The following is a 916,488-nucleotide window of genomic DNA, read 5'->3' as shown; positions in this document are numbered from 1 at the left end:
AGGGGCTCCGGCGCCTTGATTTCAGGCTCCGGTTCCGGATCCATAATGGGCGTAAACTTGAAGTGCGGCGGCGTCGATGATGGTGGCGGTGAAACCGGCTTTGCTTCCACCGGCGCTGGCGGCGCATCCTCGATGGCCGGCGTGAATTCTGACTCTACCTCGGCGATGGCGTCTTCGAGCGCCCTTATCTGGCGCGTCGCCGCGGCTTCCGGCGCATTCAGCGCCGCAAGCTTCTGCTCAATCGTTGCACGAGCTTTTGCATATACACGTTGACGAAGTTCGGGCGTTGGGTCCGCGATCCCGTCAATTGTCTTCCTCAATACTGCAACGAAGTCTGCCATTCACCCAAACCTATGGTTTTGCTGTGAGATTCTAGGACAATCCGAGTCTAGTCATGAAACGGATCGGTAACAAGTATTGTGTCGTCGCGTTCGGGGCTGGTGGACAGCAAAGCGATCGGCGCGCCGATCAGTTCCTCGATATAGCGCACATACTTGACTGCCTGCGCCGGAAGCTCGCTCCAGCTCCGTGCGCCGGCCGTGGTTCCCTCCCAGCCTTCGAGCGTCTCGTAGACGGGCTTGACCCGCGCCTGCTGACCCTGCCCCGCCGGAAGATAATCGATCACTTCGCCGTCGAGTTCGTAGCCGGTGCAAACCTTGATCTCCTCGAGTCCATCAAGGACATCGAGCTTCGTGAGCGCGATCCCGCTGATGCCGTTATTGGCAACCGCTTGGCGCACCAACACCGCGTCGAACCAGCCGCAACGGCGCTTGCGCCCGGTAACCGTCCCGAATTCGTGACCGCGCTCGCCGAGGAACTGCCCGACTTCATTCTGCTGTTCTGTCGGGAAGGGCCCCTCGCCGACGCGCGTCGTGTAGGCCTTGGTGATGCCAAGCACATAATGCAGGGAGCCAGGGCCAATGCCCGAACCTGCGGAAGCCTGCCCAGCAACGGTGTTGGATGAGGTAACGAACGGATAGGTGCCATGGTCTATGTCGAGGAGCGTGCCTTGCGCCCCCTCGAAAAGGATACGCTCGCCGGCCCGCTTCTTCTGGTCGAGTACATACCACACACGGTCCATGAAGGGCAGGATGTGCGGTGCGGCGTCGTTGAGTTCAGCGAGAAGTTTTTCCCCATCGACCTCTTCGATGCCGAGACCACGGCGAAGCGGATTGTGGTGCGCAAGCAGGCGCTCGATCTTTGCCGGCAGCGTGTCCGGGTCGGCAAGGTCGAGAACATGAATGGCGCGGCGTCCCACCTTGTCCTCATAGGCTGGACCAATGCCGCGGCCGGTGGTGCCGATCTTGGTGCCCGCGTTCGAAGCTTCCCGCCGCCGGTCAAGTTCGCCATGGATCGACAGGATCAGGGTCGTATTTTCGGCGATTTTCAACGTATCCGGGGTAATGACAACGCCTTGGGCCTCGAGTTTCTTCTTCTCGGCGATGAAGGCATGCGGATCGAAAACGACGCCGTTGCCGATGATCGACAGCTTGCCGGGACGCACGACGCCGGAAGGCAGGAGTGACAGCTTATAGGTGACGCCATCGACGACCAGCGTATGACCTGCATTGTGACCGCCCTGAAAGCGAACGATGATATCTGCCCGTTCGGAAAGCCAATCAACGATCTTTCCCTTGCCCTCATCACCCCACTGGGAACCGATCACAACAACATTTGCCATTCAAAACTCCTCGAGTCATAACCTCGTCGTGCATTTTTCTTCAAATGCGGTGCTTCTATACAGGCTGGTTCATAAAAGCGCGACAATTCTTTCGGCTATCACGCAACCTATTTACCTTTATCCTGGCAATAAACGTCCCTGCCGTTGCATCCAGATAGTGGTTTCGCAACCACCCCGAATAGATTGTAAAACATGAATCGAACCGCCTACATATTTCTGCTGCTAACCGCGCTTTTTTGGGGCGGCAATGCTGTTGCCGGCAAGTTTGCAGTCGGCCATATCTCGCCGATGCTGCTGACGCTTTTGCGCTGGCTGCTCGCCTTTCTGATCATCGCCTCCATCAGCGTCAGACAAGTGCAGCGCGACTGGACTATGCTGCGCAAACATTTGTGGTTACTCGCCGCCCTCGGCGCTTTCGGCTTCACCTTCTTCAACATGGCGCTCTACAGCGCACTCAACTATACGTCCGCGATCAACGTCACGATCGAGCAGGCCGGCATACCCATGGTGATCTTCGTTGCAAATCTCCTGCTATTCGGCACGCCCGTTCGCGCCGGGCAGATCATCGGCTTCAGCCTTTCGCTCGTTGGCGTGGCGCTGACCGCGGGGCACGGCAGCTTTAGCCAGTTGGCCCGGCTTGAAGTCAATTTCGGCGATGCGCTGATGATCCTCGCAGTCCTGCTCTATAGCGGTTACACGGTGGCGCTGCGGTTCCGGCCCGCCATCAACTGGCAGAGCCTGATGACGGCAATGACCTTCTTCGCGTTTTTGACCGCGATCCCGTTCACGCTCTGGGAATGGCAGCGCGGCGCGCTGATGCCACCGGACACGACCGGCGCCATGGTCGTCCTCTATACCGCTATCTTGCCTTCACTTGCCGCACAGGTGCTTTTCCTCAAGGGCGTCGAATATATCGGCGCCAACCGCGCCGGCCTCTTCATCAATGCGGTCCCGATCTTCGGGACGCTTCTCGCGGTAGCCTTGCTCGGCGAGGAGTTCCACCCCTACCACGGCATCGCCCTTGTGCTCGTGCTTGGCGGCATCTGGATCGCCGAACTCAGCGGCCGCAAGCACGCCGCGATCAGCGAAGCTGGCGGACCATGAAACGCGCGTCCTCCGAATAGGTTTTGAGCTTTGCTTCAAGCTCTGGCAGGTTTTCTGTCTTGAAGCCCTGCTTTTCCCAGAATCCAACCGAGTTGTTGACCGAGACCAGAGACATATTGGCAAGGTCTTCCCGTCTGGCCTGCTCGGCAAGAACGGCAACAATGCGGGCCGCCGCGCCGCTACCGCGGGCCGTCGGCATGAGGGCGATATCGTGCAGGTAGTAGGTGGAAGGGTGGGTGGGTAATTCGACGAGCAGGCTGTTGAGCGCAGGCATCGCATAAATTTGCCACGGGTGGGTGACCGCGTAGCCGTGAAGAGCGCCGCCCGGCGATTCGAGGACGAAACAGCCATTGCCATAAAGCCGCATGCGCTCGCGAAAAACGCTGTCATCTTCCGGGAAATTCGGGTGGATGACTTCGGCCATGGCATTGGTGGAAGCGAGGTCTCCCGCTTCCATCAAACGCCAACGGAGATCGCTGTGTTCGGATGCCATGACCGACATCCGTACAATCAAGCGATGTTGAATTCCAGCGGTTTGGCCGAAACAATTGCCTTATTGACCCGTAGTTCCTCAAGGACATTGTCCGGGATGCGCTCGTCGAGATAGAGCATGGCAATGGCATTGCCGCCGGGCGCATCGCGCCCAAGCGCGAAGTTGGCGATGTTGACCTTGTTGTTGCCGCAGATCGTACCAAGCAGGCCGATCATGCCCGGCGTATCGTTGTTGGTCGTATAGAGCATATGCTGCCCGACTTCCGCGTCGAGGTTGATACCCTTGATCTGGATGAAGCGCGGCTTGCCATCGGAGAAGCAGGTGCCGGCGATCGAGCGCGTCATCGACGCCGACTTCACAGTCAGTTTGATATACCCGTCGAACACGCCGGATTTGTCACGACGGATCTCGGAAACGATGATACCGCGTTCCTTCACCATGATCGGCGCGGAAACCATGTTCACATCGGCGACCTGCGGGCGGATGAGACCGGCGAGCGTCGCGCTAAGCAATGCCCGCGTATTCATCGCCGCCGTCGCTCCATCGAACAGCACTTCGACTTCCTCGATCGGCTCTTCCGTGACCTGGCCGACGAAAGCACCCAGCACTTCGGCAAGCTTGACGAAGGGCTTGAGGCGCGGCGCTTCTTCCGCGGTGATCGAGGGCATGTTGATCGCGTTGGAGACCGCACCCTTGATCAGGTAATCCGACATTTGCTCGGCGACCTGCAGGGCGACGTTTTCTTGCGCTTCGCTCGTCGATGCGCCAAGGTGCGGTGTGCACACGACGTTCGGCAGATGGAACAGCTCGTTATCCGTAGCAGGCTCGACTTCGAAGACGTCAATGCCGGCGCCGGCGACCTTGCCGGATTTGAGTGCGGCAACGAGGTCCTTCTCGACGATGAGACCGCCGCGGGCACAGTTGATGATGCGCACACCGTCCTTCATCTTTGCGATCGCGTCGGCGTTGATGATGCCGCGCGTCTTGTCGGTCATCGGCGTATGCAGGCTGATGAAATCGGCACGGGTCAAAAGCTCGTCGAGTTCGACCTTCTCAACGCCGAGTTCCTCCGCCCTCCCCTCGGAAAGGAACGGATCGAAGGCGATGACATGCATCTTGAGACCGACGCCACGCGTAGCGACGATCGAGCCGATATTGCCGCAGCCGATAACACCGAGCGTCTTGCCGGTGATCTCGACACCCATGAAACGGTTCTTTTCCCATTTGCCGGCGCGCGTTGAAGCATCGGCCTCAGGCAATTCGCGGGCGACGGCGAACATCAATGCAACGGCGTGCTCAGCCGTGGTGATCGAATTGCCGAAGGGCGTATTCATGACGATGATACCGCGGCGAGAAGCGGCCGGGATGTCGACATTATCGACGCCGATACCGGCGCGGCCAATGACCTTGAGGTTCTTCGCTGCGCTAATCAGCTTCTCGGTAACCTTCGTCGCCGAGCGAATGGCAAGGCCATCATATTGGCCGATGACCTCAAGCAGCTTGTCCTTGTCCTTGCCTAGATCCGGCAAGTAATCGACTTCGACACCGTGATCCTTGAAGATCTGGACGGCGGTGGGGGAGAGTTTGTCGGATACGAGTACGCGCGGTGCCATCATGGCCTCCATCGTTGAAATCGGATAAATGGGAGGAGCGGCCGCAATGCTGCGGCCGGCTTTAGCCTGGAGACCTAGGCGGCCTTCTTCAGTTCAGCCTTCTGGGCTTCGAACGCCCAATCCAGCCACATCATCAACGCCTCGAGGTCAGCCGTCTCGACCGTAGCGCCGGCCCAGATGCGTAGACCCGACGGAGCATCGCGATAGGCGCCGATATCGTAGGCGACGGCTTCCTTTTCGAGGGCAGCGACGAGGTTCTTGGCAAAGCTGGCCTGAGCGTCGGCATCGAGCGCGGTGATCTCGGAATCGACGATGGTCAGGCAAACGGAGGTGTTCGACCGGGTTGCCGGATCCTTTGCCAGATTGGCAAGCCATGGCGTACGTTCGACAAAGGCGTCGATCGCCGCAAAGTTCCTGTCGGCGCGGGCAACGAGTCCATCGAGGCTTCCTACCGACTTTGCCCAGTTCAACGCATCAAGGTAATCCTCGACGCAGAGCATCGAGGGCGTGTTGATCGTCTCGCCGGAGAAAATGCCTTCGATGAGTTTACCGCCGGAGGTGAGGCGGAAAATCTTCGGCAGGGGCCAAGCGGGTTTATAGGTCAAAAGCCGCTCGACCGCACGCGGGCTGAGGATGAGCATGCCGTGTGCGCCCTCGCCGCCGAGAACCTTCTGCCAGGAGAAGGTGACGACATCGAGCTTGGCGAAATCAAGGCGCTGTGCGAATGCGGCCGAGGTTGCGTCGCAGATGGTGAGGCCCTTGCGGTCCCCAGGGATGAAGTCGCCGCTCGGAACGCGCACGCCGGACGTTGTGCCGTTCCAGGTAAAGACCACGTCGCGGTCGAAATCGATCTTGGAAAGGTCTGGCAGTTCGCCGTAGCCGGCTTCGATCGTGCGGGCATCGGCGAGCTTCAGCTGTTTGACGACATCGGTCACCCAGCCGGCGCCGAAGCTTTCCCATGCGACCATGTCGACGCCGCGCTCGCCCAGCAGTGACCAGAGCGCCATTTCGACGGCGCCCGTATCGGAGGCCGGAACGATGCCGATGCGGTAATCGGCAGGAACCTGCAGAATTTCACGGGTGAGGTCGATGGCCTGCTTCAGCTTGGTCTTGCCCACCTTGGCGCGATGCGAACGGCCAAGCGCTGCATCGGAAAGCGCAGCAAGCGACCATCCGGGACGTTTAGCACAGGGACCTGATGAAAAATTGGGATTAGCCGGGCGCTGGGCCGGCTTTACAAGCGTGGTCATGTTTTCTCCTATCCTCACAGATAGCACGCCTCTCGTTGGGGAGAGGTGGCCCACTCCGGGACCTAGGAGAAATGTCGCTGGCAGTCAAGAAATATGTTTGGCTGCGACATGAATTTCTGGCGAACTCCAAACGAAAACGGCAGGTGCGGGCACCTGCCGTTGCAGTTCGATGGCTCACTCAATCAGAAAGCGTAACGAACGCCGACCTTGAAGTCATGGGAGGTAATATCCTTGAACTTGAAGGGTTCAGGATTTTCGCGGGTCAGCGAGTTGATGTAGTTAAAGGCATTGTCGGTCTTGCCGTCGCCGAGATCGACATAGCTGTAGCCGATATCGATCGTCATGCGATCGGTAGCCTTGATGCCGACACCGGCATGCAGCGCCCAGGCGAGCTCCCACTGCGAGGCGCTGCCGGCATAGCCGCCGCCGCCGGTAATGATGTTGTTGTCGGTGAAGCCCGAAATCGTATTGCGCGACGCGCCGATACCCGCGCCCACATAGGGCGTGATTCCGGCATAGGTGCCGAGGTCGGCATAGGCATTGGCGAGGAACAGCCATTCCGACTTCTTGGCATGGTATTCATTTGTGGCCGCGTCATCCGTAGTGGTGAGGTCGCCATCGATATCGTAGAAGTCCAGCGCACTGAAATCGGTCTTGCCACGATATTGCCCGGTCACGTCGGCACGGAGCCAGTCGTTGAACTGGTAACCGATACCGATCTGCGCCGTCATGCCGGCATCGAAGTCGCCATCATTGAAAAAGGTATGATAGGCGGGATCAGCAAACCCGACATAGTCGAGATGATCGAACTGCTGGTTGCTCATGCCGATGTCGCCGCGCAGATACCAACCGCCGAAAGGCGCCACTTCCACCACCGGATCCTGGATCATGTCCGCCGCGAGGGCCGGTGCCGCGCCCAGGCTCATAATAGCTGCGCCCATGGCAGCAAATTTGTTGAATGTGCTCATTACTCTATTCCTCACAAAGCCCCATGGTTGGAAAGCGCGGCGGTTGCCACAGATGGTTGTGAGGGAAATATGGGCGTAAAAGGTTAAGTCCCGCTTAACCGTGTTTGTTCACCATGTCTATTAAGGTTAACAGAATACAGATTTGAGTAGAATGAAACTCTTAACAACAAAACGGGCCCGAATGGGGCCCGTCTTCGTTATGATTTGTTAATGGATTGCGGCCGGCTAGGCCGCCGAAGACGAAATCACGGAAATGATGTCGTTGACCACCGCCTCGACCAGCTTGCGGTCGTCGCCCTCCGCCATGACGCGGATCAGCGGCTCGGTGCCGGACGGGCGGATCACAAGGCGGCCGGCCGTGCCGAGACGATCGCGCGCTTCGTCGATCGCGCTTTTCACGTTCTTGTTTTCAAGCGGCTTGCCGCCGGTGGTGCGCACATTCTTCAAGAGCTGCGGCACGGGGTCGAACTTGCGGCAAACCTCGCTGACCGGACGTCCCTGTTCCTGCACGACAGCGAGTATCTGCAAGGCCGAGACCAGGCCGTCGCCCGTTGTCGAGAAATCGGACAAAACGATGTGACCGGACTGCTCGCCCCCGACGTTGAAGCCATGGTTACGCATGTGCTCGACCACGTAGCGGTCTCCAACCTGCGTGCGGGCAAGGGTCAGTCCCCGATCCATCAAGAAGCGTTCGAGCCCGAGATTGGACATCACGGTTGCAACGACGCCGCCGCCGACGAGCCTATCCGTCTCCTGCCACGATTGGGCGATGACCGCCATCAACTGGTCGCCGTCGATGATGGCGCCATTTTCATCGACGATCAGCACGCGGTCGGCATCGCCATCGAGCGCGATGCCGATATCGGCCCGCACCTCGTGCACCTTCTTGATCAGGCCGAGCGGATGGGTCGAACCGCAGTCTTCATTGATGTTGGTGCCGTTCGGCTTATCGTTGATTGTGATCACTTCCGCGCCGAGTTCCCAAAGGGCGGCCGGAGCGACCTTGTAGGCTGCGCCATTGGCACAGTCGACGACGATCCTGAGGCCCGAGAGCGAGATATTCTTAGGCGTCGTGCGCTTTGCAAATTCGATGTAGCGGTAGATGTCGCCATCGACACGCTTGGCGCGTCCGAGATTGTCGAAACTCGACAGGCGATCCGACAGGTTCTCGTCCATCAGACGTTCGATCTGCAGTTCGATCTCGTCGGAAAGCTTGAAGCCGTCCGGTCCGAACAGCTTGATGCCATTGTCGAAATAGGGGTTATGCGAAGCCGAGATCATCACGCCGATATCGGCGCGGAGCGAGCGGCAGAGCATTGCAACAGCGGGTGTCGGAATCGGGCCGAGCAGGAATACATCCATCCCGGTCGAGGTGAAGCCGGCGACAAGGGCGTTCTCGATCATGTACCCTGAAAGCCGCGTATCCTTGCCGATAACGACGCGGTTGCGGTGCTCGCCGCGCTTGAACGTAAGGCCGACGGCCATGCCGACTTTCATTGCGATGTCGGGGGTCATGGGATAGGCGTTTGCCTGTCCGCGAATGCCATCCGTGCCGAAATATTTGCGCGCCATGCTGGTTATCCGAATTTAGGGCTGTCTCATATCCGGAAAGACAGGAATGCAGCCTCGTGTGCCTGACTTTGGTCTTGTGAAGCTTATTGCAAAAGACCTTCTATTCCGCATCTCACAATTTGTGTAGCGATTATACTTAGAGCCAATGCATGAACAATTCGTACAAACGGCCGGTTTTCACCGGCCGTTTGTAGAAGTTGCATCCACCATCAGGATTGTGGCTGGGGCTCGAGACCCTTGTCGGGCTCATCGCCCTTGCGGGGCTTCTTGGCCGATCCGGCCTTCGGAACAGCCGATCCACGCGAAGGCGGCGTATCGTCGCCAAGGTCGCGGGCGGGCTTGCCGCCGGCCATCAATGCCTTGATTTCCTCGCCCGTCAGCGTCTCATATTCGAGGAGGCCTTCGGCGATGGCGATCCATTCCTTCTTCTTCTTGGTCAGGATGGAACGCGCATGATTATAGGCATCGTCGATAAGCTTGCGAACTTCCGCATCGATCAGTTGCGCCGTTTCTTCCGAAACGTTCTGCGTGCGGGCGACGGAATGGCCGAGGAACACTTCTTCCTGGTTCTCGCCATAGGCGACCTGCCCGAGCTTGTCGGAGAAGCCCCAGCGCGTGACCATGGCGCGCGCAAGCTTGGTGGCCTGTTCGATGTCTGAGGACGCGCCGGAGGTGATGTTCTCCTTGCCGAACTTGAGTTCTTCGGCGATGCGTCCGCCCATCATGATGGCAAGACGGGAGATCATCCACTTGTAGCTCATCGAGTAGCGATCGGCTTCCGGCAACTGCATGACCATGCCGAGCGCACGGCCGCGCGGAATGATCGTTGCCTTGTGCAGCGGATCGGCAACTTCGACGTTGAGTGCAACAATCGCGTGGCCGGCCTCGTGATAGGCGGTGAGTTCCTTCTCGGCCTGCGTCATCGCGGTCGAGCGGCGCTCCGCACCCATCATGATCTTGTCCTTCGCATCCTCGAACTCGAGCATGGTGACAAGGCGCTTGTTGCGGCGGGCAGCCATCAGGGCAGCTTCGTTGACGAGATTCATCAAATCGGCGCCGGAGAATCCGGGGGTGCCGCGAGCAAGAATTTTGAGGTCGACATTCGGTGCCAGAGGGACGTTGCGCGCATGCACCTTCAGGATCTTTTCGCGGCCAGTGACGTCCGGATTGGGAACGACGACCTGGCGGTCGAAACGGCCCGGACGCAGCAGCGCAGGATCGAGCACGTCGGGACGGTTGGTTGCGGCGATCAGAATAACACCCTCATTGGCCTCGAAGCCGTCCATCTCGACCAGCAACTGGTTGAGCGTCTGTTCGCGCTCGTCATTGCCGCCGCCGAGACCAGCGCCACGATGGCGACCGACCGCGTCGATTTCGTCGATGAAGATGATGCAAGGCGCATTCTTCTTCGCCTGTTCGAACATGTCACGGACACGGGACGCGCCGACACCAACGAACATTTCAACGAAGTCGGAACCAGAGATGGTAAAGAACGGAACGTTGGCTTCGCCGGCAATGGCGCGGGCCAGCAATGTCTTACCTGTGCCGGGAGGGCCTACAAGCAGCACGCCGCGCGGGATGCGCCCGCCCAGCCGCTGGAATTTCTGCGCGTCGCGCAGGAATTCGACGATCTCTTCGAGATCTTCCTTGGCCTCATCAACGCCGGCGACGTCCTGGAAAGTCACCCGCCCATGCGCCTCGGTCAAAAGCTTGGCCTTGGACTTGCCAAAGCCCATGGCGCCACGCGATCCACCCTGCATCTGGCGCATGAAGAAAATCCACACGCCGAGGATGAGTATCATGGGCAGCCAGGAAATCAGCATGCCGACAAGCGAAGTGGACCCATCGGTCTCCGGACGCGCGGCGATCTGGACATTCTTGCTTTCCAGACGGCCGACGAGGCCGGCATCGCCGGGCGAATAGGTCTGGAAGGTCGAACCATTGTCCGAATAGGTGCCGGTGATGCGATTGCCGGAAATCGTAACGGACTTCACGCGGCCGCTATTCACGTCGGTAATGAACTGCGAATAGGGAACATCACTCGATGCCGAGCGCGAGGTGGGGCTTTGAAAAAGGTTGAACAACGCGATCAGCAGCAAGGCGATAATCGCCCACAGAGCGAAGTTCCTGTAGTTAGGATTCATATCGGGTCCCATCAATCACAACCGCAAGGATGCGGAATTTTAACGTAACATAGGTTCGAAGCGTGGCCTTGCCAAGGCTGGCAGTCAAACTGAGGTCAATTCTTGTTAATCTGGTTTACAGGCAAATCCTTATAAGGCGGTAGGCAAAACAGTTCGGCAAGAACTCTGGCCAAGCTGATATCATAGCTTGAAAGAATATGGTCGAACAGGGAAAGGTGCCGCGCGAGAGCGATGCCGGCAGGCAACTTAGCGTGATCGTCGCGGCAAATTACGGTGGTCATCTCGCCTTCGTTTACAATTGCAGGCGAGGATTTCAGGGCACCGGGATGGGTGTTGGTGGGGCGTTCCTCTCCCCCCGATCCTATATTCCCGTCACCGACCGGTACGATCTCTACCGGATTTTTCGTCCAGTTGGTGAGCCGATAGCGCCCGTCCCAGATCGCGGTTTCGCCGGCCCCAACGCTGATTTCAGGCAGCGATCGCTGTTCGCGATAGATGAAAGCCCTGACTCGCTTGACCTCAATCACGCAGCGGCCGAGCGTTACGCGCCGGAACGTCCCATCTCCCGCAATATGCTCGATGGCCCTGTCACAAAGCTCTGCCGCTGGCAGCATCGATAAGCCACCCATCGCCGCGAGAAGGACGCCAACGGCAAGGCGTCTGTCATCCCTATCGCCGGCAAAAGCCGCTCTTTCGATTTCGGCGAGCGTGCCATCGTGCACCGCGACGCTTTTCTGCAAAAATGCGGCGGCGCCGATATTATGCGCCATGCGCTGCTCGGTCTTTATCGCAATATTCGCGAGTAAAGCTGCGCGCTCCTCATCGCGCAGCGCCTTGCGGATGCGCACGCGTTCATACTTCGGGTCTTCGTTGGATGGATCATCGCGCCAAGCAATGCCGCGAGACCGCAAATAGGCGCGGAGCGCGTCGCGGGTTATCCCGAGCAGGGGCCGCACCAGCCAGATCTCGCGTTCGAACAATGTCGCAGGCGCCATGCCGGCAAGACCCCTGTCGCTGCCTTCGCCATTCGTTCGCAGGCGCCGCATCGCATATGTTTCGATCTGGTCGTCCTGCGTGTGTCCCGTCAGGATCACGTCCGCACCCGCTTCCCGGGCCGCCTGGCAAAGAAGGCGATATCGCGCGTCGCGCGCCGATGCCGAGAGTGCGGTCTGTGGCTTGGGCTCATCCCAGGCAAGAGTCCGGTGCTCGACGCCGAGTTCTGCGCACAGCGTTGCCACATAGCGCGCTTCTTCGGCGGCTTCCGGGCGAAGGCAATGATCGACGGTAACGGCAATAATGGCTGGGAACTGCGGCCGGGAAGCGCACAACTCTGCGAGGAGATGGAGAAGCCCCAGAGAGTCGCTGCCGCCGGAGACGGCGACGATGACCGAAGTCAGTCCCTCGAAATGGACAGAACCAAAAATACGTTCCGGATCGAGCCCTGTCTCAGCACTTGTTGGCGGCACGCTCACTCTTCACGCGCTCCTTGATCGCCGGCGTAATATTCGGATAGCGCGTTGCGACGGAGGAAAAGGTGGCGCAGGCGACGTCATGATCGCGCATCTTGGCGAGAGTCATGCCGAGCTTCAGCAGGTTCTCCGGGCTCTTTTTCGAATCCGGATATTGCTTGTGATTGTCGAGGAACACCGATGCCGCATCCTGGTAGCGGCCCTGCCCGTAAAGCGACTCGCCGAGCCAGTAACGGGCATCGGGGTCGGCCGGATCCTTGGGAAACCGATCGACATGATCGCGGAAGGCAAGTTCCGCGCTCTTATAGTCGCCGGAAAGGAATAGCTGATAGGCCTGGTTATAAAGCACCTTGGGATCGTCGGTTTGCGGCAAGGCAGCAACCGTCGTGTTGTCGGCCGGCGGATTATCGCTGGCATTTCCACCGATCACGTTGCCATTGGCGTCAAATTCGATCTGCCCGAGGTCGCGCGGCGGCGCGCCGAGTTGCTCGGAGCCGGACAAATCGACCTGGGGATCAATAGCAGCGGAATCGGTGGTCTGGGGCGCGGCCCGCGACGAACCGGAAGAGGCAGAGGCATCCGACGATGCCTCCCCCGTTGTTGTTCGCGGCGATGGCGCGGATGCGACCGTGCGATCGCTCTTGCCGCCAGCGTCCGACCGCTTGCCCTTTTCCAGCTCCTGGAAGCGGAACTCGTTGTCTTCCTGTACTTTGCGCATCTGCTCCTGCATTTGCAGGATCTGGAAGTTCAGTTCCTCAACCTTGCCGGTGAGCTGCCTGATCTGCTCCTCGAGCTGGCTCACCCGCGGATCGCCTGCCTGAGCCAGGATGACGGGAGCTTTGCTGGGTGCAATCTCCGCCTTTGGCGCAGGCGGAAAAAATCCACCGCTCAAATCCATGGCGTGGCCGACGCCGGTTGCCAGAAATGGCATAACCGTCAGTGCCAGAACCATTCTCTTAAGTCCTTTGTTCATTCCTTTTACCGCCCCTGATATGGGAATTGAAACACCGCCATGATTGCGGCCGCCCTATCTAACACGAGCAATGTGACTTCGGCCAAATTTTGTTAGCCTTGCGTCAAAACAAAAAAAGCGGCCCGAAAGCCGCCTTTTCCGTCTATAAAATCGAAGCCTGCTTAGCTGCCAGCGCCGCCGAGAACGGTGATGGCGCGGCGATTCTGCGACCAGCACGATTCGCTGTCGCAAACGGCAACCGGACGCTCGTTACCATAGGAGATGGTCTTGATGCGGCCAGCTGGAACGCCCTGAGATGCCAGATAGTTGCGTGTCGCAGCAGCACGGCGCTGACCGAGAGCAAGGTTGTACTCGCGCGTGCCGCGCTCGTCGGCATGGCCTTCGACGGTGATCGCATAGTTCGGGTAGCGCTTCAGCCACTGTGCCTGCTTGGACAGGGTCTGCTGTGCATCACCACGGATGACCGAGGAGTCGACATCGAAGAAGATGCGATCGCCGACATTGACGGTGAAGTCTTGCGTCGAGCCCGGTGTCGCGCTGCCAGCAAGGCCAAGGTCGCCGGCGCTGTTGGGCATGTTTTTCTTCGAGGCGCAACCCGCGATGGCGAGAGACATGAACAGTGCAACGACAAGTGGACTGCGTGCGATCATTTCGAACCGGCGCATGGCCTGGACTCCTTAAGAACTGAATTGTTTCGGTGAACAACCAGTAACCATATTGAGGTTAAGGCGAGTTCAAGAAACAGGGTTAATCCCCTCTTAAAACCAGGATTAACGGCGAATCGAATGCGTATTTCCGTACCTCTAAGGCAAACAATGCGGCGGAAAAACGACATTCGCGGCGAATGTCGGGGGACATCGCCGCGAATGCAGAGAAGAGCTCCTGATGGCTGGCAGCCACTATTCGAGAAGCGGAGACCAGGCCGGGTCCGACGAGAGGTTCGGGGTCTGGATCTGGCGAATATTGCGGCCAGTCAGATCGACCGTCATCAGATGCGGGCTGTTCGAGCCGGGCGGCTGGCGGAAGAACATCAGCACGCGGCCATTAGGCGCCCAGGTCGGGCCCTCATCGTGGTAGCCGCTCGAAAGGATGCGCTCGCCCGAGCCGTCGGTCTTCATGACCCCGATCGAGAATTCGCCGCCCGCCTGCTTCGTGAAAGCGATCAGGTCGCCGCGCGGTGACCAGACCGGGGTCGAATAGGAACCGTCGCCGAAGGAGATGCGCTGCGGGTTCGAACCATCCGCGCCCATCTTGTAGATCTGCGGTCGGCCGCCACGATCGGATTCGAAGACGACCTGCGTGCCATCCGGCGAATAGGATGCGCCGGTATCGATCGCAGACGTGCTGGTCAGGCGCGTCGTCGTGCGGCTGCGCAGGTCCATGGTGTAAATGTTGGCGCTGCCGTCTTCCTGGAGCAGGCTCATGACGACCTTTTGCCCATCGGGTGAAAAGCGCGGTGCGATAGTCATGCCGGGGAAGTTGCCGACGAGTTCACGCTGGCCGGTCTCGAGTTGCAAGAGGTAAATCTGCGGCTTGCCGCCTTCGAACGACATATAGGTGATTTCCTGCCGGCTCGGCGAGAAGCGCGGTGTCAGGACGAGGTCCTTGCCGTTGGTGAGATAGCGCGTGTTGGCACCGTCCTGGTCCATGATGGCGAGACGCTTGACGCGTTTTTCCTTGGTGCCGGACTCGTCGACATAGACGACGCGGGTATCGAAATAGCCGTCCTCGCCCGTCAGTTCCTTGTAGATCGCGTCGGCGATGATGTGGGCGACCCGGCGCCAGCTTTCCGGCGAGGTGAAGAACTGCTGTCCGATCAATTGCTTACCGGCGAAGGTGTCCCACAGGCGGAACTCCGCCTTCAGCCTGCCGTCGCCCTGCTTGGTGACGCGGCCGGTGACAAGCGCCTGGGCATTGATCACCTTCCAGTCTTCAAAGCGCGGCGCAGCATCGGGGTTCGAGATCTTTTCGATGAACGCACCCTTTTCGATCGGCGCGAAGAGGCCGGACCGCTCAAGGTCCGCAGCAATCACGCCGGAAATATTGGTCCCAAGCTGATCACCGGAGAGAAAATCTGTAATCGCGATGGGCATGGGTTCAACCACGCCCTTGGTGATATCGAGTTTGAGCTGCGCGCGCGCCGGGAGCGTCGCAACAGCCAACAATGCGATAATCATCGCGAAAGCGGAAAGAATTGTCCGGGTCGTTCTAAGCATAAGTCAGGGCCCTCTTTTGGCTGGCCAATTGTCATCATCAGGTCGTTCCTGGATAGAAAGTCAGTTCAACATCTTTCCAGGTATCATATTTGTCTTGCGGCAGATTGAACGGCACCGAGCGCATGACCGCGCGCAATGCACTGCTCTTGATCGCGTTCAGGAGACCGGGTTCACCGCCACTGCCGCTCACGACCGGCGAACCTTCGATCTCGCCACTCGGCGTAAGCTTGAACGAGACGATGATCTTCATATCCGGATATTCCTCGGCACCCACCGGCTTGTTCCAGTTGCCCTCGATGGCGCTGCGCAATGCATCCATTTCGCTCTGGCTGAGCTTCGAGCCGCCCGTCGCCTTGTCGGCGCCAAGAGAAGCCCGGTCCGTGGAGCGCTTGGCACCGCCTGCGGATGGCTTCTGGTTGTTGAGCAATTCCGCAACCTCGTCGGCTATGCCCTTCTCCTTGGAGGGTTTGGCCGCCGTCTGCGTCTGCTTCGGCTTCTCAGGTTCCTTGCGCTCCGGAGTCTTTGCCGTCTGCGCCGGCTGGGTAGGCTTTGCTTCCGGCTTGGCGACATTTTCGGGAAGCTTGAAGGTCTCTTCCTGCGGTACGGGATCGGGCTTTGCTTCAGTAATGGCCGCGGCCACGGGGTCAGGTTTGACTTCCTGCTTGGGCGCAGGCTCCGGCTTCACCTCCGTGGCGGGCACGGGTTCAGGCTTCGGTTCCGGCTTGACCTCGGGTTTCGGCTCAGGCTGCGGTTCCGGCTTTGGGACAGGCGCTTCCGATGGCTTCGGCGCTTGTGCGGATTCCACCGGCTTGGGCTTTATTTCCAGCGTCTCCTTGGTCTTGGTGTCGAGGTCACTGTCTCCAGTATTTTGGGCGTCCAGCTGGGTCTGCGGCTTCTCGGCGGGCTTCGGCGCGGGCTTTTCGGCCTTCGGCGCCTTCTTGTCGCCCTGCTGCAGCTGGGTGATGGATTCGACGGGAACGATATCGATAGGCATGGACTCGACGTCCGCGACCATCGGGGCGGGCGCGGAGAACGTCAGCAGCCCCCAGCCAAGGATGGCGGCATGAATAACAGCAGAGGATACGACACTGCCCTTCATTTCGCTTAGCTATCCTGCTCCTGAAGACTGACCAGACCAATATTCTTGAATCCGGCCGATGAAATGCGCGCCATGACCTTCATGACCGCGCCATAATCGGCTGTCTTGTCACCGCGAACGAAAATGCGCTCGTTATAGCCGGTCTTGGCGATTGCCTGCAGTTTCGGGACAATTTCCTCGATCGGAATTTCCGTGTCCTCAATGAAGATCTGTCCCTGCTGGTTTACCGAAATCGTGATCGGTTTGGTATCGGTATCCAGCGCCTTGGCGGCGGTGTCCGGCAGGTCGATCGGCACCCCGACCGTCATCAGCGGCGCAGCGACCATGAAGATGATCAGGAGAACCAGCATCACGTCGACCAGCGGCGTGACGTTGATTTCACTCATCAGCGCCTTGCTGGCCCGACCGCGGCGTCGGCGTCCGCCTGAAGAGCCATTGTTTCCCATTGACATGCCCATGGCATCAATCTCGCAATTTCAAGTATCGGTTACGCAGGCATCATTCAGGTCCGCGGCAGCTTCTCATCGATTTGCCGCGAGAGTATGGCGGAAAACTCGTCCGCAAAGCCTTCCATGCGTGCGGTAAGCTTGCCGGCGTCGCTCGACAATTTGTTGTAGGCGATAACGGCTGGAATAGCGGCGACAAGGCCGATAGCCGTTGCCAGCAGCGCTTCGGCGATACCAGGCGCGACAACAGCAAGACTCGTGGACTTGGAACCGGCAATCGCCATGAACGAGGTCATGATGCCGATGACGGTGCCGAAGAGGCCGATGAAGGGGCCGGCGGAGCCGATCGTTGCAAGAAATGTCAGGCGGGCGGCGAGATAGTCGCTTTCGCGCGCCAGCGCCACGTCCATCGCCTTGTCGATACGCATCTGCAGCGCGATAGGCGAGCGGGCGCCCTTTTCGAATGACTTCTTCCATTCACGCATGGCGGCAATGAAGATCGAGCCCATGCCGGTGGTGCGCTTGTCGCCAAGGTTACGATAGAGCTCTTCGAGCGACTGTCCCGACCAGAAGACCTGTTCGAAACGGTCGAAGGCGCGCTTGGCGCGTCCGAATCCGAGCGCTTTGTCGATGATGATCGCCCATGTCCAGATGGACGCACCGAGAAGCCCGATCATCACAAGCTTGACGATAAATCCGGCTTGCCAGAACAGTCCCCAAAGCGAAGTATCTGATGCTTGAACGGCAACCGCTAAATTTTCCATAACCACAACCCTCGAATCCGAAAACCCGGCATGTTGACCGGGGCGCAATCGTCTCTCACTCCAGATGAGCCACGCTAGTGAGACCGGATTTTTCCAGTAACCACACCGCGGCTTCTCACGGTTAATTTTGGTAAAACGAAGGCGTTAACGCAAAACGCCCCGTTTGATGACCTTATTCATGGTTTGTTATGGTTAAGGATCAGTTATGATTCAGCCCGGTGCGTGATTTTAAATTATCGAGGCTAAGATTGCGGCTTGAAAAGCTTGATCCATTCTGCGGGAAACCTTCGCGGTCTCCCGGCGCCATTGACAAGGGCGGCTTCGACCTTTGCCGCGATCAAGAGTTCGTCACCGCGTTTGATCGATTGCGCCATGCGCACGCGCGCACCCGATATCTCCGCCGTATGGGTCTCCACCGTCAGGACATCGTCGATACGCGCCGCTGAGCGAAAGTCGATCTCCATGCGCCGCACCACCCAGACGATGCTTTCACCGAGCTTGCCGTCGGCCAGTTCCGAGTGGTGCACGCCGAGCAGACGCAGATAGTCGGTGCGCCCGCGTTCAAGAAATTCGAGGTAGCGGGCATGGTAGACGACGCCGGAAAAATCGGTGTCCGCATAATAGACGCGGGCAAGCAGCCGGTGCCCGATATCGGTCAATTCTCCGGCGAGACCGCCCGTTAAGGAAAGAATATTGTTTTCGCTCATGGTTCTTTTCTTTTGTCGGGTAGGCGGGCATTTTGTCCAGACCCGGATGGAGGACGTGAAGGAATTGGCGTTTCGATTGTTTCACGTGCTTTTCGCATTTGCATGCCTGCTTGTCACTGTCGCAACGGCATCGGCCACCGCCTTCACGATGCAGCGCGGGGTCAATCTCGATCCATGGGTCACCTGGCCGCTTCCCGAACGTTGGGACGATGAAGAAATCCTCACCAACTTTCCGGAGTGGCGGCGCAATACTGGGCTGCAAGACCTGCAGGCTATCCGCAAGGCGGGCTTCGATTTCGTTCGCATGCCTGTCGATCCTGCCATCTTCCTGCAGGATGCCTCGGAGGAGCGCGTCAGGAAGCTGCTTGCCGCAATGCTCCGATCCATCGACTTGCTGCATAAGGCCGGTCTCAAGGTGGTCGTCGACATGCATACGATCCCGAGCGACAAGCGGAAAATCGGCACCAACCAGATTTCGTCGGATCCGGCCCTGTTTGCCCGTTATCTCGATCTGGTAGGGCGCCTCGGCCGCGCCCTTTCCATCACCGATCCCGCGCTTACTGCCTTCGAACCGTTCAACGAGCCGGTGGTGGATTGCGATCTCGCAGTCTATCCAAAATGGTCCGCCTTGCTGCTGCAATTGCATGCTGCGGCGCGCAACGCATTACCCAATCACACGCTGGTTCTCTCTGGCGGATGCTGGGCGAGCGCCTACGGTCTGATCCAGATAAATCCCACGACCGTCGCGGATGACAATGTGATCTGGACCTTCCACTCGTATGAGCCCTATATCCTTACCCATCAGGGCGCAGGATGGACGGGCGATGCCATGGCCTATGTCGAGGGCCTGCCCTATCCGCCTGACAGGCTCGGGCAAGAGGGGTTTCACGAGGTTCTCGACGAAGCCCGCCATCGCATCGAGAAGCAGGCGCCAGAGGACAAGCGCAAGGCCCTTCTGAACAATCTCAACGAAATGGCCGATGGGATTGCCGATGATGCCAAGGCGCTGGCGAGACTGAACGAGCCGTTCGATCAAGCGGATGCATGGAGCCGTCAGTATAATATTGCCCCGGAACGGATATACCTTGGCGAGTTCGGAATGATCCGTCAGGAATATGGCAAGTATTTCCTCATGCCGGCCGAGTGGCGCGCCGCTTACATGAAAGACGTGGTTGCGGCCGCAAACAAGCATGGCTTTCCCTGGTCCGTCTGGTCGTGGGGCGGCGCCTTCGGCATCACCCTTGCCGACGACAAGCGGGTTTTCGATCCGGTTATCCTCGAAGCGCTGAAAGCTGAATAAGCTTCATTCGTCTTCCTGGAAGAGGTTGATCTGTTGCTGCGTCACTTCTGCCGGCGCATTGAGCCCGAGATGTTTCCAGGCATTGGCGGTCAATACGCGGCCGCGCGGCGTGCGCTGGATAAAGCCCTGTTGGATCAGGTAAGGCTCGATAATATCCTCGATCGCGTCGCGCGGTTCGGAAAGCCCGGCGGCGATCGTTTCGATTCCAACCGGCCCACCGCCGAAATTATGTGCAATCATTGATAAATAGCGCCTGTCGAGCTGATCGAGACCGAGAGAATCCACCTCGAGCCTCAGCAGCGCCGAGTCGGCCGTTTCGCGATCGATCCGGTCCTTGCCATCGACAATGGCGAAATCGCGCACGCGCCGCAGCAGGCGGCCGGCAATACGCGGGGTGCCTCGTGCACGGCGTGCGACTTCGAGCGCACCGTCATCGGTCATGCCAATGCCCATGATCCGGGCCCCGCGCCGCACGATATGTTCGAGCTCCTCGACCGTGTAGAAGTTCAATCGGATGGGAATGCCGAAACGGTCGCGCAACGGCGTGGTCAACAGGCCTATCCGGGTCGTTGCAGCCACAAGGGTGAACTTGGCAAGATCGATCTTTACGGAACGTGCTGCCGGTCCCTCGCCGATGATCAGGTCGAGCTGATAGTCTTCCATGGCCGGATAGAGAATTTCCTCGACCGCCGGGTTGAGACGATGGATTTCGTCGATGAACAGGACGTCATTTTCTTCTAGATTGGTGAGCAGCGCGGCAAGATCCCCAGCCTTGGCGATGACCGGGCCGGAAGTCGAGCGAAAGTTGACGCCGAGTTCCTTCGCCATGATCTGTGCCAGCGTGGTCTTGCCAAGGCCCGGCGGCCCGACGAAAAGCACATGATCCAGCGCCTCGCCGCGCGATTTCGCCGCCTCGATGAACACCTTGAGATTGGCGCGCGCCGCAGCCTGCCCGACGAAATCGGCAAGCGTCTGCGGTCGGAGCGAGGTATCAAGGTCCTCGCCGCGCTTGTCGGGTGAAATCAGACGGCCTGCATCGCTCATGCGCCTGTCCTCGCATAACGAGCTTCGTCAGACAATGGCATTAGCGCGACAGCTCCTTGAGGCCGAGCCGGATGAGCTTGGTCGAATCGGCGCCCTCTCCCGCCTCCTTCATCGCCGCCGCCACCGCATTGGCGGCCTGGTCGCGCGAATAGCCGAGATTGGTGAGGGCCGAAACCGCATCGGCGACCGGGCGGGGCGCGACGCCCTCGCCGATCTCCTGCTTGAGGCCGATCGTGCCGCTGGCCTCGCCGGCAAAGGCTGGGGCCTTGTTCTTGAGTTCGGTGACGATGCGCTCGGCTACACGCTTGCCGACGCCCGGCGCCCGGCTGACCATGGCAATGTCGCGCAGGGCGATCGCGTTGGCGAGGTTAGACGGCGTCAACACGCCAAGTACGCTGAGCGCCACCTTGGCGCCAATGCCCTGCACACTCTGGAGCAGGCGAAACCATTCCTGTTCGAGCGGCGAGGTGAAGCCGAACAGCCTGATCATGTCTTCGCGGACATAGGTTTCAATGAAGAGCGTTACCGCCTCGCCAACTCCGGGAAGATTCGAAAGCGTCCGCGCCGAGCAGTACGCCACGTAGCCTACCCCATGCACATCGATGATCACATGATCTTCGCCGATTTCGTCTACCGTACCCTTGAGCTTGCCGATCATCCGAGAGCCGCCAGTTTCTGTTCGATGGCTATGCGCCCGATCGCGCTTTGCCGGTGATGTGCGTGGCAGATGGCGACAGCGAGCGCGTCGGCAGCATCGTCCGTATCGAACGTCGCCTTCGGCATCAAAACCTTTACCATCATGTGAATTTGCTGCTTTTCGCCGTGACCAACGCCGATTACCGCCTTCTTGACGGCGTTCGGGGCATATTCGGCGACCTGCAAACCTGCGAGTGCCGGCACCAGCAGCGCAATGCCCCGCGCTTGCCCAAGCTTCAGGGTCGCCGTCGCATCCTTGTTGACGAATGTGTGCTCGACAGCCGATTCGTGCGGCACCATCTGGTGAATGACCGCCGCAAGACCATCGTGCAACTGGCATAGACGCGAGGCAAGATCGAGCTTTGCATCGGAAAGGATCGTGCCGGAAGCGACGAAGCGCAGGGAATTGCCCAGCGTTTCGATCATGCCCCAACCGGTTCGCCTGAGACCGGGATCAATACCGATGATTCGAATCGCTTCCTTCATGTCGGGAACCTTACCTTTCTGCCGGGCATGTTGACAGTAGAAAGGTGAACAAAAGCGAAACGAAACTGTTTATGATTGCCGAAAGCGACCGCTCAACGATTGCCGAAGGCGGTGGCAAGCAGCGTGATCTGATCCGAGACCGGATTAGTCGAGAAAAGCGGGCGCTCCTCGACGTTCTCATTGTAGATCTCGTCATCCATCTGCCGGACGCGTGCCTGCAGCCGGAGCGAGCGATGCACAATGTCGCAATAGGAAAGCGGGATTTCATCCCAGCCCGCGACGCTTTCGGGGGCCGAATCGGTATCAAGGCGCACCTTGGCCTTCTCCGAGAGCACCTGGTCGGGCGTCATCTCGCCGCTGCGCGAAGCGCGCTGCAGGAGGAGCCAGGAAGCGACCTGCATTAGCCGCGTCGTCAGCCGCATCGATTCCGCGGCATAGAGCGTGGCGGCGACACGGGTGAGCCTGCGGGCAGCGGCGCGCCCTTCCCCATCGAGATAGGAAGCGGCTTCTTCCACAAGACTCATGCCTTCATCATAGAGATGATTGAAGCTTTCCGACCGAACCATGCGCACCGCAAGTCGTATCGTGTTGTCCACGTGGAATTCCTGTTCAGCCATCATATGCCCTGTTACCAATGCGCTGCCGCGAACCGAATCTTGCCAAAGCCGTGCACCCTTACTGAAACAGCAAGCGATACACCACAACGGTCGGCGGACAGTATTCCCCAGCAACCTGCCTGCATACTCACATCAGCGCAAGTTTATCCTTAATAAAGGGTTAACGGCAGGGCCGGTCGGAAGATATGAACATAAAAAAAGAGCCGCGAAACATGGCGGCTCTCAGGAGTCTAACAGGGAGGCGTCAAACAAAGTGGCCAAACCACTTGGTAAGAATCCAGAAAACTGGATGTTCAATTTATAGATTGTAATGCTTAACGATTCCTTAACGCCGACAATAAAGTTGGGCGGAATGTTCTATCAATGCGGTGCGTCCATGGGCTTGCCGGTGGTGGATCGGGGGATCAAGGATGACGGAGGAGATGGTGTTGGACGTGGATCGGTAGCAGAACGTCCGCCACGCTCATCGTTGATAGCTGGTCACCTCTGTCGCCAACAGGGCTTTAGTTTGACGTTAGCCACTCCACTGCATCCTCGGGCTCTTGCCCCAGGCATCCAACCTAAAGCGCCCTAGCCCGCTTGCGCAGCTCGAACTTCTGGATCTTGCCGGTCGAGGTCTTCGGAATCGGCTCGAACAGCACATTGCGCGGGCATTTGAACTTGGCCAACAACGTGCGGCAATGGGCAATGATCTCGGCCTCGCTCGCCGCATGGCCTGGTTTCAGTTCAACGAAGGCGAGTGGGGTTTCGCCCCATTTATCGTCAGGCCGTGCGACCACCGCGCAGGCGCCGACGGCCGGGAACTTGTAGAGTGCGTCTTCGACTTCGATCGAGGAAATATTCTCGCCGCCTGAAATAATGATGTCCTTCGATCGGTCCTTCAGCTGGATGTAGCCGTCCGCATGCATCACGCCGAGATCGCCGGAATGGAACCAGCCGCCCGCGAAAGCCTCGTCGCTTGCCGCCCGGTTCTTCAGATAGCCCTTCATGACGATGTTGCCGCGGAACATGACCTCGCCGATGGTCTCGCCGTCAGGCGGCACCGGCTGCAGCGTTTCCGGATCGAGCACCGCCAAATCTTCCAGCGCCGCGTAGCGGACGCCCTGCCGCGCCTTCTTGGCGGTACGCAGAGAAAAATCGAGCGCATCCCACTCGTCCTGCCACTCATTGACAACGGCCGGACCATAAGTCTCGGTCAGCCCATAGAGATGGGTGACGGCAAAGCCGGCTTCCGCCATGCCCGCCAGGATCGACTCGGGCGGCGGCGCAGCCGCGGTGTTGAAGGTGACCGTCTGTGGAAATGACCGCTTGTCCTGGTCCTTCACGTTGATCAGCGTCGACATGACGATGGGCGCCCCGCAAAGATGAGTCACGCCGTAGTCTGCGATGGCATCATAGATCTGCCTGGCGCGCACCCAGCGCAGACAGATATGCGTGCCGAACTGCAGCGCCAGCGTCCAAGGGAAGCACCAGCCGTTGCAATGGAACATAGGTAAGGTCCACAGATAGACCGGATAACGTCCCATTCCCGAAGCGATGATATTGCCATAGCCCATCAGCGCCGCACCACGATGGTGATAAACCACGCCTTTCGGATTTCCCGTCGTGCCGGACGTGTAGTTGAGCGTGATGGCATCCCACTCGTCATCGGGCTTCGACCATGCGAATTCAGGATCGCCGGAATCGACAAAGGCACCGTAGTCCATCCCGCCCAATGGTTCGCCTTGGGGATAGGGCGCATCGGCCGGGTACTCGGCATCGACGAAGTCGATCACGATCGGCTTGACCGCGGCAAGCTTGAGCGCCTCGCGAAAGACATCGGCAAATTCGCTATCGACGATGGCAACCCTGGTTTCCGCATGATCGAGCTGGAACGCGATCACCGCTGCATCGAGCCGCGTGTTGAGCGAGTGCAGCACGGCCTGCGTCATCGGAACGCCGAAATGGGCTTCAAGCATCGGGGGCGTATTGGAAAGCATGACGCTCACGGTATCGCCTTTGCCAATGCCAAGCCGCGACAGTGCCGATGCGAGCTGGCGCGTGCGCCGATAGAACGTGCCGTAATCGATGCGCTGGGCCCCGTGAATGATTGCCGGTCGGTCGGGATAGACGCACGCCGCCCTTTCGAGAAAGGAAAGCGGCGTCAGCGGCTGATGGTTGGCCGCGTTGCGCTCAAGATCACGATCGAAGATTCCGCCCATACACGCCTCCCAACGCGATAGCTCCCAAACTCAAGCTACAGCGATTTGATTGGCGGAGAAAGGACCGATGGCATTCGGCTCAAGTCCTGTCTTCGGGCCTGGCCCGAAGACCCATTGCTCATACTCAGGCAGAACGCGCCGTTGCCGGCTCCATGGCCCCGGCCGGCATGGACTTGCCGGCCATGACGGGCTTGGTCTTTTCCGCCTTCTGGACGGGACGCCCACCCCAGCCGAGCCGTGGCAGCCACTCGAGATAATAGGCAAGCGCGAACTGAGCCATGATGCCGCTGGCGATCAGCAGCGTATCGTCGAGAAGCCCGCCAGGATTCATGACCTTTACGACCTGAGCAACCATCGCAAGGATTGTGCCCGCTACGAAGACCGGCAGCGAGTGCTTGCCGAGAATGGCGAGCGGGTGATCGGCGGATGTGCGGGCGAGATTCGAGATCGCCGGTACCGAGACGATGACATAGGCGAGCGCCAGAACATGCGCGAGGCGTGTCAGCGACAGGAAGGTCTTGTCGAAACCGGTGACGACCATCGGCAGGCCCAGCGACGTGTCGATGCCCCAGAGCGGCCACCGCACCCAGAATAGCGCGACCAGAATATATGCCACTGACAGGCCGAACAGGTATTTGTTGAAGGCGATCGTGCTGCCGCGGCGAACATGCATGATGCCAGCCATCCCCACTACGAACAGGAACTGCCATGACAGAGGGTTAAGGAACCAGACGCCGTCGGTCGGATAATTGGGCGGCGCGATCTGGTAAACGCCGGACACCAGCCACAGCAAGCCGGAGGCGCCGACAAGGAGGGCAAGGCTATATTGCGCAATCACCAGGAACAGCGGCAGCATCAAAAGCAACACGCCATACATGGATAGAATATTGTTGTAGCCAAGCTGATGGCCCATCGTGGCAAGCCCGATCAGCGCCTTTGCCGGCTGATCCATCAGGGGACCGATATTGATGAACGACATGAATTCCGGACGCTGCAGGTAAATGCCCGCCGCGCAGAAAATCGCGAGCGTCGCGATCGTCGTCAGAATATGGGTGCTATAAAGGGTTGCTGCCCGCCGCCACGCCTTCAGTGTCATCAGGAAACGGTTGCCGGGTTCGAACTTCGAGCCATAGGCAAGGCCGACGGCAATACCCGAGATCAGGACGAAAGCCTCGGCGGAATCGGAGAAGCCAAAGTTCTTGTGCGTGAGATTCTCATAGACCGTGCCTGGCACGTGATTGATGAAAATCGTCAACAGGGCAAGCGCTCTGAAAACATCGATACGGGTATCCCGCTGTTTCAGCTGAATCTGTGTCATGGCCTTCCCGTATTCCGATATGCAAGGTTGAATTTTACACGCCGCCGATCGGCGCGAGTGAGGCGTATGAATGTGGTGATTAATGTTGACATAGGACAAAAGTTGCGTTTCGGCTGATCAACTTTCGTTGAAAATTATAACAAACTGACCACGCCGTCATAGGTCAGCTTCAGTCCCATCAGCAAAATCATGATGTACATGAAGGGGTAGAAAATCTCCGGCCGCATGCGCTTGACGATCCAGGCGCCAGCGAATGTTGCAAGCGGCGCCAGCGGCAAAAGCACTGCCGAAGCCCTGAGATTTGCGGTGTCGAACTGCCCGAGCGCGAAATAGGGAATGACCTTCACGGCGTTGACAATCGCAAAGAAAATGACGCTCGTTCCATTATAAACTTTGGGATCCTGGCGCAGGGGCAGTGCATAGACCTGATAGGGCGGACCGCCCGCATGAGCGACGAAACTTGTGAAGCCGGCGAGTGTCGACCACAGCGTCGCACTCGCCGCATTGTGGGGCTGCGCCGTCGCTCGCTTTGCCGCACTGGTAAGCATGTAGCGGGCGAAAAAGATGATGGCGATGGCCCCGACAATGAGCTTGACCATGTCGTCCGTGACGATGGACGCGGTGAGCCAACCGATGCCAATGCCGACAAATGCGCCCGGCAGCATGAGCTTCAGCGTCTGGTTGTCGCGGTAGCCGCGCCATGACCAGAGGCTTGCGACATCCATGACGATGAGGATCGGCAACATGATCGCTGCCGCCTGCACCGGCGGCATCACCAGAGCCATCAGCGGCACGCCGACCTGCCCCATCGCCCCACCAAGACCGCCCTTCGACAAGCCGATCAGGATCGTTGCCGGAACGGCGGCAGCATAGAACCATGGGTTCATCAAGAGGTCGGGCATGTCAGGAAATCCGGCGGATGGGCGTAAATCTGTGTAACCCCGCACGTCGCGGTTGAGAAACGATTTTTGGAATTGTGCCCCGATTTCGATACACCGGCGCTTAACCCGCCTATGGCAACATGCCCATGAAGGCCGGGAGGACTGTTCAAACCGACTGCCTTCCTTTATGCCCCAATTTGATCACGAGCACTCGCTTTATGGGTGCGCCCAATGCATTCGAGAACGAAACAGGTTGCAGCCATGAACACCAAAACAACGCCCGAACGCTGCCGAATCGTTCTGATCGCTCCGCCAGCGGCCAGCGCCGAAGAACTTGTGAGGATTCTCGCATCAGCTTTATCGGGCGGCGATGTGGCCTCGGTCCTTCTTCCGCCCTATGATGTCGACGAAGCCCAATTCCAGACGCTTGCCGAAGCCGCGGTGCCGGTGATCCAGAACGCGGGCGCTGCTGCGATCATCGTCGGGAACACGCAGGTTGCGGGACGCGTGAAGGCCGACGGCCTGCATATCGAAGGCCCTGCCACCGCCATTGCCGATGCCGTGTCGCGCTTCTCTCCAAAGCTCATCGTTGGCACCGGCAACGTCAAGAACCGCCACACGGCGCTTGAGATGGGCGAAGCCCAGCCGGATTATGTACTCTTCGGCAAAATCGGCGCGGATACCAAGCCCGAGGCGCATCCACGCAATATCGAGCTTGCCGACTGGTGGGCGGGGATGATCGAGATCCCCTGCATCATCCAGGCGGGCAACAATCTCGAAAGCATTGTCGACGCCGTTTCGACCGGCGCGGAATTCATTGCCCTTGGTGCCGCCATATTTGAAGGAAACAACCCGGAATCGGCAATCCGGGAAGCCAACAGGCTCCTCGACCAGCACGCGCCGAGATTCGAGGAATGAGATTTATGGGAGCAAGGTCGCTAAACCTTATCCGCACGGGCGCAGTGCTTGCCTTTTCAGGCATCGTTACTGGCGCCCCGGCCCAGACGGCGCAGCCCGTGCCGACTGCACCGCCCCCGGCCGAAGCGGTTAAACCTGCCCTTGAAGATCCCAAGCCAGCGCCTTTGCAACAGGAACTTGGCGCACCCGTCACATCCACCAAGCAGGACAGGCCAAAATCGGCCGGTGACAACAATTCGGCCGAGCCTATCAATCCGACCCGATTCGGTCAGGCGCCGGCCGACGACGCCTTTGGCGCTTACCAGCGCGGCCTCTACAAGACTGCCTACAACCTTGCGCTGCCCCGCGCCGAAGCCGGTGACAGCGCTGCACAGGTGCTGCTTGCGGAAATATTGGCGCGTGGCCTTGGAACGCCGGTCAACATGGCAGAATCCGCCAAATGGTATGGCAAGGCCGCCGAGCAGGGCGTACCCGAAGCGCAATTCCGCTATGCAGCCATTCTGCTCCAGGGACGATATGCCCCGAAGGATCCGAAAAAGGCCAAGGAACTGACCAAGGCGGCGGCAGATAAGGGCAATGCCGCAGCGGAGTTCAACTACGGCCAGATCCTCATGCAGGAGCGCCCGGGCTCTGCCGGCATTGAAAATGCCTATCCCTGGTTTCTGAAAGCCGCAGACAAAGGGCTTGCCGATGGCGAATATGCGGTAAGCCAGGTGCTGGCCAATGGAACGCCGACGATTCCGCGCGACATGGCGAAGGCGCGGGAATATCTCATCAAGGCCGCAGTCAAGGGTTACGATACGGCGCAGCTCGACCTCGGTAGCTGGCTCGTCGCCGGGCTCGGTGGTCCGCACGAATACAAGGCTGGCTTCGGCTGGATGCTGCGGGCAGCAACGAGCGGCAATGTCGCCGCCCAGGCGCGGCTTGCAAAGCTCTACCGCGACGGCATCGGCGTCGAGGGCGATTTTATCAAAGCTGCCGCGTGGTACATCGCCGCCAAGCGTGCTGGCCTCAACGATCCCGATCTTGAATCCTTCATGGACGGTCTCGACGACGATCAGAAAAGCCAGGCCATCGCGGAAGCCAACAAGCTGCAATTCCGCTAGAGCCTTGCCTGTTCACATGGAACTGGTCGAATTCATTGCGTTGACGGATCGTACATCCCGGTCGTAGCTTCGCTCCATCCGCATAACCAAGCGATGGGAATTCGAAATGCCACTGATCAACCGTGCTCATGAAATGCAACAACACGTCGCCGAGTGGCGCCGTCATCTGCATGAAAACCCGGAAATCCTCTACGACGTGCATGAGACGTCGCGATTTGTCGCCGAGAAACTGCGAGCGTTCGGCTGTGATACGGTTGAGACCGGGATAGGCCAGACCGGGGTTGTCGGCATCATCCGCGGACGCCATGGCGATGGTCCGGTTCTCGGGTTCCGCGCTGACATGGATGCCCTGCCGATTGCCGAGGAGAGCGGCAAACCATGGGCATCAAAAACACCCGGAAAGATGCATGCCTGCGGTCATGACGGTCACACTGCAATGTTGCTCGGGGCAGCGCAGCACCTTGCCGATACACGCAATTTCAAGGGTTCGATCGCCGTCATCTTCCAGCCGGCCGAAGAGGGTGGCGCCGGTGCCCGTGCAATGATCGACGACGGCATGATGAATCGCTTCGCCATTCGCGAGGTCTACGGCATGCACAACGCCCCCGGGCTGCCCCTTGGTGAATTCGCCACCCGCAAGGGCTCGATCATGGCCGCGACGAACGAATTCGAGATCACGGTAACGGGGCGTAGCGGCCATGCTGCCAAACCGCACTCGGCGATCGATCCGGTGCTGATCGCCGCCCACATCATTATTGCGCTACAGTCCATCGTGTCACGCGAGACCGATCCATTGAAGGCGCTGGTCGTATCCGTGACACAACTCAATGGCGGCGATGCGTCCAATGTCATCCCCGACCGCGTCAAGCTTGGCGGCACGGTGCGCACACTCGTGCCGGAGATCAGGGAACTGGCGAAAAAGCGCGTGACCGAGATTGCCGAAGCCACCGCATCCGTGTTCGGCGGCAAGGCGGACGTCGTCTACCACGACGGATATCCGGTCACCTACAATCATGATCGCGAGACCGACTTTGCCGTTGGCATTGCCCAATCCATCGTCGGCGCAGCGGCCGTAAGCAGCGATATGCCGCCGGTCATGGGCGCGGAGGATTTTTCCTACATGCTGGAAAGTCGCCCGGGCGCCTTCGTCTTCATCGGCAATGGCGACACGCCTGCCCTTCACAATTCAGCCTACGATTTCAACGACGACGCGATCCCCTATGGCATCAGCTATTGGGTTTCGCTGGCCGAAACCGCGCTGGCCGCTTGAGCTGCGACCGATAAGAACAGGGCGCATCCTCAAGCAGTTTGCGCCCTCTCTCTTGCCTATTGTGTGAAATTGTGGTCTTGGAGGCGCCAATATTTGGCCTAGCCGGCGAAATCGGCGCCAAGTTCCAACAACAATCCGGATAGACAAATGAAAATCAACGGGAATGAAATCCGTCCAGGCAACGTGATCGAGCACGACGGCGGCCTTTGGGTTGCGGTCAAGACGAATGCCGTGAAGCCCGGCAAGGGCGGCGCCTACAATCAGGTCGAGCTCAAGAACCTCATTAACGGCACCAAGCTAAATGAGCGCTTCCGTGCCGCCGAGACGGTTGAGAAGGTCCGCCTTGAGCAGAAGGATTTCTCGTTCCTCTACGAACAGGGCGAAGCGCTGATTTTCATGGACACCGACAGCTACGAACAGCTCGAATTGCAGAAGGACTTCGTTGGCGATCGCGCCGCATTCCTGCAGGACGGCATGATGGTTACGGTCGAACTCTATGACGAAAAGCCAATCGGTATCTCGCTCCCGGATCAGGTCACCCTGGCGATCACCGAAGCCGACCCGGTCGTGAAGGGCCAGACGGCAGCATCGTCCTACAAGCCGGCGCTGCTCGAAAATGGCATTCGCGTTCTCGTTCCGCCATTTATTTCGTCGGGCGAGCGCATCGTCGTCGACACCAACGAAATCACCTATATCCGCCGCGCCGACTAAGCCGACCCCGGGTAGCCGGCTCCGCTGGCTTCCCTATTTGATCTTACGGAGACATACCCCGAATGGCGCGTTCAGCGATACTCAATGTAATGGTTCAGGCCGCCATGAAGGCGGGCCGCTCACTGGCGCGCGATTTTGGCGAAGTGCAAAACTTGCAGGTGTCGCTCAAGGGTCCGGGCGACTATGTGAGCCAGGCCGACAAGCGCGCCGAAGAGATCGTCTACGCGGAACTCCGCCGCGCCCGTCCCGACTACAGCTTCCTGATGGAAGAATCCGGCGCGGTTGAAGGCAGCGACGGCCAGCACCGCTGGCTGGTCGATCCGCTCGACGGCACCACCAACTTCCTGCATGGCATTCCAATTTTTGGCGTATCCATCGCCCTCGAACGCCAGGGACAGATCGTTGCCGGCGTGATTTTCAACCCGGCCATGGACGAGCTCTATACTGCCGAGCGTGGTGGCGGGGCATTCCTGAATGATCGCCGCCTGCGCGTTGCCGGCCGCAACAAACTGGTCGATTCCGTCATCGGCACAGGCGTTCCACACCTCGGCCGCGGCCACCATGGCAATTACCTTGTCGAACTGCGCAATATCATGGGCGAGGTTTCCGGCGTGCGCCGCATGGGCGCCGCCGCCCTCGATCTCGCCTATGTGGCCGCCGGCCGCCTTGATGGTTTCTGGGAAAGCGGCCTTTCCCCGTGGGACATCGGCGCCGGCATCATTCTCGTTCGCGAGGCCGGCGGTTTCGTCACCGACTTTGACGGCGGACAGGATGTGGTGGAGAGCAGTTCGATCGTCGCCGGCAACGAAGCCATCCAGAAGGCGCTCGTCAAGGCGCTGAAAAAGCCGATCTAAGGTCGGCAGTTTAAGAAGCGCCCCAGAGGCTGGAGTAGGTGCGTTGTGGCGTGAGGTGGCTACCGTCCGGTAGTCGAGCCTTTTTCCGTGCCGGATGTCGTAACCACATCGAACAGTGAAAAAGCCTTGCTTTGCTTAGGCCATGCCTGTTGCGTGCTCAGGATTAGGGTCGGACCTGTTTAATTTGCCGGGCGTATGAAACGCGGAACCTCTTCAATCTCCGGTACATTTTGTGGAAATACTCTGTTTCCACTATCTCCTCCACCAACCTTGAATTGATGCAGCAATAACAAATTCAAGCGTTACCTCATTGCACCTTCCATTTTCACCTCGATTTCGGTTAGGGTCGCGGCAAATTCGGTTTATGCGACGCGGAGACGATGCGATGGCAGATTTCAGTTCGACCCGCCAGGGTCGGGATGGCGAAGAATACGATCCCTACCGGCTTTCAAGCCCGCGGTTCGTCCTCTTGTCCATGGCAATATTTCTGGCGATCGTAGCATTTCTTGCCGCTATCCTGTTTCGGCAGATCTCGGTGTTCTACGTCACGAACCCGGGCCTCAACAGCCTGATCATCGGCGTACTTGCCATCGGCATCCTTCTGGCCTTCGGCCAGGTCATCCGGCTCTTCCCGGAAGTGCGTTGGGTAAACTCCTTCCGCCGCGGCAACAGCGATCCAAATGCGCATCCCGTCATGCTCGCACCGATGCGCGCCCTCATCGGCCGGCGCCAGTCCATGGCTCTGTCGACCAGCGCCATGCGGTCGATGCTGGATTCCATCGCGGCGCGCCTCGATGAAACCCGCGACATTTCCCGCTATCTGATCGGCCTGCTCGTCTTCCTCGGCCTGCTTGGCACGTTCTGGGGCCTGCTCGAAACGATTGGCTCCATCGGCCAGACCATTCAGTCGCTGGATCCGCGCGCTGGCGACGCGAACAGCGTTCTCGACTCGCTGAAAGCCGGGCTACAATCCCCGTTGCGCGGCATGGGCACCGCTTTTTCGTCCTCTCTCTTCGGTCTTTCCGGATCGTTGATCCTCGGCTTTCTCGACCTGCAGGCCGGGCGGGCGCAAAACCGTTTCTACACAGAGCTTGAAAACTGGCTTTCCAGCGTCACCGACCTCGGCTCGGATCTGCATGCGCTCGACGCCGCCAGCACCGGTACGAGCGACGAACTGCGCGCGCTGGCTGAACGCCTGCAGAATATCCAGGAGAGCGGCGGATCGAGCCAGCGCACCACGGCGGCGCTGGCGAGCCTTGCCGAGGGAATTCAGGGGCTCGTCAAGAACATGCGCTCCGAACAGCAGATGATGCGCGACTGGGTGGAGAAGCAGGCTGACGAACAAAAATCCATCCGCCAGACGTTGGCGAAACTTGGCGATGCCATTGCCCGCGACAAGGCCAACTGAGCATGGGACTCGGTCGCAATCGCAAGGCCATCCGCCACATCGACTACTGGCCGGGCTTCGTCGATGCCCTGTCGACGCTGCTCCTGTCGATCATGTTCCTCCTGTCGGTATTCGTTCTGGCGCAGTTTCTGCTCAGCCAGGAAATCACCGGCAAGGACGCTGTCCTCAATCGCCTCAACGCACAGATCAACGAGTTGACGCAGCTTCTTTCGCTGGAACAGGGCAACAAGCAGGACCTTGAAGATACGATCGCAAACCTGCAGGCGTCCCTCACCAATGCCCAGAGCGAGCAGTCGCGCCTGCAGGCGCTGCTGTCGCAGGGCGCCGGCGCCGGCGCTGCCGCCGAAGGCAAGATCAACGAGCTTTCCACGGGGCTTGAAAACGAAAAGCAGATCAGCGCGCGTGCGCTCTCGCAGGTGGAGATTCTCAACCAGCAGATATCCGCCCTGCGCAAGCAGATCGCAGCACTCGAAGACGCGCTCAATGCGTCGGAGTCCCGCGACAGGGAATCGAATGCCAAGATTGCCGATCTCGGCAAGCGCCTCAACGTCGCCCTCGCCCAGCGTGTCCAGGAGCTCAATCGCTATCGCTCGGATTTCTTTGGCCGGTTGCGGGAGATCCTTTCCGACCGCGAAAACATCCGCATCGTCGGCGACCGCTTTGTCTTCCAGTCGGAAGTCCTGTTTCCGCTCGGGTCGGCTGTCCTCAATCCTGCCGGATCGGAAGAGATGAAGAAGCTTGCCGTCGCCCTGATCGAGCTTCAAAAGGAAATTCCCGACGATATCAACTGGGTGCTGCGCGTCGATGGCCATACCGACAACATTGCGCTGTCGGGCAGCGGCCAGTTCAAGGACAATTGGGAGCTTTCCTCCGCTCGCGCCATTTCGGTCGTCAAGTACTTGATCGCCAACGGCGTCCCGGCAAACCGGCTCGTCGCGGCGGGCTTTGGCGAATTCCAGCCGCTTGAACCCGGCGATTCCACGGAAGTCCGTGCACGCAACCGGCGCATCGAACTGAAGCTCACCGAGCGTTAAGCCAGCTGGAGCACGTACTGCCATTTAAGCAGTGCATGCTCTAAAAGCTATTCGGCAGCGCCCTTGAAGGCGTCGGACCCGGCCTCGAACTGCAACTTGGCGAGGCCGGCATAGAGGCCGTTCTGCTTGACCAGCGTCTGGTGTGTTCCTTCCTCTACGATCCTGCCGTTCTCCATGACGAGAATCCGGTCAGCCCTGAGGACCGTGGCCAGACGGTGCGCGATGACCAGCGTCGTGCGGCCTTCCATCAAGTGGTCGAGCGCCTTCTGCACCAGCATTTCGCTTTCGGCATCAAGCGCCGAGGTCGCTTCGTCAAGCAAAAGGATCGGCGCATCGCGCAAGATGGCGCGGGCAATGGCGATACGCTGACGCTGGCCGCCCGAGAGCGTCACGCCGCGTTCGCCGACTTGCGTGTCGTAACCATGATCGAGCGCCAGAATGAAGTCATGGGCGAGCGCCGATCTCGCGGCGTTCTCGATCTCCTCGGCACTGGCGCCTCGCCGGCCAAAGCCGATATTCTCGCGCACGCTCGTGGCGAAAATTGTCGTGTCCTGCGGCACGATTGCAATGTGCGAACGCAGATCGAGCGGATCGGCCTGACGCAGATCGACGCCGTCGATAGTTATGTTCCCGGAGACCGGATCATAGTAGCGGAGCAGCAGTGAAAACACCGTGCTCTTGCCCGCGCCTGAAGGGCCGACGATTGCGACGGTTTCCCCAGGCGTGATGGCGAAGCTGAGACCCTTCAATGCGGGTGCTGCAGGTCGGCTTGGATAGTTGAAATGGACCTTGTCGAAGACGACGCTGCCAACGGGCGGCTGCGGCAAAGGCACGGGATTCTTCGGAGCCGCAATTGCCGGCTCTTCGGCCAGGATCTCCATCAGCCGCTCCGCCGCTCCCGACGCCTGCGACAATTCCCCCCACACTTCCGATAGAGCACCGAGTGCGCCCGCCGCAAACACCGCGTAGAGCAGGAATTGGCCGAGCGTGCCCGGTGTCATCGCGCCGGAAAGAACGTCGCGCGACCCGAACCAGAGGACTGCGACCACGCTCGAGAAGATCATGAAAATTGCAAAGGCCGTAAGTATCGCCCGCGCCATGACCGAGGCGCGGGCCGCATCGAAGGCATCTTCCACCGATTTCGCAAAGCGGCGCGTTGCTAGCTTTTCATTGGTGAAGGCCTGCAGCGTACGCACGGAAATAATCGATTCACTTGCATAGGCCGTGGCATTCGCCAGCCGGTCCTGCGCGGCCCGCGATCGCCGGCGTACCGAGCGACCAAAGGCAACGAGCGGGATGATGATCAGGGGAATTGCCGCAATCACGAGGCCCGAAAGCTTCGGGCTGGTAATGACCATCATTACGATGGCGCCGAAGGCAAGGATCACGTTGCGCAGGGCAACGGAAGCCGTGGCACCCACGGCAGACTTGATCATCGTCGTATCCGCGGTCAGGCGCGAGACGATCTCGCCCGATTGCGTGCTGTCGAAAAACGCGGGCGAAAGGCGGGTCAGATGCGCGAAGACGTCGTGGCGAAGATCGGAAACGATGCGCTCGCCGAGGGTGATGACGAAGTAGTAGCGTCCCGCCGAGGCAATGGCGAGCAGCGCGGCGAGCACGACCAGCATGCTGAAATACGTATTGATGAAGGCCCCATTCACGTCGGAAAAACCATGGTCGATCATGCGGCGTACGGCGAGCGGCAGCGTCAACGTCGTTACGGCAGCGATGACAAGCGAAACCAGCGCACCGGCAATCATGCCCTTGTAGCGGGCCATATATGGGAAGACCCGGCGTAGCGGCTTCAACGAGCGCCGCTTTCTTTCCGCTTCTTCGAGAGCCAGATCGGCCATACTTGCTTGTTCCTCGTATCGGCTATGCGACTTTGCCGCCAGACGGCCTTGTTATTGCTTAAAGGCTGATGTATAGGCTCGCCAACAGTTTTGGAAGCCCACGGCCCTGTGACGTTTGGCTTCATCTCTACCAATCGGCTCCGGACCGGCTTGCCACATCGCTCGTGGCTCCAGTTTTGCGCCCTCTAGTTTAGGACAAGAAAGATGAAAGCCAAGATTCATCCCGACTATCACACGATCAAGGTCGTCATGACCGACGGCACCGAGTACCTGACGCGCTCCACCTGGGGCAAGGAAGGCGACACGATGAACCTCGACATCGACCCCACCACGCATCCGGCATGGACCGGCGGTTCGCAGCAGCTGACCGACCGTGGCGGCCGCGTTTCGAAGTTCAAGAACCGCTTCGCCAACCTCGGCATATAATATTTCCCATCCAACGGGATTTAAAAAACGGCCTCGCCAAGCGCGGGGCCGTTTTTCTTTTGTCGCGCGGCAAATATGGGGCTCGGCGAATTTGACAAGGACTTGATTCGCCAATAGCTTTTTCGCAACACCCCAGCCGACTTCAAAGGGAGGACTGCCCGATGACCGACGTAACAACAGGTGTAGGAACCGCATCGGCCACTCCGGTCGAGCCAAGTCTACACCGGGTCATGGGACCCTGGCTGCTGCTTCTCTTCATCGTCGGCGATATTCTCGGCACCGGCATATATGCGCTCACGGGGCAGGTCGCGAAGCAGGTCGGCGGTGTCGTTTGGCTGCCTTTTCTTATTGCCTTCATCGTCGCTGTCGTGACGGCGCTGAGCTACCTTGAACTCGTCACGAAGTTTCCGAAAGCGGCGGGGGCTGCGCTCTATACGCATAAAGCCTTCGGCATTCATTTCATCACCTTCATCGTCGCATTCACCGTCATGTGCTCGGGTATCACCTCGGCATCGACAGCCTCGCGCGCCTTCGCCGCCAATCTCTCCGGCGCATTCCAGCTCAATCTCGAAAGCGGGATTGGCATTTCGCTCGTGGCCCTCGCCTTCATGGCCGTGGTCGCCGCAGTCAACTTCCGCGGTGTCGGCGAGAGTGTGAAGGCCAATGTCGTACTGACCGTCGTAGAACTCACCGGTCTTTTGATCATTATCTTCATCGGCCTGATGGCGATTACCGCAGGACAGGGCGATGTCTCGCGCATCACGCAATTTGCCACAGCACCTGATTCAAGCGTGTTCTGGTCGGTCATGGCAGCGACCACACTTGCCTTTTTCGCCATGGTCGGGTTCGAGGATTCCGTCAACATGGCCGAGGAATGCAAAAATCCGACCCGGATATTCCCGAAGGTGCTGCTTGCCGGTCTCTTCATCACCGGCATCATCTACGTTCTCGTCTCGATATCGGCAATCACTCTCGTCCCACCGGCAGAACTTGGCGAAGGCGAGACGCCGCTCCTCAAAGTGGTGCAGGCGGGTGCACCGAATTTCCCGCTTTGGATATTCGGCTTCATCACCATGTTTGCCGTTGCCAACAGCGCGCTCATCAACATGCTCATGGCTAGCCGCCTCGTTTATGGCATGAGCCGGGAGCATGTCTTGCCGCCGCTCTTCGGCAAGGTGCATCCGGCGCGCCGCACGCCCTATCTTGCCATCGCCTTCACGACGCTTCTCGCATTCGGGCTGATCATGTTTGTCGGCGAGGTGCCGGCGCTCGGCGGCACGACGGCACTGCTCCTCCTCTTCGTCTTCACCATCGTCAATATCGCGGTGCTCATCCTGCGGCGCGAGACCGTGGACCACGATCATTTCCGCACGCCGACCTTTCTGCCCGTCGTCGGCGCCATCTCATGCGCTTTCTTCGCCGGCCCATGGACCGGGCGCGATCCTGTTCAATACAAGATCGCCGGCATTCTCATCGGGGTCGGTGTTGCCCTGTGGGTGATCACGGTCCTCATAAACCGCGCAACCGGCGTCAAGCCCGTGGAACCCACCATGGAGACCCTCGGCGGCGACGGCCCCATGAACTGACAAACAAAAATCCCGCCAGCCTTGCGGCTGACGGGATCTGATTGTTGCACTGAAAACGCGATCAGGCCGCACTGAGCTTGGCCAGAACCTCGTCGCTCACTTCGAAATTGGCATAGACGTTCTGAACGTCGTCATCATCGTCGAGCGTCGCGAGAAGGCGCAGAACCGACTGTGCTTTCTCTTCGTCGACCGGCGCCATGGTCTGCGGCTTCCAGATCGCCTTCACGGACTCTGCTTCACCAAGGGCACTTTCCAGCGCCTTGGAAACTTCGCCGATGTCCTCAAAGGCGCACAGGATGACATGGCCGTCCTCGTCGCTCGAAACGTCATCGGCGCCGGCCTCGATCGCGGCTTCCATGACCTTGTCGGCGCTGCCGGCTTCCGGCTTGTAGGTGATTTCTCCGACGCGATTGAACATGAAGCCCACCGAGCCGGTTTCACCCATGGCGCCGCCCGCCTTGGTGAAGGCAGCACGAACATTGGAGGCCGTGCGGTTGCGGTTGTCCGTCAGTGCCTCGACGATCACGGCAACGCCGCCCGGGCCATAGCCCTCGTAGCGGACTTCCTCGTAATTGTCGCCTTCGCCACCGGCGGCCTTCTTGATGGCGCGCTCGATATTGTCCTTCGGCATGGACTGCGCCCGGGCATTCTGCACGGCCAGACGCAGGCGCGGGTTCATTGTCGGGTCAGGCAGACCCTGTTTGGCAGCGACGGTGATTTCGCGCCCGAGCTTGGAGAAGATTTTCGACCGAACGGCGTCCTGGCGCCCTTTGCGGTGCATGATGTTCTTAAATTGTGAATGGCCTGCCATGGCACCCCTGCGTGCTTTGCTACGTTTGCTGATGTTTCACGTCAGGGCCCTGCAATTTGACGCTGCGGGCTGCACCTAGCGGAAAACATGCTGCTGGAATGGCGCCCTTATAGGGAAAATCCTATCGCGCGTCCAGCCACACTAAGAGCAAAGCTTGCATCCGGATTATCGTGTCAGCCGCACGCCGGGAAAGTTAGTCCGCGAAATGTCCGAGCAGAGGTCGACCCACTCGCAACCACCACACGCGTCGCGCGTCCTGCCCTTTTTGAACTCCCGGCGAAATGTCGAAAGCAGGGCAGCATCGAGTTCGATCGTGTCGCCGTTTTTCACTTGCCGCCCCAGCAATCTGCTCACTGCCGCAGCGGCTTTGGCATCGCGCTCGCGAACACTGTCCCATAGGCAATGCGGATCTGCATCGCCAAGCAGAGGGGCGCAGATATCGTCCGGCCCCTCGCCCAGTTCTATGGTTTCGCCCGCCACAAGTCGCTTGATGACCTCGTCATAATTGGCGGTGAACGCCTCGCTATAGCCCCTGCCGACATAGGTCAGCATGCACAGGAGATGGTGCGGGCGAAGCCTGACCGTCAACCGAGGCGAACCATGACCCCTGAGCGGCGCAAGGCTTCAATAACGGCGGCTGCCAAAGCCGACTTCAGAATGCCGCCGACGATGAACGGTGCGACGCCCGATACCCATGCGGTTTCAAGGCCGAAAAGGTGGACGAGCCAGGAAGCGCCGAGCACGAGGCACAATGCATTGCCGAGAAGCATGACCGCGAAGGACGACCACGGATTGCGGGTCAGACCGCGCTCGGCGAGATAGCCGACAAACGCCGCAACGACCGGGAACGCGAAGAGATAGCCAGCGGTAGGACCGACGAAGGGTGCCAGCCCGAATGCGCCGCCGGCGAGAACCGGCATGCCCATCATGGCTTCAATCAGCCAGGCGATGACCGTGAGGCCGCCGAGACGCCAACCGTAAAGGGCGCCCACCATCGTGACCGCAAAGGTCTGCATGGTTACCGGTACCGGGATCATCGGCACCGATGCCCAGGAGCTGACGGCAAGGAAGGCCGTACCTATCAGGACAGCGAGCGCCTTAAAGACCAGCGGCCGGTTGGCGAGCTTCAGCGGAACGAAAGCTTCGGTAAGTGTCGTATTCATCAACGTTCAGTCCTTGTTGTCAGAAAATTCCGGATCAGCATGGAGAAAGGTCAGTGGCTCTTCTTCCTCCTTCGCCGCGCCAGCATGTTAAGCGCTTCGACGAGAGCCGAGAAGCCCATTGCCGCATAAATGTAGCCTTTCGGTACATGGAAACCAAACCCGTCGGCGATAAGCGTCATGCCTATCATCAGGAGGAATCCGAGGGCAAGCATGACTATAGTCGGATTGGCGGCAATGAACCGCGACAAGGGCTCGGCTGCGAGCAGCATCACAGTAACCGCCGCCAGAACCGCGATGACCATGATGGCAATCTCGTCGGTCATACCGACCGCCGTGATGATCGAATCCACCGAGAAGACGAGATCGAGCAAAAGTATCTGCATAATCGCCGCGCCCATGGAAAGAGTTACGGTCTTGCCGATGACATCTTCCTTGGCATCTTCATGATCGACCGTATGGTGAATTTCCTTCGTCGCCTTCCAGACAAGAAAGAGACCGCCGGCGATCAGGATGAGATCCCGCCAGGAAAAACCATGTCCGAAGGCTTCGAAGACAGGTTCCGTCAACTGCACGATGATCGAAATCGTAAACAGCAGCACCAGGCGCAAGATCAGCGCAGCGCTGATGCCAAGGCGACGGGCCCGGGCCTGCTGCTCTTTCGGCAATTTATTGGTCAGAATTGAAATGAAGATGAGATTGTCGATACCGAGGACGACTTCCATCACCACAAGCGTGACAAGGGCAATGAGGCCCTCGGGCCGATAGATGAAATCGAAATGGGAAAGTAGCGCTTCCATGGGGGTCGTTCCTGTGTTGCTGTTGGCCCGGATGGTGCAAAATCAAGATAATAGATGTTCTGAAGTCTAGTGGATGCGCAGGTGGTGTTGGCACCTCGCAAGATCAACTCATTTCCAGAAGGAGGGGATCGTCTCCTCGAGGCGCGGCCCTATGCGCAGCGGCGCGATTTTCTCGGCAAGGCCGGTCCTGTCTGAAATTTCGACACCGACGCCGCAAATCGTCGCCTTGCCGCTTGCCGCCTCGAAACGTCCTTTCGGCACTTTGGAGAGGAAGCGGTTGAGCGGTTCCTCCTTGTCCATGCCGAGGGAGGAATCGTAATCGCCGCACATGCCGGCGTCGGACATATAGGCAGTGCCGCCATTGAGAATCTGCGCATCCGCCGTCGGCACGTGGGTGTGCGTCCCGACGACGAAGCTCGCGCGGCCATCGACGAAATGGCCGAAGCACTGTTTCTCGCTCGTCGCCTCGGCATGAAAGTCGAATACCGCCGCATCGGCCTGTTCGCCGAGCGGGCAGGCAGCAAGGATTTCCTCGGCGATGGTAAAGGGATCATGCAGGTCCGGATGCATGAACACCCGGCCCATGATATTGGCGACAAGGATGCGGGCGCCGTTCTTTGCGATGAAAAGTCCCGACCCCTTGCCCGCCGTTCCGAGTGGAAAATTCGCGGGCCGCAGGAAGCGCTCTTCGCGTGCGGCAAAGACCAATGCCTCGCGCTGGTCCCAGACGTGATTGCCGGTGGTGACGACGTCCGCGCCGGCATTGATCGTATCGTGGAAGATTTCTTCAGTGATGCCGAAGCCGCCCGCGGCGTTCTCGCCGTTGACGATGGTGAAATCGAGCTTGAGGTCGGATATAAGGCCGGGCAACTGTTCGTACACAGCTGTTCGCCCCGACCGGCCCACCATATCACCTAGAAAAAGTAATCTCACTTACACATCCCGGGTCGGCCGCCACCCTTGGCGAGCCGTGCATCATCGAATGGATTTATCCGTCCGATTGATACTGCGCAACCCGCTTTCCGTCAGGATGGCTTCGAGCGGCATGTCATGCGGCTCGTCCGGCACGATTTCCACCTCCTGGCAGTCGAACGCCACGCCGACGAGGCGCGGATTTAGCCCCTTGTCCTCAAGCCTGGCGATTGCCCGGTCGTAATAGCCGGCGCCATAGCCAATGCGGTGTCCACGTGCATCAAAGGCCGCGAGCGGAACCAGCATGAAGGTTGGATCAAGCACGGCGGCCTCCACAGGCGGTCCGGCCGTGCCAAAACCGGTCTCGACCATAGGCGCGCCACGCACGAGTTCGCGAAACAGGATCGTCTGCTTGTCGATGATGACCGGCAGGCATAGCCGGGCGCCGCGTTCACGCAAACCGAAAAGCAGCGGTCGCAAATCGACTTCGGACCGGATCGGCCAGAATCCCGAAACGATGGCATCGGCATCAAGGGCGAAGGAAGCGAGACCGATATCGGCAATGCGCATCGACCCCTCGATACGCGTCTCGGTTGTCAGCGCGTCGCGCCGTCCGAGCGCCTCGAGGCGAAGTTTTTTCTTCAACTCTTTGATGGGGGAGTGATGCGTCACGGCAAGACTTTGATGGCGTGAAAAACAAAAGTGGCGTCCACACAACCGATGGAGAAGTCGATCCCGGGAACCTACAAAGTAGGTGGGCGCCGTGTGAAGAGGCCCACGGGCCTCCTCAGGGACAGCTCCCTAAGGGATCATTAAGGCCCCGGGGAATATGTCTCTCCTGTCGAGAAGCGCAGAGCGCCAAGCCGAATATAGGACGGCGCGCGCAATTGCACCAGTACCGTCGCCGGCTAATTTCAACCTCTTGCCCCGACGCTGCGCCATCCCTAATCTCGCGGGCTCACGAAAGGAATGAACATGCGCTTTGAAGGCACGGCGGCCTATGTGGCCGACAAGGATCTAATGATTGCGGTGAATGCGGCGATCGCACTGGAGCGTCCGCTGCTCGTCAAGGGCGAACCCGGCACCGGAAAGACCGAACTGGCGCGCCAGATCGCGGCGGCGCTCGGGCTGGATCTCATCGAGTGGAACGTCAAATCGACGACGAAAGCGCAACAGGGACTATACGAATATGACGCCGTCAGCCGCCTGCGCGATTCCCAGCTTGGCGATGCCCGCTTCAACGACATTGCCAACTATATCAAGCCCGGCAAGCTTTGGGACGCATTCACCGCGCCGAAAAAGGTCGTTCTCCTCATCGACGAGATCGACAAGGCGGACATCGAGTTTCCCAATGACCTCCTGCAGGAACTCGACCGTAACGAGTTCTTCGTCTACGAAACCGGGGAGACAATCCGCGCTGCCCATCGGCCGATCGTCGTCATCACCTCCAACAACGAAAAGGAGCTGCCGGACGCGTTCCTGCGGCGCTGCTTCTTCCACTATATCCGCTTCCCCGATGTCGAGACCCTGGCGAAAATCGTCGAGGTGCATTATCCCGGCATCAAGCAAAATCTGGTCCGCGCCGCACTGACGCAGTTCTATGAGATCCGCGACGTTCCGGGCCTGAAAAAGAAGCCGTCCACCTCCGAGGCGCTCGACTGGATCAGGCTGCTTGTCGCCGACGATATAGCGCCGGAGGATCTGCGGACCGATCCGAAGAACATGCTGCCGAAGCTGCACGGCGCCTTGCTGAAGAACGAACAGGATGTCCACCTTTTTGAACGACTGGCCTTCATGGCGAGGAGGCAGGGATGAGCGTTGAAATCCGCCCTTTGGCGAAATCAGACGAGGCCGAGTGGCGGCGGCTGTGGACCGGATACCTGACTTTCTACGAGACGACGGTGCCGGAAGAAGTCTACCGCACGACCTTCGAGCGGCTTACGTCAGGCAATGACCACGAGTATCGCGGCTTCATTGCCGAACTCGATGGCAAGCCGGTTGGCCTTACCCACTATCTCTTTCACCGCCATTGCTGGAGCATTGAAAACGTCTGCTATCTGCAGGACCTTTTCGCCGATCCGGAGGTGCGAGGCAAAGGCATTGGCCGCGCACTGATCGAGGCTGTGCACGCGCAAGCCACGAAGGCAGGGGCGCATTCGGTCTACTGGACGACCAACCAGAACAATGCGACAGCGCGGCAGCTCTATGACCGTATCGCCAAGGTCACGCCGTTCATCAAATACGTGAAGACTGTCTGATGTTCATCCCCTTCTTCCTTGAGCTGAAGGCGGCGCGCATTCCCGTTTCATTGCGGGAATATCTGACGCTGCTCGAAGGCTTGGAAGCGGGGCTCGTCGACTATGATGTGGAAGGCTTCTACTATCTGGCCCGCTCCGCGCTCGTAAAGGACGAGCGCCACATGGACCGTTTCGATCGGGTCTTCGGCCATGTCTTCAAGGGCATCGAAGCGTTCGGCGGCGACGACGGCATCAATATCGCCAATCTTCCCGAAGAGTGGCTGCGCAAGCTTGCCGAAAAGCATCTCAGCGAGGAAGAAAAGAAACTCATTGAGGCTCTCGGCGGCTTCGACAAGCTGATGGATACACTGCGCCAGCGGCTTGCAGAGCAGAAGGGCCGGCACCAAGGCGGCTCGAAATGGATCGGAACCGCTGGCACCTCGCCTTTCGGCGCCTATGGCTATAACCCCGAAGGCGTGCGCATCGGCCAGGATGAGAGCCGACATCGGCGCGCCGTCAAGGTTTGGGACAAGCGCGAGTTCAAGAATTTCGACGACAGCGTTGAACTCGGCACGCGCAATATCAAGGTGGCGCTCAAGCGCCTGCGGCGTTGGATTCGCGAGGGTGCCGACGACGAGCTCGACCTTTCCGGCACAATCCGGTCTACCGCCGAACATGGCTATCTTGATGTCATAACCCGTCCAGAACGGCACAACCATGTTAAATTGCTCATGTTTTTCGACGTCGGCGGCTCCATGGACGAGCACATCAAGGTCGCCGAAGAATTGTTCTCCGCAGTCCGATCGGAATTCAAGCACATGGAATATTTCTACTTCCACAACTGCCTCTATGAGGCGGTATGGAAGGACAATCGCCGCCGCCACACGCAAAGCATTCCAACCATGGACGTGATCCATAAATATGGACCGGATTACAAGGTCATCTTCGTTGGCGACGCGGCAATGGCCCCCTACGAAATCTCGCATGCGGGCGGCTCGGTCGAGCACTGGAACGAGAAGGCCGGTGCCGCTTGGCTCGGGCAGGTACTCGACCAGTGGAAGAACGCAGTCTGGCTCAATCCGACCAAGGAAAGCTATTGGGATTATACGGCATCGACGGCCATGATCCGCACGATTTTCGCGCACCGGATGTATCCGTTGACACTGGCGGGTCTCGAAGCGGCAACCCGCGAGCTTTCACGCCGGCATTGAACCGGGGACCCCGCCCATACTTTGCAATCCAGCGGTGTTTATTGACATCCCGTTTTACCAGTCGTATTAGTCAAGTCATCAGATGACTTTAGGACTTTTGCCATGCAGCCCGCTGCGCGCACCAATCTTGCCGAAACGGCAGTTAATAATATCCGGGCGGAAATCACCGCCGATCGCTGGAAGATTGGCGACCGCATTCCTAACGAAGCGACGCTTGCAGACATGCTTGGCGTCAGCCGCGGCACCGTACGTGAAGCTGTGCGTGTCCTCGTAGCGCAAGGCTATCTCGAAACGCGTCAGGGATCGGGGACCTATGTTCTGTCCGTGATCGACACGGATGAAAGCCTGCTGCGGATGCGGCGGACCGGGTTGCGCGATCAGGTCGAGACCCGCTGTGCGCTCGAGGTCGAGGCGGCAAGGCTCGCCGCGGCCCGGCACAGGCCAGAAACGATAGCGCATCTGCGGCAGCTGCTCGCCGACCGCGGCGAATATGATCCGGCCGATCATGATCGCTATGTTCAGCGCGACCTCGCCTTCCATAAGGCCGTCGTGGCTGCTTCGAACAATCTCGCCTTCGTCGAAGTCTACGAGTTTTTCTCGGCCTCGATTCAGGAAGTCATCAAGGCGACCGTAACGGGCGAACTTCCGGAACCCGACATGGCGGCGCACCTCTCGATCGTCGATGCAATTGCCTCCGGCGATCCCGACCTTGCCGCGTCGACGACGCGGGCTTTCATGGCTCCCATCCTGGATGAAATTGACCGGTTGCTTGCATCATGAACCACATGCCATCGAAATCCCGCGCTGAGGCGGCCATCGGCGATCAACTGATCAACGCCGAAGCCGACAGCGTGCCGGAGCCGCGTGCGCCGCAATTTTCGAGCCGCAGCGTCGCCATTATCACCGGCCTCAGCCTTGTGCTCATTGCATTCAACCTCCGTCCGGTGTTTTCCAGCGCTTCGGCCCTTTTGCCCGAGATCATCGCGCAGACCGGACTATCGTCCTTCGGAGCTGGCGTCTTGACGACGCTCCCCGTCGTTTGCCTCGGCATCTTCGCCCCACTCGCGCCGAGGCTGGCCCAGCGCATTGGCGCAGAACGCACACTGCTCGGCGTGCTCCTGCTCCTTGCGCTCGGTACTGCGCTGCGCGGCCTGCAATCCTTACCCCTTTTGTTCATCGGTACCGCCCTTGCCGGCGCCTGCATTGCTATCGGCAACGTCTTGCTGCCGGGACTGGTAAAGCGCGACTTCGCCAGTCGCACCGGCCTGATGACGGGCCTCTATACGATGGCGCTTTGCGCCGGAGCGGCAACCGCGGCAGGCTTTACCCTTCCGCTGCAACGCATGCTCGGCGGCTCCTGGTCGCTCGCGCTCGGCGCGTGGGCCATGCCTGCACTTGTAGTGGCTGCAATCTGGTTCCCGCATGCATTCTTCCGCAAGGTCCGTACCAAGCATGCGGGCTTCAGGGTCGAAGGATTGTGGCGCGACCGCCTCGCCTGGCAGGTCACCCTGTTCATGGGGCTCCAGTCCGCCCTCGCCTATTGCATTTTCGGCTGGCTGTCGCCGATCCTGCGCGAGCGCGGCATGGATGGTGTAACGGCTGGGCTCGTCGTTTCCGTCTCGGTCATGGTCCAGGTCTTTGCCTGCCTTTTCGTGCCCTCCATCGCCGTGCGCTGCAAGGACCAGCGCGGCGTCAACCTTGCGCTCATTGCACTTGCCATCACCGGGCTGATGGGTTTCCTGTTCGCACCGCTATCGACCGTATGGGTTTGGGCGGTCCTGCAGGGGCTTGGACAGGGCGGTCTCATCGCCATCGCCATGACGATCATCGTCCTCCGCTCGCCCGATGCTCACGTCGCCTCGCACCTTTCAGGGATGGCGCAGTGCATTGGCTATATGCTTGCCGCGGTCGGTCCGCTGCTTGTCGGCCTGATCCACAGCGTCACGGGCAGCTACGCCGCGACTGCTATCCTGTTCGTGCTATTGGGCGTAGGGGTAGCCTTTTTCGGCTGGGGCGCGGGCCGCGCCGCGCATGTAAAAGCACGGACTATCGCAATTTAACAATTTCGGCATAGTATGCTACCAAGGTCGGAACCAACCGTGTTCCCCGGCATTTGTTGCGTAGCCGAAGGAGTTGAGTATTGGCGCCACGTGCGAACTGGAAAGGCTATCTCAAAGTAGCGGAGCTGAGTTGCCCCGTGAGCCTTTATACCGCCGCGTCGACATCCGACCGCATCGCTTTCCACACCATAAATCGCGCCACCGGCCACCGGGTGATGCGACAGTTCATCGACAGCGACAGTGGCAAACCGGTGGAAAAAGAGGACCAGGTCAAGGGATACGAAGTCGGCTCAAACGACTACATCGTCCTTGAGCCGGACGAGGTGGCAGCGGCCGTTCCCGAAAGCGACAAGACCCTCAATGTCGAGGCATTCGTGCCTATGGATGAGATCGACGATCTCTACTTCGACAAGCCCTATTATTTGACGCCTGGCGATAAACATGGCCAGGAGGCGTTCGCGCTCATCCGCGAAGGTCTGAAAGCCAAGAAAGTTGCTGCTTTTGCGCAGACCGTCCTCTTTCGCCGCGTGCGCACGCTGCTGATACGACCGGACGATGCCGGGCTGCTCGCGACGACATTGCAGTTCAATTACGCGGTGCGCTCCGCCAAGGAAGCATTCGACGACGTGCCCGAGATGAAGATCAAAGGCGAAATGCTCGAACTTGCCAAGCACATTATCGATACCAAGCACGGCACGTTCGATCCCTCGAAATATACGGACCGTTACGAATCCGCGCTCGCGGAACTCGTCAAGGCCAAGCTCGAGGGCAAGGCAATCCCGGTTCGCAAACCCCAGAAGTCGGAAAAGGTTGTCGATCTCATGCAGGCACTTCGCGAAAGCGCCGGCATGACGGCAAAGAAGGCCGCACCAAAGAAGGCGGCGGGTACCAAGGCAAAGGCCGAACCTGCAAGGCGCAAAGCAAGCTGAATCTGGGTCTGATCGATGGTTGCGCTCGAAACCTACCGGAAGAAACGCAATTTCAAGACCACGCCCGAACCCAAGGGCCGCAAGGCGGCTAGTGCCGGGAACAGCTTCGTTATCCAGAAACACGACGCCACACGGCTTCACTACGATTTCCGACTGGAGATGGACGGTGTTCTCAAGAGCTGGGCGGTGACGCGCGGTCCGAGCCTCGTTCCCGGCGAGAAGCGACTTGCCGTTCATGTCGAGGATCATCCGCTCGAATATGGCGACTTCGAAGGCACCATCCCCAAGGGCGAGTACGGCGGCGGCACGGTCATCGTCTGGGATAGCGGCACCTGGACACCCGTATTCGACGAGCATCGGGGGTATGCCAAGGGGCACCTCGAATTCGAACTCCATGGCAAAAAACTATCGGGCCGCTGGCATCTTGTCCGCATGCAGGGCCGCCCACGCGAAAAGCGCGAGAACTGGCTTTTGATCAAGGGCGAGGACGACGCTGCGCGCACGCCGGGTGATCCAGACATTCTTGCGGAAAAGCCGGAATCGGTGAAGACCGGGCGGGAAATTGGCGACGTCGCCGGCGAAACTCCGGGATGGTCCTCCAAGACCGGCAAGATCGACAAGAATGCCCCGAAAGCCCGGCCCGCAAGGAAAGCCGCTCCTGCGGTCGAGGTCAGTACGCCCGATCCCTCGACTATCAAAGGCGCGAAGAAGGCGAAGCTCCCTGTTTTCGTCGAACCCGCCCTGGCGTCGCTTTCGACAAAGCCGCCATCGGGGGAACGCTGGGTTCACGAGATCAAGTTCGACGGCTACCGGCTGCAGGCGCGGATCGAGGCTGGCCGGGTGAAGCTTCTCACCCGTACAGGGCTCGATTGGACCAAGAAGTTCGGCAAGGAAATCATCGCCGCGCTGCAGGAACTTGCGGTCGGCACCGCCTTGATCGATGGCGAACTCGTCGTCGAAGCTTCCGCCGGAGCCTCCGACTTTTCTGCGTTGCAGGCAGATCTCAGCAGCGACCGCACGGATCGATTTATCTTTTACGTCTTCGATCTTCTCTATCTAGACGGTTATGACCTTCAGGCTCTGCCACTCCTCGAACGCAAGGCGGTGCTGCAGAAGATCGCCGGTGGCAGCACGGGCATGGTGCGGTTTAGTGAGCATTTCGAAGGCGACGGCCAGAACATACTCTCCCATGCCTGCCGGCTCAGCCTTGAAGGCATTGTTTCGAAACTGCGCGACGCGCCCTATCGCTCGGGCAGGGTAAAGAGCTGGATCAAGGCGAAATGCTCGCAAAGGCAGGAGTTCGTCATTGCCGGCTATGTCCCTTCGACGACATCGCGCAAGGCAATCGGCTCACTCGTCATGGGCGTTTACAATGGCGACAAGCTCGAACATGTCGGGCGTGTCGGCACCGGCTACAGCACGGCCGTCGCCGAGGATCTTTTTCGTCGTCTTGAGCGTATCCGTCAGCCGGAAAGCCCGTTTGTCGCGCGTCTTGCCGCCGATGCGGCGCGTCAGGTGCGCTACGTCAAGCCACAACTCGTCGCCGACGTCGAGTTCCGCACCTGGACGGCCGACAACAATCTGCGTCACGCCGCCTTCCGCGGCTTGCGCGAGGACAAGCCGGCGCACGAGGTTGTCCGGGAGACGCCCAAAATGAATGGACAGGCAAAACCGCAGAGGTCCACCGTGAAACTCACGCATCCCGATCGCATCTACTGGCCCGACCAAGGCGTAACCAAGCAGGGACTGGCGGATTATTATACCGAGGTCTGGCCCTATATTTCGCCCTTCATCGTCGGGCGGCCGCTGGCGCTGCTGCGAAGCCCGGAAGGCATCACCGGCCAATCTTTCTTCCAGAAGCACGCGTGGAAAGGGCTCAATCCGAACATCGTCCTTGTGAACGACCCGATGGACAAGGATGAGGAGCCACTGATCAGCATCAAGGATCTGGACGGGCTGATCAGCCTCGTGCAGGCCGCCGTGCTCGAAATCCACCCCTGGGGCTCGACCGTAAAGGATTGGGAACGTCCGGACATGATCATCATGGATCTCGATCCCGGCGATGGCGTTCCGTGGGAGCAGGTCATAAGGGCGGCAGAGGAAACGCGCGAGCGGCTGGAACAGGCTGGCCTGAAGGCGTTCCTGAAGACCTCCGGCGGCAAGGGTCTTCATGTCGTCTCGCCCCTCAAGCCGAAAGCGGCATGGCCAGAGGTCAAGGCGTTTACAAAGGCGATTGCAGATTCGATGGCTGCCGACAGTCCCGGACTATACGTCTCCACCATCACCAAGGCAAAACGCGCCGGCAAGGTCCTCATCGACTACCTGCGCAACCAGCGCGGCGCAACGGCGGTCGCACCCTATTCGACGCGGGCACGAGCGGGCGCGGCCGTATCTATGCCGCTGGAATGGAGCGAACTTACCCCGGGAATTGGACCGGCTTACTTCACCGTCCTCAACACCCCGACGCGTATCGCCTCGTACAAGGCCGACCCCTGGGCCGATTTCCGCGCAGCAGCGGCGCCGATCGAAAAGCCGAAGGGAACGCGCGCGAAGAAGGCCTAGAAAGCGGCTCTAGTCGATTTCTTCGGCAATAAAGCCTGCTGTCTGGCGTTTCCACAGGCGGGCAAACAAGCCGTCAGTCGCCACGAGTTCGTCGGGCCTTCCCTCTTCGACGATGCGCCCCTGATCGAGCACGACTATTCGGTCCATCATGGCAATCGTCGAAAGGCGATGCGCAATGGCAATCACCGTCTTCCCACCCATCACGAGATTGAGCTTTTCCTGGATTGCGGCCTCGGACTCGCTGTCGAGCGCGGAAGTCGCCTCGTCAAGGATCAGAATGGGGGCATTTTTCAAGAGAACGCGCGCGATGGCCACGCGCTGGCGCTGGCCCCCGGAGAGCTTGATGCCGCGGTCGCCGACGAAGGCGTCGTAGCCCTTGCGGCCCTCACTGTCGGAGAGATCAGCGATGAAGCCATCGGCACTCGCCATCTTCGTCACCCTTTCGATCTCTTGCTGGGCCGCATCCGGCCGGCCATAGCGGATATTGTCGCCGACCGAACGATGCAGCAGCGCGACATCCTGGGCGATGACGCCGATGCTCTGACGCAGGCTGGACTGCGTTACGCTGCGGATGTCCTGGCCGTCGATCGATATCGCGCCATCCTTGATGTCGTAGAAACGCAGGAGCAGGTTTGCGAGCGTCGTCTTGCCGGCGCCTGAGAGACCTACGAAGCCGACCTTTTCGCCCGGCCGGATCGTCAGGGACAGATGGTCAATGACGGGTTTGCCCGACGCGTACGCGAAGCGGACGTTCTCGAATCGGATCTCGCCCCGGTCCACAACAAGCTCGGCCGCCTCCGGCCGATCGGTGATTGTCGGCGGTGTCGTCATGACCGGCATGGCGTCCTTGATCGTGCCGATCGCCTGGAAGACCTGCTGGCCCATCTGCAGGAATGTGAATGTGTGACCGGAGAAGCGGCTGAGAACATAGACGGCGGCCGTGAACTCGCCGATCGTAACGAAGCCGTCAACGAGGCCGGTAAAGCCGATCCACAGGATCGCTAGCCAGTGCATCATGTTGAGGACGACGACGATGACCTCAGCCGTACGGTAGATCCGCTGTTCGCTCTGCTGCGCCTTGATCGCCTTGCCGATTATGCCTCTGATGGCACCGGCCTCGCTGTCTTCCGCGGCGAATTGCTTGACCATCTGCATATTGGCGTAAAGATCGGTGATGGCGCCGGAAATCAGGCTGCGACGCCGCGCAGAGCGCCGTGAGCGCTCGGTAAAGACGGGCGCCAGCCTGACGGCGAGCAATACGTTGAGCGTGATCCAAACGATGGACGGCAGCGCAAGCTGCCAGGAGAGCGCGCTCAGCAGAACAACGGAGCCGACCATCTGCATGATGAATCGCGGGATGGACTGGAAGGCGGAAATGACCTGCTGCTGCACGGCTGACGCCACCTGCTGCAGGCGCGAAGCGACCTGGCCGGCATAGAGATCGTGGAAGAAGGCGAGGTCCTGCCGCTCGACCGCCCTGTGGCCCTGCCATTGAATGGCAGCCGGCATGCCGATCCCAAGCGTGTGCGAATTCAGCGTATTGACGAAAAAAGACGCGATCGGGATGACGGGGAAAAGCATCAGGCCGAGGAAGATCAGCAGCATTCGGTCGTTGTGCAGGAAAGCGACAGCGCCCTGCTGTGTGACGCCATCGACGATGACAGAAAGGCCCCAGACGATCGTCAGGTTCATGGCCTCGATCGCCATGGTGCAGAGGGCGAGCGTGATCAAGATGCCGCGAAACATCAGGACGAAGTGAAGAAGAACAGCCACTGGCCCCTTGGACGGCAGGGGCCTGTAGGGGATATCGAGTGGCCGGATCAAATTCTCGAAGGGACGGTAGATTGCATCTGAAATTGACATGGCTCGATCGGACACCAGATGAGAAGGAGGGCGAAAACCTGAACCGCCGAATCGCATGCCGTCCGGCCATAGTCTCAATCTATATCAGGGGCCTGGAGTTCCCCTAAATTACGCCCGACATAGCCACGCCGGCATTCAGTTCGATCGTCCCGACAGACCCTTGATCAATCTGCTGATCAGCGAAGGTGAACTTCGGACAGGAGCAGGATAATAGTCACCAGTCTGTGGATCGTAACAGTCGATGTCGTGGCGGTGCGCTGTTTCAACGATAAAGGCCAAAGCATCCTGCAAACCGTCCCAGGTGACGTGGAGCGACATGAAGTCGTCGGAGATCGTCGACTTTATCGGGCTGAACGTCCATATCGTAGCTCCGCCCTGAGGAGAGATATCCGGATATCGCTTGAGAAGAGCATCCGCAAAGGCTTCAAGGCTCGGAGCGGCCTTTTTGTCCGTGCTTTCGGTTTTAGCATCCACCCATTCGTCAAAATTCGGATCACTAGGCGTCATGCCGGCGCTGGCAGCCCAACAATAAAAATCTGCTGACATATCAAATTGCCTTCTTGGCTCACGGCGTCAGCGATGGACGCCCAAATTGCTGATTGAAATTATTCATTCTAAAATTCGAAACCGTTCGTAGATAACAACAGAAATCGATCTTGCCTACCGTTTCTTCGTCGGCTTGCTGTCGCTCGCTATACTCTTGCGTAGCGCATCCATGATGTTGATGACGTTGCTGGGCGCCTCTTCCGTTTCCGCCGCCTTGGCCTTTGCCGGACGCTTCTTGCCCTTTTTCTTGGCCGCGATGATTTCGAGCAGACGGTCCTGCACCGGATCTTCGGCCATCTTCGGATCCCACGATTTGGTGCGCTCCTCGATGAGTGTCTGCACCAGTTTCATCAGTTCAGGATCGGTCTTGCCGGTAGGAATATCGCCGAAATAGGCGTCGCCGTCGCGAACCTCGTCGCCATAACGGAGCGTCCACAGCACGATGCCGCGGCCGCGCGGCTCTATCATGACCGCCCGCTCGCGGCGATACATGACAAGGCGGGAAATACCGACCCTTCCTGTCGCTACCATCCCTTCGCGGATGACGGCAAAGGCTTCTTCGCCGACGGGATCATCGGGCGTCAGGTAATGCGGCTTGTCGTACCAAATCCATTCGATGCTTTCGCGCGGCACGAACATCTCGATGTCGATTGTGCGCGTGCTTTCGAGCGCGACAGCATCGATCTCGTCATCCTCGAGCACCACATATTCGTCCTCGCCGCGCTGATAGCCTTTTACCTGATCGTCCTCGTCGATAGCCTTGCCGCTGACGGAATCGACATATTGGCTGACCACGCGGTTACCGGTCTTCCGGTTCAATGTATGAAACCGCACCTTTTCCTGATCGGTCGTAGCCGGAACCATCGCCACGGGACAGGTCACCAGAGACAGTTTCAGATAGCCTTTCCAGAAAGAACGAGGAGCCATGTCAACCTTTCCTTGCCGTCCAGCACGAAAGCTGCAAACAGCCGAATCGTTCCCGCATAATAACTATGGCAGTTTCGCCGCCAAAACCTCAAGCTTGTTGATCTGAGGCGGACTGGCGAAAAGTTCATCCGCCCGCGCCATCAAAGCTGCAGCAACCTTGCCGGAAAGATGGGCGTTCCGCGCGCTTTCATCCGGAAAGGCATCGAAGATTGCAAAGTTGCTCTTCCCCATCCGAATGCCGAACCAGGCGACGGTTCCCGCTTCTTCGTTGACGAGCGGCAAGGCGGATTTCAGAAAGGCCGCGACCTCTTCTTCCTTGCCGGGTTTTGCTTCGAGCGGAACATAGAGAGCAAGTTTCGTCATGGTCATTCCTCCCTTGACTGCGATGCGCGTCACTCGGCGCTGGAACAGTCTCGCCGCAATCACGTTTCTCGGCAATAGACATGTGGAGACGACGGTGAAGCGCGGATATGAAGATTATGCAGAAGAGCTTGGCCTGAAACTGGTCGATCCGGCAGATTTCACGTTAATCCGCACACCCTTTAAGAAGGGCTTCCGCTATAAGCGGATCGACGGCAAGCTGCTTTCTCCCAAGGACGAAGCCCGTATCGTGGCACTCGTCATCCCGCCGGCCTGGACCGATGTCCGTTGCTGCGGTAGCGCAAAGGGCCACATACAGGCTGTCGGGCAGGACGTACTCGGGCGCCGGCAATACATCTATCATCCGAAATGGGAGAACGTGCGCAACAGCATGAAGACCAACCGTTTGCTTGCATTCGGCAAGGCCTTGCCGCGCATCCGCAAACGGGTGATGCGCGACATGCGCAGCAAGCCGACATCCGGAAAACCACTCGCTGCCCTTGCCATCAAGCTGATCGACCAGAAGGCGTTTCGTGCCGGTCACGAAAAATATGCCAAGGATGGCGGCCGTGGCATCGCTTCGCTTAAAAGCACCGACCTCAAGATCGATGGCAATACTGCAAGCTTCGTTTTTGCCGGCAAATCCAAGAAAACCAATGAGATAACGATCAAGGATCCGTCTGCGGTCAAGCGCCTGAGGCTATTGAAGCGTCGGGGACGGCTGTTCCAGTACAAGGACGAGAATCGGTGGCGAAAGCTTCATGCCGGCAAGCTCAACGAATATCTGCGCGAGATTTCGGGTTCGAAGGTCAGCGCCAAGGACTTTCGCACCTTCCACGGTTCCGCACGAGCACTGGCCTTCCTGGCCGGTATCGAGGCGCAAAGTGAATCGGCGCGCAAGCGCGCTGTTGCGGCGGCTATGCGCCATGTCAGCGAATTTCTGCGCAACACCCCGGCCGTGACAAGGTCGAGCTACGTGCACCCGTTGATAATCGAAAGTTTCAACGCTGGAGAACTCGGCGGGGCCTTGCTGCGATCCCCTCATCGAAAGGGTTTGAGCGGCCCCGAGACCGGCCTGATGCGGCTCCTCGAAGGCGAACGCTAGATGCCGGATATGTGTTCAAGGGCGTTTGAGAAATTTGGAACCGCAGGGCGCGATTCCGCATTGCGGTAAGTGGGCCGCGGAAAAGAGGAAATAAATTCGATTTGCTGGCGCTCGGAAAATGCGCTTAGCTCACATCATGCCCAGCGGGAGGCGACCCGCAATCATGGATGTGTTCTCGCCTTATCTGAGGGAGCGTGTCATGGCCTTTTTGGAAATCGACAGACGCATATTTACCACCACTGATTGGGAAATCATGCAGCGCGCGCATAATCGCGCTTCGATTCTGCTAGATCGTTGCCCAAGGACCGATCCTCGGTGCAATGAACTTGCGCGAACCATTATCGCAATGTTCGAAAGCGGGATCCGCGACGAGGATGAACTGGCCGCAATGGCGGCAAACCGCGAACTGAGTTTTCTCGGTGCGCGCGGTCATTTCCAGAAACCCTTCCCGATCGGCAAAATCAAGCAAGGGTTGATGCCGGAGTCATTCACGGAACACTAGAGCCTTTACTCCGCTCGACAAGCAGCCGAGCGCCAAGGTCCGCCGCAGGTTCCGGGTAGGCGATTGCATAGCCCTGCAATGTATCGCAGCCAAGACGCCGCAACAATTTCGCGTGTTCGTTGGTTTCCACGCCCTCTGCGATCACTCCGATGCCGAGCGCCCGCGCTATTCCAACGATTGACCCGACGAGGCTCCTCTGCTCGGGCGAGATCGTGATTGGCATCACCAGGCGCCCGTCAATCTTCAGGCGCTTGGGTTTGAGTTTCAGGAGACCGATGATCGAGGCATGACCCGAACCGAAGTCGTCCACCTCGATGTCAATTTCCATTTGCTTCAGCAGGGAAATGTTGAGCAGGACTTCGTCTTCGAGCTCGTCGAGAAAGATCGTTTCCAGCAACTCGAACGAAATCGCATTGTGCGGAATCTGCAAAAGACGCAGCTGATTGATCAGCAACGGATCGGACAGGCGCGCCGCCGACGTGTTGACCGCAATGCGTGGCACCGCGATGCCGCTTTCCTGCCAGACCTGCCGGTCGTGCAGCACTGCTTGCAGCATGGCTGCATCGAGATCGGCCATGAGGCCGAGCGTATTTGTCACCTTCAGGAAGGCCTCGGGGCCAAGCACGCCGCGCTTGGGGTGTCGCCAACGGGCCAACGCCTCTATGCCGACGATTTCACGTGACTCGGCATCGATCTGGATCTGGTAGAAGGGCACGAACTCGCCGCGCTCAAGGCCCCGCTTCACATGTTCAGCAATGCGACGGTCCCGCGAAAGTTCGCTTTTGAGGTGCGGCGCAAAGAATTCAACACGGTTGCGGCCGAGCTTCTTGGCGCGGTAGAGCGCGATATCGGACTCGGCGAGCAGGCCCGAGGCGTTGCCGTCATTGACCCAGGCGACGCCGATGGAGGCGCCGGTCTGCAGCAATGCTCCGCCGTGGGATACGCCCTGCTTGAGGAGGCGCACGATATGCTCCGCAACGACTTCCAGCTCCCGGATCGTCGCGAAATCCGAAAGGAGGATGATGAACTCGTCGCCGCCCATGCGCGCAACAAAGCCGCCTTCCGGGACGACAGAAGCGATCATCAACGCCGCCGACTTCAGCACGGCATCACCGGCGGCATGGCCCGCCGTGTCGTTTACCTGCTTGAAATAATCGAGGTCGACATGGAGCACGGCAAGGCGCTCCCTTAAGGGATCGTTCGACAGTTCGGCAAGACGCCTGTCGAAGAACCGCCGATTGGGAAGACCGGTCAGATAATCGTGCTCGGCAGCATATTCGATCTGAGCGGTGCTGGCTTCGAGGGCAAGCGTCCGTGCTTCGGCGATCGCCTTCTGGTTCGACAGTTCGCGGGTAAGCATGACATCGGCGGTCACGTCCCACTCGGCGCCAACGAACGTGCCGCTGCTGCCATCGTCGTAATAATGCGCCCGCGACCTGATGTGACGAATATCTCCGTTCGGGAGTATCACCCGGAACTCCGATACGTAGTCGCTCTTGAGCTCGGCGGCTTCATTGAAGTCCTCCATGGCTCTTGACCGATCGTCAGGGTGAATCGCATTGATCCAAATTTCAGAGCTAACTCGTCGTTGCGTACCGCCGGTGCCATAGAGCCGGTGCATCTGTAAATTCCAGATCACCTCGCCGGTCTCGGCATTGTGCTCCCAGACGCCGATCTGCGATGCGTCGAGCGCTATTTCGAGACGACGAAGGATGTTTTGGAATTCTTGCTCTGATCGCGCCGGCTGCATCATCTTCTCGTTGTAGATCCACCCTCGCCACAACTTACAGCGTGGATTTCGGGTTCGCTACGATTATTGTCTCGCGTCATTCGGTCAGAGAAATTTTACGACTTGCCGTGCAAGGATGATTTTAACCTGGAAGCTTGGCGGATCGATGCTTGGAAAAGACGATGAGAATTTTCTGGATGCGGCGCTATTTCGATCGAGCCTGGTTCAGGTGTCTGCTCGTCGCCGCCTTGATAATCGGCGGCGGTATCTGCGGTGCATGGATCAGCAAGCTGGTTATCGTCTCGAGCGATCGGGCGGACATGCGCAGATACACCGATCAGGTTCTTGATCGAGCGGTTGACGTTTTTGCCGAAGTCGACGACATGCTCGCCGTTATCAACGGCTCTCCCTTTCCTTTCTGCTCGACCGAAGAAATCAGCTACCTTCGCGATATTCTGTTTCGAACGAAGTTCCTGAAGGACCTCGGACGGGTCAAGGACGGCGCTTTTCATTGTTCTGCGGTTTTCGGGAAGGGACGCAAACCAATGCCCCTGATCACGCATGATTTCGAAACATTGGACGGCAAACTGATCTACACGAAGGCGCGTCTTGCCATCTCCAACACCACCGCCCCGATCATCGGCACTGGCCACGCCAATGTCGTCCTCGACCCCCAAGCTTTCGAAACGCTGAAAAATCCCGACTACACGTTCAGCGTCATGTTCAATCCCGTTGGCATGCCCGAGACGATCGGTCTCTTCGGCACACTCAATCAAGGGGCAATCGGGAGGGTCAGGCCCTCCGGCGGCGGGAGGCAGGGCGGTACGATCTTTCGCAACGTCTGCAGGAAAACCGCCTGCGTAACGGTCAATGTCGAAGTCGGCAGGCTCGAGGCATCGGCGCAGCCCATGACGATCATTCTGACCCTGTTCGGAGCGGCGCTTGGCGGCGCGCTCGGAGTGATCCTCATCCTGCTACGGCGCAACACGATGAGCATGAAGGCACGCCTGCAACAGGCGATCGCGCGCAAGCGGCTCACAGTCGAATATCAGCCCATCGTCGATATCGTCACCGGAAAACCGGTGGCGGCGGAAGCGCTGGCGCGTTGGCGCGACAATGGCGAAGCAATTTCGCCGGATGTGTTCATTTCGGTTGCGGAGAAGTCAGGCCTGATCAATCGTCTGACGACCTGTATTATCGAACACGTCCTGGACGACATGGCGGCGTTTCTGGTGGCCAATCGGAATTTTCATATCAATATCAATATATCCGCTGCCGACCTTTTCGATCGACAGTTCAACGACTGGCTCGCGGCCCGGCTCAAGGCGGCAAACGTTGCCAGCGACCAGATCCTGCTCGAAATTACCGAGCAATCCACCGCCAACTCCAGCGATGCAATCGCCGCGATACGGCGCTTGCGGGCGCGCGGGCACAAGATTTTCATCGACGACTTCGGAACCGGCTATTCGAGCTTGGCCTATCTTGGCGAACTGAGCGTCGATGGCATCAAGATCGACCGCTCCTTCACCCGGACTATTGGAACCGGGTCGGTGTCGGTTTCGATCATCCCTCAAATCATCGGCATGGCCCATGTGCATCATCTCGCCATCGTCGTCGAGGGCATCGAAACAGAGGCGCAGCGCGACTATTTTGCCGCTCTCGTGCCGAAGGTGGATGGGCAGGGATGGCTGTTCGGCCGGCCGACCACTTCGGCAGCCATCCGAGAAATGCTGCACGCATCGCGCGAACAATCTAATGCAACTTCTGATATTTAACTTAAATCAAGCATGTTCGGATTAATTGTTGATCGATCATAGTTTGTTCATTTCGTCCGAGTGATTCTGCTATCATCGGGGTATTGGGGACGGCAAACGATGAAATTGACAATCCTGGCAGTGGCTGCTGTAGCACTTCAACTGCTCGCGGGCAGCGCTTCGGCGGAAGCCCTAAAACTTAGAGTTGCAACGGAAGGCGCATATCCGCCGTTCAATTCCATCGATGCCAATGGCAATCTCGTGGGCTTCGACGTTGATATAGCCAAGGCTGTCTGCGAGGACATGAAGGCCGACTGCACCCTCGTTGCAATACCCTGGGATGAGATTATCGGCAGGCTGGAAAACAACGAATACGACCTCGTCGTAGCGAGCATGTCGTATACCGATGCCCGGGCCGCGCGAATGGAGTTTTCAAGCTCCTACTATCGTTCGCATTCGGCGTTTGCAGGAGACCCGAACCGATTCAAGGATGTTGCGCCCGCCGCCCTGAAGGGCGTGCGCATCGCGGCCGGCAAGCAGACGATCCAATCGGAATATCTGGAGAAGGCCTATAGCGAGAGCAAGATCGTTTTGACCAAGGACGAGCCGGAAGCGCAAAAGCTGCTGCAGGCGGGCGAGGTCGATCTGGTGCTGGCGGATTCCATCGACCTGCTGACCTTCCTGCAATCGCCGAACAATTCGAAGTTCGACTATGTCGGCGATCCGGTAACCAACGGCTTTCTCAAAAGCTCGGCGCACATCACCGCCCAAAAGGGTAATGTGGAATTGATCAAGAAGGTCAACGAGGCGCTCGATCATCTCCGGCTGAACGGGACGTATGATCGTATCAACAACACTTATTTTCCCTTCAGCATCTACTAGGTAAAACCGGCAATGGCAGCGCGCAGGAGAGGAGTGCAGATATCGATGATCACGGCCGGAAGGCTGCTGATCGGATTCGTGCTCCTTTACGCCATAGTTGCCGCAGGCGTTTCCATCGTATTCCTGCGCAAGATCGAGAACGATGCGCGCTATACCCAGGAACAGCAGCTGCCGCTGGTCTTGAGCCAGAACCGCAACGCCATCAAGGTCGAGCGGCTGGCGTCGCTGGCGCGTTCGATTTACCTCGCGAAAGACCGCGAGCTGGAACGACAGCTGCAATTGCAGACGCATGTGCTTGCCCAGAGCTTTACGCTGGATGAAAATGATCAGTTGGCAAAGGGCGTCCAAAAGGTCAGCAGCCACGTCAAGCAGATCGTCGCCCTGCGCGATCAGGTTCGCAAAATGGATGCCGGCGATACGAGTCCCGACCCCGCCGTTCGAGCGGAGCTGGAGCGGCAGGCCCTCGAAACCTACCAAAGCGCCATGCGGGTAACCGATGAGCTCGGCCAATCCATCGTCAGCGACGCCGCGGTTCTCGCCTATGGCATGTCCGGCGATATCCAGCGGACGGCGAAGATGATCCAGGTAGCGTGGATCATCATTCTGACGCTGCCGGTTCTCATTGCTGTCGGCGCGATCTATGTCGTGGCAAGGCACATAATTCGCCCCATAAATTCGGCCATCGAAGGCCTGCGCTCCATCGACCGCCACGAAAAGCGCAGGCTCAGACTGCGCCGGCCGCTGTTCCGTGAGTTGTCGACGATCAACGAGGCTATCGAAGCCTATGGCCACGTCTCACTCGATCTGCTGCGGACCAATTCCATCCTGCAGGCGCTTTCCGAAGAAGACGGCCTGACGACCCTTGCGAACCGGCGCAGTTTCGAAAAGCGTATCGGCGAAGAGTTTGCCAAGGCGACGCAGAACGACACCGATCTTGCAATCCTCATGGTCGACCTCGACCACTTCAAATCGATAAACGACCATTACGGCCACCAGATGGGCGATACCTGCCTGAAAATGACAGCGAATGTCCTGCGCAGCATCGGTGCCGAACGCGATTGCCACGCGGCTCGCTACGGCGGCGAGGAATTTTCCCTGGTCTTTCCAGATTGCGATTTGCAGAGCGCGATTGCCGAAGCGGAAAAAATCCGGCTGTCGATCAGCAGCCTTATCATCACCTCAAGCTACGATGAAACCATCCGTATCACCGCCAGCGTCGGTGTGGCGACCATAAAAAGCGGAAGGTTCGAGACTGCGGCGCAATTGCTCGAGAATGCCGACCGGGCGCTCTATCTTGCCAAGCACAGCGGACGCAATATTGTGAAATCCCTTCCTTTGCCCGGCAGGGCCGATTTGAAACCGCTGACGGCCTAGACCAATTCTCGGGAATCCCGCCGATGCCAACGCTCTATTCCCTGAAGCCAGCCTTCCAGAACCTGCTGCGGCCGCTCGTCGGTCGCCTGGTCGCGCGCGGTGTCACCGCCAATCAGGTCACCCTCGCGGCAGCCGTGCTTTCGGTCCTTGCGGGAGCGGTGGTGGCACTATTCTACGACATCTTCGTCGTCTTCTGGCTGCTGCCCGTCGTCCTTTTCGTGCGCATGGCGCTTAACGCGATCGACGGCATGATGGCCCGCGAGTTCAGGCAGGCTTCGAAACTCGGTGCCTATCTTAACGAACTCGGCGACGTCGTCTCGGACGTGGCGCTCATCCTGCCCTTCATGCTGGTCGGGCCATTTGCGCCGCCCGGTGTCGTCACCTTTGCTATAGCTGCGATGCTGACCGAATATGCCGGCGTCCTCGGCGTGATGACCGGCGGGGGCCGCGGCTATGACGGACCCTTTGGCAAGAGCGACCGTGCCCTGGCACTCGGCGTCATCGCGGCCCTCATCGGCAGCGGTATCATGCTCCCTTACTGGTTCGGCTGGATCTTTCCTCTTATGGCGCTCCTTTCGGTCTACACCATGATCAATCGCGTTCGCGCAGGCTTGCGGCGCGCGGAAACGGCGGCATCCTGAATGATCTCGTTGGCGGAACACGAAGCGACGACCGAGAACGCCAACGGCAGCACTGCGCCCGGCGCAGCCGAAGAGCATTTCTTTCGCACGCATGACGGAACGGAACTCTTCTATCGCAAATGGCCGGCGCACAGCGGGACGGCCAGAGGCGCAATCGTTCTTTTGCATCGCGGCCATGAGCATGGCGGGCGTGTCGCCCACCTTGTCGGCGAGCTTGGTCTCGATGATTTTGCATTCTATGCCTGGGATGCCCGCGGCCACGGCCGTTCTCCTGGAACGCGCGGCTTTTCTCCATCGTTCGCAGCTTCGGTACGCGATCTCGACAGTTTCGTTCGGCACATCATTGCCCGGGACGGTTTTGCCATGGAAGATATCGCGGTCGTCGCCCAATCGGTTGGAGCAGTTCTCGCGGCAAGCTGGGTCCATGACTATGCGCCGCCCATCCGCGCACTCGTTCTTGCGTCGCCGGCCTTCAGCGTAAAACTCTACGTTCCCTTTGCCCGGCAAGGCATCTCGCTCTGGCAAAAGCTGAAAGGCCAGTTCTTCGTCAATTCCTACGTCAAGGCCAAGTTCCTCACCCACGATCCCGAGCGCATCGCCTCGTTTGAAAACGACCCGCTGATCACCCGCCCCATCGCTTCCAATATATTGCTCGACCTTTACGATACCGCGGAGCGGGTCGTCGCCGACGCCCGCGCGATCATCGTGCCGACGCAGCTCCTGATCTCGGGGAGCGACTGGGTCGTTCGCCATGCGCCGCAACACCGCTTCTACGAAAATCTGGCGCATCCCCTGAAGGAACGGCATGTTCTGAAAGGCTTCTTTCACGACACACTCGGCGAAAGGGAGAGGTCCATTCCCATCGCCCATATGCGCCGCTTCTTAACCGAGCGCTTTGCTAAGGCTAAGGCCCCAGCCGAACTCGACGTCACCAACGCCGATGCCAGTGGTTACACACGCGACGAGGCGGACCGGCTTTCGTCACCACACGATATGCTTTCGGCCAAGGGCCTATACTGGACCTCGTACAGAACCTCCCTGCGCTGCGCCGCCCTCATCTCCGAAGGCATTCGCACGGGGGTAAAGACCGGCTTCGACTCCGGTTCGACGCTCGACTATGTCTACCGGAACCAACCGCGCGGGATCGGCCCGGGCGGGAGGCTGATCGACAAACAGTTCCTTGAAGCCATCGGCTGGCGCGGCATTCGCCAGCGAAAGCTGCACCTCGAAGAGCTGATCGAAATGTGCCTCGCCAGGCTCGCCGCGAGCGGAAGAACAACGAATGTCCTCGACATTGCTGCCGGCCACGGTCGCTATATCCTCGACGCCATCGCGCGATCTGGCGTAAAACCAGACAGTGTCCGGCTCCAGGATTATTCGCCCATCAATGTAGATGCGGGGAACAAGTTGATAGCCGAGCGCGGTCTCCAGTCGATCGCGAACTTCCATCAGGCTGATGCCTTCGATGGCGACATGCTTGCGGCGACTGTGCCCTCCCCGGATCTTGCGATTGTCTCCGGGCTTTACGAACTATTTTCCGACAATGGCATAATCCGCCGCTCGCTCGATGGCCTCGCCCGGGCGATGCAACCCGGCAGCCTTTTGATCTACACCAACCAGCCCTGGCATCCGCAGCTCGAAATGATCGCACGCGCGCTGACATCGCACCGCGGCGGCGAAGCCTGGATCATGCGCCGGCGCACACAGGCCGAAATGGACCAGTTGGTCGCTGCCGCAGGGTTCAAGAAGATCGAGCAGCGTATCGACCGCTGGGGCATTTTCACAGTGTCGGTCGCCGAGCGTAAATGAAGGCGGCTAGCGTTTCACCGATTGGCAAATGGCGTCTTGAAGGGCCGGTGGCCAAGCGCGCCATCCTATGGCTCGCCTTTCTCGCACCCTTCTTCTATCTCACCTATGGCACCGCCAACTGGCTCGCCGCGCAACGGCTGCACGTTGCGCACATAACCTTCAGCTGGGAACAGGAAATTCCGTTCCTCGCCTGGACGATTTTTCCCTATTGGTCGATCAACGCCTTTTACGGCCTGTCCCTGTTCCTCAATGACACCCCATCAGAGGTGGACCGCCTGGCAAGGCGCTATCTCACGGCGCAGATGATCGCCGTTGCCTGCTTCGTCGCCTTTCCCCTGACCTTTACTTTCGCAAAGCCTTTGACGAGCGGAGCGCCGGGCTTCCTCTTCGATTTGCTCGGGGGTTTCGACAAGCCATTCAACCAGGCGCCGTCCCTGCACATTGCCTTGCTCATCATCATCTGGGAACACTGGCGCCACCGGCTCGCAGGCGCGATACTCTGGCTATGGCACCTGTGGTGCCTGCTGATCGGAGTTTCCGTGCTCACGACCTACCAGCACCATTTCATTGACATACCAACCGGCGCACTCCTCGGATTCTTTGCCTTGTGGCTATTTCACGCCGGGGAGCGGTCGCCGCTGGGGGATTTTGTTCTCAGTCCGAATGGCAAGCATAAGCGTATCGGCAGCTACTATGCCGCCGCCAGTTTGGCGCTTCTTCTCCTTGTTGTAGTCGAAGCAGCGAGATCGATCATTTACCTCATCTTGCTTTGGCCGGCTCTGGCGTTCGGCATTGTCGCCCTCGCCTATCTTGGCGCAGGGCCCGGAGTCTTCCAGAAACGCCAAAATGGAACAGTATCGCTGGCCAGCCTGTGGCTGCTTGCACCCTATCGGCTTGGCGTAAAAATCAACATCTACCTATGGACCCGCAAGCTGCCTTCCTCCGTGCGGATTCTTGACAACATCCACCTCGGCCGTCTGCCGAAGCGTGCCGAGCTTCCGGCTTTTGCCAGTGTGATCGATTTGACCAGCGAACTTGCAAGACCGTCCGGCGTCGAAATTGCCTGGCGAACTTTCCCGGCGCTCGATCTCGTCCCGGTACCGCCCGACGATCTTGAAAAAGCTTCGGAAGCCATCGAAAATGCGCAGATGAGAGGTCCCGTGCTCGTCTGTTGCGCGCTCGGCTTTCAGCGCAGCGCAGCGGCAGTGGCGACCTGGCTTTTGCGCCATGGGCACGCTGTTGCCGCAGAACAGGCGATACACCTTATAAAGACAGGGGGCAGGCCAATACACCTGAGCGACGATATGATCGTGACGGAAGAAACAGGGGAACGTCATGGATGAAGACGCGGAGACCTTCGCGGCCCGTTTGACGCGCAGGGCCCATACATATGGGTTTTTGACCTGCATTCTATTGGTGGCATCTTCCGTTGCGGGAGACGCCGGGGGCAAGCTTTTCAGTTGGCTATGGCCACTCCTGATAGTTGGTGGTCTGACGACGCTGTTCCTTGCCATCTATCTGCGCTTCGATGCGGCGCTTTTCCATTTCATTGCCTCGCATGAAGACGAAACGGCGGGCTGTCGTGCCGCCGACAAGCTGCTCGAGCGCATGCGCCTGCGCAAATGCCCAAAAACCACCCGTCCGCTCAACGCTCGCATTGCCGGCACCAACCGCCTGCTGATGCGCCTTCATCTGGCTTTCGCGGTCTTCCTTGCCCTCTTTGCTTCCGCAACGGCCTATGGTTTGTGGACGGCATAAGCGTGGATAAACCTGGGGAGACGTTCGGTAAGCATGTCACGCGGCGCACCGCCGCCATGGTCCTTGCCGGCCTGTCGCGCGCAATTACCGGCGTGCGGCCCATCTGGCAGGGCTGCGCACCCTCGGGGCGGCAGCGCATCTATTTCGCCAACCATGCCAGCCACGGCGATTTCATTCTGCTTTCGACGTGCCTCCCGCCGAAGGAGCGTGCGCGGACGCGCGCCGTCGCGGGCGCAGACTATTGGCGCAAGAACCGCGTCCGCCACATCCTTGCCCGCGATCTTCTCAATACGGTGCTGGTCGAGCGCAATTGGGTGGAGCGGGCCGAAGATCCGATGGTCATCATGCTGGATGCCCTCGCCGATGGACACTCCCTGATCATCTTTCCCGAAGGTACGCGCAACATGACCGAGGAACCGTTGCTGCGCTTCCGCTCAGGTATCTACAATCTTGCCCTGGCTCGCCCCGACGTTGAGCTTGTCCCATGCTGGATCGAGAATATGTCCCGCGTGCTCCCCAAGGGCGCGTTTCTACCGGTCCCTCTATTGTGCCGCGTCGTTTTCGGCACGCCGGTTCAATTGGAGCCAGAGGAGGATCGCCACGCCTTCCTGGCGCGCGCCCGCGATGCGCTTCTGGCGCTTAGTCCCGAACAGCAGAGGGCTCTCGATCATGGTTGAAGCAGCCTGGCTGTTTCTCGGCCTTCTTGCCGTCCTCACTGGCGCAAGCGCCATTGCCACCGCCCTGTCCTGGAAAAGCCGGCGGAAAGGTGACGTGCTGCCGGACGCCCTCGCCAATCTCAACTCGCGCATCAAGGCGTGGTGGATCATGGTTGGCGCGATCTCCGTCGCCTTCTTATTCGGCAAGGGCGGTGTCATCCTCCTGTTTGCCTTCGTGTCCTTCGCTGCCTTGCGCGAATATGTGACGCTCACCCACACGCGGCGCGGGGATCACTGGATCCTAATCGGCATGTTCCTCGTGATCATCCCCGTTCAATATTATCTGCTGTGGATCGAGTGGTACGGCCTGTTTGCAATCTTCGTGCCGGTCTACTGCTTCCTCGCCATGCCTGCCCTGACGGCAATTTCGGGCGACACCGCGCGCTTTCTAGAACGTGTCAGCGAACAGCAATGGGGCATTATGCTATCGGTCTATTGCATCAGCCATGTTCCGGCGCTGCTCACGCTGGCGATCCCCGGCTTTGCCGGCAAGGGATTGCTGCTCATCGCCTTCCTTATAGCCACCGTGCAAGGCAGCGATGTCCTGCAATATGTGTTCGGCAAGCTCTTCGGCCGGCACAAGGTCGCGCCGAAGGTTTCGCCTTCCAAGACCTGGGAAGGGCTCATCGGCGGCATAGCCAGCGCTTCGCTGCTTGGCGCGGCGCTCTACTGGCTGACCCCGTTCACGCCGGTCCAGGCCGGGCTGATGGCTGCTCTTGCCTGCATCATGGGCTTCTTCGGCGGGCTCGTCGCCTCCGCGATCAAGCGGGATCGCGGCGTCAAGGATTGGGGCCACATGATCGAGGGCCATGGCGGCATGCTCGACCGCGCGGACAGTCTCGTCTTCGCCGCGCCGGTCTTCTTTCACTTCGTCCGATACTTCTGGACCTAGCGCTAGAGAAGTTCCGCCCTGGCGAGATCGCGCAGCAGATGGCTTGCCCCATAGGTCCACGGCGCACATTCGGTCGAGAGCCGCACCCGGTTGGACAATGTCCCAAGCGAAGGCGTGGATATCGAGACGATATCGCCGAGCTTATGGGTGAAGCCCTTGCCCGGGCCGTCGCGGTCCTTGACCGGAGCGAACATGGTGCCGAGGAAGAGGACGAGGCCATCCGGATACTGATGGTGCCGACCGATCGTCGCCTCAACCAGCGATTCTGGCTTGCGCGAAATCTTCGCCATGTTGGAATGCCCGTCGAGCACGAAGCCATCCTCGCCCTCGACCCGCATGCTGAGTTCGGCGGCTTTGACGGTTTCGAGTGTGAACTCGCCATTGAAGAGCCGGACGAAAGGTCCGACGGAGCCGGACGCATTGTTGTCCTTGGCCTTGCCGAGAAGCAGCGCTGAGCGACCTTCGACATCGCGCAGGTTCACGTCATTGCCAAGCGTCGCACCGACGATCTGGCCGCTGCTGGCAACCACGAGCACGATCTCCGGCTCGGGGTTGTTCCAGCTTGAGATTGGATGGAGGCCGACGTCCGCACCGAAGCCGACCGTCGACATGGGCTGCCCCTTGGTGAAAATCTCCGCATCCGGCCCGATGCCGACCTCGAGATACTGGCTCCAGACGCCGCGTGCAATCAGCGCCTCCTTCACCTGCATCGCAGCGGGCGAGCCCGGCACGATTTGCGACAGATCCGCGCCAATAAGGCCGAGTACCTCTTCGCGCAGCGAATCCGCCCTGGTCTTGTCGCCCTTCGCCTGCTCTTCGATAACACGCTCAAGCAGCGAGGCGACAAACGTCACACCGGACGCCTTGACCGCCTGCAGATCGATGGGTGACAGCAATGCCGGGTGGGCCGGATCGAACGTGCCGGACCAGCTATTGGCAAGGACGGCATCGACGGCGCCGATCCTGGTACCTTCCACGCCGGTAACATAGCTTGCGGGTTCGGCCATCTCGCATATGTCGCGCACGGTCGGGCCAGCCTTGTCGGTGATGTCATAAACAATGCCATCTCTGATTGTGACGATCCGGGGGTGGTCGTAGCCAGGAATTTTGGCTCGTCCGAGAAGGACGCCGGAGGTTGGGACGATGGCATTTGACATGATCGATTTCCTGGATGTTTCGGATTGACGGAGTGGAATGGCATCCTCTCCCTGGACTGCTTGCCCGCATTTATGCGGGAGGAGTGCGCTCCAATCAAGACCAGCCCGACGCTCGTCCGGGCCGCTCTGTCAGGAGACCGTGGACGGGCTTCCAATATATCTTGTCATTTTGTGCGAACGCGCCACTAGTACGCGCAAGGGCAAAAGACAACCGGGGCGTGTGTGAACAGGGTAGCGGAATATCGACTGGGATTGATCCTGGTTACTGCATCCGCAGTGGCCTGGAGCCTTGCCGGGTTGTTCACGCGCGCGATCCCGCTCGACAGCTGGACGATCCTTGCCTGGCGGGGTATTTTCGGCTCGATCGGCATTGCCGTTGCCATGATGCTTTTTGAAGGTGGGATCGCCTGGAAGAGCTTCCGCCATATGGGTCGTCCCGGCTGGCTTTTCGTAGCGGTCTCGTCGCTGGGCATGGTGTTTTTCATAACCGCGCTCAAGGAGACGACCGTGGCGCATGTCGCGGTCATCTATGCGACAATCCCTTTCGTCGCCGCCGTCGTTGCCTGGCTGGCCATGGGCGAGCGCTCGACCCTGCGCGCGATCGTCGCGAGCATCGCCGCGATGGGTGGCGTCATCATCATGGTCGGGCTCGGGACGGAGGGCAGCCTGTTCGGCGATCTGCTGGCATTCGGCATGACCCTCTGCATGGGCGTGCTGATGGTCATCGTGCGCCGGTCTCCTGAAATCTCGGTCATGCCCGCCGCCTGCGTGTCGGCCCTCCTGAGCTCGCTCATCTGCTGGCCGCTTGGCAATCCCCTGTCGGTCTCCGCACACGACCTCCTCCTCATCGCCATGTTCGGCATCCTCGTTTCCGCCGTTGGGCTAGCCTGCTTCACGCTTGGCGCAAAATGGCTTCCACCCATAGAAACCGCCCTTATCGGCTCGCTCGATGCGCCTCTCGCACCTTTCTGGATCTGGCTCGTATTTAACGAGGCTCCGAGCAAAAGCACGGTTATCGGTGGCTCGATCGTTTTTGCCGCCGTGGTCGCCAACGTTCTGGCCGGAACAAAGAAAGGGCCGACACCTGCTAATTCTGTCACCTAACAGCGGTGTCCTAAAACGTGGCTTATATGACATTTAGGCCGTGGCCGTTCAGTTGTATTCTTCCTCCAGTCACCCAGACATGGAAGGAACCATGACATGACCATTCAATCAGACAAGGGCACGGCGCTGATCACTGGCGCATCATCGGGCATCGGCGCGGTATATGCGGACAGGCTTGCACGCCGCGGCTATGACCTCATTCTCGTGGCGCGCAATCGCGACAGGATGACAAGCCTTGCTTCGCGCCTGACCACCGAAACGGGGCGGAGCATCGAAGTGGTTGCCGCCGATCTTGGCGACGACAGCGGAATTGCGAAGGTCGGGGCCATTCTTGCCAGCGATGCGAGCATAACCATGCTCGTCAACAATGCGGGCGTCGGCGCAACGGCACCACTGCTCGAATCCGATCCGGCTGAAATGGACGCGATGATCAAGCTCAATGTGGTTGCATTGACACGGCTGACGGAGGCCGCAGCGCCAAAATTCGTCGCACGCGGCAGCGGCACGATTATCAATATCGCCTCGATCGTCGCCATTGCGCCGGAAGCGCTCAACGGCGTTTACGGCGCGACCAAGGCTTTCGTGCTCGCCTTCAGCCAGTCCCTGCATCACGAACTCAACGACAAGGGCATCCGTATCCAGGCCGTGTTGCCCGGCGCCACGAGCACGGAGTTCTGGGCGAACGCCGGCCGGCCGGTTGAAAACCTGCCGAGTGCCATTGTCATGACCGCGGCCGACATGGTCGATGCGTCCTTGGCCGGCCTCGACCAGGGCGAACTCGTCACAATTCCGGCCTTGCCCGACATTGCCGACTGGAATGCCTTCGAGGGTGCCCGGCAAGCATTGCGACCCAATCTCTCGCATCGGGAACCGGCGGCGCGCCTCTTCGCCCGGGCTTAAGGCAACTAAACCCAAATAGCGAATATCCGTTGAGCCGGCTGCTACAAGGCGGCCGGCTCTCATTGCATGAATCGCATCACCAAAGGTTGAGCGCTACCAATTCCCGGCGTTTTGTGCCAACTCATTGACACAATGGATGTATAACCCGCTTCGCAACGCGCACATTCGCACGCTCTCCCGCCTTCGGGAGGTTCACGCCAACACGGTCCGCTCATGGGATTACGTCCACTTTATCGCAAGCTGGCACTGCGCCGATTGGGCGTGTTCTCGATTTTCCTTGCCCCGAGCCGGCTGCGGGCCTTCGCACGCAGCACCGAACTTGGCCTCGTCCTTGCAGCCGCTGTCGTCGGTGTTGTTTCTGGTTGGACGGTCACGGCCATGAGCATGATCGCCCAAGGTATGCACCAGATGATTTTTGGTCTCGAGGCCGGCGAGCGCCTTTCGACGATCGTCACGACCAATACGACCACTTTGTTCATCGCGCCGATTTTCGGCGGCGCTCTCATGGGCCTCGTGCTGCTCGTTCTCACCCGCTACCGCAAGCGGCCCATGGTCGACCCCATCGAGGCGAATGCGCTGCATGGCGGCAGGCTGTCGCTCAATGACAGCCTGATCGTTGCTGCACAGAATTTGATCTCGAACGGCTTCGGTGCATCGGTGGGGCTCGAAGCCGGCTACACACAGCTTGCCTCAGGACTTGCGTCGAAGATCGGCCTTTCGCTCAAGCTGCGCCGGTCGGATCTGCGCATCCTTGTCGGCTGCGGGGCGGCGGGAGCGATTGCGGCAGCATTTAATGCGCCGCTCACCGGCTCGTTCTACGCCTTCGAATTGATTATCGGCTCCTATACCATCCTCAGCCTTGCGCCCGTGATTGTGTCGGCGCTGATCGCCAATGTCGTTGCCAGAGCCCTGTCGGGTGACAATTTTGTCATCGACATCGGCCATTTCGGCGCGGTCGTACCGGCAGACTACCTGCCAGCCATGTTGCTCGGCATCTTTTGCGCACTCGCCGGCATTCTCCTGATGAAGGGCGTCTCTTTCGTCGAGGAAATGGCACGCAAGAGCTTCATTCCACCAGCGCTCAGGCCCCTCCTCGGCGGCGCCATCGTCGGCCTCCTCGCCCTCGTCACACCGCAGGTGCTGTCGGGCGGACATGGCGCCCTGCACCTCAATCTCGACACGACCACGACGATTGCCGCATTGGTCGGCCTGCTGTTGCTCAAATCGCTGGCTTCCGCGATCTCCATCGGATCGGGTTTCAGAGGCGGGCTTTTCTTCGGCTCGCTGTTCATGGGAGCCTTGCTCGGCAAGCTCTTTGCTTATTCGGCGCCCTATATTTTTGCGCACGCGACGCTGACGCCGGTGATCTACGCGGTCGTCGGAATGAGTGCGCTTGCCGTCTCGGTTATTGGCGGCCCCCTGACGATGACGTTCCTCGCCCTCGAGATCACCGGCGACTTTCCAATAACGGTCCTCGTTCTCGCCGCGGTGACCGCAGCGTCGCTGACGGTACGCCATACGTTCGGCTACTCCTTCGCGACCTGGCGTTTCCACCTGCGCGGTGAGAGCATTCGCAGCGCCCATGACGTCGGCTGGATTCGCAACCTCACGGTCAACAAGCTCATGCGATCCGATGTTCGCACGGCGCCAATCGAGCAGACCATCCGCGCATTCTGCCGTGACTTTCCATTGGGTTCGACGCAGCGGGTGATCATCGTCGATGACACCGGCAAATATGCCGGCATGGTCCTCGTGCCCGAGGCGCATGCGGGCCTGACCGAGAACGCCGACGAGGACCTGCCGATTGCCGGTCTCATCAAATACCGCAACGAATATTTGCAGCCGCAGATGAACGCCAAGCAGGCGGCAGCGATTTTCGACAAGACGGAGAGCGAAGCGCTTGCTGTCGTCAACGATCTCGTCGAGCGGCGCGTCATCGGTCTCCTGACCGAAAGCCACTTGCTGCGTCGATACAGCGAAGAACTCGACCGGCAACGCCGCGACGTATCGGGAGAGATTTAGAGCATGGCAAGCCGCTGTTTGCGCTGCGGCGGCGGGAATGCGCTGTCCAGAACTGCGAGGTGCTCTGCCGAGAGCTTGAGGTCCAGAGCCTTGCGGTTATCGCGGATGTGTTGCGGCGTGCTGGACTTCGGAATGGCGATAACGCCTTCCTGATTGATGACAAATGCAAGCGCCACGACCGCCGGCGTCGTCTCATACGCCTTGGCAATCTTGGCAAGCGCAGGATGCCCCAACATGCGGCCCTGCTCGATGGGGGAATAGGCCATGACCGGGATCGTTCGGTTTTGGCAGAATGGCAGAAGGTCGAATTCGATGCCGCGCCGCGTCAGATTGTAAAGCACCTGATCGGCGGCAACGGCGCTTCCGCCGGAAACATCGAAGAGTTCTTCCATGTCGTCCGTGTCGAAATTGCTGACGCCCCACGCGCGAATCTTGCCCGTCTCAATCAGTTCCTCGAAGGCTGCGACTGTGTCGTGCAGCTTGTATCCGCCGCGCCAGTGCAGGAGATAAAGATCGATCGTCTCGCATTTCAGCCGCTTCAGGCTACGCTCGCAAGCGGCAATCGTTCCCTTGCGCGAAGCATTGGACGGCAGCACCTTGCTGACGATGAATACCTCGTCGCGCCGTCCGGCGATCGCCTCGCCAACGATTTCCTCCGCGCCGCCATCGCCATACATTTCCGCAGTGTCGATCAGCGTCATGCCAAGATCGATACCGAGGCGAAGCGCCTCCACCTCTCTTTGCGCCTGGCGCCTATCCTCGCCCATGAACCAGGTGCCCTGGCCGAGAACAGGTACCTTCTCGCCAGAAGGCAGCGATGTCGTCCTGATATCCGAATGCTTCATTGTTCAGTCCTGCAAGACCCGATGACGGCCCAGTCCAGCATCGATCGTCAACCGGTGCAAGGGCCTGTCGGACCAGCACGCATGTCGCGCAGCCGCTCCGCAGCCGACGCCGCGAGGTCGGTGAAGATGAGATCGAGGTCTTCAGCCACCTGGTAATAGGATTCGGGCAGGTCTTCGCCTTCCATCTCCGACCGGATTTCCTCCATGCTGTGCGCATGGCTTTCAAGGAACTTGTAGAGTTCCGACATCTGTTCGAGCGAAAGTGATTCGTGCGCGAGCATCTTGGGAATTTTCTTTCCCAACACCGTGGCCAATTCGTTCTTCTCCCGCAGAACGTTCAACCAGTTTGCCAACTATTTTTATTCCTCCCATGAGGAGCGTCGCAGAGGACCGTTTCCACATCAACTAATCCTTTAGTACTATTTATGCCTTCTAGTCCTCGCTCTTTTCTGTTAACCTACCCCGCGTAATTTCCCCCTTCGCACATGCGAATTACCGTTTTCCACCGCCTGGTACACTGATTTCAGGAGCACCTAATGATCTCGCATTTGCTGCACAATCTCGTCGAAGCCGACCCGGCCAAGGAAGGCGAGGACAGCGTTGACGCGGTAGACGCACCACGACGCAAACGCACGCCTTCGTCCTCTTCCGCATTCACCCACTTCGAATTGGGCCGTACGCTGGAGCGGGCCAATCGCCGCTTCGCCACATTCCTGCAGGCCGAGATGTCCCGCCTCGGCGTGCGCGAAATCGGTCCTGCCCATGCGATGCTGCTCCTGACGATCGGGAATGACGAACTTTCCGTAGGCCAGCTCATGGATCGCGGGCCCTATGGCGGCACCAACCTTTCCTATTACCTGAAGCAGCTCGGCGAGTGTGGCTATGTCGAGCGCATTCCGTTGCCGCGCGATCGCCGCACGATCCGAGTGCGCCTGACACAAAAGGCGCAGGATCTGTGCGCCGACCTGACGGAAATCACCGAAAAATATCACCAGCTGGTGGCTGGCGACCCTGAGAACATGCGGCGGATGGAGATAGCGTTCGAAACGCTCGACAGGTTGGAGCGGGCTTGGGCGACGGCTGCCATTTTCGGATCTCCTGACGAGCGGTAGAACTGCCACCCTCAGATGGCGACGATACGGTCCCGCCCGTCAAGCTTGGCCTGATATAGCCCCTTGTCGGCCCGCGCGAATGCATCCTGGGCAGTGTCGCCCGGCTTCAATGCCGTCATACCTGCCGAGCACGTATAGGAAACCTCCGGATATGACGGAAGCGGCCTCGAGGTGCGAATCTTGCTGAAGACCCGTTCCAGGATCGCCAGGCCATTTTCAATATTGGTATCCGGCAGAATGAACATGAACTCTTCGCCTCCGATCCGGCCGAAACAATCAAGTCGCCTGACGAACGAGTGCCCATGCCGGGCAAAATCGAGCAGGACCACGTCGCCCGACTGATGGCCGTAGCGGTCGTTGATCGATTTGAAATAATCGATATCGAGCACGGCGATACAGCCGATATCAATACCAGGCGCCGGTGTCTTGCCCGCAAGCGCCTCAAGCCTTGTCATTATGAAGCGCCGGTTGGCGATCCCGGTGAGTTCGTCGGTTTGCGAGGCGCGCAACGCCAGATCACGATCCTGCCGAAGCCAGCGGTCGTCGGCGCGCAGTGGGGTAATGTCGCTGGCGATACACAGCATCCAGCCATTCGATTGCACTGTCTCGGTCATCCACAGCCATCGACCGTCGGCGAGATCCGTTTCGAACGAGCGGAACGCAGTCTTGCCACGGCGTGACTGGGTCGAGCGCAACCACTCTTCGAAGTCGGCCGTCTTCAAGACGGTCCCGACGCCGGCGAGGAAGTTGCGCCGCATGATTTCGCCCCAGCTCAACTGCTCGTCAGGGGTAAGGTGATAGGCGGCGCGAAAACTCTTGTTTGCGTAGCGCAGCACATCGTCTTCGTCATAAACGGCGACCAAGGCGAGGCTTTCCGTCTGCAGCGACAGAAGATTGTCGAGAATTGCGTCTGCTCGCTTCGAAGAATCCATGCTCACCTGAATCAATCACGGCACGGGAATACAACTAACCCGAATCCCGCCTGACCGGAACAGATAGTTGCATCAGGTAGCAAGCGCCTTGATTGCCGAGAGGTCCTTGATGAACGCCTTTTTCTCGGCCGCAGCATCGGCCCGATCGCGAATTCGCAGGATATAGGACGGATGGATGGTTACAAGCACCGGCGGAAACATCGTCGTTTCAACGACCTTGCCGCGATCACGCATGACACGCACCGAACTGCCGAGTAGTGCCGATGCCGCGGTGCCGCCGAGCGCGACCACTATTTTCGGATGGATCAGCCGCAATTCATTTCTGAGCCACCAGGAGCAGGCCTCGATCTCCCCGCCGTTAGGCTTGGCATGCAGGCGACGCTTGCCGCGTTGCTCGAATTTGAAATGTTTGACGGCATTGGTGACGTAGCATTGATCGCGATCGACCGCCGCTTCCTCAAGGCACTGATCGAGAACCAGACCTGCTGGCCCGACGAAGGGCCTACCGGCCAGATCCTCCTTGTCGCCGGGCTGTTCGCCAACAAGCACGATCTTGGCACGCGAGGGACCTTCCCCGAAGACAGTCTGGGTCGCATACTTGTAGAGATCGCAGCGCCGGCAGTGGTCGGCTTCCGCCTTTAACTCAGATAACGAGTGTGCGTCCGGCGTCTCACCCTCGGTGATGTATCTGTCCATGGCGCCGTAACGCGTGAAAGAATTGCGTGGTTCCACGGCATTGGGAACCAATCCTGCCATCTCCGGTTGAATCTCCAGCGCAACAGTCAGGAGTACTGCAATGGCCAGGACAGCCAAGAAGAAATGGTCGCAAGACGTCACAGAGCATAGCGATGCGCTGGATCTTGAAGCGAATGTTTTCGAACAGAAGGACCCGCGCAAGATTGCGCATTCGCTAAAGCAATCGGCGGAACAATCGGATCGCAGGAAATCGAGCCCCTACCGTTCTGCCATGTCGATGCTGACCTTTTATATCAACCGCGCCGGCAAGAATCTCCCCGAGGCGCAAAAGCACATTCTGGAGCAAGCCAAGGGCGAGCTTCGCAAGGAATTCGGGCGAGACTGAGAGGGTTCAATCATGGAAAAGGCGACGATTGCGCGTATCTGGCGTGGCCGCACGCTGCCGCACATTGCCGATGAGTACGAGGCCTATAATTTCGAGGAAGGGATCAGACCGCTAATCGAAAAGGCGCTGTGGGTGCAGACACTGCGCGAGGATCGCGAGCAAGAAACCGAATTCATGACGATTTCCTATTGGGAAAGCATTGAAGCGATGTCACGGTTCACCGGCAGCGATCCGAACAGCATTCACCATCTTCCACGCGACAAGGATTACCTGATCGAGCTTCCCGATGCGGTTCAGATTCTCGAGATCCGCACCAGCAATGGCCGATCTCAGTAGCCGCCTATGATCGGCAGGATCTCGCCGGTGATATAACTTGAACATTGAGGCGAGGCGAGAAAGACATAGGCGGGGGCAATTTCCTCGGGTTGGGCCGGCCGCATCATCGGCGTGTCGCTTCCGAATTTCGAAACGTCAGCCGCTTCCTTATCGGCAGGATTGAGCGGCGTCCACACCGGGCCCGGCGCCACCGCGTTCACCCTGATGCCCTTGGACAGCAAATTGCCCGAAAGGGCCCGCGTAAAGGCGTGAATACCGCCCTTGGTCATCGAGTAATCGAGGAGGTTCTTGCTGCCTCTGATCCCGGTCACCGAGCCGGTATTCACGATCGCCGAACCCGGCTTCATCTTGGGGGCCGCAGCTTGCGCCAGGAAGAAATAGCCGTAGAGGTTGGTGCGGATCGTCTCGTCGAAGTGCTCCTCCGTGAGTTCGTCGAGCGCGTCGGTGTGGAGTTGAAACGCTGCATTGTTGACCAGAACGTCGAGCGCACCGAATGCTTTCACGGTTTGCTCGACCGCATCCTTGCAGAATTTCCGGTCTCGCACGTCGCCGGCCATCACCAGGCATTTCCCGCCTTCCTTCTCAACCAGCGCCTTGGTCTTTTCGGCGTCGGTGGGCTCATCGACATGAATGATGGCTACATCTGCGCCCTCGCGCGCAAACAACACAGCAACGGCCCGCCCGATTCCTGAATCGCCGCCGCTAATCAGGGCTGCCTTTCCTTCGAGCTTGCGTGAACCGAGATAATAGGGCGCGTCGTACATCGGCTCCGGTTTGAGCATGGACTCCGTTCCCGGTTTTGACAGATGCTGTTTTGGAAACGGCGGGACCGGGTAGGCGCGCGCTCCCGTCTGAGGTATCTTTTTTTCTTGCCCCGAGCCGGATTTTTTGGCCTTCGTATCGGCCCTTTTCTGGATCGCCCGCTGCCGTTCCGCCGTTTGCTTGCCCTTATTGGATCGAGCAGTCTGGGCCATTGCTTTTACCTCCGCGCCTTCGGGTGAAGTTGTGAGTAAATGCCACGAATTGGTGATCGGTTCCCTCACCGAACCGAAACGCTTGTTCCGCGTTACTGTGCTAGGTTCGCTCGCGCGGCAGCGCTCTTGTGGCAGGGAAAGAACATGAAGCAATCACGGCAGCTACTCTCTGGAATTTTTATGGCGGCGATGGTCGCGAGCGCTGGAGCGCTTGCCCAGACGAGCGCAAATTACGCCGTGGGCTATGGGCCTGATCCCGTATTACCGGAACCCGATACTGCACTCGTTCCGACGATCAATGTTGCAAAGACCGATCCCTGGCCGCAAGGGACTGCACCCCAGGCCGCTTCGGGGTTGAAGGTCGGCGCTTTTGCCAGCGGCCTCGACCATCCACGCTGGCTTCACGTTCTTCCGAATGGCGATGTGCTCGTTGCCGAGACCAACGCGCCTCCGGCCCATGATGAAGGGTTCAGCATCAAGAAGTGGATCATGGGCTTTTTCATGAAGCGGGCCGGAGCGGGCGTCGAAACACCGAACCGTATCATCGTCTTGCGCGATACCAACCACGACGGTGTGGCCGATACCAGGGAGAATTTCCTTGAAGGCTTGAATTCGCCCTTCGGCATGACGCTTTCAGGCGGCAAGCTTTACATTGCCAACACCGATGCGATCGTCGCTTTTCCTTACAAGGACGGTGAAACCACGATCAAGGCCGAACCGGAAAAGATCGTCGATCTGCCAGGCGGGCCGATCAACCATCATTGGACCAAGGATGTTATTGCGAGCCCCGACGGCAAGAAGCTTTATGCCACCGTCGGCTCGAACAGCAATGTCGGCGAGAACGGCATCCCGGCAGAGCAAAATCGGGCGGCGGTGTTCGAAATCGATCTCGCCAGCAGGCAGAGCCGGCTCTTTGCGTCCGGACTGCGCAATCCCAACGGCCTTTCCTGGAATCCCGATGACGGCAGGCTGTGGGTCGTCGTCAATGAACGCGACGAGCTCGGCAACGATCTCGTGCCGGACTACATGACCTCGGTCAAGGATGGCGCTTTCTACGGCTGGCCCTACAGTTATTTCGGCCAGCATGTCGATACCCGCGTTAAGCCGCAAAATCCGGATCTTGTGAGCAAGGCGATCAAGCCGGATTATGCGCTTGGCGCCCATACGGCATCGCTGGGCCTGACTTTCTACACCGCGTCGTTGCTCGGACCCGAGTACAGGAACGGTGCCTTCATTGGACAGCACGGCTCGTGGAACCGCAAGCCGCGCAGCGGCTACAAGGTGATCTTCGTGCCGTTCAAGGACGGAAAGCCTCAGGGACCGCCGAAGGATGTGCTGACCGGCTTCATCAATGCAGAGGATAAGGCAATGGGGAGGCCCGTGGGCGTTGCGGTCGACAAGGCCGGAGCACTGCTTGTGGCAGATGATGTCGGCAATACGATCTGGCGAATTACTCCAACCGCGAAATAGCCGCACAAAATTTTTGCTGCGCTGTCGGAGGCTTGCCCTGGTGAACGTCCTTGGCGGGAACACCAACCTGCGAGGCAAAAGCCACATGCAAACGATTGTAGAAGCCGCTCCCGTATCGAACACGGCCGTCTGGGCCGGCCGCGTCATGAGCGGTCTGATCATCCTCTTTATGCTCTTCGACAGTGGCATCAAGCTCATTCCGCTCGATATCGTCATCCAGACCTGCGCCGAACTCGGGCTTCCGACAAGTGTTGGCTTTGCCCGCGGCCTCGGCATCCTCGGCCTGATTTGCACGATACTTTACGCCGTTCCGCAAACCTCCGTTTTCGGCGCGATCCTGCTCACCGGCTACATGGGCGGCGCAATTGCGACGCAGGTTCGGGTTGGTAACCCGTTGTTCAGCCACCTGCTCTTCGGGGTCTATCTCGGCCTCATTCTTTGGGGCGGGCTTTACCTGCGTGATCCGCGCCTGCGCGCAATCCTACCGTTTTCGCGCTGAAGCGCTCCGCGCGACCCCGATAAGACGTGCATCGGGGTTGCGCCGAATCGCCGTGTCTGATTCTTTGCACATGTTCCGGAGCATGATTTTTTGATTCGCCGCCCTGCCGGAATTCAAAGCCGCAATTGAATGTGCGGCGGGCAGATCAGCACACGAAGGAACCAGGATGTCCATCAACCTCAGAAAGCCGGAAATTTCCGAGATGAAACCCAACATCACCGTGTTCGGTGTCGGTGGAGGTGGTGGTAACGCGGTCAACAACATGATCCGCGAGAAGCTTGAGGGAACGGACTTCATCGTCGCCAATACCGACGCGCAAGCCCTGACAATGTCCAAGGCCGAGCGCCTGATCCAGCTCGGTGCGCATGTCACGCAAGGACTGGGCGCCGGCTCCGCCCCGGAGATCGGCCGCGCCGCCGCCGAGGAATGCATCGACGAAATCATGGACTACCTTTCCGGCACCCATATGTGCTTCGTGACCGCCGGCATGGGCGGCGGTACGGGAACCGGTGCGGCGCCGGTTATCGCCAGGGCAGCCCGTGCTGCCGGCATCCTGACGGTTGCAGTGGTCACCAAGCCCTTCACCTTCGAGGGCACACGGCGCATGCGGATGGCCGAAGAGGGGATGAAGGAGCTTCGCGCCAGCGCCGACACGGTCATCGTCATCCCCAACCAGAACCTTTTCCGCGTGGCGAACGCCTCGACCACATTTGCTGACGCTTTCGCCATGGCCGACCGCGTGCTTTATTCGGGCGTCGCCTGCATCACTGACCTGATGGTGCGCGAAGGCCTCATCAATCTTGATTTCGCCGATGTGCGTTCCGTGATGCGCGATATGGGCCGCGCCATGATGGGCACGGGCGAAGCAACGGGCGAGGAACGGGCAAAGACCGCCGCGGAAGCTGCCATCGCCAATCCGCTGCTCGATGTCGCCTCGATGAAGGGGGCGAAAGGCGTCCTCGTCTCGATCTCGGGCGGACGCGACATGACCCTCTTCGAAGTCGATGTCGCAGCCTCGCGCATCCGCGAGGAAGTCGATGACGAAGCCAACATCATTCTCGGCGCAACGTTTGACGACGCGCTCGAAGGCGTATTCCGCGTGTCGGTCGTCGCGACCGGCATCGACCAGGACGATGCAGCGGCGGTCGAAACCGCAGCGGCGGCGATGCATGAGGCAAGTCCCTCGGTCATGCCGTTCCTGCGTCGCCAAGGCTGAAGACAACCAACCCGATCCCAAGTCATGAGCCGCTCATGTCGTATGCGAATGCGACATGAGCGGCTCATATTTATGCTGACTTTCGGCGTACCCTACGTTCGACGCTCCGCTTCATCAAGGCCGTAGTCGCGCTGGTAAACCACACTCATATAGATAACGATCGCGATTATGCAGCCAAGGAACAGGATGCTCGTCACAACGGTACCGAAGCCCAAGCGGCCATATTCGACCGGCTGGGACAGGAAATCGCCCAATGACGCACCGAGCGGCCGGGTGAAGATACAGGCAAGCCAGAAGGACAGGATGGCGTCTAGGTTGAGGAAATAGTAGCTGACGGCGACCAGAGCGATGATCGCCCCGAATATGACGCCGGTCGTCACAAAGCCGAGTTCGAATTTCTCTGCGACCAGATCGCCTGCGGCGGTTCCGAGGGCAAAGGTGAACAGTATGGCAAGCCAATAGAATGTCTCGCGCCGCGTCGTAAAGATCGAATGGATGGAAAGCGTGCGTTCGGTCCCGTACCAGATCGCAAAAGTTGCGATCAGCGCGGCAGTAAAGACGATGGTGGTCACTTCCAGCGGGACCTTGAAGTTGTCGACGAGATTATCCGTGATCAACGTTCCGACGATGCTGATGAGCACGACCGCGCTCCAGTACGCCCACGGAACATATCGCTTCTGCATGAACTGGAGGATGAGGGCGACAGCGAGAACAGCGGTCATGATCAGCGATGTCGCCATCAATCCGAGACCGAGGTTGACGGCGAGGTAATCGGCAGCCGTCTCGCCCATTGTGACGGCCATGAGCTTGATCAGCCAGAAATCGATTGTGACCTCAGGAACCCGGTTGAAATTCTGCTTCCCGTTGGTGCTGGTGAGATTTGTCATGGCAATCACTCCTCACGCCATTTCTAGTTGCCGAGGACCTTGAGGGCCTGCGTGAAGAATTCATCAGCCCGCTTGTCGTCGTCAGCGTTGCAGCGCTCGACGCCCTTGGCTTCAAGAACCTGCACCTTTGCCTTGTCGGCATCGCTGAGTTTTGCAGTCGTCATTTTAGCGCGAACGTCCTTGAGCATGTCTTCGCAAGGGACCGGCGCCTGGGCATGGCCCGGCGATACGGCAAGTCCGGCAACGAAAAATGCGGCGACGAGCGAGAGTGGAAGGCGTTTGTTCATGGCTGGTCCTTTCGGGTGAGAACATGAAGGAGGCATTTGATCCTCCCTCGCCTTCACTCCTAGCCAGCTGGCAATACGCGCGCCTTGCCCCCAACATACAAATTCGTAAGAAAATCAGCTCGAAAGACGGACCGCAGCTTTTCACTTTTTTACAAAAGCGTAAGGGCGCGGCAAGACCCGCGTGAACTTTCCGGCTTAATGGTGTTCGCGACGCCATCGGAAATGCGGACAATGACATCCATAGACGATGATCTAAACTTGCGTTGGTGCGAAACGGAAAACCCAGCATGCGCATTTTGATCATCGAAGATGACAGGCAAACATTCGAATTCATCGTCAGGGGCTTTACCGAATCCGGGCATGTTGCCGAAGTGATCTCGGATGGGCGAACGGCGCTCGCACACGCGACGGGGGAAGGCTACGACGTCCTTGTCATCGACAGAATGATCCCCGGGCTCGATGGCCTCTCGCTGGTAAAGGCACTGCGCGCCGCCGGCGTGAAGACGCCTGTGATTTTTCTCACCTCCGTTGGCGGCCTTGACGATCGCGTGGAAGGGCTCGAAGCAGGCGGCGACGACTATCTCGTCAAGCCCTTTGCCTTTTCCGAGCTTGCCGCGCGTGTCAATGCACTCGCTCGCCGGCCACCGTTTCAAGCCGAGCGGAATGTCATCGCCGTGGATGATCTCGAACTTGACCTCCTGCGACGGGTGGTCAAGCGCGCGGGCAAGGTGATCGACCTCCAGCCACGGGAATACCGGCTCCTCGAAGTGCTTGCGCGCAATGAAGGCCGCATCCTGACCCGACCATGCTGCTCGAACGCGTCTGGGATTTCCATTTCGACCCGAAGACCAGCGTCGTCGAGACACATATCAGCCGGCTGCGCACCAAGATCGACAAGCCTTTTTCCTATCCGCTGCTTCACACGATCCGCAACACCGGCTACAGCCTGCATGCGCCGCGTTAACCTTCTGAAGAGCACTCCATTCCGGCTCGCCCTCATCGTGGCGGCGCTGTTCATCAGTTCTTTTCTGGTGGCGGGGTTCGTGACCTATCAGTTGCTCAAGAGCGAACTCGCCGCCCGGCTGGACGCCACGATCCAGGACACCTATTCCGTACTCGCAGATGCCTATGGCGACCATGACGTCACGGATCTCGTCGAGGCTGTCGCCAGTCACGCCAACTCTACGTCCGGCCATGATGCTGTCTATCTGCTGCGATCCAGCGAGGGGCAGCGCCTGTCGGGAAACATTGCCCAGGCGGACGTTCCCTCCGGCTGGTCAACAGTCGACGGCACGGTATTAGGCCTTGCACCCGGTATGGACTACCGGGTCTATTCCAGCGCTGTTGACGAACAACCGCTGGTCGTGGGACGCAGTTTTCAAGAAAGCCGCGAGTATCAGGAGATCGTTCGCAGCAGTTTTGGCTGGGCAACGATCGCCGTTCTGGCTCTCGCCGTTGCGGGCGGCGCATTGTTGGCCTACCGCGTGCAGCGGCGGCTTGAGTCCATCGCCACGACGATGCGCGACATAGGTTCGGGTAAGCTCGAAGCCAGAATACCCCTCGTCGGCAATGGCGACGATGTCGATGTGGTATCGGCTCAAGTGAACGATGCGCTCGGCCGCCTTGCCGCCCTTGTCGAAGGAATGCGGCAGGTGAGTTCCGACATTGCGCATGACCTCAAGACCCCGCTGCATCGTTTGTCGCTCACCATAGACCAGGCAATCGACAAGACCGCGTCAGGCGGCGATGGCAGTGCGGAGCTCGTTCAGGCCAAGGAAGAAAGCAACCAGATCAACGCAACGTTTGACGCGCTTTTGCGCATCGCCCAGATTGAGGCCGGCGCGCGTCGCGCGCGCTTTCGGCCCCTCGATCTCCAGCGTTGTGTTGAAACGATTGCCGAAATCTACTCCGAGGTTGCGGCCGATAACGGCCAGGAACTCACCTTGCGCGGTCAAAGCCATCAGCCGGTGCTGGTTGACGGCGACGAGGAACTGCTGGTCCAACTCCTGGCCAACACCTTCGAAAACGCCATCCGGCATTGTCCGCGAGGCACGGCAATTGAAATCGGCGTTGGTCAAACCGGCAGCGGCGTGAAGGTTGAAATCGCGGATAACGGACCGGGAATACCGGAGAGCGAAAGGGAGCGGGTGTTTCAGCGTCTTTATCGCCTCGACAAAAGCCGGACGACGCCCGGAACCGGTCTTGGGCTTAGCCTTGTAAAGGCCATTGCCGATCTCCATCACGCCAGAATCGAACTGCTCGATAATCGCCCTGGCTTGCGCATCGCAATCGAGTTTCCTCTCCTCACGTCCGCTACGGACCCGGCTCGTCAGTCGGCCCGTTCCGCGATCGACCCGAAGGGCTTTCAATCGTGACTTCCGTCCTGCTACGCAACACAGCGAAACATCTCATGACGACCATCGCCGCGGTCGTCATTGTCGCAGCCGCCGCCGCGGGTTACTACGGCGTCGTGCGCCTCGACGGTAATTTCCACACGACCATTCCCGGCGAACTCTACCGTTCAGCGCAACTCAACCCGGCACAGCTTGTGTCATATCACGCAACTTATGGCATCAAGACCATCGTCAATTTGCGCGGCGAGCATGATGGCCAGGGCTGGTACGACAAGGAGGTGGCCGAATCGGCCCGGCTCGGGATCAACCACCTGAATTTCCCGATGTCATCGCGCAAGCAGTTGTCTCAGGAGGAAGCCAAGGCGCTCCTGTCAATGTTGAAGAAGGCGCAAAAGCCAATCCTCATTCATTGTGAAGGTGGTGCCGACCGCAGCGGTCTCGTTGCCGCACTCTACGTTGCTGCAATCGCCCACGGGACTGAAGCGCAGGCGGAGGCGCAGATGTCGATCGAATATGGACACATTTCGCTATCCGTCAATCCGGCTTTCGCCATGGACCGCACGTTCGAGGCGCTCGAACCCTGGCTGGGCTTCCCGAATTCGTAGCAATGAGCCGCTCATATTGTATGCGAATGCGACATGACAATGCCGAAATACGGGCGTTAGACTCCCCTGTACGTGCGTAACATGAACGCGTTGATGCCAATGGACAGGATTGTCATGGACCACCGCACCATCATTGCCTCGCTGACCCAGGAGCAGCGCGATCGCCTGACCGCCAAGTCGGATACAGCAGGCCTGGTGCAGCTTGGCGTGCATTGGGGCGCGATTGGCCTGTTGGGCTTGTTGATTGCCGCTCGCGTTCCCTTCTGGCCTTTGCTCATGCTCCCGCAAGGGATCCTCATCGTTTTCCTGTTCACGCTCCTGCACGAGGCCGTGCATCGCACGCCCTTCAAGACGCAGCGTCTGAACGATGTCGTCGCGCGCATAAGCGGTTTCATGATCGTGCTTCCGGCCGACTGGTTCCGCTATTTTCACTTCGCCCATCACCGCTATACGCAAGATCCCGATAACGACCCCGAGCTTGCAACGCCAAAGCCCGAAACGTTGCGGGAATATATCGTCCACCTTTCTGGACTCCCTGTATGGTTGAGCCATGTAAAGACTCTTCTGCGAAACGCCTCGGGTCGCTGCGATGATCCCTATGTCCCTCCCAAGGGACAAGACAAGGTGAAACGCGAGGCACAGATCATGATCCTTGCCTCTGCCGGCCTCGCGGGCTTCTCGCTTTGGTTCCAATCATCGGCGCTGCTCTTCGCCTGGATTATCCCGGCAATCATAGGGCAACCATTCCTGCGGCTTTATCTCCTCGCCGAACATGGGCGCTGCGCCTTCGTCGCCAATATGCTCGAGAACAGCCGGACCACCACGACGACATGGTTCGTGCGCAAGCTCGCCTGGAACATGCCCTACCACGCCGAGCATCATTCCTATCCGGGAGTTCCCTTCCACCGGCTGCCTGAGTTCCATGCGCTGATCGAGGAACATCTTAAGGAGACAGAGACCGGATACATGCGGTTCCACGCCAGATACATCGAAGGACTTCGTTAGAGATCCGAATCCATCCGGTCCGAGCAAGCCCAGTTTTTCCAGAGAAGCGGGGATCGGCGATCCCATGTTACGCGCGGCTGGATTCCGCGCTACTATGGTAGGGCCATCATCCGTTGCGCCAGGAAAGGAATGAAGATGAACACGGCCAATCTTCAACTGGAAGGACTTTGCCTAGCCATCGCAGCGGTCAACCGGGCCCTCGTTGCCAAAGGGCTGTTGACCGCAGTCGAAATCGACACAGCCCTACGGAGGGCCGAAGCCGTCGCCGTTGGCGACGACAGGGCAGTCGAGCACCTATCCCCAGCCAATCGCGACGCCGTGTGTTTCCCCATCCGCCTTTTGCAGCTGGCAAACAATTCAGGCGCCGATACGCCATGGTCGTTCTCACATCTCGCCAGAATGGTGGGCGAGACCAAGCGGCCCTATAACGATCAGCTCTGAACGGCCAGATGGCGCAGTTGCGTCGATACCCTCAGGATCAACGACGCAACTGACCGCTTGCTTCCAGTGCAATAGTCTTATTGCGCCGGCGTCAGCGTTACGGTCGTTACCCCTCCGGCAAAGTTGATGCCCTCCTGCCCTTCAACTGATATCGGTTGCAGGGAAAAGGCCCGGCCGGTTCCGCCGGCGAGAATATTGGCGCCAGCACCGGGGCCGACCGAGGCGTTCGCGCCGACGCCGCTATATGTTCCCGCAAGCGCTCCCGCTGGAAGACCGCTGGTGGCTGCGACGACACCCCAAATGAGGTGCCCTGCCGCGACTTCACCAAGCGCCACGCCGAACTCGTCAATGGACCCGGTGTAATTGTCGGCACTGCCGCCCTTGTCCTGTTTGAACGTACAGGTCAGCTTCTGCTTTTCGACGACGAACATCCCTATGCCCTTGGATACGTCGCAGGACAGTGTTCCGATCTGGGTAGACTCCGCGTTTGCGCCGAATGGAATAAGCGCAACGATACAGCCAAAGCATGCCTTTTTGAGGAAAGTCATCATTGTATCTCCTTCGCCACTATTGAAAGTCCCCTGGGCGACCGCCAAAAGATCTTCGCAACAGCCATTGGTGGGAAGTACGTAACTGTTACAGCAGTGGATATTCTGGCACCCGTGCTAGTTTGTCCTGCATTGCGATAGTTTCTTCCGGCTGCAGGCCCTCTGGTTACGCGAGACATGGGTGACACGATGAATGACCTTTCCACGCCTGAGCCGGTTCTCGAGATTGCTGTCGGCACAGTTATTCTGATTATTGTCATCTTTGTCCACGGCGCCGGAATTCGGGCAATCAACTTGCGCTTCAACCGGGCCTGGGTTCATGTAGACAGTGGCACGTCGCACTGGCGCATCAACCTTCTACTCGCCGCGACGATTGCCTCGCTCTCGGCGCTGCATTTCACCGAGACCCTCATTTGGGCCGCTCCGATTTATGCGAGAGGTTTTATCCCCTCCATGCGTGACAGCTACTATTTCGTCCTTGAGAGCTATACGACACTCGGCCAAGGCAATATCGCCCTGCCTGAACGCTGGCGCTTGCTCGGCCCGATCATAGCCATTTCCGGCTTGTTCACATTCGGTTGGACGAGCAGCGTTCTCGTCAGCATCATGACTGAGTTCGGCAAGCTCGACCGGGCACGGATCAAGGGACCGAAGGAACGGTCTTCCGATCAGACAGACCCTGATGCCTGACCTGACAGTCAGAGGTGGTGATCGTGTTCGCTCAGCGAGATGCGGACATCCTGCAGGAAACGGACGAGGCAACCGACCAGCAAGCACAACGATATGACGAAAAGCGCGCCTGCGCCCGGCTCGTGGCGATAGCCGAGGAATGCCACCACGAACCCGACCAGCAAGAGTATGGCAATGCCGATTGCGCCGATGACGGCCAATTGCAGGGCCTGATTCAACAGGACTTCGCGCCGCTTCAGCCGCGCTATGTCCGCCTTGAGCCACTTGCGGCTCGTATCGTCGTCAGCGATCTGATTGAGATTTCTGATGCGGTCGGTCACGCCCGTCATACGGTTGATCAGTATGGATACCAGCGCCGCGATGGCTGCCAGCAGGAATACTGGAGCAACAGCATGAGAGATCATGGCTGAAAGTTGGTCGACGTCTACGGGCATTTCTCGGGCTGCCTTTGTTGCAGAGCGGATCTTGTCGCGCCGAAGATGCCACTGAACGACACGTTCGGCAAACTGCGCGGGTTGGATTGAACCCTACGAAGGGCGCGCCCTTGTGGCGTCCGGCTATCAAGACTACGCTGCAGGGACGATTGCTGAGCCGATGGGGGGCGGGCGGGCAATGTCGACAAACGTTCGTGGCGAACCACGATGGATTCCCGCGCTGGCCATTCTGGCCGTGTTTGGCCTGCTCGCAGTTCTTCCCCATCATGTGCACGTGATGCCGGTTTGGATTTCCTACGTCGTCGTCCTCGTGGTGCTTGTCCCGATGGCTGCCGTCACGCTGACCGGCAGCGCATTTTGGGTGAAAGCGGAACGCATTGCAATCATGCTGCTTGCAGCGGTCTACGCGGCCAACACGGCGGCGGAACTTGCCGATATGATTGGGATCATCACGATTCATCCACCAGAGACACGAGCGGTCTCGCTGCTCTCTTCGTCCCTCGCGATCTGGGTAACGAATGTTTTGACCTTTTCCCTGCTGTACTGGCAAATCGATCGCGGCGGGCCAGGCGCGCGGATGAGCAATGCAAGCACCAAGCCGGACTGGTTGTTTCCGCAGGCGACGGCGCCTGAACTCGCACCGCCTGACTGGAGGCCATTGTTCCTCGATTACCTGTTTCTTGGGTTCAATACGGCGACCGCCTTCAGCCCCACCGATGTCCTGCCGCTTACGCGCCGCGCCAAGTCGCTCATGATGGTGGAGAGCACAATTTCACTTTTGACGCTCGTCATTGTCGCCGCCCGAGCGATTAATGTTCTGCCCTAGATCGGCAATGTCCGGGCAACGGGCCCTTGATTGGTGCTGAGACTCAAGATTGACTTGGCCAACAATTACAAATCTCCAACGGGTGGGGCAATGCTGATCAAAGAGGGCGACCATCGCACATCTCGAATTGACCTCACCCTCGCAGCTATATTGTCGTTTGTGGCTGGAGCGGTGAACAGCGCGGGCTATTTTGCCTTTGGCTATTTCTCCGCGAACATGACAGGCAACGTTTCGCTGATCTCCGACCATATATCGCTCGGACAAGTTGTCATCGCGACAGCCTTCGCCTCCATCGTTGTGCTCTTCATCCTTGGGGCGTTTGCCGCTTCCCTGTTCATCCAGCTCGGCAAACACAATAACTGGCAGAAGGTTTATGCGCTTACACTCCTGGCAGAAGCTTGCCTGCTCCTCATTGTCGGCGCCCTCGATATTCACGGGTCCGGTCCCACAAGGGGAACATTGATCGTTGGAATGCTCAGCTTTACCATGGGCATTCAGAACGCTGCTTCAACCCGCATTTCCGCGGGGCGGGTCCGAACAACGCATGTTTCAGGTGTAGCAACGGATATTGGCGTTGGGCTTGCGACGCTGTGGCGATCCCATGATGCCCGCAATACGACCATTCAACGACTGAAACTGCACTCGGCAACAATCGCATCATTCCTGCTCGGTGGAATTGTCGGCGTAGCCTCATACAGGGCCGTGGAAGGCGCCGTTTTCTGGGCGGCGTCGGTTCCCCTCTTTCTGCTAAGTGCAAAATATCTCAAGCGCTGAGCGCGGTACCCGACGCCTTGACGAAGTCAACGAACGCGCGAAGCGCAGCGGGCATCTGCCTCCGGCTCGGGTAGTAAAGATAAAGGCCGCCATAGTAGGGACACCAGTCCTCGAGCACCCGGACGAGCCTCCCCGCTTCGATATGCGCGATCGCCTGGCTCTCGAAGGCATAGGCGACGCCGACGCCGAGAAGCGCAGCCTCGATCATTATGTCCTGATCATCGACGATGAGCGGTCCATCGACCTCGACGCTTAACTCCACGCCGCCACGCTCGAATTCCCACGCATAAAGGCGGCCGCTGCCGAAGCGCAATCCAACGCAGGGAAGACGTTGCAAATGCTCTGGCGTCGTCGGCTTGGCATGGGCATCGAAAAACGCTGGGGACGCCACGATTGCGGTGCGCTGGCGCGGACCGATCGGCACCGCAATCATGTCCTGCGCAATCACCTCGCCGAAACGAATCCCGGCATCGAAACCCTCCGACACCATGTCCACCAGATCGTTGGCGACGGCGATTTCGACGCTGATCTTCGGGTGAGCCTCCAGGAAACGGGCGACAACAGGGAGAAGCACCATCTTTGCCGAGACATGCGCCGTATTGAAGCGCAGCCGTCCGATCGGTGCGCCGCGCAGCTCATTGAGGTCATCCAGTGCATCGTCGATATCGCGAAACGCCGGCGCCACCCGTGCAAGCAGACGCTCTCCGGCTTCGGTCAAGGCGACGCTGCGCGTCGTACGGTTGAAGAGCCGGAGGTCCAATCTCTCCTCCAGCGCCTTCAGGGCATGGCTTAAGGCTGACGTCGTGCATCCGATCTCGTCAGCGGCGCGACGGAAACTGCGATGCCGCGCAAGAACCAGAAATGGCGCAAGGTCGGAGGATGATACTTTTCGCATTGTTGAATTTTACTCATCAACGCAAAGAGAATCCAGTGGATTATCTCAACAGCCACTTCACGATAGAAATCTCCCACAGCTTAGAACAACAGGAGGTTCAAATGCATACATGGTTCGTTACCGGGGCATCGCGTGGTTTTGGTGCTCTCATCGTTGAAAAGGCCCTTGCCAAGGGTGACCAAGTCGTTGCTTCGGCACGCAGTCCCAAGGCGATCACCGACCGCTTCGGCGAGCGATCCAACCTTCTCGCCGTTGCTCTCGACGTCACTGACGAGACGCAGGCGCATCAGGCGGTCAAGGAGGCAATCGCCCGCTTCGGGCGCATCGATGTGCTCGTCAACAATGCGGGCTACGGCCTGCTTGGCGCGGTGGAAGAGGCAAGCAGCGCAGAGGTTGAGGCGCTTTATCGCACCAACGTCTTCGGACTGTTGGCCGTGACCCGCGCGGTGCTTCCGCATATGCGCCGCCAGAGATCAGGACGCATCCTCAACTTCTCTTCGGTCGGAGGCTATCGCAGCGGCGCGGGCTTCGGCGTCTATTGTTCGACGAAATTCGCCGTGGAAGGCCTGACCGAGGCTCTTGCCGAGGAACTGAGCCCGCTCGGCATCCACGTTACCGCCATAGAGCCGGGATATTTCCGTACCGACTTTCTCGATTCTACCTCGTTGAGTGTCAGTCCGATCGAGATTGACGACTACGCGCTGACCGCTGGGGCGGTACGGAACAAGGCCAGGGAAATCAGTCACAACCAGCCCGGCAATCCCGACAAGCTCGCGGAGGTGGTGGTTGCATTCGTCGATGCAGAAAATCCGCCGGTTCGCCTGCCGCTCGGCAGCGACACCTTGGCTGCGATCTCGGCCAAGCACACATCCGATGCGGAGCTCGTCGCCAACTGGCGCGAAGTATCAGTCTCGACCGATTTCGAGTTGCCAGCATAAAAACGGCGCTGAGCAGCAAGCAGTAACAATCCGCAGGATGGGGTCGATAACCTCCTGCGGATTATCCTGTTCCTGCGTTATTCCATGCCGAGCGCGTTCATGTAGAGTTCGAGGATAGCCTCTTCTTCCTTGCGCTCATTGGCATCCTTCTTGCGAAGCCGCACGATCGTGCGGATGATCTTGGTGTCGTAGCCGCGGCCCTTGGCCTCGGCCATCACTTCCTTGATGTCGTCCTGAAGGGTCGTCTTTTCTTCTTCGAGCCGTTCGATGCGCTCGATGAACTGCCGCAGTTCCGCTGCTGCTACGCCTTCGACACCACCCTGCGCTGCCAGATCATCCATGCTCATACTCCGCTCCTAAATCCTGTGCGACTCGGTTGGCCGCGCGAAGGGTTCCGATGCCCGACGAGCCCATCACGAGTCAAGTTAAGAGTAGGCTTGGATGCATTTGAATTGGAGGAGGGCCCGCCGGGGCTTGGCTCAATGCGATGGTTTGTTCGCCTCGAAGGCAGCCTTTTGTGCCTCGCTCGCTTCACGCTGGTTCCTGGCTTGCCACTGCGCATAGGGCTCGCCATAAATGATCTCGCGCGATTCTTCTTTCGACATCGAAACGCCGTCGCCCTCGGCGGCATCCCTGTACCAATTCGACAGGCAGTTGCGGCAGAAGCCGGCAAGGTTCATCAAGTCGATATTCTGCACGTCACTGCGTTCGCGCAGGTGCTCGACCAACTTGCGGAAGGCGGCGGCTTCGAAAGCCGTCTGTTGCTCGTTCGTAAGCTTGGTCATGATCCGATCTCCGCTCGATTCAGTTCGATGTCTCATCAGGCGATCCGGCAATGGGCCCGGTTCGCGAACCGAAATGCCTGACCACATGCATATCGGGGTCGGCATTGATGGCGTCAAGGATCGGCGCAAGCCGGTTGGCCCATTGTTCGACCCCTGCTTCCTCGGCGATGAGATCCTGTCGCACTTCGATCAATGCGTGAGCGAGGCCCGTCACGATGCAATGTTGGAACATCGTGTCATTGCGGAGCGCTCCGTCATAGGGCTCATTGTCGCCTACGACGAGTTGCGGATCGGCTCTGAGACCTTCGATCAGCGGGCGGACCGCGCGCCAGTCCTTGTCCCAGAGAATGCCGGCATGCCAGGGACGCGGCGTTGCCTTCCAGAAGGCCGTGAACGAATGGATGGAAATAACGAGCGGCGCCTTGCCGCTCGCCTTGGCCACCGCTTCGATCGCTTGTGAAACCGCCGTGTGATAAGGCCGGTAATAGCCTTCGATCCGCCTCGCGCGCTCCTCCGGCGGCATGGGATTGTTGCCCGGAATGATCGCGCCATCGGACAAGCGCATGATCAGCGTCGGGTCGTCCTCGCCGCGATTGGGATCGATCAAAAGCCGCGAGAAGCCGCCAAGGACCGCGGGTACCCCGAGCATAGCCGCGAGCCGCCGCGTCAAATGCTCGACGCCTATATCATAGGCGATGTGACGCTCGAATTCTGACGGCGGCAGGCCGAGCGAACCATACGCCTGAGGCAAATCGCGCCGCGCGTGATCGGCAAGCAGGATAAGGCCCCTGGCCCTATCGCCATCTACCAGATGAAGAGGTGAAAACGGCATTCGCGGTGCTCGCTGCTTGGGGATGACAACTTCCTGTTTTCCACGGGCTGGACCGCTTTGCAACGAATATGCGCACTTTCGAACGACCCGGGCGCATTAATAGGCTGATTCCATCTGATGCGCTGATCGACCGGATATGCTGAACGACCCAGAGAACGTGTGGCCGTCCATGCCGCGCCGCCAGTTTGACCGTCCCCGCCAGCGTTAAGCTCTATCAACCGAAATCGCGCTTGTTTCGCCGCCTTTGCCCTGCTCTTTCATGGCAATGATCATTCTTTTGTCGCACTCGTCGCTGAACTTGCCATTCAAACGATTAGCGCGTTGACAATGCCCATGAAACTGCCGAAAAGAGGTTCGAAGACGGACGGAGGCAATATTGCGTGAGGGCATTGAATTCCACCCCGATCAGCATCGGCGGACGCGCCTGGGCAGCTTTCTAGCGGCTTTTTTATTCATATTTCTAGCAGCCAGTTTTGCGGCTCCTGAGAAGGCCCACGCTGATTTTCGCGTGTGCAACACCACACAAAATCTTGTCGGCGTCGCGCTCGGCTATCGCGCCAAGACGGGCTGGATCACCGAAGGCTGGTGGCATGTCAACGCCTCGTCCTGCACGACCCTCGTCGTCGGACCGCTGACATCGCGCTACTATTATCTCTACGCGGAAGACGCCCAGAGCGGCGGCCGCTGGGACGGCAAGATCAATATGTGTGTCGCGGAAAACCAGTTTAAGATCACTGGCATCAATGACTGTTTTGCCCGCGGATTTCAGCGCGCGGGATTTCAGGAGTATGATACCGGCGAGCAGACGAGCTGGATGGTCCAGCTTACCGAAGAGAATCCTCCCTCCTCTCCAATCGTAACGGATACCCCTCCTCAATGAGACGTCGCCGCAAGGTCAAGATTCTAGCCACCCTCGGACCCGCTTCCTCCGAAGAAGCCATGATCCGCAAATTGTTCGAAGCGGGTGCTGACGTATTCCGCATCAACATGAGCCATGCCAGTCACGATCTGATGCGCGAGCTCGTGCGCCGCATCCGCCGCGTCGAGAAGGACCTCGGCCGCCCGATCGGCATTCTCGCCGACCTTCAGGGCCCGAAGCTGCGTGTCGGCAAGTTCGCGGACGGCAAGGTCGATCTTACGCCGGGCCAGACCTTCACGCTCGATAGCAATGATACGCCCGGCGACAACACCCGCGTGTTCCTGCCGCATCCCGAGATTCTCGAGGCCGTCGAGCCCGGCCATCGCCTGCTCATCGACGATGGCAAGCTGGCGCTCGTCGCCGAGGCATCGGACGGCAAGTCGATCCGCTGCCGCGTCGTTTCGGGCACCAAGATTTCCGACAAGAAAGGCGTCAGCCTGCCCGATACAACGCTCGGCGTCGGTGCGCTGACCGAGAAGGACCGGCGCGATCTTGATGCGGTCCTGCAGGAAGAAATCGACTGGGTCGCCCTCTCCTTTATCCAGCGGCCCGAGGATCTTGCGGAAGTGCGCAAGATCTCCCGTGGCCGCGTTGCTCTCCTTTCCAAGATCGAAAAGCCGCAGGCCGTGGCGCGGCTCGATGAAATCATCGAGCTTTCCGACGCGCTGATGGTCGCCCGCGGCGATCTCGGCGTCGAGATGCCCCTCGAATCGGTTCCGGGTATCCAGAAGCAGATCATTCGTGCCTGCCGGCGTGCGGGCAAGCCTGTCGTCGTCGCGACCCAGATGCTGGAATCGATGATCACGGCCCCGGTCCCGACCCGCGCTGAAGTGTCTGACGTCGCTACCGCCGTTTTCGAAGGCGCGGACGCGGTGATGCTTTCGGCCGAATCTGCCGCCGGCGATTATCCGATCGAAGCTGTCTCGACGATGGCGCGCGTCGCCGAAGAGGTCGAGCGCGACCCGAACTATCCGGGTATCATCCATGCTCAGCGCCCGGAGCCCAATGCAACCGGCGCCGATGCAATCTCGCTCGCCGCCCGCCAGATCGCCGAGACGCTGAACCTTTCTGCCATCGTCACCTACACGGCGTCCGGCACAACCGGACTGCGCGCAGCGCGTGAGCGCCCGCTACTGCCGATCATCGCGCTTTCGCCCGTGGTGGAGACGGCCCGCAAGCTGTCGCTGGTCTGGGGCCTGCACTGCGTCGTGACGGAGGACGCATCCGATCTCGACGACATGGTCGATCGCGCCTGCCATATTGCCTATCAGGAAGAGTTCGGCAATCCGGGCGACCGGGTGATCATTTCGGCAGGTGTGCCACTGCGCACGCCCGGCTCGACCAATATGCTGCGCATCGCCTATATCGGTTCGGACGGCCTGACCGGCATCTAAACCGGGCATATTGAACTTGAATTGATGTGGTTCGGCCTGCGGGTTCGAACCACATTGCATTTGTGCCATGCCGGCATCCGCCAGCCCAAATCGCCTGGATATCAGGTGCGCTGGCCGGTGAGTTCGTCGGCAAGTTCCCCGGCCTGTTTCTGCGCTTCGCGCATCATCGGATAGACCGTGAGGACACGTTCGAAAGCCTGGAGGGCGGCTTCCTTGCGCCCCGTATCCTTGAGGATAGCGGCCATGCCTGCCATGGCACCGAAATGCCGCGGCTCAAGCGCCAGTGTTTTCTGTATGTCGGCCATGGAACGGCCATAGTCATTCATGAGGAAGTGCAGCGTCGCGCGCCGGTTCCAGCCCTCGGCAAAATCGGGCTTCATCGTCACGACCTGGTCGAGAAAATCGAGGGCGACCGAGTATTTCTTGTCTTCCATCGCCTTGGCGGCCCAGCCCATCATGAGGTCGACGGTGGCGCTGCCGGAGTTTTGCCATTGAATCTGGATCAGCGAGGCAATGCGCGCAGCCTTCACCTCGTTGCTCTCGCGCTTCAAAGAAGCAAAGAGTTCATCGAGCCGCAAAGCGCGCTTTTGCGCCTGGGTCATATCGGGAAGGGCGGCCTGTTGTCCGATGGGCGTTTGGTCCTCGGCGAAAGCCAAGGCTGGCGATATTGCCAGTGAAGTTACGACTGAAAACGCAAAGACGCTCCGCATGAGACGGATCGTAATCCGTATCAGCGAAACGTCAAATGCAAATAAGCGTGAGTCGCGGACGATCAGCCCTGGCGCGCTTTGAAACGCGGAGCAGTCTTGTTGATGATGTAGATGCGGCCCTTGCGACGGACCAGCTGATTGTCACGATGACGGGCCTTGAGAGCCTTGAGCGAGTTCTTGATCTTCATTTCAGCACCGGTATCTTTACGCCCGAAACCGGGCACCAATAAAAAGCGCGCCTGAGCAGCGCGCCGGAAACACGTGGCCGGGAAATAGCCAATGATTACCCCGAATGTCAACTCCCCGCTGGCGATTCATCGCATGATTCCGCGCTCAATCGCTTATTTGTCCAGCTAAAGTCTTTTGCTGATGCGCGTGACATGGCCCATCTTGCGGCCGGGGCGCGCTTCCGCCTTGCCGTAAACGTGCACGACTGCACCGGGCTCCTTGAGGAGTTCCGGCACTTTGTCGATATCGTCACCGATCAGATTTTCCATCACGCAGTCGGAATGCCGCCTTGTATCGCCGAGCGGCAAGCCGGCGATGGCGCGGATATGCTGTTCAAATTGCGAGACGGCACAGGCAGCCTCCGTCCAATGGCCGGAATTGTGCACGCGCGGGGCAAATTCATTGGCGAGCAGCGTGCCGTTGGCAAGAACGAAGAACTCGACGCCGACGACGCCGACGTAATTCAGGCCTTCCAGCAGCTTGCGCGCGGCATCGGCAGCGAGCCCGGCCATGGTGGATGAGACCGATACAGGGACGGTCGACGTCGCGAGAATGCCGTCTTTATGTACGTTCTCGGCGATGTCGTAGACCTTGATATTGCCTTCCTGATCGCGCGCGGCGATTACCGAGATTTCACGCGTGAAATCGACCATCGCCTCGAGGATGGCGGGTACCGCGCCGATTGCCGCGTAGCCGGCCTTCGCACTCTCGCCCTTGGCTCCGGTGAACTTGACCTGGCCCTTGCCGTCATAGCCGAAGCGCCGTGTCTTCAATATGCCCTTGCCATCGAATGCCAGCAGGGCGGCTTCGAGATCGCCTTCGCTTTCGACGATGCGCCATTGCGCCGTCGGAATGCCGACCTTGGCAAGGAAGCGCTTTTCCGCCACGCGGTCCTGCGAAACCTTGAGCGCCTCGGGCGGGGGAAACACACTTTTCGTCTCGTTCAGCGTTTCCGCTGCATCGACCGGCACATTCTCGAATTCGTAGGTAATGACATCGCTGACCTCGGCGAGCTGTTCGAGCGCATTCGGCTCGTCATAGGCCGCGAGGATATGCTGGTTGGCGACCTGACCTGCGGGACAATCGGCCTGGGGTTCCAGGATCACCGTCCGGTAGCCAAGCCGCGCCGCCGCCATCGCCAGCATGCGCCCAAGCTGCCCGCCCCCGATAATGCCTATTGTCGAACCTGGAGATATCATGCTCATGCCTCGTCAGAAGGCCGCAGAGCAACCTTGTCGCTTTGCGCCTGCCGGAATTCATCCAATCGTACCGCAAGTGCTGTATCGTTCAGTGCCAGAACCGCCGCGGCCAGCAATGCTGCATTGACGGCGCCAGCCCGCCCGATCGCCAATGTCCCGACCGGGATACCTGCAGGCATCTGCACGATCGACAGCAGCGAATCCTGCCCCGACAGGGCCTTCGATTCGACCGGAACGCCAAACACGGGCAAAGCAGTCATCGAGGCTGCCATCCCGGGAAGATGTGCAGCGCCGCCGGCGCCTGCAATAATGACCTTGAAACCATCCTCGCGCGCGCCTTTGGCAAAGGCGACGAGACGGTCCGGTGTCCTGTGTGCCGAGACGATCCGGTCGTCATGGGAAATGCCGAGCGCATCGAGCGTTTCGGCGGCGTGACGCATGGTGGCCCAGTCGGACTGGCTTCCCATGATGATTGCGACGTCAGCGCATTTATCTGGCATTGAGCATCCTCTGAAATACGAGGCGGTGTGGGAGTAGGTCGGATTAAAGGAAAAGGTTGTCCCCCGCAAGTTAACTCGCGGACAGGTGCCTGCCGTTCTTGAAATCAGGCAATTATATCGGGAGTGATCTTGTCTTCGAGTTCGATGAGCTTGTCTTTGATGATGAGCTTCTTCTTCTTCATGCGCTGGATGCGAAGCTGGTCGCAGCCCACCTGGATCATTGCTTGTATGGCGGCATCGAAGTCCATGTGTTCTTGTTTCAATCTTGCGACTGCCAATCGAATGTCAGCCTGATCCTGATCGGACATGCAGTGATTCCCGATATTTCGCTGTAATAGAAGCTAGTGACTGGTTGCAGGCAATTCTGTCCTCGCCAGCACGTCGCCATATCACATTTTACACCACAAGAAAATCCTACGAAACAAATTCGACAATTGCTTAAAGTGGTGGCAGACTGTCACGGCTCTGTCACATACTTGCCGCGCGGCAAGTGGAGCACGTACGAGTTGGGCAACAAACCAAGGGAGAAGCCGGATGGCCATTGAGTCTCATCTTGAAACGCTTGAACGTAAGCATGGAGCGCTTGAAAAGCAGATTGCTGATGCGTTGTTAAGTCCCGCCTCCGACGACCTGATGATAAGCGATTTGAAGCGTCGCAAGCTTATGCTGAAAGAACAGATCGAAAGGCTGAAATTAGCCGTCACCCACCACTAGGAAGGTCCCACGAAATTCCATCCGGCAGCTACCCAGCGCCGCGATGGCAGCGATAAAAGAGCCCGGTCCCCGCTTCACGCAGGGACCGGGTTTTTCTTTGCCCGCCATGAGAATCGTCTCACCCGCTCCAGAATTGGTCGAGCCATAAATTCAAGTGAAAGAAACCGCTGTCATCGACGGCGTAGATGCGGCGCGTGCCCTCCGATTTCACCTTGACGAGGCGCGCATCAAGCAGCGCTTTCAGGTGCTGGGAAACCGCTGGCCGCGAGATCGGCAGCCCGAGCGCAAGCTCGTTCACGGTTTTTGGCCCGCGGCGAAGTTCCTCAAGGAGGTAACGGCGGTTGGGATCTGAAATGGCTGTAAAGGCATCCGTCTCGACCATGTAGAATAGTCGGTTTAAACGAAGCGCATTGTCAACGGATTTCGTTGTCGAGCGAACCTCCAGAGGTCCGCAAACGCCTATTCCGCCGGGTTTTCGGCGCGCGGGTCAAGCCGCACGCTTTCCGGCGTTACCCGCTCGGCGCCGGCAGTTTTGAAATTGTCCCTGAGCTCTATCGGCACGGGCGCGCGCATGCGCGAGCGGATGATCGCATGGGTCATGATCAGAACATGCGCGAGCGCTGTGACGCCGAAGAGCGCAGATGGCGAAATGCTCTCCATGGCAAGGGCGCCGAGGATGGGACCAAGCATCGTGCCAAATCCGTAGAGCAGCAGCAGGCCGCTCGTGACTTTGACGAAATTTGCCGAGTCGGCAAAGTCATTGGCATGGGCGACCGCGACGGGATAGAGCGCATAGGCGAGCCCGCCATAGATCGCCGTCATGATCAGGATAACATAGGCATTATGCGGGGAGATGAGGAAGATCAGAAGGCCGATCACCGCAGCTGCACCGCCAACGATCGCAAGGACGTAGCGCCGGTCGGTGCGGTCGGACATGCGGCCGACGGGGATCTGCATCAGCGCGCCGCCCATAACCGACGCGCTCATCATCAAGGCGATCTCGGTTGTCGAAATGCCCGTGGAGGCGCCATAGACCGCACCGAGCGTACCGAACGCGCCGTTGGCCACGCCAATGAGGATACAGCCCAGAAAAGCCACGGGCGAATTGCGGTAGAGGGCCCTGAGATCAAGCTGGACTTCCGTCAGCGGTTTCGGACTGCTGGCGGTCGAAATGGCGGTTGGTATCAGTGCGAGGCAGAAGAGGATGCCGGTCAGCATGAAGAACGTCCCCGAGCGCACGTCGCCAAAGCCGATCATCATCTGGCCTACCGTGATGGAAGCGAAGTTGACCACCATGTAGAGGCCGAAAATCTGGCCGCGATTGGCGTTCGTCGCCCGCTCGTTCAGCCAGCTCTCGATAACCATGTAGGAACCCGCCATGGCAAAGCCGGTCAGGGCGCGCAGGGCGATCCACGCTATCGGTTCGACAAGAATCCCGGTGAACAGCGCAACAATTGCCGCGATCGCGGCAAAGGCGCTGAAGGCCCGCACATGGCCCACCCGCCGCACCAGGCGGGGCGCAAGCAGGCAGGAGGTGATGAAGCCCCCTGCCCAGGCCGTCCCTAGGAGGCCGAGCGAGGTCGTCGAGAAGCCTTCAGCACCGCCGCGCAGTGGCAGGAGCAAGCCGTGCAGGCCGGACGCCATGACAAGAAACGATGTACCGCAAAGAAGCGCGAAGACCTGGATGAACGAACGAAACACGGCAAGACCTTGCATGAGAATGAGGGAGGAACCGACTCGCTAACTCCGCCGGCACCGGGTTCGTTTCATGGAGCAATAGGGTAACTTCATGGCATCCCTGTTTCGTTACCCCGGAGACTATCAAAACTTAGCGGAAGAGCGCTTCGGCCGCGACCTTGCTGTTGCCCTTGCGGGAACGTTCTTCTTCAAGGCGTGTGATTTCAGTCCGCAGCAGGGCTATCCGCTCGTCAAGTTCGGAAACCGACAGCAGCGACAAATCCTGCCCTATATCATGAACGACCTTGCGTCTTGGCTCTTCGTCGAAAACTGACATCATTTCCTCCAAGATAAGCTCTAATATACGAAGATACAGCCCAACCACTTGGAATTGCAAATCATTCTGGCGAATCGATCGAAGGGAACAGCTCCATGGCCGAAAAAATTCCGACAACCATGACGGCAATCGAGATCACCCAGCCAGGGGGGCCGTTGGTGCTGAAGGCAGGAAAACGCGGCGTCCCCGAGCCAGGTCCGGGCGAGTTGTTGATCGAGGTCAAGGCCGCAGGCGTGAACCGTCCGGACGTGTTGCAAAGGCAGGGTCACTACCCGCCTCCGGCCGGCGCTTCCGATATTCCGGGGCTTGAGATTGCCGGAGATATCGTCGCTGTGGGCGCAAATGTTACCCGCTTTCGAATAGGGGAACGGGTGACCGCGCTCGTTGCCGGCGGCGGTTACGCCGAGTTTTGCAGCGTGCACGAAACCAACGCGCTGCCGATCCCGGCCGGCTACGGCTATATCGAGGCGGCCGCCATTCCGGAGACGTACTTCACGGTCTGGCACAATGTGTTCCAACGCGGCGCGCTGAAGGAAGGCGAAACGTTCCTCGTGCATGGCGGCTCCTCCGGCATCGGCACGACAGCCATTCAGCTCGCACACGCGTTCGGCGCCTCGGTCATGACCACTGTCGGCTCGCAGGAGAAGCGCGAGGCCTGCCTCAAGCTCGCCGCCAGCCATGCCATCAACTATCGCGAGGAAGATTTCGTCAAGGCGGTCAAGGATGCGACCGAGGGCAAGGGTGCAAATCTCATCCTCGATATGGTCGGCGGTGATTACATCGAGCGCAACTACGAAGCCGCCGCGCTTGACGGGCGGATTGTGCAAATCGCCTTTCTGCACGGTGCCAAGGCGACGAGCGACATTTCCAAACTGATGGTGAAACGTCTCACGCATACAGGATCAACCTTGCGCAACAGGCCCGTGGAGTTCAAGGCGGGTATCGCAAGGGCGCTTGAGACCAAGGTCTGGCCGCTGCTGGTCGAGCGCCGCGTTGCGCCGGTGATCGACATGGTCTATCCGCTGCACGAGGCTTGGCGGGCGCATGAGCGCATGGAAGACGGCCATCACATCGGCAAGATCGTGCTCGACGTCGGTTAAACGACGAACTCTTATTGTTTACATAGAAACGCGATAGGGCCGCAGGTGTAAGGCTGCGGCCCGGTCTATCGCTACCCGTTATCAGTTGGTCGCCTGCACCTTGCCGACGCTGAAAAACAGGGTTTCGCCGGAGGAGCCATCGACACCGTCATTGTCGGTAACGGCATAGCCGTTGCCATCGGAATCGATGGTGAAACCTTCAAGCTTCTCGACGACATAACCATTCGAAGCTTTCAGATCGTCCATGAAGTCGTGGGCAAGCACCTTGGTCACGACCGGAAGCTTGTCGCCGATCTTGGCCGGCTTCAAATCGTCGAGCGCGATGCGATAGAGCCGCTTCACCGCGGCCTTCTGGCCGATCTGGTTGTCACGCTCGATGATATAGAGCTGACCGTCATGGGCGGTGATCTCCGAGAGGCCGACCCAGCCATTTTCCGTCTTGTCGAGCGGATAGGAGACCGCGCTCCAGCTCTTGTCCTTGACGTTATAGGCAAGGAGCTTGACGAAACCCTTCTCGTCATCCTTCCACTCGCGCTGAATCGCCATCCACAGAACCGCATCATCGCCTTCACCAACGCGGGTTATGCCTTCAAGGCCAAAACGCGTCTGGTTCGGAAGCAGTTCTTCCGGAAGGGCGATTTCCTTCTTGATCTCGCCCTTGTCGTTCACGTTGAGGATCGCATGCGGGACGAGCTTTGCCTGGTCGCCTTCGTTGGCGAGCCAGAAGCCACCCTGACCGTCCGTGGTGATGCCTTCGATATCGAGCTTCTGCGCCGCCTGTCCGCCGCGCTTGACAGTGAGCGCCTCGGTGATTTTCGCCGGCGCCTGTTTGGCATCGATGGTGAAGATCGAGGGGGAAGCGTAGTAGAACGAGTCGGAGACAGCGTAGAGCTTGCCGGGCTCTTTCAGATCGCCGACGAGGCCGGATAGAGCGCCCCAGCCGAGCGGCGTGCCGTCATCCTTCGTGGTCGATACGATCTGCGGATAATTAGGCTGCTGTTCCTTGAGTTCATAGATCATGACGTGTGAGCGCGCGCCGCCATCTTCGACGAGATCGCTCTCGTTGGCTGTAACCAGAAGGTTGCGCGAGGGAATGGCCAGAACGCCTTCAGGTCCAATGCCCGAGGGGAGCAGCTGCACGAATTGCGGCTCCGCACCATTATCCTTGTAGACGCCGACGAGCGAAGCGCGCTCGCTGGCGACGAAAAGATAATTGGTGTCGCCGAACTTGCCCACTTCAGCGCCTTCGAGCTCGACGCCCTTCTTGTTACGCTTGTCGGGGTAGTGCCCAGCTTCCGCCATCTTCCATTCGAGCGAGGGGCCGGATTCATAAAGCAGCTTGCCGTCCTTCGAGAAGATACTGAAGCTGCGGGAGCCGCCCTTGTAATCGCCTTCATTGGCGATGACAAAGCGGTCATTGTCCAGCCATTTGACGGTGTCGGGCTCGCGCAGCACGCCCTTCATGCTGCCGTCGAATTTGAGTGCGCCGTCATTCTTCACGTCGATCTTGTCGAGATCGACGGTGCCGGCGGAGAAATGGTTGACGATCTTGCCGGTTGCCGCATCGACAATGGCGATATGGTTGTTTTCCTGCAGCGTAACGGCGATCAAATTGTCCTTGTTGATCGAGACGAACTCGGGTTCGGCATCCTGCGGTGCGATTTCGGAGAGCCCGGTCAGTTCAACAGTCTTCATGCCGGCGCAGTCCGCCGCGCCGTCCTTCAGCGCCAGAACCTTGAGATTTCCGGATGGCATCTGCGGCAGCGCGCCTTCATTGATCTCTTCGTCACGTTCGTTTTCGATGACGATGGCAGCGAAGGTCTGGTCCGGTGAGATCGCAACCGAGTCAGGCTGGCCGCCGAGATCGCAGCTGGAGACGACCTTGCGTGACGCGATATCGATGATGTCGAGGCGGCCCGAGGGGTTGGCCCTGTCCTTGGACGTATTGACCGCGGCAAAGACCGTATCGCCGAGCGCTGCAACCGAGGTCGGCTCACCCTCTACCTTGATGATGCCGCCTGCCTGCGGCTTTGCCGGATCGGTGATATCGATGAAGCCGATCGAACCGTAAGGGCTATCCGAATAGATCAATGTCTTGCCATCACCGGAAACGGTGATGATCTCGGAAGAAGTCGGCTTCGACTTGTCAGCGTCCTTCGGCAGATTATCGGCTACGGCAAAGCTGGCGATCCGGTTGAAAATGGGGTCGGCAGATGCAGGCATGGCAACGGATGCAAGAAGTGCCGCGCCAAGCCCGAGGTAGAGCGTGTTCCTGTTAGACATTAGTAGACCTCCGATTGTGATTGCGGAGATCGATGGCGTAGATGCATTGCACTGCGATGACACTTTGATGACAGTTCGATGAAACGGCTCCAGAGCGGATTCATGCGGCTGAATCCGATTCTTGCTCATCGGTTAAAATGAAGGTATATAGCGCCTCGAATTCCCGGAAATTGTGGTTGAACCCACGTCCCGCGCCACCGGAGCGGACGAACGAGAGGATTATATCTATGGCCACCCAGCTTCTTATGCCAAAGGCAACGGCCGTCTGGCTTGTCGACAATACCGCCCTTTCTTTCGAACAGATCGCCGCTTTCTGCAAGTTGCATCCGCTCGAAGTGAAGGCGATCGCCGATGGCGAGTCCGCGCAGGGCATCAAGGGCCTGGACCCGCTGATCACTGGCCAGCTTTCGCGCGAGGAAATTGCGCGTGGCGAGGCCGACGTCAATCACAAGCTCAAGATTTCCGATCCGAAGGTCCGTGTTCCCGAGACCAAGCGCAAGGGCCCGCGCTATACGCCGCTTTCCAAGCGTCAGGATCGCCCAAATGCCATTCTCTGGCTTGTCCGCAATCATCCGGAGTTGAAGGACGCACAGATTTCGCGCCTCATCGGCACGACAAAATCGACGATCGAGCAGATCCGCAACCGCACCCACTGGAACTCCAACAACCTGCAGCCGATGGACCCGGTGACGCTGGGCCTTTGCTCGCAGATCGATCTCGACATCGAGGTCGAGCGCTCGTCGCGCGGCCGTCCCGCCCAGCCGGTCGAGAGCGGCGATACGTTGTTGCCGGCTTCGGCAACCGAGAACCTCGACGTACAGCCGCAGGTTCGCGACGAGGACGAAGAGCTCGACGCCGACAAGGTCTTCGCCAAGCTGTCGTCCCTTAAGGGCCGCAATCAGGACGAAGACGAGGAATAGGCTCCTCTGCCTCGTCGTTTGACGGGACTTAAGGAATAAAAAAAGCTCCGTCCGCGGAGCTTTTTTTTCGGGAAAAATCGTGACGGATTTGAACCGAGACCTTACCCAGTTCGCGGCATGATTCGGCATACCCTGCCAGCTTTTAAGATGCCTTCGCGCGCGTCTCCGGCGTCTCGCTGAGTTCGACCCGGCGATAGAAATCGGCAAGGGTCTTGCCGCGCTCCTGCCGAAAAATGCGGTCGATCTTCTCGACCTTGGCAATGCGGTCGATGCGGAACGTGCGAAAATCATTGCGCAATTCGCACCAGCTGATCAGCGTCCACACCTTGCCCCAGAACCACAGCCCCAGCGGCCGGATGTCCCGCATGCTTTCCTTGCCTTCGAGGTCCGTATAGGTGATCGAAAGGACCCGGCATTGCTCGGCGGCGTTTTCCGCAAGATCGATCAGCGACCGGTCGTTCTCGGTAATGCTCGTTCCGGAAGCATGGATATGCGTGTTGGCGATCCGCGGGCGTTCTTCCTTGGGCAGTACAGCACCGATCTTGATGATGGCTTCCTCGGCAGCACGTGCCATGGAGGCCCCGCCCCAGGCGGTAATGAGCCGTGCACCGGCGACGAGCGCGACCACCTCGTCGCGCGTGAACATCAGGGGCGGCAGGTCGAAGCCTTCACGCAGAATGTAACCGACGCCCGCTTCGCCATCGATCGGAACGCCTGTCGATTGCAAATCGGAAATATCGCGATAGATCGTGCGCTCCGACACTTCGAGTTTCTCAGCCAGCTGGCGCGCTGTCACGAGCCTGCCACCACGTAGTTTCTGCACGATCTGGAATAGCCGGTCCGCCCTACGCATCGCTCAATCCTTCCCGCCGGCGCTGTTCGAGGACAAACGCCGGTCCAAAGGAAAGCTTCGCAATCGTCGGCGTCTTGATGTTGACGACACGCCAGAACGGCGTGACTGCCTTGACATCGCCTGTTCGCTGATATGCCTCATAGGCAGCTTCCGCCACCGTCCGCAGGTGAAACCCGGTGGTAATCGGACAGGTAACCTCCGCACCATGCGCCTTCGCCATCGCCCGGCGCATGGACTTCACATCCATCTCGGCGCCTTCGGGAAGACCGCGAATGAACTCATCGATCTCCAGCACCGTTGGCACGAGCATGATCTCACCGGCCTTCATGCCGGCAATACTGATCGGCGCAGGCTTGACCTCGTGCCGATCCTCGGAATTCAGCTTTTCAGTCCACGTCTTCATATTACGCGTCCTCACTCGGCCAATGTCAGGCCGTCTGGTATTCCTGTGCGATGAACGCACGCATCTCGGCCACCTGGCCTGCCTGCTCCGGCAACAGCGCTTCAAGAAAACTTGTGGCAAAGGTGCCCGGTGCCGCTCCGGATGCGCTGACGATATGACCATCGCGGATTGCGTGCGGAACATCCTGGTAGAGCTCCGCGCCCTTGTAATCGCCGATCTTTGACTGCAGCCATCCAGCGCCGTTACTGGTATGGCGTCGGCCTTCGAACAGGCCCGCGCGGGCGAGCGCCAGCGTCCCGCCGCAGATGGCCCCGACGATGGCGCCCCGTGACAAAGTCGCATTCAACAGGGGCGAAATGTCAGGAGCGTCTTCCTCGGGCCACAGGTCCGAGCCGATGATGGCGAGACCATCTAGGTCGGCATTTTCGTCCGGCGCAACACCCCGATCCGGAATGAGCTTAAGTCCACCGATCGAGCGGAGCGGACCTTGCGACGGCGACAGGGCGACGATGCGCCCGCCGAACCATTCAGTAGCGGAGCCGGAAAGCAGACCGAATTCCCAATCGGCAAACTTGTCTATGAACACCATTCCGATCAGCTTCTTCGGTTCCATGCCGCCACTCCCATTGCCGCTCTGAAAAATCAATATTCTAGCCCGAAACGCCGGGATTTGCTTGTCTTTTTGGGCTGGAATGCTCTTGTCCAATCGATATGCCGCAGGGGAAGGTCGACGCCGGCACTGTCGGTGCCGACGTCTGCATTCCTCATTGCGCCACGACGTGCAAGACGCTCTGCACAAGCATCCGGCCAGCCGATATCCTTAAGCACATGCTCGGGAAGCGAATTGAGATGGCGCTCCGTGCGCAGTTCCTCGCGATACGCTGCGAAGTCAGTCAACAGACGCCTTACTGTCTGAACAATGCCAAAATCTACGTAAGTCATAACCCTGTCTCCTTGTCATCACGGAGACACTATCGCACACCCCTCCTGACAACCTTCTGTCAGGAGGATGTCATGAGGACTCAAATCATTTTCGGCCTATACCGCGCGCCTCGAGGACCACGATGATCTCATCGAGAATCGCCGGGTCGTCGATCGTGGCCGGCATGTTCCAGGGCTCCCGATCGGCTATCTTTTGCATCGTCCCGCGCAAGATCTTGCCGGATCGCGTTTTCGGCAGCCGCTTGGCGGTGATGGCCAGCTTGAACGCCGCTATGGGCCCGATCCTTTCGCGAATGAGCACCACGCAATCCTGTTCGATATCTGATTCAGCCCGCGTCACGCCGGATTTGAGGACGATGAAGCCGCATGGCACCTGACCTTTGAGATGGTCGGCAATGCCGATCACCGCGCATTCGGCAACGTCCGGATGGCTTGAAAGCACTTCTTCCATCGCCCCCGTCGAAAGGCGATGCCCGGCGACGTTGATGATGTCGTCGGTGCGGCTCATGATATAGACATAGCCCTCCTCATCGACGATCCCGGCATCGGCGGTTTTGTAATAGCCCGGAAACTCGCTGGTATAGGCTTCGCAAAACCGCTTGTCGGCGTTCCACAGCGTGGGCAGGCATGAGGGCGGCAGCGGCAGCTTGACAACGATGTTGCCGAGGTCGCCGCGCTTGACGGGGTGGCCGGCATCGTCGAGGACCTGAATGTCATAGCCTGGCATGGGCACCGTGGGCGATCCGTACTTGACCGGCAACATGCCGAGACCCGCCGGATTAGCCGCCATCGGCCAGCCGCTTTCCGTCTGCCACCAATGATCGATGACCGGCACCCCGAGTTTTTCCTCGGCCCATTTGATCGTGTCCGTATCGGCGCGTTCGCCAGCCAGAAACAGATATTTCAGCGAGGACAGACCATACCTGGCGATGAATTCGCCCTTCGGATCCTCCTTCTTGATGGCGCGGAATGCGGTTGGCGCGGTGAACAGCACCTTGACCTTGTGCTCCGATATGACCCGCCAGAATGCACCTGCATCCGGCGTACCAACCGGCTTGCCCTCATAGATGATGCTGGTGGCGCCGATGAACAGCGGTGCATAGGCGATATAGGAGTGACCGACAGCCCAGCCGATATCGGAGGCCGCCCAAAACACCTCGCCGGGCTTGGTATCGTAGATCGCCCCCATCGACCAGGCGAGCGCCACGAGATGCCCGCCATTGTCGCGTACGACGCCCTTGGGCTGGCCGGTCGTGCCCGATGTGTAGAGGATATACAGCGGATCGGTTGCCTCGACGACCGCACAGGGCACCTTGCGCCCGCGTGCGGCCGCCACCGCATCGGCATAATCAAAATCGCGATCAGCAACGAGTTCGTGCGGCTGCTGCGGACGCACGAGGATAAGGCAGGTCCCGACCTTGTGCGCGGCCTGCTCTATGGCCTTGTCGAGCATAGGTTTGTAAGCCACCACGCGCCCGGGTTCGAGGCCGCAGGACGTCGCGATGATCATGACCGGCTTGGCATCGTCGATGCGCGTCGCCAGTTCATGCGCTGCAAACCCGCCGAAAACAACGGAATGAACGGCGCCTATCCGGGCGCAGGCGAGCATCGCGACGATGGCTTCCGGGACCATGGCCATGTAGATGATAACGCGGTCGCCTTTGCCCACGCCCTTGTCGATCAGAACGGCCGCGAGCGCATTGACCTCGTCAAGGAGCTCGGCATAGGTGATCCTGCGCTGCGTTCCGGTGACTGCGCTATCATAAATCAGTGCGGGCTGATCGGCCCTGCCCTGTCCCACATGGCGATCGACGGCGTTATGGCAGGTATTGCACTGGGCCCCGGCATACCACCGCCCGTAGGGGCCTTGCTCTGCGTCAAACACCTTATCCCAGGGCTTGAACCAGTCTATCGCCACGGCCGCATGAGCCCAGAAGGCCAGCGGATCGGTTTGCCACTCGCGATAAACGTCCTTGTATCGTGATGTCATGTATTTCCTCCCGAGTTTGGCAGCATCCGCAATGTGCGGGCCAGAGTCAAAGGTCGAATTGACAGTCTACGGTCAATCCCCCACAACTCCGCCACCGACCCGACCGCCTCCAACCGCCGGACACCATGCTCAAGATTCTGCCCTTTGCACTGATATTGATGATGGTGCTTCACATCATCAAGCCGCTCGGTTGGCCAGGTATGAAAAAGCGCGGCGATTTCTGGAAGATCGCCGCTGGCGCCATGCTGGCCATGTTTCTGGTGGTGGTGATCGGGCATGCGGGTTAGATCAGTTCCGCGTCCTAAGATGCAGGATATTTTGACCCTCATGAGCCTTTCGCCCGGATTCCCCTAAAGCAATTCCTGCCCGTTCTCGGTCTCGGCGCGGTTGAGGATGAACGGCACCAGATGCTTCGCCCAGGCGTCATAGCCTAGCGCCGAGGCGTGGAAGCCATCCGCAGCAAACCCCTCCGGCCCTTCGATGGGAAGCCGCGTCGCAGCGACGGCCATGCGCTCTCGACAAAGGCGTTCGCCGAGCTTGTTTATCGCATCGGCGCGCCCTTCGAGGATGCGGCCAAGAAGTTTCGGCATCGCCGGCACATCGCGAAAATCGATGACCTTCGACCAGACGATATGAGCCTCCGGCCACTTTGCCTTCAGCGCATAGAGCAGACCGCCGAACTCCCGTTTGAAACGAGGCAGTGAGTGGAAATTCTTGGTATCGTTGGTTCCGGTTGTCAGAACGATATGGGTCCACATGCCGCGTTCGAGGTTGGGAACGACATGATCGCGCAACTGGCCCGAGGTTGCCGAATTGAACCCTGCGGCGCGCCAGATGATCTTGCGGCCCGTACGGCCCTGCAGATGCACGGCAAGCCTGACGCATAGCCCTTGCCATGGATCGCTTACACCGACGCCAGCCGAAGACGAATCGCCGATAACGAGCAATCGAATGGCCGGATCCTTGCCCGCAATCTCCCCCACAGGCAAACCTACAGGCGGCGCCATGCGCTCCGTCCTGAGCCGCACGCCAATGCCCTGCCAGGCGTAGACCGGGTAGAGCAGCCAGCTGAGGAGGGGATGGAACGGCGATGTCATGCGCGGTTGAATACTCCACGAAAAAACCCGGACTGATACCAGCCCGGGTCCATCAGATACGCTTCTATAGATAAAAAACGCTTAAGCGGCCTTTTCGAGGTCCTTCTTCCAGCCGCCCATCGCAGCAAGACCGTTCATCTTGGCGCGGTGCGTAAACGCACGCTGGCCGGCCGCGACATTCTCAGACTTGCCCTTCCAGGCGCTCAGCGCCGCAGCCTGCAGCGCGCGGCCATAGGAGAAGGTCAGCTTCCACGGCGTCGTGAAGTTCGCGTTCATCGCCGAAAGATGCGCAGTCGCTTCCTCGTCGCTCTGACCACCGGAAAGAAACGCGATACCGGGCACGGCGGCAGGCACCGTCGCCTTGAGAACGCGCACGGTCTGTTCTGCGACTTCGTCCACTGAAGCCTTGCGGGCTTTCTGGCCGTCGATGACCATGTTCGGCTTGAGGATCATGCCTTCAAGCTTGACGCGGGCATCGTAGAGTTCGGCGAAGACCGTCTTCAACACGAGCTCGGTTACCTCGTAGCAACGTTCGATCGAGTGCGTGCCGGGCTTGCCGTCCATCAGCACTTCCGGCTCGACGATGGGCACAATGCCGGCTTCCTGGCACAGCGCGGCATAGCGGGCGAGCGCTTGCGCATTCTGCTTGACGGCGCCCCATGTCGGCAATGTGTCGCTGATCGAGATGACGCCGCGCCATTTGGCAAAGCGTGCACCGAGGCCATAATATTCGGCAAGGCGCTCGCGCAGGCCATCGAGGCCCTCGGTGATTGTTTCGCCCGGATAGCCCGCAAGCGGTTTTGCGCCGGCATCGACCTTGATGCCAGGAATGCAGCCATCGGCCTTCATGATGTCGACGAAGGGCGTGCCGTCCTTGGCGCTCTGGCGGATGGTCTCGTCGTAGAGAATGACGCCGGAAATATTATTCCGCATCGCGTCCTGCGAACGGAACAGCATCTCGCGATAGTCGCGCCGGCTATCGGCAGTCGATTCCAGGTCGATCGTGTCGAAACGTTTCTTGATCGTTGCGGTGCTCTCATCGGCAGCAAGAAGCCCCTTGCCGTCAGCAACCATTGCAATCGCGATATCTTCCAGGCGTTCGCTCATAGATTATTTTACTCCGTTTCCCATGCGTTGGCGCATATCAGAAGCCTAGGGGAAACAAAATGGCGATCCAAGCTATTGAAACGATTGAAATTTTTTCAACCGATTTAACAGCATAACATTTCTTATGTTCGTTAACTGGAAAATCGCTCAACGCCGGGTTGCGCCCAAACTGACCTGTGAAGTGACGGGGACAAAGCCGAGGATTTTGGCTCTACCCGTCGATTGGATTTGACCCTCCCCTCAAGCGGGGAGGGCAAGGTGTCTCATGCACTTATTTCTTCAAGACATCGACGCCTGGAAGCGGCTTGCCTTCCATCCATTCCAGGAAGGCGCCCCCAGCTGTCGAAACATAGCTGAAATCGTCGGCAACCCCCGCATGATTGAGCGCGGCGACCGTATCGCCGCCGCCGGCGACGGAAACAAGCTGGCCGGCCCGCGTACGTGCCGCGACATGCCGGGCTGCAGCGACTGTCGCCTGGTCGAAGGGGTGCAGTTCGAAGGCGCCGAGCGGGCCGTTCCACACCAGCGTCTTTGCATCATCGATGGCGCCCTTGATCCGCTCGATCGATTGCGGACCGACGTCAAGGATCATCCCGTCTTCAGGGATGGCATCGAGACCATAGGCACGGTGCGGGGCGTTTGCCTCAAAATGCCATGCCACCACCGCATCGACCGGCAGGATGATCGTGCAGTTTGCGGCATTCGCCTTGGCCATGATTTCGCGCGCTGTCGCGGCCAGATCGTGTTCGCACAGCGACTTGCCGACCTTTACCCCCTGTGCGGCGAGGAATGTATTGGCCATGCCACCGCCGATGACGAGCGCATCGACCTTCTGCACAAGATTGCCGAGAAGGTCGAGCTTGGAAGAAACCTTGGCGCCACCGACAATGGCGACGACAGGACGTTGCGGATTGCCGAGGCCCTTTTCGAGAGCCTTAAGTTCCGCCTCCATGGTGCGACCGGCATGGGCGGGCAGAACACGGGCTAGTCCTTCGGTCGAGGCGTGGGCGCGGTGCGCTGCCGAGAACGCATCGTTAACATAGATGTCGCCATTTGCCGCAAGCGCCTTGACGAAAGCAGCATCATTCTTTTCTTCGCCCTTGTGGAAGCGTGTGTTCTCCAGCAGCAATACATCGCCGTTGTTGAGCTTCGCCACTGCTTCCGCTGCCTTCTCGCCGATGCAATCCTCTGCGAACTGAACATCGCGGGCAATGACCTTGGAGACGGCGTTGGTGATGGGTTTCAGCGAGAATTCGGGCGTCGGACCATCCTTTGGCCGGCCGAAATGCGCGAGCAGGACCACCTTCGCGCCCTTGTCTGAAAGTTCGACAATGGTCGGGGCGACACGCTCGATGCGGGTTGCGTCGGTGACGACGCCATCGGCGACAGGAACATTCAAATCCACGCGCACAAGCACGCGTTTTCCTGCAACGTCGGCGTCATCAAGCGTTTTGAAAGCTGGCATCGTCTTACCCTCTATGGACTATTTACCCGGCCCTGCGGGCCAGAAAGATTGGTGAACCATCAAAAGCAAAATGGCGGGTGTTGTCGACCCGCCATCCTGAAACCGTCAAAGCGTGACCAATCAGATCACCTTGCCGAATGCGACTGCGGTGTCGCCCATGCGGTTCGAGAAGCCCCATTCATTGTCGTACCAGGAAAGGATGCGCACGAAGGTGCCGTCCATGACCTTGGTCTGGTCGATGTGGAAGACCGAGGAATGCGGGTCGTGGTTGAAGTCGATCGAAACATTCGGCGAATCCGTGTAGCCGAGAATGCCCTTCAGCTTGCCGTTGGCAGCGGTCTTGATTGCTTCGTTGATCTCCGCAACCGTGGTCGGGCGCTTGGCAATGAACTTGAAGTCGACAACCGACACGTTCGGCGTCGGCACGCGGATTGCAGTGCCGTCGAGCCTGCCATTAAGTTCCGGCAGTACCAGGCCGACGGCCTTGGCCGCGCCGGTCGAGGTCGGGATCATCGACAAAGCTGCGGCACGGCCGCGATAGAGGTCCTTGTGCATCGTGTCGAGCGTTGGCTGGTCGCCCGTATAGCTGTGGATCGTGGTCATGAAGCCATGGTCGATACCCACCGCTTCGTTGAGCACATAGGCAACCGGCGCAAGACAGTTCGTCGTGCAGGAGGCATTGGAAATGACCATATGCTCCTTGGTGAGCTTATGGTCGTTGACGCCGAAAACGACGGTCAGGTCCGCGCCTTCCGCCGGAGCCGAAACGATGACGCGCTTGGCGCCAGCCTCGAGATGCGCGGCAGCCTTGTCGCGGGCGGTGAAGATACCCGTGCATTCAAGCGCGATATCGACGCCGAGTTCCTTCCACGGCAATTCGACCGGGTTGCGTACGGCGGCCACCTTGATGGGCCCACGACCGACGTCGATCGTATCGCCGGAAACCGTGACGGTTCCGGGGAAGCGCCCGTGAACGGAATCATAGCGCATCAGATGGGCATTGGTTTCGACCGGACCGAGATCATTGATGGCAACGACCTCAATATCGGTGCGGCCGGATTCGACGATTGCCCGAAGAACATTGCGGCCGATGCGGCCAAAACCGTTGATTGCAACGCGAACTGTCATTTCTGTCTCTCCCTGAGGGTTAGGAGCCCTTGGTTGGATTATGCTGGAAATCGCCTGGTTATTTCAACTTGCCTTCGGCCGCTGCGACAATTGCGTCCGCGGTGATTCCGAAATGCTTGTAAAGCTCTTCGATCGGGCCGCTGGCGCCAAAACCGGTCATGCCGATGAAGATGCCGTCGAGACCGATGAAGCGATCCCATCCCATGCGGATTGCCGCTTCGACCGCGACCTTGACGGGCGCATCACCAAGTACCTTCGCCTTGTAATCATCGCTCTGTTCCTCAAACAGTTCAAAGCACGGCACGGAAACGACCCGGGTCGGATGACCGTTGGCTTCAAGCTGGTCGCGGGCTGCGAGCGCGATCTCGACTTCGGAACCGGTTGCGAAAATTGTTACCTCGGCCTTGCCGCTTGCGGCGGCGAGTTCGTAGGCACCGTAGGCGCATTTGTTTTCATCGACATGTTCGGTACGCACCGTCGGCAGGTTCTGACGGGTGAGCGCCAGGGTCGAGGGGCGCTTGCGTGATTTCAGCGCGATCTCCCAGCATTCCGCGGTTTCAACGACGTCCGCCGGGCGGAATACGTAGTTGTTGGGGATGGCGCGCAGGGCAGCGAGGTGCTCGACCGGCTGGTGCGTCGGACCGTCTTCGCCAAGTCCGATCGAGTCATGCGTCATGACATAGATGACGCGGATACCCATCACGCAGGAAAGGCGCATCGCGCCGCGCGCGTAGTCGGAGAACGTGAGGAAAGTGCCGGAATAGGGAATAAGGCCGGCATGCAGCGCGATGCCGTTCATCGCAGCCGCCATGCCGTGCTCGCGGATACCGTAATGGACATAGCGCTGGCCGTAATCTTCCGGGGTGATGTTCTTCGTCTGCGTCGTCTTGGTATTGTTGGAACCGGTCAGATCGGCGGATCCGCCGATCGTCTCCGGAACAATGCCATTGATGACTTCAAGCGCCATCTCGGATGCCTTGCGCGTGGCAACCTTCGGCTTTTCTTCCGAAAGCTTTTTCTTGTAAGCGATGATCGCGGCCTCGAAGCCGGCAGGCAGGTCGCCGGCAACGCGCCGTTCGAATTCCGCGCGCATACCGGCGTCAACGGAGGCGAGACGGTTGCTCCAGGAAGCATGCTCCTTCAAAGAACGCTGACCGGCAGCGCGCCATGCCTCCAGAATGTCCGCGGGCACGACGAAGGGCTCGGCGGTCCAGCCGAGCGCTTTTTTGGCGCCGGCGAGCTCTTCCGCGCCGAGGGGCGAGCCATGCACCTTGTTGGTGCCGGCCTTGGTCGGCGCACCGAAGCCAATCGTCGTGCGGCAGGCGATCATCGTCGGCTTGTCGGACTTGTGCGCATCCTCGATGGCAGCGGCGATAGCCGCCTGGTCGTGGCCGTCGACTTCGAGCGTATGCCAGCCCGACGCTTCGAAGCGGGCGCGCTGGTCGGTGTTGTCGGCAAGCGAAACGGGGCCATCAATGGAAATATTGTTGTGATCCCAGAAAACGACGAGCTTGTTGAGCTTCAGGTGACCGGCAAGTGCGATCGCCTCCTGGCTGATGCCTTCCATGAGGCAGCCGTCGCCGGCGATGACATAGGTGTGGTGATTGACGAGATCATTGCCGAAATGGGCGTTCATGATGCGCTCGGAAAGCGCCATGCCAACCGAATTGCCAAGACCCTGGCCGAGCGGCCCGGTCGTCGTCTCGATGCCCGATGCGTGACCATATTCCGGGTGGCCGGCTGTGCGAGAGCCGAGCTGGCGGAAATTCTTGATCTCCTCGATCGTCATGTCCTCGTACCCGGTGAGGTAGAGAAGCGAATAGAGCAACATCGAGCCGTGGCCCGCGGAGAGGACGAAACGGTCGCGATCCGGCCATTGCGGCGCTTTCGGATCGAACTTGAGGAACTTGGTGAAAAGGACGGTCGCAATGTCGGCTGCGCCCATGGGAAGGCCGGGGTGGCCCGAATTGGCCTTTTCAACGGCCTCCGCCGACAGGAAGCGGATTGCATTGGCCATTTGGTTGGATTTTTCAGAATTGGTCATAGTTACCGTCTTTCGTGGAGGAAAGGAGACGCCGTTTCTGGAAGCCGGTCAGACAATATCCAAAAGGCACGCGACACATAGCAGGTGTCATCAGGGAGTCAATAAAACCAGCCCCGGACCGGGCATTATTGGCCGGTCCGATTGCGCCAAATCCGGTGATTTGTCACGGTTTGCGACAAAATTTGATCGCCGGTGATCCCGCGCGTCATTCGATTATCGGTGCATGACTTGGTCATGACAGCGCGGATTGATTGACGCAACGTTCATGCAACCTCTAGACTCCAGTCCATAAGCTGTTCTTCTTTTTTGCGATTCGCGAAAAGGTCGACACATAAGGGGAAGCGAAAATGGCATCGGAGGCCACCCTCAAACAGGTCCTTGAACGATTGGGAAAAGCTTTGGCCGCGCTCGAGGATGCGGTGGACATGCGATTGGAGCACGAGGGCGATTTCGCCGAGGCCGAAGAAGAAGTCCAGCGCATGAACATGGACCGGCGCAAGCTCGCCCAGGAACTCGATGCATCCGAGGGGCGCGCCGAGCGTCTCGAGGCGGCTAACAAGGAAGTTTCGCGCCGTCTTGTCGCCGCGATGGAATCCATCCGCACCGTTCTGGACCGCTGAAGGGCTGAAGGGAGCTTACGCCATGGCCACTGTTACCGTAACGATCGATGGCAAGGCCTACCGCATGGCCTGCGACGAAGGCCAGGAACAGCACCTGACCGGCCTCGCGGAGCGTTTCGATCAATATGTCACTCACCTTAAATCCTCGTTTGGCGAGATCGGCGACCTGCGCCTCACGGTCATGGCCGGCATCATGGTGATGGACGAGTTCAACGAGTTGCAGATGCGGGTGAAGGGGCTCGACAACGAGGCCGAGGCCCTGCGCAAGAGCCGGGACGAGGCCCTGATGCGCGCCGACAAGAACGATGCAGCAATAACCGGCGTGCTTTCGGAAGTAACGAACCGCATCGAAACGCTGACGACCAAGCTTTCGCCCAAGCCAAACTAGCACATCGTTACGACACGAAGGCGCAGCCATCGGCGAGCCGGATAACCCGATCCTCCGGGCGAATGACTGTTTTCCGATGAGTGATGGCGATGATGGTTACCTCGTCCTTCAAACGACGCAGCCCTTGCATGATATCGGCCTCAGTACCCTCGTCGAGGGCGGAACTCGCCTCGTCGAGCAGAAGCATTCTCGGATTGGCGTAGAGCGCACGGGCAATGGCGATACGCTGGCGCTCGCCGCCTGAGAGTTTCAAGCCGCGCTCCCCGACAACGGTCGCAAAACCCTCGGGAAGCTGTGCGATGAAATCGTCGATGGCAGCGTTGGCGGCCGCCTTGAGAAGCAGCTCGCGGTCGAGCGGCCGCCCGAGCACGATATTCGCCTCGATCGTGTCGTGCAGGAGCATGATTTCCTGCGGCACGACGCCGATCGCCTTGAACCAGTCGGAGCGCGCAATGGTCTTCAGATCGACGCCGTCCGCTATGATGCGCCCAGATTGCGGTTCCAGCGATTTCAGGGCCAACTTGAACAGGGTCGATTTGCCTGCACCGGTTTCGCCGGTGATGAAGGTCACCCATCCGCGTTCGACACAAAAACTAATGTCTTTCAGTCGTTTGGACTCGCGGTAGCCAAAAGCGACCTTGTCGAAACACAGGGTTCCCTTGACGAGGGTAAACACATTGTTCGTGCTGGGTTCAGGCTCTTCCGGCGCCATCCACATCCGTGCGAATGGCAAGAATTCGGAATAGGACTTCACCAGGTCGTCGATGGCATAGCCGATCATTTCGAACGGCTGATTGAGCTGCAACAACAGCATGTTGAACAATACGACATCGCCTACCGAGAGTTCGCCGGCCCGATAACGCGGAAGCAGGATAACGAAAGCGATTACCAGTTGAAGCGCCAGCGCCGTTCCATGGACGCAGGCGAAGCCAATTTCGATATTTACGTATTTTCGCCACTTCGCGCGAACCGTCCGCGCATTTTCCGCAAAGCGCTCTCCTACCCAGTTCGCGCTTCCGAAATAGCGCAGCGTTTCCATCGAATTGACCGAATTGCCGACAAAGCGCGCATTTTCCTGGCTCGTTTCAATGGCTACATCGAGATGCGGCCGTTCCCATTTGTTGGAAAAGTAGGTGGCCGCGATGAAGAACGCACCGTAGCCGAACACAATCGCGGCAATTTCCCAGTTGATCGTTGCGCCGAGCGTGACCATGGTCAGCGTAATGCGGATTAAACCTGGCAGGATTGCCAGGATCCCAAGCTGTATCACGCCGGCGAGCGCGTGTTGGCCGCTCGCCTGGGCGCTTTGAATCTCCGCAGGATTATGATCGATGAAGAAGGCGACGTGCTTTCGCAGCAACCTTGCGAAAAAGCTCGTCCCGGCAATGAAATTGACGTTTTGCGCATTCATGAACGACAGGCTTTGAACGACGCGCTCCAGCGCCGTCTGCAAACCCTGAAACACGGCATATGTCACCCAGCCCAAAAGCAAGCTCTCGGCAAGTTTGTCCGCGCCAAGGCGATCGACCAAACGCGAGAAAAAATAGGGGGCCATGACCGATGTAACAGCCGACAGGGCCACTACCGCTGCGATCAGGAGAAGCGTCCAGCGCGATTGTCGCCAATAGATATGAAGAATAGAGCGCAAGGGCTCGGCTAGCACGCGCCAATCGACCAAGGTTCCGGCTCCGGACAGGTGGGAAAGCCGGCAATCTCTTGCAGGAGCGCGTCGGGGGCAACCCCTACCTTGGACTAAATGATTTCAGCCTTCGATCTCTTCGCGCAGCATTTCGAGTTCGAGCCATTCATGCTCATGCGCTTCGAGGCTATGCCGCTTCTTAGCGATGTCATCGACGGTCTTGTTGAAGAGACCGGCATTCCTGGCGAAGAGGTCCGGATCGGCGAGTTTCTTTTCGAGCGCGGCAATTTCCGCATGCAGCGTCTCGATCTTTGCCGGCAGCGTTTCGAGCGCGAATTTCTGCTTGTAGGATAGCTTGCGCTTTTCCTCTCGCGCCGGCGCCGCTTTTCCTGGCTCGCTCGTCGCGGCGGACGCCTTCGCGCCCTTTATTTCCTTGCGTGTCGCCAGCGCTTCCTTGCGCTGCGCCAGCATGTCCGTGTAGCCGCCGGCGTATTCGAGCCAGCGTCCATTGCCTTCCGGCGCGATCACCGACGTCACCGTACGGTCGAGAAAATCGCGATCGTGGCTTACAAGCAGCACGGTTCCCGGAAAGCCCGCGACCAGTTCCTGCAGCAGATCGAGCGTCTCCATGTCGAGATCGTTGGTCGGCTCGTCCAGCACGAGAAGGTTTGCGGGCCGGGCAAGAACGCGCGCCAGCATCAGCCGCGCCCGCTCGCCGCCGGAAAGTTCGCGGATCGGCGTGCGCAATTGCTCCGGCTGGAACAGGAAGTCCTTCATGTAGGAAGCGACATGGCGTTGCTCGCCATTGACGATAACGTTCTCGCCGCGCCCGTCCGTCAGATAGTCGGATAGCGTCTGTTCGAGATTGAGGCTGTCGCGCCTCTGGTCGAGCACCGCGATTTCAAGATTGGTGCCAAGTTTCAGCGTGCCGCTGTCGGATGCGAGCTGGCCGGTGAGCATGGAGAGAAGCGTGGTCTTGCCGGCACCATTCGGCCCAACGAAACCGACGCAATCGCCGCGCTGGATCCGGGTCGAAAAATCATCGACCAGGACATTATCGCCGTAGGCCTTGGACAAATGCTCTGCTTCGATGACCAGCTTGCCCGATTCCCTTGCGTCGCTGGCCTTCAGGACAGCCGTTCCCTGCGCCCGCCGGTGATTGCGGAATTCGCTGCGCATGGTCTGCAATTCGCCAAGGCGGCGCATGTTGCGCTTGCGCCGTGCGGTGACGCCATAACGCAGCCAATGTTCTTCACGCACGATCTGGCGCCCGAGCTTGTGAAGGTCGCGCTCCTCTTCTTCGAGGATCTTGTCGCGCCATTCCTCAAAGCCGGCGAAACCCTGTTCGAGCCGTCTGGTAACGCCGCGATCGAGCCAGACCGTCGCACGGCTGACGTTTTCGAGAAAGCGCCGGTCATGCGAAATGACCACGAGGGCCGAGCGCATCTGGCGAAGTTCGCCTTCCAGCCATTCGATCGTCGTCAGGTCGAGATGGTTCGTCGGCTCGTCGAGAAGCAGGATATCCGGCTGCGGCGCGAGCACCTTGGCAAGGGCCGCCCTGCGCGCCTCGCCGCCCGAGAGATTGTCTGGCTTTTCTTCGCCGGTAAGCCCCAGATGTTCCAGCAGATAGCCGACGCGGTAGTGGTCGTCGGCGGGTCCGAGCCCAGCTTCCACATAGTCGTGGACATTTGCAAATCCATCCATGTCCGGCGCCTGCGCGAGATAGCGCACTGTCACGCCCGGATGCTTGAAAACCTCGCCATCGGTCGGCGCAATGAAGCCAGCCGCGATTTTTAACAGCGTCGATTTACCCGAACCATTGCGTCCAACCAGGGCAATGCGATCACCCTCGCTGACGGAAAGCGCAGAATCGGTCAGGAGCGGCGTGCCGCCGAATGTCAGCGCAATCTGGTCGAGACGAAGCAGTGGTGGGGCCATGAAGAAATCAAATCCAGCGGTACGGGCAGACCGGGGTGGCCGGGCGCATGGCCTTTTCGGCGAGAAACGTGCCCCTGTCAAATAAAACAGGCCGGAATTTTCCGGCCTGTCATTGGACTGTGCGTTGAAAATCAGTATCCGCTGCCGCCATAGGCGCCGCCGCCATTGCCTTCGCAAGGCGCGGTATAGATCGAGCCGTCACGCCGCTGGTAGCGGCAGAGGTTCTGCGTCTGGCCTTGCGGCGTCGTTACGGTGCCGATTGCGGCACCGAGCAAGGCACCGCCTGCTGCGCCAACCACCGTGCTCTTTGTGTCATGCCCCAGCGCCTGGCCGGCAATCGCACCCAGGCCACCGCCAATCAGGGCGCCCGTCCCTCCACGTACGTTTTGCTCGCTCGTTGCGCAACCGGCAACAGAGACGGCCAGCAGCGCGGATACCGCAATGGCGGTCAGACGTAACTTCATGACAAATCCTTTCATGTCCAAAACAGATGCGGCGGACCCTGCTGTGCCAATAAGGCAGAAGAAAGTTTTCCGTCGCGCTTACCAACAAATTATGGCGGAGCCCTCGTCGACATTCTCGGCTCGTGGACCGAGGATCATGGTTGTATGAAGCCGAAGGAGGGTCTGCGTACGCCACGCTCACCTACGTTCAGTAGCGTCGTTCGGCTATTCCGCCCTGGCCAAAAAAACAGGCCGGGAAAATCCCGGCCTGCTCTCATGCTAGAAATAACCGATTATCGGCACGGGGCCTGATAACGCTGGCCATAACGATTCTCGTATGTGCAATAACGATTGCTATTGTTGTTGGTGGCAGCACCAACCAAAGCACCACCGGCACCGCCGATTGCAGCACCTGCAAGGGCGCCCTTGCCACCGTTGATTGCGCCACCAGCCAATGCACCCAATGCCGCACCGCCTACGCCGTAGCCGGCGACGCGCTGATCAGAAGTGGTGCACCCGGCGGCCGAAAACGCCAGGAGTCCGGCGACTGCAATCGTGGACAAACTTTTCAACATGGAAGACCTCTCCCGTTGTTAGAACCAAATTTCAACAGCTTGCGTCCCCAATACTGTCCTGCAACAATTGCATCTAGCGCTTTTTTTTACAAGCCGGACGCAGGTTGCAAGGCAGCAATCAGGATTGCCTTACCTGAATCGAGCGATACCCGGAGAGTTCCGCGTACCGAATTCGAGACAGTAAGCGATGAACCGAAAGAAAGTTCCATATTTTGCAGCGGCCAGCGCGCGCCTTCGATAAAAAGGCCGTGCAATGGCGAAAATGCAACAATACTGAAGAGGGTATCTTCGGGGAAATCGAACCTATAGGAACCTGCGACCAGCGGATGCGCTTCTTCATCACCGCTGGAGAGGATTATCTTGCGGCCTTCGGCCGCATGGGCCGTCGCCATGGTGAGATGCAGGAGCGTGTGATCTGTGCGCGAACCGCCGAACGCCCCGCACAGAATGACCTCGGTTGCGCCGAGCCGATAGGCCTCGTTGAGCGCCAGCTCGCCGTCCGTCATATCCTTTGCAGCCGGGAAAACCGAACGGGGAACATGCGCATAACGCCGGTCGAGTTCAGGCGACGTCGAATCGAAATCGCCGAGCCAAAGCTCGGGTTCGAGGCCGAGGGCTTCGGCATGTGCTATGCCGCCATCGGCCGCAAGGACGCGGGCACCGGCGACGAGGTCCCTGAGGCGATCATTGGCGTGGACGGTTCCGCCGAGAAGAATGACAAACTTGCTCATGACGCGGCCATAGCATGCGGCACTCGCGCCGCATAGCGTCGTTCAGCGTGGCATGAAGCTGCCGGGCAAAGGCACGCGTACGAACGCTAAAACCCTGTAAGCTGCACCAGCGAGATACCGTAGAATATGTAAGCCCCGATTGCCGTGGCGATGGCGATGACCACCAGCATGGCCCCATCCGTGAGTTCGAACATTTCTGCCCCCTTAGTCTTCTTATTGTTCTGAAGAGAAATCTAGCAGATTCGGGGACGCATGGCTTCACACAAATCCGGGTTAATCAGCGCGGATTAACCGGCCGCCGGCATTGCGATCGCAACCACACGCAAGACGGGCAATCGGCTTGCGCCGACCAATGTTTTTCTTTAATCTTTGCAACGCTCTAACGGGGTGCCTGCCAGAAATGACAGGCTGAGAGGCAAAAGGTGAAACACCTGCCAACCCGCGGAACCTGATCCGGTTTGTACCGGCGGAGGGATTAGACGCGGCATCACAGCCGGCGCACCAATCCTTTTGAACACCAAGCTAAGGAGGCGCCGATGCGGCCGCTAACGACATTATTGAAATTTGCACTCATGATCGGTGCGCTGGCCCTCGCTTTCCCGGCGGGTGCCAACGCCGAAGGCAAGCTCACCGTCTATACCTATGAAAGCTTCACCGCAGAGTGGGGCCCCGGCCCCAAGGTTAAGGAGGCTTTCGAGAAACAGTGCGGTTGCACGGTCGACTTCGTTGCCGTGACGGACGGCGTTGCCCTTCTTAACCGGTTGAAGCTCGAAGGCGCTGCAACGAAGGCGGACATTGTACTCGGTCTTGATACGAACCTCACCTATGAAGCGGCAGCGACCGGCCTCTTCGCGCCGCACGGCATCGATACGAAGGCAGTAGCAATTCCGGGTGGCTACAAGGACGATACTTTCGTACCCTTCGACTATGGCTACTTTGCCGTTATTTATGACACGGAGAAGCTGACGAACCCTCCGGCGAGCCTCAAGGACCTCGTCGAAGGCGATCCGAAACAGAAGATCGTCATAGAGGACCCGCGTACTTCGACGCCGGGCCTCGGACTGCTCCTGTGGGTAAAATCGGTCTATGGCGACAAGGCGGGGGAAGCTTGGGCCAAGCTCAAGGACCGCGTCTTGACCGTTACGCCCGGTTGGTCGGAAGCATACGGCCTCTTCACCAAGGGTGAAGCCCCGCTTGTCCTCTCCTATACGACATCTCCTGCCTATCATGAGATCGCCGAGAAGACCGAGCGCTACAGGGCCGCGTCGTTCGCTGAAGGCCACTATCTGCAGGTTGAAGTCGCGGGCCAGACCACGACGGGTGCGAAGAACCCGCTGGCCAAGGAATTTCTTGCCTTCATGACCTCGCCTGCCTTCCAGGACGCCATCCCGGAAAACAACTGGATGTTCCCGGCGGCAAAAACCAGCGCGCCGCTGAACCCCGCCTTCGACAGGCTGGTAAAGCCCGTAACGACCCTGATGTTCTCGCCGGAGGAAGTCGCCAAGAACCGCAAGGCCTGGATCGACGAGTGGCTTGCGTCGATGAGCCTGTAACGCATTGACGCCCACCATCTCCCTCAAACCTTTGGCCGGGGCACTCGCCCTGGCCTTTCTCGCCCTCCTTGCGGGGGGAGCCTTGCTCGGTCTCCTGAGCGAGGCATTGCGTGGCAATACCGAAGGCTTTGCTGCATTCGACAGCTATTTGTGGAGAGTTGCACGCTTCACCCTGTTGCAGGCCGTTCTTTCAATGCTGCTCTCGATCGCCTTTGCCATCCCGCTGGCCCGGGCCCTCCATGCCAATCCTGATTTTCCGGGGCGGCCGATGATCTTGCGCCTTTTCGCCCTGCCCCTTGCTTTGCCCGCGCTTGTCGCCGTGCTTGGCATCACCAGCATTTACGGACGCAACGGCCTTCTCGCTGCACTGCTTGCGCAATCCGGCTCTGAAATCATACCGAACATCTACGGTCTCACTGGCATTCTGATCGCCCACGTGTTCTTCAACCTGCCGCTGGCAACACGTTTCATTCTCGCCAGCCTCGATTCAATTCCGGAAGATTACTGGAAACTCTCCGCGCAACTCGGCATGCGCGCATGGGCCCAGTTTCGCCTGATCGAATGGCCGGTAATACGGCGCAATCTCGCCGGCATAGCCGGACTGATCTTCATGCTGTGCATTACGTCCTTCACCATCGTGCTGACACTTGGCGGCGGACCGCGCGCGACAACACTGGAGGTGGCGATCTACCAGGCGCTCCACTTCGACTTCGATATCGCGCGCGCCGTATCGCTGACCCTGTTGCAGCTGACCCTGACGGTCGCGGTACTTTTGCTCCTCAGCATGGCCGGCCGTCCTACGGAGGAGGGTTTCAGCCTGCGCACGACGGCCCGCCGCTTCGATAGGCCTTCTGCCCGTGCAAGGTCGTTGGATGCTATTCTCATTTTCGTCAGCGTGCTCTTCGTCGGATTGCCAATGGCAGGCACCGTGGTTTCCGGTCTTTCTGCCGATCTTTCGCGTCTGCTGGGCGAAACGCAGGTGTGGCGGGCAATCCTAACCAGCCTCGGCCTTGGCGCTGGCGCCGGCCTTCTCGCAACGCTGATTTCGCTCGTCCTCGTTACGGCACGCGAGGACATCGCAAACCGCCGCCGTTACGGAACTCCCGGCATTTTTGAACGCGCCCTTGACCTCGGCGCCAGCCTCATCATGGTTGTGCCACCGATCGTTATCGGAGCGGGGTGGTTCATCCTGTCGCGCCATTTCGTCGATCCGTTCAGGCTTGCGCCGGTCATGGTCGTCAGCGTCAATGCGGCGATGGCAATTCCATTCGCATACCGCATTCTGCGACCGGCCTGGGATACGGCGGCGAGCCGCCATAACCGGCTCTGCGCGGAACTGGGCATCAGGGGATGGAACCGGCTTTGCCTCATCGACTGGCCGGTATTGCGGCAGCCCTTGTGGATTGCCTTTGCATTCGCAATGGCGCTTTCGCTCGGCGATCTCGGAACGATCGCGCTTTTCGGAAATGACGCTGTCCAGACGCTGCCCTACCTCCTGTTGCAGCGCATGGGCAGCTATCGCACTCAGGATGCGGCCGGTCTCGCCCTGATACTCGGCTGCCTGTGCCTGCTCCTGATGATCCTTGCTGACAGGGGCGCCAACCGCCTGAAGACACGCGAGGTGCGTAGCGATGGTTGAACACACCAGTGAAGGATCGCGGCATGGCGCCGAAATCCGCCTTGAATCGGTGGATTTCGATTATGGCGAGATGGCGATGCATTTCGACCTTGTCATCGAGCCTTCCTCCATCGTCACCATCATCGGGCCGAGCGGATCGGGGAAATCGACGCTGCTTAACCTCATCGCCGGCTTCGAGCCGGCAAAGTCTGGACGCATTTTCATCGAGGGCAAGGACGTGACCCACGCCGCGCCTGCCGAGCGGCCCGTCTCGATGGTGTTTCAGGAAAATAATCTGTTTGCTCATCTCGATGTCGCGGCCAACGTCGGACTGGGCCGTCGGCCGGATTTGCGCCTTGACGACGCCGACCGTGCCGCAATCATGGAAGCAATCCGCAAGGTCGGTCTCGCCGGCAAGGAGCAAAGGAAGCCTGAAGCCTTGTCCGGCGGCGAGCGCCAACGCGTCGCCATTGCGCGGGCTCTGGTGCGAAAGCGGCCGGTACTTCTGCTCGACGAAGCTTTTGCGTCGCTGGGCCCGGCGCTGCGCCATGAAATGCTTGACCTCGTCGAAACCCTGCAGCGCGAAACCGCAATGACCGTGGTCATGGTCACCCATCATCCAGACGATGCGCTGCGCATGGGGTCAATCCTGGTCTTTCTCGACAATGGCACGATCGCGGCCAAAGGACCCGCACAGGAACTTTTATCCGAACAGGGACCATCGCTGTTGCGGAAATACCTCGGTACGAAAGACTCTGACCTTTGACATATTTTCGACGCCTTGGCTTACTTAAGAAAAAACCATGAAATTCTTGCTCAGGACAGTTCATCGGGATAGCAAGAAGGATGGTACGCGAGTCTGCTGCTTCGCGATGACAACGAGGATATGATTCTGGGTCCGCACGATCTGCAATTGAGCCACGGATGGTTCCCTCCCGCCACCCGCCGCAGGAATCTTGCGTCGGCAACGCTGCTGCTCGCCTTTTTGTCAGGTTGCCAGGTGCTGAGCGTGACCAAGGAGGACGCCATTGGCCCCTCCTCCAATCCCGTGACCGTGGACAATGTCAGCAAGAACGACCGGCTGGCAAAGCTCAGTGCCGAACAGCATCCGCGTATCCTTGCAACCTATGGCGGCGAGTACAAGGATGCCAAGCTTGAGCGCATGGTTGCGAAGGTCGTCGGCAACCTGACCACCGTGTCCGACAATCCGACGCACACATATCGCATCACCATTCTGAACTCGCCGAACATCAATGCTTTCGCCTTGCCCGGCGGCTATCTCTACGTGACGCGCGGCCTGCTTGCGCTTGCCAATGACAGCGCCGAGCTTGCCGCCGTCATTGCCCACGAAATGGGTCACGTCATCGCCAACCATGGCATCGAGCGGCAGCAGCGCGAACAGGAAGCGCAGATTGCCGGGCGTGTCGTCTCGGAAGTCCTCCAGGACGATAGCGCCGGTCGCGAGGCCCTCATTCGCGGCAAGCTGCGCATGGCGCAATTCTCACGCAACCAAGAATTGCAGGCCGATGCGATCGGCATCAAGATGATCGGCGAGGCAGGCTATGACCCGTTTGCCGCCGCTCGCTTCCTGCAATCCATGGCCTCCTATGCGGATTTCCGCAGCGTTTCCGGGGCGACGGACGCCAGTCTCGACTTTTTGGCGAGCCACCCGTCCGCGCCACAGCGCATCGAGCTTGCCCGCGGCCACGCCCGGCGGGTTGGGGCCCCCGGCGTCGGCACCACCGATCGCGATTCATTCCTGCAAGGCATCGACGGCATCCTCTATGGCGATACGCCCGAGGAGGGTTTTGTCCGCGGCCGCAGCTTCGTTCACCCGCTGCTTGGCGTGAGCTTCACAGTGCCGGAAGGCTTCGTCATCGACAACAGCGCCGATGCGGTTATGGCAACCGGCCCCGGCGAAGTGGCCATCAGGTTCGATGGAACGCAGGTCTCCGGTAACCCTTCGATGACGGACTATATGCGCAGTGGCTGGGTCACCGGGCTCGACAATGCGAGCGTCACCGCGACGACTTTCAATGGCATGCCCGCAGCGACGGCGAAGGCACGGGCGGACCGCTGGGAGTTCGACATCTTCGTCGTCAACGCCGGCAACCGCATTTACCGGTTCCTGACCGCCGCGCCGGCCGGAAGCGCCGCGCTCAACCCTGCGTCACAGACCGTTATCCAGAGCTTCCGCCTGCTCACCACGCAGGAAAAGGCGAGCATCAAGCCGCTGCGTATCCGGGTCGTCATCGTCAAGCCCGGTGACACGCTCGTAAGCCTTTCCAATCAGATCATGGGGACGGATCGCAAGCTCGATCTCTTCCGCCTGATCAATGCACTGCCGCCAGGCGGCACCGTCTCCGTCGGCGACAAGGTCAAGATCATCAGCGAATGACAATAAAAAAGCCCGGCATTGCCGGGCTTTTTACGATCGATGAAAAAACAGCTTATGCCGCTTCTTCCTGTTCGTCTTCGACGGCGATGTCAGCATCGGCATCGGCTTCTTCAGCCTTCGCACCGCGCTTCGGGCCCTTGGCGAGGTTAACCTCGATCAGCCGGACGGCTTCTGTTTCCGACATCTTGTTGACGGCGGAAATTTCACGCGCCATGCGGTCGAGCGCAGCTTCGTAAAGCTGGCGTTCCGAATAAGACTGTTCAGGCTGATTGTCTGCGCGGAAAAGGTCGCGCACGACTTCCGAAATCGAGATAAGGTCGCCGGAATTGATTTTTGCATCATATTCCTGCGCGCGGCGCGACCACATGGTGCGCTTGATACGGGCGCGGCCCTGGACAACCTTCAATGCGCGATCGACATAGTCGGTCTCGGATAACTTGCGCATGCCGATCGCAGTCGCCTTGGCAACCGGTACCTTCAAACGCATCTTGTCTTTCTGGAAATCGATGACGAAGAGTTCGAGCTTGTGGCCTGCAACTTCCTGTTCTTCAATATTTACGATCTGGCCTACACCGTGGGCAGGATATACAATAAATTCACCCGTTTTAAATCCAATACGCTGGGCGGCTTTCTTCTGCTGAACTGCTGTCATTCGCTTAATAACTCCTTGTTGCGCCCGGCAAAACGCACCGGCTAGAACCAACCACTGGACCCGGATTACCGGTCTGTCGGCCGTCAATATGTTCACGCAAAAGCAATCCGGACAAACCAGCGGGCTGAGGCACACAAACAACCACACCCTGAACTGTTAGGTCCGAAATAAATCTAGCCGATTGGTGATTTATGCTTTAGCGCCACGAAATTGACGTCCAATGATCAACATATCAAAGGACCATAACATGAAAAGTGATTAGAATCAACTTTTTGCTGCACTTGCTCAAAAATAGTCAGAATGCAAGTCTTGAAAATTGCAGCAAATCAAGTCTTGCAAACATGGGATTCGCGAACGATTCAATCGCCTTCGCCGGGCTCCGCTGAAAAGAATTTTTCAAACTTGCCTTCGACGCCGTCCATCTCCTTCGCATCGGCAGGTGCATCGCGCTTCTGCGAGATATTAGGCCACTTGTCGGCATATTCCGCGTTAATCTGCAGCCAGCTATCGAGACCCGGCTCGGTATCCGGCTTGATCGCTTCCGCCGGACATTCAGGTTCGCACACGCCGCAATCGATGCATTCGTCAGGATGAATGACGAGCATATTTTCGCCTTCATAGAAACAATCGACCGGACAGACCTCAACGCAATCCATATATTTGCAGCGGATGCAGTTATCGGTCACAACGTAAGTCATTTGCAGGCTCCTGAAGACACCACACTCAGTGTGTCAGCGGTTGAGGTAACGATTTGGCGCCGGGCTGACAAGAGGGGAAAATCGGCTGCGGCACCAGAACGCGCCCCGTCAAAGGTCTAAGTCGCGGAAACGAACTCCATCCGACCTGGCCAAGGGCAAATCCAAGTATGCGCGCCGCCTTTCTTCGCACCGGGCAGGCCCGTCAACAAGCAACCAGCATCCTTTGCTAGCGCAGATTGCGGAATAATATTTTAGCTGTGCGGCCTTTGGTGGAGATTATTTCGACGTCGCCGTCAATACTTGCAATTGAGCCGTCAATTGTCGCGGTCGTCGTCGATGCCATCCATCAGGCGATCCACCTGCCGGCGTTCGCGCTTTGTCGGGCGCCCGCTGCCGGCGTCGCGTTTCGGCAGCAAGTCGAGTTTGCTCACATCGCCTTTAGGCACTGGCGGCGGCGACATATCCTCATAGAGCGTGCGCGCTTCTTCGGCCGGGCCGCGTCTTTGTCCGCCATCGAGCACTCGATAGATGAGTATGCGCCGATCAAGCGTAATCGTCAGCACATCGCCCGCCTTGACGCCATGCGACGGCTGGTCGACTTTGTCCTTGTTGAGCCGAACGCCACCGCCCGAGACAAGTTTCGCTGCGAGGGAACGGGATTTGACGACCCGCGCGAAGAATAGCCACTTGTCGATGCGCTGCCGGTCCGACATCCTATTTTTTCAGTTGCTCCTTCAAGGCAAGGAGCTTGGCAAAGGGCGAATCCATGTCGATCTTGACTGGCCGCTCCTCGCGCTCGGGACGCTTGCCATGCTGCGGCTTGCCGTTGTTGGGCTTGCCGCCTTCGTTCTTGAAGCGATCATTGCCTCCGGGCTTGCCCTTGCCGCCGAAATGTTCCTTGCGCTCGCTCCGCTCGGGCCGCACATTCTCGTTGTTGGCCGGACGAGGGCTGCGTTGCTCGGCCTGGTTGTTGCCCCGGGCTTCCGCACCACGGGCGTTGCCGCGCTTTTCCTGATTGCCGCGATTGCCGCGGCCATCGAAACGGGCCTGCCGCCACAAAAGAATTGGCTTTGGCGCTTCTTCTGGGGCGCTCGGTGCAGCCTCTACAGTTTCCGCCGCTTCTGCGGGAGCGCTGGCGACAACCGTGGTCTCTGCCGGTGCGGCAGCGGGTTCAGCTACTGTCGACGTGGCTTCGGATGCGGCGTGCTCTGCCTCGACAGCATCGGCTGCAACCGGTTCTGCCGTTGCTTCGGCTGCGCCACCTTCCGCAGCCGGAGCCGCTTCTTGCGCGGGCACGGGGGCCGCATCGAGCTCGACGAGCTTGGCGGCGACTGCTGCGGCGTCGGTCGCTTCCGCACGGTAGCCGAGATTCTTCAGAATCTCTTCCATGTCGTCGGCAGTCGCGCCAAGAATCGACATCATTGCCGGGGTTACGACGAAGCGCGTCCCATCGTAAGCGCCATCCGGACGCGTGCCGGTTCCAGGCTTCCAGCCGAGAGCCGGGCGGATGAGATCAGCGAGCCGTTCGAGAATATCGATGCGAACGGCGCGGCGGCCAAGCAGGCGGTAACCGGCAAGGCGGTAGAATGCAGGATCAAAGCTTGCATCGGTGACGACCGACGTGCGTCCCGCTGCAAGCACCTGCACGACGTCGCCATAACCCGGACGATCCTTGGCGTCTTCCTTGAGCGCCCAGAGCAGCGTCAACAGGCCGGCCGGAGCGGGCTTCAAGAGCAGTGGCAGGAAGACGTGGTACGCGCCGAACCGCACCCCGAGCCTGCGAAGCGCAGCGCGCGAGTCCTGATCGAGGCCGCGAACGTCGTCAGCAACATCGCGGCGCTGCAGGACACCGAAATTTTCGACGAGCTGGAAGGCAAGTCCCTTGGTGATACCGACGAGCGCATCGGCATTGGCGAGATCAACCAGCGGCTTGAGGACCGTCTCGATATGATGCGCCAGGAAACGATCGACGCGCGCGGCAACCTTATCGCGCGCCGGACCCGTCAATTGCTCATCCGCCAGAAGGACGGCGCGCGGCTTGAGCGCCTGCTCGCCCGGCACCACCGACGCGATCGGGGCGCCTATCCAGCGCAGGGTTCCATCCGACCCGAGGGCGAAGTCGCCATTGGCAGACGCGGCAAAGCGCTCTGCCCGGCTCTCGAACTCCGCAGCCAGGGCTTTTTGCGCGGCTGCCCGGAGGGCTTTGGCATCCGTTCCCTCGACCTGTGCGTCCGTTGTGAAACGGAATCCGTCCAGGCGTCCAACATGGTGCCCTTCGACAACGACGTCCCCGGCAGGGCTGATTTCGGCTTCTAGCATTGTATTCTCTCTCAGGCGCCTCATAAGCACGCTTGTCCTGCGGTCTACGAAGCGTTTCGTCAACCGTTCATGCAGTGCATCGGATAGTCTGTCCTCAATTTCACGCGTCTTTTCTTGCCAATGTGTCGGATCTGCCAGCCATCCGGGCCTGTGCGACACAAAAGTCCACGTTCTGATCTGGGCGATCCTGCGTGAAAGAGCGTCAATGTCACCGTCCGTGGAATCGGCCCGGCGCACCTCTTCGGCCATGTAATTCTCGTTTACATGACCGAATTCGACGAGATCGGTATAGACCGACGCGATGATGTCGGCATGCTGCGCCGGCGCGATCTTGCGGTAGTCTGGAAGCGCGCAGGCATCCCACAACAGCGCCACGCGCTCCGGCGTATTGGCAAGCGGGGCAACGTCGGGATCGGCCGAAAGAAACTCGAGCGCTTGCTGGTCGACGGCGGGGAGCGCACGCGTCAGCCCTTCGATCGGTGCCGGTGTCTCGATCGAACGCTTCAGCGCAGCGATGCTCGAATAGTCGAAACGAGCCGTCCGCCACTGCAATATCTTGACCGGGTCGAATGTGTGCGACTCGACGCGTTGCACCAGCTCCTCGGAAAAACCGGAAATTGCCCCCGTGACCCCAAAGGTACCGTCGCGCAAGTGCCGCCCGGCTCGGCCGGCAATCTGGCCGATCTCGGCCGAAGAAAGGTTGCGGAACTGATAGCCGTCAAATTTCCGGTCCTGGGCAAAGGCGACATGGTCGACATCAAGGTTGAGACCCATGCCGATCGCGTCGGTCGCGACCAGATAGTCGACATCGCCCGACTGGTAGATTTCGACCTGCGCATTGCGCGTCCGGGGACTCAAGGCGCCCATCACCACGGCAGCGCCGCCGTTCTGGCGCCGGATGAGTTCGGCGATCGCATAGACCTCCTCGGCCGCGAAGGCTACGACCGCGGTGCGCGGCGGCAGGCGGGTAATCTTCTTCGATCCCGCATAGGTGAGGTTGGAAAGCCGCGGCCGCGTGACGACGGAAATGCCGCGCAGGAGCTTTTCGAGAATACCGCGCATGGTGGCGGCGCCGAGCAACAATGTTTCCTGGCGTCCGCGCAGATGCAGGATGCGATCGGTGAATATGTGCCCGCGCTCGAGATCATTGGCGAGCTGCACCTCGTCGATGGCGACGAAATCCATGTCGGTCTGGCGCGGCATGGCTTCCACTGTGCAGACTGAATAGCGCGCGCCGACTGGATTGATCTTTTCCTCGCCCGTTATCAGCGCAACGTTTGCCACGCCGACCCGCTGCACCACGCGGTTATAGACCTCGCGCGCGAGTAGCCGCAGCGGCAGGCCGATCATCCCGGTCTGGTGCGATAGCATCCGTTCAATGGCGAGATGCGTCTTTCCCGTATTTGTCGGTCCGAGTACGGCCGTAACGTCACGGCCCGTCAGGACGAGAGGAAGTTCAGAGGTGGGCATAAGGTTCATCAACTACATTCCAATACCGGTACCAAGGCCCAATCAGGTGAATGAGTAGTAGCCGGGCATGCTTTTCCGCGTAGCACTTTCAACGTCCGACAGAAAGTATGCGGGGGCGACCGGATAAACAATCATGAACCGATTCACGGAGTCTTCCATTAAGAAATAGAACGCGAGAAGAACGAATCAGCTACGAATCAGCTCTAGGATGAGATTCCTGATTTGTTCACGGCAATATGTAGATTTTTGCAATCCGAGTCCAGCTAAATGCTGAATCGGCTTTTGCCGAGATGAGCAGTCCTGTGGCATCTGCATTAACGATAATGCCAGAATGAAAGACGCCCGATTGAATAAAATACGACTGTAAATTCAATAAGTTATTAGAAATTCGAGCAGAAAAGTACTGCGTGTGGTTTTACTCCTGCGAATCCGACTGGAAGCGCGCAACGGCCAGGTAAAGCCCTGTCGTTTCGCGCCTTGTTACGCAAGTACGACATCGCTGTTAGGAGAAGATTCAGGGCTTGCGAATGAAGAGTGTCTCGCGAGACCGCGCGACACTCTTTGGCAGGATCAGCTGAAATATTGTCCGCCATTCGCCGAGATCGTGGAGCCGGTGATGAAGCCGGCATCGTCCGATGCCAGGAACACCACGCAACGCGCGACTTCCTCCGGCTCACCGAGACGGCCGACCGGGATTTGCGGAATGATGCGCTCGTTGAGCACCTTCTCGTCGATCGCGCGCACCATCTCTGTGCCGATATAGCCCGGGCAGATGGCGTTGACGGTGATGCCGGCGCGCGCGCCCTCCTGGGCCAGCGCCTTGGTGAAGCCGATATCGCCTGCCTTCGACGCCGAATAATTCGCCTGTCCCGCCTGGCCCTTCTGACCGTTGATCGACGATATGTTGATCACCCGCCCAAATTTGCGGTCACGCATGCCGTTCCACGCCGGGTGCGTCATGTTGAAGAGGCCCGTGAGGTTCGTATTGATGACGTCATTCCACTGCGCCGGCGTCATCTTGTGGAACATTGCATCGCGCGTGATGCCGGCATTGTTGACGAGAACGGCGACCGGGCCGAGATCGGCCTCGATCTTGGCTATGCCGGCTGCGCATTCCTCATAGTTGGACACGTCCCATTTGTAGGCTGGTATGCCGGTTTCCTTGCTGAATTTCTGCGCCGCTTCGTCATTGCCGGCGTAGTTTGCCGCAACATTATAGCCGGCCTTCTTCAGCGCAATGCTTATGGCAGCGCCGATGCCACGTGTTCCGCCTGTTACGATTGCTGTTTTTGTCATTGTCGCCCTCCCTTTAAACGTATTTATGCCAATCAAGAAAATGTTGAGAAAATCGAAAGCGCAGGGCCTACCGACCGTGCGAAATGGACCGGCCCGTCAAATGCGCGCCGGTCCTCAGCGGATTAGTCCTTGAGGCGTTCGATGCAGAGTGCAACGCCCATGCCGCCGCCGATGCAAAGGGTTGCGAGCCCCTTCGTGCCGTTACGGCGCTTGAGCTCAAAAAGCAGCGTATTGAGAATGCGCGCACCCGAAGCGCCGATCGGATGTCCGATCGCAATGGCGCCGCCATTGACGTTGACGATATCGGGATTGAAGCCGAGGTCCTTGTTGACGGCGCAGGCCTGCGCAGCAAATGCCTCGTTGGCTTCGACCAGGTCGAGATCCTCGGCTTTCCAGCCGGCTTTCTCCAGCGCCTTGCGCGAGGCAGGGATCGGCCCGGTTCCCATGATTGCCGGGTCAACGCCGGCGGTCGCCCAGGAAGCGATACGGGCAAGCGGCTTGATACCACGGCGATTGGCTTCTTCCTCCGTCATCAGTACGACGGCGGCCGCGCCATCGTTCAACCCGGAGGCGTTGCCTGCGGTCACGGTGCCTTCCTTGTCGAAGGCCGGACGCAGCTTGGTCAGCGCATCCATCGTGGCGCCATGGCGAATATATTCGTCATCGGCAACGACAACGTCGCCTTTGCGCGTCTTGATGGTGAAGGGAACGATCTCGTCCTTGAACTTCCCGGCCTTTTGCGCGGCCTCGGCCTTGTTCTGCGAGGCGAGGGCGAAACTGTCCTGTTCCTCGCGCGTCAACTGCCACTTGCGGGCAATGTTCTCTGCGGTGATGCCCATATGATAGCCATGAAACGCATCGGTGAGGCCGTCCTTGATCATCGTATCGATCATCTTGTAGTCGCCCATCTTCACACCGGCGCGAAGATGCGCGCAGTGCGGGCTCAAGGACATCGATTCCTGTCCGCCGGCGACGATGATATTGGCATCGCCTGTTGCAATTTGCTGCATACCCAGCGCCACGGCGCGCAGGCCCGAGCCGCACACCTGGTTGAGGCTCCAGGCGGTTGCCTCCTGCGGGATACCGGCAGCGATGGCTGCCTGACGCGCAGGGTTCTGGCCCTCGCCGGCCGTCAGCACCTGGCCGAGAATGACTTCATCCACATCTGCTGCCTCCACGCCGGCCCGCGCCAGGACCTCCTTGATGACGGCAGCACCAAGTTCATGCGCCGGCGTATTGGCGAATGCGCCGTTGAATGACCCGACAGCGGTGCGCGCCGCACTGGCAATGACGATCGATTGGCTCATGGGAGGTCTCCTCAAATTTGTAATGCTGGTTGGTGCAGCACACTTCCCCGACAGAATTCCCTCCCCGCAATCGTTTGACAAGGCATTTGTTTCCGAAGGCCAAATTATCCATTGCTGCAGCGCAGCATGACCTTCCTCGCATCGCGTTGGATGCGCTGCACAATTCTCTTTGAATTGCCGCGCTTTGCCCCTATCCTTCCCGCTTGATCCGTAAGCCGGCACGCAAATTCGGCGGAGGGCGCGAGGTTGGGGAGTTGAGCAATGGCAGGAAAAACTGGCGACGTCGTGATCAAGAAATATGCCAATCGGCGTCTCTACAATACCGGCACGAGTACCTATGTGACGCTTGAGGATCTGGCCGAAATGGTCAAGCGCAATGAGGACTTTACAGTACAAGATGCGAAGACGGGGGAGGACATCACGCATTCGGTTCTGACGCAGATCATCTTCGAACTGGAGAACAAGGATGGGCAGAACATGTTGCCGATCCCGTTCCTGCGCCAGTTGATTGCCTACTACGGCGATCAAATGCAGGTGGTTTTGCCGACATTCCTCGAACAGTCCATGCAGGCTTTCGCCAAGGAGCAGGAGCGTATGCGCGAGCAGCTGAGCGCGGCCTTCGGCAAGACGCCAATGGACATGATGAATGTCAGCGCCCCTATCAAGCTGGTCGAAGAGCAGGTGCGGCGCAACACTGAAATGCTGCAGAACGCAATGCGCATGTTTACGCCCTTTCCGCTCGGCAAGGGCCCGGAGCCCGAAGCGGGCGAGGTATCCGACAAACCCACCAAGGATGGCGGCGGCCTCGACGAGTTGAAGGAACAGATCGCAGCGATGCAGCGTAAACTCGACTCGCTCGATAAATAGCAACCTGCTTCATTCGACAATGGGCTTCGCTCCGAAGCCTGCTTTCATTCGACATCTATCGCAGAGAGACCATCATGGCGTACATCACACTTTCGAAAGCCAATTCCATCATCAAGGCCGCATTGGCCAAAGGCGCCGAAACCGGGATGCGACCGCTTTCGGTCACCGTTCTCGACGCGGGCGGCCACCTCAAGGCCTTCCAGAAGCAGGACGGCTCGTCGATGCTCCGCTTTGAGATCGCTTTCGGCAAGGCCTATGGCGCCCTGGCTATCGGTGCCGGTTCGCGTACCGTGGAAAAATTCGCCAAGGACCGTCCACATTTCATGGAAGGCCTTGTCGCTTCGTCCGGCGGAAATGTGATCCCGGTTGCCGGCGGCGTACTTGTCAAGAATGCCAAGGGCGAGGTTATTGGCGCAGTCGGCATCAGTGGCGACACGTCCGATAATGACGAGACGGCAGCGATCGCCGGCGTCGAGGCCGCTGGCTTTGTCGCCGATGGCGGCCAGGGTTAGACCGCATGTCCGGATCAGCCAAGGCAACCGTCTTCATCGACAATGACCGCGTTGTGGTGACGGAGTATCGGTTTGCGCCGGGAGACAATACGGGCTGGCACCGGCATGGCCACGATTATGTCGTCGTGCCGATGATGGACGGACGGGTCAAACTCCTGACCAAGGATGGCGAGTCCTTTGCGGACATGAAAAAGGGCGTGCCTTATTTTCGCTCGGAGGGCGTCGAACACGACGTCATTAACGCCAATGACGGCGAATATTCCTTCATCGAGATTGAAATCAAATAGGCTCGGGAAAAATCTTCGGTTCATGTCAAAATGCGCTGCGGTGAGCCGTCATTGCGTCGGGCGCATGTCTTTGCGCTATAACCGGGAAGGAACAGCCATGAACTACACGATTTTGGCCTATGAGACGCAAGATGCATATGCGGCGCGAACAGACCCAGCGAGACAGCAAGCCTATGTCGCCGGATGGATGGCTTATTCGCAAGTCCTGAGGGAGGCTGGCATTATGGTCACTGGCGCCGGACTTCAGGCGCCTGAGACGGCGACCACGATAAAATTGCGGGATGGTCAGCCGCAGGTCCAGGACGGACCTTATGCCGACAGCAAGGAACAGCTCGGCGGTTTCTACATCATCAACGTGCCCGATCTCGATACCGCGCTCAGTTGGGCGGCCCGGTCCCCGGCTGCCGTGGCGGGCGGCGTTGTCGAAGTTCGGCCAAACATTCCGATGTGAAGCCCATGAGCGATGAGGATACGCGCCGCGTCGTCGAGATGGCGGCGCGTCATTCCTACGGCCGGCTCGTTGTCTTTCTCGCGGCGCGTTCGCGTGACCTGACTGCCGCGGAGGACGCGCTTGCCGATGCTTTCGCCTCGGCCCTCGAAAACTGGCCACGCAATGGCATTCCTGTCAAACCCGAAGCCTGGCTGCTTGCGGTAGCACGCAACCGTCTGTCGGATGCGATGCGCCGCACGCGTGTCAGGACTGCTGCGATACCGACATTGCTCGCAATTGCCGAGGAGGCGCATGACATGGCCGATGCCGCGCCGTCCTTTCCCGACGAACGATTGAAATTGCTCTTCATATGCGCGCACCCTGCCATCGATCGAGCCGCGCACACGCCGCTTATGCTGCAGACTTTGCTCGGCCTTGATGCTGCGCGTATCGGCTCGGCATTTCTGGTGCAACCCGCTGCGATGGGCCAGCGCCTTGCCCGCGCCAAGCGCAAGATCCGCGACGCCGGCATGGAGTTCGAGATACCCGCAGCAGTGGACCTGCCCCAGCGGCTCAATGCTGTCATCGAGGCCATCTACGCCGCCTACGGCAGCGGTTGGGATGACATCGCGGGCGACCATCCGCGCAGCAGGGGCCTTGGCCGTGAGGCCATGGAGCTCTGCCACTTGCTTCTGCGGTTCATGCCCGACGAGCCGGAGGTGCGCGGCCTGCTGGCGCTCATGCTCTATTGTGAATCGCGGCACAATGCGCGGCGCGACGCCGCCGGCAATTATGTTCCGCTTGTGGAACAGGACACCGCACTTTGGTCGCAGCCGATGATCGAGGAAGCGGAGCAACTCCTGCGCTCGGCAGCACCATACCGCCGTGTCGGCCGCTTTCAGCTCGAAGCGGCAATCCAGTCGGTTCACGCTCAGCGCAAGCGAACCGGGAGCATTGACTGGGAGGAGATTGCACTTCTCTACGAAGGTCTTATTGCCCATGCGCCTACGATCGGAGCGATGGTGGGCAGGGCGGCGGCCATTGCCGAGGCGCGCGGTCCGGCGCTCGGCTTGAAGCTGCTCGAGAGCATTCCCGGCACGGCGGTGAAAAGCTACCAACCCTATTGGGCAGTTGCAGCGCACTTGCTGACGTCGCTCGGACGCGGCGATGAAGCGCGATCCGCCTACGATCGCGCAATTGGCCTTTGCGATGTGCCGGCCATGCGCGAATTTCTGCAGCGACGGCGACATGCATTGCTGCAATAAACCTGCCCACCAAATAAAAAGACCGGCCTGAAGCCGGTCTTTTTATTCAAGCGTATCGAAGGGGCGATCAGCCTTCCTTCGGCGTCAGCACCTGGCGACCGCGATACATGCCGGTCTTCAGATCGACGTGGTGCGGACGGCGCAGTTCGCCGGAATTCTTGTCCTCGACATAGGTCGGGGCAGTCAGGGCGTCAGCGGAACGGCGCATGCCGCGCTTCGACGGGGAAGTTTTTCGTTTAGGTACAGCCATTGTTCCAGCTCCAGTAATCAGTCAAAATCCGGCACTGGCCCGATTTGAGCCTGTCACAATGGACAAAATTCCGGAAAGTTCGGGTGGGGCTATACACGGCTTGAGAGCTTTTGACCAGCAGGACTCGCATATTTTTTGTCGCAAGCGCCGATGCCGGTGCGTTTGGCGCCGTGCGGGGTGGCTCCGAACCTACTTCACGCAGCCGATATAGGCGCCCGCACCGCGCGCCCGGCGTTCGTTGAGCCGCGCGAGTGTCTGCATGCCGCGTCCCGGCTTTGCCGGATTGCGGACGATCGGATTGGGGAGGGTTACTGCGAGATAGGCTGCCTGGCGCGGTGAAAGCTTTGCTGCACTTGTGTTGAAATGATGCTGTGCCGCTGCTTCGACGCCATAGATGCCCGGACCCCATTCTGCGATGTTCAGGTAGATTTCCATAATCCGCTGCTTGGGCAGGATCAGATCCGTCAGCATCGCAAGCGGCACTTCCAGACCTTTGCGGATGAAGGAACGGCTGGTCCAGAGGAAAAGGTTCTTGGCCGTCTGCATGGTGATTGTCGAAGCGCCACGGGTCTGCTCGCCATCGATCGCATCAGAGACAACGGAATTCAGCGCGTCCCAGTCAACGCCTGAATGAAAGCAGAACCGCGCATCTTCGGACATCATCACCGAATTGATCAGCACCGGTGAGATTTGCTCGATGGGCACCCAGCGCCGGTCGTAACCTGAAAACGTCACGAGGTCCTTGACCATGAGCGTCGAGACCGGATGCACGAAAGGAATACGATAGAGGCTCAGAAGAACCAGCGGCAGCATGATCAAAACAACGCCGGCAAGGACGGCGTATCGTATCAGCCGTCCGACGGGCGAACGACCGGGCCCGACCAGATAACCTCTCCCCCGCTTGTTTCTAACCAATACCCTCGTCACTCAGTCCGTCCGCGCTAAAACTCTTCTTGGACATAGAGCAAAGCGCCGCGGAAGGGAATTCATTCTGCAGTTTTATGCATTATCCACACACGGCAGCGCAGCAAATTGATGGCAGCTGCAACCAGCCCCATTGACCGGCGAGCAATTTTTCGGTCATTGGCGGATGATGATGACGGATCAGGGCTTTTCATTGTTCGAGATTACCTTGCAGCAGCGAGCGGCGGCCGTCGAAGCATTGCTTGGCGAACTCCTCTCTGATCGCTCGCGCACCGGCGAAATCAGCCGGCCGCCGCGCCTGATGGCCGCGATGCGCCATGGCGTGCTCAATGGGGGCAAGCGCCTGCGGCCTTTCCTTGTGATGGAAAGTGCAGCCCTTTTCGGAGCCGACAACCTCGCGGCGCTGCGCGTCGCAGCGGCGCTCGAATGCATCCACAGCTACTCCCTCGTCCATGACGATCTTCCAGCCATGGACGATGACGATTTGCGTCGAGGCCAGCCGACAGTGCATCGCAAATTCGACGAGGCCGCCGCCATTCTTGCCGGCGACAGCCTCCTGACCTACGCTTTCGAACTCATTTCGGACGAGGCGACCGAGCTGCCTCCCTCCGCGCGACTGCCACTCATCACGCAATTGGCGCGCGCTGCCGGCATAGGCGGCATGACCGGGGGGCAGGCGCTTGATCTTGAAGCGGAAACGGTCAAACCCGACGAGGAAGGCATTATTCGCCTGCAGGCAATGAAGACCGGCGCGCTCATCCGTTTCGCCTGCGAGGCCGGGGCCATTATCGGCAATGCCGGCGTGAAGGATCGCGAACGGCTGGCGGAATATGGCTCGGCTATTGGGCTAGCCTTTCAACTCGCCGACGACTTGCTGGATGTGACTGCCGATGCGAGCCGCATGGGCAAGGCGACCGGCAAGGATGCTGCCGCCGGCAAGGCCACGCTCGTTTCGTTGCATGGGATCGACTGGACCAAGCGCCAGCTTGCCGGCCTGGTCGCCCAGGCGGAAGAACTGCTTTCGCCCTACGGCGCTTCGGCCGCACTGTTAAAGGACGCTGCCCGTTTCATTGCCGAGCGGCGCAGCTAGCACTCTATTCGGCGGCGTGCGATCCGGCGGACTGCTGGCCGAACCGGTGTTCGATGTAATCGGCGACCATCTTCTGGAAATCCTCGGCAATGCCAGCACCGCGCAGGGTCGCAACCTTTTTGCCATCGACGAACACAGGCGCTGACGGCGTTTCACCGGTTCCCGGCAGGGATATCCCAATATCGGCCATCTTCGACTCGCCCGGACCATTGACGATGCACCCCATGACGGCGACATTGAGCGCCTCGACGCCGGGATACTTCTCGCGCCAGATCGGCATGTTCTTGCGGATGTCGCTCTGAATCGACTGCGCCAATTCCTGGAAAACGGTAGACGTGGTGCGTCCGCAGCCGGGGCAGGCAGCGACAATGGGAATAAACTGGCGAAAGCCCATGGTCTGCAGAAGTTCCTGCGCCACCTGCACCTCCTGGGTGCGGTCGCCGCCGGGCGCGGGGGTCAGCGAAATGCGGATCGTATCGCCAATCCCCTGTTGCAGGAGGATGCCGAGCGAGGCGGACGATGCGACAATACCCTTCGAACCCATGCCGGCCTCGGTCAGGCCCAAGTGAAGCGCGTGGTCCGTGCGGCGTGCCAGCTCGGCATAGACTGCAATCAGATCCTGTACCTGGCTGACCTTCGCGGAGAGAATGATCTTTGATCGGGCAAGGCCGATCTCTTCGGCAAGCTGCGCCGAAATTAACGCCGACTGGACGATCGCCTCGCGGGTAACCTGCTCGGCGGTGAGCGGCGCCCCTGCCTTGTGATTCTGATCCATGAGCGCCGTCAGGAGCTCCTGGTCAAGCGAACCCCAGTTGACGCCGATGCGCACAGGCTTGTCGTAGCGGATCGCCATCTCGATGATGGCGCCGAATTGCGCGTCCTTCTTCTCCTTGAAGCCGACATTGCCCGGATTGATGCGGTATTTGGCCAGCGCCTCCGCGCAGGCCGGGTGATCGGCGAGAAGCTTGTGGCCGATATAGTGAAAATCGCCAACGAGCGGCACCGGGAGACCGAGCCTGTCGAGTCGCTCGCGAATTTTTGGAACAGCGGCAGCGGATTCGTCACGGTCGACGGTGATACGCACAATCTGCGATCCGGCACGCGACAGCGCGGCGACTTGCGCCACGGTGCCGTCGACGTCGGCAGTATCCGTGTTGGTCATCGACTGCACGACAATCGGCGCACCGCCACCCACCATTACGCCGCCGACATCGACACCAACAGATGGACGCCGGGGAAAGGGGTCGGAATAATAGTCAGACATCATCACGCTCCAGCTATCCCGTTCAGGTGGCGCAGCTATCGCTGTTTGTCAACACAAACCGCCCCTCAGCGTCGAAGAGAAAAGTTCCAATTATGCTACCCGCTGAATGCAGAGCTTCCATGACAAAGTCTCACGGCTGCGAGCCTAGCAATTTTGCTGCAATGCAATATATTCCCCGGGCCGCGAGGCGGCGGTTGTTTGAAATCGAAGGAAGCCTTTGCCATGACCGAAAAGACCGCAGTCGTCACAGGTTCCAACTCCGGAATCGGCCTCGGTTCTGCCCATGCACTCGCAGCCGCTGGCTACAACGTCGTGATCAACTCCTTTACCGATCGCCCCGAGGATCATGCGCTCGCCAAGGAGATCACTGAAAAGCATGGGGTCGAAGTCGTCTACATCAAGGCGGACATGTCGAACGGCGGCGAGTGTCGGGCGCTGATCGAAAAGGCGGCCGATACCTTCGGCAGTGTCGACGTACTCGTCAACAATGCCGGGATCCAGTTCGTCGCGCCGGTCGATGAGTTTCCGGTCGAGAAATGGGATGCGATCATCGCGATCAACCTGACCTCGGCGTTCCACACCACTGCTGCAGCGCTACCGCATATGAAGAAATCCGGCTGGGGCCGCATCATCAATATCGCGTCGGCCCATGGCCTGCGCGCCTCGCCTTTCAAGTCGGCCTATGTCTCTGCCAAGCACGGCATTCTCGGCCTGACCAAGACCGTGGCCCTCGAAGTCGCTGAAAAACATATCACCTGCAACGCAATTTGCCCGGGTTATGTCCTTACGCCCTTGGTCGAGGCCCAGATCCCCGATCAGATGAAGGCGCACAACATGGATCGCGATACGGTGGTCCGCGAAGTGATGCTGGACAAGCAGGCGACGAAGGAGTTCGCGACGGTCGACCAGATCGGTGCGACGGTGGTGTTTCTCGCCAGCGACGCCGCAGCACAGATCACCGGGACGTCAATTTCCGTCGACGGCGGCTGGACAGCGGCATAATGGCCAAAACCAAGGCCATCAACATCGCCCTTCAGGGTGGTGGTTCTCACGGCGCCTTTACGTGGGGCGTGCTCGACCGCATTCTGGAGGACGGGCGACTGACAATCGAGGGCGTCTCAGGTACCAGCGCCGGCGCAATGAATGCCGTGGCTCTTGCCGATGGCTGGGCACACAATGGTGCCGAAGGGGCGCGCGCCAAATTGCATGATTTCTGGCGCGCAGTGGGCCGAACCGGCCAATTCAGCCCGGTGCAGCGCTCGCCCTGGGACAGGTTCTTTGGGAACTGGTCGATCGAGAATGGCTTTGGCTTCAACCTGTTTGAACAGATCTCGCGCGTTTTTTCGCCCTATGAGTTCAATCCCTTCAATCTCAATCCGTTGCGCGACGTAATCGAAAAGGAAATCGACTTCGACCGGGTGAAGGCCTGCCCCAAGCTAAAGCTCTTCATTTCCGCCACGAATGTCGAGACGGGGCGCCTGCGCGTTTTCTCGCAATCAGAACTGAACGCCGACGTCGTGATGGCCTCCGCGTGCCTTCCCTATATTTTCCAGGCGGTGGAAATCGACGGCGAGCCCTATTGGGATGGCGGCTATGGCGGCAATCCTGCCCTCTACCCGTTCTTCTATTCGAGCGAGAGCGAGGATGTTCTCCTCGTCCAGATCAATCCGATCGAGCGCCGCGGCACGCCAAAGACCGCACGCGAAATCAGCGAGCGGATCGACGAAATCACATTCAATGCCGCGCTGCTGCGCGAATTCCGCTCGATTGCCTTCGTCAACTCACTGATCGATGCAGGGCGGCTTCAGCATGGCGACTACCGCCATATCCGAATGCATCGCATCGACGCTGACGAGGCCCTGGCGGGCCTGTCTTCTTCCTCGAAGATCAATGCCGAATGGGCCTTCCTCGAATATCTGCGTGATCTTGGGCGCGCCGCCGCTGAAGATTGGCTCGATGAGCACAGCGACGCCGTAGGCGAGCACGCGACGCTCGACCTGACCGGCGAACTCGCGCCGGAAATGCATATCGGCTTCAAGGCGAAAAAGCCCGGCCGTCGCGTCAGCGATTTCCTGTTGCAGCGAAAAAAACCCATGGGTGCCGCGCGCCGGGCCTAACGCACTTTTTGATCCGCGCTCCTGGCAAGGTTGGCCATGAGGAAGACGACGACAAGCAGACCCGCGAGCACCATATAGATCGGTCCGAACCCGGTCTTGCCGCCGACAAAACCGATTGCCGAAGGCGCAACGAGTATCCCCGAATAACCCATGAGCGTAACCATGCTAAGGGCCACGCCTGATGACGTGCCCTTCTGGTTGCCGGCTGCCGAAAAGGCGATAGGCACCATGTTGGCGATGCCGAGGCCGGAAAAGGCAAAGGCGAGGATGGCAATCCACGAGGTCGGCGCGATACTGGCGGCAAGCATTCCCGACGCACCAATCAGCGCGGAAATGCGCAGCGTATTGACGGCCCCGAAACGGTCGCGCACGCCATCGCCGAGAAAACGCATGATCGACATCGTGCCCGAAAATGCCGCAAATGCGAAACCGGCCGTGGCGATATCGGCCCCGCGCTCCTGGCGCAGATAGAGCGCTGCCCAATCGAGCACCGACCCTTCCGGAACCATGGAGAAGAGCGCCATCAGGCCGATAAGGTAGATCAAGGGATTGGTGGGGAACGCCAGCTTCTGCTTCTCGTGCCTGACGGGCGCTTCCTCGGTAATCATGAACCGGAATGCAATGAGGCCGATCGCGATCGCGATGATCGTCACGACGACGGCATGCGCCAGATGTCCATGCGCTTCGATCAGGATGCCCCCAAGTCCGCCGCCGGCAAAGCCACCGAGGCTCCAGAAGCCGTGCGAGGACGACATGACGGCGCGGGAGAGTTTTTTCTCGACCTCCACCGCATTTGCATTCATCGCGACATCCATCCCGCCGATGACTGCGCCAAACAGAAACAGCGCCGGTGCGGCGCTTATCACGTTGGGCGCGAGGGCAACGAGAAGGAGCGAGAAGGAGCAGAATATGGCAAACCCCTTCACCACTGCGCGCGATCCATGTTTTTCGATGAGATAGCCGCACCAGGGCATCGAAGCCAGCGCCCCTATGCCGAACACCAGGATAAGAAGCCCGAGCGTGAACTCGCTGATGCCGAGTCGCGTCATGAAAACCGGTATCTGCGGAGCCCAGCTGCCGACGAGGAAGCCATTGAAGAAAAACGCGCTGGCGACGGCCCAGCGGCCATAAACAGCTTTCCTGCGAAAGGTCGCGGCATCCATTGGGGCTTCACCAGTTGCAGATTGGGCTTGGACGGACATAAAATTCACTCACATAAAATCAGGCTTGTTTATCGGCGGCAACGATCACGTCGACACCAGCACCGCCTATGCGATCAAGGATCGAGGGGTCGGCCGTGGTATCGGTGACGAGGGTGGATATCAGGGTGATCGGCCCGATGGCGAACGGACCCCGCTTCACCAGCTTGTCGCTGGTTGCCAACAACAGGACTTCGTTACTCGCCTCGGCAAAGGCCAGTTTCATGCGCGCATCATCATAATTTTCGGCTCGCAGCATCAGGCTTTCATCGACAGCGCAGGCGCCAAGCACGCAGTAGTCGATGCGCATCGATTGAACTTCGGCCAGCGTCGATTGGCTGATCACGCTGCGCGTCAGCCGATTCAGGGTTCCGCCAAGCAATATAACCTCGCAAAGCGGATGATCGAGCGCCGCGACCGCGATATCCGGTGCACTCGTGATGATGCAGGCTCTGAAATCGGCAGGAAGGGCGCGCACGAATTCGAGAACCGTCGTGCTGGAATCAAGCACCATCGTTGCATCGGGCGGAATAAGCGCTGCCGCTGCCCGGGCGATCGCCTTTTTCCCGGCGGTCTCTTCGCGCGCGCGTTGCTGGAAACTTCTCGGTCCCGTTCTGCTGCGTGCTGCCCCGCCATGAAAGCGTTGAACGAGGCCCTGATCCGCCAGTTCACGCAGGTCACGGCGTATGGAATCTTCTGAGACGCCGAACTCCGACGCAATCATGTTGGCGAGCACACGACCGTTCTCGTTGATCCGCCGCAGGATCATGCTTTTGCGTTCGTCCGGGGATAGATCTTTCAGCAAGGACGTTCCTCCGTCGCATCCTTGTATCCCATGCTGCCGATATCGGCAATATCAATTGCACATTTATGCATAAACACGCACTCTAGGGCATCCTTTTGCGACAAAGGCCCCGTTTGGGGCCCTTGCAACACTCCACTAAATGGAAACCGGCCCTATTCGTAGACCACCAAAAGGTCCTTGGCATCGATCTGGTCGCCGGCACGGACAAGAACTTCGGCTACGGTGCCGTCGCGCTCGGCGCGCAACGCCGTTTCCATCTTCATTGCTTCGATGGACAGCAATACGTCGCCGGCATTGGTCTTCTGCCCCGGAGCGATGCCGACCGTCGATACGATACCCGGCATTGGCGCGCCGACATGCTTGTCATTGCCGAGTTCCGCTTTGCGGCGGACGCCCGCTCCACCCGCGGCGCGCGTGCGATCGGGCACCTTGACCCGGCGTGGCTGGCCGTTGAGTTCGAAGAAGACCGTGCACATGCCCTTGTCGTCGGCCTCGCCCATGGCAAGGTTGCGCACGACCAATGTCTTGCCGCGTTCGATATCGAGGAACACCTCTTCCTCCTGCGCCAGCCCATAGAAATAGACATGGGTCGGCAGGACGCTCGTCGGCCCATAGGTATCGTGCGTGGTGGCAAAGTCGGTAAATACCTTCGGATACATAAGATAGGAGGCAAACTCCTGGTCGGTGATCTTGCGTTCGAGCTTGGTTTCGATGTCGTTGCGTTCCGCCTCGAGATCCGCCGGCGCGAGCAGCGCGCCCGGTCGTTCGGTGAATGGCTTCTCGTCCTTCAAAACCTTCTTCTGGATCTCCTTGGGCCAACCCTTTGGCGGCTGGCCAAGGTCGCCGCGCATCATGGAGACGACCGAATCCGGGAAGGCGATGTCCTTGCCGGGGTTTTTCACGTCCGCTACCGACAGATCCTGGCTCACCATCATCAGCGCCATGTCGCCCACGACCTTCGACGACGGCGTCACTTTGACGATGTCGCCGAACATCTGGTTGACGTCGGCATAGGCCTGCGCCACCTCGTGCCAGCGGGTTTCGAGACCGAGCGACCGGGCCTGCTCCTTCAGGTTGGTGAACTGGCCGCCAGGCATTTCGTGCAGATAGACTTCCGAAGCCGGTCCTTTGAGATCACTTTCGAATGCCGCGTACTGGGTGCGCACCGCCTCCCAGTAGAAGGAAATACGGCGAATCCATTCAGGATCGAGGCCGGGATCGCGCTCCGTGCCCTTCAACGCCTCAACGATGGAACCGAGACAAGGCTGCGAGGTATTGCCGGAGAGTGAATCCATGGCGGCATCGACCACATCGACCCCCGCGTCAACGGCAGCAAGGACCGTCGCGGCCGCGATCCCCGATGTGTCGTGCGTATGGAAATGCAGCGGCAGATCGGTTGCTTCCCGCAGCGCCTTGAACAAAACCTTGGCTGCGGCAGGTTTCAGTAGCCCGGCCATGTCCTTGACGGCGATGATATGAGCGCCCGCTTTCTCGACCTCGCGGGCAAGGTCGACATAATATTTGAGATCATATTTCGGCCGCGCAGAGTTGAGAATGTCGCCAGTGTAGCAGATCGCCGCTTCGCAGAGCTTATTCTCCTCGATGACCGCATCCATGCTGACACGCATGTTTTCGACCCAGTTCAGGCTGTCGAAAACTCGGAACACGTCGATACCGCCGCGCGCCGCCTGGCTGACGAAATATTTGACGACATTATCCGGATAGCTCTTGTAGCCGACGCCATTGGCGCCGCGCAAAAGCATCTGCAACAGGATGTTGGGCGCGCGCTCGCGAATTTCCGCCAGCCGCTCCCACGGATCCTCCGTCAGGAAGCGCATCGCAACGTCGAAGGTCGCCCCGCCCCAGCATTCGAGCGAGAACAATTGCGGGAGCGCGCGCGCGTAGGTTCCGGCGACGCGGGCGATGTCATAGGTGCGCATGCGTGTCGCCAGCAGCGACTGGTGCCCGTCCCGCATGGTCGTATCGGTGACGAGCACGCGCTCTTCATTGCGCATCCACTCAGCGAACTTCTTTGGTCCAAGCTGGTCCAGCAACTGCTTGGTGCCATCTGGAATCGACGCTTCAATGAAGGGGACGCGCGGGAGCGCCGCTTCCTTCGGCGGGGTGGCGCGACCCTTGGTTTCCGGATGCCCGTTGATCGTCACATCGGCAAGGTAGGTCAAGAGTTTGGTGGCGCGGTCCTGCCGCTTCACCTGCGCAAAGAGTTCCGGCGTCGTGTCGATGAACTTCGTCGTGTAGGAATTGTCGGTGAACTTCGGATGCGTGATGATGGCTTCAAGGAAGGTCAGGTTCGTTGCAACGCCGCGAATACGAAACTCGCGCAAGGCGCGGTGCATGCGGTGGATGGTCTCTTCGGCCGTCGGTGACCAGGCGGTGATCTTTTCGAGGAGCGGATCATAAAAGCGCGTGATGACAGCGCCCGAGTAGGCTGTGCCGCCGTCGAGTCGGATGCCGAAGCCAGTTGCGCCGCGATAGGCGGTGATGCGGCCATAATCGGGAATGAAATTCTGCTCGGGATCCTCTGTGGTGATACGGCACTGCAGGGCGTGGCCGTTGAGCCTGATGTCCTTTTGTGCCGGCACACCCGATTCGGGCGTTCCGATGGTAGTGCCTTCGAGGATGCGGATCTGTGCCTTGACGATGTCGATCCCGGTCACTTCCTCCGTCACCGTGTGTTCGACCTGGATGCGCGGATTGACCTCGATGAAATAGAATGAGCCGGTATCGGAATCCATCAGGAACTCGATCGTTCCGGCTCCGATATAACTGGTCGATTTGGCGATATTCAGGCCGTAGTCGCAGATTTCCTTGCGCTGCGCCTCGTTGAGGTAGGGCGCCGGGGCGCGTTCCACCACTTTCTGGTTGCGGCGCTGAATAGAGCAGTCGCGCTCGAAGAGGTGCACGGCATTGCCGTGCGTGTCGCCGAGGATCTGCACCTCGACATGGCGCGCGCGCTCAACGAGCTTTTCGAGATAGACTTCATCCTTGCCGAACGCCGCCTTGGCCTCGCGCTTGCCCTCGGTGACCTCCCGGGCAATATCTTCCGGCTTGAAGATGGCCCGCATGCCGCGCCCGCCGCCGCCCCATGACGCCTTGAGCATCACAGGATAGCCGATCTTGTCGGCGAGCCGTTTGACCTCTTCCATGTCGTCAGGAAGCGGATCGGTGGCCGGCACGACAGGAACGCCGATTTCGATCGCGAGGTTGCGCGCGGCGACCTTGTTGCCGAGCCGTCGCATGGTTTCAGGCTTGGGGCCGATAAAGATGATGCCCGCCTCGGCGCAGGCTTCGGCAAACTCCGGACTTTCCGAAAGCAGGCCATAGCCCGGATGAATTGCATCGGCCCCGGAAAGCTTGGCGACGCGGATGATTTCCTCGATCGAGAGATAGCTTTCGATCGGCCCCATATCCTTGGCAAGATGCGGTCCACGCCCCACCTGGTAGGATTCGTCCGCCTTGAAGCGATGCAGCGCAAGCTTGTCCTCTTCCGCCCAAATCGCCACGGTTTTCATGCCGAGTTCATTGGCAGCGCGAAACACGCGGATCGCGATTTCCGAACGATTGGCGACAAGGATTTTCTTGATAGGCAAGACCGCAACTCCGAATATGAACTAAAGTAGTTTTGGTTTGGCGCGCTTATCTGGCTACAGATTGCTGCACTGCAAACAACGCATATTGACCATAAGAAATCGAAATGTCCAACAGCAAAATGCCCGGCGCAAGGCCGGGCATTCGCTTAGGCAATCATGCAAGAAGGCTTACTGCTGGAAGTAGCTGTACTTGCCGTCTTCGCCCTTCTTCCACTCGTACATGACGTAGCCTGGAAGCTTCGGGTCACCCTTTTCGTCAAAGGCAATGTCGCCGAGAACGGTCTTGAACGGACCCTTTTCCTTCATCACCTTGGCAACTGCTTCAGGATCGTTCGATCCGGCAGCCTTCGCTGCGTCGGCGATGACCTGAGCTGCAGCGTAGGAATAGAGGGTGTAAGCTTCCGGTTCGAAGCCCTGCTTACGGAATTTCTCGACGAGTTCCTTGTTGGCAGGGTTCTTGCTCGGATCGGGACCGAACGTGTTCAGCGTGCCTGCAACTGCGTCACCAGCGATCGAAGCGAGTTCGTTCGAAACGATACCGTCACCGGAGATGAACTGAACCTTGAGGCCCTGGTCTGCGAGCTGGCGCATGATTAGGCCGGCTTCGGTGTGGAGGCCGCCCCAGTAAAGAACGGTTACGCCCGATTCCTTTGCCTTGGCGATCAGCGCGGAGAAGTCCTTGTCGCCGACGTTGACGCCTTCGTACATGGCTTCCTTGACGCCCTTGGCATTCAAGGTCTTCTTGGTTTCGTCAGCAAGACCCTGGCCATATGGCGTCTTGTCGTGCACGACGGCAACCTTGGCGTCCTTGAACTTCTCGGCGATGAAGGTGCCGGCTACCACACCCTGCTGGTCGTCGCGACCGCAAGTACGGAAGGTGTTCCAGAGGCCACGCTCGGTGAAGACCGGATTGGTCGCAGCAGGCGTGATCTCGAGGATGCCGTTTTCAGCATAGACTTCAGATGCGGGGATCGAAACGCCCGAATTGAAGTGGCCGATAACGAACTTTACGCCGTCAGCAACGAACTTGTTGGCAACCGAAATGCCCTGCTTCGGATCGGAAACGTCGTCACCGAGCGAAAGCTTGACCTGTTCGCCGTTGATGCCGCCCGCAGCATTGATCTCGGCAATGGCAGCCTCAGCGCCCTTCTGCAGCTGAGCGCCGAATGCAGCGTTCGGGCCGGTCAACGGACCGCCGACGCCGATCAACAGATCAGCATAGGCATGACCGCTCAAAGCGAGCATTGCAGCGAGTGCAACGCCCGAGAACAGTGATTTCTTCATTTGAAAACTCCCATTTTCTAAGTATTTACTAAACCCCTCGCGATGACCCGTTTTCATCGCTTGAAGCGCACATTTGCCGATTTCCCGGCGGTTGTCACGCTGATTCATTTCGCATCAGCGAGATTGGTTAGGCTCCCGTTTTTTCCTTCCATGAAAATGGAGAAACTTTTTCGTAGAGCCAGAAATATTGACCTATCATTTGGTTGGTACGGGTGTAGCGATAGCCCAACGTCCCGAAGATGATCAGGACAATCGTATCGACCACATAATAATGCAGCGTCAGCATCGTGCCGCCGAACAGGGCGAAGTGGATGAACCTGACGGCGATGCCGAGCAGCAGCATGTAGAAGACGAGGAAGGCAATCGGACGCCAGGTCTTGGCGCAGGCCCGTCCCGCCATCCAGGCCGCCCAGCCCCCCATGACGCAGGTGACGAGCAGGAACAGAAAGATGGACGGTTCTTCGTAAAGTATGCCTTGCATGGCATTATTCTCCTTGGCCTTGCCGTCTGTGGAGGCCCTACTTGTTCAGTGACGACCGCCTTCGAGATAAGCGGCACGCACTTCCGGATTGGCAAGAAGGTCGGCGCTCGAACCGCTCATCGTTACGATGCCGTTGACCATCACATAGCCACGGTCCGCGAGCTTCAAGGCGCCGAACGCATTCTGTTCGACCAGGAACACGGTCAGGCCCGTATTCTTGTTCAGTTCCTTGATGGCTTCGAAAATGTGTTTGATGATCAACGGCGCGAGACCGAGCGATGGCTCATCGAGCAGAAGCAACCGGGGACGCGCCATCAGCGCGCGGCCGATCGCCAGCATTTGCTGTTCGCCGCCGGAAAGTGTACCGCCGCGCTGGTTGATGCGCTCCTTGAGACGCGGGAACAGGTCGAAGACCATGCGCGAGTCTTCGTCGAAAAATTTGAGATTATCGAGGCTCGCGCCCATTTGCAGGTTTTCCTGCACGGTCATGCGCGGAAAGATGCGGCGTCCTTCCGGCGATTGCGCGATGCGCAGGCGCGCGATCTCATGTGTCGGCAACTGTGTGATATCCGTGCCGTCAAAGACGATCCGACCGGTGCGGGCGCGCGGCATGCCGAAGATCGTCATCATCAGCGTTGATTTGCCTGCGCCATTGGCGCCGATCAGCGTGACAATCTCACCGGGATTGGCATGAACGGTTACACCGCTCAGCGCACGGATATTGCCGTAATAGGTCTCGACATTCTCGATGCTGAGAAGGGCCTGGTTCTGCGACATTACTTAGCCCCTCCGGTCTTCTTGGGCGCCGGTTTAGCCTGGCTTTCCTTTGCCAGTGTCTTGGCCTGGCCGATCCAGTCTTCACGGGCAATCCGCCCGTCGAAAGCGAGATAGGCTTCGGCGGCAATGATATCGGCTTTCTTCCATGCGGCGATCTGATCGAAATGGAAGATGCCGTGTTCGTTGAGCTTGCGCTCGTTGACCGGACCTATGCCCTTGATCAGGATCAGCTTGTCGGCCTTGCCGCCGCGCGGTTCGGCCAGTGCATTGGCTGTCGCCCCTGCCTTGATGCCAGCGGCTTTCGCCGGCGACGCCGGTTTAGGCGCCGTAGTCTTCGGCGACTCCGGTTTAGGCGCCGTCTTCGGCGACTCCGGTTTAGGAGCCGCAGCCTTTGGAGAGGCCGGTTTGGGCGCCGCAGTCTTCGCTGACACCTTGCGGGTGGCGGCAGCTTTTGCTGGTGCCGTCTCAAGCAGCGTGTTGGCCGGAATGAGTTCCACCGGCTGAGCATCGGGATGCGTCTCGACGATCTCGTGCAGTGCTTCTGAAGAAAGCAAATCGACAGCGGCCGTGATGTCGTCGACGCCCGCTTCTTCCGCCTTCTCGATCAGTTCGACCACTTCCTCGTCTTCGACGCCGAGATAGGCGGCGATGACCTTCGGATCATTCTTGACGGTCTCAGGCGTGCCATCGGAAATCTTGGTACCGTATTCGAGAACGACAACATGGTCGGAAATTTCCATCACCACGGACATGTCGTGCTCGATAAGCAGGATCGACGTTCCCGTATCGGCGCGAATATCGAGGAGCAACTTGTTGAGTTCCGCCGATTCACGCGCATTCAGGCCCGCTGCTGGCTCGTCGAGGCAAAGAAGCTCTGGCCCGGTGCACATGGCACGGGCAATCTCGAGCCGGCGCTGCGCCCCGTAGGGCAGATCACCGGCAGGATCGTCCGCCCGGCTGACGAGATTGATCTTCTCCAGCCAGTAGCGGGCCTTCTCGATCGCCTCCGCCGCCGCCCTTTTGTAGGTCGGGAAGCCGAGGAGGCCGAGGACAGTGAAGCCCGAGGAAAGCATCAGCGGATTGTGCTGCGCAACCAGGAGGTTTTCGAGCACCGTCAGGCCCGAGAACAGGCGGATGTTCTGGAACGTCCTGGCCACCTTTGCCCGTTTGGTGATGACATGATCGGCCATGCGTTCGAGAAGGTACTCCTCGCCGTTCTGGCGCGTCAGCGTCAACATGCCTTCGGTCGGCTTGTAGAAGCCGGTGATGCAGTTGAACACCGTCGTCTTGCCGGCGCCATTGGGGCCGATGAGGGCCGTGATCGCACCGCGCTTGGCTTCGAAGTTCAGGTCGTTGATGGCGATGAGGCCACCGAATTTCATTGAGAGACGTTCAACACGCAGGATCGCGCTAGTATTTTTCTGCACTTCCGAAACCATCAGCCGTGCCCTTCTTTCGTAAACTCGCCCGATATCATCTTGCGTTCATGCAAGAAGGCACTTGGTTCTCGACTGCCGGCAAAGCCGCGCGGCTTCCACACCATGACGACGATCATGGCAAGGCCGAACAACAACATGCGGTAGAGTTCCGGGGTAAAGTCCGGGCCGAAGATAAGCTTGAGGAATTCGAGTTCGCGCAACAGTTCCGTACCGCCGATCATAACGGCCGCAGCGATTGCGATACCAACCAGCGATCCCATGCCGCCGAGAACGACCATCGCCAGAATGATTGCCGATTCGAGGAAGACGAAGGATTCCGGGCTGACGAAACCCTGGCGTGCCGCGAAGAACGAGCCCGCAAAACCGCCGAACATCGCGCCGGTGGCAAATGCCGTAAGCTTGGTCGTCGTGGTGTTGATGCCGAGCGAGCGGCACGCGATCTCGTCTTCACGCAGGGCTTCCCAGGCGCGGCCAACAGGCATGCGGCGCAGGCGGATCGTCACCCAGGCGGTCAGCAGCGCCAGGCAAAGGATGAGATAATAGAGGAAGATCTTGTAGTAGACGCCGGAGTTTGGCAGGCCGAACATCGCAGCGAAACCTGTCGGACCCGGGGTGAACGGGATGCCGAACAATGTCGCCTTGGCGATGCCGGAGATACCGAACGTTCCCTTCGTGACAGCTGTCCAGTTGATGAGGACGAGACGTATGATTTCACCGAAGGCAAGCGTTACGATGGCAAGATAGTCGCCTCGCAGGCGCAGCACCGGGAAGCCAAGGATAATTCCCCAAGTCGCGGCGAAAATGCCGGCCATCGGCAAAAGCAGCCAGAATGACAGGCCGAAATGGGCCGAGAGCAGCGCGTAGGAATAAGCACCAACGGCATAGAATGCGACGTAACCGAGATCGAGCAGTCCGGCGAGGCCGACGACGATATTCAGTCCCCACGCCAGCATGACATAGATAAGGATCTGGATGCCGAAATTATCGACATATTTGAGTGAGGCCTGCAGGCCGCCCATCATCGATCCCTGATAGGCACTGAGTATCAGGACCACGAGGGCCGGATAGAGGAAGAGCAGGCCAAGACCGATCTTCGGGAAAGACTTCCTGAATGCGGAGGGCTCCCTCGCCTCTGTGACCTTGTGCAACTTCTTGCGCTCGGCGCGCATGGGCGCAGTGTATGTAACGAGGAACCGGCCCACCGCCGCGACGAGGACAAAGATCGCCAAAAGCCCCCAGCGCTGGGTCAGGATAAGTTCGTTGCGAATGTTCTGCTCGGTGCGGAAACCGACAATCAGGCAGAACAGCCCGAGTGCGATTGCACCGGAGATAATCCCTTCCTTCAGGGCTTTCGCGAAAACGGAGTCCCGTTCTGTATTCTGGACATCGGCCATGAGCTTATACCTTCTCGACTTCGGGCCGACCGAGGATACCGGATGGCAGGAAGATCAGCACGATCGCCAGGATCGAGAAAGCCGCGACATCCTTGTAATCGATGGAGAAATAGGCGGACCAGAGCGCTTCGATGAGGCCGATGAGCAATCCACCCACCACAGCGCCGGGGAGCGACCCAATGCCGCCGAGAACGGCAGCGGTAAAGGCCTTTACGCCTGGCACGAAGCCATCGGTGAAGGAAATGACCCCGTAGAACATGAGATAGAGCGTTCCGGCGACGGCAGCGAGCATTGCGCCCATGACGAAGGTCATGGAGATCGTCTTGTCGACGTCGATGCCCAGCAGCGCCGCCATCTTGCGGTCCTGCTCGCAGGATCGCTGGGCACGCCCCAGCGTCGTCTTGTTGACGAGGTACCAGAAGGCGGCAAGCAAAATCGCCGTGACGATGATGATCACCATCTGCTTGTAGGCGATGGTGATATTGGTGCCGTAAATGGTGATACCGCCATTGACCAGCGGCGGGATCGGCTTGTTGCGCGGACCCTGCGTTACCTGCACGAAATTCGACAGCGCGATCGACATGCCGATCGCCGTAATCAACGGCGCGAGGCGGAACGATCCGCGCAGCGGCCTATAAGCCAGGCGCTCGATCGTCCAGCTCCACAACCCCGTCAGCAGCATGGCAACGAGCATCATCAGGAGCAGCGCCAGCACGACCGGCACGCCGCCAATGAAAGTGGTTAAAGCTAGAAAAACGATCATCGCCATGAAGGCGCCAAGCATGAAAATATCGCCATGGGCGAAGTTGATCATGCCGATGATCCCGTAGACCATCGTATAACCGATTGCGATCAGGCCATAGATTGAACCAAGCGTCAGACCATTGATCGATTGCTGGATGAAGTACTCCATCGCAACGATACCCCTCATTTTTTATTGGGAATTTTCTTATCCGGTTTTTTTATCCGGTTCCCGTTTACCCCAATATGCTACACCTAGCGTGTGCGCTAAAGAAAGCAACAGCTTTTTTAGCCTACGCCATATCTTTACATTTGCTCGCACAGTTTCGGCGGGATTATACACCAAAATTGGACGGTTCCTTAGGGAATGCTGCTACCAATAGTTGAAAAACCGCTGTTTCGTCCGGCGCCGCCTTAATTGGCCACCTTTCCCTACACGCTCATTTGACGACAAACCCGTGCGCGAAGGGATCGCGATCGTCGATGAAGATGGTGTTGTAACCGGTCATGCGAGCCCAGCCGGCGATGGACGGGATGATGGCCGGCTGGCCGGCGACCGTCACAGCCTTTTCGACTCGGCCGTGGAACAGCGAACCGATGATCGATTCATGCACGAAATCATCGCCGGGCTTCAACTTGCCCTTAGCAGCAAGCTGTGCCATGCGCGCCGATGTGCCCGTGCCGCAAGGCGAACGGTCGATCGCCTTGTCGCCGTAAAAAACGGCGTTGCGCGCATGCGCTTCCGGCCGCGTGGGCGCGCCTGTCCACAATATATGGCTCAGCACATTGATCTCGGGCTTTTCCGGATGCTCGAATTTGTAACGCTCATTGAGGCGCTGGCGCAGCACCGGGCTCCACCCGATGAGATCGAGCGCCCGGTAGTCAGCGAGATCGCGGAAGTTCTCCTGCGGATCGACGATGGCGTAGAAATTGCCGCCGTAGGCAACGTCGACCGTGAGAACACCAAGGTCCGGACACTCGACCTCGAGGCCCTCGGCGTAGAGGAAAGCCGGTACATTGGTGAGGCGCACGCTCGTAACGTATTGCCCCTCCTGCGTATATTCCGCAACGACGAGGCCAGCGGGCGTATCGAGGTTGAGACGCCCCGGTGTACGTGGATTGATGAGACCATGTTCGATCGCCATGGTGACGGTACCGATCGTCCCATGGCCGCACATGGGAAGACAGCCGGAGGTTTCGATGAACAGCACCGCAACGTCACAATCCTCGCGCGTCGGCGGATAGAGGATCGAGCCCGACATCATGTCGTGGCCGCGCGGCTCGAACATCAGGCCGGTCCGGATCCAGTCGTATTCTGCGAGGAAATGCGCACGCTTTTCCATCATTGTGGCGCCGACGAGATTGGGACCGCCGCCAGCAACAAGGCGGACCGGATTGCCGCAGGTATGACCATCGACACAGAAGAAGGAATGACGCGCCATGATGCTCCTCAAAAGCGTTGCGGATGGAATGCTTCGATCGCGATCGACGGCGTGCGACCGTCGATCAACTCGCTGATCAGGCGCCCTGTCGCCGCGGCCTGGGTCAGCCCAAGATGGCCGTGACCGAATGCGTAGAGTACATTTTTGCTCGCCCTTGCATAGCCGATAACGGGCAGCGAATCCGGCAGCGACGGACGATAGCCCATCCACTGCCTCCCGCCCGCGGTCTCAAGGCCGGGCATGAATAATTTGGCCTTGGTCAGCATCGCCTCGGAGCGAGCGTAGTTGGGCGGCAGGTCAAGGCCGCCAAGTTCGACGGCTCCGCCGATACGCAGGCCGGTTTCGAGGGGCGTGACGACGAAGCCGTGACCGGAAAATATCAACTGCCGCTTCAGCGTAAAGGCGTCTTTGGGCAAAGTCGTATTGTAGCCGCGCTCGGTTTCAAGCGGTATCCCGTCGCCGAACTGCTTCGCGAGCCGGTGCGACCATGCCCCGCCGGCAATGACGAGCTTTCCAGTATTGATCGTCTCACCGTTGGCAAGTCCGATCGCCACACCTTCCGCGGTGCTCGTAACGGTCACTACCTCCGCCTGCCTGTAACGTGCGCCAAGGCGTTCGGCGTAAGCCCACAGCCCCTTTCCGACATGGAGCGGATCGCTGACGGTCTTCCACCCGGGAACGAACGTCCCCGCCACGAAACGCCGCGCCAGTCCGGGCTGGCATTCGGCGAGGTCGTCACCGCGCAGATGCTCGAAGGCGATCCCTGCCTTCTTGCGGGCGGTCCAACCGGGCAGAGCGCTGTTGAGCTCTTCTTCGCTCTCGTAAAGTTCGAGCGATCCGTCCTCACGCACCATATGGCGAATGCCGGCGCGCTCCATCAACCCAAGCATTTCAGGCTCGGCAAGCCGCATCATGGCGCCTTGCGCCTCGATCGTATGGATTTGCGCTGCTGGCCGGCTGGCGCGCCAGAAGCGATAGAGCCAGGGGGCCAATTTGGGAAGGTAACCCGGCCGGATCGTGAATGGGCCGAGCGGGTCTCTCAGCCAGCGGGGCACCTTGGCGAGAACGCCTTTCGATGCCATTGGCAATATGTCCGAAAAGGCGAGAGCCCCGGCATTGCCGGAGCTTGTACCCTCGCAAATGCCTTGCCTGTCGATGACGAGAACCTTGTGTCCGCCTTCCGACAATATGGCAGCGATAGCAGTGCCGACAATGCCGGCGCCGATGATGACGATGTCGTCCTTGCGCCCATCCATCGTATGCAGGGAGACTTAGAGGACCGGCAAGGTTGGGCGCGATGCGATCGCGTTCCTGACGATCTGTTCCACCGCTTCGCGCCGTGCTCCGCGCAGCGGCTGGCGTGGGAGACGAACCCTGTCATTGGTGCCGATCTCGAGCACTTCCGCGAGCTTGATGTTCTGGACGAGATAGGTCGAGACATCGAGATCGAGAAGCGGCCGGAACCAGCGATAGATGCGCAGCGCTTCTTCATAGCGACCGGCCTGGACGAGCTTGTAGATTGCGACCGATTCCTTCGGGAACGCGGTGACGAGACCGGCCACCCAGCCGATGGCGCCGGCGGTCAGCGCTTCGAAGGCGAGATTGTCGACGCCGGTGAAAAGATCGAAGCGGGTGCCGAACGTATTGATGATGTCGGTCGTGCGGCGGACGTCGTCGGACGATTCCTTGATGGCTACGAAGAGATCATCCGATGCCAGCTCGCCGAGGATTTCATTGGTGACATCGACGCGATAGGCGATACGGTTTGAATAGATCATTACCGGGAGTTCGCCGGCCGCGGCAACGGCCTTCAAAGTTGTGACGGTTTCTTCCGGGTCGGTGTGATAGATCGGGCTCGGCACGAGCATGAGACCATTGGCACCGGCACGTGCTGCGCGCTTTGCAAGCGCCGCGCCTTCGCGGGTCGCTGCCTCATTGATCGTCAGTAGCACAGGCTTGCCGTTTGCTACGCGTTTTGCTGTCTCAAGAACTTCGAGCTTTTCGTCATGGCTGAGCATCGGCCCCTCGCCGAGCGAGCCCGCAACGATCAGGCCATCGCATCCAGCGTCCATCAGGAGCGAGAAGCAACGTTCCATTTCCGCATGATCGAGATTATCATCCTTGGTGAATTTGCTGGTTACAGCTGGAAAAATGCCTGCCCACATATCTCTGCTCCTTCTTGATATATCAGAAATATATCTGTAACCTTCGTCGCTGTCAATTGGGTACTCCGAAAGATTCAATATATGCATCAAGCCGCAGTCCAGAGTTCAATTCCGACGGGAGAGAGCCTCGCCGAACTTGCATATCGCCAGATCGAGGAAATGATCGTTACGCTCAAGCTTGAGCCGGGGGCGATTATCAATGAGCGGGCCTTGACCGACATTACCGGGATGGGCCGCACACCCGTGCGCGAGGCGGTGCAGAAACTCGCCTGGGAAGGCTTGATGGAGATCCGGCCGCGCTCGGGGATCGCGATTGCCGCGCTCAATCCGCAGGATTTTCGCAAGGTCCTCGATACCCGGGAGGGCGTTGAGAGGGTCCTCGCCCGCGACGCCGCGCTCTATGGCGCCGACCTTCACCACCGGCGCCTGCAGCAAGCCTCCGATGCCATGAGCGCCGCTCAAGAAGGCAATAATGTCGGCAGCTTTCTTGCTGCGGACAAGACGTTCGACACTGTCCTTGGCCAGGCGGCGGAAAACCCGTTTGCGGCCCGGCTCGCGTCACCCCTTCAGACGCACAGCCGCAGGTTCTGGTTCCGGCTGCAGCGGCCGGGAAGCCTGCAGGAATCCGCCGGCGCCCACCGGGCATTGATCGAAGCAATCATAGATCGGGATGAGCAGCGCGCTGCCGATGAGGCCACAAGGTTGATAGACCATTTGCGCAGCATGGCGCCCTGATCTGCCAGCCCCATGAAAGCAGAAAGGGCCGCGGCATTGCTGCCACAGCCCCTGCTCAATTGCCTGACCCGGAGGTTACTTCATCGTCGGGATAACGAATTCCGCGCCATCCTTCACGCCGGATGGCCAGCGCGACGTGACCGTCTTGGTCTTGGTGTAGAAGCGGAATGCATCCGGGCCATGCTGATTGAGATCGCCGAAGCCCGAAGCCTTCCAGCCCCCGAACGTGTAGTAGGCGATCGGAACCGGGATCGGAACGTTGACGCCGACCATGCCCACCTGGACGCGAGAGGCAAAGTCGCGTGCCGCATCGCCGTCGCGGGTGAAAATGGCAACGCCATTCCCGTATTCGTGTTCGTTCGGCAGGCGCAGCGCATCCTCATAGGTTTCCGCGCGGACGATGCTGAGCACAGGGCCAAATATCTCTTCCTTGTAGATCCGCATGTCAGGGGTCACGTTGTCGAAGAGGCAGCCACCCATGTAGTAGCCGTTCTCATAGCCCTGCATCTTGAAGTCGCGGCCGTCGACGACGAGCTTGGCGCCTTCCTTGATGCCGAGATCGACATAACCCCTGATGCGTTCCAGCGCGTCCTTGGTGACGACCGGACCGTAATCGGCCGACATATCGGTCGAGGGGCCGACCTTCAGGCTTTCGACACGCGGGGCAAGACGTGCGACCAGACGATCAGCCGTATCCTTGCCAACCGGCACTGCGACGGAAATCGCCATGCAGCGCTCGCCAGCAGAACCGTAACCGGCGCCGATAAGGGCGTCGACGGTCTGGTCCATATCCGCATCGGGCATGATAATCATATGGTTCTTGGCGCCGCCGAAGCACTGGGCGCGCTTGCCGTTGGCCGTCGCGCGGGCATAGATGTACTGGGCGATCGGGGTTGAGCCAACAAAGCCGATGGCCTTGACGTCGGGATCGTCGAGCAGCGCATCGACGGCGCTCTTGTCGCCATTGATCACGTTGAAAATGCCCGCTGGAAGCCCAGCCTCCATGAAGAGTTCGGCAAGGCGCATCGGCACGCCCGGATCGCGCTCCGACGGCTTCAAGATGAAAGCATTGCCGGAGACGATGGCAGGAGCGGCCTTCCATAGCGGAATCATTGCCGGGAAGTTGAACGGCGTGATGCCAGCAACGACGCCGAGAGGCTGGCGCATCGAATAGACGTCGATGCCGGTGCCGGCATTGTCGCTGAATTCGCCCTTGAGCATATGAGCGGCACCGAGGCAGACTTCGACGACCTCGAGGCCACGCTGGATATCGCCCTTGGCGTCGGGAATGGTCTTGCCGTGTTCGCGGGCCAGCAGTTCGGCGAGCGAGTCGTATTCCGCTTCGACCAGTTCAAGAAACTTGCGCATGACGCGGATACGGCGCTGCGGATTGGTGGCAGCCCATTTCGGCTGTGCAGCCTTGGCGTCTTCGACGGCGGCGCGCACCTCTGCCGGCGTCGCCAGAGCAACGCGGCCCTGCACGGTTCCGTCCATGGGCTGGAAAATCTCCGTCGAGCGTCCGCTCGTGCCGGGAACGTTCTTGCCACCGATAAAATGTCCGACTTCACGCATTGTGATCTGCCTCCCTGCAATTGTTGGATTTATTCGTGGCTCATCATCGCGCTTCAAAATATTTATTGCAAGCCAAGCAAAAGCGTATCCGTTGTGCGAAAATTGAAGTACGAACTGCGGCAGGAGAAAAGCCTATGGACTGGGACGACGTACGTATTTTCCTGGCGGTTGCACGTTCGGGGCAGATTCTAGGCGCCGCAAAGCGCCTCGGCGTCAACCACGCGACGGTCGCGCGGCGGTTGACGGCGTTCGAACACGACCTCAACACGAAGCTTCTTACCCGGCGCACCAATGGCTGCGAACTGACCCATGCCGGCGAGGAATTCCTGCTCTCGGCTGAGCGCATGGAAGCCGAGATGCTGTCAATTCGCTCGTCGCTCGGCGATGCGGATGTGGCGATCTCCGGTTCGGTCCGGATTGGCGCCCCCGACGGCTTCGGCGTCACCTTCCTTGCGCCGCGCCTCGCCACTCTGACCGCACGCTATCCCGACCTGAAGATCCAGTTGGTTCCGGTTCCCCGCTCCTTTTCGCTGTCGCGGCGCGAGGCCGACATTGCCATTACCGTCGACCGACCTGACCAGGGCCGCCTCGTCGCGCGCAAGCTCGTGGATTACAGCCTCGGCCTCTATGCAAGCCGCACCTACCTCGACGCGCACCCTGCGCCGCGCTCGATCGACGAACTCGCGAACCACAGGCTTGTTGGCTATGTCGATGACCTCGTCATCAGCCAATCTCTGAACTACGCGCCTGAAATCAGCCGCGACTGGCGTCCTGCCTTCGAAATCTCGAGCGCGCTCGGCCAGGTCGAAGCTGTGCGCGCCGGCGCGGGCATCGGCATCTTGCATATGTTCATCGCGCGCGAGCACGCCGATCTCGTCCCGGTCCTACCCGAGCGCACGATCCGCCGCTCCTACTGGCTCGCATATCATGAATCGGTGCGCACGCTGCGGCGCATAACCGCCGTTTCGAGTTTTATTTCCGATCTTGTCAGCAGCGAGAATGCACGGTTTTCCTGAACACTGCCTCTTTCGAAGCACCCGAGAAATGTGATCGCCACTCCTGGAACAAAAATTGCCCCGGAAGCTTCAATTGGTGCACATTCACGTTGTTTTGATTCGGTATTGGAGAGGCAAAATGTACCGATATGTTCTTGCTTTCGCTGTCGCCTTTGGAGGCGCGCAATATTTCATTTCTACGCCAGCACTCGCGCAGAGCACGATCAAATGCGAATCGCGCAAGTTCAAATATAGGGAGTGCGATGCGGGAATGCGCCGTCCGCGCGTTGTCCGCCAGCTTTCAGGGACGCCCTGCGTTGCTGGCGACACATGGGGTTTTGCCCGCGGCGTGATCTGGGTCGACAAGGGTTGCTCCGCTGTCTTTGCCGATTCCGGCGGCAGGCCGCCGCAGCGCTATTATCGCAATCGCGACCCCTATCCGGACGACCGCTACCAGCAGCCGCGCCGCGGCTACGACGATCGGTCCTACGATCCCTATCGCGGCGATCCGCAGAGCGATTGGTAATCGCTATTCCGAACTGAGAGCGACTGCCGGCTGAAGCCTTGAAGCGTTTCGAGCCGGCAGAAAGCCGAACACCAGGCCTGTCAGGAACGAACAGGCGAAGGCGAGGGCCACCGGCCCGATCGTGAAACTGACTGGCGCGCCAAGAACCTTGGCAAGAATGCCCGTACCAAGGCCGGCGACCACGCCGATTGCACCGCCGATGGCAGAAACGACCACAGCCTCGATGATGAATTGCAGCAAGATATCGCGCTGGCGCGCACCTGTTGCCATACGCACGCCGATTTCGCGCGTCCGCTCGCTAACACTCACCAGCATGATGTTCATGACACCGATACCGCCGACAAGCAGGGATATGGCGGCGACGGCGCCGAGAAACAGCTTCAGCGTGTTCGACGTTTCGGTCACGGCCTCGCGGATCGAGGCCATATTGGTGATCTGAGTGTCCTGTTTCTTGTGACGGCGATCAAGGAGGGCCTGCAGCGCCTCCTGCGTGGTGTCGATGGCGGCGCTGTCCTTCACCTGGACCGTGATGGAGCGCACATTGCGTTGTCCGAAAATGCGCATGCTGCCTGTCGTCAGCGGCATGAGGATCGTATCGTCCTGGTCGTTGCCGCCTGGCCCCGCCCCCATCTCACTCATCACGCCAATGATCTGGAACGGAATCTTGCTGACCAGCACATATTTTCCGAGCGGATTTTCGCCGTCCGGAAACAAGGTCTTCTCCACCGTGCGGCCGATGACGGCGACCGGCGCATAGCTTTCCATGTCGTCCCTGTTGAGGAATTCGCCCTTGGCAACCTTCCAGGATTTCGCCTCGGTGAACTGGGGAACGGTGCCGTTCGCTGTGGTTTGATAGTCGACATTGCCGTAGCGTAACGTAACAGTGCTGGTCATTTCCGGAACGGCAAAGGCAACGTTCGGCACTTCGAGGATGGCGTCCGCATCGGCCGGAACGAGCGTTACGTTACTGCCGCCACTCGTGCCGCGAAAATTCGCCATGCTCGGCCGAACCACCAGCAAATCGGAACCCATGGCGGAGATACGGTCGAGCACGGAGTTCTGTGCGCCCGTACCGATTGCCAGCATCGCCACGACAGATCCGACACCGATAACGATGCCAAGCAGCGTCAGGATCGTACGGAACAGGTTGGCATGGAGCGCACGCAGCGCCATCTTGACGGCTTCGGTCACATCGGCAAGTGCCGCGACGCCTTCGACGGCTTTCTGCTTCAGACCGGAAGCGGCCTCGGGATTGCTGCGGCCCTTCTTGGTGCGATCGGAAACGACGCGCCCATCGCGCAATTCGATCAGCCGATCTGCCTGCTCGGCCACCTCACGCGAGTGGGTGATAACGATGATGGTGTGGCCGCTCTCGTTCATGCTTCGCAGCAGCGCCATAACCTCTTCGCCGCTCTGGCTGTCCAGAGCGCCGGTAGGTTCGTCCGCAAGAATGATGCGCCCGCCGTTCATCAGCGCCCGGGCGATCGATACGCGTTGCTGCTGCCCGCCCGAAAGCTGGTTAGGCCGGTGATCGAGCCTGTCGCCGAGCTTCAGCGAATTGAGCAGCGCCTCGGCGCGGTCGCGCCGGTCTCGCGCATGCGCGCCGGCATAGACGGCAGGAACCTCGACATTCTCCTGGGCGCTCGCCGTCGGAATCAGATTGTAGCTCTGGAAGACGAAGCCGAAGGTGCGACGGCGCAGTCCGGCAAGCTCGTCGGGTTCGAACGCGGAGACCTGCTCGCCGTCCAGGAGATAGTCGCCGGTGGTTGGCCGGTCGAGGCAGCCCAGAATGTTCATCAGCGTCGATTTGCCCGAGCCCGATTGGCCGATGATCGCGACAAACTCGCCCGCCTCGATATCGAGCGAGATGCCGTGCAGGACCTCAACGGCGAGATCGCCATTGTAGTAGGTCTTGGTGATATCCTTGAGCGAGATCAGTGCGGTCATGTCTTTGCTCAGAACATCGGCGGCATGCGAACCGAACGCTGCGAGCGGTTGCCGCCACTATTCGGTTTCGTCGTTGATGGATCGCTTCCGGTTCCGACGACAACGCGCTCGCCTTCATTGAGACCGCTCTTGATCTCGGCATTGACGCGGTTGCGAATGCCGACTTCGACCGCGCGCGTTTCAGTGGCGCCAGCCGCCGTGACGACTGTCACCTCGCCCTTGTGCGATGCTTCGCCATTGCCGCCGCGCCGTGAGCCCGCAGGCATGGTGATTGCCGAACTCGGCACCACAAGCACATCGCGCGCGGCGGACTCAACGAAGAACACCTGGGCGCTCATCGAGATCATGAGATCGCCATCGGGATTGGGAACGTCGAACAGCGCGTAATATAGAACGACATTGTTTTCGATGTCCGGCGTAGGCTGGATCTGCCGCAGTTTGCCCGTATAGCGCTTCCCCGGCTGACCGAGCAGCGTGAAATAGGCATCCATGCCGATTTTGAGCTTGCTGACGTCTGCCTCGGAAACCTGCGCCTTGACCGTCATCGTCGAAAGATCGGCAATGGTGACGATCGTCGGCGCCGTCTGGCTCGCATTGAGCGTCTGGCCTTCCTTGACCGGCACGGCAGCTATCGTTCCGGCCATGGGAGCATAGATTTTGGTGTAGCCAAGATCGACTTCGTCGCCGGCAAGGGTCGCCTGTTGCTTGCGAATCTGCGCCTCGAGCGCATTGACGTCCGCTTCCGCGCCGGCGAGGTCGGCGACCGCCTGATCGAGCACCGATTGCGAGACGCTGCGCGTTGCGACGAGATTACGCTGGCGGTCGATGTTGGACTGCTTCAGGACAAGCTGCGCCTGCTTCGAGACGAGCTGTGCCTTCAAATTGGCAAGTTCCGCCTGGTCGATTTCAATCTTGTTGAGGATGGTGGCGGGATCGATCTCGCCTACAAGCTGGTTTTGCGTGACCTTATCGCCGATCTCGACGTGAAGGACTTTCAGCTGACCGGACACCTGCGCGCCGGCATCGACCGATTTTATCGAATCGAGCGTGCCGACTGCGGTAACAGCATTTTCGATATCGCCCCGCTCGACCGCCTGCGTGACGACGGCGGCCGTCGCAGTCGAGTTCTGGTAGCGATTCCACGTATAGGCGCCCGCTCCAACGGCAATGAGCACCACGGGGATCCAGAACCAGAAGCGGGCGCGCTTTTTCTTGCGGCTCGGTGGAACTGCGCCGGGAATGAAGGTCACATTGGATGTTTCGGGAGTCTTGTCCCGCTTGGCCGCTCTGGCTATTTCTTTCATCCGACCCGCTCCACTCTCATCCGCCGCCTCAACTCGTCCATATTACCAACAAATGGAGATGAGGGGTTCGCCCGAAAAGCATTGAGATCATTATATTTTGGTAATGATCCTCAAGGCGCGATTATGAACGGCGCGCATGAACGGCGGCTGAATGATCAGACGCGATGGTATGGATGTCCGGAGAGTATCGTCGTTGCCCGATACATCTGCTCGGCGACAAGAATGCGGACAATCTGATGCGGCCAGGTCATTGCGCCGAGCGCAAGCACAAGATCGGCCCTGTCGCGAAGAGCGGGATCATGCCCATCTGGTCCGCCGATCGCGAGCAGGAGCTGACGCTTGCCGTCGTCGCGGAAGCGCGCGATCTTTTCCGCGAAGGCTTCGGAAGACAAGGTCTTGCCGCGCTCATCGAGAAGGACAAGCACGCCGCCCTGATCCAGGGCTTCGAGGACTTTTGCCGATTCTTCCTGCTTGCGCAGTTCGGGTTGCTGCGCCCTGCTTTCAGTGATCTCCGTCACCGACGTAAATTCGAGCCCGAGTGGCGCGCCGGTTTTCTTCAAACGGTCGAAATAGCGGTCGGCCAGTTCGCGTTCGGGGCCAGACTTCATCCGGCCAACGGCAAAAACGGTAATGCGCACGAAAGGGTTCCTGTGCCCGCACTCGGACGGCTGCTACTCTGTTACGGGCTCGTAAACGACCGTGCCGGCCGTTAGCCGGTTCAAAATCACATCAACCGCCCAGGGCGTCATATGGGCCTGCGCCCGGACGCCCCGATCCGTCAATCAGTGAACGGTTTCTCCATCGAGCTCGGGAGCCTGCCACATCTTTTCGATGTTGTAGAACTCACGCACTTCGGGACGGAAAACATGGATGATGATATCGCCCGTGTCGATCAGCACCCAATCACCGCCGCTAAGGCCTTCGACCTTGACGCCATTGCCATGCCCGCTCTCTTTCAGAGCGCGCAAAAGCTGGTCCGCAACCGCCGTTACGTGACGATGCGAACGTCCCGACGCGATGACCATGTGATCACCGATGACGGACTTGCCTCTCAGGTCGATGGGGACAATGTTTTCGGCCTTGGAGTCTTCAAGACTAGCAAGAACCGACTGAAGGGCGAGAGATACGGAACTCAGTCCGCCCATCTCCGCCGTTGAAGGTGCCAAGGCATCCTTCTTCTGAAATGCTGTTCTCAGTGTATTTCCTTTCCCTTAAGAACAACGCGACGCAGCCGACAAAACATACTGCACGCTATTAAGATAGGCAGAGTCGCATGACACTTTCAAGACATCCGAAGGGAGCATTCGATCACGTTTTGCGCGATCCACTCTGCGTCCCATTGCGGATAGCCGTGGAAGAGAGCAGCGAACGAGGCCCATGGATGAATGTCCACGCCGGTGCCTTCGAGCGCGCCAGAATCGGCGCGTCCGCTTCATCGATGCGTGCGTAGTCGAAGGTCTTGGCCATGCGCGACGACAAAAATGCCAGCGTCGATCCCGGCCTGTCGATAACGGCGATGGGAAATGTCAGTGCGATCTTGTGCCAGCGTTGCCAGCGGTGGAAATCCGCCAGGTTGTCCGCGCCCATGATCCAGACGAAATTGACGCCGGGATTGCGCGCCTTGATCAGGGCGAGCGTATCTGCCGTGTAGCGAATATGATAGGCGGCTTCGAAGGCGGTGATCTTGATGCGAGGATCGTGCAGCAGGGCTTCGCAAAGCGCCAGTCGCTCGGCGAGCGGCGCCAGCCGCCTCGTATCCTTGAGCGGGTTGCCGGGCGTGACCATCCACCAGAGCTGATCGAGCTTGAGGCGCCGCAGGGCGATTTCCGCAACGAGCGCGTGACCGGCATGCGGCGGGTTGAAAGAACCGCCAAAAAGCCCGACCGTCATGCCTTTTTCAACAAAGGGCATGCGCAGGTGCGCTTCACTGACGCCGGGGAAGCTTGTCTGCAGCGCCTGCCCTGGTTTCACGGGCGCGTCTGGCCATTGCCGCGCACGCGGTACTTGAACGACGTCAATTGCTCGACACCGACCGGACCGCGCGCATGCATCTTGCCAGTCGCGATGCCGATCTCCGCGCCCATGCCAAACTCGCCGCCGTCGGCAAACTGCGTCGACGCGTTGTGCAGCAAGATGGCCGAATCGATCTCATTGAAGAACCGCTCGACCACTTTCGGATCTTCCGCGACGACGGCTTCAGTATGGTGCGACGAATAGCGATTGATATGATCGAGGGCGCCACCGATGCCATCGACCAGCCGGACCGAAATGATAGCGTCGAGGTATTCCGTCGTCCAATCTTCTTCCCTAGCGGGCGTTGCAACGGGATACACCGATACCACGTCCGCCTCGGCGCGAATCTCGCAACCCGCAGCGCTGAGATCCTCAAGCAAGGCAGTGAAGTCAGCCGGCGCGATCGCACGGTCGATAAGAAGCGTTTCCGCCGCCCCGCAAATCCCGGTGCGCCGCATCTTGGCATTGACTGCAATCTTGCGCGCCATGGCGAGATCGGCAGAGTCGTCGATATAGAGATGGCACAGGCCCTCGAGATGGGCGAACACAGGAACACGCGCTTCGGACTGTACCCGCGCTACCAGGCTTTTGCCGCCCCGCGGTATGATCACATCGAGATTGCCATCGAGGCCCGTCAGCATTTCCCCCACGGCGGAGCGATCGGTCGTCGGAACGAGCTGGATCGCATCGCGCGGCAAGCCTGCCGCTTCGAGCCCCTCGATCAAGGCAGCATGAATTGCCTGCGAGGAATGCGCCGAATCGGAGCCGCCGCGCAAGATGACGGCATTACCGGATTTGAGGCAAAGGGCGCCAGCATCAGCGGTTACATTCGGCCGGCTTTCGTAGATGACGCCGATGACGCCGAGCGGGGTGCGCACCCGCTCGATGTGGAGGCCATTGGGACGATCCCATTCGGCGATCACCGTACCGACAGGATCCGCCAGTGCAGCGATCGTGCGGATGCTTTCCGCGATACCGGCGATACGCTTTTCATCCAGTGTCAGGCGGTCCAGCATTGCGGTGCTCATGCCGGCGGTTACCCCATTGGCGACGTCCTCGCGGTTGGCTGCGAGGATTTCTGCTTGGCGGCGCTCGATCGCCCTAGCCATGGCATTGAGCGCAGCCGTCTTCTTGTCCGGCGAGGCGATAGCAAGCGGTTGTGCGGCGACGCGAGCCTTGCGGCCGATTTCGGCCATAAGATCGGCGACTGTCGTCTTAGCCTCGACGCGTTCCAACATTTGCTACTCCTTCGCCGCAGCCGCCCGCTTGGCCGCGCGCACTACAAGATCATCACGATGAATCATCGCCGAACGTGCATCATAACCGAGAATGCCGGCAATCTCATTGGTCTTCCGTCCGGCTATTTTCACCGCATCGGCGGCGTCATATGCAATGAGGCCGCGCGCAGCCTCGCGCCCGTCGGGCCCGAACACCGCAACCGTATCACCACGCAAGAATTGCCCTGCGACTTCGCGAACACCGGCCGCAAGCAGCGACTTGCCCGATTTCAGCGCAACGAGCGCTCCCTCGTCAATGACGATGCGCCCCGAAGGTTCGAGATTGCCTGAAATCCATGTCTTCCACGCGTTGACCGGCGTCAAACTCGCCTTGAACAGCGTGGAGCGCTCGCCCTGATCGATCGCCGCGAGGGGATTGAAGCGCGTGCCCGACGTTATGATCATCGCGGTACCCGCCGCATTGGCGATCTTGCCGGCGTCAAGCTTGGTCTTCATGCCGCCACGCGAATATTCCGAGGCGGCAGCTCCCGCCATCGCTTCGATATCCGGCGTGATGGCATCAACGACGGGCAGGAACTGCGCATCCGGATTCTGGTGCGGCGGAGCGGTGTAGAGCCCGTCTATATCGGAAAGCAGGATCAGGAGATCGGCGCCCATCATCGTCGCAACGCGCGCCGCCAGGCGATCGTTGTCGCCGTAGCGGATTTCAGTGGTCGCAACCGTATCGTTTTCATTGATGACCGGTATGGCCTTCAGCCGCAAAAGCGTGCCTACGGTAGCACGCGCATTGAGATAGCGGCGCCGCTCCTCCGTATCGGAAAGCGTCAGCAGGATTTGCCCGGCGCGCAGAGCATGATGACTCAGCACTTCGGCATAGGCCTTCGCAAGTTCGATCTGCCCGGCAGCCGCGGCGGCCTGGCTTTCCTCAAGGCGCAAGGGCCCCTTCGGAAGCCCGAGGACAGTACGCCCGAGTGCGATCGCGCCTGACGATACGATCATCACCTCGACACCGGCCTTGGCGAGCGCAGCGACATCGGCGCCAAGGCTTTCCAGCCAATCGCGCTTGAGACCGGCTGTACGGTCGACAAGCAGGGCCGAACCGATCTTCACCACAATGCGGCGATAGGTCGAGAGCCTGAAAGACTGATGCGGCTGGGAAATATGATTCATCTGATCAAACCAACGCTCATCGTTGAATATTCAAGAATTGAACCGGGTATCGACTTCAACCGGCCGGTCGGCCTCACGCGATTCCAGAATGATCGCCGACAGGGCACGCAGCACCTGCTCGACGCCCTCGCGCGTCACCGCCGAGAGCAGCATCGGCTCGCGCCCGGCGACCTTCTTCAGCGCAGCCACCTTTTTCTTGCGCGCGGCTGCGTCGAGCGTGTCGACCTGGCTCAGCGCCACGATCTCGAGCTTTTCCGCCAGGCCATGACCATAGGCCTCGAGTTCGGCACGCACGGTCTTATAGGCCTCGGCGACGTTCTCCTCCTGGGCGGATACCAGATGCAGAAGCACACGCGTGCGCTCGACGTGGCCGAGGAAACGGTCGCCGATACCGACGCCCTCATGCGCGCCCTCGATCAGGCCGGGAATATCAGCAATCACGAATTCGCGCCCATCTATGCGGGCAACGCCAAGATTGGGATGCAGGGTCGTGAACGGATAGTCGGCAATTTTCGGCTTGGCCGCGGTAACGCTCGCAAGGAATGTCGACTTGCCGGCATTCGGCTTGCCGAGGAGACCGGCATCCGCGATCAGCTTCAGGCGCAGCCAAAGATTGCGCTCCTCACCTTCAAGGCCCGGATTGGCGCGGCGCGGCGCCTGGTTGGTCGAGGTCTTGAAATGCAGATTGCCGAAGCCGCCATTGCCACCCTTGGCGAGGCGATAGCGCTGGCCGACCACAGTGAAATCGCAGATCAGCGTTTCATTGTCGTCTTCGAAGATCTGCGTACCGACGGGCACCTTGAGGATGACATCAGCACCCTTGCCGCCGGTCATGTTGCGCCCCATGCCATGCATGCCGGTCTTTGCCTTGAAGTGCTGCTGGTAGCGATAGTCGATAAGCGTATTCAAGCCATCGACCGCCTCGGCCCAGACATCGCCGCCGCGACCGCCATCGCCGCCGTCAGGCCCGCCAAATTCCAGAAACTTTTCACGGCGGAACGATACCGCGCCGGCACCACCGTCGCCGGATCGGATATATACCTTCGCCTGATCGAGAAATTTCATGAAATTCAGTCCTTATCGTTGTGGCGAGGCATTACAGTAAAATGCCTGCAAAGAAAACTGGCCGTCCCTATCCAGGACGGCCAGTTCATTTATGATGTCCAGCTACGCAAACCGATCCAGGTGCGCCGATCGAGCATGTAGCGCTCGACAGGCACGTTGCCGGCAGCGATTGAATCCATCATGCCGGTGTTGGCATACTGGAAACCGCTCTTGTAGATTACGCGGCGCGAGGCGATGTTCGACACGCGACACGAGGCGTGCAGCTTTTCGACCTGCGTCGCGCGGAAAACGAGATCGACCAGCGCGTGGGCAGCCTCGGTGGCATAGCCTTTGCCCCAGTAGGGCTCGCCCAGCCAGTAACCGATTTCCAGCTCGTCCCGGCGCGAAGGAACGTACTCATCCTTGCTGCGCCGGTAATTGATGCCACAGCACCCGATAAACGTGCCGGATTGGCCCAGGGTAATCGCGTAGACGCATTTGCCGATCTCGCCCGCATTGGCGCGGCGCACAAAATCCACCGCATGTTCCTTCGTATAGGGATGCGGCATACGCGAAAGCATTTCGGCCACATGAAGGTTATCGGCGAGACGGGCAATTGCGTCGACATCCTCGTTACGTGGCGCCCGTAAAACCAGGCGTTCCGTAACGAGCACGGGACAGTCTATCAGGTCCAGCCGTTCTTCATCGTCTTCCAGTAAATCAGCAACCATTTTGTCGTCCTCCAGACACGAAAAGGGAGATGGGCTTTAATCCCATCTCCCTTTGATCTTTTGGCGGTTGCCATGTTTCACCGGGTCCGATGGGACGCCGGTGCTTCAAGCAGGACCGGCTATTCTGCTGCTTCGGCGATCGGGTTGACGATCGACACGTAGCTGCGGCCGTTGGCTTTGGTACGGAAGGAAACGACGCCTGCTTCAAGCGCAAACAGGGTGTGATCCTTGCCAAGACCAACATTGGTGCCAGCATGCCACTTGGTGCCGCGTTGACGCACGAGGATATTGCCGGCGACAACCTTCTCGCCGCCAAACTTCTTCACGCCAAGGCGCTTCGATTCGGAATCACGACCGTTGCGTGACGAACCACCAGCTTTTTTGTGTGCCATCGGATTGCTCCTCTAAACTCTTCTTACTCGCCCGTAGCGGGCTTTTCAGCCTTGGTTGCAGCCTTCTTCGGCGCAGCCTTGGCCTTGGGGGCGGCTTTCGTCTCGGTTGCATCCGCGGCGACGGCAGCTTCTTCTGCCTTCGGAGCGGCTACCTTCTTGGCCGGCTTTTCAGCGGCCTTCTTGGAAGGCTTCGCACCATCCGTCAGGATTTCCGAGATGCGGATCGTCGTCAGTTCCTGGCGATGACCACGCGTGCGCTTGGAATTCTGGCGGCGACGCTTCTTGAATGCAATGACCTTGCGGGCACGGCCCTGCTCGACGACTTCCGCCGTGACGAGCGCGCCGTTGACGACGGGAGCACCGATCGTTGCGTCGGCTCCGACGCCTACCATCAGAACTTCTGCGAACTCAACGATGTCGCCGGCTTCGCCAGCAACTTTCTCGACCTTCACGAGGTCGTTGGCGGCAACGCGATACTGCTTACCACCGGTCTTGATGACTGCGAACATTTTTTCCCTTTCGGCGTTCGGTTCGGTTTTTTGCGGCACGCCGCAATAACCGTCTTTTTGTCAGTCGTGACAGATTGATAGAAGGGCGCTTCGATCGAAGAATTAGGCGCCCGGATTCAAAAACAAACGGCGCGGAGAATCCCCCACGCCAGTCGTTGCGCGCTTATAAGATCCGCTTTGTTGGAGAGTCAAGAATTTTAACGCAAAATTGCTCTTGTATCTCGAAGCTTTGCCCGCTATCTACCACGCCGCACGCTCAAGCCAAGCCCTATAGGGCATCGCGGCACCGGCAGGGTTGAATTTCCTGACCATTTTCTTTCGAGACCGAGTCGATCGGTTTCTGGCGCGGAGAGGTGGCTGAGTGGTTGAAAGCACCGCACTCGAAATGCGGCATGGGGGCAACTCCATCGGGGGTTCAAATCCCTCCCTCTCCGCCATCTATTCTGCCTGATCACCAGCACCCTTTTATTTTTGTGCAGTGCAGCAACTTTCCTTTCGCACTTGCGTTATAAGCAATTGGCGCCATTGTGGTCGCTGACGGGAAAGGATGCCTTCATGCGCAACATAGCCGACACGATCAGACGCCTGAACGTAAATCGCATGCCAGCAGGCATCGTTGATGCGGGGGGCAGTACCCGCCTCAAAGCACTTGCGGATTTTGGCCAGAACCCCGGCGAATTGCGGGCATGGCACTATATTCCGGCAAGCTTCAAGCCAGGCTCGCCTCTGGTCGTGGTTCTCCATGGCTGCACGCAAACGGCCGCCGGCTATGATCGCGGCTCGGGATGGTCAGAATTGGCTGATACGCACGGGTTTGCACTGCTTTTTCCCGAGCAGCAGCGCGGCAACAACGCGAACCTCTGCTTCAACTGGTTCAACCCCGGCGACGTAGGCCGGGGACAGGGCGAAGTGGAGTCGATCCGTCAGATGCTCGTGGCGATGTCGGCGCGCTATCCGATCGATCGATCGCGGACATATATAACGGGCCTATCGGCGGGTGGCGCCATGGCCGCCGCAATGCTTTCAACCTATCCGGAACTGTTCAAGGCAGGCGCGATCATCGCCGGCCTGCCGTTCGGTACTGCATCAACCATCCCTGAGGCGTTTGACCGCATGCGCGGCCATGGTTTGCCGGAAAGTCGGGCATTGGCGGAGAAAGTCCGCAAAGCCTCCGGTCATGCGGGTTCCTGGCCGGCGATATCCGTCTGGCATGGAAGCGCGGATACGACCGTCGATCCTGTCAATATGGAAGCGATCATTGGCCAGTGGTGGCACTTGAGCGATCTCGACGATGCGCCGACCATCACTTCGCTGACCCAAAAACACCAGTGCAGGACATGGCGGGATGCGAACGGTGTCGCATGCATAGAAGCCCATACGATCAAGGGCATGGCCCATGGAACGCCTATCAAGACCGGCGGCATTGACGGGTATGGAGCGGCAGGTCCTTTCGTGCTTGATGTGGGCATTTCCTCGACCTGGCACATCGCCGATTCCTGGAACCTGATCACTGAAACCGAGCGGCAGAAAGTCGAAGCAATCAAGCCGGCGCTTGATGGAATCGGTGCCAACGACGCTCGCGGCGGCGACCAGGCTGTCGGCAGCGTCATTGAAAACGCGCTTCGCGCTGCGGGTCTGATGCGATAGGGCCCTATCCGACTTTTCGGTCCATCGCCGGGAGAATGCCATTCCCGGCTGGATCGGCCGCGGTCGACAATAAAGTCGCTCGGGAACAAATAGGGACGTTACAGCTTCTAGTGATACGGCTGGCACATCATGGCCAGCCAAAAGCAAGCTTGACACCTTAAGGAGGTTTCTATGGGACGCGGTATTCTTCTTTGGCTGCTCGGAGTTCCGATCCCGATCATCCTGCTTCTCTTCCTGTTCATGCGATAGGAGCGAAGCATGTCATTTACCGATATAAATTCAGGTACGGACACGACTGTCGAGTCGAGTTCGAGTGCCGTGAGCTGGGGGCCGATCATCGCGGGCTCAGTCACGGCGGCAGCGGCGTCGGTTTTGTTGACGTTGCTCGGATCAGGTCTGGGGCTGACCATCGTGTCGCCCTGGGCATCCCAGAGTGCTTCGCTGACGACCTTTGCCGTATCCACGGCCATATGGCTGATTCTTATTCAGTGGTTGTCGTCGGGACTGGGTGGCTATCTGACCGGCCGTCTCAGGACCAAGTGGACGGGCGTTCACACCAACGAGGTATATTTTCGTGATACTGCCCACGGCTTCATTGCATGGGCGCTGGCGACACTGTTCGTCGCGGCCCTGCTGGGCAGCGCCGTCACGTCGACCATCAGTACCGGCGTAAAGGCGGCCTCCAGCGTTGTCTCGGGCACCGCGAATGCTACCGCTTCCGCGGCCGGCGCTGCGGCCGACGATACATCGGTTTCGTACTTTGTCGACAGCCTGCTGCGCCCGGCCACGCCGGCCACCGCGACTTCCCCGGACAGCGCCAGTCAGGCGGCCGGAGAAGTCTCGCGCATACTGCTGAACGCCGCGACAACAGGCACGCTTCCGCCGGATGACCGCAATTATCTGGACCAGGTTGTGGCTTCTCGTACCGGACTGAGTGAAGCCGATGCGAAAGCAAGGGTTGATGCTGTTCTGGCACGCGCCGACGAAGCGAAGAAGGCGGCCGCAGAAGCCGCTGACAAGGCCCGCAAGGCGGGTGCCACTGCCGCCTTCATGGCGGCGTTCTCGATGTTGATTGGCGCATTCATTGCGAGTGTCGCAGCGGCTCTCGGTGGCCATCATCGCGATACAGATGAGGAAACCAACCTCGCCGCGACGAACAAGGCCTATAAGTAAGCCTCAAAGCCTGGCGCGCCCAACCGCGCCAGGCAATTCAATCGGGTTTTGTCAGCATGCTGCATGAATCGGATTGAATCTCGACGCCAAAGCGACGATTTTTGATGCAGGCTGAAACTTGAGAGTGCCTGCCATGACAACCCACCACTACTATATCTTTGATACGCCTGCTGGCTTTTGCGGCATCGCCTGGAATGATATCGGCATTACCCGTTTTCAACTGCCGTCCCGCACCGCCGAGGCAACGGAGCGTAACCTGTTGCGCCGCATTCCCGATGGAACGCCGGCGAACCCTCCGGCTGAAATAGCCGCCGCAGTTGCCGAGGTGAAGCGCTATTTTTCCGGCGAAGAAATCGATTTTTCCAGTTTGACACTCGATCTTGGCGAACAGGACCCGTTCTTTACGGCGGTTTATGCTGCGGCACGGCGCGTTGGCTGGGGTGATACCACCACCTATGGTGCACTGGCGAAGCAACTTGGCGCCGGTCCCGAAGCTGCGCGCGACGTCGGGGTTGCCATGGCTAAAAACCCGGTCGCGCTGATTATTCCCTGTCATCGCGTCCTTGCCGCGGGTGGCAAGATAGGTGGCTTTTCGGCGCCAGGCGGGTCCACTGCAAAAATGCGCATGCTTGAGCTTGAAGGCGTTCAGGTTGGCCCGGCACCAGCGGCACAGCAGTCGTTTGGCTTCTAGGAACCGGCGCGGCGCGCTTCGGCGCTCAACGTACGAGTGAGCATTGCATGAACATGGTAATCCTGTCGGGCACCGGGTCGAAGGGCTCGCACTCTTGAAAGCCGAGACCGCGATAAAGGGCAATTGCCTCGTTCATATAGGTGGCAGTCACAAGTCGCGCTGTGGTCGCGCCCTGTTCCCGCATGGCATTCATCACGGTCGTCATAAGCGCGAGCCCGACGCGTTTGCCACGCAGCTGCGGCTTTACATATAGTTTGTGAACTTCTCCGATGCCGTCACCTTCATCGGTACAGCCCACGCAACCGACGGCCTCGCCGCCAATATGGGCAATGAAGAAATCCGCGCCGTCTTCTGAAAATTTCGCCATGAGGTCCTGCGGTGAAGCGCCGAAATAAGCGGCGACGACGTCGTGGAACGGCATGCCGCCGGCGCCGGAATTGATATCTGCATCCCATGCCCCGAGCGCGCTGACGAACTCCCTTGCGACTTCGAAGTCGGAAATGTCCCGCGCCCGCCTGATTGTTATGTCTGCATCCATCCGTTTTCTCCTGGAAGAGAAGTTATCACGGCCTGCGAAAATCGAAACAGGATCAATTTTGGCTTTCCGGTGTCCTGGGGCTTGCCGTTATACGCCTCCTACGCAGGCATGGATCCTCGGGACAAGGGCCCGAGGATGACGGCGGGGGGTGGATGAAGGTAGTGCCTATTGACCCGCTCTCACCAACGACGTGGTCATATCGCCCCCCGGTTCCCCACGAGATTATAACGCCGCGGGACTGTTTCCAGTGACTTAGACATCAACGACGGATGTGGAATGTGAGCACTTTGATTCCCGACTTCTCCGTTTTTCGTCGCCGTCCTAGGCCTCTGAGCGTCATCCCCGCCCCGTCCCCACCGTCCCATTCGCGCCCTTCCTGCCCGGAACAGATGAGGGCGATCAAGTTTGCCATTTGTGCAATATGTTGATATCAACCTTATTGGGCGGAAACTTTAGCACGGTGGAATGGTATTTGATGCCAGAACTGCCGCGATGCACGCGCAAGGCGCCAACTTCAGAGGATCGAGCCATGAGCATATCCCATTCGCTTACTCCCGCAGCCGAACTCGCCAGCCGCAATGGCGTACGCTATCCCAACGAGAGCGCCGCCTACCGGCAGGCACGCGATGCCCTTCTGGCGGAGGAGATCGAACTGAGGCGGCATATCGAACGCGTCGCCGAGCAGCGGCGGGCCTTGCCGCCGGGCGGTGAGGTGGCGAAGGACTATCGCTTTGACAGCGAGGACGGACCCGTCAGTTTTGCCGACCTGTTCAGCGGCAAGCAGACGCTTGTTGTCTACAATTACATGTTCGGACCGGAACGTGAGCGTCCTTGTCCCATGTGCACCTCGCTGCTGAGTGCCTGGGACGGCGAAGCTCGCGATGTCGAACAGCGCGTTGCACTGGCGGTCGTCGCTCGCTCGCCCATCGAACGCCTCGTTGCCTTCAAAAAGGAGCGCGGTTGGCAGGCTTTGAAGCTCTATTCCGACACCAGTGGTGCGTTCAGCCGCGACTATCATGCCTGGCCGCCGGAAGGCGGGGATGACGCGGCCTTCAATGTCTTCACGCGGCGCGACGGAACGATCCGCCATTTCTGGGGTGGCGAGATGGGGTTTGTCACGGCTGACCCCGGGCAGGATCCGCGCGGCGCGCCGGACCTGATGCCGATCTGGACGATCCTTGACTGTACTCCGGAGGGTCGAGGTTCGGACTGGTATCCGAAGTTGAACTACTAGAGCGGGCGAAAAACGCATCGCTCAATGCGTTCTCTTACAGTGTAGTTACGGGGTTTCACAGGTGGAACAGTTACGCTCCCGGGCAGTTATGATCTTCAATCAAAAACGTCCGGGAGTTCTGCCATGCCATCCCTCGAGCAAGCCATATCCATTGCTGCGAGTGCCCATGCTGGTTACCGCACTGAAAATGATGAGCCCTATATTTTGCACCCGCTTCGGGTGATGCTTGGCCTCCACGATGAGGACGAGCGAATCGTCGCTGTTCTCCACGACGTTGTCGAGAAAACCGGCTGGACACTCGACAATCTGCGCAATGAAGGTTTTTCCGAACAGATTATCGCAGCAGTTGACGCGGTGACGCGCCGCCACAACGAGGATTACTTCGATTTCGTGCAGCGTACGCGCAACAACGATCTCGGCAGGCGGGTCAAGATCATGGATTTGAAGGATAATATCGCCAAGGTCAGGAACGATCGCCGATCATCGCAAGCCGAGGAAAAGCTGGCGAAATATGAAGATGCCCTCGTCCGGCTTCAGTGAGCATTTGTGTTATTCAGCCGCATGCCGATCGCCGGTGACATATTTCTGACCGTTTTGTGCAGTGCTCCTTGCCGCCCCGACCGTACTGCCCGAGGGTTTTTTGCGCGGTGTTAAGTTTGTCGTACATGAATGCAAGGAACCACCCCGCAACTTGAACGTTGACTCGCTGAATGGGCGGAACATTCAACAACTATGAGGGAAGAATTATGAGAAAACTGTTGATCATTGGAGCGACCGCCTTGGTCGCGATCACGTCCGCGCCACAGGCATTTGCGCAATCTATCGTAATTGGCCCCGATGGCGTCCGACTGGCTGAGCCGCAGAGGGAACCGGCCTATCGTTCGCGGGAAATTTCCGAACGTGATGCAGTTCGAATCGCGCGAAGCGAGGGTGTTCGCGACGTAGACGATGTAAGGCGCAGAGGTTCGCGCTTCGTCGTGGAAGGCATAGACCGCCGCGGTGACGATATCCGTGTCGATATCGACCTTCGCACAGGTGACGTTGTTGCCGTCAGGTAATCTTAAACAATGAAAATTGTCGGAGATTTAATAGGCCGTTTCGCCGTTGGCGTCGTCAAAGTAAGATAGGCGCGCAAGCTCGCGTTCAACGGCCGAGAAGAAGGCGCCGACCTGTTCGTCCTGCTCCTCCTCGGCGATGCCGATTTTGCTGAGGTGTCTGAAGAGCGTTTCTGCCACCTGGTTTCGATAGGCACCGGCTTGCCGGTCCGAGACCTTTTCGGCGATCCTTGCCGCCACTTCGCGAATCTTCGCCGCCCTCCGCGTAAGCGGAAATGCGATGACCCGGCACGGCGTGGTGGCTTCGGCTTCAAACATGCTCATATTCTTCCCGGTTCCCGCAGGCGCGGTTGTCAATCGATTCGCCTGACGATAGGGGAAATTGTCCTAACAATTTGTTTCCGCAGGCCTTTGGGCCCTCTGCGATCTCTGTTGGACTGGTTACGTAACGCCCTGTGCGACAAGGGCAGCGGGAACAGTCTGTGCGTAACGGCCTCAAAATGTTGCCCGTCATGGCATGCGGGCCTATCAAGTGAGGGACAAGTGATTCGTTTTCGTTACGGCGCAGACAGTGAGACATGGCACTTAGCAACGCGGAGAGACAGCGGCGGCACCGCGAGCGGCAAAAGCAGAAACTTGCCGCCGCCGCGCCGGATCTGGCAACGCAGTACGAGAACGTCGGTGCAGATCTTCGTGAAAAACTCTATGCCCTCATCGATGCGGAAAACGCGCATCGCGAACGTTACATAACGGCCCTCTCGCTGGAGCGCATCGACTTCAGCAGGGTTATTCTCGACATCGCTCTCAATGAAGATCGCTCCGGCATTGCCGATACGGCGAGGATTGTCCTCCTGCAGGCGCTGTGCATGGGCGAAAGTACCGAAAAAGAGATTGTCGAAGCGCTCCGGCAAAAAGCGCTGGAGGCAGCGCAACAGACTCATGGCTATGATTCGCAGGATCAGATAGGCCCGCTTGCGCACTATATGCGCGTGCCGAACTTCGGCTGACCGAATGGTTTTACTTCCGTGTCTGGCGTCTGCTAGATTCAGGCTTCGACGCGATCTCATTGGAGGGAAAAGACATGGCGCATCCGGCTTTTTTACCATCCAACGTTGCAGTTATAACAGGAGGCGCATCAGGCATAGGGTTTGCGGCAGCCAGGCGCTTCGCCAGGATGGGTCTCAAAGTCGCAATTGCTGACCTTGCCGGGGAAAAGCTCGAGACGGCCCGCGCCACGTTGGCGACCGAGGCCGGAAGTGAGAATGTCTTGGCCGTTGCGACGGATGTCACGAATGTGCCAGAGCTCGAGCACCTGAGAGAGGCGGTCGACGCCAAATTCGGCGGGGCCGATATTCTGATGAACAATGCCGGTATCCAGCCCGGCAGCAGCGTCTTCGATGCAAAAAACTGGGACAGCATCCTCGCCGTCAACCTCTTTGGCATCATCCGTGGCAGCCAGGTTTTCGGCCCTTCGATTATAAAGCGGCAGAAGCCCGGGCTCATCATCAATACGGGGTCCAAGCAGGGGATCACCACCCCGCCCGGCGATCCGGCCTACAATGTCTCCAAATCCGGCGTCAAAACCTTCACCGAGGCCCTAGAGCACGAGTTACGCAACACGAAAGACTGTCACGTAACGGCACATCTTTTCATTCCCGGATTCGTCTATACGCCGCTCGCCGCAGGCGGTCGAACAGAGAAACCAGCGGGCGCATGGACAGCCGAACAGACCGTCGATTTCATGCTCGAGCGCGTATCCGCCGGCGATTTCTACATTCTTTGTCCCGATAACGACGTGACCCGCGCCTTGGATGAAAAGCGCATATTCTGGGCCGCGCACGACATGATCGAGAACCGCCCGCCGCTTTCGCGCTGGCATCCGGACTATCAGGACAAGTTCACCGCATTTCTGAGGGACACTGACTGATCAGCACAACAGCGCGATCACAGACGGGTTCATGCTGACTGAACTTAATTCGGATCGTGCCTTGATGCGGCCGTTGGTCCGGTTCTATGCTGGAGCATCGTTTTGATCAGCATGGATTTCCAATGACCTCATCCCCCAAAATCCCGTCCGTCGATCCCGTCAAGCTTGACCGTCTGGCGGAAGTTTCCGTCAAGATCGGCCTGCAGCTGCAGCCAGGGCAGGATCTCTTGATCACCGCGCCGCTTGCGGCGGTGCCTCTCGTGCGCCGCATCACCGAACATGCCTATAAGGCCGGCGCCGGCCTCGTGACGGCGCTTTACAACGATGAAGAAACGACCCTGATGCGCTATCGCAACGCGCCGGACGACAGCTTCGATCGCTCTGCAGGCTGGCTCTATGAAGGCATGGCCAAGGCGTTCTCAGAAAATACCGCGCGTCTCGCCGTGGCCGGCGATAACCCCATGCTGCTTTCCGCCGAAGATCCGGAGAAGGTCGCCCGCGCTAATCGCGCGCAATCGCGCGCCTATCAGCCGGCGCTGGAAAAGATTGCCGGGTTCGACATCAACTGGAACATTGTTTCCTATCCCAACCCCTCCTGGGCCAAACAGGTCTTCCCGGATCAGGATCCGGACGTTGCGGTCGCGATGCTCGCGGATGCGATTTTCGCCGCATCGCGTGTCGATGTCGAGGATCCGGTCAGCGCCTGGCGCGATCACAACGCCGCCCTGCACCGGCGCACGGCGTGGCTCAACGCCCATGCCTTTTCCGCATTGCATTTCGAGGGCCCGGGCACCGATCTGACCGTCGGGCTCGCCGACGAGCACGAGTGGCATGGCGGCGCTTCGGTTGCCAAGAACGGCATCACCTGCAACCCCAACATTCCGACCGAAGAAGTGTTCACAACCCCGCATGCCCTGCGCGTCGATGGTCACGTATCGAGCACCAAGCCGCTCTCGCATCAGGGAACATTGATAGAGAACATCAAGGTTCGCTTCGAAGGCGGCAAGATCGTCGAGGCGAAGGCAACGCGCGGCGAAGAAGTGTTCAACAAGGTGCTTGGCACGGACGAAGGCGCGCGGCGCCTCGGCGAAGTCGCTCTCGTGCCGAATTCGTCACCGATCTCGGCCTCAGGCCTCCTGTTCTTCAACACGCTGTTCGATGAAAACGCCGCCAGCCACATCGCGCTCGGCCAGTGCTATTCGAAGTGCTTCATCAATGGCGACAGGTTGACGCCGGATGAAGTCGCGGCCCGGGGCGGAAACAAAAGCCTCATCCATATCGACTGGATGATCGGTTCGGGCGAGATCGATGTCGACGGCATCAACAAGGACGGATCCGCCGTGCCGGTCATGCGCAAGGGCGAATGGGTCTAACGAGCGCTTAACGCTGGCAGCGAGACCGCAAATTCGGCGGTTTGCCACAGGCCATCGGCCGCCGAACGCGCAAGAGTAAATTCGATGCGGCGATCAGTGAAATCTCGCCTTTGCACAAAAAAGAGGAGCTGGCCGGGGCCAACTCCTCTTTCTCTCATTTCGAACGCCGAGGGTATTTAAGCGACGAGACGTCCTGCCGATTCGGCCTGGGCGTAAGCCTTGCCGAAGCGGTTGGCGAGGAAAGTGTCGAGCGCGATGTCTTCCTGGCGGATGAAGCCCTGCTGCGGCAGGTCACCCTTGGCCAGCATGTCGAGCACGGCGCAGATGGCCGATGCCGTGGTTATCTGTATGCCGCTGTAAAGCTGCGCGCCGATATGGTTGCTATAGACCTTATTGGCATAGGTTTCCTGCAGGAGCCGGCCCTTCTTGCGGCCGCTGACGGTGACGAAGATGACGACGACGTCCTGCAGGGTGGACGGAAGCGCATTCTCGAGAATGTCCTTCAGCACATCGCGGCGATCGCGCAGGCCGAGATCGTTCAACAGCGCCTTCATGATGGCCGCATGTCCGGGATAGCGAATGGTGCGATAGTTGAGGGTGCGCACCTTGCCGAGCAGCGATTCGCACAGAGTGCCGAGACCGCCCGAGGTATTGAACGCCTCGTAAGTGACGCCGTCGAGGGAGAATTCCTCGCGCTCTTCCAGCGCCGGAACTTCGATCAACTCGCCATCGACGATGGCTTCGCAAGGCTCGCAATATTCGTTGATGACGCCGTCCGTGCTCCAGGTCAGATTGTAGTTGAGCGCGTTGGACGGATATTGCGGCAATGCGCCGACGCGCATGCGCACGCTTTCAAGCGAGTCGAAACGCTTGGCGAGGTCGTTGGCCACGATCGAGATGAAGCCTGGCGCAAGACCGCACTGCGGGATGAAAGCAGTCTTTGCCGTTGCCGAAAGCTGCCTGACAATGCGGGTGCTGGCGACGTCTTCGGTAAGGTCGAGATAATGAACGCCGGACTTCGCAGCTGCCTCGGCAATGCGCGTGGTAAGGTGGAACGGCGCAGCGCTCAATACAGCGAATTTTCCTGCAAGAACCCCTTCAAGTGCGCCGGCTTCGTCGATTTCGATGCATTTCGTTGCAACGTTCGCCGATACGTCGAGCCCGTCGAGCTGGGCTTGCGAGCGGTCGACGACGGTGACGCTGTAATCCCCGGTATTGGCGAGGAGATTGGCGATTGTTCCGCCGATTTTGCCTGCGCCTACGACAACGATATTTTTCATATGATTCCCCAATGGACAAAATAATCTCGCGCGAATGTCGCAGGCTTGTTCGGCGAAATGAAGTATGTAAACTGACGATATGACATGCTATTTTTTAGTATTTCGACGAATGGATTAGACAATATGCTGACAGACGCCGATCATGCCCTGCTCTCCCTGTTGCGCGAGAATGCAAGGACTTCCACCGCCGACCTCGCCCGCAAGCTTGGCGTTTCGCGCACGACGGTGCAAAGCCGCATCGAGCGACTGGAGAAGCGCGGAATGATCCGCGGCTATGGCGTGCAGCTTTCGCCGGAGTATGAGCAGAATCTCGTCAAGGCGCATGTGCTCGTCACCGCCTTGCCAAAGCTTGCCGTCAAGGTTGAGGCGGCCCTTAAAAAGATTGCCTGGGTGAGGACGCTGCATTCGGTCAGCGGACAATTCGACATGATCGTTATCGTCGAAGCGCCTTCGATCCAGGAGCTCGACCGATTGCTTGACGAGATCGGCGCGCTTGAGGGCGTCGAACGCACCATGTCGTCGATTATTCTTTCGACGCGCATCGATCGTTGAGAACGTAAACTCAGGCAACTGCTTGACTCTCACCGCCATTGGATTCCATAATAGAACATATCGTGAACATTCAGGGGTTGAGTAGGTGGCGACAACCGTCGATCTTACGGCGTTGCGGCGTGATATTGCGTCTTTGAGCGCAGGCATTTCGCCTGCCGCCAAGCGCTCTGCCTTTGCCTTCGGCATCGAAACGCTCGACCGTATGTTCCGCCACGGAATCGAGAGGGGCGCAGTCCATGAGGTCTTTGCCGATGAGGCAGGTGACGCTGGGGCAGCAACAGGCTTCGTCATCGCTCTTGCCCTGCGCGCTGCCTCCGACCAAAGCCTCATCTTGTGGCTGGAAGAGGATTTCGCAGCCCAGGAACATGGGTTTCCCTATGCGCCAGGCCTCAGGCATATCGGCCTCGACCCGCAACGCCTCGTCATCGTGCGCTGTGCCACGCCGCAGGATGTGCTGAAGGCGGCTGCGGATAGCCTGGGCATTCGCGGAACAGGTGCGGTGATTATCGCGCCCTGGAGCAATCCGAAGTGTCTCGACCTTACGGCCTCGCGCAAATTGCTGCTTTCGGCCCAGCAGACGAATGTGCCTGCCTTTCTCCTGCGGCTCGGCGCTCAGCCCACGGAAAATGCCGCGACTACGCGCTGGCTTATCCGTTCCGCCGCATCGCAATCGAGCGGGGCAAATGCCCCCGGCCATCCCGTGTTCGATGCGACGCTTATTCGCAATCGGCAGGGCATGACCGGCCATTGGATCCTGCAATGGGAGAGTGAAGACCATGTGTTCCGACAGATCGAACCGCTTTCTGGCAATGTGGTTCCCGCACCTGCCTACCGACCGCCTCAAACGCGAAAGTCCGGCACGCGCTCTTACTGACCAGCATCTGATAGTGGTGGACAAGATTGCCAATGCCTTAAGGCTGACGGCTGTAGACGAACAAGCAGCCAAGGCCGGCCTTTACAAGGGCATGGCCCTGACCGATGCCCGCGCGCAATTCGACAAGCTCGACATCGCCTTCGCCTCGCCGCGCAAGGATGGCGAGCTTTTGGAAAAGCTTGCCGACAGGTGCGACCGTTATACGCCGCTGGTTGCACTCGATGCGCCGCATGGGCTTATTCTGGACATGACCGGGTGCATCCACCTTTTCGGCGATGAACCCACATTGCTTGAGGACGTTCACCGGCAATTGCAGCGGTATGGCATGATCGTGAAGACGGCCTTTGCCGGCAATGCGGCAGCGGCAAGCGCGCTCGCCCGGCATTCTGCGGGCGGCATCGTTGAGCCGTCAGACCAGAGCCGGCGGCTTTATGCGCTTCCTCTTGTCAGCCTCGATCTCGAAGACGCACATATTGCCGGTCTCAGGCGTGCCGGCTTGCGCACCGTCGGTGATCTTGATGTTCTGCCGCGTGCAGCCCTGACAGCCCGCTTCGGAAATGGTGTGGTTGCGGGTCTCGATGCGCTGTTTGGCCGGCAGAGCAAGCCTATTTCGCCGCGCCGCATCGTACCAGTCTGCATGGTGGAAAGGCGCATGGCCGAGCCCTTGATTGCGATGGAAGCCGTCGAGTTTGTGCTCGTTCATCTGGCAGACGAGCTGTTCATCCGCCTGGGGCAGCGCGTTGAAGGCGCCCGCGAAATCGAGGCTAGCTTCTTCCGTACTGACGGCAATGTGCGCCGGCTGCGCATCGAGGCAGGAAGACCCTTGACCGATACGAAAACCCTGATGCGCCTGATGAAGGAGCGCTTGTCCACACTTGCTGAGCCTCTCGATGCTGGCTTCGGCTTTGACATGATCCGCCTTGGTGCCCTGCGCACGGACCGTACCCAGCATCAGCAGAAAAGTCTCGATGACCGCGAGCAGGAAACCGAAGAGGTGGAAAGGTTGATCGACCGGCTTTCCATCCGCCTCGGCAATAGCCGCGTCCTGCGGCCAACCCCTGTCGACACCCATATTCCGGAGCGAACGGTCGCTCTCGAGCCCGCATCAAAGACCAAGCGCGAAAGCAATGGCGAATGGACGGCGCAGCCTCAAGGCGATCCACCCGAGCGACCGGTCAGGCTTTTCCAGCCGCCTGAACGCATCGAGGCGACCTTCGAGGTTCCGGATTCGCCGCCCGCGCAATTCATCTGGCGCCGCGTCAGGCACAATGTCGTCCTCGCCGAAGGCCCGGAACGCATCGCTCCGGAATGGTGGCGGGAACATTCCGGAGCGCTGACAAGGGACTATTACCGGCTTGAGGATAGTTCCGGCAAACGCTTCTGGGTCTTCAGGGAAGGCTTGCTCGAGCGCGGCACTCCTAACCCGCGCTGGTATCTGCATGGGCTTTTCGCATGAATTATGCCGAGCTTGCCGTTACTAGCAATTTCTCTTTTCTGGAAGGCGCGTCCCAGCCGGAAGAACTGGTCAAGGCCGCCGCCCTTCTCGGTCTTGACGGCCTTGGCATTGCCGACCGCAATACGCTTGCCGGGGTCGTCCGCGCCTATTCTGCGCACAGGGATTTGCAGAAGGCTGCGGGAATCAATCTCAAGCTTTTTATTGGATGCAGATTGGTTTTCATCGACGATACGCCGGATTTGCTGGTCTATCCGCGCGACCGCCCGGCCTATGGCCAGCTTTGCCGGCTTTTGAGCGAGGGCAAGGACCGAGCGAAGATAAAGGGCGAATGCCATCTCCGTTTCGAGGATTTTCAGTTTCGGGCGAGGGACTTCCAGATCATCGTCATGCCGGCCCGCGGCAGCAGGGACCTAACACCGTTCCTCAAGATACTTGCGCTGGCGGCTCCAGGTTCGGTCTGGCTTGGGCTTGCCATGCCGCATCAAGGTGCAGACAGGCGCTATGGTGAAAGGCTGGCCCGCATGGCAGCCAAGGCGGATATTCCCCTTCTGGCAGTGAACAATGTCCTTTATCACACGCCCTCGCGTCGCCCGCTGCAGGATGTCCTGACCTGCATTCGCGAACATGTGACGATCGATGAGGCGGGCAGGCGGCTCGAAAGGAACGCCGAGCGGCATATGAAATCGCCGCAGGAGATGCAGCGGCTTTTCCGGCATTTTCCTGGCGCCCTGCCTGAAACCCGTCGCTTCATCGAGCCTATCAGGTTCTCTCTCGATGAGTTGAAATACAATTATCCCGACGAACCCGTACCGCCAGGCAAGACGCCCCAGCAGCATCTCATCGACGAGACTTGGAAGGGTGCGGCAAAGCGCTATCCGGAAGGTGTTCCCGGCAAGGTAAGCGAACTCCTTGAAAAGGAACTCGCCCTCATTGGCCAGCTCAATTACGCGCCCTATTTCCTGACCGTCTACGACATCGTCACCTTCGCCCGATCGCAGAATATCCTGTGTCAGGGACGCGGCTCTTCGGCAAATTCGGCGGTTTGCTATTGCCTCGGTATTACCGCGGTCGATCCCGTCAAGATCAACCTACTGTTCGAGCGGTTCCTTTCGGCCGAGCGCAAGGAACCTCCCGATATAGATGTAGACTTTGAGCACGAGCGGCGTGAAGAGGTGATGCAGTGGGTCTATGAACGCTACGGGCGCCATCGCGCCGCCATCGTCGCCACCGTCATCAGCTATCGCCCGCGCAGTGCCATTCGCGATGTCGGCAAGGCTCTGGGACTGACTGAGGACGTCACCGCAGCGCTTGCCAATACGGTCTGGGGCAGTTGGGGTTCGGCGGTTGAAAAGCAGGAGGTGCGGCAGGCTGGTCTCGATCCTGACAATGTGATGATCCGCCGCGCGGTCCGGCTTGCAACCGAACTCATTGGCTTTCCCCGCCACCTCTCCCAGCATGTCGGCGGCTTCGTGCTGACGCAGGAGCGGCTCGACGAGACCGTGCCGATCGGCCCCGCCGCCATGGCCGAGCGGTCTTTCATCGAATGGGACAAGGACGATATCGACGCGCTCAACATCATGAAGGTCGATGTGCTTTCGCTCGGCATGCTGACCTGCATCCGCAAGGCGTTCGACCTCATTCATCTTCATGGCGGCGATCGGTTCGAACTGGCAACCGTCCCCGAGGAGGACGAGAAGGTCTACGACATGCTCTGTAATGCCGATTCCCTTGGCGTGTTCCAGGTGGAAAGCCGGGCCCAGATGAACATGCTGCCACGCCTGAAGCCCAGAAAATTCTACGATCTGGTCATCGAGGTCGCCATTGTCCGTCCAGGCCCGATCCAGGGCGACATGGTGCATCCCTATCTTCGTCGCCGCAACGGGATCGAGCCTGTCTTCTATCCCGCCCCTTCGCCCGAGCATGGTGACAAGGACGAATTGCGCAACGTTCTGGAAAAGACCCTCGGCGTGCCGCTCTTTCAGGAGCAGGCGATGCGCATTGCCATCGAAGCTGCAAAGTTCACGCCCGACGAAGCCAATCAGTTGCGCCGGGCCATGGCAACCTTCCGCCGTGTGGGCACGATCAACCAGATGGAGCAGAAGATGGTGGATGGCATGGTCCGCCGCGGCTACGAGCGCAGCTTTGCCGAAAATTGCTTCAATCAGATCAAGGGATTTGGCGAATACGGCTTTCCCGAAAGCCATGCTGCAAGCTTTGCCATCCTCGTCTACATTTCCTCTTGGATCAAATGCTATCATCCGGCAGCCTTTGCTGCTGCGCTTTTAAATTCGCAGCCCATGGGCTTTTACGCGCCGGCGCAGATCGTTCGCGATGCCCGCGAGCATGGCGTGGAAATCCGGGCTGCCGATATCAATTTCAGCAGTTGGGACAATACGCTCGAAAAGACGGGTAAGGGCCTCGCCACGCGCTTGGGATTGCGTCAGATCGGTGGTTTTTCCAAGGATTGGGCAAATATCATCGTGGCCAAACGCCGCTCGGCCTATACCAATATCGAAGAGTTTCGTCGCCTGACGCGGCTCGAGAGAAGAGCCTATGTCCTCCTTGCCGATGCCGATGCGTTCCGTTCGCTCGGCATTGCCCGACGCGAGGCGCTTTGGGCGGTGCGGCGCCTGCCGAACGACGAGACTTTGCCGCTTTTTCAGGCGGCCGACAGCAACGAACTTCCGGAGGAAGCAGAGACCAGGCTGCCTTCAATGAAACTTTCCGAACATGTCGTTGCGGATTACGAATCGACGCGGCTTTCCCTCAAGGGCCACCCCATGCAGTTTCTTCGCGAGATGTTTGCACGCGAGAACGTCCTGACCTGCAGGCAGGCCAACAATCTCGGCAATAATCGCCGCGTCAAGGTTGCGGGTGTCGTCACAGTCCGGCAGCGGCCGGGAAGCGCCAAGGGTGTTGTCTTCATGACCATCGAGGATGAGACAGGCATCGCCAATATTGTCGTGTGGAAGAAGATGCTGGAGAAGTACCGCCGTGAAGTGATGGGCGCCCGGCTGATCCTTATCGAGGGCACTGTTCAGAGCGCCGAAAACGTCGTCCATGTCGTGGCAACCAGGCTTACCGACCGAACCAACGCGCTTTACCTTCTATCCGAACAACTCGCAACGCTGCCCGTCTCGCATAGCGATGAAGTTGCGCATCCTGTTTCAGAAGAATCGCGGGGCCGTCATCCGCGCAATGTACGCATCTTGCCGAAATCGCGGGATTTTCATTAGTCGATCGCTTAGGCCTGCTTGCTTTCCTTGGCGAGGGCCGCGCGATCAATGGCGGTGATCATGCAGATCTCAAGATCGCCCAGACCATCCTTTATCTCTGCGAACGAAATGCCCGCAGCTTCCGCATCCGCCGCACATTTCTCTGCCAGCTGTTTGGGCCGCCGGTCATGATGCGCCATGTCCGCCGGCTTGCTTGCATCCACGTTGGTCGAGATCCAGTCATTGACAAAATCGATCGCTCTCTGGCTCATCCAATCCTCCTTACCTCTTCCCAACACCGTCCAGCTTGCCTTCAAAATATGCCCTTATCCGCCATATATCCAGTGCGATGATGGGCCCATGAAAGCATTTGGCCGGCTTCAACGAGCCGGCCAAAATCAAAAAAGCGATGAATACGTCAAGCTTTGTCGACAACCTTTTTGACCGCGTCCTTGGCCTTGCCCTTGGCTACCTGAGCATCGCCCTTAAGCTCCTGGGCCTTGCCTTCGGCTTCCATCTTGCGTGATCCTGACACCTTGCCTGCAGCCTGTTTAAGGTTGCCTGCAGCCTTGTTGGCCGTGCCCGAAACTTTATCGCTGGTGCTACCCATCATGTGCTCCTTGAAATTTGCATTTACCCCATTGAAACGGCGGGAACTTGTAAAGGTTCCGCGAGTGATATATTCAATTCATTGAAAACATTCGATAATCCAAAATAGTGTGACCCGGCGCCCACGGGGGAACAGGCACCGGGTCCTTACGCTACTGGCTGGGGTTGGCCAGCACCCTCGAAACGTGTCAGCTTTGTCTTGGTTCCAAGCCTGAAATCTTCCGGTGACGTCTCCTGACAAGACGTGACCTTTCACGCACTGATCAGCTCCAGCGCATCCTCCACGGACGACGCAAAATGACAGTTGCGCGTCGACCCGACGATCTTCTCACCATCGACATTCTCAGGATCTTCCGACCAGAAGCTGATGACGATCTTGACGCGCCCGTTCCTGCGCCGGATGCGGCGGACCAGATACCGCGCATGGGCCACCGACGAGACATTGAGATAGCTGATATGAATGACACTGACGCCCGTAAGGTCGAGCTTACCGATGCTGCCGGACTCGAGTTCGTCGTGGGAAATATCGCGCACCTCGAAGCCACGCCGTTCCAGAATATCGCCAAGGATGACGGCTGCCGCATCGTCGAATTCGCCGCGGCCGCCTGCCGAAATGGCGACACGCGCTTCTTCTTCGGGCGGCGGTTCCTTGGCCTTGGCTTTGGCTGCCTTTGGCTTGGTGCCCGGCCGATCAGCACTCTTTTCAGTCTCTTCCGGCTTGCCGTTTTCTTCCTCTTCCTCCTCGTCGTCGTGATGTTCCGAGAGATTTTCAACGAGAAGAACGGTTCCCTGAGCTACGCGGCTGCGGCGGGTCGAATCAAGGACGCCTCTCGCCCGGTCGTTCTCGGCGAGGAACAGCGCCGGGATCGCGACCGAAGCATAGTATTCCTCGATCGTGGAAGACTGCAGAAACTCCTCCGCCCTTTCCGTTGCTTCGTCCGGATCGCCGGAAAGAAGCCTTTGGTAAAGCTGTTGCGGCGGTGAAAGGACAGGCTCGTTGCCGAGAAGGACGTCTAGAAATTCGAACTTTGGAACATGCCTGCCGAGAACGACAAGGCAGACCGTGAGCGGCGTTGAAAGGATTAGTCCGATTGGCCCCCAGATCCAGGTCCAGACGATCGCGGCCATGAGGATGGCAACCGGCGACAGACCCGTTCTTGATCCATAGAGCAACGGCTCCATGACATTGCTGCTGACAAGTTCAAGGACGATGAATAGCGCACCGGTCCAGAACAACAGCATCCAGCCGGGATCGACCGCCAGCGACAGAATAAGGGGAAAGGCGGCGGCCATGATCGGACCGATATAGGGAACGAAGCGCAAGACGATCGCGAGCATACCCCACAGCATCGGATTGGGGATGCCGATAACCCAGAGCCCGATGCCAATCGGAACGCCGAAACTGATATTGATGATCAGCTGCATCAAAAGATATTGGCCAACACGTTTTCCGGCGTCGTGGAGCGCAGTCGTCGTTCGGTGGATATCGCTGGCACCGACGAGCTTGATGAAGCGATCGCGCAGATCCTCGCGGCGCATCAACATGAAGATGACGACGACGATGATGATGCCAACCGTGGCAAGGGGCTGGATGAGCGGGCCTGCGAAAGTCTGGAGCAGGCTCAGGGGGTCGGGTGGCGGATACTTGATCTCCACGGGAACCGGCTTGTTCGGATCATTGCCCTGCAGCGGGGATCCACCGGCCGCCTGGTTGTTCTCGACATTCTGCGGCCGCTCGTGCTGCGGCTCGGGCTTCTTCTCCGGCTCTACGGCAAAACGCTCGACCTCGTCCGAGCGGCCGATTTCATCGTTGAACCGCTTCAGTATCCTGGCGCCGCGGTCGAAAATACTGTTGCCGGATTGCGCTTCCTTCACCGTGCGGATCTTGGCTTCTATATTGTACTGGTAGCTTGGAAGGTTCTGCGCCAGCACCGTCAGCTGACTGACGACGATGCTGACAAAGATGAATATGGCGAGGAACGCCATGGCGACGACGCTAATGACCGCAAAGGCCTTGGGAATGCCGGAACGATGCAGCTTCGTTACCATTGGCGAAAGGGCGAAGGTCAGGAGCAGCGCCATTGCCAGCGGCACGAAAACATCGCGTGCGAAATAAAGCGCAGCGACAATGGCAATTGCGACGACAACCGGCGGAAACTGCTGTTGGGGATCTACTGCTTCGGGCGCTGGAACCGGACGTAAACTGATCCGCTCGACCGCGCGCGAAACCTTTGACCCGCTATCCTCAGACGGCATAAGAATCCCCCAATCTGAGGTTCATGAATAGCACGCTCCCGTTACAACCCGGACTAGAAACGAAGCCGGCTCAAATTGGTTGCATATTCAACACCTGGTTCCACTCTCTGCAACCTCAACAGGAACCAAATTTCATTTCGCGTGTTTTTGCACTGAACGATTTGCCACTCACAGGGAGACGCGGAATGTCACTAGGGACATTGTTAATCATTATTCTCATTCTCGCATTGATCGGCGTCTTTCCGAGTTGGCCGCATGCGAGAAGCTGGGGTTACGGGCCTTCGGGTCTGCTCGGCATTGTCCTGGTCGTGGTTCTCATATTGCTCTTGATGGGCAGGATTTAACGTTAGCAAGGAGATTTCAGACATGATGCGTGGTGCATTACTTTGGCTTATAGGATTGCCACTTCCGATCATCCTCATACTTTGGTTGCTCGGCTATCTTTCTTAAACAATTCCTCATTTAGCGCCGGCCGTCTGGCCGGCGTCTTGTTATCCATCTTCGGCTTGCCAGCTTGCGATGTGCTCGCAAGCGTGGAACAAATGTCGCCACGCGACGTTTCCCGCAGCATATGCAGCCATTTTCTAAAAGGAGTTTTCCCATGGCCTCTGTTTCCTCGAAGGTTCGCAAGGCGGTTGACGATGCGACCGAATCCAATCCCGATCTGCAGGCACAGGTGGCTGCGCTGCGGGAAGACATTGCGAACATCACGGCGACACTCGGCAAGATCGGCAAGAATAGAGCCCAGGATGCCCGGAGAAGCGCGGCAAGTTCGTTCGAATCCGCGAAAATGCGCGGCGAGGAGACCTTCGAAGACCTGCGGCTGCAGGCGCGTGAACTGGAAGACCAGATCGTCGAGACGGTGCGGGAAAAACCCTTGACCACACTCGCAGTCGCAGCCGGCGTGGGTTTCCTTCTCGCGCTTATCGCTCGCCGCTGACATGCTGAAGCTGCTGGCCCCACTTTTAACCAGCCTGGCGGCTGGAGAGGTCGGCTTGGTCGTCAGCCGAGCCAAACAGAGCGCCATCTTCGCCGCAATCATCGCGGTTCTGGTCACGATTGGCGCCGTTTTCCTGTTGGTGGCGGCGCAGATCAGCTTGGCAGAACATTACGGCCCGTTATATGCGGCCCTGATCATCGCGGGTTCAGCCTTTGGCCTCGCGATCATCGCGTATATTGCAATGAAAATCGCCTCTTCCTCGGCACGACGCCGCCAGGAAGAACGCGCCAAAGTAGATACATCGACCGTATTGACCATCGCGGCCCTGGCCGTGGCTCCAGCGCTGCTTCGTTCGAGAGCGTTGCTGATGCTCACGGTCCCGCTTGTAGCATTTGGTGGCCTGTCTCTCGCAGGCAAGAAGAAAAAGCGTCGCCCCCGCAACGACCCATCAGCCGGCGGCGGGATCTGACTGATCCCCGATCGGCATTGAGACGATTGCCTCTATGCCGGTCTCCGGATAGCTCAGCCGCACACTGCTCGACAGCACCTTATCCAAACTGCGTTCGATCAATTTCAAACCCAACCCTCGGGTGTTCGGCGCCGTTACGCGCGGGCCATTGGATTCCGTCCAGCGGATGACGATGCGCGACTCATGCAGCCCGACTTCCAGTTGCCAGACGATGCGCACATGACCGGTGGCGACCGACAGTGCGCCATGTTTTACGGCGTTGGTGGCAAGCTCATGCAAGGCGATCCCGAGCCCGAGGGCATGATCAGGAGGCAGCATGATATCTTCGCCCACGAGTTCAATCTGGCCAATATCGAAGATCGCGTAAGGCTCCACCTGTTTCGTGATGAGATCGACGAGACTGATCCCGCTCCACTCGCGATCCGACAACAATGTGTGAGCCTCAGAGATTGCGCGCAGACGGCCTGAGAAGGCTTCCATGAATTCTGCCGGATCGGATGTGCGGCTTAGCGTCTGCCTTGCCAGCGATTGCAGCATGGCGAGCGTGTTCTTGACCCGGTGATTGAGTTCACGCAGGAGAAAGCGCGTCTTTTCCGACGCCGTCTTGGTTTTGGTGATATCGATATTGACGCCGACAGCGACGACAGGCTTGCCGGACGAGTCACGCTCGAAAATGCGGCCGCGGCCAAGCAGCCACTGGCCCGACGAAGCGACGCGAAACTCGCCGACGTAATCCTGGTTCTGCGCCAGTGCCCGCGTGAAGGCCGACTTCATGGCAGGGAAATCGTCGGGATGCATGGCCCGAAACACATCCTCGCCGCTGACTGTACGATCCGAATCGAGTCCGAGCATTTCATAGGCCATGCGATTGCCTGTGAACCGGCCGTTTCGCAGATCCCAGACCCAGCTTCCGACATTTCCGACTTCGAGCGCCATGGCATTGCGATCGTCATCCCGATGCAGCGTAGCGACGCGCTCATCTCCCTGCCGCGAGTCACGCTTGAGCTCGATCAGTGACCCTGCCACCTTGGCGAGGCTTGCCAGTTGCTCCTGCTGCGCGGCGGTAAAGTCCGTCCGTGTTTCGTCCGACATGACGCTGACCGCGCCAATACATTCATCCGAGACGCAGATGGGCGCCACCGCAACGAATCTGAGGTGCGGCGCATGGGTAACGCAATGAAGCTCGGAAAAACGGACATCCTCTGCTGCATTGAGAATGACGAGACAACTGGCTTCAGGAATCGTCAAAGCCGCAGCTTCGAACGTCCACATGTTGGCGCGTCCAAGCGTTCCCCTATGCGCTAGAACCTTGCTCTGTCGTTCATCGACAAGCGAGATTTGAGCAGCCTTCGCGCCTGACGTGGTGAGCGCAAGTGCAGCGATGTTATCAAAATCCGTGTCGTTCTCGATTGCCAACGGCGTCAGGCTCGAAAGGACATCGAGCCGGGCAGGCTCGGACATTGCCTGAAAAAGGTTTTCTGAAATTGGCGGTGATTTCATATCTCTATGAGGCACTCCACACCCCGCTCCCCACACTAATCGTTACTACATCATGGTCCATCAACGCCACCCTTTAAGCATTGTTCCAGACGGGAACAAATAATCGGCCTCCCCGTTTTGGTTGAGTGTTCAATGATTTTGTTGGGCATAAAATGGAGAGACCCATGCTCGAAGCGAACGATATTCTCACCGATGCGGGATTGAGTAGGGAACAGAAAATTGCACGGCTCAAGGAACTTTTGAGCGAAGCAAGGGGCTTGCAAAGAGCGGCCACTGAGGGCGGCATGGACCCGGATGACGGTGTGACGCGCAACCTTCGCGATATTGAACTGGCTCTCGACCAATTGAATGCGGAGCAGCCGGAAGCCGGCGCTGCTACGCTTTAGCGATTGCAGCGTAACCGACGGCTAACTCGTTAGATGAACGGCCTCGGGATCGAAGACAGCCCTGACCATTTCGAGATTTGGAGCAGTGTTGTCTCGTCGAGCACTTCACAGCCGCGGTCAAGCCAGCGCAGGGCACCGCGACCTGCCAGTTTTTTCAAGGTTTTGTTGGTATGAACGATGGAAAGCCCTAACGTATCGGCGACATGTTGTTGCCGGAGCGGCATGACCAGCGTATCGCCTTTCACCAATCCGACGCTCTTGGCGCGTTGAAAAAGGAAGGCGAAGAGATAGGCCGCCCGCTCGAGCGCAGTACGCCTACCTACGCTCAGCAATATCTCATCCAGCATCTGCTCCTCGCGCGATGCTATCCATGTGATGTCGTAAGCAAGGCTCGGGAAGTTAGCAAATAAAGTCGGGAGCTTGTCACGCTGGAAAACACACAGGATCATCGGCGACAGTGCCTCGATCGAATGAGACATCTCCCGCATAAGCGATCCCTGTAAGCCGATCAGATCACCGGGAAGAACATAGTTGAGAATCTGCCGGCGGCCGTCCTCAAGCATCTTGTAGCGAAAGCCCCATCCGGATAGGACCGTGAAAAGATGCGCGCTGTTGGCCCCCTCGACAAGCACGGTGGTGCCGGTATCGGCCACGAGTTCGCCCGTCTTGAAGGTCGATAAAAAATCTATCTCATCCTTTTGATGCGGCTGCAGGTGCGCAAAACCCTGCAAAGGGCATTTGTCGCACGGGTATTGCCGTGCTGTCGATGCGGCTGTGTTCATGCCCATATCCCCGTTCGGATTTACGCTACCACGATGCCGGTAAATTGCGCGTGCGATCTTTGCAATCGGTATGTCTTAGTTAAATGACACATGTCATCACTCCGCTCATAACGGCTCCCCGAAAAGGAGCAAATGAGATGGAAATGACCGGCATGCGGATTCTGGTCCTGGAAGATGAATATCTGATAGGGTTGGATCTTGAACGCATAGCAGAAGAATGTGGGGCGCAGTCGGTACAACTTATTGCAACTGTTGGTGAATTGCAGGCTCAGATCGCCAACGAGACCGACTATGATCTGGCTATTCTTGAGGTTCAGGCGCGAGGAGTCTCGTCGCTTGATTCGGCTGCCGAAATGCAACGCCGCGGCCTGCCGATCGTTTTCACCACGGCCTATGACAGCCAGGCCAACGGTGTTCCAGGTTTTCCGGATATTCCCGTTGTCGCCAAGCCCTATGGAAAAGCGCAGATCCTCCAGGCAGTCGCCAAGGCGCTGGCCAATTCCCAGCACAATCCCGCCTCGCGCCGAAACGGCGCCTCAGGCGAATTTGTTTGATGTGACCTGCGTCGCGATTGAATCCGGCCCATAATCGACCTCGCCCTGAACTTCGAGAAGTTCCTGCAATCGCGTACGCGCACGGCTCACGCGGCTCTTGATCGTTCCGACCGCGCAACCGCAAATATCGGCTGCCTCCTCGTAGGAGAAGCCGGAGGCGCCGACGAGAATGATAGCTTCACGCTGATCGTCGGGGAGTTTGTCGAGGGCCTTGCGAAAATCCTGGAGGTCCAGCGATCCGTATTGCGCCGGATGGACCGAGAGCTGTTCGGTGAACGTGCCATCGGAATCCTGCACCTCACGGCCACGCTTGCGCATCTGGCTGTAGAATTCGTTGCGCAGGATGGTAAACAGCCAAGCCTTGATGTTGGTGCCGGGCTCAAAGGAGTCCTGCTTGGCCCAGGCCTTCATGATCGTATCCTGCACAAGGTCATCGGCCCTGTCGGGATTGCCAATGAGTGATACAGCGAATGCGCGCAGCTTTGGCAGCGACGCAATCAAGTCTCTCTTAAAATCAGTCGATTCGTGGACCATTCACCAGCCTGCTATTCAGGGGTTTGCGCGTGGTTGCGTTCAGCCTCGTCAAGCTTCTCGAGCAAGTCCAGAAAACGAGCCGGAATCTCTTCCTCCTGTACGGATGCATAAAGCGCACGTAGCTTCAATCCAATCTCAGTCTCGGCATTCCTTATATCGCGGCGACGGACCCGCGCTTTTTCAGGCGCGTCAATTGAGGATTTTCTTGCGTTCATTCGTAGGATCTTTGCTGTTGGCGCAGAGCGAATTCGGATTCATCCAATAAGTTAAGCACATTAGCAGTGATAATTCTTCACGAGAGGAAAAGTTCCGTTGTCGGGAACTTTTTTTTTGCGAATGTGTTTCTGTTCGTCGCTTATATCAGGCCGGCTCATCATATTCACCGGAGAACAGGGAACTCACTATGTCATTATCCACCCGGATAGCCCCACACTTGCCTTACCTTCGCCGATTTGCGCGTGCCATCACCGGCTCGCAGTCATCGGGCGATGCCTACGTCGCAGCGACCCTTGAAATTCTCATTGCCGACGTTTCCTTGTTCCCGAGTGCCGGGTCGGACCGTGTCAGCCTTTATAAGCTGCTGGTCAAACATTTTAATTCGGTCAATGTTCGCCCACTGGAACTGCAGTCGGAATATGGATGGGAAAAACATGCGGCCGCCAACCTCACGTCGATAGCGCCAAAGGCGCGCCAGGCTTTCCTGCTGATCAGTCTCGAAGGCTTCAGCAAGGCCGAGACCATGGAAATTCTCGATGTCGATGAGGGCGAACTCTACGAGCTTCTCGATGAGGCATCGGTCGGCATCTCCAAGCAAATTGCTACCGACATCCTCATTATTGAAGACGAACCGCTGATCGCCATGGATATCGAGCATATGGTTGACAGCCTCGGCCACCGCGTGGTCGGCATTGCCCGAACCAAAGACGAAGCCGTTTCGCTCTACGCTTCAACCAAGCCGAGCATGATTCTTGCCGATATTCAGTTGGCCGATGGAAGTTCGGGCATTGATGCCGTCAACAACATCCTCAGCCAGGATGCGGTTCCGGTCATTTTCATCACCGCATTCCCCGAACGTTTGTTGACCGGAGAGCGTCCCGAGCCGACGTTCCTTGTTACCAAGCCGTTCAACCCCGACATGGTCAAGGCGCTGATCACCCAGGCTCTCTTCTTCAAGGAAAGCAGCAAAGCTAAAGCATAACGACAACGCTACGCAGCAGGGAACCAAATCTCGTTCAATCCGTTACACCCCCGACGAGATAGGGAGAACGCTAAATGCTTTACTATGCTGTAATTTTTCTGATCATTGCGCTTGTCGCCGGTGCGTTGGGATTTGGTGGTATTGCCGGTGCTTCCGCCGGTATAGCTCAGATAATCTTTTACGTGTTCCTGGCACTGCTCTTGATCTCGCTTATCGCAAGCATCATCAGGCGCGCCTAAGTTTTGCCTGAGTAGCGCCAAAGCCGCCGGCCACAAGCCGGCGGTTTTCTTTTGCGTGACAGCTCCGAAAATCTCGTCCGAAAACTTGCGGGAACCGCAATTCCTGTAGTACTCACGGCTGCATGACACGTGAAGCGCGATTGTTCCGGCGAAAATTCGATCTTGCCTGGCTCGATGGCGCACCGATCAAATGGTCCAAGCTCGCCAAGCGCGTTCCCGCCGCGATCGTCGTCTACATTACCGCCCTCATTCTCCTCCGCCTTTCCCTCTCCCGCTTCATGGAAATCGACGAGGCGCAATTCGTCGGCGAAGTCTATCTCGCCTGGAATTACGGCAACTCTCATCCGCCCCTCTATAACTGGCTCGTTCGTCTGGCTTTGGAAATCACGCAGTGGAACTGGGTCTTTTCGGTTGCGCTAGTCAGGCTATCCCTCCTTGGTCTCTACCATTGGCTTTGCTTCGACGCCGCTCGCCGACTTGCGGGGGATCGCGCCGGTATTCTGGCAATCACCGCCTCGGCCTTCCTGCCTCAGATCGTCTGGATGTCGATCCAGACCACGGCTCATACGATTCTCGTCATGGTTGCTGCCATAGGCATCGTCCATGCCTTTGCCATAATAAGGGCGGGGCGCGGGGCGGTCGGTTTTGCCTGGTTCGGCTTTTGGGCCGCGGCAGGCGCCCTTGCGAAGTATAATTTCTTTATATTCCTTGTCAGTTTTCTGATCGCGGCCGCTCTGACCCCCGGTATTCGCCGCCAGCTGTTCCGGCGCCAAATCTGGCTGTCAGCGGCCATTTTTGTCGTAAGTTTTGCCCCGGTCGTCATTGCCTCGCTGCGCGCTCCTCTGTCGGCAACCGCCGGGCGGATGGAAAAGCTGGCGAGTTCGATCGATTACCTGTTGGTGTTCGATGTGCCGCACCTCGGGATCGACGGATTGCTGAGCCTCGGCATGTCCACGGCGCTGTGGGCGGGGCCGGCCCTTGTCATCTTCATCATCGGCAGAACCCGTGATCATCCGCGTCCCGCACCCGACGGCGATGCGGAGGTGCGCGTCCTGCTCCTGCGCACGGTGCTGATCGGTCTCGCCGCCTTCGCAACGCTGGTGCTTGCCGGCGATTATCATTCGGTGGCCGAGCGATACATGGCGCCGATCCTGGCGCCGACCGCTATCCTGCTTGCGCTCTACCTGCCGCAGGTTCTGGGAGCCCGCAACCTTCTTGCGATTGCCGGTTTCGTCTACATCCTTGCGCCAGTCGCCGTCGCATATATCGCCTTGTTTGAAACGCCCCGCTTCACCTTTCCGTTTGATGCGGTAGCCCTTTCCATCCGCGCGCAGGATCCAACACCAGCGCGCATTATCTCAAACCGGCAAGATGATGCCGCCAATGTTGCGGTGCAACTGCATTGGCCGCCGGAACAAGGGTCGGCGAAAGATGTCGTCCTGGTCTGGCATGGGGATGAACCCGCACCGTCTTCTGCAGACCTTCCAGCCGATGCCATGCTCCTCGGGCCTGCCGTGCGGGTCACTGCGCCGGTCAGGAACTTCAGCGGTCAGCTCCGAACCTTTAATTTCCAGCGTTATTCAGTCGCGCCACAGACCCAGGTTCCGAATAGCGGCGGATAAGCCAGAACACGCCGACTGTATCGAGGAAGGCGACCGCAGCCCGGTCGAAGAACCCGTACTTGGAAACACCCGAGCGCCGGGGCCGATCCTCAACATCCACCTCGACGACCGGCAGCCCCGCCCGGCGGGTCAGGGCCGGCAGGAAACGATGCATATTGTCGAAATATGGCAGACCCTGCGCAAGGTCCCGCGGCAGGACCTTGAAACCACAGGCTGTGTCCTTGCAGTCGTCCTTCAGCAAACGCCGGCGCACGAAATTGGCAAATTTGGAGGTGAGGAGTTTCACAACGCCATCATTGCGCCGTTTGCGAATACCGGCAAAAAGAGCCGGCTCCGCGTTGGAAATGCGCGGCCAGAGCCGGGCCAGATCCTTCGGGTCGTTTTGGCCGTCACCGTCGAGGGTTGCGACCCACCGACCGGAGGCTGCGCGAAATCCCGTGACAAGCGCCCGCGACTTCCCGGTGCGCCTTTCGTGGCGCAGCGCATAGGCGCGGTTCCCCGCCGCCAGCGCCTCTTCAGCCGAACCGTCCGAGGATCCATCATCAATGACGATGATCTCATAATCCGGTCCGCTCGCCAGCGCCGCGTCAATCTCCTTGATCAGCGCGCCGATGTTTCCGGCTTCATTGTGCACAGGAATGATAATTGTCAGATCAGTCATCACGCGAGCCATTGTGGACCGGCGAGCACGTTCAGCGAACCGCGTCGGTGGCATTCACATAGAGTGTTTCCCTTGCGATGAGAAGCGGTTACGTGACTTCTTCTATGCCGGCCCCGCCGACGCCGGCGCATCGCCGCAATTCCGCCATGCCTTTTTTGCTACAAAATGCGCAGCTTTCGACGCGGCTGGTTTATGGTTAATACTTCATTAATCGAAGTCTCCCTAGAGTCGGGAACAAACCATACGCATGTTCCGGTCCGAGAATGATTTTTGAGGCATCAAAGGCAGTTTTCCACCCGCGCAGGCTTGGCCTGACGTGTTCGGCGCTTTTTGCCTTCGCGCTCTGCTGCACCGCGCCTGCCCGCGGCCAGGAGACCCCACCAGCTCCGACGTCGCCGGCCGCCGAGTCGCTCGACGCGCGGCGGCTTCAGTCGCTCAAGGAGCTTGAGGATCTCACCAGCCAGATCTCGCTTTCCTCGGAACGCGTCACGGCCCTCGACAATGAAATTGCCGGGCTGAAGAAGGACCAGACGACAATCACCGCGGCGTTGATTCAGTCAGCGCAAACCGAGAAGAAGCTGACACAGGACATAGCGGGCTTCACCAACAAGCTGGCCGATCTGCGCGGTCAGGAAGACAGCGTGCGCACCTCATTGAGACAGCGGCGTGGCGCGCTGGCGGAAGTGCTTGCAGCACTCCAGCGCATGGGCCTCAGCCCCCCGCCAGCCCTGCTCGTTCGTCCCGATGATGCCCTCGCCTCGGTTCGAAGCGCCGTCCTGCTTGGCGCTGTTGTCCCGGAAATGCGCCAGCAGACCGAAGTCCTTATCGCCGACCTGAAAGAACTCGACCGGGTGAAAAACTCGATTGCGGAAGAGCAGACGCGCCTGACAGCTGCTCTTTCAAGCCAGGCCGAGGAAAAGAAGCGGCTCGACCTTCTGCTGGCGGAAAAGCAGAAGTTGCAGACGACGTCCGAAGAAACACGCATGGCCGAACAGGCAAGGTCGGAGGAACTGGCGAAGCGCGCGACATCGCTGCGCGATCTCATTGCCTCGCTTGAAAAGGACATGCAGGAGGTCCAGAAAGCCGCCAGCGCCGCCAGCGCCCAGGAACAGCAGAAGCTCCAGGCAAGCCAACAGCGCGCCGACGATTTTGCCGCCAACCAGAACCGCCTTTCGGCCCAGGTCAACTTTGCGTCTTTAAAAAGCCATCTGGCCCTGCCAGCAGCGGGGAAACTTGTTAAGCATTTTGGCGATGACGATGGCCTTGGCGGCGTCCTGCAAGGTGACACGCTCGAGACCCTCCCGGGGGCGACCATAACGGCGCCGATGGACGCTGTCGTCCTTTATGCCGGCGCATTTCGTTCCTATGGTCAGCTCTTGATACTTGATGCCGGGAATGGATATCATGTCGTCTTGGCGGGCATGAAAAAAATCAATGTCTCCCAAAATCAGTTTGTTCTGGCGGGAGAACCGGTCGGTGTGATGAACGAGCAACTAGTTGCCAGTACGGCACCCGTTCCGATGGGAAATGGAGCTCCAATGCTTTACATTGAGTTCCGAAAGGATACAAAACCTATTAATCCCGCCCCCTGGTGGGCGGATCGGCTTGCTGGAAGGACCGCAAATGATACGTAGGCTAACGCTTCTCATGGCTGGCGCACTGATGGGCGCAACAGCGATGGTCGTTGTGCAGGGTGCTCTGCCCACAACCGCTGCAGAAGCTGCGGGCACCGACACCTACAAACAGCTTTCAATTTTTGGTGATATCTTCGAGCGTGTGCGCGCCCAATATGTCACTCCGCCGGATGACAAGAAGCTCGTCGAAAGCGCCATCAACGGCATGCTGACCTCGCTTGACCCGCATTCATCCTACATGAATGCCGAACAGGCGCAGGACATGCGCGTTCAGACCAAGGGCGAATTCGGCGGCCTCGGCATCGAGGTCACCATGGAGAACGAACTCGTAAAGGTTATCGCCCCCATCGAGGACACCCCGGCCGCCAAGGCTGGCGTTCTTGCCGGCGATTATATCTCGCAGATTGACGGTACTGATGTTCGCGGCCTGACGCTGACCGACGCGGTCGACAAGATGCGCGGCGAAGTGAACACGCCTATCGAACTGACCCTCATCCGCCAAGGCGCCGACAAGCCGATCAAGCTCACGATCGTCCGCGACGTGGTCAAGGTGAAGGCGGTCAAATACCGTGTTGAGAACGATGTCGGCTATGTCCGCGTCATCTCGTTCACCGAGCAGACCTTCGATGACTTGCAGAAGGCGATCAAGGACATCCAGAGCAAGGTTCCGAACGACAAGCTGAAGGGCTTCGTCCTCGACCTGCGCCTCAACCCGGGCGGCCTGCTCGATCAGGCTGTTGCGGTCTCCGATGCCTTCCTCGACAAGGGAGAGGTGGTCTCGACCCGTGGCCGCGATCCACAGGATATCACCCGGTTTGATGCCCGCCCGGGCGATCTCACCAACGGCAAGCCGCTTATCGTTCTCATCAACGGCGGTTCGGCAAGCGCGTCCGAGATCGTCGCCGGTGCGTTGCAGGACCACCGTCGCGGCACCGTGCTCGGCACCCGCTCGTTCGGCAAGGGTTCGGTCCAGACCATCATCCCGCTCGGCGAAAATGGCGCGCTACGCTTGACGACGGCGCTGTATTACACGCCGGCCGGCAAGTCGATCCAGGGCAAGGGCATCGTTCCCGATATCGCCGTCGAGCAACCGCTGCCCGACGAACTCAAGGGCCAGGATATCACCCGCGGTGAATCCGATCTCAAGGGCCATATCAAGGGCGTGCAGGAAGATGCCGAAGGTTCGGGCTCCATCGCCTATGTGCCGCCGGATCCGAAGGACGACCTTCAGCTGATCCAGGCGCTGAAGCTCCTGCGCGGCGAACAGGCCAATGCGGCCTTCCCGGCCGACCCCAAGAAGGGCGTGCCAAACTGATATGACGACATATGGGGCCAGGCGATCAGCAAGCAGTCTGGCCCCATATTCTCACCGCCAATATTTACTCTCTTTCCTCCATCTCTCCGGCCCTCACGCGTGAACGTCGACCTCAACCGGCCGCTGGGAAAAAACAGCAAACGGCCAAGACAATCCGGCAATCTAACACCAGGACGCTGGCTACCGCCTCTCTTGGTAGCCACCTGTATCGTCGGACTATCTTCCCTGATTTCGTTCACCAGCCATCAGGGCTTCCGCAATCCCGCGCCGGAACCCGAGAAGCCGCAAGTCGCTGAGGCACCTCCGCCGCCCGTCCCGCCAAGTGCTGCTCCGGCGCCGCCGCAGACTGCGAACAATCTTCCCGGCAAGGTCATCTCCCCCGAAGGAGGGCCGAAGGTGATCGTGGTCGGTGATCCGAACAAGCGCACGCAGGACCCGCGCACGGCACACATTCCCGAACAGGACTTGATCGAGCAGTCGCCGCAAGGCCTGCTCCCGACTATCGCGCCTGACGGCAGGCGTCCGCTCGACGTCTATGCCAGGCCCTGGTCAGGTGCACGCGGCGCACGTGTCGCAATCGTGATCGGCGGGCTCGGGCTTTCGCAGACCGGTTCGCAGAATGCCATTCGCGCATTGCCCGGTGAGGTGACTTTGGCCTTCTCGCCAGAGGGCAACAGCCTCAGCCGGTGGATGCAGGCGGCCCGCCAGGACGGCCATGAAATCCTGATGCAGATCCCGCTCGAACCCTTCGACTATCCGCGCGTCAATCCCGGCCGCAACACGCTGACGGTGGATGCAGCGGCGCCGGCGACGCTTGAAAACCTGCACAAGACGATGGGGCGTATTACCAATTATACCGGCGTTATGAACTATATGGGCGCTCGCTTCACCGCCGACGCCAACGCCATGACGCCTGTCATCCAGGATGTGGCGAGGCGCGGCCTGCTTTACCTCGACGATGGCACATCGGCGCGCAGCACGGCTGACGCGATCGCAGGACAGCAGGGCGCGCCTTTCGCGGCATCCGATGTCCTTATCGATGCGTCGCAGGATCGTGGCAGCATCTTGAAAAAGCTCGATGAACTCGAGCGCATCGCCCGTGCCAAGGGCAGCGCCATCGCCACCGGTTCTGCCTTCGATGTCACGGTTGAGGCGGTAACGTCATGGGTCAATGAAGCCAAGGCACGCGGCATCGAGATCGTTCCCATCTCGGCCCTTGTCCGCGATCCCCAAAACGGCTAGCAGGGCGGCAGCAAGCATTTGGAGATTTCGCCATGAGCAAGAAGCCGGTTGATCCACAATCCCTGCCTTACCGGCCCTGTGTCGGCATCATGGTTCTCAACAGGGAGGGCCTCGTCTGGGCTGGCCATCGCATCATGATACCGGGCGATGAAATGGATGGTGCAACGCAACTCTGGCAGATGCCGCAAGGCGGCATCGATAAGGGCGAGGAGCCGGAGCCCGCTGCCCTGCGCGAACTCTACGAAGAAACCGGCATGAAGAGCGTTTCATTGCTGGCGGAAGCGCCGCACTGGATCAATTACGAACTGCCGCAGCATCTCGTCGGCCTCGCGCTCAAGGGCAAGTACCGCGGGCAGACGCAGAAGTGGTTCGCCTACCGCTTTGAAGGTGACGCAAGCGAAATTGCCATCAACCCGCCTCCGGGCGGCCATACCGCCGAATTCGATGAATGGGCCTGGAAACCCATGACGCAATTGCCCGATCTCATCGTGCCTTTCAAGCGCAAGGTCTATGAAGAGGTCGTTGCCGCATTCCGGCATCTGGCCGCCTAGGATCCCTAAAGAAAAAGCGGGCACTTGGCCCGCTTCTACACTTACAAATCGAAGCGGATACCGCCTCAGGCGGCTTTGATGGCTTCCTCGAGCGTCGTCAGCTGGCCCAGAAGATCTTCCAGGCGGGCGCGTTCTTCGCGCGTCGTCGCATCCTCGAAATCTTCCTTCGCGTCCTTGATCCGGCGCTGCAATTCATCGGCCTTTATATCGGTGACGTGCACCGCCGACTCCGCGAGGAGGGTGCATCCATCGGGCGTCACATCAACGAAACCGCCAAAGACAACATAGCTGTCCGGCTTGCCGTCCGCCATCTTTACGGTGACAACGCCGGGCTTCACGGTTGCCATCAGCGGCGCATGGTGCGCCATCACGGTCATGTAGCCTTCCGTGCCCGGGACCACGACTTCAATGACCTGTTCCGAAAGAAGCAGGCGCTCTGGCGATACGAGTTCGAACTGGAAGGCTTCTGCCATGATATTCACTCAATTCCCGTGGTCTTGATCGAGATGGACAAGGGCGGGCCGGAGCCCGCCATCAGTCTCTGGATCAGGCAGCTTCCGCTGCCAGGCGCTGTGCCTTCTCGATGGCTTCGTCGATCGAGCCAACCATATAGAAGGCAGCTTCCGGCAGGTGATCGTAGTCGCCGTTGCAAAGGCCCTTGAAGCCCTTGATCGTGTCGGCGAGATCGACCAGCTTGCCCGGCGAACCGGTGAAGACTTCAGCAACGAAGAACGGCTGCGACAGGAAGCGCTCGATCTTGCGGGCGCGGGCAACAACCAACTTGTCGTCTTCGGAAAGTTCGTCCATGCCAAGGATGGCGATGATGTCCTGGAGCGACTTGTAGCGCTGCAGGATCGACTGAACCTGACGAGCAGTCTGGTAGTGCTCTTCGCCGACGATGATCGGATCGAGCATGCGCGATGTCGAGTCGAGCGGATCCACGGCCGGGTAGATACCCTTTTCCGAGATGGCGCGGTTAAGAACCGTCGTCGCATCAAGGTGGGCGAAGGATGTTGCCGGCGCCGGGTCGGTCAAATCGTCGGCGGGGACGTAAATCGCCTGAACCGACGTGATCGAGCCCTTGTGGGTCGTGGTAATGCGTTCCTGCATCGCGCCCATGTCGGTCGCAAGCGTCGGCTGGTAACCCACGGCGGACGGGATACGTCCGAGCAGGGCCGACACTTCAGAACCCGCCTGGGTGAAGCGGAAGATGTTGTCCACGAAGAACAGAACGTCCTGGCCCTGGTCGCGGAAATGCTCGGCCACGGTCAGTCCCGAAAGGGCGACGCGGGCGCGCGCACCTGGCGGCTCGTTCATCTGGCCATAGACCAGCGCGGCCTTGGAGCCGGCACCGCCGCCTTCCTTGTTCACGCCGGATTCGATCATTTCGTGGTAAAGGTCGTTGCCTTCACGCGTGCGCTCGCCAACGCCGGCGAACACCGAATAACCACCGTGCGCCTTGGCGACGTTGTTGATCAGTTCCATGATGAGAACGGTCTTGCCGACGCCTGCACCGCCGAAGAGGCCGATCTTGCCGCCGCGAGCATAGGGAGCGAGGAGATCGACAACCTTGATGCCCGTCACGAGGATCTGGGCTTCGGTCGACTGCTCGACATATTCCGGTGCCGACTGGTGGATGGCGCGGGTCACCTTGGTGTTGATGGGACCTGCTTCATCGACGGGTTCGCCGATGACGTTCATGATACGGCCGAGCGTCTCGTCGCCGACGGGAACCATGATCGGCGAACCGGTGTCATAGACCGGCTGGCCGCGGACGAGACCTTCGGTCGAGTCCATGGCGATCGTGCGAACGGTGTTTTCGCCGAGGTGCTGCGCCACTTCGAGAACCAGGCGGTTGCCGAGGTTGTCGGTTTCGAGCGCGTTGAGGATCAATGGAAGATTGCCATCTTCAAACGCAACGTCGACGACGGCGCCAATGACCTGGCTGACGCGGCCGGCTGCGCCGCTGGCCTTCAGTGTCGCCTTCGGTGCGGCGGCCTTGGGAGCAGCTGTCTTTGCTGCAGGCTTAGCAGCGGCTTCCGCCTTTGCGGCCGCCGCCTTTGGTGCAGCTGCCTTTGCGGGCTTAGCTGCTGACGCAGCCGGCTTGGCTGCGGGTGTCTTCGGGGTCGCTGCTTTTGCCATCGATCCTTACCTTCGCGATTAGAGCGCTTCCGCGCCCGAAATGATTTCGATCAGTTCCTTGGTGATCTGGGCCTGACGCTGGCGGTTGTACGACATCGTCAGCTTGTTGATCATGTCGCCGGCATTGCGGGTTGCATTGTCCATGGCGGACATGCGCGCACCCTGCTCCGACGCCGCGTTTTCAAGGAGAGCGCGGAAAACCTGGACGGAAATATTGCGCGGAATGAGGTCACCCAGAATGGATGCCGGATCCGGCTCATATTCGTAGACTGCGTCGCCTGCGCTTTCCGGTTCAACTTCGCTGATGGAGTTGGCCGGTATGAGCTGCTGGGCGGTCGGGATCTGGGCGATCACCGACTTGAATTCCGAGTAGAACAGCGTTGCCACATCGAAGCCGCCCTCGTTGTAGAGCGCGATGATCTTGTGGCCGATTGCATCGGCATTGGCAAAGCCGACCTGCTTCACTTCGCGAAGATCGACGTGGTCGATGATATGGCGACCGAGATCACGGCGTAGAATGTCAGCGCCCTTCTTGCCGACCGTCAGGATCTTGACGGTCTTTCCGTCGGCGATCAACCGGCGGGCATGATCACGCGCCAGACGCACGATCTGCGCATTGAAGCCGCCACAAAGGCCGCGTTCGGAAGTGCACACGACGAGCAGATGCACATCATCCTTGCCGGTTCCGCTCATCAGCACTGGCGCATCGGCGCCGTCGACGTTGGAGGCGATGTTCGCCAGCACCGCAGCCATGCGCTGCGAGTAGGGGCGAGCCGCCAACGCAGCGTCCTGCGCACGACGCAGCTTCGCCGCAGCGACCATCTGCATCGCCTTGGTGATCTTCTGCGTCGCCTTGACCGAGGCGATCCGGTTTCTCAGATCCTTTAACGAAGGCATCCGTTCATCCCGTCAATGAAGTTTAAGCGAAAGACTTGGCAAAGGCGTCGACTGCTGCCTTGAGCTTGCCCTTGGTGTCGTCGCTGATCTGCTTCTCCTTGGCGATCGTCTCGAGAATGTCCTTGTTCTCGGTACGCAGCCAGGTGAGGAGGCCGTGCTCGAACTTGCCGACCTGATTGACGGCAAGCTTGTCGAGATAGCCATTGACGCCGGCAAAGATCACCGCAACCTGCTCTTCCGTCTTCAGCGGCGAGAACTGCGGCTGCTTCAGGAGTTCGGTCAGGCGTGCACCGCGATTTAGAAGGCGCTGCGTCGAAGCATCGAGGTCGGAGCCGAACTGCGCGAACGCCGCCATTTCGCGGTACTGCGCAAGCTCACCCTTGATCGAACCTGCAACCTGCTTCATCGCCTTGATCTGTGCGGCCGAACCAACGCGGGAAACCGAGAGGCCGACGTTAACGGCCGGACGGATACCCTGGTAGAAGAGGTTCGTTTCGAGGAAGATCTGGCCGTCGGTGATCGAGATCACGTTGGTCGGAATATAAGCCGAAACGTCGTTCGCCTGGGTCTCGATGACGGGGAGCGCGGTCAGCGAACCGGCACCGTTTTCGTCATTGAGCTTGGCCGAACGCTCGAGCAGGCGGGAGTGGAGATAGAAAACGTCGCCGGGATATGCTTCGCGGCCCGGCGGGCGGCGCAGCAGCAGCGACATCTGGCGGTAGGCGACAGCCTGCTTTGACAGATCGTCATAGCCGATCAGCGCGTGCATGCCATTGTCGCGGAAGTATTCGCCCATCGTGCAGCCCGCAAATGGAGCGAGGTACTGCATCGGTGCCGGATCGGAGGCAGTTGCAGCAACGACGATCGAATATTCGAGAGCGCCACGCTCTTCGAGGATCTTCACGAACTGCGCAACAGTCGAACGCTTCTGACCGATGGCGACATAGACGCAATAGAGCTTGTCGGTCTCATTGCCGGCATCGTGAGCCGGCTTCTGATTAAGGAACGTGTCGAGAATGATCGCGGTCTTGCCGGTCTGGCGGTCGCCGATGACGAGCTCGCGCTGGCCGCGACCAACCGGGATCAGGGCATCGATGGCCTTGAGGCCGGTCGACATCGGCTCATGCACCGACTTGCGCGGGATGATGCCCGGCGCCTTGACGTCGACGCGGGAACGCTGCGTCGCCTTGATCGGACCCTTGCCGTCGATCGGATTGCCGAGCGCGTCAACAACGCGGCCGAGCAGTTCCTTGCCGACGGGAACGTCAACGATGGCGCCGGTACGCTTGACGGTGTCGCCTTCCTTGATGTCACGGTCGGAACCGAAAATAACGACGCCGACATTGTCGCTTTCAAGGTTCAGGGCCATGCCACGGGTGCCGCCCGGGAACTCGACCATCTCACCGGCCTGAACATTGTCCAGACCATAGACGCGGGCGATACCGTCACCGACGGACAGAACCTGGCCGACTTCGGAGACTTCTGCCTCCTGGCCGAAATTCTCGATTTGCTTTTTCAGGATTGCGGAAATTTCCGCGGCGCGGATGTCCATCAGCCGACCTCTTTCAGTGCAAGCTTAAGCGAAGAAAGTTTTGTGCGAAGTGAAGTGTCGATCTGGCGCGACCCCATCTTGACGACGAGGCCTCCGAGGATCGACGGATCAACGGTGACATTGATTGTCACGTCCTTGCCGGCGACGCTTTTCAGCGTGGCCTTCAATTCATTTTCCTGCGCTGCCGTAAGGGCATGCGCGGAAGTAACGTCCGCCGCGATTTCGCCGCGATGGGCGGCGGCAATCTGGCGGAACGACTGGATCATGGATGGTACGGCGAAGAGGCGGCGATTTTGCGCGGCGACGCGCAAGAAATTGCCAACCAGCCCGCCGATCTTGGCCTCGGCCAGGATCGCGGAGATCGCGCGCACCTGATCGCCGGACGAGAATACCGGGCTTGCTACCAGGCGCTTCAGATCGGGACTGCCATTGACCAGAGCCTCGAAGCGATCGAGATTCTTTTCGACCTCGGCAAGCGAATTCGCTTCCAGCGCAAGTTCGAACAACGAACCCGCGTAACGCTGGGCAACACCGGAAATGAGCGACGTAGTTTCTGCCACGAACGACAAGCTCTCTGGTTTGAAGCCAAAAATCAGGAAACCGGAAGGAAGTTTTCGGTCAAATCTTTGGCATTATTGATTTTTTTACCGCCTTGGGTGAAGCCCTGAAGCTGCCTTAGACGTGATTTGAATGCCGTCTAGCATAGGAAGACAGGACTCGCAACACGCGAATCCGCTAAATGAGGAGGCAGAATCGCCGCAGCTTCAGATAATTATGAGTAACCAATTCCACTAATGCTCGGCGGCTCAGGCGACAAAGCCGAAGGCAAATAGAAGCGGACCCGCCGCAAGCAGCAGTTCCATGACGACCCAGGCCCAGTTGTACGGCTTGTTGCCGCCGTCGGACATCATCGAAATCAGCCGGCCGAAGACCGTGAAGCCCCATGAAACGCCGAGCGCGATCCAGAGAAAAGGTTGTGCAAATACAAGGGCGCTAAGTCCAAGTCCGAGGTAGAATCCGGCGAATGTCGCACGGATCTCGGAAAGGGCCTCGGGGCGCTCCGGCTTCGTCTGCAAGCGCATTATCCTCATGGCAACGCGCGGCGCAAAGAACAGGACCAGCCCGAAGACGACGGTGATGGCCGCCGACAGCCATGCCATCCATTCGCCCTGACTTGCCGGCCAATAGAGTTCCATGATCCCCTGCCCCTTCCGCCGAAGCGTTAACCGCGATGCAGATCTTATAGAAAGCTTTGCGGATCGATATCAACCTGCACCCGCGTCGATCCCCGTTCTTTTGGCCCTTCAGCCAGCATGACGCGGATGAAGCCCTGAATATCCGATTTGCGCGTGCCGTGGACGAGGAGACGGAAACGATGCCGCCCGCGCACAAGGGCAAGCGGCGCCTCCGCCGGTCCGAGGACGCTGATCTGATCCGATGCCGGTGCTGCCCTGCGCAAGGCCCGCGCATGCGTCTCCGCTTCCTGGCGCGTCGCTGCCGAAATGATGAGCGAGCCGAGCCGGCCGAAGGGCGGCAGGCTTGAGCGTTCGCGCTCTTCGATCTCCCGCTCGTAAAAGGCTTTTGCATCGCCCGAAACGATGGCGCGCATCACCGGATGATCCGGCTGGTAGGTCTGCAAAAGGCCGAGGCTCTTCTTGCCCGTGCGTCCCGCGCGGCCTGTCACCTGGCTCAACAGCTGGAACGTGCGCTCGGCGGCGCGGGGGTCGCCATTGGCAAGCCCGAGATCGGCGTCGACGACGCCGACCAGGGTCATGTTCGGGAAATTGTGCCCCTTGGCAACGAGCTGCGTGCCGATGACGATGTCGGCCTCACCCTTGGCGATCGCGTCGAGCTCAAGCCGCAGGCGCTTGACCCCCATGAGATCGGATGAGAGCACGATGATGCGGGCATCCGGAAAGGTCTTTTCCACTTCCTCGGCGATCCGCTCGACGCCCGGCCCGCAGGCAACGAGGTGATCGAGCGTTCCGCAGGAGGGACAAGCTTCCGGGCGCGCCTCATGGTGTCCGCATTGGTGGCAGACGAGTTGGCCGCGAAAGCGGTGCTCGACCAGCCAGCTCGAACAATCCGGGCACTGGAAGCGGTGGCCGCACACCCGGCAGAGCGTCAACGGTGCATAGCCTCGCCGGTTGAGGAAGAGCAGCGACTGTTCCTTGCGCTGCAATGTCTGATTGACCGCTTCGACGAGCGCGGGCGAGAGAAACCCGCCCGGTCGTGGCGGCGACCTGCGCATGTCGATGGACTTCAGATCCGGCATTGCTGCCTCGGCATAGCGCCCGGAAAGGCGGATGCGGTTGTACCGGCCCTGATTGGCGTTGACCTGGCTTTCGATCGACGGCGTGGCCGATGCAAGTACGACCGGGAAGCCGCCGATATGGCCGCGCACCACTGCCATGTCGCGGGCATTGTAGCAGACGCGATCTTCCTGCTTGTAGGCGGGATCGTGCTCCTCGTCGACGACGATCAGCCCCAGTTCCTGGAATGGCAGGAACAACGCTGACCGCGCGCCGGCAACGACACGCACCTGGCCCTCCATGACCTGTCGCCAGACCCGCTCGCGCATGCGCGGCGCAAGATCGGAATGCCACTCGGCCGGCTTGGTGCCGAAGCGATCATGGAAGCGATCGAGAAACTGCTGCGTCAGCGCAATTTCCGGAAGCAGGATCAGGACCTGCTTGCCTTGCTCGATGGCTTTGGCCACCGCCTCGAAATAGACTTCGGTCTTGCCGGAGCCGGTCACACCGTCAAGCAGCGACACCGAGAAACTTGCGGACGCCACGGCTTCAACGAGTTGATCCGCCGCCTCGCTTTGATCGCCCGAAAGCGACGCCTTGGCATAGTCGACATCGGGAGCGGCAACGACGGGGCGCGCCGGGATCATGACCTGTTCGAATACGCCTTGCGCCACCAGACCGTCGATTACGGTTGCCGAGACGCCTGCCGCGTGGGCAAGCCCCGTGCGCGTCCATGCCATGCCGCCTTCAGCAAGCTCGAGCACGCGGGCCCGGGCCCCGGTCATGCGGTCAGGTTCACGGCCGGCAAAGCGCAAGCCCGGCACAGGCGGCTCGGGATCGAAAGCCGCGGGCACGCGCAGCACCATGCGCGCCACCATGCCGGGTGGGGACAGTGTATAATCGGCGGCCCAGCGCATGAAGCGCAGCATGCCGTCGTCCACGGGCGGACAATCGAAAAGCTCGGATATGGGCCGCAGTTTCTTCGCATCGATGCTGTCAGTCGTGCCGTCCGTGACGATGCCTGCAACTTCGCGCGGACCGAGCGGCACCCGGACGATTGACCCGGCCCTGACGTCCATTCCGTCGGGGACGGCATAGCTGTAGGGCCGCTCTGCCGGCATCGGCACAAGCACGGGAACGGTTTTTTGCGGGATGAACGAATCCTGACTCATATATACGTGACCTTGGCGCGCCTTTCGGATAAAGAAAAGTCACTTTCCGGGAGATAGAATTGATCTCTCATTTAGACACCCGCATATCAGGAAGGAATGTTCCCATGAAATTCTTTGTCGATACCGCCGACGTGAAGGAAATCCGCGAGCTCAACGATCTCGGATTGCTCGATGGCGTAACCACCAATCCTTCGCTGATCCTCAAGTCCGGTGGCAGCATCATCGAAGTGACCAAGGAAATTTGCAGCATCGTCAACGGCCCGGTATCCGCCGAGGTCGCGGCAACCGAGTATGAGCAGATGATGAAGGAGGCCGCAGTCCTCTCCCGCATCGCCGACAACATCTGCATCAAGGTCCCGCTTACCCTCGATGGCCTCAAGGCCTGCAAGGCCCTGCGCTCGGATGGCCACCTCGTCAATGTGACGCTGTGCTTCTCCGCCAACCAGGCACTTCTTGCCGCCAAGGCCGGCGCCACGTTCATCTCGCCATTCATTGGCCGCATCGACGATACCGGCATCAATGGAATGGAACTGATTTCCGAGATCCGAACCATCTACGACAATTACGATTACCAGACGCAGATCCTTGCCGCCTCGATCCGCACCGTGAACCATGTCAAGGAAGCGGCTCTAATCGGTGCCGACGTCGCGACGGTTCCGCCAGCAACTCTGAAGGCATTGGTCAAGCACCCGCTGACCGACAAGGGCCTTGAGACTTTCCTTGCCGATTGGAAGAAGACGGGCCAGTCGATCGCCTGATCAGTCGCATTTTCAATGACGCCCGCCTGTTGCAAGACCGGCGGGCGTTTTCTTATGCTCGTGCGCGGCGCGCATCCGGCTAGGGGCAGGACTCATGAACGGTACGCCCGGCCGTCGCCGAGCGAGGTCATGCGCAGTATGACTATTGGTTCTTCGTCAGATCCTGGGCAACGCTGAGCTGAATCGCCTGCGCAACTTCCGCCGCCGCACGATTATATGCATCGCGATAAGCTCGCTGAACGGCGAACTGCTGTCTTGGCGCATCGTAGCCCGCATTTACAAGACGGCTGCCGCGGCCGATGACCTGACCGTCCGACACGCGCGTCAGAACGTAGTTGCCAGTCATGCGAATGGAGCCTGCGGTCGGCTGGCCCGATTTATCATTGGTCGCATTCTGGATCAGCGCCAGCGAAATGTTCTGGGATGCTATGGCGAGTTGGAGCGTATAGGCGACATGCGTCGGCTCGCCCGCACCGCCACCGAAGAGGAAGATCAGGTTGTTGCGTACTTCCTGGGTGACGCGATCGCCCGCCGGATTGACCGACACGGTCGCGAGCCGGGAGCGGACGCTGCCCGAGACGCCGGCGGCCGTGCTGCCGACCGGACCGGGATCGGAGTAGAGCGGCCGCACCTGGCAACCGCCTGCAATCAATGCCAAGCCGAGAACGCAGAAGGGAAGCAGCCGCTTGACGACGGAACCCGGCTGAAAACGATCAGGCAACGACATTGATGATCCTCTGCGGTACGATAATGACCTTCTTCGGTGAATTGCCATTCAGCGCGGCCTTGACGAAATCAAGCGCGAGGGTGGCCTTTTCGACCGCCAATTGATCCGCATCGCGGGCAATTGTCAAATCGCCGCGCTTCTTGCCATTGATCTGAACCGGCATGGTCACATCGTTCTCGACGATCAACGTCTCGTTGTATGACGGCCACGGTTGATGAGCCACAAGATCTGCGCCGCCGAGTGCCTTCCAGCACTCCTCGGCAAGGTGCGGCATCATCGGCGCTATCATTGCAATCAACATGGTCGTCGCTTCGCGGCTTGCTGCGATCGTCACCATGTCAGCCCCGCCCGCCGCCACCTTCTGCAGATAAGGCGCCAAGGTGTTGACGAGCTCGTAAAGGCGCGCGACGGCCTTGTTGAAGTTCAGCTTCTCAATATCTTCTCCGACAGCCTTGACAGTCCGGTGCGCCGCTTTCGAAATCGCCAAAGCCTCGCCTTCGGTCGCGGCTGCGGCATCGACCGTCTTCAACGTCTCGGCCGCTTCCGAAATCAGGCGCCAGACGCGCTGAACGAAGCGATGCGCGCCCTCGACGCCGGATTCGGTCCAGATTACGTCGCGTTCCGGCGGCGAATCCGACAGCATGAACCAGCGCGCGGTATCCGCGCCGTAGGAAGCGATGATGTCATCCGGATCGACCACGTTTTTCTTCGATTTCGACATCTTCTCGATCGAGCCTATCTCGACCTCTTCGCCTGTAGCAATCAGCGTTGCGCGGCGCGCGCCATCCGTCTCTTCGACCCGAACGTCAGCTGGCGTGACCCAGCCGTCCTTGCCCTTGTAGGTCTCGTGGACGACCATGCCTTGCGTGAACATGCCCTTGAACGGTTCACTGATATCGAGATGACCGGCCACCTTCATGGCCCGTGTGAAGAAACGCGAATAGAGCAGGTGCAGGATCGCGTGCTCGATGCCGCCAATATACTGATCGACGGGCAGCCAGTGATTCGCGACCTTGGGCTCGGTCGGCTCCTCGGCCCAAGGAGCGGTGAAGCGCGCGAAATACCATGACGAGTCGACGAAGGTATCCATCGTGTCGGTCTCGCGTCGTGCGGGCTTGCCGCATTGCGGGCAGTTGACGTGCCGCCAGGTCGGATGACGATCGAGCGGATTGCCCGGCCGGTCGAATTCGACGTCGTCCGGCAGCTTGACCGGCAGGTCGGCCTTCGGCACCGGGACAACGCCACAATCATCGCAATGGATCATCGGGATCGGACAACCCCAGTAACGCTGCCGAGAAATACCCCAGTCGCGCAGGCGGAAATTGATCTTGCGCTCGCCCTGCGGGCGGTTGCCGACCGTCTGCTTTTCCAACCGCCGCGCCACCTCGTCGAAAGCTTCGGCCGGCGACATCCCGTCAAGGAAGCGCGAATTGATCATGACGCCGTCATCGACATAGGCGGTTTCGGTGATCTGGAACGTGGCCGCGTCGGCGTCCATCGGCATAACCACCGGCATGACCGGCAGGCCATACTTGTTGGCAAAGTCGAGGTCGCGCTGGTCACCGGACGGACAACCGAAGATCGCGCCGGTGCCATAGTCCATCAAGACGAAATTCGCGACGTAGACCGGCAGCTTCCATTCCGGATCGAACGGATGCGTGACGCGCAAGCCGGTGTCGAAGCCCTTCTTCTCGGCGGTTTCGAGCGCAACGACCGAGGTGCCCGCATGGCGACATTCCTCGTTGAACTGCGCCAGCGCCGTGTTGTTTTCGGCGGCTTTCTTCGCCAGCGGATGGTCGGCGGCAATGGCTATGAAGGACGCGCCGAACAGCGTATCGGGCCGCGTCGTGTAGACCTCGACCTCGCTCTCGCCTTCGACGTGCGACTGCTTGTCCAACGCCCAGCGGATCAGCATGCCCTCAGACTTGCCGATCCAGTTGCGCTGCATCAGGCGCACCTTTTCCGGCCACTGGTCGAGGCCATCGAGGGCGCCCAGCAGTTCCTCGTTGAAGTCGGTGATCTTGAAGAACCACTGTGTCAGCTCGCGCTGCTCGACAAGGGCGCCGGAGCGCCAGCCGCGACCGTCGATGACCTGCTCGTTGGCAAGGACCGTCATGTCCTCTGGGTCCCAGTTGACCTTGGACGACTTGCGCGTCACCAGGCCCTTCTCGACGAAATCGAGGAACAGCATCTGCTGGCGGTGGTAATATTCGACATCGCAAGTAGCGAACTCGCGTGACCAGTCGAGCGACAGGCCCATGGACTTGAGCTGATCGCGCATCGTCGCGATGTTCTGGTAGGTCCAGGTCTTCGGATGAACCTTGTTCTGCATGGCGGCGTTTTCGGCCGGCATGCCGAAAGCATCCCAGCCCATTGGATGCAGCACATTGAATCCCTTGGCCCGCTTGTAACGTGCAACGACATCGCCCATCGCATAGTTGCGCACATGGCCCATATGGATACGGCCCGAGGGGTACGGAAACATTTCGAGGACGTAGTAAGGATCGCGAGGATCGTCATTGTTCGTCTCGAAGAGCTTGGCGTCGTTCCAAACTCTCTGCCAATGCTTCTCGGCTACACGGGGATTATAGCGTTCGGTTGCCATGAACGGGATTCTCTTGCAAAGGATAGTGATGCGGGGACCTTCACCATGGATTGGTGGGACCGTCAACCACTTGAAGCTGAAGGAGCCCGTGAAATCGGGCCGTCAGGCGATAAATAGGACTTAACCAGCCAATGCCCAATGCCGTCGATCAACTTTTTGCCGTCAGGGACGCTATTCACAAGGCTGAAGCGGAAGGGGGTCGCCCGGAAGGCGCCGTCACGCTTGTCGCCGTGTCGAAAACCTTCGGCGAGGAAGCAATTCGTCCCGTGCTCGAATCCGGCCAGCGCGTCTTTGGCGAAAACCGCGTCCAGGAGGCGCAAGCGAAATGGCCGGCCCTGCGCGGTGAATTTCCGGATATCGAACTCCACCTCATCGGGCCGCTCCAATCCAACAAGGCCGAGCAGGCGGTGGCGCTTTTCGACGTGATCGAGACGGTCGACCGCGAAAAGATCGCCGATGCCCTTGCCAAGGAAATGCAAAAGCAAAACCGGTTTCCCCGCCTCTATGTCCAGGTGAACACCGGTTCTGAACCGCAGAAGGCGGGCATAGATCCAAAAGAGGCGGTAGCGTTTGTCAAGCATTGCCGCGAGGTTCGCGGCCTCCAGATCGAGGGCCTGATGTGCATTCCGCCGGCCGATGAGAATCCCGGCCCGCACTTTGCCCTGCTTGAAAAGATCGCCCGGCAGGCCGGAGTCGACAAGCTTTCCATGGGCATGTCCGGTGACTACGAGCTCGCCATCGGCTTCGGCGCGACATCAGTCAGAGTCGGTTCCGCGATTTTCGGAACTCGGTAATTACCAGCTGCGGCGCGGTCCGGTATCGATGTGATAATAGCCGGCCGGATAGCGTTTCAACCCGCCGACGTCACCGCTGGACGACAGATGACTCATGAGGCCGGACGAGCCGCCGTGGACCCGGAAATCCACCGCCTGACAGCTCAGGTGGTAGGATTGGTCCTTGCCGCCAACGCGATTGTTGCGCGTGCGTGTGCGCACGGTCGAGTTTACCGTGATCGGCCCATACTTGGCGGAAACGCGGCTCAGCACGTTCTTCAGCCTTGCGGGAACGCATTTCGACGGCGCCTTGTAGTCGATATAGGCCTTGCCGCGCGGCATGGCCGCCAATACCAGCGGACTGATCTTGTCGAATACCGAATCCTTGAGCAGATGCGCATGCTCCTCGCCGAAAAGCTTTGCGCCGATACGGTCCTGCGGATTGGATGGCGCGGGGAGCGTGCCGGCGCCTGCCGGAATGGCAAGGCTCAAAGCGGCTAGGGTGAACCATGTGAATTTTGCGCGTGACGCAACGCTGCGCAAGACAGTTATTCGCATTCCTCGATCCTTGGTGCGGCGCCGGAAACAACAATTCTTTGGCGCCGATAGTTTGTCCTCCCAAGTCAAGGCAGCGACCCTATAAGCCGAAACGTGGTCAAAATGGACCGATTTCACGATAAAACGCGACCGAAACGATATTGGCCGCTGCAGAATGCGACCGAACGCCATGCCCTCAGGGCCAATTCGGATATTTACGCATTGATTTGCTTGGTGGTAATGAACCTGTGCGCCTCCCGCCCGGGGAGGTATCCGGGTGGAGGCCCGATATTTAAGATTCTGGAGGAAATTGATGTCCGAGAAGGTTTATCCGGTGCTGGCAAGCGCGAAGAAAAACGCGCTCATCGACAATGATACCTATCTCAGCTGGTACAAGCAGAGCATCAAGGACCCCGAGAAGTTCTGGGCCAAGCACGGAAAGCGCATCGACTGGTTCAAGCCCTTCACCAAGGTCAAGAATACCTCGTTCGAGGGCAAGGTTTCGATCAAATGGTTCGAGGATGGCGTTACCAACGTTTCCTATAACTGCATCGACCGCCACCTCAAAAAGCGCGGCGATCAGGTCGCGATCATCTGGGAAGGCGACAATCCCTATCTCGACAAGAAGATCACCTACAATGAGCTTTACGAGCAGGTTTGCCGCCTCGCCAATGTGCTGAAGAAGCACGGCGTCAAGAAGGGCGACCGGGTGACGATTTACATGCCGATGATCCCGGAAGCGTCCTATGCGATGCTTGCCTGCGCGCGCATCGGCGCGATCCACTCCGTCGTCTTCGGCGGCTTCTCCCCGGATGCGCTCGCGGGCCGTATCGTCGACTGCGAATCCACATTCGTGATCACGGCCGATGAGGGCATGCGCGGCGGCAAGCCGGTCCCGCTGAAGGAAAATACCGACAAGGCGATCGACATTGCGGCGCGCCACCACGTCATGGTGAAGAACGTACTCGTCGTACGCCGGACCGGCGGCAAGACCGGCTGGGCCAGCAATCGCGACCTCTGGTATCACGATGAGATTGCCAGCGTTAAGGCGGAATGCAAACCTGAAAAGATGAAGGCTGAGGATCCGCTTTTCATCCTTTACACCTCTGGCTCGACCGGCAAGCCCAAGGGCGTGCTGCACACGACCGGCGGCTACCTGGTCTATGCCTCGATGACGCACGAATATGTCTTCGACTACCATGACGGCGACATCTACTGGTGCACCGCCGATGTGGGCTGGGTAACCGGCCATTCCTACATTGTCTACGGTCCGCTCGCCAACGGCGCGACGACGCTGATGTTCGAGGGCGTGCCCAACTACCCTTCGGTATCGCGGTTCTGGGAAGTCATCGACAAGCACAAGGTCAACATCTTCTACACCGCCCCCACCGCTATCCGCGCGCTGATGAGCGCCGGTGACGAACCGGTCAAGAAGACATCGCGCAAATCGCTGCGCATCCTCGGCTCGGTTGGAGAGCCGATCAATCCGGAAGCCTGGGAATGGTATTATCAGGTGGTGGGCGACAAGCGCAGTCCTGTCGTCGATACCTGGTGGCAGACGGAAACCGGCGGCATCCTCATCACGCCGCTGCCCGGCGCAACGCCGCTCAAGCCGGGCTCGGCCACAAGGCCGTTCTTTGGCGTGCAACCGCAACTGGTCGATAATGAGGGTGACGTGCTCGAAGGCGCGGCCGATGGCAACCTCTGCATCACCGATTCGTGGCCGGGGCAGATGCGCACGGTCTACGGCGATCACAAGCGCTTCATCGAAACCTATTTCTCCACCTATAAGGGCAAGTACTTTACCGGCGACGGCTGCCGGCGGGACAAGGATGGCTACTATTGGATCACCGGGCGCGTCGATGACGTTCTCAACGTCTCGGGGCACCGCATGGGAACTGCCGAGGTTGAGTCCGCGCTTGTCTCTCATGATACGGTCTCGGAAGCCGCCGTGGTCGGCTACCCGCACGACCTGAAGGGCCAGGGCATATATTGCTATGTAACGCTCATGTCCGGACTCGAGGGCAGCGACGATCTGCGTGCCGAACTGGTCAAGCATGTGCGCAAGGAGATCGGCCCGATCGCCACGCCAGACAAGATACAGTTTGCGCCGGGCCTGCCGAAGACCCGTTCCGGCAAGATTATGCGCCGAATCCTGCGCAAGATCGCAGAAGATGACTTCGGGGCGCTCGGCGACACCTCAACGCTTGCCGACCCGGCCGTCGTTGACGACCTGATCGCCAATCGCCAGAACCGCAAGGGCTGAAAATCGTGTCCTCCCCCCCAACAAGGGGGGACACCCTCCTTCAGCGGTAAAGATCGGCGCGTGTCTGCGGCACGGCCGAGATTCCGCGCTTGCGGCGTGACGCCAGCGTCTGATTGATCTGTACGGTGCCACGCTCGAACGCAAGGGCGCAGCCGGTGAGGTACAGCAGCCACAACCGCGCTTTGGGAGCGCCGACTTCCGCGATCGCCTCATCGAAGCGCGCATGGAGACGGTCGGCCCACATGCGGCAAGTGCGGCCATAATGCTCACGCAGATTCTCGACGTCGTGGACCTCGAAACCGTAGCCTTCGAGGTTCTCGACCGTCATGCCGAGATGGTCGAGTTCGCCGCCCGGGAAGATGTATTTGACCAGGGCGAGGTGTTCGGCGCTCTTGCGCCCGAAGGTCTTCTTGTTGCGCTTCATGCGCCGTGTGATCGCGTGGTGGAGATAAAGGCCACCCGGCCTCAGTAATCGGTGCACGCTGGAAAAATAGGTGTCGTAGTGGGCAATGCCCACCGCCTCGAACATGCCGATCGAGGAAATCTTGTCGAACTGCCCCTCGAGATGCTCATAGGATTTCACGTGAATCGTGATCTTGTCCTCAAGGCCTTCCGCCTTGATCCGCTCGCGGGCAAGGGCCGTCTGCGCCTCCGACAAAGATACGCCCGTGCCGGTCACGCCATAATTCTTTGCCGCATAAATCAGCATGGCCCCCCAGCCGCAGCCTATGTCGAGCAGGCGATCGCCGGGCTTGAGGCGCAGCTTGCGGCAGATCAATTCGAGCTTGTCAGCCTGCGCCTGGTCGATGCTATTGGCCCAGTCGGTGAAATAGGCGCAGGTATAGACCATGCGCTCATCGAGAAAGAGCTGATAGAAGGCGTTCGACACGTCGTAGTGGTGGGTAATCGCTTCCTTGTTGGACCCGCTGACGTAAGGATTCTTGCCGCCAAGCCCGGAACTGCCGCCTTTTGCTCCGCTCAGCAAAAGCGAAGGCACATCCTTCAAGAGCTGCCACTTTGGCAGGCTTTTCAGCCGGTGCTTGAACTTTCCCTTGGGACCGCGCTCGACGAGATCGAACAGCGTGCCGTTCCTGATGTCGATCTGGCCCGACACCCACAACTCGACGACAGAGCCGATATTGGGTTTGAGAGCGATCTGGCGCACGGCCATAGGATCATTGATGGCAAGTATAGGGCCATCAAAATCACCGATGCGGGTTCCGTCCCAAAGTTCAATCGCAAATTGTGGTTCGATGACGTCGACCACCGTGCGGATGATCCGCGCCGCCTTGTCTTCAGCTGCCATTCTCTGCCCCCGGGCACGGGGCGCAGCAAGTTGCGCGTCGCGTGCGTTGCTTCATTCAGTCTGCTTGGCTTATGACTGCCTGAGCCTCTTTGCAACCCATGCACACATGGCCTTGCTTTTTTCTCTTGAAACGTGGGTCATGACACCCCATTCTCCAATTGTGTTCAACGAATGAAAAGGAGGTGATCCGATGTCTCGTGATTTCGCAATCTGCTACAAGGCGTCTGATGCTTTCCATCGGGGATTGTCTCTCCGTTGAATAAGCGCCCGGCGAAAGCCGGGAAAGGCCAAAGACAGCTTTGTGCCAGACGGAATTGCGGGGCCACCCTTCGGGGTGGCCCTTTCCGTTTAAGCCGCCCGTTTGCCACTCAGTTGAAAGCCGACTGCCTTCAACACGGCTATCGTTGTGGCCAGTGTAGGGTTTCCACTTTCACTCAGTGAGCGGTAAAGTTGTTCCCGGGACAATCCAGTCTCGCGTGCGATCGTTGCCATGCCCTTCGATCTTGCGACTACCCCGATGGCCTTCGCAATGTAGGCAGAATCGCCAGTTTCAAATGCGTCGGCAAGAAATAACTCTATTGCCTCGTCAGATTTGAGTGCGTCGGCAGGATTGTAGTCATAGAGCTTCGTCATCATCCCTCCAATCTATTGCCAATCGCCGAGCCTCGCGGATGTCCCGATCTTGCGTCTGCTTGTCACCGCCACAAAGTAGGATGACAATCTGTTCGCCGTGACGCCGGAAATAAACCCGGTATCCCGGTCCATAGTGAATTCTCAGTTCGCTTACGCCACCACCTACAAATGCAATGTCGCCCCCAAGTCCATTGGGCCAAGCGGAAGAGGCGGGCAGCGATGACCGCCCTCGCCCTCTCGTCTTTCAGCTTGCTTTCCCACTTACGATAAACGGAGGTCTGTTTCAGTCTTATCATGAAAATGTAGTTTTTAAATTACAAATCTCAAAATGATCGACAATAACGCCCGGAAGCGAAGCCAACCACCAATGCCAGGTTGCAGGTGGCCCCTTTGCTCTTGCCGAAATTTGATGATACCAAGAATTTGCCTGAAATCGGTGCATCCTGCCTCAATGCGAGGCAAATTCCTCTGAAAGACCAAGACATGTCGGTTGCCCTAGCCCAAAACGCCGCGTCCCGGCGCGCGTGGCGTGAAGAAATTATTGCGATGCTGGCGTTGAGCTGGCCGATGATTCTTACCAATCTCGCGCAAACAGCGATGACGGCAACCGACGTCATGATGATGGGCTGGGTCGGCGCGGATACGCTCGCAGCCGGCGCCCTCGGCACCAACCTCTACTATATGCCGATGATCTTCGGTCTCGGGCTGATGCTTGCCACCTCGCCGATGATGGCCAAGGAACTCGGCCGCAATCGCTTTTCAGTGCGCGAGGTTCGCCGCACGGTGCGGCAGGGCCTTTGGCTCGCCGTCACCATATCGATTCCGATCTGGTTCGCGTTGTGGCACACCGGCCCGATTCTCATTGCCATGGGGCAAAATCCGGCCCTTGCCGATACCGCCGAAGCCTACGTTCGTTCGCTGCAGTGGGCGGTCCTTCCGTTCTACGGCTATATCGTATTGCGCTCCTTTATCGCGGCGCTCGAACGTCCCGGCTGGGCGCTGTTCGTTGCCCTCTTTTGCGTCGGCTTCAATGCCCTTGCCAATTGGTGCCTGATCTTCGGGCATCTGGGATTCCCCAAGCTCGGGATCGTCGGTTCGGGCATCGCGACCTCCCTGTCGTCGCTGATGATGTTCGTCGGCCTCGTCGTCATCATCATGCGTGATCGCCAGTTCCGCCGTTACCATCTGTTCGGTCGCTTCTGGCGTGCCGACTGGCCACGCTATGGCGAACTGCTCCGCCTTGGCCTGCCGATCGCCGCGATCATGAGTTTTGAAGTTACAATCTTCAATGCAGCGGCTTTCCTGATGGGAATTCTCGGCGCGGATTACCTTGCGGCGCATGCGATTGCCATCCAGATTGCCGCCATTGCATTCATGGTGCCGATGGGCTTCGGCCAGGCGGCAACTGTCCGGGTTGGCCGCGCCTACGGGGCACAGGATGGTGACGGAATCAGGCGCGCCGGCTGGGTCGCCTTCATCGGCGGAACCGGCTTCATGGTGCTCACCGCCATGCTGATGCTGTATGCGCCATACCAGCTTATCAGCGCCTTCATCGATCTGCACGACCCATCAAACGCCGAGGTCATATCGCTCGCCGTCTCGTTCCTGGCGTTCGCCGCGCTCTTCCAGATTTTCGACGGCGGCCAGGCGGTCGCGAGCGGCATGTTGCGTGGCCTGCATGACACCACAGTGCCGATGATCTATGCGGCCATTGCCTATTGGGGCATAGGCCTGCCGCTCTCAATCGCCTTTGGCTTCTGGCTGGACATGAAGGGCGCCGGCATTTGGCTCGGGCTCGTCTGCGGTCTTGCCGCCGCGGCAATTCTGTTGCTCAGCCGTTGGCTCCGGCGTGAACAACTTGGAATTGAAGTTATCCGCCACTAGAAGTCGATCGTGCGGCCCTTGATTTCCCAATCGCCGTAGCGGGCAGGATCCTTGCCGCCCCGTCCGCCGATTTCGCGCGGTTTCTCGGCGGCATCCTTTTCCGCCTGCCGGCGCGCTTCCGCTTCCTTGAGGGCGCGCTGGGCCGCCGCCGGCAGCTGGTCAAAGGCGGGATGCCGGCGCTTATCGTCATTGTCGGCGTGCGGCGTTTTTGCTGTCTCTTCGTCCGTCATGTGACACTCGTCATTGAAGCTTGCTGTATAAAGCACCATCATATAGCGGAAGATGGCGAACAAAAGGAATGACCTTGCTAGCCATGGACTCTAACGCTTCATTTCCGAGGGGAGGAATGCAACCATGAACATCATGCGCACTGCAATGCTGCTTGCCTTCATGACCGCCCTGTTCATGGCCGTTGGCTATCTCATCGGCGGCTCCGGCGGCATGATGATCGCGCTCGTGATGGCGGCCGGCATGAACCTTTTCAGCTACTGGAATTCGGACAAGATGGTGCTGCGGATGCACCACGCCGTAGAGGTCGATGAGCGCACCGCGCCCGAATATTACGGCATTGTCCGCGATCTTGCAGCACGCGCCAACCTGCCCATGCCGAAGGTGTATCTCATCGAGGCGGACCAGCCCAACGCCTTTGCCACCGGGCGCAACCCGCAGAATGCCGCTGTCGCCGCCAGTACCGGTCTCTTGCAGCGCCTGTCGCCGCAGGAGCTCGCGGCGGTGATGGCGCACGAACTCGCCCATGTCGAGCACCGCGATACGTTGACGATGACCATCACCGCGACACTCGCCGGTGCCATTTCGATGCTCGGCAATTTCGCCCTGTTCTTCGGCGGCGGCAACCGCGAGAATAATAACCCGCTCGGCTTCATTGGTATTTTGATCGCCATGATCGTCGCGCCGTTTGCCGCAATGATCGTGCAGATGGCGATCAGCCGGACACGGGAATACGCCGCCGACCGGCGCGGCGCACAAATCTGCGGCAATCCGCTGTGGCTCGCATCTGCCCTCAACAAGATTGCGCGCGGCGCCAAGCAGATTGTCAACGAGGATGCGGAGCGAAACCCAGCCTCGGCACCGCTTTTTATCATCAATCCCTTGAGCGGTCGTGGCACTGACAATCTGTTTTCCACGCATCCAAACACCGAAAATCGCATTGCGGCGCTGGAGGCCATGGCCTCGGAATTCACCCGGACCGAGGCGCCCGCGAAATCGGCGCGCGGTGTCGAACAGTCGCTCGACGATGAGGAACCGCGAGACGACCGTCCGACGCCGTGGGGCCGCAATGGCGCAAGCCGCAAAGGCCCTTGGGCATGAGCGCGGAACGGGCAGCCAAACGGAATTTCTCCAGAAAACAGCAAGTTACGGAATCTTTTGACGGGGAGGACAGGCCTGGCCTCGCCGCGCGTCAATGCGCAACACGTCTGCTGGGGGCTGTCATCGAGAAGCATACGTCGCTCGACGGCCTTACCGACAACAGTAACGGGCATCCCCAATATATGGCGCTCGACGACCGTGACCGCTCACTGGTGCGCGCCATTCTCGGGGCTGCGCTGCGCAATCGCGGCGCGATCGAAGCAGCTATCAGCCAGATGATCGACCGGCCGCTGCCGGAAAATGCGGTAGCCCTGAAGCATCTTTTGCACGTGGCGGCGGCACAAATCCTTTATCTCGACCTGCCGGATCGCGCCGCCGTCGATCTTGCCGTGACAGCGGCGAACGGCGACCCCCGCAACCGGCGCTTTGCGTCGATGGTGAATGCCGTCCTGCGGCGCCTGTCGCGGGAAAAGGAGACGTTCGCCAATCGGGCCGCAGTCAATGTTCCTTCATGGTTCGAGGCAAGTCTCGTTGCCGCTTATGGCAAGGAAAAGGCAGGCGCCATCCTTGAAATCCAGGCAAAGGAGCCAGCCGTCGATCTCACGGTCAAAGGCGACCCACAAGTGTGGGCCGAGCGTCTTGGCGGTCTCGCCCTGCCAACGGGCTCGGTTCGGCTTGCCAACATTGAAGGCGCCCTGACCAGCCTTCCGGGCTTTGCCGAGGGGGAGTGGTGGGTGCAGGATACGGCGGCGAGCCTCCCGGCAAAGCTCTTTGGCGACATTACCGGAAAACGTGTTGCCGATCTTTGCGCCGCGCCCGGCGGCAAGACCGCACAGCTTGCTTTGGCTGGCGCGAACGTGACCGCGCTCGATCTGTCCGCCAATCGCCTGAAGCGGCTACGCGCCAATCTCGAGCGCCTGCATTTCACTGCCGACACCGTCGAAGCAAATCTTGCGGCCTATGAACCGGCCGAGCCCTTCGATGCTGTCCTGCTCGACGCACCGTGCTCCTCGACGGGGACGGTACGACGCCATCCCGACGTTCCGTGGACTAAAAGTCCCGAAGAGATCGCCAAACTCGCCGCGCTTCAGGCCAAGCTCTTGGACCACGCTGTCACCCTCGTTCGGCCCGGCGGGACTATCGTGTTTTCCAACTGCTCTCTCGACCCCTCGGAAGGCGAAACGGTCGCAAGGCAACTGATTACCAAGAACCCCGCCATCGAACTGGTTCCTGTCGTCGCCGAAGAGATCGGTGGCCTCGCAGACCTCATCACGAAAGAAGGTTTTGTGCGCTCTACGCCCGCGGATCTTCCCAATGACGATGCGGCGCTGTCCGGCATGGATGGCTTCTTTGCGGCTCGTTTCCGGCGCAAATACTAAAATTTTAACTGTTTGACCGGATAGTTTAGGCTGTCGTCGACGATTCGAAGCAAAAATAATATGGTCGCGCTCAGCGAAACACCGCAATTGTGGGGACTAGCGACGGCGCAATTGTGGCGCCGTTTCCGCAGGCGCGTACGCATGGGCCCGCTCTACCGCTGGCGCTTTACCGGCTTTACGCCCGAGCGCGTGCTTATTGCCCCGCAGGATCTGCGCCCGGCCGATCCGCAAATTGCCGAAGAGTTTTACCATGGTCGCTTTGCCTTGGCCGGCAAGGTCGTCGAGACCGGCGGCCGCTCGCCGTTCCTCGTCGAGCCACCCAATGCCGCCTGGCAGGCGGCTCTGCACAATTTCGGCTGGCTCCGCCACTTGCGTGCGGCAGGCACGGACCTTGCCACCGCCAACGCCCGCGCCCTCCTCAGCGACTGGATCACCACGCATGGCCGTTCGGTCGCGGGGCCGGCATGGGTGCCGGAGGTCACGGCACAGCGCATCATCGCCTGGCTGCAGCATTCGAGCCTCATTCTGGCAGGCGCAGACCTGCGCGCCTATCGCCAGTTCATGCGCTCGCTCGCCGTCCAGGTCCGCTACTTGCGGACGATGGCGGCTGTCATGGATGACGGCGAAGAGAAACTGCGCGCCCGCATCGCGCTCGCGCTTGCGGCGCTTGCCCTGCCGGTAGCGTCAAGCACCAGCCGGTCGGCCCGTCGCAACCTCGAATATGAACTAACCCGCCAGATCCTCCCCGACGGCGGCCATATCTCGCGTAATCCCCTTATTATTCTCGAACTGCTCGCCGACCTTCTGCCGCTGCGCCAGACCTATGCCAGTGGCCAGGAGGCGCCGCCCAAAGCGCTGATCGAAGCCATCGAGCGGATGCTGCCGGCGCTGCGTTTTTTCCGCCATCATGACGGCAGCCTTGCCCTGTTCAACGGGGTTGGGGCCACCATGCCGGAACGGGTCATTGCCGTGCTCCGCCATGACGATATCGGCGGCCTACCGCTCATTCACGCGCCGCATTCGGGCTATGAGCGCCTTTCCATGGATTCGACGACGATCATTGCCGACACCGGTCTCGCACCGCCGGTCACTGCCTCGCGCGATGCCCACGCCGGCTGCTTGTCCTTCGAGATGTCATCGGGCCGCAACCGCTACATCGTCAATGCCGGCGTCGATCGCTATGGCCCGCCCGAATTTCGGCCGCTCGCCCGATCGACCGCCGCTCATTCGACGGCAACGCTCAACGACACGTCCTCCTGCCGCTTCAGCAATACCTCCGGACTCTCGAACATGATCGGAACGCCGATCATTGCCGGGCCCACCAGGGTAAATATCGAGCGTATAGAGCGGGAAGGCGCCGTCGGCTTCGTTGCCAACCACAATGGCTACGTTCGACCGTTCGGCATCTATCACGAACGTCAGATCGTGTTGTCGCACAATGGCAGCGTCATCGAAGGTATCGACAGCTTCTTTGCCGCCGGTCGCAATCCACTGCGTGATACTGGCGCCGAAAATGTCGTCGTGCGTTTTCACTTGCATCCCGCCGTCCACGTCTCTGTGGACGATAACGGCCTGATCATTCTTCAGGCGGAAAACGACGATATCTGGATGTTCTCGGCAACGGTGCAGCCCTTCGTCGAGGATTCACTGTTCTTTGCCGGGTTCCGCGGGCCCGTCAGGACCCGCCAGATCACGTTGTCCTTCAGTGCCGCCCAGCGGCCCGAAGTCGAGTGGCAGTTCACCCGCACAAGCCTCGGCGTTTAGAGTTCGGCCATCACCTGGCGAATAAGGCGTCCAAGACGGGCGATACCGGTATCGGCAACCTCTTCTGAAGCGAGCGAGAAGCTCAGGCGAATGGTATTTGCCCCGCTGCCGTCGGCGTGGAACGCCTGGCCTGGCACAAAGGCAACCCGCTCGGTTTCGATCGAACGGGCAAGGAGCTTCGCCCCGTCAATCCCTTCCGGCAAGGTGACCCAGATGAACATGCCGCCTTCAGGCTTCGTCCATGACACGCCTTCCGGCATATATCTTTCAAGCGCCGTCAGGACATGGTCGCGGCGCGCGCCATAGGTCGCGCGCAGGCGCTCGATCTGCGCGTCGTAAATATCGACGGCCGCATGATACATCGCCATCTGGTTGATTGTGGGACTGTGGAGGTCCGCCGCTTGCTTCATCAGAACTAGCTTGCGGATGACCGGCTTTGCTGCACAGACGAAACCGAGCCGCAATCCGGGCGACAGCGTCTTCGAGAACGTTCCGCAATAGATCGTGCGCGTTGCATCGATATCGCCCTTGCGCGCAATGTCGAGCGCGAGGATCGGCGGAACCGGCTCACCGTCATAGCGCAGCCCCTGATAGGCGGCGTCTTCGATGATGGGAATGTCGAGTTCGTCGGCAAGGTCGAGCAGGCGTTCACGACCGGCGCGATCCAGGGTTTCGCCGGCGGGATTGGAGAAATCCGGGTTGATATATGCGAATTTCGGGCGTCCGCCATTGCGAGCCGCCGTGTCCTGGTAACCGGCAGGCGTCATATTGCCCAACTCGGGCGTCAGCTGATCGTACTGAGGTTCGTATGCATTGAATGCCTGCAGTGCACCGAGATAGGTGGGGCTCGTCACCAAAGCGGTATCGGACGGCGAAAGGAAGAGCTTGCCAAGGTAGTCCAGGGCCTGCTGCGATCCCGATGTGATGACGATGTTATCGATGTCGCAGACGATGCCGAGCGCCGCTAGGCGTTTTGCGATCCACTCGCGCAAGGGCGCATAGCCTTCGCTGACCGAATATTGCAGCGCCGGGCCTGCCTGTCCGTCTGCGAGCGCCCGTTCGTAGGCTTTGCGAAATGCCTCGGTCGGGAACAACGCCGGATCCGGAATACCACCGGCAAAGGAAATGATGTCCGGCTGATCGAGCAGTTTCAGGAGTTCACGGATTTCCGAAGCGCGCATCCGGTTTGCACGCGTTGCGTATCTGGCTTCCCAGTTGCTCATTTTCTACTCGCTTGATTGCCTCTCGTGCCTGTGCGCCCGCCGTCCGGAAACTCCTCCTCGAACGTCGCATAAGCCCGGCGGATATGACGCCATCAAGCGAGATATGTCAATGTATCTGACCTAATTTCGCAGCAAGCCCGGCATAATTCCGGCAAATGCGCGATCCGAAGTAGGATTCCGCGAAGGCCTGTGTTAGAGCCGCCAAATCCACGCATCCACATTCTGCTAAGGACGAACTCCCATGGCCGTCGCCGCAAAATCATTTACACCGCCGAACCTTTTTCCCGTCCGTCGAGCGCTGCTTTCCGTTTCCGACAAGGCGGGCCTGACGGCCCTTGCCCACGCGCTGCACCGCCACGGCGTCGAGATCCTTTCCACCGGCGGCACGTCGAAAGCGATCGCGGCAGAGGGCATTCCGGTTCGCGACGTCTCCGATTTAACCGGCTTTCCCGAGATCATGGATGGACGCGTCAAGACTTTGCATCCAAAGGTGCATGGCGGTCTCCTGGCCGTGCGCGACGACCCGGAGCATGTCGAAGCGATGAAGACGCATGAGATAGGCGGGATCGACCTCGTCGTCATCAATCTCTATCCGTTCGAAGACGTACGCCATTCGGGCGCCGACTATGCGAATATCGTCGAGAACATCGATATTGGCGGGCCGGCAATGATACGCGCGGCTGCCAAGAACCATGCCTATGTCGGTGTGGTCACCGATCCCGGCGACTATGACATGGTGATCGCAATGCTCGACAAGCATGAAGGATCGCTGCCCTACTCGTTCCGTCAAAGTCTCGCGGCCAAGGCCTATGCCCGCACCGCAACCTATGACGCCGCGATTTCCGGATGGTTCGCCGAAGCCTTGATGACGGAGACGCCATCCCGCCGCGCGATCGGCGGTCACCTGCATTCGGTGATGCGCTATGGTGAAAACCCGCACCAGTCCGCGGGCTTCTACCTGACCGGCGAAAAGCGTCCGGGCGTTGCAACCGCGACGCAGCTCCAGGGCAAGCAGCTCTCCTATAACAATATCAACGACACCGATGCCGCCTTCGAGCTCGTCGCCGAGTTCGACCCGGCCCGCACTGCGGCAGTCGCGATTATCAAGCATGCCAATCCATGCGGCGTCGCCGAAGGGGCGACGTTGAAGGAGGCTTACCTCAAGGCGCTGGCCTGCGATCCCGTGTCTGCCTTTGGCGGAATCGTCGCCTTGAACCGCACGCTCGACGCCGAGGCTGCCGAGGAGATCGTCAAGATCTTCACCGAGGTCATTATTGCTCCCGACGCAACCCCGGAGGCGCAGGAAATCGTGGCGGCGAAGAAAAACCTGCGCCTGCTGGTAACCGGCGGACTGCCCGATCCCCGTGCGTCCGGCATCAGCGCCAAGACGGTGGCTGGCGGCATACTCGTCCAGTCGCGCGACAGCGGCGTGGTGGACGACCTCGAGTTGAAGGTCGTGACCAAGCGTGCACCCACCGAAACCGAGATGGCTGATCTCAAGCTCGCCTTCCGCATCGCCAAGCACGTCAAATCCAATGCCATTGTCTACGTCAAGGATGGTGCTGCAGTCGGCATTGGCGCGGGGCAGATGAGCCGTGTCGACAGCGCCCGCATTGCCGCCCGCAAGGCCGAGGATGCCGCTGAAGCTGCAGGCATCGAAACGCCCCTCACCAAGGGTTCCGTGGTTGCCTCCGATGCCTTCTTCCCCTTTGCCGATGGTTTGCTCTCAGCCGTCGCCGCGGGAGCGACCGCTGTCATTCAGCCGGGCGGATCGATGCGCGATGATGACGTCATCGCCGCAGCTGATGAGCACGGCATCGCCATGGTGTTTACCGGGATGCGTCACTTCCGGCACTAGAGCAAATCTAGTTAGGTAGAACCTCTGGGCATTGCGGCCGGATAGGGCGTTCGCACGAGAATCGCCAATCCGCCCAGAAGGAAAACGATGATGGTCGCCATGCCAAGGCGCGGCGACCCGCTTAACGCGGTTACCGTCGCCACGAGGAAGGGCGCAAGGAAACTCGTCGCCCGACCCGAGAGCGCATAGATGCCGAAATAGCGGCCGGCTTCTTCGACTGAAACACTCCGCGCCATATATGACCGCGACGAAGCCTGGACCGGGCCGAACGCAACACCGATGAGGAGGCCGAAGCAGATATAGGCCTTCTCGGCAGGTGTACCGAACAGGCCGCCGCTATCAGCGCCGGGAAGCGGTATAAAACCGAAGAGCGTATAGCCCGGCCCGGTCGAAACAATCCCGATCGTGGCGATCACAAGGACGATGAGCGACGCCACCACAACCGTCTTCGAGCCGAGCGTCGTGTCGAGCCTGCTTGCTGCAAGACAACCGAAGATGGCGACGACGTTAAGGATGATGCCGAAAATGCCGATTTCGGCGGTAGCCCAACCGAACATCGTCGCGGCGAAGGCGCCGCCAAGCACGACGAGGGCATTCACCCCGTCCTGATAGATCATCCGCCCGACCAGGAAGCGGAGAATGCCAGGGCGCTGGCGCACCTCAGCCAAGGTCGAACGCAAACGCGCAAGCCCGGAGGCAATGGCGGGGCGGATGGGTAAGCCGCGCGCGCCATCAGGCGTGAAGAAGAACATCGGCAGCACGAAGACAAGGTACCACAAGGCGGCGAGCGGTCCGGTTGCGCGGTCGCCCTCGCCGGCTGAGGGGTCGAGCCCAAAAATCGGTTGCAGGCCGAGCATGGTCTTGCCCGTTTCCGGCGACCCGGCCATGAAGGCAACGACGAAGATCAGCGCGATCATGCCACCGAGATAGCCGAGGCCCCACGCAATGTTGGATATACGGCCGATGTCCTTCGGCGCAACGAGGCGGGGCATCATGGAATCGTTGAACACGATCGAAAATTCCGCCGCAATCGAGGCAAGCGAAAAGAAGATGAGCGGCATGATCAGGCCCGAGCCCGGCGCCGCGAACCATAGCATGACGAGGCAGGTGATCTTGATGACGGCGAAGAAGGCGATCCACGGCTTGCGCCTGCCGGTCTCGTCGGCGATGGAGCCGAGCACAGGCGACAGCACGGCGATGAACAGGCCGGATACCGCGATGGCATAGCCCCAGGCAGCCTGCCCCAATGCCGGATCGCTCGCCATGCGCGAGACGAAATACGGCCCGAAGATGAAGGTGGCGACGACCGTGAAGAACGGCTGCGCCGCCCAGTCGAACAGCATCCACCCCCATATGCCGGCTTTGGTCGAGACACTTGTTTCGCTGGTCAGCGGGGAGGCGGTCACTGGCACGCCCCTCCGCCCCGCCTGAAGCTTCCCCCACAAGCGGCGAAAGCGGGCTTCATCAAGACTGGCGCCATTTTGCCTCCAGGCATTTTGTAGCCGTGACCGCAACTCCCTCCCCTTCGGGGGAGGTCACCGCGAAGCAGCGGAGTGGGGAAATTTTGAGGAAGCTTATCCCAGGCCCGGATTAGTTCAAGCATTCCCCTCCCCGGACCTTCGGCCCGCCCTCCCCAAGGGAGAGGGCAAGGGGCTACCACGACTACGACAAATCCGAAAGCAGGCCGGCAGCTACGGCGAGCCGCGATACGGTCAAATCACCGCTCTCGACGATGTTCGCCATGCGCTGTCGCACTTCGTCGACACGCGCGCCACGGCTGGTCAGCCAATCCTTGGCCGGATCAGCGTTCTTGCCGTGCCGGCTGAGCGCTGCGACGGCGATACCGCGCCGCGCCTGCGAGATCAAATCCGTCGCGCGGGCAAGCGCCAGGCCGTCATAGTAGTCGGCAACGGAAACCCCACGCGCGGCGTCTTCGATACGGCCGATGCGGAACGCCTCGGAAATATCGAAATAGGCCTTGCCGGCAGTGGCTATGTCGATATTCGCCTGCTGCGCCACCGCCGCTATATCAGGAATGATCGGCGCGACGGACAGGCGTGCCAATTGCGCGGCAAGAGCCGGTGGTGCACCGAGCGCCGCATTGCTGGCGGTGTCGTCGCGGATCAACCCCAGCATGGAGGCTGGCAACAGCTTCTCTAGTCTTGGCTGCAGCGCGTCACGGGCTTTCTTGATCTCATCGATCGCCGTCGCGAGACTGGCCCCTGCGGTGCCATTCCGTAGAACCCATGCGGTCGTCCAGTTCAGCATCTGCGCCACCTTGGCGTAGAAACCGTTCTGTGTGTCCCCTGCCACGGCATTGTCGAGGGCGTCAATCGCGGCAAAGACACTGTCGAGCGAGAAGCCGTCACGCACAATGACATAGGCGCGCACGATCTCCGGCCCGGAACGGCCTGTAAGATCGGACAGCCGGCTAACGAAGGTCGGGCCGCCACGATTGATGATATCGTTTGCGAGCTGCGTTGCGATGATTTCCCGCCGCAGACGATGCGTATGCAGCTCATCGGCAAATCCCGATTGCATTTGCTTCGGAAAATAATCCATCAGCTCGCGATCGAGATAAGGATCGTCGGGCAGGGTGCTTGCCAACAACTGATCTGATAGCACGATCTTCGCATAGGCAAGCAGGACGCCGAGTTCGGCGCGCGTCAAAGGTATGCCATCGACTTGCCGTTCGGCGAGGGCCTTGTCATCGGGCAAGGTCTCGACCTTGCGGCTCAGAAGCTTTCGCGCCTCGAGGTCGCCGATGAAGCGGGCCTGATAGGCGAGATCGGCCAGGCCGCGCCGCTGCGCCAGCGAGAGAGCCAGGGTCTGCAGATAGTTGTTGCGCAAGACGAGGTCTGCAACCTCTGCTGTCATCGATTCCAGAATCTTGTCGCGCTGATCGCGCTTGAGCTTGCCGGCGCGCATGGCCTGCGCCAGGGCGATCTTGATATTCACCTCCACGTCCGAGGTGTTGACGCCAGCGGAATTGTCGATCGCATCGGAATTGCAGCGTCCGCCAAGCAGGCCGAACTCGATGCGGCCCTTCTGCGTGACGCCGAGATTGGCGCCTTCGCCGATGACCTTGGCCCTGACATCGCTGCCGGTGATGCGGATCGCGTCATTGGCGCGGTCGCCGACTTCCGCATCGCTCTCTCCCCACGAACGGACATAGGTGCCGATGCCGCCGAACCACAGGAGATCAACCGGTGCCTTGAGAATCGCGGTCATGATCTCGTAAGGCGTTGCCGTCGTCTTGGCGAGGCCGATGGCCTTCGCGGCTTCCTTGGACAGCGTGATCGACTTCAGCGAGCGCGAGAATACGCCCCCGCCCGCCGAAATTTTCGACTTGTCGAAATCCTGCCAGCTCGACCGCGGCAGGTTAAAGAGGCGCTGCCGCTCCTTGAGCGTCGCCTTGATGTCCGGCTCCGGATCGATGAAAATATCGCGGTGGTCGAAGGCGGCAATCAGCCTTGTCTGTGGCGACAGCAGCATGCCATTGCCAAAGACGTCGCCCGACATGTCGCCGACGCCGACCACGGTGAACGGGGTTTTCTGGATATCAGTTCCGATTTCGCGGAAATGGCGCTTGACCGCTTCCCAGGCGCCGCGCGCGGTAATGCCCATCTTCTTGTGGTCGTAGCCGGCCGAGCCGCCCGAAGCAAAGGCATCGTCGAGCCAGAAATCATGCGCCTGGCTGATCGCATTGGCGGTATCCGAGAATGTCGCCGTGCCTTTGTCCGCGGCAACGACGAAATAAGGATCGTCGCCATCGCGCCGCACCATGTCGGCCGGCGGCACGACGGTCTCGCCGTTCAGATTGTCGGTGACCGACAGCAGCGTAGAAATGAACGTGATATAGGCAGCGCGGCCGGCCTCGAAGATGGCGTTTCGATCGCCGCCCGTGGGCAGGCGCTTGGGATAGAAACCGCCCTTGGCGCCGACGGGCACGATGACCGCATTCTTGACCTGCTGCGCCTTAACGAGACCCAGAACTTCCGTGCGGTAATCCTGGGCGCGGTCTGACCAGCGAAGCCCGCCGCGGGCAACGGGCCCGAAGCGCAGATGCACGCCTTCGACTTCCGGCCCATAGACGAAGATCTCGCGGTAGGGACGGGGCTCCGGCAACTCGTCGAGTGCACGCGGATCGAGTTTGAAGGCGAGAGATGCGCGTTCGCTGCCATCCTCCTCTGGCGAGAAGGCATTGGTGCGGAGCGTCGATTCGATGAGATTGAGGTAGCGGCGCAGTATCCGGTCATCGTCGAGGCTCGGAACGCCTTGCAAGGCTTCCTCGATGGCCGCACGGATCGCAGCCTCCTTACGCTCCGATTGCGCGCCCTTGGCCTTGGCCGGGCTTAGCCGTTGCTCGAAGAGATCGTAAAGCTGACGCGCGATCGCAGGGTACCGATTGAGCGTGATTGCGATGAAATCCTGCGAATAGGGAATGCCCGCCTGCTGCAGGTAGCGCCCATAAGCGCGCAGGATAATGATCTGCCGCGCCGTGAGTTGGCCGCTCAGCGCCAGTCCATTATAGCCGTCATTGTCGGAGGCGCCGCTCCAGATGTTGCGGAAGACGTCCTCGAACAGGGCGCCACTGTCGCGCAGATCGATGGCCGCGCCCGAAGTGCTGACGAGTTCCATGTCGTGAACGTAGAGCGGGCTGGCATCCGCCGCAGGCAAGGCGAATGTCTGCTCGCTGATGACGCGGAAGCCCATGTTTTCGAGCAGCGGAACACGCTGCGACAGGGCAACAGCCGAGCCATAATGATAGATCTTCAGCGATGCTGCATGGGGCCCGTCGGTGCGGTGGCGGTAGAAATCGACGAAGAGCGGATTGCTGCGTGAGAGACCAGCAATTCGGCTCGCATCGACGAGCGCCTCATCCGCGGAAAAGTTCTCACGGTAAGAATCGGGGAAGGCTGCCGCCAGCGCAGTATATTGCGACGTACCCGTACGGTCGCCAACCTCGGCGACGGCATCGTCCCAGGTACGAACGATGGCGCGGACGCCTTCTTCCAGCATCTCACGCTTGACCTTTGGAAAATCGTCCTCGGCATGACCAATGATGAAGTGGACGCGTGCGAGATTGCCTTCCGGGAAAGCGGGATAATAGGCCGAGACATGCCCCTCATAGAGCGCGGCGAAGTAAGCGCCCATTTTTTCGCGCACGACGGAATCGTAGCGTTCGCGCGGAACGAAGACGATGATCGACGCAAAGCGGCCGAAGGGATCGACACGCGGCAGGACCCGCACGCGCGGCCGCTCGCCGAGCGCTAGAATGATCTCCGCATAGCGCGTCAACGTCTTGACGTCGATCTGGAACAGGTCGTCGCGCGGATAGCCTTCGAGAACGTTGAGCAGCGCCTTGCCCGAATGGTCTTCGCGATTGAACCCGAGGCGGCTGATGACCGCTTCCGTCTTTGACCGCAGATAGGGGATTTTCAGTACCGAACGCGTATAGGCGCCGGAGGTAAAGAGACCGACGAAGCGAAGTTCGCCGGTGATCCGCCCCTCCGCATCGAAGGTCTTGACGCCGATATAGTCCATATAGCCGCGGCGATGCACCAGCGACTTCGTGTTCGCCTTGGTAACGATCAAAAGCTCGGGGCCGGTGAGGAAGGCGATGATCTGCGGCGTCGTGGTGACGCCCTGATTGCCGCGCTTCAACACGCGGACATCGGGGTCGCCGAGGATGCCAAGTCCTGTCTTGCGGGAGCGTTCGAGCTCGCCCTGGTTATTATCACCGAGGTAGTCGTATTCGCGCACGCCGAGGAACGTGAAATTGTCGTCACGCAGCCATTCGAGGAAAGAGACCGCTTCGTCGATCGCAGCCTTTTTCATCGGCAGCTTTCCGGTCTTGTAGGCATCGATCGCTTCGCCGAGACGGTCGAGCATCGGCCTCCAGTCGCGTACGGCCTCCCGCACCTGTTTCAGCACCGTCGTGAGTGCTGCATGCATGATTTCCCGCGACGGTCCGTCGAGCGCGGGCACGTGGATCTGCATGACGCTGACGCGCGCCACATCCTTGCCTGGCTTGTCGGGTCCTGCCGGGCCAATCGCCTTGTTCGTCTTCGCATCGACATCCATGACGGGGTGCATGACGAGGTAAACAGCGTTCGCCCTGTCGCTTATTTCACCAAGAACGGAATCGAGGAGGAAAGGCATATTGTCGTTGATCAACGTGATCACAGTGACCGGACGGCCATCGCGATAGACAAGCGACCCCTCGCTTACATCGATGATAGACTGACCGCTCTTAAAACGAGAGAGTGCCTCCTCGGCAAGTTTCGCCGAAGTCTGGATTGCGCTTCTATCGTAGCCGGCAAGGTCTTCATCTGGCGCTCGGGCAAAGAGCAACTCTTCGAACAGACCAGCGTCAATCTTCTTGTCTTTGGCCTTGGGTGATTTGGGCTTCGGGGCGGCGTTTCGGTCCAATGCAGTCTGTGAAGCCATCAAAATTCCCCCCTCATTGCGTATTTTGCATGATCATAGCCATTCGGAAGCCGTTTTCGACCCCAAACTGCACCGACGCGGTGAAAATCGTATGACACGCAAGAAAATTACAATTCGACCAGATGGTCATCCAGTTCGTTGATGTCGCCGGGCCTCCCCGGGAAATGTTCTTCCAGGAGCAGGCCTGCCTTTTTGATGGCCATGAGGAATCCGCCGGGTAATTCGTCCCTGCCGGCATGGTCGATCAGAATCGCAACGATATCGTTCCATTCCTGCTGCCCCACCTTGGCGTTGATGCCGGCGTCGGCAACGACCTCCGCATATCGTTCCGCCAGCGAAACAAACAGCAGTACGCCGGTGCGCTTCGTGGTGAGGTGAACATTGCGTGCCAGGAATTGCTGGGAGGCATTGAGGTGGGCGCGGCGATAACGAATATGTTTCGGCACGAGCCACATGTGGAGATCCGGCAGCAGCCGCAACACAAGCAGGGCGGTGACAAGGGCCGACAGGATCGCCAAGCCGAAGACCGGCAGAGTAATCGTATACCAGAACCAATGGGCCGCGACTGCAACGAGCACAGCGGCGAACAATATCCCGCAGGCGACCATGAAGCCGGCAACGAAGAAATAGCTGTCGCTGCGCCGCGCCAGAACTGCATAGATTTCGCCACTTGTCCGGCTCTCCGCCTCGCGAATTGCCGCAGCAATATTGGCATGATCGGCTTCGTTCATTACCTGCATGGCCTACCAGCTCCCCGATGCGCCGCCGCCGCCGGAGGACCCGCCACCCCCGGAGAAGCCGCCGCCACCGCCGCCGCCCGACGACCAGCCACCACCGCCTCCGGTCCAGCCGCCTCCTCCGCCTGACCACCCACCGCCCGATCGCCCGCGGGTGCGATTGTCAAAGCGCATGCCGAGCCATTCGTACTGGCCGGGGCCGATCTTGCGACCAAATGCCGGGGCAAGCACAGCGGTGGCGAAACCGCCGAAAAAGATGAGAGCCCAGATGATTATGAAAATTACAAAGAACCAGTCGATATCGGACGTCGGCTCCTTGATATTGCGCTTGGCCCGCGCCTCGACCTCGGCCTTATCGCCGGAGAGCACGGTCAGTATGTCATCGACACCGCGCGCGATGCCTCCGGAATAGTCGCCTGAACGAAAGCCGGGTATGATCGCGTTTTCGATGATCAGCTTGGAAAGAAGGTCGGTCAGCGTGCCCTCAAGTCCATATCCGACTTCGATGCGCACCTTGCGATCGTTCGGGGCGACGACGAGAAGAACACCATTGTTCTCCTGCTTTTGTCCGATCGCCCAGGAGCGGTAGAGCCGATTGGCATATGGTTCGATCTCTTCCCCGTCGAGACTTGGCACGGTGACGACCACCACCTGGTCGGAGGACTTTGCCTCGTAAGCCGCGAGCTTTTCTGTAATTGCGGCGCGGGTCGCAGTGTCGATGATGTTGGCGTCATCAACGACGCGCCCGGTCAGCGCCGGAAGTTCGGCGGCAAAAGCGCAAACCGATAGAAATGCCAGAAGAACTGCCGCGCAAAAGAGCTGCAGCGCCGGTCGAATACGTTTCACCTCACGCAACTCCCGGGAGCATATGCGCGTGGCAGCAGCGACTGCAAACATCACACAAGCCCTTCTTTCCGGCTGATGCCTAGAACTTCACCTGCGGCGTCTGCTTTGCGGAGTCGTCGATCGTGAAGGTCTGGTAAGGCTCGTTGCCGCGGAACCAGATCCAGCTCCAGATCATGGTCGGCATGGTCTTGAGCGAGGTGTTGTAGACGCGCACGGCCTCGATATAGTCGCGGCGGGCAATGGCAATGCGGTTTTCCGTCCCCTCAAGTTGCGATTGCAGGGCGAGAAAGTTCTGGTTCGACTTCAGGTCGGGATAGTTTTCGACGACGGCAAGCAAGCGTGACAAGGCGCCGGTCAGGTTCGCCTGGTTGTCCTGGAAGGCCTTAAAGGCGTTGGGATCCGTCAGTGTTTCCGGCGTAACCTGTACCTGGGTCGCCTTGGCGCGCGCCTCGACGACGGAGGTCAGCACATCCTTTTCCTGGGCCGCATAGCCCTTGACTGTCTCGACCAGATTGGGAATGAGATCGGCACGGCGCTGGTATTGGTTGAGCACCTCGCTCCAGGCAGCCTTCGCCCGTTCCTCATTGGTCGGGATGACGTTGAATCCACAGGCCGAAAGCAGCGGCAGGAGAAACGCCACGGCGAGAACGGTGAGCGCACGGCGCGGCATCGCGACTGAAGGCAAATATTGCATCGAAAATCATCTCCCAAAATACGGATACACGGGGCCGGCGGCATCAAAACGAAGCAATGCGAGCCTAGACATTTTTTTCTGCAAAAGGAACTGGCAAAGCGCTATGCTGATTTGCCTTGGAATCGAATGGATGCCTCATGCCCGAACAGAACGACAATCGGCGGCCGGATACTGAATCGAGACGGATTCTTGAGCGTATCGAGCGTGAGACCGCGGTTCATGGCAACGCCATCGTCGGCCGCGCGAAGCGCCATTTTTCTGCACAGGATGCTGACGCCGCCGACCCGATCGAAGTCTGGGGCACGCGCATCGGCCGCCTGCTGGGATTGCTAGTATTAATCGCAATGTTTATTTGGTTGATTGTCTCCATATCCGGAAAGGGATGACGTTCGGCGCTACCGCCGACCCTTTCTTTCCAATTCCCTCGCACGAGTATTTTCAATGACCGGTTCTGCTGTTTCCTCCAACGCTGTCATCGTCATTTCGAGCCACGTCGTTCGTGGCGCCGTGGGCAATCGTGGCGCAGTTTTTGCGCTGGAAACCCTCGGCCATCCGGTCTGGGCGGTGCCTACGGTCATTCTTCCGTGGCATCCCGGCCACGGGCCCGCCAAGCGCATCGTGCCGGAGCCCCAACAATTCGACGACCTCATTGCCGATCTCGAGCGCGCGCCTTGGCTCGACGAGGTCAGCGCCATCATGACCGGCTATCTTGGCCATGCTTCGCAAGCCGCGAGCGTTGCGCGGCTGGTAAAGACGATCAAGGCACGCAGGAAATCGGTGCGCTATCTTTGCGATCCGGTTATCGGCGACGAGAAAGGCCTTTATGTTCCCGAAGCGACGGCGACAGCCATTCGCGACGAACTGATGCCGCTCGCCGATATCGCTACACCGAACCGTTTCGAACTCGCATGGCTTGCGGGGGCGGATCTTCCTGACAACAAGGCGATCATGCAGGCGGCCCTGCATGCGGGGCCGGGCACCATGCTCGTCACCTCTGCCCATCCGATGATCGCGGGCGGCACCGGCAATCTGCTGGTGACGCATTCGCTGGCCCTGCTCGCCGAGCATCGCCTCGTCAACGGTCCGACCAATGGCCTTGGCGACCTGACGTCCGCGCTTTTCCTCGCAAGGACGCTGTCTGGCCTCGAACCCGAGCAGGTCTTGCAGCGAACCACCGCATCGGTGTTCGAGATCATGGCACGCGCTGCCAAGCGCGGCGCCGACGAATTGATGCTGGAAGCGGATGCCTCAAGTCTATCCACGCCAATGGCCATGACGCAGATGCGCCGACTTGTGCACCCGAGCAAAGGCATCCGGGCTTGAGCGCGATCTTACACCTGAAGACCAATTGATCTTCGCGATGATGAGGACTACAGCAAAGCCATGACCCTGCTTCCCGATAAACTTCTTACCGGCTATCGCAACTTCATGGCGCATCGCTATGCCAATGAGACGTTGCGCTACAGGCAGCTTGCCGAAAAAGGTCAAACCCCCGAGACGCTCGTCATCGCCTGCTGCGACTCCCGTTCGGCGCCTGAGATCATCTTCGACACCGCGCCGGGCGAGATCTTCGTGGTGCGCAATGTCGCCAATCTGGTGCCGCCGTATGAACCGGATGGCGAGTATCACTCAACATCCGCCGCGCTTGAATTTGCAGTGCAAAGCCTCAAGGTCAAAAATATCGTCGTCCTCGGCCATGGCCGCTGTGGCGGCATCAAGGCGGCGCTCGATCCTTCCAGCGAGCCCTTGTCGCCCGGCGATTTCATCGGGAAATGGATGAGCCTGGTTGCGCCGGCGGCCGAAGCCATTTCCGCCAACGAGCTCATGACGACGCTGGAACGCCAGACCGCGCTGGAACGTATCTCGATCCGTTACTCCCTGCAAAATTTGCGCAGTTTCCCCTGCATCGACATTCTGGAGAAGAAGGGGCGGCTAACGCTCCACGGCGCATGGTTCGATATTTCGACTGGCGAACTCTGGATCATGAATCCCGAAACCGGCGACTTCGTTCGCCCCGACCCTGAAGAGGTCGGCGCGCCAACCCTGGAGTAGGCCCTTCGATGTTGGCGCGGCTTGTTCTTGCTTTCGCCTTCATCGTTTCGCTGAGTTTTGCTGGCCGCGCGGCAGATAGGCATGAACAGCTGGTCGAACAGTGGTATTCAGCCCTTGCAACCGCCGACCACGCCATGTTCGACAAGCTCCTGGCCGACGATGCAAGGGTGATCCTCGAAGACATAGACTCGATCCAGACGAAGGACGAGTTTCTTGGAAGCCTCGACGAATGGAAGAACGCGGTGCATGGCGCGACCCTGCGCCACCGGATCGCCAGCGCCGGCAACGGGACGGTCACCGTCTTCGTCTGCTATCAATTCCCGAGCAATTCTACCTACATGCGCGAAATCTTCAGTTTCCGCGGCGAGAAGATCATCGAGAGCGCACAGAGTTCAGTCGGCGAGGCCTGCGAAGGGTTCGAATGACAAAGGCCGGCGCGATGGGCACCGGCCTTGAAATTTAGTCTGACGCGAGGCCGGCTATTCGCCGTCGATCTTCGCGCCAATGATTGCGATTGCCTGCTGATAGACGCTTGCCGCGTTCCAGCCCTGGATTGCAGCGAAATTAGCCTGCCCTGGCTGATAGCCAGCGCCTGTCTGCCAGCCATGGCCGCGCAGGAAATTTGCTGTCGAGGCCAGCGCATCCGCCTTGGATCGCAGGTCGATGCGGCCGTTGCCATCGCCGTCGACGCCGTAGCGAAGGACGTTGAGCGGCAGGAACTGGGTCTGCCCGATCTCGCCGTGCATGGCTCCGACGGAATTGGACGAGAGCGTTCCCTGATCGACCAGCTTCAACGCAGCATTCAGCTGCTCGCGGAAATATTCCGGGCGGCGGCAGTCGAAGGCAAGCGTCGTCACGGCGGAAAGGGTATTCTGGTTACCCATGAAGCTGCCGAAACCGGTCTCCATGCCCCAGATTGCGATCAACGGGCCGGCCGGAACGCCGAACCGGCGCTCGATGCTGGCGAACAAAGCGGCGTTTTGCGCCTTCTGCGTGCGCCCACGCGATATAATGGTCTGACTGCCGCGCACCTGCATGAACTTGTCGAGCGAATATTTGAAGCTCTTCTGGTTGCGGTCGGCATTGATGGTCTTGCTCGCATAGGAAACGCCATCGAGCGCACTGATGCCCCTGCTGCCAATTCCTTGCGCCTGCGCTTGCTGCTTGTAGGCCTGGACCCATTCCTGAAATCCGGCGGAGTTGTTTCCGCAGGAGGGAGCGGCCTGTGCAGCGCCCGCCATCAAGAGGAGGCCGGCCGTTGCGACCGCAAAAAATCTGCTTTTGGCAACAGATGCCATGAAGATCTCCTTAAAAGTTGAATCGTGGTTGGCCCTATCTGCCATTTTTCTGCAACCGTGTCATCCGGCAGAATCGCGCGCCTTAATGTTAAAAGGACGCAATTTTACCAAGGTCGTTGTCAATTTCGCAAAAATCGCCCCCTGCCCATGTGACGACAGACATTGGGGCCACAACCGAGAGTCGGCATTCGCGCATGCATCAAGCCCTGGCTCCCCGCCCATCATTAGAGAGAAAGGGTTACGGCTGGTGGTCTGCAAGGTTTTCGATTAGGCTTCCATCATAATTTTTGTATATACGATAATCATTGACCAGAAGTGATTTCATGACTAGGTTTGAGTGGGATCCCGAAAAGGCAAAACGCAATTTAAGCAAACATGGCGTGCGCTTTTCTCTTGTGCTGGAGTTTCAGTTTGAGACTTGCAAAGAATGGCTCGATGATCGCGATGATTACGGCGAGGAGCGCATCAGGGCGATCGGTCTGATCGGTACGGGCCTTTACGTCCTTATTTATGCGATGCGCAAAGATAGTATCCGCGTAATTTCATTACGTAGAGCAACCCGGAAGGAAGCGAATGAGTATGTCAGTTCATAAACGCAAAACCTGGAGCAAGGAGGAGGCGATTGCTTTGGCCCTGGCACACCGTGACTCCCTGACCGACGAAGAAGATTCCAAGCTGACGAAGGCGGCTCTCGACGATCCCGATACGGCTTTGGCCGGGGTGCTAACAAAGCGCCGACCCGGCAGGCCCGTGGCGGAAGTCACCAAGACGCCGGTTTCGATCCGCCTCAGCCCCGATGTCCTCGACCACTACCGGTCCACCGGACCAGGCTGGCAGGGCCGCATCGACGATGCCTTGCGCAAGGCTGCCGGCCTCAAGAAGCGGGCGTGAACCGTCCCTGACGCGCGCAGCCTTGACTCCCGGGGCAAATTCCTGTTTAAGCCGCGCATCAATCCGCGACGAGTCTGGAACTCCGAGCAGCCGACCGGGGCCCCGCAAGGGTTCGACGATCCCGGAGGTCAACACCCGACAGCGCCATGCGCCCTCGGGTGCCTTTTTGCTTTGAGCCATTGGCCAGGGCGCGGTTTGTGCCTACCTTTCGCGGAAACAGGTCCCTGGAAGGAAGAAGGAAAAACTGGATGTTCGAGAGCTTACAGGAACGACTAGGTTCGATATTGAACGGCCTGACCGGTCGCGGCGCGCTGTCGGAAGCCGACGTCGCAGCGGCTTTGCGCGAAGTGCGCCGGGCCCTGCTCGAAGCCGATGTTGCGCTTGATGTCGTGCGTTCCTTCACCGACAAGGTGCGTGCGAAAGCTGTCGGCGCCGAAGTCCTGAAAAGCATCAAGCCCGGCCAGATGGTGGTCAAGATCGTCCATGACGAGCTGGTCAGCATGCTTGGCGAGGAAGGCGTTTCCATCGATCTCAACGCGCCCGCGCCTGTCGTCATCATGATGGTCGGCCTGCAGGGCTCGGGCAAGACCACGACCACCGGCAAGATCGGCAAGCGCCTGACTGAGCGCGCGCGCAAGAAAGTGCTGCTCGCCTCTCTCGATACGCGCCGTCCGGCCGCTCAGGAACAGTTGCGCCAGCTTGGCGTGCAGACCGGCGTAGATACGCTGCCGATCATCGCCGGCCAGTCGCCGGTTGAGATCGCCGCTCGCGCCGTTCAGGCAGCGAAACTTGGCGGCCACGATGTCGTCATCCTCGACACGGCCGGCCGCACCCATATTGACGAGCCTTTGATGGTCGAGATGGCCGACATCAAGAAGAAGGCCAGTCCTCATGAAATCCTTCTCGTCGCAGATGCGCTGACCGGTCAGGACGCCGTCAACCTTGCTCGTTCATTCGATGAGCGCGTCGGCATCACCGGGCTCGTCCTTACCCGCATGGACGGCGATGGCCGCGGCGGCGCGGCATTGTCCATGCGTGCCGTCACCGGCAAGCCGATCAAGCTGATCGCCACCGGCGAAAAGATGGACGCGCTGGAGGAATTCTACCCGCGCCGCATCGCCGACCGCATCCTTGGCATGGGCGACATCGTTTCGCTGGTCGAGAAGGCTGCTGAAAACATCGACGCGGAAAAAGCCGCGGCGATGGCCAAGAAGATGCAGTCCGGCAAGTTCGATCTCAACGATCTTGCCGACCAGATCGGCCAGATGCAGAAGCTCGGCGGCATGGGCGGCATCATGGGCATGATGCCCGGGATGGGCAAGATGAAGGACCAGATGGCCGCCGCTGGTCTCGACGATTCCATTTTCAAGCGCCAGCTTGCGATCATCTCTTCGATGACCGCGGCCGAGCGCAGCAATCCCGACATGCTCAAGCATTCGCGCAAGCAGCGCATCGCCAAGGGTTCCGGGACCAGTGCCGCTGACATCAACAAGCTTTTGAAGATGCATCGCCAGATGGCCGACATGATGAAGGCCATGGGCGGCAAGGGCAAAGGCGGCATCATGAAACAGATGATGGGCGGTCTCGGCGCCAAGATGGGCCTTGGCGGTCTCGGCGGGATGGGCGGCATGCCTGACCTCTCCAAGATGGACCCGAAACAGCTCGAGGCCCTGCAGAAGCAGGCGGAAGCCGCCGGCTTCGGCAAGGGCGGCGGTCTGCCTGGCGGGCTCGGCGGTTTGCCGGGTGGACTTGGCGGCATGGGTGGCATGGGCGGAATGCCGCGCCTGCCAGGGCTTGGTGGTGGTTTGCCCGGCCTTCCGAAGAAGAAAGGATAATCATGTCCTCATCATCCCTCCCGAAGGAACTCATCGATCTGCGCGCTTCCATCGACAACATTGATGCGGCGCTTATCCACATGCTTGCCGAACGCTTTCGCTGCACCAAGGCAGTCGGCGTCCTGAAAGCAAAGAACGGTCTTGCTCCGGCCGATCCGGCCAGGGAGAGGCGGCAGGTCGAACGCCTGCGTGCCCTCGCCCAGCAAGCCGATCTCGACCCCGATTTTGCCGAGAAGTTCCTGAACTTCATCGTCAAGGAAGTGATCAGACATCACGAAACAACGGCCGCCGAGGAAAACGGCGCCCCATCTAACACCTAAGGAGAATACAATGTCACTGAAAATCCGTCTGGCCCGCGCAGGGTCGAAGAAGCGTCCTTACTACCACGTCGTCGTTGCTGACGTTCGCGCCCCGCGCGACGGCCGCTTCATCGAGAACGTCGGCGCCTGGAACCCGATGCTCCCCAAGGACGGCGATCGCATCAAGCTGAATGAAGAACGCATCCAGTATTGGATCGGCCATGGCGCACAGCCGACCGATCGTGTCCTGCGTTTCCTCGATCAGGCCGGTATCGCCAAGCGCGACGCGCGCAGCAACCCTGAAAAGGCTGTTCCAGGCAAGAAGGCGCAGGAACGCGTTGCCCTTGCCAAGCAGGCTGAAGAAGATGCGAAGGCTAAGGCCGCTGCGGAAGCTGAAGCCGCCAAGGCCGCTGCCGAAGCTCCGGCTGAGGAAGCTGCTGCCAGCGAATAAGCTGTCACGCTGCAGTCTCATTGGAAACGGGTGGCTCTGGCCGCCCGTTTTCTTTTTGGCCCGCGATAATTTCACGCGCCTGCAAAAAAACCGAAACAATCCCGGTGCACAAGAGGCGGGTTAGCCAGCCAATTGCAAGCCAAGGGAACAGTTTCATGTCGAATCGATTTGCCTACACCCGCCGCAGTTTTCTCACGTCTTCCGGGGCTTTGGCCCTGACCGCTGCTTCCGGCCTTTCCTGTCCGGCAATTTCACGCGCCGCGTCGCGCCCGGTTTTCACGCACGGTGTCCAGTCCGGTGACGTCGATTCCGCAACGGGCATGATCTGGACGCGAACCGATCGCCCGTCCCGGATCAACATCGAAGTTTCGACTACGGAAAGCTTTGCAGATTCTGTCCGCCTGCCACCGCTCAATGCGCTTCCCGATACTGACTTTGCCGCCAAGCAACTCCTTACCGATCTTGCCTCCGACCAGGAGGTTTTTTACCGCCTTACTGCAGTCGATCTTAACGATCTCAACGGCGTATCCGAACCGATTGTCGGCCGTTTCAAGACCGCGCCGATGTCAAAGCGCAACATTCGCTTTGCGTGGTCGGGCGACACGGTCGGTCAAGGTTGGGGCATCGATGAAACGGGCATGAAGACCTATGCGTCGATCGCCAAGCACCAGCCGGACTTCTTCCTGCATTCGGGCGACACAATCTACGCCGACGGGCCCCTCGTTGAGGAAGTCGATCTGAAGGATGGTACCAAGTGGAAGAACCGCGTCGTAACCGACGAGAAGCGGAAAGTAGCCGAGACACTCGACGAATATCGCGGCCAATGGAAATACAATCTGCTTGACGACCATGTACGGGCGCTGAACACCGTTTGCCCAACGTTTTTTCAATGGGACGACCATGAGGTGACCAACAACTGGTCGTCCTCGAAGAACCTTGCCGCAGACGATCGTTACAAGGAGAAATCTATTGCGCTGCTGTCGGCGCGCGCGGCTCGTGCCTTTCACGAGATGACGCCCATCCGCTATACGCCTGCGGAGCCGGGCCGGGTGTATCGCAAGATTGCCTACGGGCCCTTGCTCGACGTCTTCTTCCTCGACCTGCGTTCCTATCGCGGCCCGAATGGACCCGACATGGAAGAGGCGATTACCCCGGAATCGTCAATTCTCGGCGAACGGCAGCTGCGGTGGCTCAAGCGCGAGTTGCTCAATTCGAAAGCGACGTGGAAGATCATTGCTTCTGATATGCCGCTCGGGGTTATCGTCTGGGACAATGCGAAGGACAAGAAGGGCGCTGAGGCAGTCGCCAATGGCGATAATGGTCCGGCCAAGGGTCGCGAACTCGAAATTGCCGATCTGCTGCGCTTCATCAAGACCGCTGGCATCAACAACACCGTCTGGTTGACGGCCGACGTACACTACACCGCCGCGCATTACTATAATCCCGACAAGGCGCAATTTCAGGACTTCGCCCCTTTCTGGGAGTTCATTTCGGGCCCCATCCATGCCGGAACCTTCGGACCGAACGACCTCGACCAGACTTTTGGACCCGAGCTCAAATTCATCAAGGCACCGACTGCCGAGCAAGGTCAGAACGTGCCGCCCTCTGCCGGCCTCCAGTTCTTCGGGCTAGTCGATATCGAGGGCGCCAGCCAGCAACTCACGGTACGCCTGATGGACCGTGAGGATGTCGAGCTTTACAAGATCACGCTCGACCCTGTTTTCTCATCTTAGGGCTAACCAGCGCCGGCTATCAGCGAATCCCAGGCCGCCATGGCGGCCTGGGCGGTGCGCATCAGCGTCTCGCGCGACGCGCCGTCGCGGGCGGTGATCGACATGCCATGCTGGACAGTCGCGTAGAACTCGGCAATCTGATCGCAATCGACGCTTGACGGTAATTCGCCCTCGCTTATGGCGCGCTCCAGCCGGCCGCGCAGTTTGACAACGTTGCCGAGGCGTTGTTCCTTCAAAAGAGCGCAGGCCGGTTCCGATCCGCGTTCGCCGTGAAGCGCGCCAAGAACGACAAGGCAGCCGTGCGGCTGGTCGGGCTGCGAAAAGGCGACCGCCGTTTCTTTGAGAAAATTAGCAAAGCCTTCACGCGCCGTGGGCGCTTCCAGGGCCTCCCAGATCTCCAGCCCCACATTCCTTTGGTAAAGTTCAAGCGCCTGCTCGAACAACCCGGCCTTGCTGCCGAAGGCGGCGTAGAGACTAGGCGCGTTGATCTCCATCACCTCGGTAAGGTCGGTCATGGAGGCGCCTTCGTAGCCGCGCGACCAGAATAGCTCCATGGCGCGAGCCAGGGCCTCTTCCCTGTCGAATGAGCGCGGACGTCCGCGTGGCGGCATCGTTCAGAACCTTTCTGTAGTGATCAATATATAAATTGCTTGACGGTAGAGCGCAAGCATTATAGGTATTTATGTATCGACTATTACATAAAGGAAAGATTGCATGTCCCGTCTCGACAACAAAGTCGCTTTCGTCACCGGTGGTAGTCGCGGAATTGGCGCTGCGATCGCGCTGAAACTAGCGGAGGATGGTGCCGATATCGCCCTTACCTATACCAGCAGCGCGCAGAAGGCCGAGGCTGTAGTCAATTCAATCGAGGCCCTCGGACGCAAGGCAATCGCCATCAAGGCGGACAATCTTGACGCCGCTGCCGTCGAGGCTGCTGTCCAGGAAGCGCACGCCCGGTTTGGGCGGCTCGATATCCTGGTGAACAGCGCCGGCGTCTTCTCGGTGGACCAGATCGAAACGGCGAGCCTTGCGGAGTTCGACCGCGTCATGTCCATCCATGTCCGTGCCAGCTTCGTCGCCTCCAAAACGGCCGCAGCCCTGATGAGTGCCGGTGGACGCATCGTGTCGATCGGCAGCAATCTCGGTGAGCGTGTGCCGTTTACGGGGCTCAGCATCTATGCCACCAGCAAGGCCGCACTTACGGGCCTGACGAAAGCGCTGGCGCGAGACCTTGGCCCGAAGGAGATCACCGTCAATATCGTCCAGGCCGGCTCCACCGATACGGACATGAACCCGGCCGACGGCGATCATGCCGACGCCCAGCGCGCCCTCATGGCCATTCCGCGCTTCGGCAGGGCTCAGGATATTGCCGGGGTCGTCGCCTTTCTTTCCGGCGAGGAAGGTCGCTTCATCACCGGCGCATCGCTGACCGTCGACGGCGGCACCAACATCTGATCGTGCAGGCTAAAGGTCACCCTTGCGAACAAGCTTGCCTTCTTCGGCCTTGTGGAAATATTGCGAGCAGACGAGCCAGCCCTTCAACGGCCGCAACAGGATCAGGCTGCCGAGCAGCGTCAGCGGCAGTGTCGTGATGAGATGCAGCCAGATCGATACTTCGTAGGTCGTCTGCAGCCACAGCGCGAAAAGCATCGCTGGAACAGCAACGATCGTCATGGCGAAGAAGGCGGGCCCGTCGGCGGGATCGGCAAAGGAATAGTCGAGACCGCAGACCTCGCAGGACGGAGCAAGTTTCAGGAAGCCATTGAACAAATGCCCCTGCTGGCATTGAGGGCACCGTCCGAGAATGCCTGTCTTCATCGGATTCTCTGTCGCATGATAGTGAGCGTCTGACATTTGCGTGGCCTTTCGCGGCTGCAGATTGTACGGCACCTACACCCATACAAATAATCGATGTTTAAATTCAATATACGCCGTTTTCGCGAAACTTAAAGCCACGGTTGAGCAATAGCGACAAAATGGCTTGCTATCCTGCAACATCTCACCTAGTTGTATGGAACATATATCCATACAATTAGGTGACCTAAATGGCATGGAAGCCCCGAATTGCTGTTGACGCCCGCTACAAGCACCAGGGCCTCGCGGATGCATTGCGAGCCGATATTGCTTCCGGTGCCGTCAAATCCGGCGATGCCCTGCCGCCGCAGCGTGAAATTGCGCGCGAACTCGGCGTTGATCTGACGACAGTAACACGTGCCCTTAACGAGGTGCGTCGGTCGGGCCACATCGAGGGCCGCATCGGTTCCGGCACATTCGTAAAGGCGCCTGCCGTTCAGGCGGCTGTGGCAACACAGGCAAATGAACTCGATTTGACCATGAACATACCTCCGCAACCCGCGGACCTGCCCGCCCGCATCGCAAACGGCATTGGCGCCCTTCTCGCCAATGGACAAAACCGGCTGTTGTCCTACCAGGAAACGGCCGGAAGCGCGTCGTCCCGAGCGGCGGCAGCGTGCTGGCTCGCTCCGCGTCTCGGTGCTGCGCCCGAAAAGGATCGCCTCGTCGTTGCCGGCGGGGCTCAGAGCGCCCTATTTGCCGTCTGCAATCTCCTCGGCCCCGGCACAACCATAGCGGCGGGGGCGGCAACCTATCCGGGACTTAAATCTGCAGCGTCATCCCTTGGTCTCAAGCTGTACCCACTCGCCATGGATGAGGCCGGCATTACGCCAGAAAGCTTCGAGGAATGCTGCCGCAATGAGCCGCCCAAGGCGCTCTACATTATTTCGTCCATTGACAACCCGACCACCGCGACGATGCCGCTTGCGCGGCGGCGGGCCATTGCTGCAATCGCCGCTCGCCATGGGGTAGCTGTCATCGAAGACGATCCCTACGCGGAACTGCTCGACAAGCCGATACCGGCGCTAGCAACGCTCGCCCCCGACCTGACATGGCACATCGCCACATTGTCGAAATGCGTAGCTCCGGCACTGCGCATTGCTTTCGTCGCCTGTCCTTCGGCGCTCGATGCCCTAAAGCTTGGTTCCAGCCTGCGTGCCAGCAATCCGGGTCCATCGCCGCTGCTCACCGCGCTCGCGGCCGATTTCATTCAGACGGGAACGCTCCGTGAGATCGCGACCACCATCAGATCGGAAAGCCGGGAACGCCAGGCCCTCGCGGCACGGATTCTTAAAGACTGGACCTTTAGAGCCGAACCTGGCGGACATCATCTCTGGCTGTCGCTGCCACAGCAATGGCACGCCGGAGAATTTGCCGCGCTCGCCATTCGCTCCGGGCTGGGTGTCGTGCCAGCCTCGGCGTTCAGCATCGGGGCACCAAGCATGGAAGCGGTCCGTGTTTCCCTCGGCGCTGCCCCCGACAGGACCAGATTGGAACAGGGTCTGGTCCTGCTGGATCGCCTTCTGCGCGAGCCGAAGTTCAGCCCTGGTATGATTGTATAGGCGCTGCGACGGTTCTCAGAACAAAGAGCCCTGAGCGGTTATCGGATGAAATGTTGGACGGGTTGCCGTAGCGGCGAAGGTGCGGTGCTCAAGGTCAATGAGGAACCGCTTGCGCCGCTGGCCGCCGCCATAACCCGTCAACGATCCATCCGCACCGATGACTCTGTGGCACGGAACCACGATAGCGACGCGGTTCTGGCCATTGGCGGCGCCGACAGCACGGCTGGCATTCGGGCGGCCCATAGCGCGTGCCATCCCTCCATAGCTCCGGGTCTGGCCGTAAGGTATTTCCCGCAGCCGCTCCCAGACTTCATTCTGGAACGCATTCCCCGGCAGGACGAGCGGCGTTTCAAATACGGTCAATTCCCCCGCAAAATAAGCAGCAAGCTCCGACTCGATCTGATCGAGGACTGCATTTCGCCCCGGCTCGATCATATAGCCATAACGTCGTTGCAACTCATCGACTTCCGAGGCAAGTGCAGGCCGGTCAGCAAATTCGAGCAGGGACAGCCCTTCGCCGCTTGCCATGGCGATCATTGGTCCAAGCTGTGTTTCGATCGTGTCGCGAAGTAAGAGCCTGATCATGTAGCGACCTCCTGATTCGGTCCAGATCGTACCATTCTGCCGAGGCCAGCCAATCCGATTCCTGTCAGGAGTGCGCCGCCGCCGATGCCACGGTCACAGTGGTGCCGGCGGCGTGAAGCGCCTGCACAATGTCGCCCGGGGGATCGCGGTCGGTCACAAGTTCGTCGATGCCGTTAAAGTCGCAAACCTGTACAAGACCGCGCCGTCCGAACTTTGATGCGTCCGTTATCGCTATTGTCCTTGCACCACGCGATAGTACCGTGCGGGCAAACTCTGCCTCTTCGAGGTCGTAGTCCGTTATGCCTCCCGGCGCGTCGAGCGCGCCCACCGAGATGACCGCATGGGCAACGCTGAAGCGGCTGACGAATTCGATAGCGGATACCCCAAAGGCGGCGCCGCTATCGCTGCGCAATTCGCCGCCCGCCATGAACACCCTGTTGCCGTTTACCGTTGCGAGCGTGCGCGCAATATCGGAGGAGTTCGTGACCACCGTCAGGTTGCGGTGCTGCAGCAACTCGCGGGCAAGAAAGCTTGTCGTGGTGCCTGTATCGAGCATCACCGACTCACCATCGCGGATTGTCGCTGCGACCCATTGGGCAATCACGCGCTTGGCGCTCGCATTTTCGCGCATGCGCATCTCGAACGGCGCCTCGCCAATATGCTGCGGCAACCCGACGGCGCCATGGATGCGCGTGAGAACGCCCGAGTCCGTCATGGGCTTGACGTCGCGCCTGATGGTTTCGAGCGAGACGCCGAGCTTGTTGGCAAGATCGGAGATCGAGATCGTGCCTTCCTCTTGCAGTAACCGCCGAATTTCGCCGCGCCGCTTTGCACTCATGCCAAAACCTCAAAATTTGATGCCTAAGCCGCACCATTACCACATATTTTACCAGTATCAGGCGATAAAGCCACATTATGCCACATAAATATGTTGACAGATGCGCGAACTTGGCAGACGATCCCATCAATGGGGTTGGTGGTAGTGCGCGGTTAGACTGGCTCACCATGAGGAGAGCCAATCCTTGCAGGTACCCAAGATACCGCGAGGATCCTGAGTGAAAGTCTTTGCCATAGACGGATTGCCTGTTACCGGAGAGTCCACAACCTTCAGGGGACAGGTTGCCTTCCTCGTGGTGAGTCAGTCTGACCGCGCACTTTTTTTCTGCTCGCCGACCGGCGCATTCCTGCCGGGCCATACACGGTAGGCGTCGCCAATGGCTCCCGCGCCTGACGTGCACCCTGGTGAGCCCGTAGCGCGGCGCATTGCGGCGCTTCCCATCTGGCAAGGCGAGATAAGCATTGCCCTTTTGAAGGGCGGCATCAGCAATGAAAGCTATGTGGTAGAGGATGCGAGCCGCAAATATGTGGTGCGCTTCGGCACGGATTATCCCTTTCACCACGTGTTCCGCCAGCGCGAGGTGATGACCGCGCGTGCTGCGTACCTTGCCGGATTTGCTCCGGAAGTCTTTCACGCCGATGACGGCGTCATGGTGACGGCATTCCTTGGTGCTCGAACCTATGACGCCCGCGATGTGCGCGCCAATATTCCGCGAATTGCCGACATGGTCCGCCAGTTCCATACGCGCATGCCTGAACATATTCGCGGACCGGGATTCATGTTCTGGGTCTTCCACGTCATTCGCGACTATGCCCGCACGCTGGAAGCCGGCAAAAGCCGCTTGGCGCATCAACTTCCCGCCTATCTGGCGATCTCCGACGAAATGGAGGCGGCGCAAAAACCCCTGCCGATCATCTTCAGCCACAATGATCTTCTCCCTGCCAACATCCTCGATGACGGGGAAAGACTGTGGCTCATCGATTTCGAATATGCCGGGTTCTCGACGGCGATGTTTGACCTTGCGGGACTGGCCTCAAACGCAGGGTTCGATGCAGAGGAGTCCGAGGCATTGCTGGATGCCTATTTCCGGGCGAGGCCCGATACCGCACTGACCCGCGCGCACGCCGCCATGCAATGCGCCTCGCTGTTGCGCGAGGCGATGTGGAGCATGGTCTCGGAACTGCATCTGAAGGCGCCAGGTGTCGACTACGTCGCCTACACGACCGAGAATTTACAGCGGCTGGACGAGGCGCTGGACCACTACAGAACATTATACGGAAAGACCATATCATGAGCATGCCAACCCATGCGCAGATCGTCGTCATCGGCGGCGGCATTATCGGCTGCTCGACAGCTTACCATCTCGCCAGGGACCACAAGGCGGATGTGGTTCTCCTCGAAATGGGCCAGCTGACGTCCGGCTCGACCTGGCATGCGGCGGGACTTGTCGGCCAGTTGCGCTCGTCGGCCTCGATCACGCGGGTTCTTAAATATTCCGTCGACTTGTACAAACGCCTCGACGCTGAAACCGGTCTCGCCACCGGCTGGAAGATGACCGGGTGCCTGCGCCTCGCCACCAATGAAGATCGCTGGACCGAGTTTCGCCGGCTGGCGACCACTGCGCGCAGCTTCGGCATGGACATGCATCTGCTTTCCCCGCAGGACGTTAAATCCATGTTCCCGCTAATGGAGGCGGGCGATCTCATAGGCGCGAGCTGGTTGCCGACGGATGGTCAGGCGAGCCCTTCGGACATCACCCAATCGCTGGCCCGCGGCGCGCGCATGCACGGCGCCAAGCTCATCGAGAATGTCCGGGTCACCGGATTTGAGATGGACGACGGCCGCATCGTCAAGGTGAAGACCGACAAGGGCGACATCGCCTGTGAGAAGGTCGTCAACTGTGCGGGCCAATGGGCGCGGCAGGTAGGCGAAATGGCCGGCATCAATGTGCCCCTGCAGCCGGTCAAGCATCAGTACATCATCACCGACAGGATCGAGGGCCTGTCTGCCGATGCACCCACGATCCGCGATCCCGACCGCCGTACCTATTTCAAGGAAGAGGTCGGCGGGCTGGTGATGGGCGGCTATGAACCGAACCCACAGGCCTGGACGACGGCCGACGTGCCGAATGACTGGCAGTTCCGCCTATTCGACGATGATTTCGACCATTTCGAGCAACACATGGTCCAGGCCATCGATCGAATACCCGCCATGGCAAACGTTGGTGTGAAGCAGATGATCAACGGGCCGGAAAGCTTCACCCCCGACGGCAATTTCATTCTCGGTATCGCACCCGAATGCGCCAACATGTTCGTCGGCGCCGGCTTCAACGCCTTCGGCATCGCCTCGGGTGGCGGCGCCGGCTGGGTGCTGGCGCAATGGGTGGTCGACGGGGAATCGCCGCTTGATCTTTGGGCCGTCGATATCCGCCGATTTTCCCATCTGCACCGCGATCGCCAGTGGGTGCTCGACCGCACGCTCGAAGCCTATGGCAAGCATTACACCATCGGCTTTCCCCATGAAGAATACACGTCAGGCAGACCGGCCGTCGTCTCGCCGCTCTATGATCGCCTCAAGCAGCATCGCGCCGTGTTCGGCTCGAAGCTTGGATGGGAGCGGCCAAACTGGTTCGCACCTGAAGGGACTTCGGCCGAGGACATCTATTCCATGGGCCGGCAGAACTGGTTCAAGGCCGTCGGCGACGAGCACCGGCACGTGCGCGAGAAAGTCGGCATCTTCGATCAGTCGTCGTTTGCCAAGTACGAGCTTAGCGGCAAGGATGCCGGCAAGGCGCTCGACTACATCTGCGCCAACGACATCTCGAAGCCAGTCGGCCGGCTTACCTATACGCAGATGCTCAACACGCGCGGCGGCATCGAGTGCGACCTGACCGTGGCGCGGCTGACGGACGACAGGTTCTACATCGTCACCGGTACCGGCTTCCGGACGCATGATTTCGCCTGGATCCGGGATCATATCGGCAGCGATCTCGATGCGACGCTTGAGGACATTACGGAGTGCTTCGGAACGCTCTCATTGATGGGGCCGGACGCGCGCAACGTGCTGGCCAGGGTGACGACAAGCGACGTTGGCAATGCCGCCTTCCCGTTCGGCCACGTGCGCGAGATCGACATCGCCGGCACCACGGTCCGGGCGCTACGGGTTACCTATGTGGGCGAACTCGGCTGGGAATTGCACGTTCCAATCGCCGCGACCGGCGCTGTGTTCGATGCGCTCATGCAGGCGGGCGAGCCTTTCGCCATCAGGCCGGTAGGTTACCGCGCGCTCGAATCGCTGCGTCTCGAAAAAGGCTATCGCGCCTGGGGCAGCGACATCACCCCCAATGACTCCCCCTTTGAAGCCGGCCTGGGTTGGGCGGTCAAGCTCAAGAGCAACACCGATTTTCTCGGCAGGCAAGCAGCGGAGGCCACGCGCAATGCCCCGCTCGGGAAGCGGCTCGTCGGGATCACGGTTATCGACAGGGACGTCGTTCTGCTTGGACGCGAAACGATCCTGCGCAATGGCGAGCCGGTGGGCTATCTCACCAGCGGCGGCTTTGGCTATACCGTCGATAGCCCCATCGGTTACGGCTACATCCGCAATGCAGAAGGTGTCGACGACACATTCCTCGCCGAAGGCAAGTACGAGCTCATTGTCGCCAACGAGCCATTCGCCGCAAAGGTCCACATCGAGCCACTTTACGACCCACGCAATGAGCGAATAAGAGCCTGAAGCGGCGCACGAAGATGTGTTCCCTGCCGCTTTCCGCCGGGGCTTGACATTAATCCTGGACAAGACCAAATGACAGCGCGCTGGGTCGCTCGTTTGCGCCCAACGTATCTTTCAACCGGAGTTTATCTCTAATGCCCAACGACGACAGTCAAAGTCGATTGTTTGCGCTGTCATCGGCGATCGTGGCCTGTTGAGAGATCAGCTCGCCTCGGTCCCCGTGACGGCGGATCGACAGAAAGGCGAGCAAAATGAACGACCTTCGCTTTACCCAAGGTGTGGTTGATGCCGGTTCGGCACCGGCCGCAACCATTGCCGAACAGCTGGCAACCATGCAGGCTGCCGATGCCGTCGAGCTTCTCAACGAGCTCGAACAGAACGATACCGTCGGCATCATTGCCGAGATGCCGCGCGACCATGCGGTGCTCATCCTTGACCAGCCGGAATTGCATTCGGCAGGCGCCATCATCGAGGCGCTTCCCGACGTCATCGCATGCGAACTGCTCGACGCCATGTCGGCAGACCGCGTCACCGATATCTTCCATGAACTCGATGCCGAGGCGCGGGACCGGCTGTTTCCAGGCCTTGGCCCCGAAACCCAGCAGGCCCTTGCAAAACTGCTGCGCTATCCGCCCCATACAGCTGGCAGCCTGATGACGACCGAATTCGTCAGCGTCCCCGCCAACTGGAGCGTTGCGCGCACGCTACAACATATTCGCGAAGTCGAACGGTCCCGCGAGACGGTCTACGCCATCTATGTGATCGATCCGGAGAACCGCAGCCTGCTGCGCGCAGTGGCCCTTCGCCGCCTGATCGCCAGCGAGCCCGAAGCCTCGATCATGACCGTGGGCCGCGACGTTGCGCCGGTCACCGTGGGACCGCTTACCGATCAGGAGGATGTCGCTCGGCTGTTCCGCAAGCACGACCTCCTCGCCGTTCCCGTAGTCAATGACGGCAACCAGATCATCGGCATCGTGACCGTCGATGATGTGATCGACGCCATGACCCAGGAGATGACCGAGGATACGCTGAAGTTCGGCGGCATGGAGGCTTTGAACAAGCCCTATATGCAGATCGGCTTTCTCCAGATGATCCGCAAGCGCGCGGGCTGGCTCGGCGTCCTTTTCCTCAGCGAAATGCTGACGGCGAGCGCGATGCAGCACTTCGAGGGCGAACTCGAGAAGGCCGTTGTGCTGACCCTGTTCATCCCGCTCATCATGAGTTCAGGCGGGAATTCGGGCTCGCAGGCGACCTCTCTCTTGATCCGCGCCCTTGCCTTGCAGGAGTTGCGGCTGAAGGACTGGTGGCGGGTCGCGCTGCGGGAACTCCCGACCGGCATCGTGCTCGGCACTTTCCTTGGCCTGATCGGCGTCATTCGCATCTCGACGTGGCAGATGCTCGGCCTCTACGATTATGGCGTCCATTGGCATCTCGTCGCGGCAACGGTCGGCACGGCCCTTGTCGGCATTGTCACTTTCGGGTCGCTGGCCGGCTCCATGCTGCCGTTCATCCTGCAGAAGATCGGTTTCGACCCGGCGAGCGCCTCTGCGCCCTTCGTGGCAACGCTTGTCGATGTCACCGGCCTCATCATCTACTTTAGCATCGCCCTGATGATCCTGTCGGGAACATTGCTTTGAAACTGCGCGCGGCGGACGGTTCTCGTTCGCCGCGCACGACCCCCGCGCAGAAGCGCATCTGCATGGCTGCAATGCAGCCCCCAAATGCTTTGACCCCTTTCGCAATTGCGAAAAAACATGTATGGAGCGCGCAAATGTAAAGCGGCGCATCATATGTGGCGTCCCTAATCTTCCAAAGAGAACCCAATGAAACTGCGCAACATCGCGATCATCGCACACGTTGACCATGGCAAAACCACGCTCGTTGACGAACTCCTGAAACAGTCCGGCAATTTCCGCGACAACCAGCGCGTCGCCGAGCGCATGATGGATTCCAACGACATCGAAAAGGAACGCGGGATCACCATTCTCGCCAAGGCCACGTCGGTCGTCTGGAAGGACACGCGCATCAACATCGTCGACACGCCCGGACACGCCGATTTCGGCGGCGAGGTCGAACGCATTCTCAGCATGGTGGACGGCGCGATCGTTCTCGTTGACGCTGCCGAAGGCCCGATGCCGCAGACGAAATTCGTCGTCGGCAAGGCGCTGAAGGTGGGGCTCCGTCCGATCGTCGCGATCAACAAGATCGACCGCCCCGACGCGCGCCACGAAGAAGTCGTCAACGAAGTCTTCGATCTCTTTGCCGCTCTCGACGCGACCGACGAACAGCTCGACTTCCCGATCCTCTACGGTTCCGGCCGTAGCGGCTGGATGGCCAAGAACCCGGAAGGCCCGCAGGACCAGGGCCTTGCCCCGCTGTTCGACCTCGTGCTTGAGCACGTGCCGGAGCCGACCGTCGGCGACGGCCCGTTCCGCATGATCGGTACGATCCTTGAGGCCGATCCGTTCCTCGGCCGTATCATCACCGGCCGCATTCACTCCGGTACCGTAAAGTCGAACCAGCAAGCCAAGGTTCTCCATGGCGACGGGACGCAGCTCGAAACCGGCCGCATTTCCAAGATCCTGGCTTTCCGCGGTCTTGAACGCCAGCCGATCGAAGAAGCCCAGGCAGGTGACATCGTTGCGATCGCCGGACTGCAGAAGGGCACCGTGGCTGATACCTTCTGTTCACCGGAAGTTACCGAACCCCTGCAGGCGCAGCCGATCGATCCGCCGACCGTCACCATGTCGTTCATCGTCAACGACTCGCCGCTTGCCGGCACCGAAGGCGATAAGGTCACGAGCCGGGTCATTCGCGATCGCCTGTTCAAGGAGGCCGAGGGCAATGTTGCGCTGCGCATCGAGGAATCGAGCGACAAGGATTCGTTCTACGTATCTGGCCGCGGCGAATTGCAGTTGGCGGTCCTGATCGAGAACATGCGCCGCGAAGGCTTCGAGCTTGGCGTGTCGCGTCCGCGTGTCGTCATGCAGAAGGACGAAAATGGCAACATGCTCGAGCCGATCGAGGAAGTTCTCATCGACGTCGACGAAGAATATTCCGGCACGGTCGTGCAGAAGATGTCGGAGCGCAAGGCCGAGATGGTCGAGCTGCGCCCCTCCGGCGGCAATCGCGTACGCCTCGTCTTCCACGCGCCGACGCGCGGCCTCATCGGCTACCAGTCGGAGCTTCTGACCGACACGCGTGGCACCGCCATCATGAACCGCCTGTTCCGCGCCTATGAACCCTACAAGGGAGAAATCGCCGGCCGCAACAACGGCGTTCTGATCTCGAACGATCAGGGCGAGTCGGTGGCCTTTGCCATGTGGAACCTCGAAGATCGCGGCCCGATGATCATCGACGCTGGTGTCAAAGTCTATGCAGGCATGATTATCGGCATTCACTCGCGTGACAACGATCTCGAAGTCAACGTGCTGAAGGGCAAGAAGCTCACCAACATCCGCGCCGCCGGTAAGGACGAGGCCGTCAAGCTGACGCCACCGATCCGCATGACGCTGGAGCGCGCCCTGTCATGGATCCAGGACGACGAACTCGTCGAAGTCACGCCGAAGTCAATCCGCCTGCGCAAGCTCTACCTCGATTCCAACGAGCGCAAGCGCTTTGAAAAGAGCAAGACCGCCGGCGCGGCATAAGCCAGGCGGACCAAATATGCAATTGCAAGGGCGGCCACTTGGTCGCCCTTTCTTTTTCGTGAACTCAGCCGAATTTCGGTCGCGATCCCAGTTGCCCAAGGTCGGCCCTCGGGTCTATGGTTAAGAAACCATGAACACCCATGTGATCGAGATAAGACGGGCTGAACTGGCCGACGCCGAGGCGATTTCGGACATTCATGTTGCCGCCTGGAGAGGTGCCTATACCGGCATCATTCCACATCGCGCGCTCAATACCATGCTGCAGCGCCGCGGATCGGCGTGGTGGGCGCGCGCCATCCAGCGCTCGACGCAAATTCTTGTCGCGGACATTGGCGGCGTGGTGGCCGGCTATGCGACCCTCGGACCAAATCGCGCAAGGCAATTGCCGCAGAAGGGCGAGGTCTACGAGCTCTATATCAGGCCGGAATATCAGGGTTTTGGCCTGGGCACACGCCTTCTCGGTGCGGCAAAGCGCAGCCTGGTCGACCAGGGGATGAAGGGACTGGTCGTCTGGGCGCTCGAAGACAATGGCCTCGCCACCTCATTCTACGAGGGCGCCGGCGGCCGCGATGTCGCCGAAGGCGTTGAATGTTTCGAAGGCAAGACCCTGAAGAAACTCGCCTTCGTGTGGAATTGACGGCTTCCGCAATGCCAGCCGTTAAGACTGAAGTCGCTAAACTTCTTTACCGGCTGCAAGGCCGGCCTCTCATGCGCTCGCCGCGGCTCAGGCGACGCTCTTGTTGCGCCGGCTCCTAAAAGTCAGTACAGCACTCCCAAACCAACAAGGACTTTGAAAATATGCGCATCGATGCCATTCCTGTCGGCAACAATCCTCCCGAAGACGTCAACGTGATCATCGAAGTTCCGGTCGGCGGCCAGCCGATCAAGTACGAACTCGACAAGGATTCCGGCGCGCTGTTTGTCGATCGCTTCCTGCACACGCCGATGACTTATCCGGGCAATTACGGCTTCGTACCGCACACATTGTCGGACGACGGCGACCCGATCGACGTTCTTATCTGCAACACGCGCGCGCTCATGCCGACCAGCATCATCAATGTCCGCCCAATCGGCGTCCTCGTCATGGAGGACAATAAGGGCCAGGACGAGAAGATCATCGCCGTTCCCTCGCCCCACCTTACCCTTCGCTACGAGAAGGTCCACAACTACACCGACTTGCCGGATATCACCCTCAAGCAGATCCAGCACTTCTTCGAACACTACAAGGATCTCGAGCCCGGCAAATGGGTGAAGATTGGTGACTGGGGCGATGAAGATGCCGCCCGCCAGCTCATCACCGAGGCCATGGAGCGCCACAAGGCCAAGACCGCCTCGTAAAAACTATGCCTTGGGCGATCCCAGCGCTTCGAGCTTCGAAGCCAATGCGTGCGGGTCGCCCAGGATTTTTACCTGTTTGAGCCGGGACGTCGCTCCCGCTACGATCGCTACCTCACGCGTGGCAACGCCAAGCTCTCTTGCCAGAAGCTTTTCCAGCGCCGCATTCGCCTTGCCATCCTCGGGGACTGCCCTGACGCGCACCTTCAAGTGAGCGCGCCGATCCGCTGCAAGCGCCACCCCTTCGACTGCATCCTTCGCGGATTTAGGCGTCAAACGTACGAATACGATGACACCGTCCGTCACCTCACGGAGGCAGCTTTGCCGGTCGATCAAACCAGCAGCGGCGCGATTGTCGTCCACAACAGCTGGCGGATGAAGAAGATGATCAGCAGGAGCACGATCGGCGATATGTCGATGCCTCCGAGATCAGGCAGGAAGCGGCGGATCGGGCGCAGCGCCGGTTCGGTGACGCGGAACAGGAAATCGCCGACGGATGCAACGAACCGGTTGCTCGAATTGATGACGTTGAAGGCGTAAAGCCACGAGAAAATGGCGCTGGCAATAATGATCCAGGTGTAGATATCGAGAGCAAGATCGATGGTGCGGATGAGGGCGAGCATTCGTTTCTCCTAACAGTCACGCCGACATGTAGCGATTGACCCGGCTACGGGCAAGGGGCCGTCGTGGTCATGGCGCTTTGCGATGATTATTCATTATACCAACGTAGTATAGATTTAGTACTTTGATGATTACAGATACCCCACCCCCTTAGACACCGCTTGCGTGGGAATATTATTGAATTAAAAAACATGATTAACTTTGCTGACGTGATTCGATCTATTTTGTTTAGATTTTTTATTTAAGGGGGTTTCCATGCTCAATAAACTATCCGCCGAATTCTTCGGAACGTTTTGGCTTGTACTCGGTGGCTGCGGCAGCGCTGTTATTGCGGCAGCATTTCCAGCTGTCGGTATTGGTTTGCTTGGCGTTGCATTGGCCTTTGGTCTTACGGTTCTTACCGTGGCCTTCGCCGTCGGCAGTATCTCCGGCGGACACTTTAATCCCGCCGTGTCACTTGGACTTGCCATCGCCGGCCGGTTCGAATTCAAGGACGTCATTCCCTATTGGGTCGCCCAACTGGCGGGCGCCATCGTCGCTGCCGCAGTGCTGTATCTCATTGCCTCCGGCAAGGCCGATTTTGCCGCTGGAGGGTTCGCGTCTAACGGCTATGGCGATCTTTCGCCCGGCAAATACGGGCTTACTTCGGCGCTGGTGATCGAGATCGTCATGACCGCTTTCTTTCTCATTATCATCCTCGGGGCGACATCGGCTGCGATACCGGCCGGATTCGCGCCTATCCCCATCGGCCTGGGCCTGACACTGATCCACCTTGTGTCGATCCCGGTCACCAATACGTCGGTTAACCCGGCGCGTTCGACCGGTGTCGCCCTGTTTGTCGAGACGGCAGCGCTCAGCCAGTTGTGGCTGTTCTGGGTTGCGCCCCTGATTGGCGCCGCGCTCGGCGCCATCATCTGGAAAGCTTTGCTCGGGAAGGATTGAGACCTTCAACGTTCACAAGGAGCGCCGGCGCGCCGGCCCTCCTTGGATTTATTTCGCAATTGCTTATCCCATTTCGGTTCGAACTGGTTTAAAAGGGCCTCCAGATTCCGGAGCCTTTCAAGCAAAATGTCCTCGCCAGAAACGACAGCGGCGCATGACCGCTACGCCGCCTTTCGCCATTCGTCCTTCACGCTCTATTGGCTAGCCCGCTTTTGCGGCTCTTTTGCCATCCAGATCATCAGCGTGTCGGTCGGCTGGCAGATCTACGACCTGACGCGTGATCCCTTCTATCTGGGCATTGTCGGCCTTGTGCAATTTGCCCCATCCCTGCTCCTGGTGCTGATCACGGGCGCAGCGGCCGATCGCTTCGGGCGCCGGCTTATCATGGGGCTTTCGCTCTGCGTCGAACTGGTCTGCGCCGTGCTGCTACTGCTTCTCACCATTGCTCACATGTTTTCGCCGGCACTGGTTTTCGTCATTCTCGCGGGCTTTGGCATTGGCCGCGCCTTCCTCGGACCGGCGTCGGCGTCGCTTGTCGTCAACCTTGTCCCGACCGAGGTTTTCTCCAACGCCGTCTCTTGGAACTCGTCCGCATGGCAGATTGCCGCGATTGTCGGTCCGGTGGTCGGTGGCTTGCTATACGGCATTTCGCCGATCGTCGCCTATGGCATAGCGAGCGCCATGCTTGCAGCCGCCGCCGCCTGCACATTCGCCATTCCAAAGCCGGCCCAGCATACGCTTTCCGAATCTCGCTCATTGCAGACGCTTCTTGCCGGCTTTCACTATATCTGGAAGGAGAAGGTTGTCCTCGGCGCAATCTCGCTCGATCTCTTCGCCGTGCTTCTCGGCGGCGCAGTCGCCCTATTGCCGGTTTATGCCCGCGACATCCTGCAACTTGGCCCCTGGGGTCTCGGCATGCTGCGCGCCGCGCCGGGAATCGGTGCTATCTTGACCGCCGTGTGGCTCACCGGTCACCCGATCCGCGATCACGCCGGAATAATCATGTTTGCCTTTGTCGCGCTGTTCGGCCTGCTGACGATCATGTTCGGCGTTTCGAACATCGCCTGGCTGTCGATCGTCGTTCTCGCCCTGATGGGTGCCGCCGATATGGTGAGCGTCTATATCCGCGAAACGCTGCTGCAATTGTGGACACCAGACCATGTCCGTGGCCGGGTGAATGCGGTCAACATGGTCTTCGTCGGGGCTTCCAACGAACTCGGTGAGTTCCGCGCCGGCATCATGGCATCGCTGATCGGTACCATACCTGCCGTCGTCTTCGGTGGCATCGGCACCGTTGCGGTTGCGGGTCTTTGGGCCTACTGGTTTCCGCAGTTGCGCAAGGCCCGCAATCTTCAAGGCAGAACCTAGAGCAGCCTGGACAGTTTGTTGGACGGGGCCGGAACGCCAAAGATCGTCGCCAGGAAGCCGTGCAGCCAGACCTTGAGCACGGCATCGTGGATCATGCGGCCCTCGAGATGCATCCTTCCATGCTGGGCGCCGCAGAGAGCAAAACGCTCGGACCCGCGAACGACCCACCGCTGCATCATCGCGCGGGTCAGCTCCGCATGGAACTGGACGCCCCAGGCATTGTTGCCATAGCGGAAGGCCTGATTGGGATAGCTCTCGCCTGTCGCAAGCAGCGTGGCGGTCTGCGGCAGTTCGAAACCTTCGCGGTGGAAATGATAGACCATCGAGGGCCAATCCATCAGGGCGCTGCCGGCTTCGGTTGCCTGCAGCGGATACCAGCCAATTTCAACGAGGCCTTGCGGGTGCGGCCCAACCCTGCCGCCAAGATGATTGGCGAGCATCTGCGCACCGAGGCAAATGCCAAGGAAAGGCTTGTCCTCGGCGAGCGGGACGGCCAGCCAATCGGTTTCGGTGCGGACGAAATCATCGGGATCGTTGGCGCTCATCGGGCCGCCGAAAATGACGGCGCCGGCATGGTCTTCAAGCGTTTCCGGAAGCGGATCGCCGAGCGGCGGTCTGCGGATATCGAGTGCGAAACCCGATTCGATCAAAAGATGGCCGACGCGGCCCGGACTTGAACGTTCCTGATGCAGTACCGTGAGGATCTTCGGCCGCTGCGGCTGCCTGTTTTCCATCCAGTCCGTCTGGAACATTCGCTCCGATCCTATTCCTCGACAACCGGCTGCTTGGCGCGTTCGGCGGCTTTTCGCTTCATGGTCACGCGATCACGCGTCGATACGCCGATCAGCTCCGCCACGCGCCAGACCACGTTGTCCTCAAGTTCGTGCGCGGTGCCGTCGGCATAGACCACATCCCACATGAGTTCAATGAAACGAATGCGCGCCTCTTCGTCAAGATTGCGCTTGATGATGCTGGTGAAGCTGTAAAGATCGACGGCTTCCTGGTCGGCCTGTTCACCATCGTCGAGAAGACGCTTCAAGGCCTCGCCTTTCAAGCCGTAGGCTTCCGATATTAGCTGCGACACGCGCTTGCGCTCGGATTTGCGCCGTTCACCATCGGCGTCCATGACGTGGAACAGAAGCGCCGCAGCTGCCAGCCGCGGATCGTTCTTGGAAAAACGATCCTTGTCGCCTTCGCCGGACGGCAGGGCCTTGAAGAATGTCACGAGGCGATCAAGCATATAGATTCTTTCGGTATCTTGTGGGAGGGCAGATCATTCAACAGATAGCGTGGCAGGCATGGTTCTGCCACTGTACATGTTGCCGCAAAAAGCGAGCACGACTACCAACGCGCAACTAGAACAGCCGGAACTTCTTGTTTGCGCGCTCTTCCTGATATTCCGGACGCACGCCCGGATCGTCAGGAACCGGGATGACCAGTTCAGCATCTTTCTGCGGTTTGTCCGGGTTAGGCGGCATTTTCGCTGTTTTTTCCACAGGTTGCGTCTTCGAAGCTGTATCTTCATCTGGCCTTGGAGTGGGCTGAAGTTGGACGATCTCAGCATCGACGACATCCGCATCGTCGCGCGACACCTTTGGGGCGGCATTGCCGCTGCCTTCGATCCTTGGAGGTATCAGCGGCTTCACATCTTCGCGAGGTGGCGCGGATGCCGCCGGAGTTTCGGCCATCGCTTCGTCGAATTCGCGCTGGTAATCGATCACAGGCCCGAGTTGCTCCACTGGAACCTTCCATTCGAAGGCGTTGAGCCTTCCGGTGACAGGCGATGCTGGCGCCCATTGGTCGGAAACATAGCCGTCGGCCGTCCATGCGGGATCGCGAGGCGCCTTGACCGCCCGCGAAAGCCACTGCCGCACGCGGCCCTGGTCGCCGGTTTGCGCTTCCTCGATATCGGCGAGCAGCAGGTAGGCACTCTCGCGCGGAGCACTGCGCAAAACAGCCTCGGCAGCTTCGCGCGCTTCCCTGAGTTCGCCGGCCGCGAGGGCCGCATTGGCAATGGCGAGATTGGATTCCGGATGGTGCGGATAGAGCGCCGCAAGGTGGCGTGCACGTTTCAACCGATCGATGGCCGAATCGCCAAGCCGGGCATGGACGAACGTCTCGGCGACGTCCGGATGCGGCTGTTTCTTCCAGACATATTCGAGGATCTTCGATCCCTTGCGAAGTTCGTTCTGCTGGAACAGCACCTTGGCTGCGATAATCGCAGCCGGGATCAAATCCGGCGCCAGTTTGTTGGCCTCGAGTGCGATCGGCCGTGCGCTGACGGGATCTGCATCGAAAAGGTCTATGGCCTTGGCGGTCAGCAGCGCTGCCCGTTCGCGCTTCACCTGGTCCTTGTCGATCTGCTTGCCTGCCTTCCGCTTCTCCAGCAGCGCCAGCGCTCCGTCCCAGTCGCCGTGGGTTGTCTTCTGGCCGAGTGCCGCCGACGTTGCCCATTCGACATTGGGCGCGAGCTGCGCAGCCTCCTCGGCATAATGGCGCGAGGCATCGCGCGCCCCGAGCCGCTGCGCTTCCAGATAGAGACCGCGCAGGCCAAGCAGCTTCGTTTCGGGATCATCCAGCATCGCCTCGAACTTTGCCCGCGCATCGTCGGCACGCCCTTCGAGCATTGCCGCCTGGGCATCAAGCAGCTTGATCAACGGTTCCTGGTCGACGTTAAGAAGCTTCTCCGCCTGTTTGACCATCCGCAATGCTGTCGGTCCATCGCCGGCACCCGCCGCGATCAACCCGGTCGAAAGCGATTGATAGCCGCGATCACGCTTGCGCGCCCGGAAATGCCGGCGCAAGGCATAGGGTGATGCGACGAGGCTCTTGATCGCCCACCAGGTCAGCATCACAGCGGCCACAACTGCAACAATGGCAGACGCGGCGACCATCAGCGTTACTTTGTATTGCATGCCGCCGAAAGTGACCAACAGATCGCCGGGCCGGTCGGCGAGCCAAGCAAATCCGATACCGAGAAGCAGAACGACAACGATGAATGTAAGAAGACGCGCCATGATCGTCGTGAACTCCTAGTTTGAAGCCGCGGGGGTCTTTGCCCCGGCAAGCGCATCGGACAGAGCCTTCGCAAGCGCCTCGTCGGCCTTCTGCCGGGCCTTCATGGCCTCCGCGAAATTGGCCGAAACTGACTTGGCGTTATCCGGCAGCTTTTCCCATTCGGCTATGGCCCCGCCAAGATTGGCAGAGCCAAGGTTGGCTTCGATGCGCGCCGTGATCGCATCGACGCTGTCGCCGGCAACCATACCAACCGGCCGCGCTTCTACCAGACCTCCGGCGCTCGCCCAGAGTCTGTCGAGAACGCTGGCATTCGGATCGACGGTCCGGGTGGTCGCGACAATTTTTGCCGCAACGTCGCCGAATTCCGTCGCAAGCGTTCCGACCGTCGGTATCCCCTTGGCAGCAAAGGCGCGCAGGCTTTCGATGTTTTCTGTGGCCGGTGCCACGGCCGCATAGGTATCAAGTTCAGCGGTAAAGGGCGCGCCGCGATCGAGTGCGGCCTTCAATCCGGTGGCGGCCATCGCCAACGCCATATTGGCCTGGCCTGACGTATCATTGACCTTGGCTTCGAGCGCCGCCAACCTGTCGGTTGCAGCCGATGCCTGCTCGACCTGCTGCTGGCTCGCATTGAGTTTGGTCTCAAGCGCCGCGATGCGCGCATCAATCGCACTCGTATCTGCCGAACCGGCGGCACCCACGCTTTTCTTGACCTCGTCAACACTCTGCTTGATCAGGCTCATCTCATGGGCAAGCGCCGATACCTGTTCCACGGCATTCTTGGAATTTTCCACCGCACCATTGAGCGCCAGTTCAGCGCCATCGCCGAGGTCGGGTGATGGCGGTGTTCTTTGCAAGGCGGCAATCTGTTGTTCGAGATTTGAAAGGTCGGCTTTCGGCGACGGCATCAGTCCCGCCCACTGCAAGGCGGAAACACCCACCAGGGCCACCAAACCGCCAATGACCCCCGCAGCAATCCGGCCGAACTGGTCGCCGGAATTTGGCGCCGGCGCGGGCGGTGTTTCGGTAGCGGACCTCACAGCGCCCGGGCGACCAAACGATTGCTCAGACTCCGCTGAACGTCCCGTCGAAGTTTGCTCGGGCTCGCCCGCATCTTCCGCCGCCTCTAGGATCGGGGTAGTTTGCGATCCAATAGCTGCTGGATCGAAACCCACGGGCTCAGCGGCAGGTGTTTCCTTGGCCTTTGCTTCGGGTTTGCTGACGGCCGACGGCTCCAAATCGATCGTCACCGGCTTGCGGGCGGATTTCGAATGGCGTGGAACGGACGATTTTGCCATGAGCTGTCTCTTTCGTGATCAAAAGCGGGTGAACGCCACGCTAGCAAGGAAGTTCCTGCTGCGAAACGGCCAATATCGGCGAATTGAAGGTGTCTCCTGCTTACGCTTCGCGCATGAGTTGCAACAACGCGCCTTCATCCGGCTTCGATGCGGCGTAAACCCGCCCCTGGTTCCAGTCCGTCAACACGTCGGCAATTCGTTGCGATAAACAGAATATTGCTGTGTTATCAAAGTTTTGAACCAGCTCTGGCCGACTCGCTAAAGCTGCAAATAGTTCGGCGCCCCAACGCGAATAGATCAAACAGGAGTCTATGCGCTTCTGTGCGAAAAAATCGTGCAAAAATTCAGTTGTATAACTGACTGAAACCGTATCGTAGGTCAGACTGCAGCGGAAACGGATTGCGGATTTGCGAAGGCTCTGTTCGAAGTCTGGCGAGCGAACCTTACCAGTCAGATAGAGGAGGCATCCGCCGGAGGGCAGTTCCTCGATCACGATTTGAGCGAGGGTCGCTCCGTCGCCGTCGCCCGTTGTCACCGTTTCAAAACCCCGCGCTCGTGCCGCAGCGGCTGTCGCTTCGCCGACGACAAAACACGGCACTTTGAGGAGCGGGCGCAGCAGTTCGTCGGAGGCTTCACGCAATGCGCTGGCGCTAGTGACGGCGACGGCGCAAAATTTGGCTTTTGGTCTCGATGCGTCGAGAGGAACGATTTTTGTGAGCGGCAATACGAGCGGCAGGAACCCGCTGCACAGCAGGCGCTCGGAGGTTCTGGTCGCTCCGGGCTGGGGCCGCGTGACCAGAACCGTCTTCATCAAAGCCAATCCGTGAAGAAGTGCGCGCCAGCCCGGGCGCGCACGCGCTGGGCCGCGTCTCGGCCAATCTCGGCGGCATCAGCCAGGGCACCCTCGCCAGACACCTCGTGTGCCTCACTGCCGTCGGGCAAAAGGATCATGCCGTGGAAGGAGAGCCTGTCTCCAGAAACGGTGGCAAGGCCGGCGATCGGCGTGCGGCAGGAACCGTCAAGCGCTCCGAGGAACGCCCGCTCGCAGGCGAGTGCTGTCGATGTCGGTAGGTGATTCAACGGCGCGAGCAGGCTATCCACGCGTTCGTCGCCGATACGGCTTTCCACCGTGATCGCGCCCTGGCCGGGGGCTGGCGGAAAGGCTCTCACATCCATAAGTTCGGTCACGACTTCGCCCAATCCGAGCCGCCGCAAGCCCGCATAGGCAAGGAATGTTGCATCCACCTCGCCATCCGCAAGCTTGCGCAAGCGGGTTTCCACATTGCCGCGGAAATTGACGACCTTAAGGTCCGGACGCACGCGCCGGATGAGGGCCTGGCGGCGCAGCGATGCTGAGCCGACGACCGCTCCCTGCGGCAATTCGAGGAGGGTCTTCACCGAACGTCCGATGAACGCGTCGCGCGGGTCTTCACGCTCGAGGAAAATCGACAGATGCAGCCGTTCAGGCAGGAACGTCGGCATGTCTTTCGAGGAGTGGACAGCAAGATCGATCCGGCCGTCGGCAAGCTGCTCTTCGATCTCAAGCGTAAAGAGGCCTTTGCCGCCGACTTCGGCCAGCGGACGATCCTGAATCCGGTCGCCGGAAGTAGAAATAACGACGATCTCGATGTCGTCTTCACGCATTCCGTGGTGCTGCATCAGCCTGCTGCGCGTCTCACGGGCTTGTGCGAGCGCGAGCGCGCTCCCACGTGTACCGATCTTGAGCGTTTTTGTTTGCATTGGCTGCTGTCCGTGTTACGCGATCTCGAATAGAAACGTCTGCCTAGCGAAGTTTTATTCGACCGGCAATGCGGCGAAGGATATCAGGTTTATCTATGCGTGTTCTGGGAATTGAGACAAGTTGTGACGAAACGGCCGCCGCCATCGTCGAGCGCGACGCGGACGGCTGCGGCCGCATCCTGTCGAATGTCGTTCTCAGCCAGATTGACGACCACGCACCCTATGGCGGCGTTGTGCCCGAGATCGCTGCGCGCGCCCATGTCGAAGTCCTCGACCGCTTGATCGGCCAGGCGCTGCATGAAGCGCAGATGTCGCTCGATGATATCGATGCCGTCGCCGCTACCGCGGGGCCCGGCCTGATTGGCGGACTGATCGTTGGCTTGATGACCGGCAAGGCTATCGCCATGGCCGGCCGCAAGCCGTTTTACGCGATCAACCATCTGGAAGGTCATGCGCTAACCCCCCGGCTCACTGACCAGATCGACTTTCCCTACCTGCTGCTGCTCGTCTCCGGCGGACATACGCAAATGGTGCTGGTGAAGGGCCTCGGCGACTATGAGCGGCTTGGCACGACCATCGACGACGCGCTTGGCGAAGCCTTCGACAAGACGGCCAAACTCCTTGGGCTTGCCTACCCAGGCGGACCGGAGGTGGAAAAAGCGGCCCGCCTTGGCGATCCGGCGCGCTTCCTCCTGCCGCGCCCGCTCAAGGGTGAGGAACGGCTCGATTTCTCGTTCTCGGGGCTCAAGACCGCCGTGCGCCAACTCGCCACATCGCTTCAGCCGTTGTCACAGACGGACGTCAACGACATTTGCGCCGCCTTTCAGAGTGCAGTAGCGGACACGCTCGATGATCGCGTTGCGCGCTCGCTTGCCCTGTTTCGCCGCCGCTTTCCGGATGTTGCCGCGCCCGCGCTTGTCGTTGCCGGTGGTGTTGCCGCCAACAAGATTATCCGCGATGGCCTGCAGCGACTTTGCGCCGAGCATGGCTTTCGCTTTATCGCGCCGCCCATGGCGCTTTGCACCGACAACGCCGCGATGATCGCCTGGGCAGGAGCCGAGCGGGCGAAACAGAATGCCGCCGACCCTCTCGACATCGCACCGCGGTCGCGCTGGCCGCTCGATCTGCGGTCTGCGCCGTTGATCGGTGCGGGGCGCCGAGGCGCCAAGGCATGACTTCGGGCGTCAATATCACGGTCTTGGGTGGCGGGGCCTGGGGGACGGCCCTTGCCACGATGGCAGCTGGCAATGGCATGAATGTCCGGCTCTATGCTCGAGATGCGGCGACTGTCGACGCGATCAATATCGACCATCGCAACGATCGCTACCTTCCCGGGATCAACCTTCATCCGGCACTGAGAGCGAGCACCGATGCCGCCTCGGTTCTGGCAAACAGCGACTTCATTCTGTGTGTTGTTCCAGCACAGGCGCTGTCCGCCGCCATTGCTGAATTCAAGGACAGCATCCCGTCCAGCGTGCCGTTTGTCATCTGCGCCAAGGGCATCGAGCGGACGAGCGGCCTCCTCATGTCGGAAGTCGTTGCAAGAGTTTTGCCCGGCCGAACGATCGCCGCGCTGTCCGGCCCCAGCTTTGCCAGCGATGTGGCGAAGGGGCTGCCGACGGCGGTCACCGTCGCCGGATCCGACCAGGCCATCGCAGATCGTATTGCCTCGACGCTTTCAGGCCCGACTTTCCGCTGCTATTCGACCGATGACCTGATAGGGGTGGAGATCGGTGGCGCGCTCAAGAACGTCCTCGCCATTGCTGCAGGGGCGGCGGTGGGCTGCGGCTATGGGGCAAGCGCGCAGGCGGCTCTTGTGACCCGTGGATTTGTCGAACTGCGCCGGATCGGCCAGGCACTCGGCGCCAGGCCGGAGACGATCATGGGCTTGTCCGGTCTCGGCGATCTCATGCTGACTTGCTCGACCCCGCAATCGCGCAACTACTCATACGGGCTTGCGCTCGGACGCGGCGAAGACCTGTCTGCGAGACCCCTGGCGGAAGGCGTGGCCACAGCCGCCATCGCAGCGGAGCTTGCCATGAAACACGGTATCGAAGCGCCGATCATCGCCGCCGTGGCGCGGATACTCCATTGTCACATCACCATAGACGAAGCCATGGAAGCGCTGCTTTCCCGGCCATTAAAGACCGAAGACTAGGCTGCTGGCCTGATGAGAATTGGGAGACATGAATGCTTTACGCACTGCTTTGCAACGACAAGCCCGATCACCTGCAGGTGCGGCTCGATACGCGCGCCGCGCATCTCGACTATCTGGCGGGCCTTGGCGACCGGCTGAAATTTGCTGGTCCCTTCCTCGGCGATGACGCCAAGCCGAATGGCAGCCTCGTTGTGATCGAGGCAGGCGATCTTGCCGCAGCAAAGGATATTGCGGCCAACGATCCTTACGCCAAGGCGGGCCTTTTCGCCTCGGTCGACATTCGCCCATGGAACTGGGCCATCAAAAATCCGGCAAACAGTTAAGCGAGGTCCAATATGGCATTCTGGCTGTTCAAATCCGAACCTGACGCATGGTCCTGGCAAAAGCAGAAGGCTGCCGGCGCCAAGGGTACCGAATGGACGGGCGTGCGCAACTATCAGGCCCGTAACAACATGCGGGCGATGCAGATTGGCGACAAGGGTTTCTTCTACCACTCGAACGAAGGCCTCGATATTGTCGGCATCGTCGAAGTCTGCGCGCTCGCCCATCATGATTCGAGTACGGACGACCCACGTTGGGAATGCGTCGATATTCGCGCCGTCAAGGACGTGCCGAATCCGGTCTCGCTCAAGGACGTCAAGGCGAGCCCGAAGCTCGCCAAGATGGCGCTGGTCACCTCGATGCGGCTATCGGTTCAGCCGGTCATGCCCGACGAATGGGTCGAAGTTTGCCGCATGGGCGGCCTGACGCCCGCACCGGAATGACCGCTGCGGAGGCGCCTGTTCTCGAGCCTGGAAGCGATCGGTTCCGCCGATTTGTGGTGAACAACACAGCGCTCCAATCGCCGCCGCATGTTCCCGAGATCAAGCTCCACCTCGCTGATGAAGCGCATGATCTCTGGCACCGGACCGAAGAGGAACTCGCGACGCTCGGCCTTCCCCCGCCCTTCTGGGCGTTTGCATGGGCCGGCGGCCAGGGGGTGGCGCGCTATGTGCTCGACCATCCGGCGAGCGTAAGGGAAAAGAACGTCCTCGATTTCGCTTCGGGTTCCGGGCTTGTCGGCATTGCGGCGGCGCTGGCCGGCGCCCGGCATGTGGTTGCCTGCGACATTGATCCGTTCGCGTTGCCGGCTATCGCAATCAATGCGGCTGCCAACGGCGTTTCCCTGGATGCTCGGGGAGACGACCTGATCGGCAGCGACGGCGGCTGGGACGTTGTCCTCGCCGGTGATGTCTTTTACGACAAGGCGTTAGCGGATCAATTGATCCCCTGGTTTACCAGTCTGGCTTCGCGCGGCGCTGAAGTCATCGTCGGCGATCCCGGCCGTTCCTATTTTCCGAAGAACCTGCTGCATCAGCTCGGCGTCTATACCGTGCCGGTGACACGCGTCCTTGAAGATGCCGAGGTCAAGCGCACCACCGTTTGGCGCTTTGCGTAGCCTTTACCGCCGTACGCGAATAACCGTCTGATCCGACAGGTGCGGCAAGAGCCTGTCCATGTCGCCGCGACTCAAAGCGATGCAGCCTTGCGTCGGCGTATAGCCCCGCCGCGCCAGATGAAAGAAGATGGCGCTGCCCCTGCCCCGCAGCCGCGGCCGGATATTCCAGTCCATGACGATACACACATCATAGAGGTCGTCCTCGCGCCACATGGTCTCGTGGCTTGCGCCATAGGGAATACGCACATGTCGGTTGTAGTTGCGGTCGTTGCCGACTTCGCACCACCCGTCATTCCGGCGCAGGGCGCGCAGCTTAAGACCAAGGCCGCCTTGAACGCGCTTGCCCGGGCGCTTGTAACCATGGAGCAATCGCATCTGCGCCAAGGGCGTCCCGCCATCGCCCTCCCGCTTGAAAGCCGTGATTCCACCGCGTCCTAGCGCACAGCGCAGCACCATTCCGCCGGCGATGAGTTGCCCCTGCGTGGCATGACCGGGGCGGGGGCGTACATCGATGACCAGCAACCGCTTTCGACTCATGATTGCCTCATAAAAAGCCTTTTTGTGTCAGACTGATGCGCCTCACAGGCAATATCAAGTCGATCCCCTTTCTTTCCTCCGTAATTCGACTTAAATTCCAATCACTTCTTTGCACTTGCGGGAGATCTGATGACAGCGCGTACTATTCTGATCGTTGACGATGATGCGGATCTGAGAGCCATTCTGGTCGAGCAGCTCGGGCTCTACGAGGAGTTCCAGATCATCGAGGAAGACAACGCGACCAAGGGCGTACAGGCTGCACGGAACGGCGTCGTCGATTTGCTGATCATGGATGTAGGTCTGCCCGACATGGATGGACGCGAAGCGATCAAGCTTCTGCGCAAAGGCGGCTTCAAGGCGCCGGTGATTATGCTGACCGGGCACGACACTGATTCCGACACAATTCTCGGGCTCGAGTCGGGCGCCAACGACTATGTGACCAAGCCGTTTCGCTTCGCCGTGCTCCTGGCCCGCATTCGGGCCCAGTTGCGCCAGCATGAGCAGAGCGAGGACGCTACGTTCGTCGTCGGGCCATATACGTTCAAGCCCGGACAGAAGATGCTCATCGATGCCAAGGGCGGCAAGATCCGGCTGACGGAAAAGGAGGTCGCGATCATCAAGTACCTCTATCGCGCCGGCGGGAAGGTCATTACACGCGATGTGCTTCTCGAAGAAGTTTGGGGCTACAATTCCGGCGTTACCACCCATACGCTTGAAACGCATGTCTACAGATTGCGCCAGAAAATCGAGCACGATCCTTCGAATTCAACCATACTCGTCACGGAAAGCGGGGGATACAAGCTCATTCCTTGATGCCGGTGGGGCCAATCTAGGTATATGTCTGTTCATGCATGGCAATTGAAGATGATATCCGCATACTGGAGACGGTGGGGCTGTTCGAGACGTTTACGCGCGACCAGTTGCGACTGCTCGCCTTCGGGACGGAACGTCTTGTCCTCAGAGAAGGCCGCGAACTCTACCGCGAAGGTCAGTCTGCCGATTGCGCATATGTCATCGACCGCGGCGAAATCTCGCTTTTTCGCGAGGGCACGACCGGGCGCGTCATTCTGAAAACGGTCGGGCCTGGGGCCGTGCTTGGCGAAATGGCGATCATTGCTCAGACGAAAAGGCTGACAAGCGCCATGGCCGAAGCGGAGACAGAAGTTATTCGCCTCAACCGGTCCCTGTTCCGGCGCATCCTCGAGGAATATCCCGAGATCGCCGCCGCGCTGCACGACAAGATCGCGTCAGATATCAGCGAGTTGATCGACGCGATTACACAATACGAGCACCTGTTCCAGGAGCGCTAGAGTATCCGTATCAATCCAGATTGAAGCGGGCGATGACCGGGACGTGGTCGGACGGCCGGTCCCATCCGCGTGCCTCGCGCAGGACCGTGATATCCGTCAGGTCATTTTCGAGGTCTGGTGATCCCCAGATATGATCGAGACGCCGGCCGCGATCCGCCGCTTCCCAGTCCATCGCCCGATAGCTCCACCAAGTGTAGATTTTCTCGTGTGGGGGAATGTGATGGCGCATGAGGTCGCTCCAGCCGCCATTCTTGCGCAAGGCTTCCAAGCCTTCGGTTTCAATGGGCGTGTGGCTGACTACCCTCAACAATTGCTTGTGCGACCACACGTCGGTCTCCAGCGGCGCTATGTTGAGATCGCCGACCAGCAGGGAGGCATGGCCGTCGCCATAGACGGCGTTCATCGCCTTCATCTCGTCGAGAAAGCCGAGCTTGTGCTTGAACTTCGGGTTGATCGCGGGGTCCGGCTCATCGCCGCCTGCAGGGACGTAGAAATTATGAATACGCAGGCGCTTGGTTCCTGCGGTGACGACTGTGCTTAGATGCCGGCAGTCGGCGATATCGCAGAAGCCAACCCGTGCCGGCTCCGTCAGCGGCCGGCGCGACAATGTCGCAACACCGTGGTATCCCTTCTGGCCGCTGATCTCGATATGGCCATAACCTGCAGCGTACAGCGCCTCGCGCGGAAACAGATCGTCCGGACACTTGGTCTCCTGCAGGCACAGAACGTCCGGCTGATAGTCGCGCAGAAACTGCAGGACGAGCGGCAGGCGCAGGCGAACGGAATTGATGTTCCAGGTGGCAACGGAAAAGGGCATGAACACTCGCGAAAAGGCGTGGGAGGCGCAGCAAAGGTGCTGCGCGGTCATGCCAAAAGATCAACCAGAGTTCAAGCCGCCGGTGATTACTTCTTCATCGCAATGCGTGTGTAGTCGATCTTGAACATGTCGTCAGCGAAACGCACGCCGGTGCGCACATTGGTGATCATGACCGTGGTGTCGAGACCCTGCGCATCGGTGATGGTCCACTGACGCAGATCCGAGGTCTTCGGATCGAACATCATGGTGATTGTGGAGTTGCCGAAGATCGATTTGTCGCCAAGGACAATGGTCGTCATGTCGGGCTCTTCCTTGACCGACTTTACCTTACCGCCGGAGAGGTCAATCGAATCGCTAAGAAGCAGCTTCAGCGGCGTCTTCGACAGCGGGTAAAGATCCCAGGTATCAAGCTTGCGGTTGTTGATCACCACCGACTGTCCATCGGAAATGACGCGGATGGGCGAAGGCTTGTTGTAGTTGAAACGAATCTTGCCCGGACGCTCGATGTAGAAGGTGCCTTCCGTCTGGTCGCCGCGCGGGCCGAACTGGACGAAACTGCCGGTCAGGGTCTTAACACCCGAGAACTTGTTGGCGATTTCCTGGGCAGCACTGACGCCTCCGGGCGCAGCTTGTGCCAGCGCCGGCGTTGCAATAGCCACTACTCCGGCAACACATGCGGTACCGACCATCGAGGCGACCGCCGACGCTCTCATAAGCGAGCCAATTGCGCGAAACGGTGCGGTCGTCATCATGGTCATATCTCCTGTCGTCGTCGAACGGTATTTAGAAACCCAGTTTGGCTTCACTGTGGCTAAGAAACGGCACAAAACCGTTTCCGTTCCTCAATGTGAGCCAGGTAAGGACGTTACGTAACCGCCCTGCCCCTTACAGATAGGAACTCGCTGGGCAGCATTCCATAACGCCGCAAATTCTTGGTGTTACGGCACGCGCCTGGCATAACGTTCCTAGAACTCGTCATCCTGTGTCGGCACGAGAATTTCGCGCTTTCCAGCATGATTCGCCGGGCCGACCAGACCCTCCTGCTCCATGCGCTCGATAATGGAAGCGGCACGGTTGTAGCCAATACCGAGCCTGCGCTGAATATAGCTCGTTGACGCCTTCTTGTCGCGCAGGACGATGGCGACCGCCTGATCGTAGGGGTCGTCCGAATCTTCGAGATTGCTCGTTCCGGCCGGACCGGCACCTTCGTCCTCGTCATCCTCTTCGGTAATCGAATCGAGATATTCCGGCACGCCCTGTAGCTTCAGATGCTGGACAATCTTCTCCACTTCATCGTCGCCGACGAACGGGCCGTGCACGCGCTGGATGCGGCCGCCGCCGGCCATGTAGAGCATGTCGCCCATGCCGAGCAGTTGCTCGCCGCCCTGCTCGCCAAGGATCGTGCGGCTATCGATCTTCGACGTGACCTGGAAGGAGATGCGGGTCGGGAAGTTTGCCTTGATCGTGCCGGTGATGACGTCGACAGAAGGGCGCTGCGTTGCCATGATCACATGGATGCCCGCAGCGCGCGCCATCTGCGCGAGGCGCTGGACCGCTCCCTCGATATCCTTGCCGGCGACCATCATCAAATCGGCCATTTCGTCGATGATGACGACGATATAGGGCATGGGCTTCAAGTCGAGCTCCTCCGTCTCATAGACGGCCTCGCCGGTCGCCCGGTCGAAGCCGGTCTGGACCGTCCGGGCGATGCGCTCGCCCTTCTTCTGTGCCTGTTCGACGCGCTGGTTGAAGCCGTCAATGTTGCGCACGCCCACCTTCGACATCTTGCGGTAGCGGTCTTCCATCTCCTTGACCGTCCACTTCAACGCGACGACCGCTTTCTTCGGATCGGTGACAACGGGCGTCAAAAGATGCGGGATGCCATCATAAATCGACAGCTCCAGCATCTTCGGGTCGATCATGATGAGACGGCATTGCTCCGGCGTCATGCGATAGAGCAGCGACAGGATCATGGTATTGATGGCGACAGATTTGCCTGAGCCCGTCGTGCCGGCGACGAGAAGGTGCGGCATCTTCGCAAGGTCGGCAATGACTGCCTCGCCATTGATGGTCTTTCCGAGTGCAAGCGCGAGCTTGGTCTTCGTCTGTTCGAAATCCCGGCTCGCCAGCAATTCCCTGAGATAAACCATCTCGCGTGTCTGATTCGGCAATTCAATGCCGATGGCATTGCGGCCAGGAACTACCGCGACGCGCGCGGCGATGGCGCTCATCGAACGGGCGATATCGTCGGCAAGCGTGATGACCCGCGACGACTTGATGCCGGGTGCGGGCTCAAGCTCGTAGAGCGTGACGACCGGGCCGGGGCGAACGTGGATAATCTCGCCGCGCACGCCGAAATCCTCCAGCACACCCTCAAGCAGCCGCGCATTTTGCTCGAGTGCTTCCTTCGAAAGGCTCGGATTGCGGACGACATTCTTCGGCTCGCTGAGGAAATGCAGCGACGGCATTTCGAAGTCATCCGACTTGATCAGCGAGGCCTGCGCTTCACGCTGGACACGCGCTCCAGCCTTCGGTGCAGGCGCTGGGGTATCGATTCGCGCCGTCACCGGCCGTGCCGGAGTAGACCGTGCCGGGGCGGCCTGCGGCGCCCAGTCGTCATCATCTTCGTCGTCATCACTGAATGCTACTGGATCAAATCGCGCCGAGCGTGCGTCGAAATCGTCGTTTCCGATGTCGATCGAAGGAGCCTCTATGCGCGGCGCCGCATCGCCAAAGCCGGGCTCACGGCGGACGCCGTTCGCACCGGCTTTTTGCTTACCGCCTCCAACGTCGTCGAGGAAGTCATCAGCCCGCTGGCGTCCGCGCAGATTGCCTGCGCCGCTATGGCCGGTCAGGCGTCGGAATAGTGCCTTTACGCTAAGAAACCAGTGGGTCAAGGCGCCGAGGGCAAGCAGACCACCGCCTTCGCGATCGTCCTCATCCTCGTCCTCGTCATCATAATCGTCTTCATCGGCGACGTGGCGCGTCGATTTCTTGGCGACCGGCGGCTCGCTGTCGCGATAGATAATGCCACTGGCAAAAGCGAACACCCAGAGGCTCGGCAATATGAGCACGGCAACGACGATCATTGCCAATCCGCCCCTGGGAAACGTGCCAATAAAAATTGCCGGTATCTTGAGCACCATATCGCCGAAGACACCGCCGAGGCCTATCGGCATTGGCCAGCTTGAGGGTATGGCGAAGCAACCAGCCATCGCCGCAGCCATCAGCGAGGCGCAGAACCAGGCGACGGCGCGCTTCGGCATGCGGTCGATGCTGCGGCCGGTAACGAGAAAGCCGCCCCAGAAGAGCGCGGGCATCAAAGCCACTACCATGGAAAGGCCGAAGAACTGCATGCCGAGATCGGCGAACACGGCGCCCGGATAGCCCAGCGCATTATGAACGGGATTGGAGGTCGCGTGACTGAAACTCGGATCAAGCACATTCCATGTCGCGAGGCTTCCGACGGCGAACGCCACGAAGCCAAACAGCGCCAGCCCCCAGAGCAGGAGAATCTGCCGCCGGAAAATGGTTGTCAACCCGTGCCGTTCGCCATCAATGGCATAAGAGGCTGAATATCCTTGACGCATGAATGCTTGCCCCGCGTGAATGCATGCCCAGCGGCTGAGCCCCAGCCGCAGATTTGATTCTCACGTTAAGATGCCGATGGTTAAGGGGGCATTAACCATGGGAAGCGGTGGGCCAAATTTGCATCTGCTGGTATTGCGACAAGTTTGACCCAAAACAAAATGGGCCCGGAATTTCCGGGCCCATCGCACTCATTTTTCAGTACGGCAATGTGCCGCTTCTGCCGATTACATATGGTAGGCGGCTTCACCATGCGAGGTAAGGTCGAGACCTTCGCGCTCGGACTCAGGCGATGCACGCAGACCGATGACCAGGTCGACGATCTTGTAAAGGATCGCACTGCCGATGCCTGACCACAGCAGCGTCACGAGAACGCCCTTGAACTGTGCCCAGAGCTGGGTTGCGGTGCCGGCATAGGAAGCGGCAAAGTCGGCGGTCGAATAGTCGACGATGCCAGCGCCACCAAGAGCCGGGTTGACAAGGATACCGGTTCCAAGCGCGCCGATGATGCCGCCGACGCAGTGGATGCCGAAGACGTCGAGGCTGTCATCATAGTCGAACTTGTTCTTCACCACGGCTACGAAGAAGTAGCAGACCAAAGTGACGAAAGCGCCGAGGACGATTGCACCCATCGGGCCGACGAAGCCAGCGGCGGGCGTTACCGCAACGAGACCGGCAACGGCACCAGAAGCTGCACCGAGCATCGAGGCCTTGCCGCGCAGCCAACCTTCGAGGATGATCCACATGACCGCAGCTGCGGCCGTGGCGACGAAGGTGTTGATCATGGCAAGACCGGCATAGGCATTGGCTTCAAGATTGGAGCCGGCATTGAAACCGAACCAGCCCACCCACAGCAGCGAGGCGCCGATCATGGTCATCGTCATCGAGTGCGGTGCCATGATGTCCTTCTTGTACCCGGCACGCTTGCCGATCATCAGGGCGCCCACAAGACCGGCAATGCCGGCATTGATGTGAACGACGGTACCACCGGCGAAGTCGATTGCGCCGAAGCCGAAGATCAGGCCGGATGGGTCGGAATAGGCGCTCGGGCCACCCCAGAACCAGACCATATGCGCGATCGGGAAGTAAACGAACGTTACCCAAAGGATGACGAAGAGGATCACGGCCGAGAACTTGACGCGTTCAGCGAAGGCGCCGACGATCAGCGCCGGCGTGATGCAGGCAAAGGTCATCTGGAAGCAGACATAGACCAGCTCGGGAATGGCGACGCCTTTGGAGAAGGTTTCCGACATCGTGGTCACGTCGACGCCGGAAAGAAACGCCTTGGAAAAGCCGCCGACAAAGGCATTACCGGGGGTGAAGGCAAGGCTGTAGCCGTAGAACACCCAGATCAGCATGACGACCGCTGTGATCGTGAACACCTGCATGAGTACCGACAGCATGTTCTTGGCGCGGACGAGACCACCATAGAACAGGGCAAGGCCGGGAATGGTCATGAGCAGCACAAGGACGGTCGAGATCATCATCCAGGTGGTGTCGCCCTTGTCTACCGTCATGGCCGGCGCTGCAGCCGGAGCGGCTTCCTGGGCGAAGGCGGCGATCGCGCCGAACGCTGAAAGCGCCAGCGACCCAAGAAGGGTAGTGCGCGCCGCAGATTTCAAACTTGGCAGAATTGTCATTATTATCTCCTTGAACCCCTAAATCACAGCGCGTCGGTATTGGTTTCGCCGGTGCGGATACGAACAGCCTGTTCGATGCTGAGGACGAATATCTTGCCGTCACCGATCTGGCCGGTCTTGGCGGCCGTGGTGATGGCTTCAACCGCGGTGTCGACGAGCTCTGACGCGACTGCGATTTCGATCTTCAGCTTGGGAAGAAAGCTGACCGCATATTCGGCCCCGCGATAAATTTCGGTGTGCCCCTTTTGGCGGCCATATCCCTTCACTTCGGTGACGGTCAGGCCCTGGATGCCGACAGCGGTGAGGGCTTCACGCACCTCATCCAGCTTGAACGGCTTGATGATAGCCATCACAATTTTCATTCAACTACCCCTGCGCTAGCGCGGCACCTTCAGAGTGGAATTACCTGAAGGCATGACCGCGTTGGACCCATCGCCTCAAGCATGCGCCATTGGTGACTGGTCAGGAGTATTCAAGTTCCGTGCCAGAATCAGATGAGAGATTTAAGTCATTGATATTTAATGTTTATTTTTCATAAAATGGTGCTATTGCACATTTTTCCATGCGCGCTGATTAAATAATAGGCAAATGTAAGTGGCTGGTTAAATCTCACACCTTTGCATGCACACGAATTAGGCCTTCTTGCGCCGTCGAGGCGATGAGGGTGCCGTCACGGCCATAAAGAGTGCCACGGGTAAGGCCCCGTGCGCCTGATGCGCTAGGGCTGTCTGCCGTATAAAGCAGCCAGTCGCCGAAGTTGCAGGGGCGGTGGAACCACATGGCATGATCAAGGCTCGCTACCTGGAGGTCGCGGTCGAATATCGAGCGCCCATGCGCGTAAAGCGATGTATCGAGCAGGGTCATGTCGGAAAGATAGGCGAGAACGGCTGCCTGCACTGCCCGGTCGGCCGGCACGGGACCCGTCGTCTTGATCCATACATTTTGCTCCGGCGGCAGCTTCTCGCGCGAGAAATAATGCGTCAGCGACAACGGTTTCAATTCAATGGGACGATCCTGCTCCCAATATCTGCGAATATTTTCAGGTGCATTCTGCAGGTACTGTTGCTTCAGATCCTTGTCGCTTATCAATTGCTCCGGCGGTGTAATATCGAGCGGACGGGGAACCTGATGCTCCAGGCCGCCCTCCTCGATCTGGAAGGAGGCTTCAAGCGAAAAGATCGCATGCCCATGCTGTATTGCGACCACACGCCTGGTCGTGAAGCTGGAACCATCGCGGATGCGATCGACTTCGTAGATGATGGGTACTTTCGGGTCGCCGGCACGCATGAAATAGCCGTGAAGGGAATGAACATGGCGCGATGAATCGACCGTCCGCTGCCCGGCGACCAGAGCCTGACCGATGACCTGTCCGCCGAAGACGCGTTGCCAGCCGACCTGCGGACTGCGACCTCGAAACAGGTTGTGTTCAAGCGTCTCAAGGTCGAGTATGGACAAAAGCTCTTTCATGGCTTTGGACATGGACGGTCATCTCCCTACGAGGCGTTTTACCTGACGCTTGCAACAGGAACGGACCGACAAGTCAAGCGTTTGCAGTGGCGGCAAGAGGAGGCAAACATGGCGCAACGAACCACCGATATTATCATAGCCGGTGCAGGCTATGTCGGCCTTGCAACTGCCGTCGCCCTCAAATCTTCTGCCGCTCATCTTGGCGTCACTGTCATTGACGCGGCGCCCAAGGGTGTCTGGCGCAATGATGCGCGTGCCTCGGCTATTGCAGCCGCGGCGAGTCGCATGCTCGACCGGCTTGGCTGCTGGGAAGAGATACTTCCAGAGGCACAGCCTATCACCGAGATGATCGTCACCGATTCGCGCACATCTGACCCCGTGCGCCCGGTGTTCCTCACATTCAATGGCGAGGTAGAGCCTGGCGAGCCTTTCGCTCATATGGTGGAAAATCGCATCCTTAATGCGTCATTGCGCAAGAAGGCCGAAGCGCTTGGCGTTACTTTTATCGAAGGAGCGCCAGTCGAAGGATTCGAACAAGGCGAGGCATATCTCACCGTCCGCCATTCCGGTGACAAAACCCTCGATTCGAGGCTGTTGATTGCCGCTGACGGGGTCAAGTCGCGGCTGCGCGACATGGCGGGCATCAAGACGGTCAATTGGGAATACGGCCAGTCCGGCATCGTCTGCACCGTTAGCCACGAACGGCCGCACCATGGCCGCGCTGAAGAACATTTCCTGCCCGCCGGTCCATTCGCAATCTTGCCGCTCAAGGGCAATCGTTCGTCTCTGGTCTGGACCGAACGGACCGCGGATGCCGAGCGCCTAATACAGGAAGATGATTTTCTTTTCGAAGCAGAGCTTGAGCAGCGTTTCGGGCTCAAGCTTGGCGAACTCCATGTCGAAGGCGGGCGCAAGGCCTTCCCGCTCGGTCTGACCTTGGCGCGCGATTTCGTCAAGCCGCGTTTCGCCCTCGCCGGCGATGCGGCGCATGGCATCCACCCGATCGCCGGACAGGGGCTCAACCTCGGGTTTAAGGATGCGGCAGCGCTGGCCGAAACGATTGTCGATGCGGACCGGCTGGGGCTCGACATTGGCTCGGTGGCCGTACTCGAGCGCTACCAGACGTGGCGACGCTTCGACACGGTGCAGATGGGGGTCACGACCGACCTGCTAAACCGGCTGTTCTCGAATGACAATTTGCCGGTGCGCGCCTTGCGCGATTTTGGCCTCGGCCTTGTCGAACGCGTGCCACGCCTCAAGGGATTCTTCATTCGGCAGGCTGCCGGCCTGTCCACCTCTGCGCCAAAGCTGTTGCAGGGTCAGGCAATTTAATGAATGTGCGCGGCATAGGCCGCGCACATTCCGGGCAAAAATCAGAGCGGCCGCGGAAAGCGGCGATGAATAGCTTCGATCTCCGTCAGGATCTCCGGCGAGAGCGTTAAGTCCGCCGCACCGATATCAACCTTCAACTGCTCCATCGTCGTCGCGCCAATTATGACCGCGGTCATGAATGGCCGTGTCAGAGCAAAGGCGATGCCGAGCTGCGCCACATCGACACCGTGCTTGTGCGCGAGATCGATATAGGCCCGCACCGCCGGCGCCGAATGCTCATTGTTGCGCCACAGGCCGCCCGGCTGGATCGAGCCGCGGGTTCCGTCAGGAACCTTGCCGTCGAGATACTTGCCGGTGAGAACGCCGGACGCCAGCGAGGAATAGGCGAGCAGGCCAACGTCTTCATGATGGCTGAGTTCGGCAAGGTCGAGATCGAAAGCGCGCTGCAACAAGCCATATTCGTTCTGCACCGAGGCGACGCGCGGCAGGTTCTCCCGTTCGGAAAGCTTGAGCCACTGGCCAATGCCCCAAGCGGTTTCGTTGGAAAGACCGATGTGGCGGATCTTGCCCTCCTTGACCATATCGTTGAGGCCCTGCAACGCATCCTCGATCTGGATGGGCACCTCGGTCCTGTTCTGCGTGTGCGGCGCATAGTGCCAGCCATTGCCGAAATGATAGTGGCCGCGGGCGGCGTAATGCACTTGATAGAGATCGATGTAATCGGTCTGCAGGCGCTGGAGGCTGCCCTCCACGGCTTCGCGGACCGAACGCCGGCTCGGCTTGGCACCATCTCGGATCCAGCCATTGCCGCCACCGGAGATCTTCGTGGCGAGGACAAACTTGTCGCGCTTGCCGGTCTTCTTGAACCACGTGCCGATATAGGTCTCGGTCTTGCCATAGGTCGCGGGACTCGCCGGTATGGCGTAGACCTCCGCCGTATCCATGAAATTGATCCCGTTATCGAGCGCATAGTCGATCTGTCGATGTGCGTCTTCTTCGGTGTTCTGCACGCCCCAGGTCATGGTGCCGAGGCAAATTTCCGTGACGTCTATATCCGTCCGGCCAAGCTTTTTCAGTTTCACGGGGTTTTCCTGTTCGGTGTCGTTGATCAGTTGACTTGAAAGCCAAGCCTTTGCCTGAGCTTTCTGACCCGCTGCTTGTAGTGCTGTGTGGGAGGCACGGCCGCAGCGGTCTCTTCCAGCATATCAAGCAATTCGCACTTTTCCACTTCGCTCAATCTTTGATTGATGAAAAGCGTGGTTTTTTCAATCACCGTGACTGTATCGCCGATCTGGTCGCATGCCCATCGGGCATAGATGACCGCTTCGTCAACCTGCAGGCAATTTGTGACCTTGAGCAGGACTTTTCTGACCGCTCCGGTATGCCGATCGTCGATCATCTCGTCTTCCGAGATAATAGCTAGAATTATGGTAGCGGCAGCATGCACCGGATCGTTGATTGCAGTGAGCGGCGAATTTTCCGCCTGCATCCTGATTTTTCGGCGCCGGAAATGGCCCCTTATCCGCCCGGCCTCATCGGCGATGTCGCTTGCCGCCCTGCCCAGGAACATGAGCCTGTACCACCAGAAAACCCCGCCGCCCAGCAACCCGAGCACAAGCAGAACAATATGCATGATCCAAAAATCCCGCGCAAATTGGCAATCTCTACGTCAAGGCAAGCGCTGGGTAAATTAGTCGATGGAATAATGCCGGGCGGTGGTTATGATGGAAACACCGTGCCGTTTGCGCGGAGCGCTTTTCGATATTACTCCAGATCAAATCAGGGAGATACCAATGGACAGACAGGCAACCGCAATCTGGAAGGGAACTCTCACGGAAGGTTCAGGCACACTCGATACACAAAGCGGTGCGCTCAAGAGCCTGCCCTATAATTTTAAGGCGCGTTTTCAGGACGAAAGCGGCACGTCCGGCACCAACCCGGAGGAATTGCTGGCAGCGGCGCATGCCGGGTGCTTTGCAATGCAATTGTCCCATTTCCTCGCCGAGAACGGCACGCCCGCCGAGAACCTCGACGCCAAGGCCAAGGTGACAATCAGCCCTGCGGCCGGCGGCGGCTTCGAGATCACCAAGAGCGCTCTTACCCTCGTCGGAACAGTTCCGGGTATTGATGACGCGACGTTCGCCAAGCTCGCCGCACAGGCCAAGGCGACCTGCCCGCTTTCGAAGGCGCTCGGTGCCATCGAAGTAACGCTGGACGCCAAGCTGGGATAATCTGTAACCCATGCAATACTAAAACGGGCGCTCAGGGCGCCCGTTTCTGCAGGTTCAACAACATAAGCCTCAGATCCGGCGTTCCACCATCATCTTCTTGATTTCGGCGATGGCCTTTGCGGGGTTTAGCCCCTTCGGACAAGTCTGCGCGCAATTCATGATCGTGTGGCAGCGATAGAGCCGGAACGGGTCCTCGAGGTTGTCGAGGCGCTCGCCCGTCGCCTCATCGCGGCTGTCGATGAGCCAGCGATAGGCCTGCAGCAGCACGGCCGGTCCAAGATAACGGTCGCCGTTCCACCAATAGCTGGGGCACGATGTCGAGCAGCAGGCACACAAGATGCACTCATAGAGGCCGTCCAGCTTGGCACGGTCCTCGTGGCTCTGCAGCCATTCCTTGGCGGGTTCCGGCGAGACCGTTTTGAGCCAGGGTTCTATCGAACGATGCTGTGCATAGAAGTTGGAAAGATCCGGCACCAGATCCTTCACCACCGGCAGATGCGGCAGCGGATAGATTTTTACCGGTCCCTTGATCTCGTCCATGCCCTTGGTGCAGGCGAGCGTATTGGTGCCATCGATATTCATCGCGCAGGAGCCGCAAATGCCTTCGCGGCAGGAGCGGCGGAGTGTCAGCGTCGGATCGATCTTGTTCTTGATCCAAAGCAGTCCGTCGAGGACCATAGGCCCGCAATCGTCGAGATCGACATAATACGTATCGATACGCGGGTTTTCGCCATCATCCGGCGACCAGCGATAGATACGATACTCACGCAGATTGTTGGCGCCCTGCGGCCTCTCCCAGGTCTTGCCCGGACGCATCTGCGAGTTCTTGGGAAGTGCAAGTTCAACCATAATGCCCTAAAGCCTTTCCCTTGCTCAGTAAACGCGCGCCTTAGGCGCGATCTTGGCGAGGCTAATGCCCCCATCTTCTTCCCGGACCAGCGGGTCGAGATGGACCGGGCGGTAGCCGAGCGTGACCTTGCCATCCGGTGCCAGCCAGGCAAGGCTGTGCTTGCGCCAGTTGACGTCATCGCGACTTGGGAAATCCTCGTGCGCGTGGGCACCCCGGCTTTCCTTGCGCGCCTCGGCGGCAACAACGGTCGTCAGGGCATTCGCCATCAGGTTTTCGAGTTCGAGCGTTTCGACGAGATCTGAGTTCCAGATCATCGACCGGTCGGTTACCTTGATGTCCGGCAGCTCGCTCCAAATCTTTTCCATGCGTTCCACACCGGACTTCAGCGATTCGGACGTCCGGAAAACGGCAGCGTCCTCCTGCATGGTGCGCTGCATTTTCTCGCGCAGTACCGCTGTCGGCGTTCCGCCGCTGGCGTGGCGCAGGCGATCGAACCGATCCATGATCCTGTCGACGGAGGCGCCGTTGATGTCGGGCACCTTGGCATTGCGGTCGATCACCTCGCCGGCGCGGATCGCCGCGGCGCGACCGAAGACGACAAGGTCGATCAGCGAGTTGGAGCCAAGGCGATTGGCACCGTGTACCGAGGCGCAGCCCGCCTCGCCCACTGCCATCAAGCCGGGCTGGATACGGTCGGGATCTGCTGCGGTCGGGTTCAGTGCTTCACCCCAATAATTGGTCGGAATACCGCCCATATTGTAGTGGACCGTCGGCAAGACCGGGATCGGCTCGCGTGTCAGATCAACGCCAGCAAAAATCTTGGCCGATTCCGAAATGCCGGGCAGCCGCTCATGCAGGACGGCCGGATCGAGATGGTCGAGATGCAGGAAGATATGATCCTTGTTCTTGCCGACACCGCGACCCTCGCGGATTTCAAGCGTCATGCAACGCGAAACCACATCGCGTGACGCCAGATCCTTGGCGGATGGGGCATAGCGCTCCATGAATCGCTCGCCTTCGGAATTGACGAGATAGCCGCCCTCACCGCGCGCACCCTCGGTGATCAGGCAGCCGGCGCCATAAATGCCGGTCGGATGGAACTGAACGAACTCCATGTCCTGCAAGGGCAGGCCGGCACGTGCCACCATGCCGCCGCCATCGCCGGTGCAGGTGTGCGCGGAGGTTGCGGAGAAATAGGACCGGCCGTAGCCGCCCGTAGCCATCACCACCATCTTCGCCGCGAAGCGATGGATCGTGCCATCATCGAGATTCCAGGCGACGACGCCGGTAATGGTGCCCTCTTCATCCTGAATGAGATCGAGTGCGAAATATTCGATGAAGAACTGCGCATTGTTGCGCAGGGACTGGCCGTAGAGCGTATGCAGGATGGCGTGGCCCGTACGGTCAGCTGCGGCGCAGGTGCGCTGCACCGGAGGTCCGTCGCCATAGTTCATCATGTGGCCGCCAAACGGACGTTGATAGATCTTGCCTTCCTCGGTTCGCGAGAACGGCACGCCGTAGTGCTCGAGTTCATAGACCGCCGCCGGCGCTTCCCGTGCCAGATATTCCATGGCATCGGTGTCGCCGAGCCAGTCGGAGCCCTTGACGGTGTCATACATATGCCACTGCCAGGAATCCGGGCCCATATTGCTCAGCGAAGCGGCGATGCCGCCTTGCGCCGCGACCGTATGCGAGCGGGTGGGGAAGACTTTGGTGATGCATGCCGTCTTGAGGCCCTGCTCGGCCATGCCAAGCGTTGCGCGCAAGCCGGCGCCGCCTGCTCCAACCACGACCACGTCGAACTTGTGGTCAACGAATGTGTAGGCCTTGCCGGCCGTATTTTCTGTAGCTGCCATAATGTGGCTCAGCCTCCAAAGCTCAGCTTGAGGATGGCAAAGATGCTGACGACGCCAACCGCCAGCGTGAAGAAGGTGTTGAGCATCAAAAGGACGATCTTCGACCCGTCGCCATGGACGTAATCTTCAATGATCACCTGCATGCCGAGTCGCATGTGATATAGGGCGGAAATGATCACCATCAACAGGACCAATGCCGTCAGCGGATGGGAAAGCGCGGCTTTGGTCTCCGCATAGCTTGCTCCGTGCAGGGAGACGATCAGTCCGATAAAAAACAGAAGCAGGGGCACGTTGGCAACGGCCGTCAGCCGTTGGCGCCAGAAGTGCTCGGTGCCTTCCCTGGCGGAACCCAATCCGCGAACCTTGCCGAGCGGCGTGCGCATGTCGCCCATCGTTCCGCCTCCTTGTCTAGGCTATTGTGAATGCGGCGATCCAGACGAGGATCGTCAGCGTGACCGAAAGAATGAGCGAGGCCCAGGCCATCTTGGTGGTGGTTTCTTTTTCGAGGCCGCGTCCCGTATCCCAAATCAGGTGGCGGATGCCGCCGATCATGTGATGAAGGAGCGCCCACGTATAGCCGAGCAGAACCAGAAGACCTAGCCACGAGCCGTAAATCGCATTGACGTCGTTGAAATAATCTTCGCCGATCGCCGCCGCGATCAACCACCAGGCAACCAGCAACGTGCCGACATAAAGCGCCGCACCGGTAACGCGGTGGACGATCGACATGACCATGGTTGGGATTGGCTTGTAGATTTGCAAATGCGGCGACAGGGGCCGGTTTGCATGCATTGATGACTTGCTCATGGCGTTTCCAAATTGAGCGCCTCACCTCGAATGGCGGGCAGGGCCGAAAGGCTGCGAGAGGCAATTTAGAAGGGTTTTAATCCGGTTTTTGCACTGCGTCAAAGCCCTTTCCGCACCCTCATGCTGCGAAATGGCGCCAATAGCAAGCACTTATGGTTTATTCATAAAATTCAATCGTTTAAACCGGCAAAATGGCTCCGTCACTGATAGGAACGCCATTATTGTTCACTGCAAAAAATACTTGAATGAGTCTCTCCAGTTCATATCCCTGACGCCGTCCCGAAGGCACTGCGCAGCTATTTGGTGGCGACGCAGCCTGTCTCGCGCGCGACGTGTTACACCGCGAAACAACCATTCGTTGCGGGACAATCTATTGATTGCCAAAGCGTATGATGAAGCTTGTCCAGTCGGCCGGCGCCGCGACCTGCTCGTAGAGCTTGCGACCGTCCTCTGGAATGCGCGGCGCATTGAGCGACAGCTTGGTCCAGCCGCGCTCCTCGGCCTTGTCGGCGAGGACATCGATCAATGCCTTGGCGATGCCTTTGCCGCGGTGATCGTGATGCACGTAGATATGATCGACCTGGCCGGCGCGCATGCCTGAAACCGGCTCCGGCAGATCGTAGAAGATGACAAAGCCCACGAGTTGACCATCGAGGCGCGCACCCGCGATCTCGGCGGCGCGGTCGCGCAACAGGTTTTCGGCGTAATAATCGTCGGGGCGGCGCGGTGCGCCGCGCTTCAATGCTTGCGCGTAGCTGGCGAGCAGGGGCGCGAACTCATGGGCATGACTGAGATGGAGTTGCGAAATGTCGATTGCGTGTTCGTCGGTGGTCTTCTTGGTCATGTCGGCTTCCATCCCTTGGATCGCACCGGTCGAGCCGGTTTGTTGGCGCCAAGGATTGGTTGATTTGCCGGGCCCGTCAACCAGCAGCCCGGATGAAAATCGATTTGATTAGCGATGGGCAGATGACAATTGTTAATAAAAGATTAATGCTGCGATCAAGGAAGCTAGCCGATGAGGGATGACAAATGACCTTGATGCAAAGTGTGTTGTTGAAATCGTCAGTTGCATCCGTTGCGCTCGCGCTGTTGCTGGTTCCTCAACTTGCGACCGCGAACGGCAACAATGCCAGCAACGCCTATGGCGACGAGTACGGCAACGTCGTCCTGCACGAAGAGGGCGGACCAAAGATCATCTTTGTCGGCGCTTCTGCGGCAAAGTCCGATACGCTTGGCCGGGACATCCGTCGACAGGTTCCGGTCTATAAGCGTGGCAAGGGTCCGGCGGTGATCTCGCCTGTCGGCGATCCGCGTGTGGTTGGAACCGTTCCCCCTCCCAATACGGGCTGCGACAGTCCGCTCGTCATCCAGGGACGCGGCTATATGTATGGCCTCGATTGGAACGAAACGCCCGTTATTGCGCACCCCGGCTGCGAGTAGACCTTTCTGCCAAGAATTGATTTGCCTTGACGAAGCGTGGCCTGTAATGGGGCCGCTTCATTGTAGGATCGTTTCCAATGGCTCGCAGTTCCGATGGCGCACTCGTTCTGTTCTCGGGCGGACAGGATTCCGCCACCTGTCTGGCCTGGGCGCTCTCACGCTTCGAGAGGGTTGAGACGGTGGGCTTCGATTACGGCCAGCGCCACCGCGTCGAGCTCGAGGTACGCGGTGCATTCCGCGAAGCGCTGACAACCGCGTTTCCCGCATGGGGCAAACGTTTGGGTGACGACCATCTGCTGAACGCGTCGATGGTCAACGCGCTTGGCGCTACTGCGATGACGGCTGACATTGCCATTGCCATGGCGGAAAACGGCCTTCCCAACACAGTTCGTGCCGGGCCGCAACCTCCTTTTCTTCACGCTTGCAGGTGCCCTCGCCTATCGCCGCGGCCTGCGCGTCATCATAGGCGGCATGTGCGAGACGGATTATTCCGGCTATCCGGATTGCCGCGATGATACGCTGAAGGCGCTGCAAGTCGCCCTTTCCCTCGGCCTCGATCGTCGTATCACCATCGAGGCGCCGCTGATGTGGCTCGACAAGGCAGAGACCTTTGCCCTTGCGCAGGAACTTGGCGGCAACCCGCTGCTTGATCTGGTGATCGAGTCCACCCACACCTGTTATCTTGGCGATCGCACGAACCGCTACGCCTGGGGCTACGGGTGCGGAACCTGTCCCGCCTGCGCTCTGCGCGCCGGTGGCTGGAAGAAATTCAAGGCGGAAGCGGCGTGACATACGCGGTCAAGGAAATCTACCTGACGCTCCAAGGCGAGGGCAATCACACCGGCCGCGCCGCCGTGTTCATGCGATTTGCCGGTTGCAACTTGTGGTCCGGTCTTGAGCGGGACCGCGACGAAGCTGTCTGCCAGTTCTGCGATACGGACTTCATCGGCGTTGATGGCCCCGGCGGTGGCAAGTTCAACACCGCGGATGCCTTGGCTGAAGCGGTCGCGGCGAAGTGGCCGGGCGGCGGCAAGCCTTATGTCATCTGCACGGGGGGCGAGCCACTCCTTCAACTCGACGCGACGCTGATCGATGCGTTTCATGCAAGAGGCTTCGAAGTCGGCATCGAGACCAACGGAACGATCGCCGCGCCTGCAGGGCTCGACTGGATATGCGTTTCACCGAAAGGAACCGCCTCGCTGGTCCAGACTCGCGGCAACGAGCTCAAACTTGTCTATCCGCAGAAGGAGAGCGAAGTTCACCCCTCGCGCTTTACGACGCTTGCCTTCAACCATTTCTATCTGCAACCTCTTGACGTTATCGGTGATCCGGCGCAAACCGCCGCGCATGTGGCATCTGCAGCGGCCTATTGCCTCGCCCATCCGCTTTGGCGGCTGAGCACGCAGACACATAAATTGATCGGCTTGCCTTAGAGACAAGCCTTGGCGGGCGCCTGTACTGCGCCAGAGCTGACCGAGGACAAAATGCGAATTTTTATCGACTTCAACTTTGAAGCGGCGCACCATTTGCCGCATTCCTTTCCCGACGGCCACGTGAACCAGCGGCTGCATTGCCACAGTTTCCGCGCGCGGATCACCCTTGATGGACGACCGGACCCGAAGAGCGGACTGATCACGGACCTCGGCGCAGTGAAATCCTGCGCCGACAGCGCCCGCGAAGAGCTCGATCATCGCTATCTCAATGAAGTCCCGGGGCTAGAGCTACCGACACTCGAGACCATTGCCATATGGCTGTGGCGGCGTGTGGAGCCGGATCTGCCCGCGCTCGTGGAGATCGGCATTTACCGCGACAGTTGTGGCGAGGGCTGCGAATATAATGGCGAGCTCGAGACAGGAAAGGCAGCAGCATGAGCCACTATGCAGATGAGGCAACAATGCTCGGCAAGGATGTCAAGATTCCACAGCATCCGGATGAAGCCGTGCTCGATGCCGTCCCCAACCCACAGGCTGGTACGCTATTTCTCGCGCGCTTCACCTGCCCGGAGTTCACGTCGCTCTGCCCGGTTACCGGCCAGCCCGACTTCGGCCATCTGATGATCGATTATGCGCCGGGTGAGTTCCTGCTGGAATCGAAGTCGCTCAAGCTCTTCCTGTTCAGCTTCCGCAACCACGGCGCATTTCACGAAGATTGTACGGTGGGCATTGGCAAGCGCATCGTCGACGCCATCAAGCCACAATGGCTGCGCATCGGCGGCTACTGGTATCCGCGCGGCGGGATTCCGATCGATGTATTCTGGCAATCGGGGCCGTCACCCAAGGGTCTTTGGCTGCCCGACCAGGGCGTTCAGCCCTATCGTGGGCGGGGCTGAGCTCCAAAGCCCAAAGGCGCTGCCGACAAAAAGTAGCGCCCTCCCCGGAAGGGGAGGGCAACAGCGATTATTTCCAATCGCGGATGTCGATGAAGTGACCGGCGATCGCCGCGGCTGCGGCCATTGCCGGAGAAACAAGGTGCGTGCGGCCCTTGAAGCCCTGGCGACCCTCGAAATTGCGGTTCGACGTGGAAGCGCAACGTTCGCCCGGCTTCAGGCGGTCGTCATTCATGGCAAGGCACATGGAGCAACCCGGCTCACGCCAATCGAACCCGGCTTCCTTGAAGATCTTGTCGAGGCCCTCGGCTTCCGCCTGCTGCTTGACGATGCCGGAGCCCGGAACGATCATGGCATCGACGTGCTCGCTGACCTTGCGGCCTTCAACGACCTTGGCGACAGCGCGCAGATCTTCGATGCGGCCATTAGTGCATGACCCGATGAAGACGCGGTCGAGCTTGATGTCGGTGATCGGCGTTCCGGGCTTCAGGCCCATATAGTCGAGCGCGCGCCACTTCGAACTGCGCTTCGTCTCGTCGGCGATGTCGTCCGGATTGGGCACGGTGCCTGTGACGGAGACGACGTCTTCCGGCGACGAACCCCAGGAAACGATGGGCGGAAGTTCCGCTGCATTGAGCACGACAACCTTGTCGAAATGCGCACCCTCGTCGGTGTGGAGTGTCTTCCAATAGTCGATCGCCATGTCCCAGGCCTGGCCCTTCGGCGCGCGCGGCTTGTCCTTGACATAGGCGAAAGTGGTTTCATCCGGCGCTATGAGTCCGGCGCGGGCTCCGCCTTCAATCGACATGTTGCAGATCGTCATGCGTCCTTCCATGGACAGGTCACGGATCGCCTCGCCAGCATATTCGATGACATAGCCGGTGCCACCGGCCGTGCCGATCTCGCCGATGATGGCGAGGATGATGTCCTTGGCGGTGACCCCTTGCGGCAGCTTGCCGTCGACGCGCACCAGCATGTTCTTGGCTTTTGACTGGATCAGCGTCTGCGTGGCGAGCACGTGCTCGACCTCGGACGTGCCGATGCCATGGGCGAGCGCGCCAAAGGCGCCATGGGTGGAGGTGTGGCTATCGCCGCAAACGATCGTCATGCCGGGCAGGGTAAAGCCCTGCTCGGGCCCGATGATGTGGACGATGCCCTGGCGAATATCCTTCTCCGAATAATATTCGACGCCGAAATCCGCAGCGTTCTTGGCAAGCGCCTCAACCTGGATGCGGCTTTCTTCGTTCTTGATGCCGTTCACGCGGTCGGGCGAGGTCGGAACATTGTGGTCGACCACGGCAAGCGTCTTTTCCGGATGACGCACCTTGCGCCCGGTCAGGCGAAGACCTTCGAAGGCCTGCGGGCTTGTCACTTCATGGACAAGATGGCGATCAATATAGAGAAGGCATGTGCCGTCTTCCTGTTGATCGACCAGATGGTCATCCCAAATCTTGTCATAAAGTGTGCGTGGCGCAGTCATAGTTCTATCCTCGGCACGGTTTTGTGCTTTTCAATTATTTCGTGGACATATGCACTTGAGGTCCAGTTACGTCAAGAAACAAGCGATAAAAGTAATATTCCGGCGACAATGCGCCGCTCTTCGCGCAGGTTCAGCGACGGTCGGACCGCCCCAGTCTTCGTTCGATCCATCGCAATGCAAGGGACAGGCTGATAGTCAGGAGAAGATAGATATAGGCAACGACCGAATAGGTTTCAAAAAAGCGGAATGAACCGGAGGCATAGACTTTTCCCATCTGCGTGACGTCGACCACGCCGAGCACCGAGACCAGCGACGAATCCTTCACCATCGAGATAAAATCATTGCCGTAAGGTGGCAGGATCGTACGGATGGCCTGTGGCATGACGATCAGCCGGAAACGTTGCAACCGTGTGAGACCGAGCGCCTTGGCTGCCTCTATCTGTCCCTTGTCGACCGCCTGGATGCCTGCCCGGAATATCTCGGCAAGAAACGCTGCATAGGCGAGCATCAACGCAATGATCGCGCGCCAAAGCAACGAAAAATCCCGCACCAGGGCCGGTTCGATCAGGCCAGCGCCTTGCAACGGTTGAGAAAGAAAGTTCCACAGCGCAACCAGCGCCGGAGCGCCGACAAAGGCGATATAGAAAAGCAGCACGAGAAGCGGCACGCCGCGCACGACTTCGACGTAGAAGCGCGCAGCTTGCCTTATTGCGATATGGTCCGAGAGGCTCATGACCGCGAGCGCGAGACCGAGCACGGAAGCGAGGCAAAATGCGAGAAGCGACACCCAGACCGTAATCCAGATGCCTTGCGACACGGTCGCGAAGACTTGCCCGTAGATCGGGCTGACGAGAATGGCGATGCCTAGCGCGATGGCAATCGTTCCGGCAACAACCAACCACCAGGGGAAGTCCGGCTTCGATGCGCGCGACGGTCTGGCGCTTGTCACTGCCCGAGCTTGTAGTCGAGGAACCATTTCTTGTTGAGCGCTTCGAACGTGCCGTCGGCCTTGAGCGCCGCAATTGCCGCATCGACGGGCGCCTTCAGGTCCGACCCCTTGGGAAATATGAAGCCGAAATCCTCGGCACCAAGTGGCCCGCCGATGAGCTTCAGCTTGCCGCCAGACGCATCGACATAACCTTTGCCCGCCGTGCTGTCGGTCAGGACGAGATCGACATCACCCGTCTTCAACGCTTCGATTGTCGCGCCGAATGTCTCGAAGAGCTTGATGCGCGGATTCTGCTCATTGCCGTCAAGCACGTTATAGACGGCGACGTAGAAGTTGGTCGTCCCCGGCTGCGATCCGACCAGCGTGTCCTTCACCTCGGCAAAGCTCTTCGGATCGGTGAAGCGTTTCTCGTCGCTGCGCACGTTCGCATATAGGGTTCTGAGAAGTCGATCTTCTGCTTGCGCTCGTCATTGATTGTGATGCCGTCCATGCCGATCTGGTACTGGTTGTCGGACACCGCCTGGATCATCGCGTCCCAACTCGTGTTGAGATATTCGACCTGGAAGTTGAGGCGCTTGGCGATCTCGTTCATGGCATCATATTCCCAACCAATCGGCTTGCCGGTCTTGGGATCGACGAACTGCAGAGGCGGATAGGCGTTCTCGGTAACGATGGCAACCTTCTTGCCGCGAAGGTCAGGCAGGTCTGCTGCAAAAGCGGAAAACGGCAGCGCGGCAAGCATAAGCCCAGCTATCAAAACGGATCGCAACATTATCTCAGCCCCTCATTCGTCTGAAGCGAAACAGATTTCACCTTGGCGTTGAGCCGTCAATCCCGCAAGGGTCGCAATCCTACTGTCAGTTGTGAACGGGGACAAAATTACTCCGAAAATGAAAAAGGCGGCCCGAAGACCGCCTTGTTCAAATCCAGGAGCCTGCGCTTATTCGGCAGCCGGTGCCTTGGCGACAGTAGCCTCCGAAACGGTCTCGGCAGTGCCGGTAGCCGGAACCGCGGTCTTGCCCTTGCGATTGTCCTTCTTCTCGGCAATGCGGGCAGCCTTACCAGTCAGGCCACGCAGGTAGTAGAGCTTGGCGCGGCGAACCTTGCCGCGGCGAACGAGCTCAACGCCCTCGACCAACGGAGAATAGATCGGGAAAACGCGCTCGACGCCTTCGCCGTAGGAAATCTTGCGAACCGTAAAGTTCTCGTTGAGGCCAGCGCCGCTGCGGGCGATGCATACGCCTTCATAGGCCTGGACGCGGGTGCGCGTACCTTCGGTAACGCGTACGTTGACGCGGACCGTGTCGCCCGGCTTGAAATCCGGAAGGGTGCGCTTGGCTTCGATCTTTGCCTTCTGCTCTGCGTCGAGCTGACGAATAATATCCATCGTCTTCATCCTTTACGTTCTTCTCGAACAGTCAGAGCGCTCGGCACTTGGCACGCAGCACATTTGGCCGCGTTTCTATGCCTCAAGGGAGGCAGGAGCGAATTCACCATTCATTGATTAATGGACCCGGATTTTTCCGGAGTTGGCGGGCAGATACACCATTAAAGCCGGTTTGTCACCTCCGTGCGTCAATCTTTTTGCCCAGCTATCGCTTCGTCCGTTTGCCATGGGCATCCCAGAGGTCTTGCCGCCGCTCACGCGTCAAACGCTCGGCCTCGGCACGCCGCCACTTCTCGATCGCACCATGGTTGCCGGAAAGGAGAACATCGGGGATACGCCTTCCCTCCCATTCCTGCGGCTTGGTATAATGCGGATGCTCAAGCAATCCCGTCTCGAAGCTTTCAGTCTCACCTGACAGCGCATTGCCCATCACCCCGGGCAAAAGCCTTACGACCGCATCGAGAACGACGATCGCAGCAGTTTCGCCGCCGGAAAGAATGTAGTCGCCGATCGAGACCTCCTCGAACTGCCGCGCTTCGATCAGTCTCTCGTCCACGCCCTCGAAGCGCCCGCACAGGATAATGGCACCCGGGCCGTCGGCAAGCTGGCGCACACGCTCTTGCGTGAGCGGCTTGCCGCGCGGGCTCATGAAAAGTTTGGGCCTGCCATCGGCCACGTGATCAACCGCGCGCCCGAGGACATCAGGCTTCATGACCATGCCTGCGCCGCCGCCCGCCGGTGTATCGTCGACCATGCGGTGCTTGTCGGTGGCAAAATCGCGAATTTGCACCGGCTCGAGCGACCATGCTCCTTCGTTCAGCGCTTTACCGGCAAGCGAGATGCCGAGCGGGCCCGGAAACATTTCGGGATAAAGCGTCAGGACCGTGGCGCGGAACCCCTCCCTGCTCATGGCTTGGTGTTTCCCCCGGATTCTCCCCCAAGTTGCCGCCGGCGCTCTTCGGCCTCGTCGGCGTCGGGGATAAGACCGGCGGCCACGGGATCGATGACGACATGCCCCGCCTTCACGTCCACGCTCGGCACGGCTGCCTGCGTGAACGGAATAAGCATCGGGCGCTTGCCGTGCATGGTCAGTTCGAGGAGATCGCCGCCGCCGAAATCGAACATGGCGGACACCTTGCCGAACGTGTTCCCGTCGGCGTCTACAGCATCAAGTCCAATCAGGTCGGAATGGTAATACTCATCTTCATCAAGGTCCTGCGGCAACTGCGAACGGTCGATGAACAGCGTCGTGCCGTTAAGCGCTTCCGCCATGTTGCGGTCGTTCACGCCGCGAAAGCGCACGACGACTACGGTTTTCGCCGGACGGATATCGAGAACCTCGAAGGGCCGGCCGGTTTCGTCGTAAAGCATGCCGTAATCGCCAAGCGCCATGGGATCGCCGGTGAATGTTTTCACCCTGAGTTCGCCTCGCGTGCCGTGTGCCGCGCCGATCACTGCCAATTGCACCGGGTCTTTCAACTTTGCCATGATGTTCCGAACTGAAGTTTCGAGTTTTTTGGATTAGCCTTTCTACGGCGAAACGCCAAGCAAAACCAGAAACGAACCGGAAAGGACTCCTGTGGCACTGTCGCGGCGATGGTTCAAAGGAGCGATGCAATGGGCGCAGTACCTAAGCCGGCCGAGTTTCTTGTGTCCGCACGGCCAGATCTCGTGGATGCCCGTGAGAACTGGCTGAAATCATTGAAGAACACGCGCCGGCTCGCGGCCAATACGCTCGATGCCTATGAGCGCGATACGCGCCAGTTCTTCCAGTTCCTGACGGGCCATCTTGGCGAGCCGCCGGCGCTGAAGGATGTTGCGACGTTGCGGATTGTCGATCTCCGTTCCTTCCTTGCAAGGCGGCGCAATGATGGCGCAGGCGCCCGCACGCTCGGGCGCGGCCTTGCCGGCATACGCTCGTTTCTGCGCTTTCTCGAAAAGCAGGGCATGGCCAATGCCGCCGCATCCATCGCCATCCGTTCGCCCCGCCAGCCAAAATCCCTGCCAAAGCCGCTGACCATGATCGATGCACGGCGCGTCGTTGAAAAGGGCGAACAGCTAAACGAAGAACCGTGGATTGCTGCGCGCAACGCCGCAGTACTGACGCTGCTTTATGGATGCGGCCTGCGCATCTCGGAAGCGCTTGGCCTCGACGGCGGGGCACTTACCGATCCCGACGCCCGTTCCATTCCTATCACCGGCAAGGGCGGCAAGACCCGCATGGTGCCATTGCTACCCGTCGTGCATCGCGCTGTCGCAGAGTATCGCAAGCTCTGCCCCTATGACCTTGCGGAAGGAACGCCGCTTTTCCGGGGCGCGCGCGGGGGCGAGCTTCATCCCGCGATCATTCAGCGCGACATGCAGAAAATGCGCAGTGCGCTTGGGCTGCCTGATACGGCGACCCCGCACGCACTTCGCCACTCCTTTGCGACGCATCTTCTCGGGCGCGGCGGTGATCTGCGCACCATTCAGGAGCTCCTCGGCCACGCCAGCCTTTCGACGACGCAGGTCTATACCGGTGTCGACAGCGAGCGGCTCCTGGAAATTTACGAAAAGGCGCATCCGCGCGCTTGAAATGTCGGGGCAATTCATATTCGAGACAATTTGCAGGTAGAGATTAACACTTTCTCGGCAGGCCCATTGGTAAAAGTCCGGCATGGATAACCAGGATATTTCCGTCATATTCGACCGTATAGCAGATCGCCTGCTCCAGCTGCTGGTGGCACTGAGCTGGCTCTTGCTCGCATCGTTCTTCGTCGTCGCCCTTGGCGCGGCGCGCGCCCATGCGGGCGATTTAAGCTGTGGAGGCCACGATATTATCGCTGCGATGGCGAAATCAGAGCCCGCCAAGCTTGAAACATTGCAAAAGCAGGCCGCTGCAACTGAGAACGGTACGGGGCTCCTATGGAAGATTGAAAGGCCCGGCATCAAGCCGTCCTATCTTTTCGGAACCATGCATCTTACCGATCCGCGCGTGCTCAAACTGTCGGAGGCAACGCAGGCTGCCTATCAGGGCGCCGATACGGTCGTCATCGAAACCGATGAAGTGCTCGATCCCAAGGCGCAATTTAAAGTTCTCGCCGAGACACCTGAACTGATGATGTTCACGGATGCAACCACGCTCGACAAGCTCATTCCGAAGGACAAGGTCGATGCCGTCAAGGCGGCGCTTCAGCAGCGCGGCCTGACACTTGCCGCGGTCAACCGCATGCAGCCCTGGATGCTGACCAGCATGCTCGCCATGCCGGCTTGCGAGCTCGCCCGCACCAAGGACGGAACCGCCTTTCTCGACATCAAGCTGGCGCGGGATGCGCAGGCGGCAGGCAAAAAGGTTGCGGGGCTCGAGACGATAAAGGACCAGCTCGGCGCCATGGCTTCGCTACCGATGCAGTTCCATATCGATGGTCTCATGGAAACGCTCGCTCTCGGTCCAAGACTGAACGACATCTTCGAGACGATGACCGTCCTCTACACGAAGGGCGAAATTGGCATGATATTCCCGCTAATGCGCTCCGTCTCGCCCGATGGCATCGAAAGCGGCAGCAGCTACGCCGCCTTTGAGGAAACGATGGTCAATGCCCGCAACCGGGTCATGGCTGATCGGGCTTCTCCGATAATAGATCAGGGTAATGCTTTTATCGCCGTGGGCGCCCTCCACCTTCCGGGCAAGGATGGGCTCGTTTCGTTGCTGCGAAACAAGGGCTATCAGGTGAGCGCGGAGTAACCGCGATCCCTCGAGCATGTGTGCATTGCAGCATAAGCAGGCGGCTTTTTGGAACTTATTTGAAAAGTAGCCGTTTTCCTTCCATTGGACGCCCTGAAACGTCATGGAGGACACGAAATGACCTATGATCCGAACCTGCAGCAACGGCCGATAGAAACCGAACCTTTGAACCCGAGAGCGACAGCGAAGTCGGGCTCAGGCGGTTTTCTTATCGCGGGTATTCTGATCGCTGCACTGATCGTTGGCGGCTATTTCTATCTGAACAGCGGTAGCAACGAGATGACCGCACCGGCACCGACTGCGCCCGCTACAACGACAGCTCCGGAATCGGCAAAGCCTGAACCGAACGCGATGGCTCCGGCAACGCCAGCACCGGCGCCTGCCGAAACTGCTCCGGCCCCGACGACCACGCCGGCACCGGCTGCTCCGGCACCTGCCCAGTAAGTTTTGGTACTGCAATGAATGCAAAAAGGCCCGGATATCCGGGCCTTTTTTGTAACCTTTGAACGCACCATCACATGTGAATAGCTTTGGCGAAGGTCGCAAGCGCGGCTTCGCGAACTGCCTCGGACATGGTCGGGTGAGCATGTGTGGTCCGTGCCAGATCTTCCGAAGAACCGCCGAATTCCATGAGCACGGTCGCTTCGTGGATCATCTCTCCGGCGCCATAGCCGAGGATGTGCACGCCGAGAACCTTGTCACTGGCCTTGTCGGCCAAAATCTTGACGAAACCGTCGGTGTGGAGCATGGCGCGGGCGCGTCCGTTGGCGGTGAACGGGAACTTTCCGACCTTGTAGTCGATGCCAGCCGCCTTCAATTCTTCCTCGGTTTTGCCCACCGACGCGACTTCGGGTTGGGTATAGACGACGCTCGGGATCGCATCATAATTCACATGGCCGGCCTGCCCTGCCAGGATTTCTGCAACGGCAATACCTTCGTCCTCGGCCTTGTGCGCCAGCATCGGCCCGGCGACGACGTCGCCGATCGCGTAGATGCCCGCAACGTTGGTCTGCCAATGATCGTTGATCGCGACGCGCCCGCGCTCGGTGGCAATCCCAGCCTCTTCCAGACCGAGCGCGTCGGTATAGGGCCGGCGCCCAGTAGAAACGAGGACCGCATCGGCCTCCAACGTCTGGGGCTCGCCGCCCTTTACCGGTTCGAAGGTCACTTTCGCGCCCTTGCCGGCTTTCTCGACGCCGGTGACCTTGGCGCCCATCTTGAACTCGATGCCCTGCTTTTCGAGCATGCGCTGGAACTGCTTGGACACTTCACCATCCATCGGCCCGAGAATCTTGTCGAGATATTCGACGACAGTCACCTTCGATCCGAGACGGCTCCAAACCGATCCGAGTTCGAGCCCGATGACGCCGCCCCCGACAACGATCAGGCTTTCGGGGACCTTCTGAAATTCGAGCGCACCGGTCGATGAAACAATAACCTTTTCGTCGAACTCGACATTTACACCCGGAATGCCCGCGACATCCGAGCCGGTGGCTATCACGATGTTTTTCGTCTCGATCTCCTGGACCGTGCCGTCGTCAGCGGTTACCGAAACTTTGCCTGCGCCAATGATCTTGCCCGTACCAATGAAGGCATCGATCTTGTTCTTCTTGAACAGGAACGCGACGCCGTTGACGTTGGCCTCCACCGTCGCATCCTTGTGCGCCAGCATGGCCGGCAAGTTGAGTTTTAGCGTGCCGACATCCACGCCGAGGGTGGCATGGGAATGTCCGGCCTCGTGAAACACCTCGGATGCATGCAGCAGAGCCTTTGAGGGGATGCAGCCGATATTCAGGCAGGTGCCGCCAAAGGTGGCGCGCTTCTCGACCACCGCGGTCTTCAGGCCAAGCTGCGCAGCCTTGATCGCGCAGACATAGCCACCCGGACCCGTTCCGATGACGACGACATCATATGCCATAACTCAATCCTTCTCTTATGACGCTGTGCGCGATCCGCCCGGCGCGATTACTGCTCGGGCACGCATTCTTTGAAACGAAAAACTTCCCAGGGAAATGCTTCGACAGGCTTGTCGAGCTTGAAATTGTAGCGGGTCATGGCGCTGGTAAGGTCCGGCAGCAGCAAGGCCTGCGCCGCAGGTTCCTTGGCCTTGGGCAGGAGATCCGCGTCGGCCCCCTCGGTCAGCGCATAGATGACACCCTGCCATACGGTGCAGGCATCAAGCTCCACACCGGTCTTCGCGGGCGGACATTTATAGGAGATAGTCCCATTCGGCCGGGCAACTTCTTCGGTCCAGGCAACGACGCCATCAAGCCGAAGGTCGGTTTCGTTCAACTGGAGCGAAAACTCGTTGGAGGCATCCTCCGCATCATCGGGAACGCGCTTGAAGGTCAGCGTATAGTCGTCGTCCTTGTCGGTATAGACGGCACGATCCTGCGTGCATGCGGCAAAGGCCGGCGTTGCGAGCAGCGGCATGCTTGCTGCAAGAACAGCGGCGAGATGCAGACAGCGGAGACGCTTCCGGGACCCCATCAGTTCTGGCTCGCCTGCTGCGTTGCGAGCTTGATGCCCAGTCCGATGAACACCAATCCAGTTGCGTGATTGAGTTCGTAAATATAGTGCGACATGCTCATTCTCCGGCCGCAGGACCGCCCGGTGACGATCCTGCTTGGTTGAATATTGGCACTAAAGGTCGAGTACGAGACGCTCCGGATCCTCGAGCGTATCCTTGACACGGACAAGGAACGTGACCGCCTCCTTGCCATCGACGATACGATGATCGTAGCTCAAGGCGAGATACATCATTGGACGGATGACAATCTGGCCGCCGACGACGACCGGGCGCTCCTGGATTTTATGCATGCCGAGAATGCCAGACTGCGGGGCATTGAGGATCGGCGAGGACATCAGCGAACCATAGACGCCACCGTTCGAAATCGTGAAGGTACCGCCCTGCATGTCGGCCATCGACAGCGCGCCATCGCGGGCGGCCTTGCCGAGGCGGCCGATTTCTTTTTCGATCTCGGCGATCGACATCTGGTCGGCGTTGCGCACAACTGGAACAACGAGACCCTTGTCCGTGCCGACGGCGACACCGACATGGGCGAAGTTCTTGTAGATGATGTCGTTGCCGTCGATCTCGGCGTTGACCGCCGGGATCTCCTTCAGCGCATGGGTGACCGCCTTGGTGAAGAAGCCCATGAAGCCAAGCTTCACGCCATGCTTCTTCTCGAACAGCTCCTTATAGCGATTGCGAAGTTCCATCACCGCCGACATGTCCACCTCGTTATAGGTGGTTAGCATGGCAGCGCTGTTCTGCGCATCCTTTAGGCGCTTGGCGATGGTCTGGCGCAGGCGGGTCATCTTCACCCGCTCTTCGCGCGAGGCATCGTCGGCCGGCGAAGCGGGGCGCGCAACGGCCTTTGGCGCTTCGGATGCCGGCTGCTGCGCCGGGACACCCTTGGCGACGATATCGAGCACATCACCTTTGAGTACCTGGCCGCGTTTGCCCGAGCCTTCGACCTGAGAAACCGAAACGCCTTTTTCAGCGAGCAGCTTCGAGGCGGCCGGAGAGGCCGGCATTTCGCTTGGACGGCGTTCGGCAATCGGCGGCTCCCCGGCAACTTCGGCGGTCTTGGTTGCGGCCTCTGCGGTGGAGGCGGCAGCACCGGCGCCGGATGCCTGTGCGACAGCCGCGGGCTTCGGCTCTTCCTTCTTGGCAGCAGGGGCGGCGGCAGTTGCGCCATCGGCAGCGCCAATCGTGCCGAGCAGCGCGCCGACTTCGACCGTATCACCTTCCTTGGCGGCGATTTCGGCCAGAGCACCGGCAGCGGATGCCGGCACTTCGATCGTCACCTTGTCGGTCTCGAGTTCCACCAAAGGTTCGTCAACGGCAATCGCGTCGCCGACTTTCTTGAACCATTTGCCAATGGTTGCTTCGGTAACGGATTCGCCCAGCGTAGGGACGCGGATTTCGGTAGCCATGTGTTCGCTCTTCCGTTGATCGTCAGTTACTTAGGAACCCAAAGCATCTTCAAGGAATGCTTCGAGCTGTGCAAGGTGTTTGGACATGAGGCCCGTTGCCGTCGATGCGGCGGCGGGACGGCCGGTGTAGCGCACGCGCTGGTGCTTGGCGTCGATATGTGCAAGGACCCATTCGAGATAGGGATCGATGAATGCCCAGGCACCCATGTTTTTCGGTTCTTCCTGGCACCACACCATTTCCGCGTTGCGGAAGCGGGAAAGCTCGGTGATGAGGGCCTTGGCCGGGAACGGGTAAAGCTGTTCGACGCGCAGGAGGTAGACATCGTCGATACCACGCTTTTCGCGCTCTTCGTAAAGGTCGTAATAGACCTTGCCCGAGCACAGGACGACGCGGCGGATCTTCGAGTCCTTCTGCAACTTGATCGGCTGATCCTTGAGAAGCTGCGCATCATCCCAAAGCAGGCGATGGAACGAGGATTCACCGGTGAAATCGCCGATTGAAGAAACGGCCCGCTTATGGCGGAGCAGCGACTTCGGCGTCATCAGGATCAGCGGCTTGCGGAAGTCACGCTTCATCTGACGGCGCAGGATATGGAAATAGTTAGCCGGCGTCGTACAGTTCGCAACTTGCATATTGTCTTCCGCGCAAAGCTGCAGATAGCGCTCAAGACGGGCTGACGAATGCTCGGGACCCTGGCCTTCATAGCCGTGCGGCAGCAGACAGACGAGCCCGGACATGCGCAGCCACTTGCGCTCGCCCGATGATATGAACTGGTCGAAGACGACCTGCGCGCCGTTGGCAAAGTCACCGAACTGCGCTTCCCACAAGGTCAGCGCGCGTGGATCCGACAGCGAGTAGCCGTACTCGAAACCAAGCACTGCCTCTTCGGAAAGCATTGAGTTGATGACTTCGTAAAGAGCCTGGCCCTTCTGCAGATTGTTGAGCGGAATATAGCGTTGTTCGGTATCCTGATCGTAAAGCACCGAATGACGCTGGCTGAACGTGCCGCGCTCGACATCCTGGCCGGAGAGGCGCACCGGGTGCCCTTCCGTGACGAGGGACCCGAATGCCAAAGCTTCAGCCGTCGCCCAGTCGAAACCTTCGCCGGTTTCGATCATCTTGGCGCGGTTGTCCTGGAAGCGCTGGATCGTGCGGTGGACATTGAGACCGGCCGGAACTTCCGCCAACTTCTTGCCGATTTCCTTCAGCGTCTTGACCGGAATGCTAGTCTTGCCGCGCCGTTGTTCATCGGCATTGTCCGCCGTCCGCAGGCCGCTCCAGGCGCCATCGAGCCAATCTGCCTTGTTGGGCTTGTAGGCCTGGCCGGATTCGAACTCTTGCTCCAGCGTTTCGCGCCAGGTGGCACGGATCTTCTCCAGGTCGGCCTCAGTGATCAGGCCTTCCTCGATGAGCTTTGCGGCGTAGAGCTGGACAGTCGTTTTCTGGCTGCGGATCTTCTTGTACATGATCGGCTGTGTGAACGCCGGTTCGTCACCCTCGTTGTGGCCGAAACGGCGGTAGCAGAACATGTCGATCACCACCGGCTTATGGAAGGTCATGCGGTATTCAGTGGCGATCTTGGCAACGTAGACGACCGCCTCAGGATCATCGCCGTTGACGTGGAAGATCGGTGCCTCGATCATTTTCGCAACGTCCGACGGATAGGGCGACGAACGCGAAAAGCGCGGATTGGTGGTAAAGCCGATCTGGTTGTTGATGATGAAATGCACGGTACCGGCAACGCGGTGTCCGCGCAGACCGGAAAGGCCGAGACATTCCGCAACTACGCCCTGGCCAGCGAAGGCCGCATCGCCGTGGAGCAGCAGCGGCATCACCTTGGAGCGTTCGGAGAGGGGGACAACCTCGTCGCGCTCGCGTCCGGCAAGAATATCCTGCTTGGCGCGCGCCTTGCCCATGACGACCGGATTGACGATCTCGAGATGCGACGGATTCGCCGTCAACGACAGGTGCACCTTGTTCCCGTCGAACTCACGGTCGGAGGAAGCGCCGAGGTGGTACTTCACATCGCCCGAACCTTCGACGTCGTCCGGTGTATAGGAGCCGCCCTTGAACTCGTGGAAAATCGCGCGGTGCGGCTTGCCCATGAATTGGCTGAGCACGTTGAGGCGACCGCGGTGGGCCATGCCGAGGACGATCTCCTTGAGACCCATCGAACCACCGCGCTTGACGATCTGCTCCAGCGCCGGAATGAGCGCTTCGCCGCCGTCGAGACCGAAACGCTTCGTGCCCTTGTACTTTACGTCGATGAATTGTTCGAAACCTTCCGCCTCGACGAGCTTGGAAAGGATAGCCTTCTTGCCTTCATTGGTGAAGGCAACGCCCTTGTCCGGGCCCTCGATGCGTTCCTGAATCCATGCCTTCTCGACAGGATCAGAAATGTGCATGAATTCGACGCCGATAGTCGAGCAATAGGTGCGCTTGAGGATATCGAGCATCTGCGGGATCGTCGCGTATTCGAGACCCAGCACATTGTCGATGAAGATCTTGCGGTCGTAGTCGGCAGGCGAGAAGCCGTAGCTCTCCGGCGAAAGCTCGTTGTAATCTTCCTTGACCTCGGCGAGGCCGAGCGGATCGAGCTTGGCATGGAGATGGCCGCGCATGCGGTAGGCGCGGATCATCATGATGGCGCGCACGGAATCACGCGCGGCGTGGATGATGTCGCTGTCCGAGGCCGTCAGAACGGGAGCAGCAGCGCCATTGGCTACGGCACCGTTGGCGGACTTCGCCTTCAGCTTATCGGTTATGTGCTTTTCAACTTCGCCCCAATTGCCGTCGAGCGCCGAGACGAGTTCGCCATTGCTCGCGATAGGCCAATTCGGCTTTTCCCAGGACGCGCCCTTGGCGTTCTTGATGACATCGTCCTTGGCATCGTTGAGATTGGCGAAAAATTCCTGCCACTCAGATCCGACCGATGCCGGATCCTTTTCGTACTGGGCATGCAGCTCCTCGATATAGTGCGCATTGCCGCCATAGAGGAACGAGGTAAGTGCGAAGATGTCGTTGGCCTGTTCTTGACGTGCCATATGTGTGACCGGAGTACCGACTCCGTCTCCCTTTGTGCGAGCTCGCCGGGCCTTCTGAGCCGGAAACGCTCTGGGTTGAGGCCAATCGGGCCCCGGGGATTGATCGGGGCGGCGCCCGCCCCAATCGATAGTTCTTCTTCGTCAGGCGTCTGGCGCCAGCAGGTGTCAGCCCTTGAGGACCTCGACCAGCGTCTTGCCAAGCTGCGCCGGTGAAGGCGAAACACGGATGCCCGCTGCTTCCATAGCAGCAATCTTGTCTTCCGCGCCGCCCTTGCCGCCGGAAATGACCGCGCCCGCATGACCCATCGTCCGGCCCGCAGGGGCCGTGCGGCCGGCAATGAAGCCGGCCATCGGCTTCTTGCGGCCACGCTTGGCCTCGTCGGCGAGGAACTGCGCTGCATCTTCCTCAGCCGAGCCGCCGATTTCACCGATCATGATGATCGACTTCGTCGCTTCGTCAGCGAGGAACATTTCCAGGACATCGATGAACTCGGTACCCTTGACCGGATCGCCGCCGATTCCGACAGCGGTCGTCTGGCCGAGGCCCTCGTTCGTCGTTTGGAACACTGCTTCATAGGTAAGTGTCCCGGAGCGGGATACAACACCCACCGAGCCTTTCATGAAGATGTTGCCCGGCATGATCCCGATCTTGCATTCCTCAGGCGTGAGAACGCCCGGGCAGTTCGGGCCGATCAGACGCGATGTCGAACGATCGAGACGCGCCTTGACCCGCACCATGTCCATGACCGGGATGCCTTCGGTGATGCAGATGATCAAAGGAACTTCCGCATCGATGGCTTCGATGATGGCTTCGGCCGCGCCTGCAGGCGGCACATAGATCACAGAGGCATTGGCGCCGGTGCGGTCCCTGCCTTCGGCAACCGAAGCGAAAATCGGCAGCTGCGCGCTGGCGCCGGTTGGCAACTTGCCTTCCCAGGTCTCGCCGCCCTTTTTCGGATGGATGCCGCCGACCATCTGCGTGCCGTAATAGGCGAGCGCCTGTTCGGTGTGGAAAGTACCGGTCTTGCCGGTCAGGCCCTGAACGAGAACCTTGGTGTCTTTGTTGACAAGAATAGACATGCCTTAGTTTCCCTTCACCGCCTTGACGATTTTCTGCGCTGCATCGTCGAGGTCGTCGGCCGACGTAACGTTAAGGCCGCTCTCGTTGATGATCTTCTTGCCAAGCTCGGCATTGGTGCCTTCGAGGCGCACCACGAGAGGAACCTTGAGACCGACTTCCTTGACCGCCGCGATAACGCCCTCGGCAATGACATCGCACTTCATGATGCCGCCGAAGATGTTAATCAGGATGCCTTCCACGGCCGGATCGGCAGTGATGATCTTGAACGCCGCCGTTACCTTCTCCTTGCTCGCGCCGCCGCCGACGTCGAGGAAGTTCGCCGGCTCAGCACCATAGAGCTTGATGATGTCCATCGTCGCCATGGCGAGGCCGGCGCCGTTGACCATGCAGCCGATATTGCCGTCGAGGGCGACATAGGCGAGGTCGTATTTCGACGCCTCGATCTCCTTGTCGTCCTCTTCCGAGACATCACGCAGTTCGACAACGTCAGGGTGGCGGAAAAGCGCATTGCCGTCGAAGGAGACCTTGGCGTCGAGAACGCGCAGGCGGCCATCCTTCATGACAATGAGCGGATTGACTTCGAGCAGGCTCATGTCCTTCTCGGTGAATGCCTTGTAGAGCGCCGGGAACAGCGACTCCCCATCCTTGCGCGCTTCGCCGGTCAGGCCATAAGCGTCGCTGATCTTGGCGATATCATCCGCGGTCACGCCCTTTTCAGGATCGATCGCGACGGTGATGATCTTTTCTGGCGTATCGTGGGCGACGGCCTCGATGTCCATGCCGCCCTCGGTTGAAACGACAAAGGACGGACGGCCGACCGAGCGGTCGACGAGGATCGACAGATAAAGTTCACGCTCGATATCGGCGCCGTCCTCGATATAGAGGCGGTTGACCTGCCTGCCGGCGGGGCCGGTCTGCTTGGTAACCAGCGTGTTTCCGAGCATTTCCTTGGCATTGGCAACGACTTCCTCGACCGAGCGGGCCAGGCGAACGCCGCCCTTTGCGTCAGGGCCGAGTTCCTTGAACTTGCCCTTGCCGCGACCGCCCGCATGGATCTGGCTCTTGACCACATAAAGCGGGCCCGGCAGCGTCTTTGCCCATTCTTCCGCCTGTTCGACGGAATAGACGGCAACGCCGTTGGCGATCGGCGCACCAAAAGTGTGCAGCAGACGTTTCGCCTGATATTCGTGAATATTCATTTAGCTGTTTCCTCTCGAAAAATCCCCGCGCGGAGGATTGTTTCAGAATGGTCCGGGGCCGGATTTACTTGAGGTTCGGGGCGATGCCGATGCAGGCTTCGCAAAGACCTGCAACAGATGCGACGGAATTTTCGAAGGCCTTTTCCTCGGTCTTGTTGAGGTCGATCTCGATAACGCGTTCGACGCCGCCTGCACCGATGATGACTGGTACGCCGACATACATGTCCTTGACGCCGTACTGCCCGGAGAGGTGGGCGGCAACGGGCAGAACGCGCTTTTTGTCCTTGAGATAGGCTTCCGCCATCTGCACGGCCGATGCCGCGGGCGCATAATAGGCCGAGCCGGTCTTGAGGAGGCCGACGATCTCGGCGCCGCCATCACGCGTGCGCTGCACGATCTGGTCGAGCTTTTCCTGGCTCGTCCAGCCCATCTTGACCAGGTCCGGCAGGGGAATGCCCGCAACCGTGGAATAGCGCGTCAGCGGAACCATTGAGTCGCCGTGGCCGCCGAGAACGAACGCAGTGACGTCTTCTACCGAAACCTTGAATTCTTCAGCCAGGAAATAGCGGAAACGCGCGCTGTCGAGAACGCCGGCCATGCCGACGACCATGTTTTTCGGCAGGCCCGAAAACTTCTGCAGCGCCCAGACCATCGCGTCCAGCGGATTGGTGATGCAGATGACGAAAGCGCCGGGCGCATATTTCTTGATGCCGGCGCCGACCTGTTCCATGACCTTGAGGTTGATGCCGAGAAGATCGTCGCGGCTCATGCCCGGCTTGCGCGGCACGCCGGCCGTAACGATGACCACGTCAGCGCCTTCGATGGCGGAATAGTCATTGGCGCCGGCAAGCTTGGCGTCGAAATCATCCACTGGCGAAGACTGGGCAATGTCGAGTGCCTTGCCCTGGGGCATGCCCTCGGCGATGTCGAAGAGCACGATGTCGCCGAGCTCCTTGAGCCCGATCAGATGTGCAAGCGTTCCACCGATCATGCCTGAACCGATGAGGGCGATTTTGTTACGTGCCATGCTGGTTGCTTCCTTGATCTGAAGTCTTGACGGACGCCTAAGAACACATTTGGATAGTCAAGCCGCCAGACGGCAAACCTATGACAACATGCCCTTGCGTTGGGACGTTCGAATATTCCTCTTTGAAAAATAACTCAACCGAAAATTTTCACCCCAATGAATTCAATCGTTTAGATTTAACGGGATTTACGTAAACGTCAATTGGTGCTGAGTTTTTCGAGCGCATTCAAGCCTGTTTCTATCACGCAGAACTTGTCAGATTGATGAAATAACCGGGAGTTTTCAGGCTTCCCCTGGCTCCCTAAACGCCCGCCGATTTCGGCTCCGCACGCGAATGTGCTGTGCCGGTTGCGGCAATATAGTCTTCGCTCTGCATTTCGAAGAGCCGCGATGCCGTGCGGTCGAATTCGAATGCCTCGGTGCCGGTTTTGGCGTGGTAGAGTTGGTCGGGGGTAGCAGCAGCCGACATCACCAAGTGAACCTGGTTGTCGTAGAGAACATCGATGAGGATGATGAAGCGCTTCGCTTCGTTGCGACGAGGGTAGTCGAGGACGGGCACGTCGTCGATGAAGACTGTACGGTAGCGCTGGACAATCGCCATGTAGTCGGCCGCACCGAGCGGTTTCGAACATAGGTCTGCGAAGCTGAAGCGGGCTGTGCCGCGCGTCGCTTGCGGGATCGAAACCGTGTGCCCCTTCACTTTCAAACTATCCGGCGTGACAACCGCTCCGTCTGTCGCCGCGTGCCAGGCCGCCTCCATCTGCCGTTTTGTTTCGTCGCCGAGCGGCGAAAGATAGACCGGCAGATGATTGAGCTTTTCCAGGCGGTAGTCGGTGCGCGCGTCGAGACTGACGACATCGACATGTGTCTTGAGAAGCTCCACGAACGGCAGGAACAATTGCCTGTTGAGACCGTCGCGATAAAGATCGTCGGGCGCCACATTCGATGTTGCGACCAGAACCACACCCCGTTCGAACAAGGCACGGAAAAGCCGCGACAGGATCATGGCGTCTGCAATGTCGGTCACCGTGAATTCATCGAAGCACAGAACCCAGGCCTGCTCGGCCAGGGCCTCGGCAACGGGTGGAATCGGATCCTCCTGCTTGGTATCCCCGTTCTTCAGCGCCTGCCGGTGCGCATTGATGCGCTCGTGCACATCCGCCATGAAATCGAGAAAATGCGCGCGTCGCTTGCGCTTTGCCGGAACAAGCTGGTGGAACATGTCCATCAGCATCGTCTTGCCGCGACCCACCTCGCCATGGATGTAGAGGCCCTTGATAAAATCCCGCCGCGGCGCCTTTCGGCCGAAAAGCCAGCCGAGGGCGCTCGATTTCGTAGCCAGACGCGTCGTGGCAAGCTCATGGATCAGCCGGTCAAAGCGATCCGCCAACCGTTGTTGCGCCGGGTCGACCTCGATGTCGCCGGCAGCCGCCAGCGCATCATAGCGCTCGCGGACCGAAGGAAAGACTTTCAGATTGTCGTGCGACATGCGCGGTGCAGTCTCCGCGGGCGCCGGCGGATGCCGGCGCGCCGTGCTTGGTTATCGCGACAGACGCAGCGACTGTCCGCCGGATGTCTGGCCGTCGAAGCTCGACTGGCCAGTAGAATAGAGCTTGGCGACCGTGCCGCCCGCCGCATCAAACAGCGTCAGCTGCTTGCCGCTCACTGCCCACGACGAGAGGTTGGCGAGTTCGCCCGGGCAACGCAACGGACCGGCGCGGTAACCCTGGCCGAACTTGGTCTGCGGTGTCGCGATCTTGCAGCTCTGGCCGCCCATCGAAGCATTCCACACACCGGCGACGCTGCCGGCGGTCAAATCCGGCGCATTTTCCGGCGGGATTGCGGCAACCTGGGTGTTTGGTTGGGTACCGGTCCCCGGGGTGCCCGTGGTCGGAGCGGTCGGAAATTGATTTGCGCCACCGGGCGGCGGCAACTGGCTCGAACTCACGCTACCGGACGGTGCCGGCTGAAGCGGGGCGGGACCCGAAGACACGGGGTCAAGCCGCGAACTCTGGCATCCTGCCAGTACCATGCCTACAGCGGCAACGGTCAGCAAATTGACTTTCAAAGACCCCATAACCTCAGCTCTCCATCTGCGCATTCGAACTCCGGAATGCGATTCCATTTGGCAAATATTAACCGCGATACAAAGGTGAACTCGGCGAAATTTCAACCCGCGCATCGAAAAAACAGCCACATTCAAAGCCCAATCGGCGGCAAGAATTCGCGAAAGTAGCCGGAAATGACAATATCGCCACACCTTGCACGTGCTGACGCCCGCATACGTATATTGGCGCCATTAACCAATTCAACCATTTCAAGGTGAATAAAGTCTTATATCGAAACGCTTTGCCCGACGCCTCCGTCCGCGACACCATTGATTACTGGCGGCACTGGCAATTTTCCACCAATTCCGCCATATAGGCCCCATATGAATGGGAAGTGACGGCAACGGGCAAGCAACAGGCATGGCAGGACAGGTGCAATTTGCGAAGATGAACGGCCTTGGCAACGAAATCATCGTTGCTGACATGCGCGGCCGTGCCGATCGCATTGCCCCCCACGCAGCCATTGCACTCGACCATGATCCGGCGACGAAGTTCGATCAGATCATGGCAATCCACGACCCGCGAACCGTCGGAACCGAAGCCTATATCGAGATCATCAATTCGGATGGCAGCCAGGCGCAGGCATGCGGCAACGGTATGCGTTGCGTCGTGCAGGCACTCAGCGCCGAAACGGACAAGCGCGCCTTCACATTCGAGACGATCGCCGGAATCCTCACGGCGCAGGAACATGCCGACGGCCAGATTTCCGTCGACATGGGTATTCCGCGCTTCGACTGGCGCGACATTCCGCTCGCCGAACCCTTCCACGATACGCGCCGGATCGAGCTTCAGATCGGGCCGATCGATGCGCCAGTCCTGCACTCGCCCTCCGTCGCGAGCATGGGCAATCCGCATGCCATCTTCTGGGTCGATCAGGATGTCTGGACCTACGACCTCGAACGCTTCGGACCGCTTCTCGAGAATCATCCCATCTTTCCGGAACGCGCCAATATCTCCATCGCTCATGTGACCAGCCGCAATGCCCTGACGTTGCGCACGTGGGAACGTGGCGCCGGCCTTACGCGCGCCTGCGGTTCGGCCGCCTGCGCCGCTGCCGCTTCCGCTGCGCGTACCGGACGCACCGACCGTACCGTGACCGTAACCGTGCCCGGGGGCCCGTTGCTGATTGAATGGCTCGACAACGACCATGTCATCATGACCGGACCGGCCGAGTGGGAATTTGCCGGCAGCCTTGACCCGCAAACCGGCGCTTGGCAGCGCGAAGAAGCGGCATCGTCGCAGGGAGCCGCCTGATGGGCGTCGACGTCGTAACGTTCGGCTGCCGTCTCAACACCTATGAGTCGGAAGTGATGAAGCGCGAGGCCGATGCAGCCGGTCTCGGCACGCTGGAAAATGGCGCCATCATTTTCAACACCTGTGCCGTAACCAGCGAGGCCGTACGCCAGGCCCGGCAGGCGATCCGCAAGGCCCGGCGCGACAATCCCGCCGCGCGGATCATCGTCACGGGCTGCGCCGCGCAGACGGAAGCGGAAGCGTTCGCCGAAATGGACGAGGTCGACCTCGTGCTCGGCAACGAGGAAAAGCTCAAGTCGAACTCCTACCGCATGCTGCCGGATTTTGGCGTCAACCAGTTCGAGAAGGTTCGGGTCAACGACATCATGGAGGTGCGCGAAACCGCATCGCACATGGTCGACGCCATCGAGGGCCGCGCCCGCGCCTTCGTGCAGGTCCAGAACGGCTGTGACCACCGCTGCACCTTCTGTATCATTCCCTATGGGCGTGGCAACTCACGCTCCGTCCCGATGGGCGGTGTGGTCGAACAGGTGAAGCGACTGGTCGGCAATGGCTACGCCGAAGTGGTCCTCACCGGCGTCGACATGACAAGCTACGGGCCCGACCTGCCGGGAAGCCTGCGCCTTGGCAAATTGGTCAAGACGGTACTGAAATCGGTTCCGGACTTAAAGCGGCTGCGTCTTTCCTCGATTGACTCCATCGAGGCCGACGACGATCTGATGGAAGCGCTCGCGGCGGAACCGCGGCTGATGCCGCATTTGCATCTCTCGCTCCAGTCCGGCGACAACATGATCCTGAAACGCATGAAGCGCCGGCATGCGCGGGAGAATTCGATCGCATTCTGCGCCGAAGTCCGGACGATCCGTCCCGACATCGTGTTCGGCGCCGATATCATCGCCGGTTTTCCCACCGAAACGGATGAGATGTTTGAAAACTCCATCCGCATTGTTGAAGAATGCGGCCTGACAAACCTGCATGTCTTCCCGTTCAGTCCCCGCAAGGGAACGCCCGCGGCCCGTATGCCGCAGATCGAACGCAGCATCGTCAAGCAACGGGCAGCACGGCTGCGCGCGGCGGGCGATGCGGCATACAACAGGCATCTCGACGGGCTCATCGGCACCACGCAGAAGGTTCTCGTTGAACGCGACGGCATGGGACGCACCGAGGGCTTCACGCTCGTCGGCATCGACGGCGGCGTTGCGGGCCAAATAATCGAGCGGACGATCGGCGGGCACGACGGTAACAAGCTGCTGGCAACCGGTCGCGACCGGCGCGCAGCATAACAGGCAAAGCAGCATTCATGGCTCTGGGGTTCATCAAGAAGATTTTCTCCTTCGGTAAGAAGGAGGTCGAAGAGGTTTCCGCAGAAGAACCGCAGGTTGCAGCGGAGGCTCAGGAAAGCCTCGCCGCGCCTGCTGATGACACCGTGGCGTCCGCGCCGTCGGTCGAGGAAGCTGTGGAAGAGGCGGCAGTTCTGCCAGCCGAAGCGCTCGGCGCCATTGAGGTTGAGTCGCCGGTTGCGGACGAGCCCGCGACGAAGCCGGAAACTGTAGCGGAATCCGAACCCGAAATTCTGCCAGAAATTGCCCCAGTCGTGGTCGAGCAGGTCGAAGCCGTAGCGGAAGCGAGCGGGCGGGCCGAACCCGAACATATACCAGCCTTCGAACCACACGCAGTCCCGGTCGAATCCGCGCCCGTTCCCGAGGAACCTGAACCCGAGCCGGAAGCTGCCGACGAACCGTCAGGGATCGCGATCGACATGATCCCTGGCCCGATGGATGACGCGGATATCGAGCCGGTCGAAATTCCGGCCCCGGAAGCGCCAACGGCGGATATCGAGCCCGCGGGAGCCGTCGATACACCGGCACCTGTCGCCAAGCCGTCCACCAACAAAGTGACAGTGACCAGGTTCGTAGAGGACAAGAAGCCGGATGAGCCCTTGCCCGCTGAGCCGGCCAGGCGACTCTCCTGGTTCGAGCGCTTGCGCAAGGGCTTGTCGCGCTCGTCGCAGCAGCTCGGCGATTCGATTGGCGGGATCTTCACCAAGCGCAAGCTCGATGAAGATACGCTGCAGGATCTTGAGGATGTCCTCATCCAGGCCGATCTCGGCATGGAAACCGCCATTCGCGTTACCGACGCATTGAGTGCAACGCGCTATGGCAAGGATATCAGCACCGATGAAGTGCGCACCATCATGGCGACCGAGATCGAGAAGGTTTTGGGACCCGTCGCCAAGCCGCTTGAACTCGACCTATCCCACAAGCCGCATGTGATCCTCGTGGTCGGCGTCAACGGCACCGGCAAGACGACGACCATCGGCAAGCTTGCCGCCAAGCTGACGGCCGGCGGCCTCAACGTCATGCTTGCGGCCGGAGATACTTTCCGCGCCGCCGCAATCGAACAGCTGCACATCTGGGGCAAGCGCACCGGCGCGCCGGTCGTATCGTCCAAGCTCGGCGCGGATGCCGCGGGCCTTGCCTTCGATGCCTGGAAACAAGCCAAGGAAGCCGGCAGCGACGTCCTGATCATCGATACCGCAGGCCGGCTGCAGAACCGCGCGGAACTGATGGAAGAACTCGCGAAGATCGTTCGCGTGCTCGGCAAGCACGATCCCGATGCCCCGCATACGGTGTTGCAGACGCTCGACGCCACCACCGGGCAGAACGCCCTCAACCAGGTCGAAATCTTCAAGAACATCGCCGGCGTGAACGGCCTTGTCATGACCAAGCTTGACGGCACCGCGCGCGGTGGCATTCTTGTGGCCATATCGGCCAAGCACAAACTGCCTGTCTATTTCATCGGCGTCGGCGAACAGGTCGATGACCTCGAACCCTTCGCCGCCAAAGATTTCGCCAAAGCCATCGCGGGAGTCGCATAATGGACCAATCAGTATTCGAACGCGACCCGTCGGATCCGGCACACAAGGACGTCAATCCATTCCTCAAGCTGGCGCTTGAACTCGGCCCGCTCATGGTCTTCTTCTTCGCCAATTCGCGTGGGGAATGGCTGGTCGAACACCTTCCTTTCCTCGCCAATATTGGCGGTCCGATCTTCATCGCGACCGCCTTGTTCATGGTGGCGACGGCGGTGGCGCTCGGCGCCTCCTGGCTCCTTTTGCGTACCCTGCCGATCATGCCGCTCGTATCCGGCATCGTTGTGTTCGTCTTTGGCGCGCTGACTTTGTGGCTTCACAACGAAACCTTTATCAAGATCAAGCCGACGATCATAAACACGCTGTTCGGCCTCATCCTGCTTGGTGGTCTCTTCTTCGGCAAATCTCTGCTCGGCTACGTCTTCGACAGCGCCTTCCGGCTGAACGCCGAAGGCTGGCGCAAGCTTACGCTGCGTTGGGGCATCTTCTTCCTGTTCCTGGCAGTCCTGAATGAAGTGATCTGGCGCAGTTTCTCGACGGACTTCTGGGTCGCCTTCAAGGTGTGGGGCACGATGCCGCTCACCCTTATCTTCACCTTTGCCCAGATGCCGCTGGTCATGAAGTATTCTCTCGACCAGCCGGCTGCCGAAAAGGCAGGAAACAACGGCAAGTAGCTGCGCTCGACGATTATTGATTTGCCTTGAGCGCCGCCTCAATGGCCGGCATGAGTTCGTCGCGGATCGACGTCTCGCTGAGCGGTCCGACATGCTTGAAGGCGACATTGCCGTCGCGACCAATCAGGAAGGTTTCGGGAACGCCGTAAACACCCCATTCGATCGCGGCGCGTCCGCTGTCATCGGCGCCGACCACGGCATATGGGTTGCCAAGCTCACGAAGAAAGCCCAGCGCATTCTCGGCCTTGTCCTTGTAGTTGAGGCCGGCAAGCTGAAACCGCTTGTCCTCACCCAATTTCATGAGCAGCGGATGTTCCATTCGGCATGGCACACACCAGGAACCGAAGACATTGAGCAGGGTCACCTGGCCCTTGAAGCTTGCCGGATCTAGGCCGCCGACCGGCTGTCCGTTCCGGGCCAGTCCCGGGATTGCCGGCAGCGACAACGCCGGCGCAGGCTTGCCGATCAGCGCCGAAGGGATGACCGATTCATCGCGCCCAGATGCGAGCTGAAAGGCAAAGATTGCGGCAAGGCCGATGAAGATGATCAACGGCAGGAATACGAAAAACGAGTTGCGTTTGGCCCGCGGCGGTTGAAGTCCTTCCTGCTGGCTCAAGGCTGCGCACCCTTCCCCTCGGAGCGACGACGCACGCCGCGCGACTCCAGCTCACGCAGCGCCCGGTTTTGCAGGCGCTGATCGATGAAGACCCACCCGATCAATCCGGCGAGCGCAATAAATGATACGCCATAGGCGGCTATGATAAACCCTGCGTGGCTGCTCATTGCACCGGCCCCCGGTCAGCATTGCGGGCCGCGACACGGCGCATGGCGACAACCCGGCGGCGCAAGATTTCGTTGCGCATCGCCATCAGGTGCAAGGTGAAAAAGAGGAGCGTGAATCCGATGGCCATGACCAGCAGCGGCCGCAGCAGCGAACCGTCAATAGTTGAACCGCCCATGCGAAAAACCGAAGCCGGCTGATGCAGCGTATTCCACCAATCGACGGAAAACTTGATGATCGGAATGTTGATGAAACCGACAAGCGTCAGGATTGCCGTCGCCCTTGCGGATTTCGCCGGATCATCCATGGCGCGGGTGAGCGCGATGATGCCGAGATACATGAGGAACAGAACGAAGACCGAGGTCAGCCGCGCATCCCACACCCACCATGTGCCCCACATGGGTTTGCCCCAAAGCGAGCCGGTGATAAGCGCAAGAGCCGTGAAGACTGCGCCGATGGGCGCCGCGGCCTTTGCGGAAACGTCGGCGAGCGGGTGACGCCAGACCAGCGTGCCAAGGGCAGCAATGGTCATAATCGTATAGCACATCATCGAAAGCCAGGCGAAAGGCACGTGAATGAACATTATCTTGACCGTCGCGCCCTGCTGGTAATCGTCCGGCGCCTGCATCGACATCCACAGCCCGCCCGCCAGAACGATCAGCGTCAGCCCGGCAAGCCATGGCAGGATCACCCCGGCAAAGCTCATGAACCGCGTGGGATTTGCCCAGTCGATCCAGCGTCCGGTCTTTGAAACAGTCTCACTCATGCTCGTTTCTTAGCTTTCCGGTGCCCGTTGCACAATTCACCTCTCTGTCAGTCCGCCGACGATTTCAGCGCCGCTGCTGCTGCAAGCGGTCCCAGCACTGCAAAAAACAGAGTAATCGCAGCGAGAATAAGGAAGGGTGCCAGAAACGGCGCGGGATCTTCAACTGCGCCATAGGACGCAGAGACGCCGAAGATGAGGACCGGCACAGTCAGCGGCAGGACTATGACTGATACGAGGAGCCCGCCCCGGGGCAAGGATACGGCGACAGCAGCGCCGACGGCGCCGATCAGGGTAATCGCCGGCGTTCCGACGAGCAGCGTTGCCGTGGTCGCACCAATGGCGGCAGGTTCCATGTTCATGAAGAGGCCAAGCAGCGGCGAGGCGACCACCAGTGGCAGCACGCTGACCGTCCAGTGCGCGAGGCATTTGACCAGCACCGTCAGCGTCAAGAGGTGCCGTTCGGAGGCCATGATCAGGAGGTCGAGCGAGCCGTCGTCGCGGTCTGCCTGGAACAGCCGGTCGAGACCGAGCAAGGTGGCGAGCAGAGCCCCTATCCACAACATAGCCGCACCTATGCGTGCAAGCAGTTTGAGATCGGGGCCAACGCCGAACGGAACGACAGCAATCACGGCAAGAAAAAATAGAACGCCGATGAGGATACCGGCTCCCGATCGTAGCCCAAGCCGTACTTCCCGAACAAAGAGCGCTCCCATCAGGTGGACGCCCCCAGCCGGAGTTCACCCGCGACCTCGAGGCCAAGCGGAAGATGTGTCGCCGCGATCACTATACCGCCATTTCCGAGGTGCTCCTGCATCAGGCCCGCAAATTGCAGCTCCGACGCCTTGTCCAATCCTGCCGTCGGCTCGTCGAGCAACCACAGCGGACGGTCGCTGACGAGAAGCCGGGCAATGCTGGCGCGGCGCTTCTGGCCTGTCGAAAGATAGCCGAAGGGAAGATGCGCGATGTCGCCAAGGCCGACCTTGTCGAGCGCGGCAATGACGGAGCGTTTTCCCGCTCCATTGAACGCGCGCCAGAACTCCAGGTTTTCTTCGATGCTGAGCACTGGTTTCATGGCGTTGAGATGCCCAAGGTAGTGGGCAAGCTGCGCCACCTCGTCCGAGTTTTCCGAACCCTCGACCACGCGCAGCGAGCCAGCGGAGCGGGCAAGCAGCCCGGCGATGATTCGCAGGAGCGTCGATTTCCCCGCGCCGTTCGGACCCGTCACCAACAGCGCCTCTCCGGCCGCCACCGTGAAGTCCAGATCGGAAAACAGCGTCTCCCCGCCGCGCTCTCCAGCCAGTTTTTCGGCGACTAACCGCATGTTTTGCCCGCTCTCGTCTATCCCCAATCGCCGCGTGATCATTTCGACGCAGCATGCATTTTTGCCAAATGTCGGTCTGGCACAGATCGGCGAAAAACTCTATATAGGCCTCAACCATGCCAGCGGTCGGTGTGGAAACAATTTTTGGCCGATCTCGGATACGGACACCCGTTGGGGAAACTGTGTCGGGACGGACAGCGGAAATGACTGCACCCGCACCTTAGCGCGTCCTTGAAACGCGGCAAAGGCGTTCGTCCCGGGTTAGGCCGCAGCATAAGGACGAACGAAGAATGTCTCAAATCGACAGTTTCAAATCCCGTAAGACCCTCACCGTCGGGGGCAAGGAATATGTCTATTACAGCCTGGTGGAAGCGGAAAAGAATGGTCTGGAAGGCATCTCCCGACTGCCGTTTTCCATGAAGGTTCTTCTCGAAAACCTGCTTCGCTTCGAAGACAACCGCTCGGTTTTCAAGAAGGACATCGAGAACATTGCCAAGTGGCTCGTCGACCGCGGCAGCGCTGGCGCTGAAATCGCCTATCGGCCCGCGCGCGTGCTGATGCAGGACTTCACCGGCGTTCCAGCCGTCGTGGACCTCGCCGCCATGCGCGACGCCATGGTCAATCTCGGCGGCGATCCCGAGAAGATCAATCCGCTCGTCCCGGTGGACCTCGTCATCGACCACTCTGTCATCGTCGATGAATTCGGCAACCCGCAGGCGTTCAAGCGCAATGTCGATCTCGAGTATGAGCGCAATGGCGAGCGTTACCGCTTCTTGAAGTGGGGCCAGCAGGCGTTCAAGAATTTTCGGGTTGTCCCGCCCGGTACCGGCATCTGCCATCAGGTCAATCTAGAATATCTGGCGCAGGGTGTCTGGACGAAGGAAGAGGATGGCGTCACCGTCGCCTATCCCGATACCTGCGTCGGCACCGATTCGCACACGACGATGGTCAACGGCCTTGGCGTGCTCGGCTGGGGCGTTGGCGGCATCGAGGCTGAGGCATCCATGCTCGGCCAACCCGTCTCCATGCTCCTTCCGGAGGTTATCGGCTTCCGCCTGACCGGCAAGGTCAAGGAGGGCGTCACCGCCACCGACCTCGTTCTCACTGTCGTCCAGATGTTGCGCAAGAAGGGCGTCGTCGGCAAATTCGTCGAGTTCTTCGGACCGGGTCTCGAAAGCATGACGCTGGCCGACCGGGCGACGATCGGCAATATGGGTCCGGAATACGGCGCAACCTGCGGCTTTTTCCCGATCGATGGCGAAACCATCAATTACATGCACATGTCGGGCCGCGACGAAGACCGGCTTGCCCTGGTTGAAGCCTATTCGAAGGCGCAGGGCATGTGGCGCGAGAGCGATTCGCCCGATCCAGTCTTCACCGACACGCTTGAACTCGATCTCGGTACTGTCGTGCCTTCCATGGCGGGACCGAAGCGCCCTGAGGGCCGTATTGCGCTGGAAGGCATCGCTTCCGGCTTCCACGAGTCCCTGCAGAAAGAATACAAGAAGACGACGCAGCTCGACGCGCGTTACGCGGTTGAAGGCGAGGACTACGATCTCGGCCATGGCGACGTTGCCATCGCTGCGATTACCTCCTGCACCAACACCTCGAATCCGAGCGTCCTCATCGCCGCAGGGCTCCTTGCCCGCAACGCGGCCGCCAAGGGCCTGAAGTCGAAGCCCTGGGTCAAGACATCGCTTGCCCCCGGATCGCAGGTGGTTGCCGCCTATCTCGAGAACGCCGGACTGCAGAAGGAACTCGACAAGCTCGGCTTCAACCTTGTTGGCTTCGGCTGCACGACCTGCATCGGCAATTCCGGCCCGCTGCCGGCACCGATCTCGAAGACGATCAACGACAAGGGCCTGATCGCGGCCGCCGTACTTTCCGGCAACCGCAACTTCGAAGGCCGAGTCTCCCCGGACGTTCAGGCAAACTACCTCGCCTCGCCGCCGCTCGTCGTCGCCTATGCGCTCGCCGGTACTGTAACGAAGGACCTCACCACCGAGCCGCTCGGCGAAGATCAGAACGGCAACCCGGTCTTCCTCAAGGACATCTGGCCGTCATCGCATGAGATCCAGGAGTTCATCGTAAAGAACGTTACCCGCGCACTGTTTGCATCGAAATATGCCGACGTCTTTAAGGGTGACGAGAACTGGCAGGCTGTGCAGGCGCCTGCCGGCCAGACCTACGCGTGGGACGACCAGTCGACCTATGTGCAAAACCCGCCCTACTTCGTCGGCATGGGCAAGACGCCCGGCAAGGTCAACGATATCAAGGGTGCACGCATCCTTGGTCTCTTCGGTGACAAGATCACCACCGACCATATTTCGCCGGCCGGTTCGATCAAGGCGGCTTCGCCTGCCGGGAAGTACCTCACCGATCACGGCGTCGCCCCGCTGGACTTCAACCAGTACGGCACGCGTCGAGGCAATCATGAGGTCATGATGCGCGGCACCTTCGCCAATATCCGCATCCGCAACCACATGCTTGGTGAGAACGGCCGCGAAGGCGGCTACACGATCCATTATCCTTCCAAGGAGGAAATGCCGATCTATGATGCTGCCATGCAGTATCGTGCGGAGAACGTGCCGCTGGTGATCTTCGCCGGCGTGGAGTACGGCAATGGTTCGTCGCGTGACTGGGCGGCGAAGGGCACCAGCCTTCTCGGCGTCCGCGCCGTTATCGCTCAGTCCTTCGAGCGTATCCACCGTTCGAACCTCGTCGGCATGGGAATCGTGCCATTCGTTCTCGAAGACGGCACGAGCTGGCAGTCGCTCGGCCTCAAGGGCGACGAAACCGTCTCGATCGACGGGCTTGCCACGATCCAGCCGCGGCAGAAGACATTCGCCACGGTCACCTATGCCGATGGCAGTGTCAAACAGGTGCCGCTCATCTGCCGCATCGATACGATCGACGAGCTTGAATATCTGAAGAATGGCGGCATCCTGCAGTACGTGCTGCGCGATCTCGCCGCCTGACGCTCCAGTGACATGAGTATTGAAGGGCCGCCGAGTGATCGGCGGCCCTTTTGAATGAATGTGAGCCAAAACGTGATCGAATTCACCTCAAAGTGACTTCCCCTTGAAAAGGGCGGCTCCTATCAATCTTCTCGCAATCCTTTTATCCGACAACAATCCCACTCGAATTGGGAAGAGAATTTAACCCGTGTATCTGCGCAAACTTTCCAGACGCTTGCTGATCGGCGCACCGCTCATTGCTGCGGCCGCCTATGTGCTTCCGGTCTGCGCTGATGATGTTGGCAAGAAACCCGAGGGCGTTGTCGAACTCTATACGTCGCAGGGTTGCGGATCCTGCCCTCCCGCGGACGCGGTACTCAAGGAACTCGTCGCCGAAGGCAAGATCGTCGCGCTCGCCTTTCACGTGGATTATTGGGATTATCGGGGCTGGATCGACACGCTCGCCCTGCCTGAAAACACCGAACGCCAGAATGCTTATCGCGTCGCACTGGGCCTCAACGGCGTCTATACGCCCCAGGTGATTATCAACGGCCGTGTCCACGTCAACGGACAGGATGGACAGAAGATTCGCCGCCGCATCGCCGAGATGCGCGATACCGATTCGGGCCTTACCATTCCGGTCAATATTGCCAAGGCAACGCCCGACCGCCTCGTCATCGATATCGGCCAAGGGCCAGTACCGACAAAACCTGTCCGCGTCCTCCTCGCCTATTTCAATCGCGAATCCATCGTGGCCATTCCGGATGGCGAAAATATCGGGCGTAAAGTCAGCTATGCCAACAGCGTGCGTGCGATGGAAACCGTCGGCATGTGGGACGGCAAGGCCCAGAAGATTGAAATACCGATCAGCGAAATTGCCAGCAAGAAGTCGACAGGATGTGCCGTGCTTCTGCAGGAGATGCTGGGCGAGGGTCAGCCAGGACCAATTATCGGCGCGTCGATCATGGCCGCCAAACAGTAGCCGAAGGCGCTCTCCTAAACAAAAACAGGCCGGATAAATCCGGCCTGAGATATTGGGGCATGTTGCCATTCAGGGAGACTGATGGTTCGGCCCAAACAACCCGTTGGGCGGGGGGCTTGGGGTATCGGACTGTCAAGACCGAACCGTCTCAGACAACATGCGAGGGATGTTGGGTGCGGAATCGGGCGGCAATGCGAACAGAAAATGGCGAGAATGTGTCCAATAATCACCATTGGAGACAGTGCGTATTTCTTCGTGACATCATCGCAAAACCGGTTCCTAACCCTCGTCGTCGCCCTTCGGAAATCATTCCGGACTTGTAAATCGGCCCAGAAAAGGTCACCCTGATGTCATCCAGGTGTCACACGGCATACAAAGGCGGATGATTGATGGACAGCAATGCAGGTGGCGACGAAGCGCAACAGCAGGCAACTCTAATTCCCCTCACACGCAGTAGCGAGTTGCCCGTTACCTTCAACCGGCGTGAACTGGATCAGATCCTTCGAATCTACGGTTTCATGGTTTCCGCCGGCGAATGGCGGGACTACGCCATTGACCACTTGATGGATCGAGCGGTGTTTTCCATCTTTCGCAGGGCCAGCGAGGTTCCGATGTTTCGGGTGGTAAAGAACCCGAAACTTGCCCGCAAGCAGGGCGCCTACAGCGTTATCGCGGCAAGCGGTCTTATTCTCAAGCGCGGCCACGACCTCGACCGCGTTTTAAAGGTGTTCGACAAGGGTTTGAGCCTCGTGCGTGGCTGACGCGTTTTAAGCGTCCTCGCTCCGCAAGGGCGGCTTTCCTGGAAGCGTATGCGCCCCGCCATTCATCTCCAGCTGCATCAGCACAGTATCGAGCCAGCGGCCATGCTTGAAGCCGGAAGCTCTGATTGTGCCGGAATATGCGAACCCTGCGCGGGTATGGAGCCTAACGGAAGCGGAATCCTCATGCCCATCCCCGATGACGGCGATAAACTGCCGGAAACCAAGGGCGGTACAGTCCTTGATCAACTGGCTCAGCAGTTGCTTGCCCAAGCCCTTTCCCTTGGCGTCGGGCGCGATATAGATCGAATCCTCCACCGACCACCAATAGGCCGGACGCGTGCGGAAATAGCTTGCATAGGCGTAGCCAATCACGGCCCCGTCCAGTTCGGCGACGATATAGGGAAAGCCGTCCGTGGTGATTGCGTGGAACCGCTTCGTCATTTCCGCCTGGTCCGGCGGGTCGATCTCATAGGTCGCCGTTCCGTGAAGGACGGCATCGCGGTAAATTTCGGTGATGCTCGCGAGGTCGGCTGGCTGCGCCGGGCGGATATGAATCTCTGACATTGGCTCTCACAGGGGGAAAATGATCGTGCCCGTTTCATGCACGTCTTTGCCGGCATTTTAAAGTGGAAACGCGTTACTCTGGTGGGGAATTACGCTCAACGAAAAAGGGCAGCGTTTCCGCTGCCCTTTTTGTTATTTCCATGCTCGAAGCCTAGTTGCGGTTACCCAGGAACTGCAGCAGGAACATGAACATGTTGATGAAGTCGAGGTAGAGCCGCAGGGCGCCCATGATTGCCTTGCGGCCATAGGTGTCCGAAGCGTCGCCTTCGTAATACATTTCCTTGATCTGCTGCGTGTCGTAGGCAGTCAGGCCTGCAAAGACCAGGACGCCGATTGCCGAGATTGCGAACTGCAAAGCGCTCGATGCAAGGAAGATGTTGACCAGCGACGCAAGGATGATGCCGATCAGACCCATGAACAGGAACGAGCCCATCGCGGACAGGTCACGCTTTGTGGTGTAGCCATAAAGCGAAAGAGCACCGAACGACGCGGCGGTGATAAAGAAGGTCTGCACGATGCTACCCGAGGTATAGATCAGGAAGATCGAGGACAGCGAGAGACCGACAAGCCCAGCATAAACCCAGAATGTGGTCTGGGCAGCCGATACGCTCATCCGCTCAATGCGGAAACTCAAGAAGAACACCGCGGCAAGCGGCGCGAGCATGACAACCCAACGCAGCGGCGAGCCGTAGAGGGCAACACCGAGATTGGTTAACATCTTGCCGTTCGGCAACTGTGCGGCGGCGAGAGATGGGTCATTGGTTGTCGCGAAATAAACGGTGGCGAGCGCAGCGAGGCCGGTCACTGCGAGACCGATGCCCATTAGATTGTAGACCTTCAGCATGTAGCTGCGCAGACCCTGATCGATCCCCGCGTCCACACGCATTCCGGCCGATGTGCGGGCCTGGATATTGCGATAGTCAGCCATGGTTTTCCTCATTTGCTTCGTCCCGTCGGGTGTCGGGTTATTCCCCAGGCGCCGCTGGCGGGACCCCAGCATGCCTTGCGACGAATTATGGGGATTCCTCGGGTCCATAACAAGACCTCAACTACTCAAGATTGCGTGTTAGCGCGCCAAATTATGAGTAAATTGGTAAAAATCGCACTCGTTTAACGATTTCAGAGGTTTCGCAGGATCGGCGCAGCCTTTTGTCCAAGAATTCGCCAGGTTCCGGCAAGCCCAAAACCGACCGTTAAAACGAGCGCGATAATGACGGTCATGACGGCGACTTCGGGCTGGAAATAGGCCGGCAGCGTCATGACCCGCACCACCACGTACCATGCAGCCGCACTGCCGGCGAGAAGAGCGAAAATAGCCGTCGAAAGACCGAGCAGCATATATTCAAGGCTGAAAGCCTTGATCAGCGTGCGCCGGGTCGCGCCAAGCGTTTTCAACACTACAGCATCGTGCACCCTAGCGCGGTTGCCGGCTGCGAGCGCGCCACCGAGGACAAGAATCGAGGCGATCAGTGCCACGGAAGCTGCGGCGCGAATGGCGACGGCGAGTTGGCCGACGAGTTCGTTGGCAATGGTGATTGCATCCTTGACCCGCACCGTCGTGACCGCGGGGAACGCCTGGGTCACGTTGCGCATGACCGCAGCTTCTTCCTGCGGAGTGGAGGTCGGGTCCGTCAAAGTCGCCAGCCAGGCATGCGGCGCGCCCGCAAATGTATTGGGTGAGAAAACCATCACGAAGTTGATCGCGAGCGATTCCCATTGCAGTTGCCTTAGATTGGCAATACGCGCCGTTACATTGCGGCCAAGCACGTTGACGGTCACCGTATCCCCGACCTTGAGGCCGAGATTTGTCGCCTCTTCCGCCGAGAACGAAACCAGCGGTTCGCCGGAATAGTCGGCGGGCCACCATTCGCCCTTGGTCAGCGCCGAGTTTTCAGGCACGCTCTTCGCATAGGTAATGCCCCGGTCGCCGCGCAGGACCCACGCGCCCTCCGGCGCAACGGTCATTTTGGTAACGTCCGTGCCGTTCAAGGCGATGATGCGCCCGCGCAGCATGGGAGCGCTGACGATCTTGCCGTTGGGAGCCGATTTCTGCAGAACGCCTTTGAACTCGTCCACCTGGCGGCTCTGTATATCGACGAAGAAGAAATTCGGCGCCCGCTCAGGGAGATTCCCGGCGAGTTGCTGACGCAGGCTGCCATCGATGAGGCCGAGCGTAACGAGAAGCGTCAGGCCGAGCCCCAGTGACAGCACAACCGAGGGGGTGAGCGCGCCCGGGCGATGGATGTTTCCGATCGCCAGCCGCAACGCTGTCGAGCGGACCCGCGGGGCACGGCGTGCCAGCCATTGCACGAATACCGAGACGCCGCGCAAGACGAGGAAGGAAAACGCCACCGCGCCAATAAAGATCGTGGCGATCCGCCTGTCGTAAGAAAAATACACAGCAAGCGCGCACAGCACCGCGATGACGGCAGCAGCGGCGATGATGTAGGCAGGCTTTGGCCAACCGCGCTGCTCGAAGCCCTGCTCGCGGAAAAGCGCCGTCGCCGGCACGTCGCGGGCCCGCCCCAATGGGAGAATGGCGAAAGCGAGTGTCGTCAGGAAGCCGAACAGGGCAGCCCATGCCAATGCGCCCGGATAGAAGCCGCCCTTGGCCGCTATCGGCAACACGCTTTGCAAGGCATAGCCCGCCACATAGGGGATGATCGCGGCAAGCACGAGGCCGATCGCAACACCGACGAGCGAAATCATCAAGATTTGCGAGAGGTAAACAGCTATCACGAACCAGCCGGGGGCGCCGAGTGACTTGAACGTGGCAATGACCCCGCGCTTTCCATCAATATAGGCGCGGACCGCATTCGCGACCCCGACGCCGCCGACGATCAGCGCCGTCAGGCCTACGAGCGTCAGGAACTGCGAAAAGCGTTCTATATTGGCGCTGAGTGAAGGCGCGGCATTTGTCCGGCCCCGAATACTCCAACCGGCTTGCGGAAACTTCTCCTTGGCTTCGTCGCGTATGGCGGTGAGCGCAGCTTCATCGGTCCCCGCGGGCAGCGCAAGCTTGTAGCTGTGCTCGACGAGGCTTCCGGGCTGAACGAGGCCGGCAGCCTCGAGCCCCTGCAGAGATACCATCATACGCGGCGCAAAGCCGAAGCCGTCGGAAAGCAGATCGGGTTCGTTGCCGATGACCGCCCGCAGTTCGAACTTCGCCCCTCCGACGAGAACCTGATCGCCAAGCTTGAGGTTGAGACGATCGAGCAGAACCTGCGCGACGGCTGCGCCATAGACCCCGTTCACCTCACCGAACAACGTCTTGTCATCGCCCGCCGGCGTTGTCACCAACGACCCGTAAAGCGGATATGCGCCATCGACGGCCTTGAGCTCGACAAGCGACTGGTCCGAGCCATTCGGTAGCCTCGCCATGGACCGCATATTTGCACTGACCGCTACACGCCCCTTGCTTTCAAGAAAAGCGCGCTCTTGCGCATCCACTACACGCTGATTGAGCTGAAACCTGAGATCGCCGCCAAGAATGCTCTGCCCCTGCCAGGAGATGCCGGCACTGACCGCGTTTGCCACCGAGTTGACGCCGCCGATCGCGGCAACGCCGAGCGCTATGCAGGCAAGGAAAATGTAGAAGCCGGACAGGCCACTGCGCATTTCACGCAGGGCGAAAGTGAAAGCAAGTTTGAGCGACGGCGCTGTCCGGGACGATGCTGTCTCGCTCATGCGGATTTCGCCAGCTCCGGCGCATCCGCATCCGCTTCAATCTTGCCGGACCGCACGCGGATTTCCCGGTCGCATCGCCCGGCAAGCGCTGCATCGTGCGTGACGAGCACCAGCGTCAATCCAAGCTCGCGCTGCTTCTCGAACAGAAGATCGGCGATCTGCTTGCCTGTTGCCGTGTCGAGATTGCCGGTCGGCTCATCTGCGATAAGTATTTTCGGCGATGGCGCCAACGCCCGCGCGATGGCGACACGCTGTTGTTCGCCGCCCGAAAGCTCCCCCGGATAGTGGGTCACCCGGTCGGCAAGTCCGACGGCGGCCAGGACTCGCTCAGCAATGGCGAAGGCATCGGGATTGCCGGCTAGTTCCAGCGGGACGGCGACATTCTCCAGCGCCGTCATATTCGGAATGAGATGGAATGACTGGAAGACGATGCCGATATTGCGTCCGCGAAAAGCGGCCGTCGCGTCCTCGGTCATTTTTTCGAGCCTTTCGCCGGCGATCTCGACCGAGCCGGAGTTGACCTGCTCAAGCCCGGCAAGCACCATCAACAAGGTCGATTTGCCTGAGCCCGAGGGACCGACGATACCGACTGACTGGCCCGCGTTGATATTGAGCGAAACCCCCTTGAGCACATGCACCGAGGACGCCCCGCTGCCAAGCGTCAACTCAATGTGATCGAGCGCGATCATGGAATTAGTCACGAATTGACATCCTTTGCGATATGGTCGGGCCGAGTCGCCGCAGTTGGTCTGATATGGGTAGCCCGAAATGAGATTCAAACCGTTGATGCAAATACTGGTTTCAATTGGCCTTGTTGCCTTGCCGTCGCTGGCCTTGGCCAATCAAAATGCCGTGTCCGATCGACCGCTCGCGGTCGTAGGTTTCGGTGACAGCCTGATGTCGGGCTTTGAGTTGCCGGTCCAGGATTCCTTCACTGCGCAGCTCGAAAAGGCCCTGAAGGACAAGGGCGTCGACGTCACGATCGCCAATGCAGGTGTTGCAGGTGAAACCACAACCGACGGCCTTTCGCGTCTCGACTGGTCGGTGCCGGACGGCACGGATATGGTGATCCTGGAATTTGGCGCGAATGACGCGCTGCGCGGCATTTCGCCGGAAATCAGCGAGAAGAACCTTGCCGAGATCATCGAGCGGCTGAAGCAGCGCAACGTCAAGGTGATCATTGCCGGGATGCTGGCGCCGCCCAATATGGGCCGCGACTACGAAGACAAGTTCAATTCCATTTTCCCGCGTCTTGCCGCCAAATATGATGTTCCGCTCTATCCGTTCTTCATGGACGGTGTCGCAACGGAAAAATCTCTGCAGCTCGAAGACGGCATGCACCCCAACGCCAAGGGCGTTGCCCGTATGGTCGAAGGCTTCATGCCGGTGATGGAAAAAACCATCGCGGCATCGAGCGAAGCTGCCGGCGGAACCCAATAGCACCATCCTCCGAAAGTTGGACCGCGGTTGCCCGAGGATAGGCTTGCCACAACTTCCGGGGGACAATGCGTGTCCAATATGTCGCGCTCCAAGATAATCATAAGGAATGCCTTGCTCCCGGACTCATTCGATGATTCTCTAGAATGACAACTCGATTCGGGGAGGATGCCTTATGCCGCGTCTCTTTACTGCCCTCGAAATCCCGAGGGACGCCGCCCTCTCACTGTCGCTCTTGCGCGGTGGTCTACCAGGCGCCCGATGGATTGACGTCGAAAACTATCACATCACATTGCGGTTCATCGGAGATGTCGAAGGGCATGTCGCTGACGAGATCGCCAATGCGCTGGATCGCATTCGCCGGCCGGAATTCACGCTGAAGCTTTCGGGCGTTAGCGCGTTTGGCTCGAAGAAGCCGCACAGCATCTTTGCCTGCGTATCGCCTTCGCCTGATATCCAGGCGCTGCAGGCAGAGATCGAGCGCATCTGCCAAAGGCTGATGCTGCCGGCCGATCCGCGCAAGTTTACCCCCCACGTGACCCTGGCCCGGCTGCGCAATGTGCGCAACGAAGAGGTCGCTCACTATCTCTCGTCGCGTGGCAATTTCGCGACCACGCCGTTCAAGATCGGGCGTTTCGTCCTGATGTCGTCTCGCGACTCCGTCGGCGGCGGACCCTACATCGTCGAGGAGGCCTGGCCTCTCGAAGCGCCTCGCTCGTCGTTTCAGAACAGCCTGGAGAGGCCCTTCGAGGCAGCAAGGACCATACGGTAGACGCGCTCGAAATCGGCGTCGGTTCCATAGTAAGGGTCGGGGATTTCCTCCGGCTCGCCCAAAGCCAATTCATTGAAGAGCCCGGCCGTCGCAGTAGCACCAGCGGGCTGGCGCGCGGCTATGGCCTTCATGTTCCCGCGATCCATGCCGATGATCAGATCGAAGCGGGCAAAATCGCCCGGCGTCAATTGCCGGCAACGCTGGTCGGAGATGTCGATGCCGTGGTGACGCGCCACGCGAATCGAGCGGCGATCCGGTGCTTCGCCTGTGTGGTAGCCATTGGTACCGGCAGAATCGATCGATACATCGCTGCCCTTGCCTTCCCCTGCAAGCACGGCGCGAAAGACGCCTTCTGCGAGCGGTGAGCGGCAAATGTTGCCGAGACAGACGAAGAGGACGGAACGGTAGGGTAATTGCACCATGATGGTTTCCGGTGTGGAGAAAGATCAAACGGTCAGGCCATGATGGATATTCTCACGGCGAATTGATCGCAAGTCTTGTACCGCGCATTCGCCTTACCCATGTTGTGTAACCTGAAACCTCAGAAGGAAAAGGGATGGACGACGTCAAGATCGGTGAGATTCTGGAGCCTGGCAGCGAGGAAAAGCAACGCAGCCGCGACGAGCGCGTGCGCGCGCAGTTCTGGAAGACCGTGCGAAAGGCTGCAAAGGCCGTGCCGTTCCTCGATGAGGTCATCGCCGCCTATTACGCTGCCCTCGACCCCGCAACCCCTACGCGGGTGCGCGGTATTCTCCTTGCCTCGCTCGCCTATTTCGTCCTGCCGCTCGACTTCATCCCGGACTTCATATTCGGTCTCGGGTTCACGGATGACGCCGCCGTTCTCATGGCTGCCCTGACCGCGATCCGCACGCACATTACACCGGCGCACCGTGCCGCCGCGAAGAAAGCTCTCGACGACCTCGATCGGGATCCGGCGAAGCGTTGATGGCCGCTACCCAATCACAAGCCCGTGATGTCGCAGATCGTCAAAGTGTCGCCGCTTTTCTTTGGCTGGACTTGCGGTGTGGGACTTTGAAAAAAGGACGTAACTTCTAACTCCTGCAATCGCTTTTTTGACCCTGTCTTCACCGTTTGGTAACCCAGATTAAGTCAAATTAAGAGAAGCGAACCGGACAATGCCGCGATCGGATTTTTCCGGGCCATTGCCGGTTCACGAGTTATGAAGTGAACGACAGAAACTGGTAGGTAAAATGTTTGGAAAATCAATCGTAGCGGCGTCTGTCATCATACTTGGCGTGACAGGAACGGCTCTTGCCCAAACCCCGAGTCAGATCAGCCAGTTCAATGCCTGGGGCGCCTACAGCTATCAGCAGGGCAACGGCAAGGTATGCTACGTACTTTCCGTTCCGGTCGACAAGCAGCCGGCGAAGATCGACCATGGCGACAATTTCTTCATGGTCAGCCAGAAGCCGGGGCAGAATGTCAGCTTCGAGCCGCAGTTCAAGGCAGGCTACGAACTGCAGAAGGATTCGAAGGTCACCGTGACCATTGATGAACGCAGCTTCTCCATGTTTACCAATGGCAGCCATGGCTGGATGGAAAACGCCGCGGAGGAGCCCCAGCTCGTCGCCGCCCTGCGCTCGGGCCACAAGATGACGATCAGTGCCGTGTCGAAGCGCGGGACAAAGACGAGTTACGGCTATTCGCTAAAAGGCGTCTCGGCAGCGCTTAAGGCGATAGCCACCTGTAAGTAGCCACTCCGACATCAACAGTTTGCGAAGGCCGGACGCAAGCAGTCCGGCCTTTTGCATGTCGGCCCGGAACGTGATATGAGCCGCGCTTCACGAAAGAACGTTAGAAAATCCCATGTCTGTAGCGCTTGACCTGACACATTCTGTTGCCCGGGATAAATCCCGTGACGCACGCCCGACCGCGGCAGCAGAAATGCCTTCGCTGATCGGTCTGACGCGCGCAGAAATCGGCGAGGCCCTTGTCGCCATCGGCGTCCCCGAGCGCCAGATCAAGATGCGCGTGGCGCAACTTTGGCACTGGCTCTATGTGCGCGGCGTTTCGGATTTTCCCGACATGCTCAACATTTCCCGCGATATGCGCGAGCTGCTTGCGCGCCATTTCACCATTGCCCGCCCCGAGATCGTCGAAGAACAGATTTCCAACGACGGCACGCGCAAATGGCTTTTTCGCTTTCCCCCGCGCGGTGCCGGACGGCCTGTCGAGATCGAGACGGTGTATATTCCGGAGGAAGGGCGAGGCACGTTGTGCATTTCGAGCCAGGTAGGCTGCACCCTCACCTGTTCCTTCTGCCATACCGGCACCCAGAAGCTCGTGCGCAACCTTACGGCTGAGGAAATCCTGGCGCAGTTGCTCATTGCCCGCGACCGCCTTGGCGATTTTCCCGATCGCAATACGCCTGACGGCGCGATTGTGCCGGCCGAGGGCCGCAAGGTATCCAACATCGTCATGATGGGCATGGGCGAGCCGCTCTATAATTTCGAGAATGTGAAGAAGGCCCTGCTGATCGCCTCCGACGGCGATGGGCTTTCGCTGTCGAAGCGTCGCATTACCCTTTCGACTTCCGGCGTCGTTCCTGAAATCTACCGCACCGGGGAAGAAATCGGTGTGATGCTGGCGATTTCCCTGCACGCGGTGAACGACGATCTTCGCGACATGCTGGTTCCGATCAACAAGAAGTATCCATTGAAGGAGCTTCTTGACGCATGCCGCGCCTATCCGAGCCTCTCCAATTCCAAGCGCATCACCTTCGAGTATGTGATGTTGAAGGGTGTCAACGATTCGCTCGATGACGCCAAGGAGTTGGTCCGCCTCCTGAAGGGCATTCCGGCCAAGATCAACCTTATTCCGTTCAACCCCTGGCCGGGCGTCAACTATCAGTGTTCCGATTGGGAACAGATCGAAAAGTTTGCCGATTACGTGAACAATGCGGGCTATGCCTCGCCGATCCGCACGCCGCGCGGCCGCGATATTCTTGCCGCCTGCGGTCAGCTCAAATCCGAATCGGAACGCATGAAAAAAACGGAACGCCTCGCCTTCGAAGCGGCGATGATCGCCGGGCATGGCGAAGATTGACCCAGCTTCTGCATTATCTCTTTCGCTTCGCCCTCGCCGTTTTTGGCTTCATCTGCGCAATCATTGCCGCGTCGATTTTCCTGAACATGCTGCTTCTCGGCAGTTCGGAGTGGATCGGCACGGAGGGGCCTTTTCTCTATACGACGGTGCCGGTCTTTGCGGTCGTGATCGGCTATAGCGTCTTCGTGCCGTCCGCAATGCTGATCCTGTACGCCGAGTTGACGGGCTGGCGCGATTGGTTGTTCTACGCTCTCGGCGGCGCTGCGACGGCGCTCTTCGTCATCGTCTGGAAATGGCGGCCGCAATCAGAGGATGTCAGCACATTTGCTGCGATCCTCGCCACCGGCGTTGTCGGCGGCGCTGTCTATTGGCTGGTTTCGGGGCGAACGGCGGGGCTTGGAGCACAGCGCGCTCCCCACCGCAATATCTAGCTATTTCGCTTGCGCCATCAGGATCTTCGCGGCAAAGGCCGAAAACACGCCAGCAAATAGCCAATCGGTAATGCGAGTGACCCGCGGGCTTTTCTTGAGCAGCATCGAGAACTTGTCGGCCGCGATAATCATCGGCGAAACCACAGGCAGCGCCATGGGGATGAAGAGCACGCCCAGGAAAAACAGCTTGCCGGGCGCGTGCGGATCACTGGCCGAGACGAACTGCGGCAGGAACGTCATGAAGAAGAGAATAATCTTGGGATTTAGCAGGTTGATACCAAATCCCGTCAGCCAATTCTGGAAGAGCGTGTGCGACTGGCCGATCTTCTTTTCGGGCGAGAAAGCCGAGCCATTGCGGATCGCCTGGAAGGCGAGCCAGACGAGGTAGCCGGCGCCGACGATCTTCAGCGCGAAGAACGCGGTTGGCGACGCGACGATCAGCGCCGAGAGGCCGATGGCGACCATTGTCGTATGGACGACGATGCCGGTGCTGGCGCCGGCAAGGCAGGCAAAGCCCGCTGCCTTCCCTTCCGACAGTGCCCGCCCCACGAAGAGGGTCATATCCGGACCCGGCGTGATGGATAATACGAAGGTCGCGATGGCAAATTGCAGAATTGTGGGCCAGTCTGGAATGAAATTCATAAGAGTACTCCGTCGAAGCGGGCGGAAATTAACGCGAAAGACCGATTTTGGCTATCAGATTTCAGCTGTCCCGACGACACGAACGAAAAAACCTTGCCATAACAAGGGCACGATAACTTCCTCATCACGCCGTAATGCCGTTGCAACATAAGCATTGCACAAGAGTGCTCGAATCATCGGCCGCCAGGGAAGCCATGGTCTACTACCGGACAACCTCAAAGCCATGTGGAACGGCCCAATACGGATTCGGCGCCTGGAGCGAAGCAACTTGCCTTGCAGGGCTCCTGATCCTCTGGATGGCGCTCGCCATCCTGTTCAACAGTGCCCCTGAGTTCGACAAAGACGTCTCATCGATTTTCTTTATCGCTCGTCAATGCGCCAATGGAGCCGCCGGTTCGATATGCGGCGATTTTCCCGCAAGTTCGGTCCACCTGCTGAAAACGCTCCGTCGTGTGTTCTACGCCCTCCCGATGGTCGGAGCGAGCGTCGTCGTCACAATCGCGCTACGCGATCTCGCTTCCGGACTTCGATGGAACCACGAGCGAATCCGCATCTCGACCGTGTCGCTGATTACGCTGGCGCTGGGACCCGGACTGCTGGTGAATGGATACTTGAAAGAGTTCGTCGGCAGGCCGCGCCCGGCAGATTCGCTGCTCTTTGGCGGCGACCTGCCTTTTGTTGCTGCCGCCGAATGGTCGAAGGCCTGCCTTCACAATTGTTCGTTTGTTTCCGGTGAAGCCGCCGGCATTGCATGGATCATCTGCCTGCTGCCGCTTTGGCCGCACCATCAGCGGCAGCGGGTTTTCTGGATCATGCTGGCGATCGTGATCACGACGGATATGCTGCGCGTTGCCTTTGGCCGGCACTATATTTCCGATGTCGTTTTGGGCTCCCTGTCGACGCTGGTCATCTTCTCGGCGGTTGCATGGGCGGGGGAGTTGTTGACGCGGAGGTTTTATCCAGGCGTCCGCCCCGCCTTGTAGGCTTCACATCTTTGTATTGGCGGGCATGATCGAAAGCGGCTATGTAGCCCGAACAAGAACAATAGGTGCCAAGAAGAACAATGCCTCAAGACACCATGACGGTTTCCGCGCAACCGGGTCCGTCGAACACAGCCACCTCCAGAACGAAGCTCGCAATATTTCTCGCTCTCGCCTTCATCATCGGCCTGCTTCCGCTCGGCTCAAGCCTGATCCTGCATTTTCCGGACGAACGCTACTACTCGAACGGCGCGGTCATCATGATGCAGAGTGGCGACTATCTGACGCCGCATACCGCCGAAGGTGACGTGCGTCTGAAGAAGCCGCCATTCACCTACTGGATGAGCCTGGCGGGAATGGAGATATTCGGCATCTCCGTTATTGGCTCGCGCTTCTTCTGGCTTGTCGGCGGGGCCGCTATCCTTCTCTCGACGTTTCAGTTCACCCGCATCCTGACGCGCAACGACCAGACGGCGCTGCTCGCCGCGGCCTTGCTGGCCGCCAATGGCGCGTTCCTGCGCGCCAGCTTTAATGCCATACCGGACCTGCCGCTGACCTTGTTCATGCTGCTTGGCTTCATCGGTTTCACTGGCCTCCTCTTCAAGGACGACCGCCAACGGACCTACGCCCTCCTGGCTTATGGCGGCACCGGATTTGCCGTTCTGACCAAGGGACTGCTGCCGCTTGCCATGGTTGCCTATGTCATCGCCTATGCGCTTGGCGTCGCCTCGGTACGCCCGCGCGCACGGCAGCTGTGGCAGCCATCCGTCGTTTTGCCCTCGATCGTCATCTTCGGCGCCTGGTTCGCCTATCAATCCTTCACGGCTTCGAGCGAACTTGCATCCGACTTCGTCGGCGACCAGCTTTCTGAAAAAGTCGCGATCGGGTTTGGCACCTTCGTCGATGGTTTGAGCAGCAATATTGCCGGGCTTTTTCTGCCCGTGCTTCTCTGGCTGGTCATGCTCCTCGTCGGGGCGAGGACAAGCGGCAAGCGCCCGAGCGTCCAGTCTCTCGGCGCGGCCGCACCGTTCATCGCCGGCTGGATCGTCACGGTTGCCATCATCTTCTCGCTCTCCCGCTATGCGTCGTATCGCTATATCATTCCCGTCATTCCGCTCCTTTGCGTTCTTCTTGCGGTAGCGCTTCAATCCGTCATGGACCAGCGGGCCGATAGTGTCCTTCGCGTCATCTTACGCATTTCGATGATTTTGATGGCGGGAGCGCTTGCCGTGATCTTGCTGCTGGGCCTGCTGCTCCTGCCGCCAGTCATTGTCGTCGCATTGGCAATCATTGCGGTTACTGGATTGGCCGGCCTGTGGCTCTACAGCAGGGGTGCAACCACCGAGCGGCTGGCAGCGTGCTTTGCGCTGCTTTTGCTCGGTGCCGCCTTCATCAGCACGCCGGTGCTGCGCGGATTGCTGCTGCCGGATATCGGTGCCGTCATCGCCGCCAAGGCGGGGCCGGTGCATCTACCGCAGGATCAGGTGCTGTTCATTGGCTCCCACCTCGACGCCGCCAAACTGCGCCTTTATATGGATCGGGAAGCGCCCTTCCCGCAGATGCGCCGCTTCCCCGAGGCCGGCATTGCACCCGGCATCAAGCTGGTGATGACCAACGAGCAGCCGGTGGCCGACAGGCTGAAATCGTTGGGCTTCAATGTCGAAGAAGTCGTTGGTGGCTGGCGGCGGGTCGAATGGCCACCGTTTTACGCGGCACTTCGGGCTCGCGACCTGATTGGCGCCCGAAACCAATATGGCCAGCGCGGATGGATTGCGACACGCCCATAGAATGCGTCGATTCACCATGGCGTGCTGCTTGCCAACATGGCGCTAACTGCTAAAAGACCGCAACGGAACGCGTGTGGTTCCCGGCATCAGGGATAGCAAAATGAACAAGTGGAAAGACGTCAAGAAAGTCGTGCTGGCCTATTCCGGCGGACTGGACACATCGATCATCTTGAAGTGGCTGCAGACCGAGCTCGGCGCCGAGGTCGTGACCTTCACAGCCGATCTTGGCCAGGGCGAAGAGCTGGAGCCGGCGCGCAAGAAGGCCGAGCTGCTCGGCATCAAGGAAATCTACATCGAGGACGTGCGCGAGGAATTCGTTCGCGATTTCGTCTTCCCGATGTTCCGCGCCAATGCAGTCTATGAAGGCGTCTACCTGCTCGGCACCTCGATCGCCCGCCCGCTGATTTCCCAACATCTCGTCGAGATCGCCGCCAAGACCGGCGCTGACGCGATCGCTCACGGCGCGACCGGCAAGGGCAATGATCAGGTTCGCTTCGAGCTTTCCGCCTACGCACTCAATCCCGACATCAAGGTTATCGCGCCCTGGCGCGACTGGACCTTCAAGTCGCGCACCGACCTTCTCGAATTTGCGCGTGAGCATCAGATTCCGATCGCCAAGGACAAGCTCGGCGAAGCGCCGTTCTCGGTCGACGCCAACCTTCTGCACTCCTCGTCCGAAGGAAAGGTGCTGGAGGATCCGTGGCAGGAAGCGCCGGAATATGTGCACCAGCGCACGATCTCCCCGATGGAAGCGCCGGACCGGGTAACCGAGATCGAGATCGCTTTCGAGAAGGGTGATGCCGTTGCCATCGACGGCAAGCCGCTTTCGCCGGCAACGCTGCTCAAGGCGCTCAATGACCTTGGGCGGGACAATGGCATTGGTCGGCTCGATCTCGTCGAGAACCGTTTCGTCGGCATGAAGTCACGCGGCGTCTATGAGACCCCCGGTGGCACCATTCTCCTTGCCGCACACCGGGCGATGGAATCGATCACGCTCGATCGTGGGGCGGCCCACCTCAAGGACGAGTTCATGCCGCGCTATGCCGAGCTCATTTACAACGGCTTCTGGTTCTCACCGGAGCGCGAAATGCTGCAGGCCATGATCGACAAGAGCCAGGACGACGTGGAAGGCACGGTCCGGCTCAAGCTCTACAAGGGCAATGTCATGGTGTCGGGCCGGAAATCGAAGAAGTCGCTCTACTCGGATGCGCTGGTTACCTTCGAAGACGATCGCGGTGCCTATGACCAAAAGGACGCGGCCGGTTTCATCCGCCTCAATGCACTGCGGCTGCGTACACTTGCCGCGCGCAAGCGCAGCAGCTGAGCCACAAGAGCTTGAAAAGCGGGACCCTTGGTTCCGCTTTTTACTTGGGATCTTATATGTTGGACTTCGCAGCTTGTGACGGCCGCGCGTCCGCCCTAAATGTTTAAAAGCCAAATTCCATACTTGATCAGGGAGCTCCCATGTCCACGCAGAAACCGGCCTTCAACCACGCGCTGACGAACTGGACCGGGCCACTTGGACTTCCCGATTTCACGGCATTCAACGACGACGATTTCGCCGCCGCCTTCGACGCGGCCCTTATCTCGGACCTTGCCGACATCGATGCGATCGTTACCCACCCCGAAGCGCCGACCATCGACAATACGCTGAAGGCACTGCAGCTTTCGGGCAAGGATCTCGATCATGTCTCGGCAATCTTCTGGCTCCGTGCAGGTGCCCACACCAATGATACGATCCAGGCTCTGGAGCGCGTGATCGCGCCCAAAATGTCTCGGCATGCTTCATCGATCATGATGAATCCGCATCTCTTTGCCCGTATCGATTCGCTCTACGAGCAGCGCGACCTGCTCGGACTCGACGCGGAAACTGACCGGGTTCTCGAAAAGACCTGGAAAGGCTTTGTACGCAGCGGCGCGAAGCTCGATGAACAAGGCAAGGCGCGGCTCGCCGACATCAACGAGCGGCTCGCAAGCCTTGGCGCGCAATTCGGCCAGAACGTGCTCAAGGACGAAGCCGACTGGGCCCTTTTCATCACCGATGAAGCGGAACTTGCCGGCCTGCCGGATTTCGTGCGCGACGCCATGCGAGGCGCTGCCGAGGAACGCGGCCGCAATGATGCATGGGCCGTGACGCTCTCGCGCTCGATTATCGAGCCCTTCCTGTCTTTCTCTGAGAATCGCAACTTGCGGGAGAAGGCGTTCCGCGCCTGGGCAGCACGCGGCGAGAACGGCGCCGAAACCGACAATACTGCGATTGTTGCTGAAATGGTGAAGTTGCGCGCCGAAAAGGCGGGGCTCCTCGGCTATAAAAGCTTTGCCGCCTATAAGCTCGACGACACCATGGCGAAAACGCCTAAGGCGGTGATGGATTTGCTCGAGCCGGTATGGGAAAAGGCCAAGGAACGGGCGGCGGAAGAGGAAGTGGACTTGCAGCGCCTCATTGCCGGGGAAGGCCGCAACCACAGGGTCGAGCCCTGGGACTGGCGCTACTATGCCGAGAAGCTGCGCAACGAACGCTTCGCCTTCGACGAAACCGAACTCAAGCCGTATCTCCAGCTTGAAAAGATTATCGAAGCCTGTTTCGACGTTGCGACCCGCCTCTTCGGCATTCGCTTCGCCGAAAAGACCGGGATTCCCACCTGGCATCCTGATGTACGTGTCTGGGAAGTGTTCAATCCCGATGGCAGCAAGCGTGGCCTTTTCCTTGGCGACTACTTCAATCGGCAGTCGAAGCGCTCGGGCGCCTGGATGAGCGCCCTGCAATCGCAGCATAAGCTCGACGGCGACCATGCGCCGATCATCTACAACGTCATGAATTTCGCCAAGCCGTCCAAGGGCGAGCCGGCGCTGCTTTCGCTCGATGGCGCCCGCACCCTGTTCCACGAATTTGGCCACGCCCTGCACGGGCTCTTGTCGGACGTGACCTGGCCGGCCGTATCGGGAACCTCGGTTTCACGCGACTTTGTCGAACTTCCCTCGCAGCTATATGAGCATTGGTTGACCGTACCCGCCATTCTCGAAAAATATGCCATCCACTACCGGACGGGCGAAGCGATGCCAAAGGCCTTGCTCGACAAGGTGCTCGCCGCCAATACCTTCAACGCCGGGTTCAACACGGTGGAGTTTACCTCATCGGCGCTGGTCGACATGGCATTCCACGCCGATGGCACGCCGCCGTCAGATCCGATCGAATTTGAAGCCGCCACATTGAAGCAGCTTGAGATGCCGGATGCGATCATCATGCGCCACCGCACGCCGCATTTCACCCATGTCTTCTCGGGCGACGGCTATTCGGCCGGATACTATTCCTACATGTGGTCTGAAGTACTCGATGCCGATGCCTTCAAGGCTTTCGAGGAAAGCGGCGACGTATTTAATTCCGAACTTGCGGAAAAGCTGAAGCAGTTCATCTACTCGGCCGGCGGCAGCCGCGACCCGGAGGAGCTTTACAAGGCGTTCCGAGGCAAGATGCCCACGCCCGATGCGATGATCGAAAAGCGTGGGCTTGCGTAAACGCTGATCAGTTAACCGAAAGACGCACGTCGAGATTGCTGCGCGTTGCCTCCGAATACGGGCAGACAATATGCGCAGCGTCGACGATCTCACGCGCCTCCGTTGCATCGACGCCGGGTATCGTAATGGCAAGCGCAACGTCGAGGCCAAAACCCTTGCCGTCCGCGCGCGGGCCAATGCCAACCGTCGCGGTTACAGCCGTTTCCTCCGAAATTTTAACCTTGCGCTGCGAAGCGACGAATTTGATCGCGCCAAGGAAGCACGCCGAATAGCCGGCGGCAAACAGCTGCTCCGGATTGGTGCCGCCGGCACCGTTGCCACCAAGCTCCTTCGGCGTTGAAAGCGTCACTTCGAGGCGTCCGTCTTCGCTCTTGGCACTGCCATCGCGTCCGCCGGTTGCCGTTGCCCTCGTGGTGTAGAGAATGCTCATCGTCGTTACCTCTGGTTGAATTCATTCGACACGCTTTAAATTGCACACAATTTAATTGTACGCAATAGGAATTTCAGATATAGATGATAAAAAATTAAATGATGCGCAATCGAAGCACGCCGATTAGATTGTGCTTGCACTAAGAGCAGGAGTTTCCAGAATGAAGAAAACAGCGCCAACTGCATCGGACTCGCTGCTCAAGCTCGACAATTTCCTGTGCTTCGCGATCTATTCGACTGCAAATGCCGTGACCCGCGCCTATCAGCCAAGGCTTTCCGCGCTCGGGCTTACCTACCCCCAATACCTCGTGATGGTCGTATTGTGGGAGGAGGAGAACCAGACCGTCAGCGCCATCGGTGACAGGCTCAACCTCGATTCAGGGACGCTGACGCCGCTGTTGAAGCGGCTCGAGGCAATGGACCTTATCACCCGTCGCCGCGGCACCGTGGACGAGCGTCAGGTGCTGATCAATCTGACAGACAGCGGGCGCAGCCTGCGTGCAAAGGCGGAAGCAGTGCCGCTCGCGATCGGCAAGGCCTTTGGCTGCACGCTCGAAGACGCCAAATCGCTGAGAACAGAGTTATTGGACATGCGCGACAATCTCATCGCGAGCATCGAGACAAGGGATCAGCCGGCATGAACACAAAGCACAGCACGCCGCTTGAGGTACGCGCATTGTTGTTCGACGTGCTGGGCACCGTCGTCGATTGGCGCAGCGGGATCGCGCGGCAGGTATCTTCTTTCCTCGAGCGTTGCGGCGTCGTTCACGTCGACGCAGCTGATTTCGCCGATACTTGGTCGCGCCTCTACGATCAGGCGACGGACGCGGTGCGCAGCGGCAAACGCCCCTTCGCGCGGCTGGACGTGCTGAATCGGGAAAATCTCGAAGCGGCGTTCAAAGCCGTCAGTATCGAGCCAAAGCTCTTGCCGAGCGCCGACCTCGACGAACTGAACCTCGCCTGGCATCGCCTCGACCCCTGGCCAGACTCGATCTCCGGCCTGACGCGATTGAAGTCGAAATTCATCATCGGGCCACTATCCGGTGGCAATACCAGCCTCCTTCTCGACATGGCAAAGCGGGCCGGACTGCCCTGGGACGTCGTCCTCGGATCGGATGTTGTTGAGGTCTACAAACCCGCGCCTGAGGCCTATCTGCGCACATGCGAATTCCTGGGGCTGCGACCTGATCAGGTATTGCTGGTTGCGGCTCACAATGACGACCTTGCCGGAGCGCGTCGTTGCGGAATGCGTACGGCCTTTATTCCAAGGCCAGCCGAGCACGGTCCGTCACAGACCACCGATCTGGCGCCTCTTGACGATTGGGACGTGATAGCCAGCGATCTCGTTGATCTGGCGGACAAGCTCGGCGCATAAAAAAGGGCGCGGTTGCCCGCGCCCTTGATTTCGAAAGTTCCCGTCCCTGTCAGGCTGCGATCTGCTTCGGCTGAATCAGTCCGCGCGCAACGAGCAGTTCGGCGATCTGGATTGTGTTGAGCGCCGCACCCTTGCGCAGATTGTCGGAAACGACCCAGAGTGACAGGCCATTTTCCACGGTGATGTCTTCGCGGATGCGCGAAATATAAGTGGCATCCTCGCCTGCGGCTTCGTACGGCGTGATATAGCCGCCATCCTCGGCGCGATCGATGACGAGGCATCCTGGCGCATCGCTCAGGATCTCGCGGGCTTCCTCAGCGCTCATCGGGCTTTCAAACTCGATATTGACCGCCTCGGAATGGCCGATGAACACCGGCACGCGCACGCAGGTCGCCGTCAGCTTGATCTTGGGGTCGAGCATCTTCTTGGTCTCCGCGACCATCTTCCACTCTTCCTTGGTGTAGCCATCCTCCATGAAGACGTCGATGTGGGGGATGACATTGAAGGCAATCCGCTTGGTGAACTTCTTGTTCGTCACCGGATCGGCCACGAAGACGGCACGTGACTGTTCGAACAGCTCGTCCATGCCCTCCTTGCCGGCGCCGGAAACCGACTGGTAGGTGGCAACGACGACGCGCTTGATCCTGGCCCTGTCATGCAGCGGCTTCAAGGCGACGACCAATTGCGCGGTCGAGCAATTGGGATTGGCAATGATGTTCTTCTTCGTGAAGCCGGCAATTGCGTCCGGATTCACTTCCGGCACGATCAGGGGCACGTTGGCGTCGTAGCGCCATGCCGAAGAGTTGTCGATGACGACGCAGCCCTGTGCGCCGATCTTCGGTGACCATTCCTTGGAAATATTGCCGCCCGCCGACATCAGGCAGATGTCGGTGTCAGAAAAATCGTAGGTGTCGAGCGCCTTCACCTTCAACGTCCGGTCACCGAAGGACACTTCCGTGCCCTGTGACCGCCGCGATGCGAGGGCAACGACTTCGCTTACCGGGAAGCCGCGCTCTTCGAGGATGGTAAGCATTTCGCGGCCCACATTGCCCGTGGCGCCAACAACCGCAACCTTGAAACTCATTTTAGCAATCTCCTGTCCCCTCTCTGCTCTTTGGAAAACCCGCTGGCCGTTGCGGGTCTCACCCCCGGGCCGGACCCGGGAGGGGGCGAGCAGGCCAAGGGAAATCAGACCGTTTTGGTGGTCGTTTTCGCAGTCTGTTTGGCCATGGTGGTGAGGACGGACGCGGGCACGCCAAGGCGTCCGGCGATCATGCCGGAACGGTTCATCAGGGCGAGAGCAATTGATTCGCTTGCCACGAGAGGCGTCTCCATATCCGTCTGTGCTTGTACGCACTTTCGTAAAAGAGTCAATCGCCCGCTCAAATGACAAGAATATGTCGTGTTCCACATGATTTTGGACAATTTACGTAAGGTGCGGGCTTTGCTTTCTTCAATATTTAGTCAACAATTTGCATGTGCATGAGGTGCATGACCTTTGGGGGGAGAAATTCCGGAGGACATTCACCGGCGCATGGTCAACACGAGCCAAGTGCATCGGGGGATATGATCATGCGCAGTGTCGACAGTGGAGAACACCGATTGGGGTTTGCTGTGGGTGTTCTTGGTTCAACTGCCGTTTTCTGGGAGGAATACAATGGCAACGACGTCTTTGGCCGACTCGTCCAGTCGGGGAATGACGCGGGAAGAGAAGAAGGTTATCTTCGCTTCCTCGCTCGGTACCGTCTTCGAATGGTACGACTTTTATCTTTATGGGTCCTTGGCAGCCTTCATCGGCGCGGCCTTCTTCAGCGAATATCCTGAAGCAACACGCAACATCTTCGCACTGCTCGCCTTTGCCGCAGGCTTTCTTGTCCGCCCGTTCGGCGCTCTGGTCTTCGGTCGCATCGGCGATCTCGTCGGCCGCAAATACACGTTCCTTGTGACAATCCTGATCATGGGCCTGTCGACCTTCCTCGTCGGTATCCTTCCAGGATCGGCGAGCTGGGGCATTGCAGCTCCGGTCATCCTGATCGCCCTGCGCATGCTGCAGGGATTGGCGCTTGGCGGTGAGTATGGTGGTGCTGCGACCTACGTCGCCGAACATGCACCGGACAATAAGCGCGGTTATTACACGAGCTGGATCCAGACCACGGCGACGCTGGGTCTCTTCCTCTCGCTCATCGTCATCCTCGTCATCCAGAATTGGCTCGGCAAGGAAGCGTTTGCGGCATGGGGCTGGCGCTTGCCGTTCATCCTGTCCTTTGTCCTTCTCGGCATTTCCGTCTGGATTCGGTTGTCCTTGAGCGAATCGCCTGCCTTCCAACGGATGAAAGAAGAGGGCAAAGGCTCCAAGGCCCCGCTTTCGGAGGCCTTTGGCCAATGGAAGAACGCCAAGATCGCGCTTCTGGCCCTCTTCGGTCTCACCGCAGGCCAGGCGGTCGTCTGGTATTCCGGTCAGTTCTACGCACTGTTCTTCCTGCAGAACGTGCTGAAGGTCGATGGGCAATCGGTCAATATCATGATCGCGATCGCCCTGTTGCTGGGTACGGGCTTCTTCGTCTTCTTCGGCTGGTTATCCGACAGGATCGGGCGCAAGCCCATCATCATGGCGGGTCTCGCACTGGCGATCATCACCTATTTCCCGTTGTTCCATGCGTTGACCTGGGCTGCAAACCCAGCGCTGGCGAAGGCACAGGAAACGGTGCGGGCAACCGTGACAGCGGCCCCCGGTGATTGTAACTTCCAGTTCAATCCCGTCGGAACCCGCAAGCCGGTCAGCTCGTGCGATATTGCCACCGACTTCCTGGCCAAGAGCTCGATACCTTATGACATCGTAGCGACCGCACCTGCAGGCACGCCCGCAACCGTGACGATCGGCAGCGAAACCGTCTCATCGTTCGACGGCGCGACTGCCGGCGCAGATGCTGCGGCGAAGACGGCGGCCTTCACCAAGGGCGTCAACACCGCCCTCCAGGACGGGGGCTATCCGCTGGTCCGCGACCCGGCCAAGGTTGCTGATTCAAAGCTCGATGCCTTTGTAGCGGCCAATCCGAAGCTAGCACTCGACGCTGCCGCCATTCGCGGCGGAACGAAAACCATGGTACCGGTGGCGCAGGCGGTAAAGGACAAGCTGATCACCGCTGACGAGGCGGCGGGTGCGACGGAAGTCGCGGTCTTCTCCGTTCCGGGCGCTGGGGCATTCAGAATGGTGGCTGATCCGGCGGCCGTCAATTGGCCAAAGGTTATCGGTATTCTGTTCATCCTCGTGCTCTACGTCACGATGGTTTACGGGCCAATTGCCGCGATCCTGGTCGAGATGTTCCCGACCCGCATCCGCTATACCGGCATGTCCCTACCCTACCACATCGGCAACGGCTGGTTCGGGGGCCTGTTGCCGGCAACGGTGTTCGCAATGAGCGCTGCCAAGGGCGATATCTACTATGGCCTCTGGTATCCGATCGTGATTGCGGCGATGACCCTCATCATCGGCCTGCTTTTCGTACGCGATACGAAAGGCACTGATCTTCATGCCGTAGAGTGATCCTGCATAAATAAGAAAGCCCGGCGCGATTCTGTCGCGCCGGGCTTTTTTTGTTGCTGCGATGCTCCTCAGGCCGCAAGGGCCTTGAACTTGGCGAGAATCGCATCGCCCATTTCGACGGTGCCGACCTTGGTCTTGCCTTCCGACATGATGTCGCCCGTACGGATGCCGTCATCGAGAACGCCGGCAATCGCAGCCTCCAGCCGATCGGCTTCGGCAATCATGTTGAACGAATAGCGCAGGCACATCGCAAACGAGGCGATCATCGCGATCGGATTGGCAGCGCCTGTACCGGCAATGTCCGGCGCAGAGCCGTGCACGGGCTCGTACAGCGCCTTGCGGCTGCCGGTCTTTGCATCGGGTGCGCCGAGCGACGCCGACGGCAGCATGCCGAGGGAACCCGTCAACATGGCTGCGATGTCGGACAGCATGTCGCCGAACAAATTGTCCGTGACGATGACGTCGAACTGCTTGGGCCAGCGCACGAGTTGCATGCCGCCGGCGTCAGCCAGCATGTGCTCCAGCTTGACGTCGGAATACTTGGCCTTGTGCGTCGCCGTGACGACCTCGTTCCAGAGCACACCCGACTTCATGACGTTGCGCTTTTCCATCGACGTCACCTTGTTGGCCCGGGTGCGCGCAAGCTCGAAGGCAACACCGGAAATGCGCTCGATCTCGTAGGTGTCATAAACCTGCGTATCGATGCCGCGCTTTTGACCGTTGCCGAGATCGCGAATCTCCTTCGGCTCGCCAAAATAGACGCCGCCGGTCAACTCGCGCACGATCAGGATGTCGAGGCCCTCGACCACGTCCTTCTTGAGCGACGAGGAGTCCGCAAGTGCCGGATAGCAGATGGCGGGGCGCAGATTGGCGAAAAGCTCCATGTCCTTGCGCAGGCGCAAAAGTCCGGCTTCCGGACGGACGTCGTAAGGTACGCTGTCCCACTTCGGTCCACCCACTGCGCCGAAGAGCACAGCATCGGCGGCCAGTGCCTTGGCCATGTCGGCTTCCGAAATCGCTGCACCATGCGCGTCATAGGCGCTGCCGCCGACGAGGCCTTCATCGAGCACGAACTCGCTGGCAAGTTCGGCATTCATGTAGGCAATGATCTTGCGAACCTCGGCCATTGCCTCGGGCCCAATGCCGTCACCTGGAAGAAGAAGAAGCTTTTTCGATGCCATCAGGGGAAAACCTCTAGAGCGGTTGAATGGAATGGCGGTTCCTTAGCGCAAGTTCGGCAAAAATGGAAAGCGTTGCGCGCAATTTTCTGAAACTTTGGCGGGTCTGCAAATGAAAAGGCCCGCCGAAGCGGGCCCGATAAGCAATCTTTAAAACACTCAAGCCCAAGGGCGCTTTTCCGCATTCGCGGTTTCGAACGTATCGATCTTGGACGCCTTCTCCATCGTCAAACCAATGTCGTCGAGGCCATTGAGCATGCAGTAGCGGCGGAACGCGTCGAGGTCGAAGTGGATCGTGCCGCCATCCGGTCCCTTGATCGTCATCTCCTCGAGATCGATCGAAAGCGTCGCATTGGCGCCGCGCTGCGCATCGTCCATCAATTTGTCGAGATCATCATGGCTGACGCGGATCGGCAAAATGCCGTTCTTGAAGCAGTTGTTGTAGAAGATATCGGCGAAGCTGGTCGAAATAACGCAGCGTATGCCAAAATCGAGCAGGGCCCACGGGGCATGCTCACGGCTCGAACCGCAGCCGAAATTGTCGCCTGCGACCAGAATCTGCGCCTTGCGATAGGCAGGCTTGTTAAGGACGAAGTCCGGATTCTCGCTGCCGTCTTCATTGTAGCGCATCTCGGCAAAAAGGCCCGTACCGAGACCGGTGCGCTTGATCGTCTTCAGGTAGTCCTTCGGGATGATCATGTCGGTGTCGACATTGACGATGGGCAGCGGAGCCGCAACGCCGGTGAGCTTGGTGAATTTGTCCATGGTGTCAGCCTGCAGAATTCCGGAAAGAGACGTATGGTTCGCTTTACACCAGCTTTGCAGCGAATCAAAGCGTTTCGCCTGTGGCACTTTGAGCGCTGCGCCGCTTCACGCAGGATTGCACTTGTCTTGATGCGGCGATCAAGGCACAAAACCGCCATGACGAAACCTTTTCGCCTGCGTCGCTCAGTTCTTTACGTTCCCGCATCGAATGCCAAGGCCCTTGCCAAGGTCGCTTCGCTGCAAGCGGATGCCGTCATATTCGACTTGGAGGACGCTGTGGCTCCGGAGGCGAAAGAGGCCGCACGAGAAAGTCTCCGTAACTATTTCCATGCCCAATCAGCAACCAGAGCGGAGCGGATCATCCGGATCAACGGGCTTGATACCGAATGGGGCGCCGAGGACCTTCTCGCCGCCCGCGCCTGTAGGCCCGACGCCATTCTCCTGCCTAAAGTTCAGACGCCGCAGGACGTGACCAACGTCGCCGAGGTTCTCGACGATACCGATGCTTCAGAAAACATCCGGTTATGGGCGATGATCGAGACGGCCCGCGGCATCCTCAACGTCGATGCAATCGCCGAGCTTGGACTGCGTTCGACCGCGCGTCTTGACTGTCTCGTCGTCGGCACCAACGACATAGCGAAAGAAACAGGAACTCGTCTGGAGAAGGGCCGCGCGTTTTTCGTTGCGTGGCTGATGCAGGTGCTGCTTTGCGCGAGGGCCGGCAAGCTGGATGTCATCGACGGTGTGTTCAATGACTTTGCTGACCTTGCGGGATACGCCGACGAATGCGCCCAGGCCGCAGCGATGGGCTTTGATGGCAAAAGTCTCGTTCACCCCACGCAGATCGAGCCCGCCAATGTGGCATTCCTTCCCGATGAACAAGCCTTAAGTGAAGCGCGTGCCATTGTCGCCGCCTTTGCGCAGCCGGAGAACGCCAACAAGGGTGTCATCTCGCTCGCCGGAAAAATGATCGAACGCCTGCATCTTGAAACTGCACAAAAGCTCGTGGCAAAGATGGAGGCTCTTGGCAGAAATTGAGCGAAGCCGGATCGGCTGGTTTCGCTTTGAACCTGGGAAAACACCATGAAACTTTATCGGCTTCTGACAGGCCCTGATGATGCGAGCTTCTGTCACAAGGTAACGGCCGCCATAAACAAGGGATGGCACATTTACGGATCGCCGACCTACGCCTTCAACTCGGCGACGGGGGTGATGCAATGCGGCCAGGCAGTCGTCAAGGATGTCGATGGCGTCGACTATGAGCCAGGTATCAAGCTCGGCGACTACTGAATTACTAGCGATAGCCGACGCGTTAATGCCTCATACTGAGCTTTTGACGTATCGGCCATCGCCTCTGCTCGTGTGGCGGGTTTGTCTTCAAACGGTATCGGACGATCAAACTGGCTGACCGTAAGGTCCCATCGCACGCCATTGATGATATTATAGAAGTGGGTGCCACCATAGGTCTGGGTCTTGAGGATCGCCCCGCCGAAGATATCTTGCGTCACAAGCGAGGTTACGCTGCATTGTCCCTTTGCAGGGTTCGCAGCCGTCCAGGATGATGAGCTTTCGCTGCTCCACGCCGATTTGAGCGCAGCATAAAGCTCATAGGGACTGGCAAACTTAGGCAAAGGGCGCTCCATCATTCCACAGCGGCTTCGATCCGTTCCATGTCTTCATCCGAAAGCCCGAAATGGTGGCCGATCTCGTGGATCAGGACATGGGTCACGATATCGCCCAGGGCCTCTTCATACTCCGCCCAATAGTCGAGGATCGCACGCCTGTAGAGGGTGATGCGATTTGTCTGCTGTCCGGTCTGCAGCGAGAAGCGTTCACCGATGCCCGTTCCCTCAAAAAGCCCAAGAAGATCAAACGGCGATTCCAGGCCCATATCTTCGACGATCTGGTCCTCGGGAAAATCCGAGATCTGAATGGTGATATCGCCGCAAAGGCTGCGGAAGGTTTCCGGCAGATGCGCATAAGCCTCGATCGCCAGCGATTCGATCTCGCCAAGCGAAGGTGACAATCGGTTACCCCAGTCGGCAGCTTGGTTGCTTCGGGCCATTACAACTCCATGATGACGTTCCGGCATCATATAGTGCGTTTCGCAACCATATGCGAGGTGTGTGGTTGCCAGCAGTCACGCGTGGGCTTTGGCGCCAAGCAGCAGCCGTTCCATACGCCTGAAGCTTTCAGCAAGCACGGTAGGGTCGCGAAGGCCATGGGCGAGCATAATGCCGCCCTGCCATTCGGTCACGGCGTTGCGTGCTATCGCAAGGGCAGTGGATGGCCGAATGCCCGAGCGCCCCAGCTCCCGGCCAATGAAACCGATGAGGAGGCTGAAGGCTTCGGCCGCCCGGCTCGCTGCCTCAGGTGAATCGCGGCGAAAATCGCGGATGCCCAACGCGATCGGGCAACCGTGCTCGACGCGGCTCTTGAGCGATTGGGCGAGTTTGTCGATCAGCAGTTGCAGACGGTGCCGGGGGTCCTGGTCCGAGGCGACGATCTGGGTGAGCATGTCTTCGGTCTCAGCTACGAAAATATCAGCGACGCTGCGCGCAAGATCGGTCTTAGTCTTGAAATAATAGTAGATATTGCCAAGCGGAATGCCGGAGCTGACCGCTATATCGGCGAGACTGGTCACGGTATAACCCTGGCGCCAGAACAGCCCCGCAGCCGTCGCAGTCAAAATTTCCCGTTTGTCGTTTTGCCTTGGCATCTGCGCTCGGTCAGTCATTCAACTGACTCGTATTATGGCGCAAAGCCGGCTGAAAGCCAATCGCTGGAACGATGAGACAATCAAGGAAGCCGCCTAATCCTCGATCGGCCGCGCTTCCGATGGAAGCATTATCGGAATGCCGTCACGAACCGGATAGGCAAGATGAGCGGACTTGGAAATCAGCTCGGAGTTCGCCTGATCGTAGGTCAGCGGACCCTTGGTCAAGGGACACACCAGCAGTTCCAGCAGTTTGACGTCGATGGGAGTATCGCGTTTCTCTTCGGCCATTGCGAGGTCCTCGTCCTATTGCAGGCTGCCTTCAAAGCCATCTTCATCCTTGGCGAGGGCTATTTCGGTGATGGCTATAAGCGTCTCTGCCCGGGTCTTGAGGTCGGCGGCTTCGAGCAGCGCCTGCTTTTCGGCCGCGCCGAACGGCGACATCATCGCCAATGCGTTGACAAGTGTCTCATTGCCGGCGCGGGCGATGCCGTCCCAATCCGCTTCCAGGCTGTTGGCGTCGAGATAGGCGCGGAAGACGCGCAGGAGCGCCGCGCGATCGACTTCCGACTCATCGGCTTCGTCGAGATCGGCACGCAAGGGTGCGATCTTGCATTGCCGGAAGGGCGCTCGCGTTCCAAGTTCCTTGACGATACGAAAACGGCAGATGCCTTGAAGCGTGATCAGCACGCGTCCGTCGCCCGTTTCAGCGAAGGAGGTGATTCGACCGAGGCAGCCGACTTCGCACAGCTCCGCTTCTTCACCCTCCTCCTGGTCAAAGCGCGGCTGAATCATGCCGATGATGCGCTTGCCGGAAAGCGCCGCATCTATCATCGCAAGGTAGCGCGGTTCGAAGATATTGAGCGGCAGTTGTCCGCCGGGTAGCAGCAATGCCCCCGACAGCGGAAAGATCGGCACGCTCTCCGGAATATCCTCCAGCGTCCGATAGCGCACGTTTCCTGCCTTCATCATTTTCTCCAAGCCGGATCGGACAAGTCGCGACCGACGGCTATAGTGCCTGATTTTCCTCAGGAAAACAGCAGTGATGACAATTTACGGCGCGCAGTGACGGAAGATGGATCGGTTGGGCCCCACGCGTCGAAAAACTGCAACAGCTGTTTGCGGGCGCCATCGTCGTTCCAGCCACGATCGGCCTTCATGATGGCGAGAAGATGATCGGCTGCCGCATCCCGCACGCCCTTCGCGTTCAGGATCATCGCAAGATCGAAGCGCGCCTGATAATCCTTGGGGTTTGCCTGAAGACTGGCTTCAAGCGCTACGGCATCACCGAGCGTCGCAACCTGCTCGGCAAGCGCAATCCTGGCCTCGGCGGTGCGCACACTCGCATCCTGCCGCTTGTCAGCGGGTACGAGATCCAGGCTCGCCCTCGCCTGCGCCACGTCGCCGAGTTCGACAAGGGCGGTTGCGAGTCCGGCGAGAGCTGCAACGTGATCCGGCACCTCGCCGAGGATGGCGGAATAGATTTGGGCTGCCTCCTCAAAATGGCCTGTCTCCGTCGCCTCGGTTGCGGCATCAAGCGCCGATTGAATAGCGGCGTCCCTGCCGCCATCCGGCGAAGCGATACGGTTGATGAACTCGGTGACTTTGGACTCTGGCAGGGCCCCCATAAAACCATCGACCGGCTTGCCGTCGGCAAAGGCGATAACAGCCGGGATGGATTGAATGCCAAGCTGCCCGGCGATAGCCGGATGATCGTCGATATTCATCTTGACGAGTTTCACCCGTCCGCCGGCGGTCTGCACGGCCTTTTCAAGTATCGGCGTCAACTGCTTGCAGGGCCCGCACCACGGCGCCCAGAAGTCGACCAGAACCGGCTGTTGCTTTGATTCGGCAATCACGTCTTTGGAGAAAGCTGCCGTTGTCGTGTCCTTGATCAAATCAGCGGCGGCCGCCGTACCGTTCGGCGCACTTGCGCCGAACGACACGCTTGTTGCGCCGGTGGTGGGAGCGCCATAGCTGCTGCCAAACGGGTTGTCAGTGTTGCTCATCAATTTCTCCCGTTATCCGTCAGGTGTTCGCAAAAGCTTGAAGACACCAGCTATCAGTTTGGGACCGATCCGTCTATTTTCAAGATCAGCGGATCATGTCCGGTCGCCTTGAGGAACGTCAAGAGATCATCGCGGCCGATGGAAGTCGTAGCATCATTGCTGAGGGGATGTGCGTTGATAGTGTCGTGCTGCATGAGCCCCTCGTCGAGGACCACTCTCACTTGATGCTGACCATCATTGATCACGCCAAAAACGCTCACCGCACCCGGAACGAGGCCAAGATATTCGAGCAGTTTTTCCGGCTTGCCAAAGGAAACACGGCTCGCCGCGCCAATCTTGTTGTGGATGGTTTTCAGGTCGACCTCGGCCTCCTCGTCGACCGTCACCAGGAAGAAGTTGTCCTTCTTGTCCTTGAGAAAGAGATTTTTCGTATGTGCTCCCGGTATCTGACCGCGAAGATCCTGGGCTTCGCCCACCGTGAAGACCGGCGCATGGCGAATCGTCGATATTTCGATGTTGAGTTCGTCCAGAAACTGCAGCAGCTCGTCGAAAGTTTTGGGCATGACAACGTTCTCAAGGGGTTTAGCGGGGCTTCTGCGTTGTAGATAATGGCTCGGTGAAGCGGCCTCAAGCGAAAAGCCCAGTCAGATCAGGGTGTTTTGCCGATTTTTCGCTATATCGTTCAGAAGTTGAAAAAACCCTGTTGCAATTAGCCAGCGCTTGGGCCATATAGGCCCCGCTTCGCAAGACAGACTGGCGCATGCGGGAGTAGCTCAGGGGTAGAGCACAACCTTGCCAAGGTTGGGGTCGTGGGTTCGAATCCCATTTCCCGCTCCAGTTGTCTCAATAATTTGAAGCACTTAAGCAAAGGCGTCCTCCGGGGCGCCTTCTTGCTATTTGGCCCCGCCGATCCAACGGTGATCGCCGCTTCATCCCACCGTGCATTGCAATCTCCAGCCAAAGCGGTAAATCCTAGGATCATGGCACAGAAGAAAGCGCACGAGGTCGATTCGTTCCTGAGAAGGCTCGATCGAGCCTATCCCATCATTCTCATCTATGGGCCCGATAAGGGGCTCGTCACCGAACGCGCAGCCGCATTCATCAGGCTTACGGCCCTTCCCCCGGATGACCCCTTTGCCGTAATCCGGCTCGATGCGGATGCGGTTCAGGCAGAGCCCGGAAAACTATCCGACGAAGCCAATACCATCTCCATGTTTGGCGGTGAGCGGCTGATCTGGGTGCGAAATGCCTCCGGCCAGAAGGGCCTCGCTGATGCAGTCGCTCGTCTTGCAAAAAACCCTCCGCAAGCGACCTTCATTCTCATCGAAGCCGGCGACCTGAAGAAGGGCGCCGGCCTGCGTGGCATCGTCGAACAAAGCGCCAGCGCCATGGCCTTGCCCTGTTACAGCGACGATGCGCGCAGCCTCGATGGGACGATTGATGAGATGATGACGCGCTATCGACTACAGATCAGCCTTGATGCCCGTAACCTCCTCAAGGAGAGCCTCGGCGGCGACCGGCTGGCGACGCGCGGTGAACTTGAAAAAATCTGCCTCTATGCGCACGGGAGCGAGCGCATCACCATAGATGACGTGCGGGACATCATTGGCGATGTCAGCGCCGTGTCCCATGAAGCGATTATCGACGCTATCATGGTGGGCAATCTTGCCGATTTTACCCACGCCTTTGACCGGGTAATTGGCACGGGCTCATCGAGCTTTCTCATCTTGAGCACCGCGATTCGCCAGTTTCAGTCGTTACAAACGTTACGTTACGGCATGGAAACGGAGGGCAAAAATGCGGGATCGACCGTTGCGACGGCCAAGCCGCCCGTATTTTTTGCGCGCAAAAAGCTCGTGGAGACGGCATTGCAGCGTTGGTCAACCCTGACGTGTGCCCGCGCCATCGAGCGCTTGCAGAAAACCGTTCTCGAAAGTCGGCGCAATGCGGATCTGGCTGTGCCAATTATCCGCCAGTCGCTCATTGCGCTGGCGGCGGAAGCGGCGCGGGCCGGACGGCCCGGCCGTTAACGGGATTTCGCTGGGAAATCAGCTTTGCAGGCGCCGGCAAACCTCGTCGAGTTGCTCCAGCGTCGTGTAATGAATGCGCACGTCGCCGCCCTTGTTCTGATGATTTACCGTCACGCGCATGCCGGTCACATCGGAAAGCAGCTTTTCCAAAGCCCGTGTATCGGCGTCCTTTTCGCTGTCGCGCTCGGCCCTCGGCTTCGGTGTCGGCGACTCGCCGCCGCTTTGCGCCAAGGCCTCGGCCTGGCGTACTGACAGCCCATCGCGCACGATCTTGTCCGCGAGTGCGCCGGGATTCTCGGCGGTTATAAGCGTACGCGCGTGGCCGGCGGAGAGCGCGCCATTGGTGATCATGTCGCGTACAGGCTCCGGCAATTTCAATAGGCGCAGCGTATTGGCGACATGGCTGCGGCTCTTGCCGATCACTTGCGCAAGATCAGCTTGAGTATACTCGTGATCGTCTATAAGCTGTTGATATCCCATGCCTTCTTCGATCGGATTGAGATCGGCGCGCTGGACGTTCTCGATGATCGCAAGCTCAAGCGCAACGCGATCATTAACCTCGCGAATGATCACAGGGATCGATGCCACGCCGGCGCGCTGCGCCGCACGCCAGCGGCGTTCTCCGGCAATGAGTTCATAGTGATCCGGCGAACCGCTGACGGGACGCACGACAACCGGCTGGACGATGCCGTGTTTGCGGATCGACTGCGTCAGATCCTCAAGATCGCCTTCCGTGAAAAGCCGGCGCGGATTGCGTGGGTTGCGCGTAATGAATTCGATCGGAATGTTTCGGTCCTGAGGCGCCACCGGATGCGATGCGCTTTCCTCGGGAACGCGGTCCATTTCACCGATAAGCGCCGCAAGTCCACGGCCAAGGCGCTTTTTCGAGAGATCTTCATTCATGGTCGTCAACTTTCATAATCATTTCGTCTTCGAATCGATATTCAGGCCGCGCGCAGATGGCGCTCGCGCTGGATGACTTCCGATGCGAGCTGAAGGTAGGCCTGGCTGCCTGCGCATTTCAAATCATAAAGGATAGCCGGGATACCGTAAGAGGGCGCTTCAGAAACGCGAACATTACGCGGAATGACCGTCCGATAAACTTTGTCCCCCATGAACGAGCGTACATCGTCAACCACCTGCGTCGCCAGATTGTTACGGCCGTCATACATGGTGAGGACAATGCCCTGTATATTCAGCTGGGGATTGAGCGAAGCACGAACCTGGCTGACGGTTTCCAGCAGCTGGCTGAGCCCTTCGAGCGCGAAGAATTCACACTGCAAAGGCACCAAGACCGAGTCTGCAACCGCCATGGCGTTCATCGTCAATAGATTCAAGGAAGGCGGACAATCGATCAATATATAGGAATATGGCGAGGCGGCCGGGTTGCCACGGAAGGCCTTGCGCAATCGCGTGGCCCGGTCCGCAGCGTTGGCGATTTCCATTTCGACACCAAGGAGGTCGAGTGTCGATGGAATCAAAGACAAATTCGGAACTGCTGTCACAACCGCAGCGTCCTCCACCGATGCAGTCTGCATAAGTACATCATACGAGGAAACGTCGCGATTTTTGCGATCGATACCAAGCCCGGTGCTAGCATTGCCCTGTGGATCAAGATCGACCACCAGGACGTTCTCGCCAATAGCTGCCAAGGCCGTTGCCAGATTGATTGCGGTGGTTGTCTTGCCAACCCCGCCTTTCTGATTGGCTATGGTAATGATGCGAGTCTGACTGTTCATCACTATCTTCCTGAGCAGAAACCGTATTCCAGAGGCGGACGAATCGCGCGTGTGTTAGACGCGAGGTTCGGTTGGGCGCAGATTGCTGATCTGCAAGATTACCGAATCTTTGTCGACCGCACTTTGGTGTTCTACCAGATCGAAGACCCAATCGTCACGGGTTTCCGCGATTTCTCGCCGGTAATCCCGCCCTTTTTGAAAAAGCGCGGTCGCTCCGCCTCTGAGCCACGGGCCGGCAAGAACGAAGAGGTCACTTAAAGGTGCCAATGCACGAGCCGTCACAATATCCGGCGTTGCGATCTTGCTCCATACATTGTCTATCCGCGCCGCGTGAACGATCCCGGGTGCCTTGAACTGCCCGATCGCGGTCCGCAAGAACGCCGCCTTCTTGCCGTTGCTCTCAACCAGGTCAATTTTTCCGCCATGGCGTTCATTAAGAAGAATTGCGATTACGACGCCCGGAAAGCCTCCGCCCGACCCCAGATCCAGCCACGTCTTTGCATTAGGCGCGAGATTGAATAATTGCGCGCTATCGACAATGTGACGATCCCACAGCTGATCAAGCGTAGATGGGGAGGCGAGATTGATCGCCTTTGACCATTTGCGGAATAGGTCTTCAAACCCGATAAGATAATCGACTGTTTCACGTGAAACAGTGGATAACACTTTTTTTAGACTTGCTTCGCGCTGATCACTCACGCGACGTCTCGAGCGCCTGTTGTCACCTTGCGTATCTGGGTAATGATCAGAGCAAGGGCTGCCGGTGTCATCCCATCAATGCGCTGGGCTTCCGCGATCGACCGCGGCTGTCGCTGTTTCAGCTTTTGCTTCAACTCGTTCGAAAGTCCCGAAGTCGTTGCAAAGTCAACCGACGCAGGAATCACGAGAGCTTCCTCTCGCTCCATTGCCGCGACGTCGGCCTTCTGGCGGTCGAGATAGACAGCGTACTGCGCTTCGATTTCCAGCGCTTCGGCAATGCGCGGATTGAGTTCACCAATTTCGGGCCAAATCCGCTTGATCCGACCAAGATCAATATCCGGAAAGGCCAACAGCTCGTAGGCCGACCGGCGAATGCCATCACGGTTGAGATGCAGATCATGAGCAGCGGCGGCGTTCGGTGTAATACTGAGGCTCTGCGCAAGTTCACGCGCCGCATCGAGGTCGCGGGTCCGTGCTGCAAAGCGCGCACGACGCGCAGCACCGAGAATGCCCAGCTTCTCGGCCACCGGCGTCAAGCGTTCGTCGGCATTGTCAGCACGAAGCGACAGCCGGAATTCTGCACGGGAGGTAAACATTCGATAGGGTTCGCTCACACCGCGGGAAGTCAGATCATCGACCATCACACCAATATAAGCTTCTGTCCGCTGCATAATAACCGGGTCACCAGCCCCTGCCAAGCGAGCCGCATTTAATCCAGCCAGCAGACCTTGAGCGGCAGCTTCTTCGTAACCCGTAGTCCCATTGATCTGCCCTGCCAGAAACAGGCCGCCGATGCGCCGCGTCTGTAAAGCCCGGTCAAGTTCGCGTGGATCGATAAAATCATATTCGATCGCATAACCAGGCTGCAACATTGTAGCGTGCTCAAGTCCTGGGATCGTCTTCAAAAGATCGACCTGTACGGCTTCCGGTAGCGACGTCGAAATACCGTTTGGATAGACCGTCTGGTCGTCGAGACCTTCGGGCTCCAGGAAAATCTGATGCCCGTCACGGTCGCCGAATTTGACGATTTTGTCTTCGACCGATGGACAATAGCGCGGACCAATCCCTTCGATCGAACCTGAGTACATCGCCGAGCGATGCAGATTCGCCCGGATGATGTCGTGGGTCCTGAGCGTCGTACGGGTAATGCCACAATCAAGCTGCGGGTTATTGATGGCATCCGTCATCAGCGAGAAGGGCAGGGGCTCTTCATCCGCCGACTGGACATCCAGTCCGTCCCAGTCAATGGTTCTACCGTCCAATCGTGGTGGGGTGCCCGTCTTAAGCCGACCCAGCGCAAACTCGTGACGCATGAGCGTATCGGAGAGTCCCAGAGCCGGCGCTTCGCCCATTCGGCCCGCCGGTATCTTCTTCTCACCGATGTGGATGAGACCGCGAAGAAAAGTTCCAGTCGTCAGCACGACGGCGCCGCAAGAGAGCACGCGCCCGTCCATGAGTTGAACACTGCTGACTTTACCGTCAGCGATAATCAGGTCATTGGCTCCGCCCTCGACCACGTCCAGATTTGGCTGCTCTGCGATAGCTTGCTGCATTGCCAGCCGGTAGAGCTTGCGGTCGGCCTGCGTTCTCGGCCCGCGCACCGCGGGGCCCTTGCGGCGGTTGAGCAATCTGAACTGAATACCCGCAGCATCCGCCACACGCCCCATCAAGCCATCAAGAGCATCGATCTCTCGGACGAGGTGGCCCTTACCCAAGCCGCCGATGGCGGGATTGCAGGACATAACTCCAATTGTTTCCGCGCGATGTGTTACCAGCGCGGTTTTCGCGCCAAAGCGCGCGGAGGCTGCCGCAGCCTCGCAGCCAGCGTGGCCACCACCGATGACGATGACATCATAGACGTCTTGCACGATACATTGCTTTCAGAGATTCGAATCCTTGCCTTGATGGGCAAAACTCAACGTGGAGTCAAGTATGGGCCGCTATACAATGTTTCACGTGAAACATCAGTATTTCGAAAAGCTCGTTTGACTCGATGTTTCACGTGAATCATTTGCCGATGCAGAACTGCGAGAAGACGACATCAAGTATATCCTCAACATCGACATGGCCCGTAATTCGTCCCAGCGCGAAGGAAGCGCGTCGCAAGAACTCGGCCCGCACTTCGAGAGGCGCATTGTCTTGTCTGACGGCCATTTCAAGTTCGTGGCTCGTTACCGCCAGAAGCTCGAGATGACGGCGTCGCGTCGGTAATGGATCACTCAAATTGCCCGCAGCCTCGGCGGCGCGTTTAGCGAAGATCGCGAGCAACGCTTCAAGTCCATCATTGTCTCGTACCGAAATCACCAGATCGCAGTCATCTCGTTTATAGGCCGGGTTCAGGTCGAACTTGGTGCCAACGCGCAGCACGGCCGCGTTATCGACATCTCCCGGGAAGTCGGCGGCAGCATTGGAAAGATCGACCAGCGCGACCACCAGGTCGGCGGCCGCGGCGCGTTCTCGTGCACGATTAATTCCGATGCGTTCGACTTTTCCCTCCGTGTCACGCAAGCCTGCCGTGTCCGTCACGAGGACCGGAAGGCCTCCGAGGTCAAGTTTGATCTCAATTAAGTCGCGTGTTGTTCCAGGCTCGTCGGAGACGATGGCGACATCGCTTCCCGCAAGCGCATTGAGCAGACTTGACTTACCTGCGTTGGGCTCTCCTACTATGACCACACGGAAGCCGTCGCGAACAAGAACACCTCGCTTGCCGTCCGCCACGTGCTTGCTAATCCGTTGGCCGAGTTCGCTAAGATCGGTCCACACCTGATCCGAGACTGAGCCCGGCACATCCGCCTCGTCGGCAAAGTCGAGTTCTGCTTCGATAAGCGCGCGCGCGCGAATGAGTTCCTGGCGCCAACCCGAATAGAGCGACGCTTGCGCTCCCGAGGCAATGTGCAAGGCGAGCCTCCGCTGCCCCTCGGTCTCGGCAGCAATGAGGTCCGCAAGCCCTTCGGCGACCGTCAGGTCGAATTTGCCATTTGCATAGGCGCGCTTGGTAAACTCGCCGGCCTCGGCCATCCGACAACCCTCAAAGGAGTACATGCAGGTAATCATTGCGTCGACGACCGCCTTGCCGCCGTGCAGATGAAATTCCCCGCACTCCTCACCGGTGAAACTCCTCGGAGGCGGAAAATAGATAACAAGGCCTCGGTCGATAGGATTACCGTCACCATCAACGAATGTTCTCAGCGCAGCCACGCGTGGCGCTGGCAACTTACCGCAGATTGTTTCGATAACGAATCGAGTCTCTGGTCCAGACAGGCGGATGACCGCGACACCGGAAGGCAGTCTGCCACTAGAAAGTGCGAATATAGTCTCGCCGGAGACGCTCTGTTTCATTTTAATCATCCGTACTAGAATGTCTCAATAGCCATTCAAGGCTTCTTCGAAAAGGCTGCAGCGAAGATGACTGAGCAACGAAACCTACTTGGCCAGGAATCAAGCCCTTACCTGCGTCAGCACGCCACGAATCCTGTCCATTGGCGGGCGTGGGGTCCTGCTGCACTCGCCGAGGCACGGGATGTGCAAAAGCCTATCCTGCTATCTGTGGGTTATGCCGCTTGCCACTGGTGCCACGTTATGGCCCACGAGTGTTTCGAAGACACCGAGGTGGCGACTCTGATGAACGAGCTTTTTGTCAACGTCAAGGTCGACCGCGAGGAGCGACCCGACATCGACCAAATCTATATGGCCGCGCTCGGCGCTATGGGCGAACAGGGCGGGTGGCCCCTGACGATGTTTCTAACGCCGGAAGCAAAGCCTTTCTGGGGCGGCACCTATTTTCCGAAGCATTCACGCTATGGCAAGCCCGGCTTTCTCGATGTCCTGCGCCTGATCAGCAAGGTGTGGCATGAAGACAGGATTCGCGTCGAACAAAACGTTCAGGCTCTAGTGAATCATGTCAGCAGTCGCCTTGATGCGCGTGCGGAGCCGTCAAAACTTGATGCAGCACTCTTTGATCAATTCGCCAACAATGTCTTCGAAATGATGGACCTCGAGAAAGGCGGCATTGCCGGTGCGCCCAAGTTTCCGAGTGCGCCGTTCATGGATGCTTTATGGCTGTCCTGGCTGCGTACGAGTGCGAAGACCCATCGCGACGCCTTTTTGACCAGCCTGCATATGATGCTGCAGGGAGGAATCTACGATCACCTAGGGGGAGGACTGTCGCGTTACTCGGTGGACGAGAACTGGCTCGTGCCGCATTTCGAAAAGATGCTTTACGACAATGCACAGATGATCCGCCATGCCACTTGGGCATATGCGGCGACGGGCGAAGAATTGTTTCGTGAACGAATCGAAGAGTCAGTTGCGTGGCTAGAACGCGATATGCGTATCGATGGCAGGTTCGCTGCGAGCCTCGATGCAGATAGTGAGGGCGAAGAAGGCCGCTTCTACGTGTGGTCGAGCAAAGAGGTGCCGGGCGACGCGGATTTCGAGACCTTCCGCGAAGTCTACGATGTGAGCGAAGGCGGTAACTGGGAGGGTAAAAATATCCTTAACAGATTGCGAACGCCTCGATTGGGCAGCGCCCACGAAGAGGCAGATCTCGCTCGCCAACGGCGCAAGCTTTTTGAGTTACGCGAGGCAAGGCCGAGACCTGGCCGGGACCATAAAGCACTAACCGACTGGAATGGCCTTGCCATTCGTGCGCTTGCCGAAGCTTCGGCTCTATTTGATCGCCCGGATTGGCAGGCGCTTGCGATTGAAACCTATCGTTCCGTTGCCGAATCGATGGTCGAGGATCGTCTTCCTCACTCAGTCTTGGGAAATTCGCGCCAATTTCCGGGATTGTCGTCCGACTATGGCGCCATGATGAATGCCGCGCTTTCATTGTATCAGGTAACGCATGAGCACGCCTATATCGCCGACGCTCGCCGCTGGCTTGCTGCGCTTGATGATTGGTATCAAGCTCCGGACGGCGGATATGCCCTGACCGCTTCCGATAGTGGCGACGTTGTCATCCGCGTGCGCGGGGACCAGGATGAGGCCATACCAAGCGCGACCGGCCAGATCATCGAGGCCATGGCGCGTCTTGCCACGCTATCCAACGACGACCAGCTGCGCGAGCGAACGGAGCGGATGACGGAAGGTGCAATCGGCCGTGTGCTGCAGCAGCGTTTCGGCCAAGCCGGGGTTCTCAACAGCGCCAGCCTGCTGCTCGAGCCTTTGAAACTCACCATTGTGACGCCAACCCTCGATCACCCGCTGGTGGAGACCGCACGGCGTTCTCCCGATCCGCGGCGCAGCGATATCTGGATTGAATTCACCGAAGGCAAGAAGGTCGAACTCATAGGCGGCGGTGGCGATGTCACAATAGAAAAACCCGCGGCCTATCTTTGCCGCGGGTTTGTATGCCTTGCACCTGTAACATCTGCCGAAGCGCTGTCTGCACTGCTTCGACCGGGCAGCTAGGTTATGTATTCATCGAGTCGAAGAACTCGCCATTGGTCTTGGTCTGCTTGAGCTTGTCGATGAGGAATTCTATCGCGTCGGTCGTTCCCATAGGCGCCAAAATGCGGCGCAGAACGAAGATCTTCTGGAGATCCTGGCGGGGAACGAGAAGGTCTTCCTTGCGCGTGCCGGACTTCAGAATGTCCATCGCCGGGAAAATACGCTTGTCGGCGACCTTGCGGTCGAGCACGATTTCCGAGTTGCCGGTACCCTTGAATTCTTCAAAGATAACTTCGTCCATGCGGCTGCCGGTATCGATCAGGGCCGTCGCGATGATTGTCAACGAACCGCCTTCTTCGATATTGCGGGCCGCGCCAAAGAAACGTTTCGGACGCTGCAGGGCGTTGGCGTCGACACCGCCGGTCAGAACCTTACCCGATGACGGCACGACCGTATTGTAGGCGCGTCCGAGGCGGGTGATGGAATCGAGGAGGATAACGACGTCGCGTCCGTGCTCAACCAGCCGCTTGGCCTTTTCGATCACCATCTCGGCGACCTGAACGTGGCGCGAGGCCGGCTCGTCGAATGTCGATGATACAACTTCGCCCTTTACCGAACGCTGCATGTCCGTGACTTCTTCCGGACGCTCATCGATGAGAAGAACGATGAGATAGCATTCGGGATGATTGGCAGTAATGGAATGAGCGATGTTCTGGAGGAGGACAGTCTTACCCGTACGCGGCGGTGCAACGATGAGACCGCGCTGGCCTTTACCGAGCGGCGCGACGAGATCGATCACGCGCGCTGACAGATCCTTGGTGGTCGGATTTTCCAGCTCCATCTTGAAGCGCTCGTTCGGATAGAGCGGCGTCAGATTGTCGAAGTGGATCTTGTGGCGGATCTTCTCGGGGTCTTCGAAATTGATCGTATTGACCTTGAGCAGCGCAAAATAACGCTCGCCTTCCTTCGGGCCGCGAATGGGACCCTCGACCGTATCGCCGGTCTTCAGCGAAAACCGCCGTATCTGCGACGGCGAAATATAAATATCGTCCGGACCTGGGAGGTAGTTGGCGTTGGCGGACCGCATAAAGCCAAATCCATCCTGCAAGATTTCGACAACGCCCTCGCCGATGATCTCGACTTCTTGCGAAGCCAGCTTTTTCAGTATCGCAAACATCAATTCCTGTTTGCGCATGACGCTGGCATTTTCCACCTCAAGCGACTCCGCAAAGGCGAGAAGGTCAACCGCCGTCTTGTTCTTGAGTTCTTGTAGTTTCATTTCCTGCATGTGTGGCGGAACTCTTAATTTTAATGTTGAGAAATGGGAAAGGGAAATGACGATGCCCAAACGCAGTGCCAGAAAAAAGATTTGGCTGAAGATGCTGTGGCGGTATTTCCGGAGAGGAGGCCCCTATCTAGCTAATCCAGCCAGCAAGGGCAAGTGATTTCATGATTGGTTTTGATGCTAGATTAGCAGTTTCTGTGATCAATCAAAATGGCTTTATGATGACCATGATGACGATAATGACCATGAGAAGCGTCGGAACTTCGTTCATCAGCCGCCAGAAGCGCTGAGATTTGACATTTCGGTCCTCGGCAAACAACTTCACCGACTTCGAAAAGTAACCATGGACGCCTGAAAGAATGAGAACGGCCAGAAACTTGACGTGGAACCAGCCATCCATATAGGCCGCACTCTTCCAGGCGAGCCATAGGCCCGCAACCCACGTCACCCCCATTGCAGGGTTGATGATTGCCTTAAGCAGCCGTCGTTCCATGACCTTGAAGGTCTCGGACTCGCTCGACCCCGGCTGAACCGCGCAATGATAGACAAACAGGCGTGGAAGATAGAGCATCCCGGCCATCCATGAAATCACGGCGATGACATGGACAGCCTTCACCCATAAATAGGCATCGTCAGGATAGAAAACAACCAGGACAACCAGGCACAGCGCAACAGCCGCGACGATCACACGCGGAAGAAGCGGAACATTGCTGGAGTTGGTCTCAGCTGAACCCGAATTACTCATCGATCGAACCCCGTATTCGCCATATCAGGGCCGCGGAGACGCGAGGCCCACGCGGTGGATCATCTGCTCCACATGCGCGACAGGGGCGTCCGGCGTAATGCCATGACCGAGATTGAATATCAGCGGGCCATGTCCCAAAGCTTCGAGAATTGCATCGACACCATCGTCGAGCGGTTTGCCGCCGGCAACGACCCGTAAGGGATCGAGGTTACCCTGAACCGGACCACTACCCTGCAAGGATGACGCCATGGAAAGCGGCACAGACCAATCGAGGCCCAGTGCTGTAACGCCGGTTCGCTCACGATAGTTGGCATAAAGTGCGCCTGCGCCCTTTGGAAATCCGATGATCGGCACAGTCGGATGAACCGCCCGAACCTTCTCCACGATCCGCGCTACCGGAGCGATGCAAAATTGTTCGAACGACGCTTCGTCGAGAACACCTGCCCAGGAATCGAAGATTTGCACGGCATCGGCGCCGGCCCCAATTTGCCTGATGAGATATTCGGCTGAGACATCGGCAAGCTCGTCCAGCAATTTCTGAAATGCATCGGGATGGCGATAGGCGAAAAGACGGGCCGGCGCCTGGTCCGGCGTACCGTGTCCGGCGATCATATAGGTCGCAACGGTCCAGGGCGCCCCGCAGAAGCCGAGCAGCGTCGTCTCGTTAGGCAGCTGCTGGCGCAGAAGCCGAACGGTCTCGTAGACCGGCTCCAGGCGATCAGCCGCCCCACCCGATTCAAGCCAGAATATTCCATCGACATCGATCGGCGTCATCAACGGACCGCGACCTTCTTCGAAACGAAGATCACGACCCAGTGCGTGCGGCACGACGAGAATATCGGAAAACAGAATTGCCGCATCAAAGCCGAACCGACGGATCGGCTGCATGGTCACTTCGACGGCAAGGTCGGGTGAATAGCAAAGGTCGAGAAAACTTCCAGCGTTCTTTCTGACCTCCCGGTATTCAGGCAGATAGCGCCCCGCTTGGCGCATCATCCAGATTGGAGGAGGGAAGACAGTCTCGCCTCCAAGGACTTTCATCACTTTGCGAACCATCGTTCTCTCCACCCTGTTCTATAAAAAAGAAATTCAGATCTATTTTGGATTTTCTGATTCTTAGAGTCTGTTTGTACTGGGAATTACCGGAATGCCAGAACTTTCCCACAGCTAACAATTGAACGATTAGTCCGGGATAGCCAAACAGATTCTGGAAGGTTTTGTAAGGACTGTCGATTTTATAAATATAATTCAATGAGTTATGTTGAGGGTATCTGTGGAAATTCCTGTGAAGAAATGGCGGACAAGCATGGAGAGATTTTGAATTTCCCCACAGTGCCGCAGCCCTGCGAAGAGACGCCCACAGGCGTGCCCGCTGTGGATGACTTGCCAAGAATTCACATGGCTGCCATCTGTTGTGGCAGGCGGGGCGTTTTATCCCCAGCCATCAACAGAGCGTGGAAATTCCTGTGACGAAACCGGTAAACTACTTCCATCTCCACATGATTTCTGATGCGACCGGAGAGACTCTCATCGCCGCTGGCCGAGCGGCCTCGGCGCAATATGCCCATGCGCGGGCGATCGAACACATTTATCCGCTGATACGCACGGAAAAGCAGATCCGCCGCGTGCTCGACAGCATAGATGCCGAGCCCGGAATCGTTCTTTATACGATTATCGATCAACGCCTTGCGGCGATGATCCACGACGGCTGTGTGGCGCTGGGCGTGCCCTGCGTCTCGGTGCTGGAACCCGTTCTCGGAATATTTCAATCTTATCTGGGCACGCCGGCGGGGCGACGCGTCGGCGCACAACATGTCCTCAACGCCGAGTATTTCCGCCGCATCGATGCGTTGAACTTCACCATGGAGCACGATGACGGCCAATTGCCGCTCGACATGGAGGAAGCGGATGTCGTCCTCATCGGCATTTCCCGAACGTCTAAAACGCCGACAAGCATTTATCTCGCAAATCGCGGTATCAAGACGGTCAATGTGCCGATCGTCGTCGGCGTTCCGATACCCGATGTTCTTGTTCGCTCGCAAAGGCCGCTGGTCGTTGGACTTGTCGCGTCTGCCGAACGGATATCGCAGGTGCGCCAGCACCGGGTGCTCGGCGCTTCGCAGAATTTCGATGCTGAGCAGTACCTCGATCGCGCCAACATCATCGAGGAATTGACCTATGCGAGGCAGATATGTCATCGCCACAACTGGCCGATGATAGATGTATCGCGCCGCTCCATCGAAGAAACCGCTGCCGCGGTGCTTGCCCTCCGTGCAGAGGGGCGATAACGCAACCAGCAACAATCACGAGGACGACGCCATGGATATTATCCTAGCCTCCAAGAGCCCGTTCCGCGCCACGCTCTTGAAAAACGCCGGTATTAGCTTCACGGCGCAAGCGGCGAATATCGACGAGCGCGCGGTGGAAGCGCCGCTTTACGACACCGGCGCAACACCCGAAGATGTCGCGCTTGTTCTTGCCGAAGCCAAGGCGCTCGATGTAAGCGAACGCAATCCCGGGGCCTTGGTGATCGGGTCGGATCAAACCTTGTCCCTTGGCGATGAGGTGCTGCACAAACCTGCCGACATGGATGCTGCCCGCCGGCAATTGCTCAAGCTTTCGGGCCAGACCCATCATCTGAACAGCGCTGTGGTGCTTGCCAGGGACGGCGAGACCTTGTGGCGACACGTATCGGTGGCCCGCATGACGGTGCGCGATCTCGACCCGGGCTTTATCGGTCGTTACCTTTCTCGTGCCGGCGAGATTGCCCTGCAAAGTGTCGGTGCCTATCAGATCGAGGGCGAGGGCGTGCAATTGTTCGAAAAGATTGACGGCGACTATTTCACCATTGTCGGCCTGCCCTTGCTGCCATTGCTTGTTGAACTGCGCCGGGAAGGTGCCATCGATGGCTGACGCATTGCATGCCTTTGTTGCTGGTTATCCCATTCGCCATTCGCGCTCGCCGCTCATTCATGGCCATTGGCTGAAGACCCATGGAATTGCCGGCTCCTACCGGGCGATTGAAGTTGCGCCTGATAGTTTCGCGAACTTCGTCACCGGGATGCGGCAGGCCGGTTTGGTCGGCGGCAATATTACCCTTCCACACAAGGAAGCAGCCTTCGCTCTCGCCGATAGGCTCGATGCCGCTGCAGAGGAGATTGGGGCGGTCAACACGCTTTGGTTCCGCGACGGCGCGCTTTGGGGCGGGAATACGGATGCCTATGGCTTTGCGGCAAATCTCGACGCTTATGGCCCGGGCTGGGACAAGGGCAGCAGCGCACTTGTTCTCGGCGCGGGCGGCGCCAGCCGCGCCATTGTCTATGCGCTGAAGCAGCGCGGCTTCAGCGATATCCGCATCGTCAATCGTACCCTTGGCCGTGCGCAGGAACTTGCCGACCGATTTGGCAAAGGCGTTAGCGCTCATTCCTGGGCGGCCGTGCCCGAACTGACACGGGACGCCGATCTCATCGTGAATACGACTTCGCTCGGCATGGAAGGCAAGGATGAACTGGAGATTGATCTTGCAAGTGCCAGACCGGACGCCCTGGTCACCGATATTGTTTACGTTCCGCTCGAAACACCGCTGCTGCATGCCGCACGCGCTTGCGGATTGAAGACCGTCGATGGGCTCGGCATGCTGTTGCATCAGGCGGTACCCGGCTTCGAACACTGGTTCGGGAAAAGGCCGGAAGTAACCGTTGAATTGCGCGACCTTGTGCTCGCGGATATGGCAAAGCGATGATCGTGCTTGGGCTCACCGGATCTATCGGCATGGGCAAATCCACCGCGGCGCAGATGTTCATGGATGCCGGAATTCCGGTACATTCGGCCGATGACGCCGTGCACAGGCTTTACTCCGGCGTCGCCGTGCCCCTGATCGAAGACGCGTTCCCTGGAACGACGGCGGGCGGCACGGTTGATCGCACGAAGCTCTCGTCGGCCGTCGTCGGCAATCCCGAGGCGTTGAAGCGGCTCGAGGCAATCATCCACCCGCTCGTTCGCGACGAAGAAATCAGGTTTCGCGATGAGGCGCGGGAGCGCGGGGAAAAGTTGATTGTCCTCGACATTCCGCTCCTGTTCGAAACTGGCGGCGAAAAGCGCGTGGACAAGGTTCTCGTCGTTTCTGCGCCGGAAGAGGTGCAACGCCAACGCGTCCTCGATCGGCCGGGCATGACGCCGGAAAAGCTCGAAGCAATCCTGGCCCGCCAAATGCCCGACGCCGAAAAGAGAAGGCGGGCGGATTTCGTTGTCGACACGCGTTACGATTTTGCTATCACGCGCGCCGCAGTCAACAAGATCATCGCGGCGCTGATCGCTGAGGCGTGAGCCCTCGTTCGTTGAAAAGGGGATACTGACAATCCGGACTTGCCCCACGCGCTGGTTTCATGGAACGTGGGCAAAAAAGGTGAGTCGATGCGCGAGATCATTTTCGATACGGAAACAACCGGCCTTGACCGGCTGGAGGACCGCGTCATCGAAATTGGCGGCGTCGAACTGATCAACCGGTTTCCGACGGGCCGTACGTTCCACGTCTTTATCAATCCTGAAGGCAAGGCTGTTCACGCCGATGCGCTGGCGGTTCATGGCATCAGTAACGACAAGCTGCTCGACAAGCCGCTCTTTGCCGGCATCCTGCATGACTTCCTGGATTTCATCGACGGCGCCAAGCTGATCGCGCATAACGCGATGTTCGACATCGGCTTTATCAATACCGAGCTCAATCGGCTTGGTCATCCGCCGATCCATACGGACCGGGTCGTTGATACGCTGGCGCTCGCCCGCCGCAAGCATCCGATGGGCCCAAACTCGCTTGATGCGCTCTGCCGGCGCTACGGCATCGACAACAGCCACCGCACCATGCACGGCGCGCTTCTCGATTCGCAACTGCTCGCCGAGGTCTATATCGAACTTATCGGCGGCAAACAGGCGGCGCTCGGTTTGACCATCGCCGAACACGGTGACAGCGGCCGCACGGGCGGCGAGTCTCGCGTGATCCTGATTTCACCGCGCCCAGTGCCGCTGAAGCCGCGCCTGACCGAGGCTGAAATATCCGCCCATGCACAACTCGTCGCAAAGATCGGCGAAAAGGCCATCTGGAACGAACGCGCCGTCGTTCACCAATAAAAAACCCGGGACCACCAGCCCGGGTTTTCTCAAATCAAACGTATTCGGCTCAACTGACCTTGGCCTTGGCCTGTTCCTCGGCCATGCGCTGCTGAAACATCTGCGCGAAATCGATCGGATCGATCATCAGTGGCGGGAAACCGCCGTTGCGGGTGGCTTCTGCAATGATCTGGCGCGCGAACGGGAAGAGAAGGCGCGGACATTCGATGAAGAGCAGCGGCAGCAAATGTTCCTGCGGGAAACCAACGAGACGGAAGACGCCGCCATAGACGAGTTCGGCATTGAAGAGGACTTCCTTGCCTTCGCCGGCCTTGGCCGAAAGTGTCAGAACGACATCAAAGTCATTCTCGGCAATCGGATTGGCATTGACGTTCACGTTGATGCTGATCCCGGGTGCCTTGTCGCGCGGACGCAGCGAAAGCGGAGCGCCCGGGCTCTCGAAAGAAAGGTCTTTTACATATTGAGCCAGAATGTTCAGCGTCTGCTGCGGGCTCGTACCATTCCCATTGGTCACTTCGTTGCCGTTTTCGGCATTCTCGTCAGGCTTTTGAGCCATTGTCTGGAAACCTTCTTTTGTTGCGTCCGCTTCGGCGGTTATCGATTTGGATGTGGCTCGCTAGCATGTGTGCCTTAGCGAGGCAAGCCGCGACCTCTAATCCTATAGTTCCAGCAGCCTAGGCCCAGAGCCGTAAAACTCTCTGCCTCAAGGTTTGGGGTTCCACGGCGAATCGGGGTCTGGCTTCCTTGAAAAGTCCTCCGGATTAAGATCGATCACCCTGTCCCTCCGACCCGGCGGATCCGAACGCGGCGACCGGCGCATACCGGGCTTGACGACGACGATGCGGTCCTTGACCAGCCGCCAGCCGACATCCCGCACTGCCGGAATGAACAGAAGTAGGCCAATGATATCGGTAATGAACCCGGGAACGATCAGGAGGAAGGCCGCGACGATCAACATGACACCGTGAACGAGTTCGCGCCCCGGCGTGCGACCGGCTGCCGTCTCGGACCGAATACGCTGGATCAGACCGAAGCCCTGTACACGCAGAAGGAAGACGCCGAGAAAGATCGACAGTATCACCAGGCCCAGCGTCGCTAGCACGCCGATCTTGCTGCCGACGATGACAAATCCGGCAATCTCCAGGAACGGCAGGGCGAGCAGGAGCAGGGGGACGAAAAGCGATCGCAAAACTAATTTACCTTTCACAGGACATATGGGGATATTATCCATTCCCCGCGTCGATTTCATGCCTATATAGGCAAGCAAGATGAGCATTTGTATGATTGCCATTGGCAATCTATATGAATTTGGTATTTCGGCAGAAGATCGAAGACCCTAACGAACGCTGGGATGAGTGGCAGGCGACATGGAATATCTGGACTTTGGAACGATTTTCTTCTTCGTGGCGGCGGTGGTGATCTTCCTCCAGCTGCGCAAGGTCCTTGGCCGGCGGACCGGCAACGAGCGCCCTCCGTTCAATCCCTATACCCGAACAGCCGAGGTCGATGACAAGTCCAAGCCGAGCGACAACGTTGTTTCGCTGCCGCGTCGCGGCGAAGTGAAGGAAAGCAGCTTCGAAAAGGTCGATGCTGTTGCCAAGCCGGGTACGCCGCTCAATGACGGATTGCGGGCGATTCAGAATGCCGATCCGACATTCGAGCCGGCAAAATTCCTCGACGGGTCGAAGATGGCCTATGAAATGATCGTCATGTCCTTTGCCGATGGCGATCGCAAGACGCTGAAGTCGCTCCTGTCACGCGAAGTGTTTGACGGTTTCGTCGCTGCAATAGCCGATCGGGAGTCGCGCGGCGAAAAGGTTCAGTCGTCCTTCGTTGGCATCAACAAGGCTGATATTATCGGCGCCGAGATGAAGGGCACGGAATCGCACGTGACTGTGCGCATTGTCAGCGAACTGATCTCCGCAACGCTCGACAAGAACGGTACGGTCATCGACGGCGACAAGGAAGCCGTTGCCGAGGTCAAGGATGTCTGGACGTTCGCCCGTGACACGCGTTCGAAGGACCCCAACTGGAAGCTCGTGGCGACCGAAGCGGAAGATTAATCAGCAATTGAGATAAAGCCATGCTGTCGCCCCTGTTCAAGCCGGTGGATTTTGCAGATTGCCCCGGTTGGCAAGACGATCACCACCTTCCCGCTTTCGAAGCCTTCCGGCGCTCCGCGCAGCATGTACTGGAAAAGCCCTATAAGAGCGGCTCCCTAGGCATCAGTTTTGAAGTGCTAGCGCCGATTTTTGCTGATTCACGTGAAACATCGGTGGAGACCGACGCGGCAGCGCGGCAGTTCTTCGAGCGCTGGTTCAGGCCGGCCGTTGTCCGGCCGGCGGATGCCGAGGATGGATTTGTAACGGGCTTCTACGAGCCAGAGGTAGTGGCTTCGCCCGTCCGCACCGATCGGTTCACTGTCCCTTTTCTCGGCCGCCCGGCCGATCTCGTCGATGTCGATAACGGCAATCGACCGCAAGACTTCGATCCCTATTTCGCCTTTGCGCGAAAAACGCCCGAAGGTTTGACCGAATACTTCGACCGACCGGCAATCGAGAGGGGGGCGCTTTCCGACCAGGGTCTCGAGATCGCCTTTGTCGAAAGCCCGGTTGACGCATTCTTCATTCACGTCCAGGGCGCGGCTCGCCTCAACATGACCGATGGCCGCCTCCTGCGGATCACCTATGCTGCGAAAACCGGGCACAGGTTTACCGGTATCGGCAGGATTCTTCTCGAAAGCGGAGAAGTTCCGGCTGAAAAAATGTCGATGCAGGCTATCCGCGCCTGGCTGGCGGCAAATCCGGACAAGGCCCAGGCGCTTATGTGGAACAACCGTTCCTACATCTTTTTCCGCGAAGCCGATGTCGAAGATGAAACGCTTGGACCTGTCGCGGCAGCGAAAGTGCCGTTGACCAACGGCCGCTCGCTTGCCGTTGACCGCTTGCTGCATACATTTGGCACGCCGTTCTATATCCATGCGCCGGACTTGAAGGCATTTGGCGGGGACGGCTTTTCCCGTTTGATGATTGCGCAGGACACCGGCTCGGCAATTGTCGGCCCGGCGCGGGGCGATCTTTTTGCCGGATCGGGCGACGCGGCCGGCGAAATCGCCGGCGGCATCCGCAACCGTGCCGATTTTTATGCGCTGGTACCCCGTTCGCTGCTGGCCGCGGCGCGATGAGGAAGCGGCCGCAGGATGGATTCGCCACGCTTGAAGACCGGATCCTCTGGGAGACGGTGGCAAAGACCGCGCGGCCGTTGAAGGGCAAGACCAAGCCACTCTTTCTCAGCGACGATCCAGAGAAGGAAGCCAAGGTCCATCCGTCCGCGCCGGAGAATACAAAGCTGACAGCCATCGGCCCTGCTGCTCCAAAAGCCCCGCCGCCGCATCGTCTGCATCCGATCGACCGTCCGACGCACAAGAAGATCGCGCGCGGGCGCGTCGACATAGAGGCGAGGATCGATCTCCATGGCCTGACGCAAAGCGAGGCACATGGGCTGCTGCTCGGATTTCTGCAAAGGGCGCATTTGCGCAAGCTGCGCTACGTGCTGGTCATTACCGGTAAGGGTTCTTCATTCGGAAGCGACGGCGTGCTGAAGCAGGCTGTGCCACTATGGTTTGCGACGCCGTCGTTCCGCCCGCTGGTCAACGGCTATGAGGACGCGGCCCGAAACCATGGCGGCAGCGGCGCAATCTATGTGCGCATGCGCCGCCTGAGCGATGCGCCATGACGCCGTTCGGGAAAAAACTTCGCGATCTCCGGGGCGAGCGGGGAATCTCCCAAAAGGAAATGGCGAAGGCGATCGGCGTCTCGGCTGCTTACCTTTCGGCACTCGAGCACGGCAATCGTGGCCAACCGACCTGGGACAAGCTGCAGCGCATCATCCAGTACTTCAACATCATCTGGGACGAGGCGGAGGAATTGCAGCGGCTCGCGATGATTTCGGACCCGCGCGTCACCATCGATACCGGCGGTCTTTCGCCGGCAGCGACAGAGCTTGCCAACCTGCTGGCGATCACCATTGCCGATATGGATGATGCGACCGCCCGCGAACTGATCGAGCGATTGAAAACCGTGCCGAAACGCTGAACCCGTAGTCTAGAACAATGCCCGCAGCTGATCGATTTTCTCGTTCACCAGCCAGCCATAATAATTTTCGGCCGGAAACTCAGGCGCCTGGCCATTGGCGATACGCGCGGCGTTGGCGTCGGCTAGCGCGCGCGCGCGTGCATCGGCACCGCCTGTATTGTACAGCGTCGCGGTGACGCCGGGATTCTTGGAAATGTCGAAATCGGCAACGCGGCGGTAGACTTCGATGGAGTGCTTCAGCGTCGCCGCCATGTAGGGCAACGTCAGATCGGGATCCATGATGGTCTTGTAGACCTCGGCCGCGTGGTCGGCATCGAGCTTGGGCAGGCCCGAATACCGATTGACCATATCGGTCATCTGCAATGCGACCAGCGGGCTAAGCTGACCGAGGCCGAAACTCTGGCCGGCATAGAAGGGCTGAAAGAACACAGTGCTGAAACGGTTGTCGGGGAAGCGCTTGCCGCCTACCGTCTTGCCGCGAAAATCATGGTCCCAAACGTCCTCCCGGCAGGTCCAAAAACGTAAGCTGTCCTTGAACTGCGCGCATTCCGAAAATTGCGGGCGCTTGACGAAAGTCCCGATGGTCTCGCCTTGATAGTCGAATGCGAGGCCCTGCTGCACGTAGGAAATCGCCTTGACGTAGTAGGTTTGCAGGCGGTCATAGGCGTCGACATTATAGGTGTGCTCGCCGATCAATGCGCCGGCAATGTGAACCGGATCGATGCCATAGGTCCGGGCAACGCTGGCGATCTTCGAGCGCAGTTTGGAGTCCGTTTTCAGCAGATTGTAGATCTTCTGGTACTTGGCTTCGTAGGTGGTGTTGAGATCGCGGGTGCGTTTTGCCGACGCAGCCGGAACGCCAGGCTGGCTGGCATTGCGATTTCCTTCCGGAACGACTGTCACGGCTGTCGCCGTCGGCACGGCCGCAAAAAGCGCGAGCGCAAGGCTCATCGTGAGGCAGATCAGGTGGTTTCTCATAGCGGTCCAGAATTCCGTCGGGCGTTCCAAATAGCCTCTTGCTCACGCGAAAGCCAGAAAAACCTCATCGTCAGCGCCCCGCTCAAAAGAAAAATGCCTCCCCGGCTGGCAGGGAGGCATTGATTCGCATTGCAAAATGCGCCGCTGTCGCACTTGCAGGAAACTAGAGAATGAAGCGCGAAAGATCGCTATTCTTGGCAAGGTCGCCGACGGTCTCGCGGACATATTTGGCGTCGATCGTGTGTTCGGTCCCGGCTTTGTCCGGAGCCGAGAACGAAATCTCGTCAAGAACCCGCTCCATGACGGTTTGCAGCCGCCGCGCCCCGATGTTCTCCACGGTAGAATTGAGGTCCACCGCGATATCGGCAAGCGCGTCGATGGCATCGTCCGTGATGTTGAGCGTCACGCCTTCCGTTTCCATCAATGCGATATACTGCTTCAGGAGGCTAGCCTCCGGCTCGGTCAGGATCTGGCGCATGTCATCGCGCGAAAGCGCGCTGAGCTCGACCCGGATCGGCAGACGTCCCTGCAATTCCGGCAAGAGATCCGAGGGCTTTGCGACATGGAAAGCGCCCGAGGCGATGAACAGGATGTGGTCGGTCTTGATCGGCCCATACTTGGTCGCAACAGTCGTGCCCTCGACGAGCGGCAGCAGGTCGCGCTGCACCCCTTCCCGGGAAACGCCGGCTCCGACGCCGCCGTCGCGCGCGGCGATCTTGTCGATCTCGTCGAGGAAGACGATGCCGTCATCCTCAGCCGAACGCATGGCTTCCTTGGTGATCTGTTCCTGGTCGAGCAGTTTGTCCGACTCGTCATTGATCAGAACGCCGTAGGAATCCTTGACCGTGGTCTTCACTGTCTTGGTGCGACCGCCCATGGCCTTGCCGAGCATGTCGCTGAGATTGAGCACGCCGATATTGGCGCCGGGCATACCCGGCAATTCAAAATTCGGCATGCCTGAGCCGGTTTCCGCGACCTCGACCTCGATTTCCTTGTCATCGATCAGGCCGTCGCGAAGTTTCTTGCGGAAGGAGTCGCGCGTTGCCGGGCTGGCCGTCTTGCCAACAAGGGCATCGAGGACACGCTCTTCGGCGTTGACGTGAGCGCGAGCCTTCACTTCTTCGCGCTTCTTTTCGCGGACAAGGCCGATTGCGACCTCGACGAGATCACGGATGATCTGTTCGACGTCGCGGCCGACATAGCCGACTTCGGTAAATTTCGTGGCCTCGACCTTGATGAACGGTGCGCCGGCGAGCTTGGCAAGGCGGCGCGAGATTTCGGTTTTGCCGACGCCTGTCGGTCCGATCATCAGGATGTTCTTGGGCATGACTTCTTCGCGCATCTGGCCCTCGAGCTGCTGGCGGCGCCAACGGTTACGCAGGGCGATGGCAACGGCGCGTTTTGCGTCCTTCTGGCCGATGATGTAGCGATCGAGCTCAGAGACGATTTCACGGGGAGAAAATGTTGTCATTGTAATCTCGTTTCATCTGAAGAAAGTTCAGGATTGTCGCGCGCCATCATGAGGGCGGGACCATAGATGGTTGTGCGGGTGTCGAAAGCGATAAAGCCTGCTTTCTTGTAAGCTTTGACCGCGTGGGCGTTGGCCGGATCGGGATCGACGATCACCCGGGGCACGCCCTCTTCGAACAGGAGCGATACGAATTCGTCGAGGAGCCTCGGCCCGTGGCCCTGTCCGATCAGGTCGGGCTCGCCGATGAACTGGTCGAGACCGAGCGTTCCCGTCGGCTGATCCTGATAGGGATGATCGTCCTCCAGATGCGGATCATAGGTCTGCAGATAGCCGATCGCTTCGTCGCCAAGCATGATGATGAAGGGTTCCACCGAAACGCTGTCCATGCTTTCCATGATCAAGGCCATTTCTTCATCGGGGCTCTTGCCCCACCACTTCGCCACATGCGGTTCCGCCAGCCACTCCATGATCATGTTGAGGTGGCGCGGCTCAACCGGAATGAAGCGGTAGTGATAGTGTGGCTCATTCGGCATCGAGACTCTCGAGGGTTACGCTCGTATTGGTGAAAACGCAGATATCCGCGGCGATCTGCATGGCTTTGCGGGCAATTTCCTCCGCGCCAAGGTCGGTGTCGGCAAGTGCGCGCGCTGCCGCGAGGGCGTAATTGCCGCCTGACCCGATCGCCATGACGCCGAATTCCGGCTCCAGCACATCGCCTGTTCCTGTGAGAGCGAGCGTAACCGATTTGTCGGCGACAAGCATCATCGCCTCAAGGCGGCGCAGATAGCGGTCGGTTCGCCAGTCCTTGGCGAGCTCGACGCAGGCGCGCATCAGCTGGTCGGGATATTGTTCAAGCTTGCTTTCGAGCCGTTCGAGCAGGGTAAAGGCGTCTGCGGTGGCGCCGGCAAATCCGGCGATGACATTGCCCTTGCCGATGCGGCGCACCTTGCGTGCATTGCCCTTCATGACCGTGTTGCCGAGGCTGACTTGTCCGTCACCGGCAATGACGACCTTGCCGTTCTTGCGAACCGTAACGATGGTCGTGCCATACATGGTGGAGGGATTGTGTTCTTGCATTGGGTTCTCCTTCAAGCAGGTCCGATTATGCTCCAATTGGCAGCAGATCGAACCCCTTCTGTGCCACTTATGTATGACGCGGCCGCCGAAATGCAAATGCTGCCGGAATCTGCGCCATCAAAGCATTTGGAGATTCGCCGCCCATGTTCTAGAAGGCCACAATTGAAAGCCAGCTTGCGGATCCATGTGGCGGGAAAACAGTAGATGAGCAGCCCTAACAAACGCACGGCAAAGATCGAGCGGACCACCAAGGAAACCTCGATTGCCGTATCGGTTAATCTGGACGGTACCGGCACGTTCAACGTGGCAACGGGCGTCGGTTTCTTTGATCACATGCTGGAACAGCTCTCGCGCCATTCTCTGATCGACATGGACATCAAGGCGAATGGCGATCTTCACATCGACGATCACCACACCGTGGAGGATACGGGCATTGCCATCGGCCAGGCGATCGCCAAGGCTCTCGGCGACCGGCGCGGGATCAATCGTTATGCCTCGCTCGACCTTGCAATGGATGAGACGCTGACCAGAGCGGCGCTTGACGTTTCGGGCAGGCCGTTCCTCGTGTGGCAAGTCGAGTTCTCGGCACCGAAAATCGGCACATTCGATACTGAGCTTGTTCGCGAGTTCTTCCAGGCCCTGTCGCAGAATGCCGGCATCACCTTGCACGTAACGAACCTTTACGGTGCCAACAACCATCATATTGCCGAAACCTGTTTCAAGGCGGTGGCACGAACGTTACGTAACGCCATCGAAACCGATCCCAGGCAGAAGGACGCGATCCCTTCCACCAAGGGTACGCTCAACGGCTAGCGGAGGTTTGGGTCATGGCGAGCTTCCTGGTATTGACACCGCGACCAGACAATGGCGGGCGCAATGAGGACAAGACCGTCTTCATCCGCGACGGCTTTGCGTTTCTCGCGCTCCTTCTGCCTTTTGTGTGGCTGCTCTTTCACAGATTATGGTTCGAGGCGGCCATGGTGCTTGCGGCCGGTGTCGCGATTTCGGCGGTCGGCAGCTATACGGGCCACGATGGAGCTGCCGGGCTGATCGGATTTCTGGTATCGCTGCTTGTTGGGCTGGAGGCGAACCATTGGCGCGCGGCCGCTCTTGAGCGGAGCGGCTTCGAACTTGCCGGCGTCGTCGATGCGCACAACGCAAGCGACGCCGAAACGATCTGGTTTCTCGGAACAGAGCGTTTCCGTCCGGTGCTCCCGGCTAAAAATCCCGTCCCGACCCCCGATACGCCGGGTTTCGCGGCGACGCCGCGTCCGGCACCGCTCGGCGGAATGGTCGGGCTCGTCAGCCATCGCGGAGAGAATTGAGCATGCGCGTTGCCATCATCGACTATGGCTCCGGCAATCTCCGCTCGGCCACGAAGGCATTCGAGCGGGCATCGCGCGAAGCCGGAATAGGTGCGGAGATCGAACTCACAGCCGATGCTGATCGGGTGCTGGGCGCCGACCGCATCGTCCTGCCGGGCGTAGGGGCCTATGCCGATTGTCTCAAAGGTCTTGATGCGGTTCCCGGAATGGTCGAGGCGATCCATGAGGTCGTGATGGAGAAGGCGCGGCCGTTCCTTGGCATTTGCGTCGGCATGCAGCTCATGTCGTCGCGCGGGCTGGAGAAGACGATCTCCGTCGGGTTCGACTGGATCAAGGGTGATGTCCGCGAAATGGTCCCTTCCGATCCGGCGCTGAAAATCCCGCAAATTGGCTGGAACACCATCCGCCTGACGCGTCCGCATCCGCTCTTCGACGGAATCAGGACGGGACCGGAAGGCCTTCACGCCTATTTCGTGCATTCCTATTTTCTCGATGCGGAGCTTGAAAACGACGTGATCGCCGTTACCGACTACGGCGGCAGTGTGACGGCCGCTGTTGCCAACGACAATATGGCGGGGACGCAGTTTCATCCGGAAAAGAGCCAGGCGCTCGGCCTGGCTCTCATCGCCAACTTTCTGAGGTGGAACCCGTGATACTGTTTCCGGCAATCGATCTCAAAGACGGGCAATGCGTGCGCTTGAGGCTCGGCGATATGGAGCAGGCGACCGTTTACAATACGGACCCGGCGGCGCAGGCGAAGGAATTCGAGGACCAGGGCTTCGAGTGGTTGCACGTGGTTGACCTCAACGGCGCCTTTGCTGGCCAGTCCGTCAACGGCGCGGCGGTCGAATCCATCCTCAAGGCGACCAAAAATCCTGTCCAGCTCGGCGGCGGCATCCGCACGATCGCGCACATCGAGTCGTGGCTGGCAAAGGGCCTTGCGCGTGTCATCCTCGGTACCGTCGCCGTTCGCGATCCCGCACTGGTTATCGAAGCCTGTAAAACGTTCCCCGGCAAGATTGCTGTCGGCATCGATGCCAAGGGTGGCAAGGTTGCGGTCGAAGGTTGGGCGGAAGCATCCACGCTTGGCGTGATTGAACTTGCGCAGAAGTTCGAAGGAGCGGGCGTTGCCGCAATCATCTACACGGATATCGATCGCGACGGCGTTCTTGCCGGCATCAATTGGGAATCGACGCTGCAACTGGCCGAAGCAGTGTCCATACCAGTCATTGCTTCGGGCGGCCTTGCCTCGATCGCCGATATCTTGCGCATGACCAAGCCCGATGCGGCACGGCTCGAAGGCGCGATTTCCGGGCGCGCACTTTATGACGGCCGCATTGATCCGGAGGAAGCGCTGACGGTGCTTCGGCAAGCACGGGAGCGCGCTGCATGACCCTTAAAGCCCGGGTTATTCCCTGCCTCGACGTCAAGGACGGACGCGTGGTCAAGGGCGTCAATTTTGTCGATCTGATCGACGCCGGCGATCCGGTGGAGGCAGCCAAGGCCTATGACGCGGCGGGCGCCGACGAGCTTTGCTTTCTCGATATCACCGCTTCGTCGGACAATCGCGAGACGATTTTCGATGTGGTGGCTCGCACGGCCGAGCAGTGCTTCATGCCGCTGACGGTGGGCGGCGGCGTGCGTACCGTTGCCGACATCCGCAAGCTGCTGCTTGCCGGGGCCGACAAGGTTTCGATCAACACAGCCGCTGTCAAGAATCCCGAATTCATTGCCGAGGCGGCTGATAAGTTCGGCAATCAATGCATCGTCGTTGCCATCGACGCAAAGAAGGTATCAGGCGAGGGCGAGGCGGACCGCTGGGAAATCTTCACCCACGGCGGCAGAAATGCCACGGGCATTGATGCAGTGGACTTTGCCCGCAGAGTCGTCGATCTCGGCGCCGGCGAAATTCTGTTGACCTCGATGGATCGGGATGGCTCGAAGATCGGCTACGACATTCCCGTAACGCGCGCTATTGCCGATGCGGTCAAGGTTCCCGTCATCGCATCGGGAGGGGTCGGCAATCTCGACCATATGGTCGAAGGCATACGCGAAGGTCATGCCTCCGCCGTTCTTGCAGCATCCATTTTCCACTTCGGCACGTATTCGATTGGCGAAGCCAAGGCCCACATGGCGGCAGCGGGAATTCCGGTGCGCCTTGATCCCATCCGCTGAGTTGGAGACGACCATGAGCTCATTTACCCTTAGTGACCTCGAACGCATCGTCGCAGAGCGTGCGGCCTCCGCCGACGCCGGATCCTATACGGCAAGCCTCTATGCCAAGGGCATAGGCAAGGCCAGCCAGAAGCTTGGTGAAGAGGCGGTAGAAACCGTGATTGCGGCCGTCACCGGCGATGCCAAGGGGATTGTTTCGGAGAGTGCTGATTTGCTCTATCATCTTGTCGTTGTTCTTGGAATCTCGGGCATCAAGCTTGAAGACGTGCTTGCCGAACTCGAACGGCGGACGGCGCAAACCGGACTTGAGGAAAAAGCCGCGCGCGGGCAGGGTTGATCGTGTTCCGGTCTTCGACGAGCGAACGGCAGAGGGAAGGGGAAGTCATGGACCAATTGGCACCCAGCGAGTTTTCGCCTTACCGCTTCTACAGTGCGGAGCGATGGGCGGAGTTTCGTGCCGATACGCCCATGACGCTGACCTACGACGAGATCAAACGGTTGCGTTCGCTGAACGACCCGATCGATCTCGATGAAGTTACGCGCATCTACCTGTCGCTTTCACGCTTGCTGTCGGCCCATGTCGAGGCGAGCCAGCTTCTGTTCTACCAGCGTCGCCGGTTTCTCAACACCAGCGAATCCTTCAAGACCCCGTTTATTATCGGCATTGCGGGATCGGTCGCGGTTGGCAAATCCACGACGGCACGCGTGTTGAAGGAATTGCTGGCGCGTTGGCCGTCGAGCCCGAAAGTCGATCTCGTCACAACCGACGGCTTTCTCTATCCAAACGAGGTGCTTCGCGCCAAAGGCCTGATGGAACGCAAGGGTTTTCCCGAAAGCTACGATGTCGGCATGGTCCTGCGCTTTCTCTCGTCGATCAAGGCGGGCCAGCGCAACGTCAACGCGCCGCTCTATTCGCATTTGACCTACGACGTCCTGCCCGGGCAATTTCAGACCGTCGATGCACCCGACATCCTGATTTTTGAAGGCATCAACGTTCTGCAGGTTCGCGACCTGCCGGAGGATGGAAAAATGGTGCCGTTCGTCTCCGATTTCTTCGATTTCTCTATCTATATCGATGCCGACGAAGAGCAGATCCACAAGTGGTACATAAGCCGTTTCATGCGGCTGCGCGAGACTGCATTCCGCGATCCGACGTCGTTCTTCCATCGTTACTCCACGATCTCAGAAGACGCGGCGCGCGCCATCGGCGAAAGCCTCTGGGCCAACATCAACCTCAAGAACCTGCGCGAGAACATACTGCCGACACGGCCCCGTGCCGATCTTATCCTGCGCAAGGGCGACAATCACTTGATCGAGGAAGTTGCGCTCAGGAAGCTGTAACCCGGCGAAGCGTGAGGTTGATGCGGCCCGTGCCCTTGAGCAGCATCGACGTTCCGGGATAAATCCGGTCGACACCATGATAGGCGAGGCGACCCTCGCCGCCGAGCACAATGACATCACCGCTCGATAAACGCAGCGACTGCGTCTTATCGGTTCGTTTTGTGCCGCCGAAGCGGAACTGGCAGGCATCGCCAAGCGAAACCGAAACGACGGGCGCGTTGAGATTTTGCTCATCGCGATCCTGGTGCTGTCCCATCTTGGCGGTGTTCGCATAGAAATTCACCAGACAGGCTTCGGGCGGCATCGGGAATTCCGAGATATGATGCCAGAGCTGTTGCAGGCGCTCGGGAATAGGTGGCCAAGGTTCCCCAGTAATCGGATGCACAGGCTGGTAGCGATAGCCGCGCTCCTTGTCCGTCACCCAGCCGAGCGCGCCGCAATTGGTCATGCGCACGCTCATCTCCTTGCCGGTTTTCGGCATTGCCGGCACATAAAGCGGCGCCTGTGCAACCACCGCCCTGATATCCTCAACCAATGCGGCCTGCGCCGCCTGATCAAAATAATCGGGATAATAGCGAATTCCAGGTGCCAGCAGGATCATCGTTTTGAATGCAAAGCTTGCCGGCCCGGCAGGACCGGGCCGTGCCTAATGAAAGGGGCTATTTGAGTTCAGGAATGCGCAGCACCTGGCCCGGATAAATCTTGTCCGGATGGGTGAGCATCGGCTTGTTGGCCTCGAAAATAAGCGTGTTTTTGGCGCCCTTGCCCTTGCCATACTGGGCTTCGGCGATCTTCCAGAGATTGTCGCCCTTCTTGACCGTATAGAACACCGGGGCCTTTTCAATCGATCCGGTCGGCGCATTGTCGATCTTGAGCTCGTCGGTTTCGACCTTGGAGATGCCAAGGGAATTGCCAACGGCGATAATCGCCTTTTCGAGAATTTCCTGGTTGGTCACATTGCCCTTGAGAACGGCCTTGTCGCCCTGAACCACGACCTCGACATTTTCGGTCCCGAGCTCGTGGGAGTCGAGCTCCTTCTTCAGGTCTTCGGCCTTTGGCTCGTCGTCGCCGATACCGATCTTCTTGCCTACGGATTTAACGAAATCAAACAGTCCCATAACTGGCTCCTGATAATTGTTCAAACCGACATATGCAGTTGTGGCATTCCGTGAAGGACTTGAAAAGGCTAGAAAATCACCCGAGCAGATTATAGCGCCGCGTATTGGCGACCAGGACTCTAGTCGCCGGATACCCTGCCACGCATCTTCTTTACGTCGGAGCGGCCGGATTTCGCCTTGAGGCGACGCTCGATCGAACCTTTCGTCGGTCTGGTCTTCTTGCGCGGCGGTGGCGGCGGCTCGGCCGCCTTGGCGATCAGCGCGATCATCCGCTCGCGCGCATCTTCCCGGTTGCGCTCCTGCGTGCGGAAGCGGCTCGCCTCGATGAGGATATCGCCGTCCTTCGTCGCGCGCTGACCGGCAAACTTGACGAGCCGTGCGAAGACTTCGTCGGGCAGGCCCGCATTCGCCGCAAGAAAGCGCAGCTGTACGGCGGTCGAAACTTTGTTGACATTCTGGCCGCCTGGTCCAGCCGAGCGAATGAAGCTCTCCTCCAGATCGCTTTCATCGATCCAGATCCGGTTGGTGATTTTGATCCGGGTGCGGCTCTCTTCCATGCCAGATTGGTAACCCAATCTTTGATTCGCGCAAAGCTGCATGAAATGCAAAGAGCCCCGCCGCGGGCGGGGCTCTTAACAATTGTCTGGCCTATTCTGCGGCGACCGGCATATGCGGCGCGGCAGCCCTGATATCGCTATCCACGTGGCTTTCGAATTTGCCGAAGTTGCGAACGAACATATCGACAAGTTTCATCGCCTGAGCATCATAAGCTGCCTTGTCAGCCCAGGTCGAGCGCGGATCGAGGATCGACTGGTCGACGCCGGGCACGGAAACAGGCACGTCGAAGCCAAAGTTCGGATCCGTGCGGAACTCGACGTTCTTCAAGGAACCATCGAGCGCTGCCGAGAGGAGCGCCCGCGTCGCCTTGATCGGCATGCGTTTGCCCGTACCGTAGGCGCCGCCAGTCCAGCCGGTATTGACCAGCCAACAATCGACGCCGTGCTCGGCGATGAGTTCGCGCAGCAGGTTGCCGTATTCCGAAGGATGCCGCGGCATGAACGGCGCGCCGAAGCAGGTGGAGAAGGTAGCCTCCGGCTCGGTAACTCCACGCTCCGTGCCCGCGACTTTGGCGGTATAGCCGGAGAGGAAGTGGTACATCGCCTGCGGCGGCGTCAGTTTTGCGATGGGCGGCATGACGCCGAACGCATCGGCGGTCAGCATGATGATGTTCTTCGGATGGCTCGCCTTGCCTGTCTTCGATGCATTCGGAATGAAGTCGAGTGGATAGGCGCAGCGTGTGTTCTCGGTCAGCGAACCGTCATTAAAGTCGGGCTGACGGCTTGCGTCCAGAACGACGTTCTCGAGAACGGTGCCGAAACGCTGCGTCGTCGCGTAGATCTCGGGCTCCGCTTCGGCGGACAGACGGATCGTCTTGGCATAGCAGCCACCTTCGAAGTTGAAGACGCCGTGCTCGCCCCAGCCATGTTCGTCGTCGCCGATCAGCGTGCGCGAAGGATCAGCCGACAGCGTGGTCTTACCGGTGCCGGAGAGGCCGAAGAATACGGCGGTATCGCCATCAGGACCCTCATTGGCCGAACAGTGCATCGGCATCACGCCCTTGGCGGGGAGAATATAGTTCAATGCCGTGAAGACGGATTTCTTCATCTCCCCCGCATAGGCCGAACCGCCGATGAGAACGATGAGACGATTGAGGTCGACAGCGATGACCGTTTCCGTCCGCGTGCCATGGCGCGCGGGATCGGCACGGAATGACGGCAGGTCGATGATCGTCATTTGCGGCACGAAGCTCGCGAGCTTGTCGCGATCGGGACGGATCAACAGATTGCGGATGAACAGGGAATGCCAGGCAAACTCGGTGATGACGCGGGTGTTGAGCTTGTAGTCGTCATCGGCGCCGCCGACGAGATCCTGAACGAAGAGTTCCTTGCCTTTCGCCTGCGCCATGAAGTCGGCATAGAGCAATTCGAATTTTTCCGGTGAAATCGGAGCGTTGTTGTCCCACCAGACATGTGCTTCGGTGGAACCGTCGCGCACGACGAACTTGTCCTTCGGCGAGCGTCCCGTGTGCTGACCGGTCCGGGCGACCAATGCACCCTGGGCGGTTAGCTGTGCTTCGCCGCGGCGTACGACTTCTTCATAAAGTTCAGCTGCTTCGAGGTTGTAATAAACCGCCGAAAGTTCCTTCAAGCCTGAGTTGCCGAGCGCGATTGACGCGTTGTGGATACCGGTTTCTCTAGTCATGTGTCCGCCGTTGTTAGGGTCAATAGATGCATTCGCCGCATTCTTGCATCATCATACAAGAACGCGGCTACGTCTCGTCAAAAGCAGAAAAATTGAATAGTTTCAAATATTTAATCGATTTAAAGAATTTAAATATTTTTAAATCGGTTTAAGTAAGGGGAAATTTCCGTGCTCTTCCCTTTACGTAAGACAGGCCCGGACCGGTCCGGGTGACACCGCCGCGGATCTGTGCCACATTTTGTACCTAATTTGTACTGCACAAGCTGTGCAGACCAATGGCATAAGGAAGGCAGCGCATGAGGGAAGTCCCCGCAATGCAAACAATAGCGCTCGTCGATGACGACCGCAACATTCTGACGTCCGTTTCGATTGCGCTCGAATCGGAAGGCTATCGCGTCGAAACCTATACGGATGGCGCCTCCGCGCTCGACGGCCTGATGGCGCGCCCGCCCAACCTTGCCATTTTCGACATCAAGATGCCCCGCATGGACGGTATGGAGTTGCTACGCCGCCTGCGCCAGAAGTCCGACCTGCCGGTCATCTTCCTCACCTCCAAGGATGACGAGATCGATGAGTTGTTCGGCCTCAAGATGGGTGCGGACGACTTTATCACCAAACCGTTCTCGCAGCGCCTGCTCGTCGAGCGGGTCAAAGCCGTGCTGCGCCGCGTCGCCGCGCGTGATGGCACGGTCAAGCCCGGTAGCCCGCAAGCGAAATCGCTCGAGCGCGGCCAGTTGGTCATGGACCAGGAACGCCACACATGCACATGGATGGGCGAGCCGGTGACGCTGACGGTTACCGAGTTCCTGATTCTGCATTCGCTGGCGCAGCGCCCCGGCGTGGTCAAGAGCCGCGATGCGCTCATGGATGCCGCCTATGACGAGCAGGTCTATGTCGACGATCGCACCATCGACAGCCACATCAAGCGCCTGCGCAAGAAGTTCAAGGTCGTCGACGACGATTTCGACATGATCGAAACACTTTACGGCGTGGGCTACCGTTTTCGCGAAACCTGATAGAATAGCCGCGGTATAGGTTAATTGATGGATGGGCTTGAGCGGGCCCTTTGCTTTCACAGGCGTGTGATCCGCTGTAAAACAAGGTTGTCTCGTGGCGCTATGAATGCCATGAGACGCCGCGATCAAGGTTCTTTGAGGAATAAATGGTAGCCGGGCTGCAAAGCGGCAATATTACGCGCAAGAGCGCCGTCATGCGCCGGAAGCGCTCGCTTGCTTTGCGTCGCTTCTTCAAGCCGCTTAACCGCGTCTTCGGCAACTATCTTTTCTCGAGCCTCACGCGACGCATCCTCTTCCTCAACCTCGCCGGCCTCGCCGTTCTCTTGTCCGGCATCATGTATCTTAACCAGTTTCGCGACGGTTTGATCGACGCCCGCGTCGAAAGCCTGATGACGCAGGGTGAGATCATTGCAGGCGCCATTGCCTCATCAGCGACCGTCGATACCAATTCGATCGCCATAGATCCGGAAAAGCTGCTTGAACTCCAGGCCGGCCAAAGCATCACGCCATCGCCGGACGTTCTCGACAATCTCGATTTCCCGATCAATCCGGAACGCGTTGCCCCAGTTCTTCGCCGCCTCATCTCGCCGACGCGGACCCGCGCCCGCATCTACGACCGCGACTCGAACCTGCTTCTCGATTCCCGCCACCTTTATTCGCGCGGACAGGTGCTGCGTTATGAATTGCCACCCATCGATGGGGAAGAGCCGAGTTTCTTCGAGCGTTTGACCAATCGCATGACGAGGCTGCTGCGCCGCAGCGACCTGCCGATCTACCAGGAGCAGCCGGGCGGCAATGGTTCGTCCTATCCGGAAATCGTCAAGGCGCTGACGGGTTCGCCGGCAACTGTCGTGCGTATGACCGAGAAGGGCGAGCAGATCGTTTCCGTCGCCGTTCCTATCCAGCGTTTCCGTGCTGTTCTCGGTGTTCTGCTGCTTTCCACCGAAGGCGGCGACATTGACAAGATCGTCCAGGGCGAACGTTACGCGATCATCCGCGTCTTCACGGTTGCGGCCCTGGTCATGGCGATCCTTTCCCTGTTTCTGGCATCCACCATCGCCAATCCGTTGCGGCGTCTCGCCGCCGCGGCCGATCGCGTGCGCCATGGCGTGAAGAACCGCGAAGAGATTCCGGATTTTTCCGAACGCCAGGATGAGATTGGCCATCTATCGACGTCCATCCGCGACATGACCAACGCGCTCTATGCCCGGATCGAGTCGATCGAAAGCTTTGCGGCCGATGTCAGCCATGAACTGAAGAACCCCCTTACTTCGCTGCGCAGCGCCGTCGAAACCTTGCCGCTTGCGAAGAACGACGAGTCGCGCAAACGCCTGATGGATGTCATCCAGCACGATGTTAAGCGCCTTGACCGCCTGATCACCGATATCTCCGACGCCTCCCGTCTCGATGCTGAACTGGCCCGCGAAGATTCCGAGCATGTCGACCTCAAGATGCTTCTCGGCAATCTCGTGACAGCGGCCCGCGAAGTCCGCCGCAACAAGAAAGACACGCGCATCGAGCTGGTCGTCGGCAAGCTTCCAAACAACCGCAAGGGCTTCTATGTCGTCGGCCACGATCTTCGTCTTGGCCAGGTCGTCTCCAACCTCATCGAGAATGCACGCTCCTTCGTCCCGATCGAAGGGGGCGTCATTACCGTTTCGCTGCAGCATATGGGTGATCGCATCCGCATTCTCGTCGAGGACAATGGCCCGGGCATCCGTGTAGAGCAGATAGATCGCATTTTCGAGCGCTTCTACACCGACCGGCCTGCCGGGGAGGCCTTTGGCCAGAATTCCGGTCTCGGGCTTTCGATCAGCCGCCAGATCATTGAGGCGCATGGCGGGACGCTCAATGCCGAAAACATTCCAGATCCCAAGGATCCGGAGAATTATCTCGGCGCCCGCTTTACCGCCATTCTGCCAGTTGAGGCTTGATGGCGCGCATGCCGGAAGAACTGATCCATGCAACGGCCCTCATCGTCGCCGACCGCGGCGTCCTGATCGTCGGGCCGTCCGGTGCCGGGAAATCGTCAATAGCGCGGGCACTCATTGAGCGTACCAACGCCAGGGGCATGTTCGCAGCGCTGGTCAGTGATGATCAATGCCAATTACACCCATCTTCGGGACGTCTCATCTGTTCGGCCCCGGCATCGCTGCGGGGCGGAATCGAGGTGCGTGGGTCGGGGCTTCACGCGGTCGATCATGAAGGCACTGCCGTCATTCATCTTATTGTCGAACTCGTCGATAAAGCAGAGGCAGTTCGATTTGCTTGTGAGGAGACGACACAACTTCAAGGCGTCGCAATTCAGCGCCTCCGCCTACCGGAAGGCGAGGTGGAATCCGCTTCCAGAGCCATCGAGGCGTGGCTTTTCGAGCCCCAATGGAAAAAATTAACGAGCTAATCCAGATGGTTGCCCTTTTGCACTGCGATAAAATGACTATGCGTCTTGGTGGCGCCATTTTTCCACTTGCCTTCGCGATTCGTCCTGCCAGAATGCGACACCTGCCAAACGGGGCATTCAATGCGCGGAAAAAAGCCCAAGCTGAAGGGCGCGGCGCGACAGGAGCAGTTTCAGAATGATCGGACTCGTGCTTGTGACGCACGGAAGACTGGCCGAAGAATTTCATCATGCTGTTGAGCATGTGGTCGGCCAGCAGGAATATTTGGAAACCGTATCGATCGGTGCGGATGATGATATGGAACAGCGTCGCCGGGATATCGTCGATGCAGTTGCCCGCGCCGACAATGGTTCGGGTGTTATTATCCTGACGGACATGTTTGGCGGGACGCCTTCCAATCTCGCCATATCCGTGATGGAATCGGGCAAGATCGAAGTGATTGCGGGCGTAAACCTGCCGATGCTTATCAAGCTCTCCAGCGTTCGCCTGACCAATGACATGGCGGCGTCGTTGCGCGAAGGCCAGGACGCCGGTCGAAAATATATTAACGTGGCCAGCCAGGTGCTGACAGCCAAATAGAGGTCATGAATGCGCCTGACTGCAGAAACGACCGGTACGTTCAATCCGGACAACGCGCTTGTGGAGTCATTCGAAATCATCAATCGCCGCGGCTTGCACGCGCGCGCTTCCGCCAAGTTCGTTCAACTTGTCGATGGTTTCGATGCGCATGTCCGGGTCGAGAAAGATGGCATGACAGTCGGCGGAACATCGATCATGGGCCTGATGATGCTCGCCGCTTCGCCCGGTTGCTGCATAAAAGTTAGCGCATCCGGTGTGCAGGCGCGCGAGGTGATGCAAGCGCTTGGTTCGCTGATCGCCGACAAATTCGGCGAAGAAGCTTGAGCGCCGATTTTTAAGATCGCTCAAATTGGATATGCACGCATAAGGATTTCTTTATGTCCCATTGTGCGGCGCGCCCTAATCTGCTAGTCAACTCCATCTCCGGCCACGCTGTTCAAGCGCGCGGCCATACGGAATTTGCGAAAAATGGAGTTGGCACAGATGGCCGAGAAGCAGGATTATATCGTCAAGGACCTTGAGCTCGCCTCGTGGGGCCGCAAGGAAATCGAGATCGCCGAGACAGAAATGCCGGGCCTGATGGCGAGCCGCGAGGAATTTGGCCCGTTGCAGCCGCTGAAGGGCGCCCGGATCACCGGTTCGCTGCATATGACGATCCAGACCGCGGTTCTCATTGAAACCTTGCAGGCGCTCGGGGCCGGGGTGCGCTGGGCCTCGTGCAACATCTTCTCGACGCAGGATCACGCTGCAGCTGCAATTGCAGCCACCGGCACGCCGGTCTTTGCGGTCAAGGGCGAAACCCTTGAGGAATATTGGACCTACACGGACCAGATTTTCCAGTGGCCGGACGGTCAGCCGTCGAATATGATCCTCGACGATGGCGGCGATGCCACCATGTATATCCTTATCGGCGCCCGCGCCGAAGCTGGCGAGGACGTTCTATCCAATCCCGGCAGCGAGGAAGAGGAAATCCTGTTTGCGCAGATCAAGAAGCGCATGAAGGAAACACCTGGCTTCTTCACCAAGCAACGCGAAGCCACCAAGGGCGTCACGGAAGAGACGACGACGGGCGTCAACCGTCTTTATCAGCTGCAGAAGAAGGGCTTGCTTCCCTTCCCGGCGATCAATGTCAATGACAGCGTCACCAAGTCGAAGTTCGACAACAAGTATGGCTGCAAGGAATCGCTGGTCGACGGTATCCGTCGCGCCACCGACGTGATGATGGCCGGCAAGGTTGCCGTCGTTTGTGGCTACGGCGACGTCGGCAAGGGCTCTGCCCAATCGCTCAACGGCGCCGGCGCACGCGTCAAGGTAACGGAAGTCGACCCGATCTGCGCGCTGCAGGCTGCCATGGACGGTTTCGAAGTCGTGACCCTCGAGGACGCAGCGCCGACCGCTGACATCGTGATCACCACGACCGGCAACAAGGACGTCATCACGCTCGATACCATGCGCAAGATGAAGGACATGGTCATCGTCGGCAATATCGGGCACTTCGACAATGAGATTCAGGTCGCAGCGCTGCGCAATCTCAAATGGACCAACATCAAGCCGCAGGTCGACATGATCGAATTCCCGGATGGCAAGCGCATGCTGCTTCTGTCGGAAGGACGCCTGCTCAATCTCGGTAACGCGACCGGCCATCCGAGCTTCGTCATGTCTGCTTCCTTCACCAACCAGGTGCTGGCGCAAATCGAGCTCTACAGCCGTGGCGAGAAGTACAAGAACGAAGTCTATGTTCTGCCCAAGCACCTCGACGAAAAAGTCGCGCGCCTGCATCTCGACAAGCTCGGAGCGAAATTGTCGGTTCTTTCCGAAGAACAGGCCGCCTATATCGGTGTAACGCCGAAGGGTCCGTTCAAGTCGGACCACTACAGATATTAATTCTCGTTAGTAACGACACAAGATATGGACGCCGGGGGATTGACAAATCCTCCGGCCTTCTTTTTTACCGCCAGTTCTTCCCGTCGATTCGCTCAAGGTTTATTCTAGTGATTCGGGATAGCGCTGTTCCCGGTGGGCCAAGCGATTGAAAAATCGAAGGGAAGGAGCAGCGGGCATTCGCCAGACGGGGTAGCGACGGTTGATATGAAGATTGAAAGCGGTGTTCGCAGGAGACATCCGGCACGGGCATTTCCGGTGCTGAAGGAACTGCGGATCTTGGCGTGCCGCGCCTGCTCCTCTCTCGCAATTCTTTCGGCGTTTTCATTTCCGGCCCGCGCCGAGGATGCTTTTGGCAAGATCAGCACGCCTTTTGGGGTGGAGGTCGGCACGTTCGAGGTCATCCAGTTCGCCATGTTCCTTGGCGCCATGGGGGCCGCCTTGCTCTCGGCAGGCTGGCTGATCCGTGAACGCAGCCGCATTGCCAATGAGAACCGCCAGTTGCGCGACAAGGTCGCCGATCTCAATGTCACGGTGCAGCGCAATGAGGCCATGCTGAATCTGAAGGATCAGCGCATCATCGTCTGGGAAGGTGGATCGAGCACACCCAACCTGATCGGCAATCTTCCGCCGGAGATCGGCGTGCCGGAGACCCGCTCGCTCTTCCTTGCCTTCGGTCGCTGGTTGCGCGTGGATTCGGTTACCTTGCTCGATCGCTCCATCGCCGCTTTGCGCGAAAAGGCACGCCCCTTCGATATCACCGTCGAAACGACAAAGGGGGCACCGCTGGAAATCCAGGGCCGTACCTCGGGCGGATATGCCATTGTTCGCTTCATCAATCTTGGCGAAGCAAGGGCCGAGCAAGCGCTGCTCAAGACCGAGAATTACCAGTTGAGCGAAGCGATCGGCACCCTGCGGGGATTGCTCGAATCGGTCGACATGCCGGCATGGAGCCGCGATGCCGATGGGCGGCTCAACTGGGCCAATCCTGCTTACGCCAAGGCAGTCGACGCGCGAGAACCGCGCGCCGCCGTCAGTGAGGCGCGTGAATTGTTCGGCGCACAGGCACGCGAACGCATGGAACGGGAAAAGGCCGCGTCGCGGCGCTTCAACGAACAGCTTTCGACAGTGGTAGGTGGAGACCGGCGCGTCTTCCGTGTGACCGACGTTGCCGGCACGACCGGCTCGGCCGGTGTCGCCGTTGATATCAGCGAAGTCGAGCTTATCCGCGAAGAATACAAGCAAACCGTCCTCAATCATTCCGACACGCTGGACCAGTTGAACTCGGCCGTCGCGATGTTCGATGCCAACCGCAAATTGCAATTCTTCAACCAGGCCTTTGCCAAGGTCTGGGGACTTGAAACGGCGTTTCTAGAAAGCCACCCCGACAATTCCATGCTGCTTGACAGGTTCCGCAGTGACGGCATTTTGCCGGAGCAGCCGGATTGGCGTCGTTGGAAGGAACAGGTTCTTTCGGCTTATCATTCGGTGGAACCACAGGAACACCTCTGGTACCTGACGGATGGCCGCACGCTGCGGGTCATCGTCAATCCGCAGCCGAAGGGCGGTGTCACCTGGGTCTTCGAGAATCTCACGGAAAAGCTCGAACTCCAGAGCCGGTACAACACGCTGATCAAGGTGCAGGGCCAGACGCTCGATCACCTGGCCGAGGGTGTTGCCGTATTTGGATCAGACGGCAAGATCCGCCTTTTCAATCCTGCTTTTGCGTCGCTCTGGTCGCTGAAAAAGGAACAGATCGCGGAAGGCATGCATATTTCGGCTGTCCGGCGGCTGTGCGAACCGGTTTCGGATGCGGCGCAATGGGAAGCCTTCGTGACGACCGTCACCGGCTTTGATGATGAGCGGCAGTCGCTCTCCGGCCATATAGAGCTCAGCACCGGCAAGATATTGTCCTACGCGACGGCCCCTCTGCCGAACGGTCAGACCATGCTGACGTTCGTCAATGTGACCGACTCGGTGCAGGTTGAGCGAGCCCTGAAGGAGAAGAACGAAGCGCTCGAACGTACGGACGAATTGAAGAACGACTTCGTACAGCACGTCTCTTACGAGTTGCGCTCACCGCTGACCAATATCATCGGCTTCACCGAACTCCTGCAGACGCCCATGACGGGGCCGTTGAACGAGAAGCAACGCGATTATCTCGACCATATAGGAACTTCGTCGTCGGTCCTTTTGACGATCGTCAATGATATTCTAGATCTGGCCACCGTCGATGCGGGGATCATGGAACTTGATATCAGCGATGTTTCCGTCGCGGACGCGATCACGACCGCGTCGGAAAAAGTCGCCGACCGACTGAAGGAACACAATATCCTTCTCGACATCCGTATCACGCCAGGAGCGGGCTCTTTCCGGGCCGACGCCAGCCGGGTCAAGCAAGTGCTGGCAAATCTCCTGAGCAATGCCGCCAACTATGCGCCGGAAGGCAGCACCGTAATCCTGTCCTGCTGGCGCGAGCAGGCCGAAATGGTCTTCAGCGTCGAGGATAAGGGGCCGGGCATGCCGGGCTATGTGCTCGACAGCATCTTCAAGCGATTCCAGCCCTATCCGAATGGCGGCCGCAAGCGCGGCGCCGGATTGGGCCTTTCCATCGTCAAGGGTTTCGTCGAACTGCATGGCGGCACAGTCGATATTGAAAGCGCCGCCGGCAAAGGCACGCTGGTGACATGCCGCTTCCCGCTCGAGGCGCGGACCTTCAGCATCGCTGCCGAATAAGGCGTCCATGGCACCGATCATCGTTCAATTGGCAACGACTGAGGATACTGAGCGGTTTGGACAGGATCTTGCCCTGGCGCTGCGCAAGGGAGACCTCGTGGCTCTTTCGGGCGATCTTGGCGCCGGCAAGTCGACGCTCGCCCGCGGGCTCATCCGCACGATTGCAGCGGACAATGATTACGAGGTTCCAAGTCCCACATTTACATTGGTTCAATCCTACCCGGAATTGCGACTGCCGGTCAGCCATGTCGATCTCTATCGCCTCTCCTCGGCCGAGGAAGTCGACGAACTTGGCCTGGAGGAAGCGCTGGAGGATGGCGTCGTGCTGGTCGAGTGGCCGGAGCGGGCCGCAGGCGCTCTGCCGCGCGAGAACCTTCATATCGAGCTGACCCATGTGGGAGAGGGACGAGAGGTCAGGATCGATGGTGACGCGGCGGCACTTGCTCGCGTCGAACGCTCCCTCGCCATTCGCGCTTTCCTTGCCTCGTCGGACTTTGCAAAGGCGGAGCGGCGCTATCTTCTCGGCGACGCCTCGGCGCGCAGCTACGAGACGATTGCCAACGATGGTCAGTCGCCGCTGATCCTGATGAACTCGCCCTACAATCCCGGCGGTCCGATCCTGCGCGACGGCAAGACCTACATGCAGATTGCGCATCTGTCGCAGTCGGTGACCGCCTTCGTCGCGATCGACAAACTGCTTCAAGCAAATGGCTTCTCCGTTCCCGAAATCCATGCCGCCGATCTCGATGCGGGCTTTCTGATCATGGAGAATCTCGGCAACGAGGGCATCCTCGATGCGCAGGGGCTCCCGGTGCTCGGCCGGTATGAGGCGGCGGTGCGCCTGCTGGCCAGATTGCATCAATATTCGTGGCCGCAGGACATCGAAGCCGCTGACGGTTATGCACATCATATCCACCGCTTCGATCGCGACGCGATGATGATCGAGGTCGAGCTCCTGTCGGAGTGGTATGTGCCGCGAATGCGTGGCGCAGCACTCTCGCACGAGTTGAAACAGGATTATGTGGCAGCATGGGACGAAGTCTTTAGCCAACTCAAAGATGCCGAGCTGAGCCTGCTTCTCAGAGACGTGCATTCGCCCAATATTCTGTGGCGCGCCGACCGGAAAGGCATGGACCAGGTAGGGCTGATCGATTTTCAGGATGCGATGATCGGGCCTTCCGCCTATGACGTCGCGTCCCTTGTACTCGATGCGCGGGTGACCATTTCTACGGAACTGCAGGACCATCTGCTCCTGGCATATCTGGCAGAACGACGGGCCGCCGACGCGAAATTCGATGAAGCGAAATTCCGCAAAGCCTTTGCCATCATGGCTGCGCAGCGCAACGCCAAGATACTCGGCATTTTTGTTCGCCTCGACGAGCGCGACGGCAAGCCGGCCTATCTGAAGCATCTACCACGCATTCAGGCGTATTTTATCCGTGCTTTGCAGCACGAGGCTCTGGCGCCGATCAGAAATTGGTGCGAGAAGGCCGGCATACTCGATCCGGAGTTCCATTGATGAAATCTCCTCGCACGGCGATGGTTCTCGCGGCCGGTCTCGGCACGCGCATGGCCCCACTTACGCTCACAACGCCAAAGCCGTTGATTAAGGTAGCCGGCAAACCATTGCTGGATTGGGGCCTTGATGCCTTGCGTGCTGCTGATGTCGAGCGCGCAATCGTCAATGTCCACTATCTCGCAGACCAGATTGAGCAGCATGTCGCGGGGCACAGGCTGCTATCGATTATCGTATCGGACGAGCGGGCTGAACTTCTCGATTCCGCCGGCGGCATCGTCAATGCACTGGATCAGATTGGAAACGATCCGTTTTACGTCATCAACGCCGATACATTCTGGATCGATGGGGCGCGCCCAAATCTTGTCCTGCTCGCGGAAGGGTGGGATGATGATCGGATGGATATTCTTCTCATGATCGCGAACAAGAACCAAGCGACGGGCTATGACGGGCGCGGCGATTTTCATATGGACAAACAGGGGCGGCTCAGTCGTCTTAGGGGGGGCGAAACATCTCCCTATATCTATGCCGGCGCCGCAATCATCCACCCGCGCATCTTCGCCGGCGCGGCGCCAGGAAAGGCGTCGCTCAATCGTTATTTCGACGCAGCAATTGCTGCGGACCGGCTCTATGGCCTGCAGATGGACGGCCTATGGCTGACGGTGGGCACGCCGGCGGCAATCGGCGAGGCGGAAGCGGCCATCGCCGCACCCAAGGTTCATGGTTGAGCGCAGACGGCCGCGGGTATTTTCGATTGCTCCCGGCGTCCCATTCCTGCCGGCGCTGATCGAAGCCATCCAGTCCGGAACATTGATCCCGGGCTATCCCGCCGACCCTGGCGATCCGATGGCGCTGGCGCGGGCAACGATCTACGTTCCGACGCGGCGCGCGGCGCGAACCTTGCGCTCGCTGCTCGTTGAAAAAAGCCCGGTGAAATCGGCGATCCTCCCCGTCATCCGGCCGCTCGGGGATGTGGACGAAGATGCCGCCATGTTCGACATGGGCTCGGAGGCGTTCTTCGACCTTCTGCCGCCCATCAATGCGACGGAGCGGCTCCTGCTTCTGGCGAGCCTGGTAAGGCCTTGGCGCGAGCGCTTGCCCGACCATGTGCGTGCGCTCTTCGGCAATGAGGAAATTGCCATTCCGGCGACAACCGCCGACGCCATATGGCTGGCGCGCGATCTTGCCGGACTGATGGACCAGGTTGAAACCGAGGCGAGCGGCTGGGCGACGCTTGGCAATATCGTGGCTGAGGACCTCCCGAACTGGTGGCAGGTCACGCTCGAATTCCTCGATATCGTCACCGGCGTCTGGCCGCAAATCCTGGAGGAGCGCCGTCGTTCCAATCCCGCTGCGCATCGCAATCGCCTTATCGAACTGGAGGCCGAACGTCTCTTGCGTAGCCCGCCTTCGGGGCCGGTGATCGCGGCCGGTTCGACAGGGTCGATCCCGGCCACCGCCAAGCTGCTTGCGGCGATCGCATCCTTGCCGCAAGGAGCGGTCGTTCTGCCCGGCCTCGATCGCGATCTCGACCCAGCGAGTTGGGATATCCTTACCAAGGTCGACGACAACCCCTCCATGTTTGGCCACCCCCAATACGGCCTGCGCAAACTCCTGGGGGAGCTTGGCATTCTGCGCGATGATGTCGTTCCGCTGGGGACGCCCCAACCCGGAATGCGGGCGCGTGAGCGTCTTGTCAGCGAGGCCATGCGACCCGCCGACACCAGCGAGGCTTGGGCATATCTCGACCGGGCGGGCGGGGCATTTTCCGAAGCCACTGCCGATATCTGTCTGATCGAGGCGGCGAATGAACGCGAAGAAGCGCTCGCTGCCGCATTGGCCCTGCGCGAAGCGATTGAGGATTCGGGTCGTACCGCAGCGCTCGTAACCGCCGATCGGGATCTGGCGCGGCGCGTTTCGACGGAACTCGCCCGCTTCAACATCATCGCCGACGATTCCGGCGGCCATGCACTCCGCGAGACCTTGCCGGCGACGTTGATGCGCCTGGCGCTGGAGACGGTGTTCAACCCTGGCGATCCCGCTGCGCTTTTGGCACTGCTCAAGCATCCGCTGACGCGCATCGGCGGGCAGCGCGGCAAGGTGCGCAAAGTGGCAGAGACCATCGAACTCGTCGCCCTGCGTGGAGGGACCGGACGCGCGACCCTTGCGGACCTTGGAGCCTTCTTCAATCACCGGCTCGCGGAAACGAGCGGCACGCCCTTCGAACCGCTGTGGCTGCGGCACCTGTCAGCGACGGATATCGAGGAGGCACGAGCGATCTGCGATGCGCTGAGCCAGTGCATGGCGCCAATCGTTGACTTGGCAGGTCAATCCGGCGCCGTCGCCTTGCCCGAAATCATCCATGCGAGCGTTACCGCGCTCGAAAATCTTGTCCGCGACGACAATGGCGATATTTCCGCGCTCTACGAGGGGCCGGCGGGCGAGCAATTTGCGGCTTTCTTGCGCAACCTCGTCTCGGCCGATACCGGTCTGGAATTTGCGCCGGCCGAATGGCCCGCCATGGTCGAGGCACTCCTCGCCGGCGAAGTCGTGAAGCCGAAAGTCGGCGCCCATCCACGCCTCTTCATCTGGGGCGCGCTCGAAGCCCGCCTGCAAACCCTCGATACAGTCGTCATTGGCGGTTTGAATGAAGGATCCTGGCCGGGCAAAACGCGCAACGATCCTTTCATGTCGCGGCCGATGAAGTCGATCATCAAGCTCGAACCGCCGGAACGACGGACCGGCCTTGCAGCCCATGATTTCCAGATGGCGATGGGCATGGGTAAGGTCGTCCTTACCCGTTCGCAACGCTCGGCAAATGCACCGACGGTGGCCTCCCGCTGGCTGCAGCGGCTGGATACGGTGCTTGGCAAGGATGCCGGTGCGACCCTGCGGCAGGAAGGCGCCAAGTATCTTGGCTGGGCGCGCGAAATCGATCGCGCCGTCGATGAAGATTTCGTCAAGCGCCCGGAACCGAAACCGCCGCTCGATGCCCGGCCGAGGCATTTCTCGGTGACCGAAATCGAAACCTTGCGGCGTGATCCATATGCGATTTTCGCGCGGCGCATCCTGCGCTTGCGCCCGATCGAGCCTTTGATCCGCGATCCCGACGTTGCCGAACGCGGCTCGCTCTTTCATGACATCCTTGCCGCATTCACTGGCGAAAACATCGATCCGGTTGATGCCGATGCGATGGCAAAGCTCATGGATATTGGGCGGCGGCATTTTGATGCGAGCGCTCTGCCGGAGGAAATCGACGCGGTTTGGTGGCCGCGATTTCAGATGCTGGTACCGGAGTTCATCAATTGGGAGCGCGGGCGCGCGCAACTCATCGCCGAACGGCATGCGGAAATCGCATCCAAAAAGATCGCGGTTGATTCGACCGGCGTTACCTTGTCGGGGCGCGCTGACCGCGTCGATATCCGCCGCGACGGAACCGTCGACATCATCGACTACAAGACCGGTTCGACACCGTCGGTCCGTCAGGCACATGTCCTGCTGGCACCGCAGCTCGCGTTGGAAGCGGCGTTGCTGGCCCGCGGAGGATTTCATGAGATCGGGCGGCGCAATGCAACCGACCTGCTCTATGTCCGGTTGAGACCACGAGGGAAGGTTGTCCCTGAATCGATTCTAGAGACCCGCAACAGCAGGAAATCCGCGCCGGACCTTGGAGAGTTGGCATGGCATCGCCTGAGCGAGCTTTTGAACGCCTACCGCGAGGCAGGTAAAGGCTATCTTTCACGCGCCCTTCCTTTCAAGGAGGGCGATCTGACCGGCGACTATGATCACCTCGCTCGCGTGCTGGAATGGTCGGCCGGCGGCGCCGACGACGAGGGTGAAGGCTCATGAAGAAGCCGCTCGCCATTCCGGTGGAAACCATTCGCGACCAGAACCGCGCCGCCGACCCGAAGGACTCCGTCTGGGTGTCGGCGAATGCCGGTTCGGGCAAGACCCATGTTCTCACCGAACGCGTCATCCGGCTGCTGCTGGATGGGACCGATCCGTCCAAGATCCTCTGCCTGACCTATACGAAGGCAGCGGCGGCGGTCATGCAGAACCGTGTCTTTGCCCGCCTGTCGGAATGGGCGACAATGGATGAGGCAGCGCTCAGCCGCACAATTGAGAAAATCGACGGGGAACGTCCGGGTCCGAAAAGGTTGACGCAGGCACGCCGCCTCTTTGCCCGCGCGCTCGAGACACCGGGCGGGTTGAAAATCCAGACCATCCACGCCTTCTGTGAAGCGATCCTGCATCAGTTTCCGCTCGAAGCGAATGTCGCCGGTCATTTCGAATTGATGGACGATTTGATGCAGGTCGCGCTCGTCGGCGAAGCGCGCCGGCAACTTTTGCAAACCGCCCGGCTCGATCACAATGTCGAGCTTGCAGGCGCCTTCGGGGACGTGCTCGACGCGGCCGGTGAATTCGGCCTGCAGGCGCTGCTCGATGAAGCCATCGTGAAACGGCATGACCTCACGTCATTCATCCGCGAAGTCGGCCACGATGGATTGCGTCGCCAGACCTTCTACGGGCACTTCGGTTTTAGAGGCGATGAGGCGGAAGACGAAATAGTCGCCGAGTTCTGGCCGCTGCCTGAACTCGATGATGGGGTGCTCGGGGAACTTCTCGACATTTCCGAAGGCGCCAGGCGCGCAGTCGACTTTGCGTGGCTGATCCGGTCCGCCGAGCAGGCGAGCCGCACCGAGGAACTGGAGGACTTTCTGCGAGAAGCCTTCTACCTGAAATCCGGGGAGCCGGTCAGCGGCGCCAAGCTCGCGACCCGGGCCGTGGTCGACAGGGTGCCCGACTTCGAGGATCGCTTCGAAAGGGCGGCGGAGCGGGCGCGCGGCGGCCTTGACCGCCTCAAGCAATACAGGCTCATCGGACTGACCCTGTCCGCATTCGTGCTGGTGGACGAACTGCTCGGCCGCTATCAGGAAATGAAGCGGTCTCGCGGACTGCTCGATTTCGACGACCTTATCGTGCGCACAGTCAATCTACTGCAACGCCAGGATGCGGGCCCCTGGGTGCAGTACAAACTCGACAAGGGCATTGATCACATTCTGGTCGACGAGGCGCAGGATACGAGCCCGAACCAGTGGAAAGTTATCCGGCTGCTCAGCGAGGAATTCTTTGCCGGCAAAACAGCGCGTGAGATACGCCGCACTCTGTTTGCGGTGGGTGATGAGAAGCAGTCGATCTATTCGTTCCAGGGGGCCATTCCGGAGGATTTTGCCGCTCACGGCAGGGCAACCGAACGCAATGCCGGTCAGGCGGATCTGAGCTTCGCCAAGGTCAGCCTCAACTTCTCTTTCCGCTCCGCCCCGGACGTGCTCTCGGCTGTAGACAAGGTTTTTGCCCGGGCCGAAGCGCACCGTGGTTTTGGCCGCGATCATGGGTCGACTGTCCACACAGCCATACGCGGCAGCGATCCGGGCGAAGTCGAAATATGGGACGTGCTGACGCCGGACACGACCCCGGAGGTGGAGGACTGGCGCACGCCGGTCGACAGCCTGCGCGCGCCACCCGTGCGGCTCGCCGAGCAGATCGCCAGGACCATCGAACTCTGGCTGAAGAACGGCGAGGTGTTGCCGGGGCAGGGACGCAGGATCGAGGCACGCGATATCATGGTGCTGGTGCGCAAGCGCGACCAGTTCATGCATGCCCTATCGCGCGAACTGAAACGGCGGCACGTGCCGGTCGGCGGGGCAGATCGGCTGAAGCTGACCGACCACATTGCGATCAAGGACCTGATGGCGCTTGGTCGCTTCATGTTGTTGCCCGCCGACGACCTCTCTCTGGCCGCCCTGCTTAAGAGCCCGCTGTTCAAGCTTGGAGACGATGAACTGTTCGTCCTTGCCCATGGCCGCGCCGAAAACGAGACATTATTCCACCGGCTGAACAGCCGTGCCGAGGACGACCTTACGTTCCATGCTATTGCCCAGCGCCTGAAGGAGTGGCGCAGCCGCGCCGATACGCTCAATGTCTTCGAGTTCTACGCTCATATCCTTGGACCAGGCGGTGCGCGGCGCGACCTGCTGGCGCGGCTTGGCCAGGAAGCCGGTGACGTCATCGACGAGTTCCAGAATTATGCGATCGCGACCGAGCGTACCGGGTTGCCGGGCCTGCAGGCCTTTCTTGAAACGTTGGAAGCCGCAACGCCGGAGATCAAGCGCGAATTCGACCAGAGCCGCAACGAAGTAAGGATCATGACCGTCCATGCCTCAAAGGGCCTGGAGGCTGCCGTGGTCTTTCTCGTCGATCCTGGCAGCGCGGCCTCGGCCGGCGGACGAAATCCCAATCTCGTCTCCTTCGATATGCGCGAAGAGGACGGTTGGCAGGGCCAGGGTTTCCTTTTCGTACCGTCGAAATTCCATGCAACAGCATTCACGGGCACATTGCTCGATACCTTGAAGCTGCGCGCTGAAGAGGAGTATCGCCGCCTGCTCTATGTTGGGATGACCCGCGCCGAAGACCGCCTGATCGTCTGCGGCTATCGCGGCATAAGACAGGCCCCCGAGACGTGGCACAATTTGGTTGATGCCGGTCTCGGCGATGCGAGCCTGCCGTTCGATCATCCTGTGGAAGGCGTCAACGCGAGGCGCTATCGCATCACCCAGCCCGACGATCGCGATATTGCGGTTCCCGAAGATCGGCCGGCAGCCACCGAGGTCGCGTTTCCCGCTGCCTTCAGAAAGCCGATGCCGCGCGAACTGGGTCTGCCGCGACCGCTCGCCCCGTCAGGGGTGTCGGTTGTGATCGAGCCGGACGATGAAGCCCCACTGGTCACTGGATCGCCGGTTCTCTCCGGGGATCGCGGCACGTCATCCTTTGCCATCCGCCGCGGCATCGTCATCCACGCTCTGTTGCAGACACTGCCTGATCTCCCCGTTGAACAACGGATGGCAGCGGCGGACCGCTATCTGGCGCGGGCCGCGTTCGACTGGGAACCACAGGAGCTTGACGTGGCGCGGAGGTCGGTATTTGCGATCCTCGACGATGCAAAGTTCGCTGCCGTCTTTGCCGAAGGCTCGCTGGCAGAGGTGGCCGTCATGGGGACATTGCATCTGCGCGGCAAGGACCACGCCGTATCCGGCGTCGTCGACCGACTCGCCGTCGTGGGCGATCGCGTCGTCATCATCGACTACAAGACCAACCGGCCGGCACCTCAAATGCTGGCGAAAGTACCGGAAACCTATGTCGCCCAGCTTGCGCTCTACCGCGAGTTGCTGGCGCCACTTTACCCCGGCAAGACCATCGAAACCGCCTTGCTCTTCACCGAGGGCCCCCACCTCGTCGACATTCCCGAGGCGGCCATGAACGAGGCGCTCGAGCGTCTGCGATAGGCACACACGTAGACCTTTGCACTGAATCGTGACAAGACCTAGCTTGACGAGTGTGGATAGACTCACCACATGATGTGCAACACATTCAACAAACCTACAAGGAAAAGCCTATGGCTACCGTCAAGATCGACACCAGCAATTTTCAGTCCGATGTAATCCAGGCTGGCCAGCCTGTCGTCGTTGATTTTTGGGCGGAGTGGTGCGGCCCCTGCAAGATGATCGCGCCGGCCCTCGAGGAAATCGCTTCGGAGATGGAAGGCAAGGTCACGATCGCCAAGGTCAACATCGATGAGAATCCGGAACTGGCCGCCCAGTTCGGCGTCCGTTCCATCCCGACCCTTCTGATGTTCAAGGATGGCGAACTTGCCGCCAACCTCGTTGGTGCTGCTCCCAAGAGCAAGCTCAGCGACTGGATCAGAAATTCGGCTGCCTGATCAATCCGGACTGCACAATAAAAAACCCGGCCTTATGCCGGGTTTTTTATTGCGGCGGCGTGCCGTTATCCGAGAGCACTTCACCGGCAAGATAGAGCGAGCCGCCGATGAGGATGCGCGGCGCGGGCTCGCTGCAGTCCCAGCTATCTCGCAAGATTTTCAGGGCATTCTCCACCGAATGCACCGGCTCGGCGGAAAGACCCGCTTCATTGGCAGCGATTGCCAGCTCGTCGTGGGGGATGCCGGCGCCGCTAGAGCGGATCGGCACCGTATAGACGTGACGCGCCATGCCGGTGAATGCCTGGAAGTATCCCACCGGGTCCTTGGTATTGATCATGCCCGTAATGAGGAAAAGCGGGCGCTGGCTGCGGTCTTCAAGGGTGGCGATCGCCTCTGCGACCACGAGGCCCGCACCGGGATTGTGCCCGCCGTCGAGCCAGATCTCCGAACCGGGTACGGATAGTTCAACAAGCTTGCCCTTGACGAGGCGCTGCATGCGCGCCGGCCACTCCACGGTGGTCATGGCCCGCTCGACGGCCTGTTCGGGCACTTTAAAGCCGGCGGTCCGCACGGCCTGGATGGCCGCGGCCGCATTGGCCAGTTGATGGCGGCCAAGAAGGTTCGGCAGGGGCAGGTCCATCAGGCCGGTATTGTCCTGATAGATCATGCGGCCGCGCTCTTCGAAGCTCAGGAAATCCTGGCCATAGACGGCATAGGGGCAATCGCGCCGCTCTGCGGTCTCGATCAGGACCATGCGCACGGCTTCTTCGTCCTGCGCGCCAATAACGACGGGGCAACGCGGCTTGATAATGCCCGCCTTCTCGGCTGCAATGAGCTCCACACGATCGCCAAGATAGGGCTGGTGGTCGAGCGAGATCGGCATGATGACGCTGACCGCCGGCTCCGGGATCACATTTGTCGCGTCGAACCTTCCGCCAAGACCGACCTCAAGGACAACGGCGTCCGCCGGGTGCTCGGAAAAAAGCACAAAGGTGACTGCCGTCAAAATTTCAAAAACGGTGATCGCCTGCCCGGCGTTGGCTTCGGCGACGCGTTTCACCGCTTCCGCCAGAACCACATCCTCGACAATCTTGCCGCCGCCCGGTGCACCGAGCCTGTAACGCTCATGCCAGCGCACGAGATGGGGGGAGGTATGCACATGCGCGGTATAGCCCGCAGCCTCGAGCAGTGCGCGAGAGAAGGCTACCGCCGAACCCTTGCCGTTGGTCCCGGCGACATGGATCACCGGCGGGAGTCTCAGATGCGGATTGCCCAACGTGTCGAGCAGGCGTGTGATCCGGCCGAGCGACAGGTCGAAGCCCTTCGGGTGCAAGCCGAGCAGCCGTTCTATTTCCTTTTCAGCATGCGACGACATTGCACATCCGGCTTTAGGTATGGCGCAGCGGCATCAGGAATCGGCCTTGGCCGGAACCGGCAGAGCGGTGGTGGCGAGACCATTCGGCACATCGGTCTCCTCGGCAATTTCCGTCGCCGGCTGGCCCATCATCATCTTGAGGAGCCGGGCAATAGTCGTCTTGAGCTGCGGCCGCGGCACCACCATGTCGACCATGCCGTGGGTTTTCAAATATTCGGCGCGCTGGAAACCTTCCGGCAGTTTCTCGCGGATGGTCTGTTCGATGACGCGCTGCCCGGCAAAGCCGATCAGGGCGCCTGGTTCTGCAATATGGATATCGCCGAGCATGGCATAGGATGCGGAGACGCCGCCGGTCGTCGGATTGGTCAGGACGACGATATAGGGCAGGCCGGCTTCCTTCAGCATTTCCACGGCAACGGTGGTGCGCGGCAGCTGCATCAGCGAAAGAATGCCTTCCTGCATGCGCGCCCCGCCCGATGCGGCAAAGAGCACAAGCGGCTTCTTCTGTGCAATCGCTGTTTCAAAGCCCTTGATGATTGCCTCGCCTGCAGCCATTCCGAGCGAACCGCCCATGAAGCTGAAGTCGTGGATCGTGACGACGATCGGCAGACCCTCAATGGTGCCGAGCGCGTTGATGATTGCGTCGTCCTGCCCGGTCTTGGTGCGATGTTCCTTGAGGCGGTCGATATAGCGCTTCTCATCGCGGAATTTCAAAGGATCGATGGCGACCTTGGGCTGCTCGAGCGTCTCGAAAATCCCGTCATCGAAGAAAAAGCGCAGCCGATCACGCGCCGGAATGCGCATGTGGTGGCCGGAAGACGGCACGACCCACTGGTTCTTTTCGAGATCCGTGTGGAAGACCATCTCTCCGGACTCCGGATCCTTGATCCAGAGATTCTCCGGCATTTCACGGCGGCCAAGCATCGAGTTGATCTTTGGCCGAACGTAATTCGTGATCCAGTTCATGATCGGTCCTGTTCTTCCGTCAAAGGTTCAGGTGATTTAGAGCTTCTACTCGGCCGCCGCAAGGCGTACAGCCCTGACGCCGCTGGACAGGCCCTGCACCATGGTGGCAACTGCCTCGGCAGGATCGGCGACCAGCGAGCCATCGGGACGGATGGTATTGGCAACGGCATTGATGATCGCCGTACCGACGACGACACCGTCGGCGGCGCTGCCGATAACCTTTGCCTGTTCTGCGGTCTTGACGCCGAAACCGACGACGACCGGAAGGTCCGTGTGCTTCTTGATCCGCTCGACGGCGCTCGCAACCTTCGACGTGTCGGGAAGCGCCGAACCGGTGATGCCGGTCATCGATACGTAATAGACGAAGCCGGAGGTGTTCTGCAGCACTTTCGGCAGGCGCTTTTCGTCCGTCGTCGGCGTCGCCAGGCGAATGAAGTTGATCCCGGCCTTGATGGCGGGGATGCACAGCTCTTCATCCATTTCAGGCGGCAGGTCGACAATGATGAGACCATCGATTCCCGCAGCAACGGCATCCTTCAGGAAGCGGTCGACACCATAAATGTAGATGGGATTGTAGTAGCCCATCAGCACGATCGGGGTCGTATCGTCGCTCGCGCGAAACTGCCCGGCAAGCTCCAGGGTCTTGGTCAGGGTCATGCCTTTTTTCAGCGCCCGCAGGCCCGCAGCCTGAATGGCGGGGCCATCAGCCATGGGATCGGAAAAGGGCACGCCGAGTTCGATGATATCGGAACCCGAGACCGGCAACGACTTCATGATCTTGAGCGAGGTGTCGAAATCCGGGTCGCCGCCCATGAAGTAGGTCACGAGCGCCGGACGACCCTCGGCTTTCAGTGCAGCAAATTTCCTGTCGATACGCGTCGTCATGATCAGATGTCCATTCCAAGCAGTTTGCCGACCGTGTGTACGTCCTTGTCGCCGCGGCCGGATAGATTGACGATCATGATCTTGTCCTGCGCCATCTGCGGCGCGATCTTCACCGCGTGCGCGATGGCGTGGGCGGATTCGAGCGCCGGAATAATACCCTCTACGCGTGTGGTCAGCTGGAAGGCGTCGAGCGCCTCATTGTCAAGGATCGGCACGTAGGAAACGCGGCCCGTATCGCGCAGCCAGGAATGCTCCGGTCCGACGCCCGGATAATCGAGGCCGGCCGAAACCGAGTGGCCGTCAAGGATCTGGCCATCCTCATCCTGCAGGAGGTAGGTGCGGTTGCCGTGCAAAACGCCGGGACGGCCTGCGCTCATCGAGGCACAATGTTCGATACCGTCAAGCCCTCGTCCGCCAGCCTCGATGCCGATGATCTCGACGCTCTTGTCGTCGAGGAACGGGTGGAACAGGCCGATTGCGTTGGACCCGCCGCCGACGGCAGCAATGATCGTGTCGGGCAGGCGTCCCTCCTGTTCGAGGATCTGCTCGCGTGCCTCAATGCCGATGACGGACTGGAAGTCGCGAACGAGTTCGGGATAGGGATGGGGACCAGCGGCAGTGCCGATCAGGTAGTAGGTGTCGTCGACATTGGTGACCCAGTCGCGCAGCGCCTCGTTCATGGCATCCTTGAGCGTGCCATGGCCGGAGGAAACCGGCTTCACTTCGGCACCAAGCAGCTTCATGCGGAAGACGTTCGGCTTCTGCCGTTCGACGTCGGTCGCGCCCATATAGACGACGCAGGGGAGCCCGAAGCGGGCCGACACAGTCGCCGAGGCGACGCCATGCTGTCCGGCGCCGGTTTCGGCGATGATGCGGGTCTTGCCCATGCGCTTGGCGAGCAGGATTTGCCCCAGGCAATTGTTGATCTTGTGGCTGCCGGTGTGATTGAGGTCTTCGCGCTTGAAGTAGATCTTGGCGCCGCCATTGCCGCCCTTATCCTTGGCGAGCTGGCGCACGTGCCGGGTCAGGCCCTCGGCATAATAGAGCTTGGACGGGCGGCCGGCATAGTGCGTGGAAAGCGCCTGAAGCTCAGCCTTGAAGGCCGGATCATTCTTGGCGTCGTCATAGGCCTGCTGCAATTCAAGAATGAGCGGCATCAGCGTTTCGGCAACAAAGCGCCCGCCGAAAATGCCGAACATGCCCTCTTCGTCGGGACCTGTCTTGAATGAATTGGGCTCAACCACCTTGTTCACTGCTCCACTCCGTTCCTGGAATAGTCGCCGAAGCGACTGCCCGCCTTAAGCCGCATCGGCGCTTTTGGCAGCGCGCACGGCCCTGAAAAATTCCTTGATAAGCCCGACATCCTTAACGCCGGGCGCCGATTCGACGCCGGATGAAATATCAATGCCGCCCGGCAATGTCTCCTGCATTGCCTGGCCGATATTACCGGCATTCAGCCCGCCGGACAGAATGTAATCGAGCGAGCCGCCAAGCTCACTCAAGACCTGCCAATCGAACGCGACGCCATTGCCACCCGGCAAGGCCGAGCCTGCAGGTGCCTTGGCATCGAACATCAGCCGATCGGCGATGCCGATGTACGGTTCGATCTGCGCAAGGTCGCCGCGCTCGCGCAGCGAGAAGACCTTGATCACCGGGAGGCCATAACGCGCTTTCACCTGCCGCACGCGCGAGACGCTCTCGTGGCCGTGCAACTGCAGCATATCAGGCGCCATTTCCGAAACGATCGCATCGAGCGCGGCATCGTCGGCGTCAACGGTAACGGCAACGGCCTTTGCTCGGCCTGCGGCGGCGCGGCGCAGACGACCGGCCTCGGCAGGGTTAATATTGCGCGGGCTCTTTGCAAAGAAGATGAAGCCGATATGCGTGGCGCCACCGTCGAGGGCAGCGGCAACTGCTTCGTCGGTTTTCAATCCGCATATCTTTATATCAAGGCTCATGACCCGCCACTCGCATGAAAATGCGCCAAAGTCGAGGATTTTGCATCGGACTCTGTCACAGATGGTGGTGATAGCCCTTCGCGACAAGAAATTCGAACGCATCCGCGACGGATACGGGGATGGATTGCGCTGTCTGATAGCCCTTGATGGGGTAAATCCTCATGCGATGCACGTCGCCGACCATCTCGTTGATAAGGCCCTCAAGCGAATAGGCCGTCGTCGGTTGGTCTTCGAAACGGGTAAGTGGTGCGGTCACCAGCGTTGTAACTTCAGGCCATTGTGCATCCGCCGTGGCGCGGACGCGCCGCTGGGTCTGCGGCTTGGTGACCATGATGACCCGCTGGATATGCTCGCCGGCCATTGATCTGGCAAAGCGGATATTCTCGCCGATATTGGTGGCGTGGGGCTCGATGAGAATGGAGACGGCGGGCACGCCAAGATTGACGGCACGGTGCGCAAACGCCTCTGCCTCGCTGCTTTCATAAAGGTTGCCGGTCCAGTTGCCGGATTTGCCAGTAAAGAGAATGCGTGGCGCGAGACCCTGGTGAAACAATGCGGCGCAATGGTCGGCGACGCGCAGATCGTAGCTGCCGAGCCCGATGATCAGGTCCGCCTTGGCGAGCGGATCGTAGATGTGGTGATATTCCCACAGCGTTTTTGCGGCCTGCAAAACCGGCGTTGGAAGTTCCACTGCCATCAGCTGAAATCGATTGCCTGCAATGCGCCGCCATTGCGCTTCAGCCAGGCCTTGCAGCGCTCGGTATCCGGGCAAAGTTCGCCGCACAGCTTCCAGAATCTCGGACCGTGGTTCATTTCCTTAAGGTGGGCGACCTCGTGCGCGACCAGATAATTGATGATCGGCGGCGGTGCCATCATGATGCGCCAGGAAAAGGACAGCGTGCCATCGGAGGTACAGGAGCCCCAGCGGCTTTTCGTATCCTTCAACCGCACCGTTTTTGCGCGTCGGCCGACAGCCGCAGTATGGCGCGCGACGAGCATTTCAAGGTCGCGGCGGGCTTCCCGCTTGAGGAAATCGCCGACGCGGCGGGCAAGATGCGGGCGGTCACCGCAAACGATGAGCAATGGCCCGTCTGGTCCCGGCTCCTGCCGCACCGTGCCGCGCTTGGCGGGTTCGTGAACGATGAGATGCGGCACACCTCGCACCGGTATCTTCACGCCGGGGCGCACCTTGGGCTGGTCGGGCATCTTGGAGATGCGGGTCTCGATCCAACCCTCGTGGCGCGTGAGGAACTTATCGATCTCTCGCGCCGGCATGCCGGGCGGCACGGTCATGCGCAGCCCCTTGCCACCGGCGTCGATCCGCAGCGTCAAGCGTGTAGCGCGAGGGTTCTCCATGACGCGCAGCGGCAGAACGCGCCCGGCCACCTCATAGCTGCGTTCAGCCGTAAGCGTTGCGGACTTTTTCGGTGGGTTCCGAAACAGGGACAGGATCATTCGGCCACTTTAGTTGATTCGAGGGGTGTCGCCAGCCAAAACAGGAGCGGCGCCGGGACATCCCGGCGCCGCCTCATACAGCAACGAACGATTGAAACAGGGTTATTCGCCGTTGCCTTCATTCACATCAGGAACCGATCCCGAAGGCTTCCTGGCGTTGCGATCGGCCATGAAGCGGTCGAATTCTTCCCTGTCCTTGGCGCGGCGCAGTTCCTGCGCATAGGTCTCGAACTCGGCGCGCATCTCTTCGAGCTTGCGGCGTTCCTCGTCGAGGCGCTCCAGTTCCTTCTCGCGCCATTCGTCGAAGGCGACGTTGCCGGTGCCGAACGGACCCCTGCCGAAACGCTGCGAACGGCGATTGCGGCGCCACGCACCGCAAACGTTTTCAGCGGCATTGTTCATTTCGTGTTTGAAACCGCCAAACCGGTTGCCCCAGACAATGTAGGCAAGCATGGCTAAGCCAAGCGGCCAGAACAGCATGAAACCGATAATCATCAGAGCGATGGTCGCCGGGGTCCAGCCTGGCCGGATCAAAGCAGCATTGTTCATCTAAAGCCCTTCCTTACTGAAGAAAGCCCGACCCCGATTGGTCGATCGATTACGACATGGGAAGGAAAATTTGGCTTTTCAAGAAAACGTGACTCCAAATGCGACAAGCCTTTGGAATCAGACCGCTTTCTTTACGTGATCGAGCCAATAGACGAGCAGGCCCGCAACGAGCGCCCAGAAGGCCGCGCCGATTCCCGCGATCGAGATGCCGGATGCCGTGACCGCGAAGGTCACGATTGCTGCAAGGCGCTCCTTTTCTACCTTGAGCGCGAGCGACAGCGCGTTGGTAAATGCACCGATAAGGGCGAGGCCGGCGACGAGCGCGATCAGCGGCGCCGGCAGAACTGCGAAGAGCGCGACGAGGGAGGCGCCGAAGATCGCAAATATCAGATAGGAAAGCGCATAGAACGGTCCCGTCAGCCAACGCTTCTGCGGGTCAGGATGGGCATCGGGACCGGTGCATATGGCGGCCGAGATTGCCGCCATATTGCTGGTGTGCCCACCAAAGGGCGCGCTCAGCAGCGAGACAAGGCCGGTCACCTGCAAAGCCGCGGCCGTCGGCGGCTCGTAACCTGCCGCGCGCAAGACCGCAAAACCCGGCAGGTTCTGCGAAGCCATGGTGACGAGATAAAGCGGCAGGGCAAGGCCGATCATGGCGCGCAGGTCGAACACCGGCATGATCAGCGTCAATGTCGACAGTTCGACCGAGGGGACGCTTGCCACGCGCCCGCTGGCAAAGGCGTATACCACGCCGCCGAAGAGTACCGCGAGGACGGCCATGGCAGGGTTATAAAGCCGGATGATGAAGAACAGCGCCGCCAGCGGCAAAACAAAGAGCGGATCAATCGGTATGGTTCGCGCCGCGCCGATGAGGAAGGCAAAGAGCACGCCGGCAAGCATGCCCGAGGCGATGGAAGCCGGGATCTTCGAGACGAAAGCCGAGACCGGCTTGATCAACCCCGTAAGGATGATGGCAAGGGCGGTAACGATAAAGGCGCCGACGGCCTCGGGCATCGTAAAGCCGATCGACCCGCCGATAAGCGCAAGGCCGGGGGTCGACCATGCACTGATGATCGGCATTTTGTAGCGCCAGCTGAGGTAGCCGGTGGCGAAGAACATGGCGAGACAGACGGCGGTGACCCAGCTTGCGGTCTCGGCCTGTGTCGCGCCCAGCGCCTGCGCCGCCGCGATAATCAGCGCCAGTGTACCGCCAAAACCGACGACCGCAGCAACGACGGCAGAAGCAACCACTGAAAAGCGCATGAGGGTGACCTATTGAACGGGCGGGCGGGACTTTGGATGGGTGATGCGATCGACCATTGAAGACACGGTTCGCGTCAGAAGTTCAAGGTCCTGCGGGCGGGAAAGGCGGTGGTCGCCGTCGCGAACGAGGGTGATCGTCACGTCGTCGACGGGAAGATGATCGACGAGTCGCAACGCATGGCGATAGGGAACGTCGTCGTCCTTCATGCCTTGGAGAATGTGAATGGGGCAGTCGGTCTGGATGACGCCCTTCAATACCTGGTTGGTACGCCCGTCTTCGAGCAGCTTCTTCGTGTAGATATAGGGCTCCGGCGAATACTCCGACGGCTCTTCCATATAGCCAAGCTCGGCGATCTGCCGCCGCTGCTTGTTGGTCAGTTGCGGCTCTACCAGCTCCGAGGTGAAGTCGGGCGCCGGCGCAATAAGAACGAGGCCGGCGACCCGTCCGCCTTCACCGACCTTCTGCAGTTCTTCGATGAGGCGTAGGGCAATCCAGCCGCCCATCGACGAGCCGATTACGATCTGGGGCCCGGAGGTGAACTCGCGGAACACCGCCAGCGTCTGTTCGAGCCAGAGCGAAATCGTGCCGTCGCGGAATTCACCGCGGGATTCGCCATGCCCGGAATAGTCGTGCCGAAGATAGGCAAGGCCGTTGCTTGCAGCCCATTGATCGAGCCATTCGGCCTTGGTGCCGAGCATGTCCGAGCGATAGCCGCCGAGCCAGACGAGACCGGGTTCGCCTCCTCTCCGCCTGCGGTAGGCAATCTCGATCCCATCGACGGTGTGGAACTGGGGTGGGGTAATGTCCATGAGCATGCCTGTCATCTATCGCTATACTGCCTTTTGCCATGTTCGCATCTGGCAATAAAGCCCGCGATATTGCATAAAACTGAAACAATCCTATGTCTGTCATGGATGATTTATCCCGAAAAAAATGGTATTCGCATGGACCCGACGCATAGAAGCATTGCGGCGCTGGTCCGACGGTGCTATTTGCGTTGACCGAAATAATTCAAGGAGACTACTGCCATTCGCCGACCCTTTAGAGCACAGGCGGTCCAGAAAGATGGACCTCGTTCGAACCGCGATATCCGCGTACCTCAGGTACAATTGATCGATGCCGAAGGTGAAAACCACGGTATCGTTACCATTCAGGCAGCACTGGCCATGGCCGATGAGGCCGGACTTGATCTCGTCGAGATCGTCCCCAATGCCGAGCCGCCGGTTTGCAAGATCGTCGATCTGGGCAAGCTGAAGTACCAGGGCCAGAAGAAGGCCGCTGAGGCGCGCAAGAAGCAGAAGACCGTCGAAATCAAAGAAATCAAGATGCGTCCGAACATCGATACGCATGACTATGATGTGAAGATGAAGGCGATCAAGCGGTTCTTCGATGAGGGCGACAAGGTCAAGGTAACACTGCGTTTCCGCGGCCGCGAAATGGCGCACCAGGAACTCGGCATGCGTCTGCTCGACCGGGTGAAGGAAGACACTGTCGAGATTTCCAAGGTCGAGGCGGAGCCAAAGCTTGAAGGCCGCCAGATGATGATGGTGCTCGCACCGCGCTGACAGGCGCTTTCCTCGGATCAAGAGCCGCCTTCGGGCGGCTTTTTCATTTACAATCGGCCTTGATCGATTCAGTTGTTGCGCTTTTTCAGACTTCTGGTAATAAGGCCCCGTTCAAACCGCCCGGCAGGGCATGCCGTGGCGGTTTTGTATGCTTTCAGGCTTTGGTCGGCCTGAAGTGGAAAAGCAGGAGCCGCCGTTTCATGGAAACGACAGGGCTCCTTTAGAAGAATGGAGTAGCAAAATGCCCAAGATGAAGACCAAATCTGCTGCCAAGAAGCGGTTCAAAGTAACCGGGACTGGCAAAGTCAAAGCCGCCGCCGCTGGCAAACGCCATGGCATGATCAAACGTTCGAACAAATTCATCCGTGACGCACGTGGCACAATGGTTCTTTCCGATGCCGATGCGAAGATCGTGAAGAAGTTCTTGCCCAACGGCCTCTAAGCCGGGCGCGTTTTTAGTCCTTAAGACAAGGAGATCATATCATGGCACGTGTAAAACGGGGCGTTACGTCCCACGCCAAGCACAAAAAAGTTCTGAAGCAGGCCGAGGGTTTCCGTGGCCGCCGCAAGAATACGATCCGCACCGCAAAGGCTGCCGTTGACCGTTCGAAGCAATACGCTTATCGCGACCGCAAGAACAAGAAGCGCACGTTCCGCGCGCTCTGGACCCAGCGCATCAATGCCGCCGTGCGCGAGCATGGCCTGACCTACAGCCGTTTCATCGACGGCCTGTCGAAGTCGGGTATCGAAGTCGACCGTAAGGTTCTGTCGGATCTCGCGATCCACGAGCCGGAAGCATTCGGTGCACTCGTCGCTTCTGCCAAGAAGGCGCTTGAGTACCTCAAGAACACCACTCCGAACGCTTTTGAAGGCGCTGTCCACTAAGCCCAGCGCTCCCAAAGCATTTTCGGAAAATTAGACTTGGGAAACCCGCGCTGGCTCGGCTGGCGCGGGTTTTTCGATTTTTGTCATTGACGATCAGACAGGTGATGAACGATGGACGACCTGGTAGAACTGGAAAGCGTGCTTGTCGCGCAGATTGAGGCAGCCAATGACGAAGCGGCCATTGAGGCCGTACGCATTGCTGCACTCGGCAAGAAGGGCTCGATCTCGGAGAAGCTGAAGTCGCTGGGCGCAATGTCGCCGGAAGAGCGCCAGTTCCAGGGCCCGGCCATCAATGGCCTGAAGAACCGGATCACCGAAGCGCTGACGGCCCGCAAGGCCGCCCTCAAGGATGTGGCCATCGCTCTTCGTCTCGAAAAGGAAAAGGTCGACATCACGCTGCCGGTCCGCGCCTCTCCGGTCGAGCGCGGCCGCATCCATCCAATCAGCCAGGTCATCGACGAGATCACGGCAATCTTCGCCGACATGGGCTTCTCCATTGCCGAAGGGCCGGACATCGAGACCGACTATTACAATTTCACAGCGCTGAATTTTCCGGAAGGCCATCCGGCGCGCGAGATGCACGACACCTTCTTCTTCAATCCGGATGCCAACGGCGAACGGCGTGTGTTGCGCACGCATACGAGCCCGGTTCAGGTCCGCACCATGGAGAACCAGAAGCCGCCGATTCGCATCGTTATTCCGGGCAAGACCTATCGCATGGATTCCGACGCGACCCATTCGCCGATGTTCCATCAGGTCGAAGGCCTCGTCATCGACAAGACGGCGAATGTCGCCAACATGAAATGGGTGCTCGAAGAGTTCTGCAAGGCGTTCTTCGAAGTGCCGTCGTTGAAGATGCGCTTCCGTCCATCCTATTTCCCGTTTACCGAGCCATCGCTTGAGGTCGACATCCAGTGCGATCGCTCCGGCAAGGAAGTGAAGTTCGGCGAGGGCAATGACTGGATGGAGATTCTTGGCTGCGGCATGGTGCATCCGAATGTGCTGCGCGCCGGCGGCCTCGATCCCGATGAGTATCAGGGCTTTGCCTGGGGCATGGGCATCGACCGCATTGCCATGTTGAAATACGGCATGCCGGATCTGCGCGCTTTCTTCGATGCGGATGTCCGCTGGCTTTCGCATTACGGCTTCCGTCCGCTCGACATGCCGACCCTGTTTGGGGGCCTCAGCGCGTGAGCGGAGCGCTAAAAACCTGTTTCCGGTGCGAGCGGCTTGGCCTTGTCGAAACGCTCCAACGCTAAAATCTGAAAACGAGTGAAATCATGAAATTCACACTCTCCTGGCTAAAAGACCACCTCGAAACCGATGCGCCGCTCGACAAGATTGTCGAGACCCTGACGATGATCGGGCTCGAAGTGGAATCGCTCGACGACAAGGCGGCCTTGAAGCCCTTTGTCATTGCCAAGGTGCTGACTGCGGCCCGCCATCCCGACGCCGACAAATTGCAGGTTCTGACCGTCGACACGGGCGACGGCAAACCGCTACAGGTTGTCTGCGGCGCACCCAATGCGCGCGCCGGCTTGATCGGCGCGTTTGCGTCGCCCGGCACCTATGTCCCGGGCATTGATATTACACTGTCGGTCGGCAAGATTCGCGGTGTCGAGAGCCATGGCATGATGTGTTCGGAACGCGAATTGCAGATGTCTGACGAGCACAATGGCATTATCGACCTGCCGGAAGACGCACCTGTCGGCACCAGCTTTGCCGCCTATGCCGGGCTTGACGATCCTGTCATCGAGATCAATCTCACGCCCAACCGTCCGGATTGCACCAGTGTCTATGGCATCGCGCGCGACCTGGCTGCCGCCGGGATCGGCAACCTCAGGCAACAGGCGATAGCGCCGGTGAAGGGAACGGGCGAGCCTCAGGTTGGCGTTTCACTCGATCTTGATAGCCACCTTTGCCCGGGTTTCGCCTGGCGCACGGTCAAGGGCGTCAAGAATGGCCATAGCCCGCAATGGCTGCAACAGCGGCTGATTGCCATTGGCCTGCGGCCGATCAATGCGCTTGTCGATATTACCAATTACTTGACCTTCGACCGCGGCCGACCCCTGCACGTGTTCGACGCCGACAAGGTGAAGGGCGATCTTACTGTTCGCCATGCCAGGGCAGGGGAGGAAATCCTCGGCCTCAATGGCAAGGAGTACAAGCTCGGCCCGGACAATGTCGTTATCGCCGATGCGGATGGGGTCGAGTCGATCGGCGGCATCATGGGCGGCGAACATTCCGGCTGCGACGAGAACACCACCAATGTGGTGATTGAATCGGCCCTGTGGGATGCGATGAACATCGCTCGTACCGGCCGCAATCTAGGCATCATCACCGATGCGCGTTACCGCTTCGAGCGCGGTGTCGATCCGGAGTTCATGATTCCGGGGCTGGAACTGGCAACGCAGCTTGTGCTCGATTTCTGCGGCGGAACGCCGTCGGAGGCAAAGGTCGTCGGTTATGAAGGCCCCACGCCGAAGGTGGTCCGCTTCCCGCTATCGGACGTCAAGCGTCTGACCGGCATCGAGGTGCCCGCCGCAACCAGTCTCGACATCCTTTCGCGCCTGGGTTTCGTGCCACAAGGCACGGGCGAGGCTGTGGACGTGATCGTGCCCTCCTGGCGTCCCGATATCGACGGTAAGGCCGATCTCGTCGAGGAGGTCATGCGTATTCACGGCGTCGATCTCATCGAACCGCAAGCGTTGCCGAGCCATGCGACGGTCAACGGCAAGATTCTGACGATCCTGCAGATCCGCACCCGCCACGCCCGCCGGGCATTGGCAACGCGGGGCATGATGGAGGCTGTCACCTGGTCGTTCATTTCCGAAACGGCGGCCAAGGCATTTGGTGGCGGCCAGCCGGAATTGAAGCTCGCCAATCCGATCGCTTCCGATATGTCGGACATGCGCCCCTCCCTGCTGCCCGGCCTGCTTGCTGCCGCCCAGCGCAATGCCGATCGCGGCTTTAGCGATCTTGCCCTGTTCGAGGTTTCTGGAACCTATGAGGGCGACACACCGGAAGCGCAGCGGCGCGTTGCCGCTGGGGTTCGCCGTGGCACCGCCCGTCTCGACGGGTCAGGCCGCCATTGGTCCGGCAATGCCGCGCCCGTTGGCGTTTTCGACGCCAAGGCCGATGCGCTCGCCGTGCTCGAGGCTTGCGGCGCGCCGGTGGACAAGCTGCAGATCGAATCCGGTGCTCCCGGCTGGTACCATCCCGGACGGTCGGGGGTAATCAAGCTTGGTCCCAAAGTGGTTCTCGGCACCTTTGGCGAGTTCCATCCGAAGACGCTGGAAACGCTCGATGTCGGCGGCACGCTCTGTGGCTTCGAGGTTTTCATCGACGCTATCCCGGAGCCGAAGCTGAAGGCGACGCGTACCAAGCCCGCGCTTAACCTATCCGATTTCCAGGCGCTTCGCCGCGACTTTGCGTTCATCGTCGACAAGGGCGTTGAAGCTGGCGCAATCGTCAAGGCCGCTCTCAACGGCGACAAGAAGCTGGTGACAGGCGTTCAGGTCTTCGACGTGTTCGAAGGTGCGTCGCTGGGCGCAGACAAGAAGTCCGTGGCGATCGAGGTGGCGATCCAGCCGCAGGAGCGCACGCTGAACGACGAGGATCTGGAGGCGCTTTCGAAGCGGATTGTCGAGAATGTAGCCAAGCAGACCGGGGGCGTATTGAGGGGATAACCCCCCTCCCCGGACCACGTCGTTTCACTGCTATCGCGGGTCATTTGCGATCCGCCTGGGTCCTCGGGACAAGAGCCCGAGGATAATGGCAGAGTCTATTAGGCGAAGGAGAAGCACAGGCGAACCTTGCCTTACTTCTGAATGACCTTCCAGTTCTTGTAGAATACCGAATTGCTGCCCTTTAGGACGACGCCCATGAAGGCGACGACGGCGGCGAAGAATCCCGGTACGTAGGACGGGCGCAGGATATCGACGAAGAGGCAATAGCGCGTCTGGTCGGTCTGGTTCACTGACTGGTGCATCAGCGTATCATCGAAGATGAAGAGCTTGTCGTCCTTCCAGTAACTGGTGGTGTCGCCGCACCAGATATAGGCCGAGCGGTCATTCATGTCGTTGATATTGTAGAGGACGCGGATCGTTGCGCGCATCGGCCCGAAGTGCTTCGACGTCGAATTCTTCTTGTTGAAGACCGAAACCCCGATCGTCTTCACGAAGTTGTACTTCTCGTAGAACGAAGGCACGTTGGCGAAGCTTGGCTGATCCTTGCCGTACCATTTGAAGAAGAACATGCTGCGCGATTGCTGCTCGGCGCGCTGCTGCAACTGGCCGACGATATTCTCCTTCTGAGTCGCCGTAATCAGGCGCTTCACCTCCGCCTGATAGTCGGAAGGCAGGTCCTGCAGGCGGTAAACGCCCTTGTTGATATAAGGGAGCGAGAGAAGGTCGAGAATGATATTCAGCGGCGAAAGAACCCAGGTGAAAATGCCGTTGCCGAAGAAATACTGCTCGATCACCTGCAAGTTGAGATTCTTGTTGCGCGACAAATCATAGATGCCGCAGATCAGATAGAAGATCACCAGATAGGGTACGAACCAGGCGATAATTGCCAGTACAACCAATCCGATACCCCAGCGCCTAAGCGACTTTTTCGTTGCTTTTTCCATGATGTTCCAGTTGAGCGCCATTATAGATTGGCCAACGGCGCGGCTTGTTGAGACAAATCGATCCTGCGCGATATACAACCGCCGACGCATTTTTAAAAGTAACGAACGGCGGTCAGGTATAGGCACCGGGGGTCGGCAGTCTGTCAAGCCTCTGGAAGGAATGGCAGGGCGCCCGGAAACGCCCTGCGGTTGCAATCAGCCGTTGACGAGGGCGAGAGCCGCCTCGGTATAGCGCTTGCCGGCAACGCGGTTGGGAGAGAGCGCATCACCGATCTTCGCAAGGTCCGCCGTGGACAATTCGATATCAGCCGCGGCGGCATTCTCCTCGAGGTGCTTGATCTTGCGTGCGCCCGGTATCGGTACGATGAAATCACCCTGGTGCAGCACCCAGGCAAGCGCGAGCTGCGCCGGGGTTACACCCTTGTCGCCAGCAAGGCCCTTCAGCGTGGCGATCAGCACCGCATTCGCATCCATGTTCTCGGCCTGGAAGCGCGGCAGTGTCCGCCGCCAGTCATCCGTTCCGAGTTCGTCGGGCTTGCTGATCGTGCCGGTCAGAAGGCCGCGCCCGAGCGGGCTATAGGGAACGAAGCCGATGCCCAACTCCTTGCACACGGCGAGAACCTCGTCCTCGGGATCGCGGCTCCACAGAGAATATTCGCTTTGTACAGCGGCGATGGGATGCACCTTGTGCGCACGGCGGATCGTGGCGGCGCTCGCTTCCGAAAGGCCAAGCGCCTTGACCTTGCCTTGTTTTACGAGGTCGGCCATTGCGCCCACCGTGTCTTCGATCGGGACGTTCGGATCGACGCGGTGCTGGTAGAAGAGATCGATCTGCTCAATGCCAAGGCGTCCGAGCGAGGCCTCCGCGACTGCTTTCACGTGCTCCGGCCGGCTGTCGACGCCGGCCATGCGCGCAGCGCCCACGCCTTCGTCTGAAATCTTGAAGCCGAATTTCGTGGCGATCACCACCTTGTCCCTGCGGTCCTTCAGCGCCTTGCCGACCAGAATCTCATTCTCGAACGGGCCGTAGACCTCGGCCGTATCGAAGAAGGTGACGCCGATATCCACTGCGTGCTGCAGCGTGCGGATTGCATCGGCTTCCTCCTGCCCGCCATAGGCGAAGCTCATGCCCATGCAGCCGAGACCGACGGCCGAGACGTTGAGTTCCGTTCCAAGTTTGCGTTTTTCCATCACTGATCTCCTTGTCTCGTGTGGTGAGTCGAAGATAAGGCCTGTCGGAGTGTTCGATAATTCCTTGTCGGTGGCACAGCTTGTTCGATATGGTAGATCAATGGAACGATCCCGCCTGCCGCAACTTGCCGTTTTCGCCAGCGTCGCCGCTTGCGGCGGTTTTCGCGTTGCCGCCAAGGAACTCGGCATAGCGCCATCCGCAGTAAGCCATGCCATCTCCAGTCTCGAACAGGCCCTGGGCGTCAGGTTGCTGGCTCGCACCACGCGCAGCGTCACCGTCACCGAGGAAGGCGCGCTGCTGTTGAAGCGGCTGCGCCCGGCGCTCGGCGAGATCGACCTCGCGTTCGATGCGGTCAAGGAAGCGAATAATCGCGTTGCCGGCAATCTGCGCCTCAGTGTTCCGCCCTTCGCGGCCCACTGGCTGCTTGCGCCGCGGCTCGCCGCCTTCAGCGCGGCCTATCCCGGTGTCACGCTGGAACTCAGGGTCGAGGAACCGTTCAATGATATCGTCGCCGCCGGACTTGATGCCGGTATGCGCCTTGGCGAAAGCCTCGAGCCCGACATGATCGCCGTACCGCTGAGCGGTCCGATCCATGCCAATATCGTCGGCGCGCCCGCCTACCTCGATGCGCATCCGCTGCCGTTGCATCCCCGCGATCTTGCCGCGCATCGCTGTATCCGCCGTCGCTTTGCAAGCGGTCAGGTCTATCGCTGGGAGTTTGAAAAGGATGGAGAGGAGATCGTCATCGATGTGAACGGCCCATTGATCCTTGGCGATGACGGCCTGGTTATCGCCGCCGCTCTTGGCGGTGCCGGGCTCGCTTTTCTCCTCCAGCATATGGCGCAGGATGCGATTGCCGACGGTCGGCTGCGCCGCGTCCTCGAAGATTGGTGCGCGCCATTTCCGGGCGTCTATCTTTACTATCCGAGCCGCCGGCAAATGCGCCCGGCGCTGCGCGCCTTCATTGATTTCTTTCGCTTTACGACCTAGAGCAGTGCTTCCATTCGCCGAAACAGGAGAAGCCGTCATGTTCCGCTGGGGTGTTTTATCAACTGCCAAGATCGGAGTGACAGCCGTCATTCCGGCAATTTGCGACGCGGAAAACGGTGTACTCGCCGGGATTGCCAGCCGCGATCTTGCCAGGGCGCGCGCGGTTGCCGATCGTTTTGGCGCGCCACATGCATTCGGCTCCTATGAGGATATGCTCGCGTCCAGCGAAATCGACGGCGTTTATATCCCACTGCCGACGTCCCAGCACGTCGAATGGTCGCTGAAAGCCGCCGAGGCCGGCAAGCACGTCCTGTGTGAGAAGCCCATTTCGCTCAATGCCGGTGAAATCGATGCGCTGCTGTCCGCGCGCGACAAGAATGCCGTTTTGATTTCGGAGGCCTTCATGGTCACCTATCATCCGCAATGGCTGAAGGTGCGAGAGCTTGTCGCCGACGGCGCCATCGGTACGCTGCGCCAGGTGCAGGCGGCATTCACCTATTTCAACAAGGACGCCAACAATATGCGCAATCAGGTGTCGCTCGGCGGCGGCGCCCTGCCCGATATCGGCGTCTATCCGACGGTCGCGACCCGATTCGTTACCGGCAAGGAGCCCTTGCGTGTCGCCGCGAGCGTCGAGCGCGATCCCGAATTCGGCACCGATCGCTTCGCGAGCGTCCGGGCGGATTTTGACGGGTTCGAACTCACGTTCTACGTCGCCACGCAACTCGCCGCCCGCCAGTCGATCGTATTCCACGGCGACAAGGGGTTTATCGAGGTCCTGGCGCCGTTCAACACCGGCAAATACGATCATGCCAAGATCACGCTGCATAATGCCAATCATAGCAGCGCGACCGAGTTCAACTTCAGCGATGTGAACCACTACCGTCTGGAGGTCGAGGCCTTCGCCCGCGCCGCCAAGGGTGGGAAGGCCCAAATCTTCACGCTGGAGGATTCGGTGCGCAACCAGAAGCTCATCGATGCGATCTACCGCGCCGATAAGAGCGGGGCCTGGGAAACGGTTTGAGATTTTGGCGACTTTCAATAAAAAACCGGCGGTCTCTCCGCCGGTTTTCATCTTTGCTTGCCGCTTGGGCCCGCGTTCTAATTTTTTGAGGCAACGGTAGTTGCTGGTTGCGCCATGTAGAACGCGTCCAGCTCTTTCTTCATTGGTCCCCGCGCCGCCTCCGTATAGTACGTCATGTGGCCACCCTCGAATAGTTTCACCGGTATGATTTTGTCGAGCTTGGCCTGTTTCAACGTTGACTCGCTACCGAAAAAAGGCGTCGACATGTCGTAGTAGCCATGAAGCACCAGCATCTTCAATTTGGGGTCGTGCGTGAGCGCCTGCGTTATTTCGACCACGCCGCCCGGGCTGCGTTTCATATTAAATTTACAGCCGCAATTTGTGAGGTATTTATCCTCGGCAAAATAATTGAGATATGTCGGCAATCTCGAACTGATGTGGTCGCCGAAAATCGTCTCTTCAAAGAGGTTAACGTCATAGTCATCCGCTTTCAACCGCGTGTCGTAGACCCCGCTGCCGAACCCAGGTACTTTGATGGATATATCGCCGTACTTCGTGAACGCTTCATCTGCCGTCATCGAAGGATCGCCAAAAATATTCCGCAGTTCGGTCAGTGTTGACTCCACCAAAGCAAGTACCTCAGGCGTCTTTGGCTTGTAGGCCAGCGGCTTGCCGCTCTTTCCTCCAGTTCCAGGTTCTTGAACCTTTTCGTTGTACTTCACATATGTAGGCGCGAAGCGTTCCTCGGAGAATTTGCGCAGATAGTCGGCATATTCTTCCAGGGTGCGTTTGCCGCGCCAGCTCTTCGCTGGACCCAGCAAATAATCGACCGTAAAGGCTCTGGTTGGTAAGGTTAGATAGCATCCACCGGACAAATTGAACAGGTCGCATGAACTCCCGTTCAGAAGCGGCGAGTTAAAGACCAGGCCCGTGAGCACCTTTGTCGGTCTGCCGGAAGGATCAGGCTCGTAAAGACTGATGCCAGCGTCTTCCATGAGCGCGCTGGCAAAGGCGATGCGCGAACCGCCCCAGGATTCGCCGTACAGATATTTGGGCGAACTCTGCCGGCTGTTCGTGTTGACGTAGCGTGCTACAAAGTCCCGAACTACAGCTGCGTCCGTGTCGGCGACGTAGAATTCTTCATTCTTGTGCGGCGCGATTGCTTTGGATAGCCCCGTGCCGACAGGGTCGACAAAGACAAGATCCGTATGGTCGAGCAGTGTCTCTGCATTGTCGATAAGCGGAAATTTCAGGTCCTTGGCAAGTTTTGGAATATTGGGCGTGTCTACTTTAAGGCGTTGCGGGGCCCATGAAGCAGTATGCAAATACACAGAGGAAGAACCGGGCCCACCGTTGAAGAAAAAAGTGACGGGACGGTTTTCAGGAGGCAGGTCGTCCCGCGTATAGGACATATAGAAAATCGCCGCCTGCGCGTCTTTCTTGTCTGGGTTTTTGGGGTCCTTCGGCGCAAAGGCGATATAGTGACCGGCCTTGGCGGTAAACCAGACCGTCTTGCCATTGATCGTCATCGAGTGGCGCATCGAGGATGGCGTTTCGTCGACCGGCGCCGTCGCGGTCGCAGGATGGTCCTTTTGATGGAATGCATAGTCCGCCGGAGCAATCAGCGCATAAGCCTCTTCGTCAAGCCCCGCTTCTTTCAGGACGCTTACGGCCTCGTAGGGCTTGCCCGCCTTCATCAATTCTGCGGCCTGCAGCCGGGCGGTGGCGCCGGGATCGACAGTTACGGACGGGGGAACCGGCTGCACTGGTTCGGTGACTTCAGGCACCACCTCTACAGTCGTTTCCGGCGCCACCGCTACCGGTGTTTGCGGCGTCACGGCTTGAGTGGTTTCTGGCAAAGCTGCTGCTTCAAAGGTGCCCGCCGAGGAAACTTCGACGGCGGGCGCCGCACTTGCCGGGGCCGGGTTATGGGAATTGTCGCAGGCAGCGAGGCCTAAAAGTGGAAAAAGGTAAAGTATTTTTAAGTTCATTTGAATTCCCCTATGAATGGGTGAATTCAGCAGATGAAATATGTGATGACAATTCGACCAAAGTCGCGATCTGAATGTTTTTTAGGCAAAAGAGTAAGCTATTTAGGGAAGGTTCTCTGACCTACCAATAGACCGCTGCGGGTGACATGGACTCGCGGGTCGCCGTCCGGCGTATAAAGGCTTGCAGCGCAAGCCTCGCAGTCGGCATCCTTGTCGGCGACAACCGGATGCGTCGCCTGCGTATTGATGAGTGACAGGATCTCAAGGTTGTTGGAGTTCCAGCGTCCCTATTGCTGGCCAATCTGCGGGACTGATCGCGGGCGGGTGCGAATATGCTCCTGCGGCTCAAGCGCCAGTTTGACGAGAATGTCGTCCGGCATCTTTTCGCCGCGCGCCGTAGCTGAACGTTTCGGCGCGCTGCATGCAAACCGGCGGTCGCGCCGCCGGTTTTCATCTTGTTTGCCGCTTAGGCCCAGATTCTAGTTTTGTGAGGCAACGGTCGTTGCTGGTTGCGCCATGTAGAACTCGTCCAGCGCTTTCTTCATCGGTCCCCGCGCCGCCTCCGTATAGTACATCATGTGCCCTCCCTCGAATACTTTCACTGGTACGATTTTGTCGAGCCCGGCATATTTCAATAGCGACTCGGTTTCCAGGAATGTCGTTACTATGTCGTAGTAGCCATGAATGACAAGCATCTTCAATTTGGGATCGAGCTTGAGTGCCTGCGCTATTTCAACGACACCGCCCCTCAAATGATCTTTATAACTGAACATACCGGCACCTTTGATGCCCCTGTCATCGATTGCGCAATCGCAAATATTTGTGAAATATTTATTTTCGTTGAAGTAATTGACGTATGCTGGAAGCATAGTACTGAGGTAATTACCGAAGATCGGCACTTCAAAGAGGTTTACGTCGTAATCGTCGGCTTTGGTTCGCATGTCGTAAAGGCCTCCGCCAAGTCCTGGGACTCTGACGGGTATATCGCCATAGTTCGAGAACGCTTCTTCCACCGTCAGGGAAGGATCGCCGAAAATATTCCGTAGTTCGGTCAATGTTGACTCCGCCAAAGCAAGTACCTCAGGAGTTTTAGGCTGATAAGCAAGCGGCAAGCCGCTCTTTCCTCCAGTTTTCGGTACTTTTTCCTTCTTGTTATACTGCACGAATGTGGGGGCGAAGCGTTCCGCGAAGAACACGCGCAGATAGTCGGCATATTCTTCCAGGGTGCGTTTGCCGCGCCAGCTCTTCGCTGGACCCAGAAAATAATCGACCGCCATGGCTTTGGTGGGCAAGGTCAAATAGCAATCGGGAATATTGAACAATTTGCATTCGTCGCCCGTTAGCGACGGCGAGTGAAAGACGATGCCGGTGAGCAGTTTCGTCGGTCGGCCGGAAAGATCGGGCTCGTAAAGACTGGTACCCGCGTCTTCTATGAGCGCGCCGGCATAGGCGACCCGCGATCCGCCCCAGGATTCCCCGTAAAGGTATTTGGGCGAACTCTGCCGGCTGTTCTTGCTGACATAGCGTGCAACAAAATCGCGAACTATCTCCGCGTCGGGAGTGGGGGCGTAGAATTCTTCTTTCTTGTGCGGAGCTATCGCTTCGGAAAAACCTGTGCCGACGGGGTCAACGAAGACCAGATCGGTCTGGTCGAGCAGCGTATCCGAAGTGTCGATAAGCGGAAATTTCAGGTCCTTCTTAAGTTTCGGAAGATTGGGCGTGTCCATTTTGAAGCGTTTCGGTGCCCACGAAGCAGCATGCAAAAACAGCGCGGGAAACCCTGGTCCACCATTGAAGAAGAAAGTGACGGGGCGGTTTTCAGGAGGCAGGTCATCCCGCGTATAGGACACATAGAAAATCGCAGCTTTCGCGTCTTTCTTGTCAGGATTTTTTGGGTCCTTCGGCGCATAGGCGATATAGTGACCGGCCTTGGCGGTAAACCAGACCGTCTTGCCATTGATCGTCATCGAGTGACGCATCGAGGATGGCGTTTCGTCGACCGGCGCCGTCGCGGTCGCAGGATGGTCCTTTTGGTGGAATGCATAATCCGCCGGTGCAATCAGTGCATAGGCTTCTTCGTCGAGACCCGCTCCCTTCAGAGCTTCCACGGCCTCGTAGGGCCTGCCTGCCTTCATCAATTCTGCGGCCTTCAGCCGAGCGGCGGCGCCTGGGTCGACCGTCACGTCCGGGGGGATCAGCGCCACCGGTGCAGCGGGTTCCGGCGAGACTGCTTCAGTGGTTTCTGGCGGCGCTGCCGGAGGCGATGCCTCAAAGGTTCCAGCCGAGGATACTTCGGCGGGAAGTGCTGCACCTGCCGGGGCCGGGTTATCGGAATTGTCGCAGGCAGCGAGGGCTAAAAGTGGAAAAAGGTAAAGTATTTTTAAGTTCATTTGAATTCCCCTATGAAAAGGCAAATTCAGCAGATGAAAACCGTGGTGACAATTGAACCAAAGTCGCGGTCTGGATGTTTTTTCAGCAAAAGCAGAGTTTATTTTGGGGGGAGGTACCTACCAATAGACCCCGCCGCGGGTCACATGGACTCGCGGTTCGCCGTCCGGCGTATAAAGGCTTGCAGCGCAGGCCTCGCAGTCGGCATCCTTGGCGGCGACGACCGGATGCGTCGCCTGCGTATTGATGAGTGACAGGATCTCAAGGTTGTTGGAGTTCCAGCGGCCATATTGCTGGCCAATCTGCGGGACTGATCGCGGGCGGGTGCGAATATGCTCCTGCGGCTCAAGCGCCAGTTTGATGAGAATGTCGTCCGGCATCCTTTCGCCGCGCGCCACAACGGCGCACGCATCCTTCAAGGCCAGCAGCCGTGCGACGCGGGCCTCGGTCAGCGGGTGCGTGCGCAGGACCGAGGGATCGGGGATACGCCCGCCCGGCAGGATCAGGCTTTCCCAAACCTTGCCTTGCGCCTTTTCGAGCTTCGTCAGCGCATGGGCGAGGCCTTCAGGATCGCCGGTGAGCATGGCGGCACCGAGATCGGCATTAAATTCGCGGGTACGCGAAAGCGCCATTTGCAGGAGGCCGCCGACCGTCGGAGCCACCAGCAGCACCAGTACCCCAAGCCAGGGTATCTGCGACGTCGATCCGCTGGCGAGCCAGGTAATATTGAATAGCAGCGAGACAATGCCGATCGTCGACATCAGCGACGTGAAGCGGGAGACGGTGTCGGCAAGCGCCATAACCCGCAAATCTTCATTGCGGATATGGCTTATTTCGTGGGCGAGAACGCCGGTAAGTTCGCGCGCGGTCAGGGTCCTGACCAACTGATCGGTTACAGCGACGACTGCCGTTTCTCTGGAGCCGACGGCAAAGGCATTCATCATCCTCGAGGGGATGACGTGGAGCTTCGGCACGGCTGCAAGTCCGGCCCGGCGGGCGAGTTCCTCGACGATTGCCAAACCTTGCGGAAATTCCGATTGGGTGACGGGCCGCGCCTTGTACATGGCAAGCACCATTTGCGGGCTGATGCGCCTGATCGCATAAAGGCTGATGCCGCCGAAGACGAGGGCATAGGCAATGCCTGCCGGCCCTGCCAGGGTCCAGGCACAGGCGATCAGCAGCGCAAGGCTGCCTGCGAGCAGCAGCCAGGTGTGCAGCAAGTTGATCAATTGGCTGCGGCGATGCTCGGGAATATGGGGATGAAGCGCGCTTTCGGTCATCCTCAAAATATGGGGTCATCGCCGGATTTGGGCAATAGAGCGCCCCAGACCGGTTTTTACGACTCTTTTGCAACAATCCCCCCGACAAATGCTGTAGCTTAGAACTTGCATGGCAAATTTACCCTTCTTATATAGCCCCCAACAATGTAAGTACCGCTCGCCTCGGCGGTCCCCTATTGTTGAAACCCCCTAGGGGCTGTTGAATGGAATGCTCGGCAGAGGTCCCAGCAGCCTGCTGAATGGAGATGAAGTAATGGCAAAAGTTATCGGTATTGATTTGGGAACGACCAATTCCTGCGTCGCCGTCATGGATGGCAAGAACGCGAAGGTCATTGAAAATGCGGAAGGCGCACGCACGACGCCATCCATCGTTGCATTTACGGATAGCGACGAACGCCTCGTTGGCCAGCCGGCCAAGCGCCAGGCTGTCACCAATCCGGAAGGCACCGTCTTTGCGGTCAAGCGCCTCATCGGCCGCCGCTTCGACGATCCGACCGTCGAAAAGGACAAGAAACTCGTCCCCTATCACATTGTGAAGGGCGACAATGGCGATGCCTGGGTTGAAGTCCATGGCAAGAAATATTCGCCGTCGCAGATTTCCGCGATGGTCCTGCAGAAGATGAAGGAAACCGCCGAAGCCTATCTCGGCGAAAAGGTCGAGAAAGCCGTCATCACGGTTCCGGCCTACTTCAACGATGCCCAGCGTCAGGCGACCAAGGATGCCGGCAAGATCGCCGGTCTCGAAGTCCTGCGCATCATCAACGAGCCGACTGCGGCCGCTCTCGCTTATGGGCTTGACAAGAAGGAAGGCAAGACGATTGCCGTATACGATCTTGGCGGCGGCACGTTCGACGTGTCGATTCTCGAGATCGGCGACGGCGTCTTCGAAGTGAAGTCGACCAATGGCGATACGTTCCTTGGCGGTGAAGATTTCGACATGCGTCTGGTCGAATATTTCGCAGCCGAGTTCAAGAAGGAACAGGGCATCGACCTGAAGAACGACAAGCTCGCGCTGCAGCGCCTCAAGGAAGCTGCCGAAAAGGCAAAGATCGAACTTTCCTCGGCACAGCAGACGGAAATCAACCTGCCGTTCATCACTGCCGATGCGACGGGTCCGAAGCATCTGACGATGAAGTTGTCGCGGGCCAAGTTCGAAAGCCTCGTCGACGATCTGGTCCAGCGCACTGTCGAGCCCTGCAAGTCGGCGCTCAAGGATGCCGGCCTCAAGGCTGGTGAGATCGATGAAGTGGTTCTCGTCGGCGGCATGACCCGCATGCCGAAGATCCAGGAAATCGTCAAAGCCTTCTTCGGCAAGGAGCCCCACAAGGGCGTCAATCCGGACGAAGTGGTCGCAATGGGCGCCGCCATTCAGGCCGGTGTTCTCCAGGGCGACGTCAAGGACGTGCTCCTGCTCGACGTCACGCCGCTTTCGCTCGGCATCGAGACGCTGGGCGGTGTTTTCACCCGTCTGATCGAGCGCAACACGACGATCCCGACGAAGAAGTCGCAGACTTTCTCCACGGCCGAGGACAATCAGTCCGCCGTGACGATCCGTGTCTTCCAGGGCGAGCGCGAAATGGCTGCCGACAACAAGGCGCTTGGCCAGTTCGATCTCGTTGGCATTCCGCCAGCGCCGCGCGGCGTTCCGCAGATCGAGGTCACGTTCGACATCGACGCTAACGGCATCGTCAATGTTTCGGCCAAGGACAAGGGCACCGGCAAGGAGCACCAGATCCGTATCCAGGCATCCGGTGGTCTCTCCGACGCTGACATCGAGAAGATGGTGAAGGACGCCGAAGCCAATGCCGAGAGCGACAAGAAGCGTCGCGAGGCTGTCGAGGCGAAGAACCAGGCGGAAGCTCTCGTCCATTCGACCGAAAAGTCGCTGAAGGACTATGGCGACAAGGTTTCGGCTGAGGACAAGGGCGCCATCGAGACCGCGCTTGCCGATCTGAAATCTGTAATCGAAGGCGATGACGCCGAAGTCATCAAGGCAAAGGCCCAGACTCTTGCCGAAGCTTCGATGAAGCTTGGCCAGGCAATGTACGAAGCCTCGCAGGCTGCGGAAGCAGCTGAAGGCGCCGCGGGCGCCGAGGCAACGGCCAAGGCCGACGACGATGTGGTCGACGCCGATTTCGAAGAGATCGACGAGGACGGCAAGAAGAAGTCTGCCTGACGCCTTCTAAAGAACACACGGAAAAGCCCGGCCATCGTGCCGGGCTTTTTGTTTGCCGGGTTAGACTTTCGCTCAATTGAGAGCCGAGGAAAATAGGACTATCACGCCTATTCAATCGGTTGAATTGCTACTGGGAGGGGCAATCGAACCGGTCCCGTATTTCGGACCCTTGCCCTCCAAGTTATTTCAGCAGGATTCATTGTTGAATCATTGGAGGAAAGTCATTTTGAAAAAGACATTTATCACCGCCCTTCTTGGGTGCACGATGCTCGCTGGCTGCAACAACGGCGACGACAAGGCCACCACCGGGAACGATCAGGGCACATTCGCTTCCCAGATCGAGACGCTGAACAACACCAACGCTGCACTGACAGCACAGGTCGGCGAACTTAAAGCTGCCAATCAAGGTGCCTCGGACGTTGCAGTCGGGTTGTCCGCGCTTGCTGTCGAGGTAAGCGCGCTGAAGGACGCCAACCTCAAGGCTTCGACTGAGATTGCCGGGTTGTCATCGGAGGTGGGTAACCTGCAAAAAGCGGACAAAGTCGCCGACGCTGCGACGAGTGCGCTTGCCGATCAGCTCAACGATCAAAAGAATACCAGTGAGAAAAATGCGAATTCGCTGGCCGAACTGGCTCGCCAGATCAGCGAACTGCAAGCAGGCGGCAAGATGACCACTGCGTCGCTCGCTGATCTTGCAAAGCAGATCGGCGATGTGAAGACGCAGCAATCGACCTCCGTGACGACGATCGCTGCCCTTTCCAAGCAACTCGATGACTTGAAGACTGGAACGGCAGCCACGACCACAAGCGTCAAAGAGTTGCAGGGCGCGCTGTCGTCGCTGTCGCAGATCGTCAAGACCGTGAAGCTTGAGACCATGCAGCCGCACATCGCGGATCTGCAGGCTGAACTCGGCAAGATACCGCCGACGATCGCGACGCTCGGCACGATGACCGACCGGATAGCGGCCGTAAAAGCCCTCACCGAAAAAGCCAACAAGCAGGAAATGTCGGCCGAAGATGTCGCCGCGATAGACGATCACCTAAAGGATCTTGCCAAGCTCGGTGACAATATTGCCAGCGAGAAAATCAGCATTGCCGACAGTCTTGCCAAAGGTGACGGCATCCTGAAATCCATCCGGGAACTGCCCGCAAACGCAACAGTCAACGACGTGGCCGGCATCGATGACAGTATCGGTGCATTGTTGTCGGCGCTCAAGAGCAATAGCAAGCCCCTGCAGGACCGCGTGGCAGGCTATGACAAGGGCATTGGCGACATCAAGATGAAGATCGGGGATCTTACCGGCCAGAACCTCGCGGAATACGTGAACACGATGCGCGGCGCCCAATCGAGCGGCGACTTCACCCGCGGCAACACGTTCCCCGCTACAGCAGTGCCGTTCGGGTTCAACATGTGGAGCCCCGTCAATCAGAGCGATTCAAACTGGTTTTATCAGTTCAAGACCGGGGAAAACGGCAGTCTGATCGACACCGTTCGGGCGTTCGCGGTCGTCCATGAGCCGAGTCCGTGGATCGGCAACAGGCAATCCCTGGGTATCATACCGATCGACAACGAAACGGTGACTAGCCTCGCCTCAGCAGCCCAGAAATTCGACCGCAAGAACGAGATCGCTCAGGCGCACTATTACAGCCTGATCTTTAACAATGGCACCAGGACCGAGATAACGCCGACCGACCACGCGGCTTATTTCCGCTTTAACGTCCCGGCGGATAAAAAGGTCGTAACTCTTCTCTTCGATACGTTGACCGCCAGCGGTGCGTTTTCATATGATTCGGCCACCGGTGCGATATCGGGCTATACGAACCACGGCTCGCCACAAATGTATTTCTACGCGGTATTCGATGCTCCCGTTACGAAATCAAAGACCGTATATGGAGACACGTCGTGGGTTCAGTTCGATACGACGGGTAATAAGTCGGTCGGCATGAGAATCGCCACGTCTTTCATTAGCGTGGATCAAGCCAAAGCCAATCTTGAGGACGAAATCGGCGGCAAATCCTTCGACCAGATCAAGGATCTCGCCGAGGCTGCATGGTTGAAAAAGCTTGGTCAAATACGCGTCAAGAATGCAACGGCTGACCAAAAGACGATTCTTTATTCCAATATGTATCGCGCATTCCTTTACCCCAACTCCGCTTGGGAAAAGGAAAAGGGGACCGGCAAGCCCATTTATATGAGCCCTTACACCAGCCCCTCGACGCAAAAGGATGGGAAGATCTGGGTCAATAACGGCTTCTGGGACACCTATCGGACGAACTGGCCGCTCTATTCGCTGCTGATACCGACGCAGGCCGGACAGATGATCGACGGCTTCGTCAATGGTTACAAGGATGGTGGCTGGGTCACCCGCTGGTCTGGACCAGGCTACAATGACAGCATGGTGGCCACGAGTTCGGATATCATCATCGCCGATGCCTATATGAAGGGCGTGCGCAATTTCGACGTCGACGCGGCGTATGCGTCGATGTTGCGGAATGCGACGACCTACAGCCCTGACAGCGCCAAGGGGCGCAAGGGCATGGATAAGTCCATTTTCTACGGCTACACGCCTAAGGAAGTGTACATCAACGATCCGGCTCCCGGCCACGTTGCATGGTCGCTGGAAGCCGACTTGAACGACTTCGGCATCGGCCAGATGGCGAAAGTGCTCAAGAAAGACGATGACTACGCCTATTTTTCCAACCGGGCGATCAACTACGCCAATCTGTTCGATGGGACGTCGACAGGAACGTGGGCGAACGGCTGGTTCCGCACCAAGGATCAAGCCGGCAACTGGGCCTCGGGACCAAGCACGCCCCAGAGCTGGGGTTACGGTTACACGGAAGGCAATGCATGGTCCTACGCCTTCCTGGCGCCGCAAGATGGCCAGGGTCTGGCCAATCTCTATGGCGGTCGTGACAAGCTGAAGGCCAAACTGGACAAGTTCTTTACGACTGCTCCGGGCATGGACGGCGGCAGCTACGGCTTTGCGATCCATGAGGTCAAGGAGGCCGCCAAGGTCCATGAACTTGCCAATGTCGGCGAATACCAGCATTCCAACCAGACGGTCCATCACTCCATCTACATGTACAATTTCGCAGGTTCTCCTTCGAGCGGACAAAAGTACCTGCGCGATGTCATGGACAAGCTCTACTTCTCCGGTTTCGACGCCAACGGCAATTCGACAGGTGAAGGCTATATTGGCGACGAGGACAATGGTGAGCAATCGTCGTGGTACCTGTTGAGTTCCATGGGCATCTATCCCGTCAGCATGGGACGCCCCGAATACGCGATCGGTGCGCCCTATTTCAAGGAAATGACGGTAACCCTGGAAAGCGGCAAGAAGATCGTGGTCAAAGCACCGAATGTCAGTTCTTCCAACCGCTACGTCCAAAGCATGAAGCTAAACGGCAAGGATCTTACACGTAACTACCTGTTGCATTCCGAACTTGTTGATGGCGCGACGCTCGACTTCGTCATGGGGCCTAACCCTTCCCAATGGGGTACCGGCACCAACGACCTCCCGACGTCGATCACCCAGGACAGCAAGGTTCCGAACCCGCTGAAATCGCTGTTGCCGGTCGGCAACTACGACGTCACCGCGAGTACAGCAGATAAAAAGGATGCCATTTTCGATCGTACTTCCGGCACCGCATGGACCAGTAAAGGCGCGGGCTGGATCGAGGCGGCGAAAAAAGCGCCGACAATGATCGATGCCGTATCGCTCTACACCCTGTCGTCATCGACTGATGCGACGAAGGACCCGACGGGATGGATACTGAAAGGTTCGAATGACGGTTTGGTGTGGGTGACGCTCGACACCCGCGAAGGCCAGGGCTTCGCGTGGCGCCGGCAGACCCGTCCGTTCGCGCTGAAGGCGCCGGCTTCCTACGCCAAGTATCGGCTGGAGTTCACCGGAACCAACGACGTCTCGATTGCAGAGCTCGAGTTGCTTGGCGCGACAGACGTTTCGGCCGCCCCGACGACCGCATCAAACTCAGTTCCGACGCCTCCCGTGGCACCCACGCCGCCCTCGACCTCTGGAGGCTCGACCTCGTCTGCCGGAGGCGCGGGTGGGGGGCTCGCCGATTCCGGAAAGCTCGACGGCCGGCCTCTCCGCTGATTTCAACGCGCCATTGCGACGCGGCGAAACTCTTGTGAATGAAACGAGACGAGCCCGGCCATTGCGCAGGGCTTTCTCGCCCTTGCGAAGAAAATCAAAAAGCAAGGGGGAGATCCCGCCACATTCCCGCGATAATCCGCGAATATGCGGCATTTCTTGCGAATCAATGTAAGTTGGCTATGGCATTCACGGCGGCGAACACCTAAATACCGGCATTAAACAAGCTTCTTGAAGAAGCGTACGCGATTTTCACGGAACGAGTGTCTGGATGAAGGCTGACTATTACGAAACCCTCGGCGTCACGAAAGGCGCTGATGAGAAAGAGCTCAAGAGCGCTTTCCGTAAGCTGGCAATGCAATTTCACCCCGACAAGAATCCGGGAGACGCAGCCGCCGAACACCGATTCAAGGAAATTGGCGAGGCCTACGAGACCCTGAAGGACCCTCAGAAGCGGGCAGCCTACGACCGCTTCGGTCATGCGGCCTTCGAGCATGGCGGCATGAATGGCGGTGGTGGCTTCGGCGGCGCCGGTGGTTTTGCCGATATTTTCGAAGATATTTTTGGCGAGATGATGGGCGGTGGACGCCAGCGCCGCTCCGGCGGGCGCGAGCGTGGCGCCGATTTGCGCTACAATATGGAGATCACACTCGAGGAAGCCTATACCGGCAAGACGGCGCAAATCCGCGTTCCAACCTCGATCACCTGCGACGAATGCTCGGGTACCGGTGCAAAAGTCGGCACGTCGCCCGTCACCTGCAGCACCTGCAGCGGTTCTGGCCGCGTGCGCGCTGCTCAAGGGTTCTTCTCGATCGAGCGCACCTGCCCGACATGCCATGGCCGTGGCCAGATCATCAAGGATCCATGCACCAAATGCTCGGGCCAGGGCCGCGTTACCGAAGAACGCGCGCTTTCCGTCAACATTCCAGCCGGCATCGAGGATGGCACCCGCATTCGCCTGACCGGCGAGGGCGAAGCCGGATTGCGCGGCGGACCGGCGGGCGATCTTTATATTTTCCTCTCGCTGAAGCCGCATGAGTTTTTCCAGCGCGACGGTGCCGATCTCTATTGCAAGGTGCCGATTTCGATGACGACCGCCGCGCTTGGCGGGCAGATCGAAGTTGCGACGCTGGACGGTACGCAGACGCGGGTCAAGATTCCCGATGGTACGCAAAATGCCAAGCAGTTCCGCCTTAAGGGCAAGGGCATGCCGGTGCTGCGCCAGCCTGCCATGGGCGATCTCTACATCCAGATGGCCATTGAAACGCCGCAGAATCTCAACAAGCGCCAGCGCGAGTTGCTCGAAGAGTTCGAGCGCATTTCATCGCAGGATAACAGCCCGCAATCGTCAGGCTTCTTTGCCCGCATGAAAGAGTTCTTCGAAAGTCTAAGCGAGTAGTTTTATTGGATCTTTTCCCGTTGGCGGCCTTGCTTCCGTCACGTGTTGCGGCATAAACTTGTCTAACTGCGACGGAGGATGAGCATGTCGAGACCTTTGGGGAAGAAACTGGCCGAGAAGTTCGGCGAGGAAATCCGGTTCTTCAAGGGTTGGATGCATGGTCCCAAGGCGGTGGGTTCGATTCTTCCAACGAGTTCGATCACTGCCCGGCGCATGGCGAGCGTCGTCAATCCGCATTCCGGGCTTCCCGTGCTCGAACTCGGCCCCGGCACAGGGGTAATCACCCGGGCTATTCTCAGTCGCGGCGTCGCCCCGGCCAACCTTTATAGCGTCGAATACTCGTCGGATTTTGCCGAGCATCTGCGCGAGGATTTCCCTGGCGTCAACATCATCGAAGGCGATGCGTTCGATCTCGACACCACGCTGGGCGAGAAGCGCGACCAGAAATTCGACAGCGTCATCTCGGCGGTTCCACTCTTGAATTTCCCCGTAAGTGACCGCGTTGCCATCGTCGAGGATCTGCTGCGGCGTATTCCGCACGGGCGGCCCGTCGTCCAGATTACCTATGGGCCGCTTTCGCCAGTGCCCGCTGGGCGCGGCAACTACAAGATTGAGCATCTCGATTTCATTATCCGCAACGTGCCGCCGGCACGGCTCTGGGTCTACCGCAGGGTCGATTGACTCCGCTTAATTGCCCTGCGCTGCCATTTCGATATAGAGGGTTTGAATGCTGCCGAAGATTCTGGTGTTCGCCGGGTCGAACCGTACGGGTGCCTACAGCAAGAAGGTAGCAAACGCTGCGGTCAAGACATTGGCCGAACTCGGCGCCGATGTGACGCTTATTGCGCTTTTCGATTATCCCCTGCCGTTGATGGATGAGGATCTCGAAGAGAAACAGGGAATTCCTGACAATGCCATGAAACTTGGCCGGCTCTTTGCGGCTCATGATGGCATGCTGATTGCCTCGCCCGAGTACAATTCTTCCATTCCGCCGCTTCTCAAGAATACCATCGACTGGGTCAGCCGTATTTCGAAGGATGGCGACAAGCCGCTCAGGCCCTATTCCGGCAAGGTCGTTGGACTTTGCTCTTCATCCGAGGGCAATTTCGGCGGTGCGCGCGGGCTCTATCATTTGCGGTCGGTCCTGATGAATGTCGGGACGCAGATCATCACGGAACAATGCTCGGTGATCCATGCCCATGAAGCCTTCGCCGAGGATGGATCGTTTCGCAACGAGCGCACGGCAAGTCGATGGAACGGGTCTGCCAATCGTTGATCGACCATACGCGCTTTGCCAAATCCCGCGCATAGTCGGCGTTTTGCGGCCGCTCGCGGCAATATCTGTTTTCAATCGGCTGCATCTGTGCCAATGGGATGCGATCAAACAAAAAGGGATGATTGTCATGACGGATGCGGCTTTGCGCGAGCGCCTGATCGTCGGCCTTGACGTGCCGACGCTCGACATCGCCGAAGAGGTGATCAGCGAACTCGGCGATACGGTTTCATACTACAAGATCGGCTATCAGCTCGCCTTCGCCGGCGGACTTGGTCTGGCCAGCGAACTTGCCCGTTCCGGCAAGAAAGTCTTTCTCGACATGAAACTTCTCGACATCGACAACACGGTGGCGAAGGCCGTTGAGAATATCGTCAAGATGGGCGTGTCGATGCTGACGCTGCATGCCTATCCGAAAGCCATGCGGGCCGCCGTCGAGGCAGCATGGGGATCCGACCTTTGCTTGCTCGGCGTGACAGTATTGACCTCGATGGACCAGCAGGATCTCGTCGATGCTGGCTATGAGCACGACCCGCACACGCTGGTGCTGATCCGGGCCGAACAGGCATTCAACGCCGGCATGGGCGGGATCGTTTGCGCGGCGCCGGAGGCCGAGGCTGTGCGCAAGGTCGTCGGCCCAAAGCTTGCCATCGTCACGCCGGGCATTCGCCCGGCAGGTTCCGCCGCAGGCGATCAGAAGCGTGTGATGACGCCGGCAGACGCCCTGCGCGCCGGGGCGAGCCACCTGGTGGTCAGCCGCCCGATTGTCGGTGCTCGGGATCGCCGTGCGGCAGCGGAAGAGATTCTGGCTGAAATGGCCAAGGTATAATCGGACTTCAAAGGAGCGAGAAAAATGCCCAAGGGATACTGGATCGCGCGGATGGATGTAAAAGACCCCGAACGCTACAAGGACTATATCGCCACAGCGAAACCCGCTTTCGAGAAATATGGCGCCAATTTCCTGGCGCGCGGCGGCGCCTATCACGTTCTCGAGGGGCAGGCGCGCGGACGCAATGTTGTCATCGAGTTTCCCTCACTCCAGGCCGCGCTCGATTGCTATAATTCCCCCGAATACCAGGCGGCCAAGGCTATCCGCCTGACAGTTGCCGAGGGTGAGATGCTGCTGGTCGAAGGCGCTGAAGCCGGCTAACTGCGGCTGCGCCTTTCGATGCGAACATTTTTCTGTTCTCTCATACCTTTGTTGCATTGCAATAGCGGCAAAACCAGCTACGGTCACTGACCCGTCAAGAACATTTTCATATGTGGGCGTCATTGTTCTTGAATTGCAGCTGTGGTGATTGATCGGAAAGTGGAATGTTTTACCAGCTTTATGAACTCAACCATGCCGCGCTTCAGCCTTATAGGGCTTTCGCCGACGCCACCAAGCTGTTCTACGATAATCCGCTCAATCCATTGTCCCAGACGGTAGTCGGCCGCTCCATCGCGGCGATGTGTGAACTCTTCGAGCGCACCACCCGTGCCTACGGCAAGCCGGCATTCGGCCTGCCTACCACGGTGGTTGAGGGAGTTGAGACCGACGTCAAAGAGAAGATCGTCTGGAAGAAGCCATTCTGCAACCTCATCCATTTCAAGCGTGCCCTGCCGGCAAAGCGTGCCGCCGATCCGAGGATTCTGATTGTCGCGCCCATGTCCGGCCACTATGCGACGCTGCTGCGCGGCACCGTCGAAGCGCTTTTGCCGCATGCCGAGGTCTACATCACCGATTGGGTGGACGCCCGCACCGTTTCGCTGACTGACGGCAAGTTCGATCTCGACGACTATATCGATTACGTCATCGAGATGTTCCATGCGTTGGGCGAAGATACGCACGTGGTGGCCGTATGTCAGCCATCCGTACCGGTGCTTGCCGCCGTTTCAGTCATGGAAGCCAATGGCGACCGTTTCGCGCCTTCGAGCATGACGCTGATGGGTGGGCCAATCGATACCCGCAAGAATCCTACGGTGGTCAACAAACTCGCCGAGGAAAAGGGCATCGACTGGTTCCGCGACAATGTCGTCATGTCGGTTCCCTGGCCGCATGCGGGCTTCATGCGTGAGGTCTATCCGGGTTTCCTGCAGCTTTCCGGCTTCATGAGCATGAATCTCGACCGCCATATCACGGCGCACAAGGAATTCTTCATGCATCTCGTGAAGGAGGATGGCGACTCGGCAGACAAGCACCGCGAATTCTACGATGAATATATGGCGGTGATGGATTTGACGGCCGAGTTCTACCTGCAGACCGTCGATACCGTATTCGTCCGTCACGCCCTGCCAAAGGGCGAGATGACCCACCGCGGCATCCTTGTCGATCCATCCGCCATTCGCAATGTGGCGCTGCTTACGGTGGAAGGCGAAAATGACGATATCTCCGGCGTAGGTCAGACCAAGGCAGCTCAGACCCTCTGCGTGAATATCCCCAAAGAGATGCGCATGCATTACCTGCAGCCGAAGGTTGGGCACTACGGCGTGTTCAACGGTTCGCGCTTCCGTGCCGAAATTGCACCACGAATCGTCAAATTCGTTAACGATTACGCACGCGTGAACCGCCGGACGAGCAACGTTACGCCGATCGGCAAGCGCGCGGCGGGCTAGAACCTTCGGTCTAGCCTCAGGCAGTGGAGACACAGATCGATTAGTCTGTTCCACGGAAAGAGTGCGAGAAATAATCGTTGTTTTTCAGTGGTTTGAGCGGCGGCTTCGGGCTTCGCCCACAAGGTATGTTGCTTCGGAAGTCATAGAGTTTCGCAGCAATTCCACGTCGGCGCATATCAATCGAACGTGGGGATAGGCGGCTTCTCAAATTTTAACCATATATTAACAATGGCAAGACCGTGGCGCCATTGTGATTGACTCATGTCCCGTCCGGCCATTAACGTTTTGTTAACGAAGGCTGCTGGTGTGGAGTAGGGCATGTTCGGAATGGGGCGGGTTTTGAAGTCGATGGGGATCGCGGCAGCGCTCTTCACGGCCGCATTTGGGGCAAACTCCGCCTCGGCGTCTGAAGCGTTCATGACCACCGGTGGCCTCACCTCACAACCAATCGGTCATTACGAGTTGTGCAAGCGTATGCCGGAAGAATGCTCGATCCGTAGCCGCAATATCATGCCCGAAAAGATGAGCCACGATTTCTGGCAGTTGATCGTCAACGTCAACAGCGACGTGAACCAGAAGATCAAACCGCTCACCGACAAGGAAATTTACGGGGTCGAGGAATACTGGGCCTATCCGGACAAGGTCGGCGATTGCGAAGACTATGTGCTCCTGAAGCGCCGCGACCTGATGCAGCAGGGCATCTCGCCCGCCAATCTACTGATCACCGTTGTCCGCAAGCCTGATGGCGAGGGTCATGCAGTCCTGACCGTTCGCACCGACAAGGGTGATTTCGTTCTCGATAACCTCGTTGACGGTGTGAAGAACTGGTCGGAGACCGAGTACACCTATCTGAAGCGCCAGGCGACCAACAATACCGGGCGCTGGGTCAGCATCGAAGCTCCTTCCAACATCCTCGTCGGCTCCGTCCAGTAACCGGGAGAGTCCGCGAAATTCGAACTGCCGGACCAAGGGTCCGGCAGTTTTCCTTTGCGCCGTCCTTTACCTAGGGTTCTCGCACCAGACAGGCGCGGCGGTCGCGCCTGATAAACGTCTCTCCGCATCGTTCGTGCAGGAGAAGGCGCTTCCTGGCCACCCTCAGCCATTCTGCCTCGATCTCACGCTGGCTCGCCCATCCTGTCGGCGGTCATGCGATAGGAGATTGCTTCGGCAAGGTGAACGCGCCCGACCGTTTCCTGGCCGTCTAGGTCGGCCAGCGTGCGCGCAACCTTCAGCACACGGTGATAGGCGCGGGCCGAGAATCGCATCTGCTCGCTTGCCTGGTACAGCAGCGCCATGCCGGAAGCATCGGGTGCGGCGACCGTTTCGATAAGCGCGACGGAGGAATGCGCATTCGTCGTGATCGAGGGAGCGCCGAGTTCTTCGTAGCGCCGCTTTTGAACGGCGCGCGCCCGTGCGACCCGCGCCGCCACTGTGACGCTCGCTTCCGACGCAGCCGGGCGGATGAGATCGCTCGCGCTCACTGAAGGCACGTCGATCCTGATGTCGATGCGGTCGAGCAGCGGCCCGGAAAGACGTGCCTGATAGTCCTGGCGGCAGCGCGGGCCACGCGCACATTGATGGCCGGGCTCGCCCGCCATGCCGCAACGGCAGGGATTCATCGCCGCTACCAGCTGGATCTGTGCCGGATAGACGATGCGGTGGTTGGCGCGCGCGATCAGACATTCGCCGGTTTCCAGCGGCTGGCGCAGCGAATCGAGTACCTGCGGCGTGAATTCCGGGAACTCATCGAGGAAGAGAACGCCGTGATGGGCGAGCGAGACCTCACCGGGCCGGGCACGGACGCCGCCTCCGACCATGGCCGCCATCGAGGCTGAGTGATGCGGCGCGCGGAACGGACGCCGGTCGGTAAGCTTGCCGCCGAGAAGTTCGCCTGCGATCGACGCGATCATCGACACATCCAGCAGTTCGCGCGGCAGAAGCGGCGGCAGGATTGACGGGAGCCGTTGTGCCAGCATGGATTTGCCGGAACCAGGCGGCCCGGCCATAAGGAGATTGTGCCCGCCAGCCGCCGCAACTTCGAGCGCGCGCCGGGCGCTTTCCTGTCCGCGGATGTCGGCAAGATCGGGCAGGCCGGTCGCGCTCGTCTGCATGGCCGGTTCGGGCCGGGAGAGAACCTGCGTGCCGCGAAAATGGTTGGCGAGGGCAATGAGGCTGCGCGGCGCAAGGATATCGATTTCGGGTCCTGCCCAGGCAGCCTCAGGTCCACACGGGGCCGGGCATATCAGCCCCCGGTCCTGGCGGTTGGCGGCGATGGCTGCGGGGAGAACCCCCGCCACATGCGTGATGGTGCCGTCGAGCGAGAGTTCGCCAAGGACGACATAGGATTGCAGGACATCGGCGGGGATGGCGCCGAGCCCGGCCATCAACCCTACGGCGATGGGAAGATCGTAGTGACTGCCTTCCTTGGGAAGGTCCGCGGGCGCGAGATTGACGGTCACCTTCTTCACCGGCATCGACAACCCGGATGCATGCAAGGCGGCTTGGACCCGCTCACGGCTTTCAGCGACAGCCTTATCCGGGAGGCCGACAATATGCATGCCCATCTTGCCGGGCGCGATCATGACCTGCACATCGACGGGCTGCGCATCGATACCCTGGAAGGCGACCGTCCGAATGCGGGTGACCATGATTTCGTCCTTGAAAATGCGGGCATGAAAAGAGCTGAGTGCAATAACGCAACATCAGCACATTTCATCCCACATCACAAGAACATTAAGTGAACGGTTCAGGCGGGGAGCCTTAATCGCGTTTGGCCTCGACCGCATCCCAGAACAGCGCGGCAATGTCGGCGCCGCCGAAACGCTTCACCTCGCGTACGCCCGTCGGGGAGGTCACATTGATCTCGGTCATGTAGTCGCCGATCACGTCGATGCCGACGAGAATAAAGCCGCGTTCACGCAAAGCCGGTCCGATGCGCGCGCAGATCTCGCGTTCGCGCTCGGTGAGTTCCGTTTTCTCAGCCCGGCCGCCGACATGCATGTTGGATCGCGCATCGCTATCCGACGGGACACGGTTGATTGCGCCCACGGGTTCGCCATCGATAAGAATGATGCGCTTGTCGCCGGCCCGCACGTCCTTCAGGTAGCGCTGGGCGATGATCGGCTCGCGGAACATCTGGCCGAACATTTCGAGCAGCGAGGTGAGATTGCGGTCACCATCGGCAAGGTGGAATACGCCGGCGCCGCCATTGCCATAGAGCGGCTTGAGGATGATGTCGCCGAACTCCTTGCGGAAGGCGACGATCTCCTGAGGATCCTTGGTGATCAGGGTCTCCGGCATCAAATCCGGAAACTCGGTGACGAAGATCTTTTCGGGACTGTTGCGCACCCAGGCGGGATCGTTGACAACGAGCGTCTGCGGATGGATGCGCTCGAGCATATGCGTTGTCGTGATGTAGTTCATGTCGAAGGGCGGATCCTGGCGGAGCAACACCACATCCATCTCCGACAGGTCGCGGCGGATCGGCTCACCAAGGGTGAAGTGGTCGCCTTCGACATCGCGGACGCTGAGGTCCTCGATACGCGCCGACACGACGCCGTCGCGCAGGCTGAGCCGGTCGGGCGTGTAGTGGAGGAGAACGTGGCCGCGCTTCTGCGCTTCAAGGCAAAGCGCGAAGGTCGTGTCGCCGCCGATCCGGATCGATTTGATATGGTCCATCTGGACCGCGACTTGGAGTACCATCGAACGTCCCCTAAACGAGCAGGAAATGCTCACATGGCGATGTCACGTTCGACGGTCAACGTCAATCCCATCATACGCCAACGCCGCTGGCGCATGCTTGCTTCCAGAGGCCTTATCAGAGCTGAGCCATGCAGATGTTGGTGTGTCCCTGCCCGACAAAGCCAAGCCGGTTGGCGGCACCCTTGGAGAGGTCGATCACACGGCCCTTGATGAACGGCCCGCGATCATTGATGCGCACGACAATGGAACGACCATTGCGCTGATTGGTAACCTTGACCTTCGAGCCGAAGGGCAGGGTGCGGTGAGCGGCGGTCAAATCGGATGGGTTCATCCGTTCGCCGGATGCAGTCTTGGAACGCAAGGCATACCAGGATGCGCCGCCGCAGGCTGAGCCTGCATGTGCTGAAACGGCGCCGAGCATGAGGAATAGCACCGATGCCGAAAGGACGGTGCGGATGCTTGCGATAGATACCATGGTGATGTTCGCACTTGTGGTAGCCCGCGGCAGAACTGCCGGACTGAAGACACACGCATTGAAGATTGACCCCCGGGCAAGTAGATCACGGCGTGAGCGAGTAATTGCTTCTATTTTGGAGAAATGTGGCCCTGAGGTGGCCCGCCAAAGCAAGATCGGTCGAGATCAGCGGTAAAGAGCAGCCAAGTTACTAAAAAAGCTTGTCTTAATATGATTCAAAACGTGATCGGAAATGCTTCTCTATAGAAAGGTATTTCTGCCCGTTTGGCAAAATATGGCGATAATGTGATGGATATTCACCGCATTATTGCGCTCTATTTGCCCAGCAGCACAACCCGACTCATGAATATGGTTAAAATGGATTAACTATAAAGAACTAGAACGCCCCGGCTTGGGAAAGCCGGGGCGCAATATTCGGTAAAAAGTGATCGCTTTTAGACGAGAGCTTGTGGATCAAGGGCGTGAATGATGCCGCGAAGTTCGGCAAGGCCGCGCAAGCGACCGATGGCGGGGTAGCCCGGGGTCACTTCCTTGTTGAGATCGTCGAGCATGCGGTGACCATGGTCCGAGCGGAAGATGATGCTGCGCGACTTGTCGCGTTTGCGGTCCTCGGCAAGGAGTTCGCGCAAGACAGCCACCATATCGACGTCGCCTTCGAGATGCGCTGCCTCGTGGAAGGTGCGCCCGTCCCCCTCGCGCGTCGTTGCCCGCAGATGGGCAAAGTGAATGCGGTCGGCAAAGCGCCGGGCGATTGCGGGCAGATCGTTGTCGGCGCGCACGCCAAGGCTGCCCGTACAATAGCACATGCCGTTGGCGGGCGAAGGCACCGCTTCGAACAGCGCGGCATAGTCAGCCTCCGTCGAGGCGATGCGCGGAAGCCCGAACAGCGGGCGCGGCGGATCGTCGGGATGCAGTGTCAGCTTGACACCGAGATCATCGGCGACGGGGGTCACGGCCAGCAGGAACTCGATGAGGTGCTGGCGAAGCTTGTTGGCATCGATACCTGAATAGGCCTCCAGCTTGTCGCGGAACGCCGGAATCGTCAGCGGTTCGGTGGTCGAGCCGGGAAGGGCGCTGGCGATATTGCGGGTAAGATCAGCGATTTCCTGGGCGCCCATGGCGGCATAGAGCTCGGCCGCGATCTCCTGGTCGGCTTGCGAATATTCGCTTGCAGCACCCTTGCGTTGCAGGATGTGCAGATCGAACACAGCGAACATGTTGTGGTCGAAACGCATCGCCGTGGACCCGGTCGGCGTGACGTAGTCGAGTTCGGTGCGGCACCAGTCGACAACAGGCATGAAGTTGTAGCAGATGACCTTGATGTCATTGGCCGCCAGAGCTTCCATACTGGCGATCCAGGCGGCAATTTCGTTCTTCGCCATGCCGCCTGTCCGTTTCACGGCGTCTGGAATTGGAATGCTTTCGACCACTGACCAGGTCAGCTGCGAGCGGCCGTCCGGCGTCGATTCGATCATTGACTTGCGCTCTTGAACCTGAGCGGTGGTCCAGGCTTCGCCGATCGGTACGTCGTGCAGCGCGGAGACGATATCGGTCGCCCCGGCTTGACGCACATTATCCAGCGACACGCCCGCCTTCGGGCCAAACCATCGCCATCCCTGACGCATGCATTCCTCCGTAGTGTGTTTTATCTCGTCCGGATCAGATGAATGATTCCGGGTGGCTTTTTCTCAATTCGTCGACATCGGGGATGACGGCGTCGAGGTGCTTCCGCATGGCAGCGCAAGCTGCCGCCACATCATGGGCCTCAATGGCGTTGCGGATGATCCGGTGCTCGGAAAGCACGTGTTCCATGCGCCCCAGAGCGGGAAGGGTCATGCGCCGCGCCCGGTCGATCTGTACCTTCACCGGCTTCAAGTAGCGCCAGATGCCGGGATGTCCCGAAATGGCAGCAATCGCCTCGTGAAAGGCCTCGTCGGCTTCATGGAATGCGCCCATGTTCTGGCGGTCGGCGAAGAATTGCTGCCGCGCCAGAACCTCGTCTAGACGTTCAATGTCCTTAGCGGTCGCTCGCGATGCGGCCCGCTCGACGGTCGCGCCTTCCAGCGCCTGCCGGATGACGACAGCCTCAGGTATAAGCGCAACAGGAATGCGAGCAACAAAGGTTCCGGACTGGGGAAACACGTCGACAAGGCCATCTTCAACGAGGCGGATCAGCGCCTCGCGAACCGGCGTCCGGCTGACACCGAAGCGTTCGGTGAGCACCTTTTCGTTCAGCGGCGTTCCGGGCGTCATCTCCATCGAAACGATGGCTGCATGGAGTTCGCGATAAATGGCTGTCGCCGTGGTGACCCGGGCAACAGGCGCTGCTCCCCCATGCCGAACGGGCCGCACATTGGTAGCGCCGGGCGTGACGATCGTCTCGGACGCCAAAAGGACGACGCTTTTTTCTCCCGCCTGCTTTGCTGCCATTCAAGCGCTCCATTTCCTCATTTTGGATCCTTCAATCCTCAATGATGGAATTCCACCCAAATTCCTAGATGCTCCGATCCGCCGCGAAGTGACTTTCCGCGCGCGATCGGGTGTTGACATACTAATATATTATTCTCTAGTGTTCGCCAAGGCCAATACCGGCAAATCTCTGAAGATAATGGCCTCGCGGGCATCGGTACCAAGCTTTGGTGTCACTGGGTCCCGATATTGTAGATACAGCAAGGAAGTTGAAGAATGGCCCTCAACCCCGACCGGTTGTTTCCAATCGAGCCTGACGCGCGCGCCATCGCGCGGCGCTTGTTCGAGACCGTGGAGCGGTTGCCGATTGTCTCCCCGCACGGCCATACCGACCCGCGCTGGTACGCGGATGATGAAGCATTTCCCGATCCGGCAAGCCTCTTCGTCAAGCCAGATCATTATATTTTTCGTATGCTTTACTCACAAGGCGTGCGCCTCGAGACGCTTGGCGTTGCGCGAAAGGACGGCGGGGCCGTCGAGACGGACGGACGCACCATCTGGCAGACGTTTGCGCGGCATTTCCACCTGTTCAGGGGAACGCCTTCCCGCCTGTGGTTCGAGCATGCGCTCGAAACCGTTTTCGGTATCGATGAACGGCTCAATGAAAAGAATGCGGACACGCTCTACGACCGGATCGCCGAACGCCTGACTGATCCGGCCATGCGTCCGCGCGCGCTTTACAAGCAGTTCGGCATCGAGGTTATTTCGACCACCGACGCGGCAACAGATGATCTTGCCGCACACGATGCGATCCTGCGCTCAGGTTGGGATGGCCGCGTTGTCCCGGCCTACCGGCCCGATGCGGTCGTCGATGCCGCGCAGCCGGCTTTTCGCTCGAATGTGGAAAATTTCGCCGCACTGGCTGGCGTTAATCTCGACTATGCCGGCTACCTCGAAGCGCATCGCCTGCGCCGCGCTTATTTCAAGGCGCGCGGCGCGACATCCACTGACCATGGCCACCCGACGGCCCGCACGGCAAATCTTTCGCCGGTGGAGGCTGCGAGCCTGTTCGATCGCGTTTTGCAAGGAGCCTCTCTTGCCGATGCAGAACTCTTCCGTGCGCAGATGCTGACCGAGATGGCGCGCATGAGCGTTGAGGACGGCCTGGTCATGCAGATCCACCCCGGCTCCTTCCGCAATCATAATCCGGAAATTTTCGGCCGCTTCGGACCGGACAAGGGCGCCGACATTCCGCGCGCCACCGGCTACGTGGAAGAGCTGAAGCCCTTGCTCGATGCATTCGGCAACGATCCGCGGCTGACGCTTATCCTGTTCACGCTCGACGAGACCAGCTACAGCCGCGAGCTAGCGCCGCTTGCCGGGCATTATCCGGCCTTGCGCCTCGGACCGGCCTGGTGGTTCCACGACAGTCCGGAAGGCATGCACCGCTTCCGCGAACTGACGACCGAAACCGCAGGTTTCTACAACACCGTGGGCTTTAACGATGACACGCGCGCCTATCTTTCGATCCCTGCCCGCCACGATATGGCGCGCCGCGTCGATTGCGCATTTCTCGCACGCCTTGTCGCCGATCACCGGCTTGATGAGGACGAGGCGCAGGAGGTGGCGGTCGAACTTTCCTACCGCCTCGCCAAGCAGGCATACAAGCTTTAGGAATGGACATGACCGAGCAAAATCAACTGTCCGCTGACACGCTGGCTCGCCTCGGCAAGGATGTGCAAAGACCGGCTTACGATCGAAATCAGATGAATACCGGGATTGTACACCTTGGTATTGGCGCGTTCCACCGCGCCCATCAGGCAGTCTACACCGATGCCGTGCTGGCGAGCGGCGACAATCGCTGGGGCATCCTCGGGGTTTCGTTGCGCAGTGCCGACACACGAGATGCGCTGCAATCACAGGACGGCCTCTATACGGTTGCCGTGCGTAATGGCAGCGGCGATCGTTTCAGCGTTATTGGCAGCATCACGAGCGTTCTTGTGGCGCCTGAAAATCCGCAAGCCGTTTTGTCGGCAATGGTCGAACCTTCCGTCAAGATCATCTCGCTGACGGTAACGGAAAAGGGCTATTGCTATGCGCCCGCGACCGCTTCACTCGACGAAAGTCACCCGGATATCGTTCACGACCTTGCGCATCGCGCTGCGCCGCGTTCGGCGATTGGTTTCATCGTAGAGGCACTCGCGCGCCGTCGTGAAAACGGGACGGAGCCGTTTACGCTCCTGTCGTGCGACAATCTTCCGGCAAACGGCGAAACCCTCAAGCGGGTCGTCCTGCGCTTTGCCGAATTGCGCGATCCTGATCTGGCGACGTTCATCCGCGAAAGCGTCGCCTTTCCTTCGACGATGGTTGATCGCATTGTTCCGGCGACGACCGATACGGATCGCACAATTGTCGAGCAGGCGACCGGGCTGCGCGATGCCTGGCCGATCATGACCGAGCCGTTTACGCAATGGGTGGTGAAGGACCATTTCCCATCCGGGCGTCCCGCATGGGAGAAAGTCGGCGTCACCTTCGTTGAAGACGTCGATGCGTTCGAATTGATGAAGTTGCGCCTCCTTAACGGCAGTCACTCGACTCTCGCCTATCTCGGCTATCTTGCTGGGCACGAGACAGTATCCGACGTGATGCAGGCGGAAGGCTTTTCTGCCTTCATCGAAGCGATGATGGACGAAGAGATTACGCCGACCCTGCCGCCGCTTTCAGGCTTCGACCTTTCGTCCTATAAGGCGCAGCTGCGCGAGCGCTTCCGCAATCCGGCTCTGCGCCACCGCACATGGCAGATCGCCATGGATGGCTCGCAAAAACTGCCGCAGCGGCTGTTGAACACGATCCGCAAGCGCATCGAACAGGGCAAGCCCTTCAAACGGCTGGCGCTCGGCGTCGCGGGCTGGATGCGCTACGCCACGGGGACAGACGAGCGCGGACAGCCGATCGACGTTCGCGATCCGCTGGCAAACGATTTCCGCGAACGCACGCATGGCAAAACCTCGGCCGCCGACCTTCTCGACGCCTATCTAGGGATGCAGCAGATATTTGGCAAAGACCTTGCGGACAATGATGAGTTTCGCCGCGCCGTGGGTGGGGCACTGGAACAACTGCTGCGAGATGGCGCCGCTGTGACTGTAGCAAAAGCTGGAAGAGACTAAAGCCTTGCTATCCTGATCTGATAGATTAATATATCAAATCTCAAAACAGGCCGGTCCGGGAACCCGGTCGCAGTCTCAACGCAGGACATTGGGAAATCCAAAGGGAGGAATAATATGATCCGCATTACACGCAGACAGGCCATTGGCGGTCTGGCAGCAGTCGCCGCGCTACCCGCCACGCGGCTCTTTGCTCAGTCGAAGCTGGCACTGCCGACTTCGCCGGTCGCGATCAATGTCGCTGACGTTGCTGGCAACCTCGCATTGACGCAGGCCGCAATCGAGAACTATGCGAAGGCGAAACCGGAACTGGTATCCAAGATCACCTTTACCAAGGCGCCGGCACCCGAACTGCCCGGCAAGATCAAGGCACAGCAGGCGGCCAATCGGCTCGATATCGATCTCGTGCTCACCGGTACGGACGCGCTCTCCGCGGGGCTCGAACAGGATCTATGGATCAAGCTTCTCCCGGATCACGCCGCATCGCTGCCTGATCTTGCGAAAATCTATCTTGAACCGGCTCATCGCATGCTGGCGCTCGGCAAGGACCATGGCGTCGTCGTTACCTATTACCCCTCGGGGCCACTGCTTGAATACATGCCGGATCGGGTGAAGAAGGTACCGACCACAGCCGAAGAGCTGCTGGCGTGGGCCAAGGAGAACCCGAACAAGTTCCTTTATGCGCGTCCGGCAAATTCCGGTCCAGGCCGTACCTTCCTCATGGGCCTGCCCTACCTTCTTGGCGATAGCGATCCGCGCGATCCGGTCAAGGGCTGGGACAAGACGTGGGCTTACCTCAAGGAACTAGGCCAATATATCGAATACTACCCAACAGGCACCGGCGCGCTGATGAAGGAACTCGGCGAAGGTACGCGCGACATGACGGTGTCGACGACCGGCTGGGATATCAACCCGCGTGTCCTCGGCGTTGTTCCGAAGGAAGCGGCAGTTGCTCCGCTCAAGGGCTTCCATTGGGTCGCCGACGCGCATTACATGTGCGTGCCGAAAGGCGTCGCAGATGAGAAGGTTGCGGTGCTCCTCGATCTCATGAGCTTCCTGCTCACGCCCGAGCAACAGGCCTACACCTACGACCAGGGCTACTTCTATCCGGGTCCGGCGGTGAAGGACGTGACGCTTTCCATGGCGCCGCAGGAAAGCCAGGACGCGATCGCCGAATTTGGCCGCAAGGAATATGCCGACTGGATTGCCAACAACCCGATCGAGGTTCCGCTCGAGCCATCGTCGATGGTGGTGGCATTCCGGCGCTGGGATGAGGAAGTCGCAGCCAAGAAGTCATAATTTATTGTTTCATCGGCGCGGCCCGGCGATGCCGGACCGCGCACAGCCATGAGGTTTCCAGATGCTGCTTGCATCATCGCCATTTCGCGAAATTCGTCTCGATCAAATGAGCCGTGCCTTCGGTGCGCATAACGCGCTGAAGAGCGTCTCGCTTTCCATTCGCAAGGGGGAATTTATCGCCCTCCTCGGCCCCTCAGGTTGTGGCAAGTCGACGGCGCTCAACTGCATTGCCGGGCTCCTGGCAACCACGGGCGGCGGCATATTCATCGACGACAAGCGCATCGACACCTTGAAGCCCGAGGATCGCGGGTTCGGCATGGTGTTTCAGAACTATGCCCTGTTCCCGCACATGACTGTGCGCCAGAACATTGGCTTCGGCCTGAAGATGCGCAAAGTCGCGAAGGCCGAAATCGACAAGCGGGTCGAAGAGGCACTGAATCTCGTGCGCCTGCAAGGTCAGGGCCACAAGCTGCCGGGCCAGTTGTCGGGCGGCCAGCAGCAGCGCGTTGCCATCGCGCGCGCCATCGTCATCGAACCTCCGCTCGTCCTCATGGACGAGCCATTGTCGAATCTGGATGCCAAACTCCGGCTCGAAATGCGCGCCGAAATACGCCGCATTCACAATCAGCTCGGCGCAACAACGATTTACGTTACCCACGACCAGGATGAGGCCTTGTCCCTAGCTGATCGCGTCGTGGTCCTGCGCGACGGAGAGATCAGGCAGGTTGGCGTCCCGAGCGATCTCTACGAGCGCCCCGATCATCTGGATGTCGCCGAATTCATGGGATACCGCAATCGCCTGACCGGCAAGGTCGTCGCCAAGGAAGGCGACCGCGCAACCGTCACCGTCGGCAATGCGACCTTGACCGGCACCGCTCGCTCATCCCTGAAGCCCGGAGATACGGCCGTCATTGCCGCCCGTGCCGACGACGTCGTTGCCGGCGAAAAATCGGCGCAGACTGTCGAGGCCGTGGTTGAGACGATCGAGTATCGCGGCCGCGAATTTGTCGGGACGGCGCGCACCGCTAGCGGCCTCGAACTTGTTTTCCACGCCGGTCACTCCGCGGAACTCGGCAGTTCCATCTGGCTGTCAGTTGATCCGGCGCGTGCGCTGGCTTTTGCGGCGTGACGGCCATGGCGAGCATTACCGCATCCTCCTCTCCGTCCGAGTATCGCCTGCCACTGCGCCAGCGGCTGGCGGTGCGCGGCATTGATGGCGTTACGCTTCTGGTACTGCCGGCATTCCTGTTCTTGCTGGCCGTATTCGTTTATCCATTCATCTATGGCCTGGTCCTTTCCTTCACGCCCAAGGAAGGCGGCCTCTTTGGCAATTATCAGAAGTTTTTCTCCGACCCGTTTCTCTACGATACGATCCTCACGACGCTGTGGCTCGCCGTACCGGTGACGATCATCAGCATCGCCATCGCCATTCCGGTGGCCCTGCGGGTGCGGCTGCTGAAGCATCAGCGGCTCTTGACGACAATCCTGGTTCTTCCGGTCACATTGGGCACGGTGCTCGTCGCCGAAGGGCTCCTGAACTATCTCGGCCCGCAAGGCTGGTTCAGCCGCACCCTCATCCAGTTCGGCATGATCGACCGGCCGCTCAAGCTCACCAACAATTATTGGGGCGTGTTCGCGTCGTTGATCATCACCGGCTTCCCGTTCACGTTCCTGCTGACGTTGTCCTACGTATCGGGCATCGACCCGGCGCTGGAACAGGCCGCCGCCACCCACGGCGCTAGCAGCTGGCAGCGCTTCCGCCATGTCATGCTGCCGCTTCTGGTTCCCGGCCTTGCCATCGCTTTCTGCCTGTCCTTCGTCCAGGCCTTCGCGGTGTTTCCTTCCGCGGTCTTGCTGGGCGCGCCTGCCGGACCGACGCGCGTCATTTCGATTGCGGCCTACCAAGCGGCATTCGAGCAATATGATTATTCGATGGCATCGGCGATCGCCATGATCATGGCGGCTGTGCAGCTGTTGATCGTCGTCGCCATTCTCGTCATTCGCAACATGTTCTATCGCGGCTCGACCGCTGGCGGAAAGGGCTGATCCATGATCCGCGACACAACAATTGCTGCAAAGCTATGGATCACCGCCGTTTGGGTACTGGTGGGCTTCTTTGTCCTCAATCTCCTTGCCATGATCACTACCGTGATCTTCTCTTCCTTCGCCACCCGTTGGCTCGGCACGTGGCTGCCGGCCGGATGGACCACGAAGTGGTATTTCACCGCCTGGACCGAGTTCCAGCTCGGCGACGTCCTGCTCGTCACCTTCCAGATCGTCTTCGCCGTGGTCGCCCTGTCGGGGATACTTGGCGTGACCGCAGCCTACGCGCTGGCGCGCAGGGATTTTCCCGGCAAGAAACTGGTCATGCTGCTCTTTCTGTTGCCGCTGCTGGTCCCGCCGATCACCTTTGGTATTCCCCTCGCAACGGTACTTTATCAGGCGGGCGTGGGCGGCACGTTCTGGGGCGTGGTTCTCGCCAATCTCGTGCCGACAGTGCCCTTCGTCATCCTGGTCATGATCCCGTTCATCGAACAGATCGATCCCAAGATCGAAGCCGCCGCACGCGTCTTCGGTGCGGGGACGTTCCAGCTCTTCATCCACGTTCTCCTGCCGATGCTTCTGCCGGGTATCCTTGCGGCTCTCCTTCTCGTGCTCGTGCGCACCGTCGCAATGTTCGAGCTGACGTTCCTAACCGCCGGGCCGACGAGCCAGACACTTGTCGTCGCGCTCTACTATTCGGTGTTTGCGTCGGGCGTTCGCGCCGTGCAATCGATCGACGCCATGGCAGTGGTCTACATGATCACGACGCTGGTCTGGCTGCTCATCGCACTGCGCTTCGTCAACCCGACGCAGATCGTGGCGCGTGCCAAGCATCAGCAAACAGCCGCCTGACCGTAGAGGCAGGGATGAAAGGAAACGGGAGCCATTGGCTCCCGTTTTCGTTTCAATGCCTGCAGCCTTGTCGGCTACATCGTTGCGCCAATCTGCCAGGGCACGAATTCCGCATCGCCATAGCCGAGCTGCTCGGACTTGCTCGGCGCGCCGGAAGCAACCTTTAGAACCCGTTCGAAGATTTCCTGGCCCTTCGCCTCGATAGAGACACCGTCGAGAATGTCACCGCAATTGATGTCCATGTCCTCGATCATCTGGTTGTACATCGGCGTATTGGTGGCAAGCTTGATCGAAGGCGTCGGCTTGCAGCCATAGGCCGAGCCGCGGCCTGTGGTGAAGGCAAGTACATTGGCGCCGCCGGCAACCTGTCCTGTCGCTGAAACAGGATCGTAGCCGGGCGTATCCATGAAGACGAGCCCATGGGAAGTGATGGGCTCGGCATAGCCGTAGACGGCCTCGAGCGGCGACGTGCCCGACTTCGCAACAGCACCAAGCGACTTTTCGAGGATAGTGGTGAGACCACCGGCCTTGTTGCCCGGCGACGGATTGTTGTTCATCTCCATCTTGTTGCGGGCGGTATAATCCTCCCACCAGGCAATGATCGATTGCAGCCGCTCGACCGCCTGCGGGTTCGAGGCGCGCTCGATGAGGAGATGCTCGGCGCCGTAGATCTCCGGCGTTTCGGAAAGAATCGCCGTACCGCCATGCTTGACGAGGAGATCAACTGCAGCGCCGAGGGCGGGATTGGCGGTAATGCCGGAATAGCCGTCGGACCCGCCGCACTGCAAAGCGAGCATGAGTTCCGAGGCGGGAATGGTTTCGCGCCGAACGTTCGCGGCGACGGGCAGCATGTCACGGACGGCCGCAATGCCCGCTTCCATCGTCTTGCGGGTGCCGCCGACTTCCTGGATCGTCAGGCTGCGGAACGTGTCGTTCTCAACGATATTATACGTTTCTTTCCAGCGGCCGATCTGGAATGCCTCACAGCCGAGCCCGACCATGAGCACAGCGCCGATGTTCGGGTTGGTGGCGTAGCCCCACTGCGTGCGCTTCAGAACTTCGTAGCCTTCGCCGTTCGTATCCATGGCGCAGCCGCCGCCATGGACGAGTGGTATGATGCCATCGATCGTTGGATATTCATCGAGAAGCCCCGACTTGCGCACCGCCTCGGCGATAAATCGCGCCACCGAGGCCGAGCAGTTCACCGAGGTAAGGACGCCGATATAGTTGCGCGTACCGGCACGGCCATTGGCGCGGCGGAAGCCCTCGAACGTGGCGCGCTGCGTCAGCGGCAGCAAACCGCTCCCGTGCGGCGCGTGGCCCGCATCCGCCTCACGCACGAAATCGCTGTAGTTCAGATTATGTTCGTGCACCCATTGGCCAGGCTCGATCAGCTTCGATGCCGAGCCGATGATCTGGCCGAACTTGCGCACAGGCTCGCCCTCGGCAATGACTCGCGATGCCAGTTTGTGGCCGCGCGGCACCCGATCGGCAACCGTGACGCCCTCGATTTTTTGCCCGGCCTGAAACGAGTCGACGGCAACGACGACGTTGTCGCTGGCGTGCAGCCGCAAATGACGAGGGGCGGTAAGCGTGTCCATGAAATTCTCCAGGTTGAATTAATATATTAGTTGGAGAGGGTAGCAGTTTCAATGCGTCATGTTAGCGTTGCCCGCATCATAGCACCGCGGGGACCTTTCGGGGGCGAGAACTTGTAGCCAATGCGCGGGCTGGTTCAGGTCACATCGAGTGACTGGTCGTCCCGTTTGCGGCGGGAAACGTTCATTTCCGCACGCTCGCGCGCCATGTTGCTCACGGCCTTGCGCAGTGCCGGGTGACGGGACATGAAGACGTTGAAGTCGCGCCGCTCAAGCACGAGGAACGCGCAAAAGTCGACGGCAATAACATCTGCCGTGCGCCTGCCGCCGCTGAGGAGCGCCATCTCGCCAAAAAAAGCGCCGGCGTCCAGCCGGACATTGTCATCCGCCAGTTCAACCTCGACCGCGCCGGAAGCAATGAAATAGAGCCCGTCCGGACGATCGCCCTTGCGCAGGACGCGCTCGCCGGGTGATGCGGATTTCGGCCGGAACAGTAGCAAGAGTTCCTCCTGCGAATTCTCGTCGACCTGGGAGAAAAGCGGAAATGTCTCGCAAAGCTGCTGCATCTCCAGCTGGTGCTGCCGGTTGCGCTCGTCATTGGCGGCGCGGATCTGCTCGACCGCGTGATTAAGCTTTTCAAACTTCACCTTGCCGTACGTCGCGTACACTGTTGGCCAGGTTGCCTGCAGCTTCTTCTGGATGGCCTCACCGGCGAGCAATACCAGCGGGTTGAGCGTGATCGACAGAATCGCCCCGGCGAGGATAAGGTCCTGCCCCTCGCGGGGAAGCAAGCCAAGCGTGACGCCGAGCCCGGCAAGGATGAAGGAAAATTCACCGATCTGGGCGAGACCGGTCGATATGCGCACGCCCATGCCCAAGGGGTAGCGCAGCACGAGCACCACCAAAAAGGCGATCAGCGATCTGCCGATGATGATCAACACGAGAACGGCGATCACCGCGATCGGCTCGCGAACGATGATCGAGGGATCGAAGAGCATGCCGACGGAAACAAAGAACAGGACGGCAAACGCATTTTGCAGCGGCAGGGAATCGGCGGCGGCACGGTGGCTGAGGCGCGATTCACTCATGACGACGCCGGCAAAGAAGGCGCCGAGCGCAAAGGAAACGCCGAAGATTGCCGCGGACCCGTAGGCGATGCCGAGGGCGAGGGCGAGCACGGACAAGGTGAACAGCTCCGAGGAGCCGGTGCGGGCAACCAGCGTCAAAAGCCATGGCACGACCTTCGGCCCGACAAAGACGGCGATGCCGGTAAAGGCTGCAACCTTGAGCAAGGTGATGGAAATCGTTGTGGCAATCGAAAGATCGCTGGCCGCATGGGCGACGGCATGGCCGCCCAGGACTTCCGCAAAGGCCGGCAAGAGCACGAGAGCCAGCACCATCGCCAGATCTTCGACAATGAGCCATCCAACGGCCACGCGGCCGCCGACGGATTCGATCAGGTTGCGCTCCTCCAACGCCTTCAGGAGCACGACCGTGCTGGCAACGGACAGGCTGAGACCGAAGACCAGTCCGGCTCCGAGACCCCAGCCCCATAGCGACGCAAGGCCCATGCCGAGCAGGGTTGCAAGTACGATACGGCCAAGCGCGCCCGGCACGGCAATGCCGCGCACGGCCAAGAGATCAGCTGCGGAAAAATGCAGGCCCACACCGAACATCAGCAAAATGACGCCCATTTCCGCCAGCTGGCCGGCCAGCGACGCGTCTGCCATGAAGCCAGGCGTGTAGGATCCCATGAGGATGCCAGCGACGAGATAACCGACGAGGGGCGGAAGGCGCAGCCTGTCCGCGGCATAGCCGAGGATGGCGGCGAACACGAAGCCAACGGCAACGGTTGCGATCAATGCGACTTCCTGGTGCACCCTCAGCCTTCGATTGTTTGGTGTTTTCCCACGAGACAGGTTGCGGTCGAACAACCGTGCCGCCTCAGGGTACAACCTAACCTTGATGCTTACATGCTGCCATAAAAATTTTCAGATGCGGATAACAGGTACCGGGCTTTCCCACGCCTGAAGCGATCAAGGATGCCGAGACCACGTTACAAGGAAGAAGCGGGGTCGCCGAAACGGCCCCGCCCTGTTCCTATTGGATAAGCTGAACGCCCGGCAGCGGATTGGCTGTCGGCTTCGAGTAGTCGCCGGCCGGGCCCGAAGGCGGCGTCCACTCCGCACCCCATTCGGTGGGAGTGGTGGATAGGTCGAAGTTCAGCTTGCCACCGTCCTTGATCTTGTCGAGCGGAAGCCAGGTGCCCTGATAGGTCGCCCCATTCAGTTTCATCTCCTTGATATATCGGGCGTCTTCAGCGACCGGTGCGGCGTGGCCGAGCATAGCCGGCCGGTCGGTCGAAATGCGCAGCTTTTTCCCGTTCCCGAGCCACATCGAGATACCCTTGAACTGCGGAGTGGAAACCGCAAGACCGGGGTCGGACGGGATCACAGGATAGAGGCCGAGCGTCGCCAGGACGTACCATGCGGATGTGGCGCCCATGTCGTCATTGCCTGGCAAACCGCCTGCGGCCAGCGAGAAGTTTTTTCGCATGATGGTCGGGATGATGTACTGCGCGTATTTCGGTGCGCCTGCCCAATTATATGCCCAAGGCGTCTGGAAGGACGGTTCGTTGCCAATATAGTACGTCGTGCCGCTTTCACTTGCGTTCAGTTGACCACCCTCCGGCTCCTTGCCGAACGGGTTGGCCTTGTCGAGCGCGAACAGGCTGTGCAGCCGCGTCAACGCTGCCTGTTTGCCGCCGAGCTTGTCCATCAGCGAGGCCCAATCGTGGGCGAAGGCCCAGATGTAGTGGGGCTCCGTACCCTCATGGAACACGCCATCCTCCCATACGCCGGCCTTGTTTTTGGCGCGTAGCTTCAACTGACCAGCCGTCGTGTCGAAGATGTTGGACCAGTTCTTCGAGCGCGCATAGAGCTGGGAGATCTGGTCCTTGTCGGTGGATGCTGTCGGCAGCCGCGACAGGAACGATGCGGCAGAGCGATCGGAGGTCACCATCTCGACCGTTGCCGACGATTCCTTCCAGTCCGCGACTGCGTCCGTCGGGATGTAGCCATATTGGAGCCAGTCCGGCAAGGCGGGCTTATCGGCGTTACGGCCGACGCTGAGCTTGTCGTTGCACGCGCTCTTGGGGTCGAAAGTCGACTGGATCACATATTTGCGGGCGGTCTCGGTGTCGAATTTCTTGGCGCCGAATACATACGAGCCTGCAACGACATTCAAGCCATGGTCGCCCTGCATCGGGATTGTGTCTTCAGAGCCGTCGACCCAGTGTGGGAACGCTCCACACTGCTGCGCATCGGCGACGAGCGACTGCATCATATCGCTCGCCTCGTCCGGCGCGATGAGAGCGACAAGTTGCGCGGCCGAGCGATAGGTATCCCACATGGAGAAGCCGGAATAGTGGGTCGTATACCCGGCGTCCTTGCCGTCGATCTTGAACCTGTATTTCGACACGTTCTCGACCTCGCGCGCAGGCAGCGACCCGCTCGCAGCTTTGAGATCGGCCTGTTTCATGCTGCGATAGTCGCCATTGAGATCGCTATACACGGTCGGGCCGCTGAAGACCCGATAGAGGGTGGTGTAGAATTTGGTGAGATTGTTGATCGCAGCCTGTTTGAGATCGGCGCTAGCCAGCCTGTCCGCCTCACCCGGCTTGGCGAGATCGATCTGGATCGTGTTCAACCGCTTGTTCCACATATCGAGCGCCTGCTTGCGCATGTCGTCGAACGACCAGGCGGTGTTTTCGCCTTTCAGGTTTTTTGCTGCATCGCCGAGAAGATTGGCCTTGGCATTTTCGATGCTGACCGAAGAGACGCCGATCTTAATCTGCACCGTCTTGTCCGTATCGCTCAGTGCAAACTGCAGCGTTGCCACGTCACTGCCCGCATCGGCCGTGCCACTGGTGAGGGGCTTATCAAAGGTTGCGTAGAAATAAACCGGTTGGTTCCAGGTGCCATCGCAGAACTTGCTGGCGACAGCGTTCCCGGAGATCGTTCTGGCGTCGACATCGACCTTCAGCCCAGCTTGATCCTTAGGCACACCTGAAGACTTGTTCGAGTTGTTCAACAAGGAATTCAGTATGAAGTAGGCCTTCGTGGCATTGGCATAGGTTACCCGCATCATGCCAGTGCGCGTCGTCGCGGCTGTCTCGACGGTGATGTTGTTATCGAACTTGACCTTGTAGTAGCCGGGTTCGGCGCTCTCATTGTTGTGCGAGTACGAAAGACCCGAAGAGAGGCTCTGCGTCGCCGATTCCGCGGGCAGCATCGCCACGGTACCCTGGCCACGGCAGCCTGGACCATTCAGATGCGTCATGCTAAAGAATTGAATTGAGGAGTCGCCGTAGTAGTAGCCGCCCGAACCATAACCCCAGCCCTGGCTGCTGCCTCTCGTGTCCGGCCCGAAGCTGACCATTCCAAAGGGAGTTTGTGCACCGGGATTGACGTTACCGGAGTGTCCACCTCCGGTGTCGGACATGGACGTCCCGATGAAAAGATTGACATATTTCGTCAGCGAGGCGTCGGAGCGAGGGCGCAGGAATTCGAGGCTTTCTTCCCATGGGCCCGAATAGGGCGCCAGGCGCTTGTCGAGCGTTGCCGTGGTTTCGGCGATTTTCTTGGCGAGGATTTCGAGGGTCTTCGGCAGCGCTTCGAGGTCGGCCGAAAGCTTGGCTGCGGTCTCCTTGTCGCCACTGCCAAGAGCAGCGCTGACCTTCTCGGTGAGCAGACGGGCGTCGCTTGTGCCCTTGTCGAATTCGGCGAGCGACGTCTTGAAGTCGTCGTTGATCGATGCCGCCTGCTTGGCGAAATCGGCGATCTTGGCCTTGTCGTCGGCCGAAAGGCTGGACATCGCCTGAACGGCGGCAATATCCTTCATCGTCTGATTGAGGCGCGGCAGCAGCGCCGCGAAAGACTGGCGGGCTGCGTCAGTGGCCTTCAGGCGGTCGGAAGCTGCCGGAAAGTCGATGGTGCTAATCTTGGAGGCCGTGGCGGAAACGGTCAGCTTGTGATCGGCTTGCTGCAGATCGGACAGTGTCGTGAGGCTCGTCTTCAATGCGGCAAGGTCCGATGCCAGCTTGTCGAGCTGTTCCTTGGTGGCTGCCTTCTTTTCGAGCGCGGTAATGTCGGCGCCAAGGGTCGTCTTCACCCCGGCGAGGCCGGTGGTGAGCGTATCGAGCTGTTGCTGGGTGGCGGATGACTTGTCGAGGGTGGAAAGGGCGGTGGTTAGCGCGTCAACCCGCTCCTGCAGCCCTTTGAACTCACCGGTCAGCGCGCCGCCCTCGGCCTCGCCTGCACTCGCCCTGGCCTGCAAGGTGGACAGGTCGGTGGTGATCGTCTGCAGGTCGCTCTGCAGCTGGCCGACCGTGACGCTCACCGTGGCCGTGCCGGCAGCCGCCGCCTGTAATTCGCCGACCTTGGCATTGAGCTTGGCATTGTCCTGCTTCAGCGCATCGACATTACTGGCAAAAGTGCTCGATGCTGCCTCGGCGTCTATCTTGTCATCCGAATCGCATCCGGCAAGCATGGTACAGCCAAGCAGCCCGGCAAGCAGCGTTCGCGTTATGGTCATGAATTCCTCCAAATGAATCAGTATTGAAAGGCGGTGCTTAAATCGATTTAGAATATGCGTGAGTTTATAGATCCGCAGGCAACGCCACACATGGGTGCGTTGCCGTGCAGATAATGGAATCCGTTTTTGTATGGCTGCGCCTGGGCCTCCCTTCCCACGCATTCCTCCAGAGTTGGCGACAATAGTCGCGCTGTCATAAAAGCGTCAATTATCCCAAAGTCTAACGGCTCTCCTTCGAATTATTGTAGGCGGGGATTGAACATTGCGAGCCCGCAAAGCAGTCTTGCGGCATGAATAATCGAGGCAACATTCTGGTAACGGGCGCGGCGGGTTTCGTGGGCCGTGAAACCGTAAGGCAGCTGCTGGCCAAAGACTGGCACGTCCGTGGGCTGGTACGTTCCGAAGTGCGAAAGGAATCTGCGCCGCACGCCCGTTTGTCGCTGCATAAGGTGGGTGATATCAGCGCTATTTCCGACTGGTCGCTACTTGTGTCCGGTTGCCGGGTCGTCGTCCATCTTGCAGCGCGAGCGCACAAGACAGGCGAATTTCCCGACGCTTCGCAGGCGCTCTTCCGGCGCACCAATGTCGACGCCACGATTGCTCTGGCGCGCGCGGCGCTCGCCGCCAAGGTAAAGCGTTTCGTCTTCGTGAGTTCCGCAGGCGTCATGGGCGATTTTTCGCAACGCCCCTTTACCGAAGCCGATCTGCCGCAACCTGCCAGCGCCTACGCCATGAGCAAATGGCAGGCGGAACAGGCGCTTCAGGATATCTGCCGCCAAGGCGCCATGGAACTTGTGGTTCTCCGCCCGGTCCTCGTCTACGGTCCGGGCAATCCCGGCAATCTGGAGCGTCTCATGCGCTTGATTAAGATCGGCATGCCGCTGCCGCTGGCTTCAGTCGACAACCGGCGCAGTCTGCTCAATGTTGGTCACCTGGCGGCGATCATTGCAGAGGCCGCGCAGTTGCCTGCTGCGGCCGGAAAGACCGTGCTTCTCGCCGATGGCAACGACGTATCGACCCCTGAGTTGTTGCGCGCTTTTGCCGAGGGCATGGGCGTCAAAGCGAGGCTTTTCCCTATGCCCTCTTCCTTCTTGCTCACCATGGCGCGATTGCTTGGCAGGTCGCGCGATGCGGAGCGCTTGCTCGGATCATTGCAGGTCGATACGAAATTGAAAACCGAGCTTTTTGGTGCATTTCCGCGTGATGCGACAATCCGCGGTCTCATCGAAACCGGACGATCCGAACGGTAGCGGCCTTGACATTTGAATAGGCATGAGAGTGTTTTACCTTACGCCGAGGATGGGGGGATAGATGACACACCTGACAGTCCTGGCATTTGCAGTGGTTGCCTTCATTGGCATTGCGACGCCTGGTCCAACCGTGATCCTCGCCCTGACGAATGGCTCGCGCTTCGGCGCCAGGACCGCCTGTTTTGGCATGGCGGGGGCGGTGCTTTCCGACTTTGCCCTCATCGGCGCGGTGGCGCTTGGCCTTGGCGCTCTACTCGCGGCGTCCGAGTTCTGGTTTTCCGTCGTCAAGTGGATCGGCGTCTTCTATCTCACCTTCCTGGGTGTGATGCTTATCCAATCAAAGGGAACGCTCGAACTGTCCAACATGACTGCACATCCCGGGACATCCGTTTCGGTGCGGTCGGTGTTCCTGAAAAGCTTTGCTGTCGCGGTCACCAATCCCAAGGGCTATCTCTTCTTCTCGGCCTTCCTGCCCCAGTTCGTTGATCCAGCTTTGCCGCAGCTACCGCAATACATGGTGTTGGCCGCAACATTCGCCGCCATCGATTTCATGGTGATGTTCGGGTATGCGATGCTCGGTTCGCGCGCTGCGCGCTTTCTGCGCAGGTCCGGTGCAATGTGGCTCGATCGCGTATGCGGCGGGGCCATGCTGATGCTGGCAGCTTCGCTGGCATTCTATCGCCGCGCAAATGCCTGAGGGCTTATGAACGGGCTGCGCCTTGCCGGCGCATGGCCCATTTGAGCCCGGCAATGACGGCGAGGGCAAACATCGGCCACACGGCCCAGAATGTGCCCGACCACGAGAACAGATTGATGGCCGCAAGGCCAAGCCCGATGACGGCCAATGTGCCGATGCCGCGGTCGATCGTCCTTGTCCCGCGCACCCAGATCAGCGCCGCCAACGTGGCGAGGGCAAGGATCGGCCACCGGGCCCAGAATTCACCTTCCCATGTTAGAAGATTGATGCCCGCGAGCATGGCGGCAATCACTGCGAGCACGCCGAAGCTGCGCCGGGGCGCCGATTGTGCGGTGGACGGCTCCCTTAGGACTGACTGCAAGGGCGCTGGCCGGGCATCGCGTCCGTAGGGGCTTTCCGGTTGCCGCGGCGCGTCAGCGTTGCCGGGTCCGCCGATACGCACCGCATAACTCGGCACGCCCTCTTCGATGTTCTTCACATTGAGCGCGCCGAGAAAATCAAAACCGACCGCAACCTTGTTGCGCACCTGATCATAGACGGTATGCGAGATGACGATGCCGCCCGGCCGAGCGCTCGCTTGCAGGCGCGCAGCGATGTTGACGCCGTCCCCATAAATGTCCTCGCCCTCGGCGATGACGTCGCCGAGATTGAGCCCGATGCGAAACAGCATGCGGTCACCTTCGGAGCGGTCACCATTATAGCCGGCAAGCTCGTTCTGAACGTCGATCGCAGCGCGCACCGCCTCGACCACGCTCGGGAACTCGGCGATCACGCCGTCGCCCCAGGTATTGATCACACGCCCGCCATGCAATGCGATGAGGCCAGCCATCGCGTCGCGATATTGCTTCAGCGTATCGAGGGTGCCTTCCTCGTCAGCCTGCATCAGCCGGGTATAATCCTGGACATCGGCGGAAAAGATGGTCGTCAGCTTGCGGCGCGTTTCGGACATCGTTTCACTCTCGTTGCGAGCGAGCGACTGAAGCAAGAAGGCTCCAGTCACGCTATGAGATATAGCGATTTAAGATGGCCGGGTAAATGCGCAAACGGTTCAAATAGCCGCGACGGTGCTCCAAGGTGGCTCCGATCGCTTGGGTCAGAAGCCCAACGTCGGCCTTAACGACATCGAACGGCCAAATGTCGAATGAAATTGAAATATTGGGAAATGGTGCCCAGAAGAGGACTCGAACCTCCACGCCTTGCGGCACACGGACCTGAACCGTGCGCGTCTACCAATTCCGCCATCTGGGCAGCGGGGTCTCATGTAAGGGGCGGCTTTGAGTCTGTCAATCCATTTAGAGCGCTTCGCGTTTAAATAGAACGCGTTGTGCAATTTCGCGCCCTTTGCGCCTCGTTGGTGCCGGAAAAGGCCGGCCCAGCGCCAGCCTTCGCTCGTGACAACAGGGCGGCTCCAGACCGATCAGCCCGCCAGCACTTCCTTCGAGGCGACCGTCGAGTCCGCATTCAGCTTGTAAACGATCGGAACGCCCGTCGCGAGTTCTTGCGAGACGATCTCTTCGCCCGTCAGGCCGTCAAGCGCCATGATCAGCGCCCGCAGCGAGTTGCCGTGGGCGGCAACGAGAACGGTCTCGCCACGCAGGACATGCGGCTGCACGTCGTGCAGGTAATAGGGCCATACGCGCGCGCCGGTATCGCGCAGGCTCTCGCCTCCGGGAGGCGAGACGTCATAGGAGCGGCGCCAGATATGGACCTGCTCCTCGCCCCATTTGGCGCGGGCATCATCCTTGTTGAGACCGGAAAGATCGCCGTAGTCGCGCTCGTTCAAGGCCTGATTGCGAATGGTCTCGAGGCCCGTCTGTCCGACTTCTTCCAGGATATGGTCGAGCGTCGCCTGCGCGCGCGAAAGAACCGACGTATAGGCGATGTCGAATTGCAGGCCTTTCGCCTTCAGGCGCTTGCCCGCTTCGATCGCTTCCTTATGGCCGAGTTCCGTGAGGCCCGGATCGCGCCAACCGGTGAAAAGGTTCTTCAAATTCCATTCGCTCTGGCCGTGGCGGACAAGGACGAGGGTTCCGGACATGGGATTACTCCTGTGAGACAAGCGTTATGGGTTGAGGCCGAGCACGTCGAGCATCGAATATAGGCCAGGTTTGCGGCCCTTGCCCCAGAGCGCTGCCTTGATGGCGCCGCGGGCGAAAATGCTGCGATCCTCAGCGTGATGCGATAATGTGATGCGTTCGCCTGGTCCGGCGAGGATCACCGAATGGTCGCCGACCACCGAACCGCCGCGAAGGGCGGCAAAGCCGATCGCGCCAGCCTCGCGCGGGCCCGTGTGGCCATCGCGAATCCGCACGCTGTGCTGGCCGAGGCCGATATCGCGGCCATCCGCTGCGGCCTCACCCAGCAGCAGCGCTGTGCCGGATGGCGCGTCGACCTTGTGCTTGTGATGCATCTCCAGGATTTCTATGTCGAAATCGTCCGAGCCGAGGGCCTTTGCCGCCTGCTTGACGAGAACGCTGAGAAGATTGACGCCAAGGCTCATATTGCCGGACTTGATGACGACCGCATGGCGCGCGGCTGCGTGGATCTTGGCATCGTCTTCCGCCGAGCAGCCGGTCGTGCCGATGACGTGGACGATACGCGCCTGGGCCGCCAGCTCGGAAAATTCAACTGTGGCGCCTGGGGTGGTGAAATCGAGGACGGCCTCGACGCCGACAAATACACCCAGCGCATCGTCGGTCACTTCGACGCCAAGGGCCCCCAAGCCGGCAATCTCACCGGCGTCGCGGCCGATATGCGGCGAGCCTGCCCGTTCCACTGCGCCGGCGAGAACGGCGCCGGGCGTCTCGTTGATAAGACGGATGAGCGTCTGGCCCATGCGGCCGCCGGCGCCGACCACGGCAAGCTTCATCGGCGTGGCGGGCTGTTCGGCACTCATGTGGCGGTTCCTGTGATTTCTGTGGGCTGCAATTCGGTATCGTCGATGATGGGCGACTCTTCCTTGCCTTGCAACTGGTAGAAACGCGCGTAGACGCCGTTCGGAATGGCAAGGAGGCTGGCGTGCACGCCCTCCTCGACCACGCGTCCGGCCTCCATGACGACGATGCGGTCGGCATTGACGATTGTCGAAAGCCGATGCGCGATGACGATCGTCGTGCGGCCGCGCATCACATAGTCTAGCGCCTGCTGCACGCGTTTTTCAGATTCATTGTCGAGCGCCGAGGTCGCCTCGTCGAGAAGAAGGATCGAGGCGTTGCGAACGATGGCGCGGGCGATGGAAAGGCGCTGGCGCTGTCCGCCGGAAAGGTTCGCCCCGTTTTCGCCGATCTCTGTGCCGTAGCCTTGCGGCTGCCGCCGGATGAACTCGTCGGCATTGGCGAGCTTTGCCGCCTCGATGACTTCCTCGTCGGTGGCATCAGGGCGGCCATAGCGGATATTATCGGCGATGGTGCCCTCGAAGAGATAGGGCTGCTGCGACACATAGGCGATCGATTGCCGCAGCGAACGCTTGCTGACATGGGCGATATCCTGCCCGTCAATGAGGATGCGCCCGCCGTCTATGTCATAGAAACGCTCGACAAGACCGAACAGCGTCGACTTGCCGGCCCCCGAAGCGCCGACGATGGCGGTGGACTTGCCGGCTTCCGCCGTGAAGCTGATCCCGTGCAGGACCGGGATTTCTCCATAGCTGAAGCGGACATTGTCGAACTTTACCTCGCCCGAGGGCACGGTGATCGGTACTGCGCCAATGCTGTCGGCCTGCCGGGGCTCGATGTCGAGGATTTCGTAGATCATGCGCGCATTGACGAGCGCGCGCTCGAGCCCGACCTGGACCCGTGCCAGACGCCGCACCGGATCATAGGCGAGGAGGACTGCCGTCATGAAGCCGAACATTGCGCCGGGTGGCTCCGCATTGAGAACGGCGCGGTAGCCCGTATAGGCGATCATCGAGGCGATCGCGAGGCCGGCTATGAGGTCGGTGATCGGCGTCAGACGCTCCTCGACGCGTGCGATCTTGTTGGAGCGTTCCTCGGCGCGGTTGATCAGGGTCGTGACCTTGCCGCGCAATTGCTCTTCCATCGTGAAGGCCTTGACGATGGTAATCCCCTGCGTCGCTTCCTGCATGGCGCCGAGAAGATGCGAATTCAGCGTCACCGACTCGCGGTGGATGCTACGCAGGCGCTTTGTGAGGTACCGGACGGTGAGCAGCACCGGCGGCCCGATCAAAAGGGCAAAGAGCGACAGCACCGGGTCGAGATAGATCATGCTGCCGACCATCGAGACGAGCGTCGGAATATCCTTGCCGACTGTCGTCACGATCAGCTGCAGAAGGTCACGCACGCCTGAAATGTTCTGGTTTATCCGCGCTGCAAGCTGCGCCGAGCGATTGTCATGGTAGAAATCGAGCCCGAGCCGCATAAGCTGGTCAAAGATGCGGCGCTGATAGCGCGCCACGATATTATTGCCGATCTTCGCCATGTAGACCGAATAGATATAGGTGGCGACACCGCGAATAATGAAGGCGGCAAGCACGCCGAGGCTGATCGGGATGATCAGGTCCGCACGTTGCTCGTAATAGATCTTGTTGATCACATCACGGAAGATGATCGCGACGAATGCCATGGCGCCGGCCGTCGCCAGCATGGCTGGCACCGCGACCGCATACGACCCGCGCTGTTCATACAGGTTCTCGCGCAGAACCCTTCCGATGACGCGGCGCGCCTCGTTCATATCGATCTTTTTCTTCTTGGTCTGACCATCCATGCAGGCGGCAACTCGCTGGTACAAAAAGACTTCCCGGCAAGGGAAGACCCTTGCCGCTGAAATTGTCCCTATAGCCTTATTGATCCGCCTTGCCTATCGGTTTTGGGCCTCGGCACCGCGTCTGGGCGCCGAGTGTTGCCATTGTGCTGCGGCCTGCACCGCGCGCGAGAGCGGCGAGGCGGCTCAATCGCGGCGCCAGCGGCGTCCTTCGGTCGAGACGCCGAAACGGGTGGGCGTCCGGGAAAAGGCAGAAAGGCCGCTCAGCGCCGCCAGGGGATGAGTGATGATATAGACCGGGGTTTCGCGCAGGATTTCGCCGTGCGGCGCCTTGTCCTCGAAAGCCTTGCGGAACGAGGGATCCTTTAGCGGCTGCACGATCTTCTGCACGATGCCGCCGGCAAGATAGACGCCGCCACGTGCCATGAAGGTCAAGGCGAAATCGCCGGCAAGGCGGCCGAGATAGATGACGAAAAGCGCCAGCGTTTCCTTCGCTTCGGGCGATTCGCCTGAAAGCCCCGCAGCCGTGATTTCCGCCGGCGTCTGCAGCGTCGCGTCAGTGCCACTTACCTTGCAGATGGCCCGGTAGATATTCTGAAGGCCGCGCCCGCAAAGCAATTGCTCGCCGGAAATGCGCCCTTCGATGTGTTCGACATGCGGGAAGATTTCGAGGTCGCGCGCCGTGCGCGGTCCCATGTCCACGTGGCCGCCTTCGCCGGGCACCGGAACCCAGCTATTGCGCGAACGCACCATGCCGGCGACGCCGAGCCCGGTTCCGGGTCCGAGAACAGCCCGGCTGCCATGGGGGTCGCCCGCGCCGCCGCCAAGCTTTTCGAGGTGCTTGGGCTCGAGGGAGACGACAGCCAGCGCCTGCGCTTCGAAATCGTTGAGCACGGTAATGTCGCTGAGACCGAGGGTCTCCATCATCTGCCGCGGCTTTACGACCCAGGCACAGTTGGTGAGGTCGATCTCGTCGCCTTCAACCGGACCGGCGATGGCAAGCACAGCAGAGCGGGGCTGGATCGAGGTATGATCGAGAATGGCATTCTGGATCGCCTCGTCGATTGTCGGGTAATCCGCGGTCTGGATGATCGGGAATTCCTTGGGTTCGGCATTGGCATCCACCAGTATCGCGAAGCGCGCATTGGTGCCGCCGATATCGCCGACCAGAATCGGAAATTTCATGATGTGGTCGGTATCTGCCTGTGTCACCATATCGCTTTCCTCGCGTCGCCCCTTCTTGAGTATGACCATTGGATCATACGCTTTTAGCCTTGTCGCTGCACGCTTGCGCTCAAGTGGCGCTCGCCGCAGTGATTGTGTTGTCTGCTGCGTCATCACGCAGCAAGCCTCGTTTTTGCACCAGAACCTCGGCCGTCGCCCGGTTCAATGCCATTGGAATGTCGTAAACACTGCCGAGCCGCATCAGGGCCTTCACATCGACGTCGTGCGGCATTGGTGACATCGGGTCGACGAAGAAGATGAGCCCGTCAATCTTGCCTTCGGCAAGGAGCGCGCCGATCTGCTGGTCGCCTCCGAGTGGCCCGCTTTTGACGCGGCGGATAGTGAGCGATGGGCACGCTTCCTGGATCAATCCGCCCGTTGTGCCCGTGGCAACGATCTCACACGGCGCCAGCAGCTTTTCGTAGGTGCGGGCGAACGCCACCATGTCGGCCTTTTTCTGGTCGTGAGCGATCAGCGCGAGGCGGAAAGGCTGTGTCATCAAATCTCTAACTTGGGTCCGGCCCTAAATCGATTGAAACCCTATACTCAATTCATGACAGCATGAAAAGGCCGCAGCGAAAAAAGACCGGCACGCGGCAGAAATACGATCCGCCTCAGGGCTTCTGCCCGGGAACCGGTACGTCCTCGGGCAGCGTTTCATCGTCTGGCGCATAGGCCGCGGCGGGAGCGGCAGCCTTGGCTGGCGCAGCGACGGTACCGCCGGCACCATAGGTAACCTCAGCGGCTGAATTCGGTCCGGGTGCATTGAGCACCTGCGCGCAGACCTTGGGCAGGTCCGAAAGCATCATGACGCGCGGTTTGACCGGCTTGGCCGGCTCGGGCTTTTTCTTCCACGGCTCGTCCGTGAACCACCAGGCGAGCGGCTTGCCGCAACCGTCATCGATGCCGGTCGGCTCCTGCGGCTTGCAATTGGGCGATCCGGCTTGGCATTTAATGCGGATATGGAAGTGGTAATAGTGCCCCCAATAGGGACGGATCTTTGCCATCCAACTGCGATCGCCCTGGACGGTGTCGCAGAGCTTCTTCTTGATCCCAGGATGGACGAAAATCCGCTCGACCTCCGGATAGCTCGCCGCACGCTTCAAAAGGGCGGCGCGGGACGCCGACCACTTGTCCGGATCGACAAACAGCGTGTCGCCCTTGAGCATCGATGTGGCCTCGACAGTTTCGCGCTCCTGGTTGGTGAACCGGCGCTTTGGCATCGGGGTCAACCAGACGTCGGCATCGAGGCCGACCTGATGTGAGGCGTGGCCCGTGAGCATCGGACCGCCGCGCGGCTGGGAAATGTCGCCGACGAGCAGGCCTGACCAACCATCCTTGGCAGCGGCATCGCGCGACAAGCGCTCCAGCAGGCTGATCATCCGCGGATGGCCCCAGCGCCGATTGCGAGACAGTCGCATCACCTGCCAGGTTGGCCCGTCGACCGGGAGGGCCACACCGCCGGCAAGGCATCCCTTGGCATAGAATCCGTCCGACTGCGGCGCACCGAGGGTCGGCAAGGGCTGCGCGCCGAACAATTGCTTGGCCGGACCATCTTCTGCAATCGCCCCCGCTGTCATGCTGAGTGAAACGAGCGCGCCGAATATCAGGCGCAACAGGACTTTGGGTGTCATTATCGCTATCCCACAAGTGATCCCGGTAAATTTGCGTCGAGGATCGGGGCTTTATGATGGCCAGATTCGCCACCAAGTCGCAATATGCGATCGAATCCACACTCTGATTCGAAGGGGTACTTACTATGCGAGCTGTCATCTTCGAAAAGTTCCGCGAGACGCCGCGCGTTGCAAACGTCGCCGATCCGCGCCCGGCGGATAACGGCGTGGTCATCAAGGTCGAAGCCACGGGCCTTTGTCGCAGCGACTGGCACGGCTGGATGGGGCATGACGCGGACATCGTCCTGCCGCATGTGCCGGGTCACGAACTTGCCGGAACCATTGCGGCAGTCGGCAAGCACGTGAAGCAATGGCAGATCGGCCAGCGCGTAACAGTGCCGTTCGTCGGCGGCTGCGGTCACTGCTTCGAGTGCAATTCCGGTAACCATCAAGTCTGTGAGAACCAGTTCCAGCCGGGATTTACCGCCTGGGGTTCATTTGCCGAGTTTGTCGGTGTCGACTATGCCGATACCAACTTGGTCGGCTTGCCGGATTCTCTCGATTTCGCGACGGCGGCGAGCCTTGGCTGCAGGTTCGTCACCTCGTTTCGCGCAATCGTCGATCAGGCCAGGGTCAAGCCCGGCGAGTGGGTTGCCGTGCACGGCTGCGGCGGCGTCGGGCTGTCGGCGATCATGATCGCCACTGCCATGGGCGCCAATGTCGTCGCGATTGATCTTGCCGACGAGAAGCTCGCTTTTGCGAAGACGCTGGGTGCTGTCGCCATTGTGAACGGCGCCGAGAGAAGAGACGTCGTGGGCGCCGTCCGTGAAATCACCAAGGGCGGCGCGCACGTCTCGATCGATGCGCTCGGTCATCCATCGACCTGCTTCAACTCCGTCGCCAATCTGCGCCGCCGCGGCCGGCACGTGCAGGTTGGACTGATGCTTGGCGATCATGCGCATGCACCGATCCCGATGGACAAGGTCATCGCTCATGAACTTGAAATCTATGGCAGCCACGGCATGCAGGCGTTCCGTTACAAGGCGCTGATGGACATGCTCGAAACCGGCAAACTCGCGCCGCAGAAGTTGATCGGCAAGGAGATTACGCTCGACGATGCTCCTGCCGCCCTCATGGCCATGGATCGCTTCGAGGGAACCGGCATCAATGTGATCACGAAGTTCTAGCAGCCCGCGTCAGCGCCAGCTGTCGCCCCGCCACATAGCTGAAAAGGCGGTTCCATAGTCCGGGTAGCGGAACGTATAGCCCAGCGCCTTGATCCTGGCATTGGAGACGCGTTTGTTCTCGCCGTAGAAGGAACGCGCCATTGGTGTGAGTGGCGCTGTCTCGAAGTCGGATTCCTCGGGCGGTTCGACGCCCATCAATTCGGCCGCGTAGGCGACCACGTCCTGCGGTGGCGCCGGTTCGTCATCGGTGATGTTGAAGATGCCCCCCTCGTTGCGGGTCGCGAGAAAGCGGAGGGCCCCGGCAATATCGTCGACGTGAATACGGTTGAAAACTTGTCCAGTCTTGTTGAGCCGGCGCGCGGTGCCGTTCGAGAGATTGACGAATGCATTGCGGCCCGGCCCATAGATGCCGGACAGACGCAGGATCGCAAGCGGCACTTCCCGCCGGTTCGCGAGCTCCTGCCAGCCTTTCTCCGCATCGACGCGCTCGACAGACCGGGCGGAGACCGGGTGGCACGGCGTCGTTTCATCAACCCACGCGCCGCCATGATTGCCGTATACGCCCACCGTCGAGAGATAGCCTATCCATTGCAGCTTCGGCATCCCGCGTGCAATGGTCGGCGTGAACTGGGCCAGTACCGGATCGCCGCTTTGGCCCGGTGATGTCGAAACGGCGATATGGGTTACGCTCGCCAGCGTATCGACGATTTCCTGCGAGGCATGGGTCCCATGGAAAAGATAGGGCGTTATGCCGTCCTGCTTAAGCGCGGCGAATTTGCTCGCGTCACGCGTCGTCCCGCCGATAAAGTCCGCTTGACCGGCCATGATCCTGGCGAATGCGCGTGCCGAATATCCGGCCCCGAAAAGAAAAATCTGCATTATTGATTTTTCACAGCATTCCGCCATTCGGTCAAGACGTCCAGGTCGTTCTCATGAGCTGCGTGGCGCATTCGCAAGGCCGAAAGTGGTTCCGGTTCCGAGAGTTCGCCGAGCGCCCACACTGCCGCGCCCCGCACCAGCGGCGAAGGGTCGGCGAGATGCGCTTCCACACGTTCGATGAGTTCCGACCTGCCCGAATTGCCGCTGGCGATCAGGACGTTGCGGATGAAACGATCGCGGCCGATGCGCTTGATCGGAGAACCGGTAAAGAGCTCGCGAAATGCCGCGTCATCCAGGCCAAGCAGCGACGCGAGATCAGGCGACTTCAGATCTTCGCGCGCCTTCAACTTCGCCTCGCGCGCACTTTCGGCAAACTTGTTCCAGGGACACACGGCAAGGCAATCGTCGCAGCCATAGATGCGGTTGCCCATCGCCTTGCGGAATTCCGGCGCGATCGGTGCCTTGTGTTCGATCGTAAGATACGAGATGCAGCGGCGCGCATCGAGCTGATAGGGTGCGGGAAAAGCCTGCGTCGGACAGGCATCGAGGCAGGCGCGGCACGACCCGCAATGGTCGGAGTCGGGCTCGTCGGCGGGAAGTTCCGCCGTCGTGAAAATCGTGCCCAGAAACAGCCAGGAGCCGTGGCTCCGGCTGACGAGATTGGTGTGCTTGCCCTGCCAGCCGACGCCCGCGGCTTCGGCGAGCGGCTTTTCCATCACCGGCGCCGTATCGACGAAGACCTTCACGTCCGCGCCTGCCGCGCGCGCAACGAAACGGCTGGCGATGCCCTTGAGCTTGCCTTTGATGATGTCGTGGTAGTCCCGGTTCTGCGCGTAGACAGATATGGCCGCCTTGTTCCGTTCTTGGAGAAGCTCAAGCGGATTGCTGTCGGGCCCGTAATTCATGGCGAGGACGATGACGGAGCGCACCTCGGGCCATAGCGCGTCTGGGCGCGACCGCCTGAGTGCCGTTTCCTCCATCCAATCCATCGTGGCATGGCGGCCGAGCGCCAGATACTGGCGGAGCCGTTCCTCGGCTTGCGGAATGGCGTCGGGACGCGTCACCGCAACGAGATCAAAGCCGTGCGCACGGGCCTCATCGATGATGAACTGTTTCAGCTTATCCGGTTGGCCGGCACGCATGGCAAAGTCCCGTGGACCCTTGAACTCGCTAGCTTGCAGCGGTTTGGCTCAGAAATCCAGATCGCCATAATGCGATGCAGGTGGAAGTCCGCGCACGCGGTCGGAAAGCAGAGGCCGGAACGACGGGCGCGATTTCATGCGCGTATACCAGTCGCGTGCGGCCTTGTACTCGGCCCATTTGATCTCGCCGAGATAATCAAGGATCGAAATCGATGCTGCGGCCGCCATGTCGGCATAGCTCGGCGTTGGACCGGCAAGCCAATTGCGGGTCGCCGAAAGCCAGTCGATATATTTCATGTGCTGTGTGATGTTCGAGCGTGCCGCGCGGATGGCGGTAGAGTCGGGAGCGCCGCCGCCCTGTTCGGCCGTCATGTGCAGCTTGAAGATGCGCTCGCGCGCCATATGGCGCGTTACTTCGTTTTCGAGTTTCGACAGGAACCAGTCAATCAGCCGGCGCACTTCGGCGCGGTTCAGCGAATCTTCCGGAAACAGGCGGCGGCTGCGCTTCAGCGCGCCGCGCGTCTCATCGATATATTCGGCGATTACGGAGGCCCCCGAGATCGGCACGTCGCCTTCGGCGAGGAGCACCGGTAGTGTCCCGGCGGGATTGAGCGCCAGGAATTCCTTGCGTCGCGCCCAACTGTTCTCCTCGATCAGTTCCGCCTCGATGTCATATTCATTGAGGATGAGGCGCGCATAGCGTGAGCCGGTGGACATGGGATGATGGAAGAGCGTCAGCATCTTTGTAAGCGGATCTTTCAAACTGGCATTTTATTCGGCGTCGTCGTATTTCTCGGCACCGCTTTGAGTCTGCGCCCAAAGCTATAGGCGCAAGCGCTGCATGAGACAAGTAAACACGATTTCACCAATAGCCGGTTACCAACCGCTCCCGGCGCCGTCATGAAAGCGATATCATGGAATCACAGACGATTGTCGAAGCCCTTTTCCTTGGTCTGCTGGAAGGGTTAACAGAGTTTATACCGGTCTCGTCAACCGGCCATCTGTTGCTCGCCGGGCATTTCCTCGGCTTTGAATCAAACGGCAAGACCTTCGAGGTTTTGATCCAGCTCGGCGCGATTCTGGCTATCCTCACCGTCTATTTCAGCCGTCTCCTCAAGATCGCACGCGATCTGCCGAGCGATCCGAAGACGCGCCGCTTCGTCGCCGGCGTGCTTATCGCTTTCCTGCCCGCCGTGGTCATCGGCGTTCTCGCGCATGACCTGATCAAGACCGTGCTGTTCGAATCGCCGATGCTCATCTGCGTGATGCTGATTCTTGGCGGCCTGATCCTGCTCTGGGTCGATCGCCTCGACCTGAAGCCGCGCTATACCAACGTCATGGATTATCCACTGTCGCTGTGCTTCAAGATCGGGCTGATCCAGTGTTTCGCCATGATTCCGGGAACGTCGCGTTCGGGCGCCACCATCGTCGGCGCGCTGTTGCTCGGAGCGGACAAGCGTTCGGCGGCGGAATTTTCGTTCTTCCTTGCCATGCCGACCATGGCGGGCGCGTTCGCCTATGACCTCTTCAAAAACCGCCATATCCTGACCTTCAACGATGCATCGCTCATCGTGGTCGGTTTTATCGCAGCCTTCATTTCGGGCGTCTTCGTGGTTCGCTATCTGCTCGACTACGTGTCACGCCACGGTTTCGGCCTGTTCGCCTGGTGGCGTCTTGTCGTTGGAACGCTGGGCCTCGTCGCCCTTATCCTCATGCGCTGAGACGGCGGACCTTCAATGGGTCTCCCGTTGCGGGCGACCTAGGCGGGCTTCTGCGCTGAATACTGCCCGTGGACGCGGAAGCGCCAGAGATAGGATGGCAGGATAATCTCGACTGTTTCCGGCTGAATGCCGAGGCCCTCCAGAGTCCGCCCCTCGGCCTTGGCAGCATTCGACACCACATTATCCTTTTGCAGCAGCAGAACCTGGTCTCGCGTCAGCATCGGGTTGGGGAGCATGCCCATGATACGCCCCTGCAGGCGGGCAACCCAGAAGGGAAGCGAGACGAACCAGCGCTTGCGGCCGATCACGCGCAGGACGATGTCGAGGCACTGCCTGAACGTCAGCACTTCATTGCCGCCAAGTTCATAGGTCTCGCCGAGCTTCAAGGCCCCGTCAACGGAGCGCGCAATAACCTCGGCAACATCGCCGACATAGACCGGCTGAAACTTGGTATGTCCGCCGCCGATCAAAGGCAGGAACGGCGACAACCGCGCCATATTGGCGAACTTGTTGAAGAAATTGTCCTCAGGGCCAAAGACGATCGACGGCCGGATGATCACGGCGTCCGGCAGAATATCGCGCACCGCAGCCTCGGCGCGGCCCTTGGTGCTGGCATAGGCCGAGTGTGACTTCGGGTCTGCACCGAGGGCCGACATATGGGTCAGCGGAACGCCCGCCGCACGGCAAGCCTCGGCGACGGCACGCGCGCCAAAATCATGCACAGTGCCGAACTTTTGATTGCCGCCTTCGAACAGGAGTCCAACGAGATTGATCACATGGTCCGATCCCGCGACGGCGCGATCCACTGACCAGCGATAGCGCAGATTGGCCTGGACAGCCTGGATCTGGCCGACGCCACCGAGGGGCTGCAGGTGAAATGCGAGCTCCGGATGACGCACCGCGACGCGAACCCGGTAGCCGCGCTTCGTCAGCGCACGCACGACATAGCGACCAATAAAGCCGGAGCCTCCGAAAACGGTGACGAGTTTTGGCTTGGTGATTGTCATCGAACGCTCCTATGGGAATGAAACTGCGGCCGCATATTTCCAAGCTGTTTACTGCCTTTTTGGATGAAGGCAAAGGGTCGTTGCGCCGCATTCTTCGCGGCGCGTTGCCGCGCTCGCATCCCGTCAGGCCGACATGCGCAGCTTGATTTCCGCATTAAGAAGGATGCGGGAATCCACAGGCAGGGGCGTTTTGGAGTCCTGGTTCTCGCCGAGCTTATTGAACAGCAGTTCGATCGCAAGCCGGCCGATCTCGTTGTAGTTTTGCGCCACTGTCGTCAGCGGCGGACACATATAGCGCGACAGCGGCTGGTCATCGTGCCCGGCGACGCGCAGTTGGCAGTCGGGTCCGCGTCCGACCTTCAGTCCCGCCTGGTATGCAGCAGCCACCACGCCGAACGCGATCCGGTCATTGGCGCAAAATACGGTGTTGGTGGGGAATCCCCCTTCCTTCAGGATGCGCGTCGTCCGGTCGAAGGCATACTTCTCGAAATCCCAATTGGCATGCTCTTCGATTGGAATGGCGCGGGGCTCGAAATTAAGGTCAGTCATCGCCTCCGTATAAGCGTCGCGCCGCTCCAGTGCGTTGTTGTTGACGAGCGCCATGCCGAAATAGCAGGGCGGCTCGCCGGAACGCGTCAGATAATCGACGATCAGCTTGAAGCTCTGGCGATTATTGGTGCCGACATAGGCCGAGGTGGCATCAAGCGGTGAATCGACATAAACGAGCGGAATTGAATCGCCGAGCTTGCGCAGCTTTTCATGATGCGACTGCACGCCGAGAGGGCCGATGATCACGCCCGCGACGTTCATCGACTTGAAGGTCTCGATGGCGCGTTCTTCAAGTTCCGGTTTGCCGTCGGAACTCAAGACAAATGCAAGGTAGCCCGCCTGTTCGGCAATGCCTTCGATCCGGCGCGTCAACGCCATATAAAACGGATCGGTCGAATTCGGCACGATGATGCCGAGTATATTCGTGCGGCGGCGATTGAGATTGACGGCAAAGATGTTGGGCCGAAACCCAGACTGCTTGACGGCGGCCTCGATGATGGCGCGTGTGGAACTTCGGACGGAATTCGGATCGTTGAAATATTTCGAAACCGTCGGACGCGACAGCCCGACGAACTCGGAAAAATCTTCCATCGTCTTGATAGGTTTTTTCACCGTCTGGATTCCTGCTTGCTGTCAGCTTGCTCTCAAAAAAGCCGGTGCGCGCGGAAATTGCCGCTTATCATCACAATGATTTTTTGCTCAAAACTAAGACGGCGCAATACATCACCTGATTGATGGGGCGCGATCAATTTTTCGGAAAGTTGCAGAGAGCCTCACGCGCGTCAAGATCTTAATTACTCCGGATCAATTCCTGGAAAACATTATCATGAAACTAATTCTTGCGAAGAGGGTAAAGCTAATACCTTTGAGCTATAGAAATATTTCGGATGCCTTTGCAACGGCAGGCACGAAACCTGACACCTTCGCGGGGGGCGTTTGGGCCAGTGGTTTGCATCAATCTTGCACTCAGCTAGCATAAAGCTTCCAGTTCATGCTTACGACGGGGGAGGATACGCATTGGAAGGCCGCATACCCGATCCGGAAGTCTTCACCCATGTGCGCGTCATCATCGGCATCATCCTCGGCCTGAGCGTCTCGCGACTGCTGACCGGTGTCGCACGTATCATCCAGCATCCCCAGCGCAAGAACATATTTGCCGTGCATCTCGGTTGGGTGCTCTTTACCTTTCTCACCGTCGTGCACTTCTGGTGGTTCGAGTTTTACCTGCACGAACTCGTGCAATGGACTTTCGAGGCCTATCTCTTCGTCATCTTCTTCGCGAGTATTCACTTCCTTGCCTGCGCGCTGCTTTTCCCCGACAGCATGGAGGGCTATTCCGGCTATGAAGACTACTTCATGTCACGAAAGGCGTGGTATTTCGGCATATTGATCGCGATTTTTGTCGTCGATTTCTTTGATACTGCGATGAAGGGCAAGGCGCATTTTGGCTCGCTCGGCCCTGAATATCCCTTCCGCAATCTGTTCCTCATCGCCATTGCGGGCCTTGGCATTTATCTTCGCCGTCCGAACGCGCAGATCGTTCTCGTCTGCCTCGCCCTTATAGTCCAGATCGCCTTCATCCTCGTGCAGTTCGACACGATCTGACGCTGCCAGACGCCCATAGAAAAACCCGCCGGCTTGCACCGGCGGGTCATTGGTTTGGCTGGAAAAGACGCTTAGTTCTTTTCCTGCTTCTTCAGCGCAGCGCCAAGAATGTCGCCGAGCGAAGCGCCGGAGTCGGTCGAACCGTACTGTGCGACAGCTTCCTTCTCTTCGGCGATTTCAAGCGCCTTGATCGAGACCTGCAGCTTGCGGGTCTTCTTGTCGAAGGCGATGACGCGGGCGTCAACCTTCTGACCGACGGTGAAGCGTTCCGGACGCTGTTCATCGCGGTCACGTGAGAGGTCAGCGCGACGGATGAAGGTGTCGAGGTCGTGGTCGACCAGACGAACTTCAAGGCCGCCATCGGTGATCCCGGTGACTTCAACGGTTACAACGGCGTTCTTGCGCAGTTCGCCCGAGGAAGCGGCTTCGCCGACCTTGTCGCCGGTAAGCTGCTTGATGCCGAGCGAGATACGCTCCTTCTCGACGTCGACGTCGAGAACCTGAGCCTTGACGACATCACCCTTGTTGTACTCTTCGATGACCTGTTCGCCCGGACGGTTCCAGTCGAGGTCGGAGAGGTGAACCATGCCGTCCACGTCGCCGTCGAGGCCAATGAACAGGCCGAATTCGGTCTTGTTCTTGACTTCGCCTTCGACGATCGTGCCGACCGGGAACTTCTCTGCAAAGGTCGTCCACGGATTGTCGAGCGTCTGCTTGAGGCCGAGGGAGATGCGGCGCTTGACCGGATCCACTTCGAGAACAACGACTTCGACTTCCTGCGTGGTCGAGAGCAACTTGCCGGGATGCACGTTCTTCTTCGTCCAGGACATTTCCGAAACGTGGATCAGGCCTTCGATGCCGGGCTCGATCTCAACGAATGCACCGTAGTCGGTGATGTTGGTGACGGTACCGGTGATCTTCTTGCCGATCGGGTACTTGGCACCGATGCCATCCCACGGATCGCTTTCGAGCTGCTTCATGCCGAGCGAAATACGATGGGTTTCCTGGTTGATACGGATGATCTGGACCTTGACGGTCTGGCCGATCGACAGGATTTCCGACGGATGGTTGACACGGCGCCATGCCATGTCGGTCACATGGAGCAGACCGTCAATGCCGCCGAGATCAACGAACGCACCGTAATCGGTGATGTTCTTGACCACGCCCTCAACGACCTGGCCCTCTTCGAGGTTCTGGACGATTTCGGAGCGCTGCTCAGCGCGGCTCTCTTCAAGAACGGTACGGCGCGAGACAACGATGTTGCCGCGACGCTTGTCCATCTTGAGGATTTCGAATGGCTGCGGGTTGTGCATGAGCGGGGTGACGTCGCGGATCGGACGGATGTCGACCTGCGAACGCGGCAGGAAGGCAACGGCGCCGTCGAGATCGACGGTAAAGCCACCCTTGACCTGGTTGAAGATGACACCGTCGACGCGCTCGCCGCGATTGAACTTCTCTTCAAGGCGGACCCAGCTCTCTTCGCGGCGTGCTTTTTCACGCGACAGAACGGCTTCGCCGAGAGCGTTTTCGATACGCTCGACATAGACTTCGACGAGATCGCCCGGCTTGAGCGAACCGTCCTTGGCCTTGGCGCCGAATTCCTTCAGCGGAACGCGGCCTTCAACCTTGAGGCCGGCGTCGATGATCGCCATGTCTTTTTCGATGGCGACGATACGGCCCTTTACAACATAACCTTCAGCAAGGTCGTTGGTGGCAAAGGACTCGGCGAGAAGAGCTTCGAAATCTTCGCGCGTTGGATTGGCTTGAGACATACATACTCCTGGCGTGTCCGGAAAATACATCGGACACAGCACCGGTGGTTCGAGTTGCGGTTCATTTGCATGCCAACCCGCCCTTTGAAGGGCAATCCGGTGCATGGGATGGCGGCAAATGTTATCGTTTAGAATGCGTGTTTCGCGCCAAGGCCTGATCGATCAGGGTTTTGGCACTGAGAAACGCGGTCTCTATATCCATTTCTGTCGTATCAAGCAAGTGCGCGTCGCCAGCGGGCTTCAAGGGCGAATCGGTTCGGCCCATGTCGCGTGCGTCGCGGCGCCGCAAATCGTTGAGGATATCCTCATACGTCGCCGAACCGCCATTCAACCTGATCTCGTCGTAGCGGCGCCTGGCGCGCGCCTCGGGCGAGGCAGTTATATAGAGTTTCACCGGTGCATCCGGGCAAACCACCGTGCCAATATCGCGGCCATCGAGCACCGCGCCCGGTGAGCGTGCCGCAAAACTCTGCTGTGCAGCGACAAGCGTGCGCCGCACCGCCGGCATCACCGCGACACGCGACGCGCCCTCGCCAATGTCGTGGGCGGCAAGGACATCCCGGTCGAGCCTCGAAAGATCAACGCTGCGCGCTGCCTTTTCGGCAAGGAACTCGTCGTCGAGCGGCATGTTCTGATCCATGAGCGATTTCGCCACGGCGCGGTAGGTAAGGCCTGTATCGAGGTGGTGGTAGCCATAGGCATCGGCGATACGGCGGGCAAGCGTGCCTTTGCCCGAAGCGGCCGGTCCGTCGATCGCAATCGTGAAATGCGTCTGAGGCGGTGCTGCGTCTTCTTTTTCTTCCTTGTCGAAAGCCCATTGCCAGAGCGCAAACAGCGAGTAGGCAGCCGCAAGAACCAGCGTGATGATCGGGGTGATGCCTATCGTCACAAAAGCAAACCCGCCGATGGTCGACAGCATCGATTCCAGCCAGCCGGGCAGTGTGGCGGCAAAATTCTGCAGTATCGTATCGATGAGGAAAATGAGAACGAACTGAAAGATGAAGAGCCAGAAAAGCAGCGCAAACAGGCCGAAGCGGACCCGAAGGCCCACGCGTTCGACCGCATAGGGAATGGCGACGATGGCAAATGACGTCAGCAGGAAAAACATCAAGCGACCCTTATCTTGCCCGTGATAAAGCCTATGCCGTAGCCGGCGATCGAACCGAGCGCCGATGGCAAGAGCAGAAACTGATAGGGCATCCAATCGCTGGCGCCTTCAGCCTCTGCATTCACTGCACCGGATGCAGTGTCAGACACATTCCACGCATAAAGGAAGATCAAGAGCAAAGGAAGCGCAACCCACAGGATTGTTCTGGCCGTGCCCGGCCATGGCCGGGGCTCCCTGCTGGCGATCGTGCCGGCATAAGCGGTGCGTCCGGCCCAGACCAGGCAAGGAACGCTCGACATGGCGTAGAGGAAATAGACCGTGAAGGCCGAAAGGAGCGCGCTCATTGTCCGAGGCGCTCCCGGTCGGGCGCACGGCATGCTGATAATTGTGCGGATTGTTCAGATGCAATCATGCGCAATCGGAACCGATCTAGCCTTGCGCGCCGTCTTCGGAAATCTCCGCGCCCATTCTGGTCATCATCTCCATGAACTCCGGGAAGCTCGTCGCGATCATCGTCGCGTCGTCGACAGTCACCGGCTTTTCGGCGGCAAGCCCCATGACGAGGAAGCTCATGGCGATCCGGTGGTCGAGATGCGTCTCGACGGTACCGCCGCCAAGGCCCTTGCCGTCCGGACGGCCGCGCACACTGAGGCTTTCCGGACCTTCCGTGCAATCGACTCCATTGGCTTTCAGCCCGTTCGCGACAGCCGAGAGACGATCCGATTCCTTGACGCGCAGTTCATCGAGTCCGTGCATGAGCGTCTCGCCCATGGCAAAGCTCGCTGCGACCGCGAGGACGGGATATTCGTCGATCATCGAGGGTGCGCGCTCCGGCGGCACGCTGACGCCCTTGAGTTCGGACGAGCGCACGCGCAGGTCGGCGACGTCTTCGCCGCCGGCAAGACGCGCGTTGAGAACCTCGATATTTGCGCCCATTTCCTGCAATGTCAGGATGAGGCCGGTGCGCGTCGGGTTCATCAGCACGTTGCGAATGGTAATGTCGGAGCCGGGGACGAGCAGCGCCGCGACCAGCGGGAAGGCCGTCGAGGAGGGATCGCCCGGCACGTCGATGACCTGCCCGGTAAGCTTGCCCTGGCCCTCGATACGAATATGGCGGACGCCGTCCTTGTCCGTCTCGACCGAAAGATTGGCACCGAAACCCTGCAGCATCTTCTCGGTGTGGTCGCGTGTCATTACCGGCTCGACCACGGTCGTTATGCCCGGAGTGTTAAGGCCGGCGAGAAGCACGGCTGATTTGACCTGCGCTGACGCCATCGGCACGCGATATGTGATCGGGGCCGCCGCCTTGGGACCGCGCAACGTTAACGGCAGGCGGTCGCCATCCGCGGCCGAGACCTGCACACCCATTTCTCGCAAGGGATTGAGCACGCGGCCCATCGGGCGTTTCGAGAGCGAGGCGTCGCCGATGAACGTCGTCTCCATCGCATAGGTGCCGACGAGACCCATGGTCAAGCGTGCGCCGGTTCCGGCATTGCCGAAGTCAAGCGGAGCCTCCGGCTCGAGAAGGCAGCCATTGCCCGTACCCTGAATGATCCACACATCTCCGTCCTTGGCGATCTTCGCGCCCATGGCCTGCATGGCGCGACCGGTGTTGATCACGTCTTCGCCTTCGAGCAGGCCGGTAATACGGGTTTCGCCGGAGGCAAGGCCGCCAAACATGAAGGAGCGATGCGAGATCGACTTGTCGCCGGGGATGCGGATATCGCCCGAAAGGGCCTTCGAGCGACGGGCGGTAGCGGGGCGGGGCAATGAAGTGTGGGACATGGAGCAATCACAATGAAAAGGGCTGGCAGGGTGCGGCCGCGTTGGTAACACAGCTTGAAGATGCGGTCATCTCGCAAATGCATTCGCGTGTGCGGGCTTTTTTCACTTTGACAAATACGCTGAATTGCGTTTATGGGACCAGAAATCCATTTTTGATGAGCGCTTGCATGCACGGTCGGGTTTAGGACCTGAATGTTGACCGGATGCGGGCGCAGCCAGAACGCGAGGCAAAACGTGGCAAATCCCAAACTTGGCACCAAGCGAATTGACCCGGAGACCGGGCAGAAGTTCTACGATCTGAACCGCGATCCGATTGTTTCGCCGTATACGGGCAAGAGCTACCCGCTCAGCTACTTCGATTCGACCGCGGCCGCCGCGCGCGAAGAGGAAGAAGAAGTCGAAACCGAAGAACTCGACGTAGCGCTCGAGAAGCCGGAATTCGTTTCGCTCGAGGATGCGGATGCCGACAGCGGCGAGGATGTTCCGGACCTCGGCGATGATGTCGATGTCGAGGTGGAAGATTCCGACGACGACGATACGTTCCTTGCCGAAGACGAGGAAGACGAGGACGACGACGTCACCGATATCCTCGGCGGCGGCATTGGCGACGACGACGAGAATTGATTTCAAATAATCCTGTTCGTCGAAAATAACCGGCGAACAGGACTTGATCTTCCCGGCGGCGGGAGATAAGTACCCGCCCGGGCAAGGCGCCAGACCTTGCCGAATAGTTTGCCGGTTTACCCGGCGCGGCCTTTTCGGCCGATTGGAATGGGGCCATAGCTCAGCTGGGAGAGCGCTTGCATGGCATGCAAGAGGTCAGCGGTTCGATCCCGCTTGGCTCCACCAAACTTCATAAAACAATCCGATCTCTTTTGGAAATCTCACATCGGAGCACACCCGAGCCCAATTTGGCGTGCCAATGCGATTTGTTAAGAATGCCAGTTTACAACAGGCCGAGTTGTTTCTCCTGAGAAAAACGGCGATCTGTAGCTATGACCGACTTCGGCAGGATTGTAACCGTTCTCTCAATGGTCCTGGGCCTGGGGGTGACACGCCTTCTGCTTGGCTTGGTCACTGTGTTCCGCATCCGGCGCGAAAGTCCGCTTGACTGGGTGTCGCTCGCATGGGCGGCAATCCTGTTCACTATCCAACTTCAATACTGGTGGGCCATTACCCTGCTGCCATCTGTGAAGCCAACGTTTTCTTTCCCAGATTTTATCTTCCTTGTTCTCCTCACTCTGATGCTCTTCCTATCGGCAGCGCTTATGCTGCCGAGCAGAAGTGAGGATGAAAAAAACGGGCTGCGCGCCTATTTTGAACATGACGGGCGATACGCTCTCCTATCGCTGACTGGTTTCCTCCTGCTCGCTTTCCTCGTGAATATTTTCTTTTTCAAATCGTCGCCTTTGTCTGCATGGGCTTTGACGGACGTTCCAATGATTGTACTGCCCGTCGCAACCTTCTTCGCCAGGTCGCGCAAGGTATACGCAGCGCTGACAATTGCGTATTTGCCGCTTGTGGCCTGGGACGTTTATATATCGTGATCAACTACGAGGAGATGTGCCGCCCGCACGGGCGTTGCATCACTCCGGTTTATGTGCGAATGCCGGGTAAATTGTCCATGGTGGACCGCTCCTGAATGACCGTTTATGCCATTTGGCCATCATTCATCGCTATTGGCTTGGTCATGCTGCTCGCTTGCCTACCGGTCTTCGATCGGGCGGGATTCGGTCCAGCCAGGGGTCGGCGCATAGATGCGGTGGATGGGCTGCGGGGATTTCTGGCACTTGCCGTCGTGCTCCACCATTCCATCATTTACTATGAGTTCATGCGCAATGGCGCCTGGGCAGTGCCACCGTCGCGCTTCTACACCCTGGCCGGACAATTGGGTGTTGCCTATTTTTTCGTGATCACGGGCTATCTGTTCTGGGGCAAGATCGTCAGGGCGAGGGGATCGCTTGATTTTGCCAGTCTCATGCTAGGCCGCCTGTTCAGGCTGGGCCCGGTCTACCTGCTTGTCGCCTCGATCGCCATGGCCATCATGTTCGTCAGGTCCGGCGCGCGGCTGAACGTGCCAGCGCCGCAGTTTTTCATGGAACTCGTCCAAAACCTGTCCCTTGGTATCTTTCCGCTTGTCGAGATAAACGGTGCCCCGGGCATAGGCACCCTGACGGCGGGGGTCACATGGACCTTGCAATATGAATGGCTTTTCTATTTCGCGCTGCCTTTCCTTGCAATTTTTGCGTGGCGTGATCGCCTGCACCTGCCCTTCGTGGTGCTCGCAACGGTGCTGGCCCTGATCTTTGCCTTGATCTCGCCGGACCGGCAGTTTGCGCTCTATTCGCTCTTTGGCTTCGGTATGGTGTGCGCATCGCTTGAAGATGAAGGTTTGGTGCTGCGGCTGCATCCCGCGTTTGCGTCGCTCGGGATTGCCGCGATACTCGCAGTCATAGGAATGAATTATGAAACATCCTATCGCCCGGATGTGTCTATCTTAATCGGAGCGTCCTTCTACTTGATGCTAAGCGGCGGCACGCTTTTCGGGCTGCTGGTCGCGCGGCCTTCGATCCGGCTCGGAGAAATCAGTTATTGCATTTATCTGATGCAGGGCCTCGCGCTGTTTTCAATCTTCGCCATTCCGCCGTTGCGTGCATTCGCTCTGGCCGCCGACGCATACTATTGGATCGTGATATGCGTGGTCATGGTTGTGCTGGTTCTCGCGGCGCTGGCGGCGCACGTTCTGGTCGAGCGGCCTGGCATCGAACTCGGTCGCAGAATTCAGCGTAGGGAACGCGACTCGGTCGCCGCAGCTGGTGAGCGCCAGCCGCAGGTTCAGCGCAACGCGGAGCGGCCCGTCGGCGAAAGCCTTGCTACGATGGAATCCGCGATCAAATAGCTTTCCAGCGCCTCCTGCGCGCGCTGCCATGCAGTGTCGTTTGTCAGTCGTCTGTTGAAATCGGCATGGGCGGCAAGATTGTCGAAGCGCGAAAAGACCACGAAAACATTTTCTCCGAGCCGCACGGGAAGCCGAGAAAAAGTGTTTTCGCTATGCTCCGAAGCCAAAATTGCGATGCGTATATCGCCAATCCGGTCGAGTATGGGCTCCAGTTCATTGCGGTGAAATGAGTGAAACGCGTTTTCAGCGGGTTCCTTCAGTCTATATGTCAATGCCTGATAGATTGCCGGGGAGGGCTGCTCGCAGCCATGCCCGGGTCGGGCATCTGGAAACCTGAAGCCTCCCGAATCGCCTGCGGGATGCAGGAGAAGCACATCGTCGGAATCAATCATCGTCGCATTGGCAGCATCGCGATGTCTCGCCCAGACGGGTCCGTCATAGAATGCTGTCAGCGCAGCATGCCGTTCTCGCATGCCGGAAAATCCCCTTAGCCAGACAAATGCATTAGGATCGTCGAGATCACGGAACTGGCCAATGACACGCATGCCGCAGGCTTCCTGGGTTTCAATGAATTCAGCATCGAAGAGTGTGATCAGTTCGTCGCGTCGCCCTGGATACAACCTGTAGCGGCGTAGCTCCATGATCGGGCTTTGCCCCGGCTCGCAGTCCGTAGGATGGGCGGTTTCAACAGTCGTGAACATTCATCCTCCAAAACAAACAGGGCGTCCTGTTTTAATAAAAGACCGGTTGTCCTGTTTTGTCAATCTCGTTATCCTTGATGGAAAGGAGAACTGATTGTGGCCGAGAACGAATTGAAAACGCGCGGTGTGGCGCCGTTGAGCGAAAAGCATCGCCCCGGAGCCCCGGCCGTGGCTGCTACAGGCAAGCCGAAGCGCACCAATAACCCGCAGGCAATGCGGGCCCGCATCCTTGACGTTGGCGCCGACCTTTTCCAGCGGCACGGCTACAACGCGACCAGCGTGCATGACGTCGTGCGGGCAGCGGGCACCACCGGAGGTGCGCTGCACCATCATTTTGCGACAAAGAAGTCGCTTGGCCTTGCCGTCATCGTCGAGCGGGTGGCGCCGGAAGTCGAGGCGACCGCCATCCAGCCGGTTTCAAATGCATCATCGGCCGCGTCGGGGATACGTGCGGTGTTCAACGGTGTTGCTGATACGCTCGAGCATAACCGGGCAGTGACCGGTTGCCCGCTGAACAACCTCGCGCTCGAACTATCCTTGGCCGATTCGGACTTTCGCGAAGCGGTCAACGCCGTCTTCGATCGTTGGCGCGCCGCGCTTTCCTTCCGCTTGCACGCTGATCATCCGGAAATGGACGAAGCACGCGCGCACGACCTCGCCACGCTCGTGGTTGCCAGCTATTCGGGGGCGATGGCGATGGCCAAGACCAGCCAGAGCGCGGCGCCGCTGCGCGCCTGCGCAACCCAACTCGAGACCTTGCTGCGCAGAACCTAGAGCGGCGCCCTGGCGAATATTTCGGTGAGCCAGTCGGCGAAGACGCGCACGCGCGAAGAAAGCTGGCGGTTCTGCGGATAGAGCACTGAAACGATCATTGGCGGTGGCGGGCTCCCGGGGAGAACGACGCGCAGGCTTCCTTCAGCAAGTTCATTCGCGATACGATAACGTGGCACCTGGATGAGCCCGAGGCCGGCAATTGCGGATGCGGCATAAATATCCGCGCCCGTCACCGAAACGGGTCCCGGCAAGTTCACCAGTCTGAGACCTGTATGCGTGGAGAATTCCAGTGGAAACGGCTTGCCCGTACCGCTTGAAACATAATTGACGGCCAGATGTCCGGCGAGGTCATCCAGGCTCCTTGGCTCGCCATGCCGGGCAAGGTAAGCCGGGCTCGCACAGGTTACCTGCTGCATCTCGGCAATCTTGCGTCCGACCATGGTGGAATCCTTGAGGTCGCCGACGCGCAGGACGCAGTCGACTCCCTCCTGAACGAGATCGACAAGCCGGTCGCCTTCGCCGATGCTGAGTTCGAGGGCGGCGTAACGATTGAGGAAATCGGGCAGTGCCGGTATCACAAAATGTCGCGCCAACGTGCCTTGCAGGTTTACCCGCAAAAGACCCTTCGGCGCCGAGTCGCGGAACGATGCTTCCGCTTCCTCCATGTCGGCGAGAAGGCGCAGGCAACGGTCGTAATAGGCTTCGCCGTCGAGTGTCGGGTTGACCTGGCGTGTCGTGCGGTCGAGCAGGCGCGTACCCAGGCGCTCTTCAAGACGTTGCATGGCGTTGGTCACTGTCGCACGCGGAATGTGAAGATCGTCGGCCGCATTAGTGAAACTGCGCCGCTCGACGATGCGTACGAAAATCTGCATATCGCGAAAGCGATCCATGCCCGCGCCTACTCTCGTTCAATTGTTATAGATTATCGAATAGTCCTGCCAATTATTTGCTAATTATGCAGAAAGCGATTTGCGGCATAGTGGAGCAAATGTCAACGTGACAGAGGAGTTCCATCGAATGGCACAGACCGATAAACGGATTGCAATCATCACGGGCGCAGCGCGCGGTATTGGTGCGGCGGTTGCAGAGCGGCTCGCAAATGACGGTTTTGCCGTCGTCATCAATTATGCGAACAGCGCCAGGGAAGCCGAGGCGCTTGCGGCAAAGTTCAGCAAGGCCGGCCAAAGGGCGATCGCCGTGCAGGCGGATGTTGCCAAGGCTGAGGAAGTGCGCCGCATGTTCGATCTTGTCGAGGCGGAACTCGGCAAGGTCAGCGTTCTCGTCAACAATGCCGGCATCATGAAAGTTCAGCCGCTTGTTGAAACCAGCGACGCGGTTTTCGAACAGCAGTTTGCCACGAATGTTCAGGGCACATTCAACACGATGCGCGAGGCTGCCGGCAGGATGGGCGATGGCGGCCGCATCATCAACTTTTCGACTTCGGTGGTCGGGACCAACCTTCCTGGTTACGCCGTCTATGCCGGTACCAAGGCGGCGGTCGAAACATTCACCCGCATCTTCGCCAAGGAACTGCGCGGCCGCAACATAACGGTTAATGCCGTTGCACCGGGGCCGGTTGCGACCGATCTCTTCCTTGCAGGCAAGAGCGATGAACTCGTTCAGCAGCTCAGCAAGGCTGCGCCCATGGAACGCCTTGGACAGCCGGATGATATCGCCCGCGTCGTCTCGTTTCTCGCGGGTCCCGATGGCGGCTGGATCAATGGACAGGTCGTGCGCGCCAATGGAGGGCTGGTCTGAGCCCAACAAAAACGGCGGCTGTGAAGGCCGCCGTTGCTCATCACGGATTTTTGCAGCCGTTACATGCCGCTGGTCGGCTGGAAGCGCGCAATCTGCATGAAGGTCACGGCCTTGCCGGTAAACTTGTTGGCGTCAGCAACAGGCAGTGCTTGCTGGAAGCCGGCGGTATAGACCGTCGTCGGCGCCTTACGCATCGAGCTGTTGCGCAGAACCGCCGGCACCACCTCTGGCGCTGTGGCGGCGACCTGTTCGGAGGATAACGCCCTATCCGATAGGTCGGAGGACACCTGGATTGCCTTTGCCGTCTGCCCCTGTGCTGCCTCGCGGTGCGGCTTGGCCTTCTTGCTGGTGGTCTTCACACCGCTGTCGAGCATGGCGACCGGGTCGCCCTTGGCTTCGAGCATTGTGCGACGGAGGGACGTCTGTGGTTGAACTGCCGCCATTTGAACATTCTGCTGCGGCTGCAACCGTCCGCCTGTGGTGCCGCTCGTCGTGGGCATCGGCGCGACGAGGTCGGCGGAATCGTCGTCATGGTCGACATCCGCCTGAGCAATGATGGCCTCCGGGCTAAGATTGTCATCGGGAACGGCGATGATGTCCTGTTCTGCGGCGGCAGGGGCAGGTGCTGCGGCCACGACCGGGCGTTGGCCGGGGACGACCGAAGCAACCTTCATGTCTGGCTGCTTCGGCTTGTCGAAGGGCACGGGAACGAGGGCGTTGGCCATGGCCGGTTGGGACTGATCGGAGGCCTCGGCGGGCTGCTCGATATTTGCTGCGATAAGTTCGCGGATCGCGCTGGCGCTGTCGTCGGGTCGCGTCTCGGGCACGGCGACCGCGGCAGTGTTCTGTGCGAGCGCATTAAGTGTCGAAGGATCGCCCGGCGCGGGTGTCGGCGCGTAGTCTGGACGGCGCAGCGGTACCGGCACGGCAAAGGCGAGAGCGGCATTGTCTTCGGGCGTTATGGCGACGGGCGCCGGTGCTTCCTGGCGCGGCGCGGCCAAAGGCTGCGGTACCCGGGCGGGTAGCTCCGGGGCAGCCTGCGTTGCGGTTGCCGCAGGCGCTGACGCCGGTTGCGGCTGTGCCGCCACTACCGGAGCCGCACCGCCATCGTCCGCGTCCTCGCCTGCCGGAGCCTGGGCAACGGCGCGCGAGGGTTTGGCCGTTGAGGCAACCGCGACAGAGCTCTCGCTCGAATCCTCTTCCTCGTCCGCACCGCCGCCAAAGAGCAGGCCGAACAGGGTCTTGCCTTTCCGGCTGGAGCCCGATGACGAGCTTGCAATCTGTATCGAGCTGCCGTTGCGACGGCGGGCTTCATAGGCGGCGACCGCCTGTTCATAGCCGGGCAGCGGCCGTCCGTCGGATGGAACATGGATCGTCTTGCCGTCCGGGAAGACCGCGAGAAGTTCCTTGCGGCTCATGCGCGGCCAGTGGCGGACATTGCCGACGTCGGTGTGAATGAAGGGCGATCCCGAACGAGGATAATAACCGACGCCGCCAGCCTCGTAGCGCAGGGCAGTGGCACGCAGGGTCGCAAGCTTCACACCGGGCAGGTACCAGTCCATGGCTTTGCCGAGCATGTGCTGGCTCTTGCGGGCGACCCCGCGCGTACGTGAGCGCAGCATGGAATTGGTCGCCGGTGAGCGGTAGGCCGAAACAACGTGGATATAATCGCGCCCGCCGACCCTGTCATAGACCTGCCAGACGAGATCGAACAGGCGGGGGTCCATCTTTGTCGGTTCGTTGCGGCGCCAGTCGCGCAGGAACCGGTTCAACTTGTTGAGGCCGTCCTGCTGATAACGGCCGTTCCGTTTGAAGGTTATTTCGGCGCGTTCGTTGGTGTGGACGAAATAGAGCCGCAATGTGCGGGTCTCGGCAAAGGCCTCGGCGGAGGAAAACAGCATCGACAGGAAAAGGACAAAGGGTCCAAACCAGCGGCCGCTGATCGGGAAAACTGTCTTCGATAGGCCGCTTTTTGCTTCACTCACGCTAGACAATATCGTTCCAATCCTGACCGTTTTCCAAAGCACCGAATAGCTGGACTATCCGATTTATTGGTTAATGACCACTTTATTGATGCACACGAGCATCCGATTTGAATGTTTATGAACGCTTCCCCAGACAGGCTGTCTTCCCTAAAAGGACAAATTCAAGTCGAGATTATGGCTGACATTGCAATTGGTTGCGCTAAATCTGCTTATTTTTGCGCCACAGGTGGGCTTTTGGTTGTTTGGGCTGGATTGGCCAAGAAAAATAGCGCAAACCAGCGGGACTAAAAATCTCCCCAGGATAGAACCGAATGTCCGCTCCATCGGATACCCATATTCACGCATCCGCATCGCCTGCAGCCCGCAACGGCGTCGTTTTGATGCTGCTTGGCATGCTTATGTTTTCCCTCAACGATGTGATGGGCAAATGGCTGGTGTCGACCTATTCGGTGGGGCAGGTGGTTTTCATCCGCAGCGTCGCCGCGCTCATCATCCTGGCGCCGTTCATATGGTTCAACGGTCCGGAGAAACTGTTTCAGGTCGATCGCCCGCGCCTGCAGCTGCTGCGCGCGGTTCTCTCGACCGTGGAGGTATTCGCCTTCTATTTCGCCGTGGTCTACCTGCCGCTTGCCGACGTAATGACCTACTGGCTCGCGGCGCCCATCTATGTGGCCGCGGTCTCGCCCTTCATCCTGAAGGAGCCCGTCGGCTGGCGTCGCTGGAGCGCTATCATCATTGGCTTTGTCGGCGTGGTCATCGCGCTCGAACCGTCGTCTCAGGCTTTGACACCGCAGGCGATTATCTCGATCTTAGGCAGCGTGGCGTTTGCCTTCATGCTGCTGCTTGGCCGGTCCTTGCGCGGGACACCTGATACGACGCTGGTTTTCTGGCAGATCGTCGGTGCCGGCGCGGCGGGGCTCGTCGCCATCGTGTTCGACTGGAAGCCGGTGAGCTTGCGCGATCTGCTGCTCCTCGGCCTTCTCGGCGTCGTCGCCATGCTCGCCCATGTCCTTGTCAACCGTGCTCTCAAGCTCGCGGACGCGGCAACCGTAGCGCCGCTGCAGTATACGTTGCTGTTCTGGGCAATTGTCTTCGGCTGGCTGGTGTTCGGTGACGTACCGCGCATGTCGATGTTGATCGGGTCGGGCTTCATCGTGGCTTCCGGCCTCTTCATCTTCTTCCGCGAACAACAGCTGAAGCGTCAGGGGCGGATCAAAACGCTCAATCAGACAGTGGTTGCCGGATCGGGCGATGGCGCCGGACCCGGCAACGGTTAGTGATTTCGCTCAGGCGTTTGCTGGCACGGCTTCAAGGGATGCGCCGAGTGCGTCGAGCAGCGAGTCCATCCCACCCCGACGCACGGCCGGATCGTCGAACTCGTCGAGGAAGGCGCCCTGTTCAGTCAGGACCAGCCGCGTTCCAGTGCCTTCCGGCTTCAGTTCGAGCGTTGCCAGCGATACGGAGATGCGCTTGCCGTCGAGATGCATCTCGTATGTGTAGATAATGCGCTGGTCAGGCACGATATCCTGGTAGATAGCATCGAAGCGGTGCTGCGGTCCTTCCTTGGGGCCGCCAATGCTGACTTCGCGTCCGCCGACCCTGAAATCTATCTGGTGCTGGGCCGGCCCCCATTCCTCGGGGCCCTTGAACCATTTTGCTTTCGCTTGCGGGTCGCTCAACGCGAAGAACACCCGGGCTGGCGCAGCCGGATAGCTACGCTCGAGAGTAAAAGTATCATGCGTCACGGATCGCTTGGTCATGCTTTTATCCCTTTGTTTGATCGGCGAGGAAATCGCCGAGCCTGTCGAGGCGCAGTTCCCACGTCCTGCGCCGATCCATCATCCAGTCCTCGGCCGTCTGCAGTGCCACCCAGTCGACACGGCAGGTGCGCACGCGCCCGACCTTCTCAGATCGCACCAGCCCGCTCGCTTCGAGAACCTGCAAATGCTGCACCACGGCCGGCAGCGACATTGTGAGGGGCTTGGCGAGTTCGCTGACCGAGGCTGGTCCCTTGCTCAACCGCTCGATCATGCTGCGCCGGGACGGATCCGCGAGCGCCTGAAACATGAGATCGAGCTTGTCCTGTTTGTTAAGCATATACTTAAGTATCGCAATATGAGCAGGCTGTCAATCGGCGAGTGGCGGAAATCACTCGGGGGTGTTGTTAAAGCAAGTCCGGTTCTAAGGATTCGCGTGCGCTACGCGCGCCAGGGCCGCTTCGAAATGGTTGACCGCCTTTTCGAACTTGTCGCGGCAGCCGGGGTTGCAAAAGCCAACGACCGCGCCCTTGTAGAGCGTGAGGCTATCCTCCTTGATGGGATCGCCCGACCAGGGACAATTCCTGTTGACCGCGTCGCTAATCCTCAGTTCATGCATCGTCTTGTTCCTCCCTGGCGCCTTCGACGGCTTCGACCACGACGTGGGTGAGCACGGAATTGGCGATAAAGCATTGTTCGTGGGCTTCGTGATGGATGCCGGCTTCGGTGTGGCGATCTGGAGCTGCGCCAACGTAGGTTATGTCGGGCTTCAACGTAACCCGGCTCACACAAAGCCGGCCGCCTTCATTCTTGGCAAGTTCGCCCTCGGCAGCGTCACGATACTGGCGGACGACAAAGCCTTTCTTCGCTGCAATCGAAAGAAAGAACAGCATGTGGCAACTCGCCAGCGATGCAACGAACGCTTCTTCGGGGTCGACATTCGCGGGCTCGGAGAAGGGAAGGCGGACAATGTGGGGCGACGACGAAGCCGGAACTTCGGCACCGCCATCGAACTGCCAGACATGGGCACGGCTATACTTGTTGTCGGTGAAGGGTTCGCTGTCCTGTTTTTTCCAAAGGACTGTCGCGCCGAAAGTGGTCATTGCTGCATTTCCCGGATCTGCCGCTGATTTGATCAACCAGAGCTTGTCAAAGCGGCCAAGAATTGTCGATAACCAGTGCCCGGAAAAGAATCGGCGAGGATGAGATGGATCTTGGTATTAAGGGCAGACGCGCTATCGTCTGTGCGAGTTCGAAGGGGCTGGGGCGCGGCGTAGCAGAAAAGCTTGCTGAGGCGGGTGTCGATCTGACTCTGAATGCGCGCACCGAGTCGACCCTCAAGGCGACTGCGGATGCGATAGCGGGCAAGTACGGCGTCAAGGTTCAGATCGTGGCGGAGGACGTTACTACGGAGGCCGGGCGGCAAGCCTTGCTTCAGGCGGAACCGCAGCCTGACATCCTTATCAACAATGCTGGCGGTCCGCCTCCCGGCGTCTGGTCCGACTGGGGCGAAGAAGAGTGGCTGAAGGCGATCAACAACAACATGCTGACGCCGATCCTGCTGATGAAGGCGATTTTGCCCGGTATGATCGAGCGCAAATGGGGACGCGTGGTCAACATTACCTCGGGTTCCGTCAAGTCACCGATCGCGCAGCTCGGACTTTCCAACGCTGCGCGCAGCGGCCTTACCGGTTTCGTCGCGGGAACGTCGCGCCAGGTCGCGCGCCATGGCGTTATCATCAACAATCTCCTGCCCGGATCGCATGACACCGACCGAACCAAGGGTTTCATCGAGCGCTCCGCCAAGGAAAAGGGCATATCGATCGAGGAAGCGCGGAAAGAGGCCTATGCCGACAATCCCGCAGGACGCTACGGCACGGCTGAGGAATTCGGCGCGGCTGCGGCATTCCTTTGCAGCCAGTATTCTGGCTTCATCGTCGGCCAGAATCTCCTGCTTGACGGCGGCGCCTTCAACTCGACGCTCGGTTGATCACTCGGCGATGAAGCGGTAGCCGACGCCGGGCTCGGTGCGAATGAACTGCGGGTTGTTCGCATCGTCTTCGATCTTTGCCCGCAACTGCCCGACGAACACACGCAAATATTGCAGATCCTCGACGTGGGCCGCTCCCCAGACGGAAGCGAGCAACTGGCGATGGGTCACGACCATGCCCGCATGGAGCACAAGGTGGACCAGCAACTGGTACTCCTTGCGCGTCAGGTGCACTTCCTGATCGTTGCGCGTCACGATGCGCTTTGCGGTATCCACGACGAGACCATTCACCTCGAAGCGCGAGGGAACGCTCGCACCCGCCACCTGGCGGCGCAGGCTGGTGCGGATGCGTGCCAAAAGTTCGCCGATGCCGAAGGGCTTTTCCACATAGTCATTGGCGCCGAGATCGAGCGCGGCGATCTTTTCCGCCTCGCGGTCGCGTGCCGAAAGCACAATGATCGGAACGTCGGAAAATGCGCGCACAGTCTCGATGACGTCCTTGCCGTCCTTGTCCGGCAGGCCAAGGTCGAGGATGACGAGGTCTGGCGCGCTCGTTGCAACCAGGCGCTCCGCCTCGCCGCCGGTCGCCGCCTGAATGACCTCATAACCCGACGCCGTCAGTGCCGGATGCAGGAACCGCTGTATTTGCGGCTCATCGTCGACAACGAGGATGCGATGCTGGTTCATTCATGCGCTCCCGCTGGATTGGCGACGGGCAGGCGGATGATGAATCTGGTGCCACGCTTGCGCACGGCAGGGCTTTCCGCCTTGATCGTCCCGCCCATCGACTCGACGAAGCCGCGAGCGATCGAAAGCCCGAGGCCGGTACCGGGTGCGCGGCCATCGCCCTTGGTGCGTCGATAGAACTTGTCGAAAATCTTGTCGAGATCCTTGGGCGGAATACCCTTGCCCTGGTCGGTGACGCTGATGGCCACCGCGCCGTCGTCCTGGCGCGCATAGATGGTAACCGGGCCGTCGCCGGCATATTTCGCTGCATTGTCGAGGAGATTGAACAGGACTTGCCCGAGCATTGCGGCATCACCTTTGACGATCGGCAGGTCGGGGGCGACGCTGATATCGACGACAATATCGGGCTTGAGCTTCTTTATGCGCTCGATCGAGGCGGTGATGACCTCCGACGCATCGACCGGCACATTCCTGATCTTCAGGGTGCCGGCCTCGATACGGGTCATGTCGAAGAGATTGGCAACAAAACGTGTAAGGCGGCCGGCCTCCTCCTCGATTGAAAGCAGAAGGTCATCCCGGCTCTCCTGCTTTATGCGATCGCCGAGCTGGCGCAGGGTCGTGATCGCACCGGTGATCGAGGCAAGTGGCGTCTTGAGGTCATGGGAAAGCGATGAAAACAGCGCCGTATGCAGCTGTTCGCTCTCCTGCAGGGCGGTCGTTTTTGCGTTTTCCTTCACAAGTTGTGCGCGATCGATGGCAATGGCCGCCTGATCGAGGATCGCTGTCAGCATGCGGTCCTCGTCCTCGGTCAGAACGTCGCGGTCATCCATTTGGAGACCAATAACCCCTGCAACGCCATGCGAGGTGAGGATGGGCAGGAATTCCCACCCGATCTGCGGCAATGTCGCAGTGTCGTGGCCAGCCCGCTCGTTCTTCTCAAAAGCCCAGCGCGCTGCGGTCATGTCGGTGCCATCGAGGTTTGAATCCGGCGGCCAGGCCGCCTGCACGCTCAATTCGCCCTCGTCGGGAAGCAAGATGGCAGCGCCAGTCCCGAAGGTCGCGTGCAAGTGCGTCGCCGTCGAGAAAAGCACGTCATCCAGTCGCGCCGTACCCGAGAGCTTGCGCGAAAATTCGTAAAGTGCCTGCGTGTTCTTCGCCTGTTGGCGAGAGCGGCCCACCTGTTCGCGCAAACGGCCGGTGAGGTCGCCGATCATCAGCGCGACGGCGAGGAATATGATCAGCGACAGCAGCTGGTGCGGCTTGGCGATGCTGAGATCGTGTATCGGTTCGAGAAAGAAGAAATTATAGAAGACAAAGGCAAGGCCAGCCGCGATCACGGCCGAAAGACGCCCGCAGATCACGCCGGAAAGGATAACGGCAACGAGGAATACCATCGAAAGATTCTGCGGATGCACGACATTGCTGGCCGTCAGGCCGAGCAGTGTCGTCGCACCCGTCGTTGCCACGGGCACGCCAACGGCGAGGGCAAGTTCCAGCGGCGAGCGCTTGCGCAGTCTGGGCGGCGCGTAGGAAACGTCCTGTTCTTCGCCGGTGACGATATGAACGCCGACATCGGTAAAGCGTTTGATGATTTCATCGGGGAGGGACCGGCGGAACGGATTGGCGAGCCGCCTTGGCTTGGGACGGCCAACAACGATCTGCGTGACATTCTCACGTCGGGCAATGCGGAAGATTTCCTCGACGAAGTCGTCGGCGATGACGCGCCGTGTTTCTGCACCGAGGCGTTCGGCAAGATCGAGCAGGGCGTCGATGCGCTTGCCGGTCTCGCCGCCGAGATCGCTGGTCTGCGTCATCGAAACGACAAGCCAACGCGCATTGAGACCGGAAGCGAGGCGACTGGCGGTGCGCACAACCTTGTCGGATAGACTGTCGGGACCGACACAGACGAGGAGGCGCTCGCCCGTCGCCCACGGACCTTCGATCGCCTGCTGGCGCAGAATATCGATCATCTGATCGTCGACGCGATCGGCAGTACGCCGCAACGCAAGCTCGCGCAGGGCAGTGAGGTTTGCAGGCTTGAAGAAGCCCTCGGCCGCCCGCTCCGCATTGCCGGGGAGATAAATCTTGCCCTCTCTCAGGCGTTCGATCAGTTCCGCCGGGGGCAGGTCGACGAGAAGGACATCGTCGGCGCGTTTCAACACGGTGTCGGGGACAATCTCCCGCACAGTAACGCCGGTGATGCTGGATACGATGTCGGATACGCTTTCGAGATGCTGGACGTTCATGGCTGTCCAGACGTCAATGCCGAGCCAGAGCAGTTCCTCGACATCCTGATGACGCTTGGGGTGGCGGCTGCCGGGAACGTTGGTATGGGCGAGCTCATCGACAATAAGCACTTTCGGCTTGCGCGCGATGGCTGCATCGATGTCGAACTCCTCGAGGAGCCGCTCGCGATAGGTCACTTCCTTGCGCGGGATAACGTCCAGCCCCTTGAGCAATTCGGCGGTCTCGGCGCGTCCGTGGGTTTCGGCAATGCCGACGACGATATCCTCGCCCTCTTCCTTGAGGCGGCGGGCGCGCTGCAACATGGCGTAGGTTTTGCCGACACCGGGCGCCGCGCCGAGAAACACCGTGAGCTTGCCACGCGTTTCGCGCGTCGCAAGTTGCAGAAGTCTGTCGGGATCGGGTCTGTTTTTTTGACCGTAATCGGCCATGGATGCCTCAAGCTGTTTTATGCGGCCCATACTCAAATCTCAGGGACAGGCCAGAACGTTTACCCCAGCTTTGTCGGAAAAGCCAAGGCGTGGATCGGCTGGGCTGCGACAGCACATCTATTGACGCAACCGGCCGAGTGTGGAAAGTCCCGCGCAAACTATGCAGCAGGAAGCCTAGCCGTGATCCGTCATATTGTGTTTTTCAGTGCCCGGAACAAGGAAGACGTGGGAGCAATTGTCGAGGGCCTGAAGCGCCTCGGCGAAATTCCGCATTCGCAGGTGTTCGAAGTGATGCAGAACACGAAGACGGATCCGATCTCCGGCGAGATCGATGTCGTGGTCTATGGCGAGTTCGAGGATGCCGAAGCGCTGGCGGCATACAAGGCGCATCCGATCTATAGCGAGACGACGGCAGTGGTTCGGCCGATGCGCGAACTGCGCATTTCCGCCGATGTTGTTTCGACGCTTGTCTGACCTTCCGTTAGTTCCTTCCTGAAATCGTCTCGAGGATCGGGCAGTCAGGCCGCTGGTCGCCGTGACAATGAGCGACCAGATGTTGCAGCGTGTGCTGCAACTCGCGTAGTTCCAGAATCTTGCGTTCGATCTCGCCGAGTTTCGATTGCGCGATTGCCTTTACGTCGGCGCTGGCGCGCTCCTTGTCCTCATAGAGCGCAAGGAGCTGTCGACATTCCTCGACGGAAAATCCAAGGCCGCGCGAGCGCTGCAGGAAGCGCAGCTTGTGCACATCTGACATGGAATAGTCGCGATAGCCATTTTCCGCGCGCCCGGGCTTCAGCAAGCCGATATCCTCGTAATAACGGATCGTCTTGGGCGGCAGGCCGGATTTGTCGGAAGCGGTTCCGATATTCATGGCAACCTCACAGTTTGACGGTGCGCAGGCGCAGCGCGTTGGCAATGACCGAAACCGACGAAAGGCTCATTGCTGCGGCGGCAAGCATCGGCGAAAGCAGAAGGCCGAAGACCGGATAGAGCACGCCCGCGGCGACCGGCACGCCGAGCACGTTGTAGATGAAGGCGAAGAAGAGGTTCTGCTTGATATTGCGAAGCGTCGCCTCGGCCAAATGACGCGCACGGACAATGCCGTTGAGGTCGCCCTTGACGAGGGTTATGCCCGCGCTTTCCATGGCAACGTCCGCGCCCGTACCCATGGCGATGCCGACATCGGCTGCGGCGAGGGCCGGCGCGTCGTTGATGCCATCGCCAGCCATCGCAACCCTGGCGCCGCCATGACGCAGTTCATCCACCAGCGCCTTCTTGCTCTCGGGCAGCATATCGGCGCGCACCTCATCGATGCCAAGCTGCGAAGCCACGGCCCGAGCGGTCACGGCGTTGTCGCCTGTCGCCATGATGATCTTCAGACCCGCAGCGTGCAGCAGGCGGATCGCCTCAGCGCTCGTCGCCTTGATCGGATCGGCAACGGCAACAATGCCGGCGGCCTTGCCGTCAACGGCGATGAACAGTGCGCTCTTGCCTGCGGCGCGCAACGCGTCGGCGCGCTCCTGAAGCGGCAGAACATCGGCGCCGACATCCTGCATCATGGCGCGGTTGCCGAGCGTGACGGTGCGCCCGCCGACAATACCGGTAACGCCCTTGCCGGTCACGGCTTCGAAACCGGTTGCGTCGGGGACTGTAAGACCGCGATCCCTGGCGCCATCGACGATGGCTTCGGCCAGCGGATGCTCAGAACCTTTTTCGAGGCCTGCGGCGAGTGCCAGGAGTTCGCCGTCATTGAAAGGCGGCTGCGCGATGAGATCGGTCAACCGTGGCTTGCCTTCGGTCAGCGTGCCGGTCTTGTCGACGATCAGCGTATCGACGCGGGCAAAGCGTTCGAGCGCTTCAGCATCCTTGATGAGAACGCCTGCATGGGCGCCACGTCCCGTTGCCGTCATGATCGACATCGGCGTTGCCAGACCAAGCGCGCAGGGGCAGGCAATGATGAGCACCGAGACCGCGGCGACAAGGCCGTGGATCATGCTCGGCTCGGGGCCGAGAAGCGCCCAAGCGGCGAATGCCAGCATGGCGACGAGGACGACGGTTGGAACGAAATAACTCGCAACGCGATCGGCGAGGCCCTGTATCGGCGCGCGCGAACGCTGCGCCGCCGCGACCATGCCGACGATCTGCGACAGCACCGTATCCGCGCCGACCTTCTTGGCCTCGATGAGCAGCGTACCGTTGCGATTAAGCGTCCCACCCGTGACCTGGTCATGCTCGGCTTTCTCGACTGGCAGCGATTCGCCGGTAATCATGGATTCGTCGATCGAGGTGCGCCCCTCGAGCACGATGCCGTCCACAGGAATGCTTTCGCCAGGACGAACACGTAGCTTGTCGCCCACTGCGACCTCGTCGAGCGGAACATCCATCTCTGCGGCGTCCGCACCGACACGCCGTGCCGTCTTCGGCGCAAGGTCGAGCAGGGCGCGAATTGCCGAGCCGGTCCGTTCGCGCGCCTTGAGCTCCAGCACCTGGCCGAGAAAGACGAGGGCAACGATCACCGCGGCGGCTTCGAAATAGACCGGGACCATGCCGCCATGGCCACGGAAGGAATGCGGGAAAATATCCGGAAAAAGCGTCGCGACGACACTGAACGCGTAGGCCGCGCCAACCCCGATGGCAATGAGCGTCCACATGTTAGGGCTTCGGTTGACGAATGAGGCAAAGGCGCGCTCGAAAAAGGGGATAGCCGCCCAGACGACAACCGGCGTTGCCAGCGCAAACTCGATCCATATGGCGAGGCGTTCGCCAAGCCAGTCGCGGAACGGGAGACCGAGCATCGGCCCCATGGTGATGACGAGCAGCGGCACCGAACAGAAGGCGCTGATCCAGAAGCGGCGGGTGAAATCGACGAGCTCCGGATTGGGGCCTTCGTCGCCGGTCGGTATGCCCATAGGTTCGAGGGCCATGCCGCAGATCGGGCAGGCGCCGGGACCGTCCCGAACGACCTCGGGATGCATCGGGCACGTATATTGCGTTCCGGCTGGCATAGGCTTCGGCAGGGGCCGGTCGCCGAGATAATCCTCCGGGGCTTTCTTGAACTTCGCCATGCAGCCCGCCGAACAGAAGTAGTATTTCTCGCCTTCGTGGCGAAGGAAATGCTTGGCGCTGGCCCGGTCGACCTTCATGCCGCATACCGGATCCGTCGCCTCGATATAGGCTTCCGGATCCTTGACGAACTTCGCCTGGCAGCCGGCCGAACAGAAATGGAAAAGGCGCTCGCCATGTTCGGTAGTTGGCTTGCCCGCGTCAGGATCCACCACCATGCCGCATACCGGATCGCGAACGACCTCGGTTGCTACGGATTGATGCCCGCCGCAGCAATTATGGCCGTGGTGCGGGTGGTTCGCGTGCTCGTGCTTCATGGTCCTGCTTTCCGTCTTCAAATAAGTAATGCAGGAAAGGTAATCTTTCCAGTGACTGGAAGGTCAAGGGCAACGTTGCGATAAGTTTCAACGCAAAAGCCCGGCGCGGGGCCGGGCTTTCTGGCGGTCTTGGGAGAAGACGGTTCTCAGCCTGCCTGGCTGTGCGGCGTATCCTGTGCGAGCTGCCCTGCTTCCCAGCCGAGAATGGCGCGCTTGCGGGTGAGGCCCCAATGATATCCGGTCAAGGCTCCCGACTTTCCGACCGCGCGGTGGCAGGGAACAACGAAGGAAACCGGGTTGGCGCCAATCGCCGCACCGACGGCGCGCGAGGCGTTGGGCGAGCCGATGTCAGCGGCGATATCAGAGTAGGCGACGCATTTGCCCATCGGAATCTTGAGCAGCGCTTCCCAGACTCGCAGCTGAAAATCGGTGCCGATCGTCACGACTTTCAATGGCCGGTCGGCGCGCCATTCCGCCGGATTGAAAATCCGCCCGGCATAGGGGGCTGTGGCGGCCAGATCCTCGACGTAGGTGGCGTTTGGCCAGCGCGAGGACATGTCGGCGAGCGCTTCTCGCTCCTTGCCGGCGTCCGCAAAGGCGAGGCCGGCAAGACCGCGATCCGTCACCATGATGAGCGCCAGCCCGAACGGCGAAATGAGAAAGCCATATCGGATCGTCAGGCCTGCGCCGCGGCTCTTATAGTCTCCCGGCGACATGCCTTCATGGGTAACGAAGAGATCGTGCAGCCGGCCAGGGCCCGAAAGTCCGGTCTCATAGGCGGTTTCGAGCAGCGGCATGCCCTCGTCAAGCAGCCGGCGCGCATGATCGATCGTTACCGCCTGCAGGAAACCCTTCGGTGAGAGGCCGGCCCAGCGCGTAAAGAGCTTTTGCAGCGCAGTCGGCGAAAGTCCGGTGTCGCGCGCCAGAGTTTCAAGCGAAGGCTGGTCGCGATAATCCTTGCTGATGCGTTCGATGATGTGGCTGACGATGGCATAGTCGTCGCCGGTCGGAGTGATGTCTTTTTGAAGTATGGCGTGCGGTTTCATGAGCTTTTACCTCTTGTGTTGAGGATATATGACCACGCACCCGCCTTCGCCGCCACCCGATTCTTGACGGCCGAACCGGTCGGAAAGATTAGTGTCCCTTCGCCGTCGCAAGCGCTGTCTGAAAGGCCGAGGCAAAGCTTTCGCGGTCGTCGGGATTGAGGAACGAGCCGATGATGACGGCCTTGCCCTGTCCCTCGACGCGCATCGAGGTAATGCCGATCTCGGCATGACGGGCAATGCTGAACCGGGTCCAGTAAGGGTTGAATTCGTGCTGCCTTGCCCGTCCCGAAGGCGCGACCTGACGGATGTGCAGGGCAACGCGCGAAATGCTGACTTCTTCGTGTGCTTTCGCTGCAGCGTAGTTCATGCGAAACGCCACGTAGACGATGACGACGTCCAGCCCGAAAAAGCCGAATACTGGCCAGGCGCCGATCGACAGAAAGAAAAGGCCGGTCATAAAACTGCTGACCCCAAGCGTTCCCATAAGAACAAGAAATCCGAAACGGCCAAGCGATCGATGTGGCACAAGAAGCGCACGGAAGATTTCTTCTTCGTTGATCGCGGCCGGGTCAATCGGGTTTGTTGTTTGGCTCATGGGGCTCAAGTATAGAGGGGTCATGGAAAATCCCAAGCCGAAAATCGATCAGAACGCTGTGACCGCCAGGCCCGCCAAGGAAGAGCGGCGTGTGCCGGGGACGCGCTACACGGCGGCGGAGATCCACGAAATATTTCGCCGGTTTTCGATCCAGCGGCCGGAGCCAAAGGGGGAACTCGAACACGTCAATCCGTTCACCCTGCTTGTCGCCGTGGCACTTTCGGCGCAGGCAACCGATGTCGGCGTAAACAAGGCGACGCGCGCGCTCTTCAAGGTTGCCGACACGCCCGAAAAGATGGTGGCCCTAGGGGTAGAGAGGCTTGGCGAATATATCCGAACGATCGGGCTGTGGCGCAACAAGGCCAAGAATGTCGTCGCGCTATCGCAAGCACTGGTCGAAAAATTTGGCAGCGTCGTTCCCGATGATCGTGACGAACTGGTCAAGCTGCCGGGGGTTGGCCGTAAGACTGCCAATGTCGTCCTCAGCATGGCGTTCGGCCAGGCTACGATGGCGGTGGACACGCACATCTTCCGCATCGGCAACCGCCTTGGCCTTGCGCCCGGCAAGACCCCGGACGAGGTGGAGGCGAAGCTGATGAAAATCATTCCGTCGGAATATCTCTATCATGCGCATCACTGGTTGATCCTGCACGGCCGATATGTGTGCAAGGCGCGTAGGCCGGAATGTTCGGCCTGTGTCATCGCCGATATCTGCAAGGCAGCGGAAAAGACCTCGGAAATCCCGGCGCCGCTGGTGCCGCTGCCGCCGCAGGCTATCTGACGGCTACAGGCCGTGCCGCACTGGCGACGGCTTTGTGGAGGTGCACCATGAGCGCTGCGGCAAAGAGCGGCGTCAGGAGGTTGAGCAATGGCACGGCCATGAATGCGGCGATGACGAGGCCCGCGAGGAAGACCGTACCGGCATTCTGCGCCCGCAAGGCCTTTGCTTCGGCTTCGGATCGAAAACGCATCGCGGCGAACTCGAAGAACTCGCGGCCCAGCAGATAGCCATTGACGATGAAGAATGCGATCAGGTTGACGCCGGGAATGAGCAACATCAGCAGGGCGGCAATATTGCCGAGAATGACGACGCCAAAGAAGCGGATCGAAAGGACCATCGAGCGCATGGCAGGCAGCGGCTTTCCGGCCGGGTCGCCAGGGTAGTCTTCCTTTTCGACGACCTCCGCAACATCGTCAAGAAAAAGCCCGGCTACGATGGCGGTAACTGGAGCAATCAGCAACGCCAGTCCCAATGCGAGCCCGATGCTGGCAAAGAGGCCGGCGATGAAGCCGATCCAGCCCGTCCAGGATGGCAAATCCGGCATCATTCCTTGGAAAAAAGGGAGCGCGAGCCATTCGAAGATTTCGCGCAGCCCAAACCATGCGCCGACAAGCAGCAGCAATGTCAGCCCCAGCGATTTCCACAGGACGGCGCGAAATTCCGGACGGAAGAGGTGACTGGCGGCGGCGCGGGCGCTTTCGACGATCATCGGGCATTTTGCTCCATGGCGTAGGCATCCGACATAAGCGCAACTGACCCTTCGGACAAGGTGTTCGCCCAAGTGGGGGGTGGTCAATTCTGTCGCGACGGGTTAGAGCAGGCAAAACAACGCCAACAGGTTTGCGATCTATCCCGGAGTTTCCATGTCCACTTATGACGTGCTTTGCATAGGCAACGCCATTGTCGATATCATTGCCCGCACCGATGACGATTTCATCATCAAGAACGGCATTATCAAAAATGCAATGAACCTGATCGACGCCGATCGGGCCGAGTTCCTCTACGAGCGCATGGGTCCCGCGATCGAGGCGTCCGGCGGCAGCGCCGGCAATACCGCGGCGGGCGTTGCCAGCCTTGGCGGACGCGCCGCCTATTTCGGCAAGGTAGCGGATGATCAGCTTGGCCACGTATTTACCCATGATATCCGTTCGCAAGGCGTCGCCTTCGACACGCGTGTGCTGGCTTCACCGCCACCCACCGCGCGCTCGATGATTTTCGTGACGCCCGATGGCGAGCGCTCGATGAACACCTATCTCGGCGCCTGCATTGAACTCGGGCCGGAGGATGTCGAGAGTTCCAAGGTTTCCCAGGCCAAGGTCACCTATTTCGAGGGCTATCTCTGGGATCCGCCGCGCGCCAAGGAAGCCATCCGCCTGTCGGCAAAGATCGCTCATGAGCACAAGCGGGAAGTCTCGATGACCCTCTCGGATCCGTTCTGCGTCGATCGCTACCGCGAGGAGTTTCTTGATCTGATGCGCTCCGGCACGGTCGACATCGTTTTTGCCAATGAGGCGGAAATGAAATCGCTGTACCAGACGGACAACTTTGAGGAAGGGCTCGAGTTGATCCGCAGGGATTGCAAGCTCGCTGCCGTCACCCGTTCGGAAAAAGGTTCTGTGGTCGTTACCGGCGACGAGACCGTTGCGGTTCCAGCCATCGAGATCGAGGAACTGGTCGATACCACAGGCGCGGGCGATCTTTATGCTGCGGGTTTCCTTTTCGGCTACACCAACGGCCGCTCGCTGACCGATTGCGCCCGCCTTGGCTCGCTGACGGCGGGGCTTGTCATCCAGCAGATCGGTCCGCGTCCGCAGATCAATCTGAAGGCCGCGGCGGAGCGGGCGGGGCTGCTCTGATCAAGCCTTCCCGCTCAAGCTCGTCCGCACTGCGGCCGGGCTTGTGATAGGTCGGCAGATACCAGCCGAAATAGAGCGCGCCGCCTCGGACCGTGAAGGCGGCAAGCGCCGCGACGAGCGCGGAAATCTCCGTCCCGACGGCAAACCGGTGCAGCACGATATAGACAAGTGAGCCGGCGAGCGCCGCCGTGACATAAATTTCGCGGCGCATCACCACTGATGGCTCCCCCGAAATGATATCACGCAGGATACCGCCGAATGTCGCCGTCATGATCCCGGTCACCACCGCAATGGTCGAGTCGAAGCCGAGTGCAAGGCTCTTTGCCGCGCCCATCACGCTATAGGCGGCAAGCCCGACCGCATCGAGCCAGAGGAGAACGCGATAGCGTGATTCAAGCAGATTGGCGGTGAAATAGACAAGGATTGCCGCTGCGGCGCAGACAAGTAGGCTCATCGGATCCTTCACCCAGAAGACGGGAACGCCGAGGATGAGGTCGCGCAACGTCCCGCCGCCGATCCCGGTGACCGCGGCGAGAAAGATGAAAGCCATGATGTCGAGCTGGCGCCGCGAGGCCGCCAGAGCTCCCGTCGCGGCGAAAAGGAAAATTCCGGCATAGTTGAACAGCAGAATCATGGTCACCGGCAGTTTCCCCTCGCCGTTATTTTGTCCCACGATAGAGCATGACCGGAAAATGAAAAGAGCCGCATTCCGGTCAGGGAAATGCGGCTCCTTGGAACGTCGTTACGACCGATCAGGCGTCTTTTTCAGCCTGCGGATTGATCGGGCCGGGTTCCGGCTGAGCTTCGCCGGCGGCCTGCTTGGGTCCGCCCCGCGACACGCCGACAAGCGCCGGCCGCAGCACGCGGTCGCCGATGACAAAGCCAGCCTGCGCAACCTGCACCACCGTATTATGCGGAACATCCGCATTCGGAATTTCGAACATCGCCTGGTGGAAGTTCGGATCGAACTTCTGACCCTGCGGCTCGATTTTCTTGACGCCGTGGCGTTCCATAGCGGTGAGCATGGAGCGTTCCGTCATCTCGACGCCCTCGACGAGACCCTTAAGGCCGGCATCGCCGCCTGCAAGTGCATCGGCGGGAACCGCTTCGATGGCGCGCTTCAGATTGTCGGATACCGCAAGCATGTCGCGGGCGAAGTTGGCAACCGAATAGCTGCGCGCGTCATGGACGTCGCGCGCGGTTCGCTTGCGCAGGTTTTCCATATCTGCGGCAAGGCGCAGCAACTGGTCCTTCAGATCGTTGTTTTCGGCGCGCAGCGCGTCGAGTTCGGCGGTCGTTGCCTGCTCCTGGTCTTCCTCGGCAAGCGCATATTCCTCGGCCTTGCGCGATTTAAGAAAATCATCGGCAGCGCGCTTCAGCGCATCGCGATCGCGCGGGTTCTTCAGGTCGCGCTGATCGAGATCCGGGGTGTCGTGAAGTTTCTTGTCTTCAGCCATCTATCCTGTCCGTTCATTTTTCGAAGTTGCGCTGGATATCGACGTTCGGCTCTTGAAAATCAAGTCTTATCGCAAAAGGCGGGATACGAGCTGGGCGGTATAGTCGACCATCGGCACGATCCGGGCATAGTTGAGCCGGGTCGGGCCGATGACGCCGAGGGCGCCGATGATGCGCTGCTCCGAGTCCCGATAGGGCGCGATCACCAGCGACGAACCCGACAGCGAGAACAGCTTGTTTTCTGACCCGATGAAGATGCGCACGCCGGGTCCCGCCTCGGCGAGGTCGAGAAGCTGCAGCGTTCCTTCCTTGGTTTCGAGATCGTCAAAGAGGTGGCGCAGCCTGTCGAGATCGGCCTCGGCGTTGATCGAATCGAGAAGATTGCCGCGCCCGCGCACGATCAGGCGCGGCGGCTGCCCGCTGCCTGCGCCGCCCCAGACCGCCAGCCCCTGTTGCACCAGATGCTGCGACAAGGCATCGAGCGCCTGCTGGGTCTCGTCCTTGAGTTGGCCGATTTCCTGGCGCGCCTCGCTGATCGTGCGCCCCTGAATATGCGCATTGAGAAAGTTCGAAGCTTCGATGAGCTGTGAGGGCGTCACGCCAACGGGCAAATCGATAACGCGATTTTCGATATCCCCGCTCTGGCTGACAAGAACGGCCAGGGCCTTGGTCGGCTCGAGGCGCACGAACTCGATGTGTTTCAGCGCGCCTTCCGCCTTGGTCGCAAGCACAAGACCGGCGCCGCGCGACATGCCGGAGAGGATTTGGCTCGCCTGCGTCAGCACAGTTTCAGTCGACTGGTCTTCGCTTGAGGCACGAACCTGCGCCTCGATCGAGTTGCGCTCAGCGGCGGAAAGATCGCCGACTTCCATGAAGGCGTCGACGAAGAAGCGCAGCCCAAGCTGCGTCGGGAGGCGTCCGGCCGAAATATGCGGTGCATAGACCAGTCCGAGATGCTCGAGATCGCTCATGACGTTGCGGATCGTCGCCGGCGACAGCGACACGGGGAGAATCCGCGAAAGGTTGCGCGAGCCGACCGGTTCGCCGTCGCCAAGATAGCTCTCGACGATGCGCCGGAAAATGTCGCGCGACCGCTGGTCAAGCGACTGATATGCCTCCGGTACCACGGCCCGTTTCATCTTGCCTCGTATGTCTGCTTGTTACAGCCCTGATATAAGCATTGTCCGGGCAATCATCAAAGCCTTTGCTTCGATCTGCCATCACGGCTAAAAGGCCGGACCACAGATTTTCAAAGAGGTCTTTCCAATGCGTCCTTCCAAGCGAGCCCCCGACGAGATGCGCGCCATCTCCTTCGAACGCGGCGTTTCCAAGCATGCCGAGGGCTCGTGCCTAGTCAAATTCGGCGACACCCATGTTTTGTGCACCGCGAGCCTTGAGGAAAAGGTGCCAGGCTGGATGCGCAACACCGGCAAGGGTTGGGTAACGGCCGAATACGGCATGTTGCCGCGCTCGACCGGCGATCGCATGCGCCGCGAGGCATCCTCGGGCAAACAGGGCGGCCGCACGCTGGAAATCCAGCGGCTGATCGCCCGCTCGCTGCGTGCGGTCGTAGACCTGCAGGCGCTCGGCGAAGTGCAGATCACGGTGGACTGCGACGTTATCCAGGCTGATGGCGGCACGCGCACGGCTGCCATCACTGGCGGTTGGGTCGCTCTGCACGAGTGCCTGCGCTGGATGGAAGCACGCCAGATGATCAAGGTCGAAAAAGTACTGAAGGACCACGTTGCGGCGATCTCATGCGGAATTTCCAATGGCACGCCGGTGATCGACCTCGATTATCAGGAGGATTCGACGGCACAGACGGACGCGAACTTTGTCATGACTGGCAAGGGTGGTATCGTCGAGGTGCAGGGAACCGCCGAAGGCGAGCCCTTTTCTGAGGAAGAACTGCTTGCCCTTATGAGCCTTGCCCGCAGCGGCATCGGGCGGCTGGTCAACCTGCAGCAGATGGCTGTGAGCTAAAAGCCCGAGACCATGCGACCATCCGGTATCCTTGAAACGGCGCTTTATGTTACGGACCTTGCGGCCGCCAAGGACTTCTATGCCGGCATTCTCGGGCTCGAGATCATATTGGAGACGCCGAAGCGGTCCATCTTTTTTCGCTGCGGCGCCGGTGTCCTCATCCTGTTCGATCCCGTGCTTATCAACGAGCGCCCGCCCGGCAGCCTGCCTATCCCCTCGCATGGGGCAACAGGCCCGGGCCACGTCTGTTTCAAGGCGACACGGGATGAAATCGCCGGATGGAAATCCCATCTTGAGGCAAATGGCATCGAGATCGAAAGCGAGTTCGATTGGCCTAACGGCGCGCGCTCGCTCTACTTCCGTGATCCCGCCGGAAACTCGATCGAATTCGCAGAACCGAAATTATGGAATTTGGAATGAGAAAACTCGAAAAGGGCAAACTGCTCGTCGCAAGTCACAATCAGGGCAAGATCAATGAGATGATCGACCTTCTGGGACCATTCGGCTTTGAAGTGGTTTCCGCTGGCGATCTCGGCCTGCCGGAGCCGGATGAGACCGGAACCACGTTCGAGCAAAATGCCTATATCAAGGCCTATGCAGCGGCGAAGGCGACCGGCCTCGTTGCGCTCTCCGATGATTCCGGCCTTTGCGTCGACGCGCTCGGCGGCGATCCCGGCGTTTACACGGCGAACTGGGCGGAACTTCCCGATGGAAAGCGCGATTTCAGCCACGGCATGGAAAAGGTGGAAAAGGCCTTGCAGGATAAGGGCGCGACAAGCCCCGACCAACGCAGCGGGCGTTTCGTATCCGTCATCTGCCTCGCCTGGCCGGACGGCGAAGCCAATTACTATCGCGGCGAGGTCGAGGGCGAGATCGTCTGGCCGCCGCGCGGCAGCGCTGGCTTCGGTTACGATCCCGTATTCAAGCCGGAAGGCTATGAGGCGACCTTCGGCGAGATGACAGCTGAACAGAAGCATGGCTGGAAGCCGGGTGACGAAAAGGCGCTGTCGCACCGCGCCCGTGCCTTCCAGCATTTCGCCAGGGATTGTCTGGACGCAGGATGACCCGCAACGATCCGATCACACGCCGGAGTTTTGCAGTTTGGCTCCCACCCTTTCCCCGTCTGGGAAGGGTCATTGCTGTTCAACGGGGTAGGGGACGGGTCTGATGGCGTCCTTGCCAGTGATTCCCGCCGCCCCGGACCTGCGGTCCGACCTTCTCCAAGAGTTCGAGGGTAAGGGAGGGCGCACGAAATCGCACCCCGACAAGGGCGAGAGCGGGTTTGGGGTCTATGTGCACTGGCCATTCTGCATGGCAAAGTGTCCCTACTGCGATTTCAATTCGCATGTGCGGCATCAGCCGGTCGACCAGAAGCGCTTCGCCGCTGCCTTTGCCCGCGAGCTCGCGACAATGCGCCAGCGCACCGGCGAGCGCACAGTGTCCAGCATATTTCTCGGCGGGGGGACTCCCTCGCTGATGCACCCCGATACGGTCGGCTCGGTTCTGGATGCGATCGCGCAGAACTGGCACGTGCCCGCGGGCATCGAGATCACCCTCGAAGCAAACCCCACCAGCGTGGAGGCTGATCGGTTTCGCGGCTATCGCGCCGCAGGCGTTAACCGCGTTTCGCTTGGCGTGCAGGCACTAAATGATGCCGATCTGCGCCGCCTCGGCCGCATGCATAGTGTCGATGAGGCACTTGCGGCGATCGGCCTTGCACGGGAAATCTTCCCGCGGCTGTCCTTCGACCTCATCTATGCGCGGCCGGACCAGAGCGTCGAGGCATGGCGTGAAGAACTTGTGCGTGCCATCTCCTTTGCCGCCGATCACCTCTCGCTTTACCAATTGACCATCGAAGAAGGCACGCCCTTCTACAATCTCTGGCAGGCAGGAAAGCTCGTTACGCCGGACGGCGATCATGCGGCCGCGCTCTATGCCGAAACGCAGGATGTGACTGCAAAGCACGGCCTGCCGGCCTACGAGATTTCCAATCATGCCATTCCGGGCGCCGAGTCGCAGCACAATCTCGTCTACTGGCGCTACGGCGAATATGTCGGTGTGGGACCCGGCGCTCATGGGCGCTTTGTCGAGGACAATATACGCGCCGTGACGATCACCGAGCGCCATCCTGAAACCTGGGTCGAAAAGGTCGAGGCAGCGGGACACGGCATTATCGAGGAAGAGCGCCTTGATCGCGAGCAGGAAGGCGACGAATTCCTGCTCATGGGTCTGCGGCTTGTCGAGGGGATCGACCTTGCGCGCTACGAACGTCTTACCGGGCACAGCGTCAAGGAGAAGCGGGTAATTTCCCTCGCCGAGCAGGGGCTTATCGAGTATGTCGGCAATAGCCGCATACGCACGACCCCGCAGGGCGCGATCGTTCTCAATGCGGTCATCGCCGATCTCGCGGCTTGAGGGGAAAAACAGGTGTCCGAAGCTGAAACCGGCGACCGGCATTATCAGATCGGCAGCGCCAGCTTCCGGGCTCGTCCGCTCGAGCCGGCGCTCTACATCGTGGCGACGCCCATCGGCAATCTCGGCGATATGACGATCCGCGGCGTCGAAACCCTTGCCGCCGCCGACATCATTGCCTGCGAGGATACTCGGGTGAGCCGCGTCCTGCTGGAGCGCTATGGCATTTCACGCCGCCCTTTCGCCTATCACGAGCACAATGCCGAAATCGCCGGCCCTAAACTGATCGAGGCGCTGCTTGCCGGAAAGAGCGTTGCACTCGTCTCTGATGCGGGAACGCCACTCGTCGCCGATCCCGGCGGCAGGCTGGTGCCGGAGGCCAAGGCGGCCGGAATCCGGGTGGTGCCGATCCCCGGCGCCTCATCTGTCCTCGCCGCGCTGACGGCATCGGGCCTCTTCAAGGACTCATTTTACTTTGCCGGCTTTTTATCGTCGAAACAGGGACAGCGTCGCGCCCGGCTGGCGGAGCTCAAGGCGCTCGATGCGGCGCTGGTTTTCTTCGAATCGCCCAACCGGGCTGCCGCGACGCTTGCGGATATGGCCGATATATTCGGGGCGGAACGCCCGGCTTCCCTCTGCCGCGAGTTGACCAAGACCTATGAGACCATCGTGACCCTACCGCTGAAGCATCTGGCCGAGACGTTCGCGGACGAGGATCGCATCCGCGGCGAGGTGGTTCTCGTCGTCGGTTCTCCCGTCGAGGATGCGAATATTCCCCGCTCCGACGAAGATGTCGACGCGTTGCTGCGCGCGCTTGTCCTCGAAATGTCGCCGGCAAAGGCGGCCGGAGAGGCGGCGCGCATGACCGGGCGGCCCAAGGGCGAGCTCTATCAACGGTTGCTGGCAATGAAATGAGCGCGCGGGGCGGCAGGCGCAAGGCATACCGCCGCGGCCACTCCGCCGAGCGGCTCGCCGCGCTCGCCCTCATGCTGAAGGGCTATCGCATAGTCACCCGCCGGTACCGCACCAAGGTCGGCGAGATCGATCTGATTGCCCGCCGCGGCAATATCGTCGCCATTATCGAGGTGAAGGCACGGGCACGGCTCGACCAGGCGATGGACTCGGTAAACATCCTCGCGCAGCGCCGCATTGAGGCGGCAGCCGATCAATGGCTGGCGCGCCAACCGGATCAGGCGTTGTTGTCCGTGCGGTTCGATCTTGTGGCGATCCTGCCCTGGCGCTGGCCGGTACATGTGCCTGCAATTTTTACAAGCTGAGGGTCGGCTGCAATTCGCCCAGTGTGACCCGGTGGTGGGCTCCAGATTGGATCCATCGCGACGCCGCTCAGAGCGTTGAGAATTTCATGGCACCGAGATGGCAAAGTCGGCCGCGCCAGTTCTACCTAAAAAGGGTGCTTGCATTTTCTGATTAACACTATAAAAGTGGTCGTGTATCGGTTGAAATTGCGCCCGCTTTGTTCCACCCTGAGGTGAGCGGGGCTGCTTGCTGTTTGATTGATAGAACGAGAATCTGCAAGCCCCCGGTTTTTCAGAAATTCCATGCTCCGCCTTCAGTTTCGGCGCATTTCTGTTCCTTATAAACCGCTGACCTTTCATGGATAATCCCTGCAACCATTGGGATTATCGCATTCATGTCCATCAGCAAGACCCAGCTTTCTGTCTTTCCAGCCTTTTTCCGCGTGCGGAATGAAGTGCTTGTGGTCGTGGGCAATGGCGAAGAGGCGCTTAACAAAGCGCGACTGCTCGATCAGACGAATGCGGCAATTCGCGTTGTCGCCGATGCGCCCGAACCGGAACTCGCGGCCTTCCTGCGCGATGGCGGATATGAACATGTCGCGGAAAAATTTGCTCCCAAGCAACTGACCGGTGCAAAACTGGTCTTCATCGCTACCGGCGATGAAGACCAGGATCGAGAGATTGCCGCCGAAGCACGCCGCCAGCACATTCCAGTCAACGTCGTCGACCGTCCCGACCTTTGCGATTTCTTCACGCCTGCCATCGTCAACCGCGCGCCGCTCGCAATCGCCATAGGTTCGGAAGGCACCGGTCCCGTTCTGACCCAGATGATCCGCGCCCGTATCGATGCGGCGTTTTCGCCCCGCCTTGGCGATCTTGCGCGCCTCGCCAACGCCTATCGGCCCGCGGTGGAGCGGCTGGTCATGAAGGGCTTGCCGCGTCGTTTGTTCTGGCGATCATTTTTTTCCGGTGATGTCGCAAGCAGTGTCTACAACAATGATCTTGCCGGCGCCCAAGCGGCGGCGGCGGCGCTGCTGGGCAACCAGGAAACGGGCCAAGGCTATGTCTGGCTGGTCGGCGCAGGCCCGGGCGCGGAGGATCTGCTGACCTTGCGGGCTCATCGCGTCCTCATGGAAGCCGATGTCATCGTTTATGACGCGCTGGTGCCGGACGCGGTTGTCGGCATGGGCCGCCGCGACGCCGCGCGCATTTCCGTCGGCAAGCGCAAGGGCTGCCATTCGAAGAGCCAGGGTGAGATCAATGATCTGCTCGTCGCGCTCGGCCGCGAAGGCAAGCGCGTCGTGCGGTTGAAATCAGGCGATCCGCTCGTCTACGGTCGCGCCGGCGAAGAGATGGCCGCGCTTCGCGATGCCGGAATTTCCTTCGAGATCGTTCCCGGCATCACCTCGGCCTTTGCCGCGGCTGCCGATATGAAACTGCCTTTGACTTTGCGCGGCGTTGCCTCCTCGCTCGTCTTCACGACGGGCCACGACATGACCGGCGAAGTCCTGCCGGATTGGGCCCGCCTTGCCATCTCTGGCGCGACGATCGCCGTCTATATGGGCCGCAGCGTCGCAGCTTCGGTGGCAGAGCGGCTGATCGCCGCTGGTCTTCATGCCGATACCGGGGTTGCCGTCATTGAAAATGCTGGGCGGACCGACCGTCGCATGTTCCACGGCACGTTGAACGACCTGCCGTCGCTTGAGCGGCGCGGGGATTTGAGCGGTCCCGTCATGGTCGTCATCGGTGACGCCGTTGCTGGCGCCGCCATCGACAAGGCCGAAGCACTTTCCGCCCGGAACCAGAATTCCGTGGCGCCGCGCCACCTTGAAACCAATGCTGCCTGAACGCGAAGGATCACGATCATGAGTGTCAAAGTTCTTACCGCAAATCGCCTGACCGACGGTGAAGCCGTCTGGCTCGGCGCCAATGGCGAATGGCTCGAACAGATCGATGGTGCGCTAATCGCCCGTCACGCCGAAGCGGTGACCGCGCTTGAGGAAGCGGGCAAGGCAGCGATCAAGTCCAACCTCGTTATCGACGTTAATGTGATCGATGTCGAAGAGCGCGGCACTAATCTGTATCCGCTGCGTCTGCGCGAACGTATCCGCCAACTCGGTCCCACCATCCGCCTCGATCTCGGCAAGCAAGCTGAAAAGCCCAAAGCCTCGGCCGCTTAAATTCCTGAAGGTTCGCATTCATGTATCGTTATGACGAGTTTGACCACGCATTCGTTTCTGCCCGCGTGGACCAATTCAAGGATCAGGTGGAGCGCCGTCTCGCCGGCGAATTGACCGAGGACCAGTTCCGGCCGCTGCGGCTGATGAACGGCGTCTATCTGCAGCTGCATGCCTATATGCTGCGCGTCGCCATTCCCTATGGCACGCTGTCGAGCCCCCAGATGCGCAAGCTCGCCCATATCGCCCGCCATTATGATCGAGGCTACGGTCATTTCACGACGCGGCAGAACCTGCAGTACAATTGGCCGGCACTGAAAGACATGCCCAAGGTTCTCGATGAACTGGCATCGGTCGAGATGCACGCGCTGCAGACCTCGGGCAATTGCATTCGCAACGTGACGGCGGACCATTTCGCCGGTGCGGCGGCTGACGAAGTCGCCGACCCGCGTCCCTATGCGGAGATCCTGCGTCAGTGGTCGTCGATGCACCCCGAGTTTTCGTACCTGCCGCGCAAGTTCAAGATCGCGGTGACAGGAGCCGAGCGCGATCGCGCCGCCATCCAGGTGCACGACATCGGCCTCCATCTAAAGAAGAACGAAGCCGGCGACCTTGGCTTTGCAGTCTATGTCGGCGGCGGGCAGGGCCGCACGCCAATGGTGGCCAAGAAAATCAGGGATTTCCTCCCGGTAGAGGATCTCCTGACGTATACGACCGCGATCATGCGCGTTTACAATCTCAACGGCCGCCGTGACAACAAATACAAGGCCCGCATCAAGATTCTGGTGCATGAAACCGGGACCGAGGAATTGACCCGCCAGGTCGAGACCGAGTGGCAGGTGCTCAAGGATAGCGACCTCAAGCTGCCGCAGCAGGACGTCGATGCAATCGACAGCTATTTCCGCGCGCCCAACCTGCCGCAGCGCCCGGAAGGGTGGTCGGGTCTTGCCGCCGCGCGCAAGGCGGATCATGCCTTTGCGACATGGGTCGATCAGAACGTCACGCCGCACAAAAACCCGGATTATGGCGTCGTAACCATCTCGCTCAAGCCCATCGGCGGCATTCCGGGCGATGCAACTGACGCGCAGATGGACCTCGTCGCCGATATTGCCGAGAAGTTTTCGCAAGACGAGATCCGTGTCAGCCACGAGCAGAACCTTGTTCTCCCGCATGTTGCGATCGCCGATCTGCGCATCGTCTACGACCTGCTTCTGACCGACGGCCTTGCAACGGCCAATGCGGGTCTCATCACCGATATCATCGCGTGCCCCGGCCTCGACTATTGCGCCCTCGCCAATGCCCGCTCGATCCCGGTGGCTCAGCGCATTTCCGAGCGCTTCGGCCAGCCGGATCGCCAGGCGGATATCGGCGAGCTCAAGATCAAGATCTCGGGCTGCATCAACGCCTGTGGCCACCACCATGTTGGCCACATCGGCATTCTCGGCGTCGAGAAGAAGGGCGAGGAGCTCTATCAGATTTCGCTGGGCGGCTCGGGCGACGAGATCTGCACCATCGGCGATATTACCGGCCGCGGCTTCTCGTCCGAAGAGATCGTCGATGCGGTCGAGACCATCGTCGACCGTTATCTTGAAATCCGTACCGACAAGGAAGAGACGTTCCTTGCCGCCTACCGTCGTGTGGGAGCCGCGCCGTTCAAGGATGCGCTCTATAGCGAGGCTGCAAATGCTGCTTGAGTTCAACGAGCAAACGGTGGCGGATGAAGCACGCTCGCTCGAAGCCCGGTACGGCAAGCTCGAGCCGCTGGATGTCATCGAACTCGCCATCGACCACCTCTTCAATGAGGAGATCGCTGTTGTCTCGTCGTTCGGGGCGGAATCCTCGGTATTGCTTCACATGATCGCGCAGATCGATCGGGCAACGCCGGTGCTTTTTCTGGAGACAGGCAAGCATTTTCCCGCAACTTTGCGCTATCGCGACCAGCTGGTCAGCGAGCTTGGCTTGACTGACGTGCATGACATTCACCCGCTCAAGCAGAGCCTGAAGGATGAAGATCCCTTTGGCGCGCTGTCCATGACCAACAAGGACCGCTGCTGCTATATCCGCAAGGTCGAGCCGATGGCGCGCGCGGTTGCGCCCTATCGCGCCTGGATGACGGGCCGCAAGCAGTTCCAGGCCTCGACACGCTCCAGCCTGGCAATCTTCGAGTCGGTCGGCTCGCGCGTCCGTATCAATCCGCTGGCCCACTGGACCTCGGCCGACCTCAAGGCCTATATGGGCGCGCATGAATTGCCGCCTCATCCGCTGGTTGCCGAAGGCTACCGTTCGATTGGCTGCATGCCTTGCACGTCGCCGGTCAAGGACGGCGATGACGACCGGGCCGGGCGCTGGGCCGGGTCGGACAAGACCGAATGCGGTATTCACCTGACTGGCCTTACCGACCAGTTGAGCAATATTTCACTGACGGATTCGAATTTATGAGCGACATTTCCGAAAAGCCCGCCGGCGAACTCTGGGGCCGCGAAGGATTTCGCGAAGATCCCTATATCACGGCTGCCTCTGTCGACGAGGCCGGCGACGCGCCGGCGGTCATCCTGCCGCTCGCCGTCTGGCTTGGTCTTGAGGACGATGTGCGTTTTGCAACGAACCGGCGCATCGGCGTATCCGTGGCGCCCGGCGAGAACATCGAGCCGCTGCTGGGCTTGCTCGACCGCATTCCGCTGATCGCCCTCGAATTTCCCGCCTTCAATGACGGGCGCTCCTACTCGAAGGCTGAAATGCTGAAAAATCAGCGTCACTTCAAAGGCGAGCTGCGCGCGGTGGGCGACGTTCTGATCGATCAGGTCGCCTATATGCTGCGGACCGGTTTCGATACGCTGAAGGTGTCGCATGCGGTCACGCTGGAGCGGCTTGCCGATCACAACCTTCACGATGCGCCGGTCTATTACCAGCCTGGCAGGGGATCGCATACTGCCCCCGGAACCTATAGCTGGCGCCGCGTCCCGGTCGCCTAAACCCCTTCACGACATCACCTGGAAAGCACTTATGTCCGACACGATTGAAACAGATGTGGTTATTGTTGGCGCGGGTCCCGTGGGCCTTTTTGCTGTGTTCGAGCTCGGCCTGCTCGATCTTCGCGCCCATGTCATCGACATTCTCGACCGGCCGGGCGGCCAGTGCGCCGAACTCTATCCTGAAAAGCCGATCTATGACATTCCGGGCCTGCCGGAGGTGACCGGTCAGGCGTTGACCGACAATCTTTTGAAGCAGATTGCGCCCTTTAACCCGCAGTTCCATTTCTCGACCATGGTAACCGCGCTGACCAGGCTTGAAGAAGGCCGCTTCCGCGTCGAAACCGATGCGGACGAGGTGTTCATCACCAAGGTCATCGTCATTGCCGCCGGCGGCGGGTCGTTCCAGCCGAAGCGTCCGCCCGTGCCGCATATCGAGCATTATGAGGGAACGAGCGTCCACTATGCGGTTCGCAAGATCGAAGCTTTCCGCGGCCATGACGTCGTCATCGTCGGCGGCGGCGACTCGGCGCTCGACTGGACCCTTAACCTCGAGCCTGTGGCGAAATCGGTAACACTCGTGCATCGCCGCCCGGAATTCCGCGCCGCGCCCGACAGCGTCAACAAGATGTGGGCACTGGAGAAGGAAGGCCGCGTAAGGTTCCGTATGGGCCAGGTCAGCAATCTAGAGGGCGCCGACGGGCAACTGTCCAAGGTTGTCATCAAGGGCGCCGAGGGCGACGAGCATCTGGAAGCTGGCCGCCTGCTGCCGTTCTTCGGCCTCACCATGAAGCTCGGCCCGATCGCCGATTGGGGCCTCAATCTTGATCAGAACCTGATTGCGGTCGACACGGAGAAATTCGAGACCTCCGAACCCGGCATCTTCGCCATTGGCGACATCAATACCTATCCCGGCAAGTTGAAGCTCATCCTGTCGGGCTTCCACGAGGCCGCGCTCATGTCACAGGCGGCAAAGCGGATCGTATCGCCTGGCGAGCGTATCATCTTCCAGTACACGACATCATCCACCTCCCTGCAGAAGAAGCTGAAGGCAGCATAGGACTGATGAGCGACGACGCCCTCTATATCCACGTCACCGATCAGCACGGCAAACGCCATACGCTCGAGGCCCTCGAAGGCTTTCGTGTGATGGAGGTCATTCGCGATTGGGGACTGGACATCAAGGCCGAGTGCGGCGGCGCCTGCGCCTGCGGCACTTGCCATGTCTATGTCGGCGAGGATTGGACGGAAAAGCTTTACGAGCCACAGGATGAGGAAATCGACCAACTCGACGTGACTTTCCACGTCGAGGATAATTCGCGCCTGTCCTGCCAGCTGATCATGACGCCGGAACTCAACGGACTTGAAGTAACGCTCGCACCAGACACGCAGCGCGCTAGCGTCGCGGCCTAGCTTCTAGATCACAACGACACGCGCGCCGAGCGGCACCCGCGCATATAGATCCATCACATGCTCGTTGATCATGCGGATGCAGCCATTGGAAACGGCGCGGCCAATGCTCCACGGCTCCGTCGTGCCGTGGATGCGATAATAGGTGTCGCGGCCGTTTCGGTAGAGGTAGAGCGCCCGCGCGCCGAGCGGATTGTGGGGTCCCCCCGACACGCCGCCGGCGTAGCGCGCATATTTGTTCGGCTGGCGGCTGATCATGCCCTGGGTCGGTACCCACCTGGGCCACACTTCCTTGCGCCCGATCTTGGCGCTGCCGTGGAAGGCGCGCCCGGCCCGGCCGACGCCGACGCCGTAGCGCCGCGCTGTAAACCCGTCCTCGACCAGATAGAGAAAACGGCTGCGCGGGTCGATGACGACCGTGCCCGGCGCATAGGACGAATCGAAGGAAACATATTGCGGCTGGAAGACCGGGTTGATGACGAATGGTTTGCGGGCAGGCTTTGCAAGCGCTGCCTGCGGCGCTGCCGCCGCTGCAAGAACACCGGTCAAGAATAAGCGTCGCGTCAGCATCTCATCCCCCAACTTGGCTGCTGTCCGTCAAAGGACACTACACTTCCAGGAGGATTCTGTCCGGAAATTACTGAGCCATGGTTTACGTCGGCTCAACTTTTTGTGATGGAATGGCGGCCGTGAACGACCGCCATCGGAGCGTCAGGAGATACGTCCTATGCGTTCGATCAAAAGGTCGAAGAAGCCTTCATCATCGACGTCACGGATGTAATAGGCATTGCTTGGCCGGTCGGTAACGCCCCACCAGTCGACCACGGTCATGCCGAGCGTCAGCTCATTGGCTGTGTCCACCGTCACATTGCAGGTCCGGCCGCGATAAAGTTCCGGCTTGAGCAGATAGGCAATCACATTCGGGTCATGCAGCGGCCCGCCGTCGCTACCATATTTTTCCTCGTCGAAACGCTCGAAGAATTCGAGGAGCTCGACGCAAGCATCGCCGGCGCGCGTTCCCATATTGCGGAAGCGGTCCACCCGCTTTGCCGTCGAAAGCGCCTTGTGCGTCACATCGAGCGGCAGGATCGTGACGGGAACGCCGGATTGCAGCACGATCTGCGCCGCGTGGGGATCGACGTGGATATTGAACTCGGCAGTCGGCGTTATATTGCCGCCTTCGAAGAAGCCGCCGCCCATGAGCACGATCTCGCGGATGCGCGGAGCAAGTTCCGGCGCCCTGATGAGGACCTGCGCCACGTTTGTGAGCGGACCGAGCGCGCAGAGCGTGACGCTGCCTGGCTCCTCGCAGCGCAATGTCTCGATGATGAAATCGACCGCGTGCTGCGCTTGGAGCGGCATGGTCGGCACCGGCAGGTCGGGCCCGTCAAGTCCGGTCTTGCCATGAACATGTTCGGCGGTAATCAGGGGGCGCAGCAGCGGCCGGTCAGCGCCGGCAAAGACTTTCGCATCCGGGCGGCCGGCAAGTTCGCAGATCTTCCGGGCATTGAGCTCGGTCAGCGCCAGCGGCACGTTTCCGGCGACTGCGGTTATGCCAAGCACGTCAAGTTCGGGGCTGGAAAAGGCTAGAAGGATGGCAAGGGCATCATCTTGGCCGGGATCGGTATCGATTATGATTTTACGCGTCATTTCCTACTTTCTCGCGACCTGAATCCGGCCCTCTCTTGAACTCCGTGATTCGATCGACCATATCATTTGGCAAAGGCGAAATGCTGTCGAACACGGGTTTCGCTTTTAGGTCGCTTTTATCAAGGACTGCACCAATGACACGAATGACGCCATTTTCAAGCCCCTTGCTGCTTGGTTTCGACTCGATGGAAAAGACGCTGGAGCGCATAGCGAAATCCGGCGACGGCTATCCACCCTACAATATCGAGCGCATACGCGGCGCGAACGACCGCGAACAGCTTCGCATCGTTCTGGCAGTGGCCGGTTTCTCCAACGAAGACCTCGAAGTCACGACGGAGGACAACCAGCTGGTCATTCGCGGCAGGCAGGCCGATGAAGGCGAACGGGAATATCTGCATCGCGGTATCGCCGCGCGCCAGTTCCAGCGGATTTTCGTACTTGCCGATGGAATGCGCGTAAGCGCTGCCTCGCTGAAGAATGGGTTGTTGTCGATCGACCTCGATCGGCCGGAACCCGAACGGTTGGTTAAGCGCATAAACATTGCGGTAGAGGACTGACCGTAGCTCTAACAGGACAGGGCTTCGAAATAGACTGTCCGAATATGGAGGCTGACATGCAAAACACTGTTCACAAAAGCCCGTTCTCGGATCTTGAATTTGCACGGCTTGGCGCCGGACAGGTCGCCTATATGCGCAAGGTCAAGACCGACGAGCTCGCCCACAGCTTTCCGGCGCTGCCGCCGATGACGCCGGGTGTCGAGCTCTGGGCCCTCTTTGGCGCCAATGGCGATCCGATCGTCCTCTCCGATGAGCGCGACAATGTCCTCGTCGGCGCCCAGGAACATGAACTGCGCACCGTAATGCTGCAGTAAAACCGGATAAGCGTGGTTCAGACCTTGACGGCCTGTTCCACGCGATCCTCCGCCCCAAACACTTCCAGATAGCGCTTTATCTCCGCCGGATCGCCCGTCGCTTTCTTCGGGTTGTCGGAAAGCTTGACCGCCGGCCGACCATTGGTTTCGCTGACCTTGCAAACCAGCGAGATGGCGTTGAGCCGGTCATTGTAGCGCGGCGCGCAATCCTCGAAATCATTGGTGAGGTTGGTGCCCCAGCCAAAGCTCATGCGCACCTTGCCGCGAAAATGGTGATAGGTCTCCTCGATCGTATCGACATCGAGACCATCCGAGAAGACCAGCAGTTTCTGGCGCGGGTCCTTTCCCTTCGACCGCCACCAGGCGAGGATCTTTTCGCCGCCCTCGATCGGAGGCGCGCTGTCGGGGCGAAAACCAGTCCAGTCAGCCACCCAGTCCGGCGCATCGCGCAGGAAGGCTGCGGTGCCAAATGCATCAGGGAGCACAATCAGCAGGTTGCCACCATAGTAGCGGTTCCAGTCCTGCAGGACCTTGTAGGGCGATTTGAGCAGCTCCGCCCTTGTCGTGCTGAGCGCCGCAAGCACCATCGGCAACTCGTGGGCATTGGTGCCGAGCGCCTCGAGATCATTGTCCATCGCCATCAGAACATTGCTCGTACCGGTGAAAGCAGGGCCGATCCCCTCCTTCAGCGCCTCGACGCACCAGCGCTGCCATAAAAACGAGTGGCGCCGCCGCGTGCCGAAATCGGAAATCCGGATATCTGGGAGCGCGCGCAGGCGTTCGACCTTCGACCACATCTTGGCCTTGGCGCGGGCATAAGTGACGTCGAGTTCGAAGCGTCCCATCTGTTTCATGGCGGCGCGCGAGCGCAACTCGTTGATGATCGTCAGCGCCGGGATCTCCCACATCGTCGTATACATCCACGGCCCGTAGAAATTCAGGACATATTGCCCGTCCTGCCGCGTAAGCTCATATTCGGGCAATTGGAAATTCGTCAGCCATTCGAGGAAATCCGGCTCGAATATCTGCCGCTTGCCGTAGAACGTATTACCGCCGAGCCAGATCATTTCCTTCTTGCTGAAGCGCACCGTCCGCGCGTGGTCGAGCTGAGCCCGGAGTTCATGCTCGTCGATTTCGTCGGCAAGCCGGACCCGCGTCGTCCGGTTGATCAGGGTGAAGGTGGCATCGACCTTGGGATAGAGCCCCCAGATCATCTGCAGCATCAGAAGCTTGTAGAAATCCGTGTCGAGCAGACTGCGGACGATGGGATCGAGCTTCCATGTGTGGTTGAACACACGCCGTGCGATGTCGGTCTTGGTCGCCATATGGCCGCTCTCCTTCCGAATATTCCGCCAGCCATGTTGCACGGCAACTATCCGCCTTCAAGCGGAGCTGGCTAAATTCAGCGAAGCGGCTCTTCCATTAAATATTTGTAACCTCACCGAATTGTCATTAACGGTTCAGGCAAAGCACCCTATCTTCGCTCCACATTCGCCTGTTCGCGCTCGATGACGCGTTGAGGTATAATCAATTTAGGCGCTGGCTCTGCTTTGACGCGGGACCGGCGTTTTGGAGTGACGTATGAAGGTTTGGAAACAACTGGCTCTGGCTTTGGTAATCCTTGGTGCTGCCGGGGCAGGCTGGCTGTACCTCTTTCCTGGCGCAAGTGATTTCCTGAAGAAGGCCGGCATCGATCGCAGCGCAACCACGGCGGCGACCGCGCCGGCTGGCGGGCAAAAGCAGAAGCGCAGCGGTCAGCCCTTGCCGCTCGTCACGGTTCGTGCGGCCGCCGATGCGAAGATCAATGACCGGCTGACGGCGATCGGAACGGGCAAGGCCAAGAGCTCCGTCTCCGTGACACCCTATGCCGCCGGCCGTCTTACCGAGATACTCGTTACCTCCGGCAGCCACGTGCAGAATGGCGACGTCATTGCCCGGCTCGATTCCGAATCGGAAAGCATCCTGGCAGACAAGGCGCGGACGGCTCTCAAGGATGCCGAGACAAAGCTGAAGCGCGCCCAGAATCTCTCGACGACCAACACCGTCTCAGCGGTCCAGGTATCCGACGCCGAACTCGTCGTTGAAAATGCACGGCTGAACCTGCGCGAAGCCGAACTTGCCTTGGATCGCCGCGCCATCCGGGCGCCGATCGGCGGCACCGTCGGCATCTTCCCGATCAATGCCGGCAACTACGTCGTCACCACCACGCAGGTCGCCTCCATCGACGACCGGTCGGAACTCCTTGTCGATTTCTGGGTACCGGAACGGTTTGCACCGGCCGTGACCATTGGTGCCGAGGTTTCGGCAAGCTCGATTGCCCGCCCTGGAGAATCCTTCAAGGGCGCAGTCAGTGCCATCGACAACCGGGTCGATCCGACGAGCCGCACGCTTCACGTCCAGGCGAAGATCACCAACCCGAAGGATACGCTGCGCGAGGGCATGGCGTTCCAGGTGTCGCTCGGTTTTCCGGGCGAGACCTATCCGACGGTTGATCCGCTGGCGATCCAGTGGGGGACGGATGGCGCCTATGTCTGGCGCATTGTCGACAACAAGGCATCCCGGGTGCCGGTGCGGATCGTCCAGCGCAACACCACCAACGTACTCGTCGACGCCGATATCAAGCCGGGCGACCAGATCGTCGCCGAAGGCGTGCAGTCGGTGCGGCAGGACGGCCTCGTGCAAATTCAGGGCCAGCCCGCTCCTGACCAGGCAAGTCCTTTGGCTTCCGTCGGCGAGCAGGGCTGAGGCAGCGCCATGAGCAGTTCGAAAGGCCAGGCCGACTTTACCGCCCTTTTCATTCGCCGTCCGGTTCTGTCGCTGGTGTTGAACGCCCTGATCGTCGTCGCCGGACTGGCGGCGTTTTACGGCGTCGATGTCCGTGAACTGCCCGACGTCGACCGTCCCGTGGTGACCGTGAGTACGGATTTCACCTCGGCGGCAGCAGAAACGGTCGATCGCGAACTGACATCCGCCATCGAAGGCGCCGTATCCCGCGTCTCGGGGGTCAAGTCCATTTCATCGAGCTCGTCCTTCGGCAATAGCCGCGTGACGGTCGAGTTCAACGACAATGTCGACCTCAATGTCGCCGCCGCCGATATGCGCGATGCGATCAGCCGCATCTCCAACACGCTGCCCGACGAAGCCGACCCGCCGCGCATCGTCAAGGCGGACGCCAATTCCGACGCTGTCATGCGCCTCGCGGTCACGTCCGACACGATGGCGGTGGAGGACATGACGGTACTCGTCGAAGACCAGATCGAAGACGTGCTGGCCTCGGTGCCCGGCGTCGCCGATGTTCAGATCAACGGCAACCGCAGCAAGATTTTCCGCATCGATATCGACCAGGGCAAGCTTTCCGGTCTCGGCATGAACATCGCCGATATCCGCAACGCGCTGAACACCATGGCCTTCGACACGCCGGCAGGCCAGCTCAACAGCAATGACCAGAGCATTGTCGTGCGTGCGCAGGCGCCGGTGACGACGCCCGAAGATTTCGAGAACATCATCATCAAGAACCAGACGCGCATCCGCGACGTCGCCACCGTCACGCTCGGGCCCGATATCGGCACCTCGTCGCTACGCGCCAACGGCAAGACCGGCATCGGCCTTGGCATCATTCGTCAGGCGCAGTCGAATACGCTCGACATCTCGAAGGGCGTACGCGCCGCAGTGGAGGAACTGCAAAAGACGCTGCCGAAGGGCGTCGACATTCGGGTGACCAGCGATGATGCCGACTTCATCAACGGCGCCGTGCACGAGGTCGAGATCGCGCTTGGCGCGTCTGTCCTCATCATCATCCTGATCATCTATCTCTTCCTTTGGGATTTCAAGGCGACCTTGATACCGGCAGTCAGCATGCCGGTCGCGCTGATCGGCACGATCTCGGCGATCTATCTCGCTGGTTTCTCCATCAACATCCTGACGCTGCTCGCTCTCGTTCTCGCAACCGGCCTCGTCGTGGACGATGCCATTGTTGTCCTTGAAAATATCGTTCGGCGCCGCAACCAGGGCATGGGGCCGCGCGCTGCGGCGGTGCTCGGCACGCAGGAAGTGTTCTTTGCCGTCATCGCCACAACGGTCACCTTGGCGGCAGTGTTCGTGCCGCTTTCCTTCCTCCCCGGGCAGACAGGCGGGCTTTTCCGCGAGTTCGGCTTCGTGCTCGCCATCTGCGTACTGCTCTCGGCCGTCGTCGCGCTGACGCTCTGCCCCATGCTTGCTTCGCGGCTCTTGAGCGCCAGCGAGCGGCGGCATGAGGAAGTTGCTCACGCGCCCGGTGTTGTCGGCCGCATTGGCAGCTGGTTCGGCGGCCTCTATGCGCGCATGCTGCATGCCTGCCTCGCTGCCCCGTGGATCGTCGTCATTGTCTCGGTCCTGTTTGCCGGCGCCGCCTTCGGCGCATTTTCGCTGCTCAAGCAGGAACTGACGCCCACCGAGGACCGGGCGGCGGCCTTCCTGCGCATAACGGCGCCGCAGGGCGTCAGCCTTGAATATCTCGGCGATGAGATGCGCAAGATCGAGGCGCTCATCCAGCCGTTGCGCGATGCCGGCGAGATCGAGAATACCTTCTCCATCGCCGGGCAGAACGGCAACACCAATCGCGGTTTCATGGTGCTGAGCCTTGCCAAGTGGAAGGAACGCCACCGCAGCCAGCAGGAAATCGTCGCCGACGTTTCGCGCCTTGTGCGCGATATTCCCGGCATCCAGGTCTTTGCCGCGCAGCCCAATTCGCTTGGCATTCGCGGGGCCGGCAATGGTCTGCAATTTGCCGTCGTCGGCAGCAGCTATTCGGAACTTGGGACCACCGCAGCAAAGATCGTCTCCGAACTGGAGAAGGACCCTCGCTTCGACCGACCGCGCCTGACCAACGAGCCGACGCAGCCCCAGCTCGCCGTATCGATCGACCGCGAGCGCGCCTCCGATCTTCGCATCGATATCAGCGGGCTGGCGGAAGCGCTGCAGTCGGTCCTTGATGGCTACAAGGTCGGCTCGGTCTATATCGAGGATCGCAGCTTCGACGTGAAGCTCGTCGCGACCATCAATCCGATCAACGATCCGACCGATCTGGAGAACGTGTTCCTGCGCACCGGCGATGGTCGTTTCGTGCCCATGTCGACAATCGCCAAGCTCACCGAGGTGGCAGTCCCGCCTGCACTTACCCGCGAACAGCAGATGCGTTCGGTCGCGGTCACCGCCGGGCTGCGTGCCGATTTTGCCCTTGGCGATGCCTATAAGGTGGCGCAACAGGTGGCTGCGCCGTTGCTGCCGCCCGGCTACCGTCTCATTCCGCTTGCTGAAGCGGCGACGCTCGGCGAAAATTCGGCAAGCATGATGGTGACCTTCGGCTTCGCCCTCTTGATCATTCTGCTTGTGCTTGCAGCGCAGTTCGAAGGCTTCATCAGCGCTATCATCGTCATGGCGACAGTGCCGCTCGGTCTTGCCTGTGCCGTCTTCGCCATGGTGATGACGGGCACCAGCATGAACGTCTACAGCCAGATCGGCCTGGTGCTGCTCGTCGGTATCATGGCCAAGAACGGTATTCTTATCGTCGAGTTCGCCAATCATCTGCGCGACCAAGGCAAAGGCGTGCGCGAGGCCATCGAAGAGGCGTCGAACATCCGCTTGCGTCCCGTCGTCATGACGATGCTCTGCGCGATCCTCGGCGGCGTTCCGCTCGTCCTTGCCAGCGGCGCCGGCGCTGAAGCGCGCATCGCGCTCGGCTGGGTGATTGTCGGCGGGCTGGGTCTCGCCACCGCTTCGACGCTGTTCCTGACGCCGGTCGCCTATCTGCTGCTCGCGGGCTTCTCCAAGCCGAAGATCGAGGAAGAGGCGCGTCTCAACCGCGAATTGCTCGAAGTCGATTCGCGACCCCGCCTCGCGGCCGAATAGCCTTCTCCGCAACATTCCAACGCCTGTCTCGACGCAGACGGGCGTTCGTTGCAATCTGCTCGGCAAAATATTGACCGTTTGATAAAAAATTTGACCTTCTGTCAAAATATGGCATTCTTCCCTTAGAGGAGCCGGACGAACCGGCCCACGAAAATGGCAGCGACCCCTGGGAACCGGACGCGGCCGGAAAGAGGAGATGCGATTTTATGGGATCGATCGATTCTGCAATCCGTGACGTCAGGACCGGACGTCTTCCAGCCGAAGACTATGCGGATGTCTTTTCCGACCTCCATCCGCCTCTGACACGGCACGAGGCTTTCATTGAATCTGATCGCTGCTATTTTTGCTACGACGCTCCTTGCATGAATGCGTGCCCGACCGGCATCGACATTCCGCTCTTCATCCGCGAGATCAACGCCGACAATCCGACCGGATCGGCCAAAACCATTTTATCGGAGAATATTCTCGGTGGAATGTGCGCCCGCGTCTGCCCGACCGAAACCCTTTGCGAACAGGCCTGCGTGCGTGAAATCGCCGAAGGCAAGCCGGTGAAGATCGGCCTGTTGCAGCGTTATGCGACCGACCACCTGATGGCGAACGGTAAACATCCCTTCCAGCGCGCAGAACCGTCCGGCAAATCCGTGGCGGTAGTCGGGGCAGGACCGGCAGGGTTGTCTGCAGCGCATCGCCTGGCGATGCGCGGCCATGACGTGACGATCTTCGAGGCGCGACCCAAGGCCGGCGGTCTGAACGAATATGGTATCGCCGCCTATAAGACACCGGATGACTTTGCCCAGAAGGAACTCGATTTCATCCTCGAGATCGGCGGCATTACCATTCAGAACGATAAGGCGCTTGGACGCGATGTAAGCCTCGATGCATTGCATGCCGGCTTCGATGCCGTCTTTCTCGGCATCGGCCTGCCGTCCGTCAACGAACTCGGGCTCGAAGGCGAAGATGCGGCCGGCTGTATCGACGCGGTCGACTACATCTCGGTGCTGCGCCAGAGCGACGACCTTTCGGAAATTGCCGTCGGTCGCGATGTGGTCGTCATTGGCGGCGGCATGACGGCTATCGACGTCGCCGTGCAGACCAAACTGCTTGGCGCCGAAAATGTCATTATCGCTTACCGCCGCGGCCCGGAGCATATGAATGCCAGCGCCTTCGAACAGGAACTGGCGCTGAAGAACGGGGTCATCATCCGCCATTGGCTGCAGCCCCGAGAACTTACTCGCAACGAACATGGCGAAGTCTGCGGCATTACCCTGGATTACACCGCCATCACGGATGGCCGTCTCAGCGTGACAGGCGAAAGCATCACGCTCGCCAGCGACCAGATTTTCAAGGCTATCGGCCAGGCTCCGGCGGCCAGCCTTCTGGCAGAGGCAGGCATTGCGCTTTCGCGCGGCCGTATCAGTGTTGACGAGGAAGGCAGAACCTCGATCCCGGGGATCTGGGCCGGCGGCGACTGCGTTGCCGATGGTGAGGATCTGACCGTTGCGGCGGTGCAGGACGGCAAGATTGCCGCCGAATCCATTCATCGCGCCTTGATGCAGAAGCCGGAAAAGGTCACGGGTTTTGTCGAGGCCGTCATGGCCGACAATGCCAAGGCGACCGACAGTACGCATAAACCCAGTCACCCACGCCACGTGGCGGGCTGAAGGAGATCGACATGGCTGATCTATCGACGAATTTCCTCGGCATCAAATCGCCCAATCCGTTCTGGCTGGCTTCGGCCCCACCGACCGACAAGGCCTATAATGTGGAGCGCGCCTTCAAGGCCGGCTGGGGCGGCGTCGTCTGGAAGACCCTAGGTGAGGAGGGCCCGCCGGTCGTCAATGTCAATGGCCCGCGCTATGGCGCCATACACGGGCCGGATCGCCGACTGCTGGGCTTCAACAATATTGAGCTCATCACGGACCGTCCGCTTGAAGTAAATCTCCGCGAAATGACAGAGGTGAAAAAGAAGTGGCCCGATCGCGCCTTGATCGCGTCGATCATGGTGCCGTGCGAAGAGCAGGCGTGGAAGGCGATCCTGCCGCTAGTCGAAGCAACGGGCGCTGATGGCATCGAGCTGAATTTCGGCTGCCCGCATGGCATGTCCGAGCGCGGCATGGGATCTGCCGTCGGCCAGGTACCGGAATATATCGAAATGGTCGTGCGCTGGTGCAAGCAGTACACCCGCATGCCGGTTATCACCAAGCTGACCCCAAATATTGCTGATATCCGCAAGCCGGCGCGCGCGGCGAATGCGGGTGGAACCGATGCCGTGTCGTTGATCAATACGATCAATTCCATCGTCTCCGTCGATCTCGATAATTTCGCCCCGGTCCCGTCCATCGACGGGCGCGGCTCGCATGGCGGCTACTGCGGCCCGGCGGTAAAGCCGATTGCGCTCAACATGGTGGCGGAGATCGCCCGCGATGGCGAAACCCGGGACCTGCCCATTTCCGGCATCGGCGGCATAACCACCTGGCGCGACGCGGCGGAATATATTGCCCTCGGTTGCGGCAATGTGCAGGTATGCACGGCGGCCATGACCTACGGCTTCAAGATCGTGCAAGAGATGATCTCCGGTCTTTCCGACTGGATGGATTCGCGCGGCTTCAAGACGATCGAGGATTTCCGCGGCCTTGCGGTCCCGAACGTATCGGACTGGCAATATCTCAACCTCAACTACATTACCAAGGCGCGGATCGACCAGGACCTCTGCATCAAGTGCGGCCGCTGCTACATCGCCTGCGAGGATACCTCACACCAGGCCATCACCTCCATGGTCGATGGGGCGCGGCACTTCGAAGTGATCGATGAAGAGTGCGTTGGCTGCAATCTCTGCGTCAACGTTTGCCCGGTCGACAATTGCATCAGCATGGTGCCGATGACGGCTGGCGTCGATCCGCGCACGAAGCTGCCGATCAAGCCGGACTATGCCAACTGGACGACCCATCCGAACAACCCGATGGCAAAGGTCGCCGCGGAGTAAGGAGCTAGCCCCGCGGCTTTATCCCATTGAGGATGATGCTGAGCACCGCCTGCGCCGTCTGTTCGCGAAAGCCCGGACGGCCGACCTGGCTGCCCATGATCGCCCGGACCTGGACGTCGAAATCAGCGTAATGCTGCGTGGTCGCCCAGATCATGAAGATCAGGTGGTAGGGATCGACCGGGGCAAGCTTGCCTTCGCCGACCCAACGGCGAATGACTGCCGCCTTCTCGTCGACGAGCGGCTTCAGATGCGTGGTCAGAAACTCGCTGATCGCCGGCGCGCCATGCAACACTTCGTTGGCAAACAGCCGCGACGCCGCCGGATGGCTTTCCGACATGCTGATCTTGAGCGTGATGTACTTGCGCAATTGCTCGATCGGATCGCCGTCTGGATCGATGTCGGCGAGCGGCGCCAGCCACTCCGCCAGCGTCTCTTCGAGCAGCGTCACATAGATGTTCTGCTTGCGCGGAAAATAATAGAGGAGGTTCGGTTTCGACATGCCGGCTTTCTCGGCAATCTGGTCGATCGTGGTGCCGCGAAAGCCATAGGTGGAAAAAGCGTCGAGCGCGGCGTCGAGGATGAGGCGGCGATTGATTTCCTGTATGCGAGTCGTCTTTTCAGGAACCGCGCCTGCGCTGGTTTTGGCCGCTCTCCCCATGCACCCGCTCTCCTTTCAGACCGCGACAAGATGACAGTTCTGTTGCCGGCCGCCATGGCCGGAAAAACCGACAAAGCGCTTGACCGCTTTCCTATGCTCTTCTAGCCTGCATTTTGACCAAGTAGTCAAGTTTTTGATTGTGCCAGACGCACAGTCATTCGGGAACAAAAAACAATCGGCCCCAAACGGGCCATCTGCGATCAGGAGGCGAGTCACATGTCCAAGGCGGCAATGGGGACCAATAATCTCGACGCGTTCTGGATGCCGTTCACGGCCAACCGCCAGTTCAAGCAGGACCCGCGTCTGCTCGTCAGTGCCAAGGACATGCATTTCAAATCACATGACGGCCGGGAGATTCTCGACGGCACCGCGGGGCTCTGGTGCTGCAATGCCGGTCACGCCCGGCCGAAGATTGTCGAAGCCGTGCAGAAGCAGGTTGCAGAACTCGACTACGCGCCCGCCTTCCAGATGGGCCATCCCAAGGTCTTCGAGCTTGCCGCACGCCTCGCGGCCATGCTGCCGTCGCCGATCGACCATGTGTTTTTCACCAATTCGGGTTCTGAGGCGGTCGATACTGCGCTCAAGATCGCCATCGCCTATCACCGCGCCAAGGGCAACGGCACCAAGGTCAAGCTAATCGGCCGCGAACGCGGCTATCATGGCGTCGGCTTCGGTGGCATTTCCGTCGGCGGCATATCGGGCAATCGCAAGACCTTCGGCAATGCGCTCGGCGGCATCGATCATATTCGCCACACGCATGATCCGGCACGCAATGCTTTTACGCGCGGCGAGCCCGAATACGGCGTCGAATTCGCCGATGATCTCGAACGGGTCATCGCGCTTCATGATGCCTCCAATATCGCCGCGGTCATTGTCGAGCCGGTGGCTGGCTCAACCGGCGTCCTGATACCGCCAAAGGGTTATCTGAAGCGCCTGCGCGAAATCTGCAGCAAGCACGATATTCTTCTGATTTTCGACGAGGTCATTACCGGTTTCGGCCGGCTCGGCGCGCCCTTTGCCGTGGATTATTTCGGCGTTATTCCGGATCTCGTCACCACTGCGAAAGGCATTACCAGCGGTGTCATCCCGATGGGCGCGGTCTTTGCCACGCGGCAGATTTACGAGGCCTTCATGACGGGCCCGGAAAACATGATCGAGCTTTTCCACGGCTACACCTATTCCGGCCACCCCGTCGCCTGCGCCGCTGCGCTCGCAACCCTCGATACCTATGAGGACGAGGGCCTGATGACGCGCGCGGCTGATCTTGCCGGTTACTGGGCCGACGCGCTGCATGCCTTGAAAGGCTTGCCCCACGTCGTCGATATCCGCAATCTCGGATTGATCGGCGCCGTCGAACTCGAGCCGATCGACGGCGCGCCGACCAAGCGCGCCTTCCAGGCCTTCCTCGATTCCTACGAAAAAGGCCTGCTCATCCGCACGACCGGCGATATCATCGCCCTGTCGCCGCCGCTGATCATCAGCAAGGGGCAGATCGAACACCTCTTCGATACGCTGGCCGACGTTCTGAAAAATCTCGCATAGAGGCACGCCCGATGACGCTCACTGGAAATCTCAGGATCAATGGCGACCGTCTCTGGGACAGCCTGATGGAAATGGCAAAGATCGGGCCGGGCCTGCGCGGCGGCAACAACCGCCAGACCCTGACAGATGAGGACGGCGAAGGCCGGCGCCTGTTCCAGGGGTGGTGCGAAAAAGCTGGCCTGTCGATGGGTGTCGATACGATGGGCAACATGTTCTTCATGCGCCCGGGAACTGACCCCGACGCTCTGCCTGTCTATGTCGGCAGTCATCTCGACACGCAGCCGACGGGCGGGAAGTTCGATGGCGTTCTCGGCGTCCTTGGCGGGCTCGAACTCGTCCGCACGTTGAACGATCTCAATATCCGGACCAAGCACCCGATTGTCGTCGTCAACTGGACCAACGAGGAAGGCACGCGCTTCGCTCCGGCCATGCTGGCGTCCGGGGTCTTTGCCGGCGTGCTCGACCAGGATTGGGCCTATCAGCGCGAGGATGCCAAGGGCAAGAAATTCGGCGACGAGCTGGAGCGGATCGGCTGGAAGGGCGACGAGAAGGTCGGCGCGCGCAAGATGCATGCGCTGTTCGAATTGCACATCGAGCAGGGTCCGATCCTGGAGGCCGAGGGCAAGGACATCGGCGTCGTCACCCACGGGCAGGGCCTGTGGTGGCTGCAGATCACCCTGACCGGCAAGGAAAGCCATACCGGCTCGACGCCCATGCCTATGCGCAAGAATGCCGGGCTCGGCATGGCGCGCATCACCGAGCTTGTCCATGAGGTCGCAATGGCGCACCAGCCGAGCGCCGTCGGTGCTATCGGCCATGTCGACGTCTATCCGAACTCGCGCAACGTCATCCCGGGAAAGGTTGTTTTTACCGTCGATATTCGCTCGCCCAATATTGCCACGCTTAACGCCATGAAGGCAGAAATCGAGGCGAAGGCAGCCGGGATCGCCAAGGAACTCAGCCTGGGCATAGAGATCGAGGAAGAAGGCCATTTCGATCCGGTCGCATTCAACGCCGGCTGCGTGACGGCGGTGCGCAACGCCGCCGAGCGGCTCGGCTACAGCCATCGCAACATCGTCTCGGGCGCTGGCCACGATGCTTGCTGGATCAACCGCGTGGCGCCGACGGCAATGGTCATGTGCCCTTGCGTCGACGGCCTCAGCCACAACGAAGACGAGGACATCAAGAAGGAATGGGCGACAGCCGGCGCCGACGTGCTGCTGCATGCTGTGCTGGAGACTGCGGAGGTTGTCAGCTAAACCATGATTTTGTCGGTGCTGCCCCCCTCATCCGACCCGGTCAACAAACGCCGGCCCGGTGCCACTCAAAAGGCGAGATTTCTTCGGCGGAGCGAAACAGAGCCCGAATTTCGCTTGTGGAGCGACCTGCGCAACCGGCTGCTGAACGGGTACAAGTTCTCGCGCCAGGTCCCATTGAGACCCTACGTCTGCGACTTTGTTTGCCGCGCTAGGCGGCTTATTGTCGAACTGGACGGCGCTCAGCATGCCGATAGCATGCAAGACCACAAACGCACGCAGTGGCTGAACGCTAAAGGCTACTCACTGCTCCGGTTCTGGAATCACGAAATCCTGACCGAGCGCCGGCAGGTGCTGGATACAATCCTGACAGCGCTTGAAGGACATTATTCGGCTCGATGTGAAATCCTGCGTTTCTATCCCGCGAACAAAACGGTCAACGGGGTTTCGCATGAGGGTGATTTGTAAGATGCAGGCAGGATCGTTCGGAAAAAACCAAAAAGGGGAACGGACACATGGCGACGAAAGTGATCAAGGGCGGTACCATCATCGCCGCGGATCGCACCTATAAGGCGGATGTGCTGATCGATGGCGATACCATCGCGGCGATTGGGCCTGACCTTTCGGGCGATGAGGTTATCGACGCCACCGGCTGCTATCTGATGCCGGGCGGCATTGACCCGCACACGCACCTCGAAATGCCGTTCATGGGTACCCATTCCTCCGATGATTTCGACACCGGCACGGCGGCGGCCCTTGCGGGCGGCACAACGATGGTGGTCGATTTCGTTCTGCCCGGGGCCGATGGTCTGCTCGCAGCACTGCAGGACTGGTTCCAGAAGGCGGGCAAGGCGCGCACCGACTATTCCTTCCACATGGCGATCACGGGCTGGAACAAGCAGGTTTTCGATGAAATGCCGAAGGTGGTCGAGCGCGGCATCAATACCTTCAAACACTTCATGGCCTATAAGGGCGCGCTGATGGTGGACGATGACGAGATGTTTGCCTCGTTCACGCGCTGCGCCGAGATCGGCGCTATGCCGCTGGTCCACGCCGAAAATGGCGACGTCGTCGCCCAGCTCCAGCAGAAGCTCCTGGCAGAAGGCAATAACGGACCCGAGGCGCATGCCTATTCGCGCCCGCCGGAAGTCGAAGGCGAGGCAGCCAACCGGGCCATCATGATCGCAGACCAGGCCGGTGTTCCGCTCTATATCGTCCACGTATCCTGCGAGCAGGCGCACGAAGCCATTCGCCGCGCCCGCCAGAAGGGCATGCGTGTCTACGGCGAACCCCTCATCCAACATCTCGTCCTTGATGAAAGCGAGTACAAGAACGAGGATTGGGACTATGCGGCGCGGCGCGTCATGTCGCCGCCGTTCCGCGACAAGATCAACCAGAACGGGCTCTGGGCCGGGCTCGCATCAGGCAGCCTGCAGGTCGTTGCGACCGATCATTGCGCCTTCACCACCGAGCAGAAGCGTTTCGGCGTCGGCGATTTCACCAAGATTCCGAACGGTACCGGCGGGCTTGAGGATCGCATGCCCGTGTTGTGGACGCGCGGCGTCCGCACCGGTCGGCTGACACCCAACGAGTTCGTCGCCGTCACCTCGACCAATATTGCGCAGATTCTCAACATCTATCCGCGCAAGGGTGCAATCCTTCCCGGTTCCGACGCGGACATCGTCATCTGGGATCCCGAGGCCAGCAAAGTCATTTCCGCCGCGTCGCAGAAGTCCGCCATCGATTACAATGTGTTCGAGGGCTTCGAGGTCACGGGTCTGCCGCGCATGACCCTGTCGCGCGGGCGCATCGCCTACAAGGACGGCGAAGTTGTCGCCCCGACTGGCAGTGGCCGTTTCGTCGAGCGCGATGCCAACGCGCCTGCCAACCGCGCACTTTCCACTTGGAAGGAGTTGATGGCGCCGCGTAAGGTGGATCGCGATCCGAAGAACATTCCGGCGGGCGTCTGATGACAGTCGTCGCCCTTAGGCCCAAGGCGAAGACGATGTCCGAAGCGGCACCCAAGAATGTCATTGACGTCAAGGACCTGTCGCTGGTCTTCGAGACCAATGACGGCCCCGTAAATGCGCTCTCCCATATCGATCTTACGGTCAATGCCGGCGAGTTCGTGTCCTTCATCGGTCCGTCCGGCTGCGGCAAGACCACGCTTCTGCGTGTAATCGCCGATCTTGAGCAGCCGACATCGGGCAGCATAACCGTCAATGGCATGTCGCCTTCAGAAGCCCGCCAGAAGCGCGCCTATGGCTATGTATTCCAGGCGGCGGCGCTTTATCCCTGGCGCACCATCGGCGGCAATGTTTCGTTGCCGCTGGAAGTGATGGGCGTGCCGCGCGAGGAGCGCAGGCAGCGTATCGCCAAGAATCTCGACCTCGTGAATTTATCCGGCTTTGAGAAGAAGTTTCCCTGGCAATTATCAGGGGGCATGCAGCAGCGCGCTTCCATCGCCCGCGCCCTGTCTTTCGATCCGCATCTGCTTTTGATGGACGAACCTTTTGGCGCGCTCGACGAAATCGTCCGCGACCACCTCAACGAGGAGCTTCTCAAGCTGTGGGCGAAGACGCAGAAGACCGTCATCTTCGTTACCCATTCGATTCCCGAGGCAGTGTTCCTCTCGACGAAGATCGTCGTCATGAGCCCGCGCCCCGGCCGGATCCATGAGATAATCGATTGCGACCTCGGCAGCGAGCGTACGCTCGACATTCGCGAGACGCCGAAATTCCTCGAGATTGCCCACCGGGTGCGCGAAGGGCTGCGCCATGGCCATTCCTACGACGAGGCGCATCTATGACGAGGGTCGCCTGATGATCATCCGGGCGGCCAGATTGCGCGACATGCCGGCCTGCGCGGATATCGTCAACACATGGATCGATGCGACCGACTGGATGCCGCGCGTGCATTCGCCTGATGAGGTGGCGGAATTCTATCGGGATACGGTTTTCGAACGCTTCGAGGTTTTCGTGGCCGACCGCGACGAACAAATCGCCGGCATGGTTGCGCTGGCGCCGGACAACATGGTGAGCGCGCTCTATGTCCACGCGGATGCGCGCCGGCAGGGCGTCGGCAAGGCACTGCTCGACCGCGCCAAGCGTGAGGCGACAGGTCCCGTGCAGCTGTGGACCTTCGTCGCCAACCGGGCAGCCCAGGCGTTCTACAAGCACGAAGGATTTACGGAAGTGCGGCGCACGGAGGGCGACAACGAGGAGCAGCTTCCCGATATCCTCTATGTCTGCCGTGAGGACGGGGTGAGAGCTACGCCATGAATTTCATCCGCAACAGTGTCATTCCGGTCTCGACGGTCCTCTTCGCCATTCTGGTGCTCTGGTACGTATTCGCAGTCATTCTCAATGCGCCATTCGAGCGCGATCAGGCGGCGCGTTCCAATACGACCCTTTCGACGCAGCAACTCATCGCCAATACCATGGCGCAGGAGCGGCCCGTGCTGCCCGCGCCGCATCAGGTGGCGGCGGAAATACGCAAGACCGTCTTCGACATCAGTCCGACCTCGAAGCGCAGCCTCGTCTACCATGGTTGGATTACGCTTTCTTCGACCCTGCTCGGCTTCGCGCTCGGCACGCTGCTCGGCATCCTCCTGGCCATCGCCATCGTCCACTCGCGGACCCTCGACAAGAGCCTGATGCCGTGGATCATCACCTCGCAGACCGTGCCAATTCTCGCAATTGCGCCGATGACCATCGTGGTTCTCAATGCGGTCAATATTACCGGCCTGCTGCCCAAGGCGATGATCTCGACTTACCTCTCGTTCTTTCCCGTCGCTGTCGGCATGGTGAAGGGTTTGCGCTCGCCGGAGATCATGCACCTCGACCTGATGCGCACCTATAACGCCTCGAAAATGCAGGTGTTCTGGAAGCTGCGCTGGCCGGCTTCGATGCCCTATCTATTCACCTCCATGAAGATCGCCGTCGCCATCAGCCTTGTTGGGGCGATCGTCGGCGAGTTGCCAACGGGGGCTGTCGCCGGTATCGGCGCAAGGCTCCTCGCCGGCTCCTATTACGGGCAAACGGTGCAAATATGGGCAGCGTTGATCGCGGCAGCGCTGATGGCAGCAGTGCTTGTCAGCCTGATCGGCCTGATCGCAACCCTGGTCAACCGGCGCATGGGGGTGCGGGCATGAGACTGGGCGGGACAAGCAGCGGGTCATCGCGCGGCGCCGCTTTTACCCTCCCCCAACGTGGGGCGGGTCGTCGCGCAGCGGCGGGGTGGGGGGCTCGATTGCGAACGGCGGTTGATTATTGGTTGGGCCTTTCCCCCCACCCCGGATCTTCGATCCGACCCTCCCCACGCTGGGGGAGGGTGGGGCTACGGCGTTACTTCCAAACTCAAGCGGCCAAACTGGATATAGCTAAAACAATCAACCTATCATCGCCGGGCACCGCTCTTACCCTCCCCCAAGGTGGGGAGGGTCGACGCGCAGCGGCGGGGTGGGGGGCTCTGCGGCGATCGTCGGTTGATTATTGGTTGGGCCTTTCCCCCCCCCCCGGATCTTCGATCCGACCCTCCCCCCGCCGGGGGAGGGTGGGGCTGCGGCCTTACTTCCCAATGGAGGGCGTGGACTCACACGCGGACGAAAAAAAAGACCGACCAACGCTCGCCGCCGTTCTTACCCTCCCCCAAGGTGGGGAGGGTCGACGCGCAGCGGCGGGGTGGGGGGCGAACCCGCAACCATGTTCCACAACCGGGGTGCGGACATGAAGCGGTCGCCTCTCGCCATCCTCGCCTTCGTGCTTGCGGCTGCATCGCTGGTACTGCCGACCGGCGCGGACGGTCCGGGCACCCTTTTCTTCGTAGCGCCCGCCATCCTCTTCGCAACAGCGGCGGTTGGGCTCTTCGTGACCCCGTCTCTAGCCTCACTGGTTGCCTTGCTGGTTCTCGTCCATATCGCGGCGGCATGCCTCATCGCGCTCCTCGGCTCGTTCACGATAAGCGGTCCGGCGATTGGCTATGGCTGCATGGTGGTATCCGCCTGGCTCCTTGCCTGGCTCGCCGTCCAGCGACTTGCGGCGCTACGCCTCAAATCTGCCGGTGCGCAACGTTTCGTCAATCTCGCGCTGCCCGTCCTCTTCGGCGCCTGGTTGCTGATCCTCTGGGAGATCGTGGTGCGCGGGTTCGGCGTCCCGACCATACTGCTGCCACCGCCCTCCATGATCGCCGGGCGCATTGCCGGCTCCGTCCCTACCCTTTGGGCAGACTTCCAGCAGACATTCCTCAAGGCCGCGATCGCCGGCTATACCATCGGCTGCGGTTCCGGGTTCATTGCCGCCATCATCGTCGATCGCGTGCCGTTCCTGCGCAAAGGGCTCTTGCCGATCGGCAATCTGGTCGCCGCCCTTCCCGTTGTCGGCATCGCGCCCATTATGGTCATGTGGTTCGGTTCCTATTGGCAGTCGAAGGCTGCGGTCGTCGTCATCATGACGTTCTTCCCCATGCTCGTGAATACTGTCGCGGGTCTCGCCGCTTCTGGCGCAATGGAACGCGACCTGATGCGCACCTATGGCTCCAATTATTGGCAGACCCTCGTCAAGCTGCGCCTGCCAGCGGCGATGCCTTTCATTTTCAATGCGTTGAAGATCAATTCGACCCTTGCGTTGATCGGCGCTATCGTTGCCGAATTCTTCGGCTCGCCCATCGTCGGCATGGGCTTTCGCATATCGGCCGAGGTTGGCCGCATGAATGTCGATATGGTGTGGGCCGAAATCTTCGTTGCGGCGCTCGCCGGATCGCTATCCTACGGACTGATTACACTTATCGAACGGGCCGTCACCTTCTGGCACCCGTCCTATCGCGCATAACAAACAAGAACAGAGGAGAACTGAAGCATGAAGAAAACGTTGGCACTCTCACTCGGCCTCGCCATGACCCTGATGGCCAGCTCGGCGCTTGCCGCGGACAAACTCGTCCTGCAGCTGAAATGGGTCACGCAGGGCCAGTTTGCCGGCTACTACGTCGCCAAGGATAAGGGCTTCTACGAGGAAGCCGGCCTCGACGTCGAGATCAAGCCGGGCGGACCCGATGTGGCGCCGCCCCAGGTCATAGCCGGCGGCGGCGCCGACGTGGTCGTCGATTGGATGCCTTCGGCGCTCGCAACCCGCGAGAAGGGTCTGCCTCTCGTCAATATCGCCCAGCCGTTCAAGCGCTCGGGCATGATGCTGACCTGCCGCAAGGAAACAGGGATCACCAAGCCGGAGGATTTCAAGGGCAAGACTCTCGGCGTCTGGTTCGGCGGCAACGAATATCCGTTCCTCTCCTGGATGAACCATCTCGGGCTCAAGACCGATGGTGGACCCGATGGCGTGACCGTTCTCAAGCAGGGTTTCAACGTCGATCCGCTGATCCAGAAGCAGGCAGACTGCATCTCGACCATGACTTACAACGAATATTGGCAGGTGATCGATGCCGGCATCCCGGCGGACCAGCTCGTCACGTTCAAGTATGAGGATGAAAAGGTCGCGACGCTGGAAGATGGTCTCTACGTGCTGCAGAAGAGCCTCGACGATCCGAAGATGGTCGACAAGCTTGCGCGTTTCGTCAAGGCTTCGATGAAGGGCTGGGAGTATGCCCGCGCCAATCCGGATGAGGCTGCGACCATCGTCCTCGACAATGATGCAAGCGGTGCGCAGACCGAAAAGCATCAGAAGCGAATGGTCGCGGAGATCAACAAGCTGACGGAAGGCTCGACGGGTGTTCTCGACGTGGCTGCGGCAGAGCGGACGGTCGAAACGCTGCTCGGCGGCGGTTCAGATCCGGTCATCACCAAGAAGCCCGAAGGCGCCTGGACCTCGAAGATTACCGACGCTGCGAAGTAACCGAAACGGCCCTCCGTGTTCTCGGAGGGCCGTTTACCGCTTAGTTCCAATCGTCGGGAATTTGCCGAACCGCACCGCGGGCAGCACTTGTCGCCATGGCGCCATAGGCGCGTAGCGCGGTCGTTACCTTGCGCTTGCGCTTTTCTGCAGGCTTCCAGGCGGCGGCGCCCTTGGCTTCCATATGGGCGCGGCGATCGGCAAGTACAGCATCGTCCACCGCGAGGTGGATCTTGCGGTTCGGAATATCGATATCGATCATATCGCCCTCCTCGACGAGGCCGATCAATCCGCCCTCGGCGGCTTCCGGCGACACGTGTCCGATCGAAAGGCCGGAAGAACCGCCGGAGAAACGCCCGTCGGTGATCAGGGCGCAGGCTTTGCCGAGACCCTTCGATTTCAGGTAGCTCGTCGGATAGAGCATTTCCTGCATGCCAGGTCCGCCGCGCGGGCCTTCATAGCGGATCAGCACAATGTCGCCTGGCTTGACGCCGCCATTCAGGATGCCGAGCACTGCGCTGTCCTGGCTTTCGAATATGCGGGCCGGGCCGGAGAATTTCAGGATCGAATCGTCGACGCCCGCGGTCTTCACGATGCATCCGTCCTCGGCGAGGTTGCCGTAGAGAACCGCAAGGCCGCCGTCCTTGGAATAGGCATGCTCGGCGCTGCGGATCACACCCTTCTCGCGGTCGAGATCGACCGTTTCGAAGCGGCGATCCTGGCTGAACGCGACTTGCGTCGGCACGCCGCCCGGCGCTGCCCGGAAGAAGTCGTGCACCGACTTGTTCGAGGTGCGGGCAATGTCCCAGCGGTCGAGCGCTGCGGCGAGATTGGCCGAATGCACGGAATAGACCGACGTGTCGAGGAGGCCCGCGCGATCGAGTTCTCCGAGAATGCCCATGATACCGCCGGCATGGTGCACGTCCTCCATGTGGACGTTGGCAACGGCAGGGGCGACCTTGCAAAGCACCGGCACGCGGCGCGAGAGCCGGTCGATGTCGCTCATGGTGAAATCCACCTCGGCCTCATGCGCCGCAGCAAGCAGGTGCAGAACCGTGTTGGTGGAACCGCCCATGGCGATATCGAGCGTCATCGCATTTTCGAAAGCGGCAAACGAGGCAACCGCGCGCGGCAAGACGGTTTCGTCGTCCTGTTCGTAGTAGCGACGAGCGAGATCGACGACGAGATGGCCGGCCTCGACGAAGAGGCGGCGGCGGTCCGCATGGGTGGCAAGCGTCGAACCATTGCCGGGCAGCGACAGGCCCAGCGCCTCGGTGAGGCAGTTCATCGAATTGGCGGTGAACATGCCGGAGCACGAACCGCAGGTCGGGCAGGCCGAGCGCTCGATGACCTGGACTTCCTCGTCGGAAATGCGCTCGTCGGCCGCCGCTACCATCGCATCGACGAGATCGAGCTTCTTTTCCTTGTCTCCCCAGACGACCTTGCCGGCTTCCATCGGGCCGCCGGAAACAAAGACGACCGGTATGTTGAGGCGCAGTGCGGCCATCAGCATGCCGGGGGTGATCTTGTCGCAATTGGAGATGCATACCATCGCATCGGCGCAATGGGCGTTGACCATATATTCGACGCTGTCGGCGATGATCTCGCGCGAAGGCAGCGAATAGAGCATGCCGTCATGGCCCATGGCGATGCCGTCATCGACAGCGATCGTATTGAATTCCTTGGCGACGCCGCCCGCACTTTCGATCTCGCGCGCAACGAGCTGGCCGAGATCCTTGAGATGGACGTGGCCGGGAACGAACTGTGTAAAGGAATTGACCACTGCAATAATCGGCTTGCCGAAATCCTCGTCCTTCATTCCGGTCGCGCGCCAGAGCCCGCGGGCACCAGCCATGTTGCGGCCATGTGTGGTTGTGCGTGAACGATACGGAGGCATTTGGGATCATCCTGATGGTCGTGGTCGAAAAAGCATCTCTACAGACAAACAGAGCCAATGGCAAAATGGCGTTTGTTTCCTGCGGGGCGTGCAAATTGTTGCATTTATTTCATAGTGGACTTCATCTCTGCCCGAAACGGGACGTAATGTCTCGGGGCTTGCGTTCAAAACGCCGTGAAAGTCATCGTCGTCAAGGAACGGGCAATTCCCGGAATTCCGAGCACGTTGTCGTTGATGAACTTGCCGACGTCCTTGTCCTCGGCGATGTAGATCTTTGCCAGGAGGTCATAATCGCCGCTTGTCGAATAAAGCTCCGATACGATTTCACGCTCGTAGAGGGCAGCTGCGACCTCATAGGTCTTGCCGGGGAAGCACTGCAGCTGCAGGAAGACGGGTTTCATTTATCTGCTCCGGTGGTCTGAACTGGTGCAATCAACATAATGGGTCCGGCCTTCGTTAGCCAGTTGTTCTCTTCTCACGGTTGCGATATAAGCAGCCCGTTCGCACAGGCTATCTGGGAGAGACCGGTAAAACCGGCGCCGATGGAGCAACCGCCCCGGAAACTCTCAGGCAAAAGGACCAGACTAGCGTCGGACATCTGGAGAGTGGCGTGGCTTCGAAGGCTTCGCCCACCGAAGGAGAAAGCCCTGACCGGCGCAAACCGGTAACGCAGCCGAGACAAGGGATGGCAAACATCCGGCAGGTGCGTAAGGGCCAAACTCTCAGGTCCCGTGACAGATGGGGTTTCGTGCCGCTCGCGGCGAAGCTGGAACCATTTGTGCTGAAGGACTAACTGCCATGACCTCGATCGCCATTATCGGCGCTGGTATTACCGGCGTCACCACCGCCTATGCGCTTGCCCGCCAGGGGCACACCGTTACCGTTTTCGACCGCAACCGATACGCCGCGATGGAGACGTCGTTTGCCAATGGCGGCCAGCTTTCGGCGTCGAACGCCGAAGTCTGGAACAGTTGGGGCACGGTGCTCAAGGGCATGAAGTGGATGCTGCGCAAGGATGCGCCGCTGCTCATGAATCCAAAGCCATCGTGGCACAAATATTCGTGGATGGCGGAGTTCGTCATGAACATTCCGCACTATGAGAAGAACACGATAGCGACAACCAGGCTCGCCATCGAGGCGCGCAAGCGCATGTTCGAAATCGCTGCCGAAGAGAAGATCGATTTCGATCTCGAGAAGCGCGGCATCCTGCATATCTATCGTTCGAAGTATGGTTACGACCATGCCGTCAAGGTCAACAAGCTGCTCGAAGCAGGGGGCCTAGACCGCCGCTCGGTCACGAACGACGAAATTCACCACATCGAACCAGCGCTCGACGGCACGTTCTATGGCGGCTTTTTCACGCCCTCGGATTCGACGGGCGACATCCACAAGTTCACCCGGGGCCTTGCCGAAGCATCGACGCGCCGTGGCGTTCGCTTCGTAGGCGACGCCAATGTGCAGACGCTGAGGCATGAGAAGGATGGCATCGTTGTTGCCTGGAACAGCGCCTCACAGGCGCTTTCGCCGGTCGAGAGCGAGCGCTTCGATGCGATCGTCATCTGTGCCGGCATTGCCAGCCGCAAATTTGCTGCGCAGCTTGGCGACAGGGTCAACATCTATCCGGTCAAGGGATACTCGATCACCATCAACCTCGGTGACGAGGCAAGCCGTACGGCAGCGCCGTGGGTAAGTTTGCTCGATGACGATGCCAAGATCGTCACCAGCCGCCTCGGCGCGGGACGGCTGCGTGTCGCCGGCACCGCCGAGTACAATGGCGAAAACCGTGACATCCGCCATGACCGCGTCAAGCCGTTGGTCGATTGGAGCCGCGATCTCTTCCCGGACATGGATACGTCGAATGTGGTGCCGTGGGCCGGCCTTCGCCCGATGATGCCGAACATGCTGCCGCGCGTCGGCAGCGGCAAGCGGCCGGGTGTCTTCTACAATACGGGGCATGGCCATCTCGGCTGGACACTGTCGGCCGCAACCGCGGAGATCGTTGCCTGTCATATCAGAGCGGCGATGCCGGCGGAAAAAGCGGGGCAATCGGAGTGGCTGGCCGCCGCGGAATAATTGAACTGGAGAAGCGCCGGCCTGACCGGCGCTTCGTCGTTTCAAGCCGGTCTGTTGCATTGCTCTAACAAAAAGTGATCCGCACCCGGCAGAGTTCTGTGGCGATATGGCCACAAGAAAACCCCTAGGCGCCCAGAGCGTGGTCTTAGCGGGTTGGCCCACCCTGACCGGCATGTTATCAATTTCTTAAGCTCGGGAGAGGATTTTTAACAATCCGTGGGGATGTGTCTCCATGCCTGCGGGCGTAATGTGTGTCATTTTTTGAGTAAGGATTTTGCTGGTTGATGGAATTGAGGCGCCCACAGGCCAAGCTTTTCGGCGCCGCTTTGCTGGCCTTCACCGCGCTTGTTTCGCCGGCGCAGGCGTTTGACCTCTTCGGCATTCATCTTTGGGGTGAGCGCAAGACCGATGATGCGGATGCCGTCATTGCCGACCCGCACCGCTACAGCGTCGAAAATGCGCAAGGCGAGGACAAGGCGACAACCAAGCTCGTCGCGGGGGCATCGAGCCTTGTCGAGGATGAGGACAAGCCTGCCTCCGGCGCGGCGGGCCTGATCGCCAAGGCACGGGGAGACTACCGCCGCATTCTGGGCGCGCTTTATGCCGATGGCCGCTATGGCGGCACGATCAGCATCAAGATCGACGGCCGGGAGGCCGCGGATATTCCGCCGGATGCCGATTTGCCCAATCCTTCCACTGTCGTGATCGCCGTCGATCCCGGACCGCAATTTCTGTTTGCATCGACGCGCATAAAGAATATGGCGCCGCTGCCTATAGACCCTAAGGACGTCGTGGACAGGCCCGAAGATCAAGGCTTCGCACCCGGCGATGTTGCGACATCGACGGCGATCCTCAAGGCCGAACGCCTTGCCGTTGACGCATGGCGCGAACAGGGCCACCCCAAGGCCCGGATCGTATCGCGCGACGTCGTCGCCAATCACGATGACAACAGGATCGATGCCACCATTGATGTCGAGCCCGATCGCCGGGCCGCCTTCGGTCCTGTGACCGTGAGGGGTACCGAACGGATGGATCCGGAGTTCGTGGCCTTCATCACCGGATTGCAGCCGGGGGTGGAGTATGATCCGGACGAAATCGAGCGCGCCAAGAAGCGGCTCTCCCGTCTTGAAGTGTTCCGCTCCGCCCGCATTGAAGAAGCCGACGCGATCACACCGAACGGGCTGCTGCCGATCACCGTCGCCGTGCAGGAACAGAAGCTGCGTCGGTTCGGCCTCGGCGGCAGCTATTCGACGCTCGACGGCGCCGGTTTCGAGGCCTATTGGCTGCACCGCAATCTCTTCGGTCACGCCGAACGATTGCGCTTCGATGCGAAGATTGGCGGCATTGGTGGCCAGTCGTTCAATCCGCAGGACTATAATTATCTTCTTGGCGTGACTTTCACCAAGCCGGGCGTTTTCAATCCGGATACTGATTTCGTCACGTCGCTCATAGGCGAGCGCCAGGTTCTCGATGCCTATACGCAGACGTCGATTACGGCGCAGGGCGGGTTCACGCGGATTTTCTCCGATGAACTGACCGGCAAGATCATGGCCAACGTCGCGAAATCGCGTTTCGACGACGATTTTTTCGGCAAGCGTGATTTTCTGACGGCGGGCTTTATCGGTGGGCTCACCTATGACAGCCGTGACAACAAGGTCGATCCTTCGAAGGGATATTACCTCGAAGGCCTGATCACGCCCTTCTACGAGTTCGAGTACGGCAATTTCGCCAGCAAGTTCACCGCTGAAGGCCGCACCTATTACAGTTTCGATGCCGACAAGCGCTTCATTTTGGCCGGACGTTTGAAGCTCGGCAGCATTGTCGGAGCCGACATCGCCGAATTGCCGCCAGACCAATTGTTCTTTGCCGGCGGCGGCGGCTCGATTCGCGGCTATGCCTATCGCAACGTCGGCGTGAACGTGACACGCGACGGCGAGGATTTCGTCATTGGCGGGCGTTCGCTCGTCGAAAGCTCGGTCGAAGCGCGGGTACGCATGACCGATACGATCGGTGTCGTCGGCTTCGTCGATGCGGGCTATGTCGGCGAACAGTCCTATCCGGACTTTTCCGAACAGCTCCGCGTCGGCGTTGGCGCAGGCCTGCGCTACAATACCGGCCTTGGACCGATCCGCCTCGACTTCGCGGTACCGCTCGACCGCACCCACGACGACCCCGATTTTGCTCTCTATGTTGGCATAGGACAAGCGTTTTGACCCGGTTCCTCGTAAGTCTCTTCCTGCTGCTTTTTGCAGCGCCGGCCCTGGCGCAGGATAGCGCCGAGGCGGAGAAATCCTACTTCCTGAGCTTCGTTCAGAACCAGCTTTCAACTCCCAACCGGCAGATCGTCATTTCGGACATCCAGGGCGTGCTTTCCTCCGAAGCGAGCATCGGCAGCATAACGGTGGCTGACCGCGAAGGGGTCTGGCTCAAGATCACCAATGCCCGCATTGTCTGGAGCCGCCTCGCGCTTCTCAGAGGCCGGCTCGATATCAACACGCTTGCCGCCGACCGTATCGACGTCTTCCGCAAGCCGCTTCCCGACAACAGCTTGCCTTCGCCGGAAGCCAAGGGTTTCAGCCTGCCGGAACTACCACTAGCTGTCATCCTCCAGGATCTGCAGGTGGCGCGCATTGCCTTCGGCGACGGTGTATTCGGGCTTCGGTCGGAAATCTCCATCGCGGGCAACCTGAAGCTTGAAAGCGGATCGCTTGATACGACGCTTGCCGTCAAACGCCTGGATGGACCCGGCGGCGAGTTTAATATCAAGGCGGCTTATGCCAATCAGAGCCAGCAGCTCGACCTCGATCTGACCTTGAACGAGCCGCAGAACGGCATCGTTGCCAACCTTCTTAATATTGAAGGCAGGCCCCCCGTCGCGCTGGCGCTGAAGGGATCGGGGCCGGTAAGCGACCTTGCCCTGCAGTTGACGCTCGACGCGGCCGGCAAGCGCGTTCTCACCGGCGATACCAAATTCGACCGCCAGCCGGATGGCCTCGCCTTCAAGGCAACGATGAACGGCGAAATCGCCACGCTGGTGCCCCCCATCTTCCGCGATTTCTTCGGCAACGAGACCGCACTCGTCGTCAATGGCGTCGCCCGTGACGGCGGTGGTGTCGCGCTCGATCAGCTCAGCATCAGGAGCAATTCGCTCACGCTCAACGCCACTGGCGATACGACCGACGATCTCTTCCCGCGCCGCCTGAAGATCGATGGCACGATTGCCGATCCGTCCGGCAAGAAGGTGATCCTTCCGGTCAAGGGCGGGCAGACCACCGTCGACAAGGCCGTGCTTGCCGTCTCGTTTGGCGCCAGCGCCACTAACGACTGGACGAGCAGCATCGAGATCACCAACCTCACGACGGAGAGCTTTGCCGCCCGTAACGTCAATCTTCTTGGCAAGGGCATTGCCGAGAATCTCGACAGCCCGACCGCTCGCTCGCTCACCTTTGACGTAACGGGCGACGTTTCCGGCATTACCGCGACGCGCGCCGATGTTGCCGAAGCGCTCGGCGACAAGATCCAGCTCAAGATCAATGGCGACTGGAAGGCAGGTACACCCGTTAACCTCAGCCAGGCTCTCATCGCGGCGAATGGGTTCAGCGCTGGCCTTGAAGGCACGATCCAGAATTTCGCCTACCAGGGCGATATTCTGGTCAAGGCATCGAGCCTTGCACCGTTCTCCGCCCTTGCCGGGCGTGACCTTGCCGGCTCGCTCGACCTCAAGGCCAATGGCTTGATCGAGATGAAGGGCGGGTTCGATCTCATGCTCGACGGGCAGGCAACTGGCATGAAGCTTGGCATCGACGCTGCCGACACGGTGCTTGCCGGCGAGACGCGCCTGACCGGCGGTCTTGCCCGCGGCGAAGCCGGTCTTAGCGCCAGGAACTTCCGCGTCGAGAATCCACAAACGCTTCTCACGGCTAACGGAACCTTCGCGACTGGCGCAGCGAACTTCGATTTCGGCCTCGATCTGAGCGATCTCGCCCTGCTTTCCGAAAAGGCGAAGGGCGCTCTCAAGGTGAAGGGCAGCGCACGCGGCCAGGACAATATCATAGCGCTCGCCTTCAATGCCGGGGTGCCGCAAGGCGCGCTCTCGGGGCGCAAGCTGACCGATGGGGCCCTGACCTTCAATGGCACGCTGTTCAATGGCAATGTCGACGGCAGGGTTTCCGGTCTCGCCTTCCTCGACGACAAGCGGGCAGACCTCAGCACGAATATCGCAATCCGTGCTGACGAGAAGCGCTTGAGCGATATCCAGTTCATCGCCGGCGGGACACGGCTGCGCGGCGATGTCACGCAGAACCCGAAAGGGCTACTGCAGGGTAATTTTACCCTTGCTTCGACGGATCTTTCGACGGCGGCCGCCCTGTTCCTCGTCAACGCCACCGGTAAGGCGGATGCAACGATTGCGCTTACCCACGATGACGAGAAACAGAATGTCGAGGTCAAGGGGCAGGTCAACGGCCTGAAGGCCAATGATATCCGTGTCGGCAAGGCAGCGATCGCCCTGACGGCGCAGGACATCTTCAAAGTTCCTTCCGCCAATGGTTCGGTGACCGCGACTGATGTATCGGCGGCCGGTATCGACATCACCGTGGCCGAAGCGCGCGCCATGCAGTCGGGACGAACGACCAATTTCGTTGTTGGCGCAAGTCTCGCCAACAGCGCGCACATCGCCACGACCGGCGCACTGCAACCCACGGACAACGGTTTCCAGTTGTCGCTTGCCAAGGCTGAGCTCACACGCGGCGACGTCGCCGCGCGGCTGACCGCACCGGCCGCGATCAATGTGGCTGGCAGCAATATTTCCTTTGGCGATATCCTGCTCGATATTGACGGGGGCAAGGTCACCGTCAGCGGTGATGTTGCCGAAACGCTGAGCTTGACCGTCGCCGCACAGCGATTGCCGCTCAGCATCGCCAATCTGATCAAGCCCGACCTTGGGCTCGGTGGCGAGATCAACGGCCAGGCGCGGATCGGCGGAACACGCCAGAGACCCGACGTGAATTTCGATGTGCAGGCACGCGGCATTACCGCTGCCGCGCTGAAGCAGGCGGGTGTCGACGCCGTCAATGTCGATGCCAAGGGGACCTCGACCACCGACCAGTTGAACGTCGACGCACATGTGACCGGTGCCGGCGGTATCGATGCGTCGGCAAAAGGCTCCGTTCCGCTTGCCGGTGGCCAGCTCGGCGTTGATTTCAACCTGCGCAGCCTGCCGCTGCGGGCGCTCAACGGCGTCGTCCGGGACCAGAATCTTGGCGGCGATATCTCGGGCAGCGGCCGTGTCACCGGCACATTGAGCCGGCCCGATGTGGAGTTCAACCTGAAGGGTGCCGGCCTTACCGCACGTCCCCTGCAGGACAACGGACTGGCGCCATTGCAGCTTGCCGCCGCGGGCCGTTTTGCCAACAACGTGCTGAACCTTTCTTCCGCCAAGGTGGACGGGCCGCAAGGACTGACCGTATCGGCCGACGGCAATGTTCCGCTGTCCGGATCTGGTCTCGGCGTCAACGTCACCGGCCGGATTCCGCTTTCGCTGGTCAATCGCTCCCTCGCCGAGCGCGGGACGCAGGCCAAGGGCACCATTGAAGTGTCGGCCGCTGTTTCGGGAAGCTTCAGCCAGCCGCAGATTCGCGGCAACTTCTCCGCCAATGGCGCCGAGGTGCTCGACCCGCAGACGAATCTTCGGCTGCAACGCATTACGCTGCTTGGCGATATGGCGGGAACGACGGTGACGATCCGCACCTTCAACGCCGCGCTTTCGACCGGCGGCTCTATCAGCGCCAGCGGCACTATTTCAACGGACGCTGCGGCGAATTTCCCCGCCAATATCGATATCCGGCTGAATAAGGCGCGCTATGTCGACGACGACCTGCTCGTTGCGACCGTTACGGGCGCGCTTACAGTCCGCGGTCCGCTCACCCGCGATCCGGTCATTGCCGGCAACATCGATGTCAATCGTGCCGAGATCACCGTGCCGGAAAACTTCGGCGGTTCTGCCGCAATGATCGATGTGCGCCACAAGGACCCGTCGAAGGCGGTGGTGAAAACGTTGCGCCGCGCCGGTGTCGATGGAACGAGGAAGGCTGGCGCATCGACGGCGCGGCCGAGCATCGTTCGTCTCGATATCAACGTGAACGCGCCGAACAAGATCTTCATTCGCGGTCGCGGGCTCGATGCCGAGATCGGCGGTTCGGTGCGCCTGACTGGTCCTGCCACCGATATCCAGCCGGTCGGCGCCTTCGATCTCATCCGCGGCCGGCTTGGCATTCTTGGCCAGCGCATCACCTTTACCGAGGGCCAGGTCACGCTCGTCGGCGACCTCGACCCCGAAATAAACTTTGTTGCAACGACTCAAGGGTCCGACATTACAGTCAATGTCATGGTGAGGGGCCGGGTGTCCGACCTCAAGATCACCTTCTCGTCGCAGCCGGAACTGCCGCAGGACGAAGTTCTTGCCCGTTTGATATTCAAGCGCTCCATCGGCGAATTGTCGCCGCTGCAGGTGGCGCGCCTCGCCGCTGCCGCGGCGGAACTCGCCGGCGGCCAGCGTTCGTCGCTGCTCGATAATCTGCGCAAGAGTACGGGCCTTGATGATCTCGACGTCGTCACCGACGCCAAGGGCAATACCGGCGTGCGCGCCGGGCGCTATATCCGCGATAATGTCTATCTCGGCGTCGAGGCGGGTTCGGGTGGATCGAGCAAGGGCACCGTTAATCTCGACATCACGCCGAACTTAAAGGCGCGAGGCTCCGTCGGTGCCGACGGCGATTCGGGCGCAGGACTATTCTACGAAAAGGATTATTGAGGGCCCGCCGCCCGGAGAGGACGGCGGCGAGGCTACCGTCTGGCGGGTGAGTGTGGCGGCCAGGAAATCAAGAAACGCGTCCCGGCATCCGTTGCCACTTGAATGCAGTCGGGAATGGCGGCTGACAGGCCTCTCCGGGCTGCGAAGCTACGCCAAACTCGGCGCCTGGCCTCACCTACTCACCGCCAGCACCACTGCCGTTGCCATCCTTGTTCACAACGGTCAGCATCATGCTAGTCCACAAACTTCCGCCATCCTCCCCGCCATGCTCGCCACCATGCTGCCGTCATCCTCGCCAGCCCACTGCCTCATCCTCGGGCCCTTGTCCCGAGGATCCATGCCACTAGGCTGAACGACGATGCAAAGAGGGGATCCTCGGGACAAGAGCACGAGGATCCACGCGATAAGCGACGATCCGCCGGACTAACCCTGGACGACCTTCTGGCGCTGTTCGCCGAGGCCTTCGATCCCGAGCGCAATCACGTCTCCGGCCTTGAGAAACACGTTCGGCTTCTGGCCGAGACCGACGCCGGGCGGCGTGCCGGTCGAAATGATGTCGCCCGGATGCAGGCTCATGAACTGCGACAGGTACGAGACGAGGTATTTGACGCCGTATACCATCGTCGCCGAGGAACCGTCCTGGTAGCGGTGGCCGTTGACATCGAGCCACATCTTGAGGTTCTGCGGATCGGCGACTTCGTCCTTGGTGACGAGCCAGGGACCCGTCGGACCGAACGTGTCGCAGCTCTTGCCCTTCGTCCACTGGCCCTGACGCTCGGCCTGGAATGCCCGCTCGGACACGTCGTTGATCAGGCAGTAGCCTGCAACGTAATCGAGAGCCTCAACCTCACTCACATATTTTGCGTGCTTGCCGATGACGACGCCAAGCTCGACCTCCCAGTCGGTCTTTTCCGAGCCGCGCGGAATCTCGACATCGTCGTTCGGACCGACGATCGCCGACGTCGCCTTCATGAAGATGATCGGTTCGGGCGGCACCTTGGCGCCGGTCTCGGCAGCGTGATCGGAATAGTTGAGACCGATGCAGATGAATTTGCCCGTTCCCGCCACACAAGGGCCAAAGCGGTCGGCCTCGACCAACGGCAGCGAGGCCGGATCAAGCGCGGCAAGCTTCTTCAGGCCTTCCGGTGATATGGCATCGCCGGCGATATCCTTCACGTGAGTAGAAAGATCGCGGACCTTGCCGTCCTTGTCGACAAGCCCCGGTTTTTCCTGGCCCGCAGGACCATAGCGCAAGAGTTTCATGGGTTTACCTTTTCCTGGCTGGAGGGCGTCAATAGGTGGCGCGGCCACCCGAAATATCGAATACGGCGCCCGTTGTGAATGAGCATTCCTCGCTGGCGATCCATGTGATCAGCGAGGCAAGTTCATCGACCTTGCCAAAACGCTGCATCGGGATCTTCGAAAGCATATAGTCGATGAAACTAGGTTGCAGTTGCTGGAGGATTGGCGTGTCGACCGTCGCTGGCGTGATCGCATTGACGGTAATGCCATCCTGGACCAATTCCTTGCCAAGCGATTTGGTGAGACCAATCACAGCTGCCTTGGAAGCGCTGTAGGCGGACGCATTGGGATTGCCCTCCTTGCCGGCGATCGAGGCGACATTGACGATGCGACCATAGCCGTTCTTCTGCATGATCGGAACGACGAAGCGGTTGCAATAGAAGAGCCCGTTGACGTTGATGTCGAAGACACGCTTCCATGCGTCGATCGGGTAATCGGCGACCTTGGCATTGGGACCGGTAATGCCGGCAGAGCAGATCAACACGTCAATCTTGCCAAACTTCTCTGCCGTCGACTTTGCAGCCGCTGCCACTTCGTCCGGAGCCGAGACGTCAACCCTGATACCGTGGGCGCCATCGCCGAGCGCCGCCCGGGCTTCTTCGATCTTGCCGGCGTCGACATCCCACAGGCTGACCGTGCCGCCCTCCGAGACAATGCGCGCGGCCGTGGTCAAGCCTATGCCCGAAGCGCCGCCGGTAATGACCGCATGCCGCCCTTCATAGCGCCTTATTGCATTCGCCATGGTGTCCTCCCTGGACGCTCAGTGGTTGTCGCGCGGCAACCCCTTCGTCTGGGCAATGCGCTGGTAATTGACCGCGGGCTTCAGCACCATGCCTTCATCGAGCTGACCGACCATGCCGCGCTGGATTTCCTGCCAGGGCGTCTGGCTCGCCGGATATTTGTATCCGCCAGCGGCCTTCAGGTCGTCCTTGCGCTTCTGAAGTTCCTCGTCGTCGATAAGGATATCGGCCGTGCCCTTGAGGAGATCGATACGTAGATGATCGCCGGAGCGTACCAGTGCGAGCCCGCCGTTTACCGCCGCTTCCGGGGAAGCATTGAGGATGGATGGCGAGCCGGACGTTCCGGACTGGCGGCCATCGCCAAGACACGGGAGCGCGTGAATTCCCTTTTTCAACAGATAGGCCGGTGGCTGCATGTTCACGACTTCAGCCGCTCCCGGATAGCCGATAGGCCCGGTACCGCGCATGATCAGGATGCTGTGCTCGTTGAGCGCGAGCTTCGGATCGTCGATGCGATGGTGATAGTCCTCTGGACCTTCGAACACCTCGGCGATGCCTTCGAAAGCTTCTGGATCATCCGGATTGGATAGATAGCGCTCACGAAATTCTTCCGAGATCACACTGGTCTTCATGATGGCGCTGTCGAAGAGATTGCCCTTGAGATTGATGAACCCGGCCTTCTTCTTGAGCGGCGCTTCGAACGGCTTGATCACCTCGGTATTCAGGTTCTCGGCATTCTCGCAATTGCTGCCGATGCTCTTGCCGTTGACGGTCAGCGCGCCGGGATGCGGCAGCTTGCCCGCCTTCATCAGCTCGGCGACGACTGCCGGGACGCCCCCCGCCCTGTGGTAGTCCTCGCCGAGATATTCACCGGCTGGCTGCAGGTTGACGAGCAGCGGAACGTCGTGGCCGAGTGTCTGCCAGTCGTCATTGTCCAGCGGAACGTCGAGGTGGCGGGCAATTGCGTTCAAGTGGATCGGGGCATTGGTGGAACCGCCGATGGCCGAGTTGATGACGATGGCATTTTCGAAAGCCTGACGCGTCATGATATCGGAGGGCTTCAGGTCCTCGCGCACCATTTCAACGATGCGCTTGCCGGTATCGTAGGAGATCTGGCCGCGCTCGCGATATGGCGCGGGAATTGCCGCACAGCCGGGCAATTCCATACCGAGCGCCTCGGCGAGCGAGTTCATCGTGGTCGCCGTGCCCATCGTATTGCAATAACCAACGGATGGCGCCGACGAGGCGACGATATCCATGAACTCGTTGTAGTCGATTTCGCCCTCGGCGAGCTTCTCGCGCGATTTCCAGACGATGGTTCCAGAACCTGTGCGCTCGCCGCGATGCCAGCCGTTGAGCATGGGGCCAACAGAGAGCGCAATCGCAGGAATGTTGACCGTTGCGGCGCCCATCAGCATGGCGGGCGTGGTCTTGTCGCAGCCGATGGTAAGGACGACGCCATCGAGCGGGTAGCCGAAAAGCACTTCGACGAGGCCGAGATAGGCGAGGTTGCGGTCGAGCGCAGCGCCCGGACGCTTGCCGGTCTCCTGAATCGGATGCACCGGAAATTCGAAGGGAATGCCGCCGGCCGCAATGATGCCGTCGCGCACGCGCTTGGCGAGTTCGATATGGTGGCGGTTACAGGGCGAAAGATCGGAGCCAGTCTGGGCAATGCCGATGATCGGCTTGCCCGACTGCAGTTCCTCGCGGGTCAGGCCATAGTTCAAATAGCGTTCGAGATAGAGCGCGGTCATCCCCGGATTGTCGGGATTATCCCACCATTCCTGCGAACGGAGCTTTTTCGGGGTGCTGGACGTCGTCATTTTGAAAGAACTCCTGGTGAGTTACTCCTTGACCGCGCCGGTCATGGAGGAAACGTAATAGTCAACGAAGAACGAGTAGAGAATGACGACGGGCAGCGACCCGAAAAGGGCGCCCGCCATCAGTGATCCCCACTCGAAGACATCGCCTCGAACCAGCTCCGTCAGGACACCGACTGGGACAGTCTTGTTTTCCGAGGATTGGATGAAGGTGAGTGCATAGATGAACTCATTCCACGACAATGTGAAGGCAAAAATGCCCGCCGAGATCATTCCCGGCACCGCCAGCGGCAATATGACCCTGACGAGGATCTGCCAGCGGGACGCGCCATCGACGAGTGCGCTCTCTTCGAGCTCGAAGGGTATGGAGCGGAAATAGCCCATAAGCAGCCAGGTGCAGAAAGGAATGAGAAACGTCGGATAGGTGAAGATCAGCGCCCAGCGCGTGTCGTAGATGCCGAACTTGAAGACGATAACGGCAAGGGGAATGAAGAGGATCGAAGGCGGAACCAGGTAGGCAAGGAAGATCATCAGGCCCACCGAACGCGACCCCGAAAACCGGATGCGTTCGATGGCATAGGCGGCGAAGACCGAAGCGGCGAGTGAAAGGAAGGTTGCGCATACGGAAATCACCACCGTGTTCCACAGCCAGCCTGGATAGGAGGTCTCGAACAAGAGATACTTGATGTGGTCGAGCGTTGGGCCGACCACCCAGAACGGGCTGAAATTGCTGTAGTCGGTCAGCTGCGAATTCGGCTTCACCGCGGTGATCGCCATCCAGTAGAACGGGAAAAGCAGCACGAAGACGAAGACCGCAAGCGGCAGGTAGAGCACCACAATGCGTCGCGGCAGGCGGTTGAGATAGCTCATGCCCTGCGCATCGTCGGTAAGCGGTTGGGCGTTGCTCTGTTCGGTAATGCTCATGATGCTGTCCTCCTTGTTCCGCTCAATCCTGTCCGCCCTGTTGCCACTTGCGGCGCTGCAGGCCGAAGAAGCTGAACAGGATCGAAGCAAGCAGGAACGGGATCATGGCAACCGCAATCGCGGCTCCCTCGCCGAGCTGGCCGCCGGGGATGCCGCGCTGGAACGACAGCGTTGCCATGAGGTGCGTGGCATTGACCGGGCCGCCCTTGGTCAGAACGTAGATCAGCTGAAAATCGGTGAAGGTAAAGAGCACCGAGAAGGTCATCACCACCGCGATGATTGGCGTCAGCATGGGCAGTGTGATGAAGCGGAAACGCTGCCACGGTGTTGCCCCATCGAGCGAAGCCGCCTCATGCAGCGACTGCGGGATCGTCTGCAAGCCGGCAAGCAGCGAGATGGCGACGAAGGGAATGCCGCGCCAGACATTGGCGGCGATCACGGAAGCGCGCGCATTGTTGGGCTCGCCGAGGAAGTTGATCGGGGTGTCGATCCAGCCAAGCTGCATGAGTGACCAGGATATGATCGAGAACTGCGCATCATAGATCCACCAGAAGGCGAGGGCGGAAAGGACGGTCGGCACGACCCAGGGCAGAAGGATGATCGCGCGAAAGAACGACTTGAACGGCAGGTTCTCATTGAGGATGAGCGCGAGCCACAGGCCAAGGATGAATTTCAGGATCGAGGCGAAGAGCGTGTAGAAAACGGTGTTGCTGACGGCCATCCAGAATACCGAGTCGCCCGCCAGCGCCTCGTAGTTTTCGAGGCCGATGAAGACGCCGTCGCGCCCGATCTTCGCATCGGTGAAGCCGAGCCAGACCCCGAGGCCGAGCGGATAGGTCAGAAAGCACAGGAGAAAGACCGCTGCAGGCAGCATGAACAGTGCGCCGATGGCGGTATTGCTGCGCGCGAAGGAGCGAAAGGCGGATTCCTGCTTTGCGGTTTGCGTCATTGTCATCGGAAGTCTCCGGTTTCCTCGTCAGCGCTGGAGGATCTTCCGCCGCGCTGGCGGCGGAAGATCGTTCGCATGCCTAAAGCGTGTAGTAGCGGTTGGCGCGCTTTTCCGCCTGGGCGATGGCGTCTTCTGGCGACATCTGGCCGGTAACGGCCGTCGCATACATGTCGACGAGCACGTAGTCGGCCATCACGCCGGCCGAAGCCGTTCCGAGCGGACCGGCATAGCCGTTCGGCCGCAGCGTCTCGGATGCCTTGGCATAGGCGGCATGGATCGGGTTCGATGTCCAAACCGGATTTGCTGCAAATTCCTTCAGCGGCTGGCAGCAATAGGCACTGGCCCCCGTGATCCAGGCGTTCATGTTGTCGGCCTGATACATGAACTGCAGATAGGCTTTTGCTGCTTCCGGATATTTGGTGTGCTTGAAGATCGAGATCGTCGAAGTCTGGTGCAACTCGACCGACTGTCCGACCGGACCGATCGGCAGGTTGACCGAGCGCATGTCGTCGGCAATCGCCTTCATGGCCGGATCCTTGATCGCGGCATAATACACCGAAACGCCGTTGGCGGTCAGCGATACCTGGCCGGCAAGGAATGCACGGTTGTTGTTGACGTCCTGCCAGCTTTCGGTGCCCGGAATGAAGGTCTTGTATAGCTCCTGCGCGTACTTGACCGATGCGAGCGTCTCGGGGCTGTTGATGACAACCTTGCCGCTCTCGTCGACCATCTTGCCGCCATGGCTCCACAGCAGCCAGTGAGCGTAGTTGTTGCCGTCGCCGACAGCCTTGCCGTGCGGGAAGCCGGCGGGCGTTCCCTTGGCATGCAGGGCCTTGCAGAGCTCGAGGAAGCCCGCCGTGTCTTTCGGAAACTCGCTGAAACCCGCAGCCTTCATGTGGCTGTCGCGATAAACGACGGCATTGCCGATGGCGCAGAGCGGCAGCGCGATGAACTTGCCATCGCGCTTGGCATAGCCTTCAAGACCCGGATACCAGCCGCCATGCGCCGAGCCGAGATATTCGCCAAGCTCCGTCACGTCGACGAGCTTGTCAGGATATTGCTGCGGATCGTCGAACCAGCTCATGACCATGTCGGGACCGGAGCCGACATTGGCGGCGACAGCCGCCTTCGGGCGAACGTCTTCCCAGCTTTCCTTGTCGATGCGCACCTGAACGCCGGTGGCGTCGGTGAACTTCTTGGTGTTTGCGAGCCAGGCCGCCTCTTCGGCCGGAACGAACGGCACCCAGCGCAACAGACGCAGCGTGGCGCCTTCCTCCGGCTTGTATGCCGGCGCCGACTGGGCGAAGGCTGGGGTGAGGCCGAAGCGATTGAGCCCGGCAGCCGCGACGAGCCCTGCTGACGCGCCAAGAAGATGTCTTCTAGTGATGGTCATTGATTCTCCTCCATGGTTTAAGTCCTCTCCCGGAACGCTCCCACGTTCCCGGCAAATTGCATTCGGGGACAATTATGCACGGCGCCTGCTGCCCCGAACGGCAGGCAGCCGCTTGTCAAACCAGGCGCTGGCCCGTTTCCGCGTCGAACAGATACGTGGCTTCCGCGTGGATGGAGAGCCCGATTGTTTCGCCGGGCTTGGCGCTGACGCGCTGGTGAAAGACGCCGGTAATATCATCGCCGCCAATACGCATAATCATCTGGGTTTCCGAGCCGGTCGGCTCGATGACCACGACCTCTGCCGGGATGCCACCGCTGCTGATGGTCATGTGTTCGGGGCGCAGCCCATAGATCAACGCGCGTCCCTTGGCGCTCTCCGGCGCCTTCGCGACGGGGAGGACGATGCCCTTGTCGGTCACGAACTTGGCATTGTCGTTCGGATCGAGCTTGCCCTTGATCATGTTCATTGCAGGCGAGCCGATGAAGCTTGCCACAAACAGATTAGCCGGCTGATCGTAGAGTTCGAGCGGCGCACCGATCTGCTCGACGATACCGTCGTGCATGACCACGATCTTGTCGGCCATGGTCATGGCTTCGATCTGGTCGTGCGTCACATAGACTGTCGTGGTCTTCAGGCGCTGGTGCAGTTCCTTGATTTCCGCCCGCATGGCAACGCGCAGCTTCGCGTCGAGGTTCGACAGGGGCTCGTCGAAAAGAAAGACCCGCGGGTCGCGAACGATGGCGCGCCCCATCGCGACACGCTGGCGCTGGCCGCCCGAAAGCTGCCGCGGAAAACGTTCGAGAAGATGCGACAGGCCGAGGATTTCCGCAGCGGGCTTCACACGCTTGTCGATCTCCGACTTTGGTGCGCCCTTGAGCTTGAGCGAGAAAGCCATGTTGTCGGCAACCGTCATATGCGGATAGAGCGCATAATTCTGGAATACCATGGCGATATCGCGCTCTTTAGGTGCGAGACCGTTGACGACCTGGCCGCCAATGCGGATTTCGCCGGCCGAGATGTTCTCAAGTCCGGCCAGCATGCGCAGCAACGTGGACTTGCCGCAGCCGGAGGGGCCGACAAGAATAACGAATTCGCCATCGGCAATCTCGATATCGACGCCCTTGATGACCGGGTGCGTCCCGAATGATTTTCGTACATTGGCGAATTCAACCGATGCCATGCGTTCTCCTCCAAATATTGTCCCTGTGGCGGCGATTCTCCCGACCGCTGCCGTCGATATTGTATTAGCCGCGTCCGACGAGCGGCATCTTCGTTGCCATGATCGTCATTGTCAGCACGTTTGCTTCGAGCGGCAGGCTCGCCATGTGCACGACGGCGTCGCCAATATGGTGGGCAGGGATCGTCGGCTCGCTCGCCATCTCGCCGTTCGCCTGCAGGACGCCGCTGGACATTTTCGACGTCATTTCCGTGCCGGCATTGCCGATATCGATCTGCCCGCAGGCAATGTCGAACGGACGGCCGTCAAGCGCGGTTGCTTTGGTAAGGCCCGTCACGGCGTGCTTTGTCGCGGTATAGGGAGCCGAATGGGGCCTGGGCGTCTGCGCGGAAATCGAGCCATTGTTGATGATACGTCCGCCGCGCGGCGTCTGCACCTTCATCAGTTTCATGGCTTGCTGCGTGCAGAGGAACACACCGGTCAGGTTTGCCCCGACAATGGCGTTCCAATGATCGAAAGTGAGTTCTTCCATCGGAATGTTCGGCACATTCACGCCGGCATTGTTGACGAGGAGATCAAGACGTCCGAACTCTGATTTGATCGCATCGAAGAGACCTGAAACCGATTGGGGGTCGCTGACATCCGCAGTGATCGCCTTGACTTTGCCGCCTGTCTCGGCGGCGAGCGCCTTTGCCGTATCCTCAAGCACATCCTCGCGCCGCCCGGAGATGACGACCGTATAGCCCGCACCGAGAAGCGCTGCCGAAATTGCTCGGCCAACACCTGTGCCACCGCCGGTGACGAGGGCAATCTTGCCCTTGCCGGATTCCTGATTGTAAGCCATGCCCTAAATGTTCCCGCCGAGTTCGTCTTCGATATGCGCCTTGATGATGTCATCGAAGGCGGTTTCAGCCTTGAAGCCTAATGCTGTGGCCCGTTTCGTATCGAAATCCGTGGCCCAGCCTGCAACGATCTTCTGGATTGTTGCATCCGGCTCGCGCCGGATCAACCTTACAGCTTTTTCCCCGGCAACGCGTTGCAGAGCCGCAATTTCCTCGCCTACCAGGGCGGAGAGGCCAGGCATGGAAAGATTGCGCCGGTCGCCGACCTTTTCGAGATCAAGGCTTGCAGCGTGAAGGAAGAACCCGACGGCGGAACGCGGACTTGCGAACCAGTGGCGAACGCTTTCATCCACGGGCAATACCGCTTCCTGGCCGACAAGCGGTTCGCGTAGAATATTGGAAAAGAAGCCGGACGCCGCCTTGTTGGGCTTGCCCGGGCGGATGCAGATTGTCGGCAGGCGTATGCCTATGCCATCGAAGAAGCCGCGGCGGCTATAGTCGGAGAGCAGAAGTTCGCAAATGGCCTTCTGCGTGCCATAGCTCGTCAGCGGTGTCGTGAAGAACTCGTCGCCGATCTTTTCCGGGAAGGGCTGTCCAAAAACCGCGATGGACGAAGCAAAGACGACGCGTGGCTTGTAGGGCGACTTGGCGCTCTCGAGCCTGATCGCTTCGAACAACTGCCGGGTGCCATCAAGGTTTACCTTGAAGCCTTTTTCGAAATCGGCTTCGGCTTCGCCAGAAACGATCGCAGCGAGATGAAAGATGAGGTCGGGGCGGCTCGCAATCAGTGATTCGGCGACGCCGGGTTCCGAAAGGTCGGCAGCACGCGAGGTCGAAATGCTTGCGAGCGAAGCTGGAGCATCAGGCTTGATGACATCGACGAGAATGAGCTTTTCAATGTCCCTGCCAAGCGCGCCCGGCTGCGATGCGATCTTGTCGAGCAATTTGCGGCCAACCATTCCGGCTGCACCGATGACCAGTACGTGCATGGGCAAGAATCCTCCGAAGGGCCTCTCCCAAGACCCGAAACACTTAACGATGACAGCGCTGTCATAAAGTTATGCACACTGACTAGCATTCATCAAGCGTTTTATGGTAGCGCTGTCATAAAATAAATTTCGTCAGCCGTCCGGATTGACATGCCGCGCAAACGCAACGCTCATCGCAGCCCTGACCTGCCGACCCTGGCGGATGTCGCGCGTCTTGCCGGCGTCAGCGAAATCACGGCATCGCGTGTCGTTCGCAATCGTGGACCAATCGCCGATTCCACCCGCACGCGCGTCCTCACCGCGATCGCCGAGCTTGGCTATATTCCAAACCGCGCCGCCGGCAGCCTCGCCTCTGCCGGCTCGACACTGATGAGCGTGCTGCTGCCGTCCCTCTCCAACATCGTCTTTCCAGACGTTCTGCGCGGAATTCATTCGGCGCTGACACATACGGCCTACCAGCCCGTCATCGGCGTGACAGACTACGATCCGCTGATCGAAGAGCGCATCCTGCTATCGTTTCTAGCCTGGCAGCCTGCGGCAGTGATCCTCGCGGGGTTGCACCATACCCCGACCGCGCGCCGTCACCTCGAACATGGTCGGTTTCGCGTCGCCGAACTCATGGACATAGACGGCGACCCTGTCGATATCGCCGTCGGCATGTCACACCGGCAGGCGGGCTATGAAACCGGCCGCCACCTGGTTCAGCGCGGCTATCGCCGGTTTGGCTATGCCGGTCATAGCGTCGCTACGGATGATCGCGCCAGCGCGCGCTACGAAGGGCTTTGCACCTCTTTGCGGGAGGCCGGGCTTTCGCTTATTGCCGAGCACAGGCAGCCTGGTCCGAGTTCGACGAAGGCGGGGCGGGAGTCGCTGGAAATTCTCCTTGGTGCCGAGCCTTCCCTCGACGTTGTGGTCTTCCCCAACGACGATATGGCGATGGGCGGCATTTTCCATTGCATGCACAGCGGGATCGCAGTCAGGGAAAAGCTCGGTATCTTTGGCTTCAACGGGCTCGACATAGGGCAGGCCATGCCGATGCCACTTTCGACCATTCTGTCCCGGCGTTTTCTCATCGGGCTCACGGCGGCCGAGAAGCTCATTGAAAGCCGTGAAAGGCCGCAGGAAAAGACGATTATCAACACCGGCTTCGATATTATCGAGGGCGCCACCGCCTGAAAAAGGCGCAGTTTCGCATTGCGCTCGATTGACATGTGATCATTTTCGTTTTCGTATGATGCGTGAAAAAACGAAAATGAAAGTCCACGTCCATGTTCCTGTCCTCCCGGCACGCCGAAATCATCGAAATGGCCAAGGAACATGGGCGCGTCCTCGTTGACGATCTCGCGCTTCATTTCAATGTGACCCCGCAGACGATCCGTAAAGATCTGAACGACCTCTGCGACCAGCGCCTGCTCAACCGTATCCATGGCGGCGCTCTTTTTCCGTCAGGCATTCAGAACCTGGAATATGAATCGCGCCGCCTGATTGCCGCAGCGGAGAAGGAAGCAATCGGACGCGCCGCCGCCGGCCTGATACCTGACAATGCATCGCTCTTCGTCAACATCGGAACGACCACGGAAGCGGTTGGACAGGCCCTGCTTGATCGCAAGGGTCTCATGATAATCACCAATAATATCAATGTTGCCAATAAGTTACGTGTCTACCCCGATATCGAGGTGGTCATCGCTGGCGGCGTCGTCCGGGGCTCGGATGGCGGCATTGTCGGTGAGGCGGCGGTCGATTTCATCCGCCAGTTCAAGGTGGATTTTGCCGTCATCGGCACCTCCGCCATCGATGCCGACGGCGCGCTTCTCGACTTCGATTTTCGTGAGGTGAAGGTGGCGCAGGCAATCATGGCGAATGCGCGCCATGTGATTCTCGTTTCCGATTCCACCAAGTTCGAGCGCACCGCGCCGGTACGGATCGGGCATCTTTCGCAGGTCCACACCTTCATCACCGATCGATGCGAGAGCGAGGCCATCCGCAGAATTTGCGCCGATGCCGACGTACGCCTGATTGAAACATCGGCTTGATTGGGGCTCTTGTGCGGGGCGAAGTTGCGCTATATAGTTCATTTCAGTTTCGTATTGCTTTCGTAATCGCCTCATGTATGTTTCGCAATTGCGAACAAATGGTGCGCTGCGAAATCATGGGTGGGGATTGCTGGGCTTGGCTGAACAGATCTACGATATCTTCGTGATCGGCGGTGGCATCAATGGATGCGGCATAGCCCGTGATGCCGTCGGCCGTGGCTTTTCAGTGTTCCTCGCCGAGATGAACGATCTTGCCAGCGGCACGTCCTCCGGTTCGACCAAGCTCATCCACGGCGGCCTGCGTTACCTTGAATATTATGAATTCCGGCTCGTGCGGGAATCTCTGATGGAACGCGAGGTGCTTTGGGCCAACGCGCCGCATATCATCTGGCCGATGCGTTTCGTCTTGCCGCACCATGCGGGCCTTCGCCCTGCCTGGCTGTTGCGCCTGGGCCTGTTCCTCTACGACCATATTGGCGGGCGCAAGAAGCTGCCGGCAACGCGCACGCTTGACATGACCCGCGACCCGGCAGCCAAGCCGCTTAAATCGCTCTATACACGCGCCTTCGAATATTCGGATTGCTGGGTCAATGATGCGCGCTTCGTTGCGCTCAATGCCCGCGATGCCGCGGATCGCGGCGCTGTCGTGCGCACCCGCACCCGCGTCGTCAGCGCCCGGCGCGATGCCGAGACATGGACCTTGACCCTGAAAGACGGTTTGACCGGCGAGACGGAGGAGGTTCGCGCCCGTCTCGTCGTCAACGCCGCGGGACCCTGGGTCGATGAAGTGTTGACCGGCGTCGTCGGCGCCAATGACGCTCACAATGTGCGGCTCGTGCAGGGTAGCCATATCGTCGTGCGCAAGAAGTTCGACGATCCGCGCGCTTATTTCTTCCAGAACACCGATGGCCGCATCATATTCGCCATTCCCTACGAGCAGGATTTTACCCTTATCGGCACCACCGACCAGGATTATCACGGCAATCCCGCCGAGGTGAAAATCAGCGACGCCGAGATCGATTATCTTTGCGCCGCGGCGAGCGAGTACTTCGTCGAACCGGTCAAGCGCGAACATGTCGTGTGGACCTATTCCGGCGTGCGGCCGCTTTATGACGACGGCGCGTCCAAAGCGCAGGAAGCGACCCGCGACTACGTCCTCAAGGCCGACACGGTGGAAGGCAAGGCGCCGCTTCTCAACATCTTTGGCGGCAAGATCACGACCTATCGCCGTCTGTCGGAACATATGCTGGAAAAGATCGAAGCGTTTCTCGGCAAGCGCGGCCAGCCCTGGACCGCTGCCGGCAAGCTGCCCGGCGGTGATTTTGCGGCGACGGCGTTCGACGCAGAATTGCAGAAACTGAAAACCGAATACCCATTTCTTGATGCGGCGCATGCGCGGCGGCTGTTCCGTCTCTACGGCACCAAGGCACGCACGCTGCTTGGCAAGGCCACGTCGATCGAGGATCTGGGCAAGAATTTCGGTTCGGATCTCTACGAGGCCGAAGTACGCTACCAGATTGCACATGAATGGGCGGTCACGGCGCAGGACGTGCTGTGGCGCCGCACCAAGAAGGGTTTGCACCTGACTGCCGACGAGGCTGCCGCGCTCGACCGCTTCATGGAAGATGCGGTGGACCGGCGGCGCAGGCTAGCGGCCGAATAGACTGGAATGAAATCGGGCGATGGGACGGAGGGTCCACATCGCCGGGGCGGTAAGCGTCGCTCAAAGGGAGGACCACGAATGCTTGAATTGCGCGATGTATCGAAGGTGGTGGGCGGCAAGCCCCATCTCAGCGATATTTCGCTGACTTTGCAGCACGCCACGCTGAACGTGCTGCTGGGGCCGACGTTGTCGGGCAAGACCAGCCTGATGCGCATTATGGCCGGCCTTGACGTGCCGACCTCGGGTTCGGTGTGGTTCGATGGCAAGGATGTGACGGGTATTCCGGTGCAAAAGCGCTCGGTTGCGATGGTTTATCAACAGTTCATCAATTATCCGGCCTTCACCGTCTATGAGAACATTGCCTCGCCGATGCGCGTTGCCGGTCTGGACGCCAAGACCATCGATCGCGAAGTGCGCAAGGCGGCCGAGCTGTTGAAGCTGACGCCATATCTCGACCGCACGCCGCTCAATCTTTCGGGCGGCCAGCAGCAGCGCACCGCGCTCGCGCGTGCCATCGTCAAGAACGCCAAGCTCGTGCTCCTTGATGAACCGCTGGCCAATCTCGACTACAAGCTGCGCGAGGAACTGCGGCAGGAACTGCCGAAGATTTTCGCGGAGTCGGGCACGATCTTCGTCTACGCGACAACCGAACCGCATGAGGCGCTCCTGCTTGGCGGAAATACGGCAACGCTGGCTGAAGGCCGCATCACCCAGTTCGGGCCGACTATCGACGTCTTCCGCCGCCCGGATGATTTGATCACCGCCCAGACTTTTGCCGACCCGCCGCTCAACACCATCGCGCTGGCAAAGTTCGGCAAGGCCTTCCAACTCGAGGGCGGGGTGACACTGCCGGTCCCGCCCCATCTCGCTGATTTCGCCGACGGGACCTATACGATCGGTTTCCAGCCGCACCATGTCGAGACAACACGGGCTCATCCCGATGAGATCGCCCTGAAGGCAACGGTCACGGCGACAGAGATCACCGGTTCTGAAAGTTTCGTGCACCTATCCTTCGCCGATGCGCGCTGGACCATGCTGACCCATGGCATTCATATCTACGCACCCGATGAACAGATCGACATTTTCATCGACCCACGCAACCTGATGATTTTTGACGCGGCCGGCAATTCCGTCACCCGCGGTCAGAAACGCGCGGCATAGGGGCTGGCCATGGCACGCATCGACCTCAATCATATTCGCCACGCCTACGTCCCCAACCCGAAGTCGGACAAGGATTATGCACTGAAGGAAGTGCACCACAGCTGGGAGGACGGCGGCGCCTATGCCCTGCTCGGACCCTCCGGCTGCGGCAAGACCACGCTCCTCAACATTATCTCGGGTCTCCTCCATCCGTCGCACGGGCAATTGCTGTTCGATGGCGAGGACGTCACCAACCTCTCGACCCAGGAACGCAATATCGCCCAGGTGTTCCAGTTTCCGGTCATCTACGACACGATGACCGTATACGACAACCTCGCCTTTCCCTTGCGCAACCGCGGCGTCCCAGCAGCCGAAGTCGACCGCAAGGTCAAGGAAACGCTGGAGATGATCGATCTGGCGAGCTGGGCCAACAAGAAGGCGCGTGGCCTGACGGCGGACCAGAAGCAGAAGATTTCGCTCGGCCGCGGCCTCGTCCGCTCCGACGTCAATGCCATCCTCTTCGACGAGCCGCTCACGGTCATCGATCCACACATGAAGTGGGTGCTGCGCTCCCAGTTGAAGGTGCTGCACCAGCGCTTCGGCTATACCATGGTCTATGTCACCCACGATCAGACCGAAGCCCTCACCTTCGCCCAGAAGGTGGTGGTTATGTATGACGGCGAGATCGTGCAGATCGGCACGCCGGAAGAATTGTTCGAGCGGCCAAAACACACTTTCGTCGGCTATTTTATCGGCTCTCCCGGCATGAATGTGATGCCGGTCGAGATCGAGGCCGGCGCCGCCCGCATTGGCGAGCATCAGATTCAGCTGCCGTCGCCATCGGCTCCCATAGCCGGCAAGGTCGAACTCGGCATCCGCCCGGAATATGTGCGGCTCGGCCGCCTCGGCATGCCCGTTAAAATCGCCAAGGTCGAGGATATTGGCCGCCACAAGATCGTGCGCACGCGCCTCGGCACTCAGGAGATCGCCGTTATCGTCGGCGAAGGCCAGGAAATTCCGGCCGAACCGCACATCGCCTTCGATCCGAAGGGCATCAATATCTACGCCGATTCCTGGCGCGTGGGAGGGAACTGATTATGCATGGTATGACCTTTTGGTCCGCGACCCTCCGCACACTGGCAGGAGGCAACAGCCATGGATAAGCCCTGGAACAACAAGGCCTGGTTCATGGTGCTGCCGGTGCTGTTGCTGGTGGCGTTTTCGGCCGTCATTCCGTTAATGACCGTCGTCAACTATTCGGTGCAGGATACGTTCGGCAACAATCAGTTCTTCTGGGCCGGCACAGAATGGTACGAGGAAATCCTGCATTCGGACCGCTTTCACGCAGCGCTCGGTCGCAATCTCGTCTTCTCTTTCATCATCCTCGCCATCGAGGTGCCGCTCGGCATCGTCATCGCCCTGAATATGCCTCGCCGTGGCTGGGGCGTTCCCGCCTGCCTCGTCCTGATGGCGCTGCCGCTGCTCATTCCCTGGAATGTCGTCGGAACGATCTGGCAGGTTTTCGGCCGCAACGATATCGGCCTTCTCGGCCACACGCTGGAAAGCCTCGGCATCAAGTACAATTATGTGCAGAACCCGCTGCACGCCTGGTTCACGGTCATTATCATGGACGTGTGGCACTGGACGAGCCTCGTCGTACTCCTTTGCTATGCCGGTCTCGTCTCGATCCCCGATGCTTTCTACCAGGCTGCCAAGATCGATGGCGCGTCGCGCTGGGCGGTCTTCCGCTACATCCAGCTGCCGAAGATGAACCGCGTGCTGCTCATCGCCGTGCTCCTGCGCTTCATGGACAGTTTCATGATCTACACCGAGCCCTTCGTCGTCACGGGCGGCGGTCCCGGCAATTCCACGACATTCCTGTCGATCGACCTCGTCAAGATCGCCATTGGCCAGTTCGACCTGGGGCCGGCAGCAGCAATGTCGATCATCTACTTCCTGATCATCCTTCTCCTGTCATGGATATTCTATACCGTCATGACCAACTACGATGCGGAGCGCTGACATGTCGGTGCAGAACGAAACCCTTGCACGCACAAGCGGACGGCCTGCCGCCGAGCAGCGGCAGATCGACAAGGCGCTGGCCCGCAGGATGCGTCGGCGTGGGGACGAGTCGAAATTCTGGTGGCTGGTCCCGACGCTGTACATCATCTTCCTGCTGCTTCCGATCTATTGGCTCGTCAACATGAGCTTCAAGACCAACCAGGAGATTTTGACCACTTTCACGCTGTGGCCGCAAAATCCGACACTTCACAATTACGCGGTGATTTTCACCGACCCGTCATGGTATCGCGGCTACATCAATTCGATCATCTATGTCGTCATGAACATGGTGATTTCGGTGCTGGTTGCCCTGCCTGCGGCCTATGCCTTCTCGCGCTATCGCTTCCTTGGCGACAAGCACCTGTTCTTCTGGCTACTGACCAACCGCATGGCGCCGCCAGCAGTGTTTGCGCTGCCGTTTTTCCAGCTCTATTCGGCATTCGGCCTCATTGATACACATATCGCGGTGGCGCTGGCGCACTGCCTGTTCAACGTACCGCTCGCCGTCTGGATCCTCGAGGGTTTCATGTCGGGCGTGCCGAAGGAGATCGACGAGACCGCCTATATCGATGGCTATTCGTTCCCGCGCTTTTTCGTGAAGATCTTTGTGCCGCTTATCGCGAGCGGTATCGGCGTCGCCGCCTTCTTCTGCTTTATGTTTTCTTGGGTGGAGCTCCTGATCGCCCGTACGCTGACGACAACCGATGCCAAGCCGATTGCGGCAACGATGACACGTACGGTTTCAGCGTCAGGCATGGATTGGGGGCTGTTGGCCGCCGCCGGCGTGTTGACCCTGATCCCGGGCGCCATCGTCATCTACTTCGTCCGCAACTATATCGCCAAGGGCTTCGCCCTGGGGAGGGTGTAATGACGGGCTTGGAGAAGCGTGCGCTGAGGATAGCGGAGGCGCGCGTGCTCGGGAATGCGCCAAGGCCAGCATCCTGTTCTGACTTTAGAATTGCACGGAAGGAGGCCTGACATGGACCTTTCATGGATGGCATGGACCGTGCCGACCGCGCTGTTCTTCATGACGATCTTCCTTCTGCTGATCGGCATGGCGGTGTGGGAATACTTCTCGCCGGGCGGCAATCCCCGCATCGGCATATTGCGCTTTGAAACGACGCGGGGCGACCGGCTTTTCGTGTCGCTGCTCGGCGCCGCCTATATCCATCTTGCCTGGCTTGGCCTCGTTGGTCCCAACCTCTGGTGGGCTCTGGCAATTTCGGTGGTCTACGCCATAGGCGTGTTCCGCTTCGTCTGACGTATGAAATTGAGACAGGGCATTCCGCCCTGTCCCAACAATGCAATCGCAGCAACTCTGGGAGGACAACCATGCGAACGCGATTATTGACGACAACGACAGCAATGGTGCTGTTGTTCGGCGCAGGCAGTGCCTGGGCCGGAATCGATGAGGCCAAGGCGTTCCTCGACAAGGAAATCGGCGAAATGTCGACCCTTGATCGCGCTGCTCAGGAAAAGGAGATGCAGTGGTTCATCGATGCCGCCAAGCCCTTCGCGGGCATGGAAATCAAGGTGGTGTCGGAGTCACTGACGACCCACAGCTATGAATCGCAGACGCTGGCCCCGGCCTTCACCGCGATCACCGGCATCAAGGTCACTCACGACATCATCCAGGAAGGTGACGTCGTCGAAAAGATCCAGACGCAGATGCAGACGGGCCAGAACCTCTACGACGCCTGGGTCAACGACTCGGATCTGATCGGCACGCACTGGCGCTACCAGCAGGTGCGCAACCTGACCGACTGGATGGCCAATGAAGGCAAGGACGTGACCAATCCCGGTCTCGACGTCGACGACTTCATCGGCACCAAGTTCACGACTGCGCCCGACAAGAAGCTCTATCAGCTTCCCGATCAGCAGTTCGCCAACCTTTATTGGTTCCGCTACGACTGGTTCAACGACGAGAAGAACAAGGCCGATTTCAAGGCGAAATACGGCTACGATCTCGGCGTCCCAGTCAACTGGTCGGCCTATGAGGACATTGCCGAATTCTTCAACGGTCGCGAGATCGACGGCAAGAAGGTCTATGGTCACATGGACTACGGCAAGAAGGACCCGTCGCTCGGCTGGCGCTTTACCGATGCCTGGCTTTCCATGGCTGGCAATGGTGACAAGGGCCTGCCCAACGGTCTACCGGTCGATGAATGGGGCATCAAGGTCGATGCGCAGTCACGCCCGGTCGGCTCGTGCGTTGCCCGGGGCGGCGATACCAACGGACCGGCTGCGGTCTATTCGATCCAGAAATATCTCGACTGGCTGAAGGCTTATGCACCGCCGGAAGCTCAGGGCATGACCTTCTCCGAATCGGGTCCGGTTCCGGCGCAGGGCAATATCGCCCAGCAGATTTTCTGGTACACCGCCTTCACCGCCGACATGGTCAAGCCAGGCCTTCCCGTCGTCAATGCAGATGGCACCCCGAGATGGCGCATGGCGCCCTCGCCGCATGGTGTCTACTGGAAAGACGGCATGAAGCTCGGCTACCAGGACGTCGGCTCATGGACGCTGATGAAGTCAACGCCCGAGGACCGCGCCAAGGCCGCATGGCTCTATGCGCAGTTCGTAACCTCGAAGACCGTGGACGTGAAGAAGAGCCATGTCGGCCTCACCTTCATCCGCGAATCGACCATCCAGGACAAGAGCTTCACCAAGCGTGCGCCTGAACTCGGCGGTCTGATCGAGTTCTATCGTTCGCCGGCTCGCGTTCAGTGGTCGCCGACGGGCACCAACGTTCCCGACTATCCAAAGCTGGCACAGCTCTGGTGGCAGGCCGTGGGTGACGCATCTTCCGGCGCCAAGACCGCTCAGGAAGCCATGGACTCGCTTTGCGAGGAGCAGGAAAAGGTGCTCGGCCGCCTCGAGAAATCAGGCGTCCAGGGTGATATCGGTCCGAAGCTGGCCGAGGAGCATGACCTTGCCTACTGGAACGCGGAAGCGGTCAAGGCTGGCAATCTCGCGCCGCAGCTGAAGATCGAAAACGAAAAGGAAAAGCCGCAGACCGTCAACTACGACGAACTGGTCAAGAGCTGGAACAAGTAAGCTTCAAAGATTGGAGCGGGGAGGGGACGGTGCTCCGGCACCGTCCCTTTTTCTATCGGGAGAGAGGCCCTCAGGCTTAGCCCGAGGAACCCATAAGGAAGTGCATTACACCCCATAAACCTGCAAAAGGCTCTTCATCCGGGCTACCGCAAGATCAGGCTTGTCGAGCACGTTGGCCGCATCCGCAAGCCGGAAGATGTCGGCGTAGTGCACGATGCCACGCGCAGACTGCATACCGGCCGGCATGACGAAGTGGCTTTGGTGGCCATTGAGCCAGGCGAGGAAGACGACACCGGCTTTGTAGTACTGCGTCGGTGCCTCGAATATCTTGCGCGAGAGCGGCACGGTCGGCTCGATCGTCTCTCGAAATGCCTCGGCATCGCCTGCTGCGAGGTGCGCGAGAGCCTTCGATGCCGATGGGGCAACAGCGTCGAAAATACCGAGTAGAGCGTGGCTGTAGCGCTTTCCGTCGCCCTCGATCAACTCGGCATAGTTGAAGTCGTCGCCGGTAAAGCAGAGGACGTCGTCGGGCAGGCGCTTGCGCAGCTCGATCTCCTTCGCATTGTCCAGCAGCGAAATCTTGATGCCTTCCACCTTGGCTCTATTGTCGTTGATGACGGCGAGGACGGTTTCGAGCGCGGTTTCAAAGCTTGCTGAGCCCCAATAGCCGGCAAGATGGGGATCGAACATGTCGCCAAGCCAATGCAGGGTCACCTTTTCCCGCGTCTGCGAGAGGATGGCGTTATAGACGGTGCAGTAGTCATAGGCAGAGCGGGCGACACGTGCGAGTGCACGGCTCGCCATCATCACCGAGCGTCCGCCTTCGCCTTCAATGAAGCCGATCTGGGTCTCGTAGGCGTCGATGACATCCTGAAGCGTTTTCGCATCCTGGGGCAACAGCTGGTCCGTTCCGCCACCGCAGGCAAGATCGGCCCCCGAAACGGTCCGCGCCTCGGCGAGCGAGCGGCGGATCAGCTCCTGCGCGGTAGCCCAGTCGACGCCCATGCCGCGCTGCGCCGTGTCCATCGCCTCGGCAATCTTGAAGCCGAGCGACCACAGGTGATGGCGAAATGCCATCGTCGCATCCCAGTCGATCGCGGGCGAGGTCCAGGGATTGGCATCGCGGCGCGGATCGGAAACGACATGCGCCGCGGCATAGGCGATGCGATTGAACGAGGGCGGGGACGATGGTTTGGCAAGCGGCTCGCCGCGCAGGCTATAGGCAGCGCTTGCTCCATCTGAAGTCGGCAGGTTGAGGCTTATTGTCATGCGTTCGCTCCCATACTGACGTCGGCTTTTTAATTTGGAACGTTCCAAAACACAAGTGGCACGCCGAAAAATTATCGGAATAGCCAGACTAACCCCCAGAAAGAGGTGCGGTGAGGGCAAAACCCGCGCAGAACAACGCCTTTACGGCAGCATAAAGAAATCTCTTGACATATTTGGAACGTTCCAATTAACTGTGCGGCGACTGGGAGAGATCACCTTGAGCAAGACACGGACAAGTATTGTGGACATTGCGCGCGCCGCCGGCGTGTCGAAATCCACCGTGTCGCTGGTCCTCCAGGGCAGTCCGCTGGTTAATGAAAAGACCCGCGAAAAGGTCAGCGCGCTCATCAATGATCTGGGCTATGTCTACAATCGCGGGGCTGCCAATCTGCGCCAGTCGAAATCGAAAATCATCGGTATCGTCGTCAACGATCTGACCAATAGTTTCTTTGCGGAACTGGCTGTCGGCGTCGACATGGTGGTTCAATCGGCAGGCTATGTGCAATTCCTCGCCCATAGCGGCGAAAGCGTCGACAGGCAGCGCCAGGTCATCGCCTCGATGCGTGAAAACGGTATCGCCGGCCTTATCCTGTCACCGGCGCGCGGAACCGAAGCAAGTGACGTCAAGCCGCTCGCCGACAGCGGCATTCCTGTTGTGGTCGTCGTGCGCAATCTGCCGGGTGCGAAGGTTTCGACGCTGCTCTCCGACAATTACGCCGGCGCGAAAGCGGCAGTCCGCCACCTCATCAATCTGGGGCACCGCCGCATCGCCTTCATGGGCGGCTTTGCCGACACGGCCGTGTCGTCCGACCGGGTGCGGGGCTATCGCGATGCCCTGATGGAAGCCGGTATTCCCCTCAACCAAAACTTCGTCATTCATTCCGCGCCCTCGCGCGCCGGCGGCGCCACCGCGGCAGAACGCATGATGTTCTTTGACGGGCGCCCTACTGCGGCGCTGTGCTTCAACGATGCAGTCGCCTTCGGCGTGTGCGACGGCCTTCGCTCCAACGATATCGAGCCGGGCAAGGGTTTTGCAGTCATCGGGTTCGACGATGTCATCGAGGCAAAGACAGCGGTTCCCGCCCTGACGACCGTCTCGGTCGATCCGCAGGGCATGGGCCAGCGGGCGGCACAGCTTTTGATGAAGCAGATCAATGCCGGGCAGGTCGGCCAGGAAACACTGGTTACGTCGGTGCGTCTCGTCGTGCGCCAAAGCTGCGGCGCGCCTGTCAGGCAAACGGAGGAATTGGCATGATACGCTGGGGTCTGATTGGTGCGAGCACCATCGCGCATGAATGGGTCATCGATGCGATCCGCGCCAGTGGCGGCGAGATTGTCTCGGTCATGAGCACCAATGCCGAGCGCGGGCGCAAATATGCCGACGATCACGGAATTCCCCATTCGGTCACAACGCTCGACGCCTTGTTCAGTGAACAGCCGATCGATGCGGTCTATATTTCGACGACCAATGAACTGCACAAGGACCAGGTGCTCGCCGCAGCGAAGGCAGGAAAGCATGTTCTCTGCGAAAAGCCGCTTGCAACGAGCCTCGAGGATGCGCGGGCCATGGTCGAGGCCTGCCGCGCCGCCAATATCGTCTTTGCCACCAACCACCACCTGCGCAACGCGGCAAGCCATACGGCGATGCGCGATGCCATTGCTGCGGGCAAGATCGGCAAGCCGCTCGCCGCCAAGGTCTTCCACGCCGTTTATCTTCCGCCGCATCTGCAGGGCTGGCGCCTGGATCGCCCGGAGGCTGGCGGCGGCGTGATACTCGATATTACGGTCCACGACACCGATACGCTCCGCTACGTGCTTGGCGACGACCCGGTCGAGGCCGTTGCCTTCGGCCAGAAGAGCGGACTTGCCAAACAGGGCCTTGAGGACGGAGTGATGGGCGTCATGCGCTTCAAGTCGGGGCTGATTGCTCTGTTTCATGACGGCTTCACCACGAAATACTCCGAAACGGGCTTCGAAGTGCACGGCACGGAAGGCTCGCTCGTCGGGCATAATGTCATGACGCAAAAGCCGGTCGGCACGGTCATACTCCGCAACGCAGACGGCGAAAGCGAACTAAAGCTCGACCACAAGAATCTCTACGAGAGGGGCCTTGCCAAATTCCACGCCGCCATTGCCGGCGACGGCAGACCTGCAGCGTCGGGCGAGGACGGTGTCTGGTCGCTTGCCGCCGGCATCGCCGTTACGGAAGCTGCGCGGACCGGAACCGCCCAAAAGATCAATCCAGGCCTTTGAAAGCACGATCCAAGAGCATGAACAAGCACATAACCCCCGAAGAGGCCGCGAACCTCATTCCTGACGAAGCCATTGTCTCCGTCTCATCGTCGAGCGGGCTCGGTTGCCCCGACCTGATGCTGAAGGCGATCGGCGCGCGCTTCGAGGCTACGGGTCACCCGCGTGATCTGACGACCCTGCATCCGATAGCCGCCGGCGACATGAGCGGGATTAAGGGCGTCGACTACATTGCGAGGAAGGGGCTTTTGAAGAAGATCGTAGGCGGCTCCTACCCGTCGGGTCCGTCCAGCGCCGAACCACCATTGATCTGGCAGATGATCGGCAATGACGAGGTTGCCGCATATAATGTGCCCTCAGGCATTCTCTTCGACATGCACCGTGAGGCTGCCGCCAAGCGTCCGGGCGTCTTGACCAAGGTCGGGCTCGATACATTCGTCGATCCGGACCGCCAGGGTTGCGCCATGAATGCCTCCGCCGCGAAGGCACCATTGGTGCGCAAGATCGAATTCGATGGCGAAGAATGGTTGTTCTTCAAGCCGATCGTGCCGCAGGTCGCCATCATCCGCGCAACGACCGCCGACGAGCGCGGCAATCTCACCTATGAGCATGAAGGCGCCTATCTCGGTGGCTTCGATCAGGCGCTCGCAGTGCGCAACAATGGCGGCATCGTCATTGCGCAGGTCAAGCGCATCACCAAGAGCGGCTCGATGAAGCCGCACGACGTGCGCGTTCCCGGCATCCTCGTCGATTATGTCGTGGTCGATCCGGAACAGAAGCAGACAACACAGACGCTTTATGATCCGGCTATTTCCGGCGAGATATTCCATCCGCTCGAAGATTTCGAACTGCCGGATTTCAATATCCAGAAGGTCATCGCGCGACGGGTCGCGACGGAGCTCGAGGCGGGCAGCGCCGTCAATCTCGGCTTCGGCATTTCGGCAAACGTGCCGCGCATTCTGCTCGAAGAGGGTTTGCACGGTGCCGTCACCTGGGTCATCGAGCAGGGTCCGGTCGGCGGCATTCCGCTTCTGGACTTTGCCTTCGGCTGCGCCTCGAATGCCGAGGCTTTTGTGCCCTCGCCGCACCAGTTCACCTATTTCCAGGGCGCTGGTTTCGATGCGTCGCTGCTCTCGTTCCTGGAAATCGACAAGAGCGGTTCTGTCAACGTATCGAAGCTGAGTTTCCGCCCGCATGTGACCGCTGGCGCCGGCGGCTTCGTCGATATCACGGCGCGCGCTCGCAAGATCGTCTTCTCGGGCATGTTCAATGCCGGGGCGAAAGTACATGTCGAAGGCGGAAAGCTGGTTATCGAAAAGGAAGGCAAGCTCAAGAAGCTGGTCAACGAGGTTGAGCACGTCACCTTCTCCGGTCGCCGTGCCATCGAGCAGGGACAGGACATCACCTATGTGACCGAGCGCTGCGTCATGGCGCTGCGTCCCGAAGGCGTCGTGCTGACTGAAATCGCTCCCGGCGTCGATCTGCAGGCGCATATTCTCGACCAGTCCGAGTTCTCTCTGGTTGTCGCGCGCGACCTGAAACAGATGGATGCCCGCCTCTTCCAGCCGCAGCCGCTCGGCCTCGAATTGCCGCACAAGCCCCAGAGGACGATCCATGGCTGACCCGCGCATCACCGTCACTTTCGCCGGTCACGTCGCCACGATCACCGTGTCGCGCCCGGAAAAGCTCAATGCCTTCGATCTCGATATGCTGAAGGAACTGAGTGCGGCCTGCGACGCTGTCGAAGCCAACGCCGAAACGCGCGTCGCGATCCTGACCGGCGCCGGCAAGGCGTTCTCGGCCGGCGGCGATATCAAGGCCTGGGCAGCGATGACGCCCAACGAGTTCGGCCATGCCTGGGTGCGCTTCGGTCACCGCGTGTTCGAACGCCTTGCGACCTTGCGCGTGCCGCTTATCGCCGCGCTCAATGGTCATGCGCTGGGCGGCGGGCTCGAGCTTGCCGCCACTGCGGATATCCGCATTGCGGAAGCCCAGATCAAGCTTGGCCTGCCGGAAACCGGCCTCGGCATGGTGCCGGGCTGGTCGGGAACGCAGCGCCTTGTCCGGCGCTTCGGCGCGCAGGTCATACGCCGCATGGCGCTCGGCGGCGAAATCTTCAGTGCAGGGGAAGGCCTGGGCCTCGGCCTTGTCGACGACGTCGTCGAAACCGGCGCCGCGGTCGCAACGGCAACGGCCTACGCGGAACGTATTGCCAAGCGCGGACCGGTTGCCGTCGAAGTGGCCAAACTCATGATTGCCTCGGCCAATGGCGAAGACAACGGAACGGCGGTCGAAGCGCTGGGCTCGATCCTCGTCGCAAAGACAGCGGACCTTAAGGAAGGTGTTTCGGCCTTTGCCGAAAAGCGCGAGCCCGCATTCAAAGGAGAATGGTAATGACGATTCTGGTGCGCCCACGGGCGCTCGAAGATTTCAAGGTGCGCGAATTTCAGCTGTTGATCGATGGCCGGTGGGTCGATGGTTCCAGCGGCGCTTCCATCGAGCGCAAGAGCCCGGGACATGGTGTCGTCGTCTCCCGCTATCAGGCCGCAACGAAAGCCGACGCGGAACGCGCCATCGCCGCAGCGCGCCGCGCCTTCGATACGGGTACCTGGTGCCGCATGACCGGCGCAGAGCGCTCGAACATTCTGCTCAAGGCTGCCGAACTGATTGCCGCGCGTTCCGATGAACTCGCCTATCTCGATTGCATCGAGTCGGGCAAGCCGATCAGCCAGGCCAAGGCCGAACTCGGCGGCGCCGTGGATATCTGGCGCTATGCCGCTGCGCTCGGCCGGGATCTCCATGGCGAGAGCTATAATACGCTCGGTGAAGGCACGCTCGGGGTGGTCCTGCGCGAAGCGATCGGCGTCGTTTCGATCATAACGCCGTGGAATTTCCCGTTCCTTATCGTCAGCCAGAAACTGCCTTTCGCCCTGGCGGCTGGTTGCACGGCCGTGGTCAAGCCATCGGAGCTTACTTCCGGCTCCACCCTTGTGCTTGGCGAGATACTGATGGAAGCCGGCGTTCCTGCCGGTGTCGTCAATATCGTGACGGGAACCGGCGCGGAAGTCGGTGCGCCCATGACCGTCCATCCCGACGTCGACATGGTGTCCTTCACCGGCTCGACGCTGGTCGGCAAGCTCACCATGGCCAATGCCGCTCAGACCTTGAAAAAGGTCTCGCTGGAACTTGGCGGCAAGAACCCGCAGATCGTGTTTCCCGATGCGGAACTCGATGATTTCATCGATGCGGCGGTCTTCGGCGCCTATTTCAACGCCGGCGAATGCTGCAATGCCGGTTCGCGACTTATCATCCATCGCGATATCGCTGACGACGTCGTCGCCCGCATCGCCGCTCATTCCGCCAAGGTAAAGGTCGGCGATCCGCTCGATCCGCAGACCAAGGTTGGCGCCATCATCACGCCCGAGCACCTGGCGAAGATCGACGGCTATGTGCGCAATGCAGCAACCGGCGGAGCGAATATCAGCCATGGCGGCGAGCCGCTGGAACTCGGCATGGGACAGTTCATGTCGCCGACCATCCTGTCGGCCGTGCAGCCGGACATGGCAGTCGCACGCGAGGAGGTTTTCGGCCCGGTTCTCTCCGTCCTGACCTTCGAAACGCTCGATGAAGCGGTTCGCATCGCCAATTCCATCGATTATGGTCTGTCGGCCGGCGTTTGGAGCCGCGACTTCGATACGTGCCTGACGATCGGGCGCCAGGTTCGTGCCGGGACTATCTGGATGAACACCTTCATGGACGGCGCTTCGGAATTGCCGTTCGGCGGCTACAAGCAGTCCGGTATCGGCCGGGAACTGGGCAGGCATGCGGTTGAGGATTACACGGAAACGAAGACACTCAACATGCATCTGGGTAGGAGGAAAGTCGTATGGGCGAGCTGATTAAATCGATTGTAAAGCCCCTTCCGCCTATTGTAAGAATGCTCCGGACTTGAGGAATCTCAGTCGGATATTTTGGATATTTTCTTTTTTCAAATGGGAGGCCTGAAATGAAAAAGTGGATGAATACGGTCGCCGCCGCAGCGATGCTGCTCGGGACTGCAACGGCGGCCCGCGCTGCTGAAAACGTCGAGGTTCTGCATTGGTGGACGTCCGGCGGTGAAGCAACGGCGCTCGAAGTCCTGAAGAAGGATCTGGAGACCAAGGGCATCACCTGGTCCGACATGCCCGTCGCCGGTGGTGGCGGTTCAGAAGCCATGACCGTGCTGCGCGCCCGTGTTACCGCCGGCAATCCGCCGACGTCGGTGCAGTCGCTCGGTTTCGATATTACCGACTGGGCAAAGCAGGGCGCACTGACCAATGTCGATGAAGTCGCCGACAAGGAAAAGTGGGGCGACGTCATTCCCGAGGCACTGCAGAAGTTCTCCAAGTATGACGGCCACTGGATCGCCGCGCCGGTCAATGTTCACTCGACCAACTGGGTATGGATCAACAAGGCGGCCCTTGACAAGGCTGGCGGCAAGGAACCTGCCAATTGGGACGAGCTGATCGCTCTGCTCGACAAGTTCAAGGAACAGGGCATCACGCCGATCGCCCATGGCGGCCAGCCCTGGCAGGATGCGACCATCTTTGATGCCGTCGTTCTTTCCCTCGGCAATGACTTCTACAAGGCGGCATTCATCGATCTCGACCCCAAGGCCTTGGGCGGCGACAAGATGAAGGAAGCATTCGACCGCATGACCAAGTTGCGCAGCTATGTCGACGACAATTTCTCCGGTCGCGACTGGAACCTTGCTTCGACGATGGTTATCGAAGGCAAGGCCGGCATGCAGTTCATGGGTGACTGGGCCAAGGGTGAATTCGTGAAGGCAAAGAAGGAGCCCGGCGTGGACTTCGTCTGCATGCGCTTCCCGGGCACCCAGGGGTCGGTAACCTTCAACTCCGACCAGTTCCTCTTCTTCAAGAAGAGCGATGCTGACCACAAGAACCAGCTGGTAATGGCATCGGCCATCGAGAGCCCGACCTTCCAGTCGGCGTTCAACGTGGTCAAGGGTTCGGCTCCGGCTCGCACGGACGTTCCGGATACCGCTTTTGACGCTTGCGGCAAGAAGGCCATCAAGGATCTTGCCGAAGCCAGCAAGGGCGGCACGCTCTACGGCTCCATGGCCCATGGCTATGCGGTTCCTGCTGCCGTGAAGAACGCGATCTATGACGTCGTCACACGTGAATTCAACGGTGAACTGAGCTCCGAAGACGCGGTGAAGGAACTCGTTTCCGCCGTTGACGCTGCGAAATAAGCTTAGTCCTCTATCCGGGGCACACATGCCCCGGATAGAATTCTCCGCCCCGTCGCGGCAACGATATAAAACGATATTGATTTAAGAGGTGAGGCTATGGATACCCGCAGCCGCATACAGGACCTTATACCCAAGCTGGTTCTCGGACCGAGCTTTTTGATCGTCCTGATCTTCGTCTATGGCTTTATCATCTATACCGGCATTCTGTCGTTCACGGACAGCAAGATGTTGCCGTCCTATGGATTTGTCGGCTTTGAAAATTACCGCAAGCTGTGGGCGCTGCCGCATTGGTGGCGGGCTATTACCAACCTTGGCATATTTGCCTCGCTCTACATCATCATCTGCACGGTGCTCGGTCTGGGTCTCGCCATCCTTCTCGACCAGAAGATCCGCATCGAAGGTGTCCTGCGTCCCATCTATCTCTATCCCATGGCGCTGTCGTTCATCGTCACCGGCGTCGCCTGGAAATGGTTTCTCGATCCCGGCATCGGTCTTGAAAACACCATGCACCAGTGGGGCTGGGAAAGCTTTCAGTTCAACTGGATCAAGGACTCGAAGATGGCGATCTATACGGTCGTTATCGCTGCGGTCTGGCAATCATCCGGCTTCGTCATGGCCATGTTTCTCGCCGGCTTGCGCGGCGTCGACAATGAGATCATCAAGGCGGCGCAGATCGACGGCGCATCGACCGGCATGATCTACCGGCGCATCATCATTCCACTGATGCGGCCTGTGTTTCTTTCCGCCTTTGTCGTTCTCGCGCACCTTGCGATCAAGGCATACGATCTGGTCATCGCCCTGACCGGCGGCGGGCCTGGCCAGGCAACCGAATTGCCGGCGACGTTCATGTATTCCTACACGTTCACCCGCAATTCCATGGGTATCGGCGCCTCATCGGCCATCATCATGCTGATCACGATCTTCGCGATCATCATCCCCTACCTTTATTCCGAAATCAGGGGAGGCAACAAATGAGCGCTCCAAGCCCCGACAATGTGATCAACAGCGGCAAACTCACCCGCGTCGTCATCTATATCGCCCTTCTGGTTTTCGCGTTCTACTACCTGCTGCCACTCTACGTAATGGTGGTGAACTCGCTGAAGACGCTCGATGAAATTCGTCAGGGCGGCATGCTGTCGCCGCCGCACGAATGGACGATCCAGCCCTGGCTCTCGGCCTGGTCGACCGCGCAGATCGGCGTGCAGCCCACGGGCCTGCGCCCCTATTTCATCAACTCGATCCTAATGGTTATTCCCGCAGTCGCCATATCGACGGTGATCGGCGCGCTGAACGGCTATGTCCTGACGAAATGGCGCTTCCGCGGTTCGAACGTCATGTTCGGCATGCTGCTGCTCGGCTGTTTCATCCCGTTCCAGATCGTGCTCATACCGATGGCGCGTGTCCTCGGTTTTCTCGGCATGGCCGGAACCATCCAGGGCCTGATCCTTGTCCATATCGTTTATGGCCTCGGCTTCACGACGCTCTATTTCCGCAATTACTACGAGGCATTTCCGACCGAACTGGTGCGCGCGGCGCAGATCGATGGCGCAAACTTCTTCCAGATTTTCTGGCGCATCCTCCTGCCGTCATCTGGGCCGATCATCGTCGTATCCGTGATCTGGCAGTTCACCAATATCTGGAACGACTTCCTTTTCGGCGCATCGTTCTCCGGCTTCAGCAGTACGCCCATGACGGTTGCGCTCAACAACCTCGTCAACTCGTCGACGGGCGTGAAGGAATACAACGTGCATTTCGCCGGCGCCATTCTCGCCGCCCTGCCAACTCTCATCGTCTACATCGTTTCCGGGCGGTATTTCGTCCGCGGCCTCATGTCCGGCGCCGTGAAGGGATAAATCAATGTCATTTCTCAAGATCCAAGACCTGCATAAGTCCTACGGCAACGTGCCGATCCTGAAGGACATCAATATCGAGATCGATGAAGGCGGCTTCCTCGTCCTCGTCGGACCCTCCGGATGCGGCAAGTCGACCCTGCTCAACACCATTGCCGGGCTGGAACCGATCACGTCAGGCGACATCTCGATCAAGGGCAAGTCGATCAGCGGACTGCACCCCTCCAAGCGCGACATCGCGATGGTGTTCCAGTCCTATGCGCTCTACCCGAACATGACCGTGGCCGGAAACATCGCCTTCGGCATGGAAATTCGCGGCATCGCCAAGGAAGAGCGTGAAAAGGCCATCAAGCAGGTCGCCGACATGCTGCAGATCGGGCATCTGCTCAACCGCAAGCCGAGCCAGCTTTCCGGCGGGCAACGCCAGCGCGTGGCGATGGGGCGTGCGCTCGTGCGCAATCCGCAGGTGTTCCTCTTCGACGAGCCGCTCTCCAACCTCGATGCCAAGCTGCGCGTCGATATGCGTACCGAGATCAAGCGCCTGCATCAGCGCATGAAGACGACGATCGTCTATGTGACCCACGACCAGATCGAGGCGATGACGCTGGCAACAAAGATCGCGGTCCTGAAAGACGGCGTATTGCAGCAGTTCGGCACACCGGCGGAAATCTACAACAATCCTACCAACATCTTCGTCGCCGACTTCATGGGCTCACCGGCCATGAACCTGCTCAAGGCCAAGATCGAAGGCGGAGCCAACGATCTCGCGGTCGTGCTCGAGCGCCCCGACATGGAACCGTTGCGCCTGCCGATCAAGACCAATAGCGCCCTCGTTGCGTTCACGGGCAAGGATGTGATTTTCGGCATCCGCCCGGAAGCGTTGACCGATCCTGATGGCGCGGATCGTAACGCGGGTTCACTCGTCGAAGGCGAATGCTTCATCGAAGTGGTTGAGCCTGCAGGCTCCGACACTTTCGCGGTCACCAAGCTCGGCGGCAAGGAGGTCGTCGCGCGCCTGCGTGCGGATGCGCCAATATCCGCCGGCACGAGAACGGCGCTCGCTTTCAATCTCGACAAGGCGGTTTTCTTCGATCCGCAATCGCAATTGCGCATCGGGGCCTGATCGACCCGCGTCATGACCACCAACCCCACACCGAACGCGGCCGCAGATATCGTTATCATCGGCTCAGGCATCGGCGGCGCCACGATCGCCGCCGGGCTCGCCGGTTCGGGAGCAAGGATCACTATCCTGGAAGCGGGCGATCATCTGGCGGACCGGCCCGAGAACCGCGATCCGCGCGCCATCTTCCAGCGTGGTTTCTTTCGGCCGAAGGAAAGCTGGTACGACGAGTTCGGCAAACCCTTCAACCCGGGCAATTACTATAATGTCGGTGGCAATTCGAAATTCTATGGAGCGGTGCTGACGCGTTACCGCGCCGAGGATTTCGCGGAGATGCAGCATCTCGAAGGTGTCTCGCCAGCATGGCCATTTCCTTACGAGGAACTCGAGCCCTGGTACAGCAAGGCCGAACAATTGTTCGAGGTGAGAGGAACACTCGGCGAAGACCCGACCGAGCCGTTTCATTCAGTACCCTACAACTTCCCACCCGTGCCAGACGAAGCGCCCATCGCCGCGCTTCGCTTCCGGTTGAAGAAGGTTGGCGTTCATCCGGCATCTCTGCCATTGGGCGTCGACATCGATACCTGGCTCAAGCACGGCAAAACGCCTTGGGATGCCCATCCGAACAGCTTCAACGGCAAGATGGATGCGGAAACGACCGCGCTCGCCGCCGCCCTGAAACACGAGAATGTCCGGCTGGAAACCAATGCACGGGTCACTCGCCTCGAGACCGCGGCGGATGGCAAGTCAATCGCAGCGGTGCATTACGAGCAGAATGGCGCAAGGCATATCGCGCGACCGAAGCTCGTCGTGCTCTCGGCCGGAGCGGTCCAGTCCGCCGTGCTCCTCTTGCGCTCGGCCGACGCTGCCAATCCTGCCGGGCTCGCCAATCGCTCGGATCAGGTTGGCCGCAACTTCATGAACCACAACCTTTCGGCCGTCATCGGGTTCGATCCGCGCTTCAAAAATGACAGCGTCTACCAGAAGACATTCGGCTTCAACGATTTCTATCTGTCCGATGGCGATGGCGGCGCGCCGCTCGGCAATGTGCAACTGCTCGGTCGGATCAGCGGCGCGGTTTTGAAATCCGATCTTCGGATGGTGCCGGAATGGGGGCTTGATCGATTCTGCGCGCATACGGTGGATTTCCTTGCCATGAGCGAGGATGTGCCAAAGCCCGAAAGCCGGGTGCGCATTGATGGCGACAAGATCATTCTCGAGTGGATCCGCAGCAACTGGCCGGCCCATTTGAGGCTGGTGGCCCGGATCAAGTCCACCCTGCGCGCGGCCGGCTTCCCGCTTGTGCTTTCCAAGGCCTTCGACCGCAAGACGCCGTCGCATCAGTGTGGCACCGTCCGAATGGGTAGCGACCCCGCGACCGCGCCGCTCGATATTTATTGCCGTGCCTTTGGCCACCCTAACCTGTTCGTTGTCGATGCCGCGTTCCTGCCGACGTCGGCAGCGGTCAACCCGGCGCTCACAATCGCGGCCCAGGCCCTGCGCGTCGCGGATCATATCGTCGGAAAGGAATTGTCATGAAGCCGGTCGCCCTCGTCACCGGAGCGCGCCGTGGAATCGGCCTTGGCATCGCCAGGGCGCTAGCGGGCAAGGGTTTCGACCTCGCCATCACGGATATCGCCAATGACGAAACGTCTGAGGCGGCGGTCGCAACACTGGCCGGACTCGGCGCCAAAGTCTCGTTTCACACGGCCGACGTTGCCGATCTCGCCGGCCATGCCGCGACGATTGAGGGCGTGCTCGACACCCATGGCCGCATCGACTGTCTCGTCAACAATGCCGGGATCGGTTCGAAGGTTCGGGGTGACTTCCTCGACCTTGAGCCGGCTAATTTCGACGCCATCGTCTCCGTCAATCTGCGCGGCACCGTTTTCTTCACGCAAGCCGCCTTGCGCGTCATGCTGGCGCAACAGGAAAGCGCCACATCGCGCACGATAATCAACGTTACCTCGGTTTCCGCAGAGATGACATCGCCCGAACGTCTCGACTATTGCCTGACGAAGGCGGCGCTCGCGTCCTTCACGCAGGGGCTCGCGGTGCGTCTTGCCGATCAGGGAATCAGCGTTTTCGATGTGCGTCCCGGGATCATCCGTTCCGACATGACCGCCGTTGCCGCTGCAAAATACGACAAGCTTATTGCCGAGGGCCTTGTTCCGATGAAGCGCTGGGGCGAGCCGGACGATCTCGGCCGTATCGTGGCCGCTCTTGCCAGCGGCGATTTCAACTTTGCCACGGGCTCGATCATCAATGCCGATGGCGCCCTTTCGATAAGCAGGCTCTAGAATGACCTATGATTACATCATAACCGGCGCCGGACCCGCAGGCTGCGTTCTCGCCAATCGCCTGAGCGAACATCCGGACGTTTCGGTACTGCTGCTCGAAGCCGGGGGCGGGGACTGGAACCCGCTTTTCCATATGCCAGCCGGCTTCGCCAAGATGACCAAGGGTGTCGCCAGCTGGGGCTGGTCGACGGTGCCACAGAAGCACATGAACAACCGCGTCTTGCGTTATACGCAAGCAAAAGTCATTGGTGGCGGATCAAGCATCAATGCCCAGCTTTATACGCGCGGAAATGCAACCGACTACGACCTGTGGGCCCGGGATGATGGTTGTGCCGGGTGGAGTTATCGCGACGTTCTGCCTTATTTCAAGCGCGCCGAGGACAATCAGCGCTACGCCGACGATTATCATGCCTATGGCGGGCCGCTCGGCGTCTCAATGCCCGCGGCCACCCTGCCGATCTGCGATGCCTATATCCGGGCAGGACAGGAACTCGGCATTCCCTATAACCACGATTTCAACGGCCAGCAGCAAGCGGGCGTCGGGTTCTACCAATTGACGCAGCGCAATCGCCGCCGCTCATCGGCGTCGATGGCCTATCTCGCTCCAATCAGCGAGCGCAAAAACCTGACGATCCGCTTGGGCGCGCAGGTAACCCGGGTCCTTGTCGAGAAGGGGAGGGCGGTCGGCGTAGAGATCATCAAGGGCATTGCGCGCGAGACAATCCGCGCCGAACGCGAGGTTCTCGTCAGTTCGGGTGCAATCGGATCGCCGAAACTGCTCCTCCAGTCCGGCATCGGCTCGGCCGATCATCTGAAGAGCGTCGGCGTGCCGGTAACGCATGATCTGCCCGGCGTGGGCGAGAACATGCAGGACCACCTTGACCTTTTCGTCATTTGCGAATGCACGGGCGACCATACCTATGATGGCGTGGCCAAGCTGCACCGAACACTGTGGGCGGGCATCCAGTACGTGCTGTTCCGTACCGGTCCGGTTGCGTCGAGCCTGTTTGAAACGGGCGGCTTCTGGTATGCGGATCCCGATGCGCGCTCTCCGGACATCCAGTTCCATCTCGGACTGGGCTCGGGTATCGAAGCTGGCGTCGAGCGGCTCAAGAACGCCGGCGTCACCTTGAACTCAGCCTATCTTCATCCCCGTTCGCGCGGGACGGTGCGGTTGCAGTCTTCCGATCCGAATGCCGCTCCCCTGATCGACCCCAATTACTGGAGCGATCCGCATGACCGGAAAATGTCGATCGAAGGCCTGAAGATCGCCCGCGAGATCATGAGCCAGGCGGCACTGAAACCCTATGTGATGGCGGAACGCCTGCCGGGGCCGAGGTATAATTCCGACGAGGAACTCTTTGAATATGGTTGCGCCAATGCGAAGACCGACCACCACCCTGTCGGCACCTGCAAGATGGGTTCGGACAATATGGCTGTGGTCGATCTCGAACTGAAAGTCCGCGGCATCGAGGGGCTGCGCGTGTGCGACAGTTCGGTGATGCCGCGTGTTCCCTCGTGCAATACCAATGCGCCGACGATCATGATAGGCGAGAAGGGTTCAGACATTATCCGCCAGCGCACACCATTGCCACCGGCGATCTTCAGCCATGAAATGAATGAAAGGCGTCCGCGGGCGCGGGCAGATATTCGCTGAACGGGAGTCGGGCGGCCGATGCCGCCCGCATATGTTGGCTCGAACGCCTTATCAATGCAAATGTGGGTCGAGGAAAACGCCGGCTTCACGTGCGGCGCTGATGAAGGCATGCCGCGCCTTGTGCGCAGGCTTCCAGCCGTCGAGTGCGTCGAGGCAGGCTTGCAATGCCCGCCTGTAACTTGGTCCCTTTTTCGTGGGCCAATACGTTCGCAGGCATTCTATCGCTTCCCATACCGTGGACACGGCGCGTTGTCCGGCCGCTCCAACTGTGATCATGACGGGGATGGGAAACCGCTTGTCGTTCATTACTTCCTCCATGGAATGTAGGACAGTCTAGTTGCAACAAGTTGCAGGCTAAACTGACCACGGTAATGCGTCGGGAGTCAGTCTGGTTCCATGACAATCTGGCGAATTTTTCGTGATCGTCATCGCTTACGAATCACTCGGTACTTCGGCGAGCGTATCACCGTTCTTTGGGGCGTACCAACCAGCCATAGACGGCCGCACCGGCGAGGAGCAAACTCGTGCCGAGGAATACCGCGCGCATGCCGATGTGACCGCCGACGAAGCCACCAGCCAGTGGTCCCACAACCTGTCCGACATATTGCGAGGAGGTGGCATAGCCAAGTATGCTGCCGGCCGCATTATCGGGGACATTGTGGCGGATCACCGCGGTGATGCACGGCAACAATCCGCCCAAGGAAAGCCCCATCAGGAACCGCAGCACGATCAACTGCCAGCTCTCGGTTACGAAGGCTTGGGGAACGAGAAGCAGCGCTGATACGCCGAGCGCCCCGACGATGATGTTCCAATGGCCCACCCGGTCAGCCAGTTTGCCGAGCTTGGATGCGGACAGGATGCTGCCAAGCGCCGCCGCCGACATGACGACGCCGGCAACGAGCGTGATCTTGGCCGGATCGGCGACCAGCTGCGCCACGTAGACGGTGATGATCGGTTCGATCGACATATTGGCGAGCATCAGCAGCATGCCGGCAAGCAGCATCACGACAACCGGCCGCTTGTCGGGAATGGTACTCCATCCGCCTGACCGTTTTTCTGACCGGGCCTTGGGCGGCCGCCACTCTTCCTTGATGAAGAAGCTTGTGGCGAGGAAGGTAATGAAAATCACCCCGCCAGCCAGCCAGAAAGTCTGGCGAATGCCGATAAGCGGCGGCAGCGCCCCGCCGATGAGCGGACCGACGAGATTGCCTGCCATGATGCCGGCGGAAAGCGTGCCAAGGGCCCAGGCGGCGCGCGCCTTTGGTGTTTGCGTCGCAACCAGGACTGTCGAGCCCGAGGCATAGCCGCCGAGCAGGCCCGTGAGCAGGCGCAGGAACACAAGCATCCAGATGTTTGTCGCCATCCCGATCAGCGACATGGCGATCGCCATGCCAAGACTGGCACGGATGAGCATCAGCTTCCGCCCATAGAGATCGGCGAGCCGGCCCCACAGCGGCGCAACGAGTGCGGCGGTGAAGAATGTCGCGCCATAGGCGATGCCAGACCATTGCACGATCGCCGCGTGGTCGCTGACACCGAGCTCTTCGACATAGAGCGGCAGAAACGGCAGGATGAGCGTCATCGCAACGATAGTGGTGAACGAGCCAAGCAGGCAGACAAGGAGGTTCTGCCGCCAATAACGCGATTCCGTTACGCTTTGGCCCGAGGCCGGGCGATTGTCAGTCATGATCTGTCAAGGGGCTTTGTGCGGGTGGGCATGGAAGAAACAAGTTCGCGCCGGGAGCCTGGCGCGCCTCTCATTGCAAGAGCGTGATTGTGGGCGTAGTTTTTCACCACTGCGCCGCAAATAGCAATCGCAGTTGGCGACCTCGGCGGCAACAAATCGCACGACCGGCATCGGCAATGATCCGGCACCGCCGCGCATCTACTTGAAGTGGCACTGGGATGTAAGAAGGAGACCATGATGATCAGGGCATTCGGGATTAGCGCGGCTTTATGCGCTGCTCTTGTCCTTGCCGGACCGCTGCGGGCGGAGGAACCCGTCGATTCGGCGCAGCTCATCATCAGGAACCAGATCGCCGCCTTCCTCAGCAACGATGCCGCTACCGCCTATTCGTTTGCGTCACCCACGATCCAGGAGAAGTTCCTCAACCAGAACCTCTTCTTCGATATGGTGAAGCGCGCTTACCAGCCGGTTTTTCGGCCGGGAAACTTCGCGTTTGGACGCAGCAGGATCGAGGGCGAACAGGTCATACAGGAAGTCTTGATCACTGGCCCGGACGGCAAGGACTGGACCGCCATCTATCAGCTGGTGAAGCAACCGGATGGCGGCTACAAGATCAACGGGGTGCAGATCCTTCAATCCGCACCAGGCCCTGCTATTTGATGCTGGCGGTGGTGGTGTAGTCGAGTTTGACCTTGGCGGTGGTCGTCACAGGAATTGCTCTCCCAATACGTTCCCAGCCTGCCGATGTCTGCGACTGGCGCGCATAGTAGCGATAGGACGTGCTTGACCAGTCACGCACCGAATTGCTGCGGCTGTCGAGAATAAGATCGCCGTCGGAGGTGCGTGCTGTCAGGACGACATGGCCTTCATTGCTGAATGGCAGCCGCGCGACGGTCAGCAGCAACGAGGCCGCGGGCCAACCGCGCCGCATCAGCTCGCGCTTCTTCAGGATGGCGAAATCCTCGCAATCACCCGCCTTGGTCGGGATCGTCCAGACATCGTCGACGCCGTTCGTCTGCATGTCGCTCTGTTGTCGGATCGAGGAGTTGACGCTCATGTTGACGGCTTGCAACTGCTTACGCTTTTCACCTGTAAGTTGCACCACCTTGGCGCCTGAGCGCGTGTTGCAAAGGCTCGCATAATGATTGCAGAATGATTGGAAGGCAGGCGGACCAAATCCCTTGCCCTTGAGCTCCATTTCGGTCCCGTCGGCACGGGCGGGTATTGAAGCAAAGACCCCCAGGCACCAGCCTGCGGACAGGATCACGAGCGAAAATATGCGCAACATGCTGTGTTCTCCCAAAGATCGGCAGGGACGAATTGGCGCGTCAGGGCGGTAAAATCGTGTCTAAGATCCTGAATTTGTGAATCAACGGTTAACACGGCGTTACGCACTGATCGTCGCGACTTTGACGCCGTCTTTTTCTTAAACGTACTTATTTATGGTTACGAAAGTATGTACTGGAACACAGGACGCCTCATTACCCGGCGCTTACTCCCGGGTTAGATAATACGGTATAACCCCCCGTTTTGCATCAATCTTTTTACATCGTTTATAAGCAGCATTGTTATGTATCAATACCACAACCTTAAGTTTACATATTTGGCAAGCAATAAAGCCATCAATGGCTAGGTGATAGATAACAACATTACCCTGATGTGTGGAGTTGCTTAATAACAATAACACTTGGGGAAATGTCACATGCGTATAACAAACAACAATAAAAACCAGAGCAGACGCAGCGTTTTATTCGCCGTTATGACGATTTCAACCTTGGGTCTGGTTTCAACTCTCCTTCAGACGGCGCCAAGCTATGCTGAGGGCCGGCGCGCATTGTTTGCGAGCGCCGCACAGTGCAGGCAGCTCAACGACGGTAATGTTGGGCTTTGCTGCTATGCCTTGAATAAACGGTCAATCCTCAGCAAGCAGCAACTTGACATGTGCCCGCCCATGACCACGGCGGCCATCAGCCAGCCATCGAGCTGGACCCATGACAATGGCAACGTATCGGACAATAGCCGCAGCGGTCGTTCAAAGGGCGGCGCGGGCAAGGGCGGTTCAGGCACGTCCGGCGGTACCAATTCGGCAAGCAATAATGGTGGCGGTACGGGTGGTAGCCCGAGCGGTACCGGTGGAACAGGTGGCACCGGCGGTGCTGGTACTGGCGGAACTGGTGGCGCTGGCGCCGGCGGAACAGGCGGTACTGGCGGTACTGACGGAACGGGCAGCACTGGCGGAACGGGCGGCACTGGCGGTACGGGCGGAACGGGCGGCACTAATGGTACGGGCGGAACCGGCGGCACCGGTGGTACGGGCGGTACCGGCGGCACTGGTGGTACGGGTGGTGACGGCGGTACTGGCGGTACTGGCGGAACCGGTGGTACCGGCGGCGACAATGGCGGCGATCCAGGCAATTGCGGACCGGGCGAACACGGCGGCAAGCACGGTCACGGCAAGGGCGATAAGGGCGACCATGGCGATCGTGGTCATAAGGGCGACCGAGGCGACAAGGGCGGCTGGGGCGACAAAGACCACAAGGGTGACGACAAGGGTCACAAGGGCGATGATCGTGACCACAAGGGCGACAAGGACAAGGACAACCACGACAAGAACGATAAGAACGATAAGAACGATAAGGATAAAGACGATCGCGGCAAAGGCGATAACGGCAAGAGTGACAACGGCCGAGGCGACAACAATGGCCGCGGCGGCAACAGCGGTGGTGGCGGCCACGGCAATGGCGGTCACTGATTGCTAATCCAGTCGGTCCATAAGGCATGAAAATAGAAAAGCCCCGTTCTCGCGACGGGGCTTTTTACTGCGACTATCAAACACGGAAATCGACACAATGGATTTGCAGCCGGCACACCCTACGGGCGAAGCATCCAACCTGCGGAGATGACGAGCGTCGTTGTTATGATGAAGACGATGACGTAGGGAAGCACCGGCGTAAGGTAGGGTTCGTACTCCGCCCTTGGCGGAGTGGGATCATCCGGTTCCATCTCCACTACCTCGAAAAGAATGAAAGAGGCCCGGCCAGGCAAATATTCAGGGGGTATGGGAAACCGGGCCCCTGCTGGGGTCAATCAGCCGTTTGAGTGTGCACGCATGTCGGGGCCCCTTCAATTAATCGCCGTCTCGCTATAATTTCTTAGGACCGAGCTAACGTGGACTGGGAGAGACAGATGAGCGACGACGAGCAGGCGATTCGCACCCTCGTGGAAACCTGGTTTTCCGCAAGCAAATCTGGCGATAGCGCGACGATTCTCGATCTCATGACCGACGATGTTATCTTCATGGTCTCCGGGCAAAAGCCCTTTGGCAAAGCGGCATTTGCTGCGACGATGAAATCGATGAAGCAGGTTCGCATGGACGGCGCCTATCACATTCAGGAAGTCAATGTGCTGGGCGAATGGGCATACTTGCGTAACTATATCAGGCTGGAAGTTACGCCCGCCGACGGTGCCACCGTCCATCGTTCTGGCTATACGCTGACCATCCTGCGCAAGGAAAGCGATGGCCGGTGGCGTTTGGCGCGCGACGCCAATCTGCTCAGCCGCGAGGAGGCCTATTCCACCTTCGCGTGATAGTGGATGGGCTCAGCGATGCGTTCTCCTATCTGCGCTGGCGCTGGTCGCGGGCTATCTGGCGCAACATGCTTTGGCTTGCTGTCAGAATTTCGAACAGGAATGCGATGAGCGCGCCGACCAGGGCGAAGACGGCTCCGGCAAAAAGCCAGTAGAGCACGTGTTCGCGAAAGCCCGAGCGGCCGATGGCACCGCCGAGCAGCGATACAATCGCAAGGCAGGTCAACACGCCCGCGAGAGTGCCAAACACCACGGCGATTTCCAGCGCGAGCGTGCGGAAGCGCAGGTAACTGAGTTGCGTCAGCCGTGCTGTATTGAGTTCGTGGTCGGTGCCGATCAAGTCCGAGATATGGTTTACGCGATCGGAGAGACGGGCGAGGCGGGAGACAAAGGCATTGAGGAAGCCCGCGGTACCGGCAAGCAGGAAGACCGGCGTCAGCGCCGTCTCGAGCGTGTTGACGATTGATACGATGACAGGCGACGACGTGGCATCCATAAGCATTCCCCCCAATGTATACATCGTTGCCGCCGCACCTTACATTATTCCAGTCAAGATGGCTTGGGCAACACGGAGGAGGTTCATATGCCGCCGGAGGATCCCTTCAACCTCGCGCGATTTGTGACAGCGCAGGCCCCCGTCTATCAGCAGGTGCTGCTTGAATTGGGCGAGGGACGAAAGCAGAGCCACTGGATGTGGTTCATTTTCCCGCAACTGAGCGAACTTGGCCGTTCATCGACTGCGAAATTCTATGGCATCGCTTCGCTTGATGAGGCGCGCTCCTATCTCGACCACCCGCTCCTGGGCGGCCGGCTCGCAGAATGCACCAACACCGTCCTCGCTATCCGCGGGACGACCTTGTACGGGATATTCGGTTCGCCCGACGACATAAAGTTTCGCTCGAGCATGACATTGTTTTCGCTGGCAGCGCCCGACACCGACAGTCCCTACCAACGGGCCCTTGACTATTGGTGCGACGGTGTACCTGATAAAAACACGCTGGCGTTGATCGACAACGGCAACGGCGGATAGCTCGCCTTACATCTAGCCGAGGGGTATAGCGGAATGAATTCAAGGTTGATCTTCGGGATTTGCGGGCTTGCTCTGGCGTTCATGCCGGTAGCGGCGCTTGCAAAGGACGTGAAATACAAGTGTGCCGACGGGTCCCGCCTGACCGCCAGCTTTACGCCACCGGGCGATGGCTTCGGCACGGTCGATCTCGTCTTCTCCGGCAGCGGCGATACCTATACCCTGCCGCAGGCCCTCTCGGCCGATGGCGGGCGCTATGCCGATGAAAATACCGAGTTCTGGACCAAGGGCAGGGAAGCGAAACTGACGCGCAATGGCAGTAGCACGACCTGCCAGGAGGAGTAGACGGCGTGGAGTCTTCCCCATGAACTGGAAAGACCCCACTTATCCGATCTATTGCATGAACCAGCCGTGGCTCACGACCAGCGATTGTCCGGTCAACGCATTTGTCCTGGAGCCGGCAAAGTAAAGTACGGCGTCCGCCACGTCGTCGGTGGTCGTAAATTCGCCGTCGACCGTATCCTTCAGCATGACATTCTTGATGACTTGCTCCTCGGTTATGCCGAGTTCCTTGGCCTGTTCGGGTATCTGCTTCTCGACCAGCGGCGTGCGCACGAAACCGGGGCATACGACATTGGCACTGACATTGTGCTCGGCACCCTCCTTGGCCACCACCTTGGCAAGACCGATAAGGCCGTGTTTGGCCGTGACGTAAGGCGCCTTGAGTTTGGAGGCTTCCTTGGAATGGACGGAACCCATGTAGATGACCCGGCCATAATTGGCTGCGTACATGTGCTTGAGACAGGCTCTTGTCGTCAGGAAAGCGCCGTCGAGATGGATCGACAGCAGCTTCTTCCAGTCGGCAAATGGAAAATCGACAATCGGCTTGACGATCTGGATGCCGGCATTGCTGACGAGGATGTCGATCTTGCCATATTTGGCGATGACGTCGGCAACGCCCTTTTCCACTTCCGCTTCGTCGGTCACATTCATTGCCACTGCAAAAGCGTCACCGCCTTCTGCCTTGAACTCATCGGCGGCGGCGTTGGCGGCGTCAATGTTGAGATCGGCAATCACCGGAGTGCCGCCCTCAGCGGCAAAGCGCAGCGCGATCTCCTTGCCGATGCCGCTTGCAGCGCCCGTTATGATTGCAACTCTTCCTGTAAAGCGAGACATGCTCCACCTCTTTGCTGTTCGGAAATCAATCCTGTTTCAGATAATCGAAAACGACTTCGCCAAGGCCAAGGGTAAGGTCGGCAACGTAGTGGCTCGCCGAGATCACTTCGCGCACCGGAAGCCGGGCGACGTCGCACATCGCGTGTTCGTAGAGCTGCAGGGCAGCCGGGCCAGACCAGGCGCCTTTCAAGGTTACATCCTCGAAATAGTAGCGCACCAGTTCGCAAATGCGCGGCGTGCAATCGACATGCGGAATGATCTTGATCATGAAGGCCGGTTTTGTGAGCGCGTTCCTTAAGGGCTCGAGATCGAGCTCCCTGTGTTTGTAGCCCATCGTTGCCGTGACGCAGAGGACGCTGCCATAGTGCAGCGTGCCGACTATCGTCTCTTGTTCATGGCTTAGCTTTGGCGATGCAAGCTTTTTCGGAAAACCCCATATCTCGCGCCCGCCGGCAATCGGCGAGTTGTCGTCGAGATACATGGCGTGAACATAGCCGCCTTCCTGCACCTCGCCGGAAGGAGTTCTGAAACGAACAGGAATGACCTGGCCGGTTTCCGTGTAGTCGCCGAAGCCGGTCGAGTCCGGCATGCGGATAAATTCATAGGCGACAGTATCGCCGATGACTTCAAGCGGTTCGGGCACCACGGCGCGCAAGGCGTCGGGATCAGTCCTGTAATTGATGACCACGAATTCGCGGTTGTAGAATTTGTAAGGCGGCTTAGGATATGCCGGATCGTTGAGCGGCATGGCGAAGGCTTTGGCGCGGACATCTTCGATATTCATGGGTGTGCTCGCTGCTCGTTGGGAGACGGGTTTGATAGTCTAGGCTAAGTCAAACGTGGCGACACCGTCCGGCGTATCGGGGCGTTCCAGCACTTCGGGATGCCGCAGCGTACGAACCGCGTCATTGTACCCCGAAGCCCAGTGCTCCTCCATCGTCAGGCGGGAAAATTCATAGTCCTTGGAAGTTCCCTCATAGGATCGTGCGCGATAGATCAGTTGCACGATGTTGTAGACGGTTTCATCCGCCTGCTCGATCAGAAGCTTGGTCTCGTCATCGGCCGCGGCCAGCGTTTCCTTGGGCACCATCTTGAGCAGATGCTTGAGCGCCCGACGTAGGCGCTGGGCCCGCTTGAACTGGTCCGTGGCGGCGCGGGTACGGCTCGAAAAGCGTATTTCCTTCTGGCGCAGCTCTATGCCTACAAGGTCGCGCGGGATTTCACCGCGTGCGCTCCAGAGGTCAACCTGGAAAGCCAATGTATCCTTGCGCGGATAGCTCTCAAGCACCCATTGCAGGGGCGTGTTGGAGATCAGCCCGCCATCCCAATAATATTCCCCTTCGATCCGCGTCGCCGGGAAGCCCGGCGGCAGCGCGCCGCTCGCCATGATATGGTCGGGCGTGATGTGGTGGGTCGTGCTGTCGAAATATTCGAAGTTTCCCGAGCGAACATTGACCGCACCGACGCTGAAGCGTGTTCCCCCTTCATTGATCCGGTCGAAATCGACCAGCTCTTCCAGCGTTGCCTTGAGTGGCGCGACATCATAGAAGCTCTCGGCCTCCATGCTGCCAGCTGGCGAGATGAAGGGTGGCAGCGGCCGCGGTATGAAAAAGCCCGGCGCGCCGCCCACCATGGTGACAAAGGCCTGTGCCTGGTTGACGAAGCCATGGGCCATGTCGCCTCTTGCAGCAAGCTTGCCGAGCCAGGCCGAAGCCAGTGACGCGACGCCAAGCGGCGGCTCGGTGACCGCTTCCCAGAATTTGCGCAGCGCATCGACGCGCCGCTCGGGCGCATTGCCGGCAATGAGAGCCGAATTGATGGCGCCAATCGATATGCCGGCGACCCAGTCGGGGTGGAGGTCCGATTCGGCGAGCGCCTGATAGACGCCGGCCTGATAGGAGCCGAGCGCGCCCCCGCCCTGGAGGAGAAGGGCGATCCGCTCGAAGGGTGGACGCTTACTAGTATGATGGGTCTTTTTTCTCGGCGTGCGATTGACGGTCATGCGGGCCAATCCGGTTTATGAGAGGTCGCTTCGATCACGCAGAAAGGATTGCGGCTGGCGTGATGACAGCCGGCATCGATCCCACAAGACTTTTGTCCGGACTATATACAGGAATTCAAAAGCCGAACAGGCCACATCGATGCGACCTGTTCGCTACTATCGGCCCGCGACGGTCAAAACTTGCCGGCGTGGATTTCCTCCTTGCGCCTTGCCACATAGGCTTCCAGCGCTTCATCCACACCGGCGTCGAGCGGCGGCTGCTCATAGGTGCGCAAAAGGTCTTTCCAGATCGCATTGGCGCGGTCCGTGCCGCTGCGCGCCCCACTTTCCGACCAGTTCTCGAAATTGCGCCAGTCCGAGAGCATCGGCTCGTAGAACGCGTTCTCGAAGCGCGCGAGCGTATGGCCCGTGCCGAAGAAGTGACCACCGGGTCCAACCTCGCTGATGGCATCGACCGCAAGACTGTCCTCATCGACGAGAATAGGATCGAGGAAGCTGCGCATCATCTGCAGCATTTCAGCATCTAGAATGAGCTTCTCGAACGAAGCCGTCAGCCCGCCTTCGAGCCATCCGGCGGCGTGTTCGATCAGGCTTACTCCGCCCATGATTGTACTCCATAGTGACATCCCGCTCTCATAGGCGGCCTGTACGTCCACCAGATTTGAGGCCGTCACATTCGATGAGCGGAAGGGCACGTTGTAGCGCCGCGCCAGCTGGCCAGACGCAATCTGCGCCTTGGCATATTCCGGCGTACCGAACGCCGGTGAACCGGTGCGCATGTCGACATTGGAGGTGAAACCGCCGTAAAGCACGGGCGCGCCTGGTGCGACGACCTGCGACAAGGTCATCAGGGCAAGGGCTTCGGCATTTTGCTGGGTCAGGGCGCCGGCGATCGTCACTGGACTCATGGCACCCGAAAGGGTGAAAGGTGTGAGCGCCACCGGCTGGCCGGCGCGGGCCATGGCGCAGAGGCCCTCGCCCATTGGAATATCGAGCCGCAATGGCGAGTTGGAGTTGACGACGGTGAGCGCCGCCGGCTTTGCCCGCAGTTCCTCGCGCGTCTGGCCGAGCGTGATGCAGAGCATTTCGATCGCATCCTCGACGCGGTAGCCGCCAAGCGCCCAGCACTGCCAGTTCTTGTCGGTGAGCCGGATCGCGGCAAGATAGAAATCGAGATGGCGCGAATCAGGTGGCAGATCGGTCGGCTCGCATGGGCACCCGCCCTCCTGATGGATCACATTCAGTTGCTGGACAACCCGGATATAATCGCACATGTCCGCATAATTGCCGGCGCGCCGCCCCCGGTCGGTATCGTGTACGAAGGCCGGACCGCCGGTCGCGGCAAAGATGAGGCTGCCATCGCCGACGGTCAGATTGCGTGCTGGATTGCGCGCCTGCAGCGTAAAGCTGGAAGGCACGGTCCGGATTTTTTCCTCGACCATCGCCGGATCGAACCGCACCCGCAGATTGGACATATCGATGTCCGCTCCCGCCGCCTTGAGAAGCGTGCGGCTTTCGTCGTGCAGGATCTCGATACCGGTCTCCGACAGAAGCCGCAATGACGCGCGGTGGATCGCTTCGATCTCGTCCGTGCTCATGATCGCAATCGGCGGATAGCGGTTGGTAACACCGCCAAACGGCATCTGCCGCACCGACCCCGCGCTCGCAAGGCGGCGCTCGCGCCTGTTCAACATGCTCCGGGCCATGATGGCCTCCTTTTCATGCCCGGGTTTCCCCGAACCCTGGGGGGATCAGCTCTTGCCGAACCGCGTTACATCGAGATAGCCGTCAGCCATGATGCAGGGCTTCAACCCCTTGCGCACGACCGCAGCAAACGTCTCGTGCGTGAGGAAGATGAAGCCACCGGATTGCTCCATGATGTCCTGCATCTTCTTGTAGATGACGGAGCGCTTGTCCTTGTCGGTTTCCTTCATGCCGTCGAGGTAAAGCTGTTCGAACTCCGGGCTGTCGAACTGCGACCAGTTGTACACGCCGATCTGCGACGGGCGGAACCAGGTAAGGTTCTCGGATGGATCGACGCCGCCGGCAAAACTCATCAGCACCACCTCGAGCGTCTTGTAGGTATCGCCCGAACTCTTGTCGCCGAGTGTCCAGTAGACGCCATCATCATAGGTCTTGATGTCGACGGTAACGCCCACGGCACCGAACACCGCCTGGATAATCTGGCACGTCAGCTGGCTGGTCTTGTCGTTTTGCGCCGCGAGCTCGATCTTCAGGTCAGAAACGCCGGCTTCTTCGAGCAGCACCTGCGCCTTGGCGGCGTCGGCCGGGAAGAGTATCGCCTCCCGATGGCCTATCATCGAAGGCGGCACGACACCCGTCGCCGGGGCCGCCAGCCCGGAATAGGAACCATCCATGATCTGGTTGACGTCGAGGGCATATTGCAGGGCGCGCCGAACCTTTTCGTCGGCAAACTTCGGGTTGCCGAGATTGATCGCGAGCCAGACGAAGCGGTTGCCGTTCATCTCGATGAGTTCCGTATCGGCCGGAAGCTTTTCGCGATAGTTGGCGAGCGTATTGAGGCTGATCTTCGTGTATTGCAGCGACTTCGATTCATAGGCGAGGGCGGCAGAGTCGTCGTCCGTCACGATCTCGAAGCGCACCTTCGGGAATGTCGGAGCAGGCCCTTTCCACTTCGGGTTGGGCGCGAGCGTGATATTCTGTTTCGGTACCCATTTCTCGATGATGTAAGGACCGGCGGTGGCAGGAGCTTCGGTGGTGAACTTGCCGCCTGCCGCCTCGACAGCCTTCTTGCAGACGATATGGCCCATGTAATAGGGCAATGTCGTAACGAAGAACGGCGCTGACGGCGCTTTCAGGTGGATGATGCCGGACCGCTCGCCTGTCACCTCCACCTTGTCCAGCGCATCGAAGGCGTAGGCCCAGGCGGATTTGTTTTCAGGGTTGGCGACACGCTCGAACGAGAACTTGACGTCTTCCGCCGTCACCGGACCGAAATCGCCGGTCCATTCCAGCCAGTCGTTGAGCTTGAACTCGATCTCGGTCGGGGACTTCTGGTTGAGTTCGCTTGCGCCATAAAGCGTCCAGTTCGCCGCGCCCGAGCGCACATCATCAAGGCGGTTGAGCGAGACGAAGAGGCAACGGCCGATCTCCTCCTCAAGCAGCCCGTTCTGGAACGCCGGGTCAAGAACTTCGATGTCCGAGGCGCCGCGTACGACGAGCGTGTCACCCTCCACGGCATAGGAAAGACCCGGCCGCATGGCGAGGGCGGACATGCCCGCCGCGGCGCCGAGAAGGAAGTGTCTGCGATTGAGCGAAACTGCATGCATTGTTCTGATCCCTCTTTTGTTATGCTTGATTTTATCTGTTTGCGGTCTTCGGCAGGCGTTGTGGCGGCGGACCGACGACGGTCAGCCGCGGCGTCAGCGGATAGTGGCAAGCCACTTCGTGCTCTGCCGATATTGTCGTCTGGAGCGGCCGTTCATGGCGGCAGCGATCCTGCGCGAAGGCACAGCGGGTGTGAAATTCGCAGCCGCTTGGACGTGCCGCGAGACCAGGCACCTCGCCGATCACCGGGGGCGCTTCGCGCCGCTTCGCCGGGTTGGGTATCGGCTCCGAGTCGAGCAGTGCGCGGGTATAGGGATGGCGCGGGGCGCGAAAGATCTCGCGGGCCGGCCCGCTTTCAAGCACGCGACCGAGATAGAGAATGACGATGCGGTCCGAGACGTGGCGGGCGATGGAAAGGTTGTGCGTGATGATAAGAAATGACGTGCGAAATTCTTCGCGAATGTCGAGGAAGAGGTTGAGGACGCCGCCCTGAACCGAAACGTCGAGCCCGGCCGTGGGCTCATCGGCAACGATCAGTCGCGGCACGACCGAAAGGGCCCGTGCCACCGCCGCGCGCCTTGCCTGGCCGCCGCTCAGTGCATGCGGAAATTTCGATAGAAGCGGGCTCACAAGCCCGGCCTTGCGCGCCAGCTCCTCAATCTCCGATCGCGCCACGCTTCCGCTGCGGGCGATGCGGCGTGGTTCCGCGAGGATCGACGCGATGCGCTGGCGCGGATCGAACGAGGTCACGGGGTCTTGGAACAAGAGTGAAGCCTCGCGCCGGATGCGCTTGAAACTTGGCGGCGAGAAATCCGGCAGAGGTGTGCCGTCGAAGACAATCTGTCCCGCCGAGGGACGCACGAGACCGAGCAACGCCCGGCCGAAAGTCGTCTTGCCCGAGCCGCTCTCGCCAACCATGCAAACGATCTCACCGGGTTTTACCGCAACCGAAACGTCGACCAGAATGTCGAGGTCCGGCTTTCTCGAGGGGAACCAGCGCGATGATCGCGGCACCGCGACCGAAAGATTGTTGGCCTCGATCAGTGCCGTCTCCCGCATCATGGCGCACTCCGATGGCAGCGTGAGAAGTGGGAGACGTTGCCGGCGCCGACAGCGACCCATGGAGGCGTCGCGTTGCAACAGCATTCGAGCACCTGCGGGCAGCGCCCCGCAAAACCACACCCGATCCGAACGGGGCGGGGCACTTCGCCACCGATTACCGGAAGCCGCGTCGCCCCAGTTTCAATGAGCGCCGGCTCGCAGGCAAACAGCGCCTTCGTGTACGGATGGCGCGGATCGGCGAAAATGACATCGACCGGACCCTCTTCGACGATGCGTCCGGCATACATTACCGCGACGCGGTCGCAGATTTCGGCAATGACGCCGAGATGATGCGAAATCATCAGGATGGAAACGCCGGCGTTGCGGCGAATCTCGTGCATGAGATGCAGGATTTGGGCTTCCATGGTCACGTCGAGGGCGGTGGTCGGCTCATCGGCAACAAGCAGCGAAGGGCGCATGAGCAACGCCGCGGCAATCGCAACACGCTGGAGCATGCCGCCGGAGAGCTGGAACGGATAGGCTTCAAGCCGCGCGGCCGGGTCAGGAAGGCCGACATCCTGCAAGGCCTTCAAAATCTTCTGGCGTTTTTCCTGATTTGAAAGGCCGCGCTCGCGCCAGAGCAGATCCATGAGCTGGCGACCGAGTTTATGCATGGGGCTGAAGGTCGTCATCGGATTCTGGAATATCATCGCCGCCGCCGGGCCGCGCAACTGGCGCATGGCTTGTTCCGACGCGCCGAGCATGTCGATGCCGTTCAATGAAAGTGTCTTACCGGAGATCTGGGCGGAGTCTGGCAGGAGGCCAAGGACCGAATGCGCCAGCGTCGACTTGCCAGAGCCGCTTTCGCCGATGATGCCGACGATTTCACCGGGCATGACCATGAGATCGACGCCGACGACGGCAGGTACGATGCCGCTGTAGCTGATTGAGACATCGGCAAGCTCGAGCACGGGCGCCGGGTTGACGGGCGTTGCGGTTGCAGGGCCAGGGGTCATGGCTTGCGCTCCCGGGCAAGCTTCGGATCAAGCGCATCGCGCAGCGCCTCGCCAAAGAAGGTGAAGCCGATCGTCGCGAGGATAAGCGGTGCGCCGCCGGCAATGACCGGGAGCGCGGTCGAGCGTATGACCGAGAACCCATCGCTCAGGATGTTGCCCCAGCTTGGCACCTGCGGCTTGACGCCAAGACCGAGGAACGAGAGCCCTGCCTCCAGCGTGATGACAGTGGAAATATCGAGGCAAGCGAGAATGAGCAGCGGACCGATGACATTCGGCAGGAGATGATTGAACAGAATGCGCGGCGTCGAGGCATTCATGGCCTGCTCCGCCTTGATGAAATCGCGCGACTTGAGGCTCAGCGTCTGCGTGCGCACGAGGCGCGCATAGCTCGGAACGGAATAGAGCACGATTACGAGGATGACGGTCGGGATGCCGGGCCCGAGAAGAACGACGATGGCAAGCCCGAGCATGATCATCGGCAGCGAACTCAGACTGTCGAAGACGAGGATCAACGCGGCGTCGAGCCAGCGTGGTCCATAGCCGGCGATGAGCCCGAGCGGCAACGCGGCGACAAGGGCGATGGAAAGCGCCGATATCGCAACCATCATAGCCGTTTGCGTGCCGACGATGACCCGTGAGAAGAGGTCGCGTCCCAATTGATCGGTGCCGAGAAGGTGGGCGAAGGACGGACCGGCGAGGCGTTCCTTGACGCTGATTGCAGTCGGATTGTAGGGCGCGATCCATTGGGCGAAGACCGCGACAACAAGGATCAGGACGACGAGGGTGATTCCGATGCCGCCAAGCGGCGTGTGGAAAATGTCCGAGACAACGCGGCCCGATCGGCGCAGCCAGCCGGGCTCTCTGGTTTGCGATTGGAGCGGGTTCGTATCTATGCCTATGACCGCCATGTCAGAGCGCGCTCCTGACGCGAGGGTCGATCCAGGCAGTAACGACGTCGGCAATGATCATGCAGGTGACGTAAAGGCCGGAGGTCACGAGTACGGTGCCCATGACCAGCGGATAATTGCGCGACATCACCGCGTCATAGGTCATCTTGCCGAGCCCAGGCCTCGAAAAGACGATTTCGGCAAATACGGAGCCTGTCAGCAGGCCGCCAAAGCCGATCGCGATCACCGAAAGCACGGCAATCAGCGCCTGCCGCAAGGCGTAGCGGAAAATGATCCGGCGTTCGGAAACGCCGAACGAACGCAGCGTGCGGGTATAGTTTTCGCCCATGGCTTCGATCATCGCAGCGCGCACCAGCCGCGCCACGTAGCCCACCCAGCCGAGGCCTATGGCGAAGGAGGGCAGGACGAGCGCCTTCAACTGGCTGACGATATCGCCGGGCGTGCCGGCGCCGATTGCCGGGAGCCAGTTGAGGCTGACGGCGAAGATCAGCAGCGAATAGAGCGCGACGACGAAGGAGGGAACGGCGACGAAACCGACGGAGAGGATGCCGATCAGCCAGTCCGGCCACTTGCCGTGATGGACGACGGCGAAGCAGCCGAGCAATATGCCGAGCGTTACTGCCCACAGGAAGCTCGCCACGGCAAGTGTCGCCGTATAGGGCAGGACCTCGAAGATCATGGTCAGCACCGGCCGCTTGCTCCAGACGTCCTCGCCGAGATTGCCTTCCGCGAGCCGGCCGAGGAAAAGTGCGAGCTGTTTCAGGATGGGCTGGTCGAGACCCATCATCTCGCGAAAAGCTTCGCGCATTTCCGGTGTCGAGCGAGGCCCGAGCGCGACCACGGTTGGATCGCCGGGAATAAGGTGCATCATCGAAAATAGAAGTATTGCCACGATCAGCAGGATGATGGCGGCAAGGCCAATGCGACGCATGATGAAGCTCGTCACCGGCGGACCCTCCGCCACGGCGCGGATCTGGAAACGTGCCCTACGGGATAGGAAGCTACAGGTGATCGCGGTCGATCCATTCGTCCCCCTCCCGTTCAAAAATCAGTTCGTTGCGCTCATAGGCTTCGAGCCGCCACTGCAGGCGGAAACGTTCGGCATCCGCCGTAAGCGTCACCGAGGAGCGTGTTTCCGTGTCGGCTTCGCTGCTTTTGAAACCAAGCACCCAGCCGGTATCGAGCCGTGCCGAGAGTGGGTCGCCGTCCACGATTTCCATCCTGTCGACAACACAGGCCGATGTGACAATGGCGCGGTCGGTCAATTGCTGGCTACCGAAGTCGCTTGTCAGCGTGATCGTTTCCCTGCGTGCGCCAACATCGATGGCAATGTCGCGGCGATGCGCTTCGCTGCTGAGTTCGATCATCTGCACCGGCGTCGCGATCTCGGCCGGCGCAAAGGTCGGATGCACATCGTTTGCCGGCGCATGACGCAAGGGCAAGCAGAGCGTCGAGATGCCGGTGTCGATGGTAAATGACGGCATCGTCGGCGATGGCCACAGGATAGGCCAGTGCTGGTTGGACAGCATGAGGCGAATGCGGCTGCCCGCGGCAAAGCGACGGCCGACATGATTGAGTTCGAGCCTCACCGTTAGCGGCTCGCCCGGAACAACCGCTTGCGGATGCTCATGTCCGTTGCGGTGCGCCAAGTTCAGAACGCCCCAGGTGACAAGGGTCGATGCTCCGTCGGGGGCGACATCGCAAAGCCGTGCCACGACAAAGCCTTGCGGCGCGTCGGAAGTCAGAACGAGTGAAACGCTTGGCGCGCCGAGGAGATCGATATCCTGCATCAACGGCGCGGTCTCGAACTGCAGTCCAATCCCGTCCTCGCGCCGCTGGTCGACGGCAAGATCCGGGACGATGCCGCCGTAGCCGCCATAGCGTCCGCAATCCCGACCGGCGGTCACCGGCGAGCGCAGGATCATGCTCGTCCCGACCTCGGCAACCTCCTCGAGGGCGCCGCGATTGAGATAGAGGCGGTTTTCCCTGATGTTTGGCGAGGGCCACGACGGCTCGGCAACGAAATCTCCGGGGTGTTCCTCGTAAAATGGCGCCGGCGCGTGCGGGTCGTTGATCCATGCCGTGTATTTCGGCTCGTCCATGATGCCGGTGTCGATGCCTTCGAGCCAATGGCGCCACCAGCGTATTGCTTCCTGCAGATAGTTGATGGCAGGGCCTGGTTCGCCGAGGAACGGATAGGCGTGCGTCCACGGACCCACCAGTCCCTTGCACGGCGCGGTGAGACCTTCAAGCAGCCGTGGCACCGCATTCGAATAGGTGTCGTCCCAGCCGCTGATTGCATAGACCGGGATGTCGATGGCGGAAAAATCCTCGCAGACCGAGCCGCGCTTCCAATAGGCGTCGCGGCGCTGATGCCGCATCCACTCGGACGACCAGCATGTGGTTGCGTCGAGTCGTCCCTGCCACATCTCGCGCCAGCGATCACCGACGATCTGCGGGTCCGGCGGCAATGCGCCCAGTCCGAGGATAAACGAGGACCACATGGCGTCCTCGGTCAAAAGACAGCCGCCGAAATAGTGCACATCGTCGGCAAAGCGGTCGTCGGAACAACAGAGCGCGATGATCGCTTTCAGCGCCGGGGGGCGGCGTGCAGCCACCTGCAGCGCGTTGAACCCGCCCCACGAAATGCCGGTCATGCCTACCGCGCCGGTTGACCAGGATTGATGTGCCAGCCAATCGATGATCGCACAGGCGTCGTCAAACTCCTGTTCGGTGTATTCGTCGGCAAGCAGCCCTTCCGAATCGCCGGACCCGCGAATATCGACCCTGCAGCAGGCAAAGCCGTGGCCGGCAAGATAGGGATGCATCTTGAGGTCGCGAAACACCGTGCCGTCGCGACGACGGTAGGGAATGAGTTCGAGGATTGCCGGAACCTTCTTCGTCTCGGCGTCCTCGGGCAGCCAGATCGTCGCTGCGAGCCGCGTTCCGTCCGGCATCGGTATGAAGACAGGGTCGATGCAGCGCACCTTGTGCGGGAATGTCTCGATAACGCGCGTCATTGCTTTGATGTCTCGCTGGATTCTGGGGTATCCGTTTCGGCAGGGGCCCCGATCTCCTTGCGCGGCACCCACTCGTAGACCGCCGGCGATGTCTGGGGATAGGTGACGAACTCGTCGCGCGTGCCGACGATTGGCTGGCGGAACTGCCGCCAGAGGGCGAAGGATGCGAAAGTGAGCGAGAGCCCAATCCCGTACCAGAAGAAGGAATGCGCGCCGAGATGTTCGACGCCGGTCGCGGCGATGGCCGGCCCGATGGTGCCGCCAAAGGCCCAGATCAGCAGAAGGTTCGACGAGAGCGTAACGAATTGCGACGACGAAGCGCGGTCATTGGCGTGCGCCACGCCGAGAGGGTAAAATATTTCCGAAATGCCGCCGAAAACCGAGAACAGGATGAGGAAGGCCCAAAGCGGCGTGTTGCTGTCGACGAGCAGGAACATACCGCAGACGCCGGCGAGGATGAGCGCGAGCCACAACATCATGCCGCGCCGGTCGAGCCGGTCGGAAAGGTAGCCGAGCGGGAACTGCAAAAAGAGAGCGCCAAGGGCGACGGCCGCCATCAGGATGACGATCCTGTCCTGGCTGAAGCCGAGCTCCAGGCCGTATAGCGGGCCGATGCTCGAGAAGGTCGATGATACGAGACCGGTCAGCAGGCAGGCGAGGGCTCCGAGCGGCGAGGTGCGAAAGGCGCCGAGGAGATCGATGCCCAACGGCGCATGGAGTTGCGGCTCCCCGACCCATATCGCCGTTACCGGGACCAGCGCCATGGCATAGAAGGCCGCGGTAATCATCAACATGGCATTGCCGGCAGGCGCGATATCCCGGGCAAGCAACTGCCCGAGACCGTAGAAGAGACCGAGCACCAGCACATAGAGGGTAAGCGCACGGCCGCGGCCCTCATTGGGCACCATCGCATTGAGCCAGCTTTCGATCACCACTGACTGGCCGGCATTGGCGAAGCCGACGACTGCCTGTATTGCCATCATCACGGCGAGTTCCGGCCCGGCTCCAAGCGCAAGCACAAGTACGGAGGATGAAGCGGAGAGCGCAGCATAGGCGCGGACCTCGCCGACCGAGCGAATGAGCCGCACCGAGCCTATGCAGCCGATGAGGAAGCCGGCACCCTCGGCCATGACCACGAGACCGACAGCGTCGGCGCCGTAACCGTTCTCGATCAGGCGCAACGGCAGCAACGTGTGGAACAACCCTGACCCCGCGGCATGCAGCGCCCCGCCGGCAAGCGGCGAAGCGATCGACCAGGGGGAAAGGGCGGGACGCTCGCTCATGGCCGCCTATTCCGCCGCTGCGCGAGATTTGAATTCGGGCTCGGCATCGACGATCGGCGTATCGCGCCGATATGGCGCGTATTGCCTGCCACCAAGCTCCTGGGCGCAAGTATGGCCGCTATGGACCGCATGGGCGATAGCGCCGGGCGCAAGGCCGTCGCCGATGCGGCGAATGCTTTTGATACCTGCCGCCGAAACGTCTTCGCTGCGCGCGGTCAGGGCCTCGAAGAGTTCGTTGCGCGGCATGCGCAGGCCGACGACAAGGACCGACCGGCATTTGATGCGGAACGTTTCGCCGGTGAAGAGGTGGGTAAGCGTTGCCATCGCACCGTCGAAGGCGGTGAGCATGTGCAGCGTCGTGACCCGGACGTTGCGCCGCGCCAGCGCCCGATGCACCAATGGCAATTCGTTGGTCATTATCGTCCATGCCGATGCCTGCCCGGCGGGCGTCACATAGGTGACCTCATTGCCCTGCTGGGCAAGGTACTCGGTGAGAACACCGCCCATGTAGTAATTGTCGAAATCAAAGACCAGCGTCGGCCCTTCCGGCAGGCGCCCCGCCGCGATGTCATCGGGTGTATAGACGCGCGGATGATCGAGCTCACCGACGGGTATTTCCATGGATGAGTAGAGCATGCGGGTCCAGCGCGCGCCGGTTGCCAGAACGACGTGATCAGGCGCGAGATCGATGATTTCGTCGACGCCAATATCGCTCTCGAGATACATCGACACGTTGGTCATTTCGTTGAGACGGCCGAGCCGGTATTCTGCGACGCGGTTCCAGGTGGAGAGGCCCGGAAGCCGTGTTTCGAATGTGAGCCGGCCACCGAAGCTGGTGCCCTTGTCGGCGAGCGTCACCTCGTGGCCGCGACGGCCGAGGGTGAGCGCACATTCAAGGCCGGCAGGCCCCCCGCCGACGATCAATACCTTTCCCGGCTTCTTGGCTGCGTCCACCCGTTCGGGATGCCAGCCGCGCCGCCACTCCTCGCCCGCTGTCGGGTTCTGGGTACAGCGCACCGGTACGCCGTCATGCCAGCTCGAAATGCAGATATTGCAGCCGATGCATTCGCGGATCTCGTCGTGGCGGCCTTCCTTGATCTTCACCGGCAGGAAGGGATCGGCGATCGATGGCCGTGCCCCGCCGATGAGGTCGAGGACGCCGCGCCGAATCTGCGAGACCATCGTATCGGGCGACGTAAAGCGTCCTACCCCGACGACAGGCTTCTTGGTCAGCGACTTGACGAAATCGATCACCGGTTCGTGGCTGCCTTCGCCCGTGAAACGCGATGCGGAGCAGTCAGTCGGGCTCGAATCCATCTTGACGTCGAAGAGGTCGGCGTAGTCGGCGAGGAGTTCGATCACCTCGTGCGCCTCGGAGGGCTGGTGTCTACCCGGACGACCCCGCAGTTCTTCAAGGCTGATGCGCAAAGCAACGCCGCAATCCTTGCCGACGGCATCGCGCGTCACATCCAGAAGCTCGCGGACGAAGCGCACACGGTTTTCCAGCGAACCGCCATATTCGTCGGTGCGATGATTATATTCGGGCAGCAGGAATTCATAACCGAGATAGCCCATGCCGGCATAGACATAGACGATGTCGAAGCCCGCGGTGCGCGACTTCCGCGCGCCTTCGGCCTGCCAACGCAGGACATCGCGAATGTCCGACTTATCCATCGTCTTCGGCCGCGCATTGCCCATGAAACCCACATGCGTCGCCATCCACGGAATGCCGGAGGGCGATAGGGGCGGAATGCGGCTGGTGCGGTTCATCACCGAGGCACCGCCATGCCAGAGTTCGACACCGGCGAGAGAGCCGTGGCGGTGGACAGCCTCCGTCATCATCGCATGGGCGCGGATATCATTCGTGTCCCACATGGTAGCGAAGGGAAGCGGAGAATCGTCGGAACTCGGATCGGTGGAGCAGGCGCCGGTGCATATGACACCCCAGCCGCCCTCGGCCTTGGTTTCACGAAATGCAGCACGAACGCGGGGCAGCGCATTGGTCATGCCACTGGCATGCGGCACCTGGTAGAAACGGTTGGGCGCGGTGACCGGCCCGATCTTCACCGGCTCAAATAGGACGTCGTATCGGGGATCCCGCTTCATGCCAAACCTCGTTCCCATTGTCCGCATCCGGGGCGGATCGTTGGAAAAAGGATATGCAGGAATTGCGTGTTCCGCAAGAGAAATTATATGATCGTATAATTTCTCTATTAGTATTGGAATTAGTTATGTTATTTTGATAATAAGCGTGAACTAAGTGAGTCGGTTGGCTAAGATTTTCGCCTCTTCGCCCCTAGTTCATCGATGTGATTAAGCAACGGGAAAATGATCTTGGCCAAGTCCAAATCAGGTGTCAGAACGCGGGCCGGGTTCCGCCGTGAAGCTCCGGAGGATCGCCGCCGGCAATTGGCCGAGGCGGCTCTGCGCTGCATCGTCCGGCATGGAAACGCCGGGGTATCGGCGAGGCAGATCGCCATGGAGGCGGGCGTCACGCAAGGGCTGATCACGCATCATTTCGGCGAGATAAACGAGTTGGTGGCCCATGCCTTCGACATCATGTCCGATGGCATGCTCGATACGGTCATGACGGCCGTTGACAGCGCTTTGCCCGAGCCCAAGGCAAGGCTGGAGGCCTTTGTCGAGAACTCATTCTCGCCGGCGCTGTTCGATCGCGACGTGCTCGGCGTGTGGGTCGTTTTCTGGGGCCTGATCCTGCACTCGCCGCGCATGAGCGCCTCGCAGAAGGGCGAATATACCGCCTATGTCGTCACCGTGGAGAAACTGATTACGGACTATGCCGAGGCGGAGGGCTGCGCGATAGCCAGTCCGCGTCTTGCCGCGATCGGCTTCACGGCGCTGATGGACGGCCTCTGGCTCGCTTGGTGCTTGAATCCCGAAGCATTCCAGCCCGAGGAAGGCATCAGGATCGGCAAGAACTGGATCGAGGGATTGCGGCTCGGCGCCTTCGCCTGACCGTCTCTAGGCCGATTTCACACCTCCATGCTATGGTCTGCCTTGGGAGAACGAGGAGGATAAATCGTGGCACAGCCGAGCGAACATGCACCCAACTTCAGTCTGGACGGCAAGGTAACGCTGGTCACCGGCGCATCGCGCGGCATAGGCAGAGCCTGCGCACTTGCCTGTGCTGCCGCTGGCTCCGACATAGTCCTCGGCTTGCGCGACATTTCGGGTTCATTCGATCTGATCGCTGAAATCGAAGCCATGGGACGCAAGGTCCTGCCGGTACGACTCGATATTTCGCAGCGCGCGGACATAGAAAGCGCTGTCGAGGCCGCTCTGAACCAATTCGGGCGCATCGATGTGCTCGTCAACAATGTCGGCGTTGCGCCGGGCGATCTTGCCGAACGCGTCTCGGAAGCGGCGGTCGACGAGATTCTGCAGGTCAATATCAAGGGCACGTTCTTGATGACCCAGACTGTTGCCCGGCACATGATCGACCGCAAGGCAGGCCGCATCATCAGCATCAGTTCGCAGGCGGGAACCGTTACGCTGCGCGGCGAGGCGATCTATTGCATGAGCAAGGCCGCGATCAACCATCTGAGCCGGTGCCTTGCCGCTGAATGGGCGCCCTATGGGATAACCGTCAACACGGTCGCACCCACCTTCATCTGGACAGACGGGACCAGGCCCGCGCTTGCCGACAAGGATTTCCATGACCAGACGCTCGCCCACATCCCACTCGGACGGATCGGCGAAACCCGCGATGTGGTGGGCGCGGTCGTTTTCCTGGCATCACCGGCCGCATCATTGATCACAGGGTTGAACCTGCTCGTCGACGGCGGCTGGTCAATCGCCTGAAACTACCTCACGTTTCAGGCTCTCCGCCCAGCCCGCCACTGTGGCGGCCAAGGTCGTCAGGTGATCGGCGGCCGAAAAGCCGGATATGTTCTTGCGCGGCTTGAGATCGTGGTCGCCATCTTCAAGCCAGAGGATTTCGATCTTGTCGGAAAGGTCATAACCCGCAACCTCCTCCCTTGTACCAAATTCGTCGCGCGTTCCCTGGCAGATCAAAGTCGGCGTCATCAATCCTGCAAGATGCTTCGTACGCAATTGGTGCGGTTTGGCCGGCGGGTGGAATGGATAGCCGAGGCAGAGCAATCCGCTGATCGCGCCAGCAGCATGGAGTTCATCGGCGATCATGCTGGCAACCCTGCCGCCCATCGATTTACCGCCGATAATCAGGCGCTGCGGTTTGCCGAGCGCGGCGATGGCATCGACATACTCGGGTTTGAGCGTCTCGGCACGCGGTGGCGGCTTGCGTCCTGCCGAGGTGCGTCGGGCCGCCATATAGGCAAACTCGAACCGCGCCACCCGAAAGCCCGCTTCGGCGAGAGCATTGGCCGTTGCGGTCATCGAGGCTGAGTCCATCGGCGCGCCGGCCCCATGTGCAAGCAGAATGGTGACAGGCGCATCGTCACTGCCGTCGAAGAGGAACCTGTCCTGCATTTCAGTCTGCCTATTTGGTGGTGACGAGAAGGATGAAGGCGACGAATACAACGAGATGAACGAGACCCGTCAACACGTTGGTTCGTCCCGTCCCGAAACTGTGGATGCTGATGCCGAGAATAAGGGCAAGCAACACCGCGTCGCCCCCGGGCAAGCCCAGCGTCAGTTCGCGGCCGGTAATGACGCTGGCAATGCCGATGGACGGGATTGTCAGGCCGATCGTCGCGAGCGCCGATCCGAGCGCAATGTTGAGACTGCGCTGCAATTCGTTGTTCATGGCGGCGCGGATTGCCGACAGGGCCTCGGGCAAGAGGACAAGCGTTGCAATGAGCGCGCCGACTATGGCGTCCGCTTGTTGGACTCCGATCGCATCGAGACCGTTCTCGACGCCGATTGCCACCCGTTCGGCGAGGAGGACAATTCCGAAAAGCCCGATCATCAAAAGGACGGCGTTGATCCACGAACCTTCGCCGGGATGTGCGTGCCCGGCATGTGTGCCTTCGGCGTCACCGATGTCATCGACGAAATCATCGCGGTGCCGAACCGTCTGCGCGAAGACGAAGCTTCCGTAGAGCAAGGCAGAGCAAATGCTCACGAAGGTGAGCTGCAAACGCGAAAATGTGCCTGGCGCGTCATGCAGGGTGAAATTCGGCAGGATCAGCGTCAGGACGGCAAGCGCCGTAAGCACGGAAAGAATCGCGCTCGTGCCTTGCCGTTTCATCTCCTGCTGGCGGTGCTGCATACTGCCAAGCGTAAGGCAAAGACCCACGACGCCGGCACAAACGATCATGACCGTCGAGAACACCGATTCCCGCGCCAGTGTCGGGTTATTTTCCCCATGCAGCATCATGGCGAGGATGATCGAAACTTCCACAGTGGTAACGGCAAAGGTGAGGAGCAATGTGCCGTAAGGTTGGCCGAGGCGTAGCGCCAGGCCTTCCGCATGCTGCAGGACGACAAACACGGTGGCGAGGAGCAAGGCGATTGCAAGCGCGGAAACGACAATGCCGATGCCGTGACGCCCGGCGCCGACCGGCACCTTCGCCACTTGAATGCCGACCGCAAGGGCAAGGCAGGCAATAGGAATAAGATAGCGATGGATTGAAATGGGTCGTGGGGCCATGAACGATCCGGGTCAAGCGAGTGCACGCTATTCCTACCACTCCTCCCGGAACAGGCCTAGCCCGACCTGCATCCAGAGATTGCATTTCGTATTTTGCCAAGCCGTGCGAAGATCGAGTTGCGTATTAGGGGAATCGCGCGGGGGAAACATGAAGCGCTTGCTCATCGGGGTTGCAGTCGTGGTCGCGGTTTACCTCCTGCTGGCCTATGTGATTCTGCCAGCCGCCTGGACCCACTACGAGCGCCAGCCCGGTCTTGCACGGCGCCCCATGGTGACGATGACGGCGGGCGGCATGCCTGGCGATCCCTTGAATGTTGGATTGATCGGCAGCCGCGAGGATGTCGTGCGCGTCATGCACGCTGCCGGATGGTATCCTGCCGATCCGGTCACCCTGCGCTCGAGCATCGATATCATCGGCAGCGTCGTCTTCGACCGGGCATACAAGAGCGCGCCCGTAAGCCCGCTGTTCTACGATGGGCGCCATGAGGACCTTGCCTACGAAAAACCCGTAGGTGACAGCGCTCGCCATCGCCACCATGTCCGCCTGTGGAAAGTGCTGCAATCAGGCGAGGAAGGACGCCCGGTGTGGCTGGGTTCTGCGACGTATGATGCGCATGTTGGCGTCAGCGAATATACCGGCCAGGTGACGCATGACATTTCACCCGATGTCGACCGGGAGCGGGACTTTTTCGCGGGCAGTCTCAGTGAGGCGGGGATGGTCAACGCCATCTACGAGGTTTCCGGGGTCGGCCCGACGCTGAATGGGCGCAATGGCGAAGGAAGCCGATATTTCACAGACGGTGAAATTCACATGCTGGATCTGGTCAAGGACGGGCAGAAGCGCAGCGCGCCGCCGCAGGTGCTGCCGCCTCCGCCTTTTATCGAGGCGAAGGACCAGGCCTGGCACGGCGTCAAGAACATGCTCGGCTTTTGATGCGTGATGTTGCGCTTCTCGAATCAAATTACCGCAGCTTATCAACGCGATGCCTTCAAATTGACCCAAAGGAGGAGGTACCATCAAGCTTCTGAAATTTGCGCATCCAGACATGCTGTTGACATCATCCGTTCCAATTGTCCCAATTGGAACCGTTCTGCGTGGAAACCGTTGCCCCAACCGTAGCCGACGATCAAATACCCAAGGTCCGCAGGCCGAATCTTAAGGAGAAAATCATGAAAAAGACCTTTGCAATGGTGCTTACTGGAGCTTTGCTGGCAGGCGTTGGAGCGAGCTCCGCCAATGCCGCTGATATGGCGCGCTACCAGAGCCCGGATGCGCGCGGCGGCGTCAGGATCGGCTATCTCGACTGCACGATCGGCGGCGGTGTCGGCTATCTTTTAGGGTCGGCGAAAGAGATCGACTGCATTTTCCGTTCCAGCCTGACGGGTGATCGTTCGGAGCGCTACTCCGGTGCGATCAGGAAGCTCGGCGTCGATGTCGGGTTCACGACACAAAGCCGCCTGCTGTGGGCGGTGTTCGCACCAACGGCCGGCTATCACCGCGGTTCGCTGGCCGGCGTCTACAGCGGCGCGACAGCGGAGGCCACGATCGGTGCGGGTATCGGGACCAATGTGCTCTTTGGCGGCACGGCAGGTTCAATTCACCTGCAGGCAATCAGCGTGACCGGGCAGATTGGGTTGAACTTGGCCGCAACCGGAACGTCGATGACGCTCGCTTCGGCGAACTGAACCTTCAGTTGCCCCTTCCGCTCACCGGAAGGGGCATTTCCATCAATGTTGAATTGGGCGGGGGCTCACGTGAACAGGAACGTCCAGCGCGCGCTCGTTGTCGCCTGCCTTATTGTGCTTCCAGCAACGGCCAACGCTGACTGGCAGGCGGTCGAACAGGTCGAAACCTATGCAATCAGGGGCAAGTCGGGCGCCGAACTCTACGCCTCTATTGGAGAGCGCGGTCCGCAACTTGGGGGTGGCAAGGTCCGCACCATCGCCCATACCAACTTCAAATTGACATGGCGGCGAAACTATCAAAATCAAGGCACCGCCTGCACACTGGTGTCGGCGCAGCCGAAGCTGATCATCAACTATACGCTTCCGAAGCCTGCCGAACCTCTGCCGCCATCGGTTCGAGCCGGTTGGGAAACCTTTATAAGCGGCATCGAGACCCATGAAAGGGTCCATGGCGATACGATCAAGGAGATGGTCAAGGCAATCGAGGCTTCTACGGTCGGACTGTCCGTGCCCGGTGATCCCAAATGCCAGAAGATCAGGTCCGAGATGACCAGTCGTCTCTCCGCATTGTCTCTGGCGCAGCGGCAGAAGAGCCGGGATTTCGACAAGGACGAAATGAGCGAGGGCGGCAATGTTCACCGTCTCATCCTGCAACTTGTAAACGGGTCCTGAGACGCGAGGCGCGTCATTCCACCCTGCCCAAAGGGATGCCCTGACGGCACTTTACCGGCGTGATATTCTGAGCCTGATCAAGTTTTGATCGGGGGACACACGAATGAAAGCCTTTGCCTTGACGCTTGCAGCGCTCGCGCTCGTCGGCTGCATGGGAAACAAGATCGAACCGCCCTATATCACGCCGCAATCATCGATCTATGGGGCACCGCAGGCAACGCTGGCGGGACGTTGCTTGCCGGCAGTCAACGGCCATGGGAAGGCTGCTGCCTGCATCAAAAAGTACCCGTGACAAGGTACGCGGGGGCGCGCTTCGGGTGTAGCCTACCGTAAGTTACCTGTCTGGCCTTCCTTATTGCAGTAACCTTTCCGTGCGCGTGACCCATCATAGCCAAAGCCTCTGCCCGGCAGCGTGGGCCCGCCGCCAACGGAGGTTACGGTCATGGGTTCAAGTAGGCTCAAATACTTTGCCGCGGCAGTGGCATTGACTGGTACGTTTCTATCGCCGGTCGCAAATACGGCGCACGCTCAAAACAGCAAGCCCAATATTGTCGTCATCATGGGCGACGATGTCGGCTGGTTCAATATCGGCGCCTATCACCGGGGCATCATGTCCGGAAAAACGCCCAACCTCGACAAGTTGGCGTCCGAGGGCATGATGTTCACCGACTACTACGCCGAAGCGAGTTGCACGGCCGGCCGGGCAAGTTTCATTACCGGTGAAATACCGTTGCGTACCGGGCTGACGACGGTTGGCCAGGCCGGGGCAGATGTCGGGATGCCCGACAAGGCCGCGACCATTGCTGCCGCCCTCAAGACGGAAGGTTATGCAACGGGTCAATTCGGGAAGAACCATCTCGGCGATCTGAACAAGTTCCTGCCGACGCTGCATGGCTTCGATGAGTTCTTCGGCTATCTTTATCACCTTGATGCCATGTCTGATCCCTACTGGTATTCCTTTCCCGACGATCAGTCATACCGCGATAAGGTCGGGCCCCGTAATCTCGTACACAGCTTTGCGACGGACACCGATGACGCGACCGAACAGCCGCGTTGGGGCAAGGTCGGCAAGCAGCGCATCGTCGACGAGGGTCCACTGGCGCCTTACCCGGACATGTCCAATGTACCGAACATGCACGACATAACGCCTAAGGCGAAGTACGACATGGGAACGTTTGACGAAGTGCTGGTCAAGGCTTCCTGCGACTTCATGGACAAGGCCAAGACGGAAAACAAACCGTTCTTTGTTTGGCACAACACGACGCGCATGCATGTCTGGACGTTTCTTTCGCCAAAATACCAGGCGCTCATGAACAGCACGTCCAACTATGGGCTCGAAGAAGCCGGGATGGCGCAGCTGGATGACAGCGTCGGCGCCATCCTGAAATGCATCCAGGATTCGGGCGAGGCAGACAATACCATCGTCCTCTTTACGACTGACAATGGTGCTGAAGTATTTACCTGGCCTGATGGGGGCATGACGCCTTTCAAAGGCACGAAAGGCACCGTGATGGAAGGCGGCTTCCGGGCGCCGGCCATTATCCGTTGGCCGGGGAAGGTCAAGCCCGGGACGGTCGAAAACGGCATCTATTCCGCGCTTGATTGGTTCCCGACGCTGGTGGCGGCAGCGGGAAACTCCGATATCACCGACCAGTTGCTCAAGGGTGTGAAACTGGGTGAAACTACCTTTAAGAACCATCTCGACGGCTACAATCAGATGGACCTCTTGCTGGGCAAAGGCCCGTCCGCACGCCACGAATTCTTCTATTTCGGCGGACCCCAGCTCGGTGCAGTACGCATCGATGATTTCAAGTTCCAGTTCTTCCAGCAGCCACAAGGTTGGCCCGGTGCAAAGGTTACGACCGACATGCCGACCATGGTCAATATCCGCCAGGACCCGTTCGAGCGGACACCGTCGATTGGCGAGCAAAGCCTCAACGACCTCGGCGGCGGTTATATGAACGACTTCTTCGCCCGCGAGTTCTGGAGGTTCGTCAGTGTCCAGCAGGAGGTCGGAAAACTCGCGCTGACGGCGGTCGACTACCCGCCAATGCAGGACCCGGCGTCATTCAACCTCGATGCTGTCAAGCGGCAGATCGATGCCGCAATCAAGAACAAGCCAGGCAACTAGGTCGGTCTGGATTGTGTGCGGCGGGCGGCTCAAAAGGCCGCCCCTTGCCTGTGCACGCAGTAGCCTATTCGTCGTTGGAAGGTCGTCCTCGCATTCGCCGCCGGACGATGAAAAAGGCCCAAACGAGCACGATCAAGAACATTGCGCCGAATGCGTAGCTCAGAATATTTGTCGAGAAGACATTGGCTGAAATAAGTCATCATTGTTTTTGCAATCTTGAAAAAAGCGCGCCATTTCAGAATTTTTCACAATTATGCTTTTGAATTCGGCGCATGTCATATTTCAAACTGAGCAATCAGACTTTTGTTCCGTTCCGCCTTGCAAGTAAAATTGAAATTCACGCCTACAATATTTGGTTTATTATTGAATATTTTGGCCACAAACCGCAATTAAAGCGCAATTGACGCTCAGTCTGCTGCTCTCGTCTTTTGGCCACAATCTGGCTCTTCGCGCAAATCCTCGACCCGCCATGGGTCTCCAAATCGCCGGGTGCTGCTTGTGATGGAGGAATTGGCATGAACCCGGGTACCAAACGTTTGATTGCTCATTTCTTGGAACCCTTCGCCTTGCGCGGATTGGACGGGGTTCAGCCCCCCGGCGAATACGATGTCGATGTAGACGAGGAAATGATCGAGGGCCTGTCCCGGCTCGCTTATCACCGCGTGGCGACCTTTATCCACGTTCCGGCAAGGGGCTCGAAAGCGCATCGAACGCAGCTTGTTGCAATCGACTATGACGAACTCGAAATGGCACTGAAAAAAGAACAGGAAACAAACAAATGAATATCCACCGACGCTACAAGTTGCCGGTAACACCACCACATCGGTTTGCAATCGGCCAGCAAGTCCGCCTGCGCAGCGGCGGCGGCGCAGCGATGAAGAGCACTGCCACCTTCGAGATTCTGGCGAGGCTTCCGCCCCTGGGTGGCTCGTTCCAGTATCGTATCCGTGACGCAGCAGAGAAACACGAACGGATGGCCACTGAAGATAATCTTGAAGCCATCAATATCTGGAGCAGCGGCGACCGCGACAGTCTGCGGGCACTTGCAGACGTACATTCGTGACAGTTGGCCAACAGCAGGAATTTAAGTAGCCGATGCGCGGACACTGCTGCGCGGTTTATCCAACCCGGAGATCATGGCGAAAGGACTAGAATTTTGGCGAGGAATACCGTGCGGACAGCCCGCCACGCTTTCATCGAAAACCTCAAGCTTGTCATTGCCGAGTACCAGGCAACAAGAGAGCGCCTTATTGCCGGAACCGATCAGGTGTTCAGTACCGGAAAGTACGGAGGCGAAGACATTTCGGTCGAAACGGCGGCGCACTACAAGCAACTCATCTCCCACTATAAGGCGGTCGTGCTGCGCTTCGAGAATGAGCAGACACGCAAGGACCAGCCGAAACTCTGAGTTGGTATGCCTATGCGCGCGGTCACTTGAAACCCGAAGACAGCAATGTGATCGAAGCATGATTGACTTAACGGTGATTTGAGCGCGTTAGTCAGTGGTCGTCAGGCATAGAATGGCCGCTGACGCTTGAGAGTATCTGCTCCCGCCTTTTAACCGCGAGGAGACAGACATGTTCCCTATCGATCATTCCATAACCAGCCCCCATCTCCTGCTCGCCGCCGACTGGCTTGTGCTGCAGGCTGCCCATGAAAGCGCATCGAACAACCTGGGTCGATCGCCGAACGGTCACCGCTACTCTGACCGCTTGGCCAGGCAGGTTTTACGCCTGTTTGAATTGGGGCATCGCGACATAGCCATCATCGCGGCAGTCGCCGCACAGACGGAACGGGCCCAGGCCCAGCATTCGTACAGCCTGAACAAGATTCTGACGCTCGTTCCCGCGAATGAGCAGGCGCGGCAATACCGGTTGTCCGGCTGCGGGCAGAGCCTTGACGGTTACCATTGACTGTTCCGGTTTTTTACTGGTCGCCGGCGTCAGGCATCCACTTCTAAGAAGTGGCTAAGCCCGGGCGACCACCGTTTTAGAGGCGCATCATGGCCCAAAAAATTGACGGGAAACTCCAGTGCGAGGAATGCCGGACAATTTATCTGAGCATCCCTCGAATAGACAACGATGACGGCCCGGTCTTTTGTAGCGAGTGCGGAGCATATATGGGCCGTTGGCGGGATGTCCGATCGGAATTTTCGGCGCAAGGCGGCCAAAACGGCGTGTTCGAATTGTCGAATGGTCAAATCATCCGCATCGAGTTCTATGGCAAGACACCGCGACGCGGACCATAGTCGCCGAGGCTGCAAACGGGATGTTCGGAAAGTAATGGGAGAGTGGCGTTCCTAGGTCTCAGTGAAACTGGCGGAGAGAGCGTCCGCTGTACCCATCCTTCACCAGCATCTTCCAACTTTCGCGATCTTATTAAAAATCCTTTGTTTCATTGGAGTTAGTTTCCTCTAGTGTCTTCCGGCTTTCGCCAGAATATGCTATCAATCGGCGATAAAGGTGCAGGAAAAGGTGCAGGAGGATGGCGAGACAACTTCACAAGCTTACTGATGTGGAGGTCAAAACGGCGGGTTCCGGGCGGTTAGGCGACGGCGGAGGGCTCTGGCTCGAGGTCGCGTCGACCGGCTCGCGTGCGTGGTTGTTTCTGTTCAAGCTGAATGGACGCCGCAGCGCCATGGGCCTGGGCGGCTATCCCAATGTTTCGCTGGCACAAGCCCGAAGGCTTGCCAATAGTGCGCGCGATGTCCTGTCCCGGGGTGGCAATCCGCTCACAGAGAGCCGCAGGGAGGCTGTGCCAACTTTCGCCGAGTGTGTCGACCGGTTCCTGGATGATCAGCGAATGGCCTTATGGCGCAATGAGAAACATAGAAGGCAATGGTCGATGACGTTGTCTGACAGCTATTGCAAGCATCTCAGGCCGATGCAGGTTTCTGAGATCGCTGTCGCCGACATCTTGAAGGTGTTGAAACCGATCTGGTTGGCAAAACCTGAAACCGCCTCCCGTCTGCGCGGCCGGATCGAAAGGCTGTTAGCTTTCGCTGAGGCACAAGGCTGGCGGTCCGAGGGCAAGAACCCGGCAGTGTGGCGTGGTGGCCTTGACGCGATCCTGCCCAAGCCAGGTAAGCTGATACGCGGGCATCATGCTGCGATGCCCTATCGAGACGTCCCCGCCTTCGTCTCGCGGCTGCGCGGCGCTGAGGCGATGGCGGCAAGAGCACTGGAGTTCCTTGTGCTGACTGCAGGCCGCTCTGGCGAGGTGCTCAACGCGAAATGGGACGAAGTTGATCTCAAGCACGCTATTTGGACCGTTCCTGCCTCCCGCATGAAGGCGGGAAGGAAACATGAAGTGCCCCTGTCGCCACGTGCAGTTGCCATCCTCAATGGGTTGTCCGAAACTCGCCGCAATGATTTTGTGTTTCCCGGCGAGCGCAAAGATCGTCCGTTAAGTGCGTCAACGCTGGAAATGTTGTTGCGTCGCATGAAAATTAAGCCATTCACGCCGCACGGTTTTCGATCATCATTTCGGGATTGGACAGGCGACGAAACATCGTTTCCTCGGGAACTGGCCGAGGCGGCATTGGCTCATGCTGTCGGAGACGCGACGGAGCGGGCATACCGACGTTCGTCGGCCTTGGAGAAACGCAAAAAATTGATGATCGCATGGGCCAGTTACATCGATGGCCCCGCCAAGGATCAGGTGATCGAGCTTCGGCCTCGCTAGCAAGTGGCTGGACAGCAGAAAGCCCGAGTGAGAGACTGGCAGTGCAGGGATAGGACGGCCATCCGACAACCCCGGCATGCACCGCCGGGGTCCCTGCGATATCCTACGGTGCGGCGCAAGGTGCAGCGCATTGACCGAAGACGTTCCTGACCAACTCCAGCCGCTCCAGAACAAGGAGCTGGCGCTCGCCTACATCGAAGCTCTCGCGACAACCGGCGGCGCTGACGCCGTCTGCGCGCTCTTTGTCGAGAGGCTGCGTGCTTCCGGCGACGCACTCCACGGCGTGCTCGCCGACATGCTGGATGTTCCCGTTAACCAGACGGGAATTTGTTTCAAATTAAATCTCGGCCGGAAGGATTACCCCAACCCGGCACGCGACATCGAGATCGACGCGCACGTCGAGGCGCTTGACGCCGCCAGCTATGCCCAACCCGCCAATACCGACGCATCTGCCGATGAGAACCGAGCGATGCTGCGGCACATTGGGGGGCGGATTGCCAGTGAGGCAAATCCCAAACTGCAAAAGGCAATGGAACAGGAGTTCCGCGAACACTTCCGCTATTTTCATATGTCCCCCATCGCCAAAGCCCGAATGCTGCTGCTCGGCTTTGTCGAGACCGATGCACAAGGCATGCCGCTCCCCCCTCTTTTTCCTAAGGCGGGGAGCCTGCTGCATTGGGAATGCAGCTGGTCGCTTGTCGAGGTTTTGGAACGGCGAAATCCCCCGCCGGGCATCGTTAGGCTCGTCGCCCCCCAGATCGTTCCCGACGATGACCAAGGGCTGGCAGGCGTTCGACGCGTCGTGTTCAAATATCGCAGCCGGGGAAACCGGGGGAATGATTTCCGCAGCGATGCTGTTGCGGCATCGGTAAGGGCTGCGGTTGCCGAGGGCGCTATGGTCAAAAATGCAGAACGCGATATGGCCAACCAATTGGCCCGTTCCACCCGCCAAGTGAGGCGCCTGCGGCGGAAATCCACTGGATCAAAGTAGGGTCGATTGAAAGGAAGGACGCCAATTCGAACAATTGATGTCCCTTGATTTTATTAGACTTTCCCAACCTATGTGGGCAACCTCTGGTCATCGTAGTCATTTTCAGAGGAGTGATCTCCCATGGTTGCCATCGAGCGAGAATTACGGCGGGAACCCGCACCCGCCATAGAAGATCGTGCCGCGCTCTCAACGCGGGAGGCATGCGTTTACCTGAACATCGGATTGACCACGCTTTACCGTGAGCTTCAATCCGGCCGTCTACCATTCCGGAAAATCGGCAGGAAGACGGTCATTCGCAAGATGGACGCCGAGCAGTGGTTGGCCGAATTGCCAGCCGATCTCGGTCCGCCTGTTTCTAACCTTAGCCAGCCAACCAAACTCAAGCAGCAGTTTGCGCCGAGCCATCCGATCGGCAGCAGATGGTAAAATCAAACCCGCCGGGCGGATGTCGCCGCACGACGGGTCGGGAAATTGCAAGTCACTCTAAAGTGGTTGACTTATAGCACATTCTCGACCTCCCGCGCAAAGCCTCCGGACGGCCCCTCGTTGAGGGAGGTTACTAATGCCAAACGAAGCATTTCCGGCCCGAAAAGTTCCCGTGGCCGATCCACACGCCGAGTTCCGGGTCAACAGTGCGGCGCTTTGGCTGCGCCGCAATGGCAACCTAAAAACTATGGAAGCGCTCAATGCCTGTCGCCGTCGTTATGGTTTGAGCGCCAGCCAATTTTTCGAAGCTGCCGAGCTGGCGCGTGAAATGCGCAACTTGTGGCCGCCGCTATGAACCGTAGAAGCGTCTTAAAGTGGCGCGAGGCAGCGGGTGTGCCGGGTTGGCACGAACGCTGTGTAGTCGGTAGCGGCGGAGCCCTGCTACCGGTGCTCGCCAATGCAGTCACCGCTTTGCGCGAGGCCGACGAACTCGCCGGGATACTCGCCTACGACGAGATGATGCAGCTTCCCATGCTAAAGGCGCTGCCCGGGGAGGACGCGTTTCTGATGCGCCCGGTCACCGATAGGGACGTCGGCATCATCCAAATTTATCTGCAGCGTAATGGTCTTGGTAAGTTGGGGAAGGACCCAACCTTTCAGGCTGTCGACATAGTGGCAAGAGACAACGCCTACCATCCGGTGCGTAACTATCTTGGAAGCCTCGAATGGGACGGCGAGCAGAGGCTGTCGTCTATGCTCGTCGATTATTTTGGCGTTGCAGAACGCAATGATTATACCGAGCAAATTGGTGAAATGTTTTTGACCTCAATGGTAGCGCGGGTCATGCGGCCTGGTTGCAAATGCGATCACATGATGGTGTTGGAAGGCACACAGGGATCGAAAAAGTCGCAAGCTTGCGCCGTATTGGCCGGTGAGTGGTACAGCGACAATTTACCGGACATCTCGCAGAGCAAGGATGTGTCGCAGCATTTGAACGGTAAATGGTTGATTGAGATCAGTGAGCTTTCTGCCATGTCGAAGGCCGAGACGAGCACGCTCAAAGCCTTCCTGACAAGGCAGGACGAGCGCTATCGGCCCAGCTATGGACGCGTGGAGGTCATCCAGCCGCGCCAGTGTTGTTTCATAGGCACGACCAATCAGAGCCTTTACCTTAAGGACGCGAGCGGCGGCAGGCGGTTCTGGCCGGTAAAGACCGGCAGTATCGATGTTATCGCCTTACGCACTGACCGCGACCAGCTGTTTGCCGAGGCGGTTCGACTTTACGAAGCGGGCAGTGCGTGGTGGCCGGATCAGAAGTTCGAGCATGAACATGTCAAGCCCCAACAGGAGGCGCGCTTTGAGGCCGACGCTTGGCACGAGCCTGTGGCCGACTACCTCACGACACACTTAACGACGACGATTTTCGATGTCGCGCGCAACGCGCTCTACATCGAGACGCAGCGTATCGGAACCGCCGATCAGCGCCGCATTGCCAGCATATTGGAGCAATTGGGCTGGATGCGAGGGAAAATGAACTGGAAGGGCCGGATTGAGTGGCACAGGGAAGAGCAATGACCACAGAGCATAACCACAGAGGACAGAACAGAACACTATCCTGAGGAAGGCAGTAGAGCATCGTCTATGGGGGTGTATAGAAAAATCCTCTGTGTCCGCTGTGCTCTATGGTAGTTCGCGGCGGCCGACAAACATGCGGTCCCTAGGTAACAGGCTAGACCTCCTTCTCCCGATGTAAGATTGCAGCGCTATCCAGGACGCCCTCAGGGGCATTGCCGGAAGGCCGGGGGTATGGGGCAAGAGGGGCCCACACGATACTCATACGGCGCGTTCACGAGTTGGGGACAAGGTGTTGATCTACATGCGGAAGATCGCGATGTTGTCTAGATGCTCGGCTACCCGCATCGCCGCAGTAGCTCGTAGTAATAGAACAGTTGTGTAGAGACAAGGTGGCACTCTTGTAGAATGCAATGCTCTCGTGCTCTCCTCGCCCCCAAAGACCGACATGGAGCCATATGTGTTTAGCAATCGGACTGTTTTCGTAGTCGGGGCAGGGGCCAGCCATGAGGTTGGTCTACCCGTTGGCGAGAGACTCAAGGGTATCATCGCTGACAAGTTGGATTTGGACGTTCAGCGCGGTCGGGGATGCGTCAGCGGGGACAAAAACATTTTCAGTACTCTCATTAACCTGCGAGACGAAAACGGGCTTACACCCAACATTGACCCCTACCTCTGGGCTGGTCGAGACGTTGCCAAGGCAATGCCCAGTGCGCTGTCTATTGATAATTATCTCCATACTCACTCTGAGGATGCAAGGATCGTCCTTATGGGCAAGCTGGGAATTGCCGCGAGCATCCTAGAAGCTGAGCATAACAGTAAAATCTACCTCGACCCCGATGCTGATGGGCCGCTTGATTTCAGGGAAATCAAAGACGACAGCTGGCACAACACCTTCTGTAAGATGGCGCATGCGAATGTGGCTTTGAGGGACATAGACACGATCTTCGACAACGTCTCAATCATCACCTTCAACTATGATCGATGCATTGAGCACTACGTTGCGAATTCCCTAGCAAACTACCTCCGAATGTCGTTGGAGGAGGCTCAACAGTTAACACAGCAACTTGAGATAATTCATCCATACGGTCAGGTAGGTAGGTTGCCGTGGCAGAACCCCATCGACGGGGGATGCGCTTATGGACAAACCGCGAACTGGAACTTGTTGCTCACGGCAGCCAAACAACTCCGTACCTTTACGGAGCGTGTGGAACAGGAAACCGTGCTCGACACCATGCGGGACCGCCTAACGCGCGCCCAGTGCGTCGTGTTTCTCGGCTTTTCCTATGGCGATATGAACATGGAACTGATGACCATGGATAACGGCGGATTGCGGCGGAGGGTATTTGGCACCTCAATTGGGATGTCAGTGCCAAATACCGATGCCGCAAAAGCGGCCATCTCCAAGAATTTTTCCCCTGAGGGTTTCTCGCATATCGAGACAGTGGATTTGGTGCCTCTCACCTGCAACGGTCTTTTGACAGACTATTGGAAGCCAATACTGCAGCCAATAGCAGGCTAGCGGATGCCCAGCCCGGAATAGGTGTGGACAGTGCGATATCCCAGCCAGCGCGACCAAAAGCCGCTGTTACTATGCCCGTCACATTCCCTCCAGAGGACAACGGCATATGGCGGATCAGCACCAGCAGAATTTAGGAAACGAACAGGACCTGAACAACGCAATCGGAGGGGCTATCGCGTGGTGGAACCAGCTTGAGGACAATCTGGGCCATGTGTTTTGCGCAACGTTCGGCGGGATTAACCACCCCGTTGCAAGGAATGCGTACCTTGCGGCGGGTAATTTCACCCCTCGCTTTAACATGGTACATGCCGCCATGCTGTCGGCGCGTCTGGATAAAGCCAATTTGGACAAATGGGATGCGTTGTACAAGCGTATCAAAGACAAGTCTCAAATCCGCAATAAGCTGATCCACTTTTCGCGGGTCGCGATCCCCGACAAGGCGGGCAACCACGTCAGCTACGTCGTTCCGAACTTCTGGAAGCTTGAGGAGTTCGGCAAGGCAATGGCCGGAAAGGGTGTGCGCTGGAACTGGGTGCAGATCAACAAGTTTGGCCAAGAGTTCGGAAAGATTGCCGTGGAGTTGGTCATCTTCGCGGGCGAGATTGAGGACTATGTGTGCGAACATCCGATTGAGTTCTACCCGGGAACGCCCAAGGGAATGCAGGAGAGGCTAGACAAGCAGGCGCAGGCCCAGGGATAGGAAAAAGCGGCGGAAGCAGCGCTAAGGGATGTACCCATGAACTTCCGCCGAGGTTTTGCCCGGGCTTTTGGGAATTGGGCGGGCAAGTAATGGCGGGGCTGTTGCATTCCAGCGTTGGGCCGATAGGAGTTTAGGGATCATTGGCGCGCGGTGACTACCACGTCCAGGAATTCCCCTAATTATTGGCTCAAGTTAGCCCTATTAGTCTGAGAGCGCGTTCATCACCTCCGCAAATGAGTTCTCCGCGATATAGTCCGGTGAAATGGATGAAACCTCGATGGCCAATGTTTTTTCGCGTCTTATGTCCTCGTCTGTCCAGTGGGACACCCGCACAAGACGTTGATAGTCGGTCTCGTTATGGTTGGTTCCGTATTTGGCCCATATTGCGTAGACATTCGCTCTCTTCGCCATGAGGACATCGCGGCTCATGCTGTCGCCAACGTAAGCAGTATCCTTTGGAGAAACCCCTTCTCGAGCGCATATCTCCAGTAAAACACGTTCGTTGGGCTTTCGTTGATGGTGGGATAGCTCGATGACCTTATCCATAGGGAAATTCGAGAGGTAGTCCCATGCACCGTCACCGCTAGGGTGTAAGGAATTGGATCGCTCACGACAATAAATGTGGTTGAAGTACTCCACCAATTCTAGCCGTGATAACCGATCAACTACTGCGTACAGCTTACTTTCGGTGTGAGCTACCAAGGTGACGTTGTTTTGTCGAAGAGCGTCTAGCGTCTCGCGCACCTCCGCATAGAGCGCGAGACTTCGCTTACGCCTCGAATTAAAGGCATGAAGCGCGGGGTCCAGAATTTGTGCGATTTCGGCTCTCGACTTCTCCGGGAAAATAGTGGCAATCGCTTTCGTTTCTAGTACCGCAAACGGATGCTCTGCATCGTGGTGCGTTCGATGGACCTCGCGAAAATCATCGAGAAGTAGTTCGCGGTCACAATTCGTGATCCTGACTACCTCATCAGCCAACGCGTAAAATGCGTCAACAAAGTATGCGACCCAATCGTATAACGTATTATCAAGATCGCAGATGAGAAGCTTTTTACGCATTGTTCGCTACTTCGCTTGGGAAGGCCCTGTAGGCAGAACAATGTCACCATCGGTAGGCTTCTCGTTGGTGGATTGATCCAGAATTACTCGAGCTGAAACTTTGCTGGATGGTTGCGCAAAATTATTTATCAAAAACAGACCAAGAGCGGCAATAACGAGGAACAACGTAGTGACATTGTAAAACCATATTATCTTTTTTTCGGCCGTCAGTGAACTGGAGCCACAATAGACGTACTTAGGGCCGTCCTTGTTCACTGACGCGTCGTCAAACCTGCTGAAGTGCGAAATGGCCTGTGTCATGCCCTTGTTCAGGTTAAAAATTTTGCTCATATAATTCTTCTCGAAATCCTCTCCGAATGTGACTGCGCCGCGAAGCATGCGATGATACACATTGAGATCGAGAACGCGCACACCGAATATCGCCGCCGTCGCGGCCAAAATCAGTAAAACGCCAACGTGTATCTTCCAATTGAAGAAGGATAGCGCAAAGTCGTCGCCTCTCGCCACCATGACCACTGCGACGCCGAGAGCGGCCGCTACGAACGTCAGCCCCAATTGGCGCGATTTCCCAGACATTTCGTTGAAATGCATCTGCGTTTCTACGGCTTTCTTCCATATCTCTATATAACGATCTTTGTCCTCTGAACTGATATCGCCCGGCGCTTCAGCCGAATTCTCACTTGCGGATTTAACTGTTTCCATAGCTTCCCCAATTCTTTCCAAAGGCTCTGCATAATACGCGGACAGTTAGCCCAGCCATATCTTCACAGAGAGCATAAGCGATCAGATCACCCGCTGGTTAAATCATGATGTAGAATTTATCTCCGTATGCGATAATGACACCATTGGTTCAGGTACGCGTTTGTTCAATAGCGAAAGAGCAACCGTCTATCCCCAATCGACCTCTCATTGTATCTTCGGACATGTCCGCACTTTCAAACCTCAGATGGGAGGCATTCGCTCAGGACGTTGTTCGGGGCGGCCCGGCCTCGCGTGCCTACAGCAACGTCTACCGCGCTACTGGCAATGCCGCCGAAGTGAATGCCGCAAAACTGCTCAGAAATGCTCAGGTTGTGCAGAGAGTGGCAGAATTGCAGATCGAGGTGCAAGCCAGAACCATGGTCACTGTCGAAGGCCTGACCCACGACCTGTTCGAGATCAAACGACAAGCAATGGCTGACGGGAAATATGCAGCAGCTACCGCAGCGTTGGCCTTAATTGCGAAAATCCACGGTCTCCTGATCGACCGAGCCGAGCAGGTGGTTATGCACCGGCCAGCACCATTACCGACGCAGCTGCTCGAGTTATCCGAGGAAGAATGGCGCGCACAGTTCGCCTCGATAAGTCAATCGAAGGCCGACTGCTAGATATGCGATGTACGACGGTTGCAACTAGACCCGTTAATTGTTTTCCAACAACTCCACGACATTGTGTCCGCATCGAGCAACAATCTAAAGCAACCTCGGGCTAGCAAGTGATTGATTTTGAAGAGAAAACATATGAAAACTATTTCAACTGCGAACTTCACCAACGCACAAACATGTCGTTTTCTCCGGGTCAAGTTGCAGAAAAAGTTCTCGGATTTGACGCTGCGTTTGATCTGCCCTGGCCGTACTTTGAGCTATTGTTTGGTTATCCTCTGCCCGGGCTTTTGGGCGGAACACCAGGTATAACGCTGCGCGAAGTGGACGATTTTGCCCAACACATAGGCAAGCATCTACCCGATTTCAGGTTGAATTTCTTCCTGCAATACAAGAGGCCAAATTTTATCGCTGGATCAAGAGGGAAGTACCGAAGCCACTGGTTGCGTCCTTACTTCGAGTATAAAATATTAGCGCATCAACAATCCGCACTTGCAGGCCTACACAGTGTCGCAGCGGGACGTGCTGCAGTCGTATATGCATCACCCGCTTTCGCAACTAACTCCGAATTGTTTACGTTCGCCAAGGCAAAGGCGATCATTGACCAAAGCAATTTGGTGTCGGTTGAGCGCCTCAACAATCATCTGCGATATACCTATGCGGAGAAAGGAATGCTCGGAACAGCTTTTTCGGAGCCTGAAGACATCTCCAGCCCCGGAATTGACGCGATTTTCAACGAACGGTTCACTCAAGAGCCAATGAAGTTTTACGATCACATTATCGCCACGGCTCAAGCCATTAAAATCGCAATGGAGAATGAAGAGGCCCGAGATACGATGAACCTTGCTAGGGGGGCGATTATCTCGGCATCGTCGTTGTCGCCCGAAGAACTTCAAGCTTCGCGTTTCATGGATGCACACATCACCATTCGAGCATTTTGCGACAGCCTCGGGGTGGTATTTCACCCGGTCGCATAATTCCGACGCCACATTCATAACCCCCCACTCATAACCGTAATAAACTAAGTTCGAGTGTGAGCGTAGACGGAGGAAACTTTGGCAGAAACAGAAAAACTAGGCGATTGGACGGACGCGGAGCTTCTTGCCTGCGTGATTGCTTATCGCGAAATGCAGATGGGTGAAGAGGGTGGACAGAAAATCAACAAGACTGAAAAGCGAAATTCAGTTTTGCAAGATGCTTTGTCCTCTCGGTCTAGCGGCGCTTATGAATTTCGCATGGCCAATATATCTGCCGTCTTGGAGAGATTGGGGCTGCCGATCCTGATTGGCTATCAGCCACGACGAAATGTTGGCACCCGCGTTACCTCGCGGCTACTGCCAATGATTAATTTGGTTTGGCAGCGTCAAGATGTCCCGGAACTCCCAACTGCAAACGCGGAAAACCTGCAGACGCGCGTTATGTCGGCACGCAAGAAGATTAAGGTCGATCCGGCCTCTCCGCCGCCCAGCAGTCCTTCCAGCGGTACCAAGACTGAAAATATCACGACCCGTTTCATTCGCGATCCTAACGTGATTGCCTGGGTCTTAGTGAAAGCAGGAGGCATATGCGAAGCATGCGGCACACCCGCACCATTTGTTCGCGAAGACGGTGAACCATATCTAGAGGTTCATCATGTCCGACCGCTAGCTGAGGGGGGACCAGATGGCGCAGATAATGCTGTTGCAGCATGCCCAACCTGTCATCGACGGTTTCATCACGGCGCTGATAAGGATAGTTATCGCAAGGCAACGGTACGCAGAGTTGGCAGGTTGGTGAACTATCCGAAAATTAGTTTGACTAGCTGATGTTCAACGAACGTCGAGGGGATCGATCTTCGCTTCGTCTAATGTACTAGTGTCAACTGTGTTCGGGCTTCTGAAAGCGAAAATGATTGTTCTTGGTTTTGATCCGGGGGGCGCCAAGGGCTTTGGTTGCTGCATCCTTAGAGCGTCATCCTTCTCAACCGCAACGGTAAGCACCATCGCCGAGGCCATGAATTGGGCGATTTCCGAATGTGGCAAAGAGGAACCCGCCATAGCGGGCATCGATACATTACTGCACTGGAGCGATGGTCCTTCTGGCTGGCGCAATGCCGATCTGTACCTAAAGCAAACACATCCCGGCGCTAATTCGAGTGTCATGTCACCCAATTCGCTGTTTGGAGCCATGGCCGTCGGCGGCGTAGGCTTGGCGATCCGCTTGCGGGAGCAGTGGCCGCGAATGCTCCTCACTGAAACCCATCCAAAAGTCTTGTTTCATGCCCTCTACGGCTCAAGCTACTCTAAATCACAGGTTGCGCTGGCAATGGATTGGTTTATCGGAAAAACGGCTTTGTCAAACGGCGTGATCAAAAACGAGCATGAGCTGGATGCACTAATTTCGGCGTGGGCGGCGCGGGAAGGCATGGCCAACAAGTGGAATGATCTATGCTTACCTCGAACGGCGGACATGATCTTCCCTGCTGGTGCCGTTTCTTACTTCTGGCCAACGCGCGGAGGATGATCCCCTTTTGCAAGAACGCTACCGCTCGTTCGGGAATTGTCTGTCAGCGCAAAGTAGCGAACAGCTCGCAGTCAAGGTGCAGGAAAAGGTGCAGAGCGAAATGATCCCTCGGCTGAAAGTGATTAATAGTCAAATAGTTGACAAATTTTAATGGCGGAGAGAGCGGGATTCGAACCCGCGTTACGCTTTTGACGTAAACACACTTTCCAGGCGTGCGCCTTCAACCACTCGGCCACCTCTCCGCAGAACGTCCGGCATCTGCCAGGCGGGTCGATAATATCGGCCGCAAATGCCGGCCGTGAGCACCGTCAAACCACCGGTCACTCTTTTTTGAAGCATGCACGACGCTGTCGATGGTTAGCCGACAGCGACCCCGTGCGGCGCGCAATATAGTCAGAACAGGCACTTGTTCAACACCTATTTCAGTTTTATCTCGCTTTGCCGCAATTTCTCAAATTTGACGCTGATTTTACTGGGAGTTTTCGCGAAAATTTCATCACGTGCCGTCAAAATGCCGGTAAGGTCGCGTTCATTCGTGTCCTCTTATGATCGCCGGCGATGCCTGTCGGCCCGATCGCGATCAGGCCGCAAGATTCTGGAGTGGTTGAGTGATCCGTGCGTTTCTAAGGCTGCTTGCCTATATTTCCCTGAGCCTGGCGATTATCGCCGCAGTCCTGGACGCTGCCCGTTCCGTCGGGGCGTCGCGTCTGGTCATGACGTCGCTGCGCGACAGCTGGCAGTCCTTCTCGCCTTCAACCCTCGTCCCAGCCGAAGACTATATCCGCTCGCATCTCTATCCCATGCTATGGGATCCCCTGATGCTCTGGATGTTCGAAACGCCGACCTTCATCATCTTCGCGGCGCTGGCTTTTGTGCTTTACACGCTCGGCCACCGGCGCGAGCAGCGGGCAGGGCGCTTTGCAGCCCGCTGATCCGATCTAACCAACTGACATAACTCGATATTTGCGCAATATTTGACCGGTCAGCAAAATTCCGCGTGAATTTTGCCTGCGGGCATGCCAGATTGAATTTTGGGGCGGGGGCCATCGTGGGTTGCCGCCACGATTTCGAGGATCGACGGCAGGTTGGTTCTTTCAACAAAAATCCAGAGGGTTGGTTCAAATGAAGCGCATTCTTCTCGGTCTCATGGCCGCTACAGCATTGTCAGTCTCGGCTTTTGCCGCCGATGACAAGCCGGCCGTGATCTATGATCTGGGCGGCAAGTTCGACAAATCATTCAACGAGGCCGCGTTCAACGGCGCCGAGAAGTACAAGACGGACTCGGGCGTCAAATATCGCGAGTTCGAAATCCAGAACGAGGCACAGCGCGAACAGGCCCTGCGCAAGTTTGCTTCTGACGGCAACTCGCCGATCGTCATCGCCGGTTTCTCAGCCGCAGCCGCGATCGAAAAGGTCGCAACGGAATTTCCTGATACCAAGTTCGTCATCATCGATGCGGTCGTCGAGAAGCCCAATGTTCGCTCCGTCGTCTTCAACGACAATGAGGGCTCCTACCTCGTCGGCGTGATCGCCGCCAAGGCTTCGAAGACCGGGACGGTCAGCTTCATCGGCGGCATGGACGTTCCGCTCATCCGCAATTTCGCCTGCGGCTATGTCGGCGGTGTCAAGGCCACGAACCCGGATGCAAAGGTCATCCAGAACATGACCGGTGATACCCCGGCTGCATGGAACGATCCGGCCAAGGGCGGCGAAATCGCCAAGTCACAGATCGACCAGGGCTCGGATGTGGTCTTTGCTGCCGCTGGCGGCACCGGCATCGGTGTGCTGCAGGCCGCCGCTGATGCGGACAAGCTCGCAATTGGTGTCGATTCCAACCAGAACGGCCTGCATCCGGGCAAAGTATTGACGTCGATGATGAAGCGCGTCGACGTTGCAACCTATAATGCCTTCAAGGACGGCGCTGACGGCAAATTCACCGCGGGTGTCAATGTCCTTGGTGTCAAGGAAGGCGGCGTCGATTATGCGGCGGATGAAAACAACGCCAAGCTTTTGACCGATGACGTCAAGACGGCGGTTGAGGCGGCCAAGGCCGATATCATCTCCGGCAAGATCAAGGTTCACAACTACAACACGGACAATGCCTGCCCCTACAAGTAAGCGTTAATCCATAGCACTTGAGAAGCCGCCGATAGTGACATCCGGCGGCTTCGTCGTTAGTACTGGGCGCATTCAAACCAAGGAGCTCGCCGTGACTGCTTTTGCCGTACTCCTCAGCATTCTCGCCGCCATCGCCATCGGCGCAATGAGCCCGGGCCCCAGTTTTGTCCTCGTCTCGCGCATTTCCGTCGCATCATCGCGAAGCCATGGGCTCGCATCGGCGCTCGGCATGGGGGTCGGGGGCGCGTTCTTTGCGGCGCTCGCCGTCCTTGGACTAACTGCGCTGCTGCTCAAGTTCGAATGGCTTTACGTGGTATTGAAGCTTCTCGGTGGGGCCTATCTTGTCTACCTTGCCATCAAGATTTGGCGCGGCGCATCCGAACCGCTCGCTGTGCCGGGTCCGAGCGGCGAGGGCAGAGGTCTTTCCGTGCGGCGGGCATTTCTCGTCGGCCTTTTCACCCAGCTCAGCAATCCGAAGACGTCGATCGTCTATGCCAGCATCTTTGCCGCTCTCATGCCGCAATCGCCGCCTCTCTGGCTGCTTCTCGCACTTCCGCCCATGCTCTTTTGCGTCGAGGCCGGATGGTACACGATCGTGGCACTCGCCTTTTCGGGTACGCGCGCCCGCCTCGTCTATATGCGCTTGAAACGCTGGATCGACCGCGGCGCCGGCGCGGTCATGGGCGCCCTCGGCGTGAAGCTGATGGCGGAAGCGATCAAGGCCAAAGCCTGATTGTCCATCTCAATAATGCGGTGGTTTGGTAATTGGGATATCCGGTGTCGCCTGTTCTTCGAGAACAAGGAAGCGGTCGGTCAACGCCCCGAGCTGGCGGCGCATGGCTTCGATTGTCTTCCACTGCTCGGTGATCTGGCCGGAAAGTTCCTCAATGGTCTTCTCCTGCTCGGTGACGATAATCTCGAGGCGCGTCAAACGATCTGGCCGGTCTTCCGTCGTCATTGCTCGTCTCCATTGCCGTGCGGTTTACTCTCTAGGCGGTGGGCGATCCCGGTGCAAGGCGCGTCGCCCGATGGCTGTTGAATCTTGCGTTCTTGACTGGAAAGAAAAAAATCCCGTGTTAGGGTCGAAACGCGAAAAGACGATAAAAGCTGCGAAACAGCGGATGGGGATATGGCCGAACCGGCAATCGAACTTGTTGGAATTGATAAGCGCTTTGGTGCCGTGCACGCCAATCGCGACATCCATATGCTTGTCGAAAAGGGCACGATCCACGGCATTATCGGCGAGAACGGCGCCGGCAAATCGACGCTGATGTCGATTCTCTATGGTTTTTACCAGGCTGACAGCGGCGAGATCCGCATTAACGGCGTGCCGGTGAAGATTCCCGATCCGAATGCCGCCATCGGCCTTGGTATCGGCATGGTGCATCAACATTTCATGCTGGTCGAGAACTTTACGGTCCTCGAAAATGTCATGCTCGGCGTCGAGGGCGCGCCGCTCCTGAAGAACGGCATTGCCAAGGCAAGGGCGGAACTGAAGCGGCTCGAGCGCGAATACCAGCTCGATGTCGATCCGGACGCGCTGATCGAGGAACTGCCCGTTGGCTTGCAGCAGCGGGTGGAAATTTTGAAGGCGCTCTATCGCGGCGCGGAAATTCTGGTTCTGGACGAGCCGACTGGGGTTCTGACGCCGCCCGAGGCGGATCACCTTTTTCGCATTCTCGAACAATTGAAGGATCAGGGCAAAACCATCGTGCTCATCACGCACAAGCTGCGCGAGATCATGGCGGTGACCGACAATGTGTCGGTCATGCGCCAGGGCTCCGTCGTGGCAACGCGAAAGACCGACGAGACGACGGTGGAGGAGCTCGCTGAACTGATGGTTGGCCGCCGCGTGCTCCTGCGCGTCAAGAAGGGCGAGGCAAAGCCGGGCGAGATCAAGCTCTCGGTCGAGCACCTCACCGTGCGCGACAGCCGCGGCGTCGTCATGGTGGACGACGCATCCTTCACCGTACGCGCCGGCGAGATCGTCGGCATTGCCGGTGTCGCCGGCAACGGCCAGTCGCAGCTTATCGAAACCATCGCCGGGATTCGAACGGCAATTTCGGGCCGCGTGCTACTCGACGGCCAGGTCATCGATATCACCGGCGCCGCCGACCCTGGCGAACTGCGCGATCGCGGCCTCGCGCATGTGCCGGAAGACCGACACCACATGGGTCTCGTCCTTGCCTTTGAGGAATATGAAAACTCGATCCTCGGCTACCATGACGACCCGCTTTATCTTCGCGGACCGTTTCTCGATATCGAGGCGATCCAGGCGGACGCGCGCAAGAAGATCGAGAAATACGATATCCGTCCCGGCGATCCGCGCCTGAAGACGGCGAACTTCTCCGGCGGCAACCAGCAGAAGATTGTGCTTGCGCGTGAGATGGAGCGCGATCCCGGTGTGCTCATTATCGGCCAGCCGACGCGCGGCGTCGATGTCGGGGCCATCGAATTCATCCACAAGCGCATCATCGAAATGCGCGACGCCGGCAAGGCGGTGCTTCTTGTTTCCGTCGAGCTTGACGAGATACGCTCCCTCTCGGACCGCATTCTTGTCATGTTCGCCGGCCGTATCGTCGGCGAAAGGGATTCCGATGCCAGCGAAGGCGAGCTCGGACTGTTGATGGCGGGTGTCGAAGCGAAGGAAGCAGCCGAATGACGACCCAGGCACTCCTCATCATCGACGTTCAAAAAGCGATTGATGATCCGAAATGGGGCCGGCGCGGCCAACCCGGTGCGGAGGCAGCGATAGCACGTTTGCTCGCCGCCTGGCGCGAGCGACGTTTGCCGGTCATCCACATCCGCCACGATTCCACCGATCCGCAATCCCCCTACCGGCCCGGCACTGACGGCAATGACTTCAAGCCGGAAGCCGAACCGCAATTGGGCGAGCCCGTCGTCGACAAACGCACCAACAATGCCTTCATCGGCACCGATCTGATGGATGTGCTGGACGAATTGCAGGTCCGCAGCCTGGTCATTGCCGGCGTGCTTCTCGAAAACTCTGTCGATGCCACGGTGCGCATGGCCAGCAATCTCGGGTTCGAGGTGACGATCCCCGAGGATGCGGTCGCAAGCATCGACCGCAAGGATCGGAGCGGCAAGCTATGGAGCGCCGAAGACGTGCATGCGCTGTCACTGGCCATTCTCGATGGCGAATATGCCCGCATTTCAATGACTGACGCGATCATCGAGACCTTGCCATGAGCCAGCCCTTCGCCAAATTGCCTGCCTGGGCCGATTACGGGCTTCTGCCGCTGATCAATCTGATCGTTGCATTTCTTGTGGCAGGCCTCGTTGTGATGCTTGTCGGCGAAAGCCCGATCGACGCAGCGGTTCTGATGGTAAAGGGCGCCTTCGGCTCCGGCGACGGTGTCGGCTACACGCTCTACTACGCCACCAACTTCATCTTTACCGGGCTTTGCGTCGCAGTCGCGTTTCATTGCGGCCTCTTCAATATCGGCGGCGAGGGCCAGGCCTATATTGGCGGGCTGGGCGTGACCATTGTTGGTCTTGGACTTGGCAATTCCCTGCCCTGGTGGCTGGTATTTCCTCTGGCGATCCTCGCCTCGGCACTGGTCGGCGCTCTCTGGGCCCTTATCCCGGCATGGCTGCAGGCAAAGCGCGGCTCACATGTCGTCATCACCACGATCATGTTCAACTTCATTGCCGCCAGCATCATGGTCTACCTTCTGGTCGGCGTTCTGAAGCCGCTCGGCAGCCAGGCTCCTGAAACCCGCGTCTTCGGCGACGGCGGCCAATTGCCGGGCCTCGGCTGGCTGCTCAATATCATCGGCCTCGAGATGCGCTCGGCCCCTCTCAACATCAGTTTCCTGCTCGCGCTTCTGGCCGCCTTCCTGGTCTGGCTGCTGATCTGGCGCACCAAGCTCGGCTATGAAATTCGCACCATGGGCTTCAGCCCGAAGGCGGCCCGCTATGCAGGCATCAGCGAGTTGCGGATCATCATTATCACCATGATGATTTCCGGCGCCCTCGCCGGGATGATGGCGCTGAACCCTATCATGGGCGCCCAGCACCGCATGCAGCTCGATTTCGTGCAAGGCGCGGGTTTCGTCGGCATCGCCGTCGCGCTGATGGGACGTTCCCATCCGGTCGGCATCGTGCTCGCGGCAATTCTCTTCGGTATGCTCTATCAGGGCGGCGCGGAAATCGCCTTCGACATGCCCAATATCTCGCGCGACATGATCGTCATCATCCAGGGTCTCGTCATTCTTTTTGCCGGTGCGCTCGAGCATATGTTCCGCCCCTCGTTGCAGCGCATTTTCCAGCGCGTGGGCCGGGTGAAGCGGGAGACTGCATCGGTGGTTACAGCTGGGGGCGGGCAATAATGGATTTTCTGATCACCCTGCTGCAGCTCTTTGATTCAACGATCCGCCTCTCTGTGCCGCTGCTGCTCGCCTGTCTGGCGGGTCTCTATTCCGAGCGATCAGGGATCTTCGATATCGGGCTTGAGGGCAAGATGCTGGCCGGAGCCTTTGCGGCCGGCACGGTTGCGGCCTGGTACGGCTCCGCCTGGGCGGGTCTTCTCGCTGCTGTCCTCGTATCCGTCGCGCTCGGTCTTGTGCATGGTTTTGCCTCGATCACCCATCGCGGCAACCAGATTGTCTCGGGCGTTGCCATCAACTTCATCGCGGCGGGAACCACCGTCATCCTCGGACAGGCATGGTTCAGCCAGGGCGGGCGCACGCCGTCCCTGCCGAATACGGCACGTTTCAATCCGATCAATCTTCCGGGCGCCGAGGCAATGCGAGGTGTCCCGATCATCGGCCCGATCTATTACGAACTGATCTCGGGTCATTCGATCCTGGTCTATCTCGCCTTCTTGCTCGTCCCGTTCACCTGGTGGGTGCTTTACCGCACGCGATTCGGCCTGCGTTTGCGTGCCGTGGGCGAAAACCCGGCGGCGGTCGATACCGCGGGCGTATCGGTGCCCTGGCTGCGCTATCGTGCCGTCATCTGCTGCGGCGTGCTTTGCGGCGTTGCCGGTGCCTATCTTGCCACCGCCCAGGGCGCCGGCTTCGTCAAGGACATGACAGCCGGCAAGGGCTACATAGCGCTTGCGGCATTGATCTTCGCCAAATGGCGTCCGGTGCAGGCAATGTTCGCTTGCCTGCTCTTCGGCTTTCTCGATGCCGTTGCCATTCGCATGCAGGGCCATCCCATGCCCCTGATCGGCGAGGTGCCCGTGCAATTGATGCAGGCGCTTCCCTATATTTTGACCATCGTGCTGCTCGCCGGCTTTATCGGCAAGGCGATCCCGCCCAAGGCCGGGGGCGTTGCCTACGTGAAAGAAAGATGATGACCAACAGCAAGGACCTTTTCGACGCGGCCTATGCCGCGATGCAGAAGACGCATTCGCCCTATTCGCAGTTTCCGGTTGGCGCCGCGATTCGCACCAGCGACGGGCGCATTTATTCGGGTTGCAATATCGAGGTTGTCTCCTATCCGGAAGGCTGGTGCGCCGAAACGACGGCGCTCTCACACTTCGTCATGGGCGGCGGCGGCACGATCACCGAAATCGCTGTCGTCGCCGAGAAGAAGGCGAAATGCACCCCCTGTGGGGGCTGCCGCCAGCGGCTAGCGGAATTTGCCGGCCCCGATGTGCTGCTCCACCTTTGCGACAATGACGGGATTGTCGAGACCTTGACGATGAAGGAGATTTTCCCCTTCGGCTTTGAAGCGGAAGTCCTCGGAGGAGCAAAGGGATGATGAACATCCATCACGTTGCTCTCGCCCCTGTGGGTGCCGCATGATCGCACCTGCAACCGGCGCTCTCATCAAGAAGCTCAATGGCCTTGCGCCGCGCGTGGCACTGGTGCTCGGTTCGGGGCTTGGCTCGTTGGTCGATGCCGTCGAAAATCCGGTCCGTATCCCCTATGCCGACCTGCCGGGCTTCCCGCATAGCGGCGTCTCCGGCCATGCCGGAGAAGTCGTTGCCGGTTATTTGTCCGGCAAGCCGGTCCTTATGCTAGCTGGGCGATCGCATTACTACGAGAAGGGCGATGCATCGGTCATGCGCCCGGTAATTGCAGCGCTTGCGGACCTCGGCATCGAGATGTTGATCCTCACCAATGCCGCAGGTTCGGTGCGCCACGATATTGCGCCGGGCAGCGTCATGCTGATCGACGATCACATCAACTATTCGGGGCTCAATCCGCTGATCGGCGAACCCTCGGATCAACGCTTTGTCGGCATGACCACCGCCTATGACCAGAAGCTCAGGGACGCCATCATCCTTGCCGCCAGCGAGGCGGGAGAGAAGATCACCTCCGGCGTCTATATGTGGTTTTCCGGCCCATCCTTCGAAACGCCGGCCGAAATTCGCATGGCCCGCACGCTCGGCGCCGATGCGGTCGGCATGTCGACAGTGCCCGAAGTCATTCTCGCCCGGTTCTTCGGCCTGCGCGTTGCGGCCTGCTCGGTCGTCACCAATTACGGTGCCGGCATGACCGGCGCTGAACTCTCGCACGAGGAAACCAAGGACATCGCACCGATGGGTGGCGCGCGCCTGCAGAAGATTATCCGGGTGCTGATCCGGGAGATTGGCTGACCCATGCTGTTGCCCCAGGAAATCATTCGCCGCAAGCGCGATGGCGAGACACTCGACGCCGCCGACATCACCGCTTTCGTCAATGCCATGAGTTCGGGCTCAATCACCGAGGGCCAGGTCGCTGCATTCGCCATGGCCGTTTTCTTCAACGGCATGAAGCGCGACGAAGCTGTGGCGTTGACCCTCGCCATGCGCGATTCCGGCGATATCCTCGATTGGTCCGATTTGCCCGGACCCGCCGTCGACAAGCACTCCACCGGCGGCGTCGGCGACAATGTCTCGCTGATGCTGGCGCCGATTGCTGCGGCCTGCGGCGCCTATGTGCCGATGATCTCCGGCCGTGGGCTTGGTCACACGGGCGGCACTCTCGACAAGATGGATGCGATCCCCGGTTATCGCAGCCAGCCGGACAATGCCTTGTTTCGCCGGGTGGTGCACAGCGTGGGCTGCGCCATCATTGGCCAGACGGCAAACCTGGCGCCCGCCGACAAGCGCTTTTATTCGATCCGCGACGTCACCGCGACGGTGGAATCGATCCCGCTGATCACCGCCTCGATCCTATCGAAGAAACTGTCGGCTGGGCTCAACGCGCTGGTGCTGGACGTCAAGGCTGGCAATGGTGCGTTCATGGCGAAGACCCGCGACGCCGTCGCTCTCGCGGAAAGCATCGTGGGGGTGGCGCAGGGCGCCGGGCTCATGACGACGGCGTTGCTCACCGATATGAACGAGCCGCTGGCTCTCGCGGCCGGAAATGCCGTTGAGGTCAAGATTGCCGTCGATTTCCTGACCGGCGACAAGCGCGACAGCAGGCTTGAGGATGTGACCCTTGCGCTTGCCGCCGAAATGCTGGTTTCGGGCAAACTGGCTGCCAACCACAAGCTGGCAATGGAGAAGGCCCGCGAAGCGCTTCACAGCGGCAAGGCGGCGGAGATCTTCGGGCGCATGGTGGCTGCCCTCGGCGGTCCAACCGATTTGATGGCGCGGCCCCGCCACTATTTGCCGGTTGCGCCCATTACCCGTGAAGTGAAAGCGCCGGCCCTGGGCTTCGTCTCGTCAATCGATACGCGCGGCATCGGCGTCGCTGTGGTCGCGCTCGGTGGCGGGCGCATCCGCCCCCAGGATCCCATCGACCATGCCGTCGGCATCACCGACCTGCAGCCGATTGGTGCCAGAATGGAAGCGGGCGAGCCGATTGCATTGGTCCATGCGCGCAGCGACGACGATGCGGCAGCAGGCGTTCGCGCCATCGAGCAGGCGTTCAGCTTTTCGGAACGCAAGCCACGCACCGTAAGCCCAGTCCTGCGGCGCGTCGGTGGTTAAGCACCAAACTTTCAGAAGTTTGTGATCTCACGTCCCCCTTGCAGGGGCGAGGTTCCCCGGAAGGCTATTTCGTCCCGTACATGCGATCGCCGGCATCGCCGAGACCCGGCACGATATAGCCCTTTTCGTTCAAATGATCGTCGATCGCCGCGGTAAAGACCTGCACGTCGGGATGCGCCGTAGTGAAGCGCTCGATACCTTCGGGGGCCGCGAGGAGGCACAGGAAGCGGATGTTGCTCGCGCCGCGGTCCTTCAGCTTCTGAATCGCGGCAATGGCGGAGTTTGCCGTTGCGAGCATCGGATCGACGACAATAATAAGCCGGTTAACGATGTCTTCCGGCGCTTTGAAGTAATATTCGACCGGCTGCAGCGTTTCGTGATCGCGGTAGAGCCCGATATGCGCAACGCGCGCCGCCGGGACCAGATCGAGCATGCCTTCGAGAAGGCCGTTGCCGGCGCGCAGGATGGAGGCGAAGACCAGTTTCTTGCCCTCGATCACCGGCGCATCCATCTCGGCCAGCGGCGTCTGGATCTTGATCGTGGTCAATTGCAGGTCGCGCGTCACTTCATAGCAGAGCAGCAGGGAAATTTCCTTCAGGAGCCGCCGGAAGCCGGCGGTCGAGGTATCCTTGTCGCGCATGATGGTTAGCTTGTGCTGGACAAGCGGATGAGAAACGAGCGTCACGCCCATGGAAATCCCCTTCACTCTTTTACGCGGCGATCTTAGCCTTTCGGCGCCGGTCCCGCAAAGATCTCAACCGAAGCGCGCACAGTTTTGTCCGCTGCGAGACGTTGGATCAATGAACGCCTCGTATCCTCGTCGATGAATGCCGCCTTGAGGGCCGTCTCGGTCACGGCGACGAGGCCCGCCTCGTCATAGCCAAAATTGTTGGCCGCGATGGCATATTCGCGGGTAAGATCCGTATGGAAATAGGGCGGATCGTCGGCATTGAGCGTTACCGGGACGCCGGCGCGAGCCAGCGCCGGCAAGGGATGAGCGGCAAAGTCAGGATAGACGCCGAGCGCGATGTTCGATCCCGGGCAGCATTCAAGGACGATCTGCTCGGCGGCAAGGCGCTTGACGAGGTCCGGATTCTCGATGGCCCGCACTCCATGGCCGATGCGCGTGGGCTTGATGGCATCGAGCGCGGCGGCCACGCTTTCCCAGCCGCAAAGCTCGCCCGCATGCACTGTTATGCCGAGACCTGCGTCGCGAGCGAGATTGAACGCGGCGGCAAAATCACCCGGGCGATGCATGCGTTCGTCTCCGGCCATGCCGAAGCCGGTGACCAGAGGATGCGGGTTCTCCACAATATAGCGGGCCGCCGCCAATACGGCTTCGGGACCCTTGTGGCGCAGGCCCGTCGCGATCAGGCGCCCCTCAATTCCGGTTGCTGCCTTAGCGCGGCTCGTGCCCTCGGCAAGGCCCTCGATGTAGGCGCGCGGATCGAGACCGGCGCTGATCGCGTGATCAGTGGAAATGAACACTTCGGAATAGATGCAATCCTGCCGGCTAAGCGCTAAAAGGTAATCTTCGGCGAGGTCGGCATAGTCTTCTTCCGTGCGAAAAAGCATGGATGCCTGGTCATAGGCATGAAGGAAAGACGTGAAATCGTCCCAAACGAATTTCTCGTCCTGAATGAAGCCGGAAACATCGACGCCGTATTTTGCCGCCTTCCGCTGCACCAGCGGCACGGATGCGGCGCCTTCTATATGGCAGTGCAACTCAGCTTTCAGAACCATCAAGCCACCCGACAACAAACGCGTCGCTTCATCGCGCAAGAGGACAATAGCGTTGCGCGAACTAATCTTCTATGGTTCGCCGCAAATAGAGTAGATCAGGTAATCGAGATGAGCCAGCAACGCACCGGCGCCCATGGCGGCATGGAAACTTCATTCGGGTTTCAGGACGTCAGCGACGGCGAAAAGCAGTCGCGTGTCAACGATGTATTTCACCGCGTTGCCAAGCGCTACGACGTGATGAACGATCTCATGTCGGGCGGCATGCACCGGGTCTGGAAGGACTCGATGATTACCTGGCTGTCGCCTTCGCGCACGGCCAACTGGAAAGTCCTTGACGTTGCCGGCGGTACCGGAGACATCGCGTTCCGGATCGTGGAAGCCTCCGGCCGCAACGCACATGCAACCGTGCTCGACATCAATGGTTCCATGCTCGGCGTCGGGCGCGACCGCGCCGTGAAGAAGGGCCTCGCGGAAAATCTCGAATTTGTCGAAGCCAATGCCGAAGAGCTTCCCTTTGCCGATGCGAGCTTCGATGCCTATACGATTGCGTTCGGTATCCGCAACGTTCCGCATATCGATCGTGCCCTGGCCGAAGCCTTCCGTGTCTTGAAGCCGGGCGGGCGCTTCATGTGCCTTGAGTTTTCCGAGGTGGAACTGCCGATCCTCGACAAGGTCTATGATGCCTGGTCGTTCAACGCCATCCCGAAGATCGGCAAGGCGGTGACCGGCGATGCCGACAGCTACCAGTATCTTGTCGAATCGATCCGCAAGTTTCCGCGCCAGGCCGATTTCGGCGAAATGATCCGCAAGGCAGGATTTGAGCGCGTTACCTGGCGCAATTTCACCGGTGGAGTGGCCGCCCTGCATTCCGGCTGGAAGTTGTGAATTCTGAATGAGTAAGCTAGCAGCGACATTCCGCCTGATGCGGGCCGGATGGATCATGACGCGTGAAGGCGTGATTTCCGCATTGCCCGCGGACGGCCTCAGCGGTCTTCCCGCCTTTGGCCATCGCGTCGCCGGCCTTCTGGCGCGCCGGCGCGCCATGACCGCGCGTCGTTCGGAGCGCATGTCACGGGCCATCAATAAGCTCGGACCATCCTACGTAAAGCTCGGGCAATTTCTGGCCACGCGTCCCGATGTGGTCGGCACGGAAGTTGCAGACGATCTGGCGTTGCTGCAGGACCAGCTGGATTTCTTTCCGATGGAAGCCTCGGTCAAGGCCATCGAAGGTTCACTCGGCCGGAGGCTCGACGATCTTTATGTAAGCTTTGACGCACCAATAGCGGCGGCATCGATTGCGCAGGTGCATCCCGCCTATGTCAACGTTGCTGGCGCGGTTGAGAAGGTGGCGGTCAAGGTGGTACGACCGGGCGTGCGGCAGCGCTTCAACAACGATCTTGAGAGCTTTTTCCTGGTCGCGCAGTGGCAGGAACGCTACGTGCCGGCGACGCGCCGCCTGCGGCCCATCGAAGTCACCCGCACGCTCGCCCAGACCACGCGCATAGAGATGGACCTGCGTCTCGAAGCAGCGGCGCTTTCGGAGATCGGCGAGAACACCAAGGATGATCCCGGCTTTCGCGTGCCGAAGGTTGACTGGGAGCGGACAGGCCGGGATGTGCTGACGCTCGAATGGATCGACGGCATCAAGATGTCGGATATCGAGGGGCTGCGGGCGGCCGGTCACAATCTGATCGGCCTCGCTGAAACGCTGATCCAGTCCTTCCTGCGCCACACGCTGCGCGACGGCTTCTTTCATGCCGACATGCATCCGGGAAACCTTTTCGTCGATGACGAAGGCCATATCGTCGCCGTGGATTTCGGCATTACCGGCCGGCTCGGCAAGAAGGAACGGCGGTTTCTCGCCGAAATTCTCTATGGCTTCATCACCCGCGATTATGCCCGCGTCGCCGAAGTTCATTTTGAGGCCGGCTACGTCCCGCACCACCATGACGTTGCGAGCTTCGCTCAGGCGATCCGCGCCATTGGCGAGCCGATACACGGCCAGCCGGCCGAAACGATCTCCATGGCGAAGCTCTTGACCTTGCTCTTCGAGGTTACAGAACTCTTCGACATGGAAACCCGTCCAGAACTCGTCATGTTGCAGAAAACAATGGTGGTGGTGGAGGGCGTTTCGCGCACACTCGACCCGCATTTCAACATGTGGAAGGCGTCGGAGCCGGTTGTCGGAGGCTGGATAAGACAGAATCTCGGGCCGCAAGGCATCCTTATCGATGCGCGGGACGGCGCCCACGCGATCCTGCACCTTGCCCGGCAGGCGCCGGATCTGGTGGCGCGTGCCGATCGCCTTTCGCGCGAGTTCGATACGATGGCGGCAAACGGCCTTCGCTTTGACGAGCAGACCGCCAAGGCAATCGGCAAGGCCGAAGCGCGTCACACGCGATCTGGGAGAATCGCGCTTTGGGTGATTGCACTGTGCTTTGTTTTGATCACCTATAAGCTCTTTGCTTGAGCTTTTACCGCGTTTTGTGCTAGCAATGATTGCATATTTTATCCATGCGACCCAATGAGTGCAATCAAATGGCCAGTATTACCATTCGCAATCTGGATGATTCCATCAAGGAAAGATTGCGGGTGCGCGCCGCAGCCCATGGCCGTTCCATGGAAGAGGAGGCACGGATCATCCTCGGCGAGCTGGTGGAGCACGTCCCCCCGCCAGTGGCTGCGGAGACGCCGATCCAGCGTGGTTCGCTTTCGGGCCGGCGAATCCTGCTCATCATCGGCGGTGGTATTGCCGCTTATAAATGCCTTGATCTGATCCGTCGGCTTCGGGAACGTGGTGCACGCGTCCGGCCGGTGCTTACCAAGGCGGCGGAGGAATTTGTCACCCCGCTTGCTATCGGCGCGCTTGCCGCCGACAAGGTTTTCACCGAGCTTTTTTCGCGCGAGGACGAATACGATGTCGGTCATATCCGCCTGTCACGTGAGGCGGACCTTATTGTGGTCGCGCCTGCAACCGCGGATCTCATGGCGAAGATGGCCAATGGTCTGGCAAATGATCTGGCGTCGGCTGTGCTGATGGCGACCGACAAACGCGTGCTGATTGCGCCGGCGATGAACCCGAAGATGTGGGACCATCCGGCAACCAGGCGCAACCGCGCAACCCTCGCAAAAGACGGCATCCAATTTGTCGGACCCGGGACAGGAGAAATGGCGGAAAGCGGCGAGAGCGGCGCTGGACGCATGGCCGAACCGCTGGAAATCGTGGCTGCAATCGAGAAATTGCTGGACAGGAGGCCGAACCCGCTCGCCGGCAAGACGATTATCATGACGTCGGGTCCGACGCATGAGCCCATCGATCCCGTTCGCTACATCGCCAACCGGTCTTCGGGCAAGCAGGGCCACGCCATAGCCGCGGCGCTTGCGCGGCTTGGAGCCACCGTGCGTCTGGTCTCCGGTCCCGTCGCCATTCCGGATCCGGAAGGCGTCAGCGTCGTTCATGTCGAATCGGCGCGTGAAATGCGCGATGCGGTTGAGCAGTTTTTGCCTGCCGATGCGGCGGTCATGGTTGCGGCAGTTGCCGATTGGCGCACGGCGAACGAGGCAGGCGAAAAGATCAAGAAGAAGCCTGGTGAAACCGCGCCGGCGCTGCAGATGGTCGAGAACCCCGACATTCTTGCCGGCATTGGTCATAGCAAGTTGCGACCGCGCCTCGTCGTCGGATTTGCCGCTGAAACGCAGGATTTGCTGACCAATGCGCGCGTGAAGCTTGACAAGAAGGGCGCGGACTGGATCGTCGCCAATGATGTCAGCCACGAAACCGGCGTCATGGGCGGCGACCGCAATGCTGTGCGCATTGTCACCCGCACGGGCGTCGAAGAATGGCCCGACATGAGCAAGGATGAAGTCGCCGAACGGCTGGCCGCAAAGATCGCAGCAGCGTTGCAAACGGTGGAAGTCTAGACAGACGAAAGTAAATTCCCATGGCCATCGAAGTTCCCATCCTCGAAACCGATCGTATCATCCTGCGCGCGCACCGCAGCGAGGATTTCGACGCAGTGCATGCCATGTGGCAGCATCCGGCGATCTACGAACAGATCACGGGCAAGCCATCGACCCGCGAGCAATCCTGGGCGCGGCTTCTGCGCTATGGCGGGCTGTGGAACATGATCGGTTTTGGCTTCTGGGCCATGGAAGACAAGGCGAGCGGGGAATTCATCGGTGAGATGGGCTATGCCGATTTCAGGCGCGAGATTACCCCCGGTTTCGGCGACGCACCGGAAATGGGCTGGGTTCTCGCGCCCAACGCACACGGCAAGGGCTATGCGAGCGAAGCGCTGTCACGCGTCGTGGCGTGGGGCGACACGTTCTTTCAGCAGGAGTGCGCGGTCTGCATCATTTCACCGAAAAATACTGGCTCTCAGCGGCTCGCGGCGAAGAATGGATTTGTGAAGGTTCTGGAGACGACCTATACCGACGAGCCCGTCATCCTTCTGGAGCGCAAGTTCCAGTTTGTGAATGGAGCAGAAACCGGCCTGTCACCGGCTCCTGCGGCCACGTAAGTCGTAGGTAACGCAATTAATCTTTGATGACCTGGCTGTATTCGTCGCGAACGCGCTGGTAATTGCTCCAGAAACCGGCTGGTACTTTGCCCTCAAGGTGGTCGATCAGGACACCGAGATGTGCGTGCCATCCGCTTGCGACGCTTACCATCGAATCGGTGCTGGCGAGGCGCGTATGCGTAAGTTTAAGAAGCGTATCGCTGCCACTTGCCGAAAGTTCGAACGTCACTTCAGAATCCTGGCCACCATCGGGCCAGGTGATGACAAGCAGATGCGGCGGCTCATAGCGCAGCACCTTGCTCTCAAAGCCCGAGCCTTCATATTTCTGAAATTCTGCCGGCGTCTTTTCGTCCGACAAATGCGAATGTTGGAAGGTCAGCTTGACCGGCCCGCCGACAAAGTCGGCCATGGGCCCGCTCGCCAGCCATTTGGCGCGCTTGTCGGATTCGGTAAGATAGGCCCAAACTCGCTCCACCGGTCCGGGTAGCAGGCGTTCGAGGCGAAGCGTTCGCGGTGCGGTGACAACGCCGAGACGATCATTTCCAATATGCTGGTCCATTTCGTTCTCCTTTGATTTCAAGGTTTTGCCGGTCTGGTCGGCCTTGGTCCAGTTGCTCCCGCCGATGTGCGATCTTCGTCGCGAAGCAGCTTTTCGAGATCGTCGAGGCGCGTCGTCCAGAACCGCTCGTAATGCCGCAGCCATTCCTGCGCTTCGGCGAGCCGCGCCGCCTGAAGCTCGCATATATGGGTGCGCCCCCGGACATTGCGGCGCACGAGCCCGGCCGATTCCAACACGCGGATATGTTTCGACGCTCCGGCCAGCGACATGTTGAATGGCGTGGCGAGCTCGCTGACCGTGTGTTCGCCATTTGAAAGCCGGTGCAGCATTGCCCGCCGTGTTGGATCGGAAAGAGCGTGGAATATTGCGTCGAGATGGGGTGTCTGAAATTCAACCATACGGTTTAATATCAGCGCAGAAAATAATAGTCAACCATTTGGTTCAATAATATTGGTGCTTCGTTAAAGAACGAGGAATCCTTGTCCGAGCGGATCGTCCGCCTCGACAAGGAATTCGGCCTTGCCGCTGTAATAGGCGTGGCCGGAGACGCGAGCGGTGATGGCATCGAAATTGCCCGCCTTTGTCTGCGAGGCGACAAACCCGGCAAAGCGCGATCCGACGATGCTTTCGAAGATGCGTGCATTGCCCTCGCGGATCTGACCCTTGGCGTGCATGGCGGCAAGCCGGGCCGTCACGCCCGAACCCGTGGGCGAGCGATCGAGCTGCGCATCGGCAAAGATGCAGACATTCTTCGTCGGCGCCTCATTCCACATGTCGTTGCCGTCGGTAAGGATCGAGCCATAAAGAAAAGCAAGGTCCTTGTGATCGGGATGATCGAGCGGGACGGCTTCTTTAACAGCTTCGGTCAAGGCGGTCGCCGCATCGATGAACCTGCGTGCCGGGTCGCGTCCGAATTCGAGGCCGAACTGGGTCGCATCGGCAAGCGCGTAAAACGCGCCGCCATAGGCGACGTCGAATTTTACGGGTCCGAAGGCCGCTAGGTCCACCTCCTGGTCGGCGGCAAAAAGGAAGGCCGGAACGCTTTCGAAGGAAACCCCGCCGGACTTGCCGTCGTTTACTTCTACGGAAGCAACCACCATGCCGCAGGGACATTCGATATGGACGGTCGTCACCGGTTCGACCTTGGGCACCAGGCCGTAATCGACAGCATAGCGGCCGAGCGCGATGATCGCGTGGCCGCACATGGTTGAATAGCCCTCATTGTGCATGAACAGGACCGCAAGGTCCGCCCCCGGCAGGTTTGGTTCCACGAGAACAGCGCCATACATGTCGAAGTGACCGCGCGGTTCGAAAATAAGGATCTTGCGCAAATTGTCGTAGCTATCGCGGACCTGGGCGCGCTTTTCGAGGATGGTGCTCTTCGGCAAGGCGGGATAGCCCGACGTCACGATCCGCAAGGGTTCGCCGCCGGTGTGCATGTCGATGACTTTGAGGAGGTCCGCCATCAGGCAATCCCCAGGAGCGCAGGCAATTTTCGCATATCGTCAAAGAGAATGCCGCCAGCCGCCGCCAGCCCCTCATGGTCGGCATGCTCGTCGCCGCAATAGGAGAATACCCGCATGCCCGCCGCCGTGCCGGCGGTGGTCCCCGCGACACTGTCTTCGATCACGACCGCGCGGCCGGGTTCGACACCCATTTCGCTCGCGGCATGCAGGAAGAGATCGGGGAAAGGTTTGCCGCGCGCCACCATGGAGGCGCTGTAGAGGACGTCTGCGAAATGCGCGATCAGCCCGCTCTTGCCGAGCGTGAGGTGCATCTTTTCGACATTGGCGGATGAGGCGACACAGTAGGAAAGGTCGGCCTTCTTGACGGCGGTTATCACGGTTTCAATATGCGGGATGGCTTCGACGCCCGCTTCGAAGATGATCGGCATGGCTCCGTACCAGCGATCGACGAAATCATCGCCGAGAAGATGGCCTTCGGCTTCAACCCTGTCCTTGACTGCGCGCATTGGCATGCCGCACAGGTTCTTGCGCGCTTCCTCGAAAGTAATGCCATAGCCGCAAGCGTTGAGCATTTTAACGAGGTGTCGGTTTGCAAGCGTTTCTGTATCGACCAGAACCCCGTCACAGTCGAAAATCACCAGATCGGGGCGCGTCATTCAGTTGTCCTTGTCCATGCCTTGAGAGAAGAGCCCCTGCAGGTCGCCAAATGGCACCCCCGCTTGCGAGAAACCGAATGTGCCCTTGTCGAGAACTTCGCGCACGGCATCCCGGATCGCGGTGAAGGCGGCAGTCGTCAGGCGCGGTCCGAGCGATATGCGCCGCACGCCGATGGATGCGAGTTCGCTGACCGACAAGGGTGCCGGGGCAAGCACGCTCACCGGCTTCGAGACGGATTTGCATATCGTTTCTATGCTTTCACGGTCGGAAATGCCCGGCGCGAAGAGCACGTCGGCGCCGGCCGCTTCGAATGCCTGTAGCCGCCTGATCGTATCGTCGAGATCGTTGCGCCCGTGCAGGAAGTTTTCGGCCCGCGCGGTGAAGACGAAATCACCCTTCAGGGCGCGCGCGGCTTCCGCGGCGGCGGCCACACGTTCGACCGCATGGGAAAACTCGTAGATCGGCTGTGCCGGATCGCCGGAAAAATCTTCGAGCGAGCAACCGGCGAGCCCTGCGGCCTCCGCCGCAAATATGGTTTCTCCAGCGCTGTCGGCACTGTCGCCCTTGCCTTTTTCAAGGTCGCCGGAAATGGGCAGGTCAGTTGCCGCCACGAGATCGCGGCAATGCTGCATCATCACATCGAAGGTGATCCCCCCATCGGGGAGGCCGCGCGAGAAGGCGAACCCGGCGCTGCTGGTCGCCAGCGCCTTGAATCCCATGGAGGCAAGGAATTTAGCGGTTCCCGGATCCCATGGATTGGGCATGATGAAGGTCTCGGGACTTTCATGCAGCTGACGGAAAACCAAACCCTTGTCCATACCGGCCTCCAATTGGACGCTGAGAGTCTCGTCCTGTTATGATGTTCCCGTTGATCCGAAGCCGCCGGCACCCCGTGCCGTCTCGCTGGCATGTTGCCGCTCTTCGATCGCAAGCTGCACCACCGGCGCCACGACGACCTGCGCGATGCGCATGCCGCGCTCCACATAGAAGTCGTCTTCGCCGAGGTTGATCAGGATTACTTTTACCTCACCACGATAGTCGGAATCAATCGTCCCCGGGGTGTTGAGACAGGTAATTCCATGCTTGAGGGCAAGACCCGATCGCGGGCGCACCTGCGCCTCGAAGCCCTGCGGTACCTCGAAGATCAGCCCGGTCGGCACCAGCGCCCTGCGCCCCGGCAAGAGCAGGAGCGGACGATCGGCCGGAACCGCTGCGCGCAGATCCATTCCCGCAGATCCCGACGTTTCATAGGCGGGCAGGTCTATATCCTGACCGTGCGGCAGCCTGACCAGGCCGAGAGCAGGATTTCTTGGGCGAACGGAATCGTTTTCTTGGGACATGAGAGACCTTTTTCACCAGTGGGCGGCACGCGTCAACTCACAAGATTTGCAGCATCCATCCTTTGCACACAATCCCCTTCTACCGAGCTACTCCAATCGATGCGATTCACAATGGCGCAATTGCAGGCTATTGTGAGCCCACTTGCTCTTAACCAGGTGATTCATGTGTCGTTGGGCAGCCTATCTTGGACCGCAGCTCTATCTTGAAGATGTCATCGCTTCTCCCTGCCACTCCCTGATCGCACAGAGCCATGATGCGCACGAAGCCAAGACCCGCACCAATGGCGACGGTTTCGGTATTGCCTGGTATGGCGAACGCGACGAGCCAGGCCTCTACCGCGACATCCTTCCAGCCTGGTCGGACCAGAACCTGAAAAGCCTGTCGCGGCAGATCCGCTCGCACCTTTTCCTCGCCCACGTGCGTGCCTCGACCGGCGGGGCGACGAGCCGCGCCAATTGCCATCCCTTCGTGTCGGGTCGATGGAGCTTCATGCACAATGGCCAGATCGGCCATTTCGATAAGCTTCGGCGCGGGTTGGAGGCGCGTCTCGACGATGGCCTCTATGCGCAAAAGCTGGGTTCCACGGATTCGGAACTGATCTTCCTGCTCATGCTGCAACACGGTCTCGACGATGACGCCCCGACGGCCCTGACGGGCACGGTCAATGCCATCACTGCCGAAGCCGAGCGGGCGGGCGTGCCTGCCTTCATTCGACTGACGGCAGCCTTTTCCGACGGCCGGCAGCTTTACGCCGTGCGCTATGCCACGGACCGCTTCGCTCCTTCGCTCTATACTGCGAGCCTTGCGCCGAGCGCCGGGCTCTGCATTGTCTCCGAGCCGCTCGACGGTGAGGCCGGCAACTGGATGCCGGTGCCACCCAACAGTTTTGTGACTGTGCGAAACACGAAACGCATCGCCATCGAGCCATTCATGGCCGAGGAAGCGGCAGCAAGGCGTGTCGAGGTCGTATAGCGCCAAGGCAGGAGAGGCAGTTTAAGCGCATTCGAGCGGGCAGCCTTCGGGAGCACCTGCGGCTTTTCTTGCCCCTGGAGCACTCACGCGGTCGGAGCTCGGCCCTCTCCACTTTTATCCTCCGCTCCACCTCGCCGTCATATTCGGGCTATTGTCCCGAGGAACACCTTCTTGCAACTCCCTTAGTGGTCAGAGCCGCTGTGCCACCCTTCGCCAAATCCAAGTGTCGACGTGGAAGGCATTGGCTGATAGAAGGCGCGCAATCCTTTCACTACAAAGTTCGAGCCTTCCTCATGTCTTCTGCCGACCATCCTGTCACCAAGCGCCGTACCTTCGCGATTATTGCGCACCCTGACGCCGGTAAAACCACCCTCACCGAAAAGCTGCTGCTGTTCGGCGGGGCGATCCAGCTTGCCGGCGAGGTGAAGGCCAAGAAGGACCGCATGCAGACGCGCTCCGACTGGATGAATATCGAACGCGACCGCGGAATTTCCGTCGTTACCTCGGTGATGACCTTCGAGTACAAGGATTGCATCTTCAACCTCCTGGATACGCCAGGCCACGAAGACTTCGCCGACGACACCTACCGCACGCTGACCGCTGTCGACAGCGCCGTCATGGTCATCGATGCCGCCAAGGGTATCGAGTCGCGGACCTTGAAGCTCTTCGAGGTCTGCCGCATGCGCGACATCCCGATCGTAACTTTCATCAACAAGATGGACCGCGAGAGCCGCGATCCGTACGAAATTCTCGATGAGATCGAGCAGAAGCTTGCGCTCGACACGGCGCCGATCACCTGGCCGATCGGGCGCGGCAAGAGCTTTGCCGGTACCTATAATCTCAAGGACAATACGGTGCGCCGCCGCGACGAGGAAGAAGTACCGACGCCGGTCAACGGCCCTGAAGCGGACGCGGCCTCGGGGCTCTTGCCCGAAAATGAGCGCCGGGACTGGATCGACGAGGTGACGCTGGCCCGCGACGCCTGCAACCCCTTCGATCTCCAGGCCTTTCGCGAAGGCCATCTGACCCCGGTCTATTTCGGCTCGGCGCTGCGCAATTACGGCGTGCGCGATTTGATCGAAGCCTTCTGCGATTTCGGTCCAAGCCCGCGCGACCAGGACGCCGATACACGCAAGGTCGCGGCCGAAGAAGAGAAGATGACCGGCTTCGTCTTCAAGATTCAGGCAAATATGGACCCGAACCATCGCGACCGCATCGCGTTCCTGCGCGTATGTTCAGGCAAGCTTTCCCGTGGCATGAAGGCGAAGCTCGTGCGCACCGGCAAGCCGATGAGCTTGTCTGCGCCGCAATTCTTCTTTGCGCGCAGCCGCCAGATCGCCGACGAGGCCTGGGCCGGCGACGTCGTTGGCATTCCCAATCACGGCACGCTGCGCATCGGTGATACCCTCACGGAAGGCGAGGATCTTCTCTTCCGTGGCGTCCCGAACTTTGCGCCGGAGATCCTGCGCCGGGTACGGCTCGACGATGCGATGAAGGCCAAGAAATTGCGCGAAGCCCTGCAGCAGATGGCGGAAGAAGGCGTCGTGCAGCTGTTCCTGCCCGATGACGGCTCGCCGGCCATCGTCGGTGTGGTCGGGGCGCTGCAGATCGATGTCCTTACTGAGCGGCTGAAGGTGGAGTACACCTTGCCTGTCGGATTCGAGCCGGCACGCTTTACCGTTGCGCGCTGGATATCGGCCGACGATCCGGCCGAGTTGCAGCGCTTCATTAACGCGCACCGCGCCGATATCGCCCATGATCTGGATAATGATCCCGTGTTCCTCGCCCAAAACAGCTTCTCGCTGTCCTATGAGGCAGAACGCTGGAAGGCGATCCGCTTCACGGCGATCAAGGACTATCAGGTGCGCGAGAAGGCGGCCTGACCGGCCGCCGGGGGCTCTAGCCGCGCAGTTCCCGCCGCAAAATCTTGCCGACATTGCTCTTCGGCAATTCGTCGCGAAATTCGACGGAGCGCGGGCGCTTGTAGTTGGTCAGCCGCTCGGCGCAGAAGGCGCGCACGGCTTCCTCGGTGAGGGCCGGGTCCTTGCGCACGATGAAGAGCTTTACGCTTTCGCCGGAATGATCATTGGGAACGCCGATCGCCGCCGCTTCGCGGATACCGGGATGCTCCATCGCAACTTCCTCGATCTCGTTCGGGTAGACATTGAACCCGGAAACCAGGATCATATCCTTCTTGCGGTCGACGATCTTGGTGAAGCCGCGCTCATCCATGAAGCCCATGTCACCGGAGCGGAAGAAACCGTCCGCCGTCATCACCTTTGCGGTTTCGTCAGGCCGGTTCCAATAGCCGGCCATCACCTGCGGGCCGCGAATACAGATCTCGCCGACCTCGTGCAGGGCAAGTTCCTTGCCGTCGTCATTGCGGATCGAAATGTCGGTGGAAGGAACGGGGAGGCCGATCGTTCCGGAAAATTCGGTGGCATCGAGCCGGTTGGCCGATGCGACCGGCGAGGTTTCCGAAAGGCCATAGCCCTCGGTGATCACGCATCCGGTAATCTCTTTCCAGCGATCGGCAACGGGCTTTTGCACAGCCATGCCGCCGCCGAGCGAAAGGATGAGCTCCTTGAAGTCGAGCTTGCGGAAGTCCTCATTGTTCATGAGGCCGTTAAAGAGCGTGTTGAGGCCGGGAAAGATGTGCATCTTGTGTTTGCGCAGCTCCTTGACGAAGCCCGGTATGTCACGCGGATTGGGAATGAGAATATTCACCGCGCCATGCTGCATGCCCATCATCGCGTTCACCGTCAGCGCGAATATGTGGTAGAGCGGCAGCGCGCAGATGAAGGTAAGATCCTTCGGACGGCCCTTGAGGCGATAGGCAACGTCGCACCAGACGTTCATCTGCGCCACGTTGGCGACGATATTGCCATGGGTGAGAATCGCGCCTTTTGAGATGCCGGTCGTGCCGCCGGTATATTGCAGGAAGGCAATATCCGTCGCTTTGAGTTCCACATGCCGCATGCTTTGGGCGCCGCCCTTGGCGAGCGCTGTCTTGAACGGTACATGCCCCGGCAGCGACCAGGCCGGCACCATCTTCTTTACCCGGCGCACGACGAGATTAACGACGTGCCCCTTGAGACCCATCATGTCGCCCATGGCGGCGACAACGACGTGCTGCACCGGCGTTTTGGTGATGACTTTCTGCAGCGTTGCCGCGAAATTTTCGAGAATGACGATCGCCTTGGCGCCGCTGTCCTTGAGCTGGTGTTCGAGTTCGCGCGGCGTGTAGAGCGGATTGAAATTGACCACCGTATAGCCCGCCCGGAGGATGGCGGCGATGGTGATCGGGTATTGCAGGATGTTGGGCATCATCACCGCGATGCGGTCGCCCTTTTCGAGCCCGCGTGACTGAAACCATGCCCCAAGCGCACGGGAATAATTCTTTAGCTGCGTGTAGGTGATGCTCACGCCCATGCAGTTGAAAGCAGGCCTTTCGGCATAGTCGCTGAATACGCGCGTGAAAAGATCGGCGATGGATTCGTACGGCGAGGTCACTTCGGCCGGAACGCCGTCCGGATAATTGCTCACCCAGAACTTGGGTGTCGGCTGGGCCGGGGCGTGGGCGACTGGTTGCGCAGCCTGCTTTGCCCTTTTCGGCTGCATTGCCGGCTTGCCGTCAACAGGTTTTGGCGCGGCTTTCGTGGCCGTCTTCTTCGTGGCCGTGCCAGGCTTGGCAGCAGCCTTCGGCTTTGTCGTATTGGCGGCAGCCTTGGTCCTCGCTGCCGGTTTGCCCGCGGCCTTCGCCACACCATCGGCACTCGCCTTCGCGGCGGTTCCGGACGTCCTTTTTACGGGCGCCGGAGCAGTCTTCGCTGCTTCACGGTCCGTGGACGGCGCGGATTTGCTCCTGCGTGTTGTCTCTTTGGCCACACTAAACCTCCCTGCTTGCTTCCCAAACCCGAACGCAATCTCCCCACCGCGTTCGATGCTACCCAACTCTGCTATCTATTGCGAGAGGCGCTGCGCTGGCAAGTATTTACATTAACGTAAACGTAAAAACTGGATGTCCGGCATTCTACCCAAGTCTGGCGATTCATCGATTTGGTGACATCCGGGCACAAAGTTGCCAAGGTTCGTCTCGACAAAGCAGTGGCAACCTGAAATCACCGGATCGAATCGGATCAACTGTGGAAACCATTACCGTCATCCTGTTGATGCTCCTTGCCGTTGTGGTCAGCGACTCCATCGTGCGCGCGCTGCCCCTGCCAGTGCCGCTGCCGCTGGTGCAGATCGGGCTCGGTGCACTCATCGCCTCGGTGACGACCATACGCGTGGAACTCGATCCGGATATCTTCTTCCTCCTGTTTCTGCCGCCGCTGCTCTTCCTCGATGGCTGGCGCATTCCGAAGGAGGGCCTCTTTCGCGACAAGGGCATTATCCTCGAAATGGCGCTCGGCCTCGTTGTCTTCACGGTGGTAGGCCTCGGCTATCTCATTTACTGGATGATTCCCTCGATCCCGCTTCCCGTCGCCTTTGCGCTTGCGGCGATCGTATCGCCCACGGACCCGATCGCCGTATCGGGCATTGCCGCGCGGGTACCGATACCTTCCCGCATGATGCACATTCTCGAGGGCGAATCGCTGTTGAACGATGCGTCCGGGCTCGTCTGCATGCGCTTTGCCGTCGCTGCCATGCTGACGGGTGCTTTCTCGATTTCGGACGCATTCTTCACCTTCCTTTGGCTGGCGATCGGCGGCATCGCCATTGGCGTCGGCGTCACGCTCGGCGTAACGAGGGGCAAGGCCTTCCTCGCCCGCCATCTTGGTGAAGAAAGCGGCTCGCAGATCCTGATCAGCCTGCTCATCCCGTTCGGCGCCTATCTTCTCGCCGAGCATGTCCATGCCTCGGGCATCCTCGCCGCCGTCGCCGCCGGCATCACCATGAGCTATGCCGAGATAACCGGTCAGGCACTTGCTGTCACGCGCGTGCGCCGCACGGCAGTCTGGGATACGGTGCAGTTCGCCGCCAATGGCGCAATCTTCGTCCTGCTCGGTGAACAGCTTCCCGGCATCTTTTCCGGAGCGGTCGAAAATATCGCGGCGGGTCGCTCGTCGCCCTGGTGGCTGGTCGTGTATATCGTCGTCATCACGCTCGCGCTCGGCGCGCTGCGCTTTGCCTGGGTGTGGGCGTCGTGGAGCATTACCCTTTCGCGAACGGCAGGAACGCGCGAGCAGATTCTCGTGCGGCCGAGCTGGAGACTTGTCGCCACGATGTCGGTTGCCGGCGTTCGCGGCGCCATAACGCTTGCCGGCATACTGACTTTGCCACTTTTCCTCTATGATGGCAGCCTGTTTCCGGCGCGCGATCTCGTTATTTTTCTTGCGGCTGGTGTGATCATCCTCTCGCTAGTTGTTGCCAGCATCGCCCTTCCACGCCTGCTGAACAATATCGAGGTTCCTGTCGAGGCCTCGCACCGCAAGGAGGAAGATTACGCCCGTATCGCTGCCGCAGAAGCGGCCATCATGGCGGTCGAGCGCGCGCAGCACGATCTCGCAGCCGGCCGCCCCGATGCCGATCTCTACGCGGATGTGGCGGCGCAGATCATGGAACTCTACCGCAAGCGCATTGACGGCCGCATGCGTCTCGGTGAAGAGCGTGAGCAGACCGCGCAGACCGATGAAGTTGAGAAAGTGCTGTTCACGACGGCGCTGAAAGCCGAGCGCCAGGAGATCTATCGGCTGGTGCGCGCCCGGCGGCTCGAGACTGCCGTCGCAACGAAGATGGTGCGCGATATCGATTTGCTCGAGGCGCGGTACGGGTAGACGATCTACTGCAAATCCTCGAGCACCAGCGCCGCGCCCTTGGCGCCAACCATCATCGCGGCGGCGTTGGTGTTGCCGCTGATGATGTTCGGAAAGATCGAGCAGTCGATGACCCTGAGGCCATCCACGCCATGCATTTTCAGCCGCGCATCGACCACCGACTGGGCTGGATCCGGTCCCATGCGGCAGGTCGACACCGGATGGTAGACCGTGCCGCTGCGCTTGCGAAAATCGGCGATCAACTCCTCGTCGCTTCGGCAGCCGGGTCCCGGCAATAATTCCTCGACAATCAGCTTCGACATGGTAGGCGTCGCCGCCACCTTGCGCAGGAATTTGACCGCGTCGAGCATTTCGGCAACGTCATGCTCGGTCGAGAAGGCATTCGCCACGATCTGCGGCGCTTGCAGCGGATCGGCCGAACGGATGTGGATCGAGCCGGTGCTGGTCGGGCGGCAGTTCGACAGGCCAATGGAAAATCCGGGCCAGGGGTCTGGCGTCAGGATAGGACGCTCGCCATTTTTCGGCACAATCGTCGAGAACGCCTGAAAATAGAGCTGCATATTCGCACGCGTCCGTGACGGATCGGTGCGGAAGAAACCGCCCCCCTGGTTCATGCTGATCGAAAGCGGTCCCGTGCGCAGCAAAAGATATTCGATGCCGGCAATCGCCTTGCCCCACCATGGCCTCAGCACCTGATTGAGCGAGGGAATATTGGCGCGATAGGTATAATTTATGCCGAGATGGTCCTGAAGGTTTTCGCCGACATTCGGGTTTGCGTAAACGACGTCGATGCCGAGTTGCGAAAGCCGCGCCGGATCGCCGATGCCGGAAATTTCGAGCAGTTGCGGCGTGTTCACCGACCCGCCGGCAAGAACGACTTCGCGGCCCGCCTTCACCGTTTCGCTGCGCCCATTCCTCGTAAATGCCACGCCCACGGCTTGCTTACCCTCGAAGAGGATGCGGGTCACCATGGCGCCGGTCAGTACCGTCACATTGGGCCGTTTCATCGCTGGACGCAAAAAGGCCCGCGCCGCCGACATGCGACGACCACCCTTCGTCGTCAGTCGAAAGGCGCCGACGCCCTCCTGGCTCGCGCCGTTGAAATCGGGATTGTAGGCGAGGCCTGCTTCCTGAGCCGCGATAATCAGCTTGTTGGCAAGCGGGTGAAACAATTTGGAGCAATCGCTGACATGCAGCGGCCCGCCACGGCCAAGACTGTCCGACGGGCCGTCATGGTCCTCCAATGCCTTGAAGATGGGCCAGACATCGGCAGCGCCCCAACCCGGATTGCCGCGGTCGCGCCACTCGTCGAAATCCTCGCGGGCGCCCCGGACATAAACCATGGCATTGATCGAACTCGATCCGCCGAGCACCTTGCCGCGTGGCCAGTAGTCGGCATTGCCTGCGAGGCCGGGGTCCGGTTCGGCGCGGTACATCCAGTTGACGGATTTGTCATAGAAGGTCTTGCCGTAGCCGAGCGGCATGGCGATGAAGAATCGCCGATCGGAGCCGCCCGCCTCGAGCACGAGCACGGAGTAGCGCCCGTTCTCAGAGAGGCGATTGGCAACGACTGAGCCGGCCGAACCGGAACCGACGATGATGAAGTCAAAGGAGCGCATAGATGCCTTGCCCGAATGCGAATATGTCCGGAAAAGATACCCGCCTTCGATCCCCTAAACCCAAACGGCTTTCCGTCACGGCCTATGGAAAATGCGACAGGAAGAAGGATCCGCGCATTTCTTGCCTTCTCTACCCGCCGCTCACCGCCGCATTGAAGTTCTCGAAGAACTGCGTCGCGAGCTTTTTCGAAGTCGATGCGATCAGGCGGCTGCCGAGCTGGGCAATCTTGCCGCCGACATCGGCATTGACGACGTAGGCGAGCACGGTCTCCGCGCCCTCGTCGATAAGCGTTACGTCGGCTCCGCCCTTGGCAAAACCCGCAATCCCGCCGGTGCCTTCGCCGGAGATCGTATAGGACTGGGGCGGATTGAGATTGGAAAGCTCGACCTTGCCTTTGAAGCGTGCCTTGACCGGTCCCATCTTGACGCCGACAACTGCTGCAAGCTCGGTATCTGAGATTCTCTCCAGACTTTCACAGCCCGGGATGCACGCTTTCAAAATCTCCGGATCGTTCAGCGCTTTCCATACGGTATCGCGCGGTGCAACGATCCTTTCCTCTCCAGTCAAATCCATGATTGGTTCCTCCCGAAGCGGAGGCTAGATGGTTTTGCGGTGAAAATGAAGCGGCGCGTGCCGCAGTTTTCCCGCAATTGGCAAGGCATGTTCGCCGCAGCGAAGAAAGCATGAGATTCTCCCTTCGATGAATTGAATTCAAACCGTTTGAGTGGCAGTTTGCCCACGCCCGAAGCATTGTTGCAGGAGACGAAAATGGCGTCAGAACAAGCGAACGAAGTAAAACGTTCGGTCAAGGCTCTCAAGGATCACTGGAAAAACGGCGCCCCGCGCAACATGCGCAGCGCCTTTGCCAAGGATCCGAAGCGCTTTTCCCGCTATTCCCTCGAACTCGATGATCTCCTGCTCGATTGGTCGAAGTGCCTCGTCAATGACGATACCATGGCTCTGCTTGCTGACGTGGCCAGGGCGGCGAAGGTCGAGGAGCGTCGCGACGCGATGTTTGCCGGCAAACCAATAAACAATACCGAGGGCCGCGCGGTACTGCATGTCGCCCTGCGCAACCGGTCCGGCAAGCCGATCAAGGTCGACGGTGAAGACGTCATGCCCGGCGTCAAGGACGTGCTTGAGCGCATGGGCGCGTTTGCCGGTGGCTTGCGTTCGGGTGCGATCAAGGGTTCGAAGGGCAAGCCGATCACCGATATCGTCAATATCGGCATAGGCGGGTCCGATCTCGGCCCCGCCATGGCGACGCTTGCGCTATCGCCCTATCATGACGGCCCCCGCGCCCATTTCGTCTCCAACGTTGATGGCGCCCATATTGCCGATACGCTTGCCAAACTCGATCCCGCAACGACGCTGATCATCGTTGCGTCGAAAACCTTCACGACCATCGAAACCATGACCAATGCCAAGGCGGCACGCAAATGGATCGCCGATGCGCTTGGCGAAGAGGCTGTCGGACAGCATTTTGCGGCCGTATCGACAGCGCTCGACAAGGTCGACGCTTTCGGCATTCCGGCCGACCGCATCTTCGGTTTCTGGGATTGGGTCGGCGGCCGCTATTCGATCTGGTCGGCAATCGGCCTGCCGCTGATGATCGCGATAGGACCGGAGAATTTCGGTCGTTTTCTCGATGGCGCCCACGCCATGGACGAGCATTTCCGCAAGACGCCGTTGAAGAAAAACCTGCCGATCATGCTCGGCCTTGTCGGCTACTGGCATCGCGCCATATCCGGCTATACGAGCCGCGCGGTCATTCCCTACGATCAACGCCTGGCCCGGCTCCCGGCCTACTTGCAGCAGCTCGACATGGAATCGAACGGCAAGGGTGTGACGATCGACGGCAAGCCGGTCGCCGGTCCGACCGGCCCTGTGGTGTGGGGCGAGCCCGGCACGAATGGACAGCATGCGTTCTTCCAGCTTCTGCATCAGGGAACCGATACGATTCCGGTGGAATTTATCGTTGCGGCCAAGGGGCACGAGCCCAATCTCGACAACCAGCATGAGATGTTGATGGCGAACTGCCTTGCCCAGTCGGAAGCGCTGATGAAGGGACGCACGTTGGAGGAGGCGGCAGCGCAGCTTGCCGCCAAAAACCTGTCGAAATCCGAAGTCAAGCGGCTTGCGCCGCACCGCGTTTTTACCGGCAACCGGCCTTCGATCACCATCATTCACGACAAGCTCGATCCCTATACGCTTGGCCGGCTGATCGCGCTCTACGAGCACCGCGTTTTTGTCGAGGCGCAGATTTTCGGGATCAACGCCTTCGATCAATGGGGCGTCGAGCTTGGCAAGGAACTGGCGACGGAGCTGCTGCCCGTGGTCTCCGGAGCGGAAACGGCAAAGGACAAGGACGCTTCGACGCAAGGTCTTGTCGCCCACCTGCGCAAGCGGCGTGGCAAATAGGCCTAAGGTCCAACAATCATACAAAGCATACTCGGGAGAGAACGATGAAGACCGAAACGATCACGCTGGCCGGCGATGTGCCGGGCAACAGCATTGAATTGCGCGTCCTGCGCTTTGAGGGCAAGGACGACAAGGCCGTCACTGCCTATCTGCAATCATCATTGCACGGCTCCGAGCTTCCCGGTCAGGCTGCCTTGCATTTTCTCATTCCGATGCTGGAGAAGGCCGAGCGCGAGGGCCGCCTTGCCGGCAACATCACGGTCGTCCCCCAAGCCAATCCGATCGCCTCGGCACAATGGCTGGCGCACGAACATCTCGGCCGCTTCGACTATTTCTCGAGCGTGAATTTCAACCGGTCCTTTCCCTTGCTTGAAGGCTTCGACACGTCGGGTCTTCCGGGCGTGGATGCGCCAAAATCTCTGGCTGAAAGGCTGAAAGCCCAGCTTCTGCGCCTCGCGCTGCCGCATGAAATCGTCCTCGATCTCCATTGCGATGACGAAAGCGAAAGCTATGTCTATATCCATCAGGCATTCCTGCCTGAAATGTACGATCTGGCGTCGGCGCTCGGATCGACCGCTATCCTTTCCTGGAGCAGCACCGCAGATGCCGCATTCGAGGAGGCCTGCGCCCATCCTGTGATCCAGCTGTCAAAGGAGGAACGCAATGTGAATCGCCGGGCGGTGACGACCGTCGAGTTCCGCGGCATTGCCGATGTTGGCGTTGAGACGGGCAGGTCGGATGCCCTTGGTCTCTACCGTTTCCTCGTGCACCGCGGCGTCATTACCGATGCGGCAGTGAAACTCGATATCGATTTCAAAGGGCCGGTGACCCCGCTCGAAAATGTCGAAATGATCCGCGCCCCGCAGGGCGGCATGATCCTCTTCCACGTCGAGATCGGCGCAGAGGTCAAGGAGGGCGACAAGCTCGTGACGGTTGTCACTATTCCGGGCGATGCAGGCGGCGACATTGTCCTGACCGCGCCGCAGGCCGGGCGGATCCTGACGCGGCGCAGCCACCGCTATACCCGCCGCGGCGATGACCTGCTGAAACTCCTCGGCTCGAAGCGCTCGGAGACGGCGCGTCCGGGCTCGCTGGAGGCATGATGGCAACCACCCGCTCGGCGCAGATTCGTGGAATTCTGTTCGACAAGGACGGAACGCTTGTCGATTTCAACCGCACCTGGTTCGGCATCACCATGGAGATTGCCCGCGAGGCGGCTGCAGGCGATGAAGCAAAGGCGCGGGCGCTCGTCGAGGCGGGCGGGTACGATTGGGAGATGGAAAAGTTCCGCGGCGGCTCTGTTGTCGCTGCCGGAACGATTCACGATATCGTCGACCTTTGGCATCCCGAACTGACGCTTGAGGAAAAGCGCGAACGCATTCGCGCCTACGACGATTATGCGGTGAGCGAAGGCTCCCGCCGCGCTGTCGGCATTGACGGCTTGCGCGAAACTCTGGAAGCGCTGGTGGCGCAAGGCTACGTGCTCGGCATCGCCACCAATGATTCCGAGGCCGGCGCACGCGCAACAGCCGAGGCACTCGGGCTGACTGCCCTGTTTACCCTTATAATCGGTTACGATTCTGTCGCCCGCGCCAAACCCCATGCCGACCAGCTGCATCTCTTCGCCGAGCGTACCGGTATCGCTCCCGCCGCCATCGCCATGGTTGGCGACAATGCGCATGATCTCGAGATGGCGCATGCCGCGGGCGCGGGCCTCGCAATCGGCGTTCTCTCGGGCAACAGCACGCTCGATGATCTCGGTCCGTTGAGCGACGCCATTCTCGGTTCCATCGCCGAACTGCCGGCGTTTCTTGCGCGTCGGGCCGAAGTCGATCGGGCTTGAGAAGCCCCGGCGCGCCAGCGCCGATCCTGCTACAATGATGACAATGATTTGGGTGCTGTGAACCGATCGCAGTGCTATGAATTCGCCATTGCCATTAATCGCCAGCGAGGGCCGCATGGACAGTCAGGATTTTGCCGTTGGTATAGAAGATGTAAAGGCCGCCGCCGGGCGGCTTCAGGGACAGTTGGCTTCGACGCGCCTCGTCGAATCGGAAGCGCTCAATGCTAAATACAAGGCGCGCATCCTGTTCAAGCCGGAATGTCTGCAGCGGACCGGTTCGTTCAAGTTTCGCGGGGCCTATAATCGCATAAGCCAGTTTAACGAAGCCGAGCGCGAACGGGGCATCATCGCCTATTCGTCCGGCAATCACGCGCAGGGCGTTGCGAGCTCCGCAAAGCTCTTTGGCATCAACGCAGTAATCATCATGCCAAGCGATGCGCCACAGACCAAGATCGCCAATACGCGCTCCTACGGTGCGGAAGTCGTCCTCTACGACCGCTACAACCAGAACCGCGACGATGTCGCGACACCCTTCATCGAGGACCGTGGGATGATACTCGTGCCGCCCTATGACGACCCCTCAATCATGGCGGGGCAGGGCACCATAGGCCTCGAACTCGTGGCGGAAGCGAAGGAGCGTGGCTTCGAAATCGATGACCTCTTCGTGCCGACCGGGGGCGGTGGTCTGATCAGCGGCATCTCGGTCGCGGTCAAGGCCGGTTCGCCGAGGACGCGAATCTGGGGCGCGGAACCGGAGCATTTCGATGATTTGCGCCGCTCGCTGATTGCTGGAGAGCGCGTCACCAACGAGGCTGGCCACCGTTCGATCTGCGACGCCATCCTGACGCCGCAGCCGGGCGAACTCACCTTCCCGATCAACAAGCACAATCTAGCCGGCGCCATCGCAGTGTCGGACAGCGCGGTGCGCGGAGCCATGCGCGACGCGGCCAATCACCTGAAACTGATCGTCGAACCGGGCGGCTGTGCGGCCTTCGCGGCGCTCGCCAGCGGCGAGGTCGATATCGAAGGCAGAACCGTCGTCGTCGTCCTTTCGGGCGGAAATGTCGATCTCGACATCTATGGCGGGATGATCGCAGCGGCTTGAGGCAAAAGACCGCTGCGGTTGTTACCTGGTCGTCACAAGAGGGCGGTAGGCTCGGGTCTCGTCCCCCCAGCCAGATAGCCAGAGGTGAGCCATGAACGACCAATCCCAACCGTTTCGCACCAGCCTGCTCGAAGAAAACGACGGGCCGGGCCATAACCCGACCAACAACCCGACGATGGGCGAGATCATAGCATCGCGCTTTTCGCGCCGCGGTTTCCTGAAGGGTTCGCTCGCGGTTTCGGCCATCGCGGCGACCGTCAGCCCGATGGCCCTCATGCTTGCTGACGATGCCCGCGCCGAGGAGAAATCGGCTTTCGTCTTTGAGGAAGTCGAGGCCGGCATCGACCAGAAACACCACGTGGCTTCCGGTTACGATGCGGATGTGCTGCTGCGCTGGGGCGACGCCCTCTTCCCCGATTCGCCGGAGTTCGACCCGAAGAACCAGAGTCCCGAAGCCCAGGCGAAGCAGTTCGGCTACAATAACGACTATGTCGGTTTTATCCCGATCGACGGCTCTTCCGAGCACGGCCTGCTTGTGGTCAACCACGAATATACGAACGAGCATTTGATGTTCCCCGGCATCGTCAAGGTTGTCGAGGGCAAGATCGAAGTCGCGCCGGCCGACCAGAAACGCGTCGATATCGAAATGGCGGCCCATGGCGGCACCATTGTCGAAATCAAGAAAGTCGACGGCAAGTGGCAGGTGGTGAAGGATGGCAAGCTGAACCGCCGCATCACGGCCAATACCGAAATGCAGCTTACCGGTCCCGTTGCCGGCCATGACCGCGTCAAGACCAACGCCGATCCCTCGGGTGCCAAAGTCTTCGGCACGATGAACAACTGCGCCGGCGGCGTCACGCCTTGGGGCACCTATGTGATGTCGGAGGAGAATTTCAACGGCTACTTCAGCGGTGAACTGCCGAAGGACAGCAAGGAAGCTGAAAACTACAAGCGGCTGGGCATTCCCGAGACCGCCTATGAGTGGGGCAAGTTCCACGATCGCTTCGATCTTGCCAAGGAGCCGAACGAGGCCAACCGCTTCGGCTGGATCGTCGAGGTGGATGTCAACGACCCGGCGTCGGTACCGAAGAAGCGCACGACGATGGGCCGATTCAAGCATGAGGGCGCTGAATCGATCGTCGCGAAGGGCGGTCAGGTCGTCTTTTATCTCGGCGATGATTCCCGCTTCGACTATGTCTACAAATTCGTCACATCCGGCAAATTCAATCCGGACGATCGTGCCGCCAATATGGACCTTCTCAACGATGGCACGCTCTATGTCGCGAAATTCGATGCGGAAGGCGGCGTCGAATGGCTGCCCATCGTCCATGGCTCGGGTCCGCTCAACGCGGAGAACGGTTTTGCCGCGCAGGCCGACGTGCTTATCGAGACCCGCCGGGCCGGCGATCTGCTTGGGGCGACCAAGATGGATCGACCCGAAGATATCCAGCCGAATAGCGTCAACGGCAAGGTCTATGTGATGTTGACCAACAACACCAAGCGCAAGGACGGCCAGATCGACGCCGCCAATCCGCGCGCCAAGAACGCCTTCGGCCACATCATCGAAATCACCGAGGACGGGGGCGATTTTGCCGCCAGCAAGGGCAAGTGGGAAATCCTGCTGAAATGCGGCGATCCATCCGTGGCCGATGTCGGCGCGTCGTTCTCGACCGATACGACCAAGAATGGCTGGTTCGGCATGCCTGATAATTGCGCGGTCGATGCCGACGGCCGCCTCTGGGTCGCGACGGATGGCAACTCGCCGAAGGAAACCGGCCGCACGGACGGTATCTGGGCGGTTGATATCGCTGGCCCGGCCCGCAGCACATCGAAACTCTTCTTCCGCGTGCCAGTCGGCGCGGAAATGTGCGGCCCGCTGATGCTGCCGGACATGGCGACGATGATGGTGGCGGTGCAGCATCCTGGCGATGGCGGCGAGGATTGGGAAGGCTTCGGCCGCCCCTCCTACTATGAGGATCTGTCGACGCGCTGGCCGGATTTCAGGGATGACATGCCGGTCCGCCCCTCCGTCGTTGCCATCACCAAAAAGGGGGGCGGCAAGATCGGCGTTTGAGACTGGCTGGGTGCGAGACTGACAGCGGCGTATCCGGTGCAGAAGGCACTGGCGAAACTCCTGCGATCAAGACAGTTGATGGTCAGTCCCGCCGCACCTATGCGGCGGGACTGTATTTGTCATTTACCAGCAAGGGTTGGGGTAAACGTCCCTTCGATCGGCGAACCGTCGGTTGCAGCTGTCGCCGGCTTGTCCCGCCCTAGATTTTGCAGTTCGATATCGGTGATAGCCACCTTCCCCCATTCTTTGGGGAAGGCGAGCTTCAATTCCTTCAGGTTGGTCGTGTCGATGCCGTCAAAGGCTTTCAGCGGAATGGCAACCATGCTGAGCACATTGACGAACGTATCACCGATCAGTGGCATGTCATCCGGATTGTCGACCATGGGGCGTCCATCGCCTTTCGGACGCGGAAAGTTGTAGAGCGCATCGGTGAACTCGCTCGCGGTAACTGTCGCGGATTTGCCCTTACCGTCGGTAAGTGTGACCAGTACCTCCTGACCTACTGGCTGAGCAACCGCTATTCGGAACGTTAGCGAATCGAAGCCCTCCGCCGAAATTCCGGCGAGGTCGTTTGTTATCGTCGGTCCGTCTTTGGTCCAGGCCAATTCGACATGATCGGCCAGCGACTTGATATCGCCGAAACCGTCGAGGAGTGGCAGCTCCCACTTTGCGGTGTCGCCACCGCTCGGCATACCGTACCGCTGCGTCTTATCGAAGCTACCAAAGGTGACGGCCCCCCCAAGCTTGTTCTGTGTCATGCTGCCTGTGTCATCGAAACGTTGGATCAGCTTGCTGCGGGCTGCATCCTTCTGCACGGTCAACACGATCCGCTCGTCACAACTCGCCTTGCCAAATGGACACGCCGGTTTGGGTAGCTGAGCAAGACCGTTCCAATAGGAGGCGAATTTCTGCTCGCCGCCGACGTGGTAGCGCATGAACGAATTGATGATGAAAAGACCGCCGCGACGCTGTTCTTCGGCATTGAGATAAGATCGCGTGAACTTGCAGGTATTTTGGATACTATCCCGTGCCGACCATACCGTGTTGTAGAAGTTGTGATTGGCACCCCGGTGTAGGATCTGGTAGCGCGGCGTTGTATCATCTAACGGCCCAAAGCGATTGTGGTCGAATGCCCTTGCCCCCTGCAGGTTGGACACGTCGCCATCGCAAGACGGCAGAAGACTGGCGAGTGGGACGTGGTCGAGGCCAGTCACGCCGGCAAAGTCGGTAGGGGCCAGCATGAATGCTGCCTTGAAGTCGTAGGACGACGCTTCGCTGCCTTGGGCATTGAAGATGTTGTATTTCGTGACAGCCGCAGCGAACTTCGCATCATCTATTGTGGCAGGTTTGCCAGTGGCGGCTGGTATGATGGCGGCGGCGAGATCTGGGTAGGAAGTGGCGTAGCTGTTGGGCTTCGCCAGCAACGCGCTTTTTAAGTCGGCGTCCTTCACGCCGCGGCGAGTCTTGTTAAAAACGATGGTGTTGGCAACGGCTTGGCCGCCACGCGAATGCCCCATGATGCCGACGCGGGTGAAATCGAGCTTGCCCTTGAGCGGATCGAGCTTGCCGCTGTTGCCACCGAGATCGATTTGCCCAAATCCGTCGATCTGGCGCATGCGATCAAGCGTGCCGAGTATGAGCTGCGCCCGTGATTGGCTCGACTTGTCGTTAGGATTAATGGCGTTGGCATCAATCGAAAGCACCACATAGCCGTGCTCGGCCAGATCCTTTGCCAAATAGTCATAGCCCTGGTAGCTCGGATCTGCATTATTATGGTTGCCGTGTTCGAAGATGACGACCGGATATTTGTCTGGCGCGGCGACGGCAGGATCGATTGTGTTTTCCGGGTAACGCACCCAGCCCTTGATCGGCGTTATGATAGTGATGGGTGACGTAAACGCAACTGAATCGTCGCTCATCTGTGCTACCAGATTGCCGAGATCGTAGGCATACGCGGTCGATGACTTGAACCCTGCACCGCCGTTCTCGTCGGGTGCAATCTCGGTGAAGCGGGTGACTGCCTTGGCGATTGGGGCCGCCTCGCCTTCTGATCTCTGCGGGGCGATCGCTGTCGCCTCCCCGCCCGATGTCTGCGGGGGCGTATTGTCGGTGCCGGGCACCGCCGCAACTGTGCCGGTGACCGGTTCCTGTGGCAGGTTCGAGGCTTGGAGAGCCGGCGTCTCGAATGTCGTTGCTTGGGGTTGCCGCGGTTTGTCATCGCCCCCGTCGCAGCCTGCTAAAGCGGCAAGCAGCACGCCAAACAGGCACGCGCGAGGTGCATGAAGTTTTATTCGCTGGATCATTGAGAACTCCTGATAGCAATCTGTGCAATCGCCGATTGAAAAAGCTAAAACATCAATGTTTCCCGTGCGTGGCTGCGCAAAATTCTGCAGCCGGCTCACGAGCCTACATCGATTGTCCAGCAATTTCCGTGCCAGATAGCCAAGATTCAGGATGTCTTCGAGCAGCGGCGCCGGTTCACGCCAGCGCGTCCGGCCAGCCGAGGGAGAGCCTCCCGCGCCCATGGCGCGGGAGGCCTCATGCTAGTTCTGCGCTGTTGTCGCTGGTTTCGGCGCGCGGCCGAAGTTCTGCAGCTCGATATCGTTGATCGCCAATCCGCCCTTCTCGCGGGGCATTTCCAGCTGAAGCGCGCTGAGCTTGGTCGTATCGATATCCTTGAAGGCGCTGAGCGGGATCGCAACCATATTCATGGCACGGTAGATCGAGCTCATCTCCGGCATCAGATCAGCCGGGTTGTCGACCATGGGGATCATACCAGCCTTGGGCCGGGGGATATCGTAAAGCGCATCCGTGTAGTCGCTCGCTGTGACGGTGGCTGTCTTACCATTGCTGTCGGTGAGCGACACCAGGATTTCCTGGCCCACCGTCTCCGTCACCGCAACGCGAAAGGTGAGATAATCCATGCCGGCGGTGGAAAGGTTTTTCAGGTCGGTGGTCAGCTTCGCCCCAGGCGCATTCCAGGAAACTTGAAGCAGTTCGGTTGCTGAGCCGATGTACTCGAAGTTCGTTAGTGCCTTGGGCAGGCAGCCGCCTTTTCTGTAGTACCATTGCTCCATCGAAAGTGGGCACAGTGCTGTCTTGTCGAAGCCGGTCATGACGAAGGCGCCGCCGACGCGGTTAGTCTTGGCCTCCTCGGGTGTTTTCTGGTCGAAACGCTGGATTACCACCCGGTCCTTTGCGCTCTTCTGAATGCTGAGCACGATGCTCTCATCGCACGTGCCCTGTCCCGCAGGGCAATTGGCTGAAGGGAACCTTGCCAGGCCATTCCAGTAGTTTGCGAATTTTTGTTCGCCGCCAACGTGATAGCGCATGTAGGAATTGATGATGAAATGGGCGGCTCGGCGCTGCTCTTTCTCGTTCAATAATATGTGGTTCTCGGCGCACCCGACCTTAATGTGTCACGCTCGCGCCATTCCGTGCTGAAGAAATTGTGGTTGGCGCCGCGCATCCATAGTTGATAGTGCGAGGATGGGTCCTTATCGACGCTATAGCGATTGCGGTCGAAGAAGGCGAGGCCGGACAACGATTGCACGTCGCCGTCGCAACTGCCGACGAGCGTTGCGAACGGCACATCGCTTATGCCCATGAGCGGTAACGTCTGAGTCGGCGCGAGAAGAAAGGCTCCCTTGAATTTATAGGGCGGCGCATCGCCGGCAACAAAACCGATACCGTATTTCTTGGCGGCTGCTTGCAGTTTCGCCTCATCGACCGTCGCAGTCGCTTTGCCATCTGCGTTCGTGGTGGTTGTTGTCGCCGCAAAGATGTCCGGATAGTTGACCATCTCGTGGAAATAGCCGGTATAACTAAAATTGATCAGGCTTGCGCGGGCTTCAGCGACATAATTTTTAAGATCGGTAAAAGTGGTGCCTTTCCGTGCCACATTCTGCAGGAGCGTCGTACCGATCGCCATGCCACCGCGCGAATGGCCCATGATGCCGAGACGGTCAAAGTCGAGCTTGCCCTTCAGCACGTTGAGAATGCCGGGATTACCATAACCATCGACCTGGCCGGTCTCGTTGACCTGCCGCAGCTTGTCAAGCGTCGCAAGCATGAGCTGTGCCCGCCCGCGATTGGCGCCGTCCATGCCAGTTTGCATCGACATGTTGATCGTATCGGCATCGATCGAAACGACGACATAACCTTGGGTAACGAGGTCCTTGCCTAGATAGTCGTAACCGAGGTGGCTGACGTCGCCATTGTGCTGGCCGTGCAAGAAGACGATAAGTGGATATTTGGCACCATCGCCCTTCACCACTTCCTCAGGATAGCGGATGCTGCCGCGGATCGGCGCGATTAGTCCGAAGGGAATGCCCTTGCGTTTGGCAAGTTCATACTCTGGGTCTTTTGCTTCCATCGAATCAGCCGGCTGGACAAAAACCCTGCCGACTTCATAGGTGAACAGCAGGGACGACTTGTATTTTCCGGTATCGAATGTGTCTGGCGCGACCGAGAGGAAACGCGCCGTTGCTGTATCGGCTGCCGATAGTACGGGTGGCACGACGGGCAGTGGTTTATCAATCAACTCGGGCAATTGCGCGGCCGGAACCGGGGCGACAGTCCCAACGACGGGCCCTGTCGCCGGAGGTTGTTCCGTGGGGTTTGCCGCGACATTTGGCTGAGCAATCTCGGGCTGCTGTGCCAACTGGTTGGCGGCCGTGCCGAATGTCGATGTGGGCTCTTCGGGCCCTCTGTCGTCGCAAGCGGTGACAGCGGCAAGAAGTGCGCCGAAAAGGCATGCACGGCTTGCGCGTGGGTTCATCCATTGCATCATTTTCAAATACTCCTTGGTCAGCGAGGCGACCCGCGGCGGCGGATCGGTCGCCCTTCAAAATTTGCTAAATCAAATGATTTCCACCCGCCGGCGGCCAAAAGACCCGGCCGCAAGGTCGGGTCCTTTCGTCGGCATCAATTACGCGCAATCGTATCGGTGAAGCGGCCAAAGTTCTGCAGTTCGATCTCGCCGAGCGCGATGCGACCGACTTCCTTCGGTAAAACCAATTCGAGCTTGCTTAAATTGGTTGTATCGATCCCTTTGAATGCACGAAGCGGAATGGCGATCATGTGCAGATTTTCCTTATAGCCAAACATGGTCGAAGGCATGTCGAGCGGGTCGATGATCATCGGCCGGCCATCGCCCTTCGGGCGTGGTGTCTGATAGAGCACATCGGTGAAGTCGCTAGCCTCAACGGTGGCGGATTTGCCCTTGCCGTCGGTCAGGGTGACGAGAATCTCCTGGCCGATCGCGAGATCGTGCACGAGCGCCGCACGGAAGGTCAGATAGTCCCTACCGGCAGTGGAAAGCCCCTTGAGCTCGGTTGTTATGGTTGCATTCTTGTCCCACCAGAACAACTGGTACCTATCGGACGCCGTCTGGAGGTTGTCGAACAGCTTCGGCATCCAGCTATAGCAACCTTCCGGGGCCATCGGGCATTGGACGGCTTGTGTGAAGCCCTTGAGCGAGAAGGCGCCGCCAAGCTGGTTTACCGTTGCCGCGGCCGGCGTCTCGTAGCGTTGAATCAGCGTCGTGTTGCCCGCATCCTTCTGTATGGTCAAGAGCACGCGCTCGTCGCACGTGCCCTTGCCGCCTGGACAGGCCGAAGGCGGAAGCTGGGCCTGGCCGTTCCAATAGGGAGCGAAGGCTTTTTCGCCGCCGACAAACAGGCGCATGAAGGAACCTATGATGAAGCGCGCATTGTTGCGCTGATCGTCCCCGTTGAGAGCGAGTCTAGGCCCGAGGACCGGGTGGTTGCAGACCGTGGCCGCCGCCGGCTCGGGTTTCTGTATCGTGTTGTAGGCGCCGCTGTTCGCGCCGCGGATGAAAAGCTGGAAGTGCGGTGACGCGTCCTCGGCGGGCCCGAAACGGCTGCGGTCAAAGATGGGACCACCGGCGAGGTTCCCTGCCCCGGTGTTGATGCCGAGGGCAGCTTTGTCGCAACCGGCAACGACGACGGCCCAGGGCATACCCGTCAACCCGGTAACGGCTTTGCGGTCCGAAGGTGCCAGCATGAGGGCGGCCTTGATATTGTGAGGTGCCGCTTCTCCGGTGCCCGCAGCGTAAGATATGTTGAGTCGCTTGATGATGTCCTTGAACTTGGCATCGTCGATGACAGCCGGGTCTCCGGAAACAGTGTTGGCGAGTTCGCTGAAAGGCTCAGTGGTATACTTCAGGACTGAACTTGCGTCCGCCAGAAGCGCAGCCTTCAGTCGGCCCTCGGTCGCCCCCAGGCGCGTTTTGTTGAAATTGATTGCGTTGGCCACCGCTGCACCGCCGCGGCCATGGCCCACGAGGCCGATACGCTCAAGATCAAGCTTGCCTTTCAGCACATTGAGCACGCCAGGGCTATTGGTAGAATCGCGGTCTCCCTTTTCATTGACGAAGCGTAGCTTGTCGAGCGTCGCCATCACCAGCTGTGCCCGAGCGACGCCGGTCTTGTCGTATTCGGATTGTAAGTTGTTGCCAGAAAACTCTGTCCAGCTGTTGATCTCCTCGGCATCGATCGAAAAGACCACATAGCCCTGGGAAACGAAGTCGGAGACCAGGTAATCGAACCCCTGATGATGATTCTTGATCACCTTCTTCGCGTCGGTCGTATCGGTGTCGTGCACGAGGATGATGACCGGATATTTGGCACCGTCCTCGTTCTTGATCTCATCGGGGTATCGCACGGACCCGCGAATAGGCGTGAGCATCGTGCTAACGCCCTTCAGCTTGCTGCCCGGATAATCTTCCGGCGTGGTGACGAGGTTGCCGAGGTTGTAGTAGAACATTAATGACGGGGTGTATTTCCCGGCCGTAATATCCGGCGCAACCGATGCGAAGCGCGTTATCTTCTCGTCGCTTTCGGGCGTGAGAGTAGGCGTCGGCTCGATGGGTGTGACGCTCGGCACCTCGGCTGTGGACCCGCTTGGCGCGATAGGTTCGGTCAACGGGGTAGAATCGGGCTTGGCGGAGTCGATCTTTGCCGCAAAGGTGGATTCTGGCGGCAATTGCGCATCGTTGCTGCTTTCCTTGTTGCAGCCGGCTAGGGCGGTCGTGGCGAGCAGCACGCCGATGAGGCATGCCCGTGTCACTTCCAATTTCATCCATTGGATCATCTGGAAAACTCCTGATTAGGCAGTCGGGTACATGAGGGCGACTACCCTTGGAAAACAATAAAATCGGTATGAGCCGAATAAATTATTCGGATAATAAATTTTGTTCGTTCAATCGAAACTCTTGGTCTTTCATTTGATTACTAATGCGCGGCGCTTTTACCCCAGATGAAAAAGCAGGGTCAATACTACAAATCCGCATCGAATCTAAATTCATCAAAATGTTACATAAGTTTGCTATTGGTAGAGTGGGCTAATTTGGTCATTCGAATGCTCATGCAGTCAGCTGTCAGCCGTGCTCGCACATCTGCCAGTCCTGCTGCTGCTGGATCAGTGAGTCGATTAAAGTTAGCCGAGTAAATATCAAGCTTCGCGCGGTGAGTTCCGGCCATCGCGGTCAGGGTCGCCATCTTGCCGGTGCTTGCCGTGAGCGTAACGAACGCCTCCTGGCCCATCGGGCGCACGACAACAATTCGGAATGTGAGCGCATCGTAATCCTTCCCGGTGAGATCGGTTGTGATCGTAGCACCTGGCTTCGACCACGCCAGTGGAACATGGTCGGTGATTGATCGCAGTCCCACTGGATCCATCTGCGCGGAACTCGGAGCCTCCCAGTCGCTTGGGTGTGCAAGGTTATCGCAATTTTCGTGCCAGTTGAGCGAACAATCACCTGGTCGCTGATGGGTTGGCTTGCGCCACCGATCAGGCCGGGAAATCAGTCCGGTCAAAAGCTGCATCGCTCAGGCGCCGCGCATGGTTGCGCACGTCTTGCGGCCAGGACTCCGTGTGCTCGGCGAAACGCGGGTAGTCACCGGCATACAGCGCGCGTGCTGCTTCCTCATAGTGTGGAAGATCCCCGGCCATCGCCATCATGAAACGGTCGGCGGCTTCCTGTGCCTGCCGCTTGCGCTCGCGCGCCGAGGTCGTGTTGCGCGCGGCGTCGACGAGCTTGCGCAGCGTAACCGATGCGCCACCAGGCTGGCGTGCGAGCCATTCCCATTGCCGGGGCAGGAGTGTCACTTCCCGCGCAGTAACGCCGAGCTTCGGCCGGCCGGGTCCGCGCTGCGCGGTGGGATCGAGCCGCGCGACGATCTCCGCCTCGGTCCCCGAGACGTCGAAGTCTACCTGCCGGCCCGTGGAGTCCTCGAAGATCAGGATGGCGGCGCCGTCGCTGCCTGCGTCCCTTGCCTTCAGCGCAACTTCGGTCGCTGTGCCGCTGGCGATTTTCTCCACGCCCTTGAAGGCTGTGTATGTTTCTTGCGCGTTTTCCATGATTGTTTCCTTGTTCGATGGCTGCTTTTACCCGGGTAAAATAGCGTCGTCAATATACCCGGGTAAAATTATCTGCGCTGAACCATGCCGCCGTGCCGCCGCGCCCTTCCAAATCGGCGGGAAATGCTCTATGTGGCGCTCATGACCACACCACTTGATCACATTCGCAATTTCTCCATCGTCGCCCATATCGACCATGGCAAATCCACTCTTGCCGACCGCCTGATCCAATCGACTGGCGGGCTCGATCTGCGCGACATGAAGGAGCAGGTGCTCGACTCGATGGATATCGAGCGCGAGCGCGGCATTACCATCAAGGCTCAGACCGTACGGCTCAATTACAAGGCAAAGAACGGCGAGGACTATGTCCTCAACCTCATCGATACGCCCGGCCACGTCGATTTTGCCTATGAGGTGTCGCGGTCGCTTTCGGCCTGCGAGGGCTCGCTGCTCGTCGTCGATGCCAGTCAGGGCGTCGAGGCGCAGACGCTCGCCAATGTCTACCAGGCCATCGACAACAATCACGAAATCGTCGTGGTGTTGAATAAGGTCGACCTGCCGGCCGCCGAGCCCGAGCGCATCCGCGAGCAGGTTGAGGAAGTCATCGGCATCGACGCAAGCCAGGCGGTGCTAATCTCGGCCAAGACCGGCCTCGGCATTCCGGATGTGCTTGAAGCCATCGTCAACCAGCTGCCGCCGCCACGCGAGGGCGACCGCAACAAGCCGCTGAAGGCGATGCTGGTCGATAGCTGGTATGACGCCTATCTCGGCGTCATCGTTCTCGTGCGCATCATCGACGGCGTGCTGAAAAAGGGCCAGACCATCCGCATGATGGGAACGGACGCCAGATATCCCGTGGAGCGCACCGGCGTGTTCACGCCGAAGATGCTGGCTGTCGATGAACTCGGCCCCGGCGAATTCGGCTTCATCACCGCTTCGATCAAGGAAGTCGCCGATACGCGCGTCGGCGATACGATCACCGAGGACAAGCGCCCGACCGCCGAGATCCTGCCCGGCTTCAAACCGGCGCAGCCGGTCGTCTTCTGCGGCCTGTTCCCGGTTGATGCGGCGGACTTCGAGGATCTGCGCGCCGCCATGGGCAAGCTGCGCCTCAACGACGCTTCGTTCTCCTTCGAAATGGAAAGCTCGGCAGCGCTCGGCTTCGGCTTCCGCTGCGGTTTCCTCGGGCTGCTCCACCTCGAAATCATCCAGGAGCGGCTGGAGCGGGAGTTCAATCTCGATCTCATCGCCACGGCGCCGAGCGTCGTCTACAAGCTCAACATGACCGACGGCACGCAGCGCGAACTGCATAATCCCGCCGATATGCCGGAAGTGATGAAGATCGCCTCCATCGAGGAGCCGTGGATCCGCGCGACGATCCTGACGCCGGATGATTATCTCGGCGCGATCCTCAAGCTCTGCCAGGACCGGCGCGGCATCCAGATCGATCTGAACTATGTCGGCAAGCGCGCCATGGTCACCTACGACCTGCCGCTCAACGAAGTGGTGTTCGACTTCTACGATCGCTTGAAGTCGATCTCTAAGGGCTATGCCTCGTTCGATTATCACCTGTCTGACTATCGCGAGGGCAATCTCGTCAAGATGTCGGTGCTCGTGAATGCCGAGCCGGTCGATGCGCTGTCGATGATGGTGCACCGTTCGGCGGCCGAAAAGCGCGGCCGCGACCTTTGCGAGAAGCTGAAGGACCTCATCCCAAAGCACATGTTCAAGATCCCGATTCAGGCGGCAATTGGAGGCACGGTCATCGCGCGCGAGACCATCTCGGCGCTGCGCAAGGACGTGACCGCCAAGTGCTATGGCGGCGACGTGACGCGCAAGCGCAAGCTTCTGGAAAAGCAGAAGGAAGGCAAGAAGCGCATGCGCCAGTTCGGCAAGGTGGAGATTCCGCAGGAAGCCTTCATCCAGGCGCTGAAGATGAGCGACAACTGAGCAAGGTGAGCGACAGCGCCAGCCGCAATTTCGGAACGGCGCTACGGCAAGCCCGCCATGTCGCAGCGGTTGGGCTCATCTTCGCCGCGCTTTCCGCCTGTACGACAGTAAATAACGTTGCTCCCCCACCCGCGCCGGTCATCCAAGGCGACCGCCCCGAACCTCCGACACCCGGCATCAAGCCTCTGACTGTGGAACAGGAAGAGCAAGTGAGCGGCAGTTGAGGTTTTGCTCCAAGCCGGCCGAAGTGCGGGCTTGGGAGGATGTCCGCGACTTCGGTCAGGCTCGGCGTAAAACGCGGCACGGTTTCAGCCGCGCTTTGTGAACTCCATCAGCCAGTTGGTTTCCCAGGTCTCGCCGCCATCCTTGGAAAAGGCCTGGGCCCAGAGCGGCTTTTCGGGCGACGGGGTCCAAAGGAAGCGGACGCGAACCGGCACGCCGTCATCCGTGTCGTCACCGTAAAAGATACCCTTGCCGCAATCGAAATGGCCGATAACCGGCGGAAACAGGCAATTGCTGCGGCTGTCGGCCCAATGCAGCGACCAGGAACCATCGCGCGGGTTGAAGAGGCGCAGCGTCAGGCCGGCAAATCCCTTCTCCGGAATATCCATCTCGTCGATATTGGCGGTGTCCTGCAGGAGTTTGCGGACGCGCGATGTCGCCGGGAACTCATCCCATTCATCCGAGCCGACAAATCGATGTTTGAGCCGCTGGTTGCGGATGTTCCAGTCGCCGATGAGGAAATCGAAATCAGTGGCACTGCCGATTGTCTCGGGCCTCGCGTCCATCATCGTTTCCTCCCGCTTATTGTGTCCTCAAACAGAAATATAACGCAGGCCTCCTGACAACCTCCTGTCAGGAGGTGGCGGGAAGAACGGGATTGAGAATTGCGGGAGGGATTACGTGTAGGGGCGGCTAGACGGACACGATGGCGAGGGCACTGATAAGCCTCAGGCATTCGGATGCCCTTTTCATGCTCCTGCTTCCAATAGGAAAGGAAAGTGATATCTAAAGAAGCATGACGTCAAAACCGCGCATTACCATTCGATATTGTACGCAGTGCAATTGGCTCCTGCGTTCCGCCTGGATGGCACAGGAACTCCTGTCGACCTTCGGTGCCGATCTTGGTGAGGTGGCGCTTGTTCCAGGAACCGGTGGCATTTTCGAGATCCAGGTCGATGCCGAAAGCATCTGGGAGCGCAAGCGCGATGGCGGCTTCCCCGAGGCGAAAGTCCTGAAGCAGCGCGTGCGCGACATCGTCTGGCCCGAGCGTGATCTCGGTCATTCAGATGGGCATCCACGGGCCCCCGCCAGCGACGAGCACAGCGAGGAGCTTAAGGGCGGGGCAAAGACCACCCCCGCCAGCGACGAGCACAGCGAGGAGCTTAAGGGCGGGGCAGAGACCATCCCCGCCAGCGACGAGCACAGTGAGGACCTTAAGGGCGGGGGCAGTCAATGAGTAAGCCGGAGGTTACCACAACGCGGCTCGACGATGCGGCCCGTGCAGGCTGGCTCTACTATGTGGCCGGCAATACGCAGGATGAGATCGCAGCCAAGCTCGGCATTTCGCGCCAGTCGGCGCAGCGCATGGTCTCGCTCGCCGTCTCGGAAGGTCTCGTAAAGGTAAGGCTTGACCATCCGATTGCGCGCTGCCTCGACCTCGGCGCGCAACTGCGCGAGCGTTTCGGCCTGAAGATGACGGAGGTTGTGCCGACCGATCCGGGCTCGACTTCGACGACACTCGGTGTCGCCGATGCGGCCGCAGCCGAAATGACGCGCTGGCTGAGATCGGAAAGGCCGATCGTGCTCGGCATCGGCACCGGACGCACGCTCAAGGCGGCGATCGAGCAGCTGTCGCCGATCGAATGCCCGCAACACAAGGTAGTATCGCTGACCGGCAATATTTCGCCGGATGGCTCGGCGGCCTATTACAACGTCATTTTCAATATTGCCGACAAGATCAAGGCGCGGTCCTTCCCGATGCCGCTCCCGGTCATCGCCTCTTCTCCGGAGGAGCGCGAACTTCTGCACGCGCAGGCGATGATCCGTCCGGTGCTGGAACTTGCCGCCATGGCCAATGTGGCGTTTCTCGGCATCGGTGATCTTGGCTATGAGGCGCCGCTTTTTGTCGACGGCTTCATTTCGCGCGAGGAACTCGACGCCCTGCGCCGCGCTGGAGGCGTCTGCGAGATCATCGGCCGCGCCTTCGACCGTAATGGATCGCCCATTGCCGGGCTGACGAACGAGCGCGTGGCCAGCGCGCCGATCCCTTCTTGCGAGACCGCCATGGTCATCGCCACCGCCATGGGCGCGCGCAAGATGCAAGGAATTTCGGCGGCCATAAAAGGCAAGCTTATCAATGGTTTGATTACCGACGAGCAAACTGCGGAAATGCTTCTCGGCGAAAAGTAAATATCACCCTGTTTGGTCTTATGTTGCAACGCAGCGACGAATTGCGCTTGACTTGTTTTGCCATTGTGTGAGTATTTGCCCAACAAGCTAGCAAATGCTCATAACATTCGGGAGGAATGAAATGTTAACGAGAACGCTTCTGCTCGGCGCTGCATCGGTGCTCGCCATGGCGAGTTTCGCGCACGCGGAAACCACGCTGACCATCGCCACCGTCAACAATGGCGACATGGTCCGCATGCAGAAATTGACCGACGACTTTTCCAAGAAAAATCCGGATATCAAGCTCGAGTGGGTAACGCTCGAGGAAAACGTGCTGCGCCAGCGTGTGACGACCGATATCGCCACCAAGGGCGGCCAGTACGACATCCTGACCATCGGTACTTACGAGGTGCCTATCTGGGCGAAGCAGAAGTGGCTGCTACCGCTTGATGGACTCGGCCAAGCGTATGATGCGGACGACTTGCTGCCTGCGATCAAGGATGCGGTCTCGGTCGACGGCAAACTCTATGCCTCGCCGTTCTATGGTGAGAGCGCCATGGTCATGTACCGCAAGGATCTCGCCGAAAAGGCGGGCGTCACCATTCCTGAAAAGCCGACCTGGGACCAGATCGCCGAAGCCGCCAAGAAGATGACGGACAAGTCCACCGAGACTTACGGCATCTGCCTGCGCGGCAAGGCGGGCTGGGGTGAGAACATGGCGCTTTTGACCGCCATGGCCAATTCCTTCGGCGCGCGCTGGTTTGACGAAAAGTGGCAGCCACAGTTCGATCAGCCGGAATGGAAAAAGGCGCTTACCTTCTATGTCGACCTGATGAAGGAAGCCGGACCTCCCGGAGCATCCTCCAACGGGTTCAATGAAAACCTTGCACTGTTCCAGACCGGCAAGTGCGGCATCTGGATCGACGCCACGGTTGCTGCGTCCTTCGTGACCAATCCGAAGGACTCGAAGGTCGCCGACAAGGTAGGTTATGCGCTGTTCCCCACCGGTGACGCGGGGCCTGACAATCACGGCAACTGGCTCTGGGCCTGGAATCTCGGCATTCCGGCCGGCACCCAGAAAGCGGAAGCCGCGCAGAAATTCGTCTCCTGGGCGACCGACAAGGCGTATACGGAACTCGTCGCCAGCAAGGAAGGCTGGGCCAACGTTCCTCCGGGCACGCGCAAGTCGCTCTATGCCAACCCGGAATATGAAAAGGCGGCGCCATTTGCCAAGATCACACTCGACGCTATGAATGCGGCAAATACAAGCAAGCCGTCCGTCAAGCCTGTGCCCTATACGGGCGGGCAGTTCGTAGCTATCCCTGAATTCCAGGGTATCGGTACGGCCGTGGGCCAGCAGTTCTCGGCAGCGCTTGCCGGCTCCGTCAAGGTCGATCAGGCACTGACGAGCGCCCAGCAGCTCACCACCCGCGAAATGACCAAGGGCGGCTATATCAAATAGGGATCCTCCTGGCCTCGGACGGTTCGCTGACGCAAATGTCTGCGAGCCGCCCGAGCCTCCTTTGCTTCTCGTAACGGCAAACGCATCGGAACCTGACCATGGCCACGCACCAGACGCGCGCAACTGCCCGTATCATGATGTCACCGGCTGTCATCCTGCTGTTTCTCTGGATGATCGTGCCGCTTGTCATGACGCTGTATTTCTCGTTCCTGCGCTACAATCTTCTCATGCCGGGAACTGAGGAATTCGTCGGTTTCCTCAATTACAAATACTTTCTGACCGACCCTTCATTCTTCACGGCGCTCGGCAATACGCTCACCCTTGTCGGCGGCACACTGCTCATCACGGTTATCGGCGGGATCCTTCTCGCATTGGTGCTCGATCAGCCGTTTTTCGGCCAGGGCATCGTGCGGCTTCTCGTCATCGCGCCGTTCTTCGTCATGCCCACCGTCTCGGCGCTCGTGTGGAAGAACATGCTGATGCATCCGGTCAATGGGCTCTTTGCCTGGATCGCCCGATCGTTCGGCTTTCAGCCCATCGACTGGTTCGCTGAAGTCCCGCTATTTTCGATCATTCTCATCGTCGCCTGGCAGTGGCTGCCATTTGCGACGCTTATCCTTCTGACCGCACTGCAATCGCTCGATGGCGAGCAGATCGAAGCGGCGGAAATGGATGGCGCCGGCGCCTTGTCGCGCTTCTTCTATCTGGTACTGCCGCACATGTCGCGTGCGATCACCGTGGTGATCCTCATCCAAACGATCTTCCTTTTGAGCGTCTTTGCCGAAATCCTCGTCACGACCAATGGCGGACCGGGCATCCAGACGACCAACATTACCTACCTGATCTACGCGCAGGCACTGCTGCAGTTCGACGTCGGCGGCGCTTCGGCAGGCGGTATCGTCGCGGTGATCCTCGCCAATATCGTCGCCTTCTTCCTCATTCGCCTCATCGGCAAGAACCTCGAGAGGTAAGATCATGGCCAGAGCAATCTCGACACGCCGCAAACTGACCTTCTCCATTCTTGGCTGGGCGATCGGACTTCTGATCTTCTTCCCGATCCTGTGGACGTTCCTGACAAGCTTCAAGACCGAGGGCACCGCCATTGCAACGCCCCCGCAGTTCTTGTTCTTCGACTGGACGCTCGAGAACTATCACGAGGTGCAGGCGCGCTCCAATTACATGAAGCATGTGACCAATTCGATCGTGATATCGGTGGGTTCGACCCTGATCGGCCTCGCGCTTGCCATACCGGCCGCCTGGGCCATGGCGTTTTCGCCGACAAAGCGCACCAAGGACGTCCTGATGTGGATGCTGTCCACAAAGATGATGCCGCCGGTCGGCGTTCTGGTGCCGCTCTACCTGATCTTCCGCGATTGGGGCCTGCTCGATACGCGGCTTGGTCTTGTTGCGGTCCTGACCATGATCAACCTGCCGATCATCGTCTGGATGCTCTACACTTATTTCAAGGAAATCCCCGGGGAGATCCTTGAAGCGGCGCGGATGGACGGCGCATCGCTTATGAAGGAAATCGTCTATGTGCTGACACCCATGGCGGTGCCCGGCATTGCCTCGACCATGCTGCTCAATATCATTCTCGCATGGAACGAGGCGTTCTGGACGCTCAATCTCTCCGCCGCGAATGCTGCGCCGCTTACAGCATTCATTGCGTCCTATTCCAGTCCCGAAGGCTTGTTCTGGGCGAAGCTGTCGGCTGCATCCACAATGGCGATCGCCCCCATTCTGATCATGGGCTGGTTCTCGCAAAAGCAATTGGTACGCGGCCTGACATTCGGCGCGGTGAAATAAGATTTCAGGGAGGACATGATGGGAAGCATCACACTGCAGAAAGTATCGAAGTCGTTTGGAACGACATCGGTCATTCCGGAAATCGACCTGGATATCAATGATGGCGAGTTTGTCGTCTTCGTCGGGCCGTCAGGCTGCGGAAAGTCCACGCTGCTGCGCATGATCGCCGGCCTCGAGGACTTGAGCGGCGGGCGCATCGTCATCGACGGCAAGGACATGTCCAACGAAGCGCCGGCCAAGCGCGGGCTATCCATGGTGTTCCAGTCCTATGCGCTTTACCCGCATATGAGCGTTTACGGCAACATCGCTTTTCCGCTCAAGATGGACGGACAGGACAAGGCCGCGATCGACAAGAAGGTTCGCGACGCGGCGAACATTCTTAACCTCACCAACTATCTCGATCGCCGGCCGGGCCAGCTCTCGGGCGGCCAGCGCCAGCGCGTCGCCATTGGCCGCGCGATCGTGCGCCAGCCCAAGGCGTTCCTTTTTGACGAACCTCTGTCGAACCTCGACGCGGCACTTCGCGGCAACATGCGCCTCGAAATCAGCGACCTGCATCATCAGCTGAAGACGACGATGATCTATGTGACGCATGACCAGATCGAGGCGATGACCATGGCCGACAAGATCGTGGTGCTCAATGCCGGCCGGATCGAGCAGGTGGGGTCGCCGCTCGAACTCTACCGGAATCCGCGCAACCTGTTCGTCGCCGGCTTCATCGGCTCGCCGCGCATGAACTTCATTGAAGGCGCACATGCCGCGACGCTGAATGCCGCGACGGTGGGCATACGTCCCGAACATATGCGTATCTCGACGACCGAAGGCACATGGCCGGGTACTGTTGGCGTCACCGAGCATCTCGGCTCCGACACCTTGATTCATGTCCAGTCCGACGGGATCGGCAAGATCACTGTACGGACCGACGGCGATTTTCCGGTCGAGCACGGGCAGAAGGTCTTCATCACGCCTGAGGAGCGTCGCGTCCATCGTTTCGATGCGAACGGACAGGCCATCCAGTAACCAAGAGCAATTCCAATGAACAGACTGCAAGGAAAGACAGCATTCATCACCGGGTCAGCCCGCGGCATCGGCCGATCATTCGCCGAAGCCTATCTGCGCGAGGGCGCGGCTCATGTGGTTATCGCCGATATCGATCTCGACCGGGCCAGGCAGACGGCAAGCGAGCTTGGTGAACGTGCCCATGCCGTTCGCCTCGACGTAACCGACCAGGCTTCGATTGACGCCGCCGTCAAGGAGGCCGTCGACAAGTTCGGCGGGATCGACGTGCTTATCAACAATGCTGCGCTTTTCGACCTGGCCCCGATCATCGACATAACGCGCCAAAGCTATGACAAGCTGTTTGCCGTCAATTTTGCCGGCACGCTGTTCACCTTGCAGGCTGTCGCCAGGGCGATGATCGCACGCGGCAAGGGCGGCAAGATCATCAACATGGCGAGCCAAGCCGGCCGACGCGGCGAGCCGCTCGTTGCGATCTACTGTGCGACGAAGGCTGCGGTGATCAGCCTGACGCAATCTGCCGGGCTCAACCTTATCGAGCATGGCATCAATGTGAACGCCATTGCGCCCGGCGTTGTCGACGGCGAGCATTGGGACGGTGTCGATGCTCTGTTCGCAAAATATGAAAACCGCCCGCGCGGCGAAAAAAAGAAGCTCGTTGGTGAGGCGGTGCCCTATGGGCGCATGGGCACTGCCGACGATCTGACAGGAATGGCGATATTTCTTGCCAGCAGCGAGAGCGATTACATCGTTGCCCAGACCTATAATGTCGATGGCGGCAACTGGATGAGCTGATCTTCCCGGCGCTGATTTGCCGGCCCAAATGACACAAGAAGAGGGGTTAAGCCCGATGACTGTTAAACTCTCGCAAGCAGCGCTCAAGCAGATGCCGCAGAATGTTGGCGTTCCGCGCTATGACCCGGCCAATCTGAAGGCAGGTATCGTTCATTTCGGCATCGGCAATTTCCATCGCGCACACCAGGCGGTCTACCTTGACGAGTTGTTCAATGGCGGTTCGGACCACGAATGGGCCATCGTCGGCGCGGGCGTTCTTCCTTCAGACGAAACCATGCGCGAGAAGCTTTCCGACCAGGATTGGCTGACGACCGTTGTCGAGCAGGATAGTGGCCACCGAATCGCCCATATCACGGCATCGATGATCGACTATCTTGAACCGGCTGATACCGAAGCCACGATTTCGCGCCTCGCGGACCCGACGATCCGCATCGTGTCGATGACGATCACCGAAGGCGGCTATTTCATCGATCCGGCCTCGGGCGTGTTCAATCCCAAACATCCCGCGATCGTGGCGGATGCGGCGAATATCAAGAGCCCCAAGACTGTCTTCGGCCTTATTCTTGCCGGGTTGATGCGGCGTCGCGACGAGGGCACCGAGCCCTTCACCGTCATGTCCTGTGACAATATTCCGGGCAACGGTCATGTGACCAGCGATGCGGTGAGCGGACTTGCAGCTCTGATCGATCCGGGCCTTGCGAAGTGGGTCAAGGACAATGTGGCTTTCCCGAACAGCATGGTCGACCGCATCACTCCGGCAACCACCGACCGCGAGCGCCAGATGCTGGCGACGGATTTCGGCGTGGAGGATAATTGGCCTGTGTTCTGCGAGCCGTTCAAGCAATGGGTACTCGAAGATCACTTCCCCACCGGCCGCCCGGCACTCGAAAAGGTCGGGGTTACCTTCGTCAAGGATGTGGCGCCGTATGAGCTCATGAAAATACGCATCCTCAATGGCGGTCACGCGGCAATCGCCTATCCAGCCGCATTGATGGACATTCATTTCGTCCACGAAGCCATGGAGGAGCCACTGATCCGTGATTTCCTCACCAAGCTCGAGCGCGATGAGATCATTCCCGTCCTGCCGCCGGTACCCGGCATGCCGTTCGACGAGTATTTCGACCTGATCGTCCGGCGCTTCTCCAATCCCAAGATCGGCGATACGATCCAACGCCTTTGCCAGGATGGTTCCAACCGGCAGCCGAAATTCATCCTGCCGACCACCGCCGACCGGTTGAAGGCCGGCAAAAGCATCACCGGGCTTGCGCTGGTTTCAGCGCTCTGGTGCCGTTTTTGCGCGGGTACCACCGACACGGGCAAGCCGACGAATTATCTTGATGCCAGCGCCGAGCGGCTGAAAGTTGAGGCGCTCAAGGCAAAGGACGACCCCAAGGCGTTCCTCGCAATGAGCGACATTTTCGGCGAGGTCGGGACCGCTCCGATTTTCGTTGAAACATTTACCCGCCACCTGCGCACACTCTGGGACAAGGGCACGCGCGAAACGCTGACGCTCTATCTCCAGGGCAAGCTTTGAGATGGCCAAGCCCGCACTCGTCATCTTCGATTGCGATGGAGTGCTCGTCGACAGCGAGCCCATTTCCATCGCGGTCCTGCTCGATATGATCGCCAAGAGCGGCACGACCTTGTCCGAGGACGATGCTTATGACCGCTTCCTCGGGCGCAGCATGACGACGATCAGCAAGATCCTGCACGAGGATTACGGCTTTGCCGCGAGCGATGCCGATCTCGATGAAATGCGGGCGAATCTCTTTGCGCGATTCAAGCGCGACCTCAAGCCTATCCCCGGGATAGCCGAGACGTTGCGGGTACTCGACATACCGCGTTGCGTCGCGTCGTCGAGCCAGCCCGACCGGATCCGCCTGTCGCTGCAACTGACCGGGCTGATCGATTTGCTTGACCCCCATATTTTCAGCGCAACCATGGTGAAGCATGGCAAGCCTGCGCCCGACCTCTTTCTCCTCGCCGCACGCACAATGAAGGCTGATCCGGAAGATTGCGTGGTGGTGGAAGACAGTCCCGCCGGCATCGAGGCTGCAAAAAGTGCCGGAATGCGAGTCTTCGCCTTCACCGGCGGCACGCACTCGCGCGGGGGCCGGCTGGAGGCGGCACTTGCGTCTCTCGGCCCAGACCGTATATTCAACGACATGTTGCAATTGCCCGGCTTGCTCGCCTCGCAGGAAGCCACACCGAAAGTTCGTTGATGCCGAAATTCGTCTGTGCGGTCGATGTTGGTACCGGAAGCGCCCGCGCGGGTATTCTTGACGTAAACGGCAATCTGCTCGGGCGTGTCGAACATCCGATCCTGATGAACCGGCCTGTTGGCGACCATGCCGAGCACGATTCGGAAGACATCTGGAAATCGGTGTGCATCGCCGTCCAGGGCGCCATCGTGCAGTCGGGTGTCAGCCCCTCGGACATCGCCGGCATAAGCTTCGACGCAACCTGCTCGCTCGTGGTCCGCGACGCGGACGGTGCTCCGCTCACGGTATCGACATCGGGCGAAAACCGCTGGGATACGATCGTCTGGCTCGATCACAGGGCACTCGCGGAGGCTGATGAATGCACCGCAAGCCGCCACAAGGTGCTGGAACACCTGGGCGGCGTCATGTCGCCAGAGATGGAGACGCCGAAGCTGATGTGGCTTAAGCGGCACCTTCCGGAAACATGGAAGCAAGCTGGCTACTTTTTCGACCTTGCCGACTATCTGACGTGGAAGGCAACAGGCTCGCTCGCGCGTTCCCAATGTACGCTGACCTGCAAGTGGGCCTATCTGGCACATGAGGAGCCGGGCTGGCAGCCGGACTTTTTCGAGGCCATGGGTATTGCCGACATGCTCGAGCGCGGCAGCCTGCCGAAGCGCGCGAGCCCCGTCGGGTCCGATGTCGGCGCCTTGACGCAACATGCCGCCGATGCGCTCGGACTAACGACGCAATGTCACGTCGGGGCGGGGTTGATCGATGCTTACGCGGGCGCGCTTGGTGTTCTTGCCGGGTTCGCCGGCGACCTGTCGCAGATCGACCGCCACCTTGCGCTGATTGCCGGGACCTCGAGTTGCCTCATGGCGCTGTCGCCGGAGCCGATCTCTTTCAGCGGCGGATGGGGCCCCTATTACGGCGTCGCCTTGCCGGATTGCTGGCTGAGCGAGGGCGGACAATCCGTAGCGGGCGCGCTGCTCGACCACATGATCCGTTGGCATGGCGCCGTCGGCGAGCCGAATGCCGCGCTTCACAAGAAGATAACAGACCGTGTCATGGAACTGCGTGCGGGCGAAGGCCTGGATCTTGCGGGACGCTTGCACGTGCTCCCGGACTTCCATGGAAATCGTTCGCCGCTTGCCGATCCGCATGCGGTGGGCGTCATCAGCGGCCTGACGCTCGACACCTCCTTCGACAGTCTTTGCCGGCTGTACTGGCGCACCTGCGTCGCAATCGCCCTTGGAGTGCGCCATATCCTCGATGCGCTGAACGACAAGGGCTATGCGATCGACACGATGCATGTCACCGGCGGCCACATCAAGAACCCGCTGCTCATGGAGCTATATGCGGATGCCACCGGTTGCACGGTCGTGACATCCGCTGCCGAGGATGCGGTGCTGCTTGGCACAGCGATGGTCGCCGCCACGGCGGCTGGCCTTTACCCGGATCTGCCCTCGGCGTGCCTCGCCATGAAGCAAGGCGGCCGCGAACGGCAACCAAATCCAGATGCGCGCCCGCGTTTCGACCGCGACTACCGCATTTTCCTCGAAATGCACGCGCAACGGCGCGTACTTGATTCGCTCTAGCGCAATTCTTTCCAGGCAAGCACGGCTCTAATGTGCTTCATCCCAATTGTGCGCCGCGCGCGCATCGACCTTGAGCGGCACGGATAGCGAGACGGCAGGCATTGCCGCATTCTCCATCACATCGCGGATCACCGGTATCGTCGCCTCGACCTCCGCTTCCGCGGTTTCGAAGATCAGTTCGTCGTGCACCTGCAGCAGCATCCGCGCTGAAAGCTTGGCTTCGTCAAGGGCGGATTCCATCCGCACCATGGCGCGGCGGATGATATCGGCAGCCGATCCCTGTATCGGCGCATTAATGGCGGCGCGCTCGTTGAAGGCGCGGTGCTGCGGATTCGACGAGCGGATTTCGGGGTAATGCGCGCGGCGTCCGAAGATCGTCTCCACATAGCCGTATTGGCGTGCAAAGGCCTTGGTGGATTCCATATAGTCCCTGATTCCGGGAAATCGCTCGAAATAGGTGCGGATATATTGGCCGGCTTCCTCGCGCGGGATCGACAACTGGTTGGCAAGACCAAACGCGGAAATGCCGTAGATGATGCCGAAATTGATCGCCTTGGCGCGGCGGCGCACTTCCGCCGGCATGTCCTTGACCGGAACGCCGAACATTTCCGAGGCGGTCATTGCGTGGATGTCGATACCATCCGCAAAAGCCTGAGTAAGCTGCGGAATTTCCGCAACATGTGCGAGCACGCGTAGTTCGATCTGGCTGTAGTCGGCTGAAATCAGCTTGTTGCCGGGCTCTGCAATGAAGGCGGTGCGGATCTTGCGGCCTTCAGCCGTCCGCACCGGAATATTCTGCAGGTTCGGCTCGGATGAGGAGAGGCGGCCAGTCGATGTCGCGGCAAGCGCATAGGATGTGTGGACGCGCCTGGTGTGCGGATGGATATAACCGGGGAGGGCGTCCGTATAGGTCGATTTGAGTTTCGTCAGCTGGCGCCAATCGACGATCTTGCGGGGGAGTTCGTGGCCTTCCGCAGCCAGTTCCTCGAGCAATTGCGCCGTAGTTGACCATTGGCCGGTCTTGGTCTTGGTGCCGCCGGGAAGGCCCATCTTGCCGAAGAGGATATCGCCCATCTGCTTGGGTGAGCCGATATTGATCCGCTCGCCTGCGAGCTTGTAGATATCGTCTTCGATCGCCGCGGCCGTCTGGGCAAAATCGCCGGAGAGGCGGGAAAGGATTTGCCGGTCGACCGAAATGCCGCGCTCTTCCATGCGTGCAAGCACGGGAATGAGCGGCCGCTCCAGACGTTCGTAGACCGAAGCGATGCTGTCGGCCGCAAGGCGCGGCTTCAAAAGACGCCATAGCCTTAAGGTGACATCGGCATCCTCGCCTGCATATTCGGCGGCGCGCTCGATCGGCACCTTGTCGAATGTAACCGATGACTTACCAGAGCCGATCAGCTCCTTGTAGGCCATGGGCTTGTGACCGAGCCAGCGATCGCACAGCGCATCCATCGAATGGCTGCCCTCGCCAGCGTCGAGCACGTAGGAAATAAGCATCGTGTCGTCGAGCGGGTGAAGGTCGATGCCATGGCGATGCATAATCAGCCATTCATATTTCATGCCGTGCGCGATCTTCAGCACCGAACGGTCTTCGAGGAGTGGCTTCAGCCTGGCAAACACCTCCTGCTCGGGTATCTGCCGCTCGACCAGTCCGCCGCCAAGAAGATCGCCGTCGCCGGATTTATGGTTGATCGGTATATAGGCGGCCCGGCCCGGACGTGTGGCCAATGAAATGCCCACGACATCGGCCTGCATGGGATCCGGCGAATTCGTTTCCGTATCGAAGGCGATGATGCCGGAGGTCATGGCCTCGTCGATCCACACCTGCAAGGTCGCGACATCGCGGATCGTAACATAGGCGCTCCTGTCGAAGCGCGCCGCAAGCGCCTCGTCGGTGCGCGACTTGACCAGGTCAGCCGGCGTTGCCGTGAAATTCTCCGTACCCGACCGCGCCGTGGGCGATGCCGCCGACGGCGACTTGATCTCCACAGGCTCGAAATCTCCAGCCTCGACGTCGAGATCCGGGCCATGGGCTTCGGCAACCGCTTCGATTTTCAATTGGGCGGGGGCAATCGAGCTGGCGTCCACGCCAGTCGCTTCCGCGGCGCGGCGCGTCAGCGCGTTGAATTCCATCGCCTTGAGGAAAGCGATGAGTTTCTTTCCGTCCTGCGGCTCGAGGCCGAATTCCTCAAGTCCTACCTCGACGGGCGTGTCCTTTTTCAGCGTGACGAGCTGGCGCGAAATGCGCGCCTGCTCGGCGTGCTCGATGATGTTTTCGCGGCGCTTCTGCTGCTTGATGTCCCCCGCGCGCGCCAACAGCGTATCGAGATCGCCGAACTCTTCCAGCAGTTGCGCGGCCGTCTTTGGCCCAATGCCTGGTATGCCCGGCACATTGTCGGTCGAATCGCCGGTCAGCGCCTGGAGGTCGATCATTTTCTCCGGTGGCACGCCCCACTTTTCGACAACGTCCGGGATGCCGATCTGCTTGTCCTTCATGCTGTCATACATCGACACGTTCGGCGTCACGAGCTGCATCAGATCCTTGTCCGACGAAATGATGGTGACTTCGGCGCCGGCTTCCTCGGCCATGCGCGCATAGGTGGCGATGAGGTCGTCGGCCTCGTAGCCGTTCATCTCGATGCAGGGCAGGTTGAAAGCCTTGGTCGCCTGGCGGATGAGACCGAACTGCGGAATGAGGTCCTCCGGCGGCGCCGAACGGTTGGCCTTGTATTCCGGATAGATCTCCTTGCGGAAGGTGTGCGAGGAATAGTCGAAGATGACAGCAAAATGTGTCGGGGTATCGCGCACCGACGTGTCGCGCGCCTCTCGCAACAGCTTCCACAACATGTTGCAGAAGCCCGCTACCGCGCCAACGGGAAGGCCGTCGGATTTGCGCGTCAGGGGAGGGAGAGCATGATAGGCCCGGAAGATGTAGCCGGAGCCGTCGACGAGGAAGAGATGATCACCTTTTTTCATGGGCGATAGGATTAAATGATGATCCTCGAAAATGGAATGACATGGCGATTTCTTTCAACGAATGTTCCGGAGGCACCTGACGCATCCTGACAGGAGTGCAGTTGTTCCCACAGCCAGCAAGGGCTTCCATCGGGGGCCTGAGCCGGCTCACCAGACCATCACACGTTTGTTACAAAGATGTAATCTTCCGTGCCCTTGAATTGCCACGGTTTGCCTCCCAAATTCAGGGTGTCGACGTTAGATCGATGTCCGGATTTAAGGCTCGTCCCCCGCCTGACCCCGGACTGCGGGCCAACCTCATCCCCCTCTCCAGGGTTGACCGCAAATGAGTGTAGTGATCTGGTCGCCTGTGGTCCCCCCGCCACGGCGACCATTTCTTTTTGGCCTTCTGGATGGCCAGTTTTTTGTGCCCCTCCTGATAAAATGCGCTAATAAGAACTCCCTTTACGAGTCCCGGTCCACAGATAATCAGGAAATGCCATGCCAGCTCTCGAACCCGTCTTGAACGCACTTGATAACAATCTCGACAACAGTCTGGAGCGGCTTTTCGACCTGTTGCGCATCAAGTCGATCTCCACGGATCCGGCCTATAAGGATGAATGCCGCAAGGCGGCGGAGTGGCTCGTCGCCGACCTCAAATCCATAGGCTTTGACGCGAGCGTGCGCGATACGCCGGGGCACCCGATGGTCGTCGCCCATCACGATGGTCCAGGTGCTGATGCGCCCCATGTGCTGTTTTACGGCCACTACGATGTGCAGCCCGTCGATCCGTTGGAGCTTTGGGAAAACGATCCCTTCGACCCCGCGATCAAGGATGCCGGCAATGGCCGCAAGATACTGACGGGCCGCGGCACGTCCGACGACAAGGGCCAGCTGATGACCTTCGTCGAGGCCTGCCGCGCTTACAAGCAAGTGCACGGCCAGCTCCCGGTGAGGGTGTCGATCCTCTTCGAAGGCGAGGAAGAATCCGGCTCGCCTTCGTTGAAGCCCTTCCTGACGGCCCACAAGGATGAGCTCAAGGCGGATTTCGCGCTGGTCTGCGACACGGGCATGTGGAACGTGGAAACGCCGGCCATCTCGGTTGGGCTGCGCGGCCTCGTCGGCGAAAACATCACCGTCAAGGCGGCCGATCGTGATCTCCACTCCGGCATGTTCGGCGGCGTCGCCGCCAATCCGATTCACATTCTTGCGAAGGCGCTCGCCGATCTGCACGATGAGAACGGCGCGGTGACTGTCCCCGGCTTTTATGACGGCGTCGAAGAAACACCGACGCAGATCCTGCAGATGTGGAAAGGTCTTGGCACCACGCCGGAAAACTTCCTCGGACCGGTCGGTCTTTCGATCCCTTCCGGCGAAAAGGGCCGCTCGGTCCTCGAACTCGTATGGGCGCGCCCAACGGCCGAAATCAATGGCATTACCGGAGGCTATACCGGTGCCGGCTTCAAGACCGTGATTGCGGCGGAAGCGTCGGCGAAGGTGTCGTTCCGCCTCGTTCACAAGCAGGATCCGGCGAAGATCCGCGAGGCCTTCCGCGCTTTTGTCCGCGAGCGGATCCCCGCCGACTGCACGGTGGAGTTCCACGAGCATGGCGGCTCGCCGGCAATCCAGCTTGCCTATGAATCACCGCTTTTGACCAAGGCGAAGAATGCGCTGAGCGACGAATGGCCGAAGCCGGCAGTACTCATCGCCATGGGCGGATCCATCCCGATCGTCGGCGATTTCCAGCGCATGCTGGGCATGGATTCCCTGCTCGTTGGCTACGGCCTGGAGGATGACCGAATTCACTCCCCCAACGAAAAATACGAACTCACCTCGTTCCACAAGGGACAGAGGTCCTGGGCGCGCATCCTCGATGCGCTGGCCCGCTAATTGAAAGAGACAGGCCGATGACAATTCGCTTCCACCGCAACGATCTTCCCGATCTCAGCCGCTACCAGGTCGATGCGGTTGCCATAGATACGGAGACGCTGGGCCTCAATCCGCATCGCGACCGCCTGTGTGTGGTGCAGATATCACCCGGCGATGGCTCCGCCGACGTCATCCAGATCGACCGGGACCAGAAGACGGCGCCGAATCTCGTCAAGATTCTGGGCGACAATGCCATTACCAAGATCTTCCACTACGGCCGGTTTGATGTTGCGGTGCTGTTCCACACCTTCGGCGTGATGCCAAAACCCGTATACTGCACCAAGATCGCATCAAGGCTGTCGCGCACCTATACGGACCGGCACGGCCTCAAGGACCTGTGCAGCGAACTGCTCGAGGTCAACCTGTCAAAACAGCAGCAATCGTCCGATTGGGCGGCGCCGGATTTGTCACAGGCCCAATTGGAATATGCCGCGTCCGATGTGCTCTACCTGCATCGGTTGCGCACGATCCTTCAGCACCGTCTCGTGCGCGACGGGCGGGCGGAAGAGGCGGTAGCCTGCTTCGAATTCCTGCCGACCCGCGCCAAGCTCGACCTCATGGGTTGGGACGAGCAGGATATTTTCGCCCATAGCTGAGTAAAGCTGCAGTTCTATTCGGCCGAAGCCATCGCCTCACGTGTGGCGGGGGCGCGGTCGATATGGGCCCATTGCGGCCGCTTGAACAGGAATTGCCCGTAGCCGGTCCACTGGATCAATCCATAGAGGATGACCGGGCCGATCACGCCGCAAATCACGGTGAGGAGCGAAATCGTGCCGATATCGGTGATGATGCCAAGCTTCAACAGGATCGTGCGGGCAAGCGCCATCGGCAGGAAGAAGGCGAGGTAAACGACGATCGAGTGCGCGCCGAGCCAGCGCAGCGGTTTGACGAGCCAGGCTTGCGAAGCGCCCAATCTGGCGAGCAGTGCCGAAACCGATACGATGGCAAGCGCTCCGGCAAAGCCGGCGGCAAGCGAGATTATCGGGACGCTGCTCCAGCCACCAAGACCGCCGGACGTATAGGATTCTTCCGGGATCCACGCTGCGAACGGTTGCGTTGCCGGGTGAAAGACGAGCCAGCCGTTGACGAGCGCCCAGACGCCGAGCACGCCGAGCGCCGTTGCCGGACGCTCCCGCAGCCAGGCAGCAAGACGGAAGATGACAGGCGCGAAGGCGTAGCCTGCAAAGAAATAGACGTAGCGGCTGCAGAATTCATCGATGACCAGCCAGCCGGTGTGAATTGGCAGCGTCTCGAGAGCGGCAGCAATGATAAGCACGACCCAGACATTCACGTGTCTGATAAGGCGCGTGACGACGAAGAATAACGGCAGCAGATAGATGAACCACAAGGTTCCAAACGGCTGGATGAAGGACAGAAGATACGCGGAGATGGCGCCGTCGCCGCCGCTTTCCGCAACGATACCCGGCGCCTTGAACAGGAACTGGATCGTCAGCCAGAGCACGTAGAAATAGGCAAAATGCACGATTTTGCGGTCGGCATAGCGCAACCACGGGCGATCGATGACAAGGCCGAGGAAAAGGCCGGAGATCATGAAAAAGTCCGGCATGCGGAAGGGCTGGGCAAAGGCGACAACCGCATGCATCCAGCCGCGCGCGCCCGCCTCGTTCTCGACGCCGAGCACCGAATGCATCATCACAACGAAGATGATGCAGATTCCCTTGGCAATATCGACCCAATCGACGCGCGTCTTTTCAATAGTATTCATGAATGTTCTTCCCAAGCCAACCGGCACCTACATATAGGAAAAAACAAAAATCGAAATAAAATTCAGGTGATGCGCAGAAGCTGATTGCCAATAAGCCCCAAAAACAAAAGAGCCGGGCTAAGAGCCCGGCGAATTGTGAACGCTAATGCGTCCAGAGGGGAACACGCAACGAGCGAAAAATGGGAGGAGAACCACTCGTTACGCAAGAATTAAAATAGAACCGGGCCCAAATCTTTTCAAGGGCCGCAAGATAATATTTTACGCGTGGCATTATTTGGAAATCGCGAAGAGGGGCTGCGGGGCTTTGATCCCAAGTCAGAAGCTCTCTCTAGAGCGCCCACGGCGCTATTGCGGAAGGTCTTTGCACACGCCATGCCCGCGCAGCTGGCAACCGCCAAGACGGTATTGCGCTTCCGCGTCGGGCTTGGGGTTTAGCCGTTCGATAGCCCCGCCGCCACAGCCGCTCAACAGGATGCCAAGTGCGGCCAGAATGAAAAGACGCATGTGTATGCTCCGAGTGATGCTTTCTCGACCGTAACGATCGCCCACAGCATTCTCAACCACCCCGTGGCTGCGATTTTCCCACATCACGCACAATTTAACCGCACCTTAAATCGCCGCATTTACCCTGCATCGGGTCGCGGGATCATTCTTCGAACGCATACGGGGCGAGACTACTCATTCATGGCACGCGGCACGGGCAAGCAACGTATCGAACCGCGCTTTGGTTCGGATCGCCGTTCGGGCGACGATTTGCGCGCAGATCCGGAGGACAGGCCAGTGGCAAAACGCAAGACGACGCGCAAGCCCGCCGCATCCAGGCGGCGCAAGACGCGTCGTAGCGGAGGTGGCGGCTTCATCGGCCTCCTGCGCCGCATGGTCTACTGGTCGATGGTCCTTTGCCTGTGGGGCGGTATCGGCCTTGCCGGCACTGTCATCTATTTTGCCGCGAAGATGCCGCAGACGACGACCTGGGCCATCCCGGATCGTCCGCCAAACGTGAAAATCGTTTCGGTCGAGGGCGATCTCATTGCCAATCGCGGCGCTTCCGGCGGCGAGGCCATCAGCCTGCACGATATGTCGCCCTATATTCCCGAGGCCGTCGTCGCCATCGAGGACCGGCGATTCTATTCGCATTTCGGCGTCGATCCGATCGGGTTTGCCCGCGCGATGGCAACCAATCTCATTTCCGGACGGCTTGTGCAGGGCGGCTCCACCATTACCCAGCAGCTTGCCAAGAACCTGTTCCTGACGCCCGACCGGACCATCGAGCGCAAGGTGCAGGAAGTGCTCCTCGCGCTGTGGCTGGAGCGCAAATACACCAAGGATCAAATCCTAGAAATGTATTTGAACCGGGTCTATCTGGGCTCGGGTTCCTACGGCGTCGCGGCTGCGTCCCGGCGCTATTTCAACAAATCCGCCAAGGAGGTGACGCTGCCTGAGGCAGCGCTCATCGCCGGGCTCCTCAAGGCGCCGTCACGCCTTTCGCCGGCGCGTGATCCGAAAGCCGCTCGCGAGCGGTCGCAGCTCGTGCTCGCGGCCATGCGCGAACAGGGCATGATCGGCGACAAGGAGTTGAGCTTTGCCATGAAGCAGCCGGCCACCCGGGCTGCCTCCTATTGGAGCGGCTCGGAGCAATATGTCGCTGATCGCGTCATGGAGGAATTGCCGGGTCTGATCGGCGATGTGCGCAGCGATGTCATTGTCGATACGACGGTCGATCTCGGCTTGCAGAAGCTCGGCGAAGCGTCGATTCGCGACCTCATCAGCAAGAACGGCGAAAAGCTCAATGTGTCGCAGGGCGCAATGGTTTCGATCGACGGCACCGGTGCCGTGCGGGCGCTGATCGGCGGCTATGACTATGCCAACAGCCAGTTCGACCGCGCCAGCGAGGCCAAGCGGCAGCCGGGCTCGGCCTTCAAGCCCTTCGTTTATCTCTCCGCCCTGGAGCAGGGATTTACACCGGAATCGGTGCGCAATGACGCGCCAATCCGCATCGGCAACTGGACCCCAGGCAACTTCAACGGCAAGTATTTCGGCAAGGTTACGCTTGCCGAAGCCCTGGCGCGCTCGCTGAACTCGGTGTCGGCGCAGCTCGTCATGGAAGTTGGACCGAGCACGGTGGTGTCGACGGCGCATCGGCTCGGCATCGAATCGAACCTTACCGCCAATGCATCGCTCGCGCTCGGCACGTCCGAAGTGACCCTCCTCGAACTCACCGATTCCTTCGTGCCCTTTGCCAACGGCGGCTACAAGGCGCCGATCCACATCATCCGCCGCGTGACGACCAACGAGGGCAAGGTGCTCTACGAATTCAAGCGTCCGCAGCCGTCTCGCGTTATCGATGAGCGCAATGTCGGCATGATGAATGCCATGTTGCGCCAGACCGTTGACAGCGGAACCGCCACCAAGGCGAAGTTCGGCTGGCCGGCGGCGGGCAAGACCGGCACAAGCCAGAATTTCCGTGATGCCTGGTTCATCGGCTATACGTCAAACCTGACCACCGGCGTATGGTTCGGCAATGATGACGGCAAGCCGACCAAGAAGATCACCGGCGGCTCGCTGCCCGCCATCGCCTGGAAAGATTTCATGGTCGCCGCGCATAAGGGTGTGCCGGTGGCGCAGCTTCCGGGCGATTATCAGCTGCATCAGCAGGTCATCGAGGGCAACGATGTTCTTCCCGGATCGGGCGACAGCGTTCCCGCTGCCGAGGGCGTGCCGTCGGCCCAGCTCGATCCCGCAGGCCAGATGCCGCCAGCCGACCTTGGAGATCAGACTGGATCGACCCATCCCGTGCCGCCCGGCAGTGTGAGTGGCGGCAAGGGGCGCAAGACAACCCTGTTCGATCTGATCATGGGCAATTGATCGATGTTTTGCGCGGTTTTGCATCGCGCAAGCATCGCTGAACAGTTACTGGCTCAAGGTACGCTTGACGGCCGTTTTCCAGCCCGCAATCTTCGCCTTGCGGGTCTTCTCGTCCATCTTCGGCGTGAACTGCGTCTCGCGTTCCCAGGTCTTGGCGAAATCGCGCCGGTTCGGCCAGATGCCTGCTTTCGATCCAGCGAGCCATGCGGCTCCAAGCGCTGTCGTTTCCAAGATTACCGGCCGGTCCACGGGTGCATCCAGGATGTCAGCAAGTCGCTGCATGGTCCAGTCTGACGCGACCATGCCGCCATCGACGCGCAGCACGGTCTTTTTGTCCGATGCCTTCCAGTCCTTGCGCATGGCGTCGAGAAGATCGCGGGTCTGGTACGCGACGGATTCAAGCGCCGCGCGGGCAAACTCGGCCGGGCCGCTGTTGCGCGTGAGGCCATAGATCGCGCCGCGCGCTTCCGAATCCCAATACGGTGCGCCGAGCCCGACGAAGGCCGGCACAAGATAGACGTCCTGGCTCGGATCGGCGTGATCGGCGAGTTTGCCGGTCTCCGGCGCCGAGCCGATGATCTTGAGGCCGTCACGCAACCATTGGACGGCCGCGCCGGCAATGAAGATCGAGCCTTCGAGTGCATAGGTGGTCTTGCCGTTGAGGCGGTAGGCGATCGTCGTCAGCAGGCGGTTCTTCGAAAGGACCATATCGCTGCCGGTGTTGAGCAGGGCAAAGCAGCCGGTTCCGTAGGTCGATTTGAACATGCCGGGTTCGAAACAGGCCTGGCCAATGGTCGCCGCGTGCTGATCGCCGGCGACGCCGAGGATCGGAATTGCCGCGCCGAGCAGCGAGGCTTCGGCAGCGCCGTAGTTGGCGGCGCAGTCCTTCACCTCAGGAAGCATCGCCCGCGGAATGCGCAGGATCTCAAGAAGCTCGTCATCCCACGCATTGGTCGCGATATTGAAGAGCAGCGTGCGCGACGCATTGGTGGCGTCGGTCGCGTGCACCTTGCCACCGGTCAAGCGCCAGATGAGGAAACTGTCGATGGTGCCGAACAACAGCTCGCCATTGGCCGCGCGCTTGCGGGCACCGGGTACCTTGTCGAGCAGCCATGCGAGCTTGGTGCCGGAAAAATAGGGGTCGAGCAGCAGCCCGGTCTTGCGCGTGAACGTCTTCTCCAGCCCCTGCTTCTTCAGCTTCTGGCACAATGACGCCGTCCGGCGGTCCTGCCAGACGATGGCGTTATGGATCGGTTTGCCGGTCGTTCGATCCCAGACGATAACTGTCTCGCGCTGGTTGGTTATGCCGATGGCGGCGACATCGCCGGCCTGAATCCGGGCATTTTCGATGGCGACTTCGCATGTGCTGAGCACCGACTGCCAGATTTCGTCGGGATCATGCTCGACCCAGCCCGACTGCGGGTAGATTTGGGTGAATTCCTGCTGGCTTTTACCGACCACGTGGCGATTGTGATCGAAGACGATGGCGCGACTCGAAGTCGTGCCCTGGTCGATGGCCAAAACATATCCGTTCATGCTTCCCCCCTGATTTGGCGCCAAGATATTTGCTTGGTTGGACCAGATCAATCGCTGCGACATGATAAGCCTCGAATTTAGGCTGATCTTGCTCTAAGGCTGATGCAACGGAGTATCGCCATGTCCAATGATGAGCCACGCAAGGTCCTTGTCCTTACCGGAGCAAGCCGCGGTATCGGCCACGCTACTGTCAAGCGCTTTTCGCGCGCCGGCTGGCGCGTGATCACTTGCTCGCGCCAGGATTTTTCCGAAAACTGCCCTTGGCCTGCGGGTCCTGACGACCATATCAAGGTCGATCTTGCCGATCCTGCCGACGTCGATCACGCTGTCGCGGAGATCCGCAGCCGCCTCGCGGCCGAGGGCGGCAGGCTGAACGCACTCGTCAACAATGCCGGCATATCGCCGAAGAACAGTGCCGGCGACCGGCTCGATTCGATCGTTACCCCGATGCAGACGTGGATGACGGTGTTCCAGGTCAACTTCTTCGCGCCGATCATGCTCGCGCGCGGCCTGTTCAACGAACTCGAGGCTGCCCAGGGTTCAGTGGTCAACGTCACGTCGATTGCCGGCAGCCGCGTCCATCCATTTGCTGGTACGGCCTATGCCACGTCGAAGGCCGCACTTGCTTCGCTGACGCGTGAAATGGCTTCGGATTTCGGACCGCACGGCATAAGGGTCAACGCGATCGCGCCGGGCGAGATCGACACGGCCATCCTGTCACCGGGGACGGATAAGCTCGTCGAGCAACTGCCGCTGCGCCGGCTTGGCAAGACCGCCGAGGTTGCCGAGACGATCTATTTCCTCTGCACTGAATCCTCATCTTATGTGACCGGATCCGAGATTCATATCAACGGCGGCCAGCACGTTTAGCGCAGGTACGATGGGGCGGCGGAAGTTTCATCGCCACCCCGACCCTCCCCACAAGGGGGAGGGAGGGAGCGGGCACCGCAGTGTTGTCGGCGACCAACCGTACGGAAGGCTTCGAACGGTCAAACGTAGCGGTTGACGATATTTTCCAGATATTCCTGCCGGCCGGAGCGCGGCTGCGGCTGGAGGTTCTTGTCCTCGACCCGTTTGGCGATCGCGTCGAGCGATTCGTTGCCCGAGAGCATCGCCTGCGCCTCCGGCGTCGACCATCCGGCATAGCGATCGTCGACGAAGCTCGTCAGCGCATTGTCCTCGATCATCTTTGCCGCTGCCTTGAGGCCACGCGCGCAGGTATCCATGCCGCCAACATGGGCGATCAGAAGATCCTGCGGGTCTATCGACTGGCGGCGCAGCTTGGCGTCGAAATTCGTGCCGCCTGTGGTGAAGCCGCCGGCCTTCAGCACCTCGTAGTAGGCGAGCGCGATTTCCGGAGCATTGTTCGGAAACTGGTCCGTGTCCCAGCCCGACTGGTAGTCATTGCGGTTCATGTCGATGGAGCCGAATATGCCGAGCGCCGCCGCTGTCGCCAGCTCATGTTCGAACGAATGGCCGGCAAGGATGGCGTGGCCCTGTTCGAGGTTGACCTTCACTTCGTTCTCCAGGCCGAAACGCTTCAGGAAGCCGTAGACCGTCGCCGCATCGTAATCGTACTGGTGCTTGGTGGGTTCCTGTGGCTTGGGTTCAATGAGGATCGTGCCCTTGAAGCCGATCTTGTGTTTGTATTCGACGACGAGGCTTAGAAACCGGCCCATCTGGTCGAGTTCACGCTTCATGTCGGTGTTGAGCAGGGTCTCATAGCCCTCGCGTCCGCCCCATAGCACGTAGTTTTCGCCGCCAAGCTTCTGCGTCACGTCGATACAGCTTTTGACGGTGGCTGCCGCATAGGCGAAGACGTCTGGATCGGGGTTCGTGGCTGCGCCCGACATATAGCGGCGGTTGGAAAAGAGGTTGGCCGTGCCCCAGAGCAATTTGGTGCCGGTCTTTTCCATCTTGCCGGCGAAATAGTCGGCGATCTCGTGCAGGCGGCTGTTGCTCTCATTGATCGTGTCGCCTTCGGGACGCACATCCGCGTCATGGAAGCAGAAATAGGGCGCGCCGAGGATAGAGAACATTTCAAAGGCAACGTCGGCCTTCAGTTTGGCGCCTTCCATCGTGTCGTTGAACCAAGGGCGTTCGAAGGTCTGGCCGCCGAACGGATCGCCGCCTGGCCAGACGAAGGAGTGCCAGTAGGCGACGGCGAAGCGGAGGTGATCCTCAAGGCGCTTGCCAAGGACCTTCTCGTCGGGATTGTAAAAGCGGTAGGCGAGCGGATTGTTGCTGTCCGGCCCCTCATATTTGACTGGCTTGATATCTCCGAAAAACCCGCTGCTCATGATTGAACTCCCTTAAGTGCTGGATAGAGGTTGTGATAGCGATTGTAGGCCGCGTCGAAGGCCACGATCAGGTTCGCGTCCGGTTCGATGGTCGTATCCGTTGCGGGGGCGACGCAGATGGCATGCGGGTCAGCGCCTTCGGCAGCGATAAGCCCGAGGCGAGCAGCACCAAAGGCCGCACCGAAATCCCCATCCGCCGGTACGTCGACCGGTATGTTGAGCGCGGTGGCAATGGCTTTCAGCCAGTAGGTGGAGCGCGATCCGCCGCCGACAGCCGTGACGCGCTCAAGCCTGGTGCCGGCGGCAGCCAGGGCATGAAGGCAATCGCGGAAGGCGAAGGCAACACCTTCTAGCACGGCCTGTGTCAGAGCCGCCCGGTCGCTCGCATGTTCGAGCCCCTGAAACGACCCGCGGATCGCTGAATCGTTGAGCGGGGTGCGTTCACCTGAAAGATAGGGCAGGAACGTCACGCCCGATGGAGTGCGCAGATCTGCTCCAAGTTCGTCCGTGAGTTCGGCGGCTTTGCGGGAAACGATCCCGGCATACCAGTTCAGGGCGTCGGTCGCCGAAAGAATAACGCCCATCTGGTGCCACGTGTCCGGCAGCGCATGGCAGAATGTGTGCACGGCGCTTTCAGGGTTTGGCAGATAGGCGCGGTTGGCGGCAAACAGCACCCCGGAAGTTCCGAGCGAAACGAAGGCATGGCCTTCTCCGACAGTGCCCATGCCGCAGGCCGATGCCGCATTGTCGCCGGCCCCGCCTGCTACCACCACCTTGTCGCCCATGCCCCAGCGCGCGGCAACATCTGGCTTCAGGATGCCGGACACCTCGGTTCCCTCGACCAGCGAGGGCATGTAGCTTTCATCGAGGCCGGTTGCGGCAAGCAGTTCCGGCGACCACGCGCGCTTGCCGACATCGAGCCAGGACGTGCCGGCCGCGTCGGACATTTCGGACACATGTTCGCCGGTCAACCAGAAGCGCAAATAATCCTTCGGCAACAGAACGCGCTGCAGCCGCGCAAAAATATCGGGCTCGTTGTTGCGAACCCAGGCGATCTTCGGGGCGGTGAAACCGGGGAAGACGATGTTGCCGCTGAGGCTGCGGAATTTCGGGTTGGCGTCGAGTTCGGCTGCTTCCGCGTGGCTGCGGGTGTCGTTCCAAAGGATGCAGGGCCGCAGCACCTGATCGCCGGCATCGAGCAGTGTGGCGCCGTGCATCTGTCCGGAGAGGCCGATACCCTTGACGGCAGAGAGTTCGCGGCCATGGTTCGCCTTGAGCGCGGCAACAGCGTCTTCCGTCGCCCGGATCCAGTGCGAAGGGTCCTGTTCCGACCAGCCTGAATGCGGGCGCGAAACGTCGAGATGTCCCGTGCCGGAGCCGACGATCTTTTGGTTCTCGTCGATCAGAAGTGCTTTGACACCGGATGTGCCGAGGTCGAGCCCGAGATACATGCTGGCTTCCTTCCTTCCTTGGGTGTTAGAGGGCGTGCTTCAATTGAGGGTCCTTGAGGTCGCCCGGCGCGAAGATCTGCGTGTCGAGGTGAAGCAAGGACGTCATCAGGCAGCCTTGTACGATAAGCGGATGTTCGTCCGGATAACAGCGTATGCTGAGATCCTGCGTCGCGCCCCAGCCGGAAGTGCCGGAAATGACGCCGCGCAATTCCTCTTCCATGAGATCGAACACACCGGCCCCGGGTCCAACCAATGCCACCGGCACGGGATCGATCAATGAAAACAGGCTGCGAAGGCCTGCGCCGATCGCCTGGCCGGCCTTGCGGAAGGCCGCACCCTCATCGCCGTCACCACTACGGGCCCGGCCGGCGGCGGCCGCGAACGTCGAGGGATCTATATCCTGCGGCGGCGGGGTGGATTCATTCTCGCCCGATATCGTCCGCAGTATGGCATAGTCGCTGGCATAGGCCTCGATGCAGCCCCGCCGGCCGCATCGGCACAGCGCGCCTTTAGGGATGTGTAACATGTGCCCGAACTCTGCGGCCGAAGAGTGCGCCCCGACGAAGGGCTTGCCCTTGAGATAGAGGCCCATGCCGATGCCATGCGACAGCAAGATTGCTGCGAAATTCTCCGTGTAGTGTTCCGGATCGGTCCAGCGCAACGCTTCAGCTATCATGTTGCAATCATTGGCGACCGAAACATCCACGCCATAACGCTGCGACAGGACCTTGCCGAAGGCGATGTTCGTGTCCGGCGTGATCGGCGACCACAGCATGGTGGCGCCCGTGGCGTCGGTAACGCCCTGGACCCCCATGGAAATGTGCATCAACGGGCCGGTCACTGAAGGCCGTGTATCGATGAGGCTGTCCAGCATGGCGAAGATCGATTGAAACAGCGCCTCCGCCGACATTTCAAGGGTCGGCACCCGTTCCGAAATTTCAGCGACGACCTGGCCCTTGTAATCGTAGAAAACCGCATGGACGAGGTTAAGCGCGAGCTCCACGGTCACCACGCTCGCAACGTCTGGGTTGAGCACCAAGGCAATTTGCGGGCGCCCGCGGCGGTTGGAACCGAGGTCGCCCTCGCGCGCTTCGATGATAATGCCCTCGGAAATCAGCGAGGTCGTGATGGCGGAAACAGTCGAGGGGCTGAGCCCGGTCTGGGCCACGATATCGGTGCGCGACAGGAGGCCGTGACGGCGCAAAGCCGTCAGCGCAAGTCTACGATTCTGGCGCCTGACATCGTCGGGACGCGCGATCTCATCGATCAACAAACTCCACTCCTCCCCATAACCCGCTTTTTGTGCAATGCAAAAATGTTGTTGCGTTGCAATGGGTTATGCCTATCAAAATCCATGTTGACATGGAAATGCTTTTAAGTCACTATTTTTTTCGAGCCTCGAAATAAAAGAGGTTAGACGCGGGTCGGAGGTGTAGACCCTCGTTCATCAGTCATCGTGCTGTGTGCACTGGGAGGATTACCATGAAGAAATATGCAACCGCTCTGGCGGGCGCTGCTGTCCTTGCTGTCTCTTTCGCGGGGCCCGTTCTGGCCAAAGACAAGATCGTCGGTGTATCCTGGTCGAATTTCCAGGAAGAGCGTTGGAAGACCGACGAGGCAGCGATCAAGAAGGCGCTCGAGGCAAATGGCGACAAGTACATTTCCGCCGACGCGCAATCCTCTGCCGCCAAGCAGCTGACCGATGTCGAGAGCCTGATCTCGCAGGGCGCCAACGCGCTGATCATTCTTGCACAGGATTCGAGCGCCATCGGCCCGGCCGTCGAAAAGGCGGTTGCGGAAGGTATTCCGGTGGTCGGCTATGACCGTCTCATCGAGAACAAGGATGCCTTCTACATCACCTTCGACAACAAGGAAGTCGGCCGCATGCAGGCGCGCGGCGTCTTCGCCGTCAAGCCGGAAGGCAACTACGTCTTCATCAAGGGTTCTTCGGCTGACCCGAATGCCGATTTCCTCTTTTCCGGCGCGCAGGAAGTGCTGAAGGAAGCAATCGACAGCGGCAAAATAAAGAATGTCGGCGAAGCCTATACCGACGGCTGGCTGCCGGCCAATGCCCAGAAGAACATGGAGCAGTTCCTGACCGCTAACGACAACAAGGTCGACGCAGTCGTTGCGGCAAATGATGGTACCGCAGGCGGCGCCATTGCCGCTCTCCAGGCGCAGGGCCTTGCTGGCACCGTTCCGGTTTCCGGGCAGGATGCCGACTTTGCCGCGCTCAATCGCGTTGCCCTAGGCACGCAGACGGTAACGATCTGGAAGGACTCCCGCGAACTCGGCAAGCAGGCTGCCGGCATTGCTTCGGCTCTTGCCGACGGCAAGAAGATGGAAGAGATCCCGAACGTTCAGAAGTTTGCCGGCGGCGCCAACAAGGTCGAGGTCAGCGCCGTGTTCCTGACGCCCGTTCCGGTCACCAAGGATAATCTCGGCGTCGTCATCGATGCCGGCTGGGTGACGAAGGACGTCGTCTGCCAGGGCGTGAAGGCTGGCTCGGTACCGGCCTGCAACTAACACCTTCAAGTCTGATAGAATTGAGCGCCGCTGGTCCACTGGATCGGCGGCGTTCTAAAAGAAAATAAAACTGGGAGATTAACATGAGTGATCCGGCCATCAGTCTTGACCGGGCTCGCGCTTCCGAACTCGGTCTCGTTGCCAGGTTCTTCAAGGCGACCGAGCTCGATACCCGCCTCCTCGGCATGATCGGAGCGCTCGTCATCATCTGGCTTGCCTTCCAGTTTTTAACCGGCGGCCTCGTCAACGGCCAATTTCTGACACCGCGCAATCTTTGGAACCTGTCGGTCCAGACCTCTTCCATCGCGGTCATGGCGACCGGGATGGTCCTTATCATCGTCACACGCAATATCGATCTTTCCGTAGGCTCGGTGCTTGGGTTTGTCGGCATGGTGATGGGCGTGACGCAGGCCGAAATCCTGCCGAAGCTGATCGGCTTCGAACAGCCGTTCACCTGGGTTATTGCGCTCGGGCTCGGTATTGTCGTCGGCGCGCTCATCGGCGGCTTTCAGGGCTTTGTCATAGCCTTCCTCGGCGTTCCGGCCTTCATCGTTACGCTGGGCGGCTTGCTCGTCTGGCGCGGCGCTGCCTGGTGGGTCACGTCAGGTCGCACCGTCGCACCGATGGATTCGACCTTCCGCCTCATGGGCGGCGGGCCGGAAGGGTCGATCGGGGCGACCTGGAGCTGGGTTGTCGGCATCGTCGCCTGCCTTGCCATTGTCGGCATGATCGTCAACGGCCGGCGCCAGCGCAAGCGTTTCAACTTTCCCCGCCGTCCGGTCTGGGCCGAGGCCTTTATGGCGGCGATCGCCTGTTTTCTCGTCCTCGGTGCGGTTTCGATCGCCAATCATTACTATTGGCCGATCGGTATCGTCCGCAAATATGCCGAGGCCAACAACATCACCATTCCGGATGGCGGCCTGTTCATCCCGCATGGCATCGCCATCCCCGTGCTGATCGCGGTCGCAACGGGCATCATCATGACCTTCGTGACGACGCGCACGCGTTTCGGCCGCTACGTTTTCGCCATGGGCGGCAACCCGGAAGCCGCAGATCTTGCCGGCATCAACACACGCTGGGTGACGATGAAAATCTTCATCATCATGGGCATTCTGTGCGCCATCGCCGGCGCGATATCGACCGCCCGCCTCAACGCTGCCACCAATGCGCAAGGCACGCTCGATGAGCTGATGACGATCGCGGCCGCTGTCATCGGCGGAACCTCGCTCGCCGGCGGCGTCGGCACCATTGCCGGCGCGATGATCGGCGCGCTGCTGATGCAGTCGCTGAATTCGGGCATGGTCATGCTCGGTCTCGAAACGCCGCTGCAGAATATCGTTGTCGGCATCGTGCTCGTCGTTGCCGTCTGGCTCGACACGATCTATCGCCGCCGTACCGCTTGAGGGAGATTGAAACATGACCGATGCACAAACCCCTCTCGTCGATATCGAAAACGTCTCGATCGCCTTTGGCGGCATACGCGCCGTGGATGGCGCCTCGGTCGACCTGTATCCGGGCGAAGTCGTGGCACTGCTTGGCCACAATGGCGCCGGCAAGTCGACGCTGATCAAGGTGCTCTCCGGCGCCTACAAGCGCGACAGTGGCACAATCCGTGTCAATGGCGAGGAAGCGACGATCAACAATCCGCGCGATGCCAAGGCCTATGGCATCGAGACGATCTACCAGACGCTGGCTCTTGCCGACAACGTCGATACGGCTGCCAATCTCTACCTTGGCCGCGAGTTGATGACGCCTTGGGGAACGCTCGACGATGTGGCGATGGAGCACAGCGCCCGCGAAGTGATGGGCCGGCTCAATCCGCGGTTCCAACGCTTCAAGGACCCGGTCAAGGCGCTTTCAGGCGGCCAGCGCCAATCGGTGGCGATTGCCCGCGCCATCCTCTTCAATGCCCGCATTCTCATCATGGATGAGCCGACGGCGGCCCTGGGGCCGCAGGAGACGGCGCAGGTCGGCGAACTCATCAAGCAGCTTAAAAGCGAGGGTATCGGCATTTTCCTGATCAGCCACGATATTCACGACGTGTTCCACCTCGCCGACCGCGTGGCGGTGATGAAGAATGGTCAGGTCGTCGGCACGGCGAAGGTCACCGACGTGACCGAGGATGAAGTCCTTGGCATGATCATTCTCGGCAAATGCCCACCCGGTGCGATTCCGGGACCAGGCGCGGTGAACTAAAGGTAATAAAAAGGCCGCTCGAAGCGGCCTTTTTTTACTTTCAACCCTTAAAAGCTCAGACGGATTCGACGTGCTGGACTTCCGGTACGAAATGCTTGAGCAGGTTCTGGATGCCGTGCTTCAGGGTCGCCGTGGATGAGGGGCAGCCGGAGCATGCACCGCGCATATTGAGGAAAACGGTGCCGTTCTCATAGCCGCGGAAGGTGATGTCGCCGCCGTCCTGCGCAACTGCCGGGCGTACGCGCGTCTCAAGCAGTTCCTTGATGGTATCGACGATTTCCGCGTCGGCGCTGTCGAAAAACTCGTCTTCGGAATCGCGTTCAGCATCGTCAGCAACCTGCGTGGCGCTCGTCATGATCGGCGCTCCGGACATGAAATGCTCCATGATGGCGCCGAGGATGGCCGGCTTCAGGTGTTGCCATTCCGGACCGTCGTTCTTGGTGACGGTGACGAAGTCATAGCCGAAGAAGACACCGGATACGCCGGGGATTGCAAAGATCTTGCCGGCAAGCGGAGAGGCTGCGCCTGCGCTTTGAGCATCGCGGAAATCGGCCGTCCCCTGGTCGAGAACCACCTTCCCAGGCAGGAACTTGAGGGTCGCCGGATTGGGCGTTGCTTCGGTCTGGATAAACATGACGGATCTCGCGTGTCTAGTTTAGAATTGTTCAAAGGCGATATAGGCCTTAAAACTCAACTGTTCAAGTCAGGATTGTATCACGTTTCGCCGCGGGATCACGTAATCGCGTCGATATCCTCGTCAGAGAGATTGTATGGGACAACCGTGACAGGAATGGGGAAGGATTCGCGTCCCGCCAGCGACTGAACGAGGGGCCCCGGGCCTTCCTTGCCCGAGCCTGCCGCAAGGACGAGGATGGCAATGTCCTGGTCTTCCTCGATCAGCTTCTGGATCTCTTCCGATGTCAGCCCTTCGCGCACGACGAGTTCGGATTCGATACCGATCGTCCCGCGCACATTGGCCGCGAACTTGCTCAGCGTCGCGCTTGCCCGTTCCTGCGCTTCGGCCCGCATGATCTGCTCGACACCGAGAAAAGCCTGGAAATCGGCTGTGTCAATGACGAAAAGGAGGAGCAACACTCCGCCAGTCGTCTTGGCGCGGCGCGAGGCATAGGCTACCGCCCGCTCGCATTCGGGCGTCTCGTCGATAACGGCTAGAAATTTGCGGCGATGGCCGGCTTCCCGGCTGAGACGTTTCGATACCATGTGCCCGTTCCTGCCCTAACCGATGTGATCGCCCACCCCTTGCAGCACCCGGTCCTAGTCCTGCAGGAAGCCGATAATATCACGCACATTGCGCAGCGTCTTCTCGGCGAGAAGGGCTGCCCGCTCGCCGCCGTCCTTCAAGACGGCATCGACATAGCTCGCATCGGCCGAAATACGCCGCATCTCCGCGGCAATCGGCGCGAGACGCTCGACTGCGAGGTCGGCAAGTGCCGGCTTGAACACGGAAAATTGCTGGCCACCGAAATCGCCGATTACCTTTTCCTTGTTCGCATCGATCAAGGCCGCATAGATGCCGACGAGGTTGTCCGCTTCCGGGCGGTCCTTGAGACCCTCGACATCGGACGGCAGCGGTTCGGCGTCGGTCTTGGCTTTGCGGATCTTCTTCGAGATCGTATCGGCATCGTCGATGAGATTGATGCGGGACAAATCCGAGGGATCGGATTTGGACATCTTCTTTGTGCCATCGCGCAGGCTCATGACGCGCGCAGCCGGCCCGCCGATGACAGGTTCCGTCAGCGGGAAGAAGCTGGCAATGGTCTCATCGCCCGATTGGGTCTCGACGCCGAGACCGAGTTCGGCGATGCGGCCGGAGAAATCCGTATTGAATTTCTGTGCAATGTCGCGCGTGAGTTCGAGGTGCTGTTTCTGGTCTTCGCCGACCGGCACATGGGTAGCGCGATAGGCGAGAATGTCGGCCGCCATCAGGTTCGGATAGGTGAAAAGCCCGACGGATGCGTTCTCGCGATCCTTGCCGGCCTTGTCCTTGAACTGGGTCATCCGGTTGAGCCACCCCATGCGGGCAATACAATTGAACACCCAGGCGAGCTCGGCGTGCTGGCGCACGCGGCTCTGGTTGAAGACGATGTGTTTCTTCGGGTCGATGCCGGAAGCCAGAAACGCCGCCGTCACCTCGCGCGTGTTGCGCATCAGCTCGGCCGGACCGCCCCACACGGACATGGCCTGCGTGATGGCATGCTGGTCGACCACGCAATAGATGCAGTTATAGTCTTCCTGCAGAGCGACCCAGCGCCGGATAGCCCCCAGATAATTGCCGAGATGCAGGTTGCCGGTTGGCTGGACACCGGAAAAGACGAGCTGTTCAAACGTGCTCATTAATCGTCCTTGATCGTTCGGGGATCGGGCTTGCAGGCGCCGATGGCAGTGAAGCGCGGTTTTGGCAGAGCCACACGCAGTATTCAAGCCCTATATCGTTGGCTGCTTCAGTTCGAGCAAGTCCCACTTGTTGCCGTAGAGATCCTGAAACACGGCGACGCTGCCATATGGCTCATGCCGTGGCTCTTCAAGGAAGATGACGCCCGATTTGACCATCGCCGAATGATCGCGCTCGAAGTCGTCCGTGTGAAGAAAGAAAGCAACCCGCCCGCCCGTCTGGTTGCCGGTGGCGGCTTCCTGGGCTTGTCCGTCCGCTTTTGCAAGGAGGATACGCGTTTCGCCGTCGCCAGGCGCCAAGACCACCCAGCGCTTTGATTCAGAAAGCGCGGTATCTTCGACGAGGCGAAAACCAAGCTTTTGCGTGTACCAGGCGATGGCTTCATCATAGTCACGCACGACAAGCGTGATCAATCCGATGCGGCGGCTCATGGTGCGGCATCCGTCGGCGTGGCTTCAGCGGCCTTCGCGCCGCGCTTCACGTTGCGGCGGATCATGGCAAGGCTGGCGCCGCCCGTGCCGAAGGCAAGGGCAAAGTAGGAGATCATCGCCAGGATGACCAGCGTCAGCACGGCAACGGCCTGCGTGTGGAGCGGCGCATGCGGTGCAAGCGCAGGGCCCATCCATATAATCGCGTAATGAAGGCCGATCGCCATAATCGCCGCGGATATGAACAGTCGCGGAATGCGGGTGAGGAGAGGGATGTCGCGTCCCCAGTGGCCGCGCCAAACCAAGGTCGCAAAGAGCAGGATGGCGTTGACCCAACCAGCGACGATCTCGGCGGTGGCGATGCCGGTCTCGTACATGATCGGAAAGAGCGTTAGCGCGAGCGAGACATTCACCGCCACGGCAATTGCCGCAAAGATCATCGGTGTGCGGGTGTCCTCACGGGCAAAGAACCCGGGAAGGAACGCCTTTATCAGCACGAAAGCCGGAAGCCCCAACCCGTAGACGGCGAGGATATTGCCGACCGTGTGCGTCGAGGTGGGGGAGAAATTGCCGCGTTCGTAAAGCATGCGAACGATCGGCTCAGACATGACGAGCAGTGCCGCTGCTGCCGGCAGCGTCAGAAACAGGGTGAATTCCACCGAGCGGTTCTGCAGGCTCGACGCTTCCTTGAGGTTGCCGGAGCGCAGCGCGCGTGCGAGTTCCGGCAAAAGCACGGTAGCGACGGCAATGCCCACGACGCCGAGCGGCAGCTGGTAGATACGGTCGGCATAGGCGAGCGAGGAAATGGCGCCGGATTTCGCCGAAGCGATGTTGGTGTTGATCAAAAGGTTGATCTGCGTGATGCCCCCGGTTACTGCCGCGGGAAGCGCCAGAACCAGCAGGCGCTTCACGTTCTTGGTGAGATGCGGAAGGCGAAAGCCGATGGTGATGCCGGCATTGCGCACCGCAATCCAGACGATCGCAAGTTGCACGAGGCCGGAGACCATGACACCCCAGGACAGGGCGTAGCCGACCTGCCTGCCGTCCTGGCGCGTATACCAGGCATAGGCAAGCACACCGATCAGAATGACATTGAGAAAGACCGGGGCGATCGCAGCGGCAAAATAGCGGTGCAGCGAATTCAGCATCCCGCTCATCATCGCCGCCAGCGACATGCAGGCGAGATATGGGAACATGATGATCGCCATGCGCACCGTATTGTCGAACTTCATCGGGTCCTCGACGAAGCCCGGCGCGATGACATAGCGCACGATCAGCGGCATCGACACTTCCATCAGGATCGTCAGCGTCAGCAATACGGTGAAGAGGACGCCGAACACCTCTTCGGAGAAGCGCCGCGCCCCATCAAGACCGTTAGCCTCAATCTCCTTGGCAAAAAGCGGAACGAAGGCAGCGTTGAAAGCGCCCTCCGCAAAAAGCCGGCGAAATGTATTGGGAAAGCGGAAGGCGGCGTTGAAAGCGTCGGCGATCGGCCCAGTGCCGAGCGCGCTCGCCATCAGCATTTCGCGGGTGAAGCCGAAGACGCGGCTCATCAGCGTGCCGGATGCGACAGTTGCAAATTTCTTGACGAGACTCATTTATTCCGCCGTCATGAGGATGTTTTGCCGCTGTGGCTGGGCGGTGGTTATATCGCCTTCGCCGAAGAGCGCGAGCAGCTTCTTACGAATGCGGTTTTGCCGCGCCGTGTTGGTGACTTTCTGGCCGACGAGGTCCGTCACGTAAAACACGTCGATGACCTTTTCGCCGAAAGTCGTCACATGCGCCGAGGCGATATCAAGCGAAAGATCGGAAATGATCCCGGTGATCTCTGAAAGAAGGCCGGGCCGGTCGAGCCCCTCGACCTCGATGACGGTGAATTTGTTGGAGAGCGTATTGTTGATTTCGACGCCAGGCTCGATACGGAAGGCGCGAACCGCCCGCTTCGGCTTGGTGCGTGCCGCCAGCATTTCGGGAAGATAGCTGCGGCCGGAAAGCACATCCTCGATGAGGCGGCCGACATTCTTCGCCCGCCTCCGCTCGTCGTCATCGGTCGGAAATTCACGGCTGATCAGGATCGTATCGAGCGCCCGCCCGTCGCTGGTGGTGAAGATCTGCGCATCGACGATGTTGGCGCCCGCCGCGGCGCAGGCGCCGGCAATGATCGAGAGCAGGCGTGGATGATCCGGCGATAGAACCGTAATCTCGGTGACGCCTTCAAAATCATGGGTCTTGATCATGGTGGACAGCGTCTTGCCGGCCGCATCGGATTCGCGAATGAAGTTTGCGTGGCGGATCTGGTCGTCGAGGCTGACCGTCAGGAGATAGTTCTGATAGTGCAGCGCCAGGTAGGACTGGCGCTCGATCTGCGGCCAGGAAGACAGTGCGTGTTCGAGCTGAGACCGTGCATGTTCGGTGCGTTCCTTGCGCGGAACCTCCGAGAAGCCGCCGGTCAGCAGCAATTCCGTCTCATAGAAGAGATTGCGGAGCAGCTGGCCCTTCCAGCCGTTCCATACGCCCGGACCCACCGCCTTGATGTCGCAGATGGTGAGGATCAGCAGCAGCTTCATGCGGTCGAGCGATTGGACGATTTCGGCGAAATCCTCGATTGTCTTCCGATCGTTGAGATCGCGCGATTGCGCAACCCGGCTCATGGTCAGGTGCTGCTCGACGAGCCATGCGACCGTCTCCGTATCGGCCTTGGAGAGGCCAAGCCGGGGCCCTAGCCGCCTTGCGATGCGGGCGCCTGCAGTCGAATGATCTTCGGGACGTCCCTTGGCGATGTCGTGCAGGAGCAGCGCCACGTAGAGGATTTTGCGATCCTTCTTGAGCCCCGGCATGATTTGGTTGGCCAGCGGGTGTTCCTGGCCGAGATCGCCATGGTCGATCTCCGACATCACTGCGATGCAGCGCAGGAGATGTTCGTCGACCGTATAGTGATGATACATGTTGAACTGCATCATCGCGACGATCTTGCCAAAATCCGGGATGAACTTGCCGAGCACGCCGGATTCGTTCATGCGCCGCAAGATCAACTCGGGATTGCGCTCGGAAGTCAGAATTTCGAGAAAGAGCCGGTTCGCTTCCGGGTTCTCCCGCAATTCTCCATTGATCAGCGACAGCGAACGGGTGACGAGCTGCATCGCATCGGGATGAAACTCGAGGCCTTGCTGGTCGGCATAGTGGAACAGGCGGATGAGGTTTACCGGGTCCTTCTCGAAGACACCGTCATTGGCGATGGTGATGCGATGGTTGTCGATGACGAAATCGCTTGTCCCGGCAATCTTGCGCTTGCGACGGGAAAAGGTCAGGAAAATCCTGTTGAAACCCGGCACGTGCTTGGCCTGTTCTTCCTCGAGTGCCGCGCAAATGATGCGCGTCAGGTCGCCGACCTCCTTGGCAACGAGGAAGTAGTGCTTCATGAAGCGTTCGACGTCGCGCTGGCCGGGATGCGCGGTATAGCCAAGGCGCCGGGCGATCTCGCTCTGGATATCGAAAGAGAGCCGTTCTTCAGCCTTGCCGGTCAAAAAGTGCATGTGGCAGCGCACCGCCCATAGAAGGTCCTCGGCCTTGCGGAACTTGTTGTGCTCCGACCGCGACAGCACACCGAGCTTGACCAGCTCATCGCTGGTTTTGACGCGGTAGTAGTATTTGGCGATCCAGAACAGCGTATGCAGGTCGCGCTGGCCGCCCTTGCCCTCCTTGACGTTGGGCTCGACCAGGTACCGCGTGGCGCCAGCCTTGCGGTTGCGCGCATCGCGTTCGGCAAGCTTGGCCTCGATAAATTGCGGACCCGTTCCCTTGATCACTTCGTCGTCGAACCGCTTTTCCAGCGAAGTGAACAGCTCCTCATTGCCACAGACATAACGCGCCTCGAGAATGCTGGTGCGTATGGTCATGTCCGCCAGCGACAGGCGAATGCATTCATCTAGATTGCGGGTGGCGTGCCCGACCTTGAGCCCGGCGTCCCACAGCATGTAGAGGATATACTCGACAACCTGTTCGCCCCACGGCGTTTGCTTGTAGGGCAAGAGAAACAGAAGATCGATGTCCGAGCCCGGCGCCAGGGCGCCGCGCCCATAGCCACCGACCGCGACGATGCTCATGCGCTCGGCTGTCGAAGGGTTTACCGCAGGATAGACATGGGCGACCGCGAATTCGTACAATGCTGAAATGATCTGATCCATCAGAAAGGAAAGCCGCATGGCGCAACGTGTGCCCCCGGCATCTTTCATCAGCAGCTCTTCCGCCTTCTTGCGGCCGGATGCGAGCGTTTGCTTGACAAGCTGCAGCACGTCGTTGCGATCGACGGATGCTGCCCCATTGTCCTTCGCCGCCTTGACCAGATCTTCAAACTGCCGATGAAGTATGGTGGGGTTGACGATCTGTTCCAGTTTCAGGTCTGAGGCGTTCATGAACACGACTTTATGGATGATGGCTCGCTATAGCGCGAAATCAATTCAAACGGAATGACTTCATTTGAAACAGGTCAAACACGCCCTTCATGAATTCGTTGCTGCAATGCCTTTCAGGCGGTAGAGCACTTCAAGCGCCTCGCGTGGCGTCATTTCATCGGGATTGACGCCGGTGAGCGCGGCGAGCAGGGCGCTGTCTTTTCCCTGTGCCGGCTTGGGTGCCTGGCGCTTCACTTCAACAGAAAACAGTGGCAGATCGTCGATCAGCTTATCGGCCTTGCCCGACGTATTGCCTGCCTCGAGCTGGTGCAGAACGTCGCGGGCCCGGCTGACGACCGCTTCCGGCAGGCCGGCGAGGCGGGCGACCTGAACGCCATAGGACCGGTCAGCCGCGCCCTTGGCGACCTCGTGCAGGAAGACGACATCGCCGTCCCATTCCTTGACCCGCATCGTGACATTGCCGAGGCGCGGCAGCTTCTCGGAAAGCCCCGTCATCTCATGAAAATGCGTGGCGAAGATCGCCCGGCACTGGTTTTTCTCGTGCAGATATTCGACCGCGGCCCAGGCGATGGACAGGCCGTCGAAGGTCGCCGTACCGCGCCCGATCTCATCGAGAATAACGAGCGAGCGGTCGCTCGCCTGATTGAGGATTGCTGCGGTTTCCACCATTTCCACCATGAACGTAGAGCGGCCGCGGGCGAGATCATCGGATGCGCCGACCCGCGAAAACAGGCGGTCGACGATGCCGATATGGGCCGAGCCCGCCGGTACGAACGAGCCCATCTGGGCAAGGATCGCGATCAGCGCGTTCTGGCGCAGGAACGTCGATTTACCGCCCATGTTCGGTCCGGTCAGCAACCAGATCGCGCCCTTGCCGGTTCCCTCGGGAGATAGCGTACAGTCATTGGCCACGAACGGGTTTGCGGCTTGGCGTCGTAGCGACTGTTCGACGACGGGATGGCGTCCGGCGATGATCGCGAAGGCCAGGCTGTCATCGACCAGCGGACGGCAATAGCCCTGTTCCTCCGCAAGGACCGCGAGCGACACCGAGACGTCGAGCGCCGCGAGTGCCGCCGCCCCGGCGCGTATCGCCTCGGCATTTTCGACGGTCTCCCGCGTCAGCTGCTCGAAAACATCAAGTTCGATGCCGAGCGCGCGGTCCGCCGCATTGGCGATCTTGGTTTCGAGTTCCGCAAGCTCGGTCGTCGTGAAGCGCATTGCATTGGCGATGGTCTGGCGATGAATGAACTTTGCCTTGGCCGCATCCGTATCGGTCATCACCGACGCATTGTTGGCAGTCACCTCGATGAAATAACCCAGCACATTATTATGCTTGATCTTCAGCGACCTGATGCCCGTCGTCTCCATATAGTCGGCCTGGAGGCCGGCGATGATGCGGCGTGAGTGGTCGCGAAGTGCGCGCATTTCATCAAGCTCGGCATTATAGCCGGGCCGCACGAAACCGCCGTCGCGCTTGAGTAGCGGCAGTTCATCGGCAAGCGCTGCTTCAAGATGGCTGAGAAAATTACGCGGCAACCCGGCGAGGCAATCGCGGACCCTCGCAAGCTCGCTCGGCAGGATCTCTGTTCCGATCATGCGGCCGATCTCGTCGGCGGCCTCAAACCCGCGGGCGAGCGCGCCGAGGTCCCGGGGGCCGCCCCGTCCGACGGCGAGCCGCGAGAGGGCGCGCGGCATATCCGGCACCCCTTTCAGCGTTTCCCGGACAATATTGGCAAGCGATTGCTGCAGCAAAAGGAAGGAGACCGAATCGAGGCGCGTGGAAATGGCCTCCGGGTCGGTCAGCGGGGCGGTGAGCCGCTCGGACAGCAATCGCGCGCCGCCGCCGGTAACCGTCCGGTCTATTGCCTTGAGTAAACTGCCGTCGCGATTGCCGGAAAGCGTACGCAGAAGTTCGAGGTTGGCGCGCGTCGCGGGATCGATGAAGAGCGAGGAACCCTCCGACTCGCGCTCCGGCCGCATCAGCGGCGGACGCTCCGCGATCTGCGTCTTTTCCACGTAGGCGATGGCGCCGGAAATCGCCGAAAGTTCGGCCCGCGAAAACTGGCCGAACCCGTCGAGCGTGCCGACATCGAAATAGCGCTGGATGCGGTTTTCCGCCGTTGCGCTGTCGAAGAGGCTTGGCGGCTGCGGCGTGGCTGACCGACCGAGAATGTCGAAGATCGGACGAAGGTCCGGATCGTGGAAGACGGGATCGGCGACGATGAGTTCGCGCGGTTCGACCCGCAATATATCGGCGAGCATGCGGGACGGGTCGGTTTCGCCGACGCGGAAGGTGCCGGTGGAAATATCGATCCAGGCGAGCGCAAACTGGCCTTGGCCTCCGCCCTTCACACGGCCGAGCGTCATCAGATAATTGGCCTCGGATGGATCGAGCAGCTTTTCCTCGGTGATCGTCCCCGGCGTTACCAGACGGACGACATCGCGCTTGACGACCGATTTCGAGCCGCGTTTCTTCGCTTCGGCTGGATCTTCGATCTGCTCGCAGACGGCGACACGAAAGCCGCGCGCGATGAGCTTCTGCAAATAATCGTCGGCGGCATGGACCGGCACGCCGCACATCGGGATGTCATCGCCGAGGTGCTTGCCGCGCTTGGTCAGCGTAATGCCGAGCGCCCGCGACGCTGCGACGGCATCGTCGAAGAACAACTCGTAGAAATCGCCCATCCGATAGAACAGGAGGCTGTCGGGATTCGTCGCCTTGATCTCGATATATTGCTCCATCATCGGCGTCGGCCGCGCCGATGGCTCGGCATCGTAGGCAGGCGTTTCGATTATGGTTGCAAGTTCCGCCAATGCGCTCTCCTGATAGACCCTTGTCCAGTCTGGAGCAATCTATGCGCAAACGCAGGATTTACCCACCTCTGTAGCGGGGATCCTGCGTTCTTCTCCACAGATGATCTCAAGCGAAGCGCTTTGCTTCCGCGGCATAGTGGCTGACATAGCGTTCAGCGATGCGGCTGACCGGCAGGATGATCAAGACATCTGTCGTGCCGAAATCGTGATCGATGACGGCGCCGTCCCCGATCATTGCGCCAAGGCGAAGGTAGCCCTTGATGAGCGGCGGCATGGCAAACATGGCGACACGCGGGTTGATCGCCTCGGCCGGAACGAGGTCCATTGCCTGGTAACGGTCAGGCAAGGCGCGCACGTCCCAATCGGGCGTCGCGCGGAAATTGTGCTGCAGGAACGACAGTTGCAGCGCGTGGGCTGCAGGAACGGTCCCCTGGAATGAGGCGCATCCGAACATCACCCCGATCGAATGATGGCGGCAATAGGTCCAGATCCCCTGCCACAGCAGCTCGACGGTGCGTTTCGAGCGGTACTCCGGCAGAACGCAGGAGCGCCCGAGTTCAAGGAAGCGGAGATCCGGCTTGGCGTCGACGAGGCTTTCGATTGAATATTCGCTGGCTGAATAGAATCCGCCTGATGCAAAAGCCCGCTCTGAACGAAGCAGGCGGTATGTCCCGACGATCTGCTTGTGCTTGGGGCCGGCGATCGAGGTATCGTAGACCAGAAGATGATCGCAGACTGGATCGAAACGGTCTGCATCGCGCTGTTCGAGCGTCGCCGATCCCTTGGCGCCGAGTTCGTCGAAGAAAACCTTGAAGCGAAGCTGCTGCGCCGACTCGATCTCGTCCTCGGTCTGGGCAAGGCAGACCTCCATCGTGCCGATGCGACCGAGCACCGAAACAAGGTGAGGCGCCACAAGAGGCGAGGGCGTTGAATCAACCTGCGAGACCATGCGCTGATCTTTAGTAGGTGAAGCACGTTCAAGCAAGGCGATGCTCATGTCGATTCGCTCTTAAGAGAGGTTGATCGGTGGTTCGGTCGCCTCCTGAATACTACAAATCGATGACGGCAGCATGACGTGACGGTGGCAGGCTTGGGGCCTCTCGTGCCGTCGAAGGAATACGGAGAAGGTGGCATCGGAAGATGACCCCAGAGCACCAGCCCGGATCCTTGGGCCAAGCGCGACGACCCGCCTTATCTCAGTTCTTCCCGGGTTCACCCTTCGAAGCCCGGCGTTCGCGCAGCCAGGCGAGCACTTCCTCAAGCACGACCAGCGCCGCGCCGACTGAAATATAGGCATCGGCGAGATTGAAGACGGCAAACGACCAGGTCGGCAGATGGAAAAGAACATAATCAATAACGTAACCGTGAATGCTCCTGTCGATCAGATTGCCGAGTGCGCCACCGATGATCAGGGCGAAGCCGAAGCGGGAAATCCAGCGGGTTGCCGCCGTCGTCCACCAGAGATAGCTGACGAAGCAGATGATGACGAGCGTCAGCGCAATCAGCGCAAGGTCGTGCAGCCCGCTGAGCATGGAAAAGGCAATGCCATTGTTGTGAACGCGAAACAGTGCGAGGAACGGCAACACGTCGATCTGCTGCTGGTAATCCATGCCGGTCTCTACCAGATATTTGATGATCTGGTCGCTGACGACCGCAAAGGCGACGACGGCCAATAGATTGTAAAGCGCTTTGGTTTTCATCGTTCTCTTGTTTCAGTTTCCGCCATCGAGTTTGAGCGCGTCGCGCCTTATCTCGAACAGCATGATCCCGGTTGCAATGGCAAGATTAAGCGAATCCGCGCGGCCCTCCTGCGGGATCCGGGCAAGCTTGTCACAGCCGGCCGCGAGTTGGTCCGGCAGGCCCTGCTGCTCATTGCCCATCAAGAGGACAACGGGATGGTTCGCATAAGGAATGGTGCGGTAATCGACGGCGCCTTTGAGGTGCGTACCAACGACGAGCCCGGCAAAGCCTTTGCGCCAGGCCAGGAACTCGGCCTCGGTGGCGCGCATGAGCGGTACCGCGAAGACCGAACCCATGGTGGCGCGCACGGTTTCGAGCGAGAATGGATCGGTGGTATCGCCGATCAGGATGATGCCCTTGGCGCCGACGGCGTCTGCCGTGCGAATGATCGTTCCTAGATTGCCGGGATCGCGGACCCGGTCCAGCGCCACATAGACGTCGTTGCCTCGCGGCCTCAGTGCAGCAAGCGGCTGGATCCGCTGTTCGAGGACGCCGACCACCATTTGCGGATTGTCGCGCCGGGTTATGGCGGCAATGACCTTCTCACTGACTTCGAGGACATCCCCGCCCTTGGCGATGGTGCGCGCCGCCACCTGCTCGACAAGTGAATTGCCCTTGCCTGCCTTGGAAAAGACGAGCGTGCGGATCGTCCAGCCGAGATCGAGTGCGTCGATGATCAGCTTCAGCCCCTCGGCGAGAAAAACACCCTCCTGATCGCGATATTTTTTCATCGCGAGTGCGCGCAAATCCTTCACGATCGGGTTGGTGAGGCTGGTCACTTCCTTGACCCTGCCGGGTCGCGCGAGTCCGGTGCCTCGGGTGTGGTCGTCGTGTCGCGTCATGTATTTTCCCAACGGCTGAACAGCGAGGTGGAAAGCGCGCGTCCGGATGAACGTTCGCGCAGGATAAGTTCGCCCGACTCCACCGTACCGCCGAGGCCGGTGAACGCATCGCGCATCAATTCATGAATCGCAAAAAACGAGGCGCGGATCGAATAGGCGGTCAACACGACACTGAGCGCATTGGGGGAAAGGATGGCGCGGCAGATATCGACCATGTCGGGGAGGTTGTCGAAAAGTTGCCACACCTCGCCGCCCGGCCCGCGGCCATAGGCCGGGGGGTCGAGTAGGATGATGTCGTAGGTGCTGCCGCGCCGTTCCTCGCGCATGACGAATTTCATCGCGTCCTCGCAGATCCAGCGGATGGGCTTGCTGGAAAGGCCGGCCATTTCCTGGTTTTCGCGCGCCCAGGCGATGGCTTTCTTCGAGGCATCCACATGGGTGACCTCTGCCCCGGCCCGCGCGGCAACGAGCGAGGCAACGCCGGTATAGCCGAAGAGATTGAGCACCTTGACCGGCCGTTTCGCGTTTCGGATCAGCCTGTCCATATGCGCCCAATGGGTGGCCTGCTCGGGGAAAACGCCAACATGCCGGAAGGAAGTGAAACGGCCATAGAACGGCAGTCCGTCGAAAGCGAGCGGCCAGGTTTCACCGAGCGGCACTTTCGGAAAGTGCCAGCGGCCGACGCCTTCCTCATCCGTATTGCCGGTAAAGACTGCATCCGCCTTGTCCCATTCGGCCTTGGCCCAGGCCGGCAACCAGATCGCCTGGCCTTCGGGACGCACGATGCGATAGGGGCCGTATTGCTCCAGCTTCAGGCCATTGCCACTATCGAGGAGCGCGTAGTCCTCCGAAGGCAGGGTTTCGAGGATAAGGCCGGTTCGCTCCTCCGGACGTGCTCCGGACCGGCGCACAAGCACGCGTCGTGGCGACGCATCCTGACGTGCGCCCCCCTGCGCGGGAGCGTCGATGGCGGGCGTGCGCACCTGCTTGGCAAATTGCGGTCGCGGCTTCACCGGGCTTTGCCATTGCACAGCACCCTTTGCGGGGTTGGCCTTGCTGGCAGCGCCCCTGGTCTTTCTCGTTTTTCCGCCGGATGGTTTCAAGTCTCGCTTTCCCTGTCTTGGCTAGAACGCTCTAAGCCAAGACGTTGCAGGGCGAAAGCGAAATCCGAGCCGTTAGGCTAGTGATGCAGCGTTTGCCTTCTCAAAAACAAGGATTCCGGCCGCCAGATCCTCAAGTGCGGCACCGACCGATTTGAACAGCGTGATTTCCTCGGCGGACTGACGGCCCTTCATCGTGCCGCGGGTGAGGTCGAACAGGTCGCCGATGACATGCTCCTTACTGACAACACCAGCTTTGATCGGCTGTACGATGTCGCCGCCTTCCTTGAGTGCACCATCCCTGGTGTCGACGAACACCCGGGCGCGGCGGATGCACTCATCGTCGCTCTCCCGCATGGTCGGGGTGAATGCACCAATGAGGTCGACGTGCGCGCCTGGCTTCAGGTGCCTGCCGAGGACAAGCGGTTCGATCGAGAGCGTCCCGGCGGTGATGATGTCCGCCTCGGCGATTGCCACATCCTTGTCCGAAACGGCTTTTGCATTGAAGCCGTCGGCGGCAAGGTCCGCCGCCACTTTTTCGGCATTGGCGAGGTTGCGGTTCCAGATCGAGATTTCCTTGAGCGGCCGCACGGCGCTGTGGGCCCGGGCAAGAAACCCCGACAGCGCGCCGGCGCCGAGGACGACGAGCTTCGATGCGTCTTCGCGCGCAAGGTAGCGTGCGGCGAGCGCCGATGCCCCGGCCGTGCGCCAGATGGTCAGCCGCTGCCCGTCTATGAGTGCCTTGGGTTCGCCGGTCTTGCCGTCGAGAAGCAGGTAGACGCCCATGACTGCGGGCTTCGCTACGGCGCCGTTATCGGGCGATACGGTGACGATCTTGACGCCCATATAGCCCTTGGAGGAGTCGCCGAGGGCATCGAAATCCGACCAGGCCGGCATGAGCAGCAAGGTCGATGCTGCGCCATCCGGCCGCTCGACTGTGTGGTGGTGGCGCACGGGCTGAATGACGCCCTGGCGGAACGCCTGTTCGATGGCGTCGATCATATCCGGCCAATTCAATAGCCTGTCGACCTCGGCCGGGGAGATCAGTTTCATGTCTTGTTCCTTGGGTTTTCTTGTAATTGTGCCCTAGTGGAGCGAGGGCAGGTTCGGCGTCGCACCACTATCGACCGATGCTTTCTTGGCTTCCTTGCGCAGGAGTTCCGCTTCGAGTTTACGCTGGCGCGACAGTTTCCTATGTTTTCCTTGGTTGAACCAGGTAGCGAAACTGCCGAGGATGAGTCCGGCGATCAAGGCAGCGAACAGCCAAACGAAGAGCGGGGCCGTGTAGGAAAGGGCTGGGTTTCCGGGATTGAACGGATCGATCGTCAGTTGAACTGGCCCGCGGTTCGCAACCGACAGCGCTATGAGAACGATTGCAAGCGGCACCAGCACGAGGACGATGATAATGCGATTGATCATGTATTCCTCCCGGCGCGCTTCACCCGCCCGTTCGATGAACCTCAGCTATTGGCATTGAGACGGTCGCGAAGTTCCTTGCCGGTCTTGAAAAAGGGCACCCATTTTTCTTCAACCTCGACGCTTTCGCCGGTACGCGGGTTGCGGCCACTGCGTGCAGGGCGGTTTTTGACCGAGAATGCACCGAAACCACGAAGCTCGACGCGATTGCCCTCTGCCAGTGCATCCGTGATCTCATCGAAGATCGCGCCGACTATATTCTCGACGTCGCGCTGAAACAGATGCGGGTTGCGGTTGGCAATGATCTGCACGAGCTCTGATTTGATCACAGCGAGTTCCCTTTCGGTTCAAGACCAGGAGGACATAGGCCCCACCTCAAGACTATGTCACTGATCTTATATGTTTAATATTCTTTTATTGCGCCCCGGCAGGCTTGCCGTCAACGTGCCAAACAGAAACGAGTCCGTCAAGGAACATGCGGTCTCCGGTGAGCTGATTCAGCATTCCGGCGCTCTCCTCCGGCAGGCCGAGATAGCGGGCGAGCATTTTTGTCGCTGAATTTGAGAAGAACAGGCCGAGCGAGGATTTTTCCACGGGCTTCCATTCGACAACCGGCAGTTTGTCGTTGACGCCTTTGGTCTTCAGCCAGGCGATGGCTGTATCCTCGCCGCCGAGTTCGTCAATGAGTTTGTTGGCGATGGCCTGCCGGCCGGTGAAGACCGATCCATCCGCCAGCGCCAGCGCCTGCTCATGCGTGAACTTGCGCCTTTCCTGCACGAGCCCGACGAACCAGTCATAGGAATCGATGATCATGCGGTGGATCATTTCCTTGGCTTCATCGCTTGCCGGATTGAAGAAATTGGGTTCGGCCTTCAGTGGACTCGACTTGATAGTCTCGACTTTGACGCCGAGCTTGGTCAGAAGCTGCGAAATATCGGGGTATTGGAACAACACGCCAATCGAGCCGACGATCGACGATTGGCGCGCGACGATATGATCGGATGCGCTGGCGATCATGTAGCCCGCCGACGCTGCGAGCGTTCCGACTTGCGCAACCACCGGCTTCTTAACGGCAAGCTTGCGCACGGCCTCATAGATCGCCTCTCCGCCCGCTGTCGTTCCGCCGGGGGAATCGACCGACAGGATGACACCCCTTACGGCGTTGGAATCGGTCACGTCCTTGAGCCGCTTCAGCAGTTCCTCGTTCTCGAAGATCGTGCCTTCAATGCGGACCTTGGCGATATGCGGCGATGACCTGCTGGAAAACGCATCCGATCCTGCCACCGAAAAATAAAACAAAATCAGTGCGAGAGCGACAATCAACAGCGCCAGGATGCGCCAGAATGTCAGTTTTCGGCGCAGGCGCCGTCTGTCAATAATCGCGTCAGCCGTGTTTGCCATCGTTTTGTCCATTCGTTCTCAACGTCGGGTAAAAACAATCTCTGCGACATCACGAGAGGGAAGTCTAGGGTAAGGTTCCTGCGCCGGCATCTCCTCGCGCTTCATTAGAAATGCGCTAGGACCTTGTATCTCGCACGCCAACGTCATACTTGTGGTGCGGTGCAACTCGCGCGTTTATCTATTCGCCCGTTTCATCGAAAAATAACCATATTGGCGCCAAGTAGCCATACTATTGTCATTACGTAGTAACAGCCAGGCCATGTCAGTTCAGAGAAACGATACGAATCCGCACGTCCAGGCTGCCGCTGGTGCCGATCACCACGCAGAGGTGGCGCGTCAATTTGCGGCGTCCGACAAGGATTCCGGTGTTTTTCGTGCGGCGGAACGCCATTCGCGCCGTGTGCGCATCCTGAAATTTGCGCTCCCTGCCGCGGCGATCGTCGGCGCGGCCGTCTTTTCGTGGTTCACGTTCTTTTCGACGACCAACATGCCGAGCAATATCTCGCTGGAGAATGCCGCGCTGGAAAACGGCAAGCTCGTCATGACGAACCCCAAACTCGACGGCTTCACCAAGGACAAGCTTCCCTACAAGATGAGCGCGGTCAAGGCGTTGCAGGAAGTTGGCAACACCAACGTCATCTCGCTGCAGGGCATCAGCGCCGAGCTTCCGCTCGGTAAGGATATGCGCGCCAATGTCCAGGCCAAGTCCGGCGTGTTCGATAATGCCAACCGGCAGTTGAAACTCGACAGCGAGATCAATTTCACGACGTCTGATGGTATCAGTGCCCAGATGAAATCGGCCGATATCGATATTGCCGGCAATTCCATGTCCACCAAAGATCCGGTCACTATACGCAATGGCACTTCAAGTATTACCGCCGATACGATGCAGATCAGCGAAAGCGGCAAGGTAATGACCTTTGAGAAGCGAGTAAGGCTTGTCATTCAGCCCACAAAACGGCAAGAAGGTACAGACGCAGTCAAATCAGTCGAGTAGTATTGACGCTCGCTCACTGAGAGTTGTGGGAATATCCGAATTTTTAGGAGAGAACGATGTCGCGCGGGGCAAGACTGATAGGCATTTCGACTGTTGCATTGGGATTGTTGGCATCATCGATGGTCGTATCCGCCGTCGCGCAGGAAAATGCGCCCGGCGGCGGCATCAAACTCTCCGGCGATCAGCCGATCCAGATCGACGCCGACAAACTCGTCGTCCATGACAAGGAGGGGACGGCTACCTTCACGGGCAATGTCACCGTCGTCCAGGGCGCGACCCTGCTCAAGGCCGGCTCGATGATCGTCTACTACGTCAAGAAGAAAGAGGGCGATCCGGCCCCCGCCGCGGATGCGCCGAAGACGGGCGGACTTGGCGGCTCGCAGGATATCGATCACCTCGAGGTCAACGACAAGGTCTACGTGAAATCCAACGACCAGGTGGCAACCGGCGATCACGGCACGTTCGACATGAAGTCGGAGGTGCTTGTGCTGACGGGCAACAAGGTGGTCCTGACCCAGGGCGACAATGTCGCCGTAGGCTGCAAGCTGACCGCGCAACTCAAGACCGGCGAAGCCCAGCTTGAAAGCTGCAAGAGCGGCCAGACCGGGCGCGTCTCGATTGTGGTCGCCCCCAACAACCAACCAAAGAACTGAACCGGCGGAACAGCTGTAAGTGTCATTTTTTTCACGTCGCACAAAAGCCAACAGCGCCGCGCGGCCGGAATCCAGTCTTTCGCATGAGATGCGTCCTGCCGATCCGGCAGCCATCGACCGCATGAAGGGCACGCTCGTCGCGCGCGGCATAACCAAGGGCTATAATGGTCGTCAGGTCGTCAACGGCGTGTCGTTCGGCGTGCGCGCGGGTGAGGCGGTCGGCATTCTTGGTCCAAACGGCGCGGGCAAGACCACATGCTTCTATATGGTGACCGGGCTTGTTCCGGTCGATAAGGGCACGATCGAGATCGATGGCTTTGATGTTACGACCATGCCGATGTATCGCCGCTCCCGCCTTGGCATCGGTTACCTGCCGCAGGAAGCGTCGATCTTTCGTGGCCTTTCGGTAGAGAACAACATCAAGGCTGTGCTCGAGATTGTCGAGAAGGATCGTAGCGCCCGCGCGCAGGAACTCGATTCCCTGCTCGAAGAGTTTCATATTGCCCATCTACGCAAGGCACCCGCCATTTCACTTTCCGGCGGCGAGCGACGTCGTCTCGAAATCGCCCGTGCATTGGCATCCCGCCCGAATTTCATGCTGCTCGACGAACCGTTTGCCGGCGTCGATCCAATTGCCGTGGCGGATATTCAGCAATTGGTGCGACATCTCACGGGACGTGGCATCGGTGTGCTGATTACAGACCACAATGTGCGCGAGACACTGAAGCTGATCGACCGGGCCTATATCATCCACGCCGGGCAAGTGCTGACTCATGGGCGCCCGGACGAAATTATTGCCAATCCGGACGTCCGGCGGCTTTACCTCGGCGACCAGTTCAGTCTTTGACGCTTCAACTTTTGCGCGATTCAGCGCAAAATTTTGTCGTACTGCCTTTTCGCCGCTTCAAAAATGCCGCAGCCAGTGATTTTTGAGCGCCTTGCGATTGACAAGCAAGGATTGGGCCAGTTTTGTACTTTGGTACAGGAGTGCTCCCATCCTCATGGCTTTATCGCCAAAACTCGATCTCAGGCAATCCCAGGCACTGGTGATGACACCGCTGCTCATGCAGTCGATTCGACTGCTGCAGCTGACCCACGTCGAGCTCGAACAATTCATCGAACAGGAGATCGAGAAGAACCCTCTGCTTGATCGCGATGAGGCCAACGGCGACTACCTTGGCATGGAGGAGTGGGCCAGTAGTTCCGACCGTAGTTCCGGTGAGGACGGCGAATTTGGCAAGAGCGTCACCGGAGATGGGGACGCGGGCGAACACTCCAACGGTCAGGGCGATCATTGGCTCGAAAGCGGCGAAACGATCAGCGCCGGCTCCATGTCCGAGACCTTCGATAGTTCACTTGAGAATATTTTCCCGGATGATCCCGGTACGCATGATCTGATCGGCGGCGATCTTGCCTCCCAGTGGAAGTCATCGGTGGGAGACGGCTATGTGTCTTCCGGAGAGGGCTACAATATCGAACAGGTAACGGCATCGCCGCTGACGCTCAGGGATCATGTCGGCGAACAGATTATTTTTACCTTCGAGAGCGTCGCCGACCGCCTCATTGCCGCGGAACTTGTCGACCATCTCGATGAAATGGGTTATCTGCGCGCCGATATCGACGAGATAGCCGAGCGACTGGGTGTTGGGGCGGCGCATGTGGAGCGATTGATCAGTGCCATGCAGGGCTTCGAGCCGGTCGGACTGTTTGCGCGCGACCTCGCCGAATGCCTTGCGATCCAGCTGCGCGCAAAAAATCGCTTTGATCCTGCCATGCAGGCCCTCCTGCAAAATCTCGAGCTCCTGGCCAAGCGCGATTTCCACACCTTGAAGAGGCTCTGCCAGGTCAGCGAAGCCGACATTCTCGATATGCTGCGGGAAATCCAGCAGCTTGACCCGAAGCCGGGCACGGCCTTTTCGTCGGGAATCGCCGACAGCATTGTCCCCGACGTTATCGTCGATATGGCGGCCGATGGAACCTGGCGGATCGAGCTCAACCCTGACGCACTGCCCCGCGTGCTGGTCAACAACAGTTATTACGCAACCCTGTCGAAGGCCAAGGCTTCGCCGCTGGAAAAGACGTTCCTGAGCGAATGCCTGCAGACCGCCAACTGGTTGACCCGTAGCCTCGATCAGCGTGCCCAGACGATCCTCAAGGTTGCGAGCGAAATCGTGCGGCAGCAGGAACAGTTTCTCCTCCAGGGTATCGCATATTTGCGGCCCTTGAACTTGCGTACCGTGGCCGACGCCATCGGCATGCACGAATCGACGGTAAGCCGTGTTACCGCGAATAAATACATGCTGACCAAGCGGGGCGTTTTCGAGCTTCGCTATTTCTTCAACGCCGGCATATCGGCGACGGAGGGCGGCGAGCAGCATTCCTCGCAGTCGGTTCGACACCAGATTCGCCAGCTCATCGATGCCGAGACGCCAAACGAGATCCTTTCAGACGATACGCTTGTGGATCTGCTGAAGGAGCAGGGGATCGACATCGCCCGGCGCACGGTCGCCAAGTATCGCGAGGCGATGAACATTGCCTCCTCGGTGCAAAGACGGCGCGAGAAGAAAGCGCAGGCTTCTGTGCGCAAGAAAGATCCTGGCTCTAGATTACTCCATCACTCGGGTGTAGACTCGTTTTGAGTGGGCAATGAACTGGGCCAAAGAAGCCTGGTCAGGGAGAGAGAAGCGCCGGTACTTTGCGACGGTCGGAGCGAAAGCGCGCGTTTGGACATGAAGAATCAGCAAGCGAAATGTGATGGAGCGCTCGCACGGATTGTGCGGGATGGCTTTGCTCGTCTTCCAACATCGGTGTAGATTGATTTGGTAAACGGAAATCACAATGAAGGTGAGCTATCATGAGTCTGCGTGTATCTGGGAAACATATGGACATTGGCGACGCATTCCGCATCCGCATCGAAGAGCGGATCGGAGAGATGGTGGCCAAGTACTTCGATGGCGGATATACCGGCCACGTCACAGTGGAAAAACAGGGTTCGAGATTCATCGCAGACTGCCTTGTCCGTCTGGATACCGGCACGGTTCTCCAGGCGGCCGGTGAAGCTCAGGATCCATTGCTTGCCTTCGACGCTGCGGGCGAACGCGTGGACAAGCGGCTGCGCCGCTACAAGCGACGCTTGAAGTCGCATCAGGCCCCGGGATCGAATGGTGTCTTCGATGACGTGTCCTATCGCGTCATGGCGCCGGTACCCGACGATGACGAGGAATTTCCTGAAGACTACGCGCCGACGATCGTAGCCGAAACGTCGATGGCGCTTCGCAGCATGAGTGTGGCTTCGGCGGTGGTCGAGCTCGATTTGAAGGACAGCCCTGTGGTCGTCTTCCGCAACTCTGGAAGTACGCAGGTAAATATCGTATATCGCCGCCCTGACGGAAATATCGGTTGGATCGATCCATCGACCGTAGCGGGTCAAAGTGCGGCCCGTGGATAACAAACGTGAACTACTGCCCGCGCCCGAAATGGGCGCGGACGGTAACTGGAAGGAAGAGAGATAATGGATCTGGGTGATCTCATTCAGCCCGATGCTGTCCTGCCCGCATTGAAAGTCAACTCCAAGAAGCAACTCCTGCAAGCCATGTCGGAAAAGGCAGCCGCCTTGACTGGCCTGAGCGAGCGTGAAGTGTTTGATACGGTCTTGCAGCGCGAGCGCCTCGGTTCGACCGGCGTCGGCAACGGAATTGCGATCCCTCACGGCAAGCTCAATAGCGTGAAGCGTATCACCGGCGTCTTTGCGCAGCTCGATGCCCCGATCGATTTCGAGGCGCTGGACGACCAGCCCGTTGATATTGTCTTTCTGCTGCTTGCCCCGGAAAATGCCGGCGCGGATCACCTGAAGGCCCTGTCGCGCATTGCCCGGACGCTGCGCGACCCGGAACGTGTCGCCAAGCTGCGCACGGCCCACGATGCAAGCCTGCTCTATGAGCTGCTCACGGACCAGCCAACGTCGAACGCGGCGTGATAGTGACGATCCCAATGATGGCGGAAATTGCTTACTTGATGAAGCCGTTGGCCTTTGCTGACCGTTTGATCTGAACGCAATGAGCGGTCTTGGCCGAGTTGCTTAGGTCGTGTAATTGGGCTTCCGCGCCGCTGGTCATCAATTGCAGCGTCGATGGAAAATCCATGTCGGCCGCTTTCACATTTTTCTCGATGTAGCTCTCGATGGCGGTCTGATCGAACGAGAGACCGCACGCATCCTCGGCAGCAAGCATCGTGCCGAGATTGTTGGCAATTGTCATTGAGTCCATGCCGCCGGCTGAAGCGGGACTCACCAGGGAAAGTGCCGCTATCATAAAAACGCACTTAATCATTGGCGTACTTCCCTCTGAACCAAGAAAAAGGCTTCACTACGGATTAAAACGCCACCCGCCCGCCAGGCGAATTGCGGAGCGTTTTTTGAAAGCCAGCAATGAAGAATATTTACCTGGAGGATCAGGCAACCGAAGAGGTCAAATAGATTTGCCATACGCGTTCTCAAAATAAAAAATAAAATAATATTGAAGATAATCGCATTTCCACCTCGAAGCAATTAGCAAGATATGGAAGCAGAAAAAACGAGAATATTTGCAACTATAAGTCGCGTGCATTGAGCTGAAATATTGCTGCATCGCAGACTCAGACGGTCGACCACGCCCTGTGGAGGATTGTTAAGCTATTTCCTATGAAGATCGGTTGATCTTGCGCGCGTAAAGCTCAAGCCGGTGATGCACGATATCGTATCCGAGCGAGCGGGCGATTTCTTCCTGCAACTGCTCGATCTTCTCCGATTTGAACTCGATGACGGCACCCGTATCGATATCGATCAGGTGGTCGTGATGCTCGCCATGCGCCTGTTCGAAACGTGATGGGCCACCGCTGAATGCGTGCCGGTGTATCGCACCCATCTCTTCGAGCAAGTTCATCGTTCGATAGACAGTCGAGAGCGAGATGCTGTCGTCGATCTCGCTGGCGCGATGGAAAATCTTCATCGCGTCCGGATGGTCTTCGGTCGATGTCAGAATATCGAGAATGATGCGCCGCGGGCGGGTGATGCGGATGCCAGCGTTGCGCAACTCCTTTTCGTAATCCGGCTTCTGATTCATGATATTTTTCATGGCCGCGATTATGCGTCAGATCCGCGTCAGTTGCAAAGATTCTCAACTGGAATTTTGCGGGTGTACCGCAGAGCAAGTGGCTGTGCCGCCGGCGCTGGGCCGGCGGCACGTCAGAATTCATTTTGCCGCGGTCGAGACGGCGTCGATCGATACGCCGCCCGCAGGGACCTCGACAACGACCTTGTGTTCGCCCTTGGTCTCAAGCGGAATGCCACCTTCTGCCTTGGTGAGTTTCTTGCCGTTGACTGTAATCTTCTTGCCGCCCTTGCCTGCAGGCCGGACCTCGATCGAGTACCGGGCGTCGCCATTACGCAGCACGAAGCTGAAACCATCCCAATCTGAGGGAAGGGCAGGGTCGACGAACAGGCGGTCGTTCTGCCGCGTGATGCCGAGGATTCCCTCGGTAGCAACGCGGTAGAGCCAGCCGGCCGAACCGGTATACCAGGTCCAGCCGCCGCGTCCGCGCATTGGATCGACCGAATAGACGTCGGCTGCCACGACATAGGGTTCCACACGGTAGAACTCCGCCTTTTCGGCGCTCAGCGCATGGTTCACAGGGTTAAGCTTCTTGAACCAGCGATAGGCTTCGTCGGCGTCGCCGAGTCTCGCCATGGCAAGCACCGCCCAGGTCGCGGCATGCGTGTACTGGCCGCCGTTCTCGCGAACGCCGACGGGGTAGCTCTTGATATAGCCTGGATCATGCCGCGACTTGTTGAACGGCGGAGTGAACAGCTTGATGATTTCGGCTTCGTCATCGATCAGATGCGTCGCCACCGATTTCATGGCTTGGCGCGCCCGGGACGGATCCCCAAAACCTGAGAGAACGCTCCAGGATTGCGCGATCGAGTCGATCCTGCATTCCTCGCTCTTCTTGGAGCCGAGCGGCGCACCGTCATCGAAATAGCCGCGGCGATACCATTCGCCGTCCCAGCCATCCTTTTCGAGTGCTGCCTTGAGGCGCTCTATGTGGGCCTCCCAACGCTCGATGCGGGCCGTATCCTTGAAGGTTCTGGCAATCGGGATCACGTCGCGCAGCGTGCTGATGAGGAACCAGCCGAGCCAGACGCTCTCGCCCTTGCCGTCTTCGCCGACCCGGTTCATGCCGTCGTTCCAGTCGCCGGTGAGCATCAGCGGCAGTCCGTGTGCGCCGGTCCGCGCCACAGCTAGATCGAGCGCGCGCGCAGCATGTTCGTAGACGCTTACCTTCTCGCTGGTGATCGTGGGCTGGTAGAAGGCGTCGTGCTGGCCCTCATTGAGTGCTGGACCGTCGATGAAGGCAACCTGCTCGTTGAGAATGCTCATGTCGCCGGTGACCGTCGTGTAGTGGGCGATCGCATAGCCGAGCCAGACGACATCGTCGGAGATTTTCGTTCTAACGCCGGCGCCGCTCGTCGGCAGCCACCAATGCTGGACATCTCCCTCCTTGAACTGGCGCGCCGATACGTTGAGAATCTGCTTCCTCGCCAACGACGGATCGAGGATCAGCATCGACAGGGTATCCTGCAGCTGGTCGCGGAAGCCGAAGGCGCCGCTTGCCTGATAGAAAGCCGATCGCGCCCAGATACGGCACGCAAGGCTCTGGTAGGGCAGCCAGCGATTGACCATCAGGTTGAAAGCTTCGTCGGGCGTTTCGACCTGCAGGCCGCCGAGAAAGTTCGACCACAGCGCTCGGGAGGCGCCGAGCGTCTCGTCGAAGCCCTGTTTGCTTTGTTCGCGCAGGATACGCCGTGCCTCGTCGGCACTACCGGCATCGCCCATATAGAACAGCAGTTCCTTCGTCTCGCCGGCCGCAAGCGTGATATCGACGTTGAGCGCAGCGCAGGGGTCTCCGCCTGCCTCGACGACGTTGGAGAGCGTCCTTGCCTGCAGAACCGCAGCCGGGCGATCGACGGAGCCGAGCGTTCCAAAGAACTCGGCGCGATCCGACGTCACTGAATTCGGCTTCACGCTCGTTGCATAGAAGGCGACATTGTTGCGACGGTCGATGCCATAGGGATTGCGCGCCATGAGCACGCCGGTTTCGGCATCCCAGGACGGTACGATAAACGGAGCGGTCTTGGCGCGGGCATTGCCGAGCATCCATTCGACAAAGCCATAGACGCGCAGGCGCTTCGCCGAGCCGCCATGGTTGGTGAGCTTCAGCCGCGACACGCGCACGGGCAGTTCGACATGGATGGTGTGGGTAAGTTCAAGCCCGACATTGCCGTGGCGCGACGTGAACGTCGAATAGCCCTGCCCATGGCGCGCTTCGTACTGGACGGACGGGTCGCGCAGCACCGAAGCCGTGGGAGCGAACGCGACGTTCTTGTCAAGATCGACAATATAGATCGCTTCGCCGGAACGGTTGCTGACGGGGTCGTTCGACCACTGGGTCAACTGGTAGTCGCGGCTATTGCCGGACCAGGTGAATCCAGCACCCTCCGCGGCAACGTGGAAGCCGAAGCTGGAATTCGAAATGACGTTGATCCAGGGTTGCGGCGTCTGGGTGATCCCTCCGAGGCGGACGACATATTCGCCGCTTGCAAGGTCAAAGCCGCCAAAGCCGTTCCAGAATGCCAGATCGTCGCCCGATATCTTCGGGTTGCGCGTCCGCATCAATTGCGTCGGCGCCGGCGCGATATTGCGCATCTCCTCGATGCTGCCCGTGTCGACCGTCGCGTTGACCTTGCCGGCGGCTGCGTCCGCTGTGGGCGCGAGGTCGGCGCTGAGGCCCTCCATGCGCTTCAGCTGCTCGGACAGGGAGCCGTTCTGCGCATGCATGACGATCCGCGCCGAGGCGAGCAATGTATTATAGCTGGCATCGCTCATCTGGTCGCGGCGGACCGTGAAGATATGAACGCGCGGTCCGAGCTGCGCGCCGCGCGCCCGGCTGTTCTCGCAGATTGCTTCAAGACCCCGCTGGAAATCCTGCGCATAGGAGAAGGAGCGTTCGTTGATGACGACGACATCGACGACCAGGCCCTTCGCGCGCCAGTACTCGTGGGCGCGCAACAGATTCTTGAGCGTTTCCATATCGGCTTCGTCATCGATGCGCAGGGCAAGGATGGGGAAGTCGCCGGAAATCGACATCGGCCAGAGTTCGGACTGGCTGCCGAGGCCGCTGGCGATGCTTTCGGATGGCATCCGCAGTGCCTTGTCCGGATAGATCAGGCTGGTCGCGACACGCTGGAAAACCTGCGCTTCATCGGGGTTGATGCCGATGTGATGCAGACGCACCTGCGAACTCGTCCATGACAGCGAGAATTCGCGTGCGAAGCAATCCGGATGGCGGAAGCGGCCGACGACGTCCTCGAGTTCCTGGCGGTTGGGGCGCACGAGCGTCCAGAAGACGAGCGTCACCTTCTTGTGGGCGGGCACGCGGACGCGGCAGCGCAGCGACGCGATGGGATCGAGCACGAAGCCCTGCGAGCCCGTAAGCGTCGCGCCCTCGTCGAATGCGGCGGGGTAGCGCAGCGTACGGCCGCGGCCGATGAAGGCCCGCCGGTCGGTTTCCGCTTGAACTTCGCGCATGGTTCCGGAACTGTCGCTGACCATGTGGGCGACGTGGATGTCCGGTTCGTCATTGTTGCGCTTGCGACGTGTCGCATAGATCGTATCGCCGCGCTTGTCGATCTCGGTCTCGACGAACATCTTGGCGAATGCCGGGTGGGCCGTATCCGCGTCGTCATTGGTCAATACGAGTTCGGCATAGGAGGTCACTTCGATGATGCGATCCTTGCTGCCCGTATTGGTGATGACGATGCGCCGGCCTTCGCCGTCGGAATCCGACGCGACGATGGTTTCCACCGTCGTGTGCAGCGTGCCCGCTTCCTTGATGAATTCGGCCTTATAGTCGGCGAAGATCGTCATGCTCTTTTCGCCGGTGGCCCGCACGGGATCGCCAGTCGCCGACCACCAGTCGCCGCTCTCCATATCGCGCAGGAAGAGGAAGGTGCCATAGCCGCTTTCGAGAATATCCGGCTGGAAACGTGTTATTGCGAGCCCGTTCCAGCGGCTGTAACCGCCACCATTGGCGGTGACCATCACTGAATAATGGCCGTTGGACATGACCTGCGTTGCGCGCGGAGCGCCGAGCGGATTGTCGATGATGTGGATCGAGGGAGTTTCTTCGCTGCTTTCCACGGCCTTGCGCATCGGGTTCTCGGCCTTGGCCTGGAGAACCGGGATTTCCCGCGGCGCCTTTTCCTGGAGCAGGAGTTCGGCGGCTTCAATGACCGGGTCCGAGTGGAAGCGTTCGCGCATACGCCCTTCGAATACGACGTTGTTGACCGCGACGATCGACATGCCGTGATGGTGAGCCATGTAGTTGCGCACCACCGCATAGTCCTCGCCTTCGCGAACGCGCGACTTGGTGAAGTCGACGGCATCGTAGAAACCGTACTGGCCAAGGGCACCAAGCGCGCGCAGACGCTTCAGGTTTTTTACAGCTTCTGCCGGCTGATACTGGCTGGCCATGATGCTGGCATAGGGCGCCACCACATAGTTCTTCGAAAGGCCGCGCTTCAAACCGAGCGTCGGCACGCCGAAGTTGGTGTACTGGTAGTTCATCTCCGGGTCACGCGCATTATAGGCGGCTTCCGATATACCCCAAGGCAGGTCTTTCGACGCGCCATATTCGATCTGGCGCTGGACGATCAGCTTGTTGGTCTGGTCGAGCATGCTGCCGAGCGGCTCGATCATGACGAGCGGCGGCATGAGATATTCGAACATCGAGCCCGACCACGAGATCAGGGCGCCGCGCCAGCCGACGGGAACCAGCAGGCGTCCAAGACGGAACCAGTGGTCGACGGGAATATCGCCCTTGGCAATGGCAAAGAGGCTCGCAAGTCGGGCTTCCGAGGCCAAAAGGTCGTAGCAGCTTGCGTCGAGTTCGTTGCTTTCGACGCGGAAACCGATCGACAGCAGGCGGCGCTCCTTGCGCTCGAGGAAGGTGAAGTCGGTATCGAACGCCAGCTGGCGCGCGCGGGTTGCGAGCGTTACCAGCCGTTCGCGCAGGACGTCCGTACCCTCATGCGAGCCGATGGCGTCGTCCGTGTGGGCCTGGCAGGTCTTGACGAGAAGCAGCGCCCATTCGTTGGCGGTGACGCTGGCGGGGCTTTCGAGCTCGCCATGCAACTCCTCGGTGAGGCGCTGGATATCGCCGGCAAAGAGGGAAAGGTTGATGGTGCGCAGCGAAGCCGTCTCCGGCTCCTCCTTGATGGTGGTGATGGCACGGCGGAAGTTTGCGACGCGCTCCTCAAGGCGGCGGCGCAGCGGCCGCAGCACGCGGCGATCATCAGGAATATCGTTGATCGCCTCTTCGAGAATGTCGCTTACATCGAGAATGCCGTCGAGATCGCTCTGGAGATAGACGGAAGGCGCTTCCGCCCATTTTTCGAGGGCCGACGAAAGCGCAACCAGATGGCCGGCGAGATTGCCGCTGTCGACAGCCGAGACGTAGAGCGGCAGCAGCGGCCGCAGCGTCGTTGTCTCGTACCAGTTGTAGAGATGGCCCCGATACTTCTCCATCTTCTCGAGCGTGCTGAGCGTCTGGTCGATCCGCGTCAGCGTTTCATGGAAGCCGATCCAGCCGAAATCGCGTGCCGCGACCGTCGACAGCAGATACATGCCGATATTGGTCGGAGACGTGCGCGTTGCGATGACCGGATGCGGATCCTCCTGGAAATTGTCCGGCGGAATGTAGTTCTGCTCCTTGGTCACGAACGTATCGTAGTAGTGCCATGTGCGGCGCGCTATGCGGCGCAGCTCGCTCTTGTCGGACGATCGGACGGCGAGATCGTCGAGTGGCTTGGCAGAACGGCTGACGAGCCACGCGATCATCGGCGACAGGAACCAGATTAAGGCGAAAGGCACCGCCAGGAACCATGCGCGGCTATGGCCGGCGAGGGGCAGGCCGATGGCGATGATGGCGACGACCGTCGCCGGCCACATCAGTTGCATGTAGTACTGCAGCGTATCGGGCGAACTCGTCTTTGCCTGGGCGGCGGCCCGCCATTCGAGGAGGTGCTTGCGCGTGACGAAGAGGCGATAGAGCGTGCGCACGATCGCATCGCCCATCAAAACCGCCATATTGGCGAGGAAGGTGATGCGAAGCGCGATATCGGCGGCGCCGGAGAAGATGTCAGTCAGAATCGCCTGGAAGTGGCCCTTGAGCGACAGGTTCATGTCCGTCGGCACAAGATTGGTGAAAAGGATCATCGTCGGCACGATGAACATGCTGAAGATGAGGAAGCACAGCCAGAGCGTGGCAAGACCGGGCGGCAGCAACGTCCAGCCGGCAATAGCAGCAATCAGCCAGAAGATCGGCGCAAGCGAACGGCGCAAATTGTCGACCATCTTCCAGCGTGTGACGGCCGTGACGCCCGGCTTGGTGCTGAAGAGATAGGGCAACAGCTGCCAGTCGCCGCGGGTCCAGCGATGATGGCGCGAAATATCGACATTGTAGCCGGTGGGATAATCTTCCACGACTTCAACGTCGCTGACGAGCGCGGCACGCGCGTAGCCGCCTTCGAGAAGATCGTGGCTGAGCACCGAGTTCTCGCCGATCTTGCCGTCGAGCGACGCTTCGAAGAAATCGACATCATAGAGGCCCTTGCCCGTGAAGGTGCCTTCGCCGAGCACGTCCTGATAGACGTCTGATACCGCGAAGACATAAGGGTCGATGCCGCGGTTGACCGAAAAGACGCGCTGCAGGAACGAGGCGTCGTCACCGGTGGTGAGCGAGGGCGTCACGCGCGGTTGCAGAACCGAATAGCCGCTGACGACACGGCCGGATTTTGCCCGGTAGATCGGGCGATTGAGCGGATGCACCAGCTTGCCGGCGAGGCGATTGACCGAATCCGGCGTCAGGCGCGTGTCGGAATCGAGCGTCATGACAAACTTGATGTCGGTCGGCAGTTCCTCGTTTGAGGGGAAATAGGTCGTGTCCTTATCGCCGCGCAGCAGCAGGTTGAGTTCGTGCAGCTTGCCGCGCTTGCGCTCCCAGCCCATCCAGCAGACTTCCTGCGGGTTGTAGAGCCGCTTGCGGTGAAGCAGGAAGAAGCGCGGATTGGCCTGCGTATAATGTTCGTTCAGCGCGGTGATCTTCTCGCGCGCATAGTCGAATATGTCGAGATCGTCGTCCGTCTGCTCGTTCTGGCTGTCTTTCCAGTCGGTAAGGAGGGCGAAATAGACCTCGCCGCGCGGGTTGGTAAGGTAGTGCACTTCGAGGTTGCGGATATGCTCGTCGACGGAGTCGCGCGAGGTGATCAATGTCGGCACGGCGACAAGGGTTTTTGCCTCGGGCGGCAGTCCGTTCTTGTATTCGAAGCCGATAAGCCGCGTCGGCGGCATGAACATCGGTATGATCCAGTTGACGAAGCCGTTGGCCGTTTCCATCGCCGGGAAAACCGCAAGCACCGTGAAAAGCAGCGTCATGCCGTGCGACAGACCGGCCTGACGGAGCCAGTAGTGGATCAGAAGCAGGATGGCGATCGAAAAGAAAGATGCCGGCACCCAGAGCCCGGCAAGGCCCAGCTTCCGATAGAAGCGGACCCAGCGCTCAAGCACCGTCGGTGAATAATCGCACTTCGCCTCGAGTTCGGGCCGCCCATCGCCGGAGAGGTAGTAGCCGACGTCGCGCTTGCGCTGCTCGGTGACGGCATCGCCGCCGCCGGTCTCTTCGGCGCTCTTTTGGGCAAGGTCCAGCGCTTCGAGGGTGATATCATGCTCGCTCTTGCCGGAGCGGCGGGCGATTTTTTCGATGGCGACGCGGTAGGCATTGCGTGAATGGAAGTCGAGCGCGTCGAAATTCGAATTCTCGCGCAGGACGGCATCGACGCCGCTGACCGTCTCGAACCATGTGATCCAGTCGACGTCGTCGATGGACTTGAGGCTCCGGATCAGGTTGCCCATGGTCACGCCGCCGGTGGACTGGCGTGTATGTTCCTGGATGATAGCGTCCTCGGCGTCGCTGCCGTTCTTCTCGAGCTCTTCTTCCAGCCATGCAACAGCGGCGCCCGAATGGGTCGCGCCGCCGCGCAGACGATAGAGGAGGTGCGTGGCGAAGGTGCTGTCACGTGCCGCCGGCGCATATTGCGCGAGCAGCTGCGGCAGCGCGTCCTTGTCAGCGTAAAGGGTGATCTCGTCGGCAACCGTGTTGGCGAAGGCGCGCATGCGGCGGGCGCGCTCGACGCGCAGGGAGAGCCGGCGGGCATTTTCGATAAGGATGAACCGCACCGCAGAGGGCAATGCCCAGAGTTCGCCGATATGCAGCGGCTCGACCGTCTGGAAGCCTTCGACGATTGCGCTGAGACTGTTCAGCGAAAACTGGCTGTCCGTATGGGCGACATAGAGCCAGGCAAGCGCCATGACGCGCGGAATGCCGGGATTGTTGGCGAGCGGCGGCAGTTGCCGGAAGAACTTCTTCGGCAGATCGCGCTCAACCTGCTGGATATTCTGGTCGACGAGATAATAATTATCGAGCAGCCACTGAGCGGCTGGCGTGATCGTTTCACCTTTGCGTGCTGCCGCATCGGATGAGCGATAGGAATGCAGAATGAGCTTGGCGTTTTCGACGGTGCGCTGCTCGAACACCATCGGTTCATAGTCGGGCAGGCGGACGTCTTCGCCCTTCGCTACCCGCGCTCCCAGATCCCGCAAGTCATCGATTGATTTGTAATGGGCCCTGATAGGGTTCGGCTGGGCAGAAAGGACCTGGCCGGCTGTATTTTTCTGGGATGTGAAAGCTTGAATGAAACTCAATGCGGGCATTTGCCATCATTTCGGTTGGAAGAAATAATCTTCTGATTGCAGCACAAGGTTCGCTCGGGATCGTTCCCCCTCACGAACAGTTTACGATCTAATCGGCTCAAGGCAATGACGCTAGAAGCACTTTCGCCTCTAGCGATCAGTTTTGATGAAAATGAGTCAGATTTCCATTGGGCTTTTGGCGTATTTCAGCCGGAAACTGTTAAGGCGGGCTTTGGTTGCAAGGGGTGGCCCCAAACAAAAAAGCGGGATCGCGATGATCCCGCCAACGCCGCATTACCTGCTTCAATCGCGGGCAAAGACGCGAAAATGTCTTGGCCTGAAAGCGATGCCGGAGAGTTCAGTCGCAGGGTGGTCGGCATCGATGCCGATTTCGATACGCTCCTCAGCACCCGCGACCATAAGTTCGACGCGCCGCGTTGCGCCGACACGGCGGCTCGCGACGACCGTACCCGCGATGCAGCCGTTCGAGCCGTCGACCAGCTCGACATCGTGCGGGCGGAAATAGAGCATGCCGTCGCCATCGGGCCGGTCGGCCTTGAGGCCAAGTGACTTCTCGCCGATCCAGACAGTTCCGTTCTCGATGCGAACCGGCAGGCGGCTCGATTCACCGATGAAGCCATAGACGAACGGCGAGTTCGGCTTGTCGTAGACTTCGTCCGGCGTGCCGACCTGCTCGATGCTGCCCTGGCTCATCACCACGACCCGATCGGCAAGTTCAAGCGCCTCATCCTGATCGTGGGTCACGAAGACGGTCGTATGCTTGGTCTTGTCGTGGATTTCGCGCAGCCAGCGTCGGAGTTCCTTGCGAACTTTGGCATCGAGGGCTCCGAATGGCTCGTCGAGCAGCAGAACGCGCGGCTCGATTGCCATCGCACGAGCAAGGGCGACGCGCTGGCGCTGGCCGCCCGATAGCTGCGCGGGGTAGCGCTTTTCCAGGCCTGAAAGCTGGACGAAGTCGAGAAGCTCCGATGAACGGCGCCGGATCTCGTCCTTGGCGGGCCGCGTGTTCGAGGGCCGTACCTTCAGCCCGAAACCAACATTGTCGATGACCGTCATGTGCCGGAACAGAGCATAATGCTGGAACACGAAACCGACATTGCGCTCCTGGACCGACTTCAGCGAGGCGTCCTCATCGCCGAAGAACACCTTGCCCTCGGTGGGGGATTCCAGCCCGGCGATCAGGCGCAGCAGAGTTGTCTTGCCCGACCCGGACGGGCCAAGCAGGGCGATAAGTTCGCCCGACTTTATTTCCAGTGAAACGTCGTGCAGCGCCGGAAAGCGATCGAATTCCTTGCGCACACCACTTACGCGAACATCCATTTCAAACCCTCTCAGTGTCCGCCTGCTGCCCGCAGCTCCGCGCCGTATCGCATCTCAAGCAATGACTTGAGAATAAGCGTGACCAGCGCCAGCAGCGCCAGAAGCGAAGCCACCGCGAACGCAGCGACAAAATTATATTCGTTGTAAAGAATTTCGACATGCAGCGGCATCGTATTGGTCAGCCCGCGAATGTGGCCTGATACGACGGACACGGCGCCGAATTCCCCCATGGCGCGGGCGTTGCACAAAAGCACGCCGTAGAGCAAGCCCCATTTGATGTTCGGCAATGTCACGTGCCAGAAAGTCTGCCAGCCATTGGCCCCGAGCGAGAGCGCGGCTTCCTCGTCGGTCGTGCCCTGATGCTGCATCAGCGGGATCAATTCACGGGCAACGAAGGGGAAGGTCACGAAAACCGTCGCAAGCACGATGCCGGGCACGGCAAAGAGGATCTCGATGCCATGCGATTTGAACCATGGCCCAAGCAAGCTGTGCGAGCTGAATAGCAGCACATAAACCAGGCCCGAAATTACCGGCGAGACCGAGAACGGCAGGTCGATGAGCGTCGTCAGGAACGCCTTGCCCTTGAATTCGAACTTGGCGATGGTCCATGCGGCGACCACGCCAAAGACGAGATTAAGCGGCACGGCGATCGCGGCGACGAGCAGCGTCAGGCGGATGGCAGCCTGCGCGTCAGGCTCTATGAGCGCGGTGAAATATTCGGCCGGTCCTTTGCGGAATGCCTCGACAAAAACCGACACGAGTGGCAGGACGAGGAACAATCCGAGAAACACCAGCGTGATGCCGATCAGCACATAGCGTGAGCCGCGGCTCTCGGTCGTTGCCGGATGCCAGGTCGCCGCTGCGGGGGCTGCGGTCTGGGACAGGTCATGTACCATAGCCATACCTCCTGCGGCTCCACGCCTGAATGAGATTGATGATGAAGAGCATGGCGAACGAGATCAGCAGCATGATCGCCGCGATCGCCGTCGCGCCGGCATAATCGAATTCCTCAAGCCGGATGACGATGAGGAGCGGCGCTATCTCTGACACATAAGGCAGGTTGCCGGCGATGAAGATCACCGAACCGTATTCGCCGACAGCCCGGGCGAAGGCGAGGGCAAAGCCGGTGAGGATCGCCGGCTGGAGACCGGGCAGCAACACACGCGTGATCGTCTGGAACCGGTTGGCCCCGAGCGTGGCCGCAGCTTCCTCGACCTCCGTGCGGATTTCTTCCATCACCGGCTGTACAGTGCGCACCACGAAAGGCAGGCCGACGAAGATCAGCGCGATGGTGATGCCGATCGGCGTGAACGCAACCTTGATGCCGAGGGGATCAAGCCAGCGTCCGATCCAGCCGTTCTTGGCGTAGATCGACGTCAGCGCGATACCGGCCACGGCTGTCGGCAGGGCGAAGGGGAGATCGACAATCGCATCGATGATGCGACGACCCGGAAAACGATAGCGCACCAGCACCCAGGCAACGACGACGCCGAAAAAGACGTTGATCAGCGCCGCGACAAAGGCCGTGCCAAAGCTGATCTTGAGTGCGTTGAGGGTGCGGGGATCGGTCGCGACATGCCATAGCCCGGCCCAGCCAAGGGATGCGGAACGCCATGCGAGACCCGTTAAAGGAATAAGAACAATTAATGCGAGGTAGGCAAGAGTGAAGCCGAGTGTCATTCCAAATCCCGGAATGACACTCGGCCTCTTAAACCGCCAACCTGCTTTCGCGAGGTTGGAAATCATGCTGTTATTGTTTCGGCTTGTAAATCTGGTCAAACGTACCGCCATCTCCGAAGTGGTAGGGCTGCGCTTTGGCCCAACCGCCGAAGATAGGATCATCGATCTTCACTAGTTTCAACTCCGGCAATTTCTTGATGAGGTCGGGAGCGACCAGTTCCGGTTCTGCCGGACGATAGAAATGCTTGGCGGCGAGGGTCTGGCCCTCTTCGGAGTAGAGATACTGGAGATAGGCCTCGGCAGCCTTGCGCGTGCCCTTGGCATCGACATTGCCGTCGACGACAGCAACCGGCGGCTCGGCAAGGATCGACTGCGGAGGAACGACGATATCGAATTTGTCCTCGCCGAATTCAGCCAGCGACAAATAGGCTTCGTTCTCCCAGGCAAGCAGGACGTCGCCAAGTTCGCGCTGGGCGAAGGTCGTCGTCGAGCCGCGGGCGCCGGTATCGAGGACCGGAACGTGCTGGAACAACGTCGCGATATATTCCTTGATCTTGGCTTCGTCGCCGCCGTACTGGCCATAGGCCCAGGCCCAGGCTGCCAGATAATTCCAGCGCGCGCCGCCCGAAGTCTTCGGATTTGGAGTGATGACCTGCACGTCATCCTTGATCAGGTCGCCCCAGTCCTTGATGCCCTTGGGGTTTCCCTTGCGAACCAGAAACACGATGGTCGAGGTGTAGGGCGCCGCATTGTGCGGATATTTGGTGCGCCAATCGGGATTGATTTTCTTCGTCGCCTCGGCAATCGCCGTAATGTCGCTTTCGAGCGCGAGCGTCACAACATCGGCATCAAGTCCGTCGATCACGGCGCGCGCCTGCTTGCCCGATCCGCCATGCGAACTCTGGATGGTGATCGTTTCGCCGGTGTCGGCTTTCCACTTCGCCGCGAACGCCGCGTTGAAATCCTTGTAGAACTCGCGGGTCGGATCGTAGGAGACGTTGAGAAGGGTGGTGTCCGCAAAGGCAGCAGACATCGGTTGAATGGCGATCGTTGCTGTAAGCAACGCTGCCGCGAATGTTAGGGAAAATCGGGAATTTTTCATGCCTGCCTCCGTATGATGAGAACTGAAGCGTAGCAGAGGCCCCAAAATTAGGGGCGTTAGAAAGAATTCCTTTTACAGGGGAAAATTAGAATATTCTACCGCAAGCGCCTTAGTCTATCGAAACGGTCGTCTAATGGGCCGGAGCACAAGATTCCTGATGTGCCGGGCACGATCGGAAAATTGGGAATGCGGCGCCCGATTTCGCCTCGTTCCTGAAAAATCATACTATCGTGGAATAGTGTCTAACGGGATGCCGGACGTTACGGGAGCGGCCCCGCAACGGGGCCGAACCGCTCTTAACGAGGCCGCGCCCTGCCGTGGTCGCGGTAGGTTCTGTCGCTCGTCCCGGCCTCGGCGACATTCACATAGTTTGCGGATGGCCGGCTTTCAGTGAATGTCCGGGTCTTGATCGGCATGGCGAAGGCGGCTGCCGTCAGAAGCGCAGTCGCAGTGATGGAAAGGCGGCGTTCCAGCCGTGAACTGATGATCATTGTCTCGTCCCTTTAGTGCAGGCTCGCGCGCTGCGGGCGCGAAATAATGTCGTCGATTGCGAATTTCGGTATCGGCAAAAGCACTTGGTCCAATTCGACCAGCGTTTCGGCAAAGGTGATCGCAGCGTTCTCCACATCCTCCTGACGGGAAGGACATGCCATGGCATTGAGGCAAGTTCTGGCCGCAACCATGTCACAATTTTGTAAGCCCGCGATCAGTCCCAAAGTCAGGCATTCCTCCCGGCATACATGGTGCGAACCGAATGGAAATGTCTTCAACGGGCACAATGCGCAATGGCGCAGGGTGCGGATGAAATACGACAGTTCAGAGAGCGCCCGATTGCCGTTGCGGCTGCCGAGGAGCTCGCTGTAGAGACCGAAAGCCATCTCCCAAGCAATTACCGATCCGGTTTCAAATCCCGCAGTCCAACGGCGATAACCTTCGAGAACGAGCTTTTCCGGAGTTCGGTCGAAATAGCAGCCGTTGCCGCCATGCGATTCAGTCAGATGCGGATACATCGCCTGCCCTTTCGTGATTGCGTGTTGCAGCGAAAGAGCCTTTGCGGCGACCTGGAAGAATATCGGCCAGCCGCTTCGGACTGGAGGATAGAAGCAGTTGCTGCCGTGGCAGCAGGGAAACCACGCGCAGGCGTGGCAGAAAAAGACCAATCATAAGGTCCTCCAATCGAAAGGGTTCAAGGCCCAGACATCAAAGGGATGCATCCATGGGATGCCGGCGCACCTCGCGCCAGTTCGCATAAAGGCTGGCGAACCTGATAAAGTCAAACACTAAATCTTTAAAACTATTAAAAATATCAATAGGTTAGAATTATTCTAGGAAATTATGAGTATTTTAGTATACAATTGTTCCAAACGCCACAAAATATGGAACGGTCTTACTGTGGCAGGGTTTCTCGCCGGGCCAGAAAAAGCGCGACGAGAAACCACGTGCCATCAGCTTTCGATGAGCAGGCGCAACTTCTTGAGGGCGACGTCCTTGCTCTCCTTGTAGTCAATCGTGCTCTTCAGTCTTCCATCGCGATCGAGCAGGATTACCGAGGCCGTATGGTCCATCGTGTAGTCGCCGTTCTCGGTCGGCACCTTGCGAGCGTAAATCTTCCATGCTTTCAGCACTTTCTCGATTTCGTCCGGCTTGCCGGTAATGCCGGTGATCCTGTCGGTGAAAGCCGTGGTGTAGCCTTTCATGACGTTCGGCGTGTCACGCTCCGGATCGACGGAGATGAAGAAAACCCGCAGGTCCTTGCCCTCGTCGCCAAGGTCCTTCAGCCAGCCCGACATCTCGAAAAGCGTGGTAGGGCAGACTTCGGGACAATGCGTGAAGCCAAAAAAGAGCACGCTTGGATGGCCCTCGAATGCGGCTTCGGTGATGGGCGCTCCATTCTGGTCGGTGAGGTTGAAGGGCGTGCCGAGTTTCACCCCCGCAGATTGGCTGCCAAGACGAGTATTGACATAGGTGATGACCAGCAAAAGGGAGAGGACGGCAATAGCCGCCCACAGCCCATAGCGCAGAAGCCGAATTCCCATTTCAGTGTCCCATGTCCGTGGCGTTGGCCGCGCCGACCATCAATTGCAGGTCCACCTTGCCGGCCTTGGCGAACTCCAGGGTAACAGGAACCATGTCGCCCTCCTTGAGCGGTGATTTCAGCCCCATCATCATGAGGTGCAGGCCGCCGGGTGCCAGCTTTACCGTCTCGCCAGCCGGAATTTCGAGGCCTTCCTTCAGTTGGCGCATCTTCATAACGCTGCCATCCATCTTCATTTCATGAACCTCGACCCGTTCCGCAACGGGCGTGGAGCCGCCGATAAGGCGGTCGGCTTCTTTCGATCCGTTGGCGATCGTCACATAGCCGCCGCCAACCTTGGCTCCGGGCAGCGTGGCGCGGGTGAAGGCATCGCTCAAGGTGAGGTCGCCGGCCTTTACCGGCTCCATCGCGCCGGCGTCAGTCATTTCCGTGCCGGCCTGCATTGCCGAGTGATCATGGGCGGCCGCTGCGAGGGAGAAGGAAGCGGACACGAGAAGCGCCGCGGCAATTGTTGATAGTGTTTTCATGGAAAGGGTCTCCACTTCGGATTTCAAGAGAATACACGTTTGAGGGGCGAGGGTATGCGCGTGAGCAACTGATCCAGGATCAACATTGCGAGAATGGCGAACCCGGTGAGGGGAAAGAGTACGCCGAAGCCAAGGATCACAAGGGTGAGGACAGCGAAAACACTTTTCTGCGTGGGCATGGGCGGCACGCCGAGCTGACCGGACGGGCGGCGCTTCCACCACATGACGACAGCGGTCACCGAGGTCAGGACGATGGCGAGGCAGGTCATGAGCATGACGAGTTGGTTGGCGACTCCGTAATACTGGCCCATGTGAACGCCGATACCGAATTCCATTGTCTTGGCCCCCGCGCCATAATCACCGAATTTCAGGTCGATGAGGGGCTTGCCGCTGTACTGGTCGTAGTGAATGGTCCGCTGCTTTGCGATATCGTCTGGGAAGATCGCGGCCGTGTAGACGCCGGTCTTGCCTGAGGGCAGCGACACCTCGAATCCGGGGGTCAGGCCAGCCGCGTTGGCCGACGCCACGATGCTGTCGAGACCTACCGGCGAAGCATTGCTCGGCGAGGATGTCGGAACTGGCGCGTTTTCGACCGTCCAGCCGGCATTGGTCAGGACATTCTTGGTCGGCACCTCAGAACTCGGAACCTCGTCCCAAAGCTGGGTCGGATAACCGAGGCCGGCATTGGCAAGGACGGAGTTGGCTTTATCGCCCCAATAGCCGGACCAGGGCATGCCGGAGATCGCAAGGAAGAAGATCAACGCCCCTGCGCCAGCTCCGGTTACGGCATGCAGGTCGCGCCAGAACACGCGCTTCTGCGGTGTGCCACGAACACTGACGACGCCGCCGGTTTGTTTGCGCGGCCACCAGAGGTAGAAACCGGTGACGACGAGAATGAGGGCAAGCCCGCCCACCGCTTCGACGATACGGTTGAAGGGGAGGCCGAAATATTCGAGGCTGTGGATCTTCTTGACGACCCAGTTAAACTCTTCCTTCTCTGCAACCGTGCCGAGAACAGCGCCGGTATATGGATTGAGAAAGACGTAGGTTTTTCCGGCCTTCGTGCCAACCACAACGCGTACGGACTGGCTTGGCTCGGCCGGGGCGCGATAGCGCAGGACCTTGGAGCCCGGCAGGGCTGCCTTAGCGGTTTCAGTCAGGAGCGAGGGCGCAAGCGCGGTCCCATTCGGCTCGACGACATTGCGATAGGCAAAGACCGTATTGTCGATCTCGTCATTGAACAGATAAAGGCCGCCGGTGATGGCGAGGTTGAGCATGAAGGGGATGACCAGCAGGCCGGCAAAGAAATGCCAGCGCCACACGGCCCGGTAAAGGGATAGGCTAATTGTATTGGGCTTCGCGGAAGCCACGCTCGAAATGGTCATTGGTAATCCAATCGTCTGACGATAAAGCATGACGATCTGCAAACGCAGGCCGTCGTGACGTGCCCTACGGCACGAACTGTGTCAGGCGAAAGGTGGGGCTTGCGGCGGCGCCGAAGGCGGGTAGAGGCTGCGCGCGATCAGGATCGATTTGCGCGCTATCGCTATCGATTGCTCCGGCTGGAATTTTGCTTCGGATACAAATGGCGGAACTGCCAGGATGAACGATGCGGCGAGCCGGCAAGCTTCGCAGCCCGTGCCATGCCAGACGCTCTTATGGCTGTCCTCGCCGCCGCTGCCGGGGAGGCAGAGAACAGGAACGGTGCCGTCGGGAAGCGTATAGGCGGCAAGATCGATTGGCTGGGCTTCGGCGGCAACCGGCTTATGCGCGAAGGCAACGCATACGAGCGCAATGGCGCAAAGTATGCGCAATGCCGTTCGCCAGTCGTGCCAGATTCCGCGCATCAACGCCCCGATTCAGTTCGAGCCAATCAAATACATCAGCGTCAGCTCAAAATCTATGCGGCAAAGCGACAATGAAATCAGGAGGCGTTGATCTCGATCAACCAGCAGCTTTCGGGTATGCGGACGAAGGCCAGCGTTTCCCCGCGAGCGAGGTGGATCACATCGTCGATTTCGACAGTCTCGCCCGTGTGCAACGCAGCTTTTGAGCGAAGCAGCAGAAATGTTTCCTTGGCTTCCGCTGTCAGTTCCTGGCGTTCGAGCAGTGTAACACGAGCGGTAAAACGGCCGCGGCGCACCATGACGTTGAGATCCGTCACCGTCTCGATGACATCGGCGCGCGTCGGTATATCACCGGGAAACGGTATTGCCCGCGAGGTTGAGTCCAGTTTCACGGGCGTGCCGGCGCCAACTTGTAAATTCATGGCGCCGTCAAGCACTGCCAGCACCCTGTCGATACCGGCAAAGGCGGAGAAGGGGCCGGAATCCGGCACCTTCGCCATGCTGATGCGCCAATCGAAGCTGTCGATTGCAGCCCCTTCCGGCGCTATGGCGAACTCAGTGGTAACGCCGGCGCCATTCTTCCACGGCATGCGCTTGTGGGCGCCGGCGCGCAATATACGCATCAGCCGAGGATACCGGGCAGGTTAAGACCCTTTTCCTTGGCGCATTCGATTGCGATCTCGTAGCCCGCATCGGCGTGGCGCATGACGCCGGTGGCCGGGTCGTTCCAGAGCACGCGGCCGATCCGCTCCGCGGCGTCGTCCGTGCCGTCACAGCAGATCACCATGCCGGAATGCTGCGAATAGCCCATCCCGACACCGCCGCCGTGATGCAACGACACCCAGGTGGCGCCCGACGCGGTGTTGAGGAGCGCATTGAGCAGCGGCCAGTCCGAGACGGCGTCAGAGCCGTCCTTCATCGCTTCCGTCTCGCGGTTCGGCGAAGCGACGGAACCGGAATCGAGGTGATCGCGGCCGATGACGATCGGTGCTTTCAGTTCGCCGTTTCGCACCATTTCGTTGAAGGCAAGGCCGAGACGGTGGCGATCGCCGAGACCGACCCAGCAGATGCGCGCCGGCAGCCCCTGGAAGGCGATGCGATCGCGTGCCATGTCGAGCCAGTTGTGCAAGTGCGTATTGCCTGGCGTCAGTTCCTTCACCTTGGCGTCCGTCTTGTAGATGTCTTCCGGATCACCCGACAGGGCGGCCCAGCGGAACGGACCGATGCCGCGGCAGAAGAGCGGACGGATATAGGCCGGCACGAAGCCGGGGAAAGCAAAGGCGTTTTCAAGGCCTTCATCCTTGGCGACCTGCCGGATATTATTGCCGTAGTCGAGCGTGGGAATGCCCTGGTTCCAGAACGCGAGCATGGCTTCCACATGCACGCGCATGGAGGCCCGCGCGGCCTTTTCTACGGCCTTCGGGTCGCTCTCGCGCTTCTCGCGCCATTCGGCAAGGGTCCAGCCCTTGGGCAGATAACCGTTGATCGGATCGTGCGCCGAGGTCTGGTCGGTCACCATGTCAGGCCGTACGCCGCGACGTACGAGTTCCGGCAGAACATCCGCGGCATTGCCGAGAAGACCAACCGATTTGGCTTCGCCGGCCATGGTCCAGCGATCGATCATTTCCAGCGCCTCGTCGAGCGTCTCCGCCTTGGCGTCGACATAGCGGGTGCGTAGGCGGAAATCGATCGAATCCGGATTGCATTCGACGGCGAGGCAGCAGGCGCCGGCCATGACTGCGGCGAGCGGTTGTGCGCCGCCCATGCCGCCAAGGCCACCCGTGAGGATCCATTTGCCCTTGAGGTTGCCGTCATAATGCTGCCGGCCGGCCTCGACGAAGGTTTCATAGGTCCCCTGCACGATGCCCTGCGTGCCAATGTAGATCCACGAACCCGCGGTCATCTGCCCGTACATGGCGAGACCCTTCTTGTCGAGTTCGTTGAAATGATCCCAGGTCGCCCAATGCGGCACCAGATTTGAATTGGCAATAAGAACACGCGGCGCATTGGAGTGCGTCTTGAATACGCCGACGGGCTTGCCGGACTGGACGAGCAGCGTTTCATCCCCGTTGAGGGTCTTCAGCGTCGAAACGATCTTGTCGAAGTCGTCCCAGGTGCGCGCAGCCCGACCAATGCCGCCGTAGACGACGAGTTCGTTGGGGTTCTCGGCAACGTCCGGATCGAGATTGTTCATCAGCATCCGCAGGGGCGCTTCGGTCATCCAGGATTTGGTGTTGAGCTCATTGCCCCGGGGACTGCGGATTTCCCGGATATTGTGCCTCGGATTGTTCATTACTTGCTCCCCAGTTTAATGGCGGTCTGTGCGATGATTTCGAGTATGTCCTTGAGGTGCCTGCGCAACTTCTCGGCCTTGCCTTCGTCGTAGTCGAAGGGTGGCGCTTCGGTCGCAAGGTGCGACGATTGCGTCAGCTCCATCTGGATGGCGTGAATATTGGAGGAGGGCTTGCCATAATGGCGTGTCGTCCAGCCGCCCTTGAAGCGGCCGTTGATTACGGCGTCGTAGCCGCGGGCAGCAAAAGCAATGCGGCCAACCGCAGAGGCAATTTCCGGCGAGCAGCTTGTGCCCTCATTGGTCCCGATGTTGAAATCCGGCAGCTTCCCTGCAAACAGGAACGGGATATGCGAGCGGATGGAATGGCAATCGTAGAGGATGGCTAGCCCATGCGTCTTGCGCACCCGCTGGATTTCGTCGAACAGAGCCTCATGATACGGGCGATGAAACCGTTCGAGTCTCAGCTTCGTATCGGCTGACGTCGGCATTTCGCCGTCGCGCCAGATGGCTTTCCCGTCGAAATCGGTTTCCGGAATGAGCGCCGTGGTGTTCTGGCCTGGATAGAGACTGCCACCCGCAGGATCGCGGTTCGCATCGATGACGTAGCGGTGGAACGTCGCCCTGACGGTCGAGACGCCTGGCAGGAGGCCATCATAGAGCTGGTCCACATGCCAATCGGTGTCGGCGAGACGCTGGCCGTTCTCGTTCAGACGCGACCAGATTTCGGCAGGCACATCCGTGCCTGTGTGCGGAAATCCGAGGATGATCGGCAGCGATCCCTGTTTGACCTCGACAATGCTCATAGACGCGTATCCAGAACTGGGAGAATTTCGGCCGAAATCGCGGCGTTCAGTGCGCCTGAGGCAATAAGCTCGCTTACGGCCTGAAGGTCCGGCGCCATATAGCGGTCGTCGTCAAGTGTCGGCACCGCTAAGCGGATAACGCCGTGGGCGCGGGTGAGTTCCGGGCTCGTCGCGAGCGGACTGCGGAGGTCGATGCCTTGCGCCGCCGTCAGTGCCTCGATGCCGATGATCGAGAACAGATTGTCGGTCATCTGCAGAAGCCGTCGGGCTCCATGGCAGGCCATGGAAACGTGATCTTCCTGGTTGGCCGACGTTGGCGTCGAATCTACCGAAGCCGGATGCGACATCTGCTTGTTTTCTGACATGAGCGCTGCGGAGGTGACCTCCGCGATCATCAATCCGGAATTGAGGCCGGGCTTGCGCGCAAGAAATGCCGGCAGGCCGTAGCTCAAGGCTGGATCGACCAGCAATGCGATACGGCGCTGGGCGATCGCGCCGATTTCGCAGATGGCAAGCGCGATCTGGTCCGCAGCGAACGCCACCGGCTCAGCATGGAAGTTGCCGCCCGAGACGACGGAGCCATCGCTGAGAACCAGCGGGTTGTCGGTGACGGCATTGGCCTCGATTTCGAGCGTGCGTGCGGCCATGCGCAAGAGATCGAGGCACGCCCCGTCAACCTGCGGCTGGCAGCGGATGCAATAGGGGTCCTGCACGCGTTCGTCGCCTTCGATGTGACTTTCGCGGATCGGTGAATTTTCGAGGAGGCGGCGCAGCGCTGCCCCCGTGTCGATCTGGCCGCGATGCCCGCGCAAGGTATGGATATCGGGGTGAAACGGCGCGGACGAGCCCATTGCCGCGTCGGTCGAGAGCGCTCCGGTGATCAAGGCCGACTGGGCAGCCCGGTGAGCACGAAACAAACCTGCAAGAGCGAGCGCGGTGGAAGCCTGCGTGCCGTTGATCAGCGCGAGCCCTTCCTTGGCGGCAAGAACGACCGGCTTTAGCCCGGCCTTCGCAAGCCCATCGCCCGCCGGCATGCGCTCGCCGCCCAAGACGACGTCGCCTTCGCCGATCATGGCCGCGGCCATGTGCGCGAGCGGAGCAAGGTCGCCCGATGCGCCGACAGAGCCCTTTTCCGGAATGACGGGGATGACGCCCTTGTCGAGCATCCCCTCAATCAGGCTGATGAGTTCGGGACGGACGCCGGAGGCGCCGCGGCCGAGCGAGATCAGCTTCAGCGCCATGATCAGGCGCACGATGTTTTCGGGCAGCGCGTTGCCGACGCCGCAGCAATGGGAAAGGATGAGATTGCGTTGCAGGGTCGCCACATCGGCCGCATCGATCTTGATGCTGGCAAGCTTTCCGAAGCCCGTATTGATCCCGTAAACGGGAGCATTGCCCCGCGCAATCTCGGCAATGCGTGCCGCTGCAGCCTCAATCCCGGCCTTGAACGATTGGTCCAGCCGTACGGCCTCGCCCTGCCAATAGATGGTTTCCAATACTGAAATAGGCACGGAGCCGGGATGGAGAACAACAGTCATGGTTACGCTTTCAAGAAGAGCTGGTGAAGCGGGTTGAAGCCAATGCGGTAACAGAGCTCCGCCGGTTGCTCTGCATTCCAGATCGCAATCTCGGCCCGTTTTCCGGGCGCGATCGTGCCGATATCCTTGTGGAGCCCGAGTGCGCGCGCTGCCTCGCGGGTTGCCCCGGCGAGTGATTCCTCGACGGTGAGGCGGAACAGAGTGCACGCCATGTTCATCGTCAAAAGCAAGGAGGTGAGCGGCGACGTGCCGGGATTGCAGTCGGTGGCGACGGCGATACGCACGCCTGCTTCTCGTAAAAGCTTCACGGGCGGGGCCTGTTCCTCGCGCAGGGCGTAGAAGGCGCCGGGTAGGAGCACGGCAACGGTACCGGCTTCGGCCATGGCGTTGGCGCCCTCGGCGTCGAGATATTCAAGATGGTCGGCCGACAGGGCGCCGTAGGATGCCGCAAGCTTTGCGCCACTGAGATTGGACAATTGCTCGGCATGAAGTTTTACTGGCAGGCCAAGGCTTTTGGCCTTGTCGAACACGCGCGCGATCTGTGTCGGCGAAAAGGCGATGCCCTCGCAAAAACCGTCCACCGCATCGACCAGTCCTTCCGCGTGCGCTGCTTCGAGACCCGGCAGGGCGACTTCGGCGATGTAATCGTCCGCGCGCCCCTTGTATTCAAGCGGCACGGCGTGCGCGCCGAGATAGCTCGTCTTGATTCGGACCGGGCGGAGCGTCGCAAGCCTTCGCGCAACGCGCAGCATCTTGAGTTCGGCTTCGATATTCAGGCCGTAACCGGATTTGATCTCGATGGTGGAAATTCCCTCGGCCAGCAGCGTGTCGAGGCGCGGCAGGCTTTGCGCCACCAGTTCATCCTCGCTGAACGCATTGGTTGACTTGACCGACGACACGATGCCGCCACCGGCGCGCGCGATTTCCTCGTAGGTTGCGCCCTCGAGGCGCATTTCGAACTCGCGGGCGCGGTTGCCGCCGAAAACGAGGTGGGTGTGACAATCGACAAGCGCCGGCGTTGCCAGCCTGCCACCGAAATTCTCGATTTCTACATGGTTCCAGTCGGCGGGAACGTCTTTGCCAACCCAGGCGATGCGGTCGTCTTTCACGCCGATTACGCCATCCTCGATCAAGCCGTAAGGCGCGCCGATGTCTTCCAGCGTTGCGATCCGAAGTCCCGAAAGGATTTTTCTCATTGGCGTTGGCCGTGTCCCATTATGGTCTTGCTCATACCATTATTATGTATATACATATTATGTCAATCGGGTGCAGGAGAAGAAATGAGCGAGGCCACGAAATCAGTTTTTGCGCGCAGGGCCCTGACCGCCAATGGCTGGGAAAACAACGTTCTCATCCGCGTGGACGCGAGCGGACGCATCGCGTCGGTGACACCGGAAACCATCGAAGAATCAGATGCTTATACCGTCGACGCGTTGCTCCCCGCGCAAAGCAACCTGCACAGTCACACCTTTCAGCGCGCCATGGCGGGCTTGTCGGAAGCACGCAGCCCCGCCGGACGCGACAGCTTCTGGACGTGGCGCGAAGTCATGTATCGCTTTCTCGATATTCTCGATCCTGAGGACATTGAGGCGATTGCCGCCTTCGCTTTCGTCGAAATGCTGGAGTCCGGTTATTCCAGCGTCGCCGAGTTTCATTATTTGCACCATCAGCCCGGCGGCGCGACTTATGCAAAGCTCGGGGAATTGTCGGAACGCATCGCCGCCGCCGCCAGCGCAACTGGCATCGGGCTGACGATTTTACCCGTCGCCTATATGCAGGGCGGCGTCGACGGCCGTGCGCTCGCTGGCGGTCAGCTTCGGTTCGGAAACAAGCTCGACCGCTATGTGCGGCTGGCTGAAGAGGCAAAGAAAGCTGCGGCCAGTGTCAGCCCCGATGCCGGCTTCGGTGTCGCGCCCCATTCCATCCGCGCAGTAAATGAACGCGACTTAAAGGCGCTGGAACAGCATTTTCCGGGCGTTCCCTTCCATATCCATATTGCCGAGCAGATTCCGGAACTTCAGGAAGTCGAGTCCGCCTATGGCCAGCGCTCGATGAGCTGGTTGCTCGATCATCTGCCCGTCGCTGAGCGCTGGTGCCTCATCCATTCGACCCACATGAATGAGGATGAGACGCTGCGCGTCGCGGCGAACGGCGCGGTTGTCGGCCTGTGTCCGATCACCGAAGCAAATCTTGGCGACGGCATCTTCAACGGCGTCCAATATCTCAACGCTGGCGGACGGTTCGGCACCGGATCCGATTCCAATATTCGTATTGCGCCTTCCGAGGAGTTGCGCCAGCTCGAATACAGCCAGCGTCTGCGCGACGTTTCGCGCGTCATGCTTTCGCGCGACGGAAAATCCTGCGGCCGCACGCTTTTCGACGCCGCGTTGCTGGGCGGAGCTCAGGCACTCGGGCGCGCGAGTGGCAGCCTTGAAGCCGGCAAATGGGCGGATATGATTGCCCTTGATGTTGATAACACAGCGGTTTTAGGCCTTGCCGGCGACAGGCTGCTTGACGGCTGGATATTTGCCGGCGACAGAGATGCGGTAAGCGACGTCTGGTCGGCCGGACGCCATGTCGTGCGCGAAGGCAGGCATCGCGATCGCGCTTCGATATTCAAGTCCTACAAGGCGCGCCTTGCGTCGATTCTGGAGAGAGTGTGACGGCAACCGCGCGCAAATCGTTCCATGCGATCAAGGCTGAGATGGCGCGCCGCATTGCCGAGCGCGTCTGGGCGCCCGGCGCGCTGATACCCGGCGAGGAGGTGCTTGCAGTCGAGTTTGGCTGCGCCCGTGCCACCGTAAACCGGGCGCTGCAGGAGCTTGCGCGCGGCGGCGTTCTGGTGCGCAAGCGCAAGGCCGGCACGCGTGTTGCGCTGCATCCGATGCGTGAGGCACGTTTCGTCATCCCCATCGTGCGCCAGGAGATCGAGAACAAGGGCGGCGCCTATCAATTTCGCCTCGTTTCCAATGTCGTGGAAAAGGCGCCGGCATGCGTGACGAAGCGCCTTGGCATCACCAAGGCCAAGGATATGCTGCATGTGCGCTGTCTGCACCTTTCCGATGAAAAGCCCTACCAGTATGAAGACCGCTGGATCAATCTGGACGCAGTGCCGGCCATTCGCCACGAGACTTTCGAGACCGTCAGCCCGAACGAATGGCTTGTCACTCACTCACCGTTTTCGCAGGCTGAAATCGTGTTCCATGCGGGCCTCGCCGACCCGGACGAAGCCGACATGCTCGATCTTGTCGTGAACGATCCCGTCTTCGTCATCGAGCGCCTGACCTACCTTCCGCAAAAGCCAATTACCTTCGTTCGCATGATCCATCCCGGCTCGCACCGCATGGTGACAAAGCTCTGATCGGCCCCGCCGCGTCGCTGGAATGCAAATGATCATTGGCGTTTGGCCCCAACTGCACTATTTGAGTCCCCAAGGAACGACAGGGATGGAATTTTAAATGGCAGGCGTGACGAAAGATCAGGTTCTCGAACAGCTGAAGACAGTGACGGGCCCCGATTTCAACAGCAACATCGTCGAGCTCGGCCTCGTTTCGGATATCTTCATTGCCGACAACAAGGTGTTTTTCTCGATCACCGTGCCTGCCGCCCGCGCCCAGGAACTGGAACCGCTGCGGTCCGCCGCCGAGCGCGTCGTGAAGGCGTTGCCCGGCGTTGCCGGTGCAGTCGTCGCCTTGACCGCCGAAAAGAAAGGCGGACCGACCAGTGATGACGCACCGCGAGCAACGCCGTCACCCCGTCCCGTGCAACGTTCCGCACCTGCCGGGGCCACGCCGCCGCCGCGCGTTCCCGCGCAAGGCTCACAGCCGCACACGCATGGAGCCGCGCCGGTGAAGGCCGGCGTGCCCGGCGTTGGCGCGATCATCGCTGTTGCCTCCGGCAAGGGCGGCGTCGGCAAGTCGACCACGGCAGTCAATCTCGCACTCGGCCTCAGCGCCAATGGCCATCGTGTCGGCATTCTCGATGCTGATATTTACGGGCCGTCCATGCCGCGCCTCCTCAATCTGCATGGCAGGCCGCAGGTGGTTTCAGGCCGGGTGCTGAAGCCGATGCAAGGCTATGGGCTCAAGGTCATGTCGATCGGCTTTCTCGTCGAGGAGGAAACGCCGATGATCTGGCGCGGGCCGATGGTGATGTCGGCGCTGACGCAGATGCTGCGCGAGGTGGAGTGGGGCGATCTCGATGTGTTGGTCGTCGATATGCCGCCGGGCACTGGCGACGCGCAATTGACCATGGCTCAGCAGGTGCCGCTTGCCGGCGCCGTCATCGTCTCGACGCCGCAGGATCTGGCGCTGATCGATGCGCGCAAGGGCCTCAACATGTTCAAGAAGGTCGACGTGCCGCTTCTCGGCATCGTCGAGAACATGAGCTATTTCATCGCTCCGGATACCGGAGCGCGCTACGATATTTTCGGCCATGGCGGCGCGCGCAAGGAGGCCGAACGCCTCGGCGTGCCCTTCCTCGGCGAAGTGCCGCTCGTTATGGAAATCCGTGAAACATCCGACAGCGGAAGGCCGGTTGTCGTCAGCAACCCCGATGGTCCGCAGGCCAAGGCCTATCGCGAGATCGCGGCGAAGGTCTGGGACGAGTTGCAATCGGCCAAGGGCGGACGCACCGCCCCGTCGATCGTGTTCGAGTAGGTCGGTTTCAAGACGTTGGCGGCCGCGTGAAGGGGCTGTAATACTCCTCCACGCGGTACCACGTCACTCGATCGTTTTCACCGTCGACGCCCGGGCCTTTACCCTTGCCTTGGCCGTTGCGCCAATGCTGCGCGCATCCATGAACGCCTGGATTTGATCGAAGCTGACATAGCCGGCGCCGCCCGCGTCGATTTCGGCGAAGTGATCGGCGATGAAGCCCCAATTGGCGTCTTTTGCCTGCTGCTTCGTCAGTCGCGGGGAAGAACCTGCCGCGACCTTGAAGCGTTGCAGTAGCCGCTGGTCCAGTTCCCGCTGAATGCCGGTCTCGGTCAAGGGCTCGCGCACCGTGCCGGATGGATCTGCCGGCGGCTTGCGCAGATCGTCATAGGCCTGGGCCGGTGATGAAAGCATGAGCGCTGCCAAGAGTGATGTCGATATGATGATATGGTTCATGGCTCGCTGCTCCTAGTTCGAGGCAATGGCTGGCGGCAGGCTGTAGCGCGGATCGTCGAAATATTTATCGAATTCCGCTTTCAGCGGCGCGCGCGACGCCTCGGTATTGTAGATCATGTGGCCGCCTTCGAACCACTTGACCGGCACGCGGCTGGCCATTCCCGCGTTGTTCAAATCGAGCTCGGTCTGGAAACCGGGGGTCGCTATATCCTCGTAGCCATGGATGATGAGCAGCCTTAGTTCCGGGTTCAAGGCCAATGACTCCTGGAGGTCCGCGATGCTGGAGGGGCTCAACCAGACCCCGGAACCCCGGTGGCTCCAATTCCAGTTAGCTATAGCGTCGCAGCAGTCGCTGTAGTGCGAGCCGTTCTGGTAGTTTACCGATTTCTCCATATAGTTTTTGAACTGATTGACGAAGGCAACATCGATGTAACTGTCCGGTGGGTATGGCGAATATGTTGGAAGTTTCATGCGTCCATCGAATCGCCCCAACTTGTAGCCCGGAATGAGACTGTTTTGCACCCATTCCGGTCTGATCTTGGGTTTAATTGCCCATTGAGTTTCCGGGATCCCGGTCTTTGCCTGCAATTCTGCAAGGAGGTCCTTACCGGGCTGCGTGGCGACAAACGTCTTCCAGGAAACCAAAGGACTTCCATCCGGCGGGGACAATGGGTGTTCCTTGAGCAACGGAAGGTATTTTTCCGTGACAAAGGTCCGCATCGTTTGAAGATAACTTTCGGCGGATGCATTCCCCCGAGCCGTGGCGAGCTTGTGATAGTCGCCGATCATGGCATAGGACGGCACATATCCGGCACAACTGACGGCCCCGTTCATGTTGCAATTTGATTGATAATCCAGAAGCGGCGAATTCAGGATCACACCTGAAAGGACAATGTTCTGTTTGCCGGAGGATTCCGGCAAAAATCGAGCCGTGCCCTCATTGAGCAGCAGATCGGCGACGATCGGCGTGCGGATGCCGCCATAGGACTCGCCATAGAGGTATTTTGGGGATGTCTGGCGATTGTTGACATTGTTGTAGCGGATGATGAAATCGCGAATGACGCCGGCATCCCAGTCGGTGCCCCAGAAATTGGCGTTTATGTACGGGGCGACAGCCGTCGAATAGCCTGTTCCAGGTGGATCGACGAATACGATGTCTGTCTTGTCGAGAAGCGTAATTGCGTTCTCCTCGAGCGGAAGAGTCTCGGGCTGTGCGTCATAAAACTCGGCCGGGATCGACGGCGCATCGGATTTCAGCCGTACCGGCGCCCACGAGCCCATGTGCAGCCAGATGGAAGCCGACCCCGGGCCGCCATTCCACAGGAAGGTGACAGGCCGCTTGTCCTTCGGAAGCCCGTCGCGGGTATAGGCGGTGTAGAAGATTGCGGCTTGCGTTTCTCCACTCTCGGGCGCGGAGCCCTTCGGCCCGTAGGCGATGAGGTGACCGGCGCGGGCGGTAAATGGCACCGTCTTGCCGCCGATTGTCATCGAACTACGCTTGACCGAGGTGGTCTCGTCCACCAGGGACGGCAATATCGACCCATCATGATCCGTATAATAGATGTTCCGATCGTTGATCACACGGTCTTGTGGCGCGAGAAAGGCAAAAGCCTTGTCTTCCAGCCCGGCCTCGGCAAGGAGGGTCCCAGCCTCGATGGTGAGACCGGCGTTGGCGAGCTTGTCGGCGGCTTTTTCGAACTGGCCCTCCTTCTGAAGTGCGGCCGCTTCGCGTTTGGCCAGCTCAACAGGACTTTCAGAAGCGGGATCCGCCGGCTCCGCGACAACGACGGTTGTACCGCCTTCGATGTCGGAGGTTCCGCTTGCTGCGGCAGTTCCCGACGTCGGATTATTGAAGGTGCTCGCAGCATCCGGCTGTGGCGCGGAAGAATCGGACCCATCGCAGGCCGTCAGCAACAGCAGGGTGGCGAGAGCGCAATATCTCAAATTCATGTGGGTTAAATCCTTGTCTTGAAATAAAGGTGCTTTCTCAGATTGAGAAAGGCGGGGTAATGACGCATTCGGCTTGCCGCCCGATATATCGCCGGCCAAGCGTGGGGCCGCGCATTGGCCTCCCCTCTATTCAGAAGAGAGAGCAGGCGGGAGGCTATATTTGGGATCGTCGAAAAACTTGTCGAGTTCCGCTTTCATTGGCGCCCGCGACTCTTCGGCAAGATAAGTCATATGCCCGCCTTCGAACCATTTGACCGGGATGCGGTCGGCGAGAGCGGCTTTCTTCAGATCGAGCTCGGTCTGGTAGCCGGGAGCCGCAAGATCCTCGTAGCCATGCAGGATGAGCAGCTTGAGCTGCGGCGCGAGCGTCATAGCTTCATTGAGTTCCGGAGTGTTCGCGGGGCGCTCGTTGGACGGATTGTCCTGCCGCGCGCTCCAAATATCGCAGCAAGCTTTATAGGCCGAGCCAGTTTCGTAGTTCACCGACTTTTTCATGTAGGTCTTGAAGTCGTTGGAAAATGCTCGCTCGGTGTAGTTGTCGGTTAGGGATGCCGGCTCTGTGTCGTTGTCAGATGGGACGACCTCACTGGCGAGCCGGGCGTCCATGCGGCCAAGCTCTTGGCCTGGCTTGAGGTTTGTCCGCACATATGACACAGCGGCATAGCCATAATACCATTTGCTCGCTTCAATGCCCGTTTTCGCTACGAGTTGATCGACGACTTCTTGGCCGGCCGGGGTGTCGGTCCAGGTTAGCCACGGCACGAACCGGTTCTCTTCTGGAACGTAATGCTCGGCCTCATAGGCGGGCAGAAAGGTGTCTGTGATGAACGTGCGTATCGATTGGAGATACGCCTCCTTCGTTGCTGCGCCGCGTCCGGCGCCAACCTTGTGATAGTCGGCGACCATTGCGTAGGATGGCAGATATCCGAGGCAGGTATCGAAGTAGGCTCCATATCCGTCGCATGGCTCCAACGGATCGAGGCTTGGCGAATTGAGGACGAGACCCGACAATACAATGGCTGGCTTACCCGATTTGTCCGGTGTGAACCGCCCGGTGCCTGCGGTGAGCAACAGGTTCGCAACCCTCGAGGCGCTCGTCAAACCAGAGGATTCGCCATAAAGATATTTCGGCGAACTCTGCCGGTTGGTCACATTATTGTAGCGAATGATGAAATCGCGCATCACGACACTCAATGCCGCAGGTGACGAAAAGTTCTTATTGGTGAATGGGGCGATCGCCGTCGAATAGCCCATTCCCACGGGGTCGATGAAGACGAGATCCGTCTTGTCGAGAAGCGTCAGGCTGTTTTCCTCGAGGGGGAATGTCGTCGGTGGCGTCTCGTACGATGCCTGGGGTATGGGTGGCTGATCGACTTTTAGCCGGTTGGGGCCCCATGAGGCCATATGCAGCCAGAGCGAGGAGGCACCGCTGTCCCATACGAAGGTGATGGGGCGGTTGCCCATTGGCAGGCCGTCGCGGGTGTAGGCCGTATAAAAGATCGAGGCCTGGGCATCTTGCCGTCCGGATTTCGCATCTTCGGGGGCATAGGCAATCAGATGGCCGGCGCGCGCGGTGAACGGCACCGTCTTTCCACCGATCATCATCGAACTGCGCTTGACCGACGGGGTCTCGTCGACCTGCCACCGCACGATCGCACCGTCCGGCCCGGGGTCATAGACATTCGCATCGTTGACGACGGCATCCTTCGGCGCAAGAAGATCGAAGGCTTTTTCTTCGAGCCCAGCATCAGCGAGAAGTGCGCCGGCCTCCTGCAGCAGCCCGGCACCGGACAGTTTGCCCGCCGCATCTTCGAACCTGCCATTAGCCTTGAGGGCGGCCGCCTCGCGCCGCGCCGCAGCCAGTGCGTCCTCGGTGATCGCAACGGTCGTCGTCTCCGGATTAGGTGCAACGATTGCCGGGGCACCCCCACTGCCATCACCGGTCGCAACGGTTGTTTCGGACCCTGCAAAAGTGCTCGACGCCGATGGAGCCTCGGCGGTGTTCGAATCGTCGCACGCCGCAAGTGCAACAAGCAGGGCCAGTAATGAATATCTAAAATTCATTGTCGCTAAATCCTTGGTTAAAAATGCCAACGTTTCAAAACAAGGACCGCCGCGTCAATTGGCCTAAAGTTTAAGGGTTGGTTATGCCCGAAAAATTTGCAGGGCCCTTCGTGGCAAGGCCTCCGATGTAAACAATGAGATCATTAGAGGAGCAAATGCCCAGGCTCGTTGCCGCCAAATGTACTCAGCCCTTCACGCGCTTCGCGTGCCAGGCAATGTGATCAGCCATGAAGGTTGAGATGAAAAAGTAAGAATGGTCGTAGCCGTCGCGCATATTGAGCGTCAGTGGAATGCCGGCCTTGGCGCAGGCTTCTTCCAGCAGCCAGGGGCGCAGACCATCGTCAAGAAATCCGTCTGCCTTGCCTTGGTCGACCAGTAACTCCGCCACGCGCGCGCCATCCTCAATGAGCGCAACGCTGTCATAGGCCCGCCACTCAGCTTCGTCTGGCCCGAGATATTTCTCGAAGGCCGGGCGTGACCAGCCGGCGACCATGGGCCGCGCGATCGGCGCGAACGCTGAAACGGATTTGAAACGTCCCTTGTGCTTCAGGGCTTGCGTGATCGCGCCATGGCCGCCCATGGAATGACCGAATATGCCCTGGCGCTCCATATCCACGGGGAAGTTGGCCGCGACCAGCAACGGAAGTTCGTCGCCGATATAGCTGGCCATCCGATAGTTGGTCGACCAGGGCGCCTGCGTGGCGTCGAGATAAAAGCCGGCGCCGCTGCCGAATTGCCAGTTGTCTTTTTCGTCCCGCACATTCTCGCCGCGCGGGCTCGTATCCGGGCAGATGATGGCAACGCCGTGTTCGGCTGCGGCGCGGCGATATTCGCCCTTGTCCATGACGTTCTGATGCGTGCAGGTAAGCCCCGAGAGGTACCAGAGGAGCGGAACCGGACCGTCCTTCGCCTGCGGCGGCAGGAATACGGCAAAGGTCATGTCGCATTGGCAGGCTTCGCTGCGATGGCGATAGACGCCCTGAATTCCCTCGAAGCTCCTGGCGGTCGATAGCGTTTCCATGGGTGATCCCGATTTATTGCGGTTGGCCGAGCGCGACGGCGACATTCACCGCGGCTGCAACCAGCACCGTATTGAAGAAGAACGAAACGATGGCGTGGACGAGATTGATCCGGCGCATCTGCGAACTGGTAATCGCGGTGTCGGACGTCTGCGCCGTCATGCCGATAATATAGGAGAAGTAGACGAATTCGATGCCGCCGGGCTCCTTGTCGCCCGGAAAGTCGAGACCGCCGGCGTGGTGGCGCGGCTTGTCCTTCACGCCGTCGGCGTCTTCGTCCGGCTGCCAGTACATATGGGCATAGTGGATCGCCGTCATCATGTGGATCGTCAGCCAGCCGAGTGGGACTGCGAAAAGCGTCAGCGTCAAGTCGAGCGGGTGCTTGTCCTGACCGGAATTGATCAGCGCAAACAGCGAGCCGACGGCGACGAGCACAGTGCAAAAAGTGACAGCGAAGATGATGCCCACAGGCTCGTCCGATTTGGCCGCATTGTTGCGAAGGTAGTCGGGCGTGAGCCTGTGAACCTTGAATGCCGACAAGAGCAGGTAGATGACGAAAAACGCATTGGCGGCAACGACAGCGGCAATGCGCGACGAAAGCAAAAACACCGCAACTGCGAATACGGCGATCCCGACGACGGCGGCGATGTAAAAGGGATTATGGCGTTTCCACATGTGGGCCTTTGTCGAACGACAGCTAGTCTGTTGCGACCGCAGCAGGGCGCTGCATGTCGATATGCGGAATGTCGTCCTCGAGATATTCCTCCGACACCGGCACGAAGCCGAAGGTTTCGTAGAAACCCTTGAGGTGGCTCTGCGCGGAAAGATTGATCGGGCGTTCGGCATAAAGCCGCTCGCATTGGGCAATGGCCTCGACCATCAGCCGCTCGCCAAGGCGTTTGCCGCGATGGTCCGGCGAGACGACGACGCGGCCGATCCGGGCCGCCGGCTCGTCCTTTTCCGGCTTGCGGATGCGGGCGCTGCCGACGAGCGTCTTGCCATCCATCAGGCGCAGGTGCAGCGCATCGGCATCCTTGCCGTCGAGCTCGGGGTAGGGACATTTCTGCTCGACGACGAAGACGTCGACCCGCATCTTGAGCATGTCATAGAGTTCGCGCGGGCTGAGTTCGTCCAGCCCGCTGAGGATCACTTTATACGGACCGGGTTCCATCAGAAAGTGACGACCGAACGGATCGACTTGCCCTCATGCATGAGATCGAATGCGGTATTGATTTCGTCGAGCGGCATTGTGTGAGTGATCAACGAATCGATATCGATCTTCCCCTCCATGTACCAGTCGACGATCTTCGGCACATCGGTGCGCCCGCGCGCGCCGCCGAAGGCCGTGCCGCGCCAGTTGCGCCCGGTTACGAGCTGGAACGGCCGGGTCGAAATTTCCTTGCCGGCCTCGGCAACGCCGATGACGATGCTGGTGCCCCAGCCCCGATGGCAGCATTCGAGCGCTTGGCGCATGACATTGGTGTTGCCGGTGGCGTCGAAGGAAAAATCGGCGCCGCCGTCGGTCAATTCCTGGATTGCCTGCACGACTTTGTCATTTCCCACTTCGTTCGGATTGACGAAATCGGTCATGCCGAATTTCTTCGCCATCGCCACCTTACCGGGATTGATGTCGACACCGATGATCTTGTCGGCGCCTACCATGCGTGCGCCCTGGATGACATTAAGGCCGATGCCGCCGAGTCCGAAGACGACGACGTTCGCGCCGGGCCACACCTTGCCCGTATAAATAACCGCGCCGATCCCGGTGGTGACGCCGCAGCCGATGTAGCAGATCTTGTCGAATGGCGCATCCTCGCGCACCCGGGCAAGGGCGATTTCGGGTAGCACGGTGAAGTTGGAGAAAGTCGAGCAGCCCATATAGTGGAAGACCTCACCGCCCTCGCAGGAAAAGCGGCTGGTGCCGTCGGGCATGACGCCTTGCCCCTGCGTCGAGCGGATGGCTGTGCACAGGTTCGAACGCTGCGAAAGGCACGTCTTGCACTGGCGGCATTCGGGCGTGTAGAGCGGAATGACATGGTCGCCGACCTTCAGCGAGGTGACGCCCGCGCCAATCTCGCGCACGATGCCTGCGCCTTCATGCCCGAGAATCGCCGGGAACTTCCCTTCGGAATCCAGCCCTGAAAGCGTATAGGCATCGGTGTGGCAGACCCCGGTCGCCATGATCTCGACGAGGACTTCACCGGGCTTGGGGCCGCTGATCTCGATCGTTTCGATGGTGAGCGGCTTTTTGGCCTCCCAGGCGACGGCGGCGCGCGATTTCATGAAATTCTCCCTGATGCGTCTCGATCAGCAATGTGATTTGCTTTGGCGCACTATCAGGAAGGGGCACAGGGTCGTCAATCCGGACCGCGACATTTCTCGTCGTCAGGTGGCGCGTCGTATCATCCCTCTGGACTCCCTGATACCAAGCCTGCCAAAAGGTCTGCACTTAGATATCGGACCTGTACGTGAAAGAACTGCCGCCCCTTCCTGTCACCGAAATTCTGCCCGCGCTTGATGATGCGCTGGCGCATGGAATCGCTGCCGTGCTCGTCGCCCCTCCCGGCGCGGGCAAGACCACGCTCGTGCCGCTGCACCTGCTTGGTGCGTCATGGCGGGGGGATGGCACGATCGTCCTGCTTGAGCCGCGCCGCCTCGCTGCCCGCGCTGCCGCCAACCGCATGGCGAGCCTCCTTGGCGAGAGTGTGGGTCAAACCGTCGGCTATCGCATGCGGCTTGAAAACAAGGTCTCGGCGAAGACGCGCATACTCGTCGTAACGGAAGGTGTGTTCGCCCGCATGATCCTCGATGACCCGGGGCTCTCGGGCATTTCCGTCGTGCTTTTCGATGAGTTTCACGAGCGTAGCCTCGATGCGGATTTCGGCCTGGCCCTGGCGCTCGATGTGCAGGCTGCATTGCGGCCGGACTTGAAGCTTTTGGTGATGTCGGCGACGCTCGACGGCGGGCGCGTGGCCAAACTCCTCGGCAGTGCGCCGGTCCTCGAAAGCAAGGGCAGGTCCTTCCCCGTCGCTATCCGCTATCGCGAGCGCAAGCCCGACGAAAAGATCGAAGATGCAATGGCGCGGGCGGTACGGGACACGCTCGCCGGGGAGAGTGGCAGCATTCTGGCTTTCCTCCCAGGACAACGCGAAATCGAACGGACCATCGCAGCGCTTGAGGGGCGTGTTCCGGCGGACACCCTTGTCACGCCGCTCTATGGCGCGCTGGAGGGTCGTGACCAGGATGCTGCCATCAGCCCGCCGCCTCCCGGCAAACGCAAGGTGGTGCTCGCGACGTCGATTGCCGAAACCTCCATAACGATCGATGGCGTGCGCGCCGTTATCGACAGCGGCCTGGCGCGGCTGCCGAAATTCGAACCGGCGACCGGCCTCACCCGGCTCGAAACGGTGCGGGCGTCGCGCGCCGCCGTCGAGCAACGCGCCGGGCGTGCCGGACGCACGGAGCCCGGCGTTGCATTGCGTCTGTGGCGTGCAGAACAGACTGCGGCACTCGAAGCCTTCTCGCCGCCGGAAATACTTGAGGCTGAACTTTCCGGCCTCGTCCTCGATTGCGCCGCTTGGGGCGTAACTAACCCAGCCAGCCTTGCATTTCTCGACATGCCGCCAGTGCCTGCGGTCAAAGAAGCAAAGGCCCTGCTCAACGACCTTGGGGCGCTCCACGATGATCGCATCACGCCGATAGGCGAAGCCATGCGCAATCTCGCTTTGCCCGTCCGCTTGGCCCATATGGTGCTCGCGGCACGTGAGCGCGGCCAAGGCATGCGCTCTGCCGAAATCGCTGTGGTTTTGACGGAGCGCGGCCTTGGCGGCAACGACGTCGACATCGAAACGCGACTGGCGCGCTTTGAACGTGAGCGCGGCGATCGGGCGGCACGCGCGCGCGGACTGGCGAAACGCCTCGCTGGCAAGGATACAGGCCGGGCAGATGCACAGGAGAGTGCCGGGCGGCTTCTCATAGACGCTTACCCGGACCGTATCGCCAAGGCGCGCGGCAATGGCCAGTTCACGCTCGCCAATGGCCGGGGCGGCGAACTCGACCCAGTCACCTCGCTGGCAAAATCGCCATGGCTCGTCGTCGCCGATCTTGCGGGGCGGGCGGGCCGCGCACGCATTCTTTCGGCAGCGGAAATCTCCGAATCCGACATACGCGCCGCCCTCGGCGATCGCATCATCAATGGCAGGCACGTTAGTTATGACCCGGCCCGCAACGCCTTGCAGGCGCGCGAAGTTACGCGTATCGGCGCCATCGCGTTGGCAGAGAAGACCTTGCCGGCGCCGACTGGCGAAGAAGCCGACCGAGGCGTCATTGCTGCCGTCGGGGACCACGGCCTCGACATCCTGCCATGGTCCAGGGAAGCGGCGATCCTGCGGCGTCGCCTCACCTGGCTGCATCAGGGTCTTGGCGATCCTTGGCCGGCGATGGACAATGCGTCGTTGCAAGCAAACCTCGAAGACTGGCTGTTGCCTTATCTCAAGGGAACGGCTCAGCTCGGCCAGATATCGGGACATGCGATCGCCGAGGGGCTGCGTGCGCTGGTGCCTTATGATTTACAGCGAAAGATCGATGCCTTGGCGCCAACCCATTTCGAGTTGCCGACCGGGTCAAATATCCCGATCCGCTATGAGGCGGAAGCGCCTGTGCTCGCCGTGCGCGTGCAGGAATTGTTCGGGCTCCGGGCACACCCGGCTATCGCCAGCGGAACGGTGCCGCTCCTGCTGGAGCTGCTATCGCCGGCCCATAGGCCGATCCAGATCACCCGTGATCTACCCGGCTTCTGGAAGGGCTCCTGGGCCGATGTGCGCTCCGACATGCGTGGCCGCTACCCGAAGCATGTCTGGCCGGACGACCCCGCCAATGCGGTGCCCACTGCCCGCGCGAAACCGCGGGGAACCTGAGCGGTCACAACCAACGATTAACGCTGAAGCAGGCTCCCAGGAATCATGTTTCCATTTGCGTGAGCTTTGTTCTAAATCACCGGCATGGTCCAGGATTTCCAGACACGCTCATCATATCTTTCGCGCCGGCTCCGGCTGACGACGCTGATCCGGCTGCGCTGGCTTGCGGTGGCAGGACAGAGCATCGCCGTGCTCTTCGTCGCGCTCTATCTGAAGTTTCCGTTTCCCGTCAGCATATGCTTTGCGCTGATCGCCTGCTCGGCCTGGCTGAACCTTCTCATGTCGTTCCGCTATCCGATAAATCACCGCCTTGAACCGCGGGCGGCCATCACCGTGCTTGCCTTCGACATATTGCAGGTGGCGGGACTGCTTTATATGACCGGGGGGCTGCAGAACCCGTTCGCCGTGCTGATGATCGTTCCGGTCATCATCTCCGCAACGTCGCTGCCGGCCTATGCAACGACCGCACTTGGCCTTTTGGTAACGGCCTGCGCAACGTTGCTCGCCTATGTCTACCTGCCCTTGCCCTGGTATGAGGGCGAGACGATGCAACTGCCTTTCGTTCTGATCGCCGGCGTCTGGTGTTCGGTCGTTTCGGCTCTGGCATTCACCGCGGTCTATGCCTACCGCGTCGCCGAGGAAGCCCGTCTCCTCGCCGATGCGCTCAACGCCACCGAACTCATCCTGCAGCGCGAGCAGCATCTCTCCGCGCTCGATGGACTCGCCGCCGCTGCCGCGCATGAGCTCGGCACACCGCTGGCAACCATCGCGCTCGTTGCCAAGGAGATGGAGCGCAGTCTCAAGAAGGATGACCGGTTCGCCGAGGATATCGAGCTTCTACGCTCGCAGACCGAGCGTTGCCGCGAAATTCTCAAGCGGCTGACGAGCCTGTCGTCGACCAGTGAAGAGCACATGTCGCGCCTCAAGATTTCCTCGCTGATCGAGGAGGTCATCGAACCCAACCGCAATTTTGGCATCAACATCGTGGTGTCGAAGATGCGCGGCGAAGGCAATGAGCCGGTTATCCGCCGCAATCCCGGCATCATCTACGGTCTTGGCAATCTCGTCGAAAATGCCGTCGATTTCGCGCGCGAAACCATCAACGTCAATTGGGGCTGGAGCGACAGGACCGTGGAGATCGTCATCAGCGATGACGGCAAGGGTTTTGCACCCGATATTCTCGACCGCATCGGCGAGCCGTACACCACCGGCCGCGACCGCGCCATCAACGAGCATGGCGGCGGTCTCGGCCTTGGCCTCTTCATCGCCAAGACATTGCTCGAACGCTCAGGCGCGACAATTACCTTCCGCAATCGCAACGATCCGGGGCAGGGGGCAGAAGTCGTTGTTATCTGGCCTCGCCATCAATTGCTTACTGATGGATAATCTTTGACTTTTTGTTCATTGCGAACCATTAACATCCATATTTACAGTGAATGAGCAGGAATACCTGATGGAAAACACGGATCAGGACGATATTGAAGCGATCGGCGGTGATCGAACACTTCTTCTGGTCGATGACGACAAGCCCTTCTTGCAGCGGCTGGCACGCGCCATGGAGTCACGCGGCTTCGTTGTCGCCATTGCCGATTCGGTCGAGGCCGGTCTTGCGAGCGTCAAGGTCAATGCGCCGGCCTATGCGGTCGTCGATATGCGCCTTGGCGACGGCAACGGCCTTGATATTATCGAGGCGATACGCGCCCGCCGCGAGGATACGCGCGCGATCGTCCTGACCGGCTATGGCAATATCGCGACCGCGGTAAACGCCGTCAAAATCGGGGCGATAGACTATCTTTCGAAGCCTGCCGATGCTGACGAGGTCTTTGCCGCGTTGACGCGCCGAACAGGTGAAAAAGTTGCGCCGCCAGAAAATCCGATGTCGGCCGACAGGGTGCGCTGGGAGCATATTCAGCGGGTCTATGAAATGTGCGACCGCAATGTTTCGGAAACGGCGCGCCGGCTTAACATGCATCGCCGCACGCTGCAGCGGATCCTCGCCAAGCGCGCCCCGCGTTAGATCGTGGTGACGATTAAAACATTTACTGCTTCTACAGCAATCTGAAACGAAACGCTTTATTCCACGTCGGTCTCGGGCAGCTCGATGCCGGCGAGTTCCGCGAGCGTCATGCGCGCAGCACTGACCCGCGCAAAGCGCAGGGTCATGGCCTTACGCGTAGCGCCGGGCAACTTGTGCTGGGGGGCGTCGCGAATGATCTCGGCGCCATAGCCATCCGAAAGGATGAATCCGCAATCGTCCGGAAAAATATCGGCGGGAACGCCGGGGTGGGTCGCGAAGAACAGCCGGTCGCAATGCTGGCGGTAAACCGGCCATTTGCGATCGACCCGGAAATCCTCGATCGAGGATTTGATTTCGACGATCCAGATTTCGCCACTGCGCGTCAGGGCAACGAGATCTGCGCGCCGCCCCGAGGCGAGCGAGAGTTCCGGCATGACCGCGAGGCCGAGTTCAAGGAACAGCCGCTGCACCCCGCGGCGCACCATCATGGCGTTTTCCGACTGGCGGCCATCTATCAAGGGGCTTGTCTGACCTAGGGAGACGAGTGGCATAAACGAGACAATACCGACAAAACTGCAACCATGGGTAGGAAAACCAATCGCCAGGTTGAGCAAAACATGGTTAACGAAACACTGCGCTTTACAGTTAATCAGGCATTAACAATATTGGCGCAAGAGAGGCAACAGCTAAACCAAACGCCGATTCGCGCACAATTATTCACTGGGGTGACCATGCAACTGAAGACTATCGTCCTTGCGGTTGGACTGATGAGTGCAACCGCCTTGACCGGTTGTTCGACAATCGGGCTCAGCTATTCGACCGCGTCCTATAATTCCGTCGTTGACGCGGGATACGTCATTCCAGCGGTTCCGCGCACCAAGATCCCGCCGCAATATCTGCGCCAGGAAGTCAACTATGACGGCGGCGAAGCGCCGGGAACGATCATTGTCGATACTAAGGCAAAATATCTCTACTACGTCCTCGGCGACGGCCGCGCCATGCGCTACGGTATCGGGGTCGGCAAGCAAGGGTTCGAATGGTCGGGCAGCGCCCGTATTGCCTTGAAGCGCGAATGGCCGACATGGACCCCTCCGAGGGAAATGATCGCGCGCCAGCCGAAGCTTGCCGAGTTCCGCGACGGCATGGATCCGGGCCTGAGCAATCCTCTCGGTGCCCGCGCCCTCTATCTGTTCAATAAGGGCGGCGACACCGGCTATCGCTTGCATGGCACACCGGAATGGTGGTCGATCGGCAAGGCGATGTCGTCTGGCTGCATCCGCCTGATGAACCAGGACATCATCGACCTCTACAATCGCGCCGAAGTTGGCGCCAAGGTCATCGTGCGCTAGCATTCGCGGCATATAAAAAGCGAAGGGCTCCGACATGTCGGAGCCCTTCTTTTTTGTCCTGCGAATGCTTTGTGCGTCAGTTGAGGGCGCACTCCTTCTCCGGCTTCAGCCGCGGCGTCTGTGTCCCGTCCGGTGCGAAGGATGGCGGCAGCAGCGCGGCCGGCGGGTTGGAACCCCAGCAACTCGGCTTGTCGCTCAACGTGAACTCCAGGCGCGCACCCGACGATAGTTTGTCGAAATCGATCCATGGGCTGTCATGGGCTGCACCGTTCACCGTCAGTTTCTGGATATATTTAAGCGGGGTCTTGTCGGCCGCGATCGTTACGATCTTGCCGCTGCCTAGCTTTATCCGCGCTTCCGGGAAGATCGGACTGTTGATCGCAAATCCAGGCACGGCCGGGATTTCCGGATAAAGGCCGAGGGCTCCCCAGATATAGAGGCTCGACATGGCGCCCTCGTCATCGCTGCCCGGAAGGCCGGAAGGAGATGCCGCGAACAGTTCGTCGAGTACCCGGCGGACGAGCGCCTGGGTCTTGTAAGGCTGGCTCGTCCAATTGTAGAGCCATGGCACCAGGAACCCGGGCTGGTTGCCCATCCACAACCGGCTAGGTTGATATTTCCAGCCGGAATTCAGATTCTTGGTGAACTCGTCGAGCCGGGCGAGGCCGTCCTTGTCGGTGCCTTTGGCCTTGTCGGTGTCGATCACAAGCTTGGCCAGCAAGCCCCTTATGTCATGCGGGACCATGAAGGTATATTGCTCGGCATTGCCTTCGCGGTAGTCATTATCCCAGGTCGATACCGGAAGGTACGGGCCCCAGGTTCCATCCTTGTTGCGTGGCTGCAACTGCGGATAGGGCTGCCCTGCTACATCGCGCCAGTTCGGGTTGAACAGATTGGCCCAGTTGCCGGAACGTTTCAGCAGCGTCTTCGGTTCGTCTGCTGCTGCTCCAGCGACGATCTGGGGATCGGCGGCTGGAACGGCGGTGGCGAAACGCGATACAGCGAAATCGGTGCTAGCATATTCCATATTCGTCGACGTCGCCTGGTGTTCGCCGCCGCCCTTGGTCAGGTAGCCAAGTTCGATGTACCCGGCAAGCCCCGGAAGATTGGTTTTGTTGCGGCATTTGGTGGCGCGACCGAAGGCGGTGTCGAGCATGATCTTGCGGGCCTTCTGCCGGTCGAAACCGGCCACGCCATAGGCGCCGGCCTGGGCGACGAGTATCGATGTGGAGTCGCCGGGCATGATATTGCTGTTGGTATTGCCTTCCGCCCACATGGGGAATGTGCCGCCGCAATCTTCCGCGTCGTGGACCAGGGATTGCATCATGTCGGCGGCCTCTTCAGGGGCAAGAAGCGACTGAAGCGGCATCAAGGAGCGGTAGGTATCCCAGGTAGAGAAGGTCGTATACTGAACGTGTCCCTCGGGCGATTGCTTCGTCGACGCGGCATCGTTGAAGCTGACATATTCGCCGTTAACGTCACTGAACACCGAAGGCGCGATGAACGAATGATACATCGCCGTGTAGAATTTTACCTTGTCCTCCCTTGACCCCCCGGTCACCTGGACCGTGTTGAGGCGCTTGTTCCAGTCAGCGTCTGTCTTCGCCCGCAGTTGTTCGAAAGTGGAGGCCCCGATCTCTGCTTCGAGGTTCTTTTTTGCGTTCGCCTCGCTGACATAGGACAGGCCGATTTTCATCGTTACCTTGGTTGCCTCGGTCGGGGATGGCGACGTGAATGCAAGTACTGCGGTGCTGCCTGACTTTTCGGCAGTGAACGGGCGATCGAATGTGGCATAGAAGTAGACTTGGTATGTCTGGCCACTGCTGCAGAAATTGCCGCTCCTCGCCTTGCCGGATACGATACCGTCCTGCTCGTTATAGGTTATGGAGGATGACGACGACGTATAGAAGCTTCTTGCGGCGATTTTCAGTAAGGCTGGGCTGCCGCTCGGATAGTTGAAACGGCCGACGCCACTACGCGTCGTGGCGGTTAACTCTGTCTCGACGGCATTCGCCATCTTCACGCGATAATAGCCGGGTCTGGCAAGTTCGTCGCTGTGGCTGAAGGCGACTTTTGTGACAGCTTTGTCAATCTGCGGCATTATGTGAAAAACGCCGCCGCCATCGCAGCCAACGCCGCTGAGATGCGTAGTGCTGAAGCCGGTGATCTCCGGCTGCGAATAGTAGTAGCCCGGGATGCTATAGATTGGGCTTGGCATTTTCGGCGTGTCCGGACCCCAAGCCATCATCCCGAACGGCGCGGTCGCCGCAGGCGTGGTGAAGATGCCGCTCCAGTCTTCTTTCTTTTTTTCTTCAGGGGCGTCCGTATCGAACATCAGGCCCATTCCGGTTCCGATCATCGGATCGGCATATTGCGTCAAGGCGAGATCGCTACCTTCCGCAACGCGCAACGCCATCTCGATTTCGGTAAGGCGCGCCAGGATGTTCTTAAACGTTGCCGGATCGCCCGCAGGTTTAGCTGCAAGTTCCTTCTGCAACTGCGCGAGCGTCGCTTGTATCGTCTTGATGGCTCCCGGATCGCCGCTTGGTTTCGCAGCAAGGTCCTTTTGAACCTGGGCAAGTGCATCCTGCAGTGCTTTGACAGCCGCTGGATCGCCGTCCGGTTTGGCTGCAAGTTTCGCCTGCACCTCGGCAAGCGCGTCCTGAAGCGCCTCGACAGCCTTCGGATCACCGGCAGGTTTTGCCGCAAGGTCGTTCTGCAATTGCGTCAGCGTCGCCTGCAGCGCCTTGATGGCCTCAGGATCGCCGTCAGGTTTGGCCGCAAGTTGTGCCTGCATCTCGGTGATGATGGTCTGCGCGTGCTCCAGTTCGGCAGCGCCTTGCGTTAGCGTTGTGCCCAAACTGCCGGCCGCCGCCTCGAGCTTGCTCTGGCCATCCTTCAGGCCTTGAATCTCGCCGGTTTGCTGGGCAATCGTCTGTTCGAAACTGCTCGTGTCGTTGTTGCTGTCTGTCTTGCTGTCGTTATTGCAACCCGCCAACAACGACACGCCGACCAGACCCGCCGCGAATGCGGTCCGTGATTTCATAATTTCCTCCCAATGAATTAAATATGATGTGCAAAGATCAAAATCCGCCGGCTCTATCGCCGAACAATATCGATATGTTTGCCGGCGCGAATTTGCGACCGGGCGGGCGCTTAGCCAATTTACCTCCCCTTTTGCGAAAATCGCCAAGCGCGCATGGCCTGTCAATTCAACGAAGGTCGTAAACATGCTCGGCTCATCTGAAAATCGTCATGTTGACCTGCTACGTCCCGCCCCAATAGATTGAGGCAGATGCGCAGAAACTGGAAGGTCATCATGTTCAAAACCATTGCCACCACACCATTCGACGACCAGAAGCCCGGAACGTCCGGCTTGCGCAAGAAAGTCCCGGTCTTCCAGCAGAAGAACTATGTTGAGAACTTCATCCAGTCGGTGTTCGATTCGCTTGAAGGATATAAGGGTGAGACGCTCGTCATTGGTGGCGACGGCCGCTACTACAACCGCGACGTGGTGCAGATTGCCTTGAAAATGGCGGCCGCCAATGGCTTTGGCCGCGTGCTCGTCGGGCAGGGTGGCATCCTCTCGACGCCCGCGGCATCGAACGTGATCCGTAAATACAAGGCCTTTGGCGGCCTCGTTCTTTCGGCCAGCCACAATCCGGGCGGTCCGAACGAGGATTTTGGCATCAAGTACAATATAGGCAATGGGGGGCCGGCGCCGGAGAAGATCACCGAGGCGATTTTCGCGCGTTCGAAGGCGATCAAGCAATATGTCATCGCGGAAGCTGCAGATATCGATATCGATACGATCGGCAAGCGCGAAATCGCCGGCATGCAGGTCGAAATCATCGATTCGGTTGCCGACTATGCGGCGCTTATGGAACAGCTTTTCGACTTCGATGCGATACGTGACCTCATCAAATCTGGTTTCACCTTCCGCTTCGATTCGATGCACGCCGTAACGGGCCCCTACGGCAAGGAGATTCTCGAGAAGCGCCTCGCCGCGCCGGAAGGCACATGCGTCAACTTCGTACCGCTGACCGATTTCGGCGGGCATCATCCCGATCCCAATCTCGTCTACGCCAAGGATCTCTATGACCTTTTGATGTTGCCGGACGGCCCGGATTTCGGCGCCGCGTCCGACGGTGACGGCGACCGAAACCTGATCATCGGCAAGGGCATCTTCATCACTCCATCCGATTCGCTTGCGATGCTTGCGGCCAATGCCCACCTGGCCCCCGGTTACAAGGCCGGTCTCAAGGGCATCGCACGCTCGATGCCGACCAGCGGTGCCGCGGACCGCGTCGCCGAAAAGCTCGGCATCGGCATGTACGAAACGCCGACGGGCTGGAAGTTCTTCGGCAATCTGCTCGACGCCGATATGGCGACGATCTGCGGCGAGGAAAGCGCCGGCACCGGCTCGAACCACGTGCGCGAGAAGGACGGGCTTTGGGCCGTGCTGCTCTGGCTCAACATACTTGCCGTGCGCCGTATGAGCGTCATTGACATTGCCCGGGAACATTGGGCGACCTACGGGCGCAACTATTATTCGCGTCACGACTATGAAGGCGTCGATACGGCTGGCGCCAACAAGATGATGGACGATCTGCGCGGCAAGCTCGCTTCGCTTCCCGGCACGAAGGTCCAGGGTCTGACCATCGCAACCGCCGACGACTTTGCCTATCACGACCCGGTCGACAAGTCGGTGAGCGAAAACCAGGGCATACGCGTACTCTTCGAAGGCGGCTCGCGCGTCGTCTTCCGCCTGTCAGGCACCGGCACGTCGGGCGCGACGGTCCGTGTCTACGTGGAACGCTATGAGCCAGATCCGAAGCGCCATGATCTTGAGACACAGAGCGCACTTGCCGACCTTATCCGCGCTGCGGAGGATCTTGCCGGGATCAAGGCTCACACGGGTCGCGACAAGCCGAGTGTGATCACTTGATTATTGCCACGCCGCGCCTTTAATGCGCGGATCGTCGCCAAAAGTCGCGAGAGTAAAGCCCAGCCGCAGGTCCGGCATGTCGCATATGGCATTTACGCCGTAGTCGGAGAAATGCAGCCGCCATGTCGTCTTGCGCACGGGGTTGGGCATGGCGAAGCAGGCACAGGAGAGCAGGGCGAGATTGGCGCCGCCTTGCGGATCGCGGACGGACTGGTAGCGAATGAGATCGATGCCCGCCGCAAGCGCCGCATCGGCAAGGTCGAGGCAGGCGGAATAGTCGGTTGGATGCGTCCAGCGGCTTCGATGTTCGGCAAAGGGCGCGACCGTCAGATCGATGGCGTGGGTCGTGGCGTAGCGCGCTTCGAACGCGGTGAATTCGAGCGCATTGCGCGGCCAGGGTGTGCCCGGACTTTCGATGAAAAACAGCAGGCGGTAAAAAGCGGTTTCGGCAACCGCCGTTTCAACCATCTCGCTCGAATAGAAAACGCCCGGCGAATAGCCTTCGCGGCGAAAGCGAGAATTGCCTGGATAGCGCCCGTAGCGAAACGGGGTCGCAAGCAGATAGTCGAGATGAATGCAGGCGGGCGGCAGCGGCGGCTTGGTGGCTTCGAGTTCATCTTCAAGCAGGGCCTGCTCGTCGAGCGTATCGACAAGTTTCATCGTTGAAACGCGATGTTGCGCTTCGACGAGACGCCAGCAGCCGCCATGGCTGTCTCGGGCTTCAGATCGGAGCGCGTCGGGCGTCCAGATAGGCGAGGACATGGGTGAGACCGTCAATGGTTTTGATCCGGTGGAGCGGCTTGCCGCCGAGCACGCTATTGTCAGTTCGCATCCATGTGCGCGCAACCGCATCGTCGCCGCCAACGATAGCGTCGAGCGAGCGGTAGAGGCGGATGAAAAGAAGCGCGAGTTCGTAACTCTTGCCGGTGAGCGGCGCCCCATCAAGGCTACGCTTCAAGCGCGATATGCTTGGCTCCGAAAGCCCGACAATATGGGCGAGTTCCTTTGCGGTGAGGCCCAGCAGTTCCGATGACCGCAACAGCGCCTTGGAAACGACGGCGGTTCGATCCGGGATTTCTGATAGCGGCTGAGCAGCGATTCCCATGAATATTCCTTTCAATGGAAAGAAATATATAGAATATTTCCTAGGAAATCAAGTTAGCGCCGCGCCTGCACTGTCATTGGCAACCCGCCATCGGGTTGCGTCGTCAATTTCTGCACGGGCCACGGCTTGTAGGCGCCGGCGACATCGAATCTGAAGCGGTGGAGCAGCGTCGCCAGCGCGATGATCGCCTCCTGCAGAGCGAAACTCGCGCCGATGCACACGCGCGGCCCGGCGCCGAACGGCAAATACTGGAAACGGTCGATCCTGTCGCGATTTTCCGGGTGAAAACGCGACGGCATGAACGCATCGGGATTATCCCAATAGAGCCGATGGCGATGGACCGTCCATGGCATAACCAGTACGGCTGCCCCCTTGGGCAGTTTCAGGTCCATATATTGATCGTCTTCGATTGGTTCGCGGTTGATCGAGGGAGCCGGGGGATAAAGCCGCATTGCTTCTTCGAAAGCGGCGCGGGTGAGCGGCAATGCATCGAGCCAGGCATGCGGCGGCGGCACGTCCGCCTGCGCCATAAAGGCGTCGATCTCGGATTCGATCAGATCGCGTTCCCACGGCGCCTTGGCGAGGAGATAGAGCGTCCAGCCCAGTGCGCGCGCCGTGGTTTCGTGCCCGGCGCCTATGAACGTAATGATATTGTCCTCGATCTCGGCGCGCGAAAGCCCCTTCGGGCCTTCTGCCCTCAGCAGCAGGGTCAGAAAATCGTTGGGAACCTTGTCGCCTTCCCGGTCCATGCGCTTGCGACGCATTTCCATGGTGTTGGCAACGATCTGCCGGAAAAAGGCGAGGGCGCGCCTGCCCCGGATTTGGGTGAAACGTGGCATCCAGTTCGGCGCCCCAAGCAGGTCGAGCGGATCGACGCGGCCCATGGTTTCAAACAGGCGGTCGACCTCGTGCGAAAACTGGTCCGGATCGCCCGCAATCTCGCCGGAGAACAGCGTCTCGGCCAAAATGTCATAGGTCAGCATGGTCATGTCGCGCGACACGTCCGTAGGACCGGAAAGGTTCTCGTAGCGCTTGGCGAAAGCCTCACTCGTCCGCCTCATCGCCTCGGCAAAACCATTGATGTGGCGAGGCGTAAATACCGGTGCCATGGCCTTGCGAGAACGGCGCCACGTTTCGCCTTCGGCCGTCAGGAGGCCATCGCGCAAGATGGGGCGGAGGATACGCTGACGAACCGCCGCCATCTTGTAGTTCTTGGCATTGTCGACGAGGACGTGGCGGATGAGGCCAGGATCATTGGCGATAATCGTGTGGGCGAAGGACCAGTCGATCGACACCCACGGCTCGTTATAGGAAGGCTCGCCCCACAGTTCGAGCGGGTTGCGATAAATCGTGCGAATAAGGCGCAAGGTGCCGACCGGCCCAGTACGCGGGACGGGCGCTGGCGGAACAAAGGCGCTGTGAACAGTATCCATATTAGCAGGCTCCTGCCGACCATGTGGGCATGGGGGTGCAGAAATGCCAATGGTTTCTTTTGGGGCGGCGCCAGCCATTTTGTGCTTGACGGCGCAAACTGGATAAGGTGTGCTCCGCCTCGAGCTTGCGACGTGATTTTAGGTTCCCGATTTCTACTATCTGTTTTTTACCCGCCTGCACTGATATCGTTTCGGTCCATATTGTGAGGTTTTCAATTATGAATTTTCGCCTTTGCTGGCTTATGCTGGCTGTTTTCCTGGCATCGTGCGACGGAGGATCGGATTCCGACAGCGCCGCCTCATCGACATTTGCGCCTCCTTCAACAGGCACGGCACAACCGGTGCCCGAGCCATCCTCGCCAGCGGCATCCCTCAAGGCCTCGATTACGGCGGCAGATTATGACCCCAATGGAAGAGTGGATGATTCGGGCGCTCGCGAGGTCTCAGCCAGCAAACCGCACACGATCGCCTTCAAGGGAACCTCCATTCCCTTCACGGCGACCGCTGGTCAGTTGATTGCATCCAAACCTGGCCCAGGTCTGTTCAATGCTGAAGCGGTTATCTCCTATACGGCCTATACACGCGACGACCAGCCGCGGGATGCGCGCCCGATAACCTTCGTGTTCAACGGAGGGCCGGGCGGCTCATCCGCCGATCTGGATATTGGCTTCCTTGGGCCTATGCAAGAAGACGGGCCGGCCCCATCGGAGGACGTCATTGGGCCATTGAAGGACAATCCCAACACGATTCTGGACAGGACGGATCTCGTCTTCATCGATCCGGTCGGGACCGGCAATTCCCTCGCCATCTGGCCGAACAAGAATAGGGACTTTTGGGGCGCCGACAGCGATGCCAAAGTGTTGCGGGATTTCATCACGCGCTATGTAAACGTTTACAACCGCCAGAACTCGCCCAAATATATTTACGGCGTCTCATATGGCGGATTTCGGGCGCCAATCATGGCGCGTCTGCTGCTGGAGAGCGGCACCAGCCAATACACGACATTCACCACGAGCAAAAACGTCCTTTCCGGGCTCGTCCTGAATTCCCCGATATTGGATATAACGAGCAACTGTTACTTGTTCTACGCAACCTGTGGCGGTGCGATCCCGACCTACGCGATGGTGGCGGACTTCCACAAGAAATCAACCGCTCGTGGAAATCAGGGACTTGAGCTGTTTGCCACAAATGCGAGCGCCTTCGGGTCCGAGTTCAGTGTTCTTTACTACGAAGTCTTCAGCGGAACTGATGCGAAAGTGCCCGACAGAAAGCCTTGGGAAGACTATATCAAGAAGCCGGAGGGGATAGAATTCCTCAACAAACTATACGCCTATACGGGTCTAGGTGAAGTGTACCAGCCAGGCGACAGTTCCCAGAACAATCCCTGGATTGCTACGCCAAACATGGACCCGGTCGTATTTGCGCAAAAATTTGCGCCCGAGAAGGGCCAGCTCTTGCTCGGCGATGGCAGATACATTCTCAAGCCGCAAGCGGTAGAACCAGCCTTCGATCGCACGAACGATTACTACGCCTGGCGGAAAGATTATCACGCCAAGTTCATCGGCTATGAACCTCAGTCGCCTTATGTCGGCTTCAACGGCAAGATCATCGATATGTGGGATTATAAACCCGATCCGAAAACAATCGCTGACAACCAGCAGCGGGAGAGCAACAGTATCCCGGATTTGACATACAGCATGACGCTTAATCCGAACCTGAAAGTGCTGGTTCAGCACGGGTATTACGATCTGAATACGCCGTTCTATCGGTCGGAGTTTGACCTTTACAACGTCGGCCTGGCCGAAAAGGTACCAGTCAAGGTTTACGAGGGTGGCCACGGCGTTTCGCCATATGACACCGGCGCTTATGACAAGCTGATGCAAGATCTGGACGCCTTCTACGACGGGCCGTCGGCGACAATGTTCGCAGCATCCAACCCGCCCGCATTTGAACAGGTGAAACAATGAAACGACATCATATCTCTGCGTCGATCCTTATTGGCGCCATTTGCACTGCCTCGCTCGCCAGTGCGAGTGATTTCGCCAGCGAGTCGCGGCAGCAGCGCGGCCTGATGAGAATGCAGCGGGGCTTCGCGCCGCGTCAGGCGCCATCGCGGATGGCAGCGGTCCCGTTGACCCGGGCAAGCGTTGCGACCGAAGTCGACCAGCGCACAGCCTCGCTCTTCGACCGGGCTGCGGATCCCGCGACCCATCTTGTCACGCAGGAATCCGCTTCAAAGTCGGGGCTCGGCTTTTTTGTCGATCACTTCGCCGAGATTGACCGCGACCGGGACGGCAGCTTGAAGTTCAGCGAAGTCAAAGGCTTCCTCGATGCGCGCTCGCCTGTCGCAAAACCTGCATCGGGATCGGTCCAGATTATCGAGTAGCACCCGTTGCGCCTTTAACTCTGTCTGGCGGGTTGTTCTCAGCCCGCCGGACCAGGCGCACGCCCGGGTGCGGATCTCTGGTCGTATTTCTCGCCCGGATGAGCCAATTTGGCCATGATCCGTGGATATTCACACCCCTTAGAATTGGAAAAACGTGCGATAAGCACTATATCTAGGCCAAGGACCGGGCATGATTCGCCCGGTTCTGCTATAAATACGGCGCGCCGATCCTGGCGACCCGAGAAAAGATTGAATCTACATGAGCGATACACCGGAACTGACAGTTGAAACCTCGCCAGAATACGGTGCGGAGTCCATCAAGGTTCTCAAGGGATTGGATGCGGTTCGCAAGCGCCCGGGCATGTATATCGGCGATACGGACGACGGTTCCGGCCTTCACCACATGGTCTACGAAGTCGTCGATAATGCCATCGACGAGGCACTTGCCGGCCACGCGACACGCGTCACCGTCACGCTCAATCCCGACGGTTCATGCACGGTGACGGATAATGGCCGCGGCATTCCGACGGACATGCACTCCGAGGGCGTCTCCGCCGCCGAAGTCATCATGACCCAGTTGCATGCCGGCGGCAAATTCGACCAGAATTCCTATAAGGTTTCGGGCGGTCTGCACGGTGTCGGCGTTTCGGTGGTCAATGCGCTTTCCGTCTGGCTGAAACTCAAGATTCGCCGCCAGGGCAAGATCCATGAAATGAGCTTCACCCATGGCGTGGCCGACGCCCCGCTCGTGGTGACAGGCGATGCCGGCGATGCTACCGGTACGGAAGTGACCTTCCTGCCGTCGACGGACACGTTCTCGATGGTCGAGTTCGATTTCAAGACGCTTGAGCATCGTTTGCGCGAGCTCGCTTTCCTGAATTCGGGCGTGCGCATTCTGCTCGCCGACCGCCGGCATGCAGATCCGGTCGAGCTCGAGCTCTTCTACGAAGGCGGACTTACCGCCTATGTGCGCTATCTCGACCGCACCAAGAAGGAACTTGTCGCAGATCCGATTTACATTCGCGGTGAGAAGGACGGTACGACGGTCGAAGTCGCCATGTGGTGGAACGACAGCTACCATGAGAATGTGCTGTGCTTCACCAACAATATTCCACAGCGCGATGGCGGCACGCATCTTGCCGGTTTCCGTGGTGCCCTGACCCGCCAGATGACCGGTTATGCCGACGCCTCGGGCCAGACCAAGAAGTCGAAGGTCACGCTGACCGGCGATGACTGCCGTGAAGGCCTGACTGCGGTCCTGTCCGTCAAGGTCCCCGATCCCAAGTTTTCGTCGCAGACCAAGGACAAGCTCGTCTCGTCCGAAGTGCGCCCGGTCGTTGAAAGTCTCGTCAACGAGGCGCTATCGAACTGGCTTGAAGAGCATCCGGCCGAAGGCAAGGTGCTTGTCGAGAAGGTGATCCAGGCGGCCTCCGCACGCGAGGCGGCCCGCAAGGCGCGCGACATCACCCGCAAAAACTCGCTAAGCATCAGCTCGCTGCCCGGCAAGCTTGCCGATTGCCAGGAGCGCGACCCGGCCAAATCCGAAATCTTCATCGTCGAGGGCGATTCCGCTGGCGGATCGGCCAAGGGCGGACGCTCGCGCCAGAACCAGGCGATCCTGCCGCTGCGCGGCAAAATCCTGAATGTCGAGCGCGTCAAACTCGACCGGATGCTCTCTTCCGACCAGATCGGCACGCTGATTCTTGCGCTCGGCACCAGCATCGGCAAGGACGAATTCAATCCGGACAAGCTGCGCTATCACAAGATCATCATCATGACCGACGCCGACGTCGATGGCGCCCACATCCGTACGCTGCTTTTGACGTTCTTCTTCCGCCAGATGCCGGAACTGATCGAGCGCGGCCACGTCTATATCGCACAGCCGCCGCTTTACAAGGTGACGCGCGGCAAGTCCTCGCAATACATAAAGAACGAAACCGCCTTTGAGGAATATCTGATCGACTCGGGGCTCGACGAAACCTCGTTGGAGCTGGTTTCAGGGGAAGTGCGCACCACCAACGACCTGCGCGTTGTCATCAATGACGCGCTGGCAGTTCGCCATCTCTTGCAGGGCCTGAACACGCGTTACGACCGTGCGGTCGTCGAACAGGCAACCATCGCCGGCGCGCTCAATCCCGAAGCGATCTCCGATACCGTCAAGGCGCAGGAACTGGTCGCCGAAGTTGCCGCCCGGCTCGACCTCATCGCCGAGGAAACCGAAAAGGGCTGGACCGGCCGCCTTGCCACCCCTGATGATGGCGTTGACGGCTTCGTCTTCGAGCGGTCATTGCGCGGTGTCAAGGAAACCGTGACCCTCGATATGGCCCTGCTCGGCTCGGCCGATGCGCGCCAGCTCGATCGCTACGCCGCCCGCCTCCATGATATCTATTCGCAGCCGCCGGTGCTCCGCCGCAAGGAAAAGGCCGACGCGGTCGCCGGGCCGATGGCTCTCCTCGACGCCGTCTTTGCAGCCGGGCGCAAGGGCCTCTCGCTACAGCGCTACAAGGGTCTTGGCGAGATGAACGCCGAGCAACTCTGGGAGACGACGCTCGATCCGAACGCGCGCTCCCTGCTGCAGGTCAAGGTCAATGATGCCACCGACGCCGACAGCCTGTTCTCGCGGCTCATGGGCGATGATGTCGAGCCGCGGCGCGAATTCATTCAGGACAATGCGCTGAGTGTGGCGAACCTCGACGTTTAGTTAAGGCGTTTCTTCTTGCCATGGATTGATCACCGTGAGCCCGGCCGCGGTGAATGGCATTGTGTCTCTCGAGGCGACGGAATATCCGCGGCTCTTTGCGACCGCAGCTATTTGCCCGTCTGCGATTGAGATCGTCCGTCCGGTCGAACGCGCCTGGCTCACCAACGGGGCGTAGACCAAGGCCGCTTGCCGGTCAAAATCGAGGATCCGATCGCCGAAGAGGTACGAAATGAGTTCGCTCAGCGCGCGATCAAGGCCTTGTTTTCGCTTGCCTTTGGGCAAGAGTTCAATCCCGAGGAGAAGCTCCGACAGGCTTGTTGTGGTGAGAAACAGCGTTTCGGCCCCTTGTTGATCGAGCCATGACAATACCCCCGGGTCCGGGCTCCGTTTCAGCGGCTCGGAAATAACATTCGTATCAAGGACGATCATTCAAAATCCGCAGGTTCTGCGGGTGTCTGATCCCGGCCGGGTTCAAGGTCAAGCCCGCCATGGCGGCGGCCGAAAGCGGCAAGTTCCGAGCCTATCTTCAAGCGATCCTTCGGGCGTGTCGCCTCCTCCAGAATTTCGCGAATTTCGGCCTCCGTGCTCCGGCCATGTTTGGCGGCACGCAATTTGAGCGCACGATGCGTTTCTTCCGGCAAATTCCTGATGGTTACGGCAGCCATGATTTCTCCACTATAACGCCAGGTGGATGATATCATATCGGGTGGGATGATAGCAAACGGCCGCCGGTGTGAATTCCGGGGGGGCGGCAATCGTCCACAACTTAACAGTGTGCAACAGGCGATCAGTTGTGAAGCGACTAAAGTCTTTTATACTTTTGTACAACAACGCTATTGCCTGTTCGCTGGCGTCATGATTTTTTGTCACTCGGCGACGTCGGTTCGGGATGGCGGGATGCTTGCCCGACGGAAATGTCGCTGTTTGCCAACCTGATCGGGAATTGAAATGCAGCCTGTCTTCGATGGTCACAACGATGTGCTTTACCGGTTGTGGAAACATTCGAGAGACGGCGCCGATCCCGTGGAAGAATTCGTCAAGGGGACGACCTCCGGACACATCGACAAGCTAAGGGCACAGAAGGGCGGGCTCGCCGGCGGACTCTGCGCCATCTATGTTCCCTCGGGCGATCTCGCATTCAAGGCCCCCGATGCCAACGGGCATTATTCGACGCCCTTGGCCGCGCCGCTCGATCGGGCTCCTTCATTGGATGTCGCGCTTGAAATGGCGTCCATTGCTTTGCGCCTGGAGCGTGGCGGCGGCTGGAAGCTCTGCCGTACGACGGCCGAAATCGAAGCGTGCATGCGCGACGGCACCTTTGCTGCGGTCCTGCATATGGAAGGCTGCGAGGCGATAGGCGCTGATCTGGCGGCGCTTGACGTTTTCTATGCGGCGGGGCTGCGCACGCTTGGTCCGGTCTGGAGCCGCAACAATATCTTTGCCCATGGCGTGCCCTTCGCCTATCCGATGTCGCCGGACACCGGCCCCGGCCTTACCGCAGAGGGCGAGGCGTTGGTCCTGGCCTGCAACAGACTGGGTATTCTCATCGACCTTGCCCACATCACCGAAAAAGGCTTCTGGGATGTCGCGCGCATCAGCGATCAGCCGCTCGTTGCAAGCCATTCCAACGTGCATGCGCTGACCCCGGTCGCGCGCAATCTGACCGACAGGCAACTCGACGCTATTCGCGAGAGCAAGGGGCTGGTGGGCCTGAATTACGCGGTCGCCATGTTGCGGCCTGACGCGCGCGAAAATGCCGATACCCCACTTTCAGATATGATCCGCCACATCGATTACATGGTGAACCGCATGGGCATCGATTGCGTGGCGCTGGGCTCCGATTTTGACGGCGCCAAGATCCCCGGCGAGATCGGCGACGCGAGCGGCAACCAGAACCTCGTTGCTGCCCTGCGCGATGCCGGCTACGCAGGCGAGGATCTGGCCAAGATATGCCGCGACAACTGGCTGCGCGTGCTGCGTTCCGCCTGGCATGAAGAACAATAACAAGACGACATCGCTCTAGAACAGGGAACTGACCAATGCTGATGAACAAGACCGACTCCAAATTTCGCCTTCTGCTCGGGGGCGCTGCACTTTCCGCGATCCTGGTGTCCGGCGTGCCGGCATTTGCCGCAACGCCCGCCGATACGCTTGTCGAAGCCTTCGCCATCGACGACGTGATCACACTCGATCCGGCTGAAGCCTTCGAGCTCACCACCGGCGAAATCAATGGCAATACCTATGACAAGCTCGTTCGGCTCGACATCAACGACCCTTCGAAGATCGTCGCCGATATTGCCGCAAGTTGGACAGTATCCGATGATGGCCTGACCTATACGTTCAAGATCAAGCCGGATCTGAAATTTGCCTCGGGCAATCCGATCACCGCCGAGGATGTCGCCTGGTCGTTCGAGCGCGCCGTCAAGCTCGACAAGAGCCCAGCGTTTATCCTTACGCAGTTTGGCCTGAAGCCGGACAATATCACGGAAAAAGCCAAGGCAACCGACCCGTCGACCTTCGTGTTCACGGTGGATCAGGCCTATGCACCGAGCTTCGTTCTTAACTGTCTGACGGCCACGGTTGCTTCGGTGGTGGACAAGAAGCTCGTCTCCGAACATGTCGTCAATGACGATTTCGGCTATGCCTGGTTGAAGACCGCTTACGCTGGTTCCGGTCCGATGAAGATTCGCGACTGGCGCGCCAACGAAATCATCGTCCTCGAGCGCAATGACAATTATTACGGTACCAAGGCGCCGCTGAACCGCGTCATTTATCGTCACGTGAAGGAAAGCGCCGCGCAGCGCCTGTTGCTCGAAAAGGGTGATATCGACGTTGCTCGCAACCTCGAGCCGAACGATCTTGAACAGGTCGTCAAGAACGGCGAGATCACCACGACGAGCGCCCCGAAGGGCACGATCTATTACTTCAGCCTCAACCAGAAGAATCCGAACCTCGCCAAGCCGGAAGTGCTCGAAGCCCTGAAATATCTCGTAGATTACGATGCGATCGGCGAAAAGCTGATCAAGGGCATCGGCGAGATTCACCAGACCTTCCTGCCCAAGGGCATTCTCGGCGAACTCGACGAGAACCCCTACAAGCTCGACGTCGCCAAGGCCAAGGAGCTTCTGGACAAGGCCGGGCTGAAGGATGGTTTCTCCTTCACGATGGATGTGCGCAACAACCAGCCGGTGACGGGCATCGCCGAATCCATTCAGCAGACGATGGCGCAGGCCGGCGTAAAGATGGAAATCATACCGGGTGACGGTAAGCAGACGCTTACAAAGTATCGCGCTCGTACCCACGACTCTTATATCGGTCAATGGGGCGTCGATTACTGGGATCCGAATTCGAATGCCGACACCTTCACCAACAACCCGAACAATTCGGATGAAGGCACCAACAAGACCCTCGCATGGCGCAATGCCTGGGATGTGCCGGATTTGACCAAGGAAACCAAAGCTGCCCTGCTCGAACGCGACAATGCCAAGCGTGCCGCCATGTACCAGGATCTGCAGAAGAAAGTTCTGGCGACCAGCCCGTTCGTCTTGATCTTCCAGCAGACGGAAGTCTCGGCCCTGCGCTCGAACCTCAAAGGCTTCAAGCTCGGACCGTCGTTCGACACCAACTACGTCTTCAACGTATCAAAGTGATCGGGCCCCAAGGGCTGATGCAATGAGCAGTACCGACACACAAATGGAGTCCAGGCGTTCCGGCGCCTGGGCTGGCAATTTTCTCTGGGCAGTAGGACGTTTCCTGCTGATCGGAGTCATCACGTTTTTGGGCCTCCTTGCAGTCACCTTCTTTATTGGGCGGGTAATACCGATCGACCCGGCGCTGGCAATCGTCGGCGACCGTGCCCCCGCCCATGTGGTGGAACGGGTGCGGGAGGAACTCGGGCTGAACCTGCCGCTCTATGAGCAGTTCTTTCTCTACATAAAGGGCATATTGCAGGGCGATTTCGGCAATTCTGTCCTGACGACCAACCCCGTCATGACCGATATCAGGCGGGTTTTTCCGGCAACGATGGAACTTGCAACAATGGGCACGCTCATCGGTGCATGTATCGGCGTTCCGCTCGGCGTACTCGCCGCCGTCAAGCGTGGCAGCCTGATTGACCAGTTCGTCCGCATCATTGGCCTGATCGGCTATTCCGTGCCGATCTTCTGGCTCGGCCTTCTCGCATTGCTGGTTTTCTATGCCAAGCTTGGCTGGACCTCGGGTCCCGGCCGTATCGACGTGGTTTATGAATATACCTTCACGCCCATTACCGGCTTCTATCTGCTCGATGCAGTGATCCAGGGCAATTGGGAAGCCTTCCGCAACATCTTCAGTTTCATCATCCTGCCGGCATCCTTGCTCGGCTATTTTTCACTGGCCTATATCAGCCGCATGACCCGAAGCTTCATGCTGAATGAACTCGAGCAGGAATATATCGTTGCCGCACGCGCAAAAGGCCTTTCCGAAACGCGGATCATCTGGGGTCATGCCTTGCGCAATGCCGCCGTTCCGCTCGTCACCGTCATTGCGCTTTCTTATGCCGGCCTGCTCGAAGGCTCTGTCCTTACCGAGACCGTTTTCTCGTGGCCAGGGCTCGGCATGTACATCACCAACTCCCTGCAGAACGCCGACATGAATGCGGTGCTCGGCGGAACCATCGTCATCGGCACTGTCTTCGTTGCCATCAATCTTCTGTCCGATCTGCTTTATCGGGCCCTCGACCCACGGACGCGCGCACGATGACAGAGGCAATCAACACGTCGCGGCCGCTTACGCGCCGCGAATGGCTGATGAGCGACCGCCCGCAATCGCGGACACAGGCGCGACTTGGCCGCGCCTATCTCGTCTGGAGCCGTTTCGCCAGCAACCGCCTTGCCGTTGTCGGGCTCGCCATCATCATCGCCTTGCTGCTGGTTGCTGCCTTTGCGCCGCTGCTGGCGCCGCATTCGCCCGTTGCCGGCGACCTGCGCAATGCGCGCCTGCTGCCGCCCGGTGGTGACTATCTGCTTGGTACTGACGATCAGGGCCGCGATATCCTCTCAAGGCTCATCTATGGCTCGCGCCTGACGCTTTATGTCGTCATTCTCGTTGCGATCATCGCGGCGCCAATCGGGCTGCTCGTCGGTACGATTGCCGGTTACGCCGGCGGTTGGGTCGATGCCGTGTTGATGCGCATCACCGATATTTTCCTTGCCTTCCCCAAGCTTATCCTGGCCCTGGCGTTCGTCGCCGCCCTAGGGCCGGGCATTGAGAATGCCGTTATCGCCATAGCGATAACCTCGTGGCCGCCCTATGCGCGCATTGCCCGCGCCGAGACGCTGACGGTGCGCAACTCCGATTACATCGCCGCCGTCCGGCTGATGGGAGCATCGCCGACGCGCATCGTGCTCCGGCACATCATGCCGCTCTGCCTGTCGTCGCTGATTGTCCGCGTGACGCTCGACATGGCAGGTATCATCCTCACCGCTGCTGGCCTCGGCTTTCTTGGGCTTGGCGCACAGCCGCCCTTGCCCGAGTGGGGTGCCATGATCGCATCGGGAAGGCGTTTTATCATGGACCAATGGTGGGTCGCCGCCATGCCGGGCTTTGCCATCCTCATCGTCAGCCTTGGTTTCAATCTTCTTGGCGACGGGCTGCGCGACGCGCTAGATCCGCGAGGCAACAACCAATGAGCACCATGCTGACGGTTGACGACCTCCGCGTCACGTTTCCGACCCGCACGGGCGCCGTCAACGCGGTGCGTGGTGTGTCCTTTACGCTTGGGCGCGAACGCCTCGGCATTGTCGGTGAATCAGGCTCCGGCAAGTCGCAGACCGGCCGCGCCATCATGGGCCTCACCCCTCCACATGCAACCATCACCGCAAAGACCCTGAACTTCGACGGCATCGATCTGCTGGAGACGTCCGTCAAGGAACGGCGGGCGCTGCGCGGCAATCGTATCTCCATGATCTTGCAGGATCCGAAATATTCGCTCAATCCGGTCATGAGCATCGGCAGGCAAATCGTCGAAACGCTCCGGACCCACGAGAAGGTCAGCAAGCGCGAGGCGCGCCGACGCGCGCTCGATATGCTGGCCGCCGTCCAGATACGCGACCCCGAGCGCGTCTACGATCTCCATCCGCACGAAGTATCGGGCGGCATGGGGCAACGCGCGATGATCGCCATGATGCTGATCACCGGACCGGAACTGCTAATTGCGGACGAGCCGACCTCCGCGCTCGATGTTACGGTCCAGCTCGACGTGCTCGGCATTCTTGACAATCTGGTGCGCGACAGGGGCATGGGCCTCATTTTCATCTCGCACGATCTGCGGCTGGTTTCGTCGTTCTGCGACAGGGTCATCGTCATGTATGCTGGCCGCATCGTCGAAGAAATTGCGGCGACGGATCTGCGCAATGCCAAGCACCCCTATACGCAGGGACTGCTGAACTGCATGCCCGAAATAGGTGCTGACCGGCATCCACTGCCGACACTCGACCGCAAACCGGAGTGGGCAGCATGACGCCGGCGCTGAAGATCGACAATCTCGAAGTGACGTTCAATCGCTTTCGCGCGCTGCGCGGGGTCAGCCTCGAAGTGGTGCCCGGCGAGTCCTTCGGTCTCGTCGGCGAATCCGGTTCGGGCAAATCGACGCTGCTGCGCGCCGTGGCGGGTCTGGCGCCCGTGACCGCGGGGACGATCGAGGTCAATGGCAATTTGCTCGGCGCATCGCGCACAAAGGCCTTTTACCGCGAAGTGCAAATGGTGTTCCAGGATCCCTATGGTTCGCTGCATCCGCGCCAGACCGTCGACCGATTGCTCCTTGAGCCGCTCGCCGTACATGGATTCGGCGATATCGAGCGGCGCATCTTGCGGGCGCTTGACGAGGTCGGGCTCGGTTCCAGTTTTCGCTTCCGCTACTCGCACCAGCTGTCAGGCGGCCAGCGCCAGCGTGTCGCCATCGCCCGCGCCCTGATTCTCGAACCATCGATCCTGTTGCTGGACGAGCCAACCTCTGCGCTCGACGCATCAGTGCAGGCGGAGGTGCTGAATCTTCTCGAAAAGATCCGCCGCGACCGTAAGCTGACATTCGTCATGGTCAGCCATGATCTCGCAGTCGTAACGCACATGTGCGACCGGCTCATGGTAATGCAACACGGCGCGGAGGTAGAACGGCTCACCGCGTCGGAACTGGCCCGGCGCCATGTAACGCAGGACTACACGCGCAACCTCCTTGTTGCGAGCCAGGGTTTTGTCCGCCCTGTCGTTCAAAACGCCTAATGCAGCTTCATCGAACATTTACCATTTGCAGACGCATTTCTTCCCCGACGACCGTTCCAGGGCAGATCGTGAAAATCTGAACGAATTTCATAAGCCGTCATTTACGCCGGACAACTGATGGTTGCGCTCATCGACTGGAGTGGGGCCATGAAGTATCTACGTCAATTCATAAAAGACCGCCGCGGCGCAACCGCGATCACATTCGGTTTGCTGCTTGTACCGCTCCTGGGGTTTGCCGGGCTCGCCGTGGATTATAGCCGCGCCAGCAATGACCGTTCTCGGCTGCAGAATGCGGCCGACGCCGCGGCGCTTGCGGCAGCCTCGGTCTTTACCGGTTCCAACAAAGCGGCCGCCGAGGCGAGGGCACGCGCCTTTCTGCAGGCAAATCTCGGCCTGCGCGCTGAAGATATCAATTTGAACTTCAGCACGGAAAATCAAAAGGTTTCCATCACTCTTGGAGGCCAGACCAGCACCCTGTTCATGCATGTTCTCAACAAGGACAACATGCCGATCAACGTCAACGCCACGGCGCTCGCGCCGTTGAAGCCGACGACGGCCAAGATCACGATCGACAAGGTTACGGGCTACTGGTTCAAGAAAGTTTCCATCATCGTCGTGCGCAATGGCAAGGATGTTGTCGTCGGCACCATCAAGTACACCGCGACCGACCATAACCTCTACAATGGTAACGGTGGCGGTAAAACAGACCCGGACATCAATGTTCCGATCACATTCGATCTCGGTGACTACACCAAGCTGTACCTCAAGATGGAAATCAAAAATGACGGTTGCGATGTCGGCTACAAGGACAAGAACGCCGGAAAATCGCGATACGTCGATTGCATTGCCACAAATGAGTCGGGCTATTCGAAATACAATTCCACGCTGAAAACCGACGATCCGAACACGGTCAACCATTTGTTCGTCGATGGCGTCCAACTGCCGGTGGGATCGAAGCCCCCACTCGATGATCTGATGAATTGTGACAACACGCCCCATAGCCATGCGTGGGAAGACGGCGGCGGCTGGGCCAACCAGGACTTCTACTACAAGATCACGGCCGCCTGTAAATCGGTCGACGGCGAGAACGTTCGCCTGACCCACTAGGACCTGACGCGGCGCGATTGACTTTGATCTCGCGCCGCTCCATCATCGCTTCATTCCGAGGGGGGCACTGTACAGTGCTGAGATAGCGTCGAGCTGGACCCTTGAACCTGATCCGGGTCATGCCGGCGTAGGAACGGGAATTGAGCAAAGTTCGCGCCTTTTCAGCTTCACCTTCGCGCATGACCGGATCTCCAAAAGCGACGGAGTCCAGAGCGTGCCATACATCCTGACATCTGAACTGCGGCGGTAGCTGCCAACCATGCGCCTCGTTACTCGCATGGTCGCGGCGCTTGCCGCCGTCGCTGCTTGCTGGCAAGTGGCGGTCTGGCTATTCCAGCCTCCGCGATTCATTCTGCCCGGGCCAATTGCGGTGGTGTCGGCGCTGGTCGAAGAGCGGCAATATCTTGGCGTCAACGCATCGATCACGCTCATCGAGATCCTGCTTGGACTGGCCTTCGGTGCGCTCGCCGGCATTGTCATCGCGCTGCTCGTCGCCGCCATTCCTGCCTTCCGCCATGTCGTCTGGCCGCTTCTTCTTGTCTTGCAGGCACTCCCGGTGTTTGCCATCGCGCCGCTGCTTGTTCTGTGGTTCGGCTTTGGACTTGCCTCCAAGGTGGTGATGGCAAGCCTCATCATCTTCTTTCCCGTGGCGTCGGCCTTTGCCGATGGCCTGCAGCGAACCAACCGCGATCTGCTTGATGTGGCTTCGCTCACGCAAGCGACGCCGCTCGCAACCCTGCTTCTCGTTCGGGTTCCGAGTGCCTTGCCCTCGCTCGGATCGGGCCTGCGGGTCGCCGCCGTCTTTGCCCCGATCGGCGCCGTGATTGGCGAATGGGTCGGCTCGTCGCGCGGGCTCGGCTTTGTCATGCTGCAAGCCAATGCCCGCATGCAGACCGAAACCATGTTCGCGGCACTGATGATCCTCGCCGCCCTCACCGTGATCCTGCGCTTTCTCGTCGACGCCCTGACCCGCCGCCTTACCCCTTGGGCGCCGCAAACATGAGCAACTCCCCTCATCGCAACAAAGGACGACTGATGTTCCGCACACGCTTATCGATCCTCGCCATATGCCTTGCGCTCTGCGCCGCAACCGCACCTGCCAGAGCCGCCGACAAGTTGACGGTTCTGCTCGAATGGTTCGTCAATCCGGACCACGCCCCTCTTATCATCGCCCGCGAGAAGGGATTCTTCGCCGATGCAGGTCTTGATGTGAATCTGATGCCGCCAGCAGACCCGGCCGCGCCGCCACGCCTCGTTGCTGCAAAGCAGGCCGACATCGCCATTCACTACCAGCCCAATCTCTATCTCGACCATGACGCCGGCCTGCCGCTGGTGCGCTTCGGGACGCTGGTGGAAACGCCACTCAACACGGTGATGACGCTGGCCGATGGTCCGATCAAAAGCCTCAAGGATTTGAAGGGCAAGAAAGTCGGCTTCTCGGTCTCCGGGTTTGAGGATGCGATGCTCGGCGCCATGCTCAAGTCCGAAGGCATGTCCATCAAGGATGTAGAACTGATCAACGTCAATTTCGCCCTCTCAGCCTCGCTGATCGCGGGCCAGGTCGATGCGACGGTCGGAGCCTACCGCAACTTTGAACTGACTCAGATGGCACAGGAGGGTCATGGCGGCCGCGCCTTCTTTCCCGAGGAGCGCGGCGTGCCGGTCTATGACGAACTCATCTTCGTCACGCACCGGGATCTCGTGACCGACAATCGCCTGCCGCGCTTTCTCGGCGCTGTCGAAAAGGGGGCAATCTATCTGACCAATCACCCGGACGAGAGCTGGCAGATTTTCATCAAGGCCTATCCGGATCTCGACAATCCGCTGAACAGGCAGGCGTGGATGGATACGCTGCCACGCTTCGCCAAACGGCCGGCAGCTCTCGATCGCAGCCGCTACGAACGCTTCGGTGTCTTCCTGCACGAAGCAGGACTGATCAAATCGATCCCCGCCGTCGGCGACCTTGCCGTCGAACTCTCCCAACCTCCGTCGCTCTGATGAAAGAGAAGATCATGCCAAAAGTAGATTTCCGGCTGAATGCCATTGTCGATGTCGACGCTATTGGCGGCGAGCAAGACCTTGGTGCTCTAGCGCTGGCTGCGGCGCGAGGCGGCGCCACGATCATTCAATATCGCGACAAGAATTCGCCAACACGAAAGATGGTGGAACGTGCCCATGCGATCCGGGCAGCGCTGGTCGGCAGCGGCGTTCCTTTCGTCGTCAACGACCGGGTCGACGTGGCGCTTGCCACGGGTGCCGACGGGGTCCATGTCGGGCGCGAGGACATGCTGGTCGCCGACGTCCGTCGTCTGCTTGGCCCGGATGCGATCATCGGTTTGACGGTGAAGAACGAATCCGATGCCGAAGCCGCCATCGCTGGCGATATCGACTATGCTTGCATCGGCGGGCTGTTCGAAACGCCGGCCAAGCACAATCCCGACGGTCCCATCGGCATTGACGGCCATCAACGTCTGGCGCAGATCATTCGGGCGAAGAAGCCCGACCTGCCGATCGGCGCTATTGCCGGCCTCGATCTCGCGCGCGCTGCACCGGCCATCAAAGCCGGGGCCGATGGCATAGCGGTCATTTCGGCCATTTTTCGGCAGGTCGACCCGAAGGCCGCTGCGCAAATACTGCGCGAGGCAGTGGACAAGGCGCTCGAGGCACGGCGATGACCGCGATCGCATTGACCATTGCCGGTTCCGATAGCGGCGGCGGCGCAGGTATCCAGGCGGACCTGAAGACCTTCTCGGCGCTTGGCGTCTACGGCGCGAGCGTCATCACAGCCATCACCGCCCAGAACACAAAGGGCGTGACAGCAATCGAAAATCTCTCGCCTTCGATCATAAGCGCGCAGATCGATGCCGTTCTGTCAGACATTGACGTGGCCGCGATCAAGATCGGCATGGTCTCCGCAGTTGCAGCGATCGAGAGCATTGCCAACGGCCTGCGCGGCTGGGACAGGGCGCTCGTTATCGACCCGGTGATGGTCGCGACCTCGGGTGATCGGCTACTCGAACCCGGAGCCATCGATGCGTTGCGGCAGGTGCTTCTCCCCAAGGCAACCCTCGTCACACCCAACCTTGCGGAATCAGCCCTGCTGACCGGGCGGCCCGTCGCAGGCGATGCGGCTGAAATGGTGCGCCAGGCCGAGCTTCTGCTGGCTGTCGGTGCTTCAACAGTCTTGATCAAGGGCGGCCATGGCAGCGGATCGGAAAGCAGCGATCTTCTGTGCGACGGAAAAACGCAAGAATGGTTTTCCAGCCCCCGCATTGCCACGGACAACGACCATGGAACCGGCTGCACGCTTGCCGCGGCCATCACGGCTGAACTGGCCAAGGGCGAGATTCTGGCCGATGCGGTGGCGCACGCCAAGGATTACGTGACGTCAGCGATGCTCGCGGGCAGTGAGCTCAGAGTGGGGCGGGGGCGCGGACCCGTGCACCATTTCCACCGGTGGTGGTAGGCACGATCGTGGAGGCCAGCAAATCCTGCCGCTCGAAGGGCAGCGGGATCACCGCCGGAAACACCACCTTGCCGTCGGCATAGGCGAGTTCGGTCGGCGTCATCAGGGCGCTCGTCGCCTGCGCGGCGGGGGCCGTGCTTGCTTCCGATGACGTCGCAACAAGAGCGGTCTGTACGGGCTCTGCCGAAGGTTCGAGCACGTCGAGCATGCCCTTCTGCTTGGCCTGATAGTAATACCCGCGTGAATAGAGGCGGACTGCCTGGTCCGGATTGCTGTCCGCCACCTTATAGGCGCCCGCGAGATACTTCACCCCGTATTTGAGGTTGGTCTCCGCATCGAGCAGATCCTTGGCGTTGCCATCATGGCCGAGGCCGCGTGCAGTCGCTGGGAGCAATTGCATAAGCCCCCAATAGGGCCCGTTGCGTGCCTGGGGGTTAAAACGGCTTTCACGCTTCACGACACGGCGGACCAGGGATTCCGGCACAGCATAGGCAACCGAGTATTTTGTGATCAGGCCATCGACGGATTTGTCGGATGTCTTGGCTGCAGGCCGTGAGTCAGTTGCCGCCACGCGTGGCGCAGCCTCGGGAACCGGGATCGACGCCGCGCTCGGAAGCTTCGGATCGGTTGTCGAGCAAGCACCCAGAACCAAGGCAAGGCTCAGGGCGGCGAAGGCGCGCGGCAATCGGTTTTGAGGCAGCATTGGTCACCGGTCGAAGAAGTCAGAGTATCGAGATTTCTCTTAGCTTGTTCGCGTGTGCCGACGGCAATCACTTTCCGATACAATGTGTAACAATTGCCTGAGATCGAGGCGCGAGTTGTGCCGGGTTGACTCCAACATATATATCAATGTATCAGTTAATGATTGGTAAGGCCAGTTTACCAGTCATGCGCGGAGAGGAGCCGTGCGGGGAGGTCCAATGTTCGCAGCGATCCAGCCGCGCCGCCTGTATCAGCAGGTCGCGGAACAGATCCGTGATTTGATCGAGTGCGGTTCGTTCGCCGTTGGCGAACGATTGCCCGGCGAACGCGAACTTGCCGAGGAACTTGGTGTTTCCCGCCCGACAATCCGCGAAGCGCTCATTGCGCTGGAAGTCGAAGGACTGATCCATATCCGCATGGGTTCGGGCGTTTACGTCACCAATCAACGCAAAGAAAAGCCTGTGCTCGCCCCCTCGGACGACCTTGAAGGTCCGTTCGAACTGCTGCGTGCGCGTTCGCTCATCGAATGTGCGATCGTCGAGGAAGCCGCCAAAGTGGTGACGCCGGTTCAGGTCGAAGCCATGGATGCCGTGCTGACCAGGATGGCGAAAACCTTCAATAATCCGCATGCTTCGATTGCGCTTGACCGGACGTTTCACACCACCATCGCCGGCATCATAGAGAATGCCGTGCTCGAGCGGTTCGTCGGACAGCTCTTCGATCAGCGCATGACGCCGTTTTTCGAGCGGCTTGCGAGCTACTTCGAGAGCGCGGTTTCCTGGCGTGAGGCATTTGCCGAACACCGGGCAATTCGTGATGCGATTGCTTCGGGCGATCCTGCTCGCGCCAAGGCGGCGATGCAGTTCCATCTGCAACAATCACAATCGAGATTTTCCAGGAGCTTCGAGGAGGAACTCGAAAGCGAGAAAGGTCATCCGCCGAAAGGCTCGACACGAAACACCACGATCTGATTTCAATCTGGGAGGAGAAGGACATGAAGATCAAGCTTATGGCCATTATGGGAGCGGTGGCCGCGCTCGCACTTTCGGCTGCTGCGGCACAGGCCCAGACCGCTCTGAAATGGGCGCACGTCTATGAAACTTCGGAGCCGTTCCACACGGAATCCGTCTGGGCCGCCGAAGAAATCAACAAGCGCACCAATGGGCGCTACAAGATCGATGTTTTCCCGGCTTCACAGCTCGGCAAGGAAGCGGACATCAACCAGGGCCTGAAGCTCGGCACCGTCGATATCATCATTTCGGGATCGAGCTTCGCAGCGCGCGATTTCAAGCCGATCGGCGTGACCTATTTCCCCTATATTTTCCGCGGTCCCGAGCATTTGATCGCCTATACGAAAAGTGACGTCTTCAAGCGTCTCGCCGCTGGCTATGAGGAAAAGACCGGCAACCACATCGCCGCCGTCAGCTATTACGGCACCCGCCAGACCACGTCCAACAAGCCTATCAGCAAGTGTTCGGACATGCAGGGCCTGAAGATCCGCGTGCCGGATGTTCCCGCCTATCTCGCCATGCCGCGCGCCTGCGGTGCCAACACGACGCCAATCGCCTTCGCTGAAGTCTATCTCGCCCTGCAGAATGGCACGGTCGAGGCCCAGGAAAATCCGCTGACAACGATCGAAGCCAAGAAGTTCTACGAAGTGCAGAAGAATATCGTTCTGACCGGCCATATTGTCGACCATCTCAATACGGTCGTCTCCAAGCAGCTCTGGTCGAGCCTCTCCGACGAGGACAAGAAGATCTTCGGCGAGGTCATGCAGGAAGCCGCCGAGCGTACGACCAAGAATATCGAGGAGAAGGAAAAGGCACTCGTTGCAACATTCAAGGAAAAGGGCATCAACGTGACCGAGGTCGACAAGGCCGACTTCGAAAAGACGGTGATGGAGAAGGTGAAGTTTGAGGACTTCGGCTACGAGAAGTCCGACTGGGAGGCCATTCGCGCCATCAAGGAATAATCCGCGGGAGCCGGGCGGCTGGTCCGCCCGGCATTCCATTCACTTGGATGCGAAGACCGGAGAATGCCAATGGCAAAGGAAGTCCACACACAGGTTACGGCCGAGGAGATCGCCCATTCCTTCGAGGATGCGGCGCCGGTGGCCGACGTTTCGGATTACGCTGTCGAAGACTGGCTGACGCTCGCCGTATTCTGGCTCATGACAGGCTGCGTGTTTCTGCAGTTCTTCACCCGTTACGTTCTTAACAACAGCTACGCCTGGACCGAGGAGATAGCCACCAACTGTCTCATCGCGGTCGTCTTCCTGGGCTCTGTCATGTGCGTGCGCCTGTCCCGCCACATCCAGGTCGACGTCCTCTATCACTATCTTCCGGCTTCCGTTGCCCGGACCCTCTCGACTTTCGTCGACATCGTCCGCATCGGCTTTTTCGCCTATGCCGTGTGGCTGATGTGGCGTTACACGCAGATCGTTGCCGAGGAACGTATGGTCACGGTCGACCTACCGCGCAATATGGTCTTTTACGCCGTATTCGTCGCATTCGTATTGATGCTCTTCCGCTCGGTTCAGGTTTTCATCGCCAATATGCGCCGCGGCTATTCGGTGCTCGAGCGGCCCGAGGAATTTCACAAGGTAGAGGATTGATCCATGTTGTTGCTCGTCGGAACCTTTCTCTTCCTTATGCTCGTCGGCGTGCCGGTGGCGATCTCCATGGCGGTCGCGTCGGTGCTTTATCTCGTCTTCTTTGGCGTGGCGCCCGACATCATCGTTGCGCAGCGCATGATTGCCGGCGTCGAGAGCTTTCCCTTGCTCGCCGTGCCGTTTTTCATCCTCGCAGGCAATCTGATGAACTCGGCAGGCGTCACCGGACGCATCTACTCCTTTGCGGTCGCGCTCGTCGGCTGGATGAAGGGAGGCCTGGCGCAGGTCAATATCATCGGCTCCGTCATTTTCTCAGGTATGTCCGGTACGGCTCTTGCCGATGCTGCGGGCATTGGCACCATCGAGATCAAGGCGATGAAGGATCACGGTTATCCGATCGAAGCAGCTGTCGGCGTGACTGCCGCCTCTGCGACCCTTGGCCCGATCTTTCCGCCGTCGCTGCCCTTCGTTATCTACGGCATGATGGCCAATGTGTCGATCGGCGCGCTGTTCATGGCCGGCATCGTGCCCGGCGTCGTCATGACAGTGCTGATGATGCTCACGGTCGCCATCTTCGCCTATGTCAAGCGCTGGGGCTCCGACGCGCCCTTCGAAATCAAGCAGCTTCTCGAAGCTTCGCTTGAGATCGTCGTCGTCTTCAGCGTACCGCTTGTCATCTATCTCCTGACCCTGACCGGGCTATCGGTCAACGCCTCCGTCGGGATAGCTCTCGTGCTGCTTCTTGCCGCCGACTGGTATTTCGACTTCTCGGCGGTTATGGCCCTGATGACCCCGGTCATCCTGATCGGCGGCATGACCATGGGCTGGTTCACACCTACTGAGGCTGCTGTCGCTGCAGTGCTCTGGTCGCTGTTCCTCGGGCTCGTCCGCTACCGCACCATGACCCTGTCGAGCCTTGCCAAGGCAAGCTTCGACACCATCGAGACAACGGCATCGGTGCTCTTCATCGTTACGGCGGCGTCGGTATTCGCGTGGCTGTTGACCGTGAGCCAGGCAGCGCAGCTCCTGTCGACGGCGATCCTTTCCATCACGGAAAACAAATGGGTGTTCCTCATCCTCGTCAACCTGTTGATGCTCTTCGTCGGCTGTTTCCTCGATACGATCGCAGCCATCACGATCCTTGTGCCGATCCTTTTGCCGCTCGTTCTCAAGTTCGGCATCGACCCCGTGCATTTCGGCCTGATCATGACGCTCAACCTGATGATCGGACTTCTGCATCCGCCGCTCGGCATGGTATTGTTTGTCCTGTCGCGGGTCGCAAAACTATCCGTGGAACGCACCACCATGGCGATCCTGCCCTGGCTCGTTCCGCTCTTTATCGCCTTGATCGCCATAACCTTCATCCCGGCGATTACGCTTTGGCTGCCAACACAATTGGGTCTGATCAGATGAGTATGAAAGGCATAGCTGCAACACTCTTCGGCGCGGAGGATCTGCGCGTCGTCGACATCGATCTTGGCGAGCTCGCACCGAACATGGTCCGGGTCAAGTTCGGCGCCGGCGGTATCTGCGGTTCGGACATGCACTATTACCGCCACGCGCGGACCGGCGATTTCGTCGTTACCTCACCCCTCGTCCTTGGCCATGAGATCGCCGGCGAAGTGATCGCCGTTGGCAGCGGCGTCACGTCGGTGGCTGTCGGCGATCACGTTGCGGTCAACCCGTCGCGCTGGTGCGAAAAATGCGTCTACTGCCATGAGGGGCGCCCCAACCTGTGCGAGAATATCTACTTCATGGGCTCGGCTTCGAAGACCCCGCATATGCAGGGTGGATTTGCCAGCGTCTTCGATGCGACGGCGGCACAATGCGTCAAGGTACCAGCCGATTTGCCGTTTGAGGCCGCCGCCCTCGCTGAGCCGCTCGCCGTGTGCCTGCACGCTGTGCGGCGCGCAGGGCACGTCAAGGGTTTCTCGACCATCGTATTCGGGGCCGGGCCGATCGGACTTCTGACAATGCTCGCCCTGAAACATGCCGAGGCGGGCTCGGTGACGATGGTCGATGTCGCTGCAGCGCCGCTGAAGTTTGCCGAAGAGCTTGGCGCCGACCAGATCGTCGACCTGTCGAAGGGCGAAGAGCAGCTGGCGGCGCTGGCCAAGGCGACCCCGTTCGATATCGCCTTCGAAATTTCCGGGACCGCCGCGGGGCTTGCATCGGCGATCCGCACCGTGCGGCGCGGCGGAACCGTTGTACAGGTCGGCAATCTTGCGGGTGGCACCATCCCGGTGCCGGCCAACGCGGTCATGGCCAAGGAACTTGATCTTGTCGGCACCTTCCGCTTCGGCGAAGAGTTCTTCGAGGCGGTCGAACTCATTGTCGAGGGCAAGATCGACGTGCTGCGGCTGGTGACTGCTCAATATCCGCTCAGCGGTGCTCCAGAGGCGTTTCTGACCGCGCTCGACCGCTCGCGCAGCGTCAAGGTCGTTTTGACCGCGTAGGCGGCAGCGGCGATTTGTGCCCATTACGGCGCTTGGCGAAGCCGATGAAATCGGTTACCAAGCGCCGGTAACGCCGATTTATTAACGATCCCGCGATAGAATTCTGCTTCTGTCGCGAGTGGAACGATCCGGAAGACAAACGTGGGGCGAGTTCTTAGGGCTTTGTATTCGTTTTCGAAATCCGTGGCTTTGATGGGTGTGATCCTCGGTGTCGCAAGTGGTTGCACCACTGCAGCGACGCTTGATCCGACGCCGTCCGCAGTGGCGGTCCTGCCGCTGAATTCCGAGAAATATGCTTCTGTCGTCGTCGATGGCAGTACCGGGGTCGTGCTTTATTCGGCCAACGCCGATCTGCCGCGCATTCCGGCATCATTGACCAAGATGATGACGCTCTACCTCACATTCGAAGCCCTCCAGTCCGGACGCATCACGAAATCGACGCTTATTCCGATGTCGGCTCATGCCGCCTCGCAGGCGCCCAGCAAGCTCGGCGTCCGCCCGGGTCAGGCCATCGATGTCGATACGGCGATCAAGGCGATCGTGGTAAAATCGGCCAACGACGTCGCGGTCGCGCTCGCCGAATATCTCGGCGGTAGCGAAGAGCAGTTTGCGGCGCTGATGACCGAGAAGGCGCGCCGCCTCGGTATGAAGGGCACCAACTTCCACAACGCCTCTGGCCTGCCTGATCCGCAGCAGATCACCACGGCGCGCGACATGGCCCTCCTCGGCCTTGCATTGCGACGGCACTATCCGGGCCAATACTATTACTTTGCCGTGCATGAATTCGCCTTCAACGGCAAACTGATCCGCGGGCACAACCGCGTCCTCGATCAGGTCAACGGCGCCGACGGCATCAAGACCGGCTATGTACGGGCTTCCGGCTTCAACATCGTCACCTCGGTCAGCGACAATGGGCGCCAGCTCGTTGCCGTCGTGATGGGCGGCGATACGGCGCGAAGCCGGGACGCCCAGGTCGTGAACCTTGTGAACCAATACCTTCCCCAGGTGGCATCGCGATAATCCAGAGGTCAACCGTCGCAAACGCGGCGGGATGGTCGCTAAACGCGCATGGCGGTCCCTTAGGGGCCGCCATTGATTTTATTCAGAGCATGAATGGGCGCGAAATGCGCGCCCGATCAATCCCATTTCGGCGCAAGATGGCCGGGATTGACGATCCGCCCGTTCGGACGGGCAAGGGCATGCAGCGCTTGCATCTCGTCGTTTGAAAGCTCGAAGTCGAAGATGTCGAAATTGGCCTTTGCGCGTTCCGCGCTCACCGTTTTCGACAGTGCGACCACGCCTTGCTGCTGCACCAGCCAACGCAGCACCACCTGTGCCGCGCTCTTGCCATGCGCAGCCGCGATCGCCTTGATTGCCGGGTCGTCGATGACCTTGCCGTCCGCCATGGCATAATAGGCTGTGATGCTCATGCCAGCCTTGCGCGCCGCGTCGAGCACGGCGCTTTGGTCGAGATAGGGATGGTATTCGACCTGGTTGGTGACGATCGGAGCCTTGCTGAGCTTGACTGCTTCAGCCATCAGCGCCGTGTTGAAATTGCTGACGCCGATGTGGCGAACCTTGCCCGCATCGCGCACTTCGTTGAGCGCGCCGATGCGCTCGGCAAGGGGCACATCGCTTTGCGGCCAGTGCAGGAGAAGAAGATCGACATAGTCAGTCTTCAGCTTCTTGAGGCTCTCATCCACCGACCTGACGAAGGCGTCGTGACGATACTTGTCCACCCACACCTTCGTGGTAAGGAACACATCGCCGCGAGCGACGTCCGAATTGGCAATGGCTTCGCCAACTTCGGCCTCGTTGCCGTAGATCTGTGCGGTATCGACGTGGCGGTAGCCGAGCTTCAATGCGGCCGGCACCATGCGCAGCACATCGCTGCCCGGCATGCGGAAGGTGCCGAAGCCGATTGCGGGGATTTCTGCGCCATTGGCATTACGTTAAACATCGTTTTTCCTTTGACTTAACATGTGGCCAGTACTGCGGCCGAAGCGCGCCTATCGAGCATCTGGCTCCAGAGCGTCAGGCCGAGGGCTCCGACGACGAGAAGAGCACCGACCCATGGCGTTGCGCCAAGGCCGAGCGGGGAGGCGACAATGATGCCACCAAGGAATGCCCCGCCAGCTATGCCGAGGTTGAAGGCGGCAATATTGAGCGCCGAGGCGACATCGACTGTATCGGGCGTGTGGACCTTTGCAAGCTGTACTACGTAGAGTTGCAACCCCGGAACATTGGAGAAGGAGAGCGCGCCAAGGGCGGCGAGCGTCACCAGCGACCAGACCGGCGACACGGCAGTGATGGTGAAAAGGGCAAGCACGGCAGCCTGCAGGCCGAACATGACCACCAGCGCGCCGACTGGATTGCCATCGGCAATACGCCCGCCCACCATATTGCCGACAGCGATCGCGAGGCCATAGAGCACGAGAATGAGGCTGACAGTGGATTCGCCGAAGCCCGTGATCTGCTGCAGCACCGGAGCGAGAAATGTGAACATGACGAAGGTGCCACCATAGCCGAGTGCGGTCATGCCGAAGGCGAGCAGCAGACGGCCGTTCGCAAGAACACGTACCTGGTCGATCAGGCGGGCAGGGGCCGCCTTGGCGATCTGCGAAGGCAAGAGGATGGCGATGGCCGCAAAAGCGATGACGCCGAGGCCAGATACGGCCCAGAATGTGGCACGCCAGCCAAGCTGCTGGCCGATGAAGGTGCCGAGCGGAACGCCGGTGACGATCGCGACCGTAAGGCCGAGAAACATCATGGCGATGGCGGAAGCGCGACGGTTGGGGGCAACGAGATCGGCGGCAATGGTCGCTCCTACGGAGAAGAAAACCCCGTGGGCGAAAGCGCTGAGCACGCGCGCGACGAGAAGCAGCTCATAGCTTGGCGCAAGGGCCGCGGCCGTGTTGCCGATGATGAAGAGCACCATCAGCCCGAGCAACAGCGGCTTGCGCTCGATGCGGCCGGTAAGAGCGGTGAGGATCGGCGCGCCAAAGGTCACGCCGAGCGCGTACACGCTGACAATGAGGCCCGCGAGCGGCAGGGAGATGTTGAGATCGTTGGCGACCGTGGGTAGTAGGCCAACGATGACGAACTCCGTCGTCCCGATGGCATAGGCGCTGATCGTCAACGCCAGAAGAGCAAGAGGCATTGTGCTGTCCTTTTCAAAACGGCGATCTTGGGAACCGGCCGCAAATTGAGTATGTCGAACCTGGAGTCCGTTGCGGTGAATATGGCTTGCGGCGATTACCTTGATAATCGGGGTGCAACGCGCAATACTTGTGACGCGGGTTCACAAATGGCGCGTTTCGAGATGGATAACCGGGCTGGAGAAATGGACGTGTTCGTTCAAGCCGTGGAGCTCAACAGCTTCTCTGCGGCGGGGCGACGCCTTGGTCTGTCACCGTCTGCCGTCAGCAAGATGATCAGCCGCATCGAGGAGAGGCTTGGCACGCGGCTTCTCGTCCGCTCGACACGCACCTTGCAACTCACGCCTGAAGGCGAGGTCTATCATCAGCGTGCCATGCGCATCGTCGCCGAGATCGAGGAGGCCGAGCGGGCGGTCGCCCATGGTGCATCGGCCAAGCCGCGCGGCCTGCTGCGCGTCAACTCGTCTGTGCCTGTTGGTGTCACCTGCGTTTTGCCGCTCGTGCCGAAGTTTCTCGAGCAATATCCCGATGTCAGGCTGGATGTTTCGCTGAGCGACGGCGTTGTCGACCTTATCGAGGAGCGGGCTGACATAGCGATCCGCGTCGGCCCCATGCGCAATTCGGCATTGAAGGCGCGCAAACTCTTCGAAAGCCGCGTCGTCGTTATCGCATCGCCGGATTATCTCGACAGGCATGGATTGCCGGAGCGTCCAAGTGACCTGCAGCACCACAATTGCCTGAATTTCAACTTTCGCCGCACCTTGAACGAGTGGCCTTTTCGTAATCTGCAATCAAAGGAAACAGAACTCCTGGCCGTTTCTGGCAATTTCATCTCCAATAACGGTGAAACCGCCCAGCAGATGTGTGTCGCTGGACTTGGAATTGCGCGGCTCGGCCTGTTTCATGTGATCGATGACCTTCGAGCAGGCCGTCTGAAAGTGCTTCTCGAGCCATATAATCCCGGCGACCTTGAACTCATCCATGCGGTCTTCGTCGGCCATGAATATCTGGCGGCAAGAGTCCGCAGTTTCGTCGATTTTCTGGTAGAGAATATTGGACCGTGCGATGAACTCTCGGTTCCTGAAGCAGCGAAAGCTGGCTGATCGAAATCATGCCCATGACTGATTCCGAAGACTTGAAGCGCATAAGGCGAGCCTATGCCAGCAAGGTGCTGGCAAGCGTTGGCGTGGACGACGCGCGCATCGAGCGGGCCTTTGCCGAAGTGCCGCGGGAGGACTTTCTCGGTCCGGGTCCATGGCCGATCATCAGGTATGGACTGGGGTTTGGTCTCAGCCCCGATGACGATCCGGTTCACCTCTATACGGATGATCTCGTTGGCATAGCGCCGGAGCGGCACATCAACAATGGCGAACCGTCATTGCATGCCCACCTCCTTTGGCACGCAAACATCGCCGAAGGCGAGCTTGTCGTTCATATCGGCACCGGCACGGGTTATTACACCGCGATCATGGCACATCTCGCGGGACCTTCAGGACACGTTCTTGGCATTGAGATCGAAGCGGATCTTGCGGTGCGCGCGAAGCAATATCTCGCCGGTTACCGCAATGTCGAGATCGTTCAGGGGGATGGCACGAAACGATCGTTCGAGCCCGCCGATGTGATCTACGTCAATGCCGGCGCAACCAGGCTCGATGATGGCTGGCTCGGTCGTCTCAACGACGGTGGCCGGCTTCTTCTGCCGCTCACGACCGATGATGGCTTCACCCTGATCGGCCGTGGCTCGCGTCCCCGCGGCGCCGTATTCCTCGTTACCCGCCAAAGCGATGCGTACACTGCGCGGGCAATCTCGGGCGTAGCGATTTATCCGTGCGCAGGAATGCGGGACCCAGAGTCCGAAAGAGCCCTGGCCATCGCATTCGGCAATGGCGAGCTCAAGCGCGTGACGCGCCTCTACCGTTCAAACGATATACCCCCCGAGCGTTGCTGGCTCGAGGGAAAGGGCTGGTGTCTCGCCTATGATTGAGACAGTGAAACGGCATCCTTGTTGCGGACAGACGTTCGGTTCTTGAGATTGAGAAGATTGCCGCTGAGGATGAGGACTGCGCCGAGTGCGGTGAACATATCCACGCGCTCCGCATAGATCAGCCAGCCGAGAACGGCCATCAGGGGTACCCGCAGGAAGTCCATCGGTATCACCACCGTTGCGTCGGCATATTGCAGCGCCTTCGCCATGCAGAAGTGCGAAAACGTGCCGGTAAAGGCGATGATGACCACCCACGGCAGAACGTGCAAGGACGGCCACTGCCACACGTGCAGGGCGGGCAGGAGGCCGATCGCCGATTGGATGATCAGCATCCAGAAAATAATCTTCACGACGCTGTCCGTTCGCGTCAGTGATTTGACCATCGTAAAGGAAATGCCGAAGGTGAAAGCCGCGCCAAGCACGATCAGCTGTCCGGTTTCGACCGAACCGATGCCGGGGCGGACGATGATGACCACGCCGACGATGCCGAGGATGATGGTGAGGATGCGCCAAATATTGAGGCGCTCGCCGAGGAAGGCAACCGCCATCAGCGCGGTCCAGGCCGGCGTCGTGAACTCGATAGCGATGACCTGCGCCAGCGGAATCATCGACAGGGCCTGGAGCCAGGCGAATTGTCCGGCATAATGCGCGGCGTTGCGGCCGAGATGCTGCCAGATGCGGCTCGTCTTCATGGCCCTGACGCCGCCCGAAGAACGGACGAGCGGATAAAGCATTGCAAGACCGATCAGCGAGCGCATCTCCATGATCTGGAAGACATTGAGCTCGCGAGAGGCTTCGCGGCCCGATATGGCCATCATGAGGATCGCCGTGAGCGATCCCATCATCCAGAGGGCAGCCTTCAGTGTGGATTGCGGCATGATGAATTATTGCTTGGCGTAAATTCCGGCGAAATCCGCAAAACCTTTGACTTCGATCGGATTGCCCGAAGGATCGCGGAAGAACATGGTCCATTGCTCACCCGACTCGCCCTTGAAGCGCACGGTCGGCGGCATAACGAACTCCACGTCGGCCTTGGCGAGGCGCGCGGCCAGATCGTTCCAGACATCAAGCGGCAGAATGACGCCGAGATGCGGCATCGGCACCATGTGGTCGCCTACCTTGCCCGTATTGGTGGTTTCGAACGGCTTGCCGAGGTGCAGCGAAATCTGATGGCCGAAAAAATCGAAATCGACCCACGTGTCAGTGCTTCGTCCTTCCTCGCAACCGAGGATTGATCCGTAAAAACGCCTCGCCTCGTCGAGATCGGTGACGTGGTAGGCAAGGTGAAACAACGAGCGCATGGGAAATCCTGATCAATGGCGGGGTGCGGCGGACGCTAACAGCAAAAAAGCAGCCAAACAAACCTATTCCGCTGCCAAGTCATGGATTTCATGGAACCAATATAGAAAGCAAGGAGTTATCTGAGGCTACACTCATATGGTTCCCCAAAAACAGGAAGTTTATAATGTCGATTTTGATCAGTCTCTTGATCACCGTTCTGGTGATCTTCCTCGTTCTTTACCTCATCCAGATGCTGCCGCTTGACGGGCGCGCGAAGCAGATCGCCCAGGTCATCGTCATTGTGATCGGCATCATTTCGCTGCTGAAGTATCTCGCGGTCTTTTAAGCCTCTTCAGCAACAGGCTCCAACTGGCCGAGAAGCCAGTCCCGGAAGGCGCGGATTTTGGGCACGTTGCGCCGCGCCTCCGGATAAACAAGCCAGTAATAGTGGTCGGCAGTGCCGACAATATTGAACGGCTGGATAAGCAGGCCTTGTGCAAGCTCGGTCTCGTAGAAAGCCGGGGTAAGAATGCCGACCCCTTGGCCGGCAATGACCGCTTTGCCCTCAAGGTGCTGATCGCCGAAACGGCTGCGGGGGTCGCCGCGCAGGTCGGGATTGGCAATTCCGGCGGCATTGAACCACAGGCGCCACCACGGATCGCCGGGATCGACGATCGTCAGCCTCAGAAGGTCCTCCGGCGATTTCACTCCACCTATCGACGCGGCAAGCTTGGGACTGAGCATCGGCGTAAAATCGGCATCGAAAATACGGTGCGCGACGAGGCCCGGCCATTTTCCGCTGCCCGAACGTATGCCGATGTCGGCGTCTTGTCTTGAAAAATCAATGATTTCCCGGTTCGCCCGCAGGCGCACCGCCAGGTTTGGTTGCGCGAGTTGGAATGATCCAAGCCGTGGCACGAGCCAGTTCGCAGCGAATGTCGGGATCGTGCTGATGGTCAATACGCCGTCGGCATTCTCGCGCGTCGCGGCTATGGCCGCCCGCATCATGTCGAACGCGTCGCTGATGACCGGCGACAAGCGGGCGCCGACCTCTGTCAGGGTGACTTGGCGCGGGCGGCGAAGGAACAATTGCGCGCCGATGCGCTCTTCGAGAAGCTTGATCTGATAGCTGACTGCAGCTTGGGTCATGCCGAGTTCTTCCGCGGCCTTGGTGAAACTGCCGTGGCGGGCGGCGGCTTCAAACACCCGGATGGAGGCAAGCGGAGGTAGGTTCATTCACGTCTCACATAAGCTCTGCTTATGCATGCTACTTGGCGTTTTGTTGGAAAACAAGGCGGAACGGGCGCATGTTCTCATCACCCAAGACTAAAATCGCCAGGATTGAATTGGAGTTGAGACGATGAACACTATCACAACCCACGTCGCTCGTACCGTCGGCCACTTGACGCTTCGCGGCCTTCTGACCAAGCCCGGGCGCCAAAACCCGGTCGAACGCCGCCCCGTCAGAATCGACGCCGAAGAGTTTTCCGATCACATGCTGCGCGATATCGGCGTGATTGACGGACGTCCGGCCCGCGGCGAGCGCGCGGGGGAGGATGATCTTGGCGCGTTGCTGCGAGACGGTCCGAAGCGGTTTCTTTAGAGTCTAGGAGTCGAAATCGGTTTCGAGCTGCTTTTCCAGTGCAACAAGGTCATCGGGCAAGGGCATGCCCATGGCCCGGAGTTCGTTGAGCTTTTCACGCAGGTTCTCGTGAATTTCATGGGCATCGGTGGGCCGCTGGACCATCGCTTCGAGCAAGAGGGCAATTTGCGCCTTGATGTCTTCGAATGCCATGTTGTGTCCTTTCACGCCGTACACTGAGTAGTTTATGATAACAGATTATTCCTGGCCGGAGTATTGGCTGTCGGAGACCTTTTCCATCCACTCCGCAGCCTTGCCTTCAAGCCTCTCCTGCATGGCAAGGTGCGCCATATAGGTATCGGGCGCGGCGCCATGCCAATGTTTTTCGGCCGGCGGAATCCACACCGTATCGCCGGCCCGGATTTCGCGGATCGGTTCGCCCCACACCTGTACGAGCCCTTTTCCCGAAACCACGTGCAGCGTTTGTCCTAGCGGATGGGTGTGCCAGGCGGTCCTGGCTCCGGGCTCGAAGCGCACAAGAACGGCCTGAAGCCGCGCTGGGGCGGGCGTCTCGATGATAGGGTCCTGCCAGACCGTTCCGGTGAAATATTCCTCCGGGGCACGACGCGAAGCGACCGAGCCAATTGCTTTGATTTCCATCACATACCTCGCGCAGTTTCCGGTGCTGCCGGATAGTCCAAAACCTCATGCGTTTGCATTGCCGCAGCCGACGTGACCACCGAATCCAGAAATCCCGGGAACCGGTGCTCAAGATCATCGCGGCGCAATGTCAGGAGGCGGCGCGTGCCGTCCGGGCGCACGTGTATAATGCCGGCCTCGCGCAGCTTTGCCACATGATAGCTGATGGCCGTCTTGGAGCCCAGCTGGAGAAACTGCCCGCAAGTCATCGCTTTTTCGCCGTTACGGGCAAGAATGGCGATGATGGCAAGGCGGGTTTCGTCGCCAAGAGCAGTCAGGACGGCCGGCAGCGCGATGTCTTCGGCCGTGGGGTGATCGAGATATTCTGTCATACGAAATTTAATAGCAATTGGCAGGAGAGTTTTCAATGTTCAATATTTGTTGAACTTTAGGCTTGACTCCTGCAAGGCCTAGGCGTTAGTTCAACGTTCATTGAACATTTAGGTGACCTCCATGGATATTCGTCTTTTCGGATTAGCGCTTGGTGCATTCGCCATCGGTATCGAGGCATTCGTCGCGGCAAGTCTTCTGCCGCAGATCGCTGGCGATACGGGCGTCACTTTGGTCCAGGCCGGCTATCTTGTCGTGGCCTATGCGTTTGCCTATGCGATCGGAGCGCCGGTTGTTGCCGCGCTCACCGGCTCGCTCGACCGCCGCACGATTCTGGCCGGCAGCGCGACGGTTTTCGTGATTGGCGCGCTGTGCGCCGCCATTTCGCCGACATATCTGCTTCTCCTGCTTGCCCGCCTCCTGATTGCGGTGACCGCAGGTCTATACGCGGCGACGGCGCAGGCAACAGCGGTCGCCATTTCGGAAGCCCATCATCGTGCCCGCGCGGTTGCTGCTGTCGTCGGCGGCACCACGCTTGCTGTCGCGTTCGGCGCGCCGCTTGGCGCTGCTATCAGCGCTTTTGCCGGATGGCGCGGCACCTATGCCTTCATCGCGCTGATCGGTCTGATTGCAGCGGTTGTCGTCTGGTCGCTTTTGCCGCGTGGACTTTACGCAGACCGACTTACTCTGTCCCAGCGCCTTTCAGTGATCCGCCACCCCGGCCTCATGCCGGCGCTGCTGACCACGCTGCTCTACATGACCGGCGCTTTTGCGGTTTACACCTATATTGCAGCGATTGCCGTTGACGGCGTCGGCCTCGGTAAGTCGATGCTGCCCGTGGTTCTCCTATCGTTCGGTATCGGCGCGGCCATCGGTAATTTTTTGGGAGGCCAGTTGGCTGACCGGCTCGGTGCGACCCGCACTGTCGTCGCTGCCTCGGTCCTCAATGCCATGGTGCTGGCGACTGTAAGCTGGATCATGCAACTACCGCACGATCTCGCCGGTCCCGTTCTTATCGCGCACATGTTCGTCTGGGGCGTGATCGCCTGGATGTTCCCGCCGGCGCAGGCGAGCCGGATCCTGACCATCGCGCCGGAAAGCGCGCCATTGGCGCTCTCGCTGAACTTTTCCGCGCTCTACCTCGGCGTTGCTTTCGGATCGATGATAGGCGGCCAGATCCTTTCCCATGTCGGGCTGATCCATCTTGGCTGGCTGGGCGCGCTCTTCCCGGTGCTGGGGCTTGCAGTGCTCCGATTTGCGGACGCGACGTCCCGCAAGGAGAAATTGTCGATGGCTCGATTTGGCTAGTGCCGTCCTCGTTCTTTAATGAACGACCGTCGTGTCGAAGGGCTTCAGACCGTGATGCTCCATGCTGTCGCGATAGATCGCCGTCGCCTGGGTGCGGTTGTGCGCGCGCAATTTGCGGATAAGATTGTGAACATGCACCTTGACCGTATGCACCGAAAGGGCAAGGCGGTCGGCAATGATCTTGTTCTGCAAGCCCTCGGAGAGAAGCTGCAAAATCTCGTGTTCGCGCAGGGTCAGGGTCTTTACCGGCCAAGCATTCATTGAAGTATGCTTCGGCTGGGCGCTGAACGGCGTCTGAGCCTTGACCTGTGTGCCGTTTGCAGCCTTTGCCATCGAGCGAACAATCGTTGACGGATAATATTCGCCGCCGTTGAGCATCAGCCAGACGACCGCCAGCCACGCATCAAGCTTCAGGCTGAAAGGCAGGAGGCCCTGAACCAGATTATTGTCGAAGAGCGTGTTGAATTCCGGAATGGACGCACTCGTGTCATCGATCATCAATGTCACGTAAGCATCGGGAAAGCGCATTTTGCAGCGCGCGATACAGTCGATGAGGTCGGAGACAAAATCGGCGTGGATCATAACCAGACCGATTGCGTCGTCGTTTTCGCCGGAGTCGGCAAGCTTGTTTGAAAGGTCGACCTTGAGATCGGGAAACGTTCGTTCGAGTGATTGCACAAGACCCTGGAAAACGACTCCAGCCTCGGCATAGATGAGGATGCCGCTCTTGAAATTCGCTCCGCCCTCATTCGGGGAGCCGCTTTGGATTTGGTCAGTCCTCATACGCGCCACCGTCACACTCATGATCCTACCCTACGCCATTTGATGAGAAAAAAGCCGCCAGATTTTGTTATGATTCGATTGGAATCGCCCCCGTCCCAAGGCCGATTCGTTGCGGCTAACCCCTTGTATTTCATGTTAATCGGCAAGGGTAATGGACCAAACGTGACGCGGGCGTGACGCGAAGGTGCGATGTACGCGCGCGCGAGGCCGGACACGTCTATTCCGATCATTTCGGGGTTGACGCGTTCGGCTAACAGGTCACGAGAAGCGCTTGTTTTCCCACGAGCGACGTTCTTTCACTCCACCAAAGGGACACACAAGTTCGAGCCGGGTTCATCCATCAGGTGGAACCTCTTCTCACTTCTCCTAAATGGCGCGCAATCACTCCCGCCGGTACTGTTTTCCAAAATCCACTCGGTTTGGCCGTGACAGGTGAACACACCTTGCATGGCGAGTGTTCAATTCGCGGGGGTGCGCCTTGTTTGCATGGATCACCAATTGTTTTGCAGCATTGATTGTAAGTGCTGCGCTGGTCGTAATCTTGAAACGGGTGTCGCCTGTGTTCGCCCTCGTCGATCATCCCGACCGGCGCAAATTGCACGATGGCGTCGTTCCGCTCTGCGGCGGCATTGCTATCTTTGCAACCTTTGCGCTCGTCATGATGTTGCACGACCACGCGCCGTCGCTTCCCGTCAATTTTTGGGCAGGTCTTTTCGTAACTTTGGTGGTCGGCATAACCGATGACCGCGTCGATCTGCCGGCCGTGCGTCGCCTGGCTGCGCAGTTTCTGGTTGCCCTGACGCTGGTCAATCCTTTTTCCGGAGCTACTATTGTCACCGGCATTGCCCTGCCGCCAGCGCTGCTGGCCATATCGTTTCCGCTTCTGACCATCGTCGCGATTCTCTTCGTCATAGGTCTTATCAATGCCTGGAACATGATCGACGGCGTCGATGGCCTTGCTGGCGGCTGCGCCGCAGTCGCCCTGTTATGGCTGTCGGTTATTGCTGGCTTTAAGGGCGTGACGGAGCTGATCCTGCCAATGCTGGTGCTTCTTGCGGCTGTGGGAGGGTTTCTTGCCTTCAACATGCGTAGCCCATGGCTCGCGCGCGCCAAGATATTTCTCGGCGATGCCGGAAGCACTGCGCTTGGTGCGGTCATTGCCTATTTCATCATAACCCTGTCCATCCACGCCAACATAGCGTTCACCGTGCTGCTCTGGATCGTCATTGTTCCGGTCATCGATACGTTGAGCCTGATCGTGCGCAGGGTCCATGCCGGCCGCAGCCCGCTTGCTGCTGATCGCTGGCATCTCCACCATCTCCTGCTCGACCGCGCGATCCCGCCCGCGAAAACTACACTCACGATCGTTGCAGCTTCGGCGGTGTGCGGGGGCATAGGGTGCCTCGGCATCATTCTCGGTGTCTCGAACCTTGCCATGACACTGGCGCTGGTGGTGCCGTTCCTCGTGCACAGCGCCTTCGTCTACGCAACGCTGTCGGGGCGCTCGACGACAGTTCAGCGCCCGCTGGCGCCGGTGCAGAAAATGTCGGCCGTTTCGGCAAACGCTATTCGGCCCGACCTCAATTTAACCCACACGTCCGTGCAACCGGCCAAGCCCACCCGGCCTGGCATCCTTTCGGACGCAGTTTGACGACCCAAGAAACCGGAGCGAGACAGTGATTTCTGCATTGATCATGACCCTCAACGAAGAAGAGTGCCTGCCGGCCTGCCTGGCATCCCTCAGCTGGTGTGACGATATCGTCGTGCTGGATTCGTTCAGCACCGACCGCACCGTCGAGATCGCCAAGGCCGCCGGGGCCCGCGTCTATCAGCACAAATATGAAACCGAAACCAAGCAGCGCATGTATGGGCTGAAGGAGATCGAGTTCAAGCACGAATGGGTCTATATGCCCGATGCCGACGAGATAACGCCTGACGATTTGCGCGACGAGATGCTGGCGATCGCCGCTGATCCGAACCGTCCTGAGGCGATGTTCAGCGCCCGCTACAAGAACATGTTCATGGGACGCTGGGTCAAGCACTCGAGCCTCTACCCGACCTGGATCACGCGGCTTGCACGTCCTGAACGCATCCAATATGAGCGCGAGTGCCACTCGCGACCGGTTGGCGATGGCCCGACGGGCCGCCTGAAGTCGCATTTCATCCACTACAGCTTCAACAAGGGCATGGCGGCTTGGTTCGATAAGCACAACCGCTATTCCGGCTTTGAAGCGCGCGAATCCCTGCAGATCCTGCGCAGCAAAAGGATTCCGTGGCACAGCTTCTTCAGCGCCACGCCGGAAGCAAGGCGCAGGGCGCTCAAGGAATTCTCCTATCGTCTTCCTTTCCGGCCGCTGGCACGATTTGCCTACATGTACTTTCTTCGCGGCGGATTTCTCGACGGATGGCAGGGCTATCATTACTGCCGCCTCATTGCGTCATACGAATATATGATCGTTATAAAGATGCGGGAACTGCAGCGGCGAGAGCTTGGCCTTTCGATATGACCGCAGTCAACGCGCATTCCGTGACGGTATCGGACGAGCGCGTGCGACGCCTGCCGTTACGGGAGTATCTCTTTCCGGCCATCGGGCTTGTTGCGGTCCTGACAGTTCTTTCCGTGCTGTCGCTTCCGCTCCTCGCGCAGAAGTTCCTGACCATTCAGGACCAGCCGGCCAAAGTCGACGTGATCGTCGTCCTTGGCGGCGACGGCCCGGCGCGCGCCAAGCTTGCCGCCAGCCTGTGGCTCGGCAAGTTTGCGCCGCGCGTCCTTATCAGCGGCGATGGCGATTGCTACTGGATCAAGACCGCAATGGTCAAGCGCGGCGTCGATGAGAAGGCCATCGACGTTGAGTGTCAGTCCGGCACGACATGGGAAAACGCGCTCTATTCGGCTCCCTACGTGAAGCGAATGGGCGCTCGCAGCGGCATCGTGGTGACAAGCTGGTATGCTTCGCGGCGAGCGATCACAAGTTTCCATGCCGCGTCGCCGGACGTTCACTGGCTGTCCGTCCCGGTGACAAATCTGCAGCCCCTGTGGAAACTGGCGATCGGCACCGACACCTACCTGCAAAAGGAATTCCCGAAATTGATTTGGTATACCGTGCGCGGTTGGCTGGGTCTCAATTCGACATTCGTGCCGGCGCCGTTCCCATCGCGGGAGGTCCGGGCATGAATGTAACTCGGCAAACGTGGCACAGGGTATCAAACAGAATTGGTAAGGCGGGGTAAGACAATGCGCTCACGTTACAACGATCCGGCATTCGACGCAGCGAGCGCGCCTTTGCCGCGTCTCGGCGGAGCGACATTTGCTCTTAGGTTCCGCCTCAGGCGCCTCCTTTGGATGATATCGTGGACGCTCCTTGCATCGTGGACGCCTTCGCCGCTCAGTCCATGGCGGGGTTGGCTGCTGCGCAAGTTCGGCGCCACGATCGACCCGTCAGCCATTGTCAGAAGCAGCGTGAAGATCTGGTGGCCCGGCAACCTCATCATGGGCAAGCATGCATCCATGGGGCCCGGCGTAATTTGCTACAACGTCGCCGAGATCACGATCGAGGATTTCGCCATCGTCTCGCAGCGCACACACCTTTGCACCGGAACGCACGACGTGGACGATGCGGATTTTCCGCTGAAGAGCCGGCCGATCACAATCAAGACCAACGCCTGGATCGCGTCCGAAGCTTTTGTCGGCCCCGGCGTCGTCGTCGGCGAAGGTGCTGTCCTCGGTGCACGGGGTGTTGCCATGCGCAAACTCGATCCATGGATGATCTATGTAGGCAATCCGGCACAGCCGGTCAGGGCGCGCAAACAACCAGCCAACGGCTGAGTTTCAGCCCTGCATATCCAAGCTGCTATGAATGGTCGGGAGCGACGCGGAGATTTGCTGAACCGGTCGCTGCGCTGAGGCTCGGCGATGCGTAGCCCTGGAGCGTCAGTTCCGCAACGCGCGGCCATGTATAATTCTCGTGCACAAGGCGCTTGCCGTTCTCGCCCATGATCGCGGCCATACCCGGATCGTCGAGGATATCGCCGATCGCGGCGGCAACATTCGCGGGATCGAGCGAAACGACTACGCCGGCGTGGGCCGTCCTGACTTCGGGAAAATGACAAGGCTCGCTGATCACCACCGGCAGGCCGCAGGCAAGGGCTTCGGTAATGGCGACGCTAAAGCCTTCCTGGCGGCTCGGCAGGCAAAAGCACGCCGCATCCATCAGCGCCCGTAACTTCTCCGCGCCATAGATCGGCCCGGTAAGATGAACCCGATCCGTAATCCCGAGGTCCGTGACGAGGCTGACGAAACCATCCTGCGCGCCGCCGTCCGGTCCCGCAACGGCGAGATCGACATCGGGGTGGGATTTGGCCAACATGGAAAACGCCGCGGCCAGAATATCGAGCCCCTTTTTCGTATGAAGGCGCGACAGGAACAATACGACCCGCTTGCCTTGCAATTGCGGAAAGCGCTCGGCAAAATATCCCTTGCCTGGCAAATCGGCGAATTCTTCGAGAAATATGCCGTTCGGAATGACCAGCCGTGGCGGGGTCAATCCCAACGGGTCAAGCAGGTTTGCTTCGTCCGTGTTGAGCGTGTGGATGAACTTTGCCCCATTCAACATCTTGCGGTAGCCAAGCAGCAGCGCCACACGCTTCTTCAGGCGCTTCTGCTGCATGCTCCAAACATCGAGCATCCCATGCGGTTGAACGCAATATGGAACCTTCAAACTCCGGGCAATGCGCGCGGCATGCTTCAGGATGGGTTCCCAAACGCCATGAATGTGGACGAAAGACGCGTCCTTCAATACGTTCCGAAGCGCTCTTGCTGCGCGGAGCCCGAGAACGCGCTCGATTTTGTCCGGGTCGGCCAGAAGGTGCCAGCGGACTTTTGCAAGCTGCGGCACATCGTGTGCCGCGCGCAACGCACGTTGCCGGATGTCGCTCCCGCCATAGCTGATGATCTCGACCTCGTGGCCGAGGGCTGCCTGTGCTGCCGCGAGGCGCAAGCAGCCGGCTTGTGGTCCGCCCTGCGCTGGATCGATCGAACTGACGACGTGATAAATTTTCATGAAAGCGCGGCCTGGTTGACTGTGTGCTGTTGCGATGGAAGCAGGGAAAGTGCTTCGAGCAAGCGCTCGCCATAGCGCTTGACCGTAAACTCTGCGGCCCGCGTCACCGCGCTTTCGGACATCGCCGCTCGCGTGCCGGGGTGTTCGCTAAGATCGGTCACCGCTTTGGCGATGGCTTCACTGTCACGTATAGGCACGATGAAGCCGTCCACGCCGTCCCGCACGACACTGCCGGCATTTTCGGTACAGATGACCGGCAGACCTGCGGCGAGCGCCTCATAGATGGCGGTAGCCGAACCTTCGCATATGGATGGCAGGAGGAACACGTCAGCCCATTCATATTCCTTGGCCATTTCAGCGCGGGGCACGATACCGCGCAGTTCGACGGATCGGCCGATCTCGGCCTTGACTTCCGGTGACAATCTGCTTGGGCCAGCCATTCTAAAGGTAGCGGATTTGCCAAGCATACGTGCAGCCTCGGCGACGTAGGGCGAACCTTTGCGCAGGCCGACTTCGCCCACGGTCAGGACCCGCAAGGGACCGCCGATACGGATAATGTCCTGCGCCGGAAATTGCGGATCAATCCCATATGGCACTACGACGCAGCGTTCCGCGCTGCCACCGCGCGCAATGACGTTGCGCCGTACAAATTCCGAAGGGCAGACGATAACGTCGGCAAGCGCCCATTCGGCTTTTTCCCGTTCGGCAAATACCCGCGCATATTGATTCTCGCTATAGGGACCGGCCCAATCGGGAAAACGCGCGTGTTCGCCGGCGACGAGTTCTTCGACGGTGTCCCAAGGCGCGATCATCTGCTCGACCGCGGTCCACATTCCCTGCCGTTTCGCGGCTTGCATTTGCTCCAATGCATCGCCGGCAAAGGCATAGAGGCCGTCGGCGCCGTGGAAGCCGCTCGACGCCACCAGGCGCGAAAACTCCGAACCGGCCCAGATCGTATGGGCCATGTGCTCGATACTGTTCTTTTGCCGCAACCGGCGGACCGCCGACCGGGCGCCGAAGTTCGGGAAGGTCGAGATGAGTTCGGCCGGGACGCCTTTCGGGATCCGCCCTGTCAGGCGCTTGACGGATGACGGAAGCAGACGACGCGGCAGCTTGTTGACGAGTCGGGGCCATCCCTGAGTGGCACAGATATCCGTATAGAAATGTGCCAGCCGCCCCTCCGAGGCGAAGATGCGTGGCACTGCGTAATGCATGCGCGCACCGAGCTGACTGACAACGACGCTACCGCTCATTCTGCTGGCCCGAAAACTGAGGTTTGCGATGAAGCCGCCGATTGCTGGCGGAACTGGTGCATGACGTCGGACCAGGCTCCAACCGCCCGGTCGCGCGAAAATACGGTGTCGAGCGTGTGCCTGGCATTGATCCCCATCTGCGCGCGGTGCGCGGGCTCGTTCTTCAATCTGAGAATATGATCGGCGAGCCTTTGGCCCTCACCGATCCTGACCGCTGCGCCGCAATCTGCCGAAGCAACGACGCGCGCAACCTCGCCATTACCGTCGCCGATGAATAGCGTCGGACGGCCGGCAGCAAGGACGCCGTAGAACTTGCTTGGAACGATACAATGTTCGAGCCTTGGAATGAGCGAGACGATATGCGCGTCGGCCGTGCTGAGGCTTTCAGCGATGTGTTCGGACGGCTGGAGCGGTTTGAACGTTACGTTCTTGAGGTCGCGGTTGCGGACGATTTCTTCGACATGGGCGCGCTGCTGGCCGCCACCGATCAGGAGGAACCGGATGTCGTCATGGTCGCTGAGAAGCACGGCGGCTTCGATCAGGGTCGAAAAGTCGTGGGCACGGCCGAAATTGCCTGAGTAGCCGACGACGAACTTTTCCTGGAGTCCCCAGCGCGTACGCAGAGTGTTGTCGGCGGGAAAGACCGGATAGATTTCTTCCCCGTCGGACCAGTGATGCATGACGCTTAGCCGGTCTTCGTCAAGCCCATGCTCGGCAAGGTAGGACGCCATCGAAGCGGTGGGACAGACAATCATCGTGGATTTGCGCATCGACCAGTCGCGCGCAACCTTGCTCAGCCTGCCGGCAATGCTCTTTTCGGACAGCATGCCGAGTTCCATCGCCACTTCCGGAAAGAGGTCCATGACCCAGTTGACCATGCGTGCGCCGCGCCAGCGGATCGGCAGCGCTGTCGTCACGGAAAGGAGTGGCGGGTCAGTGCAGACGACGCAAATATCTCCCTTTTCCAGATTGGCGAGACACCAGAAGAACGCGGAAACATGGAAGGTCAGGTAGTCGATTGCCCGGCCAAGAATGTTGCTGCGCCCGAATCGCGTTGCCCAGAGGCGTTTGACGGTAACCCCACCGACCACCTCATCGGCGGGAAGCTCGATATTGGGATTGTCGTGCATGGTGCGACTGGCGATGGCGGCAACATCGAAGCCGCGCCGTCGCAACGCAAACGCGAGCCCTGAAACCATGCGGCTCGTCGCCGATTGATCGGGTGAGAAGTAGCGATTTGCAAATACGATCTTCATGTAGACCTGCCTCGAGCCATGGCTGTGCCCAGCCCTGAAAACTTGGCTGCGATTGTTGCAGTTCGCAGCGGGCACGGACAGTTCAACAAAGGCACTACCAATGTCGGTGCCCCGTTTCCCGGATCTACCACTTCCGTAGAAGCCATCATCCATAGTCGCCCCTTTTATCGTCCGGAATCAGCCCGCTACGCCTTATGTTCCATCGCCCTGGATGCCGCGCCTATCCCTATTGCCGAAGTGTCTCCCGGCCCGCGGTCTCTATAGTGAAACGAGGATTCTTCACTGTTTTCGGTTGCCGTTTCCATTCGGGGAAGCCGGTCCGGAGGCCAAAATGAAAAGAAGCTCTGAGAGCACGAGACCGGGGATATGATATGACCGCGAAGACCGCTTTGATCATTGGCGTTACAGGCCAGGACGGCGCCTATCTGAGTGAATTCCTGCTCAAGAAGGGCTATATCGTTCACGGCCTGAAGAGGCGCTCCTCCTCGTTCAATACTGCGCGTATCGATCATCTCTATCAGGACCCGCATGAGGAGGACATTCGCTTTCGTCTGCATTTCGGCGACCTGACGGATGCAACGAACCTCTGCCGTGTCGTCCAGGAAATCCAGCCGGACGAAATCTACAATCTCGGTGCGCAGAGTCACGTTCAGGTCAGTTTCGAAACCCCCGAATACACCGCCAATTCGGATGCGCTGGGCACCTTGCGCCTGCTTGAAGCCATGCGCATCATGAAGATCGAAAAGACATGCCGGTTCTACCAGGCTTCGACTTCCGAGCTGTTCGGTAAGAGCAAAGAGGCGCCGCAAAACGAACAAACGCCTTTCTATCCGCGTAGCCCCTACGCTGCCGCCAAGCTTTACGCCTACTGGATAACCGTTAATTACCGAGAAGCCTACGGCATGCATGCGTCCAACGGCATCCTTTTCAACCATGAAAGCCCGCTGCGCGGCGAAACCTTCGTCACCCGCAAGATCACGCGCGCTGTTGCCGCAATCGAGCGCGGCCTCCAGGAGAAGCTCCGCCTCGGCAATCTCGAAGCCAAGCGCGACTGGGGTCACGCGCGGGACTATGTCGATGGCATGTGGCGCATCCTGCAGCAGGACCAGCCAGATGACTATGTTCTCGCAACCGGCGAAACCCACACCGTGCGCGAATTCGTCGAAAAGGCTTTTGGCGCCGTCGGCAAGGAAATCGAGTGGGCGGGTTCAGGCGTCGACGAGATCGGTTATGACCGCAAGTCGGGCAAGGAACTCATCGAAATCGATCCGCGCTATTTCCGCCCCACGGAAGTCGAACTGCTTCTCGGCAATCCTGCGAAGGCGCGGGAAAAACTCGGCTGGACCCATACGGTCTCGTTCGACGCGCTGGTGACGGAAATGGTAGAATCTGATCTCAGGAACATCATGCGCGAAGAAGGGCGGAACGATTTCTATGGCTGAGACCGACGATCATCACTTTGACCTGCGCGGCAAGCGCATCTGGGTGGCGGGGCACACGGGTATGGTGGGCTCCGCGTTGGTGCGGCGCCTGCAGAACGAGGGATGCGACCTCCTGCAGGTCTCGCATGACGAGCTCGACCTCACGCGCCAGGCCGATACCGAGGCCTGGATGGCCAGAGCCCGCCCGGATGCGATTTTCATTGCTGCGGCCAAGGTTGGCGGCATTATCGCCAACTCCACCTATCCGGCCAATTTCCTCTACGACAATGCCATGATTGCCATGAACATCATGCACACCGCGCATCAGCTCGGCGTGCAGAAGCTGTTGTGGCTTGGCTCGAGCTGCGTCTATCCGAAATTTGCGGAGCAGCCGATCAGCGAAGACTCGCTGCTGACCGGTGCGCTTGAGCCAACCAACGAGGCTTACGCAGTCGCAAAAATCGCCGGTCTGAAGCTTGCCGAGGCCTATGCGCGCCAATATGGCCAGCGATTCATTACGGCGATGCCGACCAATCTCTACGGCCCGAACGACAATTTCGACCTGCAGAACGCACATGTGCTGCCGGCATTGATTCGCAAGATGCATGAGGCGAAGATCGCGGGAAGTTCCAAGGCAATCGTATGGGGTACCGGAACGCCGAAGCGTGAATTCCTCCACGTCGATGATCTCGCCGACGCCTGCGTGTTCATCATGAAAAACCATGCCGGTCCTGAGATCATCAATATCGGCTCTGGCCGCGAGGTATCGATCGGCGAACTCGCAAAGCTCATAGCCGGGATAGTGGGATACGAAGGCACGATTGTCTTCGATACGACCAAGCCCGATGGAACCCCGCGCAAATTGGTCGATCCGGCGCGACTCGAGAGCATGGGCTGGCGCCCGAGCGTGGCGCTCGAGGCCGGCATTAGCGACCTCTATCTGCGCTGGCAGCAATCCATGCACGTATCTCTCAGCGAAAAGCGCATCGTTACTGCCGCCTAATAACCAGAATTCGATCAACCCGCCTGCGCTTCCGGCGCTGGCGGGTTGATCTTTTGCAATCTGGACCCAACGGAGAAGCCCGCCGGGGTTAAAACCGCCGGCGGGCTTCTTCGATTTAATTACTTGGCTAATTGATTTTCTTTTCGACCTGGCCCGGCATGGTCAGTTGCGCGCGCAGAATATCGCCCGCCTTGATCGGATCATGCTCGGAAAGTTCGGTTTCCTTGTAATCGCCATTCACATTGCGAAGCACACTGAACGTCAGTTTGATCGATTCCTCGCGGGTGCTTGCACGCTGCGCGCTTGCACCGATTTCAGACATGGTCTGCACGATGAAGGAGAGCTTCTTGCGCAACCTCATAATGTCGAGGTCGATGTCCCGCAACTGACTGGCTGCATCGTTCGAGCGCTGCTCGCGCAAGGCAAGCAGGTTCTGCTGGATGGCATTCTCGTTCTGCTTCGCCCGGGCGAGGAACGAACCAAATTCCAGCGAGTCGCGGCGCATTGCCGAAAGCTGGCGTTGGGTGTCGCGCAGCGTCGACTGCGACGTAAGGCCCTTGTCGACCAGAGTCTGCGAGGCGTTGACATTCTTCTCCAGGAGCGAAATTTCGTCGTTGCGCAGCCGTGTGCTTTCTTCGAGCGTCTGGATCTCCTCGCGGTAGTTCTGCGTCTGGGCTTTCAACGCCTGTTCCTGGCTCGCGAGTGTTGCGAGCCGCAGGTCGAATAACCTGCGTTCGGAATCGACCACGCCCTGGCGCGCATCCCTGTCCTCGGTTGGCGTATCGCTCGAAAGCACATATTCGAAAGGCTTGTCGTCGAGCTCCGCTTTCAGCCGCGCCTCCCTGACTTCTTGGGCGAAGAGCTGGAGGCTGGTGTCGGAATAATCCTGGCGGGCCGCCACGAGCTGCACGCCGGCAGCGTCGATCTTGCCCGCATCCTGTTTCAACCCCCCGCTCAAGGCGAAGAGCTCGAGCGCGATCATGCCGGGACGATACTCATACTTTCCCGGCTTCTGCACGTCGCCGATAACGAATACCGGAGCATATTCCTTGACCGCCACCGAGACCGAAAGGCCTGGTATGTGTTGCAGGAGCGCCTGGCTGATGCTGCCGGTAACTTCCGGGATGCTGTGATCGGCGACCGCAATGTTTCCGAGGATCGGATAGCCGATCGTTCCGTCGACACCGACCGGGAATACCCCGGAGAGGCCGGCGTCGCCATAGACAGTGATCTGCAGCACATCTCCGGACGCAATCTTGTAAGGCTCTTCAGCCCAGGCGGGGGACACCGTCGATGAAAGCAGCAACAGTGACGAAAAAGTCCAGGCTGCCACTGTGCGATTGATGCGAAAGCCGATGCCGTTACTTTTGTTCTTTTGTTTGATTGACATGGTTCACCTCATGCCTTCGCTGTGAAGGAGCGGGATTTTTTGACATGCCCGGCGATCTTCTTGATCACCTGAGGCGATGCAAGCTTGATCTTCGGGAGGGAGGTATCGATATGGCCAGCCTTGCCTTTCCGGCGATCACTGTTGAGCACGATGCCACTGATCTTGCGGCCATCCGCACGCAGCCTGTTAACGGCGGCAACCACCATATCGGTTCTTGCCGTGTCGCGCCGTACGACGACGATTGTCGTATCGACCAGCGCCGAGACGCGGATCGCGTCTGCGCCGTTATTGAGGGCAGGCGTATCGATCAGCACGATGTCATACTGACGCTTCAACTGGGCGATCATCTTGGCGAATTGTTCGTGGCCCAGCAGATATTCGGCTGGAACTTCGCAGCTTTGCGAAGCGACGAAATCGATGGTCGACGCGAGATCGTGTTGAACCGCAGCTTCCAATGTCTGCCTGCCGCGGATCACCTCTTCGAGATAGGGGCCGAACTGGTCGCCAAATTCCTGCGCAACCATCGGGTTACGGAAATTGGCGTCAACAACGACAGTCCGGATACCCGTCGCAGACAGGGACCGGGCCAGGCCGGCGACGATCAGCGTCTTGCCTTCCTGATCGCCGGCCGAGGTGATTGCGATGGCACGCGATGCCTTCGGCGAAGACGACAATAGCAAGTGGGCCTGAAGATCAGCGATGGCTCGTCCGAAGCTCGAGTGGCCATCCCTTACCATGCGGGCGACTTCCTGGCGCTCGCGATGCGTGAGCTCGGGAATACGGCCAATGATCGGCAGGCGGGTGATCGTTTCGAGCGATTCAGGCGAGCGGATCGACCGGTCGAACCATTCGATAAGGAATGCTCCGAGGAAGCCAAGACCCGTGCCGGCAATGATGCCGAGCAGGAGCCAGCTCTTGAGGCGCGGGCTCGATTTGGACGATGCCGGCTGCGCGCGGGAGATCATGCGGGCGTCAGCCGAGGCAATGCCATCCTGCTCGATCGTCTGCTTGTAGCGTGTCAGGTAGCTTTCATAGATGGCGCGATTGGCGGCCGCCTCGCGGTCGAGTTGGTCCGCGTGTACCAGCGCCTGGTTGGCCGTGGACATGCTGTCCTGAATCTCCTTCAGGTTGGCTTCCACCGCCGCCTGCTGGCGGTGCGTGACTTCAATCTCGCTCCGAAGGCTGTTGATGATCTGCTGGATCCCTTCATTGATCTGAACGTTCAGCGAATCCAGCTGAGAGTTCAGTTGCGGCAGCTGTGCGCTTTGCGTGGCGCCGCTCTGCTTGATTTCCAGAATGGCGCGTTCGACGCGGGACTGTTCGGTTCGCAACGCCAGGATTGCCGGGGAATTCAGGACTTCAGTCAATGCGACGCCGGCCTTGTTGTTTGCTGCGTCGATGGCCGTGGCGAGCCGGGCTTCCGTCCCTGCAAGCTTTGCCCGAAGATTGGCCAACTCGCCATTGAGTGCAGCGATCTGCTGGGACTGCAATGTCATGCCATTGGCCTTCACAAGGCCCGACTTCTCACGAAAATCGGCGGCGGCCCGTTCGGACTGTTCAAGCGTTGCGCGCAGGCTGACGATCTTGCCGCCAAGCCAGTCGCCGACGCGCCGCGTAGCGGATGTCTGAACATCGACCTGGTAGTCGAGATAGGCCTCGCCGAAGGCATTGGCCACTGCTGCGGAATAGACGGGGTTATCCGAACGGTAGCTGATATAGATTGTGTAGGAACGGCCGTCATTGGCAACATTCACATCCGACAGAAGCCTGTCGATGCGATCGCGGTTCTGATCCTCCAGCGTCGCGGCATTGGCGCTGTCCGGAACCGGCGGTTCCACTCGCGATGCGGCTCGCTCCGCCTCGGGAACAAGCCTCCCGTTGGCGTTGAAGCCCTCTCGATCGAGCCGGGCCAGGACGTTCTCTGCCATCGTTCGCGAGGTTATGATGTCGAGTTCCGTCCGCAACACCGGACTTTCCTGCGGCAAGGGGGAAACCACGGACTCCGTTGGCAAGGCTTGGAGTTTACGTACATTGAGGGCGAGGATCGCTTCGGAACTATATTGTGCCGGTGTGAGCATATAGCCGACGAGCGCCACGCCGACGGCTGTGGCAACTCCCGCCAGAACAACGAGCTTTCGGCGCCACAGTAGCGAGGCGATGCGAGGCAGCGCCATGCCGCTGCCATGGGTGGACGGTACTTCGGATACGATCATGATTGACCCCCCTGCAAGTTCAGATTTCGGTTAACTGGCCCAGGTCAGGTCAGAATCTGGTCTCATGCGGGATCATGTCGCTAATCTTGTAGGCAACCTCGGTTCGGTTCGTCGCGCCGAGCTTCTTCATGATATTGCGGATGTGCACCTTGACCGTGCTTTCGCACAAGTTCAGTTCGTAGGCGATGATCTTGTTGGCCTTGCCGCGGCGCAGACCCTCGGCGACGGCCGACTGGCGAGCCGTGAACGAGGTTGCGATGTGGCGGAATTCGTCGTTCCGGTTGCCGAGCATCTTGCGCAGTGCGAGGACGCTGCTTGCCGGTACGAACTTGCCGCCGGCAATGGCAAGCTCGATGGCCTGCATGCAGATCTCGATGCCGCACGTTGTCGGAATATAGCCGCGAACACCGATTTCGAGCGCCTTCAGAACATAGTTGAGATCATCATTTTCGGCGACGACGACGACAGCTGCGCTCTCGAATGTTGCAACGAGTTCGCTGATTTCCGCCGTCAGATCGGTATCATCCATGTTGCGGTTGCCGGCGTTTACCAGGACAGCGCGAAGATGGGAAACACTTCGCTTTGACGCGCGCCATTCTTCGAGGCTACCGAATGTATATACTTTAAGACCGATGTGATGATTGTGAAGAGCCTGAGCAAGACATTCGCGTTCAAGGGCGCGTTTGTCGACGATTGCGAGATAATCTTCAGGCTGATACTTTTGGAAATGGCGATCGTTGCTATATACTGCGTGATGGTGCTGATTGTTGTTTACAACGATTTCGCGGGTAAAGGATTCATTCTCGAGTTTCCCCATAAGGGACGGATGCGTATTCTCCATTTTACTACCCCAGTTTTTATATTTGTTGCGAGTTGATATATTGAACGTGTTAACCACGCCCAGCCGCACTTCTTTTCACGGTTTTCAATTTACGCCGATTATTTCGGGGTGTCTTTAATCCTCGAATAATTCATTCGATTGGGGCAATCGGGCCGATGTAGGCAGCGCCCAGATCTAGGCCTAGTCAGGATTAGTTCGACTTAGCCGGTGTTTAGTCATAAAAATGCGAAGAATCGGACGGGTTAATTACTTAATTACACGGTTTATACTTTAGGATAATCAATTTACGCACAGCAGGAGCGTGCCGATAGGGCGATTCGGTCGCCTATGGCCTCCGAATCGTGGGCTTGCCGTTTGCAAGCGTGAAAGCTCACTTGAATGTGATCGCGAGCTTGCGAACGGTGAAGCCCTCGGCAAAGCGATCGGCGGCCCGGCATTCCATGCCGCGCAGCCTCGCGAGGCCCTTGAAGGTCAGTTCATCGAACCAGTCCTTGGAGCGCTGCGTGCCGAAATGCTTCAACAGCAGCTCCACCTTGCGGTCCATGATGTTCGAGGTCAGGGGCACATAGGTGTTCGGTTGTCCGACATCACCATCCCATTTTGGGATCTCGTATTCCAGCACGAGATGATCGCGAAAGACGTTGGTGGTGAGGCGATTGACTTCGCGATGATCCTGATGCGCGTCGTCGCGCGCATGCGTAAAGATCACATCGGGTGAAACACGGTCGCGCAGCGCCATCAGCCACTGCTTGATCTCCCGGCTCTGATCGGGAAAGTAACTGTCCTCGAACTGGCCGAGGTCGATCATATAGGATGCAGCGCCCTGCAGGAACGACACAGCCGAATCATTGGCCTCGCGTGCCCGTACCCCGGATGCGCTCAGCACACACCAGTGAACATCGACGAGCACTCCATCCGCGATCAGGCTCAGGATAGTGCCTCCGGCGCCGATCTCGATGTCATCGGAATGGGCGCCGAGGCAAAGTATCGACAGGCGTTCACCGCGTTTTGCCAGAGGCAGTTGCTTCATAGTGCCTTGACCACTCGGATATTCGTTCCGTCTCGCGCAGCACCATGGGCCGTCCAAGGCATGTCGCCCCGTTCCACCATCTCCTGGAGCGACTGCCAGTCGCGCAGGGTGTCCATGGATCGCCAGAAGCCTTCATGCTTGTAGGCCATCAGCTTGTCCTCGGCGATGAGGCGTGTAAAGGGCTCAAGCACGAGTTCTTCCCCTTCGCGCATATAGTCGAAGATCTCCTTGCGGAAGAGGAAATAGCCGCCGTTGATCCAGATATCCGAGCGGTCGGATGAACGGAATTCGCGCACGCGCCCGTCTTCGGCAATGTCTGCAAGATGATAGGTGAGGGGCGGGCGGACAGCGAGGAAGCAGCCAATCTTGCCGCTTGCCTCAAACTTGGCGATCATGTCGTCGAGATCGACATTGGAAAGGCCGTCGCTGTAATTGGCGAGAAAGATGGGCTCGCTCTTCACCTGGTCGCGCACGGCCCACAGGCGCTCGCCGATATTGCGCCAGATGCCGGTATCGATCAGCGAGATACGCCAATCCTTCTGCGACTCGCCCAGGAGTTCGACATTGCCGTTGCCGGAGACCACGCAGTCCGAGAAGGTCTGCGGCCGGACGTTGAGGAAAAAGTCCTTGACGACATTGGCCTTGTAGCCGAGGCACAGGACGAAGTCGTCATGACCGTAGTCGGCATAGTACTGCATCACATGCCGGAGGATCGGTTGCGAGCCAAGCGGGATCATCGGTTTCGGCACGTTCTCGGAGTATTCGCGGATGCGCGTTCCCATACCGCCGCAGAAAAGGACGACTTTCATGGCTGCAACTCCTTCGGATCGATGATGCTGACGCCGGGGATCGGGACGATGAACTTCGCGCCCCATTCGGCGACATGGCGCATTTGATTGACGATCTCTTTTTTGAGGTTCCAAGGCAGGATCAGGATGTAGTCAGGCTGCATCAGGTCGATGGCTTCGACAGGTTCGATCGGGATATGCATGCCTGGGGTATAGCGCCCATGCTTGTACGGGTTCCTGTCGACGGTGAAGTCGAGGAAATCGGTGCCAATGCCGCAATAGTTGAGCAGCGTGTTACCCTTGCCCGGTGCGCCGTAGCCGCAGATCGACTTACCTTCTTCCTTGGCCTTGATCAGGAAGGAGAGAAGTTCACGCTTTACCTTGCGCGCCCGCTCGACAAACGACGTGTAGACTTTGAGCGTGTGGAGGCCTGCCTTCAGTTCGTTGTCGCGGACGCGCGCTACGCTCGGCTGTATCTCGCGTGCACTGTCTTCGTGAGCGAAATGGATGCGCAGCGAGCCGCCGTGGGTGACAAGTTCTTCGACATCGATGACCTTGAGGCCATGGCGCCTCGCCATGTGCTCGATGGTCAGCAGCGAGAAATAGGAGAAGTGTTCGTGGTAGATCGTATCGAACTGGTTTTCGGCGATCAGCTTTTCGATATGCGGAAACTCGAGCGTAATGACGCCTTCGGGCTTCAGCAGGACCTTCATGCCGGCGACGAAGTCATTTAGGTCCGGAACCTGCGCGAGGACGTTGTTGCCGACGATGAGATCGGCACGCAGGCCCTCGGCAACGAGTTCACGTGCATAGTTCTCGCCAAAGAATTCGACCCGCGTCGGTACGCCCTTTTCGATCGCGACCTTGGCGACGTTGGCTGCGGGTTCGACGCCGAGCACTGGAATGTCGAGCGGCAGAAAATGTTGCAGCAGGTAGCCGTCATTGCTGGCCAGTTCCACGACCAGGCTATTACGATTGAGGTCGAGCTGCCGTGCCATCTGGTGGCAGTACTTCTTGGCGTGAGCGACCCAGCTTGTCGAGTAGGAGGAGAAATATGCGTATTCTTCGAAGATCGCCTGGGGGCTGACATATTCAGCAAGCTGGACCAGGAAACATTCCTCGCAAACGAAGACGTGCAGCGGATAGTAGGCTTCCATCGAGTCGATGTGTTCGCGCGGCACGAAGCTTTCGCAGGGTGGTTGCATGCCAAGATCGATGAAGGTGTGCTTCAAACCGGTGCCGCACAGGCGACAATGGTGAACTTTGTCACTCGGGCGGTTTGCCAACAAAAGCGTGCTGGTTTGAATGTTCATGCGGTCGCTCCCGGTCACTGGCCACGATCCGCGCAAAGGAGACGTTCCCGGCGGACCGATCATTGCTGTTCATGGCTAGAAGGTACGGCGTCGGCGCTTCAGGGGCGATATGACTATGCGACCAGTGGGGTCATCCGAAGGTGGAACGTAGGCGGATCAGGTCGTTCAAACGGAGGCAGCATCTGACGGAAAACGGCCGTAAACTGGCGGTTAGAGATCCTTGTCGGCGCCAGAGCCGACGGCAAATTCTACCCCTATTTGTGAGTTTCGCGCGGGCAAAGAGTTTGACAGAATTGGCCTTGCGGAACGTAACCGATGCGAGGCTTGAGCATGCGATTCACCGAGACAGAACTGAATGGCGCCTGGCTGATCGAGGCTTTGCCGATATCCGACGAGCGCGGCTCGTTTGCCCGGACGTTCTGCGCCGCGGAATATGCCGAGCATGGCCTTGAAACCAATTTTGTTCAGCACAGCGTCTCGCATTCGGTCAAGAAGCACACGCTGCGGGGCATGCACTTCCAGAGCGCGCCGCACGCCGAAGTAAAGGTTGTGTCATGTATTGGCGGCGCGATCCTCGATGTGATTGTCGATCTGCGTCCGAACTCGCCGACATATCGCCGCTGGACCGCCTGTGAGCTCACGGCGAGCAATAATCGCCGGTTCTATATCCCCAAGGGATTTGCCCATGGATTTCAGACCCTCACCGAGGATGCTGTTGTCGCCTACCTGATCTCGGAATTTTATAATCCGCAGGCCTCGACCGGCGTCCGCTGGAACGATCCTGCCTTCGCTATCGCCTGGCCAGCTGAACCGACTGTGCTGTCGGAGAAGGATCAGGCCTGGCCGCTCCTCGATAAATTGCCTGCCTGACCGGATCAGGCAGCTTCAGCGAGAAGGTCGTTCTCCCTCAGCAGCTGCGCTGCGCGCACGATATCGCTGAAGGCCATCCCTGAGCGTTCGGCTATATCGAGCAGCGAGTGCTGACCATCGGCGAGGTTGAGAACCCAGAGATAGGCCAAGGCAGTTTCGCCTGCGGATTTGTCACCGCCGAGCGCCGAATAGAGGCCGCGGCGTCCGAGCTGCGGCTCGCCCTTGGGAAAGAGATTGAGCGGCGTCCAGTCCAGTTCGAGAATATCGATTGCCTCCATGATCATCTTGTAGGACGAGGCAAGATGCTCAGGCGCGATGAAATCGAGATTGTCCGCGGACGTGTGATATTGCGGAAACGTGCCGAACGCGCTGCGCTGGAACAAGCCGACAGGAAGATTATAGCCTGGCGAACAATATTGCCGCTCATCATACCCGTAAGGGCTGAAATCCTTGATCGTGCCCTTACGATCTTCCCGGTTGAGCACATATTCCATCGCCTTGTCGATCGTGGCATCGCCGCGCCGGCTGCGTTTGTAGTTCGGTCCGCCGCCGTCACCCACGCAGGAGACGATGAGGCCATGATCGATCCGGGCCGCATTTGCCTCATTATGGGCTAGCCAGGTAAGCGCCCCGATCGTGCCGGGGGCAAAGAGGAAGCGGTAGTTATAGCGGGTCTTGCGCCCGCGCATTGCCTTGGCCAGGCAGGCAAGCAGCGCGAGGCCGGAGCAATTGTCGTTGGCGAGCGAGGGATGGCAGATATGCGCCGATAGCAGCACGTCCCGGTCGGTCTCTCCCTTATGGACATATTCGCCGTAGGTGAGATGTCCGTCGGCCTTTTGCGAATCGATCATGACCTCATATTCCCCGTCCTCCATGGCGAGGAAGCGGTTATGAGTCATGCAGAACCCCCACTGTTCGCTGTAATAGGAGGTGCGATAGGGGATGAGATCAGGCTGGTCTGGCAAAGTGTAGATATGCGCCTTGAGTTCGCTCAGCGGCATCGTCCGATGTATCGGCGCGCTGTATCCGAGGACATGAAGATTATGGTCGGCGAAATCGACGACCTTTCGCCCCGAGGCGTCCTTGATATAACCGCCCCGGATGTTCCATTCCTGCGGCACCGTCCAGTCCAGTGCCGGGGTACCTGTCGGAACCTCGTGCTGGGTCAGGTCGATCTGCTGGCCAAGGACCTGCAATGTCTTGCGAACGCCCTCGCCCGTTATGCTGCGGCAGATCGGGTAGAGGCGAGCCGCCAGCGCGTAGATGCGGATACCCACATCCACTTCCGCGTCGGCCGCCGGCCGCATGTTTTCGAACGAGACCATAAATGTGTTCATGTCATGCGCTTTGCGTTTAGACGACAGCATCTGCCAGAGCAGGATGTCGGCTCGAGGACGGAACGCGACGCAGGCTCTCGTTGAGCGTACCTTCCTCCAGTGACTTGCGGATATTGGCGATGCGCTGGTAGCGCGGTCCCTCGAACTCCTGCAACGTCAGGCCGGAAGTCGCATAGGCCGCGTGCAACTGCTCGGCGCCCGCGCGGGCATCCCAGACCGGCTTGAAAGCCGGGAGAACGCGCGCAATCTTTTCGAAGCTGACGCGATAGGAGCGTGTGTCCGGCCCGGCATCGGCGGCAAATTCGAGCTTGCAGCCCGGAACGACCTCTGAAACGATCTCAGCGATTTCACGGATGCGATAGTTGTGGGCCGACTGGCCGACATTGAACGCTTCGTTGTGCACCTTGTCCTTCGGCGCTTCCATGGCGGCGAGGAAGGCACGCGAAATATCCTCGATATGAACGATCGGACGCCATGGCGAACCATCAGACTTCAGGAGGATCACGCCTTCGGTCACTGCCCATGCAACAAGGTTGTTAAGGACGATATCGAAGCGCAGCATCGGCGAAAGGCCATAGGCTGTTGCCGGGCGCAGGTAAGTCGGGGTGAAATTGTCATCGGCAAGCTTGGCTATGTCCTTTTCCGCAAGCACCTTGGACGAACCATAGGCTGTTACCGGATTGAGTTCGCCCGTCTCGTCGATCATGCCCTCGCCGGACTTGCCGTAATTGCTGCAGGAAGACGCAAAGAGGAAGCGTGAAACGCCTGCCTTCTTGGCGGTCTCGGCAAATTTGACGCTACCACGGTGATTGATCTCGTAGGTGATATCCGGATTGAGGTTGCTCAAGGGATCGTTCGACAACGCAGCAAGATGGATGACCGCATCGAACCCCTTCAGGTCGCTTACCTCGACGTCGCGCACGTCCTTGCAGAGCCCCGGAACATCCTTGATCGAGCCGCCCGGCGCATAGCCACAGCTGCGATAGAGTTCGGCGTCATAGCCATGAACGTCGTGGCCAGCCTTCATCAGGAAAGGCACCATGACCGTTCCGATGTAACCCCGATGCCCTGTCACGAGTACTTTCATGTCCCAATCCTTTTGAAATTTACGTTCGATTTGTAAAAACGGTACTTCCGGGCGCGTTCGACAGCGAGAGAGGAGTTCGGTGGATCAGGGTGTAACAAGGGCTACACTTTGGGGAGGTTCTCTACGCCTTTTGCCCGATTGCACTTTCACCGAACCGGACTCTAGCCGCGATCCTCGAACACGAGGAGCCAATCCGTATAACCGGCGGCATTTTGCGCAGCCGGAACTTCAAATGTTACCGTTTCCCGCCGCTGGGTTTTCTGCTCGGCGGCATCCGTATATTTGCCGGATGCGGGATCATACCAGCGGGCGCGTTTGGCATGGGGCGCAAGTACCGCCGAATTGATGGCGACGTCGCTGCGCCCTGAAACATAGATCACGGCGAGGCTACCGTCCTTCGACATGCTTCCAAACGCGGTGCCTGGAAACAGCGTGTCCGGATCCACCAGAAGCCTTCCCTGTTCGGGCTCGAGTTTCCACCATGGCAACGCATCAAAGAATTGCTTCAAATAGCCGATGCTTTGTGCTCCCCGGCTTCCGAGGGCCGCTTCCCAACTGTCCTTGGCGTCGAAAAGTCCAGGCCCGGAAAAATGCCAGATGGGATTGTTGCCGAATATCTGGCCGCAGGCGCCGCCCAGAAGGGCGCCGTATGCGATCTCGCGAAGGCTCTGCTCGGTCGAATCGTGTTCACCTTCATAGGCGCCTTCAATGAACAGGAATGGGGTTTTTGCATTGGAAGTGTAGCGTTCGAGCGCTTTGTCTTGTACCTCATCATAGGTGTAGAGTGTATCGAAACTGAGCCATTTCGCCTCCGCCCACATTCGCTGAATATCGGTATCCGGACTTCCGTGAACGGTTTGGAGAGCTTCTGGATTCGTTTCGGCCAGCCCCTCCGCGACCGCATTGACCAGTACGTGGTCTGGCGGGTTGTAGTCTCCACCCTGAACCCAGACGATGTTCTTGTACTTTCGAAAACGCTGGCCGAGATAGCGCCCGTACGATTTGAGGGCTGCCGGTCCTGCGGCCGCCATCTCCTTGTACCAGCCTTCGTCACCGCCGCCTGCTCCGAGATAGGACGGCACGAGAAGGACAAGAAAACCGCGCTCCTGGGCTTTCTGCAGGATCCAGTCGGCATCGTCGAAATAGGCGTCGTTTGGCCGACTGAAGTCGCCCTTCGCGAGAAACGGATCGCGGTCATAGAAATTGCGCGGTGCGTTGCGGCTGAAACGGTGTTCAATCAACGATACGAGGATCGTGTTGAAGCCACGCTTTTGCCGGTCAGCGAGATACTTGTCCGCCTCTTCGCGCGACAGTTCGCCAATCAGCGACCAGGCGGCATCTCCGGTGACGAGGAATGGCTTGCCGGAGGCATCCTCCAGATAGCGGTGATTTTCTGAAACGCGCAGCGGAAATGCCACCGGATCGGCATGGCTAGTAAATGGAAAAAGCACCAGCAACAGGCATGCCCATCGCCGGATATATTCAGCCATTCGATGCACGTTCCAGTTGGCGGTGCGCGACCGGTCCGGTGTTGAACCGACGGAAAACGACGTCGGACGGGCGTCCGACGAGGTAGTTCTCGACGCCATTTTCGAGCGCCTGCTTGTAGACGCCCAACGCCCCGTCAACTGCATCGATCGTGCGGGCCACGTCTTCGTCGCTATGGGTGTAGCTCACCACCAGCGACGGCATGAGGATGCCGCGTTTGATGGTTTCCTGAAGGAACAGGGTGCGGAATGCCTGGGAAGGGGCTCGATCCTGATCAAGCGTCGCATAGGCCAGACAGCAGGCGCGGCCGGTTACCTTGACGTAGGCGCTGAGACCATGACGCGTCGTCGCCTGCGCGATCCCGGCGCGCAAGGCCTGGCCCTGATCGTAGAGATGTTCGATAACCGGTTCGTTCCGATAGATGCGCATCGTGGCGATCGCCGCCGCTAAGGCGTGCGTTTCCGCCCCATGCGTGGTCGACAGAAGGAATACCCGCGGCTTGCCCGTCTCTTCCAGCCCGCCGAGACGCATGAATTCGCGCTTGCCGGCAAGTGCGGAGACGGAGAAGCCGTTGCCGAGTGCCTTGCCGAAGCAGGAGAGGTCGGGCTCGATACGATAGAACTGTTGAGCGCCGCCGACATGCCAACGAAAACCGGTGATCATCTCGTCGAGAATGAAGAGCGCGCCGTTGCGGTGGCAAAGATTGCGCACTTCATGCAGGAAGTTGTTTTCTGGATCGTCCCCGCGCGATGCCTCGAGAATCAATCCGGCGATCTTTCCCGGATGGTTCTCGAACAGCGCCTTGACGCTTGCAATGTCATTATACTTGAACCCGAGTGTCAGTTCCTGAACGGCTCGCGGTATGCCGGCATTCATTTCCGTCGTACCGATGAACCAGTCGTCGGTCGAAAAGAACGGATGGTCACTGCAGCGGGCAATATAGTCCCGGCCCGTGACTGCTCGTGCCAGACGGACCGCGCCTGACGTTGCGTGCGATCCGTCCTTACAGAACTTGACCATCTCGGCCGTCGGGATTGTTTCAAGGAAGGTCTCGGCACATTCGACTTCGATATCGGCCGGACGGACGAAGTTGCAGCCGCGCTGCAACTGCCGGGTTACCGCTTCGAGCACGGGGGCGTATGCATGGCCAAGCCCGACGGCCCGGTTGCCCATGCCATATTCGATATATTCATTGCCGTCGACGTCCCAGATATGGCTGCCGAGCCCGCGTGCTATGAAGCCAGGCGATAGCACCGGATATTGATCATCGCCCTTTGCGTAGGTGTGGGCGCCGCCCGGGATAAGGTGATGCGCCGGCCCGCGCAACTGGTCCGATTTTTCGAAGCTCTCGATCAATGTCAACATTTGCTAACCTCATAACCACGACGCGGGCGTTTTCTCCCACGATCAAATATGACGGCGGCGCCGGGAAAATTCACTTCGGCAATTCAGTCAGCAGCAAGCGTCAAAAGGGGTAGGGACCTAAACTTCAAGTTCTTTCCCGCATGACGCGCAGCCAGTTCTTGATCGGAGTCGGGATATAGGTGCGCAGGCCCGGACGAAGCCCTTTCGGGAACGACCAGTCGGCAAAGTTGAGCGGAGGCGCGATTTCGGGGGGCGCGGCCGTGACGTTACGGATGACTTCGGCATAGCGACGCGCCATTGCATCAAGGGTGAAGACGTGTTCCGCTTTGTCTCGCGCGGCACTGGAAAGGAGCTGCGCCGCCTCCGGATTTGCCGCAATGCCGGTAATGATCCGAGCGGCCTCCGCGCTGTTGCCGATCTGGAAGAGAAAACCATTGATGCCATCGTCAATGATCGTGTCGGTAACGCCCCGGATCCGCGAAACGACGGGAACGCAGCCGACTGCCATCGCCTCTGTCAGCGTAAGGCCAAAGCCCTCAAACCGCGACGGCATGATCATCACGTCCTGATGGAGCAGGACCCTGTGAACCTCTTTCGGGTGTACGGCTCCGAGAAAGGTGACACGCTTGCCATGGCGGGCAAGCTTGAGCTTCAGCGCCTGTAGGTCTGGGCCATCGCCCGCGATGGTCAAATGAATGGAGGCGTCGAGATGGTCGAGAATGTCGGCGAGCCAGAATACGCCCTTTGAAGCGTCCTCGACGCGGCCGAGGAACACGAGGCGAAGCGGTTCCGTGGCTCGCGGCGTACGATTGAGCAGTCTCGACAATCGGGTCTCGGCTGCGTGCGGAATGGCGAACGTATGGTCTGCATCAAAACCCATGGTCCTGACGAGATCGGACTGGATCCGATCCGAAACACCGATTGCGGCATGCACATGATCACGCACGGCGACCGCAGCTGCATAGGTGCCGGCGGTGATGTTGTGCACGATCATGATACGCGTGATCGCTTCCGGCAGGTAGCGCGCGATGTTGGTCTGGATTCGGTCGCTGAGGACGTTGATGAACACGCCGTCGAAGCCTCCTTCCTCGATTGCAGCCGCGAGGGCGCGGGCTTGATCGCGCTCGTTCGCCAGGCCATCCGTACTGACTGACGTGCCAAGCGCAAATTCCGGGAACCATTCCGGGTCTTTCAGCGCTTCGGTTTGGCCCATCGACATCCAGCAGACCTCGATGCCGTAGGGCGCGAGCCCCTCGCGCAACTGCTTGAAGACCGTGTAGGTTCCGCCGATATGCGGGCGTACAAAATAGGCGAACTTCATTCCGCTTGATCCTGCTGGGGTCCGCGCCACATCGCCCGGCCACAATGCAATAATAGTGGCAATTTGGCTCGCGACTGTACCTGCCGCGATGGGCAGATGCCGTAGCCTTTTGGGGGAACACCTTCATCGTTCGGGTGCCCCCGGTGTTCCAAGAGCCATGTGTTTTTTTGCATCGCAGCGCAGCAAGATCAAATCCGGTGCCCAATCGACCCCGCTTGTTCGAACAGCGGCACGCGACAGAATGTGGGTCAGGTGTTGAGTACGCGTCGATCGGTGGTCCGAGCAATGTACAATTGAGGGCTTGAATGAAAATCGGCTTGCTAGGTCAGTTTGGCAGCGGAAACACCGGCAATGACGGTTCGCTCGAAGCCATGCTCGATTTCCTGCGTGCTTCCAAACAGGAGGCCACGCTGCTTTGCGTCTGTTCCAATCCAGCTGCGGTCACGGAACGCTACAAGGTCGATGCAATCAGCATCGGCGGCGTCAAGCTTGAAGGCAATTGGTCCAACAGGCTCAATCGGTTGCTCGCGGATTTTCCCCGCAGGCTGGGCAGCCTTTATGCCGTCATCAGTGGACTGCGCGGCGTGAGTGTCCTGATCATCCCCGGCACGGGGATTCTCGATGACTTTCAGGAGACCGCGTTCGGTTGGCCATTCGTTGTATTTCGCTGGTGCCTGGCTGCGCGTCTGCAAAATGCGCGCATCGCCTTCGTCAGTATTGGAGCGGGTCCCATTGAAAACCCCTTGAGTCGCTGGTTTTTGAAATCCGCGGCGAGAATGGCGCAATACCGGTCGTATCGCGATGATTTCTCACTGGAATACATGAAGGGGATTGGGCTCGATGTGACGCCGGACCTGCGCTATCCGGACATCGCCTTTCGGCTTCCCTTGCCTGCCTCGGTACCCGCGAAAGACACGGCGCGCACGACCGTCGGGGTCGGTGTGATGGATTACCATGGATGGAAAAAGGCGAACGCAGACAATGCGGAAGGCGAACGTATCCACAACAACTATATTGCGAAACTGACGAAATATATTTGCTGGCTGATTGACGAAGGACATAACGCACGCCTTCTGACCGGCGATCTGCGCGATGGCAGAGCCGTAAAGCAGTTGATGAAGTCAATTTCCTCGACACGGCCCGATATTCCCATGGAGCGCATCGCGGTCGGTCACGGGGGCTCATTGCACGAGCTGATGAGCGAAATCGCACAGACGGACATCGTCGTTGTCTCACGTTATCACAACGTGGTCTGTGCGCTGAAATCGGGCCGGCCGACAATTTCGTTGAGCTATAATCTAAAGAACGACTATCTGCTGTCCCAGTTCAGGCAGGCTCATTATTGCCAACACATCGAAACCTTTGATGTCGAAAAGCTCAAACAGCAGACGAACCAGGTGCTTGGCAACATGGATGCCGTCAAGCAAGAGATAGCGGGGGTCAATCGTTCGCTTCAAGAAAAGCTGGCTGAACAGGAAGCCGTCCTGCTACATCGCGTCATCGCCGGGTGATCGGCGCGTAGCCCGCCAGAGCTTCAATCTGCAATCGCAGTTCCAGTCATCCGCCGCGTTAGCGATGCAATACTGGCTTTGGCCAAGGACCAGGCGCCAGCACGCTTCCACAGATATCCCACGGGTGGCAACAATGCGGCGGCCGGATGCAAGTGCAAGGCCCTGGCAAAAAGTTGGCGTCCGCCGGGTTCGCCACGGCATATCAGAGCGATGGCCGACCAGTAGGCCCGGTCGCTGAGCGCAAGACGCGCCGTGCGCAACAGTTCCTCGGAATTGTCGAGGTGCGCGCCGACACCATTGAAGAACGCGTTGTAAGCATCCTCAAACTCAATGCTCCATTGGCGAATGTTTCCAACGGTCGCAGACTGGTTGTTCGAATGGACCCGCGCGATGGCCTGAACCGCTGCGGTGGATGCAATCGAGCCACGCAATGCAAATCTCATCCACATTTCCATATCGTCGGTGTGGCTCAATTCGGGGTTGTAGTATCCGACTTGCTTCTGGACAGACGTACGGACCACGACGGTCGGCCCACTCACGTAATTGAGGCCGGCGCGGCAAATGTCTTTCAGAAAAGTCGGGCCATCCTTGATCGTCCACTGCGCCCTTGCGCCAATGTTCGGCGCGATATCGCTGCCTCTGCCCTCGACCTGGAAGAATGTTGCTCCATGCGTCAGGTGGACGTTCGGGTTCGCCTCCATGCAACCGACCGCGTCTTCGAGGGTCCCGGGGGCAAGGAGATCGTCCGAGCAGAGGATGAGGAAATAGTCCGACTGGGCCCACTCGATTCCATCATTGAATGATGCGTGAGGTCCCATGTTCTTTTCGCGAAGCAGGAGTTCGACGCGTGGATCTTCCGCTGCGATATCGCGCGCTATCTGCTGGCTGCCGTCGGTCGAAGCATTGTCGATGATTAACACGCGAATTGCATCGACATTCTGGTTCAAGGCACTTTCGACACAACCTCGCAGGTAGCGGGCATAATTATAGTTCGGTATGACGACATCGACCGATTTCATCGATTGAACCCATGAGACGGATGTCGGTACCAGGTGATCATTCGGCGGGTACCCCCGGCCTGTTTGCGAGCAGCCGGGGCATGAACAGCTCGACCATGTGGATGATTTCGTCAAGGAGAGGATGTTTCGTCAGTACGAGTGCCGTTAGCCACCCGGCCGCAGAAAGGAGGGTCGCGACGAGCGCAAGGCCGATCGACAGGTCGAATGCGAAACCGTGTGCCGCCAATACGCCGAGTGGCCCTATGACAGCCCCGAAGGTGACAAGCGCGCTGTTGCAAAGTATCGCAGCGAACTCAGTCCATGCGAACGGTACATGCCGGCGCACATAGATCAATGAAATCGCCATTTGGAAGGGCAGGACGATGAACTGGCTGAAGACGAGTGCGTAAAGGCCATAGAAGCTTGCGACGCAGATAACCACCATCGCCAGACCTCGACCGATGAAGTTCGCCTCGAATGCCTCCCTGTTGGCGCCCAAGGCAACAAGAACCGGGAACGTCAGAATATTCGGAAACCAGAATATCGCGGCCAGTGACAGGAGCTGGACGAGTGGCACCGCCCCATCCCACGCCGGTCCGAGAGCGATGTGGACAATGGGGTAAGCCAGGATTGCGAGGACGAGTTGAGCCGGCCAGTAAAGGGCGGTGATATAGCTGATCAACCTGAGATAGGCTTCCTTTACGCTGCGATTTTGTCGAACCTCAGCGGCAAAGGCCGGAAAGGCAATGGAGAACAGCGCCGACAGCATGAACTTGTCGGGGAGCCCGCATACGAGATTGGCGCGGTTGAACAGGCCGACTGCGGTGAGCGGCATGAAGTGTCCGAGAACGAGTTGAGGCAGCGCTTCGTAGGTTCGGTCGAGGACGGTCGAGGCCCCCTTGTAACCGCCGAAGACGAAGAAGGACCGCCAACCTTTAAGGCATGGGCGATACATCCAGAGAATGGGGCGTGCGTGAAACGCAAGCACCATCCGCACCAAGGCGGAAACCAGCGTACCCCAGGCATAGCTCATGAAGCCGAAATCGAACCAGGCCAGCGTGACCGTGACGGCGGCATTGGTGATGACGCCGAGGGCGTTGATCCGGGTCATCGCTCCAAACTGCATATCCCGCTTCAGCAAGGCGGCGATGGTGCTGACGGACGAATCGATAACGCCGGAGAATGCCAGAATAATGATGAACATCTTCAGGGCCGGCTGAGAGTAGAACTCCGCGATCCAGGGGGCAAAGGCAGACAGGCCGCAGCAGATAAGAAGCGATGTGCCGAACATCAGCGTAAAAGCGGTGCGGATATCCTCACGCGAAACGTCGATGCGCTGAATGAGATACTCCGAGGTGGCAAACTCGCGGATATTGAACGCAATCGTACCAATTCCGAGGCCTATGACCGCAATACCGATTGCTGTCGTGTCCAACAGACGCGAAAGAACGGCGATCATTGCCAAGCTTACGATCACTTGGGAATATTGCTCCAAGGTCGCCATGAAAAAAGCCCGGCGTACTGTGCCCAATTGATGCGCTCCTGTATGTCGCTTCGATGCCGCATGTGCGAAGGGCATTGATTGTTGATTGTTTTGCGATCGCACAGCAATAGGAGATGATTTGCCTCCCGTGATCCAACGAAGGTAACTGCAGCAGGGACGGCATTTAAGATGCCTAATGAGATAGCGCACGCTAAGCCGTTTGAAGTAAGCAGTGCGAATTCTGGCTGACCGCGCGATCAATCGGATGTAGCGAGACGCCACTTGACATTGGTCGAACGTGCACCGCGGCTATAATACTGCCGTGGCGGGCATGCAGAAAGTCCGCTTTTGGATGCGTCCTCTATCCGTCAAGCCGAATTATCAATCAATAACAAAAAGGTCTTTAGTTAGATGGCTTTAAACCCTTGCGGCGGGATCTGAATTTTCATGATCGAAGACGAACAAATACGCATCGAACTTATGGCCACCCAGTTCTGGCTGCGTGCACTTTTCATGCATGTGGCAACGGGCACGCCGCCGAGCTCCTTTTCAGTCCAGGAATACCTTACAGAACTCAAGAACTCCGCGCCCCAGGATTGCTGCCCCCACGGCCTGTCGCCTGCCGATTGGGACAACGAGCATCTTTTGCATTATCCATGCTATGAACGGGTCGGGCTGCAGATCATGGAAACGCTGCAAAGCCTCGAACGCAAGCTTGCTCCGCTCGCAACGCATGGAAGGCACTGAAAAACGTTGGAACGCGTCGAATGCGTCATTGCTGGCGGCGGTGTCATCGGCCTGGCGATTGCCCGGGAACTTGCGATGCGCAGCATCGAGACGCTCGTTGTCGAGGGGGCGGAAACCATCGGTACCGGGACCAGCTCACGCAATTCCGAGGTCATCCATGCGGGCATCTATTACCCGCAAGATAGCCTCAAGGCGCGGTTTTGCGTTGCGGGGAGGAGGGCGCTCTATGCTTTCGCCGAAAGTCACGGCGTTGCCTACAAGCGCTGCGGCAAGCTGATCGTCGCAACCAACGAGGACCAGATCGGGACTTTGGCGACGATAGCCTCGCGCGCTCGCGCCAACGGGGTTGACGATCTTGTCGAACTGTCGGCAGCGGAGGCCAAAAGCCGGGAGCCGGACCTTTCCTGCAATGGCGCGTTGCTTTCGCCGTCGACGGGCATCATCGACAGCCATGGACTGATGCTCGCGCTGCTTGGCGACGCGCAGGACCACGGTGCAGCCATCGCCTTTGGCACAAGAGTAGTGGGCGGTGAGGTCGATGATAAGGGGCTGCGGCTCGAGACCATCGGCGTCGAGAACGACCGGCGCTACGAATTGCACACGTCGATCTTCGTCAACGCCTGCGGTATCGACGCCCCGGCCGTGGCGTCAACGATTGCCGGCCTGCCGCAGAGGTTCGTTCCACGCGCCCGCTATGCCAAGGGAAACTACTTTTCGGCACCCGGCAGGACGCCCTTCAAGCATTTGATCTATCCGGTGCCGGAGGAGGGAGGGCTTGGCGTGCATCTTACCCTTGATCTCGACGGGCGCATGCGGTTTGGGCCGGACGTCGAATGGGTCGAAGAGATAGATTATTCCGTTGACCCGCAGCGCGCCGATCGGTTCTACGCCGAAATCCGCAAATACTGGCCGGATCTTGCGGACGATGCCTTGCAGCCGGCCTATTGCGGAATACGGCCGAAGCTGATGATCGATGGTGAGCCCGCTTCAGACTTCGTCATTGAAGGTCCAGAAACGCACGGCGTGAACGGCCTCGTCAATCTCTTCGGTATTGAGAGCCCTGGCCTCACCTCCTGCCTCGCCATCGCGCGGCATGTCTCGAAAATGATAGAAATTTCCTGAAATCTGTTGGCTGGGAAGCCGGATACGGCGCACCCCTCAAACGTATTTGCAGCAAGGCAGCAGCGCCCGTTCTTATCCAAGCCACGCTTGCCACTCTATCGGCAACGGTTATCGGAGCGGGGGGTAAAAGCCGCGCTGTCCATCGCCGTTGCGGCGGTAACTCGCAGTTTGCTCAGGTTGAATTCCCCGCATGCGCAGGAATCGGGTGGCACGCTGCTTGAGCGAGTGCAACGGTAAGGCATATCGAAGCTGGAGTGGAGGCCCATGGAGAATCTGTTGACGGGCATGCATGCAATTGCTGCGCAGCGCGGCGATGGCCTCCTGCCCAAACTCGCAAGAGTGATAAGTATGCGTAGCGCCAATAACGACGGCACCGCTCACTCGCCTGTGTACGGTTCGACTATTGACTTACAGCAGGCTTCCGACGCGCCGATAGGGTCAACTTCGTTGGGCCAGGCGAAGGGCCAATCAGTTGTTTAGCTTTCAATAAATGTAGGAACAGTGCATCGCCGATGCCCGTGCCGCCAGCCGTTTTGGTCGGGTTGCATGCCTGCCCATGGCGCGCTCACTTCAGGGGAGATCGCACAGACGTGGTGCGCGAGCCGTGTGTGAGCCTGGCGATGCAATTATCCGAAAATGTGTTGAAATCAGTTGGCTGGGGAACCTGGATTCGAACCAGGACTAACGGAGTCAGAGTCCGTGGGTCTACCGTTAACCTATTCCCCAACAGCCGACCGGCAGCGGCCGGTGCGGGTCGTCATATAGTTGAATTCTTGGAGGATGCAAACCCCCGATCGCATGTTTTTGGCATTTGTTTTGCCGAATGCCGGGAACAGGCGGCGGGGCGAGGAAGGGCGATCGCGATTTTGGGCTATGCGCGACGGAAAAAAGCTGTATCTGCATGAGACAGCCAGAACATTCTTCAGCAGGGATTTTAACGCATTGCCAGGCGCCCCATCCACCGGAGTGGTTTCAATCCTCCTTGCAACCCATAACGGCGCCAAGTTTCTGGACGAGCAACTGGCCTCGATCGAAAACCAGACCTACCCCGCGATCGATATATGGGTTTCGGACGACGGATCGACCGACGCTACCCTGGAGGTGCTGGACGTGTGGCGCAGCAAGTGGTCGAAGGGCAGGTTCACTATCCTGCCTGGACCGTGCAAGGGCTACGCGGAGAACTTCCGCTCCCTGATCGTCAATCCCGATATCATCTCCAACTACTACGGATTTTCCGATCAGGACGACATCTGGGAGCCCGACAAGATAGCCAAGTCAGTTGCTTCGATCGAGAAAATCCCCTTGTCTACGCCCGGCTTGTTCTGCTCGCGAACCCTCGCGATAACCGAAGACGGCGAAACCATCGCGCCTTCAGCGCTGTTCAGGCGCTCACCCAGCTTTAGAAATGCGCTGGCGCAGAGTCTTGCGGGCGGCAACACCATGCTCTTCAATCATGCAGCGCGTGTCTTGCTTGCCGACGCTTCGCGCCGTACCGGCTTCGTCAGCCATGATTGGTGGATCTACCTGATCGTTTCGGGGGCCGGTGGTAAGGTTCGCTATTCCCCGGAAATGCTCATGCGCTACCGCCAGCATGTGCGCAATCAGTTCGGAACCAACGTAGGAATTATGGCGGCCATGCAGCGGTTGCGCCTGCTCTTCAAGGGACGTCTTTCCGAGTGGACCGACCTCAACTTGCAAGGGCTTGAGCGAAGCCGCGACCTTCTTACCTCAGAATCGCGCGGCATCCTCGACGAATTCAGTAAAGCGCGAGGACGCGGGCCCTTGCGACGGCTCTACTATTTCGTTCGATCCGGTGTCTATCGGCAAACTGCGCTCGGGCAGTTAGGCCTCTATGTGGCAGCGATTCTCGGCAAGATCTGATCGAAGGTATGAGGCGGTCAGTGATGGCCGAAATAGGCGTTGGCCACGGTCTCGGCATCGCCGTCCATCTTGACCCGCCCATGTTCGAGCCAGACAATGCGTGTGCAGTTCTTCACGAGCAGGTCTCTTGAATGGCTGGCGATGATCAGGATTTTAGTCTTGTTGACGAGATCGTGCAGGCGCTCATTGGCCTTGTGCTGGAACCCTTCGTCGCCGGTCGCCAGCCATTCGTCCATGATCAGGATCTCCGGCTGAATTACTGTCGAGATCGAGAAGGCAAGGCGTAGCTGCATGCCGGTTGAATAGGTACGCACCGGCATGTCGAGGAAGTTGCCGAGTTCCGAGAATTCCTCGATCTCCGCCAACCGTTCCGCCAGTTCCTTTTTCTTGAAGCCGAGCAGCGCGCCGCGAATTCCGATATTTTCCCGGCCCGTCGCCTCGGGGTCGATGCCGAGCGAAATGTTGATGAGCGACGTGCACTTGCCATTGATGGTGATTTTGCCGCCGGACGGGTAGTAGACGCCGCTCATGACGCGCAGAAGCGTCGTCTTGCCGGAACCATTATGGCCGATCAGCCCGAGCCGCTCACCCTCCTTGAGGCTCAGCGTGACGTTCTCGAGCCCGCGAATGACGACGTGACCTTCCGGGTTCGAGCCGATGGTGCCACCCGTCGCCAGGCTCATGACCTGGTTCTTCAGCGACCTGCTGCGCGTGTTGTAGATCGGAAAATCCACGGTCACATTTTCAAGGTGCATCGACGTCATGTCTGCCTGCGCAAATTGGAGCGGGGATGTAATGTTCATAGCCAATAAGTAATCCGGGTGCGGTAACGATTAAGAAACAGGAGTGCGACGACCCAACCGATAAGAGCCATGCCGATCGAGACGATCCAGTTGAGCGGTGTCGCGACGCCGCCGAGCAGGGGTTCGCGCACGATGCTGATCAGATGATAGAATGGATTGTAGTCGAGCATGAGCTGCGAGCGCGCGCCGCCCGGGAGGTTTTTCGGCATCCACATGATCGGGGTCACATACATGCCGACCTGCATGATATTCTGGACGATCTGCGTCAAATCGCGATAGCGCGTGCACAGAACCGCCAGAATGACCATCACCCAAAGCAGGTTGACCGACACCAGGATGAATCCGGGAATGGCCAATAATGCGTCGAAATTGACGAACTTGCCGAAGATCAAGAGGACGAGAGGGAAGATGATGATGTTGTGGGCGAGGATGATGGTATTGCGCCACCAGGTCCGCAGGATATAGGTGAAAAACGGGATCGGAAGCTGCAGCATCGTCTCGGTATTGGCAACGAAGCTGCCGCAACCCTCGGTCACGAGGCTCGAGAAATAACCCCACATGATCAGGCCGACGCAGATGAACGGCAGGAACTCCGACATGGGCGTGTTGAAGATCGTGCCGAAAACCAATCCGAGCGCGCCGATAAGCACACCCATGTTGATCGTGAGCCAGAAAGCGCCGACGCTCGATCTGCGGTAACGCTGGGCAACGTCCTGCCATCCGAGCAGCGCTGCCAGTCGAAAATTGGCAAGGGACGCGGAAATATCTTGCCATGCCGTCATCTTTTGCGAGGTCGCTGTGGCCATCGAATTGCAGTCTCTCTTCTGTCGTCCTTTTGCAGAGCCTCGCGGTTAGCACATTAGATTGGGACTTAATAGTGACTGCCTGTCGCAATTCGGAAGCGAGAAATGGCGACGGTCTGGCGGTGCGGTCGATTTCATGCCGCTTTTCCCCATTAAGCGGCAAACCTCCTCTGGCGGGAGATCGCCCATTGAGGAGTTGTCCTATCCAAGCGGATAGGATAACGGTTCCAAGCTATCGATAACGTAGGAATTTGGCTTACATGAAGGGTATTATTTTAGCTGGCGGCAGCGGAACGCGGCTTTATCCACTGACAATTGCGGTGTCAAAGCAGATCTTGCCGATTTACGACAAGCCGATGATATTCTACCCGCTGAGCGTACTCATGCTCGCAGGTATCCGGGACATTCTGATCATATCGACACCGCGCGATCTGCCGGTATTCCGCGACCTTTTCGGGGATGGCAGCGATTTCGGCCTCAATTTGACATTTGCCGAGCAGCCGCAGCCCAACGGCCTGGCGGAAGCCTTCATCATCGGGCGCGAGTTCATCGGCAACGACCCTGTCGCCATGGTTCTTGGCGACAATATTTATTACGGCGACGGCCTGTCGCGATTGTGCAAGGAAGCCGCCGACCGCAAAAAGGGCGCTTCGGTTTTCGCCTATCACGTCGAGGATCCCGAACGCTATGGCGTGGTCGAGTTTGACCGCGCAACCAAGCGAGCGATCTCGATTGAGGAAAAGCCGCAGAAGCCGAAATCCAATTGGGCGGTCACCGGCCTTTATTTCTACGACAACGACGTTGTCGACATTGCGGCCAACATCAAGCCGTCGGCGCGCGGCGAACTGGAGATCACCGCCGTCAACAATATTTACCTCGAGCGCGGCGATCTGCACGTGCAGAGGTTGGGGCGCGGTTATGCCTGGCTGGACACCGGTACCCACGACAGTCTGCACGAGGCGTCATCCTTCGTCAGGACGATCGAGCACCGCCAGGGCGTCATGATCGCCTGCCCGGAGGAGATTGCCTATCAGAACCGTTGGATCAACGATGAGCAGGTTCTGGCTCGGGCCGCGCAGCTTGGAAAGACCGGCTATGCCGCCTATCTGCGCCGGCGTATTGCGGAGCTTGCGACAGATGCTTGATATCCGCCCCCTCGGCCTCGACGGCGTCCTCGAGATCGCGCCGAAGCGTTTCGGCGACGACCGCGGCTTCTTTTCGGAAACCTATAACGCGGCCCTGTTCAAGGATGCCGGAATCGACCTCGTCTTCGTGCAGGACAATCACTCGCTCTCGGTTGCCAAGGGCGTGCTGCGCGGGCTGCATTACCAATTGCCGCCGAAGGCGCAGGACAAGCTGGTGCGCGTCGTTCGCGGCTCGATCATCGACGTTGCAGTCGATATTCGCAAAGGCTCGCCGACCTTCGGCAAGTGGGTTGCGCTTGAACTTTCCGCTGCGAAATGGAACCAGATTCTCGTTCCCAAGGGCTTCGCCCACGGGTTCATGACGCTCGAGGAAAATACCGAGGTCGTCTACAAGGTTACCGATTATTATTCGCCGGCACATGACCGTTCGATCCGCTTCGATGATCCGGAGATCGGCATCGACTGGCCTATCGCCACAGATTTGATCCAGCTCTCGGACAAGGACCGCGCGGCGCCGCGGCTCGCTGACGCTGAAACCTTCATTTATTGACGGAGTTTATTTGATGCGGATTCTCGTTACGGGGGGTGCTGGATTTATCGGCTCGGCGGTTTGTCGCCAGCTTGCAGCAAATCCGGGCAACCATGTGGTCAACCTTGACAAGTTGACCTATGCCGGCAATCTCACATCGCTGCGCCAGATCGAAAACTATCCGAACTACCGCTTCGTGCAGGCCGATATTTGCGACGATGCGACGATGCTGGACCTGCTGCGGAGCGAAAAGATCGACGCTGTCATGCACCTTGCAGCGGAGAGCCATGTCGATCGCTCCATCGATGGCCCGGGCGCTTTCATCGAGACGAATATCGTCGGCACATTCCGCCTGCTCAACGCCGCGCTGGCCTATTGGCGCGAATTGCCGGCTGACGCAAAGAGCGCCTTCCGCTTTCACCACATCTCGACGGACGAGGTATTCGGTGACCTGCCCTTCGACAGCGGCATCTTCACCGAAGAGACGCCCTATGCACCGTCTTCCCCCTATTCGGCATCGAAGGCAGCATCCGACCATCTGGTGCGCGCCTGGCACGAGACCTATGGCCTGCCAGTGGTGCTATCCAACTGCTCGAACAATTACGGGCCGTTCCATTTTCCGGAGAAATTGATTCCTCTCGTTATCCTGAACGCCCTCGATGGCAAGCCATTGCCCGTCTACGGCAAGGGCGCCAATGTCCGCGACTGGCTCTATGTCGAGGATCACGCGCGCGCGCTCGAGACCGTCGTTACCAAGGGCGCCGTCGGCGAGAGTTATAATATCGGCGGCCACAACGAAAAGACCAACCTGAATGTCGTTGAAACGATCTGCGATATTCTGGATCAGAAGCGGCCGCGCAAGGGTGGCGGGCGCTACCGCGACCTGATCACCTTCGTATCCGACCGGCCCGGCCATGATCGCCGCTATGCCATCGATGCCTCGAAGATCGAGCGCGACCTCGGCTGGACCCCGCAAGAATCGTTCGAGACGGGTCTTGCCAAGACGATCGACTGGTACCTCGCCAATGAATGGTGGTGGGAGCCGATCCGCAGCGGCCGGTATGCAGGCGAGCGTCTCGGCGCGGACATCAAGGCGAGCGCATGAGGATCGTTGCCACCGGCACCGAGGGGCAGGTCGTACGCAGCCTCGTCGAGCGTGCTGCGCGCCATGGCGATATCGAAATCATTGCCCTCGGACGCCCTGGTCTCGACCTTGCCGTGCCGTCAACCGTGGCCACAGCCATTGCCGAAGCGAAGCCGGATATTGTCGTTTCGGCTGCCGCCTACACGGCGGTCGATCAGGCAGAAGACGAGCCTGATCTCGCCCACGCAATCAATGCCCTTGGCGCCGGTGCTGTAGCGCGGGCCGCTGCCGACCTCGGCGTTCCGGTTATCCATCTTTCAACCGACTATGTTTTCGCGGGCGACGGTGAAGCGCCCTACACCGAGACGGACGCGACAGGTCCGCAGGGCGTCTATGGCAGGACCAAGCTTGATGGCGAGGCTGCGGTAATCGCCGCCAATCCGCGGCACATCATCCTGCGCACGGCCTGGGTCTACAGCCCTTTCGGCAAGAACTTCGTCAAGACAATGCTGCGCCTTGCCGAAACGCGCGACCAGGTCTCGGTCGTCAGCGATCAATGGGGCAACCCCACCTCGGCAATCGATATTGCCGACGCGGTCATCGAGGTCGCAAAACGCATCGACGTTGAACCGTCGTTTACGGGCTATGGCATCTATCATCTCGCGGGGACCGGCAATATCAATTGGAGCGGCTTTGCCCGGGCAATCTTTGCATCGAGCCGCAACAATGGCGGACCTTTTGCCGAGGTCGCCGACATTGCCAGTGCCGATTATCCGACCAAGGCCAAGCGACCCTTCAATTCGCGGCTTTCTACGGACAAGTTTTTCACGGTTTTTGGTTGGCGGGCGCCGTATTGGCAGGTTTCAACCAAAGCCACCGTGTCGCGTCTCTTGGCGGAAGCAAAGGGCCGGGACGCTTCTTAGGCCGCCGCAGACGCACGTCTGGGTGTCCAAGGGGGAAAATGCTGCATATAGTAGCGTTTCCAAAGTCGCCCTCTTCCCTAACGTGAAAAACCATGAGCAGTCTCAAATTTGGAACGAGCGGTCTGCGCGGACTGGTAACGGATCTGACCGATTCAGTTTGCATGGCCTATACGCGCGCCTTCCTGCAACACATGCAGGGCACATTCGGCACGGCTACCGATGCCACCGTTCTTGTCGGATATGATCTGCGCTCAAGCAGCCGGCGTATCGCCGGCGCCTGCATGGCGGCCATAACGGATACTGGCATGAAAGCCGAAAACTGCGGACCGCTGCCAACCCCCGCGCTGGCGCTTCGCGCGATGAGGGTTGGGGTACCCGCCATCATGGTGACGGGCAGCCACATACCCGACGACCGCAATGGTTTGAAATTCTATCGTCCGGACGGCGAAATCGACAAGGCCGACGAAGCGGGCATTCTCGCGGTCCTCGACGTCGACCAGACAGCCACTCCGGGTCCGGCGGACATCCCTGCTATCTCACCGGAAGCGCTGCAGAACTATATGGCTCGCGGCCGTGCCATCCTCAGAAAAGGAACCCTGGCGGGCAAGCGCATAGGCGTCTACCAGCATAGTTCGGTTGCGCGCGACGTGCTCGTCGATCTTCTCGCGAATGCAGGCGCCACGGTCGTTGCGATAGGACGCTCTGACGTTTTCATTCCCGTGGATACGGAGGCGCTGCGTCCTGAGGATGTGGACCTTGCTGCCGCAGCAACGAAAGAAAACTCGCTCGATGCTCTGGTATCGACGGATGGCGATGCCGACCGTCCGCTTATCGCCGACGAGCACGGCAACTTTTTGCGTGGCGACAGTGTTGGATTGCTGACCGCGCATTTCCTCGGCGCGGATGCGGTCGTTACGCCTGTTACGTCGAACACGGCGATCGAGCTTTGTGGCTTGTTCAAGCGGGTCTACCGGACGAAGGTCGGCTCGCCCTACGTCATTGAGGGCATGCAGCGGGCGCTCAAGGACGGTTACCATAGCGTCGTGGGCTTTGAGGCGAATGGCGGTGTGCTCCTCGGCTCTCCGGCAGACCTCGATGGCTACAGGCTCGATGCCCTCCCGACCCGCGATGCGGTGCTCCCGGTCATGAGCGTGCTCGGCATGGCGGCACGGACAGGATCGACGATATCGCAGCTTCTGGCTGTCCTGCCTTCGCGTTTCACGCGCAGCGGCCGGCTTGAACACGTGCCCGCAACCGCCAGCGGTCCGTTCCTCCAGGGTCTCCTCGATGGCGAGGCCCGCGAGCGGTTCTTTGCCGAAGTCGGGACCATTCGGGAAAACGATTCGATCGATGGCGTTCGCGTCGTCCTCGCGAGCGGTGAGGTCATCCATTTTCGCGCGTCAGGCAATGCGCCGGAATTGCGCTGTTATGCCGAAGCGTCCTCCGACGTGCGCGCGGAGGAACTTCTAGCCTGGGGACTGAGGATCGCGGTCACTGCCCTATAGGGTAAGACTACCCGCTGGGGTTCACCGCGAACTTGGAGAACGGCGCATTGGGAATGCGCGCATAGTAGAGCGCCGGCCCGAGGAAAATAGCCATATGGACCCATGCGATGACGATCTCGTTGGTGAAGTGCGTGATGACGAGAATCGATTGCACTGCCGAGAGCATGTAGATTGTCTGGGCGGTAGTGTTGCCTTTCATCGCCGACATATAGAGCCGCGCCATGAGATAGGCGACCAGGAAGAATTTCAGGCATCCGAACCACCAGAATGATGCAAAGGCGTCCGCCATGCCCGTGGGCGTTTCGCCGACGCCCGGCGTATAGCGCCCGAACATGGAGTCCTGCGGGATCATCAGCGATTTCTTGAACTCGGGCCCAAAGATCTGTGCCGGAACGAAGGTGAAGACCATGCTGTTCCAGTGTTCGATGCCGTAGTCGAATTCATGCGTCTCATCGATGTAGTTGATGGCTATCAAGGCGTTGGTCATTTCCGGTCCGCCCTCCTTGAGGAGACGGTTCCAGTTTTCCGCAAGATTGATATCTGCCACCGCGCTCCAGTCGCGCGTTGCCCCGTAATAGGTCGCCTGCCGGTATTCGGCGGCGCCGAGCATGCCGACGATAGCGAAGAACAGGCCGGCGACGACAGCGATACGCGGCACTACCCAACGCCTCTGGAACCAGAAGGCCAACGCGATCATCAGGCAGAATTCAGCCGTTTCGCCGCGTCGCCCCGCAATGACGATGCGGTCTAGGTAAAAGATCGTGTCGAAGAGTATGATGCCAAGCGCGAGCGGCGAACTGCGCCGCGCGTAGCAGACCAGCGCTATTGCGAGGCCGTAGGTGAGAAGCCGCGCAAAGAACAGGTAGGCGACGGGAAGACCCGTAAGCTGGCCCTTCAGCCGAAGATCATCGGGAAGGTGACCGAACTTATAGAAGAAATAGGCGCCGATCACCGAGAGGACTGCGGCAGCCTTCAAAAGATGGTCTTCGCTGTAAACGTGGTCCTTCATCGGCCTGGCGCGCATGCCATAGCGCCAGCCTATGCCGCACATGGCAAGGCAGAGCGTCGAGAACAGGAGGGTTTTTGTCAGTGCCTCGTCCGAAATGAAGCGGCTATTGGCAAGCCCGGGCAATTGCGGAAGGATGAAGCTGAGGAAGATGCCAGCTGCGAAAAATGGAAAATGATAGAACCGCCCTGGCACCAGCAGGCCGTAAACCAGCATTCCAAAACAAAGAAGAGTGAGAATCCAGAGCGCCGACCAGTCCATATTTCCAATCTCGGTTGCAGCGTTGAATCAACCGCAGCCGGACGCTGGAATCAATTTGTCCATAAGGGGTAACGGAAACCGAAAGACCGCCTTCTGCGCCGGAAGGCTAGGGGATCCGACCGCAATCTCAGCCGAATGGGTGAAGACTTCCGATATGTGATGCGTGAAAGGACGCAGCAGGTCAGGCGGCTCCGCGCGCCGTCCTTGCCTTCGGTGTCTTCTTTGAACTCTCCGGATCGCTGGTTTCGTTCTCGACCATGGCGCTCAAGCGCTGGTAGATGCCAAGGCCGATGATAAGCGCGACGCCGGTGAAAAGCAGAAGCGTCGGATAGATCATCATCCGCAGATCCTCCTTGCCGGCCTCGAAGACGGCGACGAGACCCTCAAGGAACACGGCGATGGCGATCGTGGAAATGAATTTCGTCAGGCTGCGCCGCGCTTCAGCGGCCTGCCGCATCTCCCGGCCACGGATCGCTTCTTCCTCGAGGAGATATTTTCCGACATCGAACACCGCAATGGCAATGACTGTATAGCCAACGGCTTCGAGCAGCGTTGCTCCAATGTCGGTTCTGTCGATCAGGAGGGAGCGCACGACTTCATAGGCCGCATAGGCGATCAGCCCGAACGCAAGCAGCATAAGGAATGCGCTTGCGACACCGAACGCAATGCGCGTAATCCGGTCAAACATCATCGGCCACTTTCCCTTCTCCTATCCCATTGAATATTTAAACATTTCTCGTCATTGCGGAACAGCAAAAAATGGGCGCTAGCCGCGAGGAGCGGTGGATCGTGCATGGACGCTCGACAGGGTTCGTTGTAACCATTCTGGCGGCTTGATTTCAAAGGAGGCATGGCATGCAACGATTCACCGGCGGTTGCCTGTGCGGCAGCGTCCGAATTGTGGCATCGGGGTTGCCATACCGGGTCGGCATTTGTCATTGCCTCGACTGCCGCAAGCATCATGGCGCCCTGTTTTACGCTGCTGCGGTGTTCCCTGAGGACGCAGTAGCGATCGATGGCGAAACGCGCGATTACGCCGGACGGTTTTTCTGTCCCCGCTGCGGCTCGTCCGTCTTCGCACGCACCAAAGACGAGATCGAAGTGCATCTCGGGTCGCTCGATGGCCCCGACCAACTGATGCCTACCTACGAAAGCTGGACGCTGCGGCGCGAGTCCTGGTTGCCGCCGTTCCCGCTGGCGAAGCGGTACGAGCGCGGTCGCAACGCTACAAGCCGCTCCGAGGACTAGGTCTGTCGGTCCGTTACTCCGGAAGACCGGCTTTAAGATAGCCATCGACGAAATGCGCACGTGTAGCGTCGTCGCGAAACGGCTCTGTCGCGGCCCAGCGGCTTGTCGTGAAATGCGGATTGGCGACAAGGAACAGTTGGACCTCGGATCGCGCTTCGTCGAACCGGCCGAGTTGCGCAAGGCTTGCGGCAAGGAACCGCCGTGAGCTCGTGCGATACGTCTCGTCCCGGCGCAGCGTCTCGACGGCCGCTTCGTAGTCGCCGGCCGCGTATTGCGCCTGGCCGAGCGTCAGATAGTACCAGCCCGACGGGAACGGGTTGAGGCGGAACGCCTTGCGGATATGCTCAAGGCCTTCCTCGACCCGCCCGGCCAGAACCGCGATGTCTGACAATGTCGCCCAGGTGTCCGCCTCGTTCGGGTCGAGCTCGATCGCCCTGGCGAATTCCGCATTGGCCTCGGCAAAGCAGCGCTCGTAGGCTAGCAGGTTGGCGAGGACCCAGCGGCAGCCGGCGTCGTTGGGGTCGATCGCGACGGCCTTGCGCGCCAGATCCAGGGCGAGGCGGCGCGTCGGTTCAATGGGATCGCCCCAATGCACCCAGCCCATCCAGTGGTTCATGGCAAGCCAGCGATAGGCTTCCGCATATTCCGGATCGAGCGAAACCGCGCGCGTGAGCATAAGATGCGCTTCCCGCGCCGTCTGCGGCGAATCGTCGATCAGCTTGCGCGCGCGCACGCACAGATCGTACGCCTCGAGACTCTTGGGCCGATTGCGTGGCGGCGGTGCGCGCAGCCGCCCGAGCAAGGCCTCGACGATCTTGGCGGTGACCTCGTCCTGAACGGCAAAGATGTCCTCGAGGCCGCGATCGAAGCGTTCCGCCCAAAGGTGATCGCCATTGACGGCATCAACCAGCTGGGCGTTGATGCGCACGCGCCCCCCGGCATGGCGTGCACTCCCCTCAAGGAGATAGCGCACGCCAAGCTCCTGCGCGATCTCGCGCACATTCGTCGCCTTTCCCTTGTAGGCGAAGGCCGAGTTGCGTGCGATAACGAAAAGGCCCGCGATTCTCGAGAGGTCCGTGGTCAGGTCTTCGGCCAGCCCGTCCGCGAAGGATTCCTGCGCGGGATCGTTGCTGAGATTGACGAAGGGCAGCACGGCTATCGAAGGTTTATCGGGGAGTGCCAGGGGTTTTCGTGCCGGGCCATCGCGCCTTTCGATGGCGCCGGTGAAGCGGTAGCCGACGCGCGGCACCGTGGAGATCCATTCGCCGCCATCGGTTGCTGGGCCAAGCAGTTTCCGCAGCTGCGCGATCTGGACTGTGAGGTTGCCTTCCTCGACGGCCGTGCCTGGCCATGCCGCGTCCATCAGTTCGGCCTTGCCGAGGATTTCGCCCGGCCGGTCGGCGAGCGCCGCAAGCAGCTTTATCCCGCGGTAGCCTACGGCAACAGGCTCATTGTTCCGAAGGAGCGTTCCCGCACCCGGATCAAGCACGAACGGACCAAAGGCAAAGCGCGATCCTTGCATATGGCGGATATAGCCGGTTTGGAACGTTTTGAGAACTCTTTGGGCACGCCTTTAAGAAACCGCATCGTTGACCGGGTTTGCGAGCGTTGCCCCCTGCACCTTCAAGCTATTCGAGGCGCCCGAGGATATGCGCGTCTTCGCGGACGAGGTTGCATGCCGACAACGTTGAGCAACAGGCGGACGATCGCCAAACACGCCCCGTACAGCTCCGTTTGGAAGTTTTGAGAACTATTTGGCAGGGCTTAATTACGACGCCGACCGCATCCTGCACAATTCACCCTTCTTTAGGGCCTTCAGGTCCTGAAGCCATCAGGAGGTTGTCATGGACGATATTCGCACCTTTACCCCGGTCCCGCATCAGTTGGTACGGAAGCTAGCGCGCCTGGCGGCCGCGGAAGCACCACGCCGATACTACGGCCTCGCGGCGTTGCGCAGCACAATGGCGGCCTGGAGCGAGCGGGCCCGCTTTCGCTGGGCACTTGCGCAAATGGCCAAGGACAATCCGCATTTGATCGACGATATCGGCCTGACGAGTTGGCAGGTCGAGGAAGAGATCGCCAAGCGCTTCTGGAGACGGTGAGGTGGGGATCGAAGAATGGCGCACCCGACAGGATTCGAACCTGTGACCTCTGCCTTCGGAGGGCAGCACTCTATCCAGCTGAGCTACGGGTGCTGATACAAGGCGTTGGCCTTACATGCGCGAAGCGTTTCTAGCCGATGCGGGCCAAGGCTTCAATGGCGAATTTTGCTTTGTCCTCGTTGACCACATGGGGGCCGGCTTGAGGTCACGCAGTATTAGGCCCTAACTCCTGTCCCAATCCAAATAGTAGTCGATGGGATCCTCCGGCCACCGCTGATGCCCCCCTAACTGATTAATTGTCCGATGTCATGGCGAGGCGTAAAATATAGGCGCGGGTATAACAATAAGGCACTGGGGCCATGAAAAAAACTCGAGACTACTATGATGATGACAGCAGAGACGCGCGCTCGTTCCTGGTAAAGGTGTGTGACTACGGCGTGGCGATACTGCTTCTGGCAGGTCTTTTCTATTCGACATTTCTCGACGTGCAGGGCCGGTTCAAGCCGAGCAATGCGGAAATCGTCGCAGCGCGGCAGGCGAAGATCGCCAGCGAGCACGCCAAGCTCGAGGCGCCTGTCACCATCGTCGAATAAGCCGATAGAATTTCCGCCGCTACGGAACCGCCCCCGGTCATGAAACCGGGAACGGATTGTTGTGCCCTGGACTTATTCGATGTCGAAGGAGACGCCCTGGGCAAGCGGCAGGGCCGTCGAATAGTTCACCGTATTGGTCGCGCGGCGCATATAGGCCTTCCATGCGTCCGAACCCGATTCGCGGCCGCCGCCGGTTTCCTTTTCGCCGCCGAACGCGCCACCGATTTCCGCCCCTGACGTGCCGATGTTGACATTGGCGATGCCGCAGTCCGAGCCGTCGGCGCTGAGGAAGCGCTCTGCCTCCTGCAGGTTCAGCGTGAAGATCGAGGAGGAGAGGCCGGCGCCAACCGCATTGTGGTCGGCGATCGCTGCGTCGAAATCATCATATTTCATGACATAGAGGATCGGCGCGAAGGTTTCTTCGAGAACCGGGCCTGCCTGCTTGGGCATTTCGACGAGGGCAGGACGGACATAATAGGCATTGGCATGGCCGTTTTCGATGCGGTTGCCGCCGGTGACCTTGCCGCCATGGTCACGTGCTTCGCCAAGGGCGTTCTGCATGTTGTCATAGGCGCCCTTGTCGATCAGCGGGCCAACCAGGGCCGAAGTCTCGAGCGGGCTGCCGACGCTGACGCTCTCATAGGCCTTCTTCAGGCGCGGCACCAAGGCGTCATAGACGCTCTCGTGAACGAAAAGGCGGCGCAGGGTGGTGCAGCGCTGACCGGCCGTGCCCATGGCGCCGAAAGCGATGGCGCGCAGCGCCATGTCGAGATCGGCCGAGGGGCAGACGATGCCGGCATTGTTGCCGCCGAGTTCGAGGATCGAGCGGGCAAAACGCTTTGCAAGCCGCGGACCGACCTCGCGGCCCATCCGCGTGGAGCCAGTTGCCGAAACGAGCGCAACCTTCCGGTTGTCCACGAGGGCTTCGCCGATCGTGCGGTCGCCCATCAGCGTCTGCGACAGGCCGGCCGGAACCTCGCCGAAACGGGCTGCAGCACGCTCGAAGATGGCCGCGCAGGCGAGAGCGGTGAGCGGGGTCTTTTCCGACGGCTTCCACACGACGGCATTGCCGCAGACGAGGGCCAGCGCCGTGTTCCACGACCAGACGGCGACCGGGAAGTTGAAGGCCGAAATCACGCCGACGACGCCGATCGGGTGCCAGGTTTCCATCATGCGGTGGCCGGGACGCTCGGTGGCAATGGTGAGACCGTAAAGCTGGCGCGAAAGACCGACAGCGAAATCGCAGATGTCTATCATCTCCTGCACTTCGCCGAGACCTTCGGAGGGGATCTTTCCGGCTTCGATCGAAACCAGGCGGCCGAGTTCGTTCTTCAGGGCGCGCAGTTCCTCACCGAACAGACGGACAAGTTCGCCGCGCTTCGGAGCGGGGACAAGGCGCCATTCGCGGAATGCGGCATCGGCCTTGTCGATGATCTTTGCGGCGTCGTCGGCCGAGTGGACGGCAATGTCGGCGATCTTCTCGCCCGTGACCGGGCTGAACGATGGCATCGCGCCGCCTGTATAGGCGGCCTCGGCGACGCCGAGCTTGGAAAGGAGGGTCTTTACTTCTTGAGCAATGGTCATCTTGCTTCCCTTAATTTGTCTTTCTGCCGGGCTGGCAGAGATATTGGATGCGTGACGGGCTTTTGCCAGCCATGTTCGAGGGTCAGCCACCTTAGCAGGTCCTGACCCCAAGTTTTAGTTTCTCAATCTACAAGTGCGACTGGCTGGAGATAGCGGCGGCAGCGGGCGATCGACGCCTTCTCAAGGCCTTCGTAATGGGCGAATTCGTCGAGGACCGGCATGCCGAGATGGGCTTCAAACTCCTGCTGGCTCGGGCTTGCCGCAAATTTCTGCGCACCGTTATCGCCAAGGTTCGACTGGAAAATGCCGGCGGCGCTTACCGGGAGGAAGTCTTCATAGACGATCGGATCGAAAACGACGGCGCCCATGGCGACCAGCGTTTCGAGGCTCGCCGGCTCGCGCGCCGAAAGCGCTGCCCGGGGGAACCCTTCAACGGGCGTATACCGGAAATAGCCGAGGCCCTGCTGACGAATCGTGTTCCAATCGTCCGGGAACGCTTTGAAGGCTTCGCTGAGGGCGGCGATGTAGGCGGCCGCGTTCGAACCGTCGGGAGCAGGACGCACAACGTCGCGTGCCTGCGCAAGCAGCCGGTCATAGAGCGCGCGGCCCTTCGGCGTCAGCGCGACGCCGCGCTGTTCGATTTCGCCAAAGCGAGCCGTGTGCGAACCCTTTGCCCACGTGCCCTCTTCATCCCGGAACGACACGGCTTCCTCGAGGGCCTTGAATGAGGTCTGTCGCAACAGGATGGGGCACTCTCGGGTGGGCGGGCCCTCGATAACGGCCTTGGGCGCGATGCCGTGGGCCGGCATCAGCTTCTGGACGGCATCGATGTCGAGCGTGCGCGGCGTCAGATGATTGATATGCGGTCCCTTGAACGACACGACGTCGGCGATCAGCCGGTGCGCATCGTGCAGGCGGCGGTAGAGATCGCTGCTGACGCTCGCCTGGTCGTGCCAGCGGAACGTCTCTAGGATTTCCCTGACGAACAGGGCGGCGTCCGCGGCGTCGAGGCCGCCCGCGGCTTCAGCCTTTTCAATCAGGAAAATGGCCTTGTCCGTGAATATCTTGCGCGCTGCGAGGGTCTTGCGCGCTTCCTCCCGCAATGCGCCGTCGTCGATCAGATCGAGGCGCAGGAGCGAGGTGAATACGCGGAATGGATTGATTTTCAGCGCTTCGTCACCGACAGGACGGAAAGCGGTCGAATGGACCGGCACGCCGGCTTCGCTGAGATCGTAATAGCCGACCGGATACATGCCCATGACGGCAAAGGCACGGCGCAGCATGGCAAGTTCGGCAGGGGTTCCGACGCGGATAGCGCCATGCCGCTCCTCAGAGATGCGGTCGAGCGTCTCGGTCTGTTCCAGCCGGTGGCGCAGTTTCGGCGAAGCGGCGAGCGTATCGTCGTTCACCTGCGCCACGAGTTCGAGGAGCGTTCCATAGGCGGGAACCTCGGTCCTGTACATGGTCGACATCGCTGTCGAAAAGGATGCGCGGATCACGTCCGTTGAGGTAAACGTGGCTGAATTCATAACTCTGCTTCCGTTATTGTTTGCGACGGCAATTTCTTTCCGTTCATGCATGTTATGGATTATAGAGTGGTCACCGGCCTGCGGATTGCGAAGAATCAAACTGGGTTAATGCGAGATTGGAATGAAGTTAAGCCGCCGATTGATCCCGGATATCGACATACTGCAGACGTTCGAATGCGCTGCGCGCCATGGCAGCTTCACGCAGGCGGCCAAAGAGCTTTCCCTGACCCAGAGCGCGGTAAGCCGCCAGATGAGCGAACTCGAAAGCCAGATCGGCGTGCTGCTGTTCGAGCGCGTTCGCCAGCGCGTGGTGCTTTCCGAGGCAGGGCAAAAATTCCTGCCCGAGGTGCGGCATCTGCTTGGTCTTACCGAGGAGACGATGTTGCGAGCCATGGCCGCCTCGCAATCCGCCTCGTCGCTGAGCATCGCCACGCTGCCGACCTTCGGCAGCCGCTGGCTGATGCCGCGCCTTCCGGATTTCGTGCGCAGAAACCCGGAAATGGCGCTGAGCGTCGCCTCGCGCTCGCGGCCCTTCGATTTCGAGGATGAGCCTTTCGATCTCGCCATCCATTATGGCCAGCCGGTATGGGCGCATGCCACCTGCACCTATCTGTGCAGCGAGTTGATCGTGCCGGTGGGCAGTCCCGAACTCTGCGCGGCCAATCCGATCAGGGCAGCGGCCGAACTTGCCGATGCGCCGCTTCTGCATATTTCGACGCGGCCGAAATCCTGGGCCTCCTGGTTCGAGGCGGCGCAGGTGAGCGTCGCAAGTCCCTATAAGGGCCACCGGTTCGAACATTTTTCCATGGTCATCGAGGCTGCGCTTGCCGGGCTCGGATTTGCTCTCCTGCCGCGCTACCTGATCGAACAGGAGCTTGCATCCGGCCGGCTTATCGTCCTCTTCGATCAGCCCTTGCGGACGGAAAACAGCTACTACCTCGTCGTGCCGGACCACAAGAAGGAAAATCCGCTGATGCAGAGCTTCGTCACCTGGATCGCCGAGCAGGTGTCCGAACGCGCGGGCCCCGGTCATTCGCTCACCGCATAATGTCTTCGAAGAATTTCACTTCAGGTTGCAAGATTGCGCTTTATAACCACCATAGGTAATTGTGCCGCACGCCCTCGGCCGACTGTTCAGGTGATCCATGCTCAATGACGAACGCTCCCACGGCTTGTGGGAAAAGACCGCCCCGCCTGCGCCTCGGACGGAAGCTTTGCGCGGCGATATTTCGGTCGATGTCGCGGTCATCGGCGCGGGCTTCACCGGCCTCTCTGCCGCCCTCCACCTTGCCGATGTCGGCGCCAAGGTCGCAGTCGTCGATGCCGTGGAGATCGGCTTCGGCGGTTCGGGCCGTAATGTCGGCCTGGTCAATGCCGGCATGTGGGTGATGCCGAATGACCTGCCGGGCGTTCTCGGGCAGGTCCACGGTGAAAGGCTGCTTGAACTTCTGGGCAATGCGCCGCAATCGGTGTTCAACCTTGTCGACCGTTTCGAGATCGATTGCGAACTCGAACGCAATGGTACGCTGCACTGCGCCGTCGGCGATGACGGCGTGAAACAACTCGAACAGCGGGCCGAGCAATGGCTGGCGCGCGGAGCGGCCGTGCGGCTGCTGAACGCCGCGGAAACCGCCGCAAAGGTCGGCTCGACCGCCTATGCCGCATCGCTTCTCGATAGCCGGGCGGGCACGATCCAGCCCCTCGGCTACGTGCGCGGGCTTGCGCGAGCGGCGCTTTCCAGAGGCGCGGCGATCTATTCGGGTTCTCCCGTTACTGCGACCGAACGGAGCGGCGATCGCTGGCTGGTGCGCACGCCATCGGGCACCGTCTCGGCCGAGTGGATCATCGTTGCAACCAACGCCTATACGACATCGCCGTGGCCGCAATTGCGAGCCGAACTCCTGCATCTGCCGTATTTCAACTTCGCGACCACACCCTTGCCGGAAGACATTCGGAAAACTGTCCTTCCCGAGCGGCAGGGCGGCTGGGATACGAAGGAGATTCTGAGCTCCTTCCGCATGGACAGGGCAGGGCGCCTGGTGTTTGGCAGCGTCGGCGCCCTGCGCGGCACCGGCATGGCCGTGCACAAGGCCTGGGCGGCACGCTCGATCCGCAAGGTTTTTCCGCAGATCAAGAATGTGCAATTCGAAGCCGGCTGGTACGGTCAGATCGGCATGACGAGCGACAGCCTGCCCCGTTTCCACACGCTCGCCCCAAAGATCATCAGTTTCAGCGGTTATAACGGTCGTGGCATCGCGCCCGGGACGGTCTTCGGCCGCATTCTTGCCGAGCACGTTGCAGGCAAGGTCAGCGAAACAGACCTGCCGCTGCCGGTCACCCAGCCGCGGGAGCAGGGTCTTCGCACTGTTCGCGAAGGCTATTACGAAGTCGGCGCGCAACTCGCGCATTTCGTCGGGAACAGGTTTTAGCCATCCGCATTTGCTTGCCATCTTGCGCGTTGCGACATATTCCTAGCGGATGGATAGCAAGAAGCCGACGCGGCCATTCAGACCGAGCGTCTCCGCCAGCATTCTCGCAGCGGTCAGGAACCGCAACAAGCGCTCCACCGGCGCGACCAAGGTCGTGCGCAGCGACCTGCTCATCGCTTCCTATAATGTTCACAAATGCGTCGGCATCGACAAGAAGTTCGACCCGGACCGCATTGCGCACGTCATCAGCGAGATCGGGGCGGATGTCGTCGCTATTCAGGAGGCCGACAAGCGCTTTGGCGAACGCAGCGGGCTTCTCGACCTGGCGCGCCTCGAGCGGGAGAACAAGCTGATCCCCGTGCCGGTGGCGTCGCTCTATCCCAAAGGCCATGGCTGGCACGGCAATCTGCTGCTGTTTCGCGCCGGCGTCGTCCAGCGCGTACAGCAACTGGTGCTGCCGGGGCTGGAGCCGAGGGGCGCGCTGGTTGCCGATATCGACCTTCAGGCGGGGCCCTTGCGTATCATTGCCGCCCACCTTGGCCTGCTCAAGCATTCGCGCCAGCAGCAGACGGAAGCGATCCTCGATGCGGTGCATGCCGACCCCTCGCGCCCGACGCTCCTGCTCGGCGACCTCAATGAGTGGCGCGTCGGCAAGGGATCGTCCCTGCACTTCCTGAAGCCGATCTTCGATCCGGCGAGGAACGCCGTTCCGAGCTTCCCGTCGCGCTTTCCTGTGCTCGCGCTCGACCGTGTCCTCGGCCATCCGCACAGCCTCGTCACGGCGATCGAGGTGCACGATACGCCGCTTGCGCGCGTCGCCTCCGATCACCTTCCTATCAAGGCGCATATTGATCTCAAGGCGGCCATTGCCGAGACAAATGCCATCAAAGATAGGGCGAACCTAGCCAGATAATCCGGTCGATCAGCCTCGCCCAGAACGAGCGGGCCCGCAGCTTTTGCAGGAGCACCGGTTTCGCCGAGGCGATTGCCGTGTCGATCAGCGCCTCCACTTCGGCAGCGAACGGCGCATTGATGACTTCAAGGTCGACCTCGAAATTCAGCCGCAGCGAGCGCGGATCGAGGTTCGACGATCCGACATAGGACCAGGCGCCGTCGATGGCGAGGAGTTTCGAATGGTTGAAGTTGCCGGATGCGCGCCAGATGCGGCAATGGCTCTTCAATATCTGATCGAACTGCGCGGTCATGGCCCGATCGACCAGCTTGAGATTATTGACCGACGGCACGACGATATCGACCTCGACGCCGCGCCGCGCCGCGGTCACGAGCGCGCTGATCAACTCGCGGTCCGGCAGGAAATAGGGCGACATGATGCGGATGTGTTGCTGCGCCACCGAAAAAGCGCCCATCAGCATGCGATGATTGGCTTCGACGCTGCGATCGGGACCCGACGGCACCACCCGGATGAACACCGGCTCGCCCGGCTGCTTTGTCGGCGGCTCGATGACCCAGGCCTCGCCGCCAAGGTGCTCACGCGTGGTGAAGCGCCAGTCTTCTGCCGCCACGTGGAAAAGATCGGTGACGATCGGCCCTGTCAGCCGGAAGTGCGTGTCGCGCGCATTGTCTTCGCCGAAAATTTCGCGCGAGAAGCCGGCGCGGATATTCATGCCCCCGGTAAAGGCAACCCTGCCGTCGACGACCAGTATCTTCCTGTGGGTGCGAAGGTTGGCGTAGGGCAGGCGCAGGCCGATGATGATGTTGCCGTTGAAGACGTCGACCTTGACCCCGTGCTTGGCCAGATAGCCGACGATCGTCGGGATCGAATAGCGCGCGCCGACGGCATCGATAAGCACCCTGACTTCCACCCCGCGCTTCTTTGCGGCAATGAGCGCGTCGGCGAGACGCAGACCGATCTTGTCGCGGTCGAAAATATAGGTTTCGACGAGGACGCTGCGTTGCGCGCCCTGAATTTCCGCAAGCATGGCATGGTAGGCTTCGTCGCCGCCGTGCAGCATGTCGATGTCGTTTGCCGTGGTGAGCCGACAGCGGCTGACCCTATCGCCCAGCGTCTTCATCGTGGCGAGGCGCTTTTCGAAATGCGCAAGGACATCCTGATCGCGCGCGTGAAAGCGCACGAGCTGATCCTGGCCAATCTCGCGCAGGAATTCGCGCTGCGACGAGATGGTCGAGCGCCGGATGCGATTAATTCCGGCAACGGCATAGATGACGGCGCCAATGACCGGCGAGAGAATGATGACGCCGACCCAGCCAATCGCTGCGCGCACCTCCTCCTTGGTCATCGTCGCATGGATAGCGGCCGGCACACCAAGAAGAACCGAGAGCACGAAAAAGATGTGCGGCCAGTAGGTTGTAATGAAATTAGACATGCGAACGCATCATATCAGGAAATCGAACCCCGACGCGAACGCCATTCGGCCAGCGAGATAGGCTGGTCGGGAATACGAATTTCGAAACTCGTTCCCGCCCCTTCATTGTCACGCAATTCAATTGTTCCCCCATGTGCCCGTACCAGCTCGTGTACGATTGCAAGGCCAAGTCCGGTACCCCCGGAGCGTGCCGATCCCCTGAATGCCCTGAACAGATTCTCCCGCGCCTTGGCGGGCAGGCCCGGCCCCGTGTCCTCGACGCCGATGATCGATGTCGTCCCGATCTGGCCGGCCGTTATTGTCAACCGCTTGATAATGGCGTCGTCGTCGCGCGTATCGCCGGTCATGGCCTGTACCGAATTGCGGCAGAGGTTGAGAATGATCCGGAAAAACTGGTCCGGATCGGCATCGAATTCGAAGGATTCCGGCACGAGATTCTTGAATTCAATACCGGATTTCGGGTCAATGCTGAGCATTTCCTCGACTTCGTTGACGAGCGTGCGCAGCTTCACGCGCCGGCGTTGCGGCGGTGGCTCCTGCGTTCCGCCATAGGCGAGAACCGTCTGTGAATAATTGATCGCGCGGTCGATCGTGCGTACGAGCTTGGGGACAAAACGCTGGATCGCCGGATCGCTGGTATTGGCGAGATGATCGGACATCAGCTGCGCCGAGGCGAGGATATTGCGCATGTCGTGATTGATCTTGGAGACGGCAAGGCCAAGATCGGCGAGATGCTTCTGTTCAGAAAGGGTGCGCTGGAGCTGGCGCTGCATGTCGGCAAGCTCGCGCTGGGCAATGCCGAGTTCGTCCTCGCGGTTCTCGGGCTTGATGATTTTTTGCGGATCATCCGGTGAGCGCGCAAAGGCGAGCATATTGTCGCTCATGCGCTGGATTGGCCGGATCAGCAGACGGCTTATGGCAAGGAAGACGAGACCGGCGGTGATCGCCGAGATAAACAGCGAGATGAGTGCCACATTGCCTGCATAGCGCAGCATGGCATTGCGCAGCGGCCCGTCGGCGGTCAGGAGCTCGATGACCTTGCCCGTGTCGCCGATCGGACCGTAGACGCGAATGATCCGGTTGCCGCCGTTGATTACCGTATCGAAAGCGTCGCGAATTACGGTGATCGGGTCGGTCACAGTGATATCGACGTGGCGATCGACCTTCGACGGCATTTCCGCTACGGCGAGCAGGCGCGAGGCGCCTTTTTCGCGCAAGGCGATTGCTTTCGTGCCGGTGGCGAGGAGTACGTCGTCCTGCACTGTGCGGGGAATTTCTTCGCTGTCGTTTGCCGCAAGGACGACGCTCGCGGCGGCGACGGTATTGAGGCGATCCGACAGCCAGCGAATGCGCATATCGGCCATGGTCGGCACGAAGATCATCACTTCGGCGACGAGGCCGAAAAGCAGGGTGAGCAGCAGCAGCTTGCCCGAAAGGCGCTTGAAGACGGGCAAGCGCCGTCCGGCGTGCCGTGTCACGCTCGTTTCGGCAGACTTTTGTTCCGGTGCAGCCATTTGATCTCCGTCGTCAGGCGGTGTAAGCCGCCTGACGAATTAGCACAATAATTCACTTGGCCGTTTTTGCCTATTTTGAATCACGGCAACGAATTGACTTCTCGGCATCGGGCCTCTATAAGCCGCGCACGTCCGGGCTGACCGCCCCGGCGGCGTGTTTTTATGCGCTAATGGCGGTCCTGATATGCTCCTGTCAAAGAACAGACCACAAGAAGGGCCGCACACCGCGGTATTTAACAAATGAAGCGTACTTATCAGCCATCCAAGCTTGTCCGCGCACGTCGCCATGGGTTTCGCGCCCGTATGGCTACGGCTGGCGGCCGCAAGGTAATCGCAGCGCGCCGCGCCCGCGGTCGCAAGCGGTTGTCGGCATAAAGGCAAAACCGCGCGACTTGGTGCGGTTGCCAAAGTTGGCACTACACGATGAATGAGCAAAAACCACTCCGCCTTCGCAAGAGAGCGGAGTTTTTGACTGTTCGGAACGGAGAAAAGCGCCGCGGCGCCTACTTCCTGCTCGAGGTCAAGGAGCGCGAGGACCAGGCTGGCCCACCGCGCGTCGGTTTCACCGTCACCAAAAAGAACGGCAATGCCGTCATCCGCAATCGCATCAAACGCCGCCTGAAAGAGGCTGTGCGCGTCAATGTTGCTGATGACATGCAGGCGGGAACCGATTATGTGATCGTTGCTCGCCGTGATGCGCTAGACGCGCCGTTCGCGGACCTGACACGGGAACTCTTAAAACGGGTTTCCAGGAAAACACAGACCCGGCGTTCGACAAAGCCCTGATGGCGCACCCGACCCGACCCAAGGACTACAATGGAAACCAATCGTAATTTCTTTATCACCATTGCCTTGTCCATTGTGATCCTGACGCTTTGGCAGGTGTTCTACATGAACCCCAAGATCGAAGCGCAGCGCGAACAGGCCCAGATCGAGGCCACGCGGCAAGGACAGACGCGCGTTGACGGACAGGCGAGCACGCCGGCCGGAACGCCAACCACCGGCACCGCGGCAAACCTGCCGTCGTCGACGCCGGCAACGCCTGGCGCCAATATCCCCGGCCAGTCCCAGGATACCGCCCAGGCAGGCAGCCTGACGCGCGACGCCGCGCTCGGCCAAACCACCCGCATAAAGATCGACACGCCGAGCCTCGGCGGCTCGATCAGCTTGACCGGCGCCCGGCTCGACGACCTGCAGCTCAAGAAGTACCACGAGACCGTTGACGACAACTCGCCGGCCATCCAGCTTCTGAGCCCGGCGCAGATGGCTGACGGCCAGTTCGCCGAAATAGGCTTTACCGGCAACGAGTTGACCGGCACGGTCCCTGGGCCCGGCACCGTATGGACGGTCGAGGGCAACAGCACGCTGACGCCGGCCAATCCGGTGACGCTCTCCTTCACCAACGAGAAGGGCTTGACGTTCAAGCGCACCTTTACGGTCGACGACCGTTACATGTTCACGGTCAAGGACACGGTAACCAACAGCACGTCCGCTCCCGTTTCGCTCGCCTCCTATGGCCGCGTTACGCGCTTCTCCAAGCCGCTTCATCCAAGCACCTATGTTTTGCACGAAGGTCCGATCGGCGTTATCGGCGACGAAGGTCTGGTGGAATACAAGTTCGCCGCCATCGAAAAGGCGCGCGAAGTGTCCCCGCCGAAGGCGACGACCGGCGGCTGGATCGGCATCACCGACAAATATTGGGCAGCAACCCTCGTTCCCTCGGCAGCAAAGCCGTTCCAGGCGCGCATGTCCTATTTCGACGACGGACGCCCGCGCTATCAGAGCGACTACCTGTCTGACCCGACGACGATCGAGCCCGGTCAGTCTGCGACGATTGAGAACCTGCTCTTCGCCGGTGCCAAGGAAGTCGGAACGATCAATGCCTATGAAAAGGAACGCAGCATCCGCCAGTTCGATCTCCTGATCGATTGGGGCTGGTTCTATTTCATCACCAAGCCGATGTTCTACCTGATCGACACGCTCTACAAGGCGATCGGCAATTTCGGCATCGCCATCCTCCTCGTCACCGTTATCCTCAAGGGCTTGTTCTTCCCGCTCGCCAACAAGTCCTACGCCTCCATGGCGCGGATGAAGCTGGTGCAGCCGAAGATGACCGAAATTCGCGAGAAATATGCGGATGACAAGGTCAAGCAGCAGCAGGCGCTGATGGAGCTCTACAAGACGGAAAAGATCAATCCGATCGCCGGTTGCTGGCCGATCCTGATCCAGATCCCCGTCTTCTTCGCACTCTACAAGGTCCTTTACGTGACCATCGAAATGCGCCACGCGCCGTTCTTTGGCTGGATCCAGGACCTTGCCGCGCCCGATCCGACCTCGGTCTTCAACCTCTTCGGGCTTATGCCCTGGGCGGTTCCGGCTTTCCTGATGATTGGCGTCTGGCCGTTGATCATGGGCGTGACGATGTTCCTGCAGATGCGCATGAACCCGACGCCGCCCGATCCGACGCAGCAGATGATTTTCAACTGGATGCCGCTGATCTTCACTTTCATGCTGGCAAGCTTCCCTGCAGGTCTCGTGATCTACTGGGCGTGGAACAACACGCTCTCGATCATCCAGCAGGGCGTCATCATGAAGCGCCAGGGCGTCAAGATCGAGCTCTGGGATAATCTGGCGGGCATGTTCAAGAAGAAACCGAAACCGGCCGAGTAGCGGCCGGAGTTTCGCGGAATTCTTTACATCGGCCGGGCCTGACAGGTCCGGCTGATCTCGTTTCAGCGCCTGGTTTCGCTGGACATTGACGGCAGCCTAAAGCAAGCCATGACGCAATAAGGGGTAAAAGCTGTGGCACTGGGCTGCCCTGCCGTGTTGACAAGGCGAGGATAAACCTTGATGCACACTTCTCAATCCCGCACGCGCAATGGAATGGAATGAACGTGACTGAAGCCGAGGACAGGACAAACGGGTTGATCGAGAGGGGCAGGATGCTCTTCGCGCAGGGCTGGGTATTCATTCGCGGTGTGCCGTCGATGAAATTCCTGCCGCCTGAAGGACCGCTTGAAATCGCGTTCGCCGGCCGCTCCAACGTCGGCAAATCATCCCTTATCAATGCGATCCTCGGCCAGAAGCTGGCGCGCACCTCAAATACGCCCGGCCGTACGCAGGAACTCAACTATTTCGTTCCCGACGGCTATTCGGGCGAGGGCAAGGACCTGCCGCCGATCGCCGTCGTCGATATGCCAGGCTATGGCTTTGCAGAAGCGCCGAAGGAACAGGTCGACGCCTGGACCCGTCTGGTGTTCGACTATCTGCGCGGGCGTTCGACCTTGAAGCGGGTCTATGTGCTCATCGACGCGCGTCACGGCGTCAAGAAAAACGATGCCGAAGTGCTCGATCTTCTCGACCGGGCCGCGGTTTCATACCAGCTTGTTCTCACCAAGATCGACAAGATCAAGGCAGCCGGTGTGCCCCGGTTGATGGAGGAGACGGCGCAGGCGATCAAAAAGCGCGCAGCCGCCTATCCGGAAATCCTGGCGACGTCGTCCGAGAAGGGCGCCGGGCTTGATGAGCTGCGCGGTGCAATCGCGCTTTTGCTCGAAGAAAACCAGAAATAAAAGGGCCCCGCACGACCTAGGGCTAGGAGATCGCCGCGGGGCAAGATGCGCAGATGCCGTCTGCGCATCTGAGCGCTGCGGATCACATTTTTGGCAGCAGCACCTTGTCGATTACATGGATGACGCCGTTCGACTGTTTGACATTGGCGATCGTCACGTGAGCGACGGTGCCGTTTTCATCTGTCAATGTCAGGTTCTTGCCCTTGTACTTCGCGGTCCAGACGCAGCCGCCCACGGTCTTCACCGGATGCGCGCCTTCATCATCATCGATCATCTTCATGATCGTCTTTGACGAGGCGTCGGCAGCGACGACATGGCAGGTCAGGATCTTGGCCAGCTTGTCTTTGTTTTCAGGCTTCAGCAGCGTCTCGACGGTTCCCTTCGGCAGCGCCGCGAAGGCCTCATTGGTGGGTGCGAACACCGTGAAGGGCCCCTTGCCCTCTAGGGTTTCGACGAGGCCTGCAGCCTTGACGGCAGCGACGAGGGTCGTGTGATCCTTCGAGTTCACCGCATTCTCGATGATGTTCTTGTTTGGATACATGGGCGCACCGCCCACAGTCGGATTCTTGGCGAACGCAGTTCCGGCAATCAGGACCGTCGAAAGTGCGATCAGGCTCAGTGATTTGCGTAACATCTCTATCTCCACTGTTGCATTGCCTCTCTTGAGAGGTCGGTGGAGATACGGGAGTGCTGACGGCAAAGTTTCAGCGGCGCGATATTTTTTCAGATTGCACGGATCGTACCGGCGGCGACGACTGCACCGGTGGGGGCTCCGCTTGGCGAACCGCCAAGCGGTTCCACCGAGATGGCAAGCGTCGTACCGTCACGCAGTTTGGCGGCCAAACCCTGTGGGACATTAAATTCGGTGACCTGCGGCGACTTCATCAGCCCGAGCGAGACTGGCGCTTCATTCCCGGCAATCAGCCAGAGTTCGAGCGAACGGTCTGAGGGCATGTCACCGGCAACCAGGCTCACTTTCAGGCGCTTTGTCTGCTCGTCATAAACTGCGACTGTGCGAACCTTGCTGTTGTCAGCAGCCATGGATGCCACCAGTTGCGCCGGCGCGGGACGCTGCAAAATGAGGTCGCGCCCGAAACCGATCATCGCCAGCAACAGGGCGGCGAGTGCAAGCCCGCGCCAGAATACGAGGCTGGTCCATAGCGGCATCGCCGGCGCCGGCGCATCGGTTCCGAACAGGCGATGATCGATCTGGGACTTGATATGGTGCGGCGGCGAAACCGGCGTGAACCCCTCATCGAGTGCGCTGAAATATTCCTGCCACCGGGTGACAAGGCGGGCGAATACCGGGTCCGTTTCGATGCGGCGCGCGGCGTCGCGGCGCTCCTCTTCGGCCAGCACGCCCAACACATATTCGGCGGCAACGAGATCGTCGCCGTCCGGAACAGTGTCATCGGGTGGTGTCGCGCTCATCCTTCCAGGCATTCCTTCAGTTTCAAAAGGCTGCGTCGCAGCCAGGTTCGCATTGTATTCAACGGCACTTTATGACGCTGCGCGAGCAACTCGTAGCTGTCGCCATTAAGGTAAGCGCCGCGCACGGCCGTCGCACGTGGAGCGTCGAGTTGGTCGAGGCAATCCCCAAGGCGGCGCGCCTCTCCCGTCGCAATGGCGGATTGTTCGGGATCGGCGGAAGGCTCGGCGATATCCGATGCCTCGTCGAGATCCTCCGTTCGGCCCTTCCGCGCCCGCAGGCGGTCGATGCAGTGGTTCCTGGCAACGGCGACGAGCCAAGAAATCGGGCTGGTGCCAGCAACAGCAAAGCGATCCGCCTTGTTCCAGATCTTGACGTAGATATCCTGCAGCGCGTCTTCGGCCTCCGTGCGGTTACCCAAGACACGCAGGCACACGCCGAAAAGTTTCGCGCTCGTCGAAGCATAGAGCGCATCGAAAGCCGCCCGGTCCCGCAGGGAGACGCGTGAGATCAGTTCCGATATGCCTTCGGGCGTCATGTGAAGGGCGTTTCCAACTGCTGGTTGCATGATTTAAATCCGGCGGTGCGGCACACTGTCAATGGCTTCGGGCAAAAACCTTGGCGGCAAGCCGAAATCATGTTTGCCCGGGATCGCCTTTGGCGCTAAGAACCCCACGACCTTCCAAAGCCGGAGCCCGCGCATGTCCCTGACGCCCGACGACCAAACCGCCGAAATCCAGGCAAATCTGCTTTCGGCTGCTCTTCCCTATATGCAGCGCTATGAAAACAAGACCGTCGTCGTGAAATATGGCGGCCATGCCATGGGCGATGCCGCACTGGGCAAGGCGTTCGCGCGGGACATAGCCTTGCTGAAACAATCGGGCATCAATCCCATCGTCGTTCATGGCGGCGGACCGCAAATTGCTTCGATGCTGGCGCGCATGGGGATCGAATCGAAGTTCGAAGGCGGTCTGCGCGTCACCGACGAAAAGACCCTCGAGATTGTCGAGATGGTCCTTGCGGGCTCGATCAACAAGGAGATCGTGGCGCTCATCAATGCCGAAGGCGAATGGGCAATTGGCCTGTGCGGCAAGGACGGCAACATGGTCTTTGCCGAGAAGGCCAAGAAGACCGTCATCGATCCCGACTCCAATATTGAAAAAATCGTCGATCTGGGCTTCGTCGGCGAACCGGTCGAGATCGACCGCACGCTGCTCGACCTTCTGGCGCGTTCCGAGATGATCCCGGTGATCGCACCCGTCGCTCCGGGGCGCGACGGGCATACCTATAACATCAATGCTGATACTTTCGCGGGAGCCATCGCCGGCGCGCTGAAAGCCTCGCGCCTTCTGTTCCTCACCGATGTTCCGGGCGTGCTTGACGCCAACAAGGAGCTTATCAAGGAGCTTTCGGTCGGCCAGGCGCGCGCGCTCATCAAGGATGGCACCATTTCGGGCGGGATGATTCCCAAGGTCGAAACTTGCATCGACGCAATAACACGCGGCGTCGAAGGCGTCGTCATCCTTAATGGCAAGACGCCGCATTCGGTTCTGCTCGAACTTTTCACCGAGCGCGGCGCCGGCACGCTGATCGTTCCCTGATCACCGCTTCAGGTGTTCGAGCGGGATCTTTCCCGGCCCCTTGATGTTCTGCAGGACGAGTTGGGTGTGCACGTCGCGCACGCCTTTCAGCCGCATCAGCCGATGCATGACGAAATCGTTGAGATCGTCGACCGTCGGTACCATGACATGCAGCAGAAAATCGTGTTCGCCGGTCATGGTCCAGCATGACGAAACTTCGTCCATGCGCTCTATCTCTCCGACGAAGCGCTCGGGCGAGTCGTCGCTGTGCGTATTGAGCCGCACCTGGATGAACACTTCGACCATGAGCCCGATGGCGCGGCGGTCTATCGTCGCTGCGAAACCCTTGATCACGCCGCTCTCCTGGAGATGCTCGAAACGCCGCGCGCACGGCGTCGCGGACAGCCCGATCATCTGCGCCAGATCAGTGATGGCAACCCGGCCATTGGCCTGGAGGATCTGCAGCATTTTGATCTCGAACTCATTCAATTGAGGTGATGTCACCCGATTTCCTCCAAAAAAGATCAAGTTTCACCTTATAGCATGCGTTTTTGAGATGATTAGGTCAAATTCTCTCCTATCCTCAAGGTATCCTGTGCGTCATGGTTCCATGGTGGAGGAGAAAATCATGACGATCAGTGTTGAAGCCTATGCGCGGGAATGCGCTGAGCTGGGTCTGCGCGGCGACTATACGGTGTGCAACGCCGACTTCACGGTCGAACAGCAATATGACTATTCGGACGAAGACCAGGAGGTATGGCGCTCCCTGTGCGATCGCCAGACGAAGCTGACGGAAAAGCTTGCGCATCGCAGCTATCTCGACGGCGTGGAAGCGCTCGGCCTACTGGATCGCATCCCGGATTTCCATGAAGTCAGTGACCGGCTGCGCAAGTTGACCGGCTGGGAAATCGTAGCGGTCCCTGGCCTCATCCCCAACGAGCCCTTCTTCGATCATCTCGCCAACAAGCGTTTTCCCGTCACCAACTGGCTGCGCAAGAAGAAGGAACTCGATTACATCGTCGAACCAGACATGTTTCACGATTTCTTCGGCCACGTGCCTATCCTGAGCCAACCCGTATTTGCCGATTTCATGCAGCTATACGGGGTCAAGGGTGGAACAGCGTCACGGATGGGCGGCGAGCAACTGGCCGCTCGTCTCTACTGGTACACCGCCGAGTTCGGCTTGATGCAGGTGGAAGGCGCCCCGGTTAAGGCCTTCGGCGCGGGGCTGATGTCGTCTTTCAGCGAGTTGCAGTTCGCGGTGACGAGTGCCGATGCGCACCACGTCCCCTTCGACATCGAAACGGTTATGCGGACGGGATATGAGATAGACAAGTTCCAGCGGGCCTATTTCGTACTGCCGTCGTTCGCCGCCCTTCGCGATGCTTTCGAGACGGCGGACATGCCGGCGCTGATTGCGCGGTGGAAGGAGGCGGAACCGCTTGACCCCGCCATGGTCTGATGGGAGCGCCGCGTTCAGGCGATGTTCTTGACAGGCGAGCGGACGCTGACGCAATTGCGGCCGCGACGTTTGGCATCGTAAAGACGCCGGTCGGCTGTCCGGAAGTGTTCCTTGACCGTACCGGCGGCAACGCCTGCTACGCCGCCGATGCTGACACTGAGCGGAACCTCCGCACCTTCGGCCGATTTCAATGCATGGCTGCAGACCTCGGCGCGAATGCATTCGGCTACGCCGCGTACCTCGGTTTCATCCGCCGTCGCGAGGAATATGGCGAACTCCTCGCCCCCGATACGGCCGGCGCAGTCATCTTCACCGATACACCGCGATATGCACTGTGCGATTGCAATGAGCGCAGCGTCACCGGTGTGATGGCCATGGTTATCGTTGATCTTCTTGAAGTGGTCGGCATCGACAATCAGCAAGGAGCCCGGTCCCTGCCTGCGCAAAGCCTCCATCCGCTCGAAGAACGTTTCGCGGTTGAGAAGCCCGGTCATGTTGTCGCGCAGGGATGCCTCGAACAGACGGACGTTCGTTGTCTCGAGTTCCTGCATGATTCGATTGAGGTCGGTTAGGGCTTGTCGCAACTTTTCCGATTGGCGCAGGCACAGGTAGATTATGGGCGGAGTGATCAGCAGCGGACAGAGGATGGCAATAAGGCGCGCAGGCCCATCTGACATGTGGACCGCCTCGCGGATCGCGTTGGTAATCACGACGCAGGAGGCAGTCATGACAATGGTTACCAATATGCACTTGAAAATGACTTTGGACATCGTTTCTCTGGAAAATGCATGAAATAAGAAATTGGGAAAATGCAGGCGAGCGATAAATCTAAAATCGGTCGTAGTTGCGACCATTTTCGTCTATTGATGAGACGCACTAATAAAATCGATGCATGAGCAGCGCAGATAAATAGCGGAAACCCTACCGGATGACAAACCAGCCTGATCCATTAAACTTTGCGCATATAACGGACTGGGTCTTCGATCTGGACAACACGCTATACCCGCATCATTCCAATCTCTTTTCGCAGATTGATGTCAAGATGACGGGCTATGTCGCTGATCTGCTGAAGCTTTCGCATACGGATGCACGCGATCTCCAGAAGCGATTTTACAAGGAATATGGCACGACGCTCAAAGGCTTGATGGACCGCTACGATATCGATCCCGATGATTTTCTGCAGAAGGTCCACGACATCGATTATTCCTGGCTGGTGCCCGACCCGTCGCTTTCCACGGCGATCAAGCAGTTACCGGGACGGAAATTCATCTTCACCAATGGCGACCGGGGCCACGCTGAACGCGCAGCGCGCCAGCTCGGTGTGCTCGAGCAGTTCGATGACATTTTCGACATCAGGGCAGCGGAGCTGACACCCAAACCGGCGCGCGAGACGTACGATCGGTTCCTGGCAATGCACAAGATCGACGCCGCCAGCTGCGTCATGTTCGAGGATCTGGCGCGCAACCTCGTCGTGCCGAAGGCGCTCGGCATGACCACGGTTCTCATCGTTCCGCATAATTTCGAACCGACCTATTCCGAGATCTGGGAGCGGGATCCTGGCAACACCGACCACGTCGATTACGTGACCGATGAACTTGCCGCATTCCTCGACGCGATCCTGCCAAGGCAGGTCAAGAGGAGCGAGCCGGTCTGAGGCGTCAATCCAGCTTGTAGAAGGCCTGGATCACGTCCCAGGCTTCCTCGGCGGTATCGACGAAGGTGATCAGTTCGCGATCCGATGGCGAGATCACGCCTTGCTCGGCCAGGAAGTCGAAATTGATCGCGTTCTCCCAGAAAGACTTGCCGAAGAGCAGAAGCGGGATACGTTCCATGCGTCCGGTCTGAATGAGCGTGAGCGTCTCGAAGGTTTCATCCATGGTTCCGAAACCGCCGGGAAATATCGCCATGGCCTTCGCCCGCATCAAAAAGTGCATCTTGCGAATAGCGAAGTAATGGAAATTGAAGCACAGATCCGGCGATACATAGGGGTTTGGCGTCTGCTCGTGCGGCAGGACGATATTGAGCCCGATCGTTGGCGCGCCGACATCCGATGCGCCGCGGTTGCCGGCTTCCATCACGCCGGGGCCGCCGCCGGTAACGACGACGAACTCGCGGTAGTAGGTCGTTGACGAATAGGTAGAGCAGAGTTCGGCGAACTTGCGCGCCTCGGCGTAGTAGCGTGAATTGGCCTCGAGGTTCTTTTTCTGGGTCGCGTTCTTCGCCGCCCAGGCGGCGCCGCCAGGTTCGGGGATGCGCGCTCCGCCGAACAGGACCACGGTCGAGCGGATGCCGCGCTCGGCGAGCGCCATTTCCGGCTTCAACAGTTCAAGCTGCAGGCGCACGGCACGCAATTCGCGCCGCGTCATGAATTCCGGATCGGCAAAGGCCAGCTTATAGGTGCTGGACTGGGTCTGCGGCGTTTCCGGCGCAGTCTCGACACGGCGTACCGCTTCGGAAGAATGAGAAAACGGGGTCCAGCTGTCTTTTTCATCGGTGTTCAATTCGGCTTCTCCTCCTGCGGACGCTTATGACGTTCTGAGACATTCTTTCGCGGTCCACCATGGTAATGGTGAGATTGACCCTCTCACAGACTTAAATTAAACCGCCCGTGTAATGGAGTGACCTGCAAATGTCCAAGCCTGACCTCACCAGCCTCGAATTGACCATCGAGAAGGCCTTCGATGAACGCGATGCCATCAATACCGATACGCGCGGCGAAGTTCGCGACGCTGTCGAGGCAGCGCTTCTTCTGCTCGACGGCGGCGAGGCTCGGGTCGCTGAGAAGCAGGCTGACGGAAACTGGAAAGTCAATCAGTGGCTGAAAAAGGCAGTGCTTCTGTCGTTCCGTCTCAATCCGATGGGGATCATCGAAGGAGCCCCGGGCGGCGCTGTCTGGTGGGATAAGGTGCCGTCGAAGTTCGATGGCTGGGGCGCGACGGAATTCGCCAAGGCGGGCATCAGGACGGTGCCCAACGCCATCGTCCGCCGCTCGGCCTATATCGCGCCGGGCGCGATCCTGATGCCATCCTTCGTCAACCTCGGCGCCTATGTCGGCGAGGGAACCATGGTTGACACCTGGGCCGGCGTCGGTTCGTGCGCGCAGATCGGCAAGCATGTGCATCTATCGGGTGGCGTCGGCATTGGCGGCGTCCTCGAACCCATGCAGGCCGGTCCGACCATCATCGAGGATAATTGCTTCATCGGCGCCCGCTCCGAAGTGGTCGAGGGCTGCATCGTTCGCGAAGGCTCTGTCCTCGGCATGGGCGTTTTCATCGGCAAGTCGACGAAGATTATCGACCGTGCAACGGGCGAAATCTTCTACGGCGAAGTGCCGCCCTATTCGGTGGTCGTCGCCGGCTCGCTTCCCGGCAAGCCTTTCCCTAACGGCCAGCCTGGTCCGAGCCTCTATTGCGCCGTGATCGTCAAGCGGGTCGACGAACAGACCCGCTCGAAGACGTCGATCAACGAATTGTTGCGCGACTGATCCGCTCACGCGGGCGAGTTGCGGATTTCCTCCACGGTGTGAGAGCGGAGCGGCTTGCCCTCCGCCTCCCTGATACACGCGATAATCCGCCGCGTCAGGGGGACGTCGATGTTCTTCTCCTGCGCCAGGCGAAGGATCACGCCTTGCAGGTAGTCGATTTCGGTCGGACGCCCCCGTGACAGATCCTCCCACATGGACGATCGCGCGTGTGGCCCTACGCTCAGCATTTTTCGTGCGAGAATCCCGAAAAGGAAGTCCGGCAACCGCAATATCCACGGCAGGAGCGCCGGTGGGAGGCCCTGTATCTTTGCCGGCGCGATGCCATGGGCCTTGAGCACCTTGATGCCTTCGTTCATCTGGTCCGCCAGCAGCCGGCGCCAGTTGCGATCGGACAGTTCGGTTGCAAGCGGCAGGTTTGACAGCGCATTAAGGGCGTTGTTGAGGTTCATCAGCAGCTTGCCCCAGAGAACGCCCTGCATGTCTTCGTCATTTGCTACCTTAAGACCGGGGACCGAGAGTTCATCGGCAAGATCTCCCGGTTTGTCATCGATGAGAATTGTGCCTTCCGTGGTCCGCCGGACAGTGAGCGGCACCTCCCCGGGTTCCGATTGCACGACGTTGAAGGGAACCATGCCTGCAGCGACGGTGAAACCCTTGGGGAGGGTGCGACGCAGCACCTTTGCGTTGTCGACGCCGTTCTGCAGGCTCACAACGACGGCGCTGGAAGGGGCGTGCGCGGCAATCAGCTTTGCCATCTCTTCAGTCGCGCCACTCTTGACCGTGACGAGAATAATCTCGGCCGACCCAAAGGCTGCGGCAGGATCGACCGCGAGCTGAAGCTTCTCCGGCGTGACGAGGCGCTCGGTCCCGTCGAGATCGACGATGTTGAGGCCCCCTTCGCGAAGCGCTTCATCGACCCTTGGCCGTACGAGAAAAACCACGTTCTTGTCGGCGGCGGCGAGGCAACCACCGACGTAGCACCCTATCGATCCGGCTCCAGCGATGACGATACGGCTTTCGTTTTCGGTCATGTTGCTGTTCCCGGTTCATCGGTCGCGGCATTTAAACAGATGCGGGTGCTTCAATCCAGCGCCCGATGCCGGGAACCGCAATGCCCCGGCACCCGCCGCAGTAGTAGGTGACAGGCCTATCCTTTTCCAGTATCGCTTCTTGCATGAAATCCGCGACAGATCCCGTAGAAAACCTCGCCCAGCTCATCGCTTGCCCGTCGGTAACGCCCGCCGAGGCCGGTGCGCTGACTGCTCTCGAATCCATGCTTGCGCCCCTCGGTTTTTCGGTCGAGAGACCGGTTTTCAGCGAGGAGGGCACGCCCGACGTCGAGAATCTTTATGCGAGACGTTCAGGCAATGGCCCCCATCTGATGTTCGCGGGACATACGGATGTGGTGCCCGTCGGCGACGAGGCCGCGTGGAAGTTCCCGCCCTTTTCCGCCGCCATTCACAATGGCCAGATGTATGGCCGCGGCGCCGTCGACATGAAGGGCGGGGTCGCCTGTTTCACCGCTGCCGTCGCGCGTCACATCACGAAACATGGCAGCCTCAAGGGGTCGATTTCGTTTCTGATCACCGGCGACGAGGAGGGCCCGTCGATCAACGGGACCGGCAAGCTTCTTGAATGGGCAAAGGCCAAGGGCGAAAGCTGGGATGCCGCGATCGTCGGCGAGCCCACCAATCCCGACAAGCTCGGTGACATGATAAAGATCGGAAGACGCGGCTCGCTCTCCGGCACGATAACCGTAAACGGCGTTCAGGGCCACGCAGCCTATCCGCACCTCGCCGACAATCCGGTGCGGGGGCTCGTCACCTTGCTCGACAGCCTGCTTTATCCCGCGCTCGACAAGGGCACCAAAGATTTCCAGGCGACCAATCTGGAAGTCACGACGATGGATGTCGGCAATCCTGCGGTCAACGTCATACCGGCCAAAGCGACGGCAACATTCAACATCCGCTACAACGATAGCTGGACCGACGAAACGCTGATGGCCGAGATCCACAACCGGCTCGACCGTGCCGCCGGACGGCGCAAGCTGCGCCCCGGGCGGAAAACGCCCGTGAACTACGAGTTGACCTGGCGCGACCGGCCGAGCCACGTGTTCCTCACCCACGATGACAAACTCGTCGGCACGCTGACGAAGTCTGTCGAAGCGGTCATAGGCCGGCGCCCGCAGCTTTCAACGTCCGGCGGCACGTCCGACGCCCGCTTCATCAAGGACTATTGCCCTGTCGTCGAGTTCGGCCTTGTCGGCAAAACCATGCACATGGTTGACGAAAGGGTAGACATTGCCGATCTTGAAACGCTTACCCAAATATATGAACGCTTCATCGAGGATTTTCTTGCGTAGAGCATGAGTGACAATGCCGGATTTCGATGAAACTCAGCAATATTTGTGGGGCGCATGGCGGATGATGAACGGTCATGCCGACGGCCTCGACATGCTCGATTTTTCCGAAGACGGCTTCTGGCAATCCTTTCACGCCATAACGATCTCGCTGCCCCCGCTCATCCTTGGCTGGATCATCTTCGCCAACGATATGATTGCGCTGCGGCCCGAAATCGGAAACCGCTTCTCGATCATGGGCCGCGTCGCCTTCGTCGATCTCGCCGCCTGGGTCGCGCCTCTTGTCGTTCTTGCTTTCAGTGCGCGCCGCCTCGGTCTCAGCAAGCGCTTCAGCCCCTATGTCGTCGCCAGCAACTGGGGAACGGCAATTGGCGCCTGGCTCATGGTCCCGGCCACGTTGGTGCGGGTGATCGTGCCGGATTGGCCGGGCTTCACGACTGCAATCAGCCTTTTGCTCTATGCGGGCATCATGTTCCTGACCTACCGTCTCACACATATCGCCCTGAAACGATCACACGCCTATACGGCGGGATTTTTCGTGGTCCTGATGGTCGGTTCGCTTTTCGTGATGATCCTGCTTCAGGGCGCCCTCGGCATTTCCCTGCCGGACCCGGTTACGATCGGGTAGTCGACCCCAATGAGATAGAGCCCGTAGGGCGGCGCAACCGGCCCGCAGGCCCTGCGGTCGCGGGCTTCGAGCGCCGCGCTTACATCGTCAGCGTCCCAGCGCCCGCATCCCACTTCGTTGAGCGTTCCCGCGAAAGAACGGATCTGGTTGTGCAGGAACGAGCGCGCCGACGCCCTGATCTCGATGATCTCCCCATTGCGCGTTACGTCGAGGCGGTCCAGCGTTTTTACCGGGCTTTTCGACTGGCACTGCGTCGCGCGAAACGTGGTGAAATCATGCGTGCCGATCAGGCGCTGCGCCGCGTCGTGCATAGCCTCGGCATCGAGCGGCTTCTTCACCCACCACGCGCGATGCGCCTCCAGCGGGGCAGGGGGGCGGCGGTTGATGATTCGATAAAGATAGTGGCGGCCCGTTGCCGAGAAGCGCGCGTCAAAGCCATCGCCGACGAGTTCGACATTGAGAATGCTGACAGCCTCGCCGGCAATGACGAGATGGGCGTTGAGCGCCTCGCGGATTTTCGAACTGCTCCAGTTCTTGGTGAGATCGGCATGAGCGACCTGAGCGCAGGCGTGCACGCCCGAGTCGGTGCGACCCGCCGCCCCCAGAGAAATCGTATCGCCGCAAAAATTGAAGATTGCCTGCTCGATAGCCGCCTGCACCGTATGGCCGTTTTCCTGGCGCTGCCAGCCCGCATAGGACGTCCCGTCATATTCGACCAGAAGCCTGTAGCGGGGCATCAGAGCGCTCCGAACGCGGGCGCATAGGTGAGAGCGCCCGCTATCGGCGCCTCACGAAACGCCAGCGCCTGCAAATGCTCGCCTTGGTAGGTGCTGTCGTAGCCGGCGGCACGTGCATGCGTGTAGCCGAAACGTCCGTAATAGGCAGTATCGCCAAGGACGATGGAAAGGCTTTCTCCGCTGGCCTGGAGTTGATCGTGGGCCGCCTTTACCAGCGCTGTACCTACGCCATGGCGCTGATTTGCGGGGAGAACCGCGAGTGGTGCGAGTGCGACAGCATCGAAATCATCGCCCACGGTGAGGCGGGAAAACAGGATTTGCCCGACAATCGCGTCATCCGCGACGGCCACCAGTTCGAGGACCACGTCGCCGGCGCCGCGAAGGTTTTCCACGAGGACAGATTCCTCCGCACCGCCAAAGGCGGCGTTCAGCAGCGTGGAGATAGCCGGATGGTCTTCAGGCCGTACAGGTCGCACCGCGACGCCGCTCATGGCAGCCGTGTACCCTGGGCGATCTTGGCGCCACGCTGGAATTCGATACTGTCCATGACCTTGCCGCCGGCCCGCTGCAGCGAACGCAGCCGCACCGCGCCTTCGCCGCAGGCGATGCGCAGGCTATCGTCGAGCACCGTGCCCGCATCGCCGACGCCGGTTGCAAGCACCGAGCGCAACAGCTTGATGCGCTCGAGCGAGCCGCCGATCTCCATCTCGCACCAGGTGCCGGGAAAGGGCGCAAGGCCGCGAATACGGTTGTGAACGTCGATCGCCGGTTCGCTCCAGTCGATGCGTGTTTCCGCCTTGGTGATCTTGGACGCATAGGTGACGCCGTCTTCCGCTTGCGGCGTAAGCGTGAGGCTGTCCCGTTCAAGCGCGGCCATGGCGCGCACCATCAAATCCGCTCCTGCCGCGCTCAACTGGTCGTGCAATTCGCCTGCCGTCATGTCGGCGGTGATCTTGACCTTTTCGACCATGGCGACAGGTCCGGTATCGAGACCCTCGTCCATCTTCATGATCATGATCCCGGTTTCGAGATCTCCGGCCATGATTGCCCGCTGTATCGGCGCGGCGCCGCGCCAGCGCGGCAAGAGCGAGGCGTGTCCGTTGTAGCAGCCAAGCCGCGTGCCATCGAGGATTGCGCGCGGCAGGATAAGTCCATAGGCGACGACGATCGCAACATCGGCATTGAGGTCGCGAAAGGCTTGCTGCTCTTCTTCGCTCTTGAGGCTTGTGGGCGTGCGCACCTCGATGCCGAACTGCTCGGCGTTGCGCTGGACCGGCGAGGGCGTGAGTTCCAGACCCCTGCGGCCCGCGGGGCGCGGCGGCTGGCTATAGACTGCAACAATCTCGTGACCCTGGCCGATCAAGGCGGTGAGAATGGGGACGGCGAAGTCCGGCGTTCCCATGAAAACGATGCGCAAACTCATCGCCTACACCGCCAGCCGGCTCGGCGGACGATCCTTGGCGAGCTTCTTGAATTTCTTGACGACCATCTCGCGCTTCAGGCGGGAAATATGGTCGATGAACAGGATGCCGTTGAGATGGTCGATCTCATGTTGGAGGCAGGTGGCGAGAAGCCCGTCGGCGGCTACTTCCTGCGCCTTGCCGTCGAGATCGAAATAGGCAATGCGCACCTCCGCCGGCCGCTCCACCTCGGCATAATAGTCCGGGATCGAGAGGCAGCCTTCTTCGTAGACATTGCGCTGTTCGCTCGATGAGAGAATCTGCGGATTGATGAACGTCTGCGGCGCCTTGGGCTCGTCTTCCTTGGCAAGGTCGATAACGAGCATGCGGAGGGGCTCGCCGATCTGGATCGCTGCAAGGCCGATACCCGGTGCGTCATACATGGTGTCGAGCATATCGGTAGCGAACTTGCGCAAGTCCGCATCGAAGCGTTCGACTGGTTTTGAAACCTGACGCAGCAGAGGATCAGGAAGAATGACAAGTGGTTTGATAGACATGCAACATCACCTAATAGTTCATCCATAAACCGTCAATCCGACGCAAAATCCATTTGCAAAAATGTTCTTGTTTTGATCTCACATTTGTCGCCCGAATCGGCTAGTCTGGTTCGTATGGAAACATCAATTTCATTCGATCAAACGCTTATCCATCTCGGTGCGAGCTCAATTTCGCTGGGTTCGGCGCTCATTGCAGGGGCTGTGGTTGCGGGCGGCGCCGTGCTGCTCGCGCTTATCGTCCTGTGGCGTTCGTCGAAGATACGGCTGACTGCCGAACTCCAGGCGGAGGACCGCGCCCGCGACGCCGAGTTCCGCATGGGCGAGATTCTCAAGAGCCAGGCGGAAATGCAGGGCCGCATGCAGACAATGGCTGAACTCTTCGGCTCGCGGCAGGCCGAACTCAACCAGTCGATCCGCGAACGCCTCGACGGTATGACCAGCCGCATCGGCCAGACCATGACCGAGCAGACCCGTTCCACCCACGAGAATCTTGCGAAGCTGCAGGAGCGGCTCGCGGTCATCGATACGGCGCAGAACAATATCCAGGCGCTGGCCGGCCAGGTCGTACAGTTGCAGGCCATTCTCGCCAACAAGCAGACCCGCGGCGCTTTCGGGCAGGCGCGCATGGAGGCGATCATCGCCGACGGCCTTCCGCAGGGCGCCTATGAGTTCCAGGCGACTCTTTCCAATGGCAGCCGGCCCGACTGCGTGGTCCACATGCCCAATGGAGCACCGAACCTTGTCATCGACGCCAAGTTTCCGCTGGAAGCCTGGAACGCCATCCGCCAGGCCGACAACCCGGAAGCCAAGAAGGTTGCTCTTGCGCAGTTCCGCCGTGACGTTGAGATTCACATTCGCGACGTCGCGGAGAAATATCTGATCAACGGCGAAACCCAGGATACGGCGTTTCTCTTCGTGCCGTCGGAATCGATTTTCGCCGAGATTCACGAGAACTTCGAAGGCGTGGTGCAAAAGGCCCATCGCTCGCGCATCGTCATCGTTTCGCCTTCGCTGCTGATGCTTTCGATCCAGGTCATCCAGGCCGTCCTCAAGGATGTGCGCATGCGCGAACAGGCGCATCTCATACAGGGCGAGGTGATCCGGTTGATGGAAGATGTCGGCCGCCTCGACGACCGGGTACGCCGTCTGCAAACGCACTTCGGCCAGGCTAACAAGGATATCGATGACATTCTTGTCTCTTCGAGCAAGGTCACGAGGCGGGGCCAGAAGATCGAGGCGCTCGAATTCGCGGAGGCGCCCACGAAGGAGACTGAGCCCAGCCGTGCCGCCGCTTCGTCAACCGGGCAATTGCGCCTGCGCGTCGTCGACGGCGAGGAATAGAAGAAAGGCCGGGTGGCGGCTTAAGCCGCCTCGATCTTCTTGCGTCGAACTTCCCATGTTCTTGCGGTTTGCGGCTTGACGAACAATGTAACGATATCGGGATTGGCGGTTTTCAACGCCGCCTCGAGCCGTTCGACGCAGGCTTCGATCTGCGGAGCCTGGATATGGTCTTCGAACTCGACGCTCAGTCCGGCGACGATCTGCTTCGGACCCATATGGACCGTCAATACGCCGTTTGCCTTCTGGATGTCCGGATCCTTGTTGGCTAGATCGAGAATCTGCTGTTCCACTTCGGGAAGCGCTGCCTCGCCCATGAGCAGGCCCTTGCTTTCGCGGGCGAGGAATATCGCCGTCGCGGCGAGAATGATGGAGATGCCGATGGAGCCCACGCCATCAAGTGCCGGCATGTCGAATATCTGCGCCGCCGAAATCGCAACCAGTGCGATGATCAATCCGAGCAGCGCGGCCGTATCCTCGAACAGCACCGTGAAGACGCTCGGATCCTTGCTTTCCTGCACAGCCTCGACATAGCCGAGTTTGCCCTTCATCGTCCGGAATTCCTTGAGTGCCACGAACCACGACGCGCCTTCAAAGATCATCGCAAGGCCGATGACGACGTAGTTCACGATCGGATTGGCAACTGGTTCCGGCCGCATGATATGGATGACGCCTTCGTAGAAGGAAACGCCGGCGCCGACGGCGAAAACCAGGAGCGCCACGATAAAGCTCCAGAAATAGAGCTCACGCCCATGCCCGAAAGGATGCGACTTGTCCGCAGGTCGCGCCGCACGGCGCAAGCCATAAAGCAGCAAGGCACCATTGCCGGTGTCGACAAGAGAGTGAACACCCTCCGACAGCATGGCGGAACTGCCGGTAAAGAAAGCGGCGATGAATTTTGTTGCTGCGATCAGGAGATTGCCAAGGATGGCGGCATAGATCACTTTTTTCGAACCGGCATGTGTTCCCGATTGTGATGCCATCGACTATCCCCTTGTGCCCGACGAAACGTCTTTGGATTGAACAGGTTCCGCGTGAAACGTTCAACCGCGCCGATGCGTCAGCATCTGGTCGGAATGACGCTAGCTCTTGCCGGCGTCATGCGCTAACCCTGCCTCGAACAAGGCAGGACATCATGGCAGACACCACTGAAACGGCAATCTTTCTCGGCATCGATACGGGCGGCACCTATACGGATGCGGTGCTGTGGTCGGAAAGAGATGGCGTTATCGCGAAAGCCAAGGCGCTGACGACCCGGCATGATCTCAGCGTCGGCATTGCCGGCGCCGTCGAGCGTATCGTTGAAGAAACCGCGATCCGCCCAGCGGATATTCGCCTTGTTTCCATGTCGACGACACTCGCAACCAATGCGCTCGTCGAAGGGCAGGGCGGCCGCATCGCCCTTGTCATGATCGGGTTCTCGCAAGCGGATCTCGAAAAGGCGGACCTCAAGACCGCGCTTGGATCCGACCCGGTCGTCTTCGTCCCCGGCGGTCACGATGTCTATGGCAGGCCGCAACTGCTCGATACGGCTGCTCTCTCGGAGGCGCTGCCAAACCTCGCCCGTGAAGTGACGGGTTTTGCTATCTGCGCCTATTTTGCGGTCCGCAATCCCGAACATGAGATCGCTGTGCGCGATCTCATCCGCAACGTGACCGGGCTCCCCGTCACCTGCAGTCATGAACTCTCCGCCAAGCTGAATGGACCGCGCCGTGCGCTCACGACGGTCCTCAACGCACGCCTGATCGCAATGATCGACCGGCTCGTGGCAGCGACGGAAGGGTTTCTCGACCGCAGCGGCATCCACGCCCCCTTGATGGTGGTCCGTGGTGACGGCGCACTCGTCACTGCGGCCTTTGCGCGCCACCGTCCGATCGAGACGATCCTCTCCGGCCCTGCTGCCAGCCTGGTCGGGGCGCGTCATATGACCGGACTCGACAACGCCATCGTTTCGGACATTGGCGGCACGACAACGGATGTCGCCGTGCTTGACAAGGGCCGTCCACGGCTCGATCCGAATGGCGCGACGGTCGGCGGCTTTCGTACGATGGTGGAAGCCGTGGCGATGCGCACCTTCGGCCTTGGCGGCGATTCCGAAGTGTCGCTCGACGATAATGCCATGGCACCGAGCATCAAGCTTGGACCGCGCAGGCTGGTGCCGCTGTCGCTGCTTGCTGCCAACCACGGCGAGAGCGTGCTTGCCCACCTTGAGCGCCAGGTCAAGGCGGCCAATGTCGGGCGGCTCGATGGCCGTTTCGCCCTGCGCACGGGGGTTCCCGCCCAACTCGCTTCCGGCCTGAGCAAGAGCGAAGCCGAACTTTACGAGCGCATAACCAGCGCGCCGCAGCCGCTCGACCGGCTTCTCGCTTCGATATCACAGGCTGCGACCGTCAATCGCCTCGTTGCCCGCGGTCTGGTTCATGTGTCCGGCTTTACGCCTTCGGATGCGTGCCACGTGCTCGGCCTGCAGGACAATTGGAACGCGGAAGCCGCGCGCTACGGTGCGATCCTTTATGCCCGGCGCAAGGATGGCGCCGGACGCTCCCTCTGCGATACGCCCGAGGAAGTGGCGCATCGCACCTATGACGCCCTGATCCGGCGCTCGTCCGAGGTCGTCCTGGAGACGGCATTTGCCGAAGACGAGCTTGACGGCCCGGAGACGGCTGCGAGCCCACTTGTCCAGCGTGCGCTGTCGGGCGACGGGCGCATCGCCGGTGTCAAACTCGCCATCGACCGGCCGATCATTGGTCTCGGCGCCTCGGCGCCGGTCTATTACCCCGCCGTCGGCGCCATGCTTGGAGCAGAGTGCGTTGTCCCTTCCGATACGGATGTTGCCAATGCGCTCGGCGCCGTCGTCGGTCAGGTGCGGGTTTCGGTGGAAGCGCATGTCAGCCAGCCGGCCGAGGGCGTATTCCGGGTGATGGCCGGCGAAGTGTTGAAGGATTTGCCCTTCGAGGAGGATGCTATCGCCTTTGCAGAAACCGTCTTGCGCCAACAAGTTTCCGACCTTGCCCTGCAAGCAGGTACCGACGAAGGCCAGATCGTTGTTTCAAGGAACATCAGCGCCGCAACAGTCGAAGATCAGCGCAAATTCATCGAGGCGGTGCTTATCGCCACAGCTTCCGGCAGGCCCAGAATCGCGCATTAAGTTTGATTTTATCCGCTACGGCACAAATCCTGTGCACTATTGATGAATTGACGGGGAATGCTTCTATATGATCAAGGGTAGGATCACGTAAAGACGAGGAACCGATCATGAGCGAAAGCATCGAAATCAATGGCTTGAAGGTAGCGAAGGAGCTCTATGACTTCGTGGTCGATGAGGCCATCCCGGGGACGGGCGTCGATGCGACGAAGTTCTGGGCCGGCTTTGCGCAGATCGTCAGCGACCTTGCGCCGAAAAACCGCGAACTTCTGGCCAAGCGCGATGCATTCCAGGCGAAGCTCGACGCCTTCTACAAGGAAAAGCGCGACAGCGGATACAGCCAGGAAGAATACGAGGTGTTCCTCAAGGAAATCGGCTACCTCCTGCCGGAAGGTGGCGCCTTTACGGTGACGACAGATAATGTCGATCCGGAAATCGCAGTCATTGCCGGTCCCCAGCTGGTCGTACCGGTCATGAATGCGCGCTATGCCCTCAATGCCGCCAATGCGCGTTGGGGCTCGCTCTACGACGCCCTCTACGGAACCGACGCCATATCCGACGATGGCGGGGCCGAGAAGGGCAAGGCATTCAATCCGGCGCGCGGTGCGAAGGTCATCGCATGGGCGAAAGCGTTTCTTGATGAAAGCGCCCCGCTGGCGGGCGCACAATGGGCCGATGTCACAGGCCTCGCCATCGAAGGCGGCAAGCTGGTGCTGACGGCAAACGACAAAAAGGTGCAACTCGTCGACGCTACCCAGTTCGCGGGCTATCGCGGCGAACCCGCAAACCCGACTTCAGTGTTGCTCGTCAAGAATGGTCTCCACGTCGAGATCGTCATCAACCCCGACCATCCCATCGGCAAGACCGACCCTGCGCACATCGCCGACGTGGTTCTTGAGTCCGCAGTAACGACGATTCAGGACTGCGAGGATTCCGTCGCCGCGGTCGATGCGGAAGACAAGGTCGTCGTCTATCGCAACTGGCTGGGCCTGATGAACGGCGACCTTTCCGATACGTTCGAGAAGGGCGGCAAGACCGTCACACGCAAGCTCAACCCAGACCGCGAATATATTGGCCCGGACGGTCAGAAGCTCGCATTGCCGGGCCGCTCGCTGATGCTTGTCCGCAATGTCGGGCACCTGATGACCAACCCTGCCATCCTCGACCGTGACGGCAACGAGGTCCCCGAGGGCATCATGGACGCGGCGATCACGACGCTTGCTGCCCTGCATGACATCGGCAAGGACGGTCGCCACATGAATTCCCGTGCCGGCTCGATCTATGTGGTCAAGCCGAAGATGCACGGACCGGAAGAAGTCGCGTTTGCGGCGGAGTTGTTCGGCCGGGTCGAAGCGCTGCTTGGCCTTCAACCGAATACGATCAAGATGGGAATCATGGACGAGGAGCGTCGTACCACGGTGAACCTCAAGGAGGCGATCCGCGCCGCCAGGGAACGCGTCGTTTTCATCAATACCGGTTTTCTCGACCGCACTGGCGATGAAATACACACCTCCATGGAGGCGGGCCCGATGATCCGCAAGGGCGACATGAAGCAGGCGTCCTGGATCGGCGCCTATGAGAACTGGAACGTCGATGTCGGTCTCGAATGCGGCCTCTCCGGCCATGCGCAGATCGGCAAGGGCATGTGGGCCATGCCCGACCTCATGGCCGCCATGCTCGAGCAGAAGATCGCACATCCGAAGGCCGGCGCAAATACCGCCTGGGTGCCGTCGCCGACCGCAGCGACGCTGCATGCGACGCACTATCACAAGGTCAATGTGGCCGAGGTTCAGGCCAAATTGAAGCAGCGCGCGCGGGCAAAGCTCAGTGACATCCTCTCGGTTCCGGTCGCATCGCGGCCGAACTGGACGCCGGAAGACATCCAGCACGAACTCGACAACAATGCGCAGGGCATCCTCGGCTATGTCGTGCGCTGGGTGGACCAGGGCGTAGGCTGCTCGAAGGTGCCTGACATCAATAATGTCGGCCTGATGGAAGACCGTGCGACGCTGCGCATTTCGGCGCAGCACATCGCCAACTGGCTGCACCACGGCGTTGCCAGCGAAAAGCAGGTGCTGGACACGCTGAAGCGCATGGCCGCGATCGTTGATGAGCAAAATGCTGGCGACCCGCAATATCAGCCGATGGCCGCCGATTTTGATAGGTCCGTGGCATTCCAGGCCGCCTGCGACCTCGTCTTCAAGGGCCGCGAACAGCCGAACGGTTATACGGAACCGGTCTTGCATCGTCGCCGCCTCGAACTGAAAGCCAAGGCAAAGGCGGCATAGACAGGAAAAGATGGAAACTTTCCGCCGCGCTTTGCTTGCTGGGGCCATCCTTTTGATGGCCGGACCGGTTGGCGCGGCGGAAGAACCTGTCATCGAGATTGTCGATTGGGGCCTGACCGCAGCAAAAGAGGTTGGTTCCGAGGTTTCGCCGGATACGCCGACGGGCATCAATCGCCTCGTCGAAGGACCGGTCGATGTGACGCGAGCGAACGAAATTCACGCCTGTATCGGAACGAGCTTCGGCATTGTCTATCGGGCAGCCTATACCGGCGAGGCGTCTGTGGTTCCGATTAAGGTCGTTGTGGATCATCCGCTCATCAGGACCCCGGACGGCCGGGCGATGGAACACAGCAGTTGGCCGGACAGTGCCATCCTCGCCCGCCGCTACGCCGGCTGGGTGTTTGAAGAAAATTTCGAGCTGGTGCCTGGCCGCTGGAAAATCTCGCTGCGGGACCTTGCGGGGAGCGAGCTCGCATCGAAGACCTTCACCGTTTCGACTGGGAGCTGCCCCATTTCCTGATAGAATACCGAAAAAATCTGGAGGGTGTTGGCCGCGATGTTTCGCCAGTGGGGTCCGATCGGTCTGTTATTGACCGTCTTGCTCGCACGCGGTGCGGCGCTGGCCGCCAACGGCGATCTCTATCAGGCAAGCGCAGTCGTTTCGGGGAAGGGCGAAGCCAGCCGGTCCATCGGGCTTGCTCAGACTTTCGAGGATGTGCTCGTCAAGGTCTCTGGCGACCCAAGGCTGATGGGCGACCCGAAGATCGCGGCGCTGAAACAGCAAGCGGCGCAGTTTGTCGCGACCTATCAGTATCGCGACCGCATGTCCGGCGTGCCGATCCATGACGAGCAAGGGACATATGACCGCCCGCATGACCTGACCGTCAGTTTCGATCCGGCCAGGATCGATGCGCTGTTGCACTCGCTCGGACGAAAAGCCTGGCTTGATCCGCGCCCGCGTATCGTTGTCTTTCTCGATGTTGTCGGACGAAAGGAAAGTTTCGCGCTCGCTGAGGATGGTTCGAAGGAACCGGATATGCGCAGTTCGCTGGCAGCGGCCGCCCGGAAGGTCGGCTTGCCCGTGGCGTTGCCGACTGTTGCGCAACTCACAAAGTACGAACTGAACGCCGAGACCCTGCCGAGCGCCGACCTTTCTGTGTCCGATGCCGCGGCGCGCAATGCCGGGGGCGATGTCGCGCTTGCCGGCGATCTGCGCTGGAGCGATTCCGCACTCGGATGGATCGCTGATTGGCGTATAGACTATCGTGGCACGCCCTTCCGCTGGCAGATCAAAGGCGTTGGCTTCGACGATGCATTTCGCAACGGCATGCGCGGCGCAGCGCAGATATTGTCAGGGAACGGGCCGCCGTAGCGAATGCACGCACCACGCCCACTTGTTTGCTGGCTGATTCTTGTTTAGGCGAAGGCGCATGAAATTGCTTGCGCTCGATACCGCTGCCAATCTGTGCTCCGTTGCCGTTTTCGATGTCGAAACGGGAGTGGTGCTGGCTTCGAACAGCGAGGATATCGGCAAGGGCCATGCCGAGCGGCTAATGGGCGCAATTGAGCAGACTTTGCATGGTGCCGCCGTCGAGCTTACAGACATCGGCAGGATTGCTGTCAGCGTCGGCCCCGGTTCGTTTACTGGCGTTCGGGTGGGGGTCTCGACGGCACGGGGCTTTGCGCTTGTGCTTAAATGCCCGGTTATCGGCATCAGCACCTTGCAGGCGCTCGCCTTCGACGGTGCCCGAACCTTTCCCGGAAGACCGGTCCTGTCTATCATCGATGCCCGGCGCGACGAGGTCTACGCCCAATTCTACGGCAAAGACGGGGTGGCAATATCCAAACCGATGGTGACGGATTTGCCGGCAATATTGGATGAATTGGCCGGGCGTGACATGGTGCTTTCCGGCTCCGGCGCTCTGCTCGTCAATGAGGGGCGGGATAAGCCCTTCGATGTCGCAACAACGGAAGCGACTGGAAGCATCGAGGCCTTTGCCCGCCTTGGCGCGGCAGGCGAGCCCCCGGCGGAGGCGCCGAAGCCGCTCTATCTGCGCGGCCTCGACGTCAAGCCGCAGCAGGGTTTCGTCATGCAGAGGAAGCTAACCGAATGATCGGCTTTCCGTTCGACAATCTGCGTCCGCGCAGTTTCGTCATCGAGCCGCTCGCGCGCGCCGACGCTGCCGCGATCGCAAATATTCACGGGCTGACCTTCCGCCAGCCCTGGAGCGACGAAGATTTTCACGCTCTCCTGGTCGATGAGAATGTGTTCGGGTTCGTCGCCCGCGAGGAGGGCAATCGCCGTGCCCAGCCGGGCGGCTTCGTTCTCGCGCGCCTGGTGCTGGATGAAGCCGAAATATTGACGATTGCCGTCGCGCCTGCGGCGCAGCGGCGGGGCCTTGGCCATGCCTTGATGGATGCGATCCTCCGCCATCTTCACAATGCGCGCGCAAGCATGCTTTTTCTGGAAGTCGACGAACTCAATGGCCCCGCCGTTGCGCTTTACCGCCGCCTCGGCTTTAAGCAGGTCGGCAAGCGGCCGGGATATTACGAAACGTCGAGCGGCCGCTCATCGGCCCTGACGATGCGCCGCGATCTCAAGCCGGGACGTTGAAATGGCCTGGTTGCGCTTCGCCCTGACGTCCACCGTCTTCGTTCTTGCGATTATTCTGCTGGTGCCGGCGCAATTCATCTTTCTGAAGACAGGTGTCGGGCCGAGCGCCGGGACCCCAATGCTCTTTCACCGCATCGTATGCCGCCTGCTTGGCTTCCGCATCCATGTTCATGGCGATATGGCAAAAGGCCGTCCGCTGCTTCTGGCCGCCAACCATACGTCGTGGACCGACATCGTCATTCTCGGCTCGCTGCGCAAGATGGCCTTCATTGCCAAGGCAGAGGTGGCCAAGTGGCCGCTCTTCGGCATGCTCGCCAAGCTGCAACGCACTGTCTTCATCGAGCGGGAGAAACGCGGCAAGACTCACCATCAGGCGAGCGAAATCGCGCTGCGCCTTGCCGCGGGCGATGCCATGGTGCTTTTCGCCGAGGGTACGACTTCCGATGGCAACCGCGTATTGCCCTTCAAGACTTCGCTCTTCGGCGCGGCGCAAGTGGCAATTCGCGATACCGATGCCGAAACCGTGACCGTGCAACCCGTGGCCGTCGCCTATACGCGCATCCATGGCATGCCGATGGGGCGCACCCATCGTCCGATCGTCGCGTGGCCGGGCGATGTCGCACTTGGGCCGAGCCTCATAGGCCTTCTGAAGGAAGGCGCAGTCGATGTCGACGTCTGGTTCGGCGAGCCGGTGGTGATCGATGCCAGGAGCGACCGCAAGGCATTGGCGCGAACGGCCGAAGAGCGCGTGCGCGCCATGGTGCACAGCTCGCTGATGGGGCGCGACTTCCTCGACACGTCGGAAAGCGACGCCGAGCCTATTCTCAAGGCGGCCAAAAACGGCTAGAAGCCTCGCCCATGGACGATATCAGTATCAATCACGAGCCGGAGACCGCTTCCGGAGCAACGACGCATTCGCCGGCGCAGCCGAACACGCGCAAGGTCTTTGTGAAGACCTATGGCTGCCAGATGAACGTCTACGACAGCCAGCGCATGGCCGACAGCCTTGCCGCCGAGGGCTATAGCCAGACCGACAGCGCCGATGACGCCGATCTGGTGCTCATCAACACCTGCCACATCCGCGAGAAGGCTTCGGAAAAGCTTTACTCGGCGCTCGGGCGGCTGCGCAAGATGAAGGATGCGCGCGCCAGGGAAGGCCGCGAATTGACGGTCGGGGTGGCGGGATGCGTCGCGCAGGCGGAGGGCAACGAAATCACCCGCCGCGCGCCGGTCGTTGATCTCGTCGTCGGACCGCAAACCTATCACCGGCTGCCGCAGGCCCTGGCGCGCGTGCGCCAGGGCGAGCGCGTCGTCGAGACCGAATACGCGATCGAGGACAAGTTCGACCACTTGCCGGCGCCGCCCAAGGAACAGACCCGGAGCCGCGGCGTCACCGCTTTCCTCACGGTCCAGGAAGGTTGCGACAAGTTCTGCACCTTCTGCGTCGTGCCCTACACGCGCGGCTCGGAAGTGTCACGGCCGGTCGCCCAGATTGTGAAGGAAGCTGAGAAACTTGCCGATGCGGGCGTGCGCGAACTGACGCTCCTCGGGCAAAATGTGAATGCCTGGCACGGCGAAGGCGCCGACGGGCGCGAATGGGGACTTGGCGAACTTCTCTACCGCCTTGCCGAAATCCCCGGCATTGCCCGCCTGCGTTATGTCACCAGCCACCCGCGCGACATGGATAATGCCCTGATCGAGGCGCACCGCGATCTCGATATGCTGATGCCCTATTTGCATCTTCCGGTTCAGTCGGGCTCAGATCGCATCCTCAAGGCGATGAACCGCAAGCACACGGGCGAGGACTATTTGCGTCTTATCGAGCGTATCCGCCAGGCACGGCCGGATATTGCCCTATCGGGCGATTTCATCGTCGGCTTCCCCGGGGAGACCGAAGAAGATTTCGAGGCGACGATGCAGATCGTACGCGACGTGACATACGCTGCCGCCTATTCGTTCAAATATTCGCCCCGCCCGGGCACGCCTGGCGCCGACATGGAGGATCATGTCAAGGAAAGCGTCAAGGATGAACGGTTGCAGCGGTTGCAGAACCTCCTCACGGAACAGCAATATGCGTTTCAGCGCAGCCTCATCGGCAAAAACATGGATGTTCTGATCGAAAAGGCTGGCCGCCTGCCCGGACAGATGGTCGGACGATCTCCCTGGTTACAACCTGTAATTATCGATGTACACGGCGGTCGAATCGGCGACATTATCAACGTACGAATCATCGACACGGGCACGAACAGCCTGATTGGCGTGCGGGAGATGAACTCGCAGAGGAATGGGACTATATAGGGCTGAACACTTCGTTAGGAGAGCCGTTTGAACGCCACCGAAAAGCTGAAACCCGCTCCCTCAGGGGCCTCGGATCTGGCCCATATCGTACTGACATTCGACAATAACCGTTTGGCAAGCGCGCTTTTCGGTCAATTCGATGAAAATCTCGCCCGTATAGAACAAAAGCTTGGCGTCGATGTCCGCTCGAAAGGCAACCAGCTTGCCATTCGCGGTGAACCCACTGCAACTGAGCAGGCGCGCCGGACGCTCGACCATCTCTACGAGCAATTGCAGAAGGGACATGATATTTCTGCTTCCGATGTCGATGGCGCGCTGCGCATGGCGATCGCCGCCGACGATCAGTTGACGCTCCCGACCATGGAAAACAAAAGCAAGATGGCTGCTGCCCAGATATCGACCCGCAAGAAGACGATTTTCGCGCGCACGCCGACGCAGGACGCCTATATGCGCGCGCTCGACCGGTCTGAACTGGTCTTCGGCGTCGGACCGGCAGGCACGGGCAAGACCTATCTTGCCGTCGCCCATGCCGCGATGCTGCTTGAGCGCGGACTTGTCGACCGCATTATTCTTTCGCGTCCGGCAGTCGAAGCAGGCGAACGTCTCGGCTTCCTGCCCGGCGACATGAAGGAGAAAGTCGATCCCTATCTGCGCCCGCTCTACGATGCGCTCTATGACATGATGCCGGCTGACAAGGTCGAGCGGGCTATTGCCGCCGGGGTAATCGAAATCGCCCCACTCGCCTTCATGCGAGGGCGCACGCTTGGCCATTCTGCCATCATTCTCGATGAAGCGCAGAATACGACATCGATGCAGATGAAGATGTTTCTGACGCGCCTTGGTGAAAATGCCCGCATGATCATCACCGGCGATCCAAGCCAGATCGATCTGCCGCCCGGCCAGAAGTCGGGTCTCGTGGAAGCCTTGCGTATCCTCGACGGCGTCAGCGGCATCGTGACCGTTCGCTTTACGGATGTCGACGTGGTGCGCCATCCGCTGGTTGCGGCAATCGTACGGGCCTACGACAAGGAAGGCGCGAAGCCCTGAGCTTGGCGACACGATCGTGATCGATATCGACATATTGGTGGAAACGGAAGGCTGGGCCGACGAGTCCAGCCTTCGCCAGTTATCGGCAAGCGCTATCGCGGCCGCCTGGGACGAGCTTGACGGCGGCGAGCAGCCGGTGAGCGAACTCAGCCTTGTCTTTACCGACGACGCCGCGATCAGGGAACTGAACAGCGACTGGCGGGACAAGGACAAGCCGACCAACGTGCTGTCGTTTCCGGCATTCACCCTCAAACCGGGACAGAAGCCCGGGCCCATGCTTGGCGATATCGTCATTGCCCGCGAGACCGTGGCGCGGGAAGCCTCCGATGAGGAAAAGCCTTTCGACCACCATCTGACCCATCTTGTTGTGCATGGATTTCTGCATCTCCTGGGGTATGATCACCTCTCCGATGCGGAAGCCGAGGAAATGGAGGGATTGGAGTGCAAAATTCTGGCGCGTCTTGCAATCCCGGACCCATATGCGCTATCCGTCATTGACGATCAATCCGATTGAGGACCATGTCTGACACGTCGCACCAGAACGATCCTGCCGCGCCTGCACGAGGGGTTACGGGGCAGGAGAGTGATGCCGAAGGGCAAAGTAGCACCAGAGCGCAAGGCCCAGAAAAGCGCTCGCTCCTTTCAACCATATTTCCTTTCCTGCGCGCCCGCCCGGGCACGACCTTGCGAGAAGATCTCGACGCGGCGCTGGCGGAAGATCATAGCGGCGACACGGCGTTTTCGCCGGAAGAACGCGCCATGCTGCACAATATCCTGCGGCTGCGCGAATTGCGCGTCGAGGATGTGATGATTCCCCGCGCCGATATTGAGGCAGTCGATATATCAACGACTCTCGGCGATCTCCTCGAAGTATTCGAGAAATCCGGCCATTCGCGCATGCCGGTCTTTTCCGAAACGCTCGATGACCCTCGCGGCATGGTCCATATCCGCGATGTGGTGAATCACATAACTCGGAGTTCGCGCGTAAAGGCGCCGCGGCGTGGTGCCGCTCGCACAAAACCGCCCGTGTCGGCAAAGCTTGATCTATCCCATGTCGATCTTGGCAAGACGATTGCAGACCTCAGCCTGATGCGGCCAATTCTCTTCGTTCCGCCGTCCATGCTTGCCAACGACCTGATGGCACGCATGCAGGCGCAGCGTATTCAGATCGCACTCGTCATCGATGAGTATGGCGGCACCGATGGGCTGGTGTCGCTTGAGGACATCGTCGAGATGGTGGTCGGCAATATCGAGGACGAGCACGATGATGACGAGGTGATGATCATCGAGGAGCCAGAAGGCGTTTTCGTTGCCGATGCACGGGCCGACCTCGATGAAGTGTCGCAGAAAATAGGGCCTGCTTTTGTCGTCGGCGAGCACGGTGAGGACGTCGATACGGTCGGCGGCTTGATCTTCTCGATCCTCGGCCGCATCCCGGTTCGCGGCGAGATGCTGCAGGCCGTCCCCGATTATGAATTCCATGTGCTTGAGGCCGATCCACGCCGCATTCGCAAGGTGCGCATTGTGCCCCTGCGCCATGCGGACCGCCGACCGCGCACCGTACGGCAGGATGCAGCAGACCAACCCGCAGAAACGGACGAATGATTGACGCAAGCCTCACCTTTTAAGACTGACGTCAAATCGGAAGTCGTGGGGCAAGGCATGATCGAGCGTCTGGCCGGAACAATCATTCTCGTGTCGGGCTGGAAGCGTATCCTGCTGGCGTTTCTCATGGGCGGGCTCGCAAGCTTTGCCTTGCCGCCCTATGATTTCTTTGCGGTCTGTCTCGTTTCGTTTCCCGTATTGGTCTGGCTGATCGATGGCGCTGTCGACAATGCTGACGCCGGCCCCATCCGCCGACTGCTTCCGGCCGCCATGGTCGGCTGGTGGTTTGGCTTCGGCTATTTCGTGCTTGGCCTCTGGTGGATCGGCAACGCGCTCCTCGTCGATGCGGAGAATTTCGCCTGGGCCGTGCCTCTCGCCATTCTCGGCCTGCCTGCGGTTCTCGCGATCTTCTATGCCCTTGCCGCCGCGATCGCCCGCCTGTTGTGGAGCGACGGACTGGGGCGAATTTTCGCGCTGGCCGTCGGATTTGGCATTGCCGAGTGGCTGCGCTCGTTTGTGCTCACCGGCTTCCCCTGGAACGCCATAGGCTACGCGGCGATGCCCGTACCACTGCTCATGCAGTCATCCGTGATCGTCGGCCTTCTTGCAATGAACGTGCTTGCCGTGATCGTCTTCGCCATGCCGGCTCTGCTATCGGGCCGCCGCGATCTGAAGACCGGACTGGGGCTCGCACTGCTCCTCGTTGCCGCGCATGTGGGCTATGGCGCCTGGCGGCTGTCGACAGCGACCGTCGATGCAAAAGGGCCGCTCGTGCGTATCGTCCAACCTTCGATCGAGCAGAATCTGAAATGGGACGATGATGCGCGGCGCAGTATCTTCGACCAGCATCTCGCCCTGACGGCGCAAACGCCGAAGGACGGCAAGCCGAAGCCGCAGATCATTGTCTGGCCGGAAACGGCTGTTCCATACGTCCTGCCGCAGTCGCCGGAAGTCCTCGGTGCGATTGCCGACAAGCTCGACGACGGCCAGATCCTGCTTGCCGGGGCCGTCCGCATGGAGAGTAGGGGCGAAGGGGTAGACCCCCTCTATTATAACGCGATCTATGCCATTAACAGCGATGGTGAAATTATTGGCGCCGCCGACAAGGTCCATCTCGTGCCTTTTGGTGAGTATGTGCCGATGGAGAATGTACTGCGCAGGCTGGGCGTGAGTGAAGTCGTGGAACTTCCGGGCGGCTTTAGCGCTGCCTCGAACCGTCGCTCGCTGGCCGTGAAGGATGGTTTCCAAATCCTGCCGCTCGTTTGCTACGAAGCGATCTTCCCGGCAGAAATGGGCTATGATGGTCCGCGCGCCGACGCGATCGTCAACGTCACCAACGACGCCTGGTATGGCGATACGCCCGGTCCCTACCAGCATTTTCGCCAGGCGCAATTGCGCGCGGTGGAACAAGGCCTGCCGATGATCCGGGCGGCGAATAACGGGCTTTCGGCGACCGTCGACCCCTATGGCCGCATTATCGACGGGCTCGCGCTGGATGCCGTGGGTGTGGCGGATTCCATCCTGCCGTCAAAGGTGGCGCTACCGCTTGGTGAGTGCGCTCGCAAGCTGCAATTTCCGATTGTGTTGGGGCTTGCTTTGCTTGCAACGCTAGCGTATTTTTCGCGCCAGAGGACAAGGGTTGGTTGACATTTTAAGCCCTGTCCTGTCAATGATGCCCCATTTGGTGCGTTGATACATTAGTGATAAAATTCTTTTTTAGTTCAATTTAAATACGAATGAGATTTTCATGTCTGATAATAAGAAGAGACCAAATCCGGTGGATGTACATGTTGGCGCAAGGATTCGATTGCGTCGCAATATGATCGGTTTGAGCCAGGAAAAGCTTGGCGACAGCCTCGGAATAACCTTTCAGCAAATCCAGAAGTACGAGAAGGGGATGAACCGCGTCGGTGCCAGCAGGTTGCAGGCGATCGGCAATGTTCTCAACGTTCCCGTAACGTTTTTCTTCGACGACATGCCCGGGCAGGATGACAAGCCCAAGGGGTTCGACGAGGAGAGCGAGACGACCTATGTGGTCGGTCTGCTGAACAGTTCCGAAGGGATTCAGCTTGCGCGGGCCTTTGCCAAGATCACCGATGCCAAGGTCAGGCGCAAAATTCTCGATCTCGTGCGTACACTCGGCCTAGAGGAAGATTGATTTCATCGACGCATTACGCCTTTTGGGGGCGGGAGGGGGCGGGAAAAAAATTCCCGGTCCCCCGAATGTTTGAAAATGAAAGCAATTGACTGATCCACTTTGGCTTGGCAAAGACTATGCGGCCCAGACTGGACTTGGTCTGGTGGGCTTTCGTTTGCTTTCAAGAGGGGTTCCCCGTGACACGCAGTTCTTATCTTTTTACCAGTGAGTCCGTATCGGAAGGACATCCAGACAAGGTCTGTGACCGCATCTCCGACGAAATCGTCGACATGATCTATAAAGAGGCAAAGAAGACGGGCGTTGACCCGTGGACTGTGCGAATTGCTTGCGAGACCCTGGCAACCACCAATCGCGTGGTCATTGCCGGTGAAGTACGTGTTCCGGACACGCTGTTGAAGAAAGACAAGAGCGGCGTAGTGGTAAAGGACGCCAAGGGGCATCCAGTCATCAATCCTTCCCGCTTCCGCGCTGCGGCACGCCGCGCCATCCGCGATATCGGCTACGAGCAGGACGGCTTCAACTGGAGGACGGCCAAGATTGACGTCCTCCTGCATCCGCAGTCGGCCGACATTGCCCAGGGCGTCGACAATGCATCCGACCGCCAGGGCGAAGAGGGCGCCGGCGACCAGGGCATCATGTTCGGCTACGCCTGCCGCGAGACCCCTGACCTGATGCCGGCTCCGATCTATTATTCCCACAAGATCCTCGAGATTCTTGCCGCTGCACGTCATAAGGGTGAAGGCGATGCCGCCAAGCTCGGCCCGGATGCGAAAAGCCAGGTGACCGTGCGTTATGTCGACGGCGTTGCCGCCGAGACGACGCAGATCGTGCTTTCGACCCAGCATCTGGATGAAAGCTGGGACTCGAAAAAGGTTCGCAAGGTCGTCGAGCCCTATATCCGTGAAGCGCTGGGTGATCTCAAGATCGCCGACGATTGCGCCTGGTACATCAACCCGACGGGCAAGTTCGTCATCGGCGGTCCCGATGGCGACGCTGGCCTGACCGGCCGCAAGATCATCGTCGACACCTATGGCGGTGCTGCGCCGCATGGCGGCGGCGCTTTCTCGGGCAAGGACACGACCAAGGTCGACCGTTCCGCTGCCTATGCAGCCCGCTATCTTGCCAAGAATGTCGTAGCCGCCGGCTTTGCCGATCGCTGCACTATCCAGCTTTCCTACGCCATCGGCGTGGCGCAGCCGCTGTCGATCTATGTCGATTTGCACGGCACGGGCAAGGTAAAGGAAGATGCGGTTGAGGAAGCGCTGCGCAAGGTCATGGACCTTTCGCCATCGGGTATCCGCAAGCACCTCGACCTTAACAAGCCGATCTATGCCAAGACCTCGGCCTACGGTCATTTCGGTCGCAAGCCCGGCCGCGATGGGTCCTTCTCGTGGGAGAAGACCGATCTCGCCAAGCAATTGAAGTCAGCACTGGCCGTCTGAGCGGCCAGCATTGCCTACCATGACCGAGCCAAGGCGAGAACGTTCAACTGAGGCATTCTTCGGCAGAAGAGCCGGCAAGACGCTTCGCCCGATGCAGCGAGCCATTCGCGACGAGTTGCTGCCGCTCCTGAAACTCGATCTTGGTTCACCTGCACCTGACGACCTCCGCACGCTGTTTACTGCGGAGGTCGACGCAGTGCGGATGGAAATCGGCTTCGGGGGCGGCGAACATCTGCTGCACGAAGCAGCACGGCATCCGAAGGCCGGATTCATCGGCGTCGAGCCCTTCGTCAACAGTATGGCGAAGCTGGTGGTCGATCTGCATGACGAGCCGTTGCGGAACATCCGCCTCTATGATGACGACGCGACGCAAGTGCTCGACTGGCTGCCGGAAGCCTCGCTCGACGGCATAGACCTCTTCTACCCCGATCCGTGGCCGAAGAAGAAACACTGGAAGCGGCGTTTCGTCAGCCAGAAAAACCTCGACCGCTTTGCCCGGGTCCTGAAGCCCGGCAGCAAATTCCGCTTCGCCTCCGACATAGATACCTACGTCAATTGGACATTGCAGCATTGCCGGGCCCATGGCGGGTTCGATTGGCAGGCTGAAAACGCGGCCGACTGGCATACGCCCTACGAGGCCTGGCCGGGCACACGTTACGAGCAGAAGGCGCATCGCGAGGGCCGGATCGGCGCCTATCTGACATTCGTCAGGGTCTAGAGCAGGTCCTGAACGGTTCTGTTAAGGCAAGAAACGCTGTGATCGGCCGACCGGCCGCCATTTCGCGTGACAGCTTCCTGACAGTTTTCTAGTATCATTTCGACGGTGAGGAGACCGCTGGGAGGCTGTCAGCTTTTATTGTTGAGCGTTTGGATTTGACTGACCGTCAATTCAGAGGCTCGATTGTCGATCTTCCCGCGACCTCGAAATCGATAGGCGCAGATGGCTGATGGCCGTCATGGGAGGAACTTTATAATGCGTAAGATATTGCTCGCTTTTGTTGCAGCCGGGGCGCTGGCGCTTTCCGGTCAGGCCTTTGCGGCCGACTACAAGATCATGGCACCGGCAGCGCCGGGCGGCGGCTGGGACCAGACCGCGCGCACCTTGCAGACGGCCCTTCAGGACGAGAAGATTTCCGGCAGCGTTCAGGTCGTGAACGTCCCGGGCGCGGGCGGCACGATTGGCCTCGCACAGTTCGCAAATTCCGCCAAGGGTGATCCTTCGCAGCTGATCGTCGGCGGCTACGTCATGGTCGGCGCGATTCTCACCAATGCATCGCCCGTTACGCTCGATCAGGTGACGCCAATCGCCCGCCTGACCGGCGAATATGAGGCGCTGGTTGTGCCGGCGGCATCGCCCATCAAGTCGATGGCTGATCTCGTTGCCAAGCTCAAGGCTGACCCCGGCTCAGTATCATGGGGCGGTGGCTCGGCCGGCGGTACCGACCACATCACCGCAGGCCTCATTGCCAAGGCGGCCGGCGTCGATCCGACCAAGGTCAACTACATCGCATTCTCCGGTGGCGGTGAAGCCTTGGCAGCTATTCTTGGCGGCCAGGTGACCGTTGGTATTTCCGGCTACGGCGAATTTGAATCGCAGATCAAGGCGGGTCAGCTGCGCATCATCGGCATTTCCAGCGAACAGAAGGTCGAAGGCATCGATGCGCCGACCTTCAAGGAAGGCGGCGTCGACGTCGCGATCCAGAACTGGCGCATGGTCGCCGCAGCTCCCGGCATCTCGGCCGAGCAGGAAGCTGCGATCAATGCCGATATCGAAAAGCTGGTAAAGTCGGAGACCTGGCAGGAGCAGCTGAAGGCCAAGGGCTGGGCTGACACCTATCTCGCCGGTGACGCATTCAAGGCGCAGCTGGCGAAGGATACCGAGGCAACCTCCACGATCCTGAAAGACATTGGTCTCGTCAAATGACGCAACAGCCACCGAGCACCGAAACGCGCCGCCCTGACCGGGCGGCGCTGGTTATCGCAGCCGTTCTGGCAATCATTGCGGCTGTGATCGTCTACAGCACCGCCACTGCCCGTGGCGGCAGCGCGACCCGGATAGGTCCCGGAGCATTTCCCTATGCAATCGCCGCGTGCCTCTTCGTTTTGGCGATCTGGACGGCGTTTGAAGCGGTTCGCGGTGATTTTCCCGAACGGGAAGAACAACAGATTGGCCCGATCGTCTGGATCGTTGGCGGCCTCGCGGCGCAGATGCTGCTCCTTCACATTGCCGGATTTGCCATTGCGACAGGCCTGCTCTTTGCAGCGACTGCGCGGGGATTCGGACGTGGACCGCTCTGGCTCACGATTCCTATCGGCATTGTTCTGTCTTTCGTTATCTGGGTCATCTTCGCCAAGGGACTTCAATTGTCGCTGCCCGCGGGACCCCTTGAACGCCTCATTTAGAAGCAGGTTCGGCTATGGATAGTTTCACTCTTCTGGCAAATGGTTTCGCCGTTGCCCTGCAGCCGCTCAATCTGCTCTATGCGTTGATTGGCGTAACACTCGGCACTGCCGTCGGCGTTCTTCCCGGCATCGGACCGGCGCTTACCGTGGCGCTTCTCCTTCCCGTTACCTACAAGCTCGATCCAGCCGGCTCGCTGATCATGTTCGCCGGCATCTACTATGGCGGCATGTACGGTGGTTCGACGACGTCGATCCTCCTGAATACGCCCGGCGAAAGCGCCTCGATCGTCACTGCGCTCGAGGGCAACAAGATGGCGCGGGCCGGGCGCGGTGGTCCGGCGCTGGCGACAGCTGCTATCGGTTCGTTCGTTGCCGGCTTCATAGCGACGATGGCGCTGGCGCTGATTGCGCCGACCATTGTCAAGTTCGCGCTTTCGTTCGGCCCCGCCGAATATTTTGCCCTGATGATCCTTGCCTTCATGACCGTCTCGGCCGCGTTCGGCGATTCGACGTTGCGCGGCTTGACGGCACTGTTCCTCGGCCTTGCGATGGGACTTGTCGGCATCGACCTGCAAACCGGGCAGGCGCGTCTCGCCTTCGGCATTCCGGATCTTCTCGACGGCATCGAGGTGACGACACTCGCGGTCGCGCTTTTTGCCATCGGCGAAACCCTGGCCGTTGCCGCCTCGCGCACCACCGCTGAAGAGAAGATCGAGCCGGTCAAGGGCTCGGTGTGGATGAGCCGCGAGGATTGGTCGCGTTCGTGGAAACCATGGCTGCGCGGAACCGCCATCGGCTTCCCGATTGGCGCCATGCCAGCCGGCGGTGCCGAGATCGGCACATTCCTGTCCTATTCGGTGGAAAAACAGCTGGCAAAACGGCCGGAGGAGTTTGGCAAGGGCGCTATTGAAGGCGTGGCCGGTCCGGAGGCCGCCAATAATGCATCCGCCGCCGGTACGCTCGTACCACTTCTGACACTCGGCCTGCCGACCAGCGCGACGGCGGCGATCATGCTCGCCGGCTTCCAGCAGTTCGGCTTGCAGCCAGGGCCGCTCTTGTTTGCGAACAATCCGCAGATCGTCTGGGGTTTGATTGCGAGCCTGCTCGTTGCCAACTTCATGCTGCTCGTCTTGAACCTGCCGCTTGTTGGGCTGTGGGTACGATTGCTGTCGATCCCGCGGCATTGGCTCTATGCCGGCATCCTGGTCTTCGCGACGCTTGGTACGATTGGGGCAAACCCATCGACCTTCGAGCTCGGCATGCTCCTGGCTTTCGGCGTGCTCGGCTATGTGCTGCGTCTCTTCGGCTATCCGATCGCGCCAGTCGTCGTCGGGCTAATCCTCGGACCGATGGCCGAGCAGCAGCTTCGCCGCGCTCTTGCCATCAGCCAGGGCGATCCGACGGTGCTCGTGCACTCGCCGATCGCGGTGATCCTGCTGCTGCTCGCTGTCTGCGCCGTCGTGGTGCCGCTCATCATGCGGGCACGCGGCAAAGGCAAGGTCCTGTCGGCCCTCGCGGCTAACGAGGACTGATCAGCGTCATCGATGATCCGCCGGGACTGTTAGTTCCGGTGGATCGCGTTGAACTGAACCGGATCGATGCCGAGCGCACGCAGATCCGAGGCGGCCGGCTGGTAGCCGGTGCGCGTGGCCGATGCCACGGCAACAGCGCTGCCCCATACGTTGAAGAAGCGGCCGATCCTGCTGGTTTGATTTTTCCTGGTCATTTTTTCCATCCTTCTCGCATCCATGCTGCGATGCCACAAAGATAGGATCGCTGAGCCGTCACCGTTAGGCCCGATGCTGCAAGGCAGCCATGCGCAAATGCATTGCAATGCACGCTGCCGTGTACCAGGAGATGAAATGCGTCTCGGCGCTTGAAACCTTAACGGCAATTCGGTATATAGAAGTCATATTCTTGGTCGATAGAACAGGAGTGGGTCCAGACCGGTCCCGCTCTTTTTTGTTTCTTAAGGCCGAAACAAGGAACATTTCTGCGTGACTGAAAGCGCCAATACACAACAGGAAGCAGCCGCAAGCGGCGCGACCGACGAGCGGATCATTACCGAAACCGGGGTTGATGCGCGTGTCGCCGGTATCATCGAGCCGGTCCTGACTTCGATAGGCTTCCGGCTGGTCCGGGTCCGGCTGACGGGCCTTAACGGCTTGACCCTGCAGATCATGACCGAGCGCAATGACGGCACCATGACCGTCGAGGATTGCGAACTGGTCAGCCGCACCTTGTCGCCGGTGCTCGATGTCGAGGATCCGATCGATCGCCACTACCATCTCGAGGTTTCATCGCCCGGCATCGATCGCCCGCTGGTCCGCAAGTCGGATTTCACCACCTGGGCCGGTCATATCGTCAAGGTCGATACCTCAGCGGTCCACCAGGGGCGTAAGAAGTTTCGCGGCCGCATCGCTGCAGTATCTGATGAAGCGGTTACCGTCGAAAGCGATCAGGCAAGCTATGGCGACAGTCCAGTGGTCGAAATCCCGTTCGAATTGATCGCGGATGCGCGGCTGGTATTGACCGACGACCTTATCCGCGACGCGCTGCGGCGTGACAAGGATCTGCGCGAAGGCCGCATCGCGGATGACGACGCGGACGCGGCTGAAGCGAGCGATGAGACGCCCGCCGCCGACCAGGAACAAACAAAGAAGAATTGATCTTTCATACGCCAGCGGGAGAAGCGCGGCGGTGAACCCAAGGAGAAGAAAATGGCAGTCAGTGCTAACAGGCTAGAACTTCTGCAGATCGCTGACGCGGTAGCGCGCGAGAAGTCGATTGACCGCGAGATCGTCATTGCGGCAATGGCCGATGCCATCCAGAAGGCCGCCCGCTCGCGTTATGGCCAGGAAACCAACATCCGCGCCGACATCAACGCCAAAACCGGCGAAATCAAGCTGCAGCGCCTTCTTGAAGTGGTCGATGCGGTAGAAGACCCGGTCACCCAGATCGGCATGGATGCCGCGCGCGACCGCAATCCCGATGCGCAGGTCGGCGATTTCCTCGCCGATCAGCTGCCGCCCATGGATTTCGGCCGTATTGCCGCCCAGTCCGCCAAGCAGGTCATCGTGCAAAAGGTTCGCGAAGCCGAGCGCGATCGTCAGTATGACGAGTATAAGGATCGTGTCGGCGAAATCATCAACGGCAGCGTCAAGCGCGTCGAATACGGCAATGTGATCGTCGACCTCGGCCGCGGTGAAGCTATCATCCGCCGCGACGAACTCATCCCCCGCGAGACCTTCCGCTATGGCGACCGCGTCCGCGCTTATGTCTACGACGTGCGCCGCGAACAGCGCGGCCCGCAGATCTTCCTGAGCCGCACGCATCCGCAATTCATGGCAAAGCTTTTCACCATGGAAGTGCCGGAAATCTATGACGGCATCATCGAAATCAAGTCGGTTGCCCGTGATCCGGGTTCGCGCGCCAAGATCGCCGTGATCTCGCGCGATTCGTCCATCGA

General features: G+C 59.5%; 864 protein-coding genes, 7 tRNA genes, 1 other RNA gene, 11 pseudogenes and 3 riboswitches (2 of these 886 cut by a window edge). Of the genes and pseudogenes, 444 read left to right on the top strand and 439 right to left on the bottom strand.

What is annotated here, in order from left to right; all coding sequences use genetic code 11:
• Together BR48_RS26835 and BR48_RS0110550 are read right to left on the bottom strand one after the other, a co-directional pair.
• On the bottom strand, positions 1-341 hold the beginning of the coding sequence (locus BR48_RS26835; RefSeq protein WP_027231277.1) for a hypothetical protein. It extends 1,336 nt beyond the left edge of the window; 341 of the gene's 1,677 nt are visible here — the first part of the coding sequence; it begins with the start codon at positions 339-341; its stop codon lies beyond the left edge, outside the window.
• A 47-nt stretch (positions 342-388) separates the two neighbouring features.
• The gene (locus tag BR48_RS0110550; RefSeq protein ID WP_027231276.1) at positions 389-1,681 is read right to left on the bottom strand and encodes an adenylosuccinate synthase; all 1,293 of its coding nucleotides are present in this window, start codon (positions 1,679-1,681) and stop codon (positions 389-391) included.
• Positions 1,682-1,873: 192 nt separating this feature from the next.
• Here BR48_RS0110550 and BR48_RS0110545 point away from each other — a divergent pair, with 192 nt between their 5' ends.
• Complete coding sequence (locus tag BR48_RS0110545; protein ID WP_027231275.1) at positions 1,874-2,785, top strand: DMT family transporter; 912 nt, start codon at positions 1,874-1,876, stop codon at positions 2,783-2,785.
• On the opposite strand, the gene BR48_RS0110540 is transcribed toward BR48_RS0110545, so the two are convergent.
• The 14 genes from BR48_RS0110540 to ybgC form a co-directional block, all read right to left on the bottom strand.
• Positions 2,763-3,278, bottom strand: a complete 516-nt coding sequence (locus BR48_RS0110540; protein ID WP_027231274.1) for a GNAT family N-acetyltransferase — start codon at positions 3,276-3,278, stop codon at positions 2,763-2,765. The two genes, BR48_RS0110545 and BR48_RS0110540, sit on opposite strands and share 23 nt — an antisense overlap.
• Positions 3,279-3,295: 17 nt before the next feature.
• Positions 3,296-4,891, bottom strand: coding sequence for a phosphoglycerate dehydrogenase (gene serA / locus BR48_RS0110535; RefSeq protein WP_027231273.1), 1,596 nt, complete (start codon positions 4,889-4,891; stop codon positions 3,296-3,298).
• A 74-nt stretch (positions 4,892-4,965) separates the two neighbouring features.
• Positions 4,966-6,141 (bottom strand): phosphoserine transaminase, encoded by a 1,176-nt coding sequence (locus BR48_RS0110530; RefSeq protein ID WP_027231272.1) that lies wholly within the window; start codon positions 6,139-6,141, stop codon positions 4,966-4,968.
• A gap of 182 nt (positions 6,142-6,323) precedes the next feature.
• Complete coding sequence (locus BR48_RS0110525; RefSeq protein WP_081815817.1) at positions 6,324-7,109, bottom strand: outer membrane protein; 786 nt, start codon at positions 7,107-7,109, stop codon at positions 6,324-6,326.
• Positions 7,110-7,334: 225 nt separating this feature from the next.
• Positions 7,335-8,681 (bottom strand): phosphoglucosamine mutase, encoded by a 1,347-nt coding sequence (gene glmM, locus BR48_RS0110520; protein WP_027231270.1) that lies wholly within the window; start codon positions 8,679-8,681, stop codon positions 7,335-7,337.
• Between the two features lie 209 nt (positions 8,682-8,890).
• On the bottom strand, positions 8,891-10,825 hold the full coding sequence (ftsH, locus tag BR48_RS0110515; RefSeq protein ID WP_027231269.1) for an ATP-dependent zinc metalloprotease FtsH: 1,935 nt from the start codon (positions 10,823-10,825) through the stop codon (positions 8,891-8,893).
• A gap of 95 nt (positions 10,826-10,920) precedes the next feature.
• Entirely contained in the window at positions 10,921-12,297 is a 1,377-nt protein-coding gene (tilS, locus tag BR48_RS24295; RefSeq protein ID WP_081815816.1) for a tRNA lysidine(34) synthetase TilS, read from the bottom strand.
• Positions 12,272-13,246 (bottom strand): tol-pal system protein YbgF, encoded by a 975-nt coding sequence (gene ybgF, locus BR48_RS0110505; RefSeq protein WP_051614749.1) that lies wholly within the window; start codon positions 13,244-13,246, stop codon positions 12,272-12,274. The genes tilS and ybgF overlap by 26 nt, the downstream gene beginning before the upstream one ends.
• Before the next feature lie 182 nt (positions 13,247-13,428).
• Positions 13,429-13,932 carry a peptidoglycan-associated lipoprotein Pal gene (gene pal, locus BR48_RS24290; RefSeq protein ID WP_036813673.1) on the bottom strand — a complete coding sequence of 168 codons (504 nt, stop codon included), beginning with the start codon at positions 13,930-13,932 and terminating at the stop codon, positions 13,429-13,431.
• 234 nt (positions 13,933-14,166) lie between these two features.
• Positions 14,167-15,483: a Tol-Pal system beta propeller repeat protein TolB gene (tolB, locus tag BR48_RS0110490; RefSeq protein WP_027231266.1), complete on the bottom strand. Its 1,317-nt coding sequence runs from the start codon at positions 15,481-15,483 to the stop codon at positions 14,167-14,169.
• A 37-nt stretch (positions 15,484-15,520) separates the two neighbouring features.
• Positions 15,521-16,582, bottom strand: a complete 1,062-nt coding sequence (locus BR48_RS0110485; RefSeq protein WP_027231265.1) for a cell envelope integrity protein TolA — start codon at positions 16,580-16,582, stop codon at positions 15,521-15,523.
• Positions 16,583-16,587: 5 nt separating this feature from the next.
• The gene (gene tolR, locus BR48_RS0110480) at positions 16,588-17,040 is read right to left on the bottom strand and encodes a protein TolR (protein WP_027231264.1); all 453 of its coding nucleotides are present in this window, start codon (positions 17,038-17,040) and stop codon (positions 16,588-16,590) included.
• A gap of 44 nt (positions 17,041-17,084) precedes the next feature.
• On the bottom strand, positions 17,085-17,792 hold the full coding sequence (tolQ, locus tag BR48_RS0110475) for a protein TolQ (RefSeq protein ID WP_027231263.1): 708 nt from the start codon (positions 17,790-17,792) through the stop codon (positions 17,085-17,087).
• Positions 17,793-18,034: 242 nt separating this feature from the next.
• Positions 18,035-18,499, bottom strand: coding sequence for a tol-pal system-associated acyl-CoA thioesterase (ybgC, locus tag BR48_RS0110470; protein WP_027231262.1), 465 nt, complete (start codon positions 18,497-18,499; stop codon positions 18,035-18,037).
• A gap of 55 nt (positions 18,500-18,554) precedes the next feature.
• Between ybgC and BR48_RS0110465 the strand changes: the two genes are divergently transcribed.
• Positions 18,555-19,799: a cellulase family glycosylhydrolase gene (locus BR48_RS0110465; RefSeq protein WP_197030340.1), complete on the top strand. Its 1,245-nt coding sequence runs from the start codon at positions 18,555-18,557 to the stop codon at positions 19,797-19,799.
• A gap of 3 nt (positions 19,800-19,802) precedes the next feature.
• Here BR48_RS0110465 and ruvB read toward each other — a convergent pair whose 3' ends face one another.
• The 7 genes from ruvB to BR48_RS0110430 all read right to left on the bottom strand — a co-directional run bounded on the left by ruvB (position 19,803) and on the right by BR48_RS0110430 (position 27,063).
• Entirely contained in the window at positions 19,803-20,843 is a 1,041-nt protein-coding gene (ruvB, locus tag BR48_RS0110460; protein WP_027231260.1) for a Holliday junction branch migration DNA helicase RuvB, read from the bottom strand.
• Positions 20,844-20,883: 40 nt separating this feature from the next.
• On the bottom strand, positions 20,884-21,501 hold the full coding sequence (gene ruvA, locus BR48_RS0110455) for a Holliday junction branch migration protein RuvA (RefSeq protein ID WP_027231259.1): 618 nt from the start codon (positions 21,499-21,501) through the stop codon (positions 20,884-20,886).
• A complete protein-coding gene (ruvC, locus tag BR48_RS0110450; RefSeq protein ID WP_027231258.1) occupies positions 21,498-22,025 on the bottom strand; it encodes a crossover junction endodeoxyribonuclease RuvC in 528 nt (175 codons plus the stop codon). The genes ruvA and ruvC overlap by 4 nt, the downstream gene beginning before the upstream one ends.
• A 92-nt stretch (positions 22,026-22,117) precedes the next feature.
• The gene (locus BR48_RS0110445) at positions 22,118-22,645 is read right to left on the bottom strand and encodes a DUF1465 family protein (RefSeq protein ID WP_027231257.1); all 528 of its coding nucleotides are present in this window, start codon (positions 22,643-22,645) and stop codon (positions 22,118-22,120) included.
• A 557-nt stretch (positions 22,646-23,202) separates the two neighbouring features.
• Positions 23,203-24,843 carry an acyl-CoA synthetase gene (locus BR48_RS0110440; protein ID WP_027231256.1) on the bottom strand — a complete coding sequence of 547 codons (1,641 nt, stop codon included), beginning with the start codon at positions 24,841-24,843 and terminating at the stop codon, positions 23,203-23,205.
• Positions 24,844-24,967: 124 nt separating this feature from the next.
• Positions 24,968-26,161, bottom strand: a complete 1,194-nt coding sequence (gene opgC / locus BR48_RS0110435) for an OpgC domain-containing protein (protein WP_027231255.1) — start codon at positions 26,159-26,161, stop codon at positions 24,968-24,970.
• A gap of 134 nt (positions 26,162-26,295) precedes the next feature.
• Positions 26,296-27,063: a sulfite exporter TauE/SafE family protein gene (locus BR48_RS0110430; protein WP_027231254.1), complete on the bottom strand. Its 768-nt coding sequence runs from the start codon at positions 27,061-27,063 to the stop codon at positions 26,296-26,298.
• Between the two features lie 240 nt (positions 27,064-27,303).
• Between BR48_RS0110430 and BR48_RS0110425 the strand changes: the two genes are divergently transcribed.
• The 7 genes from BR48_RS0110425 (at position 27,304) to BR48_RS0110395 (ending at position 34,343) form a co-directional block, all read left to right on the top strand.
• A complete protein-coding gene (locus BR48_RS0110425) occupies positions 27,304-27,960 on the top strand; it encodes a thiamine phosphate synthase (RefSeq protein WP_027231253.1) in 657 nt (218 codons plus the stop codon).
• 5 nt (positions 27,961-27,965) lie between these two features.
• A complete protein-coding gene (locus BR48_RS24285) occupies positions 27,966-29,066 on the top strand; it encodes a tetratricopeptide repeat protein (RefSeq protein ID WP_081815815.1) in 1,101 nt (366 codons plus the stop codon).
• A gap of 106 nt (positions 29,067-29,172) precedes the next feature.
• Complete coding sequence (locus BR48_RS0110415) at positions 29,173-30,336, top strand: M20 aminoacylase family protein (RefSeq protein ID WP_027231252.1); 1,164 nt, start codon at positions 29,173-29,175, stop codon at positions 30,334-30,336.
• Positions 30,337-30,483: 147 nt separating this feature from the next.
• The gene (gene efp, locus BR48_RS0110410) at positions 30,484-31,047 is read left to right on the top strand and encodes an elongation factor P (RefSeq protein ID WP_027231251.1); all 564 of its coding nucleotides are present in this window, start codon (positions 30,484-30,486) and stop codon (positions 31,045-31,047) included.
• Between the two features lie 62 nt (positions 31,048-31,109).
• Positions 31,110-31,901: an inositol monophosphatase family protein gene (locus BR48_RS0110405; protein WP_027231250.1), complete on the top strand. Its 792-nt coding sequence runs from the start codon at positions 31,110-31,112 to the stop codon at positions 31,899-31,901.
• A 385-nt stretch (positions 31,902-32,286) separates the two neighbouring features.
• Complete coding sequence (locus BR48_RS0110400; RefSeq protein ID WP_027231249.1) at positions 32,287-33,309, top strand: MotA/TolQ/ExbB proton channel family protein; 1,023 nt, start codon at positions 32,287-32,289, stop codon at positions 33,307-33,309.
• A gap of 2 nt (positions 33,310-33,311) precedes the next feature.
• The gene (locus tag BR48_RS0110395; RefSeq protein WP_027231248.1) at positions 33,312-34,343 is read left to right on the top strand and encodes a peptidoglycan -binding protein; all 1,032 of its coding nucleotides are present in this window, start codon (positions 33,312-33,314) and stop codon (positions 34,341-34,343) included.
• 47 nt (positions 34,344-34,390) lie between these two features.
• Here BR48_RS0110395 and BR48_RS0110390 read toward each other — a convergent pair whose 3' ends face one another.
• Positions 34,391-36,196 (bottom strand): ABC transporter transmembrane domain-containing protein, encoded by a 1,806-nt coding sequence (locus tag BR48_RS0110390; RefSeq protein WP_027231247.1) that lies wholly within the window; start codon positions 36,194-36,196, stop codon positions 34,391-34,393.
• A gap of 204 nt (positions 36,197-36,400) precedes the next feature.
• Here BR48_RS0110390 and rpmE point away from each other — a divergent pair, with 204 nt between their 5' ends.
• Together rpmE and BR48_RS0110380 are read left to right on the top strand one after the other, a co-directional pair.
• Positions 36,401-36,622: a 50S ribosomal protein L31 gene (gene rpmE / locus BR48_RS0110385; RefSeq protein WP_027231246.1), complete on the top strand. Its 222-nt coding sequence runs from the start codon at positions 36,401-36,403 to the stop codon at positions 36,620-36,622.
• Positions 36,623-36,783: 161 nt separating this feature from the next.
• Positions 36,784-38,208 carry an APC family permease gene (locus BR48_RS0110380; protein WP_027231245.1) on the top strand — a complete coding sequence of 475 codons (1,425 nt, stop codon included), beginning with the start codon at positions 36,784-36,786 and terminating at the stop codon, positions 38,206-38,208.
• A gap of 61 nt (positions 38,209-38,269) precedes the next feature.
• On the opposite strand, the gene BR48_RS0110375 is transcribed toward BR48_RS0110380, so the two are convergent.
• The 7 genes from BR48_RS0110375 to ssrS form a co-directional block, all read right to left on the bottom strand.
• The gene (locus BR48_RS0110375; RefSeq protein WP_027231244.1) at positions 38,270-39,019 is read right to left on the bottom strand and encodes a YebC/PmpR family DNA-binding transcriptional regulator; all 750 of its coding nucleotides are present in this window, start codon (positions 39,017-39,019) and stop codon (positions 38,270-38,272) included.
• A gap of 165 nt (positions 39,020-39,184) precedes the next feature.
• Positions 39,185-39,607 carry a DUF1284 domain-containing protein gene (locus BR48_RS0110370; RefSeq protein ID WP_027231243.1) on the bottom strand — a complete coding sequence of 141 codons (423 nt, stop codon included), beginning with the start codon at positions 39,605-39,607 and terminating at the stop codon, positions 39,185-39,187.
• On the bottom strand, positions 39,604-40,182 hold the full coding sequence (locus BR48_RS0110365) for a biotin transporter BioY (protein WP_036813667.1): 579 nt from the start codon (positions 40,180-40,182) through the stop codon (positions 39,604-39,606). Before BR48_RS0110365 ends, BR48_RS0110370 begins: the two co-directional genes overlap by 4 nt.
• 50 nt (positions 40,183-40,232) lie before the next feature.
• Entirely contained in the window at positions 40,233-40,979 is a 747-nt protein-coding gene (locus BR48_RS0110360; protein ID WP_027231241.1) for a TerC family protein, read from the bottom strand.
• A gap of 108 nt (positions 40,980-41,087) precedes the next feature.
• Positions 41,088-41,912, bottom strand: coding sequence for a TIGR00282 family metallophosphoesterase (locus BR48_RS0110355; RefSeq protein WP_027231240.1), 825 nt, complete (start codon positions 41,910-41,912; stop codon positions 41,088-41,090).
• 42 nt (positions 41,913-41,954) lie between these two features.
• A complete protein-coding gene (locus tag BR48_RS0110350) occupies positions 41,955-42,545 on the bottom strand; it encodes a 5-formyltetrahydrofolate cyclo-ligase (protein WP_348625685.1) in 591 nt (196 codons plus the stop codon).
• 49 nt (positions 42,546-42,594) lie between these two features.
• Positions 42,595-42,751, bottom strand: a non-coding RNA gene (ssrS, locus tag BR48_RS25820) — 6S RNA.
• Between the two features lie 115 nt (positions 42,752-42,866).
• On the opposite strand from ssrS, the gene BR48_RS0110345 reads away from it, so the two are divergent.
• The 7 genes from BR48_RS0110345 (at position 42,867) to ligD (ending at position 50,890) form a co-directional block, all read left to right on the top strand.
• Positions 42,867-43,706 (top strand): MoxR family ATPase, encoded by an 840-nt coding sequence (locus BR48_RS0110345; RefSeq protein WP_027231238.1) that lies wholly within the window; start codon positions 42,867-42,869, stop codon positions 43,704-43,706.
• Positions 43,703-44,149, top strand: a complete 447-nt coding sequence (locus tag BR48_RS0110340) for a GNAT family N-acetyltransferase (protein WP_027231237.1) — start codon at positions 43,703-43,705, stop codon at positions 44,147-44,149. The genes BR48_RS0110345 and BR48_RS0110340 overlap by 4 nt, the downstream gene beginning before the upstream one ends.
• A complete protein-coding gene (locus tag BR48_RS0110335) occupies positions 44,149-45,339 on the top strand; it encodes a VWA domain-containing protein (RefSeq protein ID WP_027231236.1) in 1,191 nt (396 codons plus the stop codon). The genes BR48_RS0110340 and BR48_RS0110335 overlap by 1 nt, the downstream gene beginning before the upstream one ends.
• Before the next feature lie 102 nt (positions 45,340-45,441).
• Complete coding sequence (locus BR48_RS0110330; RefSeq protein ID WP_027231235.1) at positions 45,442-46,119, top strand: FadR/GntR family transcriptional regulator; 678 nt, start codon at positions 45,442-45,444, stop codon at positions 46,117-46,119.
• On the top strand, positions 46,116-47,399 hold the full coding sequence (locus BR48_RS0110325; RefSeq protein ID WP_155810830.1) for a CynX/NimT family MFS transporter: 1,284 nt from the start codon (positions 46,116-46,118) through the stop codon (positions 47,397-47,399). The genes BR48_RS0110330 and BR48_RS0110325 overlap by 4 nt, the downstream gene beginning before the upstream one ends.
• Positions 47,400-47,479: 80 nt before the next feature.
• Positions 47,480-48,328, top strand: a complete 849-nt coding sequence (locus BR48_RS0110320) for a Ku protein (protein ID WP_027231233.1) — start codon at positions 47,480-47,482, stop codon at positions 48,326-48,328.
• 15 nt (positions 48,329-48,343) lie between these two features.
• Positions 48,344-50,890 (top strand): DNA ligase D, encoded by a 2,547-nt coding sequence (gene ligD, locus BR48_RS0110315; RefSeq protein ID WP_027231232.1) that lies wholly within the window; start codon positions 48,344-48,346, stop codon positions 50,888-50,890.
• A gap of 9 nt (positions 50,891-50,899) precedes the next feature.
• On the opposite strand, the gene BR48_RS0110310 is transcribed toward ligD, so the two are convergent.
• From BR48_RS0110310 to BR48_RS0110295, 4 genes are all read right to left on the bottom strand, one after another.
• Complete coding sequence (locus BR48_RS0110310; protein ID WP_027231231.1) at positions 50,900-52,753, bottom strand: ABC transporter ATP-binding protein; 1,854 nt, start codon at positions 52,751-52,753, stop codon at positions 50,900-50,902.
• A gap of 135 nt (positions 52,754-52,888) precedes the next feature.
• Complete coding sequence (locus BR48_RS0110305; protein WP_027231230.1) at positions 52,889-53,299, bottom strand: hypothetical protein; 411 nt, start codon at positions 53,297-53,299, stop codon at positions 52,889-52,891.
• A gap of 114 nt (positions 53,300-53,413) precedes the next feature.
• A complete protein-coding gene (locus BR48_RS0110300) occupies positions 53,414-54,226 on the bottom strand; it encodes a Ku protein (protein WP_027231229.1) in 813 nt (270 codons plus the stop codon).
• A 63-nt stretch (positions 54,227-54,289) separates the two neighbouring features.
• On the bottom strand, positions 54,290-54,589 hold the full coding sequence (locus BR48_RS0110295; protein WP_027231228.1) for an antibiotic biosynthesis monooxygenase: 300 nt from the start codon (positions 54,587-54,589) through the stop codon (positions 54,290-54,292).
• On the opposite strand from BR48_RS0110295, the gene BR48_RS0110290 reads away from it, so the two are divergent.
• Positions 54,588-55,691 carry a DNA topoisomerase IB gene (locus BR48_RS0110290; RefSeq protein WP_051614744.1) on the top strand — a complete coding sequence of 368 codons (1,104 nt, stop codon included), beginning with the start codon at positions 54,588-54,590 and terminating at the stop codon, positions 55,689-55,691. The two genes, BR48_RS0110295 and BR48_RS0110290, sit on opposite strands and share 2 nt — an antisense overlap.
• A gap of 199 nt (positions 55,692-55,890) precedes the next feature.
• Positions 55,891-56,193 (top strand): hypothetical protein, encoded by a 303-nt coding sequence (locus tag BR48_RS26175; RefSeq protein ID WP_174208209.1) that lies wholly within the window; start codon positions 55,891-55,893, stop codon positions 56,191-56,193.
• On the opposite strand, the gene BR48_RS0110280 is transcribed toward BR48_RS26175, so the two are convergent.
• Positions 56,180-57,943, bottom strand: coding sequence for an EAL domain-containing protein (locus BR48_RS0110280; protein WP_027231226.1), 1,764 nt, complete (start codon positions 57,941-57,943; stop codon positions 56,180-56,182). The two genes, BR48_RS26175 and BR48_RS0110280, sit on opposite strands and share 14 nt — an antisense overlap.
• Before the next feature lie 161 nt (positions 57,944-58,104).
• Here BR48_RS0110280 and BR48_RS0110275 point away from each other — a divergent pair, with 161 nt between their 5' ends.
• From BR48_RS0110275 to BR48_RS0110235, 9 genes are all read left to right on the top strand, one after another.
• Positions 58,105-59,697 (top strand): EAL domain-containing protein, encoded by a 1,593-nt coding sequence (locus BR48_RS0110275; protein WP_027231225.1) that lies wholly within the window; start codon positions 58,105-58,107, stop codon positions 59,695-59,697.
• 99 nt (positions 59,698-59,796) lie between these two features.
• The gene (locus BR48_RS0110270) at positions 59,797-60,558 is read left to right on the top strand and encodes a transporter substrate-binding domain-containing protein (protein WP_027231224.1); all 762 of its coding nucleotides are present in this window, start codon (positions 59,797-59,799) and stop codon (positions 60,556-60,558) included.
• 45 nt (positions 60,559-60,603) lie between these two features.
• Positions 60,604-61,932, top strand: a complete 1,329-nt coding sequence (locus BR48_RS25460; RefSeq protein WP_051614740.1) for a GGDEF domain-containing protein — start codon at positions 60,604-60,606, stop codon at positions 61,930-61,932.
• 23 nt (positions 61,933-61,955) lie between these two features.
• Complete coding sequence (locus BR48_RS0110260) at positions 61,956-62,573, top strand: CDP-alcohol phosphatidyltransferase family protein (RefSeq protein WP_027231223.1); 618 nt, start codon at positions 61,956-61,958, stop codon at positions 62,571-62,573.
• Positions 62,574-64,382, top strand: coding sequence for a bifunctional alpha/beta hydrolase/class I SAM-dependent methyltransferase (locus tag BR48_RS24270; RefSeq protein WP_081815813.1), 1,809 nt, complete (start codon positions 62,574-62,576; stop codon positions 64,380-64,382). It begins immediately after the preceding gene.
• Positions 64,379-65,725, top strand: coding sequence for a phosphatase PAP2 family protein (locus BR48_RS0110250; protein WP_051614738.1), 1,347 nt, complete (start codon positions 64,379-64,381; stop codon positions 65,723-65,725). Before BR48_RS24270 ends, BR48_RS0110250 begins: the two co-directional genes overlap by 4 nt.
• A complete protein-coding gene (locus BR48_RS0110245; RefSeq protein WP_027231221.1) occupies positions 65,718-66,140 on the top strand; it encodes a hypothetical protein in 423 nt (140 codons plus the stop codon). The genes BR48_RS0110250 and BR48_RS0110245 overlap by 8 nt, the downstream gene beginning before the upstream one ends.
• Before the next feature lie 56 nt (positions 66,141-66,196).
• Positions 66,197-66,817, top strand: a complete 621-nt coding sequence (locus BR48_RS0110240) for a lysophospholipid acyltransferase family protein (RefSeq protein WP_036813659.1) — start codon at positions 66,197-66,199, stop codon at positions 66,815-66,817.
• Positions 66,810-67,748, top strand: a complete 939-nt coding sequence (locus BR48_RS0110235) for a phosphatidate cytidylyltransferase (RefSeq protein ID WP_027231219.1) — start codon at positions 66,810-66,812, stop codon at positions 67,746-67,748. The genes BR48_RS0110240 and BR48_RS0110235 overlap by 8 nt, the downstream gene beginning before the upstream one ends.
• Before the next feature lie 2 nt (positions 67,749-67,750).
• Here BR48_RS0110235 and BR48_RS0110230 read toward each other — a convergent pair whose 3' ends face one another.
• The gene (locus tag BR48_RS0110230) at positions 67,751-68,905 is read right to left on the bottom strand and encodes a fumarylacetoacetate hydrolase family protein (protein WP_027231218.1); all 1,155 of its coding nucleotides are present in this window, start codon (positions 68,903-68,905) and stop codon (positions 67,751-67,753) included.
• A gap of 222 nt (positions 68,906-69,127) precedes the next feature.
• Between BR48_RS0110230 and BR48_RS0110225 the strand changes: the two genes are divergently transcribed.
• The 3 genes from BR48_RS0110225 to BR48_RS0110215 all read left to right on the top strand — a co-directional run bounded on the left by BR48_RS0110225 (position 69,128) and on the right by BR48_RS0110215 (position 72,931).
• Complete coding sequence (locus tag BR48_RS0110225; RefSeq protein WP_027231217.1) at positions 69,128-70,009, top strand: DMT family transporter; 882 nt, start codon at positions 69,128-69,130, stop codon at positions 70,007-70,009.
• Between the two features lie 96 nt (positions 70,010-70,105).
• A complete protein-coding gene (locus BR48_RS0110220) occupies positions 70,106-70,909 on the top strand; it encodes an SDR family oxidoreductase (protein WP_027231216.1) in 804 nt (267 codons plus the stop codon).
• A 213-nt stretch (positions 70,910-71,122) separates the two neighbouring features.
• Positions 71,123-72,931, top strand: a complete 1,809-nt coding sequence (locus BR48_RS0110215; RefSeq protein ID WP_036813655.1) for a chloride channel protein — start codon at positions 71,123-71,125, stop codon at positions 72,929-72,931.
• On the opposite strand, the gene BR48_RS0110210 is transcribed toward BR48_RS0110215, so the two are convergent.
• Both BR48_RS0110210 and BR48_RS0110205 read right to left on the bottom strand, forming a co-directional pair.
• Positions 72,928-73,776 carry an aldo/keto reductase gene (locus tag BR48_RS0110210; protein ID WP_027231214.1) on the bottom strand — a complete coding sequence of 283 codons (849 nt, stop codon included), beginning with the start codon at positions 73,774-73,776 and terminating at the stop codon, positions 72,928-72,930. The two genes, BR48_RS0110215 and BR48_RS0110210, sit on opposite strands and share 4 nt — an antisense overlap.
• A 47-nt stretch (positions 73,777-73,823) precedes the next feature.
• Positions 73,824-74,129 carry a hypothetical protein gene (locus BR48_RS0110205; protein ID WP_091948001.1) on the bottom strand — a complete coding sequence of 102 codons (306 nt, stop codon included), beginning with the start codon at positions 74,127-74,129 and terminating at the stop codon, positions 73,824-73,826.
• Between the two features lie 183 nt (positions 74,130-74,312).
• Between BR48_RS0110205 and BR48_RS0110200 the strand changes: the two genes are divergently transcribed.
• Complete coding sequence (locus tag BR48_RS0110200; RefSeq protein WP_027231212.1) at positions 74,313-74,888, top strand: winged helix DNA-binding protein; 576 nt, start codon at positions 74,313-74,315, stop codon at positions 74,886-74,888.
• Positions 74,889-74,899: 11 nt separating this feature from the next.
• On the opposite strand, the gene BR48_RS0110195 is transcribed toward BR48_RS0110200, so the two are convergent.
• Both BR48_RS0110195 and BR48_RS0110190 read right to left on the bottom strand, forming a co-directional pair.
• Positions 74,900-75,820, bottom strand: coding sequence for a sensor domain-containing diguanylate cyclase (locus BR48_RS0110195; protein WP_036813652.1), 921 nt, complete (start codon positions 75,818-75,820; stop codon positions 74,900-74,902).
• Positions 75,821-75,892: 72 nt separating this feature from the next.
• On the bottom strand, positions 75,893-76,576 hold the full coding sequence (locus BR48_RS0110190) for a UdgX family uracil-DNA binding protein (protein WP_081815812.1): 684 nt from the start codon (positions 76,574-76,576) through the stop codon (positions 75,893-75,895).
• A gap of 40 nt (positions 76,577-76,616) precedes the next feature.
• Between BR48_RS0110190 and BR48_RS0110185 the strand changes: the two genes are divergently transcribed.
• Together BR48_RS0110185 and BR48_RS0110180 are read left to right on the top strand one after the other, a co-directional pair.
• Positions 76,617-76,901: a DUF3175 domain-containing protein gene (locus BR48_RS0110185; RefSeq protein WP_027231209.1), complete on the top strand. Its 285-nt coding sequence runs from the start codon at positions 76,617-76,619 to the stop codon at positions 76,899-76,901.
• Between the two features lie 9 nt (positions 76,902-76,910).
• Positions 76,911-77,237: a hypothetical protein gene (locus tag BR48_RS0110180; protein WP_027231208.1), complete on the top strand. Its 327-nt coding sequence runs from the start codon at positions 76,911-76,913 to the stop codon at positions 77,235-77,237.
• Here the strand turns inward: BR48_RS0110180 and BR48_RS0110175 are convergent.
• The gene (locus BR48_RS0110175) at positions 77,231-78,211 is read right to left on the bottom strand and encodes an SDR family oxidoreductase (RefSeq protein ID WP_027231207.1); all 981 of its coding nucleotides are present in this window, start codon (positions 78,209-78,211) and stop codon (positions 77,231-77,233) included. The two genes, BR48_RS0110180 and BR48_RS0110175, sit on opposite strands and share 7 nt — an antisense overlap.
• 189 nt (positions 78,212-78,400) lie before the next feature.
• On the opposite strand from BR48_RS0110175, the gene BR48_RS0110170 reads away from it, so the two are divergent.
• The 3 genes and pseudogenes from BR48_RS0110170 to ftsZ all read left to right on the top strand — a co-directional run.
• Positions 78,401-79,681: a sorbosone dehydrogenase family protein gene (locus BR48_RS0110170; protein ID WP_228019356.1), complete on the top strand. Its 1,281-nt coding sequence runs from the start codon at positions 78,401-78,403 to the stop codon at positions 79,679-79,681.
• An 85-nt stretch (positions 79,682-79,766) separates the two neighbouring features.
• Positions 79,767-80,180 carry a DoxX family protein gene (locus BR48_RS0110165; protein WP_027231205.1) on the top strand — a complete coding sequence of 138 codons (414 nt, stop codon included), beginning with the start codon at positions 79,767-79,769 and terminating at the stop codon, positions 80,178-80,180.
• Between the two features lie 166 nt (positions 80,181-80,346).
• Positions 80,347-81,333, top strand: a pseudogene (ftsZ, locus tag BR48_RS24265) (cell division protein FtsZ); the annotation flags it as partial.
• 155 nt (positions 81,334-81,488) lie between these two features.
• Here the strand turns inward: ftsZ and BR48_RS0110155 are convergent.
• Positions 81,489-82,283 (bottom strand): membrane protein, encoded by a 795-nt coding sequence (locus BR48_RS0110155; RefSeq protein WP_027231204.1) that lies wholly within the window; start codon positions 82,281-82,283, stop codon positions 81,489-81,491.
• A gap of 23 nt (positions 82,284-82,306) precedes the next feature.
• On the bottom strand, positions 82,307-82,570 hold the full coding sequence (locus tag BR48_RS0110150) for a hypothetical protein (RefSeq protein ID WP_027231203.1): 264 nt from the start codon (positions 82,568-82,570) through the stop codon (positions 82,307-82,309).
• Between the two features lie 287 nt (positions 82,571-82,857).
• On the opposite strand from BR48_RS0110150, the pseudogene BR48_RS25815 reads away from it, so the two are divergent.
• The 5 genes and pseudogenes from BR48_RS25815 to BR48_RS0110130 all read left to right on the top strand — a co-directional run bounded on the left by BR48_RS25815 (position 82,858) and on the right by BR48_RS0110130 (position 86,975).
• A pseudogene (locus tag BR48_RS25815) lies at positions 82,858-83,534 on the top strand (response regulator transcription factor).
• The gene (locus tag BR48_RS24260) at positions 83,521-84,945 is read left to right on the top strand and encodes an ATP-binding protein (protein WP_051614864.1); all 1,425 of its coding nucleotides are present in this window, start codon (positions 83,521-83,523) and stop codon (positions 84,943-84,945) included. Before BR48_RS25815 ends, BR48_RS24260 begins: the two are co-directional and overlap by 14 nt.
• Before the next feature lie 35 nt (positions 84,946-84,980).
• Positions 84,981-85,529 carry a dual specificity protein phosphatase family protein gene (locus BR48_RS24255; protein ID WP_051614734.1) on the top strand — a complete coding sequence of 183 codons (549 nt, stop codon included), beginning with the start codon at positions 84,981-84,983 and terminating at the stop codon, positions 85,527-85,529.
• A gap of 114 nt (positions 85,530-85,643) precedes the next feature.
• Positions 85,644-86,534, top strand: a complete 891-nt coding sequence (locus BR48_RS0110135) for a fatty acid desaturase family protein (protein WP_027231202.1) — start codon at positions 85,644-85,646, stop codon at positions 86,532-86,534.
• Between the two features lie 135 nt (positions 86,535-86,669).
• Positions 86,670-86,975: a hypothetical protein gene (locus BR48_RS0110130; RefSeq protein WP_027231201.1), complete on the top strand. Its 306-nt coding sequence runs from the start codon at positions 86,670-86,672 to the stop codon at positions 86,973-86,975.
• A 77-nt stretch (positions 86,976-87,052) separates the two neighbouring features.
• Here BR48_RS0110130 and BR48_RS24250 read toward each other — a convergent pair whose 3' ends face one another.
• The gene (locus BR48_RS24250) at positions 87,053-87,523 is read right to left on the bottom strand and encodes a DUF992 domain-containing protein (protein ID WP_036814146.1); all 471 of its coding nucleotides are present in this window, start codon (positions 87,521-87,523) and stop codon (positions 87,053-87,055) included.
• Positions 87,524-87,712: 189 nt separating this feature from the next.
• Here BR48_RS24250 and BR48_RS0110120 point away from each other — a divergent pair, with 189 nt between their 5' ends.
• Positions 87,713-88,213, top strand: a complete 501-nt coding sequence (locus BR48_RS0110120) for an ion channel (RefSeq protein ID WP_027231200.1) — start codon at positions 87,713-87,715, stop codon at positions 88,211-88,213.
• A gap of 8 nt (positions 88,214-88,221) precedes the next feature.
• Here BR48_RS0110120 and BR48_RS0110115 read toward each other — a convergent pair whose 3' ends face one another.
• Complete coding sequence (locus BR48_RS0110115; RefSeq protein WP_027231199.1) at positions 88,222-88,647, bottom strand: DUF2721 domain-containing protein; 426 nt, start codon at positions 88,645-88,647, stop codon at positions 88,222-88,224.
• Positions 88,648-88,825: 178 nt separating this feature from the next.
• On the opposite strand from BR48_RS0110115, the gene BR48_RS0110110 reads away from it, so the two are divergent.
• Together BR48_RS0110110 and BR48_RS24245 are read left to right on the top strand one after the other, a co-directional pair.
• Complete coding sequence (locus BR48_RS0110110; RefSeq protein WP_027231198.1) at positions 88,826-89,473, top strand: hypothetical protein; 648 nt, start codon at positions 88,826-88,828, stop codon at positions 89,471-89,473.
• 90 nt (positions 89,474-89,563) lie between these two features.
• Complete coding sequence (locus BR48_RS24245; protein ID WP_036814143.1) at positions 89,564-90,247, top strand: YoaK family protein; 684 nt, start codon at positions 89,564-89,566, stop codon at positions 90,245-90,247.
• On the opposite strand, the gene BR48_RS0110100 is transcribed toward BR48_RS24245, so the two are convergent.
• Complete coding sequence (locus BR48_RS0110100; RefSeq protein ID WP_027231197.1) at positions 90,237-91,142, bottom strand: LysR family transcriptional regulator; 906 nt, start codon at positions 91,140-91,142, stop codon at positions 90,237-90,239. The two genes, BR48_RS24245 and BR48_RS0110100, sit on opposite strands and share 11 nt — an antisense overlap.
• A gap of 101 nt (positions 91,143-91,243) precedes the next feature.
• On the opposite strand from BR48_RS0110100, the gene BR48_RS0110095 reads away from it, so the two are divergent.
• Positions 91,244-92,080 carry an oxidoreductase gene (locus BR48_RS0110095; RefSeq protein ID WP_027231196.1) on the top strand — a complete coding sequence of 279 codons (837 nt, stop codon included), beginning with the start codon at positions 91,244-91,246 and terminating at the stop codon, positions 92,078-92,080.
• 77 nt (positions 92,081-92,157) lie between these two features.
• Here BR48_RS0110095 and BR48_RS0110090 read toward each other — a convergent pair whose 3' ends face one another.
• From BR48_RS0110090 to BR48_RS0110080, 3 genes are all read right to left on the bottom strand, one after another.
• Positions 92,158-92,421, bottom strand: coding sequence for a DUF2312 domain-containing protein (locus tag BR48_RS0110090; RefSeq protein WP_027231195.1), 264 nt, complete (start codon positions 92,419-92,421; stop codon positions 92,158-92,160).
• 138 nt (positions 92,422-92,559) lie between these two features.
• Positions 92,560-92,865, bottom strand: a complete 306-nt coding sequence (locus BR48_RS0110085; RefSeq protein ID WP_027231194.1) for a DUF1244 domain-containing protein — start codon at positions 92,863-92,865, stop codon at positions 92,560-92,562.
• Between the two features lie 19 nt (positions 92,866-92,884).
• The gene (locus BR48_RS0110080; protein ID WP_027231193.1) at positions 92,885-93,697 is read right to left on the bottom strand and encodes an N-formylglutamate amidohydrolase; all 813 of its coding nucleotides are present in this window, start codon (positions 93,695-93,697) and stop codon (positions 92,885-92,887) included.
• A gap of 487 nt (positions 93,698-94,184) precedes the next feature.
• On the opposite strand from BR48_RS0110080, the pseudogene BR48_RS0110070 reads away from it, so the two are divergent.
• Both BR48_RS0110070 and pyk read left to right on the top strand, forming a co-directional pair.
• A pseudogene (locus BR48_RS0110070) lies at positions 94,185-94,577 on the top strand (DUF1036 domain-containing protein); the annotation flags it as partial.
• Positions 94,574-96,010 (top strand): pyruvate kinase, encoded by a 1,437-nt coding sequence (gene pyk, locus BR48_RS0110065; protein WP_027231191.1) that lies wholly within the window; start codon positions 94,574-94,576, stop codon positions 96,008-96,010. The pseudogene BR48_RS0110070 and the gene pyk, both read left to right, overlap by 4 nt.
• Before the next feature lie 101 nt (positions 96,011-96,111).
• On the opposite strand, the gene BR48_RS0110060 is transcribed toward pyk, so the two are convergent.
• From BR48_RS0110060 to BR48_RS0110040, 5 genes are all read right to left on the bottom strand, one after another.
• Positions 96,112-96,720: a hypothetical protein gene (locus BR48_RS0110060; protein WP_027231190.1), complete on the bottom strand. Its 609-nt coding sequence runs from the start codon at positions 96,718-96,720 to the stop codon at positions 96,112-96,114.
• A gap of 62 nt (positions 96,721-96,782) precedes the next feature.
• Positions 96,783-96,908 (bottom strand): type B 50S ribosomal protein L36, encoded by a 126-nt coding sequence (gene ykgO / locus BR48_RS0110055; RefSeq protein WP_027231189.1) that lies wholly within the window; start codon positions 96,906-96,908, stop codon positions 96,783-96,785.
• Positions 96,909-97,073: 165 nt separating this feature from the next.
• Positions 97,074-98,147 (bottom strand): 5-(carboxyamino)imidazole ribonucleotide synthase, encoded by a 1,074-nt coding sequence (locus BR48_RS0110050; RefSeq protein ID WP_027231188.1) that lies wholly within the window; start codon positions 98,145-98,147, stop codon positions 97,074-97,076.
• A gap of 2 nt (positions 98,148-98,149) precedes the next feature.
• Entirely contained in the window at positions 98,150-98,647 is a 498-nt protein-coding gene (gene purE, locus BR48_RS0110045) for a 5-(carboxyamino)imidazole ribonucleotide mutase (protein WP_027231187.1), read from the bottom strand.
• A 104-nt stretch (positions 98,648-98,751) separates the two neighbouring features.
• Entirely contained in the window at positions 98,752-98,955 is a 204-nt protein-coding gene (locus tag BR48_RS0110040; RefSeq protein ID WP_027231186.1) for a DUF465 domain-containing protein, read from the bottom strand.
• A 226-nt stretch (positions 98,956-99,181) separates the two neighbouring features.
• Here BR48_RS0110040 and BR48_RS0110035 point away from each other — a divergent pair, with 226 nt between their 5' ends.
• Positions 99,182-99,361: a DUF465 domain-containing protein gene (locus BR48_RS0110035; protein ID WP_027231185.1), complete on the top strand. Its 180-nt coding sequence runs from the start codon at positions 99,182-99,184 to the stop codon at positions 99,359-99,361.
• 118 nt (positions 99,362-99,479) lie between these two features.
• Here BR48_RS0110035 and BR48_RS0110030 read toward each other — a convergent pair whose 3' ends face one another.
• The 3 genes from BR48_RS0110030 to BR48_RS0110020 form a co-directional block, all read right to left on the bottom strand.
• The gene (locus BR48_RS0110030; RefSeq protein ID WP_027231184.1) at positions 99,480-99,743 is read right to left on the bottom strand and encodes a metalloregulator ArsR/SmtB family transcription factor; all 264 of its coding nucleotides are present in this window, start codon (positions 99,741-99,743) and stop codon (positions 99,480-99,482) included.
• Between the two features lie 77 nt (positions 99,744-99,820).
• On the bottom strand, positions 99,821-101,077 hold the full coding sequence (locus BR48_RS0110025; protein WP_036813647.1) for an MFS transporter: 1,257 nt from the start codon (positions 101,075-101,077) through the stop codon (positions 99,821-99,823).
• Positions 101,078-101,189: 112 nt separating this feature from the next.
• Entirely contained in the window at positions 101,190-101,375 is a 186-nt protein-coding gene (locus BR48_RS0110020; protein ID WP_027231182.1) for a DUF1192 domain-containing protein, read from the bottom strand.
• 95 nt (positions 101,376-101,470) lie between these two features.
• On the opposite strand from BR48_RS0110020, the gene BR48_RS0110015 reads away from it, so the two are divergent.
• Positions 101,471-102,475 (top strand): NAD(P)H-quinone oxidoreductase, encoded by a 1,005-nt coding sequence (locus tag BR48_RS0110015; protein ID WP_027231181.1) that lies wholly within the window; start codon positions 101,471-101,473, stop codon positions 102,473-102,475.
• Positions 102,476-102,556: 81 nt separating this feature from the next.
• On the opposite strand, the gene BR48_RS0110010 is transcribed toward BR48_RS0110015, so the two are convergent.
• The gene (locus BR48_RS0110010; RefSeq protein WP_027231180.1) at positions 102,557-104,758 is read right to left on the bottom strand and encodes an esterase-like activity of phytase family protein; all 2,202 of its coding nucleotides are present in this window, start codon (positions 104,756-104,758) and stop codon (positions 102,557-102,559) included.
• A 227-nt stretch (positions 104,759-104,985) separates the two neighbouring features.
• On the opposite strand from BR48_RS0110010, the gene BR48_RS0110005 reads away from it, so the two are divergent.
• Positions 104,986-105,678: a DUF1013 domain-containing protein gene (locus tag BR48_RS0110005; RefSeq protein ID WP_027231179.1), complete on the top strand. Its 693-nt coding sequence runs from the start codon at positions 104,986-104,988 to the stop codon at positions 105,676-105,678.
• A gap of 142 nt (positions 105,679-105,820) precedes the next feature.
• Here BR48_RS0110005 and BR48_RS0110000 read toward each other — a convergent pair whose 3' ends face one another.
• The 5 genes from BR48_RS0110000 to BR48_RS0109980 form a co-directional block, all read right to left on the bottom strand.
• Entirely contained in the window at positions 105,821-106,531 is a 711-nt protein-coding gene (locus BR48_RS0110000) for a YafY family protein (RefSeq protein ID WP_027231178.1), read from the bottom strand.
• A complete protein-coding gene (locus tag BR48_RS0109995; RefSeq protein ID WP_027231177.1) occupies positions 106,524-106,934 on the bottom strand; it encodes a hypothetical protein in 411 nt (136 codons plus the stop codon). The genes BR48_RS0110000 and BR48_RS0109995 overlap by 8 nt, the downstream gene beginning before the upstream one ends.
• Before the next feature lie 25 nt (positions 106,935-106,959).
• On the bottom strand, positions 106,960-107,547 hold the full coding sequence (locus tag BR48_RS0109990; protein WP_027231176.1) for a DJ-1/PfpI family protein: 588 nt from the start codon (positions 107,545-107,547) through the stop codon (positions 106,960-106,962).
• Between the two features lie 29 nt (positions 107,548-107,576).
• Positions 107,577-107,876, bottom strand: a complete 300-nt coding sequence (locus tag BR48_RS26625; protein ID WP_036813645.1) for a DUF1127 domain-containing protein — start codon at positions 107,874-107,876, stop codon at positions 107,577-107,579.
• An 85-nt stretch (positions 107,877-107,961) separates the two neighbouring features.
• A complete protein-coding gene (locus BR48_RS0109980) occupies positions 107,962-109,866 on the bottom strand; it encodes a propionyl-CoA synthetase (RefSeq protein WP_027231175.1) in 1,905 nt (634 codons plus the stop codon).
• A 125-nt stretch (positions 109,867-109,991) separates the two neighbouring features.
• On the opposite strand from BR48_RS0109980, the gene BR48_RS26440 reads away from it, so the two are divergent.
• Complete coding sequence (locus BR48_RS26440) at positions 109,992-110,153, top strand: hypothetical protein (RefSeq protein ID WP_172982571.1); 162 nt, start codon at positions 109,992-109,994, stop codon at positions 110,151-110,153.
• 63 nt (positions 110,154-110,216) lie between these two features.
• Here BR48_RS26440 and BR48_RS0109970 read toward each other — a convergent pair whose 3' ends face one another.
• The 5 genes from BR48_RS0109970 to tkt form a co-directional block, all read right to left on the bottom strand.
• Entirely contained in the window at positions 110,217-110,963 is a 747-nt protein-coding gene (locus BR48_RS0109970; protein WP_027231174.1) for an SGNH/GDSL hydrolase family protein, read from the bottom strand.
• Positions 110,964-111,044: 81 nt separating this feature from the next.
• A complete protein-coding gene (locus BR48_RS0109965; protein ID WP_027231173.1) occupies positions 111,045-112,070 on the bottom strand; it encodes a class I fructose-bisphosphate aldolase in 1,026 nt (341 codons plus the stop codon).
• Between the two features lie 271 nt (positions 112,071-112,341).
• Positions 112,342-113,535 (bottom strand): phosphoglycerate kinase, encoded by a 1,194-nt coding sequence (locus tag BR48_RS0109960; RefSeq protein WP_027231172.1) that lies wholly within the window; start codon positions 113,533-113,535, stop codon positions 112,342-112,344.
• Between the two features lie 120 nt (positions 113,536-113,655).
• Positions 113,656-114,663 (bottom strand): type I glyceraldehyde-3-phosphate dehydrogenase, encoded by a 1,008-nt coding sequence (gene gap, locus BR48_RS0109955; RefSeq protein ID WP_027231171.1) that lies wholly within the window; start codon positions 114,661-114,663, stop codon positions 113,656-113,658.
• Between the two features lie 58 nt (positions 114,664-114,721).
• Complete coding sequence (gene tkt / locus BR48_RS0109950) at positions 114,722-116,707, bottom strand: transketolase (protein WP_027231170.1); 1,986 nt, start codon at positions 116,705-116,707, stop codon at positions 114,722-114,724.
• Positions 116,708-117,054: 347 nt separating this feature from the next.
• Here tkt and BR48_RS0109945 point away from each other — a divergent pair, with 347 nt between their 5' ends.
• Together BR48_RS0109945 and BR48_RS0109940 are read left to right on the top strand one after the other, a co-directional pair.
• Positions 117,055-117,327, top strand: coding sequence for a DUF4164 domain-containing protein (locus BR48_RS0109945; RefSeq protein WP_027231169.1), 273 nt, complete (start codon positions 117,055-117,057; stop codon positions 117,325-117,327).
• A gap of 22 nt (positions 117,328-117,349) precedes the next feature.
• On the top strand, positions 117,350-117,715 hold the full coding sequence (locus BR48_RS0109940; protein WP_027231168.1) for a cell division protein ZapA: 366 nt from the start codon (positions 117,350-117,352) through the stop codon (positions 117,713-117,715).
• A 7-nt stretch (positions 117,716-117,722) separates the two neighbouring features.
• Here BR48_RS0109940 and BR48_RS0109935 read toward each other — a convergent pair whose 3' ends face one another.
• The 5 genes from BR48_RS0109935 to BR48_RS0109915 all read right to left on the bottom strand — a co-directional run bounded on the left by BR48_RS0109935 (position 117,723) and on the right by BR48_RS0109915 (position 123,041).
• Positions 117,723-119,393 carry an ABC transporter ATP-binding protein gene (locus tag BR48_RS0109935; RefSeq protein ID WP_027231167.1) on the bottom strand — a complete coding sequence of 557 codons (1,671 nt, stop codon included), beginning with the start codon at positions 119,391-119,393 and terminating at the stop codon, positions 117,723-117,725.
• A gap of 84 nt (positions 119,394-119,477) precedes the next feature.
• Positions 119,478-121,292, bottom strand: coding sequence for an ATP-binding cassette domain-containing protein (locus BR48_RS0109930; protein ID WP_027231166.1), 1,815 nt, complete (start codon positions 121,290-121,292; stop codon positions 119,478-119,480).
• Positions 121,293-121,423: 131 nt separating this feature from the next.
• Positions 121,424-121,756: a glycine zipper 2TM domain-containing protein gene (locus BR48_RS24235; RefSeq protein ID WP_091921023.1), complete on the bottom strand. Its 333-nt coding sequence runs from the start codon at positions 121,754-121,756 to the stop codon at positions 121,424-121,426.
• 272 nt (positions 121,757-122,028) lie between these two features.
• Positions 122,029-122,310 (bottom strand): hypothetical protein, encoded by a 282-nt coding sequence (locus tag BR48_RS0109920; protein WP_027231165.1) that lies wholly within the window; start codon positions 122,308-122,310, stop codon positions 122,029-122,031.
• An 86-nt stretch (positions 122,311-122,396) separates the two neighbouring features.
• Positions 122,397-123,041 carry a thiamine diphosphokinase gene (locus BR48_RS0109915; RefSeq protein WP_027231164.1) on the bottom strand — a complete coding sequence of 215 codons (645 nt, stop codon included), beginning with the start codon at positions 123,039-123,041 and terminating at the stop codon, positions 122,397-122,399.
• Positions 123,042-123,414: 373 nt separating this feature from the next.
• Positions 123,415-123,533: riboswitch (TPP riboswitch) on the top strand.
• 44 nt (positions 123,534-123,577) lie between these two features.
• On the opposite strand from BR48_RS0109915, the gene thiB reads away from it, so the two are divergent.
• The 4 genes from thiB to BR48_RS0109890 all read left to right on the top strand — a co-directional run bounded on the left by thiB (position 123,578) and on the right by BR48_RS0109890 (position 128,610).
• Positions 123,578-124,594, top strand: coding sequence for a thiamine ABC transporter substrate binding subunit (thiB, locus tag BR48_RS0109905; protein ID WP_027231163.1), 1,017 nt, complete (start codon positions 123,578-123,580; stop codon positions 124,592-124,594).
• Between the two features lie 4 nt (positions 124,595-124,598).
• The gene (thiP, locus tag BR48_RS0109900) at positions 124,599-126,233 is read left to right on the top strand and encodes a thiamine/thiamine pyrophosphate ABC transporter permease (RefSeq protein ID WP_027231162.1); all 1,635 of its coding nucleotides are present in this window, start codon (positions 124,599-124,601) and stop codon (positions 126,231-126,233) included.
• Entirely contained in the window at positions 126,226-126,978 is a 753-nt protein-coding gene (thiQ, locus tag BR48_RS0109895) for a thiamine ABC transporter ATP-binding protein (protein WP_051614732.1), read from the top strand. The genes thiP and thiQ overlap by 8 nt, the downstream gene beginning before the upstream one ends.
• Before the next feature lie 204 nt (positions 126,979-127,182).
• Positions 127,183-128,610, top strand: a complete 1,428-nt coding sequence (locus tag BR48_RS0109890) for a M48 family metalloprotease (protein ID WP_027231160.1) — start codon at positions 127,183-127,185, stop codon at positions 128,608-128,610.
• A gap of 52 nt (positions 128,611-128,662) precedes the next feature.
• Here BR48_RS0109890 and BR48_RS0109885 read toward each other — a convergent pair whose 3' ends face one another.
• From BR48_RS0109885 to BR48_RS0109860, 6 genes are all read right to left on the bottom strand, one after another.
• A complete protein-coding gene (locus BR48_RS0109885) occupies positions 128,663-129,262 on the bottom strand; it encodes a CarD family transcriptional regulator (RefSeq protein WP_027231159.1) in 600 nt (199 codons plus the stop codon).
• 359 nt (positions 129,263-129,621) lie between these two features.
• Positions 129,622-129,960, bottom strand: a complete 339-nt coding sequence (gene fdxA / locus BR48_RS0109880; protein ID WP_027231158.1) for a ferredoxin FdxA — start codon at positions 129,958-129,960, stop codon at positions 129,622-129,624.
• 314 nt (positions 129,961-130,274) lie between these two features.
• Positions 130,275-130,673: an RNA-binding S4 domain-containing protein gene (locus BR48_RS0109875; RefSeq protein WP_027231157.1), complete on the bottom strand. Its 399-nt coding sequence runs from the start codon at positions 130,671-130,673 to the stop codon at positions 130,275-130,277.
• 1 nt (position 130,674) lies between these two features.
• Complete coding sequence (locus BR48_RS0109870; RefSeq protein WP_027231156.1) at positions 130,675-133,758, bottom strand: helicase-related protein; 3,084 nt, start codon at positions 133,756-133,758, stop codon at positions 130,675-130,677.
• A gap of 561 nt (positions 133,759-134,319) precedes the next feature.
• Entirely contained in the window at positions 134,320-135,045 is a 726-nt protein-coding gene (locus BR48_RS0109865; protein WP_027231155.1) for a beta-ketoacyl-ACP reductase, read from the bottom strand.
• A 122-nt stretch (positions 135,046-135,167) separates the two neighbouring features.
• Positions 135,168-136,352, bottom strand: coding sequence for an acetyl-CoA C-acetyltransferase (locus BR48_RS0109860; RefSeq protein ID WP_027231154.1), 1,185 nt, complete (start codon positions 136,350-136,352; stop codon positions 135,168-135,170).
• A 261-nt stretch (positions 136,353-136,613) separates the two neighbouring features.
• Here BR48_RS0109860 and phaR point away from each other — a divergent pair, with 261 nt between their 5' ends.
• The 5 genes from phaR (at position 136,614) to BR48_RS0109835 (ending at position 139,713) form a co-directional block, all read left to right on the top strand.
• Entirely contained in the window at positions 136,614-137,219 is a 606-nt protein-coding gene (gene phaR, locus BR48_RS0109855; RefSeq protein WP_027231153.1) for a polyhydroxyalkanoate synthesis repressor PhaR, read from the top strand.
• A gap of 74 nt (positions 137,220-137,293) precedes the next feature.
• Complete coding sequence (locus tag BR48_RS0109850; RefSeq protein ID WP_027231152.1) at positions 137,294-137,731, top strand: heme-binding protein; 438 nt, start codon at positions 137,294-137,296, stop codon at positions 137,729-137,731.
• A gap of 5 nt (positions 137,732-137,736) precedes the next feature.
• Positions 137,737-138,018 carry a cupin domain-containing protein gene (locus tag BR48_RS0109845; RefSeq protein ID WP_027231151.1) on the top strand — a complete coding sequence of 94 codons (282 nt, stop codon included), beginning with the start codon at positions 137,737-137,739 and terminating at the stop codon, positions 138,016-138,018.
• Between the two features lie 97 nt (positions 138,019-138,115).
• The gene (locus BR48_RS0109840; protein WP_027231150.1) at positions 138,116-138,469 is read left to right on the top strand and encodes a YciI family protein; all 354 of its coding nucleotides are present in this window, start codon (positions 138,116-138,118) and stop codon (positions 138,467-138,469) included.
• A 5-nt stretch (positions 138,470-138,474) separates the two neighbouring features.
• The gene (locus BR48_RS0109835) at positions 138,475-139,713 is read left to right on the top strand and encodes a DUF6596 domain-containing protein (RefSeq protein ID WP_027231149.1); all 1,239 of its coding nucleotides are present in this window, start codon (positions 138,475-138,477) and stop codon (positions 139,711-139,713) included.
• Between the two features lie 67 nt (positions 139,714-139,780).
• Here BR48_RS0109835 and rpmF read toward each other — a convergent pair whose 3' ends face one another.
• Both rpmF and mtgA read right to left on the bottom strand, forming a co-directional pair.
• Positions 139,781-139,963, bottom strand: coding sequence for a 50S ribosomal protein L32 (gene rpmF, locus BR48_RS0109830; protein WP_027231148.1), 183 nt, complete (start codon positions 139,961-139,963; stop codon positions 139,781-139,783).
• A 189-nt stretch (positions 139,964-140,152) separates the two neighbouring features.
• Positions 140,153-140,848, bottom strand: coding sequence for a monofunctional biosynthetic peptidoglycan transglycosylase (gene mtgA, locus BR48_RS0109825; RefSeq protein WP_027231147.1), 696 nt, complete (start codon positions 140,846-140,848; stop codon positions 140,153-140,155).
• Between the two features lie 211 nt (positions 140,849-141,059).
• On the opposite strand from mtgA, the gene BR48_RS0109820 reads away from it, so the two are divergent.
• Positions 141,060-141,977, top strand: a complete 918-nt coding sequence (locus tag BR48_RS0109820; RefSeq protein WP_051614859.1) for a polyprenyl synthetase family protein — start codon at positions 141,060-141,062, stop codon at positions 141,975-141,977.
• A 4-nt stretch (positions 141,978-141,981) separates the two neighbouring features.
• Here the strand turns inward: BR48_RS0109820 and ispG are convergent, their stop codons facing one another.
• The gene (ispG, locus tag BR48_RS0109815; protein WP_027231145.1) at positions 141,982-143,244 is read right to left on the bottom strand and encodes a flavodoxin-dependent (E)-4-hydroxy-3-methylbut-2-enyl-diphosphate synthase; all 1,263 of its coding nucleotides are present in this window, start codon (positions 143,242-143,244) and stop codon (positions 141,982-141,984) included.
• 219 nt (positions 143,245-143,463) lie between these two features.
• Here ispG and BR48_RS0109810 point away from each other — a divergent pair, with 219 nt between their 5' ends.
• Both BR48_RS0109810 and BR48_RS0109805 read left to right on the top strand, forming a co-directional pair.
• Positions 143,464-144,243, top strand: coding sequence for a 3-hydroxybutyrate dehydrogenase (locus BR48_RS0109810; protein WP_027231144.1), 780 nt, complete (start codon positions 143,464-143,466; stop codon positions 144,241-144,243).
• Entirely contained in the window at positions 144,243-145,358 is a 1,116-nt protein-coding gene (locus BR48_RS0109805) for a patatin-like phospholipase family protein (RefSeq protein ID WP_027231143.1), read from the top strand. Before BR48_RS0109810 ends, BR48_RS0109805 begins: the two co-directional genes overlap by 1 nt.
• Here the strand turns inward: BR48_RS0109805 and BR48_RS0109800 are convergent.
• The 12 genes from BR48_RS0109800 to BR48_RS0109745 all read right to left on the bottom strand — a co-directional run bounded on the left by BR48_RS0109800 (position 145,355) and on the right by BR48_RS0109745 (position 160,696).
• Positions 145,355-146,521 carry an MFS transporter gene (locus BR48_RS0109800; protein WP_027231142.1) on the bottom strand — a complete coding sequence of 389 codons (1,167 nt, stop codon included), beginning with the start codon at positions 146,519-146,521 and terminating at the stop codon, positions 145,355-145,357. The two genes, BR48_RS0109805 and BR48_RS0109800, sit on opposite strands and share 4 nt — an antisense overlap.
• Before the next feature lie 58 nt (positions 146,522-146,579).
• Positions 146,580-147,362 (bottom strand): DeoR/GlpR family DNA-binding transcription regulator, encoded by a 783-nt coding sequence (locus BR48_RS24230; protein WP_051614729.1) that lies wholly within the window; start codon positions 147,360-147,362, stop codon positions 146,580-146,582.
• A 152-nt stretch (positions 147,363-147,514) separates the two neighbouring features.
• Positions 147,515-150,973, bottom strand: a complete 3,459-nt coding sequence (gene pyc / locus BR48_RS0109790; RefSeq protein WP_027231141.1) for a pyruvate carboxylase — start codon at positions 150,971-150,973, stop codon at positions 147,515-147,517.
• A gap of 168 nt (positions 150,974-151,141) precedes the next feature.
• A complete protein-coding gene (locus BR48_RS0109785) occupies positions 151,142-152,257 on the bottom strand; it encodes a branched-chain amino acid ABC transporter substrate-binding protein (protein WP_027231140.1) in 1,116 nt (371 codons plus the stop codon).
• Between the two features lie 127 nt (positions 152,258-152,384).
• Entirely contained in the window at positions 152,385-152,738 is a 354-nt protein-coding gene (locus BR48_RS0109780; protein WP_027231139.1) for a DUF6867 family protein, read from the bottom strand.
• Positions 152,739-152,783: 45 nt separating this feature from the next.
• Entirely contained in the window at positions 152,784-153,515 is a 732-nt protein-coding gene (locus BR48_RS0109775) for an ABC transporter ATP-binding protein (protein WP_027231138.1), read from the bottom strand.
• Positions 153,515-154,954 carry an ATP-binding cassette domain-containing protein gene (locus BR48_RS0109770; RefSeq protein ID WP_027231137.1) on the bottom strand — a complete coding sequence of 480 codons (1,440 nt, stop codon included), beginning with the start codon at positions 154,952-154,954 and terminating at the stop codon, positions 153,515-153,517. The genes BR48_RS0109775 and BR48_RS0109770 overlap by 1 nt, the downstream gene beginning before the upstream one ends.
• Positions 154,954-156,348, bottom strand: a complete 1,395-nt coding sequence (gene livM, locus BR48_RS0109765) for a high-affinity branched-chain amino acid ABC transporter permease LivM (RefSeq protein WP_027231136.1) — start codon at positions 156,346-156,348, stop codon at positions 154,954-154,956. Before livM ends, BR48_RS0109770 begins: the two co-directional genes overlap by 1 nt.
• A gap of 4 nt (positions 156,349-156,352) precedes the next feature.
• The gene (locus BR48_RS0109760) at positions 156,353-157,261 is read right to left on the bottom strand and encodes a branched-chain amino acid ABC transporter permease (RefSeq protein ID WP_027231135.1); all 909 of its coding nucleotides are present in this window, start codon (positions 157,259-157,261) and stop codon (positions 156,353-156,355) included.
• A 268-nt stretch (positions 157,262-157,529) separates the two neighbouring features.
• A complete protein-coding gene (locus BR48_RS0109755; protein WP_027231134.1) occupies positions 157,530-158,531 on the bottom strand; it encodes a 4-hydroxyproline epimerase in 1,002 nt (333 codons plus the stop codon).
• An 8-nt stretch (positions 158,532-158,539) separates the two neighbouring features.
• Positions 158,540-159,787, bottom strand: a complete 1,248-nt coding sequence (locus tag BR48_RS0109750) for an FAD-binding oxidoreductase (protein ID WP_036813639.1) — start codon at positions 159,785-159,787, stop codon at positions 158,540-158,542.
• Positions 159,788-159,802: 15 nt separating this feature from the next.
• Positions 159,803-160,696 carry a dihydrodipicolinate synthase family protein gene (locus tag BR48_RS0109745; RefSeq protein WP_027231132.1) on the bottom strand — a complete coding sequence of 298 codons (894 nt, stop codon included), beginning with the start codon at positions 160,694-160,696 and terminating at the stop codon, positions 159,803-159,805.
• A gap of 81 nt (positions 160,697-160,777) precedes the next feature.
• Here BR48_RS0109745 and BR48_RS0109740 point away from each other — a divergent pair, with 81 nt between their 5' ends.
• Positions 160,778-161,431, top strand: coding sequence for a GntR family transcriptional regulator (locus BR48_RS0109740; RefSeq protein WP_027231131.1), 654 nt, complete (start codon positions 160,778-160,780; stop codon positions 161,429-161,431).
• Positions 161,432-161,506: 75 nt separating this feature from the next.
• On the opposite strand, the gene BR48_RS0109735 is transcribed toward BR48_RS0109740, so the two are convergent.
• The gene (locus BR48_RS0109735; RefSeq protein WP_027231130.1) at positions 161,507-163,003 is read right to left on the bottom strand and encodes a CoA-acylating methylmalonate-semialdehyde dehydrogenase; all 1,497 of its coding nucleotides are present in this window, start codon (positions 163,001-163,003) and stop codon (positions 161,507-161,509) included.
• A 134-nt stretch (positions 163,004-163,137) separates the two neighbouring features.
• Here BR48_RS0109735 and BR48_RS0109730 point away from each other — a divergent pair, with 134 nt between their 5' ends.
• Both BR48_RS0109730 and BR48_RS24225 read left to right on the top strand, forming a co-directional pair.
• Entirely contained in the window at positions 163,138-164,019 is an 882-nt protein-coding gene (locus tag BR48_RS0109730) for a LysR family transcriptional regulator (protein ID WP_036813637.1), read from the top strand.
• A gap of 118 nt (positions 164,020-164,137) precedes the next feature.
• On the top strand, positions 164,138-164,524 hold the full coding sequence (locus BR48_RS24225) for a DUF3011 domain-containing protein (RefSeq protein WP_051614727.1): 387 nt from the start codon (positions 164,138-164,140) through the stop codon (positions 164,522-164,524).
• 3 nt (positions 164,525-164,527) lie between these two features.
• Here the strand turns inward: BR48_RS24225 and BR48_RS0109720 are convergent, their stop codons facing one another.
• The 11 genes from BR48_RS0109720 to rplU all read right to left on the bottom strand — a co-directional run bounded on the left by BR48_RS0109720 (position 164,528) and on the right by rplU (position 174,872).
• Positions 164,528-166,471, bottom strand: a complete 1,944-nt coding sequence (locus tag BR48_RS0109720; protein WP_027231128.1) for a MacB family efflux pump subunit — start codon at positions 166,469-166,471, stop codon at positions 164,528-164,530.
• Positions 166,472-166,479: 8 nt separating this feature from the next.
• Positions 166,480-167,775: a macrolide transporter subunit MacA gene (gene macA / locus BR48_RS0109715; protein ID WP_027231127.1), complete on the bottom strand. Its 1,296-nt coding sequence runs from the start codon at positions 167,773-167,775 to the stop codon at positions 166,480-166,482.
• A 155-nt stretch (positions 167,776-167,930) separates the two neighbouring features.
• The gene (rlmH, locus tag BR48_RS0109710) at positions 167,931-168,413 is read right to left on the bottom strand and encodes a 23S rRNA (pseudouridine(1915)-N(3))-methyltransferase RlmH (protein WP_027231126.1); all 483 of its coding nucleotides are present in this window, start codon (positions 168,411-168,413) and stop codon (positions 167,931-167,933) included.
• Between the two features lie 144 nt (positions 168,414-168,557).
• Positions 168,558-168,920, bottom strand: a complete 363-nt coding sequence (rsfS, locus tag BR48_RS0109705) for a ribosome silencing factor (RefSeq protein ID WP_036813635.1) — start codon at positions 168,918-168,920, stop codon at positions 168,558-168,560.
• A 163-nt stretch (positions 168,921-169,083) separates the two neighbouring features.
• Positions 169,084-169,686, bottom strand: coding sequence for a nicotinate-nucleotide adenylyltransferase (locus BR48_RS0109700; RefSeq protein ID WP_027231124.1), 603 nt, complete (start codon positions 169,684-169,686; stop codon positions 169,084-169,086).
• A gap of 56 nt (positions 169,687-169,742) precedes the next feature.
• A complete protein-coding gene (locus tag BR48_RS0109695; protein WP_027231123.1) occupies positions 169,743-171,026 on the bottom strand; it encodes a glutamate-5-semialdehyde dehydrogenase in 1,284 nt (427 codons plus the stop codon).
• A gap of 3 nt (positions 171,027-171,029) precedes the next feature.
• Positions 171,030-172,196, bottom strand: a complete 1,167-nt coding sequence (gene proB, locus BR48_RS0109690; RefSeq protein ID WP_036813633.1) for a glutamate 5-kinase — start codon at positions 172,194-172,196, stop codon at positions 171,030-171,032.
• Positions 172,197-172,226: 30 nt separating this feature from the next.
• Positions 172,227-173,261, bottom strand: coding sequence for a GTPase ObgE (gene obgE, locus BR48_RS0109685; protein ID WP_027231121.1), 1,035 nt, complete (start codon positions 173,259-173,261; stop codon positions 172,227-172,229).
• An 89-nt stretch (positions 173,262-173,350) separates the two neighbouring features.
• Positions 173,351-173,971 (bottom strand): GNAT family protein, encoded by a 621-nt coding sequence (locus BR48_RS0109680; protein ID WP_027231120.1) that lies wholly within the window; start codon positions 173,969-173,971, stop codon positions 173,351-173,353.
• Between the two features lie 119 nt (positions 173,972-174,090).
• Positions 174,091-174,363, bottom strand: coding sequence for a 50S ribosomal protein L27 (gene rpmA, locus BR48_RS0109675; protein ID WP_027231119.1), 273 nt, complete (start codon positions 174,361-174,363; stop codon positions 174,091-174,093).
• A 23-nt stretch (positions 174,364-174,386) separates the two neighbouring features.
• Complete coding sequence (rplU, locus tag BR48_RS0109670) at positions 174,387-174,872, bottom strand: 50S ribosomal protein L21 (RefSeq protein WP_027231118.1); 486 nt, start codon at positions 174,870-174,872, stop codon at positions 174,387-174,389.
• 347 nt (positions 174,873-175,219) lie between these two features.
• On the opposite strand from rplU, the gene BR48_RS0109665 reads away from it, so the two are divergent.
• The 4 genes from BR48_RS0109665 (at position 175,220) to BR48_RS0109650 (ending at position 178,383) form a co-directional block, all read left to right on the top strand.
• Positions 175,220-175,309 (top strand) — tRNA-Ser (locus BR48_RS0109665).
• Between the two features lie 118 nt (positions 175,310-175,427).
• The gene (locus BR48_RS0109660; protein ID WP_027231117.1) at positions 175,428-176,519 is read left to right on the top strand and encodes a PHB depolymerase family esterase; all 1,092 of its coding nucleotides are present in this window, start codon (positions 175,428-175,430) and stop codon (positions 176,517-176,519) included.
• Positions 176,520-176,777: 258 nt separating this feature from the next.
• Entirely contained in the window at positions 176,778-177,692 is a 915-nt protein-coding gene (locus tag BR48_RS0109655; protein ID WP_027231116.1) for a hypothetical protein, read from the top strand.
• A gap of 133 nt (positions 177,693-177,825) precedes the next feature.
• A complete protein-coding gene (locus BR48_RS0109650) occupies positions 177,826-178,383 on the top strand; it encodes a methylated-DNA--[protein]-cysteine S-methyltransferase (protein ID WP_027231115.1) in 558 nt (185 codons plus the stop codon).
• Positions 178,384-178,408: 25 nt separating this feature from the next.
• On the opposite strand, the gene BR48_RS25455 is transcribed toward BR48_RS0109650, so the two are convergent.
• Entirely contained in the window at positions 178,409-178,963 is a 555-nt protein-coding gene (locus BR48_RS25455) for a GNAT family N-acetyltransferase (RefSeq protein WP_280949028.1), read from the bottom strand.
• 487 nt (positions 178,964-179,450) lie between these two features.
• Here BR48_RS25455 and BR48_RS0109640 point away from each other — a divergent pair, with 487 nt between their 5' ends.
• From BR48_RS0109640 to BR48_RS0109630, 3 genes are all read left to right on the top strand, one after another.
• The gene (locus BR48_RS0109640; RefSeq protein WP_027231114.1) at positions 179,451-180,155 is read left to right on the top strand and encodes a DUF899 family protein; all 705 of its coding nucleotides are present in this window, start codon (positions 179,451-179,453) and stop codon (positions 180,153-180,155) included.
• A 123-nt stretch (positions 180,156-180,278) separates the two neighbouring features.
• On the top strand, positions 180,279-180,695 hold the full coding sequence (locus BR48_RS0109635; RefSeq protein WP_027231113.1) for an HD domain-containing protein: 417 nt from the start codon (positions 180,279-180,281) through the stop codon (positions 180,693-180,695).
• Between the two features lie 206 nt (positions 180,696-180,901).
• A complete protein-coding gene (locus tag BR48_RS0109630; protein WP_027231112.1) occupies positions 180,902-181,213 on the top strand; it encodes a PepSY domain-containing protein in 312 nt (103 codons plus the stop codon).
• A 27-nt stretch (positions 181,214-181,240) separates the two neighbouring features.
• On the opposite strand, the gene BR48_RS0109625 is transcribed toward BR48_RS0109630, so the two are convergent.
• Entirely contained in the window at positions 181,241-181,534 is a 294-nt protein-coding gene (locus BR48_RS0109625) for a DUF6074 family protein (RefSeq protein WP_051614722.1), read from the bottom strand.
• 254 nt (positions 181,535-181,788) lie between these two features.
• Here BR48_RS0109625 and BR48_RS0109620 point away from each other — a divergent pair, with 254 nt between their 5' ends.
• From BR48_RS0109620 to BR48_RS0109610, 3 genes are all read left to right on the top strand, one after another.
• A complete protein-coding gene (locus tag BR48_RS0109620; RefSeq protein ID WP_027231110.1) occupies positions 181,789-182,217 on the top strand; it encodes a hypothetical protein in 429 nt (142 codons plus the stop codon).
• 74 nt (positions 182,218-182,291) lie between these two features.
• Positions 182,292-183,137: an SDR family NAD(P)-dependent oxidoreductase gene (locus BR48_RS0109615; protein WP_027231109.1), complete on the top strand. Its 846-nt coding sequence runs from the start codon at positions 182,292-182,294 to the stop codon at positions 183,135-183,137.
• A 122-nt stretch (positions 183,138-183,259) separates the two neighbouring features.
• Positions 183,260-184,510 (top strand): aminopeptidase, encoded by a 1,251-nt coding sequence (locus BR48_RS0109610; protein WP_027231108.1) that lies wholly within the window; start codon positions 183,260-183,262, stop codon positions 184,508-184,510.
• Positions 184,511-184,686: 176 nt separating this feature from the next.
• On the opposite strand, the gene BR48_RS0109605 is transcribed toward BR48_RS0109610, so the two are convergent.
• Complete coding sequence (locus BR48_RS0109605) at positions 184,687-185,790, bottom strand: saccharopine dehydrogenase family protein (protein ID WP_027231107.1); 1,104 nt, start codon at positions 185,788-185,790, stop codon at positions 184,687-184,689.
• Between the two features lie 123 nt (positions 185,791-185,913).
• Here BR48_RS0109605 and BR48_RS0109600 point away from each other — a divergent pair, with 123 nt between their 5' ends.
• From BR48_RS0109600 to BR48_RS0109585, 4 genes are all read left to right on the top strand, one after another.
• Positions 185,914-186,342, top strand: a complete 429-nt coding sequence (locus tag BR48_RS0109600) for an Lrp/AsnC family transcriptional regulator (protein WP_027231106.1) — start codon at positions 185,914-185,916, stop codon at positions 186,340-186,342.
• An 85-nt stretch (positions 186,343-186,427) separates the two neighbouring features.
• Positions 186,428-187,216, top strand: a complete 789-nt coding sequence (locus BR48_RS24215; RefSeq protein WP_036813629.1) for a hypothetical protein — start codon at positions 186,428-186,430, stop codon at positions 187,214-187,216.
• Between the two features lie 13 nt (positions 187,217-187,229).
• The gene (locus tag BR48_RS0109590) at positions 187,230-188,672 is read left to right on the top strand and encodes a DNA polymerase Y family protein (protein WP_027231105.1); all 1,443 of its coding nucleotides are present in this window, start codon (positions 187,230-187,232) and stop codon (positions 188,670-188,672) included.
• Positions 188,669-191,908, top strand: coding sequence for an error-prone DNA polymerase (locus BR48_RS0109585; protein WP_027231104.1), 3,240 nt, complete (start codon positions 188,669-188,671; stop codon positions 191,906-191,908). The genes BR48_RS0109590 and BR48_RS0109585 overlap by 4 nt, the downstream gene beginning before the upstream one ends.
• A gap of 8 nt (positions 191,909-191,916) precedes the next feature.
• Here the strand turns inward: BR48_RS0109585 and BR48_RS0109580 are convergent, their stop codons facing one another.
• The 3 genes from BR48_RS0109580 to BR48_RS0109570 all read right to left on the bottom strand — a co-directional run bounded on the left by BR48_RS0109580 (position 191,917) and on the right by BR48_RS0109570 (position 194,752).
• Positions 191,917-192,159, bottom strand: coding sequence for a DUF768 domain-containing protein (locus BR48_RS0109580; protein ID WP_027231103.1), 243 nt, complete (start codon positions 192,157-192,159; stop codon positions 191,917-191,919).
• A 146-nt stretch (positions 192,160-192,305) separates the two neighbouring features.
• The gene (locus BR48_RS0109575; RefSeq protein WP_027231102.1) at positions 192,306-192,497 is read right to left on the bottom strand and encodes a CsbD family protein; all 192 of its coding nucleotides are present in this window, start codon (positions 192,495-192,497) and stop codon (positions 192,306-192,308) included.
• 251 nt (positions 192,498-192,748) lie between these two features.
• A complete protein-coding gene (locus BR48_RS0109570) occupies positions 192,749-194,752 on the bottom strand; it encodes an AI-2E family transporter (RefSeq protein WP_027231101.1) in 2,004 nt (667 codons plus the stop codon).
• A gap of 185 nt (positions 194,753-194,937) precedes the next feature.
• Here BR48_RS0109570 and BR48_RS25810 point away from each other — a divergent pair, with 185 nt between their 5' ends.
• The 3 genes from BR48_RS25810 (at position 194,938) to BR48_RS0109555 (ending at position 196,161) form a co-directional block, all read left to right on the top strand.
• Positions 194,938-195,096: a DUF3309 family protein gene (locus BR48_RS25810; RefSeq protein WP_036813626.1), complete on the top strand. Its 159-nt coding sequence runs from the start codon at positions 194,938-194,940 to the stop codon at positions 195,094-195,096.
• Positions 195,097-195,353: 257 nt separating this feature from the next.
• Positions 195,354-195,692, top strand: a complete 339-nt coding sequence (locus BR48_RS0109560; protein ID WP_027231100.1) for a DUF883 family protein — start codon at positions 195,354-195,356, stop codon at positions 195,690-195,692.
• Position 195,693: 1 nt separating this feature from the next.
• Complete coding sequence (locus tag BR48_RS0109555; RefSeq protein ID WP_027231099.1) at positions 195,694-196,161, top strand: hypothetical protein; 468 nt, start codon at positions 195,694-195,696, stop codon at positions 196,159-196,161.
• Here BR48_RS0109555 and BR48_RS0109550 read toward each other — a convergent pair.
• The gene (locus BR48_RS0109550; RefSeq protein ID WP_036813623.1) at positions 196,141-197,661 is read right to left on the bottom strand and encodes an HWE histidine kinase domain-containing protein; all 1,521 of its coding nucleotides are present in this window, start codon (positions 197,659-197,661) and stop codon (positions 196,141-196,143) included. The two genes, BR48_RS0109555 and BR48_RS0109550, sit on opposite strands and share 21 nt — an antisense overlap.
• Positions 197,662-197,825: 164 nt before the next feature.
• Between BR48_RS0109550 and BR48_RS0109545 the strand changes: the two genes are divergently transcribed.
• Complete coding sequence (locus tag BR48_RS0109545; RefSeq protein WP_091920945.1) at positions 197,826-198,047, top strand: hypothetical protein; 222 nt, start codon at positions 197,826-197,828, stop codon at positions 198,045-198,047.
• A 29-nt stretch (positions 198,048-198,076) separates the two neighbouring features.
• On the opposite strand, the gene BR48_RS0109540 is transcribed toward BR48_RS0109545, so the two are convergent.
• Positions 198,077-198,829 (bottom strand): Crp/Fnr family transcriptional regulator, encoded by a 753-nt coding sequence (locus BR48_RS0109540; RefSeq protein ID WP_027231096.1) that lies wholly within the window; start codon positions 198,827-198,829, stop codon positions 198,077-198,079.
• 137 nt (positions 198,830-198,966) lie between these two features.
• Here BR48_RS0109540 and BR48_RS0109535 point away from each other — a divergent pair, with 137 nt between their 5' ends.
• The gene (locus BR48_RS0109535) at positions 198,967-199,383 is read left to right on the top strand and encodes a response regulator (RefSeq protein WP_027231095.1); all 417 of its coding nucleotides are present in this window, start codon (positions 198,967-198,969) and stop codon (positions 199,381-199,383) included.
• Here the strand turns inward: BR48_RS0109535 and BR48_RS0109530 are convergent.
• Together BR48_RS0109530 and BR48_RS0109525 are read right to left on the bottom strand one after the other, a co-directional pair.
• On the bottom strand, positions 199,366-199,917 hold the full coding sequence (locus BR48_RS0109530) for an RNA polymerase sigma factor (protein WP_027231094.1): 552 nt from the start codon (positions 199,915-199,917) through the stop codon (positions 199,366-199,368). The genes BR48_RS0109535 and BR48_RS0109530 overlap by 18 nt on opposite strands.
• An 11-nt stretch (positions 199,918-199,928) precedes the next feature.
• The gene (locus BR48_RS0109525; RefSeq protein ID WP_036813618.1) at positions 199,929-200,132 is read right to left on the bottom strand and encodes a NepR family anti-sigma factor; all 204 of its coding nucleotides are present in this window, start codon (positions 200,130-200,132) and stop codon (positions 199,929-199,931) included.
• Positions 200,133-200,320: 188 nt separating this feature from the next.
• On the opposite strand from BR48_RS0109525, the gene BR48_RS0109520 reads away from it, so the two are divergent.
• The 3 genes from BR48_RS0109520 (at position 200,321) to BR48_RS0109510 (ending at position 202,976) form a co-directional block, all read left to right on the top strand.
• Complete coding sequence (locus tag BR48_RS0109520; RefSeq protein WP_027231092.1) at positions 200,321-201,115, top strand: response regulator; 795 nt, start codon at positions 200,321-200,323, stop codon at positions 201,113-201,115.
• Positions 201,116-201,189: 74 nt separating this feature from the next.
• Positions 201,190-201,354, top strand: coding sequence for a DUF1328 domain-containing protein (locus BR48_RS25805; protein WP_027231091.1), 165 nt, complete (start codon positions 201,190-201,192; stop codon positions 201,352-201,354).
• A 140-nt stretch (positions 201,355-201,494) separates the two neighbouring features.
• Positions 201,495-202,976 (top strand): glycosyltransferase family 39 protein, encoded by a 1,482-nt coding sequence (locus BR48_RS0109510; protein WP_197030339.1) that lies wholly within the window; start codon positions 201,495-201,497, stop codon positions 202,974-202,976.
• On the opposite strand, the gene BR48_RS0109505 is transcribed toward BR48_RS0109510, so the two are convergent.
• A complete protein-coding gene (locus tag BR48_RS0109505; RefSeq protein WP_027231089.1) occupies positions 202,918-203,637 on the bottom strand; it encodes a glycosyltransferase family 2 protein in 720 nt (239 codons plus the stop codon). The genes BR48_RS0109510 and BR48_RS0109505 overlap by 59 nt on opposite strands.
• Positions 203,638-203,900: 263 nt before the next feature.
• Here BR48_RS0109505 and BR48_RS0109495 point away from each other — a divergent pair, with 263 nt between their 5' ends.
• The 4 genes from BR48_RS0109495 to BR48_RS0109480 all read left to right on the top strand — a co-directional run bounded on the left by BR48_RS0109495 (position 203,901) and on the right by BR48_RS0109480 (position 208,379).
• Positions 203,901-205,271, top strand: a complete 1,371-nt coding sequence (locus BR48_RS0109495; RefSeq protein ID WP_027231088.1) for a murein hydrolase activator EnvC — start codon at positions 203,901-203,903, stop codon at positions 205,269-205,271.
• Entirely contained in the window at positions 205,261-206,586 is a 1,326-nt protein-coding gene (locus tag BR48_RS0109490; RefSeq protein WP_027231087.1) for a S41 family peptidase, read from the top strand. The genes BR48_RS0109495 and BR48_RS0109490 overlap by 11 nt, the downstream gene beginning before the upstream one ends.
• A 192-nt stretch (positions 206,587-206,778) precedes the next feature.
• The gene (locus tag BR48_RS0109485; RefSeq protein WP_245273363.1) at positions 206,779-207,828 is read left to right on the top strand and encodes a divergent polysaccharide deacetylase family protein; all 1,050 of its coding nucleotides are present in this window, start codon (positions 206,779-206,781) and stop codon (positions 207,826-207,828) included.
• 32 nt (positions 207,829-207,860) lie between these two features.
• Complete coding sequence (locus BR48_RS0109480; RefSeq protein ID WP_027231085.1) at positions 207,861-208,379, top strand: RNA pyrophosphohydrolase; 519 nt, start codon at positions 207,861-207,863, stop codon at positions 208,377-208,379.
• 65 nt (positions 208,380-208,444) lie between these two features.
• Here the strand turns inward: BR48_RS0109480 and BR48_RS0109475 are convergent, their stop codons facing one another.
• The 7 genes from BR48_RS0109475 to BR48_RS0109445 all read right to left on the bottom strand — a co-directional run bounded on the left by BR48_RS0109475 (position 208,445) and on the right by BR48_RS0109445 (position 216,394).
• Positions 208,445-208,852 (bottom strand): F0F1 ATP synthase subunit epsilon, encoded by a 408-nt coding sequence (locus tag BR48_RS0109475; RefSeq protein WP_027231084.1) that lies wholly within the window; start codon positions 208,850-208,852, stop codon positions 208,445-208,447.
• Between the two features lie 73 nt (positions 208,853-208,925).
• The gene (gene atpD, locus BR48_RS0109470) at positions 208,926-210,521 is read right to left on the bottom strand and encodes a F0F1 ATP synthase subunit beta (protein ID WP_027231083.1); all 1,596 of its coding nucleotides are present in this window, start codon (positions 210,519-210,521) and stop codon (positions 208,926-208,928) included.
• Between the two features lie 18 nt (positions 210,522-210,539).
• Entirely contained in the window at positions 210,540-211,418 is an 879-nt protein-coding gene (locus tag BR48_RS0109465; RefSeq protein WP_027231082.1) for a F0F1 ATP synthase subunit gamma, read from the bottom strand.
• 22 nt (positions 211,419-211,440) lie between these two features.
• The gene (gene atpA, locus BR48_RS0109460) at positions 211,441-212,970 is read right to left on the bottom strand and encodes a F0F1 ATP synthase subunit alpha (protein WP_027231081.1); all 1,530 of its coding nucleotides are present in this window, start codon (positions 212,968-212,970) and stop codon (positions 211,441-211,443) included.
• Positions 212,970-213,530: a F0F1 ATP synthase subunit delta gene (locus tag BR48_RS0109455; RefSeq protein ID WP_027231080.1), complete on the bottom strand. Its 561-nt coding sequence runs from the start codon at positions 213,528-213,530 to the stop codon at positions 212,970-212,972. Before BR48_RS0109455 ends, atpA begins: the two co-directional genes overlap by 1 nt.
• 246 nt (positions 213,531-213,776) lie before the next feature.
• Positions 213,777-214,166, bottom strand: coding sequence for a DUF4345 family protein (locus BR48_RS0109450; RefSeq protein WP_027231079.1), 390 nt, complete (start codon positions 214,164-214,166; stop codon positions 213,777-213,779).
• 44 nt (positions 214,167-214,210) lie between these two features.
• The gene (locus BR48_RS0109445; RefSeq protein WP_027231078.1) at positions 214,211-216,394 is read right to left on the bottom strand and encodes a primosomal protein N'; all 2,184 of its coding nucleotides are present in this window, start codon (positions 216,392-216,394) and stop codon (positions 214,211-214,213) included.
• Between the two features lie 104 nt (positions 216,395-216,498).
• Between BR48_RS0109445 and fsa the strand changes: the two genes are divergently transcribed.
• A complete protein-coding gene (gene fsa, locus BR48_RS0109440; protein ID WP_027231077.1) occupies positions 216,499-217,152 on the top strand; it encodes a fructose-6-phosphate aldolase in 654 nt (217 codons plus the stop codon).
• 142 nt (positions 217,153-217,294) lie between these two features.
• On the opposite strand, the gene lptE is transcribed toward fsa, so the two are convergent.
• Both lptE and leuS read right to left on the bottom strand, forming a co-directional pair.
• Entirely contained in the window at positions 217,295-217,879 is a 585-nt protein-coding gene (gene lptE, locus BR48_RS0109435; RefSeq protein ID WP_027231076.1) for an LPS assembly lipoprotein LptE, read from the bottom strand.
• The gene (gene leuS, locus BR48_RS0109430) at positions 217,866-220,484 is read right to left on the bottom strand and encodes a leucine--tRNA ligase (RefSeq protein ID WP_027231075.1); all 2,619 of its coding nucleotides are present in this window, start codon (positions 220,482-220,484) and stop codon (positions 217,866-217,868) included. The genes lptE and leuS overlap by 14 nt, the downstream gene beginning before the upstream one ends.
• Positions 220,485-220,615: 131 nt before the next feature.
• Between leuS and BR48_RS0109425 the strand changes: the two genes are divergently transcribed.
• Positions 220,616-221,278 (top strand): YggS family pyridoxal phosphate-dependent enzyme, encoded by a 663-nt coding sequence (locus BR48_RS0109425; RefSeq protein WP_027231074.1) that lies wholly within the window; start codon positions 220,616-220,618, stop codon positions 221,276-221,278.
• Here the strand turns inward: BR48_RS0109425 and BR48_RS25450 are convergent, their stop codons facing one another.
• Complete coding sequence (locus tag BR48_RS25450; protein WP_197030338.1) at positions 221,279-221,815, bottom strand: D-Ala-D-Ala carboxypeptidase family metallohydrolase; 537 nt, start codon at positions 221,813-221,815, stop codon at positions 221,279-221,281.
• Positions 221,816-222,107: 292 nt separating this feature from the next.
• On the opposite strand from BR48_RS25450, the gene acs reads away from it, so the two are divergent.
• Positions 222,108-224,060, top strand: a complete 1,953-nt coding sequence (acs, locus tag BR48_RS0109415) for an acetate--CoA ligase (protein WP_027231073.1) — start codon at positions 222,108-222,110, stop codon at positions 224,058-224,060.
• 40 nt (positions 224,061-224,100) lie between these two features.
• On the opposite strand, the gene BR48_RS0109410 is transcribed toward acs, so the two are convergent.
• The 3 genes from BR48_RS0109410 to BR48_RS26830 all read right to left on the bottom strand — a co-directional run bounded on the left by BR48_RS0109410 (position 224,101) and on the right by BR48_RS26830 (position 226,138).
• The gene (locus tag BR48_RS0109410; protein WP_027231072.1) at positions 224,101-225,366 is read right to left on the bottom strand and encodes a cyclopropane-fatty-acyl-phospholipid synthase family protein; all 1,266 of its coding nucleotides are present in this window, start codon (positions 225,364-225,366) and stop codon (positions 224,101-224,103) included.
• A gap of 348 nt (positions 225,367-225,714) precedes the next feature.
• Complete coding sequence (locus tag BR48_RS0109405; RefSeq protein ID WP_027231071.1) at positions 225,715-226,002, bottom strand: addiction module antidote protein; 288 nt, start codon at positions 226,000-226,002, stop codon at positions 225,715-225,717.
• Positions 225,983-226,138 carry a type II toxin-antitoxin system RelE/ParE family toxin gene (locus BR48_RS26830; RefSeq protein ID WP_348625684.1) on the bottom strand — a complete coding sequence of 52 codons (156 nt, stop codon included), beginning with the start codon at positions 226,136-226,138 and terminating at the stop codon, positions 225,983-225,985. The genes BR48_RS0109405 and BR48_RS26830 overlap by 20 nt, the downstream gene beginning before the upstream one ends.
• 344 nt (positions 226,139-226,482) lie before the next feature.
• Between BR48_RS26830 and BR48_RS0109400 the strand changes: the two genes are divergently transcribed.
• Entirely contained in the window at positions 226,483-227,883 is a 1,401-nt protein-coding gene (locus BR48_RS0109400; protein WP_027231070.1) for an MATE family efflux transporter, read from the top strand.
• Here BR48_RS0109400 and BR48_RS0109395 read toward each other — a convergent pair.
• Positions 227,880-228,113 carry a DUF1674 domain-containing protein gene (locus tag BR48_RS0109395; RefSeq protein ID WP_027231069.1) on the bottom strand — a complete coding sequence of 78 codons (234 nt, stop codon included), beginning with the start codon at positions 228,111-228,113 and terminating at the stop codon, positions 227,880-227,882. The two genes, BR48_RS0109400 and BR48_RS0109395, sit on opposite strands and share 4 nt — an antisense overlap.
• Before the next feature lie 124 nt (positions 228,114-228,237).
• Here BR48_RS0109395 and htpX point away from each other — a divergent pair, with 124 nt between their 5' ends.
• From htpX to BR48_RS0109380, 3 genes are read left to right on the top strand one after another with little or no spacing between them, the layout of a single operon-like run.
• Positions 228,238-229,212 (top strand): zinc metalloprotease HtpX, encoded by a 975-nt coding sequence (htpX, locus tag BR48_RS0109390; RefSeq protein ID WP_027231068.1) that lies wholly within the window; start codon positions 228,238-228,240, stop codon positions 229,210-229,212.
• Positions 229,209-230,591 (top strand): RsmB/NOP family class I SAM-dependent RNA methyltransferase, encoded by a 1,383-nt coding sequence (locus BR48_RS0109385; protein WP_027231067.1) that lies wholly within the window; start codon positions 229,209-229,211, stop codon positions 230,589-230,591. The genes htpX and BR48_RS0109385 overlap by 4 nt, the downstream gene beginning before the upstream one ends.
• A 60-nt stretch (positions 230,592-230,651) precedes the next feature.
• Positions 230,652-232,355 carry a heparinase II/III family protein gene (locus tag BR48_RS0109380; protein WP_027231066.1) on the top strand — a complete coding sequence of 568 codons (1,704 nt, stop codon included), beginning with the start codon at positions 230,652-230,654 and terminating at the stop codon, positions 232,353-232,355.
• Here the strand turns inward: BR48_RS0109380 and BR48_RS0109375 are convergent.
• Positions 232,352-233,578, bottom strand: coding sequence for a PLP-dependent aminotransferase family protein (locus BR48_RS0109375; RefSeq protein ID WP_027231065.1), 1,227 nt, complete (start codon positions 233,576-233,578; stop codon positions 232,352-232,354). The two genes, BR48_RS0109380 and BR48_RS0109375, sit on opposite strands and share 4 nt — an antisense overlap.
• Positions 233,579-233,819: 241 nt before the next feature.
• Here BR48_RS0109375 and purH point away from each other — a divergent pair, with 241 nt between their 5' ends.
• A complete protein-coding gene (gene purH, locus BR48_RS0109370; RefSeq protein WP_027231064.1) occupies positions 233,820-235,436 on the top strand; it encodes a bifunctional phosphoribosylaminoimidazolecarboxamide formyltransferase/IMP cyclohydrolase in 1,617 nt (538 codons plus the stop codon).
• An 11-nt stretch (positions 235,437-235,447) separates the two neighbouring features.
• Here purH and BR48_RS24200 read toward each other — a convergent pair whose 3' ends face one another.
• The 5 genes from BR48_RS24200 to BR48_RS0109345 form a co-directional block, all read right to left on the bottom strand.
• Positions 235,448-236,779: an MFS transporter gene (locus BR48_RS24200; RefSeq protein WP_197030348.1), complete on the bottom strand. Its 1,332-nt coding sequence runs from the start codon at positions 236,777-236,779 to the stop codon at positions 235,448-235,450.
• 319 nt (positions 236,780-237,098) lie between these two features.
• On the bottom strand, positions 237,099-241,889 hold the full coding sequence (locus BR48_RS0109360; protein WP_027231063.1) for an NAD-glutamate dehydrogenase: 4,791 nt from the start codon (positions 241,887-241,889) through the stop codon (positions 237,099-237,101).
• Between the two features lie 107 nt (positions 241,890-241,996).
• Positions 241,997-242,629 (bottom strand): TPM domain-containing protein, encoded by a 633-nt coding sequence (locus BR48_RS0109355; protein WP_027231062.1) that lies wholly within the window; start codon positions 242,627-242,629, stop codon positions 241,997-241,999.
• A gap of 3 nt (positions 242,630-242,632) precedes the next feature.
• The gene (locus BR48_RS0109350) at positions 242,633-243,424 is read right to left on the bottom strand and encodes a YgcG family protein (protein WP_245273414.1); all 792 of its coding nucleotides are present in this window, start codon (positions 243,422-243,424) and stop codon (positions 242,633-242,635) included.
• Positions 243,425-243,551: 127 nt separating this feature from the next.
• Positions 243,552-244,142, bottom strand: a complete 591-nt coding sequence (locus BR48_RS0109345) for a LemA family protein (RefSeq protein ID WP_027231060.1) — start codon at positions 244,140-244,142, stop codon at positions 243,552-243,554.
• Positions 244,143-244,303: 161 nt separating this feature from the next.
• On the opposite strand from BR48_RS0109345, the gene BR48_RS0109340 reads away from it, so the two are divergent.
• From BR48_RS0109340 to BR48_RS0109325, 4 genes are read left to right on the top strand one after another with little or no spacing between them, the layout of a single operon-like run.
• Positions 244,304-244,552 carry a hypothetical protein gene (locus BR48_RS0109340; RefSeq protein ID WP_027231059.1) on the top strand — a complete coding sequence of 83 codons (249 nt, stop codon included), beginning with the start codon at positions 244,304-244,306 and terminating at the stop codon, positions 244,550-244,552.
• A 55-nt stretch (positions 244,553-244,607) separates the two neighbouring features.
• Positions 244,608-245,489 carry a pyridoxal kinase PdxY gene (gene pdxY, locus BR48_RS0109335; protein WP_027231058.1) on the top strand — a complete coding sequence of 294 codons (882 nt, stop codon included), beginning with the start codon at positions 244,608-244,610 and terminating at the stop codon, positions 245,487-245,489.
• Between the two features lie 60 nt (positions 245,490-245,549).
• Entirely contained in the window at positions 245,550-246,218 is a 669-nt protein-coding gene (locus tag BR48_RS0109330; RefSeq protein ID WP_027231057.1) for a carbonic anhydrase, read from the top strand.
• An 8-nt stretch (positions 246,219-246,226) separates the two neighbouring features.
• On the top strand, positions 246,227-246,643 hold the full coding sequence (locus BR48_RS0109325; protein WP_036813606.1) for a DUF4440 domain-containing protein: 417 nt from the start codon (positions 246,227-246,229) through the stop codon (positions 246,641-246,643).
• Positions 246,644-246,697: 54 nt separating this feature from the next.
• Here the strand turns inward: BR48_RS0109325 and BR48_RS0109320 are convergent, their stop codons facing one another.
• Entirely contained in the window at positions 246,698-247,516 is an 819-nt protein-coding gene (locus BR48_RS0109320; RefSeq protein WP_027231055.1) for a lytic transglycosylase domain-containing protein, read from the bottom strand.
• 323 nt (positions 247,517-247,839) lie between these two features.
• On the opposite strand from BR48_RS0109320, the gene BR48_RS0109315 reads away from it, so the two are divergent.
• From BR48_RS0109315 to BR48_RS0109290, 6 genes are all read left to right on the top strand, one after another.
• Positions 247,840-248,109, top strand: coding sequence for a BrnT family toxin (locus tag BR48_RS0109315; RefSeq protein WP_027231054.1), 270 nt, complete (start codon positions 247,840-247,842; stop codon positions 248,107-248,109).
• Positions 248,096-248,407 (top strand): BrnA antitoxin family protein, encoded by a 312-nt coding sequence (locus BR48_RS0109310; protein WP_027231053.1) that lies wholly within the window; start codon positions 248,096-248,098, stop codon positions 248,405-248,407. Before BR48_RS0109315 ends, BR48_RS0109310 begins: the two co-directional genes overlap by 14 nt.
• Before the next feature lie 248 nt (positions 248,408-248,655).
• On the top strand, positions 248,656-250,242 hold the full coding sequence (gene ffh / locus BR48_RS0109305; RefSeq protein ID WP_027231052.1) for a signal recognition particle protein: 1,587 nt from the start codon (positions 248,656-248,658) through the stop codon (positions 250,240-250,242).
• Between the two features lie 2 nt (positions 250,243-250,244).
• The gene (locus BR48_RS0109300; protein WP_027231051.1) at positions 250,245-250,562 is read left to right on the top strand and encodes a chorismate mutase; all 318 of its coding nucleotides are present in this window, start codon (positions 250,245-250,247) and stop codon (positions 250,560-250,562) included.
• 10 nt (positions 250,563-250,572) lie between these two features.
• Positions 250,573-250,992 carry a 30S ribosomal protein S16 gene (rpsP, locus tag BR48_RS0109295; protein WP_027231050.1) on the top strand — a complete coding sequence of 140 codons (420 nt, stop codon included), beginning with the start codon at positions 250,573-250,575 and terminating at the stop codon, positions 250,990-250,992.
• Between the two features lie 155 nt (positions 250,993-251,147).
• Positions 251,148-252,725: an alkaline phosphatase gene (locus BR48_RS0109290; RefSeq protein WP_027231049.1), complete on the top strand. Its 1,578-nt coding sequence runs from the start codon at positions 251,148-251,150 to the stop codon at positions 252,723-252,725.
• Positions 252,726-252,727: 2 nt separating this feature from the next.
• Here the strand turns inward: BR48_RS0109290 and BR48_RS0109285 are convergent, their stop codons facing one another.
• Positions 252,728-253,336, bottom strand: a complete 609-nt coding sequence (locus tag BR48_RS0109285) for a TetR/AcrR family transcriptional regulator (RefSeq protein WP_027231048.1) — start codon at positions 253,334-253,336, stop codon at positions 252,728-252,730.
• Between the two features lie 103 nt (positions 253,337-253,439).
• Between BR48_RS0109285 and BR48_RS0109280 the strand changes: the two genes are divergently transcribed.
• Positions 253,440-254,180: an SDR family oxidoreductase gene (locus tag BR48_RS0109280; protein WP_027231047.1), complete on the top strand. Its 741-nt coding sequence runs from the start codon at positions 253,440-253,442 to the stop codon at positions 254,178-254,180.
• A gap of 9 nt (positions 254,181-254,189) precedes the next feature.
• Here BR48_RS0109280 and BR48_RS0109275 read toward each other — a convergent pair whose 3' ends face one another.
• Positions 254,190-254,579, bottom strand: a complete 390-nt coding sequence (locus BR48_RS0109275) for a DUF983 domain-containing protein (protein ID WP_027231046.1) — start codon at positions 254,577-254,579, stop codon at positions 254,190-254,192.
• Between the two features lie 191 nt (positions 254,580-254,770).
• On the opposite strand from BR48_RS0109275, the gene BR48_RS0109270 reads away from it, so the two are divergent.
• Positions 254,771-256,141: a PLP-dependent aminotransferase family protein gene (locus BR48_RS0109270; RefSeq protein WP_036813600.1), complete on the top strand. Its 1,371-nt coding sequence runs from the start codon at positions 254,771-254,773 to the stop codon at positions 256,139-256,141.
• 15 nt (positions 256,142-256,156) lie between these two features.
• Here BR48_RS0109270 and BR48_RS24195 read toward each other — a convergent pair whose 3' ends face one another.
• Together BR48_RS24195 and BR48_RS0109260 are read right to left on the bottom strand one after the other, a co-directional pair.
• A complete protein-coding gene (locus tag BR48_RS24195) occupies positions 256,157-256,726 on the bottom strand; it encodes a methylated-DNA--[protein]-cysteine S-methyltransferase (RefSeq protein WP_051614714.1) in 570 nt (189 codons plus the stop codon).
• 64 nt (positions 256,727-256,790) lie between these two features.
• Positions 256,791-257,564 (bottom strand): DeoR/GlpR family DNA-binding transcription regulator, encoded by a 774-nt coding sequence (locus BR48_RS0109260; protein WP_027231044.1) that lies wholly within the window; start codon positions 257,562-257,564, stop codon positions 256,791-256,793.
• A 376-nt stretch (positions 257,565-257,940) separates the two neighbouring features.
• Here BR48_RS0109260 and BR48_RS0109255 point away from each other — a divergent pair, with 376 nt between their 5' ends.
• The 6 genes from BR48_RS0109255 (at position 257,941) to ppa (ending at position 266,281) form a co-directional block, all read left to right on the top strand.
• The gene (locus BR48_RS0109255) at positions 257,941-258,858 is read left to right on the top strand and encodes a phosphotransferase (RefSeq protein ID WP_051614712.1); all 918 of its coding nucleotides are present in this window, start codon (positions 257,941-257,943) and stop codon (positions 258,856-258,858) included.
• The gene (locus BR48_RS0109250) at positions 258,855-261,296 is read left to right on the top strand and encodes an FAD-dependent oxidoreductase (RefSeq protein WP_027231042.1); all 2,442 of its coding nucleotides are present in this window, start codon (positions 258,855-258,857) and stop codon (positions 261,294-261,296) included. Before BR48_RS0109255 ends, BR48_RS0109250 begins: the two co-directional genes overlap by 4 nt.
• A 248-nt stretch (positions 261,297-261,544) precedes the next feature.
• Positions 261,545-262,930 (top strand): magnesium transporter, encoded by a 1,386-nt coding sequence (mgtE, locus tag BR48_RS0109245; protein ID WP_027231041.1) that lies wholly within the window; start codon positions 261,545-261,547, stop codon positions 262,928-262,930.
• Between the two features lie 186 nt (positions 262,931-263,116).
• On the top strand, positions 263,117-264,943 hold the full coding sequence (gene typA, locus BR48_RS0109240; protein ID WP_027231040.1) for a translational GTPase TypA: 1,827 nt from the start codon (positions 263,117-263,119) through the stop codon (positions 264,941-264,943).
• Positions 264,944-265,073: 130 nt separating this feature from the next.
• The gene (locus tag BR48_RS0109235; protein WP_027231039.1) at positions 265,074-265,580 is read left to right on the top strand and encodes a GNAT family N-acetyltransferase; all 507 of its coding nucleotides are present in this window, start codon (positions 265,074-265,076) and stop codon (positions 265,578-265,580) included.
• 161 nt (positions 265,581-265,741) lie between these two features.
• A complete protein-coding gene (gene ppa, locus BR48_RS0109230; RefSeq protein ID WP_027231038.1) occupies positions 265,742-266,281 on the top strand; it encodes an inorganic diphosphatase in 540 nt (179 codons plus the stop codon).
• A 3-nt stretch (positions 266,282-266,284) separates the two neighbouring features.
• On the opposite strand, the gene BR48_RS0109225 is transcribed toward ppa, so the two are convergent.
• Both BR48_RS0109225 and BR48_RS0109220 read right to left on the bottom strand, forming a co-directional pair.
• Positions 266,285-266,614 (bottom strand): DUF167 family protein, encoded by a 330-nt coding sequence (locus tag BR48_RS0109225; protein ID WP_081815804.1) that lies wholly within the window; start codon positions 266,612-266,614, stop codon positions 266,285-266,287.
• Positions 266,611-266,901 (bottom strand): YggT family protein, encoded by a 291-nt coding sequence (locus tag BR48_RS0109220; RefSeq protein ID WP_027231036.1) that lies wholly within the window; start codon positions 266,899-266,901, stop codon positions 266,611-266,613. The genes BR48_RS0109225 and BR48_RS0109220 overlap by 4 nt, the downstream gene beginning before the upstream one ends.
• A 253-nt stretch (positions 266,902-267,154) precedes the next feature.
• Between BR48_RS0109220 and aqpZ the strand changes: the two genes are divergently transcribed.
• Positions 267,155-267,841 (top strand): aquaporin Z, encoded by a 687-nt coding sequence (aqpZ, locus tag BR48_RS0109215; RefSeq protein ID WP_027231035.1) that lies wholly within the window; start codon positions 267,155-267,157, stop codon positions 267,839-267,841.
• 126 nt (positions 267,842-267,967) lie between these two features.
• Entirely contained in the window at positions 267,968-269,209 is a 1,242-nt protein-coding gene (locus BR48_RS0109210; protein ID WP_027231034.1) for an MFS transporter, read from the top strand.
• On the opposite strand, the gene BR48_RS0109205 is transcribed toward BR48_RS0109210, so the two are convergent.
• The 6 genes from BR48_RS0109205 to hemC form a co-directional block, all read right to left on the bottom strand.
• Entirely contained in the window at positions 269,206-269,961 is a 756-nt protein-coding gene (locus BR48_RS0109205) for a glutamine amidotransferase (RefSeq protein ID WP_027231033.1), read from the bottom strand. The two genes, BR48_RS0109210 and BR48_RS0109205, sit on opposite strands and share 4 nt — an antisense overlap.
• A gap of 11 nt (positions 269,962-269,972) precedes the next feature.
• Complete coding sequence (locus tag BR48_RS0109200; RefSeq protein ID WP_027231032.1) at positions 269,973-270,449, bottom strand: TerB family tellurite resistance protein; 477 nt, start codon at positions 270,447-270,449, stop codon at positions 269,973-269,975.
• A gap of 115 nt (positions 270,450-270,564) precedes the next feature.
• Positions 270,565-272,226 carry a heme biosynthesis protein HemY gene (locus BR48_RS0109195; RefSeq protein ID WP_027231031.1) on the bottom strand — a complete coding sequence of 554 codons (1,662 nt, stop codon included), beginning with the start codon at positions 272,224-272,226 and terminating at the stop codon, positions 270,565-270,567.
• 15 nt (positions 272,227-272,241) lie between these two features.
• On the bottom strand, positions 272,242-273,522 hold the full coding sequence (locus BR48_RS24190; RefSeq protein ID WP_051614710.1) for a hypothetical protein: 1,281 nt from the start codon (positions 273,520-273,522) through the stop codon (positions 272,242-272,244).
• 100 nt (positions 273,523-273,622) lie between these two features.
• Positions 273,623-274,333, bottom strand: coding sequence for a uroporphyrinogen-III synthase (locus tag BR48_RS0109185; RefSeq protein WP_027231030.1), 711 nt, complete (start codon positions 274,331-274,333; stop codon positions 273,623-273,625).
• Complete coding sequence (gene hemC / locus BR48_RS0109180) at positions 274,333-275,262, bottom strand: hydroxymethylbilane synthase (protein ID WP_027231029.1); 930 nt, start codon at positions 275,260-275,262, stop codon at positions 274,333-274,335. Before hemC ends, BR48_RS0109185 begins: the two co-directional genes overlap by 1 nt.
• A gap of 95 nt (positions 275,263-275,357) precedes the next feature.
• Between hemC and tsaD the strand changes: the two genes are divergently transcribed.
• Genes tsaD through BR48_RS0109155 form a run of 5 tightly spaced genes read left to right on the top strand, consistent with a single transcriptional unit; the run spans position 275,358 to position 278,858 of the window.
• A complete protein-coding gene (tsaD, locus tag BR48_RS0109175) occupies positions 275,358-276,437 on the top strand; it encodes a tRNA (adenosine(37)-N6)-threonylcarbamoyltransferase complex transferase subunit TsaD (RefSeq protein ID WP_027231028.1) in 1,080 nt (359 codons plus the stop codon).
• Entirely contained in the window at positions 276,434-277,420 is a 987-nt protein-coding gene (locus BR48_RS0109170) for an NAD(P)H-dependent glycerol-3-phosphate dehydrogenase (protein WP_027231027.1), read from the top strand. Before tsaD ends, BR48_RS0109170 begins: the two co-directional genes overlap by 4 nt.
• A gap of 32 nt (positions 277,421-277,452) precedes the next feature.
• Positions 277,453-277,743 carry a YciI-like protein gene (locus tag BR48_RS0109165; RefSeq protein ID WP_027231026.1) on the top strand — a complete coding sequence of 97 codons (291 nt, stop codon included), beginning with the start codon at positions 277,453-277,455 and terminating at the stop codon, positions 277,741-277,743.
• A 12-nt stretch (positions 277,744-277,755) separates the two neighbouring features.
• Positions 277,756-278,184 carry an EVE domain-containing protein gene (locus BR48_RS0109160; protein ID WP_027231025.1) on the top strand — a complete coding sequence of 143 codons (429 nt, stop codon included), beginning with the start codon at positions 277,756-277,758 and terminating at the stop codon, positions 278,182-278,184.
• A complete protein-coding gene (locus BR48_RS0109155; protein ID WP_027231024.1) occupies positions 278,181-278,858 on the top strand; it encodes a methyltransferase in 678 nt (225 codons plus the stop codon). Before BR48_RS0109160 ends, BR48_RS0109155 begins: the two co-directional genes overlap by 4 nt.
• 3 nt (positions 278,859-278,861) lie before the next feature.
• Here BR48_RS0109155 and BR48_RS0109150 read toward each other — a convergent pair whose 3' ends face one another.
• Positions 278,862-279,395: a L,D-transpeptidase family protein gene (locus BR48_RS0109150; protein WP_027231023.1), complete on the bottom strand. Its 534-nt coding sequence runs from the start codon at positions 279,393-279,395 to the stop codon at positions 278,862-278,864.
• 129 nt (positions 279,396-279,524) lie between these two features.
• Between BR48_RS0109150 and BR48_RS0109145 the strand changes: the two genes are divergently transcribed.
• Positions 279,525-280,208 carry a response regulator transcription factor gene (locus BR48_RS0109145; RefSeq protein ID WP_027231022.1) on the top strand — a complete coding sequence of 228 codons (684 nt, stop codon included), beginning with the start codon at positions 279,525-279,527 and terminating at the stop codon, positions 280,206-280,208.
• Positions 280,209-280,246: 38 nt separating this feature from the next.
• Positions 280,247-280,705 (top strand): cyclic nucleotide-binding domain-containing protein, encoded by a 459-nt coding sequence (locus BR48_RS0109140; RefSeq protein WP_027231021.1) that lies wholly within the window; start codon positions 280,247-280,249, stop codon positions 280,703-280,705.
• A 10-nt stretch (positions 280,706-280,715) separates the two neighbouring features.
• On the opposite strand, the gene BR48_RS0109135 is transcribed toward BR48_RS0109140, so the two are convergent.
• From BR48_RS0109135 to tesB, 6 genes and pseudogenes are all read right to left on the bottom strand, one after another.
• Positions 280,716-281,522, bottom strand: coding sequence for an exodeoxyribonuclease III (locus tag BR48_RS0109135; RefSeq protein ID WP_027231020.1), 807 nt, complete (start codon positions 281,520-281,522; stop codon positions 280,716-280,718).
• 86 nt (positions 281,523-281,608) lie between these two features.
• A pseudogene (locus BR48_RS0109130) lies at positions 281,609-282,163 on the bottom strand (outer membrane lipoprotein carrier protein LolA); the annotation flags it as partial.
• 324 nt (positions 282,164-282,487) lie between these two features.
• Entirely contained in the window at positions 282,488-285,112 is a 2,625-nt protein-coding gene (locus BR48_RS0109125) for a DNA translocase FtsK (protein WP_027231018.1), read from the bottom strand.
• A gap of 225 nt (positions 285,113-285,337) precedes the next feature.
• Positions 285,338-286,750, bottom strand: coding sequence for an ammonium transporter (locus tag BR48_RS0109120; RefSeq protein WP_027231017.1), 1,413 nt, complete (start codon positions 286,748-286,750; stop codon positions 285,338-285,340).
• A gap of 23 nt (positions 286,751-286,773) precedes the next feature.
• The gene (locus BR48_RS0109115; RefSeq protein WP_027231016.1) at positions 286,774-287,112 is read right to left on the bottom strand and encodes a P-II family nitrogen regulator; all 339 of its coding nucleotides are present in this window, start codon (positions 287,110-287,112) and stop codon (positions 286,774-286,776) included.
• 247 nt (positions 287,113-287,359) lie between these two features.
• Positions 287,360-288,229: an acyl-CoA thioesterase II gene (gene tesB, locus BR48_RS0109110; RefSeq protein ID WP_027231015.1), complete on the bottom strand. Its 870-nt coding sequence runs from the start codon at positions 288,227-288,229 to the stop codon at positions 287,360-287,362.
• A gap of 96 nt (positions 288,230-288,325) precedes the next feature.
• On the opposite strand from tesB, the gene BR48_RS0109105 reads away from it, so the two are divergent.
• Positions 288,326-289,549 (top strand): ubiquinone biosynthesis hydroxylase, encoded by a 1,224-nt coding sequence (locus tag BR48_RS0109105; protein ID WP_027231014.1) that lies wholly within the window; start codon positions 288,326-288,328, stop codon positions 289,547-289,549.
• 41 nt (positions 289,550-289,590) lie between these two features.
• Here BR48_RS0109105 and BR48_RS0109100 read toward each other — a convergent pair whose 3' ends face one another.
• Both BR48_RS0109100 and BR48_RS0109095 read right to left on the bottom strand, forming a co-directional pair.
• On the bottom strand, positions 289,591-290,631 hold the full coding sequence (locus BR48_RS0109100) for an aldo/keto reductase (protein WP_027231013.1): 1,041 nt from the start codon (positions 290,629-290,631) through the stop codon (positions 289,591-289,593).
• A 26-nt stretch (positions 290,632-290,657) separates the two neighbouring features.
• Positions 290,658-291,119, bottom strand: a complete 462-nt coding sequence (locus tag BR48_RS0109095) for a hypothetical protein (RefSeq protein WP_245273362.1) — start codon at positions 291,117-291,119, stop codon at positions 290,658-290,660.
• 223 nt (positions 291,120-291,342) lie between these two features.
• On the opposite strand from BR48_RS0109095, the gene BR48_RS0109090 reads away from it, so the two are divergent.
• Positions 291,343-291,780, top strand: a complete 438-nt coding sequence (locus BR48_RS0109090) for an OsmC family protein (protein ID WP_027231011.1) — start codon at positions 291,343-291,345, stop codon at positions 291,778-291,780.
• 69 nt (positions 291,781-291,849) lie between these two features.
• On the opposite strand, the gene BR48_RS0109085 is transcribed toward BR48_RS0109090, so the two are convergent.
• The 5 genes from BR48_RS0109085 to BR48_RS0109065 form a co-directional block, all read right to left on the bottom strand.
• The gene (locus BR48_RS0109085; protein WP_027231010.1) at positions 291,850-292,629 is read right to left on the bottom strand and encodes a succinate dehydrogenase iron-sulfur subunit; all 780 of its coding nucleotides are present in this window, start codon (positions 292,627-292,629) and stop codon (positions 291,850-291,852) included.
• A gap of 24 nt (positions 292,630-292,653) precedes the next feature.
• Positions 292,654-294,486 carry a succinate dehydrogenase flavoprotein subunit gene (gene sdhA, locus BR48_RS0109080; protein WP_027231009.1) on the bottom strand — a complete coding sequence of 611 codons (1,833 nt, stop codon included), beginning with the start codon at positions 294,484-294,486 and terminating at the stop codon, positions 292,654-292,656.
• Positions 294,487-294,494: 8 nt separating this feature from the next.
• Positions 294,495-294,878: a succinate dehydrogenase, hydrophobic membrane anchor protein gene (gene sdhD / locus BR48_RS0109075; protein WP_027231008.1), complete on the bottom strand. Its 384-nt coding sequence runs from the start codon at positions 294,876-294,878 to the stop codon at positions 294,495-294,497.
• Between the two features lie 16 nt (positions 294,879-294,894).
• Positions 294,895-295,293 (bottom strand): succinate dehydrogenase, cytochrome b556 subunit, encoded by a 399-nt coding sequence (sdhC, locus tag BR48_RS0109070; RefSeq protein ID WP_027231007.1) that lies wholly within the window; start codon positions 295,291-295,293, stop codon positions 294,895-294,897.
• 370 nt (positions 295,294-295,663) lie between these two features.
• A complete protein-coding gene (locus BR48_RS0109065; protein ID WP_027231006.1) occupies positions 295,664-296,137 on the bottom strand; it encodes a GNAT family N-acetyltransferase in 474 nt (157 codons plus the stop codon).
• Between the two features lie 185 nt (positions 296,138-296,322).
• On the opposite strand from BR48_RS0109065, the gene BR48_RS0109060 reads away from it, so the two are divergent.
• The 5 genes and pseudogenes from BR48_RS0109060 to queF all read left to right on the top strand — a co-directional run bounded on the left by BR48_RS0109060 (position 296,323) and on the right by queF (position 299,062).
• Positions 296,323-296,733 carry a hypothetical protein gene (locus tag BR48_RS0109060; RefSeq protein ID WP_027231005.1) on the top strand — a complete coding sequence of 137 codons (411 nt, stop codon included), beginning with the start codon at positions 296,323-296,325 and terminating at the stop codon, positions 296,731-296,733.
• A gap of 77 nt (positions 296,734-296,810) precedes the next feature.
• Positions 296,811-297,522 (top strand): annotated as a pseudogene (queC, locus tag BR48_RS24185) (7-cyano-7-deazaguanine synthase QueC).
• Positions 297,519-298,166, top strand: a complete 648-nt coding sequence (gene queE / locus BR48_RS0109050) for a 7-carboxy-7-deazaguanine synthase (RefSeq protein WP_027231004.1) — start codon at positions 297,519-297,521, stop codon at positions 298,164-298,166. Before queC ends, queE begins: the two are co-directional and overlap by 4 nt.
• 51 nt (positions 298,167-298,217) lie before the next feature.
• Positions 298,218-298,604: a 6-carboxytetrahydropterin synthase gene (locus tag BR48_RS0109045; RefSeq protein ID WP_027231003.1), complete on the top strand. Its 387-nt coding sequence runs from the start codon at positions 298,218-298,220 to the stop codon at positions 298,602-298,604.
• Entirely contained in the window at positions 298,601-299,062 is a 462-nt protein-coding gene (gene queF, locus BR48_RS0109040) for a preQ(1) synthase (protein WP_027231002.1), read from the top strand. The genes BR48_RS0109045 and queF overlap by 4 nt, the downstream gene beginning before the upstream one ends.
• Before the next feature lie 67 nt (positions 299,063-299,129).
• Here queF and leuC read toward each other — a convergent pair whose 3' ends face one another.
• From leuC to rimM, 6 genes and pseudogenes are all read right to left on the bottom strand, one after another.
• Positions 299,130-300,539: a 3-isopropylmalate dehydratase large subunit gene (leuC, locus tag BR48_RS0109035; protein WP_027231001.1), complete on the bottom strand. Its 1,410-nt coding sequence runs from the start codon at positions 300,537-300,539 to the stop codon at positions 299,130-299,132.
• 130 nt (positions 300,540-300,669) lie between these two features.
• Complete coding sequence (locus BR48_RS0109030; protein WP_027231000.1) at positions 300,670-301,488, bottom strand: amino acid ABC transporter permease; 819 nt, start codon at positions 301,486-301,488, stop codon at positions 300,670-300,672.
• Positions 301,485-302,260, bottom strand: a pseudogene (locus BR48_RS24180) (transporter substrate-binding domain-containing protein). The gene BR48_RS0109030 and the pseudogene BR48_RS24180 overlap by 4 nt, the downstream one beginning before the upstream one ends.
• 168 nt (positions 302,261-302,428) lie before the next feature.
• Complete coding sequence (gene rplS / locus BR48_RS0109020) at positions 302,429-302,875, bottom strand: 50S ribosomal protein L19 (RefSeq protein WP_027230999.1); 447 nt, start codon at positions 302,873-302,875, stop codon at positions 302,429-302,431.
• A 205-nt stretch (positions 302,876-303,080) separates the two neighbouring features.
• Positions 303,081-303,785, bottom strand: a complete 705-nt coding sequence (trmD, locus tag BR48_RS0109015; RefSeq protein WP_027230998.1) for a tRNA (guanosine(37)-N1)-methyltransferase TrmD — start codon at positions 303,783-303,785, stop codon at positions 303,081-303,083.
• The gene (gene rimM / locus BR48_RS0109010; RefSeq protein ID WP_027230997.1) at positions 303,782-304,363 is read right to left on the bottom strand and encodes a ribosome maturation factor RimM; all 582 of its coding nucleotides are present in this window, start codon (positions 304,361-304,363) and stop codon (positions 303,782-303,784) included. The genes trmD and rimM overlap by 4 nt, the downstream gene beginning before the upstream one ends.
• A 129-nt stretch (positions 304,364-304,492) precedes the next feature.
• Between rimM and BR48_RS0109005 the strand changes: the two genes are divergently transcribed.
• From BR48_RS0109005 to BR48_RS24175, 3 genes are all read left to right on the top strand, one after another.
• Positions 304,493-305,449, top strand: coding sequence for a tyrosine recombinase XerC (locus BR48_RS0109005; RefSeq protein WP_027230996.1), 957 nt, complete (start codon positions 304,493-304,495; stop codon positions 305,447-305,449).
• A gap of 82 nt (positions 305,450-305,531) precedes the next feature.
• Positions 305,532-306,599 carry a TraB/GumN family protein gene (locus BR48_RS0109000; RefSeq protein ID WP_051614707.1) on the top strand — a complete coding sequence of 356 codons (1,068 nt, stop codon included), beginning with the start codon at positions 305,532-305,534 and terminating at the stop codon, positions 306,597-306,599.
• 117 nt (positions 306,600-306,716) lie between these two features.
• Positions 306,717-307,043, top strand: coding sequence for a lipase chaperone (locus BR48_RS24175; protein ID WP_036813591.1), 327 nt, complete (start codon positions 306,717-306,719; stop codon positions 307,041-307,043).
• 70 nt (positions 307,044-307,113) lie between these two features.
• Here BR48_RS24175 and lpdA read toward each other — a convergent pair whose 3' ends face one another.
• The 9 genes from lpdA to BR48_RS0108945 form a co-directional block, all read right to left on the bottom strand.
• Positions 307,114-308,517 carry a dihydrolipoyl dehydrogenase gene (lpdA, locus tag BR48_RS0108990; RefSeq protein ID WP_027230994.1) on the bottom strand — a complete coding sequence of 468 codons (1,404 nt, stop codon included), beginning with the start codon at positions 308,515-308,517 and terminating at the stop codon, positions 307,114-307,116.
• A gap of 47 nt (positions 308,518-308,564) precedes the next feature.
• A complete protein-coding gene (locus tag BR48_RS0108985; protein WP_210165009.1) occupies positions 308,565-309,032 on the bottom strand; it encodes a hypothetical protein in 468 nt (155 codons plus the stop codon).
• A gap of 210 nt (positions 309,033-309,242) precedes the next feature.
• Positions 309,243-310,541 (bottom strand): 2-oxoglutarate dehydrogenase complex dihydrolipoyllysine-residue succinyltransferase, encoded by a 1,299-nt coding sequence (gene odhB / locus BR48_RS0108975; RefSeq protein ID WP_027230992.1) that lies wholly within the window; start codon positions 310,539-310,541, stop codon positions 309,243-309,245.
• Positions 310,542-310,571: 30 nt separating this feature from the next.
• Positions 310,572-313,586: a 2-oxoglutarate dehydrogenase E1 component gene (locus tag BR48_RS0108970; RefSeq protein ID WP_027230991.1), complete on the bottom strand. Its 3,015-nt coding sequence runs from the start codon at positions 313,584-313,586 to the stop codon at positions 310,572-310,574.
• Between the two features lie 165 nt (positions 313,587-313,751).
• On the bottom strand, positions 313,752-314,666 hold the full coding sequence (gene sucD, locus BR48_RS0108965; protein WP_027230990.1) for a succinate--CoA ligase subunit alpha: 915 nt from the start codon (positions 314,664-314,666) through the stop codon (positions 313,752-313,754).
• Positions 314,667-314,669: 3 nt separating this feature from the next.
• Entirely contained in the window at positions 314,670-315,866 is a 1,197-nt protein-coding gene (gene sucC, locus BR48_RS0108960; protein ID WP_027230989.1) for an ADP-forming succinate--CoA ligase subunit beta, read from the bottom strand.
• Positions 315,867-315,930: 64 nt separating this feature from the next.
• A complete protein-coding gene (mdh, locus tag BR48_RS0108955) occupies positions 315,931-316,893 on the bottom strand; it encodes a malate dehydrogenase (protein ID WP_027230988.1) in 963 nt (320 codons plus the stop codon).
• A gap of 301 nt (positions 316,894-317,194) precedes the next feature.
• Positions 317,195-318,382, bottom strand: coding sequence for a cell division protein ZapE (gene zapE / locus BR48_RS24170; RefSeq protein ID WP_036813588.1), 1,188 nt, complete (start codon positions 318,380-318,382; stop codon positions 317,195-317,197).
• Positions 318,383-318,433: 51 nt separating this feature from the next.
• Entirely contained in the window at positions 318,434-318,970 is a 537-nt protein-coding gene (locus BR48_RS0108945) for an AprI/Inh family metalloprotease inhibitor (RefSeq protein ID WP_027230987.1), read from the bottom strand.
• Between the two features lie 391 nt (positions 318,971-319,361).
• Here BR48_RS0108945 and dapF point away from each other — a divergent pair, with 391 nt between their 5' ends.
• The 4 genes from dapF to BR48_RS0108925 are packed head-to-tail and all read left to right on the top strand — an operon-like array spanning position 319,362 to position 323,801.
• Positions 319,362-320,255 (top strand): diaminopimelate epimerase, encoded by an 894-nt coding sequence (gene dapF, locus BR48_RS0108940; protein ID WP_027230986.1) that lies wholly within the window; start codon positions 319,362-319,364, stop codon positions 320,253-320,255.
• Positions 320,255-321,538 (top strand): tRNA (N(6)-L-threonylcarbamoyladenosine(37)-C(2))-methylthiotransferase MtaB, encoded by a 1,284-nt coding sequence (gene mtaB / locus BR48_RS0108935; RefSeq protein WP_027230985.1) that lies wholly within the window; start codon positions 320,255-320,257, stop codon positions 321,536-321,538. Before dapF ends, mtaB begins: the two co-directional genes overlap by 1 nt.
• A gap of 17 nt (positions 321,539-321,555) precedes the next feature.
• Entirely contained in the window at positions 321,556-323,133 is a 1,578-nt protein-coding gene (gene ftsY, locus BR48_RS0108930; protein WP_027230984.1) for a signal recognition particle-docking protein FtsY, read from the top strand.
• Positions 323,133-323,801 carry a septation protein A gene (locus tag BR48_RS0108925; RefSeq protein ID WP_027230983.1) on the top strand — a complete coding sequence of 223 codons (669 nt, stop codon included), beginning with the start codon at positions 323,133-323,135 and terminating at the stop codon, positions 323,799-323,801. Before ftsY ends, BR48_RS0108925 begins: the two co-directional genes overlap by 1 nt.
• Before the next feature lie 13 nt (positions 323,802-323,814).
• On the opposite strand, the gene BR48_RS0108920 is transcribed toward BR48_RS0108925, so the two are convergent.
• From BR48_RS0108920 to ccmA, 5 genes are read right to left on the bottom strand one after another with little or no spacing between them, the layout of a single operon-like run.
• Positions 323,815-324,417 carry a DsbE family thiol:disulfide interchange protein gene (locus BR48_RS0108920; RefSeq protein WP_027230982.1) on the bottom strand — a complete coding sequence of 201 codons (603 nt, stop codon included), beginning with the start codon at positions 324,415-324,417 and terminating at the stop codon, positions 323,815-323,817.
• The gene (gene ccmD, locus BR48_RS0108915) at positions 324,414-324,584 is read right to left on the bottom strand and encodes a heme exporter protein CcmD (protein WP_027230981.1); all 171 of its coding nucleotides are present in this window, start codon (positions 324,582-324,584) and stop codon (positions 324,414-324,416) included. Before ccmD ends, BR48_RS0108920 begins: the two co-directional genes overlap by 4 nt.
• Positions 324,581-325,348, bottom strand: a complete 768-nt coding sequence (locus tag BR48_RS0108910; protein ID WP_027230980.1) for a heme ABC transporter permease — start codon at positions 325,346-325,348, stop codon at positions 324,581-324,583. Before BR48_RS0108910 ends, ccmD begins: the two co-directional genes overlap by 4 nt.
• A gap of 47 nt (positions 325,349-325,395) precedes the next feature.
• Positions 325,396-326,061, bottom strand: coding sequence for a heme exporter protein CcmB (ccmB, locus tag BR48_RS0108905; RefSeq protein WP_027230979.1), 666 nt, complete (start codon positions 326,059-326,061; stop codon positions 325,396-325,398).
• A complete protein-coding gene (gene ccmA / locus BR48_RS0108900) occupies positions 326,061-326,669 on the bottom strand; it encodes a heme ABC exporter ATP-binding protein CcmA (protein WP_027230978.1) in 609 nt (202 codons plus the stop codon). Before ccmA ends, ccmB begins: the two co-directional genes overlap by 1 nt.
• A gap of 290 nt (positions 326,670-326,959) precedes the next feature.
• On the opposite strand from ccmA, the gene acnA reads away from it, so the two are divergent.
• The 3 genes from acnA to BR48_RS0108885 all read left to right on the top strand — a co-directional run bounded on the left by acnA (position 326,960) and on the right by BR48_RS0108885 (position 331,369).
• Positions 326,960-329,647 (top strand): aconitate hydratase AcnA, encoded by a 2,688-nt coding sequence (gene acnA, locus BR48_RS0108895; RefSeq protein WP_027230977.1) that lies wholly within the window; start codon positions 326,960-326,962, stop codon positions 329,645-329,647.
• 187 nt (positions 329,648-329,834) lie between these two features.
• A complete protein-coding gene (locus BR48_RS0108890; RefSeq protein WP_155810828.1) occupies positions 329,835-330,608 on the top strand; it encodes a DUF1223 domain-containing protein in 774 nt (257 codons plus the stop codon).
• A 389-nt stretch (positions 330,609-330,997) separates the two neighbouring features.
• Positions 330,998-331,369, top strand: coding sequence for a DUF2794 domain-containing protein (locus BR48_RS0108885; protein WP_027230975.1), 372 nt, complete (start codon positions 330,998-331,000; stop codon positions 331,367-331,369).
• A gap of 6 nt (positions 331,370-331,375) precedes the next feature.
• Here BR48_RS0108885 and BR48_RS0108880 read toward each other — a convergent pair whose 3' ends face one another.
• From BR48_RS0108880 to BR48_RS0108865, 4 genes are all read right to left on the bottom strand, one after another.
• A complete protein-coding gene (locus BR48_RS0108880) occupies positions 331,376-331,933 on the bottom strand; it encodes a GNAT family N-acetyltransferase (RefSeq protein ID WP_027230974.1) in 558 nt (185 codons plus the stop codon).
• 151 nt (positions 331,934-332,084) lie between these two features.
• Positions 332,085-332,861 carry a Bax inhibitor-1/YccA family protein gene (locus BR48_RS0108875; protein ID WP_027230973.1) on the bottom strand — a complete coding sequence of 259 codons (777 nt, stop codon included), beginning with the start codon at positions 332,859-332,861 and terminating at the stop codon, positions 332,085-332,087.
• Positions 332,862-333,052: 191 nt separating this feature from the next.
• Positions 333,053-335,620 carry an ABC transporter permease gene (locus BR48_RS0108870; protein ID WP_036813585.1) on the bottom strand — a complete coding sequence of 856 codons (2,568 nt, stop codon included), beginning with the start codon at positions 335,618-335,620 and terminating at the stop codon, positions 333,053-333,055.
• The gene (locus tag BR48_RS0108865; RefSeq protein ID WP_036813581.1) at positions 335,617-336,309 is read right to left on the bottom strand and encodes an ABC transporter ATP-binding protein; all 693 of its coding nucleotides are present in this window, start codon (positions 336,307-336,309) and stop codon (positions 335,617-335,619) included. Before BR48_RS0108865 ends, BR48_RS0108870 begins: the two co-directional genes overlap by 4 nt.
• Before the next feature lie 79 nt (positions 336,310-336,388).
• Between BR48_RS0108865 and BR48_RS0108860 the strand changes: the two genes are divergently transcribed.
• Positions 336,389-337,060: an arylesterase gene (locus BR48_RS0108860; protein WP_027230970.1), complete on the top strand. Its 672-nt coding sequence runs from the start codon at positions 336,389-336,391 to the stop codon at positions 337,058-337,060.
• A gap of 172 nt (positions 337,061-337,232) precedes the next feature.
• Positions 337,233-337,829, top strand: a complete 597-nt coding sequence (thpR, locus tag BR48_RS0108855) for an RNA 2',3'-cyclic phosphodiesterase (RefSeq protein ID WP_027230969.1) — start codon at positions 337,233-337,235, stop codon at positions 337,827-337,829.
• Here thpR and BR48_RS0108850 read toward each other — a convergent pair.
• Complete coding sequence (locus BR48_RS0108850) at positions 337,781-338,251, bottom strand: low molecular weight protein-tyrosine-phosphatase (RefSeq protein ID WP_027230968.1); 471 nt, start codon at positions 338,249-338,251, stop codon at positions 337,781-337,783. The genes thpR and BR48_RS0108850 overlap by 49 nt on opposite strands.
• Before the next feature lie 134 nt (positions 338,252-338,385).
• Between BR48_RS0108850 and BR48_RS0108845 the strand changes: the two genes are divergently transcribed.
• The 4 genes from BR48_RS0108845 to BR48_RS24165 all read left to right on the top strand — a co-directional run bounded on the left by BR48_RS0108845 (position 338,386) and on the right by BR48_RS24165 (position 341,326).
• A complete protein-coding gene (locus BR48_RS0108845) occupies positions 338,386-338,775 on the top strand; it encodes a YkvA family protein (RefSeq protein WP_027230967.1) in 390 nt (129 codons plus the stop codon).
• A gap of 265 nt (positions 338,776-339,040) precedes the next feature.
• Complete coding sequence (locus BR48_RS0108840) at positions 339,041-339,544, top strand: invasion associated locus B family protein (RefSeq protein ID WP_027230966.1); 504 nt, start codon at positions 339,041-339,043, stop codon at positions 339,542-339,544.
• A 112-nt stretch (positions 339,545-339,656) separates the two neighbouring features.
• Positions 339,657-340,895, top strand: coding sequence for a 23S rRNA (adenine(2503)-C(2))-methyltransferase RlmN (gene rlmN, locus BR48_RS0108835; RefSeq protein ID WP_027230965.1), 1,239 nt, complete (start codon positions 339,657-339,659; stop codon positions 340,893-340,895).
• Positions 340,892-341,326 carry a hypothetical protein gene (locus tag BR48_RS24165; RefSeq protein WP_051614703.1) on the top strand — a complete coding sequence of 145 codons (435 nt, stop codon included), beginning with the start codon at positions 340,892-340,894 and terminating at the stop codon, positions 341,324-341,326. Before rlmN ends, BR48_RS24165 begins: the two co-directional genes overlap by 4 nt.
• On the opposite strand, the gene BR48_RS0108825 is transcribed toward BR48_RS24165, so the two are convergent.
• Positions 341,327-341,968, bottom strand: coding sequence for a LysE family translocator (locus tag BR48_RS0108825; RefSeq protein ID WP_027230964.1), 642 nt, complete (start codon positions 341,966-341,968; stop codon positions 341,327-341,329).
• Between the two features lie 164 nt (positions 341,969-342,132).
• Between BR48_RS0108825 and BR48_RS24160 the strand changes: the two genes are divergently transcribed.
• The 4 genes from BR48_RS24160 to BR48_RS0108805 all read left to right on the top strand — a co-directional run bounded on the left by BR48_RS24160 (position 342,133) and on the right by BR48_RS0108805 (position 348,251).
• Positions 342,133-342,951 (top strand): phosphatase PAP2 family protein, encoded by an 819-nt coding sequence (locus BR48_RS24160; protein WP_175492317.1) that lies wholly within the window; start codon positions 342,133-342,135, stop codon positions 342,949-342,951.
• Positions 342,952-343,031: 80 nt separating this feature from the next.
• Entirely contained in the window at positions 343,032-344,735 is a 1,704-nt protein-coding gene (locus tag BR48_RS0108815) for a phospholipid carrier-dependent glycosyltransferase (RefSeq protein ID WP_081815800.1), read from the top strand.
• Between the two features lie 100 nt (positions 344,736-344,835).
• A complete protein-coding gene (locus BR48_RS0108810) occupies positions 344,836-346,059 on the top strand; it encodes an argininosuccinate synthase (RefSeq protein WP_027230962.1) in 1,224 nt (407 codons plus the stop codon).
• A gap of 140 nt (positions 346,060-346,199) precedes the next feature.
• Positions 346,200-348,251, top strand: coding sequence for a M3 family metallopeptidase (locus BR48_RS0108805; RefSeq protein WP_027230961.1), 2,052 nt, complete (start codon positions 346,200-346,202; stop codon positions 348,249-348,251).
• Positions 348,252-348,258: 7 nt separating this feature from the next.
• Here the strand turns inward: BR48_RS0108805 and BR48_RS0108800 are convergent, their stop codons facing one another.
• Positions 348,259-348,681, bottom strand: a complete 423-nt coding sequence (locus BR48_RS0108800; protein ID WP_027230960.1) for an organic hydroperoxide resistance protein — start codon at positions 348,679-348,681, stop codon at positions 348,259-348,261.
• A 160-nt stretch (positions 348,682-348,841) separates the two neighbouring features.
• On the opposite strand from BR48_RS0108800, the gene BR48_RS0108795 reads away from it, so the two are divergent.
• Both BR48_RS0108795 and BR48_RS0108790 read left to right on the top strand, forming a co-directional pair.
• Entirely contained in the window at positions 348,842-349,321 is a 480-nt protein-coding gene (locus BR48_RS0108795) for a MarR family transcriptional regulator (protein ID WP_027230959.1), read from the top strand.
• Entirely contained in the window at positions 349,318-350,055 is a 738-nt protein-coding gene (locus BR48_RS0108790; protein ID WP_036813577.1) for a haloacid dehalogenase type II, read from the top strand. Before BR48_RS0108795 ends, BR48_RS0108790 begins: the two co-directional genes overlap by 4 nt.
• Positions 350,056-350,104: 49 nt before the next feature.
• Here BR48_RS0108790 and BR48_RS0108785 read toward each other — a convergent pair whose 3' ends face one another.
• Positions 350,105-351,139 carry an aspartate-semialdehyde dehydrogenase gene (locus BR48_RS0108785; RefSeq protein WP_027230957.1) on the bottom strand — a complete coding sequence of 345 codons (1,035 nt, stop codon included), beginning with the start codon at positions 351,137-351,139 and terminating at the stop codon, positions 350,105-350,107.
• A 104-nt stretch (positions 351,140-351,243) separates the two neighbouring features.
• A complete protein-coding gene (locus tag BR48_RS26775) occupies positions 351,244-351,375 on the bottom strand; it encodes a hypothetical protein (RefSeq protein WP_255695232.1) in 132 nt (43 codons plus the stop codon).
• A gap of 337 nt (positions 351,376-351,712) precedes the next feature.
• On the opposite strand from BR48_RS26775, the gene BR48_RS0108775 reads away from it, so the two are divergent.
• A complete protein-coding gene (locus BR48_RS0108775) occupies positions 351,713-353,599 on the top strand; it encodes an MFS transporter (protein ID WP_027230956.1) in 1,887 nt (628 codons plus the stop codon).
• A gap of 68 nt (positions 353,600-353,667) precedes the next feature.
• On the opposite strand, the gene leuB is transcribed toward BR48_RS0108775, so the two are convergent.
• Complete coding sequence (gene leuB, locus BR48_RS0108770; RefSeq protein WP_027230955.1) at positions 353,668-354,780, bottom strand: 3-isopropylmalate dehydrogenase; 1,113 nt, start codon at positions 354,778-354,780, stop codon at positions 353,668-353,670.
• Positions 354,781-354,936: 156 nt separating this feature from the next.
• Positions 354,937-355,542: a 3-isopropylmalate dehydratase small subunit gene (gene leuD, locus BR48_RS0108760; protein WP_027230954.1), complete on the bottom strand. Its 606-nt coding sequence runs from the start codon at positions 355,540-355,542 to the stop codon at positions 354,937-354,939.
• A 156-nt stretch (positions 355,543-355,698) separates the two neighbouring features.
• Between leuD and BR48_RS0108755 the strand changes: the two genes are divergently transcribed.
• Both BR48_RS0108755 and BR48_RS0108750 read left to right on the top strand, forming a co-directional pair.
• On the top strand, positions 355,699-356,580 hold the full coding sequence (locus BR48_RS0108755) for a CoA ester lyase (RefSeq protein WP_027230953.1): 882 nt from the start codon (positions 355,699-355,701) through the stop codon (positions 356,578-356,580).
• Between the two features lie 45 nt (positions 356,581-356,625).
• Entirely contained in the window at positions 356,626-356,832 is a 207-nt protein-coding gene (locus BR48_RS0108750; protein ID WP_027230952.1) for a DUF1737 domain-containing protein, read from the top strand.
• Here BR48_RS0108750 and BR48_RS0108745 read toward each other — a convergent pair.
• The 7 genes from BR48_RS0108745 to BR48_RS0108715 all read right to left on the bottom strand — a co-directional run bounded on the left by BR48_RS0108745 (position 356,826) and on the right by BR48_RS0108715 (position 360,830).
• Positions 356,826-357,173: a hypothetical protein gene (locus tag BR48_RS0108745; protein ID WP_027230951.1), complete on the bottom strand. Its 348-nt coding sequence runs from the start codon at positions 357,171-357,173 to the stop codon at positions 356,826-356,828. The two genes, BR48_RS0108750 and BR48_RS0108745, sit on opposite strands and share 7 nt — an antisense overlap.
• Positions 357,174-357,184: 11 nt before the next feature.
• Positions 357,185-357,607 carry a metallopeptidase family protein gene (locus BR48_RS0108740; RefSeq protein WP_027230950.1) on the bottom strand — a complete coding sequence of 141 codons (423 nt, stop codon included), beginning with the start codon at positions 357,605-357,607 and terminating at the stop codon, positions 357,185-357,187.
• Positions 357,608-357,682: 75 nt separating this feature from the next.
• Positions 357,683-358,279 (bottom strand): TetR/AcrR family transcriptional regulator, encoded by a 597-nt coding sequence (locus BR48_RS0108735; RefSeq protein WP_036813574.1) that lies wholly within the window; start codon positions 358,277-358,279, stop codon positions 357,683-357,685.
• Positions 358,280-358,354: 75 nt separating this feature from the next.
• Entirely contained in the window at positions 358,355-358,549 is a 195-nt protein-coding gene (locus tag BR48_RS0108730) for a Trm112 family protein (protein ID WP_027230948.1), read from the bottom strand.
• A 15-nt stretch (positions 358,550-358,564) separates the two neighbouring features.
• On the bottom strand, positions 358,565-359,227 hold the full coding sequence (locus tag BR48_RS0108725) for an LON peptidase substrate-binding domain-containing protein (protein ID WP_027230947.1): 663 nt from the start codon (positions 359,225-359,227) through the stop codon (positions 358,565-358,567).
• Positions 359,228-359,286: 59 nt separating this feature from the next.
• Positions 359,287-360,267 carry a thioredoxin gene (gene trxA / locus BR48_RS0108720; protein WP_027230946.1) on the bottom strand — a complete coding sequence of 327 codons (981 nt, stop codon included), beginning with the start codon at positions 360,265-360,267 and terminating at the stop codon, positions 359,287-359,289.
• A 53-nt stretch (positions 360,268-360,320) separates the two neighbouring features.
• The gene (locus tag BR48_RS0108715; RefSeq protein ID WP_027230945.1) at positions 360,321-360,830 is read right to left on the bottom strand and encodes a prolyl-tRNA synthetase associated domain-containing protein; all 510 of its coding nucleotides are present in this window, start codon (positions 360,828-360,830) and stop codon (positions 360,321-360,323) included.
• A 199-nt stretch (positions 360,831-361,029) separates the two neighbouring features.
• Here BR48_RS0108715 and BR48_RS0108710 point away from each other — a divergent pair.
• Positions 361,030-361,104: transfer RNA gene (locus BR48_RS0108710), tRNA-Gly, on the top strand.
• A gap of 143 nt (positions 361,105-361,247) precedes the next feature.
• Entirely contained in the window at positions 361,248-362,297 is a 1,050-nt protein-coding gene (gene holA, locus BR48_RS0108705; RefSeq protein ID WP_027230944.1) for a DNA polymerase III subunit delta, read from the top strand.
• A gap of 18 nt (positions 362,298-362,315) precedes the next feature.
• Here the strand turns inward: holA and BR48_RS0108700 are convergent, their stop codons facing one another.
• The 5 genes from BR48_RS0108700 to mnmE all read right to left on the bottom strand — a co-directional run bounded on the left by BR48_RS0108700 (position 362,316) and on the right by mnmE (position 368,074).
• Positions 362,316-363,200: a ParB/RepB/Spo0J family partition protein gene (locus tag BR48_RS0108700; protein WP_027230943.1), complete on the bottom strand. Its 885-nt coding sequence runs from the start codon at positions 363,198-363,200 to the stop codon at positions 362,316-362,318.
• Between the two features lie 41 nt (positions 363,201-363,241).
• The gene (locus BR48_RS0108695; RefSeq protein ID WP_027230942.1) at positions 363,242-364,036 is read right to left on the bottom strand and encodes a ParA family protein; all 795 of its coding nucleotides are present in this window, start codon (positions 364,034-364,036) and stop codon (positions 363,242-363,244) included.
• A gap of 54 nt (positions 364,037-364,090) precedes the next feature.
• Positions 364,091-364,735, bottom strand: a complete 645-nt coding sequence (gene rsmG, locus BR48_RS0108690) for a 16S rRNA (guanine(527)-N(7))-methyltransferase RsmG (protein WP_027230941.1) — start codon at positions 364,733-364,735, stop codon at positions 364,091-364,093.
• Positions 364,732-366,603, bottom strand: coding sequence for a tRNA uridine-5-carboxymethylaminomethyl(34) synthesis enzyme MnmG (gene mnmG / locus BR48_RS0108685; protein WP_081815799.1), 1,872 nt, complete (start codon positions 366,601-366,603; stop codon positions 364,732-364,734). The genes rsmG and mnmG overlap by 4 nt, the downstream gene beginning before the upstream one ends.
• Positions 366,604-366,742: 139 nt before the next feature.
• Positions 366,743-368,074: a tRNA uridine-5-carboxymethylaminomethyl(34) synthesis GTPase MnmE gene (gene mnmE / locus BR48_RS0108680; RefSeq protein ID WP_027230939.1), complete on the bottom strand. Its 1,332-nt coding sequence runs from the start codon at positions 368,072-368,074 to the stop codon at positions 366,743-366,745.
• Positions 368,075-368,140: 66 nt separating this feature from the next.
• Between mnmE and BR48_RS0108675 the strand changes: the two genes are divergently transcribed.
• Positions 368,141-370,147, top strand: coding sequence for a thioredoxin domain-containing protein (locus tag BR48_RS0108675; RefSeq protein ID WP_027230938.1), 2,007 nt, complete (start codon positions 368,141-368,143; stop codon positions 370,145-370,147).
• 1 nt (position 370,148) lies between these two features.
• Here BR48_RS0108675 and rho read toward each other — a convergent pair whose 3' ends face one another.
• The 3 genes from rho to hemE form a co-directional block, all read right to left on the bottom strand.
• Entirely contained in the window at positions 370,149-371,414 is a 1,266-nt protein-coding gene (rho, locus tag BR48_RS0108670) for a transcription termination factor Rho (RefSeq protein WP_027230937.1), read from the bottom strand.
• 202 nt (positions 371,415-371,616) lie between these two features.
• Complete coding sequence (gene hemJ, locus BR48_RS0108665) at positions 371,617-372,156, bottom strand: protoporphyrinogen oxidase HemJ (RefSeq protein WP_027230936.1); 540 nt, start codon at positions 372,154-372,156, stop codon at positions 371,617-371,619.
• Positions 372,157-372,180: 24 nt separating this feature from the next.
• Positions 372,181-373,212 (bottom strand): uroporphyrinogen decarboxylase, encoded by a 1,032-nt coding sequence (gene hemE / locus BR48_RS0108660; protein WP_027230935.1) that lies wholly within the window; start codon positions 373,210-373,212, stop codon positions 372,181-372,183.
• Positions 373,213-373,622: 410 nt separating this feature from the next.
• Here hemE and BR48_RS0108650 point away from each other — a divergent pair, with 410 nt between their 5' ends.
• The 5 genes from BR48_RS0108650 (at position 373,623) to dnaQ (ending at position 377,280) form a co-directional block, all read left to right on the top strand.
• The gene (locus BR48_RS0108650; protein ID WP_027230934.1) at positions 373,623-374,444 is read left to right on the top strand and encodes a pyruvate, water dikinase regulatory protein; all 822 of its coding nucleotides are present in this window, start codon (positions 373,623-373,625) and stop codon (positions 374,442-374,444) included.
• Between the two features lie 31 nt (positions 374,445-374,475).
• A complete protein-coding gene (locus BR48_RS0108645) occupies positions 374,476-375,069 on the top strand; it encodes a Maf-like protein (protein ID WP_027230933.1) in 594 nt (197 codons plus the stop codon).
• On the top strand, positions 375,062-375,898 hold the full coding sequence (locus BR48_RS0108640) for a shikimate dehydrogenase (RefSeq protein ID WP_027230932.1): 837 nt from the start codon (positions 375,062-375,064) through the stop codon (positions 375,896-375,898). Before BR48_RS0108645 ends, BR48_RS0108640 begins: the two co-directional genes overlap by 8 nt.
• A complete protein-coding gene (gene coaE, locus BR48_RS0108635; protein WP_027230931.1) occupies positions 375,895-376,482 on the top strand; it encodes a dephospho-CoA kinase in 588 nt (195 codons plus the stop codon). Before BR48_RS0108640 ends, coaE begins: the two co-directional genes overlap by 4 nt.
• A gap of 87 nt (positions 376,483-376,569) precedes the next feature.
• Entirely contained in the window at positions 376,570-377,280 is a 711-nt protein-coding gene (dnaQ, locus tag BR48_RS0108630) for a DNA polymerase III subunit epsilon (protein WP_027230930.1), read from the top strand.
• Positions 377,281-377,329: 49 nt separating this feature from the next.
• On the opposite strand, the gene secB is transcribed toward dnaQ, so the two are convergent.
• Together secB and BR48_RS0108620 are read right to left on the bottom strand one after the other, a co-directional pair.
• Positions 377,330-377,836, bottom strand: coding sequence for a protein-export chaperone SecB (gene secB, locus BR48_RS0108625; RefSeq protein ID WP_051614699.1), 507 nt, complete (start codon positions 377,834-377,836; stop codon positions 377,330-377,332).
• A 147-nt stretch (positions 377,837-377,983) separates the two neighbouring features.
• Positions 377,984-378,469 carry an FxsA family protein gene (locus BR48_RS0108620; RefSeq protein ID WP_027230928.1) on the bottom strand — a complete coding sequence of 162 codons (486 nt, stop codon included), beginning with the start codon at positions 378,467-378,469 and terminating at the stop codon, positions 377,984-377,986.
• A gap of 178 nt (positions 378,470-378,647) precedes the next feature.
• On the opposite strand from BR48_RS0108620, the gene BR48_RS0108615 reads away from it, so the two are divergent.
• Genes BR48_RS0108615 through BR48_RS0108600 form a run of 4 tightly spaced genes read left to right on the top strand, consistent with a single transcriptional unit; the run spans position 378,648 to position 381,374 of the window.
• Entirely contained in the window at positions 378,648-379,343 is a 696-nt protein-coding gene (locus BR48_RS0108615; RefSeq protein WP_027230927.1) for a Tim44/TimA family putative adaptor protein, read from the top strand.
• Between the two features lie 20 nt (positions 379,344-379,363).
• On the top strand, positions 379,364-380,464 hold the full coding sequence (locus BR48_RS0108610; RefSeq protein WP_027230926.1) for a murein transglycosylase A: 1,101 nt from the start codon (positions 379,364-379,366) through the stop codon (positions 380,462-380,464).
• Positions 380,461-381,015 (top strand): Smr/MutS family protein, encoded by a 555-nt coding sequence (locus BR48_RS0108605; protein WP_027230925.1) that lies wholly within the window; start codon positions 380,461-380,463, stop codon positions 381,013-381,015. Before BR48_RS0108610 ends, BR48_RS0108605 begins: the two co-directional genes overlap by 4 nt.
• The gene (locus BR48_RS0108600) at positions 381,012-381,374 is read left to right on the top strand and encodes a helix-turn-helix transcriptional regulator (RefSeq protein WP_027230924.1); all 363 of its coding nucleotides are present in this window, start codon (positions 381,012-381,014) and stop codon (positions 381,372-381,374) included. Before BR48_RS0108605 ends, BR48_RS0108600 begins: the two co-directional genes overlap by 4 nt.
• Positions 381,375-381,383: 9 nt before the next feature.
• On the opposite strand, the gene BR48_RS0108595 is transcribed toward BR48_RS0108600, so the two are convergent.
• The 4 genes from BR48_RS0108595 to hslV form a co-directional block, all read right to left on the bottom strand.
• Positions 381,384-382,352: a DUF1402 family protein gene (locus BR48_RS0108595; RefSeq protein ID WP_036813569.1), complete on the bottom strand. Its 969-nt coding sequence runs from the start codon at positions 382,350-382,352 to the stop codon at positions 381,384-381,386.
• A 163-nt stretch (positions 382,353-382,515) separates the two neighbouring features.
• Complete coding sequence (gene hslU / locus BR48_RS0108590) at positions 382,516-383,823, bottom strand: ATP-dependent protease ATPase subunit HslU (RefSeq protein WP_027230922.1); 1,308 nt, start codon at positions 383,821-383,823, stop codon at positions 382,516-382,518.
• Positions 383,820-384,356: a GNAT family N-acetyltransferase gene (locus BR48_RS0108585; protein WP_027230921.1), complete on the bottom strand. Its 537-nt coding sequence runs from the start codon at positions 384,354-384,356 to the stop codon at positions 383,820-383,822. The genes hslU and BR48_RS0108585 overlap by 4 nt, the downstream gene beginning before the upstream one ends.
• Positions 384,346-384,900 (bottom strand): ATP-dependent protease subunit HslV, encoded by a 555-nt coding sequence (gene hslV, locus BR48_RS0108580; RefSeq protein ID WP_027230920.1) that lies wholly within the window; start codon positions 384,898-384,900, stop codon positions 384,346-384,348. The genes BR48_RS0108585 and hslV overlap by 11 nt, the downstream gene beginning before the upstream one ends.
• A gap of 204 nt (positions 384,901-385,104) precedes the next feature.
• On the opposite strand from hslV, the gene hisB reads away from it, so the two are divergent.
• Genes hisB through coaA form a run of 7 tightly spaced genes read left to right on the top strand, consistent with a single transcriptional unit; the run spans position 385,105 to position 389,741 of the window.
• Complete coding sequence (gene hisB, locus BR48_RS0108575) at positions 385,105-385,713, top strand: imidazoleglycerol-phosphate dehydratase HisB (protein ID WP_027230919.1); 609 nt, start codon at positions 385,105-385,107, stop codon at positions 385,711-385,713.
• 14 nt (positions 385,714-385,727) lie between these two features.
• Positions 385,728-386,225 carry a DUF2628 domain-containing protein gene (locus BR48_RS0108570; protein ID WP_027230918.1) on the top strand — a complete coding sequence of 166 codons (498 nt, stop codon included), beginning with the start codon at positions 385,728-385,730 and terminating at the stop codon, positions 386,223-386,225.
• A 2-nt stretch (positions 386,226-386,227) separates the two neighbouring features.
• Complete coding sequence (gene hisH, locus BR48_RS0108565; protein WP_027230917.1) at positions 386,228-386,878, top strand: imidazole glycerol phosphate synthase subunit HisH; 651 nt, start codon at positions 386,228-386,230, stop codon at positions 386,876-386,878.
• Complete coding sequence (hisA, locus tag BR48_RS0108560; protein ID WP_027230916.1) at positions 386,875-387,618, top strand: 1-(5-phosphoribosyl)-5-[(5-phosphoribosylamino)methylideneamino]imidazole-4-carboxamide isomerase; 744 nt, start codon at positions 386,875-386,877, stop codon at positions 387,616-387,618. The genes hisH and hisA overlap by 4 nt, the downstream gene beginning before the upstream one ends.
• Positions 387,615-388,400, top strand: a complete 786-nt coding sequence (hisF, locus tag BR48_RS0108555; protein ID WP_027230915.1) for an imidazole glycerol phosphate synthase subunit HisF — start codon at positions 387,615-387,617, stop codon at positions 388,398-388,400. The genes hisA and hisF overlap by 4 nt, the downstream gene beginning before the upstream one ends.
• 13 nt (positions 388,401-388,413) lie before the next feature.
• Positions 388,414-388,737 carry a phosphoribosyl-ATP diphosphatase gene (locus BR48_RS0108550; RefSeq protein WP_027230914.1) on the top strand — a complete coding sequence of 108 codons (324 nt, stop codon included), beginning with the start codon at positions 388,414-388,416 and terminating at the stop codon, positions 388,735-388,737.
• 47 nt (positions 388,738-388,784) lie between these two features.
• A complete protein-coding gene (coaA, locus tag BR48_RS0108545; RefSeq protein WP_027230913.1) occupies positions 388,785-389,741 on the top strand; it encodes a type I pantothenate kinase in 957 nt (318 codons plus the stop codon).
• Here coaA and BR48_RS0108540 read toward each other — a convergent pair.
• The 4 genes from BR48_RS0108540 to BR48_RS0108525 form a co-directional block, all read right to left on the bottom strand.
• Positions 389,728-390,342 (bottom strand): alpha-ketoglutarate-dependent dioxygenase AlkB, encoded by a 615-nt coding sequence (locus tag BR48_RS0108540; protein WP_027230912.1) that lies wholly within the window; start codon positions 390,340-390,342, stop codon positions 389,728-389,730. The genes coaA and BR48_RS0108540 overlap by 14 nt on opposite strands.
• A 58-nt stretch (positions 390,343-390,400) precedes the next feature.
• A complete protein-coding gene (gene lysM / locus BR48_RS0108535) occupies positions 390,401-390,859 on the bottom strand; it encodes a peptidoglycan-binding protein LysM (RefSeq protein WP_027230911.1) in 459 nt (152 codons plus the stop codon).
• Between the two features lie 119 nt (positions 390,860-390,978).
• Entirely contained in the window at positions 390,979-391,416 is a 438-nt protein-coding gene (gene arfB, locus BR48_RS0108530) for an alternative ribosome rescue aminoacyl-tRNA hydrolase ArfB (RefSeq protein WP_027230910.1), read from the bottom strand.
• Between the two features lie 91 nt (positions 391,417-391,507).
• On the bottom strand, positions 391,508-393,121 hold the full coding sequence (locus tag BR48_RS0108525) for a phosphoenolpyruvate carboxykinase (protein WP_036813565.1): 1,614 nt from the start codon (positions 393,119-393,121) through the stop codon (positions 391,508-391,510).
• A gap of 296 nt (positions 393,122-393,417) precedes the next feature.
• Between BR48_RS0108525 and BR48_RS0108520 the strand changes: the two genes are divergently transcribed.
• The 13 genes from BR48_RS0108520 (at position 393,418) to trxA (BR48_RS0108460) (ending at position 411,025) form a co-directional block, all read left to right on the top strand.
• Positions 393,418-394,137 carry a response regulator transcription factor gene (locus tag BR48_RS0108520; protein WP_027230908.1) on the top strand — a complete coding sequence of 240 codons (720 nt, stop codon included), beginning with the start codon at positions 393,418-393,420 and terminating at the stop codon, positions 394,135-394,137.
• Between the two features lie 146 nt (positions 394,138-394,283).
• Entirely contained in the window at positions 394,284-396,071 is a 1,788-nt protein-coding gene (locus tag BR48_RS0108515; protein ID WP_027230907.1) for a sensor histidine kinase, read from the top strand.
• Positions 396,071-396,538 carry a hypothetical protein gene (locus tag BR48_RS0108510; protein ID WP_051614697.1) on the top strand — a complete coding sequence of 156 codons (468 nt, stop codon included), beginning with the start codon at positions 396,071-396,073 and terminating at the stop codon, positions 396,536-396,538. The genes BR48_RS0108515 and BR48_RS0108510 overlap by 1 nt, the downstream gene beginning before the upstream one ends.
• Positions 396,517-396,717, top strand: coding sequence for a hypothetical protein (locus BR48_RS26170; RefSeq protein WP_139202512.1), 201 nt, complete (start codon positions 396,517-396,519; stop codon positions 396,715-396,717). The genes BR48_RS0108510 and BR48_RS26170 overlap by 22 nt, the downstream gene beginning before the upstream one ends.
• Complete coding sequence (locus BR48_RS0108500; protein WP_027230905.1) at positions 396,714-397,115, top strand: PTS sugar transporter subunit IIA; 402 nt, start codon at positions 396,714-396,716, stop codon at positions 397,113-397,115. Before BR48_RS26170 ends, BR48_RS0108500 begins: the two co-directional genes overlap by 4 nt.
• Positions 397,116-397,124: 9 nt before the next feature.
• Positions 397,125-397,439, top strand: a complete 315-nt coding sequence (locus BR48_RS0108495; RefSeq protein WP_027230904.1) for an HPr family phosphocarrier protein — start codon at positions 397,125-397,127, stop codon at positions 397,437-397,439.
• Positions 397,440-397,598: 159 nt separating this feature from the next.
• Complete coding sequence (ahcY, locus tag BR48_RS0108490) at positions 397,599-398,999, top strand: adenosylhomocysteinase (protein WP_027230903.1); 1,401 nt, start codon at positions 397,599-397,601, stop codon at positions 398,997-398,999.
• Positions 399,000-399,203: 204 nt separating this feature from the next.
• On the top strand, positions 399,204-401,732 hold the full coding sequence (locus BR48_RS0108485) for a PAS domain-containing sensor histidine kinase (protein ID WP_027230902.1): 2,529 nt from the start codon (positions 399,204-399,206) through the stop codon (positions 401,730-401,732).
• 7 nt (positions 401,733-401,739) lie between these two features.
• Positions 401,740-403,251 (top strand): tRNA (adenosine(37)-N6)-threonylcarbamoyltransferase complex ATPase subunit type 1 TsaE, encoded by a 1,512-nt coding sequence (tsaE, locus tag BR48_RS0108480; RefSeq protein ID WP_027230901.1) that lies wholly within the window; start codon positions 401,740-401,742, stop codon positions 403,249-403,251.
• The gene (locus tag BR48_RS0108475; RefSeq protein ID WP_027230900.1) at positions 403,251-403,976 is read left to right on the top strand and encodes a nucleotidyltransferase family protein; all 726 of its coding nucleotides are present in this window, start codon (positions 403,251-403,253) and stop codon (positions 403,974-403,976) included. The genes tsaE and BR48_RS0108475 overlap by 1 nt, the downstream gene beginning before the upstream one ends.
• Positions 403,969-407,097 carry a double-strand break repair protein AddB gene (gene addB / locus BR48_RS0108470; protein ID WP_027230899.1) on the top strand — a complete coding sequence of 1,043 codons (3,129 nt, stop codon included), beginning with the start codon at positions 403,969-403,971 and terminating at the stop codon, positions 407,095-407,097. The genes BR48_RS0108475 and addB overlap by 8 nt, the downstream gene beginning before the upstream one ends.
• On the top strand, positions 407,094-410,591 hold the full coding sequence (gene addA / locus BR48_RS0108465; RefSeq protein ID WP_027230898.1) for a double-strand break repair helicase AddA: 3,498 nt from the start codon (positions 407,094-407,096) through the stop codon (positions 410,589-410,591). Before addB ends, addA begins: the two co-directional genes overlap by 4 nt.
• A 110-nt stretch (positions 410,592-410,701) precedes the next feature.
• Positions 410,702-411,025, top strand: a complete 324-nt coding sequence (trxA, locus tag BR48_RS0108460) for a thioredoxin (RefSeq protein WP_027230897.1) — start codon at positions 410,702-410,704, stop codon at positions 411,023-411,025.
• A gap of 46 nt (positions 411,026-411,071) precedes the next feature.
• On the opposite strand, the gene BR48_RS0108455 is transcribed toward trxA (BR48_RS0108460), so the two are convergent.
• From BR48_RS0108455 to BR48_RS0108410, 10 genes are all read right to left on the bottom strand, one after another.
• The gene (locus BR48_RS0108455; RefSeq protein WP_036813562.1) at positions 411,072-412,400 is read right to left on the bottom strand and encodes a folylpolyglutamate synthase/dihydrofolate synthase family protein; all 1,329 of its coding nucleotides are present in this window, start codon (positions 412,398-412,400) and stop codon (positions 411,072-411,074) included.
• Between the two features lie 33 nt (positions 412,401-412,433).
• Positions 412,434-413,366 (bottom strand): acetyl-CoA carboxylase, carboxyltransferase subunit beta, encoded by a 933-nt coding sequence (gene accD / locus BR48_RS0108450; protein ID WP_027230895.1) that lies wholly within the window; start codon positions 413,364-413,366, stop codon positions 412,434-412,436.
• 45 nt (positions 413,367-413,411) lie between these two features.
• Complete coding sequence (gene trpA, locus BR48_RS0108445; RefSeq protein ID WP_027230894.1) at positions 413,412-414,251, bottom strand: tryptophan synthase subunit alpha; 840 nt, start codon at positions 414,249-414,251, stop codon at positions 413,412-413,414.
• Positions 414,252-414,253: 2 nt separating this feature from the next.
• Positions 414,254-415,504 (bottom strand): tryptophan synthase subunit beta, encoded by a 1,251-nt coding sequence (gene trpB, locus BR48_RS0108440; RefSeq protein WP_027230893.1) that lies wholly within the window; start codon positions 415,502-415,504, stop codon positions 414,254-414,256.
• Between the two features lie 45 nt (positions 415,505-415,549).
• Positions 415,550-416,209: a phosphoribosylanthranilate isomerase gene (locus BR48_RS0108435; RefSeq protein WP_027230892.1), complete on the bottom strand. Its 660-nt coding sequence runs from the start codon at positions 416,207-416,209 to the stop codon at positions 415,550-415,552.
• Between the two features lie 55 nt (positions 416,210-416,264).
• Positions 416,265-416,906 carry a YdcF family protein gene (locus tag BR48_RS0108430; protein WP_027230891.1) on the bottom strand — a complete coding sequence of 214 codons (642 nt, stop codon included), beginning with the start codon at positions 416,904-416,906 and terminating at the stop codon, positions 416,265-416,267.
• A complete protein-coding gene (locus tag BR48_RS0108425; protein WP_027230890.1) occupies positions 416,906-417,664 on the bottom strand; it encodes a M48 family metallopeptidase in 759 nt (252 codons plus the stop codon). The genes BR48_RS0108430 and BR48_RS0108425 overlap by 1 nt, the downstream gene beginning before the upstream one ends.
• 102 nt (positions 417,665-417,766) lie before the next feature.
• Positions 417,767-418,213, bottom strand: coding sequence for a DUF2852 domain-containing protein (locus BR48_RS0108420; protein WP_027230889.1), 447 nt, complete (start codon positions 418,211-418,213; stop codon positions 417,767-417,769).
• A gap of 117 nt (positions 418,214-418,330) precedes the next feature.
• On the bottom strand, positions 418,331-419,476 hold the full coding sequence (locus BR48_RS0108415) for a benzoate/H(+) symporter BenE family transporter (RefSeq protein WP_027230888.1): 1,146 nt from the start codon (positions 419,474-419,476) through the stop codon (positions 418,331-418,333).
• Positions 419,477-419,485: 9 nt separating this feature from the next.
• On the bottom strand, positions 419,486-420,301 hold the full coding sequence (locus BR48_RS0108410) for an alpha/beta hydrolase (protein WP_027230887.1): 816 nt from the start codon (positions 420,299-420,301) through the stop codon (positions 419,486-419,488).
• Between the two features lie 204 nt (positions 420,302-420,505).
• Between BR48_RS0108410 and infC the strand changes: the two genes are divergently transcribed.
• The 5 genes from infC (at position 420,506) to pheT (ending at position 425,616) form a co-directional block, all read left to right on the top strand.
• The gene (gene infC, locus BR48_RS24155; RefSeq protein WP_036813559.1) at positions 420,506-421,042 is read left to right on the top strand and encodes a translation initiation factor IF-3; all 537 of its coding nucleotides are present in this window, start codon (positions 420,506-420,508) and stop codon (positions 421,040-421,042) included.
• Positions 421,043-421,283: 241 nt separating this feature from the next.
• Positions 421,284-421,484: a 50S ribosomal protein L35 gene (gene rpmI, locus BR48_RS0108400; protein ID WP_027230885.1), complete on the top strand. Its 201-nt coding sequence runs from the start codon at positions 421,284-421,286 to the stop codon at positions 421,482-421,484.
• Between the two features lie 41 nt (positions 421,485-421,525).
• Positions 421,526-421,927 carry a 50S ribosomal protein L20 gene (gene rplT, locus BR48_RS0108395; protein WP_027230884.1) on the top strand — a complete coding sequence of 134 codons (402 nt, stop codon included), beginning with the start codon at positions 421,526-421,528 and terminating at the stop codon, positions 421,925-421,927.
• A 111-nt stretch (positions 421,928-422,038) separates the two neighbouring features.
• Positions 422,039-423,121: a phenylalanine--tRNA ligase subunit alpha gene (gene pheS / locus BR48_RS0108390; RefSeq protein ID WP_027230883.1), complete on the top strand. Its 1,083-nt coding sequence runs from the start codon at positions 422,039-422,041 to the stop codon at positions 423,119-423,121.
• Between the two features lie 86 nt (positions 423,122-423,207).
• Positions 423,208-425,616 (top strand): phenylalanine--tRNA ligase subunit beta, encoded by a 2,409-nt coding sequence (gene pheT / locus BR48_RS0108385; protein WP_027230882.1) that lies wholly within the window; start codon positions 423,208-423,210, stop codon positions 425,614-425,616.
• Between the two features lie 131 nt (positions 425,617-425,747).
• On the opposite strand, the gene BR48_RS0108380 is transcribed toward pheT, so the two are convergent.
• Both BR48_RS0108380 and BR48_RS0108375 read right to left on the bottom strand, forming a co-directional pair.
• The gene (locus BR48_RS0108380) at positions 425,748-426,515 is read right to left on the bottom strand and encodes an aspartyl/asparaginyl beta-hydroxylase domain-containing protein (RefSeq protein WP_162737113.1); all 768 of its coding nucleotides are present in this window, start codon (positions 426,513-426,515) and stop codon (positions 425,748-425,750) included.
• A gap of 240 nt (positions 426,516-426,755) precedes the next feature.
• Complete coding sequence (locus tag BR48_RS0108375) at positions 426,756-427,751, bottom strand: aldo/keto reductase (protein WP_027230880.1); 996 nt, start codon at positions 427,749-427,751, stop codon at positions 426,756-426,758.
• Between the two features lie 100 nt (positions 427,752-427,851).
• Between BR48_RS0108375 and BR48_RS0108370 the strand changes: the two genes are divergently transcribed.
• Together BR48_RS0108370 and BR48_RS0108365 are read left to right on the top strand one after the other, a co-directional pair.
• Positions 427,852-428,742: a LysR family transcriptional regulator gene (locus BR48_RS0108370; RefSeq protein WP_027230879.1), complete on the top strand. Its 891-nt coding sequence runs from the start codon at positions 427,852-427,854 to the stop codon at positions 428,740-428,742.
• A gap of 37 nt (positions 428,743-428,779) precedes the next feature.
• Positions 428,780-429,766 (top strand): Gfo/Idh/MocA family oxidoreductase, encoded by a 987-nt coding sequence (locus BR48_RS0108365; RefSeq protein WP_027230878.1) that lies wholly within the window; start codon positions 428,780-428,782, stop codon positions 429,764-429,766.
• A 77-nt stretch (positions 429,767-429,843) separates the two neighbouring features.
• Here BR48_RS0108365 and BR48_RS0108360 read toward each other — a convergent pair whose 3' ends face one another.
• The 3 genes from BR48_RS0108360 to BR48_RS24150 form a co-directional block, all read right to left on the bottom strand.
• The gene (locus BR48_RS0108360) at positions 429,844-431,757 is read right to left on the bottom strand and encodes a hypothetical protein (RefSeq protein WP_051614694.1); all 1,914 of its coding nucleotides are present in this window, start codon (positions 431,755-431,757) and stop codon (positions 429,844-429,846) included.
• A 479-nt stretch (positions 431,758-432,236) separates the two neighbouring features.
• Positions 432,237-434,147: a hypothetical protein gene (locus BR48_RS0108345; RefSeq protein ID WP_051614692.1), complete on the bottom strand. Its 1,911-nt coding sequence runs from the start codon at positions 434,145-434,147 to the stop codon at positions 432,237-432,239.
• 117 nt (positions 434,148-434,264) lie between these two features.
• Positions 434,265-435,425, bottom strand: coding sequence for a zinc metalloprotease HtpX (locus tag BR48_RS24150; protein WP_051614690.1), 1,161 nt, complete (start codon positions 435,423-435,425; stop codon positions 434,265-434,267).
• A 253-nt stretch (positions 435,426-435,678) separates the two neighbouring features.
• Here BR48_RS24150 and dnaK point away from each other — a divergent pair, with 253 nt between their 5' ends.
• From dnaK to BR48_RS0108295, 9 genes and pseudogenes are all read left to right on the top strand, one after another.
• Entirely contained in the window at positions 435,679-437,601 is a 1,923-nt protein-coding gene (gene dnaK / locus BR48_RS0108335; RefSeq protein WP_027230875.1) for a molecular chaperone DnaK, read from the top strand.
• A gap of 226 nt (positions 437,602-437,827) precedes the next feature.
• Positions 437,828-441,721, top strand: coding sequence for a GH92 family glycosyl hydrolase (locus tag BR48_RS24145; RefSeq protein WP_197030337.1), 3,894 nt, complete (start codon positions 437,828-437,830; stop codon positions 441,719-441,721).
• 268 nt (positions 441,722-441,989) lie between these two features.
• Complete coding sequence (dnaJ, locus tag BR48_RS0108325; protein ID WP_027230874.1) at positions 441,990-443,117, top strand: molecular chaperone DnaJ; 1,128 nt, start codon at positions 441,990-441,992, stop codon at positions 443,115-443,117.
• Positions 443,118-443,201: 84 nt separating this feature from the next.
• Positions 443,202-443,798 carry a phospholipid N-methyltransferase PmtA gene (gene pmtA, locus BR48_RS0108320; protein WP_027230873.1) on the top strand — a complete coding sequence of 199 codons (597 nt, stop codon included), beginning with the start codon at positions 443,202-443,204 and terminating at the stop codon, positions 443,796-443,798.
• Between the two features lie 46 nt (positions 443,799-443,844).
• Positions 443,845-444,428, top strand: a pseudogene (locus BR48_RS24140) (NAD(P)H-dependent oxidoreductase).
• 92 nt (positions 444,429-444,520) lie between these two features.
• The gene (gene pyrF / locus BR48_RS0108310; protein WP_027230872.1) at positions 444,521-445,219 is read left to right on the top strand and encodes an orotidine-5'-phosphate decarboxylase; all 699 of its coding nucleotides are present in this window, start codon (positions 444,521-444,523) and stop codon (positions 445,217-445,219) included.
• A gap of 24 nt (positions 445,220-445,243) precedes the next feature.
• The gene (locus tag BR48_RS0108305; RefSeq protein ID WP_027230871.1) at positions 445,244-445,540 is read left to right on the top strand and encodes a DUF1330 domain-containing protein; all 297 of its coding nucleotides are present in this window, start codon (positions 445,244-445,246) and stop codon (positions 445,538-445,540) included.
• Between the two features lie 164 nt (positions 445,541-445,704).
• Entirely contained in the window at positions 445,705-446,985 is a 1,281-nt protein-coding gene (locus BR48_RS0108300) for a polyhydroxyalkanoate depolymerase (RefSeq protein ID WP_027230870.1), read from the top strand.
• A gap of 318 nt (positions 446,986-447,303) precedes the next feature.
• Entirely contained in the window at positions 447,304-447,918 is a 615-nt protein-coding gene (locus BR48_RS0108295; RefSeq protein WP_027230869.1) for a transglutaminase-like cysteine peptidase, read from the top strand.
• Positions 447,919-448,100: 182 nt separating this feature from the next.
• Here the strand turns inward: BR48_RS0108295 and BR48_RS0108290 are convergent, their stop codons facing one another.
• From BR48_RS0108290 to BR48_RS0108270, 5 genes are all read right to left on the bottom strand, one after another.
• Positions 448,101-449,633 (bottom strand): YifB family Mg chelatase-like AAA ATPase, encoded by a 1,533-nt coding sequence (locus BR48_RS0108290; protein WP_027230868.1) that lies wholly within the window; start codon positions 449,631-449,633, stop codon positions 448,101-448,103.
• Between the two features lie 112 nt (positions 449,634-449,745).
• Entirely contained in the window at positions 449,746-450,687 is a 942-nt protein-coding gene (gene gshB / locus BR48_RS0108285) for a glutathione synthase (RefSeq protein WP_027230867.1), read from the bottom strand.
• Between the two features lie 115 nt (positions 450,688-450,802).
• The gene (locus tag BR48_RS0108280) at positions 450,803-451,108 is read right to left on the bottom strand and encodes a septal ring lytic transglycosylase RlpA family protein (RefSeq protein WP_051614846.1); all 306 of its coding nucleotides are present in this window, start codon (positions 451,106-451,108) and stop codon (positions 450,803-450,805) included.
• Between the two features lie 488 nt (positions 451,109-451,596).
• Complete coding sequence (uxuA, locus tag BR48_RS0108275; protein ID WP_027230865.1) at positions 451,597-452,787, bottom strand: mannonate dehydratase; 1,191 nt, start codon at positions 452,785-452,787, stop codon at positions 451,597-451,599.
• A 34-nt stretch (positions 452,788-452,821) separates the two neighbouring features.
• Positions 452,822-453,592: a GntR family transcriptional regulator gene (locus tag BR48_RS0108270; RefSeq protein ID WP_027230864.1), complete on the bottom strand. Its 771-nt coding sequence runs from the start codon at positions 453,590-453,592 to the stop codon at positions 452,822-452,824.
• 255 nt (positions 453,593-453,847) lie between these two features.
• Between BR48_RS0108270 and uxaC the strand changes: the two genes are divergently transcribed.
• The 6 genes from uxaC to BR48_RS0108240 all read left to right on the top strand — a co-directional run bounded on the left by uxaC (position 453,848) and on the right by BR48_RS0108240 (position 460,929).
• Positions 453,848-455,245 carry a glucuronate isomerase gene (uxaC, locus tag BR48_RS0108265; protein WP_027230863.1) on the top strand — a complete coding sequence of 466 codons (1,398 nt, stop codon included), beginning with the start codon at positions 453,848-453,850 and terminating at the stop codon, positions 455,243-455,245.
• 8 nt (positions 455,246-455,253) lie between these two features.
• On the top strand, positions 455,254-456,738 hold the full coding sequence (locus BR48_RS0108260; protein WP_027230862.1) for a mannitol dehydrogenase family protein: 1,485 nt from the start codon (positions 455,254-455,256) through the stop codon (positions 456,736-456,738).
• Between the two features lie 117 nt (positions 456,739-456,855).
• Complete coding sequence (locus tag BR48_RS0108255; RefSeq protein WP_027230861.1) at positions 456,856-458,034, top strand: extracellular solute-binding protein; 1,179 nt, start codon at positions 456,856-456,858, stop codon at positions 458,032-458,034.
• A gap of 61 nt (positions 458,035-458,095) precedes the next feature.
• Positions 458,096-459,163 (top strand): ABC transporter ATP-binding protein, encoded by a 1,068-nt coding sequence (locus BR48_RS0108250; RefSeq protein ID WP_027230860.1) that lies wholly within the window; start codon positions 458,096-458,098, stop codon positions 459,161-459,163.
• 5 nt (positions 459,164-459,168) lie between these two features.
• Positions 459,169-460,080 (top strand): sugar ABC transporter permease, encoded by a 912-nt coding sequence (locus BR48_RS0108245; protein WP_027230859.1) that lies wholly within the window; start codon positions 459,169-459,171, stop codon positions 460,078-460,080.
• 3 nt (positions 460,081-460,083) lie between these two features.
• A complete protein-coding gene (locus BR48_RS0108240; protein ID WP_027230858.1) occupies positions 460,084-460,929 on the top strand; it encodes an ABC transporter permease subunit in 846 nt (281 codons plus the stop codon).
• 74 nt (positions 460,930-461,003) lie between these two features.
• Here BR48_RS0108240 and BR48_RS0108235 read toward each other — a convergent pair whose 3' ends face one another.
• The 3 genes from BR48_RS0108235 to BR48_RS0108225 all read right to left on the bottom strand — a co-directional run bounded on the left by BR48_RS0108235 (position 461,004) and on the right by BR48_RS0108225 (position 468,122).
• Positions 461,004-462,530: an altronate dehydratase family protein gene (locus tag BR48_RS0108235; RefSeq protein ID WP_027230857.1), complete on the bottom strand. Its 1,527-nt coding sequence runs from the start codon at positions 462,528-462,530 to the stop codon at positions 461,004-461,006.
• A 134-nt stretch (positions 462,531-462,664) separates the two neighbouring features.
• The gene (locus BR48_RS0108230; RefSeq protein ID WP_027230856.1) at positions 462,665-464,407 is read right to left on the bottom strand and encodes a cation:proton antiporter; all 1,743 of its coding nucleotides are present in this window, start codon (positions 464,405-464,407) and stop codon (positions 462,665-462,667) included.
• Between the two features lie 220 nt (positions 464,408-464,627).
• Entirely contained in the window at positions 464,628-468,122 is a 3,495-nt protein-coding gene (locus tag BR48_RS0108225) for a GH92 family glycosyl hydrolase (protein WP_197030336.1), read from the bottom strand.
• A gap of 290 nt (positions 468,123-468,412) precedes the next feature.
• On the opposite strand from BR48_RS0108225, the gene BR48_RS24135 reads away from it, so the two are divergent.
• Positions 468,413-469,372: an NAD-dependent epimerase/dehydratase family protein gene (locus tag BR48_RS24135; RefSeq protein ID WP_036813553.1), complete on the top strand. Its 960-nt coding sequence runs from the start codon at positions 468,413-468,415 to the stop codon at positions 469,370-469,372.
• A 61-nt stretch (positions 469,373-469,433) separates the two neighbouring features.
• On the top strand, positions 469,434-470,069 hold the full coding sequence (locus tag BR48_RS0108215; RefSeq protein ID WP_027230854.1) for a LysE family translocator: 636 nt from the start codon (positions 469,434-469,436) through the stop codon (positions 470,067-470,069).
• Positions 470,070-470,073: 4 nt separating this feature from the next.
• Here the strand turns inward: BR48_RS0108215 and BR48_RS0108210 are convergent, their stop codons facing one another.
• The 8 genes from BR48_RS0108210 to mepA form a co-directional block, all read right to left on the bottom strand.
• Complete coding sequence (locus BR48_RS0108210; RefSeq protein WP_027230853.1) at positions 470,074-471,018, bottom strand: adenylate/guanylate cyclase domain-containing protein; 945 nt, start codon at positions 471,016-471,018, stop codon at positions 470,074-470,076.
• 214 nt (positions 471,019-471,232) lie between these two features.
• Positions 471,233-471,317: transfer RNA gene (locus BR48_RS0108200), tRNA-Leu, on the bottom strand.
• Between the two features lie 169 nt (positions 471,318-471,486).
• On the bottom strand, positions 471,487-472,107 hold the full coding sequence (locus BR48_RS0108195) for a 2,3-bisphosphoglycerate-dependent phosphoglycerate mutase (protein WP_027230851.1): 621 nt from the start codon (positions 472,105-472,107) through the stop codon (positions 471,487-471,489).
• A gap of 24 nt (positions 472,108-472,131) precedes the next feature.
• Positions 472,132-472,965, bottom strand: a complete 834-nt coding sequence (gene dapB / locus BR48_RS0108190) for a 4-hydroxy-tetrahydrodipicolinate reductase (RefSeq protein ID WP_027230850.1) — start codon at positions 472,963-472,965, stop codon at positions 472,132-472,134.
• Positions 472,962-474,791: an ABC transporter ATP-binding protein gene (locus BR48_RS0108185; RefSeq protein ID WP_027230849.1), complete on the bottom strand. Its 1,830-nt coding sequence runs from the start codon at positions 474,789-474,791 to the stop codon at positions 472,962-472,964. Before BR48_RS0108185 ends, dapB begins: the two co-directional genes overlap by 4 nt.
• Before the next feature lie 183 nt (positions 474,792-474,974).
• A complete protein-coding gene (locus BR48_RS0108180; RefSeq protein ID WP_027230848.1) occupies positions 474,975-476,003 on the bottom strand; it encodes a glucokinase in 1,029 nt (342 codons plus the stop codon).
• Positions 476,004-476,082: 79 nt separating this feature from the next.
• On the bottom strand, positions 476,083-476,511 hold the full coding sequence (locus tag BR48_RS0108175; RefSeq protein ID WP_027230847.1) for a methylglyoxal synthase: 429 nt from the start codon (positions 476,509-476,511) through the stop codon (positions 476,083-476,085).
• A 115-nt stretch (positions 476,512-476,626) separates the two neighbouring features.
• Positions 476,627-477,592 (bottom strand): penicillin-insensitive murein endopeptidase, encoded by a 966-nt coding sequence (mepA, locus tag BR48_RS0108170; RefSeq protein ID WP_245273413.1) that lies wholly within the window; start codon positions 477,590-477,592, stop codon positions 476,627-476,629.
• Between the two features lie 179 nt (positions 477,593-477,771).
• Here mepA and BR48_RS0108165 point away from each other — a divergent pair, with 179 nt between their 5' ends.
• A complete protein-coding gene (locus BR48_RS0108165) occupies positions 477,772-478,812 on the top strand; it encodes a zinc-dependent alcohol dehydrogenase family protein (protein ID WP_027230845.1) in 1,041 nt (346 codons plus the stop codon).
• A 9-nt stretch (positions 478,813-478,821) separates the two neighbouring features.
• Here BR48_RS0108165 and BR48_RS0108160 read toward each other — a convergent pair whose 3' ends face one another.
• Genes BR48_RS0108160 through BR48_RS0108150 form a run of 3 tightly spaced genes read right to left on the bottom strand, consistent with a single transcriptional unit; the run spans position 478,822 to position 481,574 of the window.
• A complete protein-coding gene (locus BR48_RS0108160) occupies positions 478,822-479,691 on the bottom strand; it encodes an SDR family oxidoreductase (protein ID WP_027230844.1) in 870 nt (289 codons plus the stop codon).
• Positions 479,691-480,833: a tRNA epoxyqueuosine(34) reductase QueG gene (gene queG / locus BR48_RS0108155; RefSeq protein WP_027230843.1), complete on the bottom strand. Its 1,143-nt coding sequence runs from the start codon at positions 480,831-480,833 to the stop codon at positions 479,691-479,693. The genes BR48_RS0108160 and queG overlap by 1 nt, the downstream gene beginning before the upstream one ends.
• A 48-nt stretch (positions 480,834-480,881) precedes the next feature.
• Positions 480,882-481,574, bottom strand: a complete 693-nt coding sequence (locus BR48_RS0108150; RefSeq protein ID WP_027230842.1) for a glutathione S-transferase family protein — start codon at positions 481,572-481,574, stop codon at positions 480,882-480,884.
• A 173-nt stretch (positions 481,575-481,747) separates the two neighbouring features.
• Between BR48_RS0108150 and BR48_RS0108145 the strand changes: the two genes are divergently transcribed.
• On the top strand, positions 481,748-482,554 hold the full coding sequence (locus tag BR48_RS0108145) for an undecaprenyl-diphosphate phosphatase (RefSeq protein WP_027230841.1): 807 nt from the start codon (positions 481,748-481,750) through the stop codon (positions 482,552-482,554).
• Positions 482,555-482,592: 38 nt separating this feature from the next.
• Here the strand turns inward: BR48_RS0108145 and BR48_RS0108140 are convergent, their stop codons facing one another.
• Both BR48_RS0108140 and BR48_RS0108135 read right to left on the bottom strand, forming a co-directional pair.
• Positions 482,593-483,561 carry a complex I NDUFA9 subunit family protein gene (locus BR48_RS0108140; RefSeq protein WP_027230840.1) on the bottom strand — a complete coding sequence of 323 codons (969 nt, stop codon included), beginning with the start codon at positions 483,559-483,561 and terminating at the stop codon, positions 482,593-482,595.
• Between the two features lie 123 nt (positions 483,562-483,684).
• Positions 483,685-484,701, bottom strand: coding sequence for a LacI family DNA-binding transcriptional regulator (locus BR48_RS0108135; protein ID WP_027230839.1), 1,017 nt, complete (start codon positions 484,699-484,701; stop codon positions 483,685-483,687).
• Positions 484,702-485,127: 426 nt separating this feature from the next.
• Here BR48_RS0108135 and BR48_RS0108130 point away from each other — a divergent pair, with 426 nt between their 5' ends.
• Positions 485,128-485,715 (top strand): hypothetical protein, encoded by a 588-nt coding sequence (locus tag BR48_RS0108130; protein WP_027230838.1) that lies wholly within the window; start codon positions 485,128-485,130, stop codon positions 485,713-485,715.
• A gap of 71 nt (positions 485,716-485,786) precedes the next feature.
• Here the strand turns inward: BR48_RS0108130 and rpsA are convergent, their stop codons facing one another.
• From rpsA to aroA, 4 genes are all read right to left on the bottom strand, one after another.
• Entirely contained in the window at positions 485,787-487,487 is a 1,701-nt protein-coding gene (gene rpsA, locus BR48_RS0108125) for a 30S ribosomal protein S1 (protein ID WP_027230837.1), read from the bottom strand.
• A 121-nt stretch (positions 487,488-487,608) separates the two neighbouring features.
• Positions 487,609-488,247: a (d)CMP kinase gene (gene cmk, locus BR48_RS0108120; protein WP_027230836.1), complete on the bottom strand. Its 639-nt coding sequence runs from the start codon at positions 488,245-488,247 to the stop codon at positions 487,609-487,611.
• Between the two features lie 347 nt (positions 488,248-488,594).
• On the bottom strand, positions 488,595-488,939 hold the full coding sequence (locus BR48_RS0108115) for a hypothetical protein (protein WP_027230835.1): 345 nt from the start codon (positions 488,937-488,939) through the stop codon (positions 488,595-488,597).
• A gap of 85 nt (positions 488,940-489,024) precedes the next feature.
• Positions 489,025-490,380 carry a 3-phosphoshikimate 1-carboxyvinyltransferase gene (gene aroA, locus BR48_RS0108110; protein WP_027230834.1) on the bottom strand — a complete coding sequence of 452 codons (1,356 nt, stop codon included), beginning with the start codon at positions 490,378-490,380 and terminating at the stop codon, positions 489,025-489,027.
• Between the two features lie 234 nt (positions 490,381-490,614).
• Here aroA and BR48_RS0108105 point away from each other — a divergent pair, with 234 nt between their 5' ends.
• The 4 genes from BR48_RS0108105 (at position 490,615) to BR48_RS0108090 (ending at position 493,279) form a co-directional block, all read left to right on the top strand.
• Positions 490,615-491,004, top strand: a complete 390-nt coding sequence (locus BR48_RS0108105) for a TIGR02300 family protein (RefSeq protein WP_027230833.1) — start codon at positions 490,615-490,617, stop codon at positions 491,002-491,004.
• Positions 491,005-491,153: 149 nt separating this feature from the next.
• Positions 491,154-491,229 (top strand) — tRNA-Ala (locus tag BR48_RS0108100).
• Between the two features lie 146 nt (positions 491,230-491,375).
• Positions 491,376-491,927, top strand: coding sequence for a hypothetical protein (locus BR48_RS0108095; protein ID WP_027230832.1), 552 nt, complete (start codon positions 491,376-491,378; stop codon positions 491,925-491,927).
• Positions 491,928-492,022: 95 nt separating this feature from the next.
• Positions 492,023-493,279: an acyltransferase gene (locus BR48_RS0108090; protein ID WP_036813548.1), complete on the top strand. Its 1,257-nt coding sequence runs from the start codon at positions 492,023-492,025 to the stop codon at positions 493,277-493,279.
• On the opposite strand, the gene BR48_RS0108085 is transcribed toward BR48_RS0108090, so the two are convergent.
• Positions 493,216-493,980, bottom strand: a complete 765-nt coding sequence (locus tag BR48_RS0108085; RefSeq protein ID WP_027230830.1) for an NIPSNAP family protein — start codon at positions 493,978-493,980, stop codon at positions 493,216-493,218. The genes BR48_RS0108090 and BR48_RS0108085 overlap by 64 nt on opposite strands.
• A gap of 96 nt (positions 493,981-494,076) precedes the next feature.
• Here BR48_RS0108085 and BR48_RS0108080 point away from each other — a divergent pair, with 96 nt between their 5' ends.
• On the top strand, positions 494,077-494,754 hold the full coding sequence (locus BR48_RS0108080) for a TetR/AcrR family transcriptional regulator (protein WP_245273361.1): 678 nt from the start codon (positions 494,077-494,079) through the stop codon (positions 494,752-494,754).
• Here the strand turns inward: BR48_RS0108080 and BR48_RS0108075 are convergent.
• Positions 494,751-495,644, bottom strand: a complete 894-nt coding sequence (locus BR48_RS0108075) for a LysR family transcriptional regulator (protein WP_027230828.1) — start codon at positions 495,642-495,644, stop codon at positions 494,751-494,753. The genes BR48_RS0108080 and BR48_RS0108075 overlap by 4 nt on opposite strands.
• Positions 495,645-495,771: 127 nt before the next feature.
• Here BR48_RS0108075 and BR48_RS0108070 point away from each other — a divergent pair, with 127 nt between their 5' ends.
• On the top strand, positions 495,772-496,512 hold the full coding sequence (locus tag BR48_RS0108070) for an SDR family oxidoreductase (RefSeq protein WP_027230827.1): 741 nt from the start codon (positions 495,772-495,774) through the stop codon (positions 496,510-496,512).
• A 59-nt stretch (positions 496,513-496,571) separates the two neighbouring features.
• On the opposite strand, the gene BR48_RS0108065 is transcribed toward BR48_RS0108070, so the two are convergent.
• Entirely contained in the window at positions 496,572-498,497 is a 1,926-nt protein-coding gene (locus BR48_RS0108065; RefSeq protein ID WP_051614686.1) for a DUF882 domain-containing protein, read from the bottom strand.
• 311 nt (positions 498,498-498,808) lie between these two features.
• Between BR48_RS0108065 and BR48_RS0108060 the strand changes: the two genes are divergently transcribed.
• The gene (locus BR48_RS0108060; RefSeq protein WP_027230825.1) at positions 498,809-499,774 is read left to right on the top strand and encodes a DMT family transporter; all 966 of its coding nucleotides are present in this window, start codon (positions 498,809-498,811) and stop codon (positions 499,772-499,774) included.
• 9 nt (positions 499,775-499,783) lie between these two features.
• Here BR48_RS0108060 and BR48_RS0108055 read toward each other — a convergent pair whose 3' ends face one another.
• The 4 genes from BR48_RS0108055 to BR48_RS0108040 all read right to left on the bottom strand — a co-directional run bounded on the left by BR48_RS0108055 (position 499,784) and on the right by BR48_RS0108040 (position 501,357).
• The gene (locus BR48_RS0108055; protein WP_027230824.1) at positions 499,784-500,257 is read right to left on the bottom strand and encodes an SRPBCC family protein; all 474 of its coding nucleotides are present in this window, start codon (positions 500,255-500,257) and stop codon (positions 499,784-499,786) included.
• Positions 500,258-500,261: 4 nt separating this feature from the next.
• Complete coding sequence (locus BR48_RS0108050; RefSeq protein WP_027230823.1) at positions 500,262-500,594, bottom strand: metalloregulator ArsR/SmtB family transcription factor; 333 nt, start codon at positions 500,592-500,594, stop codon at positions 500,262-500,264.
• A gap of 84 nt (positions 500,595-500,678) precedes the next feature.
• The gene (locus BR48_RS0108045) at positions 500,679-500,873 is read right to left on the bottom strand and encodes a glutathione S-transferase (protein WP_036813545.1); all 195 of its coding nucleotides are present in this window, start codon (positions 500,871-500,873) and stop codon (positions 500,679-500,681) included.
• Positions 500,866-501,357, bottom strand: a complete 492-nt coding sequence (locus tag BR48_RS0108040) for an OsmC family protein (protein WP_027230821.1) — start codon at positions 501,355-501,357, stop codon at positions 500,866-500,868. The genes BR48_RS0108045 and BR48_RS0108040 overlap by 8 nt, the downstream gene beginning before the upstream one ends.
• A 104-nt stretch (positions 501,358-501,461) precedes the next feature.
• Between BR48_RS0108040 and BR48_RS0108035 the strand changes: the two genes are divergently transcribed.
• Positions 501,462-502,244 (top strand): SDR family oxidoreductase, encoded by a 783-nt coding sequence (locus BR48_RS0108035; protein ID WP_027230820.1) that lies wholly within the window; start codon positions 501,462-501,464, stop codon positions 502,242-502,244.
• Here the strand turns inward: BR48_RS0108035 and BR48_RS0108030 are convergent, their stop codons facing one another.
• Both BR48_RS0108030 and BR48_RS0108025 read right to left on the bottom strand, forming a co-directional pair.
• On the bottom strand, positions 502,245-502,931 hold the full coding sequence (locus BR48_RS0108030; RefSeq protein WP_027230819.1) for a response regulator: 687 nt from the start codon (positions 502,929-502,931) through the stop codon (positions 502,245-502,247).
• The gene (locus BR48_RS0108025) at positions 502,928-505,606 is read right to left on the bottom strand and encodes a sensor histidine kinase KdpD (RefSeq protein ID WP_027230818.1); all 2,679 of its coding nucleotides are present in this window, start codon (positions 505,604-505,606) and stop codon (positions 502,928-502,930) included. Before BR48_RS0108025 ends, BR48_RS0108030 begins: the two co-directional genes overlap by 4 nt.
• Before the next feature lie 180 nt (positions 505,607-505,786).
• On the opposite strand from BR48_RS0108025, the gene BR48_RS0108020 reads away from it, so the two are divergent.
• Positions 505,787-506,080, top strand: coding sequence for a Dabb family protein (locus BR48_RS0108020; protein ID WP_027230817.1), 294 nt, complete (start codon positions 505,787-505,789; stop codon positions 506,078-506,080).
• A gap of 7 nt (positions 506,081-506,087) precedes the next feature.
• On the opposite strand, the gene cueR is transcribed toward BR48_RS0108020, so the two are convergent.
• From cueR to BR48_RS0108000, 4 genes are all read right to left on the bottom strand, one after another.
• The gene (gene cueR / locus BR48_RS0108015) at positions 506,088-506,477 is read right to left on the bottom strand and encodes a Cu(I)-responsive transcriptional regulator (protein ID WP_027230816.1); all 390 of its coding nucleotides are present in this window, start codon (positions 506,475-506,477) and stop codon (positions 506,088-506,090) included.
• Positions 506,478-506,484: 7 nt separating this feature from the next.
• The gene (locus BR48_RS0108010) at positions 506,485-508,986 is read right to left on the bottom strand and encodes a heavy metal translocating P-type ATPase (protein ID WP_027230815.1); all 2,502 of its coding nucleotides are present in this window, start codon (positions 508,984-508,986) and stop codon (positions 506,485-506,487) included.
• Positions 508,987-509,132: 146 nt separating this feature from the next.
• Positions 509,133-510,032, bottom strand: a complete 900-nt coding sequence (locus BR48_RS0108005) for a bifunctional helix-turn-helix domain-containing protein/methylated-DNA--[protein]-cysteine S-methyltransferase (RefSeq protein ID WP_027230814.1) — start codon at positions 510,030-510,032, stop codon at positions 509,133-509,135.
• Between the two features lie 88 nt (positions 510,033-510,120).
• Positions 510,121-510,627, bottom strand: a complete 507-nt coding sequence (locus tag BR48_RS0108000; RefSeq protein ID WP_051614684.1) for a DUF2244 domain-containing protein — start codon at positions 510,625-510,627, stop codon at positions 510,121-510,123.
• Here BR48_RS0108000 and nth point away from each other — a divergent pair.
• Positions 510,626-511,408 carry an endonuclease III gene (gene nth / locus BR48_RS0107995; RefSeq protein WP_027230812.1) on the top strand — a complete coding sequence of 261 codons (783 nt, stop codon included), beginning with the start codon at positions 510,626-510,628 and terminating at the stop codon, positions 511,406-511,408. The genes BR48_RS0108000 and nth overlap by 2 nt on opposite strands.
• On the opposite strand, the gene BR48_RS0107990 is transcribed toward nth, so the two are convergent.
• The gene (locus BR48_RS0107990; protein WP_027230811.1) at positions 511,401-512,117 is read right to left on the bottom strand and encodes a sulfate transporter family protein; all 717 of its coding nucleotides are present in this window, start codon (positions 512,115-512,117) and stop codon (positions 511,401-511,403) included. The two genes, nth and BR48_RS0107990, sit on opposite strands and share 8 nt — an antisense overlap.
• A 154-nt stretch (positions 512,118-512,271) precedes the next feature.
• Here BR48_RS0107990 and BR48_RS0107985 point away from each other — a divergent pair, with 154 nt between their 5' ends.
• The gene (locus BR48_RS0107985; protein WP_027230810.1) at positions 512,272-513,264 is read left to right on the top strand and encodes an adenosine kinase; all 993 of its coding nucleotides are present in this window, start codon (positions 512,272-512,274) and stop codon (positions 513,262-513,264) included.
• On the opposite strand, the gene BR48_RS24130 is transcribed toward BR48_RS0107985, so the two are convergent.
• The 3 genes from BR48_RS24130 to hrcA all read right to left on the bottom strand — a co-directional run bounded on the left by BR48_RS24130 (position 513,224) and on the right by hrcA (position 515,858).
• A complete protein-coding gene (locus BR48_RS24130; RefSeq protein WP_036813539.1) occupies positions 513,224-513,904 on the bottom strand; it encodes a trimeric intracellular cation channel family protein in 681 nt (226 codons plus the stop codon). The two genes, BR48_RS0107985 and BR48_RS24130, sit on opposite strands and share 41 nt — an antisense overlap.
• A 112-nt stretch (positions 513,905-514,016) precedes the next feature.
• A complete protein-coding gene (grpE, locus tag BR48_RS0107975) occupies positions 514,017-514,721 on the bottom strand; it encodes a nucleotide exchange factor GrpE (protein WP_027230809.1) in 705 nt (234 codons plus the stop codon).
• A 66-nt stretch (positions 514,722-514,787) separates the two neighbouring features.
• On the bottom strand, positions 514,788-515,858 hold the full coding sequence (gene hrcA / locus BR48_RS0107970) for a heat-inducible transcriptional repressor HrcA (RefSeq protein ID WP_036813536.1): 1,071 nt from the start codon (positions 515,856-515,858) through the stop codon (positions 514,788-514,790).
• Positions 515,859-515,985: 127 nt separating this feature from the next.
• Between hrcA and rph the strand changes: the two genes are divergently transcribed.
• From rph to BR48_RS0107905, 13 genes are all read left to right on the top strand, one after another.
• Positions 515,986-516,702: a ribonuclease PH gene (rph, locus tag BR48_RS0107965; RefSeq protein ID WP_027230807.1), complete on the top strand. Its 717-nt coding sequence runs from the start codon at positions 515,986-515,988 to the stop codon at positions 516,700-516,702.
• A 12-nt stretch (positions 516,703-516,714) separates the two neighbouring features.
• Positions 516,715-517,122, top strand: coding sequence for a VOC family protein (locus BR48_RS0107960; RefSeq protein WP_027230806.1), 408 nt, complete (start codon positions 516,715-516,717; stop codon positions 517,120-517,122).
• Complete coding sequence (gene rdgB / locus BR48_RS0107955) at positions 517,119-517,766, top strand: RdgB/HAM1 family non-canonical purine NTP pyrophosphatase (protein ID WP_027230805.1); 648 nt, start codon at positions 517,119-517,121, stop codon at positions 517,764-517,766. The genes BR48_RS0107960 and rdgB overlap by 4 nt, the downstream gene beginning before the upstream one ends.
• Positions 517,767-517,869: 103 nt before the next feature.
• Complete coding sequence (hemW, locus tag BR48_RS0107950; RefSeq protein ID WP_081815796.1) at positions 517,870-519,117, top strand: radical SAM family heme chaperone HemW; 1,248 nt, start codon at positions 517,870-517,872, stop codon at positions 519,115-519,117.
• A 12-nt stretch (positions 519,118-519,129) separates the two neighbouring features.
• Positions 519,130-520,029: a 16S rRNA (cytidine(1402)-2'-O)-methyltransferase gene (gene rsmI, locus BR48_RS0107945; protein WP_027230803.1), complete on the top strand. Its 900-nt coding sequence runs from the start codon at positions 519,130-519,132 to the stop codon at positions 520,027-520,029.
• The gene (locus BR48_RS0107940) at positions 520,026-520,391 is read left to right on the top strand and encodes a YraN family protein (protein ID WP_027230802.1); all 366 of its coding nucleotides are present in this window, start codon (positions 520,026-520,028) and stop codon (positions 520,389-520,391) included. The genes rsmI and BR48_RS0107940 overlap by 4 nt, the downstream gene beginning before the upstream one ends.
• Positions 520,392-520,765: 374 nt before the next feature.
• Positions 520,766-522,217: a siroheme synthase CysG gene (gene cysG / locus BR48_RS0107935; RefSeq protein WP_027230801.1), complete on the top strand. Its 1,452-nt coding sequence runs from the start codon at positions 520,766-520,768 to the stop codon at positions 522,215-522,217.
• Positions 522,218-522,235: 18 nt separating this feature from the next.
• Entirely contained in the window at positions 522,236-522,550 is a 315-nt protein-coding gene (locus tag BR48_RS0107930; protein ID WP_027230800.1) for a DUF2849 domain-containing protein, read from the top strand.
• Between the two features lie 20 nt (positions 522,551-522,570).
• Positions 522,571-524,241: a nitrite/sulfite reductase gene (locus BR48_RS0107925; protein WP_027230799.1), complete on the top strand. Its 1,671-nt coding sequence runs from the start codon at positions 522,571-522,573 to the stop codon at positions 524,239-524,241.
• Positions 524,231-524,986 (top strand): phosphoadenylyl-sulfate reductase, encoded by a 756-nt coding sequence (locus BR48_RS0107920; protein ID WP_027230798.1) that lies wholly within the window; start codon positions 524,231-524,233, stop codon positions 524,984-524,986. Before BR48_RS0107925 ends, BR48_RS0107920 begins: the two co-directional genes overlap by 11 nt.
• Positions 524,983-525,519: a DUF934 domain-containing protein gene (locus BR48_RS0107915; protein ID WP_027230797.1), complete on the top strand. Its 537-nt coding sequence runs from the start codon at positions 524,983-524,985 to the stop codon at positions 525,517-525,519. The genes BR48_RS0107920 and BR48_RS0107915 overlap by 4 nt, the downstream gene beginning before the upstream one ends.
• Positions 525,520-525,550: 31 nt before the next feature.
• Positions 525,551-526,576 (top strand): NAD(P)/FAD-dependent oxidoreductase, encoded by a 1,026-nt coding sequence (locus tag BR48_RS0107910; protein WP_027230796.1) that lies wholly within the window; start codon positions 525,551-525,553, stop codon positions 526,574-526,576.
• A gap of 5 nt (positions 526,577-526,581) precedes the next feature.
• Positions 526,582-526,929 carry a 2Fe-2S iron-sulfur cluster-binding protein gene (locus BR48_RS0107905; RefSeq protein ID WP_027230795.1) on the top strand — a complete coding sequence of 116 codons (348 nt, stop codon included), beginning with the start codon at positions 526,582-526,584 and terminating at the stop codon, positions 526,927-526,929.
• Positions 526,930-526,932: 3 nt separating this feature from the next.
• On the opposite strand, the gene BR48_RS0107900 is transcribed toward BR48_RS0107905, so the two are convergent.
• Together BR48_RS0107900 and BR48_RS0107895 are read right to left on the bottom strand one after the other, a co-directional pair.
• Positions 526,933-527,496 (bottom strand): L,D-transpeptidase, encoded by a 564-nt coding sequence (locus BR48_RS0107900; protein WP_027230794.1) that lies wholly within the window; start codon positions 527,494-527,496, stop codon positions 526,933-526,935.
• Between the two features lie 141 nt (positions 527,497-527,637).
• The gene (locus tag BR48_RS0107895) at positions 527,638-528,576 is read right to left on the bottom strand and encodes a nucleoside hydrolase (protein ID WP_027230793.1); all 939 of its coding nucleotides are present in this window, start codon (positions 528,574-528,576) and stop codon (positions 527,638-527,640) included.
• A gap of 134 nt (positions 528,577-528,710) precedes the next feature.
• Here BR48_RS0107895 and BR48_RS0107890 point away from each other — a divergent pair, with 134 nt between their 5' ends.
• Together BR48_RS0107890 and BR48_RS0107885 are read left to right on the top strand one after the other, a co-directional pair.
• The gene (locus tag BR48_RS0107890; protein ID WP_027230792.1) at positions 528,711-529,133 is read left to right on the top strand and encodes an Hsp20 family protein; all 423 of its coding nucleotides are present in this window, start codon (positions 528,711-528,713) and stop codon (positions 529,131-529,133) included.
• Positions 529,134-529,189: 56 nt separating this feature from the next.
• Entirely contained in the window at positions 529,190-529,447 is a 258-nt protein-coding gene (locus BR48_RS0107885; protein ID WP_051614838.1) for a DUF1150 family protein, read from the top strand.
• 17 nt (positions 529,448-529,464) lie between these two features.
• Here BR48_RS0107885 and pncB read toward each other — a convergent pair whose 3' ends face one another.
• Positions 529,465-530,772 carry a nicotinate phosphoribosyltransferase gene (gene pncB / locus BR48_RS0107880; protein WP_036813531.1) on the bottom strand — a complete coding sequence of 436 codons (1,308 nt, stop codon included), beginning with the start codon at positions 530,770-530,772 and terminating at the stop codon, positions 529,465-529,467.
• Between the two features lie 256 nt (positions 530,773-531,028).
• On the opposite strand from pncB, the gene BR48_RS0107875 reads away from it, so the two are divergent.
• The 4 genes from BR48_RS0107875 (at position 531,029) to preA (ending at position 538,316) form a co-directional block, all read left to right on the top strand.
• Positions 531,029-532,192 (top strand): efflux RND transporter periplasmic adaptor subunit, encoded by a 1,164-nt coding sequence (locus BR48_RS0107875; RefSeq protein ID WP_027230789.1) that lies wholly within the window; start codon positions 531,029-531,031, stop codon positions 532,190-532,192.
• A gap of 9 nt (positions 532,193-532,201) precedes the next feature.
• Positions 532,202-535,333, top strand: a complete 3,132-nt coding sequence (locus BR48_RS0107870) for an efflux RND transporter permease subunit (protein WP_027230788.1) — start codon at positions 532,202-532,204, stop codon at positions 535,331-535,333.
• Between the two features lie 206 nt (positions 535,334-535,539).
• Positions 535,540-536,994 (top strand): NAD(P)-dependent oxidoreductase, encoded by a 1,455-nt coding sequence (locus BR48_RS0107865; protein ID WP_027230787.1) that lies wholly within the window; start codon positions 535,540-535,542, stop codon positions 536,992-536,994.
• An 11-nt stretch (positions 536,995-537,005) separates the two neighbouring features.
• Positions 537,006-538,316: an NAD-dependent dihydropyrimidine dehydrogenase subunit PreA gene (gene preA / locus BR48_RS0107860; protein ID WP_027230786.1), complete on the top strand. Its 1,311-nt coding sequence runs from the start codon at positions 537,006-537,008 to the stop codon at positions 538,314-538,316.
• A 4-nt stretch (positions 538,317-538,320) separates the two neighbouring features.
• Here preA and rutR read toward each other — a convergent pair whose 3' ends face one another.
• Positions 538,321-538,974, bottom strand: a complete 654-nt coding sequence (gene rutR / locus BR48_RS0107855) for an HTH-type transcriptional regulator RutR (protein ID WP_027230785.1) — start codon at positions 538,972-538,974, stop codon at positions 538,321-538,323.
• Between the two features lie 216 nt (positions 538,975-539,190).
• Between rutR and BR48_RS0107850 the strand changes: the two genes are divergently transcribed.
• The 9 genes from BR48_RS0107850 (at position 539,191) to BR48_RS0107810 (ending at position 548,614) form a co-directional block, all read left to right on the top strand.
• Positions 539,191-540,516 (top strand): aspartate aminotransferase family protein, encoded by a 1,326-nt coding sequence (locus tag BR48_RS0107850; protein WP_027230784.1) that lies wholly within the window; start codon positions 539,191-539,193, stop codon positions 540,514-540,516.
• 11 nt (positions 540,517-540,527) lie between these two features.
• Entirely contained in the window at positions 540,528-541,775 is a 1,248-nt protein-coding gene (locus BR48_RS0107845) for a Zn-dependent hydrolase (RefSeq protein ID WP_027230783.1), read from the top strand.
• Between the two features lie 3 nt (positions 541,776-541,778).
• On the top strand, positions 541,779-542,240 hold the full coding sequence (locus tag BR48_RS24125) for a DUF559 domain-containing protein (protein ID WP_051614682.1): 462 nt from the start codon (positions 541,779-541,781) through the stop codon (positions 542,238-542,240).
• 47 nt (positions 542,241-542,287) lie between these two features.
• Positions 542,288-543,742: a dihydropyrimidinase gene (hydA, locus tag BR48_RS0107835; protein ID WP_027230782.1), complete on the top strand. Its 1,455-nt coding sequence runs from the start codon at positions 542,288-542,290 to the stop codon at positions 543,740-543,742.
• The gene (locus tag BR48_RS0107830) at positions 543,742-544,581 is read left to right on the top strand and encodes an ABC transporter ATP-binding protein (protein WP_081815795.1); all 840 of its coding nucleotides are present in this window, start codon (positions 543,742-543,744) and stop codon (positions 544,579-544,581) included. The genes hydA and BR48_RS0107830 overlap by 1 nt, the downstream gene beginning before the upstream one ends.
• Positions 544,550-545,053 (top strand): GNAT family N-acetyltransferase, encoded by a 504-nt coding sequence (locus BR48_RS0107825; protein ID WP_228017467.1) that lies wholly within the window; start codon positions 544,550-544,552, stop codon positions 545,051-545,053. The genes BR48_RS0107830 and BR48_RS0107825 overlap by 32 nt, the downstream gene beginning before the upstream one ends.
• A complete protein-coding gene (locus BR48_RS0107820; RefSeq protein WP_027230779.1) occupies positions 545,050-545,925 on the top strand; it encodes an ABC transporter permease in 876 nt (291 codons plus the stop codon). Before BR48_RS0107825 ends, BR48_RS0107820 begins: the two co-directional genes overlap by 4 nt.
• A gap of 574 nt (positions 545,926-546,499) precedes the next feature.
• Positions 546,500-547,600 carry an ABC transporter permease gene (locus BR48_RS0107815; RefSeq protein WP_081815842.1) on the top strand — a complete coding sequence of 367 codons (1,101 nt, stop codon included), beginning with the start codon at positions 546,500-546,502 and terminating at the stop codon, positions 547,598-547,600.
• A 27-nt stretch (positions 547,601-547,627) separates the two neighbouring features.
• Positions 547,628-548,614, top strand: a complete 987-nt coding sequence (locus tag BR48_RS0107810) for an ABC transporter substrate-binding protein (protein WP_027230777.1) — start codon at positions 547,628-547,630, stop codon at positions 548,612-548,614.
• A gap of 40 nt (positions 548,615-548,654) precedes the next feature.
• Here the strand turns inward: BR48_RS0107810 and ilvD are convergent, their stop codons facing one another.
• Both ilvD and BR48_RS0107800 read right to left on the bottom strand, forming a co-directional pair.
• Positions 548,655-550,508, bottom strand: coding sequence for a dihydroxy-acid dehydratase (gene ilvD, locus BR48_RS0107805; RefSeq protein ID WP_027230776.1), 1,854 nt, complete (start codon positions 550,506-550,508; stop codon positions 548,655-548,657).
• 164 nt (positions 550,509-550,672) lie between these two features.
• Complete coding sequence (locus tag BR48_RS0107800; RefSeq protein ID WP_027230775.1) at positions 550,673-550,909, bottom strand: Lrp/AsnC ligand binding domain-containing protein; 237 nt, start codon at positions 550,907-550,909, stop codon at positions 550,673-550,675.
• 104 nt (positions 550,910-551,013) lie between these two features.
• Positions 551,014-551,100: riboswitch (glycine riboswitch) on the top strand.
• Between the two features lie 206 nt (positions 551,101-551,306).
• Between BR48_RS0107800 and BR48_RS0107790 the strand changes: the two genes are divergently transcribed.
• The 3 genes from BR48_RS0107790 to BR48_RS0107780 all read left to right on the top strand — a co-directional run bounded on the left by BR48_RS0107790 (position 551,307) and on the right by BR48_RS0107780 (position 559,392).
• The gene (locus BR48_RS0107790; protein ID WP_027230774.1) at positions 551,307-552,581 is read left to right on the top strand and encodes a D-amino acid dehydrogenase; all 1,275 of its coding nucleotides are present in this window, start codon (positions 551,307-551,309) and stop codon (positions 552,579-552,581) included.
• Between the two features lie 284 nt (positions 552,582-552,865).
• Positions 552,866-554,794, top strand: coding sequence for an autotransporter assembly complex family protein (locus BR48_RS0107785; RefSeq protein WP_051614680.1), 1,929 nt, complete (start codon positions 552,866-552,868; stop codon positions 554,792-554,794).
• Positions 554,791-559,392, top strand: a complete 4,602-nt coding sequence (locus BR48_RS0107780) for a translocation/assembly module TamB domain-containing protein (protein ID WP_081815794.1) — start codon at positions 554,791-554,793, stop codon at positions 559,390-559,392. Before BR48_RS0107785 ends, BR48_RS0107780 begins: the two co-directional genes overlap by 4 nt.
• A gap of 423 nt (positions 559,393-559,815) precedes the next feature.
• On the opposite strand, the gene BR48_RS0107770 is transcribed toward BR48_RS0107780, so the two are convergent.
• From BR48_RS0107770 to denD, 9 genes are all read right to left on the bottom strand, one after another.
• Positions 559,816-560,655 (bottom strand): fumarylacetoacetate hydrolase family protein, encoded by an 840-nt coding sequence (locus BR48_RS0107770; RefSeq protein WP_027230771.1) that lies wholly within the window; start codon positions 560,653-560,655, stop codon positions 559,816-559,818.
• 28 nt (positions 560,656-560,683) lie between these two features.
• Positions 560,684-561,436, bottom strand: coding sequence for an SDR family NAD(P)-dependent oxidoreductase (locus tag BR48_RS0107765; protein WP_027230770.1), 753 nt, complete (start codon positions 561,434-561,436; stop codon positions 560,684-560,686).
• Between the two features lie 18 nt (positions 561,437-561,454).
• Positions 561,455-563,257 (bottom strand): IlvD/Edd family dehydratase, encoded by a 1,803-nt coding sequence (locus tag BR48_RS0107760; RefSeq protein WP_027230769.1) that lies wholly within the window; start codon positions 563,255-563,257, stop codon positions 561,455-561,457.
• 21 nt (positions 563,258-563,278) lie between these two features.
• Positions 563,279-564,178: a carbohydrate ABC transporter permease gene (locus tag BR48_RS0107755; protein ID WP_027230768.1), complete on the bottom strand. Its 900-nt coding sequence runs from the start codon at positions 564,176-564,178 to the stop codon at positions 563,279-563,281.
• 22 nt (positions 564,179-564,200) lie between these two features.
• A complete protein-coding gene (locus BR48_RS0107750) occupies positions 564,201-565,133 on the bottom strand; it encodes a sugar ABC transporter permease (protein ID WP_027230767.1) in 933 nt (310 codons plus the stop codon).
• Between the two features lie 73 nt (positions 565,134-565,206).
• A complete protein-coding gene (locus BR48_RS0107745; RefSeq protein WP_027230766.1) occupies positions 565,207-566,520 on the bottom strand; it encodes an extracellular solute-binding protein in 1,314 nt (437 codons plus the stop codon).
• Positions 566,521-566,635: 115 nt separating this feature from the next.
• On the bottom strand, positions 566,636-567,700 hold the full coding sequence (ugpC, locus tag BR48_RS0107740; protein WP_027230765.1) for a sn-glycerol-3-phosphate ABC transporter ATP-binding protein UgpC: 1,065 nt from the start codon (positions 567,698-567,700) through the stop codon (positions 566,636-566,638).
• A 64-nt stretch (positions 567,701-567,764) separates the two neighbouring features.
• Entirely contained in the window at positions 567,765-568,541 is a 777-nt protein-coding gene (locus BR48_RS0107735) for an SDR family oxidoreductase (protein ID WP_027230764.1), read from the bottom strand.
• Positions 568,542-568,544: 3 nt separating this feature from the next.
• Positions 568,545-569,528, bottom strand: a complete 984-nt coding sequence (denD, locus tag BR48_RS0107730; protein ID WP_027230763.1) for a D-erythronate dehydrogenase — start codon at positions 569,526-569,528, stop codon at positions 568,545-568,547.
• A gap of 150 nt (positions 569,529-569,678) precedes the next feature.
• On the opposite strand from denD, the gene BR48_RS0107725 reads away from it, so the two are divergent.
• The 9 genes from BR48_RS0107725 to BR48_RS0107685 all read left to right on the top strand — a co-directional run bounded on the left by BR48_RS0107725 (position 569,679) and on the right by BR48_RS0107685 (position 579,482).
• The gene (locus BR48_RS0107725; RefSeq protein WP_027230762.1) at positions 569,679-570,704 is read left to right on the top strand and encodes a LacI family DNA-binding transcriptional regulator; all 1,026 of its coding nucleotides are present in this window, start codon (positions 569,679-569,681) and stop codon (positions 570,702-570,704) included.
• A 92-nt stretch (positions 570,705-570,796) separates the two neighbouring features.
• Positions 570,797-571,561 carry a DeoR/GlpR family DNA-binding transcription regulator gene (locus tag BR48_RS0107720; RefSeq protein ID WP_027230761.1) on the top strand — a complete coding sequence of 255 codons (765 nt, stop codon included), beginning with the start codon at positions 570,797-570,799 and terminating at the stop codon, positions 571,559-571,561.
• A gap of 73 nt (positions 571,562-571,634) precedes the next feature.
• Positions 571,635-573,224 carry a glycerol-3-phosphate dehydrogenase gene (gene glpD / locus BR48_RS0107715; RefSeq protein ID WP_081815793.1) on the top strand — a complete coding sequence of 530 codons (1,590 nt, stop codon included), beginning with the start codon at positions 571,635-571,637 and terminating at the stop codon, positions 573,222-573,224.
• A 78-nt stretch (positions 573,225-573,302) separates the two neighbouring features.
• Positions 573,303-574,385, top strand: coding sequence for an ABC transporter ATP-binding protein (locus tag BR48_RS0107710; protein WP_027230759.1), 1,083 nt, complete (start codon positions 573,303-573,305; stop codon positions 574,383-574,385).
• Positions 574,386-574,394: 9 nt separating this feature from the next.
• Positions 574,395-575,459 (top strand): ABC transporter ATP-binding protein, encoded by a 1,065-nt coding sequence (locus tag BR48_RS0107705; protein WP_027230758.1) that lies wholly within the window; start codon positions 574,395-574,397, stop codon positions 575,457-575,459.
• A 60-nt stretch (positions 575,460-575,519) separates the two neighbouring features.
• Entirely contained in the window at positions 575,520-576,386 is an 867-nt protein-coding gene (locus BR48_RS0107700; RefSeq protein WP_027230757.1) for a sugar ABC transporter permease, read from the top strand.
• A 1-nt stretch (position 576,387) separates the two neighbouring features.
• Positions 576,388-577,293, top strand: coding sequence for a carbohydrate ABC transporter permease (locus BR48_RS0107695; protein ID WP_027230756.1), 906 nt, complete (start codon positions 576,388-576,390; stop codon positions 577,291-577,293).
• Positions 577,294-577,404: 111 nt separating this feature from the next.
• Entirely contained in the window at positions 577,405-577,686 is a 282-nt protein-coding gene (locus BR48_RS0107690) for a DUF2160 domain-containing protein (protein ID WP_027230755.1), read from the top strand.
• A gap of 71 nt (positions 577,687-577,757) precedes the next feature.
• Positions 577,758-579,482 carry an ABC transporter substrate-binding protein gene (locus BR48_RS0107685; protein ID WP_027230754.1) on the top strand — a complete coding sequence of 575 codons (1,725 nt, stop codon included), beginning with the start codon at positions 577,758-577,760 and terminating at the stop codon, positions 579,480-579,482.
• A gap of 105 nt (positions 579,483-579,587) precedes the next feature.
• Here the strand turns inward: BR48_RS0107685 and BR48_RS0107680 are convergent, their stop codons facing one another.
• The gene (locus BR48_RS0107680) at positions 579,588-580,751 is read right to left on the bottom strand and encodes a dihydrodipicolinate synthase family protein (RefSeq protein ID WP_027230753.1); all 1,164 of its coding nucleotides are present in this window, start codon (positions 580,749-580,751) and stop codon (positions 579,588-579,590) included.
• A 217-nt stretch (positions 580,752-580,968) separates the two neighbouring features.
• On the opposite strand from BR48_RS0107680, the gene BR48_RS0107675 reads away from it, so the two are divergent.
• The 12 genes from BR48_RS0107675 (at position 580,969) to BR48_RS0107620 (ending at position 595,182) form a co-directional block, all read left to right on the top strand.
• The gene (locus tag BR48_RS0107675; protein WP_027230752.1) at positions 580,969-582,006 is read left to right on the top strand and encodes a LacI family DNA-binding transcriptional regulator; all 1,038 of its coding nucleotides are present in this window, start codon (positions 580,969-580,971) and stop codon (positions 582,004-582,006) included.
• Positions 582,003-583,004: a Gfo/Idh/MocA family oxidoreductase gene (locus tag BR48_RS0107670; RefSeq protein WP_027230751.1), complete on the top strand. Its 1,002-nt coding sequence runs from the start codon at positions 582,003-582,005 to the stop codon at positions 583,002-583,004. Before BR48_RS0107675 ends, BR48_RS0107670 begins: the two co-directional genes overlap by 4 nt.
• 17 nt (positions 583,005-583,021) lie before the next feature.
• Positions 583,022-584,623 (top strand): acyl CoA:acetate/3-ketoacid CoA transferase, encoded by a 1,602-nt coding sequence (locus BR48_RS0107665; RefSeq protein ID WP_027230750.1) that lies wholly within the window; start codon positions 583,022-583,024, stop codon positions 584,621-584,623.
• Positions 584,616-585,395, top strand: a complete 780-nt coding sequence (locus tag BR48_RS0107660) for an enoyl-CoA hydratase/isomerase family protein (RefSeq protein ID WP_027230749.1) — start codon at positions 584,616-584,618, stop codon at positions 585,393-585,395. Before BR48_RS0107665 ends, BR48_RS0107660 begins: the two co-directional genes overlap by 8 nt.
• Entirely contained in the window at positions 585,395-586,900 is a 1,506-nt protein-coding gene (locus BR48_RS0107655) for an aldehyde dehydrogenase family protein (RefSeq protein ID WP_027230748.1), read from the top strand. The genes BR48_RS0107660 and BR48_RS0107655 overlap by 1 nt, the downstream gene beginning before the upstream one ends.
• A 107-nt stretch (positions 586,901-587,007) precedes the next feature.
• Positions 587,008-588,255, top strand: coding sequence for an ABC transporter substrate-binding protein (locus tag BR48_RS0107650; RefSeq protein WP_027230747.1), 1,248 nt, complete (start codon positions 587,008-587,010; stop codon positions 588,253-588,255).
• Positions 588,256-588,351: 96 nt separating this feature from the next.
• Complete coding sequence (locus tag BR48_RS0107645; protein ID WP_027230746.1) at positions 588,352-589,230, top strand: sugar ABC transporter permease; 879 nt, start codon at positions 588,352-588,354, stop codon at positions 589,228-589,230.
• On the top strand, positions 589,227-590,108 hold the full coding sequence (locus tag BR48_RS0107640) for a carbohydrate ABC transporter permease (RefSeq protein ID WP_027230745.1): 882 nt from the start codon (positions 589,227-589,229) through the stop codon (positions 590,106-590,108). Before BR48_RS0107645 ends, BR48_RS0107640 begins: the two co-directional genes overlap by 4 nt.
• Positions 590,109-590,112: 4 nt before the next feature.
• Positions 590,113-591,228, top strand: a complete 1,116-nt coding sequence (locus BR48_RS0107635; RefSeq protein ID WP_027230744.1) for an ABC transporter ATP-binding protein — start codon at positions 590,113-590,115, stop codon at positions 591,226-591,228.
• 12 nt (positions 591,229-591,240) lie between these two features.
• Positions 591,241-592,764, top strand: coding sequence for a GMC family oxidoreductase (locus BR48_RS0107630; RefSeq protein WP_027230743.1), 1,524 nt, complete (start codon positions 591,241-591,243; stop codon positions 592,762-592,764).
• On the top strand, positions 592,761-593,525 hold the full coding sequence (locus tag BR48_RS0107625; protein WP_027230742.1) for a 3-ketoacyl-ACP reductase: 765 nt from the start codon (positions 592,761-592,763) through the stop codon (positions 593,523-593,525). Before BR48_RS0107630 ends, BR48_RS0107625 begins: the two co-directional genes overlap by 4 nt.
• 1 nt (position 593,526) lies before the next feature.
• The gene (locus BR48_RS0107620; protein WP_027230741.1) at positions 593,527-595,182 is read left to right on the top strand and encodes a GMC family oxidoreductase N-terminal domain-containing protein; all 1,656 of its coding nucleotides are present in this window, start codon (positions 593,527-593,529) and stop codon (positions 595,180-595,182) included.
• 51 nt (positions 595,183-595,233) lie between these two features.
• On the opposite strand, the gene BR48_RS0107615 is transcribed toward BR48_RS0107620, so the two are convergent.
• Positions 595,234-595,488, bottom strand: coding sequence for a DUF982 domain-containing protein (locus BR48_RS0107615; protein ID WP_036813520.1), 255 nt, complete (start codon positions 595,486-595,488; stop codon positions 595,234-595,236).
• Positions 595,489-595,645: 157 nt separating this feature from the next.
• On the bottom strand, positions 595,646-596,869 hold the full coding sequence (locus tag BR48_RS0107610; protein ID WP_027230739.1) for an MFS transporter: 1,224 nt from the start codon (positions 596,867-596,869) through the stop codon (positions 595,646-595,648).
• A gap of 237 nt (positions 596,870-597,106) precedes the next feature.
• Between BR48_RS0107610 and BR48_RS0107605 the strand changes: the two genes are divergently transcribed.
• Entirely contained in the window at positions 597,107-597,529 is a 423-nt protein-coding gene (locus BR48_RS0107605) for a DUF4864 domain-containing protein (protein WP_027230738.1), read from the top strand.
• On the opposite strand, the gene BR48_RS24115 is transcribed toward BR48_RS0107605, so the two are convergent.
• Complete coding sequence (locus BR48_RS24115) at positions 597,522-598,157, bottom strand: transglutaminase-like cysteine peptidase (RefSeq protein WP_051614678.1); 636 nt, start codon at positions 598,155-598,157, stop codon at positions 597,522-597,524. The genes BR48_RS0107605 and BR48_RS24115 overlap by 8 nt on opposite strands.
• Positions 598,158-598,820: 663 nt before the next feature.
• Here BR48_RS24115 and BR48_RS26165 point away from each other — a divergent pair.
• Complete coding sequence (locus BR48_RS26165; protein WP_155810827.1) at positions 598,821-599,621, top strand: hypothetical protein; 801 nt, start codon at positions 598,821-598,823, stop codon at positions 599,619-599,621.
• A 119-nt stretch (positions 599,622-599,740) separates the two neighbouring features.
• Here BR48_RS26165 and BR48_RS26770 read toward each other — a convergent pair whose 3' ends face one another.
• Positions 599,741-599,872 carry a hypothetical protein gene (locus tag BR48_RS26770; protein ID WP_255453086.1) on the bottom strand — a complete coding sequence of 44 codons (132 nt, stop codon included), beginning with the start codon at positions 599,870-599,872 and terminating at the stop codon, positions 599,741-599,743.
• 183 nt (positions 599,873-600,055) lie between these two features.
• Between BR48_RS26770 and BR48_RS0107585 the strand changes: the two genes are divergently transcribed.
• Positions 600,056-600,457 (top strand): SgcJ/EcaC family oxidoreductase, encoded by a 402-nt coding sequence (locus tag BR48_RS0107585; RefSeq protein ID WP_027230737.1) that lies wholly within the window; start codon positions 600,056-600,058, stop codon positions 600,455-600,457.
• 28 nt (positions 600,458-600,485) lie between these two features.
• Here BR48_RS0107585 and BR48_RS0107580 read toward each other — a convergent pair whose 3' ends face one another.
• Positions 600,486-600,953 (bottom strand): DUF2721 domain-containing protein, encoded by a 468-nt coding sequence (locus tag BR48_RS0107580; RefSeq protein ID WP_027230736.1) that lies wholly within the window; start codon positions 600,951-600,953, stop codon positions 600,486-600,488.
• A gap of 87 nt (positions 600,954-601,040) precedes the next feature.
• Here BR48_RS0107580 and BR48_RS0107575 point away from each other — a divergent pair, with 87 nt between their 5' ends.
• Positions 601,041-601,487, top strand: a complete 447-nt coding sequence (locus BR48_RS0107575) for a DUF1810 domain-containing protein (protein WP_027230735.1) — start codon at positions 601,041-601,043, stop codon at positions 601,485-601,487.
• Between the two features lie 33 nt (positions 601,488-601,520).
• Positions 601,521-601,829, top strand: a complete 309-nt coding sequence (locus BR48_RS0107570) for an MliC family protein (protein ID WP_027230734.1) — start codon at positions 601,521-601,523, stop codon at positions 601,827-601,829.
• A 48-nt stretch (positions 601,830-601,877) separates the two neighbouring features.
• Here BR48_RS0107570 and BR48_RS0107565 read toward each other — a convergent pair whose 3' ends face one another.
• The 12 genes from BR48_RS0107565 to BR48_RS0107510 all read right to left on the bottom strand — a co-directional run bounded on the left by BR48_RS0107565 (position 601,878) and on the right by BR48_RS0107510 (position 617,363).
• A complete protein-coding gene (locus BR48_RS0107565) occupies positions 601,878-602,660 on the bottom strand; it encodes a 3-hydroxybutyrate dehydrogenase (RefSeq protein WP_027230733.1) in 783 nt (260 codons plus the stop codon).
• A 25-nt stretch (positions 602,661-602,685) separates the two neighbouring features.
• On the bottom strand, positions 602,686-603,444 hold the full coding sequence (locus BR48_RS0107560; RefSeq protein WP_027230732.1) for an acetoacetate decarboxylase: 759 nt from the start codon (positions 603,442-603,444) through the stop codon (positions 602,686-602,688).
• Positions 603,445-603,483: 39 nt separating this feature from the next.
• Positions 603,484-604,662, bottom strand: coding sequence for a patatin-like phospholipase family protein (locus BR48_RS0107555; protein WP_027230731.1), 1,179 nt, complete (start codon positions 604,660-604,662; stop codon positions 603,484-603,486).
• 173 nt (positions 604,663-604,835) lie between these two features.
• Positions 604,836-606,368, bottom strand: a complete 1,533-nt coding sequence (locus tag BR48_RS0107550) for a trimethylamine methyltransferase family protein (RefSeq protein ID WP_027230730.1) — start codon at positions 606,366-606,368, stop codon at positions 604,836-604,838.
• 45 nt (positions 606,369-606,413) lie between these two features.
• A complete protein-coding gene (locus BR48_RS0107545; protein WP_027230729.1) occupies positions 606,414-607,973 on the bottom strand; it encodes an ABC transporter substrate-binding protein in 1,560 nt (519 codons plus the stop codon).
• Between the two features lie 31 nt (positions 607,974-608,004).
• Positions 608,005-609,033, bottom strand: a complete 1,029-nt coding sequence (locus BR48_RS24105) for an ABC transporter ATP-binding protein (RefSeq protein ID WP_051614675.1) — start codon at positions 609,031-609,033, stop codon at positions 608,005-608,007.
• Positions 609,030-610,028 carry an ABC transporter ATP-binding protein gene (locus tag BR48_RS0107535; protein WP_036813515.1) on the bottom strand — a complete coding sequence of 333 codons (999 nt, stop codon included), beginning with the start codon at positions 610,026-610,028 and terminating at the stop codon, positions 609,030-609,032. Before BR48_RS0107535 ends, BR48_RS24105 begins: the two co-directional genes overlap by 4 nt.
• Positions 610,025-610,936: an ABC transporter permease gene (locus BR48_RS0107530; protein ID WP_081815790.1), complete on the bottom strand. Its 912-nt coding sequence runs from the start codon at positions 610,934-610,936 to the stop codon at positions 610,025-610,027. Before BR48_RS0107530 ends, BR48_RS0107535 begins: the two co-directional genes overlap by 4 nt.
• 1 nt (position 610,937) lies before the next feature.
• Positions 610,938-611,882, bottom strand: coding sequence for an ABC transporter permease (locus tag BR48_RS0107525; RefSeq protein WP_027230726.1), 945 nt, complete (start codon positions 611,880-611,882; stop codon positions 610,938-610,940).
• 55 nt (positions 611,883-611,937) lie between these two features.
• On the bottom strand, positions 611,938-613,956 hold the full coding sequence (locus tag BR48_RS0107520) for a CocE/NonD family hydrolase (protein ID WP_027230725.1): 2,019 nt from the start codon (positions 613,954-613,956) through the stop codon (positions 611,938-611,940).
• Entirely contained in the window at positions 613,953-615,239 is a 1,287-nt protein-coding gene (locus BR48_RS0107515) for an MFS transporter (protein WP_027230724.1), read from the bottom strand. The genes BR48_RS0107520 and BR48_RS0107515 overlap by 4 nt, the downstream gene beginning before the upstream one ends.
• 6 nt (positions 615,240-615,245) lie before the next feature.
• Positions 615,246-617,363, bottom strand: coding sequence for an FAD-dependent oxidoreductase (locus tag BR48_RS0107510; RefSeq protein ID WP_245273360.1), 2,118 nt, complete (start codon positions 617,361-617,363; stop codon positions 615,246-615,248).
• Positions 617,364-617,573: 210 nt separating this feature from the next.
• Here BR48_RS0107510 and BR48_RS0107505 point away from each other — a divergent pair, with 210 nt between their 5' ends.
• Positions 617,574-618,215, top strand: coding sequence for a TetR family transcriptional regulator C-terminal domain-containing protein (locus tag BR48_RS0107505; RefSeq protein WP_051614672.1), 642 nt, complete (start codon positions 617,574-617,576; stop codon positions 618,213-618,215).
• Between the two features lie 63 nt (positions 618,216-618,278).
• Positions 618,279-619,061, top strand: a complete 783-nt coding sequence (locus BR48_RS0107500; RefSeq protein WP_027230721.1) for a glucose 1-dehydrogenase — start codon at positions 618,279-618,281, stop codon at positions 619,059-619,061.
• On the opposite strand, the gene BR48_RS0107495 is transcribed toward BR48_RS0107500, so the two are convergent.
• Both BR48_RS0107495 and BR48_RS0107490 read right to left on the bottom strand, forming a co-directional pair.
• The gene (locus BR48_RS0107495) at positions 619,050-619,709 is read right to left on the bottom strand and encodes an alpha/beta family hydrolase (RefSeq protein WP_027230720.1); all 660 of its coding nucleotides are present in this window, start codon (positions 619,707-619,709) and stop codon (positions 619,050-619,052) included. The two genes, BR48_RS0107500 and BR48_RS0107495, sit on opposite strands and share 12 nt — an antisense overlap.
• A 10-nt stretch (positions 619,710-619,719) precedes the next feature.
• Complete coding sequence (locus tag BR48_RS0107490) at positions 619,720-620,832, bottom strand: ionic transporter (protein ID WP_027230719.1); 1,113 nt, start codon at positions 620,830-620,832, stop codon at positions 619,720-619,722.
• 148 nt (positions 620,833-620,980) lie between these two features.
• Here BR48_RS0107490 and BR48_RS0107485 point away from each other — a divergent pair, with 148 nt between their 5' ends.
• From BR48_RS0107485 to BR48_RS0107400, 16 genes are all read left to right on the top strand, one after another.
• Entirely contained in the window at positions 620,981-621,766 is a 786-nt protein-coding gene (locus BR48_RS0107485; RefSeq protein ID WP_027230718.1) for an LssY C-terminal domain-containing protein, read from the top strand.
• 236 nt (positions 621,767-622,002) lie between these two features.
• On the top strand, positions 622,003-622,518 hold the full coding sequence (locus tag BR48_RS0107480) for a DUF992 domain-containing protein (protein ID WP_027230717.1): 516 nt from the start codon (positions 622,003-622,005) through the stop codon (positions 622,516-622,518).
• Positions 622,519-622,587: 69 nt separating this feature from the next.
• On the top strand, positions 622,588-623,190 hold the full coding sequence (locus BR48_RS0107475; RefSeq protein WP_027230716.1) for a DUF922 domain-containing Zn-dependent protease: 603 nt from the start codon (positions 622,588-622,590) through the stop codon (positions 623,188-623,190).
• Between the two features lie 103 nt (positions 623,191-623,293).
• A complete protein-coding gene (locus BR48_RS0107470; protein WP_027230715.1) occupies positions 623,294-623,482 on the top strand; it encodes a hypothetical protein in 189 nt (62 codons plus the stop codon).
• Between the two features lie 150 nt (positions 623,483-623,632).
• Positions 623,633-625,321 (top strand): arylsulfatase, encoded by a 1,689-nt coding sequence (locus BR48_RS0107465; protein ID WP_027230714.1) that lies wholly within the window; start codon positions 623,633-623,635, stop codon positions 625,319-625,321.
• A 515-nt stretch (positions 625,322-625,836) separates the two neighbouring features.
• On the top strand, positions 625,837-626,103 hold the full coding sequence (locus BR48_RS0107455; RefSeq protein WP_027230713.1) for a hypothetical protein: 267 nt from the start codon (positions 625,837-625,839) through the stop codon (positions 626,101-626,103).
• Entirely contained in the window at positions 626,100-626,384 is a 285-nt protein-coding gene (locus BR48_RS0107450; RefSeq protein ID WP_051614669.1) for a hypothetical protein, read from the top strand. Before BR48_RS0107455 ends, BR48_RS0107450 begins: the two co-directional genes overlap by 4 nt.
• Before the next feature lie 108 nt (positions 626,385-626,492).
• The gene (locus tag BR48_RS0107445; RefSeq protein WP_155810826.1) at positions 626,493-626,729 is read left to right on the top strand and encodes a hypothetical protein; all 237 of its coding nucleotides are present in this window, start codon (positions 626,493-626,495) and stop codon (positions 626,727-626,729) included.
• Between the two features lie 169 nt (positions 626,730-626,898).
• Complete coding sequence (locus tag BR48_RS0107440; protein ID WP_027230710.1) at positions 626,899-627,234, top strand: hypothetical protein; 336 nt, start codon at positions 626,899-626,901, stop codon at positions 627,232-627,234.
• A gap of 571 nt (positions 627,235-627,805) precedes the next feature.
• Positions 627,806-629,005, top strand: a complete 1,200-nt coding sequence (locus tag BR48_RS0107430; RefSeq protein WP_027230709.1) for a site-specific integrase — start codon at positions 627,806-627,808, stop codon at positions 629,003-629,005.
• Between the two features lie 130 nt (positions 629,006-629,135).
• Entirely contained in the window at positions 629,136-629,996 is an 861-nt protein-coding gene (locus BR48_RS0107425) for a hypothetical protein (RefSeq protein WP_027230708.1), read from the top strand.
• Positions 629,997-630,116: 120 nt separating this feature from the next.
• Positions 630,117-630,422: a helix-turn-helix domain-containing protein gene (locus BR48_RS24100; protein ID WP_036813508.1), complete on the top strand. Its 306-nt coding sequence runs from the start codon at positions 630,117-630,119 to the stop codon at positions 630,420-630,422.
• Positions 630,423-630,558: 136 nt separating this feature from the next.
• The gene (locus tag BR48_RS0107415) at positions 630,559-630,777 is read left to right on the top strand and encodes a hypothetical protein (RefSeq protein WP_027230707.1); all 219 of its coding nucleotides are present in this window, start codon (positions 630,559-630,561) and stop codon (positions 630,775-630,777) included.
• A gap of 92 nt (positions 630,778-630,869) precedes the next feature.
• The gene (locus BR48_RS0107410; RefSeq protein ID WP_245273359.1) at positions 630,870-631,997 is read left to right on the top strand and encodes a virulence-associated E family protein; all 1,128 of its coding nucleotides are present in this window, start codon (positions 630,870-630,872) and stop codon (positions 631,995-631,997) included.
• Between the two features lie 766 nt (positions 631,998-632,763).
• Complete coding sequence (locus BR48_RS0107405; protein WP_197030335.1) at positions 632,764-633,516, top strand: SIR2 family protein; 753 nt, start codon at positions 632,764-632,766, stop codon at positions 633,514-633,516.
• Positions 633,517-633,622: 106 nt separating this feature from the next.
• Positions 633,623-634,216, top strand: a complete 594-nt coding sequence (locus tag BR48_RS0107400; RefSeq protein WP_027230704.1) for a hypothetical protein — start codon at positions 633,623-633,625, stop codon at positions 634,214-634,216.
• Between the two features lie 201 nt (positions 634,217-634,417).
• Here BR48_RS0107400 and BR48_RS0107395 read toward each other — a convergent pair whose 3' ends face one another.
• Positions 634,418-635,275, bottom strand: coding sequence for an HAD-IA family hydrolase (locus BR48_RS0107395; RefSeq protein WP_027230703.1), 858 nt, complete (start codon positions 635,273-635,275; stop codon positions 634,418-634,420).
• 6 nt (positions 635,276-635,281) lie between these two features.
• Entirely contained in the window at positions 635,282-635,977 is a 696-nt protein-coding gene (locus BR48_RS0107390; RefSeq protein ID WP_027230702.1) for a hypothetical protein, read from the bottom strand.
• 221 nt (positions 635,978-636,198) lie between these two features.
• Between BR48_RS0107390 and BR48_RS0107385 the strand changes: the two genes are divergently transcribed.
• From BR48_RS0107385 to BR48_RS0107370, 4 genes are all read left to right on the top strand, one after another.
• Positions 636,199-636,642 carry a hypothetical protein gene (locus BR48_RS0107385; protein WP_027230701.1) on the top strand — a complete coding sequence of 148 codons (444 nt, stop codon included), beginning with the start codon at positions 636,199-636,201 and terminating at the stop codon, positions 636,640-636,642.
• 107 nt (positions 636,643-636,749) lie between these two features.
• Positions 636,750-637,613: a hypothetical protein gene (locus tag BR48_RS0107380; protein ID WP_155810825.1), complete on the top strand. Its 864-nt coding sequence runs from the start codon at positions 636,750-636,752 to the stop codon at positions 637,611-637,613.
• Between the two features lie 78 nt (positions 637,614-637,691).
• Complete coding sequence (locus BR48_RS25780; RefSeq protein WP_081815788.1) at positions 637,692-638,441, top strand: HNH endonuclease signature motif containing protein; 750 nt, start codon at positions 637,692-637,694, stop codon at positions 638,439-638,441.
• Between the two features lie 82 nt (positions 638,442-638,523).
• Positions 638,524-639,138 carry a DUF429 domain-containing protein gene (locus tag BR48_RS0107370; protein WP_027230699.1) on the top strand — a complete coding sequence of 205 codons (615 nt, stop codon included), beginning with the start codon at positions 638,524-638,526 and terminating at the stop codon, positions 639,136-639,138.
• A 151-nt stretch (positions 639,139-639,289) separates the two neighbouring features.
• Here BR48_RS0107370 and BR48_RS0107365 read toward each other — a convergent pair.
• A tRNA-Ser gene (locus BR48_RS0107365) sits at positions 639,290-639,380 on the bottom strand.
• A gap of 366 nt (positions 639,381-639,746) precedes the next feature.
• On the opposite strand from BR48_RS0107365, the gene BR48_RS0107360 reads away from it, so the two are divergent.
• From BR48_RS0107360 to BR48_RS0107350, 3 genes are all read left to right on the top strand, one after another.
• A complete protein-coding gene (locus BR48_RS0107360) occupies positions 639,747-640,070 on the top strand; it encodes a hypothetical protein (RefSeq protein WP_027230698.1) in 324 nt (107 codons plus the stop codon).
• 190 nt (positions 640,071-640,260) lie between these two features.
• Entirely contained in the window at positions 640,261-641,256 is a 996-nt protein-coding gene (locus BR48_RS0107355; protein ID WP_027230697.1) for a BMP family ABC transporter substrate-binding protein, read from the top strand.
• A 91-nt stretch (positions 641,257-641,347) separates the two neighbouring features.
• Positions 641,348-641,989: a LysE family transporter gene (locus BR48_RS0107350; RefSeq protein ID WP_027230696.1), complete on the top strand. Its 642-nt coding sequence runs from the start codon at positions 641,348-641,350 to the stop codon at positions 641,987-641,989.
• 9 nt (positions 641,990-641,998) lie between these two features.
• Here BR48_RS0107350 and BR48_RS0107345 read toward each other — a convergent pair whose 3' ends face one another.
• Entirely contained in the window at positions 641,999-642,214 is a 216-nt protein-coding gene (locus BR48_RS0107345) for a SlyX family protein (RefSeq protein WP_027230695.1), read from the bottom strand.
• Between the two features lie 171 nt (positions 642,215-642,385).
• Between BR48_RS0107345 and BR48_RS0107340 the strand changes: the two genes are divergently transcribed.
• The 7 genes from BR48_RS0107340 to deoA are packed head-to-tail and all read left to right on the top strand — an operon-like array spanning position 642,386 to position 649,150.
• A complete protein-coding gene (locus BR48_RS0107340) occupies positions 642,386-643,918 on the top strand; it encodes an ABC transporter ATP-binding protein (RefSeq protein WP_027230694.1) in 1,533 nt (510 codons plus the stop codon).
• Positions 643,915-644,466 (top strand): cysteine hydrolase family protein, encoded by a 552-nt coding sequence (locus BR48_RS0107335; protein ID WP_027230693.1) that lies wholly within the window; start codon positions 643,915-643,917, stop codon positions 644,464-644,466. Before BR48_RS0107340 ends, BR48_RS0107335 begins: the two co-directional genes overlap by 4 nt.
• Positions 644,463-645,608 carry an ABC transporter permease gene (locus tag BR48_RS0107330; protein WP_027230692.1) on the top strand — a complete coding sequence of 382 codons (1,146 nt, stop codon included), beginning with the start codon at positions 644,463-644,465 and terminating at the stop codon, positions 645,606-645,608. The genes BR48_RS0107335 and BR48_RS0107330 overlap by 4 nt, the downstream gene beginning before the upstream one ends.
• Positions 645,608-646,579: an ABC transporter permease gene (locus BR48_RS0107325; protein WP_027230691.1), complete on the top strand. Its 972-nt coding sequence runs from the start codon at positions 645,608-645,610 to the stop codon at positions 646,577-646,579. The genes BR48_RS0107330 and BR48_RS0107325 overlap by 1 nt, the downstream gene beginning before the upstream one ends.
• On the top strand, positions 646,579-646,989 hold the full coding sequence (locus tag BR48_RS0107320; protein ID WP_027230690.1) for a cytidine deaminase: 411 nt from the start codon (positions 646,579-646,581) through the stop codon (positions 646,987-646,989). Before BR48_RS0107325 ends, BR48_RS0107320 begins: the two co-directional genes overlap by 1 nt.
• A gap of 40 nt (positions 646,990-647,029) precedes the next feature.
• Entirely contained in the window at positions 647,030-647,830 is an 801-nt protein-coding gene (locus BR48_RS0107315; RefSeq protein ID WP_027230689.1) for a purine-nucleoside phosphorylase, read from the top strand.
• Between the two features lie 6 nt (positions 647,831-647,836).
• Positions 647,837-649,150 (top strand): thymidine phosphorylase, encoded by a 1,314-nt coding sequence (gene deoA / locus BR48_RS0107310; RefSeq protein WP_027230688.1) that lies wholly within the window; start codon positions 647,837-647,839, stop codon positions 649,148-649,150.
• A gap of 64 nt (positions 649,151-649,214) precedes the next feature.
• Here the strand turns inward: deoA and upp are convergent, their stop codons facing one another.
• Both upp and BR48_RS24095 read right to left on the bottom strand, forming a co-directional pair.
• Positions 649,215-649,841: a uracil phosphoribosyltransferase gene (upp, locus tag BR48_RS0107305; protein ID WP_027230687.1), complete on the bottom strand. Its 627-nt coding sequence runs from the start codon at positions 649,839-649,841 to the stop codon at positions 649,215-649,217.
• Positions 649,842-649,873: 32 nt separating this feature from the next.
• Positions 649,874-650,893 carry an adenosine deaminase gene (locus tag BR48_RS24095; protein WP_051614666.1) on the bottom strand — a complete coding sequence of 340 codons (1,020 nt, stop codon included), beginning with the start codon at positions 650,891-650,893 and terminating at the stop codon, positions 649,874-649,876.
• A gap of 108 nt (positions 650,894-651,001) precedes the next feature.
• On the opposite strand from BR48_RS24095, the gene ubiE reads away from it, so the two are divergent.
• The 4 genes from ubiE (at position 651,002) to BR48_RS24090 (ending at position 655,413) form a co-directional block, all read left to right on the top strand.
• A complete protein-coding gene (gene ubiE / locus BR48_RS0107295; RefSeq protein ID WP_027230686.1) occupies positions 651,002-651,778 on the top strand; it encodes a bifunctional demethylmenaquinone methyltransferase/2-methoxy-6-polyprenyl-1,4-benzoquinol methylase UbiE in 777 nt (258 codons plus the stop codon).
• 7 nt (positions 651,779-651,785) lie between these two features.
• On the top strand, positions 651,786-653,363 hold the full coding sequence (gene ubiB, locus BR48_RS0107290) for a 2-polyprenylphenol 6-hydroxylase (protein WP_027230685.1): 1,578 nt from the start codon (positions 651,786-651,788) through the stop codon (positions 653,361-653,363).
• A 68-nt stretch (positions 653,364-653,431) separates the two neighbouring features.
• A complete protein-coding gene (gene coaBC / locus BR48_RS0107285) occupies positions 653,432-654,814 on the top strand; it encodes a bifunctional phosphopantothenoylcysteine decarboxylase/phosphopantothenate--cysteine ligase CoaBC (protein ID WP_027230684.1) in 1,383 nt (460 codons plus the stop codon).
• Positions 654,815-654,834: 20 nt separating this feature from the next.
• The gene (locus tag BR48_RS24090; protein ID WP_051614664.1) at positions 654,835-655,413 is read left to right on the top strand and encodes a GNAT family N-acetyltransferase; all 579 of its coding nucleotides are present in this window, start codon (positions 654,835-654,837) and stop codon (positions 655,411-655,413) included.
• A gap of 16 nt (positions 655,414-655,429) precedes the next feature.
• On the opposite strand, the gene BR48_RS0107275 is transcribed toward BR48_RS24090, so the two are convergent.
• The 6 genes from BR48_RS0107275 to dut form a co-directional block, all read right to left on the bottom strand.
• Entirely contained in the window at positions 655,430-655,972 is a 543-nt protein-coding gene (locus BR48_RS0107275; protein WP_027230683.1) for an SRPBCC family protein, read from the bottom strand.
• Positions 655,973-655,989: 17 nt separating this feature from the next.
• Positions 655,990-656,370: a metalloregulator ArsR/SmtB family transcription factor gene (locus BR48_RS0107270; RefSeq protein ID WP_027230682.1), complete on the bottom strand. Its 381-nt coding sequence runs from the start codon at positions 656,368-656,370 to the stop codon at positions 655,990-655,992.
• Positions 656,371-656,433: 63 nt separating this feature from the next.
• Positions 656,434-657,438, bottom strand: coding sequence for a proline racemase family protein (locus BR48_RS0107265; protein WP_027230681.1), 1,005 nt, complete (start codon positions 657,436-657,438; stop codon positions 656,434-656,436).
• Positions 657,438-658,094, bottom strand: a complete 657-nt coding sequence (locus BR48_RS0107260) for an HAD-IA family hydrolase (protein ID WP_027230680.1) — start codon at positions 658,092-658,094, stop codon at positions 657,438-657,440. The genes BR48_RS0107265 and BR48_RS0107260 overlap by 1 nt, the downstream gene beginning before the upstream one ends.
• Complete coding sequence (locus BR48_RS0107255) at positions 658,095-658,913, bottom strand: isocitrate lyase/phosphoenolpyruvate mutase family protein (RefSeq protein WP_027230679.1); 819 nt, start codon at positions 658,911-658,913, stop codon at positions 658,095-658,097.
• Positions 658,914-658,949: 36 nt separating this feature from the next.
• Positions 658,950-659,435, bottom strand: coding sequence for a dUTP diphosphatase (gene dut, locus BR48_RS0107250; RefSeq protein ID WP_027230678.1), 486 nt, complete (start codon positions 659,433-659,435; stop codon positions 658,950-658,952).
• Between the two features lie 163 nt (positions 659,436-659,598).
• Here dut and BR48_RS0107245 point away from each other — a divergent pair, with 163 nt between their 5' ends.
• On the top strand, positions 659,599-660,408 hold the full coding sequence (locus tag BR48_RS0107245) for a class II glutamine amidotransferase (protein WP_027230677.1): 810 nt from the start codon (positions 659,599-659,601) through the stop codon (positions 660,406-660,408).
• A gap of 293 nt (positions 660,409-660,701) precedes the next feature.
• Entirely contained in the window at positions 660,702-662,291 is a 1,590-nt protein-coding gene (locus tag BR48_RS0107240) for a peptide chain release factor 3 (RefSeq protein WP_027230676.1), read from the top strand.
• A gap of 16 nt (positions 662,292-662,307) precedes the next feature.
• Here the strand turns inward: BR48_RS0107240 and BR48_RS0107235 are convergent, their stop codons facing one another.
• Entirely contained in the window at positions 662,308-664,029 is a 1,722-nt protein-coding gene (locus BR48_RS0107235) for a long-chain-fatty-acid--CoA ligase (protein ID WP_081815841.1), read from the bottom strand.
• A 524-nt stretch (positions 664,030-664,553) separates the two neighbouring features.
• Here BR48_RS0107235 and BR48_RS0107230 point away from each other — a divergent pair.
• A complete protein-coding gene (locus BR48_RS0107230) occupies positions 664,554-666,188 on the top strand; it encodes a Na+/H+ antiporter (RefSeq protein ID WP_027230674.1) in 1,635 nt (544 codons plus the stop codon).
• A gap of 5 nt (positions 666,189-666,193) precedes the next feature.
• Here the strand turns inward: BR48_RS0107230 and BR48_RS0107225 are convergent, their stop codons facing one another.
• A complete protein-coding gene (locus BR48_RS0107225) occupies positions 666,194-667,807 on the bottom strand; it encodes a GMC family oxidoreductase N-terminal domain-containing protein (protein WP_027230673.1) in 1,614 nt (537 codons plus the stop codon).
• A gap of 130 nt (positions 667,808-667,937) precedes the next feature.
• Positions 667,938-668,381 carry a carbon monoxide dehydrogenase subunit G gene (locus BR48_RS0107220; RefSeq protein ID WP_027230672.1) on the bottom strand — a complete coding sequence of 148 codons (444 nt, stop codon included), beginning with the start codon at positions 668,379-668,381 and terminating at the stop codon, positions 667,938-667,940.
• 195 nt (positions 668,382-668,576) lie between these two features.
• Here BR48_RS0107220 and pgi point away from each other — a divergent pair, with 195 nt between their 5' ends.
• The 5 genes from pgi (at position 668,577) to BR48_RS0107195 (ending at position 675,251) form a co-directional block, all read left to right on the top strand.
• Complete coding sequence (pgi, locus tag BR48_RS0107215; RefSeq protein WP_027230671.1) at positions 668,577-670,229, top strand: glucose-6-phosphate isomerase; 1,653 nt, start codon at positions 668,577-668,579, stop codon at positions 670,227-670,229.
• 44 nt (positions 670,230-670,273) lie between these two features.
• A complete protein-coding gene (locus BR48_RS0107210) occupies positions 670,274-671,332 on the top strand; it encodes a succinylglutamate desuccinylase/aspartoacylase family protein (RefSeq protein WP_027230670.1) in 1,059 nt (352 codons plus the stop codon).
• Positions 671,332-672,072: an HAD family hydrolase gene (locus BR48_RS0107205; protein ID WP_155810824.1), complete on the top strand. Its 741-nt coding sequence runs from the start codon at positions 671,332-671,334 to the stop codon at positions 672,070-672,072. The genes BR48_RS0107210 and BR48_RS0107205 overlap by 1 nt, the downstream gene beginning before the upstream one ends.
• A gap of 115 nt (positions 672,073-672,187) precedes the next feature.
• A complete protein-coding gene (locus tag BR48_RS0107200) occupies positions 672,188-673,177 on the top strand; it encodes a threonine/serine dehydratase (protein WP_027230668.1) in 990 nt (329 codons plus the stop codon).
• A 91-nt stretch (positions 673,178-673,268) separates the two neighbouring features.
• The gene (locus BR48_RS0107195) at positions 673,269-675,251 is read left to right on the top strand and encodes a PhoX family phosphatase (protein ID WP_027230667.1); all 1,983 of its coding nucleotides are present in this window, start codon (positions 673,269-673,271) and stop codon (positions 675,249-675,251) included.
• Positions 675,252-675,370: 119 nt separating this feature from the next.
• On the opposite strand, the gene BR48_RS24085 is transcribed toward BR48_RS0107195, so the two are convergent.
• From BR48_RS24085 to BR48_RS0107165, 6 genes are all read right to left on the bottom strand, one after another.
• Positions 675,371-677,653: a hypothetical protein gene (locus BR48_RS24085; protein ID WP_197030334.1), complete on the bottom strand. Its 2,283-nt coding sequence runs from the start codon at positions 677,651-677,653 to the stop codon at positions 675,371-675,373.
• Between the two features lie 141 nt (positions 677,654-677,794).
• Positions 677,795-678,634, bottom strand: coding sequence for a hypothetical protein (locus tag BR48_RS0107185; RefSeq protein ID WP_027230666.1), 840 nt, complete (start codon positions 678,632-678,634; stop codon positions 677,795-677,797).
• Entirely contained in the window at positions 678,631-680,043 is a 1,413-nt protein-coding gene (locus BR48_RS0107180; protein ID WP_027230665.1) for an alpha/beta hydrolase, read from the bottom strand. The genes BR48_RS0107185 and BR48_RS0107180 overlap by 4 nt, the downstream gene beginning before the upstream one ends.
• 134 nt (positions 680,044-680,177) lie before the next feature.
• Positions 680,178-682,367 carry a hypothetical protein gene (locus BR48_RS0107175; RefSeq protein ID WP_027230664.1) on the bottom strand — a complete coding sequence of 730 codons (2,190 nt, stop codon included), beginning with the start codon at positions 682,365-682,367 and terminating at the stop codon, positions 680,178-680,180.
• A gap of 221 nt (positions 682,368-682,588) precedes the next feature.
• Positions 682,589-682,954: a hypothetical protein gene (locus BR48_RS0107170; protein ID WP_027230663.1), complete on the bottom strand. Its 366-nt coding sequence runs from the start codon at positions 682,952-682,954 to the stop codon at positions 682,589-682,591.
• A 112-nt stretch (positions 682,955-683,066) separates the two neighbouring features.
• Complete coding sequence (locus BR48_RS0107165; RefSeq protein WP_027230662.1) at positions 683,067-683,636, bottom strand: DUF2239 family protein; 570 nt, start codon at positions 683,634-683,636, stop codon at positions 683,067-683,069.
• A 141-nt stretch (positions 683,637-683,777) separates the two neighbouring features.
• On the opposite strand from BR48_RS0107165, the gene lepA reads away from it, so the two are divergent.
• The gene (gene lepA, locus BR48_RS0107160; RefSeq protein ID WP_027230661.1) at positions 683,778-685,586 is read left to right on the top strand and encodes a translation elongation factor 4; all 1,809 of its coding nucleotides are present in this window, start codon (positions 683,778-683,780) and stop codon (positions 685,584-685,586) included.
• Between the two features lie 308 nt (positions 685,587-685,894).
• On the opposite strand, the gene BR48_RS0107150 is transcribed toward lepA, so the two are convergent.
• Positions 685,895-686,377 carry a hypothetical protein gene (locus BR48_RS0107150; RefSeq protein WP_244532736.1) on the bottom strand — a complete coding sequence of 161 codons (483 nt, stop codon included), beginning with the start codon at positions 686,375-686,377 and terminating at the stop codon, positions 685,895-685,897.
• 227 nt (positions 686,378-686,604) lie between these two features.
• On the opposite strand from BR48_RS0107150, the pseudogene BR48_RS26620 reads away from it, so the two are divergent.
• The 10 genes and pseudogenes from BR48_RS26620 to BR48_RS0107100 all read left to right on the top strand — a co-directional run.
• Positions 686,605-686,877 (top strand): annotated as a pseudogene (locus BR48_RS26620) (SelT/SelW/SelH family protein); the annotation flags it as partial.
• Positions 686,878-687,041: 164 nt separating this feature from the next.
• Positions 687,042-687,998 carry a sugar-binding transcriptional regulator gene (locus BR48_RS0107140; RefSeq protein ID WP_027230659.1) on the top strand — a complete coding sequence of 319 codons (957 nt, stop codon included), beginning with the start codon at positions 687,042-687,044 and terminating at the stop codon, positions 687,996-687,998.
• A 121-nt stretch (positions 687,999-688,119) separates the two neighbouring features.
• Positions 688,120-689,439 (top strand): sugar ABC transporter substrate-binding protein, encoded by a 1,320-nt coding sequence (locus BR48_RS0107135; RefSeq protein WP_027230658.1) that lies wholly within the window; start codon positions 688,120-688,122, stop codon positions 689,437-689,439.
• A gap of 98 nt (positions 689,440-689,537) precedes the next feature.
• Positions 689,538-690,410 carry a sugar ABC transporter permease gene (locus BR48_RS0107130; RefSeq protein ID WP_027230657.1) on the top strand — a complete coding sequence of 291 codons (873 nt, stop codon included), beginning with the start codon at positions 689,538-689,540 and terminating at the stop codon, positions 690,408-690,410.
• 4 nt (positions 690,411-690,414) lie between these two features.
• Entirely contained in the window at positions 690,415-691,245 is an 831-nt protein-coding gene (locus tag BR48_RS0107125; protein WP_027230656.1) for a carbohydrate ABC transporter permease, read from the top strand.
• An 18-nt stretch (positions 691,246-691,263) separates the two neighbouring features.
• Positions 691,264-692,265 (top strand): ABC transporter ATP-binding protein, encoded by a 1,002-nt coding sequence (locus BR48_RS0107120; protein WP_027230655.1) that lies wholly within the window; start codon positions 691,264-691,266, stop codon positions 692,263-692,265.
• Positions 692,266-692,280: 15 nt separating this feature from the next.
• Entirely contained in the window at positions 692,281-693,057 is a 777-nt protein-coding gene (locus tag BR48_RS0107115; protein WP_027230654.1) for an L-iditol 2-dehydrogenase, read from the top strand.
• Between the two features lie 55 nt (positions 693,058-693,112).
• Positions 693,113-694,591 (top strand): mannitol dehydrogenase family protein, encoded by a 1,479-nt coding sequence (locus tag BR48_RS0107110; protein WP_027230653.1) that lies wholly within the window; start codon positions 693,113-693,115, stop codon positions 694,589-694,591.
• 1 nt (position 694,592) lies between these two features.
• Entirely contained in the window at positions 694,593-695,279 is a 687-nt protein-coding gene (locus BR48_RS0107105; RefSeq protein ID WP_027230652.1) for an HAD family hydrolase, read from the top strand.
• Positions 695,276-696,859: an FGGY-family carbohydrate kinase gene (locus BR48_RS0107100; protein WP_175498907.1), complete on the top strand. Its 1,584-nt coding sequence runs from the start codon at positions 695,276-695,278 to the stop codon at positions 696,857-696,859. The genes BR48_RS0107105 and BR48_RS0107100 overlap by 4 nt, the downstream gene beginning before the upstream one ends.
• Before the next feature lie 27 nt (positions 696,860-696,886).
• Here BR48_RS0107100 and polA read toward each other — a convergent pair whose 3' ends face one another.
• Positions 696,887-699,838, bottom strand: a complete 2,952-nt coding sequence (gene polA / locus BR48_RS0107095; RefSeq protein ID WP_027230650.1) for a DNA polymerase I — start codon at positions 699,836-699,838, stop codon at positions 696,887-696,889.
• Positions 699,839-700,318: 480 nt separating this feature from the next.
• On the opposite strand from polA, the gene BR48_RS0107090 reads away from it, so the two are divergent.
• Both BR48_RS0107090 and BR48_RS0107085 read left to right on the top strand, forming a co-directional pair.
• On the top strand, positions 700,319-701,707 hold the full coding sequence (locus tag BR48_RS0107090; protein WP_027230649.1) for a M20/M25/M40 family metallo-hydrolase: 1,389 nt from the start codon (positions 700,319-700,321) through the stop codon (positions 701,705-701,707).
• A gap of 17 nt (positions 701,708-701,724) precedes the next feature.
• On the top strand, positions 701,725-702,342 hold the full coding sequence (locus BR48_RS0107085) for a ribonuclease D (protein WP_027230648.1): 618 nt from the start codon (positions 701,725-701,727) through the stop codon (positions 702,340-702,342).
• Between the two features lie 14 nt (positions 702,343-702,356).
• Here BR48_RS0107085 and BR48_RS0107080 read toward each other — a convergent pair whose 3' ends face one another.
• The gene (locus tag BR48_RS0107080; RefSeq protein WP_027230647.1) at positions 702,357-703,472 is read right to left on the bottom strand and encodes an acyltransferase family protein; all 1,116 of its coding nucleotides are present in this window, start codon (positions 703,470-703,472) and stop codon (positions 702,357-702,359) included.
• A 345-nt stretch (positions 703,473-703,817) separates the two neighbouring features.
• Complete coding sequence (locus tag BR48_RS26160; protein WP_155810823.1) at positions 703,818-703,976, bottom strand: hypothetical protein; 159 nt, start codon at positions 703,974-703,976, stop codon at positions 703,818-703,820.
• 180 nt (positions 703,977-704,156) lie between these two features.
• Here BR48_RS26160 and BR48_RS0107070 point away from each other — a divergent pair, with 180 nt between their 5' ends.
• Complete coding sequence (locus BR48_RS0107070) at positions 704,157-706,337, top strand: transglycosylase domain-containing protein (protein WP_027230646.1); 2,181 nt, start codon at positions 704,157-704,159, stop codon at positions 706,335-706,337.
• A 45-nt stretch (positions 706,338-706,382) separates the two neighbouring features.
• Here the strand turns inward: BR48_RS0107070 and glpK are convergent, their stop codons facing one another.
• Positions 706,383-707,873 carry a glycerol kinase GlpK gene (gene glpK, locus BR48_RS0107065; protein WP_027230645.1) on the bottom strand — a complete coding sequence of 497 codons (1,491 nt, stop codon included), beginning with the start codon at positions 707,871-707,873 and terminating at the stop codon, positions 706,383-706,385.
• A 120-nt stretch (positions 707,874-707,993) separates the two neighbouring features.
• Between glpK and BR48_RS0107060 the strand changes: the two genes are divergently transcribed.
• A complete protein-coding gene (locus BR48_RS0107060) occupies positions 707,994-708,743 on the top strand; it encodes an SDR family oxidoreductase (protein WP_027230644.1) in 750 nt (249 codons plus the stop codon).
• A 119-nt stretch (positions 708,744-708,862) separates the two neighbouring features.
• Here BR48_RS0107060 and xylA read toward each other — a convergent pair whose 3' ends face one another.
• Genes xylA through BR48_RS0107045 form a run of 3 tightly spaced genes read right to left on the bottom strand, consistent with a single transcriptional unit; the run spans position 708,863 to position 712,894 of the window.
• Positions 708,863-710,173, bottom strand: a complete 1,311-nt coding sequence (gene xylA / locus BR48_RS0107055) for a xylose isomerase (RefSeq protein WP_027230643.1) — start codon at positions 710,171-710,173, stop codon at positions 708,863-708,865.
• On the bottom strand, positions 710,170-711,624 hold the full coding sequence (xylB, locus tag BR48_RS0107050; RefSeq protein WP_027230642.1) for a xylulokinase: 1,455 nt from the start codon (positions 711,622-711,624) through the stop codon (positions 710,170-710,172). Before xylB ends, xylA begins: the two co-directional genes overlap by 4 nt.
• A 25-nt stretch (positions 711,625-711,649) precedes the next feature.
• On the bottom strand, positions 711,650-712,894 hold the full coding sequence (locus BR48_RS0107045; protein ID WP_027230641.1) for an ROK family transcriptional regulator: 1,245 nt from the start codon (positions 712,892-712,894) through the stop codon (positions 711,650-711,652).
• Positions 712,895-713,106: 212 nt separating this feature from the next.
• On the opposite strand from BR48_RS0107045, the gene xylF reads away from it, so the two are divergent.
• From xylF to BR48_RS0107030, 3 genes are all read left to right on the top strand, one after another.
• The gene (gene xylF, locus BR48_RS0107040) at positions 713,107-714,150 is read left to right on the top strand and encodes a D-xylose ABC transporter substrate-binding protein (RefSeq protein ID WP_027230640.1); all 1,044 of its coding nucleotides are present in this window, start codon (positions 713,107-713,109) and stop codon (positions 714,148-714,150) included.
• Between the two features lie 83 nt (positions 714,151-714,233).
• Positions 714,234-715,553 carry a sugar ABC transporter permease gene (locus BR48_RS0107035; protein ID WP_051614660.1) on the top strand — a complete coding sequence of 440 codons (1,320 nt, stop codon included), beginning with the start codon at positions 714,234-714,236 and terminating at the stop codon, positions 715,551-715,553.
• A gap of 13 nt (positions 715,554-715,566) precedes the next feature.
• The gene (locus BR48_RS0107030; RefSeq protein WP_027230638.1) at positions 715,567-716,346 is read left to right on the top strand and encodes an ATP-binding cassette domain-containing protein; all 780 of its coding nucleotides are present in this window, start codon (positions 715,567-715,569) and stop codon (positions 716,344-716,346) included.
• 55 nt (positions 716,347-716,401) lie between these two features.
• Here the strand turns inward: BR48_RS0107030 and BR48_RS0107025 are convergent, their stop codons facing one another.
• From BR48_RS0107025 to sppA, 15 genes and pseudogenes are all read right to left on the bottom strand, one after another.
• Complete coding sequence (locus BR48_RS0107025) at positions 716,402-716,980, bottom strand: NifU family protein (RefSeq protein ID WP_027230637.1); 579 nt, start codon at positions 716,978-716,980, stop codon at positions 716,402-716,404.
• Positions 716,981-717,078: 98 nt separating this feature from the next.
• Positions 717,079-717,567, bottom strand: coding sequence for a universal stress protein (locus BR48_RS0107020; protein ID WP_027230636.1), 489 nt, complete (start codon positions 717,565-717,567; stop codon positions 717,079-717,081).
• Positions 717,568-717,621: 54 nt separating this feature from the next.
• Positions 717,622-718,701 (bottom strand): tryptophan--tRNA ligase, encoded by a 1,080-nt coding sequence (trpS, locus tag BR48_RS0107015; RefSeq protein WP_036813491.1) that lies wholly within the window; start codon positions 718,699-718,701, stop codon positions 717,622-717,624.
• A 90-nt stretch (positions 718,702-718,791) separates the two neighbouring features.
• Positions 718,792-719,190 carry a VOC family protein gene (locus BR48_RS0107010; protein ID WP_027230634.1) on the bottom strand — a complete coding sequence of 133 codons (399 nt, stop codon included), beginning with the start codon at positions 719,188-719,190 and terminating at the stop codon, positions 718,792-718,794.
• Complete coding sequence (murJ, locus tag BR48_RS0107005) at positions 719,187-720,785, bottom strand: murein biosynthesis integral membrane protein MurJ (protein WP_027230633.1); 1,599 nt, start codon at positions 720,783-720,785, stop codon at positions 719,187-719,189. The genes BR48_RS0107010 and murJ overlap by 4 nt, the downstream gene beginning before the upstream one ends.
• Positions 720,786-723,599 carry a [protein-PII] uridylyltransferase gene (locus BR48_RS0107000; protein WP_027230632.1) on the bottom strand — a complete coding sequence of 938 codons (2,814 nt, stop codon included), beginning with the start codon at positions 723,597-723,599 and terminating at the stop codon, positions 720,786-720,788.
• 87 nt (positions 723,600-723,686) lie between these two features.
• Positions 723,687-726,344 (bottom strand): DNA mismatch repair protein MutS, encoded by a 2,658-nt coding sequence (gene mutS / locus BR48_RS0106995; protein ID WP_081815840.1) that lies wholly within the window; start codon positions 726,342-726,344, stop codon positions 723,687-723,689.
• A 175-nt stretch (positions 726,345-726,519) separates the two neighbouring features.
• Positions 726,520-727,305: pseudogene (locus BR48_RS0106990) on the bottom strand (GNAT family N-acetyltransferase); the annotation flags it as partial.
• 304 nt (positions 727,306-727,609) lie between these two features.
• Positions 727,610-728,113, bottom strand: coding sequence for a signal peptidase II (gene lspA, locus BR48_RS0106985; RefSeq protein ID WP_027230629.1), 504 nt, complete (start codon positions 728,111-728,113; stop codon positions 727,610-727,612).
• Positions 728,114-728,125: 12 nt separating this feature from the next.
• Positions 728,126-728,995, bottom strand: coding sequence for an RNA methyltransferase (locus BR48_RS0106980; RefSeq protein WP_027230628.1), 870 nt, complete (start codon positions 728,993-728,995; stop codon positions 728,126-728,128).
• Positions 728,992-730,098, bottom strand: a complete 1,107-nt coding sequence (locus tag BR48_RS0106975; protein ID WP_027230627.1) for a class I SAM-dependent rRNA methyltransferase — start codon at positions 730,096-730,098, stop codon at positions 728,992-728,994. The genes BR48_RS0106980 and BR48_RS0106975 overlap by 4 nt, the downstream gene beginning before the upstream one ends.
• 72 nt (positions 730,099-730,170) lie before the next feature.
• Positions 730,171-731,148, bottom strand: coding sequence for an ornithine cyclodeaminase family protein (locus tag BR48_RS0106970; protein ID WP_027230626.1), 978 nt, complete (start codon positions 731,146-731,148; stop codon positions 730,171-730,173).
• 33 nt (positions 731,149-731,181) lie between these two features.
• The gene (locus BR48_RS0106965; protein ID WP_027230625.1) at positions 731,182-731,514 is read right to left on the bottom strand and encodes a LapA family protein; all 333 of its coding nucleotides are present in this window, start codon (positions 731,512-731,514) and stop codon (positions 731,182-731,184) included.
• Between the two features lie 41 nt (positions 731,515-731,555).
• The gene (locus BR48_RS0106960; protein ID WP_027230624.1) at positions 731,556-731,840 is read right to left on the bottom strand and encodes an integration host factor subunit beta; all 285 of its coding nucleotides are present in this window, start codon (positions 731,838-731,840) and stop codon (positions 731,556-731,558) included.
• Between the two features lie 85 nt (positions 731,841-731,925).
• Positions 731,926-732,912, bottom strand: coding sequence for a signal peptide peptidase SppA (gene sppA, locus BR48_RS0106955; protein ID WP_027230623.1), 987 nt, complete (start codon positions 732,910-732,912; stop codon positions 731,926-731,928).
• A 259-nt stretch (positions 732,913-733,171) separates the two neighbouring features.
• Here sppA and lptC point away from each other — a divergent pair, with 259 nt between their 5' ends.
• From lptC to ptsN, 6 genes and pseudogenes are all read left to right on the top strand, one after another.
• Complete coding sequence (lptC, locus tag BR48_RS24070; protein WP_081815785.1) at positions 733,172-733,909, top strand: LPS export ABC transporter periplasmic protein LptC; 738 nt, start codon at positions 733,172-733,174, stop codon at positions 733,907-733,909.
• Positions 733,910-733,965: 56 nt separating this feature from the next.
• Positions 733,966-734,562 (top strand): LptA/OstA family protein, encoded by a 597-nt coding sequence (locus BR48_RS0106945; protein ID WP_027230622.1) that lies wholly within the window; start codon positions 733,966-733,968, stop codon positions 734,560-734,562.
• Between the two features lie 118 nt (positions 734,563-734,680).
• Positions 734,681-735,409: pseudogene (gene lptB, locus BR48_RS0106940) on the top strand (LPS export ABC transporter ATP-binding protein); the annotation flags it as partial.
• Positions 735,410-735,563: 154 nt separating this feature from the next.
• Positions 735,564-737,201 carry an RNA polymerase factor sigma-54 gene (gene rpoN, locus BR48_RS24065; RefSeq protein WP_051614656.1) on the top strand — a complete coding sequence of 546 codons (1,638 nt, stop codon included), beginning with the start codon at positions 735,564-735,566 and terminating at the stop codon, positions 737,199-737,201.
• A gap of 215 nt (positions 737,202-737,416) precedes the next feature.
• Positions 737,417-738,010 carry a ribosome-associated translation inhibitor RaiA gene (gene raiA, locus BR48_RS0106930; protein WP_036813481.1) on the top strand — a complete coding sequence of 198 codons (594 nt, stop codon included), beginning with the start codon at positions 737,417-737,419 and terminating at the stop codon, positions 738,008-738,010.
• 63 nt (positions 738,011-738,073) lie between these two features.
• Positions 738,074-738,538 (top strand): PTS IIA-like nitrogen regulatory protein PtsN, encoded by a 465-nt coding sequence (gene ptsN / locus BR48_RS0106925; protein ID WP_027230619.1) that lies wholly within the window; start codon positions 738,074-738,076, stop codon positions 738,536-738,538.
• Between the two features lie 31 nt (positions 738,539-738,569).
• Here ptsN and BR48_RS0106920 read toward each other — a convergent pair whose 3' ends face one another.
• The 18 genes from BR48_RS0106920 to hutI form a co-directional block, all read right to left on the bottom strand.
• Positions 738,570-738,818 carry a signal recognition particle gene (locus BR48_RS0106920; RefSeq protein WP_155810822.1) on the bottom strand — a complete coding sequence of 83 codons (249 nt, stop codon included), beginning with the start codon at positions 738,816-738,818 and terminating at the stop codon, positions 738,570-738,572.
• Positions 738,819-739,238: 420 nt separating this feature from the next.
• Complete coding sequence (locus BR48_RS0106910; protein ID WP_228017347.1) at positions 739,239-739,661, bottom strand: Fur family transcriptional regulator; 423 nt, start codon at positions 739,659-739,661, stop codon at positions 739,239-739,241.
• A 129-nt stretch (positions 739,662-739,790) separates the two neighbouring features.
• Positions 739,791-748,424, bottom strand: a complete 8,634-nt coding sequence (locus BR48_RS24060; RefSeq protein ID WP_051614653.1) for a glucoamylase family protein — start codon at positions 748,422-748,424, stop codon at positions 739,791-739,793.
• Between the two features lie 282 nt (positions 748,425-748,706).
• Entirely contained in the window at positions 748,707-749,744 is a 1,038-nt protein-coding gene (locus BR48_RS24055; RefSeq protein WP_036813478.1) for a sulfate/molybdate ABC transporter ATP-binding protein, read from the bottom strand.
• 11 nt (positions 749,745-749,755) lie between these two features.
• Positions 749,756-750,646, bottom strand: coding sequence for a sulfate ABC transporter permease subunit CysW (gene cysW / locus BR48_RS0106895; RefSeq protein WP_051614651.1), 891 nt, complete (start codon positions 750,644-750,646; stop codon positions 749,756-749,758).
• On the bottom strand, positions 750,630-751,490 hold the full coding sequence (gene cysT, locus BR48_RS0106890; RefSeq protein WP_027230615.1) for a sulfate ABC transporter permease subunit CysT: 861 nt from the start codon (positions 751,488-751,490) through the stop codon (positions 750,630-750,632). The genes cysW and cysT overlap by 17 nt, the downstream gene beginning before the upstream one ends.
• A gap of 4 nt (positions 751,491-751,494) precedes the next feature.
• Positions 751,495-752,526, bottom strand: coding sequence for a sulfate ABC transporter substrate-binding protein (locus tag BR48_RS0106885; protein ID WP_027230614.1), 1,032 nt, complete (start codon positions 752,524-752,526; stop codon positions 751,495-751,497).
• A gap of 296 nt (positions 752,527-752,822) precedes the next feature.
• Positions 752,823-753,017 carry a hypothetical protein gene (locus tag BR48_RS0106880; protein WP_027230613.1) on the bottom strand — a complete coding sequence of 65 codons (195 nt, stop codon included), beginning with the start codon at positions 753,015-753,017 and terminating at the stop codon, positions 752,823-752,825.
• A gap of 12 nt (positions 753,018-753,029) precedes the next feature.
• The gene (locus BR48_RS0106875) at positions 753,030-753,536 is read right to left on the bottom strand and encodes a hypothetical protein (protein WP_027230612.1); all 507 of its coding nucleotides are present in this window, start codon (positions 753,534-753,536) and stop codon (positions 753,030-753,032) included.
• A 435-nt stretch (positions 753,537-753,971) separates the two neighbouring features.
• Positions 753,972-754,562, bottom strand: a complete 591-nt coding sequence (locus BR48_RS0106865) for an SCO family protein (protein ID WP_051614649.1) — start codon at positions 754,560-754,562, stop codon at positions 753,972-753,974.
• A gap of 1 nt (position 754,563) precedes the next feature.
• Positions 754,564-755,088 carry a copper chaperone PCu(A)C gene (locus BR48_RS0106860; protein ID WP_027230610.1) on the bottom strand — a complete coding sequence of 175 codons (525 nt, stop codon included), beginning with the start codon at positions 755,086-755,088 and terminating at the stop codon, positions 754,564-754,566.
• A gap of 23 nt (positions 755,089-755,111) precedes the next feature.
• Positions 755,112-756,473: a PepSY domain-containing protein gene (locus BR48_RS0106855; protein ID WP_036813474.1), complete on the bottom strand. Its 1,362-nt coding sequence runs from the start codon at positions 756,471-756,473 to the stop codon at positions 755,112-755,114.
• Between the two features lie 81 nt (positions 756,474-756,554).
• Entirely contained in the window at positions 756,555-756,935 is a 381-nt protein-coding gene (locus BR48_RS0106850; RefSeq protein ID WP_027230608.1) for a hypothetical protein, read from the bottom strand.
• A gap of 77 nt (positions 756,936-757,012) precedes the next feature.
• The gene (locus BR48_RS24050; protein WP_036813471.1) at positions 757,013-757,558 is read right to left on the bottom strand and encodes a HutD family protein; all 546 of its coding nucleotides are present in this window, start codon (positions 757,556-757,558) and stop codon (positions 757,013-757,015) included.
• Positions 757,558-759,228 carry a urocanate hydratase gene (hutU, locus tag BR48_RS0106840; RefSeq protein WP_027230607.1) on the bottom strand — a complete coding sequence of 557 codons (1,671 nt, stop codon included), beginning with the start codon at positions 759,226-759,228 and terminating at the stop codon, positions 757,558-757,560. The genes BR48_RS24050 and hutU overlap by 1 nt, the downstream gene beginning before the upstream one ends.
• Complete coding sequence (hutG, locus tag BR48_RS0106835; RefSeq protein ID WP_027230606.1) at positions 759,228-760,031, bottom strand: N-formylglutamate deformylase; 804 nt, start codon at positions 760,029-760,031, stop codon at positions 759,228-759,230. Before hutG ends, hutU begins: the two co-directional genes overlap by 1 nt.
• On the bottom strand, positions 760,028-761,569 hold the full coding sequence (hutH, locus tag BR48_RS0106830) for a histidine ammonia-lyase (RefSeq protein ID WP_027230605.1): 1,542 nt from the start codon (positions 761,567-761,569) through the stop codon (positions 760,028-760,030). Before hutH ends, hutG begins: the two co-directional genes overlap by 4 nt.
• Before the next feature lie 2 nt (positions 761,570-761,571).
• A complete protein-coding gene (gene hutI, locus BR48_RS0106825; protein ID WP_027230604.1) occupies positions 761,572-762,765 on the bottom strand; it encodes an imidazolonepropionase in 1,194 nt (397 codons plus the stop codon).
• A gap of 84 nt (positions 762,766-762,849) precedes the next feature.
• Here hutI and BR48_RS0106820 point away from each other — a divergent pair, with 84 nt between their 5' ends.
• The 3 genes from BR48_RS0106820 (at position 762,850) to BR48_RS0106810 (ending at position 766,227) form a co-directional block, all read left to right on the top strand.
• Entirely contained in the window at positions 762,850-764,232 is a 1,383-nt protein-coding gene (locus BR48_RS0106820; protein WP_027230603.1) for a formimidoylglutamate deiminase, read from the top strand.
• A complete protein-coding gene (locus BR48_RS0106815; RefSeq protein WP_027230602.1) occupies positions 764,229-764,930 on the top strand; it encodes a GntR family transcriptional regulator in 702 nt (233 codons plus the stop codon). The genes BR48_RS0106820 and BR48_RS0106815 overlap by 4 nt, the downstream gene beginning before the upstream one ends.
• A gap of 97 nt (positions 764,931-765,027) precedes the next feature.
• Positions 765,028-766,227, top strand: a complete 1,200-nt coding sequence (locus BR48_RS0106810; RefSeq protein ID WP_027230601.1) for an Mrp/NBP35 family ATP-binding protein — start codon at positions 765,028-765,030, stop codon at positions 766,225-766,227.
• A gap of 63 nt (positions 766,228-766,290) precedes the next feature.
• Here BR48_RS0106810 and BR48_RS24045 read toward each other — a convergent pair whose 3' ends face one another.
• From BR48_RS24045 to BR48_RS0106775, 7 genes are all read right to left on the bottom strand, one after another.
• Entirely contained in the window at positions 766,291-766,680 is a 390-nt protein-coding gene (locus BR48_RS24045; protein WP_051614647.1) for a hypothetical protein, read from the bottom strand.
• Positions 766,681-766,692: 12 nt separating this feature from the next.
• A complete protein-coding gene (locus tag BR48_RS24040) occupies positions 766,693-768,630 on the bottom strand; it encodes a hypothetical protein (protein ID WP_197030333.1) in 1,938 nt (645 codons plus the stop codon).
• A gap of 126 nt (positions 768,631-768,756) precedes the next feature.
• Positions 768,757-770,694, bottom strand: coding sequence for a hypothetical protein (locus tag BR48_RS24035; RefSeq protein ID WP_051614645.1), 1,938 nt, complete (start codon positions 770,692-770,694; stop codon positions 768,757-768,759).
• Positions 770,695-770,878: 184 nt separating this feature from the next.
• Positions 770,879-771,715: an S-formylglutathione hydrolase gene (gene fghA / locus BR48_RS0106790; protein ID WP_027230600.1), complete on the bottom strand. Its 837-nt coding sequence runs from the start codon at positions 771,713-771,715 to the stop codon at positions 770,879-770,881.
• 13 nt (positions 771,716-771,728) lie between these two features.
• Positions 771,729-772,388 carry a DUF1345 domain-containing protein gene (locus BR48_RS0106785; RefSeq protein ID WP_027230599.1) on the bottom strand — a complete coding sequence of 220 codons (660 nt, stop codon included), beginning with the start codon at positions 772,386-772,388 and terminating at the stop codon, positions 771,729-771,731.
• A 22-nt stretch (positions 772,389-772,410) separates the two neighbouring features.
• Positions 772,411-772,884 (bottom strand): GNAT family N-acetyltransferase, encoded by a 474-nt coding sequence (locus BR48_RS0106780; protein WP_051614643.1) that lies wholly within the window; start codon positions 772,882-772,884, stop codon positions 772,411-772,413.
• Positions 772,884-773,996, bottom strand: coding sequence for an S-(hydroxymethyl)glutathione dehydrogenase/class III alcohol dehydrogenase (locus BR48_RS0106775; protein ID WP_027230597.1), 1,113 nt, complete (start codon positions 773,994-773,996; stop codon positions 772,884-772,886). The genes BR48_RS0106780 and BR48_RS0106775 overlap by 1 nt, the downstream gene beginning before the upstream one ends.
• A gap of 185 nt (positions 773,997-774,181) precedes the next feature.
• Between BR48_RS0106775 and hrpB the strand changes: the two genes are divergently transcribed.
• The 3 genes from hrpB (at position 774,182) to BR48_RS0106760 (ending at position 778,646) form a co-directional block, all read left to right on the top strand.
• Entirely contained in the window at positions 774,182-776,629 is a 2,448-nt protein-coding gene (gene hrpB / locus BR48_RS0106770) for an ATP-dependent helicase HrpB (protein ID WP_036813463.1), read from the top strand.
• Positions 776,630-776,713: 84 nt separating this feature from the next.
• The gene (locus tag BR48_RS0106765) at positions 776,714-778,015 is read left to right on the top strand and encodes an ActS/PrrB/RegB family redox-sensitive histidine kinase (protein WP_027230595.1); all 1,302 of its coding nucleotides are present in this window, start codon (positions 776,714-776,716) and stop codon (positions 778,013-778,015) included.
• Between the two features lie 67 nt (positions 778,016-778,082).
• Entirely contained in the window at positions 778,083-778,646 is a 564-nt protein-coding gene (locus BR48_RS0106760) for an ActR/PrrA/RegA family redox response regulator transcription factor (protein ID WP_027230594.1), read from the top strand.
• Positions 778,647-778,702: 56 nt separating this feature from the next.
• On the opposite strand, the gene BR48_RS0106755 is transcribed toward BR48_RS0106760, so the two are convergent.
• Positions 778,703-779,197 (bottom strand): MmcB family DNA repair protein, encoded by a 495-nt coding sequence (locus tag BR48_RS0106755; protein ID WP_027230593.1) that lies wholly within the window; start codon positions 779,195-779,197, stop codon positions 778,703-778,705.
• Positions 779,198-779,377: 180 nt separating this feature from the next.
• Between BR48_RS0106755 and BR48_RS0106750 the strand changes: the two genes are divergently transcribed.
• Positions 779,378-779,995 carry a L,D-transpeptidase gene (locus tag BR48_RS0106750; RefSeq protein WP_027230592.1) on the top strand — a complete coding sequence of 206 codons (618 nt, stop codon included), beginning with the start codon at positions 779,378-779,380 and terminating at the stop codon, positions 779,993-779,995.
• Positions 779,996-780,071: 76 nt separating this feature from the next.
• Here the strand turns inward: BR48_RS0106750 and BR48_RS24025 are convergent, their stop codons facing one another.
• The gene (locus BR48_RS24025; RefSeq protein ID WP_051614641.1) at positions 780,072-783,041 is read right to left on the bottom strand and encodes a GH92 family glycosyl hydrolase; all 2,970 of its coding nucleotides are present in this window, start codon (positions 783,039-783,041) and stop codon (positions 780,072-780,074) included.
• 270 nt (positions 783,042-783,311) lie between these two features.
• On the opposite strand from BR48_RS24025, the gene BR48_RS0106740 reads away from it, so the two are divergent.
• Positions 783,312-784,943 carry an alpha-D-glucose phosphate-specific phosphoglucomutase gene (locus BR48_RS0106740; RefSeq protein ID WP_197030345.1) on the top strand — a complete coding sequence of 544 codons (1,632 nt, stop codon included), beginning with the start codon at positions 783,312-783,314 and terminating at the stop codon, positions 784,941-784,943.
• Here BR48_RS0106740 and BR48_RS0106735 read toward each other — a convergent pair whose 3' ends face one another.
• The 3 genes from BR48_RS0106735 to BR48_RS0106725 are packed head-to-tail and all read right to left on the bottom strand — an operon-like array spanning position 784,944 to position 787,481.
• Positions 784,944-785,705 (bottom strand): RES family NAD+ phosphorylase, encoded by a 762-nt coding sequence (locus BR48_RS0106735; protein ID WP_027230590.1) that lies wholly within the window; start codon positions 785,703-785,705, stop codon positions 784,944-784,946.
• Positions 785,665-786,048, bottom strand: a complete 384-nt coding sequence (locus BR48_RS0106730) for an MbcA/ParS/Xre antitoxin family protein (protein ID WP_036813460.1) — start codon at positions 786,046-786,048, stop codon at positions 785,665-785,667. Before BR48_RS0106730 ends, BR48_RS0106735 begins: the two co-directional genes overlap by 41 nt.
• Before the next feature lie 53 nt (positions 786,049-786,101).
• Positions 786,102-787,481, bottom strand: a complete 1,380-nt coding sequence (locus BR48_RS0106725) for a cytochrome P450 (protein ID WP_027230588.1) — start codon at positions 787,479-787,481, stop codon at positions 786,102-786,104.
• A gap of 125 nt (positions 787,482-787,606) precedes the next feature.
• On the opposite strand from BR48_RS0106725, the gene BR48_RS0106720 reads away from it, so the two are divergent.
• The 3 genes from BR48_RS0106720 (at position 787,607) to gyrB (ending at position 792,568) form a co-directional block, all read left to right on the top strand.
• Positions 787,607-789,448 carry a hypothetical protein gene (locus BR48_RS0106720; protein WP_155810821.1) on the top strand — a complete coding sequence of 614 codons (1,842 nt, stop codon included), beginning with the start codon at positions 787,607-787,609 and terminating at the stop codon, positions 789,446-789,448.
• Complete coding sequence (locus BR48_RS0106715; RefSeq protein ID WP_027230586.1) at positions 789,445-789,867, top strand: hypothetical protein; 423 nt, start codon at positions 789,445-789,447, stop codon at positions 789,865-789,867. Before BR48_RS0106720 ends, BR48_RS0106715 begins: the two co-directional genes overlap by 4 nt.
• A 259-nt stretch (positions 789,868-790,126) precedes the next feature.
• Positions 790,127-792,568 carry a DNA topoisomerase (ATP-hydrolyzing) subunit B gene (gene gyrB / locus BR48_RS0106710; RefSeq protein ID WP_036813457.1) on the top strand — a complete coding sequence of 814 codons (2,442 nt, stop codon included), beginning with the start codon at positions 790,127-790,129 and terminating at the stop codon, positions 792,566-792,568.
• Here gyrB and BR48_RS0106705 read toward each other — a convergent pair whose 3' ends face one another.
• Positions 792,569-792,997 (bottom strand): type II toxin-antitoxin system VapC family toxin, encoded by a 429-nt coding sequence (locus tag BR48_RS0106705; RefSeq protein WP_027230584.1) that lies wholly within the window; start codon positions 792,995-792,997, stop codon positions 792,569-792,571. It abuts the gene before it with no gap.
• Complete coding sequence (locus BR48_RS0106700) at positions 792,994-793,233, bottom strand: hypothetical protein (protein ID WP_027230583.1); 240 nt, start codon at positions 793,231-793,233, stop codon at positions 792,994-792,996. The genes BR48_RS0106705 and BR48_RS0106700 overlap by 4 nt, the downstream gene beginning before the upstream one ends.
• A 283-nt stretch (positions 793,234-793,516) precedes the next feature.
• On the opposite strand from BR48_RS0106700, the gene BR48_RS0106695 reads away from it, so the two are divergent.
• From BR48_RS0106695 to thiD, 11 genes are all read left to right on the top strand, one after another.
• Positions 793,517-794,572 carry a dipeptidase gene (locus BR48_RS0106695; RefSeq protein WP_027230582.1) on the top strand — a complete coding sequence of 352 codons (1,056 nt, stop codon included), beginning with the start codon at positions 793,517-793,519 and terminating at the stop codon, positions 794,570-794,572.
• 35 nt (positions 794,573-794,607) lie between these two features.
• Complete coding sequence (locus BR48_RS0106690; RefSeq protein ID WP_027230581.1) at positions 794,608-796,218, top strand: ABC transporter substrate-binding protein; 1,611 nt, start codon at positions 794,608-794,610, stop codon at positions 796,216-796,218.
• A 22-nt stretch (positions 796,219-796,240) separates the two neighbouring features.
• Positions 796,241-797,308 carry an ABC transporter permease gene (locus BR48_RS0106685; protein ID WP_027230580.1) on the top strand — a complete coding sequence of 356 codons (1,068 nt, stop codon included), beginning with the start codon at positions 796,241-796,243 and terminating at the stop codon, positions 797,306-797,308.
• Positions 797,305-798,237: a nickel transporter permease gene (nikC, locus tag BR48_RS0106680; protein ID WP_027230579.1), complete on the top strand. Its 933-nt coding sequence runs from the start codon at positions 797,305-797,307 to the stop codon at positions 798,235-798,237. The genes BR48_RS0106685 and nikC overlap by 4 nt, the downstream gene beginning before the upstream one ends.
• Complete coding sequence (locus BR48_RS0106675; RefSeq protein WP_027230578.1) at positions 798,234-799,067, top strand: ABC transporter ATP-binding protein; 834 nt, start codon at positions 798,234-798,236, stop codon at positions 799,065-799,067. Before nikC ends, BR48_RS0106675 begins: the two co-directional genes overlap by 4 nt.
• Positions 799,064-799,825: an ABC transporter ATP-binding protein gene (locus BR48_RS0106670; protein ID WP_027230577.1), complete on the top strand. Its 762-nt coding sequence runs from the start codon at positions 799,064-799,066 to the stop codon at positions 799,823-799,825. Before BR48_RS0106675 ends, BR48_RS0106670 begins: the two co-directional genes overlap by 4 nt.
• A 147-nt stretch (positions 799,826-799,972) precedes the next feature.
• A complete protein-coding gene (locus BR48_RS0106665) occupies positions 799,973-800,932 on the top strand; it encodes a TadE/TadG family type IV pilus assembly protein (RefSeq protein ID WP_036814007.1) in 960 nt (319 codons plus the stop codon).
• 48 nt (positions 800,933-800,980) lie between these two features.
• A riboswitch (TPP riboswitch) is annotated at positions 800,981-801,083 on the top strand.
• Between the two features lie 108 nt (positions 801,084-801,191).
• Entirely contained in the window at positions 801,192-801,935 is a 744-nt protein-coding gene (locus BR48_RS0106660) for an ABC transporter permease (RefSeq protein WP_027230575.1), read from the top strand.
• A 32-nt stretch (positions 801,936-801,967) separates the two neighbouring features.
• Positions 801,968-802,930: an ABC transporter substrate-binding protein gene (locus tag BR48_RS0106655; protein WP_027230574.1), complete on the top strand. Its 963-nt coding sequence runs from the start codon at positions 801,968-801,970 to the stop codon at positions 802,928-802,930.
• Between the two features lie 14 nt (positions 802,931-802,944).
• On the top strand, positions 802,945-803,607 hold the full coding sequence (thiE, locus tag BR48_RS0106650) for a thiamine phosphate synthase (protein WP_027230573.1): 663 nt from the start codon (positions 802,945-802,947) through the stop codon (positions 803,605-803,607).
• Entirely contained in the window at positions 803,604-804,398 is a 795-nt protein-coding gene (thiD, locus tag BR48_RS0106645; RefSeq protein WP_027230572.1) for a bifunctional hydroxymethylpyrimidine kinase/phosphomethylpyrimidine kinase, read from the top strand. Before thiE ends, thiD begins: the two co-directional genes overlap by 4 nt.
• Before the next feature lie 202 nt (positions 804,399-804,600).
• Here thiD and BR48_RS26615 read toward each other — a convergent pair.
• Positions 804,601-804,939, bottom strand: a pseudogene (locus BR48_RS26615) (lytic transglycosylase domain-containing protein); the annotation flags it as partial.
• A 379-nt stretch (positions 804,940-805,318) separates the two neighbouring features.
• Here BR48_RS26615 and BR48_RS0106635 point away from each other — a divergent pair.
• From BR48_RS0106635 to BR48_RS0106610, 6 genes are all read left to right on the top strand, one after another.
• Positions 805,319-806,071: a FadR/GntR family transcriptional regulator gene (locus BR48_RS0106635; protein WP_027230571.1), complete on the top strand. Its 753-nt coding sequence runs from the start codon at positions 805,319-805,321 to the stop codon at positions 806,069-806,071.
• A gap of 23 nt (positions 806,072-806,094) precedes the next feature.
• Positions 806,095-807,072 (top strand): sialic acid TRAP transporter substrate-binding protein SiaP, encoded by a 978-nt coding sequence (locus BR48_RS0106630; protein WP_027230570.1) that lies wholly within the window; start codon positions 806,095-806,097, stop codon positions 807,070-807,072.
• A 69-nt stretch (positions 807,073-807,141) separates the two neighbouring features.
• Complete coding sequence (locus BR48_RS0106625) at positions 807,142-807,714, top strand: TRAP transporter small permease (protein ID WP_027230569.1); 573 nt, start codon at positions 807,142-807,144, stop codon at positions 807,712-807,714.
• A gap of 3 nt (positions 807,715-807,717) precedes the next feature.
• Positions 807,718-809,124 (top strand): TRAP transporter large permease, encoded by a 1,407-nt coding sequence (locus BR48_RS0106620; protein WP_027230568.1) that lies wholly within the window; start codon positions 807,718-807,720, stop codon positions 809,122-809,124.
• Positions 809,121-810,167 carry an L-idonate 5-dehydrogenase gene (locus BR48_RS0106615; protein WP_027230567.1) on the top strand — a complete coding sequence of 349 codons (1,047 nt, stop codon included), beginning with the start codon at positions 809,121-809,123 and terminating at the stop codon, positions 810,165-810,167. The genes BR48_RS0106620 and BR48_RS0106615 overlap by 4 nt, the downstream gene beginning before the upstream one ends.
• 192 nt (positions 810,168-810,359) lie before the next feature.
• Complete coding sequence (locus BR48_RS0106610; protein ID WP_051614826.1) at positions 810,360-811,187, top strand: D-alanyl-D-alanine carboxypeptidase family protein; 828 nt, start codon at positions 810,360-810,362, stop codon at positions 811,185-811,187.
• A 116-nt stretch (positions 811,188-811,303) separates the two neighbouring features.
• Here BR48_RS0106610 and BR48_RS24015 read toward each other — a convergent pair whose 3' ends face one another.
• Together BR48_RS24015 and BR48_RS0106600 are read right to left on the bottom strand one after the other, a co-directional pair.
• Complete coding sequence (locus BR48_RS24015) at positions 811,304-812,098, bottom strand: aldo/keto reductase (protein WP_280949027.1); 795 nt, start codon at positions 812,096-812,098, stop codon at positions 811,304-811,306.
• 44 nt (positions 812,099-812,142) lie between these two features.
• Entirely contained in the window at positions 812,143-813,327 is a 1,185-nt protein-coding gene (locus BR48_RS0106600) for an MFS transporter (protein ID WP_027230565.1), read from the bottom strand.
• Positions 813,328-813,489: 162 nt separating this feature from the next.
• Here BR48_RS0106600 and BR48_RS0106595 point away from each other — a divergent pair, with 162 nt between their 5' ends.
• Both BR48_RS0106595 and BR48_RS0106590 read left to right on the top strand, forming a co-directional pair.
• Entirely contained in the window at positions 813,490-814,428 is a 939-nt protein-coding gene (locus BR48_RS0106595) for a LysR family transcriptional regulator (protein WP_027230564.1), read from the top strand.
• Positions 814,429-814,442: 14 nt separating this feature from the next.
• The gene (locus BR48_RS0106590) at positions 814,443-815,309 is read left to right on the top strand and encodes a methyltransferase domain-containing protein (RefSeq protein WP_027230563.1); all 867 of its coding nucleotides are present in this window, start codon (positions 814,443-814,445) and stop codon (positions 815,307-815,309) included.
• Here BR48_RS0106590 and BR48_RS24010 read toward each other — a convergent pair.
• The gene (locus BR48_RS24010; RefSeq protein WP_036813436.1) at positions 815,300-816,187 is read right to left on the bottom strand and encodes a DMT family transporter; all 888 of its coding nucleotides are present in this window, start codon (positions 816,185-816,187) and stop codon (positions 815,300-815,302) included. The two genes, BR48_RS0106590 and BR48_RS24010, sit on opposite strands and share 10 nt — an antisense overlap.
• A gap of 6 nt (positions 816,188-816,193) precedes the next feature.
• Positions 816,194-816,610, bottom strand: coding sequence for a VOC family protein (locus tag BR48_RS0106580; protein ID WP_027230562.1), 417 nt, complete (start codon positions 816,608-816,610; stop codon positions 816,194-816,196).
• 164 nt (positions 816,611-816,774) lie between these two features.
• Here BR48_RS0106580 and BR48_RS26155 point away from each other — a divergent pair, with 164 nt between their 5' ends.
• Positions 816,775-816,936 (top strand): Thivi_2564 family membrane protein, encoded by a 162-nt coding sequence (locus tag BR48_RS26155; protein ID WP_091920228.1) that lies wholly within the window; start codon positions 816,775-816,777, stop codon positions 816,934-816,936.
• Here BR48_RS26155 and BR48_RS0106570 read toward each other — a convergent pair.
• On the bottom strand, positions 816,933-817,826 hold the full coding sequence (locus tag BR48_RS0106570; protein WP_027230561.1) for a LysR substrate-binding domain-containing protein: 894 nt from the start codon (positions 817,824-817,826) through the stop codon (positions 816,933-816,935). The two genes, BR48_RS26155 and BR48_RS0106570, sit on opposite strands and share 4 nt — an antisense overlap.
• A 124-nt stretch (positions 817,827-817,950) precedes the next feature.
• Here BR48_RS0106570 and BR48_RS0106565 point away from each other — a divergent pair, with 124 nt between their 5' ends.
• Positions 817,951-818,193: a hypothetical protein gene (locus tag BR48_RS0106565; protein WP_027230560.1), complete on the top strand. Its 243-nt coding sequence runs from the start codon at positions 817,951-817,953 to the stop codon at positions 818,191-818,193.
• Positions 818,194-818,196: 3 nt separating this feature from the next.
• Here the strand turns inward: BR48_RS0106565 and BR48_RS0106560 are convergent, their stop codons facing one another.
• From BR48_RS0106560 to BR48_RS24005, 3 genes are read right to left on the bottom strand one after another with little or no spacing between them, the layout of a single operon-like run.
• Positions 818,197-818,385: a hypothetical protein gene (locus tag BR48_RS0106560; RefSeq protein ID WP_027230559.1), complete on the bottom strand. Its 189-nt coding sequence runs from the start codon at positions 818,383-818,385 to the stop codon at positions 818,197-818,199.
• 45 nt (positions 818,386-818,430) lie between these two features.
• Positions 818,431-818,832: a cupin domain-containing protein gene (locus BR48_RS0106555; RefSeq protein WP_027230558.1), complete on the bottom strand. Its 402-nt coding sequence runs from the start codon at positions 818,830-818,832 to the stop codon at positions 818,431-818,433.
• Positions 818,832-819,203: a helix-turn-helix transcriptional regulator gene (locus BR48_RS24005; protein WP_051614635.1), complete on the bottom strand. Its 372-nt coding sequence runs from the start codon at positions 819,201-819,203 to the stop codon at positions 818,832-818,834. The genes BR48_RS0106555 and BR48_RS24005 overlap by 1 nt, the downstream gene beginning before the upstream one ends.
• A 121-nt stretch (positions 819,204-819,324) precedes the next feature.
• Between BR48_RS24005 and BR48_RS0106545 the strand changes: the two genes are divergently transcribed.
• Positions 819,325-820,509 (top strand): MFS transporter, encoded by a 1,185-nt coding sequence (locus tag BR48_RS0106545; protein ID WP_027230557.1) that lies wholly within the window; start codon positions 819,325-819,327, stop codon positions 820,507-820,509.
• Positions 820,510-820,524: 15 nt separating this feature from the next.
• On the opposite strand, the gene BR48_RS25435 is transcribed toward BR48_RS0106545, so the two are convergent.
• A complete protein-coding gene (locus BR48_RS25435) occupies positions 820,525-821,292 on the bottom strand; it encodes a response regulator transcription factor (protein WP_051614631.1) in 768 nt (255 codons plus the stop codon).
• 550 nt (positions 821,293-821,842) lie between these two features.
• Here BR48_RS25435 and BR48_RS23995 point away from each other — a divergent pair.
• From BR48_RS23995 to BR48_RS0106520, 4 genes are read left to right on the top strand one after another with little or no spacing between them, the layout of a single operon-like run.
• Positions 821,843-822,943, top strand: a complete 1,101-nt coding sequence (locus tag BR48_RS23995) for an MraY family glycosyltransferase (RefSeq protein ID WP_245273404.1) — start codon at positions 821,843-821,845, stop codon at positions 822,941-822,943.
• A 43-nt stretch (positions 822,944-822,986) separates the two neighbouring features.
• On the top strand, positions 822,987-823,799 hold the full coding sequence (locus BR48_RS23990; RefSeq protein WP_081815837.1) for a glycosyltransferase family 2 protein: 813 nt from the start codon (positions 822,987-822,989) through the stop codon (positions 823,797-823,799).
• A complete protein-coding gene (locus BR48_RS0106525) occupies positions 823,796-824,467 on the top strand; it encodes a YdcF family protein (protein ID WP_051614628.1) in 672 nt (223 codons plus the stop codon). The genes BR48_RS23990 and BR48_RS0106525 overlap by 4 nt, the downstream gene beginning before the upstream one ends.
• 60 nt (positions 824,468-824,527) lie before the next feature.
• Positions 824,528-825,118, top strand: coding sequence for an acetyltransferase (locus BR48_RS0106520; RefSeq protein WP_027230555.1), 591 nt, complete (start codon positions 824,528-824,530; stop codon positions 825,116-825,118).
• Positions 825,119-825,143: 25 nt separating this feature from the next.
• Here the strand turns inward: BR48_RS0106520 and BR48_RS23985 are convergent, their stop codons facing one another.
• The 3 genes from BR48_RS23985 to BR48_RS0106505 are packed head-to-tail and all read right to left on the bottom strand — an operon-like array spanning position 825,144 to position 828,861.
• On the bottom strand, positions 825,144-826,352 hold the full coding sequence (locus tag BR48_RS23985) for a glycosyltransferase (RefSeq protein ID WP_051614626.1): 1,209 nt from the start codon (positions 826,350-826,352) through the stop codon (positions 825,144-825,146).
• On the bottom strand, positions 826,349-827,605 hold the full coding sequence (locus tag BR48_RS23980) for a glycosyltransferase family 4 protein (RefSeq protein WP_051614624.1): 1,257 nt from the start codon (positions 827,603-827,605) through the stop codon (positions 826,349-826,351). The genes BR48_RS23985 and BR48_RS23980 overlap by 4 nt, the downstream gene beginning before the upstream one ends.
• Positions 827,602-828,861, bottom strand: coding sequence for a glycosyltransferase family 4 protein (locus tag BR48_RS0106505; protein WP_027230554.1), 1,260 nt, complete (start codon positions 828,859-828,861; stop codon positions 827,602-827,604). The genes BR48_RS23980 and BR48_RS0106505 overlap by 4 nt, the downstream gene beginning before the upstream one ends.
• 371 nt (positions 828,862-829,232) lie before the next feature.
• Here BR48_RS0106505 and gmd point away from each other — a divergent pair, with 371 nt between their 5' ends.
• A complete protein-coding gene (gene gmd, locus BR48_RS0106500; RefSeq protein WP_027230553.1) occupies positions 829,233-830,303 on the top strand; it encodes a GDP-mannose 4,6-dehydratase in 1,071 nt (356 codons plus the stop codon).
• Entirely contained in the window at positions 830,296-831,285 is a 990-nt protein-coding gene (locus tag BR48_RS0106495; protein ID WP_027230552.1) for a GDP-L-fucose synthase, read from the top strand. The genes gmd and BR48_RS0106495 overlap by 8 nt, the downstream gene beginning before the upstream one ends.
• Before the next feature lie 127 nt (positions 831,286-831,412).
• Here the strand turns inward: BR48_RS0106495 and BR48_RS0106490 are convergent, their stop codons facing one another.
• The 6 genes from BR48_RS0106490 to BR48_RS0106465 form a co-directional block, all read right to left on the bottom strand.
• A complete protein-coding gene (locus tag BR48_RS0106490; RefSeq protein WP_051614622.1) occupies positions 831,413-832,675 on the bottom strand; it encodes a polysaccharide biosynthesis/export family protein in 1,263 nt (420 codons plus the stop codon).
• Positions 832,676-832,683: 8 nt separating this feature from the next.
• Entirely contained in the window at positions 832,684-834,888 is a 2,205-nt protein-coding gene (locus BR48_RS23975) for a polysaccharide biosynthesis tyrosine autokinase (RefSeq protein ID WP_051614620.1), read from the bottom strand.
• A gap of 49 nt (positions 834,889-834,937) precedes the next feature.
• Entirely contained in the window at positions 834,938-835,729 is a 792-nt protein-coding gene (locus BR48_RS0106480) for a response regulator transcription factor (protein ID WP_027230550.1), read from the bottom strand.
• Positions 835,730-836,099: 370 nt separating this feature from the next.
• The gene (locus BR48_RS0106475) at positions 836,100-836,759 is read right to left on the bottom strand and encodes a PIG-L deacetylase family protein (RefSeq protein WP_027230549.1); all 660 of its coding nucleotides are present in this window, start codon (positions 836,757-836,759) and stop codon (positions 836,100-836,102) included.
• The gene (locus BR48_RS0106470; protein ID WP_027230548.1) at positions 836,756-837,568 is read right to left on the bottom strand and encodes a sugar phosphate nucleotidyltransferase; all 813 of its coding nucleotides are present in this window, start codon (positions 837,566-837,568) and stop codon (positions 836,756-836,758) included. The genes BR48_RS0106475 and BR48_RS0106470 overlap by 4 nt, the downstream gene beginning before the upstream one ends.
• Positions 837,565-838,860, bottom strand: a complete 1,296-nt coding sequence (locus BR48_RS0106465; protein ID WP_036813433.1) for a class I SAM-dependent methyltransferase — start codon at positions 838,858-838,860, stop codon at positions 837,565-837,567. Before BR48_RS0106465 ends, BR48_RS0106470 begins: the two co-directional genes overlap by 4 nt.
• A gap of 330 nt (positions 838,861-839,190) precedes the next feature.
• On the opposite strand from BR48_RS0106465, the gene rfbC (BR48_RS0106460) reads away from it, so the two are divergent.
• Positions 839,191-839,730: a dTDP-4-dehydrorhamnose 3,5-epimerase gene (rfbC, locus tag BR48_RS0106460; protein WP_027230546.1), complete on the top strand. Its 540-nt coding sequence runs from the start codon at positions 839,191-839,193 to the stop codon at positions 839,728-839,730.
• 5 nt (positions 839,731-839,735) lie between these two features.
• Here the strand turns inward: rfbC (BR48_RS0106460) and BR48_RS0106455 are convergent, their stop codons facing one another.
• The 5 genes from BR48_RS0106455 to BR48_RS0106435 all read right to left on the bottom strand — a co-directional run bounded on the left by BR48_RS0106455 (position 839,736) and on the right by BR48_RS0106435 (position 846,328).
• Positions 839,736-841,037, bottom strand: a complete 1,302-nt coding sequence (locus BR48_RS0106455; protein WP_027230545.1) for a DUF4910 domain-containing protein — start codon at positions 841,035-841,037, stop codon at positions 839,736-839,738.
• Between the two features lie 46 nt (positions 841,038-841,083).
• Positions 841,084-842,154: an SDR family oxidoreductase gene (locus tag BR48_RS0106450; RefSeq protein WP_027230544.1), complete on the bottom strand. Its 1,071-nt coding sequence runs from the start codon at positions 842,152-842,154 to the stop codon at positions 841,084-841,086.
• Between the two features lie 161 nt (positions 842,155-842,315).
• Positions 842,316-843,644, bottom strand: a complete 1,329-nt coding sequence (locus BR48_RS0106445) for a DUF4038 domain-containing protein (protein ID WP_036813431.1) — start codon at positions 843,642-843,644, stop codon at positions 842,316-842,318.
• A complete protein-coding gene (locus BR48_RS23970; RefSeq protein ID WP_051614617.1) occupies positions 843,637-845,007 on the bottom strand; it encodes a glutamate-1-semialdehyde 2,1-aminomutase in 1,371 nt (456 codons plus the stop codon). Before BR48_RS23970 ends, BR48_RS0106445 begins: the two co-directional genes overlap by 8 nt.
• Positions 845,008-845,131: 124 nt before the next feature.
• Complete coding sequence (locus BR48_RS0106435; protein WP_027230542.1) at positions 845,132-846,328, bottom strand: glycosyltransferase family 4 protein; 1,197 nt, start codon at positions 846,326-846,328, stop codon at positions 845,132-845,134.
• 305 nt (positions 846,329-846,633) lie between these two features.
• On the opposite strand from BR48_RS0106435, the gene BR48_RS0106430 reads away from it, so the two are divergent.
• Complete coding sequence (locus tag BR48_RS0106430) at positions 846,634-847,839, top strand: polysaccharide pyruvyl transferase family protein (RefSeq protein WP_027230541.1); 1,206 nt, start codon at positions 846,634-846,636, stop codon at positions 847,837-847,839.
• A 23-nt stretch (positions 847,840-847,862) separates the two neighbouring features.
• Here the strand turns inward: BR48_RS0106430 and BR48_RS0106425 are convergent, their stop codons facing one another.
• Positions 847,863-848,858, bottom strand: coding sequence for a glycosyltransferase family A protein (locus BR48_RS0106425; protein ID WP_027230540.1), 996 nt, complete (start codon positions 848,856-848,858; stop codon positions 847,863-847,865).
• A gap of 37 nt (positions 848,859-848,895) precedes the next feature.
• A complete protein-coding gene (locus BR48_RS0106420) occupies positions 848,896-850,341 on the bottom strand; it encodes an oligosaccharide flippase family protein (RefSeq protein ID WP_036813423.1) in 1,446 nt (481 codons plus the stop codon).
• Positions 850,342-850,767: 426 nt separating this feature from the next.
• On the opposite strand from BR48_RS0106420, the gene BR48_RS0106415 reads away from it, so the two are divergent.
• Together BR48_RS0106415 and BR48_RS0106410 are read left to right on the top strand one after the other, a co-directional pair.
• On the top strand, positions 850,768-851,067 hold the full coding sequence (locus tag BR48_RS0106415; RefSeq protein ID WP_027230538.1) for a hypothetical protein: 300 nt from the start codon (positions 850,768-850,770) through the stop codon (positions 851,065-851,067).
• Between the two features lie 6 nt (positions 851,068-851,073).
• Positions 851,074-852,189 (top strand): NAD(P)/FAD-dependent oxidoreductase, encoded by a 1,116-nt coding sequence (locus BR48_RS0106410; protein WP_027230537.1) that lies wholly within the window; start codon positions 851,074-851,076, stop codon positions 852,187-852,189.
• Between the two features lie 652 nt (positions 852,190-852,841).
• Here BR48_RS0106410 and BR48_RS0106400 read toward each other — a convergent pair.
• A tRNA-Gln gene (locus BR48_RS0106400) sits at positions 852,842-852,915 on the bottom strand.
• A 216-nt stretch (positions 852,916-853,131) separates the two neighbouring features.
• Here BR48_RS0106400 and BR48_RS0106395 point away from each other — a divergent pair.
• Positions 853,132-854,070, top strand: a complete 939-nt coding sequence (locus BR48_RS0106395; RefSeq protein ID WP_027230535.1) for a glycosyltransferase family 2 protein — start codon at positions 853,132-853,134, stop codon at positions 854,068-854,070.
• Between the two features lie 17 nt (positions 854,071-854,087).
• On the opposite strand, the gene BR48_RS0106390 is transcribed toward BR48_RS0106395, so the two are convergent.
• A complete protein-coding gene (locus tag BR48_RS0106390) occupies positions 854,088-854,834 on the bottom strand; it encodes an ABC transporter ATP-binding protein (RefSeq protein WP_027230534.1) in 747 nt (248 codons plus the stop codon).
• A gap of 35 nt (positions 854,835-854,869) precedes the next feature.
• Positions 854,870-855,679 carry an ABC transporter permease gene (locus BR48_RS0106385; protein WP_081815779.1) on the bottom strand — a complete coding sequence of 270 codons (810 nt, stop codon included), beginning with the start codon at positions 855,677-855,679 and terminating at the stop codon, positions 854,870-854,872.
• A gap of 257 nt (positions 855,680-855,936) precedes the next feature.
• Between BR48_RS0106385 and rfbA the strand changes: the two genes are divergently transcribed.
• The 5 genes from rfbA to BR48_RS0106360 all read left to right on the top strand — a co-directional run bounded on the left by rfbA (position 855,937) and on the right by BR48_RS0106360 (position 860,862).
• On the top strand, positions 855,937-856,821 hold the full coding sequence (gene rfbA / locus BR48_RS0106380; protein ID WP_027230532.1) for a glucose-1-phosphate thymidylyltransferase RfbA: 885 nt from the start codon (positions 855,937-855,939) through the stop codon (positions 856,819-856,821).
• Positions 856,814-857,371, top strand: a complete 558-nt coding sequence (rfbC, locus tag BR48_RS0106375) for a dTDP-4-dehydrorhamnose 3,5-epimerase (RefSeq protein ID WP_027230531.1) — start codon at positions 856,814-856,816, stop codon at positions 857,369-857,371. The genes rfbA and rfbC (BR48_RS0106375) overlap by 8 nt, the downstream gene beginning before the upstream one ends.
• Before the next feature lie 13 nt (positions 857,372-857,384).
• Positions 857,385-858,455 carry a dTDP-glucose 4,6-dehydratase gene (gene rfbB, locus BR48_RS0106370; protein ID WP_027230530.1) on the top strand — a complete coding sequence of 357 codons (1,071 nt, stop codon included), beginning with the start codon at positions 857,385-857,387 and terminating at the stop codon, positions 858,453-858,455.
• Positions 858,452-859,357 carry a dTDP-4-dehydrorhamnose reductase gene (gene rfbD / locus BR48_RS0106365; protein ID WP_027230529.1) on the top strand — a complete coding sequence of 302 codons (906 nt, stop codon included), beginning with the start codon at positions 858,452-858,454 and terminating at the stop codon, positions 859,355-859,357. The genes rfbB and rfbD overlap by 4 nt, the downstream gene beginning before the upstream one ends.
• Before the next feature lie 92 nt (positions 859,358-859,449).
• The gene (locus BR48_RS0106360; protein WP_027230528.1) at positions 859,450-860,862 is read left to right on the top strand and encodes a phosphomannomutase; all 1,413 of its coding nucleotides are present in this window, start codon (positions 859,450-859,452) and stop codon (positions 860,860-860,862) included.
• A gap of 7 nt (positions 860,863-860,869) precedes the next feature.
• On the opposite strand, the gene BR48_RS23965 is transcribed toward BR48_RS0106360, so the two are convergent.
• A complete protein-coding gene (locus BR48_RS23965; protein WP_051614613.1) occupies positions 860,870-862,129 on the bottom strand; it encodes a hypothetical protein in 1,260 nt (419 codons plus the stop codon).
• A 181-nt stretch (positions 862,130-862,310) separates the two neighbouring features.
• Positions 862,311-862,820, bottom strand: coding sequence for a hypothetical protein (locus BR48_RS23960; RefSeq protein WP_036813417.1), 510 nt, complete (start codon positions 862,818-862,820; stop codon positions 862,311-862,313).
• Positions 862,821-862,984: 164 nt separating this feature from the next.
• On the opposite strand from BR48_RS23960, the gene BR48_RS0106345 reads away from it, so the two are divergent.
• Positions 862,985-863,377 carry a GFA family protein gene (locus BR48_RS0106345; protein WP_027230527.1) on the top strand — a complete coding sequence of 131 codons (393 nt, stop codon included), beginning with the start codon at positions 862,985-862,987 and terminating at the stop codon, positions 863,375-863,377.
• A 13-nt stretch (positions 863,378-863,390) separates the two neighbouring features.
• On the opposite strand, the gene BR48_RS0106340 is transcribed toward BR48_RS0106345, so the two are convergent.
• Positions 863,391-864,899 carry a winged helix-turn-helix domain-containing tetratricopeptide repeat protein gene (locus tag BR48_RS0106340; RefSeq protein ID WP_036813416.1) on the bottom strand — a complete coding sequence of 503 codons (1,509 nt, stop codon included), beginning with the start codon at positions 864,897-864,899 and terminating at the stop codon, positions 863,391-863,393.
• A gap of 322 nt (positions 864,900-865,221) precedes the next feature.
• On the opposite strand from BR48_RS0106340, the gene BR48_RS0106335 reads away from it, so the two are divergent.
• Positions 865,222-865,479, top strand: a complete 258-nt coding sequence (locus BR48_RS0106335) for a DUF1127 domain-containing protein (protein ID WP_245273357.1) — start codon at positions 865,222-865,224, stop codon at positions 865,477-865,479.
• A gap of 16 nt (positions 865,480-865,495) precedes the next feature.
• Here the strand turns inward: BR48_RS0106335 and BR48_RS0106330 are convergent.
• Positions 865,496-865,572, bottom strand: a tRNA-Arg gene (locus BR48_RS0106330).
• A gap of 266 nt (positions 865,573-865,838) precedes the next feature.
• Between BR48_RS0106330 and BR48_RS0106325 the strand changes: the two genes are divergently transcribed.
• The gene (locus BR48_RS0106325; RefSeq protein WP_027230524.1) at positions 865,839-866,072 is read left to right on the top strand and encodes a hypothetical protein; all 234 of its coding nucleotides are present in this window, start codon (positions 865,839-865,841) and stop codon (positions 866,070-866,072) included.
• Positions 866,073-866,144: 72 nt separating this feature from the next.
• On the opposite strand, the gene BR48_RS0106320 is transcribed toward BR48_RS0106325, so the two are convergent.
• Together BR48_RS0106320 and BR48_RS0106315 are read right to left on the bottom strand one after the other, a co-directional pair.
• Positions 866,145-867,656, bottom strand: coding sequence for an aldehyde dehydrogenase family protein (locus BR48_RS0106320; protein WP_027230523.1), 1,512 nt, complete (start codon positions 867,654-867,656; stop codon positions 866,145-866,147).
• Between the two features lie 122 nt (positions 867,657-867,778).
• Positions 867,779-869,185, bottom strand: a complete 1,407-nt coding sequence (locus tag BR48_RS0106315) for a VOC family protein (protein ID WP_027230522.1) — start codon at positions 869,183-869,185, stop codon at positions 867,779-867,781.
• A 121-nt stretch (positions 869,186-869,306) separates the two neighbouring features.
• Between BR48_RS0106315 and BR48_RS0106310 the strand changes: the two genes are divergently transcribed.
• The 3 genes from BR48_RS0106310 (at position 869,307) to BR48_RS0106300 (ending at position 872,527) form a co-directional block, all read left to right on the top strand.
• Complete coding sequence (locus BR48_RS0106310; protein WP_027230521.1) at positions 869,307-870,233, top strand: LysR family transcriptional regulator; 927 nt, start codon at positions 869,307-869,309, stop codon at positions 870,231-870,233.
• Positions 870,234-870,330: 97 nt separating this feature from the next.
• The gene (locus BR48_RS0106305) at positions 870,331-871,614 is read left to right on the top strand and encodes an FAD-binding oxidoreductase (RefSeq protein WP_027230520.1); all 1,284 of its coding nucleotides are present in this window, start codon (positions 870,331-870,333) and stop codon (positions 871,612-871,614) included.
• Between the two features lie 49 nt (positions 871,615-871,663).
• A complete protein-coding gene (locus BR48_RS0106300) occupies positions 871,664-872,527 on the top strand; it encodes an endonuclease/exonuclease/phosphatase family protein (RefSeq protein WP_027230519.1) in 864 nt (287 codons plus the stop codon).
• Here the strand turns inward: BR48_RS0106300 and BR48_RS0106295 are convergent.
• Both BR48_RS0106295 and BR48_RS0106290 read right to left on the bottom strand, forming a co-directional pair.
• Positions 872,499-873,959: a phosphatidylserine/phosphatidylglycerophosphate/cardiolipin synthase family protein gene (locus BR48_RS0106295; protein ID WP_027230518.1), complete on the bottom strand. Its 1,461-nt coding sequence runs from the start codon at positions 873,957-873,959 to the stop codon at positions 872,499-872,501. The genes BR48_RS0106300 and BR48_RS0106295 overlap by 29 nt on opposite strands.
• A 14-nt stretch (positions 873,960-873,973) precedes the next feature.
• On the bottom strand, positions 873,974-875,473 hold the full coding sequence (locus BR48_RS0106290; protein ID WP_027230517.1) for a HAMP domain-containing sensor histidine kinase: 1,500 nt from the start codon (positions 875,471-875,473) through the stop codon (positions 873,974-873,976).
• 240 nt (positions 875,474-875,713) lie between these two features.
• On the opposite strand from BR48_RS0106290, the gene rpmH reads away from it, so the two are divergent.
• From rpmH to yihA, 4 genes are all read left to right on the top strand, one after another.
• Positions 875,714-875,848 carry a 50S ribosomal protein L34 gene (rpmH, locus tag BR48_RS25775; protein WP_040853797.1) on the top strand — a complete coding sequence of 45 codons (135 nt, stop codon included), beginning with the start codon at positions 875,714-875,716 and terminating at the stop codon, positions 875,846-875,848.
• A gap of 48 nt (positions 875,849-875,896) precedes the next feature.
• The gene (gene rnpA / locus BR48_RS0106285; protein ID WP_027230516.1) at positions 875,897-876,259 is read left to right on the top strand and encodes a ribonuclease P protein component; all 363 of its coding nucleotides are present in this window, start codon (positions 875,897-875,899) and stop codon (positions 876,257-876,259) included.
• Between the two features lie 30 nt (positions 876,260-876,289).
• Positions 876,290-878,143 (top strand): membrane protein insertase YidC, encoded by a 1,854-nt coding sequence (gene yidC / locus BR48_RS0106280; RefSeq protein ID WP_027230515.1) that lies wholly within the window; start codon positions 876,290-876,292, stop codon positions 878,141-878,143.
• A 272-nt stretch (positions 878,144-878,415) separates the two neighbouring features.
• Positions 878,416-879,045, top strand: coding sequence for a ribosome biogenesis GTP-binding protein YihA/YsxC (gene yihA, locus BR48_RS0106275; RefSeq protein WP_228019321.1), 630 nt, complete (start codon positions 878,416-878,418; stop codon positions 879,043-879,045).
• Positions 879,046-879,127: 82 nt separating this feature from the next.
• Here the strand turns inward: yihA and BR48_RS0106270 are convergent, their stop codons facing one another.
• The 3 genes from BR48_RS0106270 to BR48_RS0106260 all read right to left on the bottom strand — a co-directional run bounded on the left by BR48_RS0106270 (position 879,128) and on the right by BR48_RS0106260 (position 881,012).
• Positions 879,128-879,679 carry a fasciclin domain-containing protein gene (locus tag BR48_RS0106270; protein WP_027230513.1) on the bottom strand — a complete coding sequence of 184 codons (552 nt, stop codon included), beginning with the start codon at positions 879,677-879,679 and terminating at the stop codon, positions 879,128-879,130.
• 89 nt (positions 879,680-879,768) lie between these two features.
• Positions 879,769-880,476 (bottom strand): anti-sigma factor, encoded by a 708-nt coding sequence (locus tag BR48_RS0106265; protein ID WP_027230512.1) that lies wholly within the window; start codon positions 880,474-880,476, stop codon positions 879,769-879,771.
• Positions 880,473-881,012, bottom strand: coding sequence for a sigma-70 family RNA polymerase sigma factor (locus BR48_RS0106260; protein WP_027230511.1), 540 nt, complete (start codon positions 881,010-881,012; stop codon positions 880,473-880,475). The genes BR48_RS0106265 and BR48_RS0106260 overlap by 4 nt, the downstream gene beginning before the upstream one ends.
• A gap of 163 nt (positions 881,013-881,175) precedes the next feature.
• Between BR48_RS0106260 and argB the strand changes: the two genes are divergently transcribed.
• Positions 881,176-882,075 (top strand): acetylglutamate kinase, encoded by a 900-nt coding sequence (gene argB / locus BR48_RS0106255; RefSeq protein WP_027230510.1) that lies wholly within the window; start codon positions 881,176-881,178, stop codon positions 882,073-882,075.
• Here argB and BR48_RS0106250 read toward each other — a convergent pair whose 3' ends face one another.
• The gene (locus tag BR48_RS0106250) at positions 882,076-882,558 is read right to left on the bottom strand and encodes an Lrp/AsnC family transcriptional regulator (protein ID WP_027230509.1); all 483 of its coding nucleotides are present in this window, start codon (positions 882,556-882,558) and stop codon (positions 882,076-882,078) included. It abuts the gene before it with no gap.
• A 124-nt stretch (positions 882,559-882,682) separates the two neighbouring features.
• On the opposite strand from BR48_RS0106250, the gene phhA reads away from it, so the two are divergent.
• Positions 882,683-883,516: a phenylalanine 4-monooxygenase gene (phhA, locus tag BR48_RS0106245; RefSeq protein ID WP_027230508.1), complete on the top strand. Its 834-nt coding sequence runs from the start codon at positions 882,683-882,685 to the stop codon at positions 883,514-883,516.
• 14 nt (positions 883,517-883,530) lie between these two features.
• Here phhA and BR48_RS0106240 read toward each other — a convergent pair whose 3' ends face one another.
• Complete coding sequence (locus BR48_RS0106240) at positions 883,531-884,286, bottom strand: GGDEF domain-containing protein (protein ID WP_027230507.1); 756 nt, start codon at positions 884,284-884,286, stop codon at positions 883,531-883,533.
• Positions 884,287-884,444: 158 nt separating this feature from the next.
• Between BR48_RS0106240 and BR48_RS0106235 the strand changes: the two genes are divergently transcribed.
• The gene (locus tag BR48_RS0106235) at positions 884,445-885,170 is read left to right on the top strand and encodes a pyrimidine 5'-nucleotidase (RefSeq protein ID WP_027230506.1); all 726 of its coding nucleotides are present in this window, start codon (positions 884,445-884,447) and stop codon (positions 885,168-885,170) included.
• Between the two features lie 4 nt (positions 885,171-885,174).
• On the opposite strand, the gene BR48_RS0106230 is transcribed toward BR48_RS0106235, so the two are convergent.
• The gene (locus BR48_RS0106230) at positions 885,175-886,017 is read right to left on the bottom strand and encodes an LOG family protein (protein ID WP_027230505.1); all 843 of its coding nucleotides are present in this window, start codon (positions 886,015-886,017) and stop codon (positions 885,175-885,177) included.
• Positions 886,018-886,145: 128 nt separating this feature from the next.
• On the opposite strand from BR48_RS0106230, the gene dapD reads away from it, so the two are divergent.
• Positions 886,146-887,000, top strand: coding sequence for a 2,3,4,5-tetrahydropyridine-2,6-dicarboxylate N-succinyltransferase (gene dapD / locus BR48_RS0106225; protein ID WP_027230504.1), 855 nt, complete (start codon positions 886,146-886,148; stop codon positions 886,998-887,000).
• A 5-nt stretch (positions 887,001-887,005) separates the two neighbouring features.
• Here dapD and BR48_RS0106220 read toward each other — a convergent pair whose 3' ends face one another.
• Entirely contained in the window at positions 887,006-888,031 is a 1,026-nt protein-coding gene (locus BR48_RS0106220; RefSeq protein ID WP_027230503.1) for a 2-dehydropantoate 2-reductase, read from the bottom strand.
• A gap of 143 nt (positions 888,032-888,174) precedes the next feature.
• Between BR48_RS0106220 and dapE the strand changes: the two genes are divergently transcribed.
• Complete coding sequence (dapE, locus tag BR48_RS0106215; protein ID WP_027230502.1) at positions 888,175-889,362, top strand: succinyl-diaminopimelate desuccinylase; 1,188 nt, start codon at positions 888,175-888,177, stop codon at positions 889,360-889,362.
• Positions 889,363-889,375: 13 nt separating this feature from the next.
• Positions 889,376-889,987 carry a hypothetical protein gene (locus BR48_RS0106210; RefSeq protein WP_027230501.1) on the top strand — a complete coding sequence of 204 codons (612 nt, stop codon included), beginning with the start codon at positions 889,376-889,378 and terminating at the stop codon, positions 889,985-889,987.
• Here BR48_RS0106210 and truA read toward each other — a convergent pair.
• The 4 genes from truA to def are packed head-to-tail and all read right to left on the bottom strand — an operon-like array spanning position 889,939 to position 892,681.
• On the bottom strand, positions 889,939-890,724 hold the full coding sequence (gene truA / locus BR48_RS0106205; RefSeq protein WP_027230500.1) for a tRNA pseudouridine(38-40) synthase TruA: 786 nt from the start codon (positions 890,722-890,724) through the stop codon (positions 889,939-889,941). The genes BR48_RS0106210 and truA overlap by 49 nt on opposite strands.
• Positions 890,724-891,215, bottom strand: a complete 492-nt coding sequence (locus BR48_RS0106200; RefSeq protein ID WP_027230499.1) for an N-acetyltransferase — start codon at positions 891,213-891,215, stop codon at positions 890,724-890,726. Before BR48_RS0106200 ends, truA begins: the two co-directional genes overlap by 1 nt.
• Positions 891,212-892,141 carry a methionyl-tRNA formyltransferase gene (fmt, locus tag BR48_RS0106195; RefSeq protein WP_027230498.1) on the bottom strand — a complete coding sequence of 310 codons (930 nt, stop codon included), beginning with the start codon at positions 892,139-892,141 and terminating at the stop codon, positions 891,212-891,214. Before fmt ends, BR48_RS0106200 begins: the two co-directional genes overlap by 4 nt.
• Positions 892,142-892,150: 9 nt before the next feature.
• Positions 892,151-892,681 carry a peptide deformylase gene (def, locus tag BR48_RS0106190; RefSeq protein WP_027230497.1) on the bottom strand — a complete coding sequence of 177 codons (531 nt, stop codon included), beginning with the start codon at positions 892,679-892,681 and terminating at the stop codon, positions 892,151-892,153.
• Positions 892,682-892,795: 114 nt separating this feature from the next.
• Between def and BR48_RS0106185 the strand changes: the two genes are divergently transcribed.
• A complete protein-coding gene (locus tag BR48_RS0106185; protein WP_027230496.1) occupies positions 892,796-894,022 on the top strand; it encodes a DNA recombination protein RmuC in 1,227 nt (408 codons plus the stop codon).
• A 20-nt stretch (positions 894,023-894,042) separates the two neighbouring features.
• On the opposite strand, the gene BR48_RS0106180 is transcribed toward BR48_RS0106185, so the two are convergent.
• Positions 894,043-895,002 carry a cation diffusion facilitator family transporter gene (locus BR48_RS0106180; protein WP_027230495.1) on the bottom strand — a complete coding sequence of 320 codons (960 nt, stop codon included), beginning with the start codon at positions 895,000-895,002 and terminating at the stop codon, positions 894,043-894,045.
• A 152-nt stretch (positions 895,003-895,154) separates the two neighbouring features.
• Here BR48_RS0106180 and BR48_RS0106175 point away from each other — a divergent pair, with 152 nt between their 5' ends.
• The 18 genes from BR48_RS0106175 (at position 895,155) to BR48_RS0106090 (ending at position 914,551) form a co-directional block, all read left to right on the top strand.
• Complete coding sequence (locus BR48_RS0106175) at positions 895,155-897,167, top strand: hydantoinase/oxoprolinase family protein (protein WP_027230494.1); 2,013 nt, start codon at positions 895,155-895,157, stop codon at positions 897,165-897,167.
• A gap of 107 nt (positions 897,168-897,274) precedes the next feature.
• Complete coding sequence (locus BR48_RS0106170) at positions 897,275-899,452, top strand: malate synthase G (RefSeq protein ID WP_155810817.1); 2,178 nt, start codon at positions 897,275-897,277, stop codon at positions 899,450-899,452.
• A gap of 10 nt (positions 899,453-899,462) precedes the next feature.
• The gene (locus tag BR48_RS0106165) at positions 899,463-899,972 is read left to right on the top strand and encodes a DUF3859 domain-containing protein (protein ID WP_027230492.1); all 510 of its coding nucleotides are present in this window, start codon (positions 899,463-899,465) and stop codon (positions 899,970-899,972) included.
• 36 nt (positions 899,973-900,008) lie between these two features.
• Positions 900,009-900,824: a DUF2066 domain-containing protein gene (locus BR48_RS0106160; RefSeq protein WP_027230491.1), complete on the top strand. Its 816-nt coding sequence runs from the start codon at positions 900,009-900,011 to the stop codon at positions 900,822-900,824.
• A 58-nt stretch (positions 900,825-900,882) separates the two neighbouring features.
• Entirely contained in the window at positions 900,883-901,566 is a 684-nt protein-coding gene (gene tsaB, locus BR48_RS0106155; protein ID WP_027230490.1) for a tRNA (adenosine(37)-N6)-threonylcarbamoyltransferase complex dimerization subunit type 1 TsaB, read from the top strand.
• Positions 901,563-902,066: a ribosomal protein S18-alanine N-acetyltransferase gene (gene rimI / locus BR48_RS0106150; RefSeq protein ID WP_027230489.1), complete on the top strand. Its 504-nt coding sequence runs from the start codon at positions 901,563-901,565 to the stop codon at positions 902,064-902,066. The genes tsaB and rimI overlap by 4 nt, the downstream gene beginning before the upstream one ends.
• 1 nt (position 902,067) lies before the next feature.
• Complete coding sequence (locus BR48_RS0106145; protein WP_051614611.1) at positions 902,068-902,913, top strand: lysophospholipid acyltransferase family protein; 846 nt, start codon at positions 902,068-902,070, stop codon at positions 902,911-902,913.
• Between the two features lie 11 nt (positions 902,914-902,924).
• Positions 902,925-904,364, top strand: a complete 1,440-nt coding sequence (miaB, locus tag BR48_RS0106140; protein ID WP_027230487.1) for a tRNA (N6-isopentenyl adenosine(37)-C2)-methylthiotransferase MiaB — start codon at positions 902,925-902,927, stop codon at positions 904,362-904,364.
• 27 nt (positions 904,365-904,391) lie between these two features.
• Positions 904,392-905,411 (top strand): PhoH family protein, encoded by a 1,020-nt coding sequence (locus tag BR48_RS0106135; protein WP_027230486.1) that lies wholly within the window; start codon positions 904,392-904,394, stop codon positions 905,409-905,411.
• Positions 905,412-905,427: 16 nt separating this feature from the next.
• Positions 905,428-905,925 (top strand): rRNA maturation RNase YbeY, encoded by a 498-nt coding sequence (gene ybeY / locus BR48_RS0106130; protein ID WP_245273356.1) that lies wholly within the window; start codon positions 905,428-905,430, stop codon positions 905,923-905,925.
• A 5-nt stretch (positions 905,926-905,930) separates the two neighbouring features.
• Positions 905,931-907,016 (top strand): hemolysin family protein, encoded by a 1,086-nt coding sequence (locus BR48_RS0106125; RefSeq protein ID WP_027230484.1) that lies wholly within the window; start codon positions 905,931-905,933, stop codon positions 907,014-907,016.
• Positions 907,017-907,073: 57 nt separating this feature from the next.
• Positions 907,074-908,663: an apolipoprotein N-acyltransferase gene (gene lnt, locus BR48_RS0106120; protein WP_027230483.1), complete on the top strand. Its 1,590-nt coding sequence runs from the start codon at positions 907,074-907,076 to the stop codon at positions 908,661-908,663.
• 100 nt (positions 908,664-908,763) lie between these two features.
• On the top strand, positions 908,764-909,174 hold the full coding sequence (locus BR48_RS0106115; RefSeq protein WP_027230482.1) for a helix-turn-helix domain-containing protein: 411 nt from the start codon (positions 908,764-908,766) through the stop codon (positions 909,172-909,174).
• A gap of 176 nt (positions 909,175-909,350) precedes the next feature.
• The gene (metK, locus tag BR48_RS0106110; RefSeq protein WP_036813956.1) at positions 909,351-910,616 is read left to right on the top strand and encodes a methionine adenosyltransferase; all 1,266 of its coding nucleotides are present in this window, start codon (positions 909,351-909,353) and stop codon (positions 910,614-910,616) included.
• A gap of 19 nt (positions 910,617-910,635) precedes the next feature.
• Complete coding sequence (locus BR48_RS0106105) at positions 910,636-911,334, top strand: tRNA (guanine(46)-N(7))-methyltransferase TrmB (RefSeq protein ID WP_027230480.1); 699 nt, start codon at positions 910,636-910,638, stop codon at positions 911,332-911,334.
• Positions 911,335-911,589: 255 nt separating this feature from the next.
• A complete protein-coding gene (locus BR48_RS0106100; RefSeq protein ID WP_027230479.1) occupies positions 911,590-912,540 on the top strand; it encodes a tripartite tricarboxylate transporter substrate binding protein in 951 nt (316 codons plus the stop codon).
• Complete coding sequence (locus tag BR48_RS0106095; RefSeq protein WP_027230478.1) at positions 912,537-913,019, top strand: tripartite tricarboxylate transporter TctB family protein; 483 nt, start codon at positions 912,537-912,539, stop codon at positions 913,017-913,019. Before BR48_RS0106100 ends, BR48_RS0106095 begins: the two co-directional genes overlap by 4 nt.
• Before the next feature lie 14 nt (positions 913,020-913,033).
• The gene (locus BR48_RS0106090) at positions 913,034-914,551 is read left to right on the top strand and encodes a tripartite tricarboxylate transporter permease (protein WP_027230477.1); all 1,518 of its coding nucleotides are present in this window, start codon (positions 913,034-913,036) and stop codon (positions 914,549-914,551) included.
• A gap of 29 nt (positions 914,552-914,580) precedes the next feature.
• On the opposite strand, the gene BR48_RS26435 is transcribed toward BR48_RS0106090, so the two are convergent.
• A complete protein-coding gene (locus tag BR48_RS26435; protein ID WP_172982540.1) occupies positions 914,581-914,745 on the bottom strand; it encodes a hypothetical protein in 165 nt (54 codons plus the stop codon).
• A gap of 271 nt (positions 914,746-915,016) precedes the next feature.
• Here BR48_RS26435 and rimP point away from each other — a divergent pair, with 271 nt between their 5' ends.
• The gene (rimP, locus tag BR48_RS0106075; RefSeq protein ID WP_027230475.1) at positions 915,017-915,688 is read left to right on the top strand and encodes a ribosome maturation factor RimP; all 672 of its coding nucleotides are present in this window, start codon (positions 915,017-915,019) and stop codon (positions 915,686-915,688) included.
• A gap of 51 nt (positions 915,689-915,739) precedes the next feature.
• Positions 915,740-916,488, top strand: partial view of a transcription termination factor NusA gene (gene nusA / locus BR48_RS0106070; protein WP_027230474.1) — the start only. The gene runs 856 nt beyond the window's last position; the window shows 749 of its 1,605 coding nt (coding positions 1-749); its start codon is at positions 915,740-915,742; its stop codon lies off the right edge, out of view.

It is taken from the genome of Phyllobacterium sp. UNC302MFCol5.2, assembly GCF_000686005.1.
Lineage (GTDB): Bacteria > Pseudomonadota > Alphaproteobacteria > Rhizobiales > Rhizobiaceae > Phyllobacterium > Phyllobacterium pellucidum.
This window is presented reverse-complemented; position numbering and strand designations above follow the sequence as displayed.

Coding starts and splice junctions, on each gene's coding strand:
- BR48_RS0108250 (WP_027230860.1), top strand. CDS start 458,096: ATGCTGCTTGCATCATCGCCATTTCGCGAAATTCGTCTCGATCAAATG.
- BR48_RS0106965 (WP_027230625.1), bottom strand. CDS start 731,514: ATGATCAATCGCATTATCATCGTCCTCGTGCTGGTGCCGCTTGCAATC.
- BR48_RS0107330 (WP_027230692.1), top strand. CDS start 644,463: ATGAGCCAGCCCTTCGCCAAATTGCCTGCCTGGGCCGATTACGGGCTT.
- xylB (WP_027230642.1), bottom strand. CDS start 711,624: ATGTATCTCGGGCTCGACCTCGGCACATCCGGTGTCAAAGCACTTCTG.
- BR48_RS0109550 (WP_036813623.1), bottom strand. CDS start 197,661: ATGAAATCACCGCCAATTTCAGAAAACCTTTTTCAGGCAATGTCCGAG.
- accD (WP_027230895.1), bottom strand. CDS start 413,366: ATGAACTGGATCACGAATTACGTTCGGCCAAAGATCAACTCGATGCTT.
- BR48_RS24040 (WP_197030333.1), bottom strand. CDS start 768,630: ATGAATTTGAGATATTGCGCTCTCGCCACCCTGCTGTTGCTGACGGCC.
- BR48_RS0108055 (WP_027230824.1), bottom strand. CDS start 500,257: ATGACCAAGCGATCCGTGACGCATGATACTTTTACTCTCGAGCGTAGC.
- BR48_RS0109235 (WP_027231039.1), top strand. CDS start 265,074: ATGAACACCCATGTGATCGAGATAAGACGGGCTGAACTGGCCGACGCC.
- BR48_RS0110010 (WP_027231180.1), bottom strand. CDS start 104,758: ATGTCTAACAGGAACACGCTCTACCTCGGGCTTGGCGCGGCACTTCTT.
- BR48_RS0110415 (WP_027231252.1), top strand. CDS start 29,173: ATGCCACTGATCAACCGTGCTCATGAAATGCAACAACACGTCGCCGAG.
- pncB (WP_036813531.1), bottom strand. CDS start 530,772: ATGGCGACCAAGACCGACATCGCACGGCGTGTGTTCAACCACACATGG.
- BR48_RS24260 (WP_051614864.1), top strand. CDS start 83,521: ATGCGCCGCGTTAACCTTCTGAAGAGCACTCCATTCCGGCTCGCCCTC.
- BR48_RS0107510 (WP_245273360.1), bottom strand. CDS start 617,363: ATGGGAACGAGGTTTGGCATGAAGCGGGATCCCCGATACGACGTCCTA.
- BR48_RS0109120 (WP_027231017.1), bottom strand. CDS start 286,750: ATGACAATTCTGCCAAGTTTGAAATCTGCGGCGCGCACTACCCTTCTT.
- BR48_RS0106220 (WP_027230503.1), bottom strand. CDS start 888,031: ATGACCGAAAACGAAAGCCGTATCGTCATCGCTGGAGCCGGATCGATA.
- BR48_RS0108795 (WP_027230959.1), top strand. CDS start 348,842: ATGAAGAAAACAGCGCCAACTGCATCGGACTCGCTGCTCAAGCTCGAC.
- addB (WP_027230899.1), top strand. CDS start 403,969: ATGGTTGAGCGCAGACGGCCGCGGGTATTTTCGATTGCTCCCGGCGTC.
- BR48_RS0106615 (WP_027230567.1), top strand. CDS start 809,121: ATGAGTATGAAAGGCATAGCTGCAACACTCTTCGGCGCGGAGGATCTG.
- BR48_RS0109425 (WP_027231074.1), top strand. CDS start 220,616: ATGCCCAATGCCGTCGATCAACTTTTTGCCGTCAGGGACGCTATTCAC.
- purE (WP_027231187.1), bottom strand. CDS start 98,647: ATGCCAGATAAATGCGCTGACGTCGCAATCATCATGGGAAGCCAGTCC.
- BR48_RS0110155 (WP_027231204.1), bottom strand. CDS start 82,283: ATGACAAATCTCACCAGCACCAACGGGAAGCAGAATTTCAACCGGGTT.
- BR48_RS0107325 (WP_027230691.1), top strand. CDS start 645,608: ATGGATTTTCTGATCACCCTGCTGCAGCTCTTTGATTCAACGATCCGC.
- secB (WP_051614699.1), bottom strand. CDS start 377,836: ATGGCTCAAAAGCCTGACGAGAATGCCGAAAACGGCAACGAAGTGACC.
- BR48_RS0106525 (WP_051614628.1), top strand. CDS start 823,796: ATGACCGCAGTCAACGCGCATTCCGTGACGGTATCGGACGAGCGCGTG.
- BR48_RS0106730 (WP_036813460.1), bottom strand. CDS start 786,048: ATGGGAATCGCTGCTCAGCCGCTATCAGAAATCCCGGATCGAACCGCC.
- murJ (WP_027230633.1), bottom strand. CDS start 720,785: ATGAGTCTCGTCAAGAAATTTGCAACTGTCGCATCCGGCACGCTGATG.
- miaB (WP_027230487.1), top strand. CDS start 902,925: ATGGACGATATCAGTATCAATCACGAGCCGGAGACCGCTTCCGGAGCA.
- hslU (WP_027230922.1), bottom strand. CDS start 383,823: ATGACAACATTTTCTCCCCGTGAAATCGTCTCTGAGCTCGATCGCTAC.
- BR48_RS0108085 (WP_027230830.1), bottom strand. CDS start 493,980: ATGTTCACGACTGTTGAAACCGCCCATCCTACGGACTGCGAGCCGGGG.
- BR48_RS24190 (WP_051614710.1), bottom strand. CDS start 273,522: ATGGCAAAATCGTCCGTTCCACGCCATTCGAAATCCGCCCGCAAGCCG.
- BR48_RS0109275 (WP_027231046.1), bottom strand. CDS start 254,579: ATGTCAGACGCTCACTATCATGCGACAGAGAATCCGATGAAGACAGGC.
- ccmD (WP_027230981.1), bottom strand. CDS start 324,584: ATGAGCAGCCACGCAGGGTTTATCATAGCCGCCTATGGCGTATCATTT.
- BR48_RS0106315 (WP_027230522.1), bottom strand. CDS start 869,185: ATGAATTCAGCCACGTTTACCTCAACGGACGTGATCCGCGCATCCTTT.
- BR48_RS0107625 (WP_027230742.1), top strand. CDS start 592,761: ATGAAGCCGGTCGCCCTCGTCACCGGAGCGCGCCGTGGAATCGGCCTT.
- thpR (WP_027230969.1), top strand. CDS start 337,233: ATGCCGCGTCTCTTTACTGCCCTCGAAATCCCGAGGGACGCCGCCCTC.
- BR48_RS0108875 (WP_027230973.1), bottom strand. CDS start 332,861: ATGGCTGACTATCGCAATATCCAGGCCCGCACATCGGCCGGAATGCGT.
- BR48_RS0107620 (WP_027230741.1), top strand. CDS start 593,527: ATGACCTATGATTACATCATAACCGGCGCCGGACCCGCAGGCTGCGTT.
- BR48_RS0109380 (WP_027231066.1), top strand. CDS start 230,652: ATGGTCGCGCTCAGCGAAACACCGCAATTGTGGGGACTAGCGACGGCG.
- rpsA (WP_027230837.1), bottom strand. CDS start 487,487: ATGTCTCAAGCCAATCCAACGCGCGAAGATTTCGAAGCTCTTCTCGCC.
- BR48_RS0107555 (WP_027230731.1), bottom strand. CDS start 604,662: ATGACCGTCAATCGCACGCCGAGAAAAAAGACCCATCATACTAGTAAG.
- BR48_RS0110290 (WP_051614744.1), top strand. CDS start 54,588: ATGGTCATTCCTCCCTTGACTGCGATGCGCGTCACTCGGCGCTGGAAC.
- BR48_RS0109920 (WP_027231165.1), bottom strand. CDS start 122,310: ATGTTGAAAAGTTTGTCCACGATTGCAGTCGCCGGACTCCTGGCGTTT.
- glpK (WP_027230645.1), bottom strand. CDS start 707,873: ATGAACGGATATGTTTTGGCCATCGACCAGGGCACGACTTCGAGTCGC.
- BR48_RS24255 (WP_051614734.1), top strand. CDS start 84,981: ATGACGACCATCGCCGCGGTCGTCATTGTCGCAGCCGCCGCCGCGGGT.
- ffh (WP_027231052.1), top strand. CDS start 248,656: ATGTTCGAGAGCTTACAGGAACGACTAGGTTCGATATTGAACGGCCTG.
- pmtA (WP_027230873.1), top strand. CDS start 443,202: ATGTCGAGACCTTTGGGGAAGAAACTGGCCGAGAAGTTCGGCGAGGAA.
- gmd (WP_027230553.1), top strand. CDS start 829,233: ATGACCGCGAAGACCGCTTTGATCATTGGCGTTACAGGCCAGGACGGC.
- BR48_RS0109150 (WP_027231023.1), bottom strand. CDS start 279,395: ATGAGTCGAAAGCGGTTGCTGGTCATCGATGTACGCCCCCGCCCCGGT.
- BR48_RS0106560 (WP_027230559.1), bottom strand. CDS start 818,385: ATGGCATTCGAAGACATCAAGGCGCAAATTGCCCTCTTGCTCGAAGCG.
- BR48_RS0108195 (WP_027230851.1), bottom strand. CDS start 472,107: ATGTCCGGAACCCTCGTCCTTGTCCGCCACGGCCAGAGCGAATGGAAT.
- BR48_RS0107090 (WP_027230649.1), top strand. CDS start 700,319: ATGCCAGCTCTCGAACCCGTCTTGAACGCACTTGATAACAATCTCGAC.
- BR48_RS0109580 (WP_027231103.1), bottom strand. CDS start 192,159: ATGAGCCAGAGAGCGATCGATTTTGTCAATGACTGGATCTCGACCAAC.
- BR48_RS0109930 (WP_027231166.1), bottom strand. CDS start 121,292: ATGGCCCCACCACTGCTTCGTCTCGACCAGATTGCGCTGACATTCGGC.
- BR48_RS24055 (WP_036813478.1), bottom strand. CDS start 749,744: ATGGATGTTCGCGTAAGTGGTGTGCGCAAGGAATTCGATCGCTTTCCG.
- BR48_RS0108595 (WP_036813569.1), bottom strand. CDS start 382,352: ATGAGAAACCACCTGATCTGCCTCACGATGAGCCTTGCGCTCGCGCTT.
- BR48_RS0110240 (WP_036813659.1), top strand. CDS start 66,197: ATGGTCCTTGCCGGCCTGTCGCGCGCAATTACCGGCGTGCGGCCCATC.
- sdhD (WP_027231008.1), bottom strand. CDS start 294,878: ATGGGCGACATGCGCACGCCGCTCGGCAAGGTTCGCGGATTGGGTTCC.
- BR48_RS0107115 (WP_027230654.1), top strand. CDS start 692,281: ATGAACAGACTGCAAGGAAAGACAGCATTCATCACCGGGTCAGCCCGC.
- BR48_RS24250 (WP_036814146.1), bottom strand. CDS start 87,523: ATGACTTTCCTCAAAAAGGCATGCTTTGGCTGTATCGTTGCGCTTATT.
- gap (WP_027231171.1), bottom strand. CDS start 114,663: ATGACAGTTCGCGTTGCAATCAACGGTTTTGGCCGCATCGGCCGCAAT.
- leuB (WP_027230955.1), bottom strand. CDS start 354,780: ATGGCATCGAAAAAGCTTCTTCTTCTTCCAGGTGACGGCATTGGGCCC.
- BR48_RS0108615 (WP_027230927.1), top strand. CDS start 378,648: ATGGAATATCTGGACTTTGGAACGATTTTCTTCTTCGTGGCGGCGGTG.
- BR48_RS0108610 (WP_027230926.1), top strand. CDS start 379,364: ATGCTGTCGCCCCTGTTCAAGCCGGTGGATTTTGCAGATTGCCCCGGT.
- BR48_RS0106310 (WP_027230521.1), top strand. CDS start 869,307: ATGAAGTTAAGCCGCCGATTGATCCCGGATATCGACATACTGCAGACG.
- nikC (WP_027230579.1), top strand. CDS start 797,305: ATGACAGAGGCAATCAACACGTCGCGGCCGCTTACGCGCCGCGAATGG.
- BR48_RS0106305 (WP_027230520.1), top strand. CDS start 870,331: ATGCTCAATGACGAACGCTCCCACGGCTTGTGGGAAAAGACCGCCCCG.
- BR48_RS26435 (WP_172982540.1), bottom strand. CDS start 914,745: ATGACCAGGAAAAATCAAACCAGCAGGATCGGCCGCTTCTTCAACGTA.
- BR48_RS0109570 (WP_027231101.1), bottom strand. CDS start 194,752: ATGCCGTCTGAGGATAGCGGGTCAAAGGTTTCGCGCGCGGTCGAGCGG.
- BR48_RS0109700 (WP_027231124.1), bottom strand. CDS start 169,686: ATGCCCTTTGTTGAAAAAGGCATGACGGTCGGGCTTTTTGGCGGTTCT.
- lpdA (WP_027230994.1), bottom strand. CDS start 308,517: ATGGCATATGATGTCGTCGTCATCGGAACGGGTCCGGGTGGCTATGTC.
- BR48_RS0108515 (WP_027230907.1), top strand. CDS start 394,284: ATGGTAGCCGGGCTGCAAAGCGGCAATATTACGCGCAAGAGCGCCGTC.
- BR48_RS0106885 (WP_027230614.1), bottom strand. CDS start 752,526: ATGAAAAATTCCCGATTTTCCCTAACATTCGCGGCAGCGTTGCTTACA.
- BR48_RS0108600 (WP_027230924.1), top strand. CDS start 381,012: ATGACGCCGTTCGGGAAAAAACTTCGCGATCTCCGGGGCGAGCGGGGA.
- BR48_RS0106660 (WP_027230575.1), top strand. CDS start 801,192: ATGCGCCTCGTTACTCGCATGGTCGCGGCGCTTGCCGCCGTCGCTGCT.
- BR48_RS0108075 (WP_027230828.1), bottom strand. CDS start 495,644: ATGGATCGCTTTCGCGATATGCAGATTTTCGTACGCATCGTCGAGCGG.
- BR48_RS0108160 (WP_027230844.1), bottom strand. CDS start 479,691: ATGCAGATTTTTCTTTTCGGGGCCGGATATTCGGCACGCGCATTCGCC.
- BR48_RS24115 (WP_051614678.1), bottom strand. CDS start 598,157: ATGTTGCGCATATTTTCGCTCGTGATCCTGTCCGCAGGCTGGTGCCTG.
- BR48_RS0109780 (WP_027231139.1), bottom strand. CDS start 152,738: ATGCAAGGCATACTTTACGAAGAACCGTCCATCTTTCTGTTCCTGCTC.
- BR48_RS0107245 (WP_027230677.1), top strand. CDS start 659,599: ATGTGTCGTTGGGCAGCCTATCTTGGACCGCAGCTCTATCTTGAAGAT.
- BR48_RS0107925 (WP_027230799.1), top strand. CDS start 522,571: ATGTATCGTTATGACGAGTTTGACCACGCATTCGTTTCTGCCCGCGTG.
- BR48_RS0107345 (WP_027230695.1), bottom strand. CDS start 642,214: ATGACGACGGAAGACCGGCCAGATCGTTTGACGCGCCTCGAGATTATC.
- BR48_RS0106760 (WP_027230594.1), top strand. CDS start 778,083: ATGGAAAACACGGATCAGGACGATATTGAAGCGATCGGCGGTGATCGA.
- BR48_RS0108070 (WP_027230827.1), top strand. CDS start 495,772: ATGGCACAGACCGATAAACGGATTGCAATCATCACGGGCGCAGCGCGC.
- BR48_RS0109660 (WP_027231117.1), top strand. CDS start 175,428: ATGCGCAACATAGCCGACACGATCAGACGCCTGAACGTAAATCGCATG.
- BR48_RS0109095 (WP_245273362.1), bottom strand. CDS start 291,119: ATGTTCCTGGGCAGGGCGGCAAGCGACATCGCCGATGAGGCCGGGCGG.
- BR48_RS0107680 (WP_027230753.1), bottom strand. CDS start 580,751: ATGACAATAAGCCTCAACCTGCCGACTTCAGATGGAGCAAGCGCTGCC.
- BR48_RS0107640 (WP_027230745.1), top strand. CDS start 589,227: ATGAGCGCTCCAAGCCCCGACAATGTGATCAACAGCGGCAAACTCACC.
- BR48_RS0110130 (WP_027231201.1), top strand. CDS start 86,670: ATGAACACGGCCAATCTTCAACTGGAAGGACTTTGCCTAGCCATCGCA.
- BR48_RS0107170 (WP_027230663.1), bottom strand. CDS start 682,954: ATGGATCCAGTGGGACTGCGATCAATCACCGACCATGTTCCACTGGCG.
- BR48_RS0110280 (WP_027231226.1), bottom strand. CDS start 57,943: ATGCAGCCGGCGCGATCAGAGCAAGAATTCCAAAACATCCTTCGTCGT.
- BR48_RS0106300 (WP_027230519.1), top strand. CDS start 871,664: ATGGATAGCAAGAAGCCGACGCGGCCATTCAGACCGAGCGTCTCCGCC.
- BR48_RS0107440 (WP_027230710.1), top strand. CDS start 626,899: ATGTTCCCTATCGATCATTCCATAACCAGCCCCCATCTCCTGCTCGCC.
- BR48_RS0109320 (WP_027231055.1), bottom strand. CDS start 247,516: ATGGCATCTGTTGCCAAAAGCAGATTTTTTGCGGTCGCAACGGCCGGC.
- BR48_RS0107765 (WP_027230770.1), bottom strand. CDS start 561,436: ATGGCGAATGCAATAAGGCGCTATGAAGGGCGGCATGCGGTCATTACC.
- BR48_RS0109735 (WP_027231130.1), bottom strand. CDS start 163,003: ATGCGTGAAGTCGGACATTTTATCGGTGGCAAGAACGTTCCCGGCACG.
- BR48_RS0108360 (WP_051614694.1), bottom strand. CDS start 431,757: ATGAACTTAAAAATACTTTACCTTTTTCCACTTTTAGGCCTCGCTGCC.
- BR48_RS0107670 (WP_027230751.1), top strand. CDS start 582,003: ATGATACGCTGGGGTCTGATTGGTGCGAGCACCATCGCGCATGAATGG.
- BR48_RS0109605 (WP_027231107.1), bottom strand. CDS start 185,790: ATGAAAAATATCGTTGTCGTAGGCGCAGGCAAAATCGGCGGAACAATC.
- rfbC (WP_027230531.1), top strand. CDS start 856,814: ATGCTTGATATCCGCCCCCTCGGCCTCGACGGCGTCCTCGAGATCGCG.
- BR48_RS0108640 (WP_027230932.1), top strand. CDS start 375,062: ATGGCTGACGCATTGCATGCCTTTGTTGCTGGTTATCCCATTCGCCAT.
- dapB (WP_027230850.1), bottom strand. CDS start 472,965: ATGAGTGCCGAACAGCCCGCCACGCCGATGAAGCTTGCCGTGGTCGGC.
- xylF (WP_027230640.1), top strand. CDS start 713,107: ATGAAGAAATATGCAACCGCTCTGGCGGGCGCTGCTGTCCTTGCTGTC.
- BR48_RS0108825 (WP_027230964.1), bottom strand. CDS start 341,968: ATGAATTTCATTCCAGACTGGCCCACAATTCTGCAATTTGCCATCGCG.
- BR48_RS0107395 (WP_027230703.1), bottom strand. CDS start 635,275: ATGCGTAAAAAGCTTCTCATCTGCGATCTTGATAATACGTTATACGAT.
- BR48_RS0109220 (WP_027231036.1), bottom strand. CDS start 266,901: ATGCTCGCCCTCATCCGCACCATCGATCTTGCTCTCGATATCTACACC.
- BR48_RS0110405 (WP_027231250.1), top strand. CDS start 31,110: ATGGCGCGTTCAGCGATACTCAATGTAATGGTTCAGGCCGCCATGAAG.
- queG (WP_027230843.1), bottom strand. CDS start 480,833: ATGCGTGCCGGCCAACCGGATAAGCTGAAACAGTTCATCATCGATGAG.
- BR48_RS0107270 (WP_027230682.1), bottom strand. CDS start 656,370: ATGGTTGAATTTCAGACACCCCATCTCGACGCAATATTCCACGCTCTT.
- BR48_RS0109800 (WP_027231142.1), bottom strand. CDS start 146,521: ATGGATGCCGCGACCTTTCGCAGGAAAGCTGTTTATGGCCGCTGGGCC.
- BR48_RS0110170 (WP_228019356.1), top strand. CDS start 78,401: ATGGTCGCGAGCGCTGGAGCGCTTGCCCAGACGAGCGCAAATTACGCC.
- BR48_RS0108850 (WP_027230968.1), bottom strand. CDS start 338,251: ATGGTGCAATTACCCTACCGTTCCGTCCTCTTCGTCTGTCTCGGCAAC.
- macA (WP_027231127.1), bottom strand. CDS start 167,775: ATGAAAGAAATAGCCAGAGCGGCCAAGCGGGACAAGACTCCCGAAACA.
- BR48_RS0107110 (WP_027230653.1), top strand. CDS start 693,113: ATGACTGTTAAACTCTCGCAAGCAGCGCTCAAGCAGATGCCGCAGAAT.
- BR48_RS0107570 (WP_027230734.1), top strand. CDS start 601,521: ATGAATTCAAGGTTGATCTTCGGGATTTGCGGGCTTGCTCTGGCGTTC.
- ligD (WP_027231232.1), top strand. CDS start 48,344: ATGGTTGCGCTCGAAACCTACCGGAAGAAACGCAATTTCAAGACCACG.
- rdgB (WP_027230805.1), top strand. CDS start 517,119: ATGAGAAAACTCGAAAAGGGCAAACTGCTCGTCGCAAGTCACAATCAG.
- BR48_RS0110545 (WP_027231275.1), top strand. CDS start 1,874: ATGAATCGAACCGCCTACATATTTCTGCTGCTAACCGCGCTTTTTTGG.
- acs (WP_027231073.1), top strand. CDS start 222,108: ATGTCCGAGAAGGTTTATCCGGTGCTGGCAAGCGCGAAGAAAAACGCG.
- BR48_RS0108520 (WP_027230908.1), top strand. CDS start 393,418: ATGAGGGAAGTCCCCGCAATGCAAACAATAGCGCTCGTCGATGACGAC.
- BR48_RS0109285 (WP_027231048.1), bottom strand. CDS start 253,336: ATGCCGCCACGCGGACGTCCGCGCTCATTCGACAGGGAAGAGGCCCTG.
- BR48_RS0108645 (WP_027230933.1), top strand. CDS start 374,476: ATGGATATTATCCTAGCCTCCAAGAGCCCGTTCCGCGCCACGCTCTTG.
- rimI (WP_027230489.1), top strand. CDS start 901,563: ATGATCGGCTTTCCGTTCGACAATCTGCGTCCGCGCAGTTTCGTCATC.
- BR48_RS0107385 (WP_027230701.1), top strand. CDS start 636,199: ATGTCCGCACTTTCAAACCTCAGATGGGAGGCATTCGCTCAGGACGTT.
- BR48_RS0110345 (WP_027231238.1), top strand. CDS start 42,867: ATGCGCTTTGAAGGCACGGCGGCCTATGTGGCCGACAAGGATCTAATG.
- BR48_RS0110245 (WP_027231221.1), top strand. CDS start 65,718: ATGGATGAAGACGCGGAGACCTTCGCGGCCCGTTTGACGCGCAGGGCC.
- BR48_RS0106450 (WP_027230544.1), bottom strand. CDS start 842,154: ATGAAAGTACTCGTGACAGGGCATCGGGGTTACATCGGAACGGTCATG.
- holA (WP_027230944.1), top strand. CDS start 361,248: ATGGCACAGAAGAAAGCGCACGAGGTCGATTCGTTCCTGAGAAGGCTC.
- BR48_RS0107705 (WP_027230758.1), top strand. CDS start 574,395: ATGGCACGCATCGACCTCAATCATATTCGCCACGCCTACGTCCCCAAC.
- BR48_RS0107610 (WP_027230739.1), bottom strand. CDS start 596,869: ATGACTGACAATCGCCCGGCCTCGGGCCAAAGCGTAACGGAATCGCGT.
- BR48_RS0107335 (WP_027230693.1), top strand. CDS start 643,915: ATGACGACCCAGGCACTCCTCATCATCGACGTTCAAAAAGCGATTGAT.
- BR48_RS0107800 (WP_027230775.1), bottom strand. CDS start 550,909: ATGAAACCCGTCTTCCTGCAGCTGCAGTGCTTCCCCGGCAAGACCTAT.
- BR48_RS0108550 (WP_027230914.1), top strand. CDS start 388,414: ATGAGCTCATTTACCCTTAGTGACCTCGAACGCATCGTCGCAGAGCGT.
- queF (WP_027231002.1), top strand. CDS start 298,601: ATGAGCCACTATGCAGATGAGGCAACAATGCTCGGCAAGGATGTCAAG.
- BR48_RS0109695 (WP_027231123.1), bottom strand. CDS start 171,026: ATGTTGGAACGCGTCGAGGCTAAGACGACAGTCGCCGATCTTATGGCC.
- BR48_RS0108135 (WP_027230839.1), bottom strand. CDS start 484,701: ATGGAAGATTTTTCCGAGTTCGTCGGGCTGTCGCGTCCGACGGTTTCG.
- BR48_RS25810 (WP_036813626.1), top strand. CDS start 194,938: ATGTCACTAGGGACATTGTTAATCATTATTCTCATTCTCGCATTGATC.
- BR48_RS0110040 (WP_027231186.1), bottom strand. CDS start 98,955: ATGTCCGATCAGGATCAGGCTGACATTCGATTGGCAGTCGCAAGATTG.
- pal (WP_036813673.1), bottom strand. CDS start 13,932: ATGCGCCGGTTCGAAATGATCGCACGCAGTCCACTTGTCGTTGCACTG.
- BR48_RS0108000 (WP_051614684.1), bottom strand. CDS start 510,627: ATGAGCCAAACAACAAACCCGATTGACCCGGCCGCGATCAACGAAGAA.
- proB (WP_036813633.1), bottom strand. CDS start 172,196: ATGAATCATATTTCCCAGCCGCATCAGTCTTTCAGGCTCTCGACCTAT.
- dnaQ (WP_027230930.1), top strand. CDS start 376,570: ATGCGCGAGATCATTTTCGATACGGAAACAACCGGCCTTGACCGGCTG.
- BR48_RS0110095 (WP_027231196.1), top strand. CDS start 91,244: ATGCATACATGGTTCGTTACCGGGGCATCGCGTGGTTTTGGTGCTCTC.
- BR48_RS0108740 (WP_027230950.1), bottom strand. CDS start 357,607: ATGGCCCGAAGCAACCAAGCTGCCGACTGGGGTAACCGATTGTCACCT.
- rimM (WP_027230997.1), bottom strand. CDS start 304,363: ATGGCAAAGTTGAAAGACCCGGTGCAATTGGCAGTGATCGGCGCGGCA.
- BR48_RS0108500 (WP_027230905.1), top strand. CDS start 396,714: ATGATCGGACTCGTGCTTGTGACGCACGGAAGACTGGCCGAAGAATTT.
- BR48_RS0110395 (WP_027231248.1), top strand. CDS start 33,312: ATGGGACTCGGTCGCAATCGCAAGGCCATCCGCCACATCGACTACTGG.
- BR48_RS0110050 (WP_027231188.1), bottom strand. CDS start 98,147: ATGATATCTCCAGGTTCGACAATAGGCATTATCGGGGGCGGGCAGCTT.
- hemE (WP_027230935.1), bottom strand. CDS start 373,212: ATGGTTCGCAAAGTGATGAAAGTCCTTGGAGGCGAGACTGTCTTCCCT.
- BR48_RS0108245 (WP_027230859.1), top strand. CDS start 459,169: ATGGCGAGCATTACCGCATCCTCCTCTCCGTCCGAGTATCGCCTGCCA.
- BR48_RS0109740 (WP_027231131.1), top strand. CDS start 160,778: ATGCATCAAGCCGCAGTCCAGAGTTCAATTCCGACGGGAGAGAGCCTC.
- tolB (WP_027231266.1), bottom strand. CDS start 15,483: ATGCTTAGAACGACCCGGACAATTCTTTCCGCTTTCGCGATGATTATC.
- BR48_RS24095 (WP_051614666.1), bottom strand. CDS start 650,893: ATGGTTCTGAAAGCTGAGTTGCACTGCCATATAGAAGGCGCCGCATCC.
- BR48_RS0110020 (WP_027231182.1), bottom strand. CDS start 101,375: ATGTCAGTTTTCGACGAAGAGCCAAGACGCAAGGTCGTTCATGATATA.
- BR48_RS0107470 (WP_027230715.1), top strand. CDS start 623,294: ATGAAAGCCTTTGCCTTGACGCTTGCAGCGCTCGCGCTCGTCGGCTGC.
- BR48_RS0106685 (WP_027230580.1), top strand. CDS start 796,241: ATGAGCAGTACCGACACACAAATGGAGTCCAGGCGTTCCGGCGCCTGG.
- BR48_RS0109770 (WP_027231137.1), bottom strand. CDS start 154,954: ATGGTTTCGGAAGTGCAGAAAAATACTAGCGCGATCCTGCGTGTTGAA.
- BR48_RS0106855 (WP_036813474.1), bottom strand. CDS start 756,473: ATGACCATTTCGAGCGTGGCTTCCGCGAAGCCCAATACAATTAGCCTA.
- BR48_RS0110305 (WP_027231230.1), bottom strand. CDS start 53,299: ATGTCAGCAGATTTTTATTGTTGGGCTGCCAGCGCCGGCATGACGCCT.
- BR48_RS0107020 (WP_027230636.1), bottom strand. CDS start 717,567: ATGGTATCGAAACGTCTCAGCCGGGAAGCCGGCCATCGCCGCAAATTT.
- BR48_RS0110425 (WP_027231253.1), top strand. CDS start 27,304: ATGAACACCAAAACAACGCCCGAACGCTGCCGAATCGTTCTGATCGCT.
- tolQ (WP_027231263.1), bottom strand. CDS start 17,792: ATGGAAAATTTAGCGGTTGCCGTTCAAGCATCAGATACTTCGCTTTGG.
- BR48_RS0108775 (WP_027230956.1), top strand. CDS start 351,713: ATGGCAACGACGTCTTTGGCCGACTCGTCCAGTCGGGGAATGACGCGG.
- BR48_RS0106455 (WP_027230545.1), bottom strand. CDS start 841,037: ATGCGGCCGGCGGCCGACGCGGAAGTGGATGTGGGTATCCGCATCTAC.
- BR48_RS0110295 (WP_027231228.1), bottom strand. CDS start 54,589: ATGACGAAACTTGCTCTCTATGTTCCGCTCGAAGCAAAACCCGGCAAG.
- BR48_RS0106425 (WP_027230540.1), bottom strand. CDS start 848,858: ATGAAATCGGTCGATGTCGTCATACCGAACTATAATTATGCCCGCTAC.
- efp (WP_027231251.1), top strand. CDS start 30,484: ATGAAAATCAACGGGAATGAAATCCGTCCAGGCAACGTGATCGAGCAC.
- BR48_RS0110200 (WP_027231212.1), top strand. CDS start 74,313: ATGATCTCGCATTTGCTGCACAATCTCGTCGAAGCCGACCCGGCCAAG.
- BR48_RS0106865 (WP_051614649.1), bottom strand. CDS start 754,562: ATGGGAATTCGGCTTCTGCGCTATGGGCTGTGGGCGGCTATTGCCGTC.
- BR48_RS0109680 (WP_027231120.1), bottom strand. CDS start 173,971: ATGGTTGCTGATTTACTGGAAGACGATGAAGAACGGCTGGACCTGATA.
- sucC (WP_027230989.1), bottom strand. CDS start 315,866: ATGAATATTCACGAATATCAGGCGAAACGTCTGCTGCACACTTTTGGT.
- BR48_RS0106850 (WP_027230608.1), bottom strand. CDS start 756,935: ATGCGCGGAATCTGGCACGACTGGCGAACGGCATTGCGCATACTTTGC.
- BR48_RS0110530 (WP_027231272.1), bottom strand. CDS start 6,141: ATGACCACGCTTGTAAAGCCGGCCCAGCGCCCGGCTAATCCCAATTTT.
- BR48_RS0107275 (WP_027230683.1), bottom strand. CDS start 655,972: ATGGACCAGCATATTGGAAATGATCGTCTCGGCGTTGTCACCGCACCG.
- yidC (WP_027230515.1), top strand. CDS start 876,290: ATGGAAACCAATCGTAATTTCTTTATCACCATTGCCTTGTCCATTGTG.
- BR48_RS0109005 (WP_027230996.1), top strand. CDS start 304,493: ATGGGCGCAGTACCTAAGCCGGCCGAGTTTCTTGTGTCCGCACGGCCA.
- BR48_RS0110210 (WP_027231214.1), bottom strand. CDS start 73,776: ATGAAGCATTCGGATATCAGGACGACATCGCTGCCTTCTGGCGAGAAG.
- BR48_RS0110000 (WP_027231178.1), bottom strand. CDS start 106,531: ATGCGTAGGGCGGACCGGCTATTCCAGATCGTGCAGAAACTACGTGGT.
- BR48_RS23990 (WP_081815837.1), top strand. CDS start 822,987: ATGACCCTCAACGAAGAAGAGTGCCTGCCGGCCTGCCTGGCATCCCTC.
- BR48_RS0106675 (WP_027230578.1), top strand. CDS start 798,234: ATGAGCACCATGCTGACGGTTGACGACCTCCGCGTCACGTTTCCGACC.
- BR48_RS0106470 (WP_027230548.1), bottom strand. CDS start 837,568: ATGAAAGTCGTCCTTTTCTGCGGCGGTATGGGAACGCGCATCCGCGAA.
- BR48_RS0109200 (WP_027231032.1), bottom strand. CDS start 270,449: ATGCTTGATCGCCTCGTGACATTCTTCAAGGCCCTGCCGTCCGGCGAA.
- BR48_RS0107695 (WP_027230756.1), top strand. CDS start 576,388: ATGTCGGTGCAGAACGAAACCCTTGCACGCACAAGCGGACGGCCTGCC.
- BR48_RS0106265 (WP_027230512.1), bottom strand. CDS start 880,476: ATGAGCGCGACACCACCCGATGACACTGTTCCGGACGGCGACGATCTC.
- BR48_RS0107830 (WP_081815795.1), top strand. CDS start 543,742: ATGACAGTCGTCGCCCTTAGGCCCAAGGCGAAGACGATGTCCGAAGCG.
- ccmA (WP_027230978.1), bottom strand. CDS start 326,669: ATGCGGTTAGTCGCCGAAAAACTGGCTGGAGAGCGCGGCGGGGAGACG.
- BR48_RS24090 (WP_051614664.1), top strand. CDS start 654,835: ATGGCCATCGAAGTTCCCATCCTCGAAACCGATCGTATCATCCTGCGC.
- BR48_RS0106780 (WP_051614643.1), bottom strand. CDS start 772,884: ATGGAACCCGGTCCGTATAAAGTGATCCTCAGCGGGCTGGACGAACTC.
- BR48_RS0109405 (WP_027231071.1), bottom strand. CDS start 226,002: ATGATGACGAAGCTCTATGACTACAATCCTGCCGACGCACTCAAATCT.
- BR48_RS0106095 (WP_027230478.1), top strand. CDS start 912,537: ATGACGCAACAGCCACCGAGCACCGAAACGCGCCGCCCTGACCGGGCG.
- BR48_RS0107810 (WP_027230777.1), top strand. CDS start 547,628: ATGAAGAAAACGTTGGCACTCTCACTCGGCCTCGCCATGACCCTGATG.
- BR48_RS0106235 (WP_027230506.1), top strand. CDS start 884,445: ATGACAAACCAGCCTGATCCATTAAACTTTGCGCATATAACGGACTGG.
- BR48_RS0107450 (WP_051614669.1), top strand. CDS start 626,100: ATGAATATCCACCGACGCTACAAGTTGCCGGTAACACCACCACATCGG.
- BR48_RS0110375 (WP_027231244.1), bottom strand. CDS start 39,019: ATGGCAGGCCATTCACAATTTAAGAACATCATGCACCGCAAAGGGCGC.
- BR48_RS0107550 (WP_027230730.1), bottom strand. CDS start 606,368: ATGGCCCGGAGCATGTTGAACAGGCGCGAGCGCCGCCTTGCGAGCGCG.
- BR48_RS0108790 (WP_036813577.1), top strand. CDS start 349,318: ATGAACACAAAGCACAGCACGCCGCTTGAGGTACGCGCATTGTTGTTC.
- pheS (WP_027230883.1), top strand. CDS start 422,039: ATGGACGACCTGGTAGAACTGGAAAGCGTGCTTGTCGCGCAGATTGAG.
- BR48_RS0110390 (WP_027231247.1), bottom strand. CDS start 36,196: ATGGCCGATCTGGCTCTCGAAGAAGCGGAAAGAAAGCGGCGCTCGTTG.
- BR48_RS0107650 (WP_027230747.1), top strand. CDS start 587,008: ATGAAAAAGTGGATGAATACGGTCGCCGCCGCAGCGATGCTGCTCGGG.
- BR48_RS0107565 (WP_027230733.1), bottom strand. CDS start 602,660: ATGTCTCGCTTTACAGGAAGAGTTGCAATCATAACGGGCGCTGCAAGC.
- BR48_RS0107655 (WP_027230748.1), top strand. CDS start 585,395: ATGACGATTCTGGTGCGCCCACGGGCGCTCGAAGATTTCAAGGTGCGC.
- cysT (WP_027230615.1), bottom strand. CDS start 751,490: ATGATTTCCAACCTCGCGAAAGCAGGTTGGCGGTTTAAGAGGCCGAGT.
- BR48_RS0110080 (WP_027231193.1), bottom strand. CDS start 93,697: ATGCCGTTTTCACCTCTTCATCTGGTAGATGGCGATAGGGCCAGGGGC.
- leuS (WP_027231075.1), bottom strand. CDS start 220,484: ATGGCAACCGAACGCTATAATCCCCGTGTAGCCGAGAAGCATTGGCAG.
- BR48_RS0109195 (WP_027231031.1), bottom strand. CDS start 272,226: ATGGCGCGTCTTCTTACATTCATCGTTGTCGTTCTGCTTCTCGGTATC.
- BR48_RS0108910 (WP_027230980.1), bottom strand. CDS start 325,348: ATGAGTGAGACTGTTTCAAAGACCGGACGCTGGATCGACTGGGCAAAT.
- BR48_RS0109210 (WP_027231034.1), top strand. CDS start 267,968: ATGTCCTCGCCAGAAACGACAGCGGCGCATGACCGCTACGCCGCCTTT.
- BR48_RS0107060 (WP_027230644.1), top strand. CDS start 707,994: ATGTCCAATGATGAGCCACGCAAGGTCCTTGTCCTTACCGGAGCAAGC.
- BR48_RS0109125 (WP_027231018.1), bottom strand. CDS start 285,112: ATGCGTCAAGGATATTCAGCCTCTTATGCCATTGATGGCGAACGGCAC.
- BR48_RS0110270 (WP_027231224.1), top strand. CDS start 59,797: ATGAAATTGACAATCCTGGCAGTGGCTGCTGTAGCACTTCAACTGCTC.
- BR48_RS0107030 (WP_027230638.1), top strand. CDS start 715,567: ATGACCGATGCACAAACCCCTCTCGTCGATATCGAAAACGTCTCGATC.
- sppA (WP_027230623.1), bottom strand. CDS start 732,912: ATGGCAAACACGGCTGACGCGATTATTGACAGACGGCGCCTGCGCCGA.
- grpE (WP_027230809.1), bottom strand. CDS start 514,721: ATGGCTGAAGACAAGAAACTTCACGACACCCCGGATCTCGATCAGCGC.
- hslV (WP_027230920.1), bottom strand. CDS start 384,900: ATGCAAGAACACAATCCCTCCACCATGTATGGCACGACCATCGTTACG.
- BR48_RS0108865 (WP_036813581.1), bottom strand. CDS start 336,309: ATGATCGCGCTCGATCACATTGAGTTGACGCTTGGCAGCGGGGCGTCC.
- BR48_RS0109140 (WP_027231021.1), top strand. CDS start 280,247: ATGGCAATTGAAGATGATATCCGCATACTGGAGACGGTGGGGCTGTTC.
- ilvD (WP_027230776.1), bottom strand. CDS start 550,508: ATGCCTCCGTATCGTTCACGCACAACCACACATGGCCGCAACATGGCT.
- BR48_RS0109165 (WP_027231026.1), top strand. CDS start 277,453: ATGCTTTACGCACTGCTTTGCAACGACAAGCCCGATCACCTGCAGGTG.
- BR48_RS0107495 (WP_027230720.1), bottom strand. CDS start 619,709: ATGCAGGACAGGTTCCTCTTCGACGGCAGTGACGATGCGCCTGTCACC.
- BR48_RS0107225 (WP_027230673.1), bottom strand. CDS start 667,807: ATGCGCTCCTTTGACTTCATCATCGTCGGTTCCGGTTCGGCCGGCTCA.
- BR48_RS0109280 (WP_027231047.1), top strand. CDS start 253,440: ATGTCCCGTCTCGACAACAAAGTCGCTTTCGTCACCGGTGGTAGTCGC.
- BR48_RS0106240 (WP_027230507.1), bottom strand. CDS start 884,286: ATGTCCAAAGTCATTTTCAAGTGCATATTGGTAACCATTGTCATGACT.
- BR48_RS0107175 (WP_027230664.1), bottom strand. CDS start 682,367: ATGATCCAATGGATGAAATTGGAAGTGACACGGGCATGCCTCATCGGC.
- ybgF (WP_051614749.1), bottom strand. CDS start 13,246: ATGGTTCTGGCACTGACGGTTATGCCATTTCTGGCAACCGGCGTCGGC.
- BR48_RS0107690 (WP_027230755.1), top strand. CDS start 577,405: ATGGACCTTTCATGGATGGCATGGACCGTGCCGACCGCGCTGTTCTTC.
- BR48_RS0110400 (WP_027231249.1), top strand. CDS start 32,287: ATGGCAGATTTCAGTTCGACCCGCCAGGGTCGGGATGGCGAAGAATAC.
- BR48_RS0110430 (WP_027231254.1), bottom strand. CDS start 27,063: ATGCCCGACCTCTTGATGAACCCATGGTTCTATGCTGCCGCCGTTCCG.
- BR48_RS0109255 (WP_051614712.1), top strand. CDS start 257,941: ATGGCTCCCGCGCCTGACGTGCACCCTGGTGAGCCCGTAGCGCGGCGC.
- BR48_RS0106260 (WP_027230511.1), bottom strand. CDS start 881,012: ATGACGCCCGAAGGCATATCGGAACTGATCTCACGCGTCTCCCTGCGG.
- trpS (WP_036813491.1), bottom strand. CDS start 718,701: ATGAGCACGTTTGAACAGCTCGTCTTTTCCGGTGTCCAGCCAACCGGC.
- dapD (WP_027230504.1), top strand. CDS start 886,146: ATGTCCAAGCCTGACCTCACCAGCCTCGAATTGACCATCGAGAAGGCC.
- BR48_RS0106170 (WP_155810817.1), top strand. CDS start 897,275: ATGAGCGAAAGCATCGAAATCAATGGCTTGAAGGTAGCGAAGGAGCTC.
- BR48_RS0109135 (WP_027231020.1), bottom strand. CDS start 281,522: ATGCCCTTTTCCGTTGCCACCTGGAACATCAATTCCGTTCGCCTGCGC.
- xylA (WP_027230643.1), bottom strand. CDS start 710,173: ATGAGCAGCGGGTTTTTCGGAGATATCAAGCCAGTCAAATATGAGGGG.
- BR48_RS26175 (WP_174208209.1), top strand. CDS start 55,891: ATGGCCTTTTTGGAAATCGACAGACGCATATTTACCACCACTGATTGG.
- sdhA (WP_027231009.1), bottom strand. CDS start 294,486: ATGGCAGCTACAGAAAATACGGCCGGCAAGGCCTACACATTCGTTGAC.
- BR48_RS0109650 (WP_027231115.1), top strand. CDS start 177,826: ATGACAACCCACCACTACTATATCTTTGATACGCCTGCTGGCTTTTGC.
- BR48_RS0107210 (WP_027230670.1), top strand. CDS start 670,274: ATGAAGACCGAAACGATCACGCTGGCCGGCGATGTGCCGGGCAACAGC.
- BR48_RS24225 (WP_051614727.1), top strand. CDS start 164,138: ATGTACCGATATGTTCTTGCTTTCGCTGTCGCCTTTGGAGGCGCGCAA.
- BR48_RS26165 (WP_155810827.1), top strand. CDS start 598,821: ATGACCACGGCGGCCATCAGCCAGCCATCGAGCTGGACCCATGACAAT.
- lptE (WP_027231076.1), bottom strand. CDS start 217,879: ATGTCGTTGCCTGATCGTTTTCAGCCGGGTTCCGTCGTCAAGCGGCTG.
- rplT (WP_027230884.1), top strand. CDS start 421,526: ATGGCACGTGTAAAACGGGGCGTTACGTCCCACGCCAAGCACAAAAAA.
- BR48_RS0108815 (WP_081815800.1), top strand. CDS start 343,032: ATGCCTCAAGACACCATGACGGTTTCCGCGCAACCGGGTCCGTCGAAC.
- BR48_RS0106145 (WP_051614611.1), top strand. CDS start 902,068: ATGGCCTGGTTGCGCTTCGCCCTGACGTCCACCGTCTTCGTTCTTGCG.
- BR48_RS0110540 (WP_027231274.1), bottom strand. CDS start 3,278: ATGGCATCCGAACACAGCGATCTCCGTTGGCGTTTGATGGAAGCGGGA.
- odhB (WP_027230992.1), bottom strand. CDS start 310,541: ATGGCTACCGAAATCCGCGTCCCTACGCTGGGCGAATCCGTTACCGAA.
- BR48_RS0107480 (WP_027230717.1), top strand. CDS start 622,003: ATGAAAAAGACCTTTGCAATGGTGCTTACTGGAGCTTTGCTGGCAGGC.
- BR48_RS0106165 (WP_027230492.1), top strand. CDS start 899,463: ATGGAAACTTTCCGCCGCGCTTTGCTTGCTGGGGCCATCCTTTTGATG.
- mnmE (WP_027230939.1), bottom strand. CDS start 368,074: ATGAAACAGAGCGTCTCCGGCGAGACTATATTCGCACTTTCTAGTGGC.
- BR48_RS0106445 (WP_036813431.1), bottom strand. CDS start 843,644: ATGGCTGAATATATCCGGCGATGGGCATGCCTGTTGCTGGTGCTTTTT.
- hutI (WP_027230604.1), bottom strand. CDS start 762,765: ATGAGAAAAATCCTTTCGGGACTTCGGATCGCAACGCTGGAAGACATC.
- gshB (WP_027230867.1), bottom strand. CDS start 450,687: ATGGTACTCCAAGTCGCGGTCCAGATGGACCATATCAAATCGATCCGG.
- BR48_RS26770 (WP_255453086.1), bottom strand. CDS start 599,872: ATGGAACCGGATGATCCCACTCCGCCAAGGGCGGAGTACGAACCCTAC.
- BR48_RS0107930 (WP_027230800.1), top strand. CDS start 522,236: ATGAGTGTCAAAGTTCTTACCGCAAATCGCCTGACCGACGGTGAAGCC.
- BR48_RS0108945 (WP_027230987.1), bottom strand. CDS start 318,970: ATGGGGTCTTTGAAAGTCAATTTGCTGACCGTTGCCGCTGTAGGCATG.
- BR48_RS0107415 (WP_027230707.1), top strand. CDS start 630,559: ATGCCAAACGAAGCATTTCCGGCCCGAAAAGTTCCCGTGGCCGATCCA.
- gyrB (WP_036813457.1), top strand. CDS start 790,127: ATGAGCGATACACCGGAACTGACAGTTGAAACCTCGCCAGAATACGGT.
- BR48_RS0109300 (WP_027231051.1), top strand. CDS start 250,245: ATGTCCTCATCATCCCTCCCGAAGGAACTCATCGATCTGCGCGCTTCC.
- mutS (WP_081815840.1), bottom strand. CDS start 726,344: ATGATGGAGCAATATATCGAGATCAAGGCGACGAATCCCGACAGCCTC.
- BR48_RS0107315 (WP_027230689.1), top strand. CDS start 647,030: ATGATCGCACCTGCAACCGGCGCTCTCATCAAGAAGCTCAATGGCCTT.
- BR48_RS0107235 (WP_081815841.1), bottom strand. CDS start 664,029: ATGCAGCCGAAAAGGGCAAAGCAGGCTGCGCAACCAGTCGCCCACGCC.
- pyrF (WP_027230872.1), top strand. CDS start 444,521: ATGACGGATGCGGCTTTGCGCGAGCGCCTGATCGTCGGCCTTGACGTG.
- BR48_RS0107025 (WP_027230637.1), bottom strand. CDS start 716,980: ATGTTTATCCAGACCGAAGCAACGCCCAATCCGGCGACCCTCAAGTTC.
- BR48_RS0109105 (WP_027231014.1), top strand. CDS start 288,326: ATGGCGCAACGAACCACCGATATTATCATAGCCGGTGCAGGCTATGTC.
- BR48_RS0108415 (WP_027230888.1), bottom strand. CDS start 419,476: ATGCGCTTTTCAGTGGTTGCTTCTGCCGTCGTTGCTGCGGTCGTCGGT.
- livM (WP_027231136.1), bottom strand. CDS start 156,348: ATGGCCGATGTCCAGAATACAGAACGGGACTCCGTTTTCGCGAAAGCC.
- BR48_RS23965 (WP_051614613.1), bottom strand. CDS start 862,129: ATGGACTGGTCGGCGCTCTGGATTCTCACTCTTCTTTGTTTTGGAATG.
- BR48_RS0107120 (WP_027230655.1), top strand. CDS start 691,264: ATGGGAAGCATCACACTGCAGAAAGTATCGAAGTCGTTTGGAACGACA.
- BR48_RS0106290 (WP_027230517.1), bottom strand. CDS start 875,473: ATGGCTGCACCGGAACAAAAGTCTGCCGAAACGAGCGTGACACGGCAC.
- BR48_RS0110445 (WP_027231257.1), bottom strand. CDS start 22,645: ATGATGGCTGAACAGGAATTCCACGTGGACAACACGATACGACTTGCG.
- BR48_RS23970 (WP_051614617.1), bottom strand. CDS start 845,007: ATGTTGACATTGATCGAGAGCTTCGAAAAATCGGACCAGTTGCGCGGG.
- BR48_RS0107165 (WP_027230662.1), bottom strand. CDS start 683,636: ATGGAAAACGCGCAAGAAACATACACAGCCTTCAAGGGCGTGGAGAAA.
- BR48_RS0110235 (WP_027231219.1), top strand. CDS start 66,810: ATGGTTGAAGCAGCCTGGCTGTTTCTCGGCCTTCTTGCCGTCCTCACT.
- tkt (WP_027231170.1), bottom strand. CDS start 116,707: ATGACCAATTCTGAAAAATCCAACCAAATGGCCAATGCAATCCGCTTC.
- BR48_RS0107575 (WP_027230735.1), top strand. CDS start 601,041: ATGCCGCCGGAGGATCCCTTCAACCTCGCGCGATTTGTGACAGCGCAG.
- BR48_RS0109730 (WP_036813637.1), top strand. CDS start 163,138: ATGGACTGGGACGACGTACGTATTTTCCTGGCGGTTGCACGTTCGGGG.
- BR48_RS0108180 (WP_027230848.1), bottom strand. CDS start 476,003: ATGGTGACACAGGCAGATACCGACCACATCATGAAATTTCCGATTCTG.
- BR48_RS0108140 (WP_027230840.1), bottom strand. CDS start 483,561: ATGACAATCACCAAGCCAAAACTCGTCACCGTTTTCGGAGGCTCCGGC.
- BR48_RS0107645 (WP_027230746.1), top strand. CDS start 588,352: ATGGATACCCGCAGCCGCATACAGGACCTTATACCCAAGCTGGTTCTC.
- BR48_RS26625 (WP_036813645.1), bottom strand. CDS start 107,876: ATGACTTACGTAGATTTTGGCATTGTTCAGACAGTAAGGCGTCTGTTG.
- BR48_RS0109560 (WP_027231100.1), top strand. CDS start 195,354: ATGGCCTCTGTTTCCTCGAAGGTTCGCAAGGCGGTTGACGATGCGACC.
- BR48_RS0110165 (WP_027231205.1), top strand. CDS start 79,767: ATGCAAACGATTGTAGAAGCCGCTCCCGTATCGAACACGGCCGTCTGG.
- BR48_RS0110190 (WP_081815812.1), bottom strand. CDS start 76,576: ATGGCAGGATTGGTTCCCAATGCCGTGGAACCACGCAATTCTTTCACG.
- BR48_RS0106920 (WP_155810822.1), bottom strand. CDS start 738,818: ATGACAATTGCCAACAATCTCGGCACGATGCTTGCTGCCGAGGATGCG.
- BR48_RS0106630 (WP_027230570.1), top strand. CDS start 806,095: ATGAAGATCAAGCTTATGGCCATTATGGGAGCGGTGGCCGCGCTCGCA.
- BR48_RS0109965 (WP_027231173.1), bottom strand. CDS start 112,070: ATGAGCGAACGCCTGGAAGATATCGCGATTGCAATGGTTGCTGACGGC.
- BR48_RS0106335 (WP_245273357.1), top strand. CDS start 865,222: ATGGACGATATTCGCACCTTTACCCCGGTCCCGCATCAGTTGGTACGG.
- coaA (WP_027230913.1), top strand. CDS start 388,785: ATGGACCAATTGGCACCCAGCGAGTTTTCGCCTTACCGCTTCTACAGT.
- BR48_RS0110340 (WP_027231237.1), top strand. CDS start 43,703: ATGAGCGTTGAAATCCGCCCTTTGGCGAAATCAGACGAGGCCGAGTGG.
- fghA (WP_027230600.1), bottom strand. CDS start 771,715: ATGGAAACGCTATCGACCGCCAGGAGCTTCGAGGGAATTCAGGGCGTC.
- BR48_RS23975 (WP_051614620.1), bottom strand. CDS start 834,888: ATGATCGTATCCGAAGTACCGTCCACCCATGGCAGCGGCATGGCGCTG.
- hisF (WP_027230915.1), top strand. CDS start 387,615: ATGACCCTTAAAGCCCGGGTTATTCCCTGCCTCGACGTCAAGGACGGA.
- BR48_RS0107735 (WP_027230764.1), bottom strand. CDS start 568,541: ATGGCTTACAATCAGGAATCCGGCAAGGGCAAGATTGCCCTCGTCACC.
- BR48_RS0110195 (WP_036813652.1), bottom strand. CDS start 75,820: ATGGATTCTTCGAAGCGAGCAGACGCAATTCTCGACAATCTTCTGTCG.
- BR48_RS0110485 (WP_027231265.1), bottom strand. CDS start 16,582: ATGAAGGGCAGTGTCGTATCCTCTGCTGTTATTCATGCCGCCATCCTT.
- BR48_RS0108300 (WP_027230870.1), top strand. CDS start 445,705: ATGTTTTACCAGCTTTATGAACTCAACCATGCCGCGCTTCAGCCTTAT.
- BR48_RS0110005 (WP_027231179.1), top strand. CDS start 104,986: ATGGCCACCCAGCTTCTTATGCCAAAGGCAACGGCCGTCTGGCTTGTC.
- BR48_RS0108810 (WP_027230962.1), top strand. CDS start 344,836: ATGAACAAGTGGAAAGACGTCAAGAAAGTCGTGCTGGCCTATTCCGGC.
- sucD (WP_027230990.1), bottom strand. CDS start 314,666: ATGTCTATTCTTGTCAACAAAGACACCAAGGTTCTCGTTCAGGGCCTG.
- BR48_RS0110360 (WP_027231241.1), bottom strand. CDS start 40,979: ATGGAAGCGCTACTTTCCCATTTCGATTTCATCTATCGGCCCGAGGGC.
- BR48_RS0108675 (WP_027230938.1), top strand. CDS start 368,141: ATGACTGAGCAACGAAACCTACTTGGCCAGGAATCAAGCCCTTACCTG.
- BR48_RS0108495 (WP_027230904.1), top strand. CDS start 397,125: ATGCGCCTGACTGCAGAAACGACCGGTACGTTCAATCCGGACAACGCG.
- BR48_RS25805 (WP_027231091.1), top strand. CDS start 201,190: ATGCTTTACTATGCTGTAATTTTTCTGATCATTGCGCTTGTCGCCGGT.
- BR48_RS0107865 (WP_027230787.1), top strand. CDS start 535,540: ATGGGATCGATCGATTCTGCAATCCGTGACGTCAGGACCGGACGTCTT.
- BR48_RS0110300 (WP_027231229.1), bottom strand. CDS start 54,226: ATGGCTCCTCGTTCTTTCTGGAAAGGCTATCTGAAACTGTCTCTGGTG.
- BR48_RS0108290 (WP_027230868.1), bottom strand. CDS start 449,633: ATGGTCACCCGCATTCGGACGGTCGCCTTCCAGGGTATCGATGCGCAG.
- rfbA (WP_027230532.1), top strand. CDS start 855,937: ATGAAGGGTATTATTTTAGCTGGCGGCAGCGGAACGCGGCTTTATCCA.
- BR48_RS0106520 (WP_027230555.1), top strand. CDS start 824,528: ATGCGCTCACGTTACAACGATCCGGCATTCGACGCAGCGAGCGCGCCT.
- BR48_RS0109720 (WP_027231128.1), bottom strand. CDS start 166,471: ATGACCGCACTGATCTCGCTCAAGGATATCACCAAGACCTACTACAAT.
- BR48_RS0109395 (WP_027231069.1), bottom strand. CDS start 228,113: ATGACGGACGAAGAGACAGCAAAAACGCCGCACGCCGACAATGACGAT.
- BR48_RS0108035 (WP_027230820.1), top strand. CDS start 501,462: ATGGATCTTGGTATTAAGGGCAGACGCGCTATCGTCTGTGCGAGTTCG.
- BR48_RS0106210 (WP_027230501.1), top strand. CDS start 889,376: ATGCCGGATTTCGATGAAACTCAGCAATATTTGTGGGGCGCATGGCGG.
- acnA (WP_027230977.1), top strand. CDS start 326,960: ATGTCTCAAATCGACAGTTTCAAATCCCGTAAGACCCTCACCGTCGGG.
- hemJ (WP_027230936.1), bottom strand. CDS start 372,156: ATGAGTAATTCGGGTTCAGCTGAGACCAACTCCAGCAATGTTCCGCTT.
- BR48_RS0108420 (WP_027230889.1), bottom strand. CDS start 418,213: ATGAACAATGCTGCTTTGATCCGGCCAGGCTGGACCCCGGCGACCATC.
- BR48_RS24135 (WP_036813553.1), top strand. CDS start 468,413: ATGAATAATCGAGGCAACATTCTGGTAACGGGCGCGGCGGGTTTCGTG.
- BR48_RS0109655 (WP_027231116.1), top strand. CDS start 176,778: ATGTCATTTACCGATATAAATTCAGGTACGGACACGACTGTCGAGTCG.
- dapF (WP_027230986.1), top strand. CDS start 319,362: ATGGCAGGACAGGTGCAATTTGCGAAGATGAACGGCCTTGGCAACGAA.
- serA (WP_027231273.1), bottom strand. CDS start 4,891: ATGGCACCGCGCGTACTCGTATCCGACAAACTCTCCCCCACCGCCGTC.
- BR48_RS0107915 (WP_027230797.1), top strand. CDS start 524,983: ATGAGCGACATTTCCGAAAAGCCCGCCGGCGAACTCTGGGGCCGCGAA.
- BR48_RS0107890 (WP_027230792.1), top strand. CDS start 528,711: ATGACACGAATGACGCCATTTTCAAGCCCCTTGCTGCTTGGTTTCGAC.
- BR48_RS0109810 (WP_027231144.1), top strand. CDS start 143,464: ATGACCGAAAAGACCGCAGTCGTCACAGGTTCCAACTCCGGAATCGGC.
- BR48_RS0109345 (WP_027231060.1), bottom strand. CDS start 244,142: ATGCCGCGCCGTGCGCTCACCGTTCTCGCCGTGGCGTTTCTCCTGCCG.
- BR48_RS0109060 (WP_027231005.1), top strand. CDS start 296,323: ATGACCTTGATGCAAAGTGTGTTGTTGAAATCGTCAGTTGCATCCGTT.
- BR48_RS0108060 (WP_027230825.1), top strand. CDS start 498,809: ATGTCCGCTCCATCGGATACCCATATTCACGCATCCGCATCGCCTGCA.
- BR48_RS0106945 (WP_027230622.1), top strand. CDS start 733,966: ATGTCGCGCGGGGCAAGACTGATAGGCATTTCGACTGTTGCATTGGGA.
- leuC (WP_027231001.1), bottom strand. CDS start 300,539: ATGACTGCGCCACGCACACTTTATGACAAGATTTGGGATGACCATCTG.
- BR48_RS0107010 (WP_027230634.1), bottom strand. CDS start 719,190: ATGAGCCGCCGCATCGGATTGATCACGCTTGTCGTGCGTGACTATGAT.
- BR48_RS0107990 (WP_027230811.1), bottom strand. CDS start 512,117: ATGATCGTCGAAAGCGCCCGCGCCGCCGCCAGTCACCTCTTCCGTCCG.
- BR48_RS0109540 (WP_027231096.1), bottom strand. CDS start 198,829: ATGAACACAGCCGCATCGACAGCACGGCAATACCCGTGCGACAAATGC.
- BR48_RS24245 (WP_036814143.1), top strand. CDS start 89,564: ATGCTGATCAAAGAGGGCGACCATCGCACATCTCGAATTGACCTCACC.
- leuD (WP_027230954.1), bottom strand. CDS start 355,542: ATGGACAAATTCACCAAGCTCACCGGCGTTGCGGCTCCGCTGCCCATC.
- BR48_RS0110230 (WP_027231218.1), bottom strand. CDS start 68,905: ATGTCAAATGCCATCGTCCCAACCTCCGGCGTCCTTCTCGGACGAGCC.
- zapE (WP_036813588.1), bottom strand. CDS start 318,382: ATGTCGCACGACAATCTGAAAGTCTTTCCTTCGGTCCGCGAGCGCTAT.
- raiA (WP_036813481.1), top strand. CDS start 737,417: ATGAGTCTGCGTGTATCTGGGAAACATATGGACATTGGCGACGCATTC.
- BR48_RS0109615 (WP_027231109.1), top strand. CDS start 182,292: ATGGCGCATCCGGCTTTTTTACCATCCAACGTTGCAGTTATAACAGGA.
- BR48_RS0109820 (WP_051614859.1), top strand. CDS start 141,060: ATGACGGATCAGGGCTTTTCATTGTTCGAGATTACCTTGCAGCAGCGA.
- ispG (WP_027231145.1), bottom strand. CDS start 143,244: ATGATGTCTGACTATTATTCCGACCCCTTTCCCCGGCGTCCATCTGTT.
- BR48_RS0106340 (WP_036813416.1), bottom strand. CDS start 864,899: ATGCAAGGATCGCGCTTTGCCTTTGGTCCGTTCGTGCTTGATCCGGGT.
- BR48_RS0109860 (WP_027231154.1), bottom strand. CDS start 136,352: ATGAGCCAATCGATCGTCATTGCCAGTGCGGCGCGCACCGCTGTCGGG.
- lepA (WP_027230661.1), top strand. CDS start 683,778: ATGACCACACCACTTGATCACATTCGCAATTTCTCCATCGTCGCCCAT.
- pheT (WP_027230882.1), top strand. CDS start 423,208: ATGAAATTCACACTCTCCTGGCTAAAAGACCACCTCGAAACCGATGCG.
- BR48_RS0108510 (WP_051614697.1), top strand. CDS start 396,071: ATGGCGCGCATGCCGGAAGAACTGATCCATGCAACGGCCCTCATCGTC.
- BR48_RS0107920 (WP_027230798.1), top strand. CDS start 524,231: ATGCTGCTTGAGTTCAACGAGCAAACGGTGGCGGATGAAGCACGCTCG.
- BR48_RS0108215 (WP_027230854.1), top strand. CDS start 469,434: ATGACACACCTGACAGTCCTGGCATTTGCAGTGGTTGCCTTCATTGGC.
- BR48_RS0107895 (WP_027230793.1), bottom strand. CDS start 528,576: ATGACGCGTAAAATCATAATCGATACCGATCCCGGCCAAGATGATGCC.
- BR48_RS0110110 (WP_027231198.1), top strand. CDS start 88,826: ATGTCGACAAACGTTCGTGGCGAACCACGATGGATTCCCGCGCTGGCC.
- coaE (WP_027230931.1), top strand. CDS start 375,895: ATGATCGTGCTTGGGCTCACCGGATCTATCGGCATGGGCAAATCCACC.
- arfB (WP_027230910.1), bottom strand. CDS start 391,416: ATGGAAGAGAGCCGCACCCGGATCAAAATCACCAACCGGATCTGGATC.
- ubiE (WP_027230686.1), top strand. CDS start 651,002: ATGAGCCAGCAACGCACCGGCGCCCATGGCGGCATGGAAACTTCATTC.
- BR48_RS0107875 (WP_027230789.1), top strand. CDS start 531,029: ATGAAGGTTTGGAAACAACTGGCTCTGGCTTTGGTAATCCTTGGTGCT.
- BR48_RS0108270 (WP_027230864.1), bottom strand. CDS start 453,592: ATGGCAGCAAAGCAGGCGGGAGAAAAAAGCGTCGTCCTTTTGGCGTCC.
- BR48_RS0106810 (WP_027230601.1), top strand. CDS start 765,028: ATGGCAGGCGTGACGAAAGATCAGGTTCTCGAACAGCTGAAGACAGTG.
- BR48_RS0107585 (WP_027230737.1), top strand. CDS start 600,056: ATGAGCGACGACGAGCAGGCGATTCGCACCCTCGTGGAAACCTGGTTT.
- BR48_RS0109490 (WP_027231087.1), top strand. CDS start 205,261: ATGATACGTAGGCTAACGCTTCTCATGGCTGGCGCACTGATGGGCGCA.
- BR48_RS24200 (WP_197030348.1), bottom strand. CDS start 236,779: ATGCTGTTCGACTGGGCGGCGCAGCCGTTCTTCACGGTCGTCGCCACC.
- BR48_RS0109640 (WP_027231114.1), top strand. CDS start 179,451: ATGAGCATATCCCATTCGCTTACTCCCGCAGCCGAACTCGCCAGCCGC.
- BR48_RS0108010 (WP_027230815.1), bottom strand. CDS start 508,986: ATGAAGCACGAGCACGCGAACCACCCGCACCACGGCCATAATTGCTGC.
- ykgO (WP_027231189.1), bottom strand. CDS start 96,908: ATGAAGATCAAGAACTCGCTCAAGGCTCTCAAGGCCCGTCATCGTGAC.
- BR48_RS0107135 (WP_027230658.1), top strand. CDS start 688,120: ATGTTAACGAGAACGCTTCTGCTCGGCGCTGCATCGGTGCTCGCCATG.
- dut (WP_027230678.1), bottom strand. CDS start 659,435: ATGTCCCAAGAAAACGATTCCGTTCGCCCAAGAAATCCTGCTCTCGGC.
- tolR (WP_027231264.1), bottom strand. CDS start 17,040: ATGGGCATGTCAATGGGAAACAATGGCTCTTCAGGCGGACGCCGACGC.
- glpD (WP_081815793.1), top strand. CDS start 571,635: ATGTATGTTTCGCAATTGCGAACAAATGGTGCGCTGCGAAATCATGGG.
- sdhC (WP_027231007.1), bottom strand. CDS start 295,293: ATGAGCAAGTCATCAATGCATGCAAACCGGCCCCTGTCGCCGCATTTG.
- aroA (WP_027230834.1), bottom strand. CDS start 490,380: ATGTCCCACACTTCATTGCCCCGCCCCGCTACCGCCCGTCGCTCGAAG.
- BR48_RS24270 (WP_081815813.1), top strand. CDS start 62,574: ATGATCTCGTTGGCGGAACACGAAGCGACGACCGAGAACGCCAACGGC.
- phaR (WP_027231153.1), top strand. CDS start 136,614: ATGGCAGGAAAAACTGGCGACGTCGTGATCAAGAAATATGCCAATCGG.
- BR48_RS0108485 (WP_027230902.1), top strand. CDS start 399,204: ATGAAGATTGAAAGCGGTGTTCGCAGGAGACATCCGGCACGGGCATTT.
- BR48_RS23980 (WP_051614624.1), bottom strand. CDS start 827,605: ATGAGCGGTAGCGTCGTTGTCAGTCAGCTCGGTGCGCGCATGCATTAC.
- BR48_RS0110325 (WP_155810830.1), top strand. CDS start 46,116: ATGAACCACATGCCATCGAAATCCCGCGCTGAGGCGGCCATCGGCGAT.
- BR48_RS0107265 (WP_027230681.1), bottom strand. CDS start 657,438: ATGGCGGACCTCCTCAAAGTCATCGACATGCACACCGGCGGCGAACCC.
- BR48_RS0108375 (WP_027230880.1), bottom strand. CDS start 427,751: ATGGAAAAACGCAAACTTGGAACGGAACTCAACGTCTCGGCCGTCGGT.
- BR48_RS0109850 (WP_027231152.1), top strand. CDS start 137,294: ATGGCGTACATCACACTTTCGAAAGCCAATTCCATCATCAAGGCCGCA.
- BR48_RS0110250 (WP_051614738.1), top strand. CDS start 64,379: ATGAAGGCGGCTAGCGTTTCACCGATTGGCAAATGGCGTCTTGAAGGG.
- BR48_RS0110135 (WP_027231202.1), top strand. CDS start 85,644: ATGGACCACCGCACCATCATTGCCTCGCTGACCCAGGAGCAGCGCGAT.
- BR48_RS0109805 (WP_027231143.1), top strand. CDS start 144,243: ATGGCCAAAACCAAGGCCATCAACATCGCCCTTCAGGGTGGTGGTTCT.
- BR48_RS0110440 (WP_027231256.1), bottom strand. CDS start 24,843: ATGGGCGGAATCTTCGATCGTGATCTTGAGCGCAACGCGGCCAACCAT.
- coaBC (WP_027230684.1), top strand. CDS start 653,432: ATGGCCAGTATTACCATTCGCAATCTGGATGATTCCATCAAGGAAAGA.
- BR48_RS0107665 (WP_027230750.1), top strand. CDS start 583,022: ATGAACAAGCACATAACCCCCGAAGAGGCCGCGAACCTCATTCCTGAC.
- BR48_RS0110085 (WP_027231194.1), bottom strand. CDS start 92,865: ATGACCAAGCTTACGAACGAGCAACAGACGGCTTTCGAAGCCGCCGCC.
- BR48_RS0109545 (WP_091920945.1), top strand. CDS start 197,826: ATGCTCGAAGCGAACGATATTCTCACCGATGCGGGATTGAGTAGGGAA.
- BR48_RS0108185 (WP_027230849.1), bottom strand. CDS start 474,791: ATGGATGGTCAGACCAAGAAGAAAAAGATCGATATGAACGAGGCGCGC.
- BR48_RS0109845 (WP_027231151.1), top strand. CDS start 137,737: ATGTCCGGATCAGCCAAGGCAACCGTCTTCATCGACAATGACCGCGTT.
- BR48_RS24005 (WP_051614635.1), bottom strand. CDS start 819,203: ATGACAGAATATCTCGATCACCCCACGGCCGAAGACATCGCGCTGCCG.
- rpmF (WP_027231148.1), bottom strand. CDS start 139,963: ATGGCTGTACCTAAACGAAAAACTTCCCCGTCGAAGCGCGGCATGCGC.
- glmM (WP_027231270.1), bottom strand. CDS start 8,681: ATGGCGCGCAAATATTTCGGCACGGATGGCATTCGCGGACAGGCAAAC.
- BR48_RS0106625 (WP_027230569.1), top strand. CDS start 807,142: ATGGCAAAGGAAGTCCACACACAGGTTACGGCCGAGGAGATCGCCCAT.
- BR48_RS0107255 (WP_027230679.1), bottom strand. CDS start 658,913: ATGGACAAGGGTTTGGTTTTCCGTCAGCTGCATGAAAGTCCCGAGACC.
- rplU (WP_027231118.1), bottom strand. CDS start 174,872: ATGTTCGCAGTCATCAAGACCGGTGGTAAGCAGTATCGCGTTGCCGCC.
- BR48_RS0108410 (WP_027230887.1), bottom strand. CDS start 420,301: ATGACAGGCATGCTCATGGACATTACCCCACCCCAGTTCCACACCGTC.
- def (WP_027230497.1), bottom strand. CDS start 892,681: ATGTCTATCAAACCACTTGTCATTCTTCCTGATCCTCTGCTGCGTCAG.
- BR48_RS0107910 (WP_027230796.1), top strand. CDS start 525,551: ATGTCCGACACGATTGAAACAGATGTGGTTATTGTTGGCGCGGGTCCC.
- BR48_RS24010 (WP_036813436.1), bottom strand. CDS start 816,187: ATGCCGCAATCCACACTGAAGGCTGCCCTCTGGATGATGGGATCGCTC.
- BR48_RS0106775 (WP_027230597.1), bottom strand. CDS start 773,996: ATGAAATCGCGCGCCGCCGTCGCCTGGGAGGCCAAAAAGCCGCTCACC.
- BR48_RS0108240 (WP_027230858.1), top strand. CDS start 460,084: ATGATCCGCGACACAACAATTGCTGCAAAGCTATGGATCACCGCCGTT.
- BR48_RS0106320 (WP_027230523.1), bottom strand. CDS start 867,656: ATGACCATTGCTCAAGAAGTAAAGACCCTCCTTTCCAAGCTCGGCGTC.
- BR48_RS0109355 (WP_027231062.1), bottom strand. CDS start 242,629: ATGCAGGTAATGAACGAAGCCGATCATGCCAATATTGCTGCGGCAATT.
- hutG (WP_027230606.1), bottom strand. CDS start 760,031: ATGAGCATTGTCGAGGTCAAACAGGGATCGCTGCCGATCATCCTCGGA.
- BR48_RS0109115 (WP_027231016.1), bottom strand. CDS start 287,112: ATGAAAATTGTGATGGCTATCATCAAGCCGTTCAAGCTGGATGAGGTG.
- BR48_RS0108970 (WP_027230991.1), bottom strand. CDS start 313,586: ATGGCACGTCAAGAACAGGCCAACGACATCTTCGCACTTACCTCGTTC.
- BR48_RS0107685 (WP_027230754.1), top strand. CDS start 577,758: ATGCGAACGCGATTATTGACGACAACGACAGCAATGGTGCTGTTGTTC.
- BR48_RS0107745 (WP_027230766.1), bottom strand. CDS start 566,520: ATGACCATCACTAGAAGACATCTTCTTGGCGCGTCAGCAGGGCTCGTC.
- BR48_RS0108755 (WP_027230953.1), top strand. CDS start 355,699: ATGACGAAACCTTTTCGCCTGCGTCGCTCAGTTCTTTACGTTCCCGCA.
- BR48_RS0109555 (WP_027231099.1), top strand. CDS start 195,694: ATGCTGAAGCTGCTGGCCCCACTTTTAACCAGCCTGGCGGCTGGAGAG.
- dapE (WP_027230502.1), top strand. CDS start 888,175: ATGAAATCCGCGACAGATCCCGTAGAAAACCTCGCCCAGCTCATCGCT.
- BR48_RS0109760 (WP_027231135.1), bottom strand. CDS start 157,261: ATGGAGTACTTCATCCAGCAATCGATCAATGGTCTGACGCTTGGTTCA.
- BR48_RS0107515 (WP_027230724.1), bottom strand. CDS start 615,239: ATGAGCGAGCGTCCCGCCCTTTCCCCCTGGTCGATCGCTTCGCCGCTT.
- BR48_RS0108860 (WP_027230970.1), top strand. CDS start 336,389: ATGAGATTCAAACCGTTGATGCAAATACTGGTTTCAATTGGCCTTGTT.
- BR48_RS0107370 (WP_027230699.1), top strand. CDS start 638,524: ATGATTGTTCTTGGTTTTGATCCGGGGGGCGCCAAGGGCTTTGGTTGC.
- BR48_RS0108785 (WP_027230957.1), bottom strand. CDS start 351,139: ATGAGTTTCAAGGTTGCGGTTGTTGGCGCCACGGGCAATGTGGGCCGC.
- BR48_RS0108570 (WP_027230918.1), top strand. CDS start 385,728: ATGGCGAGCTTCCTGGTATTGACACCGCGACCAGACAATGGCGGGCGC.
- BR48_RS0109325 (WP_036813606.1), top strand. CDS start 246,227: ATGTTGGCGCGGCTTGTTCTTGCTTTCGCCTTCATCGTTTCGCTGAGT.
- BR48_RS0109145 (WP_027231022.1), top strand. CDS start 279,525: ATGACAGCGCGTACTATTCTGATCGTTGACGATGATGCGGATCTGAGA.
- BR48_RS0107260 (WP_027230680.1), bottom strand. CDS start 658,094: ATGACGCGCCCCGATCTGGTGATTTTCGACTGTGACGGGGTTCTGGTC.
- BR48_RS0106430 (WP_027230541.1), top strand. CDS start 846,634: ATGAAAATCGGCTTGCTAGGTCAGTTTGGCAGCGGAAACACCGGCAAT.
- BR48_RS0106725 (WP_027230588.1), bottom strand. CDS start 787,481: ATGGATACTGTTCACAGCGCCTTTGTTCCGCCAGCGCCCGTCCCGCGT.
- BR48_RS0110220 (WP_027231216.1), top strand. CDS start 70,106: ATGACCATTCAATCAGACAAGGGCACGGCGCTGATCACTGGCGCATCA.
- BR48_RS0106495 (WP_027230552.1), top strand. CDS start 830,296: ATGGCTGAGACCGACGATCATCACTTTGACCTGCGCGGCAAGCGCATC.
- BR48_RS0109525 (WP_036813618.1), bottom strand. CDS start 200,132: ATGAACGCAAGAAAATCCTCAATTGACGCGCCTGAAAAAGCGCGGGTC.
- BR48_RS0108345 (WP_051614692.1), bottom strand. CDS start 434,147: ATGAACTTAAAAATACTTTACCTTTTTCCACTTTTAGCCCTCGCTGCC.
- BR48_RS0109205 (WP_027231033.1), bottom strand. CDS start 269,961: ATGTTCCAGACGGACTGGATGGAAAACAGGCAGCCGCAGCGGCCGAAG.
- rpmA (WP_027231119.1), bottom strand. CDS start 174,363: ATGGCACACAAAAAAGCTGGTGGTTCGTCACGCAACGGTCGTGATTCC.
- BR48_RS0107390 (WP_027230702.1), bottom strand. CDS start 635,977: ATGGAAACAGTTAAATCCGCAAGTGAGAATTCGGCTGAAGCGCCGGGC.
- BR48_RS0107885 (WP_051614838.1), top strand. CDS start 529,190: ATGCAAAACACTGTTCACAAAAGCCCGTTCTCGGATCTTGAATTTGCA.
- BR48_RS0109940 (WP_027231168.1), top strand. CDS start 117,350: ATGGCCACTGTTACCGTAACGATCGATGGCAAGGCCTACCGCATGGCC.
- BR48_RS24125 (WP_051614682.1), top strand. CDS start 541,779: ATGATTTTGTCGGTGCTGCCCCCCTCATCCGACCCGGTCAACAAACGC.
- BR48_RS0108805 (WP_027230961.1), top strand. CDS start 346,200: ATGTCCACGCAGAAACCGGCCTTCAACCACGCGCTGACGAACTGGACC.
- BR48_RS24175 (WP_036813591.1), top strand. CDS start 306,717: ATGACCTATGATCCGAACCTGCAGCAACGGCCGATAGAAACCGAACCT.
- ptsN (WP_027230619.1), top strand. CDS start 738,074: ATGGATCTGGGTGATCTCATTCAGCCCGATGCTGTCCTGCCCGCATTG.
- hisB (WP_027230919.1), top strand. CDS start 385,105: ATGAGCAGCCCTAACAAACGCACGGCAAAGATCGAGCGGACCACCAAG.
- BR48_RS0108225 (WP_197030336.1), bottom strand. CDS start 468,122: ATGACCATAACGCGAACGCTGCTTGCCGGGCTGCTTGGCTGTACCATG.
- BR48_RS0107320 (WP_027230690.1), top strand. CDS start 646,579: ATGACCAACAGCAAGGACCTTTTCGACGCGGCCTATGCCGCGATGCAG.
- BR48_RS0107985 (WP_027230810.1), top strand. CDS start 512,272: ATGTCCACTTATGACGTGCTTTGCATAGGCAACGCCATTGTCGATATC.
- BR48_RS0108840 (WP_027230966.1), top strand. CDS start 339,041: ATGTTTGGAAAATCAATCGTAGCGGCGTCTGTCATCATACTTGGCGTG.
- BR48_RS0110335 (WP_027231236.1), top strand. CDS start 44,149: ATGTTCATCCCCTTCTTCCTTGAGCTGAAGGCGGCGCGCATTCCCGTT.
- BR48_RS0107820 (WP_027230779.1), top strand. CDS start 545,050: ATGAATTTCATCCGCAACAGTGTCATTCCGGTCTCGACGGTCCTCTTC.
- BR48_RS0107790 (WP_027230774.1), top strand. CDS start 551,307: ATGACCTCGATCGCCATTATCGGCGCTGGTATTACCGGCGTCACCACC.
- BR48_RS0107905 (WP_027230795.1), top strand. CDS start 526,582: ATGAGCGACGACGCCCTCTATATCCACGTCACCGATCAGCACGGCAAA.
- BR48_RS0107660 (WP_027230749.1), top strand. CDS start 584,616: ATGGCTGACCCGCGCATCACCGTCACTTTCGCCGGTCACGTCGCCACG.
- BR48_RS0110185 (WP_027231209.1), top strand. CDS start 76,617: ATGGCCAGGACAGCCAAGAAGAAATGGTCGCAAGACGTCACAGAGCAT.
- BR48_RS0106655 (WP_027230574.1), top strand. CDS start 801,968: ATGTTCCGCACACGCTTATCGATCCTCGCCATATGCCTTGCGCTCTGC.
- BR48_RS0109385 (WP_027231067.1), top strand. CDS start 229,209: ATGAGCGCGGAACGGGCAGCCAAACGGAATTTCTCCAGAAAACAGCAA.
- rfbB (WP_027230530.1), top strand. CDS start 857,385: ATGCGGATTCTCGTTACGGGGGGTGCTGGATTTATCGGCTCGGCGGTT.
- ccmB (WP_027230979.1), bottom strand. CDS start 326,061: ATGGGAGCGCTCTTTGTTCGGGAAGTACGGCTTGGGCTACGATCGGGA.
- rnpA (WP_027230516.1), top strand. CDS start 875,897: ATGAATGAGCAAAAACCACTCCGCCTTCGCAAGAGAGCGGAGTTTTTG.
- BR48_RS0107850 (WP_027230784.1), top strand. CDS start 539,191: ATGTCCAAGGCGGCAATGGGGACCAATAATCTCGACGCGTTCTGGATG.
- BR48_RS0107845 (WP_027230783.1), top strand. CDS start 540,528: ATGACGCTCACTGGAAATCTCAGGATCAATGGCGACCGTCTCTGGGAC.
- BR48_RS0109635 (WP_027231113.1), top strand. CDS start 180,279: ATGCCATCCCTCGAGCAAGCCATATCCATTGCTGCGAGTGCCCATGCT.
- BR48_RS0107785 (WP_051614680.1), top strand. CDS start 552,866: ATGGAATTGAGGCGCCCACAGGCCAAGCTTTTCGGCGCCGCTTTGCTG.
- BR48_RS0107725 (WP_027230762.1), top strand. CDS start 569,679: ATGCCGCGCAAACGCAACGCTCATCGCAGCCCTGACCTGCCGACCCTG.
- BR48_RS0106325 (WP_027230524.1), top strand. CDS start 865,839: ATGAAAAAAACTCGAGACTACTATGATGATGACAGCAGAGACGCGCGC.
- BR48_RS0106480 (WP_027230550.1), bottom strand. CDS start 835,729: ATGGAGAATACGCATCCGTCCCTTATGGGGAAACTCGAGAATGAATCC.
- BR48_RS0110015 (WP_027231181.1), top strand. CDS start 101,471: ATGGCCGAAAAAATTCCGACAACCATGACGGCAATCGAGATCACCCAG.
- BR48_RS0110100 (WP_027231197.1), bottom strand. CDS start 91,142: ATGCGAAAAGTATCATCCTCCGACCTTGCGCCATTTCTGGTTCTTGCG.
- BR48_RS0107900 (WP_027230794.1), bottom strand. CDS start 527,496: ATGCTGACGCGACGCTTATTCTTGACCGGTGTTCTTGCAGCGGCGGCA.
- BR48_RS0107240 (WP_027230676.1), top strand. CDS start 660,702: ATGTCTTCTGCCGACCATCCTGTCACCAAGCGCCGTACCTTCGCGATT.
- BR48_RS0108145 (WP_027230841.1), top strand. CDS start 481,748: ATGGAATCACAGACGATTGTCGAAGCCCTTTTCCTTGGTCTGCTGGAA.
- thiB (WP_027231163.1), top strand. CDS start 123,578: ATGCGGCCGCTAACGACATTATTGAAATTTGCACTCATGATCGGTGCG.
- BR48_RS0107355 (WP_027230697.1), top strand. CDS start 640,261: ATGAAGCGCATTCTTCTCGGTCTCATGGCCGCTACAGCATTGTCAGTC.
- BR48_RS0106390 (WP_027230534.1), bottom strand. CDS start 854,834: ATGACGTCGATGCACCTTGAAAATGTGACCGTGGATTTTCCGATCTAC.
- BR48_RS0107195 (WP_027230667.1), top strand. CDS start 673,269: ATGAACGACCAATCCCAACCGTTTCGCACCAGCCTGCTCGAAGAAAAC.
- BR48_RS0108150 (WP_027230842.1), bottom strand. CDS start 481,574: ATGCTGACGCTCTTCCATCATCCCATGTCCACCGGCTCACGCTATGCG.
- BR48_RS0108280 (WP_051614846.1), bottom strand. CDS start 451,108: ATGCTCGGCGCCGTTTCAGCACATGCAGGCTCAGCCTGCGGCGGCGCA.
- BR48_RS0108260 (WP_027230862.1), top strand. CDS start 455,254: ATGACCGAGCAAAATCAACTGTCCGCTGACACGCTGGCTCGCCTCGGC.
- BR48_RS0108030 (WP_027230819.1), bottom strand. CDS start 502,931: ATGAACCAGCATCGCATCCTCGTTGTCGACGATGAGCCGCAAATACAG.
- ybgC (WP_027231262.1), bottom strand. CDS start 18,499: ATGAGCGAAAACAATATTCTTTCCTTAACGGGCGGTCTCGCCGGAGAA.
- BR48_RS0106665 (WP_036814007.1), top strand. CDS start 799,973: ATGAAGTATCTACGTCAATTCATAAAAGACCGCCGCGGCGCAACCGCG.
- hisH (WP_027230917.1), top strand. CDS start 386,228: ATGCGCGTTGCCATCATCGACTATGGCTCCGGCAATCTCCGCTCGGCC.
- BR48_RS0107605 (WP_027230738.1), top strand. CDS start 597,107: ATGATCAGGGCATTCGGGATTAGCGCGGCTTTATGCGCTGCTCTTGTC.
- BR48_RS0109450 (WP_027231079.1), bottom strand. CDS start 214,166: ATGGAACTCTATTGGCCGGCAAGTCAGGGCGAATGGATGGCATGGCTG.
- ruvA (WP_027231259.1), bottom strand. CDS start 21,501: ATGATCGGCAAGCTCAAGGGTACGGTAGACGAAATCGGCGAAGATCAT.
- truA (WP_027230500.1), bottom strand. CDS start 890,724: ATGCCCCGCTACAGGCTTCTGGTCGAATATGACGGGACGTCCTATGCG.
- mtaB (WP_027230985.1), top strand. CDS start 320,255: ATGGGCGTCGACGTCGTAACGTTCGGCTGCCGTCTCAACACCTATGAG.
- trmD (WP_027230998.1), bottom strand. CDS start 303,785: ATGAGCAGGGAGGGGTTCCGCGCCACGGTCCTGACGCTTTATCCCGAA.
- BR48_RS0106670 (WP_027230577.1), top strand. CDS start 799,064: ATGACGCCGGCGCTGAAGATCGACAATCTCGAAGTGACGTTCAATCGC.
- BR48_RS0109610 (WP_027231108.1), top strand. CDS start 183,260: ATGACCTCATCCCCCAAAATCCCGTCCGTCGATCCCGTCAAGCTTGAC.
- atpD (WP_027231083.1), bottom strand. CDS start 210,521: ATGGCAAAAGCAGCGACCCCGAAGACACCCGCAGCCAAGCCGGCTGCG.
- BR48_RS0108735 (WP_036813574.1), bottom strand. CDS start 358,279: ATGACTGACCGAGCGCAGATGCCAAGGCAAAACGACAAACGGGAAATT.
- tsaB (WP_027230490.1), top strand. CDS start 900,883: ATGAAATTGCTTGCGCTCGATACCGCTGCCAATCTGTGCTCCGTTGCC.
- lnt (WP_027230483.1), top strand. CDS start 907,074: ATGATCGAGCGTCTGGCCGGAACAATCATTCTCGTGTCGGGCTGGAAG.
- BR48_RS0109535 (WP_027231095.1), top strand. CDS start 198,967: ATGGAAATGACCGGCATGCGGATTCTGGTCCTGGAAGATGAATATCTG.
- BR48_RS0110150 (WP_027231203.1), bottom strand. CDS start 82,570: ATGAACAAACGCCTTCCACTCTCGCTCGTCGCCGCATTTTTCGTTGCC.
- BR48_RS0108235 (WP_027230857.1), bottom strand. CDS start 462,530: ATGGACACGCTTACCGCCCCTCGTCATTTGCGGCTGCACGCCAGCGAC.
- BR48_RS0107755 (WP_027230768.1), bottom strand. CDS start 564,178: ATGAGCATTACCGAACAGAGCAACGCCCAACCGCTTACCGACGATGCG.
- BR48_RS0106765 (WP_027230595.1), top strand. CDS start 776,714: ATGGTCCAGGATTTCCAGACACGCTCATCATATCTTTCGCGCCGGCTC.
- fsa (WP_027231077.1), top strand. CDS start 216,499: ATGAAATTCTTTGTCGATACCGCCGACGTGAAGGAAATCCGCGAGCTC.
- BR48_RS0106125 (WP_027230484.1), top strand. CDS start 905,931: ATGTCTGACACGTCGCACCAGAACGATCCTGCCGCGCCTGCACGAGGG.
- BR48_RS0109865 (WP_027231155.1), bottom strand. CDS start 135,045: ATGACAAAAACAGCAATCGTAACAGGCGGAACACGTGGCATCGGCGCT.
- rpmI (WP_027230885.1), top strand. CDS start 421,284: ATGCCCAAGATGAAGACCAAATCTGCTGCCAAGAAGCGGTTCAAAGTA.
- pyk (WP_027231191.1), top strand. CDS start 94,574: ATGAGACGTCGCCGCAAGGTCAAGATTCTAGCCACCCTCGGACCCGCT.
- BR48_RS24195 (WP_051614714.1), bottom strand. CDS start 256,726: ATGATCAGGCTCTTACTTCGCGACACGATCGAAACACAGCTTGGACCA.
- mdh (WP_027230988.1), bottom strand. CDS start 316,893: ATGGCACGTAACAAAATCGCCCTCATCGGTTCAGGCATGATCGGTGGA.
- BR48_RS0106545 (WP_027230557.1), top strand. CDS start 819,325: ATGGATATTCGTCTTTTCGGATTAGCGCTTGGTGCATTCGCCATCGGT.
- hutH (WP_027230605.1), bottom strand. CDS start 761,569: ATGACTGTTGTTCTCCATCCCGGCTCCGTGCCTATTTCAGTATTGGAA.
- BR48_RS0108430 (WP_027230891.1), bottom strand. CDS start 416,906: ATGGCAGTGGAACTTCCAACGCCGGTTTTGCAGGCCGCAAAAACGCTG.
- BR48_RS0110060 (WP_027231190.1), bottom strand. CDS start 96,720: ATGCGGAGCGTCTTTGCGTTTTCAGTCGTAACTTCACTGGCAATATCG.
- BR48_RS0107490 (WP_027230719.1), bottom strand. CDS start 620,832: ATGGCCCCACGACCCATTTCAATCCATCGCTATCTTATTCCTATTGCC.
- BR48_RS0108090 (WP_036813548.1), top strand. CDS start 492,023: ATGACCGTTTATGCCATTTGGCCATCATTCATCGCTATTGGCTTGGTC.
- rfbC (WP_027230546.1), top strand. CDS start 839,191: ATGCGATTCACCGAGACAGAACTGAATGGCGCCTGGCTGATCGAGGCT.
- BR48_RS25435 (WP_051614631.1), bottom strand. CDS start 821,292: ATGAGGACTGACCAAATCCAAAGCGGCTCCCCGAATGAGGGCGGAGCG.
- BR48_RS0108700 (WP_027230943.1), bottom strand. CDS start 363,200: ATGAATGAAGATCTCTCGAAAAAGCGCCTTGGCCGTGGACTTGCGGCG.
- BR48_RS24285 (WP_081815815.1), top strand. CDS start 27,966: ATGGGAGCAAGGTCGCTAAACCTTATCCGCACGGGCGCAGTGCTTGCC.
- BR48_RS0108115 (WP_027230835.1), bottom strand. CDS start 488,939: ATGAGCGCGCTCCTTTCGGCCTTCACGGTCTATTTCCTCTACGCCATG.
- BR48_RS0106620 (WP_027230568.1), top strand. CDS start 807,718: ATGTTGTTGCTCGTCGGAACCTTTCTCTTCCTTATGCTCGTCGGCGTG.
- BR48_RS26440 (WP_172982571.1), top strand. CDS start 109,992: ATGCTCAAGATTCTGCCCTTTGCACTGATATTGATGATGGTGCTTCAC.
- BR48_RS0109045 (WP_027231003.1), top strand. CDS start 298,218: ATGCGAATTTTTATCGACTTCAACTTTGAAGCGGCGCACCATTTGCCG.
- lspA (WP_027230629.1), bottom strand. CDS start 728,113: ATGAAAACCAAAGCGCTTTACAATCTATTGGCCGTCGTCGCCTTTGCG.
- BR48_RS0108095 (WP_027230832.1), top strand. CDS start 491,376: ATGACCGACTTCGGCAGGATTGTAACCGTTCTCTCAATGGTCCTGGGC.
- BR48_RS0106635 (WP_027230571.1), top strand. CDS start 805,319: ATGTTCGCAGCGATCCAGCCGCGCCGCCTGTATCAGCAGGTCGCGGAA.
- BR48_RS0109495 (WP_027231088.1), top strand. CDS start 203,901: ATGATTTTTGAGGCATCAAAGGCAGTTTTCCACCCGCGCAGGCTTGGC.
- BR48_RS0106570 (WP_027230561.1), bottom strand. CDS start 817,826: ATGAACCTACCTCCGCTTGCCTCCATCCGGGTGTTTGAAGCCGCCGCC.
- BR48_RS24060 (WP_051614653.1), bottom strand. CDS start 748,424: ATGCCCGCATTGAGTTTCATTCAAGCTTTCACATCCCAGAAAAATACA.
- opgC (WP_027231255.1), bottom strand. CDS start 26,161: ATGACACAGATTCAGCTGAAACAGCGGGATACCCGTATCGATGTTTTC.
- BR48_RS0106345 (WP_027230527.1), top strand. CDS start 862,985: ATGCAACGATTCACCGGCGGTTGCCTGTGCGGCAGCGTCCGAATTGTG.
- BR48_RS0106715 (WP_027230586.1), top strand. CDS start 789,445: ATGAAACGACATCATATCTCTGCGTCGATCCTTATTGGCGCCATTTGC.
- rpoN (WP_051614656.1), top strand. CDS start 735,564: ATGGCTTTATCGCCAAAACTCGATCTCAGGCAATCCCAGGCACTGGTG.
- BR48_RS0106100 (WP_027230479.1), top strand. CDS start 911,590: ATGCGTAAGATATTGCTCGCTTTTGTTGCAGCCGGGGCGCTGGCGCTT.
- ftsY (WP_027230984.1), top strand. CDS start 321,556: ATGGCTCTGGGGTTCATCAAGAAGATTTTCTCCTTCGGTAAGAAGGAG.
- rho (WP_027230937.1), bottom strand. CDS start 371,414: ATGCAGGAAATGAAACTACAAGAACTCAAGAACAAGACGGCGGTTGAC.
- BR48_RS0106755 (WP_027230593.1), bottom strand. CDS start 779,197: ATGCCACTCGTCTCCCTAGGTCAGACAAGCCCCTTGATAGATGGCCGC.
- lptC (WP_081815785.1), top strand. CDS start 733,172: ATGTCAGTTCAGAGAAACGATACGAATCCGCACGTCCAGGCTGCCGCT.
- BR48_RS0108715 (WP_027230945.1), bottom strand. CDS start 360,830: ATGCCCAAAACTTTCGACGAGCTGCTGCAGTTTCTGGACGAACTCAAC.
- BR48_RS0106105 (WP_027230480.1), top strand. CDS start 910,636: ATGACCGAGCCAAGGCGAGAACGTTCAACTGAGGCATTCTTCGGCAGA.
- BR48_RS0107180 (WP_027230665.1), bottom strand. CDS start 680,043: ATGATGCAATGGATGAACCCACGCGCAAGCCGTGCATGCCTTTTCGGC.
- nth (WP_027230812.1), top strand. CDS start 510,626: ATGGGGCTCAAGTATAGAGGGGTCATGGAAAATCCCAAGCCGAAAATC.
- BR48_RS0106415 (WP_027230538.1), top strand. CDS start 850,768: ATGATCGAAGACGAACAAATACGCATCGAACTTATGGCCACCCAGTTC.
- BR48_RS0109315 (WP_027231054.1), top strand. CDS start 247,840: ATGACTAGGTTTGAGTGGGATCCCGAAAAGGCAAAACGCAATTTAAGC.
- preA (WP_027230786.1), top strand. CDS start 537,006: ATGGCTGATCTATCGACGAATTTCCTCGGCATCAAATCGCCCAATCCG.
- argB (WP_027230510.1), top strand. CDS start 881,176: ATGTCCCTGACGCCCGACGACCAAACCGCCGAAATCCAGGCAAATCTG.
- polA (WP_027230650.1), bottom strand. CDS start 699,838: ATGAAAAAAGGTGATCATCTCTTCCTCGTCGACGGCTCCGGCTACATC.
- BR48_RS0107720 (WP_027230761.1), top strand. CDS start 570,797: ATGTTCCTGTCCTCCCGGCACGCCGAAATCATCGAAATGGCCAAGGAA.
- BR48_RS0108725 (WP_027230947.1), bottom strand. CDS start 359,227: ATGAAGGCAGGAAACGTGCGCTATCGGACGCTGGAGGATATTCCGGAG.
- BR48_RS0107130 (WP_027230657.1), top strand. CDS start 689,538: ATGGCCACGCACCAGACGCGCGCAACTGCCCGTATCATGATGTCACCG.
- cueR (WP_027230816.1), bottom strand. CDS start 506,477: ATGAATATCGGAACCGCTTCCGACAAATCCGGCCTGCCGCCCAAGACG.
- BR48_RS0109475 (WP_027231084.1), bottom strand. CDS start 208,852: ATGGCAGAAGCCTTCCAGTTCGAACTCGTATCGCCAGAGCGCCTGCTT.
- thiD (WP_027230572.1), top strand. CDS start 803,604: ATGACCGCGATCGCATTGACCATTGCCGGTTCCGATAGCGGCGGCGGC.
- BR48_RS0109995 (WP_027231177.1), bottom strand. CDS start 106,934: ATGAAGACGTGGACTGAAAAGCTGAATTCCGAGGATCGGCACGAGGTC.
- BR48_RS0106160 (WP_027230491.1), top strand. CDS start 900,009: ATGTTTCGCCAGTGGGGTCCGATCGGTCTGTTATTGACCGTCTTGCTC.
- BR48_RS0108025 (WP_027230818.1), bottom strand. CDS start 505,606: ATGGCCGATTACGGTCAAAAAAACAGACCCGATCCCGACAGACTTCTG.
- rph (WP_027230807.1), top strand. CDS start 515,986: ATGCGTCCTTCCAAGCGAGCCCCCGACGAGATGCGCGCCATCTCCTTC.
- hemW (WP_081815796.1), top strand. CDS start 517,870: ATGGCGTCCTTGCCAGTGATTCCCGCCGCCCCGGACCTGCGGTCCGAC.
- BR48_RS0108040 (WP_027230821.1), bottom strand. CDS start 501,357: ATGACCACTTTCGGCGCGACAGTCCTTTGGAAAAAACAGGACAGCGAA.
- BR48_RS0106490 (WP_051614622.1), bottom strand. CDS start 832,675: ATGTCAATCAAACAAAAGAACAAAAGTAACGGCATCGGCTTTCGCATC.
- BR48_RS0107400 (WP_027230704.1), top strand. CDS start 633,623: ATGGCGGATCAGCACCAGCAGAATTTAGGAAACGAACAGGACCTGAAC.
- BR48_RS0107870 (WP_027230788.1), top strand. CDS start 532,202: ATGAGCAGTTCGAAAGGCCAGGCCGACTTTACCGCCCTTTTCATTCGC.
- trpA (WP_027230894.1), bottom strand. CDS start 414,251: ATGACGACGCGTATCGACAGGAAATTTGCTGCACTGAAAGCCGAGGGT.
- tesB (WP_027231015.1), bottom strand. CDS start 288,229: ATGTCCAAAGCCATGAAAGAGCTTTTGTCCATACTCGACCTTGAGACG.
- thiQ (WP_051614732.1), top strand. CDS start 126,226: ATGGTTGAACACACCAGTGAAGGATCGCGGCATGGCGCCGAAATCCGC.
- ugpC (WP_027230765.1), bottom strand. CDS start 567,700: ATGGCATCGGTTGAATTCGCCAATGTACGAAAATCATTCGGGACGCAC.
- BR48_RS26155 (WP_091920228.1), top strand. CDS start 816,775: ATGTCGATTTTGATCAGTCTCTTGATCACCGTTCTGGTGATCTTCCTC.
- BR48_RS0107125 (WP_027230656.1), top strand. CDS start 690,415: ATGGCCAGAGCAATCTCGACACGCCGCAAACTGACCTTCTCCATTCTT.
- BR48_RS0106115 (WP_027230482.1), top strand. CDS start 908,764: ATGTCTGATAATAAGAAGAGACCAAATCCGGTGGATGTACATGTTGGC.
- BR48_RS0106270 (WP_027230513.1), bottom strand. CDS start 879,679: ATGTTACGCAAATCACTGAGCCTGATCGCACTTTCGACGGTCCTGATT.
- BR48_RS23960 (WP_036813417.1), bottom strand. CDS start 862,820: ATGATGTTTGACCGGATTACGCGCATTGCGTTCGGTGTCGCAAGCGCA.
- BR48_RS0107465 (WP_027230714.1), top strand. CDS start 623,633: ATGGGTTCAAGTAGGCTCAAATACTTTGCCGCGGCAGTGGCATTGACT.
- BR48_RS0110525 (WP_081815817.1), bottom strand. CDS start 7,109: ATGAGCACATTCAACAAATTTGCTGCCATGGGCGCAGCTATTATGAGC.
- BR48_RS0110260 (WP_027231223.1), top strand. CDS start 61,956: ATGCCAACGCTCTATTCCCTGAAGCCAGCCTTCCAGAACCTGCTGCGG.
- rpmE (WP_027231246.1), top strand. CDS start 36,401: ATGAAAGCCAAGATTCATCCCGACTATCACACGATCAAGGTCGTCATG.
- BR48_RS0109065 (WP_027231006.1), bottom strand. CDS start 296,137: ATGACCAAGAAGACCACCGACGAACACGCAATCGACATTTCGCAACTC.
- BR48_RS0109915 (WP_027231164.1), bottom strand. CDS start 123,041: ATGAGCAAGTTTGTCATTCTTCTCGGCGGAACCGTCCACGCCAATGAT.
- BR48_RS0106385 (WP_081815779.1), bottom strand. CDS start 855,679: ATGGCCACAGCGACCTCGCAAAAGATGACGGCATGGCAAGATATTTCC.
- BR48_RS0107485 (WP_027230718.1), top strand. CDS start 620,981: ATGAAGCGCTTGCTCATCGGGGTTGCAGTCGTGGTCGCGGTTTACCTC.
- BR48_RS0106505 (WP_027230554.1), bottom strand. CDS start 828,861: ATGAAGATCGTATTTGCAAATCGCTACTTCTCACCCGATCAATCGGCG.
- yihA (WP_228019321.1), top strand. CDS start 878,416: ATGCTCTTCGCGCAGGGCTGGGTATTCATTCGCGGTGTGCCGTCGATG.
- BR48_RS0107960 (WP_027230806.1), top strand. CDS start 516,715: ATGCGACCATCCGGTATCCTTGAAACGGCGCTTTATGTTACGGACCTT.
- BR48_RS0109885 (WP_027231159.1), bottom strand. CDS start 129,262: ATGACAGCAGTTCAGCAGAAGAAAGCCGCCCAGCGTATTGGATTTAAA.
- BR48_RS0107750 (WP_027230767.1), bottom strand. CDS start 565,133: ATGACAATGACGCAAACCGCAAAGCAGGAATCCGCCTTTCGCTCCTTC.
- BR48_RS0109410 (WP_027231072.1), bottom strand. CDS start 225,366: ATGGCAGCTGAAGACAAGGCGGCGCGGATCATCCGCACGGTGGTCGAC.
- BR48_RS0107635 (WP_027230744.1), top strand. CDS start 590,113: ATGTCATTTCTCAAGATCCAAGACCTGCATAAGTCCTACGGCAACGTG.
- cysW (WP_051614651.1), bottom strand. CDS start 750,646: ATGGCTATGGTACATGACCTGTCCCAGACCGCAGCCCCCGCAGCGGCG.
- BR48_RS0109160 (WP_027231025.1), top strand. CDS start 277,756: ATGGCATTCTGGCTGTTCAAATCCGAACCTGACGCATGGTCCTGGCAA.
- BR48_RS0109480 (WP_027231085.1), top strand. CDS start 207,861: ATGAGCAAGAAGCCGGTTGATCCACAATCCCTGCCTTACCGGCCCTGT.
- BR48_RS0107700 (WP_027230757.1), top strand. CDS start 575,520: ATGGATAAGCCCTGGAACAACAAGGCCTGGTTCATGGTGCTGCCGGTG.
- BR48_RS0107615 (WP_036813520.1), bottom strand. CDS start 595,488: ATGAACGACAAGCGGTTTCCCATCCCCGTCATGATCACAGTTGGAGCG.
- BR48_RS0106705 (WP_027230584.1), bottom strand. CDS start 792,997: ATGATCGTCCTTGATACGAATGTTATTTCCGAGCCGCTGAAACGGAGC.
- BR48_RS0108730 (WP_027230948.1), bottom strand. CDS start 358,549: ATGGCCGAAGAGAAACGCGATACTCCCATCGACGTCAAACTGCTGGAA.
- BR48_RS0106700 (WP_027230583.1), bottom strand. CDS start 793,233: ATGGCTGCCGTAACCATCAGGAATTTGCCGGAAGAAACGCATCGTGCG.
- BR48_RS0109000 (WP_051614707.1), top strand. CDS start 305,532: ATGGATAACCAGGATATTTCCGTCATATTCGACCGTATAGCAGATCGC.
- BR48_RS0106360 (WP_027230528.1), top strand. CDS start 859,450: ATGAGCAGTCTCAAATTTGGAACGAGCGGTCTGCGCGGACTGGTAACG.
- BR48_RS0109290 (WP_027231049.1), top strand. CDS start 251,148: ATGTCGAATCGATTTGCCTACACCCGCCGCAGTTTTCTCACGTCTTCC.
- BR48_RS0107545 (WP_027230729.1), bottom strand. CDS start 607,973: ATGCATGCAGTTTCGCTCAATCGCAGACACTTCCTTCTCGGCGCCGCG.
- BR48_RS0106580 (WP_027230562.1), bottom strand. CDS start 816,610: ATGCGCTCGTTGTTTCACCTTGCCTACCACGTCACCGATCTCGACGAG.
- BR48_RS0109630 (WP_027231112.1), top strand. CDS start 180,902: ATGAGAAAACTGTTGATCATTGGAGCGACCGCCTTGGTCGCGATCACG.
- hrcA (WP_036813536.1), bottom strand. CDS start 515,858: ATGAAACGGGCCGTGGTACCGGAGGCATATCAGTCGCTTGACCAGCGG.
- BR48_RS0108985 (WP_210165009.1), bottom strand. CDS start 309,032: ATGCCGCTGCTCGCAACGCCGGCCTTTGCCGCATGCACGCAGGATCGT.
- BR48_RS0109745 (WP_027231132.1), bottom strand. CDS start 160,696: ATGTGGGCAGGCATTTTTCCAGCTGTAACCAGCAAATTCACCAAGGAT.
- BR48_RS0109375 (WP_027231065.1), bottom strand. CDS start 233,578: ATGAGCAACTGGGAAGCCAGATACGCAACGCGTGCAAACCGGATGCGC.
- trxA (WP_027230946.1), bottom strand. CDS start 360,267: ATGAGCAACACTGACAACCCGTTTGGCAGCAGCTATGGCGCTCCCACC.
- typA (WP_027231040.1), top strand. CDS start 263,117: ATGAAACTGCGCAACATCGCGATCATCGCACACGTTGACCATGGCAAA.
- pdxY (WP_027231058.1), top strand. CDS start 244,608: ATGACCGGTTCTGCTGTTTCCTCCAACGCTGTCATCGTCATTTCGAGC.
- BR48_RS0106695 (WP_027230582.1), top strand. CDS start 793,517: ATGCAGCCTGTCTTCGATGGTCACAACGATGTGCTTTACCGGTTGTGG.
- BR48_RS0110215 (WP_036813655.1), top strand. CDS start 71,123: ATGGGATTACGTCCACTTTATCGCAAGCTGGCACTGCGCCGATTGGGC.
- BR48_RS0108435 (WP_027230892.1), bottom strand. CDS start 416,209: ATGAGCCTTGATATAAAGATATGCGGATTGAAAACCGACGAAGCAGTT.
- BR48_RS24235 (WP_091921023.1), bottom strand. CDS start 121,756: ATGAAGTTACGTCTGACCGCCATTGCGGTATCCGCGCTGCTGGCCGTC.
- BR48_RS0108045 (WP_036813545.1), bottom strand. CDS start 500,873: ATGCATGAACTGAGGATTAGCGACGCGGTCAACAGGAATTGTCCCTGG.
- BR48_RS0107535 (WP_036813515.1), bottom strand. CDS start 610,028: ATGACCCCTGGCCCTGCAACCGCAACGCCCGTCAACCCGGCGCCCGTG.
- BR48_RS0108585 (WP_027230921.1), bottom strand. CDS start 384,356: ATGCCGAATGAGCCACACTATCACTACCGCTTCATTCCGGTTGAGCCG.
- BR48_RS0109090 (WP_027231011.1), top strand. CDS start 291,343: ATGGACAGACAGGCAACCGCAATCTGGAAGGGAACTCTCACGGAAGGT.
- BR48_RS0107220 (WP_027230672.1), bottom strand. CDS start 668,381: ATGGATTTGACTGGAGAGGAAAGGATCGTTGCACCGCGCGATACCGTA.
- BR48_RS0108845 (WP_027230967.1), top strand. CDS start 338,386: ATGGACGACGTCAAGATCGGTGAGATTCTGGAGCCTGGCAGCGAGGAA.
- BR48_RS0109835 (WP_027231149.1), top strand. CDS start 138,475: ATGAGCGATGAGGATACGCGCCGCGTCGTCGAGATGGCGGCGCGTCAT.
- ruvB (WP_027231260.1), bottom strand. CDS start 20,843: ATGAGCGATGCAGGCCGTCTGATTTCACCCGACAAGCGCGGCGAGGAC.
- BR48_RS0109990 (WP_027231176.1), bottom strand. CDS start 107,547: ATGGAACCGAAGAAGCTGATCGGAATGGTGTTCATAGACAAGTTTGCC.
- ahcY (WP_027230903.1), top strand. CDS start 397,599: ATGGCCGAGAAGCAGGATTATATCGTCAAGGACCTTGAGCTCGCCTCG.
- BR48_RS0106555 (WP_027230558.1), bottom strand. CDS start 818,832: ATGGAAATCAAAGCAATTGGCTCGGTCGCTTCGCGTCGTGCCCCGGAG.
- BR48_RS0106590 (WP_027230563.1), top strand. CDS start 814,443: ATGACTGATTCCGAAGACTTGAAGCGCATAAGGCGAGCCTATGCCAGC.
- BR48_RS0106750 (WP_027230592.1), top strand. CDS start 779,378: ATGCAACTGAAGACTATCGTCCTTGCGGTTGGACTGATGAGTGCAACC.
- BR48_RS0109250 (WP_027231042.1), top strand. CDS start 258,855: ATGAGCATGCCAACCCATGCGCAGATCGTCGTCATCGGCGGCGGCATT.
- BR48_RS0109785 (WP_027231140.1), bottom strand. CDS start 152,257: ATGAAGAAATCACTGTTCTCGGGCGTTGCACTCGCTGCAATGCTCGCT.
- BR48_RS0106785 (WP_027230599.1), bottom strand. CDS start 772,388: ATGTGGAAACGCCATAATCCCTTTTACATCGCCGCCGTCGTCGGGATC.
- ruvC (WP_027231258.1), bottom strand. CDS start 22,025: ATGAAGGAAGCGATTCGAATCATCGGTATTGATCCCGGTCTCAGGCGA.
- BR48_RS0106595 (WP_027230564.1), top strand. CDS start 813,490: ATGGATAACCGGGCTGGAGAAATGGACGTGTTCGTTCAAGCCGTGGAG.
- BR48_RS0108425 (WP_027230890.1), bottom strand. CDS start 417,664: ATGATCCTGTCCCTGTTTCGGAACCCACCGAAAAAGTCCGCAACGCTT.
- BR48_RS0107825 (WP_228017467.1), top strand. CDS start 544,550: ATGGCCATTCCTACGACGAGGCGCATCTATGACGAGGGTCGCCTGATG.
- tsaD (WP_027231028.1), top strand. CDS start 275,358: ATGCGTGTTCTGGGAATTGAGACAAGTTGTGACGAAACGGCCGCCGCC.
- uxuA (WP_027230865.1), bottom strand. CDS start 452,787: ATGCGTCAGGGATGGCGATGGTTTGGCCCGAAGGCGGGCGTGTCGCTG.
- BR48_RS0106465 (WP_036813433.1), bottom strand. CDS start 838,860: ATGAACATTCAAACCAGCACGCTTTTGTTGGCAAACCGCCCGAGTGAC.
- BR48_RS0107000 (WP_027230632.1), bottom strand. CDS start 723,599: ATGAACGCCTCAGACCTGAAACTGGAACAGATCGTCAACCCCACCATA.
- BR48_RS0108880 (WP_027230974.1), bottom strand. CDS start 331,933: ATGTCAGAGATTCATATCCGCCCGGCGCAGCCAGCCGACCTCGCGAGC.
- BR48_RS0106820 (WP_027230603.1), top strand. CDS start 762,850: ATGAGCGAGGCCACGAAATCAGTTTTTGCGCGCAGGGCCCTGACCGCC.
- BR48_RS0108750 (WP_027230952.1), top strand. CDS start 356,626: ATGAAACTTTATCGGCTTCTGACAGGCCCTGATGATGCGAGCTTCTGT.
- lysM (WP_027230911.1), bottom strand. CDS start 390,859: ATGGGACTGTTTGATTTCGTTAAATCCGTAGGCAAGAAGATCGGTATC.
- BR48_RS0108800 (WP_027230960.1), bottom strand. CDS start 348,681: ATGAGCATTCTCTACACCACGAGGGCAACGGCAACCGGCGGACGCGAT.
- BR48_RS0109625 (WP_051614722.1), bottom strand. CDS start 181,534: ATGAGCATGTTTGAAGCCGAAGCCACCACGCCGTGCCGGGTCATCGCA.
- BR48_RS24045 (WP_051614647.1), bottom strand. CDS start 766,680: ATGAACCATATCATCATATCGACATCACTCTTGGCAGCGCTCATGCTT.
- BR48_RS0109585 (WP_027231104.1), top strand. CDS start 188,669: ATGAATTATGCCGAGCTTGCCGTTACTAGCAATTTCTCTTTTCTGGAA.
- BR48_RS0109620 (WP_027231110.1), top strand. CDS start 181,789: ATGGCACTTAGCAACGCGGAGAGACAGCGGCGGCACCGCGAGCGGCAA.
- BR48_RS0108475 (WP_027230900.1), top strand. CDS start 403,251: ATGAAATCTCCTCGCACGGCGATGGTTCTCGCGGCCGGTCTCGGCACG.
- BR48_RS0107630 (WP_027230743.1), top strand. CDS start 591,241: ATGACCACCAACCCCACACCGAACGCGGCCGCAGATATCGTTATCATC.
- BR48_RS0108370 (WP_027230879.1), top strand. CDS start 427,852: ATGGAACGATCCCGCCTGCCGCAACTTGCCGTTTTCGCCAGCGTCGCC.
- atpA (WP_027231081.1), bottom strand. CDS start 212,970: ATGGACATCCGCGCCGCGGAAATTTCCGCAATCCTGAAAAAGCAAATC.
- BR48_RS0109155 (WP_027231024.1), top strand. CDS start 278,181: ATGACCGCTGCGGAGGCGCCTGTTCTCGAGCCTGGAAGCGATCGGTTC.
- BR48_RS0106600 (WP_027230565.1), bottom strand. CDS start 813,327: ATGCCTCTTGCTCTTCTGGCGTTGACGATCAGCGCCTATGCCATCGGG.
- BR48_RS0108365 (WP_027230878.1), top strand. CDS start 428,780: ATGTTCCGCTGGGGTGTTTTATCAACTGCCAAGATCGGAGTGACAGCC.
- ppa (WP_027231038.1), top strand. CDS start 265,742: ATGCGCATCGATGCCATTCCTGTCGGCAACAATCCTCCCGAAGACGTC.
- BR48_RS0110330 (WP_027231235.1), top strand. CDS start 45,442: ATGCAGCCCGCTGCGCGCACCAATCTTGCCGAAACGGCAGTTAATAAT.
- BR48_RS0106610 (WP_051614826.1), top strand. CDS start 810,360: ATGGGTGTGATCCTCGGTGTCGCAAGTGGTTGCACCACTGCAGCGACG.
- BR48_RS24050 (WP_036813471.1), bottom strand. CDS start 757,558: ATGCGTATATTGCGCGCCGGCGCCCACAAGCGCATGCCGTGGAAGAAT.
- BR48_RS0107140 (WP_027230659.1), top strand. CDS start 687,042: ATGAGTAAGCCGGAGGTTACCACAACGCGGCTCGACGATGCGGCCCGT.
- BR48_RS0109445 (WP_027231078.1), bottom strand. CDS start 216,394: ATGAGTCAGGATTCGTTCATCCCGCAAAAAACCGTTCCCGTGCTTGTG.
- BR48_RS0109085 (WP_027231010.1), bottom strand. CDS start 292,629: ATGGTTGAACTTGCACTTCCCAAGAACTCGCAGATGCGTCCGGGCAAG.
- BR48_RS24105 (WP_051614675.1), bottom strand. CDS start 609,033: ATGATGCGGGAGACGGCACTGATCGAGGCCAACAATCTTTCGGTCGCG.
- BR48_RS0109310 (WP_027231053.1), top strand. CDS start 248,096: ATGTCAGTTCATAAACGCAAAACCTGGAGCAAGGAGGAGGCGATTGCT.
- BR48_RS0106910 (WP_228017347.1), bottom strand. CDS start 739,661: ATGAATCAGAAGCCGGATTACGAAAAGGAGTTGCGCAACGCTGGCATC.
- BR48_RS0108870 (WP_036813585.1), bottom strand. CDS start 335,620: ATGAGCGAGACAGCATCGTCCCGGACAGCGCCGTCGCTCAAACTTGCT.
- BR48_RS0108305 (WP_027230871.1), top strand. CDS start 445,244: ATGCCCAAGGGATACTGGATCGCGCGGATGGATGTAAAAGACCCCGAA.
- BR48_RS0109520 (WP_027231092.1), top strand. CDS start 200,321: ATGTCATTATCCACCCGGATAGCCCCACACTTGCCTTACCTTCGCCGA.
- hemC (WP_027231029.1), bottom strand. CDS start 275,262: ATGCAAACAAAAACGCTCAAGATCGGTACACGTGGGAGCGCGCTCGCG.
- rpmH (WP_040853797.1), top strand. CDS start 875,714: ATGAAGCGTACTTATCAGCCATCCAAGCTTGTCCGCGCACGTCGCCAT.
- pgi (WP_027230671.1), top strand. CDS start 668,577: ATGGCGTCAGAACAAGCGAACGAAGTAAAACGTTCGGTCAAGGCTCTC.
- rplS (WP_027230999.1), bottom strand. CDS start 302,875: ATGGATATTATTCGTCAGCTCGACGCAGAGCAGAAGGCAAAGATCGAA.
- BR48_RS0109970 (WP_027231174.1), bottom strand. CDS start 110,963: ATGACATCGCCGTTCCATCCCCTCCTCAGCTGGCTGCTCTACCCGGTC.
- aqpZ (WP_027231035.1), top strand. CDS start 267,155: ATGCTCAATAAACTATCCGCCGAATTCTTCGGAACGTTTTGGCTTGTA.
- upp (WP_027230687.1), bottom strand. CDS start 649,841: ATGGGCGTGACGCTCGTTTCTCATCCGCTTGTCCAGCACAAGCTAACC.
- ubiB (WP_027230685.1), top strand. CDS start 651,786: ATGAGTAAGCTAGCAGCGACATTCCGCCTGATGCGGGCCGGATGGATC.
- BR48_RS0109980 (WP_027231175.1), bottom strand. CDS start 109,866: ATGACATCACGATACAAGGACGTTTATCGCGAGTGGCAAACCGATCCG.
- BR48_RS0109505 (WP_027231089.1), bottom strand. CDS start 203,637: ATGACTGATCTGACAATTATCATTCCTGTGCACAATGAAGCCGGAAAC.
- trxA (WP_027230897.1), top strand. CDS start 410,702: ATGGCTACCGTCAAGATCGACACCAGCAATTTTCAGTCCGATGTAATC.
- BR48_RS0107520 (WP_027230725.1), bottom strand. CDS start 613,956: ATGACGCGCGTTATCGAGACATTCCCGCACAAGGTGCGCTGCATCGAC.
- BR48_RS0108005 (WP_027230814.1), bottom strand. CDS start 510,032: ATGAAACCGCACGCCATACTTCAAAAAGACATCACTCCGACCGGCGAC.
- BR48_RS0108695 (WP_027230942.1), bottom strand. CDS start 364,036: ATGAACAGTCAGACTCGCATCATTACCATAGCCAATCAGAAAGGCGGG.
- thiE (WP_027230573.1), top strand. CDS start 802,945: ATGCCAAAAGTAGATTTCCGGCTGAATGCCATTGTCGATGTCGACGCT.
- BR48_RS0110310 (WP_027231231.1), bottom strand. CDS start 52,753: ATGTCAATTTCAGATGCAATCTACCGTCCCTTCGAGAATTTGATCCGG.
- BR48_RS0108605 (WP_027230925.1), top strand. CDS start 380,461: ATGAGGAAGCGGCCGCAGGATGGATTCGCCACGCTTGAAGACCGGATC.
- BR48_RS0109185 (WP_027231030.1), bottom strand. CDS start 274,333: ATGAAGACGGTTCTGGTCACGCGGCCCCAGCCCGGAGCGACCAGAACC.
- BR48_RS0110365 (WP_036813667.1), bottom strand. CDS start 40,182: ATGAATACGACACTTACCGAAGCTTTCGTTCCGCTGAAGCTCGCCAAC.
- BR48_RS0109270 (WP_036813600.1), top strand. CDS start 254,771: ATGGCATGGAAGCCCCGAATTGCTGTTGACGCCCGCTACAAGCACCAG.
- BR48_RS0108540 (WP_027230912.1), bottom strand. CDS start 390,342: ATGATCCTGCTGGCACCTGGAATTCGCTATTATCCCGATTATTTTGAT.
- BR48_RS0109875 (WP_027231157.1), bottom strand. CDS start 130,673: ATGTCGGACCGGCAGCGCATCGACAAGTGGCTATTCTTCGCGCGGGTC.
- BR48_RS0110115 (WP_027231199.1), bottom strand. CDS start 88,647: ATGCCCGTAGACGTCGACCAACTTTCAGCCATGATCTCTCATGCTGTT.
- BR48_RS0110380 (WP_027231245.1), top strand. CDS start 36,784: ATGACCGACGTAACAACAGGTGTAGGAACCGCATCGGCCACTCCGGTC.
- BR48_RS0107530 (WP_081815790.1), bottom strand. CDS start 610,936: ATGGCGGTCATAGGCATAGATACGAACCCGCTCCAATCGCAAACCAGA.
- BR48_RS0108210 (WP_027230853.1), bottom strand. CDS start 471,018: ATGTCCGAAACGCGCCGCAAGCTGACGACCATCTTTTCCGCCGATGTC.
- BR48_RS0107080 (WP_027230647.1), bottom strand. CDS start 703,472: ATGAATACTATTGAAAAGACGCGCGTCGATTGGGTCGATATTGCCAAG.
- BR48_RS0107205 (WP_155810824.1), top strand. CDS start 671,332: ATGGCAACCACCCGCTCGGCGCAGATTCGTGGAATTCTGTTCGACAAG.
- BR48_RS0109575 (WP_027231102.1), bottom strand. CDS start 192,497: ATGGGTAGCACCAGCGATAAAGTTTCGGGCACGGCCAACAAGGCTGCA.
- addA (WP_027230898.1), top strand. CDS start 407,094: ATGAAGAAGCCGCTCGCCATTCCGGTGGAAACCATTCGCGACCAGAAC.
- ftsH (WP_027231269.1), bottom strand. CDS start 10,825: ATGAATCCTAACTACAGGAACTTCGCTCTGTGGGCGATTATCGCCTTG.
- BR48_RS0106090 (WP_027230477.1), top strand. CDS start 913,034: ATGGATAGTTTCACTCTTCTGGCAAATGGTTTCGCCGTTGCCCTGCAG.
- denD (WP_027230763.1), bottom strand. CDS start 569,528: ATGCACGTACTGGTCATCGGTGCAGCCGGAATGGTTGGCCGCAAATTG.
- BR48_RS0107560 (WP_027230732.1), bottom strand. CDS start 603,444: ATGAATATCGAAGATGTCCGCGCCAAAGCCTTCGCCATGCCGCTCAAC.
- purH (WP_027231064.1), top strand. CDS start 233,820: ATGGCCGTCGCCGCAAAATCATTTACACCGCCGAACCTTTTTCCCGTC.
- BR48_RS24150 (WP_051614690.1), bottom strand. CDS start 435,425: ATGACCGAAAGCGCGCTTCATCCCCATATTCCCGAGCATCGCCGCAGC.
- BR48_RS24035 (WP_051614645.1), bottom strand. CDS start 770,694: ATGAATTTTAGATATTCATTACTGGCCCTGCTTGTTGCACTTGCGGCG.
- BR48_RS0107770 (WP_027230771.1), bottom strand. CDS start 560,655: ATGAAACTCTTGCGCTATGGTCCTGCGGGCCAGGAAAAACCGGGGCTT.
- BR48_RS0110025 (WP_036813647.1), bottom strand. CDS start 101,077: ATGCAAGGTCTTGCCGTGTTTCGTTCGTTCATCCAGGTCTTCGCGCTT.
- BR48_RS0109340 (WP_027231059.1), top strand. CDS start 244,304: ATGCCCGAACAGAACGACAATCGGCGGCCGGATACTGAATCGAGACGG.
- BR48_RS25450 (WP_197030338.1), bottom strand. CDS start 221,815: ATGCGAATAACTGTCTTGCGCAGCGTTGCGTCACGCGCAAAATTCACA.
- BR48_RS0106180 (WP_027230495.1), bottom strand. CDS start 895,002: ATGGCATCACAATCGGGAACACATGCCGGTTCGAAAAAAGTGATCTAT.
- BR48_RS0110120 (WP_027231200.1), top strand. CDS start 87,713: ATGAATGACCTTTCCACGCCTGAGCCGGTTCTCGAGATTGCTGTCGGC.
- BR48_RS0108165 (WP_027230845.1), top strand. CDS start 477,772: ATGCGAGCTGTCATCTTCGAAAAGTTCCGCGAGACGCCGCGCGTTGCA.
- rpsP (WP_027231050.1), top strand. CDS start 250,573: ATGTCACTGAAAATCCGTCTGGCCCGCGCAGGGTCGAAGAAGCGTCCT.
- BR48_RS0106200 (WP_027230499.1), bottom strand. CDS start 891,215: ATGAGCGGCGTCGCGGTGCGACCTGTACGGCCTGAAGACCATCCGGCT.
- BR48_RS26160 (WP_155810823.1), bottom strand. CDS start 703,976: ATGCGTCTTTTCATTCTGGCCGCACTTGGCATCCTGTTGAGCGGCTGT.
- BR48_RS0110550 (WP_027231276.1), bottom strand. CDS start 1,681: ATGGCAAATGTTGTTGTGATCGGTTCCCAGTGGGGTGATGAGGGCAAG.
- BR48_RS0109465 (WP_027231082.1), bottom strand. CDS start 211,418: ATGCCTTCGTTAAAGGATCTGAGAAACCGGATCGCCTCGGTCAAGGCG.
- obgE (WP_027231121.1), bottom strand. CDS start 173,261: ATGAAATTTCTCGATCAGGCGAAGGTATATATCCGATCCGGCGACGGT.
- BR48_RS26170 (WP_139202512.1), top strand. CDS start 396,517: ATGGAAAAAATTAACGAGCTAATCCAGATGGTTGCCCTTTTGCACTGC.
- fdxA (WP_027231158.1), bottom strand. CDS start 129,960: ATGACTTACGTTGTGACCGATAACTGCATCCGCTGCAAATATATGGAT.
- BR48_RS0108925 (WP_027230983.1), top strand. CDS start 323,133: ATGGACCAATCAGTATTCGAACGCGACCCGTCGGATCCGGCACACAAG.
- BR48_RS0108050 (WP_027230823.1), bottom strand. CDS start 500,594: ATGCTTAACAAACAGGACAAGCTCGATCTCATGTTTCAGGCGCTCGCG.
- BR48_RS0106435 (WP_027230542.1), bottom strand. CDS start 846,328: ATGAAGTTCGCCTATTTTGTACGCCCGCATATCGGCGGAACCTACACG.
- BR48_RS0107580 (WP_027230736.1), bottom strand. CDS start 600,953: ATGGATGCCACGTCGTCGCCTGTCATCGTATCAATCGTCAACACGCTC.
- BR48_RS0106185 (WP_027230496.1), top strand. CDS start 892,796: ATGGAAACATCAATTTCATTCGATCAAACGCTTATCCATCTCGGTGCG.
- BR48_RS0109400 (WP_027231070.1), top strand. CDS start 226,483: ATGTCGGTTGCCCTAGCCCAAAACGCCGCGTCCCGGCGCGCGTGGCGT.
- BR48_RS0107940 (WP_027230802.1), top strand. CDS start 520,026: ATGAGCGCGCGGGGCGGCAGGCGCAAGGCATACCGCCGCGGCCACTCC.
- BR48_RS0109750 (WP_036813639.1), bottom strand. CDS start 159,787: ATGGATGGGCGCAAGGACGACATCGTCATCATCGGCGCCGGCATTGTC.
- BR48_RS0107035 (WP_051614660.1), top strand. CDS start 714,234: ATGAGTGATCCGGCCATCAGTCTTGACCGGGCTCGCGCTTCCGAACTC.
- BR48_RS25460 (WP_051614740.1), top strand. CDS start 60,604: ATGATCACGGCCGGAAGGCTGCTGATCGGATTCGTGCTCCTTTACGCC.
- BR48_RS0107405 (WP_197030335.1), top strand. CDS start 632,764: ATGGGCAAGCTGGGAATTGCCGCGAGCATCCTAGAAGCTGAGCATAAC.
- cysG (WP_027230801.1), top strand. CDS start 520,766: ATGTCCATCAGCAAGACCCAGCTTTCTGTCTTTCCAGCCTTTTTCCGC.
- BR48_RS0109775 (WP_027231138.1), bottom strand. CDS start 153,515: ATGTCGCAGAACCAGGCCCTTCTCAGCATCGAGAATGTCGAGACCTAT.
- BR48_RS0107430 (WP_027230709.1), top strand. CDS start 627,806: ATGGCGAGACAACTTCACAAGCTTACTGATGTGGAGGTCAAAACGGCG.
- BR48_RS0108295 (WP_027230869.1), top strand. CDS start 447,304: ATGTTCGGAATGGGGCGGGTTTTGAAGTCGATGGGGATCGCGGCAGCG.
- BR48_RS0107760 (WP_027230769.1), bottom strand. CDS start 563,257: ATGACGACGTCCAGCACCCCGAAAAAGCTCCGTTCGCAGGAATGGTGG.
- BR48_RS0109170 (WP_027231027.1), top strand. CDS start 276,434: ATGACTTCGGGCGTCAATATCACGGTCTTGGGTGGCGGGGCCTGGGGG.
- BR48_RS0108455 (WP_036813562.1), bottom strand. CDS start 412,400: ATGTCGTCGCATGCTGAAAAGGAAATAGAACGGCTGCTCGGCTTGCAC.
- BR48_RS0106970 (WP_027230626.1), bottom strand. CDS start 731,148: ATGAAACTGATCTCCCCGGCCGAGGTCGACAGGCTATTGAATTGGCCG.
- BR48_RS0109260 (WP_027231044.1), bottom strand. CDS start 257,564: ATGAGTGCAAAGCGGCGCGGCGAAATTCGGCGGTTACTGCAAGAGGAA.
- hutU (WP_027230607.1), bottom strand. CDS start 759,228: ATGAACAATCCGAGGCACAATATCCGGGAAATCCGCAGTCCCCGGGGC.
- BR48_RS0107200 (WP_027230668.1), top strand. CDS start 672,188: ATGGACAGTCAGGATTTTGCCGTTGGTATAGAAGATGTAAAGGCCGCC.
- BR48_RS23985 (WP_051614626.1), bottom strand. CDS start 826,352: ATGAAAATTTATCACGTCGTCAGTTCGATCGATCCAGCGCAGGGCGGA.
- mepA (WP_245273413.1), bottom strand. CDS start 477,592: ATGACAGCGGGGGCGATTGCAGAAGATGGTCCGGCCAAGCAATTGTTC.
- uxaC (WP_027230863.1), top strand. CDS start 453,848: ATGGCCCTCAACCCCGACCGGTTGTTTCCAATCGAGCCTGACGCGCGC.
- rsfS (WP_036813635.1), bottom strand. CDS start 168,920: ATGGGCGGACTGAGTTCCGTATCTCTCGCCCTTCAGTCGGTTCTTGCT.
- BR48_RS0107710 (WP_027230759.1), top strand. CDS start 573,303: ATGCTTGAATTGCGCGATGTATCGAAGGTGGTGGGCGGCAAGCCCCAT.
- BR48_RS0107815 (WP_081815842.1), top strand. CDS start 546,500: ATGAAGCGGTCGCCTCTCGCCATCCTCGCCTTCGTGCTTGCGGCTGCA.
- BR48_RS0109530 (WP_027231094.1), bottom strand. CDS start 199,917: ATGGTCCACGAATCGACTGATTTTAAGAGAGACTTGATTGCGTCGCTG.
- BR48_RS0108525 (WP_036813565.1), bottom strand. CDS start 393,121: ATGACTAGAGAAACCGGTATCCACAACGCGTCAATCGCGCTCGGCAAC.
- dnaK (WP_027230875.1), top strand. CDS start 435,679: ATGGCAAAAGTTATCGGTATTGATTTGGGAACGACCAATTCCTGCGTC.
- BR48_RS0106690 (WP_027230581.1), top strand. CDS start 794,608: ATGCTGATGAACAAGACCGACTCCAAATTTCGCCTTCTGCTCGGGGGC.
- BR48_RS0109755 (WP_027231134.1), bottom strand. CDS start 158,531: ATGGCGCGTCATTCCTTCTTCTGTGTCGATGGTCATACCTGCGGCAAT.
- BR48_RS0107150 (WP_244532736.1), bottom strand. CDS start 686,377: ATGATGGACGCGAGGCCCGAGACAATCGGCAGTGCCACTGATTTCGAT.
- BR48_RS0106175 (WP_027230494.1), top strand. CDS start 895,155: ATGGCAGACACCACTGAAACGGCAATCTTTCTCGGCATCGATACGGGC.
- BR48_RS0108175 (WP_027230847.1), bottom strand. CDS start 476,511: ATGACACAGCCTTTCCGCCTCGCGCTGATCGCTCACGACCAGAAAAAG.
- BR48_RS0109870 (WP_027231156.1), bottom strand. CDS start 133,758: ATGAACCTTATGCCCACCTCTGAACTTCCTCTCGTCCTGACGGGCCGT.
- BR48_RS0110035 (WP_027231185.1), top strand. CDS start 99,182: ATGGCCATTGAGTCTCATCTTGAAACGCTTGAACGTAAGCATGGAGCG.
- BR48_RS0106860 (WP_027230610.1), bottom strand. CDS start 755,088: ATGAAAACACTATCAACAATTGCCGCGGCGCTTCTCGTGTCCGCTTCC.
- rlmN (WP_027230965.1), top strand. CDS start 339,657: ATGTCTGTAGCGCTTGACCTGACACATTCTGTTGCCCGGGATAAATCC.
- BR48_RS0107340 (WP_027230694.1), top strand. CDS start 642,386: ATGGCCGAACCGGCAATCGAACTTGTTGGAATTGATAAGCGCTTTGGT.
- BR48_RS0107455 (WP_027230713.1), top strand. CDS start 625,837: ATGAACCCGGGTACCAAACGTTTGATTGCTCATTTCTTGGAACCCTTC.
- BR48_RS0109960 (WP_027231172.1), bottom strand. CDS start 113,535: ATGCCAGCTTTCAAAACGCTTGATGACGCCGACGTTGCAGGAAAACGC.
- dnaJ (WP_027230874.1), top strand. CDS start 441,990: ATGAAGGCTGACTATTACGAAACCCTCGGCGTCACGAAAGGCGCTGAT.
- BR48_RS0109945 (WP_027231169.1), top strand. CDS start 117,055: ATGGCATCGGAGGCCACCCTCAAACAGGTCCTTGAACGATTGGGAAAA.
- tsaE (WP_027230901.1), top strand. CDS start 401,740: ATGGCACCGATCATCGTTCAATTGGCAACGACTGAGGATACTGAGCGG.
- BR48_RS24100 (WP_036813508.1), top strand. CDS start 630,117: ATGGTTGCCATCGAGCGAGAATTACGGCGGGAACCCGCACCCGCCATA.
- BR48_RS0109600 (WP_027231106.1), top strand. CDS start 185,914: ATGCTGACAGACGCCGATCATGCCCTGCTCTCCCTGTTGCGCGAGAAT.
- BR48_RS0107085 (WP_027230648.1), top strand. CDS start 701,725: ATGACAATTCGCTTCCACCGCAACGATCTTCCCGATCTCAGCCGCTAC.
- BR48_RS0109840 (WP_027231150.1), top strand. CDS start 138,116: ATGAACTACACGATTTTGGCCTATGAGACGCAAGATGCATATGCGGCG.
- BR48_RS0110275 (WP_027231225.1), top strand. CDS start 58,105: ATGAGAATTTTCTGGATGCGGCGCTATTTCGATCGAGCCTGGTTCAGG.
- BR48_RS0106565 (WP_027230560.1), top strand. CDS start 817,951: ATGAACACTATCACAACCCACGTCGCTCGTACCGTCGGCCACTTGACG.
- BR48_RS0110090 (WP_027231195.1), bottom strand. CDS start 92,421: ATGGATGATCTGGCAGCGCAGGGTGGTGTCGAAGGCGTAGCAGCAGCG.
- BR48_RS0106475 (WP_027230549.1), bottom strand. CDS start 836,759: ATGAAGCAACTGCCTCTGGCAAAACGCGGTGAACGCCTGTCGATACTT.
- BR48_RS0106295 (WP_027230518.1), bottom strand. CDS start 873,959: ATGTCTAATTTCATTACAACCTACTGGCCGCACATCTTTTTCGTGCTC.
- BR48_RS0109330 (WP_027231057.1), top strand. CDS start 245,550: ATGACCCTGCTTCCCGATAAACTTCTTACCGGCTATCGCAACTTCATG.
- BR48_RS24025 (WP_051614641.1), bottom strand. CDS start 783,041: ATGAAATCACGGACCGCATTCGCGGCGGGTCTGGTCGGCGTGTCGTTG.
- htpX (WP_027231068.1), top strand. CDS start 228,238: ATGAACATCATGCGCACTGCAATGCTGCTTGCCTTCATGACCGCCCTG.
- BR48_RS0108885 (WP_027230975.1), top strand. CDS start 330,998: ATGGACAGCAATGCAGGTGGCGACGAAGCGCAACAGCAGGCAACTCTA.
- rutR (WP_027230785.1), bottom strand. CDS start 538,974: ATGGGGAGAGCGGCCAAAACCAGCGCAGGCGCGGTTCCTGAAAAGACG.
- BR48_RS0106980 (WP_027230628.1), bottom strand. CDS start 728,995: ATGACGCGACACGACGACCACACCCGAGGCACCGGACTCGCGCGACCC.
- BR48_RS0106880 (WP_027230613.1), bottom strand. CDS start 753,017: ATGATCATCAGTTCACGGCTGGAACGCCGCCTTTCCATCACTGCGACT.
- phhA (WP_027230508.1), top strand. CDS start 882,683: ATGACGATCAGTGTTGAAGCCTATGCGCGGGAATGCGCTGAGCTGGGT.
- hydA (WP_027230782.1), top strand. CDS start 542,288: ATGGCGACGAAAGTGATCAAGGGCGGTACCATCATCGCCGCGGATCGC.
- BR48_RS0106875 (WP_027230612.1), bottom strand. CDS start 753,536: ATGTATCCGCATCTGACTGAATCGCATGGCGGCAACGGCTGCTATTTC.
- BR48_RS0110030 (WP_027231184.1), bottom strand. CDS start 99,743: ATGGTCGAGACGGATGCCTTTACAGCCATTTCAGATCCCAACCGCCGT.
- rfbD (WP_027230529.1), top strand. CDS start 858,452: ATGAGGATCGTTGCCACCGGCACCGAGGGGCAGGTCGTACGCAGCCTC.
- BR48_RS0107070 (WP_027230646.1), top strand. CDS start 704,157: ATGGCACGCGGCACGGGCAAGCAACGTATCGAACCGCGCTTTGGTTCG.
- BR48_RS0109360 (WP_027231063.1), bottom strand. CDS start 241,889: ATGGCTTCACAGACTGCATTGGACCGAAACGCCGCCCCGAAGCCCAAA.
- BR48_RS0106420 (WP_036813423.1), bottom strand. CDS start 850,341: ATGGCGACCTTGGAGCAATATTCCCAAGTGATCGTAAGCTTGGCAATG.
- mgtE (WP_027231041.1), top strand. CDS start 261,545: ATGAACGACCTTCGCTTTACCCAAGGTGTGGTTGATGCCGGTTCGGCA.
- BR48_RS0110175 (WP_027231207.1), bottom strand. CDS start 78,211: ATGGCCCAGACTGCTCGATCCAATAAGGGCAAGCAAACGGCGGAACGG.
- BR48_RS0107105 (WP_027230652.1), top strand. CDS start 694,593: ATGGCCAAGCCCGCACTCGTCATCTTCGATTGCGATGGAGTGCTCGTC.
- BR48_RS0106735 (WP_027230590.1), bottom strand. CDS start 785,705: ATGTCCTCGCCTATCTGGACGCCCGACGCGCTCCGATCTGAAGCCCGA.